The sequence below is a fragment of the Mycetocola saprophilus genome (assembly GCF_000718085.1).
GTDB classification, from domain to species: Bacteria; Actinomycetota; Actinomycetes; order Actinomycetales; family Microbacteriaceae; genus Mycetocola; species Mycetocola saprophilus.
The window spans coordinates 57,020-979,765 of the sequence record NZ_JOEC01000002.1 but is presented as its reverse complement, the minus strand read 5'-3'; the positions used below and the strand labels follow the sequence as shown (position 1 = coordinate 979,765).

General features: G+C 66.1%; 844 protein-coding genes, 11 tRNA genes, 2 pseudogenes and 5 riboswitches (2 of these 862 only partly in view). Of the genes and pseudogenes, 363 read left to right on the top strand and 494 right to left on the bottom strand.

Going from position 1 to position 922,746, the window contains the following annotated elements; translation table 11 throughout:
- The 5 genes from IE92_RS0110255 to IE92_RS0110235 form a co-directional block, all read right to left on the bottom strand.
- Positions 1-99, bottom strand: the beginning of a protein-coding gene (locus IE92_RS0110255) for a DUF501 domain-containing protein (RefSeq protein ID WP_030148407.1). It extends 420 nt beyond the left edge of the window; the window shows 99 of its 519 coding nt (coding positions 1-99); it begins with the start codon at positions 97-99; its stop codon lies beyond the left edge, outside the window.
- A gap of 43 nt (positions 100-142) precedes the next feature.
- Positions 143-598, bottom strand: a complete 456-nt coding sequence (locus tag IE92_RS0110250; RefSeq protein ID WP_030148406.1) for an FtsB family cell division protein — start codon at positions 596-598, stop codon at positions 143-145.
- 269 nt (positions 599-867) lie between these two features.
- Positions 868-2,148 carry a phosphopyruvate hydratase gene (gene eno, locus IE92_RS0110245; protein ID WP_030148405.1) on the bottom strand — a complete coding sequence of 427 codons (1,281 nt, stop codon included), beginning with the start codon at positions 2,146-2,148 and terminating at the stop codon, positions 868-870.
- Between the two features lie 52 nt (positions 2,149-2,200).
- The gene (hisS, locus tag IE92_RS0110240) at positions 2,201-3,478 is read right to left on the bottom strand and encodes a histidine--tRNA ligase (RefSeq protein ID WP_030148404.1); all 1,278 of its coding nucleotides are present in this window, start codon (positions 3,476-3,478) and stop codon (positions 2,201-2,203) included.
- A gap of 140 nt (positions 3,479-3,618) precedes the next feature.
- Positions 3,619-4,407: a MazG nucleotide pyrophosphohydrolase domain-containing protein gene (locus tag IE92_RS0110235; protein WP_051701612.1), complete on the bottom strand. Its 789-nt coding sequence runs from the start codon at positions 4,405-4,407 to the stop codon at positions 3,619-3,621.
- 151 nt (positions 4,408-4,558) lie between these two features.
- On the opposite strand from IE92_RS0110235, the gene IE92_RS0110230 reads away from it, so the two are divergent.
- The gene (locus tag IE92_RS0110230; RefSeq protein WP_052367295.1) at positions 4,559-5,635 is read left to right on the top strand and encodes a Na+/H+ antiporter NhaA; all 1,077 of its coding nucleotides are present in this window, start codon (positions 4,559-4,561) and stop codon (positions 5,633-5,635) included.
- A 121-nt stretch (positions 5,636-5,756) separates the two neighbouring features.
- Here IE92_RS0110230 and IE92_RS0110225 read toward each other — a convergent pair whose 3' ends face one another.
- Both IE92_RS0110225 and mfd read right to left on the bottom strand, forming a co-directional pair.
- A complete protein-coding gene (locus IE92_RS0110225) occupies positions 5,757-7,328 on the bottom strand; it encodes a glycosyltransferase family 39 protein (RefSeq protein ID WP_051701613.1) in 1,572 nt (523 codons plus the stop codon).
- Positions 7,329-7,431: 103 nt separating this feature from the next.
- Positions 7,432-11,034 carry a transcription-repair coupling factor gene (gene mfd / locus IE92_RS0110220; RefSeq protein ID WP_030148400.1) on the bottom strand — a complete coding sequence of 1,201 codons (3,603 nt, stop codon included), beginning with the start codon at positions 11,032-11,034 and terminating at the stop codon, positions 7,432-7,434.
- 495 nt (positions 11,035-11,529) lie between these two features.
- On the opposite strand from mfd, the gene IE92_RS0110215 reads away from it, so the two are divergent.
- Entirely contained in the window at positions 11,530-11,886 is a 357-nt protein-coding gene (locus tag IE92_RS0110215) for a hypothetical protein (protein WP_030148399.1), read from the top strand.
- 139 nt (positions 11,887-12,025) lie between these two features.
- Here IE92_RS0110215 and pth read toward each other — a convergent pair whose 3' ends face one another.
- The 9 genes from pth to IE92_RS0110170 all read right to left on the bottom strand — a co-directional run bounded on the left by pth (position 12,026) and on the right by IE92_RS0110170 (position 21,288).
- A complete protein-coding gene (pth, locus tag IE92_RS0110210; RefSeq protein WP_030148398.1) occupies positions 12,026-12,613 on the bottom strand; it encodes an aminoacyl-tRNA hydrolase in 588 nt (195 codons plus the stop codon).
- A 151-nt stretch (positions 12,614-12,764) separates the two neighbouring features.
- Positions 12,765-13,349: a 50S ribosomal protein L25/general stress protein Ctc gene (locus IE92_RS0110205; protein ID WP_030148397.1), complete on the bottom strand. Its 585-nt coding sequence runs from the start codon at positions 13,347-13,349 to the stop codon at positions 12,765-12,767.
- A 247-nt stretch (positions 13,350-13,596) separates the two neighbouring features.
- Positions 13,597-15,045 (bottom strand): mannitol dehydrogenase family protein, encoded by a 1,449-nt coding sequence (locus IE92_RS0110200; RefSeq protein ID WP_211250775.1) that lies wholly within the window; start codon positions 15,043-15,045, stop codon positions 13,597-13,599.
- Positions 15,038-15,901 carry a sugar phosphate isomerase/epimerase family protein gene (locus IE92_RS0110195; RefSeq protein WP_030148395.1) on the bottom strand — a complete coding sequence of 288 codons (864 nt, stop codon included), beginning with the start codon at positions 15,899-15,901 and terminating at the stop codon, positions 15,038-15,040. The genes IE92_RS0110200 and IE92_RS0110195 overlap by 8 nt, the downstream gene beginning before the upstream one ends.
- Positions 15,898-17,064 carry a Gfo/Idh/MocA family protein gene (locus tag IE92_RS0110190; RefSeq protein ID WP_030148394.1) on the bottom strand — a complete coding sequence of 389 codons (1,167 nt, stop codon included), beginning with the start codon at positions 17,062-17,064 and terminating at the stop codon, positions 15,898-15,900. Before IE92_RS0110190 ends, IE92_RS0110195 begins: the two co-directional genes overlap by 4 nt.
- Positions 17,061-17,909, bottom strand: coding sequence for a sugar phosphate isomerase/epimerase family protein (locus tag IE92_RS0110185; protein WP_030148393.1), 849 nt, complete (start codon positions 17,907-17,909; stop codon positions 17,061-17,063). The genes IE92_RS0110190 and IE92_RS0110185 overlap by 4 nt, the downstream gene beginning before the upstream one ends.
- A complete protein-coding gene (locus IE92_RS0110180) occupies positions 17,909-18,835 on the bottom strand; it encodes a carbohydrate ABC transporter permease (protein WP_043321744.1) in 927 nt (308 codons plus the stop codon). Before IE92_RS0110180 ends, IE92_RS0110185 begins: the two co-directional genes overlap by 1 nt.
- Positions 18,822-19,916, bottom strand: a complete 1,095-nt coding sequence (locus tag IE92_RS0110175; protein WP_051701614.1) for a carbohydrate ABC transporter permease — start codon at positions 19,914-19,916, stop codon at positions 18,822-18,824. Before IE92_RS0110175 ends, IE92_RS0110180 begins: the two co-directional genes overlap by 14 nt.
- 19 nt (positions 19,917-19,935) lie before the next feature.
- Positions 19,936-21,288 carry an ABC transporter substrate-binding protein gene (locus IE92_RS0110170; RefSeq protein WP_030148390.1) on the bottom strand — a complete coding sequence of 451 codons (1,353 nt, stop codon included), beginning with the start codon at positions 21,286-21,288 and terminating at the stop codon, positions 19,936-19,938.
- A gap of 121 nt (positions 21,289-21,409) precedes the next feature.
- Here IE92_RS0110170 and IE92_RS0110165 point away from each other — a divergent pair, with 121 nt between their 5' ends.
- From IE92_RS0110165 to gndA, 3 genes are all read left to right on the top strand, one after another.
- On the top strand, positions 21,410-22,432 hold the full coding sequence (locus IE92_RS0110165; protein ID WP_030149637.1) for a LacI family DNA-binding transcriptional regulator: 1,023 nt from the start codon (positions 21,410-21,412) through the stop codon (positions 22,430-22,432).
- Positions 22,433-22,493: 61 nt separating this feature from the next.
- Positions 22,494-23,906 carry a glucuronate isomerase gene (gene uxaC, locus IE92_RS0110160; RefSeq protein WP_030148388.1) on the top strand — a complete coding sequence of 471 codons (1,413 nt, stop codon included), beginning with the start codon at positions 22,494-22,496 and terminating at the stop codon, positions 23,904-23,906.
- 409 nt (positions 23,907-24,315) lie between these two features.
- Entirely contained in the window at positions 24,316-25,767 is a 1,452-nt protein-coding gene (gene gndA / locus IE92_RS0110155; RefSeq protein ID WP_030148387.1) for an NADP-dependent phosphogluconate dehydrogenase, read from the top strand.
- 241 nt (positions 25,768-26,008) lie between these two features.
- Here gndA and IE92_RS0110150 read toward each other — a convergent pair whose 3' ends face one another.
- The 6 genes from IE92_RS0110150 to IE92_RS0110125 all read right to left on the bottom strand — a co-directional run bounded on the left by IE92_RS0110150 (position 26,009) and on the right by IE92_RS0110125 (position 30,345).
- Entirely contained in the window at positions 26,009-26,215 is a 207-nt protein-coding gene (locus tag IE92_RS0110150) for a hypothetical protein (protein WP_030148386.1), read from the bottom strand.
- Positions 26,212-26,991, bottom strand: coding sequence for a hypothetical protein (locus IE92_RS0110145; RefSeq protein ID WP_156027497.1), 780 nt, complete (start codon positions 26,989-26,991; stop codon positions 26,212-26,214). Before IE92_RS0110145 ends, IE92_RS0110150 begins: the two co-directional genes overlap by 4 nt.
- A 144-nt stretch (positions 26,992-27,135) precedes the next feature.
- Positions 27,136-27,828, bottom strand: coding sequence for a GntR family transcriptional regulator (locus IE92_RS0110140; RefSeq protein WP_030148384.1), 693 nt, complete (start codon positions 27,826-27,828; stop codon positions 27,136-27,138).
- 174 nt (positions 27,829-28,002) lie between these two features.
- A complete protein-coding gene (gene manD / locus IE92_RS0110135; RefSeq protein WP_030148383.1) occupies positions 28,003-29,241 on the bottom strand; it encodes a D-mannonate dehydratase ManD in 1,239 nt (412 codons plus the stop codon).
- 160 nt (positions 29,242-29,401) lie between these two features.
- Positions 29,402-29,674: a glutaredoxin family protein gene (locus IE92_RS0110130; protein WP_030148382.1), complete on the bottom strand. Its 273-nt coding sequence runs from the start codon at positions 29,672-29,674 to the stop codon at positions 29,402-29,404.
- A gap of 38 nt (positions 29,675-29,712) precedes the next feature.
- Positions 29,713-30,345, bottom strand: coding sequence for a TetR/AcrR family transcriptional regulator (locus tag IE92_RS0110125; RefSeq protein WP_030148381.1), 633 nt, complete (start codon positions 30,343-30,345; stop codon positions 29,713-29,715).
- A 92-nt stretch (positions 30,346-30,437) separates the two neighbouring features.
- Here IE92_RS0110125 and IE92_RS16690 point away from each other — a divergent pair, with 92 nt between their 5' ends.
- Positions 30,438-30,710, top strand: coding sequence for a putative antibiotic biosynthesis monooxygenase (locus IE92_RS16690; protein WP_051701616.1), 273 nt, complete (start codon positions 30,438-30,440; stop codon positions 30,708-30,710).
- An 80-nt stretch (positions 30,711-30,790) separates the two neighbouring features.
- Here the strand turns inward: IE92_RS16690 and IE92_RS0110115 are convergent, their stop codons facing one another.
- The 3 genes from IE92_RS0110115 to IE92_RS0110105 all read right to left on the bottom strand — a co-directional run bounded on the left by IE92_RS0110115 (position 30,791) and on the right by IE92_RS0110105 (position 33,385).
- Complete coding sequence (locus tag IE92_RS0110115; protein ID WP_030148379.1) at positions 30,791-31,768, bottom strand: ribose-phosphate diphosphokinase; 978 nt, start codon at positions 31,766-31,768, stop codon at positions 30,791-30,793.
- A gap of 42 nt (positions 31,769-31,810) precedes the next feature.
- Positions 31,811-33,250 (bottom strand): bifunctional UDP-N-acetylglucosamine diphosphorylase/glucosamine-1-phosphate N-acetyltransferase GlmU, encoded by a 1,440-nt coding sequence (glmU, locus tag IE92_RS0110110; protein ID WP_030148378.1) that lies wholly within the window; start codon positions 33,248-33,250, stop codon positions 31,811-31,813.
- Positions 33,251-33,313: 63 nt separating this feature from the next.
- Positions 33,314-33,385, bottom strand: a tRNA-Gln gene (locus IE92_RS0110105).
- Positions 33,386-33,536: 151 nt separating this feature from the next.
- Between IE92_RS0110105 and IE92_RS0110100 the strand changes: the two genes are divergently transcribed.
- Together IE92_RS0110100 and IE92_RS17850 are read left to right on the top strand one after the other, a co-directional pair.
- Positions 33,537-34,031 carry a MarR family winged helix-turn-helix transcriptional regulator gene (locus IE92_RS0110100; protein ID WP_030148377.1) on the top strand — a complete coding sequence of 165 codons (495 nt, stop codon included), beginning with the start codon at positions 33,537-33,539 and terminating at the stop codon, positions 34,029-34,031.
- Positions 34,032-34,159: 128 nt separating this feature from the next.
- A pseudogene (locus IE92_RS17850) lies at positions 34,160-34,417 on the top strand (leucine zipper domain-containing protein); the annotation flags it as partial.
- A 183-nt stretch (positions 34,418-34,600) separates the two neighbouring features.
- Here the strand turns inward: IE92_RS17850 and IE92_RS17845 are convergent.
- Positions 34,601-35,851 carry a DNA cytosine methyltransferase gene (locus IE92_RS17845; protein WP_081863898.1) on the bottom strand — a complete coding sequence of 417 codons (1,251 nt, stop codon included), beginning with the start codon at positions 35,849-35,851 and terminating at the stop codon, positions 34,601-34,603.
- Positions 35,852-36,415: 564 nt separating this feature from the next.
- Between IE92_RS17845 and IE92_RS17840 the strand changes: the two genes are divergently transcribed.
- Positions 36,416-36,976, top strand: a complete 561-nt coding sequence (locus IE92_RS17840; protein ID WP_211250774.1) for an HNH endonuclease — start codon at positions 36,416-36,418, stop codon at positions 36,974-36,976.
- Positions 36,977-37,739: 763 nt separating this feature from the next.
- Here IE92_RS17840 and IE92_RS0110080 read toward each other — a convergent pair.
- From IE92_RS0110080 to IE92_RS0110060, 5 genes are all read right to left on the bottom strand, one after another.
- Positions 37,740-38,408, bottom strand: a complete 669-nt coding sequence (locus IE92_RS0110080) for a methionine ABC transporter permease (protein ID WP_030148373.1) — start codon at positions 38,406-38,408, stop codon at positions 37,740-37,742.
- Positions 38,408-39,436 (bottom strand): methionine ABC transporter ATP-binding protein, encoded by a 1,029-nt coding sequence (locus tag IE92_RS0110075; RefSeq protein WP_030148372.1) that lies wholly within the window; start codon positions 39,434-39,436, stop codon positions 38,408-38,410. Before IE92_RS0110075 ends, IE92_RS0110080 begins: the two co-directional genes overlap by 1 nt.
- A 160-nt stretch (positions 39,437-39,596) precedes the next feature.
- On the bottom strand, positions 39,597-40,502 hold the full coding sequence (locus IE92_RS0110070) for a MetQ/NlpA family ABC transporter substrate-binding protein (RefSeq protein WP_030148371.1): 906 nt from the start codon (positions 40,500-40,502) through the stop codon (positions 39,597-39,599).
- 104 nt (positions 40,503-40,606) lie between these two features.
- Entirely contained in the window at positions 40,607-41,809 is a 1,203-nt protein-coding gene (locus IE92_RS0110065) for an MFS transporter (RefSeq protein ID WP_051701617.1), read from the bottom strand.
- Positions 41,806-42,480 (bottom strand): GntR family transcriptional regulator, encoded by a 675-nt coding sequence (locus tag IE92_RS0110060; RefSeq protein ID WP_051701618.1) that lies wholly within the window; start codon positions 42,478-42,480, stop codon positions 41,806-41,808. Before IE92_RS0110060 ends, IE92_RS0110065 begins: the two co-directional genes overlap by 4 nt.
- A 103-nt stretch (positions 42,481-42,583) precedes the next feature.
- Between IE92_RS0110060 and poxB the strand changes: the two genes are divergently transcribed.
- On the top strand, positions 42,584-44,317 hold the full coding sequence (gene poxB / locus IE92_RS0110055) for a ubiquinone-dependent pyruvate dehydrogenase (protein ID WP_030148368.1): 1,734 nt from the start codon (positions 42,584-42,586) through the stop codon (positions 44,315-44,317).
- Positions 44,318-44,368: 51 nt separating this feature from the next.
- Here the strand turns inward: poxB and IE92_RS0110050 are convergent, their stop codons facing one another.
- Positions 44,369-45,025, bottom strand: a complete 657-nt coding sequence (locus IE92_RS0110050) for an endonuclease III domain-containing protein (protein WP_030148367.1) — start codon at positions 45,023-45,025, stop codon at positions 44,369-44,371.
- The gene (locus tag IE92_RS0110045; RefSeq protein ID WP_030148366.1) at positions 45,022-46,818 is read right to left on the bottom strand and encodes an ABC-F family ATP-binding cassette domain-containing protein; all 1,797 of its coding nucleotides are present in this window, start codon (positions 46,816-46,818) and stop codon (positions 45,022-45,024) included. The genes IE92_RS0110050 and IE92_RS0110045 overlap by 4 nt, the downstream gene beginning before the upstream one ends.
- A gap of 105 nt (positions 46,819-46,923) precedes the next feature.
- Here IE92_RS0110045 and IE92_RS19050 point away from each other — a divergent pair, with 105 nt between their 5' ends.
- Positions 46,924-48,267 carry an LCP family protein gene (locus IE92_RS19050; RefSeq protein WP_281173593.1) on the top strand — a complete coding sequence of 448 codons (1,344 nt, stop codon included), beginning with the start codon at positions 46,924-46,926 and terminating at the stop codon, positions 48,265-48,267.
- Between the two features lie 58 nt (positions 48,268-48,325).
- Here the strand turns inward: IE92_RS19050 and IE92_RS0110035 are convergent, their stop codons facing one another.
- The 6 genes from IE92_RS0110035 to rsmI form a co-directional block, all read right to left on the bottom strand.
- Positions 48,326-48,709: a VOC family protein gene (locus IE92_RS0110035; protein ID WP_030148364.1), complete on the bottom strand. Its 384-nt coding sequence runs from the start codon at positions 48,707-48,709 to the stop codon at positions 48,326-48,328.
- A 53-nt stretch (positions 48,710-48,762) separates the two neighbouring features.
- Positions 48,763-49,698 (bottom strand): 4-(cytidine 5'-diphospho)-2-C-methyl-D-erythritol kinase, encoded by a 936-nt coding sequence (locus IE92_RS0110030; protein ID WP_030148363.1) that lies wholly within the window; start codon positions 49,696-49,698, stop codon positions 48,763-48,765.
- A 29-nt stretch (positions 49,699-49,727) separates the two neighbouring features.
- Positions 49,728-50,576 (bottom strand): 16S rRNA (adenine(1518)-N(6)/adenine(1519)-N(6))-dimethyltransferase RsmA, encoded by an 849-nt coding sequence (gene rsmA / locus IE92_RS0110025; protein ID WP_030148362.1) that lies wholly within the window; start codon positions 50,574-50,576, stop codon positions 49,728-49,730.
- Positions 50,573-51,502, bottom strand: a complete 930-nt coding sequence (locus IE92_RS0110020; RefSeq protein ID WP_051701781.1) for a TatD family hydrolase — start codon at positions 51,500-51,502, stop codon at positions 50,573-50,575. The genes rsmA and IE92_RS0110020 overlap by 4 nt, the downstream gene beginning before the upstream one ends.
- 41 nt (positions 51,503-51,543) lie before the next feature.
- Positions 51,544-53,127, bottom strand: coding sequence for a methionine--tRNA ligase (gene metG, locus IE92_RS0110015; protein ID WP_030148360.1), 1,584 nt, complete (start codon positions 53,125-53,127; stop codon positions 51,544-51,546).
- Between the two features lie 68 nt (positions 53,128-53,195).
- A complete protein-coding gene (gene rsmI / locus IE92_RS0110010) occupies positions 53,196-54,008 on the bottom strand; it encodes a 16S rRNA (cytidine(1402)-2'-O)-methyltransferase (protein WP_030148359.1) in 813 nt (270 codons plus the stop codon).
- Between the two features lie 91 nt (positions 54,009-54,099).
- Here rsmI and IE92_RS0110005 point away from each other — a divergent pair, with 91 nt between their 5' ends.
- Complete coding sequence (locus tag IE92_RS0110005; RefSeq protein WP_051701619.1) at positions 54,100-55,878, top strand: dolichyl-phosphate-mannose--protein mannosyltransferase; 1,779 nt, start codon at positions 54,100-54,102, stop codon at positions 55,876-55,878.
- Between the two features lie 55 nt (positions 55,879-55,933).
- Here IE92_RS0110005 and IE92_RS18330 read toward each other — a convergent pair whose 3' ends face one another.
- Complete coding sequence (locus IE92_RS18330; RefSeq protein ID WP_147441589.1) at positions 55,934-56,152, bottom strand: hypothetical protein; 219 nt, start codon at positions 56,150-56,152, stop codon at positions 55,934-55,936.
- Positions 56,153-56,255: 103 nt separating this feature from the next.
- Positions 56,256-56,579, bottom strand: coding sequence for a DMT family transporter (locus tag IE92_RS0109995; protein ID WP_030148357.1), 324 nt, complete (start codon positions 56,577-56,579; stop codon positions 56,256-56,258).
- Positions 56,580-56,596: 17 nt separating this feature from the next.
- Positions 56,597-56,660: riboswitch (guanidine-III (ykkC-III) riboswitch) on the bottom strand.
- 81 nt (positions 56,661-56,741) lie between these two features.
- Between IE92_RS0109995 and IE92_RS0109990 the strand changes: the two genes are divergently transcribed.
- Positions 56,742-58,031: an O-acetylhomoserine aminocarboxypropyltransferase/cysteine synthase family protein gene (locus tag IE92_RS0109990; protein WP_030148356.1), complete on the top strand. Its 1,290-nt coding sequence runs from the start codon at positions 56,742-56,744 to the stop codon at positions 58,029-58,031.
- A gap of 49 nt (positions 58,032-58,080) precedes the next feature.
- Positions 58,081-58,626: a CoA-binding protein gene (locus tag IE92_RS0109985; protein WP_030148355.1), complete on the top strand. Its 546-nt coding sequence runs from the start codon at positions 58,081-58,083 to the stop codon at positions 58,624-58,626.
- Between the two features lie 131 nt (positions 58,627-58,757).
- Here IE92_RS0109985 and IE92_RS17340 read toward each other — a convergent pair whose 3' ends face one another.
- Positions 58,758-61,262 carry a M14 family zinc carboxypeptidase gene (locus IE92_RS17340; protein WP_051701620.1) on the bottom strand — a complete coding sequence of 835 codons (2,505 nt, stop codon included), beginning with the start codon at positions 61,260-61,262 and terminating at the stop codon, positions 58,758-58,760.
- Between the two features lie 287 nt (positions 61,263-61,549).
- Between IE92_RS17340 and IE92_RS0109975 the strand changes: the two genes are divergently transcribed.
- Positions 61,550-62,371, top strand: a complete 822-nt coding sequence (locus IE92_RS0109975) for a sulfurtransferase (RefSeq protein WP_043321560.1) — start codon at positions 61,550-61,552, stop codon at positions 62,369-62,371.
- A 138-nt stretch (positions 62,372-62,509) separates the two neighbouring features.
- Here the strand turns inward: IE92_RS0109975 and IE92_RS0109970 are convergent, their stop codons facing one another.
- The 6 genes from IE92_RS0109970 to IE92_RS0109945 form a co-directional block, all read right to left on the bottom strand.
- Positions 62,510-63,559 (bottom strand): NAD-dependent epimerase/dehydratase family protein, encoded by a 1,050-nt coding sequence (locus IE92_RS0109970; protein WP_030148352.1) that lies wholly within the window; start codon positions 63,557-63,559, stop codon positions 62,510-62,512.
- Positions 63,559-63,918, bottom strand: a complete 360-nt coding sequence (locus IE92_RS0109965) for a tautomerase family protein (RefSeq protein WP_030148351.1) — start codon at positions 63,916-63,918, stop codon at positions 63,559-63,561. Before IE92_RS0109965 ends, IE92_RS0109970 begins: the two co-directional genes overlap by 1 nt.
- 49 nt (positions 63,919-63,967) lie before the next feature.
- The gene (locus tag IE92_RS0109960) at positions 63,968-64,756 is read right to left on the bottom strand and encodes a carbohydrate ABC transporter permease (protein ID WP_030148350.1); all 789 of its coding nucleotides are present in this window, start codon (positions 64,754-64,756) and stop codon (positions 63,968-63,970) included.
- Positions 64,756-65,592 (bottom strand): carbohydrate ABC transporter permease, encoded by an 837-nt coding sequence (locus IE92_RS0109955; RefSeq protein ID WP_211250773.1) that lies wholly within the window; start codon positions 65,590-65,592, stop codon positions 64,756-64,758. Before IE92_RS0109955 ends, IE92_RS0109960 begins: the two co-directional genes overlap by 1 nt.
- Positions 65,593-65,801: 209 nt before the next feature.
- Positions 65,802-67,175: an ABC transporter substrate-binding protein gene (locus tag IE92_RS0109950; RefSeq protein ID WP_051701621.1), complete on the bottom strand. Its 1,374-nt coding sequence runs from the start codon at positions 67,173-67,175 to the stop codon at positions 65,802-65,804.
- 243 nt (positions 67,176-67,418) lie between these two features.
- Positions 67,419-68,462 (bottom strand): LacI family DNA-binding transcriptional regulator, encoded by a 1,044-nt coding sequence (locus IE92_RS0109945; RefSeq protein WP_030148347.1) that lies wholly within the window; start codon positions 68,460-68,462, stop codon positions 67,419-67,421.
- 247 nt (positions 68,463-68,709) lie between these two features.
- Between IE92_RS0109945 and hrpA the strand changes: the two genes are divergently transcribed.
- Positions 68,710-72,573: an ATP-dependent RNA helicase HrpA gene (hrpA, locus tag IE92_RS0109940; protein WP_030148346.1), complete on the top strand. Its 3,864-nt coding sequence runs from the start codon at positions 68,710-68,712 to the stop codon at positions 72,571-72,573.
- 195 nt (positions 72,574-72,768) lie between these two features.
- On the top strand, positions 72,769-73,362 hold the full coding sequence (locus IE92_RS0109935) for a flavin reductase family protein (protein ID WP_030148345.1): 594 nt from the start codon (positions 72,769-72,771) through the stop codon (positions 73,360-73,362).
- A 131-nt stretch (positions 73,363-73,493) separates the two neighbouring features.
- Here IE92_RS0109935 and IE92_RS0109930 read toward each other — a convergent pair whose 3' ends face one another.
- Positions 73,494-76,790 carry a DUF7507 domain-containing protein gene (locus IE92_RS0109930; RefSeq protein WP_162178502.1) on the bottom strand — a complete coding sequence of 1,099 codons (3,297 nt, stop codon included), beginning with the start codon at positions 76,788-76,790 and terminating at the stop codon, positions 73,494-73,496.
- 338 nt (positions 76,791-77,128) lie between these two features.
- Here IE92_RS0109930 and IE92_RS0109925 point away from each other — a divergent pair, with 338 nt between their 5' ends.
- From IE92_RS0109925 to IE92_RS0109890, 8 genes are all read left to right on the top strand, one after another.
- Entirely contained in the window at positions 77,129-78,154 is a 1,026-nt protein-coding gene (locus IE92_RS0109925) for an AAA family ATPase (RefSeq protein WP_043321562.1), read from the top strand.
- Positions 78,155-78,161: 7 nt separating this feature from the next.
- A complete protein-coding gene (locus IE92_RS0109920; protein WP_030148342.1) occupies positions 78,162-79,037 on the top strand; it encodes a DUF58 domain-containing protein in 876 nt (291 codons plus the stop codon).
- The gene (locus IE92_RS0109915) at positions 79,024-79,521 is read left to right on the top strand and encodes a hypothetical protein (RefSeq protein WP_030148341.1); all 498 of its coding nucleotides are present in this window, start codon (positions 79,024-79,026) and stop codon (positions 79,519-79,521) included. Before IE92_RS0109920 ends, IE92_RS0109915 begins: the two co-directional genes overlap by 14 nt.
- Positions 79,512-80,501, top strand: a complete 990-nt coding sequence (locus IE92_RS0109910; RefSeq protein ID WP_030148340.1) for a vWA domain-containing protein — start codon at positions 79,512-79,514, stop codon at positions 80,499-80,501. Before IE92_RS0109915 ends, IE92_RS0109910 begins: the two co-directional genes overlap by 10 nt.
- Entirely contained in the window at positions 80,498-81,502 is a 1,005-nt protein-coding gene (locus IE92_RS0109905) for a vWA domain-containing protein (protein WP_030148339.1), read from the top strand. Before IE92_RS0109910 ends, IE92_RS0109905 begins: the two co-directional genes overlap by 4 nt.
- Entirely contained in the window at positions 81,502-82,266 is a 765-nt protein-coding gene (locus IE92_RS0109900) for a hypothetical protein (RefSeq protein WP_030148338.1), read from the top strand. Before IE92_RS0109905 ends, IE92_RS0109900 begins: the two co-directional genes overlap by 1 nt.
- Positions 82,260-83,357, top strand: coding sequence for a hypothetical protein (locus tag IE92_RS0109895; RefSeq protein ID WP_030148337.1), 1,098 nt, complete (start codon positions 82,260-82,262; stop codon positions 83,355-83,357). The genes IE92_RS0109900 and IE92_RS0109895 overlap by 7 nt, the downstream gene beginning before the upstream one ends.
- A gap of 168 nt (positions 83,358-83,525) precedes the next feature.
- Complete coding sequence (locus IE92_RS0109890) at positions 83,526-85,223, top strand: SpaA isopeptide-forming pilin-related protein (RefSeq protein ID WP_156027495.1); 1,698 nt, start codon at positions 83,526-83,528, stop codon at positions 85,221-85,223.
- A gap of 63 nt (positions 85,224-85,286) precedes the next feature.
- Here the strand turns inward: IE92_RS0109890 and IE92_RS0109885 are convergent, their stop codons facing one another.
- A complete protein-coding gene (locus IE92_RS0109885; RefSeq protein WP_030148335.1) occupies positions 85,287-86,120 on the bottom strand; it encodes a sulfurtransferase in 834 nt (277 codons plus the stop codon).
- Between the two features lie 281 nt (positions 86,121-86,401).
- Between IE92_RS0109885 and IE92_RS0109880 the strand changes: the two genes are divergently transcribed.
- A complete protein-coding gene (locus tag IE92_RS0109880; RefSeq protein WP_051701622.1) occupies positions 86,402-87,559 on the top strand; it encodes an MFS transporter in 1,158 nt (385 codons plus the stop codon).
- 7 nt (positions 87,560-87,566) lie between these two features.
- A complete protein-coding gene (locus IE92_RS0109875; RefSeq protein WP_030148333.1) occupies positions 87,567-88,106 on the top strand; it encodes an NAD(P)H-dependent oxidoreductase in 540 nt (179 codons plus the stop codon).
- 139 nt (positions 88,107-88,245) lie between these two features.
- Here the strand turns inward: IE92_RS0109875 and nrdF are convergent, their stop codons facing one another.
- The 4 genes from nrdF to nrdH all read right to left on the bottom strand — a co-directional run bounded on the left by nrdF (position 88,246) and on the right by nrdH (position 92,412).
- Positions 88,246-89,220, bottom strand: coding sequence for a class 1b ribonucleoside-diphosphate reductase subunit beta (gene nrdF / locus IE92_RS0109870; RefSeq protein WP_030148332.1), 975 nt, complete (start codon positions 89,218-89,220; stop codon positions 88,246-88,248).
- A gap of 168 nt (positions 89,221-89,388) precedes the next feature.
- Entirely contained in the window at positions 89,389-91,494 is a 2,106-nt protein-coding gene (gene nrdE / locus IE92_RS0109865) for a class 1b ribonucleoside-diphosphate reductase subunit alpha (protein WP_051701623.1), read from the bottom strand.
- 23 nt (positions 91,495-91,517) lie between these two features.
- Positions 91,518-91,922, bottom strand: coding sequence for a class Ib ribonucleoside-diphosphate reductase assembly flavoprotein NrdI (gene nrdI, locus IE92_RS0109860; protein WP_030148330.1), 405 nt, complete (start codon positions 91,920-91,922; stop codon positions 91,518-91,520).
- A 256-nt stretch (positions 91,923-92,178) separates the two neighbouring features.
- Entirely contained in the window at positions 92,179-92,412 is a 234-nt protein-coding gene (gene nrdH / locus IE92_RS0109855; protein ID WP_030148329.1) for a glutaredoxin-like protein NrdH, read from the bottom strand.
- A gap of 387 nt (positions 92,413-92,799) precedes the next feature.
- Between nrdH and IE92_RS0109850 the strand changes: the two genes are divergently transcribed.
- From IE92_RS0109850 to IE92_RS0109840, 4 genes are all read left to right on the top strand, one after another.
- A complete protein-coding gene (locus IE92_RS0109850) occupies positions 92,800-94,005 on the top strand; it encodes an MFS transporter (protein ID WP_030148328.1) in 1,206 nt (401 codons plus the stop codon).
- 116 nt (positions 94,006-94,121) lie between these two features.
- On the top strand, positions 94,122-95,051 hold the full coding sequence (locus tag IE92_RS0109845) for an alpha/beta hydrolase (protein ID WP_030149641.1): 930 nt from the start codon (positions 94,122-94,124) through the stop codon (positions 95,049-95,051).
- Positions 95,052-95,160: 109 nt separating this feature from the next.
- Positions 95,161-95,304 (top strand): hypothetical protein, encoded by a 144-nt coding sequence (locus IE92_RS18945; RefSeq protein WP_245601290.1) that lies wholly within the window; start codon positions 95,161-95,163, stop codon positions 95,302-95,304.
- Positions 95,298-96,446 carry an acyl-CoA dehydrogenase family protein gene (locus IE92_RS0109840; protein ID WP_030148326.1) on the top strand — a complete coding sequence of 383 codons (1,149 nt, stop codon included), beginning with the start codon at positions 95,298-95,300 and terminating at the stop codon, positions 96,444-96,446. The genes IE92_RS18945 and IE92_RS0109840 overlap by 7 nt, the downstream gene beginning before the upstream one ends.
- Positions 96,447-96,460: 14 nt before the next feature.
- On the opposite strand, the gene IE92_RS0109835 is transcribed toward IE92_RS0109840, so the two are convergent.
- Together IE92_RS0109835 and IE92_RS0109830 are read right to left on the bottom strand one after the other, a co-directional pair.
- On the bottom strand, positions 96,461-96,919 hold the full coding sequence (locus tag IE92_RS0109835; protein WP_030148325.1) for a hypothetical protein: 459 nt from the start codon (positions 96,917-96,919) through the stop codon (positions 96,461-96,463).
- A gap of 210 nt (positions 96,920-97,129) precedes the next feature.
- A complete protein-coding gene (locus IE92_RS0109830; RefSeq protein ID WP_030149642.1) occupies positions 97,130-97,981 on the bottom strand; it encodes an SDR family oxidoreductase in 852 nt (283 codons plus the stop codon).
- A 139-nt stretch (positions 97,982-98,120) separates the two neighbouring features.
- Here IE92_RS0109830 and IE92_RS0109825 point away from each other — a divergent pair, with 139 nt between their 5' ends.
- Positions 98,121-98,948 (top strand): aldo/keto reductase, encoded by an 828-nt coding sequence (locus IE92_RS0109825; RefSeq protein ID WP_030148323.1) that lies wholly within the window; start codon positions 98,121-98,123, stop codon positions 98,946-98,948.
- Between the two features lie 74 nt (positions 98,949-99,022).
- Positions 99,023-99,913: an arsenic resistance protein gene (locus tag IE92_RS0109820; RefSeq protein ID WP_081864011.1), complete on the top strand. Its 891-nt coding sequence runs from the start codon at positions 99,023-99,025 to the stop codon at positions 99,911-99,913.
- 167 nt (positions 99,914-100,080) lie between these two features.
- On the opposite strand, the gene IE92_RS0109815 is transcribed toward IE92_RS0109820, so the two are convergent.
- Positions 100,081-101,064, bottom strand: coding sequence for a helix-turn-helix transcriptional regulator (locus IE92_RS0109815; RefSeq protein WP_030148321.1), 984 nt, complete (start codon positions 101,062-101,064; stop codon positions 100,081-100,083).
- A gap of 167 nt (positions 101,065-101,231) precedes the next feature.
- On the opposite strand from IE92_RS0109815, the gene IE92_RS0109810 reads away from it, so the two are divergent.
- A complete protein-coding gene (locus IE92_RS0109810) occupies positions 101,232-102,005 on the top strand; it encodes a FadR/GntR family transcriptional regulator (protein ID WP_081863905.1) in 774 nt (257 codons plus the stop codon).
- Positions 102,006-102,238: 233 nt separating this feature from the next.
- Positions 102,239-103,474 carry a CynX/NimT family MFS transporter gene (locus IE92_RS0109805; RefSeq protein WP_030148319.1) on the top strand — a complete coding sequence of 412 codons (1,236 nt, stop codon included), beginning with the start codon at positions 102,239-102,241 and terminating at the stop codon, positions 103,472-103,474.
- A gap of 139 nt (positions 103,475-103,613) precedes the next feature.
- Here IE92_RS0109805 and IE92_RS0109800 read toward each other — a convergent pair whose 3' ends face one another.
- Positions 103,614-105,050, bottom strand: coding sequence for an NAD(P)-binding domain-containing protein (locus tag IE92_RS0109800; RefSeq protein ID WP_081863906.1), 1,437 nt, complete (start codon positions 105,048-105,050; stop codon positions 103,614-103,616).
- Positions 105,051-105,425: 375 nt separating this feature from the next.
- Here IE92_RS0109800 and IE92_RS0109795 point away from each other — a divergent pair, with 375 nt between their 5' ends.
- Positions 105,426-105,905: a MepB family protein gene (locus IE92_RS0109795; RefSeq protein ID WP_030148317.1), complete on the top strand. Its 480-nt coding sequence runs from the start codon at positions 105,426-105,428 to the stop codon at positions 105,903-105,905.
- Positions 105,906-105,930: 25 nt separating this feature from the next.
- Here IE92_RS0109795 and ybaK read toward each other — a convergent pair whose 3' ends face one another.
- A complete protein-coding gene (ybaK, locus tag IE92_RS0109790; RefSeq protein WP_030148316.1) occupies positions 105,931-106,428 on the bottom strand; it encodes a Cys-tRNA(Pro) deacylase in 498 nt (165 codons plus the stop codon).
- Positions 106,429-106,675: 247 nt separating this feature from the next.
- On the opposite strand from ybaK, the gene abc-f reads away from it, so the two are divergent.
- Positions 106,676-108,325 (top strand): ribosomal protection-like ABC-F family protein, encoded by a 1,650-nt coding sequence (abc-f, locus tag IE92_RS0109785; protein ID WP_030148315.1) that lies wholly within the window; start codon positions 106,676-106,678, stop codon positions 108,323-108,325.
- Positions 108,326-108,369: 44 nt separating this feature from the next.
- Here abc-f and IE92_RS0109780 read toward each other — a convergent pair whose 3' ends face one another.
- Together IE92_RS0109780 and IE92_RS17335 are read right to left on the bottom strand one after the other, a co-directional pair.
- Positions 108,370-109,017, bottom strand: coding sequence for a response regulator transcription factor (locus IE92_RS0109780; protein ID WP_030148314.1), 648 nt, complete (start codon positions 109,015-109,017; stop codon positions 108,370-108,372).
- Between the two features lie 77 nt (positions 109,018-109,094).
- The gene (locus IE92_RS17335) at positions 109,095-110,252 is read right to left on the bottom strand and encodes a sensor histidine kinase (protein WP_051701625.1); all 1,158 of its coding nucleotides are present in this window, start codon (positions 110,250-110,252) and stop codon (positions 109,095-109,097) included.
- Positions 110,253-110,366: 114 nt separating this feature from the next.
- Here IE92_RS17335 and IE92_RS0109770 point away from each other — a divergent pair, with 114 nt between their 5' ends.
- The 3 genes from IE92_RS0109770 to IE92_RS0109760 all read left to right on the top strand — a co-directional run bounded on the left by IE92_RS0109770 (position 110,367) and on the right by IE92_RS0109760 (position 113,026).
- Positions 110,367-110,867 carry a hypothetical protein gene (locus IE92_RS0109770; RefSeq protein ID WP_030148312.1) on the top strand — a complete coding sequence of 167 codons (501 nt, stop codon included), beginning with the start codon at positions 110,367-110,369 and terminating at the stop codon, positions 110,865-110,867.
- A gap of 88 nt (positions 110,868-110,955) precedes the next feature.
- A complete protein-coding gene (locus tag IE92_RS0109765; protein WP_030148311.1) occupies positions 110,956-112,044 on the top strand; it encodes a glycosyltransferase family 4 protein in 1,089 nt (362 codons plus the stop codon).
- A 97-nt stretch (positions 112,045-112,141) separates the two neighbouring features.
- On the top strand, positions 112,142-113,026 hold the full coding sequence (locus tag IE92_RS0109760) for an aldo/keto reductase (protein WP_030148310.1): 885 nt from the start codon (positions 112,142-112,144) through the stop codon (positions 113,024-113,026).
- A gap of 58 nt (positions 113,027-113,084) precedes the next feature.
- Here IE92_RS0109760 and IE92_RS0109755 read toward each other — a convergent pair whose 3' ends face one another.
- The 4 genes from IE92_RS0109755 to IE92_RS0109735 all read right to left on the bottom strand — a co-directional run bounded on the left by IE92_RS0109755 (position 113,085) and on the right by IE92_RS0109735 (position 117,229).
- Positions 113,085-114,116 (bottom strand): iron-siderophore ABC transporter substrate-binding protein, encoded by a 1,032-nt coding sequence (locus tag IE92_RS0109755; RefSeq protein ID WP_030149645.1) that lies wholly within the window; start codon positions 114,114-114,116, stop codon positions 113,085-113,087.
- A gap of 67 nt (positions 114,117-114,183) precedes the next feature.
- Positions 114,184-115,038, bottom strand: a complete 855-nt coding sequence (locus IE92_RS0109750; protein ID WP_051701626.1) for an ABC transporter ATP-binding protein — start codon at positions 115,036-115,038, stop codon at positions 114,184-114,186.
- A 3-nt stretch (positions 115,039-115,041) separates the two neighbouring features.
- Positions 115,042-116,091, bottom strand: coding sequence for a FecCD family ABC transporter permease (locus IE92_RS0109745; RefSeq protein ID WP_156027494.1), 1,050 nt, complete (start codon positions 116,089-116,091; stop codon positions 115,042-115,044).
- 91 nt (positions 116,092-116,182) lie between these two features.
- Complete coding sequence (locus tag IE92_RS0109735; RefSeq protein ID WP_030148306.1) at positions 116,183-117,229, bottom strand: FecCD family ABC transporter permease; 1,047 nt, start codon at positions 117,227-117,229, stop codon at positions 116,183-116,185.
- A 21-nt stretch (positions 117,230-117,250) separates the two neighbouring features.
- Between IE92_RS0109735 and IE92_RS18325 the strand changes: the two genes are divergently transcribed.
- A complete protein-coding gene (locus IE92_RS18325) occupies positions 117,251-117,532 on the top strand; it encodes a hypothetical protein (protein ID WP_156027493.1) in 282 nt (93 codons plus the stop codon).
- A gap of 11 nt (positions 117,533-117,543) precedes the next feature.
- Here the strand turns inward: IE92_RS18325 and IE92_RS0109730 are convergent, their stop codons facing one another.
- The 4 genes from IE92_RS0109730 to IE92_RS0109715 form a co-directional block, all read right to left on the bottom strand.
- Complete coding sequence (locus tag IE92_RS0109730; RefSeq protein ID WP_051701627.1) at positions 117,544-117,912, bottom strand: hypothetical protein; 369 nt, start codon at positions 117,910-117,912, stop codon at positions 117,544-117,546.
- Positions 117,905-118,753, bottom strand: coding sequence for a helix-turn-helix transcriptional regulator (locus IE92_RS0109725; RefSeq protein WP_030148304.1), 849 nt, complete (start codon positions 118,751-118,753; stop codon positions 117,905-117,907). Before IE92_RS0109725 ends, IE92_RS0109730 begins: the two co-directional genes overlap by 8 nt.
- Positions 118,750-121,647, bottom strand: a complete 2,898-nt coding sequence (locus tag IE92_RS16680; protein ID WP_043321565.1) for a hypothetical protein — start codon at positions 121,645-121,647, stop codon at positions 118,750-118,752. The genes IE92_RS0109725 and IE92_RS16680 overlap by 4 nt, the downstream gene beginning before the upstream one ends.
- Before the next feature lie 120 nt (positions 121,648-121,767).
- Positions 121,768-123,009, bottom strand: coding sequence for an ROK family protein (locus tag IE92_RS0109715; protein WP_051701628.1), 1,242 nt, complete (start codon positions 123,007-123,009; stop codon positions 121,768-121,770).
- A 117-nt stretch (positions 123,010-123,126) separates the two neighbouring features.
- Here IE92_RS0109715 and IE92_RS0109710 point away from each other — a divergent pair, with 117 nt between their 5' ends.
- The 6 genes from IE92_RS0109710 to IE92_RS0109685 all read left to right on the top strand — a co-directional run bounded on the left by IE92_RS0109710 (position 123,127) and on the right by IE92_RS0109685 (position 129,718).
- The gene (locus tag IE92_RS0109710) at positions 123,127-124,446 is read left to right on the top strand and encodes an ABC transporter substrate-binding protein (protein ID WP_425411827.1); all 1,320 of its coding nucleotides are present in this window, start codon (positions 123,127-123,129) and stop codon (positions 124,444-124,446) included.
- An 18-nt stretch (positions 124,447-124,464) separates the two neighbouring features.
- The gene (locus tag IE92_RS0109705; protein WP_030148301.1) at positions 124,465-125,379 is read left to right on the top strand and encodes a carbohydrate ABC transporter permease; all 915 of its coding nucleotides are present in this window, start codon (positions 124,465-124,467) and stop codon (positions 125,377-125,379) included.
- Positions 125,379-126,239: a carbohydrate ABC transporter permease gene (locus tag IE92_RS0109700; protein ID WP_030148300.1), complete on the top strand. Its 861-nt coding sequence runs from the start codon at positions 125,379-125,381 to the stop codon at positions 126,237-126,239. The genes IE92_RS0109705 and IE92_RS0109700 overlap by 1 nt, the downstream gene beginning before the upstream one ends.
- 21 nt (positions 126,240-126,260) lie before the next feature.
- Positions 126,261-127,949 carry a glycoside hydrolase family 13 protein gene (locus IE92_RS0109695; protein WP_030148299.1) on the top strand — a complete coding sequence of 563 codons (1,689 nt, stop codon included), beginning with the start codon at positions 126,261-126,263 and terminating at the stop codon, positions 127,947-127,949.
- 201 nt (positions 127,950-128,150) lie between these two features.
- Positions 128,151-128,933 (top strand): HAD-IIB family hydrolase, encoded by a 783-nt coding sequence (locus IE92_RS0109690; RefSeq protein WP_051701783.1) that lies wholly within the window; start codon positions 128,151-128,153, stop codon positions 128,931-128,933.
- Positions 128,934-129,076: 143 nt separating this feature from the next.
- Positions 129,077-129,718 (top strand): MBL fold metallo-hydrolase, encoded by a 642-nt coding sequence (locus IE92_RS0109685; RefSeq protein WP_030148297.1) that lies wholly within the window; start codon positions 129,077-129,079, stop codon positions 129,716-129,718.
- 205 nt (positions 129,719-129,923) lie between these two features.
- Here the strand turns inward: IE92_RS0109685 and IE92_RS18940 are convergent, their stop codons facing one another.
- The 8 genes from IE92_RS18940 to IE92_RS0109645 all read right to left on the bottom strand — a co-directional run bounded on the left by IE92_RS18940 (position 129,924) and on the right by IE92_RS0109645 (position 138,260).
- Positions 129,924-130,571 (bottom strand): excalibur calcium-binding domain-containing protein, encoded by a 648-nt coding sequence (locus IE92_RS18940; RefSeq protein ID WP_052367293.1) that lies wholly within the window; start codon positions 130,569-130,571, stop codon positions 129,924-129,926.
- 232 nt (positions 130,572-130,803) lie between these two features.
- Entirely contained in the window at positions 130,804-131,352 is a 549-nt protein-coding gene (locus IE92_RS0109675) for a TetR/AcrR family transcriptional regulator (RefSeq protein WP_030149649.1), read from the bottom strand.
- 227 nt (positions 131,353-131,579) lie between these two features.
- A complete protein-coding gene (locus tag IE92_RS0109670; RefSeq protein WP_030148294.1) occupies positions 131,580-132,803 on the bottom strand; it encodes a saccharopine dehydrogenase family protein in 1,224 nt (407 codons plus the stop codon).
- A gap of 52 nt (positions 132,804-132,855) precedes the next feature.
- Complete coding sequence (locus IE92_RS0109665) at positions 132,856-134,289, bottom strand: APC family permease (protein ID WP_245601285.1); 1,434 nt, start codon at positions 134,287-134,289, stop codon at positions 132,856-132,858.
- A gap of 1,407 nt (positions 134,290-135,696) precedes the next feature.
- Positions 135,697-136,032, bottom strand: coding sequence for a hypothetical protein (locus IE92_RS0109660; RefSeq protein ID WP_156027492.1), 336 nt, complete (start codon positions 136,030-136,032; stop codon positions 135,697-135,699).
- Positions 136,033-136,136: 104 nt separating this feature from the next.
- Complete coding sequence (locus tag IE92_RS16675; RefSeq protein WP_081863911.1) at positions 136,137-137,588, bottom strand: tail fiber protein; 1,452 nt, start codon at positions 137,586-137,588, stop codon at positions 136,137-136,139.
- 62 nt (positions 137,589-137,650) lie between these two features.
- Positions 137,651-138,025 (bottom strand): hypothetical protein, encoded by a 375-nt coding sequence (locus IE92_RS0109650; protein ID WP_156027491.1) that lies wholly within the window; start codon positions 138,023-138,025, stop codon positions 137,651-137,653.
- 159 nt (positions 138,026-138,184) lie between these two features.
- Positions 138,185-138,260: transfer RNA gene (locus tag IE92_RS0109645), tRNA-Ala, on the bottom strand.
- A gap of 218 nt (positions 138,261-138,478) precedes the next feature.
- Here IE92_RS0109645 and IE92_RS0109640 point away from each other — a divergent pair.
- A complete protein-coding gene (locus IE92_RS0109640) occupies positions 138,479-139,171 on the top strand; it encodes a hypothetical protein (protein ID WP_030148289.1) in 693 nt (230 codons plus the stop codon).
- 68 nt (positions 139,172-139,239) lie between these two features.
- Here the strand turns inward: IE92_RS0109640 and IE92_RS0109635 are convergent, their stop codons facing one another.
- The 3 genes from IE92_RS0109635 to galU form a co-directional block, all read right to left on the bottom strand.
- Entirely contained in the window at positions 139,240-140,226 is a 987-nt protein-coding gene (locus IE92_RS0109635) for a hypothetical protein (RefSeq protein ID WP_156027490.1), read from the bottom strand.
- Between the two features lie 109 nt (positions 140,227-140,335).
- Complete coding sequence (locus tag IE92_RS0109630; RefSeq protein ID WP_030148287.1) at positions 140,336-140,989, bottom strand: GNAT family N-acetyltransferase; 654 nt, start codon at positions 140,987-140,989, stop codon at positions 140,336-140,338.
- 9 nt (positions 140,990-140,998) lie between these two features.
- Positions 140,999-141,895 carry a UTP--glucose-1-phosphate uridylyltransferase GalU gene (galU, locus tag IE92_RS0109625; protein ID WP_030148286.1) on the bottom strand — a complete coding sequence of 299 codons (897 nt, stop codon included), beginning with the start codon at positions 141,893-141,895 and terminating at the stop codon, positions 140,999-141,001.
- Between the two features lie 80 nt (positions 141,896-141,975).
- On the opposite strand from galU, the gene IE92_RS0109620 reads away from it, so the two are divergent.
- The 3 genes from IE92_RS0109620 to mscL are packed head-to-tail and all read left to right on the top strand — an operon-like array spanning position 141,976 to position 143,308.
- Positions 141,976-142,557 (top strand): 5-formyltetrahydrofolate cyclo-ligase, encoded by a 582-nt coding sequence (locus IE92_RS0109620; protein WP_030148285.1) that lies wholly within the window; start codon positions 141,976-141,978, stop codon positions 142,555-142,557.
- Between the two features lie 38 nt (positions 142,558-142,595).
- A complete protein-coding gene (locus IE92_RS17835) occupies positions 142,596-142,808 on the top strand; it encodes an FmdB family zinc ribbon protein (RefSeq protein ID WP_043321570.1) in 213 nt (70 codons plus the stop codon).
- Between the two features lie 26 nt (positions 142,809-142,834).
- Positions 142,835-143,308 (top strand): large conductance mechanosensitive channel protein MscL, encoded by a 474-nt coding sequence (mscL, locus tag IE92_RS0109615; protein ID WP_051701631.1) that lies wholly within the window; start codon positions 142,835-142,837, stop codon positions 143,306-143,308.
- A gap of 261 nt (positions 143,309-143,569) precedes the next feature.
- On the opposite strand, the gene IE92_RS0109610 is transcribed toward mscL, so the two are convergent.
- The 3 genes from IE92_RS0109610 to IE92_RS17325 form a co-directional block, all read right to left on the bottom strand.
- The gene (locus IE92_RS0109610) at positions 143,570-143,803 is read right to left on the bottom strand and encodes a hypothetical protein (RefSeq protein WP_030148283.1); all 234 of its coding nucleotides are present in this window, start codon (positions 143,801-143,803) and stop codon (positions 143,570-143,572) included.
- A 166-nt stretch (positions 143,804-143,969) separates the two neighbouring features.
- On the bottom strand, positions 143,970-147,725 hold the full coding sequence (locus IE92_RS0109605; RefSeq protein WP_245601255.1) for an AAA family ATPase: 3,756 nt from the start codon (positions 147,723-147,725) through the stop codon (positions 143,970-143,972).
- Positions 147,726-147,881: 156 nt separating this feature from the next.
- Positions 147,882-148,604 (bottom strand): META domain-containing protein, encoded by a 723-nt coding sequence (locus IE92_RS17325; protein WP_051701633.1) that lies wholly within the window; start codon positions 148,602-148,604, stop codon positions 147,882-147,884.
- Between the two features lie 185 nt (positions 148,605-148,789).
- Here IE92_RS17325 and IE92_RS0109595 point away from each other — a divergent pair, with 185 nt between their 5' ends.
- On the top strand, positions 148,790-149,185 hold the full coding sequence (locus IE92_RS0109595; RefSeq protein WP_030148280.1) for a CNNM metal transporter family protein: 396 nt from the start codon (positions 148,790-148,792) through the stop codon (positions 149,183-149,185).
- 99 nt (positions 149,186-149,284) lie between these two features.
- Here IE92_RS0109595 and IE92_RS0109590 read toward each other — a convergent pair whose 3' ends face one another.
- Together IE92_RS0109590 and IE92_RS0109585 are read right to left on the bottom strand one after the other, a co-directional pair.
- A complete protein-coding gene (locus tag IE92_RS0109590) occupies positions 149,285-150,091 on the bottom strand; it encodes a YidC/Oxa1 family membrane protein insertase (protein ID WP_030149652.1) in 807 nt (268 codons plus the stop codon).
- A 123-nt stretch (positions 150,092-150,214) separates the two neighbouring features.
- Positions 150,215-150,529 carry a DUF6412 domain-containing protein gene (locus IE92_RS0109585; RefSeq protein ID WP_030148278.1) on the bottom strand — a complete coding sequence of 105 codons (315 nt, stop codon included), beginning with the start codon at positions 150,527-150,529 and terminating at the stop codon, positions 150,215-150,217.
- 59 nt (positions 150,530-150,588) lie between these two features.
- On the opposite strand from IE92_RS0109585, the gene IE92_RS0109580 reads away from it, so the two are divergent.
- From IE92_RS0109580 to IE92_RS0109570, 3 genes are all read left to right on the top strand, one after another.
- On the top strand, positions 150,589-150,972 hold the full coding sequence (locus tag IE92_RS0109580; protein ID WP_030148277.1) for a DUF4259 domain-containing protein: 384 nt from the start codon (positions 150,589-150,591) through the stop codon (positions 150,970-150,972).
- Positions 150,973-151,138: 166 nt separating this feature from the next.
- The gene (locus IE92_RS0109575; protein WP_162178501.1) at positions 151,139-152,761 is read left to right on the top strand and encodes an MFS transporter; all 1,623 of its coding nucleotides are present in this window, start codon (positions 151,139-151,141) and stop codon (positions 152,759-152,761) included.
- Positions 152,762-152,780: 19 nt separating this feature from the next.
- Positions 152,781-154,079 carry a hypothetical protein gene (locus IE92_RS0109570; RefSeq protein WP_030148275.1) on the top strand — a complete coding sequence of 433 codons (1,299 nt, stop codon included), beginning with the start codon at positions 152,781-152,783 and terminating at the stop codon, positions 154,077-154,079.
- A gap of 57 nt (positions 154,080-154,136) precedes the next feature.
- On the opposite strand, the gene IE92_RS0109565 is transcribed toward IE92_RS0109570, so the two are convergent.
- The 6 genes from IE92_RS0109565 to IE92_RS0109540 all read right to left on the bottom strand — a co-directional run bounded on the left by IE92_RS0109565 (position 154,137) and on the right by IE92_RS0109540 (position 162,116).
- On the bottom strand, positions 154,137-156,416 hold the full coding sequence (locus tag IE92_RS0109565; RefSeq protein ID WP_030148274.1) for an exo-beta-d-1,3/1,6-glucosidase: 2,280 nt from the start codon (positions 156,414-156,416) through the stop codon (positions 154,137-154,139).
- A 118-nt stretch (positions 156,417-156,534) separates the two neighbouring features.
- Positions 156,535-157,656, bottom strand: coding sequence for an ABC transporter permease (locus IE92_RS0109560; protein ID WP_081863913.1), 1,122 nt, complete (start codon positions 157,654-157,656; stop codon positions 156,535-156,537).
- A 3-nt stretch (positions 157,657-157,659) separates the two neighbouring features.
- Complete coding sequence (locus tag IE92_RS0109555) at positions 157,660-158,643, bottom strand: ABC transporter permease (RefSeq protein ID WP_030148272.1); 984 nt, start codon at positions 158,641-158,643, stop codon at positions 157,660-157,662.
- A 4-nt stretch (positions 158,644-158,647) separates the two neighbouring features.
- Entirely contained in the window at positions 158,648-159,454 is an 807-nt protein-coding gene (locus tag IE92_RS0109550; protein WP_030148271.1) for an ABC transporter ATP-binding protein, read from the bottom strand.
- Between the two features lie 5 nt (positions 159,455-159,459).
- Complete coding sequence (locus tag IE92_RS0109545) at positions 159,460-160,275, bottom strand: ABC transporter ATP-binding protein (RefSeq protein ID WP_245601284.1); 816 nt, start codon at positions 160,273-160,275, stop codon at positions 159,460-159,462.
- A gap of 170 nt (positions 160,276-160,445) precedes the next feature.
- The gene (locus tag IE92_RS0109540; protein ID WP_030148269.1) at positions 160,446-162,116 is read right to left on the bottom strand and encodes an ABC transporter substrate-binding protein; all 1,671 of its coding nucleotides are present in this window, start codon (positions 162,114-162,116) and stop codon (positions 160,446-160,448) included.
- Positions 162,117-162,713: 597 nt separating this feature from the next.
- Between IE92_RS0109540 and IE92_RS0109535 the strand changes: the two genes are divergently transcribed.
- On the top strand, positions 162,714-163,373 hold the full coding sequence (locus IE92_RS0109535) for a TetR/AcrR family transcriptional regulator (RefSeq protein ID WP_030148268.1): 660 nt from the start codon (positions 162,714-162,716) through the stop codon (positions 163,371-163,373).
- 16 nt (positions 163,374-163,389) lie between these two features.
- On the opposite strand, the gene IE92_RS0109530 is transcribed toward IE92_RS0109535, so the two are convergent.
- From IE92_RS0109530 to IE92_RS17320, 3 genes are read right to left on the bottom strand one after another with little or no spacing between them, the layout of a single operon-like run.
- The gene (locus IE92_RS0109530) at positions 163,390-164,049 is read right to left on the bottom strand and encodes an ATP-binding cassette domain-containing protein (RefSeq protein ID WP_030148267.1); all 660 of its coding nucleotides are present in this window, start codon (positions 164,047-164,049) and stop codon (positions 163,390-163,392) included.
- Positions 164,046-166,259 carry a hypothetical protein gene (locus tag IE92_RS0109525; protein ID WP_030148266.1) on the bottom strand — a complete coding sequence of 738 codons (2,214 nt, stop codon included), beginning with the start codon at positions 166,257-166,259 and terminating at the stop codon, positions 164,046-164,048. The genes IE92_RS0109530 and IE92_RS0109525 overlap by 4 nt, the downstream gene beginning before the upstream one ends.
- A 17-nt stretch (positions 166,260-166,276) precedes the next feature.
- Positions 166,277-166,591, bottom strand: coding sequence for a lactococcin 972 family bacteriocin (locus tag IE92_RS17320; RefSeq protein WP_051701635.1), 315 nt, complete (start codon positions 166,589-166,591; stop codon positions 166,277-166,279).
- 296 nt (positions 166,592-166,887) lie between these two features.
- Between IE92_RS17320 and IE92_RS0109515 the strand changes: the two genes are divergently transcribed.
- From IE92_RS0109515 to IE92_RS0109505, 3 genes are all read left to right on the top strand, one after another.
- The gene (locus IE92_RS0109515) at positions 166,888-167,406 is read left to right on the top strand and encodes a hypothetical protein (protein WP_030148264.1); all 519 of its coding nucleotides are present in this window, start codon (positions 166,888-166,890) and stop codon (positions 167,404-167,406) included.
- A 297-nt stretch (positions 167,407-167,703) separates the two neighbouring features.
- On the top strand, positions 167,704-168,435 hold the full coding sequence (locus IE92_RS16665; protein WP_030149655.1) for a DsbA family protein: 732 nt from the start codon (positions 167,704-167,706) through the stop codon (positions 168,433-168,435).
- A gap of 2 nt (positions 168,436-168,437) precedes the next feature.
- Entirely contained in the window at positions 168,438-169,274 is an 837-nt protein-coding gene (locus IE92_RS0109505) for a cytochrome c biogenesis CcdA family protein (RefSeq protein WP_043321572.1), read from the top strand.
- A gap of 127 nt (positions 169,275-169,401) precedes the next feature.
- Here IE92_RS0109505 and trmB read toward each other — a convergent pair whose 3' ends face one another.
- The 3 genes from trmB to IE92_RS0109490 form a co-directional block, all read right to left on the bottom strand.
- Positions 169,402-170,268, bottom strand: a complete 867-nt coding sequence (gene trmB, locus IE92_RS0109500; protein WP_081863915.1) for a tRNA (guanosine(46)-N7)-methyltransferase TrmB — start codon at positions 170,266-170,268, stop codon at positions 169,402-169,404.
- Between the two features lie 81 nt (positions 170,269-170,349).
- Complete coding sequence (locus tag IE92_RS0109495) at positions 170,350-172,005, bottom strand: hypothetical protein (RefSeq protein WP_156027489.1); 1,656 nt, start codon at positions 172,003-172,005, stop codon at positions 170,350-170,352.
- Positions 172,006-172,296: 291 nt separating this feature from the next.
- Complete coding sequence (locus IE92_RS0109490; protein ID WP_051701636.1) at positions 172,297-172,722, bottom strand: GlcG/HbpS family heme-binding protein; 426 nt, start codon at positions 172,720-172,722, stop codon at positions 172,297-172,299.
- A gap of 154 nt (positions 172,723-172,876) precedes the next feature.
- On the opposite strand from IE92_RS0109490, the gene IE92_RS0109485 reads away from it, so the two are divergent.
- Positions 172,877-173,290 carry a winged helix-turn-helix transcriptional regulator gene (locus IE92_RS0109485; RefSeq protein ID WP_051701637.1) on the top strand — a complete coding sequence of 138 codons (414 nt, stop codon included), beginning with the start codon at positions 172,877-172,879 and terminating at the stop codon, positions 173,288-173,290.
- 89 nt (positions 173,291-173,379) lie between these two features.
- Positions 173,380-174,399, top strand: coding sequence for a zinc-binding alcohol dehydrogenase family protein (locus IE92_RS0109480; RefSeq protein WP_030148257.1), 1,020 nt, complete (start codon positions 173,380-173,382; stop codon positions 174,397-174,399).
- 69 nt (positions 174,400-174,468) lie between these two features.
- Here IE92_RS0109480 and IE92_RS0109475 read toward each other — a convergent pair whose 3' ends face one another.
- The 8 genes from IE92_RS0109475 to IE92_RS0109440 form a co-directional block, all read right to left on the bottom strand.
- Positions 174,469-180,312 (bottom strand): SdrD B-like domain-containing protein, encoded by a 5,844-nt coding sequence (locus IE92_RS0109475; protein WP_030148256.1) that lies wholly within the window; start codon positions 180,310-180,312, stop codon positions 174,469-174,471.
- 317 nt (positions 180,313-180,629) lie between these two features.
- A tRNA-Arg gene (locus tag IE92_RS0109470) sits at positions 180,630-180,704 on the bottom strand.
- A gap of 92 nt (positions 180,705-180,796) precedes the next feature.
- Entirely contained in the window at positions 180,797-181,699 is a 903-nt protein-coding gene (locus IE92_RS17315; protein WP_051701638.1) for a DUF4190 domain-containing protein, read from the bottom strand.
- Between the two features lie 126 nt (positions 181,700-181,825).
- Positions 181,826-184,366 (bottom strand): beta-glucosidase family protein, encoded by a 2,541-nt coding sequence (locus IE92_RS0109460; RefSeq protein ID WP_030148254.1) that lies wholly within the window; start codon positions 184,364-184,366, stop codon positions 181,826-181,828.
- Positions 184,367-184,545: 179 nt separating this feature from the next.
- Positions 184,546-185,925: a hypothetical protein gene (locus tag IE92_RS0109455; RefSeq protein ID WP_030148253.1), complete on the bottom strand. Its 1,380-nt coding sequence runs from the start codon at positions 185,923-185,925 to the stop codon at positions 184,546-184,548.
- Positions 185,926-186,186: 261 nt separating this feature from the next.
- Positions 186,187-186,690, bottom strand: coding sequence for an HNH endonuclease (locus IE92_RS0109450; RefSeq protein WP_030148252.1), 504 nt, complete (start codon positions 186,688-186,690; stop codon positions 186,187-186,189).
- A gap of 311 nt (positions 186,691-187,001) precedes the next feature.
- The gene (locus IE92_RS0109445; protein ID WP_156027488.1) at positions 187,002-187,871 is read right to left on the bottom strand and encodes a C40 family peptidase; all 870 of its coding nucleotides are present in this window, start codon (positions 187,869-187,871) and stop codon (positions 187,002-187,004) included.
- Positions 187,872-188,179: 308 nt separating this feature from the next.
- Complete coding sequence (locus IE92_RS0109440) at positions 188,180-188,875, bottom strand: iron-dependent transcriptional repressor DtxR (RefSeq protein ID WP_030148250.1); 696 nt, start codon at positions 188,873-188,875, stop codon at positions 188,180-188,182.
- A 171-nt stretch (positions 188,876-189,046) separates the two neighbouring features.
- On the opposite strand from IE92_RS0109440, the gene serC reads away from it, so the two are divergent.
- Positions 189,047-190,159 (top strand): phosphoserine transaminase, encoded by a 1,113-nt coding sequence (gene serC, locus IE92_RS0109435; RefSeq protein WP_030148249.1) that lies wholly within the window; start codon positions 189,047-189,049, stop codon positions 190,157-190,159.
- 101 nt (positions 190,160-190,260) lie between these two features.
- Here the strand turns inward: serC and IE92_RS16660 are convergent, their stop codons facing one another.
- Positions 190,261-191,439: a DUF3027 domain-containing protein gene (locus IE92_RS16660; protein WP_245601254.1), complete on the bottom strand. Its 1,179-nt coding sequence runs from the start codon at positions 191,437-191,439 to the stop codon at positions 190,261-190,263.
- 57 nt (positions 191,440-191,496) lie between these two features.
- Positions 191,497-191,880, bottom strand: coding sequence for a cold-shock protein (locus IE92_RS0109425; RefSeq protein ID WP_030148247.1), 384 nt, complete (start codon positions 191,878-191,880; stop codon positions 191,497-191,499).
- Between the two features lie 184 nt (positions 191,881-192,064).
- Here IE92_RS0109425 and IE92_RS0109420 point away from each other — a divergent pair, with 184 nt between their 5' ends.
- The 5 genes from IE92_RS0109420 (at position 192,065) to IE92_RS0109400 (ending at position 198,655) form a co-directional block, all read left to right on the top strand.
- Positions 192,065-192,352 (top strand): hypothetical protein, encoded by a 288-nt coding sequence (locus IE92_RS0109420; protein WP_156027487.1) that lies wholly within the window; start codon positions 192,065-192,067, stop codon positions 192,350-192,352.
- A gap of 8 nt (positions 192,353-192,360) precedes the next feature.
- Positions 192,361-194,079, top strand: coding sequence for a helicase-associated domain-containing protein (locus tag IE92_RS0109415; RefSeq protein ID WP_030148245.1), 1,719 nt, complete (start codon positions 192,361-192,363; stop codon positions 194,077-194,079).
- A gap of 142 nt (positions 194,080-194,221) precedes the next feature.
- A complete protein-coding gene (locus IE92_RS0109410) occupies positions 194,222-195,883 on the top strand; it encodes a DNA repair helicase XPB (RefSeq protein ID WP_030148244.1) in 1,662 nt (553 codons plus the stop codon).
- A gap of 150 nt (positions 195,884-196,033) precedes the next feature.
- Positions 196,034-196,723, top strand: a complete 690-nt coding sequence (locus IE92_RS0109405) for a response regulator transcription factor (protein WP_030148243.1) — start codon at positions 196,034-196,036, stop codon at positions 196,721-196,723.
- Between the two features lie 12 nt (positions 196,724-196,735).
- Positions 196,736-198,655, top strand: a complete 1,920-nt coding sequence (locus IE92_RS0109400; protein ID WP_030148242.1) for a sensor histidine kinase — start codon at positions 196,736-196,738, stop codon at positions 198,653-198,655.
- Positions 198,656-198,784: 129 nt separating this feature from the next.
- Here the strand turns inward: IE92_RS0109400 and IE92_RS0109395 are convergent, their stop codons facing one another.
- Positions 198,785-200,386 carry a PucR family transcriptional regulator gene (locus tag IE92_RS0109395; RefSeq protein WP_051701640.1) on the bottom strand — a complete coding sequence of 534 codons (1,602 nt, stop codon included), beginning with the start codon at positions 200,384-200,386 and terminating at the stop codon, positions 198,785-198,787.
- A gap of 147 nt (positions 200,387-200,533) precedes the next feature.
- On the opposite strand from IE92_RS0109395, the gene IE92_RS0109390 reads away from it, so the two are divergent.
- Positions 200,534-203,941: a proline dehydrogenase family protein gene (locus IE92_RS0109390; RefSeq protein ID WP_030149663.1), complete on the top strand. Its 3,408-nt coding sequence runs from the start codon at positions 200,534-200,536 to the stop codon at positions 203,939-203,941.
- Between the two features lie 119 nt (positions 203,942-204,060).
- Here IE92_RS0109390 and IE92_RS0109385 read toward each other — a convergent pair whose 3' ends face one another.
- Positions 204,061-205,272: an MFS transporter gene (locus IE92_RS0109385; protein WP_030148239.1), complete on the bottom strand. Its 1,212-nt coding sequence runs from the start codon at positions 205,270-205,272 to the stop codon at positions 204,061-204,063.
- A gap of 216 nt (positions 205,273-205,488) precedes the next feature.
- Between IE92_RS0109385 and IE92_RS0109380 the strand changes: the two genes are divergently transcribed.
- Positions 205,489-206,298 (top strand): DUF1295 domain-containing protein, encoded by an 810-nt coding sequence (locus tag IE92_RS0109380; protein WP_051701641.1) that lies wholly within the window; start codon positions 205,489-205,491, stop codon positions 206,296-206,298.
- A gap of 228 nt (positions 206,299-206,526) precedes the next feature.
- On the opposite strand, the gene groL is transcribed toward IE92_RS0109380, so the two are convergent.
- The 6 genes from groL to IE92_RS0109355 form a co-directional block, all read right to left on the bottom strand.
- The gene (gene groL, locus IE92_RS0109375; RefSeq protein ID WP_030148237.1) at positions 206,527-208,146 is read right to left on the bottom strand and encodes a chaperonin GroEL; all 1,620 of its coding nucleotides are present in this window, start codon (positions 208,144-208,146) and stop codon (positions 206,527-206,529) included.
- A 144-nt stretch (positions 208,147-208,290) separates the two neighbouring features.
- Positions 208,291-209,349, bottom strand: a complete 1,059-nt coding sequence (locus tag IE92_RS0109370) for a DUF3048 domain-containing protein (RefSeq protein ID WP_030148236.1) — start codon at positions 209,347-209,349, stop codon at positions 208,291-208,293.
- Between the two features lie 50 nt (positions 209,350-209,399).
- Entirely contained in the window at positions 209,400-209,627 is a 228-nt protein-coding gene (locus tag IE92_RS19095; RefSeq protein ID WP_030687235.1) for a hypothetical protein, read from the bottom strand.
- Positions 209,570-210,376 (bottom strand): NAD-dependent epimerase/dehydratase family protein, encoded by an 807-nt coding sequence (locus IE92_RS16655; RefSeq protein WP_342666417.1) that lies wholly within the window; start codon positions 210,374-210,376, stop codon positions 209,570-209,572. The genes IE92_RS19095 and IE92_RS16655 overlap by 58 nt, the downstream gene beginning before the upstream one ends.
- 62 nt (positions 210,377-210,438) lie before the next feature.
- Positions 210,439-211,095 (bottom strand): LytR C-terminal domain-containing protein, encoded by a 657-nt coding sequence (locus IE92_RS17310; RefSeq protein ID WP_051701643.1) that lies wholly within the window; start codon positions 211,093-211,095, stop codon positions 210,439-210,441.
- A gap of 72 nt (positions 211,096-211,167) precedes the next feature.
- The gene (locus IE92_RS0109355) at positions 211,168-211,461 is read right to left on the bottom strand and encodes a DUF3263 domain-containing protein (protein ID WP_030148234.1); all 294 of its coding nucleotides are present in this window, start codon (positions 211,459-211,461) and stop codon (positions 211,168-211,170) included.
- A 188-nt stretch (positions 211,462-211,649) separates the two neighbouring features.
- Between IE92_RS0109355 and msrB the strand changes: the two genes are divergently transcribed.
- Together msrB and IE92_RS0109345 are read left to right on the top strand one after the other, a co-directional pair.
- Positions 211,650-212,054: a peptide-methionine (R)-S-oxide reductase MsrB gene (gene msrB / locus IE92_RS0109350; protein ID WP_030148233.1), complete on the top strand. Its 405-nt coding sequence runs from the start codon at positions 211,650-211,652 to the stop codon at positions 212,052-212,054.
- Between the two features lies 1 nt (position 212,055).
- Positions 212,056-212,601 (top strand): nitroreductase family protein, encoded by a 546-nt coding sequence (locus IE92_RS0109345; RefSeq protein ID WP_030148232.1) that lies wholly within the window; start codon positions 212,056-212,058, stop codon positions 212,599-212,601.
- 59 nt (positions 212,602-212,660) lie between these two features.
- On the opposite strand, the gene IE92_RS0109340 is transcribed toward IE92_RS0109345, so the two are convergent.
- Positions 212,661-213,647 (bottom strand): DMT family transporter, encoded by a 987-nt coding sequence (locus tag IE92_RS0109340; RefSeq protein ID WP_030149665.1) that lies wholly within the window; start codon positions 213,645-213,647, stop codon positions 212,661-212,663.
- Between the two features lie 266 nt (positions 213,648-213,913).
- Between IE92_RS0109340 and IE92_RS0109335 the strand changes: the two genes are divergently transcribed.
- The gene (locus IE92_RS0109335) at positions 213,914-215,185 is read left to right on the top strand and encodes an ROK family transcriptional regulator (RefSeq protein ID WP_030148230.1); all 1,272 of its coding nucleotides are present in this window, start codon (positions 213,914-213,916) and stop codon (positions 215,183-215,185) included.
- 185 nt (positions 215,186-215,370) lie between these two features.
- Here the strand turns inward: IE92_RS0109335 and IE92_RS0109330 are convergent, their stop codons facing one another.
- The 6 genes from IE92_RS0109330 to IE92_RS0109305 are packed head-to-tail and all read right to left on the bottom strand — an operon-like array spanning position 215,371 to position 221,499.
- Positions 215,371-216,618, bottom strand: a complete 1,248-nt coding sequence (locus tag IE92_RS0109330; RefSeq protein WP_051701644.1) for an MFS transporter — start codon at positions 216,616-216,618, stop codon at positions 215,371-215,373.
- Positions 216,615-217,286: a ThuA domain-containing protein gene (locus IE92_RS0109325; RefSeq protein ID WP_030148228.1), complete on the bottom strand. Its 672-nt coding sequence runs from the start codon at positions 217,284-217,286 to the stop codon at positions 216,615-216,617. Before IE92_RS0109325 ends, IE92_RS0109330 begins: the two co-directional genes overlap by 4 nt.
- A 24-nt stretch (positions 217,287-217,310) precedes the next feature.
- A complete protein-coding gene (locus IE92_RS0109320; RefSeq protein ID WP_051701645.1) occupies positions 217,311-218,270 on the bottom strand; it encodes an aldo/keto reductase in 960 nt (319 codons plus the stop codon).
- Between the two features lie 2 nt (positions 218,271-218,272).
- Positions 218,273-219,208 carry a carbohydrate ABC transporter permease gene (locus IE92_RS0109315; protein WP_081863919.1) on the bottom strand — a complete coding sequence of 312 codons (936 nt, stop codon included), beginning with the start codon at positions 219,206-219,208 and terminating at the stop codon, positions 218,273-218,275.
- The gene (locus IE92_RS0109310) at positions 219,208-220,194 is read right to left on the bottom strand and encodes a carbohydrate ABC transporter permease (RefSeq protein ID WP_051701646.1); all 987 of its coding nucleotides are present in this window, start codon (positions 220,192-220,194) and stop codon (positions 219,208-219,210) included. The genes IE92_RS0109315 and IE92_RS0109310 overlap by 1 nt, the downstream gene beginning before the upstream one ends.
- Positions 220,195-220,200: 6 nt before the next feature.
- Entirely contained in the window at positions 220,201-221,499 is a 1,299-nt protein-coding gene (locus tag IE92_RS0109305; protein WP_030148224.1) for an ABC transporter substrate-binding protein, read from the bottom strand.
- A 336-nt stretch (positions 221,500-221,835) separates the two neighbouring features.
- Between IE92_RS0109305 and IE92_RS0109300 the strand changes: the two genes are divergently transcribed.
- Positions 221,836-222,303: a hypothetical protein gene (locus IE92_RS0109300; protein WP_030148223.1), complete on the top strand. Its 468-nt coding sequence runs from the start codon at positions 221,836-221,838 to the stop codon at positions 222,301-222,303.
- Positions 222,304-222,321: 18 nt separating this feature from the next.
- Positions 222,322-222,552 (top strand): hypothetical protein, encoded by a 231-nt coding sequence (locus IE92_RS18315; protein WP_156027486.1) that lies wholly within the window; start codon positions 222,322-222,324, stop codon positions 222,550-222,552.
- A 59-nt stretch (positions 222,553-222,611) separates the two neighbouring features.
- On the opposite strand, the gene IE92_RS0109295 is transcribed toward IE92_RS18315, so the two are convergent.
- Positions 222,612-222,687, bottom strand: a tRNA-Thr gene (locus IE92_RS0109295).
- A gap of 75 nt (positions 222,688-222,762) precedes the next feature.
- Positions 222,763-223,689 (bottom strand): DsbA family protein, encoded by a 927-nt coding sequence (locus IE92_RS0109290; RefSeq protein WP_030148222.1) that lies wholly within the window; start codon positions 223,687-223,689, stop codon positions 222,763-222,765.
- 258 nt (positions 223,690-223,947) lie between these two features.
- On the opposite strand from IE92_RS0109290, the gene IE92_RS0109285 reads away from it, so the two are divergent.
- Together IE92_RS0109285 and IE92_RS0109280 are read left to right on the top strand one after the other, a co-directional pair.
- Complete coding sequence (locus IE92_RS0109285) at positions 223,948-225,045, top strand: ABC transporter ATP-binding protein (RefSeq protein WP_030148221.1); 1,098 nt, start codon at positions 223,948-223,950, stop codon at positions 225,043-225,045.
- 143 nt (positions 225,046-225,188) lie between these two features.
- The gene (locus IE92_RS0109280; RefSeq protein ID WP_030148220.1) at positions 225,189-226,484 is read left to right on the top strand and encodes a DUF4032 domain-containing protein; all 1,296 of its coding nucleotides are present in this window, start codon (positions 225,189-225,191) and stop codon (positions 226,482-226,484) included.
- 80 nt (positions 226,485-226,564) lie between these two features.
- Here the strand turns inward: IE92_RS0109280 and rlmB are convergent, their stop codons facing one another.
- The 3 genes from rlmB to IE92_RS0109265 form a co-directional block, all read right to left on the bottom strand.
- On the bottom strand, positions 226,565-227,593 hold the full coding sequence (gene rlmB, locus IE92_RS0109275) for a 23S rRNA (guanosine(2251)-2'-O)-methyltransferase RlmB (protein ID WP_030148219.1): 1,029 nt from the start codon (positions 227,591-227,593) through the stop codon (positions 226,565-226,567).
- Positions 227,586-229,001, bottom strand: a complete 1,416-nt coding sequence (gene cysS / locus IE92_RS0109270; protein WP_030148218.1) for a cysteine--tRNA ligase — start codon at positions 228,999-229,001, stop codon at positions 227,586-227,588. The genes rlmB and cysS overlap by 8 nt, the downstream gene beginning before the upstream one ends.
- A 216-nt stretch (positions 229,002-229,217) precedes the next feature.
- Positions 229,218-229,805: a TetR/AcrR family transcriptional regulator gene (locus tag IE92_RS0109265; RefSeq protein ID WP_030148217.1), complete on the bottom strand. Its 588-nt coding sequence runs from the start codon at positions 229,803-229,805 to the stop codon at positions 229,218-229,220.
- Between the two features lie 97 nt (positions 229,806-229,902).
- On the opposite strand from IE92_RS0109265, the gene IE92_RS0109260 reads away from it, so the two are divergent.
- Positions 229,903-230,631, top strand: coding sequence for a DUF981 family protein (locus IE92_RS0109260; RefSeq protein WP_030148216.1), 729 nt, complete (start codon positions 229,903-229,905; stop codon positions 230,629-230,631).
- A gap of 57 nt (positions 230,632-230,688) precedes the next feature.
- Here the strand turns inward: IE92_RS0109260 and ispD are convergent, their stop codons facing one another.
- Together ispD and IE92_RS0109250 are read right to left on the bottom strand one after the other, a co-directional pair.
- On the bottom strand, positions 230,689-231,861 hold the full coding sequence (gene ispD, locus IE92_RS0109255) for a 2-C-methyl-D-erythritol 4-phosphate cytidylyltransferase (RefSeq protein ID WP_030148215.1): 1,173 nt from the start codon (positions 231,859-231,861) through the stop codon (positions 230,689-230,691).
- Between the two features lie 143 nt (positions 231,862-232,004).
- A complete protein-coding gene (locus IE92_RS0109250) occupies positions 232,005-232,487 on the bottom strand; it encodes a CarD family transcriptional regulator (protein ID WP_030148214.1) in 483 nt (160 codons plus the stop codon).
- Positions 232,488-232,647: 160 nt separating this feature from the next.
- Here IE92_RS0109250 and IE92_RS0109245 point away from each other — a divergent pair, with 160 nt between their 5' ends.
- Both IE92_RS0109245 and IE92_RS0109240 read left to right on the top strand, forming a co-directional pair.
- Entirely contained in the window at positions 232,648-233,139 is a 492-nt protein-coding gene (locus IE92_RS0109245; RefSeq protein WP_030148213.1) for a hypothetical protein, read from the top strand.
- A 136-nt stretch (positions 233,140-233,275) separates the two neighbouring features.
- Entirely contained in the window at positions 233,276-233,800 is a 525-nt protein-coding gene (locus IE92_RS0109240) for a GNAT family N-acetyltransferase (protein WP_030149669.1), read from the top strand.
- Positions 233,801-233,893: 93 nt separating this feature from the next.
- Here the strand turns inward: IE92_RS0109240 and IE92_RS0109235 are convergent, their stop codons facing one another.
- Together IE92_RS0109235 and IE92_RS0109230 are read right to left on the bottom strand one after the other, a co-directional pair.
- A complete protein-coding gene (locus IE92_RS0109235) occupies positions 233,894-234,580 on the bottom strand; it encodes a response regulator transcription factor (RefSeq protein WP_030148211.1) in 687 nt (228 codons plus the stop codon).
- The gene (locus tag IE92_RS0109230) at positions 234,580-235,728 is read right to left on the bottom strand and encodes a sensor histidine kinase (protein WP_342666415.1); all 1,149 of its coding nucleotides are present in this window, start codon (positions 235,726-235,728) and stop codon (positions 234,580-234,582) included. Before IE92_RS0109230 ends, IE92_RS0109235 begins: the two co-directional genes overlap by 1 nt.
- A 191-nt stretch (positions 235,729-235,919) precedes the next feature.
- Here IE92_RS0109230 and phoU point away from each other — a divergent pair, with 191 nt between their 5' ends.
- Positions 235,920-236,585, top strand: coding sequence for a phosphate signaling complex protein PhoU (gene phoU, locus IE92_RS0109225; protein WP_030148209.1), 666 nt, complete (start codon positions 235,920-235,922; stop codon positions 236,583-236,585).
- 9 nt (positions 236,586-236,594) lie between these two features.
- Here the strand turns inward: phoU and IE92_RS19045 are convergent.
- The 3 genes and pseudogenes from IE92_RS19045 to IE92_RS0109210 form a co-directional block, all read right to left on the bottom strand.
- Positions 236,595-236,765 (bottom strand): annotated as a pseudogene (locus IE92_RS19045) (hypothetical protein); the annotation flags it as partial.
- Between the two features lie 105 nt (positions 236,766-236,870).
- Positions 236,871-237,539 (bottom strand): GntR family transcriptional regulator, encoded by a 669-nt coding sequence (locus IE92_RS0109215; protein WP_030148208.1) that lies wholly within the window; start codon positions 237,537-237,539, stop codon positions 236,871-236,873.
- 28 nt (positions 237,540-237,567) lie between these two features.
- Positions 237,568-238,590, bottom strand: a complete 1,023-nt coding sequence (locus IE92_RS0109210; protein ID WP_051701647.1) for an ornithine cyclodeaminase family protein — start codon at positions 238,588-238,590, stop codon at positions 237,568-237,570.
- A gap of 230 nt (positions 238,591-238,820) precedes the next feature.
- Between IE92_RS0109210 and IE92_RS0109205 the strand changes: the two genes are divergently transcribed.
- From IE92_RS0109205 to IE92_RS0109175, 7 genes are read left to right on the top strand one after another with little or no spacing between them, the layout of a single operon-like run.
- Positions 238,821-239,741, top strand: coding sequence for an ABC transporter permease (locus IE92_RS0109205; protein ID WP_030148206.1), 921 nt, complete (start codon positions 238,821-238,823; stop codon positions 239,739-239,741).
- 27 nt (positions 239,742-239,768) lie between these two features.
- Positions 239,769-240,653 carry an ABC transporter permease gene (locus IE92_RS0109200; protein ID WP_051701648.1) on the top strand — a complete coding sequence of 295 codons (885 nt, stop codon included), beginning with the start codon at positions 239,769-239,771 and terminating at the stop codon, positions 240,651-240,653.
- Complete coding sequence (locus IE92_RS0109195) at positions 240,650-241,480, top strand: ABC transporter ATP-binding protein (protein ID WP_051701649.1); 831 nt, start codon at positions 240,650-240,652, stop codon at positions 241,478-241,480. Before IE92_RS0109200 ends, IE92_RS0109195 begins: the two co-directional genes overlap by 4 nt.
- Positions 241,477-242,439, top strand: coding sequence for an ATP-binding cassette domain-containing protein (locus tag IE92_RS0109190; protein WP_051701650.1), 963 nt, complete (start codon positions 241,477-241,479; stop codon positions 242,437-242,439). Before IE92_RS0109195 ends, IE92_RS0109190 begins: the two co-directional genes overlap by 4 nt.
- Before the next feature lie 46 nt (positions 242,440-242,485).
- A complete protein-coding gene (locus IE92_RS0109185; protein WP_030148202.1) occupies positions 242,486-244,000 on the top strand; it encodes an ABC transporter substrate-binding protein in 1,515 nt (504 codons plus the stop codon).
- A 5-nt stretch (positions 244,001-244,005) separates the two neighbouring features.
- A complete protein-coding gene (locus IE92_RS0109180) occupies positions 244,006-245,226 on the top strand; it encodes an amidohydrolase family protein (RefSeq protein ID WP_211250772.1) in 1,221 nt (406 codons plus the stop codon).
- On the top strand, positions 245,220-245,990 hold the full coding sequence (locus IE92_RS0109175; RefSeq protein ID WP_245601253.1) for an aspartate/glutamate racemase family protein: 771 nt from the start codon (positions 245,220-245,222) through the stop codon (positions 245,988-245,990). The genes IE92_RS0109180 and IE92_RS0109175 overlap by 7 nt, the downstream gene beginning before the upstream one ends.
- A gap of 65 nt (positions 245,991-246,055) precedes the next feature.
- Here IE92_RS0109175 and IE92_RS0109170 read toward each other — a convergent pair whose 3' ends face one another.
- From IE92_RS0109170 to IE92_RS0109120, 10 genes are all read right to left on the bottom strand, one after another.
- The gene (locus tag IE92_RS0109170; protein ID WP_030148199.1) at positions 246,056-247,387 is read right to left on the bottom strand and encodes an FtsX-like permease family protein; all 1,332 of its coding nucleotides are present in this window, start codon (positions 247,385-247,387) and stop codon (positions 246,056-246,058) included.
- On the bottom strand, positions 247,384-248,154 hold the full coding sequence (locus tag IE92_RS0109165; RefSeq protein ID WP_043321578.1) for an ABC transporter ATP-binding protein: 771 nt from the start codon (positions 248,152-248,154) through the stop codon (positions 247,384-247,386). Before IE92_RS0109165 ends, IE92_RS0109170 begins: the two co-directional genes overlap by 4 nt.
- Before the next feature lie 124 nt (positions 248,155-248,278).
- Positions 248,279-249,625: an allantoinase AllB gene (gene allB, locus IE92_RS0109160; RefSeq protein ID WP_030148197.1), complete on the bottom strand. Its 1,347-nt coding sequence runs from the start codon at positions 249,623-249,625 to the stop codon at positions 248,279-248,281.
- A gap of 50 nt (positions 249,626-249,675) precedes the next feature.
- Positions 249,676-250,962 (bottom strand): allantoate amidohydrolase, encoded by a 1,287-nt coding sequence (locus tag IE92_RS0109155; RefSeq protein ID WP_030148196.1) that lies wholly within the window; start codon positions 250,960-250,962, stop codon positions 249,676-249,678.
- 47 nt (positions 250,963-251,009) lie between these two features.
- Entirely contained in the window at positions 251,010-252,269 is a 1,260-nt protein-coding gene (locus IE92_RS0109150) for a pyridoxal-phosphate-dependent aminotransferase family protein (protein ID WP_245601251.1), read from the bottom strand.
- Complete coding sequence (locus IE92_RS19090; RefSeq protein ID WP_211250770.1) at positions 252,266-255,127, bottom strand: AtzH-like domain-containing protein; 2,862 nt, start codon at positions 255,125-255,127, stop codon at positions 252,266-252,268. The genes IE92_RS0109150 and IE92_RS19090 overlap by 4 nt, the downstream gene beginning before the upstream one ends.
- A gap of 56 nt (positions 255,128-255,183) precedes the next feature.
- Positions 255,184-255,879 (bottom strand): YoaK family protein, encoded by a 696-nt coding sequence (locus IE92_RS0109135; RefSeq protein ID WP_030148194.1) that lies wholly within the window; start codon positions 255,877-255,879, stop codon positions 255,184-255,186.
- A gap of 157 nt (positions 255,880-256,036) precedes the next feature.
- Positions 256,037-256,738: a GntR family transcriptional regulator gene (locus IE92_RS0109130; RefSeq protein ID WP_030148193.1), complete on the bottom strand. Its 702-nt coding sequence runs from the start codon at positions 256,736-256,738 to the stop codon at positions 256,037-256,039.
- Between the two features lie 72 nt (positions 256,739-256,810).
- Positions 256,811-258,274 (bottom strand): amino acid permease, encoded by a 1,464-nt coding sequence (locus IE92_RS0109125; protein ID WP_030148192.1) that lies wholly within the window; start codon positions 258,272-258,274, stop codon positions 256,811-256,813.
- Positions 258,271-259,212: an arginase family protein gene (locus tag IE92_RS0109120; RefSeq protein WP_030148191.1), complete on the bottom strand. Its 942-nt coding sequence runs from the start codon at positions 259,210-259,212 to the stop codon at positions 258,271-258,273. Before IE92_RS0109120 ends, IE92_RS0109125 begins: the two co-directional genes overlap by 4 nt.
- A gap of 247 nt (positions 259,213-259,459) precedes the next feature.
- Between IE92_RS0109120 and hutH the strand changes: the two genes are divergently transcribed.
- Positions 259,460-261,019, top strand: coding sequence for a histidine ammonia-lyase (hutH, locus tag IE92_RS0109115; RefSeq protein ID WP_030148190.1), 1,560 nt, complete (start codon positions 259,460-259,462; stop codon positions 261,017-261,019).
- Positions 261,020-261,079: 60 nt separating this feature from the next.
- A complete protein-coding gene (locus IE92_RS0109110; RefSeq protein WP_030148189.1) occupies positions 261,080-261,862 on the top strand; it encodes an IclR family transcriptional regulator in 783 nt (260 codons plus the stop codon).
- A gap of 59 nt (positions 261,863-261,921) precedes the next feature.
- On the opposite strand, the gene IE92_RS0109105 is transcribed toward IE92_RS0109110, so the two are convergent.
- The 4 genes from IE92_RS0109105 to IE92_RS0109090 all read right to left on the bottom strand — a co-directional run bounded on the left by IE92_RS0109105 (position 261,922) and on the right by IE92_RS0109090 (position 267,938).
- A complete protein-coding gene (locus tag IE92_RS0109105) occupies positions 261,922-263,769 on the bottom strand; it encodes an Ig-like domain-containing protein (RefSeq protein WP_156027485.1) in 1,848 nt (615 codons plus the stop codon).
- 286 nt (positions 263,770-264,055) lie between these two features.
- On the bottom strand, positions 264,056-265,231 hold the full coding sequence (hutI, locus tag IE92_RS0109100; protein WP_030148187.1) for an imidazolonepropionase: 1,176 nt from the start codon (positions 265,229-265,231) through the stop codon (positions 264,056-264,058).
- A gap of 60 nt (positions 265,232-265,291) precedes the next feature.
- The gene (hutU, locus tag IE92_RS0109095) at positions 265,292-266,971 is read right to left on the bottom strand and encodes a urocanate hydratase (protein ID WP_030148186.1); all 1,680 of its coding nucleotides are present in this window, start codon (positions 266,969-266,971) and stop codon (positions 265,292-265,294) included.
- 214 nt (positions 266,972-267,185) lie between these two features.
- Positions 267,186-267,938 carry a phosphoglyceromutase gene (locus IE92_RS0109090; protein WP_030148185.1) on the bottom strand — a complete coding sequence of 251 codons (753 nt, stop codon included), beginning with the start codon at positions 267,936-267,938 and terminating at the stop codon, positions 267,186-267,188.
- A 209-nt stretch (positions 267,939-268,147) separates the two neighbouring features.
- On the opposite strand from IE92_RS0109090, the gene IE92_RS0109085 reads away from it, so the two are divergent.
- Complete coding sequence (locus IE92_RS0109085) at positions 268,148-268,333, top strand: hypothetical protein (protein ID WP_030148184.1); 186 nt, start codon at positions 268,148-268,150, stop codon at positions 268,331-268,333.
- Between the two features lie 34 nt (positions 268,334-268,367).
- Positions 268,368-268,604: a hypothetical protein gene (locus tag IE92_RS16650; RefSeq protein ID WP_043321579.1), complete on the top strand. Its 237-nt coding sequence runs from the start codon at positions 268,368-268,370 to the stop codon at positions 268,602-268,604.
- Positions 268,605-268,762: 158 nt separating this feature from the next.
- On the opposite strand, the gene ygfZ is transcribed toward IE92_RS16650, so the two are convergent.
- The 3 genes from ygfZ to IE92_RS0109060 form a co-directional block, all read right to left on the bottom strand.
- Positions 268,763-269,956: a CAF17-like 4Fe-4S cluster assembly/insertion protein YgfZ gene (gene ygfZ, locus IE92_RS0109075; protein ID WP_081863924.1), complete on the bottom strand. Its 1,194-nt coding sequence runs from the start codon at positions 269,954-269,956 to the stop codon at positions 268,763-268,765.
- Entirely contained in the window at positions 269,957-270,718 is a 762-nt protein-coding gene (locus tag IE92_RS0109070; RefSeq protein ID WP_030148182.1) for a nitrobindin family protein, read from the bottom strand. It abuts the gene before it with no gap.
- Positions 270,719-270,969: 251 nt separating this feature from the next.
- Entirely contained in the window at positions 270,970-271,263 is a 294-nt protein-coding gene (locus IE92_RS0109060) for a hypothetical protein (RefSeq protein ID WP_030148180.1), read from the bottom strand.
- Positions 271,264-271,405: 142 nt separating this feature from the next.
- Between IE92_RS0109060 and IE92_RS0109055 the strand changes: the two genes are divergently transcribed.
- The 9 genes from IE92_RS0109055 (at position 271,406) to IE92_RS0109015 (ending at position 282,055) form a co-directional block, all read left to right on the top strand.
- On the top strand, positions 271,406-272,083 hold the full coding sequence (locus IE92_RS0109055) for a winged helix-turn-helix transcriptional regulator (RefSeq protein ID WP_030148179.1): 678 nt from the start codon (positions 271,406-271,408) through the stop codon (positions 272,081-272,083).
- Between the two features lie 84 nt (positions 272,084-272,167).
- Positions 272,168-273,043 carry a mycothiol synthase gene (gene mshD / locus IE92_RS0109050; protein ID WP_043321581.1) on the top strand — a complete coding sequence of 292 codons (876 nt, stop codon included), beginning with the start codon at positions 272,168-272,170 and terminating at the stop codon, positions 273,041-273,043.
- A gap of 73 nt (positions 273,044-273,116) precedes the next feature.
- Complete coding sequence (locus IE92_RS0109045) at positions 273,117-275,291, top strand: RNA degradosome polyphosphate kinase (protein WP_030148177.1); 2,175 nt, start codon at positions 273,117-273,119, stop codon at positions 275,289-275,291.
- Entirely contained in the window at positions 275,288-276,223 is a 936-nt protein-coding gene (locus IE92_RS0109040) for an NUDIX hydrolase (protein ID WP_030148176.1), read from the top strand. Before IE92_RS0109045 ends, IE92_RS0109040 begins: the two co-directional genes overlap by 4 nt.
- A 273-nt stretch (positions 276,224-276,496) precedes the next feature.
- The gene (locus tag IE92_RS0109035; RefSeq protein WP_030148175.1) at positions 276,497-277,603 is read left to right on the top strand and encodes a phosphate ABC transporter substrate-binding protein PstS; all 1,107 of its coding nucleotides are present in this window, start codon (positions 276,497-276,499) and stop codon (positions 277,601-277,603) included.
- A gap of 81 nt (positions 277,604-277,684) precedes the next feature.
- On the top strand, positions 277,685-278,623 hold the full coding sequence (gene pstC, locus IE92_RS0109030) for a phosphate ABC transporter permease subunit PstC (RefSeq protein WP_030148174.1): 939 nt from the start codon (positions 277,685-277,687) through the stop codon (positions 278,621-278,623).
- Complete coding sequence (gene pstA / locus IE92_RS0109025) at positions 278,623-279,678, top strand: phosphate ABC transporter permease PstA (protein ID WP_030148173.1); 1,056 nt, start codon at positions 278,623-278,625, stop codon at positions 279,676-279,678. The genes pstC and pstA overlap by 1 nt, the downstream gene beginning before the upstream one ends.
- A gap of 19 nt (positions 279,679-279,697) precedes the next feature.
- The gene (gene pstB / locus IE92_RS0109020; protein ID WP_030148172.1) at positions 279,698-280,477 is read left to right on the top strand and encodes a phosphate ABC transporter ATP-binding protein PstB; all 780 of its coding nucleotides are present in this window, start codon (positions 279,698-279,700) and stop codon (positions 280,475-280,477) included.
- Positions 280,478-280,807: 330 nt separating this feature from the next.
- A complete protein-coding gene (locus tag IE92_RS0109015; RefSeq protein ID WP_030148171.1) occupies positions 280,808-282,055 on the top strand; it encodes a DUF7507 domain-containing protein in 1,248 nt (415 codons plus the stop codon).
- Between the two features lie 378 nt (positions 282,056-282,433).
- Here the strand turns inward: IE92_RS0109015 and IE92_RS0109010 are convergent, their stop codons facing one another.
- Complete coding sequence (locus IE92_RS0109010; RefSeq protein WP_245601250.1) at positions 282,434-282,937, bottom strand: DNA-directed RNA polymerase subunit beta; 504 nt, start codon at positions 282,935-282,937, stop codon at positions 282,434-282,436.
- Between the two features lie 303 nt (positions 282,938-283,240).
- Between IE92_RS0109010 and IE92_RS0109005 the strand changes: the two genes are divergently transcribed.
- Positions 283,241-283,316: transfer RNA gene (locus tag IE92_RS0109005), tRNA-Lys, on the top strand.
- 35 nt (positions 283,317-283,351) lie between these two features.
- Here IE92_RS0109005 and IE92_RS0109000 read toward each other — a convergent pair.
- Entirely contained in the window at positions 283,352-284,131 is a 780-nt protein-coding gene (locus IE92_RS0109000; RefSeq protein ID WP_051701653.1) for a creatininase family protein, read from the bottom strand.
- 259 nt (positions 284,132-284,390) lie between these two features.
- Between IE92_RS0109000 and IE92_RS0108995 the strand changes: the two genes are divergently transcribed.
- The 12 genes from IE92_RS0108995 (at position 284,391) to IE92_RS0108940 (ending at position 300,858) form a co-directional block, all read left to right on the top strand.
- The gene (locus IE92_RS0108995) at positions 284,391-285,440 is read left to right on the top strand and encodes a BMP family lipoprotein (RefSeq protein WP_051701654.1); all 1,050 of its coding nucleotides are present in this window, start codon (positions 284,391-284,393) and stop codon (positions 285,438-285,440) included.
- A 2-nt stretch (positions 285,441-285,442) separates the two neighbouring features.
- Positions 285,443-286,960 carry an ABC transporter ATP-binding protein gene (locus IE92_RS0108990; RefSeq protein ID WP_030148167.1) on the top strand — a complete coding sequence of 506 codons (1,518 nt, stop codon included), beginning with the start codon at positions 285,443-285,445 and terminating at the stop codon, positions 286,958-286,960.
- On the top strand, positions 286,957-288,051 hold the full coding sequence (locus IE92_RS0108985; protein WP_081863925.1) for an ABC transporter permease: 1,095 nt from the start codon (positions 286,957-286,959) through the stop codon (positions 288,049-288,051). The genes IE92_RS0108990 and IE92_RS0108985 overlap by 4 nt, the downstream gene beginning before the upstream one ends.
- Positions 288,048-289,352, top strand: coding sequence for an ABC transporter permease (locus IE92_RS0108980; RefSeq protein WP_051701656.1), 1,305 nt, complete (start codon positions 288,048-288,050; stop codon positions 289,350-289,352). The genes IE92_RS0108985 and IE92_RS0108980 overlap by 4 nt, the downstream gene beginning before the upstream one ends.
- Before the next feature lie 27 nt (positions 289,353-289,379).
- Entirely contained in the window at positions 289,380-290,612 is a 1,233-nt protein-coding gene (locus IE92_RS0108975; RefSeq protein WP_162178500.1) for a metal-dependent hydrolase family protein, read from the top strand.
- Positions 290,613-290,811: 199 nt separating this feature from the next.
- Positions 290,812-292,437, top strand: a complete 1,626-nt coding sequence (locus IE92_RS0108970) for an APC family permease (protein WP_081863927.1) — start codon at positions 290,812-290,814, stop codon at positions 292,435-292,437.
- A gap of 27 nt (positions 292,438-292,464) precedes the next feature.
- Positions 292,465-293,313 (top strand): urea amidolyase associated protein UAAP1, encoded by an 849-nt coding sequence (locus IE92_RS0108965; protein WP_030148162.1) that lies wholly within the window; start codon positions 292,465-292,467, stop codon positions 293,311-293,313.
- Between the two features lie 2 nt (positions 293,314-293,315).
- Positions 293,316-294,089 carry an urea amidolyase associated protein UAAP2 gene (locus IE92_RS0108960; protein WP_051701657.1) on the top strand — a complete coding sequence of 258 codons (774 nt, stop codon included), beginning with the start codon at positions 293,316-293,318 and terminating at the stop codon, positions 294,087-294,089.
- A complete protein-coding gene (gene uca, locus IE92_RS0108955) occupies positions 294,086-297,736 on the top strand; it encodes an urea carboxylase (protein WP_030148160.1) in 3,651 nt (1,216 codons plus the stop codon). The genes IE92_RS0108960 and uca overlap by 4 nt, the downstream gene beginning before the upstream one ends.
- Positions 297,736-299,439 (top strand): allophanate hydrolase, encoded by a 1,704-nt coding sequence (atzF, locus tag IE92_RS0108950; RefSeq protein ID WP_030148159.1) that lies wholly within the window; start codon positions 297,736-297,738, stop codon positions 299,437-299,439. The genes uca and atzF overlap by 1 nt, the downstream gene beginning before the upstream one ends.
- A 35-nt stretch (positions 299,440-299,474) precedes the next feature.
- Positions 299,475-300,200 carry a TetR/AcrR family transcriptional regulator gene (locus IE92_RS0108945; protein WP_081863928.1) on the top strand — a complete coding sequence of 242 codons (726 nt, stop codon included), beginning with the start codon at positions 299,475-299,477 and terminating at the stop codon, positions 300,198-300,200.
- Between the two features lie 223 nt (positions 300,201-300,423).
- The gene (locus tag IE92_RS0108940) at positions 300,424-300,858 is read left to right on the top strand and encodes a DUF4234 domain-containing protein (protein ID WP_051701659.1); all 435 of its coding nucleotides are present in this window, start codon (positions 300,424-300,426) and stop codon (positions 300,856-300,858) included.
- Between the two features lie 84 nt (positions 300,859-300,942).
- On the opposite strand, the gene IE92_RS0108935 is transcribed toward IE92_RS0108940, so the two are convergent.
- Entirely contained in the window at positions 300,943-301,800 is an 858-nt protein-coding gene (locus IE92_RS0108935; protein ID WP_030148156.1) for an oxidoreductase, read from the bottom strand.
- A 735-nt stretch (positions 301,801-302,535) separates the two neighbouring features.
- Between IE92_RS0108935 and IE92_RS0108930 the strand changes: the two genes are divergently transcribed.
- The 4 genes from IE92_RS0108930 (at position 302,536) to IE92_RS16645 (ending at position 309,024) form a co-directional block, all read left to right on the top strand.
- Entirely contained in the window at positions 302,536-305,898 is a 3,363-nt protein-coding gene (locus IE92_RS0108930; RefSeq protein WP_051701660.1) for a SpaA isopeptide-forming pilin-related protein, read from the top strand.
- 32 nt (positions 305,899-305,930) lie between these two features.
- The gene (locus IE92_RS0108925) at positions 305,931-307,442 is read left to right on the top strand and encodes a SpaH/EbpB family LPXTG-anchored major pilin (protein ID WP_030148154.1); all 1,512 of its coding nucleotides are present in this window, start codon (positions 305,931-305,933) and stop codon (positions 307,440-307,442) included.
- A 94-nt stretch (positions 307,443-307,536) separates the two neighbouring features.
- Positions 307,537-308,454, top strand: coding sequence for a class C sortase (locus tag IE92_RS0108920; protein ID WP_281173592.1), 918 nt, complete (start codon positions 307,537-307,539; stop codon positions 308,452-308,454).
- Between the two features lie 54 nt (positions 308,455-308,508).
- Positions 308,509-309,024: a hypothetical protein gene (locus IE92_RS16645; RefSeq protein WP_156027484.1), complete on the top strand. Its 516-nt coding sequence runs from the start codon at positions 308,509-308,511 to the stop codon at positions 309,022-309,024.
- Between the two features lie 30 nt (positions 309,025-309,054).
- Here the strand turns inward: IE92_RS16645 and gap are convergent, their stop codons facing one another.
- Positions 309,055-310,050, bottom strand: a complete 996-nt coding sequence (gene gap, locus IE92_RS0108910; protein ID WP_030148152.1) for a type I glyceraldehyde-3-phosphate dehydrogenase — start codon at positions 310,048-310,050, stop codon at positions 309,055-309,057.
- A 22-nt stretch (positions 310,051-310,072) separates the two neighbouring features.
- Positions 310,073-310,648, bottom strand: a complete 576-nt coding sequence (locus IE92_RS0108905) for a TetR/AcrR family transcriptional regulator (RefSeq protein WP_030148151.1) — start codon at positions 310,646-310,648, stop codon at positions 310,073-310,075.
- A 205-nt stretch (positions 310,649-310,853) separates the two neighbouring features.
- On the opposite strand from IE92_RS0108905, the gene IE92_RS0108900 reads away from it, so the two are divergent.
- Positions 310,854-311,327: an Lrp/AsnC family transcriptional regulator gene (locus IE92_RS0108900; protein ID WP_030148150.1), complete on the top strand. Its 474-nt coding sequence runs from the start codon at positions 310,854-310,856 to the stop codon at positions 311,325-311,327.
- A gap of 92 nt (positions 311,328-311,419) precedes the next feature.
- Here IE92_RS0108900 and IE92_RS0108895 read toward each other — a convergent pair whose 3' ends face one another.
- Complete coding sequence (locus IE92_RS0108895) at positions 311,420-312,673, bottom strand: MFS transporter (protein WP_030148149.1); 1,254 nt, start codon at positions 312,671-312,673, stop codon at positions 311,420-311,422.
- Between the two features lie 187 nt (positions 312,674-312,860).
- On the opposite strand from IE92_RS0108895, the gene IE92_RS0108890 reads away from it, so the two are divergent.
- Together IE92_RS0108890 and IE92_RS0108885 are read left to right on the top strand one after the other, a co-directional pair.
- Positions 312,861-313,082 carry a hypothetical protein gene (locus tag IE92_RS0108890; RefSeq protein ID WP_030148148.1) on the top strand — a complete coding sequence of 74 codons (222 nt, stop codon included), beginning with the start codon at positions 312,861-312,863 and terminating at the stop codon, positions 313,080-313,082.
- A 39-nt stretch (positions 313,083-313,121) separates the two neighbouring features.
- On the top strand, positions 313,122-313,520 hold the full coding sequence (locus IE92_RS0108885) for a DUF3054 domain-containing protein (protein ID WP_030148147.1): 399 nt from the start codon (positions 313,122-313,124) through the stop codon (positions 313,518-313,520).
- 129 nt (positions 313,521-313,649) lie between these two features.
- Here the strand turns inward: IE92_RS0108885 and IE92_RS0108880 are convergent, their stop codons facing one another.
- From IE92_RS0108880 to glyA, 9 genes are all read right to left on the bottom strand, one after another.
- On the bottom strand, positions 313,650-313,844 hold the full coding sequence (locus IE92_RS0108880) for a hypothetical protein (RefSeq protein WP_030148146.1): 195 nt from the start codon (positions 313,842-313,844) through the stop codon (positions 313,650-313,652).
- A gap of 132 nt (positions 313,845-313,976) precedes the next feature.
- Positions 313,977-314,216: a hypothetical protein gene (locus tag IE92_RS0108875; RefSeq protein ID WP_030148145.1), complete on the bottom strand. Its 240-nt coding sequence runs from the start codon at positions 314,214-314,216 to the stop codon at positions 313,977-313,979.
- A gap of 10 nt (positions 314,217-314,226) precedes the next feature.
- A complete protein-coding gene (locus IE92_RS18640) occupies positions 314,227-314,385 on the bottom strand; it encodes a hypothetical protein (RefSeq protein ID WP_169740218.1) in 159 nt (52 codons plus the stop codon).
- Positions 314,386-314,440: 55 nt separating this feature from the next.
- Positions 314,441-317,905 carry an error-prone DNA polymerase gene (locus tag IE92_RS0108865; RefSeq protein WP_030148144.1) on the bottom strand — a complete coding sequence of 1,155 codons (3,465 nt, stop codon included), beginning with the start codon at positions 317,903-317,905 and terminating at the stop codon, positions 314,441-314,443.
- Positions 317,906-317,995: 90 nt separating this feature from the next.
- Entirely contained in the window at positions 317,996-319,606 is a 1,611-nt protein-coding gene (locus IE92_RS0108860; RefSeq protein ID WP_030148143.1) for a DNA polymerase Y family protein, read from the bottom strand.
- A 121-nt stretch (positions 319,607-319,727) separates the two neighbouring features.
- The gene (locus IE92_RS0108855) at positions 319,728-320,474 is read right to left on the bottom strand and encodes a hypothetical protein (protein ID WP_081863930.1); all 747 of its coding nucleotides are present in this window, start codon (positions 320,472-320,474) and stop codon (positions 319,728-319,730) included.
- Between the two features lie 147 nt (positions 320,475-320,621).
- A complete protein-coding gene (locus IE92_RS0108850) occupies positions 320,622-321,545 on the bottom strand; it encodes an aldose 1-epimerase family protein (protein ID WP_030148141.1) in 924 nt (307 codons plus the stop codon).
- 111 nt (positions 321,546-321,656) lie between these two features.
- Complete coding sequence (locus IE92_RS0108845) at positions 321,657-322,532, bottom strand: bifunctional methylenetetrahydrofolate dehydrogenase/methenyltetrahydrofolate cyclohydrolase (RefSeq protein ID WP_030148140.1); 876 nt, start codon at positions 322,530-322,532, stop codon at positions 321,657-321,659.
- A 2-nt stretch (positions 322,533-322,534) separates the two neighbouring features.
- Positions 322,535-323,800, bottom strand: coding sequence for a serine hydroxymethyltransferase (glyA, locus tag IE92_RS0108840; RefSeq protein WP_030148139.1), 1,266 nt, complete (start codon positions 323,798-323,800; stop codon positions 322,535-322,537).
- Positions 323,801-323,844: 44 nt separating this feature from the next.
- A riboswitch (ZMP/ZTP riboswitch) is annotated at positions 323,845-323,949 on the bottom strand.
- Positions 323,950-324,186: 237 nt separating this feature from the next.
- On the opposite strand from glyA, the gene IE92_RS0108835 reads away from it, so the two are divergent.
- Both IE92_RS0108835 and nagA read left to right on the top strand, forming a co-directional pair.
- Entirely contained in the window at positions 324,187-324,720 is a 534-nt protein-coding gene (locus tag IE92_RS0108835; protein WP_030148138.1) for a hypothetical protein, read from the top strand.
- Between the two features lie 10 nt (positions 324,721-324,730).
- Positions 324,731-325,897, top strand: a complete 1,167-nt coding sequence (nagA, locus tag IE92_RS0108830; RefSeq protein ID WP_030148137.1) for an N-acetylglucosamine-6-phosphate deacetylase — start codon at positions 324,731-324,733, stop codon at positions 325,895-325,897.
- 167 nt (positions 325,898-326,064) lie between these two features.
- Here the strand turns inward: nagA and IE92_RS0108825 are convergent, their stop codons facing one another.
- The 8 genes from IE92_RS0108825 to IE92_RS0108790 form a co-directional block, all read right to left on the bottom strand.
- Positions 326,065-327,156, bottom strand: a complete 1,092-nt coding sequence (locus tag IE92_RS0108825) for a DUF1266 domain-containing protein (protein ID WP_051701661.1) — start codon at positions 327,154-327,156, stop codon at positions 326,065-326,067.
- Positions 327,157-327,196: 40 nt separating this feature from the next.
- Positions 327,197-327,676 carry a monovalent cation/H(+) antiporter subunit G gene (gene mnhG, locus IE92_RS0108820; protein ID WP_081863931.1) on the bottom strand — a complete coding sequence of 160 codons (480 nt, stop codon included), beginning with the start codon at positions 327,674-327,676 and terminating at the stop codon, positions 327,197-327,199.
- Complete coding sequence (locus IE92_RS0108815) at positions 327,673-327,936, bottom strand: MrpF/PhaF family protein (RefSeq protein WP_030148134.1); 264 nt, start codon at positions 327,934-327,936, stop codon at positions 327,673-327,675. The genes mnhG and IE92_RS0108815 overlap by 4 nt, the downstream gene beginning before the upstream one ends.
- Positions 327,933-328,514 (bottom strand): Na+/H+ antiporter subunit E, encoded by a 582-nt coding sequence (locus IE92_RS16640; protein WP_051701662.1) that lies wholly within the window; start codon positions 328,512-328,514, stop codon positions 327,933-327,935. Before IE92_RS16640 ends, IE92_RS0108815 begins: the two co-directional genes overlap by 4 nt.
- A complete protein-coding gene (locus tag IE92_RS0108805; protein ID WP_030148132.1) occupies positions 328,514-330,073 on the bottom strand; it encodes a Na+/H+ antiporter subunit D in 1,560 nt (519 codons plus the stop codon). The genes IE92_RS16640 and IE92_RS0108805 overlap by 1 nt, the downstream gene beginning before the upstream one ends.
- Positions 330,070-330,567: a sodium:proton antiporter gene (locus IE92_RS17305; protein WP_051701663.1), complete on the bottom strand. Its 498-nt coding sequence runs from the start codon at positions 330,565-330,567 to the stop codon at positions 330,070-330,072. The genes IE92_RS0108805 and IE92_RS17305 overlap by 4 nt, the downstream gene beginning before the upstream one ends.
- A complete protein-coding gene (locus tag IE92_RS0108795; protein ID WP_081863932.1) occupies positions 330,564-333,560 on the bottom strand; it encodes a Na+/H+ antiporter subunit A in 2,997 nt (998 codons plus the stop codon). Before IE92_RS0108795 ends, IE92_RS17305 begins: the two co-directional genes overlap by 4 nt.
- Positions 333,561-333,658: 98 nt before the next feature.
- The gene (locus IE92_RS0108790; RefSeq protein ID WP_051701664.1) at positions 333,659-334,909 is read right to left on the bottom strand and encodes an MFS transporter; all 1,251 of its coding nucleotides are present in this window, start codon (positions 334,907-334,909) and stop codon (positions 333,659-333,661) included.
- A gap of 174 nt (positions 334,910-335,083) precedes the next feature.
- Here IE92_RS0108790 and purU point away from each other — a divergent pair, with 174 nt between their 5' ends.
- The 3 genes from purU (at position 335,084) to IE92_RS0108775 (ending at position 337,835) form a co-directional block, all read left to right on the top strand.
- The gene (purU, locus tag IE92_RS0108785; protein WP_030148128.1) at positions 335,084-335,956 is read left to right on the top strand and encodes a formyltetrahydrofolate deformylase; all 873 of its coding nucleotides are present in this window, start codon (positions 335,084-335,086) and stop codon (positions 335,954-335,956) included.
- A 115-nt stretch (positions 335,957-336,071) separates the two neighbouring features.
- On the top strand, positions 336,072-336,428 hold the full coding sequence (locus IE92_RS0108780) for a YrdB family protein (RefSeq protein WP_030148127.1): 357 nt from the start codon (positions 336,072-336,074) through the stop codon (positions 336,426-336,428).
- Positions 336,429-336,479: 51 nt separating this feature from the next.
- On the top strand, positions 336,480-337,835 hold the full coding sequence (locus IE92_RS0108775; protein ID WP_030148126.1) for an FAD-binding oxidoreductase: 1,356 nt from the start codon (positions 336,480-336,482) through the stop codon (positions 337,833-337,835).
- Positions 337,836-337,893: 58 nt separating this feature from the next.
- Here IE92_RS0108775 and IE92_RS0108770 read toward each other — a convergent pair whose 3' ends face one another.
- The 7 genes from IE92_RS0108770 to IE92_RS0108735 form a co-directional block, all read right to left on the bottom strand.
- Positions 337,894-338,871: a hypothetical protein gene (locus tag IE92_RS0108770; protein WP_030148125.1), complete on the bottom strand. Its 978-nt coding sequence runs from the start codon at positions 338,869-338,871 to the stop codon at positions 337,894-337,896.
- Positions 338,872-338,981: 110 nt separating this feature from the next.
- Positions 338,982-342,509: a beta strand repeat-containing protein gene (locus IE92_RS16630; protein ID WP_043339249.1), complete on the bottom strand. Its 3,528-nt coding sequence runs from the start codon at positions 342,507-342,509 to the stop codon at positions 338,982-338,984.
- A gap of 2 nt (positions 342,510-342,511) precedes the next feature.
- The gene (locus tag IE92_RS0108760) at positions 342,512-346,036 is read right to left on the bottom strand and encodes a beta strand repeat-containing protein (protein WP_156027481.1); all 3,525 of its coding nucleotides are present in this window, start codon (positions 346,034-346,036) and stop codon (positions 342,512-342,514) included.
- Positions 346,037-346,147: 111 nt separating this feature from the next.
- Positions 346,148-346,351 carry a hypothetical protein gene (locus tag IE92_RS0108750; protein WP_030148123.1) on the bottom strand — a complete coding sequence of 68 codons (204 nt, stop codon included), beginning with the start codon at positions 346,349-346,351 and terminating at the stop codon, positions 346,148-346,150.
- A gap of 213 nt (positions 346,352-346,564) precedes the next feature.
- Complete coding sequence (locus IE92_RS0108745) at positions 346,565-348,607, bottom strand: acyltransferase family protein (protein ID WP_342666414.1); 2,043 nt, start codon at positions 348,605-348,607, stop codon at positions 346,565-346,567.
- Between the two features lie 16 nt (positions 348,608-348,623).
- Positions 348,624-349,994, bottom strand: a complete 1,371-nt coding sequence (locus tag IE92_RS0108740; RefSeq protein WP_245601249.1) for an XrtP-associated glycosyltransferase — start codon at positions 349,992-349,994, stop codon at positions 348,624-348,626.
- Positions 349,995-350,160: 166 nt separating this feature from the next.
- Positions 350,161-350,787, bottom strand: coding sequence for an LpqN/LpqT family lipoprotein (locus IE92_RS0108735; protein ID WP_030148120.1), 627 nt, complete (start codon positions 350,785-350,787; stop codon positions 350,161-350,163).
- A 314-nt stretch (positions 350,788-351,101) separates the two neighbouring features.
- Between IE92_RS0108735 and IE92_RS0108730 the strand changes: the two genes are divergently transcribed.
- Complete coding sequence (locus tag IE92_RS0108730; protein ID WP_030148119.1) at positions 351,102-351,635, top strand: hypothetical protein; 534 nt, start codon at positions 351,102-351,104, stop codon at positions 351,633-351,635.
- A gap of 83 nt (positions 351,636-351,718) precedes the next feature.
- On the opposite strand, the gene IE92_RS0108725 is transcribed toward IE92_RS0108730, so the two are convergent.
- Positions 351,719-352,933, bottom strand: coding sequence for an NADP-dependent isocitrate dehydrogenase (locus tag IE92_RS0108725; protein ID WP_030148118.1), 1,215 nt, complete (start codon positions 352,931-352,933; stop codon positions 351,719-351,721).
- Between the two features lie 162 nt (positions 352,934-353,095).
- Between IE92_RS0108725 and IE92_RS0108720 the strand changes: the two genes are divergently transcribed.
- From IE92_RS0108720 to IE92_RS0108710, 3 genes are all read left to right on the top strand, one after another.
- Positions 353,096-353,548, top strand: coding sequence for a GNAT family N-acetyltransferase (locus tag IE92_RS0108720; protein WP_030148117.1), 453 nt, complete (start codon positions 353,096-353,098; stop codon positions 353,546-353,548).
- A 114-nt stretch (positions 353,549-353,662) separates the two neighbouring features.
- On the top strand, positions 353,663-354,040 hold the full coding sequence (locus IE92_RS0108715; RefSeq protein WP_245601248.1) for an MGMT family protein: 378 nt from the start codon (positions 353,663-353,665) through the stop codon (positions 354,038-354,040).
- 208 nt (positions 354,041-354,248) lie between these two features.
- On the top strand, positions 354,249-354,677 hold the full coding sequence (locus IE92_RS0108710) for a hypothetical protein (protein ID WP_030148115.1): 429 nt from the start codon (positions 354,249-354,251) through the stop codon (positions 354,675-354,677).
- Between the two features lie 74 nt (positions 354,678-354,751).
- On the opposite strand, the gene IE92_RS0108705 is transcribed toward IE92_RS0108710, so the two are convergent.
- The 3 genes from IE92_RS0108705 to IE92_RS0108695 form a co-directional block, all read right to left on the bottom strand.
- Positions 354,752-356,569, bottom strand: coding sequence for an ABC transporter ATP-binding protein (locus IE92_RS0108705; protein WP_030148114.1), 1,818 nt, complete (start codon positions 356,567-356,569; stop codon positions 354,752-354,754).
- Complete coding sequence (locus tag IE92_RS0108700; RefSeq protein WP_030148113.1) at positions 356,566-358,341, bottom strand: ABC transporter ATP-binding protein; 1,776 nt, start codon at positions 358,339-358,341, stop codon at positions 356,566-356,568. The genes IE92_RS0108705 and IE92_RS0108700 overlap by 4 nt, the downstream gene beginning before the upstream one ends.
- Before the next feature lie 156 nt (positions 358,342-358,497).
- Complete coding sequence (locus IE92_RS0108695) at positions 358,498-359,295, bottom strand: DeoR/GlpR family DNA-binding transcription regulator (protein WP_030148112.1); 798 nt, start codon at positions 359,293-359,295, stop codon at positions 358,498-358,500.
- 128 nt (positions 359,296-359,423) lie between these two features.
- Here IE92_RS0108695 and IE92_RS0108690 point away from each other — a divergent pair, with 128 nt between their 5' ends.
- The 11 genes from IE92_RS0108690 to IE92_RS0108640 all read left to right on the top strand — a co-directional run bounded on the left by IE92_RS0108690 (position 359,424) and on the right by IE92_RS0108640 (position 373,378).
- A complete protein-coding gene (locus tag IE92_RS0108690; protein WP_030148111.1) occupies positions 359,424-360,299 on the top strand; it encodes an SIS domain-containing protein in 876 nt (291 codons plus the stop codon).
- Positions 360,296-361,300 (top strand): ROK family protein, encoded by a 1,005-nt coding sequence (locus tag IE92_RS0108685; protein ID WP_081863934.1) that lies wholly within the window; start codon positions 360,296-360,298, stop codon positions 361,298-361,300. The genes IE92_RS0108690 and IE92_RS0108685 overlap by 4 nt, the downstream gene beginning before the upstream one ends.
- Positions 361,297-362,217, top strand: coding sequence for a 1-phosphofructokinase family hexose kinase (locus IE92_RS0108680; protein ID WP_030148109.1), 921 nt, complete (start codon positions 361,297-361,299; stop codon positions 362,215-362,217). The genes IE92_RS0108685 and IE92_RS0108680 overlap by 4 nt, the downstream gene beginning before the upstream one ends.
- Positions 362,214-363,080, top strand: coding sequence for a class II fructose-bisphosphate aldolase (locus tag IE92_RS0108675; protein WP_051701667.1), 867 nt, complete (start codon positions 362,214-362,216; stop codon positions 363,078-363,080). The genes IE92_RS0108680 and IE92_RS0108675 overlap by 4 nt, the downstream gene beginning before the upstream one ends.
- Positions 363,081-363,099: 19 nt before the next feature.
- The gene (locus IE92_RS0108670; protein WP_030148107.1) at positions 363,100-364,422 is read left to right on the top strand and encodes an extracellular solute-binding protein; all 1,323 of its coding nucleotides are present in this window, start codon (positions 363,100-363,102) and stop codon (positions 364,420-364,422) included.
- Between the two features lie 75 nt (positions 364,423-364,497).
- Positions 364,498-365,490 (top strand): carbohydrate ABC transporter permease, encoded by a 993-nt coding sequence (locus IE92_RS0108665; protein WP_030148106.1) that lies wholly within the window; start codon positions 364,498-364,500, stop codon positions 365,488-365,490.
- Positions 365,487-366,356, top strand: coding sequence for a carbohydrate ABC transporter permease (locus IE92_RS0108660; RefSeq protein ID WP_211250768.1), 870 nt, complete (start codon positions 365,487-365,489; stop codon positions 366,354-366,356). Before IE92_RS0108665 ends, IE92_RS0108660 begins: the two co-directional genes overlap by 4 nt.
- Positions 366,357-366,358: 2 nt before the next feature.
- Complete coding sequence (locus IE92_RS0108655) at positions 366,359-368,044, top strand: beta-N-acetylhexosaminidase (RefSeq protein WP_081863935.1); 1,686 nt, start codon at positions 366,359-366,361, stop codon at positions 368,042-368,044.
- A gap of 18 nt (positions 368,045-368,062) precedes the next feature.
- Positions 368,063-370,381 (top strand): RICIN domain-containing protein, encoded by a 2,319-nt coding sequence (locus IE92_RS16625; RefSeq protein ID WP_051701669.1) that lies wholly within the window; start codon positions 368,063-368,065, stop codon positions 370,379-370,381.
- Between the two features lie 102 nt (positions 370,382-370,483).
- Complete coding sequence (locus IE92_RS0108645; RefSeq protein WP_081863936.1) at positions 370,484-372,721, top strand: RICIN domain-containing protein; 2,238 nt, start codon at positions 370,484-370,486, stop codon at positions 372,719-372,721.
- A 180-nt stretch (positions 372,722-372,901) separates the two neighbouring features.
- Positions 372,902-373,378: a hypothetical protein gene (locus tag IE92_RS0108640; RefSeq protein WP_030148101.1), complete on the top strand. Its 477-nt coding sequence runs from the start codon at positions 372,902-372,904 to the stop codon at positions 373,376-373,378.
- Between the two features lie 306 nt (positions 373,379-373,684).
- On the opposite strand, the gene IE92_RS0108635 is transcribed toward IE92_RS0108640, so the two are convergent.
- Positions 373,685-373,960: a hypothetical protein gene (locus tag IE92_RS0108635; RefSeq protein ID WP_030148100.1), complete on the bottom strand. Its 276-nt coding sequence runs from the start codon at positions 373,958-373,960 to the stop codon at positions 373,685-373,687.
- Positions 373,961-374,830: 870 nt separating this feature from the next.
- Between IE92_RS0108635 and IE92_RS18310 the strand changes: the two genes are divergently transcribed.
- Positions 374,831-375,346 carry a hypothetical protein gene (locus IE92_RS18310; RefSeq protein WP_156027479.1) on the top strand — a complete coding sequence of 172 codons (516 nt, stop codon included), beginning with the start codon at positions 374,831-374,833 and terminating at the stop codon, positions 375,344-375,346.
- Between the two features lie 178 nt (positions 375,347-375,524).
- Here the strand turns inward: IE92_RS18310 and purH are convergent, their stop codons facing one another.
- From purH to alr (IE92_RS0108610), 5 genes are all read right to left on the bottom strand, one after another.
- Positions 375,525-377,141, bottom strand: a complete 1,617-nt coding sequence (gene purH / locus IE92_RS0108630; protein WP_030148099.1) for a bifunctional phosphoribosylaminoimidazolecarboxamide formyltransferase/IMP cyclohydrolase — start codon at positions 377,139-377,141, stop codon at positions 375,525-375,527.
- 22 nt (positions 377,142-377,163) lie between these two features.
- Positions 377,164-377,745 carry a phosphoribosylglycinamide formyltransferase gene (gene purN, locus IE92_RS0108625; RefSeq protein ID WP_030148098.1) on the bottom strand — a complete coding sequence of 194 codons (582 nt, stop codon included), beginning with the start codon at positions 377,743-377,745 and terminating at the stop codon, positions 377,164-377,166.
- Positions 377,746-377,754: 9 nt separating this feature from the next.
- Entirely contained in the window at positions 377,755-378,990 is a 1,236-nt protein-coding gene (locus tag IE92_RS17300) for a cell division protein PerM (RefSeq protein ID WP_051701671.1), read from the bottom strand.
- Positions 378,991-379,072: 82 nt separating this feature from the next.
- Positions 379,073-380,092, bottom strand: a complete 1,020-nt coding sequence (locus tag IE92_RS0108615; RefSeq protein ID WP_030148096.1) for a D-alanine--D-alanine ligase family protein — start codon at positions 380,090-380,092, stop codon at positions 379,073-379,075.
- A gap of 14 nt (positions 380,093-380,106) precedes the next feature.
- Positions 380,107-381,285: an alanine racemase gene (gene alr, locus IE92_RS0108610; RefSeq protein ID WP_081863937.1), complete on the bottom strand. Its 1,179-nt coding sequence runs from the start codon at positions 381,283-381,285 to the stop codon at positions 380,107-380,109.
- A gap of 148 nt (positions 381,286-381,433) precedes the next feature.
- Here alr (IE92_RS0108610) and IE92_RS0108605 point away from each other — a divergent pair, with 148 nt between their 5' ends.
- Positions 381,434-381,826 carry a hypothetical protein gene (locus IE92_RS0108605; RefSeq protein WP_051701672.1) on the top strand — a complete coding sequence of 131 codons (393 nt, stop codon included), beginning with the start codon at positions 381,434-381,436 and terminating at the stop codon, positions 381,824-381,826.
- A gap of 122 nt (positions 381,827-381,948) precedes the next feature.
- Here IE92_RS0108605 and sucD read toward each other — a convergent pair whose 3' ends face one another.
- The 9 genes from sucD to IE92_RS0108560 form a co-directional block, all read right to left on the bottom strand.
- A complete protein-coding gene (sucD, locus tag IE92_RS0108600; RefSeq protein WP_030148093.1) occupies positions 381,949-382,836 on the bottom strand; it encodes a succinate--CoA ligase subunit alpha in 888 nt (295 codons plus the stop codon).
- Between the two features lie 13 nt (positions 382,837-382,849).
- On the bottom strand, positions 382,850-384,013 hold the full coding sequence (gene sucC / locus IE92_RS0108595) for an ADP-forming succinate--CoA ligase subunit beta (protein ID WP_030148092.1): 1,164 nt from the start codon (positions 384,011-384,013) through the stop codon (positions 382,850-382,852).
- Positions 384,014-384,184: 171 nt separating this feature from the next.
- Positions 384,185-385,369 carry a hypothetical protein gene (locus IE92_RS0108590; RefSeq protein ID WP_030149692.1) on the bottom strand — a complete coding sequence of 395 codons (1,185 nt, stop codon included), beginning with the start codon at positions 385,367-385,369 and terminating at the stop codon, positions 384,185-384,187.
- Positions 385,366-385,968, bottom strand: coding sequence for an ATP-binding cassette domain-containing protein (locus IE92_RS0108585; protein ID WP_030148090.1), 603 nt, complete (start codon positions 385,966-385,968; stop codon positions 385,366-385,368). The genes IE92_RS0108590 and IE92_RS0108585 overlap by 4 nt, the downstream gene beginning before the upstream one ends.
- Positions 385,959-386,948 (bottom strand): hypothetical protein, encoded by a 990-nt coding sequence (locus IE92_RS0108580; protein WP_030148089.1) that lies wholly within the window; start codon positions 386,946-386,948, stop codon positions 385,959-385,961. Before IE92_RS0108580 ends, IE92_RS0108585 begins: the two co-directional genes overlap by 10 nt.
- Before the next feature lie 101 nt (positions 386,949-387,049).
- Complete coding sequence (locus IE92_RS0108575) at positions 387,050-387,709, bottom strand: hypothetical protein (RefSeq protein WP_156027478.1); 660 nt, start codon at positions 387,707-387,709, stop codon at positions 387,050-387,052.
- A 468-nt stretch (positions 387,710-388,177) separates the two neighbouring features.
- On the bottom strand, positions 388,178-388,501 hold the full coding sequence (locus IE92_RS0108570) for a hypothetical protein (RefSeq protein ID WP_156027477.1): 324 nt from the start codon (positions 388,499-388,501) through the stop codon (positions 388,178-388,180).
- Between the two features lie 182 nt (positions 388,502-388,683).
- Positions 388,684-391,041: an ATP-dependent helicase gene (locus IE92_RS0108565; RefSeq protein WP_030148086.1), complete on the bottom strand. Its 2,358-nt coding sequence runs from the start codon at positions 391,039-391,041 to the stop codon at positions 388,684-388,686.
- Positions 391,042-391,256: 215 nt separating this feature from the next.
- Positions 391,257-392,261, bottom strand: a complete 1,005-nt coding sequence (locus tag IE92_RS0108560) for a glycerophosphodiester phosphodiesterase family protein (RefSeq protein WP_030148085.1) — start codon at positions 392,259-392,261, stop codon at positions 391,257-391,259.
- Between the two features lie 192 nt (positions 392,262-392,453).
- Between IE92_RS0108560 and IE92_RS0108555 the strand changes: the two genes are divergently transcribed.
- Positions 392,454-393,263 (top strand): Bax inhibitor-1/YccA family protein, encoded by an 810-nt coding sequence (locus IE92_RS0108555; protein WP_030148084.1) that lies wholly within the window; start codon positions 392,454-392,456, stop codon positions 393,261-393,263.
- A gap of 1,086 nt (positions 393,264-394,349) precedes the next feature.
- On the opposite strand, the gene IE92_RS0108545 is transcribed toward IE92_RS0108555, so the two are convergent.
- From IE92_RS0108545 to IE92_RS0108480, 14 genes are all read right to left on the bottom strand, one after another.
- Positions 394,350-394,760, bottom strand: coding sequence for a GNAT family acetyltransferase (locus IE92_RS0108545; RefSeq protein WP_030148082.1), 411 nt, complete (start codon positions 394,758-394,760; stop codon positions 394,350-394,352).
- A gap of 15 nt (positions 394,761-394,775) precedes the next feature.
- On the bottom strand, positions 394,776-395,825 hold the full coding sequence (locus tag IE92_RS0108540) for a LacI family DNA-binding transcriptional regulator (RefSeq protein WP_030148081.1): 1,050 nt from the start codon (positions 395,823-395,825) through the stop codon (positions 394,776-394,778).
- Positions 395,826-395,887: 62 nt separating this feature from the next.
- Positions 395,888-398,386 (bottom strand): glycoside hydrolase family 3 protein, encoded by a 2,499-nt coding sequence (locus IE92_RS0108535; RefSeq protein WP_081863938.1) that lies wholly within the window; start codon positions 398,384-398,386, stop codon positions 395,888-395,890.
- Between the two features lie 43 nt (positions 398,387-398,429).
- Positions 398,430-399,302, bottom strand: coding sequence for a carbohydrate ABC transporter permease (locus IE92_RS0108530; protein ID WP_030148079.1), 873 nt, complete (start codon positions 399,300-399,302; stop codon positions 398,430-398,432).
- Positions 399,303-399,304: 2 nt separating this feature from the next.
- On the bottom strand, positions 399,305-400,246 hold the full coding sequence (locus tag IE92_RS0108525; RefSeq protein ID WP_030148078.1) for a carbohydrate ABC transporter permease: 942 nt from the start codon (positions 400,244-400,246) through the stop codon (positions 399,305-399,307).
- 5 nt (positions 400,247-400,251) lie between these two features.
- On the bottom strand, positions 400,252-401,532 hold the full coding sequence (locus tag IE92_RS0108520; protein ID WP_245601247.1) for an extracellular solute-binding protein: 1,281 nt from the start codon (positions 401,530-401,532) through the stop codon (positions 400,252-400,254).
- A 208-nt stretch (positions 401,533-401,740) separates the two neighbouring features.
- On the bottom strand, positions 401,741-403,582 hold the full coding sequence (locus IE92_RS18550) for a ParB-like protein (RefSeq protein WP_081863939.1): 1,842 nt from the start codon (positions 403,580-403,582) through the stop codon (positions 401,741-401,743).
- Positions 403,583-403,836: 254 nt separating this feature from the next.
- Positions 403,837-405,417 carry a glutamine-hydrolyzing GMP synthase gene (gene guaA, locus IE92_RS0108510; protein ID WP_030148075.1) on the bottom strand — a complete coding sequence of 527 codons (1,581 nt, stop codon included), beginning with the start codon at positions 405,415-405,417 and terminating at the stop codon, positions 403,837-403,839.
- Entirely contained in the window at positions 405,413-405,868 is a 456-nt protein-coding gene (locus IE92_RS0108505; RefSeq protein ID WP_030148074.1) for a DUF3817 domain-containing protein, read from the bottom strand. The genes guaA and IE92_RS0108505 overlap by 5 nt, the downstream gene beginning before the upstream one ends.
- Before the next feature lie 24 nt (positions 405,869-405,892).
- On the bottom strand, positions 405,893-406,810 hold the full coding sequence (locus IE92_RS0108500; protein WP_052367288.1) for an SURF1 family cytochrome oxidase biogenesis protein: 918 nt from the start codon (positions 406,808-406,810) through the stop codon (positions 405,893-405,895).
- Between the two features lie 132 nt (positions 406,811-406,942).
- A complete protein-coding gene (locus tag IE92_RS0108495) occupies positions 406,943-407,977 on the bottom strand; it encodes a LacI family DNA-binding transcriptional regulator (protein ID WP_030148072.1) in 1,035 nt (344 codons plus the stop codon).
- A gap of 106 nt (positions 407,978-408,083) precedes the next feature.
- Complete coding sequence (locus IE92_RS0108490) at positions 408,084-408,998, bottom strand: sugar ABC transporter permease (protein WP_030148071.1); 915 nt, start codon at positions 408,996-408,998, stop codon at positions 408,084-408,086.
- The gene (locus IE92_RS0108485; RefSeq protein ID WP_030148070.1) at positions 408,998-410,602 is read right to left on the bottom strand and encodes an ABC transporter permease subunit; all 1,605 of its coding nucleotides are present in this window, start codon (positions 410,600-410,602) and stop codon (positions 408,998-409,000) included. The genes IE92_RS0108490 and IE92_RS0108485 overlap by 1 nt, the downstream gene beginning before the upstream one ends.
- A gap of 34 nt (positions 410,603-410,636) precedes the next feature.
- Positions 410,637-411,866, bottom strand: coding sequence for a sugar ABC transporter substrate-binding protein (locus IE92_RS0108480; protein ID WP_030148069.1), 1,230 nt, complete (start codon positions 411,864-411,866; stop codon positions 410,637-410,639).
- Between the two features lie 192 nt (positions 411,867-412,058).
- Between IE92_RS0108480 and IE92_RS0108475 the strand changes: the two genes are divergently transcribed.
- Both IE92_RS0108475 and IE92_RS18305 read left to right on the top strand, forming a co-directional pair.
- Positions 412,059-413,741 (top strand): glycoside hydrolase family 13 protein, encoded by a 1,683-nt coding sequence (locus IE92_RS0108475; protein ID WP_030148068.1) that lies wholly within the window; start codon positions 412,059-412,061, stop codon positions 413,739-413,741.
- Between the two features lie 592 nt (positions 413,742-414,333).
- The gene (locus IE92_RS18305; protein ID WP_156027476.1) at positions 414,334-414,807 is read left to right on the top strand and encodes a hypothetical protein; all 474 of its coding nucleotides are present in this window, start codon (positions 414,334-414,336) and stop codon (positions 414,805-414,807) included.
- Between the two features lie 567 nt (positions 414,808-415,374).
- On the opposite strand, the gene IE92_RS0108465 is transcribed toward IE92_RS18305, so the two are convergent.
- From IE92_RS0108465 to ykgO, 3 genes are all read right to left on the bottom strand, one after another.
- Positions 415,375-417,141 (bottom strand): glycerol-3-phosphate dehydrogenase/oxidase, encoded by a 1,767-nt coding sequence (locus IE92_RS0108465; RefSeq protein ID WP_081863940.1) that lies wholly within the window; start codon positions 417,139-417,141, stop codon positions 415,375-415,377.
- A gap of 317 nt (positions 417,142-417,458) precedes the next feature.
- Positions 417,459-418,577, bottom strand: a complete 1,119-nt coding sequence (locus IE92_RS0108460; RefSeq protein WP_030148065.1) for a GuaB3 family IMP dehydrogenase-related protein — start codon at positions 418,575-418,577, stop codon at positions 417,459-417,461.
- Between the two features lie 105 nt (positions 418,578-418,682).
- Entirely contained in the window at positions 418,683-418,805 is a 123-nt protein-coding gene (ykgO, locus tag IE92_RS0108455; protein WP_030148064.1) for a type B 50S ribosomal protein L36, read from the bottom strand.
- A 78-nt stretch (positions 418,806-418,883) separates the two neighbouring features.
- Between ykgO and IE92_RS0108450 the strand changes: the two genes are divergently transcribed.
- Both IE92_RS0108450 and IE92_RS0108445 read left to right on the top strand, forming a co-directional pair.
- Positions 418,884-419,948: a GTP-binding protein gene (locus IE92_RS0108450; RefSeq protein WP_030148063.1), complete on the top strand. Its 1,065-nt coding sequence runs from the start codon at positions 418,884-418,886 to the stop codon at positions 419,946-419,948.
- Positions 419,949-420,014: 66 nt separating this feature from the next.
- Positions 420,015-421,301, top strand: a complete 1,287-nt coding sequence (locus tag IE92_RS0108445) for a cation:proton antiporter domain-containing protein (RefSeq protein WP_043321590.1) — start codon at positions 420,015-420,017, stop codon at positions 421,299-421,301.
- Here IE92_RS0108445 and IE92_RS16615 read toward each other — a convergent pair.
- Both IE92_RS16615 and IE92_RS0108435 read right to left on the bottom strand, forming a co-directional pair.
- On the bottom strand, positions 421,298-422,110 hold the full coding sequence (locus IE92_RS16615) for an IclR family transcriptional regulator (RefSeq protein WP_051701676.1): 813 nt from the start codon (positions 422,108-422,110) through the stop codon (positions 421,298-421,300). The two genes, IE92_RS0108445 and IE92_RS16615, sit on opposite strands and share 4 nt — an antisense overlap.
- A 75-nt stretch (positions 422,111-422,185) precedes the next feature.
- The gene (locus IE92_RS0108435; protein ID WP_245601246.1) at positions 422,186-423,616 is read right to left on the bottom strand and encodes an adenosylhomocysteinase; all 1,431 of its coding nucleotides are present in this window, start codon (positions 423,614-423,616) and stop codon (positions 422,186-422,188) included.
- 152 nt (positions 423,617-423,768) lie between these two features.
- Here IE92_RS0108435 and IE92_RS0108430 point away from each other — a divergent pair, with 152 nt between their 5' ends.
- Together IE92_RS0108430 and IE92_RS0108425 are read left to right on the top strand one after the other, a co-directional pair.
- On the top strand, positions 423,769-424,017 hold the full coding sequence (locus IE92_RS0108430) for a ribbon-helix-helix domain-containing protein (protein WP_030148059.1): 249 nt from the start codon (positions 423,769-423,771) through the stop codon (positions 424,015-424,017).
- A complete protein-coding gene (locus IE92_RS0108425; protein WP_051701677.1) occupies positions 424,014-424,331 on the top strand; it encodes a type II toxin-antitoxin system RelE/ParE family toxin in 318 nt (105 codons plus the stop codon). Before IE92_RS0108430 ends, IE92_RS0108425 begins: the two co-directional genes overlap by 4 nt.
- Positions 424,332-424,375: 44 nt before the next feature.
- Here IE92_RS0108425 and IE92_RS0108420 read toward each other — a convergent pair whose 3' ends face one another.
- Entirely contained in the window at positions 424,376-425,284 is a 909-nt protein-coding gene (locus tag IE92_RS0108420; RefSeq protein WP_030148057.1) for a LysR family transcriptional regulator, read from the bottom strand.
- 125 nt (positions 425,285-425,409) lie between these two features.
- Here IE92_RS0108420 and IE92_RS17295 point away from each other — a divergent pair, with 125 nt between their 5' ends.
- The 3 genes from IE92_RS17295 (at position 425,410) to IE92_RS0108405 (ending at position 429,262) form a co-directional block, all read left to right on the top strand.
- Positions 425,410-425,904, top strand: coding sequence for a CBU_0592 family membrane protein (locus IE92_RS17295; protein ID WP_051701678.1), 495 nt, complete (start codon positions 425,410-425,412; stop codon positions 425,902-425,904).
- A gap of 219 nt (positions 425,905-426,123) precedes the next feature.
- Positions 426,124-426,960 carry a siderophore-interacting protein gene (locus IE92_RS0108410; RefSeq protein WP_043321592.1) on the top strand — a complete coding sequence of 279 codons (837 nt, stop codon included), beginning with the start codon at positions 426,124-426,126 and terminating at the stop codon, positions 426,958-426,960.
- Between the two features lie 64 nt (positions 426,961-427,024).
- Entirely contained in the window at positions 427,025-429,262 is a 2,238-nt protein-coding gene (locus IE92_RS0108405) for a heavy metal translocating P-type ATPase (RefSeq protein ID WP_051701679.1), read from the top strand.
- A gap of 143 nt (positions 429,263-429,405) precedes the next feature.
- Here the strand turns inward: IE92_RS0108405 and adhP are convergent, their stop codons facing one another.
- Positions 429,406-430,419: an alcohol dehydrogenase AdhP gene (adhP, locus tag IE92_RS0108400; RefSeq protein ID WP_030148053.1), complete on the bottom strand. Its 1,014-nt coding sequence runs from the start codon at positions 430,417-430,419 to the stop codon at positions 429,406-429,408.
- A gap of 276 nt (positions 430,420-430,695) precedes the next feature.
- On the opposite strand from adhP, the gene IE92_RS0108395 reads away from it, so the two are divergent.
- The 3 genes from IE92_RS0108395 to IE92_RS0108385 all read left to right on the top strand — a co-directional run bounded on the left by IE92_RS0108395 (position 430,696) and on the right by IE92_RS0108385 (position 433,844).
- The gene (locus tag IE92_RS0108395; RefSeq protein WP_051701680.1) at positions 430,696-431,988 is read left to right on the top strand and encodes a GAF domain-containing protein; all 1,293 of its coding nucleotides are present in this window, start codon (positions 430,696-430,698) and stop codon (positions 431,986-431,988) included.
- A 94-nt stretch (positions 431,989-432,082) separates the two neighbouring features.
- Complete coding sequence (locus IE92_RS0108390) at positions 432,083-432,535, top strand: RrF2 family transcriptional regulator (protein ID WP_030148051.1); 453 nt, start codon at positions 432,083-432,085, stop codon at positions 432,533-432,535.
- A gap of 157 nt (positions 432,536-432,692) precedes the next feature.
- The gene (locus tag IE92_RS0108385; RefSeq protein ID WP_030148050.1) at positions 432,693-433,844 is read left to right on the top strand and encodes a globin domain-containing protein; all 1,152 of its coding nucleotides are present in this window, start codon (positions 432,693-432,695) and stop codon (positions 433,842-433,844) included.
- A 49-nt stretch (positions 433,845-433,893) separates the two neighbouring features.
- On the opposite strand, the gene IE92_RS0108380 is transcribed toward IE92_RS0108385, so the two are convergent.
- Together IE92_RS0108380 and IE92_RS0108375 are read right to left on the bottom strand one after the other, a co-directional pair.
- Positions 433,894-435,252 carry a DUF1254 domain-containing protein gene (locus IE92_RS0108380; RefSeq protein WP_030148049.1) on the bottom strand — a complete coding sequence of 453 codons (1,359 nt, stop codon included), beginning with the start codon at positions 435,250-435,252 and terminating at the stop codon, positions 433,894-433,896.
- Positions 435,249-436,205, bottom strand: coding sequence for a DUF1254 domain-containing protein (locus IE92_RS0108375; protein WP_030148048.1), 957 nt, complete (start codon positions 436,203-436,205; stop codon positions 435,249-435,251). The genes IE92_RS0108380 and IE92_RS0108375 overlap by 4 nt, the downstream gene beginning before the upstream one ends.
- Positions 436,206-436,378: 173 nt before the next feature.
- Between IE92_RS0108375 and IE92_RS0108370 the strand changes: the two genes are divergently transcribed.
- Positions 436,379-437,053, top strand: a complete 675-nt coding sequence (locus tag IE92_RS0108370; protein ID WP_030148047.1) for a GAP family protein — start codon at positions 436,379-436,381, stop codon at positions 437,051-437,053.
- 64 nt (positions 437,054-437,117) lie between these two features.
- Here the strand turns inward: IE92_RS0108370 and IE92_RS0108365 are convergent, their stop codons facing one another.
- Positions 437,118-439,805 (bottom strand): helix-turn-helix transcriptional regulator, encoded by a 2,688-nt coding sequence (locus IE92_RS0108365; protein ID WP_156027474.1) that lies wholly within the window; start codon positions 439,803-439,805, stop codon positions 437,118-437,120.
- A 254-nt stretch (positions 439,806-440,059) separates the two neighbouring features.
- Positions 440,060-440,818 (bottom strand): SDR family NAD(P)-dependent oxidoreductase, encoded by a 759-nt coding sequence (locus IE92_RS0108355; protein ID WP_030148045.1) that lies wholly within the window; start codon positions 440,816-440,818, stop codon positions 440,060-440,062.
- Between the two features lie 148 nt (positions 440,819-440,966).
- On the opposite strand from IE92_RS0108355, the gene IE92_RS0108350 reads away from it, so the two are divergent.
- Entirely contained in the window at positions 440,967-441,851 is an 885-nt protein-coding gene (locus tag IE92_RS0108350; RefSeq protein ID WP_030148044.1) for an AraC family transcriptional regulator, read from the top strand.
- Between the two features lie 52 nt (positions 441,852-441,903).
- Here IE92_RS0108350 and guaB read toward each other — a convergent pair whose 3' ends face one another.
- Positions 441,904-443,406: an IMP dehydrogenase gene (guaB, locus tag IE92_RS0108345; protein ID WP_030148043.1), complete on the bottom strand. Its 1,503-nt coding sequence runs from the start codon at positions 443,404-443,406 to the stop codon at positions 441,904-441,906.
- Positions 443,407-443,508: 102 nt separating this feature from the next.
- Positions 443,509-444,498, bottom strand: a complete 990-nt coding sequence (rarD, locus tag IE92_RS0108340; RefSeq protein WP_051701681.1) for an EamA family transporter RarD — start codon at positions 444,496-444,498, stop codon at positions 443,509-443,511.
- A 160-nt stretch (positions 444,499-444,658) separates the two neighbouring features.
- Between rarD and IE92_RS0108335 the strand changes: the two genes are divergently transcribed.
- From IE92_RS0108335 to IE92_RS0108325, 3 genes are all read left to right on the top strand, one after another.
- Entirely contained in the window at positions 444,659-445,009 is a 351-nt protein-coding gene (locus tag IE92_RS0108335; RefSeq protein ID WP_081864019.1) for a DUF4190 domain-containing protein, read from the top strand.
- 111 nt (positions 445,010-445,120) lie between these two features.
- Complete coding sequence (locus IE92_RS16610; protein ID WP_051701683.1) at positions 445,121-445,528, top strand: DUF4190 domain-containing protein; 408 nt, start codon at positions 445,121-445,123, stop codon at positions 445,526-445,528.
- A 121-nt stretch (positions 445,529-445,649) separates the two neighbouring features.
- Positions 445,650-446,162, top strand: a complete 513-nt coding sequence (locus IE92_RS0108325) for a DUF4190 domain-containing protein (protein ID WP_081863943.1) — start codon at positions 445,650-445,652, stop codon at positions 446,160-446,162.
- Positions 446,163-446,223: 61 nt separating this feature from the next.
- On the opposite strand, the gene groES is transcribed toward IE92_RS0108325, so the two are convergent.
- A complete protein-coding gene (groES, locus tag IE92_RS0108320) occupies positions 446,224-446,520 on the bottom strand; it encodes a co-chaperone GroES (RefSeq protein ID WP_030148038.1) in 297 nt (98 codons plus the stop codon).
- Between the two features lie 163 nt (positions 446,521-446,683).
- Here groES and IE92_RS0108315 point away from each other — a divergent pair, with 163 nt between their 5' ends.
- Complete coding sequence (locus IE92_RS0108315; RefSeq protein ID WP_030148037.1) at positions 446,684-447,871, top strand: class I SAM-dependent methyltransferase; 1,188 nt, start codon at positions 446,684-446,686, stop codon at positions 447,869-447,871.
- A 44-nt stretch (positions 447,872-447,915) separates the two neighbouring features.
- Here the strand turns inward: IE92_RS0108315 and IE92_RS0108310 are convergent, their stop codons facing one another.
- Positions 447,916-448,410, bottom strand: coding sequence for a hypothetical protein (locus IE92_RS0108310; protein ID WP_156027472.1), 495 nt, complete (start codon positions 448,408-448,410; stop codon positions 447,916-447,918).
- A 186-nt stretch (positions 448,411-448,596) separates the two neighbouring features.
- On the opposite strand from IE92_RS0108310, the gene IE92_RS0108305 reads away from it, so the two are divergent.
- Complete coding sequence (locus IE92_RS0108305) at positions 448,597-449,418, top strand: putative protein N(5)-glutamine methyltransferase (RefSeq protein ID WP_051701684.1); 822 nt, start codon at positions 448,597-448,599, stop codon at positions 449,416-449,418.
- A 74-nt stretch (positions 449,419-449,492) separates the two neighbouring features.
- Here IE92_RS0108305 and tsaD read toward each other — a convergent pair whose 3' ends face one another.
- The 7 genes from tsaD to glmS are packed head-to-tail and all read right to left on the bottom strand — an operon-like array spanning position 449,493 to position 455,636.
- Positions 449,493-450,569, bottom strand: a complete 1,077-nt coding sequence (tsaD, locus tag IE92_RS0108300; RefSeq protein WP_030148034.1) for a tRNA (adenosine(37)-N6)-threonylcarbamoyltransferase complex transferase subunit TsaD — start codon at positions 450,567-450,569, stop codon at positions 449,493-449,495.
- A 24-nt stretch (positions 450,570-450,593) separates the two neighbouring features.
- Positions 450,594-451,124 (bottom strand): ribosomal protein S18-alanine N-acetyltransferase, encoded by a 531-nt coding sequence (rimI, locus tag IE92_RS0108295; RefSeq protein WP_281173591.1) that lies wholly within the window; start codon positions 451,122-451,124, stop codon positions 450,594-450,596.
- Complete coding sequence (gene tsaB / locus IE92_RS0108290) at positions 451,124-451,771, bottom strand: tRNA (adenosine(37)-N6)-threonylcarbamoyltransferase complex dimerization subunit type 1 TsaB (protein WP_030148032.1); 648 nt, start codon at positions 451,769-451,771, stop codon at positions 451,124-451,126. Before tsaB ends, rimI begins: the two co-directional genes overlap by 1 nt.
- Before the next feature lie 39 nt (positions 451,772-451,810).
- Entirely contained in the window at positions 451,811-452,287 is a 477-nt protein-coding gene (tsaE, locus tag IE92_RS0108285) for a tRNA (adenosine(37)-N6)-threonylcarbamoyltransferase complex ATPase subunit type 1 TsaE (protein ID WP_030149702.1), read from the bottom strand.
- Positions 452,284-453,423: an alanine racemase gene (gene alr / locus IE92_RS0108280; protein ID WP_030148030.1), complete on the bottom strand. Its 1,140-nt coding sequence runs from the start codon at positions 453,421-453,423 to the stop codon at positions 452,284-452,286. The genes tsaE and alr (IE92_RS0108280) overlap by 4 nt, the downstream gene beginning before the upstream one ends.
- Complete coding sequence (locus tag IE92_RS0108275; protein WP_030148029.1) at positions 453,420-453,782, bottom strand: holo-ACP synthase; 363 nt, start codon at positions 453,780-453,782, stop codon at positions 453,420-453,422. The genes alr (IE92_RS0108280) and IE92_RS0108275 overlap by 4 nt, the downstream gene beginning before the upstream one ends.
- A 3-nt stretch (positions 453,783-453,785) precedes the next feature.
- On the bottom strand, positions 453,786-455,636 hold the full coding sequence (glmS, locus tag IE92_RS0108270) for a glutamine--fructose-6-phosphate transaminase (isomerizing) (RefSeq protein ID WP_030148028.1): 1,851 nt from the start codon (positions 455,634-455,636) through the stop codon (positions 453,786-453,788).
- Positions 455,637-455,670: 34 nt separating this feature from the next.
- On the opposite strand from glmS, the gene coaA reads away from it, so the two are divergent.
- Positions 455,671-456,624, top strand: coding sequence for a type I pantothenate kinase (coaA, locus tag IE92_RS0108265; protein ID WP_030148027.1), 954 nt, complete (start codon positions 455,671-455,673; stop codon positions 456,622-456,624).
- Between the two features lie 65 nt (positions 456,625-456,689).
- On the opposite strand, the gene IE92_RS18755 is transcribed toward coaA, so the two are convergent.
- The 7 genes from IE92_RS18755 to IE92_RS0108230 all read right to left on the bottom strand — a co-directional run bounded on the left by IE92_RS18755 (position 456,690) and on the right by IE92_RS0108230 (position 471,915).
- Positions 456,690-458,189 (bottom strand): hypothetical protein, encoded by a 1,500-nt coding sequence (locus IE92_RS18755; RefSeq protein WP_030148026.1) that lies wholly within the window; start codon positions 458,187-458,189, stop codon positions 456,690-456,692.
- 282 nt (positions 458,190-458,471) lie between these two features.
- The gene (locus IE92_RS0108255) at positions 458,472-463,049 is read right to left on the bottom strand and encodes a glycosyl hydrolase (protein ID WP_156027471.1); all 4,578 of its coding nucleotides are present in this window, start codon (positions 463,047-463,049) and stop codon (positions 458,472-458,474) included.
- 211 nt (positions 463,050-463,260) lie between these two features.
- Entirely contained in the window at positions 463,261-468,258 is a 4,998-nt protein-coding gene (locus IE92_RS16605; protein ID WP_156027470.1) for a glycosyl hydrolase, read from the bottom strand.
- A gap of 199 nt (positions 468,259-468,457) precedes the next feature.
- On the bottom strand, positions 468,458-469,822 hold the full coding sequence (glmM, locus tag IE92_RS0108245; RefSeq protein WP_030148024.1) for a phosphoglucosamine mutase: 1,365 nt from the start codon (positions 469,820-469,822) through the stop codon (positions 468,458-468,460).
- Positions 469,823-469,838: 16 nt separating this feature from the next.
- Complete coding sequence (gene rpsI / locus IE92_RS0108240) at positions 469,839-470,321, bottom strand: 30S ribosomal protein S9 (RefSeq protein ID WP_081863944.1); 483 nt, start codon at positions 470,319-470,321, stop codon at positions 469,839-469,841.
- Positions 470,322-470,350: 29 nt separating this feature from the next.
- Positions 470,351-470,797: a 50S ribosomal protein L13 gene (rplM, locus tag IE92_RS0108235; protein WP_030148022.1), complete on the bottom strand. Its 447-nt coding sequence runs from the start codon at positions 470,795-470,797 to the stop codon at positions 470,351-470,353.
- A 185-nt stretch (positions 470,798-470,982) separates the two neighbouring features.
- Positions 470,983-471,915, bottom strand: coding sequence for a tRNA pseudouridine synthase A (locus tag IE92_RS0108230; RefSeq protein ID WP_051701685.1), 933 nt, complete (start codon positions 471,913-471,915; stop codon positions 470,983-470,985).
- 73 nt (positions 471,916-471,988) lie between these two features.
- On the opposite strand from IE92_RS0108230, the gene IE92_RS0108225 reads away from it, so the two are divergent.
- Positions 471,989-473,884, top strand: coding sequence for an acyltransferase family protein (locus IE92_RS0108225; RefSeq protein ID WP_051701686.1), 1,896 nt, complete (start codon positions 471,989-471,991; stop codon positions 473,882-473,884).
- An 89-nt stretch (positions 473,885-473,973) separates the two neighbouring features.
- Here the strand turns inward: IE92_RS0108225 and IE92_RS0108220 are convergent, their stop codons facing one another.
- Positions 473,974-474,999 (bottom strand): GNAT family N-acetyltransferase, encoded by a 1,026-nt coding sequence (locus IE92_RS0108220; protein WP_030148019.1) that lies wholly within the window; start codon positions 474,997-474,999, stop codon positions 473,974-473,976.
- A 164-nt stretch (positions 475,000-475,163) separates the two neighbouring features.
- Here IE92_RS0108220 and IE92_RS0108215 point away from each other — a divergent pair, with 164 nt between their 5' ends.
- Positions 475,164-475,901, top strand: a complete 738-nt coding sequence (locus IE92_RS0108215) for a GTP pyrophosphokinase (protein ID WP_030148018.1) — start codon at positions 475,164-475,166, stop codon at positions 475,899-475,901.
- Between the two features lie 76 nt (positions 475,902-475,977).
- Here the strand turns inward: IE92_RS0108215 and rplQ are convergent, their stop codons facing one another.
- The 51 genes from rplQ to rpoB all read right to left on the bottom strand — a co-directional run bounded on the left by rplQ (position 475,978) and on the right by rpoB (position 523,278).
- A complete protein-coding gene (gene rplQ, locus IE92_RS0108210) occupies positions 475,978-476,493 on the bottom strand; it encodes a 50S ribosomal protein L17 (protein WP_030148017.1) in 516 nt (171 codons plus the stop codon).
- A gap of 50 nt (positions 476,494-476,543) precedes the next feature.
- Positions 476,544-477,536, bottom strand: a complete 993-nt coding sequence (locus IE92_RS0108205) for a DNA-directed RNA polymerase subunit alpha (RefSeq protein ID WP_030148016.1) — start codon at positions 477,534-477,536, stop codon at positions 476,544-476,546.
- A gap of 123 nt (positions 477,537-477,659) precedes the next feature.
- Complete coding sequence (rpsK, locus tag IE92_RS0108200) at positions 477,660-478,058, bottom strand: 30S ribosomal protein S11 (protein WP_030148015.1); 399 nt, start codon at positions 478,056-478,058, stop codon at positions 477,660-477,662.
- Positions 478,059-478,100: 42 nt separating this feature from the next.
- Complete coding sequence (gene rpsM / locus IE92_RS0108195) at positions 478,101-478,475, bottom strand: 30S ribosomal protein S13 (protein ID WP_030148014.1); 375 nt, start codon at positions 478,473-478,475, stop codon at positions 478,101-478,103.
- 171 nt (positions 478,476-478,646) lie between these two features.
- Positions 478,647-478,760, bottom strand: coding sequence for a 50S ribosomal protein L36 (rpmJ, locus tag IE92_RS0108190; RefSeq protein ID WP_030148013.1), 114 nt, complete (start codon positions 478,758-478,760; stop codon positions 478,647-478,649).
- 206 nt (positions 478,761-478,966) lie between these two features.
- Positions 478,967-479,959, bottom strand: coding sequence for an AraC family transcriptional regulator (locus tag IE92_RS0108185; RefSeq protein ID WP_156027469.1), 993 nt, complete (start codon positions 479,957-479,959; stop codon positions 478,967-478,969).
- A complete protein-coding gene (locus IE92_RS0108180; RefSeq protein ID WP_030148011.1) occupies positions 479,956-480,768 on the bottom strand; it encodes a cupin domain-containing protein in 813 nt (270 codons plus the stop codon). Before IE92_RS0108180 ends, IE92_RS0108185 begins: the two co-directional genes overlap by 4 nt.
- Before the next feature lie 102 nt (positions 480,769-480,870).
- Positions 480,871-481,092 carry a translation initiation factor IF-1 gene (gene infA, locus IE92_RS0108175; protein ID WP_030148010.1) on the bottom strand — a complete coding sequence of 74 codons (222 nt, stop codon included), beginning with the start codon at positions 481,090-481,092 and terminating at the stop codon, positions 480,871-480,873.
- 172 nt (positions 481,093-481,264) lie between these two features.
- Complete coding sequence (locus tag IE92_RS0108170) at positions 481,265-482,143, bottom strand: aminotransferase class IV (RefSeq protein WP_030148009.1); 879 nt, start codon at positions 482,141-482,143, stop codon at positions 481,265-481,267.
- A gap of 140 nt (positions 482,144-482,283) precedes the next feature.
- Positions 482,284-483,084 carry a type I methionyl aminopeptidase gene (gene map, locus IE92_RS0108165; RefSeq protein WP_051701687.1) on the bottom strand — a complete coding sequence of 267 codons (801 nt, stop codon included), beginning with the start codon at positions 483,082-483,084 and terminating at the stop codon, positions 482,284-482,286.
- A 45-nt stretch (positions 483,085-483,129) separates the two neighbouring features.
- Positions 483,130-483,714: an adenylate kinase gene (locus IE92_RS0108160; protein WP_030148007.1), complete on the bottom strand. Its 585-nt coding sequence runs from the start codon at positions 483,712-483,714 to the stop codon at positions 483,130-483,132.
- Positions 483,711-485,033: a preprotein translocase subunit SecY gene (secY, locus tag IE92_RS0108155; RefSeq protein WP_030148006.1), complete on the bottom strand. Its 1,323-nt coding sequence runs from the start codon at positions 485,031-485,033 to the stop codon at positions 483,711-483,713. The genes IE92_RS0108160 and secY overlap by 4 nt, the downstream gene beginning before the upstream one ends.
- Positions 485,034-485,194: 161 nt before the next feature.
- On the bottom strand, positions 485,195-485,779 hold the full coding sequence (rplO, locus tag IE92_RS0108150; protein WP_081863945.1) for a 50S ribosomal protein L15: 585 nt from the start codon (positions 485,777-485,779) through the stop codon (positions 485,195-485,197).
- Entirely contained in the window at positions 485,779-485,961 is a 183-nt protein-coding gene (gene rpmD, locus IE92_RS0108145; RefSeq protein ID WP_030148004.1) for a 50S ribosomal protein L30, read from the bottom strand. Before rpmD ends, rplO begins: the two co-directional genes overlap by 1 nt.
- On the bottom strand, positions 485,961-486,686 hold the full coding sequence (rpsE, locus tag IE92_RS0108140; protein ID WP_030148003.1) for a 30S ribosomal protein S5: 726 nt from the start codon (positions 486,684-486,686) through the stop codon (positions 485,961-485,963). Before rpsE ends, rpmD begins: the two co-directional genes overlap by 1 nt.
- Complete coding sequence (gene rplR / locus IE92_RS0108135) at positions 486,683-487,042, bottom strand: 50S ribosomal protein L18 (RefSeq protein WP_030148002.1); 360 nt, start codon at positions 487,040-487,042, stop codon at positions 486,683-486,685. The genes rpsE and rplR overlap by 4 nt, the downstream gene beginning before the upstream one ends.
- A gap of 2 nt (positions 487,043-487,044) precedes the next feature.
- Entirely contained in the window at positions 487,045-487,581 is a 537-nt protein-coding gene (gene rplF / locus IE92_RS0108130; protein WP_030148001.1) for a 50S ribosomal protein L6, read from the bottom strand.
- A gap of 6 nt (positions 487,582-487,587) precedes the next feature.
- A complete protein-coding gene (gene rpsH, locus IE92_RS0108125; protein ID WP_030148000.1) occupies positions 487,588-487,986 on the bottom strand; it encodes a 30S ribosomal protein S8 in 399 nt (132 codons plus the stop codon).
- Between the two features lie 159 nt (positions 487,987-488,145).
- On the bottom strand, positions 488,146-488,727 hold the full coding sequence (gene rplE, locus IE92_RS0108120; protein ID WP_030147999.1) for a 50S ribosomal protein L5: 582 nt from the start codon (positions 488,725-488,727) through the stop codon (positions 488,146-488,148).
- Entirely contained in the window at positions 488,727-489,086 is a 360-nt protein-coding gene (gene rplX, locus IE92_RS0108115; protein ID WP_030147998.1) for a 50S ribosomal protein L24, read from the bottom strand. Before rplX ends, rplE begins: the two co-directional genes overlap by 1 nt.
- 2 nt (positions 489,087-489,088) lie before the next feature.
- Positions 489,089-489,457, bottom strand: a complete 369-nt coding sequence (gene rplN, locus IE92_RS0108110; RefSeq protein WP_030147997.1) for a 50S ribosomal protein L14 — start codon at positions 489,455-489,457, stop codon at positions 489,089-489,091.
- Positions 489,458-489,489: 32 nt separating this feature from the next.
- Positions 489,490-489,789 (bottom strand): 30S ribosomal protein S17, encoded by a 300-nt coding sequence (rpsQ, locus tag IE92_RS0108105; protein WP_030147996.1) that lies wholly within the window; start codon positions 489,787-489,789, stop codon positions 489,490-489,492.
- A gap of 2 nt (positions 489,790-489,791) precedes the next feature.
- A complete protein-coding gene (gene rpmC, locus IE92_RS0108100; RefSeq protein WP_030147995.1) occupies positions 489,792-490,112 on the bottom strand; it encodes a 50S ribosomal protein L29 in 321 nt (106 codons plus the stop codon).
- The gene (rplP, locus tag IE92_RS0108095; RefSeq protein ID WP_030147994.1) at positions 490,112-490,531 is read right to left on the bottom strand and encodes a 50S ribosomal protein L16; all 420 of its coding nucleotides are present in this window, start codon (positions 490,529-490,531) and stop codon (positions 490,112-490,114) included. The genes rpmC and rplP overlap by 1 nt, the downstream gene beginning before the upstream one ends.
- On the bottom strand, positions 490,531-491,283 hold the full coding sequence (gene rpsC, locus IE92_RS0108090) for a 30S ribosomal protein S3 (protein WP_030147993.1): 753 nt from the start codon (positions 491,281-491,283) through the stop codon (positions 490,531-490,533). Before rpsC ends, rplP begins: the two co-directional genes overlap by 1 nt.
- Complete coding sequence (gene rplV / locus IE92_RS0108085) at positions 491,283-491,648, bottom strand: 50S ribosomal protein L22 (RefSeq protein ID WP_030147992.1); 366 nt, start codon at positions 491,646-491,648, stop codon at positions 491,283-491,285. Before rplV ends, rpsC begins: the two co-directional genes overlap by 1 nt.
- A 24-nt stretch (positions 491,649-491,672) precedes the next feature.
- Complete coding sequence (gene rpsS, locus IE92_RS0108080; protein ID WP_030147991.1) at positions 491,673-491,954, bottom strand: 30S ribosomal protein S19; 282 nt, start codon at positions 491,952-491,954, stop codon at positions 491,673-491,675.
- A 12-nt stretch (positions 491,955-491,966) separates the two neighbouring features.
- Positions 491,967-492,806, bottom strand: a complete 840-nt coding sequence (gene rplB / locus IE92_RS0108075; protein WP_030147990.1) for a 50S ribosomal protein L2 — start codon at positions 492,804-492,806, stop codon at positions 491,967-491,969.
- Positions 492,807-492,824: 18 nt separating this feature from the next.
- Positions 492,825-493,127 (bottom strand): 50S ribosomal protein L23, encoded by a 303-nt coding sequence (gene rplW / locus IE92_RS0108070; protein WP_030147989.1) that lies wholly within the window; start codon positions 493,125-493,127, stop codon positions 492,825-492,827.
- On the bottom strand, positions 493,124-493,813 hold the full coding sequence (gene rplD, locus IE92_RS0108065) for a 50S ribosomal protein L4 (protein WP_030147988.1): 690 nt from the start codon (positions 493,811-493,813) through the stop codon (positions 493,124-493,126). Before rplD ends, rplW begins: the two co-directional genes overlap by 4 nt.
- Positions 493,814-493,818: 5 nt before the next feature.
- Positions 493,819-494,475, bottom strand: coding sequence for a 50S ribosomal protein L3 (gene rplC, locus IE92_RS0108060; protein WP_030147987.1), 657 nt, complete (start codon positions 494,473-494,475; stop codon positions 493,819-493,821).
- A gap of 8 nt (positions 494,476-494,483) precedes the next feature.
- Positions 494,484-494,792: a 30S ribosomal protein S10 gene (gene rpsJ / locus IE92_RS0108055; protein WP_030147986.1), complete on the bottom strand. Its 309-nt coding sequence runs from the start codon at positions 494,790-494,792 to the stop codon at positions 494,484-494,486.
- 540 nt (positions 494,793-495,332) lie between these two features.
- Complete coding sequence (locus IE92_RS0108050) at positions 495,333-495,548, bottom strand: antitoxin (RefSeq protein WP_030147985.1); 216 nt, start codon at positions 495,546-495,548, stop codon at positions 495,333-495,335.
- Between the two features lie 140 nt (positions 495,549-495,688).
- Entirely contained in the window at positions 495,689-498,007 is a 2,319-nt protein-coding gene (locus tag IE92_RS16600) for a preprotein translocase subunit SecA (RefSeq protein WP_081863946.1), read from the bottom strand.
- Positions 498,004-498,489: a hypothetical protein gene (locus tag IE92_RS0108040; protein ID WP_156027468.1), complete on the bottom strand. Its 486-nt coding sequence runs from the start codon at positions 498,487-498,489 to the stop codon at positions 498,004-498,006. The genes IE92_RS16600 and IE92_RS0108040 overlap by 4 nt, the downstream gene beginning before the upstream one ends.
- A 928-nt stretch (positions 498,490-499,417) precedes the next feature.
- The gene (locus IE92_RS18295; RefSeq protein WP_156027467.1) at positions 499,418-499,720 is read right to left on the bottom strand and encodes a hypothetical protein; all 303 of its coding nucleotides are present in this window, start codon (positions 499,718-499,720) and stop codon (positions 499,418-499,420) included.
- A gap of 215 nt (positions 499,721-499,935) precedes the next feature.
- Complete coding sequence (gene tuf / locus IE92_RS0108030; RefSeq protein WP_030147981.1) at positions 499,936-501,129, bottom strand: elongation factor Tu; 1,194 nt, start codon at positions 501,127-501,129, stop codon at positions 499,936-499,938.
- Between the two features lie 158 nt (positions 501,130-501,287).
- A complete protein-coding gene (gene fusA / locus IE92_RS0108025) occupies positions 501,288-503,402 on the bottom strand; it encodes an elongation factor G (protein WP_030147980.1) in 2,115 nt (704 codons plus the stop codon).
- Positions 503,403-503,497: 95 nt separating this feature from the next.
- Positions 503,498-503,968, bottom strand: coding sequence for a 30S ribosomal protein S7 (gene rpsG / locus IE92_RS0108020; protein WP_030147979.1), 471 nt, complete (start codon positions 503,966-503,968; stop codon positions 503,498-503,500).
- Positions 503,968-504,342: a 30S ribosomal protein S12 gene (gene rpsL, locus IE92_RS0108015; protein WP_030147978.1), complete on the bottom strand. Its 375-nt coding sequence runs from the start codon at positions 504,340-504,342 to the stop codon at positions 503,968-503,970. The genes rpsG and rpsL overlap by 1 nt, the downstream gene beginning before the upstream one ends.
- Positions 504,343-504,746: 404 nt before the next feature.
- Positions 504,747-505,385 carry a hypothetical protein gene (locus tag IE92_RS0108010; protein WP_030147977.1) on the bottom strand — a complete coding sequence of 213 codons (639 nt, stop codon included), beginning with the start codon at positions 505,383-505,385 and terminating at the stop codon, positions 504,747-504,749.
- A 449-nt stretch (positions 505,386-505,834) separates the two neighbouring features.
- On the bottom strand, positions 505,835-506,593 hold the full coding sequence (locus IE92_RS0108000; RefSeq protein WP_051701689.1) for an MgtC/SapB family protein: 759 nt from the start codon (positions 506,591-506,593) through the stop codon (positions 505,835-505,837).
- A gap of 118 nt (positions 506,594-506,711) precedes the next feature.
- Positions 506,712-509,462 (bottom strand): magnesium-translocating P-type ATPase, encoded by a 2,751-nt coding sequence (mgtA, locus tag IE92_RS0107995; protein ID WP_081863947.1) that lies wholly within the window; start codon positions 509,460-509,462, stop codon positions 506,712-506,714.
- Positions 509,463-509,758: 296 nt separating this feature from the next.
- A riboswitch (M-box (ykoK) riboswitch) is annotated at positions 509,759-509,926 on the bottom strand.
- A gap of 61 nt (positions 509,927-509,987) precedes the next feature.
- On the bottom strand, positions 509,988-510,497 hold the full coding sequence (locus tag IE92_RS0107990; RefSeq protein WP_030147974.1) for a hypothetical protein: 510 nt from the start codon (positions 510,495-510,497) through the stop codon (positions 509,988-509,990).
- A 9-nt stretch (positions 510,498-510,506) separates the two neighbouring features.
- Positions 510,507-511,940, bottom strand: a complete 1,434-nt coding sequence (locus IE92_RS17290; protein ID WP_051701690.1) for a hypothetical protein — start codon at positions 511,938-511,940, stop codon at positions 510,507-510,509.
- A 123-nt stretch (positions 511,941-512,063) separates the two neighbouring features.
- Positions 512,064-512,888 carry a hypothetical protein gene (locus IE92_RS0107980; protein ID WP_030147972.1) on the bottom strand — a complete coding sequence of 275 codons (825 nt, stop codon included), beginning with the start codon at positions 512,886-512,888 and terminating at the stop codon, positions 512,064-512,066.
- Positions 512,889-513,078: 190 nt separating this feature from the next.
- Positions 513,079-513,840 carry a hypothetical protein gene (locus IE92_RS0107975; protein ID WP_030147971.1) on the bottom strand — a complete coding sequence of 254 codons (762 nt, stop codon included), beginning with the start codon at positions 513,838-513,840 and terminating at the stop codon, positions 513,079-513,081.
- Between the two features lie 203 nt (positions 513,841-514,043).
- Positions 514,044-514,769 carry a hypothetical protein gene (locus IE92_RS0107970; protein ID WP_156027466.1) on the bottom strand — a complete coding sequence of 242 codons (726 nt, stop codon included), beginning with the start codon at positions 514,767-514,769 and terminating at the stop codon, positions 514,044-514,046.
- 45 nt (positions 514,770-514,814) lie between these two features.
- Positions 514,815-515,558 carry a hypothetical protein gene (locus IE92_RS18290; RefSeq protein WP_030149705.1) on the bottom strand — a complete coding sequence of 248 codons (744 nt, stop codon included), beginning with the start codon at positions 515,556-515,558 and terminating at the stop codon, positions 514,815-514,817.
- A 303-nt stretch (positions 515,559-515,861) separates the two neighbouring features.
- A complete protein-coding gene (rpoC, locus tag IE92_RS0107955; protein ID WP_030147967.1) occupies positions 515,862-519,740 on the bottom strand; it encodes a DNA-directed RNA polymerase subunit beta' in 3,879 nt (1,292 codons plus the stop codon).
- A gap of 46 nt (positions 519,741-519,786) precedes the next feature.
- Positions 519,787-523,278 carry a DNA-directed RNA polymerase subunit beta gene (rpoB, locus tag IE92_RS0107950; protein WP_030147966.1) on the bottom strand — a complete coding sequence of 1,164 codons (3,492 nt, stop codon included), beginning with the start codon at positions 523,276-523,278 and terminating at the stop codon, positions 519,787-519,789.
- Between the two features lie 277 nt (positions 523,279-523,555).
- Between rpoB and IE92_RS0107945 the strand changes: the two genes are divergently transcribed.
- The 4 genes from IE92_RS0107945 to IE92_RS0107930 all read left to right on the top strand — a co-directional run bounded on the left by IE92_RS0107945 (position 523,556) and on the right by IE92_RS0107930 (position 526,285).
- The gene (locus tag IE92_RS0107945) at positions 523,556-524,431 is read left to right on the top strand and encodes a spermidine synthase (protein WP_030147965.1); all 876 of its coding nucleotides are present in this window, start codon (positions 523,556-523,558) and stop codon (positions 524,429-524,431) included.
- A 67-nt stretch (positions 524,432-524,498) separates the two neighbouring features.
- Positions 524,499-524,990, top strand: a complete 492-nt coding sequence (locus IE92_RS0107940) for a SprT-like domain-containing protein (RefSeq protein WP_030147964.1) — start codon at positions 524,499-524,501, stop codon at positions 524,988-524,990.
- 49 nt (positions 524,991-525,039) lie between these two features.
- The gene (locus IE92_RS0107935; RefSeq protein ID WP_030147963.1) at positions 525,040-525,573 is read left to right on the top strand and encodes a DUF1697 domain-containing protein; all 534 of its coding nucleotides are present in this window, start codon (positions 525,040-525,042) and stop codon (positions 525,571-525,573) included.
- 58 nt (positions 525,574-525,631) lie between these two features.
- Complete coding sequence (locus IE92_RS0107930) at positions 525,632-526,285, top strand: CGNR zinc finger domain-containing protein (RefSeq protein WP_245601244.1); 654 nt, start codon at positions 525,632-525,634, stop codon at positions 526,283-526,285.
- 123 nt (positions 526,286-526,408) lie between these two features.
- On the opposite strand, the gene IE92_RS0107925 is transcribed toward IE92_RS0107930, so the two are convergent.
- The 4 genes from IE92_RS0107925 to IE92_RS0107910 all read right to left on the bottom strand — a co-directional run bounded on the left by IE92_RS0107925 (position 526,409) and on the right by IE92_RS0107910 (position 528,202).
- Positions 526,409-526,981, bottom strand: coding sequence for a 2-phosphosulfolactate phosphatase (locus IE92_RS0107925; RefSeq protein WP_051701691.1), 573 nt, complete (start codon positions 526,979-526,981; stop codon positions 526,409-526,411).
- Between the two features lie 55 nt (positions 526,982-527,036).
- Positions 527,037-527,630: an EVE domain-containing protein gene (locus IE92_RS18545; protein ID WP_162178499.1), complete on the bottom strand. Its 594-nt coding sequence runs from the start codon at positions 527,628-527,630 to the stop codon at positions 527,037-527,039.
- A 105-nt stretch (positions 527,631-527,735) separates the two neighbouring features.
- Positions 527,736-527,906, bottom strand: coding sequence for a hypothetical protein (locus tag IE92_RS18285; protein WP_156027464.1), 171 nt, complete (start codon positions 527,904-527,906; stop codon positions 527,736-527,738).
- A gap of 65 nt (positions 527,907-527,971) precedes the next feature.
- Positions 527,972-528,202, bottom strand: coding sequence for a M23 family metallopeptidase (locus IE92_RS0107910; protein WP_030147959.1), 231 nt, complete (start codon positions 528,200-528,202; stop codon positions 527,972-527,974).
- A 300-nt stretch (positions 528,203-528,502) separates the two neighbouring features.
- Here IE92_RS0107910 and IE92_RS0107905 point away from each other — a divergent pair, with 300 nt between their 5' ends.
- Entirely contained in the window at positions 528,503-529,108 is a 606-nt protein-coding gene (locus tag IE92_RS0107905; protein ID WP_051701693.1) for a hypothetical protein, read from the top strand.
- 31 nt (positions 529,109-529,139) lie between these two features.
- Here IE92_RS0107905 and IE92_RS0107900 read toward each other — a convergent pair whose 3' ends face one another.
- From IE92_RS0107900 to IE92_RS0107885, 4 genes are all read right to left on the bottom strand, one after another.
- Complete coding sequence (locus tag IE92_RS0107900) at positions 529,140-529,706, bottom strand: hypothetical protein (protein WP_156027463.1); 567 nt, start codon at positions 529,704-529,706, stop codon at positions 529,140-529,142.
- 158 nt (positions 529,707-529,864) lie between these two features.
- Complete coding sequence (locus IE92_RS18280) at positions 529,865-530,101, bottom strand: hypothetical protein (protein WP_156027462.1); 237 nt, start codon at positions 530,099-530,101, stop codon at positions 529,865-529,867.
- 352 nt (positions 530,102-530,453) lie between these two features.
- Positions 530,454-530,693 carry a holin gene (locus tag IE92_RS0107890; RefSeq protein WP_030147955.1) on the bottom strand — a complete coding sequence of 80 codons (240 nt, stop codon included), beginning with the start codon at positions 530,691-530,693 and terminating at the stop codon, positions 530,454-530,456.
- Entirely contained in the window at positions 530,690-531,124 is a 435-nt protein-coding gene (locus tag IE92_RS0107885; RefSeq protein ID WP_030147954.1) for a hypothetical protein, read from the bottom strand. The genes IE92_RS0107890 and IE92_RS0107885 overlap by 4 nt, the downstream gene beginning before the upstream one ends.
- 737 nt (positions 531,125-531,861) lie before the next feature.
- Between IE92_RS0107885 and IE92_RS0107880 the strand changes: the two genes are divergently transcribed.
- Complete coding sequence (locus tag IE92_RS0107880) at positions 531,862-533,517, top strand: DEAD/DEAH box helicase (protein WP_030147953.1); 1,656 nt, start codon at positions 531,862-531,864, stop codon at positions 533,515-533,517.
- Between the two features lie 152 nt (positions 533,518-533,669).
- Here the strand turns inward: IE92_RS0107880 and IE92_RS0107875 are convergent, their stop codons facing one another.
- Positions 533,670-534,242 (bottom strand): NUDIX hydrolase family protein, encoded by a 573-nt coding sequence (locus tag IE92_RS0107875; protein WP_030147952.1) that lies wholly within the window; start codon positions 534,240-534,242, stop codon positions 533,670-533,672.
- Positions 534,243-534,533: 291 nt separating this feature from the next.
- Here IE92_RS0107875 and IE92_RS0107870 point away from each other — a divergent pair, with 291 nt between their 5' ends.
- The 3 genes from IE92_RS0107870 to IE92_RS0107860 all read left to right on the top strand — a co-directional run bounded on the left by IE92_RS0107870 (position 534,534) and on the right by IE92_RS0107860 (position 541,125).
- Complete coding sequence (locus tag IE92_RS0107870; RefSeq protein ID WP_030147951.1) at positions 534,534-535,175, top strand: alpha/beta hydrolase; 642 nt, start codon at positions 534,534-534,536, stop codon at positions 535,173-535,175.
- A 4-nt stretch (positions 535,176-535,179) separates the two neighbouring features.
- Complete coding sequence (locus tag IE92_RS0107865) at positions 535,180-540,267, top strand: Lhr family ATP-dependent helicase (RefSeq protein WP_030147950.1); 5,088 nt, start codon at positions 535,180-535,182, stop codon at positions 540,265-540,267.
- Between the two features lie 81 nt (positions 540,268-540,348).
- Positions 540,349-541,125 carry a DNA-formamidopyrimidine glycosylase family protein gene (locus IE92_RS0107860; protein WP_030147949.1) on the top strand — a complete coding sequence of 259 codons (777 nt, stop codon included), beginning with the start codon at positions 540,349-540,351 and terminating at the stop codon, positions 541,123-541,125.
- Here IE92_RS0107860 and IE92_RS0107855 read toward each other — a convergent pair.
- From IE92_RS0107855 to IE92_RS0107845, 3 genes are all read right to left on the bottom strand, one after another.
- Positions 541,122-541,337: a hypothetical protein gene (locus tag IE92_RS0107855; RefSeq protein WP_030147948.1), complete on the bottom strand. Its 216-nt coding sequence runs from the start codon at positions 541,335-541,337 to the stop codon at positions 541,122-541,124. The genes IE92_RS0107860 and IE92_RS0107855 overlap by 4 nt on opposite strands.
- Before the next feature lie 529 nt (positions 541,338-541,866).
- A complete protein-coding gene (locus tag IE92_RS0107850) occupies positions 541,867-542,142 on the bottom strand; it encodes a hypothetical protein (protein WP_030147947.1) in 276 nt (91 codons plus the stop codon).
- Between the two features lie 380 nt (positions 542,143-542,522).
- Positions 542,523-542,975, bottom strand: coding sequence for a VOC family protein (locus tag IE92_RS0107845; RefSeq protein WP_030147946.1), 453 nt, complete (start codon positions 542,973-542,975; stop codon positions 542,523-542,525).
- A 97-nt stretch (positions 542,976-543,072) separates the two neighbouring features.
- On the opposite strand from IE92_RS0107845, the gene IE92_RS18920 reads away from it, so the two are divergent.
- A complete protein-coding gene (locus tag IE92_RS18920; RefSeq protein ID WP_030147945.1) occupies positions 543,073-544,269 on the top strand; it encodes a helix-turn-helix transcriptional regulator in 1,197 nt (398 codons plus the stop codon).
- A 325-nt stretch (positions 544,270-544,594) separates the two neighbouring features.
- Here IE92_RS18920 and IE92_RS0107835 read toward each other — a convergent pair whose 3' ends face one another.
- Positions 544,595-545,956 (bottom strand): hypothetical protein, encoded by a 1,362-nt coding sequence (locus IE92_RS0107835; RefSeq protein WP_030147944.1) that lies wholly within the window; start codon positions 545,954-545,956, stop codon positions 544,595-544,597.
- Between the two features lie 160 nt (positions 545,957-546,116).
- Positions 546,117-546,206: transfer RNA gene (locus IE92_RS0107830), tRNA-Ser, on the bottom strand.
- Positions 546,207-546,356: 150 nt separating this feature from the next.
- Between IE92_RS0107830 and radA the strand changes: the two genes are divergently transcribed.
- Positions 546,357-547,712 (top strand): DNA repair protein RadA, encoded by a 1,356-nt coding sequence (radA, locus tag IE92_RS0107825; RefSeq protein ID WP_030147943.1) that lies wholly within the window; start codon positions 546,357-546,359, stop codon positions 547,710-547,712.
- A gap of 205 nt (positions 547,713-547,917) precedes the next feature.
- Here radA and IE92_RS0107820 read toward each other — a convergent pair whose 3' ends face one another.
- The 21 genes from IE92_RS0107820 to tilS all read right to left on the bottom strand — a co-directional run bounded on the left by IE92_RS0107820 (position 547,918) and on the right by tilS (position 568,745).
- Complete coding sequence (locus IE92_RS0107820) at positions 547,918-548,313, bottom strand: SseB family protein (RefSeq protein WP_030147942.1); 396 nt, start codon at positions 548,311-548,313, stop codon at positions 547,918-547,920.
- A gap of 21 nt (positions 548,314-548,334) precedes the next feature.
- A complete protein-coding gene (locus tag IE92_RS0107815; RefSeq protein WP_030147941.1) occupies positions 548,335-549,003 on the bottom strand; it encodes a hypothetical protein in 669 nt (222 codons plus the stop codon).
- Between the two features lie 90 nt (positions 549,004-549,093).
- Positions 549,094-549,612 (bottom strand): amino-acid N-acetyltransferase, encoded by a 519-nt coding sequence (locus IE92_RS0107810; protein WP_030147940.1) that lies wholly within the window; start codon positions 549,610-549,612, stop codon positions 549,094-549,096.
- Between the two features lie 59 nt (positions 549,613-549,671).
- Positions 549,672-550,805 (bottom strand): UDP-N-acetyl glucosamine 2-epimerase, encoded by a 1,134-nt coding sequence (locus tag IE92_RS0107805; RefSeq protein ID WP_051701695.1) that lies wholly within the window; start codon positions 550,803-550,805, stop codon positions 549,672-549,674.
- A gap of 320 nt (positions 550,806-551,125) precedes the next feature.
- Complete coding sequence (locus IE92_RS0107800) at positions 551,126-553,660, bottom strand: ATP-dependent Clp protease ATP-binding subunit (protein ID WP_030147938.1); 2,535 nt, start codon at positions 553,658-553,660, stop codon at positions 551,126-551,128.
- A 124-nt stretch (positions 553,661-553,784) separates the two neighbouring features.
- Positions 553,785-554,051: a hypothetical protein gene (locus IE92_RS0107795; protein ID WP_156027461.1), complete on the bottom strand. Its 267-nt coding sequence runs from the start codon at positions 554,049-554,051 to the stop codon at positions 553,785-553,787.
- A 39-nt stretch (positions 554,052-554,090) separates the two neighbouring features.
- The gene (gene cls, locus IE92_RS0107790; protein ID WP_245601243.1) at positions 554,091-555,569 is read right to left on the bottom strand and encodes a cardiolipin synthase; all 1,479 of its coding nucleotides are present in this window, start codon (positions 555,567-555,569) and stop codon (positions 554,091-554,093) included.
- A 244-nt stretch (positions 555,570-555,813) separates the two neighbouring features.
- A complete protein-coding gene (locus tag IE92_RS0107785) occupies positions 555,814-556,026 on the bottom strand; it encodes a hypothetical protein (RefSeq protein ID WP_030147935.1) in 213 nt (70 codons plus the stop codon).
- 75 nt (positions 556,027-556,101) lie between these two features.
- Positions 556,102-556,917 (bottom strand): YML083C domain-containing protein, encoded by an 816-nt coding sequence (locus IE92_RS18275; RefSeq protein ID WP_156027460.1) that lies wholly within the window; start codon positions 556,915-556,917, stop codon positions 556,102-556,104.
- A 106-nt stretch (positions 556,918-557,023) separates the two neighbouring features.
- Positions 557,024-558,532, bottom strand: coding sequence for a lysine--tRNA ligase (lysS, locus tag IE92_RS0107775; protein WP_030147933.1), 1,509 nt, complete (start codon positions 558,530-558,532; stop codon positions 557,024-557,026).
- A gap of 75 nt (positions 558,533-558,607) precedes the next feature.
- A complete protein-coding gene (locus IE92_RS0107770; RefSeq protein WP_030147932.1) occupies positions 558,608-559,318 on the bottom strand; it encodes a Rossmann-like and DUF2520 domain-containing protein in 711 nt (236 codons plus the stop codon).
- Positions 559,318-561,078 carry a PH domain-containing protein gene (locus IE92_RS0107765; protein ID WP_051701696.1) on the bottom strand — a complete coding sequence of 587 codons (1,761 nt, stop codon included), beginning with the start codon at positions 561,076-561,078 and terminating at the stop codon, positions 559,318-559,320. Before IE92_RS0107765 ends, IE92_RS0107770 begins: the two co-directional genes overlap by 1 nt.
- Positions 561,075-561,554 carry a PH domain-containing protein gene (locus IE92_RS18915; RefSeq protein ID WP_030147930.1) on the bottom strand — a complete coding sequence of 160 codons (480 nt, stop codon included), beginning with the start codon at positions 561,552-561,554 and terminating at the stop codon, positions 561,075-561,077. Before IE92_RS18915 ends, IE92_RS0107765 begins: the two co-directional genes overlap by 4 nt.
- Positions 561,555-561,693: 139 nt before the next feature.
- On the bottom strand, positions 561,694-562,170 hold the full coding sequence (locus IE92_RS0107755; protein WP_030147929.1) for a DUF3180 domain-containing protein: 477 nt from the start codon (positions 562,168-562,170) through the stop codon (positions 561,694-561,696).
- Entirely contained in the window at positions 562,167-562,769 is a 603-nt protein-coding gene (gene folK / locus IE92_RS0107750) for a 2-amino-4-hydroxy-6-hydroxymethyldihydropteridine diphosphokinase (RefSeq protein ID WP_081863951.1), read from the bottom strand. Before folK ends, IE92_RS0107755 begins: the two co-directional genes overlap by 4 nt.
- Positions 562,766-563,131, bottom strand: coding sequence for a dihydroneopterin aldolase (folB, locus tag IE92_RS0107745; protein ID WP_030147927.1), 366 nt, complete (start codon positions 563,129-563,131; stop codon positions 562,766-562,768). The genes folK and folB overlap by 4 nt, the downstream gene beginning before the upstream one ends.
- Before the next feature lie 109 nt (positions 563,132-563,240).
- A complete protein-coding gene (gene folP / locus IE92_RS0107740; protein ID WP_030147926.1) occupies positions 563,241-564,044 on the bottom strand; it encodes a dihydropteroate synthase in 804 nt (267 codons plus the stop codon).
- A 68-nt stretch (positions 564,045-564,112) separates the two neighbouring features.
- On the bottom strand, positions 564,113-564,712 hold the full coding sequence (folE, locus tag IE92_RS0107735) for a GTP cyclohydrolase I (protein ID WP_030147925.1): 600 nt from the start codon (positions 564,710-564,712) through the stop codon (positions 564,113-564,115).
- Positions 564,713-564,716: 4 nt separating this feature from the next.
- Positions 564,717-566,828, bottom strand: coding sequence for an ATP-dependent zinc metalloprotease FtsH (gene ftsH, locus IE92_RS0107730; protein WP_081863953.1), 2,112 nt, complete (start codon positions 566,826-566,828; stop codon positions 564,717-564,719).
- A 214-nt stretch (positions 566,829-567,042) separates the two neighbouring features.
- The gene (gene hpt, locus IE92_RS0107725; RefSeq protein ID WP_030147923.1) at positions 567,043-567,594 is read right to left on the bottom strand and encodes a hypoxanthine phosphoribosyltransferase; all 552 of its coding nucleotides are present in this window, start codon (positions 567,592-567,594) and stop codon (positions 567,043-567,045) included.
- A 119-nt stretch (positions 567,595-567,713) separates the two neighbouring features.
- Positions 567,714-568,745, bottom strand: a complete 1,032-nt coding sequence (tilS, locus tag IE92_RS0107720; RefSeq protein ID WP_030147922.1) for a tRNA lysidine(34) synthetase TilS — start codon at positions 568,743-568,745, stop codon at positions 567,714-567,716.
- Positions 568,746-568,805: 60 nt separating this feature from the next.
- Here tilS and IE92_RS0107715 point away from each other — a divergent pair, with 60 nt between their 5' ends.
- From IE92_RS0107715 to IE92_RS0107700, 4 genes are all read left to right on the top strand, one after another.
- Positions 568,806-569,300 (top strand): inorganic diphosphatase, encoded by a 495-nt coding sequence (locus IE92_RS0107715; RefSeq protein ID WP_030147921.1) that lies wholly within the window; start codon positions 568,806-568,808, stop codon positions 569,298-569,300.
- A 322-nt stretch (positions 569,301-569,622) separates the two neighbouring features.
- Positions 569,623-569,698: transfer RNA gene (locus IE92_RS0107710), tRNA-Glu, on the top strand.
- 33 nt (positions 569,699-569,731) lie between these two features.
- Positions 569,732-569,808 (top strand) — tRNA-Asp (locus IE92_RS0107705).
- 62 nt (positions 569,809-569,870) lie between these two features.
- Positions 569,871-569,946: transfer RNA gene (locus IE92_RS0107700), tRNA-Phe, on the top strand.
- 479 nt (positions 569,947-570,425) lie between these two features.
- Here the strand turns inward: IE92_RS0107700 and IE92_RS0107690 are convergent.
- Positions 570,426-570,857, bottom strand: a complete 432-nt coding sequence (locus IE92_RS0107690; RefSeq protein ID WP_030147920.1) for a GNAT family N-acetyltransferase — start codon at positions 570,855-570,857, stop codon at positions 570,426-570,428.
- A gap of 194 nt (positions 570,858-571,051) precedes the next feature.
- Between IE92_RS0107690 and IE92_RS0107685 the strand changes: the two genes are divergently transcribed.
- Complete coding sequence (locus IE92_RS0107685) at positions 571,052-572,281, top strand: AAA family ATPase (protein WP_030147919.1); 1,230 nt, start codon at positions 571,052-571,054, stop codon at positions 572,279-572,281.
- 37 nt (positions 572,282-572,318) lie between these two features.
- Positions 572,319-573,272 carry a pseudouridine synthase gene (locus IE92_RS0107680; RefSeq protein ID WP_043321603.1) on the top strand — a complete coding sequence of 318 codons (954 nt, stop codon included), beginning with the start codon at positions 572,319-572,321 and terminating at the stop codon, positions 573,270-573,272.
- 247 nt (positions 573,273-573,519) lie between these two features.
- Here IE92_RS0107680 and IE92_RS0107675 read toward each other — a convergent pair whose 3' ends face one another.
- Both IE92_RS0107675 and IE92_RS0107670 read right to left on the bottom strand, forming a co-directional pair.
- On the bottom strand, positions 573,520-574,122 hold the full coding sequence (locus tag IE92_RS0107675; protein ID WP_030147917.1) for a class I SAM-dependent methyltransferase: 603 nt from the start codon (positions 574,120-574,122) through the stop codon (positions 573,520-573,522).
- 27 nt (positions 574,123-574,149) lie between these two features.
- Positions 574,150-574,689 (bottom strand): GNAT family N-acetyltransferase, encoded by a 540-nt coding sequence (locus IE92_RS0107670; RefSeq protein ID WP_245601241.1) that lies wholly within the window; start codon positions 574,687-574,689, stop codon positions 574,150-574,152.
- Positions 574,690-574,791: 102 nt separating this feature from the next.
- On the opposite strand from IE92_RS0107670, the gene IE92_RS0107665 reads away from it, so the two are divergent.
- From IE92_RS0107665 to IE92_RS0107640, 6 genes are all read left to right on the top strand, one after another.
- On the top strand, positions 574,792-576,177 hold the full coding sequence (locus IE92_RS0107665; RefSeq protein WP_030147915.1) for a DHA2 family efflux MFS transporter permease subunit: 1,386 nt from the start codon (positions 574,792-574,794) through the stop codon (positions 576,175-576,177).
- 32 nt (positions 576,178-576,209) lie between these two features.
- Positions 576,210-576,908 (top strand): TetR/AcrR family transcriptional regulator, encoded by a 699-nt coding sequence (locus IE92_RS0107660; RefSeq protein ID WP_030147914.1) that lies wholly within the window; start codon positions 576,210-576,212, stop codon positions 576,906-576,908.
- The gene (locus tag IE92_RS0107655) at positions 576,905-577,786 is read left to right on the top strand and encodes a DMT family transporter (protein ID WP_030147913.1); all 882 of its coding nucleotides are present in this window, start codon (positions 576,905-576,907) and stop codon (positions 577,784-577,786) included. Before IE92_RS0107660 ends, IE92_RS0107655 begins: the two co-directional genes overlap by 4 nt.
- A gap of 9 nt (positions 577,787-577,795) precedes the next feature.
- The gene (locus IE92_RS0107650; protein WP_030147912.1) at positions 577,796-578,659 is read left to right on the top strand and encodes a DUF3592 domain-containing protein; all 864 of its coding nucleotides are present in this window, start codon (positions 577,796-577,798) and stop codon (positions 578,657-578,659) included.
- A 73-nt stretch (positions 578,660-578,732) separates the two neighbouring features.
- Positions 578,733-579,008 (top strand): hypothetical protein, encoded by a 276-nt coding sequence (locus IE92_RS0107645; protein WP_030147911.1) that lies wholly within the window; start codon positions 578,733-578,735, stop codon positions 579,006-579,008.
- A gap of 427 nt (positions 579,009-579,435) precedes the next feature.
- Positions 579,436-579,747, top strand: coding sequence for a hypothetical protein (locus IE92_RS0107640; RefSeq protein ID WP_030147910.1), 312 nt, complete (start codon positions 579,436-579,438; stop codon positions 579,745-579,747).
- On the opposite strand, the gene IE92_RS0107635 is transcribed toward IE92_RS0107640, so the two are convergent.
- The 10 genes from IE92_RS0107635 to IE92_RS0107590 all read right to left on the bottom strand — a co-directional run bounded on the left by IE92_RS0107635 (position 579,744) and on the right by IE92_RS0107590 (position 590,856).
- Positions 579,744-580,445 (bottom strand): DUF998 domain-containing protein, encoded by a 702-nt coding sequence (locus IE92_RS0107635; RefSeq protein ID WP_030149716.1) that lies wholly within the window; start codon positions 580,443-580,445, stop codon positions 579,744-579,746. The two genes, IE92_RS0107640 and IE92_RS0107635, sit on opposite strands and share 4 nt — an antisense overlap.
- Before the next feature lie 8 nt (positions 580,446-580,453).
- Positions 580,454-581,488 (bottom strand): alpha/beta hydrolase, encoded by a 1,035-nt coding sequence (locus tag IE92_RS0107630; protein WP_051701698.1) that lies wholly within the window; start codon positions 581,486-581,488, stop codon positions 580,454-580,456.
- 57 nt (positions 581,489-581,545) lie between these two features.
- Entirely contained in the window at positions 581,546-582,505 is a 960-nt protein-coding gene (ypfJ, locus tag IE92_RS0107625) for a KPN_02809 family neutral zinc metallopeptidase (RefSeq protein WP_081863954.1), read from the bottom strand.
- 64 nt (positions 582,506-582,569) lie between these two features.
- Positions 582,570-583,385 carry an ABC transporter permease gene (locus IE92_RS16595; RefSeq protein ID WP_030149717.1) on the bottom strand — a complete coding sequence of 272 codons (816 nt, stop codon included), beginning with the start codon at positions 583,383-583,385 and terminating at the stop codon, positions 582,570-582,572.
- The gene (locus IE92_RS0107615; RefSeq protein WP_030147905.1) at positions 583,382-584,323 is read right to left on the bottom strand and encodes an ABC transporter ATP-binding protein; all 942 of its coding nucleotides are present in this window, start codon (positions 584,321-584,323) and stop codon (positions 583,382-583,384) included. Before IE92_RS0107615 ends, IE92_RS16595 begins: the two co-directional genes overlap by 4 nt.
- Before the next feature lie 114 nt (positions 584,324-584,437).
- Positions 584,438-586,489 (bottom strand): acyl-CoA dehydrogenase family protein, encoded by a 2,052-nt coding sequence (locus IE92_RS0107610; protein ID WP_051701699.1) that lies wholly within the window; start codon positions 586,487-586,489, stop codon positions 584,438-584,440.
- Positions 586,490-586,655: 166 nt separating this feature from the next.
- Positions 586,656-588,545 (bottom strand): DNA helicase RecQ, encoded by a 1,890-nt coding sequence (gene recQ / locus IE92_RS0107605; protein ID WP_211250767.1) that lies wholly within the window; start codon positions 588,543-588,545, stop codon positions 586,656-586,658.
- Positions 588,546-588,706: 161 nt separating this feature from the next.
- Positions 588,707-589,435: a copper resistance CopC family protein gene (locus IE92_RS0107600; RefSeq protein WP_030147902.1), complete on the bottom strand. Its 729-nt coding sequence runs from the start codon at positions 589,433-589,435 to the stop codon at positions 588,707-588,709.
- Positions 589,432-590,151, bottom strand: coding sequence for a YcnI family copper-binding membrane protein (locus IE92_RS0107595; protein ID WP_030147901.1), 720 nt, complete (start codon positions 590,149-590,151; stop codon positions 589,432-589,434). Before IE92_RS0107595 ends, IE92_RS0107600 begins: the two co-directional genes overlap by 4 nt.
- 93 nt (positions 590,152-590,244) lie before the next feature.
- The gene (locus tag IE92_RS0107590; protein WP_162178498.1) at positions 590,245-590,856 is read right to left on the bottom strand and encodes a hypothetical protein; all 612 of its coding nucleotides are present in this window, start codon (positions 590,854-590,856) and stop codon (positions 590,245-590,247) included.
- Positions 590,857-591,013: 157 nt separating this feature from the next.
- On the opposite strand from IE92_RS0107590, the gene IE92_RS18540 reads away from it, so the two are divergent.
- Genes IE92_RS18540 through IE92_RS0107575 form a run of 3 tightly spaced genes read left to right on the top strand, consistent with a single transcriptional unit; the run spans position 591,014 to position 594,130 of the window.
- Positions 591,014-591,589, top strand: coding sequence for an ECF transporter S component (locus tag IE92_RS18540; protein ID WP_030147899.1), 576 nt, complete (start codon positions 591,014-591,016; stop codon positions 591,587-591,589).
- 34 nt (positions 591,590-591,623) lie between these two features.
- Complete coding sequence (locus IE92_RS0107580; protein WP_245601240.1) at positions 591,624-593,303, top strand: ABC transporter ATP-binding protein; 1,680 nt, start codon at positions 591,624-591,626, stop codon at positions 593,301-593,303.
- Positions 593,300-594,130, top strand: a complete 831-nt coding sequence (locus IE92_RS0107575; protein WP_051701702.1) for an energy-coupling factor transporter transmembrane component T — start codon at positions 593,300-593,302, stop codon at positions 594,128-594,130. Before IE92_RS0107580 ends, IE92_RS0107575 begins: the two co-directional genes overlap by 4 nt.
- A 7-nt stretch (positions 594,131-594,137) precedes the next feature.
- Here IE92_RS0107575 and IE92_RS0107570 read toward each other — a convergent pair whose 3' ends face one another.
- Positions 594,138-595,079, bottom strand: a complete 942-nt coding sequence (locus IE92_RS0107570; protein ID WP_245601239.1) for a GIY-YIG nuclease family protein — start codon at positions 595,077-595,079, stop codon at positions 594,138-594,140.
- Positions 595,072-596,229, bottom strand: a complete 1,158-nt coding sequence (locus tag IE92_RS0107565) for a DNA cytosine methyltransferase (protein WP_043321839.1) — start codon at positions 596,227-596,229, stop codon at positions 595,072-595,074. Before IE92_RS0107565 ends, IE92_RS0107570 begins: the two co-directional genes overlap by 8 nt.
- A gap of 265 nt (positions 596,230-596,494) precedes the next feature.
- Between IE92_RS0107565 and IE92_RS0107560 the strand changes: the two genes are divergently transcribed.
- Positions 596,495-598,726: a bifunctional metallophosphatase/5'-nucleotidase gene (locus tag IE92_RS0107560; RefSeq protein ID WP_051701703.1), complete on the top strand. Its 2,232-nt coding sequence runs from the start codon at positions 596,495-596,497 to the stop codon at positions 598,724-598,726.
- Between the two features lie 22 nt (positions 598,727-598,748).
- Here IE92_RS0107560 and IE92_RS0107555 read toward each other — a convergent pair whose 3' ends face one another.
- Both IE92_RS0107555 and IE92_RS0107550 read right to left on the bottom strand, forming a co-directional pair.
- Positions 598,749-600,143 (bottom strand): peptidoglycan glycosyltransferase FtsW, encoded by a 1,395-nt coding sequence (locus tag IE92_RS0107555; protein WP_156027458.1) that lies wholly within the window; start codon positions 600,141-600,143, stop codon positions 598,749-598,751.
- Between the two features lie 275 nt (positions 600,144-600,418).
- Complete coding sequence (locus tag IE92_RS0107550) at positions 600,419-602,695, bottom strand: DEAD/DEAH box helicase (protein ID WP_030147892.1); 2,277 nt, start codon at positions 602,693-602,695, stop codon at positions 600,419-600,421.
- Between the two features lie 357 nt (positions 602,696-603,052).
- Here IE92_RS0107550 and IE92_RS0107545 point away from each other — a divergent pair, with 357 nt between their 5' ends.
- From IE92_RS0107545 to IE92_RS16590, 3 genes are all read left to right on the top strand, one after another.
- Positions 603,053-603,316, top strand: a complete 264-nt coding sequence (locus IE92_RS0107545; protein WP_030147891.1) for a GlsB/YeaQ/YmgE family stress response membrane protein — start codon at positions 603,053-603,055, stop codon at positions 603,314-603,316.
- A gap of 72 nt (positions 603,317-603,388) precedes the next feature.
- Positions 603,389-603,964, top strand: coding sequence for an antibiotic biosynthesis monooxygenase (locus tag IE92_RS0107540; RefSeq protein ID WP_030147890.1), 576 nt, complete (start codon positions 603,389-603,391; stop codon positions 603,962-603,964).
- Between the two features lie 167 nt (positions 603,965-604,131).
- Positions 604,132-604,947, top strand: coding sequence for a DedA family protein (locus IE92_RS16590; RefSeq protein ID WP_081863957.1), 816 nt, complete (start codon positions 604,132-604,134; stop codon positions 604,945-604,947).
- A gap of 83 nt (positions 604,948-605,030) precedes the next feature.
- Here the strand turns inward: IE92_RS16590 and IE92_RS0107530 are convergent, their stop codons facing one another.
- From IE92_RS0107530 to IE92_RS0107505, 5 genes are all read right to left on the bottom strand, one after another.
- Positions 605,031-607,358, bottom strand: a complete 2,328-nt coding sequence (locus IE92_RS0107530) for an Ig-like domain-containing protein (protein WP_030147888.1) — start codon at positions 607,356-607,358, stop codon at positions 605,031-605,033.
- A 286-nt stretch (positions 607,359-607,644) separates the two neighbouring features.
- Positions 607,645-611,511, bottom strand: a complete 3,867-nt coding sequence (locus tag IE92_RS18910) for an efflux RND transporter permease subunit (RefSeq protein ID WP_051701705.1) — start codon at positions 611,509-611,511, stop codon at positions 607,645-607,647.
- Between the two features lie 165 nt (positions 611,512-611,676).
- On the bottom strand, positions 611,677-613,101 hold the full coding sequence (gene yczR / locus IE92_RS0107515) for a MocR-like transcription factor YczR (protein WP_030147887.1): 1,425 nt from the start codon (positions 613,099-613,101) through the stop codon (positions 611,677-611,679).
- Between the two features lie 67 nt (positions 613,102-613,168).
- Complete coding sequence (gene crcB, locus IE92_RS0107510; RefSeq protein ID WP_030147886.1) at positions 613,169-613,546, bottom strand: fluoride efflux transporter CrcB; 378 nt, start codon at positions 613,544-613,546, stop codon at positions 613,169-613,171.
- A complete protein-coding gene (locus IE92_RS0107505) occupies positions 613,543-613,968 on the bottom strand; it encodes a fluoride efflux transporter FluC (RefSeq protein ID WP_162178497.1) in 426 nt (141 codons plus the stop codon). The genes crcB and IE92_RS0107505 overlap by 4 nt, the downstream gene beginning before the upstream one ends.
- A 225-nt stretch (positions 613,969-614,193) precedes the next feature.
- On the opposite strand from IE92_RS0107505, the gene IE92_RS0107500 reads away from it, so the two are divergent.
- Positions 614,194-614,385, top strand: coding sequence for a DUF3073 domain-containing protein (locus IE92_RS0107500; RefSeq protein WP_030147884.1), 192 nt, complete (start codon positions 614,194-614,196; stop codon positions 614,383-614,385).
- A gap of 184 nt (positions 614,386-614,569) precedes the next feature.
- Complete coding sequence (locus IE92_RS0107495; protein ID WP_030147883.1) at positions 614,570-615,073, top strand: GNAT family N-acetyltransferase; 504 nt, start codon at positions 614,570-614,572, stop codon at positions 615,071-615,073.
- Positions 615,074-615,134: 61 nt separating this feature from the next.
- Here IE92_RS0107495 and purF read toward each other — a convergent pair whose 3' ends face one another.
- The 5 genes from purF to IE92_RS18900 form a co-directional block, all read right to left on the bottom strand.
- Entirely contained in the window at positions 615,135-616,589 is a 1,455-nt protein-coding gene (gene purF / locus IE92_RS0107490) for an amidophosphoribosyltransferase (RefSeq protein WP_030147882.1), read from the bottom strand.
- A 35-nt stretch (positions 616,590-616,624) separates the two neighbouring features.
- The gene (purM, locus tag IE92_RS0107485) at positions 616,625-617,734 is read right to left on the bottom strand and encodes a phosphoribosylformylglycinamidine cyclo-ligase (RefSeq protein WP_030147881.1); all 1,110 of its coding nucleotides are present in this window, start codon (positions 617,732-617,734) and stop codon (positions 616,625-616,627) included.
- On the bottom strand, positions 617,731-618,114 hold the full coding sequence (locus IE92_RS0107480; protein WP_051701707.1) for a hypothetical protein: 384 nt from the start codon (positions 618,112-618,114) through the stop codon (positions 617,731-617,733). The genes purM and IE92_RS0107480 overlap by 4 nt, the downstream gene beginning before the upstream one ends.
- A 108-nt stretch (positions 618,115-618,222) precedes the next feature.
- Positions 618,223-619,854: an HtaA domain-containing protein gene (locus tag IE92_RS18905; protein WP_245601279.1), complete on the bottom strand. Its 1,632-nt coding sequence runs from the start codon at positions 619,852-619,854 to the stop codon at positions 618,223-618,225.
- 685 nt (positions 619,855-620,539) lie between these two features.
- Positions 620,540-622,798, bottom strand: a complete 2,259-nt coding sequence (locus IE92_RS18900; protein WP_030147878.1) for a hypothetical protein — start codon at positions 622,796-622,798, stop codon at positions 620,540-620,542.
- A 184-nt stretch (positions 622,799-622,982) separates the two neighbouring features.
- On the opposite strand from IE92_RS18900, the gene IE92_RS0107465 reads away from it, so the two are divergent.
- Genes IE92_RS0107465 through IE92_RS0107455 form a run of 3 tightly spaced genes read left to right on the top strand, consistent with a single transcriptional unit; the run spans position 622,983 to position 625,929 of the window.
- Entirely contained in the window at positions 622,983-624,095 is a 1,113-nt protein-coding gene (locus IE92_RS0107465) for a heme/hemin ABC transporter substrate-binding protein (protein ID WP_030147877.1), read from the top strand.
- Positions 624,092-625,168, top strand: a complete 1,077-nt coding sequence (locus IE92_RS0107460; protein ID WP_030147876.1) for a FecCD family ABC transporter permease — start codon at positions 624,092-624,094, stop codon at positions 625,166-625,168. Before IE92_RS0107465 ends, IE92_RS0107460 begins: the two co-directional genes overlap by 4 nt.
- A complete protein-coding gene (locus IE92_RS0107455) occupies positions 625,165-625,929 on the top strand; it encodes a heme ABC transporter ATP-binding protein (RefSeq protein ID WP_245601238.1) in 765 nt (254 codons plus the stop codon). Before IE92_RS0107460 ends, IE92_RS0107455 begins: the two co-directional genes overlap by 4 nt.
- A 10-nt stretch (positions 625,930-625,939) precedes the next feature.
- Here the strand turns inward: IE92_RS0107455 and IE92_RS0107450 are convergent, their stop codons facing one another.
- The 4 genes from IE92_RS0107450 to IE92_RS0107430 all read right to left on the bottom strand — a co-directional run bounded on the left by IE92_RS0107450 (position 625,940) and on the right by IE92_RS0107430 (position 629,405).
- The gene (locus tag IE92_RS0107450; protein ID WP_030147874.1) at positions 625,940-626,179 is read right to left on the bottom strand and encodes a PLD nuclease N-terminal domain-containing protein; all 240 of its coding nucleotides are present in this window, start codon (positions 626,177-626,179) and stop codon (positions 625,940-625,942) included.
- A 165-nt stretch (positions 626,180-626,344) separates the two neighbouring features.
- Positions 626,345-628,225: an ATP-dependent nuclease gene (locus IE92_RS17805; RefSeq protein ID WP_081863959.1), complete on the bottom strand. Its 1,881-nt coding sequence runs from the start codon at positions 628,223-628,225 to the stop codon at positions 626,345-626,347.
- A gap of 53 nt (positions 628,226-628,278) precedes the next feature.
- Positions 628,279-629,037, bottom strand: coding sequence for an SDR family NAD(P)-dependent oxidoreductase (locus tag IE92_RS0107435; RefSeq protein ID WP_030147873.1), 759 nt, complete (start codon positions 629,035-629,037; stop codon positions 628,279-628,281).
- Positions 629,034-629,405, bottom strand: a complete 372-nt coding sequence (locus tag IE92_RS0107430) for a sterol carrier family protein (protein WP_030147872.1) — start codon at positions 629,403-629,405, stop codon at positions 629,034-629,036. Before IE92_RS0107430 ends, IE92_RS0107435 begins: the two co-directional genes overlap by 4 nt.
- A gap of 17 nt (positions 629,406-629,422) precedes the next feature.
- Here IE92_RS0107430 and purD point away from each other — a divergent pair, with 17 nt between their 5' ends.
- The 6 genes from purD (at position 629,423) to IE92_RS0107400 (ending at position 636,521) form a co-directional block, all read left to right on the top strand.
- Positions 629,423-630,697 carry a phosphoribosylamine--glycine ligase gene (gene purD / locus IE92_RS0107425; protein ID WP_030147871.1) on the top strand — a complete coding sequence of 425 codons (1,275 nt, stop codon included), beginning with the start codon at positions 629,423-629,425 and terminating at the stop codon, positions 630,695-630,697.
- Between the two features lie 294 nt (positions 630,698-630,991).
- Positions 630,992-631,810, top strand: coding sequence for a carbonic anhydrase (locus IE92_RS0107420; RefSeq protein ID WP_030147870.1), 819 nt, complete (start codon positions 630,992-630,994; stop codon positions 631,808-631,810).
- 300 nt (positions 631,811-632,110) lie between these two features.
- Complete coding sequence (locus tag IE92_RS17275; protein ID WP_051701709.1) at positions 632,111-632,761, top strand: TetR/AcrR family transcriptional regulator; 651 nt, start codon at positions 632,111-632,113, stop codon at positions 632,759-632,761.
- Positions 632,762-632,796: 35 nt separating this feature from the next.
- The gene (locus IE92_RS0107410) at positions 632,797-634,476 is read left to right on the top strand and encodes an MDR family MFS transporter (RefSeq protein WP_081863960.1); all 1,680 of its coding nucleotides are present in this window, start codon (positions 632,797-632,799) and stop codon (positions 634,474-634,476) included.
- 154 nt (positions 634,477-634,630) lie between these two features.
- Positions 634,631-635,713: a hypothetical protein gene (locus IE92_RS17800; RefSeq protein ID WP_030147867.1), complete on the top strand. Its 1,083-nt coding sequence runs from the start codon at positions 634,631-634,633 to the stop codon at positions 635,711-635,713.
- Positions 635,685-636,521 carry a hypothetical protein gene (locus IE92_RS0107400; RefSeq protein WP_030147866.1) on the top strand — a complete coding sequence of 279 codons (837 nt, stop codon included), beginning with the start codon at positions 635,685-635,687 and terminating at the stop codon, positions 636,519-636,521. The genes IE92_RS17800 and IE92_RS0107400 overlap by 29 nt, the downstream gene beginning before the upstream one ends.
- 48 nt (positions 636,522-636,569) lie before the next feature.
- On the opposite strand, the gene IE92_RS0107395 is transcribed toward IE92_RS0107400, so the two are convergent.
- The 3 genes from IE92_RS0107395 to IE92_RS0107385 form a co-directional block, all read right to left on the bottom strand.
- Positions 636,570-637,616 (bottom strand): class I mannose-6-phosphate isomerase, encoded by a 1,047-nt coding sequence (locus tag IE92_RS0107395; RefSeq protein ID WP_043321607.1) that lies wholly within the window; start codon positions 637,614-637,616, stop codon positions 636,570-636,572.
- A 10-nt stretch (positions 637,617-637,626) separates the two neighbouring features.
- Positions 637,627-639,717, bottom strand: a complete 2,091-nt coding sequence (locus IE92_RS0107390) for a hypothetical protein (RefSeq protein WP_051701710.1) — start codon at positions 639,715-639,717, stop codon at positions 637,627-637,629.
- 70 nt (positions 639,718-639,787) lie between these two features.
- Complete coding sequence (locus IE92_RS0107385; protein ID WP_030147863.1) at positions 639,788-640,837, bottom strand: LacI family DNA-binding transcriptional regulator; 1,050 nt, start codon at positions 640,835-640,837, stop codon at positions 639,788-639,790.
- A gap of 423 nt (positions 640,838-641,260) precedes the next feature.
- Here IE92_RS0107385 and IE92_RS0107380 point away from each other — a divergent pair, with 423 nt between their 5' ends.
- From IE92_RS0107380 to IE92_RS0107355, 6 genes are all read left to right on the top strand, one after another.
- The gene (locus IE92_RS0107380; protein ID WP_030147862.1) at positions 641,261-642,304 is read left to right on the top strand and encodes an NAD(P)-dependent alcohol dehydrogenase; all 1,044 of its coding nucleotides are present in this window, start codon (positions 641,261-641,263) and stop codon (positions 642,302-642,304) included.
- Positions 642,301-643,749 carry a xylulokinase gene (gene xylB / locus IE92_RS0107375; RefSeq protein WP_030147861.1) on the top strand — a complete coding sequence of 483 codons (1,449 nt, stop codon included), beginning with the start codon at positions 642,301-642,303 and terminating at the stop codon, positions 643,747-643,749. The genes IE92_RS0107380 and xylB overlap by 4 nt, the downstream gene beginning before the upstream one ends.
- A gap of 385 nt (positions 643,750-644,134) precedes the next feature.
- The gene (locus IE92_RS0107370) at positions 644,135-645,454 is read left to right on the top strand and encodes an ABC transporter substrate-binding protein (protein ID WP_245601237.1); all 1,320 of its coding nucleotides are present in this window, start codon (positions 644,135-644,137) and stop codon (positions 645,452-645,454) included.
- A 7-nt stretch (positions 645,455-645,461) separates the two neighbouring features.
- Positions 645,462-646,367: a carbohydrate ABC transporter permease gene (locus tag IE92_RS0107365; RefSeq protein ID WP_030147859.1), complete on the top strand. Its 906-nt coding sequence runs from the start codon at positions 645,462-645,464 to the stop codon at positions 646,365-646,367.
- Positions 646,368-646,371: 4 nt separating this feature from the next.
- Positions 646,372-647,265, top strand: coding sequence for a carbohydrate ABC transporter permease (locus IE92_RS0107360; protein WP_081863961.1), 894 nt, complete (start codon positions 646,372-646,374; stop codon positions 647,263-647,265).
- Positions 647,266-647,414: 149 nt separating this feature from the next.
- Entirely contained in the window at positions 647,415-648,452 is a 1,038-nt protein-coding gene (locus tag IE92_RS0107355) for an aldose 1-epimerase family protein (protein ID WP_051701711.1), read from the top strand.
- On the opposite strand, the gene IE92_RS0107350 is transcribed toward IE92_RS0107355, so the two are convergent.
- Entirely contained in the window at positions 648,449-648,985 is a 537-nt protein-coding gene (locus tag IE92_RS0107350; RefSeq protein WP_030147856.1) for an HAAS signaling domain-containing protein, read from the bottom strand. The two genes, IE92_RS0107355 and IE92_RS0107350, sit on opposite strands and share 4 nt — an antisense overlap.
- Positions 648,982-649,326 carry a PadR family transcriptional regulator gene (locus IE92_RS0107345; protein WP_030147855.1) on the bottom strand — a complete coding sequence of 115 codons (345 nt, stop codon included), beginning with the start codon at positions 649,324-649,326 and terminating at the stop codon, positions 648,982-648,984. Before IE92_RS0107345 ends, IE92_RS0107350 begins: the two co-directional genes overlap by 4 nt.
- Positions 649,327-649,555: 229 nt before the next feature.
- Here IE92_RS0107345 and IE92_RS0107340 point away from each other — a divergent pair, with 229 nt between their 5' ends.
- Complete coding sequence (locus IE92_RS0107340; protein ID WP_030147854.1) at positions 649,556-649,984, top strand: hypothetical protein; 429 nt, start codon at positions 649,556-649,558, stop codon at positions 649,982-649,984.
- Here the strand turns inward: IE92_RS0107340 and IE92_RS0107335 are convergent.
- The 3 genes from IE92_RS0107335 to IE92_RS0107325 are packed head-to-tail and all read right to left on the bottom strand — an operon-like array spanning position 649,981 to position 652,391.
- On the bottom strand, positions 649,981-650,340 hold the full coding sequence (locus IE92_RS0107335) for a DUF4180 domain-containing protein (RefSeq protein WP_030147853.1): 360 nt from the start codon (positions 650,338-650,340) through the stop codon (positions 649,981-649,983). The genes IE92_RS0107340 and IE92_RS0107335 overlap by 4 nt on opposite strands.
- Before the next feature lie 33 nt (positions 650,341-650,373).
- Positions 650,374-651,471 (bottom strand): TolB family protein, encoded by a 1,098-nt coding sequence (locus tag IE92_RS17270; protein WP_051701713.1) that lies wholly within the window; start codon positions 651,469-651,471, stop codon positions 650,374-650,376.
- Positions 651,468-652,391: a TolB family protein gene (locus IE92_RS0107325; RefSeq protein WP_030147851.1), complete on the bottom strand. Its 924-nt coding sequence runs from the start codon at positions 652,389-652,391 to the stop codon at positions 651,468-651,470. Before IE92_RS0107325 ends, IE92_RS17270 begins: the two co-directional genes overlap by 4 nt.
- Positions 652,392-652,501: 110 nt before the next feature.
- Here IE92_RS0107325 and IE92_RS0107320 point away from each other — a divergent pair, with 110 nt between their 5' ends.
- From IE92_RS0107320 to purQ, 4 genes are all read left to right on the top strand, one after another.
- Entirely contained in the window at positions 652,502-653,389 is an 888-nt protein-coding gene (locus tag IE92_RS0107320; RefSeq protein WP_030147850.1) for a phosphoribosylaminoimidazolesuccinocarboxamide synthase, read from the top strand.
- A 141-nt stretch (positions 653,390-653,530) separates the two neighbouring features.
- Positions 653,531-654,832, top strand: coding sequence for an alpha/beta hydrolase (locus tag IE92_RS17795; RefSeq protein WP_162178496.1), 1,302 nt, complete (start codon positions 653,531-653,533; stop codon positions 654,830-654,832).
- Positions 654,833-655,018: 186 nt separating this feature from the next.
- The gene (purS, locus tag IE92_RS0107310; protein WP_030147848.1) at positions 655,019-655,276 is read left to right on the top strand and encodes a phosphoribosylformylglycinamidine synthase subunit PurS; all 258 of its coding nucleotides are present in this window, start codon (positions 655,019-655,021) and stop codon (positions 655,274-655,276) included.
- The gene (gene purQ / locus IE92_RS0107305; RefSeq protein WP_030147847.1) at positions 655,273-655,974 is read left to right on the top strand and encodes a phosphoribosylformylglycinamidine synthase subunit PurQ; all 702 of its coding nucleotides are present in this window, start codon (positions 655,273-655,275) and stop codon (positions 655,972-655,974) included. Before purS ends, purQ begins: the two co-directional genes overlap by 4 nt.
- A 221-nt stretch (positions 655,975-656,195) precedes the next feature.
- Here the strand turns inward: purQ and IE92_RS0107300 are convergent, their stop codons facing one another.
- On the bottom strand, positions 656,196-657,422 hold the full coding sequence (locus tag IE92_RS0107300) for a hypothetical protein (RefSeq protein WP_030149728.1): 1,227 nt from the start codon (positions 657,420-657,422) through the stop codon (positions 656,196-656,198).
- A gap of 102 nt (positions 657,423-657,524) precedes the next feature.
- The gene (locus tag IE92_RS0107295) at positions 657,525-658,640 is read right to left on the bottom strand and encodes a VanZ family protein (RefSeq protein WP_030149729.1); all 1,116 of its coding nucleotides are present in this window, start codon (positions 658,638-658,640) and stop codon (positions 657,525-657,527) included.
- Between the two features lie 127 nt (positions 658,641-658,767).
- Here IE92_RS0107295 and IE92_RS0107290 point away from each other — a divergent pair, with 127 nt between their 5' ends.
- The 3 genes from IE92_RS0107290 to IE92_RS0107280 all read left to right on the top strand — a co-directional run bounded on the left by IE92_RS0107290 (position 658,768) and on the right by IE92_RS0107280 (position 662,793).
- On the top strand, positions 658,768-659,034 hold the full coding sequence (locus tag IE92_RS0107290; RefSeq protein ID WP_030147844.1) for an LPXTG cell wall anchor domain-containing protein: 267 nt from the start codon (positions 658,768-658,770) through the stop codon (positions 659,032-659,034).
- Positions 659,035-659,188: 154 nt separating this feature from the next.
- Complete coding sequence (gene purL / locus IE92_RS16560) at positions 659,189-661,561, top strand: phosphoribosylformylglycinamidine synthase subunit PurL (protein WP_081863964.1); 2,373 nt, start codon at positions 659,189-659,191, stop codon at positions 661,559-661,561.
- A 383-nt stretch (positions 661,562-661,944) separates the two neighbouring features.
- Positions 661,945-662,793, top strand: a complete 849-nt coding sequence (locus IE92_RS0107280) for a hypothetical protein (RefSeq protein WP_030147843.1) — start codon at positions 661,945-661,947, stop codon at positions 662,791-662,793.
- Here the strand turns inward: IE92_RS0107280 and IE92_RS0107275 are convergent.
- The 3 genes from IE92_RS0107275 to IE92_RS0107265 form a co-directional block, all read right to left on the bottom strand.
- Entirely contained in the window at positions 662,790-662,993 is a 204-nt protein-coding gene (locus IE92_RS0107275; protein WP_030147842.1) for a hypothetical protein, read from the bottom strand. The two genes, IE92_RS0107280 and IE92_RS0107275, sit on opposite strands and share 4 nt — an antisense overlap.
- 59 nt (positions 662,994-663,052) lie before the next feature.
- A complete protein-coding gene (locus IE92_RS0107270; protein WP_156027455.1) occupies positions 663,053-664,132 on the bottom strand; it encodes a hypothetical protein in 1,080 nt (359 codons plus the stop codon).
- A 436-nt stretch (positions 664,133-664,568) separates the two neighbouring features.
- The gene (locus tag IE92_RS0107265; RefSeq protein ID WP_030147840.1) at positions 664,569-665,228 is read right to left on the bottom strand and encodes a TetR/AcrR family transcriptional regulator; all 660 of its coding nucleotides are present in this window, start codon (positions 665,226-665,228) and stop codon (positions 664,569-664,571) included.
- A gap of 121 nt (positions 665,229-665,349) precedes the next feature.
- Here IE92_RS0107265 and IE92_RS0107260 point away from each other — a divergent pair, with 121 nt between their 5' ends.
- The 3 genes from IE92_RS0107260 to IE92_RS0107250 all read left to right on the top strand — a co-directional run bounded on the left by IE92_RS0107260 (position 665,350) and on the right by IE92_RS0107250 (position 671,469).
- Entirely contained in the window at positions 665,350-668,166 is a 2,817-nt protein-coding gene (locus IE92_RS0107260; protein WP_030147839.1) for an MMPL family transporter, read from the top strand.
- Positions 668,163-670,316, top strand: a complete 2,154-nt coding sequence (locus IE92_RS0107255; protein ID WP_030147838.1) for a YhgE/Pip domain-containing protein — start codon at positions 668,163-668,165, stop codon at positions 670,314-670,316. The genes IE92_RS0107260 and IE92_RS0107255 overlap by 4 nt, the downstream gene beginning before the upstream one ends.
- 223 nt (positions 670,317-670,539) lie before the next feature.
- Entirely contained in the window at positions 670,540-671,469 is a 930-nt protein-coding gene (locus IE92_RS0107250; protein ID WP_030147837.1) for an AEC family transporter, read from the top strand.
- Between the two features lie 27 nt (positions 671,470-671,496).
- Here IE92_RS0107250 and IE92_RS0107245 read toward each other — a convergent pair whose 3' ends face one another.
- From IE92_RS0107245 to IE92_RS0107220, 6 genes are all read right to left on the bottom strand, one after another.
- Complete coding sequence (locus IE92_RS0107245) at positions 671,497-672,174, bottom strand: pentapeptide repeat-containing protein (RefSeq protein WP_030147836.1); 678 nt, start codon at positions 672,172-672,174, stop codon at positions 671,497-671,499.
- Between the two features lie 5 nt (positions 672,175-672,179).
- The gene (locus IE92_RS0107240) at positions 672,180-672,482 is read right to left on the bottom strand and encodes a chorismate mutase (RefSeq protein WP_030147835.1); all 303 of its coding nucleotides are present in this window, start codon (positions 672,480-672,482) and stop codon (positions 672,180-672,182) included.
- Positions 672,483-672,574: 92 nt separating this feature from the next.
- A complete protein-coding gene (locus tag IE92_RS0107235) occupies positions 672,575-673,969 on the bottom strand; it encodes an FtsX-like permease family protein (protein WP_081863966.1) in 1,395 nt (464 codons plus the stop codon).
- A complete protein-coding gene (locus IE92_RS0107230) occupies positions 673,966-674,760 on the bottom strand; it encodes an ABC transporter ATP-binding protein (protein ID WP_081863967.1) in 795 nt (264 codons plus the stop codon). Before IE92_RS0107230 ends, IE92_RS0107235 begins: the two co-directional genes overlap by 4 nt.
- Before the next feature lie 154 nt (positions 674,761-674,914).
- Positions 674,915-675,550, bottom strand: a complete 636-nt coding sequence (locus IE92_RS0107225) for a GNAT family N-acetyltransferase (protein ID WP_030147832.1) — start codon at positions 675,548-675,550, stop codon at positions 674,915-674,917.
- Between the two features lie 81 nt (positions 675,551-675,631).
- Positions 675,632-676,747 carry a lactonase family protein gene (locus IE92_RS0107220; protein ID WP_030147831.1) on the bottom strand — a complete coding sequence of 372 codons (1,116 nt, stop codon included), beginning with the start codon at positions 676,745-676,747 and terminating at the stop codon, positions 675,632-675,634.
- A gap of 201 nt (positions 676,748-676,948) precedes the next feature.
- Here IE92_RS0107220 and IE92_RS0107215 point away from each other — a divergent pair, with 201 nt between their 5' ends.
- Entirely contained in the window at positions 676,949-677,329 is a 381-nt protein-coding gene (locus tag IE92_RS0107215) for an Hpt domain-containing protein (RefSeq protein WP_030147830.1), read from the top strand.
- Between the two features lie 102 nt (positions 677,330-677,431).
- On the opposite strand, the gene IE92_RS0107210 is transcribed toward IE92_RS0107215, so the two are convergent.
- From IE92_RS0107210 to IE92_RS17260, 6 genes are all read right to left on the bottom strand, one after another.
- On the bottom strand, positions 677,432-678,250 hold the full coding sequence (locus tag IE92_RS0107210) for a response regulator transcription factor (protein ID WP_030147829.1): 819 nt from the start codon (positions 678,248-678,250) through the stop codon (positions 677,432-677,434).
- A gap of 107 nt (positions 678,251-678,357) precedes the next feature.
- Entirely contained in the window at positions 678,358-679,011 is a 654-nt protein-coding gene (locus IE92_RS0107205; protein WP_030147828.1) for a hypothetical protein, read from the bottom strand.
- On the bottom strand, positions 679,008-679,925 hold the full coding sequence (locus IE92_RS0107200) for a hypothetical protein (protein WP_030147827.1): 918 nt from the start codon (positions 679,923-679,925) through the stop codon (positions 679,008-679,010). Before IE92_RS0107200 ends, IE92_RS0107205 begins: the two co-directional genes overlap by 4 nt.
- On the bottom strand, positions 679,922-680,728 hold the full coding sequence (locus IE92_RS0107195; protein ID WP_030147826.1) for a hypothetical protein: 807 nt from the start codon (positions 680,726-680,728) through the stop codon (positions 679,922-679,924). Before IE92_RS0107195 ends, IE92_RS0107200 begins: the two co-directional genes overlap by 4 nt.
- Positions 680,725-681,306, bottom strand: a complete 582-nt coding sequence (locus tag IE92_RS17265; RefSeq protein WP_051701714.1) for an alternate-type signal peptide domain-containing protein — start codon at positions 681,304-681,306, stop codon at positions 680,725-680,727. Before IE92_RS17265 ends, IE92_RS0107195 begins: the two co-directional genes overlap by 4 nt.
- 299 nt (positions 681,307-681,605) lie before the next feature.
- Entirely contained in the window at positions 681,606-682,178 is a 573-nt protein-coding gene (locus IE92_RS17260; RefSeq protein WP_051701715.1) for an alternate-type signal peptide domain-containing protein, read from the bottom strand.
- A 426-nt stretch (positions 682,179-682,604) separates the two neighbouring features.
- Between IE92_RS17260 and IE92_RS0107180 the strand changes: the two genes are divergently transcribed.
- Positions 682,605-683,510, top strand: coding sequence for an alpha/beta hydrolase (locus IE92_RS0107180; RefSeq protein ID WP_081863969.1), 906 nt, complete (start codon positions 682,605-682,607; stop codon positions 683,508-683,510).
- On the opposite strand, the gene IE92_RS16555 is transcribed toward IE92_RS0107180, so the two are convergent.
- The 3 genes from IE92_RS16555 to IE92_RS0107165 all read right to left on the bottom strand — a co-directional run bounded on the left by IE92_RS16555 (position 683,499) and on the right by IE92_RS0107165 (position 686,088).
- Positions 683,499-684,203, bottom strand: coding sequence for a signal peptidase I (locus tag IE92_RS16555; protein WP_081863970.1), 705 nt, complete (start codon positions 684,201-684,203; stop codon positions 683,499-683,501). The two genes, IE92_RS0107180 and IE92_RS16555, sit on opposite strands and share 12 nt — an antisense overlap.
- Positions 684,204-684,210: 7 nt before the next feature.
- Positions 684,211-685,497: an adenylosuccinate synthase gene (locus IE92_RS0107170; protein WP_030147821.1), complete on the bottom strand. Its 1,287-nt coding sequence runs from the start codon at positions 685,495-685,497 to the stop codon at positions 684,211-684,213.
- A 111-nt stretch (positions 685,498-685,608) separates the two neighbouring features.
- Entirely contained in the window at positions 685,609-686,088 is a 480-nt protein-coding gene (locus tag IE92_RS0107165) for a DUF3151 domain-containing protein (protein WP_030147820.1), read from the bottom strand.
- A gap of 322 nt (positions 686,089-686,410) precedes the next feature.
- Between IE92_RS0107165 and IE92_RS0107160 the strand changes: the two genes are divergently transcribed.
- Both IE92_RS0107160 and IE92_RS0107155 read left to right on the top strand, forming a co-directional pair.
- Positions 686,411-688,363 carry a hypothetical protein gene (locus tag IE92_RS0107160; protein WP_030147819.1) on the top strand — a complete coding sequence of 651 codons (1,953 nt, stop codon included), beginning with the start codon at positions 686,411-686,413 and terminating at the stop codon, positions 688,361-688,363.
- Positions 688,364-688,375: 12 nt separating this feature from the next.
- On the top strand, positions 688,376-689,023 hold the full coding sequence (locus IE92_RS0107155; protein WP_030147818.1) for an ABC transporter ATP-binding protein: 648 nt from the start codon (positions 688,376-688,378) through the stop codon (positions 689,021-689,023).
- 19 nt (positions 689,024-689,042) lie between these two features.
- Here the strand turns inward: IE92_RS0107155 and IE92_RS0107150 are convergent, their stop codons facing one another.
- Entirely contained in the window at positions 689,043-689,459 is a 417-nt protein-coding gene (locus IE92_RS0107150; RefSeq protein WP_030147817.1) for a hypothetical protein, read from the bottom strand.
- Positions 689,460-689,535: 76 nt separating this feature from the next.
- Positions 689,536-694,656 (bottom strand): DUF7507 domain-containing protein, encoded by a 5,121-nt coding sequence (locus IE92_RS0107145; protein WP_081863971.1) that lies wholly within the window; start codon positions 694,654-694,656, stop codon positions 689,536-689,538.
- Positions 694,657-694,919: 263 nt separating this feature from the next.
- Here IE92_RS0107145 and IE92_RS17790 point away from each other — a divergent pair, with 263 nt between their 5' ends.
- Complete coding sequence (locus IE92_RS17790; protein ID WP_156027453.1) at positions 694,920-695,870, top strand: helix-turn-helix domain-containing protein; 951 nt, start codon at positions 694,920-694,922, stop codon at positions 695,868-695,870.
- Here IE92_RS17790 and IE92_RS18265 read toward each other — a convergent pair.
- Positions 695,753-696,724 (bottom strand): helix-turn-helix domain-containing protein, encoded by a 972-nt coding sequence (locus tag IE92_RS18265; RefSeq protein ID WP_030147814.1) that lies wholly within the window; start codon positions 696,722-696,724, stop codon positions 695,753-695,755. The two genes, IE92_RS17790 and IE92_RS18265, sit on opposite strands and share 118 nt — an antisense overlap.
- A gap of 329 nt (positions 696,725-697,053) precedes the next feature.
- Here IE92_RS18265 and argG point away from each other — a divergent pair, with 329 nt between their 5' ends.
- Complete coding sequence (gene argG, locus IE92_RS0107125; RefSeq protein ID WP_030147813.1) at positions 697,054-698,475, top strand: argininosuccinate synthase; 1,422 nt, start codon at positions 697,054-697,056, stop codon at positions 698,473-698,475.
- Positions 698,476-698,559: 84 nt separating this feature from the next.
- On the opposite strand, the gene IE92_RS0107120 is transcribed toward argG, so the two are convergent.
- The 8 genes from IE92_RS0107120 to IE92_RS0107085 all read right to left on the bottom strand — a co-directional run bounded on the left by IE92_RS0107120 (position 698,560) and on the right by IE92_RS0107085 (position 705,478).
- Entirely contained in the window at positions 698,560-699,543 is a 984-nt protein-coding gene (locus IE92_RS0107120) for a CPBP family intramembrane glutamic endopeptidase (protein ID WP_081863973.1), read from the bottom strand.
- A 112-nt stretch (positions 699,544-699,655) separates the two neighbouring features.
- On the bottom strand, positions 699,656-700,240 hold the full coding sequence (locus IE92_RS0107115; RefSeq protein WP_030147811.1) for a DUF3887 domain-containing protein: 585 nt from the start codon (positions 700,238-700,240) through the stop codon (positions 699,656-699,658).
- A gap of 72 nt (positions 700,241-700,312) precedes the next feature.
- On the bottom strand, positions 700,313-701,614 hold the full coding sequence (locus tag IE92_RS0107110; RefSeq protein ID WP_051701717.1) for a type II toxin-antitoxin system HipA family toxin: 1,302 nt from the start codon (positions 701,612-701,614) through the stop codon (positions 700,313-700,315).
- Positions 701,611-701,907, bottom strand: a complete 297-nt coding sequence (locus tag IE92_RS0107105) for a helix-turn-helix domain-containing protein (protein ID WP_030147809.1) — start codon at positions 701,905-701,907, stop codon at positions 701,611-701,613. The genes IE92_RS0107110 and IE92_RS0107105 overlap by 4 nt, the downstream gene beginning before the upstream one ends.
- A 170-nt stretch (positions 701,908-702,077) precedes the next feature.
- Complete coding sequence (locus tag IE92_RS0107100) at positions 702,078-703,010, bottom strand: ABC transporter substrate-binding protein (RefSeq protein ID WP_043321613.1); 933 nt, start codon at positions 703,008-703,010, stop codon at positions 702,078-702,080.
- Entirely contained in the window at positions 703,007-703,720 is a 714-nt protein-coding gene (locus IE92_RS0107095; protein ID WP_030147807.1) for an ABC transporter permease, read from the bottom strand. Before IE92_RS0107095 ends, IE92_RS0107100 begins: the two co-directional genes overlap by 4 nt.
- A complete protein-coding gene (locus IE92_RS0107090; RefSeq protein WP_030147806.1) occupies positions 703,713-704,399 on the bottom strand; it encodes an ABC transporter permease in 687 nt (228 codons plus the stop codon). Before IE92_RS0107090 ends, IE92_RS0107095 begins: the two co-directional genes overlap by 8 nt.
- The gene (locus tag IE92_RS0107085) at positions 704,396-705,478 is read right to left on the bottom strand and encodes an ABC transporter ATP-binding protein (RefSeq protein WP_081863974.1); all 1,083 of its coding nucleotides are present in this window, start codon (positions 705,476-705,478) and stop codon (positions 704,396-704,398) included. Before IE92_RS0107085 ends, IE92_RS0107090 begins: the two co-directional genes overlap by 4 nt.
- A gap of 248 nt (positions 705,479-705,726) precedes the next feature.
- On the opposite strand from IE92_RS0107085, the gene IE92_RS0107080 reads away from it, so the two are divergent.
- On the top strand, positions 705,727-706,281 hold the full coding sequence (locus IE92_RS0107080; protein WP_030147804.1) for an NADPH-dependent FMN reductase: 555 nt from the start codon (positions 705,727-705,729) through the stop codon (positions 706,279-706,281).
- Between the two features lie 163 nt (positions 706,282-706,444).
- Here the strand turns inward: IE92_RS0107080 and IE92_RS17255 are convergent, their stop codons facing one another.
- On the bottom strand, positions 706,445-707,212 hold the full coding sequence (locus IE92_RS17255) for a helix-turn-helix transcriptional regulator (RefSeq protein ID WP_156027452.1): 768 nt from the start codon (positions 707,210-707,212) through the stop codon (positions 706,445-706,447).
- A 71-nt stretch (positions 707,213-707,283) separates the two neighbouring features.
- On the opposite strand from IE92_RS17255, the gene IE92_RS0107070 reads away from it, so the two are divergent.
- The 11 genes from IE92_RS0107070 (at position 707,284) to IE92_RS0107020 (ending at position 718,230) form a co-directional block, all read left to right on the top strand.
- The gene (locus IE92_RS0107070) at positions 707,284-708,135 is read left to right on the top strand and encodes a siderophore-interacting protein (protein WP_051701719.1); all 852 of its coding nucleotides are present in this window, start codon (positions 707,284-707,286) and stop codon (positions 708,133-708,135) included.
- A 40-nt stretch (positions 708,136-708,175) separates the two neighbouring features.
- Positions 708,176-709,204, top strand: coding sequence for a Fe2+-enterobactin ABC transporter substrate-binding protein (fepB, locus tag IE92_RS0107065; protein ID WP_030147801.1), 1,029 nt, complete (start codon positions 708,176-708,178; stop codon positions 709,202-709,204).
- Positions 709,188-710,198, top strand: coding sequence for a FecCD family ABC transporter permease (locus IE92_RS0107060; RefSeq protein WP_030147800.1), 1,011 nt, complete (start codon positions 709,188-709,190; stop codon positions 710,196-710,198). Before fepB ends, IE92_RS0107060 begins: the two co-directional genes overlap by 17 nt.
- The gene (locus tag IE92_RS0107055; protein ID WP_156027451.1) at positions 710,195-711,247 is read left to right on the top strand and encodes a FecCD family ABC transporter permease; all 1,053 of its coding nucleotides are present in this window, start codon (positions 710,195-710,197) and stop codon (positions 711,245-711,247) included. Before IE92_RS0107060 ends, IE92_RS0107055 begins: the two co-directional genes overlap by 4 nt.
- Complete coding sequence (locus IE92_RS0107050; protein WP_030147798.1) at positions 711,244-712,044, top strand: ABC transporter ATP-binding protein; 801 nt, start codon at positions 711,244-711,246, stop codon at positions 712,042-712,044. The genes IE92_RS0107055 and IE92_RS0107050 overlap by 4 nt, the downstream gene beginning before the upstream one ends.
- Positions 712,037-713,365 (top strand): enterochelin esterase domain-containing protein, encoded by a 1,329-nt coding sequence (locus IE92_RS0107045; protein WP_030147797.1) that lies wholly within the window; start codon positions 712,037-712,039, stop codon positions 713,363-713,365. The genes IE92_RS0107050 and IE92_RS0107045 overlap by 8 nt, the downstream gene beginning before the upstream one ends.
- 144 nt (positions 713,366-713,509) lie before the next feature.
- Positions 713,510-714,214, top strand: coding sequence for an NADPH-dependent F420 reductase (locus IE92_RS0107040; RefSeq protein ID WP_030147796.1), 705 nt, complete (start codon positions 713,510-713,512; stop codon positions 714,212-714,214).
- 167 nt (positions 714,215-714,381) lie between these two features.
- Positions 714,382-715,485: a DNA alkylation repair protein gene (locus IE92_RS0107035; RefSeq protein ID WP_030147795.1), complete on the top strand. Its 1,104-nt coding sequence runs from the start codon at positions 714,382-714,384 to the stop codon at positions 715,483-715,485.
- Between the two features lie 248 nt (positions 715,486-715,733).
- Positions 715,734-716,999, top strand: a complete 1,266-nt coding sequence (locus IE92_RS0107030; protein ID WP_081864025.1) for a cation:dicarboxylate symporter family transporter — start codon at positions 715,734-715,736, stop codon at positions 716,997-716,999.
- A 50-nt stretch (positions 717,000-717,049) separates the two neighbouring features.
- Positions 717,050-717,745, top strand: a complete 696-nt coding sequence (locus IE92_RS19040) for a FadR/GntR family transcriptional regulator (protein WP_051701721.1) — start codon at positions 717,050-717,052, stop codon at positions 717,743-717,745.
- A gap of 59 nt (positions 717,746-717,804) precedes the next feature.
- Positions 717,805-718,230, top strand: a complete 426-nt coding sequence (locus tag IE92_RS0107020; protein WP_030147792.1) for an NUDIX hydrolase — start codon at positions 717,805-717,807, stop codon at positions 718,228-718,230.
- A 199-nt stretch (positions 718,231-718,429) separates the two neighbouring features.
- Here the strand turns inward: IE92_RS0107020 and IE92_RS18260 are convergent, their stop codons facing one another.
- A complete protein-coding gene (locus IE92_RS18260) occupies positions 718,430-719,290 on the bottom strand; it encodes a hypothetical protein (RefSeq protein ID WP_156027450.1) in 861 nt (286 codons plus the stop codon).
- Positions 719,291-719,414: 124 nt separating this feature from the next.
- The gene (locus tag IE92_RS0107015) at positions 719,415-719,999 is read right to left on the bottom strand and encodes a DUF1349 domain-containing protein (protein WP_030147791.1); all 585 of its coding nucleotides are present in this window, start codon (positions 719,997-719,999) and stop codon (positions 719,415-719,417) included.
- Positions 720,000-720,114: 115 nt separating this feature from the next.
- Here IE92_RS0107015 and IE92_RS0107010 point away from each other — a divergent pair, with 115 nt between their 5' ends.
- Positions 720,115-721,884 (top strand): ABC transporter ATP-binding protein, encoded by a 1,770-nt coding sequence (locus IE92_RS0107010; RefSeq protein ID WP_051701722.1) that lies wholly within the window; start codon positions 720,115-720,117, stop codon positions 721,882-721,884.
- Positions 721,885-721,926: 42 nt separating this feature from the next.
- On the opposite strand, the gene IE92_RS0107005 is transcribed toward IE92_RS0107010, so the two are convergent.
- Positions 721,927-723,666 carry a sensor histidine kinase gene (locus tag IE92_RS0107005; RefSeq protein WP_245601234.1) on the bottom strand — a complete coding sequence of 580 codons (1,740 nt, stop codon included), beginning with the start codon at positions 723,664-723,666 and terminating at the stop codon, positions 721,927-721,929.
- Between the two features lie 5 nt (positions 723,667-723,671).
- Positions 723,672-724,436: a response regulator transcription factor gene (locus tag IE92_RS0107000; protein WP_030147788.1), complete on the bottom strand. Its 765-nt coding sequence runs from the start codon at positions 724,434-724,436 to the stop codon at positions 723,672-723,674.
- 213 nt (positions 724,437-724,649) lie between these two features.
- Here IE92_RS0107000 and IE92_RS0106995 point away from each other — a divergent pair, with 213 nt between their 5' ends.
- The 8 genes from IE92_RS0106995 to IE92_RS17250 all read left to right on the top strand — a co-directional run bounded on the left by IE92_RS0106995 (position 724,650) and on the right by IE92_RS17250 (position 732,801).
- Positions 724,650-725,180 carry a hypothetical protein gene (locus IE92_RS0106995; RefSeq protein WP_030147787.1) on the top strand — a complete coding sequence of 177 codons (531 nt, stop codon included), beginning with the start codon at positions 724,650-724,652 and terminating at the stop codon, positions 725,178-725,180.
- 95 nt (positions 725,181-725,275) lie between these two features.
- A complete protein-coding gene (locus IE92_RS0106990; protein WP_030147786.1) occupies positions 725,276-726,220 on the top strand; it encodes a hypothetical protein in 945 nt (314 codons plus the stop codon).
- Positions 726,204-727,319 (top strand): hypothetical protein, encoded by a 1,116-nt coding sequence (locus IE92_RS0106985; RefSeq protein ID WP_030147785.1) that lies wholly within the window; start codon positions 726,204-726,206, stop codon positions 727,317-727,319. The genes IE92_RS0106990 and IE92_RS0106985 overlap by 17 nt, the downstream gene beginning before the upstream one ends.
- The gene (locus IE92_RS0106980; RefSeq protein ID WP_030147784.1) at positions 727,316-727,981 is read left to right on the top strand and encodes an ABC transporter ATP-binding protein; all 666 of its coding nucleotides are present in this window, start codon (positions 727,316-727,318) and stop codon (positions 727,979-727,981) included. Before IE92_RS0106985 ends, IE92_RS0106980 begins: the two co-directional genes overlap by 4 nt.
- Before the next feature lie 167 nt (positions 727,982-728,148).
- Entirely contained in the window at positions 728,149-729,567 is a 1,419-nt protein-coding gene (locus IE92_RS0106975; RefSeq protein WP_342666412.1) for an ABC transporter permease, read from the top strand.
- A 23-nt stretch (positions 729,568-729,590) separates the two neighbouring features.
- Positions 729,591-730,268: an ABC transporter ATP-binding protein gene (locus IE92_RS0106970; RefSeq protein WP_030147782.1), complete on the top strand. Its 678-nt coding sequence runs from the start codon at positions 729,591-729,593 to the stop codon at positions 730,266-730,268.
- A gap of 151 nt (positions 730,269-730,419) precedes the next feature.
- Positions 730,420-732,165: an MDR family MFS transporter gene (locus IE92_RS0106965; RefSeq protein WP_245601233.1), complete on the top strand. Its 1,746-nt coding sequence runs from the start codon at positions 730,420-730,422 to the stop codon at positions 732,163-732,165.
- A gap of 9 nt (positions 732,166-732,174) precedes the next feature.
- Positions 732,175-732,801: a MarR family winged helix-turn-helix transcriptional regulator gene (locus IE92_RS17250; RefSeq protein ID WP_051701724.1), complete on the top strand. Its 627-nt coding sequence runs from the start codon at positions 732,175-732,177 to the stop codon at positions 732,799-732,801.
- A gap of 199 nt (positions 732,802-733,000) precedes the next feature.
- Here IE92_RS17250 and IE92_RS0106955 read toward each other — a convergent pair whose 3' ends face one another.
- Positions 733,001-733,582, bottom strand: coding sequence for a hypothetical protein (locus IE92_RS0106955; protein WP_156027449.1), 582 nt, complete (start codon positions 733,580-733,582; stop codon positions 733,001-733,003).
- 146 nt (positions 733,583-733,728) lie between these two features.
- On the opposite strand from IE92_RS0106955, the gene IE92_RS0106950 reads away from it, so the two are divergent.
- Positions 733,729-734,364, top strand: a complete 636-nt coding sequence (locus tag IE92_RS0106950) for a YqaJ viral recombinase family protein (protein ID WP_051701725.1) — start codon at positions 733,729-733,731, stop codon at positions 734,362-734,364.
- An 81-nt stretch (positions 734,365-734,445) separates the two neighbouring features.
- Here IE92_RS0106950 and IE92_RS0106945 read toward each other — a convergent pair whose 3' ends face one another.
- Positions 734,446-735,075: a M15 family metallopeptidase gene (locus IE92_RS0106945; protein ID WP_030147777.1), complete on the bottom strand. Its 630-nt coding sequence runs from the start codon at positions 735,073-735,075 to the stop codon at positions 734,446-734,448.
- Positions 735,076-735,203: 128 nt separating this feature from the next.
- On the opposite strand from IE92_RS0106945, the gene IE92_RS0106940 reads away from it, so the two are divergent.
- A complete protein-coding gene (locus IE92_RS0106940) occupies positions 735,204-737,849 on the top strand; it encodes a hypothetical protein (RefSeq protein ID WP_156027448.1) in 2,646 nt (881 codons plus the stop codon).
- A 96-nt stretch (positions 737,850-737,945) separates the two neighbouring features.
- Here IE92_RS0106940 and IE92_RS0106935 read toward each other — a convergent pair whose 3' ends face one another.
- Entirely contained in the window at positions 737,946-738,974 is a 1,029-nt protein-coding gene (locus IE92_RS0106935) for an ABC transporter substrate-binding protein (RefSeq protein ID WP_030147775.1), read from the bottom strand.
- A 133-nt stretch (positions 738,975-739,107) separates the two neighbouring features.
- Here IE92_RS0106935 and IE92_RS0106930 point away from each other — a divergent pair, with 133 nt between their 5' ends.
- The 3 genes from IE92_RS0106930 to IE92_RS0106920 are packed head-to-tail and all read left to right on the top strand — an operon-like array spanning position 739,108 to position 742,206.
- Positions 739,108-740,166, top strand: coding sequence for an iron chelate uptake ABC transporter family permease subunit (locus IE92_RS0106930; protein WP_051701726.1), 1,059 nt, complete (start codon positions 739,108-739,110; stop codon positions 740,164-740,166).
- Positions 740,163-741,182 (top strand): FecCD family ABC transporter permease, encoded by a 1,020-nt coding sequence (locus tag IE92_RS0106925; protein ID WP_051701727.1) that lies wholly within the window; start codon positions 740,163-740,165, stop codon positions 741,180-741,182. Before IE92_RS0106930 ends, IE92_RS0106925 begins: the two co-directional genes overlap by 4 nt.
- Before the next feature lie 40 nt (positions 741,183-741,222).
- A complete protein-coding gene (locus IE92_RS0106920) occupies positions 741,223-742,206 on the top strand; it encodes an NADP-dependent oxidoreductase (protein WP_030147772.1) in 984 nt (327 codons plus the stop codon).
- A 31-nt stretch (positions 742,207-742,237) separates the two neighbouring features.
- On the opposite strand, the gene IE92_RS0106915 is transcribed toward IE92_RS0106920, so the two are convergent.
- The 11 genes from IE92_RS0106915 to IE92_RS0106865 all read right to left on the bottom strand — a co-directional run bounded on the left by IE92_RS0106915 (position 742,238) and on the right by IE92_RS0106865 (position 750,459).
- Positions 742,238-743,119, bottom strand: a complete 882-nt coding sequence (locus IE92_RS0106915; protein ID WP_030147771.1) for a dihydrodipicolinate synthase family protein — start codon at positions 743,117-743,119, stop codon at positions 742,238-742,240.
- A gap of 124 nt (positions 743,120-743,243) precedes the next feature.
- Complete coding sequence (gene rplA, locus IE92_RS0106910; protein ID WP_030147770.1) at positions 743,244-743,933, bottom strand: 50S ribosomal protein L1; 690 nt, start codon at positions 743,931-743,933, stop codon at positions 743,244-743,246.
- Positions 743,934-744,024: 91 nt separating this feature from the next.
- Complete coding sequence (rplK, locus tag IE92_RS0106905; RefSeq protein WP_030147769.1) at positions 744,025-744,453, bottom strand: 50S ribosomal protein L11; 429 nt, start codon at positions 744,451-744,453, stop codon at positions 744,025-744,027.
- Positions 744,454-744,631: 178 nt separating this feature from the next.
- Positions 744,632-744,979 carry a hypothetical protein gene (locus IE92_RS16550; RefSeq protein ID WP_030147768.1) on the bottom strand — a complete coding sequence of 116 codons (348 nt, stop codon included), beginning with the start codon at positions 744,977-744,979 and terminating at the stop codon, positions 744,632-744,634.
- A complete protein-coding gene (locus IE92_RS0106895; RefSeq protein WP_156027447.1) occupies positions 744,979-745,263 on the bottom strand; it encodes a hypothetical protein in 285 nt (94 codons plus the stop codon). Before IE92_RS0106895 ends, IE92_RS16550 begins: the two co-directional genes overlap by 1 nt.
- Before the next feature lie 119 nt (positions 745,264-745,382).
- Positions 745,383-746,168 (bottom strand): transcription termination/antitermination protein NusG, encoded by a 786-nt coding sequence (gene nusG / locus IE92_RS0106890; protein WP_081863977.1) that lies wholly within the window; start codon positions 746,166-746,168, stop codon positions 745,383-745,385.
- Between the two features lie 81 nt (positions 746,169-746,249).
- Positions 746,250-746,567, bottom strand: coding sequence for a preprotein translocase subunit SecE (gene secE / locus IE92_RS0106885; RefSeq protein ID WP_396823073.1), 318 nt, complete (start codon positions 746,565-746,567; stop codon positions 746,250-746,252).
- A tRNA-Trp gene (locus IE92_RS0106880) sits at positions 746,565-746,637 on the bottom strand. Before IE92_RS0106880 ends, secE begins: the two co-directional genes overlap by 3 nt.
- Before the next feature lie 258 nt (positions 746,638-746,895).
- On the bottom strand, positions 746,896-747,510 hold the full coding sequence (locus IE92_RS0106875; RefSeq protein WP_162178495.1) for a TetR/AcrR family transcriptional regulator: 615 nt from the start codon (positions 747,508-747,510) through the stop codon (positions 746,896-746,898).
- Positions 747,511-747,547: 37 nt separating this feature from the next.
- The gene (locus tag IE92_RS0106870; protein WP_030147763.1) at positions 747,548-749,758 is read right to left on the bottom strand and encodes a YhgE/Pip domain-containing protein; all 2,211 of its coding nucleotides are present in this window, start codon (positions 749,756-749,758) and stop codon (positions 747,548-747,550) included.
- The gene (locus tag IE92_RS0106865) at positions 749,755-750,459 is read right to left on the bottom strand and encodes a hypothetical protein (protein ID WP_051701730.1); all 705 of its coding nucleotides are present in this window, start codon (positions 750,457-750,459) and stop codon (positions 749,755-749,757) included. Before IE92_RS0106865 ends, IE92_RS0106870 begins: the two co-directional genes overlap by 4 nt.
- Positions 750,460-750,554: 95 nt before the next feature.
- Between IE92_RS0106865 and IE92_RS16545 the strand changes: the two genes are divergently transcribed.
- Complete coding sequence (locus IE92_RS16545) at positions 750,555-750,914, top strand: SdpI family protein (RefSeq protein WP_043321616.1); 360 nt, start codon at positions 750,555-750,557, stop codon at positions 750,912-750,914.
- A 27-nt stretch (positions 750,915-750,941) separates the two neighbouring features.
- Here the strand turns inward: IE92_RS16545 and IE92_RS0106855 are convergent, their stop codons facing one another.
- Positions 750,942-751,577, bottom strand: a complete 636-nt coding sequence (locus tag IE92_RS0106855) for a TrmH family RNA methyltransferase (RefSeq protein WP_030147761.1) — start codon at positions 751,575-751,577, stop codon at positions 750,942-750,944.
- Positions 751,578-751,665: 88 nt separating this feature from the next.
- Here IE92_RS0106855 and IE92_RS0106850 point away from each other — a divergent pair, with 88 nt between their 5' ends.
- The 5 genes from IE92_RS0106850 (at position 751,666) to IE92_RS0106830 (ending at position 756,056) form a co-directional block, all read left to right on the top strand.
- Positions 751,666-752,580, top strand: a complete 915-nt coding sequence (locus tag IE92_RS0106850) for a metal ABC transporter solute-binding protein, Zn/Mn family (RefSeq protein WP_081863978.1) — start codon at positions 751,666-751,668, stop codon at positions 752,578-752,580.
- Positions 752,577-753,401: a metal ABC transporter ATP-binding protein gene (locus IE92_RS0106845; RefSeq protein WP_081863979.1), complete on the top strand. Its 825-nt coding sequence runs from the start codon at positions 752,577-752,579 to the stop codon at positions 753,399-753,401. The genes IE92_RS0106850 and IE92_RS0106845 overlap by 4 nt, the downstream gene beginning before the upstream one ends.
- A 31-nt stretch (positions 753,402-753,432) precedes the next feature.
- Entirely contained in the window at positions 753,433-754,335 is a 903-nt protein-coding gene (locus IE92_RS0106840) for a metal ABC transporter permease (RefSeq protein ID WP_030147758.1), read from the top strand.
- A gap of 104 nt (positions 754,336-754,439) precedes the next feature.
- Complete coding sequence (locus IE92_RS0106835) at positions 754,440-755,105, top strand: metal-dependent transcriptional regulator (RefSeq protein WP_030147757.1); 666 nt, start codon at positions 754,440-754,442, stop codon at positions 755,103-755,105.
- A gap of 138 nt (positions 755,106-755,243) precedes the next feature.
- Complete coding sequence (locus IE92_RS0106830; RefSeq protein ID WP_030147756.1) at positions 755,244-756,056, top strand: HAD-IIA family hydrolase; 813 nt, start codon at positions 755,244-755,246, stop codon at positions 756,054-756,056.
- Between the two features lie 57 nt (positions 756,057-756,113).
- On the opposite strand, the gene IE92_RS0106825 is transcribed toward IE92_RS0106830, so the two are convergent.
- Complete coding sequence (locus tag IE92_RS0106825; RefSeq protein ID WP_030147755.1) at positions 756,114-756,572, bottom strand: MarR family winged helix-turn-helix transcriptional regulator; 459 nt, start codon at positions 756,570-756,572, stop codon at positions 756,114-756,116.
- A 63-nt stretch (positions 756,573-756,635) separates the two neighbouring features.
- On the opposite strand from IE92_RS0106825, the gene IE92_RS0106820 reads away from it, so the two are divergent.
- Positions 756,636-757,004 carry a VOC family protein gene (locus tag IE92_RS0106820; RefSeq protein ID WP_030147754.1) on the top strand — a complete coding sequence of 123 codons (369 nt, stop codon included), beginning with the start codon at positions 756,636-756,638 and terminating at the stop codon, positions 757,002-757,004.
- A 76-nt stretch (positions 757,005-757,080) separates the two neighbouring features.
- Here IE92_RS0106820 and IE92_RS0106815 read toward each other — a convergent pair whose 3' ends face one another.
- Positions 757,081-760,446 carry a septum formation family protein gene (locus IE92_RS0106815; protein ID WP_030147753.1) on the bottom strand — a complete coding sequence of 1,122 codons (3,366 nt, stop codon included), beginning with the start codon at positions 760,444-760,446 and terminating at the stop codon, positions 757,081-757,083.
- Positions 760,446-760,994, bottom strand: a complete 549-nt coding sequence (pyrE, locus tag IE92_RS0106810; protein ID WP_030147752.1) for an orotate phosphoribosyltransferase — start codon at positions 760,992-760,994, stop codon at positions 760,446-760,448. The genes IE92_RS0106815 and pyrE overlap by 1 nt, the downstream gene beginning before the upstream one ends.
- Positions 760,995-761,070: 76 nt before the next feature.
- On the opposite strand from pyrE, the gene IE92_RS0106805 reads away from it, so the two are divergent.
- Both IE92_RS0106805 and IE92_RS17245 read left to right on the top strand, forming a co-directional pair.
- Positions 761,071-761,943: an exodeoxyribonuclease III gene (locus tag IE92_RS0106805; protein WP_030147751.1), complete on the top strand. Its 873-nt coding sequence runs from the start codon at positions 761,071-761,073 to the stop codon at positions 761,941-761,943.
- 316 nt (positions 761,944-762,259) lie between these two features.
- On the top strand, positions 762,260-763,612 hold the full coding sequence (locus IE92_RS17245) for a M23 family metallopeptidase (RefSeq protein WP_156027446.1): 1,353 nt from the start codon (positions 762,260-762,262) through the stop codon (positions 763,610-763,612).
- A 73-nt stretch (positions 763,613-763,685) separates the two neighbouring features.
- Here IE92_RS17245 and IE92_RS0106795 read toward each other — a convergent pair whose 3' ends face one another.
- A complete protein-coding gene (locus IE92_RS0106795) occupies positions 763,686-764,717 on the bottom strand; it encodes a magnesium and cobalt transport protein CorA (RefSeq protein WP_342666411.1) in 1,032 nt (343 codons plus the stop codon).
- 93 nt (positions 764,718-764,810) lie between these two features.
- Here IE92_RS0106795 and IE92_RS0106790 point away from each other — a divergent pair, with 93 nt between their 5' ends.
- The 3 genes from IE92_RS0106790 to IE92_RS0106780 all read left to right on the top strand — a co-directional run bounded on the left by IE92_RS0106790 (position 764,811) and on the right by IE92_RS0106780 (position 767,833).
- Positions 764,811-766,058, top strand: coding sequence for a sensor histidine kinase (locus IE92_RS0106790; protein ID WP_043321618.1), 1,248 nt, complete (start codon positions 764,811-764,813; stop codon positions 766,056-766,058).
- A complete protein-coding gene (locus IE92_RS0106785; RefSeq protein ID WP_030147747.1) occupies positions 766,055-766,756 on the top strand; it encodes a response regulator in 702 nt (233 codons plus the stop codon). Before IE92_RS0106790 ends, IE92_RS0106785 begins: the two co-directional genes overlap by 4 nt.
- A gap of 69 nt (positions 766,757-766,825) precedes the next feature.
- Positions 766,826-767,833, top strand: a complete 1,008-nt coding sequence (locus IE92_RS0106780) for an aldo/keto reductase family protein (RefSeq protein WP_030147746.1) — start codon at positions 766,826-766,828, stop codon at positions 767,831-767,833.
- A gap of 50 nt (positions 767,834-767,883) precedes the next feature.
- Here IE92_RS0106780 and IE92_RS0106775 read toward each other — a convergent pair whose 3' ends face one another.
- Positions 767,884-768,627, bottom strand: a complete 744-nt coding sequence (locus tag IE92_RS0106775) for an SDR family NAD(P)-dependent oxidoreductase (RefSeq protein ID WP_030147745.1) — start codon at positions 768,625-768,627, stop codon at positions 767,884-767,886.
- Positions 768,624-770,090, bottom strand: a complete 1,467-nt coding sequence (locus tag IE92_RS0106770) for a DHA2 family efflux MFS transporter permease subunit (protein WP_030147744.1) — start codon at positions 770,088-770,090, stop codon at positions 768,624-768,626. The genes IE92_RS0106775 and IE92_RS0106770 overlap by 4 nt, the downstream gene beginning before the upstream one ends.
- A 101-nt stretch (positions 770,091-770,191) precedes the next feature.
- Between IE92_RS0106770 and IE92_RS17240 the strand changes: the two genes are divergently transcribed.
- Positions 770,192-770,845 carry a TetR family transcriptional regulator gene (locus tag IE92_RS17240; RefSeq protein WP_051701732.1) on the top strand — a complete coding sequence of 218 codons (654 nt, stop codon included), beginning with the start codon at positions 770,192-770,194 and terminating at the stop codon, positions 770,843-770,845.
- Positions 770,846-770,962: 117 nt separating this feature from the next.
- Here the strand turns inward: IE92_RS17240 and IE92_RS0106760 are convergent, their stop codons facing one another.
- The 3 genes from IE92_RS0106760 to IE92_RS0106750 form a co-directional block, all read right to left on the bottom strand.
- Positions 770,963-772,036, bottom strand: coding sequence for a threonine aldolase family protein (locus IE92_RS0106760; RefSeq protein ID WP_030147742.1), 1,074 nt, complete (start codon positions 772,034-772,036; stop codon positions 770,963-770,965).
- 92 nt (positions 772,037-772,128) lie between these two features.
- On the bottom strand, positions 772,129-773,253 hold the full coding sequence (locus IE92_RS0106755) for an ABC transporter permease (protein WP_030147741.1): 1,125 nt from the start codon (positions 773,251-773,253) through the stop codon (positions 772,129-772,131).
- The gene (locus IE92_RS0106750) at positions 773,250-774,134 is read right to left on the bottom strand and encodes an ABC transporter ATP-binding protein (protein ID WP_030147740.1); all 885 of its coding nucleotides are present in this window, start codon (positions 774,132-774,134) and stop codon (positions 773,250-773,252) included. Before IE92_RS0106750 ends, IE92_RS0106755 begins: the two co-directional genes overlap by 4 nt.
- 161 nt (positions 774,135-774,295) lie before the next feature.
- Between IE92_RS0106750 and IE92_RS0106745 the strand changes: the two genes are divergently transcribed.
- Both IE92_RS0106745 and IE92_RS18740 read left to right on the top strand, forming a co-directional pair.
- A complete protein-coding gene (locus IE92_RS0106745; RefSeq protein WP_030147739.1) occupies positions 774,296-775,252 on the top strand; it encodes a siderophore-interacting protein in 957 nt (318 codons plus the stop codon).
- Between the two features lie 150 nt (positions 775,253-775,402).
- Positions 775,403-776,953: an LPXTG cell wall anchor domain-containing protein gene (locus IE92_RS18740; RefSeq protein WP_030147738.1), complete on the top strand. Its 1,551-nt coding sequence runs from the start codon at positions 775,403-775,405 to the stop codon at positions 776,951-776,953.
- A 212-nt stretch (positions 776,954-777,165) separates the two neighbouring features.
- On the opposite strand, the gene IE92_RS0106735 is transcribed toward IE92_RS18740, so the two are convergent.
- A complete protein-coding gene (locus tag IE92_RS0106735; protein WP_030147737.1) occupies positions 777,166-778,158 on the bottom strand; it encodes a malate dehydrogenase in 993 nt (330 codons plus the stop codon).
- A 126-nt stretch (positions 778,159-778,284) separates the two neighbouring features.
- Between IE92_RS0106735 and acs the strand changes: the two genes are divergently transcribed.
- The gene (gene acs / locus IE92_RS0106730) at positions 778,285-780,396 is read left to right on the top strand and encodes an acetate--CoA ligase (RefSeq protein ID WP_081863981.1); all 2,112 of its coding nucleotides are present in this window, start codon (positions 778,285-778,287) and stop codon (positions 780,394-780,396) included.
- Here the strand turns inward: acs and IE92_RS0106725 are convergent.
- Entirely contained in the window at positions 780,393-780,842 is a 450-nt protein-coding gene (locus IE92_RS0106725; RefSeq protein ID WP_030147735.1) for a hypothetical protein, read from the bottom strand. The two genes, acs and IE92_RS0106725, sit on opposite strands and share 4 nt — an antisense overlap.
- Before the next feature lie 238 nt (positions 780,843-781,080).
- On the opposite strand from IE92_RS0106725, the gene IE92_RS0106720 reads away from it, so the two are divergent.
- From IE92_RS0106720 to IE92_RS0106710, 3 genes are all read left to right on the top strand, one after another.
- A complete protein-coding gene (locus IE92_RS0106720; RefSeq protein ID WP_030147734.1) occupies positions 781,081-781,671 on the top strand; it encodes a nitroreductase family protein in 591 nt (196 codons plus the stop codon).
- Positions 781,672-781,678: 7 nt separating this feature from the next.
- Positions 781,679-781,891 (top strand): hypothetical protein, encoded by a 213-nt coding sequence (locus tag IE92_RS18255; RefSeq protein WP_156027444.1) that lies wholly within the window; start codon positions 781,679-781,681, stop codon positions 781,889-781,891.
- A 135-nt stretch (positions 781,892-782,026) separates the two neighbouring features.
- Positions 782,027-782,956: an aldo/keto reductase gene (locus IE92_RS0106710; protein ID WP_030147733.1), complete on the top strand. Its 930-nt coding sequence runs from the start codon at positions 782,027-782,029 to the stop codon at positions 782,954-782,956.
- 76 nt (positions 782,957-783,032) lie between these two features.
- Here the strand turns inward: IE92_RS0106710 and IE92_RS0106705 are convergent, their stop codons facing one another.
- The 3 genes from IE92_RS0106705 to IE92_RS0106695 all read right to left on the bottom strand — a co-directional run bounded on the left by IE92_RS0106705 (position 783,033) and on the right by IE92_RS0106695 (position 786,602).
- Entirely contained in the window at positions 783,033-783,887 is an 855-nt protein-coding gene (locus IE92_RS0106705; protein ID WP_030147732.1) for a fumarylacetoacetate hydrolase family protein, read from the bottom strand.
- A gap of 149 nt (positions 783,888-784,036) precedes the next feature.
- On the bottom strand, positions 784,037-784,345 hold the full coding sequence (locus IE92_RS0106700; RefSeq protein ID WP_030147731.1) for a rhodanese-like domain-containing protein: 309 nt from the start codon (positions 784,343-784,345) through the stop codon (positions 784,037-784,039).
- A gap of 112 nt (positions 784,346-784,457) precedes the next feature.
- Positions 784,458-786,602 (bottom strand): ATP-dependent Clp protease ATP-binding subunit, encoded by a 2,145-nt coding sequence (locus IE92_RS0106695; protein ID WP_245601232.1) that lies wholly within the window; start codon positions 786,600-786,602, stop codon positions 784,458-784,460.
- A gap of 309 nt (positions 786,603-786,911) precedes the next feature.
- Here IE92_RS0106695 and IE92_RS17235 point away from each other — a divergent pair, with 309 nt between their 5' ends.
- Complete coding sequence (locus IE92_RS17235) at positions 786,912-788,252, top strand: M23 family metallopeptidase (RefSeq protein WP_156027443.1); 1,341 nt, start codon at positions 786,912-786,914, stop codon at positions 788,250-788,252.
- 72 nt (positions 788,253-788,324) lie between these two features.
- On the opposite strand, the gene IE92_RS0106685 is transcribed toward IE92_RS17235, so the two are convergent.
- A complete protein-coding gene (locus IE92_RS0106685) occupies positions 788,325-789,278 on the bottom strand; it encodes an alpha/beta fold hydrolase (RefSeq protein WP_030149747.1) in 954 nt (317 codons plus the stop codon).
- 172 nt (positions 789,279-789,450) lie between these two features.
- On the opposite strand from IE92_RS0106685, the gene IE92_RS17230 reads away from it, so the two are divergent.
- Together IE92_RS17230 and IE92_RS0106675 are read left to right on the top strand one after the other, a co-directional pair.
- A complete protein-coding gene (locus IE92_RS17230; protein ID WP_052367283.1) occupies positions 789,451-790,707 on the top strand; it encodes a histidine kinase in 1,257 nt (418 codons plus the stop codon).
- Positions 790,704-791,333 (top strand): response regulator transcription factor, encoded by a 630-nt coding sequence (locus tag IE92_RS0106675; RefSeq protein WP_030147726.1) that lies wholly within the window; start codon positions 790,704-790,706, stop codon positions 791,331-791,333. The genes IE92_RS17230 and IE92_RS0106675 overlap by 4 nt, the downstream gene beginning before the upstream one ends.
- Positions 791,334-791,384: 51 nt before the next feature.
- On the opposite strand, the gene IE92_RS0106670 is transcribed toward IE92_RS0106675, so the two are convergent.
- The 5 genes from IE92_RS0106670 to dnaK all read right to left on the bottom strand — a co-directional run bounded on the left by IE92_RS0106670 (position 791,385) and on the right by dnaK (position 796,662).
- Positions 791,385-792,545, bottom strand: a complete 1,161-nt coding sequence (locus IE92_RS0106670) for a methyltransferase (protein WP_051701735.1) — start codon at positions 792,543-792,545, stop codon at positions 791,385-791,387.
- A gap of 68 nt (positions 792,546-792,613) precedes the next feature.
- Positions 792,614-793,117 carry a heat shock protein transcriptional repressor HspR gene (locus tag IE92_RS0106665; RefSeq protein WP_081863983.1) on the bottom strand — a complete coding sequence of 168 codons (504 nt, stop codon included), beginning with the start codon at positions 793,115-793,117 and terminating at the stop codon, positions 792,614-792,616.
- A gap of 101 nt (positions 793,118-793,218) precedes the next feature.
- On the bottom strand, positions 793,219-794,175 hold the full coding sequence (locus tag IE92_RS0106660) for a DnaJ C-terminal domain-containing protein (protein ID WP_030147723.1): 957 nt from the start codon (positions 794,173-794,175) through the stop codon (positions 793,219-793,221).
- Positions 794,176-794,180: 5 nt separating this feature from the next.
- On the bottom strand, positions 794,181-794,807 hold the full coding sequence (locus tag IE92_RS0106655; RefSeq protein ID WP_030147722.1) for a nucleotide exchange factor GrpE: 627 nt from the start codon (positions 794,805-794,807) through the stop codon (positions 794,181-794,183).
- Between the two features lie 4 nt (positions 794,808-794,811).
- Positions 794,812-796,662 carry a molecular chaperone DnaK gene (gene dnaK / locus IE92_RS0106650; protein WP_030147721.1) on the bottom strand — a complete coding sequence of 617 codons (1,851 nt, stop codon included), beginning with the start codon at positions 796,660-796,662 and terminating at the stop codon, positions 794,812-794,814.
- A 245-nt stretch (positions 796,663-796,907) separates the two neighbouring features.
- On the opposite strand from dnaK, the gene IE92_RS17225 reads away from it, so the two are divergent.
- The 3 genes from IE92_RS17225 to idi all read left to right on the top strand — a co-directional run bounded on the left by IE92_RS17225 (position 796,908) and on the right by idi (position 799,444).
- A complete protein-coding gene (locus IE92_RS17225) occupies positions 796,908-797,453 on the top strand; it encodes a TM2 domain-containing protein (protein ID WP_051701736.1) in 546 nt (181 codons plus the stop codon).
- Positions 797,454-797,541: 88 nt separating this feature from the next.
- Complete coding sequence (locus IE92_RS0106640) at positions 797,542-798,852, top strand: MFS transporter (RefSeq protein WP_030149751.1); 1,311 nt, start codon at positions 797,542-797,544, stop codon at positions 798,850-798,852.
- Positions 798,853-798,925: 73 nt separating this feature from the next.
- Positions 798,926-799,444, top strand: a complete 519-nt coding sequence (gene idi / locus IE92_RS0106635; RefSeq protein ID WP_030147718.1) for an isopentenyl-diphosphate Delta-isomerase — start codon at positions 798,926-798,928, stop codon at positions 799,442-799,444.
- Between the two features lie 60 nt (positions 799,445-799,504).
- Here the strand turns inward: idi and dcd are convergent, their stop codons facing one another.
- Positions 799,505-800,110: a dCTP deaminase gene (gene dcd / locus IE92_RS0106630; RefSeq protein WP_030147717.1), complete on the bottom strand. Its 606-nt coding sequence runs from the start codon at positions 800,108-800,110 to the stop codon at positions 799,505-799,507.
- Between the two features lie 188 nt (positions 800,111-800,298).
- On the opposite strand from dcd, the gene IE92_RS0106625 reads away from it, so the two are divergent.
- The gene (locus IE92_RS0106625) at positions 800,299-802,119 is read left to right on the top strand and encodes an alkyl/aryl-sulfatase (protein ID WP_081863984.1); all 1,821 of its coding nucleotides are present in this window, start codon (positions 800,299-800,301) and stop codon (positions 802,117-802,119) included.
- Between the two features lie 283 nt (positions 802,120-802,402).
- Here IE92_RS0106625 and IE92_RS0106620 read toward each other — a convergent pair whose 3' ends face one another.
- The 3 genes from IE92_RS0106620 to IE92_RS0106610 are packed head-to-tail and all read right to left on the bottom strand — an operon-like array spanning position 802,403 to position 804,458.
- Complete coding sequence (locus tag IE92_RS0106620) at positions 802,403-803,548, bottom strand: site-specific integrase (protein WP_030147715.1); 1,146 nt, start codon at positions 803,546-803,548, stop codon at positions 802,403-802,405.
- Entirely contained in the window at positions 803,548-803,907 is a 360-nt protein-coding gene (locus IE92_RS19155) for an ImmA/IrrE family metallo-endopeptidase (protein WP_043321622.1), read from the bottom strand. Before IE92_RS19155 ends, IE92_RS0106620 begins: the two co-directional genes overlap by 1 nt.
- Before the next feature lie 2 nt (positions 803,908-803,909).
- Positions 803,910-804,458 (bottom strand): hypothetical protein, encoded by a 549-nt coding sequence (locus IE92_RS0106610; protein WP_156027442.1) that lies wholly within the window; start codon positions 804,456-804,458, stop codon positions 803,910-803,912.
- 83 nt (positions 804,459-804,541) lie between these two features.
- Here IE92_RS0106610 and IE92_RS17785 point away from each other — a divergent pair, with 83 nt between their 5' ends.
- The 19 genes from IE92_RS17785 (at position 804,542) to IE92_RS0106510 (ending at position 814,695) form a co-directional block, all read left to right on the top strand.
- Positions 804,542-804,781, top strand: coding sequence for a helix-turn-helix domain-containing protein (locus IE92_RS17785; RefSeq protein WP_030149753.1), 240 nt, complete (start codon positions 804,542-804,544; stop codon positions 804,779-804,781).
- Entirely contained in the window at positions 804,778-804,987 is a 210-nt protein-coding gene (locus IE92_RS19150) for a helix-turn-helix domain-containing protein (protein ID WP_081863985.1), read from the top strand. Before IE92_RS17785 ends, IE92_RS19150 begins: the two co-directional genes overlap by 4 nt.
- Positions 804,988-805,435: 448 nt before the next feature.
- Positions 805,436-805,660 carry a hypothetical protein gene (locus IE92_RS0106600; RefSeq protein ID WP_030147712.1) on the top strand — a complete coding sequence of 75 codons (225 nt, stop codon included), beginning with the start codon at positions 805,436-805,438 and terminating at the stop codon, positions 805,658-805,660.
- A 99-nt stretch (positions 805,661-805,759) separates the two neighbouring features.
- Positions 805,760-806,467: a hypothetical protein gene (locus IE92_RS0106595; protein WP_030147711.1), complete on the top strand. Its 708-nt coding sequence runs from the start codon at positions 805,760-805,762 to the stop codon at positions 806,465-806,467.
- Complete coding sequence (locus tag IE92_RS18250; RefSeq protein WP_156027440.1) at positions 806,464-806,622, top strand: hypothetical protein; 159 nt, start codon at positions 806,464-806,466, stop codon at positions 806,620-806,622. The genes IE92_RS0106595 and IE92_RS18250 overlap by 4 nt, the downstream gene beginning before the upstream one ends.
- Before the next feature lie 141 nt (positions 806,623-806,763).
- Complete coding sequence (locus tag IE92_RS0106585; protein ID WP_030147710.1) at positions 806,764-807,162, top strand: hypothetical protein; 399 nt, start codon at positions 806,764-806,766, stop codon at positions 807,160-807,162.
- Positions 807,159-807,602, top strand: a complete 444-nt coding sequence (locus tag IE92_RS17220; protein ID WP_051701738.1) for an HNH endonuclease signature motif containing protein — start codon at positions 807,159-807,161, stop codon at positions 807,600-807,602. Before IE92_RS0106585 ends, IE92_RS17220 begins: the two co-directional genes overlap by 4 nt.
- 275 nt (positions 807,603-807,877) lie before the next feature.
- A complete protein-coding gene (locus IE92_RS17215; RefSeq protein WP_156027439.1) occupies positions 807,878-808,531 on the top strand; it encodes a hypothetical protein in 654 nt (217 codons plus the stop codon).
- A 269-nt stretch (positions 808,532-808,800) separates the two neighbouring features.
- Positions 808,801-810,174: a DNA cytosine methyltransferase gene (locus tag IE92_RS19145; protein WP_211250766.1), complete on the top strand. Its 1,374-nt coding sequence runs from the start codon at positions 808,801-808,803 to the stop codon at positions 810,172-810,174.
- A complete protein-coding gene (locus IE92_RS0106560) occupies positions 810,171-810,425 on the top strand; it encodes a hypothetical protein (protein ID WP_030147708.1) in 255 nt (84 codons plus the stop codon). Before IE92_RS19145 ends, IE92_RS0106560 begins: the two co-directional genes overlap by 4 nt.
- A complete protein-coding gene (locus IE92_RS0106555; protein ID WP_030147707.1) occupies positions 810,425-810,622 on the top strand; it encodes a hypothetical protein in 198 nt (65 codons plus the stop codon). The genes IE92_RS0106560 and IE92_RS0106555 overlap by 1 nt, the downstream gene beginning before the upstream one ends.
- Positions 810,622-811,110: a single-stranded DNA-binding protein gene (locus IE92_RS0106550; RefSeq protein WP_030147706.1), complete on the top strand. Its 489-nt coding sequence runs from the start codon at positions 810,622-810,624 to the stop codon at positions 811,108-811,110. The genes IE92_RS0106555 and IE92_RS0106550 overlap by 1 nt, the downstream gene beginning before the upstream one ends.
- Positions 811,111-811,302: 192 nt before the next feature.
- Positions 811,303-811,704: a hypothetical protein gene (locus tag IE92_RS0106545; RefSeq protein ID WP_030147705.1), complete on the top strand. Its 402-nt coding sequence runs from the start codon at positions 811,303-811,305 to the stop codon at positions 811,702-811,704.
- Entirely contained in the window at positions 811,701-812,213 is a 513-nt protein-coding gene (locus tag IE92_RS0106540; protein WP_030147704.1) for a hypothetical protein, read from the top strand. Before IE92_RS0106545 ends, IE92_RS0106540 begins: the two co-directional genes overlap by 4 nt.
- The gene (locus IE92_RS0106535) at positions 812,210-812,560 is read left to right on the top strand and encodes a hypothetical protein (protein ID WP_030147703.1); all 351 of its coding nucleotides are present in this window, start codon (positions 812,210-812,212) and stop codon (positions 812,558-812,560) included. The genes IE92_RS0106540 and IE92_RS0106535 overlap by 4 nt, the downstream gene beginning before the upstream one ends.
- Positions 812,557-812,688: a hypothetical protein gene (locus IE92_RS19035; RefSeq protein WP_281173590.1), complete on the top strand. Its 132-nt coding sequence runs from the start codon at positions 812,557-812,559 to the stop codon at positions 812,686-812,688. The genes IE92_RS0106535 and IE92_RS19035 overlap by 4 nt, the downstream gene beginning before the upstream one ends.
- A gap of 202 nt (positions 812,689-812,890) precedes the next feature.
- Complete coding sequence (locus tag IE92_RS0106520) at positions 812,891-813,121, top strand: hypothetical protein (protein WP_030147701.1); 231 nt, start codon at positions 812,891-812,893, stop codon at positions 813,119-813,121.
- Positions 813,122-813,224: 103 nt separating this feature from the next.
- On the top strand, positions 813,225-813,935 hold the full coding sequence (locus IE92_RS0106515; RefSeq protein ID WP_081863986.1) for a DNA-methyltransferase: 711 nt from the start codon (positions 813,225-813,227) through the stop codon (positions 813,933-813,935).
- A 271-nt stretch (positions 813,936-814,206) separates the two neighbouring features.
- Positions 814,207-814,695, top strand: a complete 489-nt coding sequence (locus tag IE92_RS0106510; RefSeq protein WP_030147699.1) for a hypothetical protein — start codon at positions 814,207-814,209, stop codon at positions 814,693-814,695.
- A gap of 10 nt (positions 814,696-814,705) precedes the next feature.
- Here the strand turns inward: IE92_RS0106510 and IE92_RS0106505 are convergent, their stop codons facing one another.
- A complete protein-coding gene (locus tag IE92_RS0106505; RefSeq protein ID WP_030147698.1) occupies positions 814,706-815,086 on the bottom strand; it encodes a hypothetical protein in 381 nt (126 codons plus the stop codon).
- Positions 815,087-815,172: 86 nt separating this feature from the next.
- On the opposite strand from IE92_RS0106505, the gene IE92_RS0106500 reads away from it, so the two are divergent.
- From IE92_RS0106500 to IE92_RS0106355, 30 genes are all read left to right on the top strand, one after another.
- Entirely contained in the window at positions 815,173-815,379 is a 207-nt protein-coding gene (locus IE92_RS0106500) for a hypothetical protein (RefSeq protein WP_030147697.1), read from the top strand.
- A 187-nt stretch (positions 815,380-815,566) separates the two neighbouring features.
- The gene (locus IE92_RS0106495; RefSeq protein WP_030147696.1) at positions 815,567-815,749 is read left to right on the top strand and encodes a hypothetical protein; all 183 of its coding nucleotides are present in this window, start codon (positions 815,567-815,569) and stop codon (positions 815,747-815,749) included.
- Positions 815,746-816,231, top strand: coding sequence for a hypothetical protein (locus IE92_RS0106490; protein ID WP_030147695.1), 486 nt, complete (start codon positions 815,746-815,748; stop codon positions 816,229-816,231). The genes IE92_RS0106495 and IE92_RS0106490 overlap by 4 nt, the downstream gene beginning before the upstream one ends.
- A 621-nt stretch (positions 816,232-816,852) precedes the next feature.
- The gene (locus IE92_RS18245) at positions 816,853-817,056 is read left to right on the top strand and encodes a helix-turn-helix domain-containing protein (RefSeq protein ID WP_156027438.1); all 204 of its coding nucleotides are present in this window, start codon (positions 816,853-816,855) and stop codon (positions 817,054-817,056) included.
- 607 nt (positions 817,057-817,663) lie between these two features.
- Positions 817,664-817,993 carry a hypothetical protein gene (locus IE92_RS0106480; RefSeq protein WP_030147693.1) on the top strand — a complete coding sequence of 110 codons (330 nt, stop codon included), beginning with the start codon at positions 817,664-817,666 and terminating at the stop codon, positions 817,991-817,993.
- Between the two features lie 2 nt (positions 817,994-817,995).
- Positions 817,996-818,388, top strand: coding sequence for a hypothetical protein (locus tag IE92_RS0106475; RefSeq protein ID WP_030147692.1), 393 nt, complete (start codon positions 817,996-817,998; stop codon positions 818,386-818,388).
- On the top strand, positions 818,385-818,546 hold the full coding sequence (locus IE92_RS18240; RefSeq protein WP_156027437.1) for a hypothetical protein: 162 nt from the start codon (positions 818,385-818,387) through the stop codon (positions 818,544-818,546). The genes IE92_RS0106475 and IE92_RS18240 overlap by 4 nt, the downstream gene beginning before the upstream one ends.
- 381 nt (positions 818,547-818,927) lie before the next feature.
- Positions 818,928-819,245: a hypothetical protein gene (locus tag IE92_RS0106465; RefSeq protein WP_030147691.1), complete on the top strand. Its 318-nt coding sequence runs from the start codon at positions 818,928-818,930 to the stop codon at positions 819,243-819,245.
- The gene (locus tag IE92_RS17205; protein WP_162178493.1) at positions 819,178-820,758 is read left to right on the top strand and encodes a hypothetical protein; all 1,581 of its coding nucleotides are present in this window, start codon (positions 819,178-819,180) and stop codon (positions 820,756-820,758) included. The genes IE92_RS0106465 and IE92_RS17205 overlap by 68 nt, the downstream gene beginning before the upstream one ends.
- A gap of 12 nt (positions 820,759-820,770) precedes the next feature.
- Entirely contained in the window at positions 820,771-822,204 is a 1,434-nt protein-coding gene (locus IE92_RS0106455) for a phage portal protein family protein (protein WP_030147689.1), read from the top strand.
- Positions 822,201-823,469 carry a head maturation protease, ClpP-related gene (locus IE92_RS0106450; protein ID WP_051701741.1) on the top strand — a complete coding sequence of 423 codons (1,269 nt, stop codon included), beginning with the start codon at positions 822,201-822,203 and terminating at the stop codon, positions 823,467-823,469. The genes IE92_RS0106455 and IE92_RS0106450 overlap by 4 nt, the downstream gene beginning before the upstream one ends.
- 2 nt (positions 823,470-823,471) lie before the next feature.
- Entirely contained in the window at positions 823,472-823,834 is a 363-nt protein-coding gene (locus tag IE92_RS0106445) for a capsid cement protein (RefSeq protein ID WP_030147687.1), read from the top strand.
- An 11-nt stretch (positions 823,835-823,845) separates the two neighbouring features.
- Positions 823,846-824,760 (top strand): phage major capsid protein, encoded by a 915-nt coding sequence (locus tag IE92_RS0106440; protein WP_030147686.1) that lies wholly within the window; start codon positions 823,846-823,848, stop codon positions 824,758-824,760.
- Between the two features lie 2 nt (positions 824,761-824,762).
- The gene (locus IE92_RS0106435) at positions 824,763-825,101 is read left to right on the top strand and encodes a hypothetical protein (protein WP_030147685.1); all 339 of its coding nucleotides are present in this window, start codon (positions 824,763-824,765) and stop codon (positions 825,099-825,101) included.
- A gap of 380 nt (positions 825,102-825,481) precedes the next feature.
- Entirely contained in the window at positions 825,482-825,841 is a 360-nt protein-coding gene (locus IE92_RS0106425; protein ID WP_030147683.1) for a hypothetical protein, read from the top strand.
- 15 nt (positions 825,842-825,856) lie between these two features.
- Complete coding sequence (locus tag IE92_RS0106420) at positions 825,857-826,147, top strand: HK97 gp10 family phage protein (RefSeq protein WP_030147682.1); 291 nt, start codon at positions 825,857-825,859, stop codon at positions 826,145-826,147.
- On the top strand, positions 826,144-826,563 hold the full coding sequence (locus tag IE92_RS0106415; RefSeq protein WP_030147681.1) for a hypothetical protein: 420 nt from the start codon (positions 826,144-826,146) through the stop codon (positions 826,561-826,563). Before IE92_RS0106420 ends, IE92_RS0106415 begins: the two co-directional genes overlap by 4 nt.
- 47 nt (positions 826,564-826,610) lie before the next feature.
- Positions 826,611-827,195 (top strand): hypothetical protein, encoded by a 585-nt coding sequence (locus tag IE92_RS0106410; RefSeq protein ID WP_051701742.1) that lies wholly within the window; start codon positions 826,611-826,613, stop codon positions 827,193-827,195.
- A 78-nt stretch (positions 827,196-827,273) separates the two neighbouring features.
- Complete coding sequence (locus tag IE92_RS0106405) at positions 827,274-827,654, top strand: hypothetical protein (RefSeq protein WP_051701743.1); 381 nt, start codon at positions 827,274-827,276, stop codon at positions 827,652-827,654.
- 200 nt (positions 827,655-827,854) lie between these two features.
- Complete coding sequence (locus IE92_RS18885; protein ID WP_245601231.1) at positions 827,855-828,013, top strand: hypothetical protein; 159 nt, start codon at positions 827,855-827,857, stop codon at positions 828,011-828,013.
- Between the two features lie 12 nt (positions 828,014-828,025).
- Positions 828,026-831,832 carry a phage tail protein gene (locus IE92_RS0106395; protein WP_081863987.1) on the top strand — a complete coding sequence of 1,269 codons (3,807 nt, stop codon included), beginning with the start codon at positions 828,026-828,028 and terminating at the stop codon, positions 831,830-831,832.
- A gap of 106 nt (positions 831,833-831,938) precedes the next feature.
- The gene (locus tag IE92_RS16505) at positions 831,939-832,625 is read left to right on the top strand and encodes a hypothetical protein (protein WP_156027436.1); all 687 of its coding nucleotides are present in this window, start codon (positions 831,939-831,941) and stop codon (positions 832,623-832,625) included.
- Positions 832,625-833,716, top strand: coding sequence for a hypothetical protein (locus IE92_RS0106390; RefSeq protein ID WP_043321630.1), 1,092 nt, complete (start codon positions 832,625-832,627; stop codon positions 833,714-833,716). Before IE92_RS16505 ends, IE92_RS0106390 begins: the two co-directional genes overlap by 1 nt.
- Positions 833,716-834,294, top strand: a complete 579-nt coding sequence (locus IE92_RS0106385; protein ID WP_030147675.1) for a hypothetical protein — start codon at positions 833,716-833,718, stop codon at positions 834,292-834,294. Before IE92_RS0106390 ends, IE92_RS0106385 begins: the two co-directional genes overlap by 1 nt.
- A gap of 9 nt (positions 834,295-834,303) precedes the next feature.
- Entirely contained in the window at positions 834,304-834,651 is a 348-nt protein-coding gene (locus IE92_RS0106380) for a hypothetical protein (RefSeq protein ID WP_051701744.1), read from the top strand.
- On the top strand, positions 834,651-835,556 hold the full coding sequence (locus IE92_RS0106375; RefSeq protein WP_030147673.1) for a hypothetical protein: 906 nt from the start codon (positions 834,651-834,653) through the stop codon (positions 835,554-835,556). Before IE92_RS0106380 ends, IE92_RS0106375 begins: the two co-directional genes overlap by 1 nt.
- Positions 835,553-836,320 (top strand): alpha/beta hydrolase family protein, encoded by a 768-nt coding sequence (locus tag IE92_RS0106370; RefSeq protein ID WP_030147672.1) that lies wholly within the window; start codon positions 835,553-835,555, stop codon positions 836,318-836,320. The genes IE92_RS0106375 and IE92_RS0106370 overlap by 4 nt, the downstream gene beginning before the upstream one ends.
- Before the next feature lie 50 nt (positions 836,321-836,370).
- Entirely contained in the window at positions 836,371-837,174 is an 804-nt protein-coding gene (locus IE92_RS0106365) for a peptidoglycan DD-metalloendopeptidase family protein (RefSeq protein WP_081863988.1), read from the top strand.
- Positions 837,175-837,197: 23 nt separating this feature from the next.
- Positions 837,198-837,512, top strand: a complete 315-nt coding sequence (locus IE92_RS0106360) for a hypothetical protein (RefSeq protein ID WP_156027435.1) — start codon at positions 837,198-837,200, stop codon at positions 837,510-837,512.
- Positions 837,513-837,526: 14 nt separating this feature from the next.
- Positions 837,527-837,724, top strand: coding sequence for a phage holin (locus tag IE92_RS0106355; RefSeq protein WP_030147669.1), 198 nt, complete (start codon positions 837,527-837,529; stop codon positions 837,722-837,724).
- Between the two features lie 58 nt (positions 837,725-837,782).
- On the opposite strand, the gene IE92_RS18235 is transcribed toward IE92_RS0106355, so the two are convergent.
- Positions 837,783-837,923 (bottom strand): hypothetical protein, encoded by a 141-nt coding sequence (locus tag IE92_RS18235; RefSeq protein WP_156027434.1) that lies wholly within the window; start codon positions 837,921-837,923, stop codon positions 837,783-837,785.
- A gap of 15 nt (positions 837,924-837,938) precedes the next feature.
- Positions 837,939-838,199 carry a hypothetical protein gene (locus IE92_RS0106345; protein ID WP_030147668.1) on the bottom strand — a complete coding sequence of 87 codons (261 nt, stop codon included), beginning with the start codon at positions 838,197-838,199 and terminating at the stop codon, positions 837,939-837,941.
- Between the two features lie 174 nt (positions 838,200-838,373).
- Between IE92_RS0106345 and IE92_RS0106340 the strand changes: the two genes are divergently transcribed.
- Positions 838,374-838,447 (top strand) — tRNA-Gly (locus IE92_RS0106340).
- Positions 838,448-838,501: 54 nt separating this feature from the next.
- Here IE92_RS0106340 and IE92_RS0106335 read toward each other — a convergent pair.
- A complete protein-coding gene (locus IE92_RS0106335) occupies positions 838,502-839,479 on the bottom strand; it encodes a LacI family DNA-binding transcriptional regulator (protein WP_030147667.1) in 978 nt (325 codons plus the stop codon).
- An 87-nt stretch (positions 839,480-839,566) separates the two neighbouring features.
- Here IE92_RS0106335 and IE92_RS0106330 point away from each other — a divergent pair, with 87 nt between their 5' ends.
- The 9 genes from IE92_RS0106330 (at position 839,567) to IE92_RS0106290 (ending at position 852,198) form a co-directional block, all read left to right on the top strand.
- Entirely contained in the window at positions 839,567-840,463 is an 897-nt protein-coding gene (locus IE92_RS0106330; RefSeq protein WP_030147666.1) for a PfkB family carbohydrate kinase, read from the top strand.
- Positions 840,464-840,671: 208 nt separating this feature from the next.
- Positions 840,672-842,180, top strand: a complete 1,509-nt coding sequence (locus IE92_RS0106325; protein WP_051701746.1) for a purine-cytosine permease family protein — start codon at positions 840,672-840,674, stop codon at positions 842,178-842,180.
- 54 nt (positions 842,181-842,234) lie between these two features.
- Positions 842,235-843,890: a purine-cytosine permease family protein gene (locus tag IE92_RS0106320; RefSeq protein ID WP_081863989.1), complete on the top strand. Its 1,656-nt coding sequence runs from the start codon at positions 842,235-842,237 to the stop codon at positions 843,888-843,890.
- Complete coding sequence (locus IE92_RS0106315) at positions 843,887-846,580, top strand: hypothetical protein (protein ID WP_211250765.1); 2,694 nt, start codon at positions 843,887-843,889, stop codon at positions 846,578-846,580. The genes IE92_RS0106320 and IE92_RS0106315 overlap by 4 nt, the downstream gene beginning before the upstream one ends.
- A gap of 50 nt (positions 846,581-846,630) precedes the next feature.
- Positions 846,631-847,056, top strand: a complete 426-nt coding sequence (locus tag IE92_RS0106310; RefSeq protein ID WP_030147662.1) for an RbsD/FucU family protein — start codon at positions 846,631-846,633, stop codon at positions 847,054-847,056.
- 101 nt (positions 847,057-847,157) lie between these two features.
- A complete protein-coding gene (locus IE92_RS17200; protein ID WP_051701747.1) occupies positions 847,158-848,009 on the top strand; it encodes a DUF1684 domain-containing protein in 852 nt (283 codons plus the stop codon).
- A gap of 133 nt (positions 848,010-848,142) precedes the next feature.
- A complete protein-coding gene (locus tag IE92_RS0106300) occupies positions 848,143-849,465 on the top strand; it encodes a purine-cytosine permease family protein (RefSeq protein WP_030147660.1) in 1,323 nt (440 codons plus the stop codon).
- 88 nt (positions 849,466-849,553) lie between these two features.
- Positions 849,554-851,104 carry a hydantoinase/oxoprolinase N-terminal domain-containing protein gene (locus tag IE92_RS0106295; RefSeq protein ID WP_030147659.1) on the top strand — a complete coding sequence of 517 codons (1,551 nt, stop codon included), beginning with the start codon at positions 849,554-849,556 and terminating at the stop codon, positions 851,102-851,104.
- Positions 851,101-852,198: an S-methyl thiohydantoin desulfurase family protein gene (locus IE92_RS0106290; protein ID WP_030147658.1), complete on the top strand. Its 1,098-nt coding sequence runs from the start codon at positions 851,101-851,103 to the stop codon at positions 852,196-852,198. The genes IE92_RS0106295 and IE92_RS0106290 overlap by 4 nt, the downstream gene beginning before the upstream one ends.
- Before the next feature lie 230 nt (positions 852,199-852,428).
- Here the strand turns inward: IE92_RS0106290 and IE92_RS0106285 are convergent, their stop codons facing one another.
- From IE92_RS0106285 to IE92_RS0106260, 6 genes are all read right to left on the bottom strand, one after another.
- On the bottom strand, positions 852,429-853,217 hold the full coding sequence (locus tag IE92_RS0106285; protein ID WP_156027433.1) for a hypothetical protein: 789 nt from the start codon (positions 853,215-853,217) through the stop codon (positions 852,429-852,431).
- A 118-nt stretch (positions 853,218-853,335) separates the two neighbouring features.
- Positions 853,336-854,157: a hypothetical protein gene (locus IE92_RS0106280; protein WP_156027432.1), complete on the bottom strand. Its 822-nt coding sequence runs from the start codon at positions 854,155-854,157 to the stop codon at positions 853,336-853,338.
- Between the two features lie 163 nt (positions 854,158-854,320).
- A complete protein-coding gene (locus tag IE92_RS0106275) occupies positions 854,321-855,334 on the bottom strand; it encodes a sugar phosphate isomerase/epimerase family protein (RefSeq protein WP_030147655.1) in 1,014 nt (337 codons plus the stop codon).
- Between the two features lie 12 nt (positions 855,335-855,346).
- A complete protein-coding gene (locus tag IE92_RS0106270; protein ID WP_030147654.1) occupies positions 855,347-856,444 on the bottom strand; it encodes a Gfo/Idh/MocA family protein in 1,098 nt (365 codons plus the stop codon).
- A complete protein-coding gene (locus IE92_RS0106265) occupies positions 856,441-857,538 on the bottom strand; it encodes a Gfo/Idh/MocA family protein (RefSeq protein WP_030147653.1) in 1,098 nt (365 codons plus the stop codon). The genes IE92_RS0106270 and IE92_RS0106265 overlap by 4 nt, the downstream gene beginning before the upstream one ends.
- The gene (locus IE92_RS0106260; RefSeq protein ID WP_030147652.1) at positions 857,535-858,287 is read right to left on the bottom strand and encodes a sugar phosphate isomerase/epimerase family protein; all 753 of its coding nucleotides are present in this window, start codon (positions 858,285-858,287) and stop codon (positions 857,535-857,537) included. The genes IE92_RS0106265 and IE92_RS0106260 overlap by 4 nt, the downstream gene beginning before the upstream one ends.
- A 167-nt stretch (positions 858,288-858,454) precedes the next feature.
- On the opposite strand from IE92_RS0106260, the gene IE92_RS0106255 reads away from it, so the two are divergent.
- A complete protein-coding gene (locus IE92_RS0106255) occupies positions 858,455-859,726 on the top strand; it encodes an ROK family protein (RefSeq protein ID WP_081863990.1) in 1,272 nt (423 codons plus the stop codon).
- A 52-nt stretch (positions 859,727-859,778) separates the two neighbouring features.
- On the opposite strand, the gene IE92_RS0106250 is transcribed toward IE92_RS0106255, so the two are convergent.
- Positions 859,779-860,429: a YigZ family protein gene (locus tag IE92_RS0106250; protein WP_030149761.1), complete on the bottom strand. Its 651-nt coding sequence runs from the start codon at positions 860,427-860,429 to the stop codon at positions 859,779-859,781.
- A 52-nt stretch (positions 860,430-860,481) separates the two neighbouring features.
- Here IE92_RS0106250 and IE92_RS0106245 point away from each other — a divergent pair, with 52 nt between their 5' ends.
- The 3 genes from IE92_RS0106245 to IE92_RS0106235 all read left to right on the top strand — a co-directional run bounded on the left by IE92_RS0106245 (position 860,482) and on the right by IE92_RS0106235 (position 865,135).
- Positions 860,482-863,970, top strand: coding sequence for a hypothetical protein (locus IE92_RS0106245; RefSeq protein WP_030147649.1), 3,489 nt, complete (start codon positions 860,482-860,484; stop codon positions 863,968-863,970).
- 70 nt (positions 863,971-864,040) lie between these two features.
- The gene (locus tag IE92_RS0106240) at positions 864,041-864,346 is read left to right on the top strand and encodes a DUF2470 domain-containing protein (RefSeq protein WP_030147648.1); all 306 of its coding nucleotides are present in this window, start codon (positions 864,041-864,043) and stop codon (positions 864,344-864,346) included.
- A 135-nt stretch (positions 864,347-864,481) separates the two neighbouring features.
- Positions 864,482-865,135 (top strand): biliverdin-producing heme oxygenase, encoded by a 654-nt coding sequence (locus tag IE92_RS0106235; protein WP_030147647.1) that lies wholly within the window; start codon positions 864,482-864,484, stop codon positions 865,133-865,135.
- Between the two features lie 77 nt (positions 865,136-865,212).
- Here IE92_RS0106235 and IE92_RS0106230 read toward each other — a convergent pair whose 3' ends face one another.
- Positions 865,213-866,535 (bottom strand): ATP-dependent DNA helicase, encoded by a 1,323-nt coding sequence (locus IE92_RS0106230; protein ID WP_030147646.1) that lies wholly within the window; start codon positions 866,533-866,535, stop codon positions 865,213-865,215.
- 122 nt (positions 866,536-866,657) lie between these two features.
- On the opposite strand from IE92_RS0106230, the gene IE92_RS0106225 reads away from it, so the two are divergent.
- Genes IE92_RS0106225 through IE92_RS18230 form a run of 3 tightly spaced genes read left to right on the top strand, consistent with a single transcriptional unit; the run spans position 866,658 to position 868,278 of the window.
- Positions 866,658-867,017 carry a PadR family transcriptional regulator gene (locus IE92_RS0106225; RefSeq protein WP_030147645.1) on the top strand — a complete coding sequence of 120 codons (360 nt, stop codon included), beginning with the start codon at positions 866,658-866,660 and terminating at the stop codon, positions 867,015-867,017.
- Positions 867,014-868,096 (top strand): hypothetical protein, encoded by a 1,083-nt coding sequence (locus IE92_RS0106220; protein ID WP_030147644.1) that lies wholly within the window; start codon positions 867,014-867,016, stop codon positions 868,094-868,096. The genes IE92_RS0106225 and IE92_RS0106220 overlap by 4 nt, the downstream gene beginning before the upstream one ends.
- 29 nt (positions 868,097-868,125) lie before the next feature.
- Entirely contained in the window at positions 868,126-868,278 is a 153-nt protein-coding gene (locus IE92_RS18230; RefSeq protein WP_156027431.1) for a hypothetical protein, read from the top strand.
- Positions 868,279-868,326: 48 nt separating this feature from the next.
- Here IE92_RS18230 and IE92_RS0106210 read toward each other — a convergent pair whose 3' ends face one another.
- The 6 genes from IE92_RS0106210 to IE92_RS17195 form a co-directional block, all read right to left on the bottom strand.
- Complete coding sequence (locus tag IE92_RS0106210) at positions 868,327-870,297, bottom strand: bifunctional copper resistance protein CopD/cytochrome c oxidase assembly protein (RefSeq protein WP_030147643.1); 1,971 nt, start codon at positions 870,295-870,297, stop codon at positions 868,327-868,329.
- Between the two features lie 218 nt (positions 870,298-870,515).
- Positions 870,516-870,803: an HU family DNA-binding protein gene (locus tag IE92_RS0106205; RefSeq protein ID WP_030147642.1), complete on the bottom strand. Its 288-nt coding sequence runs from the start codon at positions 870,801-870,803 to the stop codon at positions 870,516-870,518.
- A 281-nt stretch (positions 870,804-871,084) separates the two neighbouring features.
- On the bottom strand, positions 871,085-871,390 hold the full coding sequence (rpsN, locus tag IE92_RS0106200; protein ID WP_030147641.1) for a 30S ribosomal protein S14: 306 nt from the start codon (positions 871,388-871,390) through the stop codon (positions 871,085-871,087).
- 2 nt (positions 871,391-871,392) lie between these two features.
- Positions 871,393-871,560, bottom strand: coding sequence for a 50S ribosomal protein L33 (rpmG, locus tag IE92_RS0106195; protein ID WP_030147640.1), 168 nt, complete (start codon positions 871,558-871,560; stop codon positions 871,393-871,395).
- A gap of 2 nt (positions 871,561-871,562) precedes the next feature.
- Positions 871,563-871,799: a 50S ribosomal protein L28 gene (rpmB, locus tag IE92_RS0106190; protein WP_030147639.1), complete on the bottom strand. Its 237-nt coding sequence runs from the start codon at positions 871,797-871,799 to the stop codon at positions 871,563-871,565.
- A 268-nt stretch (positions 871,800-872,067) separates the two neighbouring features.
- Positions 872,068-872,634 carry a TetR family transcriptional regulator gene (locus tag IE92_RS17195; protein WP_051701749.1) on the bottom strand — a complete coding sequence of 189 codons (567 nt, stop codon included), beginning with the start codon at positions 872,632-872,634 and terminating at the stop codon, positions 872,068-872,070.
- A 218-nt stretch (positions 872,635-872,852) separates the two neighbouring features.
- Here IE92_RS17195 and IE92_RS0106180 point away from each other — a divergent pair, with 218 nt between their 5' ends.
- Entirely contained in the window at positions 872,853-873,464 is a 612-nt protein-coding gene (locus tag IE92_RS0106180) for a TetR/AcrR family transcriptional regulator (protein WP_030147637.1), read from the top strand.
- A 238-nt stretch (positions 873,465-873,702) separates the two neighbouring features.
- Here IE92_RS0106180 and IE92_RS0106175 read toward each other — a convergent pair whose 3' ends face one another.
- From IE92_RS0106175 to IE92_RS0106125, 11 genes are all read right to left on the bottom strand, one after another.
- Positions 873,703-874,107 (bottom strand): Fur family transcriptional regulator, encoded by a 405-nt coding sequence (locus IE92_RS0106175; protein WP_030147636.1) that lies wholly within the window; start codon positions 874,105-874,107, stop codon positions 873,703-873,705.
- 49 nt (positions 874,108-874,156) lie between these two features.
- Positions 874,157-875,017, bottom strand: a complete 861-nt coding sequence (locus IE92_RS0106170) for a metal ABC transporter permease (RefSeq protein WP_043321905.1) — start codon at positions 875,015-875,017, stop codon at positions 874,157-874,159.
- 68 nt (positions 875,018-875,085) lie between these two features.
- The gene (locus IE92_RS0106165) at positions 875,086-875,943 is read right to left on the bottom strand and encodes a metal ABC transporter ATP-binding protein (RefSeq protein ID WP_051701750.1); all 858 of its coding nucleotides are present in this window, start codon (positions 875,941-875,943) and stop codon (positions 875,086-875,088) included.
- Positions 875,940-876,950 carry a metal ABC transporter solute-binding protein, Zn/Mn family gene (locus IE92_RS0106160; protein WP_030147633.1) on the bottom strand — a complete coding sequence of 337 codons (1,011 nt, stop codon included), beginning with the start codon at positions 876,948-876,950 and terminating at the stop codon, positions 875,940-875,942. The genes IE92_RS0106165 and IE92_RS0106160 overlap by 4 nt, the downstream gene beginning before the upstream one ends.
- Before the next feature lie 120 nt (positions 876,951-877,070).
- Complete coding sequence (locus IE92_RS0106155; protein ID WP_030147632.1) at positions 877,071-877,982, bottom strand: glycine betaine ABC transporter substrate-binding protein; 912 nt, start codon at positions 877,980-877,982, stop codon at positions 877,071-877,073.
- 67 nt (positions 877,983-878,049) lie between these two features.
- Positions 878,050-878,976: an ABC transporter permease gene (locus IE92_RS0106150; protein ID WP_245601230.1), complete on the bottom strand. Its 927-nt coding sequence runs from the start codon at positions 878,974-878,976 to the stop codon at positions 878,050-878,052.
- Complete coding sequence (locus tag IE92_RS0106145; RefSeq protein ID WP_030149764.1) at positions 878,973-880,283, bottom strand: quaternary amine ABC transporter ATP-binding protein; 1,311 nt, start codon at positions 880,281-880,283, stop codon at positions 878,973-878,975. The genes IE92_RS0106150 and IE92_RS0106145 overlap by 4 nt, the downstream gene beginning before the upstream one ends.
- A gap of 477 nt (positions 880,284-880,760) precedes the next feature.
- A complete protein-coding gene (locus IE92_RS0106140; RefSeq protein ID WP_030147629.1) occupies positions 880,761-882,074 on the bottom strand; it encodes a dihydrolipoamide acetyltransferase family protein in 1,314 nt (437 codons plus the stop codon).
- A gap of 11 nt (positions 882,075-882,085) precedes the next feature.
- Complete coding sequence (locus tag IE92_RS0106135; RefSeq protein ID WP_030147628.1) at positions 882,086-883,069, bottom strand: alpha-ketoacid dehydrogenase subunit beta; 984 nt, start codon at positions 883,067-883,069, stop codon at positions 882,086-882,088.
- Positions 883,066-884,202 (bottom strand): thiamine pyrophosphate-dependent dehydrogenase E1 component subunit alpha, encoded by a 1,137-nt coding sequence (locus IE92_RS0106130; RefSeq protein WP_030147627.1) that lies wholly within the window; start codon positions 884,200-884,202, stop codon positions 883,066-883,068. Before IE92_RS0106130 ends, IE92_RS0106135 begins: the two co-directional genes overlap by 4 nt.
- Before the next feature lie 12 nt (positions 884,203-884,214).
- On the bottom strand, positions 884,215-885,294 hold the full coding sequence (locus IE92_RS0106125) for a histidinol-phosphate transaminase (RefSeq protein ID WP_030147626.1): 1,080 nt from the start codon (positions 885,292-885,294) through the stop codon (positions 884,215-884,217).
- A 102-nt stretch (positions 885,295-885,396) separates the two neighbouring features.
- On the opposite strand from IE92_RS0106125, the gene IE92_RS0106120 reads away from it, so the two are divergent.
- Genes IE92_RS0106120 through purB form a run of 3 tightly spaced genes read left to right on the top strand, consistent with a single transcriptional unit; the run spans position 885,397 to position 887,687 of the window.
- Entirely contained in the window at positions 885,397-885,792 is a 396-nt protein-coding gene (locus tag IE92_RS0106120) for a phage holin family protein (RefSeq protein WP_030147625.1), read from the top strand.
- Positions 885,793-885,801: 9 nt separating this feature from the next.
- Positions 885,802-886,308: a low molecular weight protein-tyrosine-phosphatase gene (locus IE92_RS0106115; RefSeq protein WP_281173589.1), complete on the top strand. Its 507-nt coding sequence runs from the start codon at positions 885,802-885,804 to the stop codon at positions 886,306-886,308.
- The gene (gene purB / locus IE92_RS0106110; protein WP_030147623.1) at positions 886,305-887,687 is read left to right on the top strand and encodes an adenylosuccinate lyase; all 1,383 of its coding nucleotides are present in this window, start codon (positions 886,305-886,307) and stop codon (positions 887,685-887,687) included. The genes IE92_RS0106115 and purB overlap by 4 nt, the downstream gene beginning before the upstream one ends.
- A gap of 63 nt (positions 887,688-887,750) precedes the next feature.
- Here purB and IE92_RS0106105 read toward each other — a convergent pair whose 3' ends face one another.
- The 4 genes from IE92_RS0106105 to dnaB form a co-directional block, all read right to left on the bottom strand.
- On the bottom strand, positions 887,751-889,094 hold the full coding sequence (locus IE92_RS0106105; protein WP_030147622.1) for a hypothetical protein: 1,344 nt from the start codon (positions 889,092-889,094) through the stop codon (positions 887,751-887,753).
- Between the two features lie 130 nt (positions 889,095-889,224).
- Positions 889,225-889,716 carry an MntP/YtaF family protein gene (locus tag IE92_RS18735; RefSeq protein WP_051701751.1) on the bottom strand — a complete coding sequence of 164 codons (492 nt, stop codon included), beginning with the start codon at positions 889,714-889,716 and terminating at the stop codon, positions 889,225-889,227.
- A 3-nt stretch (positions 889,717-889,719) separates the two neighbouring features.
- Positions 889,720-890,394: a DUF308 domain-containing protein gene (locus IE92_RS0106095; protein WP_051701752.1), complete on the bottom strand. Its 675-nt coding sequence runs from the start codon at positions 890,392-890,394 to the stop codon at positions 889,720-889,722.
- A gap of 189 nt (positions 890,395-890,583) precedes the next feature.
- Positions 890,584-891,957, bottom strand: a complete 1,374-nt coding sequence (gene dnaB / locus IE92_RS0106090) for a replicative DNA helicase (RefSeq protein WP_030147619.1) — start codon at positions 891,955-891,957, stop codon at positions 890,584-890,586.
- A gap of 490 nt (positions 891,958-892,447) precedes the next feature.
- On the opposite strand from dnaB, the gene IE92_RS0106085 reads away from it, so the two are divergent.
- Positions 892,448-893,773: a lipase family protein gene (locus IE92_RS0106085; RefSeq protein WP_051701753.1), complete on the top strand. Its 1,326-nt coding sequence runs from the start codon at positions 892,448-892,450 to the stop codon at positions 893,771-893,773.
- Between the two features lie 75 nt (positions 893,774-893,848).
- Here the strand turns inward: IE92_RS0106085 and rplI are convergent, their stop codons facing one another.
- The 7 genes from rplI to IE92_RS0106045 all read right to left on the bottom strand — a co-directional run bounded on the left by rplI (position 893,849) and on the right by IE92_RS0106045 (position 899,876).
- Positions 893,849-894,301, bottom strand: coding sequence for a 50S ribosomal protein L9 (rplI, locus tag IE92_RS0106080; protein ID WP_030147617.1), 453 nt, complete (start codon positions 894,299-894,301; stop codon positions 893,849-893,851).
- 11 nt (positions 894,302-894,312) lie between these two features.
- Positions 894,313-894,573, bottom strand: a complete 261-nt coding sequence (gene rpsR, locus IE92_RS0106075) for a 30S ribosomal protein S18 (RefSeq protein WP_030147616.1) — start codon at positions 894,571-894,573, stop codon at positions 894,313-894,315.
- 50 nt (positions 894,574-894,623) lie between these two features.
- Positions 894,624-895,148, bottom strand: a complete 525-nt coding sequence (locus tag IE92_RS0106070) for a single-stranded DNA-binding protein (protein WP_030147615.1) — start codon at positions 895,146-895,148, stop codon at positions 894,624-894,626.
- A 5-nt stretch (positions 895,149-895,153) separates the two neighbouring features.
- The gene (rpsF, locus tag IE92_RS0106065) at positions 895,154-895,537 is read right to left on the bottom strand and encodes a 30S ribosomal protein S6 (protein ID WP_030147614.1); all 384 of its coding nucleotides are present in this window, start codon (positions 895,535-895,537) and stop codon (positions 895,154-895,156) included.
- Positions 895,538-895,767: 230 nt separating this feature from the next.
- Entirely contained in the window at positions 895,768-897,114 is a 1,347-nt protein-coding gene (locus tag IE92_RS0106060) for an ABC transporter substrate-binding protein (RefSeq protein WP_030147613.1), read from the bottom strand.
- 311 nt (positions 897,115-897,425) lie between these two features.
- A complete protein-coding gene (locus tag IE92_RS0106050) occupies positions 897,426-898,862 on the bottom strand; it encodes a CCA tRNA nucleotidyltransferase (protein ID WP_030147612.1) in 1,437 nt (478 codons plus the stop codon).
- A 54-nt stretch (positions 898,863-898,916) separates the two neighbouring features.
- Positions 898,917-899,876, bottom strand: coding sequence for a LysR substrate-binding domain-containing protein (locus tag IE92_RS0106045; protein WP_051701754.1), 960 nt, complete (start codon positions 899,874-899,876; stop codon positions 898,917-898,919).
- 113 nt (positions 899,877-899,989) lie between these two features.
- On the opposite strand from IE92_RS0106045, the gene IE92_RS0106035 reads away from it, so the two are divergent.
- A complete protein-coding gene (locus tag IE92_RS0106035) occupies positions 899,990-900,397 on the top strand; it encodes a DUF5997 family protein (RefSeq protein WP_043321635.1) in 408 nt (135 codons plus the stop codon).
- Between the two features lie 75 nt (positions 900,398-900,472).
- Here the strand turns inward: IE92_RS0106035 and IE92_RS0106030 are convergent, their stop codons facing one another.
- Positions 900,473-900,955, bottom strand: a complete 483-nt coding sequence (locus tag IE92_RS0106030) for a GNAT family N-acetyltransferase (protein WP_081863993.1) — start codon at positions 900,953-900,955, stop codon at positions 900,473-900,475.
- A gap of 239 nt (positions 900,956-901,194) precedes the next feature.
- Here IE92_RS0106030 and IE92_RS0106025 point away from each other — a divergent pair, with 239 nt between their 5' ends.
- Positions 901,195-902,073, top strand: a complete 879-nt coding sequence (locus tag IE92_RS0106025; RefSeq protein ID WP_030147608.1) for a chitosanase — start codon at positions 901,195-901,197, stop codon at positions 902,071-902,073.
- Here the strand turns inward: IE92_RS0106025 and IE92_RS0106020 are convergent.
- Positions 902,070-902,567 (bottom strand): hypothetical protein, encoded by a 498-nt coding sequence (locus tag IE92_RS0106020; protein ID WP_156027429.1) that lies wholly within the window; start codon positions 902,565-902,567, stop codon positions 902,070-902,072. The genes IE92_RS0106025 and IE92_RS0106020 overlap by 4 nt on opposite strands.
- A gap of 141 nt (positions 902,568-902,708) precedes the next feature.
- The gene (locus IE92_RS0106015) at positions 902,709-903,980 is read right to left on the bottom strand and encodes a M18 family aminopeptidase (protein WP_030147606.1); all 1,272 of its coding nucleotides are present in this window, start codon (positions 903,978-903,980) and stop codon (positions 902,709-902,711) included.
- 103 nt (positions 903,981-904,083) lie between these two features.
- Here IE92_RS0106015 and IE92_RS16495 point away from each other — a divergent pair, with 103 nt between their 5' ends.
- A complete protein-coding gene (locus IE92_RS16495) occupies positions 904,084-904,503 on the top strand; it encodes a DUF2809 domain-containing protein (protein ID WP_051701755.1) in 420 nt (139 codons plus the stop codon).
- Positions 904,504-904,584: 81 nt separating this feature from the next.
- Here IE92_RS16495 and IE92_RS16490 read toward each other — a convergent pair whose 3' ends face one another.
- From IE92_RS16490 to IE92_RS0105995, 3 genes are read right to left on the bottom strand one after another with little or no spacing between them, the layout of a single operon-like run.
- Positions 904,585-905,079 carry a DUF2017 family protein gene (locus tag IE92_RS16490; protein WP_051701756.1) on the bottom strand — a complete coding sequence of 165 codons (495 nt, stop codon included), beginning with the start codon at positions 905,077-905,079 and terminating at the stop codon, positions 904,585-904,587.
- Positions 905,076-905,372 (bottom strand): ATP-dependent Clp protease adapter ClpS, encoded by a 297-nt coding sequence (gene clpS / locus IE92_RS0106000; protein WP_051701757.1) that lies wholly within the window; start codon positions 905,370-905,372, stop codon positions 905,076-905,078. The genes IE92_RS16490 and clpS overlap by 4 nt, the downstream gene beginning before the upstream one ends.
- A 29-nt stretch (positions 905,373-905,401) precedes the next feature.
- Entirely contained in the window at positions 905,402-906,325 is a 924-nt protein-coding gene (locus IE92_RS0105995) for a DnaJ domain-containing protein (RefSeq protein ID WP_030147602.1), read from the bottom strand.
- A gap of 192 nt (positions 906,326-906,517) precedes the next feature.
- On the opposite strand from IE92_RS0105995, the gene IE92_RS0105990 reads away from it, so the two are divergent.
- Both IE92_RS0105990 and IE92_RS0105985 read left to right on the top strand, forming a co-directional pair.
- The gene (locus IE92_RS0105990; protein WP_030147601.1) at positions 906,518-907,054 is read left to right on the top strand and encodes a MarR family winged helix-turn-helix transcriptional regulator; all 537 of its coding nucleotides are present in this window, start codon (positions 906,518-906,520) and stop codon (positions 907,052-907,054) included.
- Positions 907,051-908,151 carry an FAD-dependent oxidoreductase gene (locus IE92_RS0105985; protein ID WP_030147600.1) on the top strand — a complete coding sequence of 367 codons (1,101 nt, stop codon included), beginning with the start codon at positions 907,051-907,053 and terminating at the stop codon, positions 908,149-908,151. Before IE92_RS0105990 ends, IE92_RS0105985 begins: the two co-directional genes overlap by 4 nt.
- Here the strand turns inward: IE92_RS0105985 and IE92_RS0105980 are convergent.
- Together IE92_RS0105980 and IE92_RS0105975 are read right to left on the bottom strand one after the other, a co-directional pair.
- Entirely contained in the window at positions 908,141-909,133 is a 993-nt protein-coding gene (locus IE92_RS0105980; protein ID WP_030147599.1) for a GlxA family transcriptional regulator, read from the bottom strand. The two genes, IE92_RS0105985 and IE92_RS0105980, sit on opposite strands and share 11 nt — an antisense overlap.
- 33 nt (positions 909,134-909,166) lie before the next feature.
- Positions 909,167-909,757 carry an isochorismatase family protein gene (locus IE92_RS0105975; protein WP_030147598.1) on the bottom strand — a complete coding sequence of 197 codons (591 nt, stop codon included), beginning with the start codon at positions 909,755-909,757 and terminating at the stop codon, positions 909,167-909,169.
- A gap of 254 nt (positions 909,758-910,011) precedes the next feature.
- A riboswitch (glycine riboswitch) is annotated at positions 910,012-910,101 on the top strand.
- Positions 910,102-910,202: riboswitch (glycine riboswitch) on the top strand.
- A 136-nt stretch (positions 910,203-910,338) separates the two neighbouring features.
- On the opposite strand from IE92_RS0105975, the gene gcvP reads away from it, so the two are divergent.
- From gcvP to IE92_RS0105945, 6 genes are all read left to right on the top strand, one after another.
- Complete coding sequence (gcvP, locus tag IE92_RS0105970; protein WP_281173594.1) at positions 910,339-913,224, top strand: aminomethyl-transferring glycine dehydrogenase; 2,886 nt, start codon at positions 910,339-910,341, stop codon at positions 913,222-913,224.
- Positions 913,221-914,333, top strand: a complete 1,113-nt coding sequence (gene gcvT / locus IE92_RS0105965) for a glycine cleavage system aminomethyltransferase GcvT (RefSeq protein WP_030147596.1) — start codon at positions 913,221-913,223, stop codon at positions 914,331-914,333. The genes gcvP and gcvT overlap by 4 nt, the downstream gene beginning before the upstream one ends.
- A gap of 47 nt (positions 914,334-914,380) precedes the next feature.
- Entirely contained in the window at positions 914,381-914,761 is a 381-nt protein-coding gene (gene gcvH, locus IE92_RS0105960) for a glycine cleavage system protein GcvH (protein WP_030147595.1), read from the top strand.
- A gap of 104 nt (positions 914,762-914,865) precedes the next feature.
- Entirely contained in the window at positions 914,866-916,287 is a 1,422-nt protein-coding gene (locus IE92_RS0105955) for an L-serine ammonia-lyase (RefSeq protein WP_030147594.1), read from the top strand.
- A gap of 87 nt (positions 916,288-916,374) precedes the next feature.
- A complete protein-coding gene (locus IE92_RS0105950; protein WP_030147593.1) occupies positions 916,375-918,474 on the top strand; it encodes a bifunctional lysylphosphatidylglycerol flippase/synthetase MprF in 2,100 nt (699 codons plus the stop codon).
- Between the two features lie 89 nt (positions 918,475-918,563).
- A complete protein-coding gene (locus tag IE92_RS0105945) occupies positions 918,564-920,690 on the top strand; it encodes a RecQ family ATP-dependent DNA helicase (protein ID WP_030147592.1) in 2,127 nt (708 codons plus the stop codon).
- 56 nt (positions 920,691-920,746) lie between these two features.
- Here the strand turns inward: IE92_RS0105945 and IE92_RS0105940 are convergent, their stop codons facing one another.
- Both IE92_RS0105940 and IE92_RS0105935 read right to left on the bottom strand, forming a co-directional pair.
- Positions 920,747-922,300 carry a DUF7059 domain-containing protein gene (locus tag IE92_RS0105940; protein ID WP_030147591.1) on the bottom strand — a complete coding sequence of 518 codons (1,554 nt, stop codon included), beginning with the start codon at positions 922,298-922,300 and terminating at the stop codon, positions 920,747-920,749.
- Between the two features lie 100 nt (positions 922,301-922,400).
- Positions 922,401-922,746 carry the 3' portion of an 8-oxo-dGTP diphosphatase gene (locus IE92_RS0105935; RefSeq protein ID WP_030147590.1) on the bottom strand. It continues 128 nt past the right edge of the window, so only the last 346 of its 474 coding nucleotides appear in the window; the start codon falls outside the window, past its right edge; its stop codon occupies positions 922,401-922,403.

Sequence of the window (922,746 nt, the reverse complement as noted above, 5' to 3'; positions counted from 1 at the left end):
TGCGGCAATTCCCACCACATCGCGTGCCGGACGGCCAAGCTGGGCCGAGACGATGGCAATGTCCTCGTCGGTTACCGGGTCAAAGGGCGGGGTGGTCATGCGTTTTTACTCCTACGGATTCTCGCTCTGATGCGGGGCACGCCTACTTTTGGGGCGTATTCCCCACCGCAACCTTACCCAGACCTGCGCTCAGGAACGAACCGAGCAGGTTTTCCGACCAGTTCGCGTCCCCGGTCTTGACCTTGTCACTGACCGGATCGGGTTCCTTCCCGGCCACCGCGGGATCGAGGTCGTTGCGCACCGTATAGGTGGTTTCCCCCGGGTTGACGTAGTACAGCCGGTCGCGCGCCTGGGTTTCGATATAGGTCTTGTCGTTCCAACGCTCACGCTCGGCCACCAGGTTCTTGACCGTGTGCTTATCGTCGGTCACCAGCTTCTGATAGATCGCGATCTGCTGACGCTGCTCGACATAGGTTTTCAGGTTCGGGGCGATGATGACCACACCCAGCGCGATCACGCCGAGCATGATGGCGGCAAACCCGGACAGGCGCAGGCGACGCATCCACCCGGCCTGGCTGCTGCTTCCGGTATCGGTCATGGCGGGCTTCCCTTCGCTGGTCGAGGAACGGGCCGTCTGGTGCCGACCCGGACATCAGGGACCCGGCCGCCAACACCGTTGACCACACCAGACCCGAGAAAACACGGACTCCCGGCCCCGCGCCCCCAAGGAGGCCGGGACCGGGAGTACCGGTAGTACTGCGTTCAGCTTACGGGCGGATCATCCGGAACCCCGGATGACCCTCCCGCGTACCGCAAGCTTTCAGGAAGACCAACGAGCCCGCCTGAATGCGAACGACTGGCGCCGAATTAGAACTTCAGGCGCGGGAAGGCCGAGGCACCGGCGTAAACGGCGGCCGACTCCAGCTCCTCCTCGATGCGCAGCAGCTGGTTGTACTTGGCAACGCGCTCCGAACGAGCCGGCGCACCGGTCTTGATCTGACCGGCGTTGGTGGCCACTGCCAGGTCGGCGATGGTGGTGTCCTCGGTCTCACCCGAACGGTGCGAGAGGATCGCGGTGTAACCGGCACGCTGAGCCATCGACACGGCGTCCAGGGTCTCGGTCAGGGTACCGATCTGGTTGACCTTCACCAGCAGCGAGTTGGCGTCGCCGCGCTCGATGCCCTTGGCCAGGCGCTTGGGGTTGGTCACGAACAGGTCGTCACCGACAATCTGAACCTTCTTGCCGAGCTCGGCGGTCAGGATGGAGTAACCCTCCCAGTCGTCCTCGTCCAGCGGGTCCTCGATGGTGGCCATCGGGTAGTTGGCGACCAGGTCGGCGTAGTAGGCGGTCATCTCGGCGGCGGTGCGTGCCTTGCCCTCGAACTGGTAGGCACCCTCGCGGTAGAACTCGCTCGAGGCGACGTCCAGACCCAGGCTGATCTCCTTGCCGGGGGTGAAGCCGGCCTTCTCGATCGCGGCGATCAGGAAGTCGAGTGCCGCACGGTTGCTGGCGAGGTCGGGGGCGAAGCCACCCTCGTCGCCCAGGCCGGTGGCCAGGCCGCTGGACTTGAGCTCGCCCTTGAGGACGTGGTAAATCTCGGTGCCCCAGCGCAGTGCGTCGGAGAAGGTGGCGGCACCCTGGGGAACCAGGAAGAACTCCTGGATGTCGACCGAGGTGTCGGCGTGGGATCCACCGTTGATCACGTTCATCAGCGGAACGGGCAGCACGTGCGCGTTCGGTCCACCGAGGTAGCGGTAGAGCGGCAGGCCCGAGGCGTCGGCTGCGGCGCGCGCAACGGCGAGGCTCACACCCAGGATCGAGTTGGCGCCCACGCGCTTCTTGTTGTCGGTACCGTCAACCGCGATCAGGGCGGCGTCGATCACGCGCTGGTCATCGGCGGGCAGACCCTCGATGGCCGGGGCGAGCTCCTCGATCACGGCGTTGACGGCGTTCAGCACACCCTTACCGCCGTAGCGAGCCTTGTCGCCGTCACGAAGCTCATAGGCCTCGAAGGCGCCGGTGGAGGCGCCGGACGGCACCGCTGCGCGGGCGAAGGAACCGTCGTCCAGTCCAACCTCAACCTCAACGGTCGGGTTTCCGCGCGAGTCCAGAATCTCGCGAGCGTTCACGAATTCAACAAGTGCCACGATGTTTTCTCCTTGATCAGGGTGTGTACTGCTAGTTGTCAGTCTATCCGGCCTATTCGGCCGCGCCGAGCGGTTTAACGTCCAGATCGGACGCCCCGCTGGTCTCCGCCGTTACGGTCGCGTAGGCGGTGTAGCCCGCCTCCGCTGCCCGCTCCAGGACGGCCCGGAAGTTCTTTGCACGTTTGTCCAACCGCACCCGGGTGCCCGAGGCGGCCACCTCGTTTTTCAGCGCGATAAGCGCCGCGGGGTCCACGTTTCGGTCATAGATCAGCACGAGGGATTCCTCGGCGGATGCCGCGTCTGCCTCGATGAGGTCCACGATACGCTCGAAGCCGATCGAGAACCCGACCGCGGGCACCTCCTGTCCGAGGAAGCGGCCGATCATGCCGTCATAGCGACCGCCGCCGCCGAGGGCGTAACCGAAGTCGGCGTGCTCGATCTCGAAGATCGGACCGGTGTAGTAGCCCATGCCGCGCACCAGGAACGGGTCAAACACGAGCTCGCTGTCGGTCGAGGCACCGATCTGGGCCAGCTCGGCGATGACCTCGGGGTCCACGCCCGCGGGCAGGCGGGCGGCGATCGACTCGGCCGAGAACTCGGCGGTATCGGCGTGCTCGGTTTCCAGGAACGCGGCCAGGGCGTCGATGGCCGAGGCGGTGACGCCGCGCTCACGCAGCTCGGCGATCACGCCGGCGGCGGCGATCTTGTCGAGCTTATCGATGGTGATCAGCACTCCGGCGAATTCCTCGGCGGCAAAGCCGAAGGCCTCCAGCATGCCGGTGATCAGGCGGCGGTCGTTGATCCGCACGCGGGTGCCGGTGATGCCCAGCTCGCGCAGGACCTCGGTGGTCGCGCCGATCAGCTCGATCTCGGCCAGGATGCCGGCCTCGCCGATGATGTCGATGTCCGACTGCACAAACTGGCGGTAGCGGCCCTTCTGCGGACGCTCGGCGCGCCACACGGGGGCGATCTGCACCGAGCGGAAGACGCTGGGCAGCTCGGCGCGGTGGGTCGCGTAGTAGCGAGCCAGCGGGACGGTGAGGTCAAAGCGCAGACCCAGGTCGGTCAGGCTGGCCAGGTCGTCGGTGTCGGCGGCGGCGCGCAGGTCCTCGGCACCGAGGCCGCGCTTGAGGACGTTGAACGAGATCTTCTCGTTGTCGCCGCCCAGGCCAGAATGCAGGCGGTCGTAGTTTTCCAGTACCGGGGTTTCGATCTCATCGAACCCAAAACGACGGTACACCCGGCGGATCACGGAGAACGCGTACTCACGACGCGCCTTCTCGGCGGGGAGGAAATCGCGCATGCCGCGCGCTGCACTAACTGTTGCCATGCTCCCATTTTGGCATGTTCGGGCGGACCGGCGGATTCCGGCGCACGCCCGTTCATCCGGGCTTCGCCCGTCGGGCGCGCTTCACGAGGCGCGGGACCGACCCGGCATCCGGGTCGGCGGCGCATCGTCAGGTTTGGCGGCTAGGCGCGCTCGGCCCGGCGGGTCGCGGCGGTGCGCAGCGCGGACTCGGCATCCAGGCCCCGGGCCTGAGCCTCGGCGGCGATCCTAAAGAGGTAGTCGCCCAGGCTCTGCTCGTCGGTGAATACCTCGGCGGGCAGGGTGTCGATGGGTTCGGCAGGCTGGGTGTCACTCAGCCCGGAAGTCAGGGGGGCGCTCGACTCGGCGGGCACGCTGGACAAGTTCGATTCGACGCTCACCCCGGCCCGGGCGATCCGCGCGGCCACCTTCTGGGCTCGGGCGAGGGCCGGCAGCGTCGGAGCGATCCCGTCCAGGATCCCCGTCCGCTCGGACTTCTCCGCGGCCTTGGCCGCACCCCACACCCGCAGGACCTCGTCCACATCGGCGGCGCCCTCGGGCCCAAACACGTGGGGATGACGCCGAACCATCTTCTCCCGGGCATCCCGCACCACATCCGCCAGGTCAAAGCCCGCATCCGGATCCCCGGCGGCGATCTCGGCGTGGAACACAATCTGCAGCAGCAGGTCTCCCAGTTCCTCGCGCACGTGCACCGGATCGGCCTCATCGAGGGCCTCCAGCAGCTCGTGGGTCTCCTCGAGCAGGTAGCGGCGCAGGCCCGCGTGGGTCATCGCCTCGGTCCACACGCAGGTGAGCCGGGTCTCGTGCATCGCGGCGGCATAGGCCGACAGCTCGGCCCCGGCCTCGGCGTACGCGGCGGTACCGGGAAACTCGGCGGCGGGGACAACCGCCAGGTTGGCAACCCGATCGGCGGGGGTCTGGGGAGTGGGCATCGTATCCTCCGGCTCGGGTCGCGGAATCCCAGCCTACAAGGCGGTCAACTGATATTCTGGGGGTGGAGTGCCGGGAAGTCTGGTCGGCCCGGGGATCCCAACGGATCACGGTTACTATCCGGCGCGCATGCGCCCAACACGATCGGACAGCATGATTCTTTCCCACGTCACACCCGCCCTGCGCAGCGAGCGCACGGGGGCACTCCTCCTCCTCGGGGCAGCACTCGCCGGGATCATCCTGGCCAACTCCCCGCTGGGTGCCGGGCTTCTTGATCTGCAGCACACCGAGGTGGGGGTGGGGGCGCTGACCCTCAGCATCGGGCACTGGATCAGCGACGGTCTGCTGGCAATCTTCTTCCTGGTGGTCGCCATCGATCTGCGCCACGAACTCACCGCCGGACAACTGAACTCCTGGCAGCGCGCGCTGCACCCGGCCATCGCCGCCGTGGGTGGCGTGGTGGTGCCCGCCCTGGTCTACCTGCTGATTGCCGCGCCCGCCGGGCAGCCCGGCGGCTGGCCGATCCCCACCGCGACCGACATCGCGTTTGCGCTGGGCGTGCTGGCCATGTTTGGACGCGGCCTGCCCCCGCGAATCCGGGTCTTCCTGCTGGCCCTGGCGGTACTGGATGACCTAATCGCCATCCTGATCATCGCGATCTTCTTCGGCGGCAACCCCGACCTGCTCGCCCTCGCCGGCGCGGTCATCGTGCTGGTGGTCGCCGCGATCGTGGCCCGCGCGCTCGGCCGCGCCACCTCCGCCGAATCCCGCATCATGCTGGGCATCCTGCTGGTGATACTGGGGATCGCCACCTGGGTCCTCACCCAGCTTTCGGGCGTGCACGCGACCCTGGCCGGCGTGGCCTTCGGACTGATCCTGCCCGCCGGCGTGGGCCATAAGCTGGGTCACCGGCTGGAGCCGTGGAGCGCGGGACTCGTGCTGCCGATCTTTGCCTTCTCGGCCACCCTGGTGGTCATCCCTCACGTGCCGCTGGGCGAGCTCTCCGCTCCCTTCTGGGGCATCCTGGCCGCGCTGCCGATCGGCAAGCTGATCGGCATCACGCTCGGCGGCTTGCTCGGTGCCTGGCTGCTGAGCCGCAGCGGTGCCACCCCAACAACCGAGCGGATGCGCACCCACGAGATCGTCGCGGTGGGCCTGCTCGGCGGCGTCGGGTTCACGGTCTCCCTGCTGATGACCACGCTCGCCTTCGAAAACGACCTCGCGAGCTAGTGCGTCCCACGACCCGAGGGCCGCAGCCATCGCACTGACGGTGATGCGTCGCCGGGCATTGGTTGTTGCGAGCTAGTGCGTCCCACGCCCCGAGGGCCCCAGGTTTTCGGAGCCCTCGGGGCTAGCGGGTGAGTTCAAACCTGATCAGCACCGAGCGATGCAGGGCAAACGTCTCCGTTGCCGTATACCCCGCGCGCTGCAATTCCAACACGTACGCGTCGCTGGCCCCCTGGTCCGTGGTGAAACGGTCTCCCGCACGCACCAACCACACGGTGCCGGCACCGTTTAGACGCTGAACGGTCTCATCGATGGAGTAGGCCTTGTCCCAAAGGCCGTCGGTCTGATCGAACCGGGTCTTCAGCCCCACGTCCTTGAGCCCCTCGAAGGCCTCGGGATAGAGGTACTTGGCCAGGCGCGGCTTTTTGGCGTTGATCGCGGTCTGATCAAAGATGATCGACTCCCCCGGCTTTGCGTGGGCGGCCACGGTCTCCGAGAGCATGTTCCAGTCCACCCCGCCGTTGCGTGGATACGGCGTGCGTTGGCCGAGGTACGTGGGCAGTGAGCCCAGCATCACGGCGATCACCAGGATCGGGATCAGCCAGCGGGCGCGAAGCAACCGGGTCACCGCGACCAGGCCCACGGCCATCAGCAGCGCGATCGCCGGCGCGGTGAAGGCGAGATAGCGCGGGGAGTACAGCGGGGTCACCGCGGTGCCCAGCGCCAGCAGCACCGAGGGCACCACGAGCCAGGGAATCGCCACGGTCAGCACACCGGGCAGGGCGGGGTCCTCGGGACGGTAGAGGGCGCGCAGACGCACACTCCAGGCGGCATCGGATCCGCGGCGCACCCGGGCGATGATCGCGAGCACCAGGCCGACCACAATCAGGCCCCAGCCGATCAGCGCGGGCAGCTGCTGCGAGAACCACGGGGTTTCAAACAGCGCCGACATCGTCAGCCCATCACGCGAGTGCAGGTAGGCCACCTGCTCGCGTTCGAGATACGCATAGATCAGCACCGGAACCGAGAGAATCCCACCCAGTGCGCTCCATACGGCGGCGCGCAGGATCGTCTGTCGTCCCGGCCGCATCATCAGCACGATGATCGCGAAGACCACCACAAACAGCACCGTGTAGATAAACACCACGCTGGACAGCGCAAACAGCGCGGCAAATCCCAGCCACGGCAGGACCCGGGTTTCGCGGCGCGCCACCAGGCGCACCAGCACAAACAGCAGCCAGATGACCAGCAGCATCGTGAACGCATAGGCGCGGGTTTCGGTGCCGTAGTAAGTCACCCGGGGCACGGTGGCAAACAGCAGCGCCGCCACGATCCCCACCCCGCGTCCGGCCAGCAGCGTGGCAAAGCGCGCGAGCAGAATCGCCGCGCCGCCCACCGCCAGGGCCGAGGGCAGGCGCACCGAGAACGGGCTCGCCCCGAAAACGTCGATCCAGAGGTGCAGGAACGCGTAGTACAGGCCGTGCACCGCATCCACGGTCCCGAGCATCGCCCAGAGCGATCCCCAGTCCCGCTGGGCCGACATGATGCTCGCGGCCTCGTCGCCCCACAGCGAGGGGATCCAGGAACCGGTCACCGAGATGGCGACCGCGATCACACCCAGCAACAGCAGAATCGGCCAGGGCAGGGTGCGCCGGGCCGGCGTGGACGAGGTCGGGGCGGAGACGTTGTGATGCACCGACCCAGTAAACCACGAGGCACCCGAGAAACCGCCTAACAGGTGTTTGTCAGGCGGTTCGTCCCGCGTGTCCCGGTCTTCCGGGGCACGCGGGATGCTCCGGCTACTCCTTGGTGGCCCGGGTGATCGGGAACAGCGCGTCCAGCAGCGTGTAGACCCAGTCGATCAGGTCACCATCGGACAGGGCCTCGCCGTCGATCCGCGGCTGCGGCAGCACCAGGGCGTCGCCCCCGGCCAACAGCTTGGCCTGCGGATACATCCGGCGCAGGCGCGCCTGCAGCGAATCGGGCAGGTGCGCGGGGGCGATGCGGAGGTTCGGTCCCATCGTGATCACATCGGACAGACCCGAGGCCTGGGCGCGACGCCGCAGCTTGGAGACCGCGATCAGGTTGCGCACCTCGAGCGGCGGGGTCCCATAGCGATCCTGCAGCTCCTCAACCACCAGATCGATCCGATCCTCATCGGTGATCTTGGCCGAGGAGGCCGCGCTGGAGAGCTTCTGGTACGCCTCCAGACGCAGTCGCTCGCTATCCACATAGTCCTCGGGGATATGGGCATCGATCGGCAGCTCGAGGCGCAGCTCGGTCGGACCGGTGGTGTCCTCGCCGCGGAACGTGTTGACGGCCTCGCCGATCATCCGCAGATAGAGGTCAAACCCGACTCCGGCGATGTGCCCGGCCTGCTCGCCACCGAGCATGTTTCCGGCACCGCGGATCTCCAGGTCCTTGAGCGCGACCTGCATGCCCGAGCCGAGCTCGTTATTCGCGGCGATCGTGGAGAGCCGATCATGCGCGGTCTCGGACAGCGGCTTGGCCGGATCGTAGAGGAAGTACGCGTAGGCGCGCTCGCGCCCACGCCCCACCCGTCCACGCAGCTGATGCAGCTGGCTCAGGCCGTACTTATCGGCGCGGTCGATGATGATCGTGTTGGCATTGGAGATGTCCAGGCCGGTTTCGATGATCGTGGTACACACCAGAACGTCGAACTTCCGCTCCCAGAAGTCCACGACCACCTGCTCCAGCTGATGCTCGGAGAGCTTGCCGTGGGCGACCGCGATCCGCGCCTCGGGCACCAGCTCGGCCAGGTGGGAGGCCACCCGGCTGATGCTCTGCACCCGGTTGTGAACAAAGAATATCTGCCCCTCACGCAGCAGCTCGCGCCGAATCGAGGCGGCGACCTGCTTATCGTTATGGGGACCCACAAAGCTCAGCACCGGCTGACGCTCCTCGGGCGGGGTGGCCAGGGTTGACATCTCGCGGATGCCGGTCACCGCCATCTCCAGGGTGCGCGGGATCGGGGTCGCGCTCATCGCCAGGATGTCGACGTTGGTCTTGAGCTTTTTCAGCTTGTCCTTGTGCTCGACACCGAAGCGCTGCTCCTCGTCGATGATGACCAGACCGAGGTCCTTGAAGAGCACATTGTCGGTGAGCAGGCGGTGGGTCCCGATCACGATATCCACGGTCCCGGACTCGAGCCCGGCGATGATCTCCTTGGCCTCCTTGGCGGTTTGGAAGCGGCTGAGCGCGCGCAGGTGGATCGGGAAGCCCGCATAGCGCTCGGCAAAGGTCTCGAAGTGCTGCTTCACCAGCAGCGTGGTGGGCACCAGCACCGCGACCTGTTTGCCGTCCTGAATCGCCTTGAACGCCGCGCGCACGGCAACCTCGGTCTTACCGAAGCCCACATCGCCGGAGAGCAGGCGGTCCATCGGGATCGGCTTTTCCATATCGGACTTGACCTCGCTGATGGTGGTCAGCTGGTCGGGGGTCTCGGGATAGGGGAACGCCTCCTCCAGCTCACGCTGCCAGGGTGTGTCGGGTCCAAACGCGTGGCCCACGCTGTTCATCCGGGCCGAGTAGAGCTTCACCAGCTCCACCGCGATGTCCCGCACGGCCTTGCGCGCCTTGGACTTGGCCTGGGACCAGTCCGAACCGCCCATCTTGGACAGCTGCGGGGCCTCGCCTCCCACGTAGCGCGAGAGCAGGTCGAGCTGATCGGTGGGCACCAGGAGCTTATCGCCGGGATAGCCGCGCTTATTCGGGGCGTACTCCAGCACCAAATACTCGCGCAGCGACTTGATCGGGTTGCGTCCACCGGTCGAGACCGTGCGCTGGGTCATCTCCACGAAGCGTCCGATGCCGTGGGTCTGGTGCACCACGTGGTCGCCGGGGTTGAGCTGAAGCGGATCGACCACGTTGCGGCGGCGCGAGGCCAGCTTCTTGACCGCGCGGGAGTCATATCCCACCGCGCGACCGTAAAACTCGGCCTCGCTGATCAGGCCCAGGTTGATCTCGGTCATCTCGAAGCCATGGTCGAGGCTCGCCTGGACCAGGAACGCGACTCCGGTTTCCAGCTCGGCGGGCAGCTCGGTGACGATGCGGGCGGCAAGACCGGCCTCACTCAGGACGTCGCGGGCCCGCTCCAGGAGGCCCTGTCCGCCGGCGGTCACCACGACCGACCAGCCCGCGCGCAGGCGCTCACCCACGTGGGCGATCGCCCCCTCGACGTTTCCGGCGAAGCTCGGCACGGCGTCGGCCTCGACCCGCACCTCGAGCATCGCATCGATGTCGATATCGCCGCCCGCGGGACCCTGCTGGAAGGAGCTGAACGTCCACCACGGGTGATCGGTATTGGGTTCGCCGGGACGGGAGTACTTGAGCGAGTCGCGCAGGGCACCCAGGGTGATGAACTCTCCCCCGCCCAGATCGATCGGTGCCCCGGCCCCCGCGGTGGCCGCGCTCCAGGCGGCGGCCAGGAACTCACGGTTGGTTTCGGCCAGGCTGATCGCCCGGGTGGTGACCCGCTCGGGCGAGGCCACCGCGACCGCGGTTCCCGCCGGGAGGTAGTGCCCCACGTTGACCAGGCGTTCCAGCAGCGCCGGGGCCAGGGACTCCATCCCCTCGACCGGAATACCCTCGCCGATCTTTTCCAGCATGCCCGAGATACCGGGGAACTCATGCTGCATCTCGCGGGCGCGCTGGCGCACCGTGGCGGTCAGCAGCAGCTCGCGGGCCGGTGCCAGTTCGATCCCCGGCAGGTCCTCCTCCTGGGAGCGCTGATCGGCCACCGAGAAGCGGCGGATCTGCTCGACCTCATCGCCGAAGAAGTCGACCCGGAAGGGATGGTCGGCCGTGGGTGGGAAGACATCCAGGATGCCTCCGCGCAGGGCAAACTCCCCGCGCCGGGCTACGAGGTCCACCCGCACATAGGCGGCCTCGACCAGCCGGGCGGCCAGCTCCTGGAGGTCGTGGCCACGCGCCCCGGCGACCAGCGAGATGGGCGCGGCATCGGCGAGGTTTTCGGCCAGCGGCTGGAGGGCCGCACGCACCGAGGCCACCACGATCAGCGTGCGCTCGCCATCCCAGGTGCGCAGCGCCCGCAGGGCGGCCAGGCGACGGCCGACGATCTCGGTGGACGGGCTCAGCCGCTCATGCGGCAGCGTCTCCCAGGCCGGGAAATCGACGATGTCACCGCCGGGCAGGAGCGCACGCAGGCCGGCGATCAGCGACTCCGAGTCGCGGCCGGTAGCGGTGATCGCCAGCACGACCGGCGGGGCACCCGCCTCGCGGCGGCGTTCGACCAGCCCGGCAATCAGCGGGGCGGTCAGGCCCTCGGCAACCGAGAAATCGGCATCGCGCGGGGCATAGTCCAGGGCAGCGGAAAACGACGGCGCGCCAGAAAGCGCTGAAATCAGACCCGAAAGCATCACCGGGTAATTCTAGACGGCACCGGTGACATCGGCATCCGCTCCCCCTCTGCCCTGAGCGAACCGCCGCGCAGAAACCGGCGTGAGCGGACCGGCGGCCGCAGGCCGGCGCGGGCGAATCGGCGCGAGCGGAAGACCTGGTGATTTTACACCCCCGGCTACTAGATAGCTCCTGCTATCTAGCGAAATCGCCCGAACTGAGCCCCCGCGCGACGTGTTGCCAAACTCCGCCCTGGAGGTTCCGCGGTTCGCGGACGATGAACCCGATCCCCCCTTACCAAGTGGATAATTCGGCATTTTTTCACCGAATTACACGGTGATCACGAGCCGAACATGCATGCATGAGTCGCCGAAAAAACCGTGCACTGAAATGCGACATATGATGATTCACAACGCGCCAGGTTCTGCCCGATGCGAGGATTCACACGGAATTATGGTGTGAGCATCCACCCGATCAGCGTCGATCACCCTCACGTCCCCCGGCGAAAGTTGAAACGCATGACCCTCTCGGCAACACTCGAAAACGCGACCGATCTGCCCCCGGTCATCACCGATTTTGTGGCATCGGCGGTGCTTCCCGATCCGGCTCCGCTGCTGGATCTGGTCACCGATGATGCCCGGATCACCGACCACAACAACGAGTACGTGGGCGGCGAGGCCCTGCTGCGCTGGGCCCACCAGTTCACCGAGCGCCGGGTGAGCGCCCAGCATTTCGGTGTCGAGCGTGACGCTCGCAGCATCACGCTGCTCTACCGCATCAACACCGACAACCCCGAGGGTCCCACCGTGCGCCGCTTCCGGTTTGTGCTGAGTGCCGCCGGCGACCGGGTCGCCAACCTCACGGTCACCGACTAGCCCCCACCGTCCATTCCGCGGGTCGCATCACCGACCTCACCCCCTCATGGACGAACCCCGGTCCCTCTGATCCGGCACACGCGAAACGGCCTCCCTCTCACGAGGGAGGCCGTTTCGCGTGTGCCGAGGCGACCGGAGCCTAGCCGCGGCTGTGGAACTTCTGCTGCGCGGCGGTCAGCCCCTCGGTGGCCACCAGTTCGGCGGCGTCGGCGGCATCGGCGATCAGGATCGGGAGGGTCTCCCGCTCGGCCGAGGTGAACGGTGCCAGCACAAAGTCCGCCGGATCCTGACGCCCCACCGGACGACCCACCCCGGTGCGCACCCGAATGAACTCGGGGGTTCCCAGCGCCGCGGCAATATCGCGCAGCCCGTTGTGGCCGCCGTGCCCGCCGCCGATCTTCAGCTTGATGCTGTCGAAGGGGATGTCCATCTCGTCGTGGATGACGATGATCCGCTCGGGAGGAATCGAATAGAACGAGGCCAGGGCCGCGGTCTGCTTCCCCGAGACGTTCATGAAGCTGGTCAGGGTCGCCACGATGAGCTTGGGTCCGCCCGGGGCGAGGAAACCCTCGGCCACCAGGGCCGCGCTGCGGTGCCGCTTGAGCTGCTGGCCCAGACGACCGGCCAGCTCGGCAATCACCATCTGTCCGATGTTGTGCCGGGTGCGCTCATAGCGCGGGCCGGGGTTGCCGAGTCCGATCACCAGCCAGGTGTTTGCTGCAGCCATGTTCTGTGTCCGTGCTCCCAAAAAAATGTGCCACCAGCGGCGAGGTTGCGCCGAATCTGTCATGGGTCCAGGGTAGCGCGGGTTCCCTCGGCCAAAAAACGCGCCCCGCCCTCCACCAGGGAGAACGGGGCGCGAGACGTGTGCGCGAGAATTACTCGGCGGCAGCCTCGGTGGCCTCATCCTCGGCGGGAGCGGCCGGAGCGGCGGCAACCTGGACGATCAGCAGGTCTGCGTCGTCAACGAGCTCGGCCCCCTCGGGCAGAACGACGTCCTTGGCGTGGACGTGCTGTCCCTCCTCGGCACCGGCGATCGAAACCACAACGTTGGCGGGGATGTTGGTTGCGGCAACCAGCAGACGCAGGGTGTTGGTCTCAACGTTTGCCAGGGTGCCCGGAGCCGAGTCGCCCTCAACGTGAACGGGGATCTCAACCTCGACCTTTTCACCCTTCACAACAACCGCCAGGTCGATGTGCTCGATGATACGCAGAACCGGGTCCTTCTGAACCTCGCGCACGAGAACGAGCTCCTCGGTGCCCTCGATGTTCAGGTTGATCAGGGCGTTGGTGTGACGCACGATCAGGCCGGTGGCGTGGGTGGGCAGCGACACGTGCTTGGGCTCGGTGCCGTGACCGTAGATGACGGCGGGGATCTTGCCGGCGGCGCGCAGCTTGCGGGCGGCACCCTTACCGAAAGAGGTACGCAGTTCGGCGTCCAGGTTTACGCTGTTGTCAGCCATAATTACTCCTTGATGTGGCGGGCCTCGGGGACCCGGATAGTTTCAACTCGAACGCATATCAGCGTGAGGAAAAGCCGAGGCCTTGCCCACCGCGTCGATAACGGCTTATCCCGAAGGACAGCCCTCGCCGAAGTTCAGCGCCTAGTCTAACCGAGTTTTCCCGGCGAGTGTAAATCGTCGGACCCGAGACGGCGACGGCCGCACCAGCCGGGAGGGATGGTGCGGCCGCAGTCCGGTTCGGGACCGGTCAGGATTCGATCGCTTGCAGCCCAAAAACCTCGCGTAGATCCGGGGTCAGAATCCCCAGTACGTCCTCGACGCCCAGGCTTCCCGCCTCGATCCCCGCACCCAGCGGAGCGGACTCGGCGGCCGGGGTGTCCGCACGGCGCAGGTAGGCGATCCACTCCTCGACGATCGGGACCGTGCCGGTCCCCGCATCGAGGCCCGCGGCCAGTCTGGCCCGCACCACGTCGAAGATCCGCGGCGGGAGCTTATGGGCGCCGCCCAGGGCGATCTGGGCCAGGTGGTGCCGGATCCGCGGGTTGGCGAAGCGCTCGCGCAGTGCGGCGCGGGCGGCGTCGATCTCGGCCCCGTCCTGGGGCAGCACGTCGGCGGCCTCGGACCACAGGGTCTCCAGGCGTTCGGCAAGCTCGGGATCGGCGAAGGCGGCATCCACGGTCCGGTGACCGCGCGCCAGTCCCGCATAGGCCAACAGCGAGTGTCCGGCGTTGAGAAGCCAGAGTTTGCGCCGCTCATGGGGCTCGATCTCGTTGACAAAGCGCACGCCGACGTGTTCCCAGTCCGGGCGTCCCGCCGGGAAATCCCCGACGATGATCCACTCGGCAAACGGCTCGGTCACGATGACCGCGGCGTCCGCAAGTCCGGTCTGCTCGGCCACCTCGTGGCGGTCGGCGTCGGTGGTGGCCGGGGTAATCCGGTCCACCATCGAGGACACAAACGAGACGTTGTCCCGGATCCAGGCGGCCAGGGCCGGGTCGACCCGGGTGGCCAGGTCCAGCACCACCGCGCGGGTCACCGCACCGTTGTCGGCGAGGTTGTCGCAGCTGAGGATCGCGATCGGCCCGGCATCCGCGTCGCGGCGGACCCGCAGTCCGTCCACGATCCGGCCCGGTGCGCTCACGCAGCCCGGAGTGGATGTGGCTCGACTGCCGCCCCGTCCGGCGTGATCTCGGGCACCCGGGTCGGATTCCTCGGCCGGGTTCGACGCCGGGGCCGACCCCGAAGCCGCCGCCCGCAGGACCTCGATATCGGCCGCCACATCGGGATCGGCCGCATCCAGCGTCCCGTTCGGGCCGCGCCGGTAGCCCGCCTCGGTGATCGTCAGGCTGAGGATCGCGGTGTCCGGATCGGCCAACCGCGCACGCCAGCGCGCGGTGTCGTTACCGTCGCTGGCCCGGGCAATCGACTCGACCCGCTCAAACGTGTCCCCCGATGCCGCCCGGACCACCAGCGTAAACACGCCATCCTGGGCGGCCAGAATCTCGGCCTGCGCGGGCGAGCGTCCGGTGAAGGACTCGATCCCCCAGTCCCCCGGATTCTCGCGCTGCACCAGCTCGGTGTACCAGGCCTGGTGGGCGCGGTGGAACGCGCCGAGGCCCAGGTGGGCGATGCGGATGCGGGGGTGCGGCCGGGTCCGGGTGGGCACCCGATCCCCGGCCGCGGCGAAGCTAGTCACGCGAACCCGCCTGCGCGGCCTCGACCAGGCCGCGCACGTAGGCCAGGTTCTCGGCGGTGCGCTGCTTGAGCGGGACCTCGGTCGAGAAGTCCTCCAGGGTGATCCAGCCGTCGTAGCCGAACGCCACCAGATCGCGCACGTATCCGGCGAGGTCCGCCTGTCCGGCGCGCAGGGTGGTCCACTCGTGACGCCAGACGTGGGTGCCGTCGATTTCCACCCGGTCGATGACCCACCGGGCATTCTTGATGTGCACGTGAGCCAGGTATTCCCCGAGCAGCTGGAATCCGGCCAGGTGGTTTTCGAAGCCCTCGTTGACCAGGTTTCCCACGTCGTGGATTACCCCGACAAACCGCGGGTTCAGTCCCTCGACCAGGCGGCGCGCGGCCGAGGCCGACGGGGTGATGGTCTCGTGGTGCAGCTCAACCAGGGCCTTGACGCCGTGCTTTTCGGCCACGCTCACGATGTATTCCAGGTTGGTGCGGGCCTGGGCAAACAGATCGGCGTAGTTGCGTCCGTCCACCCGCGGCATCGCGATGCGTACCTGGGTCGCACCGACGGCGGCGGTGGCGGCGAGCATCCTCTCGGCATCCACCCGGTTTTCCAGCTGGGCATACCCGCCGATGCCGGAGAACTCCAGACCATTGGCGGTGGTGATCTCGCGAATCTGGGTGAGGTGGTCCTCGAGCCCGGTCATCGGCCAGGTCGCGCGGTTTCCGGCCCAGAATCCGGGCGGGGTGGCTTCGTCCTGGTCGGTGATGCGCCACTCGATGCCGTCCCAGCCCTGGGCGGCCAGGGTCTGGGCGGCCTCGGCCGGGGTCCAGTCGGGGGTCGAGGCGGTGAATACCGAATACTTCATGATGCGCGTCCCGTCGTCAGGGTGAGGTCGTCATATTTTCCGGCGAGCACGTCGGCGAACAGCACCGCGGTGCCCAGGGTCGCCGAGGCGTACATCGCGTGTACGAGTGCGAGCGAGTGGGTCGCGTCGCGGGCGGTGATGCCCGGGTCGCGGCCGTCCCGCAGCGCGGTGGCAATGTCGTCATACTGCCGGGTGTGGGCGGCGAGGAAGTCGCCCTCCGCCCGCGGGGAGGTGGAGAGCTGACCGGCGTCGATGACCTCGGCTGCCTGGTTCGCCGTACCCACCGCGCTCAACCCGGTTCCGGGAATCAGGTCGGCGCCGCCGGCCGCGTGGAAGTACTCCAGGCGGTCGTTGTCGATCACCGCGGATCCGCGCGACCCGAGCACCTGCAGGCGGGTGTTCAGACCCGGGTAGGCGGCGGTGGTGCAGTGGATCACGCCGAGGGCTCCGGATTCGAAGGCGACCGTGGCCACCGCGATGTCCTCGACCTCGATCCGCTCGTGGGCGAGCAGCGCGGTGCGGGCGTAGATCTCCACCGGGGTCCCGAGGGTCCAGCGCAGCAGGTCCACGGTGTGCACACCCTGGTTCATCACCGCGCCGCCGCCGTCGAGTTCCCAGGTGCCGCGCCAGTTGCCGCTGTCGTAGTAGTCCTGTCCGCGCCACCAGGCCACGGTGGCCGACCCCGAGGTGACCCGGCCGAAGCGGCCCTCGTCGATGGACTGCTTGACCAGCACGCTGGCCGGATCGAAGCGGTGCTGGGAGATGACGCTGACGATCAGCCCGCGCTCGGCGGCCTCATCGGCCAGGTCGGCGATGCGGCGAGCGCGCACCAGGTCCACGTCGATCGGCTTCTCGATCACCACGTGCACGCCGGCGGCGAGTGCCTCCCGGGCCGCGTCCACGTGCAGACCACTGGGGGTCGTGATGACCACCAGGTCGATGTCTCCGGCTTCAAGCGCCTCGGTCAGGGTCGCGAAGGTGCGCGGACGATCCACCGGATACTCGGCGGGCAGCAGGTCAGCGAGGGTAGAGAGGGCTTCGGGGAAGACATCCACCAGCGCACTCACGGTGAAGGCCTCGTGGGCCGCCAGGACGCGGGCGTGGTGGGTGCCGATCACGCCGCAGCCAATGATGACGGCACGGGTGGGTGTTGCGGTGGTCATTTGAGTGTTACTCCCAGTTCATCGGTGAGGCCCCGAAAGGCACGGGCTGCACGCCCGAAGGCGGCGGCCCCGGAGAATCCGCCGGTGGCGAATGCATCGGACAGGTGCGGTTCGAGCGAGGCGAAGCCGGCAAACCCGTCGGATGCCAGGGCACCGAGGGTTTCGCGCAGCTGGCCGTCGCCCTCGCCCGCGGCAACCACCGAGCGGTCGCTCGCGAGGGCGTCCTTCACCTGCAGGTATTCCAGGTAGGGGCGCAGGTCCTCGAATCCGTCATCGAAGGGCACCGCTCCCACCTGTACATAGTTGGCGTTGTCCCAGGCCACGCGGAGTGCCGGCGAGTTCACCGAGGTGATCAGGTCGAGCACCCGGGCGGGGGTGTCGCCATAGATGTCCTTCTCGTTCTCGTGCAGCAGCACGATCCCGGCAGCCTGGGCGATCTCGGCAAAGCGGGTCAGTCGTTCGATCACGGGTTCGCGGATCGCGTCCACGTCCACGCCCTCGCCGTAGTAGAAGGAGAAGATGCGGATGTAGCGGCTGTTCAGCACCTTGGCGGCGTTGATCGCGCGGTCCAGGCGTGCCAGCTCGGCGTCGAAGTCCAAGGTGATATCCACCTTGCCCAGCGGCGAGGCGATGGCCGAGACCCCCATCTCCTGTTCGGCGAGCAGCGCACGCAGCTCCTCCAGCCGGGCATCGTCAAGCTCCACGATGTTGATACCCCAGGCGCTGCGGACCTCGATGTGCTGGGCACCGAGCGCCTGCAGCACGGCGATCTGAATGCGGGGATCCTCATGGATCTCGTCCCCGAACCCGGACAGGGTCCAGGTGGGGGTGGATGATGCGGTCATTACTTAACTCCTCCTGCGGTGAGGCCACCAACAAGGTAGCGCTGGAAAATAAGGTAGAGAACAACAACGGGCACCGCACACACCAGCGCGGCGGCCATCATCTGGCCATAAACCGGGACGGCACCGCCCTCCTGGGTGGCCCCAAAAATCTGCAGCGAGACGGCCACGGTTCGAGACTCCGGGCGTGTCATCACCGAGGCGAAGAGCACGTCGTTCCAGCCCAGCAGGAACGCGAAGATGCCCGAGACGACGATGCCCGGCCAGCTCAGCGGCACGCTGATCCGGGTGAGGATCTTGAAGGGCGAGGCACCATCCAGGCGCGCCGCCTCCTCAAGCTCACGCGGCAGGCCACGCAGGTAGGTCACCATGACCCAGGTGGAGAACGGCAGCGCAAAGGTCAGGTAGGTGAGGAACAGGCCCCAGCGGGTACCGATGATCTGCACACCCAGGGTCGAAGCCGCGCTGGAGAAGAGCACAAACACGGGCAGCAGGAGCAGGGTTCCGGGGATCGACTGCAGCGCGAGCAGACCACGCAGCACCAGCAGGCGGCCGCGGAAGGCATAGCGCACCAGCACATAGGCGGTGGAGACCGAGAGTCCCGCGCAGACGATCGCGACGCCGCCTGCCACCAGCACGCTGTTCACCAGTCCGGTGCCCAGGTCCACCGTGGTCCAGATCTTCGAGTAGTTCTCGAAGGTCAACTCGGTGGGCCAGAATGCCCCGCGGGCCACGGCCAGATCGGAGTTGATCGAGGCAAAGAAGATGTAGAGCACAGGCACCATCGAGAACACCAGCAGCGCAGCCAGGATCACGATCAGCAGGGGCTTGGGGAGCAGCCGGTGGATCTGCGCCTGGCGGGCACCCTCCTTGGCGCTGGCGCGGTGCGGGGTCACGCGTACGGGGGCGATCGTGTTACTTGCGGACACGGGAACCACCATCCTCTCCGGTGTCGAGCTTCACTGCTCGCAGGTAGATAAAGAGCGGAATCGCGATCAGGATCAGCGAGATCACGGCCATCGCGGCCGACAGTCCGAACCGGAAGTTCTGGAAGCCGGTGATGTAGGTGAGCACGGGCAGGACGTTGACATCCGCCGGTGCGGGGATTCCAAACAGCACAAACGGGAGGGTGAAGTTGTTGACCGAGTGCAGGAAGGAGATGATCAGCGCGAGGGTGATCGGTCCCTTGAGGTAGGGCAGGATGACATAGCGCAGCTTGGTCCACCAGCCGGCACCATCCAGGGCCGACGCCTCGTGTACCTCGGAGTCCACCGACTGCAGGCCCGAGAGCACCAGCAGGTAGATGAAGGGCCAGGATGCCCAGATCTGCACAAACACCAGCGCCCAGTAGGACTGCGGGCCGTTGAGCCAGAGGCCCCCGTCGATGCCGAAGTTCTTGAGCATCGCGTTGCCCACCCCGTCGGGCTGGAGCATCGTGCGCCACACGGTACCCACCACGAAGGTCGGCAGCACGTAGGGCACCAGGAACAGCGAGCGGACCAGGCCCCGACCGCGGAAGCGGTTCTGGGTGGCCAGGGCCGCGGCGACACCGATCGGCAGGCAGATCAGGGTCACCAGGACCGCGTAGCCCACGCTGATACCGATCGACTGGATCAGCGTGGACTTGGTCAGCGCCTCCACGTAGTTGGTGATGCCGATAAACGGTGCGCTGATCCACTGCCGCAGCGTGTACTGGTCGAGATCCATCAGGGAGATCACCAGTCCCAGCACCAGCGGGACCAGGATCACCACCACCATCAGGATGCCGCCGGGGGCGAGCATCCAGAGCGGGCGATCACGCTCGCCGATCTTCCGGGCCCGACGCGGGCGGCCCGTGGGAGGCGAGGAGGGGGCGGGATGCCCGCCCCGGCGCGCGGCGGTGCGCGCCGGAGTGGCATCGGCGCTCGCGGCGGCATTGGCCGCGAGTGCGTCGGCGCGGGTGCGCGCCTCGGGGGTGGTGTCAGCCGCGAGTGCGTCGGCGCGGGTGCGCGCCTCGGGGGTGGTAACCATGAGGGTCTCTTCCGGTGTCTTACTTCGCGCGATCCAGGGCAGACTGAGCCTTGTCCTGCTCGGTCTTCAGGGCGGAGATGATCTGATCGGTGCTCACCGATCCGGCGTTGAGCGAGGGGATGGCCTGAACCACGACATTGGTCATGCCCAGCTGAACATCTCCCCAGGCACCGCTGAACGGGGTGCCAACGGAGAGCTTGGACGCCTCAACGATCGGGGCGAGCTGCGCGTTGTCCGTCTCCAGGGCCTCGGCAGCCTTGGCGTTGGTGGGCATCTCGCCGAAGGTGTCGTAATAGACCTTCTGTTCCTCGGCGGTGGTGAGCATCTCGATCAGGGCGAAGGAGAGGTCCTTGTTCTTGGAGTAGTCGGCAACCACGAAGTTGGATCCGCTGAGGATCGAGGCGGCTTCCTTACCGTCGGAGGGACGCTTGGTCTCCCCCGGCGGAACGGTCGGCATGACCGCGTAGGCGTACTTACCGGCCACGGCCGAGGCTTCCAGGGTGTTGATCGAGGTTGCGGTGACCATCGGCATGAACGCGGCCTTTCCGTCGGCGAACGAGGCGAGGGCCTGGCTGGCCTTCCAACCGATCGCGGCCGGGTTGACCACCTTGTCCTGGGTCAGCCAGCCGAAGTAGGTTTCATAGGCCTTGATCGTGACCGGGTCATCCAGGCGCACCTTCTTGCCGTCGATGATCGGGTTACCGGCCTGGGTCGACATCGCCCAGATGAACTTCCACGGGTCGAAGTTGTCGCCGTAGGCGATGCTCAGACCGTACACGTCGTCGTGGGTCAGCTTCTTTGCCTGCTCGAGCAGTCCGTCCCAGGTGTCGGCGGGCTTGTCGATGCCGGCGGCGGCAAGCATCTCGGTGTTGTACGCCATCACAAACGGACGGCTTCGGGCGGGGATCCCCACCTCGTTGTCCTTGTCCGGTCCGGAAATCCCCAGGCTGGCCTCGGTGAAGCGGTCGCGGCCGCCGACCTTCTTCCAGTCGTCGTCGCTGACCTTGACGAAGGCGCCGGTGGCGTAGGCGGTGGGGGTGAACGTGGTACCCAGCGAGTAGATGTCCGGGCCCTGGCCCGAGACCACCGAAGTCTGGATCTTGGTCAGCTCATCGTTGGCGCTGGCGAAGGTTTCGAACTTTACCTCGGCACCGGTCTTGGCCTTGAACTTTTCGCTCACATCGGCGAACCACTTCTGCTGTTCCTCCGGGTAGAGCGTGTTGGCGTCGGTCAGAACATTCAGGGTCTTGCCCTTTCCGTCCAGCGCACCGGCGCCATCGCCGGGTGCGTCACCGCCACTCGCGCAACCGGCGAGGGTGATCGCGCCGGCCGCCAGCAGCGCCGTGGTCAGGGCGAGTTTTTTCTTCATCATCCGAGCTCCTCCTTGAGTGGGTGAAACCGTGGCTCAAAACCCCGGTGCACCGACTCTAGACAAAACGACAAACTTTCAGCAACCGTTTGCCAAAAATTGCCAAGTGTGGTTTTCTCTGGATATGAGTAATGACCCGGTGTCGCCGTCAACCAGACCCGCGACGATTCACGATGTGGCCCGCGAAAGCGGATTCGCCGCGTCGACCGTTTCGCGCGCTCTCTCCAATCCGGGCCGGGTAAATGCCCAGACCAGGGAGAAAATCGTGGCGATCGCCCGGGCCCTCAACTACACCCCGAACACCCAGGCGCGCGCCCTCACCTCGGGGCAGACCGGATCGATCGCGGTGCTGGTCTCGGACATCACCAACCCGTTTTACTTCGGGCTGATTCGTGGCACACAGCAGCAACTCAAGGCGGCAAACTACCTCCAGATGCTCGTGGACACCGCCGAGTCCAGCGACTCCGAGGCCGCGACCATCGACTCGCTGCGCCGCTCGGCCGACGGGGCGATCCTCACCGCATCCAGGCTCTCCGATCAGCAGCTGCTCGCGCTGGCCGAGCGGATGCCACTGGTCGCGATCAACCGTCATGTGCCCGGGATTCCCGCGGTCATCATCGACACCCCGTTCGGGATCGACCAGGCCCTCGACCACCTCGCCTCCCTCGGGCACCGCCGGATCACCTACGTGTCCGGACCCGATATGTCCTGGTCCAATGAGCGCCGCTGGCAGCGGCTGGAAAAGACCGCGCAGAAGCTCGGCGTCCACCCCGTCCGCACCCGCGAATATGCCCCGAGCATGGCCTCGGGCGCGGCGGCAGCGGAGGCGATGATCAACAGCGAATCCACCGCGTGCGTGGTGTTCAACGACCTGATCGCGATCGGGATGCTCGAGCGATTCCGCGAGCGCGGCGTCCGCGTCCCCGAGGACATCAGCGTGGTCGGCTGCGACGACATCTTCGGGGCTGACTTCTGCAATCCCCCGCTCACCACCCTCACCGCGCCGATCGAGCGCGCGGGGCGGATGGCCGTCTCGATGCTGCTGTCCCGGCTCGAAGCGGGTGCCGACGCTCCGCCGCCCCCGCCGATGCTGCTGCCCACCCACCTGACCGTGCGCAAGTCCACCGGCCCCGCCCGGGAGCACTAGCCACCCACAGTTTTGCACCACCGCGTTACCGACCCCAGCCAATGAAGACAGGGAGACACCCGTGACTGAGCTCACCCCACACCCCGATCGTCTGCTTCCGGCAGACCCCACCACACTCGCTATCGCTCGGCGGCTCTACGGGGAGGTGGCGGGTGCGCCGATCCTCTCCCCGCACGGGCATGTGGATGCCACCCTGCTGCTGGAAAACGCGGCGTTCCGGGATCCCGCCGAGCTGCTGATCACCCCTGACCACTACGTCACCCGGCTGCTGCACGCCCACGGTGTCGCCCTGGGCGATCTGGGTCTGGCCGACCGCGGCGTGCCCTCCACCGCGAGCGGATCGGACATCTGGCGCAGGTTCTGCAGCCACTGGCACCACTTCGCCGGAACCCCGGTGCGCTACTGGTTCGAAACCGAGCTGCACGACGTGTTTGGGATCACCGAGGTCCCCTCTGCGGACACCGCGGACTCGATCTATGCGCAGATCGCCGCCAAGCTGGCGCAGCCCGGGTGGCGGCCGCGGGCACTGTTTGAGCGCTTCAACATCGAGGTCCTGGCCACCACCGACGATCCCGCCGACTCGCTGGATGCCCACCGCGCCCTGGCCGAGGATCCCACCTTCCACGGACGCGTGCTGCCGACCTTCCGCGCCGACCGCTACATGGACCCCTCGGCCCCAGCCTGGCGCGGCGCCCTCACCGCGATCGCCGAGGCTGCCGATATCGACACCGGAACGTACGCGGGCCTGATCGCCGCGCTGCGGAACCGCCGTGCACACTTCATCAACCACGGGGCCACGGCCACCGATACCGGCGTGCTTGAACCCACCGCCGAGCCGCTCCCCCTCGCCGAGGCCGAACGCATCCACGCCGCCGCCCTGGCCGGAACCGCGACCGAGGCCGACGCCGTCGCCTACCGCCGCAACATGCTCTACCGCTATGCCGAGATGGCGGCCGAGGACGGTCTGGTCATGCAGCTGCACCCCGGCGTGATCCGCGGGCACCACACCCCGACCCTGGAACGCTTCGGTCCCGACACCGGACACGACCTGCCCGACCAGGGCTCGTTCACCCGCCCCCTGCGCCGCATGCTCCAGGACTTCGGAACCAACGACACCTTCCGCCTGGTGCTGTTCACCGTTGACGAGACGGTGTTCTCACGGGAAATCGGCCCGCTTGCCGGGTTCTACCCCTCAGTCTATGCCGGGGCACCGTGGTGGTTTATCGACACCCCTGCGGCGATCGCCCGCTACCGCTCGGCCGTGACCGACAGCGCCGGGTTTGCCAAAACCTCGGGCTTCATCGACGACACCCGCGCATTCTGCTCGATCCCCGCCCGCCACGACATGTCCCGCCGCGCGGATGCCGCATTCCTCGCCGGGCTGGTGGCCACCCATCAGCTGGGCGAGGAGGAGGCCGCGGTGCTGATTCGGGATCTCACCGACCGCATTCCGCGAGAGGTCTTCCGCCTCTAAACCGAACAGTCCATGCCAGGGGTCCCGCGAGAGGTCTTCCGCCTCTAAACCGAACAGTCCATGCCAGGGGTCCCGCGAGAACTCTTCCGCCTCTAAACCGAACAGTCCATACCAGGGGTCCTGCGAGAGGGCTTCCGCCTCTAGGCAGGACCTCAACCTGGCCGATTCGGGCGCACCGGTGTGCGCATCCGATTCCGCGGTGGGCGTACAACACCGTGCGGAGCCCCAGTATTCCGGGGGTCCGCACGGCCGCCCACAGCACTGAACAAAGGTGCATGGGCAAAACCGTTTCCGGGCATGTGAGGTTTGCTAAGTTGATCACAACCCATGCTCGGAGCCGCGCGTTTCTGCGTCTCTTCCAGGCATGTCCAGCGCATCCCCTTTCCATAATCCCCGAATTGGAGTAACCATGACGGAAGCAGCACAGGCAAACATTGGCGTGATCGGAATGGCGGTCATGGGCAGCAACCTCGCCCGTAACCTGGCGAGCCGCGAGGGTAACACCGTCGCAATTTTCAACCGCTCGCCCGAGCGCACCCGTGGTGTTGTCGAGGCACACCCGGAGGCCGGCTTTGTGGCCAGCGAGACCATCGATGAGTTTGTGGCTTCGCTGCAGAAGCCGCGCACCGCGATCATCATGGTGCAGGCCGGCGCCGGCACCGATGCCGTAATCAACCAGCTGACCGAGCGCTTCGAGCCCGGCGACATCATCGTGGACGGCGGCAACGCCCTCTACACCGACACCATCCGCCGCGAAAAGGCCGTGAGCCCGACCGGCATCCACTTTGTGGGTGCGGGTATCTCCGGTGGCGAGGAGGGCGCGCTCAAGGGCCCGTCGATCATGCCCGGTGGAACCGCCGAGGCCTATGAGACCCTGGGTCCGATCCTCTCCTCGATCGCCGCGGTCGCCGAGGGCGAGCCCTGCGTGACCCACGTGGGTACCGACGGTGCCGGCCACTTCGTGAAGATGATCCACAACGGTATCGAGTACGCCGACATGCAGCTCATCGCCGAGGCCTACGACCTGCTGCGCTACAACGCGGGTCTGACCCCGGCCGAGATCGCCGACGTGTTCACCGAGTGGAACAAGGGTGAGCTGGAGAGCTACCTGATCGAGATTACCGCCGAGGTTCTGCGCCAGGTGGATGCCAAGACCGGCCAGCCGCTGGTTGACGTGATCCTGGACCAGGCGGGTTCCAAGGGCACCGGCGTGTGGACCGTACAGAACGCCCTGGCCCTGGGTGTCCCGGTTTCGGGTATCGCCGAGGCCGTATTTGCACGTTCGCTCTCCTCGCACCCCGAGCAGCGCGAGGCCGCCGCGGGCCTGCCGGGTCCGGCAAACCCGGTGGCCGTGACCGACCGCGATGCCTTCATCGAGGACGTCCGCCAGGCACTCTACGCCTCGAAGATCGTCGCCTACTCGCAGGGCTTCGACGCGATCCGCGCCGGTGCCGCCGAGTACAACTGGAACATCGACCTGGGTGCCGTCTCGCGCATTTGGCGTGGTGGCTGCATCATCCGCGCCCAGTTCCTCAACCGCATCGCCGACGCGTACGCCGAGCAGCCGAACCTGGCCGCCCTGCTGACCGCACCGTACTTCTCGGACGCGATCACCGCAGGCCAGGAGGCTTGGCGTCGGGTTGTGGTTTCGGCCACCCAGACCGGCATCCCCGCTCCGGCGTTCTCCTCCTCGCTGGCCTACTACGACGGTCTGCGCGCCAAGCGCCTGCCGGCCGCCGTGGTCCAGGGTCAGCGCGACTTCTTCGGTGCCCACACCTATAAGCGGGTCGACATCGAGGGAACCTTCCACACCCTGTGGTCGGGAGACCGTACCGAGATCAGCGCCACCGACTCGCACTAGTTCCGGTTCTCCTCACCCTCGGCTGCCGGTTCCAGGTTCCGGAACCGGCAAACGGGTAATCTCGCGGCCTCGCCCCATCGGGCGGGGCCGCGTTTTTGTTCCCGAACTCAGCTCGTTCTTGTGGAATTGGAGTGTTCGGGGCCCCACTTATTCGCCGAGCCGGCACACAGTCAAAGAGGTAGGCGAGCTAGCCCCCCACACGTTTCCTTATCCGGTGCGCTGCGCTCTCGTGGCCCGCGGGCTACTGAAGCTGACTGGGGTGAATCCCATGGCGCTTGCGGAGTCCACGCCAACGCAGATGGAGAATATCCAGCGCAATGGCGCGCATGCCCGCGGCAACCTGACGCTCAATAGCCTCGCTAAAATCCCGTGCCGTGTCATGGTCGGCCCAGTATGGTTCCCGTGCCGGCGTCTGCGGTTCGGGCTGCTGCTCGTAGACGTTACTCATGATCTTCCTCCCGTGTTCTTCCTGCTTTCGATTGACCGATGCTCCGCGGCGACGATCGCAAATTCAATGGCTTCCGCGTATGGCATCAACGCTACGTGGAATTCTTTTGAGTGATCGTTCGCCGTAACCCCCATGATGCGCAGAGCACCGAGAACGCGGTCGGGGGCGCGGAGAGGGATGACCAGTTCGGAGTCTCGCCGGTGCCGTGATCTCACGACGCCTTCCGTGTTCTCCCGCGTGATCTCGCCGATCCAGCCCAGCGGGGAGAGCCCCCGCACGCGCATCGGCGGCAGCCGTGCACCGGAAATTCCGGCACCGACTCCCACCTGCGGTTTCCAGAATTGCCCATCCTCGCTGAGGACATAGAGGACGATGCCCACTCGTGAGTCCCCGCGGAATCGCGTGCGCCACAGCCTGAAAACGGTGTCTTCGAGGTAATTCTTTCCGAGTCGTGATCGAGTCGCGGGCGAAATCACAACCAGCTCGGTGGCCAGGCGAACCGTACTGCGGAGCAGCGTCAAGGTATCGCCCGTCTGTGCCGTCGCAATGCGAAACAGGTTGCCTTCGACCGAGGGCTGGAACCCGCGTACCAGCAGCGGGCACACACCGATCGCGATCAGCATGCCACCGAGGAACAGAAAAACAGGTTCCCCACGAGCGGTGGAGATGCTCATCCCGCCGAAGAGAATGGCGACGCAGGTCAGCGCCTCGGCAAACGGCGACAGCAGAAAGCGCAGCACTGCCGCACGCATATTGCCCGTCTTAGGTATCATCACACATCACCTCCATTCACAATCCTCTGCGGCAGAAGAGCTGTGCAGTGAGAACGGCAGGTTCTGTGGAGAACATGGTCTACAGACGCCTATGTGGAGGAACCTTCCTGCACACCGGATGCGGTGGGAACGACCAGTGAACGCCCCTTAGCGCCGAGCGGGGCCCACCGGATCGACGTACTCGGGGTGGCTGCGTTCCAGGCCGTCGAGGTCGATCAGGACAAAGCGGAGGTGGGAGCGCAGCTCGGCGGCGGCTCCGGGGATGCTACCGGATTCGAGGGCGTCGACGATGCGCTCGTGGTCGCGGATATACTCGGCGACCGAGCGGAATCCGGTCAGCCCGTGATAGCGCACGCGGTCGAGGTGCCCCTTGGCACCGGCGACGGTTGCCCAGGCGGTTTCGTGCCCGGGGATGCCCAGGAGCGCACGGTGGAACTCCTCATCCAGCGGGTAGAAGTCCTCGGGATCCTCGACCTCGCGCTGCCGGGCGATAATGTCGCGAAGCTGCGTAATCTGGGCCTCCCCCACGCGATCGCGGCAGGCCTCGAGCGAGGCCAGCTCGATGGCCTCGCGGATGAACTGCGCCTGGCGCACCACCGCCGAGTCGATCCGCGCCACGTAGGTCCCGCTCTGCGGGCGCACCTCGACGAGCCCCTCCTGAGCGACCAGCAGCAGCGCCTCACGCACGGGCTGACGGCTCACCCCGAGCTCACCGGCCAGATCGGCCTCGCTCAGTCCGGTGCCCGGAGCGTAGGTGCCGCGGATCACCCGCTCGCGGATCTCGGTGTAGGCGATCGACCGCGCGGACGCACGTGGTGCCGAAGCGGTGGAGGAGGTCATGGCTCAATCCTAGGCCGGAGGGCCCGGGATACCGTGCGGCATCCCGAGCCCTCGGGTGTACAGAGTTGTTCGATTAGCGGGTGCACCCGGCGCAAACCCACACCCGCCAATCGAATCCTGGGCCCGCACAATGAGGCATCGTGCGGGTGGCGGCACGGGGCCGCAAAGGGCGACCTACCAGTCGTGAACGGTGCCGTCGGCCAGACGGTTATAGGGCAGGTAGGCCTGCTCGTACGGGTACTTGCCCGCCTCGTCCTTGTTGAGCTCGACACCCAGACCCGGCTTGTTACCCGGGTGCAGGAAGCCGTTTTCCCAGGTGAAGGACTGCTCGAAGACCTGGTCGGTCTTGGCACCGTGCTTCATGTACTCCTGGATACCGAAGTTATGGATCGACAGGCCCAGGTGCATGGCCGCGGCCATGCCCACCGGGGAGATATCGGTCGGTCCGTGCATACCGGACTTGATCTGGTACTGAGCCGCGTACTCGAGGATCTTCTTGAGGTGCGAGATACCACCGGTGTGGGTCACGGCCGAGCGCACGTAGTCGATGAGCTGTTCGCGGATGATCTGCTGGTAGTCCCACTGGGTGTTGAAGATCTCACCGATGGCCAGCGGGGTCGTGGTGTGCTGACGGACCAGGCGCAGGGCCTCCTGGTTCTCGGCCGGGGTGCAGTCCTCGAGCCAGAACAGGTCGTAGGGCTCGAGGCTCTTGCCCAGCTTGGCTGCCTGGATCGGGGTCATCCGGTGGTGTCCGTCGTGCAGCAGCGGCAGCTCGGGACCAAACTCGTTCCGCACGGCCTCGAACACGGTGGGTACGTGGCGCAGGTAGGCGCGGGTGTCCCAGTCCTCCTCGGCCGGGTAGGCACCGCGCTGGGCGGGCTCGTGGTCGTAGCGGACGCCGGTGTTGGCGTCGAAGGTGTCGTTGGAGGCGATGCCGTAGATCGACTTCAGGCCGGGAACACCGGTCTGCACGCGGATCGCCCGGTAGCCCTGCTCCTGGTGCGAGCGGATGCTGTCAAACAGTTCGGGCATGGTCTTGCCCGAGGCGTGACCGTAGGCGAGCAGGCCGTTGCGCGAGGCACCACCCAGCAGCTGGTAGAGCGGCATGCCGGCGGCCTTAGCCTTGATGTCCCAGAGCGCCACGTCCACGGCGGCGATCGCGGCCATGGTAACCGGGCCACGACGCCAGTAGGCCCCGCGGTACAGGAACTGCCACATGTCTTCGATCCGGTGCGCATCGGCACCGATCAGCAGCGGAACTACGTGCTCCTGCAGGTAGGCAACCACGGCCAGCTCGCGACCGTTCAGGGTGGCGTCACCCAGGCCGGTGATTCCGTCTTCGGTGGTGATCTTCAGCGTGACAAAGTTCCGGTCGGGACTCGTGACGATGATTTCGGCACTGGCGATACGCATGCGCGGTCAACTCCTTTGATGATGCGACGGGTCGGTCATTCCGCCCACAAGAAAACTACCATACCAGTTGAGTGATTGCGACTCGGAAAAGAAAAAACTGCGCATGCTTTATAGGGAAAGCATGCGCAGCGCGGGAAAGGCTGGTATGGCAGATTCGCGGTTAGAGCACGCCCAGCTCGGTGAGCTTGGCCTCCAGGTCACGGTCGCTCGGCTCCACCTGATGCGTGCCATCGGGGAACACGATCACCGGAATCTGGGTCCGGCCGGAGATTGCGTGCGCGCGATCGGCGCCGGTTTCATCGGCGACCAGGTCCACGTACGTATAGGACACCCCGCGGGAATCCAGCAGGGCCTTGGATCGCACGCAGTCGCGGCACCAGTCGGCACCATACAGCGTCACGGCGGGGGTTTGGGTGGCAGTCTCGGAAGTCATGGACCCAGGATACGCCCCGAAGCCGAGCTTCGATACGGCTAGGCGGCACTCGCCGCCAGCAGCTCGCGCGCCGCCCCGGTCGCCTGAACCACCAGCGCCTCCCGGCGATGACGCTCGCGCCCAAACCGATCGGCCGCCGTGATCGGATCGTCCTGGGTCCCCTCGCTCCCCGCGAGCACCAACCGATTCATCTGCGGCATGGTCCACCACGCGGCAGCCAGCATGATGATGCTCAGCAGCAGCTGCGCGGTTGCCCCACGGGAGACACCCGGCAGGGCATCGCCGAGCGTATCCACCTTGGCCACACAGTTCTGCAGTCGCGTGTTCCCACCCATCCGCGAGTCGGCACGCTCAAGACCCTCCCAGGCAAGCAGTCGGGGCAGATGCGGGCTCTCCCGGAAGCGATCAAAAAACGCCCCCGCATACTCTCCCACGGCCTCCGCACCCACGCCGGATACATGAACCTGGGCCACGAAGGTCTCCAGCTCCCGCGAGAGAACGGTCTCAAACAGCGCCTCCTTATTGCCGAAGTACGTGTAGATGCGCTCCTTATTGACCCCGGCGGCCCGGGCGATGGCGTCGATCCGCGTACCGGCCAGACCGGACTCGCTAAAGCAGGCGGTAGCCGCGTCGAGCAGAAGCGTTTGTGTGCGTTCGGTATCCCAGGCCATGCCCCCATCCTAGCAACTCCAACCAAACGGTTGCAGTTTGACGTCTGGACCACTACAGTCAAATCTGCAACCAAACAGTTGGAGATTATCTAATGTCACAGAAACCGCCCTCGACCCACGTCCGCGCACTGCTCACCTGGCTCGCCATCTTCCCCCTGGTCACCCTCGGCTCGTTCGCCCTCGAACCCATCTCCACGGGCTGGCCACTGCCGTTGCGCACGCTGGTATTGACCGCGGCCGTGGTTCCCCTGGCCGTTTATCTGGTGGTCCCCAGCCTGATTCGCGCGCGTGGCAGCATCCTTTCTCGGCGCGGCGGCGTGGTACCGGCGGTCGCAGTCGTGCCCGCGGCGGAACTCGCGGACTAACTACCCCGCCACACAAGCACAGCAGACGCACAAACGCCTCCCGCTCGATGAGCGGGAGGCGTTTGTGCTGCGGCTAGAGGCTAGGCGGCACCATCGAACATCGAGGTAACCGAACCATCCTCGAAGACCTCGTGGATCGCACGCGCCAGCAGCGGGGCGATCGGGAGGATCGTGAGGGTGTCGAAGCGCTTGTGCTCGGGGATCGGCAGGGTGTCGGTCACCACAACCTCGTCCACGCAGGCCGACTGCAGGATCTCGCTGGCCGGGTCCGAGAACACGGCGTGGGTTGCGGCCACGATCACGCGGGTTGCACCGTTGTCCTTGAGCGCCTGGGCGGCCTTGACGATGGTTCCGCCGGTGTCGATCATGTCGTCCACCAGGAGGCAGACGCGACCCTCGACGTTACCAACGATCTCGTGCACGGTGACCTGGTTGGCCACCAGCGGGTCGCGACGCTTGTGGATGATCGCCAGCGGCGCATCCAGCTGGTCACTCCACATGTCGGCCACGCGCACGCGGCCCATGTCCGGGGACACCACGGTCAGCTCGGAGCGGTCCAGCGAGGCACGGAAGTGCTCCAGCAGCACCGGCATCGCGAACAGGTGGTCCACCGGGCCGTCGAAGAAGCCCTGGATCTGCGAGGCGTGCAGGTCCACCGACATGATGCGGTCGGCGCCGGCGGTCTTGAACAGGTCGGCGACGAGGCGAGCCGAGATCGGCTCGCGGCCGCGGCCCTTCTTGTCCTGACGTGCGTAGGGGTAGAACGGAGCGACCACGGTGATCCGCTTTGCGGAGGCACGCTTGAGCGCGTCGACCATGATCAGCTGCTCCATCAGCCACTCGTTGATCGGAGCGGTGTGAGACTGGATGACAAACGCATCACAACCACGCACGCTCTCATCGAACCGCGCGTAGATCTCACCGTTGGCGAAGGTACGAGCGTCGGTCGGGACAAGCTCGGACCCGAGCGCCTCGGCTACTGCCTCAGCGAGCTCGGGGTGCGAGCGACCCGCGACCAGAACCAGACGCTTCTGACCATTCGTTTTAATGCCGGACACCACTCCTGCTTCCTGCCGGTCTTGACCGACGTTTCGCGTTATTCAGTTATTTGCTGTGGGGGAATTGGCGGCCTCTGCCGCCAGTGCCGCCGCGCTTCCGGGACGCTTGGATTCGGTCCAGCCCTCGAGGTTGCGCTGCGGTGAAACGTTGATGGCGAGGCTCCCGGCCGGAACATCTTTCCGGACCACGGTGCCCGCACCCGAGTACGCACCGTCTCCAATTGTAACCGGAGCGACGACCACACTGTGCGATCCAATCCGAACATGGGATCCCACGGTGGATGCGGCCTTGTTCACGCCGTCGTAATTGGCGAAGATTGTGCCGGCCCCGATGTTGGTTTCCTCACCGATGGTGGCGTCGCCCACATAGGAAAGGTGCGGGACCTTGGAGCCCGCGCCGATCTTGGCGTTCTTGGTCTCGACGAAGCCGCCGATCTTGCCATTTGCCCCCAGGATGGTCCCGGGACGCAGGAAGGTGAACGGGCCCACGGTCGCGCCGGCGCCGATCACGCTGTGGCTGGCCTCGGTGCGCTTGACCTCGGCTCCCTCGCCCACCTCGACGGCAAACAGGGTCGTGTCCGGGCCGATCACGGCGTCGCTCTCGATCACGCTGGGTCCGAGGATCTGCGTGCCGGGCTTCAGGGTCACATCGGGGGCCAGCGTGGCCTGGACGTCGATCCAGGTGGTGCGCGGGTCCTGGACGGTCACCCCGGCACGCTGCCAGCGCTCGATGGTCACGGTGTTCAGGCGGGCGGCGGCGGCGGCGAGCTGCACGCGGTCGTTGATGCCCTCCACCTCCCAGGCGTCGCTCACCGGAAGCGCGGCGATCGCCGAACCGGCGGCGCGCAGCAGGCCGAGCACGTCGGTCACGTACTTCTCGCCCTGGGCGTTGTCGGTGGTCAGCGCGGCGAGCTGCTCGCGCAGCGCGGCCAGACCAAAGAGGTAGATGCCGGCGTTGATCTCGCGGGAGGCCAGCTCGTTCTCGTTGGCATCCTTGTGCTCGACAATCCGGTCCAGGTCGCCGGCCTCGGTGCGGATGATCCGGCCGTAGCCGGTGGCGTCGTCGAGGACGGCCGACAGGATGGTGGCCGAGGCCCCGGTGCCGCGGTGATCGGCGATCAGGTCGGCCAGGGTGTCGGCGGTCAGCAGCGGCACATCGCCGTTGAGCACCAGCACGTCGCCGGCGAAGCCCTCGGGCAGCGCCGCGACGGCGAGCTCCACCGCACGACCGGTGCCGGGAACCTCGTCCTGATCCACGATGATGGTTTCGGGAAGCTGTTCGGTGATCGAGGCGGCCACCAGGTCGCGCTCGTGGCGCACCACGGCAAGAACGTGGGCGGCCTCCAGGCGGCGCGCCGCTTCGATGACGTGACCCACAACGGTGCGGCCACCCAGCGGGTGCAGAACCTTCGGGGTACGGGACTTCATCCGGGTGCCCTGTCCTGCGGCGAGAACGATGACGGCGAGCTGCGAATCGGTCACTCGATTCCTTTCTGAAGGGAACGCCGTCCCCCGTGAGAGTGCGGCGTCTAAGAGTGCACTGCGCTCCGCCTCCAGGATTCGAACCTGGACCGGACAGCTCCAAAGGCTGCCGTGCTGCCGTTACACCAAGGCGGAACACGTCGTGGGACGTGTGCGTTCCCAGTCTGCCAGATTCCGGCGGGCGTCGCCGACGACAACGCCCACAAGCGCCAACTTCCGTCGCCACGAAGCGTGTGGATTTGCCGTCAATCCCCCCAAAGTCTCTCGAAGTCGAGATAATAGTGAGATGCCCGCACAACCGGATGAAGTCGATCTGATCGTGCGCTCGTGGGAACGCGAGCGCCCCGATCTCGATTTCGCGCCCCTGCGAGTGCTCTCCCGAGTGGACCGGCTGAGCCATCAGCTGGACGCCGCCCGCCGCGCCGCCTTCGCCGAGCCGGGCCTCGAGCCCTGGGAGTTCGACGTGCTGGCCTCGCTGCGCCGCGCCGGGGCCCCGTTCACGCTGAGTCCCAAGACGCTGCTGACCCAGAACCTGGTGTCCAGCGGCACGATGACCAACCGGATCGACCGTCTGGTCGCCCGCGGACTGGTCCGACGCGAAACCGACCCCAACGACGGCCGCGGCATCCTGGTGGTCATGACCGCAGCCGGTCGCGACGCCGTGGATGCGGCGATCTCGGCGCTGCTGGCCGCCGAGTCGCAGCTGCTCTCGGCGATCACCGAGCGCGAGCAGGAGTCCCTCTCGATCCTGCTACGCCGCCTGGGCGTGGATTCCAAGTAGCTCGCGGTACCGGCCCGCCTTCACCTCCGCTAGTTGTAGTTCCTCGGGACGTTGTGAACACCCGACATAGCGAAGACCTCCGGGCAGGATATGGGATACCACTCTCATACACTCAACCGGAGGTCTTCGTGACTCACGCTAACGCACCCCTTACCCCCGTGGGAAGAACACGCCTAGCCACACTCATCAATACCCACGGCTGGCCCGTGCGCCGAGCCGCGGAACGCTTTCAGGTCTCGCCCACCACCGCGAGTAAATGGGCACGACGTCAGCGCCTGGGAATCCCCATGACGGATGTATCCTCGCGCCCGCATACCAGCCCCACCCGGCTGTCTCCCCGGACCGAACGCCGAATTATCGCGTTACGCTTTACCCACAGATATGGAACGGTTTAAAGGTTTAACTGGACGTTTGCTCCAGAACGGGCGTTTGCCAAGACGTATGCTAGCGACGATGAAAGAGAAGTAACGTATGGGGCCTGGATGCATTACTACAATCATCACGGGCCATACTGGGATTCGTGATTAAACGCCCACACAACGCGTTCACAACCCCATGAGGAACTACAGCTAACTCACCTTGTTTCGGTGCGCTTCAAAGTAGGCATGACGGCCGTGCTCCTGCTGTCCCGTAAAACCCATAAAATTGCCCAACTTGTAGGCGATACCAGATGGAGTGGCACGCACTTCCAGCTCAAAGTCCTGCGCAAGTACCGCTAAACGTCTCTCAACAGAAGCTTCATTGGCGTCACCCAACGACCTAACTAGGCGATCAATACGGACAAAATCGTTCGCTTCAACTAGTGCTCGATACACGGGATCATGCACACCTGCTTCAAGTTCCGGAAGATCATGCGGAACACCCTGATGGTCTAGAGCACCACGGATTGCGCGGCCAACAGCTTCGGCCACAGGCGGAGGGAAAGCATTTCCAATTTGGCGATATTGCGAAGTTTTCCGACCGGCGAATTTCCAGTCATCGTCTGCGCGCCACCCCTGTAGCCTAGCAACCATCTCAACAGTGAGCCGAGGCAACCGCTCAGAAGCGGGGGGCGCGTCCGAACCTGGCGCTTCATCCGCTACACCCTTTCCATCTACCCCAAGAGCCGCCCAGGCCGCCTTAGCGCGTGTTGGGCCAAGGTCAGCACCACCATGCTTTTTACTCCCGCCAACCACCGTAGGGCCAACCTTGTTGGCAAGCGAAACCCACTCATCAACATGCTTCCATCCGTTTGCCCCCATGAGATCACGTAGCGCCTCACCTACTGTCACTTCTGCTGCTTGCGGCTCTGGCCACCGGAAATAAACAGCTTCTTCTGGCTTTAGAGCCACAAGAACAAACCGGGGCCGCAACTGGGCAACTCCAAAATCAGAAGCATGGAGCAGTTTCCAGTCCGCTACGTACCCAAGCTGAGTCAACCGGTCAAGCACGCGCTGACGATATCCAGAAAAACGCGGCGCCGCAAGACCACGAACATTTTCGAGCAGAAGAGCCCTGGGGCGAATAACAGCCACTTGCTCAATCGCCCATGCAAAGAGGTCTCGTTCGTCTGAAGAACCCAGCTGCTTTCCTGCAACCGAGAACGGCGGGCAAGGGACCCCACCAGCAAAAAGGTCAATGCCTTCATACTCAGATGGGTTCCAAACCGTGGGATCAGCAACATCACCGACCTTCACCGTTCCGCCACTGTTTGTTCGCAAAGTCTCGGCGGCTGTTGGGTCCAATTCCACAGCGAGGACATGCTCAAAGCCAGCCCTATAGAGGCCAAGCGCTTGGCCACCCGCGCCAGCGCAGATCTCAACTGACTTAAGCTTCTTCATCTCTCATCGCTCCAAAATAATTAGCTGTCTGCTAGCAAAAAATATGCCGATACACCCACAAAAGCCCATTGCGCCATTTTCAACAGGCGCAAAACTTCGTCACCGCCGCCTAATCGGCATTCACAAATCCACGCGAGCCTTCACACCGCTTTAGTTGCGACATGAACGCTGCGTCGAACTCCGCAATGGTTAAACCGTTGAAGAATCGAACGTAAGTTCTACTTTACCCCTTCTTCGCAAATTCAACACTCCAACGCACCATGCTGCCTCCGGACATCAGGACCCCCAATAAAATAGAGATTCGGCACTTCTCGGCGCATGTTCGGCGTGTTTCGGCATATGTTTGGCAAGGTTCGGCACTTGACTGCGGCACATTTCGGCTGTTATGTTAGGTTCCGTCAGAAGAACACTACGAGAATCAGGAGAACGAAAATGCCAGACGCCCCTAAGCTTTCCTCCCGAGTACAGGTCGCCAGGTTTCTTGCCAGCCTCGGTGTGGGCAGCAAGTTCACAAAGATTGAGCTCCTGGACGCGGTACCCGGAGTAGCTCAGGCTGACCGTCGAATGCGTGACCTTCGCAGCATGGGATGGGTCATTGATAACTACAAGACAAACCCCACTCTCTCACCAGAGCAGTACCTGCTCCGAGAAATCGGCACAAGAGTTGACCTCGGGGAGAAGCCCATTTCTCAGCGAAAGTCGATCACTGGCGCAAAGCGCCGACGCATCCTCGACCGCGACGGCCATGTTTGCCAGTCATGCTTCACTGCAGGCGGCGAAGAGTTCAACGATGCCCCTGGGCGTCGCGCAACACTCACTATTGGCCATATCGTGCCCGTCGTGCGCGGCGGAACCAACGATGATTCCAACCTCCGCACAGAGTGTCAGCGCTGCAACGATGAAGCGCGAGACAATACGGACAATCCGCCGAGCGCCGACGAAGTTCTCACTCAGGCCTCACAAGGCAGCCGCAGGGAGAAGCTGATCTTGTATAGGTGGATGAACCAGAATCAGCGAGCAATTTCCGATCAGGAAAAGCTGTTCATCAAATGGCGAAGACTTCCTGCAAGTGAACGCGAACGTGTAATGCATGCGCTGGCGGCACAAGTAATCGATCCAAGTTAAGGCAACAGAGGCTCGGGCGAAGTGCCCGAGCCTCTGTCCCTGTCCCTGTCCCTGTCCCTGTCCCTGATGCACGACAACCCTAAACTGCATGCCCGAGGACAGCACAAAGATCACACAAAAACTGCATAAGACCAACAGCTAGTGTGACGCAGAGCTTATCCAGAACGCATCCACCCGATGTAAGGGGATGAGCAGACGAGCACTCAATGGCCGCGCAAGGCACGGTAGCAGCCTAACCACCGCATAGGCAGCGCGCAGTTCAGCCCCACACACTACAGGCTTCGCTTCACCGCGCACGCCAGTCTGCCCGCACTGTGACGGCACTAGGCTCGCTCACAGCGGGAGTGCCCTCGTTGTGAGAACTCCCCGCTACAAAGTGAAAATATCGGAATGGACTGCCCGAGCACAGAGTTGGGGGCAAGGAAACCAGACTCGGATCACGCTTCCAATTTGACCCGGTGTCTCCGTTCCATATTTACTCGGATTTGGTCTTCTGCGGCGAGATCAATTCATCCGCCCAAACCCCGCACCCAACGAGCAACAGGACGCCAATCACTATTGAGATTCTCCTCTCTTGCCGACACTGGGGAAGGTACCCTCAATGACCACTTCCCGGTCGGCACGCGGTATTCCGGGTACATCAAGTTCGAAGCAACTCGAATCGGCTTACTCTAAGCGGTCATCCCGGACAGTAACTGGATACACAAAAGCTCCGGAGACGAACCCCTTTGGGTTCGTCTCCGGAGCTTCCGGGCAAGGCTCGCTAGCGGCGCAGCGCCTTGCGGGCCAGCCAGTTGCCGAGGAACTGGATCAGCTGCACCAGGATGATCACGATCACCAGCGCCGCATAGGTCAGCTCGGGCTTGAACTGACGGTAGCCGTTCTCCAGCGCGAAGGTACCCAGACCACCACCGGCGATCGTCCCGGCCAGCGCGGACATGTCCACGATGACCACCAGGACGAAGGTGTAGCCGAGGATCAGCGGGCCCAGGGCCTCACCCAGGATCACCGTGAAGATGACCCGCAGCCGCGAGGCACCCACCGAGCGGGCGGCCTCGATCACGCCGGGCGAGACGGTCAGCAGGTTCTGCTCCACCACGCGGCTGATCCCGAACATTGCCGCCATCGACATCGTGAACACCATCGCGGTGTTGCCGTTTCCGGTGCCCACCACGATCCGGGTCAGCGGCTGCAGGGCCACCAGGAAGATCAGGAACGGGATGGGCCTGAAGATGTTCACAATCACGTTGAGGATCGTGAACACCGGACGGTTCTGCAGCAGGTTACCGGGCCGGGTGACGTAGAGGATCAGGCCCAGGACGAGTCCCAGGAATCCACCCAGCAGCAGCGCAAAACCGACGATATAGAGGGTTTCCCCGGAGGCTGTGATCAGCTTGGGGATGTTGGCGATGATGTTGTTGATGTCGTCCATCAGCGGGCCTCCACGATCTCGGTCAGCGCGGAAATCTGGGCGAGGGCGGACTCGATTGCCGCATCGTCACCGGTCACGGCGAGGGTCAGGTGGCCAAAGGTCCGGCCCTGAATGTCGTTGATGCCGCCGTAGATCAGTTCAAATCCGAGCCCGGCCTGGGTCAGGATTTCAAATACCCGAGCCTGGCTGGTATCCCCGTCGAGGATCGAGACCGTAAAGATGCGTCCCGGGTGACGGTACCGCAGGGTCTGCAGCTCCTCACCCACCGGAATCCCGCGCACCACGGTGGAGACGAAGCGTCGGGTCGCCGCGTGCTGAGGGTTCGAGAACACCTCATACACCTCGCCGTTTTCGATGACCTTGCCGTTTTCCATCACCGCGACCTTGGTGGCGATCTGCTGGATAACATCCATCTCGTGGGTGATCACGATGATCGTGATGCCGAGTTCCTGGTTGACCTTCTTGAGCAGACCCAGCACCTCGTGGGTGGTTTCCGGGTCCAGCGCGCTGGTGGCCTCATCGGCCAGCAGGATCCGCGGCGAGGTCGCTAGCGCGCGGGCAATGCCCACCCGCTGCTTCTGCCCGCCGGAGAGCTGATCGGGGAAGGACTTGGCCTTCTCGGAGAGCCCCACAAACGCCAGCAGCTCCTCGACTCGGCGATTCCGCTCGGCCTTGGGCACCCCCGCCACCTTGAGCGGATAGGCGATATTCGCCCGCACCGTCTTGGCGTTGAAGAGGTTGAACTGCTGGAAGATCATGCCGATGCCCAGACGCAGCTTGCGCAGCTCGCCCTCGCGCATCGTGGTAACCTCGGCCCCATCCACCAGGATGCTGCCCGAGCTGGCCGATTCCAGCGCGTTGATCAACCGGACCAGGGTGGATTTTCCCGCCCCCGAATAGCCGATGATGCCGTAAACGTCGCCCGCCTGAATATCCAGCGAAACCCCGTCGATGGCGGCGATCTGACGCTTGCGATCGTTGGGATCCGGATAGGTCTTGGTGACGTCGGTCAAACTGACCAGTGCCATTGTTGCGCTCCTTGCTGCTGCGGTTGCGGCAAAACCGCCCAAAATACGTGTGTGGCCTCAAATCACCGAGGACTCGGTGACGCTATCACGGCCCAGACGCCCGCGGGCGGTGATTGGAGAGCATGTCTCCAATCACCGCCCGGGTGTATGTAATGTCCTACTACTTGGTAGCCTTGACGGTCTTTTCGACGTCCTTGAGGGTCTTCTCCAGGTCGGCTGCCGGGATCTTGGCGAACACGGCGCTGTTGTTGTTAGCCTCCTGCACACCCTTCTTCACGGCCTCGGAGTCCTGGTAGATCTCCACCAGCTTCTTGTAGGTGGCGTTGTCCTTGTCGGCGGCGCGAACCGCGAACACGTTGACGTAGGCCTGGGACTTGGGGTCCTCGGCGCTGTCCTTGGCGATGGCCGAGGACACATCGATTCCGGCCTTGGTGGCGAAGTCGTTGTTGATCACGGCACCGGCAACGGCCGGGTCATCCAGCTGAGCGGCCGCAAGCGAACCGTCCACGGTGATGACCTTAACCTTGGAACCGGACTCCACGTCATCGGCGGTGGAGACGATCGAGCCGCCATCCTTGAGCTTGACCAGTCCGGCACCCTGCAGGGCCAGCAGTGCGCGGGCCTGGTTGGACTCGTCCTTGGGGATCGCGATGGTCGCGTCCTGCGGAATGTCCTTCACATCCTTGTACTTCTTCGAGTACAGGGGCAGCGGGTAGATAGCGGTCGAACCGATCGGGGTCAGGTCCTTGTTCTCACCCACGTTGTACTGGGCGAGGTAGATCAGGTGCTGGAACTGGTTGATGTCAACGTCGCCGTTGGCCAGTGCCGGGTTGACCTGGGGGTACTCGGTGAAACCGACGATCTCGACGTTGATGCCGGCCTTCTTGGCCTCATCCTTGTAGGTTTCCCAGTACGGATCGCTGGCGCCAACGACACCAATCTTCACGGTCTTGCCGGCATCTGCCGACGATCCACCCTCGGGGGTGGCTGCGGAGGAGCAACCAGCCAGCAGCGCAATCGCGGCCATTCCTGCGACGACTCCGGCGATTTTGTGCTTGATAGACATCTGGGCTTCCTTTCTCCGCGAGCACTTCTCACGATGATTCAACCGTAGGGAACCCGGGCGGGATGCCGAAAACGGCCCGTAACAAACCGAGACACGAACCGGTTTTAGCCAGTGATTCCGGGGCGGAAGCGCTTGCTGCCGGTGTACACGATGACCAGGCAGATTATGCAGATCACGGCCACTATTGCCAGCGAGGAGGTGTAGCTCAGGACCGGCAGGAGCGCCGCAAGCACAGCCGGCAGTAAGAATCCTGAATAGGTCAGCGAATAGTAGATGCCGGTGAGGCCGGCCAGGTCCTGCGGGGTCGCGATCGCCTGGACCCGGGTTAGTCCGGCCACCACGGTGATCCCGTAGGCACAGCCGAGAACGGGGGCCACGATGAAGGGCAGGATCGGGCTGCTCAGGATCGCGGCAACCACCGCCAACACGATGCCCAGCGACATCAGGGCCAGCCCGATGCTCAGGGCTTGACCCCGGGTGCGACCATCAAGCTTGGCCACATAGGGCTGCACGAGTGCGCCGGTCCCGAGAGTGAGGACAGTGAGGATGGTGGCGTAGAGCGTGGTCCACTCCCCCATCTGCCGCGCGGCGATCGCCGGCATGATCGCGTAGGCGATCCCCGCAGCGGCGAAGACCCAGGGGGCCGCGGGCACGATAACCCGGCGGAATGCCGGTCCACCCGAGGCGGGAATGCGCAGATCCTGCCACCAGTGGGTCCCCGCTTCGGGACGCGCGGTCAGGGTTTCGCGGGCTCGCAGCAGCGGCACCAGCGCGAGTATGCTCAGCAGCGCATGGACCGCATAGGGCAGCTGGGACGGATCCGGGGCCCACTGCGCCAAGATTCCGGTAACCGCGGCACCCAGACCAAACCCGATGGTCAGGGTGAGGGTGGGACGGCGCGCCCCCGATCCGCGGGCGGCGCTCGGATCGATCTCGGGGGCCGAAAGCTCCTTGATCCAGCTCGAGCCCACCGACATCGCGATGCCCACCCCCACGCCGGCGAGCGCACGCCCGGCACACAGCAGGACAAACGAGTGCAGCCCCAGGCCCAGCATGACGCTGGCACCGATGCCCAGGATCACGCCGGTCAGCAGCACGGGCTTGCGCCCGAAGCGGTCGGAGAGCGCGGCGGCGATCAGGAGTCCCGGCACCAATCCGAGCACGTACATGCCCAGCAGCAGGTTAGCCTGCCAGGCGGCATAGCGCCCGAGTTCCTCGTAGAGGTGAAGCAGCGGCGTGAAGTGGTTGCCACCCCAGGCCAGCAGAAAGACGGCCGGTGCGACCCTCCACCAGGGTGCACGGATCACGCGGTGCCCCCGGCGGATGCCCCCAGGTTGATGTGGGCACGGACGGCGGCGGCAAAACCTACGGTATCGCCGGCGGCGATCATCGCGGCCAGGCGCACGTGCTCCTCGCGGAATCCGGCAGCGGCGGCCGGTCGCTCGATCGTTGCCTGAAAGATCAGCCGCGCCAGGCGCGGCCCCAGGCCCCTGAGCATTTCGGCAATCACCAGGTTGTCACCGGCCTCGATGATGCGCAGGTGGAAGGCCACGTCGTTCTGGGCGAAACGCAGCAGGTCGCCCTCGGCGAGCGCCTCCTGCTGGGCGGCAATACACGCGTACAGGCGATCCAGGAGCGCGAGTTTTCCCGCATCGTCATCGGCCAGGACCTCGACGGCGCGGGTTTCACACATCGCGCGCACGTCCAGCAGATCCCGTCGTTCCTTCGCCGACACGGCGGTAACCAGGGCACCTTTCTTGGGCATCAGCCGCACCAGGCCCCAGGCATGCAGTTGCAGCATGGCCTCGCGGGCGGGGGTACGGCTGGCGCCGTGGGTGTCGGCGAGGGTCACCTCGGTGAGCAGATCACCGGGTCCATACCCTCCCTGGACGATGCTCTTGGCGGTTGCGGAGGCGATTTTCATGGCCACCGAGCGGCCGTGATCACCCTCCCATGGCAACAGGATTGTTTCGATCACTCCCCCACGTTAGCAGAACCATGCATTGATGCATGCATTATCGGGAACGTTCGCGAGTAGGGTGGAAAGGGATAACGATCATGTAGCGCGGGAGGATTTTTTAATGCCAAGCATTGCCGAAACCATCGTCGAAACGATCAAGGATGCGGGAGTGAGCCGGGTGTACGGGCTCCCCGGAGATTCACTGAATGGATTCACCGACGCCCTGCGTAAGGACGGCACGATCGCCTGGCAGCACGTGCGTAATGAGGAGGCCGCGGCGTTTGCGGCGGCGGCCGAGGCGGCCCTCACCGGGGAAATCACCGTGTGTGCGGGCAGCTGCGGCCCCGGCAACACCCACCTCATCAACGGGCTCTTTGACGCCAACCGCAGTCGGGTTCCGGTGCTGGCAATCGCCGCCCAGATCCCCAGTGCCGAAATCGGCAGCGGCTACTTCCAGGAAACCCACCCGCAGGAGCTCTTCCGCGAGGCCTCGGTCTACACCGAGCTGGTGAGCGTGGCCGAGCAGGTGCCGTTTGTGATCGAGCGGGCGATGCGGATGGCGATCGAGCTGCGCGGCGTCGCGGTGGTGGTCATCCCCGGAGACATTCTGCTGCAGCCCACCCCGAATACCCGCCGCTCGGCACCGATTGTGCATGCGCCGCGGATCACCCGGCCCACCGATGCGCTGCTCGCCCAGGCGGCCGAGATCCTCAACGGTTGCGAGGACGTCACGATCCTCGCCGGTGCCGGCACCGAGGGCGCCCATGATGAGGTCATCGCGCTGGCCGCCAAGCTCAAAGCTCCCATCGTGCACGCGCTGCGTGGGAAGGAGTTCATCGAATACGACAACCCCTACGACGTGGGCATGACCGGCCTGCTGGGATTCTCCTCGGGCTACCGGGCGATGGAAAACGCCGAGGTGCTGCTGATGCTCGGGACCGGGTTCCCCTACCGTCAGTTCTATCCGTCCAAGGCGAAGATCATCCAGGTCGATATTCGCGGGGAAAACCTCGGTCAGCACACCCCGATCGATCTGGGGCTGGTGGGATCGGTCAAAGACACCGCCGAGGCGCTGCTTCCCATCCTGCGCGAACGCACCGACTCCAAACACCTCGACGCCTCCCTCAAGCACTATCGGAAAGCACGTAAGGGCCTCGATGAGCTGGCGACCAATGATCGCGGCCGCACCCCGATCCATCCGCAGTACGTGGCCAAGCTGATCAGCGACCTGGCCAGCGAGGACGCCGTCTTCATCCCCGACGTGGGATCCCCGGTGGTGTGGGCATCCCGCTACCTGGAAATGAACGGCAAGCGCCGCCTGATCGGATCCTTCAACCACGGCACGATGGCCAACGCGGTGCCCCACGCCATCGGTGCCCAGTCGGCCTTCCCCGAGCGTCAGGTTGTCGCACTCTCCGGCGACGGCGGACTGGCCATGCTGCTGGGTGAGCTGATCACGCTGCGCCAGCTGAAGCTTCCGGTGAAGATCGTGGTGTTCAACAACTCCTCGCTGAACTTCGTGGAGCTGGAGATGAAGGCCGCCGGGTTTGTGACCTACGGCACCGGACTCGATAACCCCAACTTTGCCGAGGTCGCGACCGCGATCGGGCTGCACGGTCAGCGTGTGGAAAGCCCCGACGATCTTGAGGGCGCGCTGCGCACGGCGTTCGAACACGACGGGCCCGCGCTGGTTGAGGTGATGACCGCGCGTCAGGAACTCTCGATCCCGCCAACCGTGACCGCCGCCCAGGCCAAGGGCTTCACCCTGTATGCGCTGCGCACGATCCTCTCCGGCAACGGCGAGGAACTGCTTGACCTCGCCGAGACGAACCTGTTCCGGAGGCTGTTTAACTAGTCGAGTACACGTCCGTGGGCACCCCGAATTTCCGGGGTGCCCACGGGTGGTTTAGCGGGCGGCGAACAGCTCTGCCGCCAGCACGTCCCAACCGCCCAGGGATCGAGCGTGTTTGCCCGCCTCGACGATCAGGCCGTGAAACTCCCGAAACTCGGGCACGCTGAAGGCCGCCGCCTCGACCGTCGCGGCGAGCGCGCGGCGGGCGGCCGGGTAGCTGCCGGGCACCGGATACCCCACGGCCGTGAGCATCCGGCGCGCGTAGGTGTCCCAGATGAAGGCCGGACGGTCAAAGGCGTAGAGGCCGATCACATCGGCGGTCTCGGGGCCGATGCCCGGCAGCGCGAGCAGTTCCTCGCGCAGGGCGGCATCGGTGCGCGAAGACACCCCACCATTCAGGCCGTCCGTCTCCACCACCCAGCGCGCGAGCGCCACCGCCGAGCGTGACTTGGCGGTCATGAAGCCGCTGGGCCGGATCACCTCGGCCAGTGCCTCGGCCGGGATTGCGGCGAGCGTCGCCGGATCCAGCAGCGCGCAATCCCGCAGCGCCCGAATCGAGGTTTCCACGTTGCGCCAGGCGGTGTTCTGCACCAGGATCGCGCCGACCATCATCTCGAAGGTCGACTCCGCCGGCCACCATCCCTCGGCGTCAAAACGCCCGCGCAGCGTCTCAAAGATGAGACGCTGCGCGGGCGGAACAACCAAACTCACGAACCCAGCAGGTCCGAAAGCTCAAGCCAGCGCTCTTCCAGGCTGGAGATATCGGCCGAGAGCTTCTGGGTCTCCTCGGTGATCTTGCCCAGGCCCGCGTAGTCGCTCTGGTCGTGCTCGGCCAGGCGTGCGTGGGCGGCATCGATTGCGGCGGTTGCCTTCTGGATCCGACGCTCGATCGAGGCCAGTTCCTTCTGCGCGCGGTGCAGTTCGCCGCCGCTCAGGCCGGGCTTTGCCGGGGCCGAGCTGGCCTGCGAGGTCAGCTCCTCGGGCTTGCTCGCCGAGGCCGGGGTCGCGTTGCGGATACGCAGGTACTCGTCCACGCCGCCGGGCAGGTGACGCAGGTCGCCATCCAGCACCGCATACTGCTGATCGGTGACCCGCTCCAACAGGTACCGGTCATGCGAAACCACGAGCAGGGTGCCGGGCCAGGTGTCCAGCAGGTCCTCCATGGCAGCGAGCATGTCGGTGTCGAGGTCGTTGGTGGGCTCATCGAGGATTAGCACGTTGGGCTCATCCAGCAGGATCAGCAGCAGCTGTAGGCGGCGCTTCTGACCACCGGAGAGGTCCTTCACCGGGGTCTGCAGCTGAGCGGAGGCGAAGCCCATCTGCTCGAGCAGCTGGCCCGGGGTCATCTCCTTTTCGCCGGCCTTATAGCTCGTGCGATAGCGTCCAATCACGGCCGAGACGCGCTCGTTCTGGATGTCCTCCAGCTCGGCGAGCTGCTGGGTCAGTGCGGCGATCTTCACGGTCTTGCCGCGCTTGACCACACCGGAGGTGGGCTGCACTTCACCGGTGACCAGGCCCAGCAGGGTCGACTTTCCGGCACCGTTCACACCGAGGATTCCGGTGCGCTCACCCGGGGCGATACGCCATTCGACGCTCTTCAGGATCGTCCGGTCGCCGTATTTCACGCCGGCATCCAGCAGGTCCACAACGTCCTTCCCCAGGCGCGAGGTGGCCATCTGGCTCATCGCCACGGTGTTACGCACCGGCGGGACATCGGCGATCAGGGCGTTGGCGGCCTCGATCCGGAACTTCGGCTTGGCCGTGCGGGCGGGGGCACCGCGACGCAGCCAGGCGAGCTCCTTCTTCATCAGGTTCTGACGCTTGCCCTCGATGGTCGCGGCCATGCGGTCACGCTCCACGCGCTGCAGCACGTAGGCGGCATAGCCGCCCTCGAAGGGTTCGATGATGCCGTCGTGCACCTCCCAGGTGTCGGTGGACACCTCGTCGAGGAACCACCGGTCGTGGGTGACCACCAGCAGGCCGCCCTGGCCCGGGATCCAGCGGTTCTTCAGGTGTCCGGCCAGCCAGGACACCCCCTCGACGTCGAGGTGGTTGGTGGGCTCGTCCAGGAACAGCACGTCCCAGTCGCCCACCAGCAGCGCGGCCAAGGCGACCCGGCGACGCTGGCCACCGGAGAGGGTGCCGATCTCGGCGGTCCAGGGCAGATCCGACAGCAGACCCGAGATCACGTCGCGGATCTTCGGGTCACCGGCCCAGATGTACTCCTCGGTGTCGCCGACGATCGCCTGGGCGACGGTCATGTCCGAGTCCAGGATGTCGCGCTGATCGAGGTAACCGATGGTCACCCCGCGGCGACGCGTGACCCGACCCGAATCGGGTTCGATCCGCCCGGCCAGCAGCTGCAACAGCGTGGACTTGCCATCACCGTTACGGCCGACGATACCGATCCGGTCGCCCTCATTGACCCCGGCAGTAACCTTCTCGAAGATTACGCGGGTGGGAAATTCTAGGTGGAGCGATTCCGCTCCCAACAGGTGAGCCACCCCCTCAGCTTAGTAGTCCCGGGCATTCTCCCCGCGCGGTCACAGAGATTACTCGACATCAGACGATAGGCTTAATCCTCCGTGCACCCCCGATTTTGGAGCCTCGTGACCGATCCGAACTCTTCCCGCGCCGCCGTGAGCCACGCCGCCGGGCTCACCCCGGGCAAGCGACTACGCCGCCAGATTGCCCTCGCCGTGGTGAGCACCCTGGTGCTGCTGACCGCCGGAACCGGTGCCTTTGCGCTGTATGTCTACCAGGATCTGAACAACAACATCCACCGGTCCCCGATCACGATGCCCAGCGGCAAGCCCGATTTTGGAACCGATCAAAACACCGCGGAAACCAACATCCTGATCATGGGACTGGACAGCCGCGTGGATCAGAACGGCAAGCCGTTCCCCGAGGAGATCTACAACGCGATCCACGCCGGGGACCAGGGCGATGGCGGGTACAACGCCAACGTGATGATGCTCATCCACATCCCCGCCGGTGGCGGCCGGGCGCAGGGCATCTCGATCCCCCGCGACGACTATGCCGAGCTGGCCGGTCACCCCAACGGGGTCAAGATGTCCAAGATCAAGGAGGCCTACGGCCTCGCGCTGGACGAGAAGCTGCGCCAGCTGGTGCGCGGCGGCATGAGCCGCGATGAGGCCTATCAGGAGGCCCGTACCGCCGGGCGTCAGGCTCAGATCAACACCGTTTCCGATTTCCTCGGCGGCGTGCGGATCGACCACTTCGTGGAGATCACCATGGCTGCCTTCTACCAGGTGGCCCAGGCCGTGGCCCCGATCCAGGTGTGCCTGAACCAGGCCACCGAGGACAAGTACTCGGGAGCAAACTTCCCCGCGGGCATGCAGGAAATCGATGCGCAGCAGGCGATGAGCTTTGTGCGTCAGCGCCGCGACACCGGCAAGTCCGGCCTCGAGCTGACCGACTTCGACCGCACCCGTCGCCAGCAGGCGTTCATGGTCTCCCTCGCCTATAAGCTCAAGCAGGCGGGCACCTTCACCAACCCGGCCACCATCACGAGCCTGGTGGGCACCGCCAAGCAGTACATCGCGGTGGATGACGGATTCGAGTTCCTGAGCTTCGCCCAGCAGGCCTCGAGCCTCGCCGGCGGCAACATCACCTTCACGACCCTGCCGATCACCGGCTACGCCAAGCGCGATGGCAAGGACGTGAACCTGGTGGACCTCGACCAGATCCACGCGACCGTGGCCCAGCTGCTCGGCACCACCCCCTCCGGCAGCGCCACCCCGGAAACCCCCGCCACCGGCGGTGCAGGAACCGGCAGCGCCGAGACCCCCAAGACTCCGGAAACCCCGCAGGCACCCGCCTCCGAGGCACCGGCCACCCCGGGTTCCCCCTCCTCCGAGGCACCGGCCGACAACACCTACCACGACTGGAAGGAGCCCCTGCAGGCGGGCTCCATCCCCTGCGTGAACTAGTCACACACCACACAAAAGACCCACGGGATTTCTCCCGTGGGTCTTTTGTGTGGGTGGACTATTCAGCAACCACCTCAGTCTTGAAACCGGCGGAGTTTTCTAGCCAGCACGCATAGTGGTCAGTTCCGCCGGCGTACGGATAACGCTCGGCATACAACGGACGCCAACCATGGGCCGGGGCCGCGGCGACGAGCGCGTCCACATCGGCCCGGGATCCACCGCGGAAGGCCAAATGATTGATTCCGGCCCTCCGCCGATCGTGTATGGACGAGGACATGTTGGGCGAGGTAGTGAGGCTCAGATACGCACCTCCGGCACCCCAGGACTCGCCTTCGTCCCACACGCTGTCCTGGGTGAAGCCAAGACGGCTCAGTAACCAGGCCCAGTCCGTGAGCGCCGCGCGGTCCGCGATCCAAATCTCGACATGATGAAATCCACTCATGAGGACAGTTTGTCAGTCCCCGGAAGACATCTCCGTGTAATCGATGAGACAGGTTAGTCGGTGAGCAGGCGCGCGCCCGAGGCGGGGCCGGTGGCCCGGACGGTGCGGATGCCGTTGGCGCTCAGCGAGACCTGGATTTCCAGGGCCGCATCGGAGTCCTCGGCCAGGAAGGCCACGGTGGGTCCCGAACCGGAGACGATGCCGGCCAGGGCACCGGAGCGCTCACCCAGCTCAATCACGTCGGCCAGGCCCGGCTGCATCTGCAGCGCGGCCACCTGCATGTCGTTGTGCAGGGCGTTGGCGAGCATGATCGTGTCCCCGGCACGCAGGGCCTGCAGCACGTCGTTATCCACGCTGGGCACGTCGCGGGCGGGGGAAATGTCCAGGGCGTGCTTTTCGCGGTGCTCGTCGAGCTTGGCGTAGACGGCGGGGGTCGAGAGTCCCTGATCGGCGAGGGCAAACACCCAGGTGAACTGGCCGGTGGCCAGCGCCGGGCTCAGGCGTTCGCCGCGTCCGGTGCCCAGGGCCGTGCCGCCCACCAGGGCAAAGGGCACATCGGCCCCGAGCTTGGCGGCCAGGCGCACGAGTTCCTCGCGGCCGAGGCCCGTTCCCCAGAGCGCGTCACAGGCGACCAGGGTCGCCGCGGCGTCGGCGGAGCCGCCGCCCATGCCGCCGGCAACCGGAACGTTCTTCTCGATCCGCAGGTGCACCCCGCCACGATAGCCGGTCTTGCGAGCCAGCAGGCGGGCCGCCTTGATCGCCAGGTTCGAGCCATCGGTGGGCACCGAATCGGTGTTGATCTTACCCTCGAAACTCACAGCGAAATCGCTCGCATGTGAGGCGTAGACGTCCTCATACAGGGACACGGCCTGATACGCGGTGGCTACCTCGTGGTATCCATCCTCGCGGACCGCTCCCACGGACAGGAACAGGTTCACCTTCCCGGGGGCCCGGGCTGCTACCTCAGTGGACGTCTGGTTGGCGCTCATGAGTTAAACCTAACGCAGGATATCTAACGTTATTTACCGTCTGCGCTCAGATGCGCGCGAGCCACACCCAAAAAGTCGTGCACGGTCAGGGCCTCACCGCGCGCGGTGGGCGCGATTCCCGCGGCTTCCAGGCGCTCGGTGGCCACGTCGGCACCACCCAAAACCTGGCCCAGGGACTGCCGCAACATTTTGCGACGCTGACCGAAGGCCGCATCCACCAGCGCGAAGGTCAGGGCCCGCTCCTCAAGCGTGCCGATCTGATCTTCGCGACGCTCAAAGCCCACCAGGACCGAGTCCACGTTGGGGACCGGCCAGAACACCTGACGGCTCACGGTTCCGGCGATCCGCCAGTTTCCGTACCATTCGGCCTTCACGCTCGGGCTGCCATAGATCTTCGAGCCCGGCTCGGCGGCCAGGCGGTGACCCACCTCGGCCTGCACCATGACCACACCCGAGGTGAGCGAATCGAAGTGCTCCAGCAGGTGCAGCAGCACCGGCACCGAGATGTTGTAGGGCAGGTTGGCCACCAGGCGGGTGGGCGCAAGCGGCAGCTCGGTGACCTTCAGGGCGTCTTGGTGCACCACGGTGAGCTCGGCCTCGGGGGCGAGGGCGGCCACGGTCTTGGGCAGCTGCTCGGCCAGGCGCGAGTCAATCTCCACGGCGACCACGCGGGCCTCGGCCTCCAGCAGACCCAGGGTCAGCGAACCGAGTCCGGGACCGATCTCGATCACCGCGTCACCGGCCTCGACGTTTGCGACCTTCACGATCTTGCGGACGGTGTTGGCGTCCACCACAAAGTTCTGGCCGAGCTTCTTGGTGGGCGTCACATCAAGCATTTCCGCGAGATCGCGGATTTCGGCGGGGCCGAGCAGGTTCATTGGGTACTTTTCGTTCGGTCGTTCGGGCCGGTCTGGGAGCGGATCGGATCGTGATCCCAGCGGCCGTATACGGCTTCGGTATTGGAGCTGAGCTGGGTGGCGAGCATCACCGGATCAAGATCCAGGTACTCGGCGATCGCACGCAGCGTATAGGGAATGAGGTAGGGGGCGTTGGGCCGACCGCGGAACGGGGTCGGGGTGAGATAGGGCGCGTCGGTTTCGATCATCAGCAGCGAGCGCGGCGCGATATCCAGGACCCGGCGCAGGTTGTGGGCGTTCTTGAACGTCACCGTGCCCGAGAGCGACATGTACCAGCCGTTTTTGATGCAGATCTCGGCCAGCTCCACGTCTCCCGAGAAACAGTGGAAGACCGTGCGTTCGGGCGCGCCCACCCGCAGCAGCGTTTCCACGACCTCGTTGTGGGCGTCGCGGTCGTGAATCTGCAGGGCCAGGTTGTGCTTCTTGGCGATCTCGATGTGCGCCTCAAACGCCCGGAACTGGGCGGCCCGGCCGTCTTCTCCGGTGCGGAAGAAGTCGAGTCCGGTCTCGCCCACCGCGCGTACCCGTGGCAGCGCGGCCAGCTCATCGATGCCCGCGAGGTGCTCATCCAACAGGCCCTGAGCCTCAAGCTCGGGGGTGTCGTTGGGGTGGATGGCCACGGCCGCGAGCACCCGCGGTTCGATCGCGGCGATCTGAGCACCCCAGCGCGAGGTAACAAGGTCGGTGCCCACCTGAACGACACCCTTGACCCCCACGCTTGAGGCGCGATCAAGCTGCTCGCGATAGTCGAGAGCCTGATCGCCGTCGGCGATTTCCAGGTGGGTGTGGTTGTCGTACACACCGGAGGTGAGCGGCTGCGGGAGCGGCGGGTAACTCAGATCCTTACGATCCGAGTCCCCGCGCGTGCGTACGTGCGTCGGGTTCATATCCTCGACGCTACCCGCTTTCGCCGATTCCGGCATCCCCACTATTCGGCGTCGGTGGTTTCGATCCGCGGGAACAGCGCCTCAAGCGCCCCCACGGTCGTCCCCGGAACCAGCTGACCCCAGACCCCGGCCGAGCGGATCGGCTGCGCGGTGAGGGCTCCCAGGGAGTCCTCCACACCCAGTGCGGTCCACAGCTTGGTGGTGGCCTTGGGGATGGTCGGGGAGAGCACCACGGCCAGGGCGCGCAGGCCCTCGGCCACGGTGTACAGCACGGTGTTCAGACGCTCACGGTTCGCCTCGTCCTTGGCCAGGGCCCAGGGCTCTTGCACGGTGATGTAGCCGTTGAGCTCCTCGACCACGGTCCAGATCGCGGCGAGGGACTCGTGCAGCGCGATCTTCTCGATCGCCGCATCCGCGTTGGCCACGGCCTCGGCGACCACGCGCTGAACCTTGAGGTCGGCCTCGGTGTACTCGGCCGGGGCCGGCACGACGCCGTCGTAGTAGCGGGTGATCATCGCCAGGGTGCGCGAGGCCAGGTTTCCGAATCCGTTGGCCAGCTCCGCCTGGTAGCGAGCCGAGAGGTCTTCCCAGCTGAACGAGCCGTCCTGACCGAAGTGGATCGCGGACATGAAGTAGTAGCGGAACGCATCCGAGCCAAACGTATCGGTGATCTCGTGCGGCGCGATACCGGTGAGCTTCGACTTGGACATCTTCTCTCCACCCACCAGCAGCCAGCCGTGACCAAACACACGGTGCGGCACGGGCAGTCCGGCGGCCATCAGCATGGCCGGCCAGATCACGGCGTGGAAGCGCAGAATGTCCTTACCCACCAGGTGCATGCCCGGCCAGCGGCTCTCGAAGGTGGCGTCGTCCTGGCCATAGCCGACGGCGGTGATGTAGTTCAGCAGCGCGTCGAACCACACGTAGACCACGTGCGAGTCATCCCAGGGCACCTTGACACCCCAGTCGAAGCTCGAACGAGAGATCGAGAGGTCGTTGAGGCCCTGACGGACAAACTGGATAACCTCGTTGCGCGCCGACTCCGGCTGCACAAACTCGGGGTTCTGCTCGTAGAGGTCCAGCAGGCGCTGGGAGAAGTCGCTCATCCGGAAGAAGTAGTTCTTCTCCTCAAGGCGCTCCAGCGGCTTGGAGTGGATCGCGCAGACCTTCTGACCGGCGAACTCGCCGGTTCCATCCACAACCTCGCTCTCGGGCTTGAACTCCTCACAGCCCACACAGTAGAGGCCGGAGTACTCACCCGAGTAGATGAAACCGTCATCATAGAGCTTCTGCAGGAAGACCTGAACGTTCTTCTCGTGGCGCTCGTCGGTGGTGCGGATGAAATCGTCGTTGGAGATATCGATGGTCTCCAGCAGCGGGATCCAGGACTCACGCACCAGCTTGTCGGCCCACTCCTGCGGGGTGGTGCCGTTGGCGGTGGCGGTGCGCAGGATCTTCTCGCCATGCTCATCGGTTCCGGTCAGCGACCAGGTGTCATCGCCTGACTGACGGTGCCAGCGCGCGAGCATGTCGGCGGCCACCTCGGTGTACGCATGCCCGATATGGGGAGCATCGTTAACGTAGAAAATGGGTGTGGTGACATAAAAAGAACGACCGGACGACATGCGCTCAATTGTATGGTGAAAATCACCCGGCCGCGGACATCGTTACGCCGGGCGGCGTGGGATGTGGTTTAGCGGGCGAGGGCACCCTCGTAGAGGTCGCGCTTGCCGAGGCCGGTTTCGGCGGCCACCTGGGTCGCCGCGTCCTTGGTGCGCACGCCGGATTCGACCAGTGAACGGACCCGGGCGATGGCATCCTCGAGGCTGAACTCGCGGGCCGGAGCCCCGGCCACCACGATGCAGATCTCCCCGCGCACGCCCTCGGCGGCCCACTCGGCCAGCTCGGCGGCCGATCCACGCTTGACCTCCTCATAGAGCTTGGTCAGCTCGCGGCACACCACCACGCGGCGCTCGACACCAAACACCTCGGCCATATCGGCCAGGCTCGCGGCCAGGCGGTTGGGCGAGTCAAAGAAGACCATCGTGCGGCGTTCGTCGGCCAGCTCGGTGAAGGTTGCGCGACGCTCCCCCGACTTGCGCGGTAGGAACCCCTCGAAGCAGAAACGGTCGGTGGGCAGGCCCGATACGGCGAGCGCCGAGAGCACGGCGCTCGGGCCGGGCAGAATGGTGACCCGCACATCGGCGGCCGCGGCGGCCTCGACCAGGTGGAATCCGGGGTCCGAGACCGTGGGCATCCCCGCGTCGCTGAGCACCAGGATGTCCTCATCCCGGGCACGATTCACCAGGTCCGCCGCGCGCACCCGCTCGTTGTGATCGTGCAGGGCCAGCAGCTCGGGGCGGTTCTCGATCCCCAGCCCGCGCAGCAGCTTAACCGTGGTGCGGGTGTCCTCGGCCGCAACCACGCTGACCCGTTCCAGGGTTTCCACCAGACGAGTGGTGGCGTCCGAGAGGTTTCCAATGGGGGTGGCACCGAGGATGATCATGGGTCCAGTCTGACAGGTCAATCCGGCACCCCACACACAACAATCACCAAAACGCGTGAGAAATCGCACCTTCACTGACTACCATTACAGGGTGTCCAGCAGTGAAAACGGTTCCGCCTCGGAGAACACCCCCTCCGCCGCCGAGCCGCCCACCCCCTCCACCGGCCCGGTCGCGCACGGCGCACACCACACCGGTCCGGTCGCGTCGGCCGCGGCTGACCCCTCTCCCGCCTACCCGCGCCCGACGGAGTCATCCACCGGCCCGGTCGCGGTTGCCACGCGCGAGGACGAACATCCGCCCGCCCACGCGGCGGTACCCACCGGCTCGCGGATCGATGACCTGTGGCTGAAGATCGTCCGAACCCCCGAGCGGGCCCGCCTGCTGAACTGGCTGATCCCGGTCCTGATCCTGCTGCTGGCCGCGGGGGTGCGCCTCTGGAACCTCGGCTACCCGCACGCGCTGGTATTCGACGAGACCTTCTATGTGAAGGACGCCTACTCGCTGTGGGGCAACGGCTACGAGTCCAAGTGGCCCGACGGCGTCAACGAGCGCTTCAACGCCGGCGACGTCAACATCTACCTCAAGGACCCCTCCTATATCGTCCACCCGCCGCTGGGCAAGTGGATCATCGGGGTCGGCATGGCTATCTTTGGTGCCGATAACGCGTTCGGCTGGCGCATCACCACCGCGCTGATGGGCATCATCGGCGTGGGCCTGGTCATGCTGGTAGCCCGCAGCCTGACCAAGTCGCGCACCCTCGCGGTCATCGCCGGATTCCTGTTTGCGATCGACGGACACGCGATCGTGATGAGCCGGGTCGCGATCCTCGATAACTCGGTCATGGTCTTCGCCCTGCTCGGATTCTGGTTCATCCTCAAGGATCGAGCATGGCTGGAACAAAAACTCGACGACTGGATTGCCGCACACCCCGACGCCCCACTCAAAAAGGTGGCCGGACCGGTCATCTGGAATCGGCCGTGGGTCCTGGCCGTGGGTCTGGCATTTGGCGCGACCACCTCGGTCAAGTGGTCGGGACTCTACTTCCTCGCCGCCTTCGGCATCTACCTGGTTGTGGTGGACCTGCTGGCCCGCCGTCGCCGCGGCCTCGGCGAATTCGCCCTGGGTTCGCTGCTCCAGGCCCCCGCCACCTTCCTGCTCTACGTCCCGGTCGCCGTGGTGGTCTACATCGCGAGCTGGTCGGGCTGGCTGAGTACCTCGGGCGGTTATTACCGCCAGTGGGCGGCCGACCCCGCCAACGCCTGGCAGGGCACGTTCGCCTGGGTGCCCAAGGCGATCCAGTCCCTGGTCCACTATCACGAGCAGATGTATGCGTTCCACGTGGGCCTCTCGACCCCGCACGCCTATCAGGCCAACCCGCTCACCTGGCTCGCCATGATCCGCCCCACGAGCATGTGGTATGTGACCCCGAAGGCCGGATCCTGCGGTGCCAACCTGTGCTCGGAGGCCATCACCTCGATCGCCAACCCGCTGATCTGGTGGGCCGCCGTGCTGGCGACCCTCTACCTCGTGTACCGGCTGACCCGCCACCAGGAGTGGCAGGTGGGCCTGATCCTGATGGGGATGGTCGCCGGCTATCTGCCCTGGCTCGCCTACACCGAGCGCACGGTGTTCCAGTTCTATACGATCGCGTTTGAGCCGTACCTGATCCTCGGCCTGGTCTTTGTGATCGGCCTGATCATCGGCAAACGGGAGGATCCACGCCCCCGACGCACCTCGGGCCTGGCGACCGTGGGCATCTTCCTCTTCTTCGCGACCGCACTGTCGATCTTCTGGTACCCGCTGTGGACCGCGATGAACGTCCCCTACTGGTTCTGGCAGATGCACGCCTGGCTGCCCAGCTGGGTCTAGGGCACAATAAAGTCCCGCAGGCACCGCCTGCGGGACTTTTTATACTGTGGGACGTTTAGGGGTGGGCCGAATCGATCCCATCGCGAACCTGCTCGACCCCGCGCAGCACCAGAACCAGCGCCAGGATCGAGAACAGCGCGCCGGCCGCATAGGCGTACCAGACGCTCGCGCTGACAAAGGTATACACAGCGAATCCGGCAACCAGCGCGGACACGATCAAAAGCGTAATCCCGAGGCGACGTTCGGCTCGAGCACGGGTTTCTGAGGTAGCCATTGGGCCAGTGTAGCGTCCGGAGCCTCGATCCACATTCAGATTTGCGCCGTTCGCACAAGCTAATGAAATTCCCAGGTTTTTGGCCCTGCCAAACGCCCGGTTTCTAGTGCGCGGCGTCCACCATCTTGAGGCCGATGACGCAGCCGACGATTCCCAGGATGAGCAGGATTTTAATGATCGAGGCGGGCTCGCCACCGAAGATCATCGCGTACAACACCGTGAGGCTAGCCCCGATCCCCACCCAGATCGCATAGGCGGTTCCGGTGGGGATTTCGCGCATTGCGTACGCCAAACCACCCATGCTGAGCAGCAGTCCGACCCCGAAAACCACCGTGGGCCAGAGCTTGGAGAATCCCTCGGAGCGGCCCAGCGCGGTGGCCCAGACGGCCTCGAGAACACCGGAGATAATCAGCACGATCCATGCCATGACAAACACCAACCTTCATGGTCAGTCTTGTCGCGTTCCGGGTACTGCGCCCTCGTCCGGGGCCCGATCATCGGGCTCAGAAGTATTGTCTCACACTGTTATGTTTCGGTCTATGACGTCACATGATCGGGTGTGACGCACCACGCCCACTAGCCTGTCATCATGGCAGATCGAGAGTACGGCTTCCGCACGCGCGCGATTCACGCGGGCAATATCCCCGACGCGGCTACCGGTGCCCGCGCCCTTCCCATCTATCAGTCCACCGCGTTTGTGTTTGACAGCGCCGAGGACGCCGCGAGCCGGTTCGCGCTGCAGAAATACGGCACGATCTACTCGCGCCTGGCCAACCCCACGGTCTCCAGCTTCGAGGAGCGGATCGCAAACCTCGAGGGCGGCCTCGGTGCCGTCGCCACCGCGAGTGGCCTGGCCGCCCAGTACCTGACCTTCGCGAGTCTTACCGAGGCGGGCGATCACATCGTCGCCTCGGCCAGCCTCTACGGCGGCTCGGTCACCCAGCTCGATGTGACCCTGCGCCGCTTCGGCATCGAAACCACGTTTGTAAACTCCTCGGATCCGGCCGCCTATGCCGCCGCGATCACCGATAAAACCAAGCTGATTTTTGCCGAGACCATCGCCAACCCCTCGGGCGAGATCGCCGACATCGAGGGCCTCGCCGAGGTTGCCCGGGCGCACGGCGTGCCGCTGGTAATCGACTCGACCCTCTCGACTCCGGCGCTGATTCGCCCGATCGACTGGGGTGCGGATATCGTCACCCACTCGGCCACCAAGTTCATCGGCGGCCACGGAACCACCCTCGGTGGTGTCGTGGTGGAATCCGGCAAGTTTGACTGGACCTCGGGCCGTTTCCCGCGGTTCACCGAGCCGGTCCCGAGCTATGGCGGGCTGGAGTGGTCGGGGAACTTCGGCGAGTATGCGTTCCTGACCCGGCTGCGTGCCGAGCAGCTGCGCGACATCGGACCGGCACTGCCCGCGCACTCGGCCTTCCTGCTCGCCCAGGGCGTGGAGACCCTGCCACTGCGGATGCGCGCCCATGTGGACAATGCCCGGATCGTCGCCGAATGGCTGGCCGCCGATCCCCGGGTCGAGGCCGTGAACTGGGCGGGACTGCCCGATCACCCGCACCACGAGCGTGCGGCCAAGTACTTCCCATCTGGCCCCGGTTCGGTCTTCGGATTTGTGCTGCGCGGCGGACGCGAGGCGGGCAAGGCCCTGATCGAGAACGTCGAGCTGGCCAGCCACCTGGCCAATGTGGGTGATGCCAAAACGCTGATCATCCACCCGGCATCCACGACCCATGCCCAGCTCACCGAGCAGCAGCTGCTGGACGCCGGCGTGCTGCCGGGCCTGGTGCGACTGAGCGTGGGCATCGAGGATCCCGAGGACATCATCGCCGACCTCGACCGGGCCCTGAACGCGGGAGCGGCAAAATGACCAACATGGAACCGAGCCACACCGCGGCCCTGAACGCGGGAGCTTCCAAATGAGCGCCACGACCAGCAGCGCCGGCCTGACCTGCGCGCTGCCCGCCGCGCCGACCCACGCCGACACCACCCGCACCTGGGTGGGTCCGGACTCCCACGAGCGCTACAACATCCTGCGCCGTTCGCGCTCGGTCGCGATCGTGGGAGCCTCGCCCAACACCGCGCGGTCCAGCTACTTCGTGGCCACCTACCTGCAGCAGTCCTCGAACTTCCGGGTGTACTTCGTGAACCCGCGAGCCACCGAGTTGCTGGGCCAGCCGGTGTATCCGGACCTGGCCTCGCTGCCCGAGGCGCCCGATATCGTCGACGTGTTCCGTAAGAACTCCGACCTCCCCCAGGTGGTCGAGGAGGCTGCGGCCGTGGGCGCAAAAACCGTGTGGTTCCAGCTCGGACTCTGGAACGAGGAGGCCGCAGCCCTCGCCGAGAGTAAGGGGCTGGAGGTCGTGATGGATCGCTGCATGAAGATCGAACACGCCCGCTTCCACGGCGGCCTCAACCTGATGGGCTTCAACACCGGCCAGATCGACGCCCGTCGACGCCGCTAATTACCCCGCAACACCCACAGATTCCCGCGCCGGTGGCCTTACCAGCGCGGGAATTCTGCATTTCAGCCACGGTGAGACACACAACCGCGCCCCGACCGCCGAAGCGGCCGGGGCGCGATGGGTAAGGCGAGTTAGACCTCGCTGCTGCGGCGGCGACGTACAACCAGTGCGGTTCCGGCACCGAGGAGCAGGGTCAGCGCCACCAGGAGGCCACCGATCTCGGCACCCGTGTTGGCGATCCCATCACCGGGGGTCTTTACCCCGGCCTTGTTGTCCACCGGCAGGGCAGAGGAACCCGGCGCCGGCACGGTGCTGGGCGGCGTGGTTCCGCCGTCCACGGCCACCGGCGTGACCTCCACCAGGATCGAGCTAGAGACGCCCTCGGAGGTCGCGGTGATAGTGTGCGGGCTGGCGTGCTGGAAGCGCACGGTGTTACCCACGATCACGTCGCTGGCCACGCTCGAGGTCAGCACCACGCGGTCGCTGAAGTCGGCAATCCGGTTGCCAAACTCGTCGGTTCCCAGCGCGGTGATGGTGATCGTGTCGCCCTGCTTGGGGGCCGCGGCGGACAGACCCAGCTCAAACGTCGACAGCGCGGCGGGCTCGACGGTGAACGGGATTTCCCGCTCCACGCTGCCCGCACCGTTATTGATGTGGAAGAACGGGCTGGAGGTTCCGGCCTCGGTGGCCGTTCCACTAATCACGCCGGTTTCCGCGTCCAGGCTCAGGCCCTTGGGGAGCGAGTTTCCGATGATCCCGTACTCCACCGGGATCACCGAGGTAACCGGAATCTGGATGTTCTGCGCGACACCGGCGGTGATCGTGTATGCGTCCTGACCCTGATATACCGGGGCGTCGATTGTCTCCACGTCGGCGGCGCGCCACGGACCCCACTGGCCCGTGCCGTTTTTCGCCCGCACAAACAGCTTCTTGAAGTCCGAGTTGGTGCGGTCCACGGCGATGGTTCCCGAGAAACCGGCCTCGGTACCGGGAGCGTCCACGACGAGGGGTACGGTCTTGGCGATGCTGTTGCGGTCGACCGCCAGGGCGGCTTCCGCCTCCACGATGTTGGTCACGGCCGGTCGGCGCGCGGCCGAGCGCGGGTCCTTTCCGTACACGTCGTCGCTCGCGGTGCCGGTGATCCGGACCGAACCGTTGTCGGCCCGCTCGGCCGACACCTCGGTCACCACACCACCCAGGGTTGCGGTGTAGGGGGCGTAGGCGGCCTCGGCGACGAAGTGGATGCCCGGGGAAACCTTGGCCCAGAAGTCGGCCACGCGGGTGTAGGCGGGGAAGAATCCGCCGGTAGCGGCGGTACCGATCTCGTAGGTGTAGGCGGGCACACCCAGCTGCGAGTAGATCCAGTCGATGTCGTTCCCGGCGTTGTCGTAGAGGATCTCGCCGGCCTTTCCGGTCTGGAATCCGCTGGCGAAGGACTGGCGGAAGGCGCTGGCCTTGATCGGTTCCAGGTTCGGGACCGCGTCGTTCTTGTCATACGCATACGGGTAGATGACGTAGTCCGAGTAGGAGTGCAGGTTGATGTAGCTGCCCTTGCGGGTGTCCGGTGCCGCGGTGGTGCTCTCGGTGCGGTACTCGCCAAACAGCTGGGTCAGCAGCGTGGCGAGCTGCGCGGTTTCGGGCTCGGAGGCCGGGGACGGTCCCAGGTAGGTGACCGCATTGGGGTTGGTGCTAGTGCTGGCGCCACCCCACTTGAAGGCCCAGTTCCGGTTGAGGTCGATCCCGTGCTGCTGGCTACTCCAGTTGGTGGAGGTCGGCGCGAACAGGGTGTTGTTGGCGTTTTTGCGCTGCCAGGCCTTGGAGCTGTTGGGCGGGGTTGCGTCGCCGGCGGCGTTGACCGGGGAGGTTCCCAGCGCGGTTTCCACCTGGCGGATGCTGTCGGGGTTGTTCTGGAAGTTGATCCACACCTCGGTGCTGTCCAGCAGTGCGGTCACCTGCGGGTCCACACCGTAGCCGTTGAGCAGTTCGGTGGCGTAGCGCCAGGCCAGCTCGCTGGTGATGATTTCGCGGGCGTGAGCCTGGGCGACCAGCACGAACCGCGGGCGCCCCTCCTGGCCGTCGGTCGGGGCGGGCTGGTTCTTCACGTCGCCGGTGATACGAATCGCGACGAGGTTGCTGCCACCCTTGCCGTTCTTCTTCTCCCAGGACTCGCCAAAATCGACCCGCTGCACGAGCTCGGGATATTTGGCGGCGATGTCGGTGGAGAACTTATCGTAGGCGGCCGCCGTGCGGTAACCGCCGAAGTAGGTCTCATACTCGGTGCCGGCCAGGCGGCCGGGCAGCGGGTAGGTGGGTGCGGCGGCGGCCGCGAAGGAACGGGCCCGCGGGTTCTGAGTCTGGGAGTGGCCGATCGAGGTCGCGTACGGGGCGGAGCCGATGATCCGCACGCCTCGGGTGGCCAGCAGGGATTCGGTTGCCGGATCGGCGAGGACCACGAGCCCGGCGTCGTTTGCCTCGACGACGTCGAGGTCGGAGACCTGGTTTGCGGCGGTGGTCGGGACCGTCAGCAGGAGCGGACCCGACTCGTCCGCGACGGCGGCCGTCTGCGGAGCGAGAAGAAGCCCGCCGATCAGGACCGTCGACAGCGCGGAGGCCGTAATCAGTCTGTGGAGTGCCATGTGATTGTGGTTTTCCTTTCGGGAGGGTGTGGGAGGGTATGCCCGGAGGTAAAGCCCACACGTTAGCAACCACGTTGACCCCCCACCGGGTGCCGGGTAATACGGGGTAACCTGGCGTTACATCCGCAGTATTACGGGGCAGATTTGGTTTCCTGGGAGAAACCTTGGTAAGAGCTATGCGACACAACCTTGGTGACGGCTATGCACCGACGCAGAGTCGGCCGTGAAGGGTTACCGCGTATTGCGCGCCCCTCGACGGCGTCGGATGTGCGGGTTAGCGTTGAGGTATGTCTCCCGTATTCGAAAGTCCCGTCGTCTCCACACAGTGGCTCGCCGACCACCTCGGCAGCCCCGCCCTGGTGGTCATCGATGCCACCGTGATGGTGTCCGGAGACGGCGAGTATCGCTGCGGGCGCGACCACTTCGAGCGCTCCGGCCATATTCCCGGCGCGCGCTTCGCCGACCTACTCACCGAGTTCTCCCACCCGGATGCGCCGGGGCTGCACCGTCCCGATCCCGCCTGCCTGGCCGGGGCGGTGGCGCGCCTGGGTATCTCCACCGACAGCCGGGTCGTGGTCTACGACACCCAGCGCGGTCAGTGGGCAGCCCGGCTGTGGTGGCTGCTGCGCACCACCGGCTTCGACGAGGTCGCGGTGTTGGACGGGGGCCTCACCGCCTGGCTCGGCGAGCACCGCTCGGTGGAAACCGGTGGCGGCTCACGGGTGTCCCAGCTCTCCGACTTTGTGGGGACCCCGCGGCCCGAGCTGTGGGTGGACCCGGTCACCGCCGCCGCGGTCCATGCGGGGTCGCCCGAGGTCTTGACCCCGGTCACCGTGGTGTCCGGCTCCAAGCTGGAGCTGCCGCGCACGGGCCCCGGCGACCGGGCACTGAGCGTCCCGCTCACCTCGATCACCCGGTCCAGCGATCACACCCTGGTCTCCGACGCCAAGCTGCGTGAGCTCTACGCCCCCGCCCTGCGCTCGGGCCTGCCCATCATCACGGCCGACGGCGGCGAGGTCACGGCGAGCGCCACGGCCCTCGCCCTGGCCCTGGCCGGTGCCCGCGATGTCCGGGTGCTGGATGGTCGGCTGCCCTTGGTTCCAGCGTAGAGCGGCACACCCCAACGCCGTCACATCAGCGCAAGACTCTCGGTGCGGCCTCGGCAGCCCAGCGCACGCATCGCACCCGCATCGATGATTCGACGCGGGTGCGATTATCCCCCAGGGATCGAGCGTGTCCGGTGGTGATTAGCTGTCGGGATTCAACCCCTCAAACACGGCTTTGGCCGGCGCATATCCCGATACGACACGTTCAAGCACCGCGGCCGACTCGGCGTCTCCGCGGGCAACCTCGGGATGTTCAGCACGCCAAGCTGCCATGCGAAGCACGCTCCGGTGCAGGGTGTTGACGGGGGCAAAATCCGGAACAAAGCGTCGGATTTTTGTGTTGTCAAACACCGCGCTGTGACCCAGATCCCCCATCAGTAATTCGGACCATCCCCACTCCGGTGCCGCCGCCAGGAAAAACGCGCTGGGCAGGTGCACCAGGTGCGCGGTGGTGCCCAGGGCACCGGCGATCAGGGTGTAGATCTGGTCCCAGGTGTACACATCATCCGAGGTGATGTGGAACGACTCACCGATTGCTCGCGGGTTGCCGATCAGCCCTACCAGGCCGACCGCTAGATCGGCCGCGTGAGTCACGGTCCAGAGGGAGGTCCCATCCCCGTGAACAACAACCGTTTCACCGTTTGCTATCCGGTCAAAAACCGCCCATCCCCCGGGAACGGGTGGGCTCGCCTCATCGTAGGTGTGCGAGGGGCGCACGATCGTCAGCGGGAACCCCCGCTCGTAAAACGCCGCCAATAAGACGTCTTCGGCCGCGATTTTCTCACGCGAATACGCTACGTACGGATTGAGCCGGGCAGTGGATTCCACGATGGGCAACTGCAGAATAGGCTTGTGATAGAGCGATGCGGTGCTGATATGGATGTACTGTGCGGTTCGCCCGGTGAACAGTCGGGCAAAATAGCTGGCGTCCTCCGCGTTGAAGGTGAGAAAGTTCACCACCGCGTCCCACCGGCGCTCGCCCAGCGCCCGCTCAAATGCCGGGCGGTCGGAGATATCCGCGGTAATCCATTCGATCCCCTCGGGCAGGTCCCGGGACTGTGAGTTATGTCCACGGTTGAGCACCGTTACACGCATTCCCTGGTGGGCAGCCAGGCGAACACTCGAGGCGCTGATCGTGCCGGTGCCACCGATAAAGAGTACCGACACCGGTACAGGAAGGGTTTTTACCATTAGAGCTTCCCCGCAAACCAGTCTTCGTAGCCATTTTCCACAACCGAAATCAGGATGTCCTCGCGACGAATCCCGATGGCATGCAGCCGGTCGGCGATGGCAACATACAGCCCCTGCTTGATCGCCACGCTGTAGCGGTGAACCATGGTGATTCGGATCAGCACCAGGTTCTGTCGATCGAGATCGTTATATGTCCGATCAAACTTCAGTTCCCCCGGTTCATGCGGACGGAACACCTGGAACAGGTCATCGGCGGGGATTTCCAGCGCATCGATCTGAGCCTGGTGGATTTCGGTACTGATCTGCTCGTGCTTTGCCTCGTAGAGTTCGCGGTCAAGATCAATCTGGATGAGGGGCATGATTACTCCGTTGTGTGTAGTGGATGTTGGGGTCAAAAAGGTATGTGCGTTACTTCAGCGCGCCGGCGGCGAGTCCGCGCTCGAACAGCTTTTGCAGGCAGAGATAGGCGATAATTTCCGGAAGCGCGGTGATCACGGCGGCGGCGAGGACCTTGGTCTGGTCGTTACTGAACTGCCCCACGAAGAACTGCGGCAGCATCGTGATCGTCTGGGTCTCCGGGGACTGGAGGAACACCAGCGGAAGCAGGTAGTCGTTCCAGGTGGTGATCAGGGTGAGCACCACGATTGCCGCGGCGATGGGTCGAGTCAGCGGCAGGATCACATGGAGGAAGCTCTGCCAGGTCGTGGCACCATCAATTCGCGCGGCTTCAAAGAGTCCGTCGGGGATCCCGTTCATAAAGGTGCGGGCAAGGAGCACGGTAAACGGAATCTGCAGCGCCGCGAGCGGCAGGATCACCGAGAGGTACGTGTCGTACAGACCGAGCTGAAGCGAGATGGAGAACATCGGGGTGAGTAGGATGACCTCGGGCAGCGTCAACGCGGCCAGCAACAGCCAAAAGAACACCTCGCGCCCGCGCAGCCACAGTTTGGAAAAAGCAAACGCGGCGAGCATCGTGGCGGCAAGCACCAGCGCGATGGTGATCAGCGCGATGATCACGCTATTGCGGAAAAAGAGCGGGAGTTCGGGCTGCGAGAGCACCGTGCGGTAATTTTCCCACCCCTGTCCGGCGAGCGAGCCCTGCACCATCACGATCAGCGGGAAAAGAAAGGGCAACACCATCAGGGTGACAAGGACCTGCAACACAATCCTGCTGGCGCGACTTCGAGTTTCAAACACTAGGCATCCTTTCGCTGACGCGACCCCACCAGCAGCGAAAAGAACACCGCGAGGATCAACAGCATGATCGAGAGTGCGGCCCCGTACCCCACATCGGCGAGGGGGATCGACTGCCGATAGATGTAGGTGCCCAGGAATTCGGTGGCGTAGTTGGGACCGCCACCCGTCACCAGATAGGGCACATCGAACGTTTTGAGCGCACCGATCACACTCAGCATCAGGATGGCCAGGGTGGTGCCCTTTACCCCGGGCAGGATGATCGAGGTGAGCACACGGATGTTCCCGGCTCCATCGATACGTGCGGCTTCGATCACCTCGGGATCGATCTGACTCATCGCCGCGTAGTACAGGATGAAGGTCAGTCCGGTCCACTGCCAGATCGTGATGCCCATGATAACGGGGAGCGCGGTGGCCGAATCGGCCAACCAGGGGTGAGCCAGCGAACCCATTCCCAGCGCTCGAAGCAGCTCGTTGAACTGACCATCGGCGGCGAATATCTGCCGAAATACCGGTGCCATCACGGCCGGGGCCAGAACCACCGGAACAAAAATGATGATCTTGTACAGCACACCCAGGCGGATCCGGGAGTGCAGAATCACGGCGAAAACAATGCCCAGCACGGTCTGCACGGTAAAGGTGACCACAAAAAACAGGACCGTATGGGCCATGGCCCGCCAGAAGATCGGGTCGGCAAACAGGCGGGTGAAGTTCGCAAGGCCCACCGATTCCGGATCGGGGGCCGATCCATCCCAGTCCAGGGTCGCGATGTATCCGGTGTATCCGATGCAGATGTAGACAAGGCCTACCGAGAGGATCATCGCGGGAAGCAGCCACACATAGCCGCGAGGCTGAAGCGCGCGTGGTGGCACCGGCTTTCGGGCCCGTGCGCGCCGGCCTTGAGGGGCCGGATCTTCGCCGAGATGGGGGTCGGGGGCTGATTTTGGGTATGCAGTAGCGAGGGTATTCACGATCGATTCCGTTTCGTGGGGATGCCGGCCAGCGGGTGAGTGTCATGGAGCACACCAGCACTCACCCGCCGGACGGACTACTTGAAGGCGACTCCGGCGGCCTCGGCGGCCGACTGCAGTGTCGCGGCGGCCTGGGCGGGACTCGCATCACCGGCGGCCACGGTGGTTGTTGCCACGCCGATCGCGGTGGCCAGGGCGGCGTTAGATAGGAGACGGTTCTCGGTGACCGAGGCCGAGGCGGCGATCACCTCCTGAAGTGCGGGACGCTGAACGTCGGCATTGACCAGCTCAATCTTGTCCCACTGGGGTTCGACGCCGGAGAGCGAGGCGATGTCGTTGAGCGCATTGGCCACCACCTGCTGGCCGGCGCTCGCGGTCGCCATCCACGTGGCGAAAGTGATTGCCGCGGAGCGGTTGGTGGACTTGGCGTTCACCGCGAGTCCATAGTCGGAGTCGCCAAATAGCGCTCCCGGTGTTCCGCCGGTCCGGGCGGCGGGGAACGGAATCGGAACGGCGGCAAAGGGCTTCGGGTCGGCAACCCCGGCCGCTTGGATCGACGGTGTCATGCCCTCGGTACGGGTGTACTGCATGTACCAGGTGCCCATCATCACCATGGCCGCTTTTTGCGACATGAACTGGTTATTGGCGTCGGGGTACTGCTGAACTCCCAGCGCGCCGGGCTGCATGATGCCGTTGTCAAACATCGACTTCCACGTGGTCAGGGCGGCCACCAGATCGGGGTCGCTCCAGCGCGCCTCACCACGCGTGGCCTTCGTATAGAGACCGGGGTTGATCGTGTCGGCGATGGCCTGAAGGGTGTCCTGGTTGAATGCGGTTTGGGCGACACCCTGTGTGAAGCACTGCACATCGTGCTGAGCAAAGGCCGCACACACCCGGGCCCACTCGTCAAAATCGCGCGGTGGCGTCAGATCGTATTTGGTAAAGAGTTCCTGATTGATCCACACCGGACCGGCGAACGTGGATCCGGCCGAAAGCGCCCGCAGCTTGCCGTTCTTATCGGTGAGTCCTGCCACGCCGATCGGGGCCAGCCGCGACTTCCAATCGGACCCCAGCGCCTTTTCGGCCTGTGAGGTCAGATCGATTCCGAACCGACCAAACTGCTCAAACATCGCGCCCGGTGCCAGTCCAAAGACGTCGGGGCCGGTATTTGAGGCCAGGGCCGGGCGCAACTTCGCTTCCCAGCCATCGATGGGAATCTGCTGGTACTTGACGGTGATGTCGGGGAATTCCTCGTTGAACTTTTCGATGTATTGCGGGGCGACGCTGAGCTCGGGTGTCCAACCCCACCAGGTTACGGTTCCCGATTTCTCGGTGCTGGTGTCCTCACGCGCTGCCGAGCCGCAGGCGGTTAGGGACCCGGCCAGAAGGCCAAGCGAAACTACGGCGATAACCGAACGAGCGGTAGTGCGGGTACGACGGGTACTGCGCATTCTGTCTCCTTTGATCGGGCACGTCTTCGTGCCCATGCGTGAGTACCTGCAGGGTCGCACCCGCCCGGCCCAAATGGATGGCCAGAGAATCCCCGAAGATGCGGTGGGGGCCCCTTGTGAGGGCGCTCACGGTCTCGGTGTCACGGTTGCGAGAGTCGCACGGTCCTTTGTGCGCTGCAAGTGACGCCAATCTACCGGCGACGAAAATGCTATGTCAAGTTTCTTTCTAAAATACGAAACTTTTTATTTCCGCGGCGACGCCGCACTCGACCTCACCACGAGGTTGGTGGCCAGGTCCACCCGATAGTTTTCCACCGTCTCCCCCGAGCGCAGGCGCAGTACCAGGCGCGCGGCCGCCTCGGCCATGTCCGTCAACGGCTGACGCACAGTCGTCAGCGGCGGGCCCGCCCACTTGGCAATCTGCAGGTCGTCATATCCGATCACCGACAGGTCCTCGGGGATGCGAACCCCTCGGGAACGAGCCGCCTCATACACACCAAAAGCCTGGAGGTCACTGCCGGCAAAAATCGCGGTCGGTGGCTCATTCAAGTCCAAAAGCTTAAGCGCGGCCGCGGTCCCATCCTCGCGATGAAATTCACCGGCAACCACGTATTCTTCCCGCGCTCGAACCCCCGCCGCATCAAGCGCTGAACGATAGCCAGAGAGCCGCGCTCGCGAGCAGGTCATCGCTTCCGGACCAGTAATCATGGCAATTCGAGTGTGCCCAAGCTCCAGCAAATGCTCGGTAGCAATCAGGCCGCCGTTCCAATTGGCGGAGCCGATCGCCGGGGTCCCCGGCGAGGGATCACCCACGGCGTCAACCAGGACAAACGGGATCTTGCGGGTGCTCAATTGCCGCGTTTCATCGGCGCTCAAATCACGCGTTACCAGAACCACTCCGGCCGGCTGACGTGCGATCACACCGTCGAGCCAGTTCTCACGACTCGACTCCCGATCACCACACTCGGTCACCACCATACTCAGGCCGTGTTCACGGGCAACTCGATTGACTCCGCGAAGAATTTCGACGGCCCAGGCCATGTCGATTTGGTCAAAAACCACCTCGATAAGCGAGGGGATCTGAGCAGAATTGCGTCGATTGTAATCGTGTTGATTGAGCAGCTGTTCCACTCGAGCACGCGTGGATTCGGCCACCCCACTCCGGCCGTTCAGCACCTTGGACACAGTCGAGATCGAGACATTCGCCTCCTCGGCAACCTGCGAGAGGGTCATGCGGGAGGTGTCGGTGTCATCGACTGTCACGACAGAAACTTTTTCGGAAGACATGGCGCCACCTTAGCGAAGCGAGGGCGGGATTTCGATGACCGCTCCCGGGGAGTATCGGCGACCCATTTTCCCAATTACGCGAGATTCCGGGAAAAACGGGATGAAAATTTAGTGAAAACACTTGAAAATTTCTTCAAGAATGATGTGATTGTGACGCGATGACGGCGTATTTCATGCAGTCCCAGCATGTCTCTCCAGAAATCGCGGACCCCCATTAGGCACCCGAAAAGACGTAGAATGGAACGTTATGTCTCCCGTTATTACGTTCCCGGCCGAGCTGCCCGTCTCGCAGAAGCGCTCCGATATTGCCGACGCGATCCGCGACCACCAGGTTGTGATCGTTGCCGGTGCCACCGGGTCCGGTAAAACCACGCAGCTGCCCAAGATCGCGCTGGAGCTGGGGCGGGAGAGCATCGGGCACACCCAGCCGCGACGAATCGCCGCGCGCACCATCGCCGAGCGCATCGCCGAGGAGATGGGTGAGGAGGTCGGCGAGACCGTGGGCTACCAGGTGCGGTTCACCGATAAGGCGAGCGCCAGCACCAAGATTAAGCTGATGACCGACGGTATTCTCCTCAACGAGATTCACCACGACCGCCTGCTCAAGCGCTACGACACCATCATCATCGATGAGGCGCATGAGCGCAGCCTCAACATCGACTTCCTGCTGGGCTATCTCAAGCAGCTGCTGCCCAAGCGTCCGGATCTCAAGGTCATCATCACATCGGCCACGATCGACCCGGAATCCTTCTCCAAGCACTTCAACGACGCCCCGATCATCGAGGTATCGGGACGCACCTACCCGGTGGAGATCCGGTTCCGCCCGCTGGTGGCCGACGAGAACGCCGAGGAGGATGAGGACACCGACACCCCCTCGCGCGATGACCGCAACTACATCGAGGGCATCATCGACGGTCTGGATGAGCTGGCCCGCGAATCCCTCGGCGATGTGCTGGTGTTCCTGTCTGGTGAGGCGGAGATTCGCGACGCCGCCGACGCCCTGCGCGCCCGCTACGCCGATGCCACCGGGGTGACCGAGATCCTGCCGCTCTATGGCCGGCTGAGCGCCGAGGAGCAGCACCGCGTCTTCCGTCCGGGCAATACCGCCGGCGTGCGCCGCCGGGTCATCCTCGCGACCAACGTGGCCGAGACCAGCCTGACGGTGCCCGGCATCAAGTACGTGATCGACGCCGGTACCGCCCGCATCTCGCGCTACAGCGTGCGGGCGAAGATCCAGCGTCTGCCCATCGAGGCGATCTCGCAGGCCTCGGCCAATCAGCGTTCGGGCCGTACCGGACGCACCAGCCCGGGTATCGCGATCCGGCTGTACTCGGAAGAGGACTTTAACAAGCGTCCCGAGTTCACCGAGCCCGAGGTGCTGCGCACCAACCTGGCCGCGGTGATCCTGCAGATGGTGTCGCTGGGTCTCGGCGATATCGCCGCGTTCCCGTTCCTCCAGGCCCCCGAGGCCCGCGGAATTAAGGACGGCCTCGACCTGCTGACCGAGCTGGGCGCGATCACCCAGCGCCCGGGCACCACGCCCAAGCTCACCCGGACCGGCCGAGATCTGGCCCGCCTTCCAATCGACCCGCGCTTTGCCCGCATGGTGCTGGAGTCGAAGAAGCACGGCACGACCCGCGAGGTCATGGCGATCGTGGCGGCGCTGACCATCCAGGATCCGCGCGAACGTCCGGTGGAAAAGCGGCAGCAGGCCGATGATTTCCACAACCGGTTTGCCGACCCCACGAGCGACTTCCTCAGCCTGCTGGGCCTCTGGAACTACCTCGAAGAAAAGCAGAAGGAGCTCTCCTCCAGCGCGTTCCGCCGAATGTGTAAGGCGGAGTTCCTCAACTATCTGCGCGTGCGCGAGTGGCAGGACGTCTACCGCCAGCTGCGCCGCATGGCCTCGCAGCTGGGCCTCAGCGTGGGCGATCCGGCCACCAATCCCGACGGCATCCACCGCTCGATCCTCTCCGGGCTGCTCTCGCAGATCGGTATCAAGGACGAGGCGGCCGCCGCGCAGGCGCAGGCCGCCAAGAAGCGTGGGGCCGCGGCAACCCCTGGCCCGCGCCGCAAGGGCGACTACGTGGGGGCGCGTCAGGCGCGCTTCGTGATCTTCCCGGGATCCGCGCTGATCAAGAAGCAGCCCGATGCCCTGATGGCCGCCGAGCTGGTCGAGACCAGCCGGCTTTTTGCGCGCACGGTCGCGAAGATCGACCCGGCCTGGGCCGAGGCCATCGCCCCGGACCTCTGCAAGCGCAGCTATTCCGAGCCGCACTGGGAGAAGGCCCAGGGGTCCGTCGTGGCGTATGAGAAGGTGACCCTGTACGGGGTGCCGATCATCCCGCGTCGCCGCGTGCAGTACGCACGCATCGACCTGGAGCTCTCCCGTGACCTCTTTATCCGCCACGCGCTGGTGCAGCGCGAGGCCGATTTCAAGCGTCTCAACCAGAAGCTGTTTGCCTTCGATCGGCAGAACGCCGGGCTACGCCGCGAGCTCGCCGAGCGCGAGGAGCGTACCCGGCGCCGTGACATCCTCTTTGATGACGAGGCCGTCTACGACTTCTACAACGCGCGCATTCCGGCCGAGGTGGCCGATCTGCGCGGGTTCGAAAAGTGGTGGCGCGAGGCTGCGGCCGCCACGCCGAAGCTCCTCACCATGCGCGCCGAGGATCTGCTGCCCGAGGATGCCGACGAGATCGACGAGGGCCTGTTCCCGCCGACCTGGTCGCAGGGCGATCAGACCCTGAAGCTGCGCTACCGGTTCGAGCCGGGCACCGCGGACGACGGCGTGACCGTGATGGTGCCGCTCGCGCTGCTCCCCCGCCTCTCGCCGATCGGCTTCGACTGGCAGGTGCCGGGGCTGCGTGCCGAGCTGGTGACCGCGCTGCTGAAGTCGCTGCCCAAGCACATCCGCCGCAACGTGGTACCCGCCGCCGACTGGGCCGCGCGCCTGCTCGCCGATCTCCCCGCCGAGGTTCCGCAGCCCACCGCGACCCAGGAGGACACGCTTACCGCGCGTCTGGCCATCGCGATCAAGCGCGCCGTGTACATCCCGATCGAGGCCGCCGACTTCGAGCTGGATCGGGTGCCCGACCACCTGAAGATCACCTTCCGGGCGATCGACGAGCGCGGCCGCACCCTGAGCAGCGATAAGGACCTCACGGTCCTGCAGTCCCGCCTGGCCACCAAGACCCGCACCCAGGTGGCGAAGGTCGCCCAGGCGCGCACGGCCGATCCGATCGAGCGTCGCGGCCTCACCAGCTGGGACTTCGATGAGCTGCCGCGCTTCATCGACAGCGATCAGGGCGGGCACGTGGTGCGCGGATATCCGGCCCTCGTGGACCGCGGCGACAGCGTCGAGGTGCGGATCATGGCCACCGAGGCCGATCAGCTCCGCGAGCTGCCCGGCGGCGTGCGCCGCCTGTTGCAGTTGCAGACCGCTTCCCCGGTCTCGTATGTGCAGAACCATCTGACCGCGCCGGAGAAGCTCGCGCTGGCCGCGAGTCCGTACCAGAACACCCCGGCCCTGTTTGATGACTGCCTCACCGCGTGCATCGACGACGTGCTGCAGCGCGTGGCACCGGGCGGCGCGATCTTCATGCGCGCCGAGTTCGAGAAGGTGCGGGACCGGGTGTCCCAGGCCATCATGAACGGCATGTTCGAGACCGTTTCGCTGACCGCCCGCATCCTCACCGCTGCCCGCGAGGCCGATAAGGCGCTGGGGAAGGCGACGAGTCTGACCCTGCTGCCTGCACTCACCGATATGAAGGCACAGCGCGCGGGACTCGTGTTCCCGGGCTTCGTCTCGCGCACCGGCCTGGCCCGGATGCGGGATATCCCGCGCTACCTCTCGGGCATCACCCACCGCGCCTCGCGCCTGGCCGACAATGCCAACCGCGACCGCGCCTGGCAGAACGAGATCGAGACAGCTCAGGCCCGCTTCACCAACGCCGGCGGCACCATCCCGCTGCCCGAACACGCGCCAGACCACCTGGTGCAGGCCCGCTGGATGCTCGAGGAGTTCCGGATCAGCCTGTTTGCCCAGCACCTGGGCACCAGCCAGTCGGTCTCACTGCAGCGGATCACCAAGGCGCTCGACCAGCGCTAACCCCGTCCGCGGGGCGGCCCTTCCGGACGCCCCGCGGTTTTGTCATTTAGCTTCACATTTCGTCGCATAACTACGTGCGGTTTGCGACAGAACGAATCGAGGGCCATCGTGGAACCTGTATCGCCACAAGCGTCGGGGAATAAAACCCGCCGCACATCGGTATATACCGATATGGATAGAGGAGAACCCGAGCAGATGACCACCGCAGCGAATGTTCTGTCACACGACGCCGACACCGCGGAATCTCCGGCGTTGGGGTTTGATGCGGGCCTCGCACCGGATGAGTTCAAGGCCGCGTTCCGCAACCACCCGGCGGGCGTCGCCGTGGTCACCGCCGATGATGGAACCGGCCCGGTCGCGATGACCGTGACCTCGGTCTTCTCCGTCAGCGCCGACCCGGCCCTGCTGGTCTTCTCGGTGTCCGACCTGTCCTCCAGCGCCAAGACCATCATCGCCGCCGACACCCTGGTGGTTCACCTGCTCGGAGCCGACCAGCTGGACATCGCCAAGCTCGGTGCCACCAGCGGCATCGACCGCTTCGAGGACACCTCGATCTGGTCGCGTCTGATCACCGGCGAACCCTTCTACCCCTCCGCCCAGACCTGGATCCGCGGCCGCGTGGTCAACTCGCTGCGCGCCGGTGCCTCCACCGTCGTTGTGGTGCACGCCCTCCAGGCCAACGCCCCCGAGGCCGGCAGCGTCGAGGCCGACGCCACCGAGTCGCGTCCGCTGGTGTATCACAACCGGACCTGGCACCACCTGGGCGAGCACTCCAACCTCGAGCTGTAACCCACCCGGCTCAGCCCACGCGCAACCACTCTAACCACGTCCCCTCAACTCCCGCACACGAACGGCGGGGCCGAAGTGATAATCACCTCGGCCCCGCCGTTTCTTGTCTGCCGGTTCTTGTCAGCCGGAGGCTAGTTCACGGCCCGCCGACGGCGCAAACCGGCAACGATTGCACCACCCAGCAGGAGCGCTACGACACCGCCGAGCGCGATCAGAATGCCACCTGGTCCGGCACCGGTGAGCGCGAGCCCCCCGCCCTCGCCGGTGCCGGTGGAAGGCCCCGGACCTGCCGACGGGGCACCCGAGGGTGAGGGACCAACCGAGGGGTCCGGGCTAGTCGAAGGATCCGGGCTCACCGAGGGATTCGGCGTAGACTCATTCCCATCCTTTGCCGTGTACCAGGACTGATCGGTCACCGCGGAGGGCTGCGCACCCGCGGGCAGCGGCTTCCCGTCGCCGCCCACGGCAACACCAACCGCCGTCACGATGTTGTGGTACTGGCCGTCAATCGCCGTGGAATGCGCCTCAAACTCACGCGAGGCCCCCGGCGCTAGCGGACCGGACTGCTTCGAGGTGGGAGTGAGCGTGCCGGTGCTTTTATCACCCGCGCTCCACTCGTCGTGCAGGGTGAGGTTATCCAGCGTGACGTCGCCGGTATTGGTCACCGTGTAGGTGAAATGAACGCCGTCCCCGGTATATACCTGGGCACCCGGTGCCGACTCAAAGTGTTTACCGTTGGTGAGCTTGCGCACGCTCAGCGCCGGGCTCGGGTCGGCAACCACGGTGGCTGAATTGGTGTCAAACGACTGCTGCGAACCGCGGTAGTTCCCGGTAACCGTGGCCACGTTCACGGATTTCTTCTCCCAGCTCACCGATGCGTCGGTCGGGGTCCGAGTGGAGTATTGCAGGGTGAACAGCGTCGCCTCGGGGATGTCGCCGAAGTTCACACGGAACGCGGTTGCGCCGTGGAAATCATCACTCCATGTACCGTTACTCGCCGTGGTTGCGTCGGGTGAGTACTGAACGTTGGCACCGTTCGGCAGGCCCTCGACCGCCGAGTCAAGGGTCAGCGAGAAGTCTGATCCGCGCCCGTCCTGCGCCTGCGGCAGCCGGTCAAAGAGGATCGCATCGGTGACCGGTCCGGACAGAGCGTTGACCCCCGATATCTGCCAGGTTGAGGATTTCCCCGCACGCGTGGTTCCGGATGTTCCCCACTCTCCGGTGGTCGTGCGCACCTGCTTGGCTAGGATCAGGCCACCGGCGGCAATGACGTTGGAGGTTCCCGTCGCCGTCGCGATTTTCGGCAGTTCCGATTGGAACGCAAACCGGTCGCTCGCGGTGGTCACCCCATAGGTTGAGGCTAACGTTCGATAGGTGGGGTCATTGGTGTAGGCCCAGGTGCTCGCTGGGGCTCGCGTTCCCGCGTACTGATACGCCTGAGGTAGCACCTTCACGGGCACGTCGTACTGCCACATCCATCTGTCATAGGGCAGCGTAGGCTGCCCGGTGATGCTGAAGGAGGACAGGGTGTCAAAGGTGAAGTGCACAACCTGATGCACCCCTTCCGCATCGGTGACCGCCGATGTCGAGATGGTCAGGCCATCGCCGGGCCGGGGAACCTTTCGCCCGGTGAAGATCTCGGTTTCGGCAACCGGGGTCACCCCCACGGCCGCATCGTAGGATACACCGACGGGAAGTACCAGGTTCAGCACGGAATCGTCAAAGCTTCGAGCGCCCGAATCCCAGTTGGCGATGTTTGCGCGGTAGCTCGCGGTGGATCCCACCGGCAGCGTGGCCGGGGCAATAATATCGGTGGACACCGGGAGCGCATCAACAATGGTGACGGCGGAGGTCGCCTGGCTGGACAGGGTCTGCCCGGATGAGGTGAGGCCACTCGTGGTGACCCGCTCCTGGTAGGGGCCTCCCTCGGTCCCCGCCGCCGGGGTGGTACCGTCCACGATGTTGGCAAATGCGGGCCGGACCAGCTTGTTGAAGCTCAGCTGAGAATTCTGCGGAATATCGTGCGTCGCCGTGCCAAGCACCTGGATTCGCCAGCCGGTGACCCGGTCCCCAGCGGCTACCCGAATGGGGTTGGCGCTGATGGGGTTGCCGTTGGCATTCGCCCACACGGCGACGTTTGCCACGGTGGAGGTGTCCCATGCCGACGAGGATTCAAGCAGCGTCCAGTCGGCATTTTTCTCGGTCTGGTAGAAGAAACGCATCGGCAGCTTCAACCCGATCAGGTTGGACGACACACCAATATCGCCGCTGAGGAACTGCAGGTGGTTCCAGGCGTCGGCATCCTGGGCCGAGGTGCGACTGCTGGATTCCATGGTGAGGGTGTGCAGCTGATCGCCGTCGCCCGAGGGGTTCACAAAGCTCCCCACGAATGACACGCTCTGGTTGACGGCACCGTTGGTCATCGTGCCCGCACCGGCCCAGGACGTGGTGGACTTGGGCTGCGGATCCCGGAGCACCTCCCCCTGTGCGGTGGCCGTTGCCGTGGGCATCCGGTTACCTGCCGCATCGGCGAGGTCCAGCGACACGGTGTTCACCGGCGGTCGGGTTCCGGTGACGAAGTGCTCGCTGGGGTAGTTCACCGCGAGCCACACCCGCGCCGCGTTTGAGTTGACCTGAGGATTCTGCACGGCATCCGCGCGATAGGTCGCGGTGGTGGATCCGTCCGGATTGGTAGCAAACTTCCACTCCCCGCCGAGCTCACCGTTGCGCGAGTAGTCAACCACGGTGGTACCCGCCGGCAACACGTCGGTGAATGTCACCCCGTAGGCAAAAAAGTTGGTTCGGTCATTGCCGGTTGTGTCATTAACTTTGAAGTTGTAGGTGACGGTTCGATTGTCCGATCCACGCACCGTGGACGCCGTCTTAGTGGGGACAAACTTCTGGGTACCGGTCACGGCGGTCTCAATCTTCTGCGCATCCGGTGCGGTTAGGCCGTCGGGGCTGTTTCCCACGATGCGGGTTGTGAAGATCGAACTGGCGCTGAGGCGATCCAGGTTGTGTGTCTGTGCCACGGTGAATCGAAACTCGGAAAGGTTTTGAGTGACCGGTTTGAGGACAAATGTGACGGTGTTTCCACTGATCCGGGTGGAGGCAACCGGCGAGGCACCGTCGGTGGGAACCGCGTCGAAGGTGAGGGTGGGATCCAGGGTTGCGGTGAGCTCAACCCCCTCGATTGGTTCGAGGGCCCGGGCGCTGGGAATACTCAGCGTAACCCCGTAGGAAAACGCCTCATAGGCACGCACGGATGCATTGTTGGGGCCCACAACATCAACCGAATAGTTGGCCGTTGCTGCCCGAGCGGGCACGGTGAAGGCGAACACGGCGGCGAGCATCGCGAAAACCGTGATCAGGCTCACCAATATCCGGGGCACGCGAGCGGGTGGGTAGTGCGGATGAGGGGAGCTCATGCTTCCTCCTGGGTAAGTGCATCGAGCGGTATGCGCAGACGGGGCTCGTGTGGCACCCTCGACACGGGTCGGGTGGGTGTGGATCTCTGGCACGTCGCTCGCAAATAACAAACGTTTGGTGCGGCGTCGAATCACCATACCAAAATCGAGTACATACTCGCAATTAGGAATTTTCCGTGCTCTTTCCGTCAATCACGCTCCTATACGCGCCTTCGGCTCGACATCTCCCAGCCGCCCCGGGTATCGTGGCCGAGTGGGCATCCGGGAGGGGAATTCCGGACTCCTCGAAATCATCCGGGTGCCGAGCCGCCCACCTGCGAAGGGGAATGCCACCAGCTATGACCGCATCTACACCCGCCGCGCCCACACCGGCCCACACCCTCCCCACCGAGGCCGAGATGGCCCGCGCCCGGCAGATCATCGGGGTCATCTCCTCCGCCTATGGTGCACGCATGGTGGGTCAGGAACGCCTGCGCGTGAGCCTGCTGGTGGGGCTGCTCGCCGGCGGTCACGTGCTGCTGGAGAGCGTCCCGGGCCTCGCCAAAACCACCGCCGCGAGCACCCTCGCCGACACCATCCGGGCACGGTTCCGCCGCATCCAGTGCACCCCCGACCTGCTGCCCAGCGACATCACCGGCAACCAGGTCTTCGACGTCAAAACCGGAAACTTCCGCACCGTACTCGGCCCGGTGCACGCCAACTTTGTGCTGTTGGACGAGATCAACCGCTCCAGCGCCAAAACCCAGAGCGCGATGCTCGAGGCAATGCAGGAGCGCCAGACCACGATCGGCGGCGAGGTGCACGCGCTGCCGAGCCCGTTCCTGGTCATCGCGACCCAGAACCCGATCGAGCAGGAGGGCACCTATGAGCTGCCCGAGGCCCAGATGGACCGATTCCTGATCAAGGAGATTGTCCAGTATCCGAGCCCCGCCGAGGAGCTGGAAATCCTCAGCCGGATCGACTCCGGGGTGCTCGACCCGCAGGCTCACGGCGCCGGGGCCGTGGATCTGGAGGACGTGGTGTTCCTGCAGGATCTGGCCCGCCGAGTTCACGTGGACCCCGCGATCCGCAGCTACATCGTCTCGCTGATCTACGTGACCAGGCGACCGGGTGACTACCTCGCCCCCGAATCCGCCCGCGCCCTGCGCTACGGCGCCAGCCCGCGCGCGAGCATCGCGTTCCTGCAGGCGGCTCGCGCACTCGCGCTGCTCTCCGGCCGCAGCTATGTAATCCCCGATGACGTAGTCACCCTGCGCCACCTGGTCCTGCGCCACCGCGTGCTGCTGACCTTCGAGGCCGAGGCTGATGGAATCCGCAGCGAGGACCTGATCGATCAGATCTTCGCCGCCGTTCCCACCCCGTAGGGCCTCTGTGAGCACACTTCTTCGCAAGGTCAAGGCCAGACTGTTTCTGACCTCCCCCCGCCGCAGCGCCCACCCGCTCGAGGGTGCGCACGCCGCGGTGCTGCGCGGACGCAGCCTGGATTTTGACGACCTTCGGGTGTATCAGCCCGGCGACGAGGTCCGCGATATCGACTGGCGTGCCAGCGCCCGCAGTAACCAGGTCCTGATCAAGCGCTATATCGCGACCCGGCGTCAGGTGGTGAGTCTGACGCTGGACACCGGGGTCACGATGGACGCCCGCGCGACCGATGGAACCCGCAAACGCGATCTGGCGCTGCTGATCGCCGGGGTCCTCGGCTACCTTTCGCTGCGTCACGGTGACGAGGTGGGAACCCGCTTTGCAACCGAAACCGGGCTGCACCGCCAGCGCGGTGCCACCTCGGAGGGACGGCTGGAACTCGCCCTGCGCGGGGCCCGGGACCGGGTCGCCGGGGCCGAGTTCACCCGCGAACGCCTGCTGGACTCGATCGTTCGGGAGGAGCGCGGTCGTCGGATCCTCACGATCATCACCGATGAGACTCCGATCGGCGACGCCGAGGAGCGACAGCTGCGCCGGCTCCGGGTGCAGCACGACCTGGTCTGGATCACCGTGTGTGAGGCTCCGCTGCTGGAGACCGCCCGAGACACCCCCGTGGATGTCCAGACCGGCTGGGCGGTCCCAACCTTTGCCCGGTCCGACACCGCCCTGATCGAGGAACTGGCCCGCGCGGATGCCGCCGAGCGGGAGCGACGCATCGCCCTGCTGAACGCCCTGTCGATCACCAATCAGGAGATCCGCACCGAAGCCGAGGTTGTTCCCACGCTTCTCGACATGCTGCGACGGAAGCATCGTGCCCGTCGATAACAACCTGTACCCGCCGTATCAGTACCTGCCCGGCTGGTTTTTCCTGGCGCTCGCGGTCGTGGTGGTCGTGGTGGTGGCGGTCCTCATTGTCGCCCGGCTGACCCGGCCGCTGGTCGAGGCACCCCGGCGGCCATCGGTCCCGGCCACCGATCCCGCCGTCCTGACCGCCCAGGCCTACGGGGCCCTGCGCGCCGAATATCTGGGCCGCCTGGATCAGATCGAATCCGAGTATCGCGCGGGCACCCTGCGCCCCCACGATGTGCACGCCCGGCTGAGCGGCCTGGTGCGCTCCTACGTCAACGAGTACAGCGGGCTGGAGGCACCGGTACTGACCTTCACCGAGCTCTCGCGCCGCGGGGTCTCGCCGGTACTGCTGGATGCGCTCGGGCGCTACTACTACCCCAGCCAGTTTGATCCGGATACCATGGTGGATCCCCTCGCCGGGCTTGCTATCGCCCGTCAGGTGGTGAACACATGGACCTAGCATCCCCCTGGCTGCTACTGATCACGCTGGTGATTCTCGGGGCCTCGATTACCGTCGGGATTCTGCTGGGCAGGCATGACCCCGCCGTCCGGACCGGTGCCGATCCGATCGCCGTCTCGCGGACCGACCGGCTGCGCTCTCTCCCCCGGTTCACCTCGGTGGTACGTACCCGCACCCGGCTGCTCGCCGGAATCCTGGTGCTGGGGTTTGTGGCGATCGTTTTTGGCGGGATCCTGGTGGCCCGCCCCACCACCGAATCGGTCACCCGTCCGCTGTCCCACAACCGGGACATCATGCTGTGCCTGGACGTCTCGGGGTCGATGACCGACGTGGACGCCGAGGTCATCGAGACGTTCCTGGAACTCAGCAAGGGGTTTGATGGGGAACGGATCGGGCTGACGATCTTCAACAGCTCGGCCGCACAGGTGTTCCCGCTCACCGATGACTATCAGCTCGTGCGCGAGCAGCTCACCGCGATGAAAAAATCCCTCACCGATGACACCAATTTCTCCCCCGACTACTGGAAGGGAACGCTCAACGGCACCGGCGCCTCGCTGATCGGCGACGGGCTGGCCGCCTGCGCGTTGCGCTTTGACCACATCGAGACCGACCGTTCCCGCTCGCTGATCTTCGCGACCGATAACGAGGAGTACGGTGCCTCGATCGTGAGCCTGCAGGAGGCCGCCGGCTACGCCACCCAGAAGCAGATTCGGGTGTTCACCCTCAACCCGGTGGACGGGAACGATGCGGGCAACACCGAAACGCTCCGGGCGGCGACCGAGAGCACCGGCGGGGCCTACTACCCGCTGCGCGCAACCACCGCGGTGAGCGATATCATCGCCCAGGTGCAGTCTTCCCAGGCGCGGGCGCTGCGCGGGGAACCACGGGTGATCCGCGCCGATGATCCGGCCCCGTGGTCCGTGGCGCTGCTGCTCGCCGGCGGCGGTTTTGTGGTGCTGGTGTGGAGGTTCCGACTGTGATTTTTCAACCGGTTCTCCACCCGGCCCTGCTACTGGTGTTCCTGATTCCGCTCGTCGTGATCGCGAGTATCGGGCTGGGTCGATCCGCCGCCCCGGCCGAACGCTGGCGCTGGGTGGGGCGCATCGGCATGGCGATCCTGCTGGCCACGATCCTGCTACGACCGGGACTGCCCGGTGGCAGCGCCGAAACCCTGAGCGCCAACACCGATGTGCTGCTCGTGGTGGATACCACCGCGAGCTCGATCGCCGAGGATTGGGGGAGCGATCATCAACCCCGGCTGGACGCGGTCAAGAAGGACATCCGAGCGATCATGGACCGCTATCCCGGCGCCCGCTTCGGCCTGATCACCTTCGACCGTGAGGCCGAGATGCGGGTACCCATCACCGCCGACACCACCGCACTCAGTTCGGCGGTAGAGGGGCTCACCCCCGAGGTAACCCAGAACTCGCGCGGAAGCAGCATCGGGGTGGCCGCCACGCTGCTGAAGGACGCGCTGGAACTGATCCGTAACTCCACCGAGGCGCGCGGTCGCCTGGTGTTCTACTTTGGCGACGGCGAGCAGACGGTGGATTCCACCCCCGAGTCTTTCGCCGACTCCGCCAAGCTCACCGATGGCGGCAGGGTTCTCGGATACGGGACGCAGCAGGGTGGCAAGATGCGCCAGACCACGGGCACCGTGGACGGTGGCGAGGCCCCCTACATCGAGTATCAGGGGCAGCCCGCGCTCGCGGTCATCGATCAGGACAACCTGCGCACCATCGCCCAGCAGCTCGGAGTGAAATACGAACTGCGTGAGCCCGGCAAGCCGCTGGACCTCCCCGAGCCTCCGGCCACCACCTCGGGCACCGCGAGCACGGGAGGACACGTGGGCACGGCAATCGAACTGTATCCGTATGCGGCGGGCCTGCTCGTCGCCCTGCTGAGTGTCGAGATGGCGAACGCCCTGGCTCAGCTGATCCGCCTGCGCCGCGGTGCTCTCACGGCGGGGAAGGAACGCTGATGTCCACAACGACGCGCACGGTAGCCGAGCGCAACCTGCGGCGGGCCCGCGTGCGGCTGTGGACCACGGTCGGGGCGATCCCGTTTGTGCTGGCGGGATTGCTGCTGGTGATCAAGATCCTCAGCATCTACGCGTTTGCGCACCTGGCCCTGCTCAACGTGCACGCCGAGCGCTACTCGGAGAGCGCGGCGGCCGCGCGTGGACTCGCACCCGTGAACATCTTCGAACCGTTCAAGGCCCCCTTCGACCTGAGTGTGGGACTGGCCGAGGACGGACTCCTCAAGGAGTCTCGGGAGCAGCTGGAGGCGGCGCTGCCGCGCACCCCGGGCCTGGCGATCTGCACGGTGCGGATCAACCTGGCGATGGTGATTGAGCGTCAGGGGGATCGAGCCACCCAGGACAAGGACGTGGCCGGCGGGCAGAAGTTCTATCAGGAGGCGCTGAAAACCATCGTGGAGACCTCGCCGAATTGCCGCACCCCCGAGGCGGATCGGGCGTCCTCCGACCCCTCGCGCAGCATGGATTCGAGCCTCACCACCACCGAGGAGTCGATTCGCGGCAAGATTCTGCCGCCCCCGCCGCCCGAGCAGGGTGACGGCTCGGATTCCCCGCCGCCGCCCCCGGAGGAGACGCCGCCACCCCCGCCCGGCCCTTCGGATGATCAGCTGGAGAAGCTCAAGAAGCAGCTCGAGCAGGGCGATCAGGAGCGCGGCAACGGCGGCACCGACCAGGGTGGCAACCCGGATACGGAGCGACCATGGTAGCCGGCAACGATCCCTACCTGGGTGGTAGCGAGGGCGCGCCGCCGCCCCCGCCGCCCGGCGGTTACCGGGGCAATAGCCGGGTATCTCGGCTGATGCACCCGGCGGCACCCCCGCTGCCCGCACCTGCGGCACCGGCGATTCCGGTGCCGCGGCCGCCCTCGTCGCGGACGGCAAAAATTTTTGGGGCCATCGTCATCGCGCACGCGCTGTGGCTGCTGTTCCGGTTGCTGCTGCCCGGCGCCGGCAGCTACTACTTCACGGTGGGCGCGATCACCGTGCAGGTCCTGATGCTGATCGCGGCCGTCGTGATTCTGGTGGGTCCGCGCGGTCGCCGACTGGGGACCATCGCGCTGGTCGTGACGCTGGTGGTGAACGTGGCCACGGTCGGCTCGGTGTCCGCGCTGGAGAGTGCCCAGAGCGGAAACTACGACGACTATAAGACCGCCGAGCAGCGTAAATGGAACGCCTATCCGGGGATCCGCGGGGTCGATCCCGCGGAGATCCTGGAGAAGCCCTCGCTCGAGGAGGACATCGCGCGCACCGACGATCTCAACGCCAAATTACGGGCGGCCCTCAGCACCGAGTTCGGCATCACCTGGACGATGCACGGCAAAAACACCCTGCGCAATAACCGCAACGGGTACGGGGGCGAGTCGATGCTGGTGGACTTCAGCGGACCGGTCTGGACGAGTGATCGCCCGATGCAGTCGGTGGCCGACAAGCGCCGACTCCGGGACGTGGTGACCCGGGTGATGATGCAGAACGGCGTCTCCCGGACCGTCGTGACGAGTGACCCCAGCTTTCAGCCCGATCCCGGCAACCTGGAGCGTTTCTACGGCAGCGCGAATCCCGATCAGCAGCACACGTGGGCGATGGTTTCGGTGGATCGCCAGATTAATTTCTACGTCGACGTGCGCATTTTCGATCTCTCCAAAGACCCGACCGGAACCTTCCGCACCGAGCGGGAGGGGCAGTCGGCCCGCGACGGTACGCCGCTTGAGGGCATCCAAATCTCGGCCCGCGGCTACGAACTGCTCGGTTCCGACAAGCGGGACGAGTTCATCGCCAAGCTCAAAACATTCGGACAGTAATAATTTCCGGTTTCCCCGTCATAAAACCGGGACGGATGGATCCTGTTGTGTGAACCGGCCCCAAATTCCGGTTCCGGCGTTGTGCCCCAAGCATGCCCCCTGCATGCGTCGCGGGGCACAACGTCGTTATCGATGGGGCCCCTCATCTACAGACTGGACACTCAGTACATGACCCTTGTGAATCGCTCTTCTCGAAAACGGCTGTCGGCACGCAGGCTGCTGAGCGGCGGCATCGTGGCGGCGCTTGCGGCGCTGTCGATTGGCCTTGCCGCCCCCGCATCCGTTCAGGCAGCCGAACCACAGCCGCAGGGTTGCGGTTACGGCACGGGCGGTCCCCTGGCCGAGACGATCTGCTGGATTGATATGGCACAGTTCGACTCGACCCAGGCGCAGTCCCCGCAGGGACAGGCCATGTCGGTGGATCTTCCCGGTGGGCTCACCATGAGCTTTACCGCCAAGCTTGCCGCGGGAGCCGACGGCCTGCGCCCCCTCGCTCCGGTTGCATTCCCCACCTGGTCGGGCACTCCGATCGGCAACAGCGCCTACGTGGGCACCCCGGGCAAGCCTGCGCTTTACCAGGTACCCGGGCGCAATGGCGGGTGGCTCGGCGAGGTCACTCTGGATAACATCTCGGTGTCGCACAAAGGGGTTCCGCAGACCGCAGGATATGCGTTTGTGATGGCCGATGCGGAATCTAGTAATAAGTACGAGGGTCTGCGATTCACCTCGACCTCTCCGATCACCCAGATCGCGAATATCACGCCCGCAGGCTACCAGCCCGCCTGTGGGGCGCAGCTCACGGGCCTCGACACCACTCAGGTGACCTGTATGGGACAGGGAGTGCGTAACGCCGGAGATATCGTCACCTCGACTCAAAGCCCCACCCGGGTGAGCATTGCACTGCACAATGACAACGATCCGGTGGGCAATGTGGCCACCACCCGGCAGGGCATGGCATTCGGGGTGATGTTCTCCAAGGTTCAGGCCACCAAGGTGGTGGAGAGTCGGTACGCCCCCGCCGACCAGTTCACGGTCTCTACAACCGAAACCTCCACCGGTGCCACCATCGGCACCGCCACCACCGCCGGAACCGAGGCCGGGGTAACCACGGGTGAATCAACCATCCTGACCCAGGTTGAGGGCACCCGCGTCACCTTTGCCGAAAAGATCTCGGGCGATGCCGATGCCACGCTGGATCACTACCGCACTCAGTGGGCCTGCACCCGAAATGGGACGCCCGTACCCGCCGATCAGCTGACGGCGTCGGGTACCAGTCCCAGCGTGACGCTGGGGGTATCGGTGGGAGATTTTGTCGCCTGCACGGTCACCAACACGGCCAAGCTCGGTTCGGTGACCTGGAATAAGGTGGACCGCGATTCTCAGCGTCTCGCCGGCTCCGAGTGGGCCCTGACCTCCCCCGATGGGACCGTCACCCGCATCGTCGATAACGGTGCTGGTGATGAAAATCCCGCGGTGGGCGAGCTCTCGGTGAGCGGGCTGCCGTGGGGGCAGTACCGTCTCGAGGAGACGCGCGCGCCGGAGGGCTTCGAGCGGCTGACCGATGTGCTGACCTGGAACGTGGATGCAACTCATCAGGAGATCGCGCTGGGCAACATCGTCAACCTGCCCACGCAGCCGCCGGTCCCCTCCGATCCGCCGTCGGTCCCGCCGACCCCCACGACCCCGCCGGCTACCCCGACGGTGCCGCCCACCACGCCGCCGGGATCGCCGACGCCCACGCCGTCGACACCGCCGGGCCTCGCCTCAACCGGAGCAGGGGGAGTTCTGCCGATGACTCTGGTGGCCGGACTGGCGCTGCTCGCGGGGATCGGGCTGACCATCCGCCGTCGCGCTCAGCGAGGCTAGTCTCCCTTTTGGTAAAAACCCGCCGCTACGGTTCACGTAGCGGCGGGGTTTTGGTGAAAGGAACTACGCTCCCGTGGCCACCGGTCGCTGGGGATCGCGGGACCAGGCGCTCCAAGATCCGGCGAAGATCGCCGCGGGCAGTCCCGCCTCGGCCAGGGCCAGGGCCGTGTGGGCGGCGGTGATGCCCGATCCACAGGTGGTTCCGATCTGCGCTCCGGGTACGGCACCGACGCCGGCGAAGACCGCGCGCAGACGCTCGGGATCCAGGAAATGGCCGTTGTCCAGGTAGGTTCCCGAGGGGACGTTAACGGCACCGGGAATGTGTCCGGCGCGGGGGTCCATCGGTTCGCTCTCGCCGCGGAAGCGCTCCCCCGCCCGCGAGTCGATCAGCACGCCCGAGGTTGCCAGGGATGCGGCCGCATCGGCATCCAGGACGGCGTTCTGGCCGAGCTTGGTGAGCACCAGGGTCCCAGGTTCGGGCGTGACCTCTCCGGTTTCCAGCGCCCTCTCGTCGGCGGTCCAGGCGGCAAGGCCCCCGTCCAGGACCCGGAGGGTAACAAATCCGGCGTCGGCTAGTACCCACCAGGCACGCGCCGCGGGCAGCGAGGCGAACGTGTCGTACGCCACCACGGTGTCCCCGGGGTTCAGCCCCCAGCGGGTCACGGCGGTGTTGAGGATGTCCAGGGTCGGCAGCGGGTGCCGTCCGAGCGCGGGATCCCCGTCGGGATCGGCCAGCTCGGTGTCCAGGTTGACGTACACGGCACCGGGGATGTGTCCGGCCAGGTAGTCGTCGTGGCCATCGGGCTTGTCCAGCCGCCAACGCACATCCAGCACACGAATGGGGGTTTCGGATTCCAGAAGGGCGGCCAGCTCGGCCGCGCTGATGAGGTTGCTCATGTGCCCACAGTAGTGCGCCCCGGCTGAATGAGCGCCCACAACTAGCGTTGGCACAACGGTCTTTTCTGAGCACGCGATTACCCCTACGACGACGCCCAATCGTCCGTGCCGGTCATGGCGGTCAAAAAGGTGGGCTAATTGGCTCATCGTCGCTACCGTGAGGAAAGTACGAAAATTTACGTACTATGTCGCTTGCGGAAGGAAAACCCATCATGGCAACACGGGTCAAACAAGAGAGTGATAGTTCCACCCTGAGGTGGTCACTGACGGCGGGTGCAACGGTGGTTGCCGTCTTTGTCCTGTCGAACGCCCCCACCCCGCTCTACGTGCTGTGGCAAAACGCCTGGGGGTTTTCCTCAGGTACCCTGACCGTCGTGTTTGCCGCCTATATGGTGGGGCTGATCGGAGTTCTCAGCGTGGGTGGCCGGATCGCCGACCGCTTTGGACGCCGTGTGGTCCTGCTTCCGGGTATTGCCGCCGCCATTCTGGCGAGCGTGTTGTTTCTCTACGCGCCGAATATTGTCTGGCTACTGGTCGCGCGGCTGTTTGCCGGGGTCGCGGTGGGAGCCGCGGTAAGCGCGGGAATGGCGGCGGTCGTAGATCTTGCCCCGGCCACACGAAAACACTCGGGTTCGCTAATCGCATCCACATCGATGGTGTTTGGATCCGCGCTCGGCCCGCTGCTCTCCGGTGGAATCACTCGGATCACCACCGACTACCAGCGCTGGGTGTTTACCGTGGTTCTTGTGCTCACCACGGCGGCCCTCATCCTCGTGTTTTTCCTCCCCGCTCGACACACGCCGGCGCCTCGAGATGGACCGGCCAATCGACGCTGGTCGTGGCCGGCTCCACCGGCCAATCGTCGACGTGAACTGATGTGGGGTGTAGCCGCGTTTGCCCCGGGCATTACCGCGACCTCGTTTGTGCTGTCTCTGGGACCCTCGACACTCGCCCACATTGACGGCTCCTCGAGTCCCCTCCTATCCGGAGCGGTCGCGTGTGTCATGTTCCTCACCGCCACCGGGGTGCAGTTTGCCTTGTCGAGGATGAGCTCACGGTCTCATCTCGCGCTCAGCTCGCTCTGCGCGATTGCCGCAATGGTGTGTTTGGCTCTGTCTGTGACGCTTGTCAACTCGTCCGCGCTGTTTTTAATCGCGGCCATCCTCGCCGGAAGTGCACAGGGTACCGGACAGCTCGGGGGTCTCACCCTGATCGCAACCCGCATTCCCTCGGCGCGTCGAGCGGAATCAAATTCCGTGCTAAACATCTCCGGGTACATTCCCGCGGCGATCCTCCCCGTGTCCACCGGTTACCTTGTGGACGGCATCGGTCTCCCCGGCGCCGTTCTCTGCTTCGCGGTGGTGTTAGGTGTGTCCGCTGCCATATCGCTGATAACCACCCGGATCACAATGCCCGTGTCATTTGCGACCGAAGGATAGCGACTCTATGCCCTCCACCCTTGTAGTTGTCGCCCACCCGGATCTCGCCCGATCCAGGATCAGCTCTGCCTGGATCACCGCCCTCCGCGACGATGGACGGGCCACGGTTCATGTCCTTACCGAGATTTTGCAGCAGCCCGGTTTTGATGTGGAACGGGAAAAAGAACTTCTCGTGGCGCACACGCGCATCATCCTGCTATTCCCGTTCCACTGGTACAGCGCCCCGGCTATCCTGCATAGTTGGCTGGACCTGGTCCTCGTCCATGGATGGGCGTACGGCCCGGAAGCCACAGCACTCGCGGGGAAGGAGCTCGCCCTGGCCGTGTCCACCTGGTCTACGGAGTCTGACTATTCAGCGAGCGGGAGATACGGTTACTCTATGCGGGAACTCACTGCCCCATACGAGGTCACGGCGAAGCGTATCGCCATGGTCTACCTCCCCGCTCACATTCTCAACGGTGTCGGCCGGGTAACCGATGAGGAGCTCCGTACAAATGCATCAGCCCTGGTCATCTGGGCGAATACAGATCCGGCGAAGAGTCCGTGACGGCCCAAATGCACATGGCATCCGCTCAGCTTTCCTTATTCGCGGAGAAGCTCCGGGTGGCAATGGGACTCGCAGAAAGCCCCGGAATCGCACTGCTGCGATTCCGGGGCTTTCCGTGTTGTTGACGAAGCCTAGATGCTTAGAAGTCCCAGTCCTCATCCTCGGTCACGACGGCCTTGCCGATGACGTAGGAGGATCCCGAGCCACTGAAGAAGTCGTGGTTCTCGTCGGCGTTCGGCGAGAGCGAGGACAGGATCGCCGGGTTCACGTCGGTGACGGTCTTCGGGAACATGGCCTCGAAACCGAGGTTCATCAGTGCCTTGTTGGCGTTGTAGTGCAGGAACTTCTTGACGTCCTCGGTCAGGCCGACGGAGTCGTAGAGGTCCTGCGTGTAGTGAACCTCGTTCTCATACAGTTCGTACATCAGGTTGAACGTGTAGTCCTTGAGCTCCTGCTGACGCTCCGGGGTCTCCTTGTTGAAACCGATCTGGAACTTGTAGCCGATGTAGTACCCGTGCACGGCCTCGTCACGAATGATGAGGCGGATCAGGTCTGCGGTGTTGGTGAGCTTTGCACGGCTCGACCAGTACATCGGCAGGTAGAAGCCCGAGTAGAACAGGAAGGACTCCAGCAGGGTCGAGGCGACCTTGCGCTTCAGGGGGTCGTCACCGTGGTAGTAGTCCAGAATGATCTGGGCCTTCTTCTGCAGGTGCGGGTTCTCGGTGGACCAGCGGAAGGCCTCATCGATCTCCTTGGTCGACGCCAGGGTCGAGAAGATCGAGGAGTACGACTTGGCGTGCACCGACTCCATGAACGCGATGTTCGTGTAGACGGCCTCCTCATGCGGGGTCAGCGCATCCGGGATCAGCGAGACGGCGCCCACGGTGCCCTGGATGGTGTCCAGCAGGGTCAGACCGGTGAAGACCCGCATGGTGAGGAGCTTCTCCTCGGGGGTCAGCGTGGCCCAGGACTGCACGTCGTTCGACAGCGGCACCTTCTCGGGCAGCCAGAAGTTGTTGACGAGGCGGTTCCACACCTCGACGTCCTTCTCGTCTTCGATGCGGTTCCAGTTGATCGCCTGGACGGCGTTCACCAGCTTGAGTTTCTCGGACACGTTTTTCCTTTACCTACGATCAGAAATCAAATGCTATCGGTACGGGGGTGCCGCGTGCACGTCCGGGGACGTGCACACGGCGCAGCGGGGGCTGCCTGGCTTCAGAGACGAAGCGCTACAGCATGCGCGCTGTTACAGCATGCATACGCGTTACAGCATGCATACGCGTTACAGCATGCAACTGACGCAGCCGTCAACCTCAGTCCCCTCGAGCGCGAGCTGGCGCAGACGGATGTAGTAGATCGTCTTGATGCCCTTGCGCCATGCGTAGATCTGAGCCTTGTTGATGTCGCGGGTGGTGGCGGTGTCCTTGAAGAACAGCGTCAGCGACAGGCCCTGGTCCACGTGCTGGGTAGCGGCGGCGTAGGTGTCGATGATCTTCTCGGCACCGATCTCATACGCATCCTGGTAGTAGTCCAGGTTGTCGTTGGTCATGAACGGCGCGGGGTAGTACACGCGGCCGAGCTTGCCTTCCTTGCGGATCTCGATCTTCGAGGCGATCGGGTGGATCGACGAGGTCGAGTTGTTGATGTAGGAGATCGAACCGGTCGGCGGTACGGCCTGCAGGTTCTGGTTGTAGATACCGTGCTTCATGACGGAGTCCTTGAGCTCGGCCCAGTCGGCCTGGCTGGGGATCTCCACCGAGGAGTTCGCGAACAGCTCGCGCACCCGCTCGGTCTCGGGCAGCCACTCCTGGGTCAGGTACTTCTCGAAGAACGCACCCGACGCGTAGGTGGAGTTCTCGAAGCCCTCGAAGGTCACGCCACGCTCGATGGCGATCTTGTTGGAGGCACGCAGCGCGTGGAACAGCACCGTGTAGAAGTAGATGTTGGTGAAGTCGATGCCCTCTTCGCTGCCGTAGAACACGCGCTCACGAGCGAGGTATCCGTGCAGGTTCATCTGGCCGAGGCCGATCGCGTGGGACTTGTCGTTACCGTCCTCGATCGAACGCACCGAGGCGATGTGGCTCTGGTCGGACACCGAGGTCAAACCGCGAATGGCGGTCTCGATGGTCAGGCCGAAGTTCGGCGAGTCCATCGCCAGGGCGATGTTCAGCGAGCCGAGGTTGCAGGAGATGTCCTTACCGATTTCCTTATACGACAGGTCGTCGTTGTAGGTGGTCGGGGTGTTGACCTGCAGGATCTCCGAGCACAGGTTCGACATGTTGATCCGGCCGGCGATGGGGTTCTCGCGGTTCACCGTGTCTTCAAACACGATGTACGGGTAGCCCGACTCGAACTGGATCTCGGCGATGGTCTGGAAGAACTCACGCGCGTTGATCTTGGTCTTCTTGATCCGCGAGTCATCCACCATCTCGTGGTACTTCTCGGTGATCGAGATGTCGCCGAAGGGGATGCCGTACACGCGCTCGACATCGTACGGGGAGAACAGGTACATGTCCTCACCCTTCTTGGCCAGCTCGAAGGTGATGTCGGGAACCACAACACCCAGCGACAGGGTCTTGATGCGGATTTTCTCGTCGGCGTTTTCACGCTTGGTGTCGAGGAAGGACATGATGTCCGGGTGGTGGGCGCTGAGGTAGACCGCACCGGCACCCTGACGCGCACCGAGCTGGTTGGCGTAGGAGAAGGAGTCTTCCAGCAGCTTCATCACGGGGATGATGCCCGAGGACTGGTTCTGGATCTGCTTGATCGGAGCGCCGGCCTCGCGGATGTTCGAGAGGGACAGGGCCACGCCACCGCCGCGCTTGGAGAGCTGCAGCGAGGAGTTGATGCCGCGCGAGATCGACTCCATGTTGTCTTCGATCCGCAGCAGGAAGCAGGAGACGAGCTCGCCGCGCTGTGCCTTACCGGAGTTCAGGAAGGTGGGGGTCGCGGGCTGGAAGCGACCGGCAATGATCTCCTCCACCAGGTTGGTCGCCAGGGCTTCATCGCCATCGGCCAGACCCAGTGCGGTCATCACGACGCGGTCCTCGAAACGCTCCAGGTAACGCTTTCCATCGAAGGTCTTCAGCGTGTAGGAGGTGTAGTACTTGAACGCGCCCAGGAAGGTCGAGAAGCGGAACTTCTTCGAGTAGGCGAGGTCGTTCAGGCCGGTGATGAACTCGAAGGAGTACTTCTCGATGACCGCGGGGTCGTAGTATTCCTTCTCCACCAGGTAGTCCAGACGCTCCTTGAGCGAGTGGAAGAACACGGTGTTCTGGTTCACGTGCTGCAGGAAGAACTCACGGGCTGCTTCGCGATCCTTGTCGAACTGGATGTTGCCATCCGCGTCGTACAGGTTGAGCATCGCGTTCAGCGAGTGGTAGTCCATGCCCTGCGCTACCGGTGACTCGGTCAGTGACGGTCCCAAAATTCTTCCAATCCATCGTGGACAACCTGTACGTCGTCCGGAGTGCCAAATAGTTCGAATCTGTACATCATCGGAACCTTGCATTTCTGCGCGATGATGTCGCCGGCGAGGCAGTACGCCTCACCAAAATTGGTGTTACCCGCGGCGATCACGCCACGGATCAGGGATCGGTTTTCCACGTCGTTGAGGAATCGGATCACCTGCTTCGGTACCGCACCCCCGTGTACTCCGCCTCCGTATGTGGGCAGAACAAGAACGTAGGGTTCGGTGACCTGGAGCGCCGGATCCCGCGCATAGAGCGGGATTCGCGCGGCCGGCAGGCCCAGCTTTTCAATGAAACGGTGGGTATTGCCGGAGATACTGGAGAAGTAGACGAGATTTGTGCTCATCGGGATCCCTCCAAGGTGAGAGCACCATGAATCGGTGCCGGTGGTGCTGTGCCCGGCGGCGACTCCCCCTGGTAGGTCGGTCGCGGTCAAACACACGGGTGAATTCGTTCCCTCAACGAAGCACCCGGGGAGGGCACCACACACCTCACAAACGGAAGTCCTAAACGATCCGAACGATGGTTGCGTGGTGGCGACGCGATGGCGTCGCGGTGTTGGTCAAGCGCGGTTCGGATGTCCGAAACCGCCTCGCACCAACCTAGGCGAGGCGAGCGGCCAGTTCCTCGATCTTGTCCGGGCGGAAGCCGGACCAGTGCTCGTCATCTGCGATGACCACGGGGGCCTGCAGGTAGCCCAGAGCCTTGACGGCTTCGAGGGCGTTTTCGTCGGCAGAAACGTCGAGAACCTCGTATTCGAGGCCCTTGCTATCAAGCGCGCGGTAGGTCGCGGTGCACTGGACGCAGGACGGCTTGGTGTAAACGGTAATCGTCATCTTCGCAGTTCCCCTTTATCTCTAATTTGTTGGCTTGTGCGGCAACTTGTGCCCCGCCTTCAATACTACATCTAGTTGCTCGATCTGTCTCGTACCCCAAGGGGTAGTAGTTGCACCAATGTAGTTATCCACCGGGTTGTCCACCGTTTTGGAGAGTTATCCACCGTTCATCCACGGGGTTTTCCACAGTTCCTGTGGGCGGACTACCCCGTGGTTTGGGGGCAATAAACGCCGTGACCGGCGTGTCTTCGATGGCCCTCACACTACGCGTCACCCCCGACATCATTTTTAGTCATACGGCACCCCCGCGGCGTGTCTTACGCCTCGCCACACTCGGGCCGGATAACCCACCACAACGAGTTCGGCATCGGCGCTTACAATTAACATATGAGTGCATATTCGAACCTCCTGGCGACCCCGGGAGTCGGTCGAATCATCACCGCCCAGCTCGTGGCACGCTTTCCCTTTGGAATGCTTTCGCTGGCCTTCCTCCTACACGTGGAGCAGGTCACCGGGTCCTACGGCAAGGCGGGCCTGGTTCTAGCCGCCACAAGTATCGGCCAGGCGGTTGCGGGACCCCTGACCAGTCGCTGGATGGGAGCCTGGGGAATCCGCCCGGTCCTGATCCTCACGACCGCCGTATGTGCCATTTCCGGCACCTCGATCGCCCTGATTCATGGCGATGTCGGCATCTACGTCATCCTCGCCGTGATCTGCGGGCTGAGCACACCCCCGGTCCAGCCGGCGGTGCGCACCATCTATCCCAAGATGGTCAACTCCAAGCAGCTGACCCCGCTGTTCTCCCTCGACGCCTCCGCCCAGGAGATCATCTGGGTCCTGGGCCCGGTGATCACCACCTTTATCGCCACCCAGATCGGTACCCAGTGGGGCATCCTCACCGCGATGGTCATGCTGGTGGGCGGTGGCCTCTGGTTCATCGTGCTGCCCGAGGTGGGCCGCGTGCGCATCCCGCGCAGCAAGCGCAAGTTTGGTGTGGTGCTGCGCCGCCCTCCGGTCATGCTGGCCACCATCGTTGGCTTCCTGCTGATCGGTGGTGTCGCGGCCGTCGAGGCGGGCGTGGTGGCCACCTTCGGCCACGACGGGATCGAGGCGGGACTGATCCTCGCCGTCTTCTCGATCGGAAGCCTGTTTGGTGGCCTGGCCTCCGGTGGCATCCCGATCGGCCCGTGGGCCCTGGGACGCCGCATGGCCGTGGTCTTCATCGGTGTCGCGCTGGCGATGTTCTTCCTCAACTTCTGGGGCCTGGCGATCACCCTGCTGATCGCCGGACTCGGCATCGCCCCGGCCCTGGCCGTGCTGTTTGCCATCGTGTCCTCGAGCGTGAAGTTCTCCGACACTGCCGAAGCCTATGGCTGGGTGGGAACCGGACAGCTGATCGGTTCGGCCCTGGGATCCGCCGCCGCCGGATTCATGATCGACCACAACGGCGAGCAGGGGGCCTTCTGGGTCGCCGGCGCGTTCCTGGCGCTGGGCACAATCGTGCCCATGCTGGGCAAACGCTGGCATCCCGACCTGCGCAATCGCGAGGTCGGGCCGATGCCCGACACCGAGCCCATCCGCATCCCCTCCTAGTTTTGCCCCGACCGCCCCGGCCCTCCTGGACCGGGGCGGTCGGCGTTGGGGCTGCCGAAGCATCGTGGGACGCCGTGTGCGTTTCGACCGGCCTCTCCGCGTGATAATCTGCGCTCATGAGCACGACCCCGGAATCCCCCGTTTCCCTGCACCCGGACATGCGCGCCTGGCTCGAGGCTATCCGCGCGGATAACGGACCGAACTGCCGCGAACTCGGCGTCGAGCGAGTGCGTGGACGCGGGGCCGACCGCGCGGCTGGCCGTGCCCCGGGACCGGCAATGGCCGAGGTCTTGGAGGCCACGGTCGGTGCCGATGTGCGAGTACGCACCTACGTTCCGGCCGAGGCGGATCCCGAAACCAGCATCGTTTATCTGCACGGAGGCGGCTTTGTGGTGGGCGATCTGGCCTCCCACGACGCCCTGTGCCGACGCCTCGCCGTGGCCACCTCCACCGCGGTGATCGCCGTCGACTACCGCCGCGCGCCCGAGCACCCGGCACCGGCCGCCGTGGACGACGCGATCGCCGCCGTCGCCTACGCCCGTACCCGAACCCCGCGCATCGCGCTGGCCGGAGACAGCGCCGGGGCGGCCATCGCGCTCCTGGCAACCGCGCGCCTGCTGGCCCGGGGTGAGCGGGTGCACGCCCTGCTGTTGGGCTACCCGATGACCGATATGACCCTCTCCTTCCCCAGCGTCGAGAAGTATGGAACCGGGCACGGACTGGATACCGCGGACCTGGAGTGGTACATCGAGCAGTGGGTGCCCGCGGGTATCGACCGGGGTGCGTCCAGCGTGTCCCCGATTTCCGGTTCGATGATCGGGTTCCCGCCCACGCTGTTGGTCGCGGCCGAGCTGGATCCCCTCCACGATGAGGGCATCGCGTTTGCCCAGCGCTTGCAGGCCGCCGGCACCCTGGTGAGCGTGCGGACCGAGCCGGGACTCCCGCACGGTTTCCTGGTGATGGTCGACGCGCTGGAGCCCGCACGAGCCGCCAGCGAGCGGGCCTTCGCCGAGTTTGCCGAGTTGCTCACAGCCCTGCACAGCTAGCTTTTTCTCCACAGGTTTCGCGGACCGATGCGAGTGGATAGTGGTCGGCGTATGGTGGGATTCATGACCGAAAACACCAGTCCTACCGCCGCCCCTGGCGTCTCTGCCCTTGCCTCTGCGTCTGCCTCTGCGTCTGCGTCTGCGACTGCGTCTGGGTCTGCGCCAGCGCCAGCGACTGCGTCTGCGCCAGCGCCAGCGACTGCGTCTGCGCCAGCGCCAGCGCCAGCGCCAGCGTCAGCCGAATCGCTGCTGACCGCGGAGGTCCTGGCGGCGATCCACGCCCGCGCGGCCGAAAACGACGCACACAACGCCTTTTTTGATGCTGACCTGGCCGATCTCACGGCGGCCGGCTATCTGAGCGCCGGTGTTCCGGTTGAACTCGGCGGTTCGGGGTTTGGTCTGCCCGAGCTCAGCCGCGCCCAGCGGCTGCTGGCAGGCGCGGCACCGGCCACGGCGCTGGCCATCAACATGCATCAGGTGTGGGTTTCGGTCGCGCGCTACCTGTACGAGCGCGGAGACTCGAGCCTCGACTTTGTGCTGCGCGGGGCGGTCGCCGGGGAGGTGTTTGCGTTCGGCGTGAGCGAGGCCGGGAATGACCTCGTCCTCTTCGATTCGGACACCGTTGCCGAGCCCGACGGGACCGGTGGCTACCGCTTCACCGGCACCAAAATCTTCACCTCGCTCTCCCCCGCCTGGTCCCACCTGGGCACCATGGGCCGTGATAACTCCTCACCCGATGCCCCCAAGATCGTTTTTGGTTTTGTGGCCCGCGACAAAAACGTGGTTCACCGCGACGACTGGGACACCCTGGGAATGCGGGCAAGCCAGTCCCGCACCACCGAGCTACACGGGGCGTATGCGCCGGCCGAGCGCGTGGTTCGCCGGCTCGATGTGGGCCCGGGCGGGGATCCTCTCATCTTCGGCATCTTTGCCGCATTTGAGGTCCTGCTGGCCTCGGTCTATACCGGAATCGCCGAGCGGGCGTTGGAACTCGCGGTGAAGACGGTCACCACCCGGCGTTCCAAAAAGTCCGGACGCCCGTATTCCGACGATCCCGACATCCGCTGGCAGATCGCCGACGCGGGTCTGCTGATCGACGCGATCCTTCCGCAGCTCGCGACCATCGCCCGAGACTTCGATACCGATGCCCCGCATGGCGCGCGCTGGTTCGCCCAGCTCTCCGGGCTCAAGCATCGCGCTACCGAGCAGGCGCGTCGGGTGGTGGACCACGCGATCCGGGTGTCCGGTGGGTCCAGCTACTTCAGCTCCAACGAGCTGTCCCGTCTCTACCGCGACGTGCTTGCGGGAATCTTCCACCCCTCGGATGCCGAATCAGCGCACGCCACCGTGGCGTCAAGCCTGCTGGGACCGATCGGAGCCGCCGATGAGAGCTAACGAGCGCTAGAGCACTAGCGGATCTGCAGCCCGTTGGAGTCGTAGAACACCACGCCGGGGTTCTCGCGAACGTAGCGGGCCAGGGCGTCGCGACCCTCGACGGTCATCGGCGGCCAGGTCCAGTTCTCCACCTCGGGGAGGTTCGCGGCAACCGCGTGGAACAGTTCAAACTCCACCCCGGTGCCCAGGTGCTTCTTGGGGATGACCACCTGAACCACCTGCGCGCGGGTGAACACGGTCATCACCTGGATGCGCGAGCCGGTCTTGTCATCGCGCAGGATGTACTCGCGGGCGCCGGGCTCATCAGCGGGGATCTGCACGATGTCGAACCGGTTCGCGTCGGCAACGCCACCGCGCTCGGTGGGGGTACCCGAGGTACCCCGTTCGGCAAACACCGAGCGGGACCGGCGCAGGAACAGCACCAGGACCACCGCCACGATCGCGATACCCAAAATCAGGCCGATGGTTCCCATGATGATCCCTTTCGCCACGCAGCAAGATGGTGGGCACTCGCGCCACCCACCATCCCAGCCTAGCGAACCGTGCAGACCGGCGCCGGTCTGCAGTACTACTCAGCACCGGTCAGCAGTACTACTCAGTACCGGCCAGCATTACTACTCAACGCGGGTCGATAGTGCTGCCCGGCACTGGTCAGTAGTACCACTCAACGCTGGTCGACGGTGTTATTCGGCGCCGGTCAGCAGCGCATCAATCCCGGTTGCGGGGTTGCCGGTGAGCAGCCGGATGTCGTCGGTCACCACGTCGAACTCGCCCGCGGCGATTGCCGTATAGGTGGACACCCAGGCGTCCTCCTGCCAGCTCGGCACCCCGTAGTGGGCGCGGGAGGCGTAGGCCTCCTCGACGGTCTCGTTCTCGAATCGGGTGGGGGTTCCGGTGTGCCGGGTCAGGGCCTCGGCCACCTCGGCGAGGGTGATCGAAGCGGGTCCGGTCAGCGTGTAGGTGTGTCCGCGATGCGCCGCCGGATCCAGCAGGATTCGGGTAGCCACCGCGGCGATGTCGCGGCGGGCCACCGCGGCCACCCGGCCCTCACCGGCCGGACCACGGATGACGCCGTCGGCATCGGCAAAGCTCACCAGGGCATCCAGATAGAAGTTATCGCGCAGAATCGTGTAGTTCACCCCGCTGGCCCGCAGGTGCTGCTCGGTGGCCCAGTGGTCCCGAGCCAGCGTAAACACCGAGTCCTCGGCCGCGCCAACAAAGGAGGTATAGACGATGTGGGTGACCCCGGCCTCGGCGGCCGCGTTGATCATCCCGATGTGCTCGGCCACCCGGTCGGCGCTCTCCGCCGCGGACACCATGAATAGCACGTCGATGCCGCGCAGCGCATCCTTGGCCTCCGGGGTGTGACCATACGATGCGGTGGCGATACTTGCGCCCTCCAGCCGCGGAGCTCGGCCGGCACTGCGCACGATCAGGCGTTGCTCGCGTCCGGCTTCGGCGAGCGCCGCCGCGACCGCACCTCCCAGTGCACCGGTGGAACCCGTAACGGCAAGGCGAGCGGAGGGAGCAGACATCGATGACCCTTTCGGTTTGGCGTCACACCAGATTGGCAGCGATTCCCGAGAGTTTCGTGGGCGTGACGCAAATGGGATGTGCTTCGCGGGTTCACCCGGCTATGAGTAGATTAGAAACACTCGCGAGCAAGGAGAATACGTGACCACACCCAACGTAACCCTGAACAATGGTGTTGTCATTCCCCAGATTGGGTTTGGCGTCTATAAGGTTCCCGATGAGGAAACCCGTGCGGCGGTCGCCAGCGCGCTGGACCTGGGGTACCGCAGCATCGATACCGCCGCGCTCTACGGCAACGAGGCCGGTGTCGGCACGGCGATCGCCGAATCGGGGCTCGCCCGTGATGACCTCTTCATCACCAGCAAGGTGTGGAACACCGAACACGGTTTTGACAAAACCCTCGCCGCCTTCGACCGCAGCATGGAGCTGCTGGGCCTCGACACCCTCGACATGTTCCTGATCCACTGGCCCTGCCCCCGGCAAGACCTGTACCGCGAAACCTGGCGTGCCCTGGAACGGCTCTACGCCGACGGTCGGGTGCGCACCATCGGCGTCTCCAACTTCACCCCCACCCACCTGACCCGCCTGCTGGAGACGGCCGAGGTGGTTCCCGCGATCAACCAGATCGAGCTGCACCCCGCGCTGCCCCAGCACGAGGCCGTCGCCTTCCACCGCGAGCACGGAATTGCCACCGAGGCGTGGAGCCCGCTGGCCCGCGGCAAGGGCCTATCCGATCCCGAGATTGCCCGGATCGCCGCCCGGGTGGATCGCAGCCCGGCCCAGGTCATCCTGCGCTGGCACCTGCAGCAGGGACGCATCGTGATCCCCAAGTCGGTCACCCCGTCCCGGATGGCCGAAAACCTCGCCCTGGATGACTTCACCCTCACCTCGGACGACCTCGCCCTGATCGACACGCTGGGCCGCGAGGATGGACGGGTGGGCTCGCACCCCGACCGGGTCGAGCCATAATCGAACGTCTCGAACGCTTCCAACTTCCGCTGTGCCTCGCCGCGGTGCTCCTGGGCATCGCGGCGGGTTCGTGGATGCCCGCTCTCGCCTCCCCGCTTGAGGCCGCGCTCACCCCGGTCCTGGCCCTCCTCATGTGCGCCACGTTCCTCGCGGTTCCGCTGGCCCGGCTCGGACCCGCGCTGCGCGATGGGCGCTTTCTGGGCGCGATCCTCACCCTGAACTTTGTGGTGGTCCCGGCGGTGGTGTGGCTCCTGACCCGCACCGATCACGGCCTCCTCCTAGCCGGAGCGCCGGTGGAGGCGGGCACCCGGGTGGGGATCGTCCTGGTACTGCTGGCACCGTGCGTGGACTATGTGATCGCGTTCACCGGACTCGCCGGCGGTGCCCGGGATCGACTCCTCGCCACCGCCCCGCTCCTGCTACTGGTGCAGGCGGCGCTCATCCCGCTCTACCTGCCGCTGATGGTGGGCACCGAGTCCCTCCGCCTCGAACCCGGCCCGTTTGTCGAAGCACTGATCGTGCTGCTCCTGATTCCGCTGATCTTGGCCGCTGTGGTGCAGGCCACCCGGCGGCGCTCGCGACTCTCCCGCGGCATCGAACGCGCGGGTGCCGTGGGTATGGTCCCGCTCATGATGGCCACCCTGTTGACGGTGGTGGGTGCGCAGAGCGCAAAAATCGGCTCCGACCTCGCCACCGTCCTGATCGCGGTTCCCACTTTTATTCTGTTCCTGATCGTGATGCTTCCGCTGGGCGTCCTCGCCGGAAAAGCCTTCGGCCTGGATGTCGCCGGCACCCGGGCACTCACCATGAGCGGCGCCACCCGCAACTCACTCGTGGTGCTCCCCCTGGCCCTGGCTCTCCCCGAACCGCTCAACGCGTCGGCCCTGGTGGTGGTGACCCAGACCCTGGTTGAGCTGACCGGCATGCTCGTGTACGTTCGCGCGGTCCCGCGACTCATTCGCTAGCGTCGGCCGCGGGGACCCGAGGAGCCTACCCCGCCATTCCGAGCTGGCCCCTGGGCCCGAGAGGCCTACCTCGAGATTCCGAGCCTGCCGCGGGGATCCGAGGAGCCTACCCCGCCATTCCAAGCCTGCCGCGGACATCCGAGGACCCACCCACCTACTCCGAGAGCTTAGCCCGCCAACCCGAGCCTGCCGCTGGCCCGCGCCGCCCGCGCGGCAAGCTCGGCGAAGGCGAGTTTGAGATCCTCGGGTTCGAGTACCTCCACGTCGGCATCCAGGAGCAGGAGCCACCGGGCCACGGCATCGGGATCGGGCGCGGTGATCCGAATGACACTGCTGCCCTCGCTCAAACGCTCCACCTTGCCCCAGGCCGGGAGGACCCAGCGGCGCACGCGGGTGAGGTCGCGTTCGATCCGCACCACGAACTGTCGCATCGCCGGGGCTCCCGTGTGTTCCCGGACGAAACGGTCCAGATCCACCGCGGGCTCCCGCCGCGGGACGGAGGCGACCGAGGTAATCACGACCCGGCGGAACCGATCCAGCGGAATCACCCTCCACTCGGCGGACTCCAGCAGGTACACCACCGCATGCCAGGCACCCCGCGAATAGGCCAGGCGTAGCGGCTCGATGCGGCGGCTAATCTCCCGGCCCACCGGATCTGAAAATTCGGCATCCACCCGTCGCCGCTCCCTGCACGCGCGGGCCAGGCGGATCAGCAGCAGCGGGGGTGGCGCGTCGATGGACATTCCGGCCAGGTGTGAGATGTCCAGAAAGTCCGCATGCCGATACAGGGCCTCCATGGTGGAGTCGAGCCGGCCCGGCATGACCGCGCTGATTTTTTCGCTCACGGTATCCAGAAGCTCGTCGCGGTGCTCACGATGCATCTTTGCCGCTCGCAGCGCAAGCTGGACGGCCACGGCCTCATCGGCATCGATCACGATCGGCGGCAACGCGGTACCCGGGTCGAGGTAGTAGCCCCCACCGGTTCCAAAGGTGGAATCGATCGGGTAGCCGTCCTCACGGAGCTGGGCGATATCACGCCTGACGGTGCGCGCGGTGACACCCAGTTGGCGGCCCAGTTGATCGGCGGACCAGCCGTGGCGCTGTTGGAGAAGTGCAAGTAGCCGAAGGAGACGGCCGGAGGTTTCCCACATGAGAGGTTTTCGCTTCCGTTCCGGTTGGCGGCCACCCCGCCCCCCGCGGTGTGATGCCGTGCAACCTGTCCTCCAGTGTCACCGGATTTACCCGGTAAATTGCTGGACTCCCAGAGACTCAGAACAAACCGATTGTGATTTGGTCCTAAATGTCCTACATTTAACGCGTGCCCAAAAACGCCCCCTCCTCCCCCGATTCCATCGAGAACTCCGTGCCTGCCAGCGCCCCAAAAGCCGGGGCGAATCGCGGGGGCGGCCCCCGCACCGTGACGGTGCCACAGCGCGTCGCCGCGGACATCCGGGCCAAGATCGACGCGGATGAGTGGCCCCCGGGCACCCGCATCCCCACGGAGATGACCCTCGCCAAAACCTATGGGATCGGTCGCGGAAGCGTGCGGGAGGCGCTGCGTTCCCTGGTCCATTCGGGCCTTCTGGAGGCCCGCGCCGGAGACGGAACCTACGTCCGGGCTCGCAGCGAACTCCAAGTTCAGCTGACGCGACGGGTCACCCCGGATCACCTCGACGACCTCCTCGAGGTACGCGCCCTCCTCGAGCGCCACACGGCACGCCGCGCGGCCCACCGCGCCACCCCCGCCGACCACGAGGCGCTGCGTGAGGCGCTGGCGCGGCGTGACGCATCGGATAATGTGAGGGACTACATCAGTCACGACGTGAAATTCCACGAGATCATCGTGCGCGCGGCGGGCAACTCCCTCCTCGCCGACCTATATGTGGATCTGGATGCGGTGGCTACCCAGCTCGAATCGCTCCCCATCCACGGTGACGATGTCGAGGCGTTTCGCGCCTTCATCACCCACGGGCACGAGAGCCATCACGAGCTTCTGGATGCCATCATCGCCGGAGACGCCGATCGCGCCGACGCGCTGGCGGCCCACCTGGTCGAGTGCGCGCGGTCCATGTTCACCCCCGCCGAGCCCTAGGCACCCCGGCGGGCGCAGAGCCAGCGCCGCACCCTCGGAATTCCGGCACCCCGCCGAATCCTGGGCTCATCCCGCACCCCGCACCCCGCACCCTACCTGATCGCGGACATGCCAAACATCCACCACCTCCCGGGTTTCCGCCCCGAGGCACCCGCAAACACCCCGCCGCAGACCGGTCATCGAGCGCCCGTCCGCGTCCCCACACTTTTACCTGTCTAACCGAAAGAACACACATGACAACACCCTCAGCCCCACCCACCACAAACCGCGGCGCCCGCACCGGCCTGCTCCTGGTGGGCATCCTGCTTATCGGCGCGAACCTGCGCGCGGCCATCACCCCGGTCGGTCCCGTGCTCGGCAACATCCAGATTGACCACGGCATCTCGGCGGCCCTCGCCTCGGTGCTGATCTCGATTCCGCTGGTCGCCTTCGCCCTGGTCTCCCCGGTCGCCCCGTTCATCGCCCACAAGCTCGGCATGGAACGCGCGCTGGGTGCCTCCCTAGGGCTGCTCGCAATCGCCATCGTTATCCGCTCGCTGCCCTGGTCCCCGGGCCTCTGGATCGGCACCGTGCTGCTGGGTATCGCGATCGCGGTGATCAACGTGGTCCTGCCCTCGCTGATCAAGCGCGACTTCCCCGATCGTGTGGGCAGCGTCACCGGCTGGTACTCGGCCGTGCAGGGCACCGCGGCGGCCATTGCCTCGGGTCTCGCCGTCCCCATCGCCGGTGCCGACGGGAGCGGCTGGCGTCTCGCCCTGGGTATCTGGGCCGGGCTCGCGGTGATCGCCCTGGCGGTGTTCTGGCCGCAGCTGCGCTCGCGCACCCTGCCACTCCACGATCGCCCCGCCGCCCTGGACCCGCACCCCGGCCAGTACCGCTCGCCCTGGAAGAGCGCGCTAGCCTGGCAGGTCACCGCGTTCATGGGCCTGCAATCCACGGTGTTCTACTCGATCATCACCTGGCTGCCCTCGATCGAACGCTCCGCCGGCATCGATGCCACCACCGCCGGATTCCACCAGTCCGAGCTCCAGCTGGTGGGTGTGCTCTCGACGATCACCGCGGCGGCGCTGGTCCAGCGCTCGAAAAACCAGAGCCTACTGGCGCTGGGATCCGCGCTCTTCTCGGCGGCCGGCGTCATCGGCGTGCTGATCGATCCGACCCTGGCGGTCCTCTGGGCCGCGCTGCTGGGGGCCGCCGGTGGTGCCTCGATCGTGATCGTGCTGAGCATGTTTGGACTGCGCACCTCGCACCACGGTCAGGCCGCCGCGCTGTCCGGCATGGCACAGTCGATCGGCTACCTGTTCGCGGCCTTCGGCCCGATCGTGATCGGCCTGATCCACGATGCGACCGGCTCCTGGCAGGCCCCGCTGTTTGTGCTCCTGGGCATCGTGATCGCGCAGGCGATCTTCGGAATGCTCGCCGGACGCAACCGGGTCATCGGGCTGCGCGAACCGGTGCCCGCGGGATAATCCACCCGCCAGCGCACCGCCGCGGGGTTCCCGGATCGCCTCTCGCCTCACCGCGGGACACCCTCGAACCCGCTTGATTTCACGACGAGGCCGCCACCCGGATTCGGGTGGCGGCCTCGTTTTAAGCTTTTATACGACCCTAGCGGCGCGAGGTCGGGCGGGTGACCCGGGCGGCGGCGGTCACGCCACGCTCGCGGGTTCCCACGTCGATCGCGTCATCTCGGGAATCCGAGACCGTCCCCACCGGGGTGAGGTAGCGCTCGATCGAGTCGTCCATCTCCTCGAGCCACGGGGTGTGGTGTACGGCGGCCATGGTGCCGGTCATCACCGAGGGGTAGGTCTTATCCCGGTAACGGGCGATATCCACCTGCTTATCGTGCTGCCAGGACTGGAAGATGCGTACCACCTCGTCCAGGTCGAACATCGGGTAGTCGGTGCGCTCAATCAGATCGCGAATGTAGGTGGCCTGATAGACGACCTCGGAGTCGTGGTCGGGCAGCGCCGCGTACTCGGCCAGCCAGTGACGAATATCCGCGGCTCGGTCCTCGGCGTCCGGCAGGGAAATGCGGCCCAGGATCACATCGCGCACAAACCAGGCCTGCGCGTCGAACATGTTGAAGGTGAACCACTGATCCTGCGCGCCCACGTAGAACAGGTTCGGGTTGCCCTGCCAGACGGTGCCCTTATAGAGGCCGTCAGGGTAGAGGTTGTTCGGAGAGGACAGCGCGAGCGAGTCCGGGAGGAACGGGTACTTGTGGAGGTAGCCGGTGCAGAGCACCACGGCGTCAACCTCGCGGACCGATCCGTCGCGGAAGGTGACGGTGTTCCCGTCGAAGCCGACCGCGAGCGGCAGTTCCTCGACCCCGGCGGGCCAGTCGAAGCCCATCGCGTGCGAGCGGTAGCTCAGCGTGACCAGCTCGGCGCCCATCTTGTGGGCCTGCATCCCGATGTCCTCGGCCGAATAGCTGGCACCGATCATTAGCACACGCTTGCCGGCCAGGCGCTCGGCACCGCGGAAGTCGTGGGCGTGCATGACCTCGCCGGTGAAGTTCTCCAACCCATCGAAATCGGGCACGTTGGGGAAGGAGAAGTGACCGGAGGCAACGATGATCCGATCGAAGTGCTCGGTGGTGGTTTCACCATCGGCAAGGTTTTCCGAGGCCACGGTGAAACCATCCTCGGTCTCCTGGGTCCAGCGCACAATCGTGTTGAAACGTACGAAGCGTCGCACGTCGCTCGCCTCAACTCGGCCGGCGATGTAGTCCCACAACACCGCGCGCGGCGGGTAGGAGGAGATCGGCTTTCCAAAGTGCTGATCGAAGGAATAGTCGGCAAATTCCAGGGCTTCCTTGGGCCCGTTTGACCACAGGTTGCGGTACATGCTGGAGTGCACGGGCTCGCCGTGCTGGTCGATTCCGGTGCGCCACGAGTAGTTCCACTGTCCGCCCCAGTCGGCCTGCTTTTCAAAACAGACAATTTCGGGGATCTCGGCACCGCTTTCGCGTGCTGCCTCGAAGGCGCGCAACTGCGCCATTCCACTCGGTCCCGCTCCAATAATCGCAATGCGTTCTACCACGACATCCTTTCCGGCCCTTGGCCTCAGTTCGGCATGTTTTGGTGAGGGGAAATCACCTGCGAAAGTTGCCTCTGTGCGAACGGCCGGCGCGGGTCCCACGTGGGTTCCGGCAGCTATAAACCGACGCTCCGGGCAACCCCGCAACGTCACCCATCCTAACAAAATGGCTGATTGTACGGCGATTCACCGTGGTCTATATGCGCCTAAACCCCTGATCAAGCGGTCGTTATTTATATTCTGAGTATGCGAAAAATAGTGCCAAATGGGCAACTTTGGATGCGTTTTATGCACCGCATCCCCTGCCTCCGGGACGTCCCAAAACCGGGTGCGTGGGATCTCGTTTTCGGGATGAACTGGGCTCGCTAGACTGGCCTGATGGATCCCCGATTGCCACCCTGGTGGGGTGCCCCGTTTGATGCGGCGGACGTCGCCCATGCGCGGGTCGAAGATGATCTGGAAAACGCCGACTATGCGGCGGGGATCGTGACCCTGGGTTCTGCTCGCTGGCGCATCCGCACCGCGCGGATCACCCCGACCAAGCCGGGCGGATTCGTCTCGGCCTGGCGGCGCGGAGACGACGGCATCACCGAACCTTTCACCGCCGACCCGACCCTGGCTGGGATGATCGTCTTCATCGAGGATCGCGAGCACCGCGGGGCGTTTGTCTGGGACACCACCCGGCTCACCGAACTCGGGATTCTCCGGTCATCGGCCAATCCGGGTAAGCGCGGATTTCGCGTGTATCCGAGCTGGTGCACCGGGCTCAATCGGCAGGCCGAGGCCACCCAGCGTCGTCAGGCTGCGGGGTTTGTGAACCTTTCCCAGGAACAGGCTGGCCCCTCAACAACGTACTGACGTCGACGCCGTACCTTTCCCTCCCCTACCGGTCCTTGGCGATCGGAGCGAAGGTCGCGCCGGTGATCCGGGCGAGATCTTCGGGCGCAAGTTCGATGTCGAGGCCGCGGCGTCCTCCGGACACAAACACGGTGTCGTAGAGCTGCGCCTCCTCGTCGATGACCGTGGGCAGCGGTGTCTTCTGACCCACCGGGCTGATCCCGCCGACGATGTAGCCGGTCTTTCGCTCGGCCAGGCCGGTGTCCGCAAGTTCCGCCTTCTTGCCACCCACTGCCTGAGCGAGCGCCTTCAGGTCGAGCATCCCGGCCACCGGGACCACCGCGACGGCGAGGGTGCCATCCACGCTGGCCACCAGGGTCTTGAAGACGCGGGCGGGGTCCAGATCGAGCTTGCTGGCGGCCTCCAGCCCGAAGTTTTTCTCGGCCGGATCGTGATCGTACTCGTGCGCGATCACCTCGATCTGAGCCTCGGCAAGCGCACGCAGCGCGGGGGTGCCGGCCGGGGCCGGAGTCTTCTTGGCCATGCGACACCTTTCACCAGAAATTGCGGGAACTCCAGGCTAGCAAGGCCGGGGCATCGCGAGCGCGCGGGCGTCGCTTAAACGGCCAGATGACCGGCACATAGAACACCGCGATCGCCAGGAAAAACAGCAGCAGGGGCAGGCCCAGCGCTACAACCCCGGCGGAACCCGGTTCGATATAGACCCGGCGTTTTTGGGTAATTCGGGGTGTGACTCGATCCGCCCGGCGGAGACTGAAAGAATGGGGGCCATGAGTGCAACGCTGGGTGTCCACGACATCGCCGGGGGCTACGGCCACCGCATCCTCTTTGAGGGACTGAACCTGACCGTCACCGAGGGCGACGTGATCGGCGTCGTCGGTGTCAACGGCGCCGGAAAGTCCACACTGCTGCGGGTGCTCGCGGGCCTGGTTCCCCCGGTTTCCGGATCGATCACCCGCTCCCCCGCCGACGCGTTTGTGGGCTACCTTCCGCAGGAGCGTGAACGGGTCGAGGGCGAGACGATCACCGCGTATATCGAGCGCCGCACCGGCTGCGCCGATGCCCAGGCGGAGATGGACTCCGCCGCGCTCGCGCTGGCCGATCCCGATCCCACCGGGGCCAACGCCGATGCCTACGACCGCGCGCTCGGGCGCTGGCTGGCCAGCGGGGCCGCGGATCTCGAGGACCGCATCCCCGAGGTGCTCGCCGACCTGGGCCTCGATCTCCCCATCGACACCGCGATGACCGCGCTCTCCGGCGGTCAGGCTGCCCGCGTGGGTTTGGCCGCCCTGCTGCTCTCCCGGTTCGATATCGCGCTGCTGGATGAGCCCACCAACGACCTCGACCTCGACGGTCTGGAGCGCCTGGAGGGCTTCATCCGGGGGCTGCGCGGCGGAGCCGTGCTGGTCAGCCACGACCGTGAATTCCTCGGCCGGGCGGTCACCAAGGTGCTCGAACTCGACCTGCACCAGGGCCGCAACTCACTCTTCGGCGGCGGCTACGACGCCTACCTGGAGGAGCGCGAAACCGCCCGCCGCCAGCGTCGCGAGGCCTATGAGGAGTACGCCGATACCAAGGCCGACCTCGTCTCGCGGGCGCGCACGCAGCGCGAGTGGTCGAGCCAGGGTGTGCGCAACGCGATGAAGAAGTCGCCCGATAACGACAAGATCCGCCGCAAGGCCTCGGTGGAGTCCAGCGAGAAGCAGGCACAGAAGGTGCGCCAGATGGAGAGCCGGATTTCCCGCCTGGAGGAGGTTGAAGAGCCGCGTAAGGAGTGGAAGCTCGAGTTCACCATCGGGCAGGCTGCCCGCTCAGGCGCCGTGGTGTGTACCCTGGATGCGGCCACCCTGGATCGCGGCGGCTTCGTGTTTGGACCGGTCAGCGCGCAGGTCAACGGCGGCGACCGGATCGGCATCACCGGGGCCAATGGCGCCGGCAAGTCCACCCTGCTCGCGCTGCTGCTCGGTCGGCTCACCCCGGATAGTGGGCGCGCCTCGCTCGGCTCCGGCGTCGCGATCGGCGAGGTTGATCAGGCCCGCGCCCAGCTGGTCGGCGATGCCTCCCTGGCCGAAACCATGGCCGCGCGGCTGCCCGAGCTGGAAATCGGCGAGGTGCGCACCCTGCTGGCCAAGTTCGGGCTGCGCGCCGACCACGTGGATCGCCCGGTGGACGAGCTCTCCCCCGGCGAGCGCACCCGCGCCGGACTCGCGCTGCTCCAGGCCCGCGGCGTAAACCTGCTGGTGCTGGACGAGCCCACCAACCACCTCGACCTGGCCGCGATCGAACAGCTTGAACAGGCGCTGGAAAGCTACACCGGCACCCTACTCCTGGTCACCCACGACCGCCGGATGCTGGAAAACGTGCGTTTGACACGTCGCTGGCAGATGGCCGACGGACGACTGAGCGAGGGGCTGGTTTAGCCGCTCGCGCCCCTATCTGCGCCCACCCCGAGACTCGCCCAGCCCTAGCCGCTCTCGCCCAGCCGGGCGATCGCCTCGGCGCGGGAGGAGACCCCGAGCTTGGCGAAGAGGTTGTTGGTGTGGGTCTTGACCGTGGAGAGCGAGACAAACATGGCCTCGGCGATCTCGCGATTGCTCGCGCCCTGCCCCATTCGTTCGAGCACGTCGCTCTCGCGCTCGGTCAGTCCGGCCTCGCGGGCGAGGGCTTGCAGGGCCGAGCGCTGCCCGAGCCCACGGATCATGACCGCGGCCACCTCGGGGGCAAAGGTCTGCTGTCCGGCGACCGTGGCGGTCAGGGCGGCGAGGATCTGCTCGCGGCCCGCACTCTTGGTCAGGTAGCCCGAGGCACCGGCCGACAGAGCCCCGGCGATCGAGGAGTCATCGGCGTAGGTGGTGAGCACCAGCACGGCGGTGCCCGGCAGCTCGGCACGGATCTGTCGGGTCGCCTCGGCACCGTCCAGGATCGGCATGCGCAGGTCCATCAGCACCACGTCGGGCCGGGTTTCCCGGGCGAGGGCCACGGCCCGCTCGCCATTTTCGGCGGTGCCCACCACGCTCACCCCGGGTGAGTATTCGAGGATCGTGGCCAGGCCATCACGCACGGTGGCCTGGTCATCGGCCACCAGCACCCGGATGTCCGTGGAGTCACTCATCAGCAGGGGCCCTTCGCCAGGCCCGGCCGTTTTTCCGGGCACTCTAGTATCCCAGACCCCGGGAATCTCGGCCCGCATTAGCGATACTCGATTTCGCCGAAGACCACCCAGTCGCCCTCCACCTCGCCCGCGCTCAGTGTCCCGCCTAGGGCACTAAATCGCTCGCGCAGGCCGCCCAGGCCGTGACCGCCCGAGGGGATTGCCGACCCGGCAGCCCCGGCTACCGGGGCGCCGGTGGAGATCCGCACCAGCACCCGGTGCACCGAGGTTTCCACCCGCACGTTACTGGGCGCTCCGGGAGCATGCTTACGCGCGTTTGTCAGGGCCTCCGTCACGGCCGCCCGCAGCGCCTCGGTGACCGCCGCGGGCACGGTGTCCAGGTCACCCTCGGTCTCGATGGTGACCGCGTGACCCAGCGCATCCGCGTGCCGTTTCAGGGTGTCCAGGGCCTCGGCCAGCGAGCCGGATTCACGCAGCGCGGCCACCGCCCGGCGCGCGTCCTCCAGCCCCTCCTGGGCGAGGGTGCGTGCGCCGCGGATGCGCTCGCGCAGCGCCGGATCGGCCGACTGGGCCTCAGCGATCACATCGATCGCGTCCAGCTGCATGACCAGTCCGCCCAGCGAGTGGGCCAGCACATCGTGCAGGTCCCGCGCCAACCGGGTTCGTTCGGCGAGCGCCGCGGTTTCCGCCCGCTGCACGAGCAGCGCACGGTCGGCCGCGCGTTCGGTGGAAGCCATCCGACGCATCAGCGAGACGCCCACCACCCCGACCAGGCTGATCAGCAGCGGCAGATCGTTGGGTTCAATCCCCGGGGCAAACAGGCGCGCAATGAGGTAGCCCGCAAGCCCGATCGCCCCAACCCAGAGCGTGCGCGGAATCGGAATCCACGGCGATCCCAGCAGCACAAACACCGCCACCGGCACCACGATCGAAGCCCCACCCGAGCCCAGCCCACCGGCGACTCCTCCGAGGATCACGATCAGCGACCAGGCGCGGAAAAACTGCACATCGCTGAGCCTCGGCCAGTAAAAGGCCGCCACGCACCACAGCGCGCAGGCGATCAGCGTGAGCACAATCGCGGGGGTCTGGGTGGCATACGGCCCGGCCAAACCCAGGGTCGCGGCCACCGCAGCCACGACCCCGAAGAGGTGCACGATCATCCGCGCGAGGGTGCGCCCGGGGCTCACCACACGGTCGGAGTGCCGGTGCGCGGGGGCGGGACTGGTCAGGCTCATGAGTCCATCATGCGCGATCCGCCCGCCAAAAGTCGGCTTCGACCTTGATCTCCACCCGTTTCTCCACCCGGATGGTTGATCCGCCCGGTGGGGTCCCCCGAGCAGACTGAAGACATGGAAATTCTGATCAATGTTGTTATTAGCGTCGTCATCTTCGCCTGGCTACTCACCAACCAGCTGCGGGTCAAGCCCCTCACCACCTCCCACAAGCTGTGGATCATCCTGGCGATCATCGGTGTGGCCCGCGCCTACGGGTTTCTGGCCGATCACCCTCTGACCGTCGGTGACGTTCTGCTCACCCTGGTGAGCATCGCGATCGGTGCCGGCATCGCCCTGTACCGCGCCCACACCGTGCGCCTCTGGTCGGACAACGGCACCGCGATGCGTCAGGGATCCTGGGTCACCGGTGTGCTCTGGCTGGTGGGTATCGGACAGCACCTCCTGGTCGACATCTTTGTGACCGATGGTCTGGGTGTTGCCACCCTGACCTTCTACCTGGCCCTGATGCTCGCCGTGCAGCGCTTCGCCATCAACAACCGCGCGGTCAAGATGGGCCTGATCAAGCCCGGTGAGGTCATCACCAGCCGCTCCACCCGCCCCGCCCGCGCACGCTAAGTCCCCAACAACATTTCCACACGCCCCCGGTCGCCCAGCGGCCGGGGGCTTTGGCGTGTGAGCGGCGGTGCGCTGATAGGCTCGGGGGATGAAGATCCTGTTCGATGCACGCTACATCCGTACCGATTTTCACGACGGGATCAGCCGCTATTCGGCCAGCCTGGCGGCGGCGCTGTCCGAGCTCACCCCGGTGACCTTCCTGATCCACGATCCGGCCCAGCGCGACTCGCTGCCCGCGGGCGCGGACACCCTGCTGATCCATGCGCCGACCTCCTGGCGCGAGCCCTTCACCGCGCGCATCCTCAACCGCTACCGCCCCGACGTGGTGTTCTCGGCGATGCAGACCATCGGTGCCGCCGGGCGAAAGTTTGGCCTCGTGCTGACCCTGCACGACATGATCTACTACCGCCACCGCACCCCGCCGAAAAACCTGGCGTGGCCGATTCGGCTCGGCTGGCGGGCATTCCACCTGTCCTACCTGCCGCAGCGCATCACGCTGAATGCCGCCGACGTGGTGGCCACCGTGAGCGAGACCTCGAAGGCCGATTTTGAGCGGGTGAAGCTCACCCGACGCCCGGTTGTGGTGATTCCCAACGCCCCGCAGCCGCGCGGCGATGCCCCGCTCGCCGACACCTCCCGGGCCCCGCGCAACCTCGTCTACATGGGCTCGTTTATGCCCTATAAAAACGTGGAAACGCTGATTCGGGCGATGGGAGACCTACCCGAGCACACCCTGCACCTGCTGAGCCGGATCACCCCCGAGCGTCGGGCCGAGCTTGAGGAGCTGATCCCCACCGGTGCCAGCGTGATCTTCCACAACGGGGTGACCGACGCCGAGTACGAGGCCATGCTGCAGAACCGGGCGATCCTGGTGACCGCCAGTAAGGACGAGGGCTACGGACTTCCGGTGGCCGAGGCCCTGGAGCTCGGCGTGCCCGCGGTCATCAGCGATATGCCGATCTTCCGCGAGGTTGCCGGGGACGGTGCCCTCTACTTCGACGTCAACGCCCCCTCGCAGGCGGCCGCCCGCATCCTCGAACTCGATGATGATGCGCGCCGCGCCGAACTCGTGGCCGCCGGGACCGCACACATCAAGACGTTCAGCTGGGCGCGCTCGGCCCAGACGCTGCTCACCACGCTCGAGGCGATCCACGAACACCGCAGCAGTCGGTCGTAACACGACCCGCCACACGCTGGCAGCTTCGAGGCGACGGGCATAGGCTGAGGGATACGCCGCGCTTCGGCGACGTCACTCGGCTTTTGGAGACTCCCCTATGACCCTTTCCATCCCGCAGATCCTGCTCAACTCCGGTCGTCAGATGCCCCAGCTGGGCCTCGGCGTCTGGCAGGCCACCGACGATGAGGCCGAGCGCGTGGTGCACTATGCCCTCGCCGAGGCCGGATACACCCACATTGATACGGCCGCAGGCTACGAGAATGAGGCCGGTGTGGGGCGCGCGATCGCCCGCGCGGGCCTGGACCGGGACGACCTGTTTGTCACCACCAAGCTGCGCAACCAGGACCAGGGCTATCAGCAGACCCTCGACGCGTTCTCGGTGAGCCTGGACAAACTGGGCCTCGACTATGTCGACCTGTACCTGATCCACTGGCCGCTGCAGAACGACCAGCGCCGCATCGACACCTGGCGCGCGCTCGAGGAGATCCGCGACTCTGGTCGGGTGCGCTCGATCGGCGTCTCCAACTTTGAGCAGGTCCACCTCGACCAGCTGCGGGCGGCCGGGGCCAGCGTGCCCGCGGTCAACCAGATCGAGCTGCACCCCGGGTTCAACCAGGACGAGCTGCGCGAGCGCGCGCTGACCGACGGCACCGCGATCACCTCGTGGAGCCCGCTGGGTGGCACCTCAAACTCCGGCTGGGGTCCGGGCAGCAAGCCCAACACCGTGCTGACCGATCCGGTGATCGCCGAGATCGCCGCCGCCCACGGCCGCTCGGCCGCGCAGGTCATCATCCGCTGGCACCTGCAGAACGGCCTGATCGTGATCCCCAAGTCGCTCTCCGAGGCGCGGATCTCCGAGAACATTCAGGTGTTCGACTTCGAGCTGAGCGCCGAGGAGCTCGCGCGGATCACCCACCTGCCGCAGACCGGCCGGGTGGGTGCCGACCCGCTGGTGGCCGACTTCGGTGCCCCCGCCGAGTAGTCTCGGGCACAATAAAGCCGGCCGGATCCTCGAGATCCGGCCGGCTTTTTCTGCGGGGTTACTTACCGAGTTTGGCGACCGAGTCGGCCAGCTGCGGGACGACCTCATCCAGGGTCAGTTCCAGCGCGCGGATGGTCCCGGCGCTGGAGCCGGCCATGACGATGCCCTCGGGGTCGGCGAAGATCGCGCGACCGTCCTTGACCATCGGCAGCGCCTGGATCAGCGCGTCATCCTTGATGGCCTGCAGCGGGTAACCGATCGTGGTGAGGACCGCGGTGTCCGCGTCCATCGCCGGGACCTGCTCAACCGAGACCGGGGCGTAGAATCCCTGCGCGGGCAGCGCCTTGATCGCCGGGTTCAGCACAAACCCGAGGTCGCCGTACAGGTCGAAGCGGGCGTCGCCGGGCAGGCTCGCACCGTAGGCGTCACCAAATTTGGAGCCCGAGGTGAAGGTCTTTCCGGCAAACTCGGGGTGCTCGCTGCGGATGGTGGCGATCTTATCCTCGAGGCCCTTGATCAGGGTTTCACCCTCCTTTTCCTTGCCCAGTACCTTGGCGATCATCCGGGTGTGATCGGTCCACTTGACCGCGTAGTCCGGGGTGCCCTTGACGGCGCTCACGGTCGGGGCGATCTCGTTCAGCCGCTGCCACACCTTCTCGTCCAGGGCCGCCCGCACGTTGAGGATCACGTCGGGGTTGAGGGACTGGATCTGCTCATAGTTGAGGGTTGCGTCGGTGCGCGGGATCAGCACCGGGGTGTCCTTCCCAAACTCGGCGGTGGCCCAGGGTCCCACCCCCTTGTTCTTCTCGCCGAAGGACTGCCAGTCGTAGATTGCCACCGGCTTCACGCCGAGCGAGAGTGCCACCTCGCCATCGGACCAGCCCAGTGCGACGACGCGCAGCTGCTTGCCGTCCTTGGGCTTGGGGATGTCGATCTTGCCAAAGTTGGTGTCCACCGAGGCGAGGAGGTCGCCGGAGGCGGGTTTGTCACCCACGTTTTCGCCGGTGGCACACGCGGTCAGCGCGAGCCCGGCCACGGTGAGCGCCGCCAGGGCGGTCAGGGTGCGACGCACCAGGGAGGTACGGGACATGATTCCTCTTTCTCTCGGGAATGGTTCGGACGGGAAAGGCTAGGGGTGAGCGCGGATTGGGCGCGGATCAGATGTGTTCGGGTTCGGGAACGGAGGTGCCGGTGATGGTTCCGGTTCCGGCGGAGGCGGCGACCGCCCCGTGCGCCCGCGGCACGATCAGCGGGGTTCCGGTTTCGGGATCGGGGATGATCCGGGCACGCACCCCGAAGACCCGCTCGACGGTGTCCTCGGTCAGCACCACGGCCGGGGCACCCTCGGCGACGATCTGGCCCTCGTGTAGTGCGATCAGATGCGTCGCATAGCGGGCGGCCTGGTTGAGGTCGTGCAGCACGGCGACCAGGGTGCGGCCGTCGCGGTGCAGCCGGGCGCACAGCTCCAGGACCTCGATCTGGTGGGCCAGGTCGAGGAAGGTCGTGGGCTCATCCAGCAACACAATCGGGGTGTCCTGGGCGAGGACCATCGCGATCCACACGCGCTGGCGCTGCCCGCCGGAAAGCCGGTCCACGGTGGCCGAGGCTAGGTCGGTCAGTCCGGTGTCCTCCAGCGCGCGGGCAACCTTCGCCTCGTCCTCGGCGGACCACTGTCTGAACACACCCTGGTGCGGATGCCGCCCCCGTGACACCAGGTCGATCACGGTGATCGCCTCGGGGGCCACCGAGGACTGCGGCAGCAGTCCCACCCGGCGCGCCAGCTCCTTGGTCCGCAGTGCCTTGATGTCCGCGCCGTCCAGCAGCACCCGGCCGGACTCGACCGGGAGGATCCGGGCGAGAGACTTCAGCAGCGTGGACTTGCCACACGCGTTGGGTCCCACGATCACCGTGAACGATCCCGGCGGAATGGTGACGCTGAGCTCGGGCAGGATCGGGTTCTGGCCATAGCCAACCCGCAGGGCAACGGCTTCGAGAGTGGATTCGGGTGCCATGGGTTAGGCCTTTCGCAGACGGGAGATCAGCATCCAGACGAGGTATCCGCCGCCGAGTACCACGGTGACCACGCCGACCGGGAGCTGGACCGGGGCGAGCAGGGTACGGGCGACCAGATCGCTGATCACGAGGAGGGCGGCCCCGAGGAACGCGGTGGGCAGCAGCGGGATTCCGGGGCCGCGGCAGAGGCGGAGCGCGATCTGTGGGGCGACCAGCGCGACAAACGCGATCGGTCCGGCCACCGCGGTGACGGCGGCGGTCAACACCACGCCGAGCACGAGCAGCGCAACCCGGAGGAGTTTGACGTTCACGCCGCGTCCCGAGGCCGTCTCCACGCCGAGGCCCAGCATTCCTGCCTGACGCCAGAGCGCGAGCAGCGGCGGGAGGCAGATCAGGGTGATCAGGATGGTGGGGGTCAGATCGATCCAGCGGATCGTGTTGAGAGAGCCCGCACCCCACACCTGGGCGGTGATCGCGGCCTCGAGTTTGACCGTGATCATCAGATAGGAGTTGATCGCCCCGAGCATCGCGCTGACCCCGATGCCGATCACGATCAGTCGGTAGCCGTGCAGGCCGTGGCGCAGCGCCAGCAGGTACACCAGCGCGCCGGTTGCGGTGCCACCGATCAGCGCGCCCACCGTGGTCCCGGTGGATCCGCCGCCGATCACAAGCATCGAGAGCAGCGCGCCGGTATACGCCCCGGTGTTGAAGCCGATGATGTCGGGGCTGCCGAGCGGGTTGCCGGTAAGGGTTTGGAACACCGCGCCGCTCATCGCCAGGGCGATTCCGCCGAAGAGTGCCATCAGCACGCGCGGGAGTCGCCAGTCCAGGACGATCCGGGTGGTTCCCGGATCGGCATGGCCGGTGAGCGCCGCCCAGACGTCGCCCAGGGACAGCGGCAGATCGCCGATGGTGAGCGAATAGCCGGCCGCGCCGAGGGCGACGATCAGGCAGGCGAGGCCGACCCAGAACGAACGACGGTGGATGCGCAGGCTCAGACCGCGCACGCGGACAACGCGCTCGCCCGAGGCGCGCAGAGTGGGGGTATTCACAGTCCCTTCGCCTCCTTTCGGCGCACGAGCCAGATCAGGATCGGGGTGCCGGGGTGTGACAAACACAGTGCCGTGACGATCGGTGCCGGATTCACAGTCCTTTCGCCTCCTTTCGGCGCACGAGCCAGATCAGGATCGGGGCTCCGAGGAACGCCGTGACGATCCCCACCGGCAGCTCCGACTGCACCAGCACACGGCCGATCATGTCGGCGGCGAGGAAGATGATGGGCGCGCCGATCATGCTCAGCGGAATGACCCAGCGCTGATCCGGTCCCACCAGGGAGCGCACCGCGTGGGGGGCCATCAGTCCGAGGAAGCCGATCGGTCCGACGGCGGCAGTGGAGGCCCCGCAGAGCACGGTGATCACGATGATCGAGACGGCGCGCAGCAGCGCGACCCGGGTTCCCAGCGAGCGGGCAACCTCGTCGCCGAGGGCGAGCGCGTTGAGCGAGGAAGACAGGGTGAGCGCGATCAGAAGTCCCAGAACAAGGAAGGGTGCGACGGCGATCACGGTGTCCATCTGGCGTCCCTGCAGGGATCCGGCGGCCCAGAAGCGCAGCTTGTCGAAGGCCTCGGGCGTGAGCAGGGTGATCGCCGAGCTGATGCCGGTGAAGATCGCCCCGAGCGCAACACCGGTGAGAACGAGTTGGACCGGGCTGGCACCGTGGCGTCCGGCTGTCCCGATCAGATACACCGCGACGCTGGTGACCAGCGCCCCGCCGAGCGCCCACCACACCTGGCCGAGCGTGCCGCCCGCGCCGAAGAACGCGGCACCGATGACCACGCACAGGTAGGAGCCGGCGTTGACCCCGAGGATGCCGGGGTCGGCGAGCGGATTGCGGGTGATCGCCTGGATCAGCGCGCCGCTGGCTCCGAGCCCGGCCCCGACGATCAGTGCCAGGATGGTGCGCGGAACGCGATAGTCGCGCACGATGATCCCGGTCGCGTCCACCTGTCCCCCGGTGAGCGCCGCCCAGGTTTGCGCGACGCTGAGCCGCCCCGAGCCAACGAACAGGCTCAGCGCCGCCAGCAGCACCAGGATGATGATTCCGAGAATCAGGATGAGGGTACGCGAGCGTGCCGATCTGAGTGTGCCGTGCGCGCTTTTCGCGGCACGGGGCACCGGAAGTGCGCTCATGCGGGGGTCTCTTGTCTTTCGATGACCGAGCGCGAATTCAGCCCAGCCTTACCTAACTTCAAGGCTATAGGCGGTCAATTCATGACGCAATCACCAAAGACTGACAGCGGATCTGGCAAACCGGACACCGGCGGCGGCGGCGGCGGCGGCGGCGGCGGCGGCGGCGGCGGCGGCGGCGGCGGCGGCGGCGGCGGCGGGCCGAGACTATTCCGCTCGGCGCGGCAGCGTTTCGGACAACCCGATTGCCGGATCGAAAGCCGCGAGGTGGCCGGACGCCTGGTCCTCAGTACCCGCCCGCACTAATTATCCGCTGCCTATGTGCGGGCTGCGCGGGTTTTCTCGATCCGCTCGCGCAGCTCTTCCGGATCCCCCACCGACAGAAACAGATGGGTGAACCCCTCCTGCGCGGGCGACAGGGTGATCGCCAGCAGCGGACCTCCGGCGCGATAGTTCCAGAAGTTCACGGATCCCTCGGCATAGTAGGTCCCTGAAATCTTAAATCCGAGATCCGCGCCGAGCGTGCGCAGCCCGCGCGCCACGCCCTTTTTGGGCAGCACCCGCACCTCGCGGATCGAGGCCAGCGGGACCGCGAGTTCGCGGCGGAAGCACCAGAAACGATCCAGGCCGCGGGGCCGCACACGCAGCAGGTCACCGTCGATGATCAGGGTGTTGCGGTTACTCATTCGCGATTCCGTTCCGGGCGGGCCGGACACCGCGGTAGCGACCCGGCGTGGTGCCCATGATCCGATCAAAGACCGCGATAAACGAGCTGGCGTTGTGATAGCCCACACTCGCCGCCGCATCGGCCACACTGACCCCGTCACTCAGCGGGCCGAGCGCCGCGTGGACCCGGGCATGCTGACGCCAGGATCCGAAGGTCTGATCCAGCTCGGATTCGAACGCCCGGGCGAGGGTGCGGGCGCTGCATCCCAGGGAGCGCGCCCAGTCCTCGATGCTGCGCGGATCGGCGGGATCGGCAAGCAGAGCCTCGGCGATCGGGCGCAGACGCTCATCCTCGGGCATCGGCAGGTTCAGCGGGATCGCGGTGGGCGCGAGCAGGTCAAATACCAACCCCTCGGCACGCTCGCGCTGCGCCGACCCGAGGCCCTCCTGCGACAGGTGCATCAGAAGTTCGTGCAGCAGTGGGGTGATCTCCACACACACCGGAACCCGCGGGTTGAACGTGCTGGTTTCCGGGTTGAAGAAGCTCGCCTGGAACTCCGCTCCCCCGCTAACCCGTCCGTGGTGCTCGATCCCCGCGGGAATCCAGATCCCAATGTTGCGGGGCAGCGTATAGCGTTCCCGTCCGATCCCGGTGGTCATCACCCCCGAGCGCACCCACAGCAACTCGTGGATCGGATGGGTGTGCGGTTCCCACTCGATGGGATACGGCGTGACCTCCGCCTGCCCGGCAATACTAAAGTCGATCTCCTCGGGCCGGGCCTGTGGGGGCGTGGGCCGAACCACTGCGTCGCGAGATCGCCGGGGCGAACGGGCCGATCCGGGGTTCGCGCGCGTCGTCATGCCCCCATGTTAGTAGGCCCATGACGGCGCCGACGTAGGAGGGTGCCAACCACGAGTCCCGCCCCCACCAGGGCAAGCCCCAGCAGCGCGGCAAGTCCGGGTGAGGTTCCGGTCCCCGGGAGCGCGGCCCAGTCGGGGGCGGCACCCGAAAGGGGCGACGTCGTCGGGTCACCCGGCTGAGCGGGCGAGGTGCCAGGGGCGAGACTCGGCTCGGGCGAGGTGCCAGGGGCGAGACTCGGCTCGGGCGAGGGTGTCGGTTCGGGTGTCGGCTCGATGATCACCGGGGCCTCCACCGCGAACGCGGCGGCGAAGATGCCCACCTCGGTGCGCACCTCCACCCGGTGGGTACCCAGGGACAGATCGGCGGGGATGGGGAAGGTCAGGGTGCCGATGCCGTCCTCATCTACGTGCACGGTTCCCAGCTTGCGGGCGTCGCTGAACAGCACCGCGGCGGCGGCCGAGTTCGCGGGCAGGCCGCTCAACCGAAGCGTCTGACGATCCCCCGGGTGCAGGCGCGGAGCCCCGATTCCCACGGTGATCCCGGTGTCCTCGGGCACCGGCTGGCCGGGGTCGGCAAAGCTCAGCAGCGAGAACTCGGTGTGTGCAGGGGCGACGTTTTCGGATCCGAGATACCGCACCGAGACGGGCAGGATACCCTCGGGAAGGTCCGCCGGCAGGTCTACCGTCAAACGCCCGTTTTCCAGGGTGCCGGTCAGCACAAACGGGTCTCGGTCCGCGGAGGAATCGGCCGCGCCGCCCGCCGACTCGGCGGTGGCAGCCTTGTCCCCGGCGGACGGGGCCGGTGTGCCCGGTTCCTCCGCCTTCGGCGCCCCCACCCGCACCTCGATCGATCCCTCAACCGGCTCCGTGGCCTCACCGTCGAGTCCCACATCCACGCGCAGGGATCCCACCGAATCCAGCTCGCCGGATGGCTCAAACACCGCGCGGGGCAGCGCGATCCCCGGGTGCACGGTCAGGGTCAGCGGCTCGCTGACCGAGCGGGTGAAGCGCGCATCCGCGGCACTGATGACCCGCAGCGTGTGCTCGCCCACGCTCAGATTTTCGGGTAGCTCGATGTCGCTGGACACCTCGGTGCCACCCGCATCGGTCTGGTTCCAGGTCGGTCCGGCAACGCCGTCGATTTCCAGGGTGTGGGTGCGGTGCTCGCGCTGGAACAGGCTGGTTTCGCGCGTGATGACCCTCGCCGATCCACCACCGTAGCGCAGCTCACCCTCGACCCGCGGGGCGAGCGTCACGGGAATCGGCCTGACCGAAACCGTGGTGGAGAGGCTGGCAGCGGCGTTGCGTCCGTCCTCGGGCATCAGCAGCTCGACCCCGAAGTCCCCGGTGACCCCCGCGGGCAGCGGAATCATCACTCCCCCGGCAATCACATAGATGCTGCCCGAGTAGGGGACCCCGGTGGGCGGCGTAACCGTATAGCTCAGGCGACCGGCGGGCCCGGCCCCCGGATCGCGCACATCGCGAACCTGCACGCGGAACGCGTTGGCCTGGTCCAGGTTCTGGGAGGCCGGATCCACCGAGAGCGCCAGCGGACGCGGCAGCACGTTAAGAATCTGCGGGGCACTCAGCGCCTCCGTGTGCAGGCGATCTCCGGCGTAGCGCGCAACCACCCGATGAACACCGGGCTTGGTCACCTCAAAGCCGTATACCGCGCTTCCCCCATCCGTGATCTTCTGCGCCGGCACCGTACGCACCCGGCCGTCGGGCTCGGTGATGTCGAGGAACACGTTGCCCTCGCCCCCGGCGAGCGTGGCGCTCAGGGTCGCGATCTCGCTCGCGAACGTGTCACGGCCGCCGCCCAGGGTCAGCGTGGTGGGGATCTTTGCCACGGTAAATGGAACCGGCGCAATCGGACTCTCGTTTTTCAGCTTCGAGTCGAAGAAGGAGAGCCTCAGCGTGTAGTTTCCCGGCTCCAGATTCGGGGGCATCGGCACAAAGAACTCGGTATTGTCCATGACCGGATCGCGGTAGGTGGTCCCCCAGACGTTACCGCGCTCGTTCAGCGCGTCGATGCGCATGGTCGCCTCGACGCCGTTGATCCGCAGCTTCGCCATCGCATCGGCGCCGTACACAAAGCTCGGCACCTGGATCGGGGTGATCGAGATCGGCGGCGCATAGATCAGGGTCGGATTCAGCGTACTGGCCGGCTGAACCCCATCGGTCTGCGGGAACTGCACCGAGACGTCATAGCGCCCCACCGGCAGCTCGCCCAGGTCCTCGAACGAGAAGGACATCTTCTGCGCGGCGGTCACCTCGATCTGTCGCTTCGAGCCGGGAACCACCGTCTTGGTGACGCTACTTCCCACGCCACCGGTTGTCTTGAGCAGGGAGACGGAGATGCTGCGATCCCCCACCGGGACACGCGCGGTCTCCACGGTTCCGGTGATCGGGGTGCCCAGCGGATGGTTCGCCGCGAGCCCGGTGAGTTTGAGGTCGATCGTGGATCCGACCACCCGGAAGTCGCGATTCGGCGGGGTGAAGTTCGCGACGATCTGCTCGTTTGGGCTGATCACACGCCAGCGCAGCTGATAGGGCTTATACGGCAGGTTCGGGGGCAGGTTCAGGCTCAGAGCCCGGTCGCCACGCACCGGTGTGGACCACTTTCGTACGCTCTCGCCGCTACCCCAGAGGTCCACGTCCAGGGTGAAATCGGCATCCGCCAGGGCATCGGGAACGCCGGTGAGGCGCACGGTGATGTCCGGGGTCTGCCCATAGGGGAAGCTCACGGGCAGGGCGTCGACCACGAGCGTGGGTGCGGCCGCGGCGGCCGCAGCCGGGACCGCCTCGGCGCTCGGTGCGGCCAGGGAACCGAGGGCCACGGTCCCGCCAAACAGCAGGGTCAACGACAGCACAAACGCGAGCGGGTTTTTCACGAAACTCCTGAAGCAGCCTCAACTCCGTACCGAGGCGCGGAGCGGTCATGGGTCTCGGTGGGTATTCCGAGGTGGGCATCACCAGATTAGTGGCCAGGCCAGGCTATTTCATAACTATTGCTATCTATTAGTCGCGGCGGCCACCGCCGCGGTGGAAATCCGCTCGGCCGCCGGCACCACCGCGAGCACCCCGGCTCGTGCAGACCTCAGCGCCCCCGACACGGCCCCGAGCACTACCACATCCGCGCCCAGGGCGGAGGCCGCGAGCTCCGGGGCGGGAAGATCCAGCTGATCGGCCAGGGATTCCCGGGCGATCACCAGGACCGGTTCGATCACGTCGGCGATCGACCCCGAGACGATGATCAGCGCCGGATTGAACAGGCTTCCCAGCACCGCGGCGACCCGGGCCAGCAAGTGTCCGGCGCGGTTCACGATCGCCTGCGACCAGGCATCTCCGGCCTCCGCCTGTTCCAACACCGCCCGGGCACTGAGCGCGGGGAGTCCGGCGCGCACCAGCGGGTGATCGGCGGGCAGCCGGTCCCACCCCTCCTCGGCCCACTCGAGAATGCGCGAGCCCACACCGTAGGCACCGCCCACCTCGGGCACGTGGTCAAACGCCACGGTTTCGCCCACACCCCCGTGCGCCCCGCGCAGCAGGCGCCCGGCGAGCACAACCCCCGAGCCCAGGCGGTCTCCGGCCAGCAGGGTGATGTAGTCCTCGCATCCCTGCGCCCGCCCGATGCCCCCTTCGGCGAGCGCAGCCAGGGACGCATCGTTTTCCACCCGGACGATGGGGGCCCACTCCCCCAGCAGCTCGGGTAGGTCGGGGTTCATCCGCTGCCAGAATCCCTCGCGGTGCTCCGGCGAGCGCCCCCGCGCATCCACCGGCGCGGGAACCCCGGCACAGATCGAGAGAATATCGGCGCGCTCGCGCCGGGCCTCGACCAGGGTGTCCGCGATGGCCGCGGTGATCTCGGCCCGGCGCTCGGGGGCACTCTCATGGCTCGGATCGAGGCGTCGAGTGGTCTGGGCAAGCAGAACCCCGCGCAGATTGGTCGCGCGCACGGTGAGGTGGGAGCGTCCGGCGTCCACCCCGATGAGTACGCTGCGGTCGGCATAGAACGCGAACCTTCGCGAGGGACGCCCCTTGCGATACTCCCCGGCCACCCGGGCGTTATCCAGCTCGCACAGCAGCCCGCGTTCGATCAGCAGTTCGATCACCTCGATCGAGGTCGACCGGGTCAGCCCGGTGGCCTCCACGGCGTCGGTCGCGGTGAAGATGTCGGCGTCCCAGGCATATTCCAGGACGGCTTGGAGGCTCGCTCGCTGCTGCGTTGCGGCGGGAGCTGGGGATCTCGTCACGATGCTTGACCTTTCGATATTCCCCCTATTATGCTCTACCTCAAGTTGATTTGGTTCCTAAATTTATTCAGTGGATCAACATCGTTCCCGGCCCCGGGAACTCGGAAGGACAATGACGTGCCTCTCTTTACTCCCCGAAATACACGAAGTACCAACGCATCCCCAGCGGCCGGTGCTCCCCCACGATCCCGGCGGCGACGCCGACTCCTCACCGGCGCGCTCGCGCTGGCCGTGGCCGCCGGCGTACTCAGCGGATGCGCCCCCACCGGCCCCGAAAACGTTCGCTTCTACCTCTCCAAGCCCGAGGCGATCCCCTACTTCCGCGAGCTGGTGAAAACCTATAACGCCGAGCAGAACAGGATTCACGTCACGCTCGACACCTCGGCTAATCTGCAAGCCGGCTTCCTGCGCGGCAATCCGCCGGACCTCGGGCTCCTTAACTACAACATGGAGATGTCGCGGTTCATGGAGCGCGGGGCGCTGAGCGATCTCGGGGACATGCCCGAGGCCTCACACATCCTGCCCGACGTGCAAAAACTGGTGGACCAGTACGCGACCTATCGGGGCCGCACGAGTGTGCTCCCCTACTCGGTCATGGCCGCCTCGGTTATCTACAACAAGCAGATCTTCGCCGAGCAGGGCATCGCGATCCCGCAGACCTGGGCGGAGTTCCAGGCTGCCTGTGAGAAGCTCACCGCAGCCGGGATCACCCCGATCTACGGCACCTTCAAGGATCCCTGGACCGTGGCCCAGGGATGGTTCGACTATGCGGTGGGCGGCATGGTCAACGTGGCCGACTTCTACGCCGGCCTGAACAAGGAGGGCACCGATGTGGGCGCTCACTCGGCGGTCTCGTTCCAGAAGTCTCTGCTGGAACCCACCCAGCGGATGCAGGAAATCGCCCAGAAGTACACCAATAAGGACGCGGCGGCCAAGGGCTACGGCGACGGCAACCTCGCCTTCGCCCAGGGCAAGGCGGCGATGTACTTCCAGGGGCCGTGGGCGCTCGGCGAGATCGCCAAGACCGCCCCAGACCTTCAGCTGGGGACCTTCCCGCTGCCGATGACCGATAATCCCCAGGATCTGAAGGTGCGGGTCAACATCGACCTCGCCGCCTGGATCCCCGAGGCGTCCAAGCATCAAAAGGCCGCCCGCGAATTCCTCACCTATCTGTTCCAGCCGAGCGTGATCGACGACTACAACGCCAAATTCCTCGGCTACGGCACCACCACCGATGCGGCCCCGGTCACCGATCCCCGCATCGTGGGCATGCGCGAATACTACGACCGCGCCGCCTTCTACCAGGGGGCGTCCAAGGCGATCCCGCTGACGATCCCCACCGAAAACTACGTGCAGGGGATCGTGCTGGGTGCCGATCCGAAGAGCACCCTGGCCACCCTCGACGCAGACTGGGCCCGGCTGGCCCTGCGCCGCTAGGGACAAGGAGACAACATCATGGCAACAACGACGTTGATCAATACCGGCGCCCCGGTGCCCAGGCCCCCGCGCTCGCGCCGTCGGGTCGAGGGCGTCTACTACCTGTTCCTGGTTCCCACGCTGGTCCTGTTCAGCCTGGCAATCACCCTCCCGGCGATCATCGGCATCGTCTCCAGCTTCACCAACTCGATCGGGTTTGGCGACTGGAAGTTCATCGGCTTCACCAACTATGTGGCCGCCTTCGGCGACCCGGCGATCCTGCAGAGCTACCTCTTCACCTTCGGCTTTGCGCTGGTCACGGTGATCCTGGTCAACGCGCTGGCGTTCCTACTCGCGGTGGGGCTGACCGGGAAGATCCGGCTGAAGACCACCCTGCGCACGGTGTTTGTGGTGCCGATGGTCATCTCGGGCATCATCATCGCGTTTGTGTTCAACTTCCTGTTCTCCAACGCGCTGCCCGCGCTGGGATCGGCGCTGGGCATCGATGTGCTCTCCACGAGTCTGCTCGCCAATCCCGATCTCGCCTGGATCGCCATCGTGATCGTCACCGCCTGGCAGGCGATCCCCGGCACCCTGCTGATCTACATCGCCGGTCTGCTGGCCATCCCCACCGAGGTCTATGAGGCCGCGGACCTCGACGGTGCCGGCCGCTGGCAGCAGCTGCGGCGGATCACCCTGCCGCTGGTGGCCGGGTACGTGGTCATCAACGTGATCCTCGGCTTCAAGAACTTCCTCAACGCCTACGACATCATCTTCGGTCTGACCGGCGGCGGCCCGGGCACCTCGACCCGCTCGATCGCGATGACCATCGTCACCGGTTTCACCGGCGGCGACTACGCCTACCAGATGGCCAACGCGACGATCTTCTTTGTTATCGTCATCCTCATTTCGCTGATCCAACTGCGGATCACCCGGGGAAGGAACACCTTCTAATGACCACCCTGACCCCGCGTCGATCCGGCAGGATCGGCACCGAACGCCCACGCTGGTCCACCACGATCATCCTGCTGCTGTGTGCGGTGACCGTGATCATCCCGCTCTATGTCACGATCGTCACCGCCTTCAAAACCACCAGCCAGGCGGTGGACGGCAACGTGTTCTCGCTGCCGGCGCCGTGGAGCGTGGACGGATTTGTTCAGGCGTGGAACCTCACCAACGTGCCCCAGGCGTTTGCGGTCTCGGTGTTTGTGACCGCGCTCACCGTGGCCGGAACGATCCTGCTGGCGGCGTTTGCCTCCTTCGCGATCGCCCGCAACTGGGACCGGAAGTTCTTCCGCTGGTCCTTCTTCTACCTGCTGGCGGCAATGTTCCTGCCCTTCCCGGTGCTCGCGCTGCCGCAGATCCAGCTGACCGGATTTGCCGGGTTGGATAACCCGGTGGGGGTCGCGATCCTGCACATCATGTTCCAGCTGAGCTTCAGCGTGCTGCTGTTCACCGCGTTCCTGCGCTCGATTCCGATCGAGCTCGAGGAGAGCGCTCGGATCGACGGTGCCTCCACCTCCCAGGTGTTCTGGAAGCTGATCTTCCCACTGCTGGCCCCGATGAGCGCAACCGTGGGCATCTTCGCGTTCCTCGCCTCCTGGAACGACTTCATGATGCCCTCGCTGATCACCTCGGATCCGGCGATGCAGACCCTCCCGGTGGTCCAGTCGATCTTCCAAACCCAGTTCAGTAACAACTACAACGTGTCCTTTGCCTCCTACCTGATGGCCATGGCCCCGGCAATCATCGTCTACCTCTTCACCCAGCGCTGGGTGATGGCGGGCGTGACCCAGGGCGCGGTCAAGGGCTAACCGTTCAACCGAAAGGAAACCGTGTCTACTCCGACCGAAACCGTATTTGACCGCACCGGCGAGGCCGCACCGTGGTGGCGTCAGGCCGCGGTGTACCAGATCTATCCGCGCAGCTTCGCCGATTCCAACGGCGATGGGCTCGGGGACATCCCCGGGATCACCTCGCGCGCCGACTATCTGGCCGAGCTCGGGATCGACGCCGTCTGGCTGAGCCCCTTCTACCCCTCGGCTCTCGCCGACGGGGGCTACGACGTGGCCGACTACCGCAACGTGGATCCGCGCCTGGGCACCCTGGACGACTTCGATGCGATGGTTACGGCCCTGCACGCACGCGGCATCCACGTGGTGGTGGACATCGTCCCGAACCACACCTCCGACCAGCACGCCTGGTTCCAGGAGGCGCTGGCGGCCGGGCGCGGATCCGCCGCCCGCGAGCGCTATATCTTCCGCGAGGGCACCGGCGAAAACGGCGACCAGCCGCCCGCCGACTGGGTATCGGTCTTCGGCGGTCCCTCGTGGGAGCGCGTCGCGGACGGTCAGTGGTACTTCCATCACTTCGCGACCGAGCAGCCCGACCTCAACTGGCGCCACCCCGAGGTGCGCGCGGACTTTGTGAAGACCCTGCGGTTCTGGTCGGACCGGGGTGTGGACGGCTTCCGGATCGATGTCGCCCACATGCTCACCAAGGATCTCACCGACCCGCTGCCCAGCCAGGCCGAGCTCGATGCGCTGCCCCAGGATGGTAACCACCCGATCATCGACCGTGACGACGTGCACGAGGTCTACGCCGAGTGGCGCGCGGTGTTCAACTCGTACGATCCGCCACGCACCGCGGTGGCCGAGGCGTGGGTGCACCCCTCGCGGGTGCCGCTGTATGCGAGCCCGAAGTCCCTCGGTCAGGCGTTCAATTTCGACCTGCTGGAGGCCGACTTTGATGCCGAGGAGTTCCGCCGGATCGTGACCGACAACCTGGCCATCTCGGCCACCTCGGGTTCCTCGACCACCTGGGTGTTCTCCAATCACGACGTGGTGCGCCATGCCACCCGCTACGGCCTGCCCCGTACAGAGCGTGGGTCGGATGGACGCCCGCTGCACAAGCACGGATCGCAGTGGTTGCTCAGCGGCGGCACCGTCCCGGTGGTCGACACCGCGGGCGGGCTGCGGCGAGCGCACGCGGCCAGCCTGTTCCTGCTGGCCCTGCCCGGGTCCGCGTATATGTATCAGGGTGAGGAGCTGGGGCTGCCCGAGGTGGCGGACATCCCGGCCGCCGAGCGCCAGGACCCGACCTTCTTCCGCACCCAGGGTGCCGAAATCGGGCGCGACGGCTGCCGGGTGCCGCTGCCCTGGACCGAGTCCGGTCCGTCCTTCGGGTTCGGCGAGGCCGGGGCGCACCTGCCCCAGCCAGCGTGGTTTGCCGAGTATGCGGTCTCCCGCGAGGCCGCCGATCCGCACTCGACCCTGAGCCTGTATCGCCGCGCCCTGGCGCTGCGACACGAGCTGCAGACCGACGAGGCGCTGGAGTGGCTGGAGACCGGACGTGACGACGTGCTGGAATTTGTGCGCCCCAACGGCTGGCGCGTGATCACCAACTTCGGTACCGAGCCCTACCCGCTGGGACCGGATGCGGTAGCGCTGTCCAGCTCGGACCCGGTGGAGCAGGCCCTCACCGAGGTGCCCGGTGAGACCACCGTGTGGATCGCCGCCCGCTAGGAGAAACAAGGACCCGCCCCGCGGGTCACGTTCGAGTCACCGGAGCGGCCACGACTCATCCGCTTCACCCACCCCGCGGCGTCTCATCCGAGGCGCCGCGGGTGCCGTTTCGGGTGCGCGCGGTGCCGTGGACCCGATATCCATCAGCCAGCCGGGACGCGGATTTCAGCCGCACATGCTACCGTTTCTCAAGTGAGTGCCGTGACCGATTCCGCACACGCCGAGCTCCCCACCGAGCTCCCCGTGCTGCTGGCCTTTGACCTTGATGACACCCTGGCGCCGTCCAAGACGCGCCTGCCCGATGAGATGGCCCAGGTGTTTGCGCAGCTGTTGCCGCGCACCCAGCTCGCCGTGATCTCCGGCGGCCAGATCGGACAGTTCCGCTCGCAGGTCATCGAGGCGCTGGAATCCGCCGGTGCGACCCACCTGGAAAACCTGCACCTGATGCCCACCTGTGGCACCCAGTACTTCCGCTTTGTCGACGGTGCCTGGGACCGCCGCTATGTCGAGTCGCTGAGCGATGACGAGAAGGCCCGCGCCCTGCGCGCCGTCGAGGACTCCGCCCGGGAACTGGGCCTGTGGTCCGAGCAGACCTGGGGCAACGTGCTCGAGGATCGCGAATCGCAGATCACCTTCTCGGCCCTGGGCCAGGAGGCACCCGTGGACGCCAAGTACGGCTGGGATCCCACCGGAGAAAAGAAGGAAGCCCTGCGCGCCCGCGTGGCCGAGCTGCTGCCGGACCTGGAGGTACGTGCCGGTGGATCGACCTCGGTCGACATCACCCGCCGCGGCCGCGACAAGGCCTACGGCGTGAACCGTCTGCTCGAGGCCACCGGCCTGGAACTCTCGGACATGCTGTTCTACGGTGACCAGCTGCAACCCGGCGGCAACGACCACGCTGTGGCCGCGATGGGTGCCCGCACGATCGAGGTGACCGGCTGGCCGGATACCCTCGCCCGCCTGCAGGCGCTGCTCGCCAACTAGTATCGTTTTGAACACCGGCCGGGTCCTTCGGGGCCCGGCCGGTGTGCGTTCACGAGCCGACACACTGCTGTGGATAACACCCGCGGCTAAGGCTCAGATTCCTCCGCTATCGTGACGTCGACAAGTGAATGAGAGGGATCCCGATGGAACTCACCAAATACGCCCACGCAACCGTGACCCTGACCAAGGACGGACACGAGCTGCTGATTGACCCGGGCACGTTCACGACCAACACCGACGAGCTCCTGGCCGGGGCCGACGCGGTGCTGATCACGCACGAGCACGGTGATCACTTTGATAAGGAAAAGGTCCTGGCGGCCCTGGAGGCCCGCCCCGACCTGCCGATCTATGCGCCCGCCTCGGTGACCGCCCAGCTGCCGGCCGACCGGGCCAATATCCACACCGTCTCCGCCGGGTTCAGCGCCACCGTTGCCGGCTTTGATTTCGAGGTTTTTGGCGAGAATCACGCGCTCATTCACCAGACCATTCCGCTGGTCGCCAACGTGGGCTATCTGGTGGACGGTAAGGTTTTCCACCCGGGCGATGCCTACCTCGAACCCGGCGTCCCGGTGGACACCCTGCTGGTTCCCACCAGCGGCCCGTGGGGCAAGCTCGGCGAAGCCATCGACTACGTCCGCGCGGTGGCACCGCGCCAGAGCGTCCAGATCCATGACCTGCTGCTGAGCGAGCCGGGCCGCCAGATGAGCGGACGGATGCTCGGAGATGACAATCTGACCGGGGTGCCCCTCACCACCCTGGATGAGGGCGAAAAGCTCAACGTCTAAACGAAGCACAACACACCACCGCCGCGATGATCGTGCTGATCATCGCGGCGGTGGTGTCTTGGGCGCACTGCGCGGGCCGAACCCGCGACCAGGCCGTCCCGTGGTGAGGCGCTCATTCCCGGTCCCGGCAGAACCTGCGACCAGGCGACGTGGTGAGGCGCTCACTCGCGGCGGAACCCGCGACTAGGCAGCTCTGGATCGGCGACTACTCGCAGCCGATCCCGTCGCCGTCGCGATCCAGGTGCCGTCCGTAGCCGGGCTGGCCCGCGTAGACCGGAGCGGCCCCCGCGGCACGAGCGGCGGCGCAGTTCTTGTAGTACACCTCGCGCTGAGCAGGCGGAGCGGCCGGGGCCTGCGCGGGCTGCTGGGTCTTGGGCGGGGTGGCCGCGAACTGTTGCGGCGCGGCGGGAGCCTTTGCCTGGGCCGCAGCCTGAGCCGCGGCAACGGCCGCCTCCAATTCGCCCACGCGCGCGGTCTGGGCGGAGACCTGTGCCTCCAAATCGGTGACCTGGCGTCCCTTCTGATCGGCCAGCGAGGTCGACTCCTTCAGCTTATCCTTGGCCTCATTCGCGGCCTTGGTGGCTTCGTCCACCGCCACCTGCTGCTCCTTGACCCGCGCCTGCGCCTCGCCGAGCTTGGCAACCAGCGAGGCGTTTTCCTCCTTGAGGGCCTCCCGATCGTTTCGGCTAGTGGCACCGCCGATAGCCGATCCGAGACCCAGCACCAGGAGAAACGCCAGGGTAATCACCCACCAGCGTCGAAAGAACGGCTTACGTGGCGACGCGACGCCCTCGTGTTCAAGCGAGGTAACGGGCAGGGGCGCGGTCTCGGGAAATGCTGACTGGGGAGGCACGATTGTAGGGGTCCTTGCGATACGGGAAACTGGAGGTTTCGACCGACATGCGCGGCAGCCAACGGTCGATTATCGCCAGTATGCAGAACGCGAGGATCTGAAACAAAACGAATTCCCGCGTTTTGAGCCGGTGTCGCCCGGTTTGGGGGTACGTCCGGCCGCCAGATTCGGCGCTCGCGGGGCCTCTCGGCGCTCGCGGGGCTTCTCGGCGCTCGCCTCGCAAGCGAGACGCCTAGCGGGTCGGCGGCTTTCCCAGGGTCCCGATCAGGTCGGCAACCGCGGTGATCGAGGACTCGGCCAGGAAGGGATCGCTCTCCTCCCCGATGATGTCGGTGTGATAGGCGATCCCGTCGCCGGCGAGCAGCACCAGGCGGGCCAGGGTTTCATCACCCAGTGAGTCCACCAGAACCTCAAACCACCGATCCCGCGCCCAGCGCAGGGTGATCCACGCCTCGTTGTTTCCGGCCTGTCCGAGCCGGGTGGCGGCCACCACCAGACGCTCCAGCGGCGAGGAGTATTCCAGCGAGGTACTCACGTAGTAGCGGGCGGCCCCCTCGGGGGCGATCCGCATGGCGGCGGCGTCCTCGGTGACCAGCGACTCCAGGCGGTCCAGGATCTCTCGATCCATCGCATCGCGGGAGCGGAAGTGGTGCAGCAGCCCGGCCTTGGAGAGGCCGCTGCGCTTGGCAATGGCGTCGATGCTGGCCGAGCGCACGCCCTGCACGACGAGGAGGTCGACGTAGGCCTCGATGATCTGATCCGGTTTGCTCTGCTGGTCCATGTGACTTCCAGTTTGGCACATCCAACCGGTCGGTAGTGCCCCATGTGGCGGCGCGTAACACGAGCCCCGGTCACGCGCCGCCGGGGTTTTTGTTGGGAGCCACTTCCAGGCGGCTCCGAGCGCCCCGGCCATACCCTAACCGGGCGCTCATTCCCGGTGGGGCGCGGCACAAGCCAGTGCGCGCACCCACCGGGGTGTCGAGGGGTAATCACTCCCTCGAGTCTGTGTTACCGCTCGACGATGCCCCAGGCCGAGCCGTAGCCCTGCGGTTCGGCGGCGGCGAGCAGTTCCAGGAACGGCTTGGCGTCAAACGCCTCGGGGCCGAGGACTCCGGCACCGCTCCAGGTGCCGTTGGCCAGCAGCTCGAGGGCCACAACCGGGTTGATCGCGGTCTGCCAGACCACCGCCTGCGAGTTATCGCGGGCCATGGTCTCCTCGTTGTCGGCCACGTGGTAGAGGTACAGCGACTTCTTGGTGCCGTCCTTGTGGGTTCCGGTCACCAGCACGCCGGCACAGGTCTTGCCCTTCATCAGCGGACCGAGGGTCGCCGGGTCGGGCAGTACGGCGGCCACCAGGTCGCGCGGGGACACCTGCTGACCGCGCACGGTCACCGGCTCGGTCTTGTCGAGGCCCAGCTTGTTCAGGGTCTTCAGAACCTCGATGAACTCGTTTCCGAGGCCGTACTTAAACTCGACCTTCTTGGCGTCGATCCAGCGCGGCATCAGGTGAACCTCTTCGTGCTCCACGTTCACACACTCAACCTCGCCGATGCCCTCGGGGAATTCGAAGGTGATCGGGTCGGAGAAAGGCTCCACCGCGTGCCAGCCGCCCTTGTCTTTGTCCCAGAGGATCGGCGGGTTCAGGCATTCCTCGATGGTGGTCCAGATCGAGAAGGACGGGGCGAACTCATATCCCTCGACGGTCAGGTTGGCACCGTCACGGACCGAGAGCACGTCGATCTCGTCGAACAGCTCGTCGGCGGCGTAGCGGGCGAAGATGTCGGACAGGCCCGGCTCCACACCGATCCCGACCAGGGCCAGCTGCTCCTTCTTTTCCCACTCGTCGGCCACGGCGAACTGGTCGTCGCCGAGCTTGATGTTGGTCTTGGTGAAGGGGTCTTCGGGGTGGCGCACGGACAGGCTCATGGCCATGTCAAGGTAGGTGACGCCGGCGGCGTGGGCACCGTCGAAGATCGGCATCACGAAGCGGGGGTCCACGGCGTTGAGGACGTGGGTGGCACCGGTCTCGCGGATCAGGGCCTCGACGGCATCGGCGCTGGAAGCGTCCACCTGCGCGGCGGTGTAGCGGGGGTCGCCAATTTCGGTCACCAGGCCCTGCGGGCGCGCGGGGTCGTAGTCGGCGATCGTCAGCTTGTCAAAAAAGGAACGGCGAGAGGCGATTCGGGCTGCGGCACTGCCGACGCCACCGGCGCCGATAATCAGGATGTGCACGATACTTCTTTCTGTTGTGACGGTGTTGCTTCGGTTGAGGAAAAGACTGGGGCTAGTTCTCGGGAACCAGCACGGGGGTCTCACGGTTGAGCGCCTTGCCGGAGAAGAACTCCTTGGCGCCGGGGAACCTGGACCAGATGAACATCACGACCAGGCCCAGCAGCAGCGATCCGACACCCATTACGAAGGTGCCGCTGGTGCCGAGCAGCTGCGTGGTGCCGTAGTTCGGATCGAACATGCTGATGGCAGAGTAGATAAACACGGTGCCCATCATCAGCCCGCCGATCAGCGGCAGCACGAGCCTGAACACGGTGTTGCGGGCGCTGTCGAAAAGGTTCCTGCGGAAGAACCAGATGCAGGCAAATGAGGTGATCGTGTAGTACATGGCCACCGCGAGGGAGGTGGATTCGATCGTGTCGGAGAGGATGTTGCCGCTCAGCAGGGACATCCCCACGTAGAAGATCACCGAGACGACGCCCATGAAGATGGTCGAGAAACCGGGGGTCGAGTATTTGGGGGTGATCTTGGCGAACGGGCCGGGCAGGCCCTTATAGACACCCATCGCCAGGGTTCCGCGGGCGGTGGGGAGAATCGTGGTCTGACAGGTGGAGAGGGCCGAGACAAACACCGCGAACACCAGGACCCAGCCCCACTGGCCGAGGGCGTCGTTACGCAGGCCGAAGAACACGTCCTCGGCGGTGTCGGGGTTAGCCAGGCCGGTGCCGGTGGTGCCGACCCCGGCGTGCATCATGGCCAGCAGGGTCATACCGATGTAGGTGATCAGCAGCACGACGGTGGACAGCAGAGCCGCCAGGCCCGGGGTGGTGCGCGGGTTCTTGGTTTCCTCGGCGAGGGAGAGGCAGGTGTCCCAGCCCCAGTAGATGAAGATCGCCAGCAGCACACCCTGGATGAATCCGGCCGGGTTATCGGCGGCGAACGGGTTGAACCAGTCCCAGGAGAAGGCGAAGTTGTGGAATGCGCCGCTGCCGATGGCGAGGGCCAGGCCGATGCAGAAGGCGATGATCGCCAGGTATTGCAGCGCCATCAGAATGTTCTGGGTCAGCGCCCCGGCCTCGACCGCCCGGTAGGAGACCCAGGTCATGGCGGCGATGATGACCGCGCCGAGCGCCACCACGAGGGTGTGGTTCTTGGCGATCGATCCGTCACCGATGAGCAGCAGCAGGTACTTGGAGGCAACCTCGCTCTGGCTCGACATGACGATCACGCCGGCAACGAACACGCCCCAGCCGGCCATCCATCCGGTACGCGGACCGAATGCCTTGGATGCCCAGGTAAACGCGGTGCCGGCATCGGGGACCGCGGTGTTGAGTTCGCGGTAGGCAAAGGCGGTGAGGCACATCGGGACGAAGGCGACGATCAGGGCGATCGGTGCCTGAGCCCCGGCCGCGATCACGATAAACCCGAGGGTTGCCGCCAGGGAGTACAGCGGTGCGGTGGAGCCGAGGCCAATCACCATCGAGGCCATCAGGCCCAGCTTGCCGTGCGCCAGGCCCTTACCGCCCTGGCCCGCGGCCACGTTTTCTGTCACGCTCACTTGTGCTCCTCTGCAACGGTACGCCGGGGTGGGGATCGAGCCGGTCGTCGAGTTTCCGCACCTCCCAACCATTCGGTCGGGAGGTAGGTAAATCGTGCCATGCGATCCCTCCCCCGTCAACACGATCACCCCCAATTTGCGCCTCGGAACCCCCTCGAAACCGGGTTTTCTCGCTGGCAACTCCCGTGTCGCGCCGCGCAACGGCGCGGATTATTCCCCCCTCGCGGCGTTGCGAAACTAAATTGTAAATACCTTGTTTCGACTCCCTGGATGCGGGTCAAATAACCGTCCAGTTATCGATCCAACGGCGGCTACCGCGCCTGTCACTCGCAATTTACTTGGCCGCCAACCGGGCTTGGCGGCCTGTAATTCACCTGCGGGAGAATCACATTGCGCCGCGCTGCCCACCGCTCAGCCACCGGGTTGACCCACCTGAGCACGCTTGAAATATCTGCGGCATCGGCGCGAAGGTCGCGCTGATAAATCGGTTCATGGTGCGCGATCCGATTGCGCACAGTGTGGAGATTTTGCATCGCCGAATACGCGACCGCACGCTCCTGGGGCTGCAGATTCGGAAACGAATGTCGAAGAAATCCGGTCCACAGGGTCGCCTCATATTTCCGACTGAGCAGAAGCCGAAGCTCAGCTCGGTAATTACGAGACTCGGTCGCTCAGCCCTATTCACCTTGTGCAATCGTCGACGAGCGCGTTGGATATGATCCCGTGCCATTGCCGAAAGCGTCCCGTCAGGGTCATCTAACCAGGACCCCGAGCGCGAGCCATGCTTCAGAGCGAGCTGCGATGCGAGCGCATTTCGGACAACAATTTCTACGATCCCAATTGACTGCTGAAAGGCCCCAGATAGGTGAAGATTCCAGTCGTATAGTGCGAGCGCACGCCGTGCATCCTGCCCACAAAGCCGAAGATATGGCCCCATTCGTTCCGTTGAAAAGGCTGAAATTAGACTTTCATGTTCCCGATCCATTGTTTCGCTCCCATTCCCGTGTTAGCTTGTTCAGGAAAGCCCCGGAAGGCCTCTGCGAAAGCACGTCTCCGGGGTTACGTCGTTAACGCTAGGGAACCCGTCACACACATAAAATGCCGGCCCTCATGCTGTGGAGAACCTCCGCCCGTTCGGGCGCTGTGGAGGAAACCCGGGCAGCGCATCGGATACCGCCGTGCACGGGTCAAATGGGGCGGAACCGAGCGGTCCGGGTCGGGCCTTGCTAGGCCGGGACGGACCAGAACCCGAGAACCGGCAACGGGCTGCGACGGATCCAACAGGACGCTATGAAATAAGTCGAAACGGGACGCCTCGGAGCAAAACCAGGTGCGCGCTCAATTCATCCCCGTAGGTACGGCGAGAATAGCGAACCCGATAATCATCGGTATCAGCTGCAGCGCGAGGACAGCCGCGCCGATCAGGAAGGCGGCCAGGCCCAGCCGAGACCCACGGAGCGCGGGATTGTCGCGAAGTGCGGCGCGGGAACTCAATGAACCGATCACGGCGACCAGGGCGAGCACCCACCCCAATGGGGCAAAAACCAGAATCGCGGGCACCGAGGCGAGCGCCAGCGTACAGGACGCCATCGCCATGCCACTGACCGGCCTCTGCCCCAGGCTGCTCTGCTCGCCGAGATTCTCCCGTCCGCGTTCTCCCAAGCTTTCACTCACGCTTCGCAGAATAGCCCAGCCTGAGCACTCACGAACATCCCCCAAACGCGCACCGGGAACGTCCCACCGGGGCGATGCCCCGGTGGGAACTACCGCGCCTCCGATTACTCGCGCGAGGGGTAGATACCGAAGGTGCAGATGCTGGCGATGAGGCCGGTCGGCGTCGTTGCACGCAGATCAGGCAGTGCAAAGTTCTGCTGACCGTTTCCACCAAACGTGGTCCCTAACAGGGTGAAAAGTGCGGTGTTCTGGGAAATGTCGAGGAGCCTTCCATCCGCGGGCGTGCCTAATCCGAAGGCACCCGCGGTGTAGATCACCTGGCCGAGTGTGCAGTCAGTATTGCCCCGCCCACCCTGCCAGGCAGGCCTCATGTCAGTCCCAAATCTATTTGCCAGGGCTTGAACCGCGCCAAACTGATCCCGCGTCAGCCAGCTCGGTCCATCCGGCCCCCGGGGTCCCGCAGGCCCGGTCGCTCCGGTAGCACCCACCTGGCCGACGGCGCCCGCGGCCGAGAGCAGCGCCCAGGCCGAGGCGTCCGTGGGAGCCACACCGGTGAAGGGCTCGGTCCTGGTGGCAATCCAGGTCGATCCCTCGAACTGCACAACGCTCGCCGGGGCCGCGGCCGAGTAGACCGCGGTGGCAGAAAAGGCACCCTGGAACTTCCAGGAGGCGACCCCGGTTGCACCCTGGACGCCCTGCTGGCCCTGTAGACCCTGTAGCCCCTGCGTGCCGCTCGGTCCCTCGGGGCCCAGGGGTCCGCTCAGACCGATCGGTCCGATCGGTCCGATCGCGCCGGTAGCACCCTGACTGCCAGTTTCGCCAGTGTCGCCCTTTTCTCCGGTATCGCCCTTGATCCCGGCGGCGGCAATCAGAATCCAATCCGAAGCCGACGCCTTCGGAGACGCGGCCACGGACGAGCGCGCCGCAACATAGGTTCCCCCCTGATAGGCGACCAGCGCCGCGGGCGGGCCGGCCGTGTAGGTTGCGCTCGCGCTCCATTCGGAGACGCTTGACCAGGCGGCGGTGCCCGCATCACCCTTGTCGCCGCGCGCTCCCTGAGCACCCGCGACACCGGGGGCACCAGGCGCACCGGGAGCACCAGCCATACCGGGGGCACCAACGGTGCCGGGAGTGCCTGGCTGCCCGGAGACCCCACCGGCTCCGGGAGCACCGGGAGTACCCTGGCGGCCGGGGGCACCCTGGGCGCCGGGAACGCCCGAGGAGCCGGTCTTTCCGGGAACACCAGCCTCCCCCGCCGAACCGGGTTCACCCGCGGATCCACTCGGACCAGGTTCACCTGTCTGCCCCTTTTCACCCGGCTTACCGGCGGCTTCGGCCGAGGACTGCCAGGTGACGGGGATGGTTCCGGTTTTGCACTCGGAGTCCTCGGGCAACAGCGAGAGAGTTCCGCTAGAAGAGTCCAGACACCCGTTCAGCGCGGTGCCCTCGCGAATCTGTCCGGAGCCCGCGACCCCGGCCACGGCCAGGGCGCTCCCTCCGCCAACAAGGAGTGAAACGAGGACGCTGATTGAGACGGTTCTCAGCACTGAAACCATGGGTACTCCCTGTCATGGATGGGGGTATGCGCGTGCACCTCAATGCGCAAGCTCGCTATAGGCTACACCTTATAACGTTTTGAAGCGTGCTTCTCCGACACATAGCGACGTACGCGCTTCACCGCCCAACGGATGAGAAGGGCCAACACGATCACCCCCAGCAGGTACATGGCGATGAGGCCGTGCGACATTGCCAAGAATCCGCTCAGAAATGGATGCTCAATCGCGGTCGCCGCATCGACCGTCCACCACACATCCTGCCCGCGCACCCCGTTCCCACTCGCGTGGCGCTCGGCCCCCAGCAGACTCGCCAGCCAGGGACGCACCAGGGCGTTGAGGATCACGCCAACCGCCAGTGGGCCCACCAGGCATGCCATAAACCCCAGCGTATCCAGACGTTCGGCCCGACGCTGGGCGCTAGATTTTGATGTGCTCATCTTCCGGCTACCGTAGCATCACACGCCCCGAGCCGGGCACTACTGCCGTGTCCGGGCACCAACCTGCGAGGCCCGCCCATGGCGGTGTCGAGCAGGTCCGAGATTACCCAGACAAAGAAAAACCGGCCAGTCTCTGCGGAGACTGACCGGTTCTTGTAGTGGTGGACCTAGGGGGATTCGAACCCCCGACCTCTTCATTGCGAACGAAGCGCGCTACCAACTGCGCCATAGGCCCTTGCGGTAAGAACGAGCGTATCACGCGGAAATCGGCTCGCCGAATTCGCGTCCGAAACCGGCTCCTGCGCGGGAATTATTTGAGCCGGTTTGCGCCCCACCCCAAGCTGGGTCATTGACACGACCGTGCCGATCCGACAGAGTCGAAGTCACCTCGCGGGTTTCACCGCGGCACGAAACACCAACCGAAAGTCGCAGATGACTCCCCCACTCGTTGACATGTTTCAGACCTCACGTCGCCGTCCGCCGACACTCGTCACCCTCGGGGCCCTCGCACTCACCCTTGTGGGGTGCTCCATCGAGGATGATTCCCTCAGGTTTCCGTCGAAGGATGCCAGCGAGGAGACTCGGGAGATCGACTACACCGATCCCGACCGCGAAAAAGTGACGCTCGATGACGGCATGCCCCCACTAAATGCCGACCTCACCCTGGAGGAGGTCGACACCTCTCAATTGATGGTCGCCGATTTCAGCAGCGCCGCCCGCGTCAACGAGTTCGGCGCGCAGCTGGCCACCGCTCTCGAACGCCTCGATAATGTCGCCTTCAACCCCGCGGCAACCGCCGAAACCCGAGATGCCGCCCGCGACGAGTTCCTGCGGGACATGACTCAGGGATTCGAGTTCAGCGAACCCGGACGCCACGGTCTCAACTCCGGCGCGGTGGAGGCACTCAGGTTCGGTACCGATCCGGTTCCCGATGGCAAAAGCACCGTAACCGCCAGCCGAGTTCGCTTTGCCGGTGGCGGCCTGACTCAGCGCGAGGACGGGGCAACCCGTGCCGACTATGAGATCCTGTTCGCCCGTGATCTCACCGGCAGCCCGGTCCGCGAGCGATGGGACGAATACGTGCCCTACACGGTCATCTTCCAGGAAAACACAGGTGTCGTGATCGGCTTCGGCACCGAGCGCTAACGGCTCGTCTCCCCCAATAACGCCTACGCCCCCGCTCAATCGAGCGGGGGCGTAGGCGTTATCGAAACCTAACCGGCGTTGCGACGACGCGCGAGCAGGTCGACCGAAAGGTCTTCACCCTGCGCGTATTCATCCACCACGCCCATCCGGGCAAAACGGCTCGGCGGACGCTCGGCGGTGCCTCGATCCGGAACGGCAGGGGCAGCGGACGCGGAGGTTGCGGGCGTCGTCGCCGCCGGGGTGATCGACACCGGGGCCTCGGGAGCCAGCTCGGCCGCGCGCTCGGCGAGCACCTGGGCGAGGGCCGCGCGACGCAGCGCGTCCTGGGCATCCTGCCGGGCCATCGAGGCGGCGGCCACGGATCCCTCGGAGGCGTACATCGGCGCGGGCAGCACCGGCGGAACCCAGGCTCCGGGGCGCAGCGGTTCGGCCTGGGGAACGGCAACGGGCAGCGGATCGGCCAGATCCTGCATCGGCTGAGACTCGGCGGGCGCCGTAGTAACCACCTGATCCAGTACCGCCTCGGGCACCGCGACCAGCTTGACCGGGCGAGCCAGCGCCACTAGCAGCGAAATACCCGCGAGCGCCATGACCGCACCCACGATCAGCAACACGGCCTGACCGCCGCCGGCCACGATCACGCTCCCGGAGGCGACACCGATCGCGCCGATCAGCAGGGTCACGGTCGCCATCAGCCGGGAGCGCTTGCGGGCCTTGGCACGCAGCGCCGTCAGCGGCGGACGCGCGGTGAGCTCGGCGCGCAGCTGGGCGGCCTCTTCGAGCGCCTCCTGCTTGGCACGCTCGCGGATCTCGGCCTGCACCTTGCGCAGCACCTTCTGCTTCTCGGCGACCTCGCGCGAGGAAATCTCCAGGTGTACCTGGCCGGGCAGCTCGGTGGTTTCGGCGAGCACACGCATGGTCTGCTGCAATCGCACCGCGTTGCGTTCGGTCGCCAAATACTCGTTGCGTCGGCGCCATGTAGGCACCAAATAGATGAGCCACAGCACGGCTGCAGCCGCGAACACCACACCACCACTCAGAATTCCACCCGGCATACACCTACGGTACGTGCGAATGACAAAAAACGGCCCTCGCACCGCGGGTGTGTCTACAAACACTCGGCGGATATTCCGGCAGGTCCGGCGTGTTGAACGATCGTGAAACCTAATACTCCAGCGGTACGCTCGCCGCGAGCCGATCGGCCTCGGGAATCTCGGCTAGGCGTGGATCGGCCAGCCCCATCCGCCAGCGCGCGTACACACCCTCGGGAGCCTCCTCGGCCACCACGGCGAAGCAGTAGTGATCGCGCCAGTCCCCGTTGATGTGAATGTAGCGCCGACGTAACCCCTCATACCGGAACCCGAGCTTGCGCACGACCGCCAGGCTCGGGGCATTCTCCGGCCGGATACAGATTTCCATCCGGTGTAGCCCGAGCATCCGGAACGTGTAGTCGGTGGCGAGCGCCACGGCGGTGGGCGTGATGCCCTTGCCCGCAAAACGCTCGGAGATCCAGTAGCCGAGGCTCGCCGAAGCCAGGGATCCATAGGTGAGCCCGGACACCGTCAACTGCCCGGCAAGCTCCCCCCGATACTCCATGATCAGGGGCAGGCTCTCCCCCGCCCGCGCGGCGGCCAGGCGGTCGCGAATGGACGCACGCACGTCCATGGCAAACATGCCGCGGGGGCTGGTCGCCTCCCACGGCGCCAGCCACGATCGGTTCCCCAGCAGCTCACGTTCGAGAGCCTTCGCATCCCGCAGCTTGACGCCGCGCAACACAATATCCCCAACCTGCTGCGGCTGGAAATTCCAAGATGCCACTCGTGTTCCTTAGTCTTCGAGGCCGGCCACGAAGTTACGCAGCCACGGCTTGAGCTCGGCGCCCAGGTCTTCCCGATCGGTGGCCAGCTGGACGATGGCCTTGATGTAGTCGGCCCGGTCGCCGGTGTCGTAGCGGCGACCATCGAAGATCACGCCATAGACGCCGCCGGCAATGGACTCATCCGCGGCTAGCTCCTGCAGGGCATCGGTCAGCTGAATCTCGCCACCCTTACCCGGCTGCGTGTGCTCCAGCACATCAAAGACCTCGGGGCGCAGGACATAGCGTCCGATGATGGCCAGGTTGGAGGGGGCATCCTCGACGGCCGGCTTCTCCACCAGCCCGGTCACCCGAACCACGGACGGGTCGTCGGTGGCTTCAACCGCGGCGGCACCGTAGAGCGAGATCGACTCCGGTGGCACCTCCATCAGGGCGATAATCGTGGCGTTTCGCGAAACCTGCTCGTCCAGCATCTTGGTCAGCAGCGGGTCGCGCTCATCGATCAGGTCGTCACCCAGCAGCACGGCAAACGGTTCGTTGCCCACGTGACGCTTGGCTCGCAGGACCGCGTGTCCAAGACCCAGCGGGTCTCCCTGACGCAGGAAGTGGATGTCGGCGAGGTCGTTGGGCTGCTCCACGGAGTCCAGGCGCTGCTTGTCGCCCTTCTTGCGCAGGGCGATCTCCAGCTCGGTGACCCGGTCAAAGTGGTTTTCCAGGGCGTTCTTATTGCGTCCCAGGATCATCAGAACGTCGGTCATCCCGGCGTCCACAGCCTCCTCCACCACGTACTGGATGGCCGGCTTATCAACGACCGGGAGCATTTCCTTGGGCATCGCCTTGGTCGCCGGGAGGAAGCGGGTTCCAAGACCTGCGGCGGGGATAACTACCTTATTCGCGCGCTTTGACATACCCCCACACTACTCACACCCGGTACTCGGCAACAGCCCGGATCGTATCCACCGGCGCCCATCACACCTAGAATGGGGCTATGTCCCATGAGGTAGACCACCAAAAGCGAGCCCTCCGTGCCGAGCTGCGCGAGCGCCGCCGCAACCTGACCAGCACCGAGCTGGAAAACACCACGGTTGGGCTGACCACCCAGCTGCAGGAACTCATCACCCGTTCCGGGGCACGCAGCATCGCCTGCTATCTGTCCCGTCCGAGCGAGCCGAACACCCGGCCGTTCCTGAACTGGGCGCTTGAGCGCGGCATCCGCATCCTGTTCCCGATCTCGCGGGAGGACGGCCTGCTGGACTGGACCGTCGGCGAGACCGGCGAGGAAAGCGCGGGTCTGTTCGGAATCAACGAGCCCATCGGCGAGCTGCTCGGTCCGATCGCGATCAACGATGTGGACCTGATCATCGTCCCCGCCGCCGCGGTGGACCAAACCGGCATGCGCCTGGGCTGGGGCCGCGGATACTTCGATAAGACCCTCGGATCGATGGAGCGCTGCCCACCGGTCTACGGGGTGATCTACGATAGTGAACTGCGCGATTCCATCCCCCAGGATGTTCATGATCGCCCGGTCAACGGCGTCGTCACCCCGACGCGGATCGCCGAACTCGGCTAGATCCTGCCCACTCTCCCCTCACAACACAGGAAACATACGTGCCTCTCTACTCCTACAAGTGCACCGAGTGCGGAAACGCCTTCGATATCACCCAGAGCCTTTCTGACGCAACGCTGAGCGAATGCCCGTTATGTGGTGGCAAACTGCGTAAACTTTTCGGCACGGTCGGTGTGAGCTTTAATGGCTCGGGTTTCTACAGCACCGACTCCAAGTCGGGTTCCTCCGGGGGCTCCGGCGGAGCCAAAAGCTAACGAAACCACCACTGAAGGGGGACCCTATGATTAAGGGCTTCAAGGAATTCATTCTTCGCGGAAACGTCATTGATCTCGCCGTCGCGGTGGTCATTGGTGCCGCATTCACCTCGGTTGTCAACTCGATCGTCGAGAACATCTTCAACCCGATCATCGGCGCACTGTTCAAGGCCGACAGCCTCAACAGCACCTGGATCCTCACCATCCCGACCCTCGATGGCAGCAAGCCTGCCGAGGTGAAGTTTGGTGCGGTCGTGGGCGCGATCATCTCGTTTGTGATCGTCGCCATCGTGGTCTACTTCGTGTTTGTGCTGCCGATCAACCACTTCAAGAAGCGGGCCGACGCCCTGCTGGCCAAGAACAAGGACGCCGCCGCCGAGGAAACCCCCGAGGTTTCCGCGGATGTGGCCCTGCTCGCCGAGATCCGCGACCTGCTCGCGGCTAACGCCGACAACGCGGCCCTGGGCTCGCGCGGACCGGGCAAACACTCGGGCGAATAGTTCCTTCCACACAAACGCGGCGACCGGATCGGTCGCCGCGTTTTTGTGTTGTGTGTACCCGCCGGCTAGCGCCGCGTGCGCCGAATCAAAGCAACAACCGCGAACACCACGATCCCGATAATGGCGAGCGTTACCAGCGGTCCAACATAAACTGCGGTGGTCATCGAGGTCTCCTCACGGGTGCCGAAGCCGGTTGCTTCGAATTGCCGATGGGCCGACCCTATCGCCGGTCCACCCTCGGCTCCAGTGAGGATTAGTTATCTAGCGGGTGTGGGTGCCCCAGTGAGGGGGTACGTCGGCGCGCATGCGGGCGTCATTGCCGGAGTCTCCGGAGGTCTGGGCGGGTTTGCCGCCCCATCCCGCGTCGGAGTCCTCGGCGGCGCGCACGGGGCGGGTGCCGGCCTGCGGCGCCGGATCGCTGCCGGGCACCGCGGCCGTGCGGACACGACGCGAGCCGGGCACACGACGAATCGGTTCGGACGTGTTCTCGCTCATGATTCCAGCGTACCGCGGGGCACGCTCGGCGGGTGCACCCGGCGGCGCGCCCGTGAGACCTCGGTTGGTTCGGCGGGGCCGCCGGTGTGCGAGGCTAAGCCTCGGGCTCGGCGGGTACGGCCTGCGTGCGGGGCTAGGCCTCGGCGGGTACGCCCGGTGTGCGGGGCTAAGCCTCGGGCTCGGCGGGTGCCGCCGGCCGCGCCTCGGGAACGCCCAGCAGGGCGGTCACCTTGGCGCTGACGCCCTCGGGGTCCGCAAACAGGTCGAACGAGTGCACCCGCAGGTAGTGCCAGCCCAGGCGGCGCAACACGTCGGGACGCAGGCGCAGCGATTCCCGCAGCGACTCGGTGGTCACCTCGGGATCGGACTCGACGGCCACGGCCTTGCCGTTATACGACGCGACCAGCGCGAGCGAACCGCGGTAGCCCACCTCGACGTCGAGGCCGCGACGGTACAGGCGCTCGGCCAGGTCCACCATCATCGGCTCGGCACCCTCGGTGTTCGGCGGCGCGGGCACGTGCTGCACGGGCTTGCGCAGGATCTCGGCGAGCGCCGCGATCCCGTGGCTCGTGCGGGCCGGATCGATATCCTGCGGTTTGATGCAGGACACGATCACCATCGAACGCCGGGCACGGGTCATGCCCACGGCCAGCAGGCGGTCGCCGCCGGGCTCGCCCAGCGCACCAAAGTTTGACAGCACCCGACCGTGCGGGGTGAGGCCGTAACCGAGCGAGAAAATCACCCGGTCGCGGCTCTCGGCCACCGACTGTTCCAGGGTCAGCACGGCGAAGGGCTCGGCACGCTCGCGCAGGATGAAGTGAGCCAGTTCGGAGTGCTGAGCGAAGGCCGAGAGCACCGCCTGGTTGAGCCGGGTCGCGTGCTTGACGCTCGCGGTGACCACCATCAGGGACTCCCGCGGACGATTCGCCGCGTGCTCCAGAACCAGGTTCACCACGCGCGACACCTCGGCATCCACCGACTCGACACCGCCGGTATCGGGATCGGGCATGCCCTTTCCGCCCTTGACGTAGTCGACGGTCAGGCTGCCGTGACCGAGGAACGAGCCCGCCCACGGGAGGGATTCGATCTCGCCCTCGTAGAAGCGCTGGTTGACCAGCTGGCTGAGGTCCTCGCCCCCGGCCCGGTAGCTGCGGGTCAGGGTCAGCGTGGGCAGCAGCTCGCCGAGGCGTGCGAGCGCGGAATCCCCGTGCAGTGCCTCGATGTCGAAGTTCTGAGCCTCGTGCCGGGAGGGATCCGACGCGGCCAGGGTGAAGGGAAGCGGGCTCTGGGTGACCGGGTCACCGAAGGCCACGACCTGCTTGGCCCGGCCGATCGCCGCGGCGTTCTCGGCCAGGGTGGTCGCACCGGCGTCGATCAGGAACACGGTGTCAAAGCGCAGCGAATCCGGGATCAGGTGCACCTCATAGGGCGAGGCCACCCATACCGGGGAGAGGATGCGCGAGAGATGCGGGGCCTGATTTTCCAGGGCCATCGGATCCACCGCGGCTCCGCGCAGCAGCGTGCGCAGCGCGGCGGCCTCCTCGGAGTGGTCCACCAGTCCGATCTTCCAGGTGTCCCCCAGCAGGGTCGCCAGCTGCGCGCCCTGGGCGGAGGCGTGAGCCTCATCCACCAGGCGGAAGTCGGATTCCAGGCGGTCGATCACGCTGGTGTTCGCACCCAGCAGCGCCTTATTGGTGGCCAACAGGTGCTCCAGCACCGACTGCCACCAGGCGAGTTCGAGCTCGTCGGCCACGCGCTCCTCGGGGACGTGACGCACCGAGAGGTCGGTGATCAGCGGCGCGAGGCCCAGATCCTTGAGTTCGGCGATCAGCGTGGTGCGCTCCTGCAGGTTTTCCATGACCTGCGAGTCGGCGGCAAGTCCGGCCATCAGACGCACCAGTTCCTTAACCGGCAGCGCCACCAGGCGCTCATCCCGGGTCACCCGGTGCAGCGGACCGTCCAGGCGCGAGAGGTCGTCCACCACGCGCTGATAGGTCACCTGCACGTCGGCGATGCCCAGCGGCACCTCGGGCATCGCGCCGGTGGACACGTAGCGCTGCCAGAGCACACGCTGCGCCTGGATCCGCCGCAGCGCATCCTCCATGTCCGCGATGTGCACGCCGGGGCGCACATACTCGCGGGCCAGCTTCTTCAGCCGGCGCCGGTTAGCGGTGTTCATGCTCGGCGAATCGCGCCTCGAGCTGTGGGCGATGATCAGTTCCTCGAGCGAGCGGTCAAACACGCTCGGCGAGAACTTGTCCAGGGTGTCGCGCAGATCCAGCAGCAGGCGCAGGTAGACACCCAGCTCCTCGACCGACTCGAACGGCCGCATCCGGGTGTGACCGATCAGATCGTAGGCGCGCTCCAGCAGGCGCGGCAGCTCGGTGCGGTTGAGCTTCTTTGCCAGCGCGTGGGTCGCCTTGGCCTCGGCGGTGGTGGCAAAGGTGGCGCCGTACCAGGGCGAGTCTCCGGGACCGTACTGGAACTCGCCCAGTGCCGCGGCGGCCGCAAGCTTCTGCGAGATGGATCGGCGGTCCCCGGCGAGGTTCCCCATCGAGGTGAGGTCAAGCCGCGCGGCGGTCGAGGGCGGGAAGGGCAGGTTACCCAGGCGGGTCAGCGATTCCAGGGCGTCGATGACCGAGACCCGCAGGGTCGGGTCGATCCGCGACAGCGCGCCGCGGTAGTCGAGCAGCACCCGGCGCAGGCGCACCAGGGCGTCATCCACGTCGGCAATCTTGGGGGCGACGGCCTTCTCATTGCGGCTGATCGCCTCGATCAGGTCGCGGCGCACGGTGGTCGGCCCCACCGAGAGTCCGGGCAGACCCACCTTGGCCAGGCGGTGACGGATCCCGTCCAGGCCCGAGCGCCGGGCACCCACCACGAGCACCCGCTTGTGCTGGGAGACCAGGGCACCAATCGCGTTGACCGCGGTCTGGGTGCCACCGGTTCCGGGCAGGGTGCGCACCACGAGGGAGTTGCCGGCGGTGATCTGGGCAATCACGTTTTCCTGCTCGGCATCGGCGTCCAGCAGCAGGGTGTCGGTGGTGGGCGGACGCTCGTCCTGCCCCACGGCATCCACCGGGAGGAACAGGCTGTCCACGAGCTTCTTGGCCCCGGCATCCCCGGCGATGGCCTCAAGGATCGGGTGCTGGCGCGACTGCACGTCGCGGGCGAGCGCCGGTCCGATATCGGCAAAGGTCGACACCAGCAGGCGCGGCTGCACGCTGAACCACTCCAGGCGACGGGTGATCCCGCGCAGCTCGTCGATCACCGGCTGGGGCTGGAACACACCCTTGGCCACCGAGAGCGCCTCGAAGGCGTCGGCGTCCAGCGCGATGCCAAACTGCTCGCGCATCGCGCGCACCAGCTCGGGGTTCATGACCGAGCGGCCCTTGAGCTTGAGCTCGTAATCCTTGCCGTAGCGGCGAATCGCGACCGGACGCAGCAGCACCGGGGCGCAGTAATCCACCCCGTCATGCCGCCACTGGGCCAGGCCGATGGCCAGGTGCACGGCCTCGATGCCGCGCACCGTGCGCAGCTCGACACCCTTGGTGGTGATCACATCGGCGGCGGACTTGGCCCGGCGCAGCGCGAGCTCATCCCGAATCAGGTTCGACAGCAGCGTCGAGTGACCGGTGATGAACTGCGGCAGACCGCCGGGGTGGGTCGAGGAGAGTTCGATTCGGGTGCGCGGCTCATCGGTGAAGAACAGCAGCGGCGAGGTGCCGCCCACGGATCGAATCTGCTCGATCCAGCGGGCACGCTCGGCGGCGGGATCGGGCTGGGCGACCGGGGTGGGGCGCGGGGGCACGGCGGCATCGGAGACGTCGGTTGTCTCGATGCTCTGGGGCGTGGTGTCCGGGGTCACATCGGTGCCTTCCGGGTTGTTTGCGGGCGCGACCGGCGCGCTCTGGTCAGCCACGGACCCCACAGCGGATTCGTGTTCTTCTGAGTTTTTGTCGAGCGGCCACACAACCACACTTTAGGCGTTTTTTGCCCACTTCGGGGTGAGCCTCGGCCGGTATTGGCCGGAAATCACCGTTTTCACCCAGAAAACAGGGGGCAAACGCGGGTTTTACTAGCCCCGGCCCAGGCGACCGAGGATCTTACCCTCGGCACTTTGGATCACCAGTTCCGCGTCGGTCACCCGCGCGGTCTTGGCCGCGGAGAGCCAGGCGTCCACGTTCTCGCAGGCCATCCGGGTGGACCCGAGCGCATCCAGGGTCACGGTGTCTCCGCTCTGTGCCCAGGTACCGATCAGGGTGTTACACCCGTCATTGCCGTTCAGGGTCCCGTCGGGATTAAGGATCAGGGTAGGGGTTTGTCCCACCCCGGGTTCGGCGGCCGCCCAGGTTCCCACCACCGCGCTTGATCCCGCGTCGCCACCAGGAGTCGGGGTCGAGGGGGCTTTCCCCTGCACCAGGGTCGTCAGGGTGGTCCCCTTCTTATCCTGCAGAATCAGATCCTTGCCCTCAATGCTCACCCGTTCGGTCTGCGAAAAGACACTGGGCAGGGCCTCCCCCTCGCAGGCGATCAGCGTGCTCGGACCCGAGGTCACGGTCAGGGTACCGCTCGGTGCGAGCTTCCAGGTGCCGCTGCCACCATTGCAGCCGTCCGATCCGGTCCAGGTGCCGTCCTTGTCCAGGGTCAGAAACGGGGAGGTGGAGTAGGAGGTAGTGGGAACCCAGGTACCCTCCAGATCGTGCTCTGCGGGGGCGGTGCTCCCGGGACCGGAGGCGCACGCGGTCAGCAGCAGCGCGCTCAGGGCGAGCACGGGCAAAAACAGGTGGCGAGCGGACATCGAGAGCCTTTCGTCGCGATCTTGGGATCCCGCACCCCCGGCCGGATCAATCGTGCCCCCAGCATATCGACCCGGCACCACCGGCACGGAGGCGGGCGATCACAACCCGGTTACGGTTATGGTTCCGCACCGAGCCCGAAGCTGCCATACTCGGAGAACTGACTCATATCCTGGGGGAGCACCGCATGATTCGTTTTCTGATTGGTACCGCGATCAACCTCGGCACCGCCGCGCTGGGCCTGCTGCTGGCGGCCTGGATCATCCCCGGTGTGCACATCACCGCCTCGGGATTCATCGTGGCCGTGGTGGTCTTCACCGTGGCCCAGGCGATTCTGACCCCGTTTATCTTCAACCTGGCCCGCAAATATGCCACCCCGATCCTCGGCGGCATCGGCCTGATCTCGACCTTTGTGGCGCTGTTTGTGGCCACCCTCTTCCCCGGCGGGCTCGGTCTGGCCGATGTGACCGCCTGGATCCTGGCCCCGATCGTGGTGTGGGTGGTGACCGCGCTGGGGGGATGGATCCTCACCGCGATCTTCCTCAAGAAGCGCATCGAGGAGTCCAAGAGCCGCAAGCGGTAACCATCGCGGTGAGCGAGTCCAGAAATCGTCTGCGCTCACCCCACACACCCGGCGGGCCGGTACCGAGAAAATCTTGGTACCGGCCCGCAGTGCGTCCGGCTAGGCGGGCACCAGCTCGGTGCCGCCGCTGCCGGCCGCCTCCGCGCGTGCCCCGAGGATGCGGCGCAGCAGTAGGCGTTCGCACAGGGTCCAGGCGGTGGTGATCATCAGGTAGATCGCCGCGGCCAGCGGAACCCACAGCGCCATCAGCACGGTCATGTACGGCATCCAGCGCATGACCCTGGTGAGTCCGCTCAGGTCGGGCATCACCGGCTGCCCGGGAACCGGGGCGGCCGGGGCGGGTGCGGGTTCCACGGGCAGGAGCAGATAGCGGCGCTGAAGTTCGGCGGTGATCGCCATGATCAGCACGATGCCCAGGTAGATGCCGATCCGCGGCCAGGCCTCCCCCGAGTTCAGCAGGGTCATCAGGTTTCCGCTGAGCGGGAGCCCGCCCAGGGTTTCGGTGAGCAGGGTGTTGGGGGCACCGTGAATCTCGGGCTTAATGAAGAGACCGTAAATGGCCGAGAGCACCGGAATCTGCAGCAGCAGCGGCAGGCAGCCGGCCAGGGGCGAGGCCTTTTCGGTTTGGTAGAGCTCCATCAGCTTGCGCTGACGAACCTCGGGGTTTTTGTATTTTGCGTTGAGCGCGGCGATCTTGGGTGCCAGGCGCTTACGGGTCAGCTCGGCCTTGACCTGGGAGCGACCCACGGGAATCAGCGCGGTGCGCACCAGGATCGTGAGCAGGGCCACGGCGAGCGCCGCCCCGGCCTCGGGTGCCAGCGGGGCCACGAACTCGTGCAGTCGGGTGACGAGCCAGGAGGCACCGTCAAGGAGGAGGGCAATCGGCCCAAAAGAATAGAGGTCCATCGGAGTTTCCAAACGGGTAGGAGAAAGAAGGAATCATCGATGGATTCCCCTCACTCCCCCGGTTTGAAACCGTGGAGGATGGGTTCGGGCGGGCGCGATCAGCCGCCTCGGAAAACCGAGGTGTTAGGCGAGGATACCGCGCGGGCCGGAGGGGAATCCGAGGATTCCTCCCGGCGCTCGGGGACGCGGCTTGCCCGACGTGTTGGGGTTGCTCTGGCTGGGCAGCCGGCGAATGTTGCGGGGATCCCGCACCCGGGTTCGGGTCGCGGTATCCACCATGAACCCGATACTCGGCAGTGCGCGGGCGGCCACCACGGCCAGGGTCAACAGCACCAGGCTGGTCACACCGGTGGTGGCCAGCATGGTGAAGGACTGCGCGTGCACCAGCTGTTCGGCAACCGCGGTAAAGAACTGGGTCAGGAAACTCAGCAGTGACACCGTGTCTCCCTTCGCCGTGGTTCCTGGATCAAGTGTAACCGGAGCGATAGCCTGGAACCATGGGAGCTTGGGAAACAGGAGCATTTGATAACGATGGTGCCGGCGATCTGATCGTCGCGATCACCGAGGGCTACTTCACCTTTGAATCGGTGGCGTGGGCGTTCGAGGATGAGGACTATATCGAGGTGGACGGCGGCCAGATCGCCCTGGCCCTCGCCGAGCTGGCTGTCCGATCCCGCGCGGGCGAGCCACTTCCGCTGGGCGGCGGCGATTCGGCCCCGTTTGCGGCACTGCTCTCCCCCGAACGCATCGAGTGGATCCGCACCCAGGCGACGCGCACCCTGGCGGGGGCCGACACCTCCGAACTGTATGAGCTGTGGGAGGAAGCGGGCGAGCTGGAGGACTGGCTCGCCGACGCGCGCGCCACACTTGCGAAGCTGTAAGCGTAGCTCGCGGCCACGGCGGCCGGCATCTGGCGGCCGGTGTCTGGTGGCCGGTGTCCGGTGTCCATCGAACGGTTGACGGCCGGTCAGCCGGATGGGCCCTGCCCGGAGCCACGCCCCGGACCGAGACTGGGAACGTAAGAGTTCTCCGTCCAAAGGATGTCCGATGTCACTTCCCACAACCACCGCCGTCTCGGCTGGTCCCGCCGCGCTGCTGCTGCGCATCGGACTGATCACCGCGGTCTCGATGACCACGATCGACCAGACCATCGTTGCCCTCTCGGCACCGACCATTCAGTCCGAGCTGGGGCTCAGCCAGGAGGGTCTGCAGTGGGCGATCAACGCCTACCTGCTGGCCACCGCCGCGTTCTTCCTGGTGGGTGGACGCCTGGCCGACCTCTTCGGCCACCGTCGCATGGTGATTTTGGGCATCGCCGGATTCGCCGTGGCCTCGCTGCTGTGCGGAATCACCCCCACCGGTGAGTGGGCCGAACCCATCCTGATCGGTGCTCGCGTCCTCCAGGGACTCTCCGGCGCACTGATGTTCCCCGCCGCGGTGGGACTGCTGGTGCAGTCGGTTCCCCGCGAGGGGCGCGGACGCACGATGGCCACCTTCTTCACGATCACCGGCGCGATGACCGCGATCGGTCCGATCGCCGGCGGTTACCTCACCCAGTGGACCTGGCGGGCCATCTTCTGGGTCAACATCCCGCTGGCGATTATCGCGATCGTCCTGTTGGTCATCGCCCGCAACGTGCGGATGGTGACCCCCGCCGCGGCACCGCGCGATCGCCGAATCGACTGGCTCGGGGCCGTCCTGGTGGCCGCGGGAATGTCGCTGGTGATCTACGCACTGCAGCGCTTTGGGGAGCTCGGTTGGGGCACCGCCTGGGTCTGGACGGTCCTGGCCGGCGGCCTGGTTCTGCTTGCCGGATTCATCTGGTGGCAGAACCACACGCCGGCACCGCTGGTGCAGCTGAACGTCTTCCGGAGCCGCGGATTCAGCGTCTCCAGCCTGGCCATCCTGATCGCCAACATCTCGTTTGTGCCGATCTTCTTTTTCCTCAGCGTCTACGGGCAGCTCTCGCTGGGGCTCTCCGCCTCGGTGACCGGGCTGCTGTTCCTCAAGCTGTTCCTCGGCTTTGCCATCGGGGCGCGAATCGGTTCCCGGCGCTATGACAGGCAGGGCATCCGCATGGTCCTGCTGATCGGTGGCGTGGCCGGTGCCCTGGGCTTCGGCTGGCTCGCCCAGATCTCCACCAATCTCGATATCGACGGCACCAGCTTCGTCAACCCGCAGACCTGGCCGATCGCCCTGGCCGGATTCGGGATCGGCTTCATGCTGACCGCGGCCAGCACCGATGCGATCAACCGGGCCCCGCACGCCGGCTACGGCGAGGTCACCGGGATCACCCAGACGCTCAAGAACTTCGGTGGTGCGCTCGGTATGGCCGTGATCGCCAGCATCGTGACCGGACGCCTGACCACCCTGCTCACCGATTCCCTGGGCAAGTTTGGGGCCACCCCGGCGCAGGTCACCGATGTGGTCAACCAGGTCACCGGGGCCGGTTCCGGCGCCGCCAAGGACCTACCGGCGGGGATCCCCTCCTCGGTCGCTCAGCAGATCCTCGACAGCGTCAAGCTCGACTATGCTCACGCCGCCCAGTGGGGCTTTATGGCGATGGCCATCGCCATGGCGGTCCTGGTTGTCCTCGCCCTGCTGTCCCCGCGGGGTGCCACCCCGGTGGCCGAGACTGAGATTCTTGAGACTGCTACGCCCAAGCCATAACAGGGGTTAGGCTCTGGGTATGTCTCGTCTCCTCCCCGCGCACCCCGCTCGCCTGCTTGCCGCCGTCACGGTCCTCGGGCTGGGGATGCTCGGGCTCACGGCATGCAGCGGGAATAACGAGGAAGCCTTCAACACCTATCGGCACGGCATCGAACAGGTCCCCGGTCTCACCCACTTCGAGTCGGGGCTCTCGCGGGCGGTTCCCCTGGTCCCCACGGGGCGCATCCAGGTTGAACTGCCCGCGGACCGGGGCGTCTACGACGCCCTGGTCGCGGCCACCTGCGGCAAGGATCGTGGCATTGCCACCACATTCGAGTACACGATGACCGGTGAACACACCGCGTTCACCGTGCAGGACTTCCCGTGCACCACCCAGAAGTTCGACCCGCTGAAACTCGTCGCCGCCGCCGATTCGGTGGGCAAGAAGTCCACGGTCTCGATCGGCAATCTGAGCCCCGGTCTCGCCCCGTCCCCCACCTCCTCGGACCAACAATTCACGCAGCGTGTTCGGCTGGATACCGGAAATGATCCGGCAGCCACGTTTTCGCTGTTCGCCGCCATCGCCCCGCAGCTGCCCGATAACACCCTCGAAATCGAGGGCGATCACCTCCGCGCCAGCACCGAATCCGCCGCCGAGGTCACCACGCTGGCCTCCGATCTGGCGGCACTGAACGAGACGGTTCCGCTGCTGAGCGCGAGGTTCGCCGATACCCTGACGCTCGACACCGTGAGCGAGCCCGACAGCGCGGGCATCGTCGCATTCCTCACCACCCGCTCGCCCGATCTCTATCGGGACCATCCGGTCATCTCGCGAATCGGGGTCCCCGATACCGCGGTGGCACCGCCGACCGACGCGGCCCTTGCCCTGCAGACGTGGCTGAACAACACCCTCGGTCTCACCGGCGGGGTGACCGAGAATACGCTGACGCTCAGGCTGGCGAATGTGGATGAGGTCGACACCGTCAGCCGGCAGATTGCCGAACACGGTACCGACCTGGTCGGCGTGGTCATGATCACCCCGGCCTCGGGTGTCGGGGTGCCCGAGTTCGTGTCGCTCCCCAACACGATCCGGCCGGGCGCCAGCCCCGGCGATAACCCCTTCCCGGTGCTCACCGAACGTTTCCGGGCGCTCGCCCACACCGAGCAGGTCCGCCGAGTCGAGGCCGGCCGCGGATCGCTCAGGGTCTGGCTCCTCCCCTCGGCCGTGGGCGACGAGAGCGCAAGCGAATCCGTCCGCGCCATCATGCGCGGCATCGCCGAGGAGGGTGCCCTGACCACGGTGTGGCTCGATGATGTCCCGCTGGACGGCTACCGCTAGGCAGAAACACGGCGACGGCCCCGGGGAAATCCCCGGGGCCGTCGGCATGTGGTCTGACTAGGCGATGTTGAAGGTCGCGCGCAGCACGTCCTCGGAGCGCGAGGACTTACCCACGCGCAGTTCGAACGCACCGGCCTCGACGATGCGGTTACCCTTGGCATCCACGATCGTGCACTCGGATGCCGGCAGCTCGATCGAGACCTGCTTCGACTCACCCGGAGCGACATCCACCTGGGTGAAGGTCTTCAGCTCCTGGTCGGCCCAGCTGACCGAGGTCACGGTGTCGCTGACGTAGACCTGCACGGTTTCACGCGAGGGGCGTGCACCGGTGTTGGTCAGGGTCAGGGTTGCGCGCACGGTGTCGGCGGCGGTCAGGTTGGTGTCCGCGATGACCAGGTCGGAGTACTCCACCGTGGTGTACGACAGGCCCTGTCCGAACTGGAATGCCGGGGTCTGGGTCAGGTCGGCGTAGCGGTTACCGTGCTGGCCACGGATCTGGTTGTAGTAGGTCGGCTGCTGACCCGAGTGACGGGCAAACGAGATCGGCAGGCGTCCGGCGGGCTCGATCAGGCCGAGGGCCAGCTCGGCGATCGCGCGGCCACCCTGCATACCCGGGTTGGCCACCCAGAGCAGCGCGGCGGCGTTCAGGGCCGACTCCGGCAGCACGAGCGGCTTGGAGGCCAGCAGCACCACGATCATCGGGGTGCCGGTCTCGGCCAGGGCATCCAGCAGGGCGATCTGCCCACCGATGAGCTCCAGGGTTGCGGTCGAACGACCCTCACCCACGAGCTCGATGCGGTCACCCACGACGGCCACTACGTAGTCGGCGTCCTTCGCGGCGGCCACGGCCTCGGCAATCTGGGCGGCATCCGGTGCGGTCGGAACCACAACCTGCGGGCGCGGCTGACCATCCGGGAAGAACTCACCCTCGGGGTCGGCGGCCAGGGTCAGGATGTCGGCGCCCTGGGTGTAGGACACGCTCCAGTCGGCGGGGGTGTGCGCCCGCAGACCATCCAGCACGGTGGTGATCATCTCGCGCGGGTGGCCCTCGGGGAACCAGCCGGCCTGGCCGGAGTTACCCGCCCAGTCACCCAGCTGGGTCTGCGCGTCATCGGCCAGCGGACCCACCACGGCGATCTTCTTGGCGGCACCGGTGGGAACCGAACGGCCCGACTCATCGGCGACAAAACCACCCTCGAGCGGCAGCACGCCATCGTTGTTCAGCAGCACCAGCGAGTGGCGAGCCACCTCGAGGTTCAGCGCGGTGTGGTCCTCGTGACCCACCAAAGCCTCCTGAGCGGCCACGTCGGGGTGACGCGGGTTCTCGAACAGGCCGAGCTCAAACTTCAGGGTCAGGATGCGGGCAACCGCGGGGTGCAGCTCGTCCTCGGTCAGCATGCCCTTCTCGATGGCCTCGAGGGCACCCTCGAAGAACTTCGGGGTGGTCATAACCATGTCGTTACCGGCCTTGACGGCGGCGGCGGCGGCGTGGGCATAGTCGGGCTGAACCTGCTGCTCCCAGACCATCCGGCCCACGTTGTCCCAGTCGGTGATCAGGGTTCCGGTGTAGCCCCACTCGCCGCGCAGCACATCATTCAGCAGCCAGTCGTTCACGGTGATCGGCACACCATCGGTGCTCTGGTAACCGAGCATGAAGGTGCGGCAGCCCTCGCGGGCCACGCGCTCGAACGGCGGCAGGAACCAGGAGCGCAGCTTACGCGGGGAGATGTCGGCCTCGGAGGCGTCGCGGCCGCCCTGGGTCTCCGAGTACCCGGCGAAGTGCTTGGCGGTCGCGAGGATCGCCGAGGGGTCGTTCAGGCCCTTGCCCTGGTAGCCACGAACCATCGCCGAGGCCAGCTCACCGATCAGGTGCGGATCCTCACCGAAGGTCTCGTCCACGCGGCCCCAACGCAGGTCGCGGGCGATGCACAGCACCGGGGAGAAGGTCCAGTGCACACCGGTGGTGGCGGTCTCCACCGCGGTGATCCGGGCAACCTGCTCGGTCAGCTCGGCGTTCCAGGTACCGGCCATACCCAGCTGGGTCGGGAAGATCGTGGCACCCTTCCAGAAGGAGTTTCCGTGGATGCAGTCCTCACCCACCAGCAGCGGAATCCGCAGCTCGGTCTCGGCGGTCAGCTCGTGGGCACGGACCACGCGCTCGGGCGAGGTGTGCAGGATCGAGCCGACGTGCTTGCCCAGGACGTGATCGTCGAGGTCATCACGCGCATCCAGCTGGAGCATCTGCCCCACCTTCTGCTCGCGGGTCATCCGACCCAGCAGGTCTTCTACCCGCTCGGCAATCGTGAGGTCGGGGTTCAGGTACGGAAGCGTAGTCATGAAACGTAAGTCCTTAGATGGTCGGGGGCCGACCGGGTTGATGCGGGTGTAAGGGGCGAACGAGCCGCCCCGCAAACGACCCCCTCCTCCATCGGGAGAAGGGGGCCGAATGGTGTGATTACCGGGCGGTGGTGTCGTCCGGCGATGCGGGGGCGGGCGGGGTCACCGGGGTGACCGCATCCGCGTCGGCAGCGGGGCTTGCATGCTTGGGAGCCGAGGCACCCCCGCTGCCCGGATCGCTGCCCGAGGGCGGCGCGGTCCGCACGGCGGTCACGCTCGAGGACACCTTGATGCCCTTCTTGCGCATTTCGCGGGCACGCTCACCGGCGCTACGCAGGCGCGGGTTCACGTACTCGTCGATTCCGAAGTTGATCAGCGAGAGGGCCATACCCAGCAGCGCGATGCAGAGACCGGCGGGAACGTACCACCACCAGAAGTCCGGGAAGGCACCGTTCTGCTGAGCCCAGAACAGGATGGTTCCCCAGTTCAGGTTGGTGATCGGGATCACACCGATGAAGGCCAGGGTGGTGAGGCCCAGGACGGCCGCGGTCACGGTTCCCACGAAGGAGGAGGCGATGATCGCGATCAGGTTGGGGAGCATCTCCACCGCGATGATGCGGTACAGCGGCTCACCGTTGGCGCGGGCCGCCTGGACAAAGTCCCGGTTGCGCAGCGACATGGTCTGGGCGCGCAGCACGCGGCTACCCCAGGCCCAACCGGTCAGCGCCAGCACACCGGCGATGAGCAGCAGGCTCGGGTTCTCGTACTGCGAGGCCACGATGATCATCAGCGGCAGGGCAGGGATCACCAGGAACACGTTGGTGACGGCCGAGAGGCCCTCGCTCTTCCAGCCACCGATATAACCGGCGGTCACACCAATGATCACGGCGATCAGGGTCGCGATAATACCGGCCGCGAAGCCCACCACGAGCACGCCGCGGGTTCCGTAGATCAGCTGGCTGAGGACGTCCTCACCCATGTGGGTGGTGCCCAGCCAGTGGGTGGCCGAGGGGCCCTGACGCAGGGCGGTGAAGTCCTTGTCCAGCGGGCCGTAGGGGGCCAGCAGGTCGCCGAAGATGGCGACCAGGACAAAGAAGCCGAGGATACACAGACCGGCGATCGACTTTCCGTTGCGGAACATCGAGAAGGCCTGTCCAAACTTCGTGGCGAAGTTCTGCTTACGCGGCGGACGGGGCGCGGTATCAACGGCGGCGATAACCGCGGTTTCGGGCTGAGTCATGGTCTAGGCCTCCGACTGACGGGTGCGCGGGTCGAGAATCGCGTAGGCGACATCGGCGAGGATGTTGGCCACCAGGATGGTCAACGTGATGATCAGGAACAGACCCTGCATGAGCGGGTAGTCCTTCGCGTTGGTGGCGTCAAGCAGCAGCTTTCCCACACCGGGGTAGGAGAACACAAGCTCCATCACCAGGGTTCCACCCACGATGAATCCGAGCGAGAGCGCGAAGCTCGACAGCTGCGGCAGGACCGCGTTGCGGGCGGCGTAGTTGATGAGCACCTTGCGCGGCGAGAGACCCTTGGCCTGAGCCACGGTCACGTAGTCCTCGTCCATGACGGTGACCATCATGTTACGCATACCCAGGACCCAGCCACCGAGGGAGGAGATCACGATGGTGAGCGCGGGAAGCGTACCGTGGTTGATGACCTGACCGATGAAGTCCAGCGAGAACTCGGGGGTAGACCCCTTATCGTACGCATGGGATGCGGGGAACCAGCCCAATCCGGTGGCCAGCAGCGCAATCGCGATCAGGCCGAGCCAGAAGTAGGGCACGGTGGAGAAGAAGGTCGTGATCGGGATCAGCGCGTCGGCCTTGGATCCGCGACGCCATCCGGCGTAGGCACCCAGCATGGTACCGATCACAAACGACAGGATGGTCGCGATACCCACCAGACCGATGGTCCAGGGCAGGGCCGAGGCGATCACATCGGTGACCGGGGCGAGGCCCTTGGAGAAGGAGCGACCCAGGTCGCCGCTGAAGAGCAGCTTCCAGTAGTTGATGTACTGCTCCAGCATGGACTGGTTCTTGTCCAGACCAAACAGGGTGCGCAGCGAGGCCGCGGCATCCGGGCTGATCAGACCCTGGTTCTTGGCGATATAGGCCGAAACCGGGTCACCCTTGAGGAAGCGGGGCAGGAAGAAGTTGATCGTGATCGCCGCCCAGGCGGTGAACAGATAGAACGCTGTGCGTCGGAGGAAGAATCTCACGGGGTCAGCTCCGGGGGGAAGTAGTGCCGGGCGCCGCGAAGTGCTTGTCCGGGTTGGGCGAGGCATCCCGCAGCTGACGCGTGTAGGCGTTCTGCGGGTTCAGGATGACATCATCGGCGTTACCGCGCTCGACCACGACACCGTGGTTGAGCACCATAATCTCGTCCGAGAAGTGACGGGCGGTCGCGAGGTCGTGGGTGATGTAGAGCACACCCAGGTTGTTCTCACGCTGCAGGTCGGCAAGCAGGTTCAGCACGCCCAGTCGGATCGACACGTCGAGCATCGACACGGGCTCATCGGCGATCAGCAGCGACGGACGCGAGGCCAGGGCACGGGCGATGGCCACACGCTGACGCTGTCCACCGGAGAGCTCATGCGGGCGACGATCGATCACGTCGTTCGGCTCCAGACGCACGCGCTCCAGCAGGCGGAACACCTCGTCCTCCACCTGGTCCTTGGGCACAACCTTGTCCAGCAGCAGCGGACGCTCGATGTGGTGACGGATGGTGTGGTACGGGTTCAGCGAGGCGAACGGGTCCTGGAAGACCATGCGCACCTGCTGGCGGTACTTACGCAGCGCACGGCCGCGACGCGGAATAGCCACGCCATCCAGCAGCACCTCACCGGAGGTGGCACGCTCAAGCTGGGTGAGGATCTTGGCGATGGTGGACTTACCACTACCACTCTGGCCCACCAGGGCGATGGTCTTGCCCGAGGTCAGGGTGAAGTTGACCTTGTCCAGGGCGAGGAAGTCACCGGTACCGCGGATGCGGTAGCGCTTGGTGACGTCTTTGAATTCAAGGGTCGTCATGGCGGTTACGCTCCAGTCTCGGTGGGCGAGGACTTACCGCGGACAAAGTCGCCGCGTTCGCCGGTGAGGCTCGGGAAGGACGCGAGGAGCTTACGGGTGTACTCGTGCTCGGCGTGGTGGTAGATCTGCTCGGCGGTGTTGATCTCAACAACCTTGCCCTGACGCATCACGGCAATACGGTCGGAGATTTCCAGCAGCAGCGGAAGGTCGTGGGTGATGAAGATCACCGAGAAGCCGAATTCCTTGCGCAGGTCGGAGATCTGCTGCAGGATTTCGCGCTGCACCAGCACGTCCAGCGCGGTGGTGGGCTCGTCCATGATCATCAGCTGGGGCTTGAGGGCCAGAGCCATGGCGATCATCACGCGCTGACGCATTCCGCCGGAGAGTTCGTGGGGGAACGCACGCAGACGGTCACGGCCCACGCCGACGATCTCCAGCAGGCGACCCGATTCCTCGGTGCGCTGTGCCTTGTTCATCTCGGGGCGGTGGGTCGTAAAGACGTCACCAAGCTGCTTGCCGATGTTGACCACGGGGTTCAGGGCGTTCATCGCACCCTGGAACACCATCGAGGCCTTATCCCAGCGGAACGCACGCATCTGCTGGTCATCGAGGGAGTTGAGGTCGATGTCCTCGCCGCCCTTGTCGTGGAAGATGGCGGATCCCTGGGTGATCACGGCCGGCGGCTTGAGCAGCCGCTGGATACCGTAGGCGAGGGTGGTCTTACCACAGCCGGATTCACCGGCGAGACCGAGGATTTCGCCACGCTTTAGCGTGATCGAAACGTCTCGCACGGCTTCGACGGGGGGATCCACGTCGTACATCACGCTGAAGTTCGAGACCGTCAGCAGATTGTCGGAGGTCACAATGCGTTCCTGATTCTTGTCATGCGTCATGTCTTAGGCGGGGATGGGGGAAGACATGAGAAACCCGTGGGCGGGGGTGGAGCGCTGATGCACTCCACCCCCGTCACGAAAGGTGATGCGGTGCGAAATTACTTCGCGGCGGCCTTCAGCTTGGTCAGGATGAGGACCGAGTTGACCTGAGTGGGGTCGGCCGGTGCGTACGGGTCCTTCTCGTTCGGCCAACCCACGTAGTTACGGGTGTTGTACGAACCGATGTAGGGACGGGTACCGATCGGCATGGCAGGAACGTCGTTGACGAAGATCTGCTGAACCTTGTCCAGGGCCTCGGTGCGGGCTGCGTCGTCGGTCGCGTTAGCGTAGGCGGCGAGCTCGGCGGTGGCCTCGGGGTTGTCGTAGCGACCGAAGTTGAAGTCGGCCTGCTCACCGATGGGCTTCAGGTACATGCCGCCCATGGTGTTGTTGTAGATGTTGTACGGGGTTGCTCCGGTGTCGGTCCAGTGCAGGATCGCGTCGAAGTCACCCTTACCCTTGTTGTCCCACCAGGTGTCGGAGTCCGGGGTGTTGACCTTGGCCTCGGCACCGAGGGCCTTGACCGAGTCGGCGATCAGGCTGATGCCGGTCACGTAGTCGTTCCAGCCCTGGGGGACGGAGATGGTGAAGGACACCGGCTGACCCTGCGGGTCGACCAGCTTGGTTCCCACACCGGTGTAACCGGCGTCGGTCAGGATCTTCTTGGCGGCGTCAACGTCGACCTTGTAGTCCTTGCCCTTGTACTCTTCCTGGATGAAGGGGTCACCGGCAGGGGTGGGCAGACCGGTGATCGACTTGATCGCCGGAACCGCGCCCTCGCGAGCGACTTCCTGGTGCTTGTGACGGTCAATCACGTCGTTGACGGCCTTGCGGAATGCCACGTTGTTGAAGGGTGCCTTGGTGGTGTTGACGTACATGGCGTCGATACCGAGACCGGCGGCGGCCCACTGCACGTTGTGCTCCGGGTCCTTGTCCAGGAAGGCGGACTTCACGTTGGGGATGAAGGCCTGCGCCCAGTCGGCGTCGCCGTTGGCCAGCGCGGTGGTCAGAGCGGTGTTGTCGTTGTAGGACACGTAGTACAGCTTCGGGACGGCGAGCTTGCCACCCCAGTAGTCGTCGCGAGCGGTCAGCTCAACGGACTGGGTGTCGAACTTGGTGAGCTTGTACGGACCGGTTCCGACGGCTTCCTTGAAGTCGTAGGTGGCCGGGTCCTTGACGCCCTCGTAGATGTGCTTGGGGACGATGCGCTTGTGCAGCACCTTCTCCTGCTTCACGAACATCGAGTTCTCGAAGTCCAGGGTGACCTTGTTACCGTCTTCGGTGACCTTGGTCAGGCCCATGGCGTCGATGTCGAGCGAGGGGTGGTCCAGGAACAGCTGGAAGGTGTAAGCGATGTCGGCGGCGGTGAAGTCCTTGCCGTCGTTCCACTTGACGCCCTCACGGGCGGTGACGGTGAGCGACTTGTAGTCGGTCGACCATTCCATCTTCTCGGCGAGCCAGGGGGTGGCTGCTTCGCTGGGGTTTGCCAGGTTGATCAGTGCCAGCGGCTCGAGAATCGAGTTGATGTAACCGAGCTTGAGGGCGGAGGAGTCGCCAACCCAGGGGTTGTTCGACTGGGTGGCGATTGCGCCGTCCGGCTTCGCAATGGTCAGCGCTGCGCCGCCCTTGCCTTCACCGGCGTTGCCACCGTTGTTGCCACCGCCGGCACAGCCGGTCAGGGCGAGCGCGGCCGCGAGCCCCAGGGCGACCAAAGAGGACTTCTTCGTCATTTCTCTCTCCTACATAGGATGGGAGTTTCGAAGCGTTCTGCTTCGAAACGGTTATTCACTGTGAGTGCGGACACCCGAATGGGCGTGTCCAACCGCGGGTTGTGTCTCCAACCCTTTCCCGATGGTGATGCGCCATCGGGGACGCGGCTACCGATCTACCGTGATCGCCATGTGCTCGCGACCCTGTGAGACCCAACTGCCGAGGGCGATAAAAAATCCGGCTCGCGCAAAGGAGCCGGAGAGCGCCTCGTTGCGAGTAGACAAATTGTCGTTATCCCTGAATCTCGATGGTGGAGAATGGCCGCTGATCTTCGCCCTCGTTGTGTTCCATTACCCGTGGGGCGGGTGGATCACAAGCGTTGATATTGGCCGCTCTTCACCGGTGAGACCGGTAATCTTCCAAAAGGTTACCGGCTTGTCAGTAAGTTTTCAAGTGCGCCACGTTCGAGACTGCGCTATCCTCCTAAATACAGACGCGTCACGTGCCGTGCACGTCACATTACATTCGAGTTCTACTGGGTCAGTGCACTCTTGATTACGGTTCGACAACACTTGCCGAAGCAACGATGCAGACGCAGATTGAAGGGGGTGCCCCACGTGGCCACCGCAAAAAAGCAAACACGTTCGCGTCCGGAGACCATCGCCCGTCGACGCGAGATTCTGCGTGCAGCAACGGATATTTTCGGGTCCAAGGGGTCGGTCAACGGCACCCTCACCGATATCGCCGAGCAGGTCGGGATGACCCACGCCGGCATCCTTCACCACTTTGGCTCCAAGGATCAGCTCCTGATGGAGGTGCTCACCTACCGCGATGAGTCCGACGTGGACCACCTGGAGGAAAAGCACATCCCCACCGGGATCGAGTTCTTCCGCCACCTGGTGCGCACCGCGTTCTCCAACGCCCACCGCGCCGGTCTGGTGCAGGCCTATGCGGTGCTCTCGGCCGAATCGGTCACCGATGACCACGCGGCCCGCGACTACTTCGAGGACCGCTACCGCACCCTGCGGCAGGAGGCCGTCGAGGCCTTCACCCAGATCTGCGCCGAGCGCGGCGTGGCCACCCCCGAGACTGCCTACCGTGCCGGCGCCGGCATCCTGGCAGTGATGGACGGTCTGCAGGTGCAGTGGCTGCTGGATCCCACCAACATCGAGCTGGGCGAAACCAGCGAGTTCGCCATCGAGGCCATCGTCTCGGCCGTGCTGAGCCCGCAGCCCTCCCCGCTGCGCGAGCCCGCCCTGGACGCGGTCGCCGACTAGCGGGGCGATTCGACGGTCAGGAGGACGCGGCAGTCAGGTCGACTCTGCGGTCACAACGCGCGGCCACCTCGAGGTCGTGAGTGACCAGGACGATGCCGCGTCCCTCCCGAGCGAGCCCGGTCAGAAGCTCAAGGATTCGGTCCCGGTTATCCGGATCGAGCGATCCAGTGGGTTCATCGGCCAGCACCAGCCGAGCGGGTTTCAGCAGGAGCCGGGCGATGGCCAATCGCTGCTGTTCGCCGCCGGACAGGGTGAAGATGGGCCGGCGCAGGTCCGGCCTGAGCCCGACTCGCTCCAGTACCGCCGCACGTTCCCGGCGTCCGATCGCCCGCGAGCGCCGCGGATACACCTGGGCGATCGCCAGGTTATGCAGGATGTCCAGGGTGTCCACCAGAGCGAAGTTTTGAAAGAGATATCCCAGACGATTCCTCAGCAGCAATCGCGCCGCCCGGGTATGCGGAGCCGGGGCGCGCGCCCCAAAAAGTTGTAATTCGCCGGCGTCGAAATGCTCCAGCAACCCCAGAATGTTCAGCGCGGTGGTTTTGCCACTTCCGCTTGGCCCGGTCACCGCGACCATCTCCCCCGCGTTGACGGTGAGGTCAAACTCGTCCAGCACCCGGTGGCCCGCAAAGCCTCGCGAGATGCCCCGCGCCACACACAGTGGTGCTTCGCTCATGGGCGTATCCCCTTTCGTATGGTCACGATGATGACGGCGGCCGCGCCCTGAAGTACGCAGATGCCCGCGGTCACCGTCAGGCTTTGGCCGAGGGGTGGAATATCCGGGGAGAACGGGTGGAGATTCAGCACCCACAATCCGGATCCGGCCGCGAGATAAACGACCCCCAGAGCTGTTCCAATGCGCCACAACTCCCGGTACCTGTGCACGGGACCGTAACCGTGCAATCCCCGCACCGCTATGGGACGGGCATAACGTTCCAGGGCAATCGTGAGCGACTGTGCCGTCATCAGAAGCAACAGCAGGATCAGCGCGCCGCCGAGGATTCCACTCTTCACCTGGGCCTCCCGGGCATACGCCAGTCGCGCCTGCTCGGCTTCGCCGATGGTCACCAGGCTTGGCAGATTGTCATCAAGACCGTATTCGGCCAAGATCGGGGCAAGACTGCTGCGCGTCTTGCGACCGTCTCCATCGATCAGCGGTACCCGGAGCGCCCCGTCTGGGCCACCGGTGATCGCGTTGGCGGCGTCCCAGGCGGTGGCATTTTCCCGGGTCATCACCTCGATCAGGGGGTCTCGAATCCGGCCCGCGTTTTTTGTGCCCACCGTGGGTGAGAAGGCGAATACGTCCTGTCCGCTGGCGGTCCAGATAATGCGCACACGCTGGTCCTGCACACCCGGAGGCGCGGTCATCCCCAGCACCGTTTGACTGGTTTTTGCCGCCCCCGCACGGTTGCGACGGGTCGTAGCCAGGAGCTGCTCTTCACGGTCTCGATAGCTCTCCGGTGCCAGAATGATCCAGTCCCTCTCGGACTCATCCACGCCGATCCGCTGCCCATTGGTATCTAGTAGCGGATACCGCGCCATGTAGGAGGGGTTGACTTTGAGTGCCGGGAACACGTCGGGGGCAACCGGGTTTTTATCTAAGCCCTCGTCATAGCTGGTGGCATCGATATAGAGCGCACCGTTAGCGGCCAGGCGGGGATATAGTTGCCCGGCAGTTTTAGCGATTAACGTCAGGCTGCCGGATTGGATGTCGAGGGTTTCATCACCGTTGCGCAACGGGGCAAACACCCCATATTCATTACTCGCCGCCCAAATCTCCAGCTTTTTGACTTCGGCATTCAGACCGTCGGCCCCCGCCCACAGCCCGCTTCCGACCACGATCACCGCGACGGCCGTTGTCGCGGACGCAATCACGCTCAGCCCAAAAATGGCTCGGGTATCCCTGCGATTTTTGATGAACTCGGCGATCCGCAACCGGGCAAGATAGGGAATGGTTGGCGCGGTGACCGCCAGCAACAGGACCCCCGTACTCCCGGCGGTCTGGGCGAGGGAGCCGAGCACCGCCGCGGGCATTCCGGGAAGCGTAGCCGCGATTCCGGTGCCCAGCACGAGGGTGATGAGAGCCGTCCCGGCGATGGGCCGCCCCGAGATGATCCACCAGGCCCGCGTCGCCCCGATTCCCTGCATCCGCAATACCCCGGCATGCTTGGCCTCTCGAAACTGCCGATAGAGCGCGAGGATCGCCACCAGTACGGTGCCCGCGGCCAAGAGCATGCCCGGATAGACCGGCTGGGTCGCCGTGGGAACGAGGGTCACGACCCGCGCCGCACGCAGGTCTGCGGCGGTGACTGGTGCCTGATTCGGGTCCCCCGAGAGCGCCGTAGCCAGCGCATCGGTAAAGGCAGCACAGTCGCGCCGCGGGCATTCTGCGATGTAGGTTCCCGGAGCCGGAAGCGAGTCAAACACGCGGGCAAGGGGACGCACGGCCCGCTCTTCCCCCGGCCAGAGGGTTCGCAGCTCGCCGACGGTTCGTTCCGGGCGTGTGCTCGGAGCGGTCCCAGTGGAAGCGGTTCCCGCTCGCGTCTCATCCGCAGTGGGAAGACGGCCCGCAGAAACCTCAAAGGTGTCCAATACCCGAGAGGATTCACCGGCCAGGAATGCAAACTGGGTGACGATGCTCGCCCCCTGATGCGTGGCTCCGATGACCGTCCGATAGATATTGGACTGGGTGGATCGCGCGGCGGACGTGAGCGCATCGAGGACCGGACCGGGATCATCCCTCGTCGCCGGGATGACGAATGGTGTGCCCACTCGGGCGGCCGCGTCGGCAAACTCCGCACGCTCGGCGTTGAGGGCGTTCATATACCCCACCCCAAATGCCGCACAGATCACCAGCGCGATCAGCCCCAGCAGGATCGTTTTCATCGTTCGAGCGCCCCCGTCTAGGGATACACGTTCCAGTATTCTGCGGCGTCTTCGTTCGCACCGGCCTGGGTTTCAGCCTGTGCGAACTCTCCCGGGTCTTTCTTCACGAATTTCGTGTTGGGCCCGGCGATGGCGGTAGCCGAATGGGTAACGGTCTGATTCTGATAGTGAGACCACACGTTCTTGAACCACGGCGCCTGGAATGCAGTTCCGTAGCTCCACGTCCCACCGCCCACGTTAACGATCGTTCCGGCGAAAGCGGGCGCTGCGGCCCCAACAGCGAGCCCACCTGCCAGCGTCACCGCGAGTGCGATGCGCGTTCGTTTGTTCATTTTGCTCTCCTAATCTGTGTCATCCGAGGGGTCCCCGGGATGTGAGGGACACGCTACGCTTCCGTCTGAATCCATTGGAGGGCTCACAGCCAGCCGATGTGACAAAGTCCGCGAGCGGGGAAACGCTTCCCACATTCCGCCTCGCATCCGGCGAACATAGTCAGCCGTCATCAAGCGTCACACGCAGGAAGTCACGGACAGACAGTGCCCGTGAGTCCCCTTTTGCCAGTATCCGGGTGCCTCTTCAGACTCCCCCGCTATAGTGGAGGGGTTTGATCGAGGCCGGAAGGGGGACCATGAGACGCCAGATCACCACGCGGATCGCCGGGCTCTCCCCGCGTACGCTCCTGGTTTTTGCCGTGCTCCTGGCGATCATCACGGTGGCCCTGATGGCACCGCGCTGCACCAACGCCGCGCAAACGCTGCGCGCACCGGCCCACAACCTGGTGGTCGAGAGCACCGACTCTCCGCTCGTGGCGATGCACGCCGACGCGACGCGTGACATCGCCTCCGGATCGTCGCTCGCGCACCGATCCGGTGCCCTGAGCCCCGAGTCTGGCGCGTTCAGCCGCGGGCTGGCCGAAGCGATGGCCGCCGAAACCGTGGATGAGTCCTCGCCGTTCTGTGCGCCGACCGGCCCAAGCCCCGACAACGTGACCAGCGCCCGCACGCTGGATCAGCACACCATCACCACCGGCGACGCCGTCACCACCACCGCGCTCGGACTCGAGCCCATCGTGACGGCCGTCTCCCCCACGCACTCCCACACCCCGGCGGCACCGCTGCCCCAGGACCTCGGGATATCCCGAACCTAGGCATCCGGCGGGAGCGTCCGCGATTTTCGCGTGAGCGACGCATAAACTCCGCACCCCACGGCCGTAAACACGAGCCGGCCAATCCGGCCCGCCATGCTTCCGTCCGTCTCTCCCGAGGATCAGCACACGCGCTCGTGTATCCGTGCTTGCGTGCTTCCGCACCCGCGCACCTGCGCCCCGCGCACATCCTCACCCGCGCCGCTGCGCGGATCGAAAACCGCGCCGGCCGGACCGCGCATCCCATACTTCGGCGTGCCTCATCGCCTCCCGCGATCACGCCCCAACCCAAGGATTTTTATGAGCACCCGTCGAACCACCCTGATAGCCATCGGTTCCACCCTCGCGGTCGCCGCAATCGGCGTGATGATCTGGGCCGGAACCACCGGCCCGGGCGACACCGCCCCCACCTCGCCGATCGCCGAGAGCCAGGCCCCCAGCACCAACAACGCAGCCCCGCAGCCCGAGCAGCCGCCGCTGACCCTGGACCGCCGAATCGACGGCGACCCGCTGGCCATGGGCGCGATCGACGCCCCCGTCACCCTGGTCGAGTTCGCCGACTACCGCTGCCCCTTCTGCGGGGTCTTCTCGCGGGACAGCATGCCACAGATCAAAAAGGAGTTTGTGGACACCGGCCTGGTTCGCGTGGAGTGGCGTGACTTCCCGATCTTCGGCGAAGACTCGGTCGCCTCGGCGGTGGCCGCCCGCGCCGCCGGCGAGCAGGGGAAGTTCTGGGAGTACCACGACGCGATCTACGCCGCCGCCCCCGAGCGCGGACACCCCGACTACCCGCGGGAGAAGCTGGTGGAGTTTGCCCGGCAGGTCGGGGTGCCGGACATGACCAAGTTCACCGCAGACCTCGATAGTCCCGAACTGCAGCAGGCGGTCGCGAAGGATCTCGCCGAGGGGAAGTCCCTGGGAGTGAACTCGACCCCGGTGTTTGCGATTAACTCGACTCCGGTCGTCGGTGCTCAGCCCCTCTCGGTATTCCAGGAAGCAATCCGCGCGGAGCTGGCGAAGGTCGGTCGCTAAGCGTGGATATCGGATACACCGGGGCACTGCTGGGCGGCATCCTCACCCTGTTCAGCCCGTGCTCGGTGATGCTGCTGCCCGCCTTCTTCGCCTATGCATTTGCCAGCCCCACCAAGCTGCTGCAGCGCACCGGAATCTTCTATCTGGGACTGCTGGTGACCCTGGTTCCGCTCGGTCTCCTGGCCGGCGCGCTGGGATCCCTACTCACCGAGAACCGCGGCATCCTGGTCTCGGTGGCCGCGGGAATCGTCATCGTGATCGGACTGCTTCAACTGATCGGGATCAACATTCCCGGCCTCAACCGCGGCGCCGTCGGCGAGGGCACCTCGGCGGTCTCGGTGTTTATTCTCGGCGCGGTATACGGTGTGGCCGGGGTGTGTGCGGGGCCGATCCTCGGCTCGGTGCTGACCGTCGCGGCCACCGGAGCCAATCCCGTCTATGGCGGCATCATGCTGGCGATCTTCGCCCTGGGCATGGCGCTGCCGCTGGGTGTGTTGGCGCTAATCTGGACCCGGGTGAGTGTGGCCAAAAAAGGCTGGCTTCGCCCGCGTCAGGTGCGGATCGGACGCTGGGAAAACTCGGTCTGGATGGTGGTTTCCGGGCTGCTGTCGATCGGAATCGGCGTGCTGCTCCTGATCACCGAGGGCACCGCGTCCCTCGGCGGAATCTTCACCGTGAGCACGCAGTATCGGGCCGAATCCTGGGTCTCCGAGACGGCGATCAAGGTGCCCAACCTGGTGTTTGTGCTGGTCGCCGTGGGGATGCTCGCGGCCGTTGCGGCGCTGGTGTTCTGGCGCTCGCGCACCCGCAAGCGCGAGGCCGAGGCGGTCTCCGCGTAGGTTGACGAGCGTGAAGCGGCGGCGCCCGCGATTGCCCGACCCTTCACAAGCGGCGGCACCCGCGGGAGACTAAGCCCTCACAAACGGAGCCGCCCGGGAACCGAACGTTCCCGGGCGGCTCAGCCGGTTAGGCCCGCACGTAGGCGAGGTCGGTGGCCCCACGACCGGCGCGGCGCCCCTTCTCCTCAAACGTGGTGAGCACCCGGCCCTCGAAGCGTTCCACGACCCCGTCGCTCCCGGCGATCACGGGCACCAGATCGGTGCGGCCCCGCAGCACCTCACGCATGTGATCCGCATAGGGTTCCCAGTCGGTGGCGAGTCGCCAGATTCCGCCCGGACGCAGGACCCGCGCAACCTGATCGGCAAATTCGGGCTGAACCATTCGGCGCTTGTGGTGTCGCGCCTTGTGCCAGGGATCCGGGAAAAACACCCAGATTTCGTCGAGGCTGTCCGCGGGCAGCGCATCCAGAATCTCGGGGGCGTTGGCCTCGATCAGGCGCAGGTTGGGAGCGCCGCCGGCCCGATCGGCCAGCGAAATGGCCTGGGCCAGACCCGCCCAGTACACCTCGAGGGCCAGATAGTTGTTGTCTGGGTTGGCCAGTGCGGCGGCGGAGACACACTCCCCCATCCCCGAGCCGATCTCCACGATGGTGCGGGCCTCGCGCCCGAACACCGTGGGCAGGTCGATGCTCACCCGCGGGTCCACCGAGGTGGAGGCGTGGGCGCGCGGCACCTGCACGAGGTAGTTATCCCCCACCCGACTCATCGCCGATTCCTGGCCGGCGGTCAACCGGGCAGACCGGCGGACAAACGACACCGGATAGGGCCGATACTGCTCGGGAACACCCTCGGGGTTGGGGACCACCGGGGCGCGATCGCCGTCCTCGGAGAGCGAGATTCCCGGGGCCAGCGGCGCGGTTTCGGTGGCTGCCTCCGCGATCTCCGGCGCGGCAAACGCCTCGGGCTCGGTACCGTTTTCGGGGGTCGACGTCATGAAATCCTCTGAATCAGTGCGGGCGCCGCACGGCGCGACTCCCTAAATTTTAGGGGACGCCCCGCGCGGAGCCGAAACCCCTCACCCCTGCGCCGCGGATCCTCGCCCGAGCTCACCGGCCAGATCCTGAAGATCGCTGCGCCGTCTTGCGTGACGCACCCGGCGTAGATAGGCGTCCCAATCGGCGCCTCCGATTCGATCCTGTGCGATTTTCTTACCCGGTGTGCCCAGCCGGTCCGCCCAGGCAAGAAGTGGATGGATCGTATCCTCCGTCATACGCAGAACGTGCGGAAGTCGCTCGCGCACCTCCGCGGCCAGCGCGAAGTTCTCGCTCAGGAGTGCCTCAAACAGGAGACGCCGTATGTCGTCATCACTCGAGAGCAGACTCCCCTCAAAATACAACCGGTCCAGGCGTGCCAGCAAAGCGGCTGCCCGTCCCCGGTCGGTTGCTTCTGCCCCGTCACGTACCGCCAGAATCTCCGCAATATTGTCGTGAATGAACGGTCCGTGATACCCCGATTCGACATCCATATAACGCAAAATCTGTGCACCCCCGAGCCCGATTCCATCGACCCCGGTATAGACGGCCAGGGGAACCTCCGCCAGCCTGAAGCCCGCAGAAAAATAGGTCAGCAGACCCACCTCATGCGCTCGATGTACCAGGGTCAGGGCCACGGGCATCGTGAGCTGGGTGATCACACAACTACTGGGGTAGGTGTTTGAGGTTCCATCCCAGGTGACCTTGCCAAATCCACCTCCCCGCGTGATTGCAATTCCCAACAGGCCGATCTCTTCGGGCGTGGTCCGCCACACGGCTCGACCAAACTGCCGAATCGTCTCCTGACGGTCATCGAGTATGGGTGAATTAGTATTGAATGCGGCCGAAAGCACCTGAGTATGAGGATCCCGTCGAGTCTCTCGACTCAGCGTGGCCAGGAGCGTGATTGCCTCATCCGCGCTCAATCCTTCAACCGCCAGCTTCACCTCGGCCAGGTTATCCGCCAATAATGCAGAGGCGGCGGCGGCAAATGTGCGCCCCGTCTTGATCTGCGAATTGGCGATGGTGCCCTCAAATAGTGGCCGTCCCAAATAGCTAGAGGTGGGTGCTCCACGACCCACATGGAGCCGCACTCGGGCAACCGTGCGGGCCGATGGCACTCGATAGGGTTCCATCTCCTCACGGGTGAACCCACCACCGCGCTCCAGGTGTTCAACGTGAACGATCACCCCGCGCAGATAGCGCACATCCCGCGTCGTCCCCGCGAGGTGTCCCTCCCCGGGATCCGTGATCGAGGCGTAGGTTTGCACGTCTCGAAAACCCGAGGTCCCCCAGATGGGATAGGCACCTGGAATGTGCACTCCGCGGTCAAGCAACCAGTAGGCCGCCTGGATTGCGATCAGCTCGTCGGTTGTGGGGTCATCTTCCACGTCCCTGTGGTTGGCAATTAACTGAGATATCTCGGCCAGGAAATCCTCATCGGCGGACTGCCTGCTCTGTCCGCTGGCCGGGGCAAAAACGTCAAGCCCCTCCTCACTGAAGCGGATCAGAACCGAAGACTCGCCCTGGGCCGTCTCGGGCGGCGCTCGGTATCCGGCGATCGCCACCAGATAAAGCAGGGCTATCTCGTGAAGCGGGATCTCGGGACGAGCAATCGCGCTCAGCGTGTCCCTGATGGCCGCCTCCCAAATCTCGAGTCCGTCAAACCGCTGGCCGAACGCGTACAGGGAGTTTTCCACCCGAAACAAGGATTCGGTAAGCGACTCCGAGGTGGGTAGCCGATACGGTTCGGCCCGGGTAAACGCATCGAGAGTAACTCGCTCTCGGGTCAACGCTGAGTCCGCCTGGGCGAGGAGTTCTCCCAGGTGTTCAACCATAAGGAGTCGTGCGTCACCCGGTGGAATGTGGAGCCGCGTGGCGGGACCGGCAGAACGTGAATCGTGAATAATCATGATGAGAATTTCCTTTCAACGAGGAGGGGATGAGGGTGGGCCCCAAGACGCGTGGTCTTGGAGCCCGAGTGAGGGGTCCTATGCCAGCGCCGCAGCGGCGGCCTCGGCAACCTCTCGGTCCTGGTCGGGTGTGCCTCCGCCCGCCCCCACCGCGCCGATGACGACACCATGCGGATCGACAAGGGGAACCCCGCCGGCCACAAAGGCGTAGGTTGCCTGTGCCGAGCCCAAACCAAAGAGCGCGGCACCGGGTGCCACCGCACCCTGGAGTGCCGCCGTCGGCTGCGCAAAGTGCACGGCGGTCAGAGCCTTGGCCGCGCTGGTGCCGATCGAGGCGAGTGCCGCACCGTCCTCGCGCACTTGGGCAACCAGGTTTCCCGCGCCATCCAGCACGGCGATGGTAAAGGCGGCACCCAGTTCGGTGCCGCGGGCAAAGCCCGCGTCCACTGCGAGATGGGCTCGGGTACGGGTCAGGATTACGGGCGAAACTGAGGTGATGGTCATCGGTGTCACGTTCCTATCTGATCTGGAGTTTTTCATCACGCCGAAGTGGGTGACTGCGGCCACCCTATGTGGGCGCGGGTGGTTACCCACAAGGCGTGTTACTCTCCATCGGATAGCGACTAACGCACAGCGAACCAGACCGAGATGCGGACCAATGACTTCACCAGCACCACTCTCCATATTCCCCACGCACGAGACGCACGGCGACGTTTACTCGGCCACCTGTCCCTGCCGCCATCTGCTTGAGGTGGTGGCGAATAAGTGGTCGGCACTCGCAATCGGCGCCCTGGCTCATGGTCCGGTACGCTTCGGGGTCCTTCAGCACGAGCTGTCCGGCATTTCCCCCAAGGTCCTGACCTCCACGCTGCGCCGTCTGGAACGGTATGGCCTGGTGCATCGCGAGGTGTTTCCGGCGGTGCCCCTGCACGTGGAATACTCGCTCACCGAGATTGGCCGCACGGCACTGGAACCGGTCTTTGCGCTGCGCGAGTGGGCCGAATCTCACTACGATCACGCATCCGTGATAGCGGCCCAAATTGATGACGCTCGTCCACTATCAAATGGATAGCAATATCCCTTGCGGGTAACCAGGGCCTCTCGCCTAGGGTCGGCTCCGAGCGATGTCACCGGACATCGCGCCGAAGGGACACCCGATTAATGACAACCACACCAGCCGCCACGGCCATCGTCTCGCGGATCGGCGGTGCGCTGACCGTCGACAGCCTTGTCGACGTAAATTGCCCACCACCAGCCTCCCCCACCGGACACGACATTCTGGTGGACGTCGAAGCGATCTCGGTCAACCCGGTCGATGTCAAGGTGCGGGCCTCCGCACACGGGTCCTCCGCGGATCGAATACTCGGCTGGGACGCCGCCGGGACGGTGGTCGCAGTGGGACCCGAAACCACGCTGTTTGCGCCCGGGGATGAGGTCTACTACGCCGGAAGTATCGAACGTCCGGGGTCATATTCCCGGTTTCAGGCGGTGGATGAGCGGATCGTCGGGCGCAAGCCACGCACCCTCACATTTGCCGAGGCCGCGGCGCTGCCCCTGACGGCCATTACCGCCTGGGAAGCCCTGTTTCACAAGCTCAAGTTAACCGAAGACTCGGCCGGCACCATTCTGGTGCTGGGTGCCAGCGGTGGCGTGGGCTCGATCGTGATCCAGCTGGTAAAAACCCTCACCCGGCTGAGAGTCATCGCCACGGCTTCCCATGATCGGTCTCGCACCTGGGTGCGGGACCTCGGGGCCGATGTCGTCGTGGACCACACGGCACCGCATCTGGATCGCCAGATACTCGCGCACGCCCCCGGCGGCGTTGACTATGTCTTCTCCGCGCACAGCCGCGATCAGATTCCCCTTCTGATCACGGTGGTGCGTCCGTTTGGCGAAATCGTGGCCATCGATGATGAACGCAACCTCAATTTCTACGCACTCAAGGACCGCAGTATCTCGTGGCACTGGGAATCCATGTTCACGAGGTCTTCACACCACTGGGACCTCGAGGGCCAACATCGGCTGCTGAACCAGATTGCCGACCTGATCGATGCGGGCGCTCTCCGCACGACCCTCACCACGCTACTCACCCCGCTCGATGCGGAACGGGTACGCGCCGCGCATCGACTGGTGGAAACTGGTCGGACCGTGGGGAAGATCGTCGTAGCCCGGTCACACTAGCGAGCAGGAAACCTCGGGCCCCTCACCTAATGGTGAGGGGCCCGAGGTGTGTTGCTCAGCGCTAACTAACTAGGCTGCGTCGTTGCGACGTGCGCGTGCCAGCATGAATGCTCCACCGGCCAGCAGCAGCAGTGCCGCGGCACCACCACCCCACAGCAGGTTGGGGTCCACACCGGTCGAGGACAGGCGGTCGCCCTTGGCATTCTCCGCCGGGGCCGACGGGACGATCGCGGCGGGGTTCAGCACCACACCGGCATCCCAGGTCGGGTCGATGCCCTCGGTCGCGCCGAGCGTGAACGCGGTGTAGTCGCCGGTGAGGTTGACGTTGTCATCTCCCAGGAAAATCACGCGGGTCCATCCGGTGGTCGCGTCGGCATCCGAGTCACGGCCGCTGTTCTCGCCATCCGCGCCCGCGGTGGTGAAGTGGTACAGCTTGGCCTGCTCGGCGGTCAGCTCGAAGCGGACCTTGTAGCTCCCCGCGGGCAGGTTGTCGAACACGTAGCGTCCGGCCGAGTTGGTGGTGGTCCGAGCCAGCTCGGTTCCGTTCTCGTCGGTCAGGATGACGTTCACTCCGGGCAGTGGCTTCTCGTCCGCGTCCTGGATTCCGTTGGCGTTGGTGTCGATCCAGACGTAGTCACCGATCGCATAGCTCTTGGAGACGAAACCGAAATCGAGCGACGGATCGTGCTCGCCGTCTTCCAGCAGGCCCTCGGAGGAGGACTCCCAGTTAGACGAGTTGACGTTGCGGTTATCACCCTGGCCGGGCTTGGTCGGGGTGTAGGGCTTCAGCGCCTCGATGGTTGCGGGGTCATCCCGAACGATCTTGACGGTGTAGCTCTCGCCCTGTTCCAGGGCCGGCAGGTTATCGAACGAGTAGCGACCATCGGCGTCGGTCACGGTGGGCTCCACCGGGTTACCGAACACATCGGTCACGGGCTCGCCGTCCGGGCCCACCAGCACGAGCTTGACACCGGGGATGCCGGGTTCGTTCTTGTCCAGGATGCCGTCGCGGTTGAGGTCAACCCAGACCACGTCGCCCACCGAGACGCTCTTGCGAACGAAACCGAAGTCGAGGGTCGGGTCGTGGTCCTCGTTGCTGATCAGCTCGCCGGAGGCGGCCTCCCAGCTGGAGGAGTCCTTGGCACGGTCGGATCCGGCACCCGGGGTGGTCGGCACAAAGTGCTTCAGCGCCGCCCGGGTTCCCTCGTCGTCGCGCACAATCTTCACGGTGTACGACTCTCCCGGCTGCAGGGCCGGCAGGTTATCGAACGAGTAGTGTCCGTTGTCGTCGGTGATGGTCGGCTCGACGGCCTCGCCAAAGACGTTGGTCACGGCCTTACCGTCCGGTCCCACCAGTTCGAGCTTGACACCGGGGATGCCGGGCTCGCCCTCGTCCTGGATGCCGTCACGGTTGATGTCGAGCCAGACGAAGTCGCCCACGGACACGCTCTTGCGCACGAATCCGAAGTCCAGCGAGAGGTCCTTGGCCCCGTTGGTGACCAGGTCACCCGAGGTTGCGGTCCACTCGGAGGAGTCCAGCTCGCGGTCCTCGCCGGCACCAACCAGGGTCGGTACGTAGGGGGCCAGAGCCTTCAGGGTGCCCTCATCGTCGCGCACAATCTTGACGGTGTAGGACTGGCCGGCCTCCAGAGCCGGCAGGTTCTCGAAGGAGTACTTGCCGTTCTCGTCGGTCACGGTCGGGGCAACCTCGTTGCCGTAGATGTCGGTTACCGCGGCACCATTCGGACCCACCAACTCCAGCTTGACACCGGGGATGCCGGGCTCGCCCTCGTCCTGGATGCCGTCACGGTTGGTGTCGGCCCACACGAAGTCACCCACGGATACACTCTTGCGCACGAATCCGAAGTCGAGGGTGAGGTCCTTGTCGCCGTCGTTCACCAGGTCGCCGGAGGTGGCGGATCCGGTGGAGGAGTCCCTTGCCGGGTCCGTGCCCGCGCCGGCCTTGGTCGGAACGAAGTCCTTCAGTGCGGCCACGGTCGAGGGGTCGTCGGCGACAATGGTCACCGTGTACGACTCACCGGCGGGCAGCGAGGGCAGGTTGGCGAAGGTGTACTTACCCTCGGCGTTGGTGGTGACCGGTGCGACGGGGTTACCGAACACGTCGGTGACCGGGTTGCCCTGTGCGTCGGTCAGCTTCAGCACAACCCCGGCGATACCGGGCTCGTCGCCGTCCTGGATGCCGTCACGGTTGGTGTCGGCCCAGACGAAGTCACCCACGGATACGCTCTTGCGCACCACACCGGCATCCCAGGTCGGGTCGATACCCTGCGTGGCCGAGAGCTCGGCATCCGCATAGCTCGTGGTGAGCGCGGTGTTGGCATCGTTCAGGGTGATCTGTGCGGTCCAGCCCTTCGCGTCGGCATCCGAACCGGTGGCACCGGTGGCACCCTCCGCGTTCTGCGTGGTGAAGGTGTAGATCGCGGCCTGCTCGTCGGTCAGGACAAAGCGCACCTTATAGTCGCCCGCGGCCAGACCATCGAAGAGGTACTTGCCCGCCTCGTTGGTGGTGGTTTCGGCGATCTTCTTGCCGTCGGCATCGGTCAGGATGACCGTGACACCGGCGAGAGCCGGCTCGGTTGCATCCTGCTTGCCGTCGCGGTTGGTGTCGATCCAGACGTAGTCACCGATCGCATAGGACTTGCTGACAAATCCGAAGTCGAGGGTATCGTCACGCTCGCCACCGTTGACCAGGTCACGCGAGGTCGCGGTCCAGGTCGAGGAGTCCTTGGCACGGTCACTACCCTGCTCGGCCTTGGTCGGCACGAGGCCGTCCAGCGCCGCGATGGTGTCCGCATCGTCCCGAACGATCTTCACGGTGTAGTGCTGGCCCGCGGGCAGCGTCGGAAGGTTATCGAAGGAGTACTTACCCTTGGCATCGGTGATCTGCGGTTCCACGGGGGTTCCGTAAACGTCGGTTACCGCGGCGTCGCCGGGTCCCACCACCACGAGCTTGACGCCCGCGATGCCGGTTTCCGAACCGTCCTGGACGCCGTTGCGGTTGGTGTCCAGCCAGACGTAGTCACCCACGGAGACCATCGGTCCCGCCGAGACGTTGACCATCTTGGCCTCGCCCGGGGACTGGACGCCGTCCTCGTCGATGGTCAGGGCGACCGGAACGGAGGAGAGCAGGTAGCCCTTGGGGGCCCTGGTCTCCACGACGGTGTACTTGCCGGGTTCCTTGACCGTCACCGAGCGGTGCGGGTGTGCCTCATCGCCCTTGGTGACGAGCTTGCCATCCACCACGTAGACGTTCTTGACCACGACCTCGCCGGCCTCGTTGCGAACCTCGAAGCGTGCGCTCTCGTCGGTGATGGACACCTCGGAGTCGGCCGAGTCCACCTTGGAGATGTTCAGCGGGTAGGCGTTGGAGGGCACGATCGTGGCCGAGATGCGGCCGATCGAGTTGGTGATGCCGATGTCCGGGGTGAATTCCTTCACCTTGACCTTGAAGAACAGGTCCACGGCCTTACCGTCGGGCAGCGCGCCCGCGGTGATCGAGATCGAGTTGGCCGCCGCGTCGTACTTCGTGTCGATGCTCGAACCGGGGATCCGGTAGGTGTCCGAAGACACCTTCTCGGTGGTGCCGTTCTTGACCTGGTCGGGCTTGACGAAGCCGAGGAATTCAAGCGACTTGGGCAGCACGTCCTTGACGTCCGACACCATTGCGTCGAACTTGCCGTGCGGGACCATGCGCACCCGGTAGATGAACGAGTCGTTAATCATCTTGCCGTCGGCGTCCATTTCGACGCGCAGCGACTTGGTGTAGGAGTCGGTCTTGGGGTTGTAGAGCGTCTTGGTGAGCTCCAGCTCGTCACCAAACGAGGTGGCCGAGGAGGAGAAGCTCGAGTCGTAGACGAACTGGTTCGAGGAACCCAGGTAGGAAGCCGAGTTGTCCACGGCGACGGTGTCCTTGCCCACCAGGGCCTTGACCGGCAGGGTCACCCGCAGCGTGAACGCACGGTTATCGGCGTTCGGTGCCGCGGCGAGCTTTGCCGATGCCACAAACTCCAGGTCGCCGTTGGGGGCGATGACCGCGGTCACCGAATCGTCGGCACGGGTACCCTCGCGGTTGACCTCGATGCTGCGCTGGATCGCGGGCAGGGTTTCGGGGGTCACGTCAAAGACGTTGTGGTCGATCTGGTCCACGATCTTCGACTTGCGGGCATCGCCGGCGTGACGCTTCACGGCGAACTCATAGGTCAGCGCGATCGGCTGACCCGGCTGCACCTGGGCATCACCGCTGAGGTTCTTCTTGGTGAAGGTGTCGGCGTCATCCAGCGGGAACTCGCGGTCCTTCTCGATCACGAACGCGTGCTCATGCGACTTGACGATCGGCTTGGCATCGGCGTTGTTCGAGTAGGTGAACGACGCACGGTTGGTCGGGCCAACGTAGAGTTCCTGAGCGGTGGGGATCCAGCCCGGCTTGTTGATGAGGTTTACCCCGTTGCCCGCGAGGGTGAAGAGCTCGGCCTTAACCTTGATCTCCACGTTCAGGGTCGGGGACTTGCCCACGTTGACCAGCAGCTTATTGCCGATCACGGCGTACTGGTTCAGGTAGGTGTCGGCGGCAAAGGCGGTGGCGCTACCGGTGAAATCGACGGCCTGGGTCAGCTTGGTCCCGTTCGAGGCGGTGATGAACGCGGCATCGGCGCTCAGCCAACGCAGCTGTGCGGGCAGATCGTCGGCGATCACGACGTTCTGGTTGAGCTTGTACTTGGTGTTCTCCAGCGACTTGAGCTGGTTCAGGTCCGCGCGCAGGGTGTAGGTCACCGGAACGGTGGGGTCCAGCTGGCGGGTGCCCTCCGTGAAGGTCACCGGGAAGTCGCGCGGGATATCCGACCACTTGTCGAAGGCACCGATGCCGCCGATGGTGGTCTTAATGTCGACGTTGGCACCGGACTCGTGCGCGGTACCACCGGTGATCTTGGCGGTGTTGGGCAGCGAAACCTTGAGCTCGGCATTCTCGCTCACGTCGCGGGCATCGTACTGAGCCTGCAGGCTCGCGCGGATGCTGTCCAGCGCAGCTGCATCCTTGATGCGCAGGTTGTAGGTCAGGGTCAGCTCGGAGTTCGCCGGGGCCTGAGCGGTGTAGACGAAGGAGGTCGCGGTCGGCTTGGTGACGCTGGCCGAGGGCGCGGGCTGCTCGGTCCGGTTCATGCCCTTGGCATCCCAGGTAACCAGCTTTGCGGTGGGTTCGCCCACCAGCACCAGGCTGCTCGAGAACGCGTCGGTGATGGTCAGCGGCGTGCGTGCATCCTTGCTGCGCACCACGACGGTGTAGGGGATCGAGGTGGTGAGGAAGTCCGGCCCCATGACAACCTGTCCGTCGCCGTTGATGCTGACGCCCGGCCATGAGAAATTCCCGATGTTCTTCTTGCCGGAGTTGTCGATGTTGGTGAACTGGTCACCGGTCTTTTTCACAACCACCGTCGACGAGGTCGGCTTTCCGTCCACCAGCCAGGTGTCGGTAATCTCACGCGAAGTCTGGACCTCGGTGTACTGGAAGTTGATCTGGAAGGTTCCCTGAACCCGGTCCTCGGGGATCTTGTCCGCGAAGGTCACCAGCAGGTTGCCCTTGCCATCCAGCGTGTAGGACTTGATCGCGGTGTTGCCCGCGGGCACTACGAGCGCGCTCTCCGGGATGGTCACACCCTCGGGAAGCTTGACGGTCACGACCTGGCCATCCGCCATATCGCTGTAGCCAAAGGCCAGCGTGTAGTCCTTCCCCGGCTCGAATACGGGGGTGCCGTTCTGGTTGCCAGCGCTGCCGGTTTTGGGAAGGGTGAGCTTCACAACCGGTTCACCGGCGGCAAATGCGGGCATGCTCACGCCGGTAATTACCAGCAGAACGGAGACGACACCGGCTATCAGTGCGGCGATGCGTCGGGACATTTTGGGCGCGCTGGAACGCGCCCTCGTTTGCACGAGGGCATGACTCATATGAGGGTATGTACTTTCTTGGGGGGAGGTGAGCCCGGGGGTACGCACCGGTGATTTTCGGGATCACGGCGCACGGACTCCCAGAGAGCCTAGGGTACTTTTGCCCGCGATATACAAAACCCCCGTTAGGCTCAAAAAAAGGCCTCCGTGGCCCGGGCGTGTCGACCTTTTGGGGGACTCACGAATATCCGGAGCGGAACGAATATTCCCCCGATCGCCCGGACAAAACAAAAAACCGGGCCGCAGCCCGGTTTCTCGATGTGATGTGATGGTGCCCCTGGAGGGACTCGAACCCCCAACCTGCTCCTTAGGACGGAGTCGCTCTTCCATTGAGCTACAGAGGCTGGCACAGCGTCATCCCCGAAAACTGGATGACCGTGTCCATGTTAGCCCAGGACCGGGCGCACCGCGCGGACCCGAGCGGCATGTGCCGCACTCAGGGCGCGGTGCAGTGTTCGGTGGCGAAGTCCGAGACGGCGATTGCCGCGCTCTGCGCATCATGCAGGTCCTGGGGGTCAAACGCCCCGCTCCCCTCAAACCCCTCGGCGGCGTACCAGGACGAATCAATCATGGTTTCCACCTCCCCCACGATCGAGGTCGAGGCCGAGTCCCAGAGCGTTTCGCCCACACCGGCGACCTTGATCATGAACTCGGTCTCGGCGGCATACGTGCCACCGTCTCCCACGTGTTCGGCGTAACCATCGGCGTCCAGGCTGGCCAGGGGTTCAAGCAGCGGAGTCAGGTCCTGGGCGCTCTCGCAGAACTCCGCGCTCACGGTGTCCGCGCGCGGCACCTCCTCCGAATACGAATCGGCGATCACACCGCTTGAGGCGACCAGTCCGCTAAAAACGAAGAGTGAGAGTGCAAGCAGCACGCCGGCCACAAACGTGATGACGCTCAGGCCCGCACCCACCCAGATGGAGGCCAGCGCGAGCCCCGAGGCACGCCCATGCCGATCGCGCTCCCGCACGGTCTGCACGATGCCGAGCACCATTCCGATCGGCGAGAGCACAAACGACGTGATAAACGCCACAATCGTCAACGCTTCGGGCGCGGGGCGGCCCGGGGGCTGCTGCGCCGGGTACCCGGGGGACGCGGAGGCGTGGACACCGGGACCCTGCTGCGGGTACCCGGGATACGCCGAAGTGTGAGCGCCAGCACCCTGCTGCGGGTACCCGGGATACGCCGAAGTGTGAGCGCCGGGACCCTGCTGCGGGTATCCATACGGCGGAAGGTTCGGCGCATACGCATCACCCGGCGGTGCGGGCGGCACCGGCGGGATCGGTGCGGGCAGCGGGGTCTGCGGGGTGCCCTCGGGGTTCGGCTCGGTGCCACTCATCGTGGGGCCTTTCACTTCATGCGGTCGGTGATCCGGACGCGCCGGTCCCCACTACAATAACGAACCTAATTGTGAGTTCGCACCCGGCCCCACCCCGACCGCTCGAATGCGCCCCACTGTTCGGGGCTACCGCCCGCGTGCGGCCACGTCCAAGCTCACACCAAGCGGCGTATCGGCCACATTGGCTCCCGCCACCAGGCGATACGTGCCGCCGGGACGAATCCATCCCGAATCGGCGACGCTCCACACCTCAAAGGCGCGGGCAGGAATGCGCACGGTCACCGTGGCGCGATCCCCCGCGGCCACGGTGCCGGCGCCGAACCCGGCGAGCCAGCGCACTGGACGCTCGCCCTCGGGGGTCTCTACCGGCGGTTCCAGGTACACCTGAACCACCTCACGGCCGGTGCGTGCACCGACGTTTTCAATCACCACGTCGACCTCAACCGAGCCGTCCGCGGCCGGGCGCGGCACGCCCAGCTCCCGATAGCTCCAGTCGGTCCAGCCGCGGCCAAATCCAAACGGCAGCGCCGGGGTGGCCCCGGCACGCAGCCAGCCGCGGTAGCCCACATGGACACCCTCGGCATAGTCGATGCGACCCTGGTCGTTGGGAATCGCGTGCGGCACGGGCACACTGGCTTCGTCGGCCGGCAGGGTCCAGGGCAGTCGGCCCTGCGGCTCGGCGCGGCCGGCCAGCACGTCGGCGAGAGCGCCGCCGGCTTCCTGCCCGGGGAACCAGGCCCAGAGCACGGTCTGGGCGTCCTCCAGCCAGGGCAGCAGGACCGGGGCTCCGGCGTTCACCACGATGATCGTGTCCGGCGCGACCGCGAGCACGCGGCGCACCAGTTCGTCCTGCCGTCCGGGCAGGGACAGGGAGGTGCGGTCCCAGCCCTCGGATTCGACCTCCTCGTTGGTGCCCACCACGAGCACGGCGCGCTGCGCCGCTCGGGCGGCATCCACCGCGGTCGAGATCTCCAGGTCGGCGTCCTCGCTGGGGGTGCGGTGACGGAACTCGGCGCGCACAAACTCGCCATAGCCGCCTGCATGCACAACCTTGAGCTCGGCCCGCAGGACCGCCACCCGCGGTTCGGTGACGAGTCCCTTGGTCACGATGCTCGGCGGGTTGTTCACGCTGGAATCCAGCACCACCTCGGCGCCGGCGGGAGTGGTGCTCTCGGCGATCAGCTCGCCGTCCACGATGATTCGGTAGGCACCCACGGTGCCCACCTCGAGGCTGTGCGGGCCCGGCTCGTCGAGCAGGATGCGAGTCTCGACCACCACGGTATCGATCCGCTCGTCGGTCACCCGCTCCCAGCCCTCCCACTCGACCATCTCGCGGTGGCCCAGGACCTCCCCGTCGGCGTCCAGCTGGGTGACCGTGACGATGCCGGCACCGGGCACAGTCGGGTTGCCGGCCGCATCCACAAATCCGGTGAGTCCGGCCAGGACGGGGATGGTCGGCGCATAGCGACGACTGTCGCCACCGCGGCTCAGCGTGACCGAACTGTTCGGGAACGCCTCGGTCAGACCATCGTGGATCTCCTGAACCCGGGCGGGGTGCACGGTCGAGCTGCCGCCCCCCAGCACGTGGGTGCGCGCGGCGTTCGGGCCGATCAGGGCTATCGATTCTCCGTCCACCAGCGCGGGGATTCCCGCATCGGGACGACGCAGCACCACGGTGCCGGCCGCCGCAAGTTCGCGGGCCATCCGCGCATCGTCCTCGACCTCGTCGAGGCCGGCGGGCGTCTCGGGTGCATCGAAGCCGGCGAGCTTGCCCACCCGGGCGGCCATCAGCAGGATGCGGCGCACCTTGTCGTTGATGATCTCCTCGGAGACCTCCCCCGCGCGCACGGCGTCCAGCAGGTTTTCGGCCCAGGGACCACCCGGACCGGGCATCACGATGTCGAGCCCGCCGGTCGCGGATTCCACCGTGGTGTTGGTGGCCATCCAGTCGCTGATCACGGTACCGTCAAATCCGAGCTCGTCCTTGAGGACATCGCGCAGCAGGTGCGAGTGCTCGGTCATCGGGGCGGTCTCTGTTCCGTCGTCCACGCCGTTATAGGCGGCCATGATCGACCAGACGCCAACCTCGCGTACCGCATGCTCGAACGGTGCCAGGTAGACCTCGCGCAGCGTGCGCTCATCCACCTCGGACACGTACTCGGTGCGCTTGGTTTCCGAGTCGTTGGCCACATAGTGCTTGAGGCACGCGGCCACGCCGCACTCCTGCAAGCCCTGGACCACGGCGGATCCCACCTCGGCGGTGAGCAGCGGGTCCTCGGCGAAGCACTCGAAGTGTCGGCCACCCACCGGGGTGCGCTGGATGTTGACCTGCGGGGCGAGGACCACGTCCACGCCGTGGCGGCGGGCCTCGCGGGCAAAGAGATTTCCCACCTGGCGCGCACGCTGGGGATCCCACAGCGCGCTCAGCGCACTGGGCGAGGGCAGCAGGATCGAGGTCTCCCCCGGAGTCTCCCCGGTGCCACGCACACCCACGGGGCCATCGGACACCACAACCGAATCGAGGCCGATCTCCGCGATCGGGGTCAGACGCCAGGACGTCATGCCGGTCAGCAGCGTGATTCGCTGTTCGAGCGGGATCCGAGCGATCAGCGCGTCAAGGGTGGTTCCGTCCCGGTGGGTCGGGAGAACCTGGGGTGTTGTGGGCATCGTTGCGTCGCCTTCCGTGCGTCTCTGCGCGTGTGCGTTGAGTTAAGGTTACTGGCCTGTAAGTAACTTGGCAAGCATTTGATTTTTTCGGCGCGCCCTCACGCAGAATTGCTCGACACCACCGGGGTGGAGCCGAGCAATTCAACGGGCTGAGCGGGCAGGCTCGAACCTGGGACGTCCTAGTTGACGATCACCGTGAGCTGCGCCACGGTGCTCTCGACACCATCCAGGATGTGACTCACGATGAGCGTGTTGGGGCCGGTCGGGGCGAGGTTTGAGATGGTGGTCCGCCAGTGCCCATCGGCACCGGTGGTCACCCGAACCTCCGCGCCAATCCCCCGAAGAATCACCACGGTTCCCGGAGCATCCGCTCCCGTGACAACCGCGGTCAGGGTGCCGGAGTCCACCGACTCGATGCTGGCCCAGGAGGTTACCGGACCCGTGGTCTCGTAAATGACCACGGACAGGGCGAGCGGAGCCGAGGTGGAACCGTTCAGCGTCTGTGTCACCGAGATCAGGTTCAGTCCGGTCTTCAGATTCGACAGCGATACCTGCCAGTTTCCGAGGGCATCCACCTGTGCGCTGCGCTGCACGCCATCTACCAGAACGTTGACGATGGCTCCACGCTCTCCGGTGCCACCCACGAGTGCCGTGCGCGCCGAGTTGTCCACCGCCTGCACCGTGGCGGTAAGCGCGCCGGCGGTGATGGTTGCGGTCATCGGAATGCTGTTACCCGATTGCACACCCGAGACAAACTGGCTGGCCGTGATCGTGTTGTCGCCGGTGAGGAGATCCGACACGGTTGCGTTCCAGTTTCCGTCGGCCCCGACAACCACATCCGTGGTGATGCCGACCGGGAATTCCAGGCGGATCGTGGCACCGGGCTGACCGGTCCCCGAGACCTCGGCCGTTCGCGCATCCTGGTTAACCGAGGTCACCTGTGCGGTAAGTCCGGTGGCGGCCGAAAGCTTGGTGATGTCAAGACCAAACGGGTTACCATACGGGCTCAGTCGAACCACGGACCAGGGGCTAGGGGCGACGGATCCGGGGGGCGTCGGCGCAAACGACAGCCCATCCGACAGCCGATTCGGGATCGCCATAAACCAGCTGTTGTGATATCCCGAGCCCATCGGCCCCTTGACCATGGCCCAGTCCTGGTCGGCACCACCGTTACACAGTTCGGCGGTCACCTGGGCGTTGTTCTTCACCTCCGAACGTGTCACACAGAGCGACCCCAGCAGGCCGGTCCCGGTAATTGGCCCGACGGTCTCCAGCGCGGGGAATGTGAACTGTGGGCTATCTGGAAACACCTGCCCCGGCTTGGACGTATAGGTCTTCCCCTGAACCGGAGTCTGGACGATGCCGAACTTCGCGAAACCGTAGTTACTGGCGGCAACCCACGGGCCGATCAGTCGGCCTCCCGCAGTGGCCGCGGCCCTGCCCTGTGACGTGGTGACGGCGGCGGAATCCGGCGCGGCGGTTGCGGCCGAAACGGCCACAAAGCTCCCGCCCAGGGCTAGAGCCGCGGCAATCGCGGCGGACAGTGTTTTTTTCAACACGACAGGCTCCTCATTTTTTGTATTGGTGATTGTCGTCATGCAGTCAGCGGCGATCGACACGAAACCGCGCATCCAGGGCGTGCTCTTTTCGTGGCACCGCCTCGCCGAGACACATCACACACAAATCAATGACATATCTGCATTCAAAATACCGATATGCGTTATCTCATTTGTGCGGCTGTCACCAATCGCACCTTGAGGATGCGGATCGAGCAAAAACCGGCCGGACCCCAACGGGTGTCCGCCGGTTATTATCCACCGCTAGGCGGCGAGGTGACTCTCCAAATATGGTTCCCAGGAGGGGACGGCGCGATCCGCTCCGCGCACGGTCCACGAGGGACCACGCGGGGGCCGCGGGGCGCGGTTGAGACTCCAGCCCATTTCGCGCGGGGTGCGGTCGGCCTTGAGGTTATTGCAGCGCATGCAGCAGGCCACCAGGTTTTCCCAGCTGCCGGCACCGCCACGCGATCGCGGAATGACATGGTCAATGGTGTTCGCCGAGGCCCCACAGTAGGCACAGCGGAAGTCGTCCCGGCGCAGAACCCCGCGCCGGCTCACCGGCACTCGACGCACCCGCGGCAGACGAACGTAGGTGCCGAGGACGATCACCAGGGGGCGAGCATATTCCGCCTCCGAGGTCCAGACCGGATGCTCGATATCGACCTCGAGCACCGTGGCCTTATTATTCATGACCAGCACGAGTGCTCGTCTAAACGAGACGATCCCGAGCGGTTCGTATCCCGCGTTCAAAATGAGTGTGCGCATGAGTGGTTCTCCCTCGCGAATGGCCTGGACGGCTTCTAGGTAATTCGACAACAGCCCCGAGCAAGACACGGTTTCCCCGGAAAACAAAAATGGCGCTGTCTTTACGACAGCGCCAAAACTCGGGGTGACTACCCACCCCACTCCGGAAGGTAAACACACTCTCCTGCACACCAGGAACGTCCGTGGGTCGGACTCCGGGTATTCGGATCATGTGCTTCCGCTCCTTACAACGGGTAACGACCTCACCCTAATACAGAAATGGCGCATTTTCCGAAGAAATTGCGCCATTTCCGATGAACAATGCAGGAAGCTTAGCCCGCGATCCGTACGATCGACCAGCTCTTTGCGTAGATCGGACCGATCCGCAGCGGCACACCCGGACGCGATGCGTGCAGGATCATGCCGTTACCGGCGTAGAAGCCGATGTGTCCGGCGCTGACCACGAGGTCTCCGGGGACGGCGTCGGCGACGTTGATCTTGGTACCCATACGCCCCTGAGTGTCGGCGTTGTGGGGAAGGGCGATGCCGAACTTGGCGAAGACGTACTTCACAAAACCGGAGCAGTCGAAGCCGGCCGGGGTGGCACCACCGAGAACGTACGGGACACCCTGGTACTTCAGCGCCTCGCTGAAGACGGCCGAGAGGCTGTACGACGGGGTCGGTGCGTTGGAGGCCAGCAGCTGGTCGGCCGAGGGGCCGGTGTACGCGGTCTGGTTGGCGGCGAACGCGGCGCGGCTGGCGGCGGCGGTCGCGGTGCGCTGGGCCTGAGCTTCTGCCTGGGCACGAGCGGTGGCGTTCGCTGCCAGCTCGGCGGAGCTGGTGGCATCGAATCCACCGCGTGCCAGGTCGGCGGTCTCGGCCACGGCCGAGTCCACCGCGAAGCTCTGCGGGTTACCGGCGGCGGTGTTCCCCGAGGCGGGGTCCTTCTGGCCGGGCAGACCCGCGGCGTATGCGGGGAGGGCAACGGTTCCAAACAGTGCCGGAACGGCCAGGGCCACGGCGAGCGTGGAGCCCCAACGGCGACGCGGGGCGGTCGGCACGTTGGTCTGGACGGTGCGGGTGAGCTGCGGCTCGGGGGCCTGAGCTTCACGTGCGAGTCGGGTCTCTCGACGGCTGAGCGTCTGCGAACGAGCCGCGGTCAATGAGTCTGCGTTCGACTCGTTGTTTCCTGCTTCAGTCAAAGTGACTTCCTCCGGCGCCTCCCGACGGCGACCGTGCGGGGCACGATTTCACCGTTCGTCTACTTCAAGAATACTTGGAGTCTCGATCATGAGGAGACGAACGGGAGAGCGCCTCATGATGGGTCCTGCGGTCTGGGTTTAACCATCGGACTCAACCGACAGTACGCGAGATTGAGACGGTTGTCATCTTCCAGGGGGATATTTCTAACAAATTGGTAACGTCCAACAGTCTTTTTATGTTTTCCCTACAACGCAAAACCCCCGCCACACGGGGTGACGGGGGCTCGGGATCGCCGGAATCGCGCGGATTAGAGCGCTTCGGCGTAAATGTGTGCGGCCACCTCGGTGGGCAGTTCCAGTCCGTCACCGAAACCTTCAACCCGTACCAGAACGTACGAACCTGCGGAGGTGAAGGTTCCCGTCTGACCCGGCATCACGCCGGCCTGCTTAAGCTGCAGCAGCAGCTCCGGCTCAAACTGCACCGGCTCGCTCAGGCGACGGATACGTGCGCTGACCGGAGCGGTGGTGTCGGCCACCAGCTGCACCAGGCTGGAGACCCCCTCGGTGAAGGAGACGGCCTCGGGTCCGCCCAGGTCGGCCAGACCGGGGATCGGGTTGCCGTAGGGCGACTCGGTGGGGTGGTCCAAAACCTCAAGCAGCTTGCGCTCCACCTGCTCGCTCATCACGTGCTCCCAGCGGCAGGCCTCATCGTGCACGAGTTCCCACTCGAGTCCGATGACGTCGCTGAGCAGACGCTCGGCCAGGCGATGCTTGCGCATGACCTGGACTGCCTTGCGGCGGCCCTCGGTGGTCAGTTCCAGGTGACGATCGCCCGAGACAACCACGAGTCCATCGCGCTCCATCCGGCCAACCGTCTGCGAAACCGTCGGCCCGGAGTGCCCGAGTCGCTCGGAAATACGCGCGCGAAGCGGCACGATGTTCTCTTCTTCGAGATCGAGGATGGTTCGCAGATACATTTCAGTGGTGTCAATGAGATCGGTCATTGGGTCTCCCTACTAGCCCTCGGGGGTCGCACTTAGCTTAGCCGTTCCTTGCTGGGAACATACCGGAGCGCCTCGCCGTGCAACGGTTGTTCCGTGCACTTCTAACCATATCTGTGACGAACGACAACAACATCGCTGACGCACCCCCTTTCTCCGCTCTAGAATCTGGTTATGCCTGAGATTACGATCCCCTCCAACCTCCTGCCCGCCGACGGCCGCTTTGGTTGCGGCCCGTCCAAGATCCGCCCCGAGCAGAGCGCCGCCCTGCTGGCCGCCGGATCCGAACTGCTTGGTACCAGCCACCGGCAGGCACCGGTCAAGAACCTCGTGGGCCGCGTCCGCGACGGTCTGGCCTCGCTCTTCTCGCTGCCCGAGGGCTACGAGATCATCCTCGGCAACGGTGGATCGACCGCATTCTGGGATGCCGCCTCGTTCGGCCTGATCGAGAACCGCGCCCAGCTGCTGAGCTTCGGCGAGTTCGGCTCCAAGTTCGCCGCCGCGGCCGCCGCGCCCTGGCTGCAGACTCCGGATGTGCGCACCGCACCGGGCGGGTCGCGCAGCGACTTTGAGGCCGTGGAGGGCGTGGATGTGTACGCCTGGCCGCACAACGAGACCTCGACCGGCGTGTCGGCCCCGGTCACCCGCGTGCACGGCGACGCCGGCGCGCTGACCGTGATCGACGCCACCAGCGCCGCCGGTGGTATCAACTTCGACACCGCTCAGGCCGACGTCTACTACTTCGCCCCGCAGAAGAACTTCGCCTCCGACGGTGGACTGTGGTTCGCCGTGGTCTCCCCCGCCGCGATCGAGCGCATCGAGCGCATCGCCGCATCGGGTCGTTACATCCCCGAGTTCCTCTCGCTGGCCAATGCGGTCACCAACTCGCGCCTGAACCAGACCCTGAACACCCCGGCGCTCAGCACCCTGGTGCTGATGGACAGCCAGGTGCAGTGGATGAACGCCAACGGCGGTCTCGCCTGGGCCGACGCCCGCACCAAGGAGTCCTCGGGTCACCTGTACGAGTGGGCCGAGAAGAACGCCTTCACCACCCCGTTCGTGGCAAACCCCGAGCACCGCTCGCAGGTTGTGGCGACCATCGACTTCGATGACAGCATCGACGCCGCCGCCGTGGCCAAGGTGCTGCGTGCCAACGGGATCGTGGACACCGAGCCCTACCGCAAGCTCGGCCGCAACCAGCTGCGCGTGGCCACCTTCACCGCAATCGATCCCGACGACGTGCGCGCGCTGACCGCGAGCATCGACTACGTGGTGGGCGCCCTCTAGGAGGTCCGTCACAAATAAACGTCCCCCGCATCCAGATGGAGGCGGGGGACGTTTGTTTGTGGAGAAGAAGAGAGGGACGTCGTCTTCCGGCGCGTTGAGGCCTAGCGGAACGAGGCGGGACCCTCGTCGTCCTCGTCTTCGACCAGGTCGCCGTAGATGTCCTCATCGCCGGTGGCGTGGCGCGCGCGGCGATTACGGGAGCGGTTCCGAGTGCGTCCCCGAGAGGAGGACGCTACCGGCTCGGAATCGGCGTCGGATGCGTCGGAACCTTCGGCATCGTCGTTCTCTTCGGAATCGTCGTCCGTGTCGGACGGGTGGTCTTCGTCATCCGAATCGTCGTCGGAGTCGTCGTCTTCTTCTTCGTCGTCGTCGTCGGAGACATCGTCATCGTCATCGTCATCGTCCGAGTCGTCCTCATCGTCCGAGTCGTCCTCGTCATCCAAGTCGTCATCGTCATCCAAGTCGTCATCGTCATCATCCGAGTCTTCGTCATCCGACTCGTGTTCGTCCTGCACCTGGTCGACATCCACGCCGTCGATGTCTCCACCGTGGACGCGACGGCCGTGCTCGTCGAACTCGTCGTCGTCATCCTCGTCGTCGTGATCATCGTCCTCGTCGTGGTCGTCTTCCGCGCCGGACTCCGCGCGCAGCTGGGCCAGCTCGGCCTCGGCCGCCGCGGCGGCGGCCTGGCTCGCACGATACTCGGCCAGGCGCTCGGACCACGGAACCCACTCGGGCGAGAGCAGGGCACCGTCGGCGGGGATCAGGGAGATCTCCAGCACGTTGGGCTCGGCGTCCTCGTCCACGCGGGCGATCGTCACGTTCCAGAACCAGCCCGGATATCCAGGCAGTCGGTTCTCGAACAGCATCGACAGCACGCGCTCACCCTCGACCCGGTGACCGATGTGACGTCCCACCTGAGCCTCGGGGATGACCTCCAGCAGCGCGGCCCGCGACACATCCACGGCTACCGCCAAGACCGGATCGGCCTCGAACACCACCGGGGCCTCCTCCGCGCCGTCCTCCTCCGAATCTTCCGCGCTCTCCGAAATCTCGGAGGGTCCCGCGTGCGCGTCGGCGGGCACGGCCCCATCGGAGGCGTCCTGCGTCGCCGGTGCCTCGGGCTCGGTCGATGCCTCGGTGGCACGCACCGAGGTCAGGGTCTGCGCCAGTTCGACATCCGCCAACCCGGCGTCTGCCCGCTGCGCGGGCACAGTGTCCGTCGTACCGTCGGTGTGCACGTTCGCGTCGTGCTCGAGGTTGTCGGTTTCTGAAGTCACTGGGTGTTCCTTGCTCTTGGGTGCCGCTCGCTGGCGGAAAACTGGGGTCGCTCGCGCCTAGGCGTCGAGCTCGTCGGCCACCCGGCGCAGTGCCTGGGCGACCAGCTTGGCCTGTGAGCCCTCGGGATAGCGGCCCTTGCGCAGGTTGGACCCCACGCCATCGAGAACCTTCACGACGTCCTCGATGATGATTGCCATGTCGTCGGCGTTCTTGCGCTTCATCCGCGCCAGGCTCGGCGGCGCCTCAAGCAGCCGGACCGAGAGCGCCTGCGCTCCACGCTTTCCCGCCGCGATTCCAAACTCCAGCCGGCTGCCGGGCTTGACCGTACTCACGCCCTCGGGCAGCGCCGAAGCGTGCAGGAACACCTCCTGGCCATCATCGCTGGCGATGAAGCCGAAACCCTTGTCATCGTCGTAGAACTTGACCTTGCCGGTGGGCATGGGAAAACCTCGCTGAGTTGCGCGGATCGCCACGGGCGATCCACTGTGTCTGGGTGGGCATCGCTGGACGCCGCCGTGAACGGGTTGTTCACGGCCCCAGCTTACCCGTGATCCCAGTGGTTTTCTGGAATTGGCGGGACCGTGACGTTCGCCTCGGTGCCCCGGTGCGGGTTATCCTTGGGGAGTGACGATCGAAGAGCCCCGCAGCGTGTCCCGTACCGAGCGCGTCCTTGCCTACCTCCTACTGGTGTTTGTGGCGGCGGCGATCATCTCGTTTTTCGCCATCATCATCGGCTCCTCCAACGGGATGACCCCCGAATCCTTTGACACCCCGCTCTGGCGCGTCATCGCGTTTGTGCCGTGGGTGGGCCTGCCGGCGGCGTTCATCATCGTCTTTGTGCTGATCTTTATCGGCAGCCGAGGCCGCGCGGCCGCAAATAAGAAGGCAGCACGCTCCGAAAACGGGAGCTGACTCCCATCGTGCAACCTCGCGTCGCCGACCTCCGACTTCTCGCGGGAGCGCTCTCCGCGCGCACCGAAACCGACCTCGATGTCCTCCTTCGCCTGCGCCGCGTTCCGCCGGCAGCCAAGCTCACCGATTTTTTTGACCTCGCCGAGCTGCTGCTGGCCGAGGATTCGCTCCGCGCGGCGCTCTCCCCGCTGGATCGGGAACGCATCGACGCGCTGGCCACCGCGGATGCACAGACGCTGTCCGCGGCGCTGACCACCGAGCTGTCCGAGCGAGCACTCCTGGCCGTACACGACAACATCCCCGTCTTTTTGGAAACCGTGACCCGGCTCGCCCGCGAGATCGGTACCGAGGCGGCGGTGCTGCCCGACTCGGATCCGGCCGAAAATCCTGCCCCCGCCCCCGCCGGACGCCTTGCCCGCGGCGAGCGCGCCCTCAGCGAGCTGGTCATCGGTCTGGGCGATACCCCGGCCCGGGAACTCCTACGCGGCGGCCTGGCCCAACCCGAGCTGCGACGCCTCGGCACCGAATTGGGCCTCGACCCCGAGCTCATTCCCGCCCTGATGTCCCTCGCCGCCGATGCCCAGCTGGTCACGCTGACCCGCGATGGCTGGGTCCCCACCGACACCGGTGAAGCCTGGCTCGGGCTCGATACCCCGAGCCGGTGGCGGGTTCTCGCCGAGGCCTGGGCTGCCGGGTTCCCCGCGGGTATCGCCTCACTCGCGGTACTCAACGCCCCCTTTGCCACGCTGTTGGATATCGGGTTCCCCGCCGCGACCGATCCCCTTCGTCTGACATTCGCGCAGCGCATCACCAGCGGTGAGATCCTCGGGGTGCTCTCCCACGGGCACCTCACCATCCCCGGTGTCCGGATCCTGACCGCCCCGGAGGATCTGGCCGAGCCACTGGTCGATGCGTTTCCTGCCCCGATCACCGGCGTCTACCTGCAGCACGATCTGAGCATCATCATCCCCGGGACCCTGGCCCCCCACCTGGAACGTACCCTGCGTGGATTCGCAGACCTGGAAAACCGGGCGGAGGCATCAACGTATCGGTTGAGCGATGCCAGCATCATCCGCGGGCTGAGCGCAGGCACCACCGCCGAGGAGATCTCCACCTTCCTCGAGCAGATCTCCCTCACCGGGGTTCCCCAGCCCGTGCGCTATCTGATCGCCCGCGGCGGTGAGCGGTTCGGCTCGCTGATTCTGCGTCCGGACTCCGGACAGAGCAGGCTCACGGTGACCGAGTCGCCCCTCCTCGACCAGATGCTCGTGGATCGCAACCTGTCGGCGCTGGCCCTGCATCGGGACTCGGCGGTCACCGCCCACTCCCGATTCGATCCCGACGTGGTGTTCTGGGCACTCACCGATGCCCGCTACCCGGTCGTGGCCCACACCATCGAGGGCACCGTACGTCGCCCGCGCCGTCGGGTGGCACCGGTGGCCGTGATCGCCGAAACCGACTATCGTCCGCTGATCGATGTCCTGACCTCCGCCGCCCGCGATACCCCCACCGAAACCGATGCCGCCTGGCTCACGAGACGCCTCGCCACCGCCCTGCGCGCCCGCGAGACCCTGAACATCACGGTGAACATGCCCGGACACGGTGACTTCACCTTCCTGCTGGAACCCACCGGAATCTCCGGCGGGCGCCTGCGCGGACTGGATAAGGCCGCCGATACCGAGCGCACGTTCCCGATCGCCAACATCACCACGGTCTCCGAGGTCTAGTCGAGACCCGCGCCGGGCACGTGATCTCGGATGAGGCGAGGTGTCCGGCTCCGGATCCACGCCGTTCGCCGGGAGCGAGAACCACACCCGTTTGCCATGTCCACCTCCCGGGACTCGGGAAACACGGGTAGACTTGGCGGTTATGTCAGACGGCCCCCTCATCGTTCAAAGCGACCGCACGGTACTCCTCGAAGTCGCCCACCCCCAGGCCGAAGACGCGCGCCACGAGCTCGCGGTCTTCGCCGAACTCGAACGCGCCCCCGAGCACATTCACACCTACCGGATCACCCGCCTCGGGCTCTGGAACGCCCGCGCCGCCGGACACACCGGCGACGACATGATCGCGACCCTGGAACGCTATTCCAAGTTCGCCATTCCGCCGAGCGTGACCATGGATATCGCCGAAACGGTCTCCCGCTACGGCCGTCTGGTGATCGATCGCAATGAGGAGGGCGAGCTGATCCTGCGCTCCGATGACGCGGCGGTGCTGCGCGAGGTCTCGCACGCCAAGCGCATTCAGCCCCTCCTGGTGGGACACCCGGAGGCCGGGGTATACCTGGTCGAGCCGTGGGCGCGCGGCCAGCTCAAGCAGGACCTGGTGAAGCTCGGCTGGCCCGCCGAGGACCTGGCCGGGTACACCCCCGGCACCCCGCATCAGATCGATCTGGCCACCGATGGCTGGGAGCTGCGTGGCTACCAGCAGAAGGCGATCGACAACTTCTTCGACGGCGGCTCGGGCGTCGTGGTGCTTCCCTGTGGTGCCGGCAAGACCCTGGTGGGTGCCGGCGCGATGGCCACCGCCAAAACCAACACCCTGATCCTGGTCACCAACACGGTCTCCGCGCGCCAGTGGCGCGACGAGCTGCTGCGCCGTACCAGCCTCACCCCCGAGGAGATCGGCGAGTATTCGGGTGCGACCAAGGAGATCAAGCCGGTCACCATCGCGACCTATCAGATCCTCACCGCCCGCCGAAAGGGCGAGTATGCGCACCTGGCCCTGCTGGATGCGCTGGACTGGGGCCTCGTGGTCTATGACGAGGTCCACCTGCTGCCCGCGCCGGTGTTCAAACTGACCGCCGAGCTGCAGGCCCGCCGCCGCCTGGGCCTCACCGCGACCCTGGTGCGCGAGGACGGACGCGAGGGCGACGTCTTCAGCCTGATCGGTCCCAAGCGTTTTGACGCCCCCTGGAAGGAGATCGAGGCTCAGGGCTTCATCTCCCCGGCCGCGTGCTTCGAGGTGCGGGTCGACCTGCCCTATGAGGACCGGATGGCCTATGCCGCCGCCGCGGATGAGGAGCGCTACCGCCTGGCGGCCACCGCCGAGGCCAAGCTGCCGATCGTGAACCGCATCCTCAAGAAGCACAAGGGCGAGCGGATCCTGATCATCGGCCAGTACCTCGACCAGATCGATCACATCGCCACCTCGCTCGGGGTCCCCCAGCTCACCGGATCGACCCCGGTGGATGAGCGCGAGCGCCTGTTCCAGGAATTCCGCGACGGCGTCTCGGACGTGCTGGTGGTCTCCAAGGTTGCCAACTTCTCGGTGGACCTGCCCGAGGCCTCGGTCGCGATCCAGGTGTCCGGGGCGTTTGGATCCCGGCAGGAGGAGGCCCAGCGCCTGGGCCGCCTGCTGCGTCCGAAGTCGGTCAAGAAGACCGCCCACTTCTATACGCTGGTGGCCCGGGACACCCTGGATCAGGACTTTGCGCTGAATCGCCAGCGCTTCCTGGCCGAGCAGGGCTACTCGTATACGATCCTGGACTCGGATTCCCCCGAGCTCAGCGACGTCCCCGCCTGGGTGTAGCCTCCCCCGGCCCTCGTGCCCTCGCCGATTCCTCGGCGGGGGCACGCCCACGTGTGCGATTCCCCTGCCGCGGCCGAATCCCGGGTGGGAATCCCCAGACATCCCGACAACGCTCAGACTTCTTTCAGGAACTGTGCAGATACTGGGCACATGACCGGACCCAGAATTCTTATCGTTGATGACGAACCCAACATTCGCGACCTGCTGACCACGAGCCTGCGTTTTGCAGGCTTCGCCGTCCGCGCCGTAGGAAACGGTGCTCAGGCTATCTCCGCCGTGCTGGAGGAGGAGCCCGACCTGATGATCCTCGACGTCATGCTCCCGGATATGAACGGCTTCGGCGTGACCAAGCGTCTCCGTGCCGCCGGGTACACCGCTCCCATCCTCTTCCTCACCGCAAAGGATGACACCGAGGACAAGATCACCGGGCTCACCGTGGGCGGCGACGACTACGTCACCAAGCCCTTCAGCCTCGACGAGATCGTCGCCCGGATCAAGGCGATCCTCCGCCGCACCATGCAGGCCGACGAGGATGCGATCATCCGCACCGGCGAGCTCACCATGGATCAGGACACCCACGAGGTCCTCGTCGGAGACACCCCGATCGAGCTGAGCCCCACCGAGTTCAAGCTGCTGCGCTACCTCATGCTGAACCCCAACCGGGTTCTCAGCAAGGCACAGATTCTGGACCACGTTTGGGAGTACGATTTTAACGGCGACGCCGGCATCGTGGAGAGCTACATCTCCTACCTGCGGCGCAAGCTCGACCAATACTCGGCGGAGCCCCTGATCCAGACCAAGCGCGGTTTTGGATACATGCTCAAGACTTCGAAGGTGTAACAGCTCATCTCCATGCACGATTCCCTCAGCGAGTGGTGGCACTCCATCTCGCTGCGTACCAAGATCACCGGGGTCACCGTACTGGTGCTGGCCTTCGGCATTCTCGTGGCGGGAATCGGAACCATGGCGATGCTGCGTCCGGCACTGCAGGGGCAGGTGGATGAGCGGCTCAAGGCCGCGGCCGAGTCGATGGCCACGTTTGGCAAGATCGACCAGTCATCCACCTCCTCCGGCGGCCTGTCGACCACCGCGAACGACTACTACTTCGCGTTCTACTGGCCCGATGATGGCAAGCTCGTGCAGACCAACTGGAGCGATAAGTCGCCCAGCGTGGTGCCCAAGATTCCCGCCAACATTCACCTCCAGGACGCGCTCTCGCGCGGCCGGGCACCGTTCGCGCTGGACAGCGCCAACGGGTCCACCCACTTCCGCGCCGTCCTGATCCCCGTCTGGTACAAGGACGGTCCCGAAGAGCAGGGCGTGATGCTCGTGGCCACGAGCACCCGCGAGGCCGAGAACATTATCGCGACCTACCTCACCATCTTCTTTGGGCTGGGCCTTGCGGTGATCCTGTTTGGGGCCGCGCTGACCCGCCTGCTGGTGACCTCGACCTTTACCCCGCTGCGTGAGGTTGAACACACGGCCGCGGCCATCGCCGGGGGCGACTTTAGCCAACGATTGGCGGTCACCACCCCCAATACCGAGGTGGGCAGGCTCAGCCGCTCCCTCAATACGATGCTGGATCGCATCGACCAGGCCTTCTCCGATCGCGCCAAAACCATCGGCCAGATGCGCCGATTTGTGGGCGATGCGAGCCACGAGCTGCGCACCCCGCTGGTGACCGTGCGCGGATATGCCGAGCTGTATCGGATGGGGGCGCTGCAGTCCTCCGAGGATGTCAGCCAGGCGATGGAGCGCATCGAGAAGGAGGCCATCCGCATGGGTGGCCTGGTGGAAGATCTGCTGGAACTCGCCCGACTGGACGAAACCAAGCCGCTGAACCTCGGCCGCCTGGACCTCTCGGCGCTGGCCCGCGACGCGGTGATGGATGCCCGCGCGGCCGATCAGGGACGTACCGTGACCCTCGTGGTCGACGAGTATGTTCCGGTGAGCCCCGTCCCGCTGCCCGCCGAGGCGTATCCGACCGCGACTCCGCCGCGTACCGCGCTCCCCGCGGGTGCGACCCCGCGACCCGGCGCGGCTGCTACCTCCCAAACCGGCGAGATTCTGCCGGGCGGCGAACCCGCACTCACCCGTCCGCCGCTGGATGAAACCGCGATCCCGCAGGTGGATCCCACCCGGGTCATCGACCTGCCGACGACCGAGGTGCCCACCACCACGGGCAGGGTGCGCACCGGCACCGGTCCGCTCTCCCGGGTGCGCGGCGACGGCTCGGGTCCGTTCACCTCCCCGACCTCCCTGGTTTCCCGGCTGCGCGCGCGCCGTCCGCGCCGGAACACCGGACCGGTCGCCACCGAGGTGCCCGAATCGCCGGTCCCCGCGCCGTCCTCGGTTCCCACCCTGGACACCCCGGCGATCGTGCTGGCCGAGGAGAATAAGATCCGCCAGGTGGTCACCAACCTGATGGGCAACGCGCTGCGCTTCACCGACACCAGCTCGCCGATCGAGATCGGTGTCTCGGCCAACCCGGAGACCCGGCGGGCATCGATCGCGATCATCGACCACGGTGATGGAATTCCCGAGCAGCTGCGCGAGAAGATCTTCCAGCGCTTCTGGCGTGCCGACACCTCGCGCACCCGTGAGACCGGCGGCAGCGGCCTGGGCCTGGCGATCGTCGCCTCGATCATCGGCGCGCATCACGGCACGGTCACCGTCTCGGAGACCCCCGGCGGCGGCGCGACCTTCCGCGTCGAACTGCCGCTGCTGACCGAGGCTCCGCCCGCGCCACAGGATCCCGCAATCACCGAGTAGGTTCGGGACGCCGCGGGAATCGGGAATCACACGCGTGTCCCGCACCATTGTCGAGTCCCGTACCCCCAGACCGGCATCGGCGGCTCATTGCCCGTGCAATGCGTTCACAAGCTCGCAGGGAACCACCGGCTAGCGCGCCTCGTCCTCGCCGGCGGGTAGGCGCAGCAGGAGGGCGGTCATCAGCCGCGTTGCCGCATCGGCCAGGTCGAGACCACTCATCTGCTGCGCCCGGGTGAGCCGATAGCGCAGCGTATTGGGATGGATCCCCAGGCGCTTGGCCGCATAGCGGACATCCGAAAACGCGTCCAGGTACGCGCGGATACTGGGGATCAGGGCTCCGTCGTGGGTCGCGTCATGTGCGCGCAGCGCCTCCAGGCGCGGATCGCGCAGGTCCGGACGCGCGGCAAGCCAGCCGGTCACCTCGCCCAGCAGCACGTCCGAGCGCAGGCCCGAACGGGTCACCACCGCCGGGAAGCGTTCGGGGTCGCGCGCGACGGTATCCAGCAGATGGTCCACGCTCAGCCTCGCCTCGGGCAGGGTTGCAAACCCGCCCTCGGCCTCGGCAATGCCCGCGTGCAACGCACCGGGCAGGCGCGAGCGCACGCTGTTCAGGGCGGCTTCGGTCCACTCGGTCAGGCGGTCGGGGTCGGTTCCGGTGATGATCGCGTACAGCCTCCCGCGATGGGTGCCGACCACGATGCGGCGGCGATCGCTCGAGGCCGAGAGTCGCAGGTATCCGGTCAGCGCGGCCACCGCGGTCTCATCCAGCCCCTCGGCGGTGTCGGGAGCAAACCCGATCACCGCGAGAAACTCGCCGCCGCGCGGATCCAGCAGGCTCGCCAGCGCATACCGGTCGGTCACCGTGGGCTCGGTACCGGGGGCGCCCAGGCCGAGACCCTCGCGCACCAGGCGCTCCTCCATCCCGGGTCCACCGGGTCGTCCACGCAGGCCGCGCACGGCGAGCCGGGCGGCGCCGGGCAGCAGTTCCGGGGCATCGGCGGCGAAGGGTCCGATCCCGCGCTGAATCCAGAGCGTGCCGAGGAATTCGCCGCCGTCGTGGATGCCCACGGCCAGGCGTTCCTGCCGCAGCCCATCGGCGGTCGCCGGGACCCGCACCACGGTGTCCTCCCGCGCCAGCGCGCTCAGCACACCCTCGTCGCTGAGCCGCCGCATCTGGGCGGCGGGACCACGCCGTCCGAGAATCGAGGAGATCCGCAGCTCATCCGCCCCGGCCACCGCCCGCGAATAGGCCAGCACCTCGCCCCCGGGTCCCTCGATGCTCACCAGCCCGCGCACCTGGGCGGCCACCGATTCGGCCAGCGCGAACAGGTCGCCGGCGTCCTCACCGCGGGCGGGATCCGGCAGCACCGTGTGCCCGAGTACCCGCTGCACCAGACCGGCCAGCTGATCCCAACCGGCATCGGGGTGCACCCGTACCAGGTGGACGCCGCGTTCCTGGGCGGCCTCGATCGCCGCGGCGGGTTCCCCCGTGAGCTTCACAAAGAGCACGCTGCCCTCGGGGGCGAGCGGTACCAGGGCCGGAAGACCCGCGTCCCGGACGCCAATCAGGAGCAGCACATCGGCATCGGGGACGCTGCGGGTCCGCAGCTCGTCCGCCTCGATCACCGCACTCGTGCGCAGCCTGACCGAGGTTTTGCCCGCGGTGATCAGCCGGGCCAGCGGCGCGCCGATCGTGTGCAGCAGGGTGCGCAGTTCCACTTCGCCGGTCATGACCATCACTCGCCTCGCTGATTGTTCAAAAGTCCTAGAGATAGCCTAAAGCCTCATTCAGTTGGCCAAGTAATTTGCGCGAGTTCGGGCGTAGATTGGCAGGGCCTCCCGCCCCGGGTGGCGTTCGACCCCGTCGTCAGGAACATCATGACCACAGAACTTCCCACCGTGCCCGGCGAGGACGCCGTCGCCCTGGTGCGCCGCTGGCTCACCGAGAGCAAGGATCACGCCCCGAGCCGTTCGGCGACCCTGCTGGCCGAAACCCTGCGCGATCCCGCCGGACTCGACTTCACCCTGGGCTTTGTTGACCGGGTCATCCGCCCCGAAGACCTCGGCGTCGCCGCCAAGAACCTCCGCGCCCTGGCCGGGAACACCCCGCGGTTCCTGCCCGCCTACATGCGCGGCGCCGTGCGTCTGGGTGGCGCGTTTGCGCCGATCCTGCCCGGAATCGTGGTCCCGATCGCCCGCCGCGTGCTGCGCGGGATGGTGAGCCACCTGATTCTCGACGCCCGTCCGGCACAGCTCGGTCGCGGCATCAGCCACCTCTCCGCCGCCGGCCACCGGCTGAACATCAACCTGCTCGGCGAGGCGGTGCTCGGTGATGCCGAGGCTAACCGCCGCCTGGCCGGAACCCGCGAGCTGCTGGCCCGGCCCGACGTGGACTACGTGTCGATCAAGGTGTCCTCGGTGGTCAACGAGCTGAGCCTCTGGGACTACGACAACACCGTGACCAAGGTCGTGGACCGCCTGGTGCCGCTGTACCAGCTGGCCGCAAACTCCCCCTCCCCCAAGTTCATCAACCTGGACATGGAGGAGTACCACGACCTCCACCTGACCATCGATGTCCTCAAGGCGATCCTCGACCGCCCCGAATTCCTGACCCTTGAGGCCGGCATCGTGCTGCAGGCCTACCTGCCCGATGCGCTGGGCGCGATCCAGGAGCTCACCGAGTGGTCCCAGGCCCGCCGAGCCCGCGGCGGCGCCGGCATCAAGGTGCGCGTGGTGAAGGGCGCCAACCTGGCGATGGAGACCGTCTCGGCCACCACCCACGGCTGGGAGCTCGCGACCTACGGCACCAAGCAGGACTCCGACACCAATTACAAGCGTGTGCTCGACTGGGCCCTGCGGCCCGAGCACACCGACGCCGTCCGCCTGGGAATCGCCGGCCACAACCTGTTCGACATCGCGCACGCACACCTGCTGGCCGAGGCCCGCGGGGTCTCCAACCGGGTCGAGTTCGAGATGCTGCTCGGCATGGCCGAGGGTCAGGCCGCCGCGATCTCCAAGGATGTTGGCTCGCTGCTGCTCTACACCCCGGTGGTGGCCCCCGAAAACTTCGATGCCGCGATCTCCTATCTGGTGCGCCGGCTCGAGGAAAACGCCAGCCCGCAGAACTTCATGTCCGCGGTGTTTGAGCTGACCAAGGATCCCTCGCTGTTCGACCGCGAGAAGAACCGTTTCCTGGCTTCGTTAGCCGCGGTGGATGCGACCGTCCCCGGTGCCAACCGTACCCAGTCGCGCCTGACCGAGGTGCCTGCGACCCCCGCCGCGGCCTTTGCTAACACCCCGGACACCGACTCCTCGCTGCCCGATAACATCCGCTGGGCGCACCAGATCGCCGCCCGCATCCCCACCTCCGAGCTGGGATTGGCCGGGATCGCCGCGGCCGCCGTGCACACCGGCGACGAGGTCGAGGCGCTGATTGCCGGTGCCCGCGCCGCCCAGCCCGCCTGGCACGGTGCCGGATCCGCCGAGCGCGCCCGCGTGCTGCGCGAGGTGGCCCGCAACCTGTCGGCCCACCGCGGTGAGCTGATCGAGGTGGCCGCCGTGGAGACCGGAAAGAGCCTGGACCAGGCCGACCCCGAGGTATCCGAGGCCATCGACTTTGCCGTGTACTACGCCGAGCGTGCCGAGGAGCTTGACCGCATCCAGGGTGCCGACTTCACCCCGGCGACCCTGACCGTGGTTGCCCCGCCGTGGAACTTCCCGGTCGCGATCCCCACCGGTTCGGTGCTCGCCGCGCTGGCCGCCGGATCCGCCGTGATCCTCAAGCCCGCCCCGCAGGCCCGCCGCTGCGCCGCGGTCATCGCCGAACTCCTCTGGGAGGCCGGGGTGCCGCGCGAGGTGCTGATCCTCGCCGATGTGGCCGAGGGAGACCTCGGCAAGCAGCTGATTGCGCACCCGAACGTGGACCGCGTGATCCTCACCGGCGCGTTTGAAACCGCCGAGCTGTTCCGCTCCTGGCGACAGGACCTCCCGCTGCTCGCCGAGACCTCGGGCAAGAACTCGATTATCGTGACCCCGAGCGCCGACATCGACCTGGCCGTGGCCGACGTGGTCTACTCGGCCTTCGGACACGCCGGACAGAAGTGCTCGGCCGCGAGCCTGGTGATCCTGGTGGGCGAGATGGGACGCTCCGAGCGCTTCATCAACCAGCTCAAGGACGCCACCTCGAGCCTGCGCGTGGACCTGCCCACGAACCTCGCCGCCCAGGTGGGACCGATCATCGAGCCCGCCGCCGGCAAGCTTGCCTGGGCCCTGAACGAACTGGCCCCGGGCGAGACCTGGGCCGTGACCCCGAAGAAGCTCGACGACGAGGGCCAGCTGTACTCCCCCGGCGTGCGCCTCGGCGTGGCCGAGGGTAGCCGCTTCCACACCACCGAGTTCTTCGGACCGGTGCTCGGCGTGATGACCGTCCCCACCTTGGAAGACGCAATCCGCGTGCAGAACGGCACCGCCTACGGCCTGACCGCCGGGCTCCACTCGCTGGATGCCGCCGAGCTCAAGGTGTGGCTGGACGGAGTGCAGGCCGGAAACCTGTATGTGAACCGCGGTATCACCGGGGCGATCGTGCGCCGTCAGCCCTTCGGCGGCTGGAAGCGTTCGGCCATCGGTGCCGGGGCTAAGGCCGGTGGACCCAACTACCTGTTCGGTCTGGGCTCGTTTACCCCCGCCGCCGTATCCGTGGTTCCGCAGACCGGACCGGATGCCCGGGTGCGCGGCATCATCAATGCCGCCAGCGGCATCGACACCGAGATCCTGCTGCGCGCCGCCGCCCTCGACCAGGCGGCCTGGGACACCGAGTTCGGGATCGCCGCGGATGTGTCGGACCTGGGCCTGGAGCGCAACCTGTTCCGCTACCTGCCCGCCCACACCGGCGTGCGGATCGCCGAGAACGCGAACCTGACCGACGCCGTGCGTGTGCTGATCGCCGCGGTTCGTGCCGGTGGAACCGTCCCGGTGAGCACCGGAATCGCCCTGCCGGGAACGCTGGAGTCGGCGCTGCGTGCCTCGGGACTGACCGTCACGAATCAGAACGATGCCGAGTGGCTGGCCGCCCTGCCCACCACCGACCTGGCCCGCATCCGCGTGGTCGGCTCGAGCACCGGCGACGAGTACGCCGCCGCCGGTGGCCGCCCCGAGCTGGCCTTCTACCGCGACCCGGTCACCGAGGCCGGCCGGATCGAGCTGCTGCCGTTCCTGCACGAGCAGGCCATCTCGATCACCGCACACCGCTTCGGCAACCACGACGCCTGGTCCGAGGCAGCAATCTAACCGCCCTCCCCAGGCAAGCCACCGCCCCCGGAACCGTCCTCGGTTTCGGGGGCGGTTCCGTTTCCCGTGGCCGTGGTATCCGTCCCACCCGGCATTTCGCCGCGCGCCGGAGCCTACCCCTATTCGGGAATCGCTTTTCGGGGTGCTCCGAAGCGCAGGACGCCGATCAGAACCAGCGTGACACCGGCCAGTGCGCCGGAAGCCCAGGCGAGTGTCCCGTATGACCAGACCGCCGTCAGGGTGCCCGCGATGATGCTGGCACAACCGCCGGAGACGTTCATGGTGAGATCCATCAGTCCCTGTAACCGTCCGCGCTCCCGGGGTGGAATGCTCTCGGAGACAAGCACCGAGCCCGCCACGATACTCATTGACCATCCAAATCCCAGCAGGGTAAGCCCCGTCGTAAACATCCAAGACGCTCCCGAATGGGACAGCGCGAGCACGACGGCCGTGGTGCCGGAGAGCACAAGCCCGCAGAGCCCCACGAACCGCGCGCCTCGCCACCGGGCAAGCAGTCCAAAAACCGGGCTCAGGACGTACATCGCGACCAGATGGGCGCTCATCATCATCCCCACCAGGCCGGCCGGGGTATCCACCATTACCAGGTGCACGGGGGCCATCCCCATGAGGGCTATCATCACCGAGTGCGAGACCAGCGTGAGGACCAGGGCAAAGATCGCCGCGGGGTGGCGACGCAACACCGTCGGAAGATTTCGTCGCTCCACCCCGGGTCTACGCCCATCCGCTCCGATGGCTCCGGCTGGTGCCCAGAGGAATGAAATACCGGCCGCCAGAGCGTAGAGGACCAGCAACACGATAAAGGGCGATGCCGTTTTGGTCCCGCCGGTCAGGCTCATCAGGTTCGGGCCAATCAGCGATCCAGACGTCCCCGCCCAGAGAATCAGGCTGATCGCCAGGGGCAGGTGGATGGGATCGGTAACCGCGTCGGCCGCGGCAAAGCGGGTCGCTAAAGCGCCCACGGTACCTCCCCCGATAAGGACCAGGGCAATCAGGAACAGGGGCCAGGACTCGGCCGTGATTGCCAGTACCGTGCCCATAGCTCCGAGCGCGGCCAGGGAAAACGCGGTACCGAGGGCGGTGCGTCGACCCCGACGCCGCGAGAGCGCGGCGATGGGGAGGGTGAGGAGACTCGCTCCGAGAATCATCGCCGTCTGCGACAGACCGGCAATCTGCTCGGACCGGGACAACTGATACGCAACCGGCGTCACCACGGTGAGTGCCAAACCGGCAGCGGTGGAGGCAAGAACCTGGGTGGCACCGAGTGCCAGCAACGCGGGGGCAAACTCGGTGGATACTCGGCGACGACGCATGGCGATGGGCTCCCTTGAGTTCAGGGACCAGCGTGTACGTGCAAGCTGGCTATCGTCTCGACGCCCGGAAGCCCGGAAGCCCGGGCACGCTAGCCGCAGATTTTTGGTCCCGGATCGGCCGGGTTTCCCCGTGATGCTTGCCCTCGCCCGCACTCGTTGCCAGAATGGGGCCACCGGGGCGGGGTGCTCCGCGGGGCAAGGAGACCAGCGTTGGATATGACCGCGATTAATCCACTACTCGTGAGCATTCTCATCTTCGCCGGGGTGGCGGTGCTGAGCTGGGCCGTGACCGCCCGCACCGGCTCGTCTGCCTGGCTCGACCGGTTGTGGTCGATCCTGCCGATCGTCTATGGCTGGGTGTTTGCCGCAGCCGCAGGCCTCGCGGATCCCCGGCTGAATCTGCTGGCGATCCTCGCCACCGCCTGGGGCGTGCGTCTCACATTCAACTACGCCCGCAAGGGTGGCTATAAACGCGGTGCCGAGGATTATCGCTGGGGCACCGTGCGCAACAGGCTGAATCGCACACAGTGGTTCTTTTTCCACGCGCTCTTTATTAGCGTTTACCAGCAGGCTCTCCTGCTGCTCCTGGTGCTCCCCGCCTGGACCGCATACGAACACCGCACCCCGCTGGGGTGGTCGGACTGGCTTTTTGCCGCCGTGTTCCTCGTCCTGCTGATGGGTGAGGGCACGGCCGATGGGCAGCAGTGGCGGTTCCAGCAGCGCAAGAAAGCCGCCGCGGCCGCGGGACAGCCGTTGGCCGACGGCTTTATCAGCACCGGCCTGTTTCGCCTCTCCCGGCATCCCAACCTGTTCTGCGAGATCATGATGTGGTGGGTGTTCTATGTGCTGGGTGCCATCGCGGTGGGAGAGCCGTTCTCCAGGACCATCCTGGGAACCGTGCTCCTCACCGCACAGAGCATCGGCTCGACGGTGATGGCCGAATCCATCTCCGGCGCTAAATATCCCGGCTACGCGGCCTACCGCGCCCGCACCTCACGCCTGCTCCCCTGGCCGCCGCGCGCCTAATGCTCATTGAGCCTGTCATTCCCGTGCAGAAACGCTCCTCGACTCTCGTAATTCTGGTCATCGGCGCGTAACCTCGCTGACAAGAAGGTGAGGACAAGGTCCCTCCTCAGGAGTCGACCGGGTCTGCAAGACGAAAGCGCTTGCAGGCTCGTTCAAGCTCCGTAGCGACAACAAAACGGGCGCCCTCCCGAAGGAGAGCGCCCGTCCCGTGTGAAACGAGGGTTGGACTTAGAAGTCCATACCGCCACCGTCGCCACCGGCTACCGGAGCAGCCTTCTCGGGCTTGTCGGCCACGACGACCTCGGTGGTCAGGAACAGACCGGCGATCGAAGCGGCGTTCTGCAGTGCCGAACGGGTGACCTTGGCCGGGTCGATGATGCCCTGAGCGATCATGTCACCGTACTCACCGGATGCGGCGTTGAAGCCGTGGCCGACGGGCAGGTCGCGGACCTTGGCGGCCACAACACCGGGCTCCTGGCCGGCGTTCAGTGCGATCTGCTTCAGCGGGGCCTCGATGGCCACGCGAACGATGTTTGCACCGGTTGCCTCGTCGCCGACGAGCTCCAGCTTCTCGAAGGCCAGCTTGCCGGCCTGGATCAGGGCAACGCCACCACCGGCGATGATGCCCTCTTCGACGGCAGCCTTGGCGTTACGCACGGCGTCCTCGATGCGGTGCTTGCGCTCCTTGAGCTCAACCTCGGTTGCGGCTCCGGCCTTGATGACCGCAACACCGCCGGCCAGCTTGGCCAGACGCTCCTGCAGCTTCTCGCGGTCGTAGTCCGAGTCGGTGCCCTCGATCTCGCGACGGATCTGAGCCACGCGACCGGCGATGGCGTCGGCGTCGCCGGCACCCTCGACGATGGTGGTCTCGTCCTTGGTGATGACAACCTTGCGGGCGCGGCCCAGGTCGGTCAGCTTCAGCTGCTCGAAGGTCAGGCCGAGCTCGGCGGAGATAACCTCTCCACCGGCCAGTACGGCGATGTCCTTGAGCTGAGCCTTGCGGCGCTCACCGAAGCCCGGAGCCTTGACGGCGGCGGACTTGAAGATGCCACGGATCTTGTTGACAACCAGGGTGGTCAGCGCTTCGCCGTCCACGTCCTCGGCGATGATGACGAGGGGCTTGCCGGTCTGCATGACCAGGTCGGCAACCGGGGACAGGTCCTTGACCGAGGAGATCTTGGAGTCTGCGATCAGGATGTAGGCATCCTCGAAGACGGTCTCCTGGCGGTCGGGGTCGGTGACGAAGTAGGCCGACAGGTAACCCTTGTCGAAGCGCATACCCTCGGTCAGCTCGAGCTCGGTACCGAAGGTGCTGGACTCCTCAACGGTGACCACACCCTCCTTACCAACCTTGTCGATGGCCTCGGCGATGATCTCACCAATGCCGGTGTCGGCGGCCGAGATCGACGCGGTGGCGGCGATCTGGTCCTTGGTCTCGATCTCCTTGGAAGCCTCGGTCAGCTCGGCGATAACCGCGGCCACGGCCTTCTCGATGCCCTTCTTCAGGCTGATCGGGTCGGCACCGGCGGCAACGTTACGCAGGCCCTCGCGGACCAGGGCCTGGGCGAGAACCACCGAGGTGGTGGTTCCGTCACCGGCGACGTCATCGGTCTTCTTGGCGACCTCCTTGACGAGCTCCGCACCGATCTTCTCGTACGGGTCGTCGAGCTCGATCTCCTTGGCGATGGACACACCATCGTTGGTGATCGTGGGGGCGCCCCACTTCTTCTCAAGTACTACGTTCCGACCGCGCGGGCCAAGGGTGACCTTGACGGCGTCGGCGAGCGTGTTCAGTCCACGCTCAAGACCGCGGCGGGCCTCTTCGTCAAAAGCAATGATCTTTGCCATGTGGTTTTTCGTCCCTCCCGGACGTCGAAAACGGGGTTAGCACTCGATGAATGTGAGTGCTAACTCGATTCTGGCACTCTCCACCTACGAGTGCAAGCCGAACCAGGCAGATGACGGCGGATGAACAGGGAGCCCACGGGGTCCCTATTCGAAGCGCACCTCGGCACCCGAGATTAGCGGCACAAGCTCAACCCAGGCGTTGCCCGGGGCCAGCAGAATCGGTTCCCCCGCCTCGGTGGTGAGCGTGATGGGCGCGGTCGCCTCGGTCTTGGACCAGGTCACCGGAATCACCTGCCCGCCCGTGGACACATGCCCGGTCCCCGAACCGATCAGCACGGTCTTGGGCACCCCCGGATACTGGTTGTCGATGTTCACCCGAAGCACAATCACGTTGGTGGCCGACCGGGTCTTGCCGTCGGTATCCAGGTCGGGCTTGCCCTGCTGCGAACGCAGGAAAACTCCCTGGGTGGTATCCCAGGCCCAGGACTGCTGCCGGGAGGCCGAGAAGGTCGCAAGGATTGTCGCCACCGGCGTTCCGCCCTGGAGCGCCGAGGCCCCCTCGGCCGTTTCGGCATGCTCAAACTGCGTGGGCGGTGCGGCCAGCCCCTTCTGATCGTCGATCAGCTTTTCGGCCCGCAGGATCACGTTATGCGGGGCGGGCTTGTCCTTGCTGCGGTACATAAACGGGTCGGCATTCGGCTGACCGTGGATGAAGTTCTTGACCGGGGTGTTCTCCATCTGGTCCACGAAGATCTGCTGTCCACCCGAGTAGGCCACGATGCCGCCGAAGGGGGAAATGATGTCCGGGTCCATCGGACGAATCGAGCGCAGCGGCCCCAGCTCCTCGGGAATCTGGGACTGCCAGACCGCAACGTAGCGGGTCAGTCCGCCCTCGACCAGCTCCTCAAACACCAGGTCGGCGCGCTCCAGCCCGCGCTGGGGACGCGCCTCGACGTCGTTACCGATCTTGGCGGCGAGCGAGGGGCGACCCAGGATCTCCAGCGACGCCGACTCACCCGTGAGCGGGGCGACGGCCCCCGGGGCGTCTTCGGTGTCCGTCGGAGTGGCCGAGGTCACCGGTTCGGGTCGCTCGGCACACGCGGACAGGAGCGAGACCCCCATCAGGCAGGCGATCAGTACACGCGCCACCCGCATGGGAGTGGCCGCGGGCGAGGTCAAGCGCGATGCTGCGAGTCTGGACATGCCGATAACCATAACGTGCCCGGGCCATAATCACCCCGAGCCGCGCAGAACTATCGCTCGTTATTGGAGCGGTGCGCCTCCCAGGCCGAACGGATAATCTCCTCGGTGCCGCGACGCGCGCTCCACCCGAGTTCGCGCTCGATCTTTGCCACCGAGGCCACCACCGACGCCGGATCGCCCGCGCGACGCTCGCGAATCTCCGGGGGCAGATCGACCCCACTCACCCGGCGCACGGTCTCCACCATCTCCAGCACGCTGGTGCCCAGTCCCGTGCCCACGTTGAAGACCTCGTGCCACCCGGCGGGCGGGAGTCCAGCGTATCCAGGGCGGCCAGGTGGGCATCCGCCAGATCACTGACGTGGACGTAGTCCCGCACGCAGGATCCATCCGGGGTGTCATAGTCAGCACCAAAGACCAGTGGCGATTCACCCTGGTCCAGTCGCTCCAAGATCATCGGTACCAGGTTGAGCACGGCGCGATCACCCAGTCGGTCAGACCCCGCACCGGCCACGTTGAAATAGCGCAGGCTCACCCCGCGAAGCCCCCAGGCGGTTCCCGCGGCCGCGACCAGGTACTCCCCCTGCAGCTTGGACATTCCGTATGGATTCACCGGCACCGTGGGAGCATCCTCGGCGATCTGCGCCCCCACCGCATTGCCATACACCGAGGCAGAGGAGGAGTACACCAGGTTGCGCACGCCGGCCGACTCCATCGCCAGGATCAGGTTGGACAGACCACCGATGTTTTGTTGAAAGTACCAGGCGGGCCGTTGGACCGACTCCAGGACCTGCTTGCGGGCGGCGAAGTGCACCACGGCTTCGATCCGGGCGGTGGTGAGGATCTCGCTCAGCCGCGGAACCGAATGGGTGTCCGCGAGGTCGAGTTCGTGAATAACCACGCCGGGAATACGCTCGGGGATGCCGGTAATCAGGTCATCCACGGCGCCAACCTCATCGCCCCGGGCCTGCAACAGCTCCACCACGTGCGCACCGATGTATCCCGCACCGCCGGTAACCAGAATCCTCATACCGGGGATCCTTTCGCACCCGTTTTCCGGAGCGTGGATCCACGCTCCGGCACCGGTTTACGCTAGCGACTGGCCGAATAGTCGGTGCCCAGCACTGCCACAACCTGGTTGGCCGGGGCCGGTCCGCCGGCGTTGTTCTTGGCGTACTCCTGAGACTTGGTGACGGTCTGGATGCCCAGGGCCGCGGCAACCCCACGGGCCGCCGACTCACCGGCGTTATCGTGGTAGTACACCACGCTCTGACGAATCGACTTGCTCTTGGCATTGCCCACGTTGATCTGCTGGGTCCAGCCCGCCTGGTTCAGTCGCGTCGAGGCACCGGCGGACAGACCCGTGGTGGTGGTTCCATTCAGCACGTAGATCGAGGCGGTCTTATCGACCGCACCGGTGGTCGGGGTTTCGCTCGGCGGAGCCTGGCTCTCGCCGGTGTCGCCACCGTTCTCATCGGTCCCACCGTCGTCCGGGTTATCGGAGGCACCGTCGCTGGGCTCCTCGCCGGGCTGCGCGGTTGAACTCGAGGTCGGCGCGGTGAAGTCGATCTTGCCGTTCTGCACCGCGATATACACGATCCCGCCGAGCACCAACACCACCACGGCCAGGACCGCGACCAGCCAGCCCCAGTGACGACGAGGCAGCGCTCCGGCGGCACGGTGAGCACCCACACGCTTGGAGTGCGTGCGGGCGTTGTCAAAACGGTCGTGGGGGTGGCGTTCGCGCATCTGGGTGGTTCCTCATGGCGGGTCGAGCAGCCGGGCAGATACCCGGTACGGCGGGAAAACGATCGAGAGGGGTTAGTGCTGTCCGGTGGCGCGGCGCTCGCGGGCGGCCTGGCGGGCCTGGCGCAGTCGCTGCAGACGTTTGATCAGCATCGGATCAAAGATGAGGGCGGCTGGACGATCAATCAGGCCCGAGAGGATCTGATAGTACCGGGCGGGGGAAAGTGAGAGTTCGGCACGAATGGCCTCCTCCTTCAAACCCGGGTGCTGCCACCAGCGGTTCTCAAACTCGAGGATCGCCCGTTCGCGATCGCTGAGCGCACCGGCGCGCACGGGTTCCGGCGTAGGTGCCGTGGAATCGGAACTCATAGTCATCTCCCCACCAGTAGCGCTCACCTCAAGAGGTCCGTGGGGTAATCCTAACCCGAATCCCCGACGCTAGATGGGGACCGGCTGAGAGAACCCCCACCCAACCGGTGAGACTTACCCCAATAAGGGGAACAAACACGGGTGTGGCGCGTTAGATTAGGAGTGGATCACCACCCGAAGGAGACGGTATGAACACCCCCGTGAACAAGAGCGACGCCGAGTGGCGTGAAGAACTGAGCCCCGAGCAGTATCAGGTGCTGCGCGAGGCCGCGACCGAGCGTCCGTGGACCGGCGAGCTGCTGGACGAGGAGCGCTCCGGCCTCTACACCTGTGCCGCCTGTGGTGCCGAGCTGTTTAAGAGCGGAACGAAGTTTGACTCGGGCTGTGGATGGCCGAGCTTCTACGAGTCCGTGCGCCCCGAGGCGGTCAAGCTGATCGAGGACAACTCGCTGGGCATGGTCCGCACCGAGGTGCGCTGCGCCACCTGCGACTCGCACCTGGGCCACGTGTTTGACGACGGTTTCGGCACCCCCACCGGCGATCGCTATTGCATGAACTCGATCGCCCTGAACTTCACCGCGGAATCCGAGTAGCGTGAGCGCAGGGGCATACCAGGCCGCGCTGACGCGGCGATCACGATCAAAGGTTTCGCCGGAAACCCCGGATCACGACGAGCTGGTGCGGCTGGTTTCGGCCGCGGGTCGGGTGGCCGATCACAGTGGTCTGGAACCGTGGCGTCTGATCGAGCTGCGCGGAACCGACCGCCACCGACTGGGTGAGGCGCTTGCCGAGGCCGAGGGCAAACGCTCTCCCTCAACCAAGCCGCTGCGTGCCGAACTGCTGATCGCGATCGTGTTTGCCCCGAAGAAGTCGCATAAGGTTCCCGACTGGGAGCAGGAGGCCGTGGCCTCGGGTGTCGCGCACGTCCTGAGCCTGCTCCTGGACGAGGCCGGCTGGGGTGTGCTCTGGCGCACCGGTGAGCTGACCCGCACCGAGCCCGTGCACCGCATGCACGGACTCGCTCCGCACGAGAAGCTGCTGGGCTGGCTGTATGTGGGTGGGGTCCTGCCCCGGGACAAACCCGAGCGGCCCCGCACCATCGACGGGGCCCGGTTCATCACCGGCCTGCCGACGTCCTAACGCACGAATGCCCGTGCTCCCGATTATCAGGAGCACGGGCATTTTGTCATTTCCGTGGGCTACGTGGTTGACGTCGGCGCACTCGCGGGGGCCGCGTGACGGTGCCGGCCCCAGCGCGGAAGCCCGGCAATGATCGCCGCGACCAGCGCCAGCAGCGCGCCGCCGACGGTGGCCAGGGACATCTGATCAGCGCCGAAGTCCATCAGGTCCAGGATCACCGCGGTGATCAGCTGACCGGCGATCATACCCATCCCCATCAGCAGCACGCCGGTGGAGGCGACGATCCACGCCGAGAGTCCGATACACACGCAGCCGATCAGCCCGCCCACGTAGAGGGACGGGTCACTCGGCCAGGCGAATTCGGTGAAGTGCGGGCCGCCGCTGATAAAGACGGCGCAGAGCAGCGCAAACGTGCCAAACAGGAAGTTGAGGAACGTGGCCGACAGCACGCTGTTGGCGGCCGCACGCACGCGCCCGTTAACGGCCTGCTGCCAACCGAGCAGGAGCCCGGCAATAAAGGGGAGAACCAGGGCCCACGCGGGGATATCGGTGGAGATTTTGCCCGTGACCGACCAACCGGCGGCGGCCAGCACAAGCGCGGCACCCAGCAATCGATTAACGCTCGGTCGGACCCGCCCGAGCGGACCAAATCCGATGCCGTCGAGGATGAGCCCGGACACGGTTTGCCCGGCAACCACGGCAACGCTGAACATCGCGATGCCCACGATGGCCCCCACCTGACTCTGGCTAAAGACCAGGAAAGCGCCGCAGAAGCCGGCCAGCAGGATCCACCAGGGTACCGATTTCCCGGCAATTCCGTGGAAGATCGCGGCGACTCCGCGACGCCCCGGGCGGGAGAAAATCATGATCAGCGACAGGACTACCAGGCCCGACCCGAACGAGACCGCGGCCGCCGCCAGGCCGTCGTGCAGCGCCTCACCGAGGTGTCCGTTAATGCGTGCCTGGATCGACATGGCCGATCCGATCATGACGGCAAGAATGAGCGCAATCCAGCGCGGGAGAATGCGGGCGGTCCGCTGTGACATGGTGAAGCCTTCCAACTCGGCGCACGCAAGGGGTCGCACGCCGCGTGCCAGCTTACTCCTCGCCCACGACGCTTCCGCGCCCACAAAACCCCGTGCCCGTTCAGGCCGTCTCCCTAACTGGGATTCCGCAGGTTCCTCGGCCCCGCGGACAGTCGTCGCCCGGTTTTTCTGCCGATCGGCACCGTTCCCGCCGCTATACGGACAGTCGCCGCCCGAACCCCCGGGCGTTCTGGCACGATGGGATCAACCCGAGAAGGGAACCCGAGATGACATCCACACGCCCCGCCGCCAACGCCGACGGCATGCGTCGTCACAACCTCGCCGCGGTCCTGGAGATCATCCATCGTCGCCGGCAGCTTTCGCGCACCGAGATTACCCGGGCATCCGGGCTGAGCCGGTCCTCGATCAAGGGCCTGGTCGCCGAGTTGGAGACCCTGGGGCTGTGTTTTGAGAGCGAGCCGCAGGCCAGTAATCGCTCGGGTCGCCCCTCGCCGATGGTGCAGCCGCGCCCCGACGTGCTGAGCGTCGCGGTGATGCGCGATGCCAACGGGATCACCGTGGCATTGGCGACCCTCGGGGCGAAGATTGTCTGGCGTCGAGCGGTCCCGCTCCCCCGCAATGTGTCGGCACGGGACACCGCCGATATCGTGGCCACCACGATCGCCGAGGCCCTGGCGGAGCTTCCCGCCGGGGTTGTGCTGGTGGGGATCGGCGTGGCGACCCCGGGGTTTGTGACCGGTGAGAATCACGAGTATGTGAGTGCGTCCTCGCTGGGATGGGATGCCGAGCCGTTCGCCCACTACCTCACCGAGGCCACGGGAATCCCCGCGGAAACCCGCTATGACGGCCACCTGGGGGTGCTGGCCGAGAGCATTTGGGGTGCCGGGCTGGATCGCAAAAACGTTGTCTACTTCTACGGCGGCCCGGGCGGGATCGGCACCGCGGTGCTCGTGGGGGGACACCTCCTGACCGGCAATACCGGCATCGCCGCCTCCTTCGCCCACGCGACCGTGCGACCCGGCGGCGGGCGCTGCTGGTGTGGTGCCCGCGGCTGCTTCCAGGTGGAGGTCACCCAGTACGACATCCTGAGCGCCCTCGGGGAGATCGGCGCGCTGCCCGAGCTCCCGCCCGAGGCCGTCGAGGACCGCTCCCCGCGCACCGTCTACGCTCCCCCGCACGATGATGATCCGGTGCTTCCCGAGCCGCCGCAGTCCCCGCACGAGCGCCTAGAGAGCTATCTGGCCCGCACCGGCGCGGCCCTGCGCGCGGCCGTGATCGCCTACGATCCCGAGCTGATCCTGTTTGACGGATTCTTCAGCCACCTGCTGGCCTACGATGCCGACACCCTGGCCGGCTACTGCGTAATCTCCAGCTTCGACACCATGCGCCAGCAGGTCGAGCTGGGAACCCCAGCCCTCGGGCCCGACCTGCTCCTGCTCGGCGCGGCCGATCTGGGCTTCCGTCGGCTGCTGGCCGATCCGCTCGGTGTGATCGGCGGGCAGCCGGCGGGCGCGGACACCGCGGTGCGTCCGGAATAGCCGGATCGTCCGGCCGACTGGACTGTCTCGGCAGACTCAACTGGCTCGGCCGACTCAGCTGGCTCGACCTGCGCAGCTGGCTCAACCTGCTCAACTGGCTCGGCGCCCCGGCAGCCTAGCGACGCCACATCGGCCGCGCCGTCATATTCCCCCGGAGGAACATGACGGCGCGGCCGCGGTGTGCGCTAGGACTCGTCGGGTTTTTTGAGCAGGAAGGTCATCGCCAGCGCGAGCACCTTGACTCCCAGCCCGACGGTGAGCGCAAACCGCAGGCCGTGCCCATCCGCAAGGATGCCGTAGACCGGCGCGAACAGCCCACCCACCGTGGCCCCGAGGCCCAGGGTGAGCCCGCTCGAGGTTCCGATCCGATTCGGCAGGTACTTCATCCCCAGCGCAACCTGCACCGAGAACGGGATGAAGGCGGCAAACCCAAGCACCGCAATCGCGATCAGCGCGACCACCGTGCCCGGCGCAAGCAGCATGACCCCGAGCGCCAGCGGGCCGATCAGGTAGCCCAGGCGCAGGGTGAGGATGTGGCCGATCCGGTCGGCAAGCCAGCCGCCGGCCAGGGTTCCCAGCACCCCCATCCCGGTGAACAGGGTCAGGCTTCCGGCCCCGAACTCGGTGCTGACCCCAAACTCACTAATCAGGAACAGGGCGAGGAATGCCTGAATTCCGGCCGATCCCGCCGAGGACAGGATCACCATCGCCGAGAACCAGCCGAATGCTCGCCAGTCATCCTTGCCGTGCCGAGCGGGCTTCGTCGGAGCCGGAGCGGCAACACCCGAGCGCGCACGCTTTGCCCGTTCGATGCCGCGCCAGATCGCCATCAGCAGCGCCAGGGCCACGGCGGGAAGCGCGAGCAGCGGGGTGGCCGCGAGACCCAGGTTTCCGATCACCAGCGATACCGCGAGCGGCGCCAGCGCCATGCCGATGTTTCCGCCGACCGAGAAGACCGCGAGCCCGCTGGTGCGCGGACCCGAGGCCGCCTTCGCCTGACGCGTGGCCGAGGGGTGGTAGGCAGCGACCCCGAGGCCGGTGCCGGCAACCGCGAGACAGGTCAGCAGCAGGTCCTGGGTGAGCCCCGAGATACCGACACCGACACCGGCAATCAGGAAGCCCACCACCGCGAGCCAGGGGATGCGCCAGCGATCCACCAGCAGCCCAAACGCGGGCTGGAGCACGCTGCCCAGCAGGTTGGCGGCGAGCATGATCGCGCTGGCCGCGGCGTAGGTATAGTTGCGCTCCAGCACCATAAACGGGATCAGCGCCGGCACCGCCCCCGCGTAGAAGTCGTTGACCACGTGGGTCACCGACATCAGCGCGAGCTTCCCGCGTTGAACCTCCCCGGTCATGCGCGGGGGCGCTACCTGCGGCAGCGCCCCCGTTCCAACCGATTCCAGGGAATCAATCGCCTCGTTTCTTGAGGTCACTCTGCCAGCAGCCAATCCACCTCGCGGCGCAGCAGCTCGTGCCGTTCCGGGGTGTCAAACGCCTGCACGCCGTGGCCCAGGGCGTCATAGACGGTGCGGGCACCGTCCTGCTCGGTGGTCCACACCAGTGCGTGGGTCAGGTCGGCATAGTCGTGGGTCAGCAGAATTCGGCTGCCCGGGTACGCCTCCAGATAGCTGTACATCTCGTCGTAGGGGTGGAAGTCGGCAAAGCCCGCGGTGATCGGATGATCCGGGTCCGAGACCTGCACGTGCGAGACGCCGATCGGCGGATGCATCGAGGTCCCGCGCACCCACTCGCCGCCGATCCACTGGTGCCACTCGTCCAGCCCATCCAGGCTGTTCGAGGCGGCGTGCAGCGCGAGGATCGGTGCCTTGCGGGCGCGGTAGGCACGCAGCGCGGCAAAGGCCTCGTCCCACTCCTCGCGCGGACCGTCGGAGACCTCGGTATACTCGCCAAAGCCCGAGTTGACCACCAGCAGGTCGGTGTCCGCCAGTTCCTCCAGGATGCCCTGCGGCTTGAGCGCCCGCAGCACAACCTCGTGCCCGGCCTCCTGCAACACCTGGGCGACGCGGAAGCCCGTCGCGGTGAAATCGTGCCAGCGGTCCTGGTACTGACCGGAGCCGGTCAGGATGGTGATTTTTGCCATGATGTTTCCCTCTCTCGGGTGGGGTTAGGGGTGCAGCAGGGTGGTGGGGATCGGCGCCGAAACCAGGCCGGACGCATCCAGCTCCGCCCACAGCTCGGCGGGGATCTCCCAGCTCGCCCAGGACAGGTTCTGGTTCAGCTGGCCGCGGTCGGCCACCCCGGTGAGGATCATGTCCACCTCGGGATAGCCCAGCACATACTGAATGGCCACCGCACCGATGGGCACGCCGTAGCGCTCACTCAGTGCGTGAATCGCGGCGACCCGCTCGACGATCGCGGGCGGGGTGGGCTGATAGTGGAAGTGACCGGAGTCCTTGCCATCCACCAGGCCCGCGTGCAGGGTCGAGGCGATGCTCAGGGTCACGCCCTGCTCCCGCACCAGCGGGATCACCTCGTCCAGCGCCTCGGAGTCCACCAGCGAGAAACGGCCGGCGAGCAGCGCGGCGTCCAGCTCGATTTCGCGCAGGAAGCGGGCGAGCATCGGTGCCTGGGTGATGCCGACGCCGATGGCGCCGATCACCCCCTCGGAGCGCAGCTCCTGGAGTGCCGCATAGGACTCGGTGGACGCCTGGTCGTAGAAACGGTCGGGATCGTGGATGTAGGCGATGTCCAGTCGGTCAACGCCCAGCCGGGCGAGCGACGCGTCTACCGAGCGGCGAATCCCGTCAGCCGAGAAGTCGTAGCGCCACAGCGCATCCTCGTGTTCGAGGACCGGCTCGCCGTCGCGCACCAGGCGGCCCACCTTGGAGGAGAGCACATACTCCTCGCGGGGATAGCGGGTCAGCGAGGGCCCAAACAGCTTCTCCGAGGCACCGCCGCCATACATCGGGGCGGTGTCGAAGTAGCGGATCCCCGCATCCCAGGCGGCATCCACCAGGTCGTCGCTGTTGGCCTGCGGATCGGCATGATGGATCAGCGAGGTGGCGCCGAGGGACAGGCCGCGGGCCTGCGGGAAGGTAACCCGGTTGGTGGGTTCGGTTGTCATGATTAGCCTTTCAGTCCGCCGCCGAAGTTGATACGCATGTACTTCTGCAGCCAGATAAAGATGATGATCAGCGGAATGGTGGCCACGAGTGATCCGGAAATCACCAGGGTCGGGATGATGGCCTCCTCGGTATCACTCCCGCGCATCATGCTGTAGAGGCCGAGGGAGAGGGGGTACTTGGTGTTGTCGCTCAGCATGATGAACGGCAGCAGGAAGTTATTCCAGATTCCCACGAACTGCAACAGGAACACGGTGAGCAGGCCGGGCGCCATCAAACGCAGCCCAATCGCCGAGAAGATTCGAAACTCGCTGGCCCCGTCCACGCGTCCGGCATCCAGCAGCTCCCGCGGCACCGAGGAGGCGGCAAACACGCGGCACAGCCACATCCCAAACGGGCTGACCATGACCGGGAACAGGATCGCGAAGTACGTGTTGGTGAGCTCAAGCTGGGCCATCAGCAGGTACTGCGGGATCGCCACCACCACGCCGGGCAGCAGCATGCCGGTGAGCACCAGGCCGAAGGCGACCTGCTTGCCGCGGAACTCGTACATCGCCAGGCCATAGCCGAACGCCGCCGAGACCAGCACCGAGAGGGCAGCGCCTCCGCCGGCGTAGATGACCGAGTTGCCCATCCACGTCCAAAACGCGCCGTCCTGATAGTTGCCCAGCTGGGCGACGTTGCGGAAGAACCCGTCGATCCCATCGGGGATAAACGTGTTGGTGGTGAACAGGGTTTCGCGGCCCTTGGTGGACGCGCTCACCAGCCAGAACAGCGGGATGAAGCAGTACAGCGAGCCGATGATCAGGATCGCCGAGGGAATCGCGCCGAGCGCCTTTCGCTTGGCCCGGGCGCGTTCGCGCTTGATCTCCTGCGGCGGACGCTCGCTCGCCGGCAGCGCGGCGGCGACGGGAACCGGGGTCTTATCGATCGTGGTCATCAGTCGCCCGATCCCTTCTTGCCTGCGAGCCGGAAGACCAGCAGCGAGAGTCCAAATGCGATCAGCGCGATGATGATCGCCCCGGCCGCGGCCATGTTGGTTTCGCCCTGCTCAAAGGCCAGGCGCTGGATCTCCATCAGCGGCACCCAGCCGGAGGTGATGGAGGGGGACATGGTTTTCATGGTCTGCGGTTCGGCGTACACCTGAACCGCGCCGATCACACCAAACAGCAGGGTGAAGATCATCGAGGGCACCACGAGCGGCAGCTTGACCTGGATCGCGATGCGCAGCTCGCTGGCCCCGTCGATCCGAGCCGCCTCGTAGATCTCCCGCGGAATGCCGCTGAGCGCGGTATGCAGGATGATCATGTTGAAGCCGATGCCACCCCAGACGGCGATGTTGACGATCGAGTAGAACACCAGCGAGTCCCCGAGGAAGTCCGGGGTCGGGAAACCGAAGAAGGTGAAGATGTCACCGAACGGGCTGGTGCGTTCGTGGTACATGTAGCCCCACATGAGCGTGGCGATCACGCCGGGGACCGCATAGGGGATGAAGATGATCGTCTTCGAGACCGTGCGCAGCTTGGAGACGCCCACGTCCAGCGCCAGGGCGAAGACCAGCGCCAGGCCGAGGGTGATCGGGATCACCAACAGGCCGTAGTATCCGGCGCGGGCCAGGCCCGACCAGAACACCGAGCCCTCGAGGATCGCCGCGAAGTTGTCGAACCCGACAAACACCGAGGCGCGTTCGGAGGCACCGATGATGCCCGAGGAGACCTTATTGGAGAAGAAGCTGAGGTAGACCGAGTAGCCGATCGGGATCAGCAGGAACAGGGTGAAGAGGGTGATCCCCGGTGCGATAAACAGGTACGGGGCGAGGCGGTGGCGGCCCTTCTTCGGGCGGCCCGGGCCGGCCGGGGCCCGACCGGGCGCGAGCGAGCGTCGCGTCCGGGCGGGGCCGGCCTGTTCGAGAACTGGCTGAGACATGTGGGGCTAGTCCGTCACCGTGAAGCCCGTGCGCTTCATATCGTCCACCACGGTGGTCTGAAGCTTCTTGATGGCGTCATCCATCGACAGCTCCCCGGCCACGGCCTTGGGCGCGATGTCCTTCCAGGTACTCTGCATCAGCAGGGCGTTGGGACCCCAGTTGGAGAATGTCTTGGCCTTCTGGCTGGCCACCAACTTGAGGTAATCCTGGGCGGGATCGATCGGGCTCGGGCGCATCTCCAGGATCTCCTTGGAGTTGTCCAGGCGGTCGCTGCCGGAGAGGTTGTTGGAGTACTTCCAGCGGGTGAGGATGCCCTCCTCGGAGTCGGTGAACCACTCGATGAAGGTCTCGGCGGCCTGACGCACCTTGGTGTTCTTGACCAGGATGATCGCCGATCCACCGGACACCGCGGTCTCGGTATCGCCCTTATCCCACACCGGCATCGGTGCCGCACGCCACTTCCCATCCAGCTGCGGGTTGGCGTTCATGATGGTGCCGGGTGCCCAGGCACCGGCGTTCCAGGAGAGGATCGTCCCGTCGGCGAGCATGTTGTTGACGCCGGGGCCGGTCTCGGTGGAGATCAGACCCTCCTTGATGAGCTTGGATCGGAAGTTGGCGGCCTTGAGGGTGGCCGGGTCGTCGATGCCCACGGTCCACTTCTCGCCGTCGGCCTTCCACCAGTCGGCACCGGCCTGAGCCGACCAGCCGGCCAGGTCGTTGGAGTCGTAGTTGTAGTTTCCGAGCACCTTGTCCGGGGCGACCTCCTTGACCTTGCGGGCGAGCGCCTCATACTCGTCCCACGTGGTCGGAACGGTCAGTCCCAGCTGGTCAAACAGGTCGGCTCGGTAGAAGAACATCATCGGGGTGAAGTCCTCGGGTGCGCCGTAGTCCTTGTCGCCGAAGTGGACCAGGCCGCGCACGGATTCGCGGTAGTCCCCCTCATCGATCTTCAGGTTTTCCAGCGGGGCCACGGCACCCTGGGAGACCAGGTAGGGCAGCATCTGATACTCGGCCTTGATCACATCGGGGGCGTCTCCGGCCTGAACGGCGGCGATCAGCTTGGCGGCGATATCGGGCTGGTTGGAGGGAACCACGGTCAGCTTGACCTTGATGTTCGGATGAGACTTTTCGAAGGCCTCAACGATCTGCGGCGCGTACTGCGTGGGGTGCCAAAACTTGATGGTCACGGGCTTATCGGCGGTGCCGAGACCCTTATCCTCCTCGGCGCTTGCCCCACCGGAGCATCCGGCAAGCAGGGCCACGATGGCCGTGGCGGCGAGGAGGGAGAGGGAACGTTTTTTCATGGGCGTTGCTCCTTTGCAGGTCAATGACGAAACGTGATGCGGGTGTGAGTTTCCCTCCCCCGGGCGCACCAATCACCGCCCTCATTGGCGGTGCCGGAATCACGATTCCCCTATGTGGTTCCGGGTGCCCCCGACCTTTCGGAGGTATGTTCACGTCATCAACATACCCCATTTAGGTCCCGTGTCCATAGCCCAATCGAAATTTTCTTAGGTCGCGGTGCGCGATGATGCGATCAACCGCTTCGACCCTCCTCCACAGCGCGAAGGAAATACCCGATTATCCACAGATCAAGCTGCTCCGGGCATCAGGACGCTCGCTGTGCGTAGTGTTCAAACATGCCCATCCACGCCCTGAACATCACCGCCATGGCCACCGCCACCATTGGCGCTGCTCTCGGTACCGGCACGGTTTCCAGCGCCAGCGCATCGTATCCGCTCGATTTCTGGCATGGACTCGCACGGTGGGCCGGCACCACCGGCTTTGCGGGCGTGGTCGCCAGTATCGCCGCGATGATCACCATCTTCACCGCGCGCAAGAAACAGCGCGAGGATATCTGGTGGCAGCGAGTCGAGTGGGGACTCACCCACTACTTTGGTGCCGAGGAGAGCGCCGAACGGGAAACCGCACTGGGTATCCTCACCGAGATGGCGAGCTCACGCCTGGGTGGAATCGACGGCACCAGGTTACTTCTCGCGGCCTCGGCGATTATTTCGCAGGATACCACCGCGGAACACACGCGTTTTCCAAGCGGACAGAAGTCGGACACCAGCTTTACCCACATGCACGAACCCCAGGACCATTGAAAAGTAGAGGAGGAATCCATGACCAACGACTACAGCCGACTTCCCCTGGGGCTTCCGCCGAGCCATAACGAGCTTGTCTACGCGGCGAACATTCGGTTTCGCGCCGAACAGGCACAGGGCATCGCCTCGCCCGAGTGGATCATCGACCTCGCCTCGGAGCTCTGGCCGGTTCGCCGAAGACGCTGGTATCACCGGCTGTTTTTTTCTGATAAGCCGCTACGTCGCAAACCGCCACGACTCAGACGATAGCGCGTTCCAGCACAAACCCCCGGCCACATCGTGCCGATGGGCACGGGGACCGGGGGTGATGGAGCCGTTTGCGAGAATCGAACTCGCGACCTTCGCATTACAAGTGCGGCGCTCTGCCAACTGAGCTAAAACGGCGGGTGCCGATCGGGCACCCCATTATTCTAGGGCACCCGGTCGGGCGCGGTGCAACTTCACGCACCGGGAGCGAACCTATCCGGCGGGTGTTGCGCCGTCGGTCGGATCGGTGGACGGGGTGGGCGACACACTCGCCTTGTTCTGGGTCTCGCTGGCAATCGACAGCACAAACGCGCGGAACTCCTTGGAGCTGGTCAGCTCGCCGGTGTACAGCTTCTCGTTCACCAGGATCGTGGGCATGGTCACCACCTTGTCCAGCTTCGAGTTCGGCACCGGCTGGTTCATCGCGGTGTCGGTCACGCTGCTCACCCAGCCCTTATAGGTCTGCTTGGTGATGCACTCCTCGATCGAGCTTGCATCGGACACCTTGGCGTCCTTGGCCAGCTTCACCAGATCGTCATCGCTGCGACCGGTGGTGCCCTCGGTGGGCTGGTCCTTGTACATCGCCGCGTTGAAGGCGAAGAACTGGTCGGGGGCGAAGTTTGCGACGCAGGCGGCGGCGTTGGCTGCCCGGACCGAGTACTGGCTACCGGCCGACTTACTGGCCAACGGGGCGATCGGGTGATACTCGACGGTGATCGCGCCGTCCTTGACCAGGGTTTCCAGCATCTCGGCGTTGGCCTTCTGGAACTCACCCATATCCGAGGCGATGTAGTCGGCATAGATACGAATGTTGGGCACCGCCGGGTTGATCTCGGTGGGCTTGGCGGGATCCGCGATCGGCTGAGAATCCGTGCGGACCGCCTTGAGGCCGGCACCCACCACGATGCCGCCGCTGATCATGTTCGCGGGGGTGGTGGTGGCCGAGGGCTCGGTGGTGCGCAGCGACATCACGACACCCACCACGATGGCACCCACCACAATCACGCCGGCACCAATCAGGAGCACGCGGCCCAGAATATCCTTGCGGCGCTGGGCGCTGCGCAGTTCGGTGGCACGCTCACGCGCGGCCTGTCGGACCGATCGGTTCCGGGGCGACTTCGGGTCTGCGTCGTTAGTCATTCGTCCTCGCTCAATGCGTGTCTACATCGGAATTAGACGACACGCGAACTCCGAGTTTACCCAGCGCATCTGAAAATAGCCCAAACGGGTCCTCGTTTAGGGGACGTTTTCCCAATCCGGGTCCGGACGTTCCAAAACCACGCCCGGGCGTGCCATACTAAAAAACGTGACACTGGCGTCACACCCCGAGCTGTAAAGAACGGGGTTCCATCACAACGGATCGTCCGGCACGTACCTGCCGGTGAAGGAGAAGAGAAAATGGCTTCGGTCACTTTTGATAACGCAACACGTATGTACCCCGGAGGCACCCGCGCCGCCGTTGACAAGCTCAACCTTGAGGTCGCAGATGGCGAATTCCTCGTTCTGGTTGGCCCGTCCGGTTGTGGTAAGTCCACCTCCCTGCGTATGCTCGCCGGCCTCGAAGAGGTCAACGACGGACGCATCCTGATCGGCGACCGCGATGTGACCGACATCCCGCCGAAGGACCGTGACATCGCCATGGTCTTCCAGAACTACGCGCTGTACCCGCACATGACCGTGGCCGAGAACATGGGCTTCGCCCTGAAGATCGCCGGTGTCAGCAAGGACGAGCGCGCCGCCCGCGTGCTGGAGGCCGCCAAGCTGCTGGACCTCGAGGACTACCTGACCCGTAAGCCCAAGGCCCTCTCGGGTGGTCAGCGTCAGCGTGTGGCCATGGGTCGCGCGATCGTGCGTCAGCCCCAGGTGTTCCTGATGGATGAGCCGCTGTCGAACCTGGACGCCAAGCTGCGCGTGCAGACCCGTACCCAGATCGCGTCGCTGCAGCGTCGCCTGGGCGTCACCACCGTCTACGTGACCCACGACCAGACCGAGGCGCTCACCATGGGTGACCGCATCGCCGTGCTGAAGGATGGTCTGCTCCAGCAGGTCGGCACCCCGCGCGACCTCTACGAGCGTCCCGAGAACGTCTTCGTGGCCGGCTTCATCGGCTCCCCCGCCATGAACCTGCTGCAGGTCGGCCTGGCCGACGGCGGCGTGCAGTTCGGCCAGTCGGTTGTGCCGGTTGAGCGCGAGACCATCGCCCAGACCACCGCATCGACCGCCACCATCGGTGTGCGCCCCGAGGACATCCGCGTGACCGAGGACCCCAACGCCGGCCTGGCCGTGACCGTGGACCTGGTCGAGGAGCTCGGAGCCGACGGTTACCTCTACGGTCACGCCGACATCAACGGTGTCCGCACCGACCTGGTGGCCCGCGTCGACGGTCGCATCCACCCCTACGCCGGCGAGACCGTGCGCCTGGAGGTTCTGCCGAACCACCTGCACGTGTTCGACGTCGAGTCGGGCCTGCGCCTCTCGAAGCCGGTGACCCTGTAATTTAGGTCACCGTTTCGAGCGAATCTTCGGCCGGTAGTCTCGTGACCTCCGGTACGCTCGAAAGAGAGTTTGTTTAGCTTCGGCCCACACCCTCGGTGTGGGCCGAAGTGTTATCCCGGGTAACCGGAAAAGAGAGGGAACCCATGAGCGGCTCGCTAAACATCACCTCGGCCACCGCGGATCCGGCGCTGCTGGATCTGCCCTGGGAGCTCCCCCTGGCGGACTGGCCGAGCGAGAGCATCGCCTCGCTGCCCAAGGGTATTTCACGCCACCTGGTGCGCTTCGCCAACCTCTCCGGTTATGTGGTTGCCGTGAAGGAAACCACCGCCGAGATGGCCCGCGGCGAGTATGACATGCTACGCACCCTGCAGCGCCTGGATATCCCGTGTGTGGATCCCCTCGCGGTGATCACCGGCCGAGGCACCGAGAACGGTGATGAGCTGCCCTCGGTCCTGGTCACCCGTCACCTGCGCTTCTCGCTGCCCTACCGCGCGCTGTTCTCGCAGCAGCTGCGCCCGGACACCGCCACCCGCCTGGTGGACGCCCTCGCCGTGCTCCTGGTGCGTCTGCACATCGTGGGCTTCTTCTGGGGCGACGTGTCGCTGTCCAACACCCTCTTCCGACGCGATGCGGGCGCATTTGCCGCCTACCTGGTGGACGCCGAGACTGGCAAGCTCTACCCGGGCGGGCTGTCGCGCGGCCAGCGCGAGAACGACCTGGAGATCGCCCGCGTGAACATCGCCGGTGAGCTGATGGACCTCGCCGCCGGCGGCCGCGCCGACGAGGACCTCGATCCGGTGGAGCTCTCCAACGGAATCGTCGCCGCCTACCGCCAGCTGTGGACCGAGCTGACCGGCTCCGAGTCCTTCTCCTCGCATGAGCGCTGGCGAATCCGCTCGCGGGTCGAGCGTCTGAATGATCTGGGCTTCGACATCGAGGAGCTGGCGATCAAGACCGCCGAGGGCGGCACCACCGTGCGCATCCAGCCCAAGGTTGTGGACGCCGGACACCACCAGCGTCGTCTGCTGCGCCTCACCGGTCTCGACACCGGCGAGAACCAGGCCCGCCGACTGCTGAACGACCTCGACTCCTACATCGCCGCCAACGGTAAGCAGGACATGGACGAGGAGGTGGTGGCCCACGAGTGGCTGATCCGCGTCTTCGAGCCCGTCGTGAAGGCCATCCCGCGCGAGCTCAAGGGCAAGCTCGAGCCGGCCGAGGTGTTCCACCAGCTCCTGGAGCACCGCTATCGCCTGTCCGAGGCCCGCGACGCCGATGTGCCGCTGGCCGAGGCGCTGAGCTCCTATATCAACGATGTGCTGCGCCACCGCCGCGACGAGGCCACCGTCATCGCCCCGCCCACCGAGGCCCTCGACCTGCCGCTCGACGCCGTGGACGATGATGGCGAGCCCACCGCCGACTGGCGCGACCTGGTGTAGCCAGCGCCACGACGCCCGCACGTACAAGAATCCCGCCCGGTTGCCCGGGCGGGATTCTTGTTATTCGTGGGGGTGAACCGCTACTTGGCGGCCTTGCCCTCGGCGCGCAGGCGCGAGATCTCGTACAGGGTCACCGAGGCGGCGATTCCGGCGTTGAGCGACTCGGTCGCGGAGGAGATCGGGATCGAGACGATCGCGTCGCAGGCCTCGGTCACCAGACGCGACAGGCCCTTGCCCTCGCTTCCGACAACGATCAGCAGCGGACGGTCGGCCAGCTCCAGGCCCGGCAGCATGGTGTCGCCACCACCGTCGAGACCGATCACGAACACACCCGCGGCCTTATAGGCCTTGATGGTCTGCGTGAGGTTCGCGGCCATGGCCACGGGGGTACGCGCGGCGGCACCGGCGGAGGTCCGCCACGCCGAGGCGGTCATGCCCACCGAGCGACGCTGCGGAACGATCACGCCGTGACCGCCGAACGCGGCGGTCGAACGTAGGATCGCACCGAGGTTACGCGGGTCGGTGATTCCGTCCAGCGCGACGATCAACGGCACCTGGGCGCGCGAGATGGTCTTCTGCAGCAGGTCCTCGGGGTGCTCGTAGCGGTACGGCGGCACCTTGAGGGCCAGGCCCTGGTGCACCGAGTCGAAGCTCACCATGCGGTCAAGCTCGGGGCGCATGACCTCGAGGATCGGGATGCCGCGACCGGTCGCGATGGTCACGATCTCCTTGACCCGCTCGTCATACTCGATCCGCGAGGCGATGTAGAGGGTGGTTGCCGGGATCTTGGCCCGCAGCGCCTCAAGCACCGCGTTACGACCGGTGACGATCTCCGACTCATCCGCGGTGCGCTGCTTCACACGGCGCTGCTGCGGAGCCTGGGCGGGCTGATCACCGCCGCGCGACTGCGCGGGTCCGCGACCACCGCGGGCGGCCTCCAGACGCTCGCGAGCAATCTTGCGCTTGCCGGCGACGTGGTAGGTCCGGTCCTCGGCCTTAGGGGTCGGGCCCTTGCCCTCGAGGGACTTGCGTCCGAGTCCACCGGTGCCCTTTGCGGGGCCCTTCTTACCCTTACGAATGGCGCCGGGACGCCCGTTGTTGTTAGCCATCAATACTCCAATGTGCCCCGGTGGGGGTGTCGTCAATCGTGATACCCGCAGCCTGGAGGTCATCACGAATTTGGTCTGCGGTGGCGAAGTCCCGGCTGGTCCGGGCCTGTTCGCGATGCCCCAGCAGCCGGTCCACAAGCGGCGCGAGCACGGCCTGGGCCGCCTGGTCGCCGGCCTGCTGCCAGGTTGCCGAAAGTGGGTTGATGCCCAGGACGTTGGTCATCGCAATGACCTGTCCAAAGGCGGCGGCCGCGGCCGCAAGATCGTCTCCGTCAATCGCCGCGTTGCCGCCGCGAATGGTGTCGTGCAGGACCGCGAGGGCCTGCGGGATCGCCAGGTCATCGTCCATGGCGGCGATAAACTCGGCGGGAAGCTCCTCGGTCTGGGTGCCGGCGAATCGGGTATCGGCCAGGCGACGATCGACGCGCTCGAGGAAGCTTTCGATCCGATCCAGGGCGGCCTCGGCCTCGGCCAGGGCTCCGTCGTGGAAATCAATGGTGGAACGGTAGTGTGCCTGTCCCAGGAAGTAGCGCAGCACGAGTGGGCGCGCCTGGGCGAGCAGGTCGGCGGCGAACAGCGAGTTGCCAAGCGACTTGGACATCTTCTGCCCGCCCACGTTCACCAGGCCGTTGTGGACCCAGTAGTTTGCGAAGCCGTGACCGGCGGCGCTGGACTGAGCCAGCTCGTTCTCGTGGTGCGGGAAGCGCAGGTCCAGGCCGCCACCGTGAATGTCAAAGTTCTCGCCGAGATAACGGCTGGACATCGCCGAGCACTCGATGTGCCAGCCGGGGCGTCCGGCACCCCACGGGCTGTCCCAGACGGCCGAGGAGGGCTCGCCTTCCTTGCGTCCCTTCCACAGGGCAAAGTCGCGGGGATCGTTCTTGCCGCGCGGATCCGCGTCGGTGGCGTCCTCCATCGCGTCGATGCTCTGCCGGGTCAGTTCGCCATAGCGCGACCAGCTGCGCACGTCGAAGTACACATCCCCCGAGCCATCGGCGGCCGGGTAGGCGTGACCGCGCTCGATCAGGCTGGTGATGATCTGCTGCATCTGCTGGATGCTCGCGGTTGCCCGCGGCTCATAGGTGGGCGGCAGGACACCAAGGGCGCGGTAGCCCTCGGTGAATTCCAGCTCCATCCGGTAGGCCAGCGCCCACCAGGGCTCATCCTCGGTGGCGTTGAGCAGCACCTTGTCATCGATGTCCGTGACGTTGCGTACCAGGGTGACCCGGTAGCCCGAGTACTCAAACCAGCGACGCAGCTGATCGTAGACCAGCGCCGAGCGCAGGTGACCGATATGCGGGGAGGACTGCACGGTGGGTCCACAAACGTAGAGTCCTACCTGGCCCGGAATAATCGGGGTAAATTCGCGCAGGTCTTGGGATTTGGAGTCGTACAGGTGTAGGGCCACGTATATAAGAGTACAAGGGGCGAGGCCCGACGGCGCGCCGCGGCCGGTGTGTGACACGAGATTTTCCCACTCAGACACCGTGTTTACTCAAAAAATACCGGTTGTCAGTTGTATTTTGTGCGCGCGCGCTACCCTCGCGGCACCCGCTTCAGGAGCGTGTAGTCAGCGCGGGCTACCCCCGCGGCACCCGCTTCAGGAGCGTGTAGTCAGCGCGGGCTACCCCCGCGGCACCCGCTTCAGGAGGTCGAGGAGCCGGGCAACCTGCCGCGCGGCCGCGAGCCTGGGGTCAGACTCCCCCGCACCCACCGCATAGAGCAGGCTCGCATCGAGCATCTGGGCGATCATCTCGGTCTCCCCCACGCCGCCAAATCCGCAGCGATCCAGCACGGTTTCCAGCGCACCCAGCAAGAGCGGACGGGACACGGCCATGATCTCGCGCAGCTCGGGATCGGCCCCGGCCTCCAGCATGGGTTCGAGGCGAACCCGGACCAGATTGGGATCGGTCTGCGGTGCGTACCAGGTTTCCAACAGCAGCGAGGCGGTCTCTACCGCGTCCCGTTCGGACCGCGGCAGCGCCTCGGCAACCCGGGCGGCGGCGCTGACGCGAACGTTTTCGGCCGAGGTGACCGCGGCGGCGTAGAGCTCGCGCCGGGTGGCGAACAGGTAGTTGGCGGACCCCGCGGGGATCCCCGCGGCATCGGCGACCCGGCGGTGCGTGATCGCGCGCGGGCCCTCGGCGATCAGCAGCGTCGCCGCGGCGGCCACCATGAGCTCTCGGCGCTGCTGCGTGGTCGGCGTAGTCATCTCCTCAGAGTACCCGTTGGGTACCCCTAGGATTCCGCGCGTCCCGGGCTTATACTGCCGTATACACAGCATATACACATGCATAGAAGGAAACCTCATGTCTCCCATCAAAACCGAGGGTCTGGTCATCGACTGGACCCAGATGCCCACCTACAACACGATCATGTCGATCGCCGCCGGCGCCGGACTGCTGCTACTGGTCCTGCTCGCCCGCGAGCTGCGCAAGAAGGACACCGAGTTTGTCCCCGAGGGATGGGCGCTCGCCTCGGGTGTGCTCGGCTTCATCCTGACCGCCACCGGCCTGCACATGACCCTCACCTGGCCCTTTGCCAAGTACTTCCCCTTTGACAACATCATTTTTGGCGAGACCAGCCTCGGTCTCGGCGTGCTCCTCCTGGCCGCCTCGCTGTTCCTCTGGAAGCGTGGCAAGACGATCCGCGACGCTGCGGATCCCGCTCAGTATGTAGCCAAGGTGTCGCGTCCGCTGGGCATCTTCATCGTGGGTCTCGGACTCGCCCTGTTCGGGATCGCGTTCGCCGGCGTGATCTTCCAGCTCTTTGCCGCCCCGCCGGAGGAGCCCATCTCCGGTGCCTTCGCCGAGTACCCGATGATCGAGGCGATCTTCATGTCCGGTCTGTTCGCCCTGGTGGGCCTCGGCGCGGTCCTCTTCCCGTTCGCGCTGAAAACCTTCTCGGTCAAGACCCTGCCCGGCGCGGTTGAGAAGATTTTGGGCATCGTCTGGGGCCTCGCGGGCATCGCGTTTGTGCTGTTTGGCGCGATGAACTTCTTCACCCACATCGGCCTGATCGTCAACACGATGGGCTAGTCTCCCCCACACAAAGATGCCGGACCCCGTGGGGTCCGGCATTTTTGTTATTCGACCCTAGTGGCGCTGGCGCAGCGCCGCGGTCGCGATGGCGGTGAGGCCCTCGCCGCGGCCGGCGAAGCCCAGGCGGTCGGTCGTGGTGGCCGAGAGGCTCACCGGCGCCCCGATCAGTCCGCTCAGCAGCGCTTCGGCCTCGGCCCGGCGCGGGGTGAAGCGCGGGGTGTTGCCGATGATCTGGACCGAGACGTTCTCGATCCCGAAGCCCGCCTGGATCAGGCGCTCCCGGGTCGCGATCAGGAAGACCTCGCCGCGCGCCTGGGCGAAGCGGGGATCGTCGGTCCCGAACATCGTGCCGATGTCTCCAAGCCCGGCGGCCCCCAGCAGCGCGTCGGTGATCGCGTGGGCCACCGCATCGCCGTCCGAGTGCCCGGCAAGTCCGGCCTCCCCCGGCCAGAGCAGGCCCGCAAGCCACAGTTCGGCGTTGTCATCGTAGGCGTGCACGTCCACCCCCACACCCACGCGGATCCGCTCGCCGCCCTCGGGGCGCAGCAGGTGTTCGGCGCGGTTGAGGTCCCAGGGGGTGGTGATCTTGAACGCGCGGGCGTCGCCGGGGATCACCGCGACGGATCCGCCGGTGGCGGCAAACAGCGCCGCGTCGTCGGTGTACTCCTCCTCGGCATCCGCGTAGCCCTGAGCCAGCGCGTGGCGCGGGAACCCCTGGGGAGTCTGCATGGCACGCAGCTCGTCACGGTCCACGGTCTCGACGATGCGTTCCTCATCGTCCACCCGCTTGATGGTGTCGGCCACCGCCAAGCCCGGAACAATTCCGCGGCCGCCCGCGGCGACCGAGTCCACCACATCGTCAAACTGCGTGGAGGGGGTCAGCGCCCGGGCCGCGTCATGAACCAGGACGATGCGCACCGAGTCGGCCAGGACCGCGATTCCGGCCGCGACTGAGGCCTGTCGGGTCGCGCCGCCGGTCACCACCGAGGCGTACTCGGAGGCATCTCCGGCTGCGTGGCCCAGGATAAGCTCGGCGTCCCCGCGGAACGCCTCGGGCGCAACCACGATCACCTGAGCCTCGCGACGCATGCCAAAAACGCCGCGCAGCGCGTGCTCGAGGATCGGCACGCCGGCCACCTCACGGAAAGCCTTGGGGATATCTCCGCCGAGGCGGGTTCCACTTCCGGCGGCTACAACGATCACGGCGACGGCGGGGTTCACACTCATACATCGAGCGTACAGGCCGGGCCCCCAAGGAAACGCAAAACGGGCGGATGCATCAGCATCCGCCCGTTTCGAAGTGCGTTATTCGGGGGTGAACCCGGGAATGGCTAGGAAGCCCAAACCTCCGGAGGAGGTCTCAAGACAAATTAGGAAGCCAGTACCTCATCGAGGACCAGCGACGCCTTATCTTCATCGGTCTTCTCGGCCAGGGCCAGCTCGGAGATCAGGATCTGCCGGGCCTTTGCCAGCATGCGCTTCTCTCCGGCGGAGAGTCCACGGTCCTGGTCTCGGCGCCAGAGGTCACGAACAACCTCGCTCACCTTGATCACATCGCCGGAGGCGAGCTTTTCAAGGTTGGCCTTGTATCGGCGCGACCAGTTGGTGGGTTCCTCGGTGAAGGGTGCACGCAGCACGTCGAACACGCGCTCCAGCCCCTCCTTGCCGATCACATCGCGGACCCCAACAAGGTCCACGTTGTCTGCCGGAACCTCGATAACCAGGTCGCCCTGGGTCACCCGCAGTTTCAGATATGTTTTCTCGACGCCCTTAATCAACCGGGTCTTTACCTCGGTAATTTCGGCAGCCCCGTGGTGGGGGTAAACGACGGTCTCGCCAACCTCAAAAATCATGAATCGGTGTCCCTTCAGCGTTTTTCAGTTTAGCACAGTGAAGATACGTTATTATCTGCGCGGTCAACACACCCTTTATCCGCACGCTAGACTAGGACGGTCCAGCCCCTGCACGCGGGCAATCCCGCTCGCCTGCCACCGTCGTGTTCTTGGAGGACCAGTGAAGACGCGTTTCATCACCTCGGCCGTACTCGCGGCTACCGTTCTTGTCGGCACCGCCGGTTGCAACCTGATCGCCCCGCAGGCGACGCTGAAGCACTACGACGCGAGCGATGGCGTTTCGGCAAACGTCGGAACCCTCGACGTGCGTAACGCCCTGGTGATCACCCACTCGAAGACCGAGGCCGTCTTGGCGATGACCGTGGTGAACACCGGCGACAAGGCCCAGACCCTGAACGTCGAGTTCCCCGGTGGACGCACCACCGTTGAGATCGCCGCCTCCGGGATGACCACCTTCGGTGCCGATGGCAAGCCCGGCATCACCCTGCAGGACTTCACCACCCCGGCCGGTGCCGACGCCGCGATGTCGTTCCAGTACGGCAGCGAGACCGCCGGCGAGGCCCGCGTTCCGGTACTTGACCCGGTACTCAAGGAGTACGAGACCATCACCCCGGTCCCGAGCCCCTCGGTATCGCCCTCGACCGGCAACTAACCCTGGTTTTCACGCCGGGCATCGACGGTGGCTTCGGCCCGTCGGTGCCCGGTTTTGTGTTTCCCGGCACCATGCGTGCCCGGGATGTGATGTCTGAAAATCCTGATGCTTCAGGAACCGACCGAGGAGAGCCTCGATGAACTCACTCATCACGATTCGAGAGGCGGACCCGACCGGGCCCGACGCACCGGTGATTTCGGCCCTCCTGCGTGCATACCTGCAGCAAACCGAACGAGAAAAACGCGTGCATGCGGGCGAGGACGCGCCCGAGAACCTCGACGTCACCGTTCTGCCCGAAAAATATCAGCGGGAAGTCGACCAGCCCGCGGTTGCGCTCGCGAACTCCCGTATCCTCCTGGCCGAGAAGCTCGGTCGGCCCGTGGGCATCGTGGTGCTGCATCCGGGCGACGGCGCCACCGTGCCCGGCGGGGACGCCACGGACACCGAGATCAAGCGGCTCTGGGTCTCTCCCGAGCATCGCGGCGGGGTCGGTCGGGCACTCCTGGACTCCGCACTCTCCGAGGTTCACGGCGCGGCGCTGCTGTCGGTGTGGGACTGGCGCCACGACGCCATCGGGCTCTATAAACGCCTCGGCTTTGTCTCGATTCCCAGCCGGGATGGGCGGCCGCGCCTGGAGTGGCTCCGCCGCGCGGCACGTTAGGCGCGAGAACCCCACGCATCCACCCGCACCAAAACGCCCGCGCACCACGGGGTGCGCGGGCGTTGGTCACGCACGCGGGAGCAGACTCCCGAGCTAGCCCTCCAGGCGGTAGCCCAGGCCGCGCACGGTGAGCAGCATCTTGGGCTCGGAGGGGACCGGCTCGATCCGCGAGCGGATGCGCTTGATGTGGACATCCAGGGTCTTGGTGTCCCCGAAGTAGTCGCTGCCCCACACGCGGTCGATGAGCTGTCCGCGGGTGAGTACCCGTCCGGTGTTACGCATGAGCATTTCCAGCAGCTCGAACTCCTTAAGCGGCATCGCTACGGCCGTGCCGTCCACCTCGACCGTGTGGCGGTTGAGGTCCATGGTCACGTTTCCCGCGCGCAGTACGGTGTCATCCAGCTCGTCACCCTCCTCATCGCCCCGGCGACGCAGGACGGCGCGAATGCGGGCGAGCAGCTCGCGGCTCTTATACGGCTTGGTCACGTAGTCATCGGCCCCGAGCTCGAGGCCCACCACCACGTCCACCTCGTCATCCTTGGCGGTCACCATGATGATCGGCACCGTGGAGAGCGCGCGGATCTGCCGGCACACCTCGGTGCCCGAGATTCCCGGCAGCATGAGATCCAGCAGGATCACCTCGGGGTTATCGGTGTGGAACTTGGCCAGGGCGTCCGTTCCGTTCTCGGCGAGCGACACGGTGTGCCCCTCGCGCTCCAGCAGGTACACCAGCGGTTCGCTGAGTGAAGCTTCGTCCTCAACAACCAGGATGCGAGCCATTACTTTTCCTCCAGGGATGTGGTTTCGATCTGAGCCCGGGCATCAGCCGATGCCTCGGGAAGTCTGATGGTGAAGGTGGAACCCTGACCCACGCGGGACCACACTCGGGCCTCACCACCGTGGTTCTGTGCCGTGTGCTTGACAATGGAGAGCCCCAGGCCCGATCCGCCGGTGGTGCGCGAGCGCGCCTGATCCACCCGGAAGAAGCGCTCAAACACCCGTTCGCGCTCCTCCTCGGCGATGCCCGGGCCCTGGTCGGTGACCGAGACCTCGACGATCCCGTCACGCACGGCCAGGCCCACGCCGACGCGAGTGGCATCCGGGGAGTAGGCGATCGCGTTGTTCACCAGGTTGTGCACGGCCACCACGAGCAGGGCCTTGTCACCGATCACGACGGCATCGGAGACGGTCCGGGCAATGACCTCGACGCCGTGGGATTCGGCGATCACCTTATTCTGCTCGACCGCGGCCTTGACCACATCGGCCATGTCCACCAGCGCCGGCTTGCCGATCGCCTCGGCGGACTGGAGCCGAGAGAGGTTGATGATGTCGGCGGTGATCTTGGTCAGCCGCTCGGCTTCCACCTCCAGGCGGGTGGCGAAGGAGCGTACCCGCTCGGGATCATCGGCGGCGGGATCCAGGGCATCGGCCAGCAGCGAAATCGCGCCGATCGGGGTCTTGAGTTCGTGGGAGATATTGGCAATGAAGTCGCGTCGGACCTCATCCAGGCGCAGACGCTCGGTCTGATCCTCCACCAGGATCAACACGTAGCGTGTGCCCAGGCGCGCCCCGCGGGCGAGGACCTGGCGGTCAAGCTCACCGAACTGGTCGGGGCGCAGGGCGAATTCGCGGGTGGTGGGCAGTCCGGTGTCGCGCACCACGTTGGCCAGCGCGTCAAGCTCCTCGTGGGTCACGTGGCCGTCCCGTACGAGCCCCAGCGTAAACGCCGCACTCGATGCCTTGACCACGTTGCCCGAGGGGTCCACGACCACACCCGCGCTTTCGATCGCATCCAGAACCTGCGATACCCCCTCCGGTACGCGGGGTGCGGCAACGGCGGCCACCCGACGGCCGCGCTGAGCGGCCACAAAGAACAGGAGGGTAAACCCGGCTCCCAGGACAAGTCCCAGGACCAGAGTGGAAGTCACCAACAGGGTTGAGTGCATACGACTAGATTAGGGGGCAGTGCACCCGGTTACCCAACGGCAACCATCCCAACCAGGGCTTTTAGTGTCGCGTTTACGTAATCGGCACCAACTGTTAACCTTGACCGGGCATTCTAATGCGGTGCCGCCAATCCTTCGGCCCGCACCACACACCCGTTCACACGAGGAGAAGCATGCGTCAGGTATTCCAGCAGGAGTTGCGAGAGGTTCAGGATCGTCTGATCGCCATCTCGGAGCTCGTGACGATCTCGATTGAGAACGCCGTGCGCGCTTTCAACGAGTCGGATGTGGCAATCGCCGAGGGCGTGATCGAGAACGACACCCGCATCGACGTCCTCACTCGCGCCCTGGACGAACTCGCCATCAACATTCTTGCCCGCCAGCAGCCGGTCGCCCGCGACCTGCGCACCGTCGTCTCGGCCCTGCGGATCTCCGCATCGCTCGAGCGCATGGGTGACATGGCCGAGCACATCGCCCAGCTTGCCCGCTACCGTTTCCCGGAGCGCGCGGTACCCAAGGGTCTGCGCTCGACCTTCGCCGAGATGGGTCGTCTCGACGTGGAGATCTCGCGCAAGCTCACGGAGATGCTGCGCAACCAGGATGTGGAGCTCGCCGAGGAGATCCTGACCGACGATGACCGGGTTGATGACCTGCACGTCGCCGTCTTCGAGAAGGTTCTGGGCGACTCCTGGAAGGGTGAGGCCACCGCAACCGTGGACGCCACCCTCGCCTCCCGCTACCACGAGCGTTTCGCCGACCACGCGGTCTCGATCGCCAAGAAGGTCCAGTACCTCGCCACCGGTGACTGGACCCCGGAGTCGGACGACAACGCGCTCTAGTCCGGCCCGTCACAAACCCCGCGGAACCTCGGTTTCGCGGGGTTTTTGCTGCGCGAGCGAGGAGCGGCGGGTGAATTCGGCGTGGTCGATGGTTCCACGCGCACGGTCGGTGATGTTTTTCACATCTAAACGATTGGGCTCCCAGCCTTCATGCCAAGCGGAGGCCAACGCGTTGACGACGGCACGCCGCTGTTCGCGGCCAAGACCAGAAAAAAGTTCGGGCCAGTGCTTCTCGACGTCAAATTCGGATGAGAAGAGTGGATCGGTCCGCCATTTCCGCGGTTCCTACGCCGAGCCTCCGAGGTGGCCGGCGAGGGCCGCGAAGGTGGGGACGCGGCCGCCCTCGACGTGGGCGCTAGCGAGGAACCGGGCGAGAGCACCCTCGCCCGCGGCGATGGCCTCGACCAGGTGGCGATGCTCGGAGCACTGCACGTCGGTGTCGCGGTCGGAGGTGAGGAAGAAGATCCAGTTCATCCGTACCAGGACCGGACGCATCATCTGGCGCAGCAGTTCGTTGTCCGCCAGGTCGAGGATGACTCGGTGTAGGTCGGCGTTGGTCGCCGCGATGGTGATCGGATCGCCCTGCTCGATCGCTGCCACGGCATCGGCGAACGCCCGGTGCAGCGGTTCCGGGTCCGCCCCCGCCGCCACGCGCCGGGCCGCATACTCGGCGGCCAGCGGCTCCAGCGCCAGACGCACCTCAAACAGGTCCGTCACCGAGGCATGGTCCCAGCTGTGCACCACCGCGCTGCGGCGCGGATTGGTACGGATCAGGCCGTCGCGTTCGAGCAGCGGCAGCACCTCGCGAATCGGCACGCGAGACACGTTCAGGTCGGCGGCCAGGGTCGTCTCAGGAAGTTTCGCCCCCTGGGGATACTCCCCCAGGATGATGCGCTCACGCAGGGTTGCGTAGAGCACACCCACCAGGGAGTCCTCGGCCGATACCCGTGTCATCGCGACCCCTTCTTCAACGCCGTCATGCTCATGATACGGGAGTGCGCACCGGACGCAGCTGGACCTGCAGACCATCCTCGTGAGCTTCGGAACGCCCCAGGAAGTACTCGGCCGCCGCCAGGTCCTGCACGCCGATGCCCACGCTGTTGAACACGCTGAGTCCGCGGGGCCGAGCGACCTCGCCGGCGAGGATCCGCCCGAGTTCGATCGGCTCGGTCTCGCCCAGCGTGCCCGCGGCGATCGCGTCTCGAATATTGCCGGACTCGGACAGGGCGATCGGCAGGGCATCCACGACGGTGAGGGCCGCGCGCCCGAATACGTCGGGGGTCAGCTCGCGGAACAGGGGGCGCGGCGGGGAACCCACCGCATTGACGTGTACGTCCTCGCCCAGCAGATCCGGGGTGATCAGCGGATCGAGCGCGGGGGTCAGCGTGCAGACGATCCCGGCACCATCGAGGGCTGCGCGCAGGTTCGTGGACGCACTCAGGCTCACGCGGGCGAAGGCAGGCTCGGCGCTCAGGGTCGCCACGGCGGTGTCCGATCCGGCCGGGGTCCGCGACCAGAACCGGATCTCACGCAGGGGCATCGCCGAGACCAGTGCCCGCGCATGTTCCAGCGCCAGGGCCCCGGCTCCCACAATCGTCACCACGTCGGCGCCCGCGGGCGCGAGCGCCAGGGTTGCCGCCACGGTGACCGCGGCCGTGCGGGTGCGAGTCAGAACCGCCCCGTCGATCAGCGCCCGGCACTCTCCGGTCTCCGCCGAAAACAGCGCGACGGTCGAGCGCTGAGCGGGAATCCCGCGCTCACGATTATGTGGGGCATCGGCCAGTGCCTTGAGGACATAGCCCCCGGTGCTCGCCCGGTATCCGGTCATCGGGATGATCTGGGCGGGCGCCGGATCGGTGTCGGCGGGATTGCGGATCGAGCGCGGCACGGGCTGGATCGCCACGCCTCGGGCATGGTCCAGATGGATCTCGCGCATCGCCGCGATCAGGCCGGGCCATTCGACCAGACGCGCGCAGTCTTCGCCGGTCAGGAGCACTGTGGTCATATCAGTCCTTGTATACAGAATCAGGAGCGGATGCGATTGAACCCGCGGAACACGTTCCCAGTATGCGGGCTCGTTGAGCGATTTGCAACACGCTCAGATCACCGCAATTACCGCGAAATACCCGCGGATATGTCGGGACAGACTTTTGTTACCGGCCCGTAACAGGATGTGATCCGCCCGAAACAATCCCGGGTCACTATGTATACAAAGATCCCGTTTGAAAGGCAAACATGGCTCGATACGTCCTCCGCCGCCTGATCCAGGCCGTCGTGACCCTCGCCATCGTGGTGAGCCTCACGTTTGTCTTCGGTCGCCTGAGCGGCAGCCCCGCGGCGATCCTGCTCACCGAGAACGCCCCGCAGTCACAGATCGACGCCCTCAACCACCGCCTCGGCTTCGACCTGCCGATCTGGCAGCAGTACCTCAACTACATGGGCGGCGTGCTGCACGGCGACTTCGGCGACTCCTACCGTCAGCCCGGCGTCCCCTCGATGCAGCTGGTCTTCGAGCGCATCCCGGCCTCCTTCCAGCTCGGCTTCGCCGGGCTCGCGGTGGGGCTGCTGCTGGCGCTGATCGCCGCGGTCAGCATCCACCTCACCGGCCGGCGCTCGCTGCGCACGATCTTCCTGGGTTTCGGATCGCTGCGCCAGGCCATCCCCGACTTCTTCTTCGGTCTGCTCCTGGTCCTCGTCTTCTCGGTTGGGCTGGGCGTACTGCCCTCGCTCGGCAACGCCGACTGGCGGGCCATGGTCATGCCGGTGCTGACCATCGCCACCGGACAGTTTGTGGTCTACACCCGACTGATGGATAACGCGCTGAGTGAGCAGAGCGTTTCCGATTACACCCGCACCGCGTATGCCCGCGGCGAGCGCCACGGCACCGTGGTCCTCACCGAGACGCTCCCCAACGCGCTCCTTCCGGTGCTCACCGTGGCCGGTATCAACCTCGGCACCTTCCTCGGCGGCCTGGTCATCGTGGAAAACGTATTCGCCTGGCCGGGCCTCGGGCAGCTGATGCTCGGTGCCGTGTACTCGCGGGACTTCCCGGTGGTGCAGTCGGCACTGATCATCATCGCGGTGATCTTTGTGGTTGCCAACCTCCTGGTTGACCTGATCTACGGCCTCGTTGACCCCCGTGTCCGCCTCTCCTGATTTCCCCCGTCCCGAAGTGAGGATCTGATGACCACCACCGCTTCCCCCGCCACCGTCGCGGCACCGCGTGCCCGCCGGTTCCGCATCACCGGACCGCTTGTGGGCACCGTGCTCGTGGGCATCGTGGTGCTGTTTTGTCTGCTGTATCCGCTGCTGCCCGGCTATGACGCGTATACCCAGAACCTCGACAAGATGCTGTTGGGTCCGCTGACCGATCCGGCGCATCCGCTGGGCACCGACGCCCTCGGCCGCGACGAGGCCAGCCGGCTCGCGCTGGCCGGGCGGATCACCCTGGGCATCGTGGTCGCGATCGTCGCTGTCAACGCGCTGATCGGCCTGGTGATCGGGACCTCCGCCGGTTACCTCGGCGGCAAGGTGGACACCGTGCTGATGGGCTGGGCCGACGTTCAGCTCGCGCTCCCCGTCATCCTGGTCCTGATCGCCCTCTCCGCGGCCCTCGGCCCGAGCGTCTGGCTGATGATCATCGTGCTCGCCGCAACCTACTGGGTCGGTTACGCCCGGGTCGCCCGCGGCACCGCGCTGAGCCTACGCGAACGCGACTTTGTGATCGCCCCACGCATCCAGGGGGCCAGTCGCTGGTGGACCGCCCGCAAGCACATCATGCCCAACGTGGCCGTGCAGATCCTCATTCTGGCCTCGACCGATATCGGCGGCGTGATGCTGCTGACCTCCTCATTCGACTTCCTGGGCCTCGGCGTCCAGGCCCCCACCCCGAGCTGGGGTCTGATGATCTCCGAGGGGCAGAAGTACATCCGTCAGGCACCGCACCTGGCCCTGGTCCCCGGAATCGCGATCTTCCTGGTCATCATCGGCACCAACCTGATCAGCCAGCGCTTCACCGCCGAGGGTTCGGCCCTGTTCCGCATCGCCAAGAAGGGAAAGCGAGCATGAGTATCCCCACCCCGCTGCTGGAGGTGCGCGACCTGCGCATCGCCACCACCGCCCCCGATGGAAGCGTGCGCGAACTCGTGCACGGCGTGAGCCTTACGGTGCACCCGGGCGAGGTCCTGTGCCTGGTGGGAGAATCCGGTTCGGGCAAGAGCCTCACGATGCTCGCCGTGCTGGGGCTGCTGCCCCCGGGGGTGGAGGTGACCGGCGGCCAGATTCTGGTGGACGGGATCGACGTCGCGGGCCTGGACGACAACGAACTGCGGGTGCTGCGCGGCGGCCGGGTCGGCATGGTGTTCCAGGATCCGATGACCGCGCTCAACCCGGTCAAGCGGGTCGGCAACCAGGTCGCCCGAGCCGTGAAGGCGCACCAGCCCACGCTCTCCACCGCCGAGACCCGAGTCCGCGCCGCCGAGCTGCTGGAACAGGTCGGGGTGCGTGATGCCGCCGAACGCGCCCGCGCCTATCCGCACCAGTGGTCCGGCGGTATGCGCCAGCGCGCGGTGATCGCGATGGCCATCGCCAATAATCCCGGACTGCTAATCGCCGACGAGCCCACCACCGCGCTGGATGTGACCGTGCAGGCGCAGATCATGCGGGTGCTCGCCGAGGCCCGCCGCGACACCGGGGCCGCCCTGGTGATGATCACCCACGATCTGGGCCTGGTCGCCCAGGTGGCCGACCGGATCTGCATCATGCGCTCGGGCGAGATCGTCGAGGAGGGCAGCGTCTGGGATATCTTCGACCGCCCCGATCACCCCTATACCCGGATGCTGCTGAGCTCGATCCTGGGTGTTCCCACCACCAATCCCGAGGGAGTTTCGGCATGAGCGACACCGCCACCAGCACCGGACCGATTGAACACCTGACGCGCACCCCGGTCGCCACCGATGCCCCGGTGGTCCTGGAGGTCGCCGACCTCGCGGTGACCTTCCGCGGCTCGGGCCGCCGCCGCGAACCCGTGCGCGCGGTGGACGGGGTGAGCCTGACCCTGCACCGCGGCGAAACCCTGGGCCTGGTCGGCGAATCCGGCTCCGGCAAGTCCACGCTGGTGCGCACCCTGTTCGGGCTAAACGCCCCCACCCGCGGGAGCATCCGCATCCTCGACCAGGACCCGAACGCGCTGAACGGCCGGGACCTGCGCCGCCTGCGCAACCGCATGCAGATGGTGTTCCAGGACCCCTACTCCTCGCTCAACCCGCGCCTCACCACCCACGACATCGTGGCCGAGCCGCTGCGACTGATGGGCCGCTACGACCGCGGCCGGGTGATCCAGCTGCTCGCGGATGTGGGCCTTGGCGAGGACGTGCTGGGCCGTCGCCCGGCACAGTTCTCCGGCGGCCAGCGGCAGCGCATCGGCATCGCCCGGGCGCTCGCGCTCAACCCCGAGATCCTGGTGCTGGATGAGCCGGTGTCGGCGCTGGATGTGTCGGTGCAGGCGCAGGTGATCAACCTGCTGATCCGGTTACAGGAGCAGCACGGGCTCTCCTACCTCTTTATCGCCCACGATCTCTCGGTGGTGCGCCACCTCTCCGACCGAATCGCCGTGATGCGCGCCGGGCAGATTGTGGAAACCGGACCCGCCGAGCGCGTGTTCCACCGCCCCGAGGATGCGTACACCCGCGAGTTGCTCGCGGCGATCCCGATCCCCGATCCGCACCGCCGTGGTGCGTTGACCGGGGCGATCCCCACGCCGAACCCGGGTACCGCCGGTCCCCGTCCCGGAACACTCGGCCTCGCCGATTCCCGACGCGACGGTTCCACCGGCCCGCTCTCCTCGGCCGCCTAGACTCCCCACCCCACCCGCACCACCGATCCCTGAAATGAGTACCGCAATGAGACGTTCCCTCACTGCCACCCTGGCACTCTCGGTTGCCGCGACCCTGCTGCTGGCCGGTTGCTCGGCCGGCGCCGCCGGAGGCTCCGCCGATCACACGCTGACCATCGGCCAGGTGGCCGAGCCGGAGAAGTCGCCGGATCCCATCATGGACGGCTCCCTGGCCGGCTACAACTACTACTACAACGAGTTCGACCAGCTGACCCAGCTCAGCGCCGACGGCGAGCTGACCCCGCGCCTGGCCACCAAGTGGACCCCAAACGCCGACTTCACCACCTGGACGTTCACGATCCGCACCGACGCCAAGTTCAGCAACGGCGACCCGGTCACCGCCGAGGATGTGGCCTACACCTACAACAAGATCCTCGCCTCCCCCGACTCGGACAACCTCGGCTATATGGAAACGCTGAAGGCCGTGCGGGCCACCGCCCAGGACACCGTCGAGTTTGACCTCAACGCTCCCTTCTCGCCGTGGCCCTCGATCACCACCGCGATCTCGATCGTCCCCGAGAAGGTCTACGAGAAGCTCGGCTCGGACGGCTTCGCCAAGGCCCCGGTGGGCAGCGGACCGTTCAAGTTCGAAAGCTACACCCGCGGCGTGAATTACACGATGGTTGCAAACCCCGACTACTGGGGCAAGGCCCCCGAAACCAAAAAGGTGGTGTTCCAGACCGTCGGAGATGAGGATGCCCGCCTCAACGGTGTAATCTCCGGCAGCCTCGATATCGCGCTGATCTCCCCCAACCAGGCCACCGGCTTCAACGCCCCCGGGGCCTCGGTCAAGAGCCGCACCGGCAACGGTTCGGTGTTCCTCGGCATCAACTCCACCGCGGGGGTGCTCGCCGATGCCAAGGTGCGTCAGGCCATCTCGCTGGCCATCGATGAGAAGTCGCTGGTGTCCAAGGTCCTCTCGGGCAGCGGCACCGCCAACGACCAGGTCATCGCCCCCTCGGTCGCCGGTTACGTCAAGGACGCGGCCACCCACGAGTTCGACCCGGAAAAGGCCAAGTCGCTGCTCGCCGAGGCCGGATATAAGGGTGAGAAGATCACCTTCCAGTACGCGACCAGCGGCCGTATCCCGCTCTCCTCGAACGTGGCCCAGGCGATCCAGGGCTACCTCAAGGCCGTGGGCCTGAACATCGAGCTCGCCGGGACCGACCAGGCCACCCTGTCCTCGATCATCTACTCCACCGTGAACGCCGCCGGCATCTACCTCAACACCTGGGCACCCTCGACCCTGGATGGTGACATGCCCGTCACCAACCTGTTCGCCGGCGGCCAGAACGACTACGCCAAGGACGCCGCCGCCAAGGATCTGGTCCTCAAGCAGCGCACGGTTTCCGGCGACGAGCGCACCGCGGTCTTTGCCCAGCTGCATAAGCTGAACGTGGAACAGGCCCACATCATCGGGCTCTACACCCCGAACACCGACTATGCGGTCCGCGACGGCATCACCTGGAAGCCCCGCGCCGACGGCGAGTTCGTGATCGCCGACATCACCTATGCGAAGTGAGTGACATGACAACCGCCCTGCTGATTACCAACGTGCGTCCCTGGGGTGCCGAAACCACCGATGTGCTGCTCTCGGGCGGGGTCATCGTGGCTGTCGGGGCCGAGGTCGCCACCCATCCCTCGGCCCCCACGGCCGAGATCCTAGAGGGTGAGGACCGCATGCTGGTTCCCTCCTTCTCCGACACCCACGTGCACCTGGACTCGACCCGGCTGGGCCTGCCCTTCCGCCCCTACTCGGGCGAACCCGGACGAGACGGACGCATCTACAACGACCGCGCCAACTGGCGCTCGGCCGAGAAGTCGGTGAGCGAGCGCGCGATCTATACGCTCGAGCGGATGATCGCCCACGGTGCCACCCGGGTGCGCTCCCACGCCCAGGTGGATGCCGACTCGGGCCTGGAGAAGTTCGCCGGGGTCCTGGCAGCCCGCGAGGCCTATGCGGACCGGGCGGACGTGGAGATCGTGGTGTTCCCGCAGGTGGGGATCCACCGCGAACCCGGCGTGCCCGAGCTGATGTCCGAGGCGCTGCGCTCGGGCGGAAACCTGGTGGGCGGGATCGACCCGTGCGAGATCGACCGTGATCCGGTCCGCCACCTCAACACCGTGTTTGAGCTCGCCGAGCGTCACGGTGCCGGGGCCGATATCCACCTGCACGAGGCCGGACTGCTGGGCCTGTTCTCGATGGACCTGATCTTCGAGCGGGTGCGCGCGCTGAGCATGCAGGGCCAGGTGTCGATCTCGCACGCTCCGGCCCTCGGGAGCGGGCTGCCGCAGGTAGACAAAGCCCTCGAACAGATCGCCGAGCTGGACATCGCGATCACCCACATCGCCCCCTCGGGTGGCGGTTGGGTGCTGCCGCTCGAGCGGATGGCCGCCGCGGGCATCCGCGTGGGCCTGGGCATGGACGGCCAGCGCGACTACTGGTCGCCCTACGGCAACGCGGACATGCTGGACCGCACCTGGCAGCTGGCGTTTGTGCAGAACTACAACCGCGACGATCAGATCGAAAACGCGCTGGAGCTGGCAACCTGGGGCGGGGCGCGGGTCATCAACCGTGAGCTGAGCGCCGCCGGAACCGGGCGACCCGGCGTGGCCGTGGGCGACCCGGCCGAGCTGGTCCTGATCCCCGGCGAAACCCCGACCTCGGCGGTTATGGATCGTCCGGCGCTCGGTCGAGTGGTGATTCACGCGGGACGCGTGGTCGCCCGAGACGGCGAGCTGTGCTGAGCAACCTGCTGCCGACGATCCTCGTGGTGAACTGCAACACCGATGAGCAGGTCACCGCGGGGATCGCCCGCACCGCGCAGGCGGCCGCACGCACGTCGGTGGTGCGCGCGGTGCAGCCCACCTGGGGCCCCACCTCCGCCGAGGGGTACCTGGAAAGCTATCTGAGCGCCGCCGCGGTAATCGAGCGGGTCGCCCAGGAGCGCACCTACGATGCGGTGGTACTCGCCGGATTCGGGGAGCACGGACGCGAGGGGGTGCGCCAGCTGGCGAACGTCCCGGTGGTGGATATCACCGAGGCCGCGGTCTTTACCGCCTGCCTGCTCGGGCACCGTTTCGGCGTGGTGACCACGCTGGAATCCACGCTCGCGGGGATCACCGACACGATCGAGCTGATCGGCCTCTCGGGCCGTTCGGCGGGCGTGCGCGCCTCGGGAATCCCGGTGTCGCATGCGGGGGCGGCGGCCGAGGGTGAAGACCCCGGCCTGGATGCGCTGGAGCGCGAGTCTCGGGTTCTGCTGGATGCCGGAGCCGACGTGATTGTGCTCGGCTGCGCGGCCTTCGGAGGGCTCGATCGGCGCCTGTCCGACCGCCTGGGCGGCGTCCCGGTGGTGGACGGAGTGGGCCAGGCCGTGCGCATGGCCGAAACCCTCCTCGCCGCCGGTCTCTCGACCAGCAAGCACGGCCCGTTTGCACCCCCACGCGCCAAGGTCTGGACCGAACGCACCCTCCCGCTGCCTGCCAAAATCAGCCGGCCGGGGGTCTAGCCCGGCATCAACGAGACCGCGACACAGACGGCACCGCGATCCACCCGGATCGCGGTGCCGTTTTGCTATTCGGCGGCGAGAGCGCCGAGGGGCGATGCCCGTCGGGCCGCAACCACCGGGATCAGGGTTGCCGCGCCGAGAAGGATCAGCCCGACCCCGGCAAGGACCGCAATCGGGATCAGATCAACGCTGACGCCCGGTGCCCCGGCCAAGAGCGCCACAAGAACCGTGGCGGTGATGACGGCCACGGCCGCCAGGATCATCGCCGTCACCACGTAGATGACCGACTCCCAGAAGGCCGTCGCGACGTGGGTGCCGGGGGTTGCACCGGCCGAATCCAGCAGCGCCCGTTCCCTCCGGCGATCCCCATTGGTGATGTAAACCGCGGAGGCCGAGGCTACCAGGGAGATCAGAAGCGGGCCGCCAAACATCAGCAGAATCTCTCTCGGATCCAAACCGTACTGGGCCGCGTCTGCCCCCGCAGCGGTGGCCAGGGTGTTTCCGGCGCTATAGACACCGGCGACAAGGCCCATGGCGAGCATCAGCGGGCTGATTGCCGAGGTGGTAAGCCCCACCCGATACTGGGCGGCATTTCGTGCGAGATACCACGAGCTACTCGCGGTCGCCGGGATCGCCCGCGTCCAGAGGGAAATCACCGCCGGGTACAGCACGGGGGCGGCAATCACGCAGGCAACCAGCAACAGCGGCGCAAAAAATGGCGCGTTTGTCGCGACACTGGACAGGGATTCGCCGGACCGCGTGACCGCGATCCCCACCGTCACCCCACACAAAACCACGGCAAGACCCACTCGGATCCACTGGACAATGCCGCCGGGCGCTTCCGGCTCGCGCAGAATTTGGACCGGCGATGTCCGCGATGCCCGGCGCGCTCCACTGAGACCTGACAGTCCCACAAACAGGATCGTGCAGGCCGCGGCCACGATTGCCGCCCATGGCTGAATGGACACCTGCGCCGTTTCTGGGTCGGCCCAGACACTCAACACGTATCGGAAAACGGGGGTGAATATCCAGGTCCCGATCAGCGCCCCCAGTGCCGAACCCACGGTCGCCGTGACCAGGATCTGCGCGGAAAAGGTCCAGTACACCGCGCGCGGGGTGAACCCGATCAGTTGCCACAGCGCGATCTGGCGTCGCTGTACGGTGACCACAAGGTTTGAGGTACTTCCGATCACCACGATGCCGGCGACAACGGTGAAAAACACCACGGCTACCGAGGTTGCGGCGATGAGTGCGCCCAGATCCCCGGGGTTAGCAACCGCCGAGGTCAGCGTGCAGGCGACGTAGGTGAAGGCGGCCGCGACGGCCGCCGATACGGCAGCCAGTCCCAACCACACTCGGTACCCACGGATCACATCGGCGAAAATAAGCGCGATCACGCGGTAACCGTCGACGTGGCCGGGGGAAGTGTCATCGAGGCGAAGATGTCCTCCACGGTGGGCCGCACCAGCTCACGCTGGATGCGCCCATCGCGCAGGACCAGAACGCGATCCGCGCGCGCGGCCGCTTCCATATCATGGGTTACCATCACCACAGCGGTTCCCGACGCCGCTGCCTTCTGAAGCAGATCCAGTACCACCGCACCCGAGCGGCTATCCAGGGCACCGGTGGGTTCATCGGCAAAGACAACCCGGGGTTGGGCTGCCAGCACCCGGGCAATGGCGACACGTTGCTGTTGCCCTCCCGACAGCTCGGCGGGACGGTGCGAACCCCGCCCACCCAGACCCACCTGATCGAGGAGGACGTCCACGGCCGGCCGATCCACTCGCTTTCCGCTCAGCCGAGCGGGCAGCGCGACGTTCTCACGCACGGTGAGCGAGGCCACCAGGTTATAGGCCTGAAAAATGAACCCCACACTGTCTCGTCGAAGTTTCGCGAGGCGGGCGCGGCTTAGTCCCCGCAGCGGCACACCCATCAGGCTGATCTCACCCGTGTTTGCCGGTTCCAGACCGGCGAGGCAATACAGCAGCGTGGATTTGCCCGATCCGCTGGGGCCAACCAGCGCGACAAATTCGCCCGGGAGCACACAAACATCCACGTCCGAAATCACGGGAACGGCTGGATTTCCCCGCCGGGCAGGAAAGGTTTTACCGACGCCTCTGGCGTCTAGAACCGGCGTCTTCGCCGAAGCATTCTCATTTTGCACACAGATATTTTCACACAAACACTCAGCCGAGAAGGCGGCGGCACCGTGCCGCCACCCGGCCGATCAGGCGGCCCGTGTGCCGAACCCACCGGCCGGGCGATGGACCCGCACCTTCATCCCCGGTTCAGCGTCTGCGCACCTGGCCGGAGGGGGCCGAATCCTCGGTGAGTTCGGTGCCGTGCAGCCAGACCCGCTCAACCACGCCGTGCAGGGTGCGGCCGTCGAAGGCCGAGATCTTGTTGCGGTGGGCGAGGTGTTCGGCATGCACGGTGAACGCGGCGTCGGGGTCGAAGGCGATCAGGTGGGCGCGGTTGCCGACCCTGATGCTGCCCACGTCGCTCAGACCCACGAGCCGGGCCGGGGCCTCGGCGAGCAGGCGGATGACTCGCTCGAGCGGCATTCCAAACTCGCGCGCCGCGGTCCACACCACGGGCAGCTCAACCTCGAGGCCCGAAACCCCGCCCCAGGCGACCCGAAAGTCACCATCGCCGCGGCGCTTCTGCTCGATGGTGCTGGGTGAGTGATCCGAGGCGATCGTGTCGATGGTCCCATCGATCAGGGCCGCCCAGAGCGCCGCCCGGTTTCCCGCGTCGCGGATCGGCGGGCAACACTTAAACTCGGTGCCCCCGGCGGGCACGTCCTCGGCGCTGAGCCCCAGATAGTGCGGGCAGGTTTCCACGGTCAGGCGCAGGCCCACAGCCTTGGCGGCGCGGATCTGGTCCAGCGCGCTCGCCGCCGACAGGTGCAGGATGTGCGCCCGCCCGCCCGTGCGCTCCAGCCCCTCGATGACCATGCGAATCGCGTCCCGCTCGGCCTCCTCCGGGCGCGAACGAAGAAAGGCCGAATAGCCGCCATCCACGGATTCGGGCTGGGCGTCGAGCACCGCCGGGGATTCGGCGTGCACGATCAGCAGCGCATCGTCCTCGGCGAGCGCCGCCAGCACGGTGTTCAGCTCGGGCTCGGTCAGATGCCCGAACTCGTCGATCCCCGAGGGGGCCAAAAACGCCTTGAATCCAAACACCCCGGCCTCGTGCAGCGGACGCAGATCGGCACCATTTTCGGGGACCGCACCACCCCAGAAACCGACGTCCACCCGGAGCTGCGGGATCGCCGCGGCCAGCTTTTCCTCCAGCGCGGCCACCGTGGTGGTGACCGGAATCGAGTTCAGCGGCATGTCGAGCAGGGTTGTGACCCCGCCGCGGGCGGCCGCACGGGTTGCCGAGTCGAACCCCTCCCACTCGGTGCGTCCGGGTTCGTTGACGTGGACGTGGGTGTCCACGAGGCCCGGGAGCAGCACCTGGCTCGGGGGCAGGGTGACACCCGGCAACGCGGTGTCCGTCTCCGTATCGAGTGCGGTGATCGCGGTGATGCGGCCGCCGGTGACGTGCACGCTCGCCGGGCGTAGCACCCCGTCGATCAGGGCACGCTCGGCGTGGATGACGAGGTCGGGGAGGTGGGGTGTGGGGGACATCGAGACTCCATCCAATTCGAGGCGGTGAGGGGGAACGTGGAGACGTGAACCTAGCGGGCGTATTCCTCGGCGAACGCCTGGATCGCCGCGGTCAGTGCATCCAGCGCAACCTCGATATCGGCATCCAGCACGCTCTCATCGGGATGGTGGCTGATGCCCTCATTCCCGCAGCGCACAAACAGCATGGCCACGTCGGTGATCGTGGCAAGGGCCAGGCCGTCGTGTCCGGCCCGGCTCCAGATCGGGGCGGGCACCGGGGCGGCGGCGGCCCGGGCGATCCCGGTTTCCACGGCCGCACGCAGCGCGGGGGCACAGGTCACCGCGTCGGCCCGGTAGGTTTCGGTGCACTCGAATGTCACGCGGCGGCGCTCACAGATTTCGCGGGTGGCATCGAGGATCCGCTCGAAGGTTGCCGCGCGCAGTTCGGTGGATTCGGCGCGCAGGTCGAGGCTGAACTCGGCGATCCCGGGAATCACGTTGACCCCGCCGGGCAGCACCTGAATGGTGCCCACCGTGGCCAGGGCACCGGCTTCCCGGGCGATGGATTCGATGGCCAGAATCACCTCGCTCGCGGCGACCAGCGCGTCCCGGCGACGCGGCCAGGGTGTGCCCCCGGCGTGACCGGCTCTTCCGGTGAGGGTGATCCGGGAGCGGGTGGCCGCCCCGATCGAGGAGACCACGCCGAGCGGGCGATCCTGATCCAGCAGCTCGGGCCCCTGTTCGATGTGCGCCTCCAGATACCCCACCAACTCGTGCGGGGCGCGGGCTGCCTCGCCGATGCGGGCGGGGTCGAGCCCGAAGGCGAGCGCCGCCTCGCGGTAGGTCACCCCGTCGCCGTCCTGGATGTCCCACCAGGCGGGATCAAACGTTCCGGCGAGCGCGCGGCTGCCCGAGAGCGCGGTCCCAAACCGGGTGCCCTCCTCATCGCTCAGCGCGACCAATTCCAGCGCGAACGGAAGGTTCCGCGCCTGCGGGGCCAGACGTCGGATCGCGGCGAGCGCCAGCAGCACACCAAGCATCCCGTCATAGCGGCCCGCATCGGGCACGGTGTCCAGGTGGGATCCGAGCAGCAGCGCGGGCAACCCGGGCTCGCGTCCCTCGATCCGCCCACACAGGTTTCCGGCCGCATCGATCCGAACCTCCAGCCCGGCCTCGGCAAACCAGGTGCCCACACACGCGTTGACCGCCGAGTGCTCCAGGCTCAGGTGTACCCGTTCCAGGGCGTCGGGGCGGGCGGACACCGCGGCCAGCTCGGCAATGCGGCGGGCGATCAGCGCACCCTCGGCACTCGGCTCGTGCCCACTGCTCGTGTGCCCGGGCTCGGTGATGCCCGACACGGGTGTGTGCCGATTCTGCGGTGGAATCACCTGACTCCCGTGCGCGCTCATGCCGGGTTCCCCGCGCCGCGATAGCTGTCCAGCGCGGCCTCGACCCCGCCCGAGCGCGGCACCGAGACGCCGTGACGCACCAGCACGGATTCCAGCGCGGCGAGGGTCGAGAGCACGGTGTCGCGGCGGGCGTTGTAGCCCATCGTCCCGATCCGCCAGACCTTGCCGTGCAGCGGCCCGAACGAGGTGCCAATTTCGATCGCAAAGTCCGTCAGCATGTCCGCTCGCACCGCGTCGCCGTTGACCCCCTCGGGGATGTGCACGGCCACCACATTATTCATCCGGTACTGGGCCTCACCGAAGTCACGCAGGCCGAGACCGAGCACCCCGGCATGGATCGCCGCCCCGTGTACCCGGTGGCGCTCGATGGTCTCGGCCAGCCCCTCGGTCACGATGATCCGCGCGCACTCATGCGCCGCATAGAGCATGCTGGTGGCCTCGGTGTGGTGGTTGAGCCGGGTGGCACCCCAGTAGTCAAAGATCATGCCGAGGTCGAAGTAGTTGGAGCGGATGCGGTGCTCGGAGGGGAACTGTCCGGGATCGCGCAGGCCCGCCTCCACGCTGTGCCGGCGACCGATCCGCTCGACCGCCGCCGGAGAGAACGAGGCGGGCGCGCTACCCGAGGGCCCGCCCAGGCACTTTTGCAGTCCGGCCGTGGCGGCATCGATGCCCAGCTCATCCTGATCAAATGGGTTACCACCGAGCGAGGCCGTTACGTCGGTGTAGAGCAGTGCGCCGTAGCGGTCGCAGATTTCGCGCAGGCCCTCCATCGGTTGCAGCATCGTGGTGGAGGTGTCACCGTGTACCATCGCCACCAGCGCGGGCCGGGTCTGCGCGATGGCCTCGGCGATCTGCTCGGGCCGAAACACCGTGCCCCAGGGGATCTCGCGCACGTGCACCTCGGCCCCGGCCCGCTCGCAAATCTCGCGCAGCAGTCCGCCGAAGCGCCCAAAGATCGGCACCAGCACGCGGTCGCCGGGAGTGATCAGCGAGAATAGCGCGGCCTCGATGCCCGCGCGGGCGGTACCGTCCACCAGGAGTGTGTGTTCGTTGCGGGTCTGGAACACCCGGCGGTAGAGCTCCTGGGTCTGGCCCATATAGTCGGTCATGGCCGGGTCGAACTGGCCGATCAGCCCGGCCGACATCGCCCGCAGCACGCGCGGATCGGCGTTGATCGGTCCCGGACCCATCAGCAGCCGCTGCGGCGGCGCGATCGGCTCGGAGGCAAAGGTGGGAACCTGGGGGTGGATGGTCATGAGATCTCCCGAACGGTTGAGGGGAACAGGGTTTCGGCGAGCGCAAGCAGGGTGTGCTCGCTGCCGGGCGGACCGATCAGGCTCAGGCCGATCGGAAGCGCACCCGGTGCCCGCGGCACCGGGAAGGCGAGCGCCGGACGTCCGGTGAGGGAGGCCAGCGTGGTGAGGCGCAGGGTGTGGGCGCGAACCCGGTCGAGTTCGGCGGGATCCGCGTCCACCCGGGGTGCCGGTCCGGGAGTCGTGGGCAGCAGCACCACGCGCTCGCCGAGGGCGGCGTTCAGGTGCGCCCGGAGTTCCGGCAGCCGGGTTATGGCGGCGGCGAGCACCGCGGGATCCAGATTCGCGGCGGCCCGGAATCGCTCGGCAACCGCCGGATCGAGGGCACCCGGATGCGCGGCCACCCACTCGCCGTGCGCCGCGTGGGCCTCCCCCGCCTGGACCACCCGGAAGACCTCGGGTACCTCGGCGAGGTGGGCGGGGGCCAGCTCGGTGATTGTCAGCCCCTGCGCTTCCAGGCGCGCGAGGGCCGCGTGATAGGCGGAAAGCACGTCCGGGTCGATCCCGGGGAGGAGGTCGGGCAGGCACAGAATCTCCGGCTCACTCGCCTCGACCGAGAGTTGTGGCACACTCGCCCGCAGCACGCGGCGCAGCAGCTCGGGGGATCGGGTCAGCCAGCCGACGGTGTCAAAGCTCGGAGCCAGCGGCAGCACCCCGGCCCGCGACACCAGTCCGTGGGTGGTACGCAGCCCCCAGAGTCCCTGATAGGCGGCAGGCACACGAATCGACCCGGCGGTGTCCGTCCCCAGTCCGATACCGACCTGTCCCGATGCCACGGCCACTGCCGGACCGCTCGTGGATCCACCCGGCAGATGTCCGGGGGCGGCCGGGTTCGCCGCCGGGGCGTGCGGACCGCTCGTACCGGTGAGCCCGTACGCAAACTCGTCGGTCTGGGCGATCCCGGTCACCTCGGCCCCCGCCTCCAGCAGGGCGGCGAGGGCCGGGGCGTGGGCGGGCTCGATTTCGTTCTCGGACTCGGCCAGGTAGGCGGGAACCCCGGCACCGATGCGCTGCCCGGCAACCGCAAACAGGTCCTTGACCGCGATCCGCTCCCCCGCCAGCAGCCCGGCGGCGCTCGCCGGAACCAGCGGCGTCCCGACGATCCGCCACACGGCCGGGTCGATAGCCGCGGCCGGGGCCGCCACCTGTGCCAGCGCGATCCGCCAGCCGCCCGGGCCGAGTGTCCAGTGCTGCGTGTTCAGCCCGCGTCCGCCGGAAAGGGTGCGGGTTTCGATGACCATCAGCGCGTTGTGCGGGTCGATCCAGCGCACATCGCGCCCCACAACCTCGCGTCGGGCAGTCCCGCCGCGACGCCCCCGGAAGCGCGAGATCGCCTCGGATCCGCGCAGAATCCCGTGGGCATCGGCGCGCAGGGTGCCCGGCCCCTCGATAAAGGCCGCATCCAGGGCGGCGGTATCGTCGGCGGCGAGCGCGGACTCATAGGACTCGCTAGCGGCGATCAGCGCGCCGAGGTTCTGATCGCCCTCAAAATCGCTGCGACGGATGGTCGCGTGCACCCCCACCACGCGGTCCACCACCTGGGAGATCCGGAAGTCGGTCGCGGCGCTGAGGTAGGCGTAGGCGAGGTGAGACTCCATGTCGAAGCGGGTGCCAAGCAGTGCCACACTCGCGCCGACGCAGGCGCGCATCGCCTCGTCCAGGGTGTCCCCTAGGCCGCAGGGCACGAGGAACTCGGGGGTCTCGATCAGCGGCGCGCTCAGGGTTCCCCAGCGAGCCGCGGCTTCGGAGGCGCTCACCAGGTCAAAACGCACGGTCACCCGCAGCGAGGCCTCCAGCGCCGTCAGCGACACCTCGCCGTCCCCCTGGGCGAAGTGCGGATCCCCCACATAGGCGAGGGCCCCGGCCACCTGCACGGGCAGGTAGATCGTGGTGCCGGGCACCAGCAGGGACACGTCGATGTTGCCACCATGCATCCCCGGCGGAACCGAGTGGGGGCGTTCGGTCTCGGCGACCGCGACCCCCATGATTCCCAGGAACGGTCGCAGCGGGAAGGTCGCCCGCCCGGGCGCGACGCCGTCACCCAAACCGGGCTGCGAGCCGGACGGAGGTGTCCGCGGGTCATCCCCGGATCCGGGCGCACCCGTGCGCAGCGGCACGCTACCGTGGGCGGGAGCGTCGGCCGCGAGGTCGGAGGGGTCGTTCGGCATCACCGGGCTGAACACACTCACATTCTCGGAGCCTTCGGGGAACCGATCGGGCAGTGCACCGCGTCCGTGCCGGTTGGAAATCACCCCGTAGGGGACCCGGCGCAGGGCCTCGACCAGGGTGATTCCCAGCACGTCACCCGGCCGGGCACCCCGCACCTCGATCGGCCGCGACACCACGTGTGGCCCGTCGATACTCGCATCGCGCGGCACCGAACCGGCGATTTCTACCGCATCATCCAGGATGCGGTTCCGGGGCACCCCGTGCGCACCGAAGAAGGCGGCGGGATCTCCGCCCTGGTCGTCCAGCAGCCCCTCATGACTGACGGTATCGATGGTGACCTCGGTGCCGGAATCCACGCTGAGGATCGGCGCATCACCGGCGGCGGGCAGACGCCCCCAGAGCACGGTATCGACGCCCGCGGGTACGTAGTGGACGGCACGGATCGGACCGGTGCCGCGCTGCAGGATCGGGCCGATCCCGATCTCGGAGGTGCCGGGATCGAGCCGCCCAAATTCTTGGGATCCGTTCGGCAACGATTCGCCGAGAGTCGCGGCACCGAGAGTCTCGGGCAAGGAAACGGGGAGCGCCGCGGCAGATTCGGGCGAGGCGGCGGCGAGCGCGGGGGATGTCATCGTCGGTGTCTTTCCGGGCACCGGGATGCCCTCGTGATGAGGCGCTCGCCCCGCGATCATGCGCGGGTCTCGCTGCGGGATGCTCCGCGGTGGCCGAGGAAGGCCACCACGATGGTGATCAGGGCGGCCACCAGGATGCCCGGGGCCAGCCCAAATTGGTGCAGCCAGGCACCGGTGGCGGCCCCCAGCCCGATCAGGATGACCGCGAGGGCTCGGCGCAGCCACGGGTGGGTGGCGCCGCGACCCAGCACGGAGTCGTAGGCGAGGCCAACCAGGGTGGAGGTCACCACGACGGTGGTCACATCGGCCACCGCGAGGTGCCGCGCCGCGCCGGCCTGCAAACCCATCGAGGCTCCCAGCAGGCCGGTTACGGTGAGGGCCAGCGGGGTGATATCCACCACCGGCAGGGTCAGCACAATCACCGCGCAGGCGATCAGACCCGCGGCGACGATGCCCAGCTGGGTGGTGTTGCGGCGGGTCCAGCCGGGTTCACTGCCCCGAGCCAGGCGTCCACTGAGTGCGGCCCCGGCCATGAAACAGACGAGGGCGATGACCGGGCCGAGGATCGGCAGGTGATCGGCCCCGACCAGGGCCATGCCCAGCAGCACCACGTTGCCGGTCATATTGCCGGTGAAGACCCGATCCAGGCCGACATACCCCACCGCATCGATGATGCCGGTGGAGAACGTGAGTGCAAGCATCAGGGCGACGTGTGAGACGCCGCCTGTCCGGTGCTGTGATGGTGTGGTCACCCGTGATCCCTCCGCTGACGCGGGACCCAACGGTCACCGCCTCGGTATACCCAAACTAGGCAATACGAAAGTCTACTTGACGGCGATCATGTTTCTAACATGTAAATTCCCGCCGACCCCTCGGGTCAGTGAAGGTTTCGGTATACCCAGATCGGGTTTATGTGGTTGTGTTGAGCGCGTCAAGAACGCGCTGTCTCGCCTCGGCCACGTGGGCGCGCGCAAAGCCCGCCGCGGCTTCCGGCCGTCCCCGCAGGATGGCTCCCGCAAGACTTCGGTGCTCGTCCACCGCCTCATCGTGATCCTCACGGTAGGCGTGGGCCGCCAGGCGTCGATCCATATCCAGGACCGGACGCAGCAGTCGGGTCAGCAGCGAGTTATCGGCAAGCCTGACGATCTCCGCATGCAGGACCGCGGCCGCGGCGGTGGCCCCATCCGATGCCTCGGTTCGGGATACCTCAGCCCGGGCGCTATCGCTCCGACCCCCATCATCCGACGTCGCCCGCGCGGTCACCGCCGCCAGCGCCACGGCCAACGCGGTGGTATCCGCCCCGGCCGCCACGTTGCGGGCGGCGGACTCGGCTGCCAGCACGTCCAGGTGCGCGCGCACGTCAAAGAGCTCGATCACCTCGGCGCGGTCAAAGTCACGCACCACGGTGCCACGTCCGGGCCCCGCGGCAATGTACCCGGCATCCAGCAGCCGCGGCAACGCCTCACGCACCGGCACCCGGGACACCTCAAGCTCGGCGGCCAACTCGCGTTCGCGCAGGCGCTCACCCGGAGCCAGGGTGCCGTCGATGATCCGGTCGCGGATCCGCTCAAACACCCGCTCGCTCAGGCTGTTGGGAATCACGGCGGACATGCTGGTCACGTTAGCACAGCGCCGCCCGGCATCCGTGGGGATGCCGGACGGCGTGTGTGGCTCGGGCGGAGGTTAGCGCTCGCTCGGCGGAATGATCCGGATCGGTGCCGTGGTGTCCTCCAGCTCGCGCCGCTTCTTCCCGGCGGGCTTCACCAGGAAGTGGTAGCTGAGCGCCAGAATCGCGATCCACACCAGTCCCACCCAGAGGGCGTCCCGGGTGCCGGGCACCACACCGATCATCACGATCACAAACACGATGAACCCAACCGCAGCCCAGGATGCGGCGGGCCACAGCGGAACCGGGAACTCGCTGGGCAGCAGATTATCGCGGGCGATCTCGCGTTTCATCCGGATGTGCGAGATCAGAATCATCAGCCACACCACCACCGTGGCAAAGGTGGCCAGGGCCGCGATCAGGAAGAAGATCTGATCGGGGAAGAGGATGTTCAACACCACACCCACCAGCAGCGCCCCGGCCATCGCGATGACCGTGAGCCACGGCACCCCGGTGCGGGTCAGGCTCGTGAACGCCTTGGGTGCGTGGCCCTGCTCGGCCAGGCCGTGCAGCATGCGTCCGGCACCGAAGATGTCCGCATTGATCGCCGAGATCGCCGCGGTGATCACGACCGCGTTCAGTACGTGGGCGGCGCCGGTCAGGCCCAGTCCGTCGAAGATCGACACGAACGGGCTCTTGGATCCGTCGATGGTGTTCCAGGGCTGGATCATCATGATCACGCCGAGGGTCAGCACGTAGAAGAGCAGGATGCGCACGGGCACCGAGTTGATCGCCTTGGGGATGACCTTCTTGGGGTTCTGCGCCTCACCGGCGGTGATGCCGATGACCTCGATGCCACCGAAGGCAAACATCACGATGGTGAACGCGGCCAGGAAGCCCATAAATCCGCCGGCGAAGAATCCACCGTGATCGAAAAGGTTCGCCAGGCCCGCGGCATTTTCGCTCTGGTTGCCCAGGCCGAAGACGATGATCGCGATGCCACCGGCGATCATGCCGATGATGGCCACGATCTTGATCAGCGCAAACCAGAACTCCAGCTCGCCAAACACCTTGACCGAGATCAGGTTGACCGCGGCGATGAAGAAGATCAGCGCCAGGATCCAGATCCAGCGATCCACATCGGGGAACCAGAAGCCCATATAAACCGAGAATGCCGTGACGTCCGCCAGGGCGACCACAAACATTTCAAACGTGTAGGTCCAGCCGGTGAGGAAGCCAGCGAAGGGACCGATGTAGCGCGAGGCATACTGCCCGAACGAGCCCGAGATGGGGTGGCGCACGGCCATCTCGCCGAGGGCACGCATGACCATGAAGACCGCCGCGCCGCCGATCATATAGGCGATCAGCACCGCGGGTCCGGCGGTCTTGATGGCCGCCGAGGAACCGTAGAACAGGCCGGTCCCGATCGCCGAGCCGAGGGCCATGAAGCGGATGTGCCGGGCGGTGAGGCCGCGGCGCATCACGCCGGGGGCTCCGGCGCTCGCGGGCGGCGCGAGCGGGGTTTTCGGTTCGGCGCTCATTGGGCAGCCTTTCGTTGGATCAGGCCGGTAGCGGCCTCAAGAATCAGGAGGGCGGCGAGCCGGATGGTCCGGCCGTCCGCGGTGTCTGCGGTGGCATCGATCTCGGTGATATCGAGCGCGCGTACCCGCGCATCCCGGGTCAGTGCCCGGGTGAGGCGACGCAGTTCATGCGCCTGTAATCCACCCGGCACCGATGCCGGGCAGGCCGGGGCCACGCTGCGATCGCACACGTCCACATCCACATCGATGTGCACGGGTCCGCCCGCAGCACCCGCGATGGCCAGGGCCTCGTGGGCGATGTCCTGCGGGGTGCGATCGTGGAGCGCATCGCGGTGAATCACGGTGATGCCCAGTTCGCGGGCCCGCTCACGGTAGGCGCGGGAGTTGGCGAAGTCGGCGATGCCGATCTGGACCACCCGGGTGCCCTCAAGGCCCGCCTGGATGAGGCGGCGTACCGGGGATCCGTTACTCACTCCGTCGCGCAGGTCATGGTGCGCGTCGATCGTGATCAGCCCGGCGGTGGCAAGGTTATCGCCAAATCCCCCGAGTGCGGCCGGAACGGTGGCCGCATTGTCTCCGCCCAAGCTTATGAGCAGTTCGGTGTCGGAGGCCAATTCGCGCAGGGTGCGAATGGCCGAAGCCTCCCCCTCCAGGGTGTCCGGATCGGCGAGGTTTCCGTCGTCCACCAGGCGCAGCGCCTCCTCGATCACGATGTCGGTTGCGCCATCGAGACTGACGCTGTGTCCCGAGTAGCGCCGCAGCGCGTCTCGGATGGCGTCGGGGGTGTGCTGCGCGCCGGTGGGCGAGAGCGAGGTGCGCCACGTGGGCACACCGATAATGGCCAGGTCGGCGACTCTGCCGCCCGGCAGTGATCCACGGGAGGGCCAGGCGCCAGTGCGAGGCCAGAGCGGATCATCGTGCAGGGATGGGGTACTCATTCCCCGACCGTACCGCGGGAATTCCCTCGGGGTGTACGGGGTGCATGCCCACTTGTGTCTGGTCTGTCAGACGTTACGCCGAGCGTTTTTTGCGGGGCGGGAGCGGCTCGGCAGCGGCTCCGCGGACGCGCTGCAGACGCTCTACAGACGCGAGAAGCCGTCTGGGTTTCGCCACAGGTCTGGAATACCAGACAATAGCGGCACGGGTCGGGTTGGCCTTTTGCCGCCGGTGCGCTCAAATCGGATCATGAGCATCACACAGACCATCACCCTCGGCGCGCAGACCCTCACCATCAACGACGTGGTTCGGGTTGCCCGCGAAAATGCCCGCATCGAGATTGCCCCGGAGGCCGCGGTTCGGATCCGCGCGGCGCGGGACGTGATCGAGGAACTGGCCAACGACACCCGCCCGCACTACGGTGTGTCCACCGGTTTCGGGGCGCTCGCCAATGTGCAGATTCCGACCGAGAAGCGCGCCCAGCTGCAGCGCAGCCTGGTGCGCTCCCACGCCGCCGGCACCGGTGCCGAGGTCGAGCGTGAGGTCGTGCGCGCGCTGATGCTGCTGCGTCTGAACACCCTCATTTCCGGACACACCGGGGTGCGCCTGGAAACCGCCGAAGCCTACCGCGACGTCCTCAACGCGGGCATCACCCCGGTGGTACACGAGTACGGTTCGCTGGGCTGCTCGGGTGACCTGTCCCCGCTCGCCCACTGCGCGCTCGCGGTCATGGGCGAGGGCGAGGTGCACGGACCCGATGGCCGCCGTCAGGACGCCGCCGAGGCCCTGGCCGCCGCCGGAATCACCCCGGTGGTGCTGGCCGAAAAGGAGGGTCTGGCGCTGATCAACGGCACCGACGGCATGCTCGGCATGCTCTCGCTGGCCCTGTTCGACCTGGCGCAGCTGGTCCGGGTCGCGGACATCGCGGCCGCCGCAAGCATCGAGGGCCTGCGGGGCACCGACGCGGTGTTCGCCCCCGACCTGCACGAGCTGCGTCCGCACCCCGGACAGCGCGACAGCGCCGCGAACCTGCGCCGGGTCCTCGCCGATTCGGGCCTGATTCAGCGTCCGGTGGAGGGTCAGTTCACCCGGGTTCAGGATGCCTACTCGCTGCGCTGCTCGCCCCAGGTTCACGGGGCCGTGCGAGCCACGATGGCGCACGCCGAGAGCGTCGCGCAGATCGAGCTGGGTTCGGCCGTGGATAACCCGGTGGTCACCAGCGATGGCCGGGTCGAGTCCAACGGAAACTTCCACGGGGCCCCGGTGGGCTACGTGCTCGACTTCCTGGCGATCGCCGTGGCCGACCTCGCCAGCATCTCCGAGCGTCGCACCGACCGCTTCCTCGACACCTCCCGCAACCACGGCCTGCCGCCCTTCCTCGCCGCCGACCCTGGTCTGGACTCGGGGCTGATGATCGCCCAGTACACCGCCGCCGGGATCGTCTCCGAGCTCAAGCGCCTCGCGGTGCCCGCCTCGGTGGATTCGATCCCCTCGTCGGCCATGCAGGAGGATCACGTGTCGATGGGCTGGGCCGCCGCCCGCAAGCTGCGCCGGGGAATCGACGGCCTGCGCCGGGTACTCTCGATCGAGCTGCTGGCCTCGACCCGCGCGCTGGACTTCCGCCTGAACGACGCACCCGAGCAGCGTCCGGGAGCCGCCACCGGTGCCGTGCACACCCTGTTCCGCACCCGGATCGCCGCACCGAACACCGATGAGTTCCTCTCCCCCACCATCACCGCCGCCACCGAACTGGTGGAATCCGGCGCCGTTTTGGCCGCTGTGGAGGATGCCATCGGTCTGCTTGACTAGGCTGGAGACAACCCCCGTTCGATGACGACCGGGGAGATCCATCGGTTTGGGGAGTGAAACATGGTTGGCGAAGCATCGAGGGTACCCGCGGCGGAACAGACGCTGCAGATCCTCACCCTGCTCTCCACCCAGCGCGGGCCCCTGCCCGCCTCGATGATCGCGACCCAGCTGGATCTGCCCCGATCCAGCGTCTACCACCTGCTCAACGTGCTGGTGCGCAACGGTTTTGTGCTGCACCTGGCCGAGGAGAAGCGCTACGGGCTCGGGGTCGCCGCGGCGGCCCTGAGCTCGGCGTATGCGCGCCAGGAGCCGCTGTCCCGGCTCGGCCGTCCGCTGCTCGCGGGGCTAGTGGACCGGGTGGGTGCCAGCGCGCACCTCGCGGTCCTGCACGGGCGCGATGTCCTCTACATCGTGGAGGAACGAGCCCGAAACGCCCCCTCGCTGGTCACCGATGTGGACGTGCGCCTACCCGCCCCGCTGACCGCCACCGGGCGCGCGATCCTCGCCGGGATGCCCCCGGCCCAGGTGCGGGCCCTGTTCCCGGACAAGGAATCCTTTGTGTCCCGTGGCGAGGGGCCCGATGAGATCACCCGCTACGGCCGGCTGCGCGAGGTACTCGGCCAGGTGCAGCGCCGAGGCTACGCGACCGAGGACGGCTCGGTCAGCCCGGGCCTGTCCTCGGTGGCCTGCGCGGTCCACGACCACCGCGGCTGGCCGGTCGCGGGCCTCGCGGTTACCTTCCCCGCCGATTCGGTGGATCCCTCGGCCCTCGCCGGTCTGGTCGAGCAGGTGCAGAACACCGCGGACACCCTGACCCAGCGCATCTACGGCCGCACCTCCTAGCCCCGGGCATACCCGCATTCGCCGGACGAGACGGTCGTCCGGCGAATGCGGGCGGGAAACTAGCCGTTTCGGCGACGCGCGCCGTGATTCAGTACGGCCCCAAGTATCAGCAGAGACAGCGCACCGATGATCACGGCAGCCAGCATTCCCTGCCCGGATTCGGGAAGGGTGCCTCCGTCATGTGCCCCGGAGGTTGCGCCAGCCGTGGGGGTGCTGGGCGAGGGTGCGGCGGTGCCCGTCGGAGTGGGGAGGGCCGTCACCGAAGGGTCCGGCGTGGGGCTCGGAGTCGGCGTGGGTTCGGGAACCGGCACCACGGTGATGACAACGCTCGACGTCGACGTATTGGCGCTCTGGGCGGCCGATAGGGTCCACTCGCCGAGCGCGAGATCCGTCTCCGGGGTGAAGGTCCAGGTGCCATCATCCCCGACCGGCACGGTCCCCAGGGCAGCTCCATTACCGGTGAGGGTCACGGTCGCCCCGGGAACACCCGTTCCACTCACCACCGGACGCCGGTCCTGCGTATCCCCGGCCGCGGGTGTGAGGATCACCACCGGCGTCTCGACGGCGGCAACAACGAGGGTGAAGGGCACGCTGTGCGTACGCAACGCATTGGTGGCTTCAAGGGTAAAGGTGAAGGTTCCGGCCGCGGTGGGCGTTCCGGCGAGTGTTCCATCGGCGGCAAGGGTGATACCCGCCGGGAGCGCGCTACCCTCGGCGAGGCTCAGCGTGGCCTCGGGATCGCCGCCAAAATCGATGGTTGCCCGATAGGCGACCCCCAAAGTGCCGGGCACCAGGTCCGCATCGACAATCGTGGCGGCCTTGCCACCAAGAATACGGTTTGCCTCGCCGGAACGCAGGTTGAGGACCAGAACGTTCTGGGCCACTCGATCAAAGTGCGGTCGGCGCAGTGACCCACCAATACTCAGTCGTTCCTCACGCCCGTCGGGATTGATCACCGAAAGCGTCCCGTCGGCCCCAGCGGCATAGATGGCCCCCGCGGGATCGCTCGTTGCCCCGTTTTGCTCACCCAGTGAATAGTCACTCACCACCCCGTCCGCGGTGATCACCGTGAGACCAGCCGAGGAGGAGATGAGGGCACGGCCCTGGTTGTCAAAATCGATGTTCCGATTTCCCAGGACGCCGTCGAAACGCCGCTCGGTTCCGGCGCGATCAATCGATACGGTTCCCCGCGGGTTGAACCCGGAACTACCAATCCATACCCGGCCATCGCGCGGGTTGAACCCGATTGTGGCCGGCTCGATGCCCAGGTTCGATGTCACCACCGTGTCGTTGTTCGGGTCCACTCTAAACACGTTGTGGGTCGCACCGAAGTCGATCGCCCACACCGTGCCGGTCACCGGATCAACAACGACATCGGTGGGTTGAAACGCGGCGAGGTTGATACTGGTGACGGTTCCATCGGCGGCGATCTTGCCGATGACCGAGCTCGAGTTTGCCCCCACATAGACGGCGCCGTTGATGGGGTTCACGGCGATTGAGGTCGCCGTACCCGGTGCGCTATAGGTGGTCTGGGTGCCGTCGGCTGCGAGTTTGGTCACGTTGGCAACACCACGCAGCGAATGCGCCACCCAGAGCGCCCCGGTTGCCGAATCGTAGTCCAGTGCGAACGGGCGATCCAGAACCGGAATCTGAGTGACGGTACCGTCAACGGCGACCTCGGTGAGGGTCGCGGTTCCGGAATTTGCTATAAAGATTCGCTCGTCGGGGGTTTGCAGGGACTCCCAGGAGGAGGTGCCCGTGTTGACGGTTTGGTCCATCACGAAATGGGTGGTGGGGATTTCCGGCGCGGCGGCATACGCGCCGGCACCGGTCATCAGCCCCGCCGCCAGCAGCAGGGCAAGAAGCCCCGAGCCGCCGCGGCGAATTCTCCGTTGGTACGTTGTCACTCTGCTACCCCTTACCTGTGGTGTGGGGCGTGCGCTGACGGCCCCGCGGATACCGCGAGTGTGCGCAAACCGATTCCGATTCCGCGCGCACTCGTTGCAGCCTAGCCAAAGCGGGGCGCTTCCACGTTTTTAGCGTCAAAACATGTTCATTTTGTTACCAAAAATACAGATCAGGCGATGTTTACCGCCCCCATCTAGGGCACATTCTGGTGAAAACGGGGAGCGGACCGACCGGGGTGCAGCTCCCCGGTCGGCCCGTGATCGTTCGCGGATCCCTCTTCCCCTGTTATCCGCGAACGCGTACTCCGGCGTGCCAGACCGCGTGGGTCAGCGGCATGCCGGGACGATACGCCAGGTGGGTCACCGAGGGCGCATCGAGTATCTGAAGGTCGGCGCGAGCCCCCACCGTGAGCTCGCCCACCCGAGGTTTACCGAGCCGGTCGATGTGTCGGCCCAGCGCCCGAGCACCGCCGTGGGTGGCCGCGCGTACGGCCTCGGCCACGGTCAGCCGCATCTGCAGCACCGCGGTGGCCACGGCGAATCCCATCGAGGATGTGTAGGAGGTTCCCGGATTCGCGTTGGTCGCGATGGCCAGGTGAGCACCCGCATCCACGAGCTGGCGGGCGGGGGCCAGCGGCATCCGGGTCGAAAGGTCGCACGCGGGCAGGACGGTGGCGACCGTCGCGGATCCGGCCAGCAGATCCACGTCCGCATCGGTCAGAAACCCCAGGTGGTCAACGCTCAGCGATCCGTATTCGACCGCCAGCCGGACACCGGGACCGTGCCCGAGCTGGTTTCCGTGGACGTGGGTCGCGAGTCCGCGAGCGCCGGCGGCCTCCAGGATGCGCCGGGTTTCGGCCTCATCAAACGCCCCGGTCTCGCAGAAGACGTCCACCGCGCTGACGATGTCGGCCACCGCGTCCAGCATCTCGCCGGTCACCAGGTCGAGGTAGGCCTCACGGTCGCTTCCGGCGGGCACGACGTGGGCACCGAGGAAGGTGACCTCATCCACGTGCCGGGCGGCGATCAGGGCGGACCGTCGCTCATCGGCCACGGTCAGCCCGTATCCGGTTTTGGTTTCCAGGGTCGTGGTGCCACCGTCATAAGCCTCTTCCAGGTGACGGACCAGGCCGCGTTCCAGCTCGGCATCGGAGGCTGCACGTGTCGCCTCGACGGTCACGTTGATGCCGCCGGCGGCATATGATTCCCCGGCCATTCGCGCCTCGAACTCTGCGGTCCGGTCCCCGGCAAACACCAGGTGGGTGTGCGAATCCACCCAGCCGGGCAGCGCCGCGCGTCCCTCGGCATCGTAACGTTCATCGGCGGCCGGGGCGTGGGCGGCGGGCCCGGTCCAGGCAACCAGGCCGTCGTTGATCACGACCGCCGCATCGTGCAGGCGACCGCCGGGATGTGCGGGATCGTGGGTGGTCAGCTCGCCGATACCGGTGATCAGGGTGCTCATGTTCGCTCCTCCCGAGCGGTTCGGATGCGGTGACCGCGGCCCCCGCATCCGAGACTCTGGCTAGTTGCCGGTGTTGCGGATGGTCGGTTCCATCGGGATGTGGACGCCGCGCTCGGCGGCCACGTCCACGGCCCGCTGGTAGCCGGCATCCACGTGTCGAATCACACCCATGCCCGGGTCATTGGTCAGCAGACGCGAGAGGCGCTCGGCTGCCAGCGGGGTGCCGTCGGCCACGGATACCTGACCGGAGTGGATCGAGCGGCCGATGCCCACCCCGCCGCCGTGGTGGATCGATACCCAGGTGGCACCCGAGGATGCGGCGGTCAGGGCGTTGAGCAGGGGCCAGTCGGCGATCGCGTCCGAGCCGTCGGCCATGGATTCGGTCTCGCGGTAGGGCGAGGCGACCGATCCGGAGTCGAGGTGGTCGCGGCCGATCACGATCGGGGCGCTCACCTTGCCCTCGGCCACCAGCTCATTAAAACGAACGGCAGCCTTGGCCCGGTCGCCATAGCCGAGCCAGCAGATGCGTGCGGGCAGGCCCTCGTACTCGACGTGCTCCTGGGCGGCGCGGATCCAGCGGTGCAGGTGCTCGTTTTCGGGGAACAGCTCAAGCATGGCCTCGTCGGTGACCCGGATGTCCTCGGGGTCGCCGGAGAGCGCGACCCAGCGGAACGGCCCGAGTCCCTCGCAGAACAGCGGACGGATATAGGCGGGCACGAATCCGGGGAATTCGAACGCTCGGTCGTAGCCGCCGTGGCGGGCCTCGTCGCGGATCGAGTTGCCGTAGTCGAAGACCTCGGCACCGGCATCCTGGAACTCCACCATCGCCTGGACGTGCGCGGCCATCGAGGCGCGGGCGTCGATCGTGAAGGTTTCGGGATCGGCGGCGGCGCGCTCGGCCCACTCGGCGACGGTGTACCCGATCGGAAGGTAGGAGAGCGGGTCGTGGGCGGAGGTCTGGTCGGTCACGATGTCGATCGGAATGCCGCGGCGCAGCAGCTCGGGGAACACCTCGGCGGCGTTGCCCACGAGGCCCACCGAGAGCGCGGTGCGGTTTTCCTTGGCCTCAAGCACGAGTTCGAGGGCGCGGTCGATGTCGGTCTCGACGCGGTCGAGGTAGCGCTTACCGGCGCGACGGTTCAGGCGATCAATGTCGACGTCGACGATCAGCACGGCCCCGCCGTTCAGGGTGACCGAGAGCGGCTGTGCGCCGCCCATGCCACCGCAGCCGCCGGTGAGGGTCAGGGTTCCGGCGAGGGTGCCGCCGAAGCGCTTTTCGGCGATCGCGGCGAAGGTTTCGTAGGTGCCCTGGAGGATGCCCTGGGTACCGATATAGATCCAGGATCCGGCGGTCATCTGGCCGTACATCGTCAGGCCCTCGGCCTCCAGGCGACGGAACTCGGGCCACGTCGCCCAGTCGCCGACGAGGTTGGAGTTGGCGATCAGCACCCGCGGTGCCCACACGTTGGTGCGGAAGACGCCGACGGGCTTGCCGGACTGCACCAGCAGGGTTTCATCGTCATCGAGGTTGGTGAGTTCGCGGGTGATCGCGTCGAAGCTCGCCCAGTCGCGTGCGGCCCGGCCGGTGCCGCCGTAGACGACGAGGTCGTCGGGGCGCTCGGCTACCTCGGGATCGAGGTTGTTGTGCAGCATGCGCAGCACGGCTTCGGTCTGCCAGCTTTTTGCGGTGATCTCGGTACCTCGCGCCGCGCGAACCGGACGTGCCCCAGGGAGTGCCATGTTGAAGACCTTTCGTTGTCTGCCTGACCCAATCCAACCGGTCCCGCACCCCCGGAACAATGCCCGTCCCGGCCGGTCTGTCTGGGGTGCCAGACCTCCTCAGAGTGGGGTGAGGCGATCCAGGATCCAATGGGATGCAACACGGATGTGACTACCCAAACGCACAAAACCCCCGAGACCACATGGTCTCGGGGGCTTCGTGTTGAGGCTGAAGTTACTTCTTCTCGCCCTGGGCGGCCACGGCGGCGGCACCGGCAGCGGCGGCCTCGGGGTCGAGGTACTCGGCGGCACCGATCGGCTTGAGGTCTGCGTCCAGGCGGTACACCAGCGGGATACCGGTCGGGATGTTCAGCTCGGCGATCTCGTCATCCGAGATACCGTCGAGGTGCTTCACGAGTGCGCGCAGCGAGTTGCCGTGGGCGGTGACCAGGACGGTCTTGCCCGAAACCAGCTCGGGGGCGATGGTGCCCTCCCAGTAGGGGAGCATGCGCTCGATGACGTCCTTGAGGCACTCGGTCTCGGGGATCTCACCATCGATGTCGGCGTAGCGCGGGTCGTGGGCCTGCGAGTACTCGGCGTCCGCGGCCAGCGCGGGCGGCGGCACGTCGAAGGAACGCCGCCAGGTCTGGAACTGCTCGGGGCCGTACTCGGCGAGGGTCTGGGCCTTGTCCTTGCCCTGGAGCGCACCGTAGTGACGCTCGTTCAGACGCCAGGAGCGGGTGACCGGGATCCAGGCCAGGTCCGCCTTGTCCAGGGCAATGTTGGCGGTCTGGATGGCGCGGGTCAGCACGGAGGTGAACAGCACGTCGGGGCGCAGACCGGATTCGGTCAGCAGCTCGCCGGCGCGGGCGGCCTCGGCAACACCCTGGTCGCTCAGGCGAACATCGACCCAACCGGTGAACAGGTTCTTCTGGTTCCAGTCACTGTTACCGTGACGCAGCAGGATAAGGGTATAGGGCTCAGTCATGATCCCAGTCTATCGAGGCCCCCGTCGACACGGGGATAATTTGGCGTGCACGGATACCCGCATGCGGGTGTCGTGGAGGTTTGCCCCAATTGCCGGGGCACACCTGCGCTCCGGGCTCACAGCACCTTCCCACGCACTTCTCTTCCCTCCGGCGACCCCGGGCGCCTACTCTGATCGCACTTCCCCGCCACACCCCAAAGGAGAACATCATGACCACAGACGGATACATCTACAGCCCCCGCGTCACACACCCCGTCAGCCGAGAATGGCTCAACCGAGCGGTTCGTGAATCCACGATCGCGTCGGCAAAGATCGAGGGAAGGGTCATCCCGCCCGACTACGTTCGCCCGGCCTCGGTGACCAAGTTCCTGCGAGATCGCCACTATGACGCCTGACGATTACGACGCCTGACGATTACGACGCCAGACGATGTTTATCCCGAGATACGGTGAGACACCGCTCGACTTCGACGAGCTCGACGTGCTGAAGCCCGCCATTCGCAGCGGATTGGGTTCCGAACTCACGAAGCTCGCCGTGTTCGACGTGGAGCAGACGGTTGAATACGGCGAGGGGCAGGATCTCTTCGATCGGGCACTGACGGGTGGACTATCACTTGACCACGTTCTGACCGTCGATTTTGTGCGGACCGTTCATCACAATCTGTAAGGGGAAATCTGGTTATGGGCGGGAGTATTCCGCCACCGAGAGACGAATTTTGGAGTCGCTCCCGCCTACATTCATACCGAGCTGAGTTCGAACGAACTTGCCTCGCTCGTCACGATCACCTACGCCAATGAATAAGGGTACGTTGGCGTAACGGCGCACTATGCCCGGCGGCCGCCGATGCGGGGCAGGCGAGGGATGTCGGCGACCGAACCGGCGTCGCTCGGGACGATGATTTCCTGGGCGGCGGCCAGCCAGCCGGGTTCCTCGTTCTCGCCGACGGGACGGGCAACCTCAAGGTCGATCGAGGGATCCACGGCGCGGCGAATCAGGCCGAGGGCGATCGGACCAAACTCGTAGTGGTTGGCCACCGAGGTGACCTTGCCCACGATGCGCGGTTCACCGTCGCGGAAGGCGCGGATCTCGGCACCGGGTTCGGGCAGGAAGCCTTCCGAACCGTCCAGGTGCAGCTGGACAAATCGGCGCGGCGGGTGGCCGAGGTTGTGCACCTTGGCGATGGTTTCCTGTCCGCGGTAGCACCCCTTGTTGAGGTGCACGGCGGAACGCAGCCAGTCGGTCTCATGCGGGATCGCGTGATCGTCGACCTCGCTCAGCTCACGCGGACGCCAGGCGGCAACCCGCAGCGCCTCGGCCGCGAGAGAACCGGCGGCAGGGTGTGCGGCGGCAACCTCGGCCAGGGCCGAGCGCGGCACGAGGACCTCACGCCAGGTGAAGTCCACTCCGGGGTGGGTTTCCGGGCGCGAGTACTGCCAGCCCCCGTCCACCACGTGGGTCCACGGGTCGCGCCAGATCAGCGGTACACCGTTTGGTGCGGCGGCGGGCAGCGCTTCGAGGGCGATGCCACCGTCTCGCTCCAGCAGGCCGATCACCGCGAGGTCTTCTGTGCGGTCCAGGATTTCCACCCGGGCGCGGAAACGCATCTTGAGCAGCCAGGAAACCAGGGCCTCGGCCGAGGAAGACTCCGGCAGCAGCCACAGCGACACCCCATCATCGATCAGGCCGGCCGCATGCTCGATTCGTCCCTGCGGGCTGAGCACCAGGGTCTCCCCCGAATCTCCCACGGCCAGGGCGGTCACCAAACCCGAGGTGATCGAGTTCAGCCAGGTCAGCCGGTCCTCGCCACGCAGCTCGAGAACGGTGCGGGTGGACAGGTCCACCAGCGCCTTTCCCGCGTCGAGAGCGCGCTGCTCACGCAGCGGATTGCCGTAGTGCGCGGGCACGCCCGGATCGCCCAGCTGCGTGGAATCCGCGACATCCGCATCCGACGGCACCGCGGCCTCGGGCACAATCGCGCCGGGCAGCGAGGCAAACGGGGTCCGCGGGAGCGAGGTCACCTAGTCAACCTTCGCGAGACGTGCAGACGCGTGCGAGGTCAGTTCCTGACCCAGCGCGGCAATGTCCCACGCCCAGAGCAGGTGGTTGTCCACCAGCCCGTACATCCGCGTCGCCGCGGTGTAGTCCTTGCTTCCGGCCGCACGCAGCACCGCATCGGTTGCCAGATCGATCCGCGGGCCGAGAATCTGGCCCAGGTAGAGCTCGCTCACACCATCCGGGTGGATGATCGAGGCCTGAATGTCGAAACCACCGGCGTCGTTACGCAGGGTCTCGACGCTCTCGGCATCCGTATAGGGGGCATCGGCGCGGGCGGGCAGCATTGCCGGGCCGGCATCACCGGGAGTCAGGGGACGGTGCAGACGCCAGTAACCGGTCTCCGCCGCGAGCGGCAGAATTTCGGCCACGGTCTCCGACGGATCGGCGGCATCCGGGTCTACGGAGTCCAGATTCACGGCGTCCGCGGACTCAGCATCCGAGGTCTCAGCATCCGCGGACTCAAAATCCGAGGAACCGGCGTTCGCCGCCGAATCGGCAAAGCCGACAATACCGGGAGCCGCGGGCTCGCCACCGAGAATCCAAGCCTGCGAGCTGTAGTTCAGGTACGACTGGCCGTCGTGGCTGAAACTCACCCGCTGCCGGAATTCCCGCTCCACCCGCTCATCTCCCACGGGGTAGGACAGCACTCCGGTGCCCTCCCAGACGCCGAGAAGCCAGGACAGCGGAACGATCTCGGCCGGCAGACCGGTCGGAATTTCAATCATTCGAAAACCTAGCGCTGACCGCGGTACAGGTTATAAACCACGACGCCTGCCGTGTAGACAATCGCCAGCGATGCCAGGCAGAGCAGACCGATGAAAAACAGTTCAAGTGCGAGCATGGCTCCAGTCTATCCCGCAGCCCGCGGGGATCAACCTTCCGAGCCGATCGGTTTGCGGCATTCGCGCACACCAGACATACCCCCGATTCGCCGCTCGTCACCGCGAGCGCAGGGAACCACCCACCAAAAAACTCGCTAGGCGGCGGGCAGCAGCTTGCCGATGCCCATCAGCGCGCTCATCACGCCGAGGATCACCACGGAACCGGCGATGCTAATCGCCACCCGATCGATAAAGCCGGTCTTCCGACCGCCGCGCAGCTGAATCACAAAGGTCAGCATGGTGACCACGGCGAGCGTCACGGCCAGCCAGGAGAACGCGGTCACGCCGGGAGCGAAGATCCAAATCAGGATCGCCCCGACCAGTGCAACCACCCACACCGCAACGATGTCACGGCGGCGCGGCAGGGCAACCTGATCAAATTGGCTCATTCTGCCATTGTGCCCGATCACCCGCCCGGGCACCATTCCAAACGCCCGATCCTCAGCTTCACAGCCACGCCCCAGATCCGAGTGGTCCCGAGTTCGACGGAAGAAACAGTAGGATAGCCCTACATCTTTGGCGGAGGAACCCGTGGCACGACTCTTGATTCTGACCAGTCAGACCGACACCGAGGTGTTGCCTGCGCTCGGGCTACTGCAGCACCGGGTGCGTCAGGTACCCGCCCGCGCCGACCAGGTGATGGCCGGCGTCGAGGCCGACGTCCTGGTGGTAGACGGCCGGCGTGACCTGGCCTCCGCCCGCGCGCTGTGCAAGATCCTGCACTCCGGCTTCGCCGAGATTCCGCTGCTGCTGGTCCTCACCGAGGGTGGCCTGTCGGTGGTCACCTCCGACTGGGGTGTGGACGACCTGCTGCTGGACGGGGTGGGTCCGGCCGAGTTGGACGCCCGACTTCGACTGTGTATCGGACGCACGCCCGCGCCCGCCGTGGCCTCGCCGCTGCAAACCTCCGGCGTGACCATCGACGAATCGTCGTACTCCGCCCGCGTTCAGGGAAGACCGCTGGATCTCACTTATAAAGAATTTGAGCTCCTGCGGTTTTTTGTTGGAAACCCGGGCCGCGTATTCACCCGCGAACAGCTCCTGAGCGAGGTGTGGGGCTACGACTACTTCGGCGGCACCCGCACCGTCGACGTGCACATCCGACGCCTGCGCGCCAAGCTGGGCGACATGGAGCAGCTGATCGTGACCATCCGCAACGTTGGTTACCGCTTCAACCTCGCCGAAGAGGGTGCCGGGGAGAACGCGTGAGCCGCCAGCTCTTCACCGACCACAACACGGGGAACCACGCGTGAATCGCCGGTTCCGCACCAATCGAGACGTGGGAGAGCACGCGTGAGCCGCCAGATCCGCACCGACCGCAACGCGGGAGACATTGCCGATGCGCTTGACGCGCTGATCCGCCGCGCGCATGAGGCCGACCGGCAGCCGCCGTTCAACGATCAGTCCCGCCTCGCGCTGGCCGCCGGGAACGCCCGATTGGTTACCGTCGAAGACAACCAGGATGCCCTGCTGGGTGCCGCGGTGATCGACGGTGTGGGGTTTGAGGCCGTGATCGATCCGGGCCACCGCGGCCTCGGCCACGGCACCGCCCTGATCGGCGAGGTGCTGGCGGGAACCGCCGGTGCCGGGCTGCTGTCGGCCTGGGCTCACGGGGATCACCCGGCCGCCGCCGCCCTGGCCCGCGTCCACGAGTTTGAGCGCGCACGCGTGCTGTACCGGTTGGAGCGCGAGCTGGAGCCCGCGGCACCCGGACCGGTGACGATTGATCCGCTGATCTCCACGTTCCTCACCGAACGTGATGCCGATGACTGGGTGTCCCTGAATGCCCGGGTTTTCCGCGACCATCCCGAGCAGGGTGCGCTGCTGCGAGCGGACCTCGACGCCCGCACCGGGGAGGACTGGTTCGACCCCGAGAACTTCCTGCTGGTGCGCGACGATGCCGGTCATCTGATCGGCTATAACTGGCTCAAGGTGCTCCCCGGCGACACCGACGGGGAAATCTACGTCCTCGGGGTGGCCCCGGAAACCGCCGGACAGGGCCTCGGTAGGCGCCTGATGAATGCCGGGCTGGCGCGTTTTGCCGAGCTGGGTCTGACCACCACCAGTCTGTACGTGGACGACTCGAACCCGGGCGCGCTGGGCCTCTATCGCTCGCTGGGTTATCGGACCGACACGATCGACGTGCAGTACCACCGTCCACGGGTTTAGTTTCGTCTCGAAGTTTTCACAACGTTCACAGATTTCCCGCGCGGCGCGCTAAATAACCTGCCAAGATGGGGAAATGGCTGAAGAAAACGTGGCTCTCTATAGCGGACTCGGCGGCGACGATGATGACTTCGACGCGGTACTGGACGAATCCGATCCCTCGCTCCCCGAGGAGCGCTATCTTGACCGCGAGCTGAGCTGGCTCGCGTTCAACCAGCGTGTCCTGGAGCTGGCCGAGGACGCCTCGCTTCCGGTGCTGGAGCGAGCGAACTTCCTGGCTATTTTTGCGTCCAACCTGGACGAGTTCTTCATGGTGCGCGTCGCCGGTCTCAAGCGACGCATCCTGACCGGCCTGGCCGTGCCGACCAACGTGGGTCGCTCCCCGGCGGACGTGCTGAACGATATCTCCATTGCCGCCCATGAGCTGCAGGAGCGTCACGCCCGAGCCTGGCGCGACCTGGTGTCCCCGGATCTTGCCCGGGCGGGCATCAGCGTGGTCACCTGGGAGGATCTGGACGAGGCCGATCACGGCCGAATCGACAGCTACTTTGCCGATCAACTGTTCCCGATCCTGATGCCGCTCGCGGTGGACCCTGCCCACCCCTTCCCCTATATTTCGGGGCTCTCGATCAACCTGGCCGTGCGCATCCGCAATACCAAGACCGGTCGTCAGGAATTTGCCCGGCTCAAGGTGCCGCAGATGCTGCCGCGCTTCATCCGCGTGGACCCCACCGAGACGCTGCGTTCGGCACGATTCATCTCGCTGGAAGACGTGATCGCCAGCCACCTCGGCGACCTCTTCCCGGGCATGGAGATCCTCGAACACCACGTGTTCCGGGTCACCCGTAACGAGGACGTGGTGATCGAGGAGGACGAGTCCGAAAACCTCATCCAGGCCCTCGAACGCGAGCTGCTGCGTCGCCGCTTCGGTCCGCCGATCCGGCTCGAGGTCAGCGCCGATATGGACCAGGTCACCCTGGGCCTGCTGGTGCGCGAGCTGGATATCACCGATCAGGAGATCTACCGACTGCCGGCACCGCTGGACCTGGGCGGGCTGTTCAGCCTGGCCGGGGCCGACCGTCCGGACCTGCACTACCCCAAGCGCCTGCCCACCACGGCCGCCGCGCTGGCACCCTCGGATTCCAACAGCAAGGTCGACTTCTTCGAGGTCATCGCCCGCGGCGACGTGCTGCTGCACCACCCGTATGAGTCCTTCGCGACCAGTGTCCAGGCCTTCCTGGAACAGGCGGCCTCGGATCCGCACGTGCTGGCCATCAAGCAGACCCTGTACCGCACCTCGGGCGACTCCCCCATCGTGGAGGCCCTGATTCGCGCGGCCGAGGCCGGCAAGCAGGTGCTCGCGCTGGTCGAGGTCAAGGCGCGCTTCGACGAGCAGGCCAACATCACCTGGGCGCGCAAGCTGGAAAAGGCCGGCGTGCACGTGGTCTATGGCCTGGTGGGTCTGAAAACCCACTGCAAGCTCGCTCACGTCATCCGTGAGGAAAACGGATCGCTGGTGTCCTACAGCCACATCGGTACCGGAAACTACAACCCCAAGACCTCGCGCATCTACGAGGACTTCGGGCTGCTGACCGCCGACCCGCAGGTCGGGCGCGACCTCACCCGTCTGTTCAACGAGCTCTCCGGCTACGCGATCGAGAAGAAGTTCAAGCGCCTGCTGGTGGCACCGCTGCACCTGCGTAAGGGACTGCTGAAGCACATCGACACCGAGCGTCGCAACGCGCTTGAGGGCAAGCCCAGCGGCATCCGGATCAAGGTCAACTCGATCGTGGATGAGGCCATCATCGATGCACTGTATCGAGCGAGCCAGGCCGGCGTTCCGGTCGAGGTGTGGGTGCGCGGCATCTGCGGGCTGATGCCCGGGGTGCCCGGACTCAGCGAGAACATCCGGGTACGCTCGATCCTCGGCCGCTATCTGGAGCACTCGCGGATCTTCTCGTTTGTGAACGACGGCGATCAGCACCTCTTCATCGGTAGTGCCGACATGATGCACCGCAACCTGGATCGCCGGGTCGAGGCCCTGGTGCGCCTGGTGGATCCCGGTCACATCGCCGAGATCACCGAACTGTTTGACCTGGCCATGGACGACCAGACCGGGGCCTGGGATCTCCAGGCCGATGGTGAGTGGATCCGTCATGCGTTCGACGACACGGGTGCGCCGCTGGATGATCTGCAGGATAAGCTGTTGCAGCAGATTACCCATCGTCGACGTCCGAGGAACCGTAGGTGAACAAAGCCGTATATGCCGCCGGAGCCCTGTGCTGGCGCCTGATCGAGGGCAAGGTCCATGTCCTCGTCATCCACCGCACCGCCTATGGGGATGTCACCATCCCCAAGGGCAAGGTAGATCCCGGCGAAACCCTTCCGCAGACGGCCGTTCGTGAGATCGGCGAGGAAACCGGCCTGTCGGTCAACCTCGGCGTGCCGCTCGGGATGAGCCGCTACCTGCTGCCCTCGGGCAAAACCAAGGTGGTGCACTACTGGGCGGCGTTTGTCAGCGATGAGGCGATCCGCACCTCGCAGTTCCGTCCGAACCGCGAGGTGGCCGCCATCGAATGGGTCACCCCGAAGAAGGCGCGCACCTATCTCACCTACGGACACGATGTCGAAATCGTGGATGTGTTTGACAAGCTCGTGGCCGAGGGTGTGACCCACACCTTCTCGATTACGGTGCTTCGCCATGCCAAGGCGGCCTCGGCTTCGGCCGGGGACGGCACCGATGCCGGGCGTCCGCTGACCCCGCGCGGGCTCGACCAGGCCCAGGCGGTGGTTCCGATGATCGCCGCGTTTGGACCGCGAAAGATCGTCACCAGCGATGCCGTGCGGTGCGTCACCACGGTTGCCCCGCTGGCCGCCTCCACCGGGATCACCCCGAAGCGCAGCGCCAAGATCAGCCAGGATGCGTTCGAGGAGGACCGCGCGGACCCGCGCGCCATCATCGGCAAGCGGGTCAGCGCCGGCAAGAACGCGGTGATCTGTTCACACCTGCCCCTGGTTCCCGAGCTGCTGCGGGAGATCGCGTTGGCCACCGGTAGCGTGACCGGCAGCTATATTCGCTCGGCCGCGGACCTCGCCCCGGGCGACTTCTCGGTGGTCCACCTCTCGGCCACCAACCCGAGTTCGGGCATCATCTCAATCGAGACCCACCCCAATCCGGTCTAATCTTCACCAAGCTCATAGCCCGCGTCATCTCAATGACGCGGGCTATGTCGTGCGTCCAGGATGTACCGGCAACGGCCGGATTCCTACCGTTGGGTAAACGCTCGGCAAGATCGGGAAATTGGCCGCCGCGCAATCACGCGGTGCGGCACCAACCGTTCACCCGAGTTAACCTCCCGTTCACCAACGCGCGGCATGCTTGTCACTATCGCGGCATAGCCTCGGCGGTGAGCCGACAGCAGGCTCGCCCCGAATCCACTATGAATGGAAGTACCCGTGAAGTTTTCTTCGGTAGCGCGCGTCTCGGTTGTCGCCGCGATCACCGCCCTCGCCCTCACCTCGTGTGCAGCGAACGAGGGCTCGCCCTCGGCATCCGGGTCGGCCTCCGACTCCCCCGCGGCCAGCAACCTCTCCGGTGAGCTCGTCGGCGTTGGCGCATCGAGCCAGGGCACCGCACAGACCACCTGGGGTGCCGGTTTCCAGACCGCCAACGAGAAGGTCACCGTGAACTACGACCCGTCCGGTTCGGGTGCTGGTCGTAAGTCCTTCATCGCCGGTGGCGCCGCCTTCGCCGGTAGCGACTCGGCCCTCTCGGACGAGGAGCTCGCCGGTTCCTTCGGTACCTGCAAGGCAGACACCAAGGCCATCGACATCCCCGTGTACATCTCCCCGATCGCCGTGATCTTCAACGTTGACGGAGTCAAGGACCTGAACCTGGACGCCGCCACCCTGGCCGGCATCTTCTCGGGCAAGATCACCCAGTGGAACGCCCCCGAGATCGTCGCCCTGAACAAGGACGCCAAGCTCCCCGACGCCAAGATCAACGCCGTGCACCGCTCGGACGCTTCGGGTACCACCAAGAACTTCGCCGACTACCTGAACCAGAACGCACCCGACGTGTGGACCGAGAAGCCGGCCGACGACTTCCCGTACACCGGTGGCGAGGGTGCACAGGGCACCTCGGGTGTGGTTGACGCCGTCACCAACGGCACCAACATGATCGGTTATGCAGACGCCTCGCGCGCCGGCAAGCTGGGCGTTGTCAAGGTCAAGGTTGGCGACAAGTTCGTCGGTTACTCGGCCGATGCCGCAGCCGCCGTGGTTGCCGAATCGCCGCTGGTTGAGGGCCGTGGAGCCAACGACCTGGCCATCAAGCTGGACCGCAAGACCACCGATGCAAGCCACTACCCGATCGTCCTGGTCTCCTACGCCATCGCCTGCGAGACCTACAAGGACCCGGCTCAGGGCACCCTGACCAAGGCCTACCTCGAGTACATCACCTCCGAGGCCGGCCAGAAGGCCGCCGCCGAGAAGGCCGGAAACGCGCCGCTGTCGGCCGACCTCTCCAAGAAGGTTGCTACCGCCGTCGGAAGCATCAAGTAACACCCCACATCACACTCGTCGTGGCCCGGCCTTTTGGCCGGGCCACGACGGCGAGACAAGGAGCCGAGGGCACCGTCGACTATGACCACTCAAACCGAACGGCCTAAACCCGTCATCCGTCTGGGTGACCGCGTTTTCGCCCGGAGTACCCTGATCGCTGGAAGCCTCATCCTCGTGGCCCTGGCCGCGGTGGCCATCTTCCTGATCGTTGAAGCAATCCCCGCCCTCGGCGCCGACACCACCGAGCTCAAGGGCTCCCCCTCAAACTTCTGGACCTACGTTGGTCCGCTCGCCTTCGGTACGGTCTGGGCCGCGTTCCTCGCCCTGTTGATCGCCGTGCCGCTGGCCGTGGGAATCGCACTGTTCATCTCCCACTACGCACCGCGCCGCCTGGCTCAGGGCCTCGCCTACGTGATCGACCTGCTGGCCGCCGTTCCCTCGGTGGTCTTTGGTCTCTGGGGCATCAAGGTTCTGGCCCCGGCCGTGCAGCCGGTCTACGCCTGGCTGACCGACAACCTCGGTTGGATCCCGATCTTCTCCGGCCCGGTTTCGGGTACCGGACGCACCATCCTCACCGTCGCGATTGTGCTCGCCGTGATGATCCTGCCGATCATCACGGCGATGGCCCGCGAGGTGTTCCTCCAGACTCCGAAGCTGCACGAGGAGGCCGCCCTGGCCCTCGGTGCCACCCGCTGGGAAATGGTCAAGATGGCCGTGCTGCCCTTCGGCCGCTCGGGCCTCGTCTCCGCCTCGATCCTCGGCCTCGGCCGCGCGCTGGGTGAAACCATGGCCGTCGCCATGGTCCTCTCGCCCAGCACCGTGATCTCGTTTGTGCTGCTGCAGTCCGAGAACCCCAACACGATCGCCTCGAACATCGCGCTGAACTTCCCCGAGGCCCACGGCACCGGCGTCAACGTCCTGATCGCAACCGGCCTGATCCTGTTCGTGATCACCTTCGCGGTGAACTTCATTGCTCGAGCCATCGTCGCGCGTCGTAAAGAATTCTCGGGAGCCAACTAATGTCCACCGTCGCCCCGATTGCTAACGCCCTCACCGCGGGCAAGCTCCCGCGCTACACGCCGGCCTGGGTCCTGCTGGGATCCGCGATCATCATCACCGGCATTGCCCTGCTGATGGGCAACCCCTCGATCCCCGGCATCGTGGTGGTCACCGCGGTCCTGTTTGTGGTCCTGGTGTACCTTCTCTCGCTGGTTGTCGAGGGCTCGCGGAAGGCCAAGGACCGCCTGATGACCTCGCTGGTCACCCTGGCCTTCCTGCTCGCGCTGGTGCCGCTGATCTCGGTGGCCGCCACCACGATCGGCCTGGGCCTCGCCCGCTTCGACCTGGAGTTCTTCACCACCTCGATGCGGAACGTCACCGACGCCGGCGGTGGAGCGCTGCACGCGATCGTGGGAACCCTGCTGATCACCCTGGCCACCGCGATCATCTCGATCCCGATCGGTATCCTCACCGCCATCTACCTGGTCGAGTACGGCCGCGGCAAGCTGGCCAAGTGGATCACCTTCATGGTCGACATCATGATCGGTATCCCCTCGATCGTGGCCGGTCTGTTCGCCTACGCCCTGTTCGCACTGATCTTCGGTCCCGGTATCCGCCTGGGTATCGCCGGATCCATCGCGCTGTCGCTGCTGATGATCCCTGTGGTGGTGCGCTCGACCGAGGAAATGCTCAAGCTGGTTCCCAACGAGCTGCGAGAAGCCTCCCTGGCCCTGGGTGTTCCCAAGTACCTGACGATCATCAAGGTGGTCCTGCCCACCTCGCTCGCCGGTATCGTGACCGGTTCGCTGCTCGCGGTCGCCCGCGTGATCGGTGAGACCGCGCCGCTGCTGATCGTGGCCGGCTTCACCCAGTCGATGAACTACAACCTCTTCAGCGACCGGATGATGTCCCTCCCGCTGTTTGTGTACTCCTCGTACTCGCAGCAGGGCGCCGACCCGCAGCAGTTCCTCGACCGTGCCTGGACCGGCGCGCTCACCCTGATCCTGATCGTGATGGCCCTGAACCTCCTCGGTCGCCTGATCGCCCGCATCTTCTCCCCGAAGCTCTCCCGATAGAAACCCGAAGGAATAGTCCGTGTCTAAGCGCATCGAGGTCCGCGACCTCAACGTCTACTACTCCAAGTTCCGTGCCGTGGAGGGTGTCTCCCTGACCATTGAGCCGCGCAGCATCACCGCGTTCATCGGTCCGTCCGGTTGTGGCAAGTCCACCTTCCTGCGCACGCTGAACCGCATGCACGAGGTCATCCCCGGCGCCCGCGTCGAGGGTGAGGTGCTGATCGACGGTGACGACCTGTACGGTCCCGGCGTCGACCCGGTGCTCGTGCGCCGTCAGGTGGGTATGGTGTTCCAGCGCCCGAACCCGTTCCCGACCATGTCGATCAAGGAGAACGTGCTCGCCGGTGTGAAGCTCAACAACCGCCGCATCTCCAAGTCTGACGCCGACGACCTGGTGGAGAAGTCGCTGCGCGGTGCCAACCTCTGGAACGAGGTCAAGGACCGTCTCGACCGTCCCGGCTCGGGCCTGTCCGGTGGACAGCAGCAGCGTCTGTGCATCGCCCGCGCGATCGCGGTCTCCCCGGACATTCTGCTGATGGATGAGCCGTGTTCCGCACTGGACCCGATCTCGACCCTGGCGATCGAGGACCTGATGGAGGAGCTGAAGAAGGAGTACACGATCGTGATCGTGACCCACAACATGCAGCAGGCCTCCCGCGTCTCGGACAAGACCGCGTTCTTCAACATCGCCGGCACCGGCCAGCCCGGAAAGCTGATCGAGTACGACGACACCAACACGATCTTCACTCAGCCCAACGTCCAGGCCACCGAGGACTACGTTTCGGGTCGCTTCGGATAACCACGCACCCAGACCGCCAGGTCCAGGCATCCAGGCCACCGAGGACTACGTTTCGGGTCGCTTCGGATAACCACGCACCACCATATGGCCATTACGGAATGCGCCGATTTCCCTCGGGGAGATCGGCGCATTTTGTCGTCTCAGCGCCCCCTCTCCGGGGGTCATAAAAGCACTCATTATCTGGGATTTCGGACCGTGTATTCGACTGTGGGAACATAACGAGCATTCGTGGCTCAAACGTTATGAAAAATCCGTAGTTTTCGTCCTGAAGTGCCCCAGGCTGCACGTATCTTTGAAATCAATCAATCACTTCTATTCCATGGGGGAATAATGGCAAAAATCTCGGGTCGCTGGGCTACCGCGGCCTCCGTCCTGTCTATCGGCGCACTGCTCGGTGTGGCCACCACCCTTCCGGCCTCCGCCGCACCGATTCCGGTGCCGTCGGTGAGTGCCACGGCGGAGGATGACGCCACCACCCCCACGGTGGATCCGAGCACCACGCCCACCGATCAGACTCAGCCCAGCGAGGGTTCCGAGACGGAAACCGGCACCTCCACGCCGAGCCCCGAGGTTTCCACCACACCCACCACTCCCGCGGCCCCCGAAGAGCCCGCCGAGCCCAGCAACGTCGCGGTTCCGACCGAGGACGAGGCCGTCGCCGAAGACGAGGGCGAGGAAGAGGGCACCGAGCCGCAGCACGAGTATGAGGAGGGACCCTGGGGCGACTACGGCCTGACAGTCGTCCCGAACTGGTTCTTCAACGACACCAACGGTAACGGTCTGCTGGATGTGGGCGAGACCTACGGCGTCACGTTCCAGGTCACCAACATCACCGACCTGGATCTGACCAACCTCACCCTCAACCCGGTGCACCCCAGCTACCCGTGGGACACCCCCGGCCCCAGCGTGGCCGCCGGTGAAACCGTCGAGATTACTCGAACCGATATACTCAGCCAGTACTACTTCGATTACAGCGGCCACTCGGGCGAATCGTTCAACAACATCATCGAGACCTGGATTGTGCGCGGGATCAGCGCGAACAACAAGGGGGTCCTCAGCGCAGCCGAGACCCACCGGTTCCCGGTGCCCGAACTTGCCCCGTCACTGGCCACGAACGCCGTGGTCACCTCGAAGGCAACTCCCAAGCGCGTGGGCGACGTCATCACCTACTCGGTAGCAGCGAAGAACGCCGGAAACACCACCTTGGCGACTCCGGTTCTTGCCTCGCCCGCACAGACAACCGCAGGCACCGGTTTCCGAAACTTCAACCCCGACGTCGAACGTGGCATCCTTCCGCAAGCCACTGAGACCCTCACCGGTAGCTACGTGGTTACCAAGGCTGATGTCGCCCGCGGCGTGGTAAACATCTCGCTCAACGCCACCTCGCAGAGCCACTCTCAGAACTGGGTGCTGTCCCCGGCCCAGACCCTGACGGTCAAGCTGGACCCGGCCGGCGGACTGGCCGAGACCGGTTCGGACCTGTCCTCGGTGGTGCCCGGTATCGCCATCCTGGTCCTCGCCGCCGGCGTTGGCCTGCTCGGACTGCAGCGCCGTCGTTCCTCGGCAGACGCCCTCTAGTCTCTACCAGTAAAACAGCACCGCCCCCGAATCTGATTCGGGGGCGGTGCTGTTTGTCCGCGGTGCCGTCTATCCGTCAGCTGGTCGCGTTAAAAGTAGGTGCCGGGCCGCAGAAACGCCTCTCGGCGGAAGGCCGCTCGCGGCGGCAAAAATTGGAGCCCGGGGTTTTGCGGCCCGGCTATGCCAGTGTACCAAAGTCCGCGGGACTGTGCCCCGCTCGGGGGAGGATTTCACTCAGAAATCCGCGAGTTGTGGCGTGTCTTCGCGCTGCGCGAACAGGCACAAACGCGGATCGAGGCCGCCTCCGGGCGGCAGAAGCCAGCGGGGTTTTGCGCGAGGCGGCGCCGGGCTCGCTTCGCCCGCAACCGCATCCGAGGGCTAGTCCAGCGACTCGCTCCGCCACAGTTTGGAACACGCGGCCAACTCATCACCCAGCGTGCTGTAGCGCAGCGCCCGCCGGGTCAGCCCCTCGGCGCGTTCGGGATGGATCGGATCGGCATCGTTGGCCAGCGAGACACACCCGGCGGCGTTGATCCGGCAGTACGCCGCCGCCCGATCCAGCGCGATGGCAAAGTCTCCGTCAAAAACCCCGCGCAGAATCTCATCGGCCAGGGTCGTGATCTCCTCCACGTTGGTGGGCACGGCGGCACCGGCGATCACCGGATCGATCGTAGGGATGACCTCGGACCCGCGACGGAAGATGAGGCTCGAAGTGTGCGGATCCTGACGGATCAGCGCGCGCAGCAGGTAGATGCGCCAGAGCGCACCGGGAAGACTGCGCGCGGGCGCGGTGGCCCACAACTCGGCGAGGGTTTCGATCCCATGATTGTCGGTGTAGGCGACCAGACGGTCGAGAATGTCGGCGTCGGGATTCGCACGCACACGCGAAAGCAGCGCGTGAGCGGTCTCGTGGGAGATCCGGCTGGTTTCGGCCGGATCGCTTCCCCCGACGAACGTGCTGAACAGGTGTCCGGGGAACAGGGTGGGTTTGCGGAACTCGTTGACGGCTGGATCCTTTCACCGGGAGTGGACGCATAAAGTCGGTCTCCAGCGTACTCCGCGATCCCGGCGGGTGGTGGCGGCGAACACCCGGTTTGATCCGATAGACTGATGATGTTCGCTCGTTGTATTCTTCGAGCGTTCTCCCCTCGCACCGCACCACACTCGTGGATTCTGTGCGGGGTTGGGCCTGTAGCTCAGTTGGCAGAGCATCGGACTTTTAATCCGCGGGTCGAGGGTTCGAGCCCCTCCGGGCCCACCACCATCCCCGCCGATTATGGCGGATTTCTGCGTTTACTAGCCCGCGTTCTCGGGCTCATGGGGCCGGTGTGAGGCGCCGTTACGCTCACGCAGGATTCCTCCGATGAAGTCCTCCAGCACCGCGAGGGATGCCGTCACCGTGGCCTCAAGAATCGCGCGTCCCTTCCCGGCGGTCGCGTCGGTCGGGTCCCCAAAGACGCCCGACGGCGAGAACCGGTGCAGCTGCATCGGGGCCGTGCCAAAGTCCGAGGGAAACTCCGGATAGCAGGAGACCGCCCGCTCCATCAGAACAGCATCGGGTGCCAGTTCCAGCATCAGGGAGGTTTCCACCTCCTCGGCATGCGCCAGGCCGGGGGCGGCGGCGCGGCTCGTACGAACCTCGGAGATCGCCGCGTCCATGCCCGGATAGTCCAGGGTGATCGTCGGGAAGCCCGAGGCGATGAGCGAGCGGGTCGCCGTATACAGCGGGTTTCGGTTTCCCCAGTCGCCGTTTACGATGACGAGCCCGCCGGCCCCGGAAGCCGCCAGGGCCTCTCCGAGATCCACGGCAATGGCGGTCACCGTGGCCGAGGAGAGCGAGAGGGTTCCCGGATACCCGGCGTTATTCCAGGTATCCCCATAGTTGATCGGCGGCAGCAGGGTCGCGTCCAGCCGGTCGGCAAGCGCGGCGGCCACCGCCTGCGCGGTGATCGTATCGGTTCCGAGCGGCAGGTGCGGCCCGTGCTGTTCACACGCACCAAACGGGAGGATCGCCAGGCCATGCGAACGGGCGAAGGCCGCGGCCACGTCGGTCCAGGGAGAAAGATATGCATCCATATTTATGGATCGTACATCGCTCTCGCCATTCCCCGGGACGGGTCGACGCGACGAAAACCCAGCCACAATCGCTGCCCCCCGAGCGAGGGACGTTCCCGATTGTGCCCGTGATCAGAGCGGTAATTTTTGAGGCGGAAAACGGTAACACGCCCGAAACAATCGGGTGGTTTGCTGAGCACACTGTCGCACTCGCGCTGCCTTCCCCCACCCTGCCCGATATCGATTGTTTTGGGCGAATAAGTAAATCATGGAGATACCCGTGCCTCGACCCTCGCTCCGTCGCCTCCTACTCATCGGTGGTGTTGCCCTCTCGGCAACCGTCCTCCTCGCCGGTTGCTCGGGAAAAACCGCCTCGGCGGGAACCACCGCCAAGAGTGACGCCCCCACCATCGCCCTGATGTACGGCACCACCGGTGACTTCTCGATCATGGATGGTGCCTTCAACGGCTACACCAAGGCCCAAAAGGAACTCGGGTTCAAGGAACTCAAGCTCGCGAGCCCCAACACGGACGACTATCAGGACCGGATCAACCTGGCCATCTCGCAGAACGCCGATCTGGCGATCGGCATCGGCTTCCAGTTCGCCCAGCCGATGACCTCAACCGCCAAGCGCGGCCACACCAAGTTTGTGGACATCGACACGGATAAGGACACCACCATCACCGATGGCACCGCCGTCTCCTTCGCCGCCAACGAGTCGTCCTACCTGGTTGGTGTCGCGGCCGCGCTGACCTCGAAGTCGAAGCACATCGGTTTTGTGGGTGGCGTTGACCAGCCCTCGATTCAGGACTTCTTTGTGGGATTTGAGGCCGGTGCAAAGTCGGTGGATAACTCGATCCAGGTGGACTCTACCTACCTCTCCCCCCTCGGCGACTTCACCGGTTTCTCCAACCCCACCAAGGGCAAGGAGGCCGCGGCCTCGATGTACTCCGGCGGTGCCGATGTGATCTACGCGGCCGCCGGCGGCTCCGGTCAGGGCGTGTACGAGCAGGCCAAGTCCTCCAGCACCCCCGACAAGAAGGTCTGGGCGATTGGCGTGGACGGTGATGTGTACCAGCAGGTAGACAAGGATATTAAGCCCTACATCCTAACCTCGGCTACCAAGAACGTGGACGTCGCGGTGGCGGACGTCATCAAGGATTTCGAAAAGGGCGACCTCAAGCCCGGCCAGAAGCGCTATGACGTGAAGTCTGGCGGAGTCGGCTACTCGACCAGCGGCGGCAACCTGGATGCCATCTCCACGCAGATGGAGGCCGCAAAGAAGCAGATCGTCGACGGTGTGATCACCGTTCCGACCGCACTGAAGTAGTCGTGAGCGAGCGGGAAGCGCTGGTCAGGCTGACCGGCATTGTCAAGCGGTATGGAACGTTCACCGCGAACGACCAGATCGACGTGGCCGTCCGTGCCGGTACCGTCCACGCGATCGTGGGCGAAAACGGCGCGGGCAAATCTACGCTGATGAAGGTTCTCGCCGGCGACGTCCGCGCCGATGAGGGAACCATCGAGGTGGACGGTCAGCCACAAAACTTCCGTTCCCCTCGGGATGCTCAGCGTGTGGGCATCGGTATCGTGCACCAGCACTTCCTGCTCGCCGACGCGCTCCGCGTCTGGGAGAACGTTGTCCTGGCCGATGAGCCCGGTACGCCCTGGCGCCTCGACTCGGCAACCGCCCGGCAGCGTGTGGCACGCCTGGCCGAGGACAACAACTTCCAGATCGATATCGACGCGCCCCTGCACGATCTGGGTGTGGGCGATCGGCAGCGCGTCGAAATCCTCAAGGTGCTCTACCGTGAGGCGCGCGTGATCATCCTCGACGAGCCCACAGCGGTGCTGGTGCCCAGCGAGGCGGCGGCGCTCTTTCGCTCGATTCGGGCGCTCACGGCACGGGGTGCGGCCGTCATCTTCATCTCCCATAAGCTCGATGAGGTCCTTGCCTTTGCCGATGAAATTACCGTGATCCGCGGCGGTCGAGTGGTCGGATACACGACCCCCGCCGAAACGTCACCGCGGCAGCTTGCCGCGCTGATGGTCGAGGTGGATATGCCCATCGTGGCCCCACGCGACATTCCCGTGGGGGATGACGTGGTCCTCGAAACTCGCGGCCTCACCGTGGGCACGGCCGGCGAACGTCCGCTGCTTGACGAGGTCTCCCTGCGGGTGCACTCGGGCGAGATTGTGGGTATCGCCGGGGTGGAGGGCAACGGTCAGTCCGAGCTGCTCGCCGCCCTGCTGGGCCGGGTCGACTACGCGGGCAGCGTGGTGGTTGGTGGGCGTACCATCGACGATCTGGGAACCAAGGATCGTCGCGATCTGGGGATGGGATACATCCCCGAGGATCGTCATCGTGACGGTCTCGTGCTCGACTTTTCACTCGCCGAGAACGCCGCGCTCGGCTACCAGCAGCGGGCACCTCTGCGGCGCGGCTGGTGGTTTAGCCGAGCATCGGCGACCCGGGTGGCCCGGGACATCATTACCCGGTTCGATGTGCGCGGCGGCGGCCCCACCGCAACTGCCGCATCCCTCTCCGGGGGTAACCAGCAAAAGTTCATTATCGGGCGCGAGCTCGGATCCCACCCCACGGTGCTGGTGGCCGCCCACCCCACCCGCGGTGTGGATATTGGCGCGCAGAGCGCCGTCTGGGCCGAGCTGGTGTCCGCGCGTGATGCCGGGCTGGGAACCCTCCTGGTCTCGGCCGATCTCGATGAGCTACTCGCGCTGAGTGACCGCCTGCTGGTGATGTACGGCGGACGCGTGGTCGCCGAGCTTGATCCACGACACGTCACCGCCACACAAATCGGAGAACACATGACGGGAACACACGGCCGATGATGCGTAGGATCCTTGTCACCGCGGCGGGGCCGATCGTCTCGATCCTGCTTGCACTCGGTGTCACCGCCCTCTTCCTGACTGCCGGCGGCTACAGCGCTTCCTCGGCCTTCGAGGTGATGTGGAACTACGGTATTGAGCCGGCGTCCCTCGTCTCGAGCCTGAATAACGCCGTGCCCCTCTACCTCGCTGCCGTAGCCGGCGCCTTTGCCGTGCGCATGGGACTCTTCAATATCGGTGTCGACGGTCAGTATCGGATGGCCGCCCTGGCCGGTGCCGTCGCCGCCGCCTCGCTGCCCTTTCCGCTGGCGATACGGCTTCCCCTCACCCTGCTCATCTCCTGCGTGATTGGTGCGATCTGGGCACTGATCCCCGCGCTGTTGAAGATCTACCGGGGCGTGAACGAGGTGATCACCTCGATCCTGCTCAACGCCATCGCCACCACGATCATCGCCGTCCTCCTCAGCCACGTGTTCCGCTCCGGCGGAGGGCAGAACACCGGCACCCGGATCATCGACCAGGGCGGCCTGATGCCCGACCTGGTCGACCTGGGACTGGGAAACCAGACCTCGATTTCCGCGTTTGTGATCGTGGCCCTGGTCGTGGGAATTCTGTACTACCTCGTCATCGATCGCAGCGTGTTTGGCTACTCGCTGCGGGTCGCGGCACGGTCCCCCGAGGCCGCCGAATCCGCGGGGATCAGCGTCAATCGCAAGATCGTCCAGGCGATGCTGATCAGCGGCGCGATCGCCGGGCTTGTGGGGCTCCCCCATATCCTCTCCGTTGCCGGCCGCTTTGACGGCACCCTTCCCGGGGACCTCATGTTCACCGGGCTCGCCGCCACGCTGCTGGGCCGTCAGCACCCGATCGGGATGGCGCTCGGTGCCTTCGTGCTCGCGTTTGTTGAGCGCAGCGCCCAGGTGCTGGGACTCGTCCAGCTGCCCACCGAGGTGGGCCAGGTGTTCCTGGCCGTGGTCCTGCTGAGCTCGGCCGTTGGCTACTGGCTGACCGAGCGGGCCGATCAGCGCATCGCGCTGTGGCAGGCAGTGAAGCGCAGAATCCCGACCGCGGCACGCGAAGGAGTTACACGATGAGTATCGACATCGAACGGGTCGACTCCCCGAACCTGGCCATTGCCCCCTCGGCGCGGACGCGACTGTCCACGCACCGCGTGCGCCAGGTGCTCAGCTGGGTACTGTTTGGCCTGGGACTACTCATCCTGGCGCGCTACCTGGCGGATGCCCCGGGCATCACCGCCTCCTCAACCTGGGGGTCGGCGCTTCGTCTGACCGTCCCCATCGCCGTGGTGGCCATGGGCGGGCTGTTCTCCGAACGCTCGGGCGTGATCAACGTGGGTCTTGAAGGCATGATGATCGGCGGCACCTGGATGGCCGGGCTCTTCGGTGCCCTGGCCGGCCCCTGGGCCGCACTGCTCGGCGGCATAATCGGCGGACTCATCTTCGGGGTGCTGATGGCGGTGCTGTGTATCGAGATGGGAATCAACCAGCTCATCGTGGGTGTCTCGATCAACGTCATCGCGGCCGCGGTTGCCCGCTTTGCCAGCGATATCGTGTTCACCCAGATGGACGGCGGGAGCGTCGCGCGTTCCCCGCGCATCGGTGCCGACGTCCCCCACGTATCCGTCCCGTTCCTGTCGGGAGGTCTGGGTACCCCCGACCTCGCGCAGTCGATGGAGTCCAGTGGCGTTCCCGTCCTGTCGCAGATCGGCGGCGTGCTGGGTGGTCTCACCCGTGACGTATCCGTTGCCGCGCTGATCGGGCTGGCGCTGATCCCCATCACCGCGTGGATTCTCTGGAAGACCCCGTTTGGTCTGCGCTGGCGTTCGGCCGGCGAGGAACCGCTGGCCCTGCAGGCCCTGGGCGGTAGCGTCCACGGCACCCGCTGGGCGAGTGTCCTAGCCGGGAGCGCGCTGGCGGGTTTTGCGGGTGGCTATCTCACCCTCATCTCCCAGGGCTATATCGAGAATCAGACGGCGGGAACCGGTTTTATCGGCCTGGCCACCCTGATCTTCGGCAACTGGATGCCCTCCGGGGTGTTCTACGGCTCGGCGCTGTTTGGTTTCAGTGATGCCGTGGGCCTCGGCCGCCCGGAAACCCTGCGCGCGCTGGTCTTCCTCCTGGCCATCGTCTTCACGCTGCTCGGGGTGCGCAGGCTCACCCGGGTGGGCGATGCTCGCCGCGTGCGCGCCGGTCTTCCCTCGCTGATCCTCGGGGTGATCCTGTTGATCGTATTTGTCCTGGTGCCTCTCCCCACCGAACTCTCCAGCGCGGCCCCGTACCTGGTGACCCTCGCCGTCCTGGTGGTGGCGGGCAGCCGGATGCGCCCACCGGCCGCGCTGGGAAAGCTGGTAGCCCGGCGCACCCGACGCGGCTAGTTCCTCCCCTTCGATCCAAGGATAACTGTGCTCAACTCCACATCTCTCCCCACCGTCCTTGAGGGCATCGACGTCTGGGATGGCATCAGCCATCTCGGGTCCACCGATCTCCACTGGGAATTCACCTCGGCGGACGCCGTCATCTCGCGGGTAACCCCCACCGACACCCCGGCCCGGGGCGGTCTCACGCTGATCCCCGGGCTCATCGACACCCACGTTCACCTGATCGGCAACGCTTCCGGGGCCCCGTCCGACTTCCTCACCTGGCCCCTGGTCACCCGACCCGAGGAGCAGGTGCTGCACGGGCTCGCCCATGCCCAGCAGGCCCTCGCGGTGGGTGTCACCACGCTGCGCGATCTCTCGGCCGATGACGTGCAGTTCTCGCTCGGCCGGGGGATCAATAAGGGTCTGATCGCGGGCCCACGCATCTTTGCCCACGGCATGGTCAGCATGACCGGAGGCCACGGGGACATGTTTGTGCCGCCCGGGGTGGACCCGAGCCTGCGCCGCCCGACCGCCGATGGGCCAGATGCATGCCGCAGCCTCGTGCGAACCTGGGCTCGAGCGGGCGCCACCGGAATCAAGATCGCCACCAGTGGCGGTCTCCTCTCGGACGGCGATAAGCCCTCCTGGCGCAACCACACCCGGGCCGAGATCGACGCCATTATCGACGAGGCCCACGCCCTGGGCATGTTGGTGGCCGCTCATGCCCACACCCGCGAGGGCATCCGGATCGCGATCGAGGCGGGTGCCGACTCGATCGAGCACGCCACGGATATGACCGAGGACCTCGCCCACGCCATTGCCGCCGCCGGTACCCCGATCGCCCCGACCCTCCTGATCAACGACGCGATCGCCACGCGTCGAGTCCCGGTCTCCGAAGACCAGGCCGAGGCTGCAGCCACCCTGGTTCACTCGCGCGATGCACAGTTTGCGGTGGCAGCCGAGGCCGGGGTGAACTTCGTCCTGGGCACAGACGCCAACGGGTTCCACGTGGGCTTTGGCGATCAGCTGGCCGAGGTGCGCAAGATGGCCGAGGTATTCGGGTGGAGCGCCGAACGTGCCCTGCAATCGGCCACCTCGCGTGCGGCCGCCGCGATCGGGCGTGCCGATGCTCTGGGACGGATCATCCCGGGGGCCGCGGCCGACTTTGTCATTGTGCGCGGACGCCCCTGGGAGGACATCTCCGACCTCGACACCGCCCGCATCGTGACCGTCGTCTCACGCGGTCGCGTGGTGTCCGGGGAGCTTCCCCGCTAGGTCACACCGAATGCCAGAATGCCCCGCCACTCCCCCGAGTGTGCGGGGTTTTCTCGTTCCCCGGAAATGTCATATTTCCTGCTAGCTGGAACATCGATTTAACAATTGAGAAATCGGCGGGCAATACGCGCTGCCCAGGATGAGAACTGTACCTGTCACATGACAGGTATTAGGTCCTTGTTTTGGGAAGGCCGTACCCATGAGCATCACCGATTCCCCCGCCCCCTACCGCCAGGAGCTGCGCCGCGGCGTGGGCCACTTCTCCTCGTTTGCCGCGGGATTCTCGTTTGTTTCGATCCTGACCACCGTGTTTCAGCTCTTCGGACTGGGCTTCGGATTCGGCGGGGCAGCGTTCTTCTGGACCTGGCCGCTGGTGTTTGCCGGGCAGCTCCTGGTCGCGCTGAACTTCGCCCAGCTTGCCGCCCGCTGGCCGATCTCCGGGGCGATCTTCCAGTGGTCCAGCCGGCTCGCGGGCACCACGTTTGGCTGGTTTACCGGCTGGGTCATGATCATCGCGCAGACCCTGACCGTGGCCGTGGCCGCAATCGCCGTGCAAGCGGTGCTCCCCTCGATCTGGGACGGCTTCCAAATCATCGGCGGCCCCGGCGCCGACCCCTCGCTCACCTCGGATACCGGCGCCCAGAACGCGGTCCTGCTGGGGGTGATCCTGCTGGTCATCACGACCGTCGTCAACATTCTGAGTGTGCGCATCATGGCCTTCGCCACCAGCGTCGGCGTGATCGTGGAGACCATCGGGCTGATTCTTGTGGTGGCCGCCCTGTTCCTGCTGCCCGCCCGCAGCCCCGCCGTGGTCTTCACCACCGAGGGGGCCGCGCCCTCGGACTCCCCCTATATCTGGGCGTTTCTGGCCTCCTCGCTGATGGCCGCCTACGTTCTGGTGGGCTTTGACTCCGCCGGGGAGCTCGCCGAGGAAACCCATGCGCCCCGCAAGACCATCGCCAAAACCATCATCAACGCGGTGGTGGTCTCGGGACTCGGCGGTGCGCTGCTGATCATCGCGACCCTGGTGGCCGCCCCGAGTCTGTCGGACGGGAAGCTCGCCGCCGGAGGGATCGCCTACGTGGTGACCGAACGACTCGGACCGGTGTTTGGCCGCCTGCTCCTGGTCGCCGTCGCGGTCGCGGTTTTTGCGTGCACCCTCGCCGTGCAGACCTCCGGCTCACGGATGATCTACTCGATGGCCCGCGAACGGGCACTCCCCTTCTGGCGCACGCTGGCCCGGGTCTCCCCGCGCACCGGGACCCCGATCGCCACCAGCATCGTGATCGGGGTGGGTGCGGCCCTGGCCCTCGCGGTGAACTTCGGACACAATGCGATCTTCACCGCGCTATCCAGCCTCTGCATCGCGATGCTCTATCTCGCCTACCTCGGCGTGACCGTCCCCCTCATGTTCGCCCGCCTGCGTGCCCCGCGGGACTGGCACTCGGGTGGGATCAACGAGGACGGCAAGCCGCTGTTTGCGCTGGGACGCTGGGGACTCCCCCTCAACGTGCTGGCGGTGCTCTACCAGATTGCGATGGTGATCAACCTCGCCTGGCCGCGCCCGGAAATCTACGACCTCACCGGGGAGACCTGGTGGTTGCAGTGGAGCGCGCTGCTGTTTATCGGGGCGACGCTGCTGGTGGGGGTGCTGGTACACCGGCGTAATCATGCGCGTGACGGGGCCATCCGGCTCGGTCATCTGCCCACCACCGCCGAAATCAACCTCGGCGAACTGACCCTGGCGGTCGCGAAAACCCCGCCAGCTCCGACGGCTTCGGCGCCGACCACCTCACCGGCCGCCTCGGCACCCACTCAGGCCTAGCCGCCCACCTCAGAAAGTGACGGATTCATGACCTCTCTCGCCACCCAACACCCAACCGATCACGTGCATAACGCCCGCTCCGATGCCCGGTCCCGGGCAGCGCTTAGCTCCCCCTTTATGCCGTATCGCCCGGCGGCCTCCTCCCCGTTTATCCCGACCGACGTGGATCCCGCGGCCCTCACCTGGGCCGAGACCGTGGCACCCGGCGGATACACGCACCGGGTGCTGGCCCGCGGGACCCGGATTCGGTTCGAGGATCCCACCGGTTCCGCCTGCGCCCACCTGCTGCTCTTCAACGCCGCCGCCCCCGGCGAGCGCCTCAACACCGCCGACACCGTGAAGATCCCCTGGCAGGCGTATCTGGGGACCGATCATCCGCTGCTCTCCGGGGACGGCCGCGTGCTCGCGACCATCGCCGCCGACACCTCGGGCCACCACGACGCCTTCTGCGGCACCACCACCGACGCGGCCACCCTCCGGAAATACGGTGGCTCGGCCGCCGAGGGTCCCACGCCCTCGGGCCGCTCGCGCTTCCTGCTGGCCGCCGCCAAGCACGGCCTCGATGCCCGGGATCTGCCGCCCTCGGTCTCGCTGTTTCAGGGGGTGCGAATCGACGAGGATGGGGCGCTGAGGTTCGTCGGGAGCGCCGGAGCGGGGACCCAGGTGGACCTGATCGCCGAAATGCCGCTGCTGATCCTGGTAGCAAATGTGCCGCATCCGCTGGACCCGTCCCCCGACTATGCGGTCGGGCCGCTGCGTATCCACGCGTGGCGCGGCGACCCCACCGGCCCCGACGATGAGCGGTTCACCCGCACGCCCGAACTCACCCGGGCCTACCTCAACACGATCGACTACGCACAGGCACGAGGACTCTGACCATGACACCGACTCCCCTCACGATTCCGGACGCCGCGGTTCCGGGCACCACACCACCGGCGGCCGTCACTCCTCCGGCCTCCACCGTTCCGGTCGGTGCGATCTTCGCGCCCGAAACCGTCCTCGATCCCTCGGGTCCCCTCGCGGAGGGCCCCACCGTGCTGGATGACACGGTCGCCCCGCTCGGCCCCTGGTCGGGCATCGTTCGGGCCGGACAGACCCTCACCATCGTGGATGTCGGAGGCAACCAGTCGGCGGACTTCCTGGTCTACAACGCCAACAACACCGCCGAACGCTACTCGGTCCCCGACACCCTCGCCGCCGCCGGAAACGCCTACCTGCGCACCGGTTCGTCACTGTACTCCAACGAGGGCCGGGTGTTGATGCGGGTGGTGGGCAACGAGATCGACCGTCAGGACACCATCGGCGGTGCCTGCTCCAAGGAGTCCAACACACTGCGCTACGGCTTCCACACCGAGTACCAGCACGCGTGCCGGGAAAACTTCCTCACCGAGGGGGCCCGGTACGGGCTCGGGGTGCGCGATCTGGTGTCCAACATCAACTGGTTTATGAACGTCCCGGTCGAGGCCGACGGTGCGCTGGGAATCGTGGACGGGATCTCCGCCCCGGGCAAGCGGGTGGCGCTCTACGCCGAGATCGACGTGCTGGTGATCGTCTCCAACTGCCCCCAGATGAACAACCCCTGTAACGACTTCAACTGCACCCCCCTGCGCATGATCATCACCGACACCCAGACCGAAACGGACCCCGCATGAGCGCCGCCTTTGACACCGTCCTGATTGCCAACCGCGGCGAGATCGCCCGCCGGATCATCCGCTCGGCCCGGGCGCTGGGCCTGCGCACGGTCGCGGTCTACTCCGACGCCGACCGGGCGGCACCCCACGTCCGCGAGGCCGATGAGGCCGTCTATCTGGGGGCGGCACCGGCCAAGGACTCCTACCTCAACATCGAGAAGATCCTCGACGCGTGCCGAGAGCTCGGGGTCGGGGCCGTGCATCCCGGCTACGGATTCCTCTCCGAAAACCTGGAGTTTGCCCGTCGTCTGGAGGAGGCGGGCATACAGTTCATCGGCCCGAGCGCCGACCACATCGCCGCGTTCGGGGAAAAGCACACGGCCCGCGAGCTGGCCCGGCACGCCGGGGTGCCGATGCTGCCCGGCAGCGGCCTGCTCGCCTCGGCGGAGGAGGCGGTCGAGTGGGCCGAGCGGGTGGGCCTGCCGGTCATGGTGAAGGCCACCGGCGGAGGCGGCGGCATCGGGATGCAGGCGTGTACCACCCCCGCGGAGGTGCGCGAGGCCTTCGCCAGCGTGGCCCGGCTGGGAGAGAAGAATTTCGGGTCGGCCGGGGTGTTCCTGGAGCGTCTGGTCCGTCCCGCCCGCCACGTCGAGGTGCAGCTCTTTGGCGACGGGGAAGGACGGGTGGCCGTGATCGGCGACCGCGACTGCTCCCTGCAGCGCCGCAATCAGAAGGTCATCGAGGAAGCTCCGGCCCCCGCGCTGCCGGACCACGTGCGTACCCTGCTCCACGAGTCGGCGCGGGCCCTGGCCGAGTCGGTGTCCTACCGGTCCGCGGGCACCGTCGAGTTCATCTACGATCCGATTCGCGAGGAGATCGCCTTCCTCGAGGTGAACACCCGGCTGCAGGTTGAGCACCCGGTCACCGAGGAGGTGTTCGGGGTGGACCTGGTGGCGATGATGCTGGCCCTCGCCCGGGATGGCGCGGACGCGTGCGCCCCCGAGATCTTCGAGCGCGCGTTTGTGCCGCACGGATTCGCGGTGGAGGCCCGCGTCTACGCCGAGGACACCGCGCAGAACGGCCTGCCCAGTTCGGGCCTGGTGACCCAGGCGGTCTTCCCCGGCTTCGGGACCGATCCGCTGGCCGGGGTGCGGGTCGACGGGTGGATCGAGACCGGGCTGGAGGTGTCCCCCTACTACGACCCGATGCTCGCCAAGGTAATCGCCGCCGGCCCCACCCGCGAGGCGGCGCTCGATCTGCTGCGCGAGGGGTTGGAGGCCAGCCGCATCGACGGCGTCGTAACCAACCTGGGGCTGCTGCGCGCACTCACCGACGCGAACTCCCTGCGGGCAGCCACCCACTCCACATCAACGCTGGATGTCACCACCGATCCCGATCCGCGCATCGACGTGGTGGAGGCCGGGGCGATGTCCACGATCCAGGATCTTCCCGGCCGCACCGGTTACTGGCAGATCGGCGTTCCCCCGAGCGGCCCGATGGATTCGGTGTCCCTCACCGAGGCCAACCTCGCGGTGGGCAACCCCGCCGGGGCACCGGCGCTGGAAATCACCGCCACCGGGCCCACCCTGCGCTTTAGCGCCACGATGATCCTCGCGCTCACCGGTGCCCCGGCAACCGCGACCCTCGATGGCGAACCCGTGCCGATGTGGGAGCCCTTCGAGGTCGCGGAGGGCTCGGTGCTGGTGATCGGGGCGCTGAACGGTCCCGGCCAGCGGGCCTACCTCGCGGTTCGGGGTGGATTCGACGTGCCGCTCTACCTGGGCAGCGCCTCGACGTTCACCCTCGGCGGGTTTGGCGGGCACGCGGGCCGGGCGCTGCGTCCGGGCGATGTGCTGCGCCCGGGATCCCCCGACTCCGACGCCGCCCACCCGGCGCTGCCCGCGGGCACCCGGCTCGGCCTGATCGGCGGCCCGACCCCCGCCCACCGACGCCCGGCGATCACCCACACCTGGCAGATCGGCGTGACCGAAGGTCCGCACGGTGCCCCCGAGTTCTTCACCCGGGAAGACATGGACGTGTTCTATGCGACCGACTACGTGGTGCACTTCAACTCGGCCCGCACCGGCGTGCGGTTGGAGGGTCCACGCCCCACCTGGGCCCGCCCCGACGGCGGCGAGGCCGGGCTGCACCCCTCCAACATTCACGACAACCCCTATGCGGTCGGGGCGATCGACTTCACCGGGGACACCCCGATCATCCTGGGTCCCGACGGCCCCAGCCTCGGCGGGTTTGTGTGCCCGGCGGTGGTGGGCAGCGGCGACCTGTGGAAGCTCGGCCAGCTGCGCCCGGGCGACACCATCCGCTTTGTGCCGATCCGGGAATCGGAGGCCGCCGGGCTACTGGAGGCCCGCGCCTCGCTCACCGTGCTGAGCACGGGCGGCGACGGAGATGACGGGGTGATCGGCCGGATGGAGGCCACGACCGAACGACCCTCGGTCACCTACCGTCGGGACGGGGACGACAACCTGCTGGTTGAGTACGGCGACCTGACCCTGGATCTCGGCCTGCGGATGCGGGTGCACGCGCTGATGACCACCCTCAACGAGAACCGGCCGGCGGGGGTGCGCGAGCTCACCCCGGGGATCCGCTCGCTGCAGATCCAGACCGATTCGAGCACCCTCACCGCGAGCGGACTGGCCGGGCTGCTGCGCGAAATCGAATCCGAGATTCCCGAAACCGGCAAGCTCGTGGTGCCCTCGCGGACGGTGCGGTTGCCCCTTTCCTGGGACGACCCCACGGTCAACCTGGCCATCGAACGCTACATGAACGGCGTGCGGAACGACGCCCCGTGGACCCCGTCCAACATCGAGTTCATCCGCCGGATCAACGGCCTGGGCTCGGCGGAGGACGTCTATAAAACCGTGTTCGACGCCACCTACCTGGTGCTCGGACTCGGGGATGTGTACCTCGGCGCACCGGTCGCGACCCCGCTGGATCCCCGCCACCGCCTGGTCACCACCAAGTACAACCCCGCCCGCACCTGGACCGCCGAAAACTCGGTGGGGATCGGCGGCGCCTACATGTGCATCTACGGGCTGGAAGGTCCCGGAGGCTACCAGCTGGTGGGACGCACGGTGCCGATCTGGAGCCGCTACCGGCGCGGCGGTCTGTTCGCCGAAAACCCCTGGGCGCTGCGCTTCTTCGACCGGATCGAATGGTACCCGGTGAGCCCCGAGGAGCTGACCGAGCTGCGCGCCGAAACCGCCGCCGGGCGCGGGCACTTCGAGACCGAGGAGGGCACCTTCGCGATCGCCGATCACGAGCGTTTCCTCGCCGATAACGCACCCTCGATTGCCGAGTTCCGCGCGGTGCAGGCGCGCGCCTTTGCCGAGGAGAAGGAGCGCTGGCACGCCTCGGGCGAGTTTGATGTGCGTCCCGAACCCAAGCCCGCGCCGCCCGCCGATGCGGTGGTTATTCCCGCGGGGGCGACCGCGGTGAGCGCACCGTTCACCTCGACCGTGTGGCAGCTCAACGTGCGTCCCGGACAGCGGGTGCGCACCGGGGACAAGCTGATCGCGTTGGAGGCGATGAAGATGGAATCCGCGGTCCTCGCCCCGATCGACGGCACCGTCGTCGAGATTTATACCGCCCCGAGTGCGCAGGCCACCCCCGGCCAGGTGCTCCTCGCCCTGATGGGAGAACACTGATGTCGTTTTTCACCCCCACCCAGCGCATTCGCCGGGCCTACGCACGCATCGCCGAGGTTGATCGTCCCGAGGTGTGGATCTCGCTGCGCGCCGAGGTCGAGGTCCTGGCCGAGGCCGCCGCGATCGAGGAGCGGTTGAGTGCCGGGGAGCGCCTGCCGCTCGCGGGTCTGGTGGCCGCGGTCAAGGACAACATCGATGTCGCCGGGCTGCCCACCACCGCGGGCTCGGCCAGCTACGCCTACGATCCGGTGGCCGACGCCACCGCCGTGGCGCGACTGCGCGCGGCCGGAGCCATCGTGATCGGCAAAACTAACCTCGACCAGTTTGCCACCGGCCTGGTCGGGACGCGCAGCCCGTTCGGCGCCGTCCGCAATGCCTGGGATCCCACCCGGATTTCGGGCGGATCCAGCTCGGGATCCGCGGTCGCCGTGGCCCTGGGCCTCGTGGATCTGGCTCTCGGGACCGACACCGCCGGATCGGGCCGGGTGCCCGCCGCACTCAACGGGATTATCGGGATCAAGCCGACCCGCGGCCTGATCCCGGCCACCGGGGTGGTGCCCGCGTGCCGCACACTGGACTGCGTCACCGTATTTGCCCGCGACCTGAGCCTCGGATCCACCACCGCCCGGCTGCTCGCAGGCGACGACGGGCTCGATCCGCTGGCACGCTCCGCGGCCGAGGTCGCCGCTTCCGCCGCGGAATCCCGGCTGAGCGCCACCCCGCGGGTCGCGATCCCCACCGCCGAACATCTGGAGGGCATGGCCGCGGGCTGGCGGGAGGCCTTCGGCGACGCCGTCGCCCGGCTCGCCTCTACCGGGGTGGAGATCGTGGAGGTCAACATTGCCCCGCTGCTGGAGGCCGCGGCCCTGCTCTATGAGGGCGCGTTTGTGGCCGAACGTTTCGCGGCGGTGGGGGAACACATCGAGCACAACCGTGAGCTGATCGGCACCGACCTCGATCCCTCGGTCGCCACGATCGTGCTCGGCGGGGCAGAGAAGACCGCGGTGGAGCTGTTCCGGGATCGCGAACGCCTAGACAGCCTGGGCGTTCGGGCGCGCGCCCTGCTTGCCGGAACCGACGCGCTCCTCACCCCGACCACCACCTGGCACCCGACCCTCGCCGAGCTGGCCGAGGACCCGATCGGGGGCAACAGCAGGATGGGCCGCTTCACCAACTTTGCCAACCTCCTGGATATGTCCGCGCTGGCAATCCCCGCCGGGGCCGTGGACGGGCGCCCGTTCGGCGTGATGCTCACGGCACCGGCCTTCCACGATCTCGCGCTGCGCGAGCTGGCCGAACGTTTTGCCGCCCCCACGGTCGAGCTGGTTGTGGTGGGGGCACACCTGAGTGGACAGCCGCTCAACCATCAGCTGATTGCCGCCGGAGGCTCACTGGTCGAGCCGGTCTCGACCGCCCCCGACTACGCGCTGTTTGCCCTGCCGACCACGCCGCCCAAGCCCGGGTTGGTGCGGGTGGCCGAGGGTGGCGCGGCGATTGCCGGGGAGCTCTGGCGGCTGCCGGCGGCCGGATTCGCGACGTTTGTCGCCGCGCTGCCCGCCCCGATGTGTATCGGTCGGGTACGCCTCTCCGATGGTCGCGAGGTGTCCGGGTTCCTCTGCGAGTCCGTCGCGACGCAGGGGGTGCCCGAGATCACTTCTTTCGGAGGCTGGATCGCCTGGCTCACCCGGGGAGCAGAGGCATAGTCACACCCGGCCGGTGGCATGACATTATGGAGATTATGGCTTCATCTTCGACCGCCGCCGGCAGGGCCGGACGCCCGCGCGCCCGGGCGGAGGGCACCGCCTCCACGCTGTCGGCCCGGGAACAGATTCTCGATGCGGCGGCCGCGCTGTTTGTCGAGTCGGGGTTCTCGGGAGCCTCAACCCGGGCGATCGCCGAGCGGGTGGGCATCCGCCAGCAGTCGCTCTACTATCACTTCGCCGGCAAGGACGAGATTCTGGCGGAGCTGCTCAGCGGATCGGTGCGCCCGAGCATCGACTTTATCGAGGACATGCGGACGCGGAGCGTCGGCGGCACAAGCCCGGCCGGCATGCTGTTTGCCCTGGCCACGGTGGACACCCGCACCCTGCGCGCCGCACCCCACAACATCGGCACGCTGTACCTGCTCCCCGAGATTCAGGATCCCCGCTACGAACACTTCCGTGCCCAGAGGGTTCGCCTGCGCGGTATCTACGGCGAGCTGGGCCTCGCCGCGGCGACGCCCGGAGTGGCCGCGGCCCTCGGGGAGGAACGCATCGGGCTGCTCCTCATTCAGCTCGCCGAAACCGTGATCCAGCTGCGCCGTGATCCGAATCCGGGCACCGCCCTGGATGACGAGATGATCGCCACCTCGTGCCTGCGCATCCTGGGCCTCGGCGACCCCGAAATCGCGGCGGCACGGAGCGAGGCTCACGAGATTCTGACCGTGCAGGAGTCCGGGCAGGAACCGGCGTCTCGGTCTTAGGATGCTTGACCTCGATTGCGAGCCCGTTCGAGCATCCACCCCACCCCCAGTCCAGGGGGTTTATAGCGCCGAGAACAATATTTTGGCAAGTTTTTCTCATTTTTTGCCAGTGGATCCTCAGATAACTACTACTATCAATCGGGTGCCAGCGCGACTTCACGCGGGAAGCGCGCTCGGAGCTCTGCCGACGGTGCGGAGCGCATATTAGAAAGATCCACGAATTATGACTCAGGCTCCCGCCCAGGTAGCTGCGCCGGTCCGCGCAAACTTCGACACCAACCGCTCGCTGGTGAAGTACATCTTCATCGGCATTATCACCCTCGGTATCTACACCATCTGGGTGACCGCCCGCGGCGGCGAGGACCTCAACTCCATCGCCGGCCGCTACGATAACAAGCGCTCGATGAACTACTGGCTGCTGGCGCTGCTGATCGGTCCGATCACCCTGGGGATCGCCGCACTGGTGTGGTGGCACAAGACCTCCGACCGGATCGGCAACGAGCAGGCCCGCCGCGGCCTGCCCAAGACCATCTCCGCGGCCGATTTTTGGCTGTGGAGCGTCCTCGGCTCGCTCATCATCGTGGGTCCGTTCATCTTCATCCACAAGTGGCTGACCTCGATGAACGCCCTCTGCGCCGACTACAACGAGCGCGGCTAACCAGCTCGCAAAACATGGCCCCGACAAACCTTGGTTTGTCGGGGCCATTTTCGATGGAGGCTCGGCGAAACGAGCGGCTAACCCCTAGGCCAGCCCCGTCATCCGCTCGGCGGAGGCCCAGATGGTGCGTGCCAGTTCCGGATCACGGCCGCGGCGGTTGGAGTCGCCGACCCTCGGGTACCCCTTCATCCCGAACGCTCCGTTGGGGCCCACAAAGGCACCACCCGGAACGTCCTGGGTGGCCGCATACAGCGTCGGGAGTGCACCGTGGGCGGCGTCGTTCACGAGCTTCGGGAAGCGATAGATGAAGCTCGAGCTGGTGCCCACCGCCAGGTTGGTCAGCGCAACACCGGGGTGTGCGAGGACCGAGCGCACCGGGCTCCCGGCGGCCTCGAGGCGGCGCTGCAACTCCTTAGCCAGGTACACGTCGGCGAGTTTCGAATCGCTGTACGCGCCCATATCGCTGTACTTTCGACGCTGCCAGCCGAGGTCGCTGCCGTCCATCCGCGACATGCGGTGCATGACCGAGGACAGCGTCACCACCCGCTCGGTAATCCGCGGCAGCAGCAGGTTGGTGAGCAGGAACGGCCCCAGAAAATTGGTCGCCAGCTGGAGCTCAAACCCGTCCGCCGAGCGTTGCTCGGGCACCTGCATAATCCCGGCGTTGTTGATCAGGATGTCCACCCGGCCCTCGAAGCCGGCCACAAATTCGCGTACCGATTCCAGGCTGCCGAGATCGAGCTCCCGCACCTCGGTATCTCTGTCGATGGTCGCGGCCACCGCCCGCCCCTTTTCCACGTTGCGGACCGCGAGAATCACGCGTGCCCCCACCCGGGCGAGCTCCCGCGCCGTCACCTCGCCGATGCCGCTACTGGCACCGGTCACGATGACCGTTTTGCCGGAGAGATCGGGCAGGTTTTGGGCGGTCCACCGCTGCGGCATTTGGAGATCCTTCACGAGTAGAGCGCGCTCACGCCGGTGAGCACGCGGTCTGTTATTTGGAGCCTACCGCGGACTCTTCTTCACGACTCAAAAACTCAGATCTCCCCCATCCGTACACGCCGAATTAAGAGCACGGTCATGAAGTAAGCGCGTACATTAGCACAATTAAATTCACATAATCTCCGAGCTGTGATAAATTACCCCCATTACGGGGGACAAGACCCTCGTTATTGACCCAAAACAAAACATACGTATGCATTACGTAGCGAAAACGAGGGTGGCGTGGGGGCCAGATCGGTACCCAAGCCACTTCCATCCTGGTGACGAATTCTTCGTCACCGACATCCCAAGAGGCCCGACCGATCCATCCGCGCCGCGCAGGACTCGCCCCGGCGAAAACCTTCGCTTGCCTACCAGCCCACCCCGTGAGCACTCCGAATCAGCATGGTTTCAATGACGACACCGTGACGGAAAACGCCACCCACAAACCAGGTCTTCCCGCGCCGCGGAGCGGGAAGAAATCACCGATCCTCCGCGCCACAAGAAGGAAGTTGACAGATGGGGATTTCTCCTCGACGGTTTCGTCGTGACCCGGCTACTCGCCCCACCGCAAGACACCTGAAACCACAATCACGGGTCCGGCAGGGCCTGCGAGCGCTGTTCGTCGGAACAGCCTCGGCACTCGCCCTGCTCTTGGCAGCTGGCGGGCTTACCCTCACGCCCGCTGCCAACGCCGTGACACCGGTATATGAGATCACCGGGCAGTGGGCACCAGGCACCCCCAACCCGGTCACCTCGGGAACCGGCCTCTCAAGCACCTGGCGATACAACGTTAACGACGCCGATCCCGCTCCCGAGAATCCCGCCCGTGACAATGTGACGGTGACGTTCTCTGCGCAGAGCGCGATCTTCACGGAACTGCCCGAGTCTTGCCGAGTGAGCGGGGTCACCCCCGTTTCCACCATCGCCGACGCCGGCGCAACCCTGGTATGCAACCTGGGAACGCGCAACCTCGGTACCGCGGAACTCATCATCACCGGTATGCAGGCCAAGGGCCTCACCGGCAGTCAGGTTTCCCTGTCGGCTCGTGTGGGTGAGCCCGGAGTAAACGAGGTTCAGGCTTCGCTCCCCCCGTTGAACATGGTGAACCCCTTCGGCATGGATATGCAGTTCAGCGGCGGAAATCCGCTGAGCAATGTGGTTCAGGGCAACACTCAGGAACTCAATTTCCCCTGGGCTCTCCGCCACGCACCCGGGGCTAATCCCGGCCCAAGCACCGTCTCCTATGACCTCGCATTCACCTCCGGTAACGGCGAGGCAATCGTGCCTGCTCCTGCGGCCTGTACACCACAGAGTCTGTCGAATCCGACATATCCGTTCTCCGGGGCCGGACACCCTGCCACCCGAACTGCTCCGTTCCCCACCGGTTGCACCGTGGTTCAGGTCTCCCCCAACCTCCTTCGACTCACCCTGACTGGTATCGACTACTCCAAGTCGTTAGATCCCACCCAGGACAGCACCGGCATCGACCTCCCCACCGAGTGGGATGTGGTTGCCTCCGGTCTGATCAACGTGCGATTTACCTACGTAAACCCCACAACCATCACGTTCAGCACCGCCGACCCGACCTACACCTCGAGTGTGGGGGAAACCTCCCCGGGCCTCGCCACCAACAACTCCAACCGCGTGGCAGCCACTCGCGGTGTGTGGACCGGTGGATGGGTACTGGGAAGCATGCAGCCGCCGGTTGATGGCACCACGTGGACGGACACCTTCCGGACACTCGCCGGGCAGCCGGTACTCGCCACCTCCGGCGTGCGCCCTCCCCAGGGCGCCGAAACCAACACCCAGCTGTGCACGGTGTTGGATACCAAGTTTGCAACCTTTGAGAGCTCCACTGCCGGGACACTCGCCGGCGGTGTAGTCACGCCGTATCCGGGGGTCACATACGAGTACTACACGGGTACCGGAACCAACGGCCTGGTGGATCCCACCAACCAGAACTACAACCCGAATGCGTTTGAATGCAACCAGGCCGGGTTGGTGTGGCAAACCACGCTGCCCGCAGACCTCTCCACGGTCAAGGCCATTCGTGCGACCCTTCCGGCGAGTTCCAACATTCCGGCCGCTATTGCCAACTTGTATACGTATTCACGGGTGAAGTCCAATGCCGTTGTGGGCCAGGACATCTGGACCTGGACCAGCTATCAGATCGGTGGAACCTGGTTCCACCCCCACCGCACCATGCTCGCCGCAGATAAGCCGGTCGAGGGAACCCTAACCGCGGGACGCTATCCGTACACGGGTGGTGGCCGAGACGTTTTGCGCATCGTCGCGGGGACACCCAAAATCACCAAGACCGTCGATCAGCCGGTCACCGTACCCGGTGCCACGGTGAATTTCACCCTGCGGTATCGGGTCGAGGCGCCGGCAAATACGACCGTGCAAAACGTCAACATCGGCGATGTGTTGCCCGCCGGTCTCACATACGTACCCGGGAGCGCCAGTGTGCCCCCGACAACGGCCAACGGCCAAAACATTCAGTGGATTCGTCCGAGTGTTCAAACCAACACCGATTTCACCATCGTGTTCAGCGCCACTATTGATCAAAACGCCAGCGCGGGACAGACCTTCCGCAATGACGCCACAATCTCCTTCGGCGGCATTACCAACACCGCCTCGGCGACAACGCGAATCCGTGAGGGCGGTTATACCTTCCTCACCAAGACCGCGGATCAGCAGCAGGTCCCCCACGTCGGTGGGGTAGCCCAGGACGGCTGGACGGTCCGCCTCACCTCCGCGGATACCGGGGCTCAAACCTTCACCGATACCGTTGATGTCCTCCCCTTCAATGGTGACGGTCGCGGAACCACGTTCACCGGTAGCTACGTGCTTTCCGGCCCGATCCAGGCAGTAGCCGGTGCAACGGTGTACTACACCACCGCGGCCCCCGCGACCCTGATCGACGATCCCGCTCATCCCTCAAACGGCAGCGCGGGAAGCATCGCCGGTAACACCGTGGGATGGTCTCCCGTCTTTGTTCCCGGTGCCACCGCGGTACGCGTGATTGGTCCGGCTCTGCCGGCAAGCGCCAACCAGGAATTCAAAATCAACGTACAGACCACCGGTGCCACGTTCAACGACATGTATGTCAACCGTGCCGAGGCACGAGCGAGTCGAACCGAACTGGTCATGCGCACCTCGAGCTGGTTCAAGATTGCCGCGGTGAACTCGGTGGCCATGAAGAAGTACGTCCAGGATGCCGACGGGGTCTGGCATGACGCACAAAACGTGGATGACTACCCCGCGTTCCACACCGGTGACACCGTGCACTACCGGCTGGTTGTGGTCAACACCGGTGACGAGACGATCACAAATCTGAAGCTCTCCGATGACCGACTGGATCTGGCCGCCATCGACCCGCTCCCGGCCGGGTTGAACCCCGGCGCGGTGCTACCCGAGCTGCGCCCCGGTGCGGAAAACGCCTACACGATGGAATACCAGGTCAAGATGACCGGTCATGCCGCGGGAGACCGGGTGATTAACAACGCCTGTGCCACACCGGAGGATCCCTCCGTCGATCCCTCCTGTGACCCGGCCGGAATCACCATCCTGCCCTCCTCGCTCTCCTGGCAAAAGGTGAGTAGCGGCGCTCAGGGCCGTGCCCTGGCCGGTTCCGAGTGGGAACTGGTCCGCGTGGATGCCGCCCACGCCCCCCTCGGCACCCCGATCCCAGTGACCGACTGTGTCGAGGGTTCGGCCACCGCCTGCACGGGCGCGGATACGAACCCGGCCGCGGGTGCGTTCACGGTGTCTAACCTGACCGACGGGCTGTACCAGCTCACCGAGACCCGTGCTCCCGCGGGGTATGTGCTTGACGCAACCCCGCACTACGTGCAGGTCGAGGGCATCAGCGCCCTGCCGCAGCCCATCCCCAACGATCAGGCCGAGGGACCCGTGCTTCCGCTCACCGGTGGAACCGGCACCCTGGCGTTTATCGTCCTGGCGGGATTGGGCGGTTCGGCCGCGGGAATTCTCCTCTTCCTGCGTCGACGCGCCTCCCGCGGAATTCTCACCATCCCCACCTCCACGAACTAAGACCCGAACTTAAGACGACGAAGGACTCAATCATGAATAACAACAGATCTCGCTGGCGCGGGGCCTCGTTTCTCGGTGCCGTTGCACTAACCGTTGCATCGCTCGCCGCTGGGGCAACCGGCGCGAGTGCGGCGCCGCAGGACTTTGGCAATATCGACGGCACCCGAATCGGCTCGCTCACCGTGCATAAGTTCCTGCAGCAGTCGGCCCAGGTCGAGGGGGACATCAGCGCCGCCCCGGCCGCGGGGACCTTCAGCGATCCGGTAGCCGGGGTGCAGTTCACCGTCTATCCCGTTCTCTCGGCGGGCACCCCGATCGATCTCACCGTGTCGACCAACTGGGCCGGGATCAAGGATCTCACCCCGGGTGCCGCGTGTACCGCACCGGCCGGGACCACCCTGGGCACCCCGATCGTGATGGCCAATACTGATGCCACGGGCGCCGCCACCACACCGCTCCCGGTGGGCGTGTACCAGGTTTGTGAGACCCAGGCTCCGGCCAACATCATCGATCGCGCTCAGCCGTTCATCCTCACCGTCCCCATGCCGCATCAGGGGGGCTGGGTATATGACGTCCACGCCTACCCGAAAAACTCCTCGGGAGCGATCGAGAAAACCATCGCGCCGCAGGCCAACCTGGGCCTGGGGTCGGTGGTGACCTACCCGGTGACCGTGCCCATTTCCCGGGTCGGAACCCCCTGGACCGGCTTTGCGATTCGCGACACCCTGGATGCCCGCCTGACCCCGGTGAATCCGGCACAGGTTTCGGTCACCGTTGATGGTGCTCCGATGGAGACCAGCCACTACACGGTGGTGAACGAGGGACAGCGCGTCACCTTCAATATGACAGCGGCCGGGCTGGCATGGCTCAATGAGGGCCCCAACGCGCACGTTGGCCAGCGGGTCACCGTCAACTTTGCCGGTACGGTGAACCAAATCGGCGACGGTACAATCCCCAACACCGCGACCTTCATTCCGAACAACCCCGGTTTTGATCCCAACGGCAACCCGCCGTTGCCCTCCAACGAGGTCCGTTCGTACTGGGGGAATCTGGAGATTCTCAAGCGGGCCACCGGAACCACCGGGTCCCAGGGTCTCTTGAAGGGTGCGGTTTTTGAGGTATACGCGGCCACCAACCCGTATGCGGCAGACTGCTCCGCCTCAGTGGCCACCGGCGCACCGATCAGCGTCGCTGGAGCGACCTCGCACACCACCGATGACTCGGGCAAGGTCGCACTCGCCGGACTGTTCGTGTCCGACAGCCAGAACCCGGCGATCGATGCGACCCAGCGTTGCTACGTGCTCAAAGAAACCGCGGCCCCCGCGGGCTACGTGCTTCCGGCAAACCCGTTCACGCCGGTAGCGGTGCTGCGCGGGGATGTCACCAGCGACAATGTCGAGATCACCAACCAGCAGGAGACGGTCCCGGGACTCCCCCTGACCGGTGCAGCCGGACAGGTTCTGCTGGGCATTGCGGCACTGGGAGCTCTCGGTATCGCGGGCGGCCTGGTGATGATGCGTCGCCGACGCTCTTCGGCCCTGTAGGGCAGCCCACGTAACGGATGCGGGGGGATCGGTTCCCACCGGTTCCCCCGCATTTTCATGTTGTTCGGGCGGCAAACTTCACCGCCCACCACGTGTGAGGGACACTTTCTTGACCAAACATCTGGCACCACGATCCGGCCGTAGCATCTCACGCGGATGGAGGCCGGGAGCACTCACCTGGGCCATCACGCTCTGCGCGCTGTTGGGGTTGGGCGCGGGCATCTATCCCATGACCGCCGCCTGGATTTCCTCCTACAATCAGTCGCAGGTTCTTCAAAACTCTTCCCGTCCTCAGCACCTTGCTCTCACCCCTACGCAACAGCTAGCCCAGGCTCATGCCTATAACGAGGCGCTGATCGCCGGCGTCAAACTTGAGGCCGACGGCACGGTTCCCGTGAGTACCGGCACAGTGCAGGGGCACTCGCTGCGCTACGCAGACATGCTTCGAGCCGATAATGACGGTCTCATGGCTCGAATCAAGATTCCCGCAATCGACGTGGACCTTCCAATTTTTCACGGCACCTCCCCCGAGACGCTGCTTCGCGGAGCTGGCCATTTGGAAGGCTCGCACCTTCCCGTGGGTGGGTCCGGGACGCGGTCGGTCATCACGGCACACCGGGGGTTGGCGAGCGCCACCATGTTTACCAACCTGGACCGCGTGAAAAAGGGCGACTCCTTTACCGTGGAAACCCTGGGTGAGGCACTGGTTTACCGGGTCACCGACATCTCTGTCATTGACCCCGAGGACACCGGAACGCTCACCGCGGTTCCGGGTAAGGACCTCGTCACCCTGATCACCTGCACTCCGCTCGGCATCAATTCCCAGCGCATTCTGGTGACGGGTGAGCGGATCACCCCCACCCCGCCCGAGGCGGTTCGCTCCGTGGGGATGATGTCCGATCTTCCTGGTTTTCCGTGGTGGATAGTGTTGGCCACGCTTGGACTTTCCCTCGCCGCCGTCTATGTATGGCGGCGCGGATACGTGGATTCGAGTGTCCATGTGCGGCGCTAAGACGGTGCCCCACACCCCGCTTTTCACGATGTTTATCGCGCGCGGACGTGCATCATGGGGCTGATCTCCCGAAGCCGCACCCCTAATGATTCGGGGGTCTCGTCGCAGCCCGAGGCCCACGACTCGCTCTGCGGCGAGCAGGAAACCCGCCCACGTCGAAGCCTGTGGCTGATGGGACTCACCATCGGCTCGGTGATCGTGGTGACATCCGGCCTCTCCCTTTTCATCGAGCCGAACGCACCCACCCCGTTAGAGTCGGCAAAAACCCGGTGCATTGTGGATGAAGACGGGGCCCTGCCCTATAACCCCGACGAGTGGGTCCAGATTCATCGGGAGGGCAAGGCCCTCACGCTGCAAACCTTCACCGGGAGCCTCCCGGGGGTACGCGGGGTTTCCTATGACAGCGCCGTCTGCGTGCTGACGGCGGTGAAGGCCCCGCCCCGGGTGGTGCGTGAGGTCGGGCGTACCCGGTCAACGGATGGTCGACGGACCCTCTCCTGGGGCCAGTATCAGGCCTTTTGGAGCTACCACCCGGATCGCGGTTTAGCACTTGTCATCTGTGATGACTAACCTCGATCCGGGCGGCTTCGCATCGCCGGGTTAGGCCCCGAGACGCTCGGAGAGCTCCACCAGACGGTTGGTGAATCCCCACTCGTTGTCGTACCAGCCGAAGACCTTCACCTGGTCACCCACCACCTGGGTGAGCGGGGCGTCGAAGATCGTCGAGTGCGGATTGCCCACGATGTCGGCGGAGACGATCGGTGCTTCGGAATACTCCAGCACGTGGGCCAGCGAGCCCGAGGCTGCGGCGGCCGCAAACGCCGCGTTGACCTCTTCCACGGTGGCGGGGCGGGTGAGCTTCACCGTGAGGTCGGTGATCGATCCCACCGGCACCGGAACGCGCAGGGCCAGACCGGTGAGTTTGCCGTCAAGTTCGGGGATAATCTTGCCGATCGTCTTGGCCGCCCCCGAGGAGGTCGGGATGGTGGAGAGGGCGGCGGCGCGGGCCCGACGCGGGTCGCTGTGTGGGGCATCCTGCAGGCGCTGATCGCTCGTGTAGGCGTGCACGGTGGTCATCAGACCGTGCTCGATGCCAAACGCATCGTTGAGGACCTTTGCCAGCGGGGCCAGCGAGTTGGTGGTGCAGGAACCGTTGGAGATGACCTCCACCGAGTCGTTGATCACCTCATCATTCACCCCGAGGACCACCGAGGGCAGATCACCCGAGGCCGGTGCCGAAATGATGACCTTCCGGGCACCACCAACCAGGTGGCGCCGAGCGCTCTCCTCGCTGGTGAAGAAGCCGGTGGATTCCACCACCACGTCCACACCGACCGAGCCCCAGGGGATCTGGTCGGGCTCCCGCTCTGAGAACACGCGGATGCGGCGCTCGCCCACCACGATGAAGTCACCGTCCACCGAAACGCCGTCCAGGTGTCCGGAGATCGAGTCCCACTCCAGCAGGTTTGCGAGGGTTTGAGCGCTGGTGATGTCGTTGATCGCGACCACCTCAACGTCGGCTCCGCTCGCCAGGGCGGCGCGCAGGTAGCTACGACCGATCCGACCAAAGCCGTTGATTCCAATCCGAGTGGACATGGGTACTCCTTCTGTTGTGCGGTTAAATCTCGGGGCGCGGGGCACCGGCGGCATCCAGCAGCGCCAGGGCTCCACGGATCGCGGCATCCATTGGTGCCTGATCGCCGTGCGCGCGGGCCAGCACGTAGCCGCCCTGAATGACGGCCACCAGGGTGTGGGCCAGCTCGACCGGCTCCACGCTGGCGGGTAGCTCCCCGGCCCGCGTTGCCTCGGTCAGGGCCGTGGCCCAGCGCTCGATAATGAGGTCAAAACCTCCGGCCACCAGGCCGATCATCTCGGCGTCTTCGACCACCTGCGGGTCCTGGGTCATCCGTCCGATGCGACACCCGCGCACGCCCGGACGCGGCAGCGTCAGATAGGCGCGGATACGCTCCATCGGGGTGCCCTCGCCGGTGAGCAGAATCGACCGCTCGGTGACCTGAGTGACGGTCTCGCGCAGCGTTTCCACGGCGAGCTCATGCTTGCCACTGAAGTGATGGTACATGCTGCCCTGACCCACGCCCGCACGATCCAGAACGTCTCGCGGGCTCGTGGCCGCGTAGCCGCGCTCCCAGAGCAGGTCGGCCATGGCGGTCGTGAGCTTCTCGCGGGTCGTCATGCATTAACTGTAACTACTAGTATGTACATTTTCAACCCACGCAGGCTCGCCCGGGTGAATCGCATCCGAGTGAAAACCAATGAATGCGTTCACGGTTCGAGTTTCTAGATAATTACCCGTATTTAATTCGGTGAAGCTCGCACAGTTTATAAACATGTGCATAGTTCTGTGGATAACTCGTATTTTCTGCGGATAAGATGTGAATATGGCCCGTTTGGACGAATTAGATACGGCGATCCTGCGGGAATTGCAGCGTGATGCACGACGCACAAATCGTGACATCGCGGCCGCCGTGGGCGTCGCCCCCACCACCGCGCTGGATCGCACCCGCGCGCTGCGCGAGCGTGGAATCATTCGCGGGGCCCGACTCGACCTCGACCTCACCCAGATCGGACGCCCCGTCCAGGCGATGGTCGCCGTGCGCGTTCGCCCGCCCACCCGGGCCAACATCGAGGACTTTCGCGAGTGGGCGGCCACCCTGCCCGAGGTCATCGGGGTCTTTGTCACCAGCGGTACCGAGGATTTCCTGCTGCACGTGGCCGTGCCCGATAACAACCACCTCTACGCGTTTGTGATCGACAGGCTGACCGAGAAACCCGAGGTTGCCGACGTGCGCACCTCGGTGGTCTACGAGCACATCCGCAGCCCCGAGGTCATCCCGATCGCGGACCTCGACTAAGAAGCGCCCGGCCGCAGCGCCTCCCAACCCTGCGACGGCGTCGCTCACGGGCTTCCATCCGGAGCGCCTCATCCCCGCCCTGACCCGCGCCCCTATCTCACCGACCGGATCGGGATCACCGCTATCGCGCCCAGCACCACCAGCACGATCGCGATGGGGAAGAGCATCACGTAGCCCCCGAAAAACACCACGATAAAGCCGGCCAGCGCGGGTCCGAAGGTCTGCGGCAGGGTGGCCGCGATGTTCAGCACCCCGAGGTCCTTGGCGAAGGTCGTGGTCGATGGCAGCACCTCGCTCATGAGCGCGGTGTCCACGGCCTGAAACACCCCGCTGAAGAATCCGCCGAGGGCCGCATAGATCAGCACCCCGGTGACCGAGGGGGCGATCCAGGGCACCGAGAATCCCACCGCCATCCCGATCCCCGCGATCACCACGAAGACACGGCGACGTCCCAGGCGATCCGACAGCGGGCCGGAGATCAGCACCGCGAGCGTGGTCGCAACCAGGCTGATCACCGCCAGCACGGGCACCAGACGGATGGCCTCCCCACCGAGCCCGATGTAGTCCTGCAGGATGTACAGCTGATACCCGACCACCAGGTTGGTCCCCACATTGAGGAGCATGCGTCCGCTAAATCCCCAGAAGAAATCGGGGTGTTTGACCGGGTTGACCCAGAAGGTGTGGAAGAAGGTTTTTGCGTCGAAGGGTTCGCGCGGCTCGCCACGGTTGTCCCGATCGGGGTTGAGCAGGACAAACGCCACCAGCACCACCAGGGCGACCCCGGCAAAAAACAGGTATCCGGCGGGAACGCTGTCGGCAAATCCGCTGGCGATCACCTGTCCGCCGGCCATTCCCGCCATCACTCCGAGTCCGGTGAACGCCGAGAACAAGCCGCGCACGGGCCCCGGGACGCGGTCGGGCATGACCGCGCTGAGTGGCCCCTGGGAGAAGTTATAGGCCAGCTGGACCACGCACCAGGAGATGATGATCTGGACCAGCGTGGAGGCGCTGGCGATGCCGATCAGTCCCATTCCGCCCACCAGCGCGCCGATGATCATCCACGGACTTCGTCGGCCAAACCGAGTCCGGGTGCGGTCCGAGACCATGCCTGCCAGCGGCTGCGCGATCAGCGCAACAACGGCACCGACAGCCAGCACCAGCGCCAGATTTTGTGCCTTTTGATCCTCCCCGAATGCCTGAATCTGGAGCGGTAGCAGGATGCCCGGGATCGCTCCCCAGAGAAAAAACACCCCGAGGTTGGCGCCCAGGATGGAAAACAGGAGTCGGAGGAGGGGGCCGCGTACCCGGTGCCGATCCGGTGTGGGCTCTGCGAGCGATGAGGTCATGGAGGGCTCCTCTCGAGTGGGCCCACCGACGTTGGCGGGCCTGCGCCACGATAGGCGCTACCTTCGCGCGCCACCAAGCAAATATCCAGATCACAGTGGTTATCAGTGCGAGATTGCGGGGATCCTCCCGCCGCCTGACGGACATGGTGGACAGCTCGGCGGCGTGGGCACCCCGTACGATGGAGGCATGGCTGCCTCCAGACGACGTGCAAATCCCCTCGGCCTCATCGGCATGGGCCTCATGGCCCTCGGCGTGGTGGGACTGGTGCTGGGACTGCTCCAGCCCTGGCGCACCTGCGGGGACGACATCATCGCCGCCGCATGCCCGGCAACCGGCACCGAACTGGGTGTGATGATCGTGGGCCTGGCCGGTTTTGTGGTGATGTTCTTCGCGCTGCGCCGCAGCTAACCGCCCGCGCGCCCGAACGCCCGCCCCTAGACTGGGAGCATGCGTTTTGGATCCTCCCCCACCCGATCGATCGTCTCCGCCGCGGCGCTGGACGCCCTGCTGATCATCGTCTTCGTGATGCTGGGTCGGCGCAGTCACGCCGAGGGCAACGACCTGCTGGGGATCCTCGGCACCGCCTGGCCCTTCCTGGTGGGCGCGGCGATCGGCTGGATCGTCACCCTCGCCTGGCGCAACCCGGTGGCCCTGCGCTGGACCGGTCCGCTGATCTGGCTCGCGACCGTGGTGCTGGGCCTCCCGCTGCGCGTTCTCGCCGGAGGGGAAGCCCCGATCTCGTTTGTGCTGGTGACCGCCGGCGTCCTCGCGGTCTTCCTGATCGGCTGGCGCGCACTGGCGCTGCTGCTGATGTCGCGTCGTGGACGTCGCACCGCCCGCCGCTAGCCTCCGTTCATACACCCGATGCCCCGCCGGGTAATCACAGCGGTGCGTGCCGCGAGAGTCCGCTGACCCTCGTTAACGCGGAGAGGCGGGGACACCGTGGTGTCCCCGCCTCTCCGTTTAAGTTGGCGATTAGTCGCGCAGCTTGTCCTTGGCCTCGTTACGGGCGCGGACCGATTCGGCTTCGGCTTCGGCCTTCTTGACCTCGGCGTCTGCCTTGACCTCGTCAACCTTGTCCTTGGCCTGGTCCACCAGGTCGTGCGCGGCGCGCGAAACCTTTTCGGCTCCGGCTTCGATGGTTTCCTTGGCGTCTTCGATGAATCCCATAATTCCTCCTCGAGCTAGTGAATAACCTACGTTTTCATTCTGCTCGATTGGGCCTGAAAATCCAATGGAAAGACAAAAATGACGATTCGCCCGTAGGGGAATCGTCATTCAGTGTTGGTGCGCGGTGCGCGACTACCGCCAGGCAAAACCCCGGCGCAGTCGCAGGAGCACACCGATCGCGTGCACGATGATGGCGAGGGCGATCACGCCCAGGCCGATCCCCGCGCCGGCGGCGTCGAGCCGGTAGGCGGCAACGCCGATCAGCAGGATCCCGGTCATCAAACCGAGGATGCCCACCACCGAGAACACGCGTGATAGCGCCGTGGCGTCCCCGGCAATTACCTCGGAACGCCCCTCCTTGAGAACGGTCACCGTTCTCCCGCTAGCGCCTCCGCAGCATGTGGAAGGGGATAGCGAGGCTCAGCGAAATCGCCAGGATTCCGGCGAAGAACACAACCGCGTGCAGCTCTTCCAGCTGGAAGGCCAGACCAAACAGGTAGATTCCACCCAGGAACAGGACCAGTGCAATTACAAAAATCATGCTGACAGTCTACCGAGGGAGTGCCCCGAAACTCGATTCGAGCGAAAACCTTCTGCTATTGAAAATCTCGGGACCGGGTGCGAACCGCAAGATCCAGGGGTTCGGCACCGTCGGCGACCAGGTTAATAATGCCCTCGGGGCTACGCTCCAGGATGCCGCGAATCACCAGGGCCGGGGATTCGCGCAGTACCCGGCGGTGGCGCTGCCAGAGGCCGACGCTACAGATCACGTTGATCATCCCGTCCTCATCCTCGAGGTTCACAAACGTGATCCCCGACGCGGTGGCCGGACGCTGACGGTGCACCACGACCCCGGCCACCCGCACCCGACGGCCAGATTCGGTGTCACGCAGCGCGGCCGACCCAAGAATTCCGCGGGCGCCGAGGACCGTACGCAGGCCGCGCATCGGATGATCGTCGGTCGAGATCCCGGTGGCCCAGAGGTCGGCGGCGAGGGTTTCCTGGGCATCCAGCAGCGCAAACAGCGGCGGCTGGACGGTCACCGCGGATCCGGCCAGCTGATTCGGGTTCTCCCGCGAGGCCGGACCCGCCTGCCAGAGGGCCTGCCGACGCGAGGTACCCAGCCCGTCGCAGGCGCCCGAGGTGGCCAGCGCCTCCAGCTGGGTTGCCGAGAGTCCGGTGCGACGGCCGAGGTCCTCCATGCTCCGATACTCGCCGCCGCGCTCGCGCTCGGCGACGATCCGCGCGGCCGCCTCGGCTCCGATCCCGGTGATCCCGGCCAGGCCCAGGCGCACGGCGAAGCCGGTGTCGCGACGATGTTCGTGATCGAGGATGGGACCCGCAGGGTCGAAGGGGCCGGGGCTTTCGGCCGGCGTGTGCAGGCAGGCGTCCATACCCGCCGAGCGCGAACCGGCGGGCCGCGTGCCCGGAGCCGCCGAGCCGGAATCGGCAAACCGGACGCCGGGCCCCCCGAAGGCCGCCGTACCGTGCGCGGCGGAATGCCAATCGGACGCATCCAGGGGTTCCAGCCCGGCATCCACCCCCGAACGGTGCAGGTCCGGGCGCAGGGTGCGCACCCCGTGCCGGGTCGCATCGGCCACCAGCGTGTGCGGGGCGTAGAACCCCATCGGCTGGGCGCGCAGCAGCGCGGCGAGGAACGCGCCCGGATAGTGCAGGCGCAGCCAGGCGCTCGCATAGACGATCAGGGCGAAGCTGATCGAGTGGCTCTCGGCAAAGCCGAAGTTGGAAAAGGCCTCGATCCGCTCGTAGATGTTGTCAGCCTCGGCCCCCACGATGCCGTTTTCGGCCATGCCCGCATAGAGCTTTTCACGCAGGGTCGCGATCTTCTCCCGTCCGCGCTTGGAACCCATCGCCCGGCGCAGCAGGTCGGCGTCCTCGGCGTCGCAGCCTCCCACGGCCATCGCCATCTGCATCAGCTGCTCCTGAAACAGCGGAATCCCCAGGGTGCGCTCAAGCACCGGTTCGAGGCTCGGGTGCAGGTAGGTCACCGGCTCCTGCCCCATCCGGCGCCGAATATAGGGGTGCACCGCGCCGCCCTGAATGGGTCCCGGACGCACCAGCGCCACCTCGATCACCAGGTCATAGAACGTGCGCGGACGCAGCCGCGGGAGCATCCCCAGCTGCGCGCGCGACTCCACCTGGAAAACCCCCACGGCGTCGGCCCGGCACAGCTGGTCGTACACCCCGGCCTCCTCCTTGGGGAGCGAGTGAAGGTCCCAGTGCTCGCCGATGTGCTCCTCTACCAGGTCGAAGCAGTGCTGGATCGCCGCAAGCATGCCGAGGCCCAGCAGGTCGAATTTGACCAGGCCCATCCAGGCACAGTCATCCTTGTCCCACTGCAGGACCGTGCGTCCATCCATCCGGCCGTGCTCGATCGGGCACACCTCCCCCACCGGGCGATCGGTCAGCACCATGCCGCCCGAGTGGATCCCCAGGTGCCGGGGAAACCCCAGCAGCTCGGTACTGAGGGTGCGCAGCTCCTCGGGGATCTCGGGATCCTCGGCGAGCGCGCTGCCACGTTCGATCCGTTTGGACCACGCATCCTGCTGCCCCGGGGTATAGCCCAGCGCCTTGGCCATGTCCCGGATGGCCGCCTTGGGCCGGTAGGTGATGACGTTGGCGACCTGCGCCGCGTTGAAGCGTCCGTAGCGCTCGTATACGTACTGGATGACCTCCTCGCGGCGGTCGGCGTCGAAGTCCACGTCGATGTCCGGCTCCTCGGCGCGCAGGCTGGAGAGGAAGCGCTCGAAGGGCAGACCGTAGGCGATCGAGTCCACCGCGGTGATCTCCAGCAGGTAGCACACGGCCGAGTTGGCGGCCGAGCCACGCCCCTGGCAGAGGATCCCGCGCGAGCGTGCAAACCGCACGATATCGTGCACGATGAGGAAGTAACCGGGGAAGTCCTTCTGCTCGATCACCGCGAGCTCGCGGGTGATCCGGTCACGGTCGCCCTCGCTCATGTTGGGGTAGAGCTTGGCGGCCCCGCGCCAGGTGAGTTCGCGCAGCCAGCTCATCGGGGTGTGCCCCTCGGGCACCTCCTGCCGCGGCAGCTTCGGACGGGCCGAGCGCAGCCGGAACCCGATCTCCTCCGACACGGTCACCGTGTGCGCGGCGGCCCCCGGATACCGGGCGAAGCGCGCGTGCATCTCGGCCGGGGAGCGCAGATACGCGCCGCCGGCGGCGGGCAGCCAGCCGGCGTGAGCGTCCACGCTGGTGCGGGCGCGCACGGCGGCGAGGGCCCGGGCCAGGCGGCGGCGGTTCGGGGCCGCATAGTGGGCACCGGTGGTCGCCACGATCGGCAGGCCGCGCTCCCGGGCGAGGGCAGCCAGGGCGTCGTTGCGGGTGCTGTCGCGCGGATCCCCCAGGTCGGTCAGCTCGACCAGCACGTTCTCGGGTCCAAACCGTTCCTCCAGCCGGATCAGCTCGGCCCGGGCGGCGTCCAGCCCCGCGGTTTCCAGGGCCGAGCGTACGGGCCCCTTGCGGCAGCCGGTGAGGGCGATGACCCGGTCGCGCAGGCTCTCTGCCAGCACATCGGGATCAAACCGCGGTGCGCCCTTCTCGGCCTCGGGGGCGAGCTGTCCGCGGGTGATCGCCCCGGCGAGCGCATGGTATCCCTCGATCCCCCGGGCGAGCAGCAGCAGGTGCTGACCGGCCGGATCGGGCACCCCGTTCTGCGGGGCGTCCAGGCCCAGGGTCAGCTCGGCCCCAAACATCGTGTGCAGATCGGGGTGCTTCTCGGCGGCCTCGGCCAGGCGTACCGCCCCGTAGAACCCGTTGTGGTCGGTGAGGGCCAGGCCGTGGAGTCCGAGTCGGGCAGCCTCATTCGCTAGTTCCTCGGGGCCGGATGCCCCGTCCAGGAAGCTGAAGTTGGAATGGGTGTGCAGCTCGGCGTATCCCGGGCCGTCCGTTGCTCCGGAGAGGTCCTCGGCGCGCGGTTCGGCGGCCGTCTCCGCAATCTCCGGCTCGGCCTCGGTCGTGCGCCGCCCGCTCAGCCGGCGTTCAAACTCCGACCAGGGGATCGGCGGATTCGAGAATCCCATCTCGCGCTCCTCTCTACTGTCTCAGTTCCTCGTAGCGGGTGTGTGCACTTCGCCCCAAGCCCCACCACGTGCTCCCGGCCATCACCACGGCTAGTCGTAGCGGGCCTCGGCCCACCACTCGGTGTGATCGCGGCGCACCAGCCAGCCGTGGCCGCGCTCATCCACCAGCTGAAAGCGGTCCACTCGCTCGGCCGTGGTCCCGGTGATCACCGGCCAGGGGCCCGCCCACGCCCGAACCGTCGAATCCACCCCGCCCGGGGCGATTCGCGGGAGCGGCGGGATCACCAGGCGGTGCGGCGGGGCGCTCAGCACGTCCCGGTCGGTGATGCTCACGCTCTCCCCCGCCGCATCGATCACCCGCACCGGCAGCGGCTCGGCCAACACCGTCTGGGGTGGTGCCCCGGGCAGGCTCCCAGGCCAGGGACCGGCGGGATCGGTGCGCGGATCGCGCTCACCCCAGGGCACCAGACTCTGGCGTTCCCGGGGTTCGCGACCCGCGCCGATCCGGGCGGTCAGGACCCCGTCGTGGCCCACCATCCCCTGTAACCGGGTCAGCCCGTTATGCACGCGGGTGTCGGGTCCGCCACCCCAGAGCCCGGGCTCCTGGGTGCTCATCGCGGCGAGGGTTTCGGGGATCACCCGGATCAGCGCCACCGGCTCGGACAGCGCCGCCTCGATCGCCCCGGATCCCTGCAGCTGCCAGCGCACCCGGTCCACAACGTCGCCCGCATCGAGGTGTCGAGGATGCAGCCAGCTGCGGGCGCTGCGCCCGCCACGGTCTCCGATAATCTCGATCCGCACCGCGCTCACCACCAGCGCGTGCTCGGCCAGGCCCGCCAGGAAACGGTCGGCGGAGGCGCGGAATCCGAAGGCCGCCTGGTCGGCGCGCTCAAGCGGCGGATCGAACTCGCGCTCGACCGCAAGTTCGGCCGGTGGGATGCGTGGGCGCACCCGGCGCGGGTCCTCCCCCGCGGCGATCCGATGCGCCTGCTCCCCGGCCGCCCCAAACCGGTCCCGGACCGAGGCTACCGGCAGCGCGGCCAGCTCCCCGAGCCGGTGCACGCCGAGTCGGGCGAGCACCCGCGCCAGCTCGGGTTCGCCCAGCGTGGTCACCGGCATCGGGGCAAGAAAGCGCGCCGACTGCCCGGGCGGGATTACCAGGATCGCGTCGGCGATGGGCGCAGGTGAAGGCGCTGGCACTGGCACTGGCACTGGCACTGGCACTGGCACCGCACGATACGCCGCGTGCTGAGCTGCGAAGACCCCGTCGGCCGCGCCAATCCGCACCGCCGATCCGGCCGGAATCACCCCCGCCTCACGCAGCGCCGCGGTCAGCGCATCCGCCGCCAATACCTCGCTGCCGTAGTAGCGCGCGGGACCGCGCCCGGGCACCAGACACAGCCCCGGCCGCACCTGCTGGATGCTCGGGACGATGCCCTCCAGAATCCGAATCAACGGCTCGAAGCGTCGATGATCCACATCCTCCCGATACGGCAGAAACACCGCCTCGGCCGACCGCTCCTGAGCCTCCCGAATCCGCAATCCTCGACGCACCCCCAGCGCCCGTGCCACCGCGTTTGCGGCGAACACCTCGCCGCGCGCGGTCAGGGCCACCGGCGCCTCGAGGGAGATCTCCGCGTCCTCGGCGGCGGTGAGGACCGCCCAATCGGGGAGCCACAGGGCCAACACCCGCTCACTCATAAACCCACCACCCACCGCACACGCCACACAGCCACGGCACCAGCACCCGCGCGCTCAGGAATCCACCGCACACGCCACAACCAGGGCGGCATCACCGGCCCAGAAACACAGTCCCGCGGCATCAGCCCACCCCTGCCAAACGACGCTCGGGCTTCGGCACCGCGCGGATACCGGGTCGCTCGGCCGCGATCAACCCGCCGCTCTCGGCCAGGGTCAGCGAGGCTCGGCGCAGGCGTCCGGCGCGATCGGTCGCCTCCACCCGCAGCTCCCGCGCCCCCAGGTAGCCAAAGCCCGCGCCGATCCCACCCCAGTTTCCGGCACCGCTGCGCAGTTCCGCGTCGCTCCCCGGCCAGGTGCCCAGGGTCACCAGCATCGCCGCCCGCTGGTGCAGCCGGGCGGCCAATCGCGCGCGATCCGAGGTGCTCAGGTGCGGGGCGGGTCCGGTGATGATCACGGTCACCACATCGGCGAGCGCCGCCACCACCTCCAGCCAGTTTGCGCCGGGATCGGGCACCACCACCAGGCGTTCGAGGTTGATCCCCACCCGCTCGGCGGCCTCCAGTCCAAAAGTCGGCAGGTCCACCACGGCGCTCCAGGATCCGGCCAGGCTCGGCCCCGCGGCCAGCGCCATCGCCAGCACCGGCGCATCCGGCACCGCATATAACCCGCCCGCCCGCAGCGCACCGCCGGGCAGCAGATCGCCAAGAACCGGCAGCGTCGGTAGTGGCTGAGACTCTAGTTCGGTGCGCTGCATCCCCCGGATGCGCTCACGCAGCGCCGCCACGGTGCCCGCCCGTTCGGCGGCACCGGAGACGGCACCGGGCCGAGCGGGTCCGGTGCCCACACGAGAGGAGATAGCGAGCGACATGGGTTAATATTCGAACACATGTTCGATTAAGTCAATTACGAACGGCATGTCCCATCGCATCGCGACGGGCCCGGTTTTCCGCGCCTCAACACACAAACGGGCCGCGGGAATCCGAAGATCCCCACGGCCCGAACGGGTAGTGGATAACTAGGCGGTGAAGCCCTCGGCGCGGATGCCCCAGCTCACGCTCCAGGTCTCCCCCGGGGCGATCCACTCCAGGCCGATGCCGCTGTTCAGGGCGTTGGCGGGGGCGGTCATCGGCTCGATCGCGACCACCGCGTTGTCTCCGGGATAGCGGGTCGGGTTGAAGACCTGCCAGGTCCCGAAACGCTCCTCGCCCCAGATGGTGACGGTGCGTCCGGCCGGGTCGGCGAGGGTGTGGCTACTCACGCCGTCCACGATGTGCGGGGCGGCAAAGCCGTGATCCAGGACCACCGAGTTCAGGGCGACACCGCGGCGCAGGTCGTTGCCCGCGCCCACGGGCACCTCGTTCTGCGGGATCTGGTGGGCGTTGACCTCCCAGACGGTGTCGCAGGCCACGGTGAGGGTCAGGTCCGAGGCGGGAACGCCGCCGATCGTGAGGTACGGGTGTGCGCCGACACCGGCCGGGGCGGGAGCCTCCGAGCGGTTGGTGAGGCGGTGGGTCACGGTCAGGCCGCGCTCATCCAGTACGTAGTCCACCTCGGTGTCGAGGTGGAACGGATAGCCGTGCTGCGGGAACACGGTCGCCGCCAGCCGGATCGAGTTCGCGGTCTGCTCCAGCACCGTATACGGGGTGAAGCGCAGCAGGCCGTGGATCGCGTTTGACTGCGCGGGCTCGGTCACATCCAGCTGCTGCACCTGGCCGTCGAGTACCCAGCGGGCATCCTCGACGCGGTTGGGCCAGGGGGCCAGCACGATGCCCGAGGCCATCGGACGAGGCTCGGTGACATCGTAGGGGGCGAGCACGTCCACGCCGTTCGCGGTGAGGACCCGCAGACCCGCGGCCACCTCGGTAATCTCGGCGCTCAACGCGAGATCGCCGTGTTCGTGGGTGAGTGTGAAGCTCTGTCCGTTGGGAGCTGCGTGCATCGTGTTTCTAGGCCTCCTCGACGGCGGCCACCTGCCACCGGTTTCGACAATACTCCCAAAGCAGACCGCCCCGCGATCCGAGGGAACGCGGGGCGGTCAATGTGGGAAAAGTTACAGCCTCTCGGCCGCCTCCACCACGTTCTTCAGCAGCAGCGCACGGGTCATCGGGCCCACACCGCCGGGGTTCGGCGAGAGGAAGCCGGCAACCTCGGCCACGGCCGGGTCGATGTCTCCGGAGAGCTTCGCCTTGCCGGACTCGGTGGTGCCCACGCGGGTCACACCCACGTCCAGTACCGCGGCACCGGGCTTGATCCACTCGGGCTTGACCAGGTGCGGCACACCCACGGCGGCCACGACGATGTCCGCCCGGGACACCTCGGACGCGAGGTCCGGGGTGCGCGAGTGGGTCAGGGTCACGGTTGCGTCGATGCCCTTACGGGTCAGCAGGAGGCCCAGCGGACGACCCACGGTGATGCCGCGGCCGATCACGGCCACGTGCTTCCCGGGGATCGAGACGCCGCTGCGCTCGAGCAGCTCGATGATGCCGGCCGGGGTGCAGGGCAGCGGCGAATCCAGTTCGCCACCCACGCCGAGCACCAGCTTGCCGAGGTTGGTCGGGTGCAGGCCGTCGGCGTCCTTGGCGGGGTCGATCAGCTCGAGCATCTCGTTTTCGTTGATGCCCGTGGGCAGCGGCAGCTGCACGATGTACCCGGTGACGGCGGGGTTCTCGTTCAGGTCACGGATGGCCTGACGAATCTCCTCGGCACTCGCGGTTTCGGGCAGATCCACGCGGATCGACTCGATCCCCACCTCGGCGCAGTCACGGTGCTTACCCGCCACATACGAGCGTGAGGCACCGTCCTCACCCACCAGCAGCGTGCCGAGTCCGGGAACGATGCCGCGCTCGCGCAGGGCGTCGATCCGGGTACGCAGCTCATCCTTGATGGCACTCGCCGCGGCGAGACCATCAAGCTTCTGTGCCGTCATCCCTACAGTCCCGGGTAGAGGGGGAACGCCTCGGTGAGCTTGGCGACGCGTGCACGCAGGGCGGGCAGGTCGGCACCGGGGCGCAGGGCCAGGGCGATCACGTCGGCAACCTCGGTGAACTCGGCGTCGCCGAATCCGCGGGTCGCAAGCGCGGGGGTACCGATGCGCAGACCCGAGGTAACCATCGGCGGGCGCGGGTCGAACGGCACGGCGTTGCGGTTCACGGTGATGCCCACCTCGTGCAGCGCATCCTCGGCCTGCTTGCCGTCGAGCTCGGAGTTGCGGAGGTCAACAAGCACCAGGTGCACGTCGGATCCACCGGTCAGCACGTCGATACCGGCGGCCTTGCTGTCCGGGGCGGTGAGGCGCTCGGCCACGATCTTGGCACCGGAGAGGGTGCGACGCTGACGGTCGGCGAACTCGGGGCTACCGGCGATCTTGAAGGCGGTGGCCTTACCGGCGATCACGTGCATCAGGGGTCCACCCTGCTGGCCCGGGAACACGGCCGAGTTGATCTTCTTGGCGAGGTCAACATCGTTGGTGAGGATGAAGCCCGAGCGGGGTCCACCGATGGTCTTGTGCACGGTCGAGGAGACCACGTGGGCGTGGGGCACCGGCGAGGGGTGAACGCCCGCGGCGACCAGACCGGCGAAGTGAGCCATGTCGACCCAGAGCAGTGCACCCACCTCGTCGGCGATCGCGCGGAACGCGGCGAAGTCCAACTGACGCGGGTAGGCCGACCAGCCGGCGATGATGACCTGCGGCTTGTGCTCGAGGGCCTGGGCGCGCACGACGTCCATGTCCACGAGGAAGGTTTCGGGGTCAACGCCGTAGGAGACGGCGTTGTAGAGCTTGCCGGAGAAGTTGAGCTTCATGCCGTGGGTCAGGTGACCACCGTGAGCCAGCTCGAGACCGAGGATGGTGTCTCCCGGCTTGGCGATCGCGGCCAGCACGGCGGCGTTGGCGGTGGCACCGGAGTGCGGCTGAACGTTGGCGTACTGGGCACCGAAGAGCTCCTTGACGCGGGCGATGGCGAGGTTCTCGGCCACGTCCACGGCCTCGCAGCCGCCGTAGTAACGGCGACCCGGGTAACCCTCGGCGTACTTGTTGGTGAGCACGCTACCCACGGATTCCAGCACCGACACGGGAACGAAGTTCTCGCTGGCGATCATCTCGAGGTAGTCGCGCTGGCGAACCAGCTCCTGCTCCAGGACCGCGGCAATTTCCGGGTCAACCTCGGCAAGGGGGGCGTTAAATAGGTCGGTCAAAACTGGCTCCTCTGATGACAGCGGCGGACAAAACATCAATTTTCCGTATCGGCCCAGGCGTGCGGTCGAATCCGTGTCGGTCGCTCCCCGATGGTAACCATCTTGAGTGGTGCGATCCCGCTCCACCGACGCCAGTCGCGACGCGATTAGCCTAGCATCCCGGGGCGGGCTCGTGGGTGGGGGTTTCCCCAAAAATCCACACACAAAGCCGAACCGTCACAAAGAGAAAAGATCACTTAAGAGCGCTATTCTTCGGGGTTTTTCGAGTCTTAGCCTGCATTCAACGCCGACTCCCTCGGTCGACGTCAGCTCTCCCATTCACACACATTGGAAAGAGAAACGTCATGAACATCGTATTTGTTGGTCTCTAACAACGGTTCGTCCCCATGTCGGAACTCAACTACTTCGAAAAGGCGCTGGCCGGCATCTTGATCGCATTCTTGGCGACCAGTAGCCTGCTCATCGCCACGGCGTATGCTTCGCTTCCGACATGGGGAGCCGTCCTTCTCATCAGGTGGATTTGGCCTCCACGCGAGGACAACCCGTTCACCTGGGGGATCGGCATCACCCTGACACTACTGGCAACCCTCGTCACGTTCCTGGTTGAACTCTTCTTTGGCGCCCTGGTTCGTTCTACCTCGAAAATCTCCGGAAAACCCGCATTCGCGCTGCTCCTCAAGGCGATAATCGCTCTGATCTATTTGGTGTTGATGTGGGCCGCTCTTGATCCCCTCATCCCCTGCCCCGGACACCGCGCACTGGCGATTGTGCTGACCATTTTCCTTACCCCGCTGATTCTCTGGCCGATACATTGGGTTGAAAGGCGAGATCGTCGACGCAAACAAGGCCAGAATCAAGCAGAGGCCGCTCCTGCATCAACAGAACTCACCACGGATGTGTTAAACGATCCGCGGGACTAAGCTCGTGCGTATGCGGAACCTCATTCACTCGGCCACCGTTATTTCCGGTGGGCAGAGCACCAAGCACGCCTGGATCGAGTTTGACGAGGACGGTGTTTGCGCCCGCGGCACCAACGACACCTGGCGGGCACGGGTCGCCGAGCATCCCGATACCGCCGTGATCGATGGCACCGGGCAGGTTGTCACCCCCGGCCTGATCGATCTGCACTGCCACGGCGGCGCGGGCGTCGCGTTTGAAGACGGCGAGGCGGCGATCCGCACGGCCCTTGCCCTGCACCGCTCCCACGGCACCACCCGCGCGGTGGTGTCGTTTGTGAGCGGGGGTATCGAGGATCTGGTCAGTCGGCTGGAAACCGTCGCCGACCTGGCCGAAACCGACCCGGGGGTGCTCGGCAGCCACCTCGAGGGCCCATTCCTGGATCCCGGCCACCGCGGCGCCCACGACCCCGAGGCGCTGCGCACCCCCGATGTGCGCACCGTGGACCGGCTGATCGAGGCCGGCCAGGGCACGCTGCGCCAGATCACCATCGCCCCCGAGCTGGACGGCGCCACCGAGGCGATCCGCGAGCTGACCGCCGCCGGGGTGATCGTCGCCGTGGGCCACACCGACGCCGACTACACCGCCGCCCGAGCCGCCTTCGATGCCGGGGCAACCCTGCTGACCCACGCGTTCAACGCGATGCACCCGATCCACCACCGCGCCCCCGGCCCGGTGCTGGCCGCGATCGACAGCCCCGGCGTGACCCTCGAGGTCATCAACGACGGCGTGCACGTCCACGAGAGCGTCGTGCGCCTGGCCTTCACCGAGGCTCCGGGACGCATCGCCCTGGTCACCGATGCGATGGCCGCGACCGGCGCCGCCGATGGCCACTACATGCTCGGCTCCCTCGAGGTTCTGGTGGAGAGCGGCACCGCACGACTGGTGGAGGGCGGTTCGATCGCCGGATCCACCCTGACCCTGGATGCCGCCCTGCACCGCGCGGTCCACGTCGTGGGCCTCCCGCTTCCCGAGGCCGTGCGCGCACTCACCGAAACCCCCGCCCGGGTGCTCGGTCGTGAGCGCGACCTCGGCGCGATCGAGGTCGGCTACCCCTCCGACGTGCTGCTCTGGAACGACGATCTGACCCTGCAGCGGGTGTGGGCCGACGGCACCGAACATCCGGCGGCACACGCCTAGACCCCGCAGCACCGCTTCCCCGCGCCGGCTCCGGACAGCCGACATCGGTCAGACAACAGACCCCCGCACAGGTCAGGAAACACCCCGACACGGGTCACCCAACGCACACCACAACGGCCCCGTTCGGTGAAAATTCTCACCGGACGAGGCCGTCGCTCGGGAACGGACTAGTTCGCCTCCTCGCGCGGCAGCAACACCTCGGGGGTGCGGATCTGCCCGGGCAGGGTGTCCACCGGCAGGGTGGGGAATGCGGCGCTGGTCGCGGGCCAGCCGCTGTCGCGCAGTTCCTTCATGGTCTCGTCGAAGGCCTGCAGGGCGGCGACCTCGTCGGAGGCGAACGCGGTGGCGATCCGCACGCCGCGCCAGTAATCAGCCGCATCGGTATACAGGGCAAAGGCGACGTTTCCCAGCCGCTCGATCAGGGTCCAGGCGGTCTGCTCGCTCACCTGCCCGGCCACAAACGCGGTGCGGACGATCGCGATCAGGCGCTGCACATCCCCCGCCCACAGCAGCAGCGGCGGACGCCCGGCCTGCGGTTCGGCCAGCGCCCGCAGGTCCCATTCGGACAGACCGGTCAGTCCGGCGATGCGGGTGAGCATCCGCTCGGCATCCGGGCCGTTGAGGATCGCCTGGAAGCGGGCGCTCATACTGTGCTGGGCCATCCCGTCGGCCACATACAGTTCCAGGTCGCGCTCGGAGGCGATCCTGGTGCGCTTGTCCAGGTCGGCCTGCAGGTCGCGCAGATCGTTCATCGGCAGCGAGATGATCGGGTAACCCTTGGCACCGTCGGCGTACTTCTTGCGCAGCGATTCGGGCAGTTTTGACCAGGCCGGGGAGAATTCCAGGCTGGAGTTCCAGAGCCCCGACCGGAAATCCGATTCGGCGTCCAGCGCGAGCAGTGACTGCTGCGCCGGGGTGATCTCGCTCGCCCCGGTCAACCGACGGTAGCGGCGCTGATCGCGCCAGGGTCCCCAGGAGTCCAGGCTCGAGACGGCAAACGCCACCACCACAAACGCCAGCGCGGCGGTGAGCACCGGGGCGAAGGTGGCGTCCGGGGTAAACGGCAGCGCCGCGGCGATGGCGTGCCAGTTGACCGACACCACGGCGGCCGCGAGAATCGCGATCGCGAAGGTCAGCAGCGAACGCCCCTGCGCTCGGGCGGGCCGCTGTTCCTTCCTCAGCTGCTGATAGTTGCGCTGATGCCAGATGCGCGGACGGACGGGATAGGCACGTTCACCGAGATGGTTCTGAAGAGTCACCCAAACGAGTGTAATCCAGTTTGTAAGCGCTTACGCGCGCCTATCGCGCCGTGTCTCCGGGTGTCTGCTCGTGGTTGGGAACCACCGGATCGTGCTCGACCGGAGCCTCCTGCACCAGCGGTGTTGCCACGGTGTTGCCCGACACGTAGTCCTCGGGATCCGGATAGTCGAGCCCCAGCAGGTGGTTGCGTCCGCGCAGCTCGTCGCGGAAAAGCACATCGCTGCGGAACTTGCCGGTCCGATACGCCGCCCGGCCCACCATGTGTGCCGAGATCGGCGCGGTCAGCGCCTGGAACAGGATGATCGAGAAGCCCAGCGTGATCGTGCCGATCGTGGGGGTCGAGAAGATCACATCGGCCACCACCAGGATCACACCGAGCACCTGCGGCTTGGTCGCCGCGTGCAGACGCGCGAGCACGTCGGAGAAGCGCAGCAGACCCACGCCCGCGGCCAGACACAGCACCGCGGCGGCAAAGACCAGCGCGATGGTCAGGGCGTCGCGCCACCACTCGCCGGTCATGCTTCGGCCTGATTCGACATAAAGCGAGCCACGCTGACCGAGCCCACAATCGCGAACATGGCCAGCACCAGCATCACCGGCAGCGTGTTGGTGTGACGATTGATGGCCATCTCGGCACCCATCGCACACATCGCGGTCGCAACCAGCACGTCCGAGGCGATCACGCGGTCAAGCAGCGAGGGCCCGCGCACAATCCGGTAGACGGCGCACAGCGCCGAGACACCAAACATGGCGATGATGATTCCCAAAATTATGGTCATCGGTTTTTCCTTCCTCGGGCCAGGGCATGCTGCTCGTTGACCCGCACCACCTCGGCCTTGGATCCGATTGCCAGCACCAGGCGGCGTTCGGTGTCCAGAACCTCCTGGATGAAGCGCTGAATATCCTCCTCGGAGTGCACGTCGATCACGTGCACGTAGAGGATCGAACCCGAACGGTCCAGGTCGACCACGATGGATCCCGGCACAATCGAGATCGCCGTGGAGGTCCACGACATGATCAGGTCCGAGCGGGTGTTCAGCGGGATGCCCACGATCGCGTTACCCGGCTTGAAGTTCGGGGCGAAGGCCAGCCAGGCGATCTGGATCGAGGCGCGCAGGATGTCCCAGGCCAGCACCACAAAGAACACGATCACGCGCCAGGGGTTGACCCGGCCGCTGAGCTCGACCCCGGGGAGGTAGAACGTGAACGAGACCCCGGTCGAGACCAGGATGCCGGTGATGATGGTGAGCGGCGTGAAGCTCCCCCAGAGCAGGCACCAGAGCAGCAGCAGGCCGAGGGCCAGCAGGCCCTGGCTGAGCCCGGCGAGACGGTGCTTATCGCGTGTCTGTTGTGGCATTAGGGCGATCCCTCCGGGAACACGGCGGAGATGTAGTTTTCCACGTTCTCCACCTGGGCGGCCGCACGCTCGGCATAGCCGAAGATGGGGCCGGCGAACACGGTCAGCAGCAGGGTGAGCCCCACCATGCCGGTGGTCGCGCCCACCATCAGACGCGAGGTCTGCTTGGTCGCGACGGTCCCCGAGTCCTCGGGGCTCTCGGCGAGGGATTCCAGCAGCGGGGACTGGTAGCCCTCGACCTCACCACGCGAGCGCCAGAAGGCCATGTTCCACACCCGGGCGAGCGCGTACAGGGTCAGTAGCGAGGTCGCAGCCCCGGCGGCGATCAGCACGTAGGAGAGCCAGCTACCCTCCTCGACGCCGGCCTGGAACAGGCCGATCTTGCCGAGGAAGCCGGAGAACGGCGGGATTCCGCCGAGGTTGAGCGCGCCGAGGAAGAACAGCACCGCCACAAACGGCGCGGCCTTGAGCAGACCACCCAGGCGCGAGATGGACGTGCTTCCGCCCACGCGCTCGACCAGTCCGGTCGCCAGGAACAGCGTGGTTTGGACCACGATGTGGTGCACCACGTAGAAGATGGTGGCGGTCAGCGCAATGTCGCCGCCGATCGCGATACCAAAGATCATGTACCCGATGTGACTGACCAGGGTGAACGAGAGCAGACGCTTGATATCGGCCTGCATCACCGCACCCATGATGCCCACAAGGAGTGTGAAGAACGCCACCACCATCAACGGTATTCGCAGCGGCACATCCACAAACATCACGGTGTCGGTGCGGATGATCGCGTACACGCCGACCTTGGTCAGCAGGCCCGCGAACACCGCGGTGACCGGCGCGGGCGCCGTGGGATACGAGTCGGGCAGCCAGAAGGACAGCGGGAACACCGCGGCCTTGACCGCGAAGCCCAGCAGCAGCGCCGCACAGAGGATCGCCTGGACCCCCATCGGCAGCTCGCGCACCCGCTCGGAGATCAGCGCGATGGTCACGGTCCCGGTGGCCCCATAGATCAGCGCGATGGCGCCCACAAACAGCAGCGAGCTCATCAGGCTGATCACGATGTAGGTCACGCCCGCGCGGATGCGGGCACCGGTGCCACCGAGGGTCAGCAGCACGTAGCTGGCCGCCAGCAGCATCTCGAAGCCGACGTACATGTTGAAGAGGTCGCCGGCCACAAACGCGTCAAACAGACCGGCCGACAGCACCAGGTAGGCGGGGTGGAAGATCGACACCGGGGTTTCGTTGTCGTCGTCCACGATGCCCTGGCCGATCGCGAAGATCAGCACGCCGAGCAGCATCAGGGCGGACACCAGCAGCATGATCGCCGAGAGGCGGTCCACCACCAGCACGATGCCCCAGGGTGGTGCCCAGCCGCCGACATTGACGGTGACGGTGCCGGTCTGATCCACGGCCACCAGCAGGACCGCGGCAATCGCGGTCACCAGGGTCAGTGAGATCAGCGACACGAAGATCTGCACACGCGGACGCTGACCGAAGATCAGCGCGATCGCGGCACCCAGCAGCGGAATCGTGACCACGAGGGGAACCAGGGCGTTCATCGTCCCACCTCCGTGTCTCGTGCTGTCTGAACCGGGTCGGGTTCGGGGTCGTCTTCGTGTTCGTTGGAGGCATCCAGGACCCGTTGAATGGCCTCATCGTCCTCATCAACCTGGCGGAACGCCTCCTCGGCGTCCTCCTCGGTGTCGTGGGCGTGGTCATCCGGCAGGGTGTCACCCTCGTCGCCGAGCTGCGCGAGCCACCAGGTGCGGTAGATCAGCGCGAGCACAAACGCGGTGATACCGAAGTTGATCACGATCGCGGTGAGGATCAGGATCTGCGGCAGCGGATCCACCATGTCGGCGTCCTCGGGGCCGCCGGTCCACAGCGGCGCATTGCCGTTGGGTCCGCTCATCAGGAAGATCAGGATGTTGGTGGCGTTACCCACCAGCAGGAAGCCGATCAGGAAGCGGGTCAGGCTGCGCTCCATCATCACGTAGATGCCCACCGCGTACATCAGCGACATCAGTAGGACGAGGGTGAGGGATGCACTCATCGGTTGTCCTCTCGGGTGTCGGTCGCGGACGGGGTATCCGGCACAATGGGCACGCGCTGCGTGGCCCAGAGGTCGGTGTTGGGCACCTGCTGGCGCGGGCTGAACTCGTCGGTGCTTTCCTCGGCGATATCGGCCTCGTCCTGTTGCCGGTCGACCTCACCACCGAGCGAGCGCAGGATGTCGAGCACCAGACCCACAACCACCAGGTACACACCGATATCGAAGATCGTGGTGGTGCCGATCGAGATGTATCCCAAAACGGGAATATCTGCGGAGAGGTAGGCGGAGGAGAGGATCTCGGAGCCGAAGAACAGCGATCCGATCGCCGAGCCCACCGCGAGCACGAGACCCGCGCCGAGGAGCTTTCCGGCGTCGATCGGCACGGCCTCGCGCAGCTCGTAGCGGCCGCCGGCCAGATAGCGGAAGACCAGGGCAAGACCCGCCAGGAGTCCGCCGGCGAATCCGCCACCGGGCGAGTTGTGACCCACAAAGAGCAGGAAGATCGAAACCACGATGGCCGGGTGGAACATCAGGCGCACCAGAACCTCGAGCAGGATCGAGCGGTTGGCGCTGGCGATCTTGCCGCCACTCACCAGCCAGGACTGACGCGCGCCGGGGGTGGCGGGCTGGATGTCCGGATCGGAGAGGACGCTGCGGCGTCCCAGCGCGGTGGCCGGGCGGCGTAGACCGCGACGGCCCTTCTTATCGGCACGTCCGGAGACAAACAGCAGGCTGGCGATACCGGTGGCCACCACCACGAGCACGGAGATTTCGCCCATGGTGTCCCAGGCACGAATATCCACCAGCGCCACGTTGACCACGTTCTTGCCGTGGCCCTCGTAGTAGGCCATTTCGGGCAGCTGGGCCGAGATCGGATCGGTGATCCGCGACCCCAGCGCGATCAGCGCGATCGCTCCCATCACCACACCGGTTCCGATCGCGATCACCGCGCGGCGACCGCGGTGGACCCGCTTGGTGAGCTTCTGGCTGTTGCCGGGCAGACGACGCAGCACCAGCACGAAGGCGACGATGGTGATCGTCTCCACCAGCGCCTGGGTGAGCGCAAGGTCGGGGGCACCGTGGAAGGCGAACAGCGCGACCATGCCGAATCCGGTGACCCCCACCAGCAGCACGGCGGCCATGCGCTTGCGCGTCCAGGCGGCACCGAGGGTGGCCAGGGCCATCACCAGGGCGATCACCACCTGCTGCGGGTAGTCGTAGAGGCGGAAGGTCGTGGGCCAGACGTTGCCAATCGCGGCGAGGGTTCCGAGCACCAGGACAAAGACCACGAGGATCGTCGCGAGGTACTGCGGCAGGCCGCCGCGCTGGCCGAAGATGGTGACCTTGGCGGAGATTTTGTCCACCGCGCGGGTGACGCTCCAGTACCCGCGGGAGGAGTCCACCAGCGGGGGCAGCGCCTCCTGCAGACGGGCCACCTGGGTCTTCTTCCAGAACAGCGCGGCACCCAGGCCCAGGATCGCAATCGAGATAAACAGGGCCGGCTCGAAACCGTGCCAGAGCGCCAGATGGCCCTCGAGGTGCCCGTCGAAGCTCTCCGGGTAGGGATCCAGCCAGGCATTCAGCGCCGGAGAGAAGATGCCGAGCAGGACCGAGACCACCGCGAGCACACCCGGGCCGATCAGGATCGCGGTCGGCGGCTTATGCCACTCGGTCGAGACACAGGCGGCGGTGCGGGTCGCGAAGGCACCCCAGAAGAAGCGGGCCGAGTAGGCGACGGTCAGGATCGAACCCACCGCGGTCCCGATCAGCGCGATCCACCCATAGGGGTCCCCGGCCTCGGCGGCCTGCAGGAACGCCCCAAAAATGGACTCCTTGGCCACGAAGCCCAGCAGCGGCGGGATGCCCGCCATCGAGGCAATCGCCAGCGCGGTGATGACCGCGAGTACCGGCATCTTCCGACCGAGGCCCGAGAGCTGACGCCAGTCTCGGGTGCCGGCGGCATGGTCGATGATTCCCACCACCAGGAACAGCGTGGACTTATAGATCGCGTGGGCCAGCAGCAGCGCGGCGCCGGCGAGGGCGGCATCCGGGGTACCGAAGCCCACGATGACCATGAGGAAACCGAGCTGGCTCACGGTGCCGTAGGCGAGCACCAGCTTGAGGTCGTACTGACGCAGCGAGCGCCAGGCACCCACCAGCATCGTCCAGACACCCAGGCCGATCAGCACCAGCTTCCAGCCGGGCAGATCCGCGTAGCCGGGGGCCAGGCGGGCGATCAGGTAGATACCGGCCTTGACCATCGCGGCGGCGTGCAGGTAGGCGGATACCGGGGTGGGCGCGGCCATCGCGGCCGGCAGCCAGAAGTGGAAGGGGACGATCGCGGACTTGGAGATCGCGCCCACGATGATCAGCAGGATCGCGGTGACCGCCATCGGACCGGTGACCCCGGCCGCGACGATGGCCGAGAGCGAGGTGCTGCCCACCTGCACCGAGATCATGATCACACCGATCAGCATGACCAGGCCACCAAAGGTGGTGACCAGCAGCGCCTGCAGGGCCGCACCGCGGCTCTCCTTCTTGCCGGTGTAGTGCCCGATCAGCAGGTAGGAGAGCACGCTGGTGATCTCCCAGAACATGAACATCAGCAGGATGTCATCGGCCGTAACCAGCCCAAACATGGTGCCCGCGAAGGCAAACAGGAACGCCGCGAAGCGCCCGAGCCCCGGCTCCCGCTTGGTGAAGTACTGGGTGCAATAGAGCAGCACCACGGTGCCCACACCGGTGACTACCAGTGCCAGGAGCCACGCGAGGGTGTCCATGCGGAATGCGAGAGCCAGGTCCAGCTGGGGAACCCAGCGGATGGTTTCGGTGATCTCGCCGTGCGTGCGGATCTGTTCGCCCTGCAGCAACGTCCAAATAAATGCCCCAGCGGGCACGAGAGCCACAACGGTGAAAACATGGTTCTTGAGGAACCTGGCAAGAAATGGAGTCGCGACGGAGACAATCAGGAAGATGGTCAGAATCGTCGCCATGAGGTCTCCGTAAGGTAGGTGGCCTGTAGCTTCTAACCTATCAAAACCGGGAAGCTTCTTCGTAATTGAACGACAAAATAACCCGGATCATTCCCCGTTTAGGCCGGAACCTCCACCAATTCGGGCGTCGGTGAGTGACGTTCCACCGCCGCCTTGACCCGTCCACGCGCGATCAGGAACAGCACCAGACCGGCCGCGGTGAGGGCGGCCGAGAGGATCGGCAGCGCCCCTAGGCCATATGCCGAAAGCAGAATACCTCCGAAGAGCGCGCCGCCTCCGATGCCCAGGTTGAACGCGGTGGTGTAGAACGCGCCGGCGTTGTCGCGGTTCTCGGGGGCCGCGGCCCGCAGCATCAGGGTCTGCGCGAGCGGCGGGATCAGGCCGAAGCAGAATCCCCAGATCGCCATCGCGATGGCGGCGATCACCGGGGACTGTGCGGTCATCGCGATCACGCTGACCGCCACCACACAGCCGACCAGACCGATCGCCAAACCGCGCAGCGGCAGCCGGGAGAAAATACCGCCGGTGAAGAACAGCGAGATCGCGCCGAACGCACCAAACCCGAGCAGCGCCACGCTCACCAGCTCGGCGGGAATCCCGATAAAGCCGATGAAGAACGGGGTGATGTAGGTAAAGAAGGCGTAGTAACCGGTCATGGTCAGCGCGACCATGATGCAGATCAGCGCCACCGGGAGCACCGAGCCGGGAACCTTATTACCGGCGGCATCGATCTTGGCGGCCTTGGGGGTAACCGGGTCCTGGGCCACCTTCGGCAGGAAGAAGAACACGGCCAGCGCACCGAGCGCGAGGGCGACGGCGACCGCGCCGAATGCGACCCGCCAGCCCACCGCGTGACCGAGGGCGGTGCCCAGCGGGACGCCGAGGATCATGGCGAGGGTTCCGCCGGTCAGCGCGATGGTGATCGCGCGACCGATCAGGTGCGGGGCCACCAGGCGCGAGGCATAGGCCGGGGTCAGCGACCAGAACATGCCGTGGGCCACCCCGCCGAGGATCCGGGCAAACACGATGGCCGGATAGCTCGGCAGCACCGCGGTCAGCACGTTACACAGCGCCAGGGTCAGCAGGATCGCGACCATCAGCGTGTGCCGCGGCAGGCGCCGGGTCACCCGAATCATCGTGGTGCTGGTGAGGACCACGGTGAAGGCAAAGATGGTCACCAGCAGTCCCACCTGGGATTCGGTGACCCCCAGGTCGGCACTCATCTCGGGCAGCAACCCGGTGGGCATCATCTCGCTGGTAATGGAGAGGAAAACGGAGATCGACAGGGCGATCAAACCAAGCATCGGCAGCGCATTCGAGCGCACGGGTGTCGTGGTTGAAGAGGTCATCTGGAAAATTTCCGGAATGGCGTTCACTCGGGCCGGGACTGTGCCTCGGGCGGCGAGTTCGTCTGCGCGCTGATGTGCGCGCCCAGGGCTCTCGGGGACTGCCGGAACCATATATCAGGGTACAGGGTTCGCCCGGAATACGCATCTACCCCGTTGAGGCAATACTCTAGAGCGGTGACCAACAACACCGCCCCCGCAGAACTGAACCACTGGGTAATCACCCTCGTATGTGCCGACCAGCCCGGCATCGTGCACGATGTGAGTGGATCGATCGTCGCCGCCCGCGGCAACATCACCGAGAGCCAGCAGTTCTCCAGCGCCGACACCGGCCGCTTCTTTATGCGCCTGCAGGTCGAGTCCGCCGCCTCCTATGAGGAGTTTGCCGCGGCCCTCGCCCCGGTCGTGGAGCGCTTTGACGCGACCTGGACCCTGGACCGCGTGGGTCGTCCGCTGCGCACCCTGGTGCTGGCCAGCAAGGCCGGTCACTGCGTCAACGACCTGCTGTTCCGTCAGCGCGGCGGCCAGCTGCCGGTGGAGATTCCGCTGGTGCTCGCCAACCACGATGTGCTGGGCGACCTCGCCGAGTTCTACGGCGTCCCGTTCGAATCCCACGCGGTCACCGGCCCCGAGAGCAAGGCGGCGTTTGAGGCGCGCGTGCTCGAGGCCGTGGAGGAGCACAACATCGAACTCGTGGTCCTCGCCCGCTACATGCAGATCCTCTCCCCCGAGCTGTGCGCGGCACTCGCCGGCAAGGCCATCAACATTCACCACTCCTTCCTGCCCGGCTTCAAGGGTGCAAACCCCTACCGTCAGGCGCACGCCCGCGGCGTGAAGCTGATCGGTGCCACCGCCCACTTTGTGACCAGCGACCTGGATGAGGGCCCGATCATCGAGCAGAACGTGGTGCGCGTGGACCACTCCCGCTCCCCCGAGCAGCTGATCTCGATCGGTCAGGACGAGGAGAGCCGGACGCTGACCCAGGCCGTGCGCTGGTTCGCCGAGGACCGCATCCTGCTGGACGGCGATCGCACCATCATCTTCCGCTAGACACCCGTCACTCACCAACGGCGTGCTGCCCCTCGGGGTGGTGCGCCGTTGTGTGTTCCCGGCGGAGCAAGCACCCGATGCCGGACCGGGCGTCGGAATCCCGTAGACTATGCGGGTGTCAGACGTAACCCCTCGCCCCGCCTTTGCTCCCAACGATATTCTTCGACTCTTCCTGGAGCTCGCCGCGGTGGTCATCGTCGCGATTTGGGGATTCACCTCCTGGCCCTTCCCCTGGAACATCGCCTTCGGTATCGCCGCCCCCGCGCTGGTGGTGCTGATCTGGGCCCTGTTCCAGTCGCCGCGCGCGGTGATCCACTTTGACGTGTTCGGCCGCGCGCTGATCGAAATCTTCGTGATGTTTGGCGCCTCGCTGGCGCTGTGGCACCTGGGCAGCTGGATCGGTGCGGTCATCCTGGCCGTCATCTCGACCGTCTCCGGCCTGGTTCACGGTCTGCGCTCGCTGAACCGGTAATCCGGCGTCTTCGGGGTGGGCCCCTCGGCGCGCACTCGCTAGGATGCCGATATGCTCCCCGAATTGCGCGCGGTACTCGGCGACCGCCTCGACACCTCCCCCGACGCGCTCGAGGCCGTCCGCGGTGACCGTTCCGGCTACGTCTCGGCCGGCACACCGCTCGGCATCGTCCATGCCGAATCCGTCGAGGATGTCCAGGCCACCCTGCGCTGGGCACACACCCATCGCGTGCCCGTGGTCACCCGCGGCGCGGGAACGGGGCTGGCCGGGGCCGCGACCGCGGGTCCCGGCGAGATCGTGCTCTCGACCGCCCGGATGACCCGGATCCACGAGATTAACGATGTGGACCTGCTCGCGGTGATCGAACCGGGCATCATCAACGCCGACCTCAACGCGGTCCTCGCCGAGCACGGCCTGTGGTTTGCCCCGGATCCCGCCTCCCGCGCCATCTCGACCGTCGGCGGCAATATCGCCACCAACGCCGGCGGGCTGCTGTGCGCCAAATACGGGGTGACCAGGGAGGCCGTGCTGGCCCTCGATGTGGTCCTCGCCGACGGCTCGCTGATCTCGATGGGACACCGCAGCGTCAAGGGGGTCACCGGCCTCGACCTCACCGCGCTGATGGTTGGCTCCGAGGGCCTGCTCGGCGTGATCGTGGGTGCCACCGTCCGCCTGCGCCGCGCGATCCCCGGCCCGGTGCACACCATCGCCGCCTACTTCCCCAGCGTGCGTGCGGCCGCCGAGGCTTCCGTGGCGATCGGTCGCGCGGGTCTCACCCCGGCCATCATGGAGCTGCTGGACGCCACCTGCCTCGCTACCGTGCACGCCCACCTGGGACGCGCGGTGCCGCCGCTCGGGCAGAGCCAGCTGGTGCTGCGTACCGACGGCCCCGATGCGCGCGCGGCTGCCGAAGCAGCGCTGGGGATTCTGCGCGCGCACGGCGGGATCGCCGAGCTGGCGGCCTCCGATCAGGAGGGCGAGGACCTGCTGATCGTCCGCCGGGCGATGCACCCGGCGCTGGAAACCCTCGGCTATCCGCTGATCGAGGATGTGAGTGTGCCCCGGTCCCGGCTGGCCGAGATGTTTGATGCGATCGCCGAGGTCTCCGAGCGCTTTGGCATTCCGATCCCCACCCTCTCGCATGCCGGCGATGGCAACCTGCATCCCAACCTCATCGTGGACGGCCCCGAGGTGCCCGAACGCGTCTGGGAGGCCGCGCACGCGCTGTTTCAGGCGTGTCTGGCGCTCGGCGGAACCCTCTCCGGGGAGCACGGCATCGGGGTGCTCAAGCAGCGCTGGCTGGCCGAGGAGTTGGGCGAGACCCAGCACGAGTTGCAGCGTCGGATCAAGCTCGCGTTTGACCCGCTGAACATCCTTAACCCCGGCAAGGTGTTCTCCACCCGGTGATGTTTCCCCGGCCCCATCCGCCGCGAGGTACCGACGGATGGGGTGCACGGTGGCGGACCTAACCGGCGGTGTCCGGGGCCAGCGACAACCGCTGTGGATCGGACATATTGGCGCCCACCCCCTGCGTCATCACCACCTCCGCATCGACATCGCCGGGCACAACGATCGACTTCTTCCAGGTCCCGTGCACGGAAACCCGGGTGGTGACCACCCCGGACCGGGTGGACAGGGTGATCAGCGCTCCGGGTACGCCGGCGCCATCGAGTATCACCGTTGAGCCGTCGCGAGAACCCACCCGGATGGTGGGCGCTGTGAGTGAGGCCTCGGCCACGTGCACGATGACACGCACCGGTGCCGACCGAATTCCGTCACGCTCCTGGGTCAGCACCACCGTGTTAGAGCCCACCTCGAGGAGCTGGGCCCGAACCTGAAACGTGCCCGATTCGGAAACTCGAACACCGGTGGCGGTACCCCCTGGCGAGGTGGCCACCACCCGGGCTCCCGGAACCGCGGTTCCCGAGATGTTTGCCCAGCGGCCCGGATTATTGACGTTATTCACCCCGGCAGTCAGCATCCCGGGGATCGCCACAATCCGCACCGGAACGCTGAGTGTCGGCGTACTCACCCCTCCTCGAATCTGCACCACCGAAACCGTGTTGGGCCCCTCCTCAAGCCCCGCAATCGTCACGCTCCACAGCCCGTTTGCGCGTACCCAGGCGCGATGCTCCCTCCCGTTCAGACTCAGGTGGATCGCCGAACCGGGCATCCCGGTCCCCCCAATGACGGCGGCTTTTGTTGCATTGGAGTGGGAGAACTGCTTCGCGGTGAAGCGCACCGCGGGGATCTTTGCCGCCTCCCTCGGCGTGGATTCAGTGACCGGGAGAAACCGAAATGGCGAATCATCGCTCACCCGCTTTTCGAGTCGCACCTCGGATATCGACGATTCCCGAACCTGCGCATTCGCGGGAACCGCCGAGACGATTCCGGTCGCGCTCACCGTGGTCAGTGCAAAGACGATCAGGGTATTTTTTAGCATGAGGCCCCTCCCCATTCACGAAAGTTGATGATGCCACGGACGGGCACCACGGACGGGCAACGCCCGCCACCGGAGGGGTGACGGGCGTTGCCGTAACGGTGTCTTCTCGGTTAGGGGAAGGTCACCGTGGAATAGATCGGTGCGGACTCCACACCATCGGCAGTGGTTTCTGTGATGGTGACGGTGTTCTTACCGCTCTTATAACCGGAGGTTGCCCAGAAGTTCCAGGCACCCGTCGCGGTCATCGGAACCGTGGTGGTGTTCTTGGTTCCATCCTCGGTGGTGACCGTAATCACCGATCCGGGGGTGGCGGTTCCCGTGTACCGTGCCTGCAGCGTCGAGTTGCTGTACTGCCACAGCTTTGCGGTGAAGGGGATCGTCGGAATGGTCAGCTCCACCGGTAGGGCCGTGGCTCGTGAGATGTCGGTTCCCTTGGCCTGAACGATGGTGAAATCGTTGGTGCCCATGGGGACGTCGTTGAACTGACGGGTCCAGGTGCCGTCGGCACCCACGATGCTTCCGATGGTCTTGTCTCCCAGGGTCACGCGCACGGCGTAGCCCGGGATACCGGTACCCGAGAAGTACACGGTGCCGGCCATCGAGGCGATGCGATCCACCTTGGCGGAGGTCACCGGCGGGATGATGAAGGCGGAGAGGTCAACGGTGTTGGACTCTGCCCCCTCAAGACGCTGGATGGCCACCAGGGTGCTGGCTTCGTCGGGCAAGCCCGAGTAGTCCAGCGACCAGTTTCCGTTGGCGGGAACCACGACGGTCTTGTCACCGGCGGGGCCGCTCACCGTGACGGTGGCCCCGGCGGTGCCGGTTCCGGTGACGTTCACGGTACCGGTGGCGCTCGTGGTCGAGCTGATCTTCGCGGTCAGCTTGCCCACGGTGGCCTTGACCTCAACCTGCAGCGTGATGCCGTCGTTGAGCGTCTCGGTACCCACGGTCTGGGTTACCGAGAAGACCGTGACACCCAGCGGCAGGTTTGTCGCCGAGGTGTTCCAATTCCCGGCCGCGGTGGTTGTGGTGCTCAGCTTGGTCCCGTTGGAGAGAACCACGCTAATCACCGACCCCGGCGTTGCCGTTCCCGCGAGCGCGGCCGAACGAGCGGCGTTGTTCAGGGTGGCGGTTCCGGTCAGCGGGCGGTTGGTGGAGACGACCGACACATACAGGTTCTTCGGGGCCGACATCTTGCCGTCCAGCTCCTGGTGAACCGGGATGATGTTCTCGCCCACGATGAGGTTCGAGACCGTAGCCTTCCAGTTGCCCGCGGCATCAACCACGGTGGTGGTGGCGTTGGCCGAACCCGGACGGAGGTGAATGGTTGCTCCGGGAACACCGGTTCCCGAAACCTCCACGGTCCGTGCGGCGTCGTTCGCGGCGGCTGCCTTCGCGGTGAAGTCCTCAAGCATCGCCTTCAGCGTGATCGTGGTTGCCACCGGGTCGGACGTGTTGCCGTAGATGACCTGGATCGCACTCACGGCATTGGCACCGCGCTTGAGATTGGTCAGTTCACGGGTCCAGGTGCCGTCCTCCTGGACGGTGGCGGTGTACTTACGCCCTTCGAAGGTCACGGTGATGATTCCACCGGGCTCACCCGTGCCCCCCACAACTGCGGTCTTCGCAAGGTCGTCCTGCGAGATCACCCGAATGGTGGGCTTGGCGATCCAAATTGCGATTGCCGCGGACAGGTTGATGGTCGGCGAGACGTTTCCCAGGTAGGACTGGTGCACCGCAATGGTGTTTGGTCCCACGTTCAGATCCAGCACTCGCATCGTCCAGCGCCCGTTGTTGGCAACGGTGGCGGTGAACTGGGTGCCGTTGAGGTTGGTGGCGATAATCACGGCACCGGGCTGGCCGGTACCACCAATGTTCGCCCAACGCTCACGGTTGTTCACGTTGACCAGCTTGGCGGTCAGATCCTTGATGGTCACGCCAACGCCCACGAGGACGAAGGTCGAACCCACCAGCTCGCCATCCACCTTCTGGGTGACGGCAACCGACTGCGAACCAATCACCAGGCCGCCGATTTCGCGGGACCAGGTACCGTTCGCGGCCACGGTTGTGGTCACGTCCTTCCCAAACAGGCTCAGCGTAATCGTGGCACCGGGCTTACCGGTTCCGAAGATGGTCGCGGTGCGCTTGGCATCGTTGATGTCCTTCACATCCGCGGTCAGCGGAACGGTTACCGCGGCGATGTTCACCGTGACAACCTTCTGCCCGGCGGGCTTGCCGTTCACGGTCTGGCTGACCAGGATCGGGTTGTTGCCAATGCTCAGACCGGTCACCGTGTACTGCCAGTTGCCCTCGGCATCCACCTCAACGGTCTGGTTGCCGCTCGGGGTGTTCAGGGTGATCGTGGCACCGATGACACCGGTACCCGCGATCACCGCGGTGCGCTTGGAGTCGTCCTGGCCCACCAGGTTGGCGGTGAAGCTGTCGACCTCCTCGGTGATCCTAATCGCAACCGTCACGGGGTTGGACGTCACACCATCGGCGCTCTGGGTAACGCTCACCGAGTTGGTGCCCACCTCGAGGCCCAGAACACGGGTGCTCCAGGTTCCATTGGCGGCCACCTGAGTGGTGAACGAGGCCCCGCCAGCCACGGTGGCAATGATCTGCGCGCCGGGCTGACCGGTACCGGTCAGGTTTGCCCAGCGGCCGGCGTTGTCTACAGTACCGACCTCGACGGTCAGGGGTGCCAGGTTCGCCAGGATGTTCACGGTGACGTTCTTCGGTGCCGAAACCTCGTTTCCGATGGTCTGGGTGACGGGAACGATGTTCGGTCCCACAACCAGGCCGGTCACGGTGGTCTTCCAGGTGCCGTTGGCCGAAACCTTCACGGTCACGTCTCCGGAGATTGGTGACAGCGTGATGGTGGCCCCGGGCTCACCGGTTCCGCCGATCACGGCGGTCTTGGCGGCGTCATCCCATGATTCGACCTTGGCGGTGAAGTTACCCACCACGGTCTCGATCAGAATGTCCACGGCGACGGGTCCGGTGGTCTTCCCGGCAAAGGTCTGGGTGACCTGGGCGGTGTTCGCACCCAGCTTCAGCCCGGTGACCGTTGCGGTCCAGGTTCCGTCGGGCTTGACGGTTGCGGTGAAAGCCGGAACCACGGCCGTAGCCTTGGTACCGTTCGGAGAGGTAGCGGTAATCGTCGCCCCGGGGGTCGCGGTCACCGTGATGTTCGCCCAGCGGTCCGGGTTATTCACATTGAGCAACTTGGCACTCAGCGGAACAACGGTCTCGATGATCGTGACCGGCACGGTCTTCGCCGCCGAGACCGTGGTACCCACGGTCTGCGTCACGGAGACGTTGTTCAGTCCCACCTTGAGACCGGTGACGGTGATCTTCCAGGTTCCGTTAGCGGCGACCGTGACGGTCTTGGTTCCGGTGGTCGGAGACACGGTAATGGTGGCACCGGGCTCACCCGTACCCGAGATCACGGCCGACTTGGCGTCGTCGTTTTGCGAGTCGAGCTTCGCGGTGAAGTTCTCGGCCACGGCCTTGATGTCGATCACGACGCTGACCGGACCGGTGGTCTTCCCGGCAAAGGTCTGGGTCACGGCGACGGTGTTCTTGCCGTTCTTGAGACCCGTGACGGTTGCGGTCCAGGTTCCATCCGCTCCCACGGTCAAGCCGGAACCACGGCCGTAGCCTTGGTACCGTTCGGAGAGGTAGCGGTAATCGTCGCCCCGGGGGTCGCGGTCACCGTGATGTTCGCCCAGCGGTCCGAGTTATTCACATTGAGCAACTTGGCACTCAGCGGAACAACGGTCTCGACGATCGTGACACGCACGACCTTTTCGGCCGAAACCTCGGAGCCGATGGTCTGCGTAGCGGGGATGAGGTTCAGTCCCACCCGCAGGTCGGCAACGCTCGAGCTCCACGTACCGTCGGCGGCCACGGTCGCGGTGACCTTGCTGCCGTCGATCTTCTCCAGCGTGATGGTGGCACCGGGCTCACCGGTTCCCCCGATCACTGCCGACTTCTGGGCGTCGTTCTGCGACTGCAGCGAAGCGGTGAAGTTCGACACCTGAGCGAGAATCGTCACGTTGACCGGAATCGGGGTCGACTCGGCACCGGCCACGGTCTGGGTGACCATATAGGTGGTGGTGCCGTTGGGCAGGCCCGAAACCGGGAGCTGCCACGTACCGGAGGCGTCCACGGTGGTGGTCTTGTCCCCGGCGGCGTTCTTCACCGTGATAGTAGCACCGGGCTGACCGGTTCCCCCGAGTACCGCGGACTTGGCGGTGTTGTCCTGCGAGAGAACCGAGGCGGTCAGCGTGGCAATGGTCTCCACGATGGTGACGCGCACGTTCTTCTCACCCGACACGGTACCGCCGATGGTCTGGGTCACCGGAATGACGTTCGGACCCACCCGCAAACCGGCTACGGTTGCACTCCACATCCCATCGGCAGCCACGGTCGCGGTGACCGTGGAACCATCGGTGCTCTCCAACGTGATGGTGGCACCGGGTTCACCGGTTCCGCCAATCACCGCGGACTTCGCCGCGTTGTCCTGCGACTGCAGCGAAGCCGTGAAGTTCTCCACGCTCGCCCGAATGGTCACCGGAACACTCACCGGAGCCGACACCACACCGGCAACGGTCTGGGTTACCTCAAGGGTGGTGGTACCGTTCGGCAGACCGGTGACCGTGTATTCCCAGCTTCCGTTGGCAGCCACCGTGGTGGTCTTGTCTCCGGCCGGAGTCTTCACCGTAATGGTGGCGTTCGGCTCACCCGTACCCGAGAGGGTCGCGGTCTTCTTGGTGTCATCCTGCGACGTCAACGTGGCGGTCAGCGGGGCAACAACCGCGCTGAGGTTTACCATCACGTACTTATCCGCGGAGGTTCCGCTGGGGACGGTCTGGGCCGCGGTTACGATGTTTCCGCCCACAACCAGGCCGGTTACGGTGGTGCTCCAGGAGCCATCGGCGGTCACGGTCGCGGTGAACTTGGTGGCGCCCACGCTCGCGGTAATCGTCGCACCGGGCTCACCGGTTCCCCCCACTACGGCGGTCTTCGCCGCGTTGTTCTGCGACTGCAGCACAAGGGTGAAGTTGTCGGCCACCGCAAGCATGGTGACCGAGACGCTCAGCGGTGCCGAAACGACGCCATTGATGGTCTGGGTGATGGGGAAGGTGGTCGGTCCGTTGGGCAGACCGGTCGCCACGAACTCCCAGTTACCGGATGCGTCGACCACGGTGGTCTTCACACCGGACGGGGTGATGATGCTGATCTGTGCGCCAACCTCACCAATGCCGCCCAGAGTTGCCGACTTCGCGGTGTTATCCTGCGACTTCAGCATGGCGGTGAAGGGTGCGGCCACGGCCTTGATATTGACCTGCACGTACTTCGGGGTGGACTCCGTAGAACCCACGGTCTGGGTCACGGTGAGGACGTTACCGCCCACGCTCAGACCGGTAATCGAGGTGGTCCACTTCCCGTCGGTTCCCACAATCGCCTGGGCGGTGTTGGCACCGGTGGCGCCGACGTTAATCAGGGCACCCGGCTCACCGGTTCCTCCCACGATGGCGGACTTTGCCGCGTCGTCCTGAGACTGCAGGGCGACGGTGAAGTTCTCGGCCGCGGCAAGGATGGTCACGTTGACATTGATCGCCGGAGAGACCGTTCCGTTCACGGTCTGGGTAACCGGCAGAGCGGTGCTTCCATTGGGCAGTCCGGTGACCGTGTACTGCCAGTTTCCGGAGCCGTCCACCGTGGTGGTCTTCTCCCCGGCCGGGGTCTTCACCGTGATGGTGGCACCGGGCTGGCCGGTTCCGCCAAGCACCGCGCTCTTGGCCAGGTTGTCCTGCGACTTCAGCAGCGCGGTCAGACTCGGTGCGGCGAGGTTCAGCGACAGCGGCACCGGACCGGTGATGACACCGGCGTTGTTCTGGGTGACCGAGAAGGAGTTCACACCCAGCTTCAATCCGCTGACGTTGAGCTCCCACGTTCCGTCGGTGGCGACCTGAGTGGACAGCGTACCGTTATCGGTAACGACGCTGATCTGGGAGCCGGCCACACCGGTACCACCCAGAACGGCGGTGCGAGCACCCACGTTGACAACCTTGACCTGGGCGGTCAGCGGGGTGTCCACAACGGTCGCGGTGAGCGACACGGTCGATCCCGACTGCACGCCACCCACAAACTGCGCGGCGATGATCGTGTTCGCACCTGACTTGAGATTGCGCACGGTGGTTGACCAGTTACCCGCCGCATCCACGGCTGCCTTGGTGAACGTCCCCGCGGGGTATTCCAGCCGGACCTCGGATCCGGGTACCGCGGTGCCGCCAACTACGGCGGTCTTCGCGGTGGAATCCACCGAACGAACCTGCGCGGTCATCCCGGCGTTTGCGGTGAGGAAGTTCAGGTTCAGCGAGGAAAGCTCCTGCTTAGAACCGAGATACACCCATCCACGGTAAACCGGGCTTGAGGTGGTGATGGTGTGCCAGCCGATTCCATCGGAGAGGCTGTTTGGAATCGAAAGCGTCCAGATGTTCTGGGTCGCTGCCTGGTGGACGTAGCGGGTCAGCTTCCAGTCCTGGTTTGCCGCGCCGGTGCACAGCTCCGCGGTCAGCACCGCGTTGTTGGCATCGCTGGCACGGGTCACACAGAGCGCGCTCAGCAGTCCGGTTCCGGTAATGGGACCGGTGTCTTCGAGCCCCGGGAACGAGAAATCGGGGGTCTGGCTATTCGGCTGCTGGCGAAGGATTTCGAGCTGCTGGCCCTGGACCAGCGGGCGAGCCCAGGATCCCTGGGTAACCTGCAGGTTGAACCCGGTCAGCCACGGGCCCACGAGGCGATTGCCTGCGGTAGGCCGAAGGCCGGGCGCGGTTGTCGCGAAGGGCGCGGCCCCCCGGCCCTGGCCGGGTGCCTGCGGCTCGGCGGTCGAGTCCTTGGTTATTGTCGACGAATCGGACGGAGCCGGAGCATCGGTGGTCGCGGAGACCTCGGGCGTCGCAGACGCACTCGGGTCAACGGAGACGTTGGTCTGGCTGCCCGGGGTGACCGGGGAACCGGATGAGGTGGGATCGGAACTCGGGGTTGCCGAGGTTCGCTCCCCCGGCGGTGTTTCCACCGCGTAAGCTGCGGACGCGAGACCGGACACGCACAGTGCCGCGATCACCACTCCCGCAAGGGTTTGTTTAAACATTTTCTCCTATTACCTTCCGCCGTCCCACTGGACGGCCGGCACCGCACGGGCACCATTTAGAACGAGTAACCCCGTGCTGGGCACCTCGTTCAAGGTGCCCAGCACGGATTTTTAGACGTGGCTGTTGCGTTCGCGCGACTCGTTGACTCGACGCGCACGCAGCATGAGAGCGCCGCTTGCCAGCAGCGTGACCAGCAGAACCACCGCTCCGGTGACCGAGGCACCGGTCGAGCTGAGCAGCCCGCCCCCGCCAATCAGGCCGCCACCGAGCAGACCACCGCCGCCAATCAGGCCGCCATTTCCGGATCCGTACATACGTTTCCCCCCTGTTTCTGTTTCCTAGGTGTTTGTTGTCCCGGCCGGATGGCCGGGGTGTCTGGGATGAGAAGCATCCCGGTCCCGCCGAGAATCTGACATTTCGATTTCGGCAAGCTGATGGGCCGCGCGTGGCTATCCGCGAGCGACCCCGATGCACCAATGGGTGGAGGCAACCCCTCCCCAGAGGCCTGGATCAATCGCTTCTTCCGGCTAACCATTGGCGGCGTCCGCTGAGGATGAAGCCGCGGTGAAGGTTGCCCGCTGATCGGCCAGCTCCTTCTCCAGCCAGGAGGTCAGGGTGTCCATCCCCGCCTTGCTGAGGTGCACGTTGTCCTTGAGGAAGATCGCCTCGCCGTTGGCTGTCTCGCTGCGGCACGGTCCGTTTTCGGGACACAGCGATCCGGCCCAATCGAACACCGTTGACTGGGGGAACGTCTCGGTAGCCGTCTTCAGGAGGTCGTTATAACACCCCATCTGGCTGGCCACCGAGATGATGCCATTGGTGGGCCGCTCATTGGCAAACAGAATCTGGGCATCGGGCACGGTCTGGTCGCGCCAGTCGACAATCTTCTTCAGCTGGCCCAGGTAGCGTTCCTGGTAGGCGGGCTCACACACGTTCATCCAGGTTCCGTCGACCAGCTGATCGGCGGCATCCCAGGAGCTGTGAATCAGAATCATGTCCGGCTGGGCCTCTTTAATGGCCTTGGGCACGGTGTAGATCCAGGACAGACACTGGGTCTGCTTTTCCCATACATAGCCGTTGGTCGAACGAACCTGTTCCGGAGACATCAGCCCGCATCCGCCCACACCGGCGTCGGAAACCGCAAACGCGTTGCTTCCGTGCTCGGTGAGCATCGTGGCGAAGTCGTTGGCGAGCGAGTCTCCCACGGTGAGTACCACCGGGCGGCCCCCCGCGCGACCGGGAGCGAGATTGAGGTTGGAGGTATCGGCGGCGGAAATCGTGGTGTCACGCATCGCCGCCATTCGCTGTTCGGGCAGGAACATGCTGCCGGCGAAGACCAGGGCCATCGAGACGATCAGCGCGGGCACGCCGCGGCTGATCTTCCAGGTGGACAGGCGCATCCGCTCGGTGATCGCATGGTGCAGGAACGCGGCAAGGAGCCAGGTGAGGCCACCCCCGAAGAAGAACAGCGTTAGTGGTTCTATCGAGGGAACCAGTTTCTGCAGGCCCCAGAAAACGGGCAGGTGCAACAGGTAAACGGTGTAGCTCACCCGCCCAAACGAGACGAAGATCGAGAACGAGAAGAAGCGCACCATACGGTTGGCCGAGAAACACAGCGTCGCGGTAAAAATCGCGGCGGCGATTGCCACGGCCGCCAGGCCGCCCTGGTAGAGCCATGCTTCGTGATACGACGCGGTAGCGATACTCGCGCCCACAACGATCAGCAGGGTCACCACGCTGAGGCTTGTGATCAGGAAGCTAAAGGTGCGAGAGGAGGGCTCGGCTGTGCCACGGTCCAGACGGCGCTTGACCACGAGAAAGACGGTGGCTGCCAGCGCTGCGCCGGCCATGAATCCCACGGCACGGGTCTCTGTTCCCAGGTAGAGACGGTCCGAGTTGGAGCCGTCCCACATCAGGGGTGCCACGAGTGCCGAACCCACCAGAGCCACCAGCAGCACGATCAGCATGGGCAGCGCGCGTCGCCTGCACAGCCACCAGGCTGCGAGCAGGAACAGCGGCCACACGACATAAAACTGCTCGGTAATGGACAGCGACCACATGTGTGCGAGCGGCTGAATATTGCCGGTCATTTCCCAATAGGCCTCGCCCGAGTTGAGCTGCTGCCAGTTGGCAATCTGAAGCAGGGAGAAGATCGACTTGGTGGCGTTGGTCTGTAGCTCCTGGAGCGTACCGAACTGCCAGGTCGCCCAGATAACCAGACCCAGGGTGATGATCAGGCCGGGCAACAGACGCTTCACCCGGCGCACGTAGAACTTCTTGAGTTTGATGGTGCCGGTGCGATCCAGCTCGCGCATCAGCAGGAGCGTGATCAGGAACCCTGACACCACAAAAAAGACGTCCACACCGAACAGCCCGCGTGGGCTCCAGTTTGTGTGGTACAGCAGCACCGAGGCGATCGCCAGGCCGCGCATCCCGTCTACCGCCGGGAAAAACCACGGGGAGCGAGATGCCGGAGGAGCCTTCGGGGTAGTCGGAAGCGTCTGCGCACGAAGATCGCGGCGACGAACGGGGAGAGGGCTCTCCGTAGGGGGTGTTGTGACAAGACTCACGGAATTTCTCCCTTCGTTATTTCAATCGGGCAACAAGAACGGCATCGGATGCGGCCTCACCGTTGCGCACGGTTTTGGCCCAGCCGTTTTGACGGCGGACAAATTGGACAAACGCCTTCCAGACCACCGCGTAGGACAGGTAGATGTAGGGCACATAGCTGAGCCCCCAGCCGATCCCGGTCAGGGCCGATGCCTTCGGTTCGCTGCGATGGCGGTAGATCGGACCCCACACCCCGAACTGGGCGAAGGTGAAGACCACCAGTCCGATCAGGACCAGCCAGCCGCCTCCGCTCAAATACATCGCGGTGCGCTTGGGGTCCTCGGCCAGGGTCGAGATCAGGAAGAAGATCGGAATCGGGTAGAACAGGGTGCCCAGCAGCTGAACCCAGGGTTGAATCAGGAAGTAGGAAATCTCCAACGCCCCGGCGTTTTTTACCGATCGGCTCTTCCACAGGCTCGGGAAGTAGCGGATGCACTGCATGGTGCCCTGCACCCAGCGGGCGCGCTGGGTGATATAGCGAGGCAGCGAATACAGGGCTTCCTGATCCACCCAGGCCGATGCCGTGTAGGCGTTGCGCCAGCCGGACAGGAGGAGGTGCAAACCCAGCTCAAAGTCCTCCAGCAGCGCTCCCCGCCACGGGCCATCATCATCGGAGATTTCCAGCAGCGCAGACATGCGAGCCAGCTGGCCATTACCTCCGACGTTCACCGTTCGGGTGTACTTACGGCTGGTCTGGATGGCTGAGATCGGACCGCGAAACTCAATGTCTTGCATCCGAACGAAGGTGCGAGCAACCAGATTCTTATACCAGTCGGACTCGGGGAAGGGGCGGCGTATCGAACGATTGGACATCCGAACCTCAACCTGCACCGCGGCGACGCCGCGAGCCCCGAACAGGTTCGGACCCGAGCTCACTTCGAGCAGGTTTTCGGAGGGGCGCCCATCGGCGTCAACCACGGTCAGAATGGAGCGGGAAAGATCGGCGTCCGGGCCCATGAAGTCGAGGATCTGCTTCCAGGCATAGTTCAGTGCGTGCGCCTTGCCGGTTCGGGCGTTGGGGCGGCGGCGCTGGACCAGGTGGACTCGGGTATTGCGTTCCCCGGCGGCGGTGACGATCGCGGCGGTGGAGTCCTCGGAGTCATCATCGATCACCCAGACGTGGGCGCTGGGGAAAAACTCGGTGAGGTAGAGGATGGTGTCGCCGATCACGGCTTCCTCGTCTCGGCAGGGAACCACAAAGTGCCACTCAAAATCTTCGGGGTTGCCCGGCTGATCCGGCTTCAGCCGGCTGAACGGGATGATGATCGCGACGATGTACAAAATGAACATCGTGCCGAAAACCCCCGAGTAGATGAGGCAGATTGCGAAGAATGTGTCGCTGTTCACGAGGTTCCTTTCACGGTGTCAGTTTTGGGGTCGTCAAAGGAACCCGGCACGGCTTCCTTATGATGCGGTGGGGTTACGTCTGGGAGCGAAGGCTCCGCACTCGAAGGCTCTACACTCGAAATCTCCGACCGATGAAACGACCGAAGCGGAGACTTCGAGCGAGCGACTACTTCAGGGTGATGCCGGTTGGAAGGGAAGCCTGGATGGCTTCACCCTGAGCGTCGGCATCGGCGGTGGTTGCGCTGAGCTGGCTCAGCAGCAGGTACTTGGTTTTACCCTCGGTCACGATTCGTCCGTACTGGTTGAGAGTCATCGGGGTATCTCCCGCGACCTGTCCTCCGGTGACCGTGAAGGTGTCGCCGGGTTCGGCCGGCGCATCGATCTGGACGTCGGTTCCAGGGTGCCCGGTAGCGAGAGCCTGAGCGATCTCTTCGGCTTTGGCATCACCCGAAATTTTCAGGGCGGAGACAACGAGATTGGGGATGAATCCGCTCTCACCGCGCGGACCGGTAATGATGGCGAGGGTGCCGGGCGGCGGGGAATCGGTGCTGGTGGTCCAGCCCTCTACCTCAGGCAGTTCCAGCTTCGTGCCCTTTGCCGGGTTCACCGGCTCGGTCTTGATGTTGTTTTCCTTGAGGATGGTCACGAACCCCGTGGGGTCCTCCGCACCCGCTTCGGCAGACGCAGAACTGGAGGAGTCGGGCTTCGTCGTGCCGTCCTGGGCGCTGCAGCCAGCGAGGCCCAGCACGCTCACGAGCGCAAGGGCGGTGAGGCGAGATTTCAGGTTTTTCATCGAGTCTTCAAGCTCCGTGGTTGGGGGTTATCGGTTTACGGTGCCCGCGGAGTTCGACTTCGTGAATCCAATAGATAACAACCGTTGTCTAAGATCGCACAGGGCCCGCGGTCATTTTCAACGATATGTTAGGACAACGCTGCCGAGAACGACGCGACGCGAATTGCACCTTGCCCTGACGTATTTACACATCAAGCGTTATGCAATGCGTTCTACCGCCGCGCTGTGCGACCCGATCGCGTGAATTCTCTCGGCTAATCGAAGACCCAGGCCGGTCTGCTACGCTCACCGAGCACCCGATCCGAAAGACTCTCATGCACCCGCTTATCCCCCGCCGTTTCGCCCTGGTGCCGGTTCTGCTTGCCGGCATCATCGGCCTCGCCGGCTGCTCGGCCGCAGACCCGACCCCCGCACCTTCCTCCACCGCGGAATCCGCGCCGAAGAGCGAGCCCTTCCCCTCCCCAACCACCTCCCCCACGGGCGACCCCGTGGATCTGGCCACCGCCTGCGCCACGGCCAATGCCGCCCTCAACACCGCGTATCCGGCCAACTCGACGGTCAACCCCACCGAGGACCCGGCGGGCGCGTTCGCAACCCTGCGCGCCACCAATATCGAGCTCTCTAACGCCTTCAACGCGATCAATAATGATGAGGTTCGCAAGGCCGGACTCTTGCTCACCAGCACCGCCGCGGCGATGGCCGATGTGCTCCAGCAGGGCCAGACCGACCCCAGCAAGGTGGACCTCGACAAGCTGTCCACAGCGGAAAAGGCAGCCAAGGACGCCGATGCGGCATTCCTCAAGCTCTGCCCCAGCGCCACGCCCCCGACCGAGGCCCCCGCGGGATAACACTCGCCCCACAAGCGCTGCCTCCGGGTACGCAAAAGCCCCGTCGGATCCGAGGATCCGACGGGGCTTTTGACGAGGGGCGACTAGCCCAGGCGAGCCTGCAGGTTCGCGGTGATCGACGCGAGGAACTCCTCGGTGGTCTGGTAGGCCTGGTCCGGGCCAACCAGGAGCGCGAGGTCCTTGGTCATCTTGCCGGACTCGACGGTCTTAATCACGACGTCTTCGAGGGTGTTCGCGAAGTCGATCAGCTCCTGGTTGTTATCCAGCTTGCCACGGTGGGCGAAGCCACGGGTCCAGGCGAAGATCGAGGCGATCGGGTTGGTCGAGGTCGGCTTGCCGGCCTGGTGCTGACGGTAGTGACGGGTCACGGTACCGTGGGCGGCCTCGGCCTCCACAACCTTGCCGTCCGGAGTCGACAGGACCGAGGTCATCAGACCCAGCGAGCCGAAGCCCTGGGCCACGGTGTCGGACTGCACGTCACCGTCGTAGTTCTTGCAGGCCCAGACGTAACCGCCCTCCCACTTCATGGCCGAGGCCACCATGTCATCGATCAGGCGGTGCTCGTAGGTGAGGCCCGCGGCGTCGAAGTCGGCCTTGAACTCGGCCTCGAAGATCTCCTGGAAGATGTCCTTGAAGCGACCGTCATAGGCCTTGAGGATGGTGTTCTTGGTCGAGAGGTAGACCGGGTAGTTGCGGCTCAGGCCGTAGTTCAGCGAGGCGCGAGCGAAGTCGCGGATCGAGGAGTCGAGGTTGTACTGAACCTGGGCAATACCGTCGCTGGGTGCCTGGTAAACCTCGAACTTCTGAGCTTCGCCACCGTCCTTGGGGGTGAACTCAACGGTCAGGGTGCCCTCACCCTGGAACAGGAAGTCGGTGGCGCGGTACTGGTCACCGAAGGCGTGACGGCCGATGATGATCGGCTTGTTCCAGCCCGGAACCAGGCGCGGGATGTTGGAGATGATGATCGGCTCGCGGAAGATCACGCCGCCGAGGATATTGCGGATCGTGCCGTTGGGGCTCTTCCACATCTTCTTCAGGCCGAACTCCTCGACCCGAGCCTCATCGGGGGTGATGGTTGCGCACTTCACGCCGACCCCGTGCTTCTGGATCGCGTGAGCGGCATCGATGGTGATCTGGTCGTCGGTAGCGTCGCGCGACTCGATACCCAGGTCGTAGTACTCCAGGTTCACGTCGACATAGGGGTGAATCAGGGTGTCCTTGATGGACTGCCAGATGATGCGGGTCATCTCGTCGCCGTCGAGCTCGACAACGGTTCCCTCAACCTTGATTTTGCTCATAAGAGTGCTCCTCAGAAACGGGCCGGGTCCGGCCATCAGCCAGCTTACCGGAGCGAGCGAATTATCTCGACATCGAGACAGATTCGATGGGTGAACATCCAGTATCCAGAGTATTCGCGTCGCGGACTACCACTGCCAGGAGGGTGGGGCTACCCTAGGGATATGACCGACCTACGCCTTGAGGAACTTTCGGCCACGACCATCGTCGCGGTAAACGCCCTGACCCTGAAGCCCGGACAGGAGCAGTTTGTTGCGCCCGTCTCATACTCGGTAGCCGCCGCCGTCACCGACCCCTCCACCACCTGGCAGCGCGTGGTTTTGCGCGACAACAAGGTGGTCGGATTTGTCCAGGCATCCTTCGACGAGGACTCCCCCAGCGAGGAGTTCCGCAGCGTCCTATGGCGCATCAACGTGGACGCCGACGCCCAGGGCGAGGGCGTGGGTACCTTCGCGGTCGACGCCCTGACCGAGGAGGCCCGCAAGCGCGGCTTCGATCACGTCAGCGTGATCTACGAGCCCGGCGACCTCGGCCCCGATGTGTTCTTCCGCCAGGTGGGCTTTGAGCCCGTGGGGGAAACCGCGTACGGCGAGGTCCTGGCCCGCCGCGCGATCTAGATGACGGCACCGACCCGGCGCTCCGCCGCGCGGGAACCTGTCGTTCGGAAACCTACCGCTCGGGACTCTGCGGCGCAGGCACCGATACCGGCGTCCGGCGAGCCCGAATTCCGGGTGACGCTGCCTCGGATTGACGATCCCGAGGCGTTTCTCGAGGCCGTCTATCGTGTGGTCCTGGCCATTCCCTCGGGCCGGGTCATGAGCTACGGCGGCGTGGCCGCGGCGATGGGGACCCGCGCCGCCCGGCAGGTCGGCGCCATCATGGCGCGTCAGGGGCACGATCTCCCCTGGTGGCGTGTGCTCCGTGCCGACGGAACGCTGCCGGTCCATCTGAACGAGGTCGCGCTCGAACACTGGGAGGCCGAGGGCACGGCGCTGCGCCGGCTGGGTAGACATCCGCGGCCGACAAAAACGGCATTCGTGACCCGGGTCGAGACGGTGTTCGAGGAACACCCCGCCGCCGACGCAAAGCCCCCGGGCGCAAAGGCGTGATTTCCGGTCCCCCAAATGGGGAACATGGGAAGAGGCGCACGAGAATCATTACCAAATCGTTGCAATTCGGTAATGTGTCACCGAGGCAACTTAACTCCGCGTTAATACGCGGTTTTTAGCCGCCAGGCGCCGAAAATCATCCCCGAGGACGACACACGCCACGCCCGCGTACGATGTTCGTCACAGGAAAGCGCGTTGTAATGGAATTATGCAACGTGTTTGGTCTTCTGCCCGCATTCTCTCCTTCGCCGCACTCTCCGTGGTCGGGGTGATTGGGCTTGCCGGGTGCGGAACGGTCAACACCCTGATTGCCGAACCGAAGTCCGCGATCTATCCCACCTATAAGGAATTTGCGCCGGAAGCCGCGAAGCTCGCTCCGACCCCGTTCATCCCCGAGGATTCCACTAACATTCGGATCAAGTCGCACCCGTCCACCCCGGGCACCCTGATCACCTTCCACACCGACTCCCCGCTGCCCGAGGGTGCCTGCAAGGCCGGTGAGCGCCCCGAGTCGCCCGGCCTGAACGACACCTGGTGGCCCACCGAGGTCCCCAAGGAGGTCCAGATCTGCGGAGACTGGAGCATCTTCACCGCGGGCGGCAACTACTACGGCGAGACGCTGGTCTCCCCCAAGTAGTCGAGATACTCAGGACAAATCGCGAGGGTGCCACGGATCAATCCGTGGCACCCTCGCGATTTTGATGTCCGGGTCTAGACCAGTGAGTTTCGCCAGGCCGCGTGCAGTTTGGCAAAGCGGCCGGTCCCGCTGATCAGTGCCTCGGGGGTATCGTCCTCGACGATTTGGCCCTGCTCCATCACCAGCACCCGGTCGGCGATCGCCACCGTGGACAACCGGTGCGCGATGATCACCGCGGTTCGCGATGCCAGCAGGGTCTGCAGTGCGTTCTGCACCGCGCGTTCCCCCGGGATATCCAGCGAGGCGGTGGCCTCATCCAGCAGCAGCACCGCGGGATCGGCGAGGAACGCGCGGGCAAACGAGACCAGCTGACGCTGACCCGCCGACAGGCGCCCACCGCGCTTATTCACGTCGGTGTCAAACCCGGCGGGCATCGCCTCGATGAAGGTGTCGGCGCCCACCGCGCGGGCGGCCTCGATGATCTGCTCGCGGGTGGCATCGGGGTTGCCCAGCGCGATGTTGTCGGCGATGGTGCCCGAGAACAGGTATGCCTCCTGGGTGACCATGACCACCGCACGGCGCAGGTGTGCATCGTCCAGATCGCGCAGGTCCACCCCGTCCAGGGTCACCCGGCCCGAGGTCGGGTCGTAGAACCGGGACATGAGCTTGGCCAGCGTGGTTTTGCCCGCGCCGGTGGCCCCCACCAGGGCGATGGTCTGCCCGGCGGGAATCTCCAGCGAGAACTTCGGCAGGATTTCCACCCCGTTACCGTACCCAAACGTGGTCTCCTGGAACTCCAGGTGACCGCGCGGCGTGTGCAGCGCGACCGGGGTCTGCGGAGCGGGAACCCCCGGCTCCTCCTCCAGCACACCCGAGATCTTCTCCAGCGCGGCCGCGGCCGACTGATAGGAGTTGTAGAACATGGCCATGTCCTCGACCGGGTCGAAGAAGCGCTTGGCGTAGAGGACCGCGGCCAGCAGCGTTCCGATCGCGATCGAACCGCCGGCCACCCGCAGGCCGCCCACCAGCACGATCACGGCCACCGAGACGTTGGCGATCAGGATCAGGCCCGGATCGAAGATTCCGAACAGGCCGATCACCCGGGCGTTGATCCCGCGCAGGTTCTCGACCTTCTCGCCGAACTCCTCCTCGTTGCGGCGACGGGCGCGGAAGGCCTTGACCGCGCGGATGCCGGTCATGGTTTCGACAAACTTCACGATGGTCTGCGCCGATGCCACCCGCTGCTGGCGGAACAGCACCTGCGAGCGGCGCTGGAACCAGCGCCCGAGCAGGAACAGCGGGATCAGGGCGATCGCGATCACCAGCGCGCTGATCGGGTCCAGCAGGACCATCGCCACCGCGGTGAACGACATGTAGAGCACGCCGGACACCAGCTGGTTGATGCCGGAATCCAGCAGCTCGCGGATCGCGTCGAGGTCACTGGTCTGGCGGGAAATGATCCGGCCCGAGGTGTAGCTCTCGTGGAAGTCGAGGCTCAGGTCCTGGGTGTGCGCAAACACGCGCAGGCGCAGGTCCAGCAGGATCGCCTGGCTCACCCGGGCACTCAGAATCGTGTACCAGGAGATGAGCACGGCGCCCACGATGCCCGAGGCCAGCAGCGCGCCCACGGCCAGGAAGGCGGGGGCCCAGTCGGCCTGATCCAGCACCGCGGGAAGCGCCTGGTTCAGCCCGAACGCGATCAGCGCGGGGCCGGCGACCTGGGCGGCGGTCGAGAGAATCACGACCACCATCGTCAGGATCACCCGGCCGCGAACCGGACGCACCAGCTCACCCAGGAGCTTCAGGGATCGCTTACGGATCCGTGCGGATTCCTCGGGGGTCAGCGAGGAGCGTTCCTCGCCGTTCACCCCCTGCACGGTGTTGTCACTCATCGGGTGTTCTCCTCGTCCAAACTGGACAGTACAAATCGGTATTCGGCGCTGCGTTCCAGCAGCTCACGGTGGGTGCCCGCATCGTGGATGCGACCCTCGTGCAGCAGGACCACGTGGTCGGCGGTCTGCACGGTCGAGGGACGGTGGGCCACGATCAGGGTTGAGGTGGTGCCGTAGTCGCGGCGCATCCCCTCCTCGACCCGGGCCTCGGTGTTGACATCCAGCGCCGAGAGCGGGTCGTCGAGGACCAGGATCTTCGGGTCGGTGGCCAGCGCACGAGCCAGGGCCACGCGCTGACGCTGACCGCCGGAGAGGCTCATGCCCTCCTCACCCACCACGGTTTCCACACCCTCGGGCAGACGACGGACAAAGTCCGCCTGGGCCACGTCGAGGGCGCGATCCAGCGACTTCTGGGCGGTCTCCGGGTCGGACTTGGTGTCCTCCCGGCCCAGCAGCACGTTGTCCCGGATCGAGGCGCTAAAGAGCGTGGGCTCCTCAAACGCCACCGACTGGTTGGCGTAGATGTCGTCGCGGTTGAGCTCGCGCAGGTCGACCCCGTCCAGGCGGATGGATCCCGCGGTCACCTCGTAGAGGCGCGAGGCGAGGGCCGTCAGCGTGGACTTGCCCGATCCGGTCAGCCCCACCACGGCCACGGTGTGACCGGGTTCCACGGTGAAGGACACCCCGTCCAGCAGGTCGGGGGTGCCCGCGGGGGCGTCGGGGAAGCGGAAGTGGACGTCGTCGAATTCCAGGCGTCCGCGGGGATTCTCGATGTGCTTCGGGGCCTCGGGATCGGCCAGGGTGATCGGCTCGTCCATGACCTCGAAGAAACGGTCGGTCGCGGCACGCGCGTCCAGGGTCATCGCCAGCAGGAAGCCGATGGATTCCAGCGGGAAGCGCAGGATCGTCGCGGTGGCGAAGAACGCAAAGAGCTCACCCACGCTGATCTGGCCCAGGCTGGCCAGCCAGATCCCGCCCAGCAGACACAGCGCGAAACCGATGTCCGGGAGCAGCACAAGCCACAGCCAGATGCCCGCGAGGGCCTTGGCCTTCTTGATCTCGGTGCCCTGGAGGTCCTGGGCCTGACGGGTGAAGCCGCGCAGCGCGTGCCGGCCACGGCCGAAGGCCTTGAGGACCCGGATGCCGTGCACCGATTCCTCGACCGAGGTGGCCAGGTCGCCGGTCTGGTCCTGGCTCAGCCGAGCCACCACGGCGTAGCGCTTTTCAAACGCGAAGCCGTAGATCCAGATCGGCACCGAGATCAGCAGGAAGATCCCGCCGAGCAGCGGATGCCAGGTGAACAGCACCGCGGTGCCCACCACGATGGTCACCAGGTTTACAAAGAGCAGGATGATGCCGAAGGCGAGCCAGCGACGAATCAGCCCCAGGTCGGTGCCCTGACGCGAGAGCAGCTGACCGGATTGCCAGCGGTCGTGGAAGGACACCGGCAGATCCTGCAGGCGCTCATACATCGCGTTGCGCATGGCCGCCTCGACGTGAGTGCCGGGGGTCAGCACCAGCCAGCGGCGCACGGCCACGGTGGCCGCCTCGGCCACGCCGAGCGCCAGCACGATGCCGGCCGCACCGATGATCAGGGCGGTGTCGCGGGAGGCCAGCGGCCCATCCACGAGTTCGCGCAGCACCAGCGGGATCGCCAGCGCCAGTAGCCCCGCGAACAGCCCGGCCACGCCGCCGAGCGCGAGGCGCGGCAAAGCGGGACGTGCGTACTCGCGCAGGCGCCACAGGGAGGAAAAAACAGAAGGTGAAGACATGCGTACCCGGAAGGTCGAAATTTGGCCCCGCCACCGAGAAATTGAACGTCGATGTACGAGGGTGACGCCGGGTCCCGGCGAACAGCCTTTCAGGATATCGTCAGGTTCGGAAAAATTTCAAGCTAATTCCACGTTATTTTCCGCGGCTGGCCACGCCTAGGGTTCGTGGGAGGCAACCACGATCTCCACTCCGGCGGCGGTGAACTGGTCGGCAATCTCGAGCTTCAGCGGCTGATCCGTGACCAGGACGTCGATGGCATCAAGGGAGCAAATTCGCGCAAAAGTAGAGCGCAGAATCTTGGTGGAATCGGCCACCACGATCACCCGAGACCCCACCTCGGCAAAGATCCGGCTCACCTCGGCCTCGCTCTCGTGCACGGTGGTTGCCCCAAATTTGGGCCCCAGCCCATCCACGCCAAGTACCACCACGTCGAGGGCAAACTCGGTCAGCGTGTCACGCACCAGCGGCCCCACCAGCTCATAGGACTGGGCGCGGGCCACACCCCCGGTCACGGTGATTTTCACGTTGCGGCGCAGCGAGAGCTCATAGGCGATATTCAGCGCATTGGTCACCAGGGTCAGTCCCGGCTCGCCGTCCTCGCGCACAAACCGCTCGCTCTTGGCGAGGTGTCGAGCGACCTCGGTGGTGGTGGTTCCCCCGTTGATCCCCACGGTCGCCCCGGTGGGGATCAGGGCCGCGGTTGCCCGGGCGATGGCGATCTTGGCCTCGGCCTGCAGCGCGATCTTGTACTGCAACGGTAGCTCGTATCCGGTGCTCAGCGCCGAAGCACCGCCGTGGGTGCGAGTCACCAGTCGCTGCTCGGCGAGCGTGGTGAGATCGCGCCTGGCGGTTGCCGCCGACACCTCAAACTCGGCCACAATATCGGCGATCGAGACATTGCCGTGTTCCCCCACAAAGTCGAGGAGTCGGTTGAGTCGCTGCTGGGTAGTCACGGGGCCATCATATCTGTCGTTTTACGCACGGTCATCGCGATCAATTTGATCGATCTTGATTAATTATATTGATTAACAATCATTAACAGTCATATTCTATAGTCACCGCACCGATGAAAGGACATCGAATGGCTTCACGATTTGTCTCCCGTGAGCTGGAATCCCAGCCCGAGACCTGGCGTTTGACTCCCGCGGTTGCCGCGAACAACGCCGCCCTCCTCCCCCAGCCCGGCGAACGGGTCGCCGTGGTGGGGTGTGGAACCAGCTGGTTTATTGCAATGAGCTATGCGGTGGCACGCGAACGCGCGGGTCAGGGCCTCACCGATGCGTTTGCCGGGTCGGAATACCCCACGGATCGAACCTACGATCGAATCCTCGCCATCACCCGCTCGGGCACCACCACCGAGATCATGGAACTGCTGGGGCGCGTGTCCACCCCCAGTACCGTGATCACCGCGGTGCCCGACAGCCCGGTGATCGACCTTGCCAACCACCGGGTACTGATCCCCTTTGCCGATGAGCAATCGGTGGTCCAGACCCGGTTTGCCACCACGACCCTCGCCCTGTTGCGTGCGCACCTGGGAGAGAATATTGAGGCGCTGGCGGCGCAGGCCGAGCGGGCGCTCGCGGTTCCCATCGACGACCTGCTGGACGCCGACCAGGTGACCTTTGTGGGGCGCGGCCCCGCCGTGGGCCTCGCCCAGGAAGCCGCGCTGAAAACCCGCGAGGCCGCCCAGTTCTGGGCCGAAGCCTACCCGGCGATGGACTACCGGCACGGCCCGATCGCCATCGCCCAACCCGGCCGGCTGGTGTGGTCCCTGGGCGAGTACCCCGAGGGTCTCGACCAGGATGTGGCCCGCACCGGTGCCCGATTTGTGCATCACAATCTGGACCCACTGGCCGAACTCGTGATCGTGCACCGCTTCGCCGTGGCCCTCGCCGAGCGGCGCGGTCTAAACCCCGACCAGCCACGCGCACTCACCCGATCGGTCATCCTCGCATGAGCACCCCATCGGCCACTCCCAAGGAGGACGTGGTGATCGGGATCGACGTGGGCGGCACCGGGATCAAGACCGGCCTCTTCCACTCCGACGGTCGGGTACTCGCGCTGCGTCGCGACACGACCCCGAGCAATGACGCCGGCGCACGCTCCCTGACCGGCCTCGTTGTTGAGATTGTCCGCTGGGCTTATGAGTCCTCGCGGGCCGCCGGCTACGCCCCGCTCGCGGTGGGAATCGTTGTCCCCGGGATCCTCGAGGAGGCTTCGGGGGTTGTGGGCCACGCGGTCAACCTGGGGTGGCGGAATCTCCCGCTGCGCGACCTAGTGCGCACGGCCCTGGACGAGGCCGGGTTTACCCTCCCGCTGGCGTTTGGACACGATGTCCGCGCCGGCGCACTCGCCGAAAGCTATCCGCGCGCGGGCGATACCGTCCGCCACAACCGAATCGCCTTTGTTCCGATCGGGACCGGGATCGCCAGCGCCCTGGTGGAAAACGGCCGGGTTGTGGGCGGCGGGCTCGCCGGTGAAATCGGACAGTTGCGGCTCACCCACGGACCCTTCCGCGGTCAGACCGTTGAGGAAGCCGCCTCGGCACGGGCAATCGCTCGTCGCGCCGGTGTCGCGAACGCCCACGAACTTGCGGATCTGGTCCGCGCGGACAGTGCCGAAGCGCGGCGCATCTGGGACGATGCGGTCGAGGTACTCGCCGAGACTCTCGCCTGGATTGCCGCGGTTTCCGGGGCCACCCGGATCGTGGTGGGTGGCGGCCTTGCCGAATCGGGCGACCTCCTGCTGCTGCCGCTAAGCACCCGGGTCGCCCAGATTCTCTCCCCGATGCCTACGCCCGAAATCGTCAAGGCCCGGCACGGAGATACGGCGAGCGCACGCGGGGCCGCACTGTTGGCCCGTGCCGTCGCCACCGGGGAGGAACGCGCCCCGTCCCCTCAGGACGCAATCGGTACTCCCGCCGAAGCCGCCTGCCCCGATCAGGCGGTGACGGTATGACCGGCGTGCTGGTCCTCACCCCGAATCCCGCGCTGGATCTGGGCTACAGGGTCGAGCGTCAGCGCATCGGCGTCACTCAGCGTGTGCGTGAGGTCACCACTCGGCCCGGCGGCAAGGGTAATAATGTGGCCCGTGTCCTACACATTCTCGGGGTTCCGGTTGCCACGATTCAACCCCTCGGCGGTGCCACCGGCGACCGGATCGAGTCCTCGTTGAGGGATCTGGGGATACCCGTTCACGCCTACCCGATTCGCGGGCACACACGGCGCACGGTCACCGTGACTGACGGAATCGACCACCCCACGATGCTGGGGGAACCCGGCCCGGTGGTGACGGACATGGAGTGGGGCTCCTTCTCCCGGCTGCTGCTCACCCGTTTGGCAGCGCACTCGGCGCTGGTCATTGCCGGATCCCTGCCGGTCGACACCGATCCGCGCATGGTCGCCGACTGGGTGCGTCTGGCACACACTCAGGGTGCACATACGGTTGTGGATGTTTCCGGCCGGGCGCTGATTGCCGCGGCCGAGGCGCGCGCCGAGATCCTCGCCCCCAATGCGGCCGAGGCGATGGAGGCCACGGGCACGCACGGGATCGACGATGCGGCCGCCGCGCTGCTGCGGTTGGGCGCACATACGGTGGTCATCTCCCAGGGTTCGGCGGGACTGTTCGGCTACACCGCCGACCGCTCCCGCTCGGTGCCCGCGGTCCCCGGCATCACCGGAAATCCGACCGGTGCCGGGGATGCGGTGACCGCCGGCCTGGTTCGCGCGTTGGAATGGGGTACCGACATCCTGGACTCGCTCGAGGCTGCGTCAGCGCTCGGGGCGGCCGCAGTCCTGAGCCCGGTGGCCGGGGAGCTTGATCCCGCCGACGCCCGAGGATTTGAAGAACTCCTCCGAGCCGAGGTGGCGCGATGATCGCCCCCAGTACCCTGCACGGCCTGCCCCGGCTCCTGGCCGAGGCTCGCGCGCAGCACACCGGCGTTGGTGCATTCAACGTGGTGCTCCTGGAACATGCCGAGGCCATCGTGGCCGGTGCCGAGGAGGCCGGGTCGCCGGTCATCCTGCAGATCAGCGAGAACTGCGTTCGCTATCACGGTTCGCTCACCCCGATTCTGCGGGGAAGCCTGGGCATCGCCGCCGCCGCCCGGGTTCCGGTGCTGGTGCACCTGGACCATATCGAGGATCCCGAACTGATCATGCAGGGGCTCCGGCTCGGGGTGGACAGCGTGATGTACGACGGCTCCGGACTGGACTATGCGGCCAACGTGGACGCCACCGCCCGGATCGCCGCCCGCTGCCACGCGGCCGGGGTTGGCATCGAGGCCGAGCTAGGAAAGGTCGGCGGTAAGGACGGGGTACATGCCCCCGGCGTCCGCACCGACCCGGGCGAGGCCGCCGCGTTTGTCGCGGCCACCGGGGTGGATGCGCTGGCGGTCGCCGTGGGCTCCTCCCACGCGATGCAGCAGCGCACGGCCGAGGTGGATCGTGACCTGATCGCCCGCCTCGCCACCGCGGTTCCGGTCCCCCTGGTGTTACACGGTTCCTCGGGCCTCTCCGACGACCAGCTTCGCGGGGCAATCGCCGCGGGCATGACCAAGATCAACATCTCCACGCACCTCAACGGCCTGTTCACCCGGGCCATTCGCGCGGAGCTGGAGCAATCCCCCACGACGACCGATCCGCGTCGCTATATCGCCCGCGGTAAGTCCGCGATTCAGACCGAAACGGCCCGGCTGCTTCGGCTGATCACCACCCAGTCTCCCCGCATCACGCAGTAATCCAATGAAGGAGCTTCACATGCGTTTTTCGAAAACCGGCACCCTGGTCGCGATGGCCGCGGCCTCGGCGCTGTTGCTGACCGCCTGTTCCGGGACCGCCAACGGCGGCGCGGCTACCGGCGACACCGTCGTGCCCAAGACCGATGGGAAGGGTAAAACCATCACCGTCTGGACCATGCAGGACGACTACGACGCGGCCACCATCGCCGCAATCAACGCCGAGTTTGAAAAGCAGACCGGTGCCAAGGTCAACATCCAGGAACAGCAGTGGAACGGGATCACCACCAAGATCTCCACGGCCCTGGCCACCTCGACACCGCCGGACGTGCTGGATCTTGGCAACACCCAGGTCGCCAGCTTCGCCGAAAACGGCGGTCTGCTCGACCTCACCCCGTATAAGAAGGACCTCCAGCAGGGCCAAACCTGGGTCACCGGCCTGGAGGAGCCCGCCACCGTGGACGGCGCCCTCTACGCGGTTCCGAGCTTCGCCGGCAGCCGCGCAGTGCTCTACAACAAGAAGATCTGGGCCGCCGCCGGAGTCACCGAGGCCCCCACCACCTACGCCGAGCTCACCGCGGCGCTGGATAAGGTCAAGGCCGCCAACACCGAGGCCGACTTCTCGCCGCTCTACTTCCCCGGCCAGAACTGGCAGGCCAGCCTGCAGTGGGTATGGGATGCCGGTGGAGACATCGCCACGGTCAAGAACGGCACCTGGAGCGGTGCGCTCGGCAGTCCCGAGGCGCAGAAGGGTCTGGAGGCCTGGAAGGACTTCCAGAACACCTACTCGACCCCGGCCTCGCAGACCCTGGATGTACAGAGCCCCGCCCAGGTGCAGGTGTTTGCCGATGGGAAGACCTCGGCCATCATCGCCACCTACGGCCTGATTTCCCAGGTCCTCAAGGCCAACCCCGCCCTCACCGCCGATGATCTGGGGGCCTTCGCGCTGCCGGGTATTTCGGGGAAGCCGCAGCCGGTGCTGATCGGCGGATCCGACTGGGGCATCCCGACCAAGACCACCAACAAGGATCTGGCTCTGCAGTGGACCAAGATCGCCGCCAGCCCGACCATCCAGAAGGACTTTGTGTTTGGTAGCAACGGGTGGATTCCCAACTCGACCGAGCTGGCCTCGGAGATCGGCGCGACCCTCGACCCCACCCGTAAGGCATTCTTCGACGCCACCCAGATCTCCCGGGCCACCCCGGCCGCCGCACGCTGGGCCGATCTGGAGGGGGACAAGAGCATCAACAACCTCTTCACCAGCATCGCCTCGGGAGCCAAGAGTGCCAAGGACGCGGCAGCAGCCTTCGACCAGGCCACGGAAAAGACGCTCAACAAAAAGTAGCACCCACGTTCCGGGCGGGCAGACCCTGGTCCGCCCGGAACCCCACTCCACAGTCACGGCATTCCGAAGGACACCATGAACGCCACCTCCACGCTTCTCCCGCCGGACGCACAGTCGCGTCCCGCCGGCGACACCCGGGCACCCCACACACCGCCTCCCACCGGGCGCGGCCCACGCCGCCGACGCAACCTCGCTCCCTTTGCGCTGCTGGCGCCGGGCGGGATCCTGCTGGCCCTGGTGACCCTGGCACCGATCGTGTTTGTGGTGTTCATCTCGTTTACCGATTTTGGCCAGCGCTCCCTGTTCACCGGTGCGTTTGCCGGGGTGGGATTCGACCAGTACACGGCGCTGCTCGGCGATCCCGAGTTCTGGTATTCGGTCCTGCGAACGATCGGCTTCACCGTGGCCCTGGTGGCCGGCAGTGTGCTGATCGGGATGGGTATCTCGCACCTGCTGACCCGGCTGAATACGGGCATGCGCCTCGCGGTCACGATCGTACTGATCTGCGCCTGGGCAATGCCCAACGTGGCCGCCTCGCTGGTGTGGACCTGGCTGTTTCAGCCCGGCTACGGCGTGATGAACTGGCTACTGACCCAGCTGCACGTCTTCGGCGATATGACCAACACCAACTGGGCCAACGATCCGGTCCTGGCCTACACCAGCATCTGGATGCTCGTGGTGTGGCAGGCGGTCCCGTTCATCGCGCTGACCCTGAACGCCGCCGAAACCCAGGTGCCCGGGGAGTACATCGAGGCGGCACGGCTCGACGGTGCGGGTGAGTTCCGTATCTACCGCACGGTCACCCTGCAGCATATGAAGCCCACCCTGTTCCTGGTCACCATCCTCTCGGTCATCTGGGACTTCAATATCTTCAACCAGATCTGGCTGGTGTCCTCGGGCGGCCCGGACGGCGCCACCTCAACGCTGGGAGTGTTCATGTACACCACCGCCTTTGTGGGCTTTGATATCGCCCGCGGTGCCGCCATCGCCGTGGTCACCACGCTCATGCTGCTGGGCCTCACGGCCGTCTATATTCGCAGCCTGATCCGATCGGGGGAGGAACTGTGAGTGCCACCATCGCCCGTCCCCGGTCCGGCGCGCGCCGGCACCGTCGCCCACTGCGCTGGAAGGCCACCACGATTGCCGTGATCTTCTGTGTGGTGTGGATCTTCCCGACCTACTGGATGGTGAACACCGCGTTCAAGCCGCGCTCGGAGCTGATGAGCCCGGTGCCCAAGTTCTGGCCGGAAAACCCGACGGTGGACAACTTTGTGGTCGCGGTCACCCAGACCGGGTTCCTGCGCAACCTCGCCAACAGTGCGATCGTGGTCATTATCGCGGTGGTGTGTGCGATCCTGATGGGCCTGCTGGCCGCCGCCGCGCTCTCGGTGTTCAGGTTCCGCAGCCGACGTTCGATCCTGGTCGCGATTCTGGTGATTCAGATGCTGCCGGCCACCTCACTGCTGATCCCGCAGTTCCTGATCTTCAACAGTGTGGGCCTGCTCGGCACCTACGCGGGGCTGATCCTGGCCTATATCTCGCTGACCCTGCCGTTTGCGATCTGGGTCATGCGCGGGTTCTTTGTGGCCATTCCCGCCGAGGTGGGCGAGGCCGCGCAGATCGACGGTGCCTCCAGCTGGCAGATGCTCACCCGGATCTATTTCCCACTGGTTGCCCCCGGTGTGATCTCCACCAGCGTGTTTGCGTTCATCACCGCCTGGAACGACTACCTGATTGCCTACACATTCATGAAGGATCAGGCCATGTATACCCTCCCGGTATGGTTGGCTACCTTTAGCACCCCGACACACGGGACCGATTTTGGCGGGCAGATGGCCGCGTCGGTTCTGTTTGCCCTCCCCGTGGTGGTGTTTTTCATGCTTGTTCAACGTCGACTCGTATCCGGGATCACCGCCGGGTCCGTGAAGGGATAGTAATGACCTCTTTAGTCCCCCAGCCGCGCAGCGTCGAAACCGAGTGGGCGGTGGGTTACACGCTCACCTCGGCGACCCGCATCGCCGCGGATCCGGCCCTCGTGGAGGCACGCCGCTGGCTGCAGCAGGTGCTGCGTCCGGCCACCGGACTCGACCTGGATACCCAGGACCCCACGGCCATCGACCCCGAATCCGGCGAGCGCGGCATCCGCCTGCTCCTGGATCCGGCGCTCGGTGCCGAGGAGTACCGGCTGCGCATCGAAACCCACGGGGTCGCGATCACCGCGGGGGCCGCGGCCGGGGCGTTTTATGCGGCGCAGGTGCTGCGTCAGCTGCTGCCGATCGAGGCGTATCGTGCGGCGGCCATTCGTCCGAACACCGAGTGGACCCTGCCCGCCGTGAGCATCGAGGATGCGCCGCGTTTTGGCTGGCGCGGGGTCATGCTGGATGTGGCCCGGCACTTCCTGCCCAAGGCCGATATCCTGCGCTTTATCGACCTGATCGCGATGCACCGACTCAACGTGCTGCACCTCCACCTCACCGAGGATCAGGGCTGGCGGATCGCGATTACCCGCTATCCGAAGCTCACCGAGGTGGGCGGCTGGCGGCGTGAGTCCCAGCAGGGTCCGGTGCGTGATGCGCCGGGTGATGGCCGTCCGCACGGCGGATTCTATACCCAGGACGATATCCGCGAGATCGTGGCCTATGCGCACGCGCGGCACGTCTCCGTGGTTCCCGAGATTGATCTGCCCGGGCACTCGCAGGCGGCGATTGCCGCCTACCCCGAGCTTGGTATCGGCGTGGACGCGAACGGTGAGGGCGGCCCGGACCTCGAGGTCTTCACCCGCTGGGGCATCAACCCCAACGTGCTGAACACCGAGGATTCCACGGTCGAGTTTTTCACCAATGTGCTGGATGAGGTCATGGACCTGTTCCCCGGCTCCCACATCGGCATCGGTGGGGATGAGTGCCCCACCGATCAGTGGCGCGACGACCCCCGCACCCAGCAGCTCGTGCGCGAGCGCGGACTGAGCGATGTACACGACCTGCACGGCTGGTTCCTGAATAAGCTGTCGGCCCATATCGTGTCCCGCGGACGCAAGCCGTTCGGCTGGGATGAGCTGCTTGAGGGCGATCCGCACCCCGATTCAACCATCACCTCCTGGCGCGGCATGACCGGGGCGCGCAGCGCGCTGGCCCGCGGCTTCCACGTGGTGTCAAGCCCCGATGACCAGGTGTACCTCGATTATCGTCAGTCCGATCTGCCCGAGGAGCCCATCCAGGTGGGAATTCCGGTGAGTGTGGCCGACGTCTTTGCGTTCAACCCGGTGCCCGCCGGAGCCACCCCCGAGGAGGAGGCGCTGGTGCTCGGCGGCCAGGCCAACATCTGGACCGAGCACCTCAACGGCGTGCGTGCGGTGGACTATGCGGCCTTCCCGCGTCTGTGTGCGCTGGCGGAGACCCTCTGGGGTTCGGATGGCGACGTGGTCGAGTTCCAGAACCGGCTGCGCCGTCACCTGGCTCGCCTGGACGCCATCGGGGTGGAGTATCGCCCCGAGGCCGGGCCGCACCCGTGGCAGCAGCGCCCCGAGGTTCCCGGCCGGCCGAGCGACCCCGCCGAACGCGCGGCGCACATCGCCGAGCTGGTGGCAAACATTTCCCTTCCCCCGCAGCACCCCAAACAATGACGTGAACGGAGCAACATTATGCACAACCGTCTCTCACACGGGTGGGACCGAACCTCTCGGTCCCACCCGGCCACCCCGGTCCGGCGCCTCGCGCTGACCGGTGCCCTGTTCGCCCTGGTTGCCGCGGCCGTGGTGCCGTTGGCGGCCGATCCGGCGAACGCCACCATTCCGACCGAGACCGTCACCTCGGTGAGTACCATCGTCCCGGCGAGCGCCACCGCCTCGGTGAATACCGCCACCCCGACCGCGGGGCTAGCCGCGGCCGGGACCATCACCTCGGGGACCCGATGCCTGGACGATGCCGACTTCGGCACCGCCAACGGCACGGTGATCCAGCTCTTCGACTGCAACGGATCCACCGCTCAGAAGTGGACCTGGGAAGACGACGGAACCGTGCGCATCTTCGGTAAGTGCCTGGATGTGACCGGCGGATCCAACGCCACCGGTGCGCTCCTCCAGCTCTACACCTGCACGGCCGGTGCCGTGCAGCAGCGCTTCGCGACACTGCACGACGGCACCATCTATTCGCCCAAATCCGCCAAGTGCCTCGCGGTGCAGGGTACCCCGGCAAATCTGGCCCGGGTGGGGCTCGCCTCCTGCGATCCGAGTAAGCCCGCCCAGCAGTGGAAGGCGCAGACGGCCCCGGCCCCGCGCTATACACTTACCGGTGCCCCGGCCCAGAAGAACACCTATGCCAGCGATACCCCGAACAGTCCCTATATCGATCGGGATGGCACGTTCTATCAGCAGTACGCCCACGCCCTCTATGGGAAAAACGATCCGCGTGAGTGGAAGTTCCTCAGCGGCTCCAACGTGGATACCGTGACGCCGTCTCCGCTGAACGATGCGGTCAACCCGGCCAATCCGCTGGATAAAAACAACGACACCGCCTGGCGCTGCGATAACAGTCCCACCGGGAAAAAGAGCACGGTAGCCGCCGGTAGTGCCACGTATTCGCAGCGGAACTACTGCGACCTTGCCGGGGTCTGGGTCGATCCGGACTCGGGTGACTGGTACGGCCTGGTCCACAACGAGTTCACCCCGGCGCCCTTCGGCGACGGCATGCACTATGACTCGGTGGACTATGCGGTCTCCCGGGACCAGGGCAAGACCTGGACCATCAAGGATCAGGTGCTCACCTCCCCCTACAGCACCCAGCGCGGCGACACCGCGGCCTTCCCCGGCGACAACTACTACTACGGCGATGGAGACCAGCGCCTGTTTGTGGACAATGCCTCGGGATACTTCTACGTGTTCTACGCGTCCCGCACGATCGCCAAGCCCGGCGTTGCCCCCGGTCAGAGCTGGCTCCAGCACGTAGCCCGCGCGCCCATCTCACAGAAGATGGCACCGAGCTCCTGGCAGAAGTGGTACAACGGAGCCTGGCAGCAGCCGGGCATCGGCGGCAAAGAGAGCAACATTGTCCCCGCCGATGGCAACGGTCCCGGCTTTACCGCCCCCGCGGATGACTATTCGCCCACCCGGCCCGGGTCCCAGCCCGCGCAGGTAGCGGCGGGAACCCTGCCGGATGACTCGCAGCTCGCGGTGATGAACATCGCCTGGAGTGCGTACCTCGGGAAGTACATCGGAACCCCACAGAACTCCCTGGCCCAGGACACCGGGACCAAGACGCCACAGCACGTCTATGCGACCGACGACCTGGCCACCCAGAAGTGGACGGATCTGGGGACCGTGGACTCCAACAAAAATGCCTCCTGGTACCGCTGGCTCCTCGATTCGGGCAGCCGCACCTCGGGCACGATCCTCGGCAAAACCTTCCGTACCTACTGCTCCTTTGAATGCACCACGTTCACCTCGGAGTACTCGGAAACCACGATCGAACCCAAAAATGCGGGTGACCTTCCGCAGGCACCGGTGAGCGCCGGCACCCGTTATCGGGTGACCGCCGCGGGCGGGGGCGACCTCACCGTGGGCGGCACCTCGGCGTGGACCTTCACCGCGACCGGCGATGGGTTCTTCACCCTGGGCGCGGTCGGAACCGGGTCGGTTCTGGGTGTGGATGCCTCGGGCAACGCCGGACGGGCGTGGGGCGCGGTCCCCACTCTGGCCGCGGCGGCCACCACCGGGGACGCACGGATCGGCCAGCAGTGGTCCTTCCAGCGGGTCACCACGGTGCCCTCGCCCGCCGGAGCCTCGGTGCCCACCGCAGAGTATCGCCTGGTCAACCGCTATAGCGGACTGGCGCTGAGCGTAACCGGCGGCGGTGACCTGCGCACCGCCACCTCGCCCATCCGCCAGTGGAACGCGCCCGCCGGATCCACCGGCGATTCCCGTCCCGAAGCAGCGCAGCGACTCACCCTCACCCCGCTTCCCTAGTCGGTCGGCGGCGTTCGGCCCGGTTCCGGGCCGAACGCCGCCACCGATCTCCCCCGCCTCCCCCACTGCATGAATTCCCAATGACGTGAACGGAGCACCACCATGCCCAGCACCCACCCATCCGGCCGCACCCTCGCCTCAACCCCACCGAAGAGGAGGGTCCGGGTCCGTGGCATTGTGCTGACGGCCGTACTGCTTGCCCTGATCGCGGTGTGTGTGATCCCGCTGCTCACCGCATCAACAAATTCCACCGCCCGGGCCGCGAGCCCGATCATCGGCAATGGCCGCTGCCTCGATGTCCGCGATTCCCAGTCGACAGCCGGAACCGCGGTCCAGCTGTTTGGCTGCAACGATTCCTCCGCCCAGCAATGGACCTGGGAAGACGATGGAACGGTGCGCGCTTTTGATCGCTGCCTCGAGGTCACCGACGGCTCCGATGCCACCGGTGCCCTGGTTCAGCTGGGGACCTGCACCAGGAAGTCGGCGCAGCAGCGGTTTGCCGCGCTGCCCGATGGCACCCTGTACTCGGCCAAGTCCGCCAAGTGTCTGGCGGTGCAGGGAACCCCGGGTAATCGCGCGCGGATCGGGCTCGCCTCCTGCGATCCCGCGCAGGGTTCACAGCAGTGGAAAGCGGACACCGCCCCCGGCACCCGCTACGCGCTGAGCGGCGGCCCGGCCGTGGAAAACCAGTTCTATGCGGACACCCCCAACGCCTCGATCATCGACCGAGACGGTACCTTTATCCAGCAGTACGCGGATGCGCAGTATGAGAGTGACGGTCCGCGCGAGTGGTCGTTCATCACCGGCCCCAACGTGGACCAGGCGGTGCCGGCCACCGAACTCAACGAGGCCGTCAATCCCGCCAATCCGCTGGATAAAAACAACGACACCACCTGGCGCTGCAACAACAGCCCCACCGGGCTCACCAGCACATACGCCGAGGGGCATGAACGCTACTCGCAGCGCAACTACTGCGATCTAGCGGGCGTCTGGGTGGATCCCGACTCGGGCGACTGGTACGGCCTGGTCCACAACGAGTTCACCCCGGCACCGTTTGGCGACCGGATGCACTATGACGCGATCGACTATGCGGTCTCCACGGATCAGGGCAAAACCTGGGCGATCAAGGATCAGGTGCTCACCTCGCCCTTTGGCACCGAGCGCGGCGATACGGCGACCTTCCCCGCCGATAACTACTACTACGGGGACGGGGATCAGCGCCTGTTTGTGGACAACGCCTCGGGCTACTTCTACGTGTTCTATGCGTCCCGCACGATCGCCAAACCCGGGGTAGAGAAGGGCCAGACCTGGATGCAGCACGTGGCCCGCGCGCCCATCGCCCAGAAGATGGCCCCGAACTCCTGGCAAAAATGGTACGACGGCGCGTGGCAGGAGCCGGGTACCGGTGGGAAGGAGAGCAACATCATCCCCGCCGACGGCAACGGCCCCGGCTACACCGCGCCGAAGGACGACTACGATCCCACCCGGCCCGGTTCCCAGCCCGCGCAGGTCGCCGCAGGCACCCTGCCGGATGACTCGCAGCTCACCGTGATGAACATCGCCTGGAGCGCCTACCTCGGTAAATACATCGGTACCCCGCAGAACTCGCTGGCCCAGGACACCGAGACGCAGACGCCCCTACACTTCTACGCGACCGACGATCTGGCCACCCAAAAATGGACGGATATGGGCACGGTTGAATCCAATAAGAATGCCGCCTGGTACCGCTGGCTGCTCGACTCGGGGAGCCGCACGTCGGGCACGATCCTCGGCAAAACCTTCCGCTCGTACTGCTCCTTCGAGTGCTCCACCTTCACCTCGGAGTATTCGGAGACCACGATCGAGCCGCTCTCGAAAAGGGATCTGCCCGCGCCCCCGGTGAAAACCGGGAAACCGTATCGGATCGAGGCGACGGGTGGCGCGAAACTCGGCGTGGACGACGCTTCGGCCTGGCGGTTCACCAGCACCGAGGACGGATTCTTCACGATCACGGCCGACGGTTCCGACCAGGTTCTCGGGGTGGATGCCTCGGGTAATGCCGGGCGGGCTTGGGGCGCGGTCCCGGCCCTGGCAGCCCCGGCGTCGGAGGGCGACGCCCGGATCGGCCAGCAGTGGTCCTTCCAGCGGGTTACCCGGGTCACCGGCGAGCGCGGTGCGAGCACACCAACGGATGAGTATCGCCTGGTCAACCGTTACAGCGGGCTCGCGCTGAGCCTGGGCTCAGACGCGAACGCTCCCGCCGTCACCGCTCCGATCCGGCAGTGGAATGCGCAGCCCGGGGCGACCGGCGACGTGCGTCCCGAGTCCTCACAGCGCCTGGCCCTCACACCGCTGCCCTAACCGGGTACTCATGCGTTTTCCCCATGTGTCGCACCGTGACGGGGCCGGTGGAGTGCCGCCGATGCGCTCGCTAGCATCAAGGCACGGCTGCTCCGGGCTCAAAGCCCATGCCCAGCCGTGTCTGCCTAAGCTCACACCCACGCGCGTCCGCGCCGCACCGCACAACTCATCGGGGGAACGATGTCACTCAGCGCCTGGTTCTTTCCGGCTGCCCAGCCCACGCCCGCGGGCAGGCTGCGCAGTACCCGTCGTAACCTGGTTCTGCTGGGGATCGCGGTCATCGTCATTTTGGGCCTCGCCCTGTCCCCGCTGATCGCCCGCACGGTGACCGGCACCATTCCGCTGCGCGCCGAGGAGGTTGTGGGCACCTGGAATGCGACCGATGGCGGCGGTGTCCTCCTCTTCCGCGCCGACCGAACCCTCACCGCGAAGAACGTCGCCAAACTCCCCGGGCCCGGGCCCGAGGGCGGTGACCCGGCTACCGCCACCGGCAGTTGGACATTCACCCCGGGTGAGAACCGCGACCTCACCCTGACCAACGACCGACCGGACACCCGCCCCCTGAACCTCCAAACCCACGTGGTCTGGGGCGAGGTGCGCATCACCTACAACTGCGGCATCGATTTCGAGCGCCTGTGCGAGTTCCGCCGCGAGTAGCTCAGGACCAGCCGAATCGAATTCATTTGGTCCTTGGAAATCATCGACTTACGACGTAGCTTGGAAGGGCAGGAAGGAAACTTCCCGCCTTGCCGGACCCTCACCTAGGTGAGGGTTTCGTGCTTAAGGCCAAACGCGAAGACACCTCGGTCGATTTCACCAAGTGCTTGATACAGGCACGCCACATCAACGATTACTGTGTGACTTCAACAAATCATCGGAGACATTTAGATACGTGATAATGGCACGGTGGAGTTAACGCTTAAGCCCGTGAGAATCATCCAGTCGCGAACGATCGGGTATCGCCTAATCCCTGATTATCGCAGCGATGCTGGCTTCAACCCCACATGGTGGAACGAAGGATTTTCCATCGACGAGCCACGCGCGCAGGAGTTCTTCAGCGTGATCGATACGACGTATGGTGAGGTGGCACGAGCTCACATACAAATACGACTCGATGGCTTTCCCTGCTATCGCATTCCATACACCGAAGTTTTCCGCGATGCGGCTGATCGGGGCTTCGCCCCGAGGCTCGACCGGAATGACGTCGTGGAGGAACTCTTTGGGGAACGATTTGGGCACGTTGGCCCTCCTTCCATGAGAACCGAAATCCTCACAGATCAGGAGTCGACCAAACCGCAGGTCAGGTCAAACCGTCACCTAAACGTGCATCAGACCCTTAGCGTTTGTCGAGACGGTCTGAGTTGACACCTCACGACGAGCTAGGCGAATCAGGCCTGGTAGGTACGCTTTAGTTGGAATTAACCCGAGCTCATTTCTTAATCTTGTTGAAAAAGCCAACGCTAATCAGCACAACCACAACGATAACTGCAAACCAAATGACTGTAGTGGAATCCATAATTTCTCTCCTTTAGTGGTTGGTGATTAGCCGATCATTTCTTTACCTACAATTGACTGTTTATAGACTCGATGGTCAGCCTTGCTACTGCGTAATTGATGCGGTAATCGACTCGGGCACCAGGGTAGTTGTTCCATTCGGGACGCCTGCCAGGTCACGGTGAACGGTGCCCAATCCTGCCTCGACGATGGGGGCGATAGCTCGAGTAGACCCGACCCCGCGCGGATACCTCAGCAACGAGTTCCTGCACCTATATAGGACGCCTATTCAGGCTTTGGGCGAGTGAGTACAAAAACGGTCTTCCGTCCCCACTCGAGAAGTTTCTTCTCCTGCTTTTCGGCAACTGTCCACCCATCCGCCAAGAGCTTTTCTAGCCCCTTGCGGCCACCTCGAGTGGTCATGTCAAACTTCGCGCTCTTCGTTTCAATTCTCATCCTGACACCATAGTCACAAGCTCACATGTCAGGCAGACCCTATTCGGGGTTGCCGGCTTATCCGGTATGGCTTGGGACCTTGGTTACCCGCCGTACCAATCAAAATGATTGGTGGCGTCTGATCTAGATTGTTTGCATCAGATCCGCTAAACAAGGGTCATGATTATCAGTGGATACGCGATTACTTACTCGGAAAACGGCCGGCTATCACGCATCGGTTCATTTTCTTCAGCAGAAGAAGCGCAGAATCGGGCCAGAGCAATTCTCACTGAAACAAGTGGCGTCCGCAGCATAGTGATTAGGTTCGGCGGGGGAACTGCGCTCACTGGGGGCGAGCCCGTCGCCGTCTACGATGGGGCGCGATGGATCGCAGTGCCCAAGGACTTTGTGCACCCTGAGTGGATAGAGACAGTTTCACCGGAGCTGTTCGACCTGCTTCTGGAAGACCCCAAAAGAGAGCTCGATCGTGAACAGTTCCTGGAGCTCGCCAATAAAGGAGCAATCGTAAATAAAGTAAGGACGAACCAGCCGCAGTGGGAAGGTTCAGTGTTCCGTCTCGGGCCGACTGGACGTAACGCGCTTACGATAGCTCTCGCACTTGGAATGGTAGGGCCTGAGAGCGTCGCGCACTATGGCAACTGCGGAGACCGATGCACTTGCGTCGCACCGGCGTAGGCGAAAATAACGATGCCGAACATTCGGCACACAAAACGCGCGCAGGGGAGCGCCAGTCCGCGCACAGTCCGCAGAATAGTCAACTACGGACCAATTACCCCCACGTCTCACAACACGGAAAAGCGCATAAAACAGCGGCTGGCAACGATACTCAATCATTGCCAGCCGCTCGTTCTTGTTAGTGGAAGAAGTGACGCTCTCCGGTGAAGTACATGGTGACGCCGGCGGCCTTCGCGGCGGCGATGACCTCCTCATCGCGCACCGAACCACCGGGCTGGACGACGGCGCGCACGCCGGCCTTGAGCAGGACCTCGAGGCCGTCGGCGAAGGGGAAGAAGGCGTCGGAGGCGGCGACGGAGCCGACCGCACGCTCACCGGCACGGTCCACGGCCAGGTGGCAGGAGTCCACCCGGTTGACCTGGCCCATGCCCACGCCCACCGAGGCACCGGCGTGGGCGAGCAGGATTCCGTTGGACTTCACCGCGCGGCAGGCCTTCCAGGCGAAGCGCAGGTCGGCCAGGGTGTCCTCGTCGGCGGGCTCACCGGTGACCAGGGTCCAGGTGGCATCCACGTCATCGGCGCCGAAGCGGTCGGCTTCCTGAACCAGCAGTCCGCCGGAGATCTGCTTGAACTCGCTGGTCTCCGGGGTGAAGCCCTCGGGTAGGCGCAGCAGGCGCAGGTTCTTCTTGGTCTTCAGCACCTCGAGGGCCTCGGGCTCGAAGTCCGGGGCAACCAGGACCTCGGTGAAGATTTCCTTCACGGTTTCGGCCATCTTCAGGGTGACCGTGCGGTTGGCGGCGATCACGCCACCGAAGGCTGAGACCGGGTCGCACTCGTGGGCGCGCTGGTGGGCGCTGGCGATCGCGTCGGGAGCCTTGGGGCTGGCCACGGCGATACCGCAGGGGTTCGCGTGCTTGATGATCGCGACCGCCGGATTGACGAAGTCGTAAGCGGCGCGCACGGCGGCATCGGCGTCCACGAAGTTGTTGTAGCTCATCTCCTTGCCGTGCAGCTGCTCGGCCTGGGCGATGCCGTGCCCGCCGGTACGCGAGTAGAGTGCGGCGGCCTGGTGGCTGTTCTCGCCGTAGCGCAGCACACCCTGGCGCTCGGCCCGGATGGTCAGCGTCTCGGCGAAGGCGTCCGCGCCGTCGGTGCCGTCGGCACCTTCCGCGTTGTCCGCGAACCAGCCGGCCACGGCGGTGTCATAGGCGGCGGTGTGGGCGAAGGCCTGTGCGGCCAGCTCACGGCGCAGGGCGAGGGTGGTTCCGCCCGCGGCGACGGCCTCGATCACCCGGGCGTAGGACTCCGGGGAGACGACGATGCCCACGTTGGCGTGGTTCTTGGCGGAGGCACGCACCATCGCGGGACCCCCGATGTCGATCTGCTCGACCACGTCATCACCCACGGCACCCGAGGCGACGGTCTCGACGAACGGGTAGAGGTTCACCACCACGAGCTCAAACGGTGCCACACCCATCTCGGCCAGCTGAGCCTCGTGGGACTCCAGGCGCAGGTCGGCGAGCAGGCCCGCGTGCACGGCGGGGTGCAGGGTCTTCACGCGACCATCGAGAGCCTCGGGGAATCCGGTGACCGCGGCCACATCGGTGACCTGGTGGCCGGCATCGCGGATGGTCTGAGCGGTCGAACCGGTGGAGACAATCTCCACCCCCGCCTTCGCCAGGGCCGCGGCAAGCTCCAGCAGGCCGGTCTTATCGCTGACCGAAATCAGTGCGCGGCGGACGGGAACGAGATCGCGGTTTCGGTACAGGTGTGCATCGTGACGGGGGCCGGCCATGGGTGCTCCTAGTGTTTGGTTGTTATCGTGCGGATAAATCCAGACCGTCGGCGATGCGCCGAACGGTGTCCACGAGCAGCCGGCGTTCCACCGGTTTAATGCGCTCGTGCAGGCTTTCTTCGGTGTCATCGGCGAGGATCGGCACGCGCTCCTGAACGATGATCGACCCGGTGTCCACGCCGTTATCCACCACGATGATCGAGGCACCGGTCTGGCTGGCACCGGAGGCCAACGCGTCGCGCACACCGTGCGCACCGGGGAATTCGGGCAGGTAGGCGGGGTGGGTGTTGATCAGGTTCGGGGACAGCGCGGAGACCACGTTGTCCGGGACCAGGCGCATCAGGCCACTCAGGACTACCAGGTCCGGAGTGTATTCGCCAATCGCTGCCAGCAGCGCGGTACCCCACTGCTCGCGCGAGGCGTACTCGCGGAAGGGCACGGTGAAGGTGGGGATCCCAAACTCTGCGGCGTGCTCCAGGCCGCTGGCGTCGCGGTCGGCACCCACGGCGATCACGCGCGCCGGATATCCGGGTTCGCGAGTTGCCTCAAGCAGCGCCCGAAGGTTCGAGCCGGTCCCGGAAATCAGCACAACGAGTGAGAGCACCCGATGAGTCTACCGCTCCGAAACCCCGCTCAAAAACCGCGGCTCCTCCACGGTCTCCACGCTGCGGCCGGAGATCAGACCGATCAGCGCGCCGACCAGGATTTCCCCCGCAAAGACCAGTCCCACAAGCCAGGCGGTCGGTCCCATTTCGGCCAGGCGTCCGGGCCCGAACGCCCCGGCGGCGAACCAGGCGAGCAGCCCCAGCAGCACCCCGGCCACCACCGCGGAGCCGGCGGCGGTGATCGCGCCCTCGCCCATCGAGAGCTCACCACTCTCCACCCGGCGCCGACGAATCCACAGGCCCGCCAGGAACCCGCAGAGGATCGGGACGATCAGCAGGATCCAGGTCAGCGGACTCGAGGAGGAGGGCAGCACACCAAACACCGGCAGCGCGGGCAGCGGACCCGCCACGGTGCCCAGCGGGGAGAAGATGCTATTGGCCCCCACCGCGAATCCGGGACCGATCAGCCAGGACGCCGCCCAGATAATCAGAGTGGGTAGGTAGAGCAGCTGCGCCAGGGTGATCACGATGCCGCCGCCCACCCCCAGCTCGGTGGTCTCGTACAGGCCGATGATCAGCGGATAGTTGACCAGCAGCAGGATCGCGGTCAGCAGCCCGGCCACGCCGATCAGCGCGCCCGAGGCCAGCGCCCCACCCCGCAATGAGGCGAAGGCGATCGTGCTTCCGGGTTCGCCGAGCCGCTCGGGCAGGGTATCCAGCGGGAACCGCTCCCCCGCGCGGTACCGGGCAACCACGAGACCCAGCGCCATCGCCGCGGCGAAGATCAGCGGCGGGAAGATCAGGCCGGTGACTCGGTCGGTGCTGATGATCTCGCTGCCCGAGGTGAAGACCACGCCGCAGGAGAGCAGCGCGTAGGTCACGGTTCCGGCGATCAGCGCGGTCACCGGATGCCCGGAATCCGCCGAGCGGGTTCCGCTGCGATACGCGAGCCAGATCACCAGGCCGGTGATGCCGATCGGCGCCAGCGAGAGCACAAACGGATCGCTCGCCCCTGCCAAACCAAACGGTGCCACGGTGTCGGCGGAGAGCTGCATGTTCAGGTGCACGCCGTGCCCGAGCAGCCAGAAGTCCACCGAGCTGCGCCAGAACAGGCTCCAGAATTCGGAGAATCCGGTGCCGATGGCCCAGATCAGGGTGGCCGGGACCACGAGGACGCCCACGCTGATGGCGAGGGCGATGAGGGCTTCGAGAGCGGCGAGGAGGGCGACCTGGGTGCGTTTCATGACCCCCTCAGACTAGCCCGATCACCCCGGAACACGCTGCAGGCGAGCCGCGAGAACCCGCACCGATGCGTGCGTGCGGATGCTAGTTGTCGGCGAGGGCGCGCTCCACCAGGACCCGGACCACCTCGGGGTAGCTGCGTCCGGTGGCGGCCCACATCTGCGGGTACTGCGACTGGGCGGTCAGCCCGGGCAGGGTGTTGATCTCGTTGAAGATCGGACCCTGCTCGTCCAGGAAGAAGTCGATTCGGGCGAGGCCGCGGCCCCCCAGCACGCGGAAGACCCGGCGAGCCTGGTCGGCCAGGTCGGCGGCCACCTCATCGGAGAGGTGCGCGGGCACGGTGAAGTGGGTGCCGCCGCTGGTGTACTTGGCGGCGTAGTCGAAGAAGGGCTGGTTGGGGTCGGCGTCGATCTCCAGGGCCGGGGCCACCTCGAGGGTACCGTCGGCGTGCTCCAGCAGGCCCAGGTCGATCTCGCGACCGACAATCTCGGTCTCGATCAGCACCGCGTCGCCACCCTCGGTGGCCAGGGCCAGTGCGGCCGGAAGCTGGGCGGCCTCGGTGACCCTGGTGCCGCCGATCGAGGATCCGCCACGGTTGGGCTTCACAAAGACCGGCAGCGAGATGCCGCGCTCGGCCAGGCGAGCCAGCAGGGCGTCGGGGTCGGCGATGGCCGCGGGCACGTCGGTCGGGTCCACACGCAGTGCCGGGGCGATACGGATGCCCGCATCGGCGACGACGGTCTTGGCCCACCACTTGTCCATCGCGATCGCGCTGGCACCCACGCCGGCACCCACGTAGCGAATGCCCGCGGTTTCCAGCAGGCCCTGCATCGTCCCGTCCTCGCCGCCCACGCCGTGGAAGGCGGGGATCACGACGTCGTAGTCGCGCAGCAGGGCGAGCACGTCGAGCAGACCGTACACCTCACCGGCCACCCACTCGCCCTCGCGGGTGACCAGGACGCTCAGCACCTCGGCACCGAGTTCCTCCAGCGCCACCACCAGGCCTCCGCCGCTCTTCAGCGACACCTCGTGCTCGCCGCTGATGCCGCCCATCAGGACCGCGACGCGGTGGGGGAACGCGGGGTTTTCTGCGGTGGTGCTCATGTGGATGGTGCTCCTCAGTTGATGTAGCGGCGGTTGATTCGGGCGCCGATCCCGCAGTAAATCTCGTGTTCCAGGGTACCCGCCCAGGCCGCCCATTCGGACACCGTGGGTTCACCCTGGGTGCCCGGTCCAAACAGGATCGCGGTGTCACCCTCGGCAACCGGATCATCGCCAAGATCCACCATAATCTGGTCCATCGAGATACGCCCAGCTACGCGCCGTCTTTTTCCGCCGATCCACACCTCGGCCTTGCCCGCGGCCGCCCAGGGCAGCCCGTCGGCGTAGCCCACGGCAATCAGCGCCAGGGTCGTGTCGCGCTCCAGGGTGTAGGTGTGGGAGTAGGAGACGCCCTCGCCGGCGAAGGCGCGCTTGACCTGCATCACGCGGGCGGTGAGGGTCATCGCGTGGCGCAGGCCGATGCCCGCCTCGTCGATGCCGTAGACCCCGGCCCCCAGGCGCACCATGTTGTAGAGGGAGGGATCGATCAGGCTGACACCGCTGGAGTTGGCCAGGTGGGTGAACTCGGGGTCCAGGCCCGCGGCGCGCGCAATCTGGATGGCCTGCTGAAGGCGGTCGGACTGGGCCCGGGTGCGCTCGGCGTCGAGGTCCCCGGCGTGGGACAGGTGCGACCAGATGCCGCGGATACTCAGCGACCCCTCGGCCTCAAAACGGGCGGCCTCGGCCACCAGCGTTTCCCATTCGGCCGCGACGGTGCCCCCGCGGTTCAGGCCGGTTTCCACCTCCAGGTGCACGTTCACGCCGGTGTTTTCGGCGGCCACCGCGCGCAGGTTGTCGAGGCCCGAGACGCTGATGTCGATGTCATTGGCGCGGGCATGCCGGGCGAAGTTGGGAACGTCGTTGAGCCAGGCAAACATCGGGGCTTCCTCGCCCGTCGCGCGCAGCTGCAGCGCCTCGCTCAGCCGGGCGAATCCGAGCAGGTCCGCGCCACCCTCGAGTGCCGCGGTGGCCGAGGCGGGTGCCCCGTGGCCGAACGCATCGGCCTTAACCGCGGCCATGATCTTGCCCTGCGGATAGTGCGCGCGGAACGTGCGAATGTTGTGCCGAATCGCCTCCAGATCCACGATCGCCTCGGCCGCAAACACGGTGGGCGGGATAAACGCGGTGGGGTCCGCGACGCCGCCGTTCACTGCGGAACCGGACAACGCTGCTGCGGGGGAATCGTTCACACTCACCCCCTAAGCGTACGGGGCAAACGGGGGTTTACCCGCATGCGCCGCCCCGGTCGCGGGAGTTACCGGCCGCCACTGGGGTCCGACGGCGATTCACCCCGCGGGGGATCGCCCCTGGAATCCGTCGCCGGGCGGGACTAAACTGACTGCGATGAGCGGACCGGTGCTGCTGCGGGTCCGGGAAATGGGGACACACATGGGCATCTCGCTCTACTACAGCGCCTCGCGCGCACATCCGATTACCGCGGTGGAGAACGCCGTGATCGAGGAGATTGTGCTCAGGCAAAATGCCGCGTTCCCGTTCGATTACGAGGACATCGATTTCGAGCCGGACACCCCGCCGAACCTCTTTTCCGGCTCCACCAAGCTGCCGCTGGACACCCCCGAAACCACCACCGAGGCGCTGGCTCACTGGCTGCGCGCGTTTAGCGAGCTGCGTCGGGCGCTGCCCGAAGCCGACTGGGAGCTGGCGATGGACGACCTCGACATCCCCTGGAATGATATCGACGGCTACACGCTGCCGGGCCTGTTCGACGAGGACTAGGGGCACGCAACAGCCCCCGTCACTCTGTGGTGACGGGGGCTGTGCTGTAGGCGCTAGAGACCGGCGACGATCTCACGCATCAGATTGGCTGCCTCGGCAGGCAAGGCAGCGTCTTGCCCGATCTAGAGACCGGCGACGATCTCGCGCATCAGGTTCGCTGCCTCGGACGGAGTCTTACCTACCTTGACGCCGGCGGCCTCGAGGGCCTCCTTCTTGGCCTGGGCGGTTCCGGCCGAGCCGGAGACGATGGCACCGGCGTGGCCCATGGTCTTGCCCTCGGGCGCGGTGAAGCCGGCGACATAGCCCACGACGGGCTTGGTCACGTGTGCCTTGATGTACTCGGCGGCACGCTCCTCGGCGTCTCCACCGATCTCACCGATCATGACGATTGCCTTGGTGTCGGGGTCGGCCTCGAACGCGGCGAGGGCGTCGATGTGGGTGGTGCCGATGATCGGGTCTCCACCGATACCGATGGCGGTCGAGAAGCCGATTTCGCGCAGCTCGTACATCATCTGGTAGGTGAGGGTTCCGGACTTGGACACCAGTCCGATCGGGCCGGTACCGGCGATCGATGCCGGGGTGATGCCAACCAGCGCCTCACCCGGGGTGATGATGCCGGGGCAGTTCGGGCCGATGATGCGGGTCTTGTTGCCCTTTTCCTGGGCGTAGGCCCAGACCTCGGCGGAGTCGCCGACGGGGATGCCCTCGGTGATGATGACCAGCAGCGGGATCTCGGCGTCGATGGCCTCGATCGCCGCATCCTTGGCGAATGCCGGGGGCACGAACGCGATGGAGACGTCGGCACCGGTGGTGTCGATGGCCTCGACGACGCTACCGAACACCGGCAGGGTGACATCCCCGTGGGTCACGGTGGTGCCGGCCTTGCGGGCGTTCACGCCGCCCACGATGTTGGTGCCCGCGGCGAGCATCAGCGCGGTGTGCTTGGAAGCCTCGCCGCCGGTGATGCCCTGGACGATGACCTTGGAGTCCTTGTTTACAAAGATCGACATGTTCGGATCCCTACTACTTCGATGCCAGCTCGGCGGCCTTGGCGGCGCCCTCGTCCATGGAGCCCGCGATGGTGATCAGCGGGTGGTTTGCGGCGGCGAGGATCGCGCGACCCTCGTCTACCTTGTTGCCGTCCAGGCGAACAACGAGCGGCTTGGTGGCGGTGTCACCGAGGATTTCCAGGGCCTTGACGATGCCGTTGGCAACCGCGTCACAGGCGGTGATTCCACCGAAGACGTTCACGAAGACCGACTTCACCTGGCTGTCGCCGAGGATTACGTCGAGGCCGTTGGCCATGACCTCGGCCGAGGCTCCACCACCGATGTCGAGGAAGTTGGCGGGCTTGACGCCGCCGAAGTTCTCACCGGCGTAGGCAACCACGTCGAGGGTCGACATCACGAGGCCGGCACCGTTTCCGATGATTCCCACCTCACCGTCGAGCTTGACGTAGTTGAGGTCGGACTCCTTGGCCTTGAGCTCGAGCGGGTCGGTGGTCGCGCTGTCGGCGAGCTCCGCGTGCTCGGGGTGACGGAACTCGGCGTTCTCGTCGATCGAAACCTTACCGTCGAGGGCAACGATATCGCCGTCCTCGGTGAGGACCAGCGGGTTGACCTCAACCAGGGTGGCGTCCTCGCCCGCGTAGACGTTGTACAGCTTGACGAAGACGTCGGCGACCTTGTCTACCAGGTCCTCGGGGAAGTTTGCGGCAATCGCGATCTCGCGTGCCTTGGCGGCGTCGATGCCGGTGCGCGGGTTGACCTCGATCCGGGCCAGAGCCTCGGGCTTCTCCACGGCGAGCTGCTCGATCTCCATGCCGCCCTCGACGCTGGCGAGCGAGAGGTAGGAGCGGTTGGCGCGGTCCAGCAGAACCGAGAAGTAGAACTCGCGGGCGATCTTGGCGCCCTGCGCGACCATAACGCGCTTGACTTCGTGACCCTTGATGTCCAGGCCGAGGATGGCCTGGGCGGCTTCGAAGGCTTCGTCGGCGTTCTTGGCGACCTTGACGCCACCGGCCTTTCCGCGGCCACCAACCTTAACCTGTGCCTTGACCACAACAACGCCACCGATCTTTTCGGCGGCGGCGCGTACGTCTTCGGGGGTGTCCGCGACGATACCGGCAAGGACCGGCACCTCGTATTTCTCGAACAGGTCTCGGGCCTGATACTCGTAAAGATCCACGTGTGGTTCCAATCCGCAATGAGGTTTTGGGAGAAAATTGCGTACCCGACGCCTCGCTTGTAACTCGACGTCAAGATACCCATCTAAGACTCTACCCCCTGCCCCCGGCGCAGGTCACCCGCACACCGTATACACGCCCGAGTTCTGGGTGAACAGACGGTATTGGAGAGGCTACGCCCGTGACTTGAAGTAGCGGAACAGCTGTTTTTCCCGGGTGGTGAACGCACCGGCGATTACCCCGAGCAGTACGGCGGGCACAAAGACCAGGCATATCCTGATCGCCAGACCCCGAAGCGCGGCCGGATCCGGGATCCCGGACAGCCCGGTCAGGACCAGGGTTGCCGTCAGCGCAATCAGAACCGCTACCGCTGCCGGAACCAGTGCCTCCCCCAGCAGGATCAGGGTTTGGGCGCCCGGTGATACCCCACTGTGTCGGGCCGAGGCGAGTTCGAGCCTGCGGATCCGCACCATCACAAACCCGATGACCAGTCCGGCGAGCGCCCCGGCCGGTGCGGCGACGGTGGTGAGCCGACCGCCGAAGGCGTCGGCCCCGGGGAAGGTTTGCCCGAGCCGGGAGTTCAGCTGACTCAGCTGCGGGCGCGCCTGCGAATCCCCCTCCCCCAGCAGGGTCGAACGCAGCTGGGTGGCGACCGCCTCCGTCTGTGGCCACACCTCAATCCAGCACTCGTCAAAGGCCTGGCGGTCGGCGGGAACCGGGGAAAGCACCGTGTATCCCAGGCCGGGTTTGCGCCCGTCATCGGGATAGGGGAACACGGCGCGCACCGAAATCTCTCCGACACCGGTAACGATGGTGTCGCCGCCCGCGCGTCCCAGCGCCTCGGCGACCTGGTCCGAGAGGATCACCCCGGCACCGGGTACGGCGGTGGGTGCGGATCCGGTCTCGGTGATCAACCGGATAAAGCCTTCGCTGGCATCGCGCTGGGGGATCGAGTGACCGGGCAGTGCCGCCGGGTTCACGCCGGCGGGGTTCTCGCGCACGGCACCTGCCTGGTTCACGTTGGGCAGCGCGGAGAGCGCCTCGCAACGGGTCGCATCAATCTGACCGGGGGCCTGGAACATGAGGATCGAAGCTCCGGATCGACGGTAGGAATCCGCATCGTTCAATACCCGGGATACGGTGCTGATCTCGGCCAGGCACAGCCCGATCAGCAGCGTCGCGCACAGCAGCGTGAACAGGAGCGCGCGCGAGGTTCCGGTGCGAATATCCCGCAGAATCTCGCCGATGAGCGCGCCCGGACGCAGGCCACTCCCGCGGGGGTTCGCCGTGATGCTGGCATTCGTTTTCACCGGGTGTTCCTGCTCCGAACGTTCCGAGTGGTTACTGTGCGGGCTCATCCGGGGATACTCAGATCGATCAGGTCGGTGCAGGCGTCACGCGTCGCGGCATCGTGGGTGGCCACCACCACGATGCCACCGGCCTGAGACAGGACACCGAGGGTCGCATTAACGGTGTCCGCGGTGACCCGATCCAGCTGCGCGGTGGGCTCATCCACCAGAAAGAGTTCGGGGCCCGCGGCCATCCCCCGCGCGAGCATCAGGCGCTGAGCCTCCCCGCCGGAGAGCGCGCCAAAGGGACGATCGGCCACGTCACCAAGACCGAAGCGTTGCAGATATTCTCGGGCGATTTCCTCGGCCTCTCGGCGCGAATACCCCCGGGCGATCAGTGGTAGCACCACGTGATCCAGCGCATCCCGCTTGGCCACCCCGTGCGGGTTTTGAAACACCCAGCGCGTACGCCGCACATCCTCGCGCAGAACGCGGCCGTGGGTGGGCTCCTCCCATCCCGCCAGGATACTCAGCAGGGTGCTCTTTCCCGATCCCGACGGTCCCGAAAGCGCGTAGACGTGATGGGGCAGAAGTTCCCGCGTCAACCCGCTAAACAGCAGCGCCCCGCCGGGAAAGGCGTGGCCAACGTCCTCCAGTATCACTCGCATGCGCGCGATTGGTTCGGGACAAGATCGAGAGCCTCGGGTGGGGTGACACCCTCGGCAAACCGAATGAACGACTGGCCGAGCTGCGAACCGAGCAGGCTCACCCGAAAGGTCTGTCGGCCGGCGGCTACGCAGGCGGTTGCCCCCTCGATGTTGTAGAGCGCCGACGGCGCGGTCACCCAGGCGGTCACCGCTTCGGCCAAAATGTAGCGGGCCCCCAGGGTGCGTGTGGCACCGGCCTCGGCGTTTTGGTCGGCGGGGATCCGCTCTCCGGCGATGATGGCCGCCAGTGCGTCGGGGTCGGTGACCGCACCGGTTTCGGTGTCGATCGGATATCGCTGCCCGTTGACCTCGACCACCCGGGCACCCTCCACGGGATTCTCGGGAAGTGTGCTGAGGCTGACGGTGGCCAGGTTATCGGCCAGCGCGATCAGGGTTCGCCCCTCCTCCACCTGCTCGCCGATTCCCAGCGGGCAACCGGTGATCCCCGACGGACCGGGCGAGATCCAGGCAATGTTCGCCTGGGCGATGACCGCCGCATCCGCGGGGGTTACGCCAGCCTTCTTAAGGAGGGCGTTCATCGCCCTCAACAGGGTCGAATCCACGCCGCCCCGCTCGGGCACCATAAATCCGAGGCTGCGCAGCTCGGCACGCAGCGCGCTCACGTCGGTGCCGGTATCGCCCTCAACCAGATCCCGCCAGGGCGGTTGCGCGCCGCCGAGGGCGAGCGCCGAGATTCCGTTGATCGAGAACGGCACGCTGCCACGAGCGATCTCGGTGCCTGGTGTACATGCCAGGGCGGTGACCCGGCCCGCGACGGGGGCACGCAGAGCTCGCTGGGTTCCCCCGGAGATACGCAGTTCGGCGGCCCGGGAATCATCAAAGCTGCGCTCACTCAACACCGACTGGGTCACGGCATCCGCGGGCCGCAGCGCATCCGGAACCGCACTCGCCGTTGCCAGCACGCCGGCGACGGCACCCACACACACCAGAACGAGTGCCCCGAGAATAGCAGTGGTCGGGCGAAACCATCCCCGCGAGTTGCTAGGTCTACCCGGGCCGTCTGTCTCCAAGCGTCTTCGCCTCAATATTTCACTCCGAGCGGATTGGATTGACATTCGCCCGCCTCGACGTCGGTAGCCGAGAACGGAAAGGCGTTGGCGCTGAAGTCTCGTCCGTAGTCCTTGGCCCGGTATCCGGGATCAACCTTTTTCTTGTCCACGAGACACTTGGCCACAATCGTAAACTCGTCCAGATTGTCTGGGTTCCGTTTCATCTGCCAGTAAAGAAAATCGACCTCCGTACCGGTACTGTCCACACACTCGTTGTAGATTCGTGTTCGTTCGGCTGAAGGTTGCGGCGCGCGCTTCGAGGTCAGGGTGGAGCCACCCGTGGAGTCAAAGGTAATCGTGACGTCGCGGGAGGCGAGACAGGTAATGAGTGGTTCCCGAGATTCGACAAGCTGCTGCTCGGTAATCTTGCCGGTCGCGAGAATCTTTCGTTCGATCTCGCTGGTGGCATTCTCATATCCCGATCGGAACCCGTCTGCCCACGGCCCCGAAAACTCGGGTACGGCAGAGCCGCGCTGTGAGGCTTCCGAGGGATTTCCCGTCATACATCCCGTCGCACCAAAGATGAGGCACAGCATCAGCAGTCCGCCGCCGAGACGAAGGCTTCGGGGTGAGCCCCGGCCCACATTTCGCGGCAAACCACCAACGCCGATGTTCTTAGGGGTTAGATCCACCAATTCACTCCGGCTCCCTGGGCGTCAACCCAGCACATAATCTGTCGAGAGACCTGCCCGGGCCCAACCTTGGGTGCTAATTTGTCGCCGGAGAGCGTGTAGGAAACGTGTTGGGCCAGTCGACAATCCTGATTGGTTGCACTCCACATCGACCGGGTGAAATTGCATCGAGCCGCCGACTGCCTGGTCTCGGATTGTGCGCGAGCAGGTGCGGCGAGGGCCGGTGCGGGGAGCGCTGTCAGTGCGATCGCGGTTCCGACCAGTGCGGCCGTGAGGGTTTTCATGAGAATCTCCTTTGATTTCTCGGCGAGGTTCGCCGTGAGATCAGTGAAGCCGGAAATCGCTCAATATCGCGCAGAAGTCGTCGTAAAAAGCACTTAATTTCGTCGCAAAACGACCGTGCAGGGAGGCTGCCAGGCGATCTTCCCCATCGGCGTTCTCGTAGCTTGCGTCCCATCCCCGAACGCACTAGTACTCGACCCCGAGCGGGTTGGTGAGGCACTCGCCCGCGACCATGTCGGTGTCGGAAAACGGGAAGTCTCCGTAAAAGTCGCGTTCGTAGTCCTTGGCGCTATAGCCGCGCTCGACAAAGGGTTCGCGGGCGGCAACTAGCTCCTGCTCGGTGATGATCTCGTCCGCAAGGATGTCTCGTTCAAGCCGTGACCCCGTATCGTTCCAGGCTGAACGAAACTCCTCCGCCCACGGACCGCTGAAAGCCGGCGCGGATCCCGATAGTCGAGCGTCGCCGGTATCGGGTGTGGTGTGCGCGGCACACCCGAACAGGCCGAGCACAACGGCACCCACGGCAGCCAGTTCGAGCAGACTGCTACTCCGATGTATGCGCGCTTCTCCCCCGAAAAACGGCACTCTGCCGTATCTCCTAGTAAAGAGAGATAACAAACGCCCACCTCATGCGAACGTCGCAAAAGGTGGGCGTAGGTGGCGTCCGGCGGACGCGGACCCCGGGGCGGGGGCTAGATCTTTTCGATCGGCGCGATCTTGATCAGCAGCTTCTTGGCACCCGCGGCCTCGAACAACACGTGGGCGATGCGCTTGGCACCCTCGCCGGTGACCTGCTGTACGCGGCCCTCGCCGAAGTCGACGTGGCGGATGCGGTCGCCGGGAACCAGCTCAAGCATCGAGTTATCACGCACCTGGTTGGTGACCTGGTTGGGCCAGGCCTTCTTCTCCGGGCGGGGCAGGGCCGGGGGCTGATCCGAGCTGCCGCCGTATCCGCCGCGGCCGTTGGAGAACCCGCGGCGACCGGTGGAATTTAGTGCGCGCGACTGCTGTCCGCCCCGCGAGTTGACCATGCCCGGCGACTGCCGCCACTCGATCAGCTCGGCCGGGATCTCCTGCAGATAGCGCGAGGGCATCGCCACGGCGGTCTCGCCGAACTGCGCGCGGGTCATCGCCAGCGAGAGGAACAGGCGCTTGCGGGCACGGGTAATGCCCACATAGAACAGGCGTCGCTCCTCGGCGGGGCCGCCGGGCTCATTCGCCGACATCTTGTGCGGGAGCAGGTCCTCCTCGATCCCGGTGAGGAACACGCCCTCATACTCCAGGCCCTTGGCGGTGTGCAGGGTCATCAGTGAGACGGTGCCGGAGGTGTCGTCCAGGTCGTCGGCCGCGGCCACCAGGGACACCTCGGTGAGGAAGTCGATCAGGGTGCCGTCGGGATTGTTCTTCTCGAACTCCTTGGTCACCGCCTGGAGCTCCTCGATGTTCTCCGCGCGGGCCTCGTCCTGGGGATCGCGGGAGTTACGCAGGGTTTCCAGCAGGCCGCTGCGGGTGACCAGCAGGGTCAGCACGTCGGCCACCACGCCGGTGTCCGCGAGTTCCGCGGCCTCGTCGAGCAGATCGGAGAGGGCGCGGATCGAACCGGTGACCTTGGGGCCGAGCCCCAGGCCCTCCACGTTGCGCATCGCGTCGCGGAAGGTGAGGCCGTTGGTCTCGGCAAAGGTCGCCAGCTGCGTTTCGGTGGCCGGACCGATACCGCGCTTGGGGGTGTTTAGAATGCGGCGCAGGGCCAGCTGATCGTCGGGATTGACGACCGACACCAGGTAGCCGAAGGAGTCGCGAATCTCGGCGCGGTCGTAGAACTTCGTGCCACCCATGACCCGGTAGGGCAGGGCCGAGCGGATGAAGATTTCCTCGAGCGCACGGGTCTGGGCGTTGGTGCGGTAGAAGACCGCCATGTCCGAGTAGGACATGCCCTCGGCATGCAGCTTCTCGATCTCATCGGCCACAAACTGTGCCTCATCGTGACCCGAATAGCCGGTGAACCCGACGATCTTCTCGCCGGCCCCGTCGGCCGACCACAGCTTCTTATCCTTACGGTCGAAGTTATTGGAGATCACCGCGTTGGCGGCCGAGAGGATGTTCTGCGTCGAACGATAGTTCTGCTCCAGCAGCACCACCTTTGCGCCCGGGAAGTCGCGCTCAAACTCGGTGATGTTGCGAATATCCGCGCCGCGGAAGGCATAGATCGACTGGTCCGAGTCGCCCACCACGGTGAGCGAGGCGGGCTCGACGCCGCCGGGACCGGCTCCCAGCAGGTAGTCGTCGGGCTCGGGTTCGGGCGCGCGGGTCAGCTCGCGAATGAGCGAGTACTGCGCATGGTTGGTGTCCTGATACTCGTCCACCAGGATGTGCCGGAAGCGCTTCTGATAGGTGGCCGCCACGTGCGGGAACGCCCGGAACAGGTAGACGGTCTGACCGATCAGGTCGTCAAAGTCGAAGGAGTTGGCCCGGGCCAGCTCGAGCGTGTAGCGACGGAACAGCTCCACAAACATGCGCTCGGCGGGATCGTTGAGGCTCGCGTTGCGCGCGTAGGCGTCGACGTCGGTGAGCTCGTTCTTGAGCTTGCTGATCTTGCTGGCGACGTTGCCCGGGGTAAGCCCGAGAACGTCGGCCTGCAGCTCCTTGATCAGACGCTTAATCAGCACCTTGGTATCGGAGGAATCGTAGATGGTGAAGTTCTTTTTGAACCCGAAGTGCTCGGCCTCGCGGCGCAGAATGCGCACACACGCCGAGTGGAAGGTGGAGATCCACATGCCCTCGGCCGCGCCACCCAGCTGCTCCTCGACGCGCTCGCGCATCTCGGCGGCGGCCTTATTGGTGAAGGTGATCGCCAGGATCTGGCTCGGCCACGCCTCGCGATTGCGGATCAGCCCGGCGATGCGCTGGGTCAGCACCCGGGTCTTCCCCGACCCGGCACCGGCCACGATCAGCAGCGCCGGACCGCGATAGGTCACGGCCTCCAGCTGCTGCGGGTTCAGGCCGTGCGTGGTGGGGTCCTCCCCCTCGGGCAGGTCCTGTCCGAACTGCATCGAGCGTCCAGACTGCGCCGAACGCCCGGACTGTACCGAGCCCTGGGAACCGCCGGTTTCGAACCCAGGCCCGGTTCCGGGCGGGGCGATACGGACGACCGCGGGCTCGTTGGCGGACGTGGAGGAATCGGAAGGCTGCACCATGGTGCTCCCAGTCTAGGCCGCGCCACCGACAGCGTGCGGCGGGACACCCGGGACCGGGATCCGGGTCACAATTAGCCCTCGCGGTGGTGCGCCCAGAACTCGGCACGCGCCTCATAGGCAAGGTCGGGCTGATCGGCAAAGACACCGTCCACGCCGGTTTCCAGGATCTGGTGGTACTCGGTTCGCCAGTCTCCGTGGTGGGCGTCGTCCCCGTGACCCCGGTTTTCGGGAATGAGGAAGGCGTTTTCCGGACGCAGCGTCCAGGTGTACACCAGCAGGCCCGCGGCGTGGGCGGCGGCGACCCGGGCGGACCCCAGCTCGTCCAGCAGGAACGACTTGGCCAGGCTCACCCCGTTCACGGCCGGCGCGAAACTCGCCAGTGCCTCGGGGGTGGCATAGGAGGCGTAGGTGCGGGCGTCCTCGCCGAGGGCGGCGACCTCATCGGCCGGCGATCCCTCCTCGTCGATCAGATAGACAAACTTGGCGTTGAGGCCACGCTCACGCAGATCGGTCAGGGCGGACAGCTCGAAGCTCTCCACGATCAGCGCCCGCTCGCCCCAGCCGGTGAGCTGCTGCAGGAACAGGTCGTTCATGGCGAAGCCCTGGCTGGCAAAGTAGGCCGAGTGCTTGATCTCGGCGACCATGCCGAGGGGACGGCCGTGGTTCTGCTCCTCCTCGCCGATCAGCGCGATCAGGTCCGCGAGGCACAGCACCCGGGAGCGGTCGTTAAAAAGCACGCTGTCGTGACGCAGCTCGGGCAGACGTTCGCGGCACTTGAGTGTGGCGATCTGCGCCCAGGTGAGGTCCTCGGTGAACCAGCCCTCGTGGCGGATGCCGTCCACGGTCTTGACCGTTTTGTACTCGGCAAACTCGGGGCGGTCGGCGATATCGGTGGTGTCGGTGATGTTGTTCTCGTGACGCAGAACGAGCACCCCGTCGCGGCTCACCACGAGGTCGGGCTCCACCAGGTCCGCGCCCAGCTCAAACGCCAGCCGGTACGCCTCCTCGCTGTGCTCGGGACGGTATCCACTCGCACCGCGGTGGCCAATGACAACGGGGTTCGGCAGCTCGCTCATGCCCCCAGACTAACCCCGACCGCTACGCCGATGGTGAACACGCGCCCCCGTTTACCATCACTTCATAATTGAACGGGCGCCTCCCAGCGAATTCCGGTAGATTATAGGGGTTACGGGCGCACATACCCCGAACGAAACAGCCACGACACAGCCCACCGCGCCCGATTGAGAAACCGAGAGCAGGACCCCCGCATGGCGAGCAACAACCCCGCATTCAGAAACCCCGCGTTCAACAACGGTGGTGCGCAGGCGCAGGCCGGCACCCAGGCACAGATGAGCGCCGAACAGCTGCAGCACCTGTACAACCAGCCCGTTGGTGCGGTGGATGCCAGCGACCGGATGACCGTCGAGGACACCGTCGTCAAGACCGGTATCTCCTTCGCGATCCTCGTCGTGGGTGCCGTCATCGGCTGGAACGTTCCCGTCCTCATGGTTCCGGCCATGATCATCGGTTTCGTCCTGGCCATGGTCAACATCTTCAAGAAGCTGCCCTCCGCCCCGCTGGTTCTGGCCTACGCCGGCGTGCAGGGAATCTTCGTGGGTGCCCTCTCCGGGTTCTTCGAGGCTCAGTTTGCCGGCATCGTGATGCAGGCCCTGATCGCGACCCTCTCGGTGATCGGTGTGACCCTGGCGCTGTTTGCCAGCGGCAAGATCCGCGCCTCCAAGAAGGCCACCAAGATCTTCTTGATCGCGATGGTGGGTTACCTGGTTTACTCGCTGGTCAACATGGTCCTGATGATGACCGGTGTCGTCTCCACCGGCTTCGGCCTGAACAGCATGCCGATTGGTAACACCGGCATCCCGATCGGTGCCGTCCTCGGCGTCCTCGTGGTCATCATGGCCGCCTACTCGCTGGTGCTCGACTTCGACTCGATCCAGCGCGGCGTGCAGAACCGTGCCCCCAAGGTGTACGCCTGGGCCGGCGCATTCGGCATCATGGTCACCGTGATCTGGCTGTACACCGAGATCCTGCGTCTGATCGCGATCTTCCGCAGCAACTAGTTTTCACCACACAGCGGCCGTCTCCCTCGGGAGGCGGCCGCTTTTGTGTATAGGAGCGTACCTGAGCGATCTACCAGGGACGCGAGCTACGGCATTGCACCGTCGACCCGCCCTTCACGTCATACCACCAAAGTACGCGGTTGTTGGAGCACGCACCATTCGCCAAAATGTATCCGGTGACAACTGTGACGACCGCTCCTACAATTACACAGGCGGCCGTCCCGACCACGGGTATAGCGCAAACCGCCGCAGTGATTGCGGTAGAGCCGATCGCGCTGCCCAACACGGATTGATCGGTCGAGTTAAAACCAATAGCCATTTGGATTCCACGCGTAAGCACTTCAATCCGGGTTTGAGCCCCGGCCCCCGGTGACGCAGCCCGGGCCTGTAACTCCGACTCGACATCTATCGACCGAGGTAAGGAAAATGATCCTTCGGGAACCGTGTACCGATAGGCTCGGACATTCTGCTGCGCAATGTCTTCCTTAGCGATTCCTGAAGATTCAAGCTCGCGCAGTCCGTTCAAAAAGTACTGTGGATCTGTTAGCTGGCTTCCCCCGGGAACGATGCTCTCCATCTCAGCTGGAGTAATTATGGCACCATCCCGAATCGGGTGCGCACGATTACTCGCTGGCACCGCACTTGCCGGAATGCTAGCGCCCGCCCCCAGGAGCGTACCCGCGGCCAAGATTGCAACAATAGTTTTCATCTTCAGTGTGAGACTAATCATGTTCAACGCCCCCAGCGTCTTCAATGACCGGCTCGATGCCGATCAGTTCAAGAACCGTACCAGGTAGGGTTCTTCAAACAGCCTCATGCGTAGGGTGGCTGTTGACGGCAACTCAGGTTTCACTGTCCATTTGGGGGGACGTATGCGTTGGATAATACTTCCGATTTATTTCATTGGCATCATCGTGCTGGGATATCTGGTAAAAAGCCAGGGGTTCCTCGATGGATCTGCAACAAAAGAGTGGATCGGGAACACGATCTTTATCGTGCTCCTAGCTGGGACCACCCCGCTTTTTTTCGTGTTGAAACGCCACAAAAGCAGACAAAACTAACGAATAGGCGTGCTCGATAAGTGGTCTACTTCAACCACTTGCCCAGCACCGTGACCTCGGCGTCCTCGTAGCCCAGGCGTTCATAAAAGTCGATCACGGCGGTGTTGGTATTGCGGACCATGAGCTGCACCTTGAGTGCGCCCTCGGTGGCGAGCCAACCTTCGGCGGCCTCGATGATCGCGCGGCCGAGTCCGCGGCCGCGGTCGGCCTCGCGGACGGCCACATAGTAAATCCAGCCACGATGTCCGTCGTGTCCGGCCATCGCGGTGGCACGCAGCGTCCCGGCCTCGACCAGTCCCAGCACGGTTGAGGTCGGGCCCGCGAGCGCACCCTCGGCATCGCGAATCGGGTCGTTCCACGGACGGGTCAGCCCCGCCTCATGCCAGAGCGCGGCGGCAGCGGGAATCAGGTCGGGTGTGATCGGGTGAATCTCCATCCCCCCAGCGTAGGGCTAGGCCGGGGTGCAGCCACAGCTCTCCCGCGCGGCAAGCCGCGTGGGTAGGGTGCGAGTGAGCGGCGCCGAGGGGGTGGTCAACTGGGCGATCAACAGGTCCACCGCCGCCTCCCCGAGCGCCTGCATCGGCTGACGCACGGTGGTGAGCCGGGGCGTGGACACCAGGCCCGCGGCGATGCCATCAAACCCGGTGACGATGATCCGCCCCGGCACCGCAAGACCCCGGGTGCGCAGCGCATCAATAACGTCGAGAGCATCGGCATCGGTGCGGCACACCAGGGCATCGGGCAGCTCGGTCTCGACCACACGTTCCAGAAGGGCGAGCACCGCCGCGACCGCGCCACCCTCTGCGGTCACCGGTTCGCTCGGCGGCGTGATGCCCTCGGCCAGCAGGGTGTCTCGGAAGGCCTCCCAGCGAGCACGGAACTCCATCGAACCCACCCCGCCCACAAACTGCGGACGCCGCACGCCGTGCTCCCGCACCAGGTGACGGGTGAGCTGGGCGATCCCATCCTCATTCTCGATGGTCACCCGATTGAGCTTCTCGGTTCCGGCAAACTCCGACACGATGACCACAGGAATGCGCTCGGCAATGGGAACAATGGTTTCGGCCGTGGTGGTGTTGGGGAAAACTACCAGCGCATCCGAGCGGCCGGCAATATCGATGATGGTCGACTCGCTGTTGCGATGGTTTCCGCCGCCCACCAACAGCGAGTACCCGTTGCGCCAGGTGGCGATCTCGATCCCGCGCTGCACCTCGTCCACATAGCGCGGAAAATGCCGGAGATCCTCGTTACCGAAGGGATCCACCCGCGCCGGGGAGGTGGCGTAAATATCCCAGGAGATCAGCCCGATCACGCCCGTCCGTCCGGCGGCGAGCCCGCGGGCCGACGCGCTGGGCACGTACCCCAGCGCCCGCGCCGCCGCATACACTGCCTCGGCGGTGGCCGGACGAATCTTCTCGGGCTGTCTGAAGGCAAACGACACCGTCGCAATCGATACCCCGGCCGCGGCCGCAACATCGTAGACGGTGGGTGCCTTGCCCATGAATCCTCCAGTTCCAGGCGACGGCGGGCGAGGCACAGACCCCGCCCGCCGTCGCGAGTTCGTTACAACGATACTTCGTTGGCGATCAAAACGGTGCCGACCTCGCGGGCGGACGCGGCCGAGTCACCCAGCAGCACACGGTACTTCCCCGGTTCAACCTCCCAGCCTTCATTCCAGTGACGGAATGCACGCAGCGGCAGCTCGAGGCGCACCTCGGTTTCGGCCCCGGGCTGAACCTCCACCGCGGCGAAGGCTACCAGCCAGCGCTCGGGTCGTTCGGCCTCGGTCTCCGGACGGGTCAGATATGCCTGCAGCACGTGCTTGCCCGCACGCTCCCCGGAGTTCCGCACCCGGGCAATGACGGTAGCGGGGACCTCCTCGGTGCCCGCGCGCACCTCCGCCGACACCCGCTCGAAGGTGGTGTATCCGAGTCCATACCCGAACGGGAATGCGGGCACCCTACCCGCGGCGTTCCAGGCACGATACCCGATGTGGATGCCCTCGGTGTAGGTGAGCACCCCCTCGGTGGGGGTGGTGGAGAGCACCGGCACATCCTCCTCGGTCGCCGGCCAGGTGGTGGGCAGGCGTCCACCGGGTTCGGCCGCACCGGTCAGCACATCGGCTAGCGCGTCCCCAAACTCCTGACCCGGGAACCAGGTCAGCAGGATCGCCGAGACGTCCCGACGCCAGGGCATCAACACCGGGCTTCCGGCGTTTACCACCACGATCGTGCGCGGGTTGGCCGCGGCCACGGCGGACACCAGCTCATCCTGGCGACCGGGCAGCGACAGGGTCTTGCGGTCCTTCCCCTCGCTCTCGTCGCGGTTGGTGGTGCCGACAAACACCACGGCGACCTCGGCCGCGGTGGCGGCGGCAACCGCATCCCGGATTCGGCCGTCATCATCGGCGTCGGAGGCCACCAGTCCAAACGAAATCGAGGCGGCATTGCTGAGGTGGCCGCGGCTCTTGAGATCGTTGACCACCCGCACCTGGATGTCGGTGCCCACCCGCACGTCGATCCGCTCGCTCAGTCGCGGCGGGGCCAGCAGGCCGGTGCCCATCGCGTCATCCAGCGAGGAGAGGCGGCCATCGATCAGCCGCTCACCGTCGGCAAACACCTCAACCGATCCGATGGTCTCCACCCCGAGTTCCACGCTGCCCGAACGCTTCGGGCGGAACAGGGTTGTTGCCTCCAGGGTTACCGCGCCGGCCGGGACCCCGCCGGTCCAGACCAGGTGCGCGCTCCGGCGCTCCTCCACCAAAACCTCGCCGCCGTCGGCATCGAGGAAGCGCACGTGCACACCGGGCTCGCCTGTTTCCGGGTTGACCACATCGTGCAGCGGGAAGGGCACCAGACCGCGGGTGACCGCGACGCCCGGCTCGACGCTCAGGTCCGCATTCGGCAGGGCCGAGGCGATGCCATCCAGCGGGGTCACCACGTGATCGGCCACCACAAACGCGCTTCCGCCACCCTGGGTACGCGGCAGGGTTGCCGCCTCACCGATCACCGCGACGCTGCCGGGCAGGCGTGACCAGGGCAGCTCGGCACCCTCGTTGCGCACCAGCACCATCGCCGCGGCCGCGGAGGAACGGGCAAACGCGATCGGATCATGGCCGGGACGCTCGGCCCGAACCGGCGCCTCCACATCGGCTAGTGCGCCCACCCGCCAGGCCAGCCGGAGCAGGCGCAGAACCTTGGCATCCACATCGGATTCGGCCACTTCCCCGGCGGCAATCGCCGCAATCAGCTTCTCGCCCCACGGCCCCGTCGGCCCCGGCATCGCCAGATCCTGACGCGAACGGGCGGCCGCCACGGTGGTGCGCACGGCCGTCCAGTCGGAAATCACCAGGCCGTCGAAACCCCATTCGGTAGCCAGCGGTGCCTCCAGCAGCGGGCTCTCGGACATCGTGGTCCCGTTGACCTGGTTGTAGGCGGACATGATGCCCCACGCCTCACCCCGCGTCACCACCGCTTCAAAGGGCGCATAGTAGACCTCGCGCAGGGTCTTCTCATCCACCCGCACGTTCACGTGGAATCGTTCGTCCTCGGAATCATTGGCCACATAGTGCTTGGGCACCGCGGCGATACCCTGCCCCTGCAGACCCTCGGTATAACCGATCGCCATTTCGCCCGAGAGCAGCGGGTCCTCGGAAAACGCCTCGAAGTGCCGGCCGCCGCGCGGGGTGCGCTGCATGTTGATGGTGGGTCCAAGCACCACATCCACCCCCTTGCGCCGAGCCTCGGCCGCGAGGACCTCGCCGTAGGTGTGCGCCAGGGCGGTATCCCAGGTCGCCGCCAGGGCGGTGCCGCTGGGCAGGTTCAGCGAGGGATCACGCTCATCCCAGGCGGCGCCACGCACGCCCGCGGGTCCATCGGAGAGGACCATGCTGGCCAGCCCGATCTCGGGCACCGCCAGGGTGCTCCAGAAATCGCCCCCGGTGATCAGGGCAACCTTGACCTCGAGGGGCAGGGCAGCAAGCTTTGCTTCGAGCGCCGACTCCACTTCGGGGGTGGTGAATGCGGGGGCGGGGGCACCGGTTACCGGTGTGTTCTCGGTCATAACTATCTTTCGTATCGGGGTGTTCGGGTGAAAATCTCGGGGCCTATTTGATGCCGACGGAGGCGACGCTCTGCAGGAAGAAGCGCTGGAGGAAGATGAAGAACAGCACGATCGGCGCGATCACCAGGACCGAACCTGCCAGCAGCAGCCCGTAATCGGTGGCGTTTTCCCCCTGCGAATACAGGGCGAGAGCCACCGGCAGCGTGTACCTATCCTCGGTTTGGGCGGCAACCAGCGGCCAGAGGAAGTTGTTCCAGGACGAGAGGAACGTCAGGATGCCGAGCGTCGCCAGCGGCGGGCCCAGCAGCGGCAGGATGATCCGCAGGAAGATGCGGGCCTCGCTGGCACCGTCGATCCGGGCGGCCTCGATCAGCGAATCGGGAATCTCCCCGATGAACTGCCGCATCAAAAACACCCCGATCGGAGCGGTCAGGAACGGCAGGATCAGCGCGTAATAGGAGTTGGACATCCCGAGGTTGCTGACCAGCACAAACAGCGGGACGAAGGTCACTACATGCGGCACCATCAGGGTCACCAACACCAGCGCGAGCAGCGTCTTCTTGCCGGTGAAGTTCATCTTCGCCAGGGCATACCCGACCATCGAGCAGAAGATGATGTTGCCCAGCACCGTGAAGATCGCCACCACGACCGAGTTCAGGAAGAAGTGGCCGATGTTGAGGTCGGTAAACCAGCGCGCATAGTTGTCGAGGGTGGGATTCTGCGGCAGCCATCCGCGCGGATCGCGCAGAATCTCGCCCTGGTCCTTGAAGGATCCCAACAGCATCCAGACAAAGGGCAGCAGGGTGATCAGGACGGCGATCACCAGCACCGTGTACACCACGGCACGGGCAATCCTGGACGAGCGGGCACGGTGGCCAACGCCCGCGGAAACGGGGGAAAGTGTGGGGGCGCTCATGCTCAGTCCTTCGAACGGAAGACGCGGAACTGGATCAGACTCAGCAGCGCAATCGCCACAAACAGCACATAGCTGGCGGCCGAGGCCAGGCCATAATTGCCGAATCCGAACTGGTTAAAGGTGAAGTAGGTGACCGAGAGAGTGGATCCAAGCGGCCCGCCCTGGGTCATCACAAAGGGCTCATCGAAGAACTGCAGGTAGCCCACCGAGAGCAGGATCGCCGCAAGCAAGAGCGTGGGGCGCATGATCGGCATCACGATGCGGGTGAACCGGGTCCAGGCCGAGGCACCATCCACCATGCCCGCCTCCAAGACCTCGGAGGGCACGCTCTGGAGGCCGGCGAGGCAGATGATCATCACGGTGCCGGCGTTGCGCCACACCGCGAGCAGGATCATCGCGGGCATCGACCAGGCGGGATCATGCAGCCAGTTGGGTCCGTCGATTCCCACCAGCGCGAGGGCGCTGTTGATCAGGCCGTCGTCCTGCAGGATGAAGCGCCACACCACGGCGACCGCCACGATGCTGGTGACCACCGGCACATAAAACCCGACCCGGAAGGCCGTGCGGAAGCGGGAGATTCCCGAGTTCAGCGCCACCGCGAGGGCGAGTCCCACCCCGAGGGTCAGCGGGATGCCGATCACCACAAAGTAGGCGGTGTTGAGCATCGAGCGCAGGAACTGCGGATTGTTGAACAGGCTCGCATAGTGCTCGAAGCCGATGACGTTGACGCCAAACACGTTGTCGGTGTCGCGGCTGGTGATGTCGGTGAACGACATCAGGAAGGAGGACACCAGCGGGATCATCATGAAGATCGAGAACACGATCACAAAGGGCAGGGCAAAGGCCCAGCCGGTACGGTTCTGGCTCCCGGAGACGCGTCGGCGGCGGGAGGGGCCCGCCCCGCCGCGGGTGGCGGCGGGGCGGGATGGTGCTGAAACGCTCATGTTCGTTACTTCCCGATGCCGATTCCGGCGGCCTGGCTCTGCAGCTCCTTGGCGGCCTCGGCCGGGGTCATCGCGCCCTTGACCACGCGCTCAAACACCGTGTCGGCACCGGCAGAAACCTGCACCCAGGCGGTGTTGGTGGGCGGGGATTTGGCATCGCCCAGCTGGTCGCGGAAGACCGACAGCTTGGTGTCGGCGGTGAGGCTGGCATCGTTCCAGGCGTCCTCGACCGCGGGCAGGTTACCGGTGAGCTTATAGAACTCGGTCTGGGTGGACTTCTCGGTCAACCACTTCACCAGCAGACGCGCGGCCTCGGGGTTCTTGGCCTTCTTGAAGACCACCACGCTGGATCCCCCGGCAAACGAGGTCGAGGATTTGACCTCGGGGATTCGGGCCACCGCGTACTTGGCATCAAAGCCCTCGCCACCGGCCTTGTTCAGCAGACCAATTTCCTGCGGCGGGCCGATCAGCATCGGGGTGTTGCCGCTGACGAAGTTCGACTCGGCTGCTCCGGCCTCGGTTGAGGCGTTGGGATTGGCCACCTTATCGGTAAAGACCTTTTGGTATTCGGTCAGCGCCGAGACCATTTCCGGGGTGTCCAGGGTCCATTCGGTCTGGTCCTTATTCATCAGCTCGGCCCCGCTGGACCAGGCAAACGGCAGGAACGCCTGGAACGAGTCGGTGCCACCGGTGGGCAGGCGTACACCCCATTCGGCACCGGCCTGCTCCTGATAGGCCCGAGCCAGCGCGGTGAAGTCGGCCCAGGTCTTGGGTGCCTGGGTGATGCCGGCCTGGGCGGCGAGGTCGGTGCGGTAGAAGATCACCCGGGTGTCCACGTACCAGGGCACCCCGGCCGCTCGGCCCCCGACCACGGCGGCATTGCGGGCGGCCTCGAAGATGCCATCGGTCTTGATATCCTCGGCAGGATTTTCAAACGCGTCGGCGAAGTCCGCCATATAGGTGGTCCCCATCTGCGCGACATCGGGCACCGTGCCCGCGGCGATGGCGGACTGATACTTCTGGTGGGCCGAGCTCCAGGGGATGCCGGTCACCTGCACCTTGACATCGGGGTTCTCCTTTTCGAATCCCTTGACGAGTTCGGGCAGGGCCTCGCCCGAGGCGCCCTGGGCCCACATGACCACGGTGCCGCTTGCCTTGCCGTCGCCCGCCTTCGGGCCGGCGGCGGCGTCGCCCGTGGCGGGGCCGTCGGAGCGTCCGCAGCCCGTGAGCAGCAGTGCCGTGGTGGTGACGAGGGCCGCCGTGACAGCCAGTTTCCTTCGGTACATCATTGTCCTCCAGGGGGTAACGCCGACGCGGAGAGGGCGTCGGCGAGCGATAATTTATGCGCATTAATTGCGGCGCATGTGGGGAGTTTATGCGCATTAATGACGCGGCGCAAGACGGCGTGAAAACAAAACACCCCCGTGGCGAACCCCGCACACGCAGAATCCGCCGGCCCCGAGGCGGGACCGGCGGATTCTTCTTGCGTGGGTGTTACTGGGCGGCGCGCTTGCGGGCGATGCCCGCGGCCAGTGCGCCGGTGCCGAGCAGCAGGGCGATCAGCAGCGTCGCGGTGGGCAGGTCACCCGCACCGGTCTGCGGCAGGGACGACCCGGCGTTCGCCGCCGGATGGGTGGCACCCGGCTGCGCGGTGGCCGACGAACCCGGGGTCTGGGTAGCGGGGGCGGTGGTGCCGGGGTCCGGGGTCGGGGTGGCGTCAACCGCGGGCTGGACCGTGACATCCGATCCCGAAACCTCGGCACCGTTCCACAGCACCACGATGCGGTGGGCGCCGGCCGGGGCATCCGCGGGGATGGTCACCGACTCGGCGAAGGCACCGTTGGCATCCGTGGTCACGGTCGCCAGGCGCACCGGGGCCGAGTGCAGCTCCAGGGCAAAACCCTCGACATTCGGGGCGAAGCCGGTGCCGGAGACCTTCACGGTGGATCCCGGACGCAGCTCGCCCGAGATCGCCAGTGTGCCGTGGACATCGCCGGGGTTGGCCGGCTGGGCGATGGTAACCGCGGCCGAAACCGGGGAGGTCACCGAGGCACCGATTGCGTTTACCGCGGTCACGGTGGCCGTGTAGGTGCCCGGAATCAGGTTCGGAACGGTCACGCTCAGCTGGGTTCCGGCCACCTCGATCGGGGCGCGGGCGGGCTGGTCATCGCCGCTCAGCTGTACTCGGTACCCGGTGATCGGGCTGCCGCCGTCGGCCGGGGCCTGCCACGAAATGGTCGCGGTGGTGCCCGATGTGGTAACCGAGGGAGCCGCGGGGGTGGCCGGGGCCGTGAGCACCGGCAGGGTCGCCTTATAGGCCATCGCGTAGGCGATCTTGCCCGGCTTGTCATCCGAGAACGGCTTGGACAGCTTGGCAAACTCGCCCTTGTCCACGGCCTTGCCGTCGTTCCACTTCTTCAGGGTACCGAGCTGCTTGCCGGTGTATCCACCGGCGATCACGGTGTCCTGCCCGGCGGCAACCTGGGCCTCACTGATGGTCTTGACGATCGCCAGGGTACTCTCGGCGCTGGTGGGGTTCCATCCGCTGAGGTCTACGCCGCTGGTGCGCAGCCAGTCACCCCAGATGAACTCCTGGAACGGGATCGTGCCGGCGGTGTAGCCGATGTCGCGGGTGAAGTAGAGCAGGCTGCGGGCCGGATCGTCCTGGAAGTTCTTCAGGCCGACGCTCTTGGGCAGCTGCTGCGGGGTGATCGCCTTGCCGCTGACATCCTTGAGCCAGGTCCAGCCGTTTGCCTGCATCTGAGTCCAAAAATCGGTCTCGCTCAGGTTCGAGAGGTTCCCCATCACGCGCAGACGCAGCGGGGTGTTCAGACCCGCGCCGGGGGTCTCGGCAAACGAGGTCAGGGTGTGGTGACCATCGGTGAGGTAGGGCAGACCGCCGGGTCCGATGACCACGGTTTTCATCGCGGCCAGGCTGTCGGCGGTTTCCTGACCGAGCGGGATGGTGCAGGTGAAGGATGCGGCGTTATCGATGGTGGCACCGGGCTGCGCCGAGGCGACGTCCCCCTGACCGTTGGCTTCACACCAGTCGCCGAGGCCCTTGTTCAGGGCATCCTTGCCCATCGTGTAGCGCCCCACCTTGTAGTAGACCTCGTCGAATCCGACCGAGGGCTGGGTGGGACGGATGTCACCAATGCGGAGGTCCACCAGGTCGCCGGTCTTGGCGGCCAGCAGGTCGGACGGGGAGGTGAGCACCGGGGCTGGTTCGGCGTTGGCCATCGTGGGGAGGGCGAGCGGAGCGGCGATCAGTGCCGCGGCGATACCGGTGGCGGTGAGCAGGCGCGGCCGGATGCGCGCTCGGGTAAGTGGCTGCACGGGTTTCCTTCGAGGGGGAGGTGAGGACGCATCCACACGGACGCGCACTCGATCCTCCCGGGCCGGGGTGGCCCGGGAGTGACCACGAGGTTACCGGCAGGCAAACACGAACCTGCACCGATGATCCGAGCAGCCTCGGGCTCGCACGCGTGGGCGTGTACCCGCACCTCCTGGCACTCCCTGTCTGGCCGCCCCGTTCGGGCAACAAAAATCCGCCGGCCCCGAAACGGGACCGGCGGATTTTTAGGTGGGGATTACTCCCACTCGATGGTCCCCGGCGGCTTGCTGGTGACGTCGAGAACAACGCGGTTAACACCCTCAACCTCGTTGGTGATGCGGTTGGAGATCTTTGCCAGAACGTCGTAGGGCAGGCGGGTCCAGTCGGCCGTCATGGCGTCCTCGGAGCTCACCGGACGCAGCACGATCGGGTGACCGTAGGTGCGGCCATCGCCCTGGACGCCCACGGAGCGGACATCGGCGAGCAGCACTACCGGGCACTGCCAGATTTCCTGGTCCAGGCCGGCCTCGGTCAGCTCGGCACGCACGATGGCGTCGGCCTTGCGCAGCAGATCCAGACGCTCGCGGGTCACCTCACCGACGATGCGGATTCCCAGGCCGGGGCCGGGGAAGGGCTGACGGCCCACGATAACCTCGGGCAGACCCAGCTCGCGACCGATCGCCCGCACCTCGTCCTTGAACAGGGCGCGCAGCGGCTCGACCAGCTCGAAGGTCAGGTCCTCGGGCAGACCACCCACGTTGTGGTGGCTCTTGATGTTGGCGGTACCGGTACCGCCACCGGACTCCACGACGTCCGGGTACAGGGTGCCCTGCACCAGGAAGCGGATGGGGTCGCCATCCTGCTCGCGGGACTCGGCGATCAGGTCGGCCTGGGCCTTCTCGAAGGTGCGGATGAACTCGCGACCGATGATCTTACGCTTGGTCTCGGGGTCGGTCACGCCGGCGAGGGCGGTCTCGAACTGCTCGACGGCGTCGATGGTGACCAAGCGCACACCGGTGGCCTTGACGTAGTCTTCCTCAACCTGGCGACGCTCGTCCTGGCGCAGCAGACCGTGGTCCACAAACACGCAGACCAGCTGGTCGCCGACGGCCTTGTGCACGATCGCGGCGGCAACGGCCGAGTCGACACCACCGGAGAGGCCACAGATGACCTTGCCGGTACCGACCTGAGCCTGGATCTTGGCAACCTGCTCGGCAATCACGTTGCCGGAGTTCCAGTCACCGGGGATCCCGGCGGCCTTGTGCAGGAAGTTGACCAGGAGGTCCTGACCGTACTCGGAGTGCTTAACCTCGGGGTGCCACTGCACACCGTAGAGCTTGCGCTCATCGTTGGCGAAGGCGGCAACCGGGGTGCCCTCGGTCGAGGCGAGAACCTCGAAGCCCTCGGGGGCCCGGGAGACCGAGTCACCGTGGCTCATCCAGACGGTCTGGGCGGCGGGCTGGTCGCCCAGCAGCACACCCTCGTCCTCGATCGCGACGGCGGTCGAACCGTACTCGCGCGAACCGGTCTTTGCTACCTCGCCGCCGAGGGCGGTGGCCATGACCTGGAAGCCGTAGCAAATGCCGAAGGTCGGCACACCCAGCTCGAAGATCGCCGGGTCAAACCCGGGCGCACCCTCTTCGTACACGCTGGACGGGCCACCGGACAGAACGAGACCGGCCGGGTTCTTGGCGGCCACCTCTGCGGCGGTGATCGAGTGCGGGACCAGCTCGGAGTAGACTCCGGCCTCCCGAACCCGACGGGCGATCAGCTGCGCATACTGCGCACCAAAATCTACAACGAGAACCGGACGGTTCTCCAGGGACTGCTCGCTAATGGGAAGGCTCCACTTCTGCTTGGTGAGCGTTGGGGGTATTCGCGCCGATGCGCGAGGAAATCTGTGTGCGGGCCTTGCGGACGATCCGAACCTCCAGGAAGAAGGACAGGAACGGAATCACGCCACCGAGGGCCATCAGCAGCAGCCAGCCGATGTTCCAGCGCATGAGCGACCAGATGCGGAAGATCGAGATCAGGTACACCACGTAGAACCAGCCGTGCACGATCAGCAGACCCAGCGAAATATTGATCGCCAGCACGGTTCCGGCGGGCACGAAGGCCAGGAAGCCGAAGGCTCCACCCATCTCGATTTCGAGACCGTAGTACACCTTGAGCAGCACCTCGCCGCACAGGAGCAGGAGCAGGACACCCGTGATCACCGAGGTGATCTGGTAGAAACGGAGGGCTCCGGGAATCTTGGGAAGATCGCGTTCGCGCGGCTGGAGAGGCATGACTCTAGTCTACGTCACCGCTCGCTACTCAAAAGGCGAGGGGTCGCCACGCTTTTCGGCGGCCTCATCCACTTCCTTCTCCCAGGCGTCGCGGGTCAGGCGGTACCAGAGGAACACGGCGAATCCGGCGAAGACCGCCCACTCGATCGCGTAGAAAATATTGAGCCAGTTGAGCTCGAATTCGATCTCGGGTTTGGGGGCGTCGATCTTGGTCAGCCCGTCCGGTGCCTCAAAGGAGAGGAAGTAGGGCAGGTAGACGTCTCCGGCGGGGCCGGCCCAGACGTTGATCAGCGAGGCCACCGACATCTCGGTGAGCAGGAACGCGTCGGGGGTCTTGGCGTCGGGCACGAGCGGACCCTGGCTGGGCACCAGACGGCCGGTCAGATCAACCGGGCTCGCCGCCTCGGCGTTGAGCCGCTCGGCGACGGTGTTGGCCTCGTCCCGGGACTTGGTCCAGCCCAGTGCGACCGCGAGGGAGGCGGGCTTCGGACCGCCAACTACCAGGTGTCCGGTGACCCAGTAGCCCTTGGTGTCGCCGTTGAGACGACCACCCAGAACCACATAGTCGCCGGGGACAAACTCTCCCGAGACCGAGACCTGCTGGCCCACGAGAACGTCGTGGATCGGCTCGGACGGGCCGATCACCTGGGTCAGCGGCACCATGTGCTCGGTGGGTCCGGCCTGGCTGGGATCCACCGACACCGCGCGGGCAAGCTGCCACTGTCCCAGCGCGGCAAAGGCCGCGGCGATGGCCAGCGCCAGAATCAGCACGCCGATCCAGCGCGGACGACGCATGACCTGACCGAGCTTGGGATCCCCCGGGGCCAGAATCACATCGCGCAGCTTCTTGCGCTTGGTGGGCGCCTCGTCCTCCGTCATCACCGCCGAAGAAATGGGTGCCGAAGCAGCACTCTCGGTCGGGTCCTGAAGCGGGGAAGTCATCGGAGCTGCGGTCTTTCTTCCGGATTGCGCGGATGGGACACGCACGCTGTGCTTCGAGAGCCCGGAGGCATCGAAACGGCGCACTCCCTCAATTCTCGGTTACCCGGCCGGAAACGGGAAATCGGATCGGGCTCAGGGGCGCGGACGCGCGGTGGACTCACGCACGATCAGCTCGACCGGGAGTTCCCGGGCCAGCGCGGGACCGGCGGAAGAGGTGGCCTCATCCTCGACCAGCCCGGCCAGGCGGTCGATCAGCAGCTGCGCCACGTGACGCCCCTGCTCGGCCGGATACTGGGCGACCGTGGTCAGCCCGAAGAATTCCCCATCGGGAATACCGTCGAGTCCGGTCACCGAGAGATCAGAGGGGATGTTCAGTCCCAGCTCGCGGGCGGCGAGGATTGCGCCGATCGCCATCACATCCGATGCCGCGACGATGGCCGTGGGCCGGTTCCGGGGTGCTCCGAGCAGCTGCTTGGCCGCGTCGTTTCCGCCGCGCAGGGTGAAGTCGGCACCGCGTTCGATCCTCGGATCGATCTCGATGCCCGCCTCGGTCAGCGCGTCTCGATAGCCGAGCTGACGCATCGTGGGCAGGTGGAAGTCGAGGTCAAAGTCCGCCGAACCACCGATATATCCGATGCGCTCATGCCCCAGGCCGATCAGGTGCTCGGTGGCCAAACGCACGGCCGCCCGATCGTCGATTCCCAGCGCGGGCACCCCCGGCAGCGGACCACCGAGGCCCACCACGGGCTTGCGCAGCGAGTGCAGGCGTCCGGCCTCCTCGGGGGTGAGTTCCAGACCGATGGCCAGCACCGCGTCCACCCGCTGGCGCAGCAGCAGATCGTCAAACACCCGGGCGCGGGCATCCGCTCCCCCGGAGAGGTTGTACAGGGTGAGGTCGTAACCGTGCTCCTGAAGCGCCGACTGCGCCCCCTCGACCACGGCCGAGAAGAACCAGTGACTGAGGAAGGGCACCACGACCCCGACGTTGCGGGTGCGTCCGGAGGCGAGGGCCGAGGCCCCGGCCGAAACCACGTAGCCCAGCTCGCGCGCGGCCTCGTGGACCCGGGCGCGGGTGCCCTCGGCCACATACCCACGTCCGCTCAGGGCACGTGAGACGGTGGCGGTGGACACCCGAGCACGCTCGGCGACCTCGTCAATACCAACCATCCCGGTCCTTTCTAGGCGCGGCGGGGTGTTCAAATGAAGTTGTTCCAGTGTAGCGATCCCCTGTTCGCGCGCGCCGAAAGGCCGCGGGATGGTGTGGTGGTGTGTCCTACTTCACCGCGCCGGCGGTCAGTCCGCCCACGATGTACTTCTGCAGGAAGAGGAACAGCGCCATCACCGGGAGGGCCGCGAGCACGGCACCGGCGGCGAACACGCTCCAGTTCGAGGAGAACTCCTGCGAGACAAACTGGTACAGACCCACCGCGAGGGTCTGCTTCTCCGGGGTCACCAGCACAACGCTGGCGATCACGAAGTCGTTGGTCGTGGCGATGAACGCCAGCAGACCCACCACCGCGAGAATCGGGGCAACCAGGCGCAGGATGATGGTGAAGAAGATGCGGGCATGGCTCGCGCCGTCCAGCTTGGCTGCCTCATCGATCGCCGCCGGAACGGTGTTGAAGAACCCGTACATCAGGTAGGTGTTCACCCCGAGCGCGCCACCGAGGTAGACCATGATCAGCGCGACCTGGTTGTCGAGGCCCAGGGCCGGGAAGATATCGCCGATCCCGGTGAGCAGCAGGAAGATCGCGACCACGGCGAGCAGCTGCGGGAAGATCTGCACCACCAGCAGGGTCAGCAGGCCCACGCGGCGGCCGGCAAAGCGCATCCGGCTGAAGCAGTAGGCGGCCAGGGCCCCGAGGAACACGGTGCCGGCGGCGGTGATCAGGCCGATAAACAGCGTGTTTCCAAACCAGGCGGCATAGGGCTGCTGGGGCGAGTTGAACAGCTTGGTGTAGCTGTCGAATCCGATGGTCGAGAACAGACCGTTGGAGCTCAGCAGGGTACCGCCGGGGTTGAGTGAGGCGGAGAGTACGTACAGCAGCGGGAAGACCGAGAACACGATCATGATCCAGCCGACCAGGTGCCGCCAGCCGGTGGCCAGGAACCAGCGCCGCGCCTTGAAACCGCGGCGGTCCCGGGCCCGCGTGGAGGGAGTGGACGGGGTGAGGGTGGGTGCGCTCATTAGTTCAGCTCCTCCAGGGCCTTGGTTTGACGGAAGCTCACGATCGCGATGATCGCGACCACGATAAAGATCAGGATCGAGAAGGCGCTGGCCAGACCGTAGTCACGGTCGGCTCCGACAAACGCGACCTTATAGACCATCGAGATCAGGATGTCGGTGCCACCCACGTTGATCGACGCGGACGCATCACGCGGGCCTCCCCCGGTGAGCATGTACACCAGGTTGAAGTTGTTGAAGTTGAACGCAAACGAGGAGATCAGCAGCGGGGCCACCGAGACCAGCAGCAGCGGAAGCTTGATCTTCTTGAAGATCTGGAACGGGTTGGCACCGTCCATCTTGGCGGCTTCCTGCACGTCATCGGGGATGGATTGCAGCGCGCCCATACACACCAGGAACATATAGGGGAAGCCCAGCCAGAGGTTCACAAACAGGATGCTGACCTTGCCCAGGAACGCATCCGTGAGCCAGGGGATATGGGCCCCGCCGAAGAGTTCCAGGTTGATGAATCCGAAGTCGCGGTTGAGGAGCCCCGCCCACACCAGCGCGCCCAGGAACGAGGGGAACGCATAGGGCAGGATGATCAGCACGCGGTAGAACGCGCGCCCCTTCATCCGCATGTCATTGAAGACGATGGCCAGGAACAGGCCCAGCGCGAAGGTGGTGAGCACCGAGAGCAGCGCGAACGCGAAGGTCCAGAGGGTCACGCCGATCAGTGGACCGCGAATCCCCTCGTCGGTCACGGCCTTCACATAGTTGTCAATGCCCACCCCGATCGACCAGCCGGGCTTGAGCTGCTTGCCCGCCGAATCGGCGAAGGCCCCCACCCCGGTGTCCGAGTAGACGGTGCCGGTCTTGGTATCGGTCATCGTATCGGCGTGCGCGTCATAGCGCAGGCTGGAGAGGTAGAGGAAGGCGCTGGATCCATCCGGGGTGCGCAGCGCGCCCTTATTCGGATCGCTGGAGACCGGAACCTGCAGGTCCACGATGGCCTTCTGGTTGTCCACGATCTCGGCGAAGTTCAGCGCCTCCTTGCCGGGCAGGCCGGTGGCCTTGTCGCCGGTCATGGTGGCGTTGGTCACCCGCTCGAGCGGGTGCTCGGCGGTGCCGTAGGACACCTCGCCCTTCGGGTCGGTGACCAGGAAACCGAAGTCCCCGCCGTCGCGCAGCACGGTCAGCTCATAGGTGGCCGAATCCGGCACCCGCTCCTGAGCCGACTGCATCAGCGCGGTGACCGCGTCCTCCTTGGTCGAGTTGTGGCCCGAACCGTAGTTGGTGAAGGAGATGTAGCCGGTGTAGCCGATCACAAACACCTGGAACACCAGGAGGAAGATCAGGCCGGGGGTGAGGTACTTCATCGCCAGCGTGCGCTTGGAGAAGTAGATGTAGTTGATGGCGATCAGCGCCGCCGCAACGATCGCAAACACGATCCAGTTGTGCTGGGTGGCCAGCATGAACAGCGCGAAGATGCCGAGGGCATCCACCAGGCCGAGAAGGACGATCTTTACCAGAATCGCCCCGAGCGATCCCCCGGCCATGTTGGCCAGCCGCGCGGCACCGCGCGAGCGGCGCGCTCGGGTCTGGGGTGAGGGGGTACGTGAACTCATTGTTTTCCTGTTTCTCGGCCCGGTGGATCCCGGACTAACCCTTGATTGCGGCGGCGATATCCGCGGTCATCTTGGTCCACAGCGCGGACGGGTCGCCCTCGCCGGAGATGATGGCGGCCTCGGTCACGCCCCAGAACTGCCAAACCTTGCCCATGGCGGGTACCGAGGGCATCGGGACACCGTTGCGGCCCACGTCACCAAACGCCTTGACGATCGGGTTCGAGGAGGCGGCGTCGAAGGAGGCCTTCAGCGCCGGGGCACGTCCACCCTTTTCAAACAGCGCGGTCTGGACCTTCTGGGTGGCCAGGTAGTTGGTCAGGAACTCGTTGGCCGCCAGCGGGTTGGCGGTCTTGGAGGAGATGAAGAAGCCCTGCACACCCACGAACGGCTGCGCGGGAGCGCCACCGGCGGAGGGGATCGGATCCACGGCCAGCTTGATGCCGGCCTTCTCGGCGTCCGGCACGTTCCACGGTCCGGTGATCATGAACGGCGACTGGCCGGAGTTGAACTTCTCCTTGGCGATATCGGCGGTGATCGAGATGTTCAGGTTTCCGGCCTTGCCCTGCTCGGCCAGCCAGTTGGCGTACTTGGTTCCACCCTCGTTGCCGATGGTCAGATCGTCGGCGTTGTAGGAACCGTCGGCGTTGCGACCGAAGACCGGGTTGTCGAACGAGCTCTGGAACGGGTACAGGTGGTACGGGTCGGCCTGCGGGCCGAGCTGCACGAGGAACGGGTTGGCGCTTCCGGCGGCCTTGCCCATCGCAACCATCTCGTCGTAGGTGGTCGGCGCGGTGGGCGCCAGGGCGGTGTTACGCAGCAGCGCGATGTTCTCGATCGAGTAGGGCACCGCATAGGTCTTGCCCTGGTAGGTGATCGCGTCGGTGGCGATCTTCTCGAAGCCGGCGGCCTTGTCGCCGAGCTCCACGGGCTGGATCACACCGTTCTGAACGAAGTTGCCGATCCAGTCGTGAGCACCGATGGTGATGTCGGGGCCCTTGCCGCTAGGAACCTGGGCGATGAACTGGTCGAGGATCGACCCGAAGTCCTTCTGCACGAGCTTGACGTGCACGCCCGAGCTCTTCTCGAATTCGGCGGCGGCCTCCTTGAGGACCGGGGCGCGGTCGGCATCCACCCACACGGTCAGCGTGCTCTTGGAGGAGCCCGCGTCCTTGGACTCGGTGGAGGCCGAGCATCCACTCAGCCCGAGGGCCAGGGCGGTCAGGGCGGCCCCGGTAAGGAGGACGCGCTTCTTAGTCACCTTCATTGGTGTACCTTTCGTTCGATGCGTGGAGCTACCGCGCTTCACCACAAATAATGCAAGCGTTTACATGTATATCCCAGATCCCGTCGCCACGCAAAGGCCGTCATTCCCGGCGATATGTAAAGTCCGCGACACACCCGCGGTTCGTTTCAGCAAGCGTTTCCATATTCTGTCGAAGTGTCCTAGAGTAACGGCATGACTCAGCCCACCGCCTTCTCTGCCGCAGGCGACACCACCGCTCCCGAGTGGTGGCGCAGCGCCGTTATTTACCAGATCTACCCGCGCTCCTTCGCCGATGCGAACGGCGACGGCGTCGGCGACCTCGCCGGAATCGCCTCCCGGATGGACGCCCTGGAGAACCTCGGCGTCGACGCCGTCTGGCTCTCCCCGTTCATGCGCAGCCCGCAGAAGGACGCCGGCTATGACGTGACCGACTACAAGTCAGTGGACCCGCTGTTTGGCACCCTCGACGACTTTGACGCGATGCTTGCCAGCGCCCATCAGCGCGGCATCAAGGTCATCGTGGACCTCGTCCCCAACCACTCCTCGGACACCCACGAGTGGTTCATCGAGGCCCTGGCCGCGGCCCCCGGCTCCCCCGAGCGCGGCCGCTACCTCTTCCGCGACGGCAAGGGTGAAAACGGCGAACTGCCCCCGAACAACTGGGAATCCGTATTCGGCGGCCCCGCCTGGACCCGCACCACCAACCCCGACGGCACCCCCGGCGAGTGGTTCCTGCACCTGTTTGACTCAACCCAGCCCGACTTCGACTGGACCAACCCCGAGGTGCGCGAGATGTTCCGCGGCGTGCTGCGGTTCTGGCTGGACCGCGGCGTCGACGGCTTCCGCGTGGACGTGGCCCACGGCATGATCAAGGCCGAGGGTCTGCCCGATTACACCCCGAACCCCGGCGGTGGATCGATGGGTGGCGATGACTTCGAGGTTCCCTACTGGGGCCAGGAGGGCGTGCACGAGATCTACCGCGACTGGCACAAGGTACTCGCCGAGTACGAGGGCGACCGCGTGCTGGCGGCCGAGGCGTGGATCAACCCGCTGAGCAAGATGGCCAAGTGGGTGCGCCCGGACGAAATGCACCAGGCGTTCAACTTCCCCTACCTGGAGACCGCCTGGGACGCCCAGGCCCTGCGCCCCGTGATCGACGAGTCACTGGAAGCCTTCGGTGCCGTGGGCGCCCCGGCGACCTGGGTGCTCTCGAACCACGACGTGGTGCGTCACGCCTCGCGTCTGGCGCTGACCGCCGAGAACCCGCAGGGTCACGGCATCGGTCCCAAGAGCCCCGGCCAGCCGATGCGTGAGGTCGGCCTGCAGCGCGCCCGCGCCGCCAGCGCGTTCATGCTCGCGCTGCCCGGTGGTGCCTACATGTACCAGGGTGAGGAGCTCGGTCTGCCCGAGGTCATCAACCTGCCCGATGAGGCCCGTCAGGACCCCACCTGGTTCCGCACCAACGGTGAGCGTTACGGCCGTGACGGCTGCCGCGTCCCGCTGCCCTGGGAGCCCGGCACCACCGCCTACGGGTTCAACACCACCGGCGAATCCTGGCTGCCCCAGCCCGAAGACTGGGACGACTACTCCCGCGCCGCCCAGCAGGGCGTGGCGGGCTCGACCCTGACCCTGTACACCACCGCCCTGGAACTGCGTAAGCGCCTGGACCTGGGCCTGGGCTCGGTCACCTGGATCGAGAACCTGCCCGAAACCATGATCGGTTTCCGCAACGGAGACGTCATCGTGCTCGGCAACACCGCCACCACCGGCTGGGAGATTCCGGCCGAGCTGACGGAGCTGCCCGTGCTGCTGGCCAGCACCACCATTGCCGGGAACACCCTGCCCGGTGACGCGACCATCTGGCTGCAGGCGTAACACCCGCGTATAAGGCGGCGGCCCCGGATCGATGATCCGGTGCCGCCGCCTTTGTACGCTCGGAGCGTGCCGTCGACAGAGCCGAGGTCACGGACGCGTCGGGCGTTTCATCTTTCGCCCCCAATAGATCGCAAATGCGGCCGTGAGCAGTGCTATCGAATACCCGAGACCGAATGCAAGTTGGGATGCTGCCCAAAGTTCATCCCTATCAATCAGGTAAAGCCCCACCCCGCACATGGTCAAGAGGAACGCTATCCCCGAGCCAATGAGGGTAATCGGCATGACTTTCATCGTCGATGATGCCCACGGAAGCCCGGGTGTCTCGCCAACCCCCAGCGCGAATAACTTCAGTTTTGATTTCATAATCTCCCCCGAGATCTCGTTGAGTTCATCGTCGAACTGAGGGCCACGCTACGCCCATCTCGAAGGCTGTCAAGCTTACGTTCGGTATCGATAACGGCGCTCATGCTGCGTTACCGTCGATGCCGTTTCCACACAAAGCGGCTGCCACGGGTCATCGTTCCGGACCATAAGCAGAAACACAGAAATCGAAAATATGTTACCTCCGAGATCAACTATTCAAGGGGGAATAATGAAGAACCAAAATCGTCTCACGGCACTAAGCATTGCGGCAGCGCTTTCACTCAGCTTGGTGCTCCCGACCACGGCGGCCACGGCGGCCACGGCGGCCACGGCGGCCACGGCACAAGATACCCAAAGTTCGTCAGCACCAATTCCCGGTGCCCAGCCGTTACCCACAGAACCATCGATCACATCCATTTCATCGCAGTTTTCCCAGGACCTGCAAGAAACCGAAAACCTCGAACGAGCAGCGGTTACGGTAACTGCCGGGAAAGTGACGCTGGATCTGGAAAGCGCGAAAAAAGCGGGTATCTCAGACCGCATCATCAGCGACTATTCTCGCGGGCTCACTATCGGCAGCCTGAATGATCTGAGCAAACGCACCGGTGCAGAACCGTACGCATCACTTTGCGGTTCTTGTAAGGGGAAAAACGGCAATGGCGTTGCTATTTGGGGGGCCCTGGTTTCAGCTCGATTCATGTAATACCGGCGTCATTATTGGGCTCATGAATTCCGGAGCCGGTGCTGCTGTAATCGCCGGCGCGTTGTCATCCGAGACGGGCGCCGGGGGCATAGCAGGGACCGTTGTTGCTGGAGTTCTTGCCATCGGTGCCGGTGCAATCGGGGTGTGTGCGAGTGACGGTAATGGCGTTGTTCTCCGGGTGCTCTGGACGGGAACCCCCTACTGCACGGGGCCATAAGTTGATCTGATCGCAAATCCACCGCACACATTCGACACCTATTTGAAAGGTCACTCGTGAGAACTCGACTTTTTTCAGTCAGCGGGAGCTTACTCGGCGGCGCAGCGGTTCTTACCGGTCTGGTTCTGGTCTTTACTCGGGATCCAAATACAATCCATACCGGCCAGTCAATAATCCTTACGGGCCTGGGAATCCTCCTTCTCACCGCAGTAATTACTCAACTCATGGTGCGAAGACACCACCGCCCGTCACAAAAGTGATAAGCAGTCTCCGTCCAGGGAGTCTCGGAAAACCGTAATCTCAACCGAAACGCCCTCCTCGAATCCGAGGAGGGCGTTTCACTGTGATGTCTATGCCTCGCCCACCTCGGGGGCTTCCAGGCGCACGCGGTCGGCCGAGACGTCGTCCGGCTGCTCCTGGGAGGCGCGCTCGGCCTTAACCCGCTCGAGGTACAGGTCGGTTTCCTTCTGCACGCGGGCAGCGTCCCAGCCCAGGGCGTCGCCGAGGAGTTTGGCGGCCACCGGGGCCGCCGAGACCCCGCGGTCCCACGCCTCGATCGAGATGCGGGTGCGGCGGGCCAGGACGTCATCGAGGTGCAACGCACCCTCATGGGTGGCCGCGTAGACAACCTCGGCACCCAGATAGTCGTCGGCACCGGGCAGCGGCTCCCCGAGTTCGGGACGCTCACGGATCAGGTCGAGGACCTCATCGGCGAGGGTTCCGTAGCGGTTCAGGAGGTGCTCGATCCGGGCCGGGTGCACGTCGAACGCACGGGCGATCTTGGCGCGCTTATTCCACGCGGCCTGATAGCCCTCGGCCCCTACCAGCGAGATGTTCTCGGTCGCGGACTTGGGGATCTTGCCATCCAGCGCATCCACCGCCGCATCCACCGCGTCCTTGGCCATGACCCGATAGGTGGTCCACTTTCCGCCGGCCACGACCACGAGTCCCGGGACCGAGTGGGTCACGATGTGCTCGCGCGAGAGCTTCGAGGTCTGATCGCTCTCGCCCGCCAGCAACGGACGCAGTCCCGCATACACACCCTCGACATCGTCCCGGGTGAGCGGGACCGCGAGGATCTTATTGACGTGCTCCAGCAGGTAGTCGATATCCGCGGCGGTCGCGGCGGGATGCGCCTTGTCCAGGTCCCAGTCGGTGTCGGTGGTGCCGATCAGCCAGTGCCGACCCCAGGGAATCACAAACAGCACACTCTTCTCGGTGCGCAGCAGCAGACCCATGTTGGACTGGAAGCGATCGCGCGGGACCACCAGGTGGATGCCCTTGGACGCGCGGACCTTAAACTGGCCGCGCTCGCCCACGAGCGCCTGGGTGTCATCGGTCCACACACCGGTGGCGTTCACGACCTGCTTGGCGCGCACCTCGAAGTGCTCGCCGGTCTCCAGGTCGTGCGCCTTCACGCCCACCACCCGCTGTCCGACCTTGAGGAAGCCCTCGACCCGCACGCGGCTCGCGGCATGCGCGCCGTAGCTCGCGGCGGTCCGCACCAGGGAGGCCACATAGCGGGCATCGTCCACCTGGGCGTCGTAGTAGGTAAGGCCGCCGACAAACGCGTTATTGCGCAGCGACGGGATCGCCCGCTGCACCTGTCGTTTGCTCAGGTGCCGGTGGTGCGGCACCCCCGGCGGACGGCCGCCGGTGTAGGAGAAGATGTCGTACAGCATCATGCCGGCACCGATGTAGAAGCGCTCAAACACCGGCCGGTTCAAGGGGTAGAGGAAGCGCACGGGCTTCACCAGGTGCGGGGCCAGACGCTGCAGCAGCAGGCCACGCTCGATCAGGGCTTCGCGCACCAGACGGAAGTCGAGCTGTTCCAGATAGCGGATGCCTCCGTGCACCAGCTTGGAGGAGCGGCTGGAGGTTCCGCTGGCCCAGTCGCGGGCCTCGAGGATTCCGGTGCTCAGGCCACGGGTGACCGCGTCCAGTGCCGATCCGGCACCCACGATTCCGCCACCCACCACAAGAACGTCGAGCTCACGCTCCTTGAGTGCCTCGATCGCCGCCGAACGCTGTTCCGGGCCGAGCCCCACACGCCGCGGCTCCTCCGCACGGGATCCCTGTCCCGCCGTCGACTTCGTGGACTTTTTTTCCGCTGCCATGTGCCCTCCCTCGGTGGTGGGAACCGGCAAGCCGATTCCGGCCAAGCTGATTGCGGGCGACCGGAACGGTCACACCGCCACCACCGAGCCTAGCCAGTCACGCAGGCAGAAACCAGGGGTCCGCTCGAAATTCTGAGCAATTACCGAGCGTGCGGAACGACACCACGCGGCGTGCACCGCGTATGGCCCGATCCCCCGCGGAAAACCACGAATGCGCCGCCCCGAAGTGGGGACGACGCATTCGTGAGCGGTGTCGTAACACCACAAAAGTGTTACATCGAGCCGCGGCGGGCACAGGCCCGGCCGAGGCCACAAAACTACATCGAGCGGCGGGTGACCAGCGGCGCGCGCTGGAACTCCTTGAGGTCCGAGTATCCGGTGGTGGCCATCGCGCGACGCAGGGCGCCGGTGAGGTTCGCGGTGCCCTCGGAGCTGGATGCCGGGCCGTGGAAGATCTCCTCGAAGGTCCCCACGGTGCCCACCTCGACGCGGCGGCCACGCGGGACCTGCGGGTGGTAGGCCTCGGCACCCCAGTGGAAGCCGTGTCCGGGAGCGTCGGTCGCGCGGGCCAGGGTGGTGCCCAGCATCACGGCGTCGGCACCGCAGGCGATGGCCTTCACGATGTCGCCCGAGGAACCCAGGCCACCATCGGCGATGACCTGCACGTAGCGTCCACCGGACTCCACCATGTAGTCACGGCGAGCGCCGGCCACATCGGCGACGGCGGTGGCCATCGGCGCGTGGATTCCGAGAGTGGCGCGAGTATTCGAGGCCGCACCGCCGCCGAAGCCCACCAGCACACCAGCGGCACCGGTACGCATCAGGTGCAGGGCGGTGGTGTAGGTCGCGGCGCCACCCACGATGACCGGCACGTCGAGCTCGTAGATGAACTTCTTCAGGTTCAGCGGCTCGGACTCCTTGGAGACGTGCTCGGCGGACACGGTGGTGCCACGGATCACGAAGATGTCGACGCCCGCGGCAACCACGGTGTCGGAGAGCTCCTGGGTGCGCTGCGGCGAGAGCGCGGCGGCCACCGGGACACCGGCGGCGCGGATCTCGGCGATGCGCGCGGTCACCAGCTCGGGGATGATCGGGGCGGAGTAGATCTCCTGCATGCGCTTGGTGGCACGCTCGGCGGGCAGCTCGGCGATTTCGGCCAGCAGCAGCTCGGGGTTCTCGTAGCGGGTCCAGAGGCCCTCGAGGTCGAGAACTCCCAGGCCACCGAGCTTGCCGATGGTGATGGCCGAAGTCGGTGAGACCACCGAGTCCATGGGGGCGGCAATGAAGGGGGTGTCGAAGGTGAAGGCGTCGATCTCCCAGCTCACCGAGACGTCGCGGTGATCGCGGGTACGCCGGTCCGGGACGATGGCAACATCGTCGAATCCAAATACGCCACGGGCGCGCTTACCGACACCGATCTCAATTTCATTACTCACCCGTATAGCCTACCGTGCCCGGGCGGCTCGGCCCATCGAGTGCGCGCATTTGCCCAACAGCCGCGGGAACACGCGGGGCTCCGCGTCCGGAACCCCGCCGCCCGGTCAGCCCTGACGACCCTTGAAGCGCGGGTTGAGCTTATTGATCACGAACGTGCGGCCGCGGCGACGAACCACCTGCGATCCCGGCTGGTTTTTGAGCGACTTGAGCGACGAACGAACCTTCATCGAACTTCCTTACTATTGAGAACTGTTATCATTAACATACACCGACGATCCGCGTCGGAGAACAACAAGGGAGAATCGGTGGATCGGGTAGACGTGGTTGCGGTGGTCGGGGCGTGCGCGCCGGAACGGGCGCTGTATGCGCGCAGGCTGGCGGAGGAGTCCGGGCGCACGCTGATTCCCGCCGCCCACCTCAGCCGTCCATCCGCCGTGGATGCGCGCACCTGGGCCGAAACCGCGGCCGAGGGTACGGCCCGCGTGGACGTCTCGGCCGGGGTTGTGGTCGAGTGTCCGGCCACGGCCTCGGCGATCGACCTCATCGGTGCCCTCACCGACCCCGCCGCGGGTACCCGCCTGGGCGCGGTCATCTGCGTGGTGGATGCCGCCCACCTGCTGGATGATCTGGCCGCCGAAGACTTCATCGTGACCGCCCGCACCCGAGCTGGCCAGCCCCGCGAGTTCACCGCACGCGCCCTCCTCACGGTCACCCAGCTCGAGTACGCCTCGACCATCGTGCTGGTCAACTGGGACGTGCTCAGCACCCCCGACCTCTCGACCGTGATGGCGCTGGTGAGCACGCTGAGCCCGCGGGCCCGGCTGCGCCTGCACGTGAGCAGTATCGATCCGCTGACCGCGGGCCCGGCGTACGCCGCCGCCCAGGACCGCGCGGGATGGGTCGGCATCCTCAACGACGATGCCACCCCGCATATGACCGACCGCCGCGTCTGCTCGCTGCACTACCAGCAGCTGCGACCGCTCCATCCCGGACGGCTCCAACGGGTGCTGGATGACCGGATCGAACCGGGCGAATTTGGACTGATCGTCCGCTCCTCGGGATTCTGCCGCTTCGCCACCCGTCCCGGCGAGACGATGCAGTGGGAGCACGTGGGGTGCACGATCGCGTTCCAGGTCCTCTCGGATCACGACCGCCTGGTGGGCATCGACGATCATCCGGCCGCCGAGGAACTCATGTCCGTGGGCCAGGATCTGGCCTTCATCGGGCTCGATCTTGACCTCGATGCCCTCACCCGCGCGCTCGATGAGGCCGCCCTCACCGATGCCGAGCTCGAGGCCGGACCCGAGGCCTGGGCTCGGTTCCCCGACCCGTTCCCCACCTGGTCCCCCGCCGAAAATACCGCGGATTAGGGCGAGCGCCCGGGTAAGCTAGCCGCGGATGCAGTCGGGCATCCACCCCGGTCAAAGGAGTGTGCATTGCCCCCCTTGGTGCTTATCGGACTCGCGGCCGTTGCCCTGTGGTCACTCGTGTCCCACCGATTCGAGCGCTGGGGCATCGCGGGTCCGGCCGCGCTGATCGCCCTCGGTGCGCTGACCACCGGATGGAACGTTACGGCGTTTGCCGAGGCGATCGACACCCAGGTGAGCGCAAACGTGGTCGAGCTCATCCTCGCCATCCTGCTCTTCACCGACGCGATGGAGGTGCGCGGGCGGGGGCTGTTCGGCGGGGAACGAAACGCGACGCTCCGCCTCCTGCTCATCGCGCTCCCCCTCTCCATCCTGCTCGCGGCGGTGGTCAGCGTCTTCCTAATCCCCGATGCCCTGCTCGTGGCTCTGGTAATCGCCTGCATCGTGATGCCCATCGATCTGGCCCCCGCCGCCCGCATGCTAAAACTGGGTAGCCTGCCCCCGCGGGTACGTTCGATCCTGACCATCGAGGGTGGGTATAACGACGGACTGGTTGCCCCGTTCTTTGGAATGTCGCTGGCGATGGCGGTGGCAATCACCAAGGCGATCGACGCGCAGCCGGGGGATCAGAACAGGATTCTCGACCAGGGCATCGAGGACTTCGCCCGGGTGTTTGTGAACGCCGCGCCCTCCATCCTGGCGGCCATCGCCGTGGGCATCGCACTGGGAACCGGTCTCGGGCTGGCCGTGCGACGCCTGCACCGGGCCGGGTGGGCCAGCGATGCGGGGATCCGACTGGTCACCATGCTGCTCCCCCTGATCGCCTTCGGAATCACCACCAGCATCCCCGAGATAAATGCGAACGGTTTCGTGGCCGCGTTTGTGACCGGGCTCGCGTATCGCATCATGAGAACTCGCGGGATGGAGGTGCGGTCGATCCCGCACACCGAACTGCGGTTCATCGACGAGGTGGGGGTGCTCACCACCAACTTTGTCTGGTTCATGCTGGGCGGCACCATGCTGGTGGCCTTTTCGGGCGGGGTGGACTGGAGACTCATCGTCTTCGCGGTACTCGCGCTGACGGTGCTGCGCATCGGCCCGGTTTATCTCTCGCTGCTGCGGAGCACCGTGCCGCGCCGCGACCGGCTCCTGATCGGCGCGCTCGGCCCGCGCGGAACCGCCTCCATCGTGTTCACGCTGATCGCCTATAACGCGCTGCCCTCGGGCAGCATGGAGGCCGACTTTGTGCTGGTGGTCGCCGTCGCCACCGTGGTGGGGAGCGTCATCATCCACGGCGTGATCGCCCCGGCCCTGCTCGACGGATGGGGCCGCCGGCGCGGCTCGGTATCCGGCTAGGCCCCGCTCGACGGGGCGGCGATATCGCGGGTGCTCGCATCGGCACCCGCGAGCAGCTCGGTAATGGCCGCGGCCGCCGCCAGGAGCTCGTCGCGCACAAAACCGGCCGGATGGGTGCTCAGCGAGGTGGCCACATAGGGCACCGTCAGACAGGCGAGGGCGGCCCCCTCCCGGGAGAGGATCGGGGCACTGAGATCGGTGACCCCGGGGTAGAGCCCATCGGGCTGCTCGGCGATGCCGGCCGCGCGGATGACCGCCAGGGTCTCGGCCAACGCGGGATCCTCCGCGGCGGCCGAATCGGTGCCGCCCGCCCCGCCGGGACCGGCAAAGGCGAGCAGCACCCGACCGGCGTTGGTGCCGCGCAGGTCAAATTCCGCCCCCACCCGCACCCGGAACCCAAAGTCCCCGGGCCCGGCGGACTCGGCCAGGATCACCAGGTGATCCCCCGCCCGGTACCCCAGATTGCAGGACTGCCCCACGCTCGTGGCCAGGCGACGCATGATGGGCTGCGCGAGCCACACCAGCGAGCGAATCGGATCGTGCCGGTGGGCGAGCTCAAAGAGTCGTAGGCTCAGCGAGTACAGTCCCGAGCCCTCGTCCCGGGCAATGTAGCCGCGACGCTCCAGCACGCTGAGCACCCGAAAGATCTGCGCGGCAGACCTGCCCGTGCGCTGCGCGATCGCCTGCTGACTCACCGGCCCCGGGGTCTCGGCCAGAAACTCCAGGATGTCGAGCGCCTTCTCCACCGCCGGGGCGGCGTAGGCGGGCGCGGACTCGGCCGGGGACGCCGCGGCGGGATCGATGCTCATAGTGTTCGAGTGTACCGATCCCGCCGCGGTTTCCCGCGTGGGCCCGACGCTCATCGGTCGCCCATCTGCGCGGGCCTAGGCGAGCGAGCTGCCGAGCAGGGTCAGGGTCTGCCGGGCGATATCGCGGTTGATGTCATCGGGGACGGGCTGCGGACCGGTGGGCAGGTTCGCCGCGTGCAGGGCGATCCGCTCGAGCGAGAGGGCCTGCATCATGAAGCCCACATCCATCGACTCGATCGAGTTGCCGCGCGGCGCGGTTCCGGCCAGGTTGTACATGCGCCCGCCGGTCAGCAGATAGACGGTGCGGTCCTCGTCCAGGGTGACCGCGTCGATCTCCTCGGTGACCGGGGCCACGGTGCCCGCCGCGGTGAGCGCGGGCACGTCGATCTCCCAGGGGAAGTGGCCGATGTTGCCGAGGATCGTGCCGTCGCGCAGCAGATCAAAGTGCTCGGCGGTGAGAATTCCGGCGCGGCCGGTCGCGGTGATGATGACGTCGGCCGAGGGCACCAGGTCGGCCAGCGGCGCGACCCGGAATCCGTCAAACGCGGCCTCATAGGCGGCCAGCTCGTCCACCTCGGCCACCGACACCCGGCCACCCAGCGCGCGCAGGTACTGGGCGATTCCGCGTCCACACCAGCCGTATCCGGCCACCACGAAGCGACGCCCGGGCACCTGGACATTGGTCAGGCGCATGAAGGATTCCACCGCGCTCTGCCCCACCGCGTGCTTGTTCTCGCCGATGGCCTTGAGCGGGCTGTCGTTGATCACAATCACCGGGAAGGGCACCTCGCCGTTCATCTCCTCGCGCAGGCGGAACGCCCCCGAGGTGGTCTCCTCGGTGCCGCCGATCAGGGATCCCGAAAGCCCCTCGGTGACCGCGAGCGCGGCCAGGTCCGCTCCGTTATCCAGCAGGATCTGCGGGCGTTCGGCGATCGTGCGGGCCAGGTTGCGGTGGTGCTCCTCGATCGAGTCGTCGCGCCGGCCAAAGATGGTCATCCCGCGCTCCTGCAGCGCGGCAACCACGTCGTCCTGGGTCGACCCGTGGTTACCAGTTCCCACGATGCGGGCACCACCGGCGGCCAGGGTTTCCACCAGCACCGCGGTCTTGGGTTCCACGTGCAGCGACAGCCCGATCGTGATGCCCTCGAACGGACGCTCGGCGGCAAAGCGCTCGCGCAGGTTCGCCAGCATGCCCATCCGGGTGCGAATCCAGGCGATGCGGCGCTCTCCGGCGGCAGCCAGCTCGGCGCGACTCGGCGCGGTCCCAACAACGCTCTCCGCCGCGGCGGCAGCGTCCTCACGAGCAGCCAGCTCGGCGCGGCTGGACGCGGTCCCAACAACGCTCTCCGACGCGACGGCAGCGTCCTCACGAGCAGCCAGCTCGGCGCGACTCGGCGCGGTCCCAACAACGCTCTCCGACGAGACGGCAGCGTTGTCGAGAGCAGCCAGCTCGGCTGCCGGGGTCGGGTCGATGGGGGTGACGGCGGTGTCAGGGGTCGTGCTCACGGGTGCTCCTCGGTTCCGACCGGGACTGCCCCGGTCGGTTCGAGTCTGACACTCACTCCTCACATACGCAACTTAATTTCTTCTATGAAAACCAAACCGTGAGTTTATCGAATAACGATGGCAATCTTTGCCATCGTTGGTAGTCTCGGGTTATGGCCTCAATGAACATTTCCCTTACCGAATCGCTCAAGCAGTTCGTGGAATCCCAGGTTGGCGACAACGCACGCTATGGCAACGCCAGCGAGTTCATGCGTGATCTCATTCGCCGCGAGCAGGCGCGCTCCGAATTCCGGGCACTCATTCTGGAGGGAGCCTCGTCGGGCTCGGGGTCCGAAATCAACGAGGCCTACTTTGACCGACTCCGTTCGCGCATCACCGATGCGCGAAATTCCTCCTCATGAGGCGTCGAATCATCACAACGCTGAGCGCCGATCACGACATCGACGCCGCCGTCGACTATTACATTGAACACGAGGCGAACGATGCCGCCCTCCGTTTCGTCGATTCCCTCGAAGCGACACTGGAACTCCTCGCCGAGCACCCCTCACTCGGGTCCGCCCGATTCGCGGAGGATGCGGGAATCCCCGACCTGCTGAGCATCACCCTGCAACGATTTCCCTACACCGTCTTCTACACCGGCGAGTCCGACGTCCTTCGGGTTCATCGCGTACTCAATACCCAGCGCGACATTTTTGATGCTCTCGCTCACCGCTGAACCGCAATCGCGCCGTCGCGGCGGCCGCTGGCCTTAGCGCACCCCTACACCCGCGAAGCCTGCCAGTCACGCGCCAGGCGCACCAGGGCGTCGATCACGATCGCGGTGGCGGCGACCGGTTCACGCTTGGTCGCGCGGTGACGCAGGGTCAGCGAGCGAGTCCCGAGGCCCGGCATCTCGCGCACCGAAACCCCGGCCGGGAGCGCCTCCTGCAGCGCCAGATCGGGGAGCAGGGTCACCCCCTGCCCAGCCGAAACCAGCGAGAGGGCGGCGGGGAAGTCCTCGTAACCGTGAACCGGCACGGAAGTGACCCCCAGCCGGATCCGCGCCCGCTCGACCGCCCGAGCCGATGCCCCCTCGGCGGCCACCCCGAGCCAGGGCAGCGCCACCAGCTCATCCAGGCTCAGATCCGCCGGGGTCGCCTGCGGGACCACGAGCCGCCACGGATCATCCAGCAGCGGGACGTCCCGGGTGTAGGCGGGCGAGCCTTCATCGAGCTCGCGGTCGAAGATGATCAGGTCGGCCTCCCCGCTGCGCAGCATCCGCGGGAGGCGCAGGGTTGAGGCGTCGTGCAGGCGCAGCTCGATTCCGGGCAGGGAGTCCAGCAGCTGCGCCAGGTGCGGCACGATCAACCCCGAGAGCACCGTCTGAAACGCCCCGATCGACACCGATCCGGTCACCTCCTGCTGCGCCTCGATCAAACGCCCGCGCGCATCGGTGAGCTCACGCTCGATGCTTTCGGCGGCCTCCACCAGGATCCTTCCCGAGAGAGTCAGGGTCACCCCGCGCGGTCCCCGATCCAGCAGGGCGACCCCCTGTTCGCGCTCCAAACGGGAGATCTGCTGGGACACCGCGGACGCCGTCACATGCAGCGAATCGGCGGCCGCCAGGATGCTGCCGTGCCGGGCAACGGCGAGCAAAAAGGTGAGTCGGGTCGAATCAATGTCTGCCATAAGTAAAGCTTATGTCCAAGATCACAAAACGTTATTTGTACTTAGGTCGGAAATCACCGAAACTTATTTCTCGGCACCCCAATTGCCGCCACCCCCACTCGATCCTCTGCCCCCGAAAGTACCCCGTGGATTTCTCGCTTCTCATCGTTGCCGCCGGTTGGATCGGCGCCATCCTCACCGTCGCCGCCTACGGCCTGCTCAGCGCGGGCAAGCTCGCCGCGGATTCACCCTGGTTCCAGGTGGGCAACATCGTGGGTGCGGGCATGCTGCTGATCAGCGCGGCCTCCAACGGCGCGTGGCCCTCGGCGGTGGTTAACGGCATCTGGATCGTGATCGGGCTGCAGGCCTCGGTCATGCTGGTGCGTCGCGCCCGGCAGCGCGCCCGCTCGGCCGCAAGCGACCCGATGACCGACGCCCTCCCCACCATCACCTCCACCGGAACCGGCACCGTGCCCGTGATCGGCGAGCAGTCCGACCACTCCGACGAGATCCTGCCGCCCACCGTGGCCATCCCGGTCATCACCGCGGCGATGCTCGCCGAGGAGCACGCCCGCCGCGAGGCCCTGACGGACGCCGCCCACGAGCGCACCGACACCGGCCGCGTGTCGATCAGCGTCTAGCGAATCGCACGGCCCCCGCGTTCGGCATGGCCGCACGCGGGGGCCGTGTGCATCCCCGTGCATGTTGTCCCATACCCGCGCATAGGGTGCCGGGTGCGGCGTGATTCCGGGACTGTTTGATCAATTTGCCCGCCTATCAGACACCCCTCGAACGTGGGTCAGGCGAAAAATGAGCAACCGTTCGTGCAATTCGGGCCGGGACGGTGCAGAATGAGCATTATGAGCACGTCCCCTACGCCTCGCCCCGCACGCCCGCAGACCGTCCTTGAGGTGGTCGCGCGCAACTGGCTGACCCCGCACCTCGTGCGCCTCACCCTCGGTGGCCCCGGGTTCGACGATTTTGTCTCCAACGACGCCACCGATAAGTACATCAAGATTTTCTTCACCAAGCCCGAGCTTGAGCTGGAGCCGCCCTACGACGTGGCCGCGCTGCGCGAAACCCTCGACCCCGAGGACCTTCCGGTCACCCGCACCTACACCGTGCGCCGGGTGAACGCCGAGGAGCGCACCCTGGATGTGGACTTCGTGGTGCACGGCGACGAGGGCCTCGCCGGCCCCTGGGCCGCGAACGCCGCCCTCGGCGACCGCGTGGTTTTCGCCGGTCCCGGTGGTGCCTACTCCCCCGACCTCGAGGCCGATTGGCACCTGTTTGTCGGCGACGAGTCGGCCTTCCCGGCGATTGCCGCGGCGGCGGAATCCCTCCCCGAGGACGCCCGCGGCATCGTCGTGGTCGAGATCGAATCCGAGGATGACCGCCCGACCCTCGCCGGTCCCGACGGCGTGGCCGTCCACTGGATCATCCGCGGCGAGCGCACCGAGGACACCCCGCGCCTACTCGCCGACGCCGTTCGATCCCTCGCCTGGCTCGAGGGCCGTGTGCACGTGTTTGCCCACGGCGAGCGCGAATCGATGAAGGCGCTACGCGAGGTGTTCATTACCGAGCGTGAGCTCGACCGCTCCCAGCTCTCGCTCTCCGGCTACTGGGCTCACGGCCGCGCCGAGGACCGCTTCCAGGCCGAAAAGCGCGAGCCGATCGGCAAGATTTTCCCCGCCTAGGACATCGCTCGGGGCGAACACCCACACCTAGACGTATACCCCTTGGGGGTATAGCCTGGGTGCCATGACCGACGAGCAGAACACCCAGCGCTCTCCCGGGAGTACCGGAGAGAATCCGCACCACCACGCCCACTCCGAGCACGGACGGGGAGGCGTCCCTGTCGAGCCTGCCTCCGGCGGGCACGAGGATCACGAGAGCCACGCGGGTCACGGCGGGCATGCGGGTCACGGCGAGCATGCGGGTCACGGCGGGCATGCCGGACACGTGGCCGCGTTCCGTCGCCTGTTCTGGATCATGCTGGTCTTCGCCCTCCCTGTTGTCACCCTCTCGGGCATGTTTGCCCACATCCTCGGCTATGACCTGCCCAATCTCCCCGGAATCACCTGGGTGTCCCCGATCCTCGGGACCGTCATGTACGTCTGGGGCGGCAAGCCCTTCCTGACCGGAGCGGTGGACGAGCTGCGAGCCCGCAAGCCGGGCATGATGCTCCTGATCACGCTGGCCATCACCGTCGCCTTCCTCTCGTCCTGGGGGTCGAGTCTCGGGCTGATCAGCCATGAGCTGGACTTCTGGTGGGAGCTCGCGCTGCTGATCGTGATCATGCTGCTGGGGCACTGGATCGAGATGCGCTCCCTCGCGCAGACCTCCTCGGCCCTGGACTCGCTGGCGGCCCTGCTGCCCGACGAGGCCGAGCGGGTCATCGAAGCCACCGCCTCCACGCACGACGGGCATAATGCGGGCGCACCGGGGGCCGAGCGGCTCGAGCGGGTCTCCCCGAGCGTCCTCGCCGTGGGCGATCTGCTGATCGTCCGCCCCGGCGGCCGGGTCCCCGCCGATGCGCGGATCGAATCCGGGTCCGCGGACATGGACGAGTCGATGATCACCGGCGAATCCCGCGCGGTACATCGCGCCCCCGGAGACACCGTAATCGCCGGCACCGTGGCCACCGATTCGGGCCTGCGGGTCCGCGTCACCGCGGTGGGCGGAAACACCGCCCTGGCCGGGATTCAGCGCCTGGTGGCCGATGCCCAGGCCTCGTCCTCCCGCGCCCAGCGCCTGGCCGATCGCGCCGCCGGCTGGCTGTTCTGGTTCGCGCTGGGATCCGCGGTCCTCACCGCGCTGGTCTGGACCCTGCTCGGGATGCCCGATGACGCGGTGGTGCGCACGATCACCGTGCTGGTCATCGCCTGCCCACACGCGCTGGGTCTGGCGATCCCGCTGGTCGTGTCGATCGCCACCGAGCGGGCGGCCCGCGGCGGCATCCTGATCACCGACTGGCTCGCCCTGGAGAGCATGCGCGCGGTCGGCAGCGTGCTGTTTGACAAGACCGGAACCCTGACCCGCGGGGAACCCCGGGTCGAGGAGATCGCGGTCACCGAGGGTGCCGGGCTCGACGAGCATGCGGTGCTGGCGCTGGCCGCCGCGGCCGAGTCGGACTCCGAGCATCCGTTGGCCCGCGCCATCGTGGCGGCCGCCGGCGAGCGACACCTCACCCTGGAACGCGCGAGCGACTTTACCTCCGCCCCGGCGCTGGGGGTGCGGGCCCGGGTGGGCGCGCGGGAGCTCGGCGTGGGCGGTCCGGGACTGCTCCGTGAGTATGAGGCACCGGAGCTTCCCACGGCGGATGACTGGCGCGCGCAGGGTGCGATCATCCTGCACGTGCTCGCCGATGGGGTGGTGATCGGCGCGCTCAAGCTCGCCGACGAGGTCCGCCCGGAATCCCGCGAGGCCGTGGAGGCGCTGCAGCACCTGGGCATCGAACCGGTCATGATCACCGGGGATGCCGAGGCGGTGGCGCACGCGGTCGCCGCCGAGCTCGGCATCACCCGGGTGTTTGCCGGGGTGCGTCCCGAGGACAAGGCGGCCCGGGTGGCCGAGCTACAGGCCGAGGGACGGGTCGTGGCAATGGTTGGCGACGGCGTCAACGATGCCCCGGCCCTCGCCCGGGCGGACGTGGGTATCGCGATCGGCGCGGGCACGGATGTGGCCATCGCCTCGGCCGGGGTGATCCTGGCCAGCGACGATCCCCGCTCGGTCCTCTCGGTGATCGAGCTCTCCCGCGCCAGCTACCGCAAGATGAGCCAGAACCTCTGGTGGGCCGCGGGCTACAACCTGCTGTCGGTCCCGCTCGCGGCCGGGGTGCTCGCGCCGATCGGGTTTGTGCTGCCGATGTCGGTGGGGGCGATCCTGATGTCGCTGTCCACGATCATCGTGGCCGCCAACGCCCAGCTGCTGCGCCGCCTCGACCTCTCCCCCGAGGCCGGGGTTCGGGCTGCCCGCACACGCGGCCGAGCCCGCTAACCGAGGCCACCGCCCGAGGACGCCAACCGGAGTCTCTCACCGTGCCTGCCAACCGGGCCCGGCGACCCCACCCGACAGGGTACACAAAGGCCCCGCGCCACCGAGGTGACGCGGGGTCCGGGCGCTCGCGAGCCAGGCGCGGGTTAGCGCAGGTCCATCACGATGCGGCCATCGATCGCGCCACGCTTCATCCGGTCAAACACCGAGTTGATGTCGTCCAGCTTGGCGGTCTCCACGGTCGGTACAACCTTGCCGTCGGTGTAGAACTGAACGGCCTCGATCATGTCCTGACGGGTTCCCACGATCGATCCCCGGATGGTGAGTCCGCGCAGCACGATGTCGAAGATGTTGGCGGGGAAGTCCCCCGGGGGCAGGCCGTTGAAGACGATGGTGGCACCGCGACGGGCAATCGCCAGGGCCTGGGCGAAGGCCTGCGGGTGCACGGCGGTGACCAGCACGCCGTGGACGCCGCCGGTCTGCTCCTGAATCACGGCGGCGGGATCCTCGGTCAGCGCGTTGACGGTCACCACGGCGCCGTGGTGACGGGCGAGCTCCAGCTTGGCGTCGTCCACGTCGATGGCCACAACCTTGAAGCCCATCGCCACCGCATACTGCACGGCGATGTGGCCGAGGCCGCCGATTCCGGAGATCGCGACCCACTGGCCCGGACGCGCGTCGGTGACCTTGAGACCCTTGTACACGGTCACGCCGGCGCAGAGGATCGGGGCGATTTCCACCGGGTCCACGTCGGGATTCAGGCGGGCGGCGTAGGTGGCGTCGACGAGCATGTACTCGCCGAAGCTGCCATCCACCGAGTAGCCGCCGTTCTGCTGCTTCTCGCACAGGGTCTCCCACCCGGTGCGGCAGTACTGACAGGTGCCACAGGCGGACCACAGCCAGGCGTTGCCCACGAGGTCACCCACGGCCAGATCGGAGACGCCCTCGCCCACGGCGACGACGGTGCCCACACCCTCGTGCCCGGGGATCAGCGGGGACTTCGGGGCGACCGGCCAGTCCCCCTGCACGGCGTGCAGATCGGTGTGGCAGACCCCGGTGGTGAGAACCTTCACCAGCGCCTGGCCCGGCCCCGGAGTCGGGACGGTGACCTGATCAATGGTGAGGGGTGCCCCGGCGGAGTGGGCGACGGCGGCGCGCATCGTGTTCGACACGTTTACTCCAATCGTATGGAAATGATTCACCCCACCGTGATGACGGATTCGGGGCGATGACCCGTTGGTCACCCCCATGCTAGAACCGCCCAGGTTGCAATCGATTGCGACCTATAACCGATGTCATGAAAAGCTGTTTTTGCCGTCGGTGCTCCCCTAGACTGGCCATGAGCGCTGCCCGCCATCCGGGGTGTGACCACCCTGTCGGCGGGCCCAGGGTCGCGACCATCGGGGTCGTCCAGAGCACGGCGAAGGGACACAGTTGTGTGGTCTACGGTTTCCTCCACCCCCGGGCAGAGCGAGCTGGTCCGCCAGTCGTGGAGCCGATCGGCCGCACACCGGGTGGATCCGGCCGGTGGTCCCGGACGCCGCCTACTCGACCCCGACGAGCTGCGGGATCGACGCGCGGCCAGCCCGCTCACCGGCCTGATTCCGATCGCCCGAGCCCTCCTGCTGGGCGAAAATGCACGCGACGGTGACGCCCTGGTGGCCCTCGGCGATGCCGACGGGACCCTGCTGTGGGTCGAGGGCGACCACGATCTGCGGGCCGCGGCCGAGTCGATGTCCTTCCTCCCGGGAACCGACTGGTCCGAGGCCGCGATGGGTACCAGCGCCCCGGGCACCGCGCTCGCGCTCGAACGTCCGGTGCGGGTGCACCACGGCGAACACTTTGCCTGGTCGGCACGGTCCTGGAGCTGCCTGGCCGTGCCGCTGCGCGATCCCGAAACCGGCACCGTGCTCGGGGTGCTGGACCTGACCGATCGCACCGGGAACATTCGCACCCATGGCGAGCGCCTGCTGATCGCGACCGCGTATGCGCTGCAACAGGAGCTCCTGGTGCGCCGGCTGCGTGTGAGCGGCGGCACGCCACGACTGCTGGCCGAGGGGTTGTCCGCGGATGTAGCCCCGCGCGCTCACGCTCGGGTGCCGTCCTCGGACGCGACGCCGTCCCGCGCCCTTGGCCTGGAGGTTCTGGGACGGGACCTGGGGATCCTGCGGGGCCCCGACGGCGAGGCCCGGCTGAGCGCCCGGCACGCCGAGATCCTGACCCTGCTGTCCTGGCACCCGCAGGGACTCACCGCCGAACGCCTGGCGGATCTGCTGTATGAGCGCGAGGCGCCCCTGGTCACCCTGCGGGCCGAGATCGTCAGGCTTCGCCGGGTCCTCGCCTCGGTGGGGGTCACCACGCTGGGCACCCGGCCCTACCGCCTGGACCCCGGGCTGGACAGCGACGTACGCCGGGTGCTGTGTCTGCTGGATCGCGGGGCTCACCGGCAGGCACTCGCCGCGCTAACCGGAGATGTGCTGCCCTCCTCGCGCGCCCCGGGGATCCTGACCATCCGCGACCAGGTGCGGGAACGGCTGCGCGAGTCTCTGCTGGCGGGTGCCGCGGTGGAGCCCCTGCTGGAGTTCGCCCGTGGACCGCACGGAATCGATGATCTTGAGGTGTGGCGGATGTGCCTCCAGCTGCTGCCCGCGTGCTCGCCGCGGCGGGCCGGGGTGCTGAGCGAGATCACCCGCATCACCGATGAACTCGACGGACCGCCACACGGATAATCCTCACCTCCGCGCCCCGAGACCATAGGACGCCGCGGCATGCGGTATCCGACAGTCCCGCCCGGAGGATCCGGACGCTGCCTATGCTGACGGCATGAAACTCAGCATGTTTGCCGACGCCGCACTGCGGGCGATGGTCATGCTTGCGGCGCTGCCTCCCGGCGAGATCCGCACGGCCCGCGAGGTCGCCGAGGTGATCGAGGTACCGGTGACCCACCTGAGTAAGGCCATCTCGCGGCTCTCCGATTTCGGCCTGGTCGAGGTGGCTCGCGGTCGCTACGGCGGTGCCCAGCTGACCGCCGCGGGGCGGGCCGCGAGCGTGGGGGCGGTCCTGCGCCGCCTCGATCCCCGCACCGACGTGGCCGAGTGTGTGAGCACCGACGGTCATCGCTGCCCACTGATCGCCGACTGTGCGCTGAAAACCATCCTTGCCGAGGCCCGGGAGGCGTTTTATCGGTCGCTGGATCGCCACCTGATTGTCGATTTGCCCACGCCCCGGCAGATCGCGCTGGTCTTTCCGCCGCCGCCCGTGTGCACCCCCGTCTAGGCCAGCCGTCAAACCGGACCGCCTGGTCCAAGTTGGTGCGCCAACGCAGGCATCAGGATCCGCCAGCACCCTCGAAAACCATGCCGGGAGGCAGCAAGCTGCTCATGTACGCATTACAAATGCGCAAATGATGCCCGTTTCAACCGAAAGGGAAACCTTGCTCTCCTCCACCTCCCGTCCGCTGATCGAGGCGACCCTGCCGTTGATTGCCGAGCGGATCGAATTCATCACCCCCGCGTTCTACCAGCGCATGTTCGCCGCCCACCCCGAGCTGCTCGACGGCATGTTCAACACCGCAAATCAGGGCACCGGGGAGCAGCCGCGGGCCCTCGCCGGGAGCATCGCCGTGTTTGCCACCCACCTCCTGAACAACCCGGGCACCTACCCCGAGGCCCTGCTCTCGCGCATCGCCCACCGCCACGCCTCGCTGGGGGTCACCCCCGACCAGTACGACATCGTCTACACCCACCTGTTTGATGCCATCGCCGCCGACCTCGGCGAGGCCATCACCGCGCCGATCGCCGCCGCCTGGAGCGAGGTGTACTGGCTGATGGCTCACGCCCTGATCAAGCTCGAACGCGATCTCTACGCGAGCCAGGCGAATGATCGGGTGTGGATGCCGTGGACAATCTCCGAGCGGATCGAGGTAGGCAACGCCGTCAACATCACCTTCACCCCGGCCGATGACACCCCGATTACCCCGGCCCGACCCGGCCAGTACGTCAGCGTCAAGGTGCTCCTGGACTCGGGCATTCACCAGGCCCGGCAGTTCACCCTGACCAGCCCCGGCGGGGCCGAGCGACGCATCACCAGCCGACGCCGCGACGACGGTGCCGTCTCCCCGATCCTTCAGGACCGGATGCCCGTGGGGAGCGTGGTGGAGCTCTCCAACCCCTACGGCGACGTGGTCCTCCCCGCGGGTGATCACCCGTTGATCCTGGTCTCCGCGGGCATCGGTTCAACCCCCAGCGCCTCGATGCTGCGCACCCTGGCCCTGGCGAAATCCCCCCGACGCGTCCACGTGCTGCACACCGATATCTCCCCCGAGGTGTGGGCGCTGCGCGATCAGATGATGACCGACATCGCCCGTTTGCCCGGTGCCAGCGTGCACACCTGGCTGGGCGAGGGCAGCGGCCTCGCCATCGAACTGGCCGACCACAACATTCCCGCCGATGCCGAGCTGTTTGTCTGTGGACCGCAGCCCTTCATGCGCCGCATCCGCGAGCAGGCGCTGGCCCTGGGCCTGCCCGCCAGCCGGGTGCACTACGAAATCTTCGGCCCCGACGTGTGGCTGCCGCAGGTCGACTAGCCGCCAAAAGGCGGGCCGGTGATCGTGATCACCGGCCCGCCTTTTGGGTTTAGAGCGCCCGTATCTCGGGATAGGCATAGGTTTCGTCGAGGATCTCGCTGCCCGGAATATAGAAGCGCATCACCAGCCGGAACCGTTCCGCCGGGGTGGGGAGCCAGTTGGCACGCGCCTCGGGATCGGTGGGTTCGACATGGGAGAGGATCACGTCCAGCGATCCGTCCGGTCCAACGTGCAGCCCCGCCGTGCGATCGCCGATCGAGTAGCGGTCGATCGGGTTGTCCACCAGGTAGTAGCGGGGAATGTCGTACAGGGTGATCGACCAGAATGCGCCGACCGGCGGGCGACCCGGGAAGTGGATCCGATACGTGGATTCCCCCACGAGTGGTGCCCCGGTGATGTCGGTGAATGCCTGGGCATACACGGCCTCATAGGCGTGATTACCCCACAGGCCCAGCCGGCAACTGATCGCCCGGTCGAGGACGCGGCGATCAGGATCGGTGGTCAGCCAGCGCGGCTCCGCGACGGTGCCAAGACCCAGCACGTGCACGTTGTAGTCAAACAGGTGCATGCCCACACCCCAGCCGTTGAAGAACGGTGAATCCCCCGTGGTGGTGGCGAGTTCCAGGTCGGCGACCCCCTGGGTGAAGGTCTCGGTATACCGGTCCGGGGTGGGGATCGGATACTCGGCGGCGAGCGCCGCATCGGCCTCGGACACCGGGAAGCGGGCGGCCCAGGCCGCGGCCTGACGCCAGAACAGTGCGGCCTCGGCATCGGCCGCGGCTCGGGCTGCATCCTGGGCCTCAGCCCCCGGTTCGGTGTCGGTCGCAGCCTCCGCTTCGGCTTCGGGTTCGGCACGTCTTACCGTTGCCGCGACCTCGGGGATGCCCCGTCCACTCGCGTCCGGATCCAGCGGGGTCAGCAGCGTCGCGTCCTGCAGCCGGTGCACCGCGGGCAGATCCGCGGGCCCGGTGCACGCAAACCGTCCCACGATCGAGATGATATCGGTCGAGGCGCGGATGAGGGGCAGGTCGCTCTCCCCGCTCCATCCCGGGGGCACAATCAAAAAGGATCCGGCGGCGTTACCGGTGGCCCGGGTCCCCACATAGGCGATGTTGTTGGTCCAGGCGTCCACAAACTGCAGCACAAAATAGCGCTCACCGAATTCGGGGGTGTCCAGTCGGACCGGCCCGACCGAGAGGTCCAGCTGCGCCATCGAATAGACGGTGTCGTTGTTGATCGTGACAAACGTGTCCTGCGGCCCGGCGAGGGTGCGGGCATGGGAGAAGGTGTTGGCCTGGGCGGCGGGATTGGACCCGATGCCGGTGGTCAGATAGCGGGTCACCTGACGCAGGTTTTCCACCAGCGGGTAGTGGAACAGATAGGCGCTGGGGCGAGGTTCGGTGCTCATGCTGCGGACTCCGTGCGGGTCGGGGCGGGCAGCACCCAGGTGCCGTCCACGATCTCGGGGCGCGGCTGATAGAAGCGCACCAGGTAGTTCCAGCCGGGCATGATGCCCAGCTCGTTGGGGGCGCCCGTGGCGGCCGGGGCAAAGCGGACGGTAACCGAACCATCGGGGTTTGCCTCCCCGGTCACGCTGTTGACGCTGGTCAGGGTTCCCTCGATGGGTTCAAAGTAGCCCTCGGCGTTGTACAGCGAGACCGACCAGAACGCGTCCACGGGAACATCGCGCAGGGTCAGTTCGTAGCCGGCCAGCGGCAGGGAATCGTCCACGTTGATGTAGAAGGCCTCGCTCTCGGGCAGGCCTCCCCAGCCGGTGGCGGCGCCGATCAGGTGACGAATCGGATCCACCTCGTCGCGCGGACCAAAGGCGCCATCGAATCCGGCAAATCCGCGCCCCAATTCCAGCAGCGCATCGCGGGTCCGAGTCAGGGATTCGGGCTCGTAGTCGGGCAGCTCAAACGCCCGCGCGGCCCCGGCACTCGCCGCGAATCCGTCCTGCACCCGGTTGGCCTCGGCCACATCCGCGGGGTCTTCGGGGTCCACCAGTACCCGGACGGCCACCAGCGCATAGTCGGTGCCCACCTCGGCGCGGGTAATCTCATGGGTTCCCGCCTCGTGGAATACCCGGGGCGTGTACTGGTCCTGGCTGATCAGCGCGGCCGACAGGTAGCGCCCGCCCGCATCGGGCAGGGTCAGGGTGGCCCCGGCGCTCACGTCCAGGATGATCGAGCTGTAGAGGGTGTCGCGGTTCTGGCGAATGACCCGCTGGTCATCCAGCGCGGACGGGGCACGGTGGTGCACCCAGTGTCCCACCCCCGGCGTCCCAGCCAGCAGCGCGGCGAACATCCGGTTGGATTCGGCACGAACAAAATTATCGACGGTTACCCGGGTCGCGGTCATGGTCTTCTTTCTCGGTCTCGATTACTGATGTGGGTATCAAACACTGACGTGGGTCTCATGCATGGTGGATGAAAAAGGTGATGGGGGGTGGACGCGGGGTGCCCGCCCGCCTAGGTTGGTTCCGAATCGCGATTCGGTCGGAGATCGCGGCACGGCCGAAAGGACACCACAACATGGGCGATGCCCTGGGCGATGGACTCCCCCTCATGATCGGTGTGGCACTCAGCCCGGTCCCGATCATCGCGGCCATCCTGATGCTGCTCTCCCCGCGAGCCCGGGCGACCGCCCCGGCGTTCCTACTGGGGTGGATTCTGGGGCTGGCGGTCATCCTGACCGCGGCCACCGCGCTGTCCTCGGTGCTGCCGCAGGCGGACCAGGAGGGTCCGCGTCCGATCATCGGCGTGATCAAGATTGTGCTGGCGCTCGCGCTATTCCTGCTGGCGATCCGACGCTGGAAGTCGCGTCCGGCCCCCGGGGAGAGTGCAGCCCTGCCCCGCTGGATGGACTCGATCAACGGTCTCGGGGTGCTGCGGGCGGTGCTCCTGGGCGCGATCCTGGCGGTGAATCCCAAAAACCTGGTGCTTGTGCTCTCGGCCGGGCTCGCGATCGGCACCGCCGGAGCGCTGAGCACGGGCGAGGTGGTCACCGCGGTGGTGGTCCTCACGGTGATCGGATCGCTGACCATCCTGCTCCCCGTGGTGGGATACCTGTTTGCCGCGAACCGGCTGGCCGGGACGCTGGAGCAGCTGCGCATCTGGCTCACCCAGAACAACGCGGCGATCATGGCCACGCTGCTGCTGGTGTTCGCGTTCGTGTTGCTGGGCAAGGGCATCGCCAGTTTCTCCTAGGCCGACCGGATCCCCTTTACCCTCGTCCACGAACGGTGTTGGCGGCTAGCCTCGGCCGCGGGAATCATCCACGGTTGGTGAGGTCGCGCAGCCGCACCGCGTCCCGTCTGGTGGTCACCCCGAGCTTGCGATAGATCGCCCGCTGATGGGTGCGCACGGTATTCACCGAGACGTGCAGTTCGCGAGCGATCTCCTCGGCCGTCAGCGTGGTCCGCAGAAACCCCAGGATCTCCCGCTCACGTGCCGAGAGGGTCGTGCCGGGCGCGGTAATTCCCCGCGGATGTGTATCCAGGCTCGCCAGGAACCCCTCATGCGCGCTCCCCCAGCGGCCGTGCGCCTCAAGGAGCCCCAGCAGGTCGGGGTCCTCGGCGAGAAACGGGCGGCGAATGCCCTGCGGGACGGCCGCATCCAGTGCGCGTTCCAGCCGGTCGTGGGCACCCGCGTGATCGTCGCGGGCGGCGAGAATCAATGCCGAGGTCACCAGGGCACTCACCCGCAGATAGGACCCCCGGTTATCCGGACCGATCAGGGCCAGCGCCCCGAGCGCGCGCTCGGGTTCCCCGGCTCGGCGATACACCTCGGCGGCGAGCGCCTGACACATCGGCACATCCTCGCGACCGTCCAGGCTGGCCAACCGCTCAAGCGCGGCGGTCCGGTCCCCGGCGGCGAAGGCCAGCACGGCCTCACCCAGGTCACGGTAGAGCGGCCAGGGCACCCCGTAGGACTCCCGCGGGGCCACCGCGGTCAGAGTACGCCGGGCCCGGGTCCAGGCCGCCGGATCCGGAGTTTCTGCGGCCAACACCGCCAGCAGTACCCGGGCGACGCCGGCGAAGGACGTGGCCGAGGTATCCCGGATGATCACCGTCTCAAAGGCTCTCCGAGTCTCCGCACGATCACCCCGCCAGAAGTGGGTAAAGCCGGTGGCGAAACGATCGATGCCGCCGTCCACGTGGGGGTGCCCCGGTTCATCCCGCTCGAAGGCCAGGGTGGGGTGATTCCCACCCGGTGCATCGGCCGGGCGCGGTTCATCCGCCCCGTGATGGTCGCGGACATGTGCCGTAATCTCCTCAGCCAGCGCGTCGGCGGCACGGAATTGTCCGCCATAGACGCACGCGAAGCGCAGGTTGATCAGCGCCCATCGGGTGAGCTCGGTCAATCCCGACGCCCTGGCCTCCCCCGCCGCGGCCCGCAGCAGCCGCATGGTTTCGGCGGGATTGCGACGCAGCCTGGTTTCGGCCAGGCCCAGGACAAACAGCAGATAGGCGTAGGGCGTGTGCAGGCGGATTCCGGATTCGATCAGCTCGCGCATCCGGTCGGCGGCCGCGGCGAGTTCGCCCCATTCGGAGGCGAGGATCAGCGCGGCGAGAACCCGGGTTTCCTCTCCGGCGGCTCGGTCACGGAGGTGCCGCGCCTGGGCACGGGCGGCGAGGCTTGCGGCACCGGGAGGATCCCCCAGGGCGTCGAGGGCGCACGCACGCATCAGCAGAATTTCGGGATCATCCGGCCAGGCATCGGGCAGGGTCACACAGCGTTCGCGCAGGGTCTCGGCCCCGGATTCCAGGACCAGCCGGAGCCAGCTGGACCGCAGAATCTCCACCGCGGTTTCGGGCTGTCCGGCACGCAGGGCGTGCCCGCTCGCCTCGATCGGATAGTCGGTGGCGAGTTCCCGGGCGGCAATCGAGTCGAGGGTCACCGCGAGCGCCGGATGATCGCGGCGCAGCGCGATCCGGCAGTGCCGGGCGAACACGTCGTGCCACCGGTAGACGCTGTTTTCGCCATCCACGAAGCGGGTGAGAAACAGGCCCGCCCGCTCACACTCGGCCAGCAGCGTGGCGCTGTCGGCACGTCCGGAGAGTTCCTCGGCCAGCCGCGCACTCACCCGGTCGCACGTGGTCACCCGCAGCATGAACTCGGCCAGCTCCGGCCGGACCGATCCCAGGATCAGGCCGGTCACATAGTCGGTCAGGACCGGCTCGGTGGCGGCCAGGCTCACCCGTTCCCCGGCGGTGTGTCGACCGATCAGCTCCAGGTGGACCGCGATCGGCCACCCCTGGGTCCGGACCTGAATTCCGGCGGCCTCGGCTTCGGTGATGCCGAGGCCCGCGTGTTGAGCGCTCTGGGCGATCTCCGGCGCACGCATCGACAGGTCCTCGGCGCCGAGGGTGCGCGAGCGCCCATAGGCCCGAGCCCGGCTCAGCAGACGCTCAAGGCCGCCCTGGCCCGCTAGGACCAGGGTCAGGCCCGCTTCGGTACCGTGCCGGGTTAGGTGCTCAAGGATTTCCACGCTCGCCGGATCCGCAATCAGGTGCGCATCATCAATGACCAGGGTCAACGCGGGGGCGTCTCGGTCGCGCTCGGCGAGGAAGGTCAGGAGGAGGTCGGCCGCACGCAGCGGGTCGGCATCGCGCCCCAGCAGCGCACTCACGCCCGCCCGTGCGGTCGCGGCTCCGGGGCTCCGGTCGCCGCGGGTCAGCGCCGAGAGGATACCGCCCACCAGGCCGCGCGGATCCATAAGGCTGCGGGTCAGGGTGAGCCAGGCGGTTGCCTCGAGCCGGGTGAGTGCCCAGGCCGCCAGCGCCCCGGTTTTCCCATACCCGGGTGGCGCAAGCACCAGTACCAGGGGGACCTCGGCCACGGCCTCATCGATCAGACGCGACACCCGGGCGCGTGCCGGAGCGTCGCTGCGCGGTTTCGGAGGCGTGGTGAGAAACCACGGCGATTCCCGCCAGACCCCGTCGAATTTTCCCTCCACGCTGGCAGCATACTGGCTGTCATGGGTCCGCGGGGAAATCCTGTTTCGAACTCCGTCACACTCCGGCCGGACGTGTCGTTCGTGCACACAAAACGGGCCGGTGATCAGGATCACCGGCCCGTATTGGGATACCAGATTAGCCGCGGTGGTTGGGAGCCTCGCCCACCATCTGGATGTCGTGCGGGTGGCTCTCCTTGAGGCCGGCCTCGGTGAACCGAACAAACTTGCCGCCCTCGGTTCGATGGGGCGACTGGCTAGAGCCCAAAACCGCCGGATACCTCGATGTCCTGCGCGGTAACCCAGCGGGACGCATCCGAAGCCAGGAACGCGATGACGTCGCCAACGTCCCGTCCCTCCCCGACCCGTCCCAGGGCCGTGCGCTCAGCGAGCATCGGGATGACGTCGGGGTTGCGGGAGAATCCATCATTTCCCAGGCGCGTGAGGGTGGGGCCCGGCGATACGGAGTTCACTCGCACGCCGCGACCGCTCAGTTCCTTCGCCTGGTACCGGGTGAGCACCACGAGAGCACCCTTCATCGCCGCATAGGCCGAGTAGCCGGGGGTTACGGACATCGGTGCGGTGGAGGAACTGGTGACGTTGATGATGGAACCGCCGTCCGCCAGCAGAGGGAGAAGCGCCTGGGTCAGGAAGAACGGGCCCTTCAGGAGTCCATCCGCCAGGTGATCAAACGTCTGCTCGCTGAGCTCCGCATACGGCTCAGCGGCGCTGAAGCCGCCGTTGTTAACCAGAACGTTGATCGTGTCGGTGCCCCACTCCGCCGCGAGGATCTGCGTCAGCCGTTCCCGGAAATCCACGAACGAGGCCGAGTCTCCCAGATCGAGGCTCAGGGCTGCGGCCTGCCCGCCGGCGGCACGAATCTCGGCAACCGCCTCATCCGCTCCGGCTCGGTTTCCCCGATAGGTGAGGACCACGCCAGCCCCCGTGCGTGCGATTGACGTGGCCGCGGCCCGGCCAATTCCGGAGCTTGCGCCGGTGATGAGTGCAATAGTCATGAGGTTTCCCGTTCATTCGTGGGCGTGAGGAGTATCGGTATTCAGTCAACACTCGACGCACGGGATCACCCCATCAGTTCCTCGCAGATTCTTGCCTAATCCTGGCAAAACCTGCCCGGTCGGGGATGCGCACAGGCAGAATTGAATCATGAAAATCGATGACCTTCGCGACCTCATCGGCCGGCACGTGTGCGACGGCGAGCGCACCGTTGCACCCGGCGTTCGCATCTCCTCGGTTCCGCGCGTTGGCGCACCCGTCTTTTCCTCCACCGGCACCCTATTTGTGCTGATGGCACAGGGAACTAAACGCATGACCTTTGGCACGGAAGTGCTGGAGTACCGCAGCGGACAGATTCTGGTCACATCGATGGATCTGCCTATTTCAGGCGCGTTTACCGAGGCAACCCCGGCCAAGCCGGCACTGGGATTCTCGCTCAACCTGCGCCCGGAAACGATAGCGGAGGTACTGAACTCCCCCGCCGCAGCACACCTCCCGGCGGAGCGCAGCGACCGCGCACACGCCTCCAGCGTGGGGGAAGCCACCGAACATCTGATTGACGCGGTCTTTCGCATGGTGTCACTGTGCGACCGGCCACGCGATCGCGAGGCACTCGCCCCGCTCATTGAGCGGGAGCTGATCTGGTTGCTGCTGCGCGGCCCCCATGGTGCCGCCGTGCGCGGGCTGGGGCTGCCGGACGGCCGGCAGACTCGGATTGGCCGCGCCATGCGTCACATCCGCGAGCACTTTGTTGAGCCGTTGCGGGTCAGCGAGCTCGCCACGATGAGCCGCATGAGTGAGTCCACCTTTTATCGGTCGTTTCAGGCGGCAACCGCGATGAGCCCGATTCAGTTCCAAAAGATGTTGCGCCTGCAGGACGCTCGCATTCGTCTCGCGGCCGGCGAGACGGATGTCACCGGAGTGGCATACTCCGTCGGATATGAGAGTCCGTCCCAGTTCAGCCGAGAGTACCGACGTGAGTTTGGCGTTTCTCCCTCCCGAGACGGCGCACTCCTCCGCGCCACCACACACTAAGAGGGCGGCCCCGGAACGATTACGTTCCGGGGCCGCCCTCCGTTACGGGCGATTAGCCGCGGTAGTTGGGGGCCTCGGCCACCATCTGGATGTCGTGCGGGTGGCTCTCCTTGAGGCCGGCCGCGGTGATCCGGACGAACTTACCGTTCTGCTTGAGGTCGGCGATGGTGCGCGCACCCACGTAGAACATCGACTGGCGCAGGCCACCGATCAACTGGTAGGCCACGGCCGAGAGCGGTCCACGGAAGGGAACCTGGCCCTCGATACCCTCGGCGATGAGCTGGTCATCGGTGGGTACGTCGGACTGGAAGTAGCGGTCCTTGGAGTACGAGGTCTTCTTGCCGCGGGTCTGCAGCGCACCCAGCGAACCCATGCCGCGGTACTTCTTGAACTGCTTGCCGTTGACCAACACCAGGTCCCCGGGGCTCTCGGTGCAGCCGGCGAGCAGCGAACCGAGCATCACGCTATCGGCACCGGCAACCAGGGCCTTGGCGATGTCACCGGAGTACTGCAGACCACCGTCGGCGATGACCGGAACGCCGGCCTCGCGAGCGGCCAGGGAGGCCTCGTAGACGGCGGTGACCTGGGGCACACCCACGCCGGCCACCACGCGGGTGGTGCAGATCGAGCCCGGGCCCACGCCCACCTTGATCGCGTCGGCACCGGCGTCGATCAGCGCCTGCGCGCCCGAACGGGTCGCGACGTTGCCGCCGATGATGTCGATGTGGGCGAAGCTCGGGTCGGCCTTGAGCTTGCGGATGATGTCCAGCACGCCGGCGCTGTCGCCGTTGGCGGTGTCCACCACGAGCACGTCCACACCCGCGTCACGCAGGGCGGAGGCGCGCTTCCAGGCGTCACCGAAGAAGCCGATGGCCGCACCCACGCGCAGACGACCCTCGTCGTCCTTGGTCGCGTCGGGGTAGCGCTCGGTCTTGTCGAAGTCCTTGATGGTCATCAGACCGCGCAGCTTGCCGGCCTCGTCCACCAGGGGCAGCTTCTCAACCTTGTGCTGGGCGAAGATCGCCAGCGCGTCTTCCTTGGAGATGCCAACCGGGGCGGTGATCAGCGGCTGCGGGGTCATGACCTCGGACACCTTGGTGGTGGCCATCTTGTCGTTATCCACAAAGCGCATGTCGCGGTTGGAGATGATGCCCACGAGGGTGCCATCGGACTCCACCACCGGCAGACCCGATACGCGGAACTCGCCGCAGATCGCGTCCACATCGGCCACGGTGGCCTCGGGGCGGGTGGTGACGGGGTTGGTAATCATGCCCGACTCGGAGCGCTTCACCTTGTCCACGTGCGCGGCCTGCTCCTCGATGGAGAGGTTGCGGTGCAGGATGCCGATACCACCGTGGCGGGCCATTGCGATCGCCATGCGGGACTCGGTCACGGTGTCCATTGCGGAGGACAGCAGCGGCGAGTTCATGGTGATGCGCTTGGTGAGCCGGGTGGTCGTGCGTGCCTCACTGGGGATCACGTCGGTGTGCCCGGGAAGGAGCATCACGTCGTCATAGGTCAATCCCAAGAATCCGAACGGATCCGGCTGTTCCATATTTCCTCTTTTGCTGTCTCTGGGCCCGGGTGGGGGTCGCGGATGTCCACTCGAATCCCGGTAGGGACCCGATAGTCCATGTTAAGCGATATTGCGGGAGATTTATTTCCCCTGGTTCTCAGGCTTCTCTGTGGGGGCAACGATCGGGATCGCGCCGGTCTGGGCCTGGGCCAGCGCGGCATCCGCGAGCCGGTTGGCCCGGCCGTGGCGAACCAGGTCTACCGACAGGATAACGAGTGAAAGCCACACGATCCCAAATCCGATCCAGCGCTCGGGCGGCAGCTGCTCGCCGAGCACCAGCCAGCCGATCAGGAACATCAGCGTCGGGCCGAGGTACTGGGCGAATCCCAGGGTGGTCAGCGAGATGCGGCGAGCGCCCGAGGCGAACAGCAGCAGCGGGGCCGCGGTGGTGATTCCGGTCGCGATCATGAGGATGGTCAGCAGCGGCGAGGAGTGCAGCAGGTCCAGGCTGCCGGTGTGAGCCCAGACAATGCCGATGATGATCGCGGCCACCGGCAGCAGCAGGATCGTCTCGACAAACAGTCCGGTGAGCGCGCTGACCCGGGCCCCGATGCCCTTCTTCAGGACGCCGTAGATGCCGAAGGTCACCGCGAGGATCAGCGCAATCCAGGGTACCCGGCCCAGGCCGATCGAGATGATCACAAACGCGACCACGGTCATGCCCAGCGCAAACCACTGGGTGGGGCGCAGCTTCTCGCGGTAGATGATCACGCCCAGCAGGATGGTGACCACCGGGTTCACAAAGTATCCCAGCGCGGCCTCGACCACATAGCCACTCGTGGTCGCGATCACATAGGTTTGCCAGTTGACATAGATGACCAGGCCCGCGGCGGCGATCACGCCGACCATGCGCGGACGGCGCAGGACCTCGCGCACCTCGGACCAGGTGCGGGTGATCGTGATCAGCAGGGCGCAGAGAATCGCGGTGAACACGATCCGCCAGGCGACGATCTCGAAGGGGTTAACGGAGCTGAGCAGGACGAAGTACAGCGGCAGGATACCCCAGATCAGGTAGGACAGGAGCGCATAGGAGAGGCCGCGGCGTGACTCGGACGGGGTAGGGGAAGTCAAGGGTGTGCTTTCTTTGTGGGAACAACCGAGGATAACCCGAATATCGGGGCGACGATTCCGTAAGTCCGCATGCGACAGCCCTCGACACCGGTTCCGCCGCCCCGGCCCACGAGCACCACGGGCGTGAAAGCGTGGTCTGACCGGCATTCCAGGAGCAGACATGACTGAACCCACACCCCACTTCCCGTCCGAGAGTTCGGGGTATCCCCCGTATTCGATGTCACCGTATTCAGCGGGCAGGCCGCAGGTGTACCCCACGGTGCCTCCACGCACCGCGACGATGGCGATCCTGGCGCTCATTTTCGGGATTCTCATTCCCCCGGTTGGCATCGTGCTCGGGCACATCGCACTCTCAAAGGTCAAGACCTCCGGAGAGGGCGGCCGGGGATTGGCACGAGCGGGTCTGATCGTCGGATACGTCAGCACATTCCTGGCAGTTATCGGCCTGGTGCTGTTTTTTGTTCTCATGAAGCTCCTGTTCGGAGCGATCTTCAGCGAGATGTATGTCTAGACCCGCATACGCTATGCGACAGTTCTCAATACTCGTTGTGACTCCCCGGTGCCTCCGCCCACACGGGTGTGAAAGCGTGGAGGAAAACGGTTTTATCAAGGAGATCCGAACATGAGCGACCCCAACTTCACCCCGCAGCCGGGTGCCGAACAGCCCGCCGCGTACCCCACCCAGCAGCCCGCCCCGGAACTTCAGGGGTACGCCGCGGCTCCGCAGCAGGGGTACGCCGCACCGCAGCCGGGGTATGCCCAGCCCGGCTACGCCGCCGCACCGCAGAAGACCAGCATCATGGCCATCCTCGCGCTGATCTTCGGAATCGTATTTGCCCCGGCGGGGATCGTCCTCGGTCACATCTCGCTCAAGCAGCTGAAGACCTCGGGGGAGGGCGGCGCGGGTCTGGCCAAGGCGGGCCTGATCATCGGCTACATCTTCTTTGCCCTGTGGCTGATGTTCTTCGTGATCGGCCTCGTGGGTGGAATCATCGGCGCCACCGCCGGTTACAGCGGTTACGGCTACTAGCCGCCGCACACGAGACGCCCGCTTCACCGAGCGGGCGTTTTGTTTACTCGGATGTCCCCCACTGGCCCCGAAATACGCGGGTATGTCAGAATTAGGAAACACACTTCGAGGGGATCACACCATGAGCGACAACAATAATAACTTCCCGGCGCAGCCCGAGCAGCCCCAGGGCCAGCCCGCCTACCCGGCGCAGCCCGAGCAGCCCTACGGCCAGCCCGCGTACCCGGCGCAGCCGGAACAGCCCTACGGTCAGCCCGCCTACCCAGCTCAGCCCGAGCAGGCCGGCTACCCGACCCCGCAGGGCTACCCCGCTCCCGAGGCCTACGGTGCCCAGCAGGGTTACCCTCAGCAGGGATACGCCCAGCCCGGTTACCCGGCTGCCCCGCCGCGCACCAACCTGCTGGCGATCCTCTCGCTGGTCTTCGCGTTTGTGTTCGCCCCGGCCGGTATCGTGCTGGGACACATCGCAAAGAAGCAGCTCAAGACCTCCGGCGAGGGCGGCGCGGGCCTAGCAACCGCCGGCCTGGTGCTGAGCTACATCTTCACGGTGATCGGACTGCTGATCTTTGCCTTCTACATCGTGTTTGCGGTCATCCTGTTCGCAAACGCCCCGATGGACTACTCGAGCTACTAGCCCCCGCACAACACAGCGCCCATCCGGAATCCGGATGGGCGCTGTGTTGTCTCCTGCGTGGTTAGCGAACCACCACGGCGAGGACGTCGCGAGCCGAGAGCACGAGCAGGTCTTCCCCGCCGTACTTCACCTCGGTTCCGCCGTACTTGGAGTAGATGACCTTGTCGCCGACGGCGACGTCGAGCGGGATGCGGTTGCCGTTGTCGTCGATGCGACCCGGACCGACCGCAACAACCTCGCCCTCCTGGGGCTTTTCGGTTGCGGACTCGGGGATGACCAGGCCCGAAGCAGTGGTACGCTCCGCCTCGACCTGCTTGATGACGATGCGATCCTCGAGCGGCTTGATGGAGACCGACACGGTTGACCTCTTTCTAGACTAAGCGTGGTTAGCACCCTCACGTCGAGAGTGCTAATCACAGTCTAGGGATCCGTTGGCACTCTTGCAACGCGAGTGCCAACGCGGCGACACATTCGGCGGCATGGCCCCGACACGTTCCCCGCGATATTGGTAGGTTTGGGCGGTGGACAGAAACGAGCTACTCGAACTGCTGACCCCCGAGGGGCTGCGTCTCCTCGACGATCTGGCGCAGGAACCCGCGGGCGCCGACCCGGTGACGCGGGTCAGCCGTCTGCGAGCCCAGGGCCATGCCCCGGCGCTGGTGTCGGCCGCGCTGACCCAGGATCGGCTGCGCCGCAAGGCGGTGGGAAAGTTCGGTGAGTTTGCCGAGCGTATGCTCTTCACCCAGGCGGGCCTCGAACAGGCCACCCGACTGCGCGTGGCCGCGCTGCACGCCGGCCGCTTTCGGGCCCTGGCCCCCGACCACCTGATCGACCTGGGCTGCGGGATCGGCGGCGACGCGTTGGCCGCCGCGGCCATCGGGCTGCGGGTTACCGCGGTGGATCGCGACGAGGTCACCGCGACCCTCGCCAGCTACAACCTGGCCCCGTTTGAGAACGCCGACGTCCTCAACGCCTCCGCCGAGGATGTGGACCTGGCCCCGTACGACGCGATCTATCTCGATCCCGCCCGGCGCACCTCGGGCCACAGCAACACCACCCGGTTGACCCGCGCCTCCGACTACTCCCCGAGCCTTGACTTCGCCTTCGGCCTGGCCGAGACGCGGGCCGTGGGCATCAAGCTCGGCCCGGGGTTCGACCGCGAGGACATCCCCGAGGGCTGGGAGGCGCAGTGGATCACCGTGGATGGACAGGTTGTGGAACTCGGGCTCTGGTCCCCGAGGCTCGCGCGTCCGGGTATCACCCGTGCCGCCCTGGTGATGAACGATGCCGGTAGCCACGAGATGATCGCCGCAGCGGACAGCGCGGATGTCGAGGTGCGCGAGCTCGGTGAGTATCTGTATGAGCCCGACGGCTCGGTGATCCGGGCCCGGCTGATCGGCGACCTAGCGCGGGAGCTGGGCGCGGGCATGCTGAGCTCGGGCATCGCCTACCTGACCGGAGACGCGGCGGTCGAGACCCCGTTTGCCGCCCGCTTCCGAATCCTGGAACGATTCACCCTGGATGAGAAGAAGCTCAAGCGGGAACTCAAGGCGCGCGGGATCGGCACGCTGGAGGTCAAGAAGCGCGGGGTGGATATCGACCCGGCGACCTTCCGCAAACGGATGTCACTCTCGGGGAAAAACTCGGCCACGCTGTTCCTCACCCGGATCGACGGGCAGCACGCGGCGCTGCTGGCCGAACGCGCCTAGTCACTCGCGGGGATAACCTCCGGTGGAGGTTACGGTCTACGCTGCTAGCCGAGAACCAGCTCGATGATGCGCAGCAGACTGTAGCCCGCCCACAGCGCGGTGGCGATCAACCCCGCCACGGCCAGGGTGCGCCCGCGGCGAGCGCGCGCGTGACCGGCGGGGTCCGCGCGCAGGGCACCGGGCGCAAGGGCCAGGGCAATGATTGAGGCGGGGAATCCCCACCCAAACACGATGCCCCCGATCAGGCCGATCAGGCCCAGGACAAAGGTGGCGGTGGCCCGTGCGGTCGGCGGGGCGCCGGGCGCAAAACCGGTGTATCCCGCGGCGGCGTCGTTCCAGCCGGGCTGAGCACCCGCACCGGGGGCGGCGGGGAGCCCCGCAGCAGCATCGCCCCAGCCGGGCGTGGGTCGGGCTCCGGCAGCAGCATCGCCCCAGCCGGGCGTGGGCTCGCCGGGAGTTGGCTGGCCGGGAGCGGACTGGCCGGGAGCGGGCTCGCCGGGAGCGGGCTGGCCGGGATTCGGGAATCCTGGGGTGGTCATGGGCTCCTCCGAACCGGTGCTCTCGCGTTCCACGGGCGCGGGGTCCCCGCGTCCTGGGTAGACTATCCGAATTCGGCCGCGTATCGGGAGGGCCGCCGCTACGGCAGCGTGAATGTCCCCACCACTTCGGGGCCGATATTCGACAAAACCCTGGTTTCTCACGGCGGTCGGACGTAGCATGTCGCCATGCGCTCCACGACGCAATTCCCCTGGGAACCGGTCACCGACCGGCTCCGCGCGGCGGGTTGTGTGTTTGCCGCCGAGGAGGCAGCGCTGCTGGCCGAAGCCTGGGAGGTCCGGGGCGCGGCGCAAACCGAGGCACTAATCAGGCGCCGGATCGCCGGGGAACCCCTCGAACAGGTGCTCGGCTGGGCGGCCTTTCTCGGGCTGCGGGTGCGCCTGGGCTCGGGGGTTTTTGTTCCGCGCCGCCGCACCGAGTATCTGGCGCTGCGCGCCATTGCCCGCTCCTTTGAGACCCCGGGGGCGCAGATCCTAGACCTCTGCACCGGCTCCGGTGCCATCGCCCTGGCCGTGCGCGAACACGTGCCCGATGCCCGCCTGATCGCCACCGACAGCGACGCCCTCGCCCTCGAATGGGCCCGCCAGAACCTCGGCACGGACGTTCCGCTGTATCTCGGCGACCTCTACGCCGCGCTACCCCCGAGCCTGCTGGGCACCTTCGACGTGATCGTGGCCAACGCCCCCTATGTGCCCACCGACAGCATCGCCGGGATGCCCGCCGAGGCGCGCGATTATGAACCCACCACGGCCCTGGACGGTGGACACGACGGCCTGAGCATCCACCGACGGATCCTCGCCGATGCCGCCCGCTGGCTACGGCCGGGCGGGAGTCTGCTGATCGAGATCTCGGCCGCGCAGCTCGGTACCCTACGCGACGCCTTTGCCGCCGCCGGGCTCCGCCCGCACGCAAGCCACGATCCGGCCCGTGAGGCAACGGTGCTGGAGGGCACCCTCCCCGCGAACCACAACCAGATCCGCGAATCCTAAGCCCCCGTCGGGCAACCGCTCCCGAAAGCCCCCTCCCCGCGAACCACAACCAGTCCCGCGAGTGACCCCGGTTCCTAGCTGCCGGCGGTGAGCTCGGCCACCTGGATCTCGGTGACCGGCAGGGTTGAGTCGGCGGCGACCCCGAGGCTCGAGGGCTCCTTGCCGGCCATGATCAGCTGGGCGGCGAGCGCGGCGATCATCGCCCCGTTATCGGTGCACAGCGAGAACGGCGGAATCCGCAGGGCCACCCCGGCGGCCGCGGCGCGCTCGGCGGCGACCTCGCGCAGACGCGCGTTAGCGACCACACCGCCACCGAGCAGCAGGCGCGGAACGCCCAGATCCGTGCAGGCGTTGATGGCCTTGGTCACCAGCACGTCCACCACGGCCTCGCGGAAGCTCGCGGCCACATCGGCGATCGGTACCTCTTCCCCGGCGTCCTCGGCCCGCTCGACCCAGCGCGCCACCGCGGTCTTGAGCCCCGAGAAGGAGAAGTCATAGCGGTGTGCGGCCATGTCCTTGGGCAGGCTCAGCCCGCGCGGGAAACGGATCGCCGCGGGGTTACCCCCCTCGGCCGCACGGTCGATCTGCGGGCCGCCGGGGTAGGGCAGGCCGAGGATCCGGGCGACCTTGTCGAAGGCCTCACCGGCGGCGTCGTCGATCGTCTCGCCGAGCAGTTCCACATCCCCCACCAGGTCGCGCACGAGCAGCAGCGAGGTGTGCCCGCCGGAGACCAGCAGCGCGATGGTGGGGTAGTCGAAGGGTTCCCCGCGGGTGTCCAGGATGTCGGCGCCCACGTGGCCCACCAGATGGTTCACGGCGTAGAAGGGCTTGCCGGTGGACAGCGCGAGCGCCTTGGCCGCACCCACCCCCACCATCAGCGCACCGGAGAGGCCGGGGCCGCTGGTCACGGCGATCGCGTCGAGCTCCTCGAAGGTCACACCCGCCTCGGTCATCGCCGCCTCGATCGAGGGACCCATCGCCTCCAGGTGCGCCCGGGCGGCCACCTCGGGGACCACGCCGCCGTAGCGCGCGTGCTCATCCATCGAGGAGGCGATCGTATTACTCAGCAGGGTGGTGCCGCGCACGATGCCGATGCCGGTCTCGTCGCAGGAGCTTTCGATCCCGAGGACAAGCGGGTTTTCGCGGTTCATGGTGTTCCTTCGTAGCGGGGAAATCTAGGCGTTCCGGCCGATGCCGGTTTCGGGCTGCGGGATGCTCAGACGCATCACGATCGCGGTGACGTTATCGGGCTGGTAGTACCCCGGCCGCTCGGCGATCTCCTCGAATCCGAGGTCGCGGTAGAGGGTGCGCGGGGCCGGTTTGTCCTCGCGCACCTCGAGGAAGACCTCGCGGATGCGCTGGGCGCGGGCAATCTCGATCAGCGCGGTCATCAGCCCGCGGCCGATCCCCAGGCGCCGGGCCCGAGCGGACACGGCGATGGTCTGGATGTCGGCGTCCAGCCCACCCGCCGGGGCGAACAGACCCGCGTAGCCGATGATCTCCCGCGGTCCCCCGGCGAAGGATGCCACCAGGTAGTGCGTGTGCGGGGAGGCGAGGTCGGCGGCCATGGCCTGGCTGGACCAGGCGTCGCTGGAAAACTCGGCGGTCTCGATCGCCATGATCGCGTCCAGGTCCTCGGCGGTGGCCGTGCGCAGGCTCCACACCGGGTCGATCTGCGGGCCGGGCGCCTGAGGGTTCTCGCTCACTAGCTCACCCGCTTGCGCGGACCCTGCGCGGCGATGTCCGGCGGGCGCAGGTACAGCGCCTCATCGGCCGCGTGTTCGCGCCCGGAGGTCTGTACCCGGAGCGCCAGGATGCCCAGGGCCCCGGCGGGGATCCCGACGGCGTCTACCCGGTGCGGAGCCGCGGTACCGTCCGCCAGCCGCGCGGTTTCGGCGGCGTCGAGATCGTCGGGACGATCGAGGGAGGGCCCGGCCACCCGAACCGGAATGCCATCGGTGTCCAGCCCGGTATAGCGCGACCAGTAGAGTTCGCGACGACGCGCATCGGTGGTGACCAGCAGTTCGCCGGTCCCGCCGTTTTCGTACCATTCCAGGGCCAGGGCGTCGTGGCTCACCAGCGGGATCACCGGGATGTGCGCACCCTGCCCGAAGGCGCGTGCGGCGGCGATCCCGATCCGCAGCCCGGTAAAGGGCCCGGGGCCCATGCCCGCGGCCACGGCGGTGACCTGAGCCGGGGCAGTGCCGGTCTCGCTCAGCACCTCCTGAATGAAGGTGCCCACCACCTCGACGTGCCGCCGGGTGTCTTCCAGAACGCGGGACGCCCGGATTTTCCCGGTGCCGTCCACGAGGGCGACGCCGGTTCCGGTGGAGGTATCAATGGCCAAAAACATATGTCCAGGATACCGCCGACCGCGCGAGATGCTCGTCCGCTAGACGCCGACCCGTTCGATGCGGACCGTACGCGGCTCGGACTCGACGTCCATCTCGTCGGCCGCTCCGGCCGTGGGCCGTTCGATCGTGATCTCCCACCACTCATCGGCGAGCACCCCGGCCACCTCGTGGCCCCACTCGATGATGACCACCGAGTGATCCAGGTCGAGGTCCAGGTCGTCCACCTCGAGGGCGTTGCTCAGCCGGTAGGCGTCCACGTGGACCAGCGGCACTCCGTCAACCAGGCTCGGGTGGGTGCGGGCGAGCACAAAGGTGGGGCTGGTCACCGGACCACGCACCCCCAGACCCTCGCCGATCCCCCGGGTCAGCGTGGTTTTGCCCGCGCCCAGCGGTCCGGTCAGCACGATCAGGTCGCCGGCTCCCAGCTCCCGGCCCAGCGCGATCCCGAACGCGTGCATGTCCGCGGGGGTGGGCATCGGGAAGGTGCCGGGGGTCAGCACTGTCTGGTCGGTCATCGAGGTTCGTCTCCACTCGGGTGAGCCGGCTGCGGCGCTCGGGTGATGCGTCCACCCAGCCGGGTCACGATTTCATAGTTGATGGTGTCGGCGGCCCGCGCCCAGTCATCGGCACCGGGTTCGCCCGCGGCGGGATCCCCGATCACCACCACCCGGTCCCCCACGGCCGCGGTATCGGTGCCGAGGTTGACCACAAACTGGTCCATCGCGATCTGACCCACCAGCGGATAGCGGGTGCCGTTGATGCTCACGTCGGCGCGGCCCGAGGCGTGCCGGGGAATCCCGTCGGCATAGCCCAGCGGGATCAGGGCCAGGGTGGTTTCGGTGTCGGCTCGATAGCGGTAGCCATAGGAGACGCCGGTGCCCGCGGGAACCGTGCGCACCGCGGCAACCTCGGTTTCCAGGCGCAGCGCAGGGCGCAGATTCCAGTCGGCGGGGGTATCGTCCTCAAACGGGCTGAGCCCGAGAATCCCGATGCCGATCCGCACCAGGGTGCCGCGGGTTTCGGGAAGCTTGAGCGCCCCGGCGGTGGCAGCCAGGTGTCGCCACCGCGGGTCGAGGCCCGCGGCCGCGGCCAGGTTTTCGGCCTCGGTGAAGCGCGCGAGCTGCGCGCGGTCCTCCTCGGGGGAGGTATTGGCCAGGTGGCTCATCAGCCCGGTGATTCGCAGCGCACCCGCCTGCTCGGCGGCGTGGGCATCGGCGAACAGCGCCTCCCACTGGGCGGGCGCGGTGCCGTTCCGGGACAGCCCGGTGTCCACCTTGAGGTGCACCTCGCCGGGACGTCCCAGTGCCTCGGCGGCCGCACGCATGCGGGCGAGCTGCGCGGGGCCCGAGGCCACCAGCGCGATTTCGGCGGTAAAGGCCGCCGCAAAGTCGGTATCGGATCCGTGCAGCCAGCACAGGATCGGCCCCTCAAAACCCGCGGCCCGCAGCGCCAGCGCCTCGCCGAGGTCGGCGGTCCCGATCCCCCGGGCACCGCCGCGCATCGCGGCCCGCGCGCACAGCAGCGCGCCGTGCCCGTAGGCGTTGGCCTTGACCACCGCGAGCACGTCGGCCGGGGCGACCCGGGCGACGATGGATGCCACGTTGTGTTCGATTCGGGCGGCATCCACCAGAATTTCGCGTCGTGGGCTCATCGGGGTCCCCCTCCCTCGGCCACCACAAACGCGATGGCCGCGTCCCCATCATGCGAGATCGAGAGGTGAACGCTCTCAATTCCCCGCTCCGCCAGCCGGCGGGCGGTGCTCCCGCTGGTGGTCAGGATCGGCGCGCCCGAGGAATCCCCGAGCACCTCGATCTCCTGCCAAAACACGTCCTCGCTGCCGCCCAGCGCCTTGATCAGCGCCTCCTTGGCGGCGAACCGCCCGGCGAGCGAGCGCCCGGTCAGCTCCCGCTCGGCGGGGGTGAACAGGCGCTCGCGCAGCGCGGGGGTACGTTCCAGCGTCCGCAGAAATCGGGGCAGGTCCACGAGGTCCACCCCGATTCCCACAATCATGCTCTATTCCACCGTGACCGACTTGGCCAGGTTACGCGGCTGGTCCACGTCGAGGCCCTTGGCATTGGCCAGCTCCATCGCGAAGATCTGCATCGGCACCACGGCCAGCAGCGGCTCAAACAGCGGAGCTGCCAGCGGGATGTGGATCACGGTGTCGGCGAAGGGCAGCACCGCGGCGTCGCCGGCCTCGGCGATCGCGATCACGCGGGCACCGCGGGCGCGGATCTCCTGAATGTTCGACACCACCTTGGAGTGCAGGGTCGAGGAGCCGCGCGGGCTCGGAACCACCACAAACACGGGCTGGCCCGGCTCGATCAGCGCGATCGGTCCGTGCTTGAGCTCACCGGCGGCAAAGCCCTCGGCGTGAATGTAGGCGAGCTCCTTGAGCTTGAGCGCACCCTCGAGCGCGATCGGGAAGCCCACGTGACGGCCCAGGAACAGGATCGCGCGCGAGTCGCTCATCCAGTGCGCGAGCTGGGTGATGCTCTCGGTCTGCTGCAACACGGTGACGATCTTCTCGGGGATCGCGCGCAGCTCGGCGGTGAATCCGGCGATCTCGGCGGTGGACACGGTACCGCGCACGCGCGCCACGTGCAGGGCCAGCAGGTAGATCGCGGTGATCTGCGCCACAAACGCCTTGGTCGAGGCCACGGCGACCTCGGGTCCGGCGTGGGTGTACACCACGGCGTCGGACTCACGCGGAATCGTCGCACCCTGGGTGTTGCAGATGGAGAGGGTCTTGGCACCGTTTTCGCGGGCGTACTTGACGGCCATCAGGGTGTCCATGGTCTCACCGGACTGGCTGATCGAGACCACCAGGGTGTGCTCATCGATCACCGGGTCGCGGTAGCGGAACTCGTGGCTGAGCTCGACCTCGGCGGGGATGCGCGCCCACTTCTCCAGCGCGTACTTGCCCACCAGGCCCGCATAGGAGGCGGTACCGGCGGCGACCACAACGATGCGGTTGATGCCGGTGAACAGCTCATCCAGGCCGTCCAGCTCGGGGATGACCACGGTCTCGTCGGCGGCGATACGCCCGCGCAGGGTGTTGGCCACGGCATCGGGCTGCTCGGTGATCTCCTTGGCCATGAAGCTCGGCCAGCCACCCTTATCCGACGCGGAGGCATCCCACTCGACCTCGAAGGGCTCAACCTCGACGACGTTGCCGTCGAAATCGGTGACCTCCACGGCATCCGGGGTGATCGCCACGATCTGGTCCTGGCCGATGGCCAGGGCGCTGCGGGTGTACTCGATGAAGGCGGCCACGTCCGAACCGAGGAAGTTTTCCCCGTCGCCCAGGCCGATCACCAGCGGGGAGTTCCGACGAGCGCCCACCACCAGGTTCGGCTGGTCGCGGTGCACGGCGAGCAGGGTGAAGGCACCCTCGAAGCGGTTGACGACGGCGCGGAAGGCCGACAGCAGGTCGCCGGTTTCGCGGTATTCGCGGCCCAGCAGCACGGCGGCGACCTCGGTGTCCGTCTCACTCTCGAAGGTGTAACCGGCCTCGACCAGCTCGGCCTTCAGGACCGCAAAGTTTTCGATGATGCCGTTGTGGATCAGGGCCAGCTTGCCCTCGTCACCCAGGTGCGGGTGCGCGTTCACATCGGTCGGCCCCCCGTGGGTTGCCCACCGGGTGTGCCCAATACCCACATGGCTCTCGGGCAGCGGGGACGCTTCCAGATCTCCCGCGAGCACGGCGAGCTTACCCGCACGCTTGCGGGTGTACAGTTCCCCCTCGGCGTCGATCACGGCCACTCCCGCGGAGTCATATCCGCGGTATTCGAGTCGGCTCAGACCGGACATCAGCACGTCTACGCTCGCGCCGCTACCTACATATCCAACGATTCCACACATATAGAGAACAATACCGGGAATAGAATGACTTTCTATGTCCGAGCTCCGCGTCGAATCATCCGCTGACACCACCCGCACCCCGTTTGTCGAAATTTCACGGGACGAGTGGGCGCGTCTGGCCCCCTCCATGCCGATCCCGCTGACCAGCGCCGAGATCGTGCAGCTGCGCGGCCTGGGTGACCGTCTGGACATCGACGAGGTCGCCGAGGTCTACCTGCCGCTGAGTCGTCTGCTCAGCCTCTACGTGGCCAACGCCAAGCGTCTGCACGCCGAAACCACCGGTTTCCTGGGAACGGCGGGGGCCTCCACCCCGTTTGTGATCGGCATCGCCGGGTCGGTGGCCGTGGGCAAGTCCACGGTTGCGCGGCTGCTGCGGGAGCTGCTCTCGCGCTGGGAGGACACCCCCCGGGTCGAGCTGATCACGACCGACGGGTTCCTCTATCCCAACGCCGAGCTGGAGCGCCGCGGCATCATGGCGCGCAAGGGATTCCCCGAGTCCTACGACCGGCGGGCCCTGCTGCGCTTCATCGCCGAGGTCAAGAGTGGTGCCCCCGAGGTGCGGGCACCCTTCTACTCACACCAGAGCTATGACATCGTGCCCGACGCCTCGGTGGTTGTGCGACAGCCCGACGTGCTGATTGTCGAGGGCCTCAATGTTTTGCAGCCGCCGCGCGGTGGCGGCCTCGCGGTGAGTGACCTGTTTGACTTCAGCATCTACGTGGATGCCCGCTCAGGCGATATCGCGCGCTGGTATGAGGAGCGCTTCATGGCGCTGCAGCGCGGGGCCTTCACCAACCCCAACTCGTATTTCAACGTGTATGCGGACCTCACCGAGGAGCAGGCTCGCGATCGCGCCCACTACTTCTGGAACGAGGTGAACCGCCCCAACCTGGAACAGAACATTCGTCCCACCCGGGCCCGCGCCAAGCTGGTCCTGAAAAAGGACGGCGACCACTCGGTGAGCTCGGTTCTGCTGCGCAAGGTGTAGCGCCAAACGCGCGGCCGCCCCACCCCGGGAACGGGATGGGGCGGCCGATGTGAGTGGTTACTCGACTAGTCGAGCGGCGGGGTGGCCCGTCGACGGGCGAGGAACACGATGCCCCCACCCACGGCGAGCAACAGTGCGGCCAGGCCGAGGGCGATGCCCAGGACCAGGTCCGTACCGGTGGTGCTCAGCCGCGCGGTGGATGGCGGGGTCTGCGCATCCGGTCCGGGCGGGGTGATGCCGGTGGACGGATCGGTCGGCGGAGTGGTCGACGGATCGGTCGGCGGCACGCTCGGCGGAACCGACGGGGTTGGGGTCGGGGTCGGGGTGGTTGTGGGCGGCGTGGTCGGCGGAACCGAGGGCGTCGGGGTCGGGGTCGGGGTGGCCGTGGGTTCCGGCCGCGGAACAACCTCGAGGTCGGTGCGTACGCTGGCCATCGGGAAGAGCGAGAGCTCATCGATGCCGAAGTCGTTTCCGTGCCCGCCGTCCTTGAAGTTGCGCACGCCAATGGTGAGCGAGGTGGAGTCTCCGGTGTTCACGGTTGAGGTCAGCCGCGTCCACTTGGCATCGTCGGTGGTGGGCCCACTCTGCCGGGGCATGTTCCGCGACGATCCGATAAATGTGTCATTCACCACAAATCCCACCTGAACCGGCGCCACGACGTTCCCCGGACGCGGGTCATCGCTGAGGTTGGCCACAAATCCACTCATCGTGTACTCGGTGTGCGGGGTGAGCCCGGTGATGGTGGTGGTGAGCACGTCGTGTGGTTTGCCCAGCGATTCGGAGCCGTTGATGATCAGGAACTTGCCCGACCGCGCGGATTCCTCATCGGTGACGGCCCGGGTGTTGGGCATCAGCCAGGACTTATTCCAGTTGCGGGTGATCTCCTGGGTGCTCGGGGTCACCATCGCATTGGTGGTGCTGCGCAGGTCGGCCCAGTAGTTGTTATACGCCCGGGTTTCATTCCACTCCGGGGTGGGCGTGATGTCGGGACCGTTGATCATGCCGGTCGGCCAGATCGAATACTCCCCATCGACGGGCGAGTACTGCACGACGTTGGGCTGGCCGGTCAGCGTGTGCGGATCGTGAAAGGTGTACGGAGTCGACGCCGAATCCAGCCGGGGCTTCGCCTGCCCCAGATAGTCAAAGGTTCCGTTATCGAAGTCGGTGACCAGGTTGTGGGCCTGTGAGATGCGTGCGAGCTGGACGTTGGGGAGGGTTCCGGAGAAATCCGCGGGCGGGACCACGCGTAATCCGGTGACGTCGCGGTTGACCTCAAAAATCTGCGGGCTCGGCGACACCGGTTCCAGGGTGTCTCCGGCGAGGGTGCGCAGCGTCCATCCGGCCGGCAGTCCGCTGATCTTGTAGGTGTCGAAGGGGGTCTTGCTGAGGTTTCCATCCACGATCCCCAGCTCAAATCCGTCGGGATCACCCTGGTTCAGCCGTTCGGGAGAAACGGTCAGGACGAGTCCGTCATCCCCGGTGCGGGTCGCCGCCTGGGCCGTCTGGGCGGGAATCAGGGCGGCCCCGGATCCCGTGAGTAAAACGCCCAGCAGACCGAGAGCCAACGCCCTCCGCCCGCGGCGGCGGGGCCTTGGCCGGTGCCGAGTGATGTGGTGTGCGTCGGGTTGCGCAAGTGTCATTTCGAGTGTTGTCCCCTCGTTCGATGTGTCTCGCACACCCGGTGGGCGGCGCGAGAAGGTACATCTTGGGGAGCAGGGATTTCCCATAACGTGACGCGACAATAACGCGCGTACAGGATACTCACGGGAACACCCAGCACAAACCCCGGGGATGCATCGGCATCCCCGGGGTCCGTGGTGTGCTGCGACCCGAAGGCCGCGCGCCGGCTAGCGCACGAGAACCTTGGCGGTCGCGGTCTGGCCCGCGTGGGTGACCGTGATGGTCGCCTCACCCGGAGCCTGGGCCACAAACACCGGTGTGCCCTGAGCACCGGTGCGGATCTCGCCCGGCCCACTCAGCGTCGGGATGATGCCCGACAGCGTGCCGCCGGCACCGGCCGCGTCGTACCCGAACACCGTCAGCGGAATCTCGCGTCCGGTACTCACCACCGAGGTTTCCGGCAGCAGGTACAGTGCACTCGGCGTGATCGCCTGGGCCGAACGGGTTCCGAATACCTCGAAGTTGTAGATCGAGTATCCGTAGGGCAGCAGGCGCTCAATCCCCTGCAGGCGCAGGTAGCGTCCGGTTCCGGTGAGGGTCAGCTCATCCGGGGCGGCGGTCGACTTGGCCACCGTGATCAGCGGCTCGAACGGGCCGTTCTCACTCTGGGCAATCTCCAGTCGGTAGCGGGCGGCCGCGGCGGCCTCCCAGGTGATCTTCACTCCGGAGAGGTCGTAGCTCGCACCCAGGTCCAGGGTGATGCTCTGATCATCCAGCCCGTGGGTGCTCTCCCAGCGGGTGGCCGGGTTCCCATCCACCACGTGGGCGGCCACGTGTTCGGCCCCCTGCGAGGTTGCGCTCACACTCACGCCGCGAGCGATGTCGATGCTCGGATCGCTGACCGCGACCACCGCCGAACCCGCGAGTGTCGTGCCGCCACTCTGGGCGCTGGCCCGCACCAGACCGGAACCGGTCGCGGTTGCGGTCAGCACGCCGGCGGCGGTGATGGATCCGGGAACCGTGGTGGTCCAGGTCACCGCCTCGGCCAGGGCAAACGCGTCACCATACTGGTCCAGTCCGGCGGCGCTGAAGGTGACCGGGCTGTTCGGCGCGATCCGCACCGGGCCCGGGGTCACCCGCAGCGAGGTCAGCACCGGAGCTTCGCCCACCCGCACATCGCGGGTAGCCTTGACCGAAGCCGAAGTCGCCGTGATGGTCGCCTTCTCGGTTGCGGTGGTCGCATGGAAGACCCCGTCGGAACCGATGTTTCCACCGCGGTTCGCACTCCATTCCAGATTCGGAATATCTACGGTTGCCCCGTACTGGTCATACCCGACCGCGCTCAGGGCGAGCGTGGAACCGGGGGTGATCGTGGTGGCATCCGGGGTGGCAACCAGTTCGATCCGCTTGAGCTTGGCATCCAGACGGTGGGTGACCTGGCTGTGGGCGGGCACGTCGATCCAGCCGATGCGGGTGTTCCCGTTGTAGGCGGGGTAGCGCTGCTGGGTGTCGGTGGGGTTGGTGACCACGTAGCTGTACACCCCGGTGTCCGGGTTCTTGTACACCTGGGCGAGGTCTGCCCCGACGCGGTGATCGCGGGACTCGATACCGAGGTTCCGGTTGGCCATCGCGTTGTAGTAGACCATGCCGGCCATCGAGACGGCCGAAACCATCGGGTCGTTGGTGCGGCGCAGTTCGGCGAAGATGTCCGCGTAGACCTCGGGGTGCGACTGTGCCATCTGGCCCAGCACCACCTGACCGAGAGCGTCACCCATGCCCGAAATCACGGCGGTGGCGGCGGCGGTGTCACGACCCGGGGTGTAGCCGGCGACCTTGATCCGGTAGAGCGAATCGATCGCGTCCTGGTTTGCCTGGAAGTCGGTCGAGAAGTACGCCAGCAGCGGGCTGACCGGGTTCCAGGTGGCCGGGTCCGCATCCACCATCGCGCCGGTGTACTGGTGCGGGATGAGCTTTGCCGGCAGGGTTGCCGGGGTCCAGTGCTCGTCCGGGAACACCACGGTGCCATTGGCGTCCACCGAGATCAGCAGCGAGTTCGTCGCCGGATCGAACAGCGGGTTAGCCGCAACCTTCCGGGTCGTGTAGCCGGGGTTGTGCTTTTCGCTATCCCGGACGATGTTCTTGAGCACGTTGACCGCGGATTCACGGTCCTCGGTGATCTGAATATCGCCGTAGGTCCCGATCCCCCACCACTGCTTGGCGAAGGTCTGGATCCCGGCCTTATTGCCGGCCCTGGTGCCCTCGCCGCCGATGTTGTCGGGGCGCAGCGCAAACATGTCATCCAGCAGCTTGGTGGCCGCGGTCCGGTCCCAGCCGAGGTAGTTCAGCCACGGCGCGGTGGGCAGCCACTGAATACCGTAGATCCAGGCGGGGTCGCCCGAGAAGTAGGTAGCAAAGGCCTGGCCGCTGTCAAACACGATGCCCGAGGTGGAGTGCTTATACTGCTCGGGGAACACGCCCCCGGTGTTCAGCCAGTACTCGCGGATCGCCGCACGCTCGGTGACGTAACCCATTGCGCCGGTGTCGCGCATTTCCTGGTTTCCCAGGGCCACGCCGAGCAGGTAGAGGCCCGCCCAGGACTGGATCGCCTCGGAGCTGGACTCCTGGTTGTTTCCACCCGGGGAGGAGAATCCGCCCGCATAGGAGAATCCGCTCCAGGTGTCGAAGGTGCGCAGGTACGGGTAGTCCTGGCTACTGCGGTCCCAGTTGCCATACTGCTGGGCCACCAGGGTTGCAACCCCGCCGTAGCCCTTGGCCCACTCGGGATCCTCCATCGCGAGCATCGCCGCGGCGGCGGTGAAGTAGCCGTAGTGGAAGTGGTTGTCGGTGAACTGCGAGGATCCGTAGGACTCGCTAAAGCCCACCAGCGCCTTCCAGGTGTCATAGCGCGCGAAGAAGCGGCTCTCCTCCCCCTCGGTGTAGGTAAACCAGTCGCTCAGTGCGGTGCGCAGGGTCGAGCGCAGCGCCTCATAGGACTCGGTTTCGCCGAGCTGCTTGGCCACCAGCATGTACTCACCCAGCTGGATGACGTCCTTGCCGCCCCAGTAGGTGTCATTACCATAGGTGGTCTTGGCGGCGTAGTCGCGCAGGAACTTGGCCATCACCGCGTGCTCGTAGTCGGTGCCCGCGGGGGCTCCGGGCTTCGACTCGGGTGCCCCGGTGATCGGAGTCATGCCCTCAAAGGTATATGCCATCTTCCAGCCATCGCGGCCGATGCTGGTGCGCATCTCGCCCCGCGGCGTCTTATAGGTGGTGCCGGTCAGCGTCGGCTCGAAGCGCTTGGCCTCACGGTACTGGTGCGGCAGCCATCCCTGGATGGTCGAGGTTTCGGTCCCCTGCAGCGGCTCGGTGGTCAGGGCCCAGTCCTGGCGCACCTCTCCCGAGTCGGTGTGGTTCTGATACGCCATGGTGGTGCCGGTCACCCGGGCGAACGCATAGCGGTGCAGGGTGTTCAGGTCGAAGCCCGAGTCCGGCAGTGCGCTGAGCACCAGGTAGCCGGTGCCCACGCTGGCGATCAGGCGGTTGCCCGAGCGCTCAAAGGTGGTGCCCTCGGGGGCGTGCACACCGATCTTCGAGTCACCCTGGCGGATGATCAGGCGGTCGGTGGTGACCGGGAAGGTCAGCGCATCCCCATTGGCCTTGGTGAAGGTCGCGTTCTCCCCGACGGTGAGTTCGGGGGTCACCTGGTTAAAGCGGAACCAGGTGTAGGGTACGCCGCGTGCCGCGCTCACGGCGATGTTTGACGGACCCGCGGCGGGGTCGAGCCGCCAGTCCACGTTCCAGTCGCCCCAGCCGGTGGCCACGGCGTTGGCCGCGCGGAACGCGGTGCCAAAGCGGTCATCCAGCCCGTCGGGCTTATTGGTGAGCATCACGTGGTCCACGAGTAGGTGCGCCCAGCCCGCGGTGAGCTCATCGACGATCTCGATGTGGGCGTTCTGGCCCACCCAGGGGGTGAGGTCCAGGGTCTTCCAGGTGAGGGTCTCGCTGTCCTCTCCGGTGGCGGTGGCGACGCTCTGTCCGTTCACCACCACGCGCAGCTCGGTGAGCCCCGGGTGGTTTCCGCCGCCGATCTTGGCAACCAGGGCGTTACGGTCGATGGTGAAGTCCGGGGAGCGCAGGCTCCCGATGGCACCGTCACCCTGCTCGGCGGTGAAGCTGTTCAGGAAGCCCTTGCCGAGCCAGCCACTGACCGGGCTCTGCCCCGGCGAGGTGCCGGTGGAGACCCTGTCGAACGCGGTTCCGGTTGCGGTCCAGCCCGCGGGCAGACCGTCCTCGAAGTCCGCGAGTACACGGTCGCTGGCGTCGGGCTGCGGAGCAACCTGACCGCCCACGCGGACGCCGTCGGCGAGCACCATTGCGGTTCCGTCGGCGTTCCACTTGCGCGGATCGCGCACAAGGGTTCCCTCGGCGCTGTTGGAGAGGACCAGCGGGTCGGCCCAGAGGTCACCCGAGTAGGTCGAGACCACCAGGTCGCTCCACCAGCTGTTGGTGGGCACCGGGGTTCCGGTGAGCGACTGATCGATCCAGATCTTCTGGTTCAGGGTGTTTTGCACGTCCTGACCGAGCGAAGCCGGCGGTGCGGCGGCGATCGATCCCGAGCCGACGGGAATGCCGTCGGCCCGCGGTGCGGGAGCCGCCGCGGCGATCCGCGGGAGTGCGCCGGCAGCGCTGCCGGGCTTTCCCTCGGGGGCCGCGATGGCGGGAGATGCGATGATCCCCCCGGTAAATATCACTAGTGGGATGACACCCAGGCTCAACCGGCGAACCGGCGGTCGGGAGAGTTTCACAAAGGACTCCTCAAAGTCGGTGGCGAGGGGGATCGCGCAGCCAGCTTAGCGACCCATTTGGGGCACGTAAAGTCCCTCGGATCAGGCACAATGTAAGCAAAACACGCGTCCTCAAATGTCCCCCAAACCGTGGACCCGGGAACAAAAAGGGGCGCTCCCGGGGGGAGAGAATTTCTCCCCCCGGGAGCGCCCGAGTGTGCCGGATTTTTGCCTAGCTTGCCGGCCCGTTTCCGAAGATCTTCAGATCGTAGAGCGAGATCCCGTAGCCGGTTCCGCGCTTGATCGAGAGGATTTTGACGTAGCGACCCGAGGCACCGGTGAGGGAAATCTTTTGTCCCCCTTCGGCGCCGTCGGTCGGGTGGGCGACCGTGGTCCAGGGACCGTCCGGGGTCGTGGCCGTCTGGATCTCGAACTCCTGGGCGAAGGCACGCTCCCAAACCAGTTCGGCCCGATCCAGGGTGTGCACGGCCCCCAGATCCACCACGATCCACTGCCCCTCGGACCAGCCGCTGGACCAGCGCGACCCGGGATCATCGTCCACCGCATGCTTGGCATCCCAGGGGCCGTCCTCGGTGCTCGACACGGTGACCGGGTGGTTCCGCGAGAGCTCGGTCACCGGGCCGGTGGGGGCATCCTGACCGGCGACCGTGATGGTCGCGGTGGAGGTCAGCCCGCCCCGGGTCAGCGTGATGGTCGCGGTACCGGCATCCCCGGCCACATACACCGGGTTCCCCTTCTTATCCCGTTCGATCGAGCCCGGTCCGCTCAGGGTCGGCAGCGTATCGGTCACCTGCCCGCCGGCACCGGTCGCATCGTAGGCGAAGGCGCTCAGCGGCACCCGCGCCCCGGAGGCGATGGTTGCGGTTTCCGGCAGCAGGTACTGCGCGGTGGGGGTGATCGCATCCACCGACCGGGTTCCAAACACCTGGAACTCATAGATCGAGTATCCGTAGCCGCCCAGGCGCTTGAGTCCGTGCATGCGAACGTAGCGGGCGGTGGTGTTCAGGGTCAGCGAATCGGGATCGGCGTTGTTTTTGGCCACGGTGAGGACCGGAGTGAACGGCCCCTTCTCGCTGGTGGCCGTCTCGATCTGGTAGCTCGCGGCAGCCGCGGCCTCCCAGACGATGTGGGCACCGGAGAGATCATAGTTGGCGCCGAGGTCCAGGGTGATCGACTGGTCGTCGCTCCCGTGGAGGCTGTCCCAGCGGGTTCCGGGATCGCCGTCCACCGCGTACTTGGCCAGGTTGGGTCCGTCCTCCGAGGTCGCGCTCACGGTGGCTCCGAGCGCCACGTTCACGCTCGGGTCGCTCACGGCGACCACGGTGGATCCACGCACCTCCCCGGCCGCGGTGGTCACGCTCGCACGCACCAGCCCCGATCCCGGGGCCGTGGCGGTGAGCACGCCGTCGGCGGTGATCGCGCCGGTCGCGGTGGTGCTCCAGGTCACCGCACCGGGCAGGGCAAACGGATCACCGTACTGGTCCACGCCGGCGGCGGTGAAGGTCACCGGGGCGTTCGGAGCGATCCGCACGGGGCCGGGGGTGATTGCCACCGAGGTGAGCACCGGCGCATCCCCCACCCGCACGCTGCGGGTCGCGGTAATGTCGCCGGAGGTGGCGGTGATGGTGGCCTTGTCGGTCTTGGAATCGGCGTGGAAGACGCCGTCCGCACCGATCTTGCCACCGCGGTCCACGCTCCATTCCAGATTCGGAATATCCACGGTGGCACCGTACTGGTCGGTTCCGGTCGCGGTCAGCGCCAGGGTGGAACCGGGCGTGATCGTGGTGGCATCCGGGGTCGCACTCAGCGTGATCTTCGCCAGGTGCGAGTCCAGGTGGTGGGTGACCTGGGTGTGGGCGGGCACATCGATCCAACCGATGCGCTCGGCACCCTGATACACCGGGTAGCGCTGCTGCTGGTCGGTGATGTTGTTCACCACATAGCTGTACTCGCCGGCGTCGTTCTTATACACCTGGGCGAAGTCGGCACCGACCCGACGGTCCCGGGTTTCCACCCCGAGCCCGCGGTTGGCCATCGCGTTGTAGTAAACCATGCCGGCCATCGACACGGCCGAGATCATCGGATCCTTCATCCGGGTCAGCTCGCCAAAGATGTCGGCGTAGATGTCCGGGTGCGACTGGGCCATCTCGCCCAGCACCACCTGACCGAGGGCGTCGCCCATGCCCGAGATCACGCGCGCCGCGGCGGCGGTGTCCCGGCCCGGGGTGTACCCGTCGATCTTGATCCCGTACAGCGCGTTGATCACGTCGAGGTTGGGGGTGTAGTTCACCGAGAAATAGGGCAGCAGCGGGCTGGCCGGCGACCAGTTTGCCGGGTCACCATCCACCATCGCGCCGTCATACTTGGTGGGGATGAGCGAGGCGGGCAGGGTGTCCGGGGTCCAGTACTGGTCCGGGAAGACAACACTGCCGTCCTTGGCGATCGAGATGATCAGCGAATCGGTGTCCGCGTAGTACAGCGGGTTCTCGGGGACCTTCCGCGTCGTATAGCCCGGGTTATTCTTCTCGCTATCGCGGACGATGTTTTTGAGTACCTCGATCGCCGACTTGCGGTCCTCGGTGATCTTGATATCCCCGTAGGTCCCGATCCCCCACCACTCCTTGGCGAAGGTTTGGATGCCCGCCTTATTGCCGGCGCGCACCCCCTCACCGCCCAGGTTGTCGGGGCGCAGGGCAAACATGTCATCAAGCTGCTTGGTCGCGGCCTTGCGGTCCCAACCCAGGTAGTTCATCCACGGCGCGGTGGGCATCCACTGGATACCGTAGATCCAGGCGGGATCCCCGGAGAAGTAGGTGGCAAACGCCTGTCCGCTGTCGAAGAGGATGCCGGTGGTCGAGTGCTTGTAGGAGGCCGGCAGCGCGCCGCCCACGTTGAGCCAGTACTCGCGCACCGAGGCACGCTCGGTCACATAGCCCATCGCCCCGGCGTCACGCATCTGCGTGTTGCCCAGGGCCACGCCCAGCAGGTAGAGGCCCGCCCAAGACTGGATTGCCTCGGAGCTGGACTCCTGGTTGTTGCCGCCCGGGGAGGAGAATCCGCCGGCGTAGGAGTGGCCGCTCCAGGTGTCGAAGGTGCGCAGGTACGGGTAGTCCTTGGACGTGCGGTCCCAGTTGCCATACTGCTGGGCCACCAGGGTTGCAACCCCGCCATAGCCCTTGGCCCACTCGGGATCCTCGATCGCGAGCATCGCCGCCGCGGCGGTGAAGTAGCCGTAGTGGAAGTGGTTGTCGGTGAACTGCGAGGATCCGTAGGACTCGCTGAATCCGATCAGGGCCTTCCAGCTGTCATAGCGCGCGAAGAAGTGGCTGGATTCGCCCTTGGTGTAGGTGAACCAGTCGGTCATCGCCGTGCGCAGCGTGGACTTGAGCTTGTTATACGAGTCGGTTTCGCCCAGCTGCTTGGCGGCGAGCATGTACTCGCCCAGCTGGATCAGGTCCTTACCACCCCAGTAGGTGTCATTACCGTAGGTGGTTTTGGCGGCATAGTCGCTGAGGAACTTGGCCATGACGTCGTGGGAGTAGTCGGTGCCCTTGGGGGCATCCGGCAGGGATTCGGGGGTGCCTGCGACCGGGGTCATCCCGTCGAAGGCATAGGCCATGGTCCAGTTATCGTGACCGATGCTGGTGCGCATCTCTCCGCGCGGGGTGGCGTAGGTGGTGCCGGTCAGCTTGGGGTCGAACCGGTCGGCCTCGCGATACTGGTGCGGGAGCCAGCCCTGGATGGTGTCGGTGCCCGTGCCCTCGAGCGGCTCGGTGGTGAGCGCCCAGTTCTGCTCGATCATGCCGGTCTGGGTGTTGTTGACGTAGGTCATCTTGGATCCGGTGACCCGGGCGAAGGCGTACTTCTGCAGGGTATTGAGGTCAAACCCGTTATCGGGGACCGCGCTGATTGCCAGGTGGTCCACGCCCTCACTCGCCAGAATCTGGTCGCCCACCCGGTCGAAGGTGGTCTTCGCCGGGGCGTGCACACCAAACTTGGCACCGTTCTGGATGATCTCGAAGCGGTCGGTGGTGACCGGGAAGCTCAGGTCGTTTCCGTCGGCATCCACAAACTTGGCATCCTTGGCCACGCTCAGCTGCGGGGTCACGTGATCAAACTGGAACCAGGTGTAGGGCACACCGCGGGCGGCGCTCACGTTGATGTGAGCGGGACCCTGGGCGTTTTCCAGCCGCCAGTTCACGTTCCAGTCGCCCCAGCCGGTGGCCACCGCATCGTCGGCCTTGAACGCCGATCCGAACCGGTCGTCGAGCCCATCGGTTTTATTGGTGAGCATGATCTGGTCCACCATGATGTGGGCCCAACCGGCGGTCAGCTCATCCACAATTTCCAGGTGGGCGGTCTGGCCCGCCCAGGGGGTCAGATCCAGGGTCTTCCAGGCGAGGTTCTCGCTGTTGTCGCCGGTGACCGAGGCCACGGTCTGATCGCCCACCACCACGCGCAGCTCGGTCTTGCCGGGGTGGTTGCCGCCGCCGATCTTGGCGACCAGGGCGTCGCGATCGATCGTGAAGTCGCCCGAACGCACCTCCCCGGTGGCCCCGTCGCCGTCGGCATCGGTGAAGCTATTCAGGAAGCCCTTGCCCAACCAGCCGGACACGGCGCTCTGTCCCTTGCCGGTACCCGTGGATGTGCCGGCGAAGGCCGAACCGGTGGCGGTCCATCCCTGCGGCAGTCCGTTCTCGAAGTCCGCCAGCACGGTGTCACTGGGGTCGGGCTGCGGAGCGACTCGACCACCCACGCGCACACCCTCGCCGAGCTGCATCGTGGTGCCGTCCTTATTCCAGCTGCGCGGGGAGCTCACCAGCGCACCATCGGAGCTGTTGGAGACCACCAGCGGGTTGGCCCAGAGATCCCCCGAGTACTTCGAGATCACCAGGTCGGTCCACCAGGCGTTGGTGGGGATCGGGGTGCCGTCCAGCGACTTGTCGATCCAGAGCTTTTGGTGCAGGGTGTCCTGCACCCCCTGACCCACCTCGGGCGGGGGCGTGGCGGCCACCGAGCCGCTGCCCACCCGAATACCATCGGCCGGCGGGGCGGGGGTGTCGGCCTGAATCCGTGCGAGCGGCGCCGGCGGCGCGGGACTCGGCGCGGGGGCGGCAAGCACGGGGCTGGCGATCAGCACACCGGCCAGCGTGAGCGTCGGCACCAGGCCGAGGCCCAGTGCGCGCACCGCTGAGGGAGAGAGTTTCACTGAGGCTCCTCTAGGGTCATGGCGAAGAGGCTTCGCACCGATAGAGTAGCGCACCAATGTGTCCGAAAAATTACATCTGACCAGGCAATATTTCAATTACAGACGTCCTGAAATGTCCCCCTTTGTGTGGACATAGCCCCCACATAGAAACACAAAACCCCCGTTTCCATGCGGAAACGGGGGTCTGCGTGGGAGACGACTAAGCGATAGCCAACCGTTCACGAACAATATCCGCGAGGCGGTGCGCCAGCGTGTCGGCGGTGTGCTGATCGGCAGCCTCCACCATCACGCGCACGAGCGGCTCGGTCCCGCTGGGACGCAGCAGCACCCGGCCGGTGTCGCCCAGCTCGGCCTCGGCCGCGACGACGGCCTCGGCGAGGACATCATCGCTGCCCAGACGGTCCCGGTCTACGCCGGAGACGTTGACCAGGATCTGCGGATACACGGTCATGACCGCGGCCAGCTCGGCGATGCTCTTGCCGGTGCGGGCCATCTCGGCCAGCAGCTGCAGGCCGGTCAGGATGCCATCACCGGTGGTCGCGTGCTCGCTCATGATGACGTGGCCGGACTGCTCACCACCGAGGGCATAGCCGCCCTCGTTCATCGCCTCGAGCACGTAGCGGTCGCCCACCTTGGTCTCCAGGACGGTGATGCCGTGCTCGGCCATCGCGATTTTCAGGCCCAGGTTGCTCATGACCGTGGCCACCAGGGTGTCCTTGGTCAGCAGCCCGCGCTCCTTGAGCGCCACGGCGAGAATCGCCATGATCTGGTCGCCGTCGATGATGTTTCCGGCGGCGTCCACGGCGAGGCACCGGTCGGCGTCACCATCGTGGGCGATGCCCACGTCGGCGCCGTGTTCCAGCACCGCGCGCTGCAGCACGTCGAGGTGGGTCGAGCCCACGCCGTCGTTGATATTCACGCCGTCGGGGTCGTTACCGATGATGGTCACGGTGGCCCCCGCATCGCGGAAGGTCTCCGGAGACACACCGGCAGCCGCACCGTGGGCGCAGTCCAGGACCACGTGGATCCCGTCCAGGCGGTTCGGCAGCGACTGCAGCAGGTGCATCACATACCGGTCCTCGGCGTCGGCGAAACGACTAATCCGACCCACGTTTCCGCCGGTGGGCAGCAGGTGCTCCGAGGCGAGTGCCGCCTCGATCCGCTCCTCGACTTCGTCGGGCAGCTTGGTGCCTCCGCGCGCGAAGATCTTGATCCCGTTATCCGGGGCGGGGTTGTGGGAGGCGGAGATCATCACGCCGAAGTCGGCGTCGATGTTTCCGATCAGGAAGGCGGCGGCGGGGGTGGGAATCACTCCCGCATCCAGCACATCCACGCCACTGGAGGCGAGTCCCGCCGCCACCGCGGCACCGAGGAACTCCCCGGACACACGCGGGTCACGCGCAAGGACTGCCACCGGACGTTTTCCGGCGGCTTGACGGACCTCAGCACTACGGCCCCGCCCAAGCACCGATGCGGTAGCTTGAGCGAGGCCGAGGGCCAGGTCTGCCGTCAACAGGCCGTTCGCGAGGCCGCGAACGCCGTCTGTTCCAAACAGGCCAGCCATAAGGGGATTCGGGCGCTTAGCGCTTCGAGAACTGCGAAGCCTTACGTGCCTTCTTGAGTCCAGCCTTCTTGCGCTCCTTGATGCGAGCATCGCGGGTCAGGAAGCCGGCCTTCTTCAGGGTGGCGCGGTTGTTCTCTTCGTCAACCTGGTTCAGCGAACGGGCGATGCCCAGACGCAGTGCACCGGCCTGACCCGAGGGGCCACCACCCGAGATGCGGGCGATCACGTCGTAGGAGCCGTTCAGCTCCAGGACGGTGAAGGGGTCGTTGATCAGCTGCTGGTGCAGCTTGTTGGGGAAGTAGTCAGCCAGTTCGCGACCGTTGACGGTGATAACACCGGTACCCGGGACGATGCGCACGCGGGCGATGGCCTGCTTGCGACGACCCACGGCTGCGCCGGGAACGGAGACAACGCGCGCCGGCTTAACAGCCTCGGCGGCGGGGGTTTCGGTCGAGTAGCTCTCCGGAGCCTGCTCGGTGGTTTCTGCGATGTTCGCCACGTTTATGTCCTTTAAGTCTGACTCGGCGCTTACTGCGCGACCTGGGTGAGGGTGTACGGCTTGGGCTGCTGTGCGGCGTGGGGGTGCTCGGCACCCTCGTAGACCTTCAGCTTGCGCAGCTGGGCACGGCCCAGGCTGGTCTTGGGGAGCATGCCACGGATGGCCTTCTCCACGGCGCGAACCGGGTTCTTCTCGAGCAGCTCGGCGTAGCCGACCGACTTGAGTCCACCCGGGAAGCCCGAGTGACGGTAGGCGCGCTTCTGAGCGGCCTTCTGGCCGGTCAGGGCTACCTTGTCGGCGTTGATGATGATGACAAAGTCACCCATGTCCAGGTGGGGGGTGAAGGTTGCCTTGTTCTTGCCGCGCAGGATGCTTGCTGCGTGGCTGGCCAGGCGGCCCAGAACGATGTCGTTGGCGTCAATGATGACCCAGTCACGCTGGATTTCACTGGCCTTCGGGGAGTAAGTGCGCGTCACGATAGTGCTGCTTTCTCGTCGTAAGTTGGATGTTCGTGAATCCCACTCCGTGCGGTGTTCCCGAGCGGGAACACACAAGGTGGAGGGCTCAACTTCGGGCGCGCGTCCCATGACGGGAACACACACCAATAGTCGAGCTTACGCGAGAGTATGGGCCGGGTCAAACCGAGCGCACATGCCGAACGCTAGTATCCGGGCTCTCCGGGCATCGGGGTGGTCGATTCGCGGCGCTGCCGGGTGAGCTCGGCCCGGGCCGCGAGCAGCGAATCCTCGGGGTACTCCACGTTGGTGAGGCTCAGGCCGTGCGCGGGGGCGGTGGCAAAGCCGTTGCTGTGCCCACGCTTGGTCGCCTGCAACAGTCCGGCAATCGCATCGGCGGGCAGCGACTCCACACTCATCGCGATACACACCCCCACCAGTGAGCGCACCATCGAGTGGCAGAACGCATCGGCGGAGAGCTCGGCAATGAGCACGCCGTCGGCGTCCCGACGCCAGCGGAAATCGGTGAGGTTGCGAATCGTGGTGGCCCCGACCCGGGGACGGCAGAATCCGGCAAAGTCATGCAGACCCACCAGGCTCGCGGCCGTCCGGTCCAGGACCTCGAGGCTCAGCGGGCGCGGGTACCAGAGGGTGGTGCGCCGCGAGAGCGGGTCCTTCCAGGCCTGGGCATCGGCGATCCGGTAGCGATAGCTGCGCGAGAGGGCCGAGAATCGGGCGTTGAATCCGGCGTCGACCACGCGTGCCGAGTGCAGCCAGACATCGGAGTGCAGGCCCAGGACCCCGTTAATACGGCGCAGCAGGGCGTGCGCCACATCGGGTTCGGGGTTACCGTCGGAGGTACGCGCGCGGCGCATCCGTTCGACTCGCTCCGGGGTGAGATCCAGGTGGGCCACCTGTGCCTCGGCGTGCACGCCGGCATCGGTGCGGCCGGCCACCGTCAGTCGAATCGGGTCCCCCTGATAGCCGAAGGTCTGGTGGGCCGCCGATTCGAGGACCTCCTGCACCGTGCGCAGGCCGGGCTGCTTGGCCCAGCCGGCAAAGTCGGTGCCGTCATAGCCCAGGTCCAGCCGGATGCGGGTGGACTCGGCGGGTACGGAGGTGGAGTCTTGAGATGTCACCCTGCGAGTTTACCGGCCAAATGCGCGACCGATTCGGCCCTGTCGGAGGGACCTGTCTACTCTGGAAGGAGATATGAGCAGCGCACCCACCCTCAGCCCCACCCCCACCGCCACGGCGGCCGGACGTTTTCACCTGCCCGGACTCGACGGTCTGCGGGCCATCGCCGTGATCCTGGTGATCGTGTATCACGCGGCCCCGGCCCTGGCCCCCGGCGGGTTTATCGGGGTGGACATGTTCTTTGTGATCAGTGGTTTCCTGATCACCACGCTGCTGCTGCGCGAGCATGCCGGTACCGGACGGATTCGGCTGGGTCGCTTCTGGCTGAGGCGTGCGCGCCGGCTCCTGCCCGCGCTGGTCCTCGTGGTGGGAACCGCCACCGCGCTCGCTCCCCTGATCCACGGTGATCTGCTGGTGGGCTTGCGCACGCAGGTCCTCGGCGCGGCCACATTCGCCTATAACTGGGTCGCCCTGGCCACCGGAAACGGCTACTTCGACACCACGACCCCCGAGCTGCTGCGGAACCTCTGGTCGCTCTCGGTCGAGGAACAGTTCTATCTGATCTGGCCGATTCTGCTGCTGGCGCTGCTGCTGATTCGTCGGCCCTGGCTGCGCGTGGGCCTGCTGGCCGCGGGCACGCTCGCGGGGATGGGCTGGATGTGGGCCCTGACCGCGATGGGCGCAAACGTCACCCGGATCTACTACGGCACCGACAGCCACAGCTTCGGCCTGCTGATCGGGGCCACCCTCGCGGCGGCCCTGGTGGCCCAGTCCCGTGCACCCCTGGACGCTCTTCGGCGGATGGAACGTTCGAGTTGGCAGCGTGACCTGGTGGGCATGATCGCACTGTCCGCGATCGCGATTGCCGTCTGGGGACTGCGGGAGAGCGGTCACGCGACCTTCCGCTGGGGCCTGCCGATGGTCTCGGTCCTCGCCGTGCTGCTGGTGTGGTCGGCCATCTCCGGGGGCATCTGGTCCCGGGTGCTGGATATGGCGCCCCTGCGCTATATCGGTGCCCGCTCCTACGGACTCTACCTCTGGCACTGGCCGCTGTTGGTCCTGCTGATCGCCGCGTTCCCCGGCCAGGCCACCACCGGTGCGCCCTCGCCGCTGCTCGCACTGGTCGCCATCGCGCTCACGGTGGTCCTCGCGATTCTCTCCTATCGCTTTGTCGAGAACCCGATTCGTAAGCTGGGCTTCCTTCCCTACCTGCGCGCGCTGCACGCCCGCATCTGGCGATTCCCCAAGCCGCGGATCGTGATGGCCTCGCTGGTCACTATCGCCGCCCTGGCCGCCGGCGTGGGGGTGTCCGGTCTGGTGTTTGCCCCGACCCAGGGCAGCGCCCAGCAGCTGATCGAGGAGGGGGCGCAGAGCCTCAAGTCCGGCTATCCGGGCCCGATTGCCCCGAAGCCCACGCTCACCCCCGAGGGGCTAGCCGACGGCTCCGAGATGAGCGCGATCGGCGACTCGGTGATGCTCGCGGCGGCACCCTCCCTGCAGGAGGCGTTCCCGGGCATCGCCGTGGATGCGGCGGTCTCGCGCAACATGAATGCGGGCCTGGATCTGATTCAGGAGCAGGCCTCGGCCGGTCTCCTCCGCCCGGTTGTGGTGGTGGGACTCGGCACCAACGCCACGATCAGTGGCCCCCAGCTGGATCGACTCGCCGGAATCGTGGGGCCCAGCCGTCACCTGGTCCTGGTGAACGCCTATGCGCCGCGACCGTGGATCGCCGGAGTCAATCAGACCCTCGCCGACTACGTGGCCGGGCACCCCCGGGTGGGGCTCTGCGACTGGGCGACGGCGATCGATCCCCAGGCGGGTGACCTCCTCGCCTCCGACCGCATCCATCCGGGCAGCCGCGGCGGGGCCCTCTACGCGGCGACCCTGCACACCACCCTCCAGAACCTGGCAAAATCCGATGGTCCGCCCGAGGCTCCGTCCTACCGACGCCACGAGCCCGCCCACCCCTAGCCCCGCGGCCGGTCTCGCCCGCCGTCTTCCGGGGCGGTGCTTTCCGGCCCGCCGTCGGCTGGTCAGCGATCGATCCCGCCCGATTCCGTCTAATACTCCCGAATAAAGACCGTGGTCTCCCCGACGCTGGCAAACCCCAGCCCCGCATACAGGGTGTTGGCACCGGTGGGGCTGGCCGAGTCGACCTCGAGGATCACCGACGGCAGATCCCCCTCGACCCCGGCGTTCAGCAGGTGGGTGAGCAGCGCGGGGGCCAGCCGGCGCCCGCGCCAATCGCGAATCACGCCGACCAGCTCGATCAGCGCGTCCTCGGCCGGTTCGGTCACCGTGCTCAGCGCGAAGCCCACCACCCGTTCCTGTTTGCCCCCATCATCGTTGGCCAGGGCCACAAACGACAGATCTCCGCGGAAGTGGCCGCCGCGAACCAGCCGGTTCCAGCGCTCCTTGGTGTTGGGTTGGGACCCCCAGTTATCGCGGAAGGCATCGTTGCGGGCGATCCGGGTGCGGTCGTAGTACTCCTCGGTACAGTTGACGATCCGCACCCCCTCGGGCGGGGCCAGCGGGGTGACCGGCGCGCCCAGCGGATGCCGCATCTCCTGGTAGTAGCGCTCCGGCACGAGTCCGTGGGTGCGTGCCAGCGCCTGCAGCGCCGGGTTGTGCGCATCCGCGTAGAGCATGCTCCAGCCGGGGAGACCGAGGTCGTATTCGGCAAGCTGCTCGGCCGAGCGCGCCAGCTGCCAGGCCAGCACCTCGCCGCCGATCCCGCGCCCCCGCCAGAGCGGATGTACGGCCCCAAACAGATATGACTGCACCCGTGTCGCATGCCCGCCGGCGACCACGCACAGCGCGTGGGCCACGTACTCGCCGTTCTCGGCCAGGCCCACCAGGGTGTCCCGGGTCGGGTCGACGTTCGAGGTTTCAAACGTCTCGGTGATCGCCGAGCGTGGGCTCAGTCGTTCGGGACTATCGATCTCGTCGGCGGCCCGCTGGAGCCGCCAGATTGCGTCGATATCCTCGGGTCCGGCCGCGCGCCAGGTCACCACGTCCGGGTGATTCGGCACCGGTACTGCGGGGCGCTCCGCCAGGCGGTCACGCAAACTCGGCTGTGAGCTCATGCCTTCAGGCTACGCTCGGCGGCGGGGATTTTCTAGGCCCCGAATGCGGTGTATCCGATCGTGCACCCGGTGCCGGCGGCTTCTTTATGTGCACCTTATGGATCGCACGTGCAGGATCGGCCGATAGCCTCGTGTCAGCAGGTTTCCAGCGAAAGGTCAGACGAATGCCCCTCCCCACCCCCGCCGAACGCAGGATTCTCGGCCAGGAGATGACCCGGATGATGATGGCCTATCGCTTTGGCCTGGACGAGATCTCGACCAAGATCAAGATCCTGCGGGACGAGTTCACCTACGTCCATGAGTACAACCCGATCGAGCATGTGAGCTCTCGGGTTAAGTCCCCGGCGAGCATCATCGACAAGGCCAAGCGTCGCGGCATCGAGCCCACCGTCGAGGCCCTGCGCCGCGAGGTCCGTGACATCGCGGGCATCCGCATCACCTGCAGCTTTGTCCCCGATATTTACACCGTCGCGGACCTGATCACCAACCAGCAGGACGTGACGGTGATCGAGGTGCGCGACTACATCAAACACCCCAAGCCCAACGGCTACCAGAGCCTGCACGTGCTGGTTGAGGTGCCGGTGTTCCTGTCCGATCGGGTGGAGTCGGTGCCGGTGGAGATCCAGATTCGCACCGTCGCGATGGATTTCTGGGCGAGCCTGGAACACAAGATCTACTACAAGTTCGAAAAGGATGTCCCCAGCGACGTCCTGGCCGAGCTCAAGGAGGCCGCCGAAACCGCCGCCGCCCTGGACCGCAAGATGCTCCGGCTGCGCGAGCAGGTCCGCTATATCGACGCGGCCACACCCTCCCTGCCCGAGCACACCTCGGCGCTGACCGAGGCCACCAATCTCAGCAAGCTCTTCTCTGGTCTCCTGGAGGAAACCTCGCGCGGCGAATAGACGCCGAGAACCCCGGTTAAACGGCGATGCCGCATCCCCGAAGGGATGCGGCATCGTCGTATTAAGAAGTCGAAGACTACTTGGTCTCCTCGGCGGCGGCTTCCTCGGCCACAACCTCGGTGGTCTCCTCGGCGACCACGGGGGTCTCCTCGGCGACGACCTCGACGGTCTCCTCGGCTACCGGAGCGGCAGCCTTCTCGGCGGCCGGCTTGGCAGCCTTCTTCTTCGGGGTGACGGGCTCGAGAACGAGCTCGATCACTGCCATGGGGGCGTTGTCGCCCTTGCGGTTCCCGATCTTGGTGATGCGAGTGTAACCACCGTTACGCTCCGCAACCTGCGGGGCGATCTCGGTGAACAGCTCGTGCACGATGCCCTTGTCGGTGATAACACCGAGCATGCGACGACGTGCGGCCAGGTCGCCACGCTTCGCGAAGGTCACGTAACGCTCTGCAACGGGCTGCAGACGCTTGGCCTTGGTGAAGGTGGTGGTGATGCTCTTGTGCTCGAAGAGCGCAGCGGCAAGGTTGTTGAGCAGCAGGCGCTCGTGAGCGGGACCGCCACCGAGGCGGGCGCCCTTGGAAGGCTTAGGCATGTTGAAACTCCAGTTAGAAAAAGGGTGACGTCGGCGAACCGACGGGAAGGTTAGTTAGCTACGTCGTCCTCGAAGCCCGAGTAGAAGTGAGCGCCATCGAACCCGGGAACCGAGTCCTTCAGGGACAGACCCATCTCAACGAGCTTGTCGCGTACCTCGTCAACCGACTTCTGACCGAAGTTACGGATGTTCATCAGCTGAGTCTCGGACAGAGCAACCAGCTCCGAGACGGTGTTGATGCCTTCGCGCTTCAGGCAGTTGTAGGAACGGACCGACAGGTCCAGGTCCTCGATCGGAATCGAGAGTTCGCTCGACAGGACAGCGTCAACCGGCGCGGGGCCGATCTCGATGCCCTCGGCTGCGGTGTTCAGCTCACGAGCCAGACCGAACAGCTCTACCAGGGTGGTGCCGGCCGAAGCGATGGCATCCCGGGGGGAGATGGCGGACTTGGTCTCCACGTCGACCACCAGGCGGTCGAAGTCGGTACGCTCACCGGCACGAGTTGCCTCGACGCGGTAGGTAACCTTCAGAACCGGCGAGTAGATCGAGTCGATCGGAATCTGACCGGCCTCGGAGAACTCGTTGCGGTTCTGACCGGCGGACACGTATCCACGGCCACGCTCGATGGTCAGCTCAAGTTCAAACTTGGCCTTCTCGTTCAGGGTCGCGATGACGAGCTCGGGGTTGTGAACCTCGACACCGGCCGGAGCCGAGATGTCGGCGGCGGTAACCTGACCGGCACCGGTCTTACGCAGGTAAGCGGTGATCGGCTCATCGTGCTCGCTCGAGACAACCAGACCCTTGATGTTCAGGATGATCTCAGTGACATCTTCCTTCACACCGGGGATGGTGCTGAACTCGTGCAGAACGCCGTCGAGACGGACGCTGGTAACGGCGGCTCCGGGGATCGACGACAGCAGGGTGCGACGCAGGGAGTTACCCAGCGTGTAACCAAAACCGGGCTCGAGCGGCTCGATAACGAACCGGCTGCGGAACTCGGAAATGTTCTCTTCGGTGAGCGTCGGGCGCTGTGCAATAAGCACTATTGGTTCCTTTCGGCTAAGTGTCCGCTATATGACACTTGCGTGTGCGAGGTTTTGACGTACAGTGCTGAATCCGCGGCCGAGCGGTTCGTGAGAACCGCTCGGCCACAGCCCAGGGAAGGACTAAACGCGGCGACGCTTCGGCTGGCGGCAACCGTTGTGAGCCTGAGGGGTCACATCGTTGATCGAGCCAACCTCGAGGCCTGCGGCCTGAAGCGAACGGATGGCGGTTTCGCGACCCGAACCCGGGCCCTTCACGAACACGTCAACCTTCTTCATGCCGTGCTCCTGAGCCTGGCGCGCGGCCGACTCTGCTGCCAGCTGAGCGGCGAACGGGGTCGACTTACGCGAACCCTTGAAGCCAACTCCACCGGACGAAGCCCAGCTGATAACCGCACCGGTGGTGTCGGTGATCGAGACGATCGTGTTGTTGAAGGTCGACTTGATGTGGGCCTGGCCCACGGCGACGTTCTTCTTTTCCTTCTTGCGCGGCTTGCGTGCAGCCGACTTAGTTGATGCCATTGTGAATGATCTCCTTAGGTCCTATGAGGGCGCTGGCAGGGCCTAGCGAGCCTTCTTCTTGCCGGCAACGGTGCGCTTCGGACCCTTACGGGTACGTGCGTTGGTCTTGGTGCGCTGACCACGGACCGGCAGGCCGCGGCGGTGGCGCAGACCCTCGTAGGAACCGATCTCAACCTTGCGGCGGATGTCGGCGGCGACCTCACGGCGGAGGTCACCCTCTACCTTGAAGTTCTGTTCGATGTAGTCACGGAGAGCGACGAGCTGCTCGTCGGTCAGGTCCTTGACTCGGATGTTCAGGTCGATCTCGGTCGCTGCAAGAGTCTGCAGCGAACGGGTGTGACCGACACCATAGATGTACGTCAGTGCGATTTCCACGCGCTTATCGCGGGGAATGTCAACGCCGGCGAGACGTGCCATGTTGGCTTCTCCTAGGAGTAGTGCGGAGGTGTGGGGCGAATCCGGGGTCCCGGGCCTCCGACCCGGGGTGTCCCTTCCACGAGGGAAGTTCTTGGAAACGCCTATATATTCTGTTACTGCTGTGGCCGCGCATTACCGCGGCCGGATGATCGGAAAACCGATCGAGCTTGATTAGCCCTGACGCTGCTTGTGGCGCGGGTTCTCGCAGATGACCATGACGCGGCCGTTACGACGAATCACCTTGCACTTTTCGCAGATGGGCTTAACACTGGGGTTGACCTTCACGGCAACTCTCTTTCGCTGTCCTCGTACCCGGAAAATCCCGGGCCGTTACTTACAGCACCAATGAAAGTATCGGCGCTGGTCTGGCGGAAATAGGCACGCCGAAACGCACACAAAATACCAAGGGTCAACACTACGGCATTTTCGGGCGTTTCGCCACCCGGGCGTTTCGCCCCGCCGACCCGTGCGGGCGAGGCGCGGAAAAGTTCCTAATCCGAACCGGATTCGCCACCCTCATCGCGGCCCCCGTGCACGGCGCGCAGCTGGGTCGGAGTCTGCTCCATGACCTGGTTCATCACGCGCCGCAGCTGGTTCGCCCCGGCAAATCCCGAGCGGATGGCCACATCATCAATCGAGACATCATCAAAGCGGCGATCCATCAGCATCGACACCGCGTGCTCGAGCCGGCGCTTGCGAATCACGTTGGAGACGTTTTCGCCGTAGTCGGAGTAGAGCCGCTGCAGCGACCGTGGGGACATCCCGTAGTGCGCGGCAATCGAGGACACCGAGAGGTCGGCCCGGGTGAAGTGTGCTCCGATGTAGCCCCGCACCACCGCGCGTTCCTCGGCCCGTCGGGTGGCCACCGAATCCTGGCTGGGCAGCGTGGCCACGAATACCTCGTTGAGCATCTTGGTGATCGTACGGCTCACCCGCAACTCATCCACCGGGGCCAGCGGAAAGGCCGCCGGACGCAGCAGCGCCTCGAAGAAGGAGGCGGTGGCCCCGTTGAACAGCTCGTCGCGTCGGATGTAGCGCATCTGACGCTCATCGGCCAGACCGGCCGGAAACAACAGCTCGCGATCCACGGTGATGGTCACATACCGGGTGCGCTCGGGCAGAACGATCTGGGCGGGGACGGTATCGAATCCGATCACCGCGTCCCCGGGCGTCAGCACCACGTGGCGGCCGCGCTGATCGATTTCCAGCCGACCCTCACGCACGAATGTGAAGCGCACCTTGTCCGGCGCATCGTAGTGATCGGTGGCCAGGGACACGTTGAGCGCGGTGGTGAGAATGCTCTGGATGCGGAAGTAGCCGATCCGTGCCACCCGGGTGCGCAGGTCAAAGTGTTCGGCGTCCCCGGTCGTGACCCCATCCGAGGCGGCGAGCATCGCCACCCCCTCGGGCCCAAAGTAGGCGCGGTCCGAGATGGAGTTATCGGCCGTGTGTGGACTCAGTAGTCTTTTTCGTGCCTCGCTCACGAGATCTCCCGTCCGGCGATGTCGCGGAGTTCATCACGCAGGCTGCGCGGTGCCGACTGGAACAGCCGCTGCAGCGAACGCGTGGACATCCCATAGTGCTCGGCGATGTTGGCCACCGAGAAGGAATCGGTACCTCGCTGGGTGGACGCGTATTCGAGAATCGCGTGGCGCTGTTCTTCGAGCCGCTCCTCGGGGGTGCGCGCGGCCTCGACGTAGCCGAGGTGGAGCTCCACCAGGAACGAGTCAAAGACGCGGCACAGTCGGGTGACCTGCTCGAGTCCCAGCGGGTAGAGGCGTGCCTCGAAAAGCCCCAGGAAAAAGCCGGCCATCCCCGAGGGGAGCAGCGCCGGGGCCACAACCTTACGCACGGCATGCGGAAACGAGATTCCGCCGGAGTCCAGCACGTCACGGTCCACCGCGACGGAGATGCCGCTCACGGATTCGACAACCTCGGCCAGATACGGCTGCCATCCGATGGCAATCGCGCTCTCACCGGCCACGAGCTCCACGGTCCTCCCGGCCTGGGTCAGCCGAAGCTTGCCACTGAGCACATAGATAAAAAGCATCTTCTCGTGGGTGTCCGGCGTCGCCGGACGATGCAGCAGGATCGGGGTCACCGCAAAGCGGCGAAACAAATATCCGCCGATGCGAACCGAATCCTGCGAGAACACGAAGTCCTCGGGGCGCTGCCCCTCCCCCAGTTGCATACCGGATGAGTGCGGAACGCTCTCAAATCCCAGGTATCGATGGTGCTGCAGCTGATTCGAGCCGCGCGTACCTAAATTCCAGATCTCCGTGCTGTCGGACATCTCTTCTCCCCCCTAGCCCGGCCGTGACCCGGCTAGCCCCCAGACTAGCGTTATAAAAACGGATGACACCAGCCCCCGCTGGTGTCATCCGATAAATCCGTACTACTTGTAGCGGTAGACGATCCGCCCACGCGTCAGGTCGTAGGGCGTCAGCTCTACGATTACGCGGTCCTCGGGCAGGATGCGAATGTAGTGCTGACGCATTTTGCCACTGATCGTGGCAAGGACCTTGTGTCCGTTGGTCAGTTCCACTCGAAACATCGCGTTGGGGAGGGCCTCTACAACCTGGCCCTCGATCTCGATGACGCCGTCTTTCTTGGCCATAGCCTCACTGTCACTCAGTATCGAAGTCCGATCGGCTCGTTCCGAGCCAGCGGGGCACTCATGCGCCCAAATCGGGGCACGCCGAAAGCGCACCAAGAAACAAGAATATGTCATTACGCGACGATGCGCCACCGCGCGTTATCATGCCGACCCTCATTTGGAGCCGAATGCGCTATCGGGTACGCGCCACCAGGGCGTTCACCAGGGACTCATTCAGCTCGGGCTGCTGGGTCACGGGCACCCCGTCCAGCGTCCGAATCGGGGCCGCCATCCGCACACTCGAGAGCAGCCAGGCGCCGTCGATCTCACTCAGCGTCTCGGCCGGGATCTGGCGGTACACGCAGGTGTATCCCTGGGTGCGCAGCCAGTCGAAGGCAGCATCCACCGTGGTGCCGGCCAGGATCGCCTCATCGCGCGGCGGCGAAACAAACTCCCCACCCACATAGATCAGCAGCGACGAGGTCGGCCCCTCCAGAGCGAGGCCTTCGGTCGAGATAAACAGAACGTCATCGGCCCCGCGAGACTTGGCCTCGCGCAGCGCCGCCATGTTGATCGCATAGGACAGGGTCTTGGCGCCGGCCAGCAGCCAGGGGGTGTGCTCGCTCGCGTGCACGGACAGGCCGCGTTCGAGCGAGACCACCGCGAGTCCGCTGTGTCGCTCGGGCAGATCCGCCGGCGCCTCCTCGGCGATCAGCCACGCGCTCGGCCCCTCCCCCGGCACACCGCGGGTCAGGCTCAGCCGGATCGACCCGGTTCCCTCGGCGGGCAGGGTGTCCGCGGCGATGGCCAGGGCCGCGCGCCACTGGCTCAGGTTGGGTGCCGGAAGTTCCAGCAGCTGCGCCGAATGGGCCAGCCGGGTGAGGTGGGCGGTCTCGGCCTGCACGGCACGGTTCCGGACGCCCAGGGTTTCAAAGATCCCGTCCCCGCGCACGATCCCCGCGTCACGCAGCGAGATGACCGCCTCGTCGGTGGGACGGACGGTCTGGGCGAACCCACCCTCGGGCTCGGGTGCATCGGCGGCCAGGGGCGAAAGAAAAAACACTGCGCTCATGCATTCACCATAAACCCGTGCCCCGCGCCGCGCACACAAAAACCCGGCCTCCCTCGAGGCCGGGTTTCGGTTGGGATAACGGCGGTGAGCCGCGGAGCCAGTCGGGGCGACTCAGATCCGGCAACGCGCCGCGGGCACGCCTAGCGAATCGGAGTCGGAGTGATCCCAAACGGTGCGAGCCCGGCGGCCCCACCATCTTCTGCGGTCAGCACCCAGATGCCGTCCCGGTGCACGGCTACGCTGTGCTCCCAGTGGGCGGCGGGCTCGCCATCGGCGGTGGTCACCGTCCACTCATCGTCCTGGATGATGGTGTCGATCTTGCCCCGAACCACCATCGGCTCGATCGCAACCACGAGCCCCGGGCGAACCTCGGGACCCTTCTCGCGTACCCGATAGTTGAAGACGGGCGGATCCTCATGCATGTCGCGGCCGATGCCGTGGCCCACAAAATCCTCGAGGATCCCGTAGTCGTGTCCGCCGCCCTGTGCGACGATGTGATCCTCGATCGCCGCCCCCACCTCGTTGAGGTGCTTGGCCGAGGCCAAACGGGCGATACCGGCCCACAGGGAGCCCTCGGTGACGTCGTTGAGCCGCCGCCGCAGGGCCACGAGCTCGGGATCGGCGAAATTGTCCAGCACGGTGGTGAAGGCGGAGTCGCCGTTCCAGCCATCCAGGATCGCACCGGAGTCGATCGAGAGAATGTCTCCGGGCTCTAGCGGGCGATCATTCGGGATGCCGTGCACCACGTCGGCGTTCACCGATGCACACACGGTATGCCGATAGCCCGGCACCAGCTTGAAGTTCGACGTACCGCCGGCCGCAATGATTGCGGCCTCGGCGATGGCGTCGAGCTCAAGCGTGGTGATGCCGGGCCGAATGGCCTCGCGCACGGCCGCAAGGGATGCGGCCGTGGCGAGACCCGGAGCGACCATCCGGCGCATCTGCTCCGGGGTCTTATAGATGTTTTTCCTGCGGAAGATCACGAACTACGCCGCGAGCAGGTCGCGCTCGCGCAGAACCTCGGTGATGCGAGCCAGCACATCGGCGATCGAGCCCACGCCGTCGACCTCGGCGACGATACCGCGCTCGCGGTACACGTCGAGGATCGGGGTGGTCTGCTCCTCGTAGATCTTCAGGCGGTTGCTGATGACCTCTTCGGTGTCGTCGCTGCGGCCCTGCTCGGCGGCGCGAGCCACCAGGCGGGTGATGCTCTCCTCGCGGGGAACAACCAGCTCAACAACCAGGTCCAGCGACTCACCGCGGGCGGTGAGGAACGCGTCCAGGTCGGCAACCTGAACCAGGTTGCGCGGGTAGCCGTCCAGCAGGAAACCGGCAGCGGCGTCCTCCTGGGACAGACGGTCGCGCACGACCTCGCCGGTCAGGGCGTCGTCCACCAGGTTGCCGGCTTCGATAACTGCCTTGATCTTGAGACCCAGTTCGGTCTCGCCACCAATGTTTGCCCGGAACATGTCGCCCGTCGAAATCGCGGGAATGTTCAGGAGACCGGCGATTTCGACACCCTGGGTGCCCTTGCCCGATCCCTGCGGACCAACAATGAGGAGACGGCTCAACGGAGTAACCCTTCGTAGTGACGCTGCTGCAGCTGCGAGTCGATCTGCTTGACCGTCTCCAGACCCACACCAACGATGATCAGAATCGAGGCGCCACCGAACGGGAAGTTCGCATTGGCACCAACCAGGCCGAGCGCGATCAGCGGGATCAGCGCGATCAGACCCAGGTAAACCGAACCGGGCAGCGTCACGCGGGTGAGCACGTAGTCCAGGTATTCGGCGGTGGGGCGGCCGGCACGGATGCCGGGGATGAAGCCCCCGTAGCGCTTCATGTTGTCGGCTACCTCTTCGGGGTTGAACGTAATGGCAACGTAGAAGTAGGTGAACCCAACGATGAGCATGAAGTAGAGAAGCATGTAGAGCGGGTGATCACCCTTGGTGAGGTAATCGTTGATCCAGGTGACCCAGGCGGCGGGGTCCTGACCGGCGGCGGGCTGGTTGAACTGAGCCAGCAGGGCGGGCAGGTACAGCAGCGAGGAGGCGAAGATCACGGGGACCACACCGGCCATGTTGACCTTGATCGGGATGTAGGTGTTGTTCCCACCGTAGGTACGGCGGCCCACCATGCGCTTGGCGTATTGCACCGGGATGCGGCGCTGGGACTGCTCCACGAACACAACCAGGGCCATGATGACGATACCCACGGCGATCACCATGAAGAAGATCTCCGGACCCTTGGCGGACCAGATCGAACCCATGGCGGCGGGGAAGGTGGCCGAGATCGAGGTGAAGATCAGCAGCGACATACCGTTACCGATACCGCGCTCGGTGATCAGCTCACCCATCCACATAATCAGACCGGTACCGGCGGTCATGGTGATGACCATCAGCAGTACGGCGTACCAGGTGTCGGTGGTCAGCAGGTTCTCACAGGCGGGCACGCCGGTGTTGCCAAACAGCGCACCGGTACGAGCCACGGTGATCAGGGTGGTGGACTGCAGCACACCCAGGAAGATCGTGAGGTAACGGGTGTACTGGGTCAGCTTGGCCTGGCCGGTCTGGCCCTCCTTGTAGAGGGTTTCGAAGTGCGGGATAACCACACGCAGCAGCTGGGTAATGATCGACGCGGTGATGTAGGGCATGATACCCAGCGCAAAGATCGAGAGCTGCAGCAAAGCACCACCCGAGAACAGGTTGATCAGCTCATACGCACCCGAGGTGGTCTGGTCCGATACCAGACAGGCCTGGACGTTTTTGAAGTCGACAAACGGCGCCGGAATGAACGAACCCAGCCGGTAGATCGCGATGATCCCGAGCGTGAATCCGATCTTGCGGCGAAGATCGGGAGTGCGGAAAATCCGCGCGACGGCACTAAACAAAAAACAGCCTCCTGGTTGCGTGCCTCACGGCGCGAACTCTGCTTACCTGCTGATGGACCCTACGAAAAAGGGCCCGATAATCGAATCTACTCGATTATCGGACCCAATTCGCAATTTCGGACCGAAATCCGCTCATTTTAAGCGGATTTCATCTGCCGAACTTAGTTAACCGAACCGCCTGCGGCGACGACCTTCTCCTGGGCCGAGCCCGAGATCTTGTCGACGGTGATGTTCAGCTTCACGGCGATCTCGCCGTTGCCCAGAACCTTCACCAGCTCGTTCTTGCGGACTGCGCCCTTTTCCACGAGGTCAGCAACGGTTACGTCGCCACCCTTGGGGTAGAGCTCAGCCAGGGTCGACAGGTTAACAACCTGGTACTCGACCCGGAACGGGTTCTTGAAACCACGCAGCTTCGGTGCGCGCATGTGCAGCGGGAGCTGCCCACCGGCGAAGCCGGGGCGTACCTGGTAGCGTGCCTTGGTTCCCTTGGTACCACGGCCCGCGGTCTTACCCTTGGAGCCCTCACCACGACCGACGCGGGTCTTGGCCTTCTTGGCACCCTCGGCGGGACGCAGGTGGTGAACCTTGAGGACCTGGGGACGCGCAGCGGTCTCCTCGGTCTTCTTCTCAGCTGCCTTGGCGGCCGGCTTCTTGGCGGCGGTTGCCTTAGCAGCCGGTGCCTTCTTCGCGGCGGGTGCCTTAGCGGCAGTCTTCTTCTCGTCGGCTACAGCCTTTTCCTCAGCCATTAGTCGACCTCCTCAACCTTCACGAGGTGAGCAACAGTGTTTACGTAGCCACGGTTCTGCTTGTTGTCCTCGCGGATAACAACGGCACCGATGCGACGCAGACCCAGCGAACGCAGGGTGTCGCGCTGGTACTGCTTCTCACTAATTTTGGACTTGATCTGAGTGATCTTCAGCTTGGCCATTAGGCACCTACCTTTGCGGCGGCAGCGGCGGCTGCGGCGCGAGCCTCAACCTGCAGCAGCTTCGCCGGAGCGATCTCGTCATACGACTTGCCGCGACGAGCTGCAACAGCACGGGGCTCTTCCAGCTGCTTCAGAGCGGCAACGGTCGCGTGAACGATGTTGATGGTGTTGCTGGAACCCAGCGACTTCGAGAGAACGTCGTGGATACCGGCGCACTCGAGTACGGCGCGAACCGGACCACCGGCGATAACACCGGTACCGGCAGCGGCCGGACGCAGCAGGACAACACCGGCTGCGGCCTCACCCTGGACGGGGTGGGGGATGGACGAACCAACGCGCGGGACGCGGAAGAAGTTCTTCTTCGCCTCCTCGACACCCTTGGAAATAGCGAGGGGAACTTCCTTCGCCTTTCCGTAGCCAACGCCTACCAGGCCGTTGCCGTCACCGACAACTACGAGAGCGGTGAAGCTAAAGCGACGACCACCCTTCACAACCTTGGACACGCGGTTGATGGTAACAACGCGCTCCAGGAACTGGCTCTTCTCGGCGTCACGGCTGTTGCGGTCGCGGCCCTGGCCACGCTCGCGTCCACCCTGACCGCCACGGCGGTTGTTGTCGCGGCCGTTGCCACGACCCGACTGGTCGGTGCCGGCAGCGGTCTCAACCGGCTTCTCGGCGACGGCTTCTTCAGTAGCCACGGTCTGCTCCTTGCTTGCCTCGGTCACAGGTTCAACCCACCCTCACGAGCTCCATCGGCGATCGCTGCAACACGACCGGCGTAGCGGTTACCGCCACGGTCAAATACAACTTCTTCGATGCCGGCGGCCTTGGCACGCTCAGCAACCAGCTCACCAATCTTGCGAGCCTTAGCGGACTTGTCGCCCTCGAAGGTACGCAGGTCGGCTTCCATGGTGGAGGCCGAGGCCACGGTGTGGCCCTTGCTGTCGTCGATCACCTGAACGAACACGTGACGTGCCGAACGGGTAACGACCAGGCGCGGACGCAGCTCGGTGCCGACGACCTTCTTGCGCAGACGAGTGTGGCGACGCTTACGAGCGGCCGACTTTGACTTTACAGCCATGGTTACTTACCAGCCTTTCCGGCCTTGCGGCGTACGATCTCGCCGGCGTAACGCACACCCTTACCCTTATAGGGCTCAGGCTTGCGGATCTTGCGAATGTTGGCGGCAACCTCACCGACGGCCTGCTTGTCGATGCCGGCCACGGTGACCTTGTTGTTGCCCTCAACGGAGAAGGTGATGCCGGCCGGGGGCTCGACAACAACCGGGTGCGAGAAGCCGAGAGCGAACTCCAGGTTCGCGCCCTTCAGTGCAACACGGTAACCGGTACCAACGACCTCAAGGCCCTTGGTGTAACCATCGGTGACACCGATGATCTGGTTGTTGATCAGGGTACGGGTCAGGCCGTGCAGCGAACGCGAGTCGCGCTCGTCGTTCGGACGGGTAACCAGAACCTGGTTCTCCTCGAGTGCAACCTCAATCGGGTTGGCCACTACGAGGCTCAGCTCTCCCTTGGGTCCCTTAACCGCGACGTTCTGGCCGTCGATGGCTACGGTGACACCCGCGGGGATCTGAATGGGAAGTCTTCCAATACGCGACATGTCGGATTACCACACGTAGGCGAGAACTTCTCCGCCCACGCCCTTCTTCTCGGCCTCACGGTCGGTCAGCAGACCGGAGGAGGTGGACAGGATGGCAACACCGAGGCCGCCAAGAACCTGAGGAATTTCGGTGGACTTTGCGTATACGCGCAGGCCCGGCTTCGAAACTCGCTTGATGCCGACGATCGAACGCTCACGGTTGGGGCCGTACTTGAGGTCGAGGGACAGAGTCTCACCCACGCGGGCGGCCTCCACCTTCCAACCAGCAATGTAACCCTCGCGCTCGAGGATGGATGCGATGTTCTTCTTGAGCTTGCTGCTCGGCATCGACACGGAGTCGTGGTGTGCCGAGTTGGCATTGCGCAGTCTGGTCAGCAGGTCTGCGACCGGATCTGTCATTGTCATGTTTAATTTTCCTTTAAACACCAGGTTTCGACTGCCGTTACACGACAGGCGACCTGTGGTGGGAGGGTGCCGCGGCTGCGAGCACCCTAAGTACCGCCCGAAAACGGGCGCGGTGCATACTCTACAGCATGAACCGCGCCCGCGTTCAATCGAACGGAATTAGTTCCCGGACTTGAACGGGAAGCCGAGCGCCTTGAGCAGCGCGCGACCCTCGTCATCGGTCTTGGCGGTGGTCACGACGGTGATGTCGAAACCGCGCACGCGATCGATCTTGTCCTGGTCGATTTCGTGGAACACACTCTGCTCGGTCAGACCGAAGGTGTAGTTACCGTTTCCATCGAACTGCTTGTCGCTCAGGCCGCGGAAGTCCCGGATACGGGGCAGGGCCAGGTTGATCAGGCGGTCCAGGAACTCCCAGGCACGGTCTCCACGCATGGTGACGTGGGCGCCGATGGCCTGACCCTCGCGCAGCTTGAACTGTGCGATGGACTTGCGGGCCAGGGTGACCTGGGGCTTCTGTCCGGTGATCTTGATGAGGTCTGCGATAGCACCCTCGATCACCTTCGAGTCACGAGCGGCTTCACCGACACCGGTGTTCACGACAACCTTAACGATTCCCGGAATCTGGTGAACGTTGGCGAAGCCAAACTCTTCCTTCAGTGCCGGAGCGATCTCGCTACGGTACTTCTGCTTCAGGCGCGGCTGGATCTTGCCAGCCGACGCGGCAGCGGTGTCAGTCATTAGAGATCCTTACCAGACTTCTTGGCGTAGCGAACGCGGACAGTCTTCTTGACGCCGTCCTTCACTACCTCTTCGTTACGGTGTCCGACGCGGGTCGGCTTCTTCGACTCGGGGTCAACCAGGGCCACATTCGAGATGTGGATGGCTGCCTCGACGGTCTCGATGCCACCGGTCTTGGTGCCGCGCTGGGTCTGGCCCTGACGCACGTGCTTGGTGACGTAGTTTACGCCCTCAACCACGACGCGGTTGGTCTCGTTGTTAACCGAGAGAACCTTGCCCTGCTTGCCGCGGTCGCCGCCGCGGGCCTGGGTGGCACCGGTGATGACCTGAACCAGGTCACCCTTCTTGATGTTCGCCATAGTTACAGCACCTCCGGAGCCAGCGAGATGATCTTCATGAACTTCTTGTCGCGAAGCTCGCGACCGACCGGTCCGAAGATACGGGTTCCACGGGGCTCGCCGTCGGCCTTGAGGATAACGGCAGCGTTCTCGTCGAACTTGATGTAGGAACCGTCGGGACGACGGGTTTCCTTCTTGGTGCGAACGATGACGGCCTTGACGACGTCACCCTTCTTGACGTTTCCACCGGGGATTGCGTCCTTGACGGTTGCAACGATGGTGTCGCCGAGACCGGCGTAACGACGGCCGGAGCCACCGAGAACGCGGATCGTGAGCAGCTCCTTGGCGCCGGTGTTATCGGCAACCTTGAGTCGTGATTCCTGCTGAAGCACTATTTACTCCTTTACAAAGTAGGCCCGAAGGACTACTTGGCCTTCTCGAGGATCTCGACCAGGCGCCAGTGCTTGGTAGCACTCAGCGGCCGAGTCTCGGCGATCAGAACGTGGTCACCGATACCGGCGGTGTTCTGCTCGTCGTGAGCCTTGATCTTCGAGGTACGGCGGATGATCTTGCCGTAGAGAGCGTGCTTGACGCGGTCCTCAACCTCGATGACGATGGTCTTGTCCATCTTGTTGCTGACAACGTAGCCACGACGGGTCTTACGGTAACCGCGAGCGGTCTCCGTGACGTCGGCTGCGGCCGCGTTTTCCTTAGCGGTAGCCATGCCTAGGCCTCCTTCGTGTCGGCGACCTCGGCCTCAGCGGCCTCGGTCTTCTTGCTCTTCTTGGCGGCAGCCTTCTTGGGGGCAGCCTCCACCGGAGCCGGAGTGGCCCGAATACCCAGCTCGCGCTCGCGGATCACCGTGTAAATACGGGCGATGTCGCGACGCACGGCGCGCAGGCGTCCGTGAGTCTCCAGCTGACCGGTAGCGGACTGGAAGCGCAGGTTGAAGAGTTCTTCCTTTGCCTTCCGCAGCTCGTCTACCAGTCGTTCGTTTTCAAAAGTGTCGAGCTCGCTCGGGGTGAGCTCCTTGGAACCGATCGCCATTATGCGTCGCCCTCCTCGCGCTTGATGATGCGTGCCTTGAGGGGCAGCTTGTGGATTGCACGGGTGAGTGCCTCGCGGGCCAGGGTCTCGGGGACTCCAGCAACCTCGAAGAGCACGCGGCCCGGCTTGACGTTGGCGACCCACCACTCGGGCGAACCCTTACCGGAACCCATGCGGGTTTCGGCGGGCTTCTTGGTCAGCGGACGGTCGGGGTAGATGTTGATCCACACCTTTCCACCACGCTTGATGTGACGGGTCATGGCGATACGAGCGGACTCGATCTGACGGTTGGTCACGTAAGCGGGGGTCAGAGCCTGGATGCCATACTCGCCGAAGCTTACGGTGGTGCCACCGGTAGCGTGACCGGTCCGGTGCGGACGGTGCTGCTTACGGTGCTTTACACGACGGGGAATCAACATTAGGCGCTAGCTCCTTCTGCCACCGGCGCCTCAGCAGCGCGCGGGGCGCGACGGGGCCGGTCGTTACGCTCGTTGCGGCCCTTGGTGTTGGCCTGCTCGCGAGCGAGTTCCTTGTTGGTGATGTCACCCTTGTAGATCCAGACCTTAACGCCGATCCGACCAAAGGTGGTCTTGGCCTCGTAGAAGCCGTAGTCGATGTTCGCACGCAGGGTGTGCAGCGGCACGCGACCCTCGCGGTAGAACTCCGAACGGCTCATCTCGGCGCCGCCCAGACGACCCGACACCTGGATGCGAACACCCTTGGCGCCGGCGCGCTGTGCGCCCTGCAGGCCCTTACGCATTGCGCGGCGGAAGGCCACACGTGCGGTGAGCTGCTCAGCGATACCCTGAGCAACCAGCTGAGCGTCGGCCTCGGGGTTCTTGACCTCGAGGATGTTCAGCTGGATCTGCTTGCCGGTGAGCTTCTCCAGGTCGGCGCGGATGCGCTCGGCCTCGGCTCCACGGCGACCGATGACGATACCCGGACGTGCGGTGTGGATGTCCACCCGTACACGGTCGCGGGTGCGCTCGATCTCAATCTTCGAAACGCCTGCGCGGTCGAGGGAGGTCTGCAGCGAGCTGCGGATCTTCACGTCCTCGGCTACGTAGTCGGCGTAACGCTGGCCCGGCTTGGTGCTGTCGGCAAACCAACGCGACACGTGGTCGGTGGTGATGCCCAGGCGGAAGCCGTAAGGGTTTACTTTCTGACCCATTACTTCGTACCCTCCTCAGGAGTGGCGAGCACAACAGTGATGTGGCTGGTGCGCTTCTTGATCTGGAAAGCGCGACCCTGAGCACGAGGCTGGAAACGCTTGAGCGTGGTCCCCTCGTCTACATATGCGCTCTTGATGTACAGGTCGGCCTCGTCCAGGAACAGGTTGTCCTTGTCGGCCTTCACCCGGGCGTTAGCCATGGCGGATGCGACGAGCTTGTAAATCGGCTCGGATGCACCCTGCTGTGCGAACTTCAGGATAGCGAGGGCCTCAACGGCCTGCTTTCCACGCACCAGGTTGATAACGCGACGGGCCTTCATGGGGGTGACGCGGATGTGTCGCACGCGTGCGATTGACTCCACCATTATTTCCTCCTAATCGTCGCCGCCTTAGCGGCGACGGCCCTTCTTGTCGTCCTTCACGTGACCGCGGAAGGTACGAGTCGGGGCGAACTCGCCCAGCTTGTGACCGACCATGGTCTCGGTGACGAACACCGGGATGTGCTTGCGACCGTCGTGTACCGCGATGGTGTGACCCAGCATGGCGGGAACGATCATCGAACGGCGCGACCAGGTCTTGATCACGTTCTGGCTCTTGGCCTCGTTCTGCTTGACGACCTTGCGAAGCAGGTGATCGTCAACGAAGGGGCCCTTCTTAAGACTGCGTGGCATCTTCTACGTCCTCTACTTACGCTTCTTACCGACGGTACGGCGACGAACAATGAGCTTGTCGCTTTCCTTGTTGGGGCGACGGGTACGGCCTTCCTTCTGGCCCCAGGGGGACACAGGGTGACGACCACCGGAGGTCTTACCCTCACCACCACCGTGCGGGTGGTCAACCGGGTTCATGGCAACACCACGGACGGTCGGACGGATACCGCGCCAGCGGTTACGTCCGGCCTTACCCCAGTTGATGTTCGACTGCTCGGCGTTTCCGACCTCACCAATGGTGGCGCGGCAGCGAGCGTCAACGTTGCGGATTTCACCCGAGGGCAGACGCAGCTGCACGTAGGGGCCATCCTTGGCGACGAGACGAACCGAAGCACCAGCGGAGCGAGCCATCTTGGCGCCGCCACCGGGGCGGAGCTCAATGTTGTGGATCACGGTACCGGTGGGGATGTTCTTCATCGGCAGGTTGTTACCGGGCTTGATGTCAGCGCCGGCACCCGACTCGACGATGTCGCCCTGCTTCAGCTTGTCCGGAGCGATGATGTAACGCTTGGTTCCGTCAACGAAGTGCAGCAGCGCGATACGAGCGGTGCGGTTGGGGTCGTACTCGATGTGAGCGACGCGAGCGTTCACGCCGTCCTTGTCGTTACGACGGAAGTCGATCACGCGGTACTGGCGCTTGTGGCCACCACCGATGTGACGGGTCGTGATGCGACCCTGGTTGTTACGTCCACCGGTCTTCGACAGGGGGCGCAGCAGCGACTTTTCGGGGGTCGAACGGGTGATTTCGGCGAAGTCCGAAACGCTCGATCCACGACGACCCGGGGTCGTCGGCTTGTACTTGCGAATAGCCATAATTATTCCTTATGCTCCCTAGCCGACAGCGGTGAAGATGTCGATGGAACCGGACTTGAGCGTGACGATCGCGCGCTTGGTGTCCTTGCGCTTGCCCAGACCGAAGCGGGTACGACGAGTCTTACCCTTACGGTTCAGGGTCGAGATCGATGCAACCTGCACATCGAAGATCTTCTCGATCGCGAGCTTGATCTCGGTCTTGTTCGAACGGGGGTCAACCTCGAAGGTGTACTTGCCCTCGTCGATCAGAGCGTAGCTCTTCTCGGAGACAACCGGAGCCAGAATGACGTCGCGGGGGTCCTTGTTTACGATGATGCTCATGCGGAGACCTCCTCGGTCACCTCGGCCGACGAAGCCACGGACTTAGCCGACTTGCCTGCCACCGGACCGGCGACGAAAGCGTCGAAGGCACCCTTGGTGAAAACGATGTCGTCGGAGACGAGCACGTCGTAGGCGTTCAGCTGATCCGGGTGGATCACGTGGACCTCGGGGATGTTGCGAACGGACAGAGCGCCGACCTCGTCGTTGCGCTCAATAACGATGAGCACGTGACGCGAGGAAGCAATGGTGTCCAGGTAGGTAGCGGCGACCTTGGTCGACGGGGTCTCGCTCAGTGCGAGGGTCGACACAACGTGCAGACGCTCACCGCGGGCCCGGTCGGACAGTGCACCGCGCAGGGCGGCAGCAATCATCTTCTTGGGGGTGCGCTGTGCGTAGTCACGCGGGGTCGGTCCGTGGACGATTCCACCGCCAACCATCTGAGGAGCACGGATCGAGCCCTGACGAGCGCGACCGGTTCCCTTCTGCTTGAACGGCTTGCGGCCGGCGCCGGAGCGCTCTCCGCGGGTCTTGGTGCTGTGGGTACCCTGACGTGCGGCAGCAAGCTGCGCGACGACGACCTGGTGAATCAGCGGGACGTTGGTAACGACGTCGAAGATCTCGGCGGGAAGCTCTACAGCCTCTGCCTTCTTGCCCTTCGCGTCCAGAACGTCAATCTTGGTAGCCATGGAAATTAGGCTCCCTTCACGGCGGTGCGGACGAATACGAGACGACCACGCGCACCGGGAACCGCGCCCTTAACGAGCAGGAGACCCTTCTCGGCGTCGATGGCGTGGACGTGCAGGTTCAGAACCGTAACACGCTCACCACCCATCCGGCCGGCCATGCGCTGGCCCTTGAAAACGCGACCCGGGGTGGACGCGCCACCGATCGAACCGGGCTTACGGTGGTTGCGGTGGGCACCGTGCGATGCCGGAGCGCCGCCGAAGCCGTGGCGCTTCATCACACCGGCGAAACCCTTACCCTTAGAGGTTCCAACGACGTCGACCTTCTGGCCGGCCTCGAAGGTTGCCTCAACGGTGAGCTCCTGGCCGAGAGCGTACTCAGCGGCGTCAGCGGTGCGCACCTCGGTGAGGTGACGGCGCGGGGTAACCCCGGCCTTCTCGAAGTGACCTGCGTCGGGCTTGTTCACCTTGCGCGGGTCGATCTGACCGGCAGCGATCTGCACGGCAGCGTATCCATCTACCTCGAGGTTGCGCACCTGGGTGACAACGTTCGGAGCGATTTCGATAACGGTAACGGGTACGAGCTTGTTGTTCTCGTCCCACACCTGAGTCATGCCGAGCTTGGTGCCGAGCAGACCCTTAACGGTCTTGTTCTGCGTAACCATGATTGCCCCTACAGCTTGATCTCGATGTTGACGTCCGCCGGCAGGTCGAGACGCATCAGCGAATCAACGGCCTTGGGGGTCGGGTCGACAATGTCAATCAGACGCTTGTGGGTGCGCATTTCAAAGTGCTCCCGGCTGTCCTTGTACTTGTGGGGAGAACGGATTACACAAACCACGTTCTTCTCGGTCGGCAGCGGCACGGGGCCAACTACGGTTGCGCCGGCACGGGTGACCGTGTCAACGATCTTGCGTGCCGAGGAGTCGATGACCTCGTGGTCATACGACTTAAGTCGAATGCGGATCTTCTGTCCCGCCATTAGTGACTCTCATTCTGTCTTGCGTCTTACGGTCTCCCGCATTGGACGCGCTTCATCACGGCTAGAGCTTTGCAGCTCCCCCGTGGGGTACTCCTAGGTGTCGCACCACTATTTCGCTATCAACGTGACCTACCGCGCGGCTTCGGTTTCCCGGTTCCGACGATGGGTTCCCCACCCCTGATTTTCGGCCGGCACCGAGGTGCCACCTGTTCGAGGAGTGGAGATTATGTTGTGTCTACCCGGACGTGGCCCGCGGCATATGATTACTCACATTCCACAGACACGATCGGCCGGTTATTTCCCCGGACACAGCTGTGCCCCAAGAAAAAGTCGAACCTCTCGATTCTGGCAGAGACGGGCACTTTATGCAACCCGCGCGTGTCGGATTGTGTGCCTTGATTTCTCGCGGCAAAACGGGGCGCCCACCCTTACAACACGCCCGGGATGCAAATACCTCCTCCGCCCCCTCCCCCGATGACAAAAATTCGGGGCCCGATGCCTACGCATCGAGCCCCGAATCCGGTGGTTTGGGCGGTAACGCTACTCGTTACCGATCGCCTTGTCCGCGGCGTCGCGGGCAGACTGCACCTGGTCGGCGAACTTGCCGCCGGTGACCTTATTGGCCAGGTCCGAGGCGCCGTCCAGCACCTTGTCACTGATCTCCTCGGCCTTTTCACTGTGGATTGCGTCGTTGACCGCCGCGGCGTTGTCGCCGACGAGGCCCTTGGCCTTGTTCACCAGATCTTCGAGTCCCATTGCATTTCCCCTTGCATTCGCGAGCGGCCGCGAAAGTGGCGGCGTGCGATTATTCTCGCGCGCACCCGCTCGACATACAACCGCTCCACTGACCCCCATTCGGGGATGCCGGCCGAGGCTCCGCGAGGCACAGCCCCGACTCATCGGTCACTCCTGTCCGTGGCCCGGCGCGCGCCACGCGCACGGAGGTTCGTGATAAACCGCCCCAGGGTACTCCCATAGGGATCACTTTCAAGAAGATAGGTCCAGATGGAAGGGTCGGTCGAAGGCGGGCCTGAGTACGTTGTCCCGTAGCCATTCGAGATTTCGGCGTGGGCCCGTGTGGTCCTTTCCCGCACAGACTCCCAATAGCGCTCAAACATGCCGCCGAGGATGAGGTTGTATTGTGCGAGCGGGCTTTTCCCCTCCAGGGCAAAAAGATGCGCGCTATCTCGGATAATACTCACCTCGGCCAAATACGCACTCCACTCAAGATCGACGCATCGCAGGAGAACGCGCGGATCGACAGGTCCGTGTGTGAAATGCTCCGAGTTGTTTGCTGCGGTCCGGGCAACGTATCGATCAAATGCCTCGCAACTCCCCGCCAAAAGCTCCTCGCGAACCAGCAGGATCACGGCTCTCTGCTCGGCCAGGAGTTTCCCATACGCGATCACATCTCGATGCCGGTCGAGATGCCGATACTCGCTGGCTCGTTGCGCCGCGACGATCGCTATTCGGCCCGCTCGTCCCCCCGCGGATTCCCCATCAGCCTCGGCTCGGGACAAGAGGCTCTTCGGTGCAAAACCTTGAACCTGCGGATCTTCCAGGCTCAGTATCGCCCGGGTATGTCCGGGGTCTCCTCGCCGTCCAGCTCGCCCGCGGAGTTGAGCATCGATCCGTCGTGACTGGTAGCGGGTCAACGCGATGACCAGCAAGCCGCCATGTTCGAGTACTCGCTGCCGTTCTTCGGGATCACCACCGCCCAGAACGATATCCGCACCTCGTCCCGAGATCTGGGTAGAAACGGTCAGTCTGCCTTCCTTCCCGGCTTGACCAATGACGCTGGCTTCTTCGGAGTCATTGCGTGCATTGAGCACAACCGGGGTCAACCCAACTGCACGCAACCGCCCTCCGAGCCACTCCGAGTCGGGGATACTCGCGGTTCCAATCAAGACCGGCTGCCCTCGTTCCAGGGCGAGCTTTACCATCCTCACGCAGGCTTCAAGCTGCTCGTTACCGGTACGAAAAATCAGATCTGGTTGATCGATCCGTGCGACGGCCTTCTCCGGCTCCATCCGCGTAACGGGCATTCCATAATGATCCATCAGGTCTAAAGACACCAGGCGAAGGGTGCCACTCATGCCTACCGGACGTGTGTAGGCACTGATGATGCCGTGGACCGAGATGGCGTCGAGAACGGTGCCCGTGCGGCTCAGGGGCACACCCTCCTTCGACTCGACCGCCAGTTGCAGCCCATCCGGGTAGCGATGCTGATGCGCGATTCTCCCGAGCGAGGTGTTAATGAGCTCGATGCGCCCGTCCCGCACGAGATAGTCCCTCCCCCGCTCGAGTAGTGCCGCCGCACTAAGCGCTGCGTGCACATACGCAAGGATGTCTCTCGCGTCATCACGATAGAGATTTGGCACTCTCAATCGAGTCTCAATTTCGTGTACCCCCTGCTCGGTGAGTACGACACTTGTTTTGTCTGGGGCGATTCGATAGTGGACAACATCCCGGAGGTCGTTGATGACCGCTGTCACATCATGAATGAGGCTCATCGGAGTGGCGTCGTCCCGCGCTATGACAAGAGGCGAGGCACCGGCATCAATGATGAGCGCATCGGCCTCGTCAAGAATGACCGCATCGCAAACGGGCCGAACCCTGTCCTCGACTCGCTCGGCGACCCTGTCCCGAAGGAGGTCATACCCAACCTCATGTAGGGGCGCGTAAACGACATCCTTGAGGTATGCATCCGCTCGCTCCCGGTGCGGAGTGAGCGATGATATGTGTGCCGAACCAACCCGCAGGAATCGAAACAGCGCGACCATGCTCCCACTATCCCGCGCCGCCAGATAATCGTTTGTTGTCAAAATGTGGACGCTATGGCCTCGGGCAAACATCGCACAGGCGGTGAACGCACCGACGAGAGTCTTCCCCTCGCCGGTATCCAGTTCGACGCTCACCCCGGCAACCATTGCGGCCGTTGCCGCAAGCTGCCCCTCGGAGGCTCGCACTCCCAGGACTCGCCGCGCGACCTCCCGCAGCACCGCCAGCTCAAATCCGGAGACCCCGGTAGAGAGTTCGTGGCCCCTGGTGAATCTACCGAGAGCTTGCTCGTGGAAAACCTGATGGTCCGTGTCGCGGAGCTTTTGCTCCCAGCGGGCAGCATCTCGGGCGAGGTTGAGGTAGATACGCGCAGAACTCACCGGTCCGTCGCTCGAGAGCCGTGCCCGCAGTTCCGCAATTGCCTGAATTCTCATGAAGCGTCACGATCACGTCGATGCCACTGGGAGGTGAAAAGCACGCGCGGTTTCACATCTTCGTAACTGTGACCAGGGTCAAGCACAATCATGAATTGGATCTGGGTAGTGCCCCGGGCGTAGCTCAGGTGATTTGATACAAAGTTGAGAACGGCAAGATAACTCGGCACCGACTGCAGCGTCGTCAAGCTTGTACCGACCTGGGCAGTAATGAGTAGTTCTTGGCAGGTATCAAATAGGGCCTTCTCCGCACGTTGTCCGGGATTATAGAGACAGTGCCACCAGCGAAACCCTTGATATTGGACCGCTGCTGTCCAAACCGTTTCTGTATTGACATCGTCTTTCTCCCTTTTCAACAGGTAAAAGTCGGAATTTGCGGGCCGTGGGGCGAAAAATGTCCAGACGGGCGTGAACGTGGAAAGCGGATCAAATATCCTCACGATCGGGCGCATGCGCGGAAACTGTTGCAGCACCGTCATCATTGCCCACATGGTCGACAACGTCACCACGACGAATTGTCTGGCGTGCCACCTCATCATTTACGCCTACGTTGGCGAGCCGCGGTAAACCCCTGCGCCGTGAATTCAATTGCCGGGTGAAAGGCGAGAAAGGCCCAGAGGAACCGGTTCAACCCCATAAAGTATGCAATTCCTAGGTGGAGGGTCACCAACGCAAGTAGGTACGCTATTCTCACCCGGGGCGGCAAAAACAGGATGGATACCGCCAGAGTTTCACCGGCAATAACGGCCCTTGCGGCAATGAGTCGAAGTCTCGAATGTGATTCTAAGAATTTAAAGAACCGGGCGTGCCCATAGTTCACGGTTCGCAACGAATCCGACAGTGCGGCTCCCCGTCGCCAAGACGATGACGCCAGCTTCGATACGCCGGATACCGAATATGCAAAGAGACCGTGCAATCCCAGGGCGTAACCGATCCGACGTTGGACAACGGCGTTGGTGCCCACATGCTCCGCGATAGTGAGCAGCAGTTGTACAACTATAGTTGCGTGATCCGAACCGTCCCTCCCGAGCGCACCTACCCGAGTATTCTGTCGCACAAGTGCCAACAGCTGAACGGTCCGCAGCCCGCGCGTCAGAAGGGTTTGACGCGAAGCAAAAGACAACACGGGAGCAATCGCGAGCATCGCCCAATTTGCGATCCGGTCGCCTCCCGGACCCATGATCGAATCCATTCCGGGGATTTCGGCAATTCGTGGTGACTTCATCCGCATGACTGGCCACGCGAGCAGCCCTGATTCCACCTTTCGCCCCGCCGGCGACATTTGCTCGAGTGAACCGAGCGCGATACAGAGCTGCGACAAACGCGATACATGGCTGAGCATCCTGCGTCCCGAGGGATCGGATGTTTGCCCTTTTCTCCGAGGGTTTGCCCCCTCTATTCGCCTCATCATCAGGTTGCCTCGTTCGGCCCTCGATGGGTCGCTGCAAGAATCTCTGCGTAGCTCGCTCCGGCGCTGGCTATCGCAGCTTCTGTGAACGCTCGTTTTGTGTTGCGCCGCGGCAGCGGTGGTTGGCCGCCCTTGGAGGGCATACCCATCGCCTGGCAAAATGCAAAGGCCGCGAGCGGGAGCACCGTGAGCGGCGTACTCAGCGTGGGGATACCGTCTTCGCCCTGTGTATCGGGTTGCAGCCCCAGCACATCATTGTTGCTTTCATTTGCCGCGGATTCAACGCGATCCGTATGTTTTGTCATTCCAAACCTCCCAGTGTGTTTACCCGGCGACTCACCGAATTTCCTCACGGTAGGCCGAGGACTTGGATTTTGGCTGGCGATACGACTGTGATTGGTTGGGAATTCGGATTGAGCCGGGTGGGCTTCCGGAGGTCACCGGGAATCACAAAACCCCCGCAGACCGAAGTCTGCGGGGGTTTTGTTTAGCTAGTCGCTAGATCAGAAAGTAACCGAAATTACTTGGTGATCGAGGTGACGGTACCGGCACCAACGGTGCGGCCACCCTCACGGATTGCGAAGCCGAGGCCCTCTTCCATGGCGATGGGCTGGATCAGCTCAACGGTCATGTCCACGGTGTCACCGGGGAGAACCAGCTCGACACCCTCGGGGAGGGTGATGACGCCGGTCACGTCGGTGGTGCGGAAGTAGAACTGCGGGCGGTAGTTCGCGTAGAACGGGTTGTGACGGCCACCCTCATCCTTGGACAGGATGTAGGCGGTGCCCTCGAAGTTGGTGTGCGGGGTAACCGAACCCGGCTTCACGATAACCTGACCGCGCTCTACGTCTTCGCGCTTGGTACCGCGGAGCAGCAGACCACAGTTCTCGCCGGCCCATGCCTCGTCGAGCTGCTTGTGGAACATCTCGATACCAGTCACGGTGGTCTTGACGGTCGGACGCAGTCCAACGATCTCAACCTCGGAGTTGATGGCGAGGGTTCCACGCTCGGCGCGGCCGGTCACAACGGTTCCACGACCGGTGATGGTGAAGACGTCCTCAACGGGCATCAGGAAGGGCTTGTCGCGGTCACGAACCGGGTCCGGAATGTTCTCGTCAACAGCCTTCATGAGCTCGAGGATCTGGCCGACCCACTTCTCGTCGCCCTCGAGGGCCTTCAGAGCCGAAACGCGCACGACCGGAGCGTCGTCGCCATCGAAGCTCTGGCTGGAGAGCAGCTCGCGAACCTCGAGCTCAACGAGCTCCAGGATCTCCTCGTCCTCAACCATGTCGGACTTGTTCAGTGCGACGAGCAGGTAGGGAACACCAACCTGCTTGGCGAGCAGAACGTGCTCACGGGTCTGAGCCATCGGACCGTCGGTAGCGGCAACCACGAGGATTGCGCCATCCATCTGAGCGGCACCGGTGATCATGTTCTTGATGTAGTCGGCGTGACCCGGGGCGTCAACGTGTGCGTAGTGACGCTTCTCGGTCTCGTACTCCACGTGGGAGATGTTGATCGTGATACCACGCTGACGCTCCTCGGGAGCGGAGTCGATGGTAGCGAAGTCGCGCTGAACGTTGGTTGCCGACGGGTAGGTGTCAGCCAGAACCTTCGAGATGGCCGCGGTAAGGGTGGTCTTACCGTGGTCAACGTGACCGATGGTTCCGATGTTTACGTGCGGCTTGGTCCGCTCGAACTTGGCCTTAGCCACTGGGTCCTCCTCAGGACTTGTGCAATGTGTTCACGCGCTGGATTGCACGCGGCACACCACAGGGATTGTCAATATATGTTACTAGGTTTCGCCGGTGTCCCGGCGCGTCGTCGCAAATGTAGCGTAGGTCAGCGACGACGCGCCAGGCAGCGCAGGGGCTATTCGCCCTGGTTCTTCTGAATGATCTCCTCGGCAACAGCCTTGGGGACCTCAGCATAGCTTTCGAAAGTCATCGAGTAGACGGCGCGACCCGAGGTCTTCGAGCGCAGGTCACCGACGTATCCGAACATCTCCGAAAGCGGAACAGCGGCGCGAATAACCTTCACACCGGAGGCGTCCTCCATCGAAGAAATCTGTCCACGACGAGAGTTCAGGTCACCAATAACGTCACCCATGTACTCTTCGGGGGTACGGACCTCAACGGCCATGAGCGGCTCGAGCAGGACGGGGTTCGCCTTGCGCAGAGCCTCCTTCATACCCATCGAGCCCGCAATCTTGAACGCCATCTCCGAGGAGTCGACGTCGTGCGCGGCACCGTCAAGCAGGTTCGCCTTGACACCCACGACGGGGTAGCCGGCGAGCACACCAACCTGAAGCGCATCCTTGAATCCGGCGTCAACCGAGGGGATGTACTCACGCGGAATACGGCCACCGGTGACCTTGTTGTCGAACTCGTAGATGGTGTCCTCGGTGACCTCGATCGGCTCGATGCCGAACTGGATCTTCGCGAACTGACCGGATCCACCGGTCTGCTTCTTGTGGGTGTAGTCGTGCTTGTCAACCGTGCGACGGATGGTCTCACGGAAGGCAACCTGGGGCTTACCCACGTTGGCCTCAACCTTGAACTCGCGCTTCATACGGTCAACGAGGATGTCCAGGTGAAGCTCACCCATACCCTTGATGACGGTCTGACCGGTCTCCTGGTTGAGCTCAACCCGGAAGGTCGGGTCCTCTTCAGCCAGCTTCTGGATAGCGGTACCGAGCTTCTCCTGGTCGGCCTTGGTCTTGGGCTCAATTGCAACCTCAATGACGGGCTCGGGGAAGGTCATCGACTCCAGAACAACCTGGTTGTTCGGGTCGGTCAGGGTGTCACCGGTGGTGGTGTCCTTCAGACCGATCACGGCGTAGATGTGACCAGCGGTAACGCGGTCAACGGGGAGCTCCTTGTTGGCCTGCATCTGGAAGATCTTTCCGATGCGCTCCTTCTTGCCCTTGGTGGCGTTGTAGATGCCCTCACCGGATTCAGCCGAACCCGAGTAGACACGTACGTAGGTCAGACGACCGAAGAAGGGGTGCACGGCAACCTTGAAGGCCAGAGCCGCGAAGGGCTCCGAGGCGTCGGGCTTGCGCTCGATGATGACCTCTTCGTCGCGCACGTCGCGAGCCTCGATGGCTCCAACGTCCAGCGGCGAGGGGAGGTAGTCAACAACGGCGTCCAGCATCGGCTGCACACCACGGTTCTTGAAGGCCGAGCCACACAGAACCGGGTAGATCTCCGAGTTAACGGTGAGCTTACGGATCGCGCCCTTGATCTCGGCGATGGTCAGCTCTTCGCCGCCGAAGTACTTCTCCATGAGGGCGTCGTCGGTCTCGGCGACGGTCTCCAGCAGAGCGGTGCGGTATTCCGCAGCCTTCTCCTTGAGGTCCTCGGGGATCTCCTCGGTGGCGTACTTGGCGCCCATCTGAACGTCACCCTTTGCGTCTCCGCGCCAGGTCTTAGCGTTCATCTCGACGAGGTCAACAACACCCTCGAACTCGCTCTCGGAGCCGATGGGCAGCTGGATAACCAGCGGCTTGGCACCCAGGCGGTTGACGATGGTGTCTACGGTGAAGTAGAAGTCAGCACCCAGCTTGTCCATCTTGTTGACGAAGCAGATACGCGGAACGTTGTACTTGTCAGCCTGACGCCACACGGTCTCGGACTGGGGCTCAACGCCCTCCTTGCCGTCGAACACGGCGACGGCGCCGTCGAGGACGCGGAGCGAGCGCTCCACCTCAACGGTGAAGTCAACGTGACCGGGGGTGTCGATGATGTTGATCTGGTTCTTGTTCCAGAAACAGGTCACGGCGGCAGACGTGATCGTGATGCCGCGCTCCTGCTCCTGCTCCATCCAGTCGGTGGTGGCACCGCCGTCGTGGGTCTCACCGATCTTGTGGTTCACACCGGTGTAGAAAAGGATGCGCTCGGTCGTAGTGGTCTTACCGGCATCGATGTGCGCCATGATGCCAATGTTGCGGACCTTGTTCAGGTCGGTGAGCACGTCAAGTGCCACGGGTTCCTCCGATATTTAGTAGGTCGGGAAGCCGAACTCGGGCCCATCCACGGGCGGACAGGAAAAATCCCGCCCGCCCGCGAACGGAACTCTCGCTACCAGCGGTAGTGAGCGAATGCCCGGTTCGACTCGGCCATCTTGTGGGTGTCTTCACGACGCTTCACAGCGGCGCCCAGACCATTCGATGCATCCAGAATCTCGTTGGTGAGACGCTCGATGATCGTCTTCTCGCGGCGGCCCTTGGCGTAGGACACGAGCCAGCGCAGTGCGAGAGTGTTGGCACGGTGAGGCTTAACCTCAACCGGCACCTGGTAGGTCGAACCACCAACACGACGGCTGCGAACCTCAAGAGTCGGGCGCACGTTGTCGAGCGCCTTCTTCAGGGTCACAACGGCGTCCTGGCCGTTCTTGGCGGAAACGGCAGCCAGTGCGTCGTACACGATGCGCTCGGCGAGGGACTTCTTACCATCGACGAGGATCTTGTTTACGAGCTGGCTGACGATCGGAGCGCCGTATACCGGATCGGCAACGACGGGGCGCTTCGGAGCGGGTCCCTTACGAGGCATTACTTCTTCTCCTTCTTGGCGCCGTAGCGGCTACGAGCCTGCTTGCGGTTCTTCACTGCCTGAGTGTCGAGAGCGCCGCGAACGATCTTGTAACGCACACCGGGGAGGTCCTTAACACGACCGCCGCGCACGAGCACCATCGAGTGCTCCTGCAGGTTGTGGCCCTCGCCGGGAATGTAGGCGGTGACCTCGGTGCCGTTGGAGAGCTTCACACGAGCGACCTTACGCATCGCCGAGTTCGGCTTCTTCGGGGTGGTGGTGTACACACGGGTGCAAACACCACGCTGCTGGGGATTGGCCTTCAGAGCGGGAGCCTTGGTCTTAGTGACCTTCGGCGTACGCCCCTTCCGGACCAACTGCTGAATAGTTGGCACTACTTCTCCTTGTTTGTGCTGCACGGTGACAGCAATGACATGTTTTTAGCATTGACCACTCCGAGACGAGTCTCGGGGCGGTATCTACATGTTCGTCCGTTCCGATTGCTCGGCCCGGTCTCATATGACCCACCAGTCCGCCAAAAAGGCCGGACCATAAACCGTGGGTATGCCGTGGGGGTCATCTATCGAAACAGATGCACCCGGGTGTGTGACGAGGCGACGTAAATTCCCTCAAAATCCGGGGATTTTTTTGAGCAGGCACGCCAAAACGCACACCCCTCGATTCTATGCCCGGATAACGCTCGGGTCAAACGGACTTTCGCGCGAATTCATGCGGAAGTGTCCGATTCCCGCCCCTCCATGACACGCCCGACCTGAGCGGGCCCCCTGCGGACGCGTTCCTAGCCCGAAAGCGGGGGCACATTGAGCTCCCGCTGAAGATCCGCCATGAGTGCCTGGATCTGAGGTTCCACGTGGCGCGCGAGCGTCTGCCTAATCTCGGGACGGTACTGCTCCAGGGCCCGACCGATCAGGGCCACCGCATGCTGCCCACACTCATCGGCCAGGCGAATCTCTATGCGCAGGGCCGCCTTGGCCTCCTCGCTGAGCGGTGGCGGCGGGGGCAGATCCCGGGAGCTGTCCCGTGCGAGTCCGGCCAGGGTGAATAGGAATGGTGCTCCCGGTTCGGGTTCGGGATCCAGCGGCAGCCCCTCAAATTCGGGATCCAGCCCCTCCTGCGGGCGATAGCTGCGCCGGGTTCTCTCCTCGGCCCGACCGAGTTCGGCGGCCAGTGTCGGCAGGTTTTTCTCGGTGTAATCGGCCACCTCGGCATCGGTGATGCGCTTGAGTCGGGTAGACAGGGCGTGTCCCACCGCGTGGGGCACGTCGGTGTCCAGTCCGGCATGTCCCAGCAGCGGGGAACCCAGACAGAGCCGGCACGGGCGGGTGCGCGCACGCGACTCCCCCGGCTGCCAGCGCGGAACCCAGCGGCCCCATGAGCGCACGGCGGCCGCAACCCGGTCCTCCAGCGTCCGATCCATACCGCGAGCGTAACCCGATCACCGGGCGGAAACCAGTATCCACCGCGACTTTTCCCGGATCGGTCGGAGAACAAGCACTCTGAGTGTGTGAGGGCTCGAAAAGGCGGCCCCGCCTCAGGCGTTTCAAACCTGGGCAGACGCACAAAAGGGGCCTTGCGGCCCCTTTTGCGGCTATTCACATCTGGCGACCGGACCCGAATAGCTGGGTGATCGGTGCGCAACGTACGCTGGGACTCTAACAGAGTCGTAGACGCGCCGCGATGACGAGGAGGTCTCAGAATGTCGCAGTTCAAGCCCACGGATCCGCTCGAGACCACTCCCGCTCAGCGTGCCGAATTCACGCGCCTTTTCGGCGGAGGCCGGATGAAAAGCTACACCGAGGTCGCCCACACCTCTGCGGACGTCCTATGTCGCTCGGTTCCGGCACGAGCAGACGCAGGCTCGGCGGGCTAGTCCGTTTCGGCCATCTCCTCGGCGCTCCAGCGCACGGCAGTGACCGCCGGGGTGCGGATGACCTCGGCGATGGCCTCCTCGATTTCACGGTCGTTGCGCTCATCCGAGCGGATCATCGCGGTGATGCGCACCCCCTTGTCATCGGGCAGGTCAAGGGCATCGATCGAGAGCACCGTGAACTCGGGGCGGTGGACCGCGTCAAACACCAGCGAACGTACGGCCCCCTCGGCATCCACCGGGCAGTACACCTCGAACCGGTACTCGGCGGCCGGGTGCTCGCGTCCCTCCTCGCCGCGGCGACGATCCAGGGCACGCCCGAGTGGACGCAGCAGGGTGTTGGCCAGCATGATCGCCACCGCTCCCCCGAGCGCCACCAGGTAGAGCCCGCCCCCGGCGAGCGCGCCCACCGCGGCCGAGGCCCAGAGGGTCGCGGCGGTGTTGAGCCCGGAGATCGTAGCCCCCTGCTTCATGATCACGCCGGCACCGAGAAAACCGATGCCCGAGACGATCTGAGCGGCCACCCGGGTGGGATCGGCGTCGGGGCCGTTGAAGCTAAACGCCCCCATCACCACAAACAGGGCGGCACCGAGGCTCACCAGGGCATTGGTGCGTACCCCGGCGGTGCGCGCACGCCACTGCCGCTCGAAGCCGATGGCCGCACCGAGGAACGCCCCGATGCCCACACGCAGGGCAAGATCTACCGGTGAACCGGAGACGATGCCAAAGAATTCTGGGGTCAGGGTGGTGATGGTCATGAGGGTCTCCGATCGAGGCGGACGCGGGTGACCGCGCCAGGAAGCATAGGTGCGGCCGGTGTCGCGTGGGTAAACACGCGGCACCGGCCGACTGGGATTTCGGGAAGGGATCTGCCGGTTAGATCCAGGAGTTGAAGCGAGCGATGAAGCGACGCTTGGCCAGCTGAACCACCACGCAGTAGGCGCCCAGGGTGGCGATCAGCCAGGGGAAGTAGGTCCAGGGCAGCGGCACCAGGCCGAGGCTCTGACCCCACCCGATAAAGGGCAGCACCAGACCAAACACGCACACGGCCCCGGTGGCCAGCAGCACCGAGATGCTGGCCCGCGACTGGATGAAGGGGAGCTTCCGGGTGCGCAGCAGGTGCACGATCAGGGTCTGCGAGATGATCGACTCGATGAACCAGCCGGACTGGAACAGCGCGGCGTGCTCGGGGGTGTTGGCGGCGAACACAAACCACATCAGCGCAAACGTGGTGATGTCGAAGATTGAGGAGAGCGGACCGATCCGGATCATGAACCGGCTGAGGCTCTTGCTCTCCCAGGCGCGGGGCTTCTTCAGGTCCTCGGGGTCCACCTTGTCCCAGGGCAGGGTGAGCATCGAGAGGTCGTAGGTGAGGTTCTGCACCAGCACCACGATCGGGATCATCGGGATAAACGGCAGCAGGGCGCTGGCCACCAGGACCGAGAACATGTTGCCGAAGTTGGAGGAGGCTGTCATCGAGATGTACTTCATCGTGTTGATGAAGGTGCGGCGACCCTCGATCATGCCCTGCTCAAGCACGGTGAGGTCCTTTTCCAGCAGGATGATGTCGGCCGACTCCTTGGCGATGTCCACCGCGGTGTCCACCGAGATACCCACATCCGCGGTGCGCAGGGCCGGGGCATCGTTGATGCCGTCGCCCAGGAAGCCCACCGTGTGTCCGTGGGTGCGCATCGCCTCGACGATGCGGGCCTTCTGGGTCGGGGTGATCTTGGCAAAGATGGTGGTGGTTTCGGCGAGCTCACCCAGCTCCACCAGGCTCAGGTTCTCGATCTCGGGTCCGGTCACGATGGTGCCCACATCCAGTCCCACCTCGCGGCCCACGGTTGCGGCCACCAGCGCGTTGTCGCCGGTGATGACCTTGACGGTGGTGCCGTGAGCCTGGATCTGACGGATCGCCTCGGCCGCGCTGGCCTTGGGCGGGTCGAGGAACGCGAGGAACCCAACCAGGGTCATGTTCTGCTCATCGGCCAGGGTGTACTCGGTCTCATCACCCTCGGGACCCACCTCGTCGATGGTCTTGATCGCGACGGCGAGCACCCGCAGCCCCAGCGCGTTCTGCTCGGCGACCAGGTCCTCGAGCTCCATCAGGCGCATGGCCGACAGTGGACGCTGCTCCATCCCGTGCAGCTCGGTGGTGCAGAGGCCCATGACCTCCTCGACCGCACCCTTGGTGATGATGGTGTGGGTGAACCCGTCCCCCACCACCACGGACATCCGGCGGCGCACAAAGTCGAAGGGCATCTCGTCGACATAGGTGTACTCGGCGGTGATCCGGTCCAGCTCGTCCTCGCCGGCGGCGGTCAGTACCGCGCCGTCCAGGAGGTTGCGCAGACCGGTCTGGAAGTGGGCATTGATCGCGCCGTAGCCGAGGGTCGACTCGCTGCTGCGGCCGTCCACGTCCAGGTGACGCTCAAGCACGATCCGGTCCTCGGTGAGGGTTCCGGTCTTGTCTGTGGCCAAGATGTCCATCGCCCCGAGGTTCTGGATCGAGTTCAGACGCTTGACGATCACCTTGTGCTTCGCCATGTGCTGGGCGCCCTTGGCGAGGTTCGCGGTGACGATCAGCGGGAGCATCTCCGGGGTCAGACCCACGGCGGTGGTCACACCAAAGAGCAGTGCCGTGGTCCAGTCCTTGGTCAGGCCGTTGATGATGAACACCACCGGGACCATGATCAGCATGAAGCGGATCAGGGTGAAGGACACCCGGCGGATACCCACATCAAACGCGGTCTCCGGTCGGGCCCCCACCAGGGTGCGGGCCATGGTGCCGAAGTAGGAGTTGTCGCCGGTGCCGATCACGATTGCGGTACCCGAGCCGGACACCACCGAGGTACCCATGAACCCCAGGTTCGGGGCGTCCAGGATGTCCGCGATCTGCACCTTCCGGGCGGCCTCGATGGTCTTCTCGGCGGGCAGGGCCTCACCGGTCAGCATGGCCTGGTTGAGCTGCAGGTCCTTGGTGCGCAGGAATCGCACATCGGCGGGCAGCATGTCGCCGGCGGCGAACTGCAGCACGTCGCCGGGGACCACGTCGGTGATCGGCAGCTCGCGGGTCACCGCGGTCCCGTCCACCAATCGGGTCACCGCGGTCGTGGTGCGCACCATGGCGGAAAGCTTCTGCGCGGATTTGGCCGAGCGGTACTCCTGCCAGAAGCGCAGCACGGCCGAGACCAGCACCATGATGCTCACGGTGATCATGCCGGTGTAATCGGGGCCATCGGCCGGGTCGGCCATCCACACATCGGTCACCCACATCACACCCACCAGGAACAGCAGGATCAGGATGAACGGGTTGAGGAAGGTCTTCAGGAACTGGACAATAGCGGGGGCCGGCTTGTCCCGACCGATCTCGTTGGCACCGAAGCGGTCGGTGCGCTCGCGCACCTGATCCGGGGTCAGGCCGTTGAGGGTGCTCTGCTGGGCGAGGATGGTGGCCTCGGTCTCGCGGTGGGTGGCCAGCAGGAGCAGTTCCTGCTGTGCGGCGCTCAGCCCCTTGCCGGCGGTCTCGGTGAATCGGCGCGGGTTGCGGGTGGGACGGGTGGGCGGCGGGGTCGCCGCCTCGAAGCTCGTGGTGGCCTCATCGAAGCCGCTGGTGGGGAAACGCATGATGAATCTCTTCTCAAACCGGCGAGATCGATTCCGGGCGCGACAAATACCGCCTCAATTGGCGAGACGAATCATCGACAAACACCGGTTACGAGGGCTCGCAACGGGACATAAACTCGCCCCGATCACGCTGAGGATCGGGACATGCGGCTACAGGGCCGGAGTGTTCTCCAGGCAGCCGCGTACTGGGGTAGTCAGGTACGAACGACTATGGTCCGCGCTCATCGCGGTCACCTCCTTCACATATGCACACACTCCCACGCGCGTGAAGGCATGAAGCTTTGGGGGGCTTCGGTGCGCTACCTCCACGTAAGAGCTTTGGCACTGCACGACGTATCCCTCGCGGGAAGCCACTTGGGGTTAACCCTTAATCCGGGAGAACCTGTCCTAATCTTGGGCGTCTCTCGACGTCGTCAGATCAGTGGCCTATATTCGTGCAGGAGCCTCGCCTAACGAAGTGCTGCGGGAAAAACATAGCACGACTTTGCCGAGCGCGCACAACCGTTTGTTCTTCGTGCTCAGGAACTACTCGGTTTCGTCGTCTTCCCAGTACCAGCGACGCGGGGTGTGGCCGCGCAGGGCCGCCGCCGAGAGCGGCAGCAGGACCAGGATGATCGCGCTGGCGATCGCCGCCGCGGTCCAGGGATAGGGGCGCAGCAGGGTGTGCACGAGGGCCGGAGTGAACTCGTCCAGACCGTTCCACACCAGCGCGATCACCAGGCTTACGGTGTATCCGGCCAGTACCGCCAGCCCGATCCAGAAGGCGCTGAGGATCCGGATGGCCCAGCTCTCGGCCGCGGCATCCCCACGGCCGGCGCGATCGAGGGCCCGGAGCGTGCCGAGCGCAAACAGAGCCCCGGTCACCATGATCGCGATCGGTCCCGGCAGGGTACCCAGTGCGGGCTCGTCCACAACCTCGGTATCGGTGAACAGGCTCACCATCCCAAACCCGGCGATCACCCCGGCCAGGTAGACCAGGGTGGCCGCCGCCGTGTAGCCCGCCGCGCGAGCGAGGGAGGGTCGAGGGGTGGTCATTCGGACCGGCTAGCGAGCCAGCTGCGGGCCCGCGTCAATCTGGCGCTCGTACTCGGCCAGCTCCTCCTGGTTCCGCAGGGTCAGGCGGCGTCCGCGGGCCGAGACCCACAGACCGAACCAGACCGGAACCTCGCGGCCCACAATAAAGGCGATCAGGGTCGGGACGCTGAAGGTTCGCTCGATCAACGCGGTGCCCAGATCCTCGGGGAAGATCGTATAGGCATCGGCGAGGAGCAAGCCGCCCACGGTTCCCGCGGCTGCAAACAGGCCCACCAGGATGCCTCCGAGGACATGGGTCCACCAGGCACCACGGTTGATGATCGCCGCCATCAGGACGGTGCCCAGGAAGAAGAAGGCGGTCGCCCCCCAGAACCAGGCCGAGGAGATCAGCGGCAGCGGCTCGGTGGGCTCACGGGTCAGGACCCGCACGCCGTAGTTTGCGCCGAAGAAGGCGGCGGCAAACACGAGGGTTGCCAGGATCCCGATCAGGATGCCCGCCAGCCGGTTGCCGGCACGGCGGGGACGCTCGGGGGCCTCCACATACACCGCCGGCGCGGTGACCGTGGGAGCGGGGGCGGCCACGGGTTCGGGCTGAGGTTCGGACGGCAGGATCGTTGCCGCGTGCTCAGCCGGCTGGGTGGACGATGCGGTCGGCAACTCGGAGGCGTCCAAGGCGACGGTTTCGGTCCCCACCCATTCCTCGTCGGCGGCCGGTGCGGGAGGGGGTGCCGAGGCGGCCGCACGAATCTGCCCGGCCAGCCCGCGGTCGGGCTGCGGCGCGGGATCGGGGACAATCCCCGAGTGACGAACCGGGGGCGCGGGATCCACCGGGGGTGCCGGGTCTACCAGCGGGAGTCCCGAGGCGGCAACGGCGGGGTTGGCAGGGGTGGGGGCAACGGCCTCGGGCGCGGTAGTCTCGGGGGCAGCGTCCGCCAAGGAGGCGGGCACCGGGGCTTCCGCCGGCGCGGCATCGGATACGGGGGTGGCCTCCGCGAGGGGCACATCGATCGCACCCGAGGCATCCACGACGAAGGGCTCGGCCGAGTCTTCCCCCGAGGCGTCGAGGTGAGGATCGGCGACAACGGCGGGAGCATCGTTGGCGTCGAGGCGCGAGTCAGCGGTGGCGGCCTCTGAATCGGCGGCGGAGTGAGCCTCGGCAGGAGCCACGTCCCCTGATTTCCGCTCGGGAGCGGCGTCGGCGGCCTCCCCCAGTGGGCTCCAGGCTGCCGACGGAATCGGGGAGGGCTCGGTGGGCAGGCCCGCGGTGTGGGCGTCCTGCGGCGCTCCGGTAATCTCCTCACCCAGGTCACGAACCGTCGCGGTGACGGTGGTCTCCTCGGCGGGGGTCGCGGTGGCGGGATCGGCGGGCTTGGTCAGGGGCGGCGAAACCGGCTCGGTCGCGTCAGAATCCGGCTGCTCGGCACCGGTGGTGTTCTCGGGCATGCGATACTCCTCACTCACTGCGGGTCGTTATTTCGCGCTCGCTTGGGCATACCCTATCGCCACAACGGGCGATTTGGTGGGAGCGGGGCCGGTCAGCACGCAAAATGACGCGTGCCGCGGACGCTATCTGGCGGCGGGGAAAACGTGCTTGGCGAGTTCCGCGGTGTACCCATCGGGGCTAAACGCGGTCCAGTAGGTGGAGATCCAGATTCCGTTTCGCAACAGGTGAGATTCTCCCCGGGGACCGCCGCCCGATCCGGTCATGCTGCGCACGCACCGGGTACCGGAAAACTCCGCGTAGCACTTGGCACCGAGGCTCTCCAGCCGGGTGACCACGTTGGCGGCCTGGGTTTTCCCGATCGAGGCAACCGTGGTGAGCAGGCCCCTGGCTGTCGGGTCTCCCCAGCTGCAGCGCAGGGATCCGGGGGTGGCCAGCAGGGGTGCCAGCAGCGTATCGGTGGTGGGCTGATAGGCGAGACCCGCGGCGGTATTGGGGTCGCCATCCGCCGCCAGGGCCGTCTTGAAGGCGTCCGAGTACAGCGCATCACAGTTCGCGGGCAGCCCCTCGGCAACCGGCGTCTCGGTGGCGGAGGGTGAGGCCGAGGGGGTGGGAACGGTGACCGGAACGGGGCCGGGAACCACCTCCGGGCGGGGACGCTCGCCCGAGCTGCCGCTCGTCGAGGCGGGGGCCGAAAGGTTGAAGGCGCCGTTGTCCATCGCAATCACCCCGGCGATCATCGCCACGAGCACCAGGAACGATGCCAGAATGCCCACGACCCAGCGCGGTCCGCGTGCGCGACGCGGTGCGGGGGTGGGCGGCACACTCAGCGGCAGTGCGGGGATGCCCCCGGTAATCAGCGGATCGGGGGTGGCACCGAGCGGTTCGGGGGTGATCCCGGCCTCATCGGGTCCCTCGGATCGGGGCGGGTACGGGGGATTCTCGCTCACGCTCGCCCTTCGGTCGCGGTGCGGTGCCGATCCCATCGGCACCTCGGATCATTCAAGTCTGCCATGCTCCGGTGATCGATGCGTCCGGGACGCGGGTTTGACACACCCTCCACGGGGATCACCCAGCGGTCGCTCGCAATCTCGGCGAGACTCCGGCCACGGCCAAGATCTAGTTACGGCAAAGACCTAATTAGGGCCAGAGCGTATGCACGATGTCCGGGGTGTACCCGTTCATCTCGACCGTGCTCCAGTGGGTCGCGATCCACGCGTTATCGCGGAAGAAGTGGTTCTCCCCCGCCTGGGGATCCCCCTCGGCCCATCCCTCGACGCCCGGTCCCACGTGAATCAGGGTGCAGAGGGTGCCGTCGTCCTTGTCCTCGCAGGTGGCACCGCGGGCGACCAGCGCCGCCTCGATGTTCTGAGCCGCGGCCGGATCGATCAGCGTCACATTGGTGTTGATCCCGAGCTCGCTGGGCAAACCCCAGGAACAGTGCAGGCCGGGATTCGCGCGCAGCAGGGTATCGAGTTCGGGAATCGCGGTGCCCGTCTCATCCGCCAGCGAGGGGTCGTTCAGCGGCAGTTCCAGCGCGCGCAGCGACGAGAACATCGGGCCCGAGTAGATGGCCTGGCAGTCGGCAGGCAGACTCAGCGTGGGTACCGTCGCCGTGGGGCTCGGCGAGACCATGGCAGGTTCGGTGGTGGGCTCGTTTGAGGACATTGGCGGTGCCGACGGGCTTGCCAAAACTGATGCCTGCGCCGAGGGGCTCGCCAGTGCTTGTTTGTCCGGGGCCTTGAGCGCAATCACCGCCCAGATAATAGCGCCGATCACCAGGAGTCCCGCCAGCACCGCGGCGATAATCCATCGGGGCCGGCCCGGGCGCCGCTGGTCGCTCGCTGTTTCCGCCGTGGATTCTGCGTCCGACGGGTCGGTTCCGAGACCGGATTCGGTCATCTCTGTTCCTCCCGTGGCGTGGTTTGATGGCAAAAATGCACCAGTCCAAGAATAAACGCGCACTCCGGAGGGAACCGGCGTTTTAGGCTGTGAATCACCACTTTGTTACAGAGTTGCGATCCATAGCGGCCGAAGGTTCCTGGTCACACAGCACAATTCCCCACCCGGTTCTGTGAGCCGGGCGGGGAATTGGGGAATTGTGGTTAGGAGCCGAAAATCACATCAATCTGGTTATCCAGCAGCTCACGCTTATTGAGGAACTGGACACTCTCCACCTGAATCCACAGGCCGTCGCGCAGGTAGCTCTGCTCCCACTTACGGTCGATACCCTCGTCCTCCAACGTGACGATTTCGCAAAGGTTTCCGCCGCGGTACTCCTCGCAGGCTCCCCCTCGTGCGGTGGTGCGCGTGATGACGGCTGTTTGCTGCTCGGCGTTTACCTGCGAGATGAACGACACGGCACCGCTCTCTCCGGCCCCACCCAGGCTGCAACGCAGCTGGTGTGTGGATACCGAGGCCAACAGCGAAACCACGGCGGTATCCTCTGATCCGGTCAAGGTGTTGGTGGCGTCGTTCAGCGGGTTACGCCCCTCATACTCGGTCAGGAAAGCCGGAGTGAAAGCTGCACGACAGTCCGCCGGGATCTTGGCACCGGCGGGGACGCTCGCGCTGGGGCTGGGCTCCGCCGAAGGTGTGGCCGGCTCGCTCGAGGCGGGGGCGCTGTTTTCCACCGTCGCGGTGGGCGTTGCCGAAGCCTCGGGCTTTCCGCCGGAGAACACACCGACAGCAGCGGCGATCACCAGTGCAATCACTACGAGTGCCGCTACGCCGATTCCGACCCAGAGTCCGGTGCGTCGCGTCCTCTTCGAATGGGTTGCTGGCTGATCCGAAGACTCTCCCGGGCGGGTGGGGTCGTGTGGGGTGGTCATGAAGATTCCTCTCGTCGTTAATAACGCGTGCCCGGCAGGGGGTGGCTAGGAGCCAAATACTGTGGAAATTGAATCCTGCAGGTACTCGTTGCCCATGAAGTTGATCTGTTTGGCACTGATCCAAAGCCCCTCGCGAATAAAGGAACTTTCGCGTATTCCCGCACCTTCCCCGCCCCACGGATTCTCCTCGTCGGTCGCCAACGGAATGATGCAGAGGGTGCCCCCCTGAGCCTCGGTGCACTCGGCACCTCGTGCCTTCATATTCGCATTGACGATGCCCGCCTGCGTCTCATTCACCGCTGCGAAGGAGGTGGAGGCGCCCGAATCCCCGGGGGTTCCCCAGCGGCATTCGAGGTTTGGACGAAGCCGATCGAGGAGCGTAGCCAGCTCGGCGTCTTCGGTCCCGCCACCCGCGGTGTCGGGGTCGTTCAAGGGGATTCCTTCTCCGGAGGCGGCAAACTTTTGCTGCAGCTCGGAGGAAAATGCGGCGGTACAGTCGGCAGGAACTGCCACCCGAACCGGCTCGGTTGGCGTGACGGAGGGGGAGGCGGAGCCCGTGGGGCTAGCCGAGGAGGAAGCCGATGCCGAAACCTCGGCCGTCGGGCTTGCCGACGTCGCCGTGTTGGCACCGCCAAATGCACCCGAAACCGCGGCAATGACAATCGCAATCACCACCAATACGGCGATTCCGATTCCGATCCACAGGCCGGTTCGCGATTTCTTTGCCGTAATTGGGGAAGCCACCGCCGGAGCCTGTTCCGGAACTTTGGAGCCTTCGGGTGTGCTCATACTGCGTCCTTTTCTCGCGCCAATGCGCGCCAAGTAATGGATCTTGTGACCCGTGCTGCACCGAGAGGCACGCATGTCAAGCGATCGTGGTACACCCCGGTCAAAACCCCCGCGCCGGCCGCACCCCGATCAACCACGTTCCCCGCGTGTTGATTTATTCACAGTTTATGGCCCGCATCCGACACCGCCGGGCTAATTTTTAGCCCACAACCAATTCGTTATCCAGTCGCGATAATTGGCCGATAAACCACAAAAAGCCCGCCCGCCTCCGAAGAGACGAGCGGGCTTTTTAGGAGTTATCTCCTAGTTGTAGGTACCCGGGGTGAAGTCGTCACCGGTGAAGGAGTCGAAGTCCACAAACGAGAGGTCGTTCTCGTCGAACACGCCGTCGGATGCGAAGATCCGGTTCGGGTAGCGCTCGGCCTTCGCCTCGTCGGTCGCGTCGACCGCCACGTTACGGTAGCGAGCCAGACCGGTACCGGCCGGGATCAGCTTACCGATGATGACGTTCTCCTTAAGGCCCACCAGCGGGTCGGACTTGCCCTCCATGGCCGCCTGGGTCAGAACCCGGGTGGTCTCCTGGAAGGACGCGGCCGACAGCCACGACTCGGTGGCCAGCGAAGCCTTGGTGATACCCATGACTTCCTGACGCGCCGAGGCGGTGCGCTTGCCCTCTGCCAGTGCGGCACGGTTCAGCTCGTTGTACCGCGAACGGTCAACCAGCTCACCCGGCAGCAGCTCGGTGTCGGCGTGGTCAACCACGGTCACCTTGCGCAGCATCTGACGAACGATAACCTCGATGTGCTTGTCGTGAATCGGCACACCCTGCGAGCGGTACACGCCCTGCACGCCGCCCACGAGGTGCTTCTGCACCTCGCGTACGCCCTGCACACGCAGCACCTCCTTGGGGTCCACGGCACCAACGTGCAGCGGAGCACCCAGCTCGACGTGCTGGCCGTCCTCAACGAGGAGGGTCGCACGCTTCAGCACGGGGTAGACAACCGGCTCATCGCCGTTATCCGGGGTCAGGATCACCTTACGAGCCTTGTCGGTCTCGTCGATGGTGATGCGACCTGCGGCCTCGGCGATCGGGGTCGCACCCTTGGGGGTACGAGCCTCGAACAGCTCCTGGACGCGGGGCAGACCCTGGGTGATGTCATCGGCCGAAGCCGAACCACCGGTGTGGAAGGTACGCATGGTCAGCTGAGTACCGGGCTCACCAATCGACTGGGCCGCGATGATACCCACGGCCTCACCGATGTCCACGAGCTTTCCGGTAGCGAGCGAGCGGCCGTAGCAGGCAGCACACACACCGACGGCGGACTCACAGGTCAGCACCGAACGCACCTTGATGGTGTGAACGCCGGCGGCAACCAGCTCGTCGATCAGCACGTCACCCACGTCGGCACCGGCGTCGGCCACCAGGGTGCCGTTGTCGGCTACCGCGGCGGTTGCCAGCGAACGAGCGAACACCGAGTTTTCCACGTTGGGGTCACGAACCAGAACACCGGTGGAGTCCACGGCGGCGATCGGGAGCGAGAGGCCCTTGGTGGTGCCACAGTCGTCCTCGCGGATGATGACGTCCTGCGAGACGTCCACCAGACGACGGGTCAGGTAACCCGAGTCGGCGGTACGCAGAGCGGTGTCGGCCAGACCCTTACGAGCACCGTGGGTTGCGATGAAGTACTCCGCAACCGACAGGCCCTCACGGTAGGACGAGATGATCGGGCGAGGGATGATCTCACCCTTCGGGTTGTTCACCAGGCCTCGCATACCCGCGATGTTACGGATCTGCAGCCAGTTACCACGTGCACCCGAGGACACCATGCGGTTGATGGTGTTGTCCTTGGGGAAGTTCGCACGCATGGCCTCGGCGACCTTGTCGGTAGCCTCGGTCCAAATGGCGATCAGCTCGGCACGACGCTCGGCGTCGGTGGTCAGACCCTTGTCGAACTGGCTCTGAACCTTGGCGGCCTTCTTCTCGTAGCCGGCCACGATCTCGCGCTTGTTCGGCGGGGTGAGAACGTCGGACAGTGCCACGGTGACACCCGAGCGGGTAGCCCAGTGGAAACCGGCGTCCTTGATGTTGTCCAGGGTCGCGGCAACCACGTTCTTCGGGTAGCGCTCGGCGAGGTCGTTGACCAGGGCCGACAGGCGACCCTTGTCTGCGACGTCCTGAACGTACGGGTAGTCCGCGGGCAGCAGCTCGTTGAACAGTGCCTGACCCAGGGTGGTGTCGACCACGATGGGTCCACCCTCGTAGCCCTCGGGCTTGACGGCCGGGTAGAAGTGCACGTCGTTCAGACGGATCTTCACCATGGCGTTCAGGTCCAGGCTGCCCTGGTCCTTGGCCATGATCGCCTCGGAGACGGTCGCGAACGCGCGGCCCTCACCGGTGGCACCCTCGGTCACGGTGGTCAGGTGGTGCAGACCGATGATCATGTCCTGCGAGGGCAGGGTCACCGGACGACCGTCCGACGGCTTCAGGATGTTGTTCGAGGCGAGCATCAGGATGCGAGCCTCGGCCTGAGCCTCAACCGACAGCGGCAGGTGAACAGCCATCTGGTCACCATCGAAGTCGGCGTTGAACGCGGCACAAACCAGCGGGTGCAGCTGAATAGCCTTACCCTCAACGAGCTGAGGCTCGAAGGCCTGAATACCCAGGCGGTGCAGGGTAGGTGCACGGTTCAGCAGCACCGGACGCTCACGGATGATCTCCTCGAGCACGTCCCAAACCTCGGGACGGGCGCGCTCAACCATGCGCTTGGCGGCCTTGATGTTCTGAGCGTGGCTCAGGTCGATCAGGCGCTTGATCACGAACGGCTTGAAGAGCTCCAGAGCCATCTGCTTGGGCAGACCACACTGGTGCAGCTTCAGCTGCGGGCCCACCACGATGACCGAACGGCCCGAGTAGTCCACGCGCTTACCGAGCAGGTTCTGACGGAATCGACCCTGCTTACCCTTGAGCATGTCGCTCAGGGACTTGAGGGCGCGGTTACCGGTACCGGTGACCGGACGTCCACGACGACCGTTGTCGAACAGGGCGTCGACGGCTTCCTGGAGCATGCGCTTTTCGTTGTTCACGATGATCTCGGGGGCACCGAGATCCAGCAGACGGCCCAGACGGTTGTTGCGGTTGATCACACGACGGTACAGGTCGTTGAGGTCGGAGGTCGCGAAGCGGCCACCATCCAGCTGAACCATCGGACGCAGCTCCGGCGGGATCACCGGAACAACGTCGAGCACCATGGCGGCCGGCGAGTTGCCGGTCTGGATGAAGGAGTTGACAACCTTCAGACGCTTGATGGCGCGGATCTTCTTCTGACCCTTGCCCTCGGCGATCTGGAGGTGCAGCAGCTCGGCCTCGGCGGGCAGGTCGAAGGTCTCGAGGCGCTTCTTGATTGCCTCGGCACCCATGAATGCCTCGAAGTACATGCCGTAGCGGTCCTGCAGCTCGTGGAACACGGTGTCCTCGGGCTTCAGCTCGCCAACCTTCAGGTTGCGGAAGTCTTCCCACACGCGCTCGAGCTGAGCGATCTGCTCGTCGAAGGACTTGCGGGTCTGAGTCATTTCCTTCTCAGCCGCATCCTTCGCACGACGCTTCTGGTCGGACTTGGCACCCTCGGCCTCAAGGGCTGCGAGGTCGTCCTCGAGCTTCTTCAGGCGGTCGGCGATGCGAGCGTCGCGCTGGTCACCCAGGGTCTTGAGCTCGAGACGCAGCTCGTTCTCCAGGCCCGGCATGTCCGCGTGACGACCCTCGTCGTCCACCGAGATGACCATGTAGGCGGCGAAGTAGATGACCTTTTCGAGGTCCTTCGGTGCCATGTCCAGCAGGTAACCCAGACGGCTGGGCACACCCTTGAAGTACCAGATGTGGGTGACGGGGGCGGCGAGCTCAATGTGGCCCATGCGCTCACGACGAACGCTGGACTTGGTGACCTCTACTCCACAGCGCTCACAAACGATGCCCTTGAAGCGGACACGCTTGTACTTGCCACAGGAGCACTCCCAGTCGCGGCTCGGGCCGAAGATCTGCTCACCGAACAGACCGTCCTTCTCGGGCTTCAGGGTGCGGTAGTTGATGGTTTCCGGCTTCTTGACCTCACCGTGCGACCAACGACGAATGTCGTCGGCGGTAGCCAGGCCAATGCGAAGCTCGTCAAAAGTTGTTACGTCGAGCAATTTCTCTCCTCAGGAAATTCTCTGGAAAATCTCTGCGTGGGCCTGGTTAGATCTCGTCCACGGACGAGGACTCAAACCGGGAAGAAATGTTGATACCGAGTTCTTCGGCGGCGCGGAAGGCGTCGTCATCGGTGTCGCGCAGGCTCACAACCTGGCCATCGGCGGAGAGGACCTCCACGTTCAGGCAGAGCGACTGCATTTCCTTGATCAGAACCTTGAAGGACTCGGGGATACCCGGCTCCTGGATGTTCTCACCCTTCACGATCGCCTCGTACACCTTGACGCGGCCAAGGATGTCATCGGACTTGATCGTGAGCAGCTCCTGCAGTGCGTAGGCGGCGCCATAGGCCTCGAGGGCCCACACCTCCATCTCACCGAAACGCTGTCCACCGAACTGTGCCTTACCACCCAGCGGCTGCTGCGTGATCATGGAGTACGGACCGGTCGAACGCGCGTGAATCTTGTCGTCCACCAGGTGGTGCAGCTTCAGGATGTACATGTAACCGACCGAAATGGGCATCGGGTACGGCTCACCGGAGCGGCCATCGAACAGCTGTGCCTTACCGGAGTGGTCGATCAGGCGGTCGCCGTCACGGGTGAGGATCGTGGAGTCCAGCAGACCCGCGATCTCCTCCTCGGACGCACCGTCGAACACCGGGGTCGCAACCTTGGTGCCCGGGGCGGCTTCACGAGCCTGCTCGGGCAGGTTCTTGGCCCAGCTGGGCTTGCCCTCAACCTTCCAGCCCTGGGTCGCGATCCAGCCGAGGTGCGTTTCCAGCACCTGACCGAAGTTCATTCGACCCGGGATACCCATCGGGTTCAGCACGATGTCCACCGGGGTTCCATCGGCGAGGAACGGCATGTCCTCAACCGGCAGAATCTTGGCAATGACACCCTTGTTACCGTGACGACCGGCGAGCTTGTCACCCTCGGTGATCTTACGCTTCTGGGCGATGTAGACCACGACGCGGCGGTTGACGCCCGAGCCCAGCTCGTCGTCGCCGTCCTCGGCGTTGAACTCCTTGACGGCGATGATGGTTCCGCGCTCACCGTGGGGCACCTTCAGCGAGGTGTCGCGAACCTCGCGGCTCTTCTCGTTGAAGATGGCGCGGAGCAGGCGCTCCTCGGCGGAGAGCTCGGTCTCACCCTTGGGGGTGACCTTACCGACCAGGATGTCACCGGGGCGAACCTCGGCACCGATGCGGATGATGCCGCGCTCGTCCAGGTCCTTCAGCAGGTCCGGGGAGACGTTGGGCAGGTCGCGGGTGATCTCTTCCTTACCCAGCTTGGTGTCGCGAGCGTCAACCTCGTACTCCTCGATGTGAATCGAGGAGAGGGTGTCGTCCTTCACCAGGTTCTGGGAGAGGATCATCGCGTCCTCGAAGTTGTAACCTTCCCAGGTCATGAACGCCACGAGGAGGTTCTTACCCAGTGCCAGCTCACCGTTTTCGGTGGCGGGACCGTCGGCGATAACCTCGCCGGCCTCGATCCGGTCACCCTCGGTCACAACCACGCGGTTGTTGTAGCTGGTGCCCTGGTTCGAGCGGTCGAACTTGCGCAGGTAGTAGGTCTCCGAGCCGCCCTCGTCGAGCTGAACGGTCACGGCGTCTGCCGAAACCTCAGCCACAACACCCGAGCGGTTTGCGGTCACCACGTCACCGGCGTCGATGGCCGCGAAGCCCTCCATACCGGTTCCCACGATGGGCGAGGTGCTCTGCAGCAGCGGCACAGCCTGACGCTGCATGTTGGCACCCATGAGCGCGCGGTTTGCATCGTCGTGCTCGAGGAACGGAATCAGCGAGGTCGCGACCGACACCATCTGGCGCGGGGAGACGTCCATGTAGCCGATCTCGTCGGGTGCGAAGAGGTCAACCTCTCCACCCTTCTTACGAGCCAGCACGCGGTCCTCGGAGAACGAACCGTCCTCGTTCAGCGGTGCGTTTGCCTGGGCGACGATGAAGTCGTCCTCTTCCATGGCGGTCAGGTAGTCGATGTTCTCGGTCACCACACCGTCGACAACGCGACGGTAGGGGGTCTCGATGAAACCGAAGGCGTTGATGCGTGCGAACGATGCCAGCGAACCGATCAGACCAATGTTGGGGCCTTCAGGGGTCTCAATCGGGCACATGCGGCCGTAGTGAGACGGGTGAACGTCTCGCACCTCGACACCGGCGCGCTCACGGCTCAGACCACCGGGGCCCAGGGCCGACAGACGACGCTTGTGGGTCAGACCCGCGAGCGGGTTGTTCTGGTCCATGAACTGCGACAGCTGCGAGGTTCCGAAGAACTCCTTGATCGCGGCGACGACGGGGCGCACGTTGATCAGGGTCTGCGGGGTGATCGCCTCGATGTCCTGAGTGGTCATGCGCTCGCGAACCACGCGCTCCATACGGCTGAGGCCGGTACGGACCTGGTTCTGGATGAGCTCACCCACGGCACGGATACGACGGTTACCGAAGTTGTCGATGTCGTCGGTGTCGATGCGGATTTCCGCCGGAGCGCCCTTACGGACACCGGTGAAGTGGGTCTCGCCGGCGTGCAGACGCACCAGGTACTTAATGGTCGAGACGATGTCTTCGACGGTCAGCACCGAGTCGGTCAGCGGTGCCTCAAGACCAAGCTTCTTGTTGATCTTGTAGCGACCCACCTTGGCGAGGTCGTAGCGCTTGGAGTTGAAGTAGAAGTTGTCCAGCAGGGCGCGGGCAGCCTCGGCGGCCACCTGCTCGCCCGGACGCAGCTTGCGGTAGATGTCGCGCAGGGCGTCGTCCTTGGAGACGATCGAGTCCTTCTCCAGGGTCAGGGCGATCGACTCGTAGCCGGCGAACTCGCTGGCGATGTCTTCGCTGGTCAGACCCAGGGCCTTGAGGAAGACGGTGACCGACTGCTTACGCTTACGGTCGATACGCACACCAACCTGGTCGCGCTTGTCAATCTCGAACTCGAGCCATGCACCACGGCTCGGGATGACGCGTGCCGAGTAGAGGTCCTTGTCGGAGTTCTTCTCGGGGGTGCGCTCGAAGTAGACACCGGGGCTACGAACCAGCTGGGACACAACCACACGCTCGGTACCGTTGATGATGAAGGTACCGCGCTCGGTCATCAGCGGGAAGTCGCCCATGAAGACCGTCTGGGTCTTGATTTCGCCGGTGAGGTGGTTCATGAACTCAGCCTCGACGTACAGCGGAGCAGCGTAGGTCTTGCCACGCTCCTTGCACTCCTCGATGGAGTACTTCTCCGGCTCCAGGAACGGAGCGGTGAAGCTGAGCTGCATGGTCTCGCCCAGGTCCTCGATGGGGGAGATCTCCTCGAAGATCTCATCGAGGCCCGAGTTCGTCGGCAGGTCGTTGCGTCCCTCGGCCTCAGCCTCGGCGACGCGGGTCTTCCACGCCTCCGAGCCAACCAGCCAGTCGAAGCTCTCGGTCTGGAGAGCCAGCAGGTCGGGGACCGTTAGGGTGTCAGTGATCTTTGCGAACGACAGGCGGGAGTGCCCGCGGCCGTTCTTGGGTGAAGTGGTGGATGCGTTGCGCGCAGCAGCCAAGGAAATTACCTCCGTGGGCCCCGTCGGGCCTAGTTACCGTGAGTAAGGTGGAGTACTCGCCGGACGAACAGTGCGGACACTTCATAACCCCGTTATCTGGGTAGTGAAGCACCGAGGCCGACCGCAATATGAAGGCGTGGTGAAACGTCTGGGAGCGCAAAGGTCAAGCATATGCGACAATTCGCGCAAAGTCCAGTACGCGAGTTGAAAAGTTTGAAGCGGTCCGGTATAAGCGCGCGAGTGATCCACTGCCACGGCCGTAAGCTACGCTCTATCTGTGGCTCAACAGCAGGAAAACCCCGGCGTCCAACTCGGCATTAGCGGCTATCACGCGGTGATCGAGCCCGACCATTTCATGCCCGGCACGTTCCAGTTGGTGGTGGACGGCACCCCGCAATCGCATGTGGATCTGGACCGCCCGGACAACCTGTTCTTCGAATACGTGCAGCGCATCGGTCACGTCATCGACCTGCTGGACACCCCCGGTAAGCCGATCACCGCCCTGCACCTGGGTGCCGGCGCGCTGACCCTGCCCCGCTACGTGGAGGCCACCCGACCCGGCAGCCGCCAGCAGGTACTGGAGCTCGAGCGCGAGCTGATCGACCTGGTGCGCGAGCACCTCCCCTGGCCCAAGCGTGCGGCCATTCGGGTCCGCTACGGCGATGCCCGCGAAACCCTGGGCAAGCTGCCCGCGGGGATGCACGGGGCCTGCGATCTGATCGTGGTCGACATCTTCTCCGGCGGTCAGACCCCCGCCCATGTGACCAGCGTCGAGTTCTACCGTGAGGTCGCCAAATTCCTCTCCCCCACCGGGATCATCGCGGTCAATGTGGCCGACGGCCCGGGACTCGCGTTTGCGCGCGGTCAGGCCGCCACCCTCGGTGCGGTCACCGAAAACGTGGCCGCGCTGGCCGAAACCCAGATCCTCAAGGGACGCCGGTTTGGCAACGTGGTCCTGATCGGCTCGTTCGCGCCGCTCCCGATGGACTTCATTCCGCGCCTGCTTGCCGGTGGTCCGCACCCCGCCAAGGCCGTGCAGGGCTCCGAGCTACGCGACTTCATCGGCGGTGCCCGGCCCGCCACCGACGCCGATGCCGTGGGTTCCCCGCTGCCCGACCGCGGTGTATTCACCTTCAATAGGCAGGGAAGCTAACCCCACTTCGGGACCCAGTTTCCCCATTCCGGGCGCCAAAGTCACCGGGAGGGGTTACCGTAGTCTCATGGCCGATCTTGAGCGCGTCCGAATCTGGGCGCAGGCACTCATCACGCTGCACCTCCCCAACCAGGGATGGAGTTTCCGCTTCGACAACGCTAAGCGGCGAGCCGGGCTGTGCAATTACACCGCCAAGGAGATCTCCGTCTCCCGCTATCTCGCCGCCCGCTATGAGGACGACGAGATCCATCAGATCCTGCTGCACGAGGTTGCCCACGCCCTCGCCGGGTCCCGGGCCGCCCACGGCCCCAAGTGGCGGCGCGTGGCCGAGGGACTGGGCTATGAGGGTTCCCGCCTGCACCACGGCGAGACTGCCGATGAGCTGGCACCCTGGGTGGGCACGTGTCCCCAGGGTCATACGATCTTTCGCTACCGCAAGCCCGTGCGTCGCAGCTCCTGCGCCGAGTGCTCGGCGAGCTTTGATCCGCAGTATGAGCTGCGTTGGATTCGCCGGGAGATCACCGCGGCCACCCGCGCCGCGGCGATGGTGAGCCGATGAGCACCCGCCTGCCGACCGCGTTCCCCGCTCTCACGGTGGATCACGCGCGATGAGCGCCAAACGCGTAGCGCTGCTGCGCGGGATTAACGTCGGCGGGGTGCGGATCACCTCGGCCGAGCTGGCCGCGGTCTTCACCGACCTGGGGCTGAGATCGGTGAGCACGGTTCTGGCCACGGGCAACGTGTGCTTTTCCGGGGCGATCGAGCCCGCCACCATCGAACGCGCACTCTCCGAGCACTTCGGTTACTCGGCCCGGGTCATCGTGGTTGAGATATCCGGCCTGGCATCACTGCTGACCCGGGTACCGTTTGCCGAGGATCCCGAGCGTCACCGCTACGTGGTGTTTGCCGCTCCCTCCCCCGACCACACCGAAACCTGGGCCGCACTGACAGCCTGGGACGCGGAGGGCGAAGACCGGGTAGCGCGCGACCCCGAGGGCCATGTGCTCTGGTGGTCGGTCCCGCGCGGTTCCAGCACCACCACCCCGTTTGCCAAGGCGACGGCTCGGGCCGGAACCCGCGGTCTGAATATCACCACCCGCAATATCGGGACGCTGCAGAAGATCCTGGCGCGCGCCAGCTAGCGCGCGCATCACGCACGTGATTTCACGTTCGGGCCCCGAATTCAATACCCTTGGGTTCGTGATTGATCAGAATGGTGAAACCGTTGCGACGGGCCAAGAGTTCCGCTCCCGAGAGGGCGTGACCTGGCTGTTTGACAGCGGCAGCACCGCGCTTGACTTCTGCTACACCGGTGCCTGGGGCGCGGCCGACGGCCACCTCGACGAGGCCGTGGAGCTGCTGGGCGACCCGATCGCGCTGGGGACCTGGCTGACCGTGCGCATCCCCTGCTCCCCCGCGACCGACCGCGATCTGCAGGATGCCCAAGCCCTGCGATCCACCATCGCGCGGATCGCCCGCGCCCTGGCCGATGAGTACCCGCCCGCGGGCACCGACATCGACATGCTGAACCTGTATGCGGCCACCCCGGATGTCCCGGCACGCCTGGCCGGCGGGGCCCGTCAGGCCGGCCGCACCGAACCGCGCGCGGCCCAGGTGCTGGCGAGCATCGCCCGCGATGCCGTGGCCCTGTTCTCGGGCCGCCTGGCCGGACGCCTGCGCCACTGCGCGGCCGACGACTGCGACCTGATCTACTTCGATTCCTCCCGCGCGGGAACCCGTCGCTGGTGCTCAATGCAGCGCTGTGGCAACCGAGATAAGGTGCGTCGTCATCGCGCACGCCTCGCCGAGCGCACGCAGCTGGCCCTGGCCGGGAACCGCCTGCCCACGCTGTAGCGCGGGAGACCGCGCACTCGACGGCCGTCTCCGGATACCGGAAGACGGGGCCCACAGACGAACGGGCCGAATCGAGGCAGGGGCCCCGCACGGACGAGCCCGTACCGGCACCCCTGTGCGGCGTTACTCGGCGTGTGCCGCGACCGGAACCGGCGACTCGCGCAGCACCACAACCTCGGTCTGGCTGTCGATCTGGGCGGCCGCCTTGACCGGTTCCAGGCTCAGCTTGCGGCGCACATTCTGGCCCACTACCGAGGCCGTGAACAGGTGTCCGCTGGCCTGACGCAGGCCCGCATAGGCGGCACCGGCCACGGCGGCCTCGGGGGAGGTGAAATCGATCCCGCGATCGGCGAGGGCCTCGATGATCGCACCGGCAGCCAGCAGATCGTGGCTCGCGAATCCATCCTCGAAGCCGGCGGCGACCAGGGCGATGCTGACCCGCGTGCCGAGGTCCACCTGGCGGCGCAGGATCCAGTCGGCCACGGCCGAGCGGGTGGTGAGGGCACCGAGGATGATCGCGCTGGTCGGCGCGACCTCATCCAGGCTCGGCAGCGAGCCCGCCTCGGGCAGGGCATCCACCCAGACGATGATGTCGGCGTCGGCGAGGCGACGCAGCCCGGCCGATCCGAAGTCGAAGCGCACCTGGTAGCGGGCCTGGGCGGGGGCGAAGGTTTCGGGGAGGCTGGAATCGGTCACGGTGCCAGTGTAATCCGCCGGGACCCCGCATTCATGTCGGGTGTCATGATTCCCGTCATACTGTTTCCTCGGGGTCGGCCACCCAGAGCGGAAGCGCACCGCCGGGCGTCTCCGCCGGCTGCTCCTCCCGCCAGCGCAGCAGCCCGGCACCGGGCGCGATGGTGGGGTCGGCACCCGGACCCGAGGCGGCAATGCCCCGCGGACGCTCCTCGGGTAGCGGCGGCCCCATCTCCTCCCGCAGGATCCGGAAATCGTGGGCGGAGATTTCGATCAGTCCGCGGCGCAGGGGTTTGGCCCAGTCCCAGCCGGCCGAGAGATCCAGGACATCCCGCAGCAGGCGCAGCGGAATCACATCGGCGTCGGCCTCCCAGCGCACCGCCCGCTGCCAGGGCCGCAGGCGCTCACCCGGCGGGGTGGGGATATCCACGCGGCGCACCTCCGCGGCCGTGAGACGACCGATCGCGGTAAACGCGCGCAGCGGATCCTCATCGGTGGGACGGGTGCGTGGGCTGTAGAGTACGATTCCATCGGCCTCGCCCAGGTCGGCGAGCTCGCGGCGCAGACCCGGCGACACCGCAAACACCCCGTGGTGCCGACACCACGCGGCCTGCTGCCCGGACACTACCCCGAGCCAATAACGGATCGCCATAGGTTCTTTTTACCGCATACAACCGATGCTTGAGCGGCGCGCCATCACACCCGGCGCGGGAAAACCCGATCGCCCGGGAACTCGGACGACCGGGCTGCCGATCCGTTATCCGCCCACCGCGAGAGCACGCCAGATATCGAACTGACGGTCGTTGCCGTTGACGTGGCGCAGAATCACCGGGGTCGACTGCTCGATCTCCTCGGCGTTACGCAGGGGACGGAAAAAACCGGGGCCGATGAGCGCGGAGCCGCGACCCGGGGACTGAATGCGAATCATGGAAATCTCTTCCTCCGGGGACGGTACCCCGGGACTTGGGATGTTGTTGATGTTTGTCAGCGGATCTACGGCGGAACGGGACCGGCGGACGACCCCAACATGTGATAGCGCGTGGTCCAGCCACCACCATGATCAACCTCTTTCCAAAAGTTGATCGCCGCACTCTGGCCCGAACCAATCACGATCCCGGCCGAGGCGACCGGCACCGCCAGCCCGACGCTGACACCGGAACCAAAATCGATCCCCTTGTGGAAGGGGTCCTGCGGAAAATCACGCGGCCCAAAAACCTGGGTCACCTGACTCCGCGCAAACGGAAGTCTTGCCATCACTCCTCCTTTCACTGTGTGTGTTTCTGCGATGGGGCCACCACAATGGGAGCCCCCTGACCAAGAGATCCGGTTTACCCCGTCGGGGAGGATCCCTCATGTCCACTAGATTAGGCACTCGTTGACATTAAAAGCAAACTAATTTGCTCACTAAACCGAGAAAACGGCGACTATGTGACAACGCTTTGATGTCGCGAGCACCGAGTTTGGTGCTTCAACGCCCAGCATGATGACAACCGATGGTTTTCTTGTGTATCCGGGCTCTGGCGCATGAGCGCACTGCTGGTGTTCTTCGGCGTCATCACCCAGACTGGTGTGATGTACGTTCAGCTGAAATTCGCGATGGACACCCCGGCCGACGCCGCCTGGCGAGCCCTGCGTTCGGTGGCCGTCGTTCGCGAGCTGTATTCGCCGCTGGTGGATGTGCGACCGATCGGCGGATTCGTCCCGGACAGCGGCGGCACCGCGATCGAGCTGGACAACCTCGAAGCCGTGGCCACGATGTGGGAACCGGGTTCGGTCGAGTGCCGCGCACGGCTATTTGGCATCATTCCGCTGGGCCGCCAGGTCATCCGAGTGGGCTTCGAACAGGCCGAGGAGGGCCGGACCCACCTCTTTGTGGACACCGGCGGGGCAACCTCGGGCCCGCTTGCGCTGCTGACCGGATGGCGGCACCGGATGGCCGTCTCCCCGCTGCCCGGGGACCCCGACCGCACGCTCTGGCGCGACCGGGTCGAGTTTCACGGTCCGGTGGCCCCGCTGTACTGGCCGGTGCTCTGGGCGCTGTGGCAGTGGCGCGGACAAAAAATCCGCGCGCTCGCCCCCGGGTGGGCAGAGCGCGCGGAGAATCCCCGCGCCGACGAGCCCGCGAGCTAACGCTCGCAGACACTGCCGAAATGTCGCGTCGTTAGTCCAGGTCGAGCTTCCTATCGCAGCTGACCGAATCGTCGCCATCCTCATCGTGGTGGGATTTGCGCTCACCATCCACGTAGATCTCGCAGCGAATCTCCCCGAAGTTCCCGGGGGTGTTCTGGGCCCAGACGATGACCTTTTGATAGTCGCCAGTGGGGTCCAGCGTGAGGTCGAATTCGGTGCTCCAGGGGAGTGCGTGCTCGGTGGCGCCGGCGGCGTTTTCGCGGTCGCGCTCGTCGTCATCGTGATGCCGACGGTCCTCACTCTCCAATACCGTGAGGTCTCTGATCAACGCGCCCGCGCCGTCTCCGGATACCCGGAGCTCTACGTGGCGGACCCTCGATTGCTCGTCACGTTCACCGGCAGGAACCGTCGTGCCCCGCGGTGCCCCGGCACGCTGCGACGACGCCGGGTTTGTTTCCGCGGATCCCGCGGGGACGGCTGCCGGTGCCTGGACCACACATCCGGCGAGCGCCAATCCGGCGACCAGCATAATCGGCAGCGCGCGTACCACGCGCGTGCGGATGGACGGGTGGGTGCTCATATCGCTGGTTTTGCTCATCACTCCAGCCTGCGTGCTTTGCACCAGAGTCGCCTCGCCCACGTCCGAATCCGAAGGATCCCTCGACGCACACGGCAAAACCGGGGCACCCCGCGGTGCCCCGGTCCCGTCTGCCGGCCCCCGGAAATTATCCCGGGAATGCGCCCGCTCGGATGGGCCTAGCGGGCGGCCTTGACCGCCGCCGCCACATCCGCCACCAGCTGCGAGTAGCGGTTACGCGACTCGCGCAGCAGGGTGGTCATTTCGTCCTCGGTCGCGAGGGTCACCTCGCCGTAGGCCTTGGTGTTGGCACCGATGCTGAAACCCTGCCCACCGCTCATGCTGGTGTACACGGTCTGGCCAAGCTCGGAAATCAGGGCGATGGTACCGTTCGGCACCTTAAGGATCTTGGGCATGTCTTCTCCAATTTTGGGGGTGGTGGGACCGGTCGGTCCGGGGGGACCGGCGGACGACCCCAACATGTGATAGCGCGTGGTCCAGCCACCACCATGATCAACCTCTTTCCAAAAGTTGATCGCCGCACTCTGGCCCGAACCGATAACGGTTCCAGCCGCCGCGACCGGAACTGCCAGCCCGACGCTGACACCCGAGCCAAAATCGATCCCCTTGTGGAAAGGGTCCTGCGGAAAATCACGCGGCCCAAAAACCTGGGTCACCTGACTCCGCGCAAACGGAAGTCTTGCCATCACTCCTCCTTTCGTTATGTGTTTCTTGTGAATCTCGGAACACGAGATGCGCTCCGAGGCATTAGGTTCCGGGCGGGAAGTCCCGGAACCGATCGAGGTGTGCATCCTCAACCTGCGGGGTGCTGATCGAGGTCAGGACCGAGATGATCCCGGCCAACAGCGAGGCCGAAAACACGCCCCACCACTGGACCTCCAGCAGCCCCAGGCTTCCGGTGCCGATCAGGGCAACGGCCGCCTGTGCCATGGTTTTGATGGCCCGTTCTCCGGCATAGGACCAGAACTTTCGGGTGAAAATACTCATCCCTCCTCCTTCATGAACCGGCCACGCGCATCGCGCGGCTGAACCGCCTCGAGCACCGCGATTCGGGTGTTGTCCCGGGTTAGCGTGTCCTCCAAGTCGGCCAGCTTCTGTTCGACGGCCCCGAGTCTGACCGCGAGTTCGGCCGAGGCACGTTCGCCCCGGTCCACCGCGTCCCGCATGCTGCCCCCATGGTTGGGGAGCACCTCGTCCTTCACCGCGGTCAGGACCGCGGTCGTTTCACGGGCATGACGTCGGGTGTCCACGAGGAACCGGGGAAGGTCCCCCAGCGCACTCACCAGCGCGACAAACCCCTTGACCCAGGGCCAGACGCGCCAGCAGAGGGTCGCGACCGCGATGATCGCCCCCGCTACCAGCACTGCCTGCGCGATGGTGGCCTCACCCGCCCAGGCGGTGAGTTCACCGGCGTTCACTCGGCGCTCACCCGCCCGTGCCACACCGATCGTCGCCCGGGAAGGACGGCACCGGTTGACGCATTTTTCAAGGGGAATCCCGGCTGACCGCCGGCTACGTAGTGTGTGGTCGTCATCTGTGCTCCTTCCATTCGCGAAAATCGTGGGTTCGTGTTTCCTAGCTACCCGGGACGCCTCTACGCCCGTGGCATCCGTCTAGCGCCGCGACCCACCCGCCGAGGCGGGTAATGAGGAAGTCGCGACCCCGTCACAGGAACCGCCGTGTGAGATGAGGCAGCTGCCCCATCAGAACCGGCGATCGTCTTGGTGACAATCACCGTGTTCATGTCAACGACTCTACGCTTTCGTTTTCATTCACTCAAGTTAATTTGACAAATAAGTGTCATTTGGGCGACATAGAAGACAAACTCTCGGGGGAGTGTTTCGCCCGGAGTCAACGATTCGCCCCCGAGGGCGGGACGATGGATGATTTTTCGATCCGCCCCTCCCGATGTGCTTTCCCCGTGAGTATTGGGCGTGAGCGAGCGGTCGCGCTAGACTGGAAGCACTCGTGATCTCGTTTGGGGCACCGCCCCACGCTCACGTGCGTCGTAGAACGCTCCCTCTCTCGTCGGCCACGCCGATTCGATGACACTTCATACGGCGAACGGATGCGCACACCTGCGCCTTCGCCACCCCTGCCCCGAAGCTCGGCTGTGCCGCTGCCCGCGGGGACGTGATGCCCGAAAGGCACCAGCATGTCAGAAACAACTTTCGCCTCACTCGGCGTTCCCGCTCCGCTCGTTAAGGTCCTCGCGGCCGACGGCAAGGAGAACGCCTTCCCCATCCAGGTGGACACCCTGGCCGACACCCTCGGCGGACGCGACGTCCTCGGCCGCGGAAAGACCGGCTCGGGCAAGACCCTCGCCTTCTCGATCCCCCTCGTCGCGCGCCTGGCCACCGAGCTGGCCGGCGGCAACCGTCGTCCCGGCCGCCCGCTGGGTCTGGTCCTCGCCCCGACCCGCGAGCTGGCCACCCAGATCGCCGCGGTCATCAACCCGCTGGCCGAGGCCTACGGTCTGAAGACCACCACCATCTTCGGTGGCATCAACCAGACCCGTCAGGTCAACGCGCTGAACGCCGGCGTCGACATCGTCGTGGCCTGCCCCGGCCGCCTGGAAGACCTCATGAAGCAGGGCCACGTGCGCCTGGACGCCGTGGAGATCACCGTGATCGACGAGGCCGACCACATGGCCGACCTCGGCTTCCTCCCGGTTGTCACCCGTCTGCTCTCGGCCACCCCCGAAAACGGTCAGCGACTGCTGTTCTCGGCCACCCTGGACAACGGTGTGGACAAGCTCGTGCGCCGCTTCCTGCACAACGAGGTTCTGCACTCGGTGGACGAGGCCACCTCGCACGTGGCCGCGATGACCCACCACGTCTTCTCGATCTCCTCGCTCGAGGGTAAGAAGGACCTGATCACCACCCTGGCCAGCGGTCAGAGCAAGCGGATCCTCTTCACCCGCACCAAGCACCAGGCCAAGAAGCTGGCCAAGCAGCTCACCTCGCAGGGCATCCCCGCGGTGGACCTGCACGGAAACCTCTCCCAGCCCCAGCGTGACCGCAACCTGGCAGCATTCGGCTCGACCGGCCCCGAGGGCGTGCGCGTCCTGGTGGCCACCGACGTTGCCGCCCGTGGTGTGCACGTGGATGGTGTCGAGCTGGTTGTGCACGTCGACCCGCCCATGGAACACAAGGCGTACCTGCACCGCTCGGGCCGTACCGCACGTGCGGGCACCGAGGGTGACGTGGTGACCATCTGCCTGCCCAGCCAGACCGATGACCTCAAGAAGATCATGAAGAAGGCCGCGATCACCGTGGACTTCCAGCAGGTGGATGCCGACTCGGCCGCCGTGACCGAGCTGGTTGGCCCGGTTGCCGCGTTTGTGAAGCCCGCGCCGCTGGCCCCGGTCCAGCAGCAGGGTGGCGGCGGCAAGAGCCAGGGTGCCAACGCGCTGCGTAAGCGTGCGATCCGCGAGGGTCGCGCCGACCGTCCCGGTGGCGGACAGCGCAAGGCTCAGCAGGGCGGCGGCCAGGGCGGACAGCGTTCCGAAGGTGGACGCGGCCAGGGTGGCCAGCGCACCGAGGGCGGTCGCGGCGGACAGCGCACCGAAGGCGGACGCGGCCAGGGCGCTCAGCGTTCGGGTCAGGGTGCCGGCCAGGGTGGACGCGGTCAGGGCGGACGCGGTCAGGGTGCCGGTGCCGGTCAGGCCCGTCGTGGCGAGTCCGGTGGCGGTCGCGGTGGCAACACCCGCGGCGGCTCCTCGGCCATGTACTCGACCAGCTCCGACGGCGGCAACTCGCGCGGTCGCGGCAACGGTCCGCGTCGCGCCTCCGCTCCCAGCGGTTACTAGTCGCTAGCGGCTCCGGCCACACGGAGCTTCGGCCAAACAAGGCTTCGGCCAGAGTTTCGGCGAGACAAATAATGGTGGGCCCCATCCGATCATTTCGGATGGGGCCCACCTTTATTCACTCGGGAACGGCGTGCTCCCGGCTTCGAGGGCGATTAGCGCAGCGCGCCGACCGAGGCCAGCGCCGCACGCAGCAGGGTGCCGCGGCCGCCCTCCATCTCGGCGGCGAGCGCATCACTCGAGGCCTCCTCGGGGGTCAGCCAGGTGATTTCCAGGGCATCCTGGCGCGGCTCGCAGGTTCCGGTCACCGGCACCACATAGGCGAGGGAGACCGCGTGCTGACGCTCATCGGTGAAGGCCGAGACACCGGGCAGCGGGAAGTATTCGGCCACGTGGAACGGGACCGGGGAGGCGGGCAGCAGCGGGAAGGCCATCGGGCCCAGATCCTTTTCCAGGTGCCGGAACAGCGACTCGCGCAGGGTCTCGCCGTAGAGCACCCGACCCGAGACGATGGTGCGGGTGATCGCGCCCAGCGCGGTACCCCGGAGCAGGATGCCCACCTCGGTGACCTGGCCCAGTCCGTCCTGGCGCACGGGGATTGCCTCCACATACAGCAGGGGCAGGCGGTGCCGGATCTCCTCCAGCTCCACATCACTCAGCCAGCCCGGGTTCACCGGACGGCTCGGCTCATCGGGCAGCGGTTCGGGATCCGGGGTGCGTACGCTCATGCTTCATTCTTACAAGATTCGCCGGGGGAAGCGAGCCAATCGATTTCGCTTCGAGCGAGCGCCATGAGGTCGAGGAACAACGACGCCGGAAGCGAGCCGCACAAAACACAGTTCGCTTCGAGTGAGCGCAACGAGGTCACCGAACAACAACGCCGGAAGCGAGGCCCTATAGAACACAGTTCGCTTCGGGCGAGCGCGACCGAAGGCGGCGGCTGGTGCGGATGTCGGTGGAAGAGCCTAACCTGGGAGGTGACCCGTTTAGCCACACGTCCCGAGCCGAAGGATCCGCCGATGTCCCTCCCCGCGATCAACCCCGATGCCGTTCTCTGGTCGGTTCCCGAGGAGGAGCGCGCCGGACGTCCGCTGCTGCTCCTGCTGCACGGCTACGGGTCCAACGAGGCCGACCTGTTTGGTCTGGTCCCGCACCTCCCCGAGGCCCCGGTGATCGCCTCGCTGCGCGCTCCGCTGCAGGCCCCCTGGCCGATCGATGGCTGGTCCTGGTTCCCGCTCGCGGTCCCCGGTGCCCCCGACCCCGCGGGCCTGGACGCCTCGGTGGATGCCATCATCGCCTGGATCGATGCCCTCCCCTTCACCCCGACCAGCGTCGCCGCCGCCGGGTTCTCCCAGGGCGGGGCCATGTCCGTCCACCTGCTGCGTCGCGCCCCCGAGCGCTTCGCCTTCGCCGGCAACCTCGCGGGGTTCGTGGTGGCCGGAGACCAGCCCGGAGACGCGATTTTGCAGGAAACCCGTCCCCCGGTGTTCTGGGGTCGCGGAAGCGCCGACACCGTGATCAGCGACGAGGCCGTGGCGCGCACCACCGACTGGCTGCCCGATCACTCGACCCTTTCCGGTCGCATCTACGAGGGCCTGGACCACTCGATCTCCGGTCCCGAGCTGGCGGATCTGCGCGCCTTCCTCGATCGGCAGTACTAGGGCCGTGGCCCGCGTGGCACTGACCGGGTTTGGCCCGGCGACTCGGACCTGGTTCGCCGAGTCCTTTGCCGCGCCCACGGCCGCCCAGGCCGGCGCGTGGAAGGCCATCTCCGGCGGCGACAACACCCTGGTGATCGCCCCCACCGGTTCGGGAAAAACTCTCTCGGCCTTCCTCTGGGCCCTGGACCGCTTGGCCACCACCGAGCCGCCGGAAACCACGACCCGGGTGCTCTACATCTCCCCGCTCAAGGCCCTCGGCGTCGACGTCGAACGTAACCTCCGCGCCCCGCTCAGCGGTATCCGCCGCACCGCCGAGCGCGAGGGCATCGCGGTACGGGATCTACGGGTCGGCGTCCGCTCGGGTGACACCCCGGCGGCCGAGCGGCGAGCGCTGATCAAGAATCCGCCGGACATCCTGATCACGACCCCCGAGTCGCTCTTTTTGATGCTCACCGGCTCGGCCCGGGAGACCCTGCGCGGAGTGGACACCGTTATCATCGACGAGATTCACGCGGTCGCCTCAACCAAGCGTGGGGCTCATCTGGCGCTCAGCCTGGAACGCCTGGATGCGCTGGTGCCCGAACCCGTGCAGCGGATCGGGCTCTCGGCGACCGTGCGCCCCGAGGCCGAGGTCGCGCGCTTTCTCGGTGGCACGGCCCCGGTCACCATCGTGAAGCCCGTCTCGCAGAAAAAGTTTGATCTGCGGGTCATCGTGCCCGTTCCGGATATGACCGATCTGCCGCGGTACTCGGTGTCCGAGGGTCCCACCGAGCATGGGCCCCTGCACACCGAGGACGACGGCTTTATCGATCTCACCGCTGATCCCGGTGAAGCGCAAGGGGGATCGGCCCGTTCCTCCGGTAACCTCCCCGGGTCTGAGCGTTCCAGCGGCACTACTACTCGTTCCTCCGAGGATCTGCCCGAGGTGGATCGGCCGGGATCGATCTGGCCCTTTATTGAGGAGTCGGTGATCGAGCGGATCCTCGAGCACCGCTCGACGATCGTGTTTGTGAACTCGCGTCGCCTGGCCGAGCGCCTCACCGCGCAGCTCAACGAGCAGTATGCGGCCCGGCTGGGTTCGACTGTCCCGGACCTCGATACCCTGCTCCCGCCCGCGCAGCTCGTGGGCGGCAGCGGGCAGACCAACGGCATCGATCCCGAAGCTCCGATCCTCGCCCGCGCCCACCATGGTTCGGTGGCCAAGGCGCAGCGGGCGGAGATCGAGGACGACCTGAAAACCGGGCGTCTGCGCTGCGTGGTGGCCACCTCGAGCCTCGAGCTGGGCATCGACATGGGCGAGGTGGATCTGGTCATTCAGATCGAGTCCCCGCCCTCGGTGGCCGCCGGGCTCCAGCGCATCGGACGGGCCGGACACCAGGTGGGTGAGGTCTCGCGCGGGTTCCTCTATCCCAAACATCGCTCCGACCTGCTCTCCAGCGCGGTCTCGGCCGAGCGGATGCTCGCCGGCGAGATCGAACAGCTTCGGGTGCCCAGCAACCCGCTGGACATCCTGGCCCAGCAGACCGTCGCCGTATGTGCGTTAGAACCCATCGCCGTGGAGGACTGGTTTGAGTCCGTCCGACGCAGCGCCCCCTTCTCGGCCCTCCCTCGGGCGGCGTTTGACGCGGTGCTGGATCTGGTGTCCGGTCGCTATCCCAGTGACGAGTTCGCCGAGCTGCGACCGCGCGTGATCTGGGACCGCGAGGACGGCACCCTGACCGGACGCCCGGGCGCGCAGCGCCTCGCGGTCATCGCCGGAGGCACGATTCCCGACCGCGGCCTGTTCGGGGTGTACCTCGTCGGCGACGGCGAGGGTGGCACCGGTTCGCGCGTCGGCGAGCTGGATGAGGAGATGGTGTACGAGTCGCGGGTGGGCGACGTGTTTGCGCTGGGCACGACGAGCTGGAAGATCCGCGAGATCACCCACGACCGGGTGATCGTCACCCCCGCGCCCGGACAACCCGGACGGCTGCCGTTCTGGCGCGGCGACGGCCTGGGCCGCCCCGCGGCACTGGGCAAGGCGCTGGGCGCATTCGCCCGGGAGATCGCCGCGCTGGATCCCGAACCCGCGGCCACCCGGCTGAGCGCCGCCGGACTCGATCCCTTTGCCATCGACAACCTGCGGGCCTATCTCGCCGCCCAGAAGGAGGCAACCGGCACGCTGCCCACCGATCGCACGCTCGTGGTCGAGCGCACCCGGGATGAGCTGGGCGACTGGCGAATCGTGCTGCATTCCCCCTACGGCATGCAGGTGCACGCGCCCTGGGCTCTCGCGGTGGGCGCGCGGTTGCAGGAGCGCCTGGGCATCAACGGCACCCCGGTGGCCAGCGACGACGGGATCGTGCTGCGCCTGCCCGACGCCGAGGCCGAGCCACCCGGGGCCGACCTGTTCCTGTTTGATCCGGCCGAACTCGAGGAGATCGTGACCGCCGAGGTGGGATCCTCGGCGCTGTTTGCCTCCCGATTCCGGGAGAGCGCCGCCCGGGCGCTGCTCCTGCCCAACTACAATCCCGGCAAGCGTGCACCGCTGTGGCAGCAGCGTCAGCGTTCGGCGCAGCTGCTGGATGTGGCCCGCAACTATCCCACCTTCCCGATCCTGCTGGAGGCCGTGCGCGAGTGCCTGCAGGATGTGTACGACGTCCCCGCGCTGATCGACCTGGCGAAGCGGCTGGAATCGCGTTCGGTCCGCATCGCCGAGACGGAAACCGAATCGGCGAGCCCCTATGCGGCCGCGCTGTTGTTTGGCTACGTGGGCGCGTTTATGTACGAGGGGGATGCGCCGATCGCCGAGCGGCGGGCCGCCGCGCTGAGCCTCGATCCGCAGCTGCTGGCCGAGCTGCTGGGCCGCGTGGAGATGCGCGAGCTGCTGGATCCCGACGTCCTCGCCCAGACCGAGGCCGAGCTGCAGCGCCTCGACCCCGAACGCCGCCTGCGCGGGATCGAGGGCACCGCCGACCTACTGCGCCTGCTGGGACCGCTGCGGGCCGATGAGGTCGCCGAGCGGTTGCGCCCGGTCGAGGCACGTTCCGATTCCCACGGCGAACCATCCGACCCCGAAATCCCGGTCGTTCCCCCGGTGTCGCTCACCGATGCCGAGGGCTACCTGAGCGAGCTCGAACGCACCCGGCGGGCGCTGCCCATCTCGGTGCGGGGAACGGTGCACTGGATCGCCATCGAGGATGCCTCCCGCGTGCGCGACGCCCTGGGCGTTCCGCTTCCCCCGGGCGTTCCCGCCGTGTTTACCGAGTCGGTACCCGATCCGCTGGGCGACCTGATCGGTCGCTACGCCCGCAGCCACGGTCCGTTCCGGGCGGGCACGGTGGCCGACCGATTCGGGCTGGGGATCGCCGTGGTGACCCACACCCTGGGACGCCTCGCCGATGCGCGCCGCCTGGTGCGGGGCGAATTCCTGCCCGAGGTGTCGGTCGAGCCCGAGGATCCCGCCCGCGCCGCCGAATGGTGTGATGCCGAGGTCCTGCGCCGGCTGCGGCTGCGCTCGCTGGCCGCGCTGCGTCAGGAGGTCGAGCCGGTTTCCCCGGACACCTTCGCCCGCTTCCTCGACGACTGGCACGGCCTCGGCGGCGACCTGCACGGGATCGACGGCGTGCTGAGCGTCGTGGATCAGCTCGCCGGACTCTACCTGCCCGCCTCCGCCTGGGAAACCCTGATCCTCCCGCTACGGGTGCGCGACTACACCCCGGCGCTGCTGGATCGGCTGACCGCGAGCGGCGAGGTGATCTGGTCGGGCATGGGCAATCTCGGGGCGCGGGATGGCTGGGTCGCGCTGCATCCGGCGGACCTGGCCCCCTACACACTCGCCGCACCCCCGACCGAGCCGGATCTCGGTCCCGAACACGCGGCGGTCCTCGACGTCCTCGCCGGCGGCGGTGCATTCTTCTTCGCCCAGCTCCAGCAGGCGCTGCCCGAAATCTCCTCTGCGCGCCTGGATGAGGTGCTGTGGGAACTGGTGTGGGCGGGCCTGGTCGCCGGTGACACCCTCGCCCCGCTGCGTGGTTTCACCGCCGGACGCGGGGCGCATAAGGCGGCGGCGCCGGCACCGCGTGCCCGGCTGAACCGGTCGCGCCTGTCGCGGGCTCGCTCGCTCGGCGGCGCGGTCCCGATGAACGGCGCCGGAGCCTACGGGGTACCCGGCGGCGGTGCGCGGGCCCTGGGCCCGGGTGGGGCCGTGTCCTTCCGCGATGAGGCGCTGGCGGGCGACGATACGGGGAACGAGAGCATCGGTCCCCGCGAATCCGGACTCACCGACGGCGCATCCGACGAGGGCACCGGCCTCGGCGCGCGCTCCTCCGCGGCCGGCGTCTCCGCTCGCCGCCCGGTGCTCCCCCGGCGCAGCACGTACGGCGTACCCCGCGAGGGTGCGCCGCCGCACCTGTCGGGGCGCTGGTCGCTGCTTCCCGCACCGATTGTGGACCCCACCGTGCGCGGGGCCGCCGATGCCGAACTGCTGCTCGAACGCTACGGCGTGCTGACCCGCGGCTCGGTCATGGCCGAGGGCGCGGCGGGCGGTTTTGCGCTGGCCTATCGGGTGCTCGCCGAGATGGAATCCGCCGGTCGAGTACGCCGGGGATACTTCATCGAGGGCCTGGGCGGTGCGCAGTTCGCGCAGGCATCGAGTGTGGATCGACTGCGCCGCGCGATCCTGCCCGACCCCAATCCCGCACCCCCGCGCATCCGCACGCTCGCAGCCACCGACCCGGCCAACCCGTTTGGTGCGGCGCTCCCCTGGCCCGCGGCCGGTGCCGAGAGCCCCTGGCCCACCCCGGATGCCGTCCCCACCGGTCATCGCCCGGGCCGCAAGGCCGGCGGCCTGGTGACGCTCGTGGATGGCGACCTGGTGCTGTACCTCGAACGCGGCGGAAAGTCCCTGCTGACCTTCACCACGGATCCCGACCGGGTGGCTCTGGCCGCCGCCTCGCTCGTGGCGCTGGTGCGTGCGGGACACGTGGATAAGCTGGCGATCGAGAAGTTCAACGGCGGCTCGGTGCATGCCAGCCCCGCGGCGCTGGTGCTGCGTGCAGCAGGCTTCTCGGATACCCCCAAGGGTCTGCGCATCCGCCGGGGGATCGCGTGAGCGCGCGCACTGTCGTGTCGGGCCGGCGCATACCCTCACCGGATATGAACACCGGCACCGTCGAGAACAAGGGAGGTCGATATGCCTGAGGGCGATACCCTGTTTCGCGCCGCACGAAACCTAGATGCGGCGCTGGCCGGGCAGATTGTGACCGGCTGGGACCTGCGCGTCCCGGACCTGGCCACCAGCGATCTGACCGGATCCCGGATCGAATCCGTGGCCGCCCGCGGCAAGCACCTGCTCATGCGGGTGGGAGACTTCACCCTGCATACCCACCTGCGGATGGAGGGATCCTGGCACCTGTACCGGCCGGGGTCGGTGTGGCGGCGACCGGCCTATCAGGCGCGCGCGGTCATCACGACCGAGCAGTATCAGGCGGTGGGCTTCGACCTGGGGTTTGTGAAGCTGTATCCGCGCAGCCGGGAGGAGACCGAGCTGGCCTTCCTCGGCCCGGATCCGCTCGCGGCCGACTGGGATGCGCCCGAGGCGGTCGCCCGGCTCGGCTCGGATCCCGAGCGGGCCATCCACGTGGCGCTGATGGATCAGCGCAATATCGCCGGCCTCGGCAATGAGTATGTCAACGAGATCTGCTTCCTGCGCGGGGTGCTGCCCACGCGACCCGTCGCCGAGGTGGAGCTGGTCCCGCTGGTTGATCTCTCGGCGCGACTGATCCGCGCCAACCGGGACCGGCCCGGGCGGGTCACCACCGGCATCCATCTCCCGGGCCAAACCGACTGGGTGTTCGGGCGTGGACACAAGCCCTGCCGACGCTGCGGGACGCGCATTCTCACGGGCCGCCTCGGCGCGGACCCGACGCGCGAACGGGACACCTACTGGTGCCCGTCCTGCCAGATTTAGGGATACGGGTAGAACTGAAGCGGGAGCCGCTGATAGTCCCCGCCAAAGGTGCGCAGCTGTTCGGATCGGTCGATATGATCCCACGGGGTGTCGGTCATCATCACGATGCCCACCACGATCCCGAGTGCCGCACACACCAGCAGGGTCCGATCCACCAGGGCTCGCTTGCGCTCCCGAAAGCTCTCGGGGTGTACCTGCGGGCGCGCACTCATCTTCGTACTGTGGCAAACCCGAACCTGGGAAGTACACCCGCCTGTCCGAAATAGCATGCATCGGTTGCGGGTGTGGGCCGCGCGCTACCCGGTTAGGGCTCGGTTGGCACCGCTCCCCGGCGGCGTGCAGTGACGTACAGATGAAATCTTCGTTCCTTGATCTGATTGCGGGTGAGCTCCCGAAAGTCAAGAAAGCAGTGACCCGGAGCCTGGATCTCACCGGTTTTTCGAACCTTACTATCGTCTATCGCGCGAAGGTCATGGTGTAAAGCTTCGCCAACGGATACGGCCCACACCTCTCGGGATCGGCTTCGCGCATGTGCGTTGTGCCAATTCTGCGCACCCTGGGCTGTCACTATCGACGAACGCGAGTACGACGGTTTTCCACGGTCATGAGGCGACGGCCCAAACACGGTGGAGAGGACCACGCCATCCACCACCATCCATTCGACGATCTGGCGGAACAGCAGCTCTGCGTCGTCGTGGATCTCGAATTCTCCCGCGTCTGTGCCCGTCTGGTCCCTCCGGTTCACGATCGCCCGATCAGGAATCGAGCCGCGGATTCGCTATCCCGCGTCTTGAGGTGCGTGCCTCCCGCATCATCAACACGCATGTGGAAGAGTTCGATTTCCCCCGAGGAGAGGATCTCCGCGGAGCGTATTTGGGTCCCATCGAACATCTCGATCAGGATGCCGGCCTCTTCGGTCGGCCCAATAGTGGGCAACGGGTCAACGTCGAGGGTGACGACCTCCAATATCCGCGCCGCACCGGCGAGCGCCGCCGGCGCAATACGCGTACTATTCACCCCATTCCACCCGGGTTCCAGAGAAGCTAGACGGTGCAGCCGCTGACGCCATGCCGTCCCCGGTCCGTCAGGTATGACGACCGGGTTGGCCGGTTCAGCTGGGCCTCTGTTCCGCAGGTCCTGGGCCTGCCCGCCACCGCCTCCGCTGCCACTGCTGCCGCCGCCGAATGAGCCCCCGGGCTGTCGACCATGCCCTCCATTTCGCCCATGTTGTATGCCGTTTTGATCATCGTAAGTTCCCCGCTTCTCGTTCATAGTGCGGTAACCCTACGTCAGATTCGGCACCGCCGCTATGGCTCGGAAGCGTCGCGGACAAGGCGGTCCATGCCCGCTGGAGACCGGGCCGGCCGCGGCACTCTCGAGCCACGGCCGGGCCGAGACTAGGCGGCGACGTCGATCACCCAGGTGACACCGAAGCTGTCGGTCAGCATCCCGAATCCCGCGCTCCAGGCGGAGGCCGCCAGTGGTTCCACGATAGTGGCGCCGGCGGACAGGGCGTCCCAGTAGCCGGTGACCTCGGCGAGTGATTCGCCGCGAACAGAAACGAAGAACGGAGCGGTGGTGATCGTGGTCCCGTTTTCGCGGTGGGTGGTGCCACTCTGCGCCGCCGATCCCCTGGTTGATCCGGGGATGTCGTAGGCCATGACCCGGAAGCCCTGCTCGGATTCGACCCGGCCGAACACGACGTCTTGTGCGCCGGGCAGTTCGGCGGGCATCCCGAAGTCCGCGTAGGTGGCGATGGTCGGCTGTCCGTCGAATACCGCGGCGTAGAACTCCAGTGCCTGCCGGGCGTCGCCGTGGAAGTTGAGGTGGGTGGTGGTCTGGATGGTCATGTTCGCTCCTAAATCTCGGGCCGGGAATCCCCCGGTATTCCCATGCTCCCGCCCATATAGGACAGTTTTGGTCCTCGACTGTGCATACGATCGGGACATGACCACCACCTCGCGACTGCTCACCCTGCTGTCCCTGCTGCAAACCCGGCGGGACTGGCCGGGGGCGGTGCTGGCCGAGCGCCTGGAGATTAGTCACCGAACCGTGCGCCGGGATATCGACCGGCTGCGCGAGATGGGTTACCGGATCGACGCGACGATGGGTCCCGACGGCGGCTACCGCCTGGATGCGGGCAACGAGCTGCCGCCACTCCTGTTTGATGACGATCAAGTGGTGGCCCTCACCCTCGCCCTCCAGGCGGCCAGCGTGACCGGCGCGGGCATCGAGGAGGCGGCCCTGCGGGCGCTGACCACCGTGCGCCAGGTGATGCCCTCCCGGCTGCGACACCGGCTGAATGTCCTGGAGTTCACGGCGCTGCCCGCGGGTCCGGGACAGGCGGAGCCTTCCCCCGCGACGCCCGAGGTACTGCTCACCCTCTCTGCAGCGGTGCGCGCGCGGGAGGTGGTGCGCTTCGACTACGCGAGGGACGCGGTCCCGAACGTCGCAGACGCCCCGAAGGCCCCGGTGCTGCCTGTCGCGTCGAATACCTCGGGTGCCGACGTTGCCCCTGTCGCCGCTGTCGCCTCGGGTGCTTCGGGAGCCTCGGGAGCCCCGGGTGCCTCGGGAGCCTCGGGAGCCTCGGGAGCCTCGGGAGCCTCGGATCAGACTGGATCTGCGCGGGACTCCGTCGTCCCCGCCCTAACGCGCGGCACCCGCGACGCGGCCACCCCCGAGCCTGCGCGCCGGGTCGAACCACGCCACCTGGTTACCGTGGCCGGGCGATGGTACCTGGTGGCCTGGGACCTCGACCGTGACGACTGGCGAATCTTCCGCGTGGACCGAATCGCCCCGCGCACCCCGAACGGCCCGCGCTTCACCCCGCGGGAGGTTCCCGGAGGCGACGTCTCGGCCTTCGTCTCGGCACGCTTTAAGGGATCCGAACGGGAGAACGTCTGGCCGTGCAACGGATCGGTGATCCTCGCGCTTCCGGCCGAGCGGGTGCGTCCGTTTGTGGGTGACGGCTCCCTCACGGACCTCGGACCCGAGCGCTGCCGGTTGGAGGCGGGCTCCTGGTCCTGGGTGTCCCTCGCCGCGGCGCTCTGCCGCTTTGACTGTGCGATCGAGGTGGTGGGTCCGCCCGAGCTGTGCGAGGCGTTTGCGACACTGTCCGCGCGAACGGCGGCGGCCGCCCGCTAGGCACGGTGCAAAACCGATGCGTTCGACGAGTATCTCGAAATAGCGACAAGAAGGATTTTCGGCCCCCTGCTGATCGAGGCTATTCTCGATTCTTCTCTATCTAGAAGATGTAGCTGAAACTCCGATTTAACGGCGGTCGAAATATGTCCCAAAGATTTGCTCAGCGTCCCAGGCTGAGCGACTAATATAAATTTGTTCGCTCAGCGGACACTTGTCTCGTTGAACGCGCAATATCAGTTTCACCTATGTTGCGTCAAAAATGTATTCCGATGTTCTCCTTGCCGGATCAGTTTCAAAACGCCGAAGCAGAAAGATTTCTGAATTGCTATCTTGCGTCGCGACGAGGAGGTAAGACGTCCGGCAATGGCCAGTCGTTCTTATGCCACTCGTCTGTTTCACGACCAGCTGAGTCTTTTGTCCATCCTGCGGCCTCATCATTTGGAAACGCGCTAGGCGATATTGAGCCTGAGTATCTCCAGACCTCATTGATATCGATTACATTGCCGCTCACCCCAAGATAGAACTGTCCAGCGGTCTTCCGCCACGCCATCCATGACTTTCGGTCCGCAGAAAGCTGAGTCTCGATGCCATGTAGTTTCGGCAGACTTTCAAGCTCGGAGTCAACCATCAATTTCAATGGGTCGCGGGTAAAAGTACTGTTGTGGTTACGGGCGTAGCCCATTTGGATGAAACGCAACGATTCAAGGGCCTGCTTCGTTTCATGGAATTCGCGACGATCAATCCAGTTCCCGTTGGAGTCTAGCCCTGATACGCCCATTCGTGCCTTGACATCGGCTCGGTGTCGCCGCTTAGCGATGCGTGCATCTCTGACCGCCCGCCTAAATCTTCGCATTATATGACGGGCCTCACGAAAGTCGTCTGCCTTCGCCATAAGAGGAATCCAGCCCATGGTAAATCGGGAGGCGTACACCAATCGACCTCGAAACCCCGCGATTAGGGCGCTGCCTAGGTATAACGATGGCCTTTTGTTGTTATTAAACAGCTTCATTCGCACGATCGCGACTTCGCATGCAGAAATGAACGCGAGCGGATATGCAAAAAAATAGACTGCAAAAGGCAACCACACCGAAAGCGCAAACGTTGCAAGCTCGCTGCTCCAGTCAATCGATTCATAGGTATTAGCTACAACGGTTGAGGTGTGAACAAGCAAGCCCAGCATGATCACCAGGGTAATGCCGATGAAAGCTCTACCAACACGTGCGGTATTTGGGTCCTTCATCGCCACCGGGCCGCAGAGGACTAAGAACACCAGCACAAGTTGGATAAGTATCTCTGCCCACAGATCAAGCGTGGCGAGATTCAGATAGGCAACAATTGCTGCGATTACGCCGATTCCCTGCTTCCTTACGTATACAAGGAGCTCACCTCCTGTCTTCTTACTGGTCGCCGCCACAACAATTGGGATACAGCCGAAAATCGCAACTATGAGCGTGTCCTTTAACAGGCTTAGCGACCACATTTTTAGCGCCCATGCCAACAAAATGACGCTTGTTACGTAAATCCCGTAAGCGAGAAATACCGACCATACCTTCCACGCTCCCAGTGCCCTCAAGAAACTCGTAAAGGTGCCCAATACTCCTTTTCGGTCGTTAGAAAGAAAAATCGCCAGAATCACGAAAGCAATAAAAACAACACCTGTTGCAATCTCTCGTGTCGTGAAGATCATGCCTCGGATCCTCCTTGACTCTCGTGCACGTTTAGTGGGTGGAACAGAAATATAGCTTGAGAATGCTCTTGCCGAGGCGTCCGTACATCAAGATAAACCTATAAACTCGGCCATTCTGCCCCAAAGCAAAACCCCCTCCGCAAAACGGAGGGGGTTTTAGTGGCGGTGACGGCGGGATTTGAACCCGCGGTAGGGGTGAACCTACACAACATTTCGAGTGTTGCACCTTCGGCCGCTCGGACACGTCACCGAGAAAGAGTCTACGATATCCGCATCTCGGGCGCGAATCGAGGCCCCTTTTGCGCGTGTTCGGCGTGTCGAGCCCCTGTGGATGAATCGTTTTTTCCACAGAACGGGCATCTTTCCCGGTGCGGTCGGGGGTCCCGGGTACGCTGAGGATATGGCCAAGATCACCTCCGCATACGTCTGCACCGAGTGTGGCTGGCACGCCGCCAAATGGGTGGGCCGCTGCGGCGAGTGCCAGCAGTGGGGCACCGTGCAGGAGGTGGGTGCGCAGCCGGGTTCCTCGCGCGTGCAGGCGGCCAATGTGTCCGCCGAACGTAGCGCCCGCCCCATCACCACGATCACCGAAAACGCGCTCACCCACTGGCCCAGCGGCATCGGCGAGCTGGATCGTGTGCTCGGCGGCGGCATCGTCCCCGGAGCGGCCATCCTGCTCTCGGGCGAGCCCGGCGTGGGCAAGTCCACGCTGCTGCTGGAGGTAGCGGCGCGGGTCGCCCGCTCGGGTGCCCGGGTCCTCTATGTGAGCGCCGAGGAGTCGGTGGGCCAGGTCTCACTGCGAGCACGGCGTACCGGGGCCCTGGTCGACACCCTGTACATCGCCAGCGAAACGGACCTCGGCGTGCTGCTGGGGCAGGTGGAATCGATCGATCCGCAGCTGCTGATCGTGGACTCCGTTCAGACCGTCTCTAGCGATCAGTCCGATGGGCTGGCCGGCCAGCCCGCACAGGTGCGCGAGGTAGCCCAGACCCTGGTGCGCGTGGCCAAGGAGCGCAACCTCCCGGTGCTGATCGTCGGCCATGTCACCAAGGACGGCACCATCGCCGGGCCCCGTCTGCTGGAACACCTGGTCGATGTGGTCTGCCACTTCGAGGGCGACCGGCAAACCGCGCTGCGCTTCGTGCGCGCGCTCAAGAACCGCTTTGGTCCCACCGACGAGGTGGGCTGCTTCGAAATGGCCGGAGACGGCATAGCCGAGGTTCCCGATCCCAGCGCACTGTTCATCAGCCGCGGCACCCCGGTGTCGGGTACCTGCGTGACCGTGGCGATGGAGGGCCGTCGTCCGCTGCCGGTCGAGGTCCAGGCGCTGGTCGCGTCCTCCTCCGCCCCCAACCCGCGCCGGGTCACCAACGGGGTGGATACCTCCCGTGTCTCGATGCTGCTCGCCGTCCTGGAACGCCGAGCGGGCCTCAAGCTCTCCGATAAGGACGTCTACGTGTCCACGGTCGGCGGGGTGCGCCTCACCGAGCCCGGGGCGGACCTCGCGATCGCCATCGCCATCGCCTCGGCGGTTAAGGACTTCGCCGTTCCGCACTCGTTTGCGGCGATCGGGGAGATCTCGCTGGCCGGGGAAATCCGGCCGGTGGTTTCCGCCCGGCAGCGCCGCACCGAGGCCGAGCGCCTCGGCTATTCCAGCATCGTTGATCACGAGTCCGAGGGCATTCAGGAGGCCCTCCGGCAGGCGCGTAAGGCGGCCGCGACCACCCGAGAAAAGGAACTCGACGCGGCGTTCTAGCCACTCCGGAATCCGAGCTCGCCGGGCTTCGACAGCACGGCGTCTCATTCGAACCGGGTCTAGATTCCTTTAGATTCCGCGGCCCCATGAGGTCTGACCCCAGTGGGTTCCGGCCAAACCGAGTTTCGGCCCCACTGGGTCTCGCCCGCAAAAGTGCGCGCCTTCGCCACGGCTGCACGCACGCCACAACCTGGCCGGCGGAAACCTAGATGTCCAGGACCCGCATGATCTCCGCGGCCGGCGCCTGCAGCGGGTGCGGCCCGGCAATGTCGAAGAACACGGTGTCGATCTCGGATCCGTGGGTACGCAGGAAATCATGCAGCCACAGCCCCTTATGCAGCGCCACAAACGGCGGCAGGGCATCGGGCTTATTCTTGGCATCCGAGAACAGCAGCAGCGCAACCTTCCCGGTGTCGGGGGCGCGGTACAGCCAGACATCCGCCGACTGCTCGGCCGTGGGCTTATCGCTCGTGCGCGGCTTCATCAGCGGCACCACAAAACTGTCATTGCGCAGCGCAAACGCCACCTTGGCCATATCCTGCTCGGCCAGCGCCTCGGCCAGCGGTTCGGAACGGAACGACGGCTGCTTCTTTTTTGCCATGCCCCTATTCTCCCAGGGTTCCTACTCGAGAACGAATCGCTTGGCGTTGGTGCTCTTGATCCCATCGATACTCACCGACAGCTGATACGAGGCCCCATCGGCGGGAACCGGATCCCGGTTCCCCTCGCAGGTATCCGCCGAGGACCTGGTACGGTCCCAGACGATCGCATCGGCCGACTGCACGGTCTGCCCCGATTCGATCACCGAGTTCTGATCGCTGGGTTCAACCTGGCAGTCGGTGGAGGTCCACACCTTGTTGTCACCGTTCAGGATCGTAAACGACTGCTTACTGGTCCCCGCGTTGATCGTGCACGCCTCGCTGCCGGTATTGGTAATCGACATCCGCAGCTGGGGCTTCTCCCCCGCCGCATAGTCACCCTTATCGGTGATCGCGCTCACCACGATGACCTTCGAGGTGCACTTCGGCGCCGATGCACCACCACCCGCCGGCGCCCCCGAGGGGTTTGCCGACGGATTCCCCGACGCGGCACCGGAGGCACCCGGCGACGCGGTATCGGAGGGTGTCACCACCGGAACCGATGCCTTGGGCACATCCGAGGTGGATCCCGGCTGCACAATCAACAGCACGATGACCGCAATGACCGCGACCAGCCCCAGCAGCACAAACAACCGACGCCGTGCATAAACCTGCTTGGACGGACGACCGGAATCGGGTGCTGAAGAGCTCATAAAACCAGGATATCTGCGCGTTTCTCCCGGCCCGGCAGGAGCGCCGAACCGGGGGCAGATTATCGGGGATACTCGGCCCGAAAACCCCGCCTAGGCGAGGTGCTTAAGCATGCGGGTGTTTCCCAGGGTGTTGGGTTTCACCCGCGCCAGATCCAGGAACTCGGCCACCCCCTCATCGGGGGAACGCACCAGCTCCGCATAGACGTCGGCATCCACGATGCTCTCCTCGATCGCCGAGTAGCCGTGCCGGGTGAAAAACGCGGTCTCAAAGGTCAGGCAGAACAGGCGGCTGAGACCCAGCGCGACCGCACGCTCCTCCAGCGCACTCATGATCAGATGCCCCACCCCCGCGCCGCGCAGCGACTCGTCCACGGCGAGGGTGCGGATCTCCCCCAGGTCCTCCCACATCACGTGCAGCGCCCCGGCCCCCACCAGGGTTCCCGCGGAATCCTCGGCGACCACAAACTCCTGCACCGCCTCATAGAACACCACCCGTTCCTTACCCAGCAGGATGCGTCGCTCCACGAAGGGCTGCATCAGGCTCATGATTCCCGGGATATCGCGTGTGGTGGCCGGGCGAACCCGATACGAGGTGGGATGCGTACTCATACTGCCAGGCTATACCCGTGCGCCCCCGGAATCCGGCAGCGGATTGGATGCAACGCCCGCTAGCGCGGCGATCTCCGCTCCCCGCGGTGCCCGCGCCGGTTGTCCCCAATCAGCGCCGCGGTGTGCCGCAGAATCCGTTCGCTGGCCCGCCCATCCCCAAAGGGCGAGGGTTGCCCCGCGAGGCGTGCGGCCCCGTCCACATCGGCCAGGGCCACCGCAAGTTCGAGGCGCAGATCCATCCCCGGGGTGACCAGCACCGCGAAGCCCGAAGTGATCGCCTCCGGGTAGCGGGTGGACCGGCGCAGCACCAGGACCGGCTTGCCCAGCACCGTCGCCTCCTCCTGCACCCCATCGGAGTCGGTGACCAGGAGTCGGGCCCGCGCGGCCAACTCCAGGAACGCGCGATACCCCAGATTTCGACGCACCTGCAGCGGGGCGAGCAGCTCGTCCAGGCCAAACCGGGTCACGGCCTCGGCCGTGCGTGGGTGCAGCGCCAGCACCGTGGGGAGCGGTCCGCGCCCGAGGATCCGCAGGATCCGTTCCAACGCCGCCCGGGTTCCGATGTTCTCCGGGTGCGCGATGGTGGCGATCACGTATCCGCTGGGCGCATCGGGCACCGGGCGTGCCCTGACCATCGTGGACAGCGCCAGTTGTGCCGCCTCGACGCCGGTGCTCCCGGTCAGCCTAATCCGATCCGGCTCCACCCCGGCGATGCGCAGGTTTTCGGCGTTCTCCGGGGTGGCCACACAGTGCAGGTCGGTGAGGGCCGTGACCACCTGCCGGGTGGTTTCCTCGGGATGATCACGATCCTGGGCCGCCATCCCCGCCCCCACCTGCACCACCGGAAGCCCCGCATAGCGTGCGGCCTGCGCCCCCATCGAGGCGCTCGGCGCGTTGCCAAACACCAAAACCGCGGCCGGGGGCGACTCCGCGAAGTGTGCGGCCAGGTCGATCAGACCGACCCCAATCTGGGTCGCCTCACCCGGCCCCCACGTCCCGTTCAACACCACGTCCGGTTTGCCCAAGCCCAGCCCCGCAAAGAAGCGGGCCGAGACTCCGGATTCGCCGAGCGAACCGGTATGAAACACCCGGACCCGCCCATGCAGGCGTCGAATGATGGGGGCCAGCCTGATCGTTTCCGCGCGGGTACCCAGCACCACCGCTATCGGGGCATCACCCTGCCGTCCGCTCATCGGGTCCTCCCGCCCACCCCGGGTTACGATCCCCGCGACACACGTGAAGGGGATACGGGGTCGCGGGGCCGAAACATTGGCACCGTGACGGGGACAGCACGGGCCAACACCACCACGCTAGCCCCGCCGGCCGCGCCCTCGGGCAGGTCCCCCGCAGCCCTACCCCTCCGGCCCCGCGGTTACGGGCCCGGAACCCACTTTTTTGCCCACGGGTCTGGCGGACACCACGGACTCGCTGCCACCCGCCGATGCCCCGAAATCTCCAGACACACAGAACCGGCCCACCCCCGAGGGGATGGGCCGGTTCTGTCTACCGCGGGTTACTCGCCCGAAGCCAGCAGGTCCGGGGTGGCCGGACCGGTGCTGATCGCCGGGGCGACGTTGGTCAGCGAGGCGTCCAGTGCGTTGGCCTGACGGGAGGTGGTGAACACGAACTTGTTGTCCGCCACGTCCACGTGGATGTGGTCACCCGCACCCAGCTCACCGTGCAGGATGCGCTCGGAGAGCTGGTCCTCGATGTGCTGCTGCATCGCGCGACGCAGCGGCCGGGCACCGAGGCTCGGGTCGAAGCCGATGTCGATCAGCTTCTCCTTGGCGGCCTGGGTCAGCTCGATGGTCATGTCGCGGTCCATCAGGCGGTCGCGCAGGCGGCCGATGAACAGGTCCACGATCTGGAGCAGTTCGGGCTTGTTCAGCTGCGGGAACACGATCACGTCATCCACGCGGTTCAGGAACTCGGGCTTGAAGTGGTTCTTCAGTTCCTCGCTCACCTTGCCCTTCATGATGTCGTAGGTCGCGGCCGAGTCGCCCGAAGCCTGGAAACCAACCGGGCCACCGGCGATGCCCTTGGAACCGAGGTTCGTGGTCATGATGATGACGGTGTTCTTGAAGTCGATCTCGCGACCCTGGCCATCGGTCAACCGGCCCTCTTCCAGAATCTGGAGCAGGGAGTTGAAGATGTCCGGGTGAGCCTTCTCGATCTCGTCGAACAGCACCACGCTGAACGGCTTGCGGCGCACCTTCTCGGTCAGCTGGCCACCCTCTTCGAATCCAACGAATCCGGGGGGAGCACCAAACAGACGCGAGACTGTGTGCTTCTCGCCGTACTCGGACATGTCGAGCGAGATCATCGCGTTCTCGTCGTCAAACAGGAACTCGGCGAGGGCCTTGGCCAGCTCGGTCTTACCGACACCGGTGGGGCCGGCGAAGATGAACGAACCGGAGGGACGCTTGGGGTCCTTCAGGCCGGCACGGGTACGACGGATCGTCCGCGAGAGCGCACTGATCGCCTCGTTCTGGCCAATCACCCGCTCGTGCAGGGCCTTCTCCATGAAGATCAGACGTGCCGACTCCTCCTCCGTGAGCTTGAATACCGGGATACCGGTGGCCTGGGCGAGCACCTCGGCGATCAGACCCTCGTCGACCGTAGCCTCGGTGGTCACCTCGCCCGAACGCCACTTCTTCTCCAGGCGCAGACGCTCGCCGAGGAGGTTCTTCTCCTCGTCGCGCAGTGCGGCGGCCTTCTCGAAGTCCTGACCCTCGATGGCGTCCTCCTTGCGGGTACGCACGTCGCTGATCTTCTCGTCGAACTCGAGCAGCTCGGGCGGGCTGGACAGCAGCGAGAGGCGCAGGCGTGCGCCGGCCTCATCGAGCAGGTCGATGGCCTTATCCGGCAGGAAGCGGTCGGAGATGTAGCGGTCGGCCAGGTTGGCGGCGGCGACGATGGCACCGTCGGTGATAGACACCTTGTGGTGGGCCTCGTAGCGGTCGCGCAGACCCTTCAGGATGTTGATGGTGTGAGCCAGCGAGGGCTCCCCCACCTGGATCTGCTGGAAGCGGCGCTCAAGGGCGGCGTCCTTCTCGAAGTGCTTGCGGTACTCGTCCAGGGTGGTCGCACCGATGGTCTGCAGCTCACCACGCGCGAGCAGCGGCTTCAGGATGTTCGCGGCGTCGATCGCGCCCTCGGCGGCACCGGCACCCACCAGGGTGTGGATCTCGTCGATGAAGATGATGATGTCGCCGCGGTTGCGGATCTCCTTGGTGACCTTCTTCAGGCGCTCCTCGAAGTCACCGCGGTAGCGGCTACCGGCGATCAGCGAACCGAGGTCCAGCGAGTAGACCTGCTTATCCTTCAGGGTCTCGGGCACGTTGCCGGCCACGATGGCCTGGGCCAGGCCCTCGACCACGGCGGTCTTACCCACACCGGGCTCACCGATCAGGACGGGGTTGTTCTTGGAACGACGCGAGAGGATCTGCATGACCCGCTCGATCTCCTTTTCCCGGCCGATGACCGGGTCCAGCTTGTTATCGCGCGCGGCCTGGGTCAGGTTGCGGCCGAACTGGTCGAGGATGGCCGAGCCACCCTGCGGCGCAGCCTGCTCGGGGGCACCGGCACCGACCGAGGCGGTTTCCTTGCCCTGGTAGCCCGAGAGCAGCTGAATGACCTGCTGGCGCACGCGGTTGAGGTCGGCACCCAGCTTCACCAGAACCTGGGCGGCAACACCCTCACCCTCGCGGATCAGGCCGAGCAGGATGTGCTCGGTGCCGATGTAGTTGTGGCCGAGCTGCAGGGCCTCGCGGAGGCTGAGCTCAAGCACCTTCTTGGCGCGCGGGGTGAACGGGATGTGACCGGTGGGCTGCTGCTGGCCCTGACCGATGATGTCCTGCACCTGCTCGCGCACGGCGTCAAGCGAAATCCCGAGGGATTCGAGTGCCTTGGCGGCAACCCCCTCACCCTCGTGGATGAGGCCGAGCAGGATGTGCTCGGTCCCGATGTAGTTGTGGTTGAGCATCTTGGCCTCTTCCTGGGCCAAAACGACAACGCGACGGGCACGATCCGTGAATCTCTCGAACATTTCACTCCTTAAACGCCGCGGCGTGGGTCGGCGTCGTTACATCGAGAATAACGCGCCGAAGCGCTCAATAGTCCCCTGTTCGCCGTGGGCGTGACACCGGGGGAAACGTGCGGAGTTTCCGCGTCTAGGACTGGGTGGAGCCATCTCCGGCCGCGCGCTCGGCGGCGGCGGCACGGCGGGCGGCGCTCACCTTGCGGCGCTCGGCGGCCACCTGAATTCCGATCACCACGCCGGCACCCACCAGGGCCACAAACGAGATTCCCAGCGCGATGGCCTTGAGCGTCACGTCTCCCGAGAGGGTCGACACGATCCCGGCGGCGAGGCTGGCCACCACCAGAATGATTCCGATAATGGTGGCGCGGGTCATCGGCGGGCGCGGGGGCGTAGTCATACCTCTACGGTAGCAGCCGCCCGGTGCGGCAACGGCGCGCTACTGCAGCGCCGAGGTGAGCCGGGCCAGGTTGTCCAGCACGGTCGAGCGCAGCGGCTGCCGCTCCCATTCCTCGAGGGTCAGCTCGCGGCTCATCGCCCGATACTGGTCCTCGATCCCGCGCATCTCCTCCACAAAGGAGGCACCGCGCACCAGCAGCGAAACCTCGAGGTTCAGGCCGAAGGAGCGCATGTCCATATTCGAGGAGCCGATTACGGCCACGTCATCGTCGATGGTGAAGTGCTTGGAGTGCAGGATGTAGGGGGCTGGATACATGAAGATGCGCACGCCCGCCTTCAGCAGCTCCTCATAGTAGGAGCGCTGGGCATGGAATACGACCGCCTGGTCGCCCTCCTCGGAGACAAACAGGTCCACCGGAACCCCGCGCTGCACCGCGGTGGTCACCGCGTACATGATCGATTCATCCGGCACAAAGTACGGGCTGGTAATCACGATGCGCTTCTGCGCCGCATAGAGCAGGCCGAGGAACAGACGCAGGTTGTTCTCCCCGTCGAATCCGGGGCCGCTGGGCACCACCTGACAGTCCAGCACATTGGGGGTTTCCTCGGGCACGGCCTCGGCCATGTCCAGGCGCAGCGCGATAATCTCGCCGGATTCGGCGTACCAGTCGGAGAGGAAGATCACGTTCAGGGCGTCCACCGTGGGGCCCACCACGCGGACCATCAGGTCCTTCCACTTCAGGCCGCGGCGCAGGTTGCCACGCTTGAGGTAGGTCCGATCCACCAGGTTCTGCGAACCCATGTAGCCGACGCGACCGTCGACGATCATCAGCTTGCGGTGATTACGCAGATCCGGACGCTGGTACTTTCCCCGCAGCGGCTGCACCGGCAGCATCATGTGCCACTCGGCCCCCACCTGATTGAGGCGGCGCTTGGTCTGCCGATAGCGCGGTGAGCGCAGCGTGGCGATGTGGTCAAAGAGCACCCGCACCTTGACCCCGCGTGCCACGGCGCGACCGATAGCGTTGAAAAACTCCTCCGTCTTATCGCTGTAGGAGAGGATGTAGAACTCGATGTGGACATAGTCCACGGCCGTATCGATTTCGCGCGCCATCTCGGCGATCGACCCGTCGTAGTCGGGGATCAGCCGCGCGGTGTTGCCCCCCAGCAGGGGCAGCGCCCCGAGGTTCGAGTTGAGTTCCACCAGCGAGTTAAACCAGGTGGGCGCACCGGGCTGATGTTCCTGGTTGGGGAGAGCTTCGACGCCGGCCTTGACCGCATCGTTGATCTCCTCCTGGATCTTGCGTCGCTTACGCGGGAGCTTCGGATTTCCGATCAGCAGGAAGATCAGCATGCCCACGGCCGGCTGAATAAAGATCAGCATCAGCCAGGCCGTTCCCGCGGTGGGCTTGCGGTTGCGCGGAACCACGATCACCGCGATCACCCGGATGGTGATGTCAAGAACCAGGTAGAGCGCGCTCCAGAGGCCGAACCCACCCAGGAATAGGTCGAGGCCCACGGCGCTCCTCTCGATCGGTCGAAATCGCGGCCCTGCCGCGGTTCCGTCGGGTCAGGCCAGCTTAGCGAACCGGGGGCGGCAACGCGGGTATCGCGGGCGAGTTGGTGCCGTGTCTTCGAAGCGGGAACGGGAGAACACCGCCCACGGTCCCGGGTTAACGCCGGATGCCCCTCGCACGGGGCGAGGGGCATCCGGGAAGGTCACCGACCCGCGCGGGCGGGAGCTCCGCGAGGATGGGACCGGGCTACTCGGGGGATGCCGTCTTGGCGGCGGCACCACCGGAACGCGGTGCGGGCGGCAGGCCCAGACGTACGCGCTCCACCGACTCCATCTCCGCATACGCGGCACGTTCGCCGCGGTCTGCCCGGATGATCGAGCGCACAATGGCCCAGAACACCAGACCGACAAGGATGGTCGGGGTGACCGACCAGAGCGCGTTTACCCAGAAGTTGTCCATGATGTATCCATGGTACCTCGTTCGCGCGAGACTTACCTCGTTCGGTCGAGAGCACCGGGGATGCCCCTCGGTGGCCTAGACGCGCGGCTTTCGCCAGGCAAGGACCAGCCAGTAGACGCTCACTGCAACCGCGGCCAGGGAAAGTATCAGATCGATGATGCCCAGGGCGGGCTCGGAGGCCAGCTGAATCAGCGCGCCCACGACCTGGAACAGCGCAAGCACGGCGGCGATCGAGGCAAAAATGGTCCCGACCACCCGTCCCCAGGCGCGTCCGCGGCGAACCGGGAAGTAGATCAGGGCCGCGCTACCGGCAGCAAAGAGCACGGTGAAGATCGAGGATCCCACCAGGGTCACGGTGTAGGCGCTACTACCCAGGCCGCCGATCGAGGGGGCTCCGGTGATCGCAAATCCGATCCAGGTGCTGAGCAGGGCACCGACCAGCAGAACCGCGTACTGAATCAGGGTGAAGGATGCCAGCGGTGCCGATACCGACGCCGGGAAGGCTCGCTGGCCCGGCCGTTCGAACTGATCGGGGTGCACCGGGGGTGCGCCCGTGAGTGGAGGATATACGGCACCTGGCTGGCCATTCGCGGGCTGTCCGTATCCGGGCTGTCCGTATCCGGGCGGCGGAACCGCGGGCTGGCCGTACCCCGGCTGCGGGGCGGCGGGCGCGCCATAGGCGGGCGGGGTAAAGCCCGGCACCGGGGTCTGCTCCGGTGCGGGGAAGGCACCGGGGGTCTGTTCCGGCTGCGGGGCTGCCTGCCCCGGAACGGGATACGCGGGGGCCGATTCGGGCGGGGTAAATCCGGGAACGGGCTGACCCGATTCGGGTACGCCAGCGGACTCGGGGCCCTGCGGGGACGCGGACTGGTTCTCTTCTGGGGTAGACATGGCCACACGCTAAGCCCGAACCCTGTGCGTTGTCCGCATCTCCGGGGCGTGTCCGCGCTTAAATACCGGAAGCCCCGGGAAAACCCGGGGCTCCTGGGGATATGTCCTACTTGACCAGCGGGAACAGGATGGTCTCGCGGATGCCGAGACCGGTGATTGCCATCATCAGTCGGTCAACCCCCATGCCCATGCCACCCGACGGCGGCATGCCGTGCTCAAGTGCGCGCAGGAAGTCCTCATCCACCGGCATGGCCTCGTCGTCGCCGCGGGCGGCCAGCTTGGCCTGCGCGACAAAACGCTCACGCTGGATGACCGGGTCAACCAGCTCGGAGTATCCGGTAGCCAGCTCGAAGCCACGCACGTACAGGTCCCACTTCTCAACCACGCCGGCCTTGCTGCGGTGGTCGCGCACCAGGGGCGAGGTGTCCACCGGGAAGTCCATCACGAAGGTCGGACGCACCAGCGACCCCTTCACGAAGTGCTCCCACAGTTCCTCGACGTACTTACCGTGGATCGGGTGAGCCACCGCCACACCCTCGGCCTCGGCCAGGGCCTTGAGCTCCTCGATCGGGGTTTCCGGGGTGATCTCGCGACCGGCAGCCTCGGAGAGCGAGGTGTACATGTCGATCCGGTCCCAGTCGCCACCGAGGTCAAACTCGGTGCCGTCGGCCCAGGTCACCACGTGCGAGTCGGCGACGGCGAGCGCGGCGTTCTGAATCAGGGCCTGGGTCAGATCGGCGATGGAGTTGTAGTCGCCGTATGCCTGGTAGGCCTCAACCATCGCGAACTCGGGGCTATGGGTCGAGTCGGCACCCTCGTTGCGGAAGTTGCGGTTAATCTCGAACACCCGGTCGATGCCGCCCACCACCGCACGCTTGAGGTACAGCTCGGGGGCGATGCGCAGGTACAGTTCGGTGTCGAAGGCGTTGGACTCGGTCACAAACGGACGAGCGGCCGCGCCGCCGTGCATGACCTGGAGCATCGGGGTTTCCACCTCGAGGAAGTCCTGGCCAGTGAAGGTTGAACGCAGGCTGGCCATCATGGTGGCCCGATCCTTCACGGTCTTGCGGGCCTGCTCGCGGGCGATCAGGTCGAGGTAGCGGGCGCGCACGCGGCTCTCCTCGCTGAGCTCATTGTGCAGGTTGGGCAGCGGCTGGATGGCCTTGGCGGCGATCTGCCAGTCGGTCACCATGATCGACAGCTCGCCGCGGCGGCTGGAGATCACCTGTCCGGAGACAAACACGTGGTCGCCCAGGTCAACCAGGTCCTTCCAGCGGGCGAGCGATTCCTCGCCCACCTCGGCCAGGGAAACCATGGCCTGGATGCGGGATCCATCGCCCGACTGCAGGCTCGCGAAGCACAGCTTGCCGGTGTTACGGGCGTGCATGATGCGCCCGGCGATCCCCACGGTAATACCGGTCTCTTCGCCGGCCTCAAGGTGGGCATACTCGGCGCGCAGCTCGGGGATCGTGGTGGTGATCGGGACGCTCACCGGGTAGGCTCCGCCGGCGGCATCCGTGCGTTCGGCAATCAGCCGTTCGCGCTTAGCCAGACGCACCGCCTTCTGCTCGAAGATTTCGGCATCGGTCGGGGCGGCAACGGGGGAGTCGCTCATACTGTGTGTTCTCCTTGGGGACGGTGGCGTTCGCACCCCAGTTTAGCCCGGACTGACGCGGCCGCGCGCCGCCGCCTAGATCAGCGAATCGGGTTCGGGCTGGCGGGTGGTTTCCCGCAGCGCCTGATCCACCGCGCTGCGCACCAGCGAGGAGAGGAATCCGCCGGGGTGCTCGACCCCGATGTCCGCCAGGATGGAGGTCGCCTGGGTCACGATCGAGCGGGAGAACGCGGTGGCCGTGGTGATGGCTTCGGCGTAGGCCGGGCGATCATCCTCGGCGACGATCACCGGCTCGGCCCCCATCTCCACCACCAGGGCCTGCCCGATCGGCTGGACCGGTGCCGGGGCGGTGACCGCCACATAGCTTTCGGCCAGCCGGGCCAGATCCATGCTGGTGCCGGTGAAGGCGAGCGCCGGGTGCAGCGCGAGCGGGATCACCCCGCGGGATGCAGCCGGGGCGAGGACCGCGGTCCCAAACTCGGCGGCCGTATGCAGCACAATCTGACCCGGCTGCCAGGTTCCGGCCTCGGCCAACCCCTCAACCAGCGCGGCAAGCTCGGCGGTGGGCACCGCCAGGATGACCAGTTCGCTGCGCTCGATGATCTCGGGAATCTCCAGGATCGGCACCCCGGGCAGAATGGCCTCGGCCCGATCCCGGCTGGCCTCGGAGATCGCCGAGATGCCGATCACCGCGTGCCCGGCACCGGCCAGCGCCGCCCCGAGGACCGGGCCCACCCGACCGGCTCCGATGATTCCGACACCCAAACGTCCGGCACGACCACTCACTACTTTTCCTCCTGCGGCCCGAGGTTCGGGCCCAATTCGATATTCTCGGCAACGCCCGCCACCGGATAGCGCTGCGCGTTCTCGGCCACCAGCGCGGCCTCGCGTTCGCTGCTCGGTTCCCAGCGTCCCAGGTCGATCCGCGGGGCCCCGGGCACCGGTGCCGAGGCGCGCGTCTGCGCCCAGCGGTGCGAGGTATCGGCCCCGATGGCGACAACCACCGCGGCCGAAACCTTCTCAAACAGGTCCACACTGTCCCGGGTGGACATATGCGGCAGGGTCGCCACAACCGGGCCGAGCACCGTGTGGGCGGTCACGCTGGCGATTCGCAGCCGGCGCTCGATCGGCCCCTGCGTGGTGTTAAGACTCTGTAGGCGGGCCAGCGGAATGAGGTCCAGGTGGCGCCAGATCACCCCGCGACGGAAGATCAACAGATCCCCGGTCAGCGTGTAGCCGGTGCGTCGCCAGGCGAAGGGATCCACCCACGCCGCGCGCCGCGGGTTCCCCACAAAACCACGCGGATTCCGGGAGTTCAGCGCATCATCGAGCAGCTCGCGCACGGGCTGATAGAACGGCTGGTTGAGCAGCAGGCCCACCACGGCCGCCGCATCATCGAGCCGCCCCACCGGCAGCGCGGTGGTGGCCGAGTCGGCGGCGTTCAGCGCCGAGGTGCCGGCCCGGTTGATCTGAACCCGCCACCACCCAAACGGACGCCACAGCAGCGGCTGGGTCACCCGCACCGCGTGCACCCGGCCGGGCGGAACGGTGTCGTTGGTGGTGGAGAGCAGCCCGGCACCGATCCGCATGCCCGCGGAGGTGCTCGCCACCGAGTAGCGCATGGACTTGGAAATCCGCGACCAGTAATAGGAGACCACACCGAGGATCGCCGGCAGCAGCGCAAACAGCGACCAGTAGATTCCCCGGGTGACCATGACCGTGACCACCACCACCATCACGATCAACAGCACGGTGGACAGGCTCACCACGGTCGAGACGATCAGGCGCAGCGGGGACACCCGAACCACCGCGGTGACCTGGTGGGCGGCAAGATCCAGCTCGGGACCGAGCAGATCACGCGCGCGATCGGTCACCAGGTTTTCGAGCTTCGAGGCGGTGCTGGGCGTGCCCTCACCGGCGGTTTGCGTGGCTGGGGACGGAGCTGCCGGACGGTGCTGCTTGCCCGAGGCGAGGGTGAGCAGGGCCGCGCGCAGCGGCTCCGCATCGCGGGCGTGCAGGTACTCCAGGTTGACGTTGGCTCCGTCTCCGGCCACCGAGACCTCAAGCTTGGCCGCCCCAAAAATCCGGGCGAACAGCGGCCGGGCGATATTGACCGACTGGATCCGATCCAGCTGGGCCCGACGATGCCGCCGGAACAGGATGCCGCTGCGGATCTCCACCGCGTCGGCTCCGATTCGGAAGGTCGCCATCCGCCAGGAAATATAGAAGAACACGATCATCAGCACCAGCACGGCCAGCACCCCGCCAAGAATCAGCAGAATATTGGGTGAGTTGAGGATCGCGGTGACCGGATCGTACTGTTCGGGGCCGTTGAGCACCGGGACAAAAAAGGCCACCAGTCGCTCGCGGAAATTCGATACAACGATGCCGAAGATCACGATGAACGCGACCCCTCCGCGCAGCAGCGGGGTCGCCGGGTGCATCCGGTGCCACTCGCCGTCGGTCAGGTCGGCGACTGTGCGCGGCGGCGCGGCGGGAGTGGTTGCCGGAGTGGGCGGCGGGATCGGCTCAAACTCGCCGCTCACAGCCCGCTCCGACGACTCTCGGCGACGGCCACCAGGTGGTCACGCAGCTGCTCGGCCTCCGCCAGGGGCATCCCGGGGATGATCACGTTGGTGCCCACCGCCGCGGTGACAAACTTCAGCTCGGCCAGGCCGAACGCACGGGCAATCGGCCCCCGGTTGATGTCGACCAGCTGCATCCGACCGTAGGGCACCGCGACAAACCGCTGCCACATGATCCCGCGGCGAAACAGCAGGTCATCCTCGCGCAGCAGGTAGCCAATGGAGCGAGCCCGACGAGGAATCAGGATCGCGGTAATAATGAGCACGATGAGGATCGCGCCGCCGGCCAGCAGGGGCCAGATCGACTCGTTCAGCCACCAGATCAGGGCGGCCACCGCGGCGACCACGATCATCGTGACGGTGTTCCCAATCTGCTCGATCACCGCAAACTTCGGCGAAATCCGCTGCCACTGATCGCGCGGATAGTCGAGCTCCAGTGACCTCAGCTCGGGACCACCCGCGACAGGCTCGCTCGGCGCATCAGGAACCCGCAGCCCTGGACCACTGGCGACAGGCTCACTCGGCACATCAGGAACCCGCAGCTCGGGACCACTGGCGGTGGGCTCACTCGGCACATCAGGAAGACGCGGGGGCTGCTCCGGGTAGGTCATCGTCGGTATCCTCCGGCAGGGTGCACAGGTATTCGGCGATGAGGCCGCCCGCGCACAGGATCAGGGCGCCCACGGTGGCGATCACCAGGGGTACCCACGAGTTTAGCGCGGGGCTCACCGCGCGGCTGAGGAGAAATCCGATCAGTCCCAGTCCCACGCCGCCGAGCAGGGCCCCGGTCACGGCCTCCGCCTTGGCCAGGACCAGGATCCGCATCGCGTAGAACGAGTCGACCCGGCGGCGCGGGGTCGCCCGGATCGCGCGATAGATCCGAGCCGCCAGGAATACGGTCACCCCGGCGATCAGCAACAGCGTGATCGGAAGCGACAGCGCGGGCGTCAGCAGCGGACGGCCGAGCCCGGCGAGGGTCATATTTGTCAGCGCGCCCACCGCGGCACCGACGGCGAGAAGCCCAATCAGGACCCCGTAGGAGGTGCGCTTCACGGCAGCTCCGTTTCGGTCGGGATGGTTTTCAGAGCCCGCAGCAGATCGGCTACTGGGCCGGCCCCGGGCAGGACGGCGTCGGGGTCCAGCGCCCACCACGGGCCCAGCACAAAGTCTCGCTCCACCGCGCGCGGGTGCGGGATGGTCAGGGTGGGCGTTTCGATTTCCAGATCGCCGTAGGTGATGATGTCGATGTCCAGCGTGCGATCGCCCCAGCGTTCCAGACGCTCGCGGCCGTGGGCACGCTCGATCTCGGCACCGGCAGCCAGCAGGTCGCGCGGGCTGAGCGTGGTGCGCACGCGGGCGACGGCGTTCAGGTATCCCGGCGCATCGGGATCGGGTCCGTCGAGTTTCACCGCCACCGAATCGACCACCGGAGAGAGGGTGACCTCGAGGATCCCGGGCACATCGGCCAGGTCACGAACCGCGGCGTCGAGGGTTTCGGCGCGGTCTCCGAGGTTGGCGCCGAGCGCGAGGATCGCCGATACGGAGTGCCGCGGGGCCTCGGATGCGCGCGAATCATCGCGGGCGAGCCGCTCGAGTTTCGCCTGGGTATTGCGCGTGGGCGGGATGATGCGCCCACCGGGGAGCGGAGTCATCGGGTGCGCTCAATCGTCACGGCCACATCGCCAAACGGCACCGAGATCGGGGCGTCGGGCTTGTGCACGGTGGCGCGCACGCGCTCGGCGGCGGGGAAGCTCAGGGCAACCGCGGCGACCCGCTCGGCCACGGTTTCGATCAGGTCCACCGGGTTGGCGGCCACGGCGGCGACCACGGCCTCGGCGAGCTCGCCATAGTGAACGGTGGCGGCCAGATCGTCCCCGGCGGCGGCCGGATGAAGGTCGAGCCAGACCACCAGATCGATCAGGAAGTCCTGGCCCTGTTCGCGCTCAAAGTCGAAGACGCCGTGGTGCGCGCGTACACGCAGTCCGGTCAGGGTAATGAAGTCGTTGGCAGCCACGGGGCTAGTCTACGGGCGTGGGTTCGGCCCCGCCACACGAACGGCGGCTCCGACTCCAACGCCCGGGCGCGGCGCCCGGGGTGCGGTGTGCGGTCCGGACCGCGGCGCGCTAGGAGCGTAGGTGCTCCCACACGTCGAGCGCGCGGGCGCTCGCCCGGGGTTCGTGGACGCGCACCCCCCAGATGCCGGAGTCGGCGATCAGCGCGGTCAGGACGGCCGTGGGTAGATCCCGCTCGGCTACCTCGGCATCGGCGGGAAGCATCTCGCCGAGGAAACGCTTGCGGCTGGCCCCGATCAGCAGCGGGAATCCCAGCGCGGTCAGTCGGTCAAGCCCCCGCAGGATCGCCCAGTTATGAGCGCCGGTCTTGGAAAACCCGAGACCCGGATCCAGGATGATGCGATCGTCGGGAATCCCCGCGGCGCGGGCAGCGGCAACGATTCGCGAGAGTTCCTCCACAACCTCGCTCACCGGATCGGCATAGTGGGCCAGGCTGTCGCCCGCGTCGAGGCGACCACGCCAGTGTCCGGCGATCAGAATCGCGGTCTCCGAGGCGGCCACCACCCGGAGCAGCTCGGGGTCGGCCTGGCCGCCCGAGACATCGTTGACGTACAGCGTGCCCGCGGCGAGGGCGACCCGCGCGGTCTCGGCGTTCATCGTGTCGATCGAGGTGGTGATTCCCGCGGCGCTGAGCGCCTCCAGCGCCGGTCGTACCCGGGCAATCTCCTCGGCGACCCCGACAATCTCGGCACCGGGACGGGTGGACTCCCCACCCACATCCACGATGTCCGCCCCGGCCTCGACGAGGGCCCGGCCGCGGGCAATGGCATCCTCGGGAGCCAGATAGTGGCCCCCATCGGAGAAGGAATCGGGGGTGACGTTCAGCACCCCCATGATCAGCGGCCTAGCGGACATAGAATCCACCGTCCCCAACCATCAGCAGCCTCGTGGTCACCGAACCACCATCCACTACCATCTGCGGCCTAGCGGTCATGGGTCCCACCGATCAGGGCGAAAACTTCCCCCCGACGCAGTGGGTCAGACAGCTCGCCGCGGCTGGCCATGGTGACCGTGCTGGAGGCCACCTGGCGCGGTCCGCGGGCGGACACGCAACCGTGCTTGGCCTCCATCACCACCAGCGCCCCGCGGGCGTCCAGACCCGTGAAGAGGGTGTCGGCGATCTCGTCGGTCAGGCGTTCCTGCAGCTGCGGGCGCGACGCCAGGGTGTCGACAACTCGCGGCAGTGCGCCGAGGCCCACCACCTTCTCGCCGGGCAGGTAGGCCACGTGGGCAACCCCGATAAAGGGCAGCAGGTGGTGCTCGCAGATCGAGCGAAACTCGATATCGCGCAGCAGCACGATCTCCCCCGGTCCCGAGGTTTCATGCTCATCGGCCGCGGAATCCAGCGGCACCGTGTTGTTCAGCAGGGCGCGGGCATCCACGCCGATCCCGGAGAAGTACTCGGCGTAGGCCTCGGCCACCCGACGCGGGGTGTCCTGCATGCCCGGACGGGCGGGGTCCTCCCCGATCGCTTCGATCAGTTCGGACACCGCCCGCATCACGCGTTCGCGATCCACTGCCATGCGGCTAGGACTCCGGGGTTGTGTCGGTCGGCTTCTGGTCCGCCTGAGCGGGCTTCTCCTCGGTCGCATCCGCGGCGGGAGCCTCGGCTGCGGGAGCCTCGGGGGCTGCGGCGTCGGCCGCGGTACCGGTCTCGACGGCCGGGTCCTCGGTGGGCTCCAGGGTGGCCGAGGCCACGGCACCGTCGGTCAGCTCGGGCTGGATCGGCACCGAGGTGATCGGCATCTCGATCGGGGGCAGGTCGCTCACCGGACGGTCGACGCTGGAGAGCCACTGCGGGCGCTCGTCCAGCTTCTTGATGTCCTTGAAGATCTCGGCCAGCTGGTTGTGATCCAGGGTTTCCTTCTCCAGCAGCTCGCGAGCCAGACGGTCGAGCACATCGCGGTTGGCGTTGAGCATCTTCCAGGCCTCATCATGGGCCTGCTCGATCAGCGCGCGCACCTGGTCGTCCACCTGCTGGGCGATCCGCTCCGAGTAGTCGCGCTGGGAACCCATGTCGCGACCGAGGAACATCTCCCCGCTCGAGGCACCCAGCTTGACCGCGCCGATTCCGGCGCTCATGCCGTACTCGGTCACCATCTTGCGGGCGATCGAGGTGGCCTTCTCGATGTCGTTGGAGGCACCGGTGGTGGGGTCGTGGAACACGATCTCCTCGGCCACACGGCCACCCATCGCGTAGGTCAGCTGGTCCAGCAGCTCGTTACGGGTCACCGAGTACTTGTCCTCCAACGGCAGCACCATCGTGTAGCCGAGGGCGCGTCCACGCGGGAGGATGGTGACCTTGGTCACCGGGTCGGAGTTCCGCATCGAGGCGGCGGCGAGGGCATGACCACCCTCGTGGTAGGCGGTGATGAGCTTCTCACGATCGTTCATGACGCGAGTACGACGCTGCGGACCGGCGATCACGCGGTCGATGGCCTCGTCCAGCGCACGGTTGTCGATCAGCTGCGCGTTGGAGCGCGCGGTCAGCAGGGCGGCCTCGTTGAGGACGTTGGCCAGGTCGGCACCGGTGAACCCGGGGGTCTTGCGGGCGACAACCTCAAGGTCGACGTTCTTGGAGAGCGGCTTGCCCTTTCCGTGGACCTCGAGGATCTTGCGACGGCCGGGCAGATCGGGCGCATCCACGCCGATCTGACGGTCGAACCGGCCCGGACGCAGCAGCGCGGGGTCCAGGATGTCAGGACGGTTGGTGGCCGCGATCAGGATCACGTTGGTCTTGGGGTCGAAGCCGTCCATCTCCACCAGGAGCTGGTTCAGGGTCTGCTCACGCTCATCGTGACCACCACCCATTCCCGCGCCACGGTGGCGACCGACGGCGTCGATCTCGTCCACAAAGATGATGGCTGGGGAGTTTTCCTTGGCCTGCTGGAACAGGTCACGCACGCGGCTGGCACCCACACCCACAAACATCTCCACGAAGTCCGAACCGGAGATCGAGTAGAAGGGGACGCCGGCCTCACCGGCGACGGCGCGGGCAAGCAGGGTCTTACCGGTTCCGGGAGGACCGTACAGCAGCACACCCTTGGGGATGCGGGCACCGACGGCCTGGAACTTGGCGGGCTCCTTCAGGAACTCCTTGATCTCGTTGAGCTCCTCAAGCGCCTCGTCGCTTCCGGCCACATCCGCAAAGGTGACCTGCGGGGACTCCTTGGACACCAGCTTGGCCTTCGACTTACCGAAGGACATCAGCTTGTTGCCGCCACCCTGCATGTTTGACAGCAGGAACCAGAAGACCACACCGATGATCAGGAACGGGATCAGGAACTGCAGCAGCGAGCCGATCCAGCTGGGCTGGGGCACCTTATCGGTGAAGCCGTCGGCGGGCTTGGCCTCGTTGACGGCGGTGATCACATCGTCCGCACGCGCGTCGAGGAAGTTGAACTGCACCCGCTTGCCGAAGTCCTTGAAGTCGTCCTTCAGCACCAGGTCGGCCCGGTTTTCACCGGCGGTCAGGGTGACCTCCTTGACCTTGCCGTCCTTAATCAGCGAGATGCCCTGGTCCGTGTTGATCTCACGGAATCCGTTCAGCCCCGCGATCAGGTTAAAACCAATCAGAAAGACAACAATTGCGACGATGATGTAGGGCAGTGGGCCCTTGAAAAGGCGATTGGGTTTCATGTGCGTGCGAGCGGACGCTCGGACCTTTCTGCGGGTGAGGCAAGGACGGGTCGAGGAGGCCCGTACTGATTAGGGTAGCCGCTAGGGGCGAAAGTCCGCCCCATGTTCGCCGTGGGATGAACCCATGCGTGTTCACAGCTTGCGTTCGGGCTGCTCGGAGGATATGCGGAGACCCCGCGAGGAAACCTCGCGGGGTCGGCGTCAAATATGGTTATTAGGCGTACACGTGGGGGGCCAGCACGGCCACGTCACGCAGGTTGCGGTAGCGCTCGGCGAAGTCCAGACCGTAGCCCACCACGAAGTCGTTGGGGATGTCGAAGCCGACGTAGCGGCAGTCAATCTCGACCTTGGCGGCCTCGGGCTTGCGCAGCAGGGCGCAGACCTCGATCGAGGCGGCACCGCGGGCGGCGAAGTTATCCAGCAGCCAGGAGAGGGTCAGACCCGAGTCGATGATGTCCTCGACGATCAGCACGTGGCGGCCGGCGATGTCGGTGTCGAGGTCCTTGCGGATCTGCACGACGCCGCTCGACTTGGTCGAGGCGCCGTAGGAGGATACGGCCATCCAGTCGATCTGCACGTGCTGGGTCAGCGCGCGGGAGAGGTCTGCCATGACCATAACGGCACCCTTCAGGACGCCCACCAGGAGCAGGTCCTTTCCGGCGTAGTCCGCGTCGATCTGAGCGGCAAGCTCGCGCAGTTTGGTGTTGATTTGTTCCTCGGTGACGAGGATTTCGGTCAGATCATTGCGGATGTCGCTGGATTCCATGAACCAAGTCTACGTTGTCCTGGTGATCGGGGAAATCCACCCGCGCGCCGTGTTTTCTCCCGGCGGCAGGTTTGGCGGGTGTACCGTGCCCTTTTGTTCGGCACACCCGCATGGCCACGCTAGTCGAGGGCCCCGGCGGCGGTGAAAACGATCAGGCCGTTGTCGCGATGTACACGGATCCCCGGCACATCGATCGGCCCCTGACCGCGCCAGCGGGTCACCAGTTCGGCGATTTCCAGCGTGTGGGAGCGTTCGAGGGAGACGCCAAACTCCCCCTGTGCCACCAGGCGAATAATCCGGTTGCGCAGCGCCGCGGGGTTCGCGGCCAGGGCCTGGACCGAGACGGCGATGCCGGCCTCGGCGTGCTCCACGATCTCCTCGATGAACTCCTCGATCATGTCCTCAAACGCGTCGGCGTCCTCGCGGGCCTGATCGGCGGTGCGGGCCAGCGCCTTGGCGATGCCCGGACCAAGCTCGGCCTCAAGCATCGGCAGGATCGTCTCGCGCACACGCACGCGTGCATAGGAGGGGTCAAAATTATGGGGGTCGATCCAGGGGGTCAGCCCGCGGGCGGCGCAGGAGCCCACGGTGTCGACCCGGTCGATCCCAAGTAGCGGACGCGCATAGAGCCCCGATCGGGGTGCCATGCCGGCGAGGCTGCGTGCACCGGCACCGCGGGCAAGACCCAGCAGCACGGTCTCGGCCTGGTCATCGCGGGTGTGTGCGAGCAGCACGGTGTCGGAACCGTGTTCGCGAGCCACCTCGGACAGCGCCGCATAGCGGGCCTCGCGGGCGGCAGCCTCGGGCCCTCCCTCGGTCCCTACGCTCACGCGGCGCACAATCACCGGGTCCAGGCCCAGCTCGCGGGCGGTGGCGGCGGTACGCTCGGCCACAAGGTCCGAGCCCTCCTGTAGTCCGTGATCCACGATGATCGCGCCCGCGGGAATCCCGGCTGAGCGCGCCTCGAACGCCAACGCATCGGCCAGGGCGAGGGAATCGGGCCCGCCGGAGAGGGCCACAAATACCGGCGCGTCACCCGTGGTATCCGCCGAATTGGCGCGTTCTGCGAGGGCCTGACGGACGGCGCTACGAATGCGAGCGCTGGACGTATCCAAACCTGGGCGACGGGGTGCTTGTGTGTTCTCGGGCATCAAGTAACGTTATTACAGACTTTCCCGATTCTGATCCGTTCTAACTAAGGAGAACAAGTCATGGCTACTTACGACGTCGTCGTAGAGATCCCCAAGGGCAGCCGCAACAAGTACGAGGTTGACCACGAGACCGGTCGCGTCTACCTGGACCGCGTGCTGTTCACCACCTTCGTGTACCCCACCGACTACGGCTACTTCGAGAACACCCTGGGCCTCGACGGCGACCCCGTTGACGCCCTGGTTCTGCTGGAGTACCCGGTCTTCCCGGGCGTCGGCGTGAAGGTTCGCCCGGTGGGCGTCCTGAACATGTCGGACGAGGCCGGCTCGGACGCCAAGGTTCTGGTTGTCCCCGCCAAGGACCCGCGCTGGGCTCACATCCAGGACATCTCGGATGTGGACGAGCAGACCAAGAACGAGATCGAGCACTTCTTCACCCGTTACAAGGACCTGGAGCCCGGCAAGTGGGTCAAGGTTGACGGTTGGGCTGACGCCGCCACCGCCGAGCAGATCGTCACCGACGGTTTCGCCGCGTTTGAGGCCGAGGGCAAGCACTAATTGCCCCCGCGAAACGGCGGTCCGGGGTCTCCCGGGCCGCCGTTTCGCAAATGAGGGACGGCATTCCCCCGGGCATTCCGCTCGACAGCGAGGCAAAAAGCGCGGTTTTGCGGGCGTCCGCCACGCCGAAACCCGCGGTCCCGCCACGCCGATTGACCGGGGGTTTCTTCAAATCGGACGCGCCCGGGGCGGCCTCGATTTTTCTGTGAGAGGATTATGCCCATATACTGATTTCAGGCAAGAGAGCGGGAAACGAAATCCGAAAGGAAATCACCCCAAACTCCGGTCTGTTACTTCGGTAGCCGAGGTCTTCGAACCTCACGGCCCCATCGTTTAGCGGCCTAGGACGCCGCCCTTTCACGGCGGTAGCACGGGTTCGAATCCCGTTGGGGTCACCACTACCAAGTAATGCAGTACAATTCAATATGTAAGGCCCTGTAGCGCAGTTGGTTAGCGTGCCGCCCTGTCACGGCGGAGGTCGCGGGTTCAAGTCCCGTCAGGGTCGCCAAGGTGAAGAACCCTTCCCATCGGGAAGGGTTTTTTATCTCAGGCGGCAAGTATTTGCCACCTGGCTCTGTAGCTCAGTTGGTAGAGCGTTCGACTGAAAATCGAAAGGTCACCGGATCGATGCCGGTCGGAGCCACCAAAACCCCCACATCTCGCCGATCGTGGGGGTTTTTTGTTGCCCCGAACCCAGTTGCCCCCCAACCCACGAGCCAATCGCGAAGGTTTTTGTTTCCTATGGCCGCATAGATCTCAAAACGAGTTGCGGCTTCGGCCAGGCGGCGAGCATCAACTACCCGAGGCTCAGAGTGCGCCGTTCTCAATGGAACGAAGCGTGTCACGCGTCACGAATGCGCACTCAGCTAGCTGCGAAGCGCTCATGCCCTGGAGCTTCCGCCAGCGCGCGATGTTCTCTCCGAGATCCGCGAGCTGCCGCTCTCTCGTCGGCGACCGACGCATGACCATAATTCACCCCGTTCTGAAGCCTATAGCTGTCAATTCTTGTTCTATTGAACTATTTATGTGCCATCCATCATCAACTGAGGTCGTTGGGACTCCTCATTCCACCAGGTCCTCTCCACCGGCTACCGGACTGCGCTCTTCCCTCTCCTGCATGCGCGTCTAGGCTCCGCTTGTGTCGCCGGCGCCGCGTACCATCACGCGGGTGGGGTCGGCGAAGTGGGTGAAGCCGTACTGCTCGTAGAGTCCCTGGGCGGTCGCGGTAGTGAGGATGAGGCGGCGCAGACCCAGCGGTTCGAGGTCCTCGATGACGGCGGCCATCAGCATCTTGCCCAGGCCCTCCCCACGCGTATCCGAGTCCACAAAGACGTCGCAGACCCAGCCAAACGTTGCCCCGTCGGTCACCACGCGAGCATAGGCAACTTGGCGACCGGTCTCCTCCTCGTAGATCCCATAGTTTCGAGACGCGTCCATCGCCGTTTCCTGCGCCTCACGCGATCGGTCCTGGGCCCAATACGATTCATCTCGCAGCCAGGCGTGCACCCGATCCCGGTCGACGCGGGCGGGGTCGGTGGAGAAGACATACGTCGTCATAGACGAAGCATAATCTCCCTCAAATAAATAGGAGGTAAAGGGTGCTTCGCAGGGCGCCCGCCCACACCCTGCGTTTTTGCGGCTCTGCAAATTCTGAGCCCTCCTCAAACCGCCACACACTAGCTGTGGATTACTCTCTTTATGTAACTTTATTGACTCTAGATAAAGCTTCCTAACGCTCGTAAGATGCCTCCATGGACAGCGTCAATAATCCCTATACGCCGAATGCGGGCGCGCGGCCGGAAGTCGTTGTCGGACGTGAAGAGCAAACGGCTGCATTCGACATCCTCCTTCAGCGTTTAGCGCGCGGACGGGACAGCCAATCCCTCATTGTCACGGGTCTGCGTGGAGTCGGGAAAACGGTCCTGCTCAATGAGCTGAGAGATATCGCGCTCTTCCACAAGTGGGTAGTGGTAGAAGTTGAGGCGAGCAAATACAGTGACGAGGCGTTTCGCCGAACACTCGCCTCGAAGATCAAGTCCACGCTATTTCAACTCTCACCACGTACTCGTTGGACCAAACGGTTCCAACGCGCAGCGAGCGCGTTGAGCGCGTTCGCACTCTCCGTCAACGATTCCGGCACATGGACCCTGGGATGGGACATACCCGCATCCGCAGGAATCGCAGATTACGGCGATCTCGCCCTCGACCTCACCGATGTCCTAGTGGAGCTGGGTGAGGCGGCTAAAGAAGCAAGCCGCGGGGTAGTTCTTTCAATCGACGAGGTTCAATTCTTGAAAAAGCCCCAGCTAGAAGCTCTCATACAGGCAATCCATAAGACGGTACAGAGGCGCCTCCCGATCACGCTGGTCGGCGCGGGGCTGCCTCAGATTGCCGAGCTGGCGGGCGACGCGAAATCATACGCAGAACGACTCTTTAAGTTTCCCTCTATCGGCTCCCTCAGCGAGCAGGATTCACGGGAAGCGATTTCAGGGCCCGCACGCGCCGAGGGTATCGGGTGGGAACCTGACGCCCTCGAATTCGCGCTGTCCATCACAAAGGGCTATCCCTATTTCATTCAAGAATTTGCGCACCAGACATGGGAAATCGCGCCCGGTGATTCGATCACCCTCATAGACGCCCAAATGGCAGTTGACCCCTACGAAGCAAAACTCGACAGCTCCTTCTTTCGTGTCCGCCTTGACCGGGCTACACCATTGCAAACCGCATACATGCGAGCGATGGCACAGCTTGGTTCCCTGCCTCAAAAAGCCGCCGATGTCGCAGGACTCATGGGACGAGAATCGACGCAGGTAGCGCCAACTCGTGCGGAGTTGATCGACATGGGTCTGTTGTATACGCCCGAGCATGGCTACGCCGCGTTCACCGTTCCCGATTTCGACAAGTACATCATGCGGGCGGTCCCTACGCTCGTAGTTCCCCAGATTCGGAGACGCACCAGGCATTCCGACTCCAGGCGCTAGGAAGTCCGGGCTACCCAGCTCGCGCTATGCTCTTCTAGTGCCTCCGCGTTCCCCCCTCCCCCAGCGTCTGGGCCTCGATGCGGCATGGCTGCGCACCAACGATGGTGACCGCTCGGCCCCTCCGGTGTGGACCACCATGCGCGAGTGGTTGCACTATCGACTGCCCGAGAACGTCGAGGTGGATGCGTTCCTCGACACCGGCCGCTTTGTCTATGCCAACGGAGAGGCCGTCCACGGGGAAGACCGTTACCGGTCCAACACGTTTATCTGGTTCCACCGCGACCTCCCGGTCGAAACCCCGGTGCCGGGCAGGATCCGGGTGATCCACCGGGATGAGCGGATCGTGGTCATCGACAAGCCACCGTTTCTCTCCTCGATCCCGCGCGGCCGCCACGTCCGCGAGAGCGTCGTGGTGCGGATGCGCGAGGAGCTGGGGCTTCCCGAGCTCTCCCCCATGCACCGCCTCGACCGCGTCACCTCGGGAGTCCTGATGCTCGCGACCGAACGGCGCTGGCGCGCGCCCTACCAAACCATGTTTATGCGCGGCGAGGTACAGAAGGTGTACCGGGCACTCGCCGGGATCCGCGAGGATCTGGTCTTGCCCACCGTCGTGCGCAACCACCTCATCAAGGAGCGTGGCATCATGAACGCGGAGATTGTGCCCGGGGCCGAGCCCAACTCCGAGTCGCTGGTCGAGCTGGAATCCGAGATCAGCCCCGGACCCGACGGTGCCCGCCGCGGAATCTACCGGCTGAGCCCGCGCACCGGCAAGACCCATCAGCTGCGCATGCACCTGTGGAGCCTGGGGATTCCGATCGCCGGCGACCCGCTCTACCCGGTCGCCCAGGACGTCGCCGTGGACGACTTCAGCACCCCGCTCCAACTTCTCGCCCACACCCTGAGCTTCAGCGATCCGATCGACGGAACCGAACGTCGCTTCGAAAGCACCCGGCCGTTCCCGCTCACGGCCGAACCGGGCGACTCCCGCTAGATCTGCGGAGGGGTTCGGCACCCGCGTCGAGTTCGGTGACCTCCGAGAGTCCACCCCGCTGTGTGTTCGGCACCCGCGTCGAGTTCGGCATTTGCTTCGAGTTCGGCCACCACCGAGGGCTCACCCCGCTGTGTGTTCGGAACCCTCCGCGACCTCACCCCGCTTCGAGTCCGCGTCGCCGAGACCCAAAGCTTCCAACCCCACAGCTCAACGCCGCTGCGCCGTTGCGCCTCAACGCCTCAACGCCTCAACGCCTCAACGCCAGGATCGCACCGTGCGGACGCGCCCCCGGGTCGGTGCGCTCATGGGTCTCCAGCACGCCGAATCCCACCGCCTCGATCCGCGCGGCCAACTCCGCGGTTGGCCAGGCATAGGCGGTGACCACCGCATGATCAAAGGAAGCCACCACGGGACCGGTGAAAAACCCGACCGCCAAACCGCCACCCGGGACCACCACCCGCGCGCATTCGGCGAGCGCCCCGTCCAGCTCGGTGGGCGAGAGGTGAATAAGGGAGTACCAGGCGAGAATCCCGCCGATACTCCGATCCGCCGCCGGCAGATCCTGTACCGCGCCCTCCCGAAAACGCGCATCCGGATACCGCGCACGCGCATGCGAGATGAACGCCGGCACCGGGTCGATCCCCACCGCAGAGGCACCGCGGGTGCGCAAAAACTCGGTCCAGTGGCCGGGCCCGCACCCCACATCCAGCACCGGCCCCGCAAGCCCTCGCACCCAGGAGTCGATCAGTTCACGATCCGGGGCCGCCGCCGACTCGATGCTCCCCAACACCTCGATATATTCGGCGGCGCGAGAATCGTAGGCGTCTCGAATACCGGGATCATCGACCATGCTCCGACCCTACCCGGAACCCCGGGCCTACTCCAGGATGCGCTGATACAGTGCGTGGTCCTGCCACTCGCCGGCGATACGCAGGTAGCGCTTGGCGATCCCGATGTACTCGAACCCGTTCCGTTCAAGAACCCGCCGGGATCCCGTGTTGTGCAGCATGGCCCCGGCCTCCAGCCGGTGCAGCTTGAGGTCCTCGCGCGCGAGCCGGATCATCTCGGCCGCGACCGCCGAGGCCACCCCGCCGCCGGTAAATCGGGCATCCACCCAGTACCCCAGGAACGCGCTCTGCAGCGGACCCCGGATGATCGCGGTGAGGGCAGAGCGCCCCACAATCTCCCCGTCGTGGGTGAGCACCACCGGATACGTGGAACCGGCATCGCGGGTGGCAATCTGCCGGAGAACGTCCTCGGCCTGCCAGCGCTCGGTGTAATAGTCCTCGGGACGCGCCGGGTCCCACGGTGCCAGGTGCTCACGGTTACGTTCATAGGCGGCAACAAGCGCCGTCTCATCACCCTCGCGCAGATCACGCAGCGTAATACCGAGGGGAAGGTGTACGGGGTCAATCACTAGATCAACGTACATGAGATCCACGGCGGGGGCGATATACGATGTGTGTCGGACGTTACGCCCATATCGTTAGCAATCCTAAACATCTCGCGCGAATCGACTATGCCTCACGAAATCACCCCGCTGCGCCGCCTCCTGGCGATGATCGCGCTCCTGCTCTGCCAGCTCACCGCGACCATCGACGCCTCGATCGTCAACGTCGCCCTCCCCGCCCTCTCCCGCTCGCTGCACGCGGGCCCCTCGGACACCGTCTGGGTGACCACCGCATTCCTGCTGGCGGTGGCCTGTATGGTGCCGATGACCAGCGCCCTCGGCGACCAGATCGGCCAGCGCACCCTGTTCCTCGCCGGTGCCCCGCTGTTCACCCTGGCCTCGCTGGCCTGCGCACTCGCCCCGAGCCTGGGCTGGCTGATCGCCTTCCGGGTGGTTCAGGGCATCGGATCGGCCATGATCATCGCCGCCGTGATCCCCATGTTCCGCTACCTCTACCCGCCGCAGCGCATCGGCAGCGTGATGGGCATCAACGCGATGGTGGTCGCCATCGGCACCGCCGCCGGCCCCACCCTCGGCGGCCTGATCCTCTCCGGTCTCGACTGGCCCTGGCTGTTCCTAATCAACGTGCCCATCGGCCTCATCTCGATTGTGCTCGGCGCGCTCTTCCTGCCGAAGACCCGGGCGCAGCGTGGGAACTTTGACGCCCGCGGATCCGTGCTGATCGCGCTGGCCATCGCCGCCTTCCTGCTGGGTGTCAACCAGCTGGTGGATCTCGGCACAATCTGGGTGCCGGGCATCCTGCTGGCCATCGGTGCCGCCTTCACCCTGTGGTTTATTCGGCATGAGCGGGTTGCCGCGCGTCCGATCATCCCGCCGCGGATCTGGAACGGGGTCTTCTCGATCGCCGTGCTCACCGCCTGGACCTCCTTCTTTGCCCAGGGCATCGCCTTCGTGGCGCTCCCCTTCCTCTTCCAGAGCGAGTTTGGTGCGACACCGCTGCAGTCGGCCCTGCTGTTCACCCCGTGGCCCGCGGTCATCATCCTGGTCGCGCCGATCTCCGGTCGCCTGGCCGACCGGATCCGCCCGGCCGTGCTCGCCCTGGTGGGCCTCGGCATCTACACCGTCGGGCTGCTGATGTTGGCGATTGCCGGCCCCCACCCCTCGATCCTGCCGATCCTGATCGCCACCGCGATCTGCGGGCTCGGCTTCGGCACCTTCCAGAGCCCCAACAACCGCGACATGCTCTCCTCGGCACCGCTTGAACTCTCCTCCTCGGCCTCGGCGGTGCTCAATACCAACCGGACCATCGGGCAGTCGGCCGGTTCCGGAGCCGTCAGCATGGCCTTCGCCCTGTTCGGGGCCGAGGCGGCCTCGCTGGCCAAGCAGGCGGATGCGGCGGCGGGGGTGCTGTGGATCGCCGTCTTCGCGGCCCTGGCCTCGGTGGTCCTCAGCGCGCTGAAGGTCCGCCGACGCAGACCCGAACTCATTAATTAGGTAGCTGAGTCTATTTAAGAAATACTGGGGGCATGGAATCACAGGGCCGAAATATCGGCGCCCGCCGCGGCGCCGCCCGCGAACGCCTTCTCGACGCCGCCGCCCGTCACTTTTATCTGGACGGGATCGCCGCCACCGGAATCGACACGATCACCGCCACCGCCGGGGTCGCGAAGATGAGCCTGTACAACAACTTTGCGTCCAAATCAGCCCTGGTTGAGGCCTATATCGAGCGCCGTCACGAGGAGTGGCTTCGCCTCTACGACGTCCGCCTCCGCGAGGCCGAGACCCCGCGGGATCGGATCCTGGCGGTGTTTGATGCCTATATCGACCACGCGGAGGACGCCTATGATCACGCGTTCCGCGGCTGCGGTCTGCTGAATGCGGCCGCCGAACTCCCCGCCGGCGATCCGGGTCGCCTGGCCGTGCGGCGGCATAAGGAGGAGGTGGAACGGATCCTGCGGCGCGAACTGGACCGGCTCGTCGCGGCCGAAGACACAGACACGCTGGACACCGACCCCTCGTCACCGCCCATCTCGGACGAGGACACGGACTCGCCGGCCACCGCCGGCCCCTCGTCACCACCCATCGCGGCCGAACGGGCCGAAACGCTGGCCACCCACCTCTCGTTTCTGCTCGAGGGATCGATGGCTCGGGCGGGACTCGACGGCACCTCGGACCAACTGCACACCGCGCGCGCACTCGCCGCGCGGCTCCTGACCCGCGCGTGAGCCGTCACACCACCGGCGTCCTCGCGGTCCTGACCGCCGCGCTGCTCTGGGGTACCACCGGCACCGCGGCCAGCCTGGTTCCCCAGGTGGGCGCGCTGGCAATCGGCTCGGCGGCGATGGGAATCGGCGGCCTCCTCCAGGCCCTGATCGCCCTCCCCGCCCTGCGCCGCTCGCGCCACGCCCTCGCCGCCCGGCGCGGCATGCTTGTGCTCGGGGCGATCTCGGTCGCGATCTATCCGCTCGCCTTTTACGGATCGATGCGCCTGGGTGGCGTGGCGCTGGGCACGGTCATCTCGCTGGCCTCGGCCCCGCTACTCGCCGCCGTGCTGGAGGCGGTTCTGGATCGCACCCGCCTGCGCGGCCGCTGGTTTGTGGCCGCGGCCCTGGGCATCATCGGCAGCATTCTGCTGTGTCTGCCGCAGGGTCCCGCTGCCCCGCCCGCGGGCCCCAACATTCCCCTCGGGGTGATCCTCGGACTGATCGCCGGGGCCACCTATGCGGCCTACTCATATGCCGTGCGGCGAATGATGCGGCACGGCATCGAGCGCTCGGCCTCGATGGGCGCGGTGTTTGGATGCGGGGCGCTGCTGTTGATTCCGGTCCTGCTGGCCACCGGTGCCCCGATCGTCTCCGGTCCGGCCCCGCTCGCGGTGACCGCATATATGGCACTGATCCCGATGTTTCTGGGGTACTTGCTCTTCGGGTTTGGGCTCGCCCGCATTCCGGCGAGCACGGCGACGATGCTCACGCTCTCCGAACCGGCGATCGCCGCGGTCCTCGCGGTCCTGATCGTCGGCGAACACATCGGCCCTCCGGGATGGATCGGCCTGGGGATCATCGGCCTCAGCCTGCTAGCCGAGCTCGCGCCCCGCCGCTAGGCTACCGGCATGAGCACCACCGATCCGCTGGCCGCCGCCCACACCCGCCTGCGCGAATATCGCGGAAGCGTCCGCGCCGCCTTCCTCACCACGCTCTGGGGTATTCTCCTGCTGGCATCCGGTGCCACGCTCGCCTATGCCTTCAGCGGCCTCTTCGATCTACTGCGCGCCGCCACGCTGAACAGCATCTTCTCGGATACCCCGGACGGCCCCCTCGGCGAGAACTATTTTTGGTTCTTCCCGATCGGATTCATCGGGTCCTTTCTCGCCTTTGCCCTGCACCGGATGTGGGGTACCCGGTTTACCGGCACCCAGTTCACTCCGGTATTGGGCACGCTGACCATCGCGCTAATCGGCTGGAGTCTCGCCGCCTGTTGGGCGGCCTCACGTTTTGTGCAGCCCGACCAGATCGGTATGGCGGTGGATCCTGCCTTCGGGCGGGACGAAACCTGGGGCGTGTGGGCGTGGATCATGTACGCCGGACGCTGGTGGTGGCCCGGCATCATCACCACCCTGTGCGTGATCAGCCTGATCATCGGCGTGGTGTCGCGCGCCCGGCGTCGCCGCCGGACCATGATCCTCGATGGCCTCCTCACCGGCGGACGTCGCACCCCGGGTCTGATCACCTCCGCCCCCACGGCCTCCCCCGATGCGGCCCGGGTCCTCGGGCGCCTCACCATTCAGTTCACCGATGCCGCGGGAACCCGACGCTGGATTCAGCCCACCGTACGCCTCGAGCGCGCCCTGATTCCGGCGGTAGGGTCCACGGTGACCGTCCTCTTTGACCCGCTGAACCCCGGGGACACCACGCGTATTTTCTGGTCGTTTGGCCCGGGAACCACACGCGAGGAATTTACCCAGCACACGGTCTAACCCCGAGGGCCCGTTGTTTCGGTGACACGGCGCGCTAGGCTCGGGAGAACCACCCCACAACCGAAGGATCCCGATGAGCACCCCGAGCGACCAGCCCGTTTCCGAACAGCCGCGGCCCACCTGGTGGGGCACGCTGCTCTGGGTACTGCTGCCGGTGCTGGTGATCGTCTATGTCATCCTGCTCGCGCCGCTCGCCCTGCCTGCCGCCCTGATCCTGGGTGCCCTGGGGATGTTCATCGGGCTGCGCCGCATAGCCAAGCAGGGCCCGACCGCCGGTCCGATCATCCTGGTTGTGGTGAACGCGCTGGTGGTGTCGATGAGTGTGCTCGCGCTGATCAACCCCGCCTAGCTCATACCGCACTACCCGACGCGGACGGTTTTCCCCACCATCGCCGCGTGTGCACGCCCGGGCGCGTCATCCGGCCGGGGGACTTTCCCCAGGGTTGTCCACAGCTTCTCCCCGTTAACCACGGCGTTTTCCACCTCGGGTTGTGAGTTTCCCCCACATTACTCACAGAGTTATCCACAACCTGTGTGTAATTACATGTGTGTAACTCCAGGTGGACCGGGCGCGGCGAATCGACGCCACCACACAGTGGGGTTACGCGGCATGAAATCGCTGAGGGATGCCTCCCTCAGCCCCGGGAGTTATCCGCATCCCTCTCAGGGATTGATCTCACTCTTCACAGCGATTACCAAACAGCGGGCGTACTAGTCTGGAGGCTGCATCACAATCATGCTCCCGGGATCCGCCCGGAGTACCGGAAAGGCACCACGTGAAACAGTCGAGACTCGGGATCTTCTTTGGCATCATCTCGATCCTCACCGGAATGGTGCTGCCCGTGTTCACGCTGGCAATGTTCTACTCCGACGGGCTCGAGGGCACCTTCTGGGTCCCCGTACTCTTTATCCTGCCGCCGGTGAACTTCATCCTGTTGGGATGCCTGGTGATCAGCCTGGTGATGAGCATCCTGGCGATCGCCCGACACCGGGCCGCCCGCGTGCTCGGCCTGATCGGTCTGTACCTCTGCGTCCTCCAGGTCTTCTGGTACGGATCGCTGATCATCACCCAGCAGCTCGTGCGCTAATCCCTCGCGCGCGCCACCCCGCGGGTCGCGCACCAGAGGATCGCGATCGAGGTCGCCACCAGCTCGCACCACGCGCCCAGCGCGGTCGCCACGTGGGCCAGCGCGAGCAGGCCGCCCACCCCGGCAATCACCGCCACGCCGATCGCCGCACCCCAGGCGATCAGCCGGCTTCGGCGCTCGGCTCCGGCGAACGCCTGCGCGAGCATCGCGATGGCCACCAGGGCAAATCCGGCAATCGCCGCGCTGATGTGGACGGTATCGCGCATCGTATGCAGCGGATCGCCGGGCACCGGGCAGCGGGCCGTGCACGGATACACGGTGGCAACCAGGAAACCGATGCCTGCCAGAATGAGGCAGAAACCACCCAGCAGCGCGGCGCGCACGGCACCCCGGCTCTCGCCCGAGAGCGCGGCGCGCAGGGCGCCCCGGCCCGGACCCACCTGCATACGCAGCAGCTCCGCGGTGCCCAGCAGCACCCCGGCGGCCGCAACCGTCCCGAGGGCCAGCGCAAACCACCCGGCATCGGGGGCCCCATCGGCACCCAGCTCACTCACATAGGCGGGCGCCGCATACCGCAGCCGGATCACCCAGATCGTGATCAGCGCCAGGACCGCCAGCGCCGCCCCGATCCGCCCGAGGCTCACGCCCAGCAGCGGCGACGCCGCCCGAACCGGCGCGGCGCTCAGGCCGCGCGTCATCGCACCGCTCACGAACGCGGACCGGTCTGCTCGCGCACAAACGCCACAATCCGTTCGAGGGCGTGCTCCCCGTCGGCGTTACTCAGATCAAACTGATACTCATGCTGAAGCGCGGGCTCATGATCCTTCGGGTAAAACAGCGTGTCCACCTCGACCCCGAGTCCCGCCAGCCGGTCGGCCATCGCCTCGGACTGCGGGGCCAGGGAGTCAGCGTTGCCCGCGGTCAGGAAGCTCGGCGGGAAGTTCTTATCCACGTAGTTGAGGACCGAGGCCGTGCGGGTACGCGGATCCGAGGCGTAGTCGCGGGTGCCGGTGTAGGACCACAGCACGGTCTTCAGGAAGTCGCCGAACGGACCCTCAACGTTCGCCAGCGAGAGGTCGTAGGCCCCGCAGGCCAGCACCATCCCGCGCAGCGAGGATGCGGGGATCGAGGCCTCGATCGATACCTCGCGCGCATACTCGGGGTTGGTGATGATCGTCGCGGCCTGCGCGGCAATCTGCGAGCCGGCCGAATCCCCCGCCAGTACCAGGTTGGTGGGATCGATCCCGAACTCCCGCGCATCGTGCAGCAGGAATCCCAGCGCCGACATGGTCTGCACCACCGGGGTGGGATAGGTGGCCCCGGGGGCAATCGAATAGTTGATCCCCACCACGGTGAACCCCTCGGCGGCGAGAATCTTCAGGTAGTTGGCGATCTGTCCCTTGTCCCCCGAAATCCAGCCGCCCCCGTGCACCCACACGATCGTGGGCAGAGGCGTGGAACCGGCGCTCCGGGGACGGTAGATGTCCATCACGGTATCGCGCTCATCCCCGTAGTTCACATCCGAGGTTACCTGCACGGGCAGCGCATCCGCTCGCCGGTTTAGCGCCGCGTTCATCTCCTCGCCGCCACGGTCAAACATCGAGCGCACCACGAGGGCCGAGGGCCACGGGCTCACCCGAAACGCCGTCCAGGTGAGCGTGGCCAGCCCCACAATGATCGCCAGAATGATGGCGATCACACGCAGGAAAGGATGGCGGCGTCCCCAGGACAGTTCGGTCATTCCCCCAGCATATTAGGCGGAGTGTTAAATCCTGCCGAAGGGACCGGAACGGCCCGGTTAGAGCCGCTTCGCATCAAACGTGTTGCAGGCGGTGGCCCCGCCACGATAGCCCTCGAGGAACCAGCGCTGCCGCTGATCGCTGGATCCGTGGGTCCAGGCCTCGGGGTGGACCGATCCGCCACCCAGCTCCTGAATGCGGTCGTCGCCCACCGCGGCCGCCGCATCGAGGGCATCACGAATCTGCGCGTCGGTCGGGGGTTCGATCAGGCGGTTGCCGCCGCGGTCGCGCACGTTGGCGGCCGAGCCCACCCAGGATCCGGCATAGCAGTCGGCCTGCAGCTCGATCCGCACGGTGCCCGAGGTCGGACCGGTCTGAGTCCGGTCCACGGTGTCGAAGGTCCCCTCAAGGTTCTGGATGTGGTGACCCCACTCGTGCGCCACGATGTACAGCTCGGCCAGCGGTCCGCCGTGCGCCCCGAACTGCGAGCTCAGCTGATCGAAGAACGCGGTGTCGATGTAGATGGTCTCGTCCCCGGGGCAGTAGAAGGGCCCGGTGGCGCTGGTGGCCGCGCCGCATCCGGTCGAGGTGGACCCGGAGAACAGCGTGAACTCGGGGGTGTGGTAGCTCGCCCGAGCCCCCAGCGTGGTGAAGGCCCCGGTCCAATACGGATCCAGCGAGGCCGCGGCCCCGGCCATCCGGCAGTCCACGCTGTTGTTGGCGTCCTGCCCGGTCTTGCACTCCTCGAGGCTCTGCCCCACGATCGCGCCGGGCTGCTGCACCTCGGTGCCCCCGAGGAATCCCGATAGATCCACGCCGGTGAACTGGGCGATCAGGAAGATCGCGATCACCCCCAAACCGCCGCCACCCAGGGCCAGGCCCGTGGTGCGGCCACGACCGGCGCGCTTGACGTTGGTGCCGCCGATATCCGAGTTGGGGTTGAATGTCACGCGTGAACTCCTTGTCCTTGCACGCCACGATAGCGCACCCGGGCCCCCGGGTTCATCTCCGCACGACACACAAAACCCCGGGACGATGAATCGTCCCGGGGTTGTCCCCGCCGAAGTTTCGCCGGGGTGTGGGTTAGGCGTCGCGCTTGAGCAGCGAGAACACACCGAGGATCAGGGACACCAGGGTCCATCCGGCCAGCAGCAGCGCGCTGGTGGCGAAGGTCCAGTCGTCTCCCATCATGCCGCTGGCCAGACGAGACCCGGCCGCATCCAGCAGGAACGGACGCAGGTTGTTGATCCACTCCACCGGCACCAGCGAGAGGACCACCGGCAGCACCAGGATCGCTCCCAGGGCACCGGCAATCGCGCCGGCACCGCTGCGGATCAGGGTACCCAAGCCCAGCGCGAACAGGGCCACGCAGGCCACGTAGAGGGCGCCACCCAGCACGTGGGGCAGCACGTCACCGTCGAAGAGCGAGGCGTTCTGGCCGCGACCCATCAGGATCAGCGCGACGGCGAGGTAGGATGCGGCGGCCGAAACCAGGGCGATGATCCCGGTGCTGATAAACAGCACCACGGCCTTGGCGATGAACGCGCCCAGACGCTTGGGGGCGGCGGTCAGCGTGGTCCGGATCATGCCGGTGGAGTACTCGCCGGTGATGATCAGCGCGCCGAGCACCGCGGCGATCAGCTGTCCGATCATCACGCTGCCGGAGGTGGCCGCCTGCACGACGCCAATCGGGGTCATCGCAAAATCGCCGGTGCCGGCGGTATCGATGGAGGTGGCCATGAGCAACCCCAGGCCACCGCTCAGCAGAATCATGATCGCAAACGACCACAGGGTCGAACGCAGGGTACGCAGCTTGATCCACTCGGAGTTCAGCAGTCCGCCGAAGCTCAGCCGGTAGCTCGCGCGGGGCGGGGCCTGGATGGTAGCGGTTGCGGTCATCGTTTCGTCTCCTCGAGGGTGCCGCCGGTGCGGTATTCCACGTCGTTTTCGGTGAGTTCCATGTAGGCCTCTTCGAGCGAGGCGCGAACGGGGGTGAGCTCGTGCAGCGGAATGCCCAGCTCGGCGGCGGCATCGCCCACCCCGGCGGCGGTGTATCCCGAGATCTGCAGCTGGTTGATGCCGAGCGGATCGATCCGGGCTCGCGAACCGGGACCGGCGGCGGTGAGTAGGGCCTGGGCCAGCTCGTTTGCCCGCGGGCTGGTGACGCGCACGGTTTCATGCGAGGAACCGGCGATGAAGTCCTGCACCGGGGCATCGGCGATCAGGCGGCCCTTGCCCAGCACGATGATGTGATCGGCGGTCTGCGCCATCTCGCTCATCAGGTGGCTGGAGAGCAGGACCGTGCGGCCCTGAGCGGCGAGCGAGCGGGTCAGCTGGCGCACCCAGCGCACACCCTCGGGGTCGAGGCCGTTCACCGGCTCGTCGAGGATCAGGGTCTGCGGGTCGCCGAGCAGCGCGGCGGCGATACCCAGGCGCTGGCCCATGCCGAGTGAGAATCCACCCACCCGCTTGTGGGCGACGGCGCCGAGGCCGGTGAGTTCGATGACCTCGTGCACGCGGCGGACCGGGATTCCGTGGGTCGCGGCCAGGGCACGCAGGTGATTAAAGGCGCTGCGGCCGGTGTGCACGGCCTTAGCATCCAGCAGCACACCCACCTCCTGCAGCGGAGCGGACAGATCGCGGTAGCGCTTGCCGTTGACGGTGACGCTGCCCGCGGTGGGCTTGTCGAGGCCCACGATCATGCGCATCGTGGTGGACTTGCCGGCACCGTTGGGACCGAGGAACCCGGTCACCATTCCCGGCTTTACCGAAAAGGTCACCCCGTTGACGGCGGTCTTGGCCCCGTACTGTTTGGTGAGATTGGTTGCGTTGATCATGTTCCCACCCTATTTTCAGCACACCCGTGCTGGCATCCACCCCATGGGCCAAAACAGGCGTGTGGGGGTCATCCGATCGGATGACCCCCACACACGGGACTCTCGGGGCAGTCCCTAGGCGCGCGCCGCCTTCTTCTTCAGCTTCTTCTCGTCAATCGGAGCCTCGCCGCTCGCGCGCTGGGTGCGGTAGTACTGACGAGCCTCCTCCTGACGCTCCTCCTCGGCACCGGTGGCGATCTTCGCGCGCAGATGCTCGGGACCGTAACCGAAGGCCTCCACCAGACCCTGAGCCTGCGGACGCAGCCGCTCGACCAGGCGGTCGATATAGGCACTCACGGCCTGGGCCCGCGCCGGCGAGAGGCGACCGTTGATCAGGTACCAGGCCGCGTGCTTCTCGATCAGGCTGAGCCCAAAGAGGTCGCGCAGCCAGGTCAGCACGGACTGGGTATCCCGGTCGGTGATCTTATCGACGGCCCGGGTAAAGGCCTCCCACTGAAGCAGCTCGGCGTGGGCCCGGGCGGCCTCGATCAGCTCGTTCTGCTGCGAGTTGAACAGGGCGGCGGCATCGGTGGCACCGAGCTTGCCGGCCGGGCGCAGGCGTCCGGCGATCTCCCCGATCATGGTTTCCACGCGGCCGGTCAGCAGGTCGCGCTGCTCATCGGCGTCGCGGACGTGTCCCACCGAACGCGCCACCTGACCGAGGTCGGCGACGTTCTGGGTGAGCCGGCGCAGCCCCGATCCGTGGAAGGCACGGTCGGTGGCCTGGCCCACGGCAAAGCGGGCGAGGTCTCCGCCGGTGGCGCCCTTGAACCGACGCGCGTAGTCGCCCAGCAGGCGCTTACCCACGAGCTGCAGCAGCACGGTGTTATCGCCCTCGAAGGTCACATACACATCGAGGTCGGCACGCAGCCCGACCAGGCGATTCTCGGCCAGGAAGCCCGCCCCGCCACAGGCCTCGCGTGCCTCCTGCAGCACCTCGAGCGCGTTCCAGGTGGACAGCGATTTGAGGGCGGCGGCCAGGGTCTCCAGATCCTGACGGTCCTCATCGGTGTCCTCGGCGCCGCTGAACACCGCATCAAACTTGGTGAGCAGCTCATCGTGGGCGAAGTTCTGCGCGAAGGTCTGGGCGAGCTTGGGGATCAGCCGGCGCTGGTGGCGCTGATAGTCGAGCAGCACCTGCTCGTCATACTCGGAGGCCGCGTTGAACTGGCGGCGCTGGTTGGCGTAGGTGAGCGCGATCTGCAGGCCGATGGCGCTGGCGACGGTGGCCGCACCATCCAGCGAGACCCGCCCCTGAACCAGGGTCCCCAGCATCGTGAAGAAGCGGCGGCCCGGGCTCTCGATCGGCGAGGTGTAGCTGCCATCGGCCGCCACATCGCCGTAGCGGTTGAGCAGGTTGGTGCGCGGGATGCGCACATCGGTGAAGTGCAGTCGACCGTTATCGATGCCGTTGAGCCCGCCCTTCAGCCCGTCATCCTCGCCGCCGACGCCGGGCAGGAAGTTCCCGTGCTCATCACGCAGCTCGATAAAGAAGGCGTGCACGCCGTGGTTCACGCCTCCGGTGATCAGCTGGGCAAACAGCACCCCGGCGCGGCCGTGGATGGCCGCATTGCCGAGGTAGTCCTTCCAGGCGCCGCGGAAAGGGGTGTTGATCACAAACTCGTCGGTGTCGCCGTCAAAGGTCGCGGTGGTGCCGATCGAGGCCACATCCGATCCGTGGCCGGTCTCGGTCATCGCAAAGACCCCGGGGATCTCCAGGCTCATGATGCCCGGCAGCCAGCGCTTGTGGTGCTCGGCGGTGCCCAGGTGCATCACCGCGGACCCAAACAGGCCCCACTGCACGCCGGCCTTGATCTGCAGCGAGGGATCCGCCGCCACCAGCTCCTCAAACCCGGCGATGTTCCCGCCATGGTCCTCGCGCCCACCCACCGATTTGGGGAAGGCCGCGTGTACCTGGCCGTCGTTCACCAGCACCTTCAGCTGGTCGAGCACACGCTCGCGGTGCTCGTCCATCCCGAGCAGCGGATCGCGCTGCATCTCGGGTTTGGCCGCAAGTTCGCGCGAGTGCAGCCGGGCTTCGGGCCAACGGCCCAGGAGCGCCCGATGCAGGATCTCGTGGTTGAAGGTGGCGCCATTGCCGGAGGCGTTGGGTGAGGTGTTGGACATCGCTGGCCGTGCCTTTCCAAAATCGTGGATCGTCCTCCCACGCTAGGAGGACAATCCACGCAACGGAAGCATCACGTGTGCGGAGCACAAATGCCCGGCCCGGGCACCGGGAAAACCTGTAGGTCTTCCACTAAGGCCCGCCCCTATTGTGGTGGGATAGGTACGGCTAGCGCCCCAGGAACGTCCGCACCACGTCGACCAGCTCCTCGCCGTAGCGCTCGAGCTTCTTCTGCCCGATCCCGGTGATGCCCGCGAGCCTGGACTCATCCAGCGGACGCGACTGCGCCACCTCGCGCAGGGTTGCATCCCCAAAGATGATGTACGCGGGCACGCCCTGCTCCTGCGCCTCGGAGGCCCGCCAGGCGCGCAGCTCCTCAAACAGCTCGAGTTCGCGGGGGGCCAGATCCGCCAGCGCGCTGCGCTTGGCCGAGGAGCTCCCGCGCGGAATCCGCGCCATCTCGGTGCGCAGCGGCACACTCTGCGCCCCCTGCAACACCGCGGCGCTGGTCTGCGAGAGCGCGAGGGTGCCGTACTCGCCCTGGGTGATCAGCAGGCCGCGGGCCAGCAGCTGGCGGATCACCCCGCGCCACTGCGGCTCGGACAGGTCATTGCCGATGCCCCACGTGGCCAGGGTCTCGTGGCTCCACTGCTGGGTGCGCGGGGTGGTCTTGCCCCGCAGAATATCGATCAGCTGGCCGGCACCGAAGGACTGGTTGCGCTCGCGCTGCAACCGCACGATCGTGCTCAGCAGCTTCTGGGCGGGCACGGTGCCGTCCCACACCTGCGGCGGGTTCAGGCACACATCGCAGTTGCCACAGGCGGTGCCGCGCTCGCCGAAGTAGGCCAGCAGGTTGACTCGGCGGCACTCGACGGTCTCGCACAGCGCGAGCATCGCGTCGAGGTGCTGACCCAGGCGACGGCGGTGCGCCGCATCCCCGGGGGACTCGTCGATCATCCGGCGCTGCTGCACCACGTCCTGCAGACCGTAGGTGAGCCAGGCCACGCTGGGCTCGCCGTCGCGGCCCGCGCGTCCGGTCTCCTGGTAGTAGCCCTCGATGCTCTTGGGGAGGTCGATGTGGGCGACAAAGCGGACGTCGGGCTTATCGATCCCCATCCCGAACGCGATGGTCGCCACGATCACCATGCCGTCCTCGCGCAGGAAGCGCGCCTGCGTGTGTGCCCGCACCTCGGCGGGCAGCCCCGCGTGATACGGCAGCGCGTTGATTCCGTTGGCCCGCAGGAACTCGGCGGTGGCCTCGACCGTCTTGCGACTGAGCGCGTAGACGATGCCCACCTGACCCTCGCCCTCGGAGCGGATGAACTCAAGCAGCTGCTTGCGCGGTTCGGCCTTATTTACGATCCGGTATTGGATGTTGGGACGGTCAAAGCTGGAGACGAAGTCGGCGGCGTCCTCGAGGTGCAGGCGCTGACGAATCTCGCGATGGGTGGCCTCGGTCGCGGTGGCCGTCAGCGCGATTCGAGGAACGTCCGGCCACAGCTCGGCCAGCTCACCCAGCGCCAGATAGTCGGGGCGGAAATCGTGGCCCCACTGCGACACGCAGTGGGCCTCATCGATCGCAAACAGCGAGACATTGCCGTTGGCCAAGAACCGCTTGGTCTGCGCCGAGCTCAGCCGCTCGGGTGCGACATACAGCAGATCGAGCTGGCCGGTGAGATAGGCGTTTTCGACCCGCTCGCGCTCCTCGAAGTCCTGGGTGGAGTTGAGGAAGGCGGCGCGCACCCCCACCGAGAGCAGCGCATCCACCTGGTCCTGCATCAGCGCGATCAGCGGGGACACCACAACAGCGGTGCCCTCGCGCAGCAGCGCCGGCACCTGATAGCAGAGGCTCTTTCCGCCACCGGTGGGCATCAGCACCACCGCGTTGCCGCCCGCGCGCACGGTCTCGACAATCGCCGCCTGGTCGCCCCGGAAGGACTCATACCCGAAGACCCGCTGCAGGATTTCCAGTGCGGTGGGGGCGTCGGGTGCTGTCTGCGTGCTCATCCTTCCCAGGCTACCCGCTGTGCGGCGCACCCCGACCCCCGGGTACGGCATGGCCCCGGAAAATCCCGGCGAGCCCCAGGGGGCCGGCCAGCGCGAGGGCCCGGCGACCCACACGAGCCTGTTCGCTCCGGGGGCTCGAAAGCCCACAAGAACCCGGGAAACCACGAGAGCCCGGCCACGCGGATGCGTGACCGGGCCCTCGATCGGAGAACCTACGGGTTCTGGCGCTTGGCCTTCTCGGCCTCCTCGCGGGCCACGTCGCTGCGGCGGCGCTGCACGAGCAGCAGCACCAGCAGGACCAGGCCGCCGAAGAGAACCACGCCGATTGCCACCACGATCCAGCCGATGTCATCCATCGCCGCGGTGTGCGGACGCACGTTCGGACCGACCTCCTCGCCGGGGGCGGCGGAGGCATCGGTGCCGGCCTGCGGGGTGGCACCGGTGCCCTGGGTGGTGACCTCGCCCGTTCCCGGGTCGGCGCTTGAGCACACAGGGCGCTCGGTCTGGCCGGTGCCCAGCTTCTGACCGGCGGCGGGCTGCCAGTCGAAGGTGAAGTCCCCCGAGATCGGGTGGCCGTCGGTCGAGACCACCTGCCAGGTAACCGTGTAGGTTCCCGCCGGACCGAGATCGGCCGGCATGGTCAGAGCGGGCCCGTTAACCACGCCACAGCCGGAGGCATAGTGCTTACCGTCCGGACCCACCACGATCATCGTGTTGACACCGATCGGGGTCAGATTATCGTTGGTGGTCAGCACGATCTGTCCGGGCTGCTCGGTCACCGTGGACTTTGCGGCCGGATACTCGGACACCACCGTGTTGTGTGCCTGCGCGGCGGGCGCGCTCAGCACCAGTCCGGCCATAGCCAGGAAGAGTCCCAGCATCAGGACGAGTGCCGTACGCACGGATGCCTGCGGCAGCGTGATCACACGGGCCCGGCTCACTTGCGGGCCGCCTTGGCGCGCAGGCCCAGGGTGCCGACGATGATGCCGACCACACCCAGCGCCAGACCGGCGATGCCCAGGCCGCGGGCCAGCACATCGGGCTCGGCCGCGGTGGCGTGGGTCTCGGCGGCGGTGTCGGTGGCCGACGCATCGTGTCCACCGTGACCGGCATCCTTGGCCGCCGCGGTCACCACGAGGCTCGGGGCCGGAGCCTTGAGGTCCTCCTCGCTCTGGCCCTTGGCGGGGATCTCGGACCAGTTGGTCGATCCGGTCTCGCAGGTTTGCAGGGTCGGGAAGGTCAGCGTCTTGCCGGCCTCGGCGGGCAGCTGGAGCTGGAGGACCATGGCGTCGCGGTAGCCGTCGGCCAGCGGGGTCTTGGCGGTGTAGGTCACCGAACCGACCCGCTGGGCGAGCGAGTTTCCGTGGGCATCCTTGATCGGGGTGGCCAGATCAACCATGTCCTTGGTCACATCCCAGTTGGGGTTGACCGTGGGGGTCACGCCGTTGATCTCCTCGGGAATGGTGATCTTGATCGAGGTGGTCGGGCTGCCCTCGCAGCCGTGCGGGACCGAGAAGGTCAGCAGGCTGTAGGCACCGGCGGAGGTATCCGAGGGCTTCACGCTCACGTGGGCGCTGGCCGCCAGCGGGACCGCCACGGCAAGGATTGCTCCGGCCAGCACGGCACCGGAGATCGAAAGGGTCTTTGTGTGCTTCATGAAATTGGGGGCTTTCTGGATCCGTTGGGATGCGCGAGGATTCTCGCGCACCGGCGTCTGGGCATCACGGCCAGCGCCCCCGCGGGGAGGGAGCTAGAGGGATACCCCGGCCGGAACGGGCGGGCCCCGGGTACAACGAATTTCCAGATGGCGCTCGCGCAGCGGCGTAATCGCCTCGGCCACAAGCACCCGGGCACGACTCAGCGGACGCTCGGTCAGGATTCCCAGCAGGATGCGCACCCGGGCCAGCAGACGCAGCTCCCGCACCAGCGAGTACAGCGCGGCTTCGCCGTGCAGCAGGAACAGCCAGGTCACCACCGCGGCCACCACGTGGGCCACCCACATGATCGGACCCGCGTGACCGGCGTGGGTCAGCGGTTCGAGCGCGCTGATCACCACCGGCCCACCGTGCACGTGACCGGCACTCGCCGCCGGTGCGAGGTTCGCCCCACCCGCGGGGAGGAAGGCAAACAGCGCGTGGAAGAGCGACTGAGCGATCACCACCGAGAGTCCGATCCGCACCGGGGAGAGCTTCTTCCCGGCGAGCGCGATGCAGACAAACACCGAGAGAATCAGCGCCCAGACGATCGCCGGGGCCGAGGGCCCGGACATCCCGGCCATGCCATGGGAGAGGGCGGCGAAAAACGTGGCGATCACGGCGGCGGATACACCACGCAGCGCTAGCACGCGCCTGTTGGTTTCCACCACCGCAATCCTCCCTGAGTTCTCCCCCAGAATACTCGATACACAGACCCTTCACGGCTCCTCCCTCGAACCGGGCGCGACGCTCGATTGTGGACTTCTCGAAGGGTCGACTAAATTGGAAGGTAATCCTCACTTTTTTCGGCGGGAGCACACCCACATGCATCGGACAAACACGCGTCTTCTGCTCACGTGCGCCGCCATCGGAGTGGGCAGCGGAATCCCGCTGGGTATCACCGGCTATCTGCACGTGGTGGTCCTGGCCCTGATCCCGATCATCTACGGGCTGCTGATCTCGGTGTACTTCCTGCCCGGCATCATCGCGCAGTGGCTGCTGCGCCGCCCGGGCGTCGCGGTGATCACCGGATTTGTCGCCGGTCTCACCAGCTCGGCGATCGACCCCACCCAGTGGACCCGACACATCGGCACCGGGCTGCTGATCGGGCTGATCCAGGAGATTCCGTTCCTGTTCACCCGATTCCGCTACTGGCCCAGCTGGCTCTACTACGTGGGGGCGCTCTTTGGCGGCGGGGCCCTGGCCGCGATCATGGCCCTCGCCCTGGACGCCTCCCGGTTCGACCCGATCTCGCAGGTCATCTTTATGGTCATGTTTGTGTTGGGACCGGTCCTCTTCACCTGGCTCGCCCAGCTCCTGGCCGCCCGCATCTCGAAAACCGGGGTGATGCGCGGGCTGGAGTATCCACGCGATCGCCGCGGAAGCAAAGCGACGGCCTAGTATTTCCGCGCACCCACCCCTGGCCCTGACCGAGGTGAGCATTACCCACGAGGGTGGCGCTCGCCCCGGACCCGATGGTGTGAGCCTGGAACTGGTTCCCGGCGAGGTCCTGCTGGTGCTCGGTCCCAGCGGATCCGGCAAGTCCACCCTGGCCCTGGCCCTCGACGGCCTGGTGCCACACGCGATCCCGGCGACGCTGACCGGATCGGTGCGGGTGGCCGGAACCGAAACCGTCGGGGCTTCGGTGGCGACCCTGAGCGAGACCGTCGCGATGGTGTTTCAGGATCCCGACTCCCAGATGATCACCGGCTCGGTGCTCGACGAGGTGTGCTTCGGCCCCGAGAACCTGGGGCTGCCGGTCGCCGAGGTCCTGGAACGAGCCGAAACCGCGCTGCGCGAGGTGGACCTGTGGGAGCGTCGCACCGAGAACCCCGATCGGCTCTCCGGCGGCGGGCGACAGCGCCTGGCGATCGCCTGCGCGCTGGCGATGCGCTCGCCGGTGCTGGTCCTGGACGAACCCACCGCAAACCTCGATCCCGCGGGGATCGAGGAGGTCTACCGGGTGCTGGCTCGGGTGGTCGCCCGCCGGGATCGCTCGATTGTGCTGATCGAACACAACCTGGACCCGGCGATGGACCTGGTCAACCGAGTTCTGGTGCTGGATGGGCTCGGGCGCACGGCCTTCCTCGGGGACGCCCACTCGATCCTGCGCACCCACGCCGCCGAGCTGCTGGAACTGGGCGTCTGGCTCCCGGTCTCACTGATGGCGGCGCTGCACCTGCACGAGGCCGGAATTGTCCTCGACCCGCTGCCGCTGACCCCGCGCGAGCTGACAGCCGCACTGAATGTCCTCGATCTCCCGGTCCTGGTGGACCCGCCGCCCCCGACCCCGGGCATCTGGGACACCCCGCAGCTGGAGGTAACCGGGCTGAGCCTCAAGCGCGGCCGACGTCTCGTGCTGCGCGATATCAACCTCTCCCTGGACGCCGGTTCCTTCCTCGCGGTGATCGGGACCAACGGTGCCGGGAAGACCACGCTGGTGCAGGCCATCGCCGGGGTCATCCAGCCGCCGCGCGGGACCGTCAGCCTGGGCGGCCTGGACCCGGCCCGCCTCGACGTGCGCACCCTGACCACCCGGATCGGGTTTGTTTTCCAGAACCCCGAGAACCAGTTTGTGACCTACACCGTGGCCAATGAGCTGGCTCACGGGCTGCGCCTGCGCGGGATCGATCAGGCAATCATCGATGCCCGGGTGGACGACCTGCTGGAGCGATTCGCGCTGACCGAGGCCCGCGATCAGCACCCGTTCCTGCTCTCGGGTGGACAGAAACGACGCCTCTCGGTGGGCACCGCCCTGGTGGCCGGAGCCTCGATGCTGGCCCTGGATGAGCCGACCTTCGGCCAGGACCGTGCCCGCGCCGGCGAACTGCTCGCGCTGCTGCATGAGCTCAATGCCGCCGGCACCACGATCATCGTGGTGAGTCACGATCTCCAGCTGGTGTCCGACTTTGCCACCCACGTGGCGGTCATGAAGGACGGCGAACTCATGCGGATCGGCACCCGCGACGAGATCCTGGCCGATGAGGACCTGCTGCACGAGGCGGGGCTGCGCATGCCCCCGCTGATCCGCGCGATGCGGGGCCTCACCGCGCACCCCAGCTGGCGCACGGTGACGCGGCTGGCCGAGCTCCCCGGCGGCGGAGGTCTCCGATGAGCGGCGGGCACGGCGGCGCACTCGATGCGTATCGGGCGGATATCCAGGCGCCCCTCGCCTCCCGGCGGGAGTACCTGTACGGGCTCAACCCGCTCGCCAAGATCCTGGGTCCGATTCCGGCGATGATCCTGGTGCTGCTCTCGGGCACGATGTTCACCCCGCTGTGCTTTGTGATTCTCTGCGCGGTCCTGATGCTCACCGGTCTGCGCTGGCAGCGCTCCTCGCTGATCACACTGGGCCTTGCCCTGCCCCTGTTTATCGCGGTGTTCGGTTTCAGCTTCACGCTGTGGGCCGATCAGCGGCGGGTGGCCCACACCCCGGTGGTGTTTGAGATCGGGTCCTTCTCGGTCACCTCGGGGGCCCTGGAGATCGGGTTCACCACGGCCCTGCGCTTGGCCGCCCTGTTTGGTCTGGCCCTGACCGGCGGCCTCAGCAGCACCGGGCCGGACCTGGTGCGTTCGAGTATTCAGCACCTGCACCTGCCCTACCGAATCGGCTACACCGCCCTGGCCGCGACCCGCTTTGTGCCGCGCTTCGGCCATGAGTTGGAGACGATCCGGCAGGCGCACCGGGTGCGGGGAATGTCGCCCGGGCGCGGACCGATTGCCAGTACCCGGCGCAGCCTCGGCTATGTGGTTCCGCTGCTCACCGGCGCGATTCGGCATGCGGGACGCGTCTCCCTGGCGATGGATGCCCGTGCCTTCGGGGCCCACGACACCCGCACCGAGCGGCATCAGATTCCCGTGCGCACCCGCGACTGGGTGTTCATGATCGGGTTCTGGGTCTTCACCGCGGCGGTTCTCGTCGCGGCCCTGTGGATCCGGTAACGCCGGGCTAGAACAGTCGGTACTCGATCTGTTCGCGGGGAATCTCGTTGTCCTCCGCGGGGGAATCCGTTCGCGCGGAATCGAGGTGTGCCCGGGATCCGGCGTCCTCGGACTCCTCGGCCAGGCGGTTCAGCACCGCCGCCGGATCGTCCTCATCCGCTGATTCGGGATGCTCGGCGCGCACCGAGCCCACCAGTTTCTCGACCGAGATGGCCGAGGGGTCCGGGGCCGCGGTCCCGCCGGCAAAGGCGAAGCGCTCGGCCGCCAGGAAGGCCAGCCGCACCGACTGGACCACGAGCACGCGGCGCAGCCCGTCCGATACCTCGCCACGCTCATGCGCCACCGCTGCCAGCCGGGACACCGTCTCGGCGCGACGGGCGATGCGGATGTCCGGGTGTCCACGCTCGGCACGCACCTCATCGGTCACCACCTGCCAGCGCAGCGAGGCCGGCAGGGTGACCCGCGGGGACACCGGCGGGATCTTCTCGTTCAGGATCGCCTTGAAGCGCGACTTCTCGATCGCGTCGAGGTAGGCGGTGTATTCATAGGCGTCCAGGATGCGCCGGGAGGCGCGGTCCCGACCGGAGACCCCCTCCAGGTCCCAGAGCGGCCAGATTTCGACCTCGGCCACCTCGAAAACGTCGAGGATCCGCATCGCCACCGCGTCGGTGCGCTGCCCGGTGAGGTGACGGCGAATGCGGGTGCGCAGCTGCTCGTTGGTTTGGCCCACATAGATGGGCTCGCCCTCGTAGTCATAAAACGCGTAGACGCCCCACTGTGCGTCGGCCCAGGGGCGGCCCTGGGCGTCGCGTTCGGTCAGGAAGCGGGAGAGCTCGTCCCGGAAGCGGCGCACCTCGGGGGCGGCCAACTCGCGCTTGGCGGGTTTGGCACCGTGAAGAAGCTCATCCTCACCCTCAAAGCCCGGTAGCAGGGTCTCGAGATCAGACACCGGCGGCCCGCACACTGCCCCGCGCCGAGCGCACCCCACGTACCACCGGCAGCAGGTAGTTCTCCGCCAGCCAGCCCACCACGGGGGCGGCCACCGCGTCGCCGAAGGCGAAGAAGGCCTGATTATCGCGGGCGCCGCTCAGGTCGAAGTCGCCGACCCCCATCAGCCGGGCGTACTCGCGCGGGGTCATCCAGCGCACCCGAAGCTGGCCGTTGCCCAGCTGCACCACCGCCTGCTTGGAGGAACCCCCGCGGGCCGTGCGCAGGCAGCCGGAGATATCGTCCGGACGGACCTCCCAGACCGCCTGCCCGTGCCGGGTACGGCGATACGCGGTGCGATGCTTCACACCCGCGGACCCGCGCATCTCGGTGATTCGACTCAGCTGCACCGGGGAGAGCGAGTCGATGAATTTCTGCGTGCGCGCCTCATCCCACCAGCGGGCATCATCGGCGGGCATGGTCTCGGCGAGCTTGCCAAACCCCTCAACCAGGATGGCCGGGGCATCGGGCAGCAGGGCCTGATGGGTGGTCAGCGTGGAGTCGCGGAAGAATCCCTGCAGGTTTTCCGGACGTAGCTCGGGGTTGGCCCCGGGCACCGATTCGGGCGGGTTCTTGGCCCCCACCACAAACAGGCGTGGGCGGGACTGCGGGACAAAGCGACGCGCATCGATCATCAGGATGTCGACCGAGTACCCGAGCTGGTTGAAGGCCCGGATGGCGGCGGTGAGGTCGTCCCCACCGTTGGAGGTGGCCAGGCCAACCACGTTTTCCAGGACCACCGTGTCCGGGGCGTCCGCCTCTAGCTCCTCCAGCAGTCGAATAAAATGCCAGAACGCACTCGACTGGGTACCGGCCAGGCCGCGGCGGTTTCCGGCCAGCGAAAGATCGGTGCAGGGCGAGGAGGCCCAGGCGAGGGATGCTCCCCGGGGCAGGTCCTCACCGGCGACGTTTCCCACGTCTCCCACCACGTAGGTGTGCTCCCCGGAACCCGCGTCCTGCGGGAAGTTCTTGCCGTACAGCGCCCACTTATCGGGCTCATAGTCGTTGGACCAGGCCACCCGGAAACCGGCGTGCTCGAGTCCCACTCGGGCCAGTCCGATGCCGGCGAAGAACTCCAGCACGGAGGGCGAGTGTGACTTGATGGGATGCACGTTGGACACCCTCTCAGGGTATCCCGGTCCACCGTCATTTACCCCGGGGCGCCCCGGCACCGCGGCGATCGAGTAAACAATCGGTTTCTTTCGCCGCGTCCGGTTCCCCCACACGGGGGTGTTTGGGTAGGTTTGACCCACGGTTATTTCGGGGGACAACAGCCGGTCATCCCCTTCCCCGGGGTGTGATGTTGGTCACCGCCACAGGCTGGTCCCGTGCACGCACCCGTGTGTGCGGCCCCCCGTCCTTCGCACCAGGAGAACAATGTCGCTACTCCCGCGCCACCGGCGCACCCTCACCCTCGCCGCGCTCGCCGGCGTCCTGATGGCACCGCTTGCCGCGCTGCCCGCTCAGGCCGCCCCGGACACGGCCACCATCAACCTGATGAACATCAACGACTTCCACGGTCGTATCAACGCATCCCTCGCCTCGGGCGTTCCGACCGGCACCGTCAACTTCGCCGGCACCGTCGAGTCGCTGCGCGCCGGGTTCGCCCCGGACCAGAGCATCCTGCTCTCCGCCGGCGACAACATCGGTGCCAGCGAGTTCGCCTCGGCCACCCAGAAGGATCAGCCCACCATCGACGTGCTGAACACCCTGGGTCTGTCGGCTTCGGCGCTGGGCAACCACGAGTTCGATCTGGGTCTGGATGATCTCAAGAACCGCGTGATCAACGACGGCAAGAACGCCACCTGGGACTACCTGGGTGCCAACGTCTATAAGAAGGGCACCACCGAGCCCGCCTTCGATGAGTTTAAGATCATCGAAGCCGACGGCATGCGTGTCGCCGTGATCGGTGCCGTGACCGAGGAGACCCCGACCCTGGTCACCCCCTCGGGCATCGACACCCTCGAATTCGGCGACCCGGTGGACGCGGTCAACCGCGTGGTCACCAAGCTCAAGGCCGAGAACAAGGCCGACGTGTTTGTGGCCGAGTACCACGAGGGTGCCTCCGCCGGTACCCCCGACGGTGCGACCCTGGATCAGGAGATCGCCGCCGGCGGCGTCTTCGCCAAGATCGTGACCCAGACCGATCCGGCCGTGGCCGCGATTTTCACCGGTCACACCCACAAGGAATACGCGTGGCAGGCCCCGGTTCCCGGCAAGGCTGGCAGCACCCGTCCGATCGTGCAGACCGGCAGCTACGGTGAGCGCATCGGCCAGGTGGTGCTGACCGTGAACCGCGAAACCGGTGCCATCGAAAACGCCGACGCCAAGAACGTCGCCCGGGTCAAGACCCCGGTTGCCGATCTGATTGCCACCTATCCCCGCGTCGCGACCGTCAACACGATCGTGACCGAGGCCGTGGCCAAGGCCAACGAGATCGGCAGCCAGGTGGTGGCCACCGCCGCCGCCCCGATCACCCGTGCCTTCAACGGTCCGGTGGGCGATGATCGCTCGGCCGAGTCCTCGCTCGGCTCGCTGGTGGCCAACTCGCTGCTGGCTTCGCTCTCCGCCCCCGAGCGCGGTGCCGCCGAAATCGGCATCGTCAACCCCGGTGGCATGCGCACCGATATTCCCGCCGGCAACGTGACCTACGCGCAGGCAAACGGCGTGCTCCCCTTCCTCAACAACCTCTACACCACGACCCTCACCGGAGCGCAGGTCAAGAAGGTGCTGGAGGAGCAGTGGCAGCGTGACGCCGCGGGGAACGTACCCTCGCGTCCGTACCTGCAGCTGAGCCTGAGCGATAACGTGCACTACACGTTTGATGCCAGCCGTCCCGAGGGCGACCGGATCACCACCATCAGCGTGGCCGGTGCCCCGATCAATCCCGCCCGCGGCTACCGCGTGGGAACCTTCGGCTTCCTGATCACCGGTGGTGACAACTTCCGGGAGTTCACCAACGGAGTCGGCACCCGCGACTCGGGTCTGATCGACCGTGACGCCTGGATCGACTACCTCCGCGCCCAGGGCACCCTGACCCCGAGCTTCGCCCGCACCGGCGTGCAGGCCCAGGGTCTGCCCACCGAGGCGGTGGAGGCCGGAAAGTCCTTCAGCGTGAAGCTGGGAACCCTGGACCGCACCTCGACCGGATCCCCGGTCACCACCACCGTGGTTGCCTCGCTGGGCACCACCGCGCTGGGCGTTTCCCCGCTCACCGGAACCGGTGGCGATGTGACCGTGGCGCTGCCCGCGGATACCGCCGAGGGCGTTCACACCGTGACCCTGACCTCCCTGGAGTCCAAGACCATGGTGCAGTTCCCGGTCACCGTGACCGCCGCCGCGGTTGTGGTCCCGAGCCCCGAGCCCACCGACCCGGGTACCCCGGCCCCCTCGGTCACCCCGGTCGACCCGTCCACGGTTCCGAGCGCCCCGGCCGTCGCGGCCCCGGGATCGGGCCTGGCAAACACCGGTGCGCAGGTATCGGCCGTGCTGCCGATCGCCGCACTGGTGCTGCTGCTGGCCGGTGCCGGCGTGTTTGTGGCCTCGCGTCGTAAGCACGCACTCGCCGCTGCCGCCGCCGAGTCCACCGAATCCTCGGTGAACGACTAGTCGGTTCCCCTCGCGCCGCCCGTCACCGCTCGGTGGCGGGCGGCGTTTCGTATTCGCTCGGGGTCGGAGCTGGGAGCCAGTCGACCAGCTTGGGCGCGGGTTCGGCGAGCGCGGTTGCGGACTTCCGGGCGGGCCCGGCCGTGTGCGCGCTCGCCGCGGCGGGGGTGTCCGCCACGGGCACGGGCGCGGGATTCTGCGCCGCCGGGACGGGCATACGCGGCGTGGGATCCGTCCGAGCCTCTCCCGGCACCGCCGAATTGCGCTCCACCGAGAGCACCGCACCGATCGCCGCCCCCGCGGAGATCAGCGCCGATCCTCCCGTGGACATCAGCGGCAGCGGCACTCCCAACACCGGGAGCAGCCCGACCACCACCGAGATGTTGATGAAGGCCTGGGTGATCAGCCAGGTGAACACGCCCCCGGCTACCACCCGGCCGAAGGTTCCGCGGGCGCGCGCCAGGATCGCCAGCAGCGCGATCGCGAGCACACAGAACAGCAGCAGGACGAGAACCGTGCCCACCAGGCCGAGTTCCTCCCCCACCACCGCGAAGAGGTAGTCGTTATCGGCGGCGGGGAGCCACCCCCACTTCTCGATCGAGTTGCCCAGGCCGATCCCAAACACCCCTCCGTCGGCCAGCGCCCACGTGCCGTGCAGGGGCTGCCAGCACAGGCCCAGGTACTCGGACTTATCGGTGCGGCAATCCACCTGGAAGAAGTGCATCAGTCGCATGACCCGGTTGGCCTTGATCGCGGTCATCAGCAGGGCCGCGACGATGCCGGACAGCGCCACGATTCCGATCGTGCGCAGGTTGACGTTGGCGAAGACCAGCACCCCGATCATCACGGTCGCCATGACCAGCACGGTGCCCAGGTCACCGCCGATCAGGTTGATCCCCATCGAGAGGGCCGCCACCGGAACCACGGGAATCACCGCGTGCTTCCACCCCTTGAGCAGCCGCTCCTTCGAACCGAGCACCGTGGCCGCCCAGATGATGAAGGCAAACTTCATCACCTCCGAGGGCTGCATCGAGATGAACCCCAGGTGGATCCAGTTGCGGTTACCGCCGGACTCGTAGCCCAGCGGCGTATAGACGGCGAGCTGAAGCAGCAGCGCCCCGGCCAGTCCGATCCAGGCGAACCGGTTCCAGAATCTCGGGGTTGCCCGGCTGGCCAGGAACATCGCGATCAGCGCGAGCGCCGCAACCCCGCCCTGACGCAGCGCCCCGGCGAAGGGGTCGCCGGCGTTTTCGGCATCACCGGGTTGGGAGGCCGATTGCACCATCACCACGCCAAACCCGATCAGAAACAGCACCACCGAGGTCAGCAGCAGCGCGCGGTTGGAGACCCCGGCAATCCGGGTGCGCAGCGCCGTGTCGATGCTCAGCATCCGCGCCTGCAGGCGGGACGACGTCTTCACCGCGACGTCGCTTCGCTATACCCGAAGCTTTCGCCTCCGAAAGCTCGTCTGTTGCGCTCGCGAACCCGCATGCGATGCCTCCCCTGTGGACCTGGATGTCACATTCCAGCGTAGGTTGGCCGCCCCGGCGACATGCCCGCCCTCAAGAGACTCCCAGCGAGGGATAACCCCTGTGAGGCACGCAAAACCGCCCGCCACCGTGAGGTGACGGGCGGTTTCGGTTCGCAGACTACTCGGCGGTCTTGGCTTCCAGCTGGGCGGCTCGGCGGCGTGGATTACTCGGCGGTCTTGGCTTCGAGCTGGGCGCGGGTGGGGACCCGGCCGGCGATTTCGTCGATGATGTCGTCGCCGGGGAAGGCGTCCACGAACTCGGCCGAGATCTCGGCGCGGGAGAGCAGTTCCTCCATGCGGCGGCGGCGCGAACGCGGGATCAGGGTGACCACGGTGCCCTCGCGACCGGCACGGCCGGTGCGACCGGCGCGGTGGGTGTAGGTCTTGTACTCATCCGGGGCGTCGGCCTGGATCACCAGGTCGATGTCGTCCACGTGGATACCGCGGGCGGCGACGTCGGTCGCTACCAGGACATCCACCCGGCCGCTGGTGAGCTGGTGTAGGTTGCGCGTGCGCTTGGCCTGGTTCAGGTCACCGTGCAGGGCGACGGCGAACACACCAGCATCCTCCAGCTGCTCGGTCAGACGCTCGGCATAGGCACGGGTCCGCGAGAAGATCACGGTCTTACCGTTGCGACCGGCGAGCTGCTCCAGGATACGGTCCTTGTCGCGGTGCTCAACCACCAGGACGCGGTGGTCGATGGTCGAGGACGCCTGGTCCTCACCGGCGACCTCGTGCACGGCCGGGTTCTCCAAGAACTCGTTGACCAGCGCGGCCACACCCTTGTCCAGGGTGGCCGAGAAGAGCAGCTTCTGGCTGTCATCGGCGGTGTTGCGGATGATGCGCTGCACCGGCTCCAGGAAGCCCAGGTCGCACATGTGGTCGGCCTCATCCAGCACCACCACGTTGACCTCGGACAGGTCCAGACGGCCCTGCTCGATGAGGTCCTCGATGCGGCCCGGGGTACCCACCACGATGTCGACGCCGCGCTGCAGCGCACCCACCTGACGGTGCTGGGGAACACCACCGTAAATCTGGGTGGTGAACAGCCCCACGGAGCGGGCGATCGGCTGCACGGTGCGGTCGATCTGGAGGGCCAGCTCACGGGTCGGGGCGAGGATCAGCGCGCGGGGCAGACGGCCCGGACGACGGTTCTTTCCGCCACCGTTTTCCATCAGGCGCTCCACCAGGGGGGCACCGAAGGCGATGGTCTTACCGGATCCGGTGCGGCCACGGCCCAGGACGTCGCGGCCCTCGAGGACCACGGGGATGGTTGCTGCCTGGATCGGGAACGGTGCGGCGGCACCGAGCTCGGCCAGGGCGTTCACGATGTTGCCACCGAGACCCAGGTCGCCGAAGGTCTTGCCCTCGACGTCCTCGGCCTGGATGGCCTCGGCCTCGAGGCGCTCGAGCACGACGTCATCCTGCGGCTGGTAGCCGCCACGACGCGCACCACGGTCGCCGTGCGAGGGGCGCTCGGGACGGTCACCGCGGTCGAAGCGTGCGGGGCGCTCGGGACGGTCACCGAAGGCGGGACGTGCGGGACGCTCGTCGCGGTTGAAACGGGGACGCTCGTCGCGGTCGCCGCCGCGAGCGGGACGCTCGTCGCGGTTGAAGCGCGGCGCACGGTCGTCACGCTCAAAACGTGCGGGACGGCCATCGCGGTCGCCACGACCTGCAGCCGGACGCTCATCACGATCAAAGCGGCGCGGGGCGCGCTCGTCGCGATCGAAGCGCGCGGGACGCTCGTCACGGTTGAAACGGGGGGCACGGTCGTCACGCTCAAAACGTGCGGGACGGCCATCGCGGTCGTCACGGTCAAAGCGTGCGGGACGCTCGTCGCGGTTGAAACGCGGCGCACGGTCGTCACGCTCAAAACGTGCGGGACGGCCATCGCGGTCACCACGACCGGCGGCCGGACGCTCGTCCCGGTTGAAACGCGGCGCGCGCTCGTCGCGGTCAAAGCGGGCGGGACGCTCGTCACGGTTGAAACGGGGGGCGCGATCGTCACGCTCGAAACGTGCGGGACGGCCATCGCGGTCACCGCCGCGAGCGGGACGCTCGTCACGGTTGAAGCGGGGAGCGCGCTCGTCGCGGTCAAAACGGCGCGGGGCACGCTCATCGCGGTCGAAGCGCGCGGGACGACCCTCGCGGTCGCCACGACCGGCGGCCGGACGCTCGTCACGATTGAAACGCGGCGCGCGCTCGTCACGGTCAAAGCGGCGCGGGGCACGCTCGTCGCGGGCACCCGAACGGGCGGCGCGGTCTTCGGCATCCCAGCGGTTCTTCTGGCGCGGGGCGTCCTCTACCTCGGGACGGAATCCGCGGTGTCCGGGGCTCCGGCTACCGGCCTTGGGGCCGCCCTTGGCGGGACGCTTGCCGTAGCTCGGATCGTAGTTCTTTGCGGGGCGCTTTCCGCCCACATGGTTCTTTTTAGGCATAACAAAATTTCCGGGTATTTCAGGCATGAAACAGCGAAGGGCCGCGCGCAGCGGCGCTCTCTCCCCCGGACATCAGTGGGCCGGGGCCGTTCACAACGTGTGAATATGCACACGAGATCCGTGTGCAAAACCGGCCCACCAGACTGACAATTGCTTCGCGGTACCCACCGCGACGTCTAGAGCCGACTTCCTTACAATACGCTAGTTTTTCGGCTCTGTCACCCGTGGCTCGCCACCACGGCGGTTTCCACGGGGGATTCCCGGCCGGGGCTGGACCATTTAGATCACGAGCGTTAGCCTGTGTTCACGGTGTCGGGCCGCAGGGTTCCGACACATCGGAAAAACAGGAGGTACACCATGGGTTTCTTCGCTTTTCTACTTCTGGGGCTGATCGCGGGAGCAATCGCCAAGGCCATCCTGCCCGGCAAGCAGGGTGGCGGCTGGATCGCCACCCTCATCCTGGGTGTCATCGGCGCGATGGTGGGTGGATGGATCGGTTCGCTGCTCTTCAACGCCAAGATCGACGCATTCTGGGATCTGGGCAGCTGGGCACTCGCGATTGTTGGATCGATCGTTGTCCTCCTCATTTACGGCGCCATCACCGGGCGCAAAAAGGCATAGCGATCACGGCCCCGGGGTTTTCACCCCGGGGCCGTGATGTTTTGGAAACAAACATGCCTCACACTTGAAGGTATGGGACACAATGCCATTACGGTCTCCATCGAGCGCACGGTCGATCCCGCGCGACTCTCCGAGGCCACCGTCTGGATCCAGGCGGGAATCAATCTTGCAAACAAATATCCGGGTTTCCTCGGCTCCGGCTGGGTACGATCGGGCAGCAGCGAAACCAGCTGGCACATGCTCTATCGCTTCGCCGACGCCCAAACCCTCGACGCCTGGGAGAACTCCCCCGAGCGTCGCTGGTGGCTGGGCACCGGGAGCGAATTCGCTCAGGAGACCCGCACCGAACGGCGCACCGGGATCGAGGGGTGGTTCGACACCCCGATCGATGCCACCGCGGCCATCCAGCCGGCCATCGTGCCCCCGCGCTGGAAACAGGCGACCAGCATCTGGCTCGGATTCTTCCCGATCAACCTGGTCTTCACCCTGATCGCCACCTACCTCATTCCCGGCTGGAATGAGTGGGATGTGTGGCTGCGCGTGCTGGTCAGCACCCTCGTGCTCACCCCGATCATGGCCTATTGGGGCCTGCCCACGGTGACCCGCTGGCTGCGCCCCTGGCTTCAAAAGCCTCCGCGCCGCCGCTGATTCCGGTGCGGGACGCACCCGCATGAGTGCAGTCACGGTCTCAGGGTCATCTCATCCTGTGGGGTGACCCTGGATCATCCCGTCAGGGATGTTCTGATGTGGCATCAAAACGTATCGTGGAAGAGTCGGGTGCCCCCGCACTCGTCTCCCCGAACGAATGAGATGTCATGGAGTTTCTGACCGACGCGATCCTCACCATGGCGACGTCTCCGTGGATCTATCTGATCGTCCTGGCGATGGTCCTGATCGACGGATTCTTCCCGCCGGTGCCCGGTGAAGCCGTGCTCGTGGGAGCCACCGCGATCGCGATCAGTGCGGGCTCCCCCAACGTGTGGGTGCTCCTGGTGGCCGGCGCGATCGGCGCGGCCATCGGCGACAACATCGCCTTCCGGATCGGCCGCGCGGTCGGGGTGGAACGCTACGCCTGGATGCGCAAACCCCGGGTGGTGGCGGCGCTGGACTTCGCCCGCCGCGGACTGGAAAAGCGCGGCACCCTGCTGGTGCTGGGGGGACGCTACATTCCCGTGGGACGCATCGCGATCAACATGACCGCGGGGGCCACCGGGTTCCCGCCCCGACGCTTTGCCGCGCTCAGCGTGGTGGCCGGTTTCCTCTGGTCGATCCACGCGATCCTGATCGGTGCCCTCGCCGGACACCTGACCCAGGGCAACCCGCTGATCGGGGCGGTGCTGGGCATCGGATTCGCGATCCTGCTGGGCATCATCATCGACACCGTGGGCCGGATCCGCCGGGCGATCATCAAGCGTTCCGCCGCCCGCCGCGGAACCACGGTGCCCGCCCGCCCGATCACCGCGAGCGCCATCCGCGACCGTGAGATTGACGCGCTGACCTACCGCGACCAGGCGGCCGAGCCCACCGAGCCGCCCACCGCCGAGCCGGCCCAGACCGAAACCACCGCACGGCCCGCGCGGCCGGGACGGCGCGACACCGGGGACTTCACCCCGCTGCGCGGGACCGTGTAGACCGGCCGCGCACCGATAACCAAAACGCAGAAACGGCGACCCCGAGTGGGGTCGCCGTTTCTGCGTGGATAGCCGGTGCGGGACTAGCCGCGGGTGTCCCGACGCCGCAGGATCGATCCGGCCAGGAGCAGCATGCCCAGCATCAGGGTTCCGCCGATCAGCGGCAGGGCGGGCCCCGTGCCGGCGCCGGTGCGAGGCAGCGGGGCGGGCACGGTCAGGGCGGTTCCCGGGGTTGCCGGGGTGGCCGCACCGGCGCCCGGAGTCGCGCCCGGCTGCGCGGCGATCTCGGTGGGAGACGAGGACGGCGTTGCCGGGGGCGAGGTCGCGTCGGTCGGCTCGGGCGACGAGGTGTTGCCCTCGGTGGGTTCCGGCGACGAAGTGTTACCGTCCGTCGGTTCAGAGGACGAGGTCGGGCCCTCGGACTCCCCCGGCGTCGGCGTCGGGTTCGGAATCACCTCGTCACACGGGCCCAGCTCGAAGTCGTGCACAAAGACCGCCCGGGTCCCGGAGGGATCGGCGACCCAGCCCGGGGTCAGCGTTCCGGTGAAACCGAAGCCGGGATTGGCGGTGGCGATCAGGGTGTGGCGCTGAATGCCGTCCGTCTCGGTGATCGGTCCGGTGGTAATCCGGGCCTCCATATCCTCAAACACCCAGTACTCCAGCCATCCGGCGCTGAAGGTCCCATCGCTCTGACACACCGGAGCGAACGGCCTCGGGGTCGGCAGGATCCCGGCGGAGATCAGGCAGCTGGGCGTTTCGAAGGGTACCGTGAGGGTTGCGGTTCCCGCCTCGGCATCCACAATCCAGCCCGCGGTGGCGTCACTCGGGAAGACAAAACCGGGCAGCAGGGTCGCGGTAACCGTCACCGTTCCGCCGTTCAACGGCGAACCGGTCTGCTCAAACGTCATGCCGCGCAGCCCCTCGGTCGTCAGCTCGAAGCGCGGGACCGTGGGGATGCCCAGCGCCGAGCACTCCGCCTGGGTGATCGTGGGTGCGGGCAGCGCATCCGCCTCCGCGGTGCAGGACACCGCCCCCTGGAAGGTGTGGGTGAACGACGCCTCGGTCGGGCTCAGGAGAACCCATCCCTCGGGGAGATCCTCGGGGAAGGTGTATCCCTGCTGCAGGGTCGCGCGCACCGCGGCGGTTGCGCCGGGCACGATCCGCGCGGGGACCGTGTAGCGGACCCCGTTGCCGTTGGTCAGCGGCTCAAACTGCGGGCCGGTGGACTCCCCGGGGGCCGAGCAGGCGAACTCGGTCGCCACCGGGATCTTCAGCGTGGCCTCGCCCCCGGCCCCACCTCCGAAGTTCTGGGTATAGGTCTGGCTCGCCTCGAAGCGTCGCTCCCCGTTGGGGAAGGGCTGCACGGCGCTGGTGTACACGGCGGTGTTTTCGAAGGTCAGATCCCCCTGCTCGCTGAGTGGCTGGGTCGAGGTGGCAAAGAACACCAGGATCGGCACGCGGCCGGCCGGCACGTTGGTGAAGGTGGCCGAGATGGTGCCGTCCGCGCAGGTCACCGGGGCGCGCGCATCCGCCTCGTTCTGGGCGTTCTGATCGCGGAGCTGGGTGGAAATCGGCAGGTCACAGTTGATGGTCCAGGGAGCACCGGTCCCGGCCTCGGGCGAGTGGTCGGAGTCGCTCAGGGTGATCGAGGCAAACGGTCCGGGTCCGCCCACCAGCAGGTACTGCACCCGCGGGATGCCCCCGAGATCCGAGGACCAGGCCTGCTTGGATGGGCCATCGATCCAGGTCGCATCGGGGTTGTGCACCTGCTTGACCGTGACCGAGTGGGTGGCCCGGATGGAGCCGTTGACCTTCGTCACGATGTCCGCATACGTCCCCGCGGGGGTCATGATGTTGGCAAACTTCACGCCCCAGGACGCCGACCCCGAGATGTTGGTCATCCCGTCCACCTCGTCGGTGAAGGTGAAGCGGGCGATCGGTCCGGTGGTGCCCGAAGCCGGGGTCACGCTCACGTCCAGCATCACCCGGTTGGTTTCCCGGTTGGGGACCACATAGGTGCTGCGCAGCGACATCAGGCGCGGGTCGAGCTCCACGTCGAAGTAGTCGCCGGCCTGGGCGGTCGGGGTGCTGAAACCCACCTGGAGCCGAAACTCCGAGTTCCCGTCGGTGACCGAGGAGTCCATCGTGAGGGACTTGACCGCGCCGGGCAACAGGACCGGTGCCGCCTGTGCGCTCTGCGGGGTACCCATAACGACACTCAGGGCACCGGCAACCAGCGCGGTGACGGACACGGCGGCGAGGCGACGGATCCACCCGACCCGGGAGGAATCGGACGGGCGGACGGCCGGCGCGCGGCCAGAAATAAACATCGAGGGAATCTCCCGGGCGTTGGTCGCACGGGTCAGGATCTGCCCACGCTGCTGACTGTTCTGGCGACCCCGTGTGGGCACGAACCATGCAACAGTCTGACCCACCCGCTGCCGGGTGTATGTACCCCGAACGCGGGTTTTTACGCTCCCCGTTCGAGTGTCGTGGACGCACGCATCCGGCGGGCAGACACGGAGGCCAGACGCACTCGGGGCACGGGTGCGGCGGGGCACACGCCCGGCGGTCAGACACGGATGCCGCACACGCTCGGCACGGGTGCGGCGGCGCACGCTCGCCTCGACTCACGGGCATCGCACGCACTCGGGGCCCCGCACGGTGTGTGCGAGGCCCCGAGTGTGATGGTGCGGGTTAGCCGTTCCGGCCGGTCTGGGCCGGGCCGGAACCGGACCGTGCCGCCTCGGAATCGGTCTGGGCGACGTTCGGGATTCCCGAATCGGCCGCCGCCTTTGCCGCGGCCTTGGCCGCACGCTTCTCGGCACGACGGTCCTTGGCACCCTCGACGAGGTTGTAGAGGCTCGGCAGCACGATCAGGGTCAACACGGTCGAGGAGAGCAGACCACCAATCACCACGATCGCCAGCGGCTGCGAGATGAACCCGCCGTGTCCGGTGATGCCCAGGGCCATCGGGATCAGCGCGAAGATCGTCGCCAGCGCGGTCATCAGGATCGGGCGCAGACGTCGGGCGGCACCGTGCTTGACCGCCTCGGGGACGCTGAGTCCCCGCTCGCGGTACTGGTTGACCAGGTCGATCATCACGATCGCGTTGGTCACCACGATACCCACCAGCATCAGCACACCGATCAGCGAGGGCACACCCAGCGGGACGCCGGTCGCCACCTGCAGGCCGATGGCACCGGTGGCCGCGAACGGCACCGAAACCAGCAGCAGCAGCGGCTGACGCAGCGAGCGGAAGGTGGCCACCATGACGATGTACACGATCAGGATCGCCGCGAGCATCGCCAGGCCCAGCTGACTAAACGCGGTGCTCTGATCCGAGGCCACACCACCGATAGCGGCGGTCACCCCGTCGGGGAGCTTGGTGTCCTTGAGGAGCTTGGTCACCTGCGAGCTGAGCCCGCCGATGTCCTCGCCGGCGGGGGTGATGTTAACCGAGGCCGAACGGTCGCCGCGAATCGTGGTGATCGTGGCCGGGCCATCCACCACCGAGACGTTGGCCAGGGCATCCAGGCGCTGGGGGCCGCCCAGGGTCGGGATGGTCAGGCCCTGCACCTCGGCGAGGGTCTGCGGCGGGTTCTCGCTGGCGAGGTAGATCTTCACGGTGGTTTCATCCAGCGCGATCTGACCGATCTGGCCCGGACGCATTGCCTGGGCCACGATGCCGCCCAGCGCCACCTCGGAGAGGCCAACCTTGGCGGCGGCGTCGCGATCCACCTTGACCTGGATGAAGGGGCGGGCCTCGGAGATGGTGTCATCCACCTCGGCGGCACCATCGAGCTTGGCCGCCTTATCGTGCAGGGTCTTGGTCGCCTCGGCCAGGGCCTTGGCGCTGGAGGCCTGCACGTCGATCTTGATCACGTTCGAGGCACCGAAGCCCGAGCTGGCGGCCAGCTTGAGCGTGCCGACCCCCTTGAGCTTGTCCAGTTCCTTGCGAACGGTGGCCTGCAGGGCGTCCTGGTCGGCGTTGGCGTCGGTGGTGATCGAGTAGCTGATGTTGCCCGATCCACCGCCGGAGAAGGCGTCGGAGAGCGCGCTGCCGCTGGAACCAATCGACACCTGAACCGTATCGATGCCCTTGATCTCGCGCAGCTTCTTCTCCACCGTGGAGGCCGCGGTGTCCTGAGTCTGGAGGCTCGCGCCCTGTTCCAGGGTCTGCGAGATGTTCAGGGTGTTCTGGCCCGAGGACCCCAGGAAGCTGAGCTTCATGAACTGCGCCAGGAACCCGGTTCCGCCCAGCACCAGGAGGGCGAGCAGCAGGGTCGTGACCGAGTGCTTGACCGTCCAGGAGATGATCGGCAGATACCCACGCTGCAGCCAGCTGGGGTTGTCCAGCTCGTCGGGCTCGATGCCCTCCCCGGAGGCTGCCCGGCGAGCACGGCGGGTGCGCGGGGCACCGGGAACCACGGGAATCGACCCGGTTTCCGGCTCGGCATCCTGTTCACGAGTCGCGGTGGTGGTGAGCGAGGGCTCCAGCGCAACCCCGTCGGCCCCGACATGGGCCGCGTGGGCGGCGTGGGCGGCGTGCGGGACGTGCGGGGTGTGTGCAGTCTGGGCCGCGGCCTCGGTCGACGCCGGCGTGTTCGCGGTTTCATCTCCCGCGGCCGCGAGGCTGGCGGCAATCGGCTCCGCGGAGGCGGACTCGTTTTCCGGCACGTCGGTCGCCGCGGACGCGGGTTCGGCTTCGGTTGCCGCGGGCGCGGGTTCGGCGTCGGTCGCCGCGGGCGCGAGTTCGGCGTCGGTCGCCGCGGGCACCGGCGTACCGGATTCGGCGGTCTCCTGAACGACGGCGATCTCCGTGGTGGCGGAATCCACCCCGGCGTCCGACGCGGGGGCATGCTCGGACCCTGCGGGGTCCTCGGCAGACGCGGACGCAGCAGCTGAAGCGGACGGAGCGGCAGCGGCAGACTCTGGCTCAGACTCGGACGCGGACGCCGTTGCGGCAGTCGCCTCCGCGGGGCTCGCCGGTGCCGCCTCGATCGCCAGCGGGGCCCGGGCGGGCTCCGGCGCGGTCTTGACCTCCTTGGCCGGCTTGTCCTTCTTGACCCGGAGGAACCAGAACGCCAGCACCGGCACGATGGTCAACGCGACCAGCAGCGAGGCCGCCAGCGCGATGGTCACCGTGAGCGCGAACGGCCGGAACAGCTCGCCGGTCATTTCGCCCACGAAGGCCAGCGGCAGGAACACCGCGACGGTGGTGATGGTCGAGGCGGTAATCGCCCCGGCCACCTCGCGCACGGCCACGCCGATCGCACCCAGGCGCGCGGCAGGGGTTTGATCGGGGCTGAGCTGGAGGTGACGCTTAATGTTTTCGATGACCACAATCGAGTCATCCACCACGCGACCGATCGCGATGGTGAGCGCACCCAGGGTCAGAATGTTCAGGGTGTAGCCGGTGGCCTGCAGCCCGATGAAGGTGATCAGCACCGAGGTGGGGATCGAGATCGCCGTCACCAGGGTCGCGCGCACATCCAGCAGGAACAGCAGGATCACCAGGACTGCAAACACCAGACCCAGCAGGCCCTCGGTCGCCAGGGACTCGATCGACTGCTCGATGTAGGGGGCCTGATCGAAGACCACCGAAAGCTTGACGTCGGTGCCCAGCTTCTTTTCCACATCGGGGATCAGGTCGCGTACGGCCTGGGAAACCGCAACCGTGTTGGCGTCCGGGGTCTTGGTGATCGCGATGGTGACGGCGGGCTCACCATCCACCCGGGAGATCGAGGTCTGCGGGTCCTGACCGAGCTCAACCTTGGCCACCGAACCGATCGTGTGCACGACCCCCTCGGGGCTCGGGGTTGCGCCTACCAGCGGGAGGGCGGCGATGTCGGCGACGCTTCCCAGCTGGGTTCCCGCCTGCACCGAATAGGTCTTATTTGCCTCGGTGATTTCGCCGGCCGGCAGCAGCACACCGTTCTGCTTCAGGGTGTCCGAGATGGCGCTGGAGGATACCCCGGCGGCGGCCAGCTGGGCCAGATCCGGGGTGATCGTGATGCGCTGGGTCGGCGCACCCACGAGGGAGGCATCGCGCACACCCTCGACGTTGGTGAGGTCCGGCACGGCCTCGCGGCGCAGCGCGTCGGCGAGTTCGGTGATGGTGTACTTGCCGGTGGCCGCGATCTGGATGACCGGGAGGTCGTCGATGCTCGCCGAGATCACCTGCGGATCGGTGTTATCCGGCAGGGTCGACTTGATCCGGTTGATCGCCTGGCCGATTTTCTGCTCGGCGGTGGCCAGATCGGTGCCGTATTTGAACGTTGCCGTCACCAGGGAGGAGTTGGTACTCGACGTGGTGGCCGTGGATTCGAGTCCCGGCACCCCCTGAATCGCCGTTTCGATCGGCGTGGAGAGGTCGTTGTTGACCACCTCCGGGGCCGCTCCGGGGTACGCGGTGAACACCACAAGCTGGGGGAACTGCACGCTGGGGGCGAGTTCCTGCTTGAGGCTGGTCATCGCGAGGCCACCGAAGAGCGCAACCACCACGGTGATCAGCGCGATCAGCGCCCGGTTTTTCAGACTGAGGACGGCGAGCTTATGCACGTTACTCCCTGGGTGTCGGTATGGGGCGCCCGATACCGGCCTGGTGTCGGTACGCCTCGCCGCCTATTCTCGCATGATCGCGGGCGTTTTCCGGGAACCGCGTCGTTGTCTGCAACACCACTTTTCCCACGGATATTGCCGGTCCGGAGGAAAACTTTCGGCTTTTTAATAGCGCCCGGGTGGCGGCAGCTCCGGATCCGGGGCCCGGCGAAGTTCCTCCCAGCTGTCCACCAGCGCGGCCAGCGCGGTCTCGGTGACCTCGCTGGGTCCGGTGATCGGGATGCGCAGGAAGCGTTCAAACGCCCCATCGGCCCCGAACCGCGGCCCCGCCGAGAGCAGCAGTCCGTGCCCGCGGGCGGTGAGGGTCAGCCGGGAACTGACCGGGGTGCCCAGGTTGACCCAGAGCGCCAGCCCCCCGTGTACGTGCGGGATCTGCCACTCGGGCACCCGCGAGGCGAGGTAGGCCAGGGTGACATCGCGGGTGGCCCGGAGCTGCCGCTGGCGCAGCTCAAGAATCTGCGGCATCGCCTTGAAGGCCTCGAGGACGGTGAGCTGTTCGAGGATCGAGGTGCCCAGGTCGCTGCGGGTGCGCGAGGCCACCAGGCGGGTGATCGTGGAGGCTTCGGCGCGGATCCAGCCGAGCCGGATGCCCGCCCAGAGGGTTTTACCCACGGTGCCGACGGTGATGATCTCGGCCCCCGAGCGGTTGTCCACGGCGAAGGGACGTACGGGTCCGGGACGGTCGATGTCGAGGTCCGCGGTGGTCTCATCGATCAGCAGCACGGTGCCCTGCTTAGCCGCCACCCGGCACAGCCGTTCGCGCAGGTCGCAGGGCATGCTGGCGCCGGTGGGGTTGTGGAAGTCGGGCATCAGGTAGGCCAGCGCGGGGCTCGTGCGCTCGACGGTGTCGATCAGCTCGTCGGCGTCCCACCCGGTTTCCGCGGTCACCGGAACGGCCACCACCCGGGCACCCAGTGCGCGCATCGTGTCGTGGGCGTAGGGATAGCTGGGATGCTCGATCAGGGCGCGATCCCCGCGGGCCAGGAACAGCCGGGTCACCAGGCCGATCGCGTGCTGAGCGCCCAGGGTCACCATGATCTGATCGGGTCGGGTCGGCAGCCCCTGGGCACTGTAGCGGGCGGCGATGGCCGCGCGCAGCTCGGGCAGACCCACCGGATCGGAGTCGGCATCCAGGTAGCGCGGCAGCGCCTCGGCGGCGGCCAGCGCGGCCTCGGGCAGCTGCGGGGCCGCGGGCAGCGAGGCGCGGGCGAGATCAAGCAGGACCGGACGTCCCCCGGGTTCGCGGGCCAGGGATGCGGGATTGATCCGCGCCACACTCCCCGATCCACGCACCGAGTGCAGCACCGCGCGCTCGCGCAGATCCCGGTAGGCCGAGCTGATCGTCGCCCGGCTGAGCCCGAGCCGCTCGGCCAGCTCGCGTTCGGCGGGCAGCCGGGTGCCCGAGGGGATCCGGCCGTCCAGGATCAGCAGCCGGATGCGGTCGGCCAGGTTCCGATAGGTGGTACCGACCCCGCGCCAATCCCCCAGCAGGACCACGAGGGTGCGGGCGGCCAGCGCGGGTTCGTTCATGCCCCCATCTTAGGCAGCCGGGGCCGGACGGGACCGATTCGCGCCGACTCCGGCGTTCATCAATCGCCTAGGCGAGCGAGCCCAGAAAATAGCCGAGGCCGGCCAGCGCCACGCCGAGCGCCAGACTGCCCAGCGAATTGGTCAGCGCGCGGCCCGGATGGCCCGCCCGAATGAGCTTCACCGAGTCCACACTCGCGGTGCTGAGCGTTGTATACCCGCCCAGGAATCCAACACCCAGGATGAGCCGGACACTGTCGTCCAGGCCCCAGGCTCCGAGTAGTCCGGTGAGGAGCCCGAGCGCGAAGGCACCGGAGGCATTCACCACCAGGATGCCCCAGGGGAATGCCGCGCCCACCCGCGCGCGGATCCGGTCGTCCAGCCAGTAGCGCAGGATTCCGCCCAGCCCGCCGGCAAGGATGACCAGCGCAAAAATCCCGGCGCTCATCGGGTACGTCCTCGGAAGAATTTTGCCCCCAGGATCATGCCGAGCCAGGCCGTCAGCACGCCGCCCAGCATCGAAATCAGGGCGTAGATCAGGGCATCCGTGATCCGACCCAGGTGGAGCAGGGTGACGGTGTCCATGGCGATGGCCGAGAACGTGGTGAATCCGCCGATGACCCCGGTTCCCAGCAGCAGGCGCACGTCGCGGATGCGCGGGGTCTCCGGACCGCGGGCGGCCAGGCGGTCGGTGAGGAGGCCGAGCAAGAACGCCCCCAACAGGTTGATCCCCACCGTCGTATAGGCGACATGGTTCTGCGGCGGCCACACCTCCCCCAGCAGTGCCCGCGCGGCAACACCCACCATCGCGCCGATGCCCACCAGAATAAACGTATGCAGCGGCGGGTATGTGTGTGCACGTTCGCTCACCGAAACCGCCCTTCCCGTATCGTGTCTTGGAAGCATATGCCGCCCCCACGCGCCCCGCTTAACGAATTCGCGATTTTCGGCGTGGCGTCCCTGCACGAGTGTGCCGATGGACGCTCTTTGTCGCATGGCATGCTACGATCAAGGTTAGTCTTTATCGTTCCCTGGTTGGTGAAACCATCGGGCGGGTAACCCCGTTCGACAAACTGATTCGTGAGGGGGTCTCGCATGGGGCGCGGCCGTCAAAAGGCAAAGCACACCAAGATCGCTCGTGAGCTGAAATCATTCAGTCCCGAGGTCAATTACGATGCGCTCGAGCGCGAGCTCACCGGGCATGCCCCCGGTGATCACTACGACGCCGAGATCGCAAAGTGGGCAGAGTATGCCGACGACTACGAGGGTGAGAGCAAACACGCCTAGCGTGTTCCTCCACCGTGCCCGTGAGGCCCCTGCCGTAACCCGGCCGGGGCCTCACGGCGTTAACCCCGGGGGCAGTGCCCCGCGCGGCCGCCGCTACCCCGCACCCAGCCCCGGAACACCCCATCGCGCTCACCCCGAGAAACGGCGGCAGCCGATGGAACGGGATGCGCTACGGTGGGGACCGATGACTACGAATCCCCTCGTTCCCTTCCACACCATTCGACTGAGTGCCGAGCCGCTGCGACCCACACATGCGCCCGAGGCATTCGAGTTTCTCGATGACCCCGAGCTGCACCTCCATATCGGCGGCGTACCGCTGAGTCTCGAGGCTCTGAGCGCCCGCTATCGACGCCTGTCCACCGGAGCACCGGCGGGATCCGCCGAGGCGTGGGGAAACTGGCTGCTCCGGGAGGACGCAACCGGCAAGCTGGTGGGGACGGTGCAGGCGACGATTACCCCGGCCACCGGAAGCGCAATGATCGCCTGGGTTGTCGGCACCCGGTTCCAGCGCCGCGGGTTCGCCACCGAGGCCGCCCGCGGGCTGGTGGCCACGCTCAGAGCCGGCGGGATCCCCGATCTGGCCGCGGCCATCCACCCCGACAACATCGGCTCCCAAGGGGTGGCCCGCGCCCTGGGCTTCTCCCCCACCGGTGTCTTCGATGACGGTGAGGAAATCTGGCGCGCTTAAACGCCAAACGGGCACCAACCCGCCCGAAAACCCGGGTGGGACGGTGCCCGCTAAGCGCGGTCTAGGAGAGCTGGTTCTTCTCGACCCAGGCGAGGTATTCCTCGCTCACGCTGCCGGTCACGTACTCACCGGTGAAGCAGCTCATCTCAAGCTCGGTCACATCCGAGCCCTCGATGATCGCGCTCTGCATGTCCGCGACTTCCTGGTAGATCATGTGGTCGGCACCCAGCGCCTTGGCGATCTCGGGGATCTTGCGGCCGTGGGCCACCAGCTCGGCACGCGAGGGCATGTTGATGCCGTACACGTGCGGGAAGCGCACGGGCGGGGCCGCCGAGGTGAAGGTCACCTTATTGGCGCCGGCCTCGCGGGCCATCTGCACGATCTGCTGCGAGGTGGTGCCGCGCACCACCGAGTCGTCCACGATCAGGATGTTCTTGCCGCGGAACTCGCTGCCCATCGCGTTGAGCTTCTGGCGGACGCTCTTGGAGCGCTGCTCCTGCCCGGGCATGATGAAGGTGCGACCGATGTAGCGGTTCTTGTAGAAGCCCTCGCGGTATTCGATCCCGAGCTTCTGCGAGACCTGCATGGCGGCGGGACGCGAGCTGTCGGGGATCGGCATGACCACGTCGATGTCACCCAGCGGCATGTGCTCGGCGATGGTGTCGGCGAGGCGGTTGCCCAGGCGCAGACGGGCGTCGTAGACCGAGATGCCGTTCATCACCGAGTCGGGACGGGCCAGGTAGACATACTCGAATGAGCAGGGCACCAGGCGAGGCTTCAGGGCGCACTGACGGATGTGCAGCTCACCATTCGGGGTGATGAACACGGCCTCGCCGGGGGCGACATCGCGCACCAGCTGGTAGCCGGCGCTCTCCAGCACCAGCGACTCCGAGGCGACGATCCACTCGTCCTGCCCCTTGCCCGGACGGCGACCCAGCACCAGCGGGCGGATGCCGAACGGGTCGCGGAAGGCGAGCAGCCCGTGGCCGGCGATCATCGCGATCGCCGCATATGAGCCCTCGACCCGCTCGTGGACCTGCGAGACCGCGTTGAACACGGTGTCGGGGTCGAGGTCCAGGCCACTCAGCGAGGACTGGAGTTCGTTGGCCAGCACGTTGAGCAGCAGCTCGGTGTCGCTGGTCGAGTTCACGTGACGACGGTCCACATGGAACAGGTCGCGGGAAAGCTCGCGGGTGTTGGTGAGGTTTCCGTTGTGCACCAGGATGATGCCGTAGGGCGCGTTCACGTAGAACGGCTGGGCCTCCTGCTCGTTGGCCGCGCTGCCGGTGGTGGCGTAGCGCACGTGGCCGAGGCCCACGGTGCCGGTGAGCGAGCGCATGTTCCGGGTGCGGTACGCCTCACGCACCTGCCCCTTCGACTTGTGCATGTGGAAGGTGGATCCGTCCGAGGTGGCGATTCCGGTGGAATCCTGACCGCGGTGCTGCAGGAGCAGCAGGGCGTCATAGACCTGCTGGTTGACGGGACTTGATGAGACGATGCCGACGATACCGCACATGGGTTTTAAAGGCTCTCTTCGGGGTGTGAGGGGTTCTAGTTTGCGTAGTGACCGATGAGTCGCACGGCGCCGCCGTCCACACCCTTGGCACCCTGCTCGAAGCCGGTGAAGTCGCGCGCAGAGGTGTGCACGGTTCCCACGGCCCAGGTCGGAATTCCACCGGCGGTGAGTTCCGCGGTGACCGCATCGGCAACCTCCGCGGAAACCACCGCGAAGAATCCGATGCCGAGGTTCCAGGTGCCCTCGGCGCTTTCCAGGCTGGTGCCGGCGATGTCCGAGAGGACCCGGAAGACCGGGGCGGGCGACCAGGTGGAACGCTCCACCTCGACCCAGGAACCCAGCGGCAGCACGCGGGCCAGGTTGGCGGCGATACCGCCACCGGTGACGTGCGAGAGGGAGTGGATGGCACCGTCGAAACGCTCATCGCCGAGCAGGTTCAACAGCGGGGTGGTGTAGAGCCGGGTGGGCTCAAGCAGTGCCTCACCGAAGCTGGCACCGAGTTCGGCGCTGTGATCGGTGTAGCGAATATCCGCGCCGGCGAGGATGTGCCGGACCAGGGAAAAACCGTTGGAGTGGATCCCGGAGGATTCCAGCGCCAGGACCACGTCGCCGTCCCGCACGCGCTCGGCTCCGAGCACGCGGTCGGCCTCGACCACGCCGCTGGCGGCACCGGCGACGTCGTAGTCATCCACACCCAGCAGACCCGGGTGTTCGGCGGTCTCGCCGCCCACCAGAGCGGTGCCGGTGGCCGAGCATGCACGGGCAATGCCGGCAACGATGTCGGCAATGCGGGCGGGAACCACCTTGCCGCAGGCAATGTAGTCGGTCATGAACAGGGGCTTGGCCCCCACCACGACGATGTCATCCACCACCATGCCAACCAGGTCCTGGCCGATGGTGTCGTGCTTGTCCAGCGCCTGGGCGATGGCCACCTTCGTGCCCACGCCGTCGGTCGAGCTGGCCAGCAGCGGGCGACGGTAGCCCAGCAGGGCGGACGCATCAAACAGACCGGCGAAGCCGCCAAAACCTCCCAGCACCTCCGGTCCGTGCGTGGCGGAAACCGCCTGTTTCATCAGCGAAACCGCGAGGTCTCCGGCGGCGGTATCCACGCCGGCGTCACGGTAGGAGGCGGAGGCAGAGGTCATTTTTGGTCGGTACCCTCGGTCGTAGTCGGAGCCACCGGCTCGTGGAGATCTTGGGGCTCTTCCACGGGGTGCACGTATAGCTTATCCGCATCGATGACGTGTTCTTTGCGTCCAACCAGTCGATCCAAAAGGATGGCCAAACTCCCAAAAATCGCGATCCCCACAACCACGCAGACCAGCGCCAGGAATCCGAAGATCTGCCCCTGGCTAAAGTCCTCATTTTTGGGGAACGAGAAGGTGAGGATCATCGCGGCAACGATGCCCACAACCCCGCCAATCACAATGAATGTGAAGTACTTCGGGGAGCGGCGCACGCGGACGGTGGTGCGGGTACGTTCCTCCTGCAGCGGGTCGGACTGGGGCTCCGGAGACTCGGTCATACCCCTATTCTCCCCTATTGATCGATGCCTGACGAATCGGGAGAATCCGCACAAAAAACCGCGGCCCGGATCCTCTGAGGAGATCCGGGCCGCGGGGTATGGTTCTGGCTACTCGCCGGCCTCGGCCAGGCGGCGACGACGGACCACAACGATGGTGCTCGCGGTGGCGATCACGATCAGGGCGAGCAGGCCGCCCGCGGTCCAGAAGATCCAGGAGTTGTCGGCCGGAGCCTCGGCGGTCGTGACGGCCGGCTTGGCAGCCACCGGCTTAGCCACCTCGGGCTTCGCCTCAACCTTGACGCCGCAGTCGGCGCCCAGCGGGATGCTGAAGGTGACGGCGTCCAGCGCCTCACCGGCCGGGTAGGTTCCAAACGCCGCGGCACCCTCGGCGGTCAGGGTCGCGGGGACCTTGTCGCCGTTCAGCCCGGTTGCGCCGCGGGTCAGCGGGGTCTTGCTCAGATCCAGCTGGGCGAATCGCACCTGCTTCTGATCGATGGCCTGACCATCCTGGGTGGTGCCGTGAACATCCAGCAGCACATAGGCGGTCTTGTCATCCACCAGCTCGATCTGCGGGTTGGCGAGGGTGGTGTCCAGGACGCCCTGGTGTCCGGTGAAGTGCATCGTGCCGGCAAAGGTGACCAGTCCGCGCTGCTTCTCGCCATCCACCGATCCGGTGCCCGCGGTGAACGCGAACTCCGGGTAGGTGAAGGTGGCACCGTCGGCGGCGGTGTACTCACCGCGGGCGATGCCCTCGATGTAGTTCAGGAACGACGCCTTGAAGCCCCAGTTGAGGGTGGCACCCTCGACCGCGCAGCCCTCGGCGAGGGCACGCTCGGCGAGCGTGAACACCACGCCGCGGTTGACCGAGCCCTGGAAGGTCAGCGTGTGCTCGCCGGCCTCGAGGGTTGCGGGCAGCGCACCGGTCCAGCTGGCGTTACCGTTTGCGTCGGCGGCGATGGTGCCGAGCAGGATCGGGGTCGAGTAGACCACTACGCGGATGTCCTTCTCGCCGGGCTGGAAGCCCGAGGCGGTCACGGTTGCGCTCTCGCCGGTGCCGAGCTTGGCCAGCTCGGTCTCGGTGATGTTCAGGCCGGTGGTCGCCGGCGGGGTGGCCGGGATGGGCAGGGTGGTCTTCTTATCCTTGGCCGAGACCGACAGGACGGTACCGGAGACACCCAGCGGGGCGGCGGCCGGCGAACCGATCGTGAAGGTCAGCGGGTCGGCGCTCGGGTAGCGGCCCTGGAAGAGCTCGCCGCCGGCGGCACTCACCTGAACGGGCACGCCGCTCCAGGTGGTGGCCGCACCGTTCTCGGTGCGGGTGGCCGCGCCGAGGTTCAGGGTGCCAAAGACGATCCGGTTGCCGTTCAGGCTCGCGGTCAGGGTCGCGCTGGTGGGCGACAGGACCTGAATGGTCGGGTTGGACAGGGTGTAGTCCAGCACGCCGCCGTGGCCGTAGAAGCGGACACCGCCGGAGTAGCTGACGCTGCCGGTTCCGGTCGTGCGGTTGAAGTCGCTCACCGCGGCCTGGCCGAACTGGAACGCCCCGTTTGCGCGGGTGGCGCCGCCGACGGTGCTCACCGAGCCCTTGGCGATCGGTCCCTGCACGTAGTCGGAGAACTGGTTCTTGATCGACCAGCGCAGCGATCCACCGGTGATGGATGCCACCGGGTTGGTGACGGCGGGCTGATCCACCGGGGGCTTGGTCGGCTCGACGCCGCCGTTGCCGGTTCCCGAGCGCATCGCGATGGTCGCGAAGGCGTCCAGGCTACGGTCGGTGGCCGACAGGCCGTGGGCTGCGGAAGTAGCCACCTCATAGGTCTTGGCCGAGTTCAGGGTGCCGCCGGGTACCTTGAGTGTCGCGGTGAACTTGCCTCCAACAACCAACTCGCGTTTTACATGGACCTGTGCGATCCAGCCGTCGGGCGGCAACGGTGAGTTACCACCCCACGCACCCTTCTCGCCAAGTAGAACATACACACCATTTTCGGCACCAGGGCCGCTGAAAGCGTTCCCGGTCACGGTGAACACATTGTCCACACTGGCGTTGACATCGGCGCTCGGGGTGACCACGATCGAGGGCTTGGTCGGGTCGATGATGATCACCGACTTGATCGAGATGGCCGCCTGGGCATCCAACGAACGGTCAATTTCCGAGAGTTCGTGGGCCGCCGAGGAGAATACCGCGTACTCGCCGCCGGAGACGAACTTGCCGTTCAGCACCACGAGGGTTGCGGTGAAGGCGCCGTCCTTGATCTGGTCGGCAGGCACAAACGTCTGCGCCAGCCAGCCCTGGGGTGGCAGCGGGGTTCCCGCGGCCCAGTTGGACTTCGAACCGATCAGAACGTAGGCACCGTTGACGGCACCCGGGCCAACAAAACCGGTACCCGAGACGGTGAAGGTGTTGTTCTTCGCCGGGTCCACGTCCTTATTCGGGGTGATGGTCAGGCTGGGCTTGGTGACGTCCACCGGCTTGAGCGCGATGGCTGCCTGGGCGTCCAGCGAACGGTCGGTGACCGAGAGGCTGCCCGCAGCCCAGTTGGACTTGGCGCCGATCAGCACGTAGGCACCGTTGGCGGCACCCGCACCGGTGTAGCCGGTACCGGTCACCGTGAAGGTGTTGGCCACCTTGGGGTCGACCGCGGTGTTCGGGGTGATGGTCACCGTCGGCTTGACCGGCGGCACCACCACGGACTTGACGGTGATCGCGGCCTGGGCATCCAGCGAGCGTGCCCGCAGCCCAGTTGGACTTGGCGCCGATCAGCACGTAGGCACCGTTGGCGGCACCCGCACCGGTGTAGCCGGTACCGGTCACCGTGAAGGTGTTGGTGATCGCCGGGTCAACATCGGTGTTCGGGGTGATGGTCAGGGTCGGGTTCGCGGGCTGCGCAACCGGGGCGAAGGTGATCGGGGTCGCCGTCTCGAACAGCGGCTCCTTGGCCCCGCCGCCACCGTAGGTGTAGATGCCATAGGTTCCGGTGGCCGGCTCGTTGGCGTAGCCGGACTTCACGCTCACTGTGGCTTCGAAGCTCCCGTCGGCCTTGAGCTCGATCGCGCCGGATCCGGCCCCACCGATGGTCTCCACGGATTCGGCCGGAACCGCCCACTTCTGTGTGGATACCGAACGGGAAGCGCCGGGGGCGTTTGCCGAGGGCTGCCAGGTGTCGGCGAACTTGCCAAACACCACGTAGGTACCGGTGAACTTGCCCGCCAGCGGCGGACGGGTGCCCACGGTGTTGGCGGTGGGGAGGAAGCCGGTACCCGTCACGGTGACGGTGTCACCGTCGGGGTTCAGGCCGGTGGTCTTGGAGACGGTCACCTTGGGGTTGGCCGTCGGGGCCGCGAAGGTGATCGGGGTTGCGGTCTCGAAGGCCGCCTCAACCGAGCCACCCGCGGCGTAGGTATAGATGCCGAAGTTACCGGTGGCGGGCTCCTTATCGAAGCCCGGCTTCACCAGGATGTCGGCCGAGAATGATCCGTCCGGCTTGAGCTCGATCGCACCGGCGTTTGCCCCGCCGATGACCTGCATCGACTCGGCCGGTACCGCCCACTTGGTCGCTCCGGATACCCGGGCGCTCGAGGGTGCTCCCGCCGAGGGCTGCCAGGTGTCGGCGAACTTGCCAAACACCACGTAGGTGCCGGTGAACTTGCCCGCCAGCGGCGGACGCGATCCCACCGTCTTATCGGTCGGGGTGAAGCCGGTTCCGGTGACGGTGATGGTCTCCCCGGCCGGGTTCAGACCGGTCGTCTTCGACACGGTGACCGTGGGCTGCGGGGTCGGAGTCTGGAAGCTAATCGGGGTCGCCGTCTCGAACAGAGACTCCTTGGCCCCCCCGCCGGGGTAGGTGTAGATGCCGTAGTTACCGGTGGCCGGCTCGTTGGCGTAGCCAGACTTCACGCTCAGCGTGGTCTCGAAGGTGCCATCGGGCTTAATCTCGACGGCGCCCGCCCCGGCGCCCCCGATGGTTGCCATGGATTCGGCCGGCACAGCCCACTTCTGCGCCGAAACCGAACGTGCAGATCCCGGCGCATTCGCCGAGGGCTGCCAGGTGTCGGCGAACTTACCAAACACCACGTAGGCGCCGGTGAACTTCCCCGCCAGCGGCGGACGGGCACCCACGGTGTTCGCCGTCGGGAAGAAGCCGGAGCCCTTCACGGTGACGGTGTCGCCGTCGGGGTTCAGCCCCGTGGTCTTGGAGACGGTCACCTTGGGGTTGGCCGGCTGGTTGACCGAAACTGGCGCGAAGGTGTCCAGGCTGCGGTCGGTGATCGAGAGACCATGGGCGGCCGAGGTGGCCACCTGGTAGGCCTTTGCCGGATCTAGCTTGCCCGCGGGCACCGAGATGGTGGTGGTAAAGGCACCATCCACGATCTGACTCTTCTGCACCCAGGCCTGGCTGATCCAGCCGTCCGAGGGCAGCGCGCTGCCGCCGCTCCACACAGATTTTTCGCCGAACAGGACGTAGGCGCCGTTGGCGGCCCCATCCCCGACGAATCCGGATCCGCTGACCGTGAGTGTGTTGGCCACACTCGGGTCCAGGAACGAATTCGGCGTGACCGAAATCGAAGGGGCGGTGGCGGCCTGGGCGGGGGCACTGCCAACGATCAGACCACCGGCGACAAGCGCCAGTGCCAGGATCGGGGCAAGCCAGACCCGCAGCCGCGAGGACAGGGCTGAGAGGTACACGGAAACTCCAGTGGTGGGTGTGGGGGCTATCCGTTGCTGGCCCGAGATGAAGTACCACTCGAAGCTCGGATAGGTTAGCCTAAGTAAGGCAAGGCTATGAACGAGTAAATCTGGTCGGGACGGCACTTGTCAAGCTGAGGAAAGCCTTACCTCATTAAATCCCCCACGTAGAGCGAGAATCCCGATGTCACCCCGCGGAAAAAGCGTGCGCACCGCCGCACTCCTCACCCTGACCGCGCTGCTGCTCACCGCATGTAGCGCAACGGCAACGACGCCCGAGAACGATGGTTGCGCCCAAACCCCGCTGAGTGAGCTGAAGCTGGACACCCCGGCCAACCAGATCACCGGCGTCTCCGATGCGTGCCTGGCCAACCCGGCCATCGATCCGATCGAGAAGGATCCGACCCCCACGCTTCCGGTCACCGTGACCGACGACGCCGGTGCACAGGTCACCGTGAAGGATGCCTCGCGCATCCTCGCCCTCGACATCTCCGGCACCCTCGCGGCCACCGTCTGGGGCCTGGGCCTCGGCAAGAACCTGATCGGACGCGACGCTTCCACCTCGTTCCCCGGAACCGAGAAGCTGCCGCTGGCCACCGGCTCCAGCCACACCCTGAACGCCGAGGCGATCCTGGCGATGGCCCCGACCGTGATCCTTACCGACGGCAGCCTCGGCCCCAAGGCCGTCCGCGAACAGCTCGCTCAGGCGGGCATTCCGGTGGTCAAGATCACCCAGGACCGCACCATTTCCAACACCGGTGACATCGTGCGCGAGGTCTCCACCGCCCTCGGCATCCCCGAGACCGGCACCAAGCTGACCGAGCGCATCGACAAGGAGCTCAAGGCCAGCCTGGCGGACATCCAGAAGATCGCCCCCACGGACGAATCCAAGCGTCCCCGTGTGATCTTCCTCTACGCCCGCGGCGGCGCGGGCATCTACTACCTCTTCGGAGAGGGATCCGGCGCCGATTCGCTGATCGATGCGATCGGCGGAGTGGACGTAGCCAAGGAGATCGGCTGGAGCGGCATGAAGCCGATGACCGCCGAGGCCCTGATGAACGCCAAGCCCGACGTGCTGCTGATGATGACCGACGGCCTGAAATCGGTCAACGGGATCGACGGGCTGCTCGAGCAGATCCCCGCCCTGGCCTCGACCCCCGCCGGTGAACACCGCCGCGTGGTCACCATGAACGACACCGAGATCCTCGGCTTCGGCCCGCGCACGGCGGCCGTGGTGGAGTCCCTCGCCCGCGCCCTGTATACGGCGCCGGAGCCCAGCGCCACCCCCGCCAAATGAGTGGCGCGCAGGCCCCCGCACGCACCCGTCTGTCCGGGCATCGCCTCACCGGTCGTCGTCTCGCCCTGATCGGCGGGCTGGCGATCGCGCTGGTGCTCGCCATCTTTATCTCGCTGGGACTCGGCCAGTTTCCGATCGCCCCGCACGAGGTGTGGAACCTGATCATCGCCAAGTTCGGCGTCTCGGTCCCGCCCGCGGCCCCCGGTGCCGAGGCGGCGCTCTGGACCGTGCGGATGCCCCGGCTGCTGCTGGGTGTCCTTGTGGGGGCCGCGCTGGCCGGATCGGGTCTGCTGTTGCAGGCGATCTTCGGCAACCCGCTGGCCGATGCCGGCGTGATCGGAATCTCCTCGGGGGCGGCACTCGGCGCGGCCCTGGCAATTGTCACCGGGATGGCCGCCCTGGGCAACTGGACGGTGCCCGCGCTGGCCTTTGTCGGCGGACTGATCAGCGTGTTTGCCGTCTATATGGTGTCCCGCTCGGGCGGGAAAACCGAGGTGGTCACGCTGATCCTTACCGGCATCGCGATCAACGCGATCTGCGCCGCCGGACTCGGGTTCCTCACCTTCCTCGGCAACACGTCCTCGCGCGAGCAGATCGTGTTCTGGCAGCTGGGCAGCCTGAACGGTGCCCTGTGGAAGCAGGTGGCCACCGTATTCCCGGTGGTGATCGTGGGCCTGATCGCCGCCTATCTCGTCGCCCCCAAGCTTGACCTCTTTGCGCTGGGCGAGAAGAGCGCCCGCCACCTGGGTGTCAACGTGGAGGCGCTGCGGATCACCGTCATCCTGCTGGTCGCCGTGCTGGTTTCGGTGGCCGTGGCCTTCACCGGCATCATCGGTTTTGTGGGTCTGGTGATCCCGCACCTGATGCGGATGATCATCGGCCCCGCCCACCGGCCGCTGCTGCTGGCCTCGGTGCTCGGCGGCGCGCTGCTGGTGGTGCTCGCCGACCTGTTTGCCCGCACCGCGATTGCCAATGCGGACCTGCCGATCGGCATGGTCACCTCGCTGGTGGGCGGACCGTTCTTCTTCTGGCTGCTGATTCGCACCCGTAAGTCGCAGGGAGGATGGGCATGAGCGATCTGATGGCCGAGCGCGTTTCGCTGTCGTTCTCGGGAAAGCCCGTGCTGCGGGATGTGTCGCTGCGGGTCCTTCCCGGGGAACTGCACGCCCTGATCGGGCCCAACGGTGCCGGGAAGTCCACGCTGCTGGCGATGCTCTCGGGCGATCGCACCCCGGCGTCCGGGGCGGTGCTGCTCGACGGGAAGAACCTCGGCGAGTGGCGTCCGAAGGAGCTGGCCCGCGAGCGCGCGGTCCTCACCCAGGACAACACGGTCACCTTCCCGTTTACCGCCGCGCAGATCGTGGAGATGGGACGCGCGCCCTGGCAGCGCACCCCCGCCGAGGACGAGGATGAGCGGGCGATCGCCGAGGCGGTGGCTCAGACCGACGTGGCTCACCTGATGGACCGCACGATCCCGCACCTCTCCGGCGGCGAGCGCGCCCGTGTAGCTCTGGCCCGGGTGCTCGCCCAGCGCGCGCCGATTGTGCTGCTGGACGAGCCCACCGCGGCCCTCGATCTGCGCCATCAGGAGGACGTGCTGCGCATCGCCCGCGACCGGGCTCGCGCCGGCGATGCCGTGGTGGTGGTGCTGCACGATCTGAACCTTGCCGCCGCCTATGCCGACCGGATCACCCTGCTCTCGCGCGGAAGCATCGCGGCCTCGGGCACCCCGAGTGAGGTGCTGACCGCCGAGCGGGTCGAGGAGGTCTACGGCCAGCGGGTCGAAATCATCGAGCGCCCGGGCCGCCCGCCCCTGATCGTGCCGCTGCGCTAGTCCCGGGGTACTAGCTTCGGGAGTGTGCGCGGGTGGGCTGGCGACCGAAGAAGAACCAGGTGAGTGATCCGATCAGCGGCAGGAAGATGATCGCCAAGGCCCAGAGGGCTCGGAACGAGTCGGCGGGGGTGCCGGTGCGCGGGCTGCGCGCCAGCGAGATCAGCGCGGCGACGGCCAGGCCGATGATCGCCAACAGGACCAGGCTCCAGACGATGTCGTAGCCGGCTGGTAGCAGCGGATTCGGTTCCATGGTTCCCCCTCGATAGTGGGCCTCAGAATAACAGTCGTTTGCTTTGATCGAGATCACGTTACCCACTAAACCCGCAGATCGCGGTTCCCCGCGCTACAGTAGTCAGGCGGTTGTCTTCTTATACTGCGAAAGGTACCCCCGCCAAAAGCAGGGGTACCTAGCGGATCACATCAACGAAATTTTCTCCAAAATGCTCGTGAATACTGACGGCACATCGCCCTCTGCACGTTGAGTGACCGTCCGATAAGCATCCGCATTCTTCTGGATTGGCATCTCAACCTCTGACTCAAGCTTTCTAAACTCGGTCATCCAGCCAGGCCAGTATTCGTTCAACGAAGCTTCAAGATGGTCACCAAAAATCGCAACCGATGGCCCAACCGATTCCGCGGGAAAATCAACCTCCGCTAGGCCAAAGTACTTTAGTAGTGCCCGGTTAGATTTCGTGTGCGTCGTGGATTCATTTGCAACGGCGGCGTCACTTTTCCCTTTTGCCCGTGCTCGACTTTCAAACCCAGCATCTGCATCAAAAACCGAATATGTTGGGATGCCAATGCTGTCAAGAATGGCGTGGGCCAGAGGAATATTCATTTTGCCTGAAACAGCAACCACCGCGATTCCACGCGCCTCGAGTGCAGCTGTCCCCGATCTGTCTGCAATTCCAGCGATCACCGCACCATCTGAGCTTCCCTCTACGAGCAGTGCGCCTGAAGAAAACAGCGCTGTGGAGAGCTGATTCGAAATAGTTCCGCCTAATTGTGACTGCACTGAGTCAGCTTTCACTACATCGGCTAACTTATGCTTTACCGCGTCCATATCAGTACTGTGCACAGAAACTTCAGGCTTTTCACTCGTTGTACGCACTAGTCGCCTAATCTGCTGAAAATTACTCGGCTCAACGAAATAGGGGCTATGGGTTGCGTACGTAACTTGAATATGTCGTTCATTGTCTTCGGCGAGCGCGCGGAGAACCTTTGAAAATGCCAACGCTTGAGTTGGGTGCTGAAATAGCTCCGGTTCTTCGATGGCAAGACAAATCACTCCCTCGTCCGATGACGCGGCTGTCTGTGCCAAAAGTTGAAGCGCCGAGATCAGAAGTGTTCTTTGAAACCCGTGGCCTTGGCGCTCGATTACAGTTTCGGTTTTGCCATCCTGCACCGAAACACTAAACGTCGTACGTGGGGCTTTAAGTTCGATTGCAGAAGGTTTAACAGAAATCATCCGACCTGGGACGTAAGCACCTATAAGACTGTTAAGGGAGCGTTGAACGCCTTCCAGCTGGTCCGAGAATCTCTCCCCATAGACCGCTTGCTGTTTCTTTTGACTATCTTCGACTATCGCTGCAATCTCAGAATCTGCGGCCGACCGATCGACAGTTCTCTCAAGGATCCGACCGATGATGCTTGCTTTGGAGTCTTCCGATTCTTCGGTCGCACGTAAATCGGCAGTGACCAAAACGAAATCGAAAAGGCCACTCATTTTCCCGTTACCGTTAAACCCGAAAAAGTTGGTCTGCACTTCGGGGACATTTTCTAGGCGTTCTAGATTTTGGGCTTCCCATGTCGTCAGAGCCTCATCGATTCTTGGACCAGTTGCAGCTACAGGTAATCCAAGTTCAGGATCGGCCTCACGAAGCTCGATGTAACTTAGCTTCTTTTCTGCTGCCGTTGACGCTGTCTTGATCTTGCTGAAGGCGGGGAAGCCCTTGGCGTTAGCGGATAAGGTCTCTGCCCCAGCGGTGTCACGAATCTTCCAGGCTGTAAACGTGTCCGATCCAGGAGTCACATATTTGCCGAGTGCTTGCCTATCAGCGTCGCTTAGTTCATTGAACGTTACCCGCACTTCAATTGGTTCGTGTACGTCTCCATTTGAACAATCTGCTTCTCCAAGCTCGCTGCCTTTTGAACCGTTGAAAAACCAATCAAGTGCACGAAGAACTGTTGACTTCCCCACACCATTTGGACCAATGAATGTTGTTACGGCTTCAAAACCAATCTCGACATCCTTTAACGATCGAAAATTCTTAATCGATACCTTAGAAATCCTCATGGAGCATTAGTGTCACAGCGATTCATGCCGTCCAACAGTCCCAATACGCGGGCCTACGCCCCGCCGGAGAGCCGGATCGTGGTGCCCGCGGTGTAGCTCGCATCCGGCGAGACCAGCCAGGCGATGGCCGCGGCGATCTCGTCCGGTTCGGCGGCGCGGCCCAGCGGGATACGCGCGGCCGCCTTTTTCGGGCGGTCGGCCTCCCCGGCATCCGCATGGATATCGGTCATCGTGGTGCCCGGGGCCACCCCGACCACCCGGATTCCGTGCGATGCCACCTCGGCGGCGAGCCCCTGAGTCAGCGCATCCACCCCGGCCTTGGCCGCCGCATAGTGCACATACGTGTTGGGGGATCCGTTGCGGGCGGCGGTTGAGGAGACGTTCACCAGCACGCCGGGCGTCTCGGCGGCGAGGAATTCGCGCACCGCACGCCGGGCGACCAGCACCGCCGAGGTCAGGTTGATGTTGATGACCTCACGAACGATGTCGCTCGGGGTCTCGGCCAGTGGTCCGATGTGCAGGGTCGCCCCGGCGTTATTCACCACGTTATCCAGGTGACCGAAACGCTCAAGCGCCGCGGTAAAGAGGGTGTCGATGCCCGCGTCGGTGGACAGGTCGGCCCCGACCACCAGGACCTCGGTTCCGGCCTCGGCCAGCTCGGAGGTCAGCGCCTGCGCCGCGGCGATATTACCCCGATATCCGAGCACCAGCGTGTGTCCGGCGGCCGCGAGACGGCGGGCGGTTGCGGCCCCGATGCCGCGGGTTCCGCCGGTGATCAGCGTGACTGGGGCGTAGTTCTCGGCGGCGCTCACTCGGCAAACCTTCCGCGCAGCAGCGGCAGCAGGCCGCCGATATCGGCGCGCTGACCCGACGCGTAGACCTTCCCCGCCTGCACCGCGTCATCCCAGTCCAGGATGCCACGGGCGAGGTCCAGCCACACCTCGGCGGTCATCTCCACCACGTTCGGCGGGGTGCCGCGGGTATGCCGCGGACCCTCGATGCACTGGGTGGCCCCGAAGGGTGGAACCCGTACCTCGACGGTGTTCCCGGGTGCGCGCTCGGCGAGCAGCTGAAGCGTGTAACGAACCGCCATCGCCTTCTGATCGCGGGTGGGTGCCTCGCCGCGGGTGGCCAGAACGGCCGCGAGACCGTCGGAATCGGGTATCTGTGCACGTGCCATACCTCTAGGCTAGTACCGTGAAGATCCTGGTCCTCGGCTCCGGTGCCCGTGAGCATGCAATCGTCCTGTCCCTGCTCGGCGAAGACGCCGGCCACGCCATCGTGGCGGCCCCCGGCAATGCCGGTATCGCCGCGCGCGTGCCCGTGGTTGCGGTGAACGCCACCGACCCCGAAGCGGTCACCGAACTCGCGCGTGCCGAAAACGCCGACCTGGTGATCATCGGTCCCGAAGCCCCGCTGGTGGCCGGTGTGGCCGACGCGCTGCGTGCCGCCGGCTTCGCGGTGTTTGGTCCCGACCGGGCGGCCGCCGCCCTCGAGGGCTCGAAGAACTTCGCCAAGCGGATCATGTCCGAGGCGAATGTCCCCACCGGACGGGCGTTCCGCGCGTCCACCGTCGAGGAGGTTGTGGCCGCCCTCGACGAGCTCGGCGCACCCCACGTGGTCAAGGCCGACGGCCTGGCCGCCGGCAAGGGCGTGCTGGTCACCTCCGACCGCGACGCCGCGATCGAGCACGCCCGCCAGTACCTCGATGCCGGCAGCGTGCTGATCGAGGAGTTCCTCGACGGCGAAGAGGTCTCCCTGTTCTTCCTGAGCGACGGCCAGAACGTGCTGCCGCTCTCCCCTGCCCAGGACTTCAAGCGCCTGCAGGACGGCGACGCCGGCCCCAACACCGGCGGCATGGGCGCCTACTCCCCGCTGCCCTGGCTGGATGAGCACTTTGGCTCCGAGCGCGCGTTTGTGGACCAGGTGCTGGACACCGTGGCCGCCCCGGTCATCCGTCAGCTGGCCGCCGAGGGCACCCCGTTTGTGGGCCTGCTCTATGCGGGTCTGATCCTGGTGGATGGTGGCCGCACGGTCAAGGTCATCGAGTTCAACGCCCGATTCGGCGATCCCGAGACCCAGATCGTCCTGCCGCGCCTCACCTCCAACCTCTCCGAGCTGCTCTATGCGGCCGCGACCGGCACCCTGGCCGAGCAGCCCCGTCCGGAATTCTCCGACCAGGCCGCGGTCACCGTGGTGCTCGCGAGCGAGGGCTACCCCGAGGCACCGATCACCGGTCGAGTGCTCACCGGCCTGGCCCACGCCGAAAACATCCCCGGCGTGCACCTGACCCACGCGGCAACGGCCGTTCAGGGCGATGCGCTGTTCGCCACCGGTGGGCGCGTACTCAACGTGGTGGGCCTCGGTGATGACTTCACCGGCGCCCGTGCCGCCGCCTATGCGGCGCTGGACAAGATCGGCCTGGAGGGCGGTCAGTACCGCACCGACATCGCCGCGAAGGTTGCAAACTAGTCCTCATACCACTCCCGCAGCAGGGGCCGGCACCACGGGGTGTCGGCCCCTGCTGCGTTCACAACACGAACGTCGAGACGGCGTTGATGACCAAGCCATTTCGATGGATAACTCGTCATCCTGGTGGCAAGAGTGACCAAAGGCGACAAGATCGCAAATGTTATCTATTCATGCTCTGACCTGGGGGTATACCGTCAATCTGTCCGCAAAACGTACGTCCGTTAGGGCCATCGCCCACACCGAAATAATCGTATATTTTGCGGTCAAGAATGCCCATCACTCCGTGAGGAAATCATGAACCGTCACACCGCCACCCTCTCCGCGCTTGCGCTCGGCCTCCCGCTACTCCTTGCCGGCTGCGCAACGACCGACACCACCCCGTCAGCCTCCCCCTCCCCCTCGGCCTCGGCACCGACGGGTGCGGCCGCCTGGTCCTACTCCGGTGCGACGGATCCCGGGCACTGGGGTGACGTCTCGGCAACCTGCGCGACCGGCACGGCACAGTCCCCGATCAACATCAACACGGCCGATCTCAACAGGGAGCCCGCCCAAGCCCCCGAGATTCACTATCAGGCCAGCATCTTCGAGGTGGAAAACAACGGTCATACGATCGAGGCAGCCCCTGCCAATCACACGGATAACTATGTTGTGATCAACGGTACTCAGTACTTCCTCCAGCAGTTCCACCTGCACACCACCAGCGAGCACACGATCGATGGTAAACACGCGGACCTCGAACTCCACCTGGTCAATAAGAGTGCAGACGGTGCGGTCGCCGTCCTCGGGGTCCTGTTTAATGCGGGCGAGGCAAACCAGGCCCTGGCCGGCCTCTTCGACTCAATGCCTAAATATGTGAGCGCGGATGACCACCCCGAGCCCATTCCCGGCACCCTCAACCCCGCCGATTTGTTCCCCGCAGGCTCCGAGGTATTGGAGTACGAGGGCTCACTTACCACGCCGCCCTGCACCGAGGGCGTGCACTGGAACGTGTATCAGACTCCGGGCGCAATCTCCGCCGAACAGCTGTCGGCATTCCAGGCGCTGTACCCCAAAAACGCCCGCCCGGTTCAGGATCTGGATGGTCGCAGCGTGAATGAGGTACCCGCCTCCTAGTCCGCTGCCGGGTCGTCGGGGTAACGCCTCGACGACCCGGCTTGCCCCCTTATTCGCCCGTGCACAGGAAGATCCGCTCGAGGCTCCACGGATTTTCCGTGGGCAACCCCACCTAGCATTGGGGCAGGCCCGCAATGAATCCATTCCTCCCTCAGCAATCTTTCAGCTACGTAGTTTCACCCGAAATCACGCGATTTTTGGATCGCCAACCACGCCGACAAAACGAATGTCAGCCACACCGGATTGCACAAAGCGTGCAGTCTCTGCATAATTAACTTCTCTGCACGAAGAAGGTTAGTTATGTATTTCCCCGCCGCCGGTGTTCCCGAGTCCGAACTGGGACTGCGCGAACGTAAGCGCTTGGCCACCGAACGCACAATCGAACGCGCGGCCCTCGATCTCGCCCAGGAACACGGGTATGAGGGCGTCACCGTGGAGATGATCTGCGAGTCCGCCATGGTCTCCCCGCGCACGTTTTTCAACTACTTCGGATCGAAGGAGGGCGTGTTCCTCGGACACACCCCGCCCCGCCCGACCCCCGAGATGATCGACTGGTTTGTCAACGAGCGGCCCAGCACCACGCTGCTCGACCTGGTTGAGCTGTTCCGCCGAATGATGAGCACCCGCAACCGTACCGACCCCGCGGCGATGCGCGAGCGCCGGGCACTCATCCACTCCACCCCGGACCTCGCGGTGCGTGAATTCGCGCGGATGGCCGAGGCCGAAACCGAACTCACCGCCCTGCTGCAGCGGCGGCGCGACGCCGTCGGCGCCGAGGGTTCCGACGTCTTCCCCGATGAGCCCCGCGTGGTGGTGCTGCTCGCCTTCGCGATCATGCATCCGGCCATGCACCGCTGGCTCGAAGACCCCGACGGGGCACCCCAGGAAGAGCTCATCGCAGACTCGCTCCAGATGATCCGACGGATCATCGACGAGCCCACACACTCCTAATTCCCCCACTCACACACGGATCAGAAACACACCTCATGTCTATTCCCTCAGCGGCTGCCACCCCCACCAGGCGCAGCATTCTTCTCGTATTTGCGGGGCTCATGGTCACCATGCTGCTCTCCTCGCTTGACCAGACCATCTTCTCCACCGCGCTGCCCACCATCGTGGGCGAGCTCGATGGTGTGGACCACATGCTCTGGGTCACCACCGCCTACATCCTGGCGTCCACCATCATGCTGCCGGTCTACGGCAAGCTCGGCGACCTGATCGGCCGTAAGGGCCTGTTCATCGGCGCGATCGCGCTGTTCATCGTCGGTTCCATCGTCGGTGGTCTCGCCCCCGATATGACCTGGCTGATCACCGGTCGCGCGATCCAGGGCCTCGGTGGTGGTGGTCTGATGATCCTCTCCCAGGCGATCATCGCCGACGTGGTCCCCGCCCGCGAGCGTGGCCGTTACATGGGAATCATGGGTGGTGTGTTCGCGCTGAGTTCGGTGGCCGGACCGCTGCTGGGTGGCTGGTTCACCGAGAGCATCGGCTGGCGTTGGGCCTTCTGGATGAACATTCCGCTGGGTATCCTGGCGATCGCCTCGGCCGTCGCATTCCTGCGTCTGCCCAAGCACACCGGTGCCCGTCCGAAGCTCGACGTGGCCGGCATGCTGTTTATCGCCCTGGCCTCGACCTGCCTCGTGCTGGTCACCACCTGGGGTGGCACCACCTATGACTGGAACTCCCCGGTCATCATCAGCCTGATCATCGGTGCCATCGTCACCGCCGTCGCCTTCGTGATGGTCGAGCGCCGCGCCGCCGAGCCGATCATGCCGCTGCACCTGTTCCGCGACCGTAACTTCAACCTCTCCACCGGAGCGGGTCTGATCATCGGTATCGCCATGTTTGGTGCGATGGCCTACCTGCCGACCTATCTGCAGATGGTCACCGGTGCCGACGCCACCCAGGCCGGCTTCCTGATGATCCCGATGATGGCCGCGCTGCTGATCTCCTCGATCGGTTCGGGTCAGATCGTCAGCCGCACCGGCAAGTACAAGATGTTCCCGATCATCGGTACCGCACTGGTTGCGCTCTCGCTGGTCCTGCTGTCCACGATGACCGCCGGCATGCAGGTGTGGATCATCTGCGCCTACCTGGCCATCATGGGTCTGGGCCTCGGCCTGAACATGCAGATCCTGGTGCTGATCGTGCAGAACTCGTTCCCGCTGGCCCAGGTGGGTACCGCGACCGCCGCGAACAACTACTTCCGTCAGATCGGTGCCTCGATCGGTTCCGCCGTCGTGGGTAGCCTCTTCGTGGCCCGCCTGCGCGACCTATTCGCCGAGCGGATGCCTCAGCAGCCCGGCGGCGGGAGCGCCGGCGGCGACAGCAACTCGCTGACCCCGGCCGTGGTCAAGGCCCTCCCCAAGGAGGTGCGCGACATCATCATCGGCGCCTACAACGACGCACTGACCCCGGTGTTCCTGTACATGGTTCCGCTGGTTATCCTCGGCATCGTGCTGCTGCTCTTCATCAAGGAGAAGCCGCTGGCCACCTCGCTTGAGCGTGCCAAGCAGGGCCCGGACTCCGCCCCCGCCACCGGTTCCATCTCGGTGGACTCGGTCACCGTGGCCGCCGGTTCCGTGGTGGGTGCCGACACCGGTTCGATCCCCGTGATCGCCCCGGACAAGCCCACCGGCCCCGGCCCGCAGGGCGCGCAGCGCTAACCCGCCCGCACCATAAAACCCCGGGCCGATCGGTGAACGATCGGCCCGGGGTTTTTGATGCGGCTGGGCGCTCAGCTTCCGCCTCTTCCGTTCGTCTCAATATTCAGTTAAATAAACGTTTCCGCCGCGTTCGGAACATGCCTATTATCTGAACATGGAGAAAGTAAGTGAACGCGCGGAGACAGATATCGTCGTGGACGCCATAGCGCAGCTCCGCAAACGTCTGCCCGGAGAGTGGCTCCTCACTAAGACGGCTGCACCCCTCACCGTTTCCCGCAAGGATTCGGCGTTCACCCTGCGCTCCCCCGATGGGGTCGAGGCTCCAATCTCGGTATACGCAAAGCGGCTCATTGAGGTGCGAGATGTTCCCCGAATCAGGGATCAGTTCGACCTGCTACGGGCAAAACAACCAACATCAATTGGTCTGGTCGCGGCCAGATATCTCGCAAAATCCACTCGGGAGCGACTCACCGAGGCCGAGTTGTCCTACGTTGATGCCACCGGGAACCTTTTTTTACGCGCAGATTCGCCCGCGGTTTTTCTCTCCGACCGAGGCGCTGATAGCGATCCCTGGCGTGGACCAGGCCGACCAAGGGGCACACTTTCGGGTGGCCCCGCGGCCATGGTCGTCCGGACCCTACTCGATGCTCCCGGTCCCTGGAAAATCAGCGAACTAGTGCGGGCCTCGGCAACCTCGACGGGTTCCGTATATCGAGTCATCGAATTTATGGAAGCCGAAGCGCTGGTACGTCGACAAGACGGGTTCATTGCGGTTCCCGACTGGCCCGCACTCCTGCGCCGATGGAGCGAGGACTACCAGTTCCTGCGCACCAATACGATCACCCGGTGGATCGCACCGCGCGGAATCGAGGCGTTTCTCGACCGGGTTCGCCAGACCGAGGGCCCGAACTTTGCGGTCACCGGCTCGGTTGCCGCGGCCACCTGGGCGCCCTACGCTCCCGTGCGCGCCGCCATGTTGTACACCACAGACATAGATGCCTCGGCCGCCGCGTGGGGGCTGCGCCCGACCGATACCGGTGCCAACGTCATCCTGGCCCGTCCGGCTTACGGGGTATCTCTCAGCCAAACGATCGAACGCCCTGATGGGCTGAGGGTTGTGGCCCCAACTCAGGTGGCCGCCGACCTGATGTCCGGGCCCGGACGGGCGCCCGCGGAGGCCGAAGCTCTCGTGGAATGGATGACGGCGAATGAAGGGATCTGGCGACTCCGGAGTTGACCTCCTCGTGCGCGCCCGCTCGGTGCTTCTCGATGCGCTCGATGCGCTGTGGGATCACCGCGACGCCATCATCGTGATCGGCGCGCAGGCCGTGTACCTGCGCACGGGAGGAATCGACGTGGCACTCGCCGAGGCCACAAAAGACAGCGACGTCGCGGTGGATCCTCGGCGCCTTGCCTCGGATCCTCTCCTGGAAGCCGCCATGAGAACGGCGGGGTTCTTGCCTTCGGCAACCGCCCAGCCCGGCTCATGGGTGAACGCCGAGGGTATTCCCGTCGATCTGATGGTGCCCGAGGAACTGGCGGGACCGGGTTCGCGCGGCGCTCGTATCCCTCCCCACGATGTGCGGGCGACCCGACGCGCACGCGGTCTCGAAGCGGCGCTCGTAGATTGTGACGAAATGGAGGTGCCGGCCCTCGACCCTCATGATTCTCGAGTTCGGAGGGTCAGGGTCGCCGGTGCGGCCGCCCTGCTGGTGGCGAAGCTTCACAAGATCGGCGAGCGCGTGGCCACCCCCGGTCGACTCAACGATAAGGATGCGCACGATGCCTACCGCGTACTCCGAGCCGTGGAGACCGGGGAACTCAGCGCCGTGTTTACTCGACTTCTCGCCGATGAACTCAGCAACACGGCAACTCGGGAGGCGCTGGTGTACCTGGCGGAACTCTTTGCCTCGGGTCCCGCTGCCCCCGGGTCCCTGATGGCAGGCAGGGCCGAGGAGGTGGTGGGAGAGCCCGCACAGGTTTCTGCCGCGGTGGCGATTCTCTCCGGGGATTTGCTGACAGCCCTCGCCCCGCCCGGACCATAAAACCCCGGGCCGATCGGTGAACGATCGGCCCGGGGTTTTTGTGTGTGACTAGGCGCGCGGGGGCAGTGCGCGGATGACCTCAAGCTGACCGGTCAGGGTGACCTGGCCGAGGCCGTGCGGGACCAGGACGGTCATGCCGCGGCGCAGATCCAGCGCGCCGGCGGCGCTTTCCAGCGAGCCGGTGCCGTCCACGATCACCAGGATCGCGAACGAGGCTTCAAGCTCTCGGGAACCGGCCACGGTGAAGCGTTCGGCCCCGAAGAACTCGTCGGCCACCGCCGGGAACAGCGAGCTTCCGCCGCCGGCCAGCGCGCGGGTGCTCTTGAGTACCGCGAGCTGTTCGGGGTCCCACGCGCGACGATCCAGACCGCCGATGGCCGTGTCGAGGTCCAGCCCGAGCAGGGCATCCGCCGGGCCGAGGCCCCGGAAGCCCTGATATTCGAGCAGGATCGACAGGTCGCTGGGCTGCTGCAACTCCACCAGGGTGATGCCCGCGCTGATGCCGTGGGCAAGGCCCGCGGGAACCAGCAGGGTGTCGCCCACGGCGAGCGGAATGCGGTTCATCGCGCCGAGCATGCTCTCCACGTCCTGAGCCTGTGCCCAGTGCGCGGCCTCGGCCTCGGATACCTCGCGGTTGAACCCGAGGTGCGCGTGACCCTCCACACCGTCGGCCACACCGATGATCGCCCACGCCTCGGTCTTGCCCAGCGGCGTGTGCAGCTGGGTCTGGGCGAAGGCGTTGTCCGGGTGATAGTGGACAAACAGTCGCTCGGCGGTATCCAGCAGCTTGACCAGCAGCATCGTGCGCGCGCCGAAGCGGCGCACGTGCTCCTCGCCAAGGAACCCGATCGGGTCCGCGATGACGGCGTCACGCAGCAGCGAACCGTCATCGAGCCGCGAGAGTCCGATCCCGCCGCCCGCGTGAACCTCGGTGACCGAGGCTACGAAGTCTTCGGGGGTGAACTCGCTCGCCGCGGCCTCCGTCCCGCGGAAAGCGGCGATGCCGGCCCCTCCGCGGTACGGACGCTCATCGGGCTGATGCGCGCCAAACACGATGGGTGAGTACACCCGGGGCGCAACAAGTACCTGTGACATCTCGGGTCGCCTAGTTGAAGCGAACGATGGCGTAGGCGTTGAACACCGGCAGGGTCACAGAGGCGACTCCGTCGGTGACGGTGACCGGGAGGGTCACCGGCTCGGCACCGGGCTCGAAGAACACGGCCGAGGTGAAGGACTCCTCGGTGCGCAGACCCACGGTGAAGTCCGGGCGGGAGACGATCAGATCGCTCTCATCCACGTAGTCGAAGTTCACCAGGTGCAGCGCGGTTCCCCCGTCGGCGAGCACGTGCACGCTCGCGGCGGCCTTCTCGCCCAGGTCTCCGAGGACCTCCTGCGGGGTTTCGGCGGCGATCTTCTCGAAGCCGTCCACGATCACGGTTCCGGCGTGCTCCAGCACCTCGGCGGCGATCTCGGGAGCCAGCTCGGTGGCATAGGCGCCGTTGACAACCACGCGGCCACCGCCGTTAAGGAAGTTCACCAGCAGCGCGTGCTGACCGGCGGAGATGTTCCATGCGTCGGGTACCACCACGGTCGAGTAGGTGGCGAGCTGGGCGTCGGTCACATCGGTGGCACGCAGCTCCTCATCCGGCAGCACGATGGTGTCAAAGACCCGGGCGCTGCGGCTCAGGTGCTCAACCGTCTGCCAGTAGGAGGCGGGGCGGGCGTCGCGGGCCTTGACCGGCTCGAACCAGCGACCGTCGTCGCTGAACTGGTCGGAGTCGATGGTGTCGCGGGCGATCGAGGCCACCGAGTAGATGACCGCGGTCTGATGCTTAGACACGTTCGAGGTGACCTCGTCGATCGAGACCAGGAACTGGCCCACCTCCACCGCGAGCTCCTTGGGTACCCAGTAGGAGTCCTTGACCTCGGTGCCGAGCCAGGAGCCATAGGGCAGCGACATGTTGGCACCCATCGCGCTGGCCTCGTAGATCGAGAGGCGGAAGAGGTCCCGGCCCTTGCCCAGCTGAATCTGACGCAGCAGGTCCTCGGTCACGCCGCCGTAGGGGTTTTCGACCGCGACGAGCGGCTTGCCTCGGCTGAGGCCCACACCGTGACGGTAGTACCAGGGCTGCTGGTAGCGGGTTTCGCGCATCTCGGTGACCAGCACGTCCACGTGGTCCACCATCGCGTCATAGTAGGGGGCGCAGTCGTAGAAGTTTCCGGCCACGCGCACGGTCTTGCCCACCTCGGCGGCGTATTCCTTGACGTAGCTGGCCATCTCGCGGAAGGTCTTGGCGATCTCGAACTGCTGGAAACGGCTGTAGTGCTCGTACAGCGGCAGCGCCTGCGGCGCGGTTCCGGCCTTGAAGCCCTGGGCCAGCAGCCATTCGCGGTAGTCGAAGGTGTCCAGGTCGACCCCGGCGAGTTCCTCGGGGGTCTCGGGGAGGGTCTTGATGTAGGCGCGCAGGCCCTTGACGCAGTCCTTGCAGAAGCAGCCGCCGTAGCGCAGCGCGAGCAGCGGCACGTCGGTCTCGTCCAGCTGAATTCCGGGGGCACCGGCGTCGATCTGGATGCGGATGACCGCCTTCAGGTATTCGCGCCAGACCGGGTTGTTTCGATCGGCGAGGTAGCAGACCTGCTTCTTATCGTCGATCTCGACCCAGTGGGCGCGCAGCGGGTTGCCCTCGAGGTCGCGGGAGACGACCTCTTCCCAGAGGTCCACCACCTGCTCACCGTCGGAGTTCACCAGTCCCTCGGGGAAGTAGTGGCGGAAGGGCTTCCAGGAGGAGGGACCGGTGTCGGTGGAGAACTCACGCAGACCGATGGTCGACTCGGGCGCAACACCGCGCACCTTATTCTGAGCGAGGACCTCTCCGTCCACGATCTCGGCCGGGAACTCCCAGGCCTGAGCCTCAAAAATAATGCCGAACAGGTCGATATTGCGATCCTTGGCATGGGCCACAAATTCGGAGTCGTTCACATACCCGTGCTGACGGAACCGCGCGGGGATGTGCCCGAAGGCCTCCTCCTCGAGGTAGGGCAGGCTGATCGAGCCACCACCGAGGCCGGCCCACACGAGCATCGTGCCACCCATCTCGGCAATGTCATCGACCATGGTGAGCCGCCGCGGGGGCATGCTCGGGTGTGTGCAGTACTCGTTCGGATACCATCCGTCGAAGTAAATACCGCGTTCCATAATCAGGCTCTTTCTCCCACGTCAGCGGGGGCTATCAATTTCTTGGGGGAGCACCCGCCCGCCGGCCCGGCTATGCCGGTGCGGACGAGTGCAACGGCCGTGCGCTGCGACGCAGCACCATCTCGGTTTTGACCGTTTGCGGTTGCACCTTCTCGCCGTCGGCGGCGAGAACCATGCGGGTTGCGGACTGCCCCATCTGCCAGGCGGGCTGTGCCACCACGGTGATCGGGGGTTCCACAAGATTGGCCCAGGGGACATCGTCAAACATCACCAGGGAAATGTCGTCGGGGACGCTCAGTCCGCGATCACGGATCGCGGTGAGGGCGGCCTCGCCGAGCACGTTGTTGGTGGCGACCAGGGCGGTGGGCGGCACCGGGTTTTCCAGCAGGCGCAGGGCGCTGGCATAGGCGGTGTCGCGGGTGAACCGGGTGCGAACCACCAGGTCTTCCTTGACCGCTACGCCCACATCGAGGTGTGCCTGACGGTATCCGGCCTCGCGCTGACCACCACTGGTCAGCTCCGAGGGTCCACCGAGGTAGCCAATCCGGCTGTGCCCGAGGGCCAGCAGGTATTCGGTCAGCCGGCGGGCACCGGCCTCGTTATCCACGACGATCGAGGGGATGTCCAGATCCGGTAGTTCCCGGTCGGCAAAGACGATGTTGATGCCGAGGTCGCGGGCGCTGCGCCAGGAGTCCAGGTTGTGCCCGGTGGGGAACGCGATGATGCCATCCACCCGCTGTTCCACCAGCAGGTCGATATATTCGCGTTCGGTTTCGGGTTCCTCGCCGCTCGCGCAGAGGATCACGTGCCGACCCTGCTCCTTGGCGGTGGCCAGCACCCCCTGCGCGAATTCGCCGTAGAAGTTGTTGGAGATGTCGGTCACGATCAGGCCGATGTTGTTGGTGGTGCGCCGCTTCAGGTCCCGGCCGAGCGCGCTCGGTCGGAAGTTCAGTTCGCGGGCTGCCGCCTCGATCTTTTCGCGGGTGGCCGGGGCCACGCTGCCGACGTTGGAGAACACTCGGGATACGGTGCCCAGGCCCACGCCCGCCGCCAAAGCGACATCACGCATTGTGGTCTGCTTGCCACCGTTTTCCCGGCGTCCGCCGGTTGTATTACTCATTACTCTGCCCTCTTCCAAGAACCCTGGCCACGCGAAAACGCGGCAGGAATCAGCGGCCCGCTCGCGGGGATGCGAAGCGGGCGTGGTTCCTGGATACCAGATGCTTCCCGGGTACGAGCCAGAGGCGGCACCGGTGCGTCACCGATCGATACGATCATGAGCCCTGGCCTCCTCTCCGAGATCTGAGCTGGAATTGTTGGATACGTTTCCAATCAGGAGCCTAAGCCCGGTTTGTTTTGATTGTCAATTCCGAGTTTCCTGAGAATTTCCGCGTATTCGCGGGGATTATGTGAATTTCAATTCGGAGTTGACAGAAAAAATATTGTGAGTGACACTGGAACCGATTCCATTTCACCTAGATCTCGGGTGGCTTCCCCGGCCGCCTCGATTGGCCGCATAGTCGCGGCCGGAAGGGTTCCCCTCATGAACTCGTCACTCCCCACCGAAATGCGAGCGAGCGTGCTGCACGCCGCCAAAGATGTGCGCCTGGAAACCCGTGCCCTGCCCGCGGTGGAGGCCGGTCAGGTCCTCGTTAAAATCGCCGCCGTGGGCGTCTGCGGATCCGATGTCCACTACTTCCACGAGGGCCGCATCGGCTCCTTCATCGTGGATGCCCCGATGATCCTCGGCCACGAATCGGCCGGAACCATCGTCGCCGTGGGCGCGGGCGTTGCCGCCGACCGCATCGGCGAGCGCGTCTCGATCGAACCCCAGCGTGCCTGCCGTCGCTGCGAGCAGTGCAAGCGCGGCCGCTACAACCTGTGTCCGGACATGGAGTTCTACGCGACCCCGCCGATTGACGGCGCCTTCGCCGAGTACGCCGTAATCGAGGCCGACTACGCGTTCGCGATCCCCGACACCATGAGCTTCGAGGCCGCCGCGCTGTGCGAGCCCCTTTCGGTGGGCATCTGGTCCAACCAGAAGGCGGGTGTGGGACCGGGATCCTCGGTCCTGATCGCCGGGGCGGGCCCGATCGGCATCATCATCGCCCAGGTGGCCCGTGCCTTCGGCGCGACCTCGATTATCGTGAGCGACCCGGTGGCCGAGCGCCGCGAGGTGGCACTGCGGTTCGGGGCGACCGAGGTTATCGACCCGATCGACCAGGACATTGCGAGCCTGAACCTCGGCGTGGATGCCTTCATCGACGCTTCGGGGGCCGAGCCCGCGATCCGCGCCGGAATCTTCGCCGTCGCCCCCGCCGGATCGGTGGTCCTGGTCGGGATGGGCGCGGATGATCAGCGCCTGCCGGTCTCGCGGATCCAGAACCTGGAACTCAACGTCACCGGCGTCTTCCGCTATGCGAACACCTGGCCGCTGGCCATCGAGCTGGCCTCGACCGGCGCGGTGGACCTCGACGATCTGGTCACCTCCCGCTTCGACCTCGACGGCGTCACCGAGGCGCTGGCAGCCGCAACCCACCCCGAGACCCTCAAGGTCATCGTGGCCCCGGGGGCCGGCACCCGATGAGCACCCTGGTTGCCGGGGTCGACTCATCCACCCAGAGCTGCAAGGTCGTGATTCGCGACCTGGAAACCGGCGCGCTGATCCGTTCCGGGCGCGCGGATCACCCCGCGGGCACCGAGGTCGATCCGACCCACTGGTGGGACGCACTGCGCCGGGCGGTTGCCGCGGCCGGTGGACTCACCGACGTGGCCGCACTCTCGGTGGGCGGACAGCAGCACGGGCTGGTTGCCCTGGACGCCGAGGGTCGCGTGATTCGCGATGCCCTGCTCTGGAACGACACCCGCAGCGCCCAGGCAGCCCTGGATCTGATTGCGGAGATCGGGGCCGAGTCCTACGCCGAGCGCACCGGGATCCTTCCGGTCGCCTCGATCACCGCGACCAAGCTGCGCTGGCTCCGCGATCACGAGCCCGAAAACGCCGCCCGCGTTGCCGCGGTGGCGCTCCCCCACGACTGGCTGACCTGGCGTCTGGCCGGATTCGGGCCCGAGGGCGAGAGTCCGCTGGGACCCGATCTGGCGGCGCTGCGGACCGACCGATCCGATGCCAGCGGCACCGGCTACTGGTCGGCCACCACCGAGGACTACGACCGGGACCTGCTGATCACCGCGCTCGGCCACGACGCGATCCTGCCGGTTGTGCTGGGCCCGGGCGAATCCGCGGGCAGCACCGCGGCACTCGCCGACGGGATCCCCGCGGGGATTGTGCTCGGACCCGGTGCGGGCGACAACGCGGCCGCGGCCCTGGGCCTCGGCCTGGAGACCGGAGACGTGGCCGTTTCGCTGGGCACCAGCGGAACCGTCTTCGCCCAGACCACGGCCGGAACCGCCGATGCCACCGGCATCGTGGCGGGCTTTGCCGATGCGACCGGCGGGCACCTCCCCCTGGTGTGCACCCTGAACGCCGCCCGGGTACTGGACGTCACGGCCGGCCTGCTCGGCGTGGATCATGCCGAGCTCTCGCGCCTGGCGCTGGCGGCCCCCGCCGGAGCCGACGGGCTCACCCTGGTTCCCTATTTTGAGGGCGAGCGCACCCCCAACCACCCGGATGCTACCGCGACCCTCTCGGGAATGACGCTGGGCTCCACGACCCGTGAGGGCCTCGCCCGTGCGGCGGTCGAGGGCATGCTCGGTGCCCTGGCCGATGGCTTTGACGCTCTGGTCCGGCGCTCGGGGATCACCCCGACCCGGGTCCTGCTGATCGGTGGTGCCGCGCAGAGCGAGGCCGTGCAGCGGATTGCCGCATCGATCTTCTCCGTCCCGGTGTTGATCCCCGAGCCCGGCGAGTACGTGGCCGCCGGTGCCACCGTACAGGCGGCCTGGGCCCTCACCGGCTCGCGCCCCGCCTGGCCCGCCGCCCCCGCCGTTCGGGTGGATGGCGAGGCCCTTCCAGAATTGCGCACGCAGTATGCGCGTGCCGCACGGCGTTACACCGACGAGAAGGAGGAGTAGCCCCCACAACGCCTGTTCCATCACGTTCCATCAATCGACTGGAAAAATTGCGCCAATATTGCGCTAATGCCCGAGAAATTTGCAGGTAATGAGCGCATTCTAGGTTTGACAGAATGCCATCAATCGGATTAGTCTTTCGATTGGAAACGTATCCAACTTTTTGTTCCACAGCTCGACACACAATGAGGTGACCGACGATTGTCGGACCGCTCCCCCACCACAAGTGGCCGGTCCCACACTCCGAGCAACCCTCACGGTGCCAGCCCGAAACCGACCGACTGAGTCGTCGTCTCGATCCCGGGCAAGCGAACCCCCTTCGCTCCCCGCCGGTGCAACGTTGCACCGTACCGGCACACCCCCTTCCTTTTCCCCCAAGGAGATTCTCGTGAAGAATTCCGCCCCCACCCGTACCTCGCCTCGAAAGCGCGCAGTGCTGCGCGCCTCGGTGCTCGGCCTCGTCGCCGCGCTCAGCGTCGGCCTGGCAGCCTGCAGCACCGGGCCCTCCAGCTCCTCCGGGCTCAGCGCCTGGAGCACCACGGCCGACCGCCCCTACGTCGAGCCCTCGATCAAGGACTGGAACTCCGCTCACCCGGACGACCAGATCAAGGACAACTACTTCGGCACCAACGACTTCAAGGACAAGATCCGCACCGCGGTCTCCTCCGACCAGGCTCCGACCCTCGTCTATAACTGGGGTGGCGGCACGCTGAAGTCCTACGTCAAGGCCGGACTCGTGCGCGACCTGACCTCGGACCTCTCGGGCAAGACCGACTGGACCCAGAAGATCGTTCCCTCCGTTGCCCAGGCCGGCGTCGTGGACAGCAAGACCTACGCGGTGCCGATGAGCGCAACCGCGCCGGTGGTCCTGTACTTCAACAAGGACGTCCTGAAGAAGGCGGGCGTCGAAGCCCCGCAGACCTGGGATGAACTGATCGCCTCGATCCCCAAGTTCAAGGCGGCCGGTGTGGCCCCGATCTCCCTCGGTGGCGGCAGCAAGTGGCCGTACCTGATGTGGATCGAATACCTGGTTGACCGCATCGGCGGCCCCGAGGTCTTCCAGAACATCGTGGACAACAAGCCCGATGCCTGGTCCGACCCCGCCGTGATCAAGGCCGGCGAGATGATCCGTCAGCTCGTGGACGCCGGTGGATTCGCCGACGGCTACGCCTCGGTCTCCGCCGACACCAACGCCGACCTGGCGCTCATGGTCACCGGCCGCGCCGGCATGCTGCTGCAGGGTTCCTGGGCCTACTCGGGTATCAAGGACATCGACCCCAAGTTCGAGTCCGACGGCAAGCTCGGCTACGCCGCCTTCCCCGCGGTGGATGGCGGCAAGGGCGACCCCAAGTCGCTCGCCGGTAACCCCTCGGTGTACTGGTCGATCTCGGCCAAGGCCACCGATGCCCAGGCCAAGAAGGCCCTGGACTACATCACCTCGGACGTGTGGAACGACAGCTACGTCAAGACCATGACCGACGCCGGGAACATCCCCCCGCTGACCGATGCCGCCACCAAGGTTAAGGGCGACTTCGCCACCACCCTGAGCGACATGGTCTCCGAGGCGCCGAGCTTCCAGCAGTCCTGGGACCTCGCACTCTCCCCGGCAGCCTCGGCGGCACTGTGGACCCAGCTGGACCTGCTCTTTGGCGGCACCAGCACCCCGAAGCAGTTCTCCGACAACATGAACAAGACCCTCGGCAAGTAGTAGAACAATGACAAAAACACGGAACGGTGGGGCCGGCGTCGAAAACGCCTCCGCCCCGAGCACCTGGCTGGTAGCCCCGGCCCTGATCCTCTTCCTCGTCTTCGCGATCATTCCCCTCGCGGTGGCACTCGGACTGAGCTTTACGAGTTGGGATGGCCTCACCGCTCCGGTGTTCAACGGCGTGGCTAACTGGATTCGCAAGCTTGGCGATCCGGTGACCTATAACGCGCTGTGGCTCAGCTTCCAGGTGATCATCTTCTCCTGGATCGTACAGACCCCGATCAGCCTGCTGATCGGTGTGTTCACCGCCGGCAAGCAGCGCTACCGCGCGGTGCTCTCGGCGCTGTACTTCCTGCCGCTGATCCTCTCCTCCGCCGCGATCGCCATCGCGTTCAAGGCACTGCTGGATCCCAACTACGGCCTCGGCCAGTCCCTGGGTATCCCGCTGCTGTCCCAGGACTGGCTGGGAAACCCGCACCTGGTGCTGTACGTGGTGATCTTCGTGATCGCCTGGCAGTTCATCCCCTTCCACTCGCTGCTGTACCAGGCCGGTGCCCGCCAGATTCCGCCGTCGCTGTATGAGGCGGCCCAGCTGGATGGTGCGGGACGGGTACGTCAGTTCTTCAGCATCACGGTCCCGCAGCTCAAGAACACCATCGTGACCTCCTCGACCCTGATGGTGGTGGGTTCGCTCACCTACTTCGACATCGTCTACGTGCTCACCCAGGGTGGGCCGGGATACGCGACCCGGCTGCTGCCGCTCGATATGTACCTGACCGGGTTCACCGCGAGCGACCTCGGCGGAGCCAGCGTGCTGGCGGTCCTGCTGGTGGTCATCGGACTGCTGCTTGCCCTCGCACTCACCAAGTTCTCCGGCTTCAACCGGATGAACAGCCAGCAGGAAGGGGCGTAAGCACATGTCCACCCACACCCCCACGCGTCCCCGGAACCGCACGGCCGCGCCGCAGCCGGCCGCCGCCCCGAAGCGTCGCAGCCATCAGCGTCGTAACTACATCGGCGGCCTGGCCGGTTGGATCTGGCTGGCGATCATCATCGTCCCGGTGTACTACATCCTGATCACCAGCATCACCGCTCAGGGTCAGTACTACACCCGCAACCCGCTGCTGCCCCCGACCGATCCGACCTTTGAGGCATTCGGCCTGGTGGTGGGCTCGGGCTTCGGCCGCTACTTCGTGAACAGCATCATCGTGACCCTGACCACCGTGGTGATCACCGTCGCGGTGAGCCTGCTGGCCGCCTACGTCATCGTGCGCTCGCGCAAGAAGTTTGTGAAGGCCACCTACTCACTGTTCCTGCTGGGGCTGGCGATTCCGCTGCAGGCCACGATCATCCCGCTGTTTTTCATGCTGGGACGGGTTGGCCTGTACGACACCCTGGCCGGCATCATCCTGCCCTCGATCGCGTTTGCGATTCCGGTGACGGTGCTGATCCTGGTGAACTTCATCCGCGATATCCCCGGCGAGCTGTTTGAGTCGATGCGGATGGACGGCGCGACCCACGGCACGATCCTGCGCCAGCTGGTGCTGCCGCTGGCCCGCCCTGCCATCGCCTCGGTCCTGATCTATGACGCGCTGAACGTCTGGAACGGATTCCTGCTGCCGCTGGTGCTGACCCAGAGCGAGGAGAACCGGGTGCTGCCGCTGGCGCTGTGGAACTTCCAGGGTCAGTTCAGTGTCAACGTGCCGGCCACCCTGGCGGCCGTGGTCCTCTCGGCCCTGCCGATCCTGGTGCTCTACCTGGTGGCTCGTCGCCAGCTGGTGAGCGGTCTGACCGCGGGCGCCGGAAAGTAGTATCGCCCTCCCCGGGAAGCGGGACGGAACCCTCGGGTTCCGTCCCGCTTTTTGTGTCTCTCCCGAGATTTTCGGCCGGGTGCGACAGGATGGGGAGAGATCGGGCCACTCACCGTCTTGGCCCTCCACGAACACGGGAGTTCAGGGATTTGACCACCGCACACACCTATGGCGTTCCGGCCGAACAGATTCGCCGGTTTACCGGCCGGGCCGAGCAGCTGGCCCGCATCGATTCGTTTGTGGAGTCCAACGGTCCCGGTGCCGGATCGCGGCGGATTGCGCTGGACACCGGCGGCGGGCTGAGCGTGGACCTGCACCCCGATCGCGCCCTGGATGTGGGCCGGGTGAGCTTTGCCGGGGTTCCGGTGGCCTGGCTGTCCCCCACCGGAATCGGATCCCCCGCAGCCTATGACGGACAGGGCGAGAACTTCCTGCGCACCTTCGGCGGCGGGCTGCTGGCCACCTGCGGGATGGACACGTTTGGTCCGCCCAGCACCGATCAGGGTCGCGACTTCGGCACCCATGGACGCTTTGGCGCAACCCCGGCCACCCTGGAAACGGTGCGGGTGCGCGGCGGCAAACTCACGGTGATCGGGACCATGCGTCAGGCCACCGTGTTCGGGGAGAATATCGAGGTGCGGCGGAAGATCACCGCCCGGGTGGGCGGCTGCACGCTGCGGATCACCGATCAGGTGACCAACCTCGGCGACACCGATCAGCCGCATATGGTGCTGTATCACGCGAACTTCGGCTGGCCGCTGCTCAGTCCCGAAAGCACCCTGGACATTGCCGCCGATGAGCGGATCGGGATCGACGAGCACGCGCGTGCCGAGATGGACATCTGGAACCAGTTCCACGCGCCGGTGGCCGATATCCCCGAGCGCGTCTACCGGCATGTGCCGCCCGCCGCCGAGGCGAGCGGCTGGAGCCGCGCCCGCCTGACCAACCCCAACATCGGCATCAGCGCCGAGATCCGCTTTGACCGCGCCACCCTGGGCAACCTCTACCAGTGGAAGATGCTCGGCGAGGGCACCTACGTGCTGGGCCTCGAACCCTCCAACTGCGCGACCATCGCCGGCCGCGCCGCCGCCCGTGAGGCCGGCACCCTGCCGATCCTGCAGCCCGGCGAAACCGTGCGCCACCGCATCGAGTTCGCCTTCGCGCGCGAGGGGTCGGCGGAGGTCTAGTCTTCGGGGTAGCCGAACCCGGGAACGCCCGGGTTGATGTCGTTTCCCGTGGGTGGGAAAAACAGCAGCAGATACGCGGCCACCAGAATCAGCGGGACGAGCGCGAGTCCCAGCGCGAGCCAGGTGTATCGGCGGTTGGCCCCGGGCGCACGGACATGCACGATCGACATGATGATCGTGATGAGCGCCAGCGGCACGGCAACCAGCGGCGACGCCAGCATGAGCGCGATACTGCCGCAGGCGAGGGTCAGGGCACCGGTGGCGAAACGATCGCGTTGGGGTGCCACCGAGGTGGGCTGCGGACTGGGCAAAGGGCTGGCTGCACCGGCAATGGCACTCGGGGAACCCAGCTCGGCGAGGACACGCCTGGTCGCCTCGGGTGAGTTATCTTCGGCGAGCGCATCGCTCACATGGTGCTCGATGGCGGCCAGCGTCTCGGCACGTTCGCGCGGGTCGGCACCGGCCAACGCGAGGTCAAGTTCCCGCAGATACGCGGCCACCAGCGGACGATCAATGGCAGATTCCCCGGTCATACAGATTCCCCTCCTAGTACGGTTTCAACGTCCTGATTGAACCGGCCCCACACCAGTTCAAAGGCTTCGAGTGCCCGAGTCCCCGACGGAGACAGCCGGTAGTACTGCCGCGGCGGGCCACTACTGGATTCCTCCCAGTACGTCTCCACCCGGTCCTGTTTCTTGAGCCTGGAAAGCAGCGGGTACAGCGTGCCGGCATTGGCAAACAGTGCCCGATGTGGCGCAAGCCGCTGCGCGAGCTCGAGTCCGTACGCCGGTCCACCACGCAGACAGGCGAGCACGCAGTACTCCAGCACGCCCTTACGCAGCTGGACCAGAACGGCCTCGGTTTCCTCCGACATGCTGAGAGCGTAGCAGGTATCACACACTGTTAGGTACTAATTGATATTCAATACTCTAATCCGTCGTCCCGAGCTCCCGAACTCCGCATCAAGGTGTGATCTAGGCGGTAGCCACAGTACGCTCGTTCACACGCCCACCCTTCGGTGTTGGCGCAGCGGGAAGAAAGGGAAGAAAGGTCAATCTGTGTCTCAAAGAACACACATTGTGACGGACAACGGCACTGGGCATATGTACCTCGTCGACTCGATTCGACCATACCGGGACCAGATCCGGCACGGCCTTGGCCTGTTAGACGGTAACAAGTACTGGTCGTACTCGCTGTGGAAAGCGCCGGAGGGCGTCGCCTTCGACGATATCGATTTCTCCGCCCCCGAACCTCGGTTCATGCAGAGCGCCGGGACGGGCGCTGCCCTAGCCATCGAAGTCAGGTTCGTTGAGGCCGAGGGCGCAGAGCGCCAATACTGCGTGGGACATCCCGGGACCGACTACTCGGGTGAACCCTCGGTGCCGATCTTCAACGAGGTCAAGGTTCACCCCGGCGAGGTATTTGATGCCGACGAAGCAGCGGACATCTACTATCAGTATTTCCTCACCGGGCGAGTGCCGGAGCCCTATCTGCTTCGCTGGTTGGACTTCTCGGCCTACGAGGGCGACTAGCCGCGCAGGCGCTCGCGCAGGGCGTCGAGGGTCGGTTCGAACCACACCTGGGTGCCGCGGTTGGACTCCCAGACGAAGTCTCGCAGCGGAGCGCTGGCGGCGGTCTCGGCATCGATATTGCCGATGATCGCGACCGGGGTGCGATAGTTCACCAGCTTCTGCAGGAACTCCCCGGCCACCCCGGAAGCCAGGCGGAAGAACTCGGGATCGAGGCGTTCGCGCGGGACCGCGACCAGGGTCACGCTCTGTCCCCAGAGCGAGCCGATCAGTTCGGCCATGCCGTCCGGGGTCGTCACATACTCTCCGGTTTCGGGCAGCACCATCACGCGGTGCTCGGCGATCTCCTCGATACTCATGTGCTCAGGCTAGCGAACCCGAACCACCAAAAACTAGCCGATCGGATAGGCCACGTAGGCAAACCGGGTCGAGTCCGGCGACCAGCCGTTGACGTTCGTGGTGCCCTGCCCGCCAAACAGGCGGGCCACCGTGCGCGCCTCGGCCGCGTCCGGGGTGCCTAGCCGCAGCTCGACCTCGAGGTTTTCCGGGTGGCCCAGCGTCCCCGCGGGATACGACAGCCACAGCAGGTGCTCCCCGTTCGGCGAGGGGTGCGGGAACCAGTTGACCCGCTCGTCGTTGGTGAGCTGGTGTGCCACCGGCAGGACAAACTCCCGCCCGGATCCATCGGCCAGGCTCGCCACGGTGTCCGCCGGAAGCTCCCCCACCAGCCGAGGCAGCGCGCAGTCCTCCACGTGCTCGATCGCGGTCAACAGTGGGAAGGCGGATTCGCCGAGGATCTCGACAATCGAGAGCGGGGAGGTCGGGTCCTTGACCTCACCCAGCGTGCCCTGCACGTCCGCGGCAGCCATCCGGTGCAGTTGCGCGTGGCCAGGGGCCGATCCCTCGGGTTCGGCATTGAAGTACAGTGACCCGTCGGGTCCGAACTCGGCTCCGTCTTCGGGCCGGGCGGCGGCACTGAGCGGGATCAGGGCACCGTCGGCGATCCGCACCAGCGCCACGCGGAACCGCGCGAACTCGGGGGTGTTGGGTCCGTGTGGGAAGCTCAGCCCCACGATCGAGAGCAGGGTGCCGCCGGCGTTGATACCGTGCAGGTAGTGCTTCACCAGGCCGTCATCATCCCGGGTGATCTGGGTGGGGGTGCCACCGGCGATCGGGATCGCATAGAGGTGCCCGTTCTTCGCGGTGGCGTAGATGGTGCCACCATCCGGGGAGAGTACATGGTCGTTGTTGAGGTCGCCGCGGTTGCCGGTGGGAATCACCTCGGGGGAACCCTCGCCACTCAGCGGAACCCGGACCAGCCCGCCCTCGTGGTTGAGCACCAGGAAGGTCCCGTCCGGATGCCAGTTCGGGGCCTCCAAGAGGTCGGTCTCCGAGGCAAAAACCAGGGAGTCGGTGCCGGTGGTCACGTCATAGACGCGCACCTCGGTACGCTGGCCAGGCAGCAGGGTGCGCCAAATCGGGGTGGTCATCGGTTCGTCTCCTCGGTCAGGGGATAGGCAACGTAGGCGAAGCGGGTCGAATCCGGGGCCCAGCTGTGCACGTTGATCGTGCCCTGCCCGCCAAACAGCGACACCACGGTGCGGGTGTGGGCGGGATCCAGCTCGGGGGTAGTGAGGCGCAGTTCTACCGGGAGGTTCGCCGGATGTCCCATCGTCCCGGCGGGGTAGCTCAGGTACACCAGACGGGTGCCGTCCGGGGAGATATGCGGGAACCAGTTCACACGCTCATCGAAGGTCAGCTGGGTGATGCCGGCCCCATCGGCGCCCATCCGGAACAGCTGCGAGTGCCCGGGGATCGTGGAGGCTCGCTCGGAGTTGAAGTACACGTATGCTCCGCTCGGATCGTATTCGGATCCATCGTGCGGGGCCGCGGCCGTGGTCAGCGCGTCAATCGCGCCGGTGGCCACATCCGCGATGAGGACGTTGTAGTCCTCGATCCCCCGGGCGGGCAGGGAACCGATAAACGCGAGCGTTTGTCCATCCGGGGAGATGCCGTGCAGGTAGTGCATCGGGACGCCGTCACCGGGGTGGGTCACCCGCCGCGCGGGCCCGCCGGGCAGCGGCACCTCGTAGAGGTGGCCGTCCTCGGAGGACGCATAGAGGAACCGGCCATCCGCCGAAAGCACGTGGTCATTATTGGAATCGGTGAGCTCCCCGGTGTCCAGCCGTTCGAGTTCGCCGCCGGTGGGCGCGATCCGATACAGCAGGCCGTCGCGGTTGAGGATCAGCCAGTCGCCGTCCACGCTCCAGTTCGGGGCCTCGATCACGGCCGCATCATCGCGGTAAACAAGCTCGTCCAGGCCCGAGTCCACGTGGAAAATACGCAGCTCGGCGCGCTGCCCGGGCAGGAGTTGTCGCCAGGAGGACGAGGAGGTCACGGGAGTGCTCATGCATCGACCCTACTCCGCAGAAGCCTGCCGCGCAGGTAGCCCGCGGTGGGACCGCTGAGCGAATTCCCGGCCCGGTTTTTGAGACACGCCCGATACCCCATAATGGAGGCGTGAGCGAATATGCAGAGCTGCCCGGATGGACCCACTTCTACTCCGGGAAGGTGCGCGACCTCTACCGTCCCGCGGGCCTTGCCGAAGGTGCGCCCGCGCCCGAAATCCTGGTGGTCGCCAGCGACCGGGTGAGCGCGTTTGACCACGTCCTCTCCCCCGGCATCCCGGACAAGGGTGAGCTGCTCACCTCCCTGAGCAACTGGTGGTTTGAGCGGCTGGACTTCGTGCCCAACCACCTGCTGCCGCTGGGAGATGGCCTGCCCGCGCCGGTGGCCGCCCGCGCGATGCGCGCCAAGTCGCTGGACATGTTCCCGATCGAGGCCGTGGTGCGCGGCTACCTCACCGGTTCCGGCTGGGCCGAGTATCAGGCGAGCCAGAGCGTGTGCGGCATCCAGCTGCCCGCGGGTCTGCAGAATGGTGACCGCCTGCCCGAGCCCCTCTACACCCCGGCGTTCAAGGCGCAGCTGGGCGAGCACGATGAGAACATCACCTTTGAGCGCAGCATCGAGCTGGTGGGCATCGAGGATGCCACCGCCCTGCGCGATCTGTCGCTGGAGATTTTCCGCCGGGCCTCGGCCATCGCCGAGGAGCGCGGGGTGATCCTCGCCGACACCAAGTTTGAGTTCGGCCGCGACCCCGAGACCGGGGCGATCACCATCGCCGATGAGGTCCTGACCTCCGATTCCTCCCGCTACTGGGACGCCGACATCTACGCGTCCGAAACCGATCCGGCCGCGCGGATGGCGAGCTTCGATAAGCAGATCGTGCGCGACTGGCTCGCGGCCAACTGGGACAAGACCGGCACGCCGCCCGAGCTGCCCCTCGACATTCGCGAGCGCACCGCCGCCCGCTACCGCGAGCTGCTGGAGCGCCTGCGCGGGGCCTAGCCGCCCGAGCCGCGTCCTCCACAACCCGGGATCTTCCCCAGAGATCCCGGGTTTTGTGTTGATGCCCTGTTCCGGCCGGTCCCGGATCGCTACCCTGGAGCACAGGGCCGCGCGGGGGTGCGGCCGGAAGGAGGGATGCGGATGCCCTTGGATCCGTACTTTGAGCGTCAGCTTCGAGAAAACCGAGCCGGGACGATCACCGAGATTCGACAGCGAATAGCCGCGGTCATCCGGGCACTTCCCACGCGCACGCTGACCGGGCTGCGCACGCTGCCCGCGCGGCTGCGCAGTCTTCGCGCCGGGCGAAACGCGAGTCCCGGCGAAACTCTCGGCACCGATCCCGGGTCGCGCCGCGCCGGAGGCCAACACCACTCATCCGCACCTGCCCCGGCGGAAATCAGCGACGGAGAGGAAGAGTTCGAGGACCCCTGCACCAGCGCGAACCCCGCCCCCGAAGATTCCGCGCCGGAGGCCACCACACACTGGCGGGAAATCACGCCGACCAGCGCCCTCGACGCCTTCACCACCGCCAAGGCCCACCGGGTGCCACGCGGCACCCCCGCCTGGGAGGAGCGCAACGCGCTGCTCTGGGACCGCAAACTTCACGGACGGGTCGGCCTCGACGGGCCCGACCTCACCACGCGCGAGTTTGTGATCCCCGTTCCCGGGTTCCCCGAGGTCCGCGTGCGCCTCTACCTGCCCGATACCCCGGCGCCCAAGACCGGGTTTCCGGCGATACTGGCGTTTTTTGGTGGGGCCTTTCACGTGGGCGGAATCGACTACACCAGCGTGGATGCGGGTTTTCGCCGGCGCACCCGGGATGCCCGCGTCGCCTACCTCGCGGTGGACTACGCCCGCGCGCCCGACAGCCGCTTCCCGACCCCGGTGGAGCAGGGCTATGCGGTGCTCGACTGGCTGTTTGCCCGGGCATCGGAGCTGGGTCTGGATCCGGACCGGATCGGCATCACCGGTGCATCCTCGGGGGGAAACATTGCCGCCGCGGTGACCCTCGCCAACCGCGCACGGGCAGCCCATCCGCTGCGCCTCCAATTGCTGGAAGTGCCGAGCCTAGATCTCACCGGTTCCCACATCGACCTGCGCCCACTGCGCGAGATGCGGGTCCCGAAATTCCTGGTCGCCCGCGAACTGCGCGCAATCCGCTCACGCTATCTTGCCCACCCCGATCAGGCGCGCACGCAGCTGGCCTCGCCCCTGCTCGCCGCGGATCTTGCCGGGCTTCCGACCGCCCACATCCTGATTTCCGAGTACGACACCCTCCGCGGAGACGGTGCCGCCTATGCCCGGGCACTGCGTGAGGCCGGGGTTTCGGCGAGCGCAATCGAGTTCCAGGGGGCCACCCACGACGCGGGTATGTATACGGCGGTGGTTCCGCTCGCCGAGCACTGGCACCTGCATGCGGTCGCGATTCTGCGCACACTCTAGGCCGAAGACGCGGGGCAAAACACCGACCGAGCCACACGCATTTTCGGCCCGATTGTGAGGGTGACCGGCCCCCGAAAACATGCGGCATCATTCGGAGTGTCATGCGCTCCGGCCGGTGGCAAATTTCTGGTGAATCGCCCACTAGACTGAATGCGTATCCGCCCCCTGACTCACCGGGAGACACTGGTGCCAAAAATCATCGTAGAAGTAATGCCGAAGTCCGACCTGCTGGACCCGCAGGGTAAGGCCGTGGCCGGAGCGCTTGGCCGTCTGGGCCACTCCACCATCACCGACGTGCGCATCGGCAAGCGCTTCGAACTCACCGTCGAGGGTGAGGTCACCGAGCAGATTCTCGCCGACGTCGCCACCCTCGCCGACGAGATCTTCTCCAACCAGGTCATCGAGGATGTCACCAGCATCCGCGTGGAAGAGGCCCAGGCATGACCCACCGGATCGGTGTGGTCACCTTCCCCGGTTCGCTGGATGATCGCGACGCTCAGCGCGCGATCCGCATCGCCGGTGCCGAGCCGGTAGCCCTCTGGCATGCCGACCACGACCTGCAGGGTGTGGACGCGATCGTCCTGCCCGGCGGGTTCAGCTACGGCGACTACCTGCGGGCGGGCGCGATTGCCGCGCGGGCGCCGATCATGACCGAGGTTATCTCGGCGGCGAACGCCGGAATGCCGGTACTGGGTATCTGCAACGGTTTCCAGATGCTGACCGAGGCGCACCTGCTGCCCGGCGGCCTGATCCGCAACGAAAAGGGTAACTTCATTCGTCGCGACCAGGGCCTGATCGTGGAGTCCACCGACACCGCCTGGTCCAACGCGTTCACCCAGGGGCAGGAAATTGTCATCCCGCTGAAGAACGGTGAGGGTGGTTTCATCGCCTCGAACGAGGAGCTTGACCGTCTGGAGGGCGAGGGCCGCGTGGTCTTCCGCTATTCCGGGGTCAACCCCAACGGGTCGATGCGCGACATCGCCGGCATCAGCAACGCCGCGGGCAACGTGGTGGGCCTGATGCCGCACCCCGAGCACGCGGTGGAGCCCGGCTTCGGCCCGGACACCGCGGACGCCATGCGTTCGGGGACCGACGGCCTGGGCTTCTTCGCCTCGGCCCTCACAGCCCTGCTGGCGGTCTAGTCCGCCCACACATTCGGCCCGCCCGGATTCGCTGCTGCGAGTCCCGGCGGGCCGTCGTGTTTCCGCCTAAGCAGGTCCGGCAGGCCTTCGCACTTTCGCTGCTGCGATTCGGGCGGGACATCCCGCTCTCGCCTACCCGAGCCCGGCGGGCCGTCGTGGTTTCGCCTCTGCGAGACCGGATGGGCCGTCCTGTTTGGCCACCCGATGGGGCGGCTTCCCGTCTACGCCTGGGCGAGCCGTGGGGCCGTGTCGTCGGGGGTGCGTCGGGATCTGATGGCCGCGCGGGTAGTGGCGGCGGCGACCGTGAGCAAGGCGATCACCGTGAGCAGCGCGAACGTGCGCGGTCCCGACACGGCAAACGGAGTGGCGGGAGGAAAACCCGCACCGGCCACGCCGGACGCCGCACGGGTGATCACGCTCGGCACGAAGCGGATCATCGCATCGGGGAGGGCTCCCATCGCGTTGGCGGTCCGCATCCCGGCATCCACCCCCACCACGGCGAGCGCCACCAGCACCAACAGAATGGGTCGTAACACCGACGGGCGCAGGCCGTGCACCAGCGCGCCCAGCCCCGCTCCGGCAACGGTGAGCACGATAGAGACCAGGATCATCCGGACCCCGAGCATCAGGGTGTGGTCGTCGGTCAGCCAGAGGGACGATCCAAAAATTGTCAGGGCCACCACCGAGGTCAGCACGGCGACGCCCACCAGCACGACGCCCAGGACCAGTCCGGCGACGGCGGCGACAGCAACGCGTGCAACCACCGCGGCACGAGGATCGGCGGCCCTACTCACCCGCTCGGAGATCCGCACCGACCGCGCGCGAAGCCGGGCTCGGTCTCGGCGCTTGACTTCCCGACGCTCGGCCTGGGCGGCCCGAAGCTTCCGGGAGTCGGCCAGGCTTCCACGCCGGATGTTTTCGGCCGGGGAGGACCGGTCCGCGGAATCGGCCACGCTTGTGCGGAGGGCAGAATCGGTCGGGGACTGCCCGTCCGCGGAGTGGGTCGGTGCCTCGGCCGATACCGGAACCAGCGTCGGTTCCGCGACTGCCGTTGGTGCGAGAATCGCCGTCGATAGCGGAGCCGCTGTCTGTGCCGCAGCCACCGTCTCTGCTGGAACCGCCGTCGGTGTCGATGCGGCCTTCGCATGCCGCCTGGGCGCCCGCGGATCACCGATTATCATGCCCCAGAGCAGGGCGGGCAGGGCGATAAACCCGGCACCCGCCAGGTAGAGGGAGCCCACCACATTGGCGTCATCCAGATTCAGATCCGGGGGAACCACGTCATCCTGAGCGATGAGCCCACCCGTGATTGCGGGGAAGGCAACCGCCGCGATCGTCGCAATCACGGCCAGCACCAGAATCCACCGCCCGCTGCTCGCGTACCACACCCGCGACGCCTCCACTCGGGCAACCCTCACCCAGCCACGTCCGAAACCCGATGCCGCCATGTACGTCCCTTTCAGCGGGAGAAGGCCTCCCCTCCCTAGCGTGCTGCCTGCCCCGGGTCGCTGCAAGCGCGCAGCACTCCCCGGGGAAATTCCCCAGAAAACTCACATCTGGGATGAGTAATTTCCGCCACGTCCGCCAATCGATTCCCGCGGTTCTCCGCCACGCACCAGTCGCCGATCGGCCACCGAGCTTCCGGCGATGGCATCGGCCAGACCGCGACGATCCCGGGTGGCCCAGACGCCGATGATCGAGACAAGGGTAAAGAAGGGCAGAATGATCGCGGTTGCCGGGACATCGATGCTGGTGAGAGCCACGTATCCTCCGAGCCCAAACACAAAGCGCAGCAGACGGGAGAAGAATGCGGGCACCCGGTGATACACCGGGGCCAGCAGGACCGCGGATTCGCCCACGGTGACCCCGCCGATCATGACGCAGAGGAACTGGATCGCGATCGGGATCAAGCCCACCAGGGTCTCGGTCTGGGTGGTTGTGGCGAGTTCCGCACCCGACTGGCCCAGCACCGTGGCCCGATAGACGCGAACCATCAGCACCAGCCCTCCACCCAGTAACCCGAGGAACAACAGGTCGCAGAAGAAGCCGAGGAAGCGGCGTCCGGCGGTGACCGGACGCGGTTCGCGCTGGCGCACCTCCTCCCGCCGGGCGAAGCCCACAAACACGAATGCCAGCAGCGATCCGAGCAGGGCACCGAGGGTGTTGGTCGCCAAATCGCCGACGTCAAATACCCGATACGGACGGGGGAACAGGCCCCACACCGCGGTCAGCTGGGTGGTTTCGATCAGCAGCGACAGCGCAAAACCCAGCAGCGTGGACACAAAGAATCCTCGCTGGAACAGCGTCCGCATCAGGAACCCGAACGGGATGAACAGCACAACGTTGAGAGCGAGCTGCAGGAACGCGGTGTTATGAACGAGGTCCTGCAGGTTCGCGTGTGGATAGTTGGCGATCTCCCGCACCCCGGACATGATGTCCAGTTCAACCCCGCTGGCGCGGTAATCGGCGCTCCCGGGGATCGGCAGCAGGGTGTAGCACCAGATCGCCAGCATGTAGACCAGAAACGCCAACCAGCCGATGCTGCGCCAGAACGACAGCCCTCCGCGCCTGCGATAGCTTGTCGCGACGAACGGCACAATCAACACCACGGCGAGCACGCCGCCGGAAAACAGGGCGATCAGGGCGGGAGTCAGCAGTTCATTCACCTCGGAACCCTAACATCGAGATCGGCAAAAATACGGGGGTTTCAACCCGGTTTACGTCCCGAGGATGAGACGAATCAACCCGTGGTTGACCCTCGACTTTTCCGGACTTACGGAGTAGATTCACGGCATGGGTACAACAACGAACCCCAATCGCGCGATCATCGTCCTGCTGGCGCTGCTGTCGATTCCCGCCCTTGCCGGAATCCTCGCCCCGGTGGGAATGGGTGTCCTGCCCGCCGCCGTATTGCCCTCCGCCGCCGGCACCGGTGCCGCCCAGCTGGCCGAGACCGGAGCCCAGGGCCTGCTCCCGATCATCATCATCGGGGCCATTCTGGTCATCGCCGGGGTTGCTCTAACGGTGCTGCGGTCGCGCAAGAACAAGCCGAGAGACTAGATTTTCCCGCAAATAACCCGGTCTAGCGAGGCTCTCCCAGCCAGGCTTTTCGCGGCTGGTTCAGGGGTATTTCTCCCCCGCAAATCCGCGGCGTGTCGAGCCCGGGTGGCCGGGCGTTCGGAACGGTGATTTATGGGGCCGCGCACCCTCTAGGATGGGAGGTGTCCGGCACCAGCTGCTTCGAGGAGAAACCGTACCCGTGACCGCTATTCCCCCCACCGTAGAGAACCAGGCCGCGTCTGCCGCGGCCGCCGAGGCCGATACCGTGGCCAACGCGATCGCCACCCCGGAACGCGAGCAGCCGTATGCGGCGCTTGGTCTGACCGAGGGCGAATACCTCAAGATTCGTGAGATCCTCGGCCGCCGCCCCACCTCGGGCGAGCTGGCCATGTACTCGGTTATGTGGAGCGAGCACTGCTCCTATAAGTCGAGCAAGAACTACCTCCGGAAGTTTGGCAAGAAGGTCACCCCGGAGATGACCAAGAACCTCATGGTCGGCATGGGCGAGAACGCCGGCGTGGTGGACATCGGCCAGGGTTGGGCGGTGACCTTCAAGGTTGAGTCGCACAACAGCCCGAGCTACGTGGAGCCCTTCCAGGGTGCCGCGACCGGCGTGGGCGGAATCGTCCGCGACATCATCTCGATGGGTGCCCGTCCGGTGGCCGTCATGGATCAGCTGCGCTTCGGCGACATCGACCACCCCGACACCGCGCGCGTTCTGCACGGTGTGACCGGCGGTATCTCCTTCTACGGCAACTGCCTGGGCCTGCCCAACATCGGCGGCGAGACCGTGTTTGACCCGATCTACCAGGGCAACCCTCTGGTTAACGCCCTCGCCGTGGGTGTGCTGCGTCACGAGGACCTGCACCTGGCCAACGCCTCGGGCGTGGGCAACAAGGTGGTCCTGTTTGGTGCCCGCACCGGCGCCGACGGCATCGGTGGCGCCTCGATCCTCTCCTCGGTTGCCTTCGAGGAGGACGGCCCCTCCAAGCGTCCCGCCGTTCAGGTGGGCGACCCCTTCGCCGAGAAGGTGCTGATCGAGTGCTGCCTGGAGATGTACCGCGACGAGCTGGTTGAAGGCATCCAGGACCTCGGTGCCGCGGGCATCTCCTGCGCCACCAGCGAGCTGGCCGCGAACGGCGACGGCGGCATGTTCGTCGAGCTGAGCAACACCCTGCTGCGCAACCCGAACCTGACCCCCGAGGAAATCCTCATGTCGGAGTCGCAGGAGCGCATGATGGCCGTGGTCACCCCCGAGAAGCTCGACGCCTTCCTGGCCGTCGCCGCCAAGTGGGACGTGGAGACCTCGGTGATGGGTGAGGTGACCGACACCGGCCGCCTGATCATCAACTGGCACGGCGAGGAAATCGTCAACGTGGACCCCAGCACCGTCGCGGTGGATGGCCCGGTCTACGACCGCCCGGTTGCCTACCCGACCTGGCTCGACGCCCTGCGCGCCGACCGCGGCGAGGCCCTGCCCCGCGCCACCGAGGGCAGCGAGCTGCGCGAGCAGTTCCTCTCGATCGTGGCTTCTCCGAACCAGGCCGATAAGTCCTGGATCACCGACCAGTACGACTACTACGTGCTCGGCAACACCGCACTGTCCTTCCCCGACGATGGCGGCATGATCCGCGTCGATGAGGAGACCGGCCTGGGTATCGCCATCGCAACCGACGCCAACGGACGCTTCTGCCAGCTGGACCCGCGTCAGGGCGCCAAGCTTGCCCTGGCCGAGGCCTACCGCAACGTGGCCGTGACCGGCGCGGTTCCCGCCGCCGTGACCGACTGCCTGAACTTCGGTTCCCCGGAGAATCCCGAGGTCATGTGGCAGTTCTCCGAGGCCGTGGACGGTCTCTCGGACGCCTGCCTCGAGCTGGGCATCCCGGTGACCGGCGGAAACGTCTCCTTCTACAACCAGACCGGTGACACCCCGATCTTCCCGACCCCCGTGGTCGGTGTGCTCGGCGTGATCGACAACGTCGCCGACCGTACCCCGAGCGGATGGCAGGACGACGGCGAGAACCTCTACCTCCTGGGCACCACGCACGAGGAGCTCTCCGGTTCGGCCTGGGCCGGCACCGTGCACTCGCACCTGGGTGGAACCCCGCCCGAAGTGGACCTGCCCGGCGAGATCGTCCTGGGTGAGCTGCTGCGCGCGGCCTCGGCCGAGGGCCTCGTGAGCGCCGCTCACGACCTCGCCGACGGCGGTCTCGCCCAGACCCTCGCCGAGGGTGTCCTGCGCTTCGGCGTGGGTGCCCGCATCTGGCTGGGTGACATCATCGAGCGTGACGGCGTGGACACCACCACCGCCCTGTTCTCCGAGTCGACCGGCCGCGTGCTGGTCTCGGTTCGCCGCGAGGACGACGTTCGCTTCCGCGGACTGTGCGAGGGCCGCGGTTACCCGGTGCAGCGCATCGGTGTCACCGACGCCTCCTCGAACACCCTCGAGGTCCAGGATGTCTTCACCGTGGGCCTCGACGAGCTGCGCACCGCACACGTCGACACCCTGCCCAAGCGCTTCGCCTAGCGAGTAGCGGATACGGCGGCGGGCCGGGCACTTCGGTGCCCGGCCCGCTTCGTGTTGTCCCCTAGACTCTCACTCGGGCATCGAGGCGCGATCCCGGAGGTCGAGGAGACGACATGACGCAGACGCCGCGAGATGGTGCCGGTCACGACTGCAGGGAGCCGAATAGCGCAGGGCAGGATTCCTTAGGACAGGACCGGGCACTGCACGCTAGTTCTGGGCAGGATTGCCCCGAGCAGGCTCGAGCACGGCACGCCTGCTTTTCTGTTGGCATGATCCGTGCGGGTGAGTTGCGGGGCCATTTTGCGGGCGGTGGCGACCGTCACCCACCGGCGCAGACGAGCACAGGCCCGGAATCCGACCGAACCTGGGAGTGGGACTGGACCGTGGAACCCGCTCACGTTGCGGCCGAGTGGAGCGGATCCACAGAGCGACTTCCGGTGGCGGAGGCCAGTGGAATCCTCGGATCCTGGGATGCGTGCTGGGCACCCGCCAATCTGGTATTTCCCGCATTCTTCTGGCTCTTTGGGGATACCCGACGCTGGGACTTCATGTACCGTTCGGGCCGCACGCGGTGGCGGTGGATCGGATGGGATTCGCCGCTAAACCTGCCCCCGGCAATCCCCGAGCCCTGGGCGATGACCCTGCGCACTGCGGAGCTGGCTACAGCAATCGCGCTCGGTCAGTCACTACGCCCCGGTGACAGATCGGCAACGTTCGCCGAACTCCTCGCGCTCGAACGGCCCCTTTACGAGTATTCGGCACGGCTCACGGCGCTGAGTCTGGCCTGGGCGATCATCCCGCGCACGGGCGGCCTGATCGAACCGGATGCCGCCGTCGACGCGCACAGAGCCGAGGCACACGGCACTGCGGCGAGCGATAACACAGAAGACGGCACCGAGGAGAGCACGGGCTTCACCCCACAGACCTATTCAGCCGCAGACCTCGCGCCACGCGCGATCACCCTGTTTCACGAGTGGCAAGACCCCAGTCGATATCGTCTGCGCCGTTTCCGCATCGAAACCCACATCCGCAAAACCGACGTCGCCACACTCGGCGCCATCGCGGTGTCGGCGCTCCTGCAGCATACCCCGTATACACTTGCGCTGGTCCGGCCCGGTCAGCTCTGGCATCCCGCTCCCAGTGATCCCTGGCGCGAGGTTCGCACCCTCGTGGAGCGATATCCGGGCTGGAACTACGCGAGTGGTCTGGCCCAGGACCAGCGCGCACATTAGTCGTCGGCAAACCGGCTCTTCCCGATCCGAGACTGCGGATCGTAGAAAAATGACTCACTCCCTTCGTCCTCAGCTTGTGAGGTAGTCAACTCCGGGTCAAAGGGCAGTTCCCCCACCATCAGCGGAATCGTGAATCCAAAAACGACGAGCCCGGCACCCTCGTAAAAAGGATCTCGCTGCTTCTTTCTGCGGCCCCACATGAGACCCCTTCCTTTCAAAGTCATACCTGTATGGCTGATGCCACCGTAATAGCTTGCTCTTAGAGACGGCTGTGTTTTCGCTTTCTCTCTCGGCCCAGCAGCGGAAGCAACAGCATGGCGACAAACACGAACACCGACACAGCCAAACCCGACTCGATAAATATCCGGATCACGTCCGTGCCCACACTGGCGGCAGCGCATCCCGCAAGGGCCAAGAGCAGCAGGGCACTCCCAACGATTCCGCCTCGCAACGGGAGAAGAATTCTCGAAACGAAAGAGGTTTCCTGACGAAATCCCAGAAGCCCAATGAACACGGCCGAGGACGAGAGAAAAAGGGCACCGACACCCCCGCCCCACGAGTTCCCTCGGTCCTGAAGCAATTGCAGTGAGGCGAAAAACTCCGCCGACGTAATTCCCGTAGCGACCATGGCGGTAGCGCGCAGCCCATATACGGGTACTCGTACGAGTATGCGTGCCATCGCAATCGAGCGCCCGTCTGCGGAGAGAGGAGGCACCATGCGCGAGACATCGATTCTCTCCACACACAGCTGCGCCGGTGCCTGGAATTCAAAAAGATGAGAACGTGCCCCCACGTTCATGAAGAGCGGAACCCTCAGCTCCAGGCTTGAACCGCCAAACGACGCCAACACAAGGCGCAGACCCTCACCGCGGCGACGAGGAGCCACACTCCACAGGTATGACAGCTTAAGTACCTGCCTCTTCCCCGCGGATTCGGAAGGCAAAAGCCCGATAAGAGGGGTATTGGTAACGAGCGTTTCGATCAGGTAAATGAGCGTGCCCGGGATCACGGTTGCTTCGGGCCAGAGCCGGTCGCCCGCCCAGATCCCCGTGGAACACAACCGCGATACCGCATCCACAGAAACTGTGCCGAGCGGGTCCACGATGCGCAATATAACGGCGCGCACTGCTTCGTCTGCACGGACCCCCGCATGAGTGAGTGCGATCATCACCATTTCGGTGACCATGCGGTGGACCTCACCAGATTCCATGACCGGCATCGGCGTTCCGTCCGGGCCGAGAGTGTCTAGGCCGCGCAGTGGCCCCTTCTTGATAAAGGCCAGTGGTACCATCACAAGACCTCGCAGCCCCGTGAAACTCTCGCTCTCACGTTCGCGCACGTCATAGGCTAGGCGAGGCTCAGCAATCGGAATGCAGTCAATCGAATGTCGGAGACATCCCTGATCTCCGGGGAGCAGACTCACGCTATCGACACGACGATATACCCAGTCCGACCAGCGGTCTATTGCGCCAAGCATCGCCCACGCGGCCGGGTCATCGGGTACGCCCTCTGCATGTCCCAGGCTCACCATGGCTGCTCTCCTCTCATTCATGCCCGCACGAGCAAGCGGAGGGCTCAGGTGCCGCTCAACTCGCCCCCGGCCATTTCACGGCCAAATGGGTAGGACAATCGTAGGCAGCGACAGGCATGCCAAATCGAGGCCGAACTCAGACTGTGGAGAACGACCCGGGAACGGGAGCCTGGGGAGGAACGAACTACCCGAAGGGAAGCCGAGGAGGAGCAGGCTAATCCCCGGGGGGGGGGGACGGAACGCGCTAGGCGGGGATCGGCTCGGTGAATGCCTGCACGATGCGGGCGATGGTGTCCGAGACCTCGTCGATGGTGTCCGGGCCGGGATTACTTGAGCCGGTGAGCATGACGCGGGTGATGCCGTCGGAGTAGATGGCGCCGAGCACCTGGGAGAGCTCGCGCGAGTCCATGGTGAAGCGCAGCCCCACCATCGCGACCAGCTCATCCAGGCGGGCACCGAGCATCGACATCGCGCGGTTCTCTCCGGCGATGTAGGTTTTGCCCACCTCGGGATCGCGCAGCGCGAGCATCTGGAATTCGCTCTGCATCAGGCACCAGGACCGGTTATCGGGCTGCAGGCCAAGGAAGTCCCGCACGATGCCGGAAATCTGATCGGTGGTGATCTGGCCACGCTCGGGGAAGTAGGCGGTCAGGCCCGCCTCCAGGCGGTCGAAACGTACCTGGTTTTCGCGTTCGGCGAGTGCGAAGAACAGTTCCTCTTTGGACTCGAAGTTGGAGTAAAAGGCGCCGCGAGTAAATCCGGCCTGCTCGGTGATCTGCTCGACGGTCGCCGCGGCGATCCCGTGCTCGGCGAAGACGTCGTAGGCGGCATCGATGAGGCGATCGCGGGTCCGCTTGCGGCGGGCACTTTCGACGACCGGCGCTTCTCCCGCATCTGCACTCATAAAATCCTCAGCTTTCTCCACTACAAATTGCGATACACCGATGTATCGAATACATTTGTGTATTGAATACACTAGCGTATCCAAACTTTTCCCACGAGCCCCCTCGTTCAGGAGTTATTTCGTGTCATCCCTACTCTATTCGCTGGGCCGCTGGGCCTTCGGCGCCCGCAAACTTGTGCTGGGTATCTGGATCGTGATCCTCGCCCTGTTCGGTGCGGGCGCGGGTCTGCTCGGTCAGGGTACCGAGAACAGTTTCAGCATCCCGGGCACCGAATCCCAGGTCGCCCTCGATAGCCTCAAGACCACCTTCCCCCAGATCAGTGGCGCATCCGGCCAGATCGTGGTGGTCAGCGGCGACAAGCTCAAGATCGACGATCCGGCCATCAAGAAGAGCGTCGAGGACACCGTCTCGACCCTGGAAAAGATCGACGGCATCGAGGGCGCGGTTTCGCCCTTTGGCGACACGGTCAAGGGCAGTATTGCCGATAACGATCGTGCCGCGCTGATCTCGATCCAGTTCTCCGGCACCGCGCTTGAGGTCAAGCCCAAGACCATCGACGGCGTGGAAAACGCGCTGGCCGACCTCAAGAAGGAGCTTCCGCAGGGGGCCACCGCGTCCCTCGGAGGCGACGTCTTCAACGCCGAGGTTCCCGCCGTCTCGCTGACCGAGGCCGTGGGTGTGGTGGTTGCGCTGATCGTGCTGCTGTTCACCTTCGGCTCGGTGGTGGCCGCCGGAATGCCGCTGCTCAACGCCCTGATGGGTGTGGGTGTGTCGGCGCTGGCGATCATGTTTGTGACCGTCTTTGGCTCGGTCCCGTCCACGACCCTGATGCTCGCGCTGATGCTGGGCCTGGCGGTGGGCATCGACTACGCCCTGTTCATCCTGGCCAGACATACCGAGCAATTGGCGCGCGGAATGGATCCACGTGAGTCCGCCGCCCGCGCCATCGCCACCGCCGGTTCGGCCGTGGTCTTCGCCGGTCTGACCGTGATGATCGCCCTGGTGGGCCTGTTCGTTGCCGGTATCCCCTTCCTCACCACGATGGGTATCGGCGCCGCCGCGTCGGTCCTGGTGGCCGTGCTGATCTCGCTGACCCTGATGCCCGCGATGCTCGGCTTTGCCGGCGAACGCCTGCGCCCCAAGGTGGGCAGCCGCGCCGAACGTCGCGCGCTGAAGAACGCCGCCCGCACCGAGAAGCGTGCGGCCCGCCGCGGAAAGGGCGCGGCCGACGACACGAAGCCCGCTCATGCCGCCCCGGCCCCCGCCGCCGCGCCCGTGCACACTGAGCCTAAGCCCAACCGCTTCTTCCTCGGCTGGGTGCGCGCGGTGACCCGCTTCCCGCTGGTCACCATCATCGTGATCGTGGTGGGTCTCGGTGCCGCCGCCCTGCCCGGTCTGCACCTGCGTCTGGCCCTGCCGGATGCCGGATCGCACGCCCCGGGTTCGGAGTCGCGCGAAACCTATGACAGCATCGCCGATAACTTCGGTGCCGGATTCAACGGCCCGCTGATCGTCACCGGAACCATCGTCAAGAGCACCGATCCGCTCAAGCTGATGTCGGATATGGCCGCCGAGATCGAGAAGCTGCCGGGCGTGAAGTCAGTTCCGCTGGCCACCCCCAACGCCTCGGCGGACACCGGAATCATCCAGGTGATCCCGAGCGATGGGCCCAACTCGCAGCAGACGCAGGACCTGGTGGCGAAGATCCGCTCGATGCACGATCACTTCCAGGACAAGTACGGCGTCTCGCTCTCGGTCACCGGCTACACGGCCATGGCGATCGACGTCTCGACCATGCTCGGCGGCGCACTGCTGCCGTTCGGTCTGCTCGTGGTCGGCCTCTCGCTGGTGCTGCTGACGATGGTGTTCCGCTCGATCTGGGTCCCGATCAAGGCGACCCTGGGCTACCTGCTGAGCGTGGGTGTGTCCTTCGGTGTGGTGGCCGCGGTGTTTGAGCTCGGCTGGGCTGCGGACCTGTTCAACGTCCATCAAACCGGTCCGGTGATCTCATTCATGCCGATCCTGCTGATGGGTGTGCTGTTTGGTCTGGCGATGGACTACGAGGTCTTCCTGGTAGCCCGAATGCGTGAGGAATACGTCCACGGGGCCACCGCCAAGCAGGCCATCGAACGCGGCTTCACCGGGTCGGCCAAGGTGGTGACGGCCGCCGCCATCATCATGATCGCCGTGTTCGCCGCCTTCATCCCCGAGGGCGATAACAACATCAAGCCGATCGCCCTGGGCCTGGCCGTGGGTGTGGCCGTGGATGCGTTCATCGTCCGCATGATGCTGGTCCCCGCCGTGCTCGCGCTGCTCGGCGACCGCGCCTGGAAGATGCCGCGCTGGCTCGATAAGATCCTGCCGTCCTTCGATGTGGAGGGCGAGAGCCTGTCCCACGACATCAAGCTGCGTGAGTGGCCCGAGCCCGGCAACACCGACGCGATCGTGGGGGCGGACCTACGTCCCGCCGGCGACCAGTTCGCCCCGGTGGGTGTCTCGGTTCGGCCCGGCGACGTGCTCACCGTGTCGGGGCCGGCGGCCGCCGTGTCCCAGACCCTGCTCACGCTAACCGGGCGCCAGGAGGTGACCGAGGGCATCCTTAAGGTCACCGGACGCGTGCTGCCGACCCATGCCGGAGCCGTACGTCGCCGCGCGGCCTGGGTGGATATCAGCCACACCAGCGAGCGGGCCTTCGAGGCGCTGCTCGCCGAGAACCCGGAGATCCTGGCGATCGACGGCGTGGATCACCTGGATCCGCTGACCCGCACCCGCCTGCGCGACCGGCTCGAGGCCGCCCGCGCCCGGGTGGCCGCAAGCCGGCCGCTCACCCTGATTCTGGGAACCACCGACCCGGCCATCGCGGCCGAGTGCGTCGCCCCCGCGACGACGGTGGTTTCGATGACCCTCTCGACCGTGAAATCCGAGGTGCTCGCATGAGCTCACTAACCGACCTCCTGCAGCGGCCGGGGCGCACCCCGCGTCGCCGCGTCCTCTCGATCATCGGGCTGGTCCTGGTGCCGCTGGTGATCGCGGGCATCCTGGTGTGGGCGCTGTGGGATCCCTCCAGCCGCCTACACAACGTCCGCGCCGCCATCGTGAACGAGGACAAGCCGGTCACCGTGAACGGCCAGCTGGTGCCCCTGGGGCGTCAGCTGACCGCGGGCCTGGTATCCGCACCGGGCAAGACCGAGACCAACTATGACTGGACCATCACCGACGCCGACGACGCCCGCAGCGGACTCGCCTCGGGTGAGTACGTGGCCGTGGTGACGATCCCCAAGGACTTCTCCGCCGCCGCGACCTCAATCTCCGGGGACAAGCCGCGCGAGGCCGTGATCGACGTGACCACGAGCGACGCCGCCAAGCTGGTGGACGGCGCGATCAGCCAGACCGTGGCCAACACCGCCGCCTCGCTCAGCGGAAAGCAGCTGACCGAGACCTACCTCGACAACATCTACGTGGGCTTCAACACCCTCGGCGAGCAGATCGGTAAGGCCTCCGATGGGGCCAGCCAGCTCGCCGACGGCGCGGGCAAGCTCAGCGGCGGACTCGGCCAGGTGGGCGAGGGCGTGACCCAGCTGGGCACGGGTGCCGGCGCACTGGCCAACGGTGCCGGGCAGCTCAACACTGGTGTCGGCGCACTTGCGTCCGGTGCCGACCAGCTGAGCTCGGGTGCCGGGCAGCTCGCCCAGGGAACCGGACCGCTGGCCCAGGGTGCGCAGCAGCTCGCCGGTGGTGCCAGTCAGCTCCACGACGGGCTGAACGCGCTGAGCGGCGGCCTGCAGGGTATCAAGCAGGGTGAGGCCCCGCTGCGCGCGGGCCTGGGCCAGACCAGTCAGCTGGTGACCGGGAACACCGCGGTCGCCGGTCAGCTCGGTCAGCTTGCCGCCGAGTGCGCAACGAGCGGTGCCAGCCAGGCCTTCTGCGAGCAGCTTGCCGGTGTGGTGGGTGGGCCCTCCGACCCCACCGGCGCGATCGCGCGTCTGGCCGGTGCCGAAATCGCCATCAAGGGTAACGGAACCGCGCAGAACCCCGGCCTCGCCGCCGGCGTCAACGGACTGCTCGACGGGCTGACCAAGCCCGCCGCTGCCGGCCAGCCCTCGGCGCTCGATGGTCTCGCGGCCCTCGCCACCGCCAGCGGTCAGCTCGCGACCGGTGCCGCCGGCCTCGCCGACGGCGCGGGCAAGCTCAACACCGGTGCCGCGGGCCTCGCCCAGGGTGCCGCCGGCCTCGCCGAGGGTACCCACAAGCTGCAGACCGGTTCGTCCGGTCTCGCCGACGGTGCCACCAAGCTGAGCACCGGAATCTCGCAGCTCGGCGAGGGCTTCACCCCGCTGACCGAGGGTGCCACCTCGCTCGAGGGTGGTGCGGTGCAGCTCGCCGACGGCCTCAAGACCGCGGTGGACCAGCTGCCCAGCTACTCCAAGCAGCAGCGCGAGAAGCTCTCCAGCGTGGTCGCCGATCCGATCCGCACCGGCGGCAAGGAGAACGCCACCGAGAGCCTCGGCGGCGCACTCGGCGCGCAGGGTGCCCCGTTCTATGCGGTGCTCGCCCTGTGGCTCGGCGCGCTGGCAACCTTCCTGGTGCTGCGTCCGCTGCCGATCGGCGCGCACGGCTCCACCCGCCCGTCCCCGCTGCTCGCGCTGCGTGCGTTCTGGCCGGGGGCCCTGCTCGGAGCCGGTCAGGGTCTGCTGGTCGCCGCGGTGCTGGCACCCCTGCTGAAGATCGACTTCTGGCCCTGGGCCGGATTCGCCGCGATCGCGATGCTCGCCGGGGTCGCCTTCGCCGCCACCAACCAGGCGCTCGGCGCGCTGCTGGGCGGCGTGGGGAAGTTCATCTCGATGATCGTCGCAATCGTGGTCCTGGCCAGCGGCATCATCGCGACGGCCCCGGCCCTGCTGCAGTCGGCCGTCGGCTGGATGCCGGTCGGACCCGCCAGCGATGCCCTGCGGGCGATCACCGGAGACGGCTCCCCAGCCGGCTCGATCACCGTGCTGGTGCTGTGGACCGTGGGCGCGCTGCTGGTCAGCACGTTTGCCGCGGCACGAGCCCGACGCCGGCCGGAACCGGTGGAGGCTCGCATCTAGCGCACCCCGAACGACGCCGGGTGGTACGGGATTCCGTACCACCCGGCGTTGTTTTTAACCGGGCCCGTTTCGCCAGGCCCGTTCGGCTGAGCCGTTTCGCCTGGCCCGCTTTGACTGGCCCGTCTTGGCTGGTCTGTTTCGCCAGGCCCATTTTGTCTGGCGAATGAACAAACCCCCGCGGCGGCTGCACCATCATGCACGCCCGCCCCGATAGGGTGTGGGGATGGGCGGCGTACTCACGGGATTCGGGATCATTGCGGTCGTCATCCTTGCCGGATACCTCCTGGCCCGCTCGGGTGCCGCCGGTCCACAGGGGCAGTTTGTCCTCAACCGGGTCGCGTTTTTTGTGGCCACCCCGGCCCTGCTGTTCTACACGCTCGCGCATGCGGAGATCGCCACGATGTTCTCCAGCCGCCTGCCCCTGGCCGCGATGACTGCATTCGGTGCCGCCGGACTCTTCCTCCTCCTGGCACCACTCGTTCGACGGGGCAAGAAGCGCACGGTTCCCGAGCAGGCCCTCGGCGCGCTGTCGGCCTCGCTGCTGAACGCCAACAACATCGGGCTCCCGGTGGCCCTCTACGTGTTTGGGGACTACGCCGAGGTGGTCCCGGTCCTGCTGTTCCAGCTGCTGATTCTCAACCCGATCGTGCTGATCGTGCTGGACCTCGGCACCTCGGGCCGGGTGACCCTGCGCGGAATCCTCAGCCAGCCCTTCCGCAATCCGATGGTCATCGCCTCGGCCCTGGGGGTGCTCGTCGCGGTCTCCGAAATACCCGTCCCCGAGGCCGTGTTTGAGCCGTTCCACATCATCGGCGGGGCGGCGATCCCGATGATCCTGATCGCGTTCGGGATGTCCCTGCACGGTTCCAAACCGCTTGCCGCCGGGGAGCACACCGGGGAGATCATCCTGGCGAGCCTGATCAAGGTCGCGGTGATGCCCGCGCTCGCGCTGGGCTTCGGCGTGCTGGTGCTGGGGATCTCCGGTCCCGAGCTCACCGCCGCCGTGATGATCTCGGCGCTGCCCACCGCGCAAAACGTCTACAACTTCGCCAGCCGCTACAACGTGGGGATGGTCGCCTCCCGCGACACCGTGCTCCTCACCACGGTGCTCGCGGTCCCGGCCCTCAGCCTGATCGCCGCCCTGATGATGTAGTCGAGCGGCGGCGGCCGGGGAACGGCGCTATGCGGTGAGGGTTACCCCGAGATGCGTGGCCAGGAGCGGCGCGATCCAGGCGAACTGCGCCTCGGTCATCACGCTGCCGGCGAGGGATTCGATCCCGTTGAGCACCCGCGGTTCCAGCCCGCGCAGGTCGACGTTGTCCAGGCGCGCCCCGGTGATGTCCAGGGTGTGCACCTGGGTTCCGGGGAAGGCCAGCCGGGACACGGTGGCGCCGCCCAGGTCCAGCTCGTCGATCGTGCAGTCGGTGAAGGCCATGTTGGTGATCATCGCCGAGCGTAGGTTGAGGTAGCCGATCTTGCAGCCGATGAAGTGGACCGCCTCCCAGCCCGCATCGTAGGCCTCGGCGGACCCGAAGCGCGATCCCTCGATCCGCACCTCGCGGAACTGCGAGCGCGCGACCTTGAGCACCGGCGCGTTGACCCGTTCGAAGCGGCTATCGATCGCCCGGAATCCACGCAGATCCGCGCCATCAAGCTCCACGCCCAGGAACTCGCACTCGGTCAGGTCGAGCCCGGCGAGGGGTGCGCCGCTGAGGTCCACGTCCGTAAAGCGCAGCGAATCGAGCCGCTCGCCGGCACGGACCTCGGTATCCAGGCCGGATTCCAGGTGATCCAGCGGGGCCGGATCGAATTCGGGGGCGCGCAGCACGCCGGATTTCGCGGAGGAAGGTTTTGCCACGGAGCCTAGGCCTCGCGTGCTTCGGCGAGGGTCACATGGTGCTGAATCACCTCGGCCACAACAAAGTTGAACCACTTCTCGGCGAAGGCCGGGTCCAGCTGGGCGTCCTCGGCGAGCGCCCGCAGCCGAGCAACCTGACGCTTTTCGCGGCCGGGGTCGGAGGCGGGCATCTGGTGTTCGGCCTTGAGTTCTCCCACCGCCTGGGTGCATCGGAAGCGTTCGGCGAGCATGTGAATCAACGCGGAGTCGATGTTGTCGATGCTGCTACGCAGGCGGTTCAGCTGTTCCTGAGGGGTCAATTCGGCCATGAATATAATCTAATACCCCGGGCAGACAATCGCGTCCGCCCGGGGTATGAGTTTGCCGAGAGCGGGGTCGGTGACCCCGGCCCACGCGCCGGCTAGGCGCGCTCGGGTTGCGCCAGCACAACCCGCTGGATCGGCCGGGTGGCTCGCACGGCCAACCACACCAGGGTGAGCCCGATCAGGATGCTGGCCAAGACCACGCCGATCGTGCTGGGGCTGAGCAGCAGCGCCATGCCGGTCAGGGGGAAGACCACCGCACCGCCGATGATCGCCGCGGTGATCGAGACCACCAGCACCGGGGCAATCGCCTGCCGGGAGCGCGCCGCCTCGATCATCTCGCGGGGCATCCCCAGGCGGTCCAGGCTCACGGTAATGTCGCGTCGGTCCATGACCAGCGCCGCCTGATTGATCCCCACCGAGACGGCGACCATCAGGAACGACCCGATCAGCACCACCACGATCCCGGTGAAGATATCCATCGGCAGGGTTTCGAAGCCGTCGGATCCGGTGCTGCCGTCGTCAATTGCCAGCACCAGGCCGATCCCACTTCCGGCCACCACGGCCACAAACGAGGTCATCGCCACGCCCCCGACCTGACGCCAGATGGCACCGGGGTTGTCGAGGATCGCGCGGGCGGCGATCAGCTGCGGGACCGTCTTGGCCCGGCGCAGCTGTAGTTTTGCCCACACCGAGAGCAGCCACGGCCCCACCAGGCCGAGCAGCGCCAGGCCCACCGCGACGGCCCCACCGATGGCCAGGGCGATCCCCACCTCGACGTTCAACGCTCCCAGGCTCTGCAGCACCATCGAGATGGCGATCAGGGCCGCCAGCGCGATCAGCGGGCGTACCCAGTGCGGCTGCGGCTTGCGCTGCCGGGTGCGCACCCCCAGCGGCGAGATGACCACGCGGCGCAGACCAACCACCGAGCTGATCGCGGCCAACAGGGTTACCCCGGCGATGATCAGCGCCATCGGTCCGGGGCCGATCCACAGCTCCTCGGCACCGATGGGGTGCCCGCGGAAGGAGATCAGTCCCACCAGCGGGCTAGTGGCGAGTGCGAGCAGTACCCCGCCGAGCGCGCCGAGCAGGGCGATGACCGTGGATTCCAGCACGGTGACCCGGGTCACATCGGCGCCGGTTGCGCCGATCAGCCGCAGCGAGGCCAGCCGGTCGTCGCGGCGGCGGGCCGAGAGGCGGGCCGCCGCGGCGCCCAGTCCCAGCAGCGGAACGATCAGCAGGGACAGCGCGAGGGCGCTGAGGATGCGGTACATGATCGCCTCGTCCCCGGTGATCCGCCAGAACATCGCGGTCCCGCCGGCAACGATGACCAGCAGCGCGCTGGTCACGCCGAAGGCCACGGCGGGCAGGATCAGGGCCGCGGGACTCTGGGTTCCGGGGCGCGCGAGCATCCAGGTGAGGCGCAGGATCGGTACCCGGCGGCGAGCCCGAACGGGCAGCGGTGCCGGAATGGTGGTCTGGGTCGTGGTCATCGGGTTTCTCCCGCCGGGCGATCCCAGCCCTCGCCGACAAAGGACGGGGCGGGGGTGGCCGGAACCGCGGGCTCCCCCGGGTGGCCCGGGTCGGTGTGCACGCGGCCGTCGCGGATGTGGATGATGCGGTCGCAGCGCGCGGCCACCTCGCGGTCGTGGGTCACCACCACCAGGGTGTGGCCCTGGCCGACGGTGGAGTGCAGGAGCGCGTCCATCACGTCGGCGGAGGTCTGCGAGTCCAGGGCACCGGTGGGCTCGTCGGCGAAGATGATCGATGCTCCGGTGACCTGGGCGCGGGCGATCGCGACGCGCTGAGCCTGACCGCCGGAGAGTTCGCCGATGCGGCGGTCCCCGAGCCCGGGCAGACCCAGCGCGTCCAGCCAGCGCCGGGCGTGGGTTTCGCTCTCGGCCCGAGGGTAGCCCGCGAGCATCATCGGGAGCGCGACGTTTTCGGTCGCGGTGAGTTCGGGAACCAGCAGTCCCTGCTGAAAGACGAAGCCAAACGATTCCCGGCGCAGCTTGGAGCGGTCGCGATCGTTGAGGGCGCTGACCTCGACCGGGCCGACCGGGCCGTTGAAGGTGACCCGCCCGCCATCGGGCACGATGATCCCGGCGAGGGTGTGCAGCAGGGTGGTTTTTCCCGAGCCGGATGCCCCCATAATCGCGACGGACTCTCCGGCCGAAAGCGCGAGGTCAACGCCGGCGAGGGCGCGGGTTTTCCCGCCGTATACCTTAACCAGGTTTGCGGCGCTGAGCACTGTGTGCGTGGGCACGGAGGGGAAATTGTTCATGATTCCATCCTCCGCGCATCACCGAGGGGTGGCATCGACCGGGCGAGGGAACCCCGTCATCCGGCAGAGGTATCCACCCCGATGCTTGCGGATGGTGCCGGTCTAGGCGGCGCGCAGATCCATTGCCCGATCTGACCGTGCCAGTCAGGAGGTCCTAGGCGGCGCGCAGGTCTACCGGACGGGTCCAGCGTGCCAGCCGGGTCTCCAGGCCGTGCCGCACATCGGGCCACTCGTCCACGATCACCGAGTAGATCGCCGTGGTCCGCCAGGTTCCATCGGCCCGACGCTGGTCGCGGCGCAGCAGGCCCTCGAACTTGGCACCGAGCTTGAGAATCGCCGCCCGCGAGTGATCGTTGAGCGCATCGGCCTGGATGCGGACCCGGCCAAACCCACTGGAAAACGCCAGGTTCAGCAGCAGGAGCTTGGCCTCGGCGTTGACCGCGGTACCCCAGACCGCCGGGTCATACGCGGTCCAGCCGATGTGGGCGGCCTCCCGGGGCAGGTCGAAGTCGCCCAGGGTGGTGGTGCCCACCACGGTGCCGTCGGCGTCGCCACCGACCAGGCGCACGGTGTACACATTCTTGCGGGTGCGGCTGTAGTAGCGCGAGGCGAACTTCTTGAATCCGGCGAGGTCCTTGGGCAGCGCCGCCAGCCCGCCACCGTAACCGTCGGCAAACACCTGGGGCCGGCCGATGGCCTTCCACAGATCCGGCAGGTCCTCGTCGGTCATCACGTCGAGGCGGATGAAACGGCCGATGAGCGGTTCGGGTGCGGGAATCCGTGCTGTCATTCCACGATTCTAGGACACAATGGCCCCGCGCCGACACTGTGTCGGCATCGTTTACGCTTCGTTTATCTATCCCGACCGGATTTACGCGGATACCGCCGCGGGGTCGGCCAACACACACGTGGGTGCCCCCACATCCGCATGCCCGACCGGGCGTCCCGGAACCCCGCGCGCATCCAGGCGCAGCGTGGTGATCTGATGCGAGTGCTCATGGGCCACGTGCAGCAGGTCACCGGCGAGCAGGTGGTGCCTCGGCCAGCGTCCCCCGCTCTCGGTATCGGCAATCGCACGCACGGTCTGGCCGTTGCCGGACACCTCGAGGGTCGAGATCCGATCGCTTCCGCGGATGCCCGCATAGAGGCGGTCCCCCGCGGCGTTCTGCGAGAGCTCGGCCGCGGCGTCCTGATCCTCGGCACCGTCGGCGGTGGCCGACACCGCGGCCACCACGCGCCAGTTCCCGGCGTCGGCCGGGGCGATGGTGAAGATCTCGATGCTGCGCTCGGTCACCACGTGCACGTGCCCGCTGGGGTGGGCGATCAGGTGCCGCGGTCCCACCCCGAGGGGCAGGGCCAGCGTGCGATCCAGCGCGAGCCCGGTGCCGGTGCGCTTCCAGAAGCGCAGCGCGTCATGCCCCAGATCGGTGGAGAGAATGCGTCCGTCGGCCAGCTCGACGCTCGCGTGGGCGTGTGAGGGGCGGGCCGGCGCGGCCTCGGCCACGTGGGAGGCGAGGGTCAGGTCGGTGAAGGAGCTGGGGCCGGGTCCACCGGTCAGCTCGCCGTCGGTAAACGGGTTGCGGTGCGGATCGATGGAGGCCACCGGGTCGGCGGCATCGGCGAGGATCGCGCCGTCGGCACCCAGCGGATAGGCCAGTACCCGGCCGTCCCCGTAACCGCTGGCGATCAGCAGCGCGCCGTCGTTCGTGACGGTGAGGTGGCATACCGAGTCGGCCGAGGCGCGGGCCGGGCCGAAGCGCACGGCCCGCTCACCGGCGTGGTACGCCTGCACCCGACCGGAGAATTCCAGGGCCGCGTAGAACACCGGCAGGGTGGGGTGGGCCGCAAGGAACGAGGGGGAATCGGCGGCGGTTTCGGCCCCGGGGATCAGCGATCCATCGGCACGGGATCCCAGCGCGGTAATCCCCGCGCCGGGTGCATTTGAGTCCCGAGTATAGGAGCCCGACCAGAGGCGTGCGCCGCTCATCGTGCTACCCGCGCGGACGTCAGAATCGTGAACTCTCGCTGTTCCATGTCCACATGCTACCGGACGCGGATGTCATCCATTTTTCCAGAACCTGCGGCAGTCTTGAGGTTCGTGAGCGCTCAATCTTGAGTCGGACCCGTAATTATGGGGAAGAGTAGGAAAGACCCCCAGTTCCGGGGGCGTATCACAAGAAGGAGCGTCATGTGCGTTGACCCCACAGACCATCCGCTCCTCGAACACGCGGAGATCGAGCGGCTGAGCGCCGCACTAAACGGCGACCTCGCCGCGACCCGCGCCTTCCTGCACTCGTTTTGTGAGCGCTGGCCCGAGCGAATCGCCGCTCTCGAGCAGAGCATTCTGCACTCGGATGTGCTGCATGCCCGCGACAGCGTGCTGAGCATTCGCACCTCGAGCGCGATGGTCGGTGCCAAGCGGCTCACCGTAATCGCCGCCGGGATTGAGTGCACGCTGAGCGAAGGGCACCCCGACCGGGTCGAGGAAAACCTCCGCGCGCTGCGGGTGAGCGGAATCGAAACCATCGAAGCCCTGCGCACCTATCTCAGCGAGCAGTCGCCCGCCTAATCGGCGCAACCGCGCCGAGCGCGAGTAGCCGGTCTCGGCGACCACGGTTCCGCCCAACGCGAGCGACCGCCGCCGCCCAACGCAGGACCGCCGGGTGCGTCCCTAGACCGCGTCGACCCGAGCGGGTGCCATCCGGTACCCCACGCCGCGCACGGTCTCCACCCATTCGGGCTGACGCACATCGTCGCCGAGCTTGCGCCGCAGGTTTCCGAAGTGCACCTCGATCGAGCGCTCCTCGGACTCGCTCACGTAGTCGCTGACCATGTACTCGCCGGCGCGCAGCTCGCGCACAAGGTCCGCCTTCGAGCGCACTCGACGGCCCGAAGCCAGCAGCGAGGCCAGCAGATCGAACTCGGTCCGGGTGAGCGCGATGGTGAGACCCCGGCACTCGACGGTGCGTGTGTCGCGATCCAGGATCAGCCCGTTGTGGCTGAACACCCGATCCGATACCGGCGCCTCGGCCACGAGGGGTGCGGCCGGCTCCACGGGCGCGGCCGGTGAAACGGGGGCCACGGCCTCGGCCGGAACCGCGGCAGGGGCACCGCCGCGAGGACGGCGCAGCATTGCCTCGATCCGGGCCCGCAGCTCACGCGGACGGAAGGGTTTGGCCAGATAGTCATCGGCGCCGGACTCCAGCCCGAACAGCACATCGACCTCATCGGCCTGCGCGGTAAGCATCACGATATAGCAGTCGCTGAAGAGACGGATGCGGCGAGCCACTTCCAGGCCATCGATGTCCAGCAGCCCGATATCCAGGGTCACGATGCTGGGCTGTTCGGCACGTACCAGTTCCACGCCCTCGATACCGCTGGGGGAACTGGCTACGGCGAATCCCGCCTGCGTCAAAATCGTGGTGATCAGACCGCGAATATCGGGGTCATCTTCGATCACGACCGCGGTGCGGATCGGCTCGGTGGTCATCCTGCTGGTACTCCCTGGCTACGGCGGGGAAAAACGCCGTTCTTTCAGCCTACCTCTCGCGCGGGAGAAGCGCACCAGGCACCCAGTCGTGTACCCCGAATGGGGGGCTACTTTGAGGAGGTCTCGCGACGTCGACGCCCGATGAGGGCCAGTACACCGGCCACGATCACCCCGCCGGCCGCCCACAACCAGGGGGCCGGGGATGCCCCGGTTTCCGAGAGCCAGCCGCCGTGCCCGGCGGATGCCGGACGCGCGCCGTTGGCGTTGGCATCGGGTAGGGCGGTTCGATCCTGCGCGGTGACCCGGATCTTGAAGGGCACGGTGCGATCCATGGTCCCGTTGCCGGATTCGCCGGGCAGGGCGATTTCCAGGTGCACGGGGGTGACCTGGTCGGCGCCGGTCCCCAGATCCATCACGCTGCCCTCCTGGAGCAGATCCCCGAGGACCGCGTTTTCCTGCGCGGTGGGGGTGCGCACGCTGACCCGAGCCGAGAGGCCCAGCGGACCGCGCGGATCCATGTCGGCGAACAGCGCCAGCGAGAGCGTGGAGACGCCCCCGCCGCGGCGCACCACGTTAAAGTCGGCCGAGATTTTGCTGCCGGGGATCAGGATCTGTGAGCCGAACATGTCGCCGAGCTCGCCCTGGCCGCTGCCGGTCAGCTCGATCGATCGGTCCTCGGGGGTGGCGAAGGCTGCGCCGGGGAGGGCAACGATCAGCGCCGCGGCCAGCACGCCCCCGGTGAGTACGCTGCGCAGGCTCATCCGGCGAACACCTCAATCTCAAAGCTCGGCGGAACCTGGGCACCGGTCCACTCCAGCACCACCCACTGCAGCACGCTGCCGGTGGTGTCCTCGAGCGGGTTGGTGCCCGCGGCGGGCGGGGTCAGCACGGTGGGGTGTGCGGATGCGGGAGCGGCGGTACCGGCGGGGGTTTTGGGCCAGGTTCCGCCGGGCGCATAGTAGTTGGCGGCGAGATAAACGGCCGAGTTCCCGTGAACGGCACCGGACGGAGTCGCCGCGGCATTGCCCGAGAAGACCGAGTCGAGCGCGGCGGCACCGGTCGGGGCGACCACGCAGTCCTTTCCGCCACAGGCGGGCACCGCGCCGACCCGATCCGACCGGTTGCGGTTGGCATCCACGAGCCAGGAGTAGCGCGAGGTCGAGGCGGCGACACCGGTTGCCGGATCGATGGCCTGGCCACCGGTCCCGTCCGCGAGGGCACGCAGCGAGGAACCGAGAGCACCGGCGGGGTTGAGTCTGGCGGCCGCCAGGTTTCCGGCGGCGGGGGCCACGCTCCAGTCACCGGCGGTCGGCGCACCGGTTCCACGCCAGGCGCTGACCCGGACCGAACCCGCGGGGATCTTGTCGGCGCAGCCCCAGAGGCGAACGCCGAGGCCATCGGTGGTGTTGGCGATCCCCTCGGTGGAGGCAAACTGCGCGCTGCGCACCACGGGGACGATCAGCACCCGCGAGGATCCCACACTCTGGAAGTCGGAGAGGGCGTAGACGTTGGCCTTCTTGGCCGGGTCCGGAACCGAGCACCAGTTACCCAGCGCGGTATCGGCGCTCGCGCTCGCGGTGGTGGTCAGGTAGGCACCGGTCACGGCGGTGGGGATGCCCACCGCGGCGAGGGCGAGGCCCACGCCGAGGGCGATCAGACGGGGACGAAACTTCACGGTCGTTCCTCCGATCGGGGTACCTGGGTCAGGGTCGCGTCAAGTTTGAAGGCCGCCAGCGGGCTGGACTTAAGCTCGCGCAGTTCGCGGGCCACGTCGCCGCCGTCATCGGCGGTGGCGGGCACGGCCACGGTGACGTCGATCGTGCAGCTGGCACCGGGCTTGAGCGTGGTGTTCGGCGTCTGGGTGAGGGTCGCGGTGATCTTTCCCGCGGACAGCTGTGCACCAGACACGGTGCATCCGGCCGAGCCCTCGGCACCGATCTTGAGCGCGCCTCGACCGTACATGGTCACACCGAGATCGGTGGCGGTCGCGGTGATCGTGCCCGAAATCTTGGTCTGCACCGGGTTGGTAGCGGCCGCGGTCACCACAAAACGGATGCGCTGGGCGCGCACCCCCGGGACGATGCCGGTACCGGGCGCGGCGACGATCGTGCGGGAGGTGCCCGTGGTCACGGTGTCGAGGGTCGCGGTCGCGGTGGCCGAAATGCCCGTGGCCGCCGAGATGGTTGCGGTGGGACCGCTGGCCTGATCGCTCAGGTAGGCGATCGTGCCGGGTCCACCCAGCAGGGCCACGCCGGTCAGGGCGGCGAGCACCGCGACGGTCCAGACGCGGGCGCTGCGAGTCCGGAACAGGCGACGGAAGAGAGACTCCTTTGCCGTGGCCGGCGCGACCGCGGCTGCCGACTCCGGCACGGATGCGGATGTCGATTCGGCTGCCGAATCGGGCACCGCGCCCGACTTCGGGGCGGATGGCGTCTCGGACTCGGTGCCGGGCGCGGGCTGCTGCGGGTCGGTGCTCACGATGCGGCTCCGATCGGCTGCTGGGTCAGGGTGTAGGTCATCGCGAGCTTTACGCTACCGGACATTGCGGCGGTCGTTTCCCAGGGCAGGGTCACGCTGACCACCACGGGAACGGTGCGATCCCCGGCATTCACGGTCCCGGCGGGGGAAATCCCGGTGGTGATGGTCTGGGCGGTGCCCACACTCACCACGCGTGTCACCAGGGTCTTGGCAAGGGCCGCATCCGCGGCCGATCCGGTGCTCCCGGTCACGCTGAGGGCCGAGACCGCGAGGCTCGCGCGCATGTCGGTGCCGATCAGTTCAACCGGAACGTTGACGGTGCCGGTGAGCACGTCACCGGGGACGAGGGCCTGACCGGTGTAGGCGATCGCGGCGGATCCGCGGCCCTGGGGCACGTCCTGACCGAGGGTCCATGCGGTGGTGGCGCCACCCACGTTGCCGAGGCTCAGCGATCCCGACTGGATCTTCAACGGTGCCGCATCCTTGGTGTCGGTCCAAAACGCCAGCGTTCCGGCACCGCCCATCAGCAGCGCAGCCCCGAAAACGGCGGCGATCGCGGCGGTGATGAGCTTGCGCACGATGGTCCTTTCGTCCGGGGCAAAAGTGGGGAGGGTATGGGATCGGCCCCGTGAGGAAATTAGGGGGAATACTCACGAGGCCGATCCGTTTCGCCGAGCGGGGCTCAGGCCGGGGCAACAGCGGGGGGGCTGCGTCCCATTGCCGAGCGATGCTCGTCCGGGGCAACAGCGGGGAGGCTGTGTCCCATCCGGCGGGGCCGAGGCCCGCACACCGGGGTGATACGTCACACGATAGTGCTGTGAGGACGTATCCGTGACCGCCGCCCGAAGGGGGATTCAGCGAGGGTCACGAGTCTTGACTACTGACCTGCGGCGACCTGGGTGAGGGTGTACTTTGCCTGCAGGGTTGCGCTGTTGCTGATTTCGCCACGGTTGGCTGCGACCGGAGTCTCACCATCCCACTTGTAGGTCACCGCGATCACGACGGGCACGTTGACGGTGCTCTGGCCGTTGGTGCTGGTCAGGGTAACCGCACCGTCAACCGGGGTCTGGCCCTTGATGCTGACAACCGCAACGGAGAGCTTGTCGCGCAGCGAGCTGGCTTCCCAACGCAGCTGGTCAACCTTGAGGCTGGCCTTGATGTCGTTTCCGGTCAGGGTAACCGGAACGTTGACGGTGGTGGTGAGGACGTCACCGGGAACGATGCGGAACGACGAGGGGTCAACCTGGGTGGGCTGAGTCTTCGTGTTACCGACTACGTGCTGCACGCTCCAGTTGGCGGAACCGATCTGACCCAGCTCGAGGCTTCCCGAGTTGATGGTCTGGGCCTGGGCGTCCTTGGTGTCCGTCCAGTAAGCCAGGGTGCCGGCGCCGCCGAGCAGGAGTGCTGCGCCGAGGGTAGCGGCGATTGCAGCGGTGGTGGTCTTCTTCATGGCAAGTCCTTTGGGGGAAAATCGTCTTGGGGGGAGGTGACGAGTACTGCTTCGGGTGGGTGACGGCGGTGAAAACAATTTCGGGTTGTTTTCGGTGAGAACAGTTTCGGGTTGTCCTCGGCTGTGAGAGCAATTTCGGGTTGTTCTCAGTGCAAATCCGGTTCGGGCCGGGCTCGCTTACCGTTGATTCAATAATCGTCATCCCGGCTCAAGATGACCGACGTAATCGTGACAACATTTCGCTATTTTTGGCGCGGGGGACATCGTTAGCTCAAGGAAACCTCAAGATTAGGTCCGCGGGGTCCCCCAACCGCACGCTCGGCGCAGGATGACCCCCTTCGAAGTGGGAATTTTCCCGTACAGTGCACGCTTATTTACTGCACAACCCACAGCGTGGGCTCAATCGATGTGAATAGGGGAGAGATCATGGCCGAAACGAATTTGGAGTTTGCTCGAGGAATGCGTGAGTCGTATTCCGCACAGAACGAGATGGCGGGCTCTCCCGATCCGGTGAGCATCGTGCGCACGCATCGGGTCCCAGCGAGTGAACCGGAACGAGAAATCCGAGTGCGCGAGTATCGCCCCACGGACTCGGACGAGACTCTTCCGCTGATCATCTTCATCCACGGGGGCGGATTCGTATCGGGGGATCTTGAAACGCACGATGTCCTGGCCCGGGCGCTCGCGCTCGGGGTTTCGGCGACCGTGCTCGCGATTGACTACCGACTAGCCCCGGAGCATCCCTTCCCCGCGGGTCTCGATGATGTCTCCGCGGTTTCGCGGTGGGCACGCGCACATGCCGAGGAGTTGAGGATCGACGCTACCCGTATCGTGGTCGGTGGCGACAGCGCGGGTGGCAACCTTGCAGCCCTCGCCGTGGCTCGTGCCCGAGACGCGGGGCAGGCGGGGTTTGCCGCACAGTTCCTGTTCTACCCGCTTCTGGATTTCCGGACCAACTCCGATTCTTGGGCACGGCTGGGAGACACGCACTTCCCCACCAACGGGGTCATGCGCGGGGTGGACGCCGCCTATCTCGGCCCGGATATTTCTCGGTGGGATCCGCGCATCTCCCCGGCGCTGGGGAGCGTGGAGGGGATGCCTCCCACGATCCTCGCCGTGGGTACCCTCGATCCGCTCCTGGACGACAGCCGGCACTTTTCGGCGCGCCTCGAAGCGGCCGAAATCCCCACCACCCTGATCGTCTCCGAGAACGCCACGCATGGCTACATTCAGTACTTCAAGGAGCGCTCGGGCGGGCCCGCGGGTCGCGACGCGCTGGAGCGCACCATCACCGTGCTTCGGGAAGTCCTCGCCGAAAACTCACCGCTCTAGGCGGCGACGGGCACGACCCCGGACGGCCCCCACCACGACGAAGGCGGCGTAGCCGATCAGCGCAATGCCGATGCCGCGGGCGACCCAGGTGCGAGTATCGGACTGGATGCCCTGGCTGAGGTACCCCACAAACGGTGCCCAGTACCAGACCTTGCCGCGCACCTGTTCGGGGCGGACGGGGTTCGGATCGGGCGCGGGGTTTGCATCGCCCTTGGTCTGCAGGCGCGGACCGTCCTGGGTCACGTTGACGGCGATCACCCGGTGGGTCACCACCTCGGGTTTGCCGGAGGCGATCTGATAGGTGATGACATCGCCCACCCGAATCGCATCGAAGTCGATCGGGCGCACCACCACCGTGGTTCCCGGGGGCATGTTCGGTCGCATGGATCCGGTTAGCACCGTATAGGGGGTGGCCCCGGTGACGCGCGGGACCAGCACAAAGGCGACGATCAGCACCACCGCGGCACCGATCACGATCCAGGAGATGATCTTGGTGATCAGCCCGGCGATGCGGCGTCCGCGGGAGCGCGGGGCGGAGCCAGACTGCTCGGTGGTGGCCGCTTCCGCAGGCGCGGTTGCGCTTGCTTCCGGCGGTACCGACGCAAACGACCCCGCCTCCCCGGGCTCATTCGGTGTGCGCGCCTCGGGGCGGCTCACCGGTTCACGGTCCGGGATGGCGGGGTCGTTCGTCATGTGGGGCCTAGTCGATCAGGTCGTGACGCACGATGATGGCGTCGCGGCCCGGGCCCACGCCGATGGCGGAGATGCGCGAACCGCTCATCTTCTCCAGGGCGAGCACGTAGTTGCGGGCGTTCTCGGGCAGGTCATCGAACTCGCGGATCCCGCTGATGTCGGTCTCCCAGCCGGGGAACTCCTCATAGATGGGGGTCGCGTGGTGGAAGTCGGTCTGCGAGACCGGAACCTCGTCGTGGCGCACGCCGTCTACCTCATAGGCGACACAGACCGGGATGGTCTTGAGCTCGTCGAGGATGTCGAGCTTGGTCAGCACGAAGTCGGTCACACCGTTGATGCGCGAGGTGTAGCGGGCGATCGGGGCGTCGTACCAGCCCACGCGGCGCGGACGGCCGGTGGTGGTGCCGAACTCGAAGCCCTTGGCGCGCAGGTAGTCACCCGAGGCGTCGAACAGCTCGGTGGGGAAAGGGCCGGCACCCACGCGGGTGGTGTAGGCCTTGACGATGCCGATGATCCGGTCCAGCTTGTTCGGGGCCACACCGGAACCGGTGGCGGCACCACCCGAGGTAGCGGAAGAGGAGGTCACGAACGGGTAGGTTCCGTGGTCGATGTCGAGCATGGTGGCCTGGCCACCCTCGAACAGCACGTTCTCGCCGCGCTCAAGCGCACGGTTGAGCTCGAGCGAGGCGTCGACAACCATGGGGCGCAGACGCTCGGTGTAGCTGAGCAGGTCTTCCATGATCTCGTCCACGGTGATCGCGCGACGGTTGTACACCTTGAGCAGCAGGTGGTTCTTGACGCCGAGGGCACCCTCAACCTTCTGACGCAGGATGTTCTCGTCGAACAGGTCCTGCACGCGGATGCCCACGCGGTTGATCTTGTCGGCGTAGGCCGGGCCGATGCCGCGACCGGTGGTGCCGATCTGACGCTTACCCAGGAAGCGCTCGGTCACCTTGTCCAGGGTGCGGTGGTAGTGGGTGATGATGTGTGCGTTGGCGCTGATGCGCAGCTTGGACACGTCCACGCCACGGGCCGAGAGGGCCTCAAGCTCCTGGAACAGAACCGAGAGGTCCACGACAACGCCGTTGGCGATGACGGGGGTCACGCCGGGGGTCAGGATGCCCGAGGGCAGCAGGTGCAGGGCGTACTTTTCGTTGCCCACCACCACGGTGTGGCCGGCGTTGTTCCCGCCGTTGAACTTGACCACGTAGTCGATGCGCGAGCCGAGGAGGTCGGTTGCCTTCCCCTTACCCTCGTCGCCCCACTGGGCTCCTACGATCACAATTCCCGGCATGGTGGTGTTCCCTCTTTCGGTGCTGCACGTACAAATTTGTGGTGGAGGCGCTTTCGGGCGCGCTCACAAAGTGGTGTTGCGGTGACGACCCTCACGAGCCGTGACGACGGCCTAGTCCAGGCCGCGAATAAAGAATGCCTCGGTGGTCGGCGCGGGTTCGGCCGGCACGTTTTCGTTCTCGATCTGCGCGATGGCGGTTTCATCGGCGTCGCGCAGGAACTCGGTGAGGCGGGTGACCTCGGCGGTTTCGCCGATGTCCAGGGCCGCGCGGCGCAGCAGGTAGAGCGCGCGCAGGACTCCGCGGTTGGGCTCATGCGACCAGGGGATCGGGCCCTGTCCACGCCACCCGGCCTTACGCAGCGAATCAAGCCCACGGTGGTAGGCGACGCGGGCGTAGGCGTATCCGGTGATCGGACGCTCGGAGTTCGCGGCGGCCTGCGCCAGGGCGGCCCAGGCGAGCGAGGATGACGGGTGTGCGGCGACGATCGCTTCGAGTTCGTCGATGCCCACGGCCTTCTCCAGGGCGCGGCTAACCTCCGGTTCTTCCGGGAGGCGGGTTTCCGGGATTCCGAGCAGGTTATGTTCTGTCACCCCTCCAGCCTACCGCGGGATGCCCGACACGTCCTCCCCCGGCCGTTTTTTCCCGGTTTCTCGCAGGCGACGGGCCACGAAAACCCCTAGCTCACGCCTGATATCTCCCGAAAATCAGGAGCTATCCATTCCGCGCAGTCCTACGCTCGTCCCCAACCGCAACGTTGCGGCCACCACGAAAGGAAAATCATGTTCACACGAAAGATGCTCTCGGCGGTGATTCTCACCGGAACTGGTCAACCGATAAACGCGACGCCGTGGACGAATAATAAGTACTACTACCGAGTGTGCTAGCTAGCCGATGCTGAGGATACTCGTCCGGGTGACGGCGGCCGGCGTCACCCTGTTCCTCGCCGTGATCGCCGCGCTCTATGTCATGGCGGAGGAGGACGGATTCCCCGACGGTGCCGAGTACACCGCGAGCGTGAACTTCACCCAGTCTCCGCAGAGTAAGACCGAACTCGTCTCAGCCCTGGAGGCCCTCGCCGCGGACGCGAAGCTGCGTCTGGTCAAGGTGGTCGCCGGTCCCGAGGATTTCCTTTCCACCCGGTCCCTCTATGTCTTTGGCCCCGATGCGCCGACCACACCACAACCCCTGAGTTGGTTTCGTCCGGGGGTGACGGGACAGCTACGCGCCGCCACCGATCTGGGTGATACGCCGCTTGATGGCACCTTTGTTTACTCGGGGAGCGCGAGGGCTACCGCGGCGCTGGATGCATGGTTCAAGCGTTCTGGCGCTACCGCCACGATCCAGCACAGGGATGCGGGAACGATATTCGGATATGCCCTGCTCAACACCGGGGCGTGGCTCCCCTTTCTTACCTGCCTAATCCTGCTGACCACCGTGAGTGTCTGCTGGTACGCACTTCGCGCCCGGGCCCGCGCCCTTAAGATCCTGTGTGGAACCCCGAAGAGACGGATCCTGGTTGATGATCTGGGGAGCCTCCTGCGGATCTGTGTTCTTCCGGTCGCCGGAGCCACTCTCACCTCGATTGTCATCGTGATCGCCTCGGGACGAGCATCGTCACTCACTCCCTTCGCTCTGGCACTGGGCGCGCTCATCGCCATTTCCCTCGTGGCGATGGTCATCGCCGGGCTGCTGACGAGTGCACTCACCTGGCCTTCGGTTGCAACCATCGCCTCCCGTCGGCCGCCCGAGGGACACTTTGCGACCATCGCCGAGGTCCTGAAAATTGCCACGCTTTTGCTGATCGCTCTGCTTCTGCCCCCGGTGGTCTCGGCCGCGCAGGAATCCTCGAATTTCACCCGTCAGCAAACGAGTTGGGCGTCCCTGGATCGGTACGTTTCGCTGCGCCTGGGTGGGCCCTCGGACGGCGACTCGCTTCCCGCCGGTCTCACCGACCTGGCCAGAGACGCGGATGAGAAGGGAAGCCTGGCGTTCTCTTATGCGCAGGGAACAGCAGATAACCCCGCCCTGGCGGCCAACGGATATGACGGCCTGGTCATGGTGAATCGCGCCTATCTTGAGGCCGTCGCTCCGGCACTCGGTTTCACCCCCGAAGAGGCAGGACCGCTGGGGACGGCGGGTGAACCCGTTACCGACACACAACTCCCCGTGAACATCTCCCGCTATCTCGCCAGCTCATTCCCGCTCTGGAATCGAGCCGGGCGCACGGACGCGGGCCGCGAAACCGTGCTACCCGCCTTTCGGTACACGGGCACCGAACCGTTCCCGGGAATATCTCCCGTGCCGGGAGATCTGCGCCTACTGAGCCGTCCCCTGATTCTGGTCACCGACAGCGTGACAACAACCTTTACCGACGGCTTCCTGGAATCCACAATCAGCTCGGGAAACCTCATTTTTGGGGACTCGGCGTGGGTGCAGGCGTACCTCAGAGAAACGCCACTTGGCAGCCACGTTCGCTCGGTGGATCGGGTGTCCGATGCCGGTCTGTACGCGGCTCAACAACAGAGCATGGTGGCGCAAACGCTCACCCTCTCGGCGCTACTGGTATTGCTCGCGCTCCTCACGAGTATCGCTGTGTCGGCCTGGATCTCCGCGCTCACCCGATCACGGCGGCTCTTCGTGCAGCGGACCTCGGGGTGGACCTGGCCACGCATACTCGCGGGCCGGATCCGCTGGGAGGCGACGCTGGCCGCGCTGGTGACACTGGCCCTCATACTGCCGCGGTTCGGCGATATCTCAGCGGTGTGGGCGCTGCTCGCCCTTCCGCTCTATCTCGCCCCAACCCTGCTGTTGCACCGTCGTGCGGCGGCAACCACGTTTAATTCTCGAATCAATCGCACGACGTAGTCAAAGGAAATCATGGAAATTGTCGCTTCCAACATCGGCGTGGCCATCGCCGGACGCACGGTACTTGAAGATGTCAACGCCCGCGTGATTCCGGGACAAACGCTGGCCCTGGTGGGCCCCAGCGGCTCGGGGAAAACCACCCTGCTCAACGTGCTTGGCCTACTCGTTCCGATTGGGCACGGGACCCTCACCGTGGAAGGCCAGGAGACCCGGCGGTGGAGGGATGCACGAAGGCGCGCCTTCTGGCAGCACCATGCAGCCTTCGTTTTTCAGGACTACGGGCTGATCGAGGAGGAGAGCGTCGCCTATAACGTGATGCTCTCCCGATTGCCACCGTTCTGGCGCAGGCGGCGCGAAGCCTCAAAAATTCTGCCCATTCTGGAACGAGTGGGGCTCCCCGATCGGGCTCAGGAACGCGTATCCGCCCTCAGCGGCGGCGAGAAACAGCGCGTCGGCCTCGCCCGCGCAATGTTTCGAGCGGCGGATGTGATTTTTGCGGATGAGCCCACCGCCTCCCTGGACCGGGATAACCGCGACCTGGTCACCGCGTTCCTCCTGGGGGAAGCCGACCGCGGGGCCGCGGTTGTGATCGCCACCCATGATGAGGATCTGATCGCGCGCTGCGATGAACGTCTCGAGCTGCGCTCCCGCACCGCCTAGGCGAACACCGCCCGCGGCGCTACTTTTCGACCAGGGTGGCGCCCAGCACCACGTCGACGTCGCGGGCGTCGGCGGGGAGTTTGGCGCCGACCGTCCAGCGCCGTTCGGTGCCGCCGGGGACGTCGCGTAGCTCGACGAGCTGACGGGTGTAGACCGTTGCCGTCTGCGAGTTGATCCAGCTGACCGAGACAAAAACCGTGCCGTGGGATTTCTGTGGGAGGGTTACCGTGCCCTCGGCGCTGACGTCGGTGCCCGGCTTCTTGGTCGCGGAGGTCAGGGTCACCGAGCGGGCGATACCGACGCCATCGCGGGGCAGCTCGGGGACCGCGGTGCCCGAGGACGTCACCGTGGTGTCGGCCTCCGGGGTGCAGCCGACCAGGCCCAGGGCCACGCCCCCGATGAGGAGGGCGGAAATAATGCGTGAGGTGATGGTCACCCGATTCCCTTTCGATACGGCAGTGCCGGGAAGGGCGGGAACAGAAGTCCCACCCTCCCCGGCAGCGTCCTGATGGTTAGGCGCGGCGGCGACGACCGAAGACCAGCAGGGCACCCAGCAGCAGGATGATCCCGCTCAGCGTGCTCACCGCGAGGACCCCCTCGGCACCGGTAATCGCCAGGTGCGAGTTGGCACTCGACTTCGGTCCCGACGCGGCCGGTGCCACCGGTGTGGATGGAGCCGGGGTGGTCGGCGTTCCGGTCGGGTCGGTCGGGTTCGCCGGGATGACCGGGACGGCCACCACGGTGATCGTCACGCTGGACTCCTCCGAGGTAATCGCGGTGGACTCCCCGGCGGGAAGCGCCGAAGCGGTCGCGGTGTTGGTCACGCTGCCGGCCTTCAGATCCGCCGCGGTCACCACGTAGCTGGCATGAGCCTGGGCGCTCTCCCCCGGAGCCAGGACCCCGGCCTCACCCGGCCACGTCACCTGCAGCTCGGACAGCCCGGCCATCGGATCGGCGATGGCGGCCTCGCTCAGGGTCAGGGTGCCCGAGTTGGTGACCACGAAGTCAAAGCGGACGGTATCGCCCACGTGAACGTTCCGCGCGGCGCTGGTCTTCTCCAGCGTGATCCCCGCGGCACCCACGATCGGCGACTCCACCGTCGAGACCGGCGACCCCACCGCGGTTCCGTTCGGGTCCGTACCGGCGGCGGTGGCGCTGTTGTGCACCACACCGGCGTCCACATCCGCCTGGGTCAGAACATAGGTGGCGTGGGCGACCACGGTCTGGCCCGGGGCCAGCACTCCCGCATCACCCGGCCAGTCATAGGCGAGCTCCGAGAGACCCGGCAGCGCATCGGTCACCGCGGCATCACGCACCGTGACGTTGCCGGAGTTGGTCAGCTCGAATGCATAGACGATGCTCTGGCCCGCGCGGGCGGGGCTCTCCACCCCGGACAGATCCGCGGTCTTCTTCAGCGTCAGGCCCGAGGCCTGGATCGCAGACACCGACACCGAGGACGAGTCCGACACCTGGGTGCCGTGCGGGTCGATGCCCATCACCTGCGCCATGTTGGTGAAGGATCCCGCATCGAGATCGGCCTGGGTCGCCGCATAGGTGGCCGTCGCGGTGACCACCTGGCCCGGGAGGAGGATGCCCGCCTCGCCCGGCCACTGGTAGGTCACGTCGGACAGTCCCGGCAGCACATCCGCCACCGCAACATCGTGCAGGGTCACGGTGCCGGTATTGGTCACGGAGAATGCATAGGTCACCACGTCCCCGGCGGCGTTCACCACGGCGCGGTCGGCGGTCTTCACCAGGGCCACGCTCGGAGCGGCGACACCCGGGATCCGGACCGTGGAATCCGCCGAGACGACGGTGCTTCCGGTCGGGTCGATCCCCGAGACGCGAGCCGTGTTGGTGGTGGCTCCCCGGTCGATATCTTCCTGGGTCAGCTCGTAGGTAGCCGTGCAGGTTCCCTGCGCACCCGGTGCCAGAACAGCGGGCAGACCCGCGCAATCCAGCGCCAGCGCGCCGGAACCGTCAAATGCGGTTTCGGTCACCACCGGGGTGGACACCGTCTTATTACCGGTGTTGGTCACCACAAACGAGTAGGTGATCTTCTGCCCGAGCACATAGCCCGCCTCATCCGACGGGCTGGCCGACTTCACGATCGTGAGGGCCGCGCCGCCGGTGACCGAGACCGTCGTCTGCGAGGCGTCATCCACCTTCACTCCCCGCGGGGAGAGGGCCGAGGAGGTCGCCTGGTTTTCGATCACGCCTCGGTCGATATCGGCCTGGGTGACCTTATACGTTGCGGTCACCACGACTGCCGCACCCGGGGCGAGCACGCCCGCGGGGGTGCCCGTGGGCCAGACCGTGCTCACCACGTCCACTCCGGGAACCAGGTCCTTCACCGAGACATCACTCAGGGTGGTGGTTCCGGTGTTGGTGGCCACCAGCGAATAGGTGATCACGTCGCCGGCCCGGGAAACCGTGGCGCGCGATGCGGACTTGACCAGCGAGATCGTGGCCGAGCCGGTGATCACCGAATCCACGGTGGAGGCCGGCGACTCGACCCGGACGCCGCCCGGATCCGCACCGGACACCGTGGCGCTGTTGTGCACGGTTCCCGCATCCACGTCGGCCTGAGTCAGCACATAGGACGCGTGTGCCTTGACCACCTGGCCCGGCGCCAGCACGCCCGCCTCGGCCGGCCAGGTATAGGTCAGGGCGGAGAGCCCGGGCAGGGCGTCGGCGACGGCCACCTGGGTCATCGGCACGTCTCCGGTGTTGGTCACCTCGAACGCATAGGCGATGCTCTGACCGGCCTTGGCCGTCTTGGAGACGCCCGACAGATCCGCCGTCTTGACCAGCGACAGGCGCGGGTTCGTGCGCAGCTGGGCGCAGACCGGAAGCGGCTCGGCCGCCGGGGTCTGTGCGGAAACCAGCGCGACCGAGTTACAGGCCAGCGCGTTTACGCCGGCGTTGTCGGCCACACCGGCCACGTAGGTAAACGAGGCCGATGCCCCCGGTGCCAGGGCACCGGTCACCTGGGCACGGATTCCGCGCTTGCCCGCGGCCCCGGCACCCCAGTCGTTCACCTTCCCGTCCGGGCTCACCTCGGGACGCGACGGGTTGGTGGCCGCGGTGTAGCTCAGTCGCAGATTCGCGGAGGTTTCGGCCACGCTTTCCAGCGTCAGATCGAAGCCCGAACCACGAGAGATGCCCTGGGTGGCCGGGATGAATCCGGTGTCGCCCACGAAGGGCAGCACGTCGTAGGCCACCACGTTGGTGAGCTGGGTGTTTCCGGCGTTCTGCAGGGTCACCCGATACTTGATATCGGTGGTCTTGAGGCCCACACCGACGGTCTGACCGGGCACCGCGGCCCAGTTACAGCCGTCCGGGGCACCGGCATCGGGCACACAGATTTCCTTCTTGGCGCTCAACCGATCGGTGCTGCCCACCTGCACGGTCTGGGTCACCCCGGAGAACCAGGCCCCGGTGTCGCCCGTGCCGTCGGCGTTATCGAAGTTGGTGTTGCCGCTCATCCAGTCGGCCTGGGTGTTGTCCCACAGGCGCGCGGAGTCGCCGATGCGGGCACCCGCGACGCTCTGCGTGCCACCCTTCACCATCGGTCCGGGAAGCGCCACGACGGACAGGACGGGCAGGTTTGCGACCGAACCAAACGTGGTACCGGCGGGCCAGGAGGCCACCAAGACCTCGCGGCTCACATCGTTCCCTCCCTCACGGAAGGTGCGGGTGGCCGTGGTGAGCTTCACCCCGGGCGGAACGCTGCCGGCAAACGCGGCCGATCCGGGCTTGATGCTCCAACCGGTCGGGGCGATGAAGACGTATTCGGGGGTGAAGGCCGAACCGGTAGGCACGTTGTTGGTGGCCCCACCGATCCGGTAGGTCACCTCGCTGCCCGGAACCGCCTGGCCGCCCCCGGCGACCTGGGCGTCCGAGGTGAATGCGGCGGTGATGCGCGGCTTGGATCCCACAAACTGGAACGAGGCGTTTGCCGGCCTCGTCTGCGGAACGAAGGCGGGGTTATTCGCCTGCGAGGGCCAGGTCATCGTGCTCGTGGCCGAGTTGCTGCGCGTCTGACCCACCGGGGCGGAGGAGTTCACCGCGAAGCGGTAGGTGACCAGGTAATCGGTCGAGGTCTTATCGGTGGGCTTGACCCGACCCGGCTGCAGGGTTCCGCTGACCGCGGTGACCTTGGCAAAGCGGGTTCCGCTCGGGGCGGTGATCTTGGTGACATTCGACCGAGTACCGGTCGTGCCATCACTCAGGGTCCAGGAGAAGGTACTCGCGTTGGACGCCTCCACTTCAAAGACCGGGGCATCCGGCTGGTCCAGGGTGTCATCGGTGACCGTGGCCACACCCGCGACGTTGGACTCGTTGCGTGCGGTCGTGATCCACGAGTACTCGCCGGCCACGTTGCTTCCGGGCTGCGGGACGATGACCGATCCGGTGTCCGAGCGTCCACCCTCAAAGCGCGAGGCGGTCTTCGAGAACGAGGATCCGGGGAAGGGCGACTGGCAGGCAACCGTGAGGTTGATCGAGTGGCTCGCGGTCTGCGTGGTGCGCTTATCGTCGAGGTAGTTGACGGTGGTGCTCATCGAGATGGGCACGGTGGTGGAGAAGTCGCAGCCGGTCGGGGAGAACTTGGTTCCGGGGAAGCGGACCGGAATCGAGTGCGGCTCGTAGCCGCCAAACGAGTACCACCCGGTGGCGGGCACAAGGCCCCATCCACCGGCGGCGGGCAGGGACGGGTTGTTCACGTCACCGCGCACCCAGCGCACGGTCTGGGTAGCCGGGTCATAGGTGCCAAAGTCCGGAATCGGACCGGCGATCTCGGCCTCCGGCGGAAGCTGCATCACAACCTCGTAGTAGCCGGCCGCGGCCCAGCGGGACTGGCCGTTGGCCACGACGCCGGTCTTGATCAGCGATCCGGTGGTCATCGCACCGGTGATGCTCACGGTCTGGTTTGGCTGCACCGAGGAGTTCGGGGCGGCGATCCGCACCTCGGGCTTGCTCAGCTGCTGACGCCAGGTAACCGGGGAGGCGGTGGCGGAAACGGCGCCACTGGCCGAGGGGCTGCTCGCGGTGGCGGACATGACGATCTGGAAGCCGTTGGGGTAGAACTGGCCCGGCTTCAGGGTACGCTGCGGATTGTCGGCGGCGATGGAATAGGTCACCGTGAACGACATCGATTCACCCGCGGTGAGGGTCCCGATCGGGAAGGTCTTTCCCGTGGCATCGGTCCCGGTCGGGTTGCCCTGCTTGCTGGGGTTCGTCCAGGTGCTGTACACCAGCAGGGTGCGTCCGGCATCGGTGACCGGCAGCTTGGCCGCCAGGCCGTACGGGTCCGCCTGGGACGGGGAGAACTTCACCTGCGCGTTGACGCAGTCGGCCACCGAACAGGAAACCGCGACCTTATAGGCCACGCTGTTCTGGTTGGTCCCGTAGGCAACCTGGGTCTGTGGTGCGCCCGAGACCGAGTCGACGGGCTCGACACTCACGGTGAGCACCCCGTCTCCGGCCGCCTGGGCACTGTTTGGGAGCAAAAGCCCCGCAATGACCACCAGAATGACCGTCAGCAACGCGACCAGGCGCATGACCTGTGGCCGTGACCCTCCGCGTGCAGAGCCCGTCCCGAAGGACAGGGCGTGACCGGTACTACCCATGAATTGACTCCCTTACTTCGAGCGTGACTCGCTCGTTCCGCTTCGGGGCGCGCAGAGGCCCCGATTGTTCATCGGATCAATAGAATCGCACTTCCTCGCCACGACCCGGCGCGCTGCGGGGATCGACACGATCCCTGCGTGATTCGCACGTGTTGGGGGCTCCGACGAATCCGCACCGCTGGGCTAGCATGAGCTAAAGATCGAAGGGGGCAGCCGCCCATCCTCGTTCGCCGACGTTCAGTTGCCCTCCCAGGAGAACCACCGTGCCCAGTAGTGACGCGTCTTCATCGCCCGAAACGGTGATCACCCGCATCCATCGGGCACATCAGCATCCGTCCTCGGGCCGGTTCGCCCTGCCCGATTTTCTCGGTTCGACGACGGACTTTCAGTCGGCACACCCGACTCGGGCTACCCAGGCCCACGGGGTCGGCACCGCGCGGGCCGAGCTCATTGCGCTGAGCCTTGATACCGAGGAAACGACGGTGCGCTGGTCGCCCGCCGACGCGTCTACCCCGCGTGTGCTGGTGGCACTCATGGGGTCGGGACGCCTGCGGATCGAATCCACCGGCGGGGTGATCAACCGGCCACCCGGCACCGCCCTCGCCCTGCCGACTCCCGGCCAGACCAGCGTGCACCTGCTGGGCGGGCCCATCGAGTGCGTCCTGCTGAGCGTGTCGATCGACTCCCTGCCCGGGGCTACCCGGGGTTTCGAATCGGCGATCACGCTGCCCCCGCTCAGCATGAGACGCATGATGCCCCTTTATACGCTGCTGCGCACCTTTATCGTGACCCCGCACACCGACAGCACCGATCAGCATCACCTCACCCATACGCTGCCCACGGTCATCGACTCGGTGGTCGAGGCGATTGCGCAGGGTTCCCCGGTGTTTCCCGCTCCCACCCTGTCCCAGCGTGCACGTCGCTTCGTGGATGAGAACTACACCAATGCCACGCTCACCACCGCCTCGGTCGCCTCGGGGCTCGGCGTATCGGCGCGCACGCTTCAGTCAGCCTTCGCGGCCGAACAGACCACGCTTTCGGCCGAGCTGCGCGAGGTGCGTACCCGTGCCGTTCGACGCATCCAGGTTGAGCACCCTCAAATTCCGCTGACCAACATCGCGGCGATGTGCGGCTTCTCCTCGGTCTCGGCGATGTACCGATCGCTGCGAGCCTCCGCCGACACATCGCCCGGCCCGGACGTGCTCTCGGCATAGTTTCGCAGGGCCCGATACATCGCCGAGGTGGAGCGGAAACCGGCGGCGATGCGCAGGTCCTCGGCGCGCAGTTCCGGGCGGGAGCGACGCAGCGATTCCACGCGCCACACGCGGCGTCGCCGCAGCTCCTCGGTGAAGGTGGATCCGGCCCGAGTCAGAGCCGCCTGGACGGTTCGGGATGAACTTCCCAGGCGGGTTGCCACCGATCCGAGGGTGAGGTCGGCGTCGCCGTACTGGATATCCAGGAACGCATGAAGGCGGGACAGAACCCCCTCATCACCGGTCACACCGTCCCCGAGGATGCGAGCAAGAGATGTTGCCATGGCCTCGGCGGGGGTCGCGAGCTCCGCCCGCGGATCCTCCGATCCGGCCGAGGCGGGTTCGGTGAGGGTCCGAACGAATCCGTAGATCGGGGCAATCTGCCGAAAGGGCAACGCTCCGCGCTCCACCCGCTCGGCCAGCGCGCCCAACTCGGAGGATAGGAGACCGGCGGCGATGCTCACATAGATCAGTTCCACCTCGTCGGAGAGGGTCTCGATCCGCACCGGTGAGTCACCCGGGGTGATGAGTGCGGCGCTCGTGCCGTGCACCACGGCGGGCACGTCCGACGCCACCCGAAACTCACCGTGTCTCGCCACCAGAATGGCGGCTCTTCCTCGGGAATCCGGGGTGCGATGCCAGGTGATTGAGACCCGGGGTACCGTGACAAACGCGAAGGAAGTCTGGGCGAAATGGGCCAGGTGGATCTCCGCTTCGGTACCGCCTCGGATCGCGTCGATCGAGATGCGCGCGGCACCGAGATAGCTCCGCAGGGCACACGCGTGCGCGGAAACCGATGTCAGGCTCCCGGTCATATGTTCACTGAGGAACTGCCCCCGGTAGCGCCGGCGAGAGGGGCTCATGCCCGGGGATGATTCGCGCGCAGGGTGGACACGCTGTGCAAGGAAAACACAAACTACTCCGGAAACGAGGGTTCATTGGGGCCGGCAATCGGCACCCGCCGAACGGGTAATACGGGAATGGCCTGTCCGGCACGTTTCGGTTGCCCGCGCGCACGCACCTTTGTATTGGAGCAGATTCGGCAACCTGACGATGCCTCCTGCACAAAACGACCGTGATCGTGCGCATTTTGCCAGGCGATACGGTACCGGCGAACCCCGCAACACACCGTAGGATAAAGAGCATGTCCAAGGTTCTTTCTTCTCTCCCCGTAGGCGAGCGCGTCGGTATTGCCTTCTCCGGCGGCCTCGATACCTCCTGTGCAGTCGCGTGGATGCGCGATAAGGGCGCGATCCCCTGCACCTACACCGCCGATATCGGTCAGTACGACGAGCCCGACATTGACGGCGTCACCGCCCGTGCCCTCGAGTACGGTGCCGAGCTGGCCCGCTTTGTCGACGCCAAGCGTGCACTCGTGGAGGAGGGCTTCATCGCCCTCCAGACCGGTGCCTTCAACGTGCGCTCCGGCGGCAAGACCTACTTCAACACCACCCCCCTCGGCCGCGCCGTGACCGGCACCCTGCTGGTCCGCGCCATGAAGGAGGATGGCGTGGAGATCTGGGGCGACGGATCCACCTATAAGGGCAACGACATCGAGCGGTTCTACCGCTACGGCCTGATGGCCAACCCCGCACTGCGCATCTACAAGCCCTGGCTCGACAGCCAGTTTGTGGAGGAGCTCGGTGGACGCCAGGAGATGAGCGAGTGGCTCGTCGAGCACGGCTACCCCTACCGCGACTCCGCCGAGAAGGCCTACTCGACCGACGCCAACATCTGGGGTGCCACCCACGAGGCGAAGAAGCTTGAGTTCCTCGACGCCGGACTCGACATCGTCGAGCCCATCATGGGTGTCGCCGCCTGGCGCGAAGACGTCGAAATCGCCACCGAGGAGGTGTCGGTTCGGTTCGAGGCCGGCCGTCCCGTCGCGATCAACGGCGTCGAGTACACCGACCCGGTTGCCCTCGTCTACGAGGCCAACGCCATCGGTGGCCGTCACGGCCTGGGCACCTCCGACCAGATCGAGAACCGCATCATCGAGGCCAAGTCTCGCGGTATCTACGAGGCTCCGGGTATGGCGCTGCTGCACATCACCTATGAGCGCCTGGTCAACGCGATCCACAACGAGGACACCCTCACCAGCTACCACACCGACGGTCGCAAGCTCGGTCGCCTGATGTACGAGGGCCGCTGGCTCGACCCGCAGGCCCTGATGCTGCGCGAGTCGCTGCAGCGCTGGGTTGGCTCGGCCATAACCGGTGAGGTCACCCTGCGACTGCGTCGCGGCGACGACTACACGATCCTGAACACCACGGGTCCGAACCTCAGCTACCACCCCGAGAAGCTCTCGATGGAGCGCACCGTCGGTGCCGCGTTTGGCCCGGAGGACCGCATCGGTCAGCTGACCATGCGCAACCTCGACATCGCCGACTCGCGGGCCCGCCTCGAGCAGTACGCGGCCCTCGGCCTCGTCGGCGGCGCCACCGCCGAGCTCGTCGGTGAGCTGGAGCAGGGTGCCGCGGCGAAGATCGCCGAGGCCGTTGGCGGCATCGACGCCGACGCCGACACCCTGGGTCTCTCGGCCGCGTTCGAGACCGGCACCGACTAGCCCAGGCTCGTTCCCACCGGGCTCACGCCCACACACACTGCCCGCCCGGATCATGATCCGGGCGGGCAGTGTGTTTTACGTGGGTTAGGCGCTCGGGATGCGCTTGGGCGCGAGCTGCGGTTCCTGCTTGAACTGTCCGGTGAGGGCCAGGACCAGCACGATGATCGCGATGACGATCCATCCCGAAACCCCCAGCGGGTTCACCAGGGTCAGGTTCATCGGGGCACCCGCCGCCGAGAGCAGGAAGATCAGACCCGCCGAGGCGTTGAGGGCACCGTGGCCGATGACCGCGGGCCAGATCGAGCCGGTGCGCAGCCGCACCCAGCCGAACAGCATGCCCCACAGCACACAGCCGACCACCATCGTCAGCACACCCCAGAGATCGGGCTGGCTGAAGTTGTGGCCCAGCAGGGTAACCGGCGCGTGCCAGACACCCCAGATCACGCCGCTGAGGATCAGCGCGGGCCAGATGCCCAGCGGACGCAGCGCCGGCAGCAGCCAGCCGCGCCAGCCAATTTCCTCGCCGAACGCGGGGATCGCGTTGAACAGGGCACCGAGTGGGATCGAGAGGATCTGCGCGATGACGATCGTCCCGATCAGCGACTCATCCACGGGCAGCGCGGGGCCGAGCATTGCCCGGAAGCCGGAGAAGGTCACCAGGTCGAGGGTGACCCATCCAAACAGCGTCGAGATGCCCAGGCAGGCGGCAACCAGCAACAGCGGCACGAACGCCGCCAACACCATGAACCACACCACGCGCTTGGCCGGGCGCAGCGGCCAGATCCCGAGGAAACGCAGGCGTTCCCCGCGCGGCACCTTCATCGCGAACACCACCACGAGGACAGCGAGCAGCGGGGTGAACATCATCGCCGCGGGCAGAATCCCACCCAGCAGCGGGTACGCCGGACCGGCTTTCTCGACCACCCACAGCGGCAGGATCACCAGCCAGGCCAGCGCCCACGCCACCACCGTAAAAACGATGACCGCGGCCCAGGGCACGCGCGCTACTCGGTCGGGCCGCGTTTCGGCTTTCGGAAAGTTGTTTTCGCTCACACCGGTGTCAGACATAATGGTTCCCGATTATCGCGGACGGCTTTGCCGGCTGTCCACCATCCGCCGCATTTCGGTCGAATTGTTATAACGACCGCGCACAAAACCGGCCCGCGATCGAGCCTGCAGCTTAGGCGAGGGCGGGCAGGAAGAAGAGCCCCGCGAGCTTTCCGTCGACTCCCCATGTGGTTCGGCAGGTCAGGGTCCCCGCTTCAAATTCCAGCCGCGTCTCGTCGACGACGTATTCCCCCACCACCAGGGCGGCACCCTCGCCGAACCCCTCCCACCGCCCCACGGAGGCGATCAGCCCCGACCAAACGGCATCGAGCTTTTCCGCCGTCAACGCGCTTGCGGCTTCCTCACCAAAATAGGTGGTGATCGCGACGTCGGTTTTTGACGAAGCGAGCGCTCGCACAACTTCTTTAGCTCGCTCGGGAGCCTCCAACAACAATTTCTTAATCATGGCCTGGCCCTTCCCTTCCTGCTCTTTGGTACCTGAACCAAACCGCTGGAAAGCGGCCTGCCTTGTGACGCCAAGGCTCTGCCCGATCGCGGACCACGTGACGTTTTCATCCCTCGCCTTGGATACCTCTTCATGCAGAGTCGAATCGGCAAGCGCCCGAAGGGCGTCCAGCGCCGCGATGCGATTCACACTGGCCACGGGCGCGGAAACGACCGCATTAAGCGCGAGCATCAACCGATCATCATTTGCCATGTTGTAAAGGATACCTTTACATGTCTCGGTCGGTCAAGAGCCTGCGAAGCCAACGCCCCACCCTCATGCGCGCTACCGCGGACCAAACCTTCGGCCTCGAACGGGCGCGCCACCCTCGGGGAAGAGTGCGGTCGCCCGTTTCAGCGCGGCGATCCCCTCGGCGAACGTCCCGGCGAACCGGCTGAGCTGAGCTTCGGGGATGCCGTTCCCTGCCGCGACCTCCCGCCATCGCCCCAGCGCGGCACCCGCCTGATGCAGACACTTACGCGCCTCGGCCGGGCTCAACCGGCAGGTGGTGGCGAGCTGCACCAACCCCTCGGCGGCAAACTCGCCACTGTCTGCGCCACCGATGGCCGTTTGGCGCTGCGAGGAGTTCGGGTTCGGATTGATGTCAAACGCCGGGCTCAGCACCCAGCCACGCGACTTTCGTAGGAATCCGTGGTTGCGAAGGTGATCATCGGTATTGTTGAGCCCCACGTTGACGGCGGCACGCAGGAAGAGCTGCCGCCGATCGGTCAGAGCTTCGGCACTGATCTCCGTCAGCATCTCGGCAATCTCGACGTAGTCGGCAGATTCCCCATCGCGGTGCTCCAGCAGGGTCATCGCGCTCATATAGCCAATACGGTGGCCCTCATCGCTACGATCGAAACGATCAAGCAGGAGCAGGTGCCGACCGTCAATCCGAATCAGGCGATGCGTCGCGACGCGCACCCCGGCCGCCTCGGCAAGCTCCAGGGCGGTGGCCTCCCACGCCATCACGTCCCAGTCATCCTCGCGATGCGGGAACTTCGCGATCATCAGGCGATCATTTTCTCCCCGCACCGATGCCTTGGGCCGCGCGCCACCCAGCGAACCGGTACCCGCGGCAAGGAGCAGCTTCACCGCCTCAAGCCCGTCCTCTCCATCGTTTGCGGCGGCCTCGGCCGCGCGCAGCAGCTCGGGCAACATCAGGAGCCTCGGCACCGCGGTTTCCACGTCAATGAAGGCCCCGTTCGGGTCCACTCGGAAGCGCAGCGCACCCTGCCGGGTGAGGTCGGCGACCCCCGCCAGAAAATCTACGTCGTCCAGGCTGTCCGCCCGGCGGTTCTCCCCTAGCGCCGTCGCACGCTCACGCTTGGCGATGAGGTTGCGCCCCCACCGGTCCGGCGCCGAATCCGAGAAGGCTCCGGGCAGGCCCTCCACGTGCTGAGCACCCGAAACCAGTTCCAGGGCGGGATCCAACCGGTACGCACGCGGGTGCTCAAGGTAGGTCGGGTCGCATTGGAACGTCGTGGCGGTCAGCCGGCCCCGGCTGCGATGGAACTGCGCGTTTCCGGCGAAGATCGTCTCACCCTCGATCTCAACGTGCACCTCCAGGCTGTCCGCGTGGGTCATCGCACGCGCTTTCGGTTGAGCAGCCCGGCGCGGGCACGGCCGAGGTCGGTGCTCAGCGGATCGAGCGCATCGGCCAGGGTCTTCAGGACGCCCAGCGCCCGCGCGACGCGCAGCACCACGTGGAAGCTCACCGTGGGGTCGCCATGCTCCACCTTGCGCAGGGTGTCTCGACTGATGTCTGCCCGCTCGGCCACCTGGGTGGTGGTGAGTCCGAGGATCTTGCGCCATCCCGCGAGGTCTTCGCCCATGCTTTTGGCGGCCTGGACGACGGGTACCGACAGCTCAACAGCCATGAAAACTCCTCCGATAACGACGAGCCGGATAGGCAGAAAGTCGCTTAAGGGAGATGTTACTCGTCAATATGACGAAAAGATACTGGCATTTCCATTCCCACCAACGCGAACAAAACAGACTGCCCGCCCGGATCACGATCCGGGCGGGCAGTCTGTTTGAGCGGGTGAAACTAGATCAGCTTCTTTTCCTTGAGCCAATCGGTGGCCAGCTGCTTGGGGCTGGCCTTCTCGGCTCCCTGGTTCTTACCGTTGAGCTCGATCAGGTCGTCGGTGGTCAGCTCGGCCGAAACCTTGTTGAGCACCTCGGCAACCTTGTCCGTGTTGGCCTTCTTGCTCACCAGCGGGATGACGTTCTGCGGCAGAATCATGTTCTTCGGATCCTCAAGGGTCACGAAGCCGTTCTCCTTGATCGCCGGGGTGGTCGAGAAGATGTCCGCGAGGTCCACGGTGCCATCCTTCAGCGCACCCACGGTCAGCGGCCCGCCCGAGTCGCTCAGCGGCACAAACTTGATCTTGGCGGCGCTCAGACCGTAGATCGACTCCAGTCCGGGAGGACCGTAGGGACGCTGCTCCAGCTCGGGGTTACCACCCACGGTCAGGTCGCGATCGAGGCCCGCGAGGTCCGCGAGGCTCTTCACGTTGTTCTGCTCGCTGAACTCCTTGGTGACGTTATAGGAGTCCTTATTCTCCGCCGGCGAGGCCTTGAGGACCGCAAGACCGTTGGTCAGCGCGGTGCCCAGCTCCTTCTCGACCTCCTCGGAGGTCGACGCCTTGGAGTCCTTGTCGAATGCCTGCAGCAGGTTACCCGAGTACTCGGGCACAATGTCGAGGGATCCGTCTTCCAGGGCCTTGAGGTAGACGTCGCGCTGGCCGATCTGGCCCTTGAAGTCGACCTTGATGTCCTTGGCTTCGAGCGCCTGTGCGTAGATCTGCGCGATGATCTCGTTCTCGGCGAAGGCCGCCGAACCGATAGCGATGGTGTCTCCGGCGGCGCTGCTGCCGCCACCGCTCAGCGGGTCGCCGCTGGCACAGGCGCTGAGGGCAAAGATCGCGCCGGCGGCCATGGCCAGGGTCAGTCCCCGTTTTGCTCCACGAATATTCATGCTGCTGTCCTCTCGGTAGGGGTTTTACTGCGTCGGTTGCCGCGGGCCGCGCGCACCCCCGTGGGGAGCACCGCCTTACCCACAAGCAGGAATAGAAGGTCAAGAATCAGGGCCAGCGCGGCCACCAGGAGCGCGCCGGCGAGCATCTGCGGATAGTCCCGCAGCGGAAGCGCATCAAATAGGAAGCGCCCCAGGCCGCCGAGGGATATATAGGCGGCGACCGTGGCGGTCGCGACCACCTGCAGCATCGCCGAACGCAGCCCACCCACGATCAGCGGCAGCGCCAGCGGGAACTCCACCCGCCAGAGGATCTGCCACTCGGTCAGGCCCAGCGCTCGCGAGGCATCCACGGTGGCCGGATCCACTGACTCAACCCCGGCATACGCCCCGGCGAGGATCGGCGGAATGGCCAACACCACCAGCACGATCAGCGTGGGGATGATCGCCAGGCGCACCCCGAAGCCGAACTGCACGGCGATAAACACCAGCAAACCCAGGGTCGGCATCGCGCGCAGCGCGCCGCTCAGGCCCACCACGAGTCCGCGGCCGCGACGGGTGTGACCGATCGCCAGGCCGGCGGCCAGCGCGATCACCCCGGCGATCAGCAGGGTCATCCCGGTGATTGCCAGGTGCTCCAGCAGGCGCGTGGGAATCCCGCGCGAGCCGGTCCAGTGTGCGGGATCCAGCAACCAGTTCAGGCCATCAAGCATTCGTGGTCACCTCCAGGGTCTCCGCATTGGTCTTGTTGCGCACCCGGCGCGTGCGCGACCAGGGCAGCAGGGCCTTGCCGATCAGCACGATGATCAGGTCGAAGATCAGCGCGATCAGGACCGTACCCACGATGCCCACGCCGATCTCAAACGGAAACGAACGCTGGGTACCATCGGTAAACAGGTAGCCCAGCCCGCTCATTCCCACCAGTGCGCCCAGCGTGACCAGGCTCACCGTGCTGCTGGAAACCACGCGGGTCCCGGCGATGATGATCGGTCCGGCCAGTGGCAACTGGACCTGCCAGAAGCGCCGCCACGGGCCGTAGCCCAGCGCGGTCGCGGCATCCAGCACCTGCGGCGAAACCTGGTCGAACGCGTCGGCGGCGGTGCGCACGAGCAGCGCGACCGCGTACAGGGTCAGCGCGGCGATCAGGTTGATCGGGTCGAGGATCTGGGTGCCGAGGATCGTGGGCATCGCGATGATCAGCGCCAGCGACGGGATCGTATAGAGCAGCCCGGCAATGGTCAGCAGGGTGCCGCGACCCCAGCGATAGCGGTGCGCGACCCAGCCCAGCGGGACCGAGATGATCAGCCCCAGCAGGATCGGCGGCACGCTCAGCGCCACGTGTGTGAGCACCAGGGCCCACACATCGGAGAGGTTCTCGAAGAGCCAACTCATCGAGTGGTATCCACCTCCGGGGCCTCGTTCTCGGAGCCAAGCTCCCCCGAATTCGGCGAAGTGGTATCCACCTCCGGGGCCTCGTTCTCGGAGCCAAGCTCCCCCGAATTCGGCGAAGTGGTATCCACCCCCGGAGCCTCAGAGGACGAGCCAAGCTCCCCCGGCGTATCCAGGCCCGGCAGATCTGCCGCCTCGGTGCCGAGCGTGATCTCGCCCAGGTGCTCATCGCGTCCGCCGGCACCGACCGAGACCGGGCCGGTCGCGGTTTCGGCGCCGAGGACACCGGCAATGCGGCCGGTCCCGTCCACGACGAGGGTGCGGCCCTCGCTTTGGCGCAGGGTCAGCGCGCGGCGGCCGCGGTCGGCACCGATGAAGTCGGCCACGAACTCGCTGGCCGGGTTGGAGAGAATCTCATCCGGGCTGCCGTGCTGGGCCACGTGTCCACCCCGGGAGAGGATAGTCACGTGGTCGCCGAGCAGGAATGCCTCGTCAATATCGTGGGTCACAAACACGATGGTCTTGGCCAGCTCGCGCTGGATGCGCAGCAGCTCCTCCTGCAGCTCGCGGCGCACGATCGGGTCCACCGCGCCGAAGGGCTCATCCATCAGCAGGATGTTCGGGTTCACGGCGAGCCCGCGGGCCACCCCCACGCGCTGCTGCTGGCCGCCCGAGAGTTCGGCCGGGTAGCGCTTGGCCAGTGCCGAATCCAGCCCCACGGTTTCCATCAGCTCATGGGCGCGCGCCACGGCCTCGGCCTTGGGCACACGATTGAGCAGCGGCACGGTCGCGATGTTCTGCAGCACCGTGCGGTGCGGCAGCAGGCCCGAGTTCTGCATCACGTAGCCGATCCGGCGGCGCAGGGTCACCGGGTTGAGGCTGGCGACGTCCTCATCGTCGATCAGGATGCGACCCGAGGTGGGTTCCACCATGCGGTTGATCATCCGCAACAGGGTGGTTTTGCCGCTCCCCGAGGATCCCACAAACACGGTGATTTCGCGTGAGGGCAGGCGCAGCGAGAAGTTGTCCACCGCGAGGGTGCCATCCGGGAAGCGTTTCGAAATTCCGTCAAACTCGATCACAGATCATCCCCATCTCGCACGTTATGCGTGCGGTTGTGAGTACCTAGCGTAGACACTGCCCTCCGACATTGTGTGAATTGTTCCCGTTTTGTCATCTATTCGGAGCCGATCTATCCGCGGATTGACGCGGATCTCAGAATTTTTTGAAAAAGTTTGGAATGTGGGAATGGAACCCCATCCGGTTTAGTTTCATATGAATGGACTTCACGGAGCACCGTGCAAAGTATTCGGAATAAGAAAGGGTCATCATGACCACCTATCGCATCGGCTACATCGTTGGCAGCCTGTCCGCCAACTCCATCAACCGCAAGCTCGCCCTTGCACTGAAGGCCCTCGCCCCGGCGAACCTCGAATTCCACGAGATCGAGATCAAGGACCTGCCGCTGTACAACCACGACCTGGATGGCGCTTACCCCGCCGAGGCCGTCGCCCTCAAGGACGCGATCAACGCTTCCGACGCTCTGCTGTACGTAACCCCCGAGTACAACCGCTCCATTCCCGGCGCGCTGAAGAACGCCATCGACTGGGCCAGCCGCCCCTGGGGCCAGAACTCCCTGGGCAAGCCCTCCGCCGTGGTGGGTGCCTCGATCGGCGCCGTGGGCACCGCCGTTGCCCAGCAGCACCTCAAGGGCATCCTGAACTTCTCCGACGCCGCGCTGTTCAACCAGCCCGAGGTCTACCTGCAGTTCACCGAGGGCCTGATCACCGAGTCCGGTGAGGTCACCAACGAGGGAACCGCAGCCTTCCTGAAGGCATGGCTCGAGGGCTACGCAGCCTTCGTCGCCGCGCACGTCGCCAAGTAGTTTTCTTCCCCTAGCGACACCTACCGAACCCGAATATCGGTGCTAAAAGCCCGGGCACGGCTTGTGCCCGGGCTTTTTCGCGCCCACAATCACACCCACTGCCGCGCCCACGGCCGTGAGCAGACCCGTCGACAGCGCCTCGCGGCGGCGGCAGTCCACCTCTTTAGCGTGCGGCGACGGTCTCGGGATGCAGCGCGCTGGGCGGCATCCCGAACTCGCGCCCAAACGCGGTGGTGAACGCCGGCGGATTGGTATATCCCACCTGGACCGCCACGTAGGAGACCGCGTGTCCGGCGCGCAGCAGATCACTCGCCGCGGCCATGCGCATGTGGGTTCGCCACTGCCCAAAGGTGAAGCCGGTCTCCTCCACAAAGTGGCGCTGAAGGGTGCGCGCCGAGACCATCGCGCGCTGCGCCCACTGCTCCATGCTGAGCGGCGAAGCGGGGAACGCGGCCAGCGAGCGAGCCACCCCCAGGGCTCGCGGATCGGCCGGATAGCGCGGCCCGGCGGCGGGCACCTCGGTGCACACGCAGCGCCGCAGCTGGGTGATCTTCGCGGCCCGCTCACTCGCGGTGGTGAGCCCGGGCTGCAACAGCACGCGGCCCACCTCCTCGATCTCCGGCGTACGCGAAATCGCCCGTACCCGGGACTTGGCGGTCCCAAACTCGGCGACCTGGATATACAGCGGCAGCAGCAGCGAGCCGGGATCCGGACGCACCTCGTGCGCGAGCCCGGCCGGTATCCACAGCGCCCGCTCGGGATCCACCCGAAAGCGAGCTCCATCCAGAATCAGGGTCGCGCCGCCGCTGATCACCCAGGTGAGCTCGTGGCTCTCATGCGCGTACCCCCAGGAATTCGGCGCGGCGGCGGCCGTCTCGACCGGGGCCGTACCCGCGGTGTCCAAAACTCGAAGTCCCGATGTCCATCCCACCAAAATATTAAAACATAGGTTCGCCTAACCTAAAAGCTCACCGGAATTTTAGTCCCCGAAAGAGGTGGGTTTTGGCCCAGCAGCACCGTGTCCATCCGGGCACCACCCGGGTCAGGCACCCGCTCCATGCCCGCACGCTGACCGTGCACGCGATCCGTCGTCTCTCGGCCTCGCTGATCGAGCTGCGTCTGCACGGCGACTTCGAGGCCGCACCGCTGGTCTCGGTGCGCGGTGGCATGGCCGAACACGTCAAGCTGATCGTGCCCGATGCGCAGACCGGAGTGCTGTCGGTTCCGCGGATTGTGGATGGACGCATCGCCGCACCCCTGAACGGTGGGGCCTGGAGCTCCCGCGACTACACGGTGCGCGCGTTCCATCCGGCCACCACCCAGACCCCGGCCGAGCTGGTGCTGTGGGGCGTCGAACACCCGCACGGTCCGGTGGGGGCCTGGGTGGCCCAGGCCACCATCGGCGACACCGTGGGCGTGCTCGGGCCACGCGGTTCCGAGCTCTTCCCCGAAAACTATCAGCACTATCTCATCGGGGCCGACGAGACGGCCCTGCCCGCCCTGGCCCGCTGGATCGAGGAGGCCCCGGCCTGCGCCCACCTCACGGTTTTTGCCGAGGTGGAAAGCCCCGCCGCGCGAATCGAGCTGCCGCATCGGGAAAACACCACGGTCACCTGGCTGGATCGCGGTGCCGGGGAGAGCCTTGCCGCCGCGATTACCGCAAGCTCGTGCGACCTCTCGGCGAGCTTTGTCTGGGTGGCCGGGGAGGCGAGCGCCCTGATCCCGCTGCGCCGGCACCTCCTCGGCGAGCGCGGCCTGCACCGCGATCAGATCGATGTGTCCGGCTACTGGAAACGCGGGATCGCCGATCTTGATCACCATGCGCCCCTGGACGCCGACGATCCCCAGAACTAACACCACTTTCCCCGCAATACCCCAACGATTTGGAGACCCCATGACCACATCCGTGCGCCCTTCGCGGCTGCTCAAGACCCTCGGTGCCCTGGCACTGGCCCTCGGGCTGACCGCCTCGCTGGCGGCCTGCGCCCCGGCAAGCGGATCCACCGGCGAGGCCACCACCGCATCGGACAGTGCGGACTCGGGAGTCTGGCCCCGCACCATCACCCACGAACTCGGTAAAACCACCATTCCCGCGCAGCCCAAGAAGGTTGTCTCCACCTCGCTGACCCTCACCGGAACCCTGCTCGCGATCGACGCCCCGATCGCCGCCTCCGCCGCCGGAACCCCCGGTAACGGCCTGGACAAGAACGGGTTCTTCGACCAGTGGGGCGAGGTGGCCAGCAAGCGGGGTGTGGACGTGCTCTACCCCAACCTGGAACTGGACCTGGAATCGGTCACCGCGGCCAAGCCCGACCTGATCGTCATCTCGATGACCGGTGCCGACAGCACCAAGGATGCCTATGAGCAGCTGAGCAAGATTGCCCCGACCATCGCGCTGAACTACAGCACGCAGAGCTGGGAGGACATCGCCAAGCAGCTCGGCCCGGCGCTGGGTCTGGAGAAGAAGGTGGACGAGACCATCAGCGACTTCTCGGGCAAGATCGCCGAGGCCAAGGCCAAGATCGCCGCACCGGCCGGGAACGTGCAGGCAGTTGTCTTCAACGGCGCCCAGGAGGACACCGCGTTTGCCCTGACCACCGGACCGCACAACGCGCTGCTGACCGAACTGGGTCTGCCCATCACCAACCCCGAGTTCCCCGGCGACAAGCCCGCCGCCTCGGATCGCAAGGACTTCCAGTTCCTCTCCGCCGAGAACGCGGTGGTCTCGCTGACCGCCCCGACCGTGCTGCTGGTGAGCGCCGATGACGCCACCAGGGAGAAGCTGGTGTCGGCCCCGGCCTTTGCCAACATCCCCGCGCTGAACGGCGGCACCGTGGTCCCGCTGGGTCTGAACTCCTTCCGCATCGACTATTACAGTGCGCTGGAAGTTGCAAACACCCTCGTCAATGCCTTCCGAGCGTAAACGAAACCTCACGTGGGTTCTGACCGGTGGCGGAGTACTGCTGATCATCCTGGTGATCCTCAGCTTCGCCACCGGTTCTCACGTGATCGAGTTCGGGACGCTGTGGCGAGCGCTCACCAACTTTGACCCCAAGAACAACGACCATGTGATCCTCGCCCACCTGCGCTTCCCACGCACGGTCATCGGGATCCTGGCCGGCTGCGCCCTCGGGGTGGCCGGGGCGGCGATGCAGGCACTGACCCGCAATCCGCTGGCCGAGCCCGGACTGCTCGGGATCAACGCCGGGGCCGCCGCCGGAGTGGTGACCGGGTTGGTGTTTTTCCCGGCGGTCTCCGGCTTCGGCAGCATCCTGCTGGCCTTCGCCGGCGCGGCCGCCGCCTCGGTCCTGGTGTTCACCCTCGGCGGGGCCCTGCGCACCCCGAGTAATCCGGTGCGGCTGGTGCTTGCCGGGGCGGCGACCGGAGCGATCCTCGGGGCCTACACCTCGGCGCTGCTGCTCAACGTGCCCACGGCGTTCACCTCGTTTCGGGCGTGGGATGCCGGCTCGCTGCAGGGCCGTCCGTGGGATGCGATCCTCGCCCCGGGACTCGCCATCGCCGCAGGCCTGATCCTCGCCCTGCTGCTGGGGCGCTCACTCAATGCGGCCGCCCTTGGACAGGACCTCAGCCGCGCGGTGGGGGCATCGCCTCGGCGAATCACCCTGCTCACCGGCATCTGCATCGTGATGCTCGCCGGTGGGGCCACCGCGCTGGCCGGGCCGATCAGCTTTGTGGGCCTCGCCGCCCCGATGCTCGCCCGCACCCTGGTGGGTCCGGATCATCGCTGGCTGCTACCCACCTCGATGATCCTCTCCGCCGACCTCCTGCTGGCCGCCGATATCCTCGGCCGCCTGATCCTCTGGCCCAGCGAGCTGCAGGCCGCGATCGTCATGGCCCTGATCGGAGCCCCCGTGTTTATCTTTATCGTGCGCCGCCGGAAGCTGGTGCAGCTGTGACCCCGCAAGACACCCTGGCCCCGGGATTTCGAGCGCTGACCCTGAACCACGGGCGGATCAGCCTGCGCTGGCATCCGCGCACGGTGATCAGCTGCGCGGTGCTGATCGTAATCGCGCTGGCCGTGGGGTGTGCCTCGCTCAGCCAGGGCAAGCTGGAACTCTCCCCCGGGGAGCTGTGGACGATCCTGATCGGGCAGGGCGATTCCGCCGCGACCTCGATCGTCTGGGAGATTCGGATGCCCCGGGTCCTCACCGGCCTGTTCACCGGCGCGTGTCTGGCGATCTCCGGTGCGGTGTTCCAGTCGCTCTCCCGGAACGCGCTGGGTTCTCCCGACCTGATCGGATTCACCTCGGGGGCCGCCACCGGCGCGGTCGCGGCGATCATGCTCGCCGGGGCCGGGGTGGTGGCCGTGGGCCTCGCCTCGATTGCCGGCGGGCTGGTCACCGCGATCGCCGTCTACGTGCTCGCCCGCAAGAACGGCGAGACCGACGGTCAGCGCCTGATCCTGGTGGGTATTGGGGTGGGCGCGCTGCTTCAGGCGGTCACCGTGATTCTGCTGACCCGCGGGCACGCGGATATCGCCATCGGCGCGCAGATGTGGCTCACCGGCACGCTCAACCTGCGGGGATGGGACAACGTGGCCACCGTGGGGATCGCGCTGGTCCTGCTGCTGCCCGCGCTGATCCTCGGGGCCCGGCACCTCAACGCGCTGGAATTTGACGAGGGGCTCGCCCGCCAGCTCGGCGTCAAAACCGAGCGGGTGCGGCTGCTCACGATGGGGGCCGGGGTTGCCCTGGTGGGCCTGGCTACCGCGGCGACCGGACCGATCGGCTTTGTTGCCCTCGCCGCCCCACACCTCGCCCGCCGCCTGGTGCGGGTCTCCCACGTGCCGCTGGCGGCATCGGCGTGCCTCGGCGCGACCCTGCTGCTGGCCGCCGACCTGCTCGGCCAGGTTCTGCCGATTGCCGCCAAGCTCCCGGTGGGACTGATGACCGGCGTACTCGGCGGCTTCTACCTGCTCTGGCTCCTCCTCCGAAAGACACCATGACCATTCCCCTCCAGGCCCGAGGCGTGACCCTCGGCTATGACACCACCGTGGTGGCCGAAAACCTCAGCGTAGACATCCCCGATGGTCGCTTCACGGTGATCATCGGCCCCAACGCCTGCGGTAAATCCACCCTGCTCAGCGCGCTCTCCCGGCTCACCCGGCCGCGGGCGGGCCAGGTCCTGCTGGACGGTGCGGACATCCACGCACTGGACACCCGCACGGTCGCCCGCCGGCTGGGTCTGCTCCCGCAGGGATCGGTCGCCCCGCACGGCATCTCGGTGCTCGACCTGATCTCCCGCGGACGCTTCGCCCATCAGGGCCTGCTGCGCCGCTGGAGCGAGGATGATCGCGAGGCCACTCGCTACGCGATGGAGGCCACCGGGGTTACCCACCTCGCCCAGCGCAACGTGGATGAGCTCTCCGGCGGACAGCGTCAGCGCGTCTGGCTGGCGATGGTACTCGCCCAGCAGACCCCGCTCGTGCTGCTGGATGAGCCCACCACCTACCTTGATCTCTCCCACCAGCTGGACACCCTGCGCCTGTGCCGCTCCCTCGTCCAAAACGAGGGCAAAACCCTGGTTGCCGTGCTGCACGACCTCAACCAGGCCGCCCGCTATGCCGATCACGTGATCGCGCTGAACGAGGGCCGGGTGATCGCCACCGGCAGTCCCGAGGAGGTGGTGACCTCGGAGATTGTGCGCAGCGTCTTCAACGTGGATGCGCTGGTGATTCCCGATCCGGTCACCGGACGCCCGCTGATTGTCCCCACCGAGAAGGAGCTTCCCGCCCGTGGATAACGAACTTACCCCCACCCCAACCGCGCCGAGTGGAGCCCCACTCCCGGCCGCGCCCGCCTGGCTTGCCGGGTGGCAGCGGCGGCTGAGCGGGGTGGCGATGCCCCCGGCAACCGACCGAGCGGTGCCGGTTTCCGCGATGGCTGCCTCCTCGGTGACGGCCCCGTCGACCCGGGCAACCGAGGAGGACTTTTGGGACGAGGTGTCCATCTCTCCGGTGCTCGGGGAGGCTCGGGTCGTGGAGGGCACCGCGCTGCGCGAGGTCACCTTCCTCTGGGAGGGGGATCAGCCCGAGGTCATGGTGCACATCAACTCGCTCACCGATGCGCATCGTCACGACATCACTCCGGCACTGCTGAAGCGCATCCCCGGGACCCGCATTCGCCACATCAGCTACCTGCTGCCCGAGGACATCCTGGCCGGGTACCGGTTTGTCACCGACACCCATATTCCGCGCGATGTGGGGGCCACTCGCCCCGGTTGGAAGCGGATCCATGAGCGCGGGGTACCCGATCCACGTAATCCGCGCACACTGCCGCATCCGCTGGGCGAAACCTCCTCGATGCTCGTGATGCCCGGCTTTGCCGCACACGACGCCTGGGACCCGGCACTTCCCGCGCGCCACCGCGGCGAGCGCCGCACCCTGCGTACCGAGCCGCACCTCTCCCCCGCGCGCACGGTCTTTCTCTACACCCCGCCCGAGGCGGTCACCCGGCTGCTGGTCCTCTTTGATGGGGATCGCTGGGACGCCCTGAATCTCCCCGACGCCCTCGACCGGTTTGGCGCACCGGGTCTCGCGGTGGCGATGGTCTCGGCGATCTCCCCCGAGGATCGGCAGAGCGATCTCCCCCACCCCGAGCGGATCGCCGCGATCCTGCGGGTCGAGATACTGCCCGCGGTGGCCGAGGCGCTGGGGCAGGAGCTTGATCCGGCGAGGATCATCGTGGCCGGGCAGAGCTACGGCGGCCTGGCCGCGGGGGCGCTGGTGCTAGAGCACCCGGATATCGCGCACACCGGAATCGTCCAGTCGGGATCCTTCCACTTCCGCGCGAACACCGAACCCAGCCCGCACGCCGAGGATCCCGGTGACGTCAGCGAGCGCCTGGCGAGCCGGAGACCCGGGCCCCAGACCGGCCGGCTGATCATGCAGCTGGGCTCCGAGGAGGGGATCCTGGTCCCGCAGGGCCGCCTACTGCGCGACCGGGCGCGTGCCGCGGGGTATCCGGTGAGCTACCGGGAGGTGCGCGGCGGCCACGATTTCGCCTGGTGGTCGCACGGGCTGTTCACGGCGTTGGAGGAGGCGCTGTACCCTTCGGGAGTGTGATGTCGGTCCGCCGAGAGATCCGCCGCCCGGTCATAATCGGTCATCCGGGAATCCGACACGGTCCGCGGTCGTTATTCTCCTCCACAACCGGCTCCGCAAGCGCGCCCGGATCACGCGCCACGGGCGCACGTCGGAAGGATCCTCATGACCACACTCGGCATTATCGGCAGCGGACACATCGGCACCGCGGTCGCGACCCTCGCGCAGCGCGCGGGCGTCCAGACCGTGCTGGCAAACTCGCGCGGCCCGGAATCCCTCACGGACAAGGTGGCCGAACTCGGCGACCAGATCTCGGCCGGGACCGTGGCCGAGGCGGCCGCGCAGGACATCGTGGTGCTCACCATTCCACTGGTCGCGACCCGGGAGTTCCCGGCCGAGATCCTCGCGGGCAAGGTTGTGATCGACACCAGCAACTACTACCCCTCGCGCGACGGCCGTATCCCCGAGCTCGACTCCAATCAGACCACCGTGAGCGAGCTGCTCTCGGCACACCTCGTCGGCAGCCGCTATGTGAAGGGTTTCAACAACATCGCCGCCCGTCACCTGCCCCAGCTTGCACGTCCGGCCGGGGCCGCGGATCGCTCGGCTCTTCCACTGGGATCCGATGATCCCGACGCTCTCGCCCAGGCCACCGCGCTGCTGGACACCCTGGGCTGGGATGCGGTCCCGGTCACCCCACTGGCCGAAACCTGGCGGGTGGAAACCGACACCATCGCCTACACGACCCCCTACTTCGATCCCGACACCACCGATGCCGGCGGCGAGGACTCGCGTCCGGTCTCGGCCGAATCCCTGCGCGAGACGATCGCCGCGGCGACCCGCGTGGACACCGGCGCCCGCACCGTCTAACCGCGCACGCCCCTCCCGAAGTCGCGAGACCCCGGGAGGGGCCTTTTCCCGCCTGCCCGCGGGAATGCCACAAGCGGGGTTGCGCCGTGTCCGGGATCGGCACCGGCCCGGTGCACTGTCACACGCCCCGGCTAGGCTGAGCGAACACCTCACCCCCGGGAGATCCCATGCCCTTTGCCGATGAACTCCTCGGCCACCCGGCGCTGCGCGCGCTGGAAACCTCGCTGCGAGAGGCCGGGCTGGAGCACTCCCCCGCGCTCGGTGCGATCGATGCGGATGTCCTGAGCCCGCTCAGCCTGCGCGAGCGCACCGACCTGATTCGAGATGCGATCCTGGCCGATGTGCCCGGCGACTTCGCGGTGCTGTCGCGCCTGGTTCACGTGGCGACCGAGGCCCCGACCCCGCCGAGCGGCTGGGGAGTCTGGCCGCTCACCGAGGCCGTGACCTCGCGCGCCCTGGCCAGCGATCCCGATACCCACCTGCCCGAAGCGCTCGCGCTTCAGGCGGCGCTGACCCCGGGCCTCACCGCCGAGTGGGGGATCCGCGGGCTGCTGCGGCACGACCTGCACCGGGCGCTGGGCATCATCCAGACCTGGACAGCCCATCCGGATGAGCATGTGCGCCGCCTCGCCTCCGAGGGAACCCGCGCGTACCTGCCGTGGGGTGTGCGGGTGCCGCAGATCATCGCCGAGCCCGAATCGACCCTGCCGATCCTGCACGCGCTCTACCGCGATCCCAGCGAGTATGTGCGCCGCTCGGTGGCCAATCACCTCAACGATATTGCCCGGCACCGCCCCGACCTGGTGACCGAGACCACGGCCGCCTGGCTCGCCGATCCCGATGAAAACACCGCCTGGCTGGTCAAACATGCGCTGCGCACGCTGATCAAAAAGGGCAATCCGGAAGCGCTCGCCCAGCTGGGCTTCGCCCCCGCGGCGGCCGAGGTGAGCGCGCTGGAACTCTCCACCGAGCGGGTGCCCGCGGGCGGAACGATCGGCTTCTCGGCGACCGTGACCAACACCGGATCGAGCGCCACCAAGTTGGCGATCGACTATGTGATCCACTTCCAGAAGGCCAACGGAACCCTGGCCCCCAAGACCTTCAAACTGGTGACCCGCACGCTGGCCCCCGGCGAGCGCATCCGGGTTGCCAAGGAGCACTCGTTCAGGCCGATCACGACTCGGCGCTATCACCCGGGCGCGCACGCCGTGGCGCTCCAGGTCAACGGCGTCGCCTTCGAGCAGGCGGTCTTCGAGCTGGACGCCGACTAGCTTCTCGGTTGCCACCACTGGTCTCATGGTGGGGAGACACCGGTGCGCCCAGCGAAGTTTCACGTGCCCGAAACCTGCCGGGGCAAGTTTGGAAACAATCATCGGACTGAATTGGTCATACCACTTTTGACCACTCCGATGCCCGCATCGTCTAACGATTGTGATCCCGCTTGACCACTCACGCCGATGGCCTCACGAGCTTCACCTCCACCCCGCGCCCCCGACGCCGAACCCCGCTATACCGCTCGATGTTCTTCCAGTTGATCATCGCGATCATTCTCGGAATAACGATCGGCGTGCTCTTCCCCGACCTCGGCACCCAGCTCAAGCCGCTCGGAGACGGGTTCATCCGCCTGATCAAGATGATCATTGCCCCGCTGATCTTCCTGGTCATCGTCACCGGTATCGCCCATATGGGCGACGTGAAAGCGGTCGGCCGGGTGGGAGTCAAAGCCCTCGCCTACTTCCTCGTAGCATCCACCTTCGCACTCATCTTCGGCCTGGTTGTGGGTAACCTGATGGCACCGGGCGCCGGGCTCAACATCGACCCCGGAACACTGTCAGAAGCCGCGGTGGACGCCAAGACGGGCGGGGCCAAGGCCCCCGATGCCGCAACCTTTGTGCTGGGCATCATTCCGGCCAGCGTGGTTGATGCCTTCGCCCAGAACGCGCTGCTTCAGGTGCTGGTTTTTGCGGTGTTTGTGGGCAGCGCGGTGATCGTGATCGGTCGCGAAAAGGTGGCCCCGGTGATGAACTTCTTCGACGCCTTCCTCACCATCATCTACACGATCATGGGCTGGGTGATGAAGCTCGCTCCCATCGGGGCCTTCGGCGCGATGGCGTTTGTGATCGGCCAGTACGGTGTCGCGACCCTGGGCACCTATGCCAAGCTGATCGTCGCCTGCTATGCCGCGGCCCTGGTCTTTATCGGGCTGCTGTCGGTTGTCCTCTGGCTGGTCGCCCGGGTGTCACTCTGGAGCTTCCTGAAATACACCCGCGCCGAGTTCGGCCTGGCCCTGGGCACCGCCTCCACCGAATCGGTGCTGCCCCGAATGATGACCAAACTCACCGAGGCCGGCTGCTCACGCGCGGTCACCGGTCTGGTGATGCCCACGGGCTACTCATTCAACCTGGATGGGGCGGCCATCTACCTTTCCATCTCCCTGCTCTTCCTGGCTCAGGCGTTCGGGGTACAGCTGGATCTGGGCCAGCAAATCGCCGCACTCGGGGTGTTGCTGCTCACATCAAAGGGCATGGCCGGGGTTCCCGGTTCCTCCTTTCTCGCGCTCTCGGCCACCGCCGCGGCCCTGGGGATCTTCCCGGTGGCCGGTGTGGCCCTGCTGCTCGGGGCGGACCGGATCATGGATTCGATGCGGGTCACCGTGAACCTACTGGGCAACTGCGTTGCCACGTTCGTCATCGCCGCCTGGGAGGGCCAGCTGGATCGCACCCAGCTCCGCCGGGCGCTCGGCGGCACGGAATCCACCGAACCCGCACCACTCACCGCCAGCTAGCGTCGATAATGGTGGGGTGGGCACTCGCCCACCCCACCCCGGGAGACCCCATGTCGATCGATCGCATACCGCCGCTGCCGGGCGATGGCGTGCCCTCGGGCACCGAGATACTGGTACACCTGCAAAACCTGATCCTCACCGGGGCCCTGGAGCCGGGCGAAAGACTCCCCAGCGAGCGCGATTTGGCCTCGCATCTGGGGGTGTCTCGCCCCCTGCTGCGGGAGTGCCTGGGCCAGCTGGAAGCCCGCCGGCTGGTTGAACGCCGGCACGGCAGTGGCACCCGGGTCACCAGCGGACGCGATCACGAGGCCGATCTGCTCGGTGCGGTCTTGGCGGCCAGTGACGACCATCGAAACGCCGATGAACTGCGGATGATCCTGGAAACTCGGATCGCCGAATTAGCCGCATCACGGATGAACCCCGCGGACCTCGACGATCTGGAACGCTGGGTGAGCGGTGACCCCGAAACGCTCACCGTGGAGGAGTCTATCCGCCTGGACGAGTCGTTTCATACGGCACTCGCCCGGGGCACCGGAAATCCCCTGATCGGTGCGGTCTCCGCACTCCTGACCACCTGGACCCATCCGATCCGTTCGGGGTCACACGGCGATCCCGCCGCCCGCCGCATCTCGATGGAGGGCCATCGGGAAATTCTCGCCGCCGTCCGCAGTCGCTCTCCGGAGGCCGCCCGAATCGCGATGGACCGGCACCTGTGCGAGGTGTCCGCGCTCGCGGCCCGCGGCTAGCGTGAACCACCCACTCGTGCCGCGCCACCCCCCCCTCACCGACCTGCCGGAGGTTTGTCATGACCCAGCCAGTCCAGTCCGAACCCCGAGTGGGTTGCGGTGCCGCGATTCTTCGGGATGACAAGCTGCTGCTGATCCGCCGCAGGCGCGAACCCGAGGCAGGCCACTGGGGTCTACCCGGCGGCAAGGTTGACCCGGGCGAAACCGTTCCCGCGGCGATTGCCCGCGAGATTGCCGAAGAGTTGGATATCACCCTCGGCGACACCACGCTGCTGTGTGTGGTGGATCAGATCGACGCCGAAGCGGGCACCCACTGGATCGCCCCGGTCCACCTGGCCCCCACCTTCACCGGTACCCCGCACCTGGTCGAGCCCGAGAAGCACGACGGCCTAGACTGGTTCCCCCTCGACGCCCTGCCGAGCCCGCTCACCGTGGCAACGGTGCAGGCCGTGGCGGCGCTGGAGGCGCGCGGAACTGACGTGTAAAATCCGCTCAAGGCATGTCATCGCTCCCTTTTCACGTATGCGCTCGGATTCCTTTGTCTCCGGCGGCTGAGACCAAGCTCGCTCACCGTCAAGATGCTAAAGCTCAGTAACCCGACGATAACTCCAACCTGCCAGGACCACCCCAAACAGGCCATGAGCGCTATCTGGATGATGATCGTACTTGCGGTCCAGACCCGGGCTAGCAAAATGAACTCGCTACTTTGGAATAGTTGTCTGCGTTCGGGAAAATACGGGCACGGTAGCAGGCGTTCGGCGCAACATTCTTTGTTCCCTCTTGTAGCCTTGCGAATACGTCATATACGGTGGCCGGTGCCACAAACGTGCAAAGCAGCCGCACAATCGCGGTTAGAGCTTGCGGGATCTTCGCCAAGGTACAGGCCGCTGCCGGGCCCACGGCCAAAATCGAATATGCAAGGCCACCAAATCCGATGATCTCGATGCCTTTCAAACTCAAAAACACCCCCGGGCCGCCAGGCCCGACTACCTGAGCCGATACTTTGGGATCTACCACAACCGGGTATGTTGCATTCCTAGACTCGATTCGCTGCACGACATTTCCTGATTCAATCGAGTAGGTCGTTGGGACCAATTCACCACGGGCGTCAACCGCCCACGGTGCGTCGAAGGCGGCAAACGCGATTACGGCCCCGTCAACTTCCGTGACAGCTTCAATCTGGCGTCCCTGCTGTCGGAGCGTGGACCCGAAAGGCAAACTGATTCCGAACGTAGCGGAGGTCTCGCCTTCATTGAGCACTGATAACACTTGTAGCCCATCACTCCGAAGCCGAATCTCTGAACCGTTCTTGTTCTTGGGCGCTACACGAATCGCACCCCGAGCAGTCTGCAGCACTCCAACATCGTTTTGGATTGATATACCCGAAATCGCGACCTCTGAAGCCAACGTCGGCTCACCGACGACCTCCAATGCCCGATCGATTAGCGCGCTTTTATCTGTTTGAGGCGCAGCCAATGCTGCTGAGCTTGTACCTACGATCAGCGCCGTTACGAGAGCTCCGATTGATACTATTTTGCGTTTCATTTCCCCCCCCCCAAGGAAGTGTCGTTGTAAACGCACACTAGTTAGGGCCCGATGGCTTCACAACCATCGCGGACAAGGCGTCCATAAAGCACAACGCCCGTCATTCGGCTACTCTCACGCCCACCTAGTGCAGCTCGGCGTCCGCGGCGGTTTCGGTCCAGCCGAGGAAGGTCGCCGAGAAACCGGCGCGGGTCGGCGCGCAGATCAGCGGACCCGCGGACACGGCGAGTGAGCCCGCGAGCGGTGCCACACGCACCAGACGCCACGGTTCGGCATCCACTCGGGCGCGCACGGTAACCGAGGTCTCGTCGCGGCTCACCCGGATCGTGATGACGCGGGCGTTCCACTCGGGGACCGGTGCCACCGACCAGTCGGAGTTGACGTGGGTCACGACCGCGCCGAGCTGGAGTGCACCGTCGGCGAACTCGACGCCCGCCTTAATCCAGGTGTCCTCGGCAGCCCGCAGGAATACGCCCGCCTGATCAAACTGTTCGGAGAACTCGGCGCTGAAGGACACCTCGACCGCGCGACCCACCGCAAACGGCGCGATCAGCGCGTGCTCGGTATCGTGCACAAACCCGTAGGAGGTGTGCCGCCAGGCATCGCTGCCCTCCACCGCCTCCACGATAAGACCCGCGTTGGTTTCGGTGGCGGACACCGGCGCGGTGGTCCAGGTTCCGGCGCTCCAGGGGATCAGGCGGTCGGTCATCGAGGCTCCTTTACTCGCGCGATCCGAGGATTGGTCGCTCCCAGTAGGCTATCGCCGACCCGGGCAAAAGCGAGTACTCTCGTGAATCGACCATCGACCCATAAACCGGAACCTCGTGAACGCACCCCACACCTCCCCCATCCCGCTGCCGCCGCTCGGACACAATCCCGGCCGCGCGTTCCTCGGCCTGCTGCGCCCGCACCGTGGCAAGCTGCTGCTGGCCGCGCTCGCCTTCATCGTCAAGGACAGCCCGCTGTGGCTGATGCCGGTGATTACCGCGCGGGTGATCGACATCGTGGTTGATCGCCGCTCCCTCACCGAACTGGCGATTGCCGCGGGTCTCGCCGTTGTGCTGCTTTTGCAGAACTATCCACTGCATATGGCCTTCACCCGCCTCTTTAGTACGGTCACCCGCCGGATCGCCGCCGATCTGCGCAACACCCTGACCGAGCACCTCCAGTCCCTCTCGATCGGCTACCACTCCCGAGCGAGCGCCGCGGTCATCCAGACCAAGGTGGTCCGCGACGTGGAAAACGTCGAGCTGATGATGCAGCAGGCCTTCCCCGCCGCCCTCTCGGCGGTGGCCGCGCTGACCGGTGCGATCATCATGACCGCGATCCAGGTGCCGGCGTTTGTGCTGGTGTTCGCGCTGACCGTGCCGATCGCCGTGCTCCTGATGCGCTACGTGCGCGCCCGCTCACGCCACCGCAACGAGGACTTCCGCCGCCAGGTTGAGCAGTTTTCCAAGGGGGTGGGCGAGATGGCCACGCTGATCCCGATCACCCGCGCCCACGGCCTGGAAAAGGTCGCCGTGGAACGCGTCTCCCACCGCACCGAGGAGGTGCGCAGCGCGGGCATCAACCTCGACGTGCTCAACGGTCGGTTCGGCGCGATGTCCTGGGTTGCCTACCAGCTGCTCGGCGTCTTCTGCCTGGTGGCCGCGGCCGCTGCCTCCCTCACCGGGCTGCTGCCGATCACCCCGGGTCAGGTGGTGCTGCTGAGCACCTACTTCACGATCCTCACCGGCGGCATCGTAACCCTGCTGAGCCTGGTGCCCGTGTTCACCCGCGGGCTGGAGTCGATCCGCTCGGTGGGCGAAGTGCTGCAGGATCCCGATGTTGAGGAGAACGACGGCAAGTCCCACATCACCGATGTCGAGGGCGAGCTGCGCTTCGAGGACATTCGCTTCCGCTTCCCCGGGGATCCCCGAGTCGCCATCGACGGCGTCAACCTGACGGTGAAGCCCGGCGAAACCATCGCGTTTGTGGGCCCCTCGGGCTCGGGAAAATCCACGATGCTGAACCTCGTGCTGGGCTTCCTGCGCCCCACCAGCGGACGCATCCTGCTGGATGGACGCGACCTGGAAACCCTCGACCTGCGCGAGGTGCGCCGGTTCGTGTCGGTGGTGCCACAGGAGTCGGTGCTCTTTGACGGGACCGTGCGCGACAACATCACCTACGGCCTGGAAAACGTCACCGATGAGCGCGTGCTTAAGGCGCTGACCGATGCCCACGCGATGGACATCATCGAGAACCTACCCCAGGGGTGGGACACGGTTGTCGGTGAGCGCGGGGCGAGCCTGTCCGGCGGTCAGCGGCAGCGCCTGGCGATCGCCCGGGCGCTGGTGCGGGATCCGCGGATCCTCTTCCTCGATGAGGCGACCTCGGCGCTGGACTCCGAATCCGAATCCCACATCAAGGACGCGCTGGACACGCTGCTGCGCGATCGGACCACCCTGATCGTCGCCCACCGTCTGTCCACCATCCGCTCGGCCGACCGGATCGTGGTGCTGGCCCGCGGCAAGATCGTCGAGATCGGCAGCCACGAGCAGCTGCTCAAGCTCGGTGGACACTACGCCCGCCTGCACAAGGCGCAAAACGGCTAGCCTCGGAAGTTCGGGGCGAACGCCCGTAACCTCAATCCGGGGTTACGGGCGTGCGGCGTCTTCCTCGAGCAGCGGCAGCGTGATCGTGAAGACCGTGTTCCCGGGTTCGGAGTCCAGCGCAACGCGACCCCCGTGGGCCTGCACCACCGCGGCGACGATCGACAACCCGAGACCCGAGGTGCCGCTGGTGCCGGCCGTGCGAGTACGGGACTCGTCCCCGCGCACGAAGCGTTCAAACACGTGGTCGCGGACCTTCTCGGAAACCCCGGGGCCATCGTCGCGCACCTCGATGACCGCCTCACCGTCCACCACCGCGAGCCGGGCACCGATGTGGGTACCGGCCGGGGTGTGCACGCGGGCGTTGGCCAGCAGATTGACGATGACCTGCTGAATCCGCGGCGCATCCCCCAGCACTCGAATCGGGGCGTCGGGACCCTCGAAGTCCAGCGGATGTTCGGGACCGGCCGCACGTGCATCGTTGACCGCATGGAACACGATGTCGGTGAGGTCCACCGGGCGCTGGGTCAGCTCGCGCCCCTCGTCCAGGCGGGCGAGCAGCAGCAGGTCCTCGACGATGCCGGTCATCCGGATCGACTCGGACCCGATCCGCTCGAGCGAATACGCGATGTCTTCGGGCAGGTCGCCACCGATGCGGCGGGCCAGCTCGGAGTAGCCGCGGATCGAGGCCAGCGGGGTGCGCAGCTCGTGACTGGCATCCGAGACGAACCTCCGCAGCTTCACCTCGCCGGCGCGGCGCACCCGCAGCGACTCCTCCACGTGCCCGAGCATCCGGTTGAGTGAGGCACCCACGCGACCCACCTCGGTGCGCTCGTCGGCGTCCTTTTCGGGCACCCGCACCCGTAGCGCCGCCTCGGTCCGGTCCTCGGCCTGCGCGGCACGACGGGCGGATTCGGAGGCCTGCGCGCGGGCGGGCAGGTCGATCTCGCTGGAATAGGTCCCGACCTGCGTCGGGGACTCGGCGTCCGCGGTTCCGGCGGAACCGGGCGTGCTCCACGGACGCAGCCCGGGCAGGCGACGTCCCGGCGGGGCGGGGGTGCCCTCGGATTCCTCGTCCATCGGGGTCCCGAGCGACAGCCTGGACACCTCGGCGGCCGTGGCGGCCACCCGGTCCAGCGGACGCAGCGCCAACCGGATCACCAGGTAGGCGGCCCCCACCGTCAGCAGCAGCACGGCACCGGCCAGGGCCAGGATCGCGCGGGTCAGCTGGGAGAGGGTCAGCTCGGTCGCGGCCATCGGCAGCCCCACCACGCTCACGCCCGGGCGCAGGGTGGTCTGAGAGACCAAAACCTGCACGTCCCGAGCCAGGATGCGGTAGTTGCCGAGGCTCGGAATGTTCACGGTGACCGGTTCGTTTTTGCCCAGGGCAGCCAGGATCGCGCGGTTTTGAGCATCGTCCAGGGGTTCGGGGACCGCGTCGGCGCTGAGCGCGGCCGAGCGCACGGCCACGCCGTCCACCACGAGCACGCCGAGCGCGCCGGGGCCGGTGCCCGGGTCGCCGAGGAACGACTGGTTTTGTGGGTCGGCGACCCCCGGATTGCGGTCGGGCCGCTGCACCAGGTGCTGCAACTGCTCATCCACCCGGTTTTCCAGCAGGTTGCCCACGGTCAAGACCGCGGCCCCGCCGATCAGGGTCGAGGCCAGCGCGATGCCGGCGATCACGATCAGCAGGATCCGCTGGCGCAGCGTCAACACCCGCCGCTTTTTAGTGGCGGCGGGCAGGGGTGGACGCGGCGGAATGTCCGTGAGATCCGCGGTGGCCATGTCGCTCACTCGCCGGCGATCCGCGCCGGTTTGATCATGTAGCCCACGCCCCGGGAGGTGTGGATCATGGGCTCGCGCCCCGCGTCGATCTTGCGACGCAGATAGGAGATGTAGAGCTCCACGATGCTGGTGCGACCGTCGAACTCGTAGTTCCAGACGCGGTCGAGGATCTGCATCTTGGAGAGCAGTCGGCGCGGATTACGCATCAGGTAGCGCAGCAGCTCAAACTCGGTCGCGGTGAGGTCGATGGGCACGCCGCCGCGCTCCACCTCGTGGGAGTCCTCGTTGAGGATCAGGTCGCCCACCTGCACCAGCGGGCCGACCTGCTCGGGGGTGACCAGGGCCGCGCGGCGCAGCAGACCGCGAATGCGCGCGACGAGTTCCTCGAGGCTGAAGGGCTTGGTGACGTAATCGTCGCCGCCCGCGGTGAGCCCGGCGATGCGATCGTCGAGGGCGTCCTTGGCGGTGAGGAAGAGGACGGGCAGGTCGGCGTCACGGGCACGCAGGCGGCCAAGGATGCTCAGGCCGTCGAGGTCGGGGAGCATGATGTCCAGGATGACCAGGTCGGGATTGAACTTGCGGGCGGTGGCCAGCGCGGTCGCGCCGTCCCCGGCGGTCTCCACCTCCCAGCCCTCATACCGCAGCGCCATGCGCAGCAGATCGGTCAGGGAGGGCTCATCATCCACCACGAGGATGCGCAGGGCCCCGCCATCGGCACGGGTCATCGCGCTCAGGGGCACGGCGGGTCTAAAGCTGCTGCTATCGCTCATTCCTCCAGTATCCGCGCAAACCTATGAGAAACCTATGCGCAGCGTGGATGTGGACTGTACGAGGCAAAAATGGCCGCCGGTGCGATGTTCCGGGCGTCCAGCCCGAACCCAGGTGTTCGGGTCTAGCGTCGCCATTACCCGCCCCTCACACGCCTCTCCCCCCTCCGCTCGTGCGTTTGCGTGCCCTATCGGAAATCAATCAAGGGAGTAATCATGACGTTCATCTCCGCGGCAGTGGCCATCACGGCCACTCTCGCCTTCACGGGTCTTCCCGCAGCCCCCACAGATTCAACAGAAAGCCAGTCCTCCGAGCCACCATCGAACATCACTATAGACGAGCGCACATACGGGCCCGAAGAGGGGCTGACCTGGGAATCAGGGAGCTTCTCGCTTGAAAAATACTCCTCCGATGACGGGCCCCGTCCACTCTCAAATGAGTACCGCGTGGACCGAGGAAGCAGTTTCGTCTCCTCGACTCATGACTCCTCGGTTCGATACATCGGGCAGAGCTACGCGGCTGGCAACGTGTATCAGGGCAGTAGATACATCAGCGCCCAACACAAGTACATGCGCGACGGCGCGAACGTCAACGACTGGCAGATTGCCTACGCCGCAAACAACGGTAGTTGCAATTGGACTCCGGGGAAGGCGAAAGTCAGCATCGTGATGGACACGCTCAACCCGTGGGCAACACCGACCGAGTTCCGCTGGGACTTCGGCACTGTCAATCCCCAAGTCTGCTGAATCGGCTCGGGATAATGGTGCGCTCTGCCGCATGCCGGCGCGTCCCGGCACTTCCGCTCCTCGCGTGCGGGGTGCTCGGGGTCATGTTTTGGAGCATGCTGGCGCTCCTGCTGATCGAGAATTCCACCGGTGCCACGGCGATGAAACTGGGATCAAGCGATCCCACGGCCAGGCTCACCGTCATCGGACCGGACGTGGACGCCGTCCCGCTGCCACTCTCCCCCGCGCTTTCGAGAGCCGCCCGCGAGGCCGGGGCCACGATTGCGTATTCCCGTTGGTACGAGACCGGGCTGGTGAGCGTGTTTGATCCGGCAACCCGGATCAGCGTTGCAACACCCCTACGCTCGGATCAGCCCGGTGCGCGGGCCCTCGTTGCGACGGATTTTCCCGGCTCCCCGGACCTCACGATTCTTGCGGCGACCATCACCCCAACCAGAAAACAGGGTCGCTTCACCCCCACCGAAACCACGTTTGAGGGTCGCCCACCCGCGCTGCTGTTCACGCCGGAGGCGCTCCCGTTTGGCCCCGGTATCTACCGCATTTTTGGCGTGGATGAGGACACAGTTTCCCGATTCATCAAGGTGTTTGAGCGCAGTGGAATGCGGATTGTCGGGGTCTCATTTGAACCGGATTCCACCCCGTGGGCGCTGATTACCCGCGGGGTGGCAAGCCCGTTTGGGATGATCGCTCAGGGGCTGGGCGCAATGGTAATACTGGGACCGCTCCTCACCGCGGGTTCCCGCCTGGGCAGAGAGTCCGATCGCTACCGAGCATGGGTGAGCGCGGGTGCGGCCCGTGAGATTGTGCGCCGGAACCAGCTCCTTATCCTGCTGCGCCCGGGTGTTGCCGGGACCCTCACCGGCACGGCTCTGGTCGCGGCTGCCTTGTTCAGGGTTCGCGATCTGGTGCTGTCATCCGCCCCCTACGTCGCCTCGGCTCTTGCCTCGGCGCTCGTTCTGCACGCGCTCACGCTGGCCATCCAGACGGCAATCGCGATCCGCTGGAACACCACGAGGCTACGCCATGTCGTCCCTCACTAGATTGGGGCGTGATCTGCGGGGTGCCACGGGGTGGATCATCACCTCCACGGTGATCCTCGGGCTCACAGCGGGACTGATCGCAAGCTTTGCGACGTTTGCGTTTTCAGGGTCGTCGGATAGCGTCCGCGACACCGCCCATAATCTCAGCGGCTTCCGCGTCATCGACCCACAGGCCCGGATCGGCCGCGACGTTCGAGACGCCACCCGGCTTCCCGCAACGGCCCCGCTTCTAGATGCACTCGGCGAGCGCACCGATCTCTCCCTCGTCCTCGGCGCTGATTACCTTACCCAGGTCCTCGCCAATCCCACTCTCGCACGCGTCGGTGCCCTGCGCATTCTGATCAGCACAGGGGTCGCCGAGGCCACCGACCAGGCACCACCCGGAGACACCGAGGCCCTGTACTGGGGATCCCCGGCGGACCTGGCGCGGATTGGTCCCACTCGACTCGGCACGCTCACGCTCCTGCGCGGCTCGGGTCAGGCCCCGGCCGTGGTGGGCGCAACCGCTGCAGACCCCGTGCTGTGGGTGAGCCCGGCCGGTGCCACAGCGCTCACGCTGATGAACGGCGGGCGGGCGGATGAGCTCGCCCGGAGTATTCGGTGCGCATGCTCGCCGGACACCCTTGGTACCCTCACCGCGACGATGAATACGGCCGAGGATCAGGCTCACACCGGGCGCCGTTTTGAAGCGGTCGCGGCGACGAGCCTTCAACGCTCTCGATCGGGTGCGCTGAGTGATGCCCTAGCACTCGGGTTGACCCTCACCACACTAATCATGGGCAGTCTCGTGGTCGTGGCCGCGGCTCGAAGACTTCGAGAGCGCATGCTGGCGCGGTGTCGCATCGAATTTCGGCAGGGAGCGCGGGCAAGTGCGCTGCGAATACGCATGCAGGTGACCCTCACCCTCGGCGTGGATCTCCCGCTCCTGACCGGATACACAGTCGGTTGGCTTGCCTATCTCCCGGCGGATTGGCCGCCGCTGCTTCCCCCGTCCGCACTGGCAGCCCCCGTGGCCGTTGCCCTGATTTTGCATCTCCTCATCGCTGTTCCGTTTTCCCGCGCACTCACCCGCGCATTTCAGCTCAAAGGTTCCTCATGATCGCACCCCTTCTCCACGCCGATCGTCTCACCCAGGTCTATCCCGATGGGGATGGTCTCCGCGTTATTCTGGACGGGTTCTCGCTGTACCTACACCGGGGAGAAATGATCGGGGTAAGCGGCCCCTCCGGGACCGGAAAAACCACGCTTCTGCGCATCCTGGCCGGGTTGAGCGCCCCGCAGGAGGGCACCCTCAACGTGCTGGGTGAGCGCGCGCATGTGGGTGACCCGCGGGCCCTCGCCCGAATCCGCAACGCCCACATCGGATATCTCGCCCAGACCGGGGATCTCCTGAATGACGAATCGGTGGGAGCAAACATCGATCTTCCGCTGCGTTTTCTGCGTCCTGCCCCGAGTCGGGCCGAACGCAAAGGTCGCACCCAGCGAGTTTTAGCTGTCGTCGGACTCGGCGGCCTGTCCCCGGAGCGTCCAGTGGACACCCTCTCGGGCGGGCAGCGGCGGCGGGTCGCCCTGGCACGAGCACTCATTCGCGAGCCGGACATCCTGATCGCCGATGAACCCACTGCCTCCCTCGATGCGGAGGCGGCCGCGGCCCTTGCCACCCTCCTTCGCGCCAGGGCGGATGCGGGTACCGGGGTCATCCTGGCCTCCCACGACCTCGACGTTCTGGACCGCTGCGACCGCCTGATCCGCCTCCCATAAACAAAACATAAAAATTCATAAGTTACGCATAGCCTCCCCTTGATCCGGGCACAGGGACGCTGCCTAGGTTCGGTTTCGCGGCACCCGGCCGCGGAAAGCGAGACCCAGCAGTGTTCCTGACCTCCCTGCGCCGAGAACTCCTCGGGCGTAAAAAACAAACCCTCATCGTGTCCCTCGGGCTCGCACTCGCGATCGCCCTCGTGGTGCTCGTCGGCGGGGTCTCCGCCGGAATCGCCAACGCCCAGTCCAAGGTGCTGACCGGACTCTACGGCGTCGGCACCGACGTCACCGTGACCGCCGAACCCCAGGCTCCCGGCACCGCTCCCGGAACCGGACAGCAGTTCAGCTTCGCCGGCGGAGCGCCCGGCACCGGCGGCGACACCAACGTGTCCACCTCCCGCCTGGTTGCCGCCCGCGGAGCCGGAACCCTGGACCAGACCCTGGTCAAAACCGCCGGCACCGTGACCGGCGTTAAGGACGCCAGCGGTGCCCTGGCCCTCAACAACATCACCTTCGGCGGCACCTTCTCCGGCGCGACGCCGGGCACCGAAAACCGCCGCGGGGAGGTCGAGGGTGGCCGCACCGGCGGCGGTAACTTCAACGTGGACACGATCTCGGTCCTGGGCCTTGACCCGGCCGCCACGATCGGTCCGATTGCCGGAGACAAAACGACCTCGGGTCGCGCGCTGGCCACCTCGGATGCGGCGGCGAACGTCGCCGTCCTCGATTCGACCTACGCAACCACCGCGAGCCTCGCCGTGGGCGGGACCGTCTCGCTCGGCGGCACCGCATTCTCGATCGTCGGCATCGTCGACGACTCGGGCGACCCCGGGGCGGCCAACGTCTACATCCCGCTGGGGGTTGCCCAGCAGCTCTCCGGCGAAACCGGCAAGGTCAGCACGATCTACGTCCAGGCCACCTCGGCCGATACGATCCCCGCAACCAGCGCCGCCCTCACCAAGGCCCTGACCGGAACCAAGGTCTCGACCCAGGCCGACCTCGCCGCCGGCATCTCCGGATCCCTCGGCAGCGCGGCCAGCCTGGTCTCCTCCCTCGGCACCTGGCTCTCGATCATCGTCTTGGCGGCCGCCGTGCTGCTGGCGATCCTCTTCACCGTCTCCGGCGTGACCCGCCGCACCCGCGAGTTTGGCACCCTCAAGGCCATCGGCTGGAGCAACCGCCGCGTGGTCGGTCAGGTGGCCGGCGAATCGGTGGTTCAGGCCCTGTTCGGCGCGATTGTCGGTGTGGTCCTCGGCCTGGTCGGCACCATGATCGTCAACTCAATCGCCCCGACCGTGGGGGCCTCGACCCGAGCCGCCGGTCGCGGATTCGGGGGCGGCGGCACGGGTGGCGGCGGCTTCGGCGGAGGCGCGGGGGCGGGTACCGGGGCGGGTACCGGAACCGGCGAGGGTGCCCGTGCGGCGGCCGAGCACACCACCAACATCGCGCTGCACCTGCCGTTTGATCCCTCGCTGATCCTGATCGCGGTCGGCCTCGCCGTCCTCGCCGGTCTGCTCGCCGGTGCCATCGGCGGCTGGCGTGCGGCCCGCCTCAGCCCGGCCGCGGCCCTGCGCGCGATCGTCTAGCCCCACTACGCCTAGGAGAAATCATGTACACCCTCACGAGTCTGACCAAGACCTATAAAACAGCCCGCGGACCGGTGACCCCGCTCAAGGATGTGGACCTGCGGATCGAGGATGGCGAGTTCATCGCGATCCAGGGCCCCACCGGCGGCGGCAAGTCCACCCTGCTGCAAATGCTCGGGGCGCTGGATCGGCCCACCACCGGATCGATCCACCTCGCCGGGGACGACCTCTCCACCCTCGGTGAGCGCCGCCGCGCCAAGGCCCGCGCCGAACGGATCGGCTTTGTGTTCCAGGGCTTCAACCTGCTACCCACGATGACCGCCGGCGAAAACGTCGAGACCGCCCTGGTCCCGCTCGGTATCCCGGCGGCAGAACGGCGCAGCCGGGCGCGCACCGCGCTCGCGCAGGTGGGTCTGGATGATCGCATCGATCACCGCCCGAGCGAGCTCTCCGGCGGGCAGCAGCAGCGCGTGGCGATCGCCCGGGCGCTGGTCAAGAACCCGACCGTGATCCTCGCCGATGAGCCCACCGGCAACCTCGATGAGGACACCCGGGACGACGTACTGGCGCTACTCGAGGGCCTCTGGCGCGATCAGGGCCTAACCATGATCATCGTCACGCACGACTCTGCGGTCGCCAAGCGCGCCCCGCGCCGCCTGCACCTCGGCGGCGGCGGAGTCACCGAAATCGGGGATAAATAGCGGGCTCCTCGACGGCCGCTCACCCTCCCGGGTGGGCGGCCGTTGGCATGCGTGGGGACCGAGCAGGCACTTAGTTGACATAGATCAATGATCGGCATATAGTTGACTTTTCGCAAGGATATTAACGAAGCGCTCGGAGTACGCACAACACATGTCAGCAACAACCACCGAAGCGGCCCCCTCGCCGGCCGCAATGTCTCACCCCGCCGTGATGCGGGCCCTATCCGGGCTCCTCATGGGTATGTTTGTCTCGATCCTCGCCGGAACCGTGGTCTCCACGTCGATGCCGCGAATCATCTCGGACCTCGGCGGCAACCAGGCCGCCTTCACCTGGGTCATCACCTCGACCCTGCTGGCCACCACGGTGTCCACCCCGATCTGGGGCAAGTTCGCCGACATCACCAACCGCAAGCTGCTGATCCAGATCGCACTGGTCATCTTTGTGCTCGGTTCGGCACTGGCCGGGTTCTCGCAGAACACCGAGACCCTGATTATCTTCCGCGTCATGCAGGGTCTGGGTGGTGGTGGCCTGGCGGCCCTCAGCCAGATCATCATGGCCGACATCATCAGCCCGCGTGAGCGTGGCCGTTACATGGGCCTCTTCGGTGCCGTCATGGCCGTGGGCACCGTGGGCGGCCCGCTGCTGGGTGGCGTGATCACCGACGCCATCGGCTGGCGCTGGAACTTCTTTGTGGCCCTGCCCTTCGCGATCGCCGCGATCTTCCTGCTGCAGCGCAACCTGAACCTGCCCGCCCTGGAGAAGATCAAGGTCAAGATCGACTACCTTGGCATGATCCTCATCGCCGGTGGCATCTCGCTGCTGCTGATCTGGGTCACCCTGGCCGGACACGACTTCGACTGGGACTCCACCACCAGCTTTGTGATGGTGGGCGGCGCGATCCTCATGCTGATCCTCGCCGTGATCGTCGAGGTCAAGGTCGAGAACCCGATCATCCCGATGAGCCTGTTCAAGAACCCGACCTTCAGCCTCGCCGTGATCGCCTCGATCTCGGTGGGTGTGGCCATGTTTGGCACCTCGGTCTTCCTGGGCCAGTACATGCAGCTCGCCCGTGGCGCAACCCCGACCCAGTCGGGTCTGCTGACCCTGCCGATGATCGGTGGCCTGCTGCTCTCCTCGACCTTCGTGGGCATGCTGATCAGCAAGTTCGGTAAGTGGAAGGGTTACATGGTCTTCGGCTCGATCGCGCTGACCGTGGGTATGTTCCTGATGGGTACCATCAAGTACGACACCAACTACGTGGTCGTTTCGATCTACATGTTCATCCTCGGTGTGGGTGTGGGTATGGTCATGCAGAACCTCGTGCTGATCGTCCAGAACACCGTCTCCCCCAAGGAAATTGGTGTCGCCAGCTCGGGCGTCACCTTCTTCCGGAGCCTCGGTGGAACCATCGGCATCTCGGTGCTGGGTTCGGTCCTGGCCACCAAGATCGCCGACGGCATCACCGCCAAGGCCGCCGACATTCAGGCGGCCCTGGTTCACCTGGGCCCGGCCGGTGCCGAGGTGGGCAAGCAGCTGCAGAGCGGTGTGCTGCCCAAGGTTGCCGAGATGCCCGACGGCATCCGCGTGATCATCGAGTCCGTCTACGGTCAGGGTGTCGCCGACATCTTCCTGCTCGCGGCCCCGCTCGCGCTGATCACCGTGCTGGCGATCGTCTTCCTGCCCAACCGTTCGCTCAGCACCCAGACCGCGACCGAGCGCCTGAAGAACGGCGAGGACGCCCAGTCCGCCGCCGGGGCCGAGGCCGCCGCCGCGGGCGAAAACCTGATCGCCGTGGGCGAGGCCAGCATCGGTGCCCAGGGGGATCTGGTGGCCACCACCGGAACCATCTCCACGCTGAACCCCGACGGCACGCGCCGTAGCGACGCGGACAACTAAACTGGCGTCATGACCGTGGACACCCCCACCCGCATCCCCGCCGACAACGCACGGGCCTCGGAGCGCGACAGCGCCGCCGAGGCCGTGCGGCGGGCCGTGGCGGACACCCCGAAACACGAGGTGCCCGCCGCGGGCGATGCCGCGACCCTCCCCGCACCGCATGAACCGCTGTGCGCCCCGGTGACCGTGATCAACTCCTCGGACCCGGACTTCAACGCCGCCGTCGCCGATCTGGAACACACCCTGATCGGGCTGTTTGCCCGCGTGCGCACGACCATTCGTGAGCGTGCCGAGCTGCTGCGTCCAGGCCTCCAGCCCGGTGCCTATAAGGCCCTCGGCACGATCATCTCGCATGGCTCGCTCCAGGCCGGCGAGCTGGCCGAGCTGCTGGGGAGCGACCGTAGCACCACGAGCCGGCTGATCCGACAGCTGGTCGAACACGACCTGATCGTGCGCACCCCCGACGTGCGCGACGGCCGGGTGATCAACCTCTCGGCCACCGATGCGGCCATCGCCGGCATTCAGGAGCTGCGCGAGGCCGGCCGCAGCCGCCTCTACGAAAACATGCGGGACTGGGAGACCGAGGACATCGCCCGGCTCTCGCACATGCTGCGCGAGCTGACCGGGCTGGTCTAACCCACTCCCGGCGCGGCACTCCCGGCACGCACGGCGTCCCAGGCAGCACGGCAACTCGAGCAGCACGGCAATTCGAGCAGCACGGTGCCGGAGCGCGCACCGTGCTTCGGCACCCGCAGCACCTCACCACAGACAGACGGCGTGGGCCGTGCCTTCCGGAAATCCGGGGCACGACCCACGCCGTCTGTTTATCCTGCCGCTACGCCCCGATGCGGGCCGCGAGCCCAAAGGGGGCGGCCCAGCGCCGCGCAAACGGCGCGGGGGCTGCATCCAGCAACACTGCATCCAGCAACACCGAGTCTGGCGAGACCGAGTCTGGCGAGACCGGGGCTAGGTAGGCCCGCGAGGCAGCCACCTCACGGGTGGCCGGGCCGCGCGACTCATACGCCACGGGAAGCGGACGCGACCCGCGGGCCAGCAGCGCCTGCACGGCGGGTCCGGAGGCCCCCAGCACCAGGATGCCGGGACCCGAGCCGGGCCGTGCACCAAACCGGTCGATCACCCACTCGAGCAGCTCCGCGTCCGGAGCCACCACGATGATCGCGTCCAGACCCTCGGTGGCCGCACCGTGACGCACGCTGTGTGCCCATGCGCTGCGGACCGGGATCCGTTCGGTAACCGCACGCACCAGCGCGCGATCGGATTCGGACGTGTGACTCGTGGACACCACGAGCCCCACCTGCTGGCCGGCTCCCAGCCAGGATGCGGCCGCGGCGGCCGCACCACGACGCTCGGCCTCCGAAGAGGTCGGGCCAACGTGCACCGCGATGTCTCGTCCCATAGCATCTACGGTGTCACGGACCACCGACATCGGCCGGTTGTCGGGGTGAACAGCACCCGAATTGCCGGTAACCGATCGGACCGGTTTCCCGGCGGCGCGCGGCCCCGGTGGTCATCCGCGCCACCGATTGGGGGGACAATAGAGGGGTGACATCTGGATATCAGGAACGCTTCGTAGCCGACTCAACCGACCGGGTCGCGTGGCTCCGGGCCCGGGCGCGAGGCATTACCGCGACGGATGTGGCCAAGCTGTCCACCCCGCGCTCGATCCAGACCGCCGCCGAGGCGAAGCTCTACGGAACCGGCTTCTCCGGCAACGCATTCACCGAGCACGGCCGCCGCCGCGAGCCCGAGATCGCCGCCTGGGTCGCCGCAACCCACGGCATCCAGCCCTCCTCAGGCCTCTACCACTCGGAGTGGGAAAAGCGTCACCTGGCCACCCCGGATGGCATCACGATGACCCCCGAGGGCACGGTCATCCTCTCCGAGATCAAGACCACGACCAAGCCGTGGCGCAGCGTCCCGCGTAACTACATGCGACAGATCTGGTGGCAGCAGTACGTACTGGGGGCCGAGCGGACCCTCGTGGTCTGGGAGGAACACAAGAACTTTGTACCGGTGGGCGAGGAGCCGCTGTGCCGCTGGATCGACCGTGATGAGGTCGAGATTAACAAGCTCGTGGGCCTGGCCAATGACCTGATCAACGAGCTGCACCGCCGCACCTTCATTCCGATGCCCGAGGGATACGAGCACCTGGAACCCATCGCGCCCTACGCGCCGTAACCCGGCCGCGCGCACGGGCACCAAACCCAATACATCGCACGGACGGGCGACCAACCCAACCTCGTCGCGCGGACGCACACGCTAATCCACAACCGGCCCATACACCGCATGGGCCGCTCCGGTCAGATGCGCCCAGTAGCGGTCGCCATAGCTCCAGTGCCACCACTCATGCGGGTAGTTTTCCAGTCCCGCCGCGCCGAGCGCCCGAGCCAGCAGCTCGCGATTCGCCCGCGCGGACACAGCGATATTTTTAGCGGCAAAGCGGACGGCACCGTCGCTCTGCTCGGGGGTCGCGTCGATCGCGGTCCCCATATCCAGCTCGGTCCCCGCATCGTTTACCAGGGTCAGGTCCACCGCGGCCCCGGCCACGTGCGGGGCCACCGAAACGGGCGCAACATAGCGTGCGCTGAGTTCGTCCAGGGTGGCAGCATCGGCCTCGGGAAACTCGATCCGTAACGCCGCCAGATACGTCTCGATGATGGCTCGCTGGGTTTCCACCGGACGCAGCCCCTCGGCCACACACAGGTGAAACCCCACCGGCAGCGCCTGATCGGCGGCACGGAGGCGCCGAGCCAGCTCAAACCGCACCCGCGATCCGGCCCCGATATTTGGTCGACAACGCACCCCGAAGTCCGCAAGCTCCACCAGTGCCTCACCGTTTTCCTCGATCGGGATGCTGGCGACAGAGGGGGCGGATATCAGCGTAATCACGCCCTTCAGGCTAGGGCATTACCTCCGACAGCGACACCCCGCTCGACCCGCTTTGCGCCGATTCGGTAAAACGTGACAAACTGTAGGGTATTGAATCGCAGCCACTGAGCACACCCAGGGAGATCCGCGTGCACACACCCTCCATCCTTCATCACCGTGGCCGCCGCGAAGGTCGCTCGCGTACTCGAGCGGGCGCGATCGTGCTGGGCCTCCTCGTCGCCCTGCTGGCCGGACCGCTGCTCGCGGTGCCGGCGCCGGCCGTCGCCGCCGACACCCGGCCCCAGTTGGTGCCCACGATGTCGCCGATCCCGGTGCGCGCGATTCCCGCGTTCAACTCCACCCTGCTGGCCCCCTATCCGGTGCCGTGGAAATACGATAACTCGGTCGTCGGTTACTCGGATATCAGCCTGGACTATCAGTGGTACGTCGATGGTATTCCCGTCCCTCAGGCACAGGGCGGCCAACTGCACCAGTTCAATATCACCGGCGAAGACGTGGGAAAGCAGGTCTGGGCGGTAATCACGGCCAGCATGATTGACAACACCCTAAAACCGGGCTCCGCGGAAACCTCCCGCAGCATCGCCACCCCCTACGCGCTCCAAATCACCGACCCCCGCCCCTCCACCAATGACCCCGTGGCCGGTGCACCACTGTCGGCATCCGTCACGTTCCTCGCCCCCGGCGAGCGCGATATGAAGTTTTTCTCCGAGGAGATGCGGCCCAAGGTAGCGTGGACGTGGATCTCGGGCGACAGCACCCCCCTGGCATCACGCCCGAACACCAGCACCTGGGGAAGCACCGTCCTCGCCCCCACTCAGGCACAGATTGATGCGGGCATCACGGTCACGGCGGTGGCGACCTGGCCCGGATCTACCACCGTGACCCGGACCACACGGGTGGTCTGGAAAAAGATCACCGCGGGCACTGCCGAAATTACCGGCACCCCCGCGGTGGGCGACACCCTGACCGCGGTAACCCGAGACTGGGAACCCGGAATCCCGCTCGGGTACACATGGAGCACCACTGACGGACGGACGATCCCCGGTGCGAACTCGCGCACCTTCACCCCCACGGTCGACCAGGCGGGCAAGAGCGTTCGAGTGCAGGTGTGGGCCTCGGCTTCGAATCGCGCCACGGCTCGGGTCACCAGCGCGAGCGTGGCTATCCCGATGTTGTCACTGACGGGGGTCACCGGGACCGTCGTCGGGGATCCCGTGGTGGAGGGCACGCTTCGAGCGGTGGCAGTCCACCCCGACGGCGCCCCGGTGACCGGCGGCGGCTACCAGTGGTACGTCAACGGGGGATACATTTTCGGGGCGAATGCGGAAACCTACACCCCGAGCGTCGCGGACCTGGGTAAAACCTTCACCGTGCGCTTCACCGCATCCCGAGTGGGATACACCTCGGTGAATGTGACCGGCATCGCCTCCGGCCCCACGCGGCCCGGCACCCAGCCCGATACGCTTGGCCTCACCTCCAGCGGGACCCCGCGCGTCGGCGACCCCCTCACCCTGACGGTTTCGGGGGCCTCACCCGGGTCTCAGATTTCCTTTGAGTGGTTCCGGGTGGATCAACCCGGGCACACGGCGGACGGCGCCACCTACACCCCACGGCGCACGGATGCTCACCAGGTGGTCCGCGGGCTGGCCCGGGTGACCAAGGCCGGATTTGATACCCGTGTTCTCTCGCTGGACTTCCCCATAGCACCGGCAGACTTCGGGGACTCCACCGCAGAAATTTCGGGTGTTCCCAAGGTAGGAGAGGTCCTCAGCGCCCGGAGTTCGGGATGGGGCGATGTCGAGCCTTCGACGTTCACCTATCGATGGTTTGCGACGGACGACCCCTCCCAGACGCTGGGCACCGAGGCCACCCTCACGCCGAGTCCGGCGCTGCGGGAACGTCAGGTGGCGGTCGAGGTGACCGGGTCCGCGCCGGGCTATGCGGATAAATCGGTCCTCTCGACGCCGGTCGCGATCACCGAGGATACCAACCTGGAGGTGCAGCTCACGGGCATCGCGTCCGCCTGGTCCACCCTGACCGCCGCCGCGTCCTCCACGACACCGGATGTCGCCCTGCAGTATCACTGGGAGGTCCCGGGGTCCGCCCTCGCCGCGACCGCGGGCTCCGAGGGCCCGACCCTGGCCCTCGATCCCGCCTGGATCGGCTCGCGGGTTGGGCTCACGGTTACCGCGACCGCCCCCGGCTTTAACCCGGTGACCCGGACCCTGGAATCCGATCCGATCACCGAGGCGAGTTTTGAGGAGCCCACCCTCGCGCTGTCGGGGGCGCTACTTGTGGGGCAGCGCATCTCGGTGTCGGCACACGGTTGGGGCCTCACCCCGGATACCCAGATTCCAACCTGGTATCTCGATGGTGTGCCGATTCCCGACGCACACAACCCCGTCCTGGATATCACCCCGGACATGCGTGGAGCGGTGCTGAGCGTCGAGTTTGTGGCGTCCCGCGACGGGGTCCTGCCGCTGACCTCGACCCGTACCGATCTGGGCAGGGTCTCGGCCCTCGAATCGGTCCAACCGCATCCCGGCGTCTCCGGCGCGTCACCAAGCGCTCGCGGTGGGCACCCGAAGCCGCGGCTCGGAGCGGTGGGAGCGGCTACCCGCGCACACCAGACCGGACCGGCGTCCGCCCGCGGCCTCGCCGACACCGGTGCCGCGGGCCTGGGTGGATTCCCGCTCGTTCTGGCGGTCACGCTGGGTCTGGGCCTCACGCTACGGGTCGGGGCAGGGGCGATCCGTCGAGGCTCCCGGAGCTGAGACGCCGCATCGGCGCGGGCCGATCGGGCCACCCACGCCGGAAACGGCTGCGGCCCCCACGTGTGAACGTGGGGGCCGCAGCCGTATGGACTATCGCTACTTGGTCACCAGGTACGAACGCAGATCCTTCAGGATCTTGCCCGCGCCGATCGGGCCGAGGCCCAGGTACCAGACGTCATCGTCCACCCGCTGCACGTGCTTGTCCTTGACGGCGGTGAGGGTGGGCCAGATCGGACCGGCCAGGGCCGCGGTCTCACCGGTGGCCTCGGGGGTGCCGTAGCTGGTGTAGAAGATCCAGTCGCCGTCGGCCTGGGCGAGGTTCTCCGAGGAGATCTCGGTGGCCAGCTCGTCGATGTCCTGGATCTTGGGCCGGGCGAGACCCACGTCCTTGAGGATCACGCCGATCAGCGAGGCGTTGCCGTACAGGCGGGTCTTCTGCGGCATGAAGCGCAGCAGCGAGATGGTGGGATTGCCGGGGATGTCGGCGCGCAGCTTATCGGCCTCGCCCTGATACTCGTTGAGTAGGCTCACGGCCTTGTCCTCATCACCGGTGGCCGCGGCAACCAGACGCAGGTTTTCCTTCCACGGGAAACCCGGGCGGATAGAGAACACGGTCGGGGCGATCTGCGCGAGCTGCGGATACAGCTTGTCCGCCCGCAGCTTGGAACCGAGGATCAGGTCGGGCTTGAGCGCGGCGATGGCCTCGAGGTTGGGCTGCTGGATGGTGCCGATCGAGGTGGCCTTTTTGACCTTATCGGCCAGGTATCCGGGGATCGAGTTGGCACCCTCGGTGGAGGGGATGCCAACCGGGGTGATGCCGAGTGCCAGCACATCGTCGAGCTCGCCGGTGTCCAGGACCACGACCCGCTTGGGCTTGGCCTTGATCTCGGTGGTCCCCTCGGAGTGCTTCACCTCGCGCGGGAAGACGCCGGGCTTGGCCGTGCTGCCGAGCTTGGCGGTCTCCTCGTCGGCGGTCTTGAAGTGGGCGCCGCCGGTCGCGACGTCGGTGTTCCCCGACCCGGACTTGAGTCCACCCCCATCGGTCTGGGCGCAGCCAGCCGTCAGTGCAATCAGGAGGGCAACGGCCGCGGCCTGGAGCGCTCGCTTCTTTCGTAATTCATACATCACCCTCGAACGTAGCCTAGTTTTCCGCGACAGGCTAGGTAAGGCTTGCCAACCTTAGGATCGACTGTGTGACGACAAAACGCGGGCTAGACTGGCCACTGGTTTATTTGCGCACTAACGGGAGGTCGATCACGTGGCATCAGCCCCCGTTCCGGTGCCCGAAGCTGACTCCTCTCGCGTCTCGGGCGACACCCGTCGACGCACCGGCAGGCGTGTCACACTCTTGATCGGCGCGCTGGTTTTGCTGGTACTGATCGCGCTGGGTTCGCTCCTGATCGGCTCCAAGCCAATCCCGCCGCACACCGTCTGGGCGGCGCTGTTTGCCCCCGATGGATCCCCCGATCAGGCGATCATCCTCGGCTCGCGCCTCCCACGGGCGATCCTGGGCATCCTGGCCGGGGCCGCACTCGGGGTTGCCGGGGCCCTGGTACAGGCGTTCACCCGAAATCCGCTGGCCGAGCCCGGGCTCCTGGGCGTGAACGCCGGGGCCTCGCTGGCGATCGTGCTGGCCGTGGGTACCTTCGGGATCACCGCCTACAGCGGCTACGTGTGGTTTGCGTTTGGCGGGGCGGCCGCGGCCGCGGCCCTGGTCGCGCTGATCGGCATGCGTGGCACCCGCCGCCTGGACCCCGCCCGGCTGGTGCTCTCGGGGGTCGCGCTGGGCGCTGTCCTCTCGGGGATCGGAACCGGGCTCGCCCTGCTCAACCCCAGCGCCTTTGACCAGCTGCGCGCCTGGACCGTGGGCTCGCTCGCCGACCGCGGCAGCGACCTGCTGGCCCCGGTCGCGATCACCGTGGGCATCGGCCTGCTGCTGGCCGCGTTCACCGGCCGCGGGCTGAACGCCCTGGCCCTCGGCGAGGATGCCGCCCGCGGACTCGGGTACCACCCGGGACGCTCTCGCGTCCTGATTCTGCTGGCGATCACCGTGCTGGCCGGATCCGCGACCGCCGCGGTGGGCGCGATCGGCTTCCTGGGGCTGATGGCCCCGCACCTGGCCCGCCGCATCAGCGGCACCGATCAGCGCTGGCTACTGGTGTTCTCGGCGGTGCTGGCCCCGATCATCCTGCTGATCGCCGATGTGATCGGCCGCGTCATCCTGCCGGGTGAGCTCGAGGCCGGCGTCACCTGCGCGCTGATCGGCGCGCCCGTCCTGGTCTACCTGGCCCGTCGTAAAAAGGTGGCGGGACTGTGAGTGTGACCCACCGCGTGCGCAGTCGTTCGCGCACCCGCACACTGATCGTGTGTGTGATCCTGCTGGCCCTGGCCCTGCTGGTGGGCATCATCATGATCGGCAGCGGCGACTATCCGCTGGGACCCGACCGGGTGCTCGGGGTGCTCTTTGGCGGCGGCAGCGATCTGGAACGCTCGATCGTGCTGTCCTGGCGCGCGCCGCGGGCCCTGGCCGCCATCGTGTTCGGGGCGGCGCTTGGCGTAAGCGGCGGGGTCTTCCAATCGCTGACCCGCAATCCGCTGGGCAGCCCCGACGTGATCGGTTTCGGCACCGGTGCCTACACGGGCGCACTGCTGGCGATCATGCTCGTGGGTGGCAGCTATGTGGCCACCTCGATCGGTGCCCTGGCCGGCGGCCTGGGCACCGCGCTGCTGATCTACTTCCTGGCCTGGCGACGCGGTTCCCACGGCTACCGGCTGATCCTGGTGGGTATCGGCATCAGCGCCGCACTGGCCGCGATCAACCAGTGGCTCGTCCTGCGCGCCGATATCGAGGTCGCGATGGCCGCCGCGGTGTGGGGCGCGGGCTCGCTGGGCGGTACCACCTGGGCGCAGGCCCTGCCGGCGATCCTGGTGATCCTACCCGTGCTCGCGCTGACCCTGGCCGGCGGCCGCACCCTGGGCATGCTGGAACTCGGCGACGACGCGGCTCAGGCGCTGGGTGTGCGCACCGAGCGGGCACGGCTGATGCTGGTGGTCCTCGCGGTCGCGCTCACGGCGGCGGTGACCGCGGTGGCCGGGCCGATCGCGTTTGTGGCACTTGTTGCACCGCAGCTGGCCCGCCGACTCACCGGAAGCGCCGGAATCGCGCTGATCCCCGCCGCCTGCATGGGCGCGTTCCTGCTGGTCACCGCGGACCTGCTGGCGCAGCGCATGTTTGCCCCGATCCAGCTCCCGGTGGGCCTGGTGACCGTGTGTCTGGGCGGTGTTTACCTGCTCTGGCTGCTGGGCCGCGAGGGCTCCAAACGACTGCGGTAATACACTGTCGCCCGCGGAAAGAAAGTGGCAGACTCGTTGCATGACCTCCGCAGACTCCCCGCGCCCGCACACCATGCTTGCCGCCGTGTATGACACCCCCGGTCCCGCACAGAACCTGCGCCTCACCGACGAGGTTTCGGTGCCCTTCGCGCTCTCCGATGAGGTGTTGGTACGGGTGCACGCCTCGGCGCTCAACCCGATCGACACCAAGACGCGCGCCGGTCGCGGGGTCGCCTCGGGGATCGTGCGCTATCCGGCGCTGATTGGATCCGACTTTGCCGGGGTGGTGGTGCGCGCTCCCTATGAGGCCCACCCGCTGCAGCCAGGCACCGAGGTCTATGGGATGCTGCCGGTCCCGCGAGTGAGCGGGTCCTATGCGCAGTACGTGGCCGCGCCCTCGCTCTCGATCGCGCCCAAGCCCGACAACCTCTCCTTCACCGAGGCCGCGGCCGTGCCGCTGGCGGCGATGACCGCCTGGGGCGCGCTGGATGCCGCCGAGATCGAGCCGGGTCAGCGGGTGCTGATCCACGCCGGTGCCGGAGGTGTGGGGCACTTTGCGGTCCAGCTCGCCGCGCTGCGCGGGGCGCACGTGATCGCCACCGGTTCCGCCCACAACCTCGACTTCCTGCGCGAGCTGGGAGCCGCCGAGGCCATCGACTACACCGCGCGGAACTTCGAAGAGGGCCTGGCTCCAGTGGATGCGGTGATCGACCTGATCGGCAACGTGCACGCGAACACCGGCAGCCGCTCGCTCGGCGTCATCGTCGAGGGCGGCGTGATCGTCAACGTCCCCTCGGGCAGCTGGCCCGAGTTCGCCGCCGAGGCGGAGGCCGCGGGCGTGCGCGGCACCCACTATAAGGTGTCCCCCGATGCACGCGTGCTCGAGCAGATCACGGCGCTGATCGAGTCGGATCAGCTGCGCGTGGTGCTCGCCGACACCTACCCGCTCGAGCGTATCGTCGAGGCCCATGAGGCGCTCGAGGCCGGGCACACCCGAGGCAAGATCGCGATCTCGATTCCCTAGCGCGCGGCGCCGGACACTGCCGGCTTGCTCCCTAGGACAGCGACGCGGTGATGGCCGCGGTCTCCTCGGCGGTGGCCGGCAGCGCCGGGCCGCGTGGGTCGGCGGTCGGGGTCCCCTGCGCGCGGGCTGCCGCGTGCAGGCCGCCCAGTGGGCTCTGCCCGGCGGCGAGGGCTTCGGCGAGGCGGCGCAGTGCCACCCGGGCGGCGGGAGCATCGGGACTCTGGGTCCAGACCGCGCGGTACTCGGCGGGCAGGAGGGCCGCGAGGCCGGTGTGCCAGGCATCCACCGTGGGCGGCTCATCCAGCAGACCGAGGTCGCCGCTCAGGCCGATCGAGAAGCCGGGTCCGCCGGCGGATCGCAGTTCGGCGAGGCGGGTTTCCAGCGCATCCCGGTCGCGGCCCGGCAGGCGGGAGGGCTCCTTGATCGCCCGCAGGTTGGCGTGGGTCACCAGGTAGTCGAGGGTGTCGGCGCTGATGTCATAGCCGAGCTGTGCGGGCTTGTTGTAGAAGGCCAGCGGGAGATCCACCACGTCACACACGCGGGCGACGAGTTCGCGCACCTCGCTGTCGCCGATGGGGAGGTAGCTGAAGGGGGCGAGGATGACGCCGGCGGCCCCGGCCTCCTCGGCCGCCTGGGCGCGGGCGATGACCGCGGGGGTCGAGTGGGCGGTGATCCCGGCATAGACGGGCATGCGGCCGTCGGCGGCGGTCACGGCCTGGGCGATGATCGCCGCATGTTCATGGGCTTCAAAGCTGACCCCGGAACCGGAGGTCGCGAGCACCGTCACGGCATCGATGCCGTGGCCTGGAAGGGCCGAAATAATCTGCTCGAGCGCGATCAGGTCGGGGTTCTGCGCGGCGTCCAGCGGGGTGATGGGGTATGCGATGAGGCCGGTAAAAGGGGAGGCTGTCATCGGTTAACTCTACGCGACCCGCGTGGGGATGCGCTGAATCCGCTGGAATCGACCCCAAACCTCACGCAAAACCGGGCCACCCGCGAAAGCGGATGACCCGGTAATAATCTCGGTGAAACCGAAATTAGATGCTGTTGACGTCCAGCGGGATGCCGGGACCGAAGGTGGTCGAAACGGCACCCTTGGTGATGTAACGGCCCTTCGAGCTCGACGGCTTCAGACGAACGATCTCTTCCAGAGCGGCCGAGATGTTCTCGTTCAGCTGCTCGGCCGAGAACGATGCCTTGCCCACAACGAAGTGCACGTTGGAGTGCTTGTCGACGCGGAACTCGATCTTTCCACCCTTGATCTCGGACACTGCCTTGGCGGTGTCCGGGGTCACGGTACCGGTCTTCGGGTTCGGCATCAGGCCACGCGGACCCAGGACCTTACCCAGACGACCGACCTTACCCATGAGCTCGGGGGTCGACACGGCGGAGTCGAACGAGGTGTAACCAGCGGCCACCTTCTCGATCAGCTCGTCGCCACCAACCTCGTCGGCGCCAGCGGCCAGTGCGGCCTCGGCGGCCGGACCGGTTGCGAAGACGATAACGCGGGCGGTCTTACCGGTTCCGTGGGGCAGGATGACGGTTCCACGAACCATCTGGTCTGCCTTGCGGGGGTCAACACCGAGCTTGAGGGCAACCTCAACGGTCGAGTTTGCCTTTGCAGCAGCGGTCTCCTTGGCGAGAGCTACCGCGTCAGCGGGGGTGTAAACGGTGTCGGCAGCAACCTTCGCTGCCGCGGCCCGGTAGGCCTTAGACTTCTGTGCCATTTTTTCTCCTAGTGAGAACGTGGTCATTTGCGCCTGGCCGGCGCTGCCACTGTATTGAAAAGTTGAGGGTGTTGCTCGCGGAAGCGAACGACTACTCGACGGTGATACCCATCGAACGCGCGGTACCAGCGATGATCTTCGCTGCTGCGTCGATGTCGTTGGCGTTCAGGTCGGCCTTCTTGGTCTCGGCGATCTGACGAACCTGGTCCATCGTGATCTTCGCAACCTTGACGGTGTGCGGGGTGCCCGAGCCCTTGGCAACGCCAGCGGCCTTCTTGATGAGCTCCGCTGCCGGCGGGGTCTTCAGGATGAAGGTGAACGAGCGGTCCTCGTACACGGTGATCTCAACCGGGATCACGTTTCCGCGCTGCGACTCGGTGGCCGCGTTGTAAGCCTTGCAGAACTCCATGATGTTCACGCCGTGCTGACCCAGTGCGGGACCGATCGGCGGTGCCGGGTTAGCGGCGCCAGCCTGGATCTGCAGCTTGATCAGACCCGTGACCTTCTTCTTCGGTGCCATGTTATTTCCTTCTTTAGTGATCGAGTAACGGGCGGTTGCCCGCTGCTCTCCCGCCGACCCGGTGGGCCGCGGTGGTGTAAAAAACCGTGGGGTAAGCGCCAGAAGACGCAAACCCGATCAAGTCTACGCGATCGGGCCCCAGATCGCGAGTCGGTTTGTCCTCTGGCAGGCCGATCCGTTAGTCAGGCAGGCGGTCGAGCCTTCGCGCAGCTCGGAAGTAGGCGTCGAGCCCCTGCCTTCGTCCCACCGCCACCGCCTGCACAGCGACAACGGCGATCCCGTCGGAGGCGAACCGATACACCAGACGAAAGCGCGGTTTAACGTTCCCAATGGGATCGAAGTAGAGCTTAAAACAGTCGCGGAGATCTCCGGTAGCCACTCGATCATCGAGTGGCACCCCGCGAACGGTTCCATCGCGAATCGCGACGATGAGATCGATGGTCATTTTGCGCGTACGTAAGTCCGGCAGCGCATCAAGATCCTCCTGAAACCCAGGAAGAACCTCCATACGCAGACGCGAAGACATTAGCGATAGTCACCCGGGTCCAGGCCGAGCCCGCCGGCGACCTCGCTCAGCGGCGTCGCCGGGCCCCGGGCCGCACGCTGGCGCACGAGTGCGGCAATCTCCATGTCCTCGATAATCGGCAGGAGCTCGGCATACAGCTCAAAGGGGATGATCACGGCTTCGGCCTTACGGTGCGCTCCAAAAATGAGCGGTGCCGCCGCGATGCCCTCCTCACGAAACCGCTTCAACGCACGCGGGAGTTCATCGCGCGCGTCCTTACTCGCCAGCACAGGAGGAATAGCCATGCGTCCAGCGTATCAATCTTGCGCATAAACATGTACATATTTATGTGCCTAATTCCGCACTGTCCGCACAAACACAAAACCCCGCATCCAAAAGGATGCGGGGTCTTGAGAGGTAAAAACTAGAGCTTGGTGACCTGGTCGAAGCTCAGCTCCACCGGAGTCTCGCGTTCGAACAGCGAAACCAGGACGGTGAGCTTGCCGCTCTCCGGCTTGATCTCGGAGATCGAACCCGGCAGGCCCGCGAACGAACCCTCCTTGATGGTGATGGTCTCGCCGATCTCGAAGTCGATCTCCGCGGTGACGGTGCGGTTCTGAACCGGCTTACCTGCGGCCTTGCTGGCGGCAACCTCGGCGACCTCAACCAGGCTCTTGAGCATGTTGAAGGCCTCTTCGAAGCGCAGCGGGGTCGGGTTGTGGGCGTTGCCCACGAAGCCGGTCACACCCGGGGTGTGGCGAACAACCGACCAGCTGTCCTCGTTCAGGTCCATCCGCACGAGTACGTATCCGGGGATCCGCACGCGGGTGACCATCTTGCGCTGACCGTTCTTGATTTCCACCACGTCTTCCATGGGGACTTCAATCTGGTAGATGTACTCGGCAACATCCAGCGTGCCCTTACGCTGCTCGATGTTGGCCTTCACCTTGCGCTCGAAACCGGCGTAGGAGTGAATGACATACCACTTACCCGGCTGCGTGCGCAGCTCCAGGCGGAAAGCCTCGTAGGGATCGAGCTCGACGGGGGCCTCGGCCTCTTCGTCGGACTCTTCGGTCTCGGCGTCAGCTTCTCCAGCCTCGGTCTCAACCTCTGCAACCTCGTCGGTTACAGTTTCGGTCTCAGCGGACTCGACAGTCTCGACGGGGGTCTCAACCTCGGTCACGCTGTTCTCGTTCAGATTCTCTGACACCTGATCTCATTCCTTACGTAAGTTGTCGCTTCACGGACGGGCGGGTGCGCGATGCACGGATCCATCCGAAATCGCGAGGGCCTACGGTGCGCCGAAGACCCAGTTCACCAGGGCGGCGAACAGCATGTCTACGCCGTAGACGAGACCCATCATGATGAGAACAAACACCAGCACAACGAGCGTGAAGTTGATCAGCTCCTTGCGGGTCGGGGTTACAACCTTCTTCAGCTCCGCAATTACCTGCTTGAGGAAGAGGATGATCCCGGCAAACGGTCCACGCTTCTGAGCGCGCGCCTGCTTTGCAGCAGCGACGATTTCCTCACTGGGTTCGTCGATTACGTTTGCGACCACGTGTTCACACCTTTCATGTGTCGGTGTTTCTAAGACACCGACGCGCAGGGCGGACAGGACTCGAACCTGCAACCTGCGGTTTTGGAGACCGCTGCTCTACCAATTGAGCCACCGCCCTATGAATCGAATTGTCGATCACAGGATGTGAAACCTACCTTACAGTGCCGAACCCCGACTCACCGAATCGGTGAAAAAAGGGCGCGGAAAAGCTTGTCAGGTTTCTCCTACGCCGCAAGTCTAGGGGACAAATACCGGCGAAGTAAAGTCGACACCGTTTTTGTGTGTGCTCACCAGACGCATCGCCGCCACAACCCGCTCACACAGCACCGCGGGCCCTGAGAAGACTCGGGACCCGCGGCGCGAAACGAGCTCGCAACTACCCGGCGACGGACACTCCGGTGATGTACGCGGGCGAGAACACGCTGAGAATTGCCTCGGCGGTTTCGTCCCGGGAGCGTTCGGGATCAAACACGACCCACTCCAGTCCCGCGACCAGCACCGCCCCGAAAATCGCACTCGCGCGGATCTCGGCGGCCACCGAGGTGCCGCCATCGATGTCCTGGAGAACATCGGCAAACACTCCGATTAGGCGATTACGCACGATCGTCAGCGACTCCCGCCACATTCGGTCGGTGCGAAACAGCTCGGCCACCAACAGCTTGGCCATCGCCTGATTATCGCGGATCCGATCGAGGGTGCCCTCGACCAGGGCGCGCAGGGCCGCGGGCCCGACCAGGTCCCCGCGCACTCCGAGGAGGAACGCGTGGAACTGGCCGAGACCATCGTCCATCAGGGCTTCAAACAGCTGATCCTTGGAGGTGAAGTTGTAGTAGACGCTGCCCTTGGCCACGCCCGCCTCGAGCGCCACATCATCCATCGTGGTCCCGGTGATCCCGCCCCGAGCCGAAAGCTCCAGGGCGGCATCCAGGATCGCACGCTTGGTTTTGGAGACCTTGGGTACCAGGGGTACCTCCGGGCTGATTGCGCTCATCACAAACTCCTTCACACGGATGGACATCGACCGGCGATTAGATCGCGAGTTCCGGGCTGAGCCGCTTCATGGTCCATACCTTCTGGCGACCGGCAGCATAGGCGGAGATCGCGAAGCTGATCACCAGTAGTCCGATCATATAGGCCAGGGCGATCCAGAAGCGGGCGTCGACGCCTCCGGTAATCAGCTGGCGCAAACCGTTGACCACGTAGGTCGCGGGCATCACCGGGTGCAGGATCTGGAAGAAGCCGGGGGTGGTCTCCACCGGATAGGTTCCACCCGATGAGCTCAGCTGCAGCATCAGCAGAACCAGGCTCACCACGCGGCCGGTCGCACTACCCAGCAGCACGATGAACATCTGCTGCAGGGCGAGGAACGCCAGGGTGGTCAGGTACATAAACGCGGCGGTGGCGACCCAGTAGACCGGCTGCAGTCCGATGCCGTAGACGAGCACCAGCATCATGATGACCACCTGGCCGAGGCCGATCGCGGCGGCCGGGATGAATCCGGTCAGCGCAGCACGCAGGCCCGAGGTGCGTCCGGCGAGGGCGCGGGTGGGCAGGGCACGGAGGATCAGCCAGGTGATCAGCGCACCCACGAACGCGGCCAGGGCGATGAAGAAGGGCGCGAAGCCCTCACCAAAGCTGGCGGCCTTGTTCTCGTTGGTGGTGGCCAGCCCGACCGGATTCGCCACCACGGGCGCGGTGCGATCGATGCGAGCGGTCGAGTAGTCGGGGGCCTTTTCGGCACCCTCGCCCAGCTTGGTCGCCAGCTCATCGCTCCCCTCGGCAAGCTTCTGGGTGCCGTCGGTCAGGGTTTCGCCACCGGTCGCGGCGCTCCGCGCACCGTCGGCCAGCTGGGTCGAGGAGGAGGCCAGGGTGTGCGCACCGGTGTTGAGCTTGGCGGCACCGTCGGCGAGCTGGTTGGCACCGGGGACGGCCTGGTTCAGGCTCGAGGCGAGGGTTCCCGCACCCGAGGACAGTGTTCCGGCACCGGTGTTGAGCTTCTGCACGGCGTCGTTCACGCCGGTCGCGCCGGCTGCGAGGGATCCGATGCCTTGCTGGAGGGCCGGGACCTTCTGGGCCAGCTGGGCGGTTCCCCCGGCGAGCTTGGTGGCACCCGCGGCAAGCGTGGAATCCTGGGCGGTGCCGGCGGAAATTCCGGCGGTTGCGCCCGCGAGCTTGTCCATCGGGATGCCCTTGCTCGCGAGGAACTCGTTGAACTGAGCCACGGTCATGTTCTGGGTGGCCGGGTTGGCCATCGCGTCGCGGATCGCTCCGGCCAGCTGCGCGGTCTGATCCGCGCCGGTGTGCAGCGTGCCCACACCGGCTGCCAGCGCCTGAGCGCCGTCGTTGAGCTGAGCCGCCTGGCCCGGCAGGGCCGCCGCCTGGGTGTTCAGTTCGGAGGCACCGGCACCGAGGGCCGGGGTCTTCTCGGCGAGCTGGCCGAGTCCGTCGGAGAGGGTCTTGGCGCCGCCGGCGAGGGTGCCCGCGCCGGTTGCGGCCTTGCTCACACCATCGGCGAGGGTCTTGGTTCCCGCGCCCAGGGTGTCGGTTCCGCTGGCCAGGGTGTTGGCGCCATCGGAGAGCTTGCCGGATCCATCGGCCAGGGTGTTGAGCCCCACCACGAGTTCGCCCGCGCCATCGTTCAGGGTGCCCGCGCCCTCGGCGAGGGTTCCCGCACCATCGGCGGCCTGACGCACGCCGTCGGCCAGGGTGCTCACGCCCACCAGCATCGTGTTGGCGGTCTGTTCGCTGACCTGCTCGGTCACCGCGTTGCGCAGGAGCGTCATCGCGCTCTGGCCGAGGGTCGAGGCGAGGAAGTTATTGGCGTCGTTGAATTCGACGTCGATCTTGGCCTGCTCGGGCTTGTCGTCGGCAACCGAGACGGCCGAGGCCGAGAAGTCCTTGGGGATGGTGACCGAGAAGTAGTAGGTGCCATCGGACACGCCCTTGCGGGCGGTGTCGGCGTCCACCTTGCTCCACTTGAGGTCGCCACCCTCGAGCACCTTATCGACGACCTTATCCCCGGCGTTGACCCGGGTTCCATCGTCCATGGTGGCACCGCTGTCCTCGTTCACCAGGGCCACCGGCAGGTTCTTCATCTCGTCGGTGGGTGCCCAGAATGCCCAGAGGTAGAGGGCACCGTAGATCAGCGGAATGAACAGCAAAACCACGAGGGAGATCTTGGGCAGCGTGCCCTTTTTGAAGCGGGTCAGTTCGGTCCCCGCGGACGCGAGCGACATCATACGAGTTCCTCCAGGAGGGTCTGAGCGTGGGGGGCCGGGGAGGCCTGGGACACCGGGATTTCGGTGACCGGGACGCTCACGCCGGCATACAGTGCGGGTTCAAAGGCGGAGGCGGAAACCAGGACGCCGATGCCCGAGGCAGCGATCTCGCCCAGGCGGGTGATCACGGCGGCCTGCGCACGCAGGTCGTGCACGTGGTCGATGCCGTCCACGATCAGCACGTCGGGGGCGTCCATCAGGGCCAGGCCGATGCGCAGCAACAGCTTGGTGTCCTCATCGAGGTCCCAGATCATGGTTTTGGCGGCGGGGATCGGGTGGGACCCAAACGCGGGAACCAGCGCCCGCACCACGGCGACGTCGTCAAAGCGGCGCACCAGGGCGTACCAGGGGGCGTTCCAGCGGGCGCGTTCGGTGACCGCATCACCGACGGTGACGGCCTCCTCCAGGGTGTCGATCCCGTCGAACCCGGCGATCGCGCTCTGGTTGCGCAGGGCGCTCAGGCCCTCGGCACCGCGCACGGTGAGGGTGCCCGAACTGGGCTTCATCCGGCCCGCCGCGGTGAGCAGGAAGCAGGTCTTGCCGCTGCCGCGGGTACCGGTCACCACACCGAAGGGTGCGTCGAGGGTGAAATTGAGGGGGCCGTAGACCGAACCACGAGCCGCGTTGAGGGCGATGTCATTCGCCTGAAGCAGTGCCGTCACTATCGTGACCTTTCTCATCTTTTGTACTGACTAGTCAGTTTAGACTCGTCGGTACAAAAATCGCAAGTTATGCGCTGAGATCATAGGCTTGAGGCATGGAGACACTGACGTCACTGCTGACCGCGATCCCCATCACCATCGGAGGAATCTTCATCACCTGGATGGGCTGGCGCGGAGGCCAGGGCAGGCTCAAGCGCAACATGCTGATGGGCGTGCGCAACCCGACGACCCTGCAATCCGATGCGGCCTGGGACGCGGCGCATCGCGCGGTCGCAAAGCCCACGATGATCGGCGGAATCGGCGCGACAATTAGCGGCGTCATCGCCGCATTTATCCCGATCGAGACCGGCTATATCGTGGTTCTCGTGGGGGCCGGCTGGATCCTCGCCTGGGTCGCGGGCAGCCTGGGCATCGGCACACGCGCGGCCGAAAAAGCGGCCGCCGCCGAAGCCTAGAACATTACTCGCCCGCAGGCACCGTCACTAGAACGCGACGTGCTGCATGACCCACGCGTGCATCGTCACCGCGGCGGCGGCCGAGGCGTTGATCGAGCGAGTGGAACCGAACTGGGTGATTTCCACCACGGATTCGGAGGCGGCAATCGCCTCGGGCGAGAGGCCCGGGCCCTCCTGGCCAAAGAGCATCAGGCAGCGCTCGGGTAGCTCGAAGGTTTCCAGGATCACCGATCCGGGCACGTTATCGATGCCGATGATCGGCAGGTTTTTGGCGGCGCACCAGGCAACCAGGGCCTCGATGGACTCGTGGTGGATCACGTGCTGGTAGCGATCGGTCACCATCGCCCCACGCTTATTCCAGCGCCGACGGCCCACGATATGCACGGTGTCCGCGCCGAATGCGTTGGCGCTGCGCACGATCGAGCCGATGTTCATATCGTGCTGCCAGTTTTCGATGGCCACGTGGAACGGGTGGCGGTGCTCGTCGAGGTCGGCGACGATCGCCTCCATCTTCCAGAACCGGTAGCGGTCGATCACATTGCGGGTGTCACCGTGCTGCAGCAGCTCGTGATCGAAGTGGTCTTCCTCGGGCCACTCACCCACCCACGGCCCCACTCCGGCGGTGGAGAGTTCATGGGTCGGGGCATCCTGCGGCTCGGTCATCCCCTAAGCGTAGCCGCCCCACACGCAAATTCCGGCATCGGTCACGGAAAGTTTTCGGTGCACCGAAAAGTTAAGCTATGGTTTCTCCATGACCCGACCAACCCTGCGCCTGATCGCTCTCACCGCCCTGACCGCCCTTGGCCTCACCGGCTGTTCCCTGCTGGACGAGGGCGGCCACACCACGCCCACCGCCGGAGAAAAGCCCCTCGTCCTCACCAGCTTCACGGTGATCGCCGATATGGCCCGCGAGGTGGGTGGAGACCGCGTCCGGGTCGAATCAATCACCAAACCCGGTGCCGAGGTCCACGGCTATGAGCCCACACCTCACGACATTCGCAATGTGGCCGGTGCCTCACTGCTGCTGGAAAACGGCTTCGCGCTGGAGGGCTGGTTTGACCAGTTCACCCCGAACGTGCCGCGGGTGGTTCTGAGTGAGGGGATCGATCCGATCCTGATCACCGTCGGCGATAAGGCCGGTGCTTCCAACCCGCACGCCTGGATGTCCCCGGCCGCCGGACAGGTCTACGTGCACAACATTGCCCGCGCCCTCGGTGATCTGGTGCCCGAGCACGCCGAGGAATTCACCCGCCGCGGCGAGGCCTATGCCGCACGGATTGGCGAGGTACGGGACGGGCTGAGCGAGCGACTGTCCACGATCCCCGCGGACCGGCGCTTCCTGGCCACCTGCGAGGGTGCCTTTAGCTATCTCGCCCGGGACGCCGGATTAGAGGAAGGCTACCTCTGGGCGGTCAACCAGGAAAACGAGGGTACCCCGCAGCAGATGGCCGATCTGATCGCCCAGGTGCGCGAACGCCAAGTGCCCACGGTGTTCTGCGAGTCCACGGTGAGCGATAAGGCCCAGGGCGAGGTGGCCGCGGCGACCGGTGCAACCCTGGCCGGGCCACTGTATGTCGACTCACTCTCCGATGGTCCCCCGGTTGGCAGCTATCTCGAACTGCTGCGCTATGACCTCGACCTCATCGCCGACGGGCTGAGCCGATGAGCGCCCGGACCCCGGGACAGCACCCGGCCGCCCCCGTCCCCGCCACCGCCACCGCCAGCGGCGATCTTGCGGGCGAGCCGCGCACCACGGAGGCCTCGGCGAGCGCCGCCGCGATCCACGTGCGTGACCTACACGTGGCCTACGGGTCGGTGATCGCCCTCTCCGGCGTCACCCTGGACCTCGCTCCGGGCAGCGTCACCGGGCTGGTCGGGATGAACGGCTCGGGCAAATCCACCCTGTTCTCGGCGCTGATCGGCATGCTGCCCGGCGCACGCGGCGAGATCCGCCTGCTGGGGAAGGACCCGGCCGCCGCCCGCCCCGCGGGGCTGGTGGCGTTTGTCCCGCAGACCGAGGTGATCGATCGCGACTTCCCGATCAGCGTGCGCGAGGTCGTGATGCTCGGGCGTTACGGCCACCTGGGGTTCACCCGCCGGCCCCGCGCCGCCGACCGCGCGGCGGTCGCCGCCGCCCTGGAGCGGGTGGGCCTGACCGACCTCGCCGACCGTCCCATCGGGGCGCTCTCCGGCGGACAGCGTAAGCGGGCGTTTGTGGCACGCGGCATCGTCCAGGATGCGCGCATCCTGCTGCTGGATGAGCCCTTCGGCGGTGTGGATGCGGTCTCGCAAACCCTGATCACCGGCGTCCTGCGCGAACTGCGCGACGAGGGCCGCAGCCTCCTGGTGGCCACCCACGACCTCGCCGGAATCCCCGAACTGTGCGACGAGGTGATCCTGCTGAATAAGCGGATCCTCTTCCACGGCGACCCCGCCACCGCCCTGCGTCCGGAAAACCTGGCCCTCACCTTCGGGGTTGCCCCGTGACCCGTCTTCCCCCGACCTCTGGAGATTCAGCATGACCGACATCCTCACCTGGTTTACCGAGCCCCTCAGCCACGGCTTCATGTCCCGCGCCCTGGTGGCCACCCTGATCTCGGCGAGTGTGTGTGCGCTGCTCTCCTGCTGGCTGGTGCAGATCGGCTGGTCGCTGATGGGCGACGCGGTCTCCCACGCGGTGTTTCCCGGCGTGGTCTTCGCCCACATGATCGGGGTGCCCTTTGCCCTCGGAGCCTTCATCTTTGGGGCCGGGGCGGTCGGGCTGATCGGTGCCCTTCAGTCCCGCACCACCCTGAAATCCGACACCACGATCGGTGTGGTGTTCACCAGCCTGTTTGCGCTGGGGATCGCCGTCAACTCGGTGTTCCCCAGTCAGGTGGATCTCAACCACATCCTGTTTGGCAACATTCTGGGGGTCGGCGTGAACGATCTGCTGCTGGTCGCGATCGTGGGTTTCGCCAGCGGCGCGGTACTCCTACTCAAGCGACGCGACCTGACCCTGTACGCGTTCGATCCGGTTCAGGCACACACCCTGGGCATCCGGGTGCGCGGGCTGCGGATCCTGCTGCTGCTGATCCTGGCCCTGGTGGTGGTCATCACCCTGCAGACGGTGGGGATCATTCTGGTGGTCGCGATGCTCATCATCCCCGGGGCCACCGCACTACTGGTGAGCGGACGCATGTCCCGCATCCTGCCCATCGCCGTGGCCTCCGCGCTGCTCTCCTCGATGGTGGGCGTCTATGCGGCGTACTATCTCAACGCCTCGGTGGGCGGGGTTGTGGTGCTGACTCAGGCCGCGCTGTTTATGCTCGCGCTGATCCTCGGCCCACGCGGCGGCCTGCTACCGAGCGCCCTGCGCTCCCGCCGGGCGGCGCAGACCTCGCGGGCACCGGAATCGGGGGTGTTGGTCGGGGTGAATTAGGCGGGCAGCAGGGCTGAGTTCACCATCCCTCCCGGCAATTCGCGGGGGTCCGGGTACCCTGGATACGGACCCGCTACCCGGTGCGGGCCACCGAGGAGAGCCCGATGCCGCTGAGCACCCGCTATGAGGACGCCCACGAGGACTACCTGAAGACCATCTACTCGTTCACCGAGTGGCAGGATGCCCCGATCACCCCCTCGGTGCTCGCGACCCGGCTGGGCCTGGCCCCCTCGACCGTGACCGAGATGGTCAAGAAGCTTGCCGCCGCCGGGCTTGCCGACCACGTGCGGTACGGGGCGATCAGCCTCACCGAGACCGGACGTCTGCGGGCCCTGGCGGTGATTCGCCGGCATCGGCTGATCGAAACCTGGCTCGTGAACGAGATGGGCTACACGTGGGACGAGGTACACGATGAGGCCGAGGTGCTGGAACACTCGATCAGCGACCGCCTGCTGGACGCCATCGCCGAACGCCTGGGCAACCCCACCATCGACCCCCACGGCGACCTGATCCCCACCGCCGACGGCGAGGTCATCCGCCCCAACGCCACAACCCTTGCGCACTGCGCCCCGGGCAGCGAGGTCACCGTGGTGCGCATTCGCGACCGGGATCCCGAGATGCTGCGCCAGCTGGCCGAGCACGGGATCGGGCCGGGGAGCACCATCACCCTGGTGACCCTGTCGCCGACCCCGGTGCTGCGCGTGGGCACCACCAACATCGTGCTGTCCATCGGGGCCGACGAGATGATCTGGGTCTCCACCGGTCACTAGTCGACCCTTGCCGGCGCACTCTGGGCCCCGATCCGACGCGCCCGACGGGCATGCTTCGGGGAAACCGTGCAGCCGTCCGGGCATCGTGGTCCCATAGACTGGGACTGACCCGTTCACCCAGTAGAGGGAGCAGTACCGATGACGCAGAAGCGCGCCGAAGTCGAATGTTGGCTGACCGACATGGACGGCGTTCTCGTGCACGAGAACCGCGCCATCCCCGGAGCCGCCGAGCTCCTCGAGCAGTGGCGTAACGAGGGCAAGCCCTACCTGGTGCTCACCAACAACTCCATCTTTACCCCGCGTGACCTGAGCGCGCGCCTGCGCTCCTCCGGTCTCGAGGTCCCCGAGGACCGTATCTGGACCTCGGCCCTCGCCACCGCCGCCTTCCTGAAGAGCCAGAAGCCGGGCGGCACCGCGTTTGTGATCGGCGAGGCCGGCATCACCACCGCGCTGCACGAGGCCGGCTTCATCATGACCGAGACCAACCCCGACTACGTGGTGGTGGGCGAGACCCGCAACTACTCATTCGAGGCGATCACCAAGGCCATCCGCCTGATCAGTGGCGGTGCCAAGTTCATCTCCACCAACCCCGACGCCACCGGCCCGAGCCGCGAGGGCCCGCTGCCCGCGACCGGCGCGATCACCGCGCTGATCACCAAGGCCACCGGCTTTGAGCCCTACGTGGTGGGTAAGCCCAACCCGATGATGTTCCGCTCCGCCCTCAACAAGATCGGCGCCCACTCGGAGAACACCGGCATGATCGGTGACCGCATGGACACCGACATCGTCGCCGGCATCGAGGCGGGACTGCACACCGTGCTGGTGCTCACCGGCATCAGCGACGACGAGGAGATCGGTCGCTACCCGTTCCGTCCGGACGAGATCCTGAACAGCGTCAAGGACCTGCTGCACCCGCCCGCGGAAAGCGAAAACTACGAACCCATCGCCTAGCGCGCACTCACGAAGCCCCGGCCGAGATTCTCGGCCGGGGCTTCGTGTATCCGCGAGCTAGCGCGGTGCGGACTCCCCACGCAGGGAACGAATCATGCTCTCCAGGATGCGCATCGCATCGCCGCGTTCAGTCTCGGTGAGTCCGTCCAGCATGCGCAGCTCCACACCGCGAACGGCGGCACTGGCCCGCTCCAGGGCCCGTCGCCCGAGCGGGGTCAGGCTGGTGGGGAGCACCTTTCCCACCGGCGCTTCGTCGGGCCGAGTCACGTGTCCCTCCCGCTCGAGGGTGTGCAGCAAGACGTTCATCGACTGACGCGTGACAAACGATCCGCGGGCGAGTTCGGAGTTGGAAAGCCCCGGGCGCTGGGCCAGGAGTTCGAGGCAGGAGTAGTGGGTGATGGTCATACCCAGCGGACGCAGGGCTTCCTCCATCGCCTGTCGCAGCGCGGTTGATGCCTCCTTCAACCGGTAGCCCAGGGAGGTATCGAGGTGGATGATCTCGCCGTCTTGACTCATGTCAGTAGTATGACATAGATTGATCCGTGTCAGATAACTGACATCTTCGGAAGGAATATCCACATGCCCGCTCTCGGTCCCGACTTCATCTCCCTGCAGGTTCGCGATCTGGACGCCTCCCAGGCGTTCTACCAGCACTACCTCGGCCTCACCCGCTCCCCCGCCGGTCCCCCGCACGCCGTGGTGTTCGAAACCAAGCCGATCGCATTTGCGCTGCGGAGCGTGCTGCCCGGCACCAACCTGGATGCCGTCCCCCAGCCGGGAATCGGCGTCGCGATCTGGCTGTACGCCACCGAGGTTCAGGCGATCCATGACGCGCTGAGCGCCGATGGGCACACCATTACCGCCGCCCCGATCGATGGTCCCTTCGGGCGCACGTTCACGTTCACCGACCTCGACGGTTATCAGATCACCCTCCACGACCGCGCCTAGAACGAAAGACGCCCGACCGAGAATTCTCTCGATCGGGCGTCTGAGTGGTGCGGCGCGCACCACCTTCTCGTGGTGTTTAGCCGGGCAGCACGCTCGTGGTGAGCGGCTCGCCGCCACTGCGGGTCACGAAACACAGGTAGCTGCGCTGGCCGTCATTCCACTGCTGCTCGGTGATGGGGAATGCGGCCTGAACCTGCAGGTCGGTGTATTCGCCAACCGCGATCCGCTCGGGGGCCGAACATGCCAGGGCCGATCCGGCCACGATGCTTGCCTCCCCGGGGAACGGGGCGTCCGACTCGGCGGCGATCGCCACCGGGGCCAGCAGCTGGGCCGCATGGGGCTGGGCGCAGTCCACGACGGTGAACTCGGTCGCCCAGGCATCGGTGAACGGGGCGATGCACTCGCCGCCGGTCAGCGTGTTCCACGCGTGCGGTGCCGTCGCGGCCGGGGTTTCCTGAGTCGCGGTGGGGCTCGGTGCGGCGCTGGAGGAGGCGGAGGTGGGTAGTCCAAAGCCGCCGGCGATCGTGTTGCTCAGGAAGAACAGCACCCCCAGCAGGGCGAGGAATCCGATACCGATTCCCACCAGCAGGCCGACTCGACGACCCGAACCACGACCACCCGAGGTTCCCCCACCGGGCTTGCCGGGGCGCGGAGGCGCGGGGGGTGCCGGAGTCGAGGCTGCTGGGGCAAGGGCCGAAGTCGAGGGCGCGGCGGCAGGGGCCGAAGTCGAGGGCACCGTGGTGGGTGCCGAGGTCGAGGGCACCGTGGTGGGTGCCGAGGTCGAGGGCACCGTGGTGGGTGCCGAGGTCGAGGGCGCCGTGGTGGGTGCCGAGGTCGAAGCTGCCTCGGTAGGCACCGGAACCGGGAACAGGGTCGTTTCGGGGTCCGGGGTCAGCGTCACGGCCGCGCTGGGAAGGGGAATCTCGCTGGTCAGCGGGGGCAGTTCGATCGAGCCGGTCATCGGCGGCACGATGGTCCCGGCCACCGTGGCATCCACCCCGGCGGCGGGTTCCTGATCGCGAATGAGCTCGGCGAGGAGCGCCTGGTCGATCGGGGCCGTGTGGGTGTCCTCCGCGGAGGGTGCGGAGGCCGCGGCGATGGGTTCGGCCGGGAGATCCAGGGGGATCTCGGGCGCGTGGTTTCCGCGGCGATCGCGCACGCTGGCGACCAGATCGCGCACGCTGGCCTCACCGGAGTGCGCCGAAGCCGAGGGGTCCGCGGGCTGAGCCGAGCCTTCGGCAACCTGGGCTGCCACCTGGATCGGTGCCGCCGGTGCGCCCGGTGCCGGTTCACTCGATGCCGGTTCACTCGATGCCGGTTCACTTGATGCCAGTTCACTTGATGCCAGTTCACTCGATGCCGGTTCGCCCGGTGCAGGTTCGCTAGGTGCAGGTTCGCTAGGTGCGGGCACCGGCGCGAATACCGGCGCTGCCGATTCGGCCGCCGCGGGTTCGAGCACTTCCGATGCCACCGGCTCAGGTTCGCTCGCTGCCGGGGTCGGAGTCACAAAAATGCTGGTTTCCGGCTCGGGCTGCGTCGCGACCGGAGCCGCGGGCACGGGGGCCGGGCCGGCAACGCTCCAGAATCCGGATAAGGCCGGGGCTACCGCGGGGGTGACCGTGGGCGCGCTCTCCGGATCGGGGCTCACCGCCGGGGCGGGCCGCACGGTTTCCGGGGCAGACTGCTCGGTTTCACGAGCGGACTGCTCGGATTCCGGGGTGTACTGTGCGGTCTCACGAGCAGACTGCTCGGTTTCCGGAATCGACTGCTCGGTTTCCGCGGTGGACTGTGCGATTTCAGGGGTGAGCCGCTCGGCTTCCGAGGTGGTCCGCACGGCATCCGCTCCCGGATCCACGATGTCCGCCACCACCGGAGGCAGAACCGGAACGTCCGGCTGTACCGCAGGAACCGCAGGCACGGCCGGGGTGGCCGGAGCGGCCGACGCCGCAGCGAGACGTTCGTCGGCGTGAATGGAGGGGTCCAGCTGATCGTTCGGGGTGAGACCCCAGTTGAATGCGGCCGGGGCAGACTCTTCGCCGGCGGGATTCGCGATCGGCTCTGACTCACGGTGGGTGCCCGGCACGGGCAGCACCACCGACGGGGTCGCATCCCCGACGCTGAAGGCGGGCTCATCGTCGAGGTCGGCCTCGATCGGCTGCTCCGCGTGAGGCTCGACGAGCGGACGCGGGCTGGACGCCGTCCGGATAATCGGCAGGGCGGACGCGTTGGTGTCGTGGAAATCGTTGGACGCGGGAATCTCGGGAGCCGGGGCATCCGCGGAGTGGACGGGCTCGGACTCCACCGCCACCGTGGCCCGATCCTCGGCTTCGGCGGCATCCGCGGCCGCACGCTGTGCCAGACGTTCAGCCTCGGCCGCGGCGGCGGCCGCACGTAGCTCGGTGCGGTGGGGCAGCGGAGGGGCGTCATCGGGGCGGATCACGGTGATGGGTTCTGCGCGCAGATGGGTCTGATCCCAGTTCTCGGCCACCGATTCCGTGGGTTCATCGGCGGAGGGCACGACGGCGCTGGGAGTAAGGACCTCCGTGGGTTCATCGGCGGCGGACACGACGGCGCTCGGGGTAAAGGCCTCGGTGGGCGCATCCAAGACCGCATCGTTCGCGACGGTGGCGCTCTCCGAAACGGATGCATCCCGGGGGAGCGGCGCGACGCCGAACGAGGGAGCAATCCCCGGAGCGGATGCCGACTCCTCGACCTCGGGAGTTTCAGCCTCGGGTGCATCGGCCTCGGGCACCTCGGGCGTCAGCGGGGCGATCCCCGCCAGGGGGAACGCGGATCCGCGCGTGGGCAGGCGCAGGGCCGCGGTCTCGGTGGGAACCGCGATGAGCTCATCAAAGTTTGTGGAGGCGGCCGAGGCTTCGTGGCTGCGCGGCTCATCGCCGGACGGCTCGGGAAGATCGGGCAGCTCGGGCTCGGGAGCGCCGGACCCTGCGGCCGCCGGGGCCTCATCGGCCAACGGAATCGCCTCGGGCTCGGGAAGTACCGGGGTCGCCTCGGCGGCCGGAACCACCGTGGGATCGGGAACTGCTGGATTTGCCTCGGCATCCGAGACAACGGGAATCGCCTCGGTCGGCGGGACCACCGAAATTACCTCGGTTGGCGGAACCACCTCGCCCGGCTCATGCACGAGCGCCTCGTAGACGCTCTCCGCGGTGTCCGCCACCTCGGGCTCGGCGGGCGGCTCCTCACCGAGGGCCTCATAGATGCTGGACAGCTCGATGGTGTCCGTATTGGCCAGCGCGGCCATCAGCCACTCGGTACCGAGCGGGCCGGAGTCGGGTTCGGAGTCGGAATCGGTCGGGGACAACGGGTCCCCCGAGGCAGCCGGGATCGCCGGGGTCGCTTCCCCCTCGCCCTCGTGGGCGGGGATGTGCAGCGGTTCGGAATCGTGGTCCTCGGGGGTGCGCCCGTTGTCCCCGGCCACTACTCGAGCCCCAGGTCCGACAGACCGATGGCGGAGAAGTACGGGTACCCCTCGGCCTCGATGATTTCCTTGGCACCGGTGTTGCGGTCCACGACCACGGCGACACCGGCGATCACGGCACCCACCTTCTTCAGTGCCTCGATGGCCTGCAGCGGCGATCCACCGGTGGTCGAGGTGTCCTCAAGCACGATCACGCGCTTGCCCTCGAGGTCGGGGCCCTCGATCTGGCGGCCACGACCGTGGTCCTTGGGCTCCTTGCGCACCACGAAGGCGTCGTAGCTCAGCCCGCGGGCGGCGCCCTGGTGCAGTACGGCGGAGGCGATGGGGTCGGCACCCATGGTGAGGCCACCCACGGCCACCACGTCGGGGATGTCGGCGATCAGGTCGATCATGACCTGGCCGATCAGCGGCGCAACCCGGTGGTCCAGGCTGACCCGGCGAAGGTCAACATAGTAGGTAGCCTTCTTCCCGCTGGTGAGCGTGAAGTCACCGTGGAACACGGCATCGGCCTTGATAAATTCAATAAGTTTTTCACGTGCGTCGGTCACGGACCCTAGTTTACGGTGCGGCGCACCCGCGCGCACGGTCCGCGCGTGGGGAACTCGCGGGCGCTACGGTGGAGATATGCGAATCGCCACCTGGAACGTCAACTCAATCCGTGCCCGCGTCGACCGTGTGGTGGACTGGCTTGTCCGCGAGGACATCGACGTGTTGGCGATGCAGGAGATCAAGTGCAAGCCCGCACAGTTCCCGATCGAGGCGTTTACCGCCGCCGGCTACGAGGTCGAAATCCACGGGCTGAACCAGTGGAATGGTGTGGCCATCGCCAGCCGTCTGCCCATGAGTGAGGTCACCCACGAGTTTTCGGGGATGCCCGGGTTCGCCAAGAAGCCCCCGGTCCCGCTGGATCCCACCGCTCCCGGAACCGACGCCGAGGGATATCCGCTGGAGGCGCGCGCGCTGGGTGCCACCATCGACGGGCTGCGCCTGTACAGCCTGTATGTGCCCAACGGTCGCGGGCTTGACGATCCGCACTGGCACTATAAGCTCGCCTGGCTCGACGCCCTGCGCGCCGACACCGAGCGCTGGCTGGCCGCGGATCCCGACCTTCCCCTGGCGCTGATGGGCGACTGGAACGTGGCACCGTTTGATGCGGACATGGGCGATCCGAGCTTCACCGTGGGGTCCTCGACCCACGTGTCCCCCGAGGAGCGCGCGGCGTTCCACGCGTTCGAGGCCGCCGGGCTGACCGATGTGGTGCGGCCGCTGGTGCCCGAGGGCTATACCTTCTGGGATTACACCCAGCTGCGCTTCCCACGGAACGAGGGGATGCGCATCGACTTTATCCTCGGCTCACGCGGATTCGCCGACCTGGTCACCGACGCCTCGATCCACCGCGACGAGCGCAAGGGCGACGGCCCCAGCGACCACGTTCCCGTGGTGGTGGATGTGGCCCTCGAGGGTGAGGACGATGACATGCCGATGATCTTCGGCTAGTCACCTTATATAAAACAGGTGTTGTCGGATTACGTACGTTATTAGTCGCATCTGTTTTTTAAATATCACCCGCGGATCCCCGGAATTCCGGGGCGTGCCGTTATGGTTTTGTTACTTTTGTGGAATTTTCCAGGCAAAATCCGCGAGATTCCGTTAGTCTTGGGTCTAGCCGTTGCGAAAAGATGCCCCTCAAAGGGGCTCTCCCCCATTCCGCAACACCCCGTCTTTATCACCCACCCGGTGTGACTGCCCGCGGTAGCCATGCCCATTTTGGAGCAATTCAGTGAACCAGAGCACGACACCCGAGAGCGAACGGGTGGCTACTGCACCCCTGCCCTCACGTCGCGCCCTGCGTGCAGCGCGTGAGGCCGAGAGTGCCGCCGCCGCGACCATCGCTCCCGCCAGCATCACCCCGACCAGCGCGCTCGACCCGATCGAGGACCACGGCGTCGCCTCGGTGGCCACCGGCATCGCCGGTTCGGCACCGCTTCCGGCGCAGGCACCCACCCGTCCCGCGTCGACCCACGCGGTCTCCGAGTCGCTCGCCGAAACCGAAGCCGCCGCGTTCATCGCCCCGGCACCGGCAGTCACGACACCGGAACAGACCGACTCTGCTCCCGCGGCCATCGCCGAATCCGCCACACCGGCGGCGTCCACTGCACCCGCGACACCCGCTGCGCGTCCCGCCGCACCCGCAGAGCCGGCGGCCACTTCCTCCGTGAGCGCTTCGGCCGCGACTGCTTCGGCCGCGAGCCCGGCGTCCTCCGCCCCCAGCTTCAGCGTCCCCACCTTCGACGAGATTTTCGGCGGAGTTCCCGCCGCCGGACAGGCTTCGGCCTCGCACACCGACGGCGCGCACACCCACGAGCCCCGGACCAAGCGCGGTTCGCGTCCCCAGACCCAGCGCGCGGCATCCGCCGCCCGGCGCACCGGTCGCCCCCAGGGACCCCGAGCCGCCCGTCGTCCGCTGCGTCGCGCGGTCTTCTCGGCCCTGATCGTCCCCGCCCTGTTTGGAACCGCCGCGCTCCCCGCGTTCGCCATCGATTCCTCGGCCTCCGCCGCCGGACCCACCAGCTACTCGGCCATGCAGCTGATTCGCGGCGAGTCCAAGGCACCGCAGACCCTGACCGTGAGCGCCGCCGCATCGGTGGAAGACATCGACCGCGGAACCTACGAAACCAGCCGCGGCGCCATGGCCCCCACCGGCTACAACGCCTCCAGCGCCCTCGAAGCGTATGCGGGCCCCTCGGCCCTGGGCTGGTGGCGTCCGCTGCCCGGACCGATCACCTCACCGTACGGTCCGCGCGGTCTGATCTGTAACAGCGTCGGCTGCTCCAACAGCTTCCACGAGGGCATGGACTTCGCCGGTGCCTCCGGAACCCCGGTGCGCGCGATCTTCGGCGGCACCGTGACCTTCGTGGGCAACGCCGGGGCCTTCGGTAACCGGGTGATCGTGGACCACGGCAACGGCGAGGTCTCGCTGTATGGCCACCTGCTGACCGGCTCCGCCGAGGTCACGGTTGGCCAGACCGTCGAGGCCGGACAGATCCTCGCCGGCGTGGGTGCGACCGGTGTGGTCAGCGGCCCGCACCTCGACCTCAAGATCGAGGTCAACGGCGAGATGACCGATCCCGCCGCGTTCCTGCGCAGCAAGGGCGTCCCGGTCTAACCAGCCGCACCACACTCGTGCCCCGCGCGAGTGTTCGGGACACTCCACGTCCCGCGCGGCACACCTCGTCCGACTACAGCCAGTGCTTCTTCTTGAAGATCCCGTAGAGCAGCCCGGCAAAGCCCACCATCAGCGCGATCGAGAACGGGTATCCCCACTCCCAGCTCAGCTCGGGCATGTTGTGGAAGTTCATGCCGTACACCGACCCGATCAGGCTCGGGGCAAAGATAATGGCCGCCCAGCTGGAGATCTTTTTCATCTCCTCGCTCTGCCGTAGGCTCGCCTCGGTCAGGATCCGGGTCTCATCGTTTTGACGCTGCCCCACCAGGGCCGCATTCACGGTGAGTGCGTTTTCCAGCAGGCTGCGATAGGCGCTGGCGCGCTCAATGACCCGGGTCACATGGTCGCCGACATCGCGCAGGGCTCGGCGCTGCTCGATCGCGTCGGCCGGCAACCGCGCGGCCATCGAGACCAGCATGCCGGGCAGCGGGGTCGCCGCGCGCTGAAACGCGATCACCTCGCGGGAGAGTTCATAGATGCGCTGGGACTGCTCATGTCCGCCCGAGAACAGGGCGTCCTCAATCTCATCGATATCGTTTTCCAGCCCGGCGAGCACCGGCTCATAGCCGTCAACAATCTCGTCCAGGACCGCGAAGAGCACGGCCTGGGGGCCCTCGGCCAGCCGCGCCGGTTCGGCTTCGAGGCCGCGCCTGGTCTCGGCAAAGTTGGGGGCTTCGGAGTGGCGGATCACGATGGCGGTGCGCGGCCCGGTGATCACGTGCACCTCACCAAAGTCCACCCGCTCCTCGGCGTCCAGGTAGCGCGCCGAGCGCAGCACCGTGAGCGAGGTCTCGCCGTAGCGCTCAAACTTGGGACGCTGATGTCCCTGGGAGGCGTCCTCGACGATCAGCTCATGCACCCCAAAATCGGTGGCCAGCGCGTGCAGCTCGGCGGAATCCGGGCGGTACAGCCCCACCCAGGCGAACCCGTCGGGGTGCGATTCCAGGGCCGGCAGGGTCTGATCAATCCCCAGCGGAGATGCCACGCGAACACCCGCCACGTACACAGCATTGTCGATCATGACCATGTTGGTTTCCTCCCACATCCACCGTCGATTCTCACCGTAGCCCAGTTCCCCCGTACACTCGCTGATCGCCACGTGGGGCGGCACGGCACGGGTGTCACCTAGGCTGAAGCTATGCCTACCCGTGCCGAGATCAGGTTTGACCGTGTCCTAGCGGCCGTGCTGTTTGTCTGTGCCCTCCTCAGTCTGGCGCTCTACCAGCAGATGGGGATCTTCGCTCATCCGGCGCCGCTGTGGGTGGGTGTGGTTACCTCGCTGTGTCTGTGCGCCACGCTGGCGTGGCGGCGCAGCTATCCGGTCCTGGTGATGTTCACGGCCGGAACCATTTTTGTGGTGGCGGCCCTCCTGGGTGTCGCCGAGCAGCTCCTCGCCAATGTGGTCCTGTTCCTCTCGATCTACACCGTCGGGGCCGTGGTGGAGAATCGGGATCGCGCCCGGCTGATGCGCATGCTCATGATCGCCGGAATGTTCGTGTTCCTGGTGGTGGGCATGTTCATTCAGTCCACCAACACCCACCTCGTCTCCGGGATCCCGCAGGTGGGGGCGCTCTCCCCGCTGGTCGCGTTTATGCTCGCGCAGATTCTGATCAACATCCTCTACTTCGCCGGGGCCTACGTCATGGGCGAGATCGCCTACCGGGTGCGTCTGCGCGAGCGTCAGCTACGCGCACTCACCACCGAACTCGAACGCGAGCGGGCTCTCAGCTCCAGCCAGGCGGTCGCACTGGAACGGGTACGTATCGCCCGCGAGCTGCACGATGTTGTCGCCCACCACGTCTCGCTGATGGGAGTGCAGGCGGGTGCCGCACGAATGGTGCTGGATCGGGACCCCGACGCCGCCCGCACCGCCCTGCACCAGGTCGAGACCAGCGCCCGCCTGGCGATCAGCGAGCTTCGCGGGCTGCTGGGCACGCTGCGGGAGGCGGATCCAAGCCTCGAGGACGCGCCCTCCACGGTGAGCCTGTCCGGCCTGCCCGCCCTGATTCACGCGAGCGAGGATGCGGGGCTCCCCACCCGGTTTGAGATCCAGGGCACCGAGGTACCGGTCTCCAACCTGACCGGTTTCACGCTGTTCCGGGTGGCCCAGGAGTCCCTGACCAACGCCCGCAAGCACGGCGGTCAGGCGGCCACCGCCGACGTGCGTCTGCGCTATCTGAGCGACGGGGTCGAGCTGGAAATCACCAACACCGGCGCGATGCCGATCCCCCATCCGCAGTCCGGACACGGTCAGCTCGGGATGCGGGAACGGATCGCGGCGGTCGAGGGCCGGCTCGAATACGGCCCGCGCACCCGCGGCGGATACCTGGTGCGCGCCTTTGTCCCCTATGACCTCACCGCCCTGCCCGAAGGAGTCACCCGATGAGCCCGATTCGCATTCTGCTGGTGGATGATCAGGCCCTTCTGCGTGCAGGTTTCCGCATCATCCTGGGCACCCAGCCCGATATGGAGGTGGTGGGCGAGGCCACGAACGGGTTGGAGGCCATCGCCGCCGCCGCCGAGCTGAAGCCCGATGTGATCTGCATGGACATCCAGATGCCGGGTATGGATGGATTGGCCGCGACCGAAAAGCTGCGCGAGAGCTCGGCGGCGATCCTGGTCCTCACCACCTTCAACGAGGACGCCTACCTGTTTGCGGCCCTGGAGGCCGGAGCCGCCGGGTTCCTGCTCAAGAACTCCTCCCCCGAGGAGCTGATCGACGCGGTCCGCGTGGTGCACGGCGGGGACGCGCTGCTCTCCCCGGCGCTCACCCGACGCGTGATCGAACGCTTCGCCCCCGCGCTGGCCCGGCCCGAAACCCCGGTCGCCCCGGCCCCCGCCCCGCCGATCACCGAGCTCACCGAGCGCGAGCGCGAGGTGCTGGAGCTGCTGGCGCGCGGTCTCAGCAACCAGGAGATCGCCGGCACCCTGTATGTGGGCGAGGCGACGGTGAAAACCCATGTGTCCCGGGTGCTGCAAAAGCTCGGGGTGCGCGATCGGATCCAGGCGGTGGTGTTCGCCTATGAACACGGACTGGTCATTCCCGGAAGCTCCCGGCAGGATCCCTCGAGCGACGCCTCCTGACCGCCGGCGTTCGCTCAAAGCGAGCACCACAACCGGTCACGGCCGCGGCGCGAGCTGTACGCTCAAGAAATGGAATTCAGATATCTCGGAAACAGCGGTCTCAAGATCTCGGAGATCATTTTTGGTAACTGGCTGACCCACGCCTCGCAGGTCGAAAACGACATCGCGATTCGCAGCGTGCAGGCGGCCCTCGAAGCCGGCATCTCGACCTTCGACACCGCCGACACCTACGCCAACACCGCCGCCGAGGTGGTTCTCGGCGAGGCCCTGAAGGGTCAGCGTCGCGAATCGCTGGAGATTCTGACCAAGGTGTACTGGCCCACCGGCCCCAAGGGTCACAACGACTCGGGTCTCAGCCGTAAGCACATCATGGAGTCGATCAACGGCTCCCTTACTCGCCTCGGCACCGACTATGTCGACCTGTACCAGGCACACCGATTCGACTATGAGACCCCGCTCGAGGAGACGATGCAGGCCTTTGCCGACATCGTGCGCCAGGGCAAGGCCCTCTACATCGGCACCTCGGAGTGGAGCGCCGACCAGCTGCGCGCAGGCCAGGCCCTCGCCAAGGACCTGGGCTTCTCGCTGATCTCCAATCAGCCGCAGTACTCCGCACTGTGGCGGGTCATCGAGGCCGAGGTTGTGCCCGCCTCCGAGGAGCTGGGGATCTCGCAGATCGTCTGGTCCCCGGTCGCCCAGGGTGTGCTCACCGGCAAGTACCTGCCCGGTGCCGCTGCTCCCGCGGGTAGCCGCGCCGCCGATGAAAAGGGCGGTGCGAACATGATCAAGAGCTACCTCACCGAGGAGATCCTGACCGCCGTGCAGACCGGCTTCGTGCCGATCGCCGCCGACCTGGGGCTGACCCCGGCCCAGCTGGCCGTGGCCTGGGTGCTGCAGAACAAGAACATCGCCGGGGCCATCGTGGGTGCCTCGCGTCCCGAGCAGGTGGCCGATAACGCCCGCGCCGCCGGTGTGAAGCTCGACGCCGACGTGCTCGCGGCGATCGATACCGCGCTGCGCCCGGTGGCCGAGTTTGACCCGGCCAAGCTGGTATCCCCGGCCGGTCGTCCGTCCTAAACGATCCCCTCAACACGCGTGGCCCCGGGAATTCCCGGGGCCACCGCCGTTTAGCGGACCATGAGGCCTCCACCGTCGATCATCAGTGTCTGCCCGGTGATGTAGCGCGAATCGTCCCCGGCCAGGAACACCACGGCGGGGGCGATATCGGCCTCAACATCGCCGATCCGTCCCAGCGGCACGCTCGCCAGGGCCGCGGCCGCCTGCTCGGGATAGTTCTCGGTCCACCACTTCACGCCCTCGGTGAGCGCGTAGGGGCAGACCACGTTGACCCGGATGCCCTCGGGACCCCACTCGTTGGCCGCGACCCGGGAGACCCCGCGGATCGCCTCCTTCGCCGCCGCATACGCACCCTGGGTCGGACTCCCGGTGAGCCCGGCCCCCGAGGCGAAGTTGATGATCGATCCGCCGGATTCCGCGAGCAGATCGTGGCACACCATCATCAGGCGCTGGGTGGGGGTGAAACTCGACCCGAACGCCTGCGCCCAGATCTCCGGGGTGGTGTCCAGCAGCGGTGCCGGGGTCGAGCGGTTGGCATTATTCACCAGCACGTCCAGCCGCCCGAAGGCGATCAGCGCGGCCTCGCGAATGGCCTCGGCCGCGCCCTCGGTGGACAGGTCTCGATGGTGGAACATCGCCCGCTCGCCCAGCTCGGCCTCGAGCGCGAGCCCGGCCTCACGATTGGTGTCCACAAACAGGACCCGTGCGCCCTCGCGCACAAATACCCGCGTTAATCCGCGTCCGATCCCGCCCGCGCCGCCGGTAATAATGGCGACCTTACCGTCTAGTTTCACTGTGCTTCCTCCTTGTGTGGGTTGCGAATAAACAGCGCCAGTACGATGGCCAGGAGCGACAGGATCGCGCCCCCGGTAAACGCCGCGTGCGCTCCCGCGGCACCGGCCAGGAGCGGGTTCTCGCCCGAGGTCAGGTGACGCGTGGTCTCATTGGTCATCAGCGTGATGAACAGGGCCGTTCCGGTGGCCCCGGCCACCTGCTGCAGGGTGTTGACGGTCGCGCTGCCGTGGGCGTAGAGCGAGGGACGCAGACTTCCCAGCGCCGAGGAAAGCAGGGGGGTCAGGGTGAAGCCGAGCCCGGCATTGAGCAGCATCAGCAGCAGGACGATGTGCCAGGACTCGGTGCCCGCCCCCACGGTCCCCGAGAACAGCCAGAGCGCGAGCGAGGACACGACGGTGCCAAACAGCACGATCCAGCGCGGCCCGAAACGGTCGGAGAGGGCACCGGAAACCGGGGCGAAGATCCCCATAATGAGCCCGCCGGGCAGCATCATCAGTCCGGTTTGCAGCGCGGTCAGGCCGAGCACGTTCTGCACAAAGAGCGGCAGTACGATCAGCGCGCCAAACAGGGCCAGCATGCTGAAGAACACCAGAATCACGGCGATGGTGAACGAGCGGTTAGTGAAGGTGCGCAGATCCAGCAGGGCCGAGTCGGTGCGCTGGAGCACCAGCTGCCGCCAGATGAACAGTCCGAGCGCAATCACGCCCACGCCGAGCGGGACCAGCGGCGAGACGCCCGCGTGCCCGGTCGCCTCCTCGCCCAGGCTGCTGATGCCGTAGATCAGGCCCGCGAAACCCAGCGCCGAGAGCACGGTGGAGAGGATGTCGAGGCTCGCCGGGCGACGCTCGGTGAGGTTGCGCATTGTGAAGATTGCGGCGATCAGGGTCGCGGCTGCCACCGGGAACACAAACCAGAACATCCAGCGCCAGCTGAGGTTGTTGAGGATCAGGCCGGAGACGGTGGGGCCAATCGCCGGAGCGGCGGCCATCACGATGGCGATACCGCCCATCGTGCGGCCGCGCTTTTCGGCCGACACCACGTTCAGGATCGTGGTACTCAGCAGCGGCGTCATGATCGCGGTGCCCACGGCCTGCAGGACGCGGGCCATCAGGAGCACCGCGAAGCTCGGAGCCAGGGCCGCAAGCAGGGTTCCCGCGGTGAAGACGGCGATAGCGGTGATCGCGAGTCCGCGCAGCGGGAAGCGGTTGAGCAGGAAGCCGCTGGTCGGGATCACCACGGCCATGGTCAGCATGAAGCCGGTGGCGAGCCACTGGGCGGTTCCCGCATCGATCGCGAAGTCACGCATGAGGTGCGGCAGGGCCACCCCCATGATCGTCTCGTTGAGGATCATCACGAATGCGGCGATGAGCAGCAGCGCGATGATCGGACGCGGATTGGTAGCGCGAGCGGCCGAGGATGGTGGGGTGGGCTGCGCGATCTGGGCGCGCGGGGTTGCGGTCATGGGGAGTCCTTCGGTGTTGGTGGGTTAACCGTGTCACACTGTGCCATGTTGACGCAAGACGCCAATACGCTGCGCTAAGCTAATTCCAAGCAAGGAGCATCGTGACCACACTCTTCCCCACCCCGGACTCCCCCGGCCTCGACCTGCGCGAGCGCCGCAGGCTGGAAACCAGCGCCGTGATCGGCGACGCGGCCCTCACCCTGTTTGAGACTCGGGGCGTGGAGCACACAACCGTGGCCGATATCGCCGCGGCCGCCGGAATCTCGGTGCGTACTTTCTTCCGCTACTTTCCGTCCAAGGAGGCGGCCGCGGTGGATGGACAGCCGGTGTTTGGGCCCATCATGCGCGACCTGCTGGCCACCCTGACCCCCGAAAAGCCGCTGCTTCCCCAGATTGAAGCGGCCCTGCACGCGGTCCTGGTGGAGCTGGAACGCTACGACGGGGCCGTGCGCAACCAGCTCATCCGCGTGCGCACGCTGATGCTCGAAAATGCGAGCCTGCGCGCCGCCTCGCTGCGCTATGAGGACGAAAACGACCACGTGTTTGCCCGCGAAATCGCCGCCCGCTACCCGCTCCCCGGCGGGGAAAACGAGGCGTGGATCGCCGTCCACCTGGCCACCTTCACCCTGCGCACCGCATTCGACGGATGGGTCCAGCAGCCCGAGGACTCCACCCGCGAAACCCTCGCCGACGCCCACACCCGCCTGATCAACGCCCGCAACGCCCTGGTCACGGGAGAACGAACAGACGCCTAAACGTCGTAACGATTCGCGGGTCCGTTCCGGCCAAAACATCCGCCGCCGAAACCACAAAATCCCCACACGCGGTGGGGATTTTGTATGAAGCGGGGATCCTGAGAACCTTAGTCGCCGCTATCGGGCGGGCAGCGCCTCGGCGATCGCCGCGATGAACGCGTCGACATCGGCCTCGGTGGTGTCGAAGGCGGTCATCCAGCGCACCTGCTCGAGGGAGGCGTCCCAGTCGTAGAAGCGGAAGGACTCGCGCACCTTTTCGGCGGCCGCGGCGGGCAGCGAGGCGAAGATGCCGTTGACCTGGGTGTCCTGGGCGAACGACAGCCCGGTGATTTCACCGGCGGTAATCTTCGCCTCCAGACCCGCACGCAGGCGCGCGGCCATCGCGTTCGCGTGGGCGGCACCGCGCAGCCACAGGTCGCCCTCGAGCAGTGCGATCAGCTGGGCCGAGACGAAGCGCAGCTTCGAGGCGAGCTGCATGTTCATCTTGCGCAGGTAGTCCACACCGTGGGCACGCTCGGGATTCAGGACCACCACGGCCTCCCCGAAGACCAGTCCGTTCTTGGTTCCGCCGAAGGACACCACGTCGACCCCGGCATCCGTGGTGAACGCGCGCAGCGGCAGGTTCAGCGCGGCAGCGGCGTTGGCAATCCGGGCGCCGTCGAGGTGCAGCGCGAGGCCCTGGGAATGGGCATACTCGGCGATCGCGGCGATTTCCTCGGGGGTGTACAGCGTCCCGAACTCGGTGGACTGGGTGATCGACACCGCATGCGGCTCGGCTCGGTGTACGTCCCCGAACCCGTAGGCCTCGGTGGCGATCAGCTCGGGGGTCAGCTTGCCATCCGGGGTCGCGACCGGCAGCAGCTTAAGCCCGCCGACCCGCTCGGGGGCACCACACTCATCGGTGTTGATGTGGGCGGAGGCCGCGGTGATCACGGCACCCCAGCGCGGCACCACCGACTGCAGGCTCAGCACGTTGGCGCCGGTCCCGTTGAACACCGGGAACACCTGCGCCCGCTCGCCAAAGTGCACACGCATGACCTCGCCGAGGCGCGCCGTATACACGTCGTCACCGTAGGCCGACTGGTGTCCACCATTGGCGGCGGCCATCGCCTCAAGCACCTCGGGGTGGGCTCCGGCGTAGTTGTCGGAGGCGAAGTGGCGAACGGAGGAATCGTGCAGTGCGGAGGTCATACCCTCTATGCAATCACGAATTTTGCCGGGCTCGCCACGGGAGGACAAAAGCGGCGGTGTTCCAAAGAACGCCGCCGCTCTTGCGCCCGGGCCTAGCCGCGCAGCGCCTCGCTGAGCTTGAGCTTACCGCCGGTGTGCAGCAGCGATCCGCGGTAGATGCGGGCGGCCAGCAGGATCACCAGGATCACCGACACCAGCAGGATCGCCAGCGCCACCAGCGGCTCCCACCACTGCGCGTCACCGAAGAACAGGCGCACGGGCATCCCCACCGGGGCGGAGAAGGGCACGTAGCTGAGCACGGTCATGACCACCGGGTTGTCGTTGAAGAAGGCGACCCCGAAGTAGGGAATCATCACCAGCATGGTCACCGGGGTGATCGCCGAGCCCACATCCTCCTGGCGTGACACCAGCGAGGCGAGGCCCGCAAACAGCGCCGCCAACAGCACGAATCCGAAGATGAAGAACACCACAAACCAGATAATCGGCGCACCGACTCCGGCCAGCAGCGCGTCCTGACCGGTGGCCGAGAGGCCCACGATTGCGACCGCCGCGATCGCCGCTACCTGGGCAAAGGCCAGCAGCGAGTTCCCCAGCACCTTGCCCGCAAGCAGCACGCGCACCGAGATCGTGGACATCAGGATCTCGACGATCCGGGTCGACTTTTCCTCCACTACCGACTGGGCGATCACGCTGCCGAAGGTCACCGCCGACATCATGAAGATCAGTCCGAACGCCAGCGCCATGAAGAAACGCAGCGGTCCGGTCACACCATCGCCACCCAGCAGCTCAACCTGCGGACGCAGGGTCAGCGCACTGGTCAGCGCATCGGGTGCCTTTTCCTGGGCGATGACGGTAACCCCGGTGGGGTTTTTCTGGGTCGGCTGCTCGGCGATCACCGCCGCATCCACCTTGCCCTCACGCACCAGCGCGCGGGCATCCTCGTTGCTGGCGACGTTTTCCACCTCGAAGGTCTTGGCGTCCAGGATCGCGGCCACCGGACCGGCCGCGGCCACCCGGGTCTTCTCGTCACCCGAGAACCCGCCGCCCGCGGCAAACCCGCTGAGCAGCACCCCGACCAGCACCAGCACGATCAGCGAGGCGGAGGAGAACAGGAACGCCTTGCTGCGCAGGCGCTGGGTCATCTCCCGCTCGGCGACCAGCCAGGTGGTGGACAGAACCGAGGGGGCGGCGGGGGTTACTGGGCGTGTGGTACTCACTGGACTACCTCCCGATAGATCTGGGCGAGCGAGGGACGAACGGGGGTGAACGCGTGCACGGGGCCGCGGTCGAGGGCACCACGCAGCACCAGCTGCGCGCGCTCGGCGGTGTCGGCGTCGAATTCGACGTGGCCGCCATCAAAGCTCAGGACCGAGATTCCGGGAACCTCGCGCACCCAGCCGCCATCCGCTTCGCCCTCCAGGCTGAAACGGTTACCACGGTGGGCGTCGCGCAGGCTCTGGGCCGAGCCAACCGCGCGGACCTGGCCGCCGGAGATGATCACGATGTCATCGCAGAGACGCTCAACGATGTCGAGCTGGTGGCTGGAGAACAGCACCGGAACCCCGGCGTTTGCGCGCTCCTTGAGCACCGCCAGGACCACGTCCACCGCGAGCGGGTCGAGGCCCGAGAAGGGCTCATCCAGCACGAGGGCCAGCGGATCATGCACCAGCGCGGCGGCGATCTGCGCGCGCTGCTGGTTTCCCAGCGACAGGCTCTCGATCGTGTCGCCCCCGCGCTCGCCCAGCCCCAGCTGGTCGAGCAGGCGCTCGGTGTTGCGCTTAGCGGTCTCGGCACCGAGACCGTGCAGGCGCGCGAAGTAGGTGATCTGCTCGGCCACCTTCATCTTGGGGTAGAGCCCGCGCTCCTCGGGCATGTACCCGATTCGGCGGCGATCCTGCTCCGAGAGCGGGGACCCATCCAGCAGCACCTCGCCGCTGTCGGCCTCAAGTACGCCGAGCAGGATGCGCATCGTCGTGGTTTTGCCGGCACCATTGCCGCCCACAAAACCGGTCATCCGGCCGGGCTCGATGGTGAAGCTCATGTTTGTGAGCACCTGACGGGTGGCAAAGGATTTATTGATGCCGCGTATCTCCAGCATGGGCCCTCCAATCGTGTTGTCACCCCAGGCTATTCGGGCGACACCGTGCGGGTCGTCCCTCACCCGGCGGATTTTCCGCCTCCACCGAATGGCGGATACGCGGCATAAAACGGCCGGAACGGAGGATTGGGTTTCCCCGGAGATTCGCCTAGAGTTAGGTAATGCTCAGCTTAGGAGAATCGCAGGTTTTGGTCCGCACCGATCGCCCCGCCTACCACCCCTGGCCCGCCAAAGTCTCGGCGGTGACCGAGCTCTCACCGCACTTCACCCGGGTCACCTTCCGGGACGAGGAGCTGCAATTCTTCGGCACCGACCTGCTGGATCAGCGCATCAAGATTCTCTTCCCGCTGCCCGGACAGCCCCTGTTTACGCTGCCGAACCTCGACGGCAACGCCTGGTGGGAGTTCTGGCGCGACCTCCCCGAGGAGGAGCGTGCTCCGTTCCGCACCTACACCGTGCGCGACGTGCGACCGGCACTCGGCGAGGTCGACGTGGACTTCGTGGTGCACTCGGTCCCCGAGGGCTCCGAGGTGGGCCCGGCCGGGACCTGGCTGTTGACCGCGCGGCCCGGCGACGAGGTGTACCTGGTGGGGCCGGATGCGCGCAGTCTGGAATCCGCCATCGGCATCGACTGGCACCCGAGGGATGCCACCCGTCTCCTCCTGGCGGGGGACGAGACCGCACTGCCCGCGATTGCCGGGATCCTGCGCGACCTTCCCGCCGACGCGGTGGGTGACGCGCTGATCGAGGTTCCCACCGCAGCGGATGCCCTCGAACTGGAGCATCCAGCGGGCGTCACCGTGACGCTAATCGCACGCGAGGGTGCCGAGCACGGCGCGGGCCTGATCCGGACGATGGATGAGTGGATCGCCGGACACGGCGAGCTGATCGCGGCCGCCCGGGCTCCCCGCGCGCAGAAGCTCGCCGATGTGGACGTCGACACCGACATTCTCTGGGAGACTCCCACCGATGAGGACTCGGGCGAGTTCTATGCGTGGCTGGCCGGCGAATCGGGCGTGATTAAGCAGCTGCGTCGCACCCTGGTCACCGCCCAGGGAGTGGATCGTCGACGGGTCGCCTTCATGGGATACTGGCGGATCGGTAAGGCCGAGAACTAGGCCCGTTACGCCGTGGAAACACGGTGTTTACCCGCCCGTCACCGAATGCTACGAGGCGTATTGACACGGCAACGGATTGGGAGTATTCATTGGGGGTAGGAGCGCCGGGACGGGAATACCCGGGGCTCTTCCCCCAACGAACGGATAACCATGACCTCCCCCGTTAATCGGCGGCCCCTGCGCGCATTTGCGCCGGCCGCCACCCTGGGTGCCGCGGCGCTGCTGCTCGCGGCACCGCTCACAGCCCAGGCACTCCCCTCCGACACCATCACCGTGGCCGCGGGTGATTCGATCCAGGCGGCGCTGAACGCCGCCCCGGCCGGAGCCACGCTCCAGCTGGCCGCGGGTACGTTCCACGAGGATCTGCGCATCAGCAAGGCGGTGACCATCGAGGGTGCCGCCGGCCGCGGCACCGAGATCCGCTCGGCCGGGTCCTCGAAGACCATCGACCTGACCAACGTGAGCGATGTTGCCCTCAAGCACCTCTCGATCACCGGTGCCGACTCGGATGCCGCGCGCCCCAACGCCACCGGCATCGACGCCAACGGTGCCCGCGGGCTGACCCTCGAGGACATCGGGGTGCGTGAGTTCGGCAAGAACGGGATCGCGATCACCAACCGCTACACCCCGACCAGCCCAGTCATCTCCGGTGACATCACCATCAGCAACGTTCAGGCACAGCACAACGGCTGGGCCGGCATCGCGTTCTATACCCAGAGCTCGCAGAACACCACCGACAACATCGATAACGTGAGCTTCGTGGGCGCGGCCAACGCCTTCACCGACAACGCCTACAACGTGCAGTTCGGCGACTCCGGCAACACCGCCAAGGTGACCGGCGCGCAGGGCGGCCCGGTTGCTCTCGGTGCGATTACCGTGGGCACCGCACCCGCACCGGTCTCGGACAAGGCGGGCATCCTGGTGCTCGATACCTCGGCCGTCACCGTGGCCGCCGACGCCACCCTGGCGCTCGCCCAGCCGCGGGCGATCGTCGCCGCGGACCTGCTGCCGGGTGTCACGGTTGAGGCACCGGTCACCACGCCGGAGCCCACCCCGACCCCGACGGTAGAGCCGACGGTAGAGCCGACCGTTGAGCCCACCCCGGAGCCCACCCCGACCCCGACCCCGACTCCGACCCCGACGCCCAGCACCCAGCCGAGCCAGGCACCCAAGCCCACCGAGACCCCGGCCGCTCCGGCCCCGGCCCCGGCGGGTAACACCAACGCGCTGCTGAACCTGGTCAAGGACCTCGGCCTAAACGTCGCCGCCACCACCGCCTCGGTGCAGGCGCCCCCGGGCGTCGACCTGACCAGGCTCAACCCGCTCGCGCCCTTCACCGCAACCCTGCCGTGGAGCGCAAACGACGCGTTTGTGGATGTCTACGCGTACTCGACCCCGACCCTGCTCGGTAGCTTCCCGGTTGTGGACGGTGCCGTCGTGGTCGCGGGTGCCGACCTCTCCAAGCTGCCCGCGGGTGAGCACCACATCGTCTTCCAGGGTCAGACCTCGAAGTCGGTGGCCGTGATCGCCGTGGCCGTCACCGCGGCCCACCCGGTCGCCGCCGGTACCCCGGCAGCCCTGGCCTCCACCGGCGCCGATGGCGCGCTGGGCCTCGGCGTTGCCGGCGGCATCCTGCTGCTGATCGGCGCCGCGGCGCTCGGTCTGGTGCGTCGTCGTCGCTCGCAGGCGGACGCAGCCTAGTCTCACCCCACACACACACGGCGGCGGCCGGGAGGAAACCCTCCCGGCCGCCGCCGTGTTTTCGATGTCCCGGGCAATCTCGGTTGCGATCCGCGCGGACGCGGCCGCGTTTTTGGTGTGCCCGGGGAGCTCTGATGGTGAACTCCGGAAGCGATCCGCGTGGCCGTCTTTCTCGGCGCGCGCCGGATCGTCCCGCGCCGGATCGGGATGGCCTAGTCCGGCAGCAGCCCGAGCGCCGCCACCGCATCGCGCTCGGCGATCAGCTCGGCCACCGAGGCGTCGATCTTGGCCCGCGAGAACTCGTCGATGTCGATGTCCGGGACGATCGCCCAGCGTCCCTCGATGGACTGGGCCGGGAATGAGGAGATCAACCCGGCCGGGACCCCGTAGGACCCATCGGACACCAGGGCCACACTGGTCCAGGCATCCCCGGGGGTGCCGAGCACCCAGTCCCGCATGTGATCGATCGCCGCCGATGCCGCGGAGGCGGCCGAAGAGGATCCACGTGCGGCGATGATTTCGGCCCCGCGCTTGGCCACCCGTTCGATATACGCGCCGCGCGCCCAGTCCACGTCCACCGCGGCGAGCGCGGCCACCTCGCCGATGCTGGCCTGGCTGAGGTCGGGATACTGGGTGGGCGAGTGGTTTCCCCACACGGTGATCCCGGTGACCTCGGGGACCGGGACGCCGGCCTCGACGGCCAGGATCCCCACCGCCCGGTTGTGGTCCAGCCGGGTGAGCGCGGTAAAGCGTTCGGCGGGCAAATCGGGGGCGTTGCGCTGGGCGATCAGCGCGTTGGTGTTGGCGGGGTTTCCCACCACGATGACCCGCACGTCCGCGGCGGCGTGATCGTTGATCGCCCGACCCTGCGGACCGAAGATACCCGCGTTGGCCTCCAGCAGGTCGGCGCGTTCCATGCCGGCGGTGCGCGGCCGCGCGCCCACCAGGAACACGATGTTGGCGTCGGCAAACGCCTCGGCGGCATCGGTGTGGACGCTGACCCGATCCAGCAGCGGGAAGGCCCCGTCGATCAGTTCCAGCTTCGTCCCCTCGGCGGCGGCTTCGCCAGCCGGGATCTCCAGGAGGCGCAGTCGGACCGGGGTATCCGGGCCGAGCAGATCGCCCGCGGCGAGACGGAAGAGAAGCGCGTAGCCGATGTTTCCGCCCGCGCCGCTCACGGCAATGGTGACCGGTTGTGTACTCATACCGCCGAGTCTAAGCCGGGGAGGCGGCTCCTGTCCCGCATCCTTGCACATTCCGTACGCCCACCCGCATTACGGCCGGTTACGCGCGGATCGGCGCGCGGCGAGTGCGGTGCCTACCCTAAAGACATGTCCTCCTTGCCCACGATCCCCGCCGTTCTGTCCTCCCCCGCGCCCGCCCTGGCTGCGGGCACCGAGCCCGTGAGCGCTCCCGCCGGTCCGGTGCTGTCGGCCACCGAGCCCGCGCTGGCCGCGCTGTTGGCCGAGACCCGCGCCTTCCCGGCCCCCGCGCATCTCGCGGCCTCGGCCAACGTGGACGCGAGCTGGTTTGAGCGGGCGGATGCCGACCCCGATGCGTTCTGGGCCGAGCAGGCGGCGCGCCTGGACTGGGCACGCCCCTGGGACACCGTGCACACCTGGAAGCCCGCAACCGTGCAGGAGGACGGGACCCTCTCGGTGCCGGAGACCACCTGGTTTGCCGGGGGCACGCTGAACGTCGCGGTGAACTGTGTGGACCGCCATGTGGCCGCCGGCCGCGGCGAGAAGATTGCGCTCTACTTTGAGGGTGAGCCCGGGGATCGCCGCGCGATCAGCTATGCCGAGCTACAGCGCGAGGTTTCTCGCGCGGCCAACGCGCTGACCGAGCTGGGCATCGGACGGGGCGACCGCGTGGTCATCTATCTGCCGGTCATCCCGGAAACCATCATCGCGACCCTGGCCGTGGCGCGCATCGGCGCGATCCACTCGCTGGTGTTTGGCGGCTTCAGTGCCGAGGCGCTGCGATTCCGGGTCGAGGACACCCGGGCCAAGCTGCTGATCACCACCGACGGGCAGTACCGTCGCGGCACCGCGGTCCCGGTCAAGGCCAACGCGGATGCCGCGGTCGAGGGCGTGGACAGCATCGAGCACGTCCTCGTGGTCCGCCGCACCGGTTCGGAGATTGACTGGACCGAGGGCCGCGATGTCTGGTGGCACGAGAGCGTGGACCGGGCCGCCGACATTCACGAGCCCGAGTTCTTTGACGCCGAGAACCCGCTGTTCATCATCTACACCTCGGGCACCACCGGCAAGCCCAAGGGCCTGGTCCACACCTCGGGCGGGTACCTGACCCAGGCATCCTTCACCCACTGGGCAGTGTTTGATGCGAAGGACAGCGACGTGCACTGGTGCACCGCCGACCTCGCCTGGGTCACCGCACACACGTACGAGATCTACGGCCCGCTCTCCAACGGGCTGAGCCAGGTCATCTACGAGGGCACCCCGAACACCCCGCATCCCGCGCGGCACCTGGAGATCATCGAGCGCTACGGCGTCACGACCTACTACACGGCACCCACGCTGATTCGCACGCTCGCCAGCTGGTTCCCCGAGGGCCTGCCGGACACCTACGACCTCTCCAGTCTGCGGCTGCTCGGCACCGTGGGCGAGGCGATCAACCCCGAGGCCTGGGTGTGGTTCCGGCACAACTTCGGCCGGGATGAGCTGCCGATCATCGACACCTGGTGGCAGTCCGAAACCGGCTCCGCGGTGCTGGCACCGCTGCCCGGCGTGAGCACCCTCAAGCCCGGCTCGGCGACCCGCGCGCTGCCCGGACTCAGCGCGATCATCGTGGATGAGCACGGCGAGCGCGTGCCCTTTGGCTCGGGCGGATACCTGGTGGTGGATCGCCCGGGTCCCTCGCTGGCCCGCACCGTCTGGGGCAACCCCGAACGCTACCGCGACGCCTACTGGGAGCGCTTCGCCGACCGCGGCTACTTCTTCTCCGGCGACGGGGCCAAGTGGGATGAGGATGGCGACATCTGGGTCCTGGGCCGCGTGGACGATGTGATCAACGTGTCCGGGCACCGCCTGTCCACGATCGAGATCGAGAGTGCCCTGGTTTCCCACCCGCACGTGGCCGAGGCCGGGGTGGTGGGCATCGCCGATCCGGTAACCGGGCAGGCGATTGCCGCGTTCATCATCCCGTCCCATGATCGTCCGGCCGAGGAGGATCCCGCCGCCTGGGCGGCCAAGTCGGCCGAGGTGACCCGCGAGCTGCAGGAGCACATCCGCGCGCAGATCGGCGCGGTGGCCAAGCCGCGCGAGATCGTCCTGGTCCCCGACCTGCCCAAGACCCGCTCGGGCAAGATCATGCGCCGCCTCCTGGTGGACATCGCCGACGCCCGCCCGCTCGGCGACGTCACCAGCCTCCAGGACGACACGGTCCCCGCCCGCATCGCCGCAATCTTCGCCGAGCGCTAATCAATCTCCGTCGGGCAGGTTCCCGCCTCGGCCTCGGTCGGGCAGCCGTTGCCCTCGGTGGTCATCAGCTGATTGATGCGCTGCGGGGTCAACCGGAGCAGGCGCGCGATATCGGCCTGGCGCAGGCCCTGGTCGGCGAGCGCGCGGATCGTTTCGCGGCGCAGGCGGGCGGCCTCGGTTAGCGCCGCACGGCCCGCCTCCTCCTGGACGGCTGCCGCGGCCCACAGTGCTTCGGCGTCGCCGGGGAGCTCGATCGCGGTGTCCACGATCACCCGGTCGGGCGCCACGGCCAAACACTCGCTGGCGATCTCGGCCGCGATTTCCGGGATGTCCCGCACGGTGGGCGATTGGCCCGAGGTGTCGAGCTCGGGAATTTCAATCTTCCACCAGCGTCCCGAACGCCGCGCGGTGGCCCGCAGGGGGCGAGCTTCGGTTTCCGCCGACATGATTTTCCTTCCGGCTCGAAGCCTGAATGGAGGCCTCATCTCGAAATCTCTAGGGGGGATAGAGACTCTTCGTAAATCTTATGCAACTTTTTTCGTCATCCGGGGAATATCGGTCCGGGGATGTGCGGTTACAGCTACACGTGCCCCGCGGAATCGCGCCGCACGTCGCACATAATAACCATCGTTCCGCGGGTTCCATTCCCGCATGCGGCAGCTCAGACGCCCGAAAGGACCTCCCATGACCATCACCGACACCTCACGTCACGCCGAAACCTCCGCTCCGATCAACAGCGTGCTGGCACAGCGTTGGAGCCCGCGCGCCTACATCGCCGACACCACGATCGATGAGACCAAGCTCACCTCGGCCCTCGAGGCCGCCCGCTGGTCGCCGAGCGCCAACAACAGCCAGCCCTGGCGCTTCATCGTCGCCCGTCGCGGCACCGAGTCCTTCCAGAAGGTTGTCGACGCACTGGTCGGCTTCAACCAGGCCTGGGCTCACCGCGCCAGCGTCCTGCTGGTGGCCGTGGCGAACACCAAGAACGAAGAGGGTGGCGAACAGCCCTGGGCCATCTACGACCTCGGTCAGGCCGTTGCCCACCTGAGCGTTCAGGCTCACGAAGACGGTCTGTTTGTGCACCAGATGGCGGGCTTTGACCCGGCAGCGCTGGTGTCGTCGTTCGGCCTGGAGGAGGGCCAGGTTCCCTTCACCGTTTCCGCCATTGGAGAGCTCGCCGCCCCGGAGATCCTCGAGGACGAGTTCCTGCAGTCCCGTGAGGTGGCTCCGCGCGAGCGCAAGCCCCTCACCGAGATCGTTGTTGTCAACGACTAGGTCGCCGATGACACGTCGGCGTCGATTCTGGAAGGCCTGCACGGTCGGTTTGGCCGTGCTGCGCTTCCGGATCAGTCTGCTCCACCTCGGGTTTGTCCGGCAGGGTCTTGCCGGACTCGAGGCGGACCTGGACCTGAACACTCAGCCTGCACGCACCGAGGCCGAACGTATCGACGCCCCAGCGGTGGTGGATAAACCGCTGCTCACCCCGGTGAGCTAACTCCGAAGAAACGCCACGGACACGAAGAATGGGTTCATCGTGTCCGTGGCGTTCCGCGTTAACCGCGGGGAAATTTCCCCGGAAAAGCCTCGGCGTGTGCTGTGCGACGCGCCCGAGATGCGCTTGAATAGGGGGATGAAGATTCTCCCCCTTCCCCAGAGCAACCTCCAGGCTTCCAACATCATTCTTGGGCTCATGCGCATCGCCGAGCTGAGCGACCAGGACATCCGCACGCTGGTGGGTTCCGCGATTGACGCCGGCGTCAACGTGTTTGACCACGCCGACATCTACGGTGGCGCCCGCCACGCGTGTGAGGAGCGTTTTGGTAACGCGGTGACCTTCACCGCCGCCGAGCGCGAAAACGTCATCATCCAGTCCAAGGTGGGCATCCGCCCGGGCTACTTCGACTTCTCCCGCGAGCACATCCTCACCACCGCCCGTGAGGCGCTGGTTGCGCTGAAGACCGACTACCTCGACGTCTTCCTGCTGCACCGCCCCGACACCCTGGTCGAGCCCGAGGAGGTGGCCTCGGCCTTCGCCGAGCTGCACGAGCAGGGCCTGGTCCGGAACTTCGGTGTGTCTAACCACACTCCGGGGCAGATCGAGCTGCTGAAGAAGTACGTGGAGCAGCCGCTGATCGTCAACCAGGTGCAGCTGAGCATCACCCATGCCCCGCTGATCGCCTCGGGCATCGCCGCCAACATGGCGGGCCTGGACCAGTCGATTAGCCGCGACAACGGCCTGCTCGACTACGCCCGCCTGAACGACATCACCCTGCAGGCCTGGTCGCCGTTCCAGAAGGTGTTCTTCGACGGCGTCTTCCTCGGTGACCGCGAGGCCTTTGGCCCGCTGAACGATGTCCTGGACGAGCTGGCCGCCAAGTACGGCGTGACGCCCACCGCGATCGCCACCGCCTGGATCACCCGTCACCCGGCGAACATCCAGGTGGTTCTGGGCACCACCAACCCGGGCCGCGTGGCCGAGGCCGCCGCCGGCTCCGACCTCCCGCTGACCCGCGAGGAGTGGTACCGCCTGTTCACCGCGGCCGGTCACACCCTGCCGTAACCACGCACGCAAACGCCCCCGTGATCGTTGAATCGCGGGGGCGTTTTGGCGCGCGTTACACGGCGGATGACGGTGCCTAGAGAGCAGGACCGGCGATAAAGCGCTGCCGAATGGTACCGAGTCCCTCGATCGTGCTGACCAGTTCATCCCCCACGGTCAAATAGCGTTGGGGGCTGCGCCCCATCCCGACTCCGGCCGGGGTGCCGGTCAGGATCACGTCGCCGGGGTAGAGCGTAATAACGTCGGAAAGCCGCGCGATGGACTCGGCTACCGGCACGATCAGATCACGGGTGTTTCCGTCCTGTACCACCTCACCATTCACCGCCGACTGCAGCCGGAGAGCGTCCGGATGGGGGAGCTCGTCGGGGGTCACCAGGGTCGGACCCATCGGCAAAAACCCCGGATAGGACTTCCCCAGGCTGAACTGGGGTGACGGCCCGGACATCTGCAAGATCCGTTCGGACAGGTCCTGAGCGACGGTCAGCCCGGCCACGTGTGACCACGCCTCTTCCGCACCGATGTGGTGCGCCGCACGAGAGATGACCACCGCGAGTTCCACCTCCCAGTCGACATTCCCGACGGGCAACACCACCGTGCTCTCGGGCCCCGTTATGGCGCTGGCAAACTTAGTAAACACGGGCGGCAGACCCTCGGGAAGCCCGAAGCCGGTCTCCGCCGCGTGCTCGCGATAGTTCAGGCCCAGGGCGATGATCTGCCGTGGTGTAGACACCGGTGCCCCGAGGTCAGCGGGATCAAAGTGGACACCGGATGCGGACAGGTCACGGGTCGACGCCCAGGTGTGAAACTCACCCCAGCGCGGGTAGATCCTGTCGATACGGGCCGAGAAACGTCCGGCGCTTACGGTCTCGACATCGATTGCTCGGTTGTCCTGGACGATGACCAGTCGGCCATCAAGATTTCCGATTCGCATGGGCTGGGTCCTTTTCTGAGCGGGCGCGTGGGGTCGGGATGACCACCAACTGACGCCTGCTTCAGGTCTACCCCGGCATATCCCGCCCAACAACGCCCTGTCAGACCGTGGCTGGAAACCCTGGCCGGACGCCCGCTTAGGCGTGCGCCCTAGGACCTCGGAGCCACGATCGGCAGCCCGGCCTGAGCCCAGGCGTTCATCCCACCCTCGACGTTGACCACGTTCAGGCCCTTCTGTTCGAGGTAGGCACCGACGCGGGCGCTGCGCACACCACCGGCGCAGATCAGGTACAGCGTCTCGGCTTCGGGGAGTTCGCCCTCGCGCTCCATGAAGGTGCTCATCGGCAGCAGGGTCGCCTCGGGTGCCACGCCACCGGCGTGCTCCTCGGGCTCGCGCACGTCGATCAGGGCGACTCCGGGGTTCAGGGCGGCCAATTCGGTGACTGTAATTTCCTGCATGTCCTAAATTCCTTCCCGGGACCAAGCGGCCCACGGCTTCGAGCGTATACCTGCGCCCAAGCTAACGCGCAATGGCCCCGGGTTATGCCCCGAGGCCATCGCGCGAAATGGGCTACTCGCCGCTGCGAATGGCCAGACTCTCCCCGTCGGCGGCGAGGTCTACCACCACGGTGTCCCCGTCGCGTACGCCGCCCGCGAGCAGCGCGGTCGCCAGGCGATCATCGATCTGCTTCTGCATCAGGCGCCGCAGCGGACGCGCACCGTACAGCGGGTCGTACCCGCGCTCGGCGAGCCAGGCCCGGGCATCCGGGGTGACCGCGAGCTCGAGTCGACGTGCGGCCAACCGGCGCTGCAGCCGGTCGATGTACAGCTCGACAATCTGGCCGAGGTCCTCCTCGCTCAGCGCCTGGAACACCACGATGTCATCAAGCCGGTTCACAAACTCCGGCTTGAATGCCTGCCGCACGGCCTGCTGCACCATGCTCTCCTTGGTGTCCGCGGAGAGGGTCGGATCGATCAGGACCTGGGATCCGAGGTTCGAGGTGAGGATCAGGATCGTGTTGCGGAAGTCCACGGTACGACCCTGGCCATCGGTGAGACGCCCGTCATCCAGCACCTGCAGCAGGATGTCGAAGACCTCGGGGTGCGCCTTCTCGACCTCATCCAGCAGGACCACCGAATACGGACGACGACGCACGGCCTCGGTCAGCTGACCGCCCTGCTCATACCCGACGTATCCGGGCGGGGCGCCCACCAGGCGCGAGACGGCGAACTTCTCGCCGTACTCGCTCATGTCGATGCGAACCATCGCCTTCTCGTCGTCAAACAGGAACTCGGCCAGGGCCTTGGCCAGCTCGGTCTTTCCCACGCCTGTGGGGCCCAGGAAGAGGAACGATCCGGTGGGACGGTTGGGGTCGGAGACCCCGGCACGACTGCGCCGCACGGCATCGGCCACCGCGGCCACGGCCTTGCGCTGACCGATCAGGCGACGGCCCAGCTCCTGCTCAAGGTTGAGCAGCTTCTCGGTCTCACCCTGCAACAGCCGGCCCACGGGGATCCCCGTCCAGGCGGCGATCACCGCGGCGATGTCGTCGGCACCCACCTGGTCGTTGACCATCTTGTCCGCGGTGTTCTCCGAGGACTCGGCCTCGGCCAACTCGCGCACGATCACCGGAATCTCGCCGTAGAGCAGCTTGGAGGCCTTCTCCAGCTTGCCCTCGCGCTGGGCGCGGTCGGCCTCGATCCGGGCGCGGTCAAGCTTCTCCTTGAGCTCACCCACGCGGTTCAGGCTTGAGCGTTCCAGCTCCCACCGGCTTTGCAGGTCGGTCAACTTCTCCTGGCGGTCGGCCAGGTCCGCGCGCAGCGCCGCCAGACGCTGCTTGCTCGCCTCGTCCTTCTCCCGCTTGAGCGCGAGCTCCTCGAGCTTGAGGCGATCCACGCTGCGGCGCAGCTCATCGATCTCGACCGGGGCCGAGTCGATCTCCATGCGCAGCCGGGACGCGGCCTCATCGATCAGGTCGATGGCCTTATCCGGCAGCTGTCGCGCGGGAATGTAGCGGCTGGAGAGCGAGGCGGCCGCGACCAGCGCACTGTCGGCGATGGTCACCTTGTGGTGCGCCTCATAGCGTTCCTTGAGCCCGCGCAGGATCGCGATGGTGTCCTCCACCGAGGGCTCCCCCACGTACACCTGCTGGAAACGACGCTCCATGGCCGCATCGGCCTCGATGTACTGCCGGTACTCATCCAGCGTGGTGGCACCGATCAGGCGCAGTTCACCGCGGGCAAGCATGGGCTTGAGCATGTTCGCGGCGGCGACCGAGCCCTCGCCGGCCCCGGCACCCATCAGGGTGTGCAGCTCGTCGATGAAGGTGATGATCTCGCCGTCGGCATCGTTAATTTCCTGGAGCACCGCCTTCAGGCGCTCCTCAAACTCGCCGCGATACTTGGCTCCGGCCACGAGGGCGGCCAGGTCGAGGGAGACGAGCTGCTTGCCCTTGAGGGAGTCGGCCACGTCCCCGGCGACGATGCGCTGGGCGAGCCCCTCCACCACGGCGGTTTTACCCACGCCGGGCTCCCCGATCAGGACCGGGTTGTTCTTGGTGCGCCGGGTGAGCACCTGGCTGACGCGGCGGATCTCGGCATCGCGGCCGATAACCGGGTCGAGCTTGCCGGTCGCGGCAATCGCGGTGAGGTTCACGCCGTACTGCTCAAGGGCGCTCTTTGCTTGTTCCTGGGGCGGCTGCTGGCCTGGTTGCACGGGTTCTCTCCTTCTCCTGGTGCTGGCGGGAATCATCTCCCGCAAACTTGAGCCTTGTTGACTCAAGTTTACATCGTGCGGCGATTTGATACCAGTCGTCAGGGGCAACTAAACCTCAGAATTCCCTGATTGAACGCCGATTCGATGCCGGGTGTTTTCCACTCATGAGTCCACACTAAATATCAAACACACCCGGAGGCCCTCCCCCAATTGGGGAAATCCGGGTTAGGTTGGAGGTACTCGACTGTCGGCGCGTCGCGCGCGCCAGCCCGCCTACTCGCGGGAAAACCGGCCGGAAGGATTAGATTCTTGAGAACTCGTAGCCGTGTAGGCACCGCCCTACTCGCCCTCGGGGTGCTCGTCTGCACCCTGGGGATCACCTCCCCGGCAAACGCCGCGGGGGCCGACTACCCCAGCTGGGATGACGTCCAGCGCGCCCGACAGAACGAACAGACGGCCGCCACCGAGGTCACCAAGGTGGAGGGCCTGATCAAGGACCTCAACACCAACGTGGCCAACACCCAGGCCGCCGCCAACATCGCCGCCGACCAGTACCAGGCGGCCGATGCCGTGGCCACCGAGGCCGAGATCAACTCCAACCGCCTCGCCGCCGAGGTCAAGGACGCCACCGCCGCCGCCGAAGAATCGGCCGGCCAGGTCGCGGTGTTGATGTCGAAGATGGGTCGTAGCACCGGCAGCTCGGTGTCCCTGGAGCTCCTGGGCGACCCCAAGAACGCCGACGACGCCCTCTATAAGCTCGGCGCGATGACTAAGCTCACCGAGCGCTCCACCGAGACCCTGGATCGCGCCAAGCAGGCGGCCAACCTGGTCACCACGCTGAACGCCCAGGCCACCGTTGCCACCGATATCCTCACCCAGGCTCGCGCCGACGCCGAGGGGGCCCTGAACCGGGCTACCGCCGCCTCGGCCGCCGCCCAGAGCGCCGTCGCCGAGCAGGAGGCCAACCAGTCCCGCCTGATCGAGCAGCTGGCCGCGCTCAAGGGCACCCGCGTGGAGGAGGAACAGCAGTACGCCGTGGGCGTTGCTGTCCGGGCCGAGGAAGCCCGTAAGCGCGCCGAGGAGGAGGCCGCCCGCAAGCGCGCCGCCGAGGAGGAGGCACGGCGACAGGCCGAGGCCAATAAGCCCAAGCCGGGTACCGGCGGAGGCGGCGGAAACGTTGTCCTGCCGCCGACCCCGCCCCAGACCGGTAACGGAACCGGCACCTACTTCGCCCCGTCCAGCTCGGGCTGGTGGCGTCCGGCACCGGGTGGCATCACCTCGCCCTACGGTCCGCGTCCGGTCATGTGCCCCAAGGGCTGCTCGGCACCGTTCCACGCCGGGCTCGACTTCGGTGGTGCCAGCGGCACCCCGATCAAGGCCGTTCAGTCCGGAACCGTGGTCTTCGCCGGCAACGCCAATGCCTTTGGTAACCGTGTGATCGTTGACCACGGCGGCGGAATCCAGTCCTACTACGGCCACCTCAGCGGCTTCAACGTCCGCGTGGGCGCACAGGTCAACGGCGGCGACGTCATCGGTTTCATGGGCCAGACCGGCGTGGCCACCGGCCCGCACCTGGACCTCAAGATCTACGTCGGTGCCAACCACACCGACCCCGCAGCATTCCTGCGGGCACGCGGCGTGCGCATCTAGTTTCGGCGCGGCTCGACACCACGCACAACGGCCCCCGCTTCGGCGGGGGCCGTTGTTCTTGGAGGGAGGGCGTTACTGTGCGGCGGTGTGGGCCGAGAGGTAGGCGATCGTCTCGGCGGCGATGGCCTCGCTCTGGGTGTGGTGCAGGTAGTGCTCGCCCTTCAGCGAGATGACCTGACCCAGGCTGGTTGTCGCCGCCTGCTCCTGGTGCAGCTCAAGCCAACCGGGCACCTCCTCGTTGTCGCTGTTGGCGACAAACAGCAGCACCGGGAGATCCGCGGGGAAGGACTGCTTCTTGGCCGCGTCGAAGTTCTCGGCGGTGAGCCCGGTCTCGCTGACGGCCACGTCGTTCAGCGCATTGTGACGTGCCAGGATCTCCATCTGCTCCTTCTGGGCGGCGGAGTAGGCGTCGATTCCCTCGTACATGCTCGGGGCCAGGCTGTCCAGCACCCGCATCAGTCCCAGCGACTTCAGACCACGCACGTCTTCGAGACCCTGGATGCTCTCGGACCCGGGCTGGTTGGGCACACTCGAATCGATGCCCACAAACGCGGTGACCTCACTCGGGTAGGTGCTCACGTAGTCCAGCGCGTAGATGCCGGCAATCGAATGACCCATCAGCGTGTACTTCGTGACGCCCAGCTCGGCGAGGGCCGTGTGGACCTCCTTCACGATGTTGTCGCTGGTGCGCGGCACATCGGTGTCATCGCTCAGCCCGTATCCCAGCGGCTCGACCGCGACGACCCGGTAGGTGGGTGAGAGCTTGTCGATGACCGGGGCGAAGTCCACGGCCGGTGCCCCGGTACCGAGGCCCGGCAGCATAACGATGGTTTCGGGACCATCGCCCTGCACGAGTACGTTCATCTTTTTCCCGTCCACCTCGACCAGCTGGCCGTAGTGCTCCAGGCTGCCCATTTCACGCTGGCTGGCCACCGCGTTGACCACGGTGGTGGTGCCGAGGCCGGCGGCGATCAGGGCCGCAATCGACCCGATGACGATGAGTGGAACCTTGATGATCTTCTTCATGATGTACCCGTGCTTCCTGCGGGTCCCGGTGTGGGTTTTCCGCTGATGTCTTCAGTCTGTCGGCCCCGGCCCGCGGGCGGCAGTTGCACGGTGTCACCCCTATCCGTGACACATGTCACGGTTCTTCGTGCCCCCCCTGCCCCCGGCACGCGGCGCTCGCTAGGCTGGGGTCATGTCAGCCGTGTCCGCTCCGCGCCCGGGATCCCTCGATCCGGCCGAGACCGCCGCGCCCCGCGGGGTGACCGACCTGGTGCGCGGACGCCGCTACACGGCCTGGAGCCTCTGGTTTGTGAACTTCAGCTTTGGCCTCATGCAGTTGGTGCTCGCCGATCCACACACCGAACCGCAGCGGATGCTGGCCCTCTCCGCCCTCACCATCATCACCACGGCGCTCGCCTGCGCGCTGGTTTCTCGGGTGATCCGCGAGATGGCGCAGGTCACCGCCCCGGGCGGGGTTCTGCGTCCGCTGCCGATCGCGCTCATGGTCTCGGCCATCGCCACCTGGGTGATCGGAGCATCCTCCTCGGTGGTCGCCTGGAACTGGGCACTCACCCTGACCGTGGCCACCGGAATGGTGCTGTGTCTGGTGCCGGTGGCGGCCCGGTTCTGGGTCTTCCTGGGCAGCGTGGTCCTGCTGGTGGGCATCTTTGCGCTCGGTGCCGTGATCGCCGGTCGCCCGGTGGATGTTCGCGCCACACTCTCGGATATCACCCTGCTCATCCTGCTCAGCATGGGTCTCGTGCTGCTCCCCCTCACCTACGCCTCGCTGATCTGGAGCCTGCGCGTGCTGGAGCGGATGGATCGGGCCCGCCGCATGGCATCGGACCTAGCCATCGCCCGCGAACGCCTGCGCTTCGCCACCGACCTGCACGATATTCAGGGACACAACCTGCAGGTCATCGCGCTCAAGAGCGAGCTCGCCGAACGCCTCCTGGAGCGAGATCCCGCCGCCGCCGCCGCCGAGCTGTCGGCGATTCGCACCATCAGCCGCGCCGCGCTGGAGGACACCCGCGCGGTCGTGAACAACTACCGCACGGTCACCGTGGCCGTCGAGGCACGCGGTGCCGCCTCGGTGCTGGCCTCGGCGGGGATCGACTGCACGGTCTCGATTACCGAGGCGACGATCCCGGCGGATATCGGCACGGTCCTGGCCCTGGCGATCCGCGAGGCCACCACCAACTTGCTGCGTCATGCCCACCCCACCCGCGCCGCGATCACCCTCGCCGAGGCGGGAGGAGGCTTCCTGCTCACCGTGGAAAACGACGGGGCCACTGGACGCCGGCAGGAGAATGCGGGCACCGGGTTGGCGGGGCTTGGGGAACGCGCCGCCGCAATCGGCGGAACCGTGACCGGCGAGCGGCAGAATGGAACCTTCACCCTGACCGTGCGTGTGCCCGGCAGCATCTCATCCGCGAGGGAGCAGTCATGAGCACGGCACCATCGACGCCCGAGCCGCTGCGACTGCTGATCGCCGACGATGAGGAACTCATTCGCGGTGCCCTGGTTGCGCTCCTCAGCCTGGAACCCGATCTCGAAGTGATCGCCGATGTTTCCGACGGCGGCGCGGCGGTCACCGCGGCCGCCGAGCACCGCCCCGACGTGGTCCTCCTGGATCTGGAGATGCCCGTGCTGGATGGCGTGGATGCGGCCACCCAGATTCGACGAACCCTCGACACCCGGATCGTGCTGGTCACCCGGCACGCGCGTCCGGGAACACTCAAGCGTGCCCTGTCGGCGGGGATCGCCGGGTTCGTGCCCAAGTCCACCCCGGCATCCGAGCTCGCGCAGATCATCCGCGCGGTCGCCCGCGGGGAACGCTATATCGACCGCGACCTGGCCGCCGCGGCCCTCACCGAGGACGAAAACCCGCTCACCGCCCGTGAGCGCGACGTGCTGCGGCTGACCCGTGAGGGCCTACCCACCAAGCTCGTGGCCAAGCAGCTGCACCTGGCCCACGGAACCGTGCGCAACCACACCTCGGCGGCGATGCTCAAGCTCAACGCCGAATCCCGCGTCCAGGCGGCGGCGATCGCCTGGGACAACGGCTGGATCTAACCTGTCCAAAAGCACGCGGGTCGAGCACGGGGGAGCGAGCCCGGGCCGGCGCTAGCTTGCCGGAGCCTCCGCCTTGACGGACAGGGTCACCGTGAACTTGGTGGTGCGCAGACGCTGGTTGGTGGGACCGACGATCCGGCCCAGCGCGCCCCGGTAACCCAGGTGCGTGTTGTAGACGGTCCACAGCTCGCCGCCGGGACGCAGGACCCGGGCAGCCTCGCGGAACAGGGCCTCGGCCAGCCCCGCGTGCACGGTCGCGCCGGTGTGGAAGGGCGGGTTGAGCAGCACCAGGTCGACGCTCGCGTCGGGCTGCTGGGACAGGCCGATGTCGCGACGAGCCTCGACCCGGTCGGCCACCCCGTTGGCCTTGGCGGTTGCCCGCGTCGCGGCCACCGCATCGGCTGAAATATCCGTCGCAATGACCTGGATGTCCGGGCGCGCCTTGGCCACCGCGGAGGCCACGATGCCGGTTCCGCTGCCCAGATCCACCGCCACCTTCGCCCAACGGGCGTACTTGGGCAGGAACTTCAGCAGCTCCCGGGTACCGATATCGAGGCTCGCACCGGCGAAGGTCTGCGATCCCGAGCACACGGTCAGCTCCAGCTCGGGGATCTCGGCGCGGGCGGGCACCCGAGCCTCGACGGCGCGCGATCCGGAGGCGATCAGCAGCCGCGACTTCTGACGCGCCAGCGAGGCCCGCACCTCGGTGAAGGACTCCCCCAGAACCGTGTTCATCGACGGGCTCAGATGCTTGATCCGGCCGCCGGAGACGACGATCACCTCGGGGTCGGCATGGATAGCGATCAGGCGCGAAATCTCGTCCAGAGCCGCGATCTGACGCGGAAGCTGCACCAGAACAAGCTTGGCTCCGGTCAGCAGTTCGGCCCCCAGCGGCAGCGAGGTAAAGGCATCCGTGTGGCCGCTGCGCTCGGCATTTTCGGCCAGCGCGCGCTCGGAGATCAGCGAGTCCTGGAAGACCCGCACGCCGGTCAGGTTATGGGTGGCGATCGCGCCCAGGGTGAGGGCACCATAGTGGTCGCCGATGACCACCACGTGTTCGCCCGAGAGCGCGTCGAGAGTCGAGGCGGCCTCGTCCAGGATCAGCCGGTCCGTCGCATCGACCGCATGCAGGTTGTCACCCTCCACGTCGGGGTGACGGCGCAGGGCGGAAAAATCGAAGGGGCTGGACGCGGGGGCAGGGGATTCACTCACCCCACAACACTACTCGCGCGGGGCCTGACCACCGACCCGTTTGGGGGTGGGCGGTCCGCGGGAGAGCCCTAGTTACGTGCGGGACCGGCGGGAAACTCACCCTCGAAGTCCTCGTCGAGATCGCCCTCGGAGTCCTCGATGTCCTCATCCTCGGCGAAGAAGGCCGCATCCGGACGCCACACCACGAGCTCGGTGCGACGCTGGGTGCGCACGCCGTTACGTAGGCTAATCACGTCCCCCGCCTGCCCGGCCGCAAACACGCGGCGACCCGGGCTCTTCAGCATCTCGTTGGCCAGCGCGCTCTCCAGCTCGCGCACCCGACGGGTCAGCGCATCCACCTGGTTTTCCAGGCTCAGCAGCCGGGCGATGCCCTCGAGACTCACACCCTCATTGCTCAGCCGGGAGACGGTCTTGAGCTGCGCAATATCGCGCATCGAATAGCGACGAGACTTCCCCGCCGTGCGTCTCGGGCTCACCAGCCCGATGCGGTCGTACTGACGCAGGGTCTGCGGGTGCATGCCCGCAAGCTCGGCGGCCATCGCGATGGCAAACACCGGGGAGTGCTCATCCATGTCGATTCCTTCCGTGCGGTTGCCCCACAGGATACCCGTGCGGGGTGATAAACGTGAGGCCGATGCCGGAAAGGGCACCGGCCTCACGTTCGGGGTGGGTGTTAGCCGCGAGCCCGAGCGATCAGGTCCGCGCGCGGGTTTTCGTTCGGCTCCACGGAGTGGAACGCCTTGAGGGCCTCGGTCGCCTCGGCGCTCAGGTGGGCCGGAACGGCCACCTGAACGATCGCGAGCAGGTCGCCCGTGCCCGATCCGGTGGCAACCCCGCGGCCCTTGACCCGAAGGATCCGACCCGAGGGGGTACCCGGCGCAACCCGGAGCTTCACCGGATCCCCACCCAGGGTGGGAACCTCGATGGTGGCACCGAGCGTGGCCTCGACGAAGGTCACCGGGACGGTCACGCGCAGGTTGTTGCCGTCGCGCTCAAACACCGGGTGCTTACGCACGTGCACGGTCAGCACCAGGTCGCCGGGGGCACCGCCGTCCTGAGAGGGACGGCCCTTGCCCCGCACCCGAATCTTCTTCCCATCGGACACACCCGCGGGGATCTTCACCTTGATGGTGCGACCCTCGCCGGTCTGCAGGGTGATGGTCTCACCCTGCACCGCGGTAATGAAGTCGATCGTGGTGGATGCGGTCACGTCCTGACCCGGGGTCGGCCCGCCAAACCCGCGGAATCCTCCGCTGGTCTGGCCGAAACCGCCGCCGCCGAACATGCCACTGAACAGGTCCTCGAACCCGCCCTGCTGGCCGCCACGACCGCCGAAGACATCCTCAAACCCGCCGCCGGCACGGCCACCGCCGGGAGCGGTGAACCGCGCCCCGGCACCCATGGCGCGCATCTGGTCATACTCGGCCCGCTGCTCGGAGTCGTTGAGCACCGAGTAGGCCTCGCTGATCTCCTTGAACTTGGCCTCGCTGGCGGCATCGCCCGGGTTGGAATCCGGGTGATACTTGCGCGCGAGCTTGCGGTAAACCTTCTTCAGCTCGGCGTCGGAGACGTCCTTGGACACCCCGAGTACCTTGTAGAAGTCCTTGTCGAACCAGTCCTGGCTAGCCATAGCGGTTACTCCGCAGGAACCTGGACGACCACCTTGGCGGGGCGCAACAGGGTTTCACCAATGAGGTAGCCGGTCTCGACCACGTCGGCCACGGTGTCCACCGTGACATCGGCGCTGGGCTGCTGGAAGATCGCGTCGTGACGGTTGGGGTCAAAGACCTCACCGACGGCCGCGAAGGAGGTCAGACCCATCTTCTCGACGGTGCCGCGCAGCTTCTCGGCGAGCAGCGCAAACGCGGATCCCTCGGTGAGGTCACCGTGCTTGGCGGCGCGATCCAGATCGTCCAGGACCGGCAGCAGCGAGGTCAGAACGGCACCCACGGTGCGCTCCTTCTCGATGCCGCGGTTTGCCTCGGTGCGCTTGCGGTAGTTCGCGTATTCGGCGTTCACCCGCTGCAGGTCGGCAAGGATCTCGTCGGCGGAAACCTGACCCGACAGCACGGCCAGTTCCTCATCGGAGATCTCGTCGGACCCGGCCTCAGCCTGGGCATCGGACTCGACCTCGGGAGCATCCTCGGATGCCCCGAAACCGGGGGCCTCAGCGGCCCCCGGTTCCTGGGTCGAACCGTGCTCGCCGGACTCGGTGCCCGTGGTGGGCTCTTCGTTTTCGGGAGTGGGGTTCTGTTCGGTCATGTTGTTACTTCTTCTCCGACTCGTCGTCCTCGATAACCTCGGCGTCAACCACGTCCTCGTCGGACTCGGCTGCTGCCGGGGCGCCCTCGGCCGCCGCGGCCTCGGCCTGGCTCTGGGCGTAGATGGCCTCGCCCAGCTTGGCCTGCGACTCGTTCAGCTTGTCAAAGGCGGTCTTGACCGCGTCCTCGTCCTCGCCGGCCAGAGCGGACTTCAGCGCGTCAACGTCGCCCTGAACCTCGTTCTTGACGTCCTCGGGCAGCTTGTCCTCGTTGTCCTTGATCAGCTTGTCGATCGAGTAGGCCAGCTGCTCGGCGGAGTTACGGGTCTCGGCCTGCTCGCGACGCTTGGCGTCCTCGGCGGCGTGCTCCTCGCCCTCACGAACCATGCGCTCGATGTCTTCCTTGGACAGCGACGATCCACCCGAGATGGTGATCTTCTGCTCGGTGCCGGTGCCCTTGTCCTTGGCGGACACCTGGACGATACCGTTGGCGTCGATGTCGAAGGTGACCTCGATCTGCGGCATGCCGCGCGGTGCCGGTGCGATACCGGTCAGCTCGAAGGTACCCAGGTTCTTGTTGTCCCGGGTGAACTCGCGCTCACCCTGGAAGATCTGGATGGCCACCGAGGGCTGGTTGTCATCGGCGGTGGTGAAGGTCTCGCTGCGCTTGGTCGGGATCGCGGTGTTGCGCTCGATCAGCTTGGTCATCATGCCACCCTTGGTCTCGATACCGAGGCTCAGGGGGGTCACGTCGATCAGCAGAACGTCCTTGCGCTCACCCTTCAGCACACCTGCCTGCAGGGCGGCACCGACGGCCACAACCTCATCCGGGTTAACACCCTTGTTGGCGTCGCGACCGATCTCGGCCTTGACCAGCTCGGCCACGGCCGGCATACGGGTCGATCCACCAACGAGCACCACGTGAGCGATGTCGGAAACCTTGACGCCGGCCTCGCGGATGACGTCCTGGAACGGCTTCTTGGTGCGGTCCAGCAGGTCCTTGGTCATGTTCTCGAACTGCGCGCGGGTCAGGGTCTCGTCCAGGTTGGCGGGGCCCGACTCGGTCAGCGAGAGGTAGGGGAGCTGGATCGAGGTGGACATCGAGGAGCTGAGCTCCTTCTTTGCCTGCTCGGCCGCTTCCTTCAGACGCTGCAGCGCGATCTTGTCGTTCGAGACGTCGACGCCGGTGGTCTCCTTGAACTTCTTGACCAGGTGGTCAACCACGCGCTGGTCCCAGTCGTCTCCACCGAGGCGGTTGTCACCGGAGGTCGCGCGGACCTGAATGGTCGAGAAGTCGTCGTCCTTACCCACCTCAAGGAGGGAAACGTCGAAAGTTCCACCACCGAGGTCGAAGACCAGGATGAGCTCGTCTTCCTTACCCTTGTCCAGGCCGTAGGCCAGGGCGGCAGCGGTGGGCTCGTTGATGATGCGGAGCACGTTGAGGCCCGCGATCTCACCGGCCTCCTTGGTGGCCTGACGCTCGGCGTCGTTGAAGTAGGCGGGAACGGTGATGACGGCGTCGGTGACGGTGTCGCCCAGGTACTGCTCGGCGTCGCGCTTCAGCTTCGCGAGGATACGAGCGGACACCTCCTGCGGGGTGTACTTCTTGCCATCAACGTCGAAGGTCCAGTTGGTACCCATGTGACGCTTGACCGACGCGAGGGTGCGGTCAACGTTGGTGACGGCCTGGCGCTTGGCGGTGTCACCGACGAGCACCTCGCCATCCTTGGTGAATGCAACAACGGACGGGGTGGTGCGAGCACCCTCGGCGTTGGCGATAACGGTGGGCTCGCCACCTTCGAGGACCGAGACCACCGAGTTGGTGGTACCGAGGTCAATGCCTACTGCACGTGCCATGTGTTTTCTCCTTCGTTCTCGCCCGGAAGGGCGAATACCGTGAACTGGTCCCGGGTCCGGGTAACCGAACCCGAAGTCGGCGGCAATCCCATAGTTGAGTTGCCTAGGCTCAAGTTTACCCAACGCAATACCGGTGTCAAGCCGCTCTCAGGAAATGTTGAGCCTTCACGACTCAACTTTGGGTTTCGGCGGCAAAATCCCCGTCGCTACGTCAAAAATGACGGACCCTCGCGTACCCTGGAGTCATGAGTACGACCGATCCCACGGGCGCGGATCACACCGCCCAGCCCCAGGATGCCGCACCCGAGACCTCGGCGGCGGCGTCAGAAATCCCCGCCGACACCGACCCGTCGCGCGCGCTGCCGCACTTTCCGGCGCCGCTGACCGGTCAGGTCCCCACGAACCCGGCCCCCGCCGCTGGCTACCCGGCAGCCCCGGGCACCCCCGGCTACGGCCAGCAGGGCACCGCGGGCGCTTACCCGCAGCAGGGTGCACCCGGTGCACCGTCCGGCTATCCCCAGCAGGGCGCCTCCGGCTACCCGGCCGGCTACGCCCCCTACGACCCGGCCGCCAAGAGCCGCCTCACCGCGGGACTGCTCGGCATCTTCCTTGGCTCGATCGGCGTGCACCGCTTCTACCTGGGGTACATCGGCATCGGTCTGTTGCAGATCGCCGCCACCATCGTGACCTTCGGCACCGCCGCGCTCTGGGGCCTGATCGAGGGCATCATGATCCTGGCCCGCGCCCGCGCGTTTAACAATGACGCCGAGGGACGTCCGCTGCGCGATTAGCGCCTCGGAGGGGCACCGCACCCGCCGTCACCCCATCGGTTTACAAATTGGTTGCCATTGATTCGCCTGGGGGCAGTACCCTGGGGCCATGACCTCTGCCCTGCGCACCCCCTCCCCCGAACCTCGGCTGCTCTCCAAGCCGGTTTTAGCGTGGGGAATGTGGGACTGGGGCTCGGCCGCCTTCAACGCCGTGGTGACCACCTTCGTCTTCACCACCTACCTCACCCGGACCCCCGCGTTCGGCGGCGAGGCCCACGTCTCCGCACAGCTGTCCTGGTGGATCTCGGGGGCCGGCGTGATCATCGCGCTCCTGGCACCGGTCACCGGACAGCGTGCCGACCGCAGCGGTCGCCGCAAGTTCTGGCTCGGCGTCAACACCTACCTGGTGGTCGCCGCAACCGCGGGCCTGGCCTTTGTCGCCCCGGAACCCGACCTGCTGTGGCTCGGACTGTTCCTGCTCGCCGCCGGAAACATCTTCTTCGAGTTCGCCTCGGTGAACTACAACGCGATGCTCGGCCAGATCTCCACCCCGGCCACGATCGGCAAAATCTCCGGCTTCGGCTGGGGCCTGGGGTACATCGCCGGCATCGTGCTGCTGGTCATCCTCTATGTGAGCCTGATCGGACCCGATGTGGGGATCTTCGGCATCACCTCGGAGAACGGCTGGGACGTCCGCGTCTCGATGCTAATCGCCGCCGCCTGGCTCGGCCTCTCGGCCATCCCGGTGCTCCGGGTCATCCCCGAGGCCCCGGGAACCGCGGCCCCGGGCGCCAAGATCGGCATCCTCGGCTCCTATAAGAAGCTCGGCCGGGACCTGGTGGGTCTCTGGCGTGATGATCGGACCACCGCGCGCTTCCTGATCGCCAGCGCCATTTTCCGCGACGGCCTGGCCGGCGTCTTCACCTTCGCCGGGGTCCTGGCCGTGGGAACCTTCGGGTTCAGCGGGGGCGACGTGATCCTGTTCGGGATCGCCGCCAACGTGGTCGCGGGCGTGGTCACGATCGCCTCGGGCCGGCTGGATGATCGCTTCGGTCCGCGCACGGTCATCATGGCCGCGCTGATCGGGCTGGTGACCTTCGGCGTGGTGGTGTTTGTGCTCCACGATGGCGGCCACACTGTCTTCTGGATCTTCGGCCTGGGCCTGGCCGCGTTTGTGGGGCCGGCTCAGTCGGCCTCGCGGTCCTTCCTGGCACGCATCATCCCGCCGGGTAAGGAGGGCGAGCTGTTTGGGCTCTACGCCACCACCGGCCGCGCGGTTTCCTTCATCGCCCCGGCCGCCTTCGGGATCGCGGTCACGCTGGGCGGCGCGCAGTACTTCGGCATCCTGGGCCTGATCCTGGTGATCGCCCTGGGCCTCGCGCTGATGATTCCGGTGCGCCTGCCGCAGTCGGTCCGATAGCCCCCGGTCCAGTCGCTTACATAGCGATCGTGCGGCATTCGCGCGCCGAGCCGTGACCAGCGAGAATAGGGGTATGTCAAACCGCGAGTACGTGCAGCTGCTGTCCGAGGACGGCGAACCGATCGGCATCGCCGATAAGGCCGAGGTGCACGATCACAACACCCGGCTGCACCTCGCGTTCTCCTGCCACATCACCGATGAGCAGGGCCGAATTCTGCTGACCCGGCGCGCGCTGAGCAAGGTCGCCTGGCCCGGCGTCTGGACCAACGCGTTCTGCGGACATCCGGCCCCCGGGGAGTCCTTCGAGTCGGCGATTTCGCGCCGCGCGGCCGATGAGCTGGGCACCACGGTCACCGGCATCACCCCGCTGCTGCCCGACTTCCGCTACCGCGCGGTGGATGCCAGCGGCATCGTCGAGTACGAGATCTGCCCGGTCTTCTCCGCCACGCTCTCCTCGGACCTGGTGCCCAACCCCGACGAGGTGGCCGAGTACCGCTGGGTTGAGCCCGCGGATCTCGCCCAGCTGGCCAAAATCGCCCCCTGGTCGATCAGCCCGTGGCTGGTTGAACAGCTCGAACAGCTCGACGCCTAATCGCAAAAACGGCAATCGCCCCACCTGAATGGTGGGGCGATTGCCGTGGGGCCGGAACGACTAGGCGCCGAGCGCGCCCTGGCTGGTCTCGGAAATGTCCGTGCGCTTGAAGTTCTGGAACGAGCGCGAGGCGGTCGGCCCACGCTGACCCTGGTAGTGCGAACCGGCGGTCGCCGAACCGTAGGGGTTCTCGGTCTCCGAGGTCAGCTGGAAGAAGCACAGCTGGCCGATCTTCATGCCGGGCCACAGGCGGATCGGGAGGTTGGCGACGTTGGCCAGTTCCAGGGTCACGTGGCCGGTGAAACCGGGGTCGATGAAGCCCGCGGTGGAGTGGGTCAGCAGACCCAACCGACCCAGCGAGGACTTCCCCTCGAGGCGCGCGGCAATGTCGTTGGGCAGGGTGACCCGCTCATAGGTGGCCCCGAGCACAAACTCACCCGGGTGCAGGATGAAGGGCTCGTTGGGGTCGGTCTCGACCATCCGGGTCAGCTCCGACTGCTCCTCGGAGGGATCGATGTAGGAGTACTTGTGGTTGTCGAACAGCCGGAAGAAGCGGTCGAGGCGCACATCCACGCTCGAGGGCTGAACCAGCTCGGGCGCAAACGGCTCGAGGCCAATGCGGTTGGCGTTGATCTGGGCTTTGATATCACGGTCGGAGAGCAGCACGTGGCCCATACTATCGCGCAGACTCGAGCGCTCCGCCACTCGACCGTGACCTCACTGAAATGGTTGGCGTGGTTCGCTGTGTCGTCCGGCGTTGCCGTCTCCACGCATTATTCTGGGCGTTATCACGGCGGCACGGATTCTGCCGTTTTCACGATTCACACCTAAACCTTCGGGAAAGGACCTGCTGCATGTCTGCCATGTACCCGGAAAACACCGACTTCGCCGACGCCGACCGCGGCTTCCTGGGCACAATAGATCCCTGTGTCATCCGGGACGCTACCGGAGGCGTCGTATGGGACGGCGACAGCTTCGCGTTCCTCAACGGAGAGCGCCCGGAAACCGTGCACGAGAGCCTGTGGCGACAGAGCACCCTGGTGGCTAAGCACGGCCTGTTCGAGGTGGTGGAGGGCATCTATCAGGTGCGTGGCTTCGACCTGTCAAACATCACGTTTGTGGAGGGCGACACCGGAATCATCGTGATCGACCCCCTGATTTCCACCGAAACCGCCGCGGCCGCCCTCGACCTCTACCGCACACACCGGGGAGACCGACCGGTGCGAGCGGTGATCTACACCCACTGTCACGTCGACCACTTTGGTGGGGTGCTCGGGGTCACCTCGGCCGAGGCCGTGGACCGCGGCGAGGTGCAGATTATCGCGCCGGCGGGATTCCTGGAACACGCGGTGTCGGAGAACCTCTACGCGGGTGTGGCGATGTCGCGCCGGGCCGGATACATGTACGGAGCAGCCCTGCCGCGGGGACCGCATGGCAGCGTGGGCGCGGGGCTCGGCCACACAACGTCCACCGGAGAGGTGGGCATCATCCCTCCCACGGTGAGCATTCACACCACCGGTGAGACCCTCACCGTGGACGGTGTAGACATCGAGTTCCAGATGGCCCCGGATTCCGAGGCTCCGGCGGAGTTCCACTTCTATTTCCCGCAGTTCCGAGCCCTGTGCCTGGCCGAGAACGCAACCCACACCCTGCACAATATTCTGACCCTGCGCGGCGCGGTTGTGCGCGACTCGCGATCCTGGGCCGGCTACCTGACCGAGGCGATCGACCGCTACGCATCCCGCTCGGATGTCGTATTTGCCTCGCACCACTGGCCCACCTGGGAGAGTGCTCGCGTGCAGGAGTTCCTGAGCCGCCAACGCGACATTTACGCGTATCTGCACGATGAAACCCTGCGCTACATCAACCTGGGCTATCAGGGGGCCGAAATTGCCGAGCTGATTCAGCTGCCCCCGGCGCTGGATCAGGAGTGGAGCACCCGCGGCTACTACGGATCGGTGAGCCACAACGTCAAGGCGATCTATCAGCGCTACATGGGCTGGTTTGACGGCAACCCCGTCAATCTGTGGGCCCACCCTCCGCAGGAACTCGCCGTGCGCTACGTGCGGGCATTCGGAGGCGTCGAGCGCGTTCGCGAGCTTGCCCGGGAAGCCGTCGACGCGGGAGATCTCCGCTGGGCGGCCACCCTGCTGGGACACGCGGTCTTTGCCGATGAGCACGATGAGCCCTCGCGCGAAGACCTAGCCGATGTGCTCGAGCGCCTCGGCTTCGGTAGCGAAAATGCCACCTGGCGAAACTTCTATCTCGCCGGTGCCCTCGAGCTGCGCGAGGGGTCTTTTGGCACGCCGACCCGATCGGGCACAAACTCACTCACCCAGTACATCCACGTAAGCCAGATTCTGGATGCCCTGGCCATTGCGATCGAGGCACCCCGGGCCTGGGACCTCACCCTTGAACTGGACCTGGCGATCAGCGACTCCGACGAACGCCACCGCCTGAATCTGCGCCACGGCGTACTCATTCATCGCCGAGTGAGCGAGGATATCGCCCCCACAGCGGTGACCGTGCGGGTGACCAAGCCTCGTCTGCTGCAGCTTCTCGCCGGCGATGCTACCTCACCGGGGGTCCAGATCGAGGGCGATCCGCAGGTCCTGCGTGCACTGCTCGGCGTGGCATCTACGGGCGACCCCGGATTTGCGATCGTCACCCCATAAAACCTGGCAGCGCGGGAACGGGCGTACACCCGTTCCCGCCGCGCCGCCTTGCGCGGCGTGGGTTGTCTAGTAGAGTGGGGAAATCGACGCTCCGGCGGCGATACGCGAATGTAGTTCAATGGTAGAACTCCAGCTACTAATATGCGCGTTCTGGCCTGTTCTCTACAGGTCTTTTTTTGTGCCTTGATCGGGACTCAAGCCTACGCGGGAACCGATTCGAGCTCCGTCGAGTTCTATGAACTTCTGGGGGTTTTTGGATAGTAAACGGCGGCCTATTGAACCGCTAAACATTGAACTGCTCCAGCACGCTTGAGACGTCCGGAGCGTCAGTGACGGGGACTGCATAATGGCGTTCGGTGGTGTCCAGGTGAGAGTGCCCAAGCTGATGTTGTGCAGCCTGGATACCTACACTGTCGCGCAATGCGGTCGCGACTGTGGCCCGGAACTCCTTGGGTAGGCGACCTTCAAATCGCGTGCCGAGCAACGCAGCATGCCATTGCGTGCGAAAGTTGTCAGGTATCCGGGGAGTTCCCGTGCTCGAAGGGAAAACTAGCGCCCCGTACGAATCGATGCGTCGACGCAGCAGCATCTCGCTGGCGAAGCGAGGCAGAGTCACCCTCAGCTTCTTGTTCGCCTTGGTATGGGGCTGGATAACCCATTTCCCGCGTCGATCTTTTGCCATGGTCTGATCGATGACCGCTCTCGTTGACGAACCTTCGAATTCGATTCGAGTCCAGTCGATTGCAAAAATCTCGCCGGGGCGACCCCCAGTAGCCAGAAACATGTCGACTGGATCTGCGAGGTCCGTAGTGCGTATGCGACCTGCCTTGTCTTTCCCCCGATCCCATTCGCGCAAGTGAGTGCGCAGCCATGCGACGTCTTCGAGAGTGAACGCAGTAATCTCGCGCCGGGGCGACACGATCGGTGCGGCTGCTGCAACGGGGTTGAAGTCGATGGCGTCAAGTCGCGCTGCCATCTTGAACATGGCAGTTAGCAGAACCTTGGCGATCTCGGCGGACGAGTAGCCAGCCGACCGGGTGAGCGATTTTAGGTGGCGATCCACGCGCGCCGGTGTGACTTCTGACAGGCGGAGGTCGCCGAGGGGGATGACTACATGCGTGGCCAGAACCTGCTCGTAGCGGCGGAGGGTTCCCGGTGCATGAAGTTGCTCGGTGTACTCTGACCACCACATCTTTGATAGCGCCGATACACGAGAGGTGCGGCTCAGTTCGGTTCCGGTTGGTGCGAGGCGGTCACGGAATGCTTCTTTGAGGGAGTTGACGGCCCGCGCCTTTGTGGAGCCGCTGCGTGTGACCCGGCGGGATTTGCCGTCCATGTCCCGGATTCGAGCGTCAGCCACCCAGTGGCCGTCGACCTGCTTGGTAGTGATGTTGCCATAGGTCCCCAGGGCGAGCGTTGGCCTGGCCATTATCTACTCCTTATGTAAGCCCTAACAATGTTCTCAGTGACGCCTAGCTCAATCGCTAATTCTGGGAGCTCTTGAGTCCATTTGACGAGCTCGTCAAAGTCGCTAGCGAGAACCAGGCGGGATGCTGCACGCGAGTCTGCCAACAGCTCGGCCTTCCGACTACTTGCTGTGTGTCCGTACTCTACATGCGCGATTTCATGCGCAAGGACGGACCGCTCGTGACGTGCTGTCATGCCGGGGCGCAAGAAAATTGCGCCGTAGCGGGGTATCCAGCGCCCCGTGTCTTTACCGATGCCGCGATGCACTACTTGGACCCCGAGCTTACGCGCGTGCTGGTAGGGGTCGTAGGCAGGGATCACGTCTATCCATTCGGGAATTCAGGCTGCCCCCCGTCGTCGTCCGTGGCGGCGTAGGGTACGTCGTCGATCTCCACCGTCATGAGATCGTGTTGATCAGAACTCTGACGGAAGGGTACGACATTCGCGTGCTCGTCAAGCTCTACGGGCTCGGTCAGTTGACCGGTGGCGGTGCCGCTTTCAACGCGCGAGACCATTTCTTTTGCGAGCTCGAGGTCCGAGGCGGCCTTGAGTGCCAGGGCGACGCTTGCGGCATCAGCTTCGGCCTGGGTGATCAGCCCCACGAAGACTAGCGCAGGGACAACCGGAGCACTATAGGCCCTCGCAATCTCGACAACCGTCTCAGGGCGCAGAGCACTGTTTAGCTGTCGAGTAAGCGTACTGGGGTCAATGCCAGCGCGCAGGGCGATAGCGCGAGCACTTCGCTCGCCGGTCATGGCGGTGAGATAGTGAAGCAATGTTTCGTCCATGCATTCATTATGGTGCAATTTTGCATCAAAATCAATAACAATCCCTTGGGATGCCGCTGATGCCGCATGCAATGATGCAGACATGCATCAAAACGAGTTGATTAACCACTCGATCCCGTGCATACTTGCATCATCACGGTGAACGAATGCACCAAGAAGGGATAGTAATGACGCACAAGCTCCTCATCCGCCCAGGTCTCCTCGCCCGGCTCCGGGAAACTCGAAACATCCCCAGCGAAGACGTCCAGGCTCGCATGATCGGTGTAGATCGCAGCACCCTTGGTCGTGTGGAACGCGGCAGCCAGCCGTCCGCCGCATTCATCGTCGGAGTATGCGTGGCATTCAACCTGGGCCCCGGCGAAGCGTTTGAAATCGTAGACGACTCCGCCGCGCTCGCCGCAGCATGACGATGCCCACCGAAGCCCCACACCCGATTGAGCCTAGGTATCTGGACACTGCAGATGCAGCTTGGTACCTAGGTCTGGCTAAGCACACCCTGGAATGCTGGCGCTCAGCTGGCATCGGACCTGCGTACAGCCGTCTCGGACGTCTCATTAGATACACCAAAGATGACCTGAAAGCCTGGGCTGATCGCGACCGCGTAGCCTCGTAGCCTTCACTGCCGCCTCTGCGTGCGGCCATAGCCTGACCGACTGAATCGGTCGTTGAAAGCCACCCCTGAAGAGGGGGTATTTGTCGCGCCTAAAAGCGCGTTCGCCTTCCAAAGCTGCCCGGGGTACGGGTGGCGGCCGGAGACGCGATTGTACCTGAGTTTCAGATAATTCCACAGAGTCTCATACCCCCAGGCCGAAGAGGCGCGGGGATGCCTGGCTGATTTGCGTTGGACGCTACGCCGGATGAAAAGGCCGTACCGGTCGCACCGAAGTGATGCGGCGACTTGGCGGCCGCTGTGTCCCCGGAGATCCCGGGTTGGCATGGCACTGCAGGATACCGGTTCGGCGGGCGTGCCCGTCCCAGAGATTCGAGGCTCTGGCTGCTGCTGCGCGCTCGCGCTATTTGATCTTGTGTCCCGGCGCTCCGGGCATTGGAAGGAGGAACACATGCGTAAACGCCGATATTGGGCCGCCGCCCTGGCGAGGGTGCTGGTCGTGCTGCTGATCGTGAACGTGATCTACAAGCTGGCCGGAGAAAACCCCCAGCCTTGGGGCGTCGTGCTCTGGCCGCTCTGGGCCATGGCCCTCGCGCTCGCCGGGTACATGGCCGCCCGGCTACTGAGTGGCAAGCGGGCACTGCCCGTTCGCCGAGCCCGCGCGGAGCGCCCGTGAACCGGGCGGTTGAGTGGCTGCCCACAGCAGGATAAACGATCCAACAAATGAAGAACGCCCCGCGGGAACGGGGCGCTCGATACCTGAAAGGACAGGTTGATGATTCAGAAAAAGGATAGCATCGTCCGTTTCACGATCGAAGCTGGTGCTGCCCGGTGGGCGGCGGCCGCGATGGTGGCGGCGATCGAGAGTAGCGAGGCGGCCCCGGTTATGCGGGGCGCGCTTTGGCGGTTGCATGGCGGGCAGCTGGTGATGGTCGCGGCGGATGCGTTCGCAGTTCACCGGGTGCGAGTGCCAGTTACCGTCACGACGCCGCACCTTGCGGCGATCCCGGGGCCGGAGTTTGTGGTGCCGCGTGAGGCAGTGCTGTGGCTGTTGCAGAATGCCAACTATTTCAGGAGGACTGTGCACAAGCACATCGTGGGCCGGTCTGATGTGGAGGTCGCGTTCATCCCGGGTGTGGATTTGGTTCCGGGCACGCTGCAGTTGGCGGTGACGCCCTCGGATGTGTCTCGCGGCCGGGTGCTGCTTGAGACGAATTTGGTCCGTGGTGAGTATCCGCCGGTGGAGGTCGATTTGGATGATGCGGCGCGCGGCCGGTCGGCGCCGGTTCAGCAGGTTGCTGCGCGGCGTATGGCTGCGGCGGGCAAGCTGGCTCGTCGCCCGCGGGACACGTTCCTGATTGACGGACGCAAGGTTGGTGCGGCCCGCAAGGTGTATATCCGAGTGGGCGATGCGGCATCCCCGTATGCGGAGGCGCTGTTGATGCAGTCTCCGTGGCCCGAGGCGAGCGAGGTGGCGGCATGAGCCCGGCACCGCGTCGCGCCCGTGACGTTGAGCATCCGCGTGAGCCGCTGATCCCGAAAAAGGAACGCCGCGGCGTGTATGTCGGGTTTGCCGTGTTCGCGGTTGTGTATGTCGGGTTCTTGGCGCTGATCCTCATGTTGGGGATGCACCGGTGAGGGTCTGGATTGTCGCGTGTTATGCGGCCGGGTTCCTCGCGTTTTTTATTCAGCAGGCCACGGGTGGTCTGACGATCTTGTTTATTTTTGCGGGCATCGCGTTGTCGTGGCGTCTGCACTTGACCGAGAGGTTTCCTGGTAATGACCCAGAGCATCCAGCCGAGCATCCCTGACCGGTTCCTCGCGGCCGCGGTTCTGACCGAATCGTTTCCGCTATTCGCCGATATCAACGTGGACCCGTACCGGATCCGCTTGCACGTGGGCGTGTGCACGATCGATGGGAACGTGTGGGACGAAGAGACGCTGCAGCGGCACCTCGCTGGTGTGATCGCTCTCGGGGACCGATGGCGCACTCAGCCAGCGGTCATGTCCCGCGAGATCGACATAATCGCAACCGGCACGCACGGCCGAATCCACCTGACACTCGATGAACGCTGGTGGCCGATATTCAGCACCGCCTACCACGAGGTACTGGAAACCCGGCAGATCAGCGCCGAGCTCAAGCGGTTCTATGCCGCAGAGATCCCCGACCTCCGGTGATCGGACCCAAAACACCCAAACCCACCGCCGCCGATGACCGCCGCGCCTACGCCATCACGATCAAACGCGACACCAAATGCGTCCGCTGCGGCCGCCGCGGCATCACCCTCGACCACCGCCAAAACCGGCAAACCGGAAACACCGTCCCCAGCAACCTCCAAGGGCTCTGCGGCACCGGCACAACCGGCTGCCACGGATGGAAAACCGTCAACCCCACACTCGCGCTCGCCGAGGGGTATGCGGTGAAGCGCTGGTCTGATCCTGCCCAGTGGCCGGGCCGCCGTCTGATCGGGGGCCAGCACACGTGGGTGCTGTACGACGACACCGGGGATTTCCGGGTCCTAACCGCGGCTGAGGCCGTACGAAAAATGGAAGGAGACATCCGCGATGACGACGATACCGACGCACTCGATGCTGTACGCGGTGTATTGGCCGAATGAGTCGGTCCTCAAGGTGGGGCGAGCGTGGAAGATGTCGCGGCTTCGAGGTCTGATGCGCACCGGTGCCCAGGTCGTCATGGTGGTTCGTGACCGTCCAGCTGGCGACGAGCGGGCCGCGTTGGCGTCTTTGCGTGGCCTGTTCGAGCGGGCCTTTTTTACTGCCGAGGAAAGCCTCGGCATCCTCACTCATGGGCGAGGGTTCACAGAGTGTTTCGTTGTTCCGGCTGCACGGTTCAGGGAAGCGCTCGCAACTATTTTCAGAGGGATTGCAAATAATGGCCATGACCCGGCAGAGGTACATCAGGCCGGAGCTGTTTCGGGACGAGGATCTGGCGAGTTTGTCGCCGGAGGTTCGCCTGACAGCGATCGGCTTGCACCTGTACACGGACGACGAGGGGCGGGAGTCAGCGACTCCGGCGATGGTGAAGGCGGCTCTGTGGCCGTTGGATTCCGCGATAACCGAGGACGTCGTGGACACACACCTGCTCGAACTGGCAGAGATCGGATATCTACGCCTGTACGCAGTGGGTCGCCGCAGCTACCTGCAACTGGCCCAGCTGGCCCGCGTGGACCGCGCCAAAGCCTCAACATTCCCGCCCCCACCCCCGCTCGCGAGCGACTCGCGAATGAATCGCGATCCGCTCGCGGTAGTGGAGGGAGAGGGAGAGAGAGTGAGAGAGGGAGAGTGGGCGTGGGAGAGAGAGGGCCGCGAGGAGTGGAGAGACGAGGAGGGAGCCCACTCGCGACCCCCTCTGGACAGTTCCCTACCTTCCCCCTTCTGCCGTGCACACCCAGGAGGAACAATGTCACGCTGCAGGAACTGCGGTACAGCCAGACTCGCCCACGAACAAGCCGTCAGGGCAAGCCTCGCCACCCACACCGAACCGCGGCGCTCGCCGGGGTATCCACGTTTCGAAGACGAGGGGTAGCTCATGGATGAACGCTTCACGTATGTGACCCCGGACAAAACGCGGGTGACGGTGTGGGCCCCGCCTGGTGTCGTGCCTGATGCCAAGCTGCCGTTCTCCATCGGGAAGCGGAAGATCCTCGCTGTCCGGCTGGATTCTCGATCCTTGGACTGCGAGAGGGTCAACGGAGTAACAGGCGAGTGCGGTAGCGCGGAGTGCCACCGTCGCGAGCTTGGCAAATGCCAATGCGGCCGCCATCCCGCGGGTACTCGTATTGTGCCGGATGAATCATGACAGGGCTGACTATCGGTTCGTTGTTCTCCGGTGTCGGCGGGCTGGACATGGGCGCCGAACGGTTCTTCAACGCCCGCCCGGCATGGTTCGTGGAGTTCGATTCGGCCCCGTCGAAGGTGCTCGCGCACCGGTGGCCCGGTATTCCGAACTTCGGCGATATCACCACCGTGGACTGGAACGCGGTTCCGCGCGTGGACATCCTCACTGGCGGGTTCCCCTGCCAGGACCTAAGCCTCGCTGGCCGTCGTGCCGGTATGCGCCCGGGCACCCGCTCGGGACTGTGGGCTGACTACCTCGCCGCGATTGCGGCTATCAAACCCAGAATGGTGGTGATCGAAAATGTCAGAGGTCTACTCTCCGGAGCTGCGGAATCCGATAGCGATCTGGAACCCGGTGCGGGATTTGTGGGAGACGGCCACGATGGACCTGTTCTCCGAGCACTCGGCCGTGTTCTCGGGGACTTGGCCGGTATCGGGTATGACGCACGGTGGTGTGGCTTACGCGCTGCCGATGCCGGAGCTCCCCACGGCCGGTTCCGGGTCTTCGTCGTTGCCTACCCCGCGGGCGACCCGGGGCGGTTCTGGGACCGAGACGATGTATCTGTTGGGGGCGTCGCGAGACGATTCGAACCGGACGCAGGGCGAGGTGCTTTTGAAGACCCCGACAGCGCAGCTTGCGGTGAACGGGGGTGCGCAGCATCCAGATCAGCGGAAAGCGGGCGGGCACGGGCCGACACTTGCGGACGAGGTGGAGTTCCTGCTCCCGACGCCCTTGGCATCGGATCGGAAGGGTGGGGGCACCGGGTCGAATCGCAACACGCCACAGATGCGGGATGTGCCCCGGCTGCTTCCGACTCCGGCGGCTGCAAACCCGAACGACGGCGAGGACCTGACGCAGTGGCAGGCGCGGCGGGAACGGGTGAAAGCCACCGGAGTGAATGGGAACGGATTCGGCACGCCCCTGGCGATAGCGGTGCAGCTGCTCCCGACACCGAAAGCCTCGGACAGCTACATGGATACCCCGAGCACCTCGGGACGACCTGTGGAGATGAGCACTCACCTGGGAACTCAGGTGATGCTGCAGGCCGGATATCTGGATCATCGACGTGGGGTGAGTTCTGGCCCGCGATCAACCGATGGAGGTCCGTCATCGGACGCGATGCCCCCGCCCCTACCAGGCCTGATGGCAGAGACGGACGCCACCGGCTCAACCCTGAACTCACGGAGTGGATGATGGGCTGGCCAGCAGGGCATGTGACCGCGCCGGAGATCGGGCTGTCGCGTGCTGAGCAGTTGAAGGCGTGCGGTAACGGGGTGGTGCCTCAGCAGGCGTTCCTCGCGCTCGCCGTGTTGTTGGGGCGGCCGTCGTGACCGGGCCGGTGGTGGGGCCGTGGCCGGATGCGGGGTCGTGGGTGGTGTCGCCGGCGGATCAGGAGTTGGAACTGTTTCTGCAGTCCCGGGATCCTGCCGCGGTGGATGCCGAGAGGTTTATCAATTTCAAGGGCGAAGAGAAACGCATTCTCGACGCGAAAACTAGGGCCGTCCGGGCTGATCCGGTCGGCTTTCTTTTTACTCAAAATCAGATTGATGCTGCCCGGGTGGCAGCAGAGAGGGGCATGTGATGCCTATCACTAACGAGAAGGCGCGGAGCCTTGCCCGTTCGCTCGCGAAGACCGCGATCCTGTGTGTCGACGGCGAGGAGATCTTCGCTGGGTTGAGCGAGTGGGGGTTGGACACGGATCCGGAGACAATCGCCGCGGTGGCGCAGCTGGTGCAGCGGGTGCAGGTGTCGATCGATGACGCGGGGGTGGGCGAGTAATGGCCGGCGAAACGATTATCACGGTGGTGGGTAACCTCACCTCGGATCCGGAGTTGCGCTACACGCAGTCCGGGCTGGCGGTGGCGAACTTCACGATCGCGTCCACGCCGCGGAACTTTGACCGGCAGTCGAACGAGTGGAAGGACGGCGAGGGCCTGTTCCTCCGTGCTTCGGTGTGGCGTGAGTTCGCTGAGCATGTCGCGGGTTCGCTGCACAAGGGGTCGAGGGTGATCGCGACTGGCCGGCTCAAGCAGCGTTCGTACGAGGACAAGGACGGGGCGAAGCGCACCGCGATTGAGCTTGAGGTGGACGAGATCGGTCCGTCGCTTCGGTACGCGACCGCTCAGGTGTCTCGGGTGCCGGCTGGCCAGGGTGGCGCCGCGGCCCGTTCGGCGGCTGATGAACCGTGGGCATCGGCTTCTCCGTCGTTCAATGGGCAGCCGCAGGATGGTTCGTATCTTCCTGGTGATGATGGGCAGCCGTTCTGATGGGGTCGAATTCCTCGAATCGTAGTGTGCGTGTGACTTCTGGCCCGTATTCGCCGGTGACGCAGCCTCGGGATGTTCCGGGGCCGCGGGGTTGTGGCCGGTGCCGGACGCCGTATGGGGTGTCGGCGGTGCCGTGCCCGAACTGTGCCCCGCCTGTGCTGCAGCGTCGCCTGGCCGAGCTGAGGGAGGCGAATGGTGATGCTCCCACTGCTGTATGACCGGCTACTCGCCGCCGCCCAGCATCTGTACGAGGTGGACGGCTCCCGCTGGGCAGACGCAAAGGACCGCGAACGCGCAACCTACGTGGACCTTGCCCGGCAAATCCACGGCATCCTCACCCCGACCGAAACAGCCCAGGCCGCGCTCGCCGCGGCCGCACCCAGCGAATACGAATCCGAACTGTTCGCGGTGGCCGCAGAGGACCTGCTCGCATCCGCTGTCCGCGCCGGTATCCACGCCACCATCGTCATCAACGGAATCCGCGAGCTCCGAAAAACCATCCTCAACCCGGCACCGGCCGCGCTCGCCGCAGTGCCGGCCAAGTGCATCCCGGCCGGGCGTCCGGTCATCACCCTGGAAGGAAACGAATCGTGAGTTTGAAATCCGAGATCTTTTACGCGATCCAATGTGAGTTCCCGGAGTGCGGGGAACTGTGGGAAGGCGACGACTACATGTACTCCACTGATCCAGATGCTAGCCGCGCGATGGAAGACGGTTGGTGCTGCCCCGGTGACGGCCCCGACTCATGCCCCGCCCACACCATCGCGATTGATTGCCCGGCCTCGGATATGACGACCGACGCCGCGACTGGCGAACGGTATTGCGGATGGTGCGAGGAGCAGGGAACCGACCAGCATCTTGTGATGATGCCGGATACGTGGGAAAACCGGCTGCGCGTGGCGAAGAACCGGGTGGTGCGTCGAGCGCATCTGAGCCTGGAGCGGGTGCAGTACCGGCTCGAGAACCAGATATCACGCGGGAATCTTGGCGCGGCCTTGGACCGGAGGCTTGTTCGCATATTTGAGGGCTCGTGCCGCACGGTACGCCCGGATATCAGCTACGAAGAGCTTTCCGACCTACGCCGCAAGGAGGCATCAGCATGATCGAGAAGACCGACCCGGCCCACGAGATCCCGGAAGACGTGATCGAGAAGGCCGTGCGCGAAATGCATGAGGACGGTCTGGACCGTATGGGCCATTGGGAATCGTCTTCGGAATCGGTGGAGGATGTTTGTCGGTCATTGGTGCTGCCTACGCTGCGGATCGCGTGGGCTGCTGCTCGGGAGCAGGCGTTAGCCGAGGCTGAGGAAGCAATTCTGGCACCGGGGCACGCCACTCCGACCCCGGGATCGGGGCTGGGGCACTCGAAGTCGGATGCGTTCGCGAAGGGTGTGCGGCAGGCTCACGCCGCGGTCGCCGCTCTCCGCCGCAAGGAAGGGGGCCACGCATGACCGGCGAGCAGTGCGACACCTGTGGACGGTTCATGAAGCACGAATGGTATCTGGCGTCGGACGAACCGAACGACTGGCAAGACGGATGGGCGTGCGCAACCGAGCACCCCGAGGAAGGGGGCGAGTGATGCCGGAGGCTGAACGGCCGCGCCTGGTGGAGACGGCCACGGGAGCGCAGATCCTCCCGCCTGTCCAGGCCGCGCGAGCCACGATCTCGAGGTTCCACGCACACCTCGCTTGTGACGCTGACCTGCGCGCCACAGACCAACAGTTCATGGCGGTAGCCGCACGGCTGACCGTCACCAGACAGACCGAAGGAGACACAACACCATGAGCAACATCAAACCGAGAACCGATGTCACCGTCGAGTTGCACGACCTGTTGACCGGGCCAACGGTAGTGCTGAAAAACCCTTCTGACGCGGATGGGCAGCTTTACCGTGAGCTCGGAATCCTCGAAAACGAGGTGTTCTGGCCAGCTACTGACAGCGACACTAATTCGATGTCCCCGCAGGTCCTGCGTGCTGTCGCGGATCTCATCGAGGGGGTTCCTAGTGAGTAGCGCCGGCCGAGTTAGTGCTGGGCGACCGCCCTGACCTGCAGGGTTCAGCCTGTAGTAAATCGGCTGCGGCGCTCGCCGTGGCCACAATCCAAGAAGGAATCGATTGAACAATCCGTATTACCAGGATGATCTCGTGACGTTGTATCACGGGGATTGTCTAACCGTTACCGAGTGGCTGGATGCTGATGTGTTGGTGACGGACCCGCCGTATGGAATCGGCTACCGGGAACGTTATAGGCCGGGTCGGGAGAAACGCTTGATTGCTGGTGATGCCAGCCTCGATGTGCGGGACTCTGTGCTCGCGTTGTGGGGTGACCGGCCGGCGCTTGCGTTTGGCCGGTGGGATAAGCCTCGTCCCGAGGGGACGCGGCACCGGCTGGTCTGGGATAAGGATCTTGGCCCGGGCATGGGTGATATCAGTTTGCCGTGGGGCAATGGTGAGGAAGAGATCTATGTGATCGGGTCGGGGTTTGTTGGCCGGCGTGAGAGCAACGTGATTCGGGCGCGTGGTTATGCTGCGGGCTCGGGTTCTCGGCCGGATCATCCGACGCCTAAGCCGGTGGCGTTGATGGAGGCGCTGATTGAGAAGTGTCCTCCTGGTGTGGTGGCTGATCCGTTTGCTGGTTCGGGTGGCACGTTGTTGGCTGCTCGTAATTTGGGTCGGCGGGTTATCGGGGTGGAGCTCGAGGAACGGTATTGCGAGTTGATCGCGAAGCGTCTTGCGCAGCGGACGTTTGATTTCCGGGCTCCGGTGGTGCCTGCCCGTAAGGGGAAGCCGGGTTGTAGGTCGGGGCAGGTCAGTTTCGATTTTTAGTGAGTTGTCGGGCGGTCAGCGGTTGTTGCTGGCCGCCCGTTTTGCTGCCGTGGGGCAGGGAAGGAGTACCTAGTGAGTAGTGCGCAGATGGTTCGGCCGGGGCAGGTTTGGCGGGACCGGGATAAGTGAAGCGGTGGCCGCACGGTCGAGATTGTGACCGTGGGGGCCACTCATGCAGAAGTGATGACAGATCTCGGGCGAAAGGGGCGGATCCGGCTTGATCGTTTCCGCCCCACGGCCACGGGGTACGAGTTAGTGAAGGAGGAACCTGGTGTCTGATGTTGAGAAGTTGTTGAGCGAGGCGGCGGCGCATGTGGAGGCTGCGGCGTCTACGGCCGCGCCGGCTATGGCAGAGCGGATCCGGCGTGGAGAGTCCGAAGATCTGCGTTTGCGGCTGGTGGCTCAGCTGCAGCTCGTGCTGTCGTCGCTGGTGGCTTTGGAGGCTGAGCGTGCGGTGCCTGCTGATTGGGAGGAGTTCGCGGAGGCTGATGCTGAGGCGAGCGCGGAGGGTTTGGACGGCGGCTTGTTTACGTCGCCGTATGTGGTGCATTTGGCGGGGCCGGATGATTTGTATCCGGCGAGGTCGTGGCGTGAGGCTGTGGCGGTTGCTCAGTCGTTCAATCAGGACATCGCGGCGTACACGCGTCGCTCGGAGAATGATGGGTTGGTGCGGTCGTGGGCTACTCCGTATTTGGTGGAGGACGCGGTGCGTGCTGGCGTGATCTATTCCTCCCAGGTGGCGGGGGTGTCTCATGGCTGATGTACAGAAGCTAATCGCCGAAGCGCGGCTGCGGCACAAGGCTGTCGCCCGGCACCTTGATGAAGGCGACGGAGTGAAGATTGAAACACTCGTGGGCCGTCTCGCCGATGCTCTTGAGGCTGCTACCTCCCCGGTAGAGCCGGAACCGGCCGCGGGCGTCCAGGACGACCGGGAAGCGTTGGACCGCATGGTCGGCGAGGTCGTGTGGAATGCCGAACCGCGAGGAAGGCTCGTATCCGCGATTCTCGCTGCTGGGTTCTCTCGCCCTGTAGGTGGGGAGACCGTGACCGAGTATGGGGTCACGGTGGGTCACGACCAGCAGGCTGTCGTGGTTTCGGATCGTCGTGCCCTGGCTGAGGCAACGTTCGCGGCTCATCGCAGCCAGCGGCATGCCTCCTCGGATAATCGGCTTGTTCAGCGCACAGTGGTCCGTGGTCCGTGGTCCACGGTGTTTCCCGAGCAGGACGGGGGCAAGCCGTGAGCGAGGCTGAGCGCGCTGAACGGTTCCGCAAGGCACGTACGAAGCATCGTGCGGCGCAAACCCGCGAGGAAGCCCTGTATTGGGAGGCGATGGGTGCGAAGAGTGCTCTTGCTGATCTGGTGAAGGCCCGTACCGGGTATCGGGACGGGGCACCGGAGTTGTTGGCCGAGTTGGAACGGGTCATCGACGGGGGCAAGGCATGAGACGCCCGTTCTTCTGCTGCGCATGGCGGCACTACGGCTCTAATGGACTCACTCAGTGTGTGAAGCGAGCAGGACACTGGTGGCGGCACCTCGACCGTCGTGGCGAGCGTTGGCTAGGTGGGTTCTGATGGATGGCCGTATCAAGGTAAAACGGTGGCCAGGCCGGGGTACTCGGGTGGAGGTTCGTGTGGATGATCTTGAGGACATGGGCCGCGAGACGTTCAATCGGTCGCTGGCTGAGGTTGGTATTGAGTCGTTCATGCAGGTCGGGTTCGCGGAGTTGTCGCGGTCCCGGCCTTTTGTGTGGACGGGTTTGTTTGATGAGGGGCGTACCGATCCTGGTGCGCCCGGAACGGAGGTAATGCTGTGAGTTCTAAACCACGTACGCGGGAGTTTTTCCCGAAGATGAAGCAGCGCGGCCGGTACCGCGCATATCGAGCCCCGAGAACGAACTTGTTCCCGGGGCTCGAGCAGTTCCGGCTGGTGATGGTGCAGGGACAGCTTGCGGCGCGGGTGGCGAGCGCCGCTCTAGCTGCGTTCCGGCGCGGTATCGAACGCAACCAGCTGCAGCACGAGCGTGCACGAATCTACGCGCGTGCAACTGCACAAGCGACTTCGCTCCCGTCATCTGAGCCGCAGATGCCCTACGCCGGTTCCGTCCGTGGCGCGGTGCCCAACCTGGTCTTGATTGACGAAATCCATCTACTGCGTGATGACGCTGAGGAGGGTAGCGACGTGTTCCCGCTATCCCTTACCGACCCGAACGATGCCGAACCAGCTGCGGCGCTCGCCGAGGTTGCTGAATCGCGTGTGTCTTGGTGGCGACGAGTGTTTGGCGGTGGCCGGCGGTGACAGGGGTCGCGTGTGTGGCTGATTCGATTGCAGGGTTTGGTGGGTGCCGTGTTCGTGGCGCGCATCTTGCGTCGTGTGATGGTTGGGAGATCACGCTTACGCCATCTGGTGAAGTGTACTCGGGGAAGGAGTGCAGGGGGTGCGTGCCTCGGGAGGCGGTGACGGGGTGGGTGTGTGCTTCGTGCTTGGCGCAGGTGCGTCAGGCGATTCATGAGTCGGCGGAGTACATGACCACGTGGGCGGGGCATGACCGTCTCATACAGACAGACAGTGCCGGCGGCGGCTCAGGTGAGAGTCAGGTGCCGTTGTCACCGGTTGCGTTGCTGTTGGATGAGCTGAACCGGCTGCTTGCATCGTTTCGGGGCAACACCGAGGTGTGGGTGTCCACTGAGGCGAGCGCACGCGCAGCGGTGATGTTCGCACGGGCATTCAACGCGGGGAAACGAGCTCACCCGATCCGGGATGAACCACGCCGGGTGCTTCTGGCTCGGTGCCCGGAGTGTGCCATGAAAGCGCTGATGTGGATCCCGCCTGCCACGGTGCGAGGCCAGGCGAGCATCGTTTGTAAGAACCCAGCCTGCGGGCATCGGATTGACGAAGACCAATTTGAGGAGGTGTCAAATGGGTGAGAAATGGATCACAGTGGCGGAGGCGGCCACGCTTGCAGGGCGGTCGCCGCATCGCATCTACTGCTGGATTCGTGATGGTGACCTCGCCGAGCGGAACGATGGAGACGGTGTGAAACTGGTGAAAGCTACGGAAGTTTTGCGAGTAGAAGCTGCGAAAAAGCGCGGGCGAAAACCTGGTGTCGCGGTAATTCGTTAAAGTCGTTAAAGTATTTCATGAGGGTGGAGTACTCCGCCTAACCCGCTCCACTTCGGTGGGGCGTTCGTGTTTAGCGGGAAGGGCATCGACTTCGGTCGGTGCCCTTCTCTGGTTTAACCAGACGACAGCTGGAGGTGACTCATGGCGATATTTGTTTGCCCAGAATGTCCTGCCGAGTACACCTCGCACATGGCCGCTGAACAATGCGGCGAAGATGACCGCACGCAAGACCGTCGCAATCGTGCCTGGATGAATCGTCACCGTCGCCACAACGCCACAACGCGAGATAGCAATGACGCGGACGCGTGATGGCAAAGGCCACCGAGCCTACCGTCGCAAACAGGCCGCGCTGAAGCGCCGCACCGCAATCGAGAACCTGCCCTGTGGCCACGGCTCACCACACGGGTGGGGATGTGGTGAACCAATCGATACCACGTTGCCTCACACCGACCCGATGTCCTTTACTGCAGACCACCCGCTGGCCGTTGGTAATGGCGGGCACCTCGTCCGCCAAGACCTCGTGCCCATGCACCTACGGTGCAACAGTCGCAAGGGTGATGCTGCGCCGGCCGAGATCTGGGCTGCTAGCTAATCGAAGGAGAACAGCATGAACGTATCCGCTCAGGTAGATGTCGTCGTGGCCGCAGCGGCAACCTCGCCAGCAGCAGCCCACCCGGATCCGGTCGCCGAGCCAGCGCGCCGCGTGATCGTCCTCGCCCCCAACAAGACCGAGGGGTACGACGAGGCACGGGCGCTCGGGATTGAACCCGTCGCCGTCGTCACGCCTCGTTCGCCACACGGTGCACGTGGGCTCACGGCGGACAGGATCCTGGAGACCAGCAACCTCACCCCAGAACTTCGCGAGGCGCTCATGCGTGATGTGAGCCCCGCATTAGTCGGCGCTGGCCCTGCCCCTACTAGCATCCAGGAGGTGTGACCATGGCTGAGATCGGGACAGTCTCCGTGCCCGTGCAGATCGCGGTGAATGCAGGTAAACCCGCCTTCCCCATCGCCACGGCAGTTACCGAAATTACGGTGAAGGTTCTGGGTGTGCCAAGCCCACTCGGCGCGCAAAGCGTGAGCATGAAGCTCGATGCCGCCGGGCTGCGTCCTGCGGTCGCACGTGCCCTGCGAGAGATGGCTGACGAGATCGAGAACGAAGACACCGTGCCAATCAGCACCGGGATATGGGCAGACCGCGAACACTCTCTCCATGAGCTGGTGCAGCATCGCGACGGAAAAGAGCCCTGGTGTAAAGGTTGCGGGCTCAACGCGGCGGGGCAACCACCTTCCGCTCGCCGGCGCGCAGGTAAGGCCTCACAGGACACATGAAACTAACTGCCTGGCTCATCCGCCACCGTGACGCAGCCGCCGAAGCTTGGCTCAACGCCATGGATACCGGACACCACGAACGCCGCACACATCGCCGCCTGGTCTTCTGGGACGCCCTCTTGGGCATCTGGACCCGCGACGGCACCCGCCGCGCCTGACCTCGACCCGGCATCGCCAAAAAATCCAGCGATGCCGGGTCACTGCCCACCTCCCGCGCGCTTGTGGCGCTTCTCTCTCCGCGATTTGCGGGGTTCTAACGTCAATTCAGGCTTAACGCTGATTGGGGGTGTGGCATGCCTCGCCCTCCGGCCCCCTGCGGCACGTACTCGGCCTACCGGCGCCACCTTCGCGATGGTGAAGACGTGGATGCTGAGTGCCGAGCGGCGCAAGTGAGTTATGCGGCCGAACAGAAGAAAGCGAGGCACGCGGGTAGCCACCTCGGACCAGTTGCCGGCCAAGATCTGGGGCCGCGTGGGGTTGCCTATCGCGACTCGATTCTTGGCACCTCTACCAAAGTCCCTGCAGCCAAGGAGCACCTCGTGATCGAGGGGGCACGGATGGCAGATCGGCTTGAGCAGATGAACGACATTATCTCGGGCAAGGGCGTCATCAAGCTCTTGCACTTCCGGATGAAAGAGCCCATGGATGCTGACGGTCTCGTCACGGTGGAGATGTCCATTGACGGGGTGATGGCCGAGGTGCGCCAGCTACAGGCTGCATTCGAGCGCCTCACCAAGACCCTCCTCACACAGTTCGATGTGGGGGCCGCGGAGAAGGGAGCTGATCCGTTTGACGCTTTCTTCGGGGGGACTAACGTTGTGGGGATCACAACGGCCCCGTCTCGAAAGCAGGCCTAAATCTGCCGGGTCCCACGGCGAGCGTGTTCTCAAATTCGCGGAGCTGTGCGGGCTGACTCTCGACGAATGGCAAGCCTACGTTGTAGGTGCGCTCTTCGATGTCGACGCAAACCAGGCTTGGGCGGCAGCGGAATTCGGTCTGCTGGTAAGCCGGCAAAACGGTAAGGGCGAGATCCTGGTCGCCTACGACTTGGCGCACCTGTTCCTGTTCCCGCGAACTGACAACCGCCGCAAGACAATCTTGCACACCGCCCACGAGGTGAAAACTGCGATCGACGGATTCCAGCGTTTGGCCGGGGTTATCGAGTCGGTGCCGAAGCTCATGGCTCGAGTGGACAACATCTACACGGCCAACGGCCAAGAAGGGGTCGTCCTCAAAAAGCGTCCCGGGCAGTTGCAGGGCGATCGCTGCCGGTTCATCGCTCGAACCAAGAAATCAGGTCGAGGATTCGCAGCAGATGTCGTTGTCTATGACGAAGCCCAAGAACTCAGCCTGCAAGCATCGAACGCGCTGCGATACACCCAGTCCCAGATCGACAACCCTCAAGGCCTCTACACCGGTACCGTACCCGAAGACGGTGAAAACGACGCAGAAGTGTGGGAAGGCCTGCGCGATCGCGGACGCCGCGGCGACGGGAAGCGCACAGGCTGGATGGAGTGGAGCCCAGAAGGTTCCGAAGATCCCGACATCGCCGACGCGATCGATCTGAGCGACCATGCTGCGTGGATCGACTCTAACCCTTCAATGGGGTGGCGGATGCCGGTGGCATCAGTGCAGGAGCAATACGAAGGGTCCAAGGATGTTGACCCCGAAGGATTCAAACGTGAGCGTCTGTCGATCTGGCCAAATCGCCGGGCGGCAGTAGCCGCCAAACTTTCCGAGCTGGATCTTGACGCCTGGTCCCATCAAGCCAGTGACGATGCGGCAGTAGCTGGGGATGGAGTCGTGCTGACGCTGGCCCTTGGCCGCGGCGGCGGCTACGGAACCATCGGCGCGGCCGTTCGGGTCGATTCTGACCAAATCGCCGTCGAGCACCTCTGGACCGAAAAAGGCACCCGCTGGATCGCAGAGAAACTCAAAACGTACAAGGCCGAGTACGGTAACGCGCTTGTCGTTCTGGATCCGAAAAACTCGGCCGCTGTCATCGGGTCGCTGGATGCTGCCGGGATCAAGTATCTCGCGATGAATCTCGATGAGATCGCGGCCGCTCACGCAATCTTCATCGAACACGTGAACGCCGGGCTGGTACCTCACCGTCCCCAGGAAGAGGTAGCGAAGTCTTTGCAATTTGCAACCACTCGCAACCTCGGCCGTGCCGGCCAAACCTGGGAACAGTCCGACCCAACTAAGCCCATCACTCAAGCACAGGCCGTCACCTGGGCGCTCTGGGGAGTCCTCAAGTCTGAGGCCACCCCGCGCAAACCCCCACCGCCGCCCCCGCCGAAAGCTGAAGCGATACCCCGCACCGGCACTGGCCAAAACGAACCCAATCTAGCGCTTGCGCGATTCTGACAAGGAGGCCGCATGCACGAGATCGGATACCAGGTAGACAAGACCCTTCTCACCTGGGGATCGCTCGTGGCCCAAACCCACGAAACCAATCCTGACCTGCAGTGGCCAGGATCAAACGACGTATTCGATCGGATGCGCCGTGAAGATCCCCAGGTGAAATCCGTGCTTCGCGCGGTCACCCTTCCCATCATGCGCACCGAATGGGTGCTTGACGGATCTGGCTGCCGTCCCGAGGTCGTCGCGCACGTTGCTGCAGACCTCGGTCTTCCTGTGAAGGGAGAGGCGTTCGTTGCTCCGGTCCGGACCAAGGGACGCTTCTCCTGGAAGGAACACCTGCGTCTGTCGCTGTTGTCACTGGTCTATGGGCACTCGTACTTTGAACAGGTTTATGACCAGAGCGGCAGTCAAGCGCATTTGACGAAGCTGGCATGGCGGCCACCCCGCACAATCTCAAACATCATCGTGGGAGAAGACGGCGGCCTGGAGGCTCTCGAACAACATGGCGGCGCGGGTAAATCGAAGGTGCGCATCCCGGTAGATCGGCTCGTGGCCTACGTCAACGAACGTGAAGGCGCGAATTGGCTGGGCGAGTCACTGCTGCGCTCGGCCTACAAAATGTGGCTACTCAAAGACCGGGTGCTCCGCATCCAGGCCCTCACCACTGAGCGCAACGGCCTTGGTGTCCCCGTCTACGAAGCTGCTGAGCTTCCCGAAGACCTCACCGGGGCCGAGCGTGACGCATGGATGAAGTCCGAGAAGGAAGCGGGATTGGAGCTCACCAAGAGCTTCCGTGCCGGGGAAGGTGCCGGAGCATCCATCCCGAACTCGGCAAAGCTCACCCTCACCGGAGTCACGGGAAAGCTTCCCGACACCGATGGGCCGATCCGGTACTACGACGAGCAGATCGCCCGCGCCGTGCTGGCGCACTTCCTGAACCTCGGCACCGAGACGGGATCGTGGGCACTCGGCTCCACCTTCGCCAATTTCTTCACCGACTCGCTCAACGCTGTAGCTCAGCACATCGCCGAAACTACCCAGCAGCACGTCATCGAAGACCTCGTAGACCTCAACTGGGGGCCGGCTGAACCAGCCCCGCGTTTGGTGCCCTCGGCAATTGGCGAGCAGCAGGCCGCAACCGCCGAAGCGGTCAAAGCCCTCATCGAGTGCGGGGCGCTCTCAGCGGATCCGCAGCTGGAGCAATTCCTGCGAGCCAAGTACGGGCTGCCAGTAAAGAACACCACTGCCACCAGCGATACCGGGACGAACGCTGCCGAGCGAGCACGAAACGCCGCCGAGACTGCACAGAAGGTCTACCTCGCCACGGACAAAAAACCACTGCGACAAGAGGAAGCACGCGAGCTCATCCGGCTCGCTGGTGCCGATCTGGTCGGCGAGGGGCCGCCCGGCGAAACCATCCCACCAACCAAGCCTGAGGAGGCCGCATGACCGACACCACAAAGTGGCCCAACCGATACTGGGGAACGCTTGCCCCGCCCCAGGCAAAGGCTGAATTCTTCAACGCCGTGACAGCTCCGGCTCCTTCCGGGACCGGCACAGTGGCGACGATCCGTATGTACGGCCCTATCGACTCTTGGGGCGGCTACTGGGGTATCTCGACTAAGGACGTCGGTGCGGTGCTGGATGCCCTGCCGGACGAGGTGACGCAGATCATCCTGCGCATCAACTCGCCCGGCGGCGAAGTCTTTGAGGGCGTTTCGATACTCAACATGCTCCGTGCGCACAAGGCCAGCGTGACCGCCGTCGTTGACGGACTGGCCGCGTCGGCCGCCTCAGTCATTGCCGCTGGCTGCGATGACGTAGTGATGTCCCCTGGCACCCAGATGATGATCCACTCGCCCTCGACAATCGTCTGGGGCAATTCCTCCGACATGCGAAAGACCGCCGACGTTTTGGACAACGTTGAAGCCTCACTGATCGAAATCTACTCCTCAAAGGCAGGCGAAAAGGACTGGGCCACGCTCCTTGCAGACGAGACCTGGCTGACCGCCACCGCAGCGGTGGAGCTGGGACTTGCTGACCGCGTAGCGGTCATCCCAGACGCAGGTGAGTCAGAAACAGTCGGCGTCGACGACCCAGACGAGTTGCTTGAAGACGGCGATGACATCCAAGACCAAGCACCACGACTACGCGGTGCCCACGCCGCGATGCGAGCCTTCGCTCGCACCCCAAACCTCCCGAGCTCGTCCGAGCCGGGTGCCCCCAACCGAAAGGAGACCACTGTGGCTTACAGTGATCTGACGGCTGGCCTTCGCGAGCGGCTCGGCGTAACCGACGCCGCCGCATCCGACGAGGCCCTTCTCGCAGCCCTCGACGAAGCACTCGTTGAGCAGGCTGACACTCCCGCGGCCCCGGCCGCATCCATCCCCGCCGGCGCAGTTATCATGGACGCCGCCAGCCTCGCCGAGCTTCGCGCCCAGGCGGCCCTTGGTGCAGAAGCCCGAGCGCAGCAGGAAAGCGACCGCCGCGACGGCATCGTATCCCAGGCGCTGTCCGAGGGGCGGATCGCTGCCGCCTCGCGCGATCAGTGGCGCGCGCAGCTCGACTCGGACGAGACCGGCATCACGACCCTGCTGGCGTCCTTCCCGAAGAACGCTGTGCCCGTGGCCGAGATCGGGCACTCAGACACTCTGACCAGTTCCGGTGATGCCCTCTATGGCACCGTGTACGGCCCTACTTCGAAGGAGGCCTAATCATGGCTAAGAGCTATCTCCCCCTTTTCCGTCCCGGCGATACTGTCACATTCAGTGCCGCCGCAGCAGTTTCTGCCGGCCAGCTTGTAGAGGTCGGAACTGTCGATATGTCGGTCGTCCCGGCGGTCGCCGCATCGGCAAAGTATGTCGGTGTCGCCGGCCACGATGCCGCCGCAGGCGACAAGACCACCATCGAGATTGGCAAGCCGATCCACGAGCTAAAGGCAGTGGGTGCGATCACTCGTGGTTCAAAGCTCGAAGCTGCCGCAGCAGGCGGCGTTCGCACTCTCGCGGCCGGCGACGCGATTTTCCTCGCCCTGACCTCTGCAGCGGACGGCACCGTCGTTCGCGCAATTCAGCTCTAAGAAAGGAGCAAATGATGCAGACCTACCCTCTCACCCCCAGCCAGCTCGCAAACGTGTCGGCAGCTGACCTGATCGCGTTCTTGAAGTCGCCAACGCTCATCGCCCGCCGCTTCGCAGAAATCCTCCAGGCGCAGCAGTTCCTTGGGCTGTTCTTACTCCAGAAGCGATTTACCATCACCGGTGGCGCTATCGGAGTGCCGATCAACGAGGTGATCCGTGCCCAGCGCGGCGCAGAAGTTGTGAATCCCGGAGCAGAATACAAGCTCACTCCGATGTCCGCAGAAGAGTATGAGTTCTACTCGGCGACCAAGGAAGGACTCGCTACAGAGGTGACCGACGAACAGGTTGGTCGTCTCCTCCGCCAGCCCATCGATGACGCCTTCGCCTTCCTGCAGACCGAACTCGTGTTCTCCGCAAACGACGCCGCACTCGGCGCAGTCGCATCTTCGGTAACGAACACGGTTGCGGCCGGTGCCGCTTGGACAAGCGCAAAGCAGATCTACAAGGATGCGCTTCGCGTGAAGGCGGCAACCCGCCGCCAGAAGCTCGGCTACGACATCGATACGGTGGTGCTCCCGGGAGAGCTGTACGCCGAGGCGATCCCCGAGCTGCTGGATATTCTGCCCAAGGACAGCGGCCAGGCTCTCACCGATGGCTTCCCGAATATCGCGGGTATTACCTGGATCCCGGACGATGGTGGCGATATCACGGACCCTCTGTTCCTCGACCGTCGCAATCTCGGCGGAATCGCACGTGAGCAGATCCCCACGCCGGAAATGCAGCCCATCGGCGGTGATACCGGCGTTGAGATCGCGGCGATTCGCGTGCCCACGGCGGAGAAGACCCGCCTTCAGGCACGTAATGTCCACGTGCCGATCGTGACCGACCCCCTCGCCGGCTTTTACCTCACTGGAACGGGGGCTTAATCATGACTCAGTATGTGGCAACTGCAGCAGTGGTCAAGGTAGCAATCGGCTCGGCTTCCGGAAATCGGGTCGCTGCGTTCGTGCAGCGCGGTGGCGTTATCCCCGACGGCATCGCTGAAGCTCAGATCAAGCACTTGATTGAGCGCGGGCTCATTACCGAGGCCGAGACCGAAAGTGAGCCGAGCCCGCCAGAGGAGATTGCGCTTCCCGAAGGTGCCCCTTCTGCGGAATGGTCCGCGAAGCAGCTCGACAAGTTCGCGCAGGAACACGGGATTGATCTTGGCGCTGCCAAGACAAAGCCCGAGAAGGTCGCTGCGATCACCGCAGCCGCAAAAGAGTAGACAGAAGGGGGCGATGACGTGATCACACCAGCTGACATTCCGGATGTCCCAGAGGATGTGGCCCGCCGGATCATTGTGGCGGGACGTTCCATCGCCCCCTGCATCGACTCGTTCCCGGTGGGGAGCGAGGACCAGAAGAACGCGATCGCGATCCTGCGAGGGGTGGCCGCCGAGGCACCCGTCGCAGGTTCCAGGCGCGTGCGCGCTCAGCGAATCGGCTCGGCATCTGTTGACTACTGGAATGCCGACACCTGGATGGACGAGGACCGCCGAGCGTTGCGATCGCTGTGCAAGGCTGCGGCCTCGCCCGCAGCTGGCCCTGTGGGCAGTTTCCCTGCCGCTCGCCCCATTTCCCGAGCCTGGCCGGAAGGGAGCTACTCGTGAATTTCCCCCATGGACGGACCGTGTACCGTCTCCGGCCAGGCCCGCTCGAGGATCCCTATTCAGGGGAGGTCATTCTCGGAGACTGGGACAACCCTGACATCCTCCAGATCCCGGGTGCATTCGTTGCTCAAACCTCAACTTCGATGCTTGCTGGTGCGAGCCGAGAGCAGGCACTGGAATCCAAGTCACTGTTTTGCGCCGCAAACGTCGACGTCCAAAAAGGCGATCGTATTCGCGCCGGTGGAGACGACGAGCCGATCTACTCGATAGACGGCATCCCGCCCGCCGCCGACGTGAATCCGTGGACCGGCTGGGCACCGGCGCGCGAGATACCGCTGACCCGCGCAGTCGGATAACCGAGGGAGAAAAGCATGCCGGCCAAGGGTCAAACGGAAGTCAACTTCAACACCTACTACTTCAACAACATCATGAAGTCTGCGGGTGTAGACAAACTCACGAAGGCGGCCGCCGACCGTGCCGCCGCCGAAGCGAAAAAAACCGCCCCAGTAGACACAACCGCATACCAGCAAAAAATCGGTGTTGAGGCCCGCCAGTCACGATACCGGCGTGTGTATCGTGTCGTCGGCCGAGATCCAAAAACCTTGCTTATCGAGGCCAAGACCGGCAACCTCGCCCGGGCGCTGAAAGCCTCGAAAACATGAGGGTCGTAGCCCCAGACCTAGAGCTCTGGCTCACCAAGCACGTCCGCGCGCTCGCCGCAGCCGAGAACAAGATTGCCGATGTCAGCAACAAGGAGCCATCTACGCTCGCGGTGCCATTGAAGAAACCGTTGATCGTGATCCGAGTTGATCCCGGCGCTCGACTATCTCCTGTCACCTTCGATATATCCATCGGAGCATCTGTCTTGGCCGGGTCTAAACAGAACGAATCCCCCGCGAAAGATCTTGCACGCTGGCTCGCTGGGATCCTCCACGACGACGCCTTGCCCCTGGTAGATGACAGCCCCATCGCATTCGTCAACTGGGACGGCTGCACCAGCCCGGCCACGGTGATCGACCAACTCGATGTGTCCCGTCAATACCTGACGGCTCAATACGTCGTCTCTGGCTCTTGGTGAGCCATCCACTCAACTAACCCCCGCACCGCGGGAGAAGGAGCACACTCATGACTGCTGATTCTCAGGGCAACGACCTTGACGCCGTTGGCATCCCGATCACGGGACTGGCCGCGTTCGCACCAGTCCTTGCCGCCAACGTCATCGAAAAGAACAAGCTGGGCGCGAGCCCGCTGGTACTGCCCGCGGCGTATAAGCGCCTCGGCCTGTACAAGCAGGACGGCGGTCCTGCCGAAAGCCGTGAAGGCGGCGACGCGCTGGAGTTCTTCCAGAAGGGCTACTCGTTGGCCGGCGACGGTACTCGAACCGTGGTTATCGGCCTGGCCGAGCAGAATCCCACCGTCCAGGCACTCCTGGAGGGAGCCGAGCCTGATGTCAACGGCGTGATCGAAGTTTCCTCGTCCCTGCCAAACAACCGTTTCATCCTGCTGGTCGTCACCAAGTACCGCAACGGTACCGAAAAGCGTCGCATCGGCGTCGCGGCAATCACCGCGATCGAGCCGGACCAGCAGGAGCGCGGATCCGTCGAGGGCGCAAACGTGACCTTCACTTGGCAGGAAGACCCGCTGTTCAACAGCGCACCCTTCTGGCAGTGGGGCCCGGCGGCTCCCGCCACCGTTCCCTCCGAGGGGTAGCACAGACCACTGGCCGGGGTGTCATCGGGTCGCCCCGGCCAGTTTTCAATCACACCCGATAACCCGAAAGGAACAACCATGACTGCAAAGACCACTGCTGCTGCAACCGCTGCCGAGCCCGAGTACGATTTCGACAACTGGTCCGAAGAGGACGAAGCCAAGGCGCTCGCCGCTCTCGCACCGGACATCAAGCACATCATCGTCGAGAAGAACTTCATCGGCCGTTTCCCCGACGGGACCATCGTGAAGGTACCCCTCTCGATCAGCCTGGACGATGTTGATGCGATGAGCAAAGACTCGGTAAACCCTGTCGACCAGTTCAAGACCCTGCTGTCCCAGGTCGGCGGGGACGAGGTGTCCGCCGAGTTCTCCCGGCACGATCTGACCGAGACCATCGCGATGTCCGAGCGATTCTTCACGACCTTCTCGCGTATCACTTCGGCCACACTCCCGGAATAATCGCCGTCGCCCAGATCATCACAAAGCACCGCGGATTGGTCGCTCGCACTCTGCGCGAAGCGTTCAGCGTGGGGCTGTCGGATCTGGGCGACGGCCTGTCCTGGGGTGAGGCAAAGCTCTTGATCGAAGAGGCTGCTGGGGACCCAAGCACAGCGTTTGGGGCAGAACTTGCCGGCTGGGCATACCCCGCGACTACGCCCATGCTGATCTCGCTGATGGCGCAAATCAGCGACCAAAAAGCAGCGAACGCGGTAATGCCCTGGGTGATGAATAATCCCCGCAGACACGGCGCTCAGGCAACCACGGACGAGGTTGCGGAAGCTGCTGCACAACTGGAAGACAGCATCGTCTTCAGCTAGCTAGGAGGCGACATGTCATCAGAGGTTGGGTCCGGACACATCAGCATTTTTCCGGTGATGCCGGGGTTCAAGTCCCGTGTCGCCAAGGAAACAAAAAACGCTGGTGCTGAGGGGGCCAAGTCTTTCGAGGGCGGGTTCTCCAAGGCTGGCGCGAAGACAGGTCGCAGCCTCGGCCGCGACCTGAAGTCAGGGCTGTCGGCCGGAGCTGGTGACCTGGGCGCGGCGGAGCTGGGCAAACTGAATCGCAGTGTTGCCGCAGCCTCCGCCGCGCTGTCCAAGACTCGTCTTCGGCAGCAAGATGACGCAGGTAAGGTGCGCATCGCAGAGGTTCGCCTCCAGGAGGCGATCGCGAAATCTGGGGAGGGATCAGCACAGGCGGTCGCCGCAGAGGAACGCCTAGCGACTGCCCGCCGAAACCACAGTGCATCCACCGATGCGGTCACGGCTGCGTCAGTTCGTCTCAAGGCAGCACAGGAGGCCCTCTCTAGCGCGACAGCTACGGTCTCGGTGGCCACAAGCGCGGGGTCAAATTCTCTGCAGAGGTTCGCCAAGGATTTGCAAGCAGGCTGGCAAGAGGCCCGCGCCGGATCGTCGGCGTTCACCGGCGTAGGCGCTGCAATCGGTCAGCTTGCACGCGCGGTAGTGGATCCGGCAGTTGGTGGGCTGGGACGATTCCGACAGGGATTTTCCGATGCCCAGATTGCCGCATCATCGTTCTCTGGCGCGCTCGGTACTCTCGGCGGGGCGACGCGTGTGTTTACCGATGCGCTTGCTCGGCCGTGGCTGAACTTCATTGACGGGTTCCGCGATGCGAACGCAGCCGCGTCAAAGTTCACAGGCGTGCTCGGCTCTCTGGGAGGTACTTCCCGGAAGGTCTTCAACGCGATCACCTCGGCTGCGCGCACTGCTGGCTTGTGGGTTGCTTCACCCTTCATAAATTTCAAAACAGGGTGGTCCTCGGTCGCGGCTGCTGCATCGAGTTTCACGGGCGTTTTCGGGACTCTTGGTGGTGCGGCCCGGGCAGCATCTAACGCAGTCGCCTCTGGCGCACGCACGGCCGCGCTGGCCGTGTCCTATCCGTTCCGAAACTTTGTCGCTGGCTGGGCTTCGGCTGCAGGCGCAGCATCGTCATTTACCGGTGTGTTTGGATCGATCGGCGGCGCAGCTCGGCAGGCGGCCTCAGCTGTCGGCTCGGCAATGTCGAGCATGGGTGCCGGAGTCGTATCCGTGGCATCTGCGATCGGCTCGCGCGTGCAGGCCGTCTTTGCCCCCGTCACCAATGCCGTGCGCAGTGTCGCAACTACCGTCGGCAACGCCTTCTCATCGGTGGCGTACTCTGTAGGCCGCTACCTCGCCCCAGTGGGCGCAGCTGTGGGCAGCGTCTTTTCCAAGGTGGCCTCCACGGTCGCCTCCGCCGCATCGCAGATCACTCCGAAATTCGTCTCTGGGCTGGCAGGCATAGGCTCTGCCGCAGCATCCAGCCTGCAGTCAGTGGTGGAAGCCGCCGCGCGTGCCGGTGCTGCCGCCGGGCAGGCTCTTGGTGCCGGCATCAAGAACGTGGCCACCGCCGGTGTCCTGGCAGCCGGCACGACAATTGGCGTTGCCCTTGGGTCGGGACTTGCCCGTCTTACCGCGATCGACACAGCCCGTGCCAAGCTGACAGGCCTCGGAAGCGACGGTCAAAAAGTCGCCCTAATCATGAAAGACGCAACCGCGTCAGTCAAGGGAACGAGCTTCGGTCTGGGCGAGGCCGCTACGGTTGCGGCCTCGGCCGTCGCCGCCGGTATCAAGCCAGGCGAAGCACTCCAAAAGCACCTCAAGTCAATCGCTAACAACGCCTCCACCGCTGGCATGTCCATGGAAGAAATGGGCTCGATCTTCAACAAGGCCGCCACCCAGGCGAACGGCGTGCAGAACGATGTCATCAGCCAGCTCGGTGACCGAGGACTCCCGATCTATCAGGCCCTCGCTGATCAGATGGGGGTGACCGCTGGCGAAGTCTTCAAACTGGCTTCCTCGGGCAAGGTCGATTTTGCCACGTTCTCAATCGCTGCTGAAAAGGCCGCCGGAACGGTTGCGGATGAAATCGGGAAGACCATTCCCGGGGCATTCAAAAACCTGAAGGCAAGTCTGGGACGTTCCGGCGCGAACATCTTCGGAGGCATCAACAAAGAGACCGGCGAAATGTACGGTCTCTACTCGCGTATCGGACCGCTAATCAAGGCTGTTACCGACGCGATGGAGCCGCTTGAAGCACGTGCTGCAGCGATCGGCACCAAGCTCGATACGCTCCTCGGCCCCGCGCTAGAGCGCATCACCGGATTCTTCACCCACCTCAGTACCGGCGCCGGACTCGTCGGCACCAAGCTTGAAAGCCTCTCGGGGATCATCGGTCCGCTCGGTGGCGTTATGGCTGCGCTCGGAGCTGGCGGGCTCGCCTCGATCCTGGCGAAGCTCGGTCCTCTCGGTGCCCTTATCCCTGGGCTAGGAGGTGCCCTCGGGCTGCTGGCGTCACCGTTGGGAATCGTTGCCGCGGCATTCGCCGGGTTCGCCCTCAGCGGTGGCGACGCCAGTGCACTGGTGTCGAGCATTACGGGGATCGTGGGCAGCGTGGTTGCCGCGCTCCCTGGGCTTGTGACGCAGATTGCTGCGTTCATCCCAAAGATCGTGTCGTCAATTCTTGAGCAAGTTCCCGCGCTCTTGGCTGCCGGCACTCAGATCGTCGATGTGCTGGTGCAAGGACTTGTGCTGGCGCTCCCCACGATCATCACGGGCGCGCTCGCGCTGGTCCAGGGACTGATCTCGGCAATCGTTGCGAATCTGCCGTTGATAATCCAGGGCGCGATCACACTGGTGACCACGCTAATTCAGGGAATCGTGACAGCGATCCCCCTCCTGGTCCAGGCCGCGTTGCAGCTAGTCAACGGTCTACTCACTGCGATAGTCGCAGCGCTGCCCGTCATCATCGAGGGTGGCATTCAACTGCTCATGGCTCTGATCTCTGGGCTTATCAGTGCGTTGCCTCAGCTGCTCACGGCAGCGTTGGATCTCGTCATGGGGCTGCTGACAGCGATCCTGAATAATCTGCCGATGATTATTGATGCCGGAATTCAGCTGCTGTTGTCGCTGGTCACGGGCCTGATTGGCGCACTCCCGCAACTGATTACTGCCACGATCACGCTCGTGTTGCAGCTGGTGGCGGGGCTGCTGAAGATGCTGCCGAAACTCATTGAGGCAGGACTCCAGCTTGTGGTGTCGCTAATCATCGGCCTGGTCAAGGCGATTCCGCAGATCATTGCCATGTTGCCGCAGATCATCGCGGCAATTTGGAACGGCCTGATGGGGGTCAACTGGCTAGACCTGGGTGTGCAAATCGTGATGGGCATCATCAAGGGCCTTGGATCGATGGTTGGGTCACTGGTCAACGCGATCGTCAAACTCGCCGGATCCGCGTTTCAGGGGTTCAAGGACTTCTTCGGTATCAAGTCCCCGTCCCGGCTGATGCGCAAGGCTGGCGTGCACGTGGTGGAAGGCGCTGTTGGCGGTGTGGAAGACGAGGGGCCAAGCTTCAGTGCGGCCCTGGTCACCATGGCCAAGAGTGCGTCGTCACGAGCGCAGTCGGCGATGTCCTCAGTATCAGCGGAGGTATCGGGAAGTGCCGTGTCAGGTGGCAGGTCAACTGCAACGCCTGGAGGTGGAGATCACGATCAGCGAGACGATACCGGCAAGAGTCCGGAAGCCAACCGGCCCGTGCAAATCGACGTACACAACCCCGATCCGATGGTCGCGGCGCGTGTGATTGCTGAACATCTAAGGTGAGGAGTGTGGCATGCGCATAAGCATCCAAACAGTCGCACGGCCGGCGGAAGTACTCACGCTAGTAGACGGTCCAAGCAGCAACCCGTGGCCTGTCCGAGGCGAGGTCGTGGGGCTCGAGCGCGACGGATTGGAAGGTTGGTATAGCCCGGCCTCCACCCGGGTAGATGACCAACCTGATCTGCCCCATCTGCACGGAACGTATTGGCCAGAAGCGGTGTACCTGAGCAACCGGGTACTCACGATTCGTGGGTTCCATGCTGCAGGCATTGGGTCGGGCTCGTCGTTATCGGCGGCCCGGCTGAGGGATCGTGTCGCGGCGCTGGTGGGTGAGGTGGTCATGGTGACCGTCGATGACCCTGCCGGCCCGCGGCACGTGACCGGCTATGTGGCAGATGCGCCCGGAATCGATCGCCTGTCAGAGCGCCGCTCAAAGTTCTCACTGGTTATCTCGTGCCCGGACCCGCTGAAGTACGGTCCGCGTGTGGACTATTCGGTATCCGGGGCCAGCGTGCTGGTATTGAATTCCGGCACGGGCCCAGTGGCGCCGGTGCTGACAGTTTCCTCTCGGGTGACCGTAGTTGATGTTCAGCTTGGGGGTTCCCGTGTGCGCTGGAGCGGGGCCGCCGATTCTTTGCTGCTGGATCTGGGCGACGGCCGGCCGCTCGGCCCAGATGGACAGGAAACGGGTGTGCTGATCTACGCCGATGCGCTGCGGGTTCCCCCCGGTGAGCATCGGCTGACAGTGACGTGTGATGGGTCTTTGACGGTTTCGGTTCGATCGGGATGGAAATAATGCAGGTTCGTATTTTCAACACTGTCGATGGGTCCCCCGTGCTCGGCTCAAACGTCGCCCCCGTATCCAATGTTTCGTGGTCACTCGATTACAACGCGCCCGACTCGATGGAGCTCACCCTTGACAAAACGCGTGAGCTCGCAAGATGGAACGCCCGTGAGAAAATCCGCCCGTGGAAGCACTGCGCCGCTCTGATCGACGGCGGCGAGGTGATCGCCGCAGGCCCAGTACTTCGTCGCAAATGGACCGGCGGGCTCACCGTCACCTGTGGCGGCGGCTGGGATCTGTTCCAAAAACGACTGGTACTCAACTACGCGCTCGCCGCAGCATGGCGTGATGGCGAGGTCGTCTTAGATGAGGACAACCCGGCTCCGCAGTGGCTGCTGACCTTCGCCGGGATGTCACTCGGCGGGATCGGGGCAGCTCTGGTTCGTGAGGCGCTCAAATGGGGGCCCCTGTTGGTAGATACCCCGGGGACCCCCGAAGTGGGTATCAACGTGCGAACGTATCAAGGCTGGGATCTCGCGACTACTGCCGAACGACTCACTGATCTGACGGGGGTGCTGAACGCTCCGATGATCCGTTTTGCCCCGTACCTGCGCGCAGACGGGAATCTACGGTTCCGGTATGAGTCTGGCGCTGTCGGTAACTATCGGCGCATGGCGGAAACGATGCCCGGTCACGGCGTAGTGCTCACCGATGTGGACGAGGACGGTTCATCCATGGCCACCGACATGTTTGCTTTGGGTGGCCGAAACGAGGACATCGTGCTGGCATCACGCTCGACATCCCGGGCGTTGCCGGATGCAGGATGGCCGGTCATGCAAGTGGCCGATAAATCGCACACCTCGGTGTCAGATCTGGCCACGTTGAAGGGGTACACCAATCAAGGGGTGGTGGATGGCTCGACCGTGCCCGAGTCGACCAAGCTGCGTGTGCGCGCTTCCGAGGGGATCCGCCCCGGAGACGTGATCGATTTGACTGCGAGCAACACCTTCCATGGCACACGTGAGGTGCAGCTTCACGTGGCCCAGGTAACTGGTGGCCTTGGTGAGTGGTGCGATGTGACTGGTTTCCCCGAGGAGGTCTGATGCTGAAACCCACCAACGATCCCCTGGAGCTGCTGCGCCGCCGCCAGGCGGACGAGGCAAAATCCACGAGGGAAGCACTTGGCGCTTCAGGCACACAGCCATTTCAGGCGGTCCGCAAGCTCAAGCAGCAAATCGAGGAGCTCACGCAATTCGTGAATGCCATCCCTCAAATCGTGTCAGGTCAGGCAAACGTTTCCGGGTGGAGTGTGGATACGCCACCGGAGGCGGGAGACTGGACGACCGTCGCATCCGTCGTCCTGCGCCGCCCCGAGGGCCGCTCACGTGCGGTGGTGCAAGGCATTGTGAACGCCTCGGCGGTGCAGGACACCTCGGAGTTTGGAAACTTCGCGATGAAGGGACGCATCGTGATTGCGGGGGCTGCCTCACCCAACGCTGACGGCAGTCTGGAACCGGCGGCGTCAACAACCCGGTCCACGCTGTCGCTCTCCCACATTCGAGACTTCACCACAACCGCGTCCACCGTGCAGGTTGATATCCAGATCCGCGGCCGATACAGCAACTATCCAGCATCAAACGCAGCCTCGCTGTCGGTCCAGGCGAGCTTCACCCAAATCTAAGGAGGAACGATGAGTGTACTCGCTCAAAACACCGCCCGCGCTGATGTCCTGTTGCGCCGCGGTGTTTCAGAGACGTGGGGCGTGAGGTGGGAACAAGACTCCGGATCTGGGTATGCGCCGGTGGACATTTCCACATGGTCTGGGACTGTTCAGCTTCGCTCTGACACCGGCGAGGTATGGGCCGAATTCCCGGTACAAACGTTCACCGATGGTCTCGCTACCGTGACGATCGCAGCGGATGCTCTCACGACCCCTATCTGGGCCACTCGCGGAGCCGGCAACTGGCGGATGAACATCACCAACACATCCGGACACGTCGAGCGCCTAGCCGACGGCTACTTCTATTTGGAGGACTAATGGTCAATCAGATTCTCGACCGGCGTACTATCGCAATCCCTGGCGGCAAGGGCGACACAGGCGACGTCACCCCGGAACTCCTCTCGGCCCGGGACCAGGCAGTACAGGCCCGGCAGGCAGCCGACACAGCTCGCAACCAGGCCGAGGTATTCGCCGCAAACACCGTTGCTCTACAGGACGCCGCGATGACCTCAGTCGCCTCCGACGCCGCATCACAGTTCTCTGCAGTGCAGAAAACCAAGATCGAGGTGGCGGTCGGCCCCGTCATTACCGCCGCAACCGCCACAGCGCTCGCCGCAGGAAGTGCCCCTACCGTCTCGTTTACCGACCAAGGCCGCAACCGAACCATCAGATTTGGCATTCCCGTCGGCCGCGACGGAATCCCGCCCTCGCTCTCTGGAACATACGCCGCTCGCCCAGCAGCAAACAGCGTGCCTGCAGCAACGATCTATTACCCCACCAACGTCCCCGAGACGTACCGGTCTGATGGGTCTGTGTGGAGTGTTGTCGGTGCCGGAGGGAACGAGCTGGGATATGCGCAGCTCACCAGCCAGTTCAACACAGCATCAACTACGCCTGTGGACGTGCCAGGGCTGACCGTAACCTTCGTTGTGGGGGAGCGCCCCATCATGCTGCGTTTGGATGCCGACATGGCCAGCCAGGGCCCAAACGGTACTGCGGTGGCTCACATCATTCTTGACGGCGTGCGCCTGGCCGGCCCTGGCCTCAACGCCCCGCCTGCAGACCGGTGGGTGACCATCAGCCGAGGGGTGAGGAAAGGCGGCTTGGTCCCCGGATCGACCCACGTAGCGAAGATTCAGCTGCAGTCCGCGGCTACCACTTACAGCGCCCGCATCACTGGTGATTCGACCAACCCGGCATCGCTCTCGGTGGTGACGCTATGAGTTTCAATGCCATGTCGACGAGTTACTCTAACGGGTCGCTCGCTGACGGGGCCGCCATAGCAGGCGAAGGAACACTCGTTATCGAACCGAAGTACCGACGCCCGGACCTCAGATATCCGGTGCAGTTTGTGCACGGCGCAGGAAGTGACGCGCTGTACTGCTTGAGCCCGCTGGGAAACCAAAACACTCTCACCCAGATGGTGGCCGCCGAAGGCTACAGTGCGACCTCGGGCGAAAACGGTGGTCCTCAAACCTGGGGCAACCTCACCTCGCTCCGAGGAGTGGACGCCCACTATGCACGTGGCCAGACCCTGGCAAATGTCAAGACCGGTAAAACTGCCTTGATTTCCGGGTCAATGGGTGGGCTGATCTCCATGAATTGGGCGGCCGCGAACAGAGCAAAAGTCTCCTGCATCGTCTCCGTGATCCCGGTCTGCAACGTCACAGACATCGTGACAAACAACCGTGAAGGATACGCCCAGTTCGCGAACTCAGCCTATGCAGGGGGCTGGTCCGAAGCCACGTACGGCGCAGGGCATAACCCGTTCACGCTGTCCCAGGCAGGCAAGCTCGCGGGGATCCCGATGCTGTTTTTCTACGGGCTCACCGACAAGCTCTGCACTCCGACCTGGCCCGAGCAGATGAAACAGCACGCAGGAAACAACCTCACGTTGGTACCACTGCAATCTGGCCACGACTACGACTCGTATGCAGCCGTCAACCAGCCAATGATCGTCGACTTCCTCAACACCTACAACGTCTAAACCCCACGCCCTGCCTCGTGCAGGGCATTTCTAATTCGAAGGAGCAACCCATGCCTCTACCCTTCCCACTCAACAACGTTGGTGCCCGATTCGGAAAGCGCAATTTCGCCGCTGACCCATACCACAAGGGCATCGACTTCCCCATGCCAGCCGGCACACCAGTGCCCGCCGCCGCCGCCGGCACCGTCACCGGTACCGGCTACCTGGCATCCATCAACCAGTGGGTCGAGATCGACCACGGCAACAGCCTCGTCACCCGATACCACATGCTCGGCAGCGTCACCGTGGCCCGCGGCGGCCGCGTCGCCGCCGGCCAGACCATCGGCCGCGTCGGGCCCAAGCATGGAGTGAGCACCGGGGAACACCTCCACTTCGAGCTACGAGACAAAACCCGCAACGACGCAATCTACGGCACCGCGATCGACCCGATCGCAAACATCACCCGTCTCGACGGCGCACCGACCACCACCCCTTCTGGCGGAGCGCCCAACGTGCGCGCCATCCAGCTCGCGCTCGCCGGCCGCGACTACGCGGTGGTTGTAGACGGCAAGGACGGCCCGCAGACACGAGGCTTCATTACCCAGTACCAGCGAGCCCTCGGGCTCACCCCGGACGGCGTGGCCGGCCCCATCCAGACATGGCCGAAGCTGCGCATCGTCGAAGACGGGGTCCGCGGGCCGCAGATCATTCGCGCCGTCCAGGCCGCGCTCGGCATCCGCCCCGATCTCCGCGACGGTATCGACGGGCCGGTAACCAAGCGTCTCGCGCTCGCCAAGTACGGCATCACACTTTCTCAGGCGACGCCGGCGCAGATTATCGACCTCCAGCGCCGCGCTAACGCCGGCACGCTGTGACCGCGGAGACCGAGGAGCCCGCCGTGCGCGTCACACTCTCGGCGATCTACGCCGAGGTTGGCGGACTGAAGTCGGAGGTTGCTGCCCTTGTCGCGCAGCTTGGCCCCCACGTCATCCTCACCAAAGAAAAACAGGGCGAATACGAAAAGCGCCTGGAGAATCACGGGGACCGTCTCGGGAACATCGAAGGTCGCCTCACCCGGATCGAAGCAGCCCAGCGGCCACGCGCTCCCTGGTACGTCGTGACCGGTGCTGTGGTCGGGATACTCACGGGTGCCGGCGCTTTGATCGCGCTGGTGGGGACCCTGGCTCGTATCGCTGAACTATCCAATCCGTAGAAGGGAAGTAGATCATGAACAACATCATCCGAAATCCAAAGGCCCGAGCGTACATCTATGGCATCTTGGTAGCCGCCGGCGGGGTGGCTCTGATCTATGGCGTGGCCACGGAGACTCAGATTGCGGGCTGGCTGGGACTTGCCGGCTCAATCTTGGGTAACGGCCTCGCGCTGGCCAACACACCGACCGCGGGAAAACACGCCGCGGAGTGATAAAAGTGGGGCGACTCTTTCGAGAGTCGCCCCACCTTTTCGCTGTTAACCGCGGTCGCTACTTCTCTTTTCGGATGGAGAGGATGGTGTGCCCTGCCGGCACCTGTGCCTGCGCTAGTTCCAGCGCGTCCTCATAGGTGTCAGCCTCCACTTCAATGGTGGTTACGTCCGACGGCCGTATCTGCAAAATAACCTTCATCAGAGAATGGTTCTATTACTGCGGAAGAATGGGGGCTGCCGTTGCCGGCTGGCGGGACGACTGCCGCAGGTCGGGACCATAATGCTTGTTCCACCAGGTGTTGTGGCTGCAGTACTGGCACTTCTTGAAGAACGGAAGGAACAGGAGGCCGATTCCAGCAGTACAGAAACCAATCGCAATGAGGGTCCACTGGCGACCGATGTTCGCGCCGCCGCGTTCGCACGGCTTGCAATCGACGCAGCCTCGCTGGGAGTAGACATTCTGGTGGTTGGACACGACTGGTCCTTTCGGGTTGTGGGTAATCGTCTGACCACAGTGTAACGGTGAGCAGCAGGTGCCCTAGTCTCGATTCATTTTTGGAGAGTAAGTGGAGGATTCGCGTTTTTCATTCGCCCTCTCGTGATACGGTTGATCCAATCAAACGGCGCGATCTCGGGCCAGTTTAGATACGCGAATGTAGTTCAATGGTAGAACTCCAGCTTCCCAAGCTGGTAGCGCGGGTTCGATTCCCGTCATTCGCTCCAGTTCTTGAAGCGATATCCGCGGCCCCTGACCGATGCGCGCACTCGGCTCTAGCGCTAGTGCCCGGTGGACTCGCGCACCAGCACCCGCGGGGTCACCAGCAGGCCCGTGGTTCTTGTCCCGTCGACAATTTCCAGCGAGGCGCGGACGATCTCATCCACCACCGAGTCCAGCGTGGTGAGACCGGGGCTCGTCACGCCCGAGAGCGCGGTGCCATCGAAGGTGGCCAGGGCGATGTCCTGGGGGATGCGCAGGCCCGCGTGCTGAAATGCGGTGAGCAGGCCCAGCGAGACCACGTCGGCCGTGCAGATCACGGCGTCCGGCATGTCCGCCGAGTCGCGCAGGACGCGGGCGGCTTCGGTTCCGCTGTGCATCGAGAACGTGGGCATCTGCAGGACCGTGCAGCCGAGTCCGGCCACCTCGCGGAACGCTTCGGCACGCTCACGACTGGCCGAGGAGCGCGGCTCCGCATCCACCAGGACGATGCGCTCGCGTCCGCTGGAGCGCAGGTGCTCAACCAGCAGGCGGATCCCGGCGGCGTTGTCCAGCCTGACCGCGGGGGCGTCCACCCCGGCGGCGATACGGTCCACCTGGACCACCGCATGCGTGGTCGCCAGGGCCGAAATTGCCGGGGCGCTGCCCTCGTGATCCACCGGGGCGATCAGGACCGCATCCACCATCACCCGGTCCATTTCCGCGAGTTGGCGGCGTTCGCTCTCGACCGAGTCGTTGGTGTCGAAGGTCACCACGCGGCGGCCCTCGGCGTCGAGGTGCCGCGAATAGGAGGCGACCAGCTCGGCGTAATAGGGGTTGGCCACCGAGGGCACCACGAGCGCGATCGAGCCGGTGGTTTGCAGGCGCAGGGCGCGGGCCGCGGCATTCACGCGGTAGCCGAGCTCCACGGTGGCGGCCTGGACGCGCTCGGCCAGCTCCGGGGCCACGTTCCGATCCACGCCGGAGAGCACCCGGCTGGCGGTCGTTGGGGAGACACCCGCGGCGGTTGCCACATCCTTGAGACTCACGCGTCTGGCCATCGGTCCTCCTGCACGTCAATCTTTTTAGAGTACCAACAACACGGCCTCCGGCTTGACAGATTTAGAACCTCATGCGACATTTGGGAAATGCATTTCCCACACAATGATGTTGACGTTTTGGTGATCGGCTCGGTAAACCTCGATACCGGATTCACGCTGCCCCGCGCCCCGCGGGTGGGCGAGACGATCGCCGCGCTCGACATGGTGGAACGCGGCGGCGGAAAGGGCGCAAACCAGGCCTATGCCGCCGCCCGCGCGGGCGCGTCGACAACGCTGCTGGCGGCCGTCGGGCACGACGCCGATCCCGCCCTCGCCGACCTGCGCACGGTAGACGTGGCCCTGGGAGACCTGGTGAGCGTCCCCGACGTACCCACCGGACGCGCGGTTCTGCTGCTGGCCGGCGGCGAAAACACCATTGTGGTCAATGCCGGTGCCAACGCCCACCTCACCGCACAGCACGTGAGCGACTGGGCGTCGGCCCACGCTGCACCGAGCGTCGTGGCCCTGCAGCACGAGGTCGAGGCCCCCGTGATCGATGCCGCCCTCGACGCCTTCGGCGAGCGCGCCCGCATCGTCCTGAACCCCTCCCCGTGGCGCGACGGCGCGGCCGAAGCCGTGCGCCGTGCCCACGTGGTGGTGCTCAACGAGGTCGAACTGGAGCAGGCCCTGGGCCTGGAACCGGTCACCGATGAGGAGCCCCTGGCCATCGCCCACCGCCTGATCGGTGACCTGCCCGGCGGCGACGTCGTGGTCACCCTCGGCGGCGACGGCGCCCTCGTGCGCCAGGACGGCGAGATCACCCACGTGCCCGCGATCCGCACCACCCCGGTCGACACCGTCGGTGCCGGGGATGCGTTCCTGGGAACCCTGACCGCGGCCCTCGCCCGCGGCGAAGACCTGGTTTCGGCGGCCACCGCCGGGGCCACCGCGGCCGCAGTAGTGGTCACCATTCACGGCGCTCGGGATACAACTCCGATGCCCTAGCCCGACCCCAGACCCGCCCGATTCGGGTTCCCAGGCGCAGGCCGGGCCCGACGACATTCGGCTCCCTCCCAGCAGCGCCCCGCATCGTGGACTCCCGTCCACGTCCCCCATCTTCGTGAACCCGACAACGCGATCACGATCCCGGTGCTCAGTCACCCCGGTTTCCGGGCACCACCACTCCCCACAACCGCCATTTGAAAGGCACATCATGAGCAACGAGGCTCAGGCTCGCGACACCGCAGGCTCAGCCCTCACCGTTGAAACCAACGGTGTAAACCCCGTCCCCGACAGCGAACGTCGAGGTTCCCCCCGGGGCCTGTTCGCCGTGTGGTTCGCCTGGAACATTTCGATTCTGGGCATCAGCTACGGCATCTTCGTTTTCACCCTGGGACTGGATGTCTGGCAGACGATCCTGGCCGGCACCATCGGCTACATCATCTCCGCCTCCCTGGTGGGTGTGCTGGCCGTCGGCGGCCCGCGCACCGGCCTGCCCACCCTGGTGCAGACTCGGTTCGCGTTCGGCCTGCGCGGCAACGTGGTGCCCGCCTTCTTCGCCTACCTGTCGAACATGGGCTGGAAGGTGACCATCATCACCCTGGCCTCCACCACCGGTGCCAACCTGTTCTCGACCCTGTGGCCGAGCGTCTTCGGTAACGGTTCGGGCAAGCCCGCGACCTTCATCGTGGTCATCTGGTTTGTGGTTGTCCTCGCGGTGACCATGGCCGTGGCCGTGCTGGGGCACGAGTTCATCATGAAGATCGAGGTGTGGATCTCCTGGGTCACCGGCATCATGACCATCGCCTTCCTGGGCTTTGTGCTGCCCGAGGTCAAGTGGGACCAGCTGGGTCAGACCCCGGCCGGCGGCCCGCTTGTCTTCATCGGCGGCGTGATCATGGCCATGACCATGGTGGGCATCGGCTTCCTCAACTACGGCGGTGACTTCGCCCGCTACCTGCCCCGCAAGACCCCGGCCAAGTCGGTCATCGGCTGGACCACCCTGGGCCTGTCGCTGCCGGTTGTGGCCCTGCTGATCGTGGGTGCCCTGCTGGTGGGCAGCGATCCCAAGCTCGGTGCCGCCGCCGCCTCCGACCCGATCGGTGCGCTGACCGCGCTGCTGCCGATGTGGTTCTTCATCCCGTTCTCGATCGTGATCGTGATCTCGCTGATCTCGGCCGCCATCACCGGTGTCTACAGCTCCGGCCTCGCCCTGATGGCCGTGGGCTTCCCGCTGCGCCGCTCGATGACCACCGCGATCAACGCGCTGATCATCGCCGCCGGAGCCTTCTACCTACTCTTCATCTCCGACTCGTTCCTGGCGACCTTCCAGTCCTTCCTCTCGCTGATCGCGGTCATGATGGGCACCATGGGTGGCATCCAGCTGGTGGACTTCATCCGTCAGCGTCGCCTGAACTGGGACACGCGTCTCGCGCTGCCCGCCGGTTACGGTGGACGCACGGTGCGCTGGACCGCCCTGGCCAGCCTGGCCCTGGGCACCATCGTGGGCCTGGGTACCGTGACCAGCGCCGACCCCAACTTCGCTCACGTCACCGGGTTCCTGCTGACCCCGGAGGCACGCGCCGGGGTGATCGGCTCCAGCAACATCGGAGTGATCATCGCCCTGGTACTCGGTGCGGCAAGCTACGCTCTGCTCACCTTCGGTTTCAAGCTTGATCCGAAGCCCGATTTCTCCAAGATCGACCCGTCGATCACCAAATAACATCCCCGGGGCGCGGCACCCGCCGCGCCCCGGCGGTTTCCTCAAGGGAGCAACATGAGCGACAACGCAGCGGGCGCCATCGGCACCCCCACCGGCAGCACAATGGGGGTCGAGGCGAACGGTATCAATCCGGTTCCGGACGCCGAGCGTCGAGGTAAGCCCAGCGGGTTGTTCCCGGTCTGGTTCTCCTGGAACGTCTCGATCCTGGGGGTGAGCTACGGCATCTTCATCTTCACCCTGGGGCTCAATGTCTGGCAGACGATCATCGCCGGAACCCTCGGCTATCTGATCTCGGCCGCGCTGGTCGGCCTGATCGCCGTGGGCGGTCCGCGCACCGGCCTGCCCACGCTCGTGCAGACCCGCTTCGCGTTCGGCTCCAAGGGCAACTTCCTGCCCGCCTTCTTCGGCTACCTCTCCAACACCGGCTGGCAGGTGACCAGCATCACGCTGGCCTCGACCACCGGGGCGAACCTGTTTGCTAAGGTGTGGCCCGCGCTCTTCGCCGGAGACGGCGGTGCCCCCACCGTGCCGACCACCGTGGGCTGGTTCATCGTGGTGCTCGCGGTCACCATGACCGCCGCGGTGTTTGGCCACGGGTTCATCCTGGCCATCGAGGTGTGGATCGCCTGGATCACCGGCGTGATGACCATCGCGTTCCTGTTCTTTGTGCTCCCCGAGGTCAAGTGGGGTCAGCTGGGCACTGCCCAGGCGGGCGACCCGTTTGTGTTTGTGGGCGGCATCATCATGGCCATGACCATCGTGGGCATCGGCTTTATCAACTCCGGCGGCGACTTCTCCCGCTACCTGCCGCGCAAGACTCACGCCCGCGGCGTGATCGGTGCCACGACCTTCGGTATCGCCGTCCCGGTGATCGCGATGCTCGTCGTGGGGGCGCTGCTGGTCGGCAGCGACGCCAAGCTCGGTGAGGCCGCCGCCAACGACCCGATCGGCGCGCTGACCTCGCTGCTGCCTATGTGGTTCTTCATCCCGTTCTCGATCGTGATCGTGCTGTCCCTGGTGTCCGCCGCGACCACCGGTATCTACAGCTCGGGCCTGGCCCTGATGGCCGTGGGATTCCCGCTGCGCCGCTCGGTCACCACCGCGATCAACGCGCTGCTGATCGCCGCCGGGGCCTTCTACCTGCTCTTCATCTCGACCTCGTTCCTGGCCACGTTCCAGTCCTTCCTCTCGCTGATCGCCGTGCTGATGGGCACGATGGGTGGCATCCAGCTGGTGGACTTCATCCGTCAGCGTCGCCTGAACTGGGACATTCGGATGATCAACGGGTCGGGATTCGGCGGCCGCGACTGGCGCTGGACCGCGTTTGTGAGCCTGATCATCGGGACCATCGTGGGCCTCGGCACCGTGACCAGCGCCGACCCCAACTTCGCCCACATCACCGGATTCTTCCTCACCCAGGAGGCCCGCGAGGGTGTGATCGGGGCCAGCAACATCGGCGTGATCGGCGCAATGGTGCTCGGTGCCGCGCTCTACGCGCTGCTGACCTTCGCCCTCAAGGTGGACCTGCCGCCGGACCGCTCAAAGCTCCCGGCCGCCGAGCAGGGTGACCTGCCCGCGGATGCCGAGATCCTGGCGGTCGGGGTGGCCGTGGCCGCCTCCACTGCCGTTCCCGAGGCGCCCGCAGCCTCCGCGGCCCCCGGAACCGTCGCGGAACCCGAGGCCGAGCTCGACCCCGAGGCTGCCCGATGAGCGCCGAGCGCGCCGCTGACGCTGCCAACACCGCTGACACCGACACGGTGTTGGCCACCGACGCGTCCTTCCTGACCCCCGACGCCTGGCACTCCCCGGCGACCTACTGGTTCTGGCACCACCTCCCCGACGAGGAGCAGGTACGCACCCAGGTGCGTCAGATGCACGCGGCCGGAATCAAGAGCTTCCAGGTTCAGGCGCGCCTGTCGTTCCCGATGCATGAGTATCTGGAACCCGCCTACCTCGCCGCGTGCCGCTGGGCCGTGGAGGAGGCCGCCGCGCTCGACATGATCGTGGGCTTCTACGACGACTACAACTGGCAGACCGGTCAGGCCGGTGGCCGCGCGGTTGTCGGGCACGACCACCTGCGCGAGCGCCACCTGTTCTGGACCCGGATCGAGCTTTCGCAAGGCGCGGGAACCGGGGAAATCTCCGGCATCGTCTCGGGCACCGAGGGCCTCGGGCCCGCCGCGATGGCCTGGCACTACGACGGCGGCGTCCCGCTCTGGACTAACTGGCGGATCGAGCGGGCGCTGGCATCGAGCCCGTCCGGCGTCGTGGACATCGCCGCCGCCACCCGCATCGAGGCCACCGATACCGAGGCCGCGCTGAGCATCACCGGGGCGGACCCCGCGCTGGGGTCGGCACTGGTCCTGGTGTCCGCCAGGTCCGCAACCTCGCACCTCGTCAACCCGCTGGACCCCGAGGCCGTGGATCGCTTCATCGAGGCGGGCTACGAGCCCTTCCGCGAGGCCGTGGGCGACCACTTCGGATCCACGGTGCGCTACGTCTTCTTCGATCAGCCGCACGCGGTGTACTACGACTGGGCGCAGCGCTCGGGCGGGGTCGGCTCCTCGGTCCCGATCCACACCACCACGCTGGATCTGGCCCGCGCGCTCGGCGAAGACACCCATGCGGCCACGATCTGGGCGGTCTTCACCGAGACCGAGGACCCCGCGGCCCTCGCCCTGCGCGCCCGATTCTGGCAGTTCTACGCCGAGCTCTCGATGGAGGGGTTCCTGGGGAAGCTGCGTGACTGGAGCCACCGCTACGGCCTGCTGCAGTCGGGGCACGAGGTCCTGACCCACATCGGCACGTTCACCCCGGGCACCGAGTTTGGCGACTGGGATCTGCGGGCAAACTTCGGCCTCGACCACTTCGGCGTGGATGCCTACCGCGACCTCACCGCCGTGGATGCTCAGGACGGCGTGGCTCAGCTGAGCCCGCGCCTGGGCGACTCGATCGCCCGCGCAACCGGGCGCACCGGCACGATCGTCGAGCAGTACTTCCTGACCCCGCCCGAGGGCGGCACCCCCTGGTCGGGCCACTGGGGCCTGACCCTGGACGAGCTGCGTTCCACCACGATCCGGCACCACCTGGCGGGCATGCGGCAGATGGTCTTCCACGGGTTTTACCAGACGCACGGGCACGGCAACGATCATGAGTCGATGGCCAACCCGCGCTTCGACTTCCCGCCGGGCATCAATTTCGAGCCCTGGTTTGCGGACTTCCACGCGGCCTATGCCACCGAGTCTGCCCGGCTGAGCGAGTTCCTCGAACCGCTCTCCGATGAGGCCTGCGTGCTGCTGTTCTGGCCGCTGCGCACGATCTGGACGCACGGGCAGTCGGGCGACCACTTCGATCAGTTTGGTGCGTGGGCGAAGGCTTTGGACACCGCGGGAATCGCCTGGCGGGTGGTGGATGAGCGCTCGCTGTCCGACATCGCGGCCGGCACGGTCCCGACCGCCAGGGTCCTGATTCTGCCGGGCGTGCGGACCCTCGCGAGCGCGGCGAGCATCGAGGAGCTGGATGCGATCGACGCCGCCGGAATCCGCGTGATCTCCACCGGGTTCGGTCTGGAAAACCTGCAGGACGGCGCCGATGTTCGGGCGCTCCCCGCCACCCGTCTGGACGCGGTCCCCGATGCCGCGAACCTGGCCTCCCGGCTCGGGGTTTCTCGATCCGGAGACTCGGGTTTTGTGCCCGCCGGTCCCTCGGCCGGGCTGCGGATTCGCTCCGGGGTCGACGCCTCGGGACGCACCCGGGTGGCCCTCTTTAATGATGGAACGGAATCCGTCGAAGGATCGCTGTTGGGCGCAAACATCGTGGAGTGGGCGGCCGCGACCGGGCTTGCCACTGCGCTCCATGACGCGCGCCTCACCCTGGCACCGGGTGAACTTCGGCTGTTTGTTTGGGACTCGTCCGGACCTGGTGCGGACGCCGATACTGAGTCGGCTTCGGCAGATGTTGCCCCCGTCCGCCCGGAGGCCGCAAACGTCCGCGTTTTGGCCGGCGACTGGGACCTCACCCCGCTCCCGGACGGGTCCCCCGTCCCGGTGGACGTGACCGCCGGCTGGCAGACCGTGCTCCCCGAATACTCGGGCGCGGCCACCTACCGCACCACGTTCGAGCTGGCCGAGGTCTCGGGTGCGATCCTCGAGTTGCCCGCGGTGTCTGGCTCGGCACGCCTGTCGATCAACGGCACTCCCGTCGGCGAGCGCGGCTGGCGTCCCTACCGTTTCGAGATCCCCGCGGAGCTGCTGCGAAAGGGCACCAACGAGGTCGCGATCACCGTGTTTGGATCCGCCGCCAACGAGTTCTATGCGGGCACCGGGCTGCGGCCCGAACCCGAGCTCAACGGGCTCCTGGCCGCCCCCGAACTGCTCCTCACTCCCCGAGCGGAAGGCTGACACAGTGCCTCCCGAACTGTTCCTTGCTCCCCCAACGGAAGGCTCACTCCATGCTTAAGGGAATCGATCCGCTGCTCTCGGCGGACCTGCTCTATGCGATCACCCGGATGGGACACGGCGACGTGCTCGCCGTGGTGGACCGCAACTACCCGGCCCACGCGGCCGGAGCCGAGGTCATCACGCTACCCGGGATCGACGTGACCCGGCTGGCCGAGGCGCTGTTTACGGTATTCCCGGTGGACACGTTCATCCCCGAACCGATCGGCCGGATGCAGGTCGTGGGTGAACCGGACACCATACCCGAGGTGCAGCGCGAGCTGTTCGCCGCCGCCGAGGCGGCCGAGGGTCGCGAAATCGGCATCGAACCGATCGAGCGCTTCGAGTTCTACGAGCGTGCCCGCCGCGCCTTCGCGGTGATCGCGACGACCGAGGACCGCCCCTACGGATGCTTCCTCGTCACCAAAGGCGTGGTCTAACCCAAGGGCGTGGTCTAACCCAAACCGCACCCGGCACCCCGGTGTCATAATTTGTCACGAATCATCATGACCCCCGTTAGTGGGGCAATGATGAGAGTGCCATGACTCCCTCCCCCGCCACACACCTCGATTCGGCCGCGACTCCCGACCCGGCCGCCGCTCACGCTGCCTGGCGATCCGAGCGACTGAGCCAGGTCTCCGGGCGCACCGGTGCCGCGGCGCTGATCAACTATGTCCCGCTGGATGCCACCGAGCAAGAAATCTCCGAGTTTCCGCTGAGCGCCCGGCGGATCGCGGAGGAGCCGGGGGTGCGAGTACGCGCCCACACCGTTGGCATCACGCTGCGAACCTCCGCGGGAATCACCGAGCTGACCCCGGGCGTCGAGACGTTTGTGGACCGCCTGGGGGCCAACGGCCTCCCGCTGATCGAGTTCGGTCGCTTCACGATCGACGCCTTCAGCCTCGACGGCACCGACGTTGAGCTGCGGATCTACGATGCCGAGGCCGAAAACCTGCGCACCCTCACCGGAATCGAGACCAACCCGTACGATCCCGCCTGGGTCCTGACCGGCACGTTCCACGCCGGCGAGCCCGACGCCCGGGTGCCCTGGGGATTCACCCGCGAATCCGATAACGGCCACACCAAGGCGGTCCCCGGGACCATCGCCGTCCGGGTGGGCGAGGCCGACTACTCGCTGCTGGTATTCGCCGACGGTCCCGCGCTGGTCCTGGTGTTTGCCGATGCCACCACCGGATCGATCAGCTACGCCCCCGGCCGCTTCCTTCGCCTGGATCCGGTGCCCGACGGCGACCCGATCGTTCTCGACTTCAACCGCGCGTTTGTCCCGCCCTGCGGTTTCAGCGACTTCTTCAGCTGTCCGATCCCCCCGGCCCACAACCGAATCTCGGCCGCGGTGACCGCGGGCGAGAACCGCGCCCGGCGCACCCCCTAGCCTTCCCCGCCCGCCGCATCCTCCCCCGGAATGCGGCCAGACCGGTCCCCGCCGGATCCCCTCCTCGTCACCCGGTCTCCCCGAATCCGGCCCGACACCCTCCCCGATCCCCACATCTTCAAAGGACCCCACAATGTCCCAGTCATCCTCCGACGACTTTGCGCTGGCCCGCGTTCCCTCCTCGGCCCGCCGCCACTGGTTTGGCATCGCCGTGCAGCGCTTCGGCATGGTCGGCGCTCTCGCCCAGTTCCTGATCGGCGCCACCCTCGGCTACGGCATGAACTTCGCCACCGCGTTCCTGGCAATCCTGCTCGGTTCGCTGCTGGTGGAGCTGATCATGCTCGCCGTCGGCATCATCGGACAGCGCGAGGGCCTGAACACCTCGCTGCTGGCCCGCTGGACCGGCTTCGGCGACATCGGTGCGGCCCTGGTGGGCCTGGCGATCGGCATCAGCCTGATCGGCTGGTTCGGCATCCAGTCCGCTATTTCCGCCGACTCGCTCAATGCCCTGCTGCCCGGGGTCATGCCGTCCTGGGCGTGGAGCCTGATCTTCGGTCTGATCGTGACCGCGATCGTAGCCTTCGGCTTCCTCGGCATGCAGTGGCTGGCAAACATCACGGTCCCGCTGTTCCTGATCCTGGTGGCCTGGTCGGTCACCTCCGAGCTCTCCCGCCACAACTTCGCCGACCTGCTCACGGGACCTGCCCCCGGCCCCTCGCTGAGCCTGATCGCCGGTGCGGGAATCGTCGCCGGTGGCGTGATCGTGGGCGCGATCATCACCCCCGATATGACCCGCTTCAACCGCTCGGGATCCGACGTGGTTAAGCAGACCGTCGTCGGCGTCTCGCTCGGTGAGTTTGTGATCGGTCTGGCCGGAGTCCTGGTCGCCCACGGTGCCCGCAGCGGCGACATTGTGGCGATCATCACCTCCTCGGTGGGCCTGATCGGCCTGATCATCGTGGTCTCGGGCACGCTCAAGGTCAACGACTGGAACCTGTACTCCTCAACCCTCGGCGTGATCACCTTCGTGCACACCCTGTTCGGGGTCCGCCTCAACCGCCTGTGGACCACCGTGATCTTCGGTGTGGTGGGATCGATCCTCGCCGCAGCCGGAATCCTGGGTAAGTTCACCGACTTCCTGGTGCTGCTGGGGGTGGTCTTCCCGCCGATCGCCGGCATCATGGTGGCCGAGTACTTCATCGTTAAGGCGTTCCGCGATGTGCTGGATAAGCGCGGTGACGACGAGACCGCGCTGCCCGAAACCGCCCCGCGCTGGGTTCCGGCCACGCTGATCATCTGGGCCGTCTCGGCCCTGGTGGGCCACTTTGTCACCTGGGGAATCCCGGCCGTTACCAGCCTGCTGCTCTCGATTGTGCTCTACGTGATCGCCGGCAAGCTGGGCCTGGTGCGCGGGGTCGGCGTCGCCCACACCAGCAAGATCGAGGTGAGCGCATAGTGCGTGATTCGACACCTACCGAGGGTCCGGTGATCGCATGAGCGAGGTTCAGATTCCCGCCACCGTCCCCGGCCCTACCGCGCGGGCCCTGCGCATCGGGATCGACGTGGGTGGCACCAACACCGATGCCGTCCTAATGGATGGGCGCAAAGTGCTGGCCGGGGTCAAGCGCTCGACCACCGCGGATGTGACCTCGGGTATCGGCGACGCGATCCAAGCCCTGCGCGAGCAGTCACCGTTTGAAAACGCGGATGTGCGCGCGGTCATGATCGGCACCACGCACTTTGTCAACGCCCTCGTCCAGGCCCGGGACCTGGCCCCCACCGCGGTGGTGCGGCTGGGCCTTCCGGCGAGCGCCGCGCTGCCGCCGCTCACCGACTGGCCCGAGGCCCTGGTGTCCGCAATTGCCGCCCGGGTATACCTGGCACACGGCGGGCACGAGTTCGACGGTCGTCCGATTTCCCCGCTGGATCCCGCTGAGCTGCGTGCCCAGGCCGCCGAGATGCGTGCCGCCGGAGTGCGCTCGGTCGCGATCGCCTCGGTATTTAGCCCGCTGAACGCCGAGCTGGAATCCGCCGCCGCCGAGATTCTGCGTGCCGAGCTGCCCGAGTTTGTCACCTTCTCGCTGTCCCACGAGATCGGCCGGCTGGGGATCCTCGAACGCGAAAACGCCACGGTGATCAACGCGGCCCTGCGCGAGCTGGGGGCCGAGGTGATCGAGGGCCTAGCGACCACCGTGCGCGGACTCGGGATCACCGCCCCGATCTACCTCAGCCAGAACGACGGCACCCTGATGGATGAGGACTTCGTGCGCCGCTATCCCGTCGCAACCTTCGCCTCGGGCCCGACCAATTCGATGCGCGGAGCCGCCGAAACCACGGGCCTGGCAACATGCGCGGTCGTGGATGTGGGCGGAACCACCGCCGATATCGGTCTGATCGAGGGCGGGTTCCCGCGCGAGGCCGCGGCGAGTGTCGCGGTAGCCGGGGTGCGCACCAACTTCCGGATGCCCGATGTGATCTCGATCGGCATCGGCGGCGGCTCGATCGTCAACGTCGACACCGCCGAGGTGGGTCCCGAATCGGTCGGCTTCCGGCTCACCGAGAAGGCCCTGGTCTTCGGCGGCGACGTGCTGACCGCCACGGACATCGCGGTCGCCGGGGGCCGGGTCACCCTGGGTGATCCCACCCGAGTGGCCCACCTGGACCCGGCGCTGGTGGAGCGCGTGCTGGGCCGGATCGATCAGCGCATCGCCGAGGCCATCGACCGCATGCGCACCTCCCCGGAGCCGATCCCCGTGGTCGCGGTGGGTGGTGGCGCGGTGCTGCTCGCGCCGATCCTGCCCGGGCTGGGCGAGATTGTCAGGCCCGAAAACGCCGGGGTGGCCAACGCGATCGGTGCCTCGATCTCGCAGGTGGGTGCCGAAATCGACACGGTGGAATCCATCCTGCCCGGCAGCCGCGACACCGTGCTGGCCGCGCTCAAGGAGCGGGCCATCGCCGAGGCGATTGCGGCCGGAGCCGACCCGGCAACGGTCACCATCCTCGACGTGGATGAAATCCCGATCCCCTACCTCCCCGGCGGCGCGACGCGTGTGCGCATCAAGGCCGTGGGCGACCTCGAAGGAGTCTCCGCATGAGCTGGGAACTGACCCGGGCCGATCTGCCCGACCTCGCCCGCGGCGCCGCGTTCCTCGGTACCGGTGGCGGAGGCGACCCGTACATCGGTCACAAGCTGGTTGAGTTGGCCCTCGGGGAGGGATCGATCACGATCCTCGATCCCGACGAGATTGCCAATGACCTGTTTGTGATCCCGGTTGCGCTGATGGGCGCCCCCACGGTGATGATCGAGAAGCTCCTCGCCGGCCACGAACCGCTGACCGCGCTGCGCCACCTGGAGGCACACTACGGCCGCCCGGCCGACGCGACCATGCCGATCGAGTGCGGCGGAGTGAACTCGCTGATCCCGCTGCTGGTTGCCGCGCAGACCGGCCTGCCGGTTGTGGACGCCGACGGGATGGGGCGCGCGTTCCCCGAGCTCTCGATGGAGACCTTCGCGGTGTACGGGGTGAATGCGTCACCGATCGCGCTGACCGCCGAACGCGGCGAACACATCATCCTGGATACCGGCGCGGATAACCGCCGGATCGAGCAGCTTGCGCGGGCCCTGACGGTGGAGCTGGGCGGCTCGGCCGCAATTGCCGAGTACGCGATGACCGGGGCGGATGTGCGCCGCACCGGCGTTCCCCGCACCATCTCGATGGCCCTGTCGATCGGGCGTGCGATCCGCGAGGCACGCGCCGAACACCGCTCCCCGTTTGAGGCCATCGCCGATGCGCTGGCCCCCACCCTGTACTCGCATGTGCGGGAGCTGTTTGTGGGTAAAATCGTCGACGTCGAGCGCCGCACCGAGGGCGGCTTCGCCCGCGGCCGCGCCAAGCTCGTCTCGGCGGACGCCACGGACACCAGCGCGTTCGAGATCGACTTCCAGAACGAAAACCTGGTGGCCCGACGCGATGGGCGGCTGGTCGCGATCGTCCCGGACCTGATCTGCGTGGTGGACCAGGAAACCGCCGAGCCGATCACCACCGAAACCCTGCGCTACGGCCAGCGGGTGCGGGTGCTTGGGGTCTCCACCCCGGCGCTCATGCGCACCCCCGAGGCGCTGGACACCTTCGGCCCACCGGCCTTCGGGCTGGCCGAAGCCTTCGTCCCGGTGGAGGAGCTGAGCTAGCCTGAAATAGCTCGTTCAGGCTAGCCTCTAGCGGACTTGATCCACTACGTTACTTGAGCACCTACGTGGTCGCCCCGGTATTCAGTCTCAGAGCTGACCCGGGGCGTTGCCATGTGTGGAGCGAGTTTTGAGGCGGGAAGCCGCCTCCGATTGGTTTCGCCCAGTTCAGCGCAGATAACAGGGTCACGGAAACCAAGGACACGTTGTGCGCCAAGCCGGGTGTTCATCGGCTAAAGCAGCCCTCCCACCGCCTGAATCGCGGATTCCGGATCTCCCAGGAGCATGCGCTCACCCGGTTCATCGGCAAAATAGCAGATGATCTCCGCCACGGACACGGGGTCGGAGGTGGGAAGCGCCGCGGTCACATCATGTGAGCGGCCGTTTTGCTCGGTGAGGATCAGGTGCAGTTTTCTCCGTCGCGGCTCGAGGGTAAGCGTGCCCACGCTCGCCCACGGGATCGTGGCGGTGTTCCAGCCACGGCGGTAGAGCACCGCATCAGGAGTGAGTTCGAGCCTGGGCGCAGTGCGGGTGAGGAGAAGCTGGAGCAGGATAAAGGCGAAGCCGATCACCGCGAAGAGCGCGGGGAGGCGGAACGCGTCAACGTCGGTCCCGAACACGGGATAAACCGTGTCGAGGTACATCGAGGTCACGGCGACACCGGCGGCCGCAACCATCAGGCATCCGGCAATCGTGAAATATACCCAGTTACGCGCCCGGGTCACAAAAACAAACTCATCCTTGGATGCCAGATACACGATGGACTCGCGCGCGCGCTCAGGCCACAGATACCGCACAACACCCAGAATCACCACGGTCGGTGTGGCCACGACCAGGGCCGCGACCAGGCGACCGGGAAACAGGTATGCCGAGGGGGAACTCACCAGCATGAACAGGGCGATAGCCGGAAAGATCGCCAGCAACCGCGCGCCATAGGTTCCCGTTCGTGGGCGCTTCGGGGCGTGTCCGGCGGGCACACGAACCTTGGGGTTTGCTACCCACACCAACTGAAGTTTTGCCACGTCCCGCCCCACCACGTCTATCGGCCGGTAGGCCCGCGCCCACCGGTGCTCTCGAACCTACCGTAGTCGGCGGCGAACGCCATCTGGGATACGAGGGAACGATTGCGGGGCTCGTGGATCACACGGATAGATCGGGTGAATTCTCGAGCACCCGTGCGAGCGCGGTCTCCGGGCTGGTCAGGAGACTTCGTTCATCCGGGTGAGCCCAAAAGAAACGCACTATCGCGGCGACGACCCGGGGGTCGGATCCAATCAGCGACGCGGCGAACGAGAGAGGGGATCCCGGCTCCGCCTCGATTCTGAGTTGGATGGTGCCGCCGGCCTTGCGTACATCAACGGCGCTGAGGTGTTCCCACCTCATCACCTGTTCGCTCAGGCCGCGCCACCAGTGAATACCGGTCGGAGCGACGATAAGCCCCTGAGGCACGCGCAGCCGCCTCACCGAATAGATCAGGAAAAACGCCCCCGCACACAACAGCACCGCGCCAGACAGCAATCCACCGGCACGCCCCGGCGGGCCGGTTAGCGGATCTAACCCCGGAACCACCCAGGTGAGCAACATCGAAAGCCCCGCGAGGATCAGGGTCGAGCTCGCTACCAGCGAAAACACGAGTAGCCGTCGTGCCGGGACAAAGCGAAGGGGTGAGTGGGGTGAAATTCTGAGGGTATTGGGGAACCGTACGTGGAGAAGGGTCGCCAGCCAGCAAAACGCGCTCACCGCGCTCACCATCAGAACGGCTACGACAAACCGAAGGTACCCATCGTCACTCGTGCACAGAACCAGCATCCCCACACCAACAAACAGGCAGACGAAGAGAATCAGCACCAGCGCTCGCCCCCGGCTGCGACCACGAGAAGGCCCCACCCGAGACTGTGAAAGCTCTAAATCAAGATGGAGTTTGTGCCGGGCGAGGTTAGCAATCTTGTTATCGCCACTCATGCCGAAAAATCCCCCGAATCGATGCCGCACCACGCCTCGAATAACGCGGTCGCCCCCTACTACATCACACCCTCAACATTCATCGGGGATTTAGACGGGCCCGCACAAAAACGTCCCGCCCGCGATCCGAAGATCACGGGCGGGACGTTTGTGGGAACGCTACCTACTGGTTGGAGAAGGCGTCGTCGAAGGAGCCCTCCGGGAGCTTCCAGAGCAGGGAGCGCACGAAGTTCACCGCGTCGGCGGCACCGACGAGGCGGTCCATGCCGGCGTCCTCCCACTCGACCGAGATCGGGCCGTTGTAGCCAATCGAGCTCAGGGCGCGGAAGGAGTCTTCCCAGGGCACGTCGCCGTGTCCGGTGGAGACGAAGTCCCAGCCGCGGCGCGGGTCGCCCCAGGGCAGGTGCGAGCCCACAACGCCGGCGCGGCCGTTGTGCGGGCGCAGGCGGGTGTCCTTGCAGTCCACGTGGTAGATGCGGTCGGCGAAGTCGACGATGAAGCCGACCGGGTCGATGTTCTGCCACATCATGTGCGACGGGTCCCAGTTGAAGCCGAAGGCCTCGCGACGGTTCAGCACCTCGAGGGTGCGCACGCTGGTCCAGTAGTCGTAGGCGATTTCGCCCGGGTGGACCTCGTGGGCAAAGCGCACGCCCTCGGCGTCAAAGACGTCGAGGATCGGGTTCCAGCGGTTCGCGAAGTCCTCATAGCCGGCGTCGATGACCGAGGCGGGCACCGGCGGGAACATCGCCGAGTACTGCCAGATCTTCGATCCGGTGAAGCCCACCACTGTGTCCACGCCGAGCTTGCGGGCCACGCGGGCCGAACGCTTCATGTCCTCGGCGGCGCGCTGGCGCACACCCTCGCCATCGCCGTCCCCCCAGGTGTAGGGGCGGACGATGGACTGGTGGCGGAAGTCGATCGGGTCATCACACACGGCCTGGCCGGTGAGGTGGTTCGAGATCGCAAACACCTGCAGGTTGTAGCGCTTGAGGATCTCCAGGCGCGAGGCCAGGTACGAGTCGTCCTCATCGGCGAGCTTGAGGTCGAGGTGATCGCCGGAGGCGGCGATCTCCAGGCCGTCATAGCCCCACTCGGAGGCCAGACGAGCAACCTCTTCGAAGGGAAGGTCGGCCCACTGTCCGGTGAACAGGGTGACGGGAAGTCGTGCTTCAGTCATAGTCTTTCTCCTCTAGTCCAGAACCACGGTCTGACCGGACGCGGCCGAGTCGAGCACCGCCTGGGTGATGATGCCCGCGCGCAGGCCGTCGGCGAAGGTCGGCAGGCCCACGGGGGTCTCGCCGGCGATGGCCGCATAGGTGTCGGCCACGAAGCCGTTGAAGGCGTCCTGATAGCCCTGGGCATGACCCGAGGGCACCACGCAGAGACGCGCGGCATCGGCGTCGAGACGCTCGGCCTCACGCGGCAGCACGCGGTTCTCGGCGATCTTGCCGAGCCATAGGGAATCCGGCTGCTCCTGCTCGAACACGATGCTCGAGTCGGTGGCCGAGATCTTCAGGACGAGGCCGTTCTTGAAGCCCGGGGCGACCTGCGAGACCAGCAGCGTGCCGATGGCGCCGCCCACGGTTTCAAAGCTCACCGACACGGCGTCCTCGGTGGTCACGGTTCCGGTGCCCGAGCGTTCGGCCAGGAAGGTGCGGGTGCGCGCAAACAGCGAGTGGATGCGGTCGCCGCCGATGAACTCGATCAGGTCAACCAGGTGCGATCCGATGTCCGCAAACGCACGGGAGTTGCCGCCCTGGGCGGAATCCACGCGCCAGTTGTCCGAGTCGGCGGCGGCGAGCCAGTCCTGCAGGTACTCGCCCCCGATCGTCAGAACCCTGCCCCCGGCGGCGATCTGCGCACGCGCCTCGCGCGCCATCGGGTGGAAGCGGTAGACGAAGGGCACGGTGGCGATGACACCGGCAGCCTCGGCGGCCTCGGTGATGCTGCGCGCCTCGGCAGGGGTCGTCGCGAGCGGCTTCTCGCACACCACGTGCTTGCCGGCGGCGATCACCGCGGCGGCCTGCTCGGCGTGCAGCGCATTCGGGGTGCACACGTGCACCACGGTGATGCGCTCATCGGCGAGCAGGTCTTCCAGGGTGTCGAACGCACGCTCGGCACCCAGCTCCTCGGCCACCTGGGCCGAGCGGGCGGGGGTCGAGGCCACCACTCCCACGAGGGTGGCCCCGGCGGTGCGGGCAGCGCGGGCGTGCACGGTGGCCATGAAGCCACCGCCCACGATGCCCACGCCGACGCCCGCACCGATGCGATTGGGGTTTACACTCATGCGATCACCCGGGCCGCGGGATCCCAGTCCTCGGCCAGCGGAGCGGACAGCACAACGGTGCTCTCCACGGTGACCGGCTCACCTGAGGCGGCCGACTCGGCGGTCGAGACCATGACATCGAGCACGTGGAACGCGAGCTCACCCGAGGCGCGCTCGGGCACACCGGCGCGGATCGCGCGAGCCAGCTCAACCACGCCGATGCCGCGGCCGGCGCTGGTGCCCTGGGCCTCGATGGTCTCGGGCTCGACACCGTAACCGTGCACGATCAGCTCGCCCTCGAAACGGTTGGGGTCGGGGATGGTCAGCGCGCCGGTCTCGCCGGTGACCTCGAACTGGATGCGCGCGAGCGGCGAATCAAAGCTCAGGATCGACTGGGCGCTCTGGCCGCCCTCGAACTCGATGTTGACGCTGATGTGGGTGGGCACGGTCACGTCGAAGGACTCGCCCGCGCGCGGACCCGAGCCAATCACGCGGGTGTCGCGCGACTTCGAGGACAGCGCCGAGACGCGCTTAACCGGACCGAACAGCTGCACCAGGGCGGTGAAGTAGTAGGGACCCATGTCGAACAGCGGACCCGCGCCCTCCTGGAAAAGGAAGTCGGGGTTGGGGTGCCAGCTCTCGGGGCCGGGCACCTGGAACAGGGTCAGCGCGGTCAGCGGGGCGCCGATCCGGCCGGATTCCACCAGGCGGCGGGCGTGCTGGATTCCGGCGCCGAGGAAGGTGTCGGGGGCGGTGGCCACGCGCAGGTTCTTGGCGTTGGCGACGGCCAGCAGTTCGCGGCCGCTCTCGCGGTCCAGCGCGAAGGGCTTCTCGCTCCACACGTGCTTGCCGGCGTTCAGGATCTGCAGGGCGATCTCGACGTGCACCTTGGGGATGGTGAGGTTGATGACGATCTCGATCGAGTCGTCCGCCAGCAGCTCGGCCACGGTTCCGAAGCCGGCAACGCCGTACTTCTCGGCCTGGGTGCGGGCACGCTCGACGTCGAGGTCGGCGATGAAGCGCACCTCGACGTCGGGGAAGGTGGTCAGGTTTGCCAGGTACTGGTCGCTGATGACACCGGCACCGATCAGGCCGATTCCGACGACGCCGCTCATGCCTGGACACCGTTCTTGGTGAGGAAGGTGAAGGCGGTCTGCAGGCCCTCGAAGATGTCGCCTGCGTAGTCATCGAACTCGACCACCGGGGTCGCGTGCGGGGCGGCGGCGATGATGCCGAGGACGTCCAGGACACCGGAACCGGCGGGCAGCTGGTTCTTGACGTCGCGGCTCGCGTCGCCATCCTTGATGTGCAGCAGGGAGACGCGCTCGCCCAGTCGACCGAGCAGGTCGATCGGGTTCTGGCCGCCCACCTGGGCCCAGTAGGTGTCGATCTCGAGGGTCACGCGCGGGTCGAGCAGGCTCGCCAGGTATTCGATCGGGGACACACCCTCGACCAGGCCCTCGGCCTCCCAGGCGTGGTTGTGGTAACCGGTGACGACGCCGTGCTGGTCGGCGAGGTCGGCGGCGGCGTTGAGCTGGTCGGCGACCTTCTTGATCGCGTCGGCGTCACCGAAGTGCTCGGCGGGCAGGAAGGGCTCAATTACGGTGCCCACACCGGCCTCGGCGGCGGCGGCGAAGGTGGCCGAAACGTCCAGGCCCTTGCCCAGGAAGTTGGAGTGTGCACTCGGCACGGCGAGGCCGTACTCGGCAAACTCGCGGATGTCGGCGACGCTCTCGGCGTTGAAGCCGAAGGTTTCGATCTGGGTGAAGCCGATCTCGGCGAGGCGGGTCAGGGTGGCGGCGCGGTCTTCGGCGAGCGCATGACGCACCGAGTACAGCTGGGCGGTGAGGTGATTGGAAGTCATGATGATCCTTTTGCGGGGTGGATGGATGGGTCCGTGAAGACGAGCGTACCGGACTTTTGCCCACAAGCAAACAAAAGTCCCAAAAGTCTCGGGAACATCTTTTTCCGGCCCCACACAACTCCGCCTCGCCGACCCGACAATGTGGACAAAACGGATAGACTCACGGCATGACCGCTGCCCCCTCCACCCCTCCTCATCCCGCGGATACCCGCGAAAACGAGGGCGCGGACGTGGCGGAAACCCGCCCCTATATCCCCGGGGATCCGGGCCCGCAGGCCCCACCGATCAGCGGTGGCGTGGGCCAGGTTCTCCAGATTTTCAGGGACGGGAGCGCCCGCACCAAGGCGGAGATCGGCACCCTCACCGGGCTGGCCCGCTCGACCGTCTCGGCGCGGGTGGACACCCTGATCGCCTCGGGACTACTAATCGACGCGGGTGAGGCCGAATCCTCCGGCGGACGTCCGCCCGCCCGCCTGCGCCTCAATGAGCGCGCCCGGATCGTGATCGCGATTGAGCTCGGCGTCACCCACGGCCAAGTCGCCGTGGCCGACCTGTTTGGCACCATCCTCTGCGAGGAACGCAGCGACCTGGTGATCGCCGACGGACCGGTCCCGGTCCTGGACTGGGTCATCGCCGCCGCGCACCGCCAGCTGGCCGCCGCGGGGCACGGAGTCGCGGACGTCCTGGGCATCGGGATCGGCGTACCGGGGCCGGTCGAGCATGCCGCCGGGCTTCCGGTGGCCCCGCCGATCATGCCCGGGTGGGACCGCTTCGACATCACCGGTTACGTGGGGGCACGCCTGGCCGGGCCCGTATATGTGGACAACGACGTGAACCTCCTGGCCCTCGGCGAGCGCGCTCAGGAGTGGCCCGAGGTGCAGGATCTGGTCTACGTGAAGGTGTCCACCGGCGTGGGCGCGGGCATCATCAGCGGTGGCGAGCTGCGGCGCGGCTCGCAGGGGGCTGCCGGAGACCTGGGCCATGTGCGCATCCCCTTTGATCCCGCCTCCGGTCGTGCACCCGAGGATGAGCGTGATCTGGAGGCGCTCGTGGGTGCCGCGGCGCTGGGTGCCCTACTCACCTCGGATCCCGCCGCTCCGCGCACCCGCTCGGCCGTACTGGCCCTGATCCAGGCGGGGGCCGATCCGGTTCCCGCGGTGCTGCATCAGGCCGGACGCGACGTGGGTGCGGCGCTGGCCACGGTCATCAGCCTACTCAACCCCTCGCACGTGGTGGTGGGCGGCAGCGTGGGTGCGGCCTCCCCCGATCTGCTGGCGGGCATTCGGGAGATCGTCGAGTCGCGCAGCATCGCGCTCTCCAGCCAGGACCTGCACATCATCCCCTCGCGCTCGGGGGATCGCGGCGGCACGCTCGGGGCCGCCCAGATGGTGCTGGGATACGTCCTGGCCCCGGCCAGCATCGACGCACTGACCGCGTGAGCAGCCTCGATCACGCACAGTACGCGCACTGGGATGCGGTGGCCTGCGCGGGCTAGTCCGCCGCCCCCACCGACACGAACCCGAAGCCCTCGTCGATAATCGTCGCGGCCCCGGCCGTATGCGCGGCGATCCGTTCGGCGGCGATGTCACGGTCCTCGGGCGGGATTCCCAGGCGCAGGGTCACATCCGCCCCATATTCGGCTTCGCCCAGGCTCCACCCGCGGCGCTGCGCCTCGGCCTCGACGATCGCCGCGGTGCCATAGTCCAGGCGCACGGCTATCCGCTCGCGCGGCTCGAAGCGCAGAATCTTGGCGTGCGTGACCGCCTCGGCCACCGCCGCCCGGTACGCGCGAGTGAGCCCGCCGGCCCCGAGCAGGATGCCGCCGAAGTAGCGCACCACGATCGCCACCACAAAGGTCAGTTCGGATCCGTCGATCGCGTCCAGCATCGGAGCCCCGGCGGTTCCCGAGGGCTCCCCATCGTCGTTGCTGCGCTTGAGCTGGCCCCGCTCACCGAGCACAAACGCGGTGCAGTGGTGGCGGGCCTTGGGATGCAGGGCACGCACGCGGGCAATTTCGGCGCGGGCCTCCTCCTCATCGGCCACCGGCGTCAAAAAGCAGATAAACCGGGAGCGCTTGATCTCCTGTTCGGTCTCGACCGGCGCGGCAATTTTCCGATATCCGGGAGGCACAAACGTGGTCATGGTTCCAGGCTAGTACGTGGACCCGAACCGCCAAGCCCGTTATGCTGACCGCATGATCGCAGACGAGCTGCTGGACCTGATCGACCCCCTCTCCCCCGCGGATGCGCGGCGAGAAATCGCGCGCCTGGCACGCGAGCTGGATGCGGAGGCGCTCGGCACGCTGTGCGCCGAGCTGTTCGAGCGTGAGCTGTGGGGTGGCGAAGTCGCTGTAGATCTCGCCCGCGAGGCCCGCCTGCTCCCCGCGCTGGCGACGGCACTCACGCACCCGGATGCGCGGGTACGCATCCGGGCGATCTCCGCGCTGCCGCGCTGCGCGGACGCGACCGCCGAGACTGTCCTCGACGCCTATGCACGGGCCAGTGCACGAGAGCGCCGCGCCCTCCTGCGTGCTATCCGCGCCCTCCGCCGCACCGACCTCGCCGACGCCCTGCTGAACGCGGCCCTGGACTCCGAGCGGATCGAGGATGCCCGCACGGTGCTTCCGGCGGCCTCCCCCACCCTCGCCGAGCAGCACCTGGGCACCCTGTTGCCCGGCAGCGCGCGGCCCGAGCGGATCGCCCGAGCACATCCGGTAGCTTCGGTGCCGATCCTGTTGGAGAGCCTGGATTGGACACCCCACGAAGCCCGAGATGCCGCCTGGGATCGACTCACCCCGGCGCTGGTGGCCGCGCTGGCCGAGATCACCCACCGAGTGGACGCCCCCACGACGACGCCGGGTCTGCCGTCCGCGATCCTGGCGGCGGTATCGAGCCAAGCCCCCCTGGAGGGCTGGACCGGGACCCACTCCCCGCTCTGGAACGCGCTGCTGCGCGCCGATCCCGACCAAACGCTGCCCCTGCTTGCCCGGGCCCGCCTCCACCCGTACCGTCCAGCGCTTCCCGCGCGGGGCATCGCACGGGAGCTGATCGCAAGAGCCTCGGACCCCCTGCACGATCTCCTTGCCGCCCAGCTGGGTGAGCCTCGGCCCACCGCGCTGGCCACGCGGCTGCTCACCTCGGCTGCCCCCGAGGACGCGCGCGCGATCCTGCGCACGCTGATCGAACGCGGTGTGGCGCTCCCCGCGCGCGGCTGGACGGGCGAGCACCTCCTGCCCGCGACCGCTCGGATGAGCGCGGCCCGGGCCGGCAACCCCGAGTCGGACATCCCCTGGCTGCCGCTTGCCGCGGCCGAGGAACGTCTCGATGCGCGGCTCCGTAGCTCCATCGCCGAGGTCCGAGCCCATGCCTATCGGGAGCTCCTCGGGGCGGCCGTCCTGGACCCCGGGGCCGACCTCTCTGCGCTGCTGCACAGACTCGACAGGCTCGGCAGCGAGCGCGGCACCGTCCGGCTGGCCGCACTCGATGCACTCTGCGCGGCCCCCGCATCACGGCTTGCCCGTGTCACCGAGGAGTCCCTGTATCCGCTGGTTCACGCGGCCCTGATCGCTCCCGACCGAGACCCGGGCACCCTCTCGGTCCTGGCCAGGCTCGCAATCAGGATTCTGACCGGCACCGACAACACATCCTCCCTCGGGTGGCGAATGGTGGATGCAATCACCAAGGTGAACCCCCTGGTCTTCCCCCTGGACCGGATCGCCAATCCCCTTTGTAGTCTCCTCCTGGACCGGATTCTCCCCCGGGCATCCTCCACCGAAACGCTCGTTCAACTCGCGTGGGAAGCCCCCGCGCATCCGGGCCTCGATGCGGCTCTGCTGGCCGCCATCCGGGCCACCGACCCCGACGTTATCTTCGAGTTTTCCCCGCTGATCGGGGCCTGGTTGCGGGGTCGGAGGACGCGAGTGGCCCGGGTGCGGGCGCTGCTGAGGGATCCGGAAATTGACCGGGATGCGCTGCTCGGCGAAGCCGGCGTGCAAGCGGTACTCACCCATGCCGGCAGTGATCTCCTGGCCTCAGTTCCCGGTGCCGCCGGGAGTGAACCCGCCACCCACCGTTCGTCCGGGTGGAGTGCTACCGCACGCACACTGGTGGCCTCGGCCTATGAGGCGACCCTGCGCGAAGCCGCGGACAACGAGTTTGTGCGCTTTGTCGCCCTGAGCGCGCTTTCCCGCATCCCGGGGCACGGCCTGGCCACGCTGCGCCAAGCCGCGCTGACCCCCGAAACGCTCATCGAATCAGACGAGGACGACTCGGTGATTGCCGCCGAGCGCCTCCGCGGCCGAGCACTCGCCCTGCTGGGGGCCCGCACCGAGGATGCCGGGGCCGACGACGTGCTGTGCGCGATCCTCTCGGGCGATGCCGTCGAGGCCGCCGATCCCGGCGCGAACGGGTCTGGCGCGGACGGGTCTGGCGCAAACGGGCCTGGCGCGACCGGGACCGGCGCAAACGGGGTCGATGCAAACGCGGCTCACGCAAACGGGGCCGGCACGCCCGCGCCCGCGTCCGGTGCCCTCCGTCGTGTGGCCGGTTCCGCGCTTATTCGCCGAGCCGGGACGCTGACCGCCGCCCATACCGCCGAACTCCTCACCCGTATCGATGCCGCCGCCACCGGCGTCTCCACCCGCCGATTCGCCCTGGCGGCACTTGACCGTGCCGGCACCGCCGATCACGCGGCCCGCCGCCTGAGCATTCTGGGGCCACGGCCGCACCCGGATCTACGCTGGCGAGCCATCGATCTGGCCCTGGCCCACCCCGAGGCGCGCACCGAGCGCGCGTTCGTTCGTGCCGAACTATCGCGGCTGCACTCCCCCGAGGATTCCGAGCGTGCGGGCGCTCGTCTCGCCGCCATTTCCTCCGCTACCCTCTCGCCCGCTGCCCGAGCAGAGGCGCTGCGCGCGGCTATCGACGTGGTGAAAAGCACGGGCGTCTGGGCACCCGCGTCCCTCACGCTGATCCGAGTGTGGGCACCGCATCAGCGGGACCTCGCCGACACCTTCTGGCACGCGGTTGCCCGCGCTCCCGAGGACGTCCCGGTGGCGGCCGCCGCGGTCACGGCCACGCTCCTGGCTGCCGGGCACACCGAGGGTGCGGCCGACGCGCTGCTGACGCTCGCCCAAAACCGCGGATCACGCCTTGCGCTTCTGCGGATCCTGGATCCCGACGCCCTGGTGGCAAGCGCGCCGCTCCCCGATTCGGCCGTCACCACGCTTCTGAGCATCGCCCGTTCCCTCTCGGCCACGGGCGAACACGCGCGGATCGCCTCCCACACGGCGTGGGCGCTAACAGCCGCGGCCACGCTGGAACCCGATCGGGTCGCCGCGGCCCTGGCCGAAACCCTGGCCGGACGCGCATCGATCGCCGCCGAGCTGGTCGACTCCGCCGCGAGCCGGACACTCCTGCACCACACCGAACACGCCCTGGCCCTCGCGAACCTGCTGAGCGCGGGCGATCCCGCCGCCCAGATCGTCGCCGTGGACCTGCTGGCCGCGTGCATCTCGGGCACCCGCCAGTCCGGTGAGACTATCGTCCTGCTGCGCGATGCGCTCCCCCGGCTGGCCCCGGAGCCCCGCGAGCGCGCCCTCGACGTGCTCGCTCGGGCCACCCAGCCGGGCGTTTTTGCCGGATCGAATCCACACCTGCGGATGCGGATCAGTCCCGGATTCTAAGGATGTACGCGGGTCGCACGAATATCCATTAGGCTACTTAGGTAACCCTTACTCTTTCGGAGGATCCGCCATGAGCGCCTTTGTTTTTGCCCCGGAGATCGTCGCGGGCGTCCTGCACCACATGAACGACGACCACAACGACGACAACCTCCTGATCGCGCGCGCCTTCGGCGACCGCGGCGCTACCGGTTCGATCATGACCGCGCTGGATGGCGACGGCGGGACCTGGAGCATCACCGTGGAGGGCGCACCCCGCGACCTCACCGTGAAGTGGAGCACCGCGATCACCGAGCGTCCGGAGATCCGCCGCGAGATCGTGGTGCTCTACGATCTGGCCTGCGCCGAGCTGGGCCTCGAACCGCGCGCCCACGCCTAGTCCGAACCCCGGCCGAAAAACGGCCGAGAAATCACCCTGGACATCTTGCCGACACAGTGCCGGTATGGGTAACCTAAGTAAACGAGCCGCCTTCGGCTCCCCTTCCCCACTCTTCATGCAAATCCGGAGCGTCTCATGACCGATGTCACCCCCTTCTCTACCCAGGTTCGCGAGCGCACCCGCCAGGATCACTCCTCGAGCGAGGGGGCCGATTTCATGGCCGACCTGATGCGTGGACGCGGCACCCGCGAGGACTACGCGGCCCTCACCGCCCAGCACTTCTTCATCTACGAGGCGCTTGAGGCCGCGGCCGACGCCCAGGCCGAGGACGAGGTTGCCGGCAAGTTTGTGTTCGAGTCGCTGCGCCGCCTGCCCGCGCTTGAGCGCGACCTGGCCTTCCTGCTCGGTGACAACTGGCGCGAGCAGATTGCCCCGCTGCCCACCACCGTCAACTACGTGGCCCGGATCAACGAGATCGGCTCGACCTGGGCCGGCGGCCTGATCGCCCACCACTACACCCGCTACCTCGGCGACCTCTCCGGCGGCCAGTACATCGCCCGCCTGATGAAGCGTCAGTTTGAGTTGGACGAGGCCGGCGTGGAGTTCTACGCGTTCCCCGAGATCGAGGACCCGGCCGTCTTCAAGGACGCCTACCGCGAGCTGCTGGACGCCCTGGACTGGGACGAGGCCGAGCGCGAGCGCGTGATCGAGGAGATCGTGCGCGCCTACGCCTACAACACCAACCTGTTTGTGGACCTCGGTGCCGCCAAGGCCACCGCTGCCGCGTAACCACGGCTTTCTCAAACGCGGGTTCCTCCTCGGAGGGGCCCGCGTTTGTGCGTGAGGACGCCGATCGGCCCTGGGCGCTAGTTTGCGGACGGCTCGGCGTCGGGGCCCACGGATTCGCGGCCGCTCATGAAGCGCACCACGTCGGGGTCCACGATCACGTCACTCGGACGCAGCGGACGCGCCAGGTAGAGCCCGTCCAGGCTGGTCAACCGGCTGAGTGCCACATAGGTCTGTCCGGGACTGAACGCGCGCGGTCCGAGGTCCACGATCGCGCGATCGTAGGTCTGCCCCTGGGACTTGTGGATCGTCACGGCCCAGGCCAGCCGCAGCGGGAACTGGGTAAACTCGGCCACGATATCGCGCTTGAGCTGCTTGGTCAGGGCCGAATAGGAGTACTTATACTTCTCCCAGATCGCCGGCTCCACCTCGTGAATTTCGCCGTCCACCTCGACAAACACGTTGGTGTCGATCCGGGTCACCGTGCCGATGGTGCCGTTGACCCAGCGCTGCCCGTCGGGACCAGCGGCGTCGTTGCGCAGGAACATGACCTGCGCCCCGACCTTGAGCTCCAACTTGTCATCGGCGGGGAATGCGGACTTGCCGAACTCTCCGGTGACCTCCGCCCGCGCGGTGAGCAGGCGACCGGGCAGCTTCTTGAGCGCGGCCGCGTTAATCCGGGTCACCGCGTCGTTGCGGGCGGCCAGGGTGATGATCGTGTCGCCATCCTCGGGCAGCGGACGCTCCCCCGCGGCGTTCAGACGACCACCAATTTCGGCGTCCACGGTGCCGTGGCGTACGGCGGTGAGCATCCGACGGAAATCGTTGTCGGCCTGGCGGTGGATCTGCACGAGCTCGATCACCCGCAGCGGGGCCTCCTGCCAGACCTTGGCGTCGAAGAACCAGAATGAGCGGTAGGTGTCGGCGATGTAGTCGCGCTCCTCGCCGTGGCCGGGCACCGGGGCGAGCTGATACGGGTCACCAAACAGCACCACCTGGACACCGCCGAAGGGTTCATGCCGGCGCTGGCGGGCCTGACGCAGGCTGCGATCCATCGCGTCCATGAGGTCCGCATTGACCATCGAGATCTCGTCGATAACCAGCGTATCGATGGTGTTGAGCAGTTTCTTGGTCTGGTCATTCTGCTCGATTTCCTGATCGGCGATCAGCCCGATCGGGAGACGGAAGAGCGAGTGGATGGTCTGCCCACCCACGTTGAGCGCTGCGACCCCGGTGGGCGCACAGATGACGATGGTCTTGCTGGTGTTCCACGAGAGGTGGTTGAGCAGCGTCGACTTTCCGGTGCCCGCCCGACCGGTCACAAACAGGTGTTCGCGGGTTCCCTCGATGAGGTCAAACACCGCCTGCTGTTCGCTACTGAGCGCGGGTGAGGATGATGACACGCGGGAGCCTCGATTCCAGTTCGGCAGATCCCAGGATACCCCGCCCATCTCGACATTTTGGACACGATGGTTTCACTATTACGTATTCCGTAGTAGTGTGCAGTGTGTTGATAGGAGGTTGTGTGGATACAACGCAGCTACTCAAGGGTGTATTGGATATCGCCGTGCTCGCGGTCATCCGCGACGAAGATGGATACGGATACGACATCGTGCGACGTCTGCGCGCCGCCGGGCTCGAGGACGTGGGGGATGCCTCGGTCTATGGAACCCTGCGTCGCCTATATGCCGCCGGTCTGGTCTCCACCTACGTGGTGCCCTCCGAGGGGGGACCACACCGCAAGTATTACGGCATCAACGACCAGGGCCGCACCACGCTCGATGCCGACCGCCAAACGTGGAACCACTTCGCCCAGCGCCTCGGTGCGCTGATCAATCCCGAGTCGGCCACCGACTCCGCACCCACTTCAGGGGGAATCAAATGACCAGTATCTCGATTGATCCGCGCGTCGATGCCTTCGCCGCCGAGGTCCGCTCCCGCCTGGGCGATCTGGGCCCCGAGGAGGTCACCGAACTGACCGAGGGCCTGGAGGCCGATCTCGCCGAACGTCTGGACGATATCGGCGACCTGGGCGACGCCGCCGCCTACGCCAGCGAGCTCCGCGAGTCCGCCGGGCTGCCCGCGCAGGGTGCCCACATCCCGGCCGTGAAAACCTCCCGCGAGTGGTGGGCAGAGCGCCGGGCGCAGGCACTCGCGTTCTCCCAGCGCCGCGGAGTCGCCCCGATCACGCGCTTTCTGGTCGCGCTGCGTCCGGTGTGGTGGTTCGCCCGCGGATTCGCGCTGTTCCTGTGCCTGGGGGCCGTTGGGGTACACCTGAATTGGCTTCTTCCGGCGGATGTTCTGGGCTGGATCGCCCTCGCCGCCGCCGTTGTCCTCAGCGTGCAGTGGGGCCGAGGCGTCTGGCTGGGCTCGCGTTTCCTCCGCATCCTCAAGGCCGCGGTGAGTGTCGTGGCGATCCTGGTCCTTCTGATCACGATCCCCACCGCTCTCAACCGGCTCTCCTATGACCCGTACTCGTCCGCATCCTCATCCGGCGACAGCTATGAGGCACCGGTGCCCGAGGGGCTGCGGATGAACGGTGAGAACGTGCAGAACATCTTCGCGTTCGACTGCTCGGGTGCCGCGATCGAGCGGGTCCAGCTCTTCGACGCGAATGGGAAGCCGCTTGTCCTCGAGGATGCCGATGAGAACGGCCTCCTCACCCGCGATAGTGCGCAGGGCACGCAGACCTATCTGAAGGCGCGCACCGACACCGAACAGGGACCGATCTTTAACGCGTTCCCGCTCTCCACGGTGACCACAACGATCGACCCCGACACCGGAGCGGTCTCGACTCCGACCCCGATCCCCAGCGCAGGCACCCCCGGCGAGGCCCAGCAGGGTACCGCCGTGCGCCCGTTTGAACGCGCCCGCCCGCTGCCGGGCTGCGCCATCACTCCCGACACCCCGGCCCCCGCCGCGGACGCTCCCGCGGACGAAACCCCCGCCAAGCCCACCCCCTAACCATCCACACAGATCACATCGGAGGCATCATGAACGAACGCCTGACCCGCCCCGTCGCCGGCACGGACCCGCAGGCCCGCCCGGAGCCGCGCCCCGCGCTGTACTCGATCCCGGTGGACATCGCCCCCTGGCTGGAGCGTGCGGCCGAGACGCACCATCCGGACACACCCCCGACCGTCTAACGCCAAAACGCCCGTCCCCCAGTGGGGCCGGGCGTTCTGCGCTGGGGGCTATTTCCCGGCGTCCTCGCGTTCGGCCATCTTGGCCAGGCGCGCGTTGTAGGCCTTGAGTTCGGCGTCCCCGGAGCGGTCGGCCCGGCGGTCCGAGCGCCGCTGTTCCTTCACATCGTTGCGGCTCCACTGGATGGCCACGGCGATTGCCAGGGCCACCGTGGGAATCTCGCCGATACTCCAGGTGATGCCGCCACCGACCCGCTGATCATCCATCGGCGGATCGCCCCAGGTGCGCCCGGTGGCCCCAAACCAGTCGGCCACAAACAGTCCGGTATTGGACATGATAGCCAGCCCGAAGAACGCGTGGAACGCCATGGTGGCGATCAGCAGGATCAGGCGCATCGGGTAGGCCAGGCGGTGTGGAACCGGGTCGATCCCGATCAGTGACTGCACAAACAGGTACCCGGTGATGACGAAGTGGATGATCATCCACTCGTGCCCGATGTGATCCACCATCGACCAGCGGAAGATCTCGGTGTAGTAGAACACCCAGAGCGATCCGGCGAAGAGCACGGCGGTCACCACCGGGTTGGTGATGATCGTGGCAAAGCGCGAGTGTACGGCGGTGAGGATCCACTCGCGGGCACCGCGAGAACCGTCCTGCCGCTTGCGAATGGCGCGCATCGCCAAAGTCACCGGCGCCCCGGGCACCAGGAGTACCGGGACGGCCATGGTGAGCGCCATATGGCCCATCATGTGGGTTGAGAAGAGGAAGCGCTGGTAGACGTTGATGCCGCCGCTGGTGATCCACATCAGCAGCAGCAACCCGGCAATCCAGGACACCGCGCGCAGCCAGGGCCACTTATCGCCGCGCTTGTGCAGGCGATACATCCCGGCGAGGTAGAAGAAGATGCCAAACGCACCCACCAGCAGCCAGATCAGGTCGATCTCCCACAGCGTGAACAGGCGCCAGGGGGTCAGCTCGGGCGGGAGCTTATCGCCGGTGAGCAGCTCGGCCGGGGTGCGGGTCGGGGAGGTGTCCTCCAGGACCGGGGTGGCGGTGCGCCCGAGGGCCGCGGCGACACCGGAGGCGATGCCCATGAACGCCAGCTCGGCCACCACGATCCACCAGAACGTCGAGTTCTTGCCGCGCTTTTCCAGCCGGTCGATCATCCGCAGGCGATACGTTGCCCCGAACAGGCCCAGGACCACCAGCGAGAGTCCCTTGAGGACCACCAGAAGCCCGTAGGGCGTGAGGAGCTGCTCGAGGGACCCGACCCGCAGGGCCGCGCTGGCATAGCCGGAAATGGCGACCACCACGAAGCACACCAGCGCCAGGGTGGAGTACCGGGCGAGGACCACGGGGAGCCGCCCACGTTCCAGATGCGACCGGATGAACACCAGGGTGAGCAGCCCACCCAACCAGATGCCGGCAAACAGGAGGTGCAGGCCGAGGGCCGTGACCGCCTGCCCGTGGCCGGAGGTTCCGGCGGCGTGGCCCTGCTGCGCCATCGGGAGCAGGGAGAAAGCGGCGAGGACGCCGACAAAGAACACGAGGGTTTGCCCGCGGACCGAGAAGCACAGCACGGTCACGGCGGCGGCGATCAGCGTGGTGATCAGCCAGGCACGGCCGGCATCCACATCGGTGAAGAAGACACCGATCTTGGATCCGAATTCCTGGGTGAGTTCAAACTTGGTGCCGGTGACGTTGAGGAAGGTGAGCACACCGGTAGCCCCCGAGGCGACGGTGAACAGGGCCGCGCTGGCCGAGGCCACGTCGAGGGCCGCGCCGTACTCGCGGCGCTGCGGGGTCAGGGCAAAAAGCACCAGGGTGAGCGCACCGATCATGCCGGCGGCGGTGATGTTCACGATCATCTTGGCGATCGGCAGGCCGTAGCGCACGGTGGCACCGGGGTCGCTGAGCTGCTGCGCCTGGGCACCCCCACCGATCGCGAGCGCGCCAAACAGGGCGATCAGGGCGATCAGCAAAAGTACTGAGGGGGCGACTATTCGGGTTACTCGTGACACCGTCCCAGCCTACGCGAGTACACGCTCCCTTAAAACTCACGCGGCGGGCGGCCGGCAACGCAAAAGGGACGATTCCGAAGAACCGTCCCTCTTGAAGCCGTTTGGCTGAGACAGCGTGGCGGCTAGCCCACCAACACCGTCTTCGAACCAGCCGAACCCGAGCAACGCAAAAGGGACGGTTCCGAAGAACCGTCCCTCTTGAAGCCGTTTGGCTGAGACTACTTGGCGGCAGCCTTCAGCTTCGAACCAGCCGAAACCTTGACCGAGTGACCGGCCGGAATCTGGATCTCGGCACCGGTCTGCGGGTTGCGGCCGGTGCGAGCTGCACGTGCGGTGCGCTCTACAGCGAGCCAACCCGGGATGGTGACCTTAACGTCGTTTGCAACCGACTCGGCCAGAACGTTGAACAGGGCATCGAGCACGCCGCCGACAGCAGCCTGGCTCTGGCCGGACTCGGAAGCGATCTTCGCAACGAGCTCGGTCTTGTTAAGAGTCTTATCAGCCATGAGTGTCCTCCTCGGACTTTCTTGCAGTCTGTAACTGGTACGTTCCACGAGCTCGCCTGAGTTCGTAGTTGGTCCACGAGGACCGCCTTGAATGTACCAGAAATCCGCATGTTTTCGCGGATATTTCCGCGGTTCCGGCCGAAATTGTCCGCGTGTCGCCGGATTCTTTGATTTTGTTCACAGTCTGCGGCCGGTTTTGTGGGGTTAAACGCCTCAGGGCGCCCGCCGAAGCGGACGCCCTGAGAGCAAGTGTTTCACCGTGTGGTGAGTGGGAGGAAGACCTACCAGCTCGACTTGGTGATACCCGGCAGCTCACCGCGGTGAGCCATGTCGCGGAAGCGCACACGGGAGACACCGAACTTGGTGAGGATACCCCGGGGGCGTCCGTCAACGGCGTCGCGGTTGCGCACGCGCACCGGCGAAGCGTTGCGGGGCAGCTTCTGCAGGCCCAGACGAGCGGCTTCGCGCTCGGCGGGGGTCGACTCGGGGTTAACCAGAGCCTTCTTCAGCTCGAGACGCTTCTCAGCGTAGCGCTCGACGATGACCTTGCGCTGTTCGTTCTTGGCGATCATGCTCTTCTTAGCCATGTTTAGCGCTCCTCTCGGAATTCAACGTGCTTACGCACTACGGGGTCGTACTTCTTCAGCACGATACGGTCGGGGTTGTTCCGGCGGTTCTTGCGGGTTACGTAGGTGTAACCGGTGCCCGCGGTGGAACGGAGCTTGATGATGGGACGTACGTCCTGGTGCTTAGCCATGATTAAATCTTGCCTCCACGAGCCAGGATGTCCTTGACGACGGACTCGATGCCACGAGCGTCGATAACCTTGATGCCCTTGGCGCTCAGGGTCAGGGTAACGTTACGGCGAAGCGAGGGTACGTAGTACGTCTTCTTCTGAACGTTGGGGTCAAACCGACGCTTGGTGCGACGGTGCGAGTGTGAAATGTTGTGTCCGAAGCCGGGAACGGCGCCGGTCACCTGGCACACTGATGCCATTGTGATTCTCCTTGAATACCGCGAAACCGATGGTTTCGCCCAAGATCTCTTGTCGGCACGAAGTGACTCGCACCCGAGAGAGCGAGGTTTTCGTACGATCCAGACGGGGGAGTCCGTCCGGCCAAGGGTCAAGCTTATCTCATAACGACACTCCCGGCAAACCATCTCGGATCGCAGGAACACCGTGGGTTCCCACGATCCGAGATGAGCGCGAGCGGATCGTTCGCCTATAGATAGAGGACAACCCTCCCTATAGAGGGGAACGACCCTAGTGCGCGATCGCCGGTACGGGATGGGTCACGAGCTCCACAAACCGTCGAAACGCGGTCTCCACCCGGGTGATCGGAACCGCTTCGGGCCCGTAGAGGTGGAGTCGGTAGCGCAGCCCGGAGAGCACCGCGACCAGCAACTCGGCCTCGGACTCCGCGGACTCCTCGGTGGCACCGTGCTCGATCGCCCAGTCAAAGAGTGCTCGCACCCAGTCACTGTGCGCGGCGGCAAGAATGCCATCACCCGCGGGATAGTGCAGGCGTTCGGTCACCCCCGCCTCAAACGAGAGCCTTCCGGCGAGTAGGCCCCGACGCGACAGGGACTCCTGCCAGGCGAGCACCCCGGCTTCCACGAGATCCTCGGCGCTGAGATTGCCGGGTTTGATGCCCCCCAGCATCAGAACCTGGCGGTCACGCACCACGCCCAGAATCTCCTGGTCGAGCTGCTCACGATTTCCGAAGTGGTACACCAGCGCGAAGGTGCTCACCCCGAGTGCATCCGCGAGCGCACGGAATGAGGCCTGCGCGAGCGGCACATCCACGAGGAACTCGAGGATCTGATCCAATAATTCTGTTTTTCTTTCCGGATTTCCGGTCCTAGCCATGTTTTCCCCCAAACAACATTCCGAGTCCGCTGCGGTGCGTTCTCGGTCGCGGCTGATTCCGCGGCGCCTCATTGTAAGAACACTTGTTCTGAAAACCGGCTGTGAGTTCAGGAGAACGAACGCTGATGTGTCGCACACTAGGTGTTATTCTTCCGATTGTTATCTAGGAAGGGGACCGCGTGGGCCGTCCAGCAAATCCCAATCGTCGCCCGGAACTGCTCAGTCAGATTCTGGAGCACGTTGCGACCTCGTCGCTGTCTCGTGTCACCTTTCGCAGCCTCGCTGGCGCACTGGGGGTAAGCACGTATGTCTTGGTGTACCACTTTGGTTCACGCCGGGATCTGATTGACGCCATCCTCGATGAGAGCGTGCGCATGCGCCGCGAAGCACTCGAGGGCGTGGACGTGGAGTCCCTGAACCGCGAGGAGATGCTGGCCTGGATGCGCGAGGCGTTTATCACCTCCCTCGAGCCGCGCCACCTCCCCGGGATTCGCCTGCAGTTCGAGGCCGGATCCCTCGAGAGCATCGATCCGGACATCGGCACCCGCATCACCGATTCCTATGCGGTGTGGAACGAACTCTTCGCGGCCTGGCTGCGTCGCCAGGACGTGCCCGAGACCGAGGTGGCCCGCCTCGCCCTGCACATCACCAACTGTCTCTTTGGCACGCAGTTCGGCTACCTGATTAGCGGCGACCGCGCGGCAACCATCGACGTCTTCGACATTGCCCTGGCCACCACCGTCGGACAGATCGACGCCGTCCGCGCGGGCATCCCGGCCGTCACCAACTAGCCATAAACGGGCCAAAACCGGCCCGCCGCGCCCGGGAAAACGCCGTGAGTTTGTCCCTCGTCCGGGGGGCGAATTTGGGGCAATAATCCGATTTTCCCGGTGTCGATGCGACAGCCCGTTCCGGAGCGTGTTTCCTCAGAGACAACTCCGACCCGATCCTCACCCAACAGCTCAGGGGCACCCGGCCATGTGGCCGGGTGCCCCTGAGTTGTTGTGAGACTAGGCAGTTGGTGTGCGACTAGGCGCGGGCGGCCGCCGCGGTGCAGTCGGCGCACAGCCCGAAGATGTCGACCACGTGGCGGGCCTCGGTGAAGCCGTGCTCGGCGGCAACCCGGGAGGCCCAGGCCTCGACCTCGGTGGCCTCGATCTCGGCGGTGGTGCCGCACTGACGGCAGATCAGGTGGTGGTGGTGATCCATCGTCGCACAGGAGCGGTAGATGGCCTCACCCTCGGGGGACTGCAGCGAGTCGGCCTCGCCCTCGGTCGAGAGATCGGCCAGGGCGCGGTAGACGGTGGCCAGGCCGATGGGGGAGCCGGTGCGGTGCAGCTCGGTGTGCAGCGCCTGCGCGCTGATGAAGCCCTCGGAGCGCTCCAGCGCCTCACGAACGGCCTCACGCTGCCAGGTATTACGCCGAACTGCCATGATGCACCCCTACTCTTTCCGCCCGGTTGGGCGCTCGTGGGCGGCCGCGTTAGGCCGCCACTGCGACGGTCTCGCCGGATGGGCGAAACGACCGCGTCTTGGTGCGGCGCGCCTCGATCAGACGGCACACCAGGTAGATCGCAAACGAGATCGTGGTGATGTACGGGCTGATGGGAAGCGAACCACCCAGTGCCAGCAGGATACCCCCTACGGCCGAGACAAAGCCAAACAGCATGCTCAAAATGGGCACCAGAATGGGCGATGCGGACACCCGCATGGCCGCCGCGGCCGGGGTTACCAGCAGCGCCAGCACCAGCAGCGCGCCGATGATCTGCACCGAGACCGCAACCATCAGGCCCAGCAGCAGCATGAAGGTCAGCGACACCGCGCGGGTGGGGACGCCGCGAGCCGAGGCCACATCGGCATCCAGCGAATCGAAGCTCAGCGGCCGCCACATGATGCCGAGGCCCAGCAGGACCACGATGCTGATCACGATCAGCCAGATTAGCTGCGGATCATCCACCGAGACGATCTGCCCGGTCAGCAGGCCAAACTTATTGGCCGTGCGCCCCTGGTACAGGGCGAGGAACAGGATTCCCAGGCCCAGACCAAACGGCATCAGCACGCCGATAATCGAGTTACGATCCCGAGCCTTTGATCCCAGTACACCGATAATTACCGCGGCAATCAGCGAACCCACCAGCGATCCGGCGACCACGTTCACGCCGAGCAGCAGCGCGGCGGCGGCCCCGGCAAAGGAGAGCTCGCTGATGCCGTGCACGGCGAAGGCCATGTCGCGCTGCATCACAAAGACGCCGATCAGGCCGCCCACGATGCCGAGCACGGCACCGGCGATCACCGAGTTCTGCACCAGCTGGAGGAGTTCGCCGTAGTTGGCAAACGAGAACATCCGCGACCAGAGGTCATCCCCGCCGCCGGCAGCGGCGGTCAGGATCAGGGGAGCGAGCGCGGTGGTCATCAGGATGCCTCGGGGGTTTCGTTGTGGGGGTGGTGATCGTGGGTGTCCGGCAGGCCCATCACCACGATGCGGCCGTGCGAGCGGAACACCTCCACCGGGGTCTGGTACAGGTCGCTCAGCACGTCGCTGCGCAGGACCTCGTCCGGGGTGCCCTCGCGGAAGCGGCCGCCGGCGAGGTAGAGAATGCGGTCGACCATGCCCAAGACCGGGTTCACGTCGTGGGTCACAAACACGACCGGGGTACCGTGGCTGCGCCGGCGGCGGTCGATCAGCTCGGACACCTCACGCTGATGGTTGAGGTCGAGGCTCAGCAGCGGCTCATCACACAGCAGCAGGTCGGGATCGCCGGCAAGGGCCTGGCCAACCCGCAGTCGCTGCTGCTCGCCACCGGACAGGGTGCCCACCGGGGCGTTCGCGAAGTGGGTCGCGCCCACCGATTCCAGCAGCTCATCCACGCGCTCACGCTCGCCGCGACGGGGGAGGGGCAGTCCAAAACGGTGCCCGTTCACGCCCAGGGCCACCAGGTCGCGGGCGCGCATCGGGGTCCCGGCGGGAATCATCTTCTGCTGCGGGATGTAACCGATGCGACGATCGCCGCGACGCACGGGCTCACCGCCGAAGTTGATCTCGCCGGCGGTCAGCTCCTGCTGACCGAGGATCGTGCGCAGCAGGCTGGACTTACCGGAGCCGTTGGGCCCCAGAACCGCGAGAAACTCCCCCCGGCACACGTCCAGGGAGAGGTCGTCCCACAGGGTGCGCCCGCCGAAGCCGAGGCGCGCACCCCGCAGACTGAGCACCGGGGCACCCGGGTGGCCGTGTTCATGCTCGGCCGCGGGTGCGCCCGGTGCGGCCGTCACTTACCGACGACCTTTGCGAGGTTGTTGATGTTGTCCTGCATCCAGCTCACGTAATCCTTCTTATCCGGCAGGGTCTCGGTGAAGTCGACCACCTTGACGCCCGCTGCCTCGGCGGCCTTGCGGACCTGCTCGGTCTCGGGGCCACTGGTCTGATCATTGTAGGCGAGGAGGAGGACATCGCCCGCACCGACGGCCTTGAGGGTGGCCTGCATGACCGCGGGGGAGACGTCGGTCCCCTCCTCGACGGCCTCGCTGTACTCGGATGGGGTCACGTTGTTCAGGCCCACGGAATCCAGCAGGTACATCGGTACCGGCTCGGTGATCGCCGCGTTCTTGCCCTCGAGCTCGGGCTTCAGCGCCTCGGCACTCTTGGTCAGCTCATCGAGCTGGCCCACGAACTTCTCGTAGTTCTTGTGGAAGGCGTCGGCCTCGGCGGGACGGGCGTCACCCAGCACGTGGGCGAGGTCGTGGGCGACGTTCTTGACACCCTCGAAGCTGTACCAGACGTGCTCGTTGAAGCCCTCGACGTGGTTGTGCACGTCGTGATCCTTGCCGGCCTCCTTGGAGGAGTCGTCGACCTTGGCGGTCTCATCGTCGTGATCGTGGTTGTGCGCGGCGTGGCCGGGCAGCAGACCGGAGGCCTCGGCGGCGTCGACCACCTTGGGGGCGGTGCCCTTATTGGCGTCGAGGATGGTGTTCATAAAGTCGTCGTATCCGCCACCGTTTTTGATGACCACGTCGGCCTTGGAAACCGCCAGGGTGTCCTGCGCGGTGGCCTCATAGCTGTGCGGATCCTGCGCGACCGAGCTGATCAGGCTGGTGACGGTGCCGTGATCGCCGACAATCTCCGAGGCGATCGAGCCGTAGACGCTCGTGCTGGCCACGATCGAGATCGGGGCGGTGGAATCACCACTGGAGTCTGCGCTTCCCGGGGAGGTGGAGCAGCCGCTCAACACCAGTGCGAGGGCGGGCAGCGCGATCAGGGGCGCGAGGAGTCGTTTCTTCATATGAGAAACATTATCAGTAATGATAACCATTCTCAACACGGCTGAATTCCGCCAGGTCCATCTCGGTTAACGCGTTCGCCCGCCCCCGACATTCCGGGGGCGGGCGAACGCACGGGGAGACTAGGACTTCAGCGAGTCCACGTACTCCTTGTTGTCGGCCATCCACTTGCGGACCAGATCCTGCGGCTTGCCGTCGCCACTGTTAAACAGGGCGTTCTCCAGCGAGGCCAGGGTCTCGTCGTCCATGGTGAAGTTCTTGATCCGCTTGGCGACATCCGGGAACTTCTTCTCGAAGCTCGTGCTGCCCACCGAGTGCACACTCTCGGCGGTGCCGAGCGAGTTCTTCGGGTCCTCCAGGTCGCGGATCGGGAAGGCATCGTAGGCCCAGTGCGGCTGCCACAGGGTCACCGCGATGTTCTCGCCCTTAGCGGTGGCGGCCTTGAGCTCACCCAGCATGGCCGGGGTCGAGGAGGTCACCAGCTTGAGCTTGTCGCCGATCTTATAGTCGGGGAACACGTTATTCTGCACCTGCTTGGTCAGGCCGGCACCGGCCTCGATCCCCACGATCCGGTCGCCGAACTTATCGGCGTTCTCGACCAGCTCATCGATGGTCTTGATCGGGGCGTCCTCGTTCACGGCGATGGTGAGCTTGGCGTTGTCGTACCAGGAACCGAGGTCCACCAGCTTGTCGCCGAAGCGCTCGAACTGGTCCTTATGGGTGGTCGGCAGCCAGCTGTCCAGCAGCAGATCGTAGTCACCCTCGGAGATTCCGGTGTACACCGGGACCACGTCGGCATAGGTCAGCTTGACGTCGTAGCCCTCATCGTCCAGCACGGCCTTCCACAGCTCACTCGCGGCGATCCCCTCATCCCAGCCGTTGAAGACCGCGATGTTCAGCGCCTTCTCGTCCCCGTTGTCCAGGGTGGCGGCGGGTCCCGAGGACGAGCAGCCGGTCAGGGCCAGGGCTCCGGCGGCGATGATGCCTCCCGCGGTCAGCAGGCGGCGGGTCTTGGTGTTTCGAATCTTGGTCATAATAAATTCCCTTCGGTGGCGACAACGCGGTCGCCACTGATCAATCGAAAATGTGTGTATTGCCTGGTTATGCGGCGACGGGCGCCGGGGTTTCCTGAGCCGCGGCGGCACGCTTGCGCGGGAAGCGCCGCTGACGGGGCTTGGCCAGGGCGGCGGTCATCCGGTCGAGGTAGACGGCGAGGATCACCACACCGATACCCGCCTCGACACCCAGTCCGGTGTTGAGCTGGGTCAGACCCGCAACCACGTCGGTTCCCAGGCCCTCGGCGCCCACCATGCCGGCGATCACGACCATCGAGAGCGAGAGCATGATGACCTGGTTCACACCGGCCATGATCGTGGGCATCGCCAGCGGCAGCTGAATCTGGCGCAGGATGCGACCGGGGGAGGCACCGAAGGCCTGTCCGGCCTCGACCACCTCGCGGTCCACGCCGCGAATACCCAGCTCGGTGAAGCGCACGCCGGGGGCCAGCGCGAAGATGATCGTGGCGACGATACCCGGCACCACACCCACCCGGAACAGCACCAGGGCGGGGATCAGGTAGACAAACGCGGGCATGGTCTGCAGGAAGTCCAGGATTGGGCGCACGATGGCCGAGGCGGTATCCGATCTCGCGGTCAGAATACCCAGCGGTACCGCGATAATCAGCGCGATCACGCTGGCCACGATGACCAGCGCGAGCGTGTGCATCGCGTTTTCCCACTGCGAGACACCCACCACGAGCAGCAGCCCGGCGAGCATCCCCAGCGCAAACTTCCAGCCGCGCACCCAGAGGCCCGCGAGGACCAGCACCAGGATGATGATCCAGAACGGCGGTCCGGCAAACACGGTGTCCACCGCGTCGTACATGCCCTTAAAGATGGCGCGGATGACGTCGAAGAAGCCCGAGAGGTTTGTGGTCACAAACTTCTCGATCGACTCGACCCACTCGCCCAGCGGCACCCGGCCGGTCTCTAAGAAGCGGTCCCAGCCGCCCGTCATCGGCGCGATCATGCGTGACCTCCCGTGCTCGTGGTTGCCGATTCGGGCGCGTCACCGGTCGCACGCAGCGTGGCGGTGATCACGTCCACCGGGACGGTGGCCGGGGCGATGATGGCGTTTTCGGCGGTGATGACGGGCTGCACGTTGGCCAGGGCGGCCAGCAGGGTCACCCGCGGAACGGTGCCCACCAGGCGGTTCTGATCATCAACCACCGCAACGGGCATCGGGCTCTCGGCGGCGGGCTCGAACAGGTCCACCAGCAGGGAGTCGCGGGTCACGGTCGCGGCGGTCTCGCGCAGGGCGGGGGAGAGATCCCGTGCCCCCGCACGCACCAGGTCGAGGACCTCGCGGTCACGCACCACCCCGAGCAGGGTCCGGCCGGGGCCGAGCACAAACACGGTAGAGGTCTGGCGATCCCGCATCACCCGGAGGGCGGCGCGGGGACCGGCGGAGAGCTGGACCACCGCGTGCGGGGCCTCCATCACGCCCTCGGCGGTCAGCACCCGGGCGCGGTCCACGTCGTGCACAAACTGGGCGACGTAGTCGTTGGCGGGGTCGGTGAGGATCTCATCCGGCGTGCCCACCTGGACGATGCGGCCATCGCGCATCACGGCGATCCGGTCGCCGAGGAACATGGCCTCGTTGAGGTCGTGGGTGATGAAGATGATGGTTTTGCCGAGGTCGCGCTGGAGGTCGACCAGCTGCTCCTGCATCTCGCGGCGGATCAGCGGATCCAGGGCCGAGAAGGCCTCATCCATCAGCAGCACATCGGTGTCCGAGGCCAGCGCGCGGGCGAGGCCCACCCGCTGCTGCATGCCACCGGAGAGCTGACCGGGCATCTTCTGCTCCCAGCCCTCCAGGCCCACCCGGGCCAGGATGTCCATGGCGCGGGCACGGCGCTCGGCCGCGGGCACTCCCTGGATTTCCAGCGCGTAGGCTGCGTTATCCAGCACCGTGCGGTGCGGCAGCAGCGCGAAGTGCTGGAACACCATCGAGATGGATTCGCGGCGAATCTCGCGCAGCTTGCTCGCCGGGATCCCGGCGATTTCCTTGCCCATGACCCGTACGGAACCCGCGGTGGGCTCCCACAGACCGTTGAGCATCCGGATCAGGGTGGATTTTCCCGAACCACTCAGGCCCATGACCACAAAGATTTCGCCGGGCTTCACGTCGAAGGACGCGTCGATGACGGCGGCGGTACCGAGGCCTGCGATCTCCTCGCGGGATGCGCCGGCACGCAGTTTATTCAGGGCTTCTCGCGGCTTTTTTCCGAAAATTTTGTAGAGGCCCGAAGCCTCTACCGCAAAGTTATGTGACACAGATTTTTTCCGGTCATCCGGGCGACGTTTCCGCCAGCGGCCGGGTGACACTCGCTCTTACGTCCGGGTCTTCCGCGCCCGGCATACCCCCGTGCTCAAGCCTTCCCGAACATCGGTGGTAATCGGGTGGCGAAGGGTGGCATGCCCGGGGCGATCATGGGATCGCCGCCGGCGTGACTGACCATACGCCCGGGTGTCATTTCCACTGAAAATGACGTCCGGCCGCGGGCTCGTTGCGGACCTTTGTCCGTCAACCACGCTAACAAGGTTCGGGGGTGAGTTGCCAATCGAGAACCTTGAGATCGCGCTCAGGGCACAAAAATACCGCGATCTGAGTCGCGGTAAAAAGCTGGTCAAACGCTAAATATCGAGGCGTTACCGGAACGTTACATCACGTACATGCAAACCCGGACAAACGCACTCACCCCCGGGCATGTTGTCTCTGAGACAACCCGGGGGTGAGTGGGGCGAAAATCGCTAGTCGAGCAGCAGCGCGGGCTCCTCGATAATGGAGGCCACATCGGCGATGAAGCGGGAGACCACATCGCCGTCCACGACGCGGTGATCGAAGGATCCACCGATCGTGGTCACGAAGCGCGGACGCACCTCGCCGTCCACAACCCAGGGCTTCTGCTTGATCGTGCCGAGTGCCACGATTCCGACCTCGCCGGGGTTCAGGATCGGGGTACCGGTGTCCATCCCGAACACACCGATGTTGGTGATCGTGATCGTGCCATCCTGCATATCCGCCGGGGTGGTCTTGCCGTCCCGGGCGGTCAGGGTGAGCTGCTCAAGCGACTTGGCCAGCTCAAGCAGCGACATGCCCTGAGCCTCCTTGACGTTGGGCACGATCAGGCCGCGCGGGGTGGCCGCCGCGATGCCGAGGTTCACGTAGTGACGCACGATGATCTCGTTCTCGGTCCAGGTGGCGTTGACCGTGGGGTTGCGACGCACGGCCCAGATGATCGCGCGGGCCATGATCAGCAGCGGGGACACCTTGACGCCGGCAAAGTCGGGGGAGGCCTTGAGGCGCTTCACAAACTCCATCGTGCGGGTCGCATCCACGTCCACAAACACGCTCACATGCGGCGCGGTGAACGCGCTCTGCACCATCGCCTGCGCGATAGCCTTGCGCATGCCCTTGACCGGGATCCGCTCCTCGCGCTCGGGTGCCCAGGCGGGGGTCTCGATGTTGCGGAACACGCTGGCCTGACCGGCCGAACGCACCACGTCATCGCGGGTGATCTCGCCCACCAGGCCGGTGCCCTGAACCGCAGACAGGTCCACGCCCAGGTCCTTGGCCAGCTTGCGGATCGGCGGCTTGGCGATGATCGGGTTGGCCGAGGCCGCGGGCACGCTGAGCGGCGGCACCGGGGCGGCCGCGGGGGTCGGGCGGCCGCGGCGACGCGAGGTCACCGATCCGGCCGATCCGTAACCCACCAGCACCGACCCCGAACCCTCGGGCTCGGCGGCAATCGTGGACTGGGTGTCGGCGGCGGCCTCGACCACCGCGGCATCCGGGGCGGGGGCGGCCACCGGCGCGGCGGCGGAACCGTCGTTCACCGTGACAATCGGGGTCCCGACATCCACCGTGGTGCCCTCGGCCACCAGGATCTCGCTGACGGTACCCGCAAACGGGGACGGCAACTCAACGAGGGACTTGGCCGTCTCGATCTCCACCAGGGTGTCGTTAATCTCCACCCGGTCGCCCGGGGCCACCTTCCAGGAGACGATTTCGGCCTCGGTGAGGCCCTCGCCTACGTCCGGCAGGGGAAAGCTCTGCTCGCTCATCTCGTCTCCTTCTAGTACGCCAGGGCCCGGTCCACCGCGTCGAGTACGCGGTCGGCGTCGGGCAGGTACAGTCCTTCAAGTTTCGCAGCCGGGAACGGGGTGTCAAACCCCGACACCCGCAGCACGGGGGCCTCCAGCGAGTAGAACGCCTTCTCGGCCAGGGTCGCGGCGATCTCCGAACCCACCGAGGCGTTCTCGGGGGCCTCCTGGGCCACCACTACGCGGCCGGTCTTACGGGCGCTATCCAGCAGCGGGCCGTAGTCGATCGGGGAGATCGAACGCAGATCCACCACCTCGGCGCTGATGCCCTCACCCGCGGCCACCTCGGCGGCCTGCAGCAGCGTGGACACCATGGCGCCGTGGCCGATCAGGGTCACGTCGGTGCCCTCGCGGGCCACGCGGCTCTGGTGCAGGCCCAGCTGCGACTCGGTCAGGTTCACCTCGCCCTTGGGCCAGTACCGGCTCTTGGGCTCGAAGAACAGCACCGGGTCATTGCTCTGAATGGCCTCCTGGATCATCCAGTAGGCATCGTTCGGGGTCGAGGGGCTGACCACGCGCAGGCCCGCGGTGTGCGCGAAGTAAGCCTCGGGGCTCTCCTGGTGGTGTTCGACGGCGCCGATGTGCCCGCCGTAGGGGACCCGGATCACCACGGGCATCGACAGGGTGCCACCGTGACGGTTGGTCTGCTTGGCCAGCTGGGACACGATCTGGTCGAAGGCCGGGTAGATGAAGCCGTCGAACTGGATCTCGCACACCGGACGGTACCCGCGCATGGCCAGGCCGATCGCGGTGCCCACGATGCCGGATTCGGCCAGCGGGGTGTCCTGCACCCGGCGCGGTCCAAACTCGGCCTGCAAGCCCTCGGTGATGCGGAAGACGCCACCCAGCGGGCCGATGTCCTCACCCATCAACAGGACCTTCTCGTCCGCGGCGAGCGCGGCGCGCAGCCCGGCATTAAGCGCCTTGGCCATCGGCATGTTCACGATTTCGCTCATCGGTTGTCCTCCGTCATCGATGCCTCATACCGGGTCAGCCAGTCCGACTGCTCCCGCATGCGGGGGTGCTCCTCGGAGTACACGTGTTCAAACATGGTGGGGAAGTCGGGGGCTTCCAGGGCCAGGGTGCGAGCACGCACGTCGGCGCACAGATCCTTGGCATCCTCGGCGGCGCTGGTGAACAGCGACTCGGATGCACCCCGGGCCCGCAGGTAGGCCTCGAAGCGGACAATGGGGTCACGCTGACCCCACTCGGCGCGCTCCTCGTTGGTGCGGTACTTGGTGGGGTCATCGCTCGTGGTGTGCGCACCCATCCGGTAGGTCATTGCCTCGATGAAGCGCGGACCCTGGCCCACGCGGGCCTCGTCCAGGAACTGCGAGGTGACCGCATAGCTGGCCAGCACGTCGTTGCCATCGATCTGCACGCTGGGCAGGCCGAAGCCCGCGCCGCGCAGGTATAGCGGGGTGCGCGACTGCACCGAAACCGGGACCGAGATGGCCCACTGGTTGTTCTGCAGGAAGAAGACCTGCGGGGTCTGGTGGCTCGCGGCGAAGACCAGGGCCTCGCTCACATCGCCCTCGGAGGTCGATCCGTCGCCGAAGTAGACGATCGTGGCCTCGTCGGTCTCGACATTGCCGGTGCCGCTGGCACCGTCGAAGAGCTGCCCCATCGCGTAGCCGGTGGCGTGCAGGGTCTGCGAGCCGAGGACCAGCGTGTAGAGGTGGAAGTTGCCGTTTTTGGGATCGGTGGGATCCCATCCACCCAGGGTCACCCCGCGCATCAGGCTGAGGATGTTCACCGGGTCGACCCCGCGGATCATGCCCACGACGTGCTCGCGGTAGGAGGGGAAGATGTGGTCCTGCGGACGGGCGGCGTGGGCCGAGCCCACCTGCGCACCCTCCTGGCCCTCGCTCGGCGGGAACAGGGCCATCTCGCCCTGACGCTGCAGGTTGGTGGCCTCGCGGTCAAACGCCCGCACCGAGACCATGTCGCGGTAGAAGCGCTCATGGTGGGCATCGGTCAGGCTGTCCAGGCGCGCCAGGAAGGGTTCGGCGGCCGGGGTCGGCGCGAAGGTGCCGTCGGCGCTCAGGAACCGTACCGGCTCCGGGGCTTGTTCGGTGTGAAGAGTCATGATGTTCTCCGGTTAGGCTGCTCGGGCCGGGTGGCCGGCGGGCAGCTCGGATAGGATCTCCGCCGCCGTGGCGAGGAGGGGGGCGAGGGATTCTTCCTCGCCGATGCTGATCCGCACGCCGTCTCCGGCGAAGGGCCGGGTAACCAGCCCCGCGTCGAAGAAGCGCTCGGCCGCATCGAAGGTGTGCTCGCCCAGGGCGAGCCAGATGAAGTTGGATTCGCTGGCGGGAATGTTCCAGCCCTGCTCGCGCAGCGCGGCGATCAGGGTGCCGCGACGACGGGCGATGGCCTCGACCCGCTCCAGCAGCTCGGCCTCGGCCTGAAGGGAGGCGTGGGCGGCGGCCTGAGCGACACCGGTGACGGCCAGCGGGATCGCGGTCGCCCGGGCGGCATCCAGGATGGCCTCGGGCCCGGTGGCCCAGCCCACCCGCAGACCCGCCAGGCCATAAGCCTTGGAGAAGGTTCGCAGGATCACCAGGTTGGGGTAGCGGCCGACCAGGGTACGGCCGTCCACGGCCTCCGGGTCGCGCACAAACTCGGCATAGGCCTCATCCAGCAGGACCAGCAGGTCGCTCGGGACCGCGTCCATGAAGGTTGCAAACTCCTCGGCGGTCACGGTCACGCCGGTGGGGTTATTGGGGCTACAGACGATTGCCACGCGGGTGCGCGGGGTGATCGCGGCGGCCAGGGCCTCCAGATCGTGGCCCCCGTCGGCACGGTTGGGCACCTGCACGGAGGTGGCACCGGCCACGGTCACCATGGTCGGATACGCCTCGAATGAGCGCCAGGCATAGGCGACCTCGTCGCCGGGACCGGCGGCGGCCAGGATGAACTGCTGCAGCAGCGCCACCGAACCCGATCCGATGATGACCTCATCCGCGGTGGTACCCAGGCGTGCGGCCAGCGCGCCACGCAGTGAGGCGGCAGTGGCGTCGGGGTAGCGGTTGATTTCCAGCTCGGCCGTCACCGCGGCCAGCACGGCGGGCAGTGGGGCGAAGGGATTCTCGTTGCTGGAAAGCTTGAAGGCGTCGTCGCTCGCGGGACGTCCCTGCCGGTAAACCGGCGAGGCCAGGATCTCCGGCCTCAGCTTCACAGATGTTCGTTGTACGTTATCCACCACCAAAGTCTATTCATCCGCCGATACCGGCGCTGGAATGTAGTGCGACTCGCCGCAAGAACTGCGATAGTGGAGCATATGGGAAATTTTCTCCTGCGATTAATCACCAACGCGATTGCGATTTGGCTCACCACGCTGCTGCTGAGCGGCGTCACCGTGCGCCCGTTTTCGGATGACCAGTGGTGGCAGATTGGGCTCAGCTATCTGATCGTTGCCTTCATCTTTGCGGTGGTCAACGGCATCCTGGGCACCATCGTGAAGATCGTGGCGATTCCGCTCTACGTGATCACGCTGGGGCTCATTTCGTTTGTGATCAACGGGGTGCTGCTGCTGATCGTCGCATCCGTCACCGAGTGGTTCGGATTCGGCCTGCGGGTCGAGAACCTGGGCTGGGCGATCCTCGGCGCCATCGTGATTTCGATCATCAACGCGATCATCGGCGCCATCCTGCGCCCCCAGCAAAGACGACGCTAGGCCGTGTCCGTGCCCGCGCAGCCATTCGCGATTAACTTTGTCTGCTCCGGCAATATCTGCCGGTCCCCGATGGCCGAGGTCATCCTGCGAGGGCTCGCCGAGGAGGCGGGGCTGGCCTCCTCGCTGCGGATCATCTCCACCGGCACCGGCGACTGGCACGTGGGGGAGCAGGCCGACCATCGCACGATCGCCGCCCTCGCCCGGCACGGCTACGACGGCAGCGCCCACCGTGCCCAGAAGTTTCAGCCCGAACACTACGACGAGTTCGATCTGCTGGTGGCCCTGGATCGCAGCCATGAACGCGTGCTGCGCGCCGGTGCCCCCACCCCCGAGGACGCCGATAAGGTGGCGCTCCTGCTGAGTTTTGATAGCGCGCAGGCTCATCTGCGCGATGTTCCCGACCCCTATTATGCGGACGATGCGGTGTTTGACGCGGTTTTTGTCATGATTAGGAAGGCGTGCGAACAACTTTTTCGCCAAATACAACCCGCGATCCGAGCAGGAGCCTCTCGATGACCTCACTTCCCATCCAGCCCCTCAGCCCCCTCGATGGCCGCTATCAGGCCGCCGTCAGCGGCCTGGGCGAGTACCTCAGCGAGGCCGGCCTGAACCGCGCCCGCGTTCAGGTTGAGGTGGAATGGCTGATCGCGCTGACCGGTCGCGGTGCCTTCGGGACCTCGCCGCTGAGCGATGAGCAGATCGATGCGCTGCGCGCCCTGTACACCGAGTTCTCGCAGGCCGACATCGAGTGGCTGGCCGAGAAGGAGGCCGTGACCCGGCACGATGTGAAGGCCGTGGAGTACCTGGTGCGTCACCGCCTGAGCGAGCTGGGTCTCGACAGCATTGCCGAGCTGACCCACTTCGCCTGCACCAGCGAGGACATCAACAACCTCTCCTATGCGCTGACCGTCTCCGCCGCCGTGCAGGAGGTCTGGCTGCCCGGCCTGCGTCGCGTGATCGACATCCTGCGCGAGCTGGCCCACGAGCACCGCGACGCGGCGATGCTCTCGCACACCCACGGCCAGCCGGCGACCCCGAGCACCATGGGCCGTGAGCTCGCGGTGACCGCCTGGCGTCTGGAGCGGATCGTCACCCAGATCCAGCAGACCGAGTACCTGGGCAAGTTCTCCGGTGCCACCGGCACCTTCTCCGCCCACGTGGTGGCCGAGCCCGAGGCTAACTGGCCCGCGCTGTCGAAGGAGTTCGTCGAGGGTCTGGGGCTCACCTGGAACCCGCTGACCACCCAGATCGAGTCCCACGACTGGCAGGCCGAGCTGTACGGCAAGGTGTCCCACGCCAACCGCGTGCTGCACAACCTGGCAACCGACATCTGGACCTACATCTCGATGGGCTACTTCACCCAGATCCCGCAGGCGGGCGCCACCGGCTCCTCGACCATGCCGCATAAGATCAACCCGATCCGCTTCGAGAACGCCGAGGCCAACCTCGAGCTCTCCAGCGCGATCCTCGACTCGCTCGCCGCGACCCTGGTGACCTCGCGCATGCAGCGCGACCTGACCGACTCGAGCGCCCAGCGCAACATCGGCGTGGGCTTCGGCCACTCGCTGCTGGCCCTGGACAACCTGGCCCGCGGACTGCGCGAAATCTCGCTGAACCGTGCGGCCCTGCTGGCCGACCTCGACGCCAACTGGGAGATCCTGGGCGAGGCGATCCAGACCGTGATCCGCGCCGAGGTGGCCGCCGGACGCTCCTCGATCGAGGACCCGTACGCGCTGCTCAAGGAACTCACCCGCGGCAAGCGCATCGGCCAGGCCGACCTGATCGCGTTTGTGGAGAAGCTGGAAATCGGCGACGAGGCCAAGGCCCGCCTGCTTGCGCTGACCCCCGCGACCTACGTGGGACTGTCGGCCGAGCTGGTGGACTTCCTGCCCTAATCGGCAACCACGCACGCGGCCTCGGGGATTCCCGGGGCCGCGTTTGTGTTGTGGGGCGGCCGGCTATGCGGGCAGCGGTGCCCGGTCGGGTTCGGTGGCGGGTACAAGCTCCGCGGGGCGGCGCAGCAGCTCCAGCAGGATGATCACCGCCAGGCCACCCACGAGGGTCCAGATCACCAGGCCCACGGTAAGCGGACGCCCCCAGATCAGGATCGCCGCGGCCCCCAGGGCCAGCACAATCCGGATCGTCGGCGCGAGCAGGCTCAGGCGACGGCCAAACCGGCCGGTTCCGATGCCGTGCCGATCTCCGAAGGACCGAGCCCGGGTGAACAGGACTGTGCTCGCACCGCGCAGGGTCCGGGGCGTGCGCCAGGGACCGGTCCACCAGGCGATGATCCCCACCAGCAGGGCGATGATCGACACGGTGATCGACAGATCCCGGGTAAACCCGATCCCGGTTTCCAGCACCAGGTGGGCCACCGGAACCGAGCCCAGGCTGGCACCGAGGCTCGGGGTCAGCACGCTCACGCCGATGTTCAGGGCCAGCACCACCAGGAGCAGCACCCCGGCGAGCAGTCCGGCACCCCACAGCACCGCGGACCGACGCCTGGGTGCCAGCAGGACGCCACCGAGAAGCGCGAGCAGCCCCAGGGGTGCAAGCCAGGCTCCCGCGGCCTGCAGGAGGGCGTAGCCGGGACGCAGGCGGGCCAGCTCATCGGCCTGCACCAGAACCAGCGTGCGATCCACCGTGGGGATCGCCGCGGCAATCCCGACCCCCTCGCTCTGCAGCCGAGACTTGACCGCATCGATGATCGGGCCGAGCTGGACGCCGAGACTGCCGTCGCTGCCCAGGGTGAGCAGGGAGTTTTCGGTGCCCGAGAGCGCCGCCACCACCTCGCGATGCGTATGGGTGAGCAGACCCGTGGCGAGCTGGGTGAAGGCGGGGGAGGCGATCAGCTCGTCCACCGTGCGCTCGATCAGCCCGTTCATCCCGGCCACCGCGACGCCCTGCAACGCGTTCAGGGCGGTGCGAGCGCGCTCGGGGACATCAAGATTCCCCAGCCCCTCAAAGGCGCTGGCCGTCAGGGACGGGAGATCCGCGGCGTCGATGATCGCCTGGCTGACCTCGCTCGCGATCAGGGATCGCACCTCGGGTTCGGCCAGCAGCGGCTCGAAGGTGTCCACAAACACCTCGGTTTGGGCGGTTTGGGTGGCCGCCCAGTTGGCCACGATGGCGACCGGGGCAAGCAGGGCCCCGAGCGCCAGCAGCACACCGGCGCCGATCCAGCGCAGGCGTCGCCCGGCGGATCGAGTTCCCCGCAGGCGCGCGTTTTCGGCCTCCAGGCCGGCCAGGCGGGCGTGCAGGGTCGCGTTCTCGGCGGATTGTGGTGCTGCGTTCTCGCTCATCGGTGCAAGCGTAGCGCGGGCCGAGCGCCGCGCCTATGCCCACGTTCACGCGCCACCGTCCCGAAACCACGAAGCCCGCGATCCGAATCGGCGTTCGGGTCGCGGGCGAGGGTGGGTGCGCGGGTGATGCCTAGTGGGCGCGGGGGCGCTGGTCGCCCTCGGTGTCCTGCGCGTGAATGTCGCGGGCCTCGAAGTCATCGGGCTTGATCGCCAGCGAGAACATCGCGATTCCGATCAGCCCCACGATGAAGGCGACGCCGCCGAGAATGAGACCGAGCATCGGCTCCCGGGAGGCGTAGGCGGCGATCAGACCGGTGAATCCACCGAAGATCAGGGCGATCACCAGCAGCTCCACCGGACGCAGAATCTCGCGACGGGTGGGCTTGCGCGGCGGCACCGGAGCGACCTGCGCGGCCGCGTCAAACGCGTTTGCGGTCTCCGCGGCCGGAGCCTCGCCGGCGGGCTGAGCGTCCGCAGCGGGCTGGGAACCCGAGGCGGGCTCGGCATTCGTGGCGGGCCGTGCGTCCGAGCCGGGCTGGGCTGCGGTGCCGGGCACCGATTCCGGAGCGGCGGGTGCCGCCGGGGTGGTTTCGGGCTCCTGGTCGGCTGCGGGGGAGGTCATGTACTAGTCGCCTTTCGAGACGGAAACTGCGGGGACCACCTTGGCGGCCGGGGCCCATTTCAGGGAGAGTGCGGCGATCGCCTGGTAGGCAGCGACGATGGCCGCATACGCTCCAAACAGGCCGACGGTCATGATCGAGGCGTTCAGCACACCCGGAGGGGTCTTGCCGTCACCACCGAAGTTGTGAACGTAGTCCGGACGCACCAGCAGCACGGCGACTGCCAGCAGCAGGGTGAACGCCCCCACGGCGATCCAGTCGCGGGCAATGCCCAGGCGTCCGCGGGCGCGCAGCCCGCCAACAAGCTCGAGCACACCGCTGATCAGCGCCCATCCGGCGATCAGGCCGAGCAGGCCGATCAGGTGCGCGGCGGGGGAGGTCAGCAAGATCAGCAGGGCGGCGATGCCGGCAACCACGCCGACCGCGCCCTGTGCGCGGGTCGCACCGCGGCCGAACCGAACGGGCACGTTGCGGGCACCCCAGATCAGCTGGATGAGTCCCTCGATCAGCGCATACGCGGCGAATGCCGTGAGACCCAGCTGCGGGGAGTGGTCGCTGGAGAAGGTGATGACCAGCGCCACCACGGCCGCAATCACCGCACGCGAGAGCGGCAGCAGCCAGCTCCCGGAGGGCAGCGCGGGCGGGGTATCGCCGGTGTGAACGGCTTCGGACGTGGCCACGACTTATCCTCTTTCCCAGGATTTATACGATCCCACCCAGTCTACGCCAGCCAGCGCGCAACGCCGCCCGCGAGCACGTACACCTCCGCCCGCAAAATTCGGGTCTCGAAACAGGCTGTGGTGCCTAGGAACCCAAGGCGAGGTCCGCGAACCCCGGGAACAGAGCGTGCCCGAGAATCGCTGGCGCGCCTAGGAACCGGGGGCGAGGTCGGCGAAGCGGGAGAAGTGCCCGTGGAACGCCACGGTCACATCCCGGGTGGGACCGTTACGGTGCTTGGCCACGATCAGGTCGGCCTCACCCGCGCGCGGGTTGTCGCGGTCATACGCGCTTTCGCGGTGCAGCAGGATGACCATGTCGGCGTCCTGCTCAAGCGAACCGGACTCACGCAGGTCCGAGATTGCGGGCTTCTTGTCCGCGCGCTGCTCGGGTCCACGGTTCAGCTGCGACAGCGCGATCACCGGCACCTGAAGCTCCTTGGCCATCAGCTTGAGCGATCGCGAGAACTCCGACACCTCCTGCTGGCGGCTTTCCACCCGCTTACCCGAGGTCATCAGCTGCAGGTAGTCGATCACGACGAGCTTGAGGCCCACCTTCTGCTTGAGCCGGCGGCACTTGGCGCGGATCTCCACCAGGGTCATGTTGGGGCTGTCGTCGATGTAGAGCGGGGCATCGTTGATCTTGCCGCGGGTCGCGGCGATCTTGGTCCAGTCGCGCTGGTCCACGGTTCCCTTACGCATGTTCTGCAGCGGAACCGAGGCCTCGGCGGCCATCAGACGCATCGCGATCTCGGCGCGACCCATTTCCAGGGAGAAGAAGATCGAGGGCATGTTGTTGCCGATCGAGGCGGCGCGGGCGAAGTCGAGCGCCAGCGTGGACTTACCCAGGGCCGGACGTGCGGCCACCAGGATCAGCTGGCCGGGGTGGAAGCCGTTGGTGAGCTCGTCCATCTCGACAAAGCCGGTGGGCACACCGGTCATCTGGCCGTCCTTGCCGGCGGCGGCCTCGATCTCGTCGATCGCGGCACCGAGGGCATCGGTCAGGGGGACATAGTCTTCGGTGTCGACGTTGCCGTTGACCGCGTAGATCTCGGCCTGGGCGTTGTTGACCAGGTCGAGTGCCTCGCCCTCACCCTGGTACCCCATCTGCACGATCCGGGTCCCGGCCTCCACCAGGCGGCGCAGCAGCGCACGCTCGGCGACGATGCTCGCGTAGTACCCGGCGTTGGCCGCGGTGGGGACCAGGCTGGTGAGCGAGTGCAGGTAGTCGGCACCGCCGGCACGGGAGAGCTCACCCTGCTTGATCAGCTCGTCGGTCACGGCGATCACATCGGTGGGTTCACCGTGCGAGTAGAGCGAGAGAATCGCGTCGTAGATGATCTCGTGCTTGGGCACGTAGAAGTCGGTTCCGCGGACGGTCTCGACCACATCGGCCACGGCGTCCTTGGACAGCAGCATGCCGCCCAGGGCCGACTGCTCGGCAAGCAGATCGTGGGGCGGGGTACGCTCGGCACGCGAGCCTTCGCCCAGGCCCGGGTCCGACAGGCCAAGATCCGCAATAGACACCGATTTACTCCTTCACGCCGGGCGCGATAACCGCCGTGTCGACCATCGTCGCGCGGTATAAGCACACCACGGACCACCGACACCGGACCCCTGCACCGGCCGGAGAATTCGGGCCGCGAGAGGGATCCTCGACCACGCTACGGGAGCACCCCCACGAATCACAAATACACCTGTGGATAACTCTGTGGAGAATCTGCGGGAAACTCCGCAACCATTGTGCACAACCTGTGGGGGATCCTGTGGATAAGAAAAAAGTTTAGCCATATATATGTGGATAACCAGGGGTTTTATCTCTCCACATGGATGTGGGAAAAACTCTCTCCACCGATGGATGAATGTTGCCGTCATACACAGCCCTCGTGTGCACAACTACTTGACCGCGGCCGATTGGTGCCGTAGATTACGGCGTTCCATTTGCCGGACGTTCGTTTTCCTCACACACCGGTCTGATTCACTCCTCCCACATCACACCCCTAACCTCGGAGGATCGATGAGGATCACCGCTTCACGCACCACCCTGTACGCCGGTTCCCTCGCCCTGCTACTTGCCGGAACCCTGTTTGTCCCCGCCGTCGGTGCCCACGCCGCGCCGGGCACCGCACCGCCCGCGGATCCGCCCTCGGGTCCGCCCGCGGCTGTCGCTCCGAAGCCCGGGGAGGCGTCGCTGGATGCCCGGAGTCTCGCCCGCGAGGTGGATCGCTCCTTCTACGAGGTGCCCACCCCCATCCCCGCGACGCCGGGCCGACTGATCCGGCAGCAACCCATCGACGCCAAGCTCTATACCGAAAACCTTCGCGTTCCGGCCCAGGCCGAGGTGATCATGTACTCCAGCACCTCCACGGATGGCACCCCCACCGTGGTGACCGGCACCGTGTTTACCCCCTGGAACGCCTATTCGGGCACCGGAGAACGACCCCTCGTCACCCTCGCCCCGGGCACCCAGGGCCTCGGAGCCGACTGCGCCCCCTCGCGTCAGTTTGTGGCGGGCACCGAGTATGAGGCGTTCCAGGTCACCGCGCTGCTCCTGGCCGGGTATTCGGTGGTGGTCACCGACTATGAGGGCATGGGCACCACCCTGGACGCGACCTATCTCGCGCGCGTGAGCCAGGCAAACGCGGTCCTGGACGCCGCGCGGGCCGCCCCGCAGACCGGGCTTCCCTCGATCAGCGCCACGTCTCCGGTGATGCTCTACGGCTACTCGCAGGGCGGGGGCGCGAGCGCGGCCGCCGCCGAGCGCGCGGCCGCGTATGCGCCGGAACTGCCGATCCTCGGCGGATATGCGGGCGGCGTGCCCGCCAACCTGCACGCGGTAGCCGGCTACGTTCAGGAACGGCCCGCGGGATCCATTCTGCTCTTCGCCCTGACCTCGATCGGAGATCTCGCCGGGATTAGCGCCGATAACTATCTCAACGCGGCCGGACTCGAGGCTCGCGCCTGGGCGGCCGATAACTGCGTGAGTCCCACCAGCGATCGCTACGGCACCACCCCGCTGCGATCGCTCACCACGAGCGGCGAGTCGGTCACCGAGCTGATCGACCGTGTCCCCGAATACTCCCGGGTGATCGACGAGCAGACCATTGGCCGGGGCACACCCACCTTCCCGATGCTGATCGGGCAGAGCCCCGCCGATGACATCATCCCCGCCGGACAGTCCGCCGACCTGGTCTCGCAGTGGTGCTCCCGCGGAGCCCCGATCACCAGCGTCCAGGCCCCCGCGGTGGGCCACGGAGTCGCCGCGGCCATGCTGGTCCCCGACGCCCTGTGGTTCCTCCACAAGCTGGTCGAGCACCATCCCGCCCCCTCAACCTGCGGCTAGCCCTAAACAACGCAAAACGGCCCCGGATCCAAGATCCGGGGCCGTTTTGGCGATGCACCCCGAGGGGTGAATCAACTACTTAGCGGCTACCACCTGAAGGGTGATGGTCGCGCTAACCTCGTCGTGCAGACGAACCAGGACCTTGTGGTCACCGGTTGCCTTGATCGCGTTGGGGATCTCGACCTTACGCTTGTCGATCTCGCCAGCGCCCGCAGCCGAAACGGCGGCGGCGATGTCAGCGGTCTTCACCGAACCGAACAGGCGGCCTTCGCGACCGGCCTTGACGGTCAGCTTGACCTTGCCCTGCTCCAGGTTTGCCTTGAGCGCCTGAGCGTCCTCGAGGTTGTGCAGTGCACGAGCGGCGCGAGCCGCCTTGATCTGCTCAACCTGCTTCTCGCCACCGCGAGTCCAGACAACAGCAAAGCCCTTGGGCACGAGGTAGTTACGGGCAAAGCCGTTCTTCACCTCGATAACGTCCCCGGGGGCACCGAGACCGGTGACCTCGTGGGTCAGAATTACCTTCGACATTTGCTTACTCCTTAGCGGCCGGAGCCGGCGTAGGGGAGAAGAGCCATCTCACGTGCGTTCTTGACGGCACGTGCGATGAGGCGCTGCTCCTGGACGGAAACACCGGTGATGCGACGGGCGCGGATCTTTCCACGCTCGGAGATGAACTTGCGCAGGGTTGCGACATCCTTGTAGTCGATGACGCCGACGCGGATAGCCTTCGCGGGAGCGACGACCTTTGCGCCCTTACCGCGGGCAGGCTTGCGGCCAGGGCCGCCAGACTTTCCAGCCATAATGATTTCCTTAGTGTGCTACCTCGAGCCGAAGGCTCGAAGAAAATTTCTTAGAAGGGAGTGTCGTCCCCGAAGGTGCCGGGAGTGTTCCAGGCATCTGCTCCGGAGGACGCGTTGTTCGACGGCGCGTTGTTGTACGACGGCGCGGCACTGGCCCAGGGCTCATCCGATACGGCACCCTGCTGCGGGGAGCGAGCTCCACCGCCGGAGGACTGTGCACGGGTGACCTGAGCGGTTGCGTACCGCAGCGACGGACCGATCTCGTCAACTTCAAGCTCGATCGCGGTGCGCTTTTCGCCTTCCTTCGTCTCATAGGAACGCTGCTTCAGGCGACCGGTCGCGATGACACGGCTTCCCTTGCTCAGCGATCCGGCGACGTGCTCGGCAAACTCGCGCCAGACCGAAGCGCGGAGGAACAGCGCTTCGCCGTCCTTCCACTCGTTCGACTGACGATCGAAGTTACGCGGGGTCGATGCGATCGTAAAGTTGGCGACCGCCAGCCCGGACTGCGTGTAGCGCAGCTCCGGGTCCGAGGTGAGGTTTCCCACCACGGTAATGATCGTTTCGCCGGCCATCGAAACTACTCGGCCTTCGCCTCGGCCGACTGGGCCTTAGCGGCAGCACGGGCGGCCTTGGCGCTTGCGCGCTCGGCTTCCACGGCAACCTGAGCGATTGCTTCCTCGGCACGCAGCACCTTGGTGCGCATGACGGCCTCGGACAGCTTGAGCTGACGGTCCAGCTCAGTGGTCGCGGCAGCGGTAGCGGTGAAGTCGACGACAGCGTAGATGCCTTCGGCCTTCTTGTTGATCTCGTACGCCAGACGACGACGGCCCCAGATGTCAACCTTTTCGATGGTTCCACCATCGTTGCGGATGACGTTCAGGAACTTGTCGAGGCTCGGTGCAACCGTGCGCTCGTCAATCTCCGGGTCGAGAATAACCATGAGTTCATACTGATGCGTCACTAACCCACCTCCTTCGGACTCGAACGGCCACAGGATTTCTGTGACAGGAGGGTTCTGCATCGTTGCCGATCCTCGCCCCAGAAGGGGGCTTAAATGGACAACTTGCTCAGTCTACTTGATTTTGACCGCGCGTGTCGCCCCTGTGGACAACTCCACCGCGTTATCCGGCCTGTGGAAAGCACGACACCCCGTTTCCCAGAGGGGAACGGGGTGTCGTGAATGCGGATGAACTAGCCGTTGACGGCCACGTTTCCGGCGTCCTGAGCCTTCTTCAGGCCCTCCTTGACGTCGAGCTTGCCCTCGAAGATCTCGTTGAACAGCGGGGTGTAGGCCTCCTGACCCGCCACAAACTTGCCCCCGTGGAAGGGCGGAATGGTCTTACCGTCCTTGATCACGTCGAAGAACGGGGCCACGTTGGTGTCCTTGCCCTTCCAGTAGTCAAAGAACTTCGCCTGGGCATCCACCACCGCGGGGACGTGGGTGCCCTCGCGACCGATGAAGGTGGCACCCTGGGTGGACCCGAGCCAGGCCAGCAGCTTCTTGATCGCCGGCTGCTTGGCCTTATCGGCGTTGGCGTTACCGGCCACGGCGATGCCGTTGGTCACCGAGACGCGGCCCTCGGGACCGGCGGGGAGCATCGCGACGCCCCACTTGAACCCGGCCTGCTCGGAGACGGTCTTGAGGTTGTAGATCCCCGACTGGAAGGTGGCCAGCTTGCCCGCGAGGAACTGATCGCGCACCACGTCGGTGTTGGCACTGGTTTCGGCGGCGGGCGGGGCGACCTTGGAGACGTTGATCGCGTCAACCACGTACTTAATCGCCTCGGCGGAGGCCGGGTTGGCGAAGGTGAACGCGTCGCCGTCCTGGAACTCGCCCCCGTTGGAGCCGATGAACGGAAGGATGATGGCTTGGCCGTCATTGTTGAGGCTCGTGCCATAGGTCACCGCGGTACCGTCATAGCCCTCGGCCCCGGCGGCCACCCCGGCGGCATCCCGGGTGAGTGCCTGGGCGGTCTTCAGGTAGGTGTCCTGTTCCGGGTTGGGGTCCCAGGTGAGGTCGTTCAGGGTCTTGGGGTCCACCCCGGCGGCGCTCAGCAGATCGGCGTTGTAGTAGACGGCGATGCCGGCGTCGTAGAGCTGGGGGACACCCCAGAGCTTGCCCGAGCGGGTGTACTGATCCACCACACTGGGCTCCCAGTCACCCTTGGCACCGTCGCCGAGGGTGGCACCGATGTCCAGCAGGTTACCGCTGTCCACATAGGCCGGGTAGCTCGAGGCGTTGATCCAGAACAGGTCGTCGGCGCTCTTGGCGGCCACGTCCTTGCGTAGGGTGGTCCAGTAGTCGCTCCAGGCAACCGTCTTCACGTTGACCTTGATGTCCGAGTTTTCCTTTTCGAAGGCATCAAATGACTGGCGGTAGGACTTGGCCACGGCCTCATCCCAGACACGCACGGTCAGCTCGGTACCCTCGCCGCTCCCGCTGGCGGAGTCGGAGGCGCCATTCGTCCCCGAGCACGCGGAGAGGAGCAGCGCGGCGGCACCGATGATGGCGGCCGCGGAGAGCTTTTTTCGGATCATGGAGGTTTACGTCCTTCGTTCGTTCCAGGTGAACGTGGGCCCGGCATCGGCCGGGAAGGTCCCACCGTCGAGGGGGATAAAAAACAGTGGTGACGAACACCTGGATTCGTCACCACGATCACGAAAAACGTGACACTTTCGTTAACTATTTCATCGTTGCCGCGCTATTGACAAGGCAGCATCGACGTAATCAGTCACCGAAATCCACCCGGCGCACCCCGAAAAAACCCGCCATTCCGGGGAACAGGGTCACCGAACCCCGGCCGAAAAACAATTTCGAATCCGACCCGATCAGGACACCAGGGGCGAAATTACTCGCCGGACTCGCGAGCCGCCCACCACGCGTGCAGGCGCTCGGCCGCAACCTCGGGCCCGAGGGGTCCCTCGTCCAGGCGAAGCTCCAACAGCCAGCGATACGCCTCACCCACCTCGCGACCCGGGGCGATACCCAGGATCTGCTGAATCTGGTTGCCGTCGAGGTCCGGACGCACGGCGTCCAACTCCTCCTGCTCGGCCAGCTCGGCGATGCGCGCCTCAAGATCGTCATAGGCAAAGGCCAACCGGTCGGCCTTGCGGCGGTTCCGGGTGGTCACATCGGCGCGGGTCAGCATGTGCAGGCGCTCCAGCAGATCGCCGGCGTCGCGCACGTATCGGCGCACGGCGGAGTCCGCCCAGGCCGCCTCGGTGTACCCGAAGAAGCGCATGTGCAGCTCGACCAGGCGACCCACGGCCTTGATCGTCGCGGTGTCATAGCGCAGCGCCCCCAGGCGCTTCTTGGCGAGCTTGGAACCCACCAGATCGTGGTGGTAGAAGGTCACGGTGCCGCCGGGCCCCAGCTTGCGGGTGGCCGGCTTGCCGATGTCGTGCAGCAGCGCGGCCCAGCGCAGCACCAGGTCGGGCTCGGCCCCGGGGTGGCGCTCATGCTCGTAGCTGATGGCCTGCTCCAGCACCGTCAGTGAGTGCTGGTAAACGTCCTTATGGTGGTGGTGCTCATCGGCTTCCAGGCGCAGCGCGGGCAGCTCGGGCAGCACGATGTCCGCGATTCCGGTGTCTACCAGGAGCTCGATGCCCGGACGCGGATTATCGGTCAGCAGCAGCTTGCTCAGCTCGGCCTGGACCCGCTCGGCGGAGATGTTCTCGATCGAGGCGGTCATCTCGGTAATCGCGGCGCGGGCATCCTCGTCCACGGTGAAATCCAGCTGGGAGGAGAATCGGGCGGCCCGCATCATTCGCAGCGGGTCATCGCCGAAGCTCACGGCGGGCTCGATCGGGGTACGCAGGGTGTGATCGGCCAGGTCCTGGAAGCCGCCGGTGGGGTCCTCGAGCGCGATCTGCGGCAGACGCAGCGCCATCGCGTTGACGGTGAAGTCGCGGCGGCTGAGATCACCGGTCAGGGTGTCCCCGAAGGCCACCACGGGCTTGCGGGTCACGCCGTCGTAGGTGTCGGCGCGGTAGGTGGTGATCTCGATCGTTTCACCGTGGATGCGAGCACCGATGGTCCCGAACTCGCGGCCGATGTCCCACTGGGCGTCGGAGATCGGGGTCACGATGCGCAGGATGTCATCCGGACGCGCGTTGGTGGTGAAATCGAAGTCGTTGACCGTACGACCGAGGATCGCATCGCGAACCGGACCACCCACGAGTGCCAGCTCATACTCCGCCTCGGCAAACGCGCGCGACAGGGTCGACACGATCGGGGAAGCGGCGAGTTTTTCCAGCCGCTCGAGGGCTTCAGCCATTCTCACCATGCGGGCAATTCTACTAGGCACCCCGACACCACGCGGCACCGGGGGCCGCGGGATCTAGCGGCGACCGCGCTTCTTGCTTGCGGGTTTGCGCGGCTGACGCGGGCGGAACGGCGCGGGCTTTTTGCTCTGCTGCTGGGCGGGCTTCTTCTTTGCGGGCTTTTCGGGTTCGGGTTCGGCCCGGCCCCGCGAGCTGTTGGCGGTGCGTCCACGGACGATGCCCACGAAGTCCTCAACGCGTTCGGCGCGCACGGCGTCGTCCTCGTCGATGCGCCAGGCGATCCCGATCTCGGTGGGGGCAACCCCGCTCACGCGGCGGTGTTTGACGTCCTTACGGTCGTGCAGGCGGGCGAGGGACTGCGGCAGGATCACGAAACCGATGCCCGCGGCAACCAGCTCGATCGCATCCGATACCCGATCGGGGGAGGGCAGGTCCGGGCGGGTACCCTCGAGCATCTCGGTGCCGATCTCTGCCCAGCCGGGCACCTCGCTCGGATCCTGGATCAGGTGCAGGTCGGCCAGCTCGGCCAGGCCCACATCGGCGCGCTCAAGCAGCTCGTGACCCTTGGGCAGCACCACCATCGGGGTTTCCTCGTAGAGCTTGATCAGGTGCAGGTCATCCCCGCGATCAAAGGGGAGACGCACAAAGCTCACGTCGGCCAGGTTTTCGGTGAGCACCCGGCGCTGATCCTCACGCTCCCCCATGGTGAAGGAGGTGCGGACGCGGGCGTTGCGCTCGGTCCAGGCCGTGCCCCACTTGCCCAGCGAGACCCCGGATACATAGGCGATACGGAAGTCGGCGGGCGGCGCATCCACCGGGGTGGGTTCGCCGGATGCGGCGGGAGCGGCGGATGCCTCGGGGGCGGCGGATGCCTCGGAGGCGGCGGATGCCTCGGGGGCGGCGGGGAGCGAATCGGCTGCCTGATCGGCACCGGCCACGGGCGCGGAAATCGCGGACGTGGACTCGGCCGGATCGCTGGATTCCGAAACCGATTCCGGGTTCTGGTGCTCGCTCACGGTGCCTCCCTGGGTCTGCGTGCCCCCACACGGACGGGAACACCACCTCCAGAGTACGGCAGGGATCGCCCCGAAAATTTCTGCAACCCCGCAATCACGGTTACCCTAAGAGCATGAGCGAGCAGAACATGAAACCCGCGACCGCGGCAAAGAAGCTCGGAATCTACCTCCAGGCCACGCCTGAGGCATTCCAAGCCGAGCCGATCACCCGCGAGGCCTTCCTCGCGCTTCAGCAGACCCCTCCGGAGTGGCTGACCGAACTGCGCCTGAACGGTCCGCACCCGCGGACCGAGGTGGCCCGCAAGCTCGGCGTTTCGGTATCGGGCCTGTCCCGTGCCGGGATGGCCGACGCCGCCCTGACCACCGCCGAGATCAAGGAGCTGCTCACCAACCCGCCGGCATGGCTGGTCACCGAGCGTGCCACCCAGGCCGAGGTGCGCGCCGTCAACCAGCGCACCAACGAGCGCAACGAGGGTCGCAAGATCCTCGCCGCCGAGCGGGCAGCCGAAGAGCAGAAGTAGCCCACAACGCAGAAAGCGGCGCCCGGATCCAACAGGATCCGGGCGCCGCTTCGTGCGTTCCGAGTAACAAGCGGGCTAGGCGGCGGGCTCCATCGTCAGGACGTTGGATTCGGCGGGGATGAGGTCCGGGACGGCCTCCATGATGCGTTCGGCCCGGCGACCGGGGCGCACCATCGAGGTATGGGTCGGTTCCACAAACCCGAACTTGCTATACAGGCCGTGGGCGCTGGAGGTAAACAGGGTCCAGCGGAAATCTCGACCCGGACCGTTTTCGATCATTTCCTCCACGAGCAATCGACCCAGATTATGGCCGCGATGTTCGGGGAGAACGTAGACATCGGCAAGGTAGGCATCGTTGATGCCATCGGAGACGGCACGGGCAAAACCAATCTGGTTGCCGTGCTCGGTATACACACCCACCACGCGCCATGCGCCGCGAATCTGCGCCTCGACGTCCTCACGGGTACGCCACCGGTGCCAGGGTGCCTGGGTAGACAAAAACTCCCAAATCGCGCCGAGGTCCAGGCGCGACGGATCGGAATCAAACTCGTAGTTCACGATTTATTTTCACACCCCGACGGTGACACTCCGGTGAATGTGAAATGAACACTGGAGAGGGGGCGCGGCGCACCCGGTTCCCGCCCCCTCGAACACCCCCGAAATCCGCGGCGTGGCGGGGATCCGAGGGTCCCGGATGGGTCCCCAAAAAATTCGAAATCCGAGTTTTTGCATCACGGCGTGCCGCGCACCGCGAGTAGTCTGAGAATCCCTGCTGAATCGCTCTCAAAGGACGGCTGATGTTCACTTCCGCAAAACCCTCCTCCACCCGATCCGGATGGGTGGGCGCCGCGATGCTGGGTGCCGCGATTCTGACGTTGACCGCGGGATGCTCGCTGCTGCCCAAAATCCCTCAGCCGGCGATCGAGTCCGCCTCGGAATCGGTGGCCCCCGAGCAGAAGGCGCCGGAGGCGACGCTGAACGATCCCCGACTCAAGGACATCGCGATGCAGCTGGTATCCAGCGCCGAGAATTCCACGCTGGACTGGAAGGATCAGTACGGCTATATCGAAGACATCGAGGATGGCCGCGGATTCACCGCCGGGATCATCGGCTTCACCAGCGGCACCGGTGATCTCCTCGAGGTGGTGCGGGCCTACACCCGGACGGTTCCGGGCAATCCGCTGGCGCCGTTCATTCCCGCGCTGGAGAAGGTCAACGGCACCGACTCCCACGACGGGCTCGGACCGGATTTTGAGCAGGCCTGGACCGATGCGGCCGACGATCCGAAGTTCCGTGCCGCCCAGGATGCCGAGCGGGACAGGGAGTATTTTGACCCGGCGGTATCCCTCGCGGTGGCCGACGGCCTGCGCCCGCTGGGCCAGTTTGCCTACTACGACGCGGCCGTGGTGCACGGCACCGAGGGGGATGAGGTGAGCCTCGAGGGCATCCGAAAGACCGCGATGAAAAAGGCTAAGACCCCCGCCCAGGGCGGCGACGAAAAGACGTACCTGAACGCATTCCTCGACGCCCGCGTCGCGGCGATGAAAACCGAGGAGGCTCACGATGACACCTCGCGCATCGACACCGCGCAGCGGGTGTTCCTCAAGGCCGGCAACTACGATCTGACCACTCCGCTGGAGTGGCGCACCTATGGGGATCGCTACCGGATCGACTAGGGAGCAGGCGTCGAGACGGCTTTTCTCTCCAGAAAGAGAGAGGCCACGCACAGCACGGCCCCGAGAGCGGCGGTAGTCGCGCCGGTCGCACCGGCCACCACGTAGGCCGCGAATCCCGACTCCGACAGGCTCAGCGTGTCGGGCACGGGGACATCGGACACGATGGTGGTGAGCAGGACGATAACCAGCAGGGTCGCTCCGGCCGAGAACAGCGGCCATCCGGGGGTGATGGCCCGGAATCGGGTGGACCCTCGCAACAGTGCCCAGGCGAAGAGAGCGCCAAGCAGAATCATGCCCAAAACCGGCAGCAGGGTTCGCCGTGGCTCGGCGGTGGTGACGTCGACCAGATTCCAGCTGACCACCAATCCCTCCTGCCGAGCCCGCTCGTGGAAGCTTAGGAAACCTAGCAGGGGCAGATAGATCAGGGCAGCAAGCACACCGACCAGAGCTCCTAATATTCTCTGCTTGACCACGGATTTTACTCCCTCGCTCACGTGCTGGCGACGCTACCAGCGAGGATCAGCGGTGTCGAGGGTACGCGGTTCCGACAAGCGAATTTTCAGCGGATTGACACCCTCGGCCACACGCACCGAAGGCCCGCCCCGGATCGGGACGGGCCTTCGGTCTGTGCGTGATTAGGCGCCGGCGAAGAAGGCGCCGATGGCGCCGGAGAGCGCGATCGGGTCGTTCACGTGGCACAGCTCGCGGGCCGAGTGCATCGAGAGCAGCGGCACCCCGACGTCCACGGTGCGGATGCCCAGGCGGGTCGCGGTGAGCGGGCCGATGGTCGAACCACACGGCACCGTGTTGTTCGAGACGAACTCCTGGTAGTTCACCCCGGCGGCCTCGCAGGCCCGGGCGAACAGCGCGGCACCGTGCGCGTCGGTCGCGTAGCGCTGGTTGGCGTTGATCTTCAGCAGCGGACCGGATCCGGCCAGCGGACGCACCGCGGGGTCGTGCATCTCCCCGTAGTTGGGGTGCACCGAGTGGCCGGCATCCGCCGAGAGGCACCAGGATGCGGCATAGGCGCGGGCCACGTCGGTGCCGGTGGCCCCGAGGCCCAGCGCAATGCGCTCGGTGATCTCGGCGAGCAGCGGTCCACTGGCACCCGAGCGGGTTTCCGAACCGAGTTCCTCGTGGTCGAATGCGGCGAGCATCACGATGTGCGCGGGATCGGCAGCCAGGGTCTCCAGGGCGTGCAGGCCGGCCCAGACCGAGGAGAGGTTGTCCATCCGGCCGGCGGCAAACAGCTCACCGTTCTGGCCGAAGCGCGCGGGGGCCTGGGTGTCGGCGGTCAGGATGTCATAGCCGGCCACCTCGGCGGCTTCGACGCCGGCGAGCGCCGCCAGGTGCGCCACCAGGTCGGCGGTGGAGCGATCACCCACGCCGTACACGGGCTGGGTGTGACGCTGACGGTTCAGAGTCAGCCCGTTGTTGGCCTCGCGGTCCAGATGGATCGCCAGCTGCGGGATGCGCAGGTACGGTCCGGTGCGCACCAGGTGCTCGCTGCCGTCGCGCAGAACCAGGCGTCCGGCGAGCTCCAGCTCGCGGTCGAGCCAGGAGTTCAGCAGCGGGCCGCCGTAGACCTCGACCCCGGCCTGCAGCCAGCCGTCGGATCCGGTGCTCGGCTTGGGCTTGAGCTTGAACCCGGGGGAGTCGGTGTGGGCACCCAGGATGCGGAAGCCGGTGGTCGCGGTCGCGCCCTCGGGCTGGATCCAGGCCACCAGCGCGCCATCCCGGATCACCAGGTAGCGGCCGGCCTCGGTGGGCCAGGCGTCGGCCTCGTCCAGCCGGGTGAATCCGGCTCCCTCGAGCCGGGCGGCCCCCGCCGCGGCCGCGTGATAGGAGGAGGGGGAGGCCTGAATGAAGGCACCAAAGTCCGCGATGAGCTCGTCAGTGTTGTGCATGCCCTCCATCCAATCACTGTTCGGGGCGGCGCGGGGAATCCATGTGACCCGTGCGTTTTCCCAGCCGGGGCACGCTAGCCTGAACGCTCACGAGAGGAACCCCGTGCACACTTCCGATTCACGTCCCCTGCCGCGCCGTCGCCGCGGGCTGCTGATCGCGCTGGTGGCCTGTGTGGCGCTGGGTCTCGCGGTGACAAAGCTGGGCAGCGGCGAGGTCGCCGGGTTCGCCGGAGACGCCCTGTATGCGGTGGCCGCGTACCTGGCGATCGGGATTCTCTGGGTTCGGCTGCGCCCGATCCCACTGGGCCTTGTCACCGTGGTGATCTGCTGGGCGATCGAATTCTTTCAGGCCACCGGGATTCCGCTGCGACTGGCCGAGCAGTGGATCGGCTGGCGCTATCTGCTGGGCACCACCTTCAACGGGGTGGACCTGATCGCCTACCTGTTGGGCGGCGTCCTCATTGCCGCACTGGATACCTGGTGGCGATCGCGAGCCACGGCACTCGGATCACACCGTCCCTAGCCGTGGGGCACCCAACGCAGGGTCGCCGGCAGATCCGCCGTGTTATCGAGGCCCGAACCCGGGTGATTCCGCGGTGAGAACCTAACCTTTCGCCAGCCTGCCCGACTCCTCATCGCCGCGCACCAGCGCCAGCACCAGGGACTCCTGCAGGTAGCCGAGCCAGTCATACAGGCCCGTCAGCGGTTCATCGGGGTCGGCCTCGGGGGTCTGCGTGGTGATGCTCAGGCGTTCGGCGAGGACCTGACGCAGATCGCCAAGCGCGCGCATCACGGTCTCGGCATCCGCGCGGGAGAGTGCGGGCGCGGGATCGGCGGGGATCGTGTCCGCGAGCAGCCGGGCACCGTGAATGCGGGCATCGTCGAGGTCGCCGCGGGTCAGCCGGCGAAACTCCGCCGAGGCCTCGGCATCCTCCGGGTAGGCGTCGGGATAGAGGCGTTCGGCCACCGGATCGGTGGGATCCTCAAGCACCTCGATCAGCTGGGTCGCCAGATCGGAGAGGATCGCCCGCTCGTGCTCCTCGAGCAGCAGCGTGAAGCCGTTGTGATCCAGGTGCACGGCACCGATGCTCACGCTCACGCCCCGGTCCCCGCATCACCGGCGCGTACGGTGGCCCACAGACCGAAGCCGTGCATCGCCTGCACGTGCATCTCGGCGGCCTCGCGTCCGGCCCGGGCCACGACCGCGCTGCCCTCGTTGTGTACGGCAAGCATCCGTTCCTCGGCCTGCTCGGTACTCATACCGAAGTGGCTGCGGAACACAAAGGAGACATAGCTCATCAGGTTGACCGGGTCATCCCAGACCACGACCTCCCAGGGCGTCTCGGCGAGCGCCGCCGGGGCGCGGTCTAGCAGCTGCTGGGTGTCGGTCATCACCCCTTAAGAATAGGCGCGGGTGCGGCCTAGAGGAATCGGATACCCGCCTGGAGCACGCTGCGCAGCTCGAATACGTCGCTCAGGCTGCCGTGCGCCATCCCGGGGATGCCGGTGCGCAGCACGTGGCCGAGCAGCGAGCGCTGCACCACCAGGGTGCTCGCGTGGCGTCCGCGACCCACGGCCACGATGCCGTCCTCCATCGAATTGTCGGGGACCACGATCAGCACGCCGGTGAACTTGACCCGGAGGTCCTTGGCGAAGGCCCGCGCGGTGCGGGTGGTGCGGCGAACCGGCAGTTCCAACGGACCAATATTTTCGCCCTGAAGCTCGCCGCGCTTGAGCACAATCCGGCCGCCCCAGTCCTCGGAGGCGATCGCAAACAGTCCGGCGGGGCCGAGGACCACGTGATCCAGCGCCCCCTCGTTCCCGGCGGCCACATCGCTCCACATCGTGAAACCCATACCCAGGTCGGTGATCTGCCGGGCGGTGGCCTCCTCGGCGAGCGCCTTGGCCAGCTCGCGGCGGATCTCCGGGGGAGCGGTCCGCACCAGGCGGGCCTCATAGGGGTCGGGGATGTCGACGCCGCGCCCCACCCACTCGCGCAGCATCCCCAGATAGCGCTCGCGCGCCCGGCCGCCGGGGTGTCCGTAGGTGCGCGCCTTGGGGCGCGAATCCTGCCGCGGCGGACGCGGGGCCGCCGACCAGGTGGCCCCGGGCTCGGCGGGGGAGGAGGTCGAGGAGGATCCGCGATCATAGGACGCACGCGCCTCGATGGTGCCCACCAGTTCCCAGGCACGCTGTACCTCGTCAAACGCGGCGGCGCTGCCTCCGGTGTCCGGGTGGGTCTCGCGGGCGCGACGACGGTAGGCCCGGCGCAGGTCGTCCTCGCTCGCCGATCCGGCCACTCCGAGGACCTCATACGGGGTCCGTTCGGCGGGGCTAGTACTCATGGTGCTCCTTGAAACAGACGGCCGGGGACCGATCCAGGCTACCGGGCGCGGCGGGAAGAAACGTAGCGGGAGGCGCGGATAAAACGTCTCACCCCTCCATTCTGTGGTGTTCTCCGCCGCACTCGGGCCCCATTCCGCCCTCGGCGTAAGGCCGCGGGCGTTATAGTTAGCGGGCATGCTTTGGGAGGAAAAATGACCGATGTTCCCTGGCTCAGTCCCGCGGAAATGCAGGCGTGGCTGCGCTTTATCGCGGTGGTGCAGCTGCTCCCCGGAGCGCTCGAATCCGAGCTCCAGGCCGACGCCGGGCTGACCCACTACGAGTACTTCACCCTGGCAAAGCTCTCCGAAGCCCCCGAACGGACCCTGCGGATGACCGCGCTGTCCGACGCGACCAACGCCACACTGCCCCGGCTGTCCCACGTGGTGCGCCGCCTGGAGGAGCGCGGGTTGGTAGAGCGTTTCCCCTGCGCGGATGATCGTCGGGCCACCAATGCGCGGCTGACCGACGCCGGGTGGGAGATCGTGGTGGCCGCGGCCCCCGGGCACGTGGAGACCGTGCGTAAACATGTCTTTGATGCGCTGGGCCCCGACCTGGTGGGCGCGCTGGATGAGGTCAGTACCCGGATCCTGCGCACCCTGGATCCGAGCGATCGACTGCACGCGCTGACCCCGCCCGGCGTTGCCGAGGCGCCGTCTGCGGCGACGGCCCCCACCGCTCCTGCCGCATGAGTGTGACCCCCACCTCCCGGGTCGATGTGCTGATCATCGGGGCCGGCCAGGCGGGCCTGGCCACCGCCCAGGAGCTTCAGCGCCGCGGCCTCACCAACATGCGGGTCATCGATCGTGGACCCGGCTCGGGTGGTGCCTGGCAGCACCGCTGGGTCTCGCTACGCCTGGACGACGCGCACCAGGTTGAGGACCTCCCCGGGCTCGACACCCTGGGCCTCAGCTTCCGCACCGCCCCCGGGGATGAACCCGCCCGCGACATCGTCGCCGACTACTACGCGCGCTACGAGCGTGCCTACTCGCTGCCGATCCGGCGACCGGTCGAGGCGGTCTCGGTCACCGCGGACGGTCCCGACCACACGCTGCGGGTCACCACCCGGAACGCGGTCACCGGCGCACCCGACACCGAAATCCTGGCCCGGATCGTGATCAACGCCTCGGGTACCTGGACCCATCCGATCCAGCCCGAGGTTCCCGGACGCGAGCGCTTCACCGGTCTTCAGCTGCGCACCCCCGAGTTCGTGTCCGCCGAGGCGTTTGCCGGGCAGCACGTGATCGTGGTGGGCGGCGGGACCAGCGCGATCGGATTTGTGCTGGAACTCTCCCCGGTGGCCGCCCGTGTGCAGTGGGCAACCCGGCATCCGGTGAACTTCAGTGAGACCGTGGGGCTCGCCCGCGACCATGCCCGGGCCGCCGTCGCGGCGCAGGATGAGGCAGCCAGGGCGGGGGAGATCCTGCCCAGCATCGTCTCGGGGACCGGCGTGCCGCTGACCCGACGGATGCGCCAGGCGCGCGAGGCGGGGATCCTGGTCGAGCGCCCGCTGTTCACCGCGATGACCGACACCGGCGTGATCTGGCCCGATGGGACCGCCGAAAACGTGGACGCGGTCATCTGGGCCGCCGGCTTCCGCGCCGAACTCGACCACCTGGAACCCCTGGGCCTCGCCGCCCCCGGACACACGATCCGGGTCGAGCGCGGCCGGGCGATCGACGAACCGCGCCTCTTCCTGGCCGGCTACGGTCCACAGGCCAGCACGATCGGGGCCGCCCGCTCGGCCCGGGCCACCGCGGCGCAGGTGGTGCAGGCGCTCAGCGAATAGGGGTGCGGAAGCCGCGTCGGTAGGTGCCCGGCGTGGTGCCCAGGTGGCGGTGGAAGGCGCGGATCAGGGTATCCACCGATCCCAGCCCCGTGGACGCGGCCACCGCGTCCAGCGAATCATCGGTGGATTCGAGCATCCGCCGCGCGGCCTCGACCCGCAGCGACTCCACATACTGTCCCGGGGTCTGCCCAAACTCCTGCCGAAACACCCGCGCGAAGTGGCGGTCGCTCAGGTTTGCCTGCCGCGCCAGGCGCTCGACTCCCAGGTCGGATTCGAGGTTGTTGGAGATAAACAGGCGGAGCTCGTCCATGTCTCGTGACGCGGGCGCATCCCGCAGCGGCACGCTGAATTGGCTCTGGCCGCCGGGCCGCTTGAGATAGACGACGAGCTGCCGGGCCACGGCGATCGCCATCGGGTTACCCAGGTCTTCGGCCACCAGGGCCAGGGAGAGATCCAGGCAGGAGCTGATTCCGGCGGCGGTCCAGATCCGCCCCTCGTGGATAAAAATCGGATCGGCGTCCACCTCGATCCCCGGGTGTTCGATGGCGAGTTGGGCAGCCGTGGACCAGTGCGTGGTGACCCGCCTGCCCTCGAGGACCCCCGCCCGCGCCAGGATATGCGCGCCCACGCACACCGAGGCGATGCGAGCGACCCGCGGTTCCAGCACGCGCACCCAGTCGACGATGTCCGGATCGCACACCGCCACGATGCGCCCGTGCTCATCGGCCTCCGCCGCCCCGGGCACGATCAGGGTGTCGATGTGTCGCGACGCCAGCTCCGCGATGGTGCAGTCGGGCAGCAGCCGAACGCCCGCCGCGGTGCGGATCGGACCCGAATCGGGAGCGGCGATCAGCACCTCATAGTGCGGGGATGCCCCGCCCTCCCGGTTGGCCAGCCCGAATACCTCGGCCGGCCCGGTGACATCGAGCAGGTCGACCCCGTCAAATGCAAGGACCGCTATCGTGCGCACCGGATTCACCATGTCCTCATCCTCGGTGACGCGGGGAACCTGGCGCTAGTCCGCGAGCGCCGCAACCGTGGGAACCACAACCGCGTAGAGGTCGGCGATGGTGGCCAGCGCCGAGGCGTGCAGCCGGGGTGCGCTGACCTCGGTGTCAAGCACCCGCAGCGGGCGGGTGGCGCAGGCATCGGCGATCACGGTGGCCGAATTGCCGCGGAGGAAGGCACCCTCGGCGGTGAAGGTCACACACATGTGGGTCATGAATCCGGCGATGATCAGCGCGTTGTTGCCGGCGGCGTCGACCAGCTCACCCAGGGTGGTGTCCACAAACGCGTTGGGGGCGCTCTTCACCACCACGGCCTCCCCGTCCCGCGGGGCGACGCGGGGGTGAATCTGACCGATGTCGGCCCGAATGTCATAGGGGGTTCCGGGGCCGCCATCGTTGATCACGTGGATCACCGGGGTCCCGGCGGCGCGGGCCCGTGCGAGTAGATCGGCGGCGGCATCGAGGGCGGGTGCCCAGCCTTCGAGCTCCATCACGCCGGTGGTGTAGGTGTTTTGATAGTCGATCAGCACGAGGGTGGATGCGGTCAGGGACGCGGGTTCGGCGGAGAATCCGTTGAGTTCGCGCAGGGTGGTGGACATGGGGGCTCCCTTGGGGTTGGACCGGTTCGGCCGCCGCGGTGTGCGGTAGGTCCAGCCTCGCTGCCCGAGAACATGGCTGCAATGGCGAATGATTCGCACTTTCTGCCAGGACGTAATGACCGGGCCCGGAAGCACCCCGTGTTACGGGCAGGTAACCACCCGCTGCATCCACGCCGAGGATGTCGCGTGCGCGGTGGGCGCGGGCCCCAAAACCGTGTAGATTGATGCCGAACACCCACAATCACATACGCCACTAAACCACCGCGGGAGAGTCCCGATGTTTGGGCGCCGTAGGAGCAAACCCTCCCCGGGAATCTCTCAGGCCCATGGACCGCAGTGGTGCGGCAACTCTGGAAAGTGATCCCCCATCCGGGCGGATCCACCGACGGTGCAGGTGCGGAATCCCCGCGCGAAATCTCTCAGGTACAGCTACAGAGCGGGGAGGAACCCATCGTCGTTTCCGGCGCGCCCGCGCCGGTACCCATATTGGAGTTCCCGTGACCCTGGTCGACCCATCCGTATCCGTTCCCGCCGCCGCGAGCGCGCAGCCAACCCCCGAGGTCGGCTTTGCCGAGCGCCACATCGGGGTGCACCTCGATGCGCAGGTCACCGACATGCTGAGGGTGATCGGTCAGCCGAGCCTCTCTGCCCTGGTTGATACCGCCGTGCCGACCTCGATCCGCCAGGCGGCCCCGCTGAACCTGGCCCGCCCGCTGTCCGAGGCCGACGTCCTCACCGCGCTGCGCGCCCTGGCCACGCAGAACACCACCGCCGTGCAGCTGATCGGTCAGGGTTACTCGGACACCATCACCCCCGCGGTCATCCGCCGCAACGTGCTGGAAAGCCCCGCCTGGTACACCGCCTATACCCCGTATCAGCCCGAGATTTCGCAGGGTCGCCTGGAGGCGCTGCTGAATTTCCAGACCATGGTCCAGGACCTCACCGGGCTCGATGTCGCCGGTGCCTCGCTGCTGGATGAGGGCACCGCCGTGGTCGAGGCCGCGCTGCTCATGCGCCGCGCGACCCGCGGCCTGCCCGATGATGCGCCCACGGTGATCGACGCCGACGCCTTCCCGCAGACCATCGCCCTGCTGCGCGGCCGGGCCGAGGCGCTCGGGTTCGAGATCATCGTTGCCGACCTCTCCCGGGGCCTGCCCGCCGACCTGCCCGAGGGTCCGTTGGGCGGCGTGATTGTGCAGCAGCCCGGCGTCTCGGGCGCGATCGTGGATCACTCGGCGGTCATCGCCGCGGCCCACGAGCGGGGCGCCCTGGTGACCGTCGCGACCGACCTGCTGGCCCTGACCCTGCTGACCTCCCCGGGCGAGCAGGGCGCCGATATCGCCGTGGGTTCGGCCCAGCGGATGGGTGTTCCCCTCTTCTTTGGTGGCCCGCACGCCGCGTTCATCTCGGTGAAGAAGGGTCTTGAGCGTCAGCTGCCCGGTCGCCTGGTCGGCGTCTCGGTGGACGATGCCGGACGCCCCGCCTACCGCCTGGCCCTGCAGACCCGCGAGCAGCACATCCGCCGCGAGAAGGCCACCTCCAACATCTGTACCGCGCAGGCCCTGCTGGCCGTGGTCGCCTCGTTCTACGCGGTGTATCACGGTCCCGAGGGGCTGACGAGCATCGCCCGTCGTATTCACCGACTGGCCACCGGGCTGCGGGATGCGCTGGAATCCGCGGGTATCACCGTGGTCAACCAGACCGCGTTTGACACCCTGACCGTGGCCGTGCCCGGCCGAGCCGTCGAGGTGCTGGCCGCCGCCGAGGGTCACGGAATCAACCTGCGCCGGATCGACGGTGACCACGTGGGAGTGGCGGTCAACGAGGTCACCACCGCGCGCATCCTCGACCATGTGCTGGCCGCGATCACCGGCACCGAGGCCGCACCGGTGGTTCCGGCCGAGGCCGCACCGGTGGTTCCGGCCGAGGCCGACCGGATCCCCGCCGAGATTGTGCGCACCAGCGCCTTCCTCACCCACCCGGTGTTCCACCAGCACCGCTCGGAAACCCAGTTGCTGCGCTATATTCGCCGCCTCTCGGACCGCGACCTGGCCCTGGACCGGACCATGATTCCGCTGGGTTCCTGCACCATGAAGCTCAACGCGGCGGTCGAGATGGAGGCCATCTCCTGGCCCGAATTCGCCTCGATCCACCCCTTCGCCCCCGATCACCAGACCGTGGGCTGGCGCACGCTGATCACCGAGCTCGAGGAGGATCTGGCCGAGATCACCGGCTATGACCGGGTCTCGGTTCAGCCCAACGCCGGTTCCCAGGGCGAGCTGGCGGGCCTGCTGGCGATCCGCGGCTACCACCGCTCCCGCGGGGATGAGGCGCGCACCATCTGCCTGATTCCGGCGAGCGCGCACGGCACCAATGCGGCCTCGGCGGTCCTCGCCGGAATGCGGGTTGTGGTGGTGGCCACGGCCGCCGACGGCACGATCGATCACGCCGATCTGAACGCCAAGATTGCCGAGCACCGCGACGTGCTGGCCGCGATCATGATCACCTACCCCTCGACCCACGGTGTCTTCGATGCCGACGTGCGCGAGGTGTGTGACGCGGTGCACGCGGCCGGTGGTCAGGTCTACATCGACGGTGCCAACCTCAACGCGCTGGTCGGGCTCGCCAAGCCCGGCGAGTTTGGCGGCGACGTCTCGCACCTGAACCTGCACAAGACCTTCTGCATCCCGCACGGTGGCGGTGGACCCGGCGTCGGACCGGTCGCCGTGCGCGCCCACCTGGCACCGTTCCTCCCCGGGGATGCGACCGACCCCAACTCCACGACCCCGATCTCCTCGGCCCGCTTCGGCTCGGCCGGCGTGCTGCCGATCAGCTGGGCCTATGTGCGCCTGATGGGCGGCGAGGGTCTGACCCGCGCGACCCGCACCGCGCTGCTCTCGGCCAACTACCTGGCCGCACGCCTGGACGAGTACTTCCCGGTGCTCTACCGCGGAAACGACGGCCTGGTGGCGCACGAGTGCATCCTGGATCTGCGCCCGATCACCGCGGCAACCGGCGTCACCGCCGAGGACGTGGCCAAGCGCCTGATGGACTTCGGCTTCCACGCCCCGACGCTGTCGTTCCCGGTGCCCGGCACCCTGATGGTCGAGCCCACCGAGTCCGAGGACATCGCCGAACTCGAGCGCTTCGTGACTGCCATGCGGGTGATCCGCGCCGAGATTGCCTCGGTGGAGGCGGGGGAGTACCCGGTGGCCGAATCGCCGCTGCGCCGCGCCCCACACACCGCCGCCGCGCTGCTCTCGGACACCTGGGATCGCCCCTACGGTCGCGAGCAGGCGGCCTTCCCGGTGCCCGGACTGCGTCAGGACAAGTACTTCCCGCCGGTGGGCCGGATCAACCAGGCCGCCGGAGACCGCAACCTGATCTGCTCCTGCCCGCCCCTGTCGGCCTTTGAGGAAACCTCCTCCGAGGACAGCCACACCGAGGAAGCCGAGGCCACCCGATGACCGAACGCACCACCGCCCTCTACGACGCCCACGCCGTGCTCGGCGCGCACTTCACCGATTTTGGTGGCTGGCAAATGCCGCTGCGCTACGGGTCCGAGCTCGCCGAGCACACGGCCGTCCGCGAGGCCGCCGGGCTGTTTGACCTGTCCCACATGGGCGAGGTCTGGGTGCAGGGACCGGATGCGGCCGCCGCGCTGAGCTTCGCGCTGGTCGGGGCCTTCGACACCCTGGCCGTGGGCCGCGCCAAGTACTCGCTGATCGTGGCCGAGGATGGCGGGATCCTCGACGACCTGATCGTCTACCGCCTCGCCCCCGAGCGCTTCCTCGTGGTCCCCAATGCCGGCAACGCCGCACTGGTGGCCGGGGAGCTGACCACCCGTGCCGCCGGGTTCACGGCCACCGTCACCGATGCCAGCGCGCACACCGCACTGATCGCGCTGCAGGGTCCGCGCGCCGCCGAGATCCTGGCCACCCTGGTGCCCGAGGAAGACCACGAAGCCCTTGCGGCGCTGCGCTACTACGCGGCCCTCGAACTCAGCGTGGACGGCGCCCCGGCGCTGGTCGCCCGCACCGGTTACACCGGGGAGGATGGCTTCGAGTTGTTCATCCCGGACACCCGGGCCGCCGAACTCTGGGACACCCTGCTGGCCGCCGGGCTCACCCGCGGCCTGATTCCCTGCGGCCTGGCCGCCCGGGACTCGCTGCGCCTCGAGGCAGGAATGCCCCTCTACGGCAACGAGCTGACCCGCGACCTGACCCCGTTTGACGCGGGATTTGACCGCGTGGTGAACCTCGCCGAGGGCCACAACTTCGTGGGCCGAGCGGCGCTGGAAGCCGCCCGGGATCACCGCACGGGACGCCGTGTCCTGGTGGGCCTGCGCGGCGAGGGTCGCCGGGCCGCCCGGGCCGGTTATCCGATCCTCAGCGAGGGCGCGGTGATCGGCACCGTGACCTCGGGCCAGCCGAGCCCGACCCTCGGCCACCCGGTCGCCTTCGCCTATATCGATCCCGAGTTCGCGGCCCCCGGCACTCCGGTTCAGGCCGACCTGCGCGGCAAGCCCGAGGCGTTCACCGTGGTTGAGACCCCGTTCTATCGCCGTACCCGCTAATCCACAGCACCGCTAAACACCCACCCCACCACCATCGAAAGGCACCCATGAGCACCGTTGCCCCCAACCTGAAATACTCCGCCGAGCACGAGTGGCTGGCCGCCGGCGATCCCGCAACCGTGGGCATCACCGCGGTCGCCGCCGAGGCCCTCGGCGACATCGTCTACGTGAGCCTGCCCGAGGTAGGCGACACCGTGACCGCGGGCGCCACCTGCGGCGAGGTCGAGTCCACCAAGTCCGTCTCCGACCTGTACGCGCCGGTCACCGGTGAGGTCATCGCCATCAACCAGGCCGTCCTGGATGACCCCGCCCTGGTCAATGGCGACCCGTACGGGGCCGGCTGGCTCTTCACCGTGGCCGTCACCGCCGAGGGCCCGCTGCTGAGCCCCGAGGAGTATGCGGCCGCAAACGGCGTCGCCGCCCCCTAAACGCGTCACCCCACGTTCCGTGGCCGCCGGCGATCCCGCGCGGCCACGGTCCACGGATTCGCTTCCCCCACAAGAACCGGCGGATCCACAGCAAAGGAGTTCCCATGAGTGTTGGCGTTTTTGATCTGTTTTCGATCGGAATCGGACCCTCAAGTTCACACACCGTCGGCCCGATGCGGGCCGCGAATATTTTTGCCACCGAACTGCGTGATCACAATCTGCTGGGCAGCGTCGCCGAGCTGAGCGTTCACCTGTACGGGTCGCTGGCGGCCACCGGCCGCGGACACGGCACGCAGGGCGCGATCCTGCTGGGCCTCTCGGGGTTTGATCCGGAAACCATCGGACCCGACACCGTCACCGAGACCCTGGCCGGCATCGCCGCCGGGGCGCCGCTGCTCCTGGGCGGCGAGCGCGCCATCATGCTGGGGGAGGACGATATGGTCCTGCACCCGCTCACCGTGCTGCCCCGGCACACCAACGCGATGCGGCTGAGCGCCCTGGATGCGGCCGGGATCGAACTCGCCACCGAAACGTTCTATTCGATCGGCGGCGGTTTCATCACCCGCGACGGTGTTGTCCCCGCGGCCGTCCTTGATGTCCAACCAATCCCGCTGCCCTTCGCCAGCGCCGCCCGACTGCTCGAGCACTGTGCCGAGCGGGGGATCCCCATCTCCGAGGTCATGCGCCACAATGAGCTCGCGAAAACCGATGCCGATCGCCTGCGCTCGGGCCTACTGCATATTCGCGACGTGATGAACCAGTGCGCCGACTCGGCGATCGCCCGCACCGGCGTGCTCCCCGGCGGACTCGACGTGAAGCGCCGAGCGCCCGCCTGGCATGAGCGTCTACGCGCCCTGGATCCGCACCGCGATCCGCTGTACTGGCAGGAGTGGGTGAACCTGGTGGCCCTCGCGGTCAACGAGGAAAACGCCTCGGGGGGACGGGTGGTTACCGCCCCGACCAATGGCGCCGCGGGCATCATCCCCGCCGTGCTGTTTTATGCGGTCCACTATGCCCCGAGCGTGCGCGCGCTGATGAACCCCGACGGCAGCACCGAGGCGAGCGCCGAGCTGCTGGCCCTGCGCGATGACATCACCGAGCGCTTCCTGCTCACCGCGGCGGCGATCGGGGTGCTCTATAAGGAAATGGCGGCGATCTCCGGCGCAGAGCTGGGCTGCCAGGGCGAGGTGGGCTCGGCCTCCTCGATGGCCGCGGCCGCCCTCGCCGAGATTCTGGGCGGAACCCCCGCCCAGGTCGCCAACGCGGCGGAGATCGCGATGGAGCACAACCTCGGGCTCACGTGTGACCCGGTGGGTGGGCTGGTGCAGATCCCGTGTATCGAACGCAACGCGATCGGCGCCGCCAAGGCCGTCAACGCGGCCAAGATGGCCCTGTGGGGTGACGGCACCCATCGGGTATCCCTCGATCAGGTGATTCTCACCATGCGTGACACCGGAAACGACATGAGCAGCAAGTACAAGGAAACCTCGCTGGGCGGCCTCGCCGTCAACGTGGTGGAGTGTTAATACAGCACGGGAGGGTGTTGTTCACGGTGTTTCCCCTGGTAATACCCGTAGAGTTTTGAGACCTATGTTGTCTTGCGAAGGGGTCTCATGACGACCGTCGAACAATCCGCCCCGGCGACGCCGGCATCCCGGTGGCACCCTCGCCGCTGGTTTGAGACCGTTCGCCGGTTGCCCTTCAGTTTCGGTCTGATCGCCGTCGTGCTGTTCCTGGGTGCCACCACCGGTGCTCTCTGGGATCCCTTGCGTCACCGCCACTGGTTCCACCTGGTGGCCTACGGTGTCCCCGCATTCGATGCCGGACACTGGTGGACCCTGATCACCGGAATGTTCTGGGCGGCCCACCCGGCAATGTACGTCTGGTTCCTGATCCTGGTGCCGTTCTCGCTGATCCGCCTGGAGCTGCGTCGAGGCTCCGGCGTGGCCGCCGGGTACTTCATTTTTGGTCAGCTGGCGGCGGTGCTCACCAGCGCACTCTTCCTCTCAATCTTCTCCGATCTGGGCTGGGAGTGGGCCGATAATCTGGCCACCACGGTGACCGTGGGCATGATGCCCGGGCTCTTCGCCGCGCTGACCGCGACCATCAACAGCCTGCCCGATCCCTGGCGCAGCCGGGGCCGGATGATCCTCATCTATGTGGCCGCGATCGGTGTGCTGTTCCTGGGTATTCTGCCCGCGCTGCTCAACGCCGCGGCGATCATTATTGTGCTCGCGATGGGCACCCGCCGCCGCAAGCGCGCCCCCAGTATCCACGAGCGTCGTTTCACCACGTTTGTCACCATCCTGGGCCTCGGCGCGATCCAGCTGATCCTCACCGTGGTGCGCACGCACGGACCCTTCGGCGACACCTCGCTGCTCGAGGGTTCCTGGGGTCATGCGGTCATTAACGCGCTGATCATCCTGGTCCTGGCCAACGGGCTGCGCACCGGTCGCCGCCTGGCCTGGGTGCTCGCCCTTGGCCTCTCGCTGATCAACATCCTGGCCGGCCTGTCCTTCTTCCTGATCGTGCAGACCAGCATCCCCGAGCTCGAAGAGATTCGTGCCTACGCGAGCAGCACCAACGTGACGATCGCCGACGGCGTGCTGTGGCTGATCTTCTTTATCTATCTCCTGGTGGCCCACGGCGCCTTCACCGTGCCCTTCCGCCGCCGCCTGCCCGGTGGCGGTGGCGGCAACGAGCGCAGCGTCCGCGAGGTTCTGCGCGAGAGCGGTGGCGGCACCCTGTCCTGGATGACCACCTGGCCCGGAAACCGGCACTACTTCAGCCCGACCGGGCGCGGATTTGTCACCTATCAGGTGCATGCCAAGACCGCGATCGCGCTGTCCGACCCGATCGGACCGGCTGCCGAGCGCACCGAGACCGCGCGCCAGTTTATTGCCTCGGCCGAGAAGGCCGGGTTTGTGCCCTGCTTCTTTGTGGCCAGCGAGGCCCTGCGCACCGAATCGCTGCCCACCTGGCGTTCGCTTCAGGTCGCCGAGGACACCATCATCGACCTGCCCGGCCTGGCCTTTACCGGTAAGCGCTGGAACTCGGTGCGGACGTCCCTCAACAAGGCCGACCGCGAGGGTGTGACCTTCCGCCTGACGCACCTGTCGGCCGAGCCGCGCCGGGTGCAGCAGCAGGTGCGGCAGATCTCCGAGGCCTGGCTCGGGGATAAGGGCCTGCCCGAGATGGGCTTCACCCTGGGTGGAGTCGATGAGGCGCTGGATCCCTCGGTTCGCCTGGCCCTGGCCTATAACGCCGAGGGGGAGATCGATGGATTCCTGAGCTGGCTCCCGGTGTATGGCGAAAACGGCACTATTCACGGCTGGACCCTGGACCTGATGCGGCGCCGCGAGGGTGGATTTGGCCCGGTGATGGAGTACCTGATCGGCCGTTCGGCCCAGGAGTTCTCCGCCGAGGGCGCGATGATCGCGTCCCTCTCCGGCGCCCCGCTCGCCCACCTGGGTCAGCGCGGCGGCAACATCATCGACAATCTGCTGAGCGGACTCGGTGAGGCCATCGAACCGCTCTACGGATTCCGCTCGCTGCACGCGTTCAAGCGCAAGTTCAACCCGCGTTACGAGCCGGTCTACCTGCTCTACCGCGACGAGGGCGACCTGGCGCGGATCGGTCTGGGCCTCGGTCGTGCGTTCCTCCCGGATGCCACGCTGCCGTCGCTGGTGCGCAGCCTGCGCGCCCCGAAATAACCCACAGTCACCACGCAGAAACCGCGCCGGGCCTCGTGCCCCGGCGCGGTTTCTGCGTCGAGGACGGGGGTTGCTGCAAGACTGGGGACATGTCCACGAGCCCGATCGAAGCCGAAGCACGCGCCATCCTCGCCGATTTGACCGGCGTCCCGGATGCCCACTTTCACGAGGGCCAGTTTGAGGCCATCAGCACCCTGGTCGATGCGCGGCGCCGCGCGCTGGTGGTGCAGCGCACCGGGTGGGGCAAATCCGCCGTCTACTTCATCGCGACCCTGCTGCTGCGCCGCCGCGGCGCCGGACCCACGCTGCTGGTTTCACCGCTGCTCTCGCTAATGCGCGATCAGGTCGCGGCGGCCGCCCGGGCCGGGGTGCGCGCGGTCGCGATCAACTCGGCCAATGCCCACGAGTGGGACGATGCCCGCCAGGCCCTGGCGAATGACGAGGTCGACGTGCTGCTGGTCTCGCCCGAGCGGCTGAACAACCCGCGCTTCCGCGACGAGCAGCTGCCCACCCTGATGGGGCGGATCGGCCTGCTGGTGATCGATGAGGCCCACTGTATCTCCGACTGGGGACACGACTTCCGTCCCGACTATCGCCGGATCGCCGAGTTAATCCGGGCGCTGCCGGCCAACCTCCCGGTTCTGGCCACCACCGCGACCGCCAACGCCCGCGTGGTCACCGACATCGAGGAACAGTTGGCGGTGGATGCGGGTGGCGTGGTCACGATCCGCGGTTCGCTGGCTCGCGCCTCGCTGCGCCTCGGCGTCCTGGAACTGCCGGATTCCCGTGCCCGCCTGGGTTGGCTCCTGAGCCATCTGGGTGATCTCCAGGGCAGCGGCATCATCTACGCGCTGACGGTCTCGGCGGCGGAGGACACCGCCCGACTGCTGCGCGATGCCGGGCACAACGTGCGTGCCTACACCGGTCGCACCGACACCGATGAGCGGGCCGAGTCCGAGCTGATGCTCAAAAACAACGAGCTCAAGGCCCTGGTGGCCACGAGCGCACTGGGGATGGGCTTCGACAAGCCCGACCTGGGTTTTGTGGTGCACCTCGGCGCCCCGTCCTCCCCGGTGGCCTACTACCAGCAGGTGGGTCGTGCCGGTCGCGGGACGGACCGGGCCGACGTGCTGTTGCTGCCCGGAAGCGAGGATCGGGAGATCTGGCGCTACTTCGCGACCGCCTCGATGCCCGATGAGGAGCGTGCCCGTGCGGTCCTGGACGCGCTCGGCTCCGACCCGATTTCCACCCCCGCACTCGAGGCTCGGGTGAATATTCGACGCACCCCGCTCGAGCTGCTGCTCAAGGTCCTGGATGTGGACGGCGCCGTGCACCGGGTCGCCGGTGGCTGGGTCGGCACCGGGCAGCCCTGGACATACGATGCCGACCGCTATGCCCGGATCGCGCGGGCCCGCCTGGACGAGGAGGCGTCGATGATCGAGTATCAGCGCACCACCGAGTGCCGGATGGCGACCCTGCAGCGTGACCTGGATGATCCGACCGCGGCGCCCTGCGGTCGCTGTGACCGCTGCACCACCGCCTGGTATCCCTCCTCGATCAGCGAGCAGGCGGCTACCGAGGCCGCCGGTTCCCTGGATCGGGTGTCGGTCGAGATCGAGCCGCGGCGGCAGTGGCCCACCGGCGCCGACCGCCTGGGCATCACCCTGGACGGCGCCGCCGTGCGTGGCAAGATTCCCGAGGCCCTGCGCGCCGAACCCGGACGCGCGATCGCCCGACTCACCGACCTCGGCTGGGGTGGGACCCTCCGCGAGATTTTCGCCCCGGGCACCCCGGATGCGCCGGCCAGCCCGGCACTGCTCGGCGCCGCGATCCGTGTGCTGGCCACCTGGGGGTGGAGCGAGCGACCGGTCGCCGTGGTCTCGGTGCCCTCGCGCTCACACCCCCGGCTGGTGGACTCGGTCGCCCGCGGCCTCGCGGGTGCCGGCAAGCTGCCGTATCTGGGTTCGCTTGAGCTCGTGAACGGCGGCCCGCGCGGCAGCGCCGGCGGCAACAGCGGCTATCGCCTGGCCGGGGTCTGGGACGGCTTCACCGTGGGACCCGACCTCATGGCCCACCTCGCGCAGGTTGGGCCGGGCCCGATCCTGCTGGTGGATGATCGGGTCGACAGCCGGTGGACGCTCACGGTCAGTGCGCTCGCGCTGCGTCGGGCCGGTGCCACCGCGGTGCTGCCCTTCGCGCTGGCCATCGTCGCCTAACAACAACGCAGCGGGCCGGTAACCTCACTCCGAGGTTACCGGCCCGCTGTTCGATTCTAGGCCGACGTCGGCGCCGCAAATTCCTCCGGGACCAGGAATCCCTCATCTAGCAGCTCGCGGAGGCGGGGGAGCAGTTCGGCGCGCAGGGCAGCCTCGTCCACCTCCAGCAGTTGAGCGATGGCCGCCACCAGCACGCCCACCTCGAGGGTGCCGTCGCTCGCCCCCACGATCGCCGCCAGGCCGGTATCCAGGTCCACGGTGCGGCCGAATCCGGCGCCCTGGTGCAGGATCATGACGGACGGATCCTCGTTCCCCGGCCAGTAGTGTCGCTCCTCGGTCACATCCCCGCTCACCCGCAGGGCTTCGGCGCCCAGCGCCGCATCGTCGCGCGCGGCCTGCCAGTCGCGGGCCGCCAGCACCTGACCGACGTGTGCCCCCAGGGCGCCGGAGACCCGGCTGGCCACACGCTCGAAGCGTCGCCAGGGCGCCAAGCCTTGATCGCCGCGACGCAGCAGCACGTAGCCGAAGCCGATGCCGGTGGTGCCCCGTCGGTCAAAGTCATCCAGCCAGGCCCCACACAGACGCTCGAACTCGGGATCACCGGGGCGGGTGCCTCCGTCGCGAATCCAGGTTTCCGCGTAGCGCACCGGGTCCTGACGCTCACGCTCAAGCACCCAGGCGTCGATCTCGGCATCCAGCCAGCCGCGGATCCGATCAAAGGCATCCTCGTCTGCGCGATACTCCCAGTTCCCCAGCATCTGCACAATCCCACCGGGGACGAGGTAGCGCGGCGCCGTCTCGATCATCTCGCGGACGATGTCGTCCCCCTCGCGTCCGCCGTCGCGGTACTCGTATTCGGGGGCATCGGCGCCGCGCGGGGTGATCACAAACGGCGGGTTCGAGACGATGCGGTCGAAGCGCTCTTCTGCCACCGGTTCAAACATATTCCCCAGTCGGAATTCGATGCCTCGGGCCTGGTTCAGTTCGGCATTGAAGTGGGCAATATCCAGCGCCCGCTGGGAAATATCGGTGGCGATGACCCGTTCGGCATGACGCGCCAGGTGCAGCGCCTGGATGCCGCAGCCGGTTCCCAGGTCCAGCGCCAGCGTGATCGGCTCGGGGATGATGAGCCCGGCCAGGGTCCGGCTCGCGCCGCCCACCCCCACCACGTGATCCGCACGGAGCGCGCCACCCACGATCAGTTCGCCAAGGTCGGCGGCGAGCCACCAGTCAATCGATTCGGCGCCGTCGGTGAACGTGTAGGGGCGCAGTTCGAGACTCGCGCGCACAAATCCGTCCGCGGCACTCACCAGCGCGAGAGCCTCGAGGCCGCTCACACCGGTCTCCGGGAAGGCGCTCTCGACGTCCGCGACCGGGCAGGACTGGCCCAGAATAAACAGTCTTGCGCACATGACACGGGCAAACGTCGGATCGGAGGGCTCATCGGTTCGCCCGGCCAAGTGTCGCCGGATCGGCAGTGGATTACCCCGGACGAGGGCGGCATCGGCGTCCTCACCCCAGAGTGCGAGCAGGCTCGCACTGCGATAGTCGGCACGAAGGAGGTCGGCGCGCAGGGCGTCGATGAACACTGAGTTTTGCTGGAGAGTCACCCACCCATTCAACGCCATGTCGGGGGCGGGGCGAAACCAACACCGCACTAACCCCCATCTGCGGTTACGGAAAATGAGGAGCAGAAACCGGTCTGTGTGGTTAGCGCTCCACCCGGATGGCGCTGGCATTATCGGGCGCGAAGTCGAAGTCCACCGCAACCTCGTCTCCCGCCAAAACACCGGGCAACCAGTGGCGCGCATCGTCCCACATCCGGTCAAAGGGAACCTCGTCCACCGGGACCCACCGCGCATCCAGCTCGGCGGTCGCGATGGGCTCCCCCTCAAATTCTCGGGTGCTGAACACCCAGGAACGCTGACTCCACTCGCGCCTCGAGGGGAAGCGATAGTCGATGTACCCGTGGGGCCGAAGCGATTCCGGGGCGATGATCATCCCCACCTCCTCGTGCACCTCACGCACAATCGCCCGGGCCGGGGTTTCGCCCGAT

Bases quoted from the DNA above. Each gene is read 5' to 3' on its own strand.
- IE92_RS0109875 (WP_030148333.1), top strand. From the start codon at position 87,567: ATGCCCTCCACCCTTGTAGTTGTCGCCCACCCGGATCTCGCCCGATCC.
- purM (WP_030147881.1), bottom strand. From the start codon at position 617,734: ATGACCTCTGCCTCCGCCTCCTACCGTGACGCCGGCGTGGATACCGCC.
- IE92_RS0108325 (WP_081863943.1), top strand. From the start codon at position 445,650: ATGAGCGACAACAATAATAACTTCCCGGCGCAGCCCGAGCAGCCCCAG.
- IE92_RS0108850 (WP_030148141.1), bottom strand. From the start codon at position 321,545: ATGCACGCAGCTCCCAACGGACAGAGCTTCACACTCACCCACGAACAC.
- IE92_RS18245 (WP_156027438.1), top strand. From the start codon at position 816,853: ATGGGTGAGAAATGGATCACAGTGGCGGAGGCGGCCACGCTTGCAGGG.
- IE92_RS0106720 (WP_030147734.1), top strand. From the start codon at position 781,081: ATGACCATCACCGACACCTCACGTCACGCCGAAACCTCCGCTCCGATC.
- IE92_RS16595 (WP_030149717.1), bottom strand. From the start codon at position 583,385: ATGACCGCAACCGCTACCATCCAGGCCCCGCCCCGCGCGAGCTACCGG.
- IE92_RS0108520 (WP_245601247.1), bottom strand. From the start codon at position 401,532: ATGTACCGAAGGAAACTGGCTGTCACGGCGGCCCTCGTCACCACCACG.
- IE92_RS0108405 (WP_051701679.1), top strand. From the start codon at position 427,025: ATGACCGACGAGCAGAACACCCAGCGCTCTCCCGGGAGTACCGGAGAG.
- IE92_RS0109325 (WP_030148228.1), bottom strand. From the start codon at position 217,286: ATGGCAAAAATCACCATCCTGACCGGCTCCGGTCAGTACCAGGACCGC.
- ftsH (WP_081863953.1), bottom strand. From the start codon at position 566,828: ATGAAACCCAATCGCCTTTTCAAGGGCCCACTGCCCTACATCATCGTC.
- IE92_RS0107250 (WP_030147837.1), top strand. From the start codon at position 670,540: ATGGGCGGCGTACTCACGGGATTCGGGATCATTGCGGTCGTCATCCTT.
- rplA (WP_030147770.1), bottom strand. From the start codon at position 743,933: ATGGCACAGAAGTCTAAGGCCTACCGGGCCGCGGCAGCGAAGGTTGCT.
- IE92_RS0106105 (WP_030147622.1), bottom strand. From the start codon at position 889,094: ATGAGCGAGAACGCAGCACCACAATCCGCCGAGAACGCGACCCTGCAC.
- IE92_RS0107030 (WP_081864025.1), top strand. From the start codon at position 715,734: ATGTTCTTCCAGTTGATCATCGCGATCATTCTCGGAATAACGATCGGC.
- rplE (WP_030147999.1), bottom strand. From the start codon at position 488,727: ATGACTGACACCGCTGCCGCGTCGGCTGGCAAGATCCAGCCGCGCCTG.
- IE92_RS17315 (WP_051701638.1), bottom strand. From the start codon at position 181,699: ATGAGTGGCACCGAGCCGAACCCCGAGGGCACCCCGCAGACCCCGCTG.
- folP (WP_030147926.1), bottom strand. From the start codon at position 564,044: ATGTCCGCTAGGCCGCTGATCATGGGGGTGCTGAACGTCACCCCCGAT.
- rpmC (WP_030147995.1), bottom strand. From the start codon at position 490,112: ATGGCGATCGGTTCCAAGGAGCTCACCCCGAGCGAGCTCGACACTTTT.
- fepB (WP_030147801.1), top strand. From the start codon at position 708,176: ATGACCACATCCGTGCGCCCTTCGCGGCTGCTCAAGACCCTCGGTGCC.
- IE92_RS18250 (WP_156027440.1), top strand. From the start codon at position 806,464: ATGAGCCCGGCACCGCGTCGCGCCCGTGACGTTGAGCATCCGCGTGAG.
- IE92_RS0109830 (WP_030149642.1), bottom strand. From the start codon at position 97,981: ATGTCTGCTCCCTCCGCTCGCCTTGCCGTTACGGGTTCCACCGGTGCA.
- IE92_RS18310 (WP_156027479.1), top strand. From the start codon at position 374,831: ATGATTATCAGTGGATACGCGATTACTTACTCGGAAAACGGCCGGCTA.
- IE92_RS18735 (WP_051701751.1), bottom strand. From the start codon at position 889,716: ATGACCTCCCCCGCAGCCGACCAGGAGCCCGAAACCACCCCGGCGGCA.
- IE92_RS0108500 (WP_052367288.1), bottom strand. From the start codon at position 406,810: ATGACTTCCCCGCTTCAGGACCCGACCGAGAGTGCTGCTTCGGCACCC.
- IE92_RS0107480 (WP_051701707.1), bottom strand. From the start codon at position 618,114: ATGACCGAGTCTCCGGAGCCCCAGTCCGACCCGCTGCAGGAGGAACGT.
- IE92_RS0107835 (WP_030147944.1), bottom strand. From the start codon at position 545,956: ATGATCTTCACGACACGAGAGATTGCAACAGGTGTTGTTTTTATTGCT.
- IE92_RS0105975 (WP_030147598.1), bottom strand. From the start codon at position 909,757: ATGTCCACCACCCTGCGCGAACTCAACGGATTCTCCGCCGAACCCGCG.
- IE92_RS0106130 (WP_030147627.1), bottom strand. From the start codon at position 884,202: ATGACTCTTCACACCGAACAAGCCCCGGAGCCGGTACGGTTCCTGAGC.
- IE92_RS0106170 (WP_043321905.1), bottom strand. From the start codon at position 875,017: ATGTTCTCGTTTGCCAACTACGGCGAACTCCTCCAGCTGGTGCAGAAC.
- IE92_RS0109545 (WP_245601284.1), bottom strand. From the start codon at position 160,275: ATGTACGACGTGGATCCCCCCGTCGAAGCCGTGCGAGACGTTTCGATC.
- IE92_RS0110100 (WP_030148377.1), top strand. From the start codon at position 33,537: ATGCCCGCACAACCGGATGAAGTCGATCTGATCGTGCGCTCGTGGGAA.
- IE92_RS0106150 (WP_245601230.1), bottom strand. From the start codon at position 878,976: ATGATCGCGCCGATGACGGGCGGCTGGGACCGCTTCTTAGAGACCGGC.
- IE92_RS0109180 (WP_211250772.1), top strand. From the start codon at position 244,006: ATGACAACCGCCCTGCTGATTACCAACGTGCGTCCCTGGGGTGCCGAA.
- trmB (WP_081863915.1), bottom strand. From the start codon at position 170,268: ATGACGTCGACCCCCGAAAACGGTACCGAGCCCGAGGCGTTTGCCGCG.
- IE92_RS0107115 (WP_030147811.1), bottom strand. From the start codon at position 700,240: ATGGCAAATGATGATCGGTTGATGCTCGCGCTTAATGCGGTCGTTTCC.
- rplQ (WP_030148017.1), bottom strand. From the start codon at position 476,493: ATGCCTAAGCCTTCCAAGGGCGCCCGCCTCGGTGGCGGTCCCGCTCAC.
- IE92_RS0107785 (WP_030147935.1), bottom strand. From the start codon at position 556,026: ATGGACAACTTCTGGGTAAACGCGCTCTGGTCGGTCACCCCGACCATC.
- IE92_RS17335 (WP_051701625.1), bottom strand. From the start codon at position 110,252: ATGAGCCTGACCAGTCCCGCCCCCGCGCACCGGCACTCCGACCGTGTG.
- IE92_RS0106750 (WP_030147740.1), bottom strand. From the start codon at position 774,134: ATGCTGGAGATACGCGGCATCAATAAATCCTTTGCCACCCGTCAGGTG.
- IE92_RS0109560 (WP_081863913.1), bottom strand. From the start codon at position 157,656: ATGACTCAGCCCGAAACCGCGGTTATCGCCGCCGTTGATACCGCGCCC.
- lysS (WP_030147933.1), bottom strand. From the start codon at position 558,532: ATGAGCGACTCCCCCGTTGCCGCCCCGACCGATGCCGAAATCTTCGAG.
- IE92_RS17200 (WP_051701747.1), top strand. From the start codon at position 847,158: ATGACTCCCTCCCCCGCCACACACCTCGATTCGGCCGCGACTCCCGAC.
- glmS (WP_030148028.1), bottom strand. From the start codon at position 455,636: ATGTGTGGAATCGTTGGATATGTAGGTAGCGGCGCGAGCGTAGACGTG.
- IE92_RS18920 (WP_030147945.1), top strand. From the start codon at position 543,073: ATGACCACCACCTCGCGACTGCTCACCCTGCTGTCCCTGCTGCAAACC.
- IE92_RS17290 (WP_051701690.1), bottom strand. From the start codon at position 511,940: ATGCCCGAGAACACCACCGGTGCCGAGCAGCCGGATTCTGACGCGACC.
- IE92_RS0106805 (WP_030147751.1), top strand. From the start codon at position 761,071: ATGCGAATCGCCACCTGGAACGTCAACTCAATCCGTGCCCGCGTCGAC.
- IE92_RS0105995 (WP_030147602.1), bottom strand. From the start codon at position 906,325: ATGAGTACTAGCCCCGCCGAACGGACCCCGTATGAGGTCCTCGGAGTG.
- IE92_RS0106785 (WP_030147747.1), top strand. From the start codon at position 766,055: ATGAGCCCGATTCGCATTCTGCTGGTGGATGATCAGGCCCTTCTGCGT.
- IE92_RS0107845 (WP_030147946.1), bottom strand. From the start codon at position 542,975: ATGACCATCCAGACCACCACCCACCTCAACTTCCACGGCGACGCCCGG.
- IE92_RS0109525 (WP_030148266.1), bottom strand. From the start codon at position 166,259: ATGAAAACGATCCTGCTGGGGCTGATCGCGCTGGTGATCTGTGCGGCA.
- IE92_RS0107340 (WP_030147854.1), top strand. From the start codon at position 649,556: ATGTACCTCGTCGACTCGATTCGACCATACCGGGACCAGATCCGGCAC.
- IE92_RS0106830 (WP_030147756.1), top strand. From the start codon at position 755,244: ATGACGCAGAAGCGCGCCGAAGTCGAATGTTGGCTGACCGACATGGAC.
- IE92_RS0106915 (WP_030147771.1), bottom strand. From the start codon at position 743,119: ATGACAGCCTCCCCTTTTACCGGCCTCATCGCATACCCCATCACCCCG.
- IE92_RS0109725 (WP_030148304.1), bottom strand. From the start codon at position 118,753: ATGACGACGCGCGCGAACCCCGGATCGGCCCGTTCGCCCCGGCGATCT.
- serC (WP_030148249.1), top strand. From the start codon at position 189,047: ATGCCTGAGATTACGATCCCCTCCAACCTCCTGCCCGCCGACGGCCGC.
- IE92_RS0110230 (WP_052367295.1), top strand. From the start codon at position 4,559: ATGATTCTTTCCCACGTCACACCCGCCCTGCGCAGCGAGCGCACGGGG.
- IE92_RS0110185 (WP_030148393.1), bottom strand. From the start codon at position 17,909: ATGACCGCATCATCCACCCCCACCTGGACCCTGTCCGGGTTCGGGGAC.
- IE92_RS0108225 (WP_051701686.1), top strand. From the start codon at position 471,989: ATGAGCAGCGCACCCACCCTCAGCCCCACCCCCACCGCCACGGCGGCC.
- adhP (WP_030148053.1), bottom strand. From the start codon at position 430,419: ATGCGCGCCGCCGTCGCCCACTCCGCCGGGGCACCCCTCACCATTGAT.
- IE92_RS0107870 (WP_030147951.1), top strand. From the start codon at position 534,534: ATGTCCCTCCCCGCGATCAACCCCGATGCCGTTCTCTGGTCGGTTCCC.
- IE92_RS0109370 (WP_030148236.1), bottom strand. From the start codon at position 209,349: ATGTCCAGACTCGCAGCATCGCGCTTGACCTCGCCCGCGGCCACTCCC.
- rplO (WP_081863945.1), bottom strand. From the start codon at position 485,779: ATGGCTGAGGAAAAGGCTGTAGCCGACGAGAAGAAGACTGCCGCTAAG.
- IE92_RS0108905 (WP_030148151.1), bottom strand. From the start codon at position 310,648: ATGACGACCCGCGAGAAGCTCACGACCGCCATGGCCGACCTGCTCTGG.
- IE92_RS0106455 (WP_030147689.1), top strand. From the start codon at position 820,771: ATGCACGAGATCGGATACCAGGTAGACAAGACCCTTCTCACCTGGGGA.
- IE92_RS18905 (WP_245601279.1), bottom strand. From the start codon at position 619,854: ATGCGCTCGGGAACCGGCAACGGCGGCGTCGAGCCGACCAAGCCCCCG.
- IE92_RS0107390 (WP_051701710.1), bottom strand. From the start codon at position 639,717: ATGGAACGCGGTATTTACTTCGACGGATGGTATCCGAACGAGTACTGC.
- galU (WP_030148286.1), bottom strand. From the start codon at position 141,895: ATGTCAAAGCGCGCGAATAAGGTAGTTATCCCCGCCGCAGGTCTTGGA.
- rpsS (WP_030147991.1), bottom strand. From the start codon at position 491,954: ATGCCACGCAGTCTTAAGAAGGGCCCCTTCGTTGACGATCACCTGCTT.
- IE92_RS0106365 (WP_081863988.1), top strand. From the start codon at position 836,371: ATGCCTCTACCCTTCCCACTCAACAACGTTGGTGCCCGATTCGGAAAG.
- IE92_RS0108885 (WP_030148147.1), top strand. From the start codon at position 313,122: ATGCGTTTTGGATCCTCCCCCACCCGATCGATCGTCTCCGCCGCGGCG.
- pstA (WP_030148173.1), top strand. From the start codon at position 278,623: ATGTCCACCGTCGCCCCGATTGCTAACGCCCTCACCGCGGGCAAGCTC.
- coaA (WP_030148027.1), top strand. From the start codon at position 455,671: ATGTCCGAGCTCCGCGTCGAATCATCCGCTGACACCACCCGCACCCCG.
- IE92_RS0106275 (WP_030147655.1), bottom strand. From the start codon at position 855,334: ATGACTGAAGCACGACTTCCCGTCACCCTGTTCACCGGACAGTGGGCC.
- IE92_RS0109675 (WP_030149649.1), bottom strand. From the start codon at position 131,352: ATGGACCAGCAGAGCAAACCGGATCAGATCATCGAGGCCTACGTCGAC.
- IE92_RS16675 (WP_081863911.1), bottom strand. From the start codon at position 137,588: ATGGTTTCAGTGCTGAGAACCGTCTCAATCAGCGTCCTCGTTTCACTC.
- IE92_RS0109650 (WP_156027491.1), bottom strand. From the start codon at position 138,025: ATGAGCACATCAAAATCTAGCGCCCAGCGTCGGGCCGAACGTCTGGAT.
- IE92_RS0109395 (WP_051701640.1), bottom strand. From the start codon at position 200,386: ATGACCGGCGAAGTGGAACTGCGCACCCTGCTGCACACGATCGGCGCG.
- IE92_RS0108760 (WP_156027481.1), bottom strand. From the start codon at position 346,036: ATGTTTAAACAAACCCTTGCGGGAGTGGTGATCGCGGCACTGTGCGTG.
- IE92_RS0110195 (WP_030148395.1), bottom strand. From the start codon at position 15,901: ATGAAGTATTCGGTATTCACCGCCTCGACCCCCGACTGGACCCCGGCC.
- IE92_RS17310 (WP_051701643.1), bottom strand. From the start codon at position 211,095: ATGCGCGAACGCCACCCCCACGACCGTTTTGACAACGCCCGCACGCAC.
- IE92_RS0110235 (WP_051701612.1), bottom strand. From the start codon at position 4,407: ATGCCCACTCCCCAGACCCCCGCCGATCGGGTTGCCAACCTGGCGGTT.
- IE92_RS0107905 (WP_051701693.1), top strand. From the start codon at position 528,503: ATGAGCGCACTGCTGGTGTTCTTCGGCGTCATCACCCAGACTGGTGTG.
- atzF (WP_030148159.1), top strand. From the start codon at position 297,736: ATGTCGTTTTTCACCCCCACCCAGCGCATTCGCCGGGCCTACGCACGC.
- IE92_RS0109485 (WP_051701637.1), top strand. From the start codon at position 172,877: ATGACTTCACCAGCACCACTCTCCATATTCCCCACGCACGAGACGCAC.
- IE92_RS0110165 (WP_030149637.1), top strand. From the start codon at position 21,410: ATGAGTAATGACCCGGTGTCGCCGTCAACCAGACCCGCGACGATTCAC.
- tilS (WP_030147922.1), bottom strand. From the start codon at position 568,745: ATGCCCGAGAACACACAAGCACCCCGTCGCCCAGGTTTGGATACGTCC.
- IE92_RS0108775 (WP_030148126.1), top strand. From the start codon at position 336,480: ATGCTCCCCGAATTGCGCGCGGTACTCGGCGACCGCCTCGACACCTCC.
- IE92_RS16545 (WP_043321616.1), top strand. From the start codon at position 750,555: ATGGAGACACTGACGTCACTGCTGACCGCGATCCCCATCACCATCGGA.
- IE92_RS0106870 (WP_030147763.1), bottom strand. From the start codon at position 749,758: ATGATGTCGCTCGCGTCCGCGGGGACCGAACTGACCCGCTTCAAAAAG.
- IE92_RS0107015 (WP_030147791.1), bottom strand. From the start codon at position 719,999: ATGACCGACCGCCTGATCCCCTGGAGCGCCGGAACCTGGACCACCGCG.
- IE92_RS0109885 (WP_030148335.1), bottom strand. From the start codon at position 86,120: ATGAGCAACCTCATCAGCGCGGCCGAGCTGGCCGCCCTTCTGGAATCC.
- IE92_RS0106790 (WP_043321618.1), top strand. From the start codon at position 764,811: ATGCCTACCCGTGCCGAGATCAGGTTTGACCGTGTCCTAGCGGCCGTG.
- IE92_RS0109705 (WP_030148301.1), top strand. From the start codon at position 124,465: ATGGCAACAACGACGTTGATCAATACCGGCGCCCCGGTGCCCAGGCCC.
- IE92_RS0107155 (WP_030147818.1), top strand. From the start codon at position 688,376: ATGGAAATTGTCGCTTCCAACATCGGCGTGGCCATCGCCGGACGCACG.
- IE92_RS16625 (WP_051701669.1), top strand. From the start codon at position 368,063: ATGCACAACCGTCTCTCACACGGGTGGGACCGAACCTCTCGGTCCCAC.
- IE92_RS0106260 (WP_030147652.1), bottom strand. From the start codon at position 858,287: ATGACTTCCAATCACCTCACCGCCCAGCTGTACTCGGTGCGTCATGCG.
- IE92_RS0110215 (WP_030148399.1), top strand. From the start codon at position 11,530: ATGACCCTCTCGGCAACACTCGAAAACGCGACCGATCTGCCCCCGGTC.
- IE92_RS0108970 (WP_081863927.1), top strand. From the start codon at position 290,812: ATGAGCATCACCGATTCCCCCGCCCCCTACCGCCAGGAGCTGCGCCGC.
- IE92_RS18230 (WP_156027431.1), top strand. From the start codon at position 868,126: ATGAACGAACGCCTGACCCGCCCCGTCGCCGGCACGGACCCGCAGGCC.
- IE92_RS0109045 (WP_030148177.1), top strand. From the start codon at position 273,117: ATGGCTGAAGAAAACGTGGCTCTCTATAGCGGACTCGGCGGCGACGAT.
- IE92_RS0108180 (WP_030148011.1), bottom strand. From the start codon at position 480,768: ATGTCCGACAGCACGGAGATCTGGAATTTAGGTACGCGCGGCTCGAAT.
- IE92_RS0107890 (WP_030147955.1), bottom strand. From the start codon at position 530,693: ATGAGTATTTTCACCCGAAAGTTCTGGTCCTATGCCGGAGAACGGGCC.
- IE92_RS0106520 (WP_030147701.1), top strand. From the start codon at position 812,891: ATGAGCAACATCAAACCGAGAACCGATGTCACCGTCGAGTTGCACGAC.
- IE92_RS0107265 (WP_030147840.1), bottom strand. From the start codon at position 665,228: ATGAGTGCAGATGCGGGAGAAGCGCCGGTCGTCGAAAGTGCCCGCCGC.
- IE92_RS0109240 (WP_030149669.1), top strand. From the start codon at position 233,276: ATGAACTCACTCATCACGATTCGAGAGGCGGACCCGACCGGGCCCGAC.
- IE92_RS0106025 (WP_030147608.1), top strand. From the start codon at position 901,195: ATGTTCACTTCCGCAAAACCCTCCTCCACCCGATCCGGATGGGTGGGC.
- IE92_RS0110140 (WP_030148384.1), bottom strand. From the start codon at position 27,828: ATGACCTCCTCCACCGCTTCGGCACCACGTGCGTCCGCGCGGTCGATC.
- IE92_RS0109890 (WP_156027495.1), top strand. From the start codon at position 83,526: ATGACCCTTGTGAATCGCTCTTCTCGAAAACGGCTGTCGGCACGCAGG.
- IE92_RS0109780 (WP_030148314.1), bottom strand. From the start codon at position 109,017: ATGAGTGACTCCACGGACATCCGGGTGCTGGTGGCCGATGACCAGGCC.
- IE92_RS0107940 (WP_030147964.1), top strand. From the start codon at position 524,499: ATGGCCGATCTTGAGCGCGTCCGAATCTGGGCGCAGGCACTCATCACG.
- IE92_RS0106820 (WP_030147754.1), top strand. From the start codon at position 756,636: ATGCCCGCTCTCGGTCCCGACTTCATCTCCCTGCAGGTTCGCGATCTG.
- IE92_RS0108380 (WP_030148049.1), bottom strand. From the start codon at position 435,252: ATGAGCACCGAACCTCGCCCCAGCGCCTATCTGTTCCACTACCCGCTG.
- IE92_RS16550 (WP_030147768.1), bottom strand. From the start codon at position 744,979: ATGTCTTCGCGTCTGCGTATGGAGGTTCTTCCTGGGTTTCAGGAGGAT.
- IE92_RS0107550 (WP_030147892.1), bottom strand. From the start codon at position 602,695: ATGCCTAAAAAGAACCATGTGGGCGGAAAGCGCCCCGCAAAGAACTAC.
- IE92_RS0109665 (WP_245601285.1), bottom strand. From the start codon at position 134,289: ATGGCCTCGATGGTGATTGGCCTCGGCTCCACCGCACCGCTGTACTCC.
- IE92_RS0106725 (WP_030147735.1), bottom strand. From the start codon at position 780,842: ATGTCGGCGGAAACCGAAGCTCGCCCCCTGCGGGCCACCGCGCGGCGT.
- IE92_RS0109835 (WP_030148325.1), bottom strand. From the start codon at position 96,919: ATGGGAACCATCGGCCTGATTTTGGGTATCGCGATCGTGGCGGTGGTC.
- rpmB (WP_030147639.1), bottom strand. From the start codon at position 871,799: ATGGCATCAGTGTGCCAGGTGACCGGCGCCGTTCCCGGCTTCGGACAC.
- IE92_RS17260 (WP_051701715.1), bottom strand. From the start codon at position 682,178: ATGAAGAAGACCACCACCGCTGCAATCGCCGCTACCCTCGGCGCAGCA.
- rplI (WP_030147617.1), bottom strand. From the start codon at position 894,301: ATGTCGAAGGTAATTCTGACCCACGAGGTCACCGGTCTCGGTGCCCCC.
- IE92_RS0107630 (WP_051701698.1), bottom strand. From the start codon at position 581,488: ATGACCGAACTGTCCTGGGGACGCCGCCATCCTTTCCTGCGTGTGATC.
- IE92_RS0106265 (WP_030147653.1), bottom strand. From the start codon at position 857,538: ATGAGCGGCGTCGTCGGAATCGGCCTGATCGGTGCCGGTGTCATCAGC.
- IE92_RS0108350 (WP_030148044.1), top strand. From the start codon at position 440,967: ATGAAAATCGATGACCTTCGCGACCTCATCGGCCGGCACGTGTGCGAC.
- IE92_RS0106160 (WP_030147633.1), bottom strand. From the start codon at position 876,950: ATGAAGAAACGACTCCTCGCGCCCCTGATCGCGCTGCCCGCCCTCGCA.
- IE92_RS0106920 (WP_030147772.1), top strand. From the start codon at position 741,223: ATGACCTCCGCAGACTCCCCGCGCCCGCACACCATGCTTGCCGCCGTG.
- IE92_RS0108835 (WP_030148138.1), top strand. From the start codon at position 324,187: ATGTCGGAACTCAACTACTTCGAAAAGGCGCTGGCCGGCATCTTGATC.
- IE92_RS0107400 (WP_030147866.1), top strand. From the start codon at position 635,685: ATGAAGGGATCTGGCGACTCCGGAGTTGACCTCCTCGTGCGCGCCCGC.
- IE92_RS0108960 (WP_051701657.1), top strand. From the start codon at position 293,316: ATGACACCGACTCCCCTCACGATTCCGGACGCCGCGGTTCCGGGCACC.
- IE92_RS0106675 (WP_030147726.1), top strand. From the start codon at position 790,704: ATGAGCACGGCACCATCGACGCCCGAGCCGCTGCGACTGCTGATCGCC.
- IE92_RS0108505 (WP_030148074.1), bottom strand. From the start codon at position 405,868: ATGCCTCTCCAGCCGCGCGAACGCGATCTTCCCAAGATTCCCGGAGCC.
- uca (WP_030148160.1), top strand. From the start codon at position 294,086: ATGAGCGCCGCCTTTGACACCGTCCTGATTGCCAACCGCGGCGAGATC.
- IE92_RS0109125 (WP_030148192.1), bottom strand. From the start codon at position 258,274: ATGAGCGCCGAACCGAAAACCCCGCTCGCGCCGCCCGCGAGCGCCGGA.
- groL (WP_030148237.1), bottom strand. From the start codon at position 208,146: ATGGCAAAGATCATTGCTTTTGACGAAGAGGCCCGCCGCGGTCTTGAG.
- IE92_RS0109965 (WP_030148351.1), bottom strand. From the start codon at position 63,918: ATGCCCCTCATCCAGATTGATCTTGACCGCGAACTCTACGAGGCAAAG.
- IE92_RS0105980 (WP_030147599.1), bottom strand. From the start codon at position 909,133: ATGGTGAATCCGGTGCGCACGATAGCGGTCCTTGCATTTGACGGGGTC.
- IE92_RS0108965 (WP_030148162.1), top strand. From the start codon at position 292,465: ATGACCTCTCTCGCCACCCAACACCCAACCGATCACGTGCATAACGCC.
- IE92_RS0107325 (WP_030147851.1), bottom strand. From the start codon at position 652,391: ATGAGCACTCCCGTGACCTCCTCGTCCTCCTGGCGACAACTCCTGCCC.
- IE92_RS0108805 (WP_030148132.1), bottom strand. From the start codon at position 330,073: ATGAACGCCCTGGTTCCCCTCGTGGTCACGATTCCGCTGCTGGGTGCC.
- IE92_RS0110125 (WP_030148381.1), bottom strand. From the start codon at position 30,345: ATGGCCTGGGATACCGAACGCACACAAACGCTTCTGCTCGACGCGGCT.
- IE92_RS0109765 (WP_030148311.1), top strand. From the start codon at position 110,956: ATGAAGATCCTGTTCGATGCACGCTACATCCGTACCGATTTTCACGAC.
- IE92_RS0108735 (WP_030148120.1), bottom strand. From the start codon at position 350,787: ATGAAAAACCTGAAATCTCGCCTCACCGCCCTTGCGCTCGTGAGCGTG.
- IE92_RS0107900 (WP_156027463.1), bottom strand. From the start codon at position 529,706: ATGAGCAAAACCAGCGATATGAGCACCCACCCGTCCATCCGCACGCGC.
- IE92_RS0106955 (WP_156027449.1), bottom strand. From the start codon at position 733,582: ATGGGACGAGACATCGCGGTGCACGTTGGCCCGACCTCTTCGGAGGCC.
- IE92_RS0108420 (WP_030148057.1), bottom strand. From the start codon at position 425,284: ATGGCAGACATTGATTCGACCCGACTCACCTTTTTGCTCGCCGTTGCC.
- hutH (WP_030148190.1), top strand. From the start codon at position 259,460: ATGAGCATCACACAGACCATCACCCTCGGCGCGCAGACCCTCACCATC.
- IE92_RS18540 (WP_030147899.1), top strand. From the start codon at position 591,014: ATGCATCGGACAAACACGCGTCTTCTGCTCACGTGCGCCGCCATCGGA.
- rlmB (WP_030148219.1), bottom strand. From the start codon at position 227,593: ATGGCTAACAACAACGGGCGTCCCGGCGCCATTCGTAAGGGTAAGAAG.
- rplF (WP_030148001.1), bottom strand. From the start codon at position 487,581: ATGTCGCGTATTGGAAGACTTCCCATTCAGATCCCCGCGGGTGTCACC.
- IE92_RS0109150 (WP_245601251.1), bottom strand. From the start codon at position 252,269: ATGACCATCCACCCCCAGGTTCCCACCTTTGCCTCCGAGCCGATCGCG.
- IE92_RS0108000 (WP_051701689.1), bottom strand. From the start codon at position 506,593: ATGACCATCACCACCCTGACCCCAGAATTCTTTGGCATCGTCTCCGGT.
- IE92_RS0108815 (WP_030148134.1), bottom strand. From the start codon at position 327,936: ATGACCATAATTTTGGGAATCATCATCGCCATGTTTGGTGTCTCGGCG.
- IE92_RS0108010 (WP_030147977.1), bottom strand. From the start codon at position 505,385: ATGGATCGGACGCTGGAGGACCGGGTTGCGGCCGCCGTGCGCTCATGG.
- IE92_RS17320 (WP_051701635.1), bottom strand. From the start codon at position 166,591: ATGAACAAACGAACGCGCATCGCACTCGCGGTGACGCTGGCAGGTGGG.
- hisS (WP_030148404.1), bottom strand. From the start codon at position 3,478: ATGGCAACAGTTAGTGCAGCGCGCGGCATGCGCGATTTCCTCCCCGCC.
- IE92_RS0106415 (WP_030147681.1), top strand. From the start codon at position 826,144: ATGAGGGTCGTAGCCCCAGACCTAGAGCTCTGGCTCACCAAGCACGTC.
- IE92_RS16555 (WP_081863970.1), bottom strand. From the start codon at position 684,203: ATGACGAACGACCCCGCCATCCCGGACCGTGAACCGGTGAGCCGCCCC.
- rplB (WP_030147990.1), bottom strand. From the start codon at position 492,806: ATGGCTATTCGCAAGTACAAGCCGACGACCCCGGGTCGTCGTGGATCG.
- IE92_RS0109685 (WP_030148297.1), top strand. From the start codon at position 129,077: ATGGAACTCACCAAATACGCCCACGCAACCGTGACCCTGACCAAGGAC.
- IE92_RS0107050 (WP_030147798.1), top strand. From the start codon at position 711,244: ATGACCATTCCCCTCCAGGCCCGAGGCGTGACCCTCGGCTATGACACC.
- IE92_RS0109185 (WP_030148202.1), top strand. From the start codon at position 242,486: ATGAGACGTTCCCTCACTGCCACCCTGGCACTCTCGGTTGCCGCGACC.
- IE92_RS19145 (WP_211250766.1), top strand. From the start codon at position 808,801: ATGACAGGGCTGACTATCGGTTCGTTGTTCTCCGGTGTCGGCGGGCTG.
- IE92_RS0109490 (WP_051701636.1), bottom strand. From the start codon at position 172,722: ATGACCATCACCTCAGTTTCGCCCGTAATCCTGACCCGTACCCGAGCC.
- rsmA (WP_030148362.1), bottom strand. From the start codon at position 50,576: ATGAACCTGCTCGGCCCCGCCGAAATCCGCGATCTCGCGGAAATGCTT.
- IE92_RS0106380 (WP_051701744.1), top strand. From the start codon at position 834,304: ATGAGTGTACTCGCTCAAAACACCGCCCGCGCTGATGTCCTGTTGCGC.
- IE92_RS0106270 (WP_030147654.1), bottom strand. From the start codon at position 856,444: ATGAGTGTAAACCCCAATCGCATCGGTGCGGGCGTCGGCGTGGGCATC.
- IE92_RS0109120 (WP_030148191.1), bottom strand. From the start codon at position 259,212: ATGAGTACCCCATCCCTGCACGATGATCCGCTCTGGCCTCGCACTGGC.
- IE92_RS0108050 (WP_030147985.1), bottom strand. From the start codon at position 495,548: ATGGGACTCGAAGATCTGGTGAACAAGGCCAAGGGCCTCGTCGGCGAC.
- IE92_RS0109480 (WP_030148257.1), top strand. From the start codon at position 173,380: ATGACAACCACACCAGCCGCCACGGCCATCGTCTCGCGGATCGGCGGT.
- IE92_RS0106855 (WP_030147761.1), bottom strand. From the start codon at position 751,577: ATGACCGAGCCGCAGGATGCCCCGACCCATGAACTCTCCACCGCCGGA.
- rpsJ (WP_030147986.1), bottom strand. From the start codon at position 494,792: ATGGCGGGACAGAAGATCCGCATTCGACTTAAGTCGTATGACCACGAG.
- IE92_RS0108980 (WP_051701656.1), top strand. From the start codon at position 288,048: ATGAGTATCGACATCGAACGGGTCGACTCCCCGAACCTGGCCATTGCC.
- IE92_RS0107560 (WP_051701703.1), top strand. From the start codon at position 596,495: ATGTCGCTACTCCCGCGCCACCGGCGCACCCTCACCCTCGCCGCGCTC.
- IE92_RS0109405 (WP_030148243.1), top strand. From the start codon at position 196,034: ATGACCGGACCCAGAATTCTTATCGTTGATGACGAACCCAACATTCGC.
- IE92_RS0108410 (WP_043321592.1), top strand. From the start codon at position 426,124: ATGAGCACGTCCCCTACGCCTCGCCCCGCACGCCCGCAGACCGTCCTT.
- IE92_RS0107460 (WP_030147876.1), top strand. From the start codon at position 624,092: ATGAGTGGCGCGCAGGCCCCCGCACGCACCCGTCTGTCCGGGCATCGC.
- IE92_RS0106445 (WP_030147687.1), top strand. From the start codon at position 823,472: ATGGCTAAGAGCTATCTCCCCCTTTTCCGTCCCGGCGATACTGTCACA.
- alr (WP_030148030.1), bottom strand. From the start codon at position 453,423: ATGAGCCCACGACGCGAAATTCTGGTGGATGCCGCCCGAATCGAACAC.
- IE92_RS0109935 (WP_030148345.1), top strand. From the start codon at position 72,769: ATGACCACCGCAGCGAATGTTCTGTCACACGACGCCGACACCGCGGAA.
- rplK (WP_030147769.1), bottom strand. From the start codon at position 744,453: ATGGCACCGAAGAAGAAGGTCACGGGTCTGATCAAGCTGCAGATCCAG.
- IE92_RS0106050 (WP_030147612.1), bottom strand. From the start codon at position 898,862: ATGGTGAGAATGGCTGAAGCCCTCGAGCGGCTGGAAAAACTCGCCGCT.
- IE92_RS0106175 (WP_030147636.1), bottom strand. From the start codon at position 874,107: ATGGCAGTTCGGCGTAATACCTGGCAGCGTGAGGCCGTTCGTGAGGCG.
- abc-f (WP_030148315.1), top strand. From the start codon at position 106,676: ATGAGTGCAACGCTGGGTGTCCACGACATCGCCGGGGGCTACGGCCAC.
- IE92_RS0108545 (WP_030148082.1), bottom strand. From the start codon at position 394,760: ATGGAGATTCACCCGATCACACCCGACCTGATTCCCGCTGCCGCCGCG.
- IE92_RS0108390 (WP_030148051.1), top strand. From the start codon at position 432,083: ATGAAACTCAGCATGTTTGCCGACGCCGCACTGCGGGCGATGGTCATG.
- IE92_RS0109795 (WP_030148317.1), top strand. From the start codon at position 105,426: ATGGATCCCCGATTGCCACCCTGGTGGGGTGCCCCGTTTGATGCGGCG.
- radA (WP_030147943.1), top strand. From the start codon at position 546,357: ATGGCCAAGATCACCTCCGCATACGTCTGCACCGAGTGTGGCTGGCAC.
- IE92_RS0108790 (WP_051701664.1), bottom strand. From the start codon at position 334,909: ATGACCTCTTCAACCACGACACCCGTGCGCTCGAATGCGCTGCCGATG.
- IE92_RS0109540 (WP_030148269.1), bottom strand. From the start codon at position 162,116: ATGACGAAGAAGTCCTCTTTGGTCGCCCTGGGGCTCGCGGCCGCGCTC.
- IE92_RS18265 (WP_030147814.1), bottom strand. From the start codon at position 696,724: ATGACCGGGAGCCTGACATCGGTTTCCGCGCACGCGTGTGCCCTGCGG.
- IE92_RS0106320 (WP_081863989.1), top strand. From the start codon at position 842,235: ATGAGCGACAACGCAGCGGGCGCCATCGGCACCCCCACCGGCAGCACA.
- IE92_RS0106545 (WP_030147705.1), top strand. From the start codon at position 811,303: ATGGTGATGCTCCCACTGCTGTATGACCGGCTACTCGCCGCCGCCCAG.
- IE92_RS0107180 (WP_081863969.1), top strand. From the start codon at position 682,605: ATGGCCGAAACGAATTTGGAGTTTGCTCGAGGAATGCGTGAGTCGTAT.
- IE92_RS0106315 (WP_211250765.1), top strand. From the start codon at position 843,887: ATGAGCGCCGAGCGCGCCGCTGACGCTGCCAACACCGCTGACACCGAC.
- IE92_RS17840 (WP_211250774.1), top strand. From the start codon at position 36,416: ATGCGTGACCTTCGCAGCATGGGATGGGTCATTGATAACTACAAGACA.
- IE92_RS0108640 (WP_030148101.1), top strand. From the start codon at position 372,902: ATGTCACTCAGCGCCTGGTTCTTTCCGGCTGCCCAGCCCACGCCCGCG.
- IE92_RS0109760 (WP_030148310.1), top strand. From the start codon at position 112,142: ATGACCCTTTCCATCCCGCAGATCCTGCTCAACTCCGGTCGTCAGATG.
- IE92_RS0106370 (WP_030147672.1), top strand. From the start codon at position 835,553: ATGAGTTTCAATGCCATGTCGACGAGTTACTCTAACGGGTCGCTCGCT.
- IE92_RS0108710 (WP_030148115.1), top strand. From the start codon at position 354,249: ATGCAACGTGTTTGGTCTTCTGCCCGCATTCTCTCCTTCGCCGCACTC.
- guaB (WP_030148043.1), bottom strand. From the start codon at position 443,406: ATGGAACAGCCGGATCCGTTCGGATTCTTGGGATTGACCTATGACGAC.
- IE92_RS17300 (WP_051701671.1), bottom strand. From the start codon at position 378,990: ATGAAACGCACCCAGGTCGCCCTCCTCGCCGCTCTCGAAGCCCTCATC.
- rplW (WP_030147989.1), bottom strand. From the start codon at position 493,127: ATGAGCATCATCGTAAACAAGGACCCCCGCGACGTCATTCTGGCTCCG.
- rpsN (WP_030147641.1), bottom strand. From the start codon at position 871,390: ATGGCTAAGAAGAGCATGATCGCCAAGAACGAACAGCGCAAGGTCATC.
- IE92_RS16665 (WP_030149655.1), top strand. From the start codon at position 167,704: ATGAGCACCCGTCGAACCACCCTGATAGCCATCGGTTCCACCCTCGCG.
- IE92_RS18740 (WP_030147738.1), top strand. From the start codon at position 775,403: ATGACCTCCCCCGTTAATCGGCGGCCCCTGCGCGCATTTGCGCCGGCC.
- purB (WP_030147623.1), top strand. From the start codon at position 886,305: ATGACCTCACTTCCCATCCAGCCCCTCAGCCCCCTCGATGGCCGCTAT.
- IE92_RS0109410 (WP_030148244.1), top strand. From the start codon at position 194,222: ATGTCAGACGGCCCCCTCATCGTTCAAAGCGACCGCACGGTACTCCTC.
- IE92_RS0106300 (WP_030147660.1), top strand. From the start codon at position 848,143: ATGTCCCAGTCATCCTCCGACGACTTTGCGCTGGCCCGCGTTCCCTCC.
- IE92_RS0108680 (WP_030148109.1), top strand. From the start codon at position 361,297: ATGACCGGCGTGCTGGTCCTCACCCCGAATCCCGCGCTGGATCTGGGC.
- IE92_RS0106710 (WP_030147733.1), top strand. From the start codon at position 782,027: ATGAAGATTCTCCCCCTTCCCCAGAGCAACCTCCAGGCTTCCAACATC.
- purH (WP_030148099.1), bottom strand. From the start codon at position 377,141: ATGGCCGGCCCCCGTCACGATGCACACCTGTACCGAAACCGCGATCTC.
- crcB (WP_030147886.1), bottom strand. From the start codon at position 613,546: ATGAGCGCCGGGATTTTTGCGCTGGTCATCCTTGCCGGCGGGCTGGGC.
- IE92_RS0106970 (WP_030147782.1), top strand. From the start codon at position 729,591: ATGTACACCCTCACGAGTCTGACCAAGACCTATAAAACAGCCCGCGGA.
- IE92_RS0106655 (WP_030147722.1), bottom strand. From the start codon at position 794,807: ATGACCGAACAGAACCCCACTCCCGAAAACGAAGAGCCCACCACGGGC.
- IE92_RS0106535 (WP_030147703.1), top strand. From the start codon at position 812,210: ATGATCGAGAAGACCGACCCGGCCCACGAGATCCCGGAAGACGTGATC.
- rplX (WP_030147998.1), bottom strand. From the start codon at position 489,086: ATGGCGAACATCAAGAAGGGTGACCTGGTTCAGGTCATCACCGGTGCC.
- IE92_RS0106660 (WP_030147723.1), bottom strand. From the start codon at position 794,175: ATGGCTAGCCAGGACTGGTTCGACAAGGACTTCTACAAGGTACTCGGG.
- IE92_RS0109290 (WP_030148222.1), bottom strand. From the start codon at position 223,689: ATGACTAACGACGCAGACCCGAAGTCGCCCCGGAACCGATCGGTCCGA.
- IE92_RS0106280 (WP_156027432.1), bottom strand. From the start codon at position 854,157: ATGAGTGGCGATAACAAGATTGCTAACCTCGCCCGGCACAAACTCCAT.
- IE92_RS0108465 (WP_081863940.1), bottom strand. From the start codon at position 417,141: ATGGCAGCGGAAAAAAAGTCCACGAAGTCGACGGCGGGACAGGGATCC.
- IE92_RS0109460 (WP_030148254.1), bottom strand. From the start codon at position 184,366: ATGCCCACAACACCCCAGGTTCTCCCGACCCACCGGGACGGAACCACC.
- IE92_RS0107035 (WP_030147795.1), top strand. From the start codon at position 714,382: ATGCCCTTTGCCGATGAACTCCTCGGCCACCCGGCGCTGCGCGCGCTG.
- gap (WP_030148152.1), bottom strand. From the start codon at position 310,050: ATGTCCACTCGGATTGGAATCAACGGCTTTGGTCGGATCGGTCGTAGC.
- IE92_RS0108890 (WP_030148148.1), top strand. From the start codon at position 312,861: ATGGCTGCCTCCAGACGACGTGCAAATCCCCTCGGCCTCATCGGCATG.
- IE92_RS0108795 (WP_081863932.1), bottom strand. From the start codon at position 333,560: ATGGCGACGATTCTGACCATCTTCCTGATTGTCTCCGTCGCGACTCCA.
- acs (WP_081863981.1), top strand. From the start codon at position 778,285: ATGTCCTCCTTGCCCACGATCCCCGCCGTTCTGTCCTCCCCCGCGCCC.
- IE92_RS17845 (WP_081863898.1), bottom strand. From the start codon at position 35,851: ATGAAGAAGCTTAAGTCAGTTGAGATCTGCGCTGGCGCGGGTGGCCAA.
- IE92_RS18315 (WP_156027486.1), top strand. From the start codon at position 222,322: ATGACCAACGACTACAGCCGACTTCCCCTGGGGCTTCCGCCGAGCCAT.
- IE92_RS0105950 (WP_030147593.1), top strand. From the start codon at position 916,375: ATGACGACCGTCGAACAATCCGCCCCGGCGACGCCGGCATCCCGGTGG.
- IE92_RS0107335 (WP_030147853.1), bottom strand. From the start codon at position 650,340: ATGAGTATCGAGGAGATCGCCGAGCACCGCGTGATGGTGCTGCCCGAA.
- IE92_RS0108040 (WP_156027468.1), bottom strand. From the start codon at position 498,489: ATGATGACGGTGCTGCAACAGTTTCCGCGCATGCGCCCGATCGTGAGG.
- gcvH (WP_030147595.1), top strand. From the start codon at position 914,381: ATGAGCACCGTTGCCCCCAACCTGAAATACTCCGCCGAGCACGAGTGG.
- IE92_RS0108585 (WP_030148090.1), bottom strand. From the start codon at position 385,968: ATGCGAGTGATACTGGAGGACGTTGGCCACGCCTTTCCCGGCGGGGCG.
- IE92_RS0109070 (WP_030148182.1), bottom strand. From the start codon at position 270,718: ATGATTGAAATTCCGACCGGTCTGCCGGCCGAGATCGTTCCGCTGTCC.
- tsaD (WP_030148034.1), bottom strand. From the start codon at position 450,569: ATGAACCGCGAAAACCCGCTTGTCCTCGGGATCGAAAGCTCCTGCGAC.
- IE92_RS0106845 (WP_081863979.1), top strand. From the start codon at position 752,577: ATGAGCGCCCGGACCCCGGGACAGCACCCGGCCGCCCCCGTCCCCGCC.
- nagA (WP_030148137.1), top strand. From the start codon at position 324,731: ATGCGGAACCTCATTCACTCGGCCACCGTTATTTCCGGTGGGCAGAGC.
- IE92_RS0108900 (WP_030148150.1), top strand. From the start codon at position 310,854: ATGGCCCGTTTGGACGAATTAGATACGGCGATCCTGCGGGAATTGCAG.
- IE92_RS0106205 (WP_030147642.1), bottom strand. From the start codon at position 870,803: ATGGCTGATAAGACTCTTAACAAGACCGAGCTCGTTGCGAAGATCGCT.
- IE92_RS0108615 (WP_030148096.1), bottom strand. From the start codon at position 380,092: ATGAGCACCACCGCAGAAAACCCCGCGTTCCCCCACCGCGTCGCGGTC.
- rplD (WP_030147988.1), bottom strand. From the start codon at position 493,813: ATGGCTACCAAGATTGACGTTCTGGACGCGAAGGGCAAGAAGGCAGAG.
- IE92_RS0107105 (WP_030147809.1), bottom strand. From the start codon at position 701,907: ATGGCTGTTGAGCTGTCGGTACCCGTCGTCCAGGCCGCCAAAAGCATG.
- infA (WP_030148010.1), bottom strand. From the start codon at position 481,092: ATGGCCAAGAAAGACGGCGTCATCGAGATCGAGGGCCAGGTTGTAGAG.
- IE92_RS0106705 (WP_030147732.1), bottom strand. From the start codon at position 783,887: ATGCGAATCGGAAATCTTGATGGCCGACTGGTCATCGTCCAGGACAAC.
- IE92_RS0110150 (WP_030148386.1), bottom strand. From the start codon at position 26,215: ATGAGTAACGTCTACGAGCAGCAGCCCGAACCGCAGACGCCGGCACGG.
- IE92_RS0109925 (WP_043321562.1), top strand. From the start codon at position 77,129: ATGACCGCATCTACACCCGCCGCGCCCACACCGGCCCACACCCTCCCC.
- IE92_RS18295 (WP_156027467.1), bottom strand. From the start codon at position 499,720: ATGACAAAACATACGGATCGCGTTGAATCCGCGGCAAATGAAAGCAAC.
- IE92_RS0107540 (WP_030147890.1), top strand. From the start codon at position 603,389: ATGGGACACAATGCCATTACGGTCTCCATCGAGCGCACGGTCGATCCC.
- IE92_RS0109735 (WP_030148306.1), bottom strand. From the start codon at position 117,229: ATGAGCGCACTTCCGGTGCCCCGTGCCGCGAAAAGCGCGCACGGCACA.
- IE92_RS0106555 (WP_030147707.1), top strand. From the start codon at position 810,425: ATGCCTATCACTAACGAGAAGGCGCGGAGCCTTGCCCGTTCGCTCGCG.
- IE92_RS0106475 (WP_030147692.1), top strand. From the start codon at position 817,996: ATGGCTGAGATCGGGACAGTCTCCGTGCCCGTGCAGATCGCGGTGAAT.
- map (WP_051701687.1), bottom strand. From the start codon at position 483,084: ATGCGCCGGATGGTCGCTCCGGGTCTCGCCACGGCCGCATCCCTTGCG.
- IE92_RS0107380 (WP_030147862.1), top strand. From the start codon at position 641,261: ATGAACTCGTCACTCCCCACCGAAATGCGAGCGAGCGTGCTGCACGCC.
- IE92_RS0107685 (WP_030147919.1), top strand. From the start codon at position 571,052: ATGGACAGCGTCAATAATCCCTATACGCCGAATGCGGGCGCGCGGCCG.
- IE92_RS0107820 (WP_030147942.1), bottom strand. From the start codon at position 548,313: ATGGCAAAAAAGAAGCAGCCGTCGTTCCGTTCCGAACCGCTGGCCGAG.
- IE92_RS0106015 (WP_030147606.1), bottom strand. From the start codon at position 903,980: ATGCACAACACTGACGAGCTCATCGCGGACTTTGGTGCCTTCATTCAG.
- hpt (WP_030147923.1), bottom strand. From the start codon at position 567,594: ATGGAATCCAGCGACATCCGCAATGATCTGACCGAAATCCTCGTCACC.
- IE92_RS0108310 (WP_156027472.1), bottom strand. From the start codon at position 448,410: ATGACCACCCCAGGATTCCCGAATCCCGGCCAGCCCGCTCCCGGCGAG.
- IE92_RS0108945 (WP_081863928.1), top strand. From the start codon at position 299,475: ATGGCTTCATCTTCGACCGCCGCCGGCAGGGCCGGACGCCCGCGCGCC.
- IE92_RS0109910 (WP_030148340.1), top strand. From the start codon at position 79,512: ATGGACCTAGCATCCCCCTGGCTGCTACTGATCACGCTGGTGATTCTC.
- IE92_RS0106135 (WP_030147628.1), bottom strand. From the start codon at position 883,069: ATGAGCGAAATCGTGAACATGCCGATGGCCAAGGCGCTTAATGCCGGG.
- IE92_RS0109700 (WP_030148300.1), top strand. From the start codon at position 125,379: ATGACCACCCTGACCCCGCGTCGATCCGGCAGGATCGGCACCGAACGC.
- IE92_RS0106745 (WP_030147739.1), top strand. From the start codon at position 774,296: ATGCTCAGCTTAGGAGAATCGCAGGTTTTGGTCCGCACCGATCGCCCC.
- IE92_RS0108485 (WP_030148070.1), bottom strand. From the start codon at position 410,602: ATGAGTTCACGTACCCCCTCACCCCAGACCCGAGCGCGCCGCTCGCGC.
- IE92_RS0110205 (WP_030148397.1), bottom strand. From the start codon at position 13,349: ATGGCTGACAACAGCGTAAACCTGGACGCCGAACTGCGTACCTCTTTC.
- phoU (WP_030148209.1), top strand. From the start codon at position 235,920: ATGCGTCAGGTATTCCAGCAGGAGTTGCGAGAGGTTCAGGATCGTCTG.
- IE92_RS0106325 (WP_051701746.1), top strand. From the start codon at position 840,672: ATGAGCAACGAGGCTCAGGCTCGCGACACCGCAGGCTCAGCCCTCACC.
- IE92_RS0107040 (WP_030147796.1), top strand. From the start codon at position 713,510: ATGACCACACTCGGCATTATCGGCAGCGGACACATCGGCACCGCGGTC.
- IE92_RS17805 (WP_081863959.1), bottom strand. From the start codon at position 628,225: ATGAGGATTTCTAAGGTATCGATTAAGAATTTTCGATCGTTAAAGGAT.
- IE92_RS0109845 (WP_030149641.1), top strand. From the start codon at position 94,122: ATGAGCACGACCCCGGAATCCCCCGTTTCCCTGCACCCGGACATGCGC.
- IE92_RS0106155 (WP_030147632.1), bottom strand. From the start codon at position 877,982: ATGACCAAGATTCGAAACACCAAGACCCGCCGCCTGCTGACCGCGGGA.
- IE92_RS0108665 (WP_030148106.1), top strand. From the start codon at position 364,498: ATGAACGCCACCTCCACGCTTCTCCCGCCGGACGCACAGTCGCGTCCC.
- IE92_RS18305 (WP_156027476.1), top strand. From the start codon at position 414,334: ATGAAGAACCAAAATCGTCTCACGGCACTAAGCATTGCGGCAGCGCTT.
- IE92_RS0109620 (WP_030148285.1), top strand. From the start codon at position 141,976: ATGTCCCATGAGGTAGACCACCAAAAGCGAGCCCTCCGTGCCGAGCTG.
- IE92_RS0106935 (WP_030147775.1), bottom strand. From the start codon at position 738,974: ATGTATGAATTACGAAAGAAGCGAGCGCTCCAGGCCGCGGCCGTTGCC.
- IE92_RS0107290 (WP_030147844.1), top strand. From the start codon at position 658,768: ATGGGTACAACAACGAACCCCAATCGCGCGATCATCGTCCTGCTGGCG.
- IE92_RS0109015 (WP_030148171.1), top strand. From the start codon at position 280,808: ATGGCAAAAATCTCGGGTCGCTGGGCTACCGCGGCCTCCGTCCTGTCT.
- hrpA (WP_030148346.1), top strand. From the start codon at position 68,710: ATGTCTCCCGTTATTACGTTCCCGGCCGAGCTGCCCGTCTCGCAGAAG.
- IE92_RS19150 (WP_081863985.1), top strand. From the start codon at position 804,778: ATGACGATGCCCACCGAAGCCCCACACCCGATTGAGCCTAGGTATCTG.
- IE92_RS16645 (WP_156027484.1), top strand. From the start codon at position 308,509: ATGGGGCTGATCTCCCGAAGCCGCACCCCTAATGATTCGGGGGTCTCG.
- IE92_RS0109580 (WP_030148277.1), top strand. From the start codon at position 150,589: ATGGGAGCTTGGGAAACAGGAGCATTTGATAACGATGGTGCCGGCGAT.
- IE92_RS0106385 (WP_030147675.1), top strand. From the start codon at position 833,716: ATGCTGAAACCCACCAACGATCCCCTGGAGCTGCTGCGCCGCCGCCAG.
- IE92_RS0106310 (WP_030147662.1), top strand. From the start codon at position 846,631: ATGCTTAAGGGAATCGATCCGCTGCTCTCGGCGGACCTGCTCTATGCG.
- IE92_RS0108725 (WP_030148118.1), bottom strand. From the start codon at position 352,933: ATGAGCAAAATCAAGGTTGAGGGAACCGTTGTCGAGCTCGACGGCGAC.
- IE92_RS0109850 (WP_030148328.1), top strand. From the start codon at position 92,800: ATGAGTGCATATTCGAACCTCCTGGCGACCCCGGGAGTCGGTCGAATC.
- IE92_RS0107205 (WP_030147828.1), bottom strand. From the start codon at position 679,011: ATGAGCCTGCGCAGCGTACTCACCGGGGGCGTGCTGGCCGCGGCGCTG.
- IE92_RS0106420 (WP_030147682.1), top strand. From the start codon at position 825,857: ATGCCGGCCAAGGGTCAAACGGAAGTCAACTTCAACACCTACTACTTC.
- IE92_RS0106330 (WP_030147666.1), top strand. From the start codon at position 839,567: ATGCATTTCCCACACAATGATGTTGACGTTTTGGTGATCGGCTCGGTA.
- IE92_RS0110030 (WP_030148363.1), bottom strand. From the start codon at position 49,698: ATGAGCGCCAACCAGACGTCCACTGAGGTAGCAGCCCGGGCCCCCGGG.
- IE92_RS0107635 (WP_030149716.1), bottom strand. From the start codon at position 580,445: ATGACGCGCGGCCTGAGCGCCGCGCCGGTTCGGGCGGCGTCGCCGCTG.
- IE92_RS0108430 (WP_030148059.1), top strand. From the start codon at position 423,769: ATGGCCTCAATGAACATTTCCCTTACCGAATCGCTCAAGCAGTTCGTG.
- IE92_RS0106875 (WP_162178495.1), bottom strand. From the start codon at position 747,510: ATGAGCGCAATCAGCCCGGAGGTACCCCTGGTACCCAAGGTCTCCAAA.
- IE92_RS0108480 (WP_030148069.1), bottom strand. From the start codon at position 411,866: ATGAAGGTGACTAAGAAGCGCGTCCTCCTTACCGGGGCCGCCCTGACC.
- IE92_RS0108685 (WP_081863934.1), top strand. From the start codon at position 360,296: ATGAGCACCCCATCGGCCACTCCCAAGGAGGACGTGGTGATCGGGATC.
- IE92_RS0106700 (WP_030147731.1), bottom strand. From the start codon at position 784,345: ATGCAGGAAATTACAGTCACCGAATTGGCCGCCCTGAACCCCGGAGTC.
- IE92_RS17305 (WP_051701663.1), bottom strand. From the start codon at position 330,567: ATGAGTGCATCCCTCACCCTCGTCCTACTGATGTCGCTGATGTACGCG.
- IE92_RS0107240 (WP_030147835.1), bottom strand. From the start codon at position 672,482: ATGGCCGAATTGACCCCTCAGGAACAGCTGAACCGCCTGCGTAGCAGC.
- IE92_RS17340 (WP_051701620.1), bottom strand. From the start codon at position 61,262: ATGGCACTCCACAGACTGATTACGGCCTCCGCGCTGTCGACGGTCCTG.
- IE92_RS0106070 (WP_030147615.1), bottom strand. From the start codon at position 895,148: ATGGCCGGCGAAACGATCATTACCGTGGTGGGAAACCTCACCTCGGAC.
- IE92_RS0107450 (WP_030147874.1), bottom strand. From the start codon at position 626,179: ATGGAACCGAATCCGCTGCTACCAGCCGGCTACGACATCGTCTGGAGC.
- IE92_RS0109000 (WP_051701653.1), bottom strand. From the start codon at position 284,131: ATGGATGCATATCTTTCTCCCTGGACCGACGTGGCCGCGGCCTTCGCC.
- IE92_RS0108215 (WP_030148018.1), top strand. From the start codon at position 475,164: ATGCCCCTCCCCACCCCCGCCGAACGCAGGATTCTCGGCCAGGAGATG.
- IE92_RS0108720 (WP_030148117.1), top strand. From the start codon at position 353,096: ATGACCGACCTACGCCTTGAGGAACTTTCGGCCACGACCATCGTCGCG.
- glmM (WP_030148024.1), bottom strand. From the start codon at position 469,822: ATGGCTGGCCTGTTTGGAACAGACGGCGTTCGCGGCCTCGCGAACGGC.
- IE92_RS18325 (WP_156027493.1), top strand. From the start codon at position 117,251: ATGACCGAGCGCGAATTCAGCCCAGCCTTACCTAACTTCAAGGCTATA.
- IE92_RS0108305 (WP_051701684.1), top strand. From the start codon at position 448,597: ATGCGCTCCACGACGCAATTCCCCTGGGAACCGGTCACCGACCGGCTC.
- IE92_RS0108645 (WP_081863936.1), top strand. From the start codon at position 370,484: ATGCCCAGCACCCACCCATCCGGCCGCACCCTCGCCTCAACCCCACCG.
- IE92_RS0109530 (WP_030148267.1), bottom strand. From the start codon at position 164,049: ATGAGCGAAGCACCACTGTGTGTGGCGCGGGGCATCTCGCGAGGCTTT.
- IE92_RS0108335 (WP_081864019.1), top strand. From the start codon at position 444,659: ATGACTGAACCCACACCCCACTTCCCGTCCGAGAGTTCGGGGTATCCC.
- IE92_RS16590 (WP_081863957.1), top strand. From the start codon at position 604,132: ATGGAGTTTCTGACCGACGCGATCCTCACCATGGCGACGTCTCCGTGG.
- rplR (WP_030148002.1), bottom strand. From the start codon at position 487,042: ATGGCTGTAAAGTCAAAGTCGGCCGCTCGTAAGCGTCGCCACACTCGT.
- IE92_RS0106245 (WP_030147649.1), top strand. From the start codon at position 860,482: ATGATCGCAGACGAGCTGCTGGACCTGATCGACCCCCTCTCCCCCGCG.
- gndA (WP_030148387.1), top strand. From the start codon at position 24,316: ATGACGGAAGCAGCACAGGCAAACATTGGCGTGATCGGAATGGCGGTC.
- rpsK (WP_030148015.1), bottom strand. From the start codon at position 478,058: ATGGCATCAACTAAGTCGGCTGCACGCAAGCCGCGCAAGAAGGAAAAG.
- IE92_RS0108860 (WP_030148143.1), bottom strand. From the start codon at position 319,606: ATGAGTGAGCGGGTGTTGGCCCTGTGGCTCCCCGATTGGGCGGTCCTC.
- IE92_RS0109515 (WP_030148264.1), top strand. From the start codon at position 166,888: ATGAGACGCCAGATCACCACGCGGATCGCCGGGCTCTCCCCGCGTACG.
- IE92_RS0107410 (WP_081863960.1), top strand. From the start codon at position 632,797: ATGTCTATTCCCTCAGCGGCTGCCACCCCCACCAGGCGCAGCATTCTT.
- IE92_RS0108670 (WP_030148107.1), top strand. From the start codon at position 363,100: ATGCGTTTTTCGAAAACCGGCACCCTGGTCGCGATGGCCGCGGCCTCG.
- metG (WP_030148360.1), bottom strand. From the start codon at position 53,127: ATGTCGTCCGGTCGTTCTTTTTATGTCACCACACCCATTTTCTACGTT.
- IE92_RS0106120 (WP_030147625.1), top strand. From the start codon at position 885,397: ATGGGAAATTTTCTCCTGCGATTAATCACCAACGCGATTGCGATTTGG.
- IE92_RS0106595 (WP_030147711.1), top strand. From the start codon at position 805,760: ATGATTCAGAAAAAGGATAGCATCGTCCGTTTCACGATCGAAGCTGGT.
- IE92_RS0109315 (WP_081863919.1), bottom strand. From the start codon at position 219,208: ATGACCACGATCGATAAGACCCCGGTTCCCGTCGCCGCCGCGCTGCCG.
- IE92_RS0109060 (WP_030148180.1), bottom strand. From the start codon at position 271,263: ATGAGCCAATTTGATCAGGTTGCCCTGCCGCGCCGCCGTGACATCGTT.
- IE92_RS0109205 (WP_030148206.1), top strand. From the start codon at position 238,821: ATGGCTCGATACGTCCTCCGCCGCCTGATCCAGGCCGTCGTGACCCTC.
- IE92_RS0106375 (WP_030147673.1), top strand. From the start codon at position 834,651: ATGGTCAATCAGATTCTCGACCGGCGTACTATCGCAATCCCTGGCGGC.
- IE92_RS0106255 (WP_081863990.1), top strand. From the start codon at position 858,455: ATGACCGCTGCCCCCTCCACCCCTCCTCATCCCGCGGATACCCGCGAA.
- IE92_RS17215 (WP_156027439.1), top strand. From the start codon at position 807,878: ATGGCCATGACCCGGCAGAGGTACATCAGGCCGGAGCTGTTTCGGGAC.
- pstC (WP_030148174.1), top strand. From the start codon at position 277,685: ATGACCACTCAAACCGAACGGCCTAAACCCGTCATCCGTCTGGGTGAC.
- IE92_RS0106995 (WP_030147787.1), top strand. From the start codon at position 724,650: ATGACGTTCATCTCCGCGGCAGTGGCCATCACGGCCACTCTCGCCTTC.
- IE92_RS0109310 (WP_051701646.1), bottom strand. From the start codon at position 220,194: ATGTCTCAGCCAGTTCTCGAACAGGCCGGCCCCGCCCGGACGCGACGC.
- IE92_RS17225 (WP_051701736.1), top strand. From the start codon at position 796,908: ATGAGTACGACCGATCCCACGGGCGCGGATCACACCGCCCAGCCCCAG.
- IE92_RS0107715 (WP_030147921.1), top strand. From the start codon at position 568,806: ATGGCTACTTACGACGTCGTCGTAGAGATCCCCAAGGGCAGCCGCAAC.
- IE92_RS0109380 (WP_051701641.1), top strand. From the start codon at position 205,489: ATGACCGCGATTAATCCACTACTCGTGAGCATTCTCATCTTCGCCGGG.
- IE92_RS18285 (WP_156027464.1), bottom strand. From the start codon at position 527,906: ATGATTCGCATTCAGTCCCCGGGTCGCGGCTCCGCGCTCATCGGCCCC.
- IE92_RS18240 (WP_156027437.1), top strand. From the start codon at position 818,385: ATGAAACTAACTGCCTGGCTCATCCGCCACCGTGACGCAGCCGCCGAA.
- IE92_RS16690 (WP_051701616.1), top strand. From the start codon at position 30,438: ATGTCACAGAAACCGCCCTCGACCCACGTCCGCGCACTGCTCACCTGG.
- rpsR (WP_030147616.1), bottom strand. From the start codon at position 894,573: ATGGCTGGAAAGTCTGGCGGCCCTGGCCGCAAGCCTGCCCGCGGTAAG.
- IE92_RS0107090 (WP_030147806.1), bottom strand. From the start codon at position 704,399: ATGAGTTGGCTCTTCGAGAACCTCTCCGATGTGTGGGCCCTGGTGCTC.
- IE92_RS0107650 (WP_030147912.1), top strand. From the start codon at position 577,796: ATGAGCACCACCGATCCGCTGGCCGCCGCCCACACCCGCCTGCGCGAA.
- IE92_RS0107665 (WP_030147915.1), top strand. From the start codon at position 574,792: ATGCCTCACGAAATCACCCCGCTGCGCCGCCTCCTGGCGATGATCGCG.
- IE92_RS0107935 (WP_030147963.1), top strand. From the start codon at position 525,040: ATGAGCGCCAAACGCGTAGCGCTGCTGCGCGGGATTAACGTCGGCGGG.
- IE92_RS0109755 (WP_030149645.1), bottom strand. From the start codon at position 114,116: ATGTCCCGTACCTCCCTGGTGCGTCGCACCCTGACCGCCCTGGCGGCG.
- IE92_RS0109260 (WP_030148216.1), top strand. From the start codon at position 229,903: ATGTCTCCCATCAAAACCGAGGGTCTGGTCATCGACTGGACCCAGATG.
- IE92_RS0107255 (WP_030147838.1), top strand. From the start codon at position 668,163: ATGAGCTCACTAACCGACCTCCTGCAGCGGCCGGGGCGCACCCCGCGT.
- IE92_RS16600 (WP_081863946.1), bottom strand. From the start codon at position 498,007: ATGAGAATTCAGGCAATTGCGGAACTGCGGGCACGGCTCTCGAGCGAC.
- IE92_RS17785 (WP_030149753.1), top strand. From the start codon at position 804,542: ATGACGCACAAGCTCCTCATCCGCCCAGGTCTCCTCGCCCGGCTCCGG.
- IE92_RS0107000 (WP_030147788.1), bottom strand. From the start codon at position 724,436: ATGAGCGATAGCAGCAGCTTTAGACCCGCCGTGCCCCTGAGCGCGATG.
- IE92_RS0109930 (WP_162178502.1), bottom strand. From the start codon at position 76,790: ATGAGCTCCCCTCATCCGCACTACCCACCCGCTCGCGTGCCCCGGATA.
- msrB (WP_030148233.1), top strand. From the start codon at position 211,650: ATGAACACCCCCGTGAACAAGAGCGACGCCGAGTGGCGTGAAGAACTG.
- IE92_RS0107225 (WP_030147832.1), bottom strand. From the start codon at position 675,550: ATGACAGCACGGATTCCCGCACCCGAACCGCTCATCGGCCGTTTCATC.
- IE92_RS18280 (WP_156027462.1), bottom strand. From the start codon at position 530,101: ATGCCCAAGATCCTTAAGGTGCCGAACGGTACCATCGCCCTGATTTCC.
- IE92_RS0106760 (WP_030147742.1), bottom strand. From the start codon at position 772,036: ATGACCTCCGCACTGCACGATTCCTCCGTTCGCCACTTCGCCTCCGAC.
- IE92_RS0106990 (WP_030147786.1), top strand. From the start codon at position 725,276: ATGCTGGCGCTCCTGCTGATCGAGAATTCCACCGGTGCCACGGCGATG.
- IE92_RS0108750 (WP_030148123.1), bottom strand. From the start codon at position 346,351: ATGTACGGATCCGGAAATGGCGGCCTGATTGGCGGCGGTGGTCTGCTC.
- purL (WP_081863964.1), top strand. From the start codon at position 659,189: ATGGGAGGTGTCCGGCACCAGCTGCTTCGAGGAGAAACCGTACCCGTG.
- IE92_RS0107080 (WP_030147804.1), top strand. From the start codon at position 705,727: ATGACCACCTATCGCATCGGCTACATCGTTGGCAGCCTGTCCGCCAAC.
- IE92_RS0109975 (WP_043321560.1), top strand. From the start codon at position 61,550: ATGTCTCCCGTATTCGAAAGTCCCGTCGTCTCCACACAGTGGCTCGCC.
- nrdI (WP_030148330.1), bottom strand. From the start codon at position 91,922: ATGAGCACAAATCTCGTCTACTTCTCCAGTATCTCCGGCAATACCCAC.
- IE92_RS0107880 (WP_030147953.1), top strand. From the start codon at position 531,862: ATGTCAGAAACAACTTTCGCCTCACTCGGCGTTCCCGCTCCGCTCGTT.
- IE92_RS18640 (WP_169740218.1), bottom strand. From the start codon at position 314,385: ATGATTTTTGTAATTGCACTGGTCCTGTTCCTGGGTGGAATCTACCTG.
- IE92_RS0107975 (WP_030147971.1), bottom strand. From the start codon at position 513,840: ATGACCGAATCCGGTCTCGGAACCGACCCGTCGGACGCAGAATCCACG.
- IE92_RS0109815 (WP_030148321.1), bottom strand. From the start codon at position 101,064: ATGTGGGAAACCTCCGGCCGTCTCCTTCGGCTACTTGCACTTCTCCAA.
- IE92_RS0109805 (WP_030148319.1), top strand. From the start codon at position 102,239: ATGACAACACCCTCAGCCCCACCCACCACAAACCGCGGCGCCCGCACC.
- IE92_RS0109130 (WP_030148193.1), bottom strand. From the start codon at position 256,738: ATGTCCGCCGTGATTCCCAACAGCCTGAGCGAGCGGGTGTTTGAGCGG.
- IE92_RS0110130 (WP_030148382.1), bottom strand. From the start codon at position 29,674: ATGACTTCCGAGACTGCCACCCAAACCCCCGCCGTGACGCTGTATGGT.
- IE92_RS0109820 (WP_081864011.1), top strand. From the start codon at position 99,023: ATGCCCGCTCTCGCCTCCCCGCTTGAGGCCGCGCTCACCCCGGTCCTG.
- IE92_RS0108565 (WP_030148086.1), bottom strand. From the start codon at position 391,041: ATGCAGTTCGGACAGGACCTGCCCGAGGGGGAGGACCCCACCACGCAC.
- IE92_RS0108705 (WP_030148114.1), bottom strand. From the start codon at position 356,569: ATGAGTGACAACACCGTGCAGGGGGTGAACGGCGAGGAACGCTCCTCG.
- IE92_RS0107220 (WP_030147831.1), bottom strand. From the start codon at position 676,747: ATGAGCGGCGCACGCCTCTGGTCGGGCTCCTATACTCGGGACTCAAAT.
- dnaK (WP_030147721.1), bottom strand. From the start codon at position 796,662: ATGGCACGTGCAGTAGGCATTGACCTCGGTACCACCAACTCGGTGGTC.
- IE92_RS0108530 (WP_030148079.1), bottom strand. From the start codon at position 399,302: ATGAGCGCCCCCACACTTTCCCCCGTTTCCGCGGGCGTTGGCCACCGT.
- IE92_RS0106240 (WP_030147648.1), top strand. From the start codon at position 864,041: ATGAGCGCCTTTGTTTTTGCCCCGGAGATCGTCGCGGGCGTCCTGCAC.
- IE92_RS0109950 (WP_051701621.1), bottom strand. From the start codon at position 67,175: ATGCGCAGTACCCGTCGTACCCGCACTACCGCTCGTTCGGTTATCGCC.
- IE92_RS0106060 (WP_030147613.1), bottom strand. From the start codon at position 897,114: ATGATCCGAAAAAAGCTCTCCGCGGCCGCCATCATCGGTGCCGCCGCG.
- IE92_RS0109335 (WP_030148230.1), top strand. From the start codon at position 213,914: ATGACATCCACACGCCCCGCCGCCAACGCCGACGGCATGCGTCGTCAC.
- allB (WP_030148197.1), bottom strand. From the start codon at position 249,625: ATGTCCCCCACACCCCACCTCCCCGACCTCGTCATCCACGCCGAGCGT.
- IE92_RS0106085 (WP_051701753.1), top strand. From the start codon at position 892,448: ATGAGGATCACCGCTTCACGCACCACCCTGTACGCCGGTTCCCTCGCC.
- IE92_RS0108925 (WP_030148154.1), top strand. From the start codon at position 305,931: ATGAATAACAACAGATCTCGCTGGCGCGGGGCCTCGTTTCTCGGTGCC.
- IE92_RS0106620 (WP_030147715.1), bottom strand. From the start codon at position 803,548: ATGGCCAGGCCAACGCTCGCCCTGGGGACCTATGGCAACATCACTACC.
- IE92_RS0106335 (WP_030147667.1), bottom strand. From the start codon at position 839,479: ATGGCCAGACGCGTGAGTCTCAAGGATGTGGCAACCGCCGCGGGTGTC.
- IE92_RS0109450 (WP_030148252.1), bottom strand. From the start codon at position 186,690: ATGCGCACACTCATTTTGAACGCGGGATACGAACCGCTCGGGATCGTC.
- IE92_RS0107795 (WP_156027461.1), bottom strand. From the start codon at position 554,051: ATGACTACGCCCCCGCGCCCGCCGATGACCCGCGCCACCATTATCGGA.
- IE92_RS0106600 (WP_030147712.1), top strand. From the start codon at position 805,436: ATGCGTAAACGCCGATATTGGGCCGCCGCCCTGGCGAGGGTGCTGGTC.
- IE92_RS0106640 (WP_030149751.1), top strand. From the start codon at position 797,542: ATGACCTCTGCCCTGCGCACCCCCTCCCCCGAACCTCGGCTGCTCTCC.
- IE92_RS0106795 (WP_342666411.1), bottom strand. From the start codon at position 764,717: ATGTGGGAGGAAACCAACATGGTCATGATCGACAATGCTGTGTACGTG.
- IE92_RS0106610 (WP_156027442.1), bottom strand. From the start codon at position 804,458: ATGTCTGCATCATTGCATGCGGCATCAGCGGCATCCCAAGGGATTGTT.
- idi (WP_030147718.1), top strand. From the start codon at position 798,926: ATGTCAAACCGCGAGTACGTGCAGCTGCTGTCCGAGGACGGCGAACCG.
- IE92_RS0106985 (WP_030147785.1), top strand. From the start codon at position 726,204: ATGTCGTCCCTCACTAGATTGGGGCGTGATCTGCGGGGTGCCACGGGG.
- IE92_RS0108275 (WP_030148029.1), bottom strand. From the start codon at position 453,782: ATGATTGTGGGAATCGGGGTGGACCTCGTGGACCTGCCCCGATTTCTG.
- IE92_RS0106895 (WP_156027447.1), bottom strand. From the start codon at position 745,263: ATGGCTATTCCTCCTGTGCTGGCGAGTAAGGACGCGCGCGATGAACTC.
- IE92_RS0106965 (WP_245601233.1), top strand. From the start codon at position 730,420: ATGTCAGCAACAACCACCGAAGCGGCCCCCTCGCCGGCCGCAATGTCT.
- IE92_RS0108855 (WP_081863930.1), bottom strand. From the start codon at position 320,474: ATGTCGCTCGCTATCTCCTCTCGTGTGGGCACCGGACCCGCTCGGCCC.
- IE92_RS0106625 (WP_081863984.1), top strand. From the start codon at position 800,299: ATGTCTGCCATGTACCCGGAAAACACCGACTTCGCCGACGCCGACCGC.
- IE92_RS0109900 (WP_030148338.1), top strand. From the start codon at position 81,502: ATGTCCACAACGACGCGCACGGTAGCCGAGCGCAACCTGCGGCGGGCC.
- IE92_RS0107345 (WP_030147855.1), bottom strand. From the start codon at position 649,326: ATGTCGGAGGAAACCGAGGCCGTTCTGGTCCAGCTGCGTAAGGGCGTG.
- IE92_RS0109635 (WP_156027490.1), bottom strand. From the start codon at position 140,226: ATGCCGGGTGGAATTCTGAGTGGTGGTGTGGTGTTCGCGGCTGCAGCC.
- IE92_RS0106585 (WP_030147710.1), top strand. From the start codon at position 806,764: ATGACCCAGAGCATCCAGCCGAGCATCCCTGACCGGTTCCTCGCGGCC.
- recQ (WP_211250767.1), bottom strand. From the start codon at position 588,545: ATGCCGTACCCGGGGGTCGGGGTGCGCCGCACAGCGGGTAGCCTGGGA.
- IE92_RS0110070 (WP_030148371.1), bottom strand. From the start codon at position 40,502: ATGTCTATCAAGCACAAAATCGCCGGAGTCGTCGCAGGAATGGCCGCG.
- IE92_RS0106685 (WP_030149747.1), bottom strand. From the start codon at position 789,278: ATGAAGAAGATCATCAAGGTTCCACTCATCGTCATCGGGTCGATTGCG.
- IE92_RS0109210 (WP_051701647.1), bottom strand. From the start codon at position 238,590: ATGACCACAGTGCTCCTGACCGGCGAAGACTGCGCGCGTCTGGTCGAA.
- IE92_RS0107145 (WP_081863971.1), bottom strand. From the start codon at position 694,656: ATGGGTAGTACCGGTCACGCCCTGTCCTTCGGGACGGGCTCTGCACGC.
- IE92_RS0109320 (WP_051701645.1), bottom strand. From the start codon at position 218,270: ATGACAACCGAACCCACCAACCGGGTTACCTTCCCGCAGGCCCGCGGC.
- IE92_RS18235 (WP_156027434.1), bottom strand. From the start codon at position 837,923: ATGAAGGTTATTTTGCAGATACGGCCGTCGGACGTAACCACCATTGAA.
- IE92_RS0106665 (WP_081863983.1), bottom strand. From the start codon at position 793,117: ATGGATGAGCACTCCCCGGTGTTTGCCATCGCGATGGCCGCCGAGCTT.
- purF (WP_030147882.1), bottom strand. From the start codon at position 616,589: ATGTGCGGTATCGTCGGCATCGTCTCATCAAGTCCCGTCAACCAGCAG.
- rplP (WP_030147994.1), bottom strand. From the start codon at position 490,531: ATGTTGATTCCCCGTCGTGTAAAGCACCGTAAGCAGCACCGTCCGCAC.
- IE92_RS18255 (WP_156027444.1), top strand. From the start codon at position 781,679: ATGACACGTCGGCGTCGATTCTGGAAGGCCTGCACGGTCGGTTTGGCC.
- IE92_RS0107545 (WP_030147891.1), top strand. From the start codon at position 603,053: ATGGGTTTCTTCGCTTTTCTACTTCTGGGGCTGATCGCGGGAGCAATC.
- IE92_RS0109945 (WP_030148347.1), bottom strand. From the start codon at position 68,462: ATGTCTTCCGAAAAAGTTTCTGTCGTGACAGTCGATGACACCGACACC.
- IE92_RS0109190 (WP_051701650.1), top strand. From the start codon at position 241,477: ATGAGCGACACCGCCACCAGCACCGGACCGATTGAACACCTGACGCGC.
- IE92_RS0107215 (WP_030147830.1), top strand. From the start codon at position 676,949: ATGTGCGTTGACCCCACAGACCATCCGCTCCTCGAACACGCGGAGATC.
- IE92_RS0106980 (WP_030147784.1), top strand. From the start codon at position 727,316: ATGATCGCACCCCTTCTCCACGCCGATCGTCTCACCCAGGTCTATCCC.
- IE92_RS0106505 (WP_030147698.1), bottom strand. From the start codon at position 815,086: ATGCCGCTGGCTGCGATGAGCCGCGAACGTTGCCTCAGCCAGGGCACG.
- IE92_RS0107395 (WP_043321607.1), bottom strand. From the start codon at position 637,616: ATGTCACAGGTACTTGTTGCGCCCCGGGTGTACTCACCCATCGTGTTT.
- IE92_RS19090 (WP_211250770.1), bottom strand. From the start codon at position 255,127: ATGACATCCCCCGCGCTCGCCGCCGCCTCGCCCGAATCTGCCGCGGCG.
- IE92_RS0107645 (WP_030147911.1), top strand. From the start codon at position 578,733: ATGAGCACCCCGAGCGACCAGCCCGTTTCCGAACAGCCGCGGCCCACC.
- IE92_RS0108560 (WP_030148085.1), bottom strand. From the start codon at position 392,261: ATGAGCGAGCTGCCGAACCCCGTTGTCATTGGCCACCGCGGTGCGAGT.
- folE (WP_030147925.1), bottom strand. From the start codon at position 564,712: ATGGCAGTGGATCGCGAACGCGTGATGCGGGCGGTGTCCGAACTGATC.
- IE92_RS0109565 (WP_030148274.1), bottom strand. From the start codon at position 156,416: ATGACTACGCTTCCGTACCTGAACCCCGACCTCACGATTGCCGAGCGG.
- IE92_RS0109590 (WP_030149652.1), bottom strand. From the start codon at position 150,091: ATGGACCTCTATTCTTTTGGGCCGATTGCCCTCCTCCTTGACGGTGCC.
- IE92_RS0106735 (WP_030147737.1), bottom strand. From the start codon at position 778,158: ATGAGTACACAACCGGTCACCATTGCCGTGAGCGGCGCGGGCGGAAAC.
- IE92_RS0109340 (WP_030149665.1), bottom strand. From the start codon at position 213,647: ATGTCACAGCGGACCGCCCGCATTCTCCCGCGCTGGATTGCGCTCATT.
- IE92_RS0109750 (WP_051701626.1), bottom strand. From the start codon at position 115,038: ATGGCACCCGAATCCACTCTCGAAGCCGTTGCCCTGCGGGTTGGCTAT.
- rpsQ (WP_030147996.1), bottom strand. From the start codon at position 489,789: ATGGCTACCGCTAAGGAAAACGCGGCCGCAGCCGACGTCACGGAGACC.
- IE92_RS0107210 (WP_030147829.1), bottom strand. From the start codon at position 678,250: ATGACCACCGAGCCGATCCGCACCGCGGTCGTGATCGAAGATGACCCC.
- IE92_RS0108535 (WP_081863938.1), bottom strand. From the start codon at position 398,386: ATGACCGAGAACACACCGGTAACCGGTGCCCCCGCCCCCGCATTCACC.
- IE92_RS0110170 (WP_030148390.1), bottom strand. From the start codon at position 21,288: ATGATGAAGAAAAAACTCGCCCTGACCACGGCGCTGCTGGCGGCCGGC.
- IE92_RS0108490 (WP_030148071.1), bottom strand. From the start codon at position 408,998: ATGAGCGCACCCACCCTCACCCCGTCCACTCCCTCCACGCGGGCCCGG.
- IE92_RS0108845 (WP_030148140.1), bottom strand. From the start codon at position 322,532: ATGACGGCACAGAAGCTTGATGGTCTCGCCGCGGCGAGTGCCATCAAG.
- IE92_RS0106390 (WP_043321630.1), top strand. From the start codon at position 832,625: ATGCAGGTTCGTATTTTCAACACTGTCGATGGGTCCCCCGTGCTCGGC.
- IE92_RS0108370 (WP_030148047.1), top strand. From the start codon at position 436,379: ATGGGCGATGCCCTGGGCGATGGACTCCCCCTCATGATCGGTGTGGCA.
- IE92_RS0109250 (WP_030148214.1), bottom strand. From the start codon at position 232,487: ATGATTTTTGAGGTTGGCGAGACCGTCGTTTACCCCCACCACGGGGCT.
- IE92_RS0108730 (WP_030148119.1), top strand. From the start codon at position 351,102: ATGCACCCGCTTATCCCCCGCCGTTTCGCCCTGGTGCCGGTTCTGCTT.
- xylB (WP_030147861.1), top strand. From the start codon at position 642,301: ATGAGCACCCTGGTTGCCGGGGTCGACTCATCCACCCAGAGCTGCAAG.
- IE92_RS0110075 (WP_030148372.1), bottom strand. From the start codon at position 39,436: ATGGCACTGGTCAGTTTGACCGACGTCACCAAGACCTATCCGGATCCC.
- IE92_RS0109305 (WP_030148224.1), bottom strand. From the start codon at position 221,499: ATGAAAAAACGTTCCCTCTCCCTCCTCGCCGCCACGGCCATCGTGGCC.
- IE92_RS0107690 (WP_030147920.1), bottom strand. From the start codon at position 570,857: ATGACGACGTATGTCTTCTCCACCGACCCCGCCCGCGTCGACCGGGAT.
- IE92_RS0109575 (WP_162178501.1), top strand. From the start codon at position 151,139: ATGTCACTTCCCACAACCACCGCCGTCTCGGCTGGTCCCGCCGCGCTG.
- IE92_RS0106395 (WP_081863987.1), top strand. From the start codon at position 828,026: ATGTCATCAGAGGTTGGGTCCGGACACATCAGCATTTTTCCGGTGATG.
- IE92_RS0109285 (WP_030148221.1), top strand. From the start codon at position 223,948: ATGGCTTCGGTCACTTTTGATAACGCAACACGTATGTACCCCGGAGGC.
- IE92_RS0107235 (WP_081863966.1), bottom strand. From the start codon at position 673,969: ATGACCACGACCCAGACCACCATTCCGGCACCGCTGCCCGTTCGGGCT.
- IE92_RS17230 (WP_052367283.1), top strand. From the start codon at position 789,451: ATGTCAGCCGTGTCCGCTCCGCGCCCGGGATCCCTCGATCCGGCCGAG.
- IE92_RS0107110 (WP_051701717.1), bottom strand. From the start codon at position 701,614: ATGACCCACGCGGACAGCCTGGAGGTGCACGTTGAGATCGAGGGTGAG.
- IE92_RS0108940 (WP_051701659.1), top strand. From the start codon at position 300,424: ATGACTCAGGCTCCCGCCCAGGTAGCTGCGCCGGTCCGCGCAAACTTC.
- IE92_RS0109200 (WP_051701648.1), top strand. From the start codon at position 239,769: ATGACCACCACCGCTTCCCCCGCCACCGTCGCGGCACCGCGTGCCCGC.
- IE92_RS0107575 (WP_051701702.1), top strand. From the start codon at position 593,300: ATGAGCGGCGGGCACGGCGGCGCACTCGATGCGTATCGGGCGGATATC.
- IE92_RS0108425 (WP_051701677.1), top strand. From the start codon at position 424,014: ATGAGGCGTCGAATCATCACAACGCTGAGCGCCGATCACGACATCGAC.
- IE92_RS0107860 (WP_030147949.1), top strand. From the start codon at position 540,349: ATGCCTGAGGGCGATACCCTGTTTCGCGCCGCACGAAACCTAGATGCG.
- IE92_RS0109085 (WP_030148184.1), top strand. From the start codon at position 268,148: ATGACCACAGACGGATACATCTACAGCCCCCGCGTCACACACCCCGTC.
- manD (WP_030148383.1), bottom strand. From the start codon at position 29,241: ATGCGTATCGCCAGTGCCGAAATCATCGTCACGAGTCCCGACCGGAAC.
- sucD (WP_030148093.1), bottom strand. From the start codon at position 382,836: ATGTCGATCTTTGTAAACAAGGACTCCAAGGTCATCGTCCAGGGCATC.
- IE92_RS0110035 (WP_030148364.1), bottom strand. From the start codon at position 48,709: ATGAGTGGATTTCATCATGTCGAGATTTGGATCGCGGACCGCGCGGCG.
- ispD (WP_030148215.1), bottom strand. From the start codon at position 231,861: ATGAGTGTGAACCCCGCCGTCGCCGTGATCGTTGTAGCCGCCGGAAGT.
- IE92_RS19035 (WP_281173590.1), top strand. From the start codon at position 812,557: ATGACCGGCGAGCAGTGCGACACCTGTGGACGGTTCATGAAGCACGAA.
- IE92_RS0107385 (WP_030147863.1), bottom strand. From the start codon at position 640,837: ATGAGTAATACAACCGGCGGACGCCGGGAAAACGGTGGCAAGCAGACC.
- IE92_RS0107350 (WP_030147856.1), bottom strand. From the start codon at position 648,985: ATGACCGGGGAATCTGCCATTGATCGTCCGCTGGTGGCCGCGTATCTG.
- IE92_RS0109985 (WP_030148355.1), top strand. From the start codon at position 58,081: ATGAGCGCCACGACCAGCAGCGCCGGCCTGACCTGCGCGCTGCCCGCC.
- purQ (WP_030147847.1), top strand. From the start codon at position 655,273: ATGACCCACCGGATCGGTGTGGTCACCTTCCCCGGTTCGCTGGATGAT.
- IE92_RS0109235 (WP_030148211.1), bottom strand. From the start codon at position 234,580: ATGGCTCGCATCCTGGTTGTTGAGGACGAAGCTTCACTCAGCGAACCG.
- IE92_RS0108555 (WP_030148084.1), top strand. From the start codon at position 392,454: ATGGCGAGCAACAACCCCGCATTCAGAAACCCCGCGTTCAACAACGGT.
- tsaB (WP_030148032.1), bottom strand. From the start codon at position 451,771: ATGTTTTTGGCCATTGATACCTCCACCGGAACCGGCGTCGCCCTCGTG.
- IE92_RS0107100 (WP_043321613.1), bottom strand. From the start codon at position 703,010: ATGAATATTCGTGGAGCAAAACGGGGACTGACCCTGGCCATGGCCGCC.
- IE92_RS0109770 (WP_030148312.1), top strand. From the start codon at position 110,367: ATGGAAATTCTGATCAATGTTGTTATTAGCGTCGTCATCTTCGCCTGG.
- IE92_RS0110020 (WP_051701781.1), bottom strand. From the start codon at position 51,502: ATGAACCCGACGCACGTACGCACGCGCGGGGACTCGGATCGTAAGGAT.
- IE92_RS0106450 (WP_051701741.1), top strand. From the start codon at position 822,201: ATGACCGACACCACAAAGTGGCCCAACCGATACTGGGGAACGCTTGCC.
- IE92_RS0110175 (WP_051701614.1), bottom strand. From the start codon at position 19,916: ATGGTTACCACCCCCGAGGCGCGCACCCGCGCCGACGCACTCGCGGCT.
- IE92_RS16640 (WP_051701662.1), bottom strand. From the start codon at position 328,514: ATGCCACAACAGACACGCGATAAGCACCGTCTCGCCGGGCTCAGCCAG.
- IE92_RS0106770 (WP_030147744.1), bottom strand. From the start codon at position 770,090: ATGACCGCAACCCCGCGCGCCCAGATCGCGCAGCCCACCCCACCATCC.
- IE92_RS0107120 (WP_081863973.1), bottom strand. From the start codon at position 699,543: ATGTCTGACACCGGTGTGAGCGAAAACAACTTTCCGAAAGCCGAAACG.
- IE92_RS0106220 (WP_030147644.1), top strand. From the start codon at position 867,014: ATGACCAGTATCTCGATTGATCCGCGCGTCGATGCCTTCGCCGCCGAG.
- IE92_RS0107800 (WP_030147938.1), bottom strand. From the start codon at position 553,660: ATGTTCGAGAGATTCACGGATCGTGCCCGTCGCGTTGTCGTTTTGGCC.
- IE92_RS0105955 (WP_030147594.1), top strand. From the start codon at position 914,866: ATGAGTGTTGGCGTTTTTGATCTGTTTTCGATCGGAATCGGACCCTCA.
- IE92_RS18330 (WP_147441589.1), bottom strand. From the start codon at position 56,152: ATGGCTACCTCAGAAACCCGTGCTCGAGCCGAACGTCGCCTCGGGATT.
- IE92_RS0106355 (WP_030147669.1), top strand. From the start codon at position 837,527: ATGAACAACATCATCCGAAATCCAAAGGCCCGAGCGTACATCTATGGC.
- IE92_RS0107170 (WP_030147821.1), bottom strand. From the start codon at position 685,497: ATGCCGGGAATTGTGATCGTAGGAGCCCAGTGGGGCGACGAGGGTAAG.
- ybaK (WP_030148316.1), bottom strand. From the start codon at position 106,428: ATGGCCAAGAAGACTCCGGCCCCGGCCGGCACCCCCGCGCTGCGTGCG.
- IE92_RS0108590 (WP_030149692.1), bottom strand. From the start codon at position 385,369: ATGAGCCCGCACAGTAACCACTCGGAACGTTCGGAGCAGGAACACCCG.
- IE92_RS17270 (WP_051701713.1), bottom strand. From the start codon at position 651,471: ATGACCACCCCGATTTGGCGCACCCTGCTGCCTGGCCAGCGTACCGAG.
- IE92_RS19040 (WP_051701721.1), top strand. From the start codon at position 717,050: ATGTCGATCGATCGCATACCGCCGCTGCCGGGCGATGGCGTGCCCTCG.
- IE92_RS0109550 (WP_030148271.1), bottom strand. From the start codon at position 159,454: ATGACGACCCTTGAATTCAAAGACGTCACCAAGCGCTACCGCATCCGC.
- IE92_RS0107095 (WP_030147807.1), bottom strand. From the start codon at position 703,720: ATGCTTGATGGCCTGAACTGGTTGCTGGATCCCGCACACTGGACCGGC.
- IE92_RS0108655 (WP_081863935.1), top strand. From the start codon at position 366,359: ATGACCTCTTTAGTCCCCCAGCCGCGCAGCGTCGAAACCGAGTGGGCG.
- IE92_RS0108880 (WP_030148146.1), bottom strand. From the start codon at position 313,844: ATGGGATTCATCGAAGACGCCAAGGAAACCATCGAAGCCGGAGCCGAA.
- IE92_RS0107810 (WP_030147940.1), bottom strand. From the start codon at position 549,612: ATGAGTACGCATCCCACCTCGTATCGGGTTCGCCCGGCCACCACACGC.
- IE92_RS0108220 (WP_030148019.1), bottom strand. From the start codon at position 474,999: ATGAGCTCACAGCCGAGTTTGCGTGACCGCCTGGCGGAGCGCCCCGCA.
- IE92_RS0109990 (WP_030148356.1), top strand. From the start codon at position 56,742: ATGGCAGATCGAGAGTACGGCTTCCGCACGCGCGCGATTCACGCGGGC.
- IE92_RS0109730 (WP_051701627.1), bottom strand. From the start codon at position 117,912: ATGAGTAACCGCAACACCCTGATCATCGACGGTGACCTGCTGCGTGTG.
- IE92_RS0106550 (WP_030147706.1), top strand. From the start codon at position 810,622: ATGGCCGGCGAAACGATTATCACGGTGGTGGGTAACCTCACCTCGGAT.
- IE92_RS16650 (WP_043321579.1), top strand. From the start codon at position 268,368: ATGTTTATCCCGAGATACGGTGAGACACCGCTCGACTTCGACGAGCTC.
- IE92_RS0106780 (WP_030147746.1), top strand. From the start codon at position 766,826: ATGGAATTCAGATATCTCGGAAACAGCGGTCTCAAGATCTCGGAGATC.
- IE92_RS0108675 (WP_051701667.1), top strand. From the start codon at position 362,214: ATGATCGCCCCCAGTACCCTGCACGGCCTGCCCCGGCTCCTGGCCGAG.
- rpmD (WP_030148004.1), bottom strand. From the start codon at position 485,961: ATGGCCAAGCTGAAGATCACTCAGATCAAGTCCAAAATTAGTGAGAAG.
- IE92_RS0108985 (WP_081863925.1), top strand. From the start codon at position 286,957: ATGATGCGTAGGATCCTTGTCACCGCGGCGGGGCCGATCGTCTCGATC.
- poxB (WP_030148368.1), top strand. From the start codon at position 42,584: ATGCCAAGCATTGCCGAAACCATCGTCGAAACGATCAAGGATGCGGGA.
- IE92_RS0110250 (WP_030148406.1), bottom strand. From the start codon at position 598: ATGACCGATACCGGAAGCAGCAGCCAGGCCGGGTGGATGCGTCGCCTG.
- IE92_RS0108475 (WP_030148068.1), top strand. From the start codon at position 412,059: ATGACTCAGCCCACCGCCTTCTCTGCCGCAGGCGACACCACCGCTCCC.
- IE92_RS0108770 (WP_030148125.1), bottom strand. From the start codon at position 338,871: ATGCTAAAAAATACCCTGATCGTCTTTGCACTGACCACGGTGAGCGCG.
- IE92_RS17275 (WP_051701709.1), top strand. From the start codon at position 632,111: ATGTATTTCCCCGCCGCCGGTGTTCCCGAGTCCGAACTGGGACTGCGC.
- IE92_RS0109440 (WP_030148250.1), bottom strand. From the start codon at position 188,875: ATGACCGATCTCATTGACACCACTGAAATGTATCTGCGAACCATCCTC.
- IE92_RS0106140 (WP_030147629.1), bottom strand. From the start codon at position 882,074: ATGAGCGAGCAGAGCTTTCCCCTGCCGGACGTAGGCGAGGGCCTCACC.
- IE92_RS0109265 (WP_030148217.1), bottom strand. From the start codon at position 229,805: ATGACTACGCCGACCACGCAGCAGCGCCGAGAGCTCATGGTGGCCGCC.
- IE92_RS0105945 (WP_030147592.1), top strand. From the start codon at position 918,564: ATGTCCACGAGCCCGATCGAAGCCGAAGCACGCGCCATCCTCGCCGAT.
- IE92_RS0109475 (WP_030148256.1), bottom strand. From the start codon at position 180,312: ATGTCCCGACGCATCGCCGCACTGATAGCCGGTGTCGTCTCCGTTCTG.
- IE92_RS0109385 (WP_030148239.1), bottom strand. From the start codon at position 205,272: ATGCGTCGTCGCCGAGTATCCACCGAGTTTGCCCCCGCGTTGCTGGCA.
- IE92_RS0106235 (WP_030147647.1), top strand. From the start codon at position 864,482: ATGACCGATGTCACCCCCTTCTCTACCCAGGTTCGCGAGCGCACCCGC.
- IE92_RS17795 (WP_162178496.1), top strand. From the start codon at position 653,531: ATGCCCTTGGATCCGTACTTTGAGCGTCAGCTTCGAGAAAACCGAGCC.
- IE92_RS0107610 (WP_051701699.1), bottom strand. From the start codon at position 586,489: ATGTCCAACACCTCACCCAACGCCTCCGGCAATGGCGCCACCTTCAAC.
- IE92_RS18260 (WP_156027450.1), bottom strand. From the start codon at position 719,290: ATGAAACGCAAAATAGTATCAATCGGAGCTCTCGTAACGGCGCTGATC.
- tsaE (WP_030149702.1), bottom strand. From the start codon at position 452,287: ATGACCGACCAGACAGTGCTGACCCCCGGCACCTTCCCGATGCCCACC.
- IE92_RS0107420 (WP_030147870.1), top strand. From the start codon at position 630,992: ATGAACCGTCACACCGCCACCCTCTCCGCGCTTGCGCTCGGCCTCCCG.
- gcvT (WP_030147596.1), top strand. From the start codon at position 913,221: ATGACCGAACGCACCACCGCCCTCTACGACGCCCACGCCGTGCTCGGC.
- IE92_RS0109355 (WP_030148234.1), bottom strand. From the start codon at position 211,461: ATGAGTTCCGATTCCACGGCACCTACGCCGGAACCCGTGCGCGCCGGT.
- IE92_RS0107815 (WP_030147941.1), bottom strand. From the start codon at position 549,003: ATGAGCTCTTCAGCACCCGATTCCGGTCGTCCGTCCAAGCAGGTTTAT.
- IE92_RS0108895 (WP_030148149.1), bottom strand. From the start codon at position 312,673: ATGACCTCATCGCTCGCAGAGCCCACACCGGATCGGCACCGGGTACGC.
- IE92_RS17800 (WP_030147867.1), top strand. From the start codon at position 634,631: ATGGAGAAAGTAAGTGAACGCGCGGAGACAGATATCGTCGTGGACGCC.
- IE92_RS0107675 (WP_030147917.1), bottom strand. From the start codon at position 574,122: ATGGTCGATGATCCCGGTATTCGAGACGCCTACGATTCTCGCGCCGCC.
- IE92_RS0107500 (WP_030147884.1), top strand. From the start codon at position 614,194: ATGGGGCGCGGCCGTCAAAAGGCAAAGCACACCAAGATCGCTCGTGAG.
- rsmI (WP_030148359.1), bottom strand. From the start codon at position 54,008: ATGATCATCCTCGGTGCCACCCCCATTGGAAACCTCTCGGACGCCACC.
- IE92_RS0107230 (WP_081863967.1), bottom strand. From the start codon at position 674,760: ATGAACAATTTCCCCTCCGTGCCCACGCACACAGTGCTCAGCGCCGCA.
- IE92_RS0107970 (WP_156027466.1), bottom strand. From the start codon at position 514,769: ATGACCACCCCACACGACCCCACCCGCCCGGGAGAGTCTTCGGATCAG.
- IE92_RS0107990 (WP_030147974.1), bottom strand. From the start codon at position 510,497: ATGACCACCCCTCGACCCTCCCTCGCTCGCGCGGCGGGCTACACGGCG.
- IE92_RS0109195 (WP_051701649.1), top strand. From the start codon at position 240,650: ATGAGTATCCCCACCCCGCTGCTGGAGGTGCGCGACCTGCGCATCGCC.
- rplC (WP_030147987.1), bottom strand. From the start codon at position 494,475: ATGGTTACGCAGAACAAGACCGTTAAGGGTCTGCTCGGCACCAAGCTC.
- IE92_RS0109610 (WP_030148283.1), bottom strand. From the start codon at position 143,803: ATGAGCGAGAACACGTCCGAACCGATTCGTCGTGTGCCCGGCTCGCGT.
- IE92_RS0106405 (WP_051701743.1), top strand. From the start codon at position 827,274: ATGACTGCAAAGACCACTGCTGCTGCAACCGCTGCCGAGCCCGAGTAC.
- IE92_RS0109570 (WP_030148275.1), top strand. From the start codon at position 152,781: ATGTCTCGTCTCCTCCCCGCGCACCCCGCTCGCCTGCTTGCCGCCGTC.
- IE92_RS0108525 (WP_030148078.1), bottom strand. From the start codon at position 400,246: ATGAGCGTTTCAGCACCATCCCGCCCCGCCGCCACCCGCGGCGGGGCG.
- IE92_RS18545 (WP_162178499.1), bottom strand. From the start codon at position 527,630: ATGGCGATCCGTTATTGGCTCGGGGTAGTGTCCGGGCAGCAGGCCGCG.
- IE92_RS0108605 (WP_051701672.1), top strand. From the start codon at position 381,434: ATGAGCGGACCGGTGCTGCTGCGGGTCCGGGAAATGGGGACACACATG.
- IE92_RS0107365 (WP_030147859.1), top strand. From the start codon at position 645,462: ATGACAAAAACACGGAACGGTGGGGCCGGCGTCGAAAACGCCTCCGCC.
- IE92_RS0109280 (WP_030148220.1), top strand. From the start codon at position 225,189: ATGAGCGGCTCGCTAAACATCACCTCGGCCACCGCGGATCCGGCGCTG.
- IE92_RS0106825 (WP_030147755.1), bottom strand. From the start codon at position 756,572: ATGAGTCAAGACGGCGAGATCATCCACCTCGATACCTCCCTGGGCTAC.
- IE92_RS0107300 (WP_030149728.1), bottom strand. From the start codon at position 657,422: ATGGCGGCATCGGGTTTCGGACGTGGCTGGGTGAGGGTTGCCCGAGTG.
- IE92_RS18885 (WP_245601231.1), top strand. From the start codon at position 827,855: ATGCTGATCTCGCTGATGGCGCAAATCAGCGACCAAAAAGCAGCGAAC.
- mnhG (WP_081863931.1), bottom strand. From the start codon at position 327,676: ATGACCGGCGAGTGGTGGCGCGACGCCCTGACCATCGCGCTGGTCTTT.
- IE92_RS0107595 (WP_030147901.1), bottom strand. From the start codon at position 590,151: ATGAAGCACACAAAGACCCTTTCGATCTCCGGTGCCGTGCTGGCCGGA.
- IE92_RS0109110 (WP_030148189.1), top strand. From the start codon at position 261,080: ATGGTTGGCGAAGCATCGAGGGTACCCGCGGCGGAACAGACGCTGCAG.
- IE92_RS0109995 (WP_030148357.1), bottom strand. From the start codon at position 56,579: ATGGCATGGATCGTGCTGATTATCTCCGGTGTTCTCGAGGCCGTCTGG.
- pth (WP_030148398.1), bottom strand. From the start codon at position 12,613: ATGGCTGCAGCAAACACCTGGCTGGTGATCGGACTCGGCAACCCCGGC.
- IE92_RS0106850 (WP_081863978.1), top strand. From the start codon at position 751,666: ATGACCCGACCAACCCTGCGCCTGATCGCTCTCACCGCCCTGACCGCC.
- rpmG (WP_030147640.1), bottom strand. From the start codon at position 871,560: ATGGCTAAGCACCAGGACGTACGTCCCATCATCAAGCTCCGTTCCACC.
- IE92_RS0107615 (WP_030147905.1), bottom strand. From the start codon at position 584,323: ATGATCAACGCAACCAATCTCACCAAACAGTACGGGGCCAAGACCGCC.
- IE92_RS0109300 (WP_030148223.1), top strand. From the start codon at position 221,836: ATGCCCATCCACGCCCTGAACATCACCGCCATGGCCACCGCCACCATT.
- IE92_RS0107855 (WP_030147948.1), bottom strand. From the start codon at position 541,337: ATGAGTGCGCGCCCGCAGGTACACCCCGAGAGCTTTCGGGAGCGCAAG.
- nrdH (WP_030148329.1), bottom strand. From the start codon at position 92,412: ATGACGATTACCGTTTACACCAAGCCGTCCTGCGTCCAGTGCACCGCG.
- IE92_RS0109640 (WP_030148289.1), top strand. From the start codon at position 138,479: ATGTTTCAGACCTCACGTCGCCGTCCGCCGACACTCGTCACCCTCGGG.
- IE92_RS0106480 (WP_030147693.1), top strand. From the start codon at position 817,664: ATGAACGTATCCGCTCAGGTAGATGTCGTCGTGGCCGCAGCGGCAACC.
- rpsM (WP_030148014.1), bottom strand. From the start codon at position 478,475: ATGGCACGTCTCGCCGGCGTTGACATTCCCCGCGATAAGCGCGTGGAA.
- IE92_RS18275 (WP_156027460.1), bottom strand. From the start codon at position 556,917: ATGTCTACCCCAGAAGAGAACCAGTCCGCGTCCCCGCAGGGCCCCGAG.
- IE92_RS0109895 (WP_030148337.1), top strand. From the start codon at position 82,260: ATGGTAGCCGGCAACGATCCCTACCTGGGTGGTAGCGAGGGCGCGCCG.
- IE92_RS0107660 (WP_030147914.1), top strand. From the start codon at position 576,210: ATGGAATCACAGGGCCGAAATATCGGCGCCCGCCGCGGCGCCGCCCGC.
- mgtA (WP_081863947.1), bottom strand. From the start codon at position 509,462: ATGCGTTTCCCCACCAGCGGCTTCGATGAGGCCACCACGAGCTTCGAG.
- rpsC (WP_030147993.1), bottom strand. From the start codon at position 491,283: ATGGGTCAGAAAGTAAACCCTTACGGCTTCCGCCTGGGCATCACCACC.
- IE92_RS17250 (WP_051701724.1), top strand. From the start codon at position 732,175: ATGACCGTGGACACCCCCACCCGCATCCCCGCCGACAACGCACGGGCC.
- IE92_RS0109215 (WP_030148208.1), bottom strand. From the start codon at position 237,539: ATGACACGGGTATCGGCCGAGGACTCCCTGGTGGGTGTGCTCTACGCA.
- IE92_RS0105990 (WP_030147601.1), top strand. From the start codon at position 906,518: ATGACCGATGTTCCCTGGCTCAGTCCCGCGGAAATGCAGGCGTGGCTG.
- IE92_RS18290 (WP_030149705.1), bottom strand. From the start codon at position 515,558: ATGAGCACACCCGAAGGCTCCAAAGTTCCGGAACAGGCTCCGGCGGTG.
- IE92_RS0106435 (WP_030147685.1), top strand. From the start codon at position 824,763: ATGACTCAGTATGTGGCAACTGCAGCAGTGGTCAAGGTAGCAATCGGC.
- IE92_RS0106440 (WP_030147686.1), top strand. From the start codon at position 823,846: ATGATGCAGACCTACCCTCTCACCCCCAGCCAGCTCGCAAACGTGTCG.
- IE92_RS0107455 (WP_245601238.1), top strand. From the start codon at position 625,165: ATGAGCGATCTGATGGCCGAGCGCGTTTCGCTGTCGTTCTCGGGAAAG.
- IE92_RS0107430 (WP_030147872.1), bottom strand. From the start codon at position 629,405: ATGGCACGTGCACAGATACCCGATTCCGACGGTCTCGCGGCCGTTCTG.
- IE92_RS0106290 (WP_030147658.1), top strand. From the start codon at position 851,101: ATGAGCTGGGAACTGACCCGGGCCGATCTGCCCGACCTCGCCCGCGGC.
- IE92_RS0106250 (WP_030149761.1), bottom strand. From the start codon at position 860,429: ATGACCACGTTTGTGCCTCCCGGATATCGGAAAATTGCCGCGCCGGTC.
- IE92_RS16655 (WP_342666417.1), bottom strand. From the start codon at position 210,376: ATGAGGATTCTGGTTACCGGCGGTGCGGGATACATCGGTGCGCACGTG.
- rpsG (WP_030147979.1), bottom strand. From the start codon at position 503,968: ATGCCTCGTAAGGGACCCGCTCCGAAGCGCCCCGTCGTTGCCGATCCG.
- IE92_RS0110190 (WP_030148394.1), bottom strand. From the start codon at position 17,064: ATGACCACCGCAACACCCACCCGTGCCGTCATCATTGGCTGCGGCGTG.
- IE92_RS0106840 (WP_030147758.1), top strand. From the start codon at position 753,433: ATGACCGACATCCTCACCTGGTTTACCGAGCCCCTCAGCCACGGCTTC.
- rpsH (WP_030148000.1), bottom strand. From the start codon at position 487,986: ATGACAATGACAGATCCGGTCGCAGACCTGCTGACCAGACTGCGCAAT.
- IE92_RS16615 (WP_051701676.1), bottom strand. From the start codon at position 422,110: ATGAGCATCGATCCCGCCGCGGCGTCCCCGGCCGAGTCCGCGCCCGCC.
- IE92_RS16610 (WP_051701683.1), top strand. From the start codon at position 445,121: ATGAGCGACCCCAACTTCACCCCGCAGCCGGGTGCCGAACAGCCCGCC.
- IE92_RS0107360 (WP_081863961.1), top strand. From the start codon at position 646,372: ATGTCCACCCACACCCCCACGCGTCCCCGGAACCGCACGGCCGCGCCG.
- IE92_RS0109595 (WP_030148280.1), top strand. From the start codon at position 148,790: ATGATTCGTTTTCTGATTGGTACCGCGATCAACCTCGGCACCGCCGCG.
- IE92_RS0108690 (WP_030148111.1), top strand. From the start codon at position 359,424: ATGGCTTCACGATTTGTCTCCCGTGAGCTGGAATCCCAGCCCGAGACC.
- IE92_RS0109090 (WP_030148185.1), bottom strand. From the start codon at position 267,938: ATGACTGAGCCCTATACCCTTATCCTGCTGCGTCACGGTAACAGTGAC.
- IE92_RS0109400 (WP_030148242.1), top strand. From the start codon at position 196,736: ATGCACGATTCCCTCAGCGAGTGGTGGCACTCCATCTCGCTGCGTACC.
- IE92_RS0109425 (WP_030148247.1), bottom strand. From the start codon at position 191,880: ATGCCCACCGGCAAGGTCAAGTTCTACGACGATGACAAGGGTTTCGGC.
- IE92_RS0106410 (WP_051701742.1), top strand. From the start codon at position 826,611: ATGACTGCTGATTCTCAGGGCAACGACCTTGACGCCGTTGGCATCCCG.
- rplV (WP_030147992.1), bottom strand. From the start codon at position 491,648: ATGGTGGAGTCAATCGCACGCGTGCGACACATCCGCGTCACCCCCATG.
- IE92_RS0106835 (WP_030147757.1), top strand. From the start codon at position 754,440: ATGCCGCTGAGCACCCGCTATGAGGACGCCCACGAGGACTACCTGAAG.
- folK (WP_081863951.1), bottom strand. From the start codon at position 562,769: ATGACTCCGCTCCCCGGTGGGCGCATCATCCCGCCCACGCGCAATACC.
- IE92_RS0107005 (WP_245601234.1), bottom strand. From the start codon at position 723,666: ATGGCCACCGCGGATCTCACGGACATTCCGCCGCGTCCACCCCTGCCC.
- IE92_RS0108865 (WP_030148144.1), bottom strand. From the start codon at position 317,905: ATGGGATTCTCGAATCCGCCGATCCCCTGGTCGGAGTTTGAACGCCGG.
- hutU (WP_030148186.1), bottom strand. From the start codon at position 266,971: ATGGCACTCCCTGGGGCACGTCCGGTTCGCGCGGCGCGAGGTACCGAG.
- IE92_RS0105985 (WP_030147600.1), top strand. From the start codon at position 907,051: ATGAGTGTGACCCCCACCTCCCGGGTCGATGTGCTGATCATCGGGGCC.
- ykgO (WP_030148064.1), bottom strand. From the start codon at position 418,805: ATGAAGGTTCGTTCGTCGCTCAAGTCGCTCAAAAACCAGCCGGGATCG.
- IE92_RS0106035 (WP_043321635.1), top strand. From the start codon at position 899,990: ATGAGCGAGCAGAACATGAAACCCGCGACCGCGGCAAAGAAGCTCGGA.
- IE92_RS0107495 (WP_030147883.1), top strand. From the start codon at position 614,570: ATGACTACGAATCCCCTCGTTCCCTTCCACACCATTCGACTGAGTGCC.
- IE92_RS0109970 (WP_030148352.1), bottom strand. From the start codon at position 63,559: ATGGTAAAAACCCTTCCTGTACCGGTGTCGGTACTCTTTATCGGTGGC.
- IE92_RS0107465 (WP_030147877.1), top strand. From the start codon at position 622,983: ATGTCACCCCGCGGAAAAAGCGTGCGCACCGCCGCACTCCTCACCCTG.
- nrdE (WP_051701623.1), bottom strand. From the start codon at position 91,494: ATGGACTACCACTCGCTGAACGCGATGCTCAACCTGTACGACGCGGAT.
- IE92_RS0108375 (WP_030148048.1), bottom strand. From the start codon at position 436,205: ATGACCGCGACCCGGGTAACCGTCGATAATTTTGTTCGTGCCGAATCC.
- IE92_RS17325 (WP_051701633.1), bottom strand. From the start codon at position 148,604: ATGTCCGCTCGCCACCTGTTTTTGCCCGTGCTCGCCCTGAGCGCGCTG.
- argG (WP_030147813.1), top strand. From the start codon at position 697,054: ATGTCCAAGGTTCTTTCTTCTCTCCCCGTAGGCGAGCGCGTCGGTATT.
- mscL (WP_051701631.1), top strand. From the start codon at position 142,835: ATGATTAAGGGCTTCAAGGAATTCATTCTTCGCGGAAACGTCATTGAT.
- IE92_RS0108935 (WP_030148156.1), bottom strand. From the start codon at position 301,800: ATGCCGCAGCGGTGGACCGCCCAAAACCTGCCCGATCTCTCCGGCAAA.
- IE92_RS0107875 (WP_030147952.1), bottom strand. From the start codon at position 534,242: ATGAGCGTACGCACCCCGGATCCCGAACCGCTGCCCGATGAGCCGAGC.
- yczR (WP_030147887.1), bottom strand. From the start codon at position 613,101: ATGAACGAACCCGCGCTGGCCGCCCGCACCCTCGTGGTCCTGCTGGGG.
- IE92_RS0108700 (WP_030148113.1), bottom strand. From the start codon at position 358,341: ATGTCTTCACCTTCTGTTTTTTCCTCCCTGTGGCGCCTGCGCGAGTAC.
- IE92_RS0107060 (WP_030147800.1), top strand. From the start codon at position 709,188: ATGCCTTCCGAGCGTAAACGAAACCTCACGTGGGTTCTGACCGGTGGC.
- IE92_RS0107275 (WP_030147842.1), bottom strand. From the start codon at position 662,993: ATGTGGGGCCGCAGAAAGAAGCAGCGAGATCCTTTTTACGAGGGTGCC.
- IE92_RS0107020 (WP_030147792.1), top strand. From the start codon at position 717,805: ATGACCCAGCCAGTCCAGTCCGAACCCCGAGTGGGTTGCGGTGCCGCG.
- IE92_RS0108540 (WP_030148081.1), bottom strand. From the start codon at position 395,825: ATGGGCAAGGCACCCACCGTCTACGATGTTGCGGCCGCGGCCGGGGTA.
- IE92_RS0108355 (WP_030148045.1), bottom strand. From the start codon at position 440,818: ATGACTATTGCACTCATCACCGGCGCAAGCTCCGGAATTGGCCGGGCC.
- hutI (WP_030148187.1), bottom strand. From the start codon at position 265,231: ATGAGCACCCTGATCACCGGTATCGGCGAGCTGACCACCCACGATCCC.
- IE92_RS0108495 (WP_030148072.1), bottom strand. From the start codon at position 407,977: ATGGTTGGTATTGACGAGGTCGCCGAGCGTGCTCGGGTGTCCACCGCC.
- clpS (WP_051701757.1), bottom strand. From the start codon at position 905,372: ATGACCGACACCCAGCAGCTGCTAGACCGCGCCCCGGCGGCGCTCGCC.
- IE92_RS0109390 (WP_030149663.1), top strand. From the start codon at position 200,534: ATGACCACAGAACTTCCCACCGTGCCCGGCGAGGACGCCGTCGCCCTG.
- IE92_RS0110080 (WP_030148373.1), bottom strand. From the start codon at position 38,408: ATGGACGACATCAACAACATCATCGCCAACATCCCCAAGCTGATCACA.
- IE92_RS0108170 (WP_030148009.1), bottom strand. From the start codon at position 482,143: ATGAGCGCAGTGTTTTTTCTTTCGCCCCTGGCCGCCGATGCACCCGAG.
- IE92_RS0107805 (WP_051701695.1), bottom strand. From the start codon at position 550,805: ATGAGCGGACGGCAGGGTGATGCCCCGATAGCGGTGGTGCTGGGTACC.